Here is a 730,608-nt window from a genome sequence, read left to right as displayed (position 1 = left end):
CGATCGCCTGGACGAGCTGGGTGACGGCTTCGTCGGAGCTCTTGATCTGGCCGTGGACGAACTTCGAGACGACGTCCTTATAGGCATTGGCGATCGCCGGCGGCGCGCCATAACCCTGGGCCAGCGAACCGAACAGCGTGCCGCCCTCATTGGCGGCCTTCAGATCGGCAATGCCCTTCTTGCCGCAGGCGTCGAAGTCGGTGTCGGGAACGTCGGTGCGGGCCGGAACCGAACCCTTGACGACGTTGAAGGCCGACTGGAAGCTCTTCGACAGCGTTGCCGTCGCCAATGCCACCTGCGCCGCCTTGCGGTCATCGGGAACGTTGAACATGCCGAACATGTCGGAGTTGTAGATGACGCTGCCGTCGGTGCCGGGGAAGCGGTAGCAGAGGAAGTCGGTATCCGGCGTCTTCTTGGCGGCGACGAATTCGCCCTTGGCCCAGTCGCCCATCACCTGCACCAGCGCGTCACCCTTGATGACCATGGCGGTCGCCAGGTTCCAGTCGCGGCCGGAGAAGTTCGGATCGACATATTTGACGATCTTGGCCAGGTTGTCGAACGACTTCTTCATCGTCTCCGACTTCAGAGACTCCTCGTCGAGGTCGTTCATCGCCTTCTTGTAGAACTCCGGGCCGCCGGTCGACAGCACGATGGAATCGAACATCGTCGCTTCCTGCCAGTTCTGGCCGCCGAGCGCCAAGGGGATGACGCCTGCCGCCTTCGCCTTGTCGAGCAGGGCGATCAGGTCGTCGAAGCTCTTCGGCTCAGTGCCGCCGATCTTGTCCATCACCGCCTTGTTGATCCACAGCCAGTTGACCGAATGGACGTTGACCGGGGCTGCGACCCATTTGCCGTCATAGACGGAGAACTTCTGCAGCGCCGCCGGCACCGACTTGTCCCAGCCTTCCTTCTTGGCCGTCTCGGTCAGATCGCCCATGACGCCGGCCTCGGCATAATCGAGCACGGTGTAACCCAGCATCTGCGAGGCGGTCGGATAGGTGCCGGCCGCAACCATCGCCTTCAGCGCCGTCATCGCCGCATCACCGCCGCCGCCGGCAACCGGAACGTCCTTCCAGGCAAAACCTTCCTTCGACAGATCCTCCTTCAACACGTTCAAGGCCGCCGCCTCACCGCCGGACGTCCACCAGTGCAGCATCTGCACTTCCTTGACGTCGGCGGCGCGGGCGGAGACATGCGCGCCGGCCAGAGCCAACGCGATCACCGCAGTCGTGGTTAGAAACCTATTCATCGAAGAACCTCCCAGTTCCCTCTTTTGAAATGCGGGACCATTCCCGCATCAATCATCCGCCCTCCCCGGGCGTAGTTCCTTGCTACCTAGACCGGCCTTTCCGCCTGCGGCATCCACCAGTTGGTGCGTTTGCCGATGTGCATGTTGAGCGTCTTGGTCTCGGTGTAGTCTTCGACCGCATGACGGCCGAGCTCGCGGCCGAGGCCGCTCTGCTTGTAACCGCCGAAGGGAAGCTCCGAGGCACCGTCCATGAAGGTGTTCATCCAGACCGTGCCCGCCCGTACCGATCGGCCGATGGTCAGGCAGGTGTCGAAATCACGGCTCCAGACACCAGCCGACAGGCCGTAATCGATGGAATTGGCAATCCTGACCGCTTCAGCAGTCGTCTCGAATGTCAGGACTGACAGGACCGGACCAAAGACTTCCTCGCGAGCCACTGCCATATCGGGCGTGACGGCTTCGAGGATCGTCGGCGACATGAACTGACCCATGCCGAGGTCGAGTGTGTCGCCGCCGTGAGCGACGCGAGCGCCGCTGCTCCTCGCGCCGGTGACATATCCCGATATCTTTTCCAGATGCTGCGGCGTGATGATCGCGCCGACCTGCGTCGACGGATCCAGGGGATCGCCGACCCGCACCCCCTTCGCCAGCTCGGCGACACGCCTGACGACGTCGGAAGCGATCGACTTGTGAAGGATCAACCGCGAGCCGGCATTGCAGCACTCGCCGGCATTGAAATAGGCGCCGAAGACCGCCGCATCGACGAAGGAATCGAGATCGGCATCCGGGAAGACGATCTGCGGGTTCTTGCCGCCGAGCTCCAGCGAGACCTTCTTCAGCGTCTGCGCGGCATTCGACATCGTCAGCTTACCGACACCGGTCGACCCGGTGAAGGAGACCATGTCGACGTCAGGATGGGACGTCATGATCGCGCCGACCTCAGGTCCCGTGCCGGTGACAATGTTGACGACACCATCCGGAACGCCCGCTTGCTGCAGGATCTCGCCCAGAACGAGCGTCGAGCCCGATGTCAGCTCCGAAGGCTTGACGACGCTCGTGCAGCCGGCGGCAAGCGCAAAGGGCAGCTTCTGGCCGACGATCAGGAAGGGGAAATTCCAAGGCGTAATGATCGAGACCACGCCGATCGCCTCGCGCAGAACGACGCCGAGCGTGCCGTCGCCAAGCGTGTTGTAGCTTTCGCCGTGGAGATCACGGGCAAGGGCCGCCGCATAGCGCCAGATGTCAACCGAGCCGGCAATTTCTCCCCGCACCTGCGTGATCGGCTTGCCTGCCTCGATGGCATCGAGAAATGCCAATTCTTCCGCCCGTGCCGCGATCAGGTCCGCGGCCTTCAGGAGGATCGCGGAGCGCTCGGAGGCGGTAATTCGCGGCCATGGCCCTTGGTCGAAAGCCTTGCGTGCCGCGGCAATCGCGCGCTCGGCATCCTTCCTGCTGCCGGTCGCGAACCGGCTGATCACGACGCCATGGCTCGGCGCGATGCGCTCGATCGGATCGGAGGCGCCGGCTTCCCATCTGCCGTCGATCAGCATCCTGAAATCACGCGCCTTGTGGTCGCTGAGCGCCGTCGGGCTGACCAGAACCGTCATTACCATTCTCCCTTGAACGTTGCCGGGCGCTTCTCGCTGAATGACGCGACGCCCTCCTTCAGATCGCCGGTCTTCGCGGCAAGGATCGAGCCAAGGGCTTCGACCGCGGTTCCATTGTCTTCGCCATTCGCCGATGCGATCATCAATTTGGCGATCTCGACGGCCGCCGGTCCCCGCGCCGCAATTCGCTCGGCATATTGTCTGGCGGAGGCGAACGAGTTTCCTGTCGGGACGACCGCGTCGACGATGCCGAGCAGGCGCGCCTCCTCGGCGGTAAATATCTCCCCGCCCAGCGCCATTCGGCGGACGACCTGCGCGCCGAACCGGCGCACGAGACGCTGGGTGCCGGACCAGCCCGGCACCATCCCAAGGCCGGTCTCCGGCAGGCCGATCTTGATGTGTTCCTCTGCAAGGCGAATGTCGGCAACGCCGGCCAGCTCGAGTCCTCCTCCGAGGGCGTGGCCGTTCAATGCTGCGATCAACGGCACCCGGAGCGTCGCCAGTCTTTCGAAGACACGATGGCCGTGCCGGACCCAGAGATGACCGAACTCCTGAGGTAGCATTCCGCCCCAGGCCCTTATATCGCCGCCGGCGGAAAAGCCCTTACCCTCACCGGTGAGAATGGCAGCGCGCACATCCGGGTTCGCTTCCACCGCGTCGGCCGCCTCTGCCAGCGCTTTCAGCATGTCGAGATCGAGCGCGTTCAGCTTTTCCGGACGCGAGATCGTCAGTGTCGCAACATGTCCCTCAAGGTCGATTCTGACTGTTCCGCTAGCCATGGAAGGTGCCCTCCAGTGTCCGCGCACTCTTTGTTGGAAGCGACAGGCCGATATTCGCCTCGCCGAAGAGCGCGGCGTCCATGATCTTCAGGCCGGGCGCGACGATCAGCGGAAATTCCGATTGATCCAATATGTGGGACTGAAGATCGACGCCGGGCGCGACCTCGGTCAGAACGATGCCTTCAGGCGTCAGCTTCATCACGCACCGCTCGGTGACATAGATGATGTCCTGCCCCTGTTCGATCGCCCGCCTGCCGCTGAAGGTGACGTGTTCGACCTCGTTCACCAGCTTCTTCAGCTTGCCTTCCCTCTCGATGACGAGAGTCCCATCGGCGATCGAAAGCTTCGCCCCAGCGTTGAACATGCCGGAGAAGACGATCTTCTTTGCCCGCGCCGTAATGTCGACGAAGCCGCCGGCGCCGGCCGTCACATGCGGCCGGAAGGAGAGCTTGGAAACGTTGACCGAACCATCTTTGCCGATCTCGAGGAAGGAGAGCAGCGACGCATCGAATCCCGAGCCCTGAAAGTAGGTGAACTGATAAGGAGACGGCATGTAGGCGTCCGCATTGGAGGCGCAACCGAAGGCGAAGTCGAGCAGCGGCACCCCACCGACCGCGCCTTGCTCGATCACCCAGGTGACGGCGCCGTGGAGCCCTTCTTCCAGCAAAATGCGCGGCACGTTGGCCGAGATGCCGAAGCCGAGATTGACGCAGCTTCCCGCCTGCAGTTCCTGGGCGACGCGGCGCGCGATGACCTTCTGAACATTGAATTCCGGGACGCTGAAGCTATCGAGCGGGCGGAATATTTCACCTGATATCGCCGGATCGTACAAAGTCTGCGTCGTCTGCTTCTGATTGGGATCGATGACGATATAGTCGACCAGCATTCCCGGCACCCGGACGTCATGCGGCTTCAGCGAGCCCTCCTTGGTGATCCGCTTGACCTGGGCGACGACGATGCCGCCATTGTTGCGGGCGGCAAGCGCCTGATCGAGGCCGCCGAGATACGCGCCTTCATGTTCGTAGGTCAGATTGCCGCGCTCGTCGGCGGTGGTGGCGCGGATGATGGCGACCTGAGGGACGATCGAGGGGAAGAACAGCCAGTCGTCGCCCTCGAAGCTGACGCGCTTGACCACCTGCTGTTCCGAAGCCAGCTTGTTCATCGCACATCCCTGCCGCCGGGGATCGACGAAGGTGTCGACGCCGACCTTGGTCAACACGCCCGGCCGCTTGGCGGCGGCTTCGCGATGGATGTCGAACAGGATGCCGGAGGGAATGTTGTAGGCCGGGATCTCGTTGTTGGTGATCATCTGCCAGATCAGCGGCGGCTCGGACGATGACGGCCCGGATGGATAGGACCCGCCGATGATGCACTTGAGCAGGCCCTTCCTGGCGATGTAGTCGACGCCCTTGATGCCGCTCATGTCGCCGGCGGCGATCGGATGAAGGGTGGTGAGGTCGCGAGGATGGCCGGTCGTCTCGAAACGCTCCCCAATCGCCTTCAGCATGAGGTCCGGGCAACCGAGACCGCTCGAAGACGATACCGTGACGACGGCGCCGTCCGGGATGAGCGCGGCCGCTTCGGCGGGGGTGAGATGCTTCTTCATGGGCATTACTCAGCGTCCTGTTTCGATTTTACGCCTTTGCCGGCCCTTGCCGGCGCGGTCTTGCCGGCGCCGCAGCTCTCGCGAACGACCAGCCGAACGGCTGTCGTCACCGTCTCGGCCTCGGCCTTGCCGGCATTGATCTGCTTGAGCAGCATCTGCGCGCCGCGGCGCCCGATGCCCTGCGGGTCGACCGAGACCGTCGTCAGCGCCGGAACTGCCGCCTGAGCCTCGATTACGTCGTCGAAACCGACGACGGCGAAGTCGGCGCCAGGTTCCAGACGGCGCGCGCGCAATCCGTCGCAAACACCGAAGGCAACGGCATCGTTGAAGCAGACGGCTGCGGTCGGCCGACGGCCGAGCGCGATCGCCTTTCCAATCGCCTCCACCCCGCCCGCCCGCGACGGTGCCGACGAGATGACGAGTTCTTCGTGATAATCGAGCCCGGCCGCCTCCACGCCGCTTCGGTAACCGGCAAGCCGATCGTCGAAGACGGCGGTGTCGGGAAAGCCGCCGAGAAAGGCGATGCGCTTGTGACCAAGCCCGGCCAGATGCTTGACCGCGGAGACCATGCCGGCCCGGTTGTCGGAGACGATGGACGAGACTTTGGCGCCGGGCAGGTTTCGAACGACGACCACGACAGGAATTCCGGCCGCAACGAGTGGCTTGAAGTCGGCGGCATCGGTGGCGCGGGCCGGCGAGACGATGAGGCCGGAAATGCCGTGCTCACGCATCGATGCGACAACCTCACGCTGCCTGTCGATGCTCTCGCCGGTGTTCGACAGGAACTGCACGAAGCCGGCCGACTGGACGACCATATCGACGCCGACCGCCAGCTCCGCAAAGAAGCTGTTCGTCAGGTCGTTCACAACAACTCCGATGATCCGCGATTTGGCACCGGCCTGGCGAAGATTGGCTGCGCCGCGATTGTAGACGTAGCCGAGATCTCGCATCACGGCATTGACCTTGGCGCGCGTCGCCTCGTTGACCAGAGAGGAACCCTGCAGCACCAGCGAAACCGTCGACTTGGAGACGCCGGCGGCCCTCGCGATGTCAATGACGGTTACCCGCGCCTTTGTCATTTCCCTCTCCGATCACGACGTCAACCGATGGAATAAATATTTGGAACGTTCCAATTTTGTCAAGGAAAAATTAGAGAGCCCCGGTGAATTTATTTATTTCTATTAGGAATTCAGCCATACTCGCCATCAGCAGCTCAACTCCTAAATTGGAACGATCTAAATTTCAGTCACGGTTGAGAGGTACTTGTGGACATCCCGGGCCGGCAAAGTCGTGGTAGATTCGGGGCTTGTCCCCTACGCTGTCGAGACAATCAATGTGACCGCGATCAGTGGAGAAGAGCATAAAGTCATGACATTGCGCGCCGAACTGACCGCTCTGCCGCCCCGCGAACAAGCCCGGCACCTGACAGCCGTCGCCGCTTGTCTGGTGGAGCAAATCAGGCGCACCGAACCCTACGCGACGGAAGCCGAGGCCGCGCTGGCGTCCGCGCCTGTGGCGATGGCGAAGGCCTGACCGGCCGATCCGTCTCCGATCTTGTCTACGGCGACGATGAGCGCGGGACGCTCCGCCGGCTCTCCGAGGCGGCCGGAAAGCCCAGCGAAGGCGGCTGGAATGCGCTCACGACGGCAGTCATGTACGTCGCCTGCCTTGCTTTTCAAGAGACCGGCGAGCCTATGCCGAGCGAACGTCAATGAGGTGGGAGAGGACAGCCTTGATCTTGTTGAGGAACAACTGGCCAAACTCGGCTGAGTTTCCGTCGAGGAGCTCCCATCGACGGACATTAGCGAAACTTTATTGTTTCTGACGAATGCTACGGATACGCGCAACGCGCCAGATCTTAAGCAGGGCCGGATGATGCCGCATTCGTTCGAATCCATTCTGGAAAACCTGCCGCAGGGCATCGTTCTGCTTGATTCTGCCAATACGGTCACGGCCTTCAATTCCCGCGCGCTGGAAATTCTCGGCCTTCCGGAGGGCGCCCTCCTGAAGGGAATGGATATCGGCGAACTGCCGGGCACCTTGGACTGTCATGCAGCGGCACGTTCGCGTTCGCCGACCGGCAAGCCGCGCGCCTCGCAGTTTGCGTTGCCCGACGGACGGATGATCTCGCTGACTTGCGCGCCCTCGAGAGAGGGAAGCTGGATCCTGAGCTATGAAGACATCTCTACGCTCATTCGCATCGAAGACAGCCTGGCTGAGCAACATCACCGGTTCGACGCAGCCCTTAGCAATATGCCGCATGGGCTGTGCATGTTCGATTCAACCAAGAAGCTGATATTGTGCAACGCATCCTACGCGCGGATGTACAGTCTGCCGGATCGGCTGACACAACCGGGGACTCCGCTCGCAGATATCCTGGCCTATCGGGCCCAGGAGGGAAACGGTCCGGCCGACACCGCCACCTATTTCGACGTCGTCTTTGAAGCGACGGCACTCGGTGCGCCGGCCAGCCAGAACATCGCGCTGAGCGACGGCCGCATTGTCAAAATCACTCACAATCCGATGCAGAACGGTGGATATGTCGCGACTCATGAGGACGTGACCAAGACCGTGCGGCTCGCCGAAGAGCTGCGCCGCCACCACGATCAGCTCGAAGTTACGGTGCGCAACCGCACGGCCGAGGTCGAGCGGCAGGCGCGTGAACTGGAGCGAATGCTCGCTCAGGAAAGAAACATCAACGAATTGCAGCGGCAGTTCGTGGCGATGGCATCGCATGAGTTCCGCACGCCACTCGCGATCATCGACGCTGCCGCCCAGCGGCTGCTGCGAAAAGGAGGCGCGGTCGAGCCCGAATTTCTGAGCGACAAGGTCGAACAGATCCGTACATCGGTAAGCCGCATCGTCGATCTGATGGAGAGCATCCTGTCAGCCGGACGCCTTGATACCGGCACGATCGATATCAGCTACGGCGCCTGCGCGCTCAGATCATTGATCCGAAGCTGCTGCGAGCGGCAGTCGACGATCTCGAAGACGCACAGCTTCATCATTGACATAGACGGGCTGCCTGAGTTCATCGATGCCGATCCCCGCACATTGACGCAGGTCTTTACCAATCTCATTTCCAATGCCGTCAAATACGCGCCCGGAACGTCCGAAATTCGCATTGCGGCATGGGAAGAAACCGGCAACGTCAAGGTTTCGATCAGCGACGACGGGGTTGGGATCGATGCCGAAGACGTGCCTCGGCTGTTTCAGCGCTATTTCCGCGCCCGCACTTCGACCGGGATTGCCGGAACCGGTATCGGCCTCAACCTGGTGAAGCAGATCGTCGAACTGCATCAGGGCTCGATAGAGGTGCGAAGCGCAAGAGGGTGCGGATCGACGTTCACCGTCACCCTTCCGATCAACAGACATGGCGACGTTCCGGCGAACAATGATTGCGCGATCACTCAGGCCTCTTAAGCAGGGCTGACGGCACGCGCTTGAACTGACGGCGCAGGATTGCTGTCCGGCATATATACCCTATCCTTCTCGCAATAGAGGAGGACCATGCCATGGCTTTCATTCACACCCCCAATGCATCCGCCAGCGAGAAGACGACGTCGATGTATGCGTCGGCCGAGGCGAATTATGGTTATCTGCCGAACATGTATCGTGCCTTCGGCCACAGGCCGGAGGTGATGGAGTGCTGGGCGGCGCTGCTTGCGAGCATTCGCAACCATATGAGCCTCAGGCGCTATGAACTGGTGACGCTGGCGGCGGCCAAGGAACTGAAATCCTCTTATTGCATGCTGGCGCACGGCTCCGTGCTGCTGCGCGAGGGATTTACCAGCGACGGGTTGACGGCCGTCGTCAACGAGACGGAAAAGGCGCCGATCGACGCCGGCGAACGCGCGATCATGGCCTTTGCCGCCAAGGTGGCGCGCGATGCGACATCAGTCACGCAGCAGGATATAGACGGGTTGAAAAAACACGGGCTGAGCGATGCCGAGATCTTCGACGTCACAGCCGCGGCGGCGGCCCGCTGTTTCTTCTCGAAAATGCTGGATGCGCTCGGCGCTGCACCCGACCACGCCTATATGGAACGGCTGGAGCCGAATGTGCGAAAGACGCTCAGCGTCGGACGGGAGGTCGAGCGCCCCCTTGGATCAGGATGAGTTCAGGGCGAGCCGGCCCAAATCTGAGTCCGTCAACTGGATCAGATCTTAAGCAGCTTCCGCGCATTTTCCTTGAGGATGAGCGGACGGACATCGTCGCGGATGTCGATCGTCTCGAAATCCCGGAGCCAGCGGTCCGGCGTGATTGCCGGCCAATCGGAGCCGAAGAGCATCTTGTGCTTCAGGATCGTGTTTGCGTACTGGATCAGGATCGAGGGAAAATACTTCGGCGACCAGCCGGACATGTCGATATAAACATTGGGCTTGTGGGTCGCCACCGAGAGCGCCTCGTCCTGCCAGGGGAAGGAAGGATGGGCGAGAATAATCGGCATGTCGGGGAAGTCGGCCGCGACATCGTCGAGATGGATGGGATTGGAATATTTGAGCCGCATGCCCATGCCGCCGCGCATGCCGGCGCCGACGCCGGTCTGGCCGGTGTGGAAGAGCGCGATCGCACCTTCCTCGGCGATCGCCTCGTAGAGGACATAGGCATCGCGATTGTTCGGATAGAAGGCCTGCATCGTCGGGTGGAACTTGAAGCCCTTGATGCCGAATTCGCGCACCAGCCGGCGAGCTTCGCGTGCGCCCATCTTGCCCTTGGCCGGATCGATCGAGGCGAAGGGGATCATGATATCAGAATTGTCGGCCGCGATCTTCGCCACTTCCTCATTTTCGTAGCGGCGAAAGCCGGTCTCACGTTCGGCATCGACGGGGAAGATGACGCAGGCGATCTTGCGCTCGCGGTAATAGGCAGCCGTTTCCTGAACCGTGGGCAGCATCCCCTGAGTGCCGGCGGGATTCCTGAAATATTTGGCCATGCCGGCCTGGAATTCGTGATATCCGTCGTCGCGCGGGCCGCAGCACGGCTCCTCCGCATGCGTGTGGATGTCGATGGCCACGAGCTCGTCGATGTTCATCCCTGCGCCTCCCCCTGCAGTCCGACATATTTCTTGAGGAGCGCGACAAGGACCGCCTGCTCCCGATCGTCGAGCGGCGCGCCGGTGCTTTGCTCATAATCGAAGAAAAGCACGGCCGCCTTTTCGACCTGATGCTCGCCCGCCGGTGTCAATGTCAGTTCGACCGCACGCCTGTCGCGATCGGGTATGCGGCGCGACACGAAACCGGCATCCTCCATCGTCCGGATCAGCTTGGTCATATGTGCACGCTTGATCATCAGCCGCTGGCCGAGCACGCTTTGCCTTATGCCGGGATTGCGGGCAATCACCCACAGGACCGAAAACTCGCCGGGCTTGAGGCCCTGCGGCCCGTTCTCCGAGAAAAAATCGTCGAAGGCGCGCAGCTGCGCCAGGCGCAGGAGAAAACCGACGGAATGGCCGAGCTGGCCGAGCTTTACCTGATCAAGATGGCGTACTGGAGCATCCATGCAGTGACCTCAACTCTCACCGGGGGCTTTGAGACGGGCGGCGCGCTTTTCAAGGAAAGCCATGAGCCGCTCCTCCGCCTCCGGACTCGTGGCTGTGAAAGACGATATGAAGGATTCGACGAAAAGGCCATCCTCCTTCGCCATATCCTGGATCCGTGGGAGGGCATTGATCACGGCATAATTGGAGAGCGCCGCATTGGAGGACGCCGCTACAGCCAGCTCGTGCGCCTTCCTGCGCGCCTCGCCTGACGGAACGACATATTGCACGAGATTCCAGCGTTCGGCCTCTTCCGTTGAGACGACCCGGCCCGTCAGCATGAGATCGGTCATGCGCGCGACACCCATAAGCCGGGCGACCCGGACCGATCCGCCGCCGCCGACGAAAATGCCGCGCTGGCCTTCGGGAAGGGCGAAGAATGCGGTCTCGTCCGCCACGCGAATGTGGGTGGAGGCCGCCAGTTCCAAGCCGCCGCCGACCACCGCGCCATGCAGCGCCGAAATCCAGGGAATCGTGCCATGCTCGATACTGGAGAAGACAGCATGCCAGCGGCGGGATCCGCGCACGCCTTCGATAGCCGACTTCTTGACATGCTCACCAAGATCGAGGCCCGCGCAGAAGTGCTTGCCGTGACCGTGGAGCACCGCCGCCTTCGCTTCGCGCTCGGCCCGCGCGGCGGCTTCGGCAATGGCTTCGACGAATGCATCGCTGATCGCATTGCGCTTTTCCGGCCGGTGGAGACCGATATGCGCGATCTCTCCCACGATCTCGTAGGTCACGAAATTCGACGCTGCGTCTCCGCCCATGGTCGCCTCTCTCCTCAATCATCAGTTTGTTTGTTTGCTTTCAAGTTGATTGTTTACATGCGGATTGTTTCCTTGTAAACAAAATTCGGCTCGCGAGATCGAGCCGGCATATCGTGACTTGCGCTTGGGAGGAAAGTCATGACGGAAAGGCCTCGGCAGACGTTTAAGCTCTGGTCGCCACGACTTAAGTGGGAGCGGCGTTCTGACGGCACTATTATCATGCGCCGGGAGGACCAGCTTGGGCCCTACCCTCGTTGCATGAATGAGCGGTTCGTCCACTGGGCCGAATCCGATCCGGACCGAGTCTGGATGGCCGAGCGTGACGACCGTGGCAATTGGCGCAAGATGACCTACGGCGAAGGGCTTAAAAAAATCCGTCACATCGGCCAGGCGCTTCTCGATCTCGGCCTCTCGGTCGAACGGCCGTTAATGATCCTTTCCGAAAATTCAATCGAACACGCGCTGATGGCGCTCGGTGCCCAGCATGTCGGCATTCCATCGGCAGCGGTCACTCCGGCCTACGCCACGGCCGATCCCGGTTTTGGCAAGCTTAGAGATATAGCGCGACAGATGACGCCCGGCGCCGTCTTCGTAGGGGATGGGCTAGCCTTTAGCAGCGCTATCGACGCTGCCTTCGGCACCGACCTGCCGGTCATATCGGTCTGCGCTCTACCTTCCAGGCAGCATGCATCGATCCGGTTCGAGACATTGCTGAAAACAGATATGGGTCCCCATGTTGAGCGTGCCTTCCTTGCCGTCGGGCCGGATACTGTCGCGAAATTCCTCTTTACATCAGGCACGACCGGCGCCCCGAAGGCGGTGACGCAGACGCAGCGCATGCTCTGCGCCAACCAGGAAATGATTGCCGATTGTTACGCTTTCCTGCGCGACGAGCCACCGGTGATCGTGGACTGGGCACCTTGGACTCATACGGCCGGCGGCAACAAGGTGTTCAACCTCGTCATCTACAATGGCGGTACATTCTACCTGGATCGCGGCAAGCCGACGCAGTCGCTGATCGGCGACACGATCGCCAATCTGCGCGATGTCTCTCCGAACTGGTATTTCAACGTGCCGGCGGGGTATGAGATGCTGGTCGATGCCATGCGGCGCGACGATGGTCTGCGGGACAGTTTCTTTCGCAATCTCAAGATCCTGATGTACGCGGGTGCCAGCATGGCTCAGCACACTTGGGATGCGCTGACCGAGTTCTCCAAACAGGTGTCGGGTGGGCAAATGCTGATCTGCACCGGCCTCGGATCGACGGAAACCGGCCCTTTTTCGCTCTTCTGTACCGAACCGCAGGAGAGCCCCGGCAATATCGGCATTCCCGCGCAAGGCATCACGCTGAAGCTGGTGCCTATAGAGGATAAGTACGAACTGAGGTTGACGGGACCGAACATCACCCCCGGCTACTGGCGCGATCCAAAGCTTACCGCCGAGGCTTTCGACGAGGAAGGCTTCTATATGATCGGTGATGCGGTGCGGCTCGCCGTTCCTGGTGATCCGACCAGCGGCTTCTATTTTGAAGGGCGGACGGCGGAGAACTTCAAGCTCAGGACCGGAACCTGGGTGTCGGTCGGCAAGCTCCGGGCGGAGTTGATCGATCAGTTCGGCGGATTGATCCGCGATGTGATCATCACCGGAGAGGACCGGGCCGAACTCGGCGCACTAGCTATCCCAGTGCTCGAAGCGTTGCGCAACGCCGTAGGCGACGCGGGCCAACTTTCCGACGAGGCGGTGCTCTCGCACCCCGATGTCAAGGCGCTTCTGGCGGGCCGACTCGCTGAACATCAGCGCAATGCAAGCGGCTCGTCGACGCGGATCATGCGCCTCATGTTGCTGCGAGAGCCGCCGCGCCTCGACAAGGGCGAAATCACTGACAAGGGCTCGCTGAATCAGCGCGCAATGCGGACGCATCGCGCCGATCTTATCGAGGCGCTTTATGCCGGCGCGCCTGACGTCATTCTGGCCAGCAAGGAGGTCACGGCATGAAAATAGCGGGATCAAGTGCGATCGTTACCGGGGCAGGCTCCGGACTCGGCGCAGCGACGGCGCGCCTGTTGGCTGGCCTCGGCGCCCGCGTGCACGTCTTCGACCGCGACGGCGCGGCAGCTGAGACAGTGGCCGCCGAGATTGGCGGCGTCGCCGTCGCTGGCGACGTGACGTCGGAAGAGGACGCGGCACGGGTAGTGGACGAAGCGGCAAAGGCTGCCGACGGACTCCGAATCCTCGTCAATTGTGCCGGCATAGGCCCGGCAGGACGCGTCCTATCCAGAAACGGACCGATGCCGCTCGCCGATTTCGAGCGCGTCGTCAGCGTCAACCTGATCGGCACCTTCAATATGATGCGGCTCGCGGCCGCACGCATGGCCGAAGCGCCGGGGCACGAAGACAAGGCACGCGGCGTCATCGTCAACACCGCTTCCGTCGCCGCCTTCGAGGGCCAGGTCGGACAAGCGGCCTATGCGGCTTCCAAGGGAGGGATCGTCTCCCTGGCGCTGCCGGCGGCGCGCGAGTTCGCGCGTTTCGGCATTCGTGTCAACACGATTGCGCCGGGAATTTTCCTCACTCCGCTGCTCCACACGCTGCCGCAGGAGGCGCAGGAAAGCCTCGCGGCCGCCATTCCCTATCCGTCGCGGCTCGGCGATCCCGCTGAATTCGCAGATGCGGTGCGGTTCGTGATCGAGAACCAGTATGTGAACGGCGAGGTCATCCGCCTCGACGGCGCCATACGAATGCAGGCCAGGTGACGCCATGAGCTTCGCGACGCAGGCGGCCCGCACGATCAATCTGCTGACGGCAACCCCCGGCTGGGAGCGGATAAAGGCACTTCGTCCCGAGTGCGACGACGATCTGCTGACGGCAATCGTCGACGAAGCCGGCCGCTTTTCCGAGGCCGCGCTGGCCCCACTCAATGTGCCAGGCGATCGTCAGGGCTGCAGTGTCGTTGATCGCCGCGTGAGGGTGCCGACCGGGTTTGCGGAAGGCTTCCGGCGGCACGCTGGAGACGGCTGGCTTTCCATGGATGTGCCGGAGCGCTTCGGCGGGCAGGGATTGCCGCTGACTTTGCAGGCGGCCTGCGCGCCGCTGTTTGAGCGGGGTTGCGTGTCGCTGATGATGGCGGCCGGTTCGACCCGCGCCGCCTGCCACCTGCTCGCCGAGGTCGCTGATGAAGAGCTTGCCGGCGAATGGGTGCCGAAGCTTGCCGCCGGCGAATGGGCAGCCACCATCTGTATTTCCGAGTCCGACGCCGGCTCTGATATCGGCCGCTTACGAAGCCGGGCTGTGATGAAGGACGGCGAATGGCGCATCAGCGGCCAGAAGATATGGATATCCTTCGGCGATCACGACATGGCAGGGCGCATCGGCCATTGCCTTTTGGCTCGCACCAATGACCAGGCCGGCACCCGCGGCGTCAGCCTGTTCCTCGTGCCGGATATGATCGATGGTGAACGCAATGGCGTATCGGTCGAGCGCATCGAGGAAAAGATGGGCCTTCATGGTTCGCCGACCTGCGCCCTGCGTTTCGAGGACGCCCGCGGCAGACTGCTCGGACAGGAAGGACGCGGTCTGCCGCAGCTCTTTACCATGATCGAGCTGATGCGGTTGCAGACCGGCTGCCAGGGGTTGGGACTCGCCTCGGCGGCTGCCGACATCGCCGAGACCTACGCGGAAGATCGCCGGCAGGGCGGCAACCCGGAAAAGCCTGCCCTCGCCATTGTCCACCATCCCGATATTCGCCGCCAACTCGCCGAGATCCGCGCACGAACCGAGACCCTGCGCGCTGCCACTCTCGAACTCGCGACCATCATGGATCTGGCCCGGATCGAGCCGGATGCGAAAATCCGTTCCGACCTGCAGGCGCTTGCCCGCTGGATGCTGCCGCTCGTCAAGAATTTCGGCGCGGACGCAGGCTTCGCAGTGTCCAATCAGGCGATCCAGGTTTTGGGCGGCGCGGGCTACACGCGGGAGTGGCCGCTCGAACAATATCTCCGCGATTCCCGGGTGATGACGATCTACGAAGGTACGACAGGCATGCAGGCGATCGACCTTCTGACGCGGCGTCTGTGGGGTGAAGCAGGCAGGGGGCTTCAGCTGTTCCTGGATCGTGCGCGGAGCGAAGTTTCAACATCGGGGTCGAAGGAGGCCGAGACGGCGCGTGCCGTGCTTACGGCCTTCGAGGAGCAAAGCGCGCGCATGATGGCGTTGCAGTCGGAGGCGGAAACCGGCCTCTACCAGGCGAATGCCTATTTGCACGCGGCCTGGGAAGCATTTGTCGCATGGATGGCCGTGCGCGTCGCAGCGGCAGAAAATCGACTCGTCCAGCAAGCCGGAGCGGCAGCCTGAAGAGTCCGAGTGCATGACATACAACGTGGCTGGGCGTTCGATATCGCCCTTTTCTTTGGGAGGAAGAAATGAAAAAGCGCATTATGACCTGGATGGCATCCGCCGTCGTTCTCTCAATGATGGCGGGCACTGCGCTCGCCGACATCACCATCGGCGTTACCATTCCGATCACCGGTCCGGGTGCTGCGCTCGGCATTCCGATGAAGCAATCCATCGAATTGTGGCCGACCGAGATCAGCGGCGAAAAAGTGAAGGTCATCCTTCTCGATGACGGCGGCGATCCGTCAGCCGCGACGACCAATGCCCGTCGTTTCGCCGACGACGACAAGGTCGACGTGATCATGGGCTCGGCATTGACGCCTGCGGCCATCGCCGTCGCGGGCGTTGCCAACGAGACCCACGTGCCGCACTTCGCCTTTTCGCCAATCCCACCGACGGCGGTCAAAGAGTGGAACTTCGTCATGCCGCAGTTCTCCAGCGTGCTGGCGGAGGGAATGTTCACCCGCATGCAGCAGGACGGCGTTAAGCGCGTAGCCTTCATCGGCTTCGCCGACTCCTATGGCCAGCAGTGGATCGATGAGCTCAAGAACGCCGGCAAGAAGTACGGTCTCGAAGTGGTGGCCGAGGAACGCTATGCCCGCGCCGACACCTCCGTTTCGGGCCAAGTGCTGAAGGCAGTTGCGGCCAGGCCGGATGCTGTCTTCATCGGCGCCTCGGGCACCGGTGCGGCGCTACCGCAGATCGGGGTGCGCGAGCGCGGCTTCACGGGCAAGATCTATGTCGTCTCCGGTGCGGTGACCTTCGATTTTCTGCGCATTGCCGGCAAGAACGTAGAAAACACCATCTTCTCGTCCGGCCCGGTCATGGTCGCCGAGGATCAGGCAGACAATTCACCGACCAAGCAGGAGGGCCTGGCCTATCTCAAGGCCTATGAAGGCAAGTTTGGTCCGAACACGCGCACCCAGTTCGGCTCGCATCCCTGGGACGCTATGGCAATCCTCAAGAAGGCCGTGCCGGTCGCGCTCAAGAAGGCCAAGCCCGGCACAACGGAGTTCCGCACGGCTCTGCGCGACGCTATCGAGACCAGTGGTCCCTATGACGCCACTCACGGCGTGTACCAGTTCACGCCAAAGGATCATTACGGGCTCGACCAGCGCGGTGTCGTGCTGCTCACCGCCAAGGATGGCAAATTCCAGATTCTGCCGAGCAACAAATAGGCGGGCCGGCCGAGGGTCCAAGGCGGGATGCTGCCCTGGACCCGCTCTTTCCGAAAGACCGGCTGGCGGCCCGCCGCCAGACCCGGCGATCTCTCTCGTGGCAGGCAGCAAGCTGTAGTTCCATATCACCACAAAATGCGGGGGAAGCACTTGGACGAGACAATTGCGACATTCCTGATCCAGGACGGAGTCACCAACGGGGCGGTCTATGCGCTGTTGGGCCTGGCCATCGTACTGGTCTTTTCGGTCACGCGCGTGATCTTCATTCCCCAGGGCGAGTTTGTCGCCCATGGGGCGCTGACGCTTGCAATGCTGGATGCGGGCCGCGTGCCGGGCACGACCAAACTGCTTCTCTGTTTCGGCGCGGTCGGTTTTCTGCTCGACCTATGGCGCATGCGGCAGGACGCGCGGCTGACGCATTTGCTCCGCAGTATCGCCGTCAACCTCCTGCTGCCCGGGGTCGTATATGGTCTCGTCCTCGTTCTCGCGCCGTTGCAGTTGCCCTCCTTTGTGCGTGCGGCGATTACCATCGCTATCATCGCCCCGATGGGTTATTACGTCTATCGCATCGCCTACCGACCCCTCGCAGATGCATCGGTGCTGGTATTGCTGATCGCCTCGATCGGCGTGCATCTGGCAATCGTCGGCCTCGGCCTGATATTCTTCGGTCCGGAAGGCTTCCGTGCAGCGCCGCTGGATGACAGCAGCTTCACGCTCGGGCCAATGCTCGTCACCGTCCAAAGCCTGATGATTTACGTGGCAACCATTCTCATCATGGTCGGCCTGTATATCTTCTTCGACAAGACCTTGTTCGGCAAGGCGCTGAAGGCGACGGCGGTCAACCGGCTCGGCGCCCGGCTTGTCGGTGTGCGTACCGAGCTGACCGGGGCCACCGCCTTTGTCATGGCCGCCGCAATCGCCGCGATTTCAGGCGTGCTGATCGGGCCGATCACAACGATCTACTACGACACCGGCTTCCTGATCGGCCTAAAAGGCTTCGTCGCAGCCATTCTGGGCGGGATGGTAAGTTTTCCCGTGACCGCGATTGCGGCAATCGGCGTCGGACTGGTCGAATCCTTCGCATCCTTCTTCGCCAGCGATTTCAAGGAAATCATCGTGTTCGGCCTTATCGTCCCGGTCCTGATCTGGCTCTCGTTCGGCGCCAGCCATCACGAGGAGGAGTAAACGTGGTCAGCCATAAGCCTTCCTATCCTGGCATCGCCGCCGTCGCCATGCTCGCCGTCCTCCCCTTATTGCCGGTGCCGCCGTTCTGGATCACGCTCGTCAACAATATCGGTCTTGCCTCGCTCGTCGTGATCGGCCTCGTTCTTCTGACGGGCGTCGGCGGCTTGACCTCCTTTGGCCAGGCAGCCTTCTGCGGCTTCGGCGCCTATACGACGGCCGTGCTGACCACCGCCTACGGCCTTTCTCCGTGGATGACCTTGCCGCTGTCGCTGCTCGTTGGCGCCGTTGTCGCCTTGCCGCTGGGACTGATGACGGTCAGGCTCGCGGGGCATTATCTGCCGCTCGGCACCATCGCTTGGGGGCTGGCGATCTATTATCTCTTCGGCCGCATCGAAATGCTCGGCCGCTATGACGGCATATCCGGCATTCCCCCGCTTTCGCTTGCCGGCGAACCTATGCTGAGCGGCAGCTCCATCTACTATGTCATCTGGAGCTTCGTCATTGCAGTCGCGATCGGAGCGCAAAACCTGCTCGACAGCCGCGTCGGGCGCGGCATTCGGGCATTACGCGGAGGTGTCCAAGCCGCCGAAGCCTTTGGGGTCAATATTGAGCGCGCCAAGCTGACTGTTTTCGTTTTCGCTGCCGTGGTCGCGGCCCTTTCCGGCTGGCTCTATGCCCATATGCAACGTGCAATAAACCCCACGCCCTTCGGCCTCGACATGGGCATCACCTATTTGCTGATGGCCGTGGTCGGCGGTTCCGGTCGCGTCGGCGGGGCGATCTTCGGCGCAAGTGTCGTGCTGATACTCAAGGAAATCCTGCAGCGCCTGCTGCCCGGCCTCCTCGATACGACCGCAAATGCCGAAATGATCGTGTTCGGCGTGCTGCTCGTCGTCATATTGCAGTTCGCGCGCGACGGGCTGTGGCCGCTTTTGCAGAAATGGCTGCCGGCGCGCCCGCCGCGCAGGCTTCCAGTGGATGGCGGCACGCTCGGCAAGCGGCAGATGCCGGCCGCTGGCTCCACGCTGGTGCGGGTCGACAGGGTGCGCAAGGAGTTCGGCGGCCTCGTCGCCGTCAATGATGTCAGCTTCGAGATCAAAGCCGGACAGATCGTCGGTCTGATCGGCCCGAATGGCGCCGGCAAGAGCACGACCTTCAACCTGATTACCGGTATCCTCAACCTTTCCGGCGGTGAGGTCTCCTATGCCGGCGAACCGCTTTCAGGCCTCAATCCGCGGCTGATCGCCGAGCGCGGCATTGCCAGAACCTTCCAGCATGCCAAGGTCCTGCCAGGCATGTCGGTGCTGGAAAACGTGGCGCTCGGTTCGCATCTGCGTGGCACGGCCGGCGTATTCCGCAGCTTCTTCCGGCTCGACCGCAAGGAGGAGGAAGCGCTGCTCGCCGAGGCCGCCTATCAGCTCGACCGGGTCGGCCTGAGCGCCTATCGCGACCGGCCGGCCGGCGACCTGGCACTCGGGCAGATCCGCATTCTTGAGATCGCTCGCGCGCTTTGCCTCAACCCGACCCTGCTTCTGCTCGACGAGCCGGCAGCGGGTCTTCGCCACGGCGAAAAGCAGGAACTGGCCGATCTTCTCAAGAAACTGCGGGCGGAGGGCGTGAGTGTGCTGCTGGTCGAGCACGACATGGGTTTCGTCATGGGTCTGGTCGACCATCTCGTCGTGCTCGATTTCGGTACGTTGATCGCCGAGGGCAAGCCCGGCGATGTCAGGCAACATCCGGCCGTGATTGCGGCCTATCTCGGGAGTGCCGCATGACCGACAAGCTGCTCGAAATCAACCATATCCATGTCGCCTATGGCCGCGCCGAGGTGGTGCACGGCATCTCGCTGTCGATGACAGCCGGCAGCATCGTCACCGTCATCGGCGCCAATGGCGCCGGCAAGACCACCCTGCTCAACGCGATCATGGGCGTGGTGCCCTCGCGCGGCACCATCCTCTACAACGGCGCGCCGGTGCCCGATACGGTCGAAGGCCGGGTTGCCGCCGGGCTCTGCCTCGTGCCCGAGCGGCGCGAACTCTTCGGCTCCATGACGGTCGAGGACAATATCGAGCTTGGCGGCTTCCTGCGCTCCAGCGCCGAGCGTGCCGAGACGCGTGAAGAGGTTTATGCCCGCTTTCCCCGGCTTCGCGAACGCCGCAGGCAACTGGCCGGGACGCTTTCCGGCGGCGAGCGGCAGATGCTGGCACTGGCCCGCGCGCTGATGAGCCGGCCTCGGCTCTTGCTTCTCGACGAGCCGAGCCTCGGACTCGCACCGCTGATCGTCGCCGACATCCTGCGGATCGTCGCTGAACTGCGCCAGTCCGGCGTATCCATCCTGCTGGTAGAGCAGAACGCCCGCGCCGCGCTCGACATCGCCGACGAAGGCTATCTCGTCGAACTTGGAGAAGTACGCCGTTGCGGTCCGGCTGCAGAACTCGCCGTCGATCCGGGGCTGATGGCAAGCTATCTCGGTCCGGGCGTGCAAGCTCTTGCCTAGCAATCTCGCCTTGCCCGTCCGGCGGTCCATCGCAATCACGCGATAATGGCGGCTGCCGTTGCTGCGCCGGTTGCTACTCTTCCGGCTTGTCGGCGAAATGGCGGATTGCAAACTCAGCGATATTCTGACTCGCCCGATCGGCATCGTCGAGCAGCGAAGGAAATAGCTGCCACTGGTGCGGCATGCCCGGCCAGACTTCGGTCGTGACGTTCACCCCCGCCTGGCGCGCCTTGTCGGCAAGACGCAGCGTGTCGTCCAGCAGGGCCTCGCCGGAACCGACCTGCAGCAATAGCGGCGGAAAGCCCGTCAGGTCGGCATAGAGCGGCGATGCCTGGGGATCGGTCGGAGACTTTCGGCCGAGATAGGCCTTGCGCAAAATCTCGATCCAGTCTTTGCCGACCAGCGGATCGCTTTCGGCATTCGATGTCATCGATCCGCCCGTCGCGGCAAGATCAGTGATGGGGCTGAGCGCAATGACGGCCGCCGGCAGCGCCTTTCCGACCTGCATCTGCCGCAGCACGGTCTCGATCGCGATGTTGCCGCCGGCGCCGTCTCCTGCCACGACGATGTTGTCGTTCCGATAGCCATTGTCGAGAAGCCAGCGATAGGCCGTTAGCGCGTCGCTGATCTGCGCCGGATAGGTATATTCGGGCATCAGCCGATAATCGATGAGAAGGACGTCGCTGGATGCGGCCTTGGCGAGCGAGCCGGCAAGCAGGCTGTGCGTGCGGATGGAGCCGCTGGAGAAGCCGCCGCCATGAATATAGAGGATCACCCTTTCACCGATCGGGTGATGAAGACGGGCGGGCCACATCAGTTCCGCATCGACGCCGTCGGCATCGACCTGCCGAACCTGGATGCGTGTCGGCCCCGGCGTCGTCTCCATCAGCGACTTGAAAGCGGTGCGGCGCTGCTGCAGGCTATCGGCGCCGGCAAAGTGATCCTTCCAGAGGCCGACGAGTTTTTCGACCTGCTCGCGCGAGGCCTGGCTTTGCGGTCCGACATCCTGCCCGAACGCTGCCGATGCCGATAGCATCAGCGCGGCCAAAGCGGCAAACAGATATTTGAGCCGCTTTGGCGTTCTTCGATTTGGCACAATCCGACCCTTCATCAACCTCTCCCGATGATGCTGGTGATGGCGGTATCTTTGGCCGCTTCGTCCAGCAGAGTCAAAAGGGGGACGGGCATGAACCTCACGCTTTTTATGCGCCCGCCTCATCCGATGGCCGAAAAGAAAAACGACAATCCCTGCCGGCGCGGCTTGCCAATTGCCGCGCTTCCGTCGGAAATAAGCTGCCCTGCCCTAACCCGGCGCTTCGGCTCGCGCTGGCATGAAGGATTACCGATGACCACCATTTACCTTGCCGGCCCGGAAGTCTTTCTTCCCGATGCCATGCCCGTCATGGCCGAAAAACGCCGATTGGCCCGCCAGTTCGGTTTCGAACCGACCGGTCCCGGCAGCGACGAAAACCAGACGCCGGTGAAGCGGACGGCAGCAGAGATCTACGCACGCAACGACGACGCCATGCGCCGGGCCGATATCTGCCTTGCCAACATCACGCCGTTTCGGGGCGTCAGCGCCGACCCGGGCACGGTCTACGAAATCGGATTCATGATCGCGCTCGGAAAATCGGTCTTCGCCTATACCAACCACCCCGACGACTATGGCCTGCGTGTTCGTTCGATCTGGTATGCGGGGCTGGAGATCGATGTCGCGAGCGGACGCCCGCGCGGACCCGATGGCATCGCGATCGAAAATCACGGCATGGCCGATAACCTGATGATCGACGGGGGCATCGAGGCGACGGGAGGCAAGGTATTCCGTGCCGCAGAGCTGCCTGAGGATCCTGCCCGCGACCTGACGATTTATCTTGAGGCGCTTCAGACGATCGCCGGCATGCGCGGATAGGAATTGAGCGTCTTTACTCCGCCCTGATCGCGTCGATGACCGCCCTGAAACCCGCCGACATATGGCGGCGGCTCGGATAGTAGAGATAGAGCGGTTCCTCCGGCTGGCACCAGTCGTCGAGCACCTGGATCAGCTCGCCGCCAGCAACGGCTTTTTCGACACGGGGCTCCCAGATATAGGCAAGGCCGACGCCGCCCAGCGCCGCCTGCATCATCAGTTCGTGGTCATCGAGCGACAACGATCCGGTCGGCTGAAAGCTCACCGTCTGGCCGTCCTTCTCGAATTCCCAGGCATAACGCGCACCTGATGGAAACATGTTCTGGATGCAGAGATGGCGCTTGAGCTCGTGGGGCGTTGCCGGCTTCGGCCGGGTCTCGAAATAGGCGGGCGAACCGACCACGACCAGGCGCATCCGGGGCTTGATGCGTAGCGCGATCATGCCCTCGGTGACGCGCTCCCCGAAACGGATGCCGGCATCGAAACCCTCCTCGACGATATCGACCAGCCTGTCGGTCGCGTTGATCTCTAGCTGCAAATTCGGATTGCGCTGGAGCAACGGGGCAATGATGCGGCCGATGACGAAGGGACCGATCGAATTCGGCACGTTGATCCTCACCTTGCCGAAGGGCGTGTCGCGATAACGGTTCAACGCATCGAGCGCCGCCGCCATTTCCTCGAAGGCCGGATCGAGATGGGAGATCAGGAGTTCGCCGGCTTCGGTCAACGAAACGCTGCGTGTCGTGCGGTTGAGCAGACGGATGCCGATCCGGTCCTCGAGATTGCGCACGGCATGGCTGACGGCAGAGGCAGTGACGCCCCGCTCCTCCCCGCCTTGCGGAAGCTCTCATGCCTCGCCACCGCCGCGAAGGCCGCAAGTTCGGAGAGTTCGGTCGCGCGCATTGCTGAATTTCACTCATCATAGTTTCAAGAATAGTAAATCTTATACATCAGCAAATTATCGATCAAATTCGTCCCGTCAACACAGAGACACGACACCAGCACAATCACTCAGCACAAAGGATTTCGTCATGAAAATCTGGTTCATCACTGGTGCATCCCGCGGCTTCGGCGCGCTGATGACCAAGGAAGCGCTGGCCGCCGGCGATGGCGTCATCGCCACCGCCCGCAATCCAAAGACAGTGACCGAGCAGTTCGGTGATCATCCGAACCTCATTGCCGTCGCCCTCGACGTTACCAATGAGGCGCAGGCGAAAGAGGCTGCGGCTGCCGGCATCGCCCGCTTCGGCCGCATCGATGTTCTCGCCAACAATGCCGGCTACGGATTGCTCGGCGCAGTCGAGGAGGCCACCGCCGAAGAGATCGAAAAGCTCTATGCCACGAACGTCTTTGGTCTCCTGAAGGTGACACGCGCCGTACTGCCCTATATGCGCCGCCAGCGCTCCGGCCATGTCCTGAACTTCTCCTCGATCGGCGGTTATTTCGGCTATCCCGGCTGGGGTGTCTACGGCTCGACGAAATTCGCCGTCGAGGGGCTGTCGGAATCGATGGCCGCCGAACTCGAACCCTTCGGCATCAAGGTGACGATCATCGAACCCGGATTCTTCCGGACGGACTTCCTTTCCGACACGTCGCTGGCGGTCAGCCCGGCCTCCATTGCCGACTACGAAGGCACGCCGGCCGGCAACATGCGCAATTTCGCCGCCGACGCCAACCATGCGCAGCCCGGCAATCCTGCCAAGCTCGCTGCCGGTATCATGACGATTGTCAACTCGGCCAACCCGCCGCTGCGCATGCCGTTCGGCAGCGATACGGTGGCTATGATCGAGGCGCAGCATGCGAGCGTCGAAAAGGAACTGGCCGCCTGGCGGGAGCTCGCTCTCTCTACGGATTTTGCAAGCGAAACGACGGCTGTGGCCTGAAGAGGCAAAACCGATGCCGCCGATGCATCCACATTTCCGGATGCGGCGGCGGCACATCTTGACGCGGGAAGGAACGCCTTGCGGCAAATTGGCATTCGCCTCTCGGCACGTGCCGAGGCCGGTCTCATAACGATCCAGGCGCTGGTGACGCAGCTGGATCGGGAGAAACCGGCGCGACAGCTGATGGCAAGGAAAAGACGGCCAGGGCCGGCCGCCTTCCATTACTTTCCGACCTGCTCCGCCCAGTTCGGCGCCTTGCCGCCGCCGTCGAAGAAGGTCATCGCCACGGTTGCCACGAGGGGCGAGGCGAAGGTCTCGTAGTGGGTGAGATCGGGCAGGATCGCCAGTCGGTTCTTCGACATGTTCTCCCGCATCCAGCCCGCGTCGCGCAGACCGCCGCCGAGCTTGTGATAGAAGTCGATCATGTGCTCTGGGCGTATCATGTCAGCATCGCCGTAGATCAGCATGACAGGCATGGTGAGCTTGGCGACAGCATCGCTATAATCGATGGGTTTGCGCATCAACGCCCCCATGGCGTCGAGCAGCTTTGGAAATTCTGAAACATCGGGCGCCACCGCCTTGTAGGAGAGGAACATCGGCGTGTCCTTCATCATCTCGGCCATGCCGGCGCCCACGGCCGCCTGCTGCGGCAGCATCTCCGGGAAGAAGCCGTTCTGAGCATAGGGCGCCGAGAGGATCACCAGCCGGCGGACCCGGTCGGGCGCACTCGCTGCCATATTCAGCGCCACACCGCCACCGAAGGAATAGCCGAAGACGTCGACCTTGTCGTAGCCGAGTTGCTTCACCAGGATCGCGAGATCGGCGCCGATATCCGGAAGCTCGATCGGCCGATTCCCGAGCGGCGTGCGGCCATGGCCCTGGAGATCGACGGCGATCACCTGCCGGTGATCGGTGAAAACAGGCATGACAGGCGTAAACATCTCGATCTGCCCGAGGCCGCCGTGCAGCAGCAGCAGTGGTTCGCCCTCGCCGCGGATCTCATAATAATAATCGATGCCGTTGACCGGCACGCTTCCCTTCCTGATGATCGGTGTGGCTGCCTTGTCCTCGATGGAAGGCGCGCCGCCGGCGCCTGCCATATCGAGGGCGGCCAGGAAGGCGGCCGCGGTTGCGATCATCGATATCAGCCTCATCTTCGACATGTTCCTTGCTCCATGTTTGCATCGATACCGCAAGGACGGCAGTGGCGATCCTTTTCCGACACTCTGTTTCGAAATTTCAGCCAACCGCCTTTATGCCATTTCTATATTTTCGCCCCTCGCCCCGAATGGATTTCCTATCGCGGCCGGCAGTAGACTCTCGCCATCGCTGCAAAGGTCAAATGCCATGCGAAATATCTCCGCCTTCCACCCTCTCCGCCCACGCAGGATCAGGCGCGGCGGCCGGCAGATACGTGAAAAGCGCACGGCCTGGGTGCTGATCGTCTTCAGCGTTCTGCTCGCCTGCGTCGAAGTTCACATCGTCTACGCCGCGCTCTGAGCCTTTCCACGCGCGGTTCCGAGCCGGTAACACGCAGACTGCCGAACGGCCGATTTCCAACTTTTCTTTAACCGGCTTGCTGGTAAAATCTCGGCGCAGAGACTTGAGACAGCACGAGACAGATGCCGAAACCGAATTTCCGCTTCACCCATTACGATCTCAGGGAACAGCGCGCGGGGACAATCGTCGAGGTGTCGTTGAATGCGGTGAACAATGTGCGGCTGATGACGGCGCCGAATTTCCAGCGCTTCACCGAGGTTCTCGATTTCAAATATATCGGCGGCGTGGCGCGCAAGTCGCCGGTCAAGCTTGCCGTTCCGGAAGGCGGTCACTGGCATGTCGTCGTCGATATGGAAGGGCATCACGGGCTGGCGGAATCCACCGTCAAGGTGATCGCCGCGCCAGCCAATCAGAAGATGCCGCGGTCCTCCTGACGTTCAGCGTGGATTGCGCTCCTTGCGAAGCTTCGCCCACCATTCCAGCCGCTTGCGAATCTCACGTTCGAAACCGCGTTCCGGCGGGTCGTAGAAGGTCTGCCGGCCCATTTTTTCCGGAAAATAGTCCTGGCCGGAAAAGGCGTCCGGCTCGTCATGGTCGTAGCGGTAGCCCTCGCCATACCCCTCGCCCTTCATCAGCTTGGTCGGCGCATTGAGGATGTGCTTCGGCGGCAGCAGCGAGCCGTTCTGCTTGGCGGCCTGGCTTGCGGCCTTGAAGGCGGTGTAGACGGCGTTCGATTTCGGCGCGGTGGCGAGATAGACGCAGGCTTGGGCCAGAGCCAATTCCCCTTCCGGCGAGCCGAGATACTCATAGGCGTCCTTGGCGGCATTGCAGATCACCAGCGCCTGCGGATCGGCAAGACCGATATCCTCCACCGCCATGCGCACCAGCCGCCGGCCGAGATAGAGCGGATCCTCGCCGGCATCGAACATGCGGGCGAGATAATAGAGGGCGGCGTCGGGGTCCGAGCCGCGCACGGATTTATGCAGTGCGGAGATCAGATTGTAGTGGCCGTCCTGGGCCTTGTCATAGACCGGAGCGCGGCGCTGAACGATACGCGTCAGGCCTTCGGTATCGAAGGTCTCGCCTTCGCGCGCCGCGCGCCAGACCTCCTCTGCGAGCGTCAGCACCGCGCGGCCGTCGCCGTCGGCCATGCGGATCAGGCTGGCGCGCGCATCCTCCTTCAGCGGCAGCGGCTTCTGCTCGATCGCCTCGGCGCGCTTCAGCAATTCTTCCAGGCTTTCCTCGTCGTGCGACTTGAAGGTCAGGACGCGGGCGCGCGACAAAAGAGCGGCATTAAGCTCGAAGGACGGATTTTCGGTGGTGGCGCCGACGAGGATGACGGTGCCATCCTCCATAACAGGCAGGAAGCTGTCCTGCTGGGCGCGGTTGAAACGATGGATCTCGTCGACGAAGAGCAGCGTCTGGCGGCCGTCCATGCGGCGCATGCGGGCCGCCTCGAACACCTTCTTCAGATCGGCGACGCCAGAAAAGATCGCCGAGATCTGCTCGAAGGCCAGCCCGGCCTCGCCCGAAAGCAGCCGCGCCACCGTCGTCTTGCCGGTGCCGGGCGGGCCCCAGAAGATCATCGAGCCGAGCGAACCGCTTTCGATCATCCGTTTCAGCACGCCATCCTCACCGGTCAGATGGTCCTGGCCAGTGACGTCGGCAAGCGTCTTCGGCCGCAACCGGTCGGCAAGCGGCCGCCTGGCGGCGACCTCCTCCGGAACACGCGGCGCGAAGAGATCATTGCTCATCGGAAGAACTGCCGGATGCGCTGACCATCACGCTCGATCTCCACCCGCCAGAGCCCGGGGTCGCTCTCGGCGATCTCGGAAAGTTCGCTGGTGGTCTTCACATCGGTGCCATTGATCGAGATGATGATATCCTTCGGTTCGAAACCGAGACGGGCGGCGGGCGAACCCTCCTTCACGTCGGAGACCACGACACCTGCCGACTCGGGCGGCATGCGCAGCTCGTCGGCGACACGCGGCGACAGGTTCTCAACGACGGCGCCGCTAAAGGGGGTTCGCCCGCCGATCGTGCGCTGATCTCGCGGCGAGGTTTCCGGGGCGCGATCGAGCGTCAGCGGCAGTTGCGCCTCGCGGCCGTTCTCGACGACAGTGAGTTTGACCGACTTGCCGAGACCGGCCGTCGTCAACCGGTAAAGCAGTGCATCCGGATGTTCGACAGAAATGCCGTCGACTGCGGTGACGATTTCGCCGGCCTTCAGCCCGGCCTTGGCGGCCGGGCCGCCTTCCGAAACCTTGACGACGAGCGCGCCGCGAACCTTGTTCAGCCCCAGCGCCTCAGCGACTTCGGAAGTCACGGCATCGAAGCTCGCACCGACATAGGGCCGCTCGAAGGATTTGACGCCGGCATCGGCCGAGGCGAGGAAAACCTTGACCAGATTGGCGGGGATGGCGAAGCCAATGCCGTTCGAGCCGCCGCCGCGCGAGAAGATCGCCGTGTTGATGCCGATCAGTTCGCCTTTCATGTTCATCAGCGCGCCGCCGGAATTACCGGGATTGATCGAGGCATCGGTCTGGATGAAGAAGCCGAACTCATTCCTGACCACCTGGTTGCGGGCAAGTGCGGAGACGATACCGCTCGTCACCGTCTGGCCGACGCCGAAGGGATTGCCGATCGCCAGCACGAGATCGCCGACCTCGACCGCATCGGAATTGCCGATCGGCAATGTCGGGAAACTTTCCTTGGTGTCGATCTTCAGCACGGCAAGATCGACACGATCGTCCCGCAGCACCACCTTGCAGGGGAATTCGCGCCCATCAGGCAGCGCCACCTTGATGTCGTCGGCGCCTTCGACGACGTGATTGTTGGTCACAACAGTGCCGTTCGCCTCGACTATGACGCCGGAACCGAGCGAGGACTGCTTCTCCGAGCGATTCGGCATCTGCTGGCCGAAGAACTGCTCGAAGAAGGGGTCGCCGGCAAAAGGCGACTGCCGCCGAACGGTCTTTTCCGCATAGACATTGACGACAGCGCCCGACGTCTGTTTGACGAGCGGCGCGAAAGAGAGCTGCATCTGCATCTGGCTCTCGGGCACGGTCTTTGCGGTCTGCGCATTGGCCGCAGCCGGCAGAGCGAGCATAAGAGCGAGTAGCGAGACGGAGGCGCGCTTGAACAGGCCTTGCATGGGTATCCCTTTTGAATCCTCTTGTGGATCGTTTTAGAGCATGATGCCGAAAAGTGTGAGCGGTTTTCGGACGACATCGTGCTCTATCTATTTAATGCGAACAGCATTCAGATTTCAGGTCGAACCGGCCCAAAATCATCCTGTTCTGCGGCCCGACGCTAGAAAGGAAAGAGGGCGGAAGCATGGAAGAATAAGGCAGTCGGGGCTTCAGGAGATTTTGCTTGAGGCCTTTGCGAATTTGATTCAGGAAGACCGGTCATGCAACTGATATCAAAAGCCAAAATCTGGGCGAAGTCACTGAAGCGTGACATCGTCGCGCTGTGGCTCGCTGCGCGCGATGCTAGGGTGCCCTGGTATGCAAAAGCAGTGGCGGGCGCCGTCGCGGCCTATGCCCTGTCGCCGGTCGATCTCATCCCGGATTTCATTCCCGTGCTCGGCTATCTCGACGATCTCGTCATCGTGCCGCTCGGCATCCTGCTGGCGACGTGGCTCGTTCCGCCTGCGGTAATGAGCGAGCTTCGCGAAGAAGCCGCAAGACGCATCGAACGCCCTTCCGGCCGGAGCGGCCTGATCTTCATCCTTGTCGTCTGGCTTGCCTGCATCATCTTCCTGGCTCTGGCAGTGCGCAAGCTGATCTGATCGGCGGCAAGGAGACTTTGAATGATGACAATGAGAGCGATGACGGTAGCCCTTGGTTTTGCAGCTGCAAACTTCGCGTCGGGCATGGCGCAGGCGGCGAGCTTCGACTGCGATGCGAAAGAATTGAAGCCGGACGAAAAGACGATCTGCGACAACCGCGCCCTCAACGATGCCGACGTGAAGATGGCGACGACCTTCGAGCTGCTCTCCGGCCTGCTGGCCATGGGCTCACGTGGGACATTGCAGGACGAGCAGACGGCCTGGCTGAAGAAGCGGCAGGAATGCGGGGCGGATGCCGCCTGCCTCAAGGCCGCCTATGAGGAGCGGCTGAAGCAGCTCGGCGAGACCTATAAAAACATCAACCGGCCGCTTTGAAAGCGACCGGTCGACAGAGCAGTTGATAGATTCGAGCGATCAGCGGGCGTTCAGATCGCGCACAGCGCCGCGATCGGCGCTCGTTGCGAAAGCGGCGTAGGCCTTCAGCGCCGTGGTGACGTTGCGCTTGCGGACTTCTGTGGGATGCCAGCCCTTGCTATCCTGCTCGGCGCGGCGGGCGGCAAGCTCGGTTTCGCTGACGCGCAGGCTGATGGTGCGGTTCGGGATGTCGATGTCGATCATGTCGCCTTCGCGCACCAGGCCGATCGTGCCGCCATTGGCCGCTTCCGGCGAGACATGGCCGATCGAGAGGCCCGATGTGCCGCCGGAGAAGCGGCCATCGGTGATCAGCGCACAGGCCTTGCCGAGACCCTTCGACTTCAGGTAGCTCGTCGGATAGAGCATTTCCTGCATGCCGGGGCCGCCCTTCGGGCCTTCATAGCGGATGACGACGACGTCGCCGGCCTTGACTTCATTGGCGAGGATCGCCTTGACCGATGCATCCTGGCTTTCGAAGACCCGTGCCGGACCGGAGAATTTCAGGATCGATTCATCGACACCGGCGGTCTTGACGATGCAGCCGTCGATCGCGAGGTTGCCCTTGAGCACGGCAAGGCCGCCATCTTTCGAGAAAGGATGTTCGACCGAGCGGATGACGCCGTTCTGGCGATCCGTGTCGAGATCGTCCCAGCGGGCTTCCTGGCTGAAGGCGACCTGGGTGGGGATGCCGCCGGGAGCTGCGCGATAGAAATTGCGGACTGTGTCGCTGTTGGTGCGGGTGATGTCCCAGCGGTCGATGGCGTCGCCCAGCGTCTCGGCATGCACGGTCGGGCAATCGCGGTTCAGCAGCCCGCCCTTGTCGAGCTCTCCGAGGATCGACATGATGCCGCCGGCGCGGTGGACGTCTTCCATATGCACGTCACTCTTGGCGGGCGCGACTTTCGACAGGCACGGCACCCGGCGCGACAGCGCGTCGATATCGGCCATGGTGAAATCGACCTCGCCTTCATGGGCGGCGGCAAGGATGTGCAGGACGGTGTTGGTCGAGCCGCCCATGGCGATATCGAGCGCCATGGCGTTCTCGAAGGCCTGCTTGGAGGCGATGGTCCGCGGCAGCGCCTTGACGTCGTCCTGCTCGTAATAGCGGCGGGCGAGATCGACGATCAGGTGACCAGCCTCGACAAAGAGGCGCTTGCGGTCGGCATGAGTGGCAAGCGTCGAACCGTTGCCGGGCAGCGACAGGCCGAGCGCCTCCGTCAGGCAATTCATCGAGTTTGCGGTAAACATGCCGGAGCACGAACCGCAGGTCGGACAGGCTGAACGCTCAATGACCTTGACGTCTTCATCGGAGATTTTGTCATCGGCAGCCGCGACCATGGCGTCGACGAGATCGAGCGCATGCGTCTTTCCATGCAGCACCACCTTGCCCGCTTCCATCGGACCGCCTGAGACGAAGACGGTCGGGATATTGAGGCGCAGCGAGGCCATCAGCATGCCCGGAGTGATCTTGTCGCAGTTGGAAATGCAGACCATCGCGTCGGCGCAATGGGCATTGACCATATATTCGACGCTGTCGGCAATGAGCTCGCGCGACGGCAGCGAATAGAGCATGCCGTCATGGCCCATGGCGATGCCGTCGTCGACGGCGATCGTGTTGAATTCCTTGGCGACACCGCCGGCCGCCTCGATTTCGCGGGCGACGAGCTGGCCGAGATCCTTCAGGTGCACGTGGCCGGGCACGAACTGCGTGAAGGAATTCACCACCGCGATGATCGGCTTGCCGAAATCCGAATCCTTCATGCCCGTGGCGCGCCAAAGGCCGCGCGCGCCTGCCATGTTGCGGCCGTGGGTCGTGGTTCTGGAACGGTAAGCTGGCATCGGTGTCTTCCTCGACGTGTCGGAAATGTTCAGGCGAAGCCAAGCGGCATGAAGCCTGCGGGCCGGGCGAACGCTGCCTTTTGGGATTGTCCTAATCCAATCGACGGGGGCTGTCACTACCGGCAAGGTCAAATCCGGTACGCTGCGGGAAAGGCACCTCGAGCGTAATCGATGATATACGGTTCGGCGCCAGGTTTTGTTACAGCCTATTCCATCACAGCCGAACACAAAAAATTGGCTTCCCGTCGTCGCGATTCAAGGCATAGCTAATCCAAACATGCGGGCGGTTCGTTTAAGAACTATATTCAAGAAATCCGCCCTGGAGGTTTCGACATGCCAAGCTATCGCCCCCCCAAGATCGCGTCGTCGGAGATCACGCCGCGCCAGATCTATATGCGCCGCCGGGAATTCCTCGGTGCTGCAACGCTCGGCGCCATGGCGCTTTATGGCGCCGGCAAGGCGAGTGCGGCCGCCCTTTCGGCCGTCGAGAGCAAGTATAAGGTCGACGAGAAGCCGACGCCGCTCAAGGACGTCACCACCTACAACAATTTCTATGAGTTCGGCCTCGACAAGGGCGATCCGGCGGCAAATTCCGGTGATTTCAAGCCGCTGCCCTGGACGGTCAAGGTCGACGGCATGGTCAACAAGCCTGGCACCTTCGACATCGAGGCGCTGATCAAGGAATTTCCGATCGAGGAGCGCACCTACCGGATGCGCTGCGTCGAGGCATGGTCGATGGTCATTCCCTGGGACGGCTTTCCGCTGGCATCGCTGCTCGACAAGGTGGAGCCGCTCGGCAGCGCCAAATATGTCGCCTTCGAAACCGTGGTGCGGCCGGAGGAGATGCCGGGGCAGAAGGGTTTCTTCCAGTCGCTCGACTGGCCCTATGTCGAAGGTCTGCGGCTCGACGAGGCGCGCCACCCGCTGACGCTGCTTGCCGTCGGCCTCTATGGTGAAACGCTGCCGAACCAGAACGGCGCGCCGATCCGCCTGGTCGTGCCGTGGAAATACGGCTTCAAGGGCATCAAGTCGATCGTCAGGATCACTCTCACCGACCAGCAGCCGAAGAATACCTGGCAGGTCACCAATCCGCAGGAATACGGCTTCTACGCCAACGTCAACCCTACCGTCGACCATCCGCGCTGGAGCCAGGCGAGCGAGCGGCGCATCGGCGAAAGCGGCTTCTTCGGCGCGAGCCGCCGACCCACCCTGCCCTTCAACGGCTATGCCGACGAGGTGGCGAGCCTCTACGCCGGCATGGACCTGAAGGCGAATTTCTGATGGCGGAACTGTCGCTCGCCATCCCGAAACGCTGGCAACCCGCCTCGGTCTGGCTGCTTTATGCCGTGGGGCTTCTGCCGGCCGCCTGGACCTTCTATCTCGGCGCGACCGATCAGCTCGGCGCCGATCCGGTCAAGACCTTCGAGCTCTTCCTCGGCATCTGGACGATCCGCTTCCTGATTGTGACACTTGCCATCTCGCCGGCCCGCGAGCTGTTCGGCTGGAATTATCTGCGCTACCGCCGCGCGCTCGGCCTTTTGACCTTCTACTACGCGCTGATGCACTTCACCGTCTACATGGTGCTCGACCAAGCGATGGATATCCAAGCGGTCATCAACGATGTGCTGAAGCGCCCTTTCATCATGTTCGGCATGGCGGCCCTGGCGATGCTTATTCCGCTGGCGGCGACGTCCAACAATTTCTCGATCCGCCGTCTCGGGAAGAACTGGAACCGGCTGCATCGTCTCGTCTACATCATCGCCGCCAGCGGAGCGCTGCACTTCGCGCTTTCGACCAAGATCCTCGATCTCGAGCAATATATCTATGTCGGGCTGATCATCGCCCTCATCCTCTACCGCTCCTGGCGGCCGATCGCCCGCAGCCGGAAGAAAGCACAAGGAGGGCCGCGCGGCCGGCCCGTCGGCTCATCAGCTTCGCGACAATCGGTTTAACGCCGCTCAGGCGAGGATGGCCTATGTACGGGATCAAAAGCATAGGTCGCAGCTATCCCGATCGCGTAAGCCAAAATATTCCAAGGCGAGAAGCCCCCAAGCAGTAAAGCTCCGGCGGTCGTCAGTCGAAATGCATCGAGCCTGGGTGTGTGGTAGAGCCGGAAGAATTCAACGCAGATGGCAACCGCCAGCGCCAAACGCTGCAATTCCTGCAGCCGGCGTTCTTGCACGATGGAAGGCATCGACCTCGGCCTTGCTGCGCGCCCTGAAAGCGACATGAATCCGGGTCAGCGGCGGCGGGCTCTCCGCCTGCTGGATCTCGAACAGGCAGCCACTACCGATATCGAAGGCCAGAAGACGTTCTCCTTACCGAAGGTTAGCCGGTAACTCAGGGGTAAGAACGCTTTTTCGTCGAAGGGCTTGCTCCTCGACAAATCACCCACCGCGACGGTTATGTGGTCGATCATGGCGCTGCTCACTCATCAAATGCCAGCACAAATAAAAAAGCCGGGCGCAAAGGCCCGGCTTTCCAGCTTTCCGAAAGCGGAAATCTTAGGCAGCGACGGCCTGCTCTTCGGCAGCGACGCGGGCCTTGTCGGCTGCGCCCTTGGCATAGGTGTCGCGATCAACGAATTCGACAACGGCCATGGCGGCATTGTCGCCCTGGCGGAAGCCGGCCTTCATGATGCGCAGGTAGCCGCCGTTGCGGGTGGCGTAACGCGTTGCGATCGTGTCGAACAGCTTCGAAACGACGGCGGCGTCGCGGATCTGCGAAATCGCCTGACGGCGAGCGTGCAGGTCACCGCGCTTGCCGAGCGTGACGAGCTTCTCGACGATCGGACGAATTTCCTTGGCTTTCGGCAGGGTCGTGACGATCTGCTCGTGGGTAATCAGCGAAGCCGCCATGTTGGCGAACATCGCCTTGCGGTGGCTTGCAGTTCTATTCAGCTTGCGGCCGGCTTTACCATGGCGCATTGCTATTCTCCTTTAATGCAGGTGCCCTTTACACTGAGCGGGCCTGCCGTTTCCTGGCACATGCAGGCGATCGGCCTGCTGTTTGACGGGGAAAGGCAGTCGAAAGAGCCTGCCTTTTGTTTTCTCAATATTGGTCTTCGTAACGCTTGGCGAGATCTTCGATGTTCTCGGGCGGCCATGCCGGCACTTCCATGCCGAGGTGCAGGCCCATGGAAGCGAGAACTTCCTTGATTTCGTTCAGCGACTTGCGACCAAAATTCGGTGTGCGGAGCATTTCTGCTTCGGTCTTCTGAATGAGGTCGCCGATGTAGACGATGTTGTCGTTCTTCAGGCAGTTTGCCGAACGGACCGACAGTTCGAGTTCGTCCACCTTCTTCAGGAGAGCCGGGTTGAAAGCGAGTTCGGTGACTGCTTCCTCTTCGGTTTCCTTCTGCGGCTCGTCGAAGTTGACGAAGACGCCAAGCTGATCCTGGAGGATGCGCGCCGCGAAAGCGACGGCGTCTTCGCCGGTGATCGAGCCATCGGTTTCGATGGTCATGTTCAGCTTGTCATAGTCGAGAACCTGTCCTTCGCGGGTGTTTTCAACCTTGTAGGACACCTTCTTGACCGGCGAATAAAGGCTGTCGACCGGGATGAGACCGATCGGAGCATCTTCCGCACGATTGCGTTCGGCAGGAACGTAGCCCTTGCCGTTGTTGACGGTGAATTCCATGCGGATTTCGGCGCCCTCGTCGAGCGTGCAGATCACATGCTCGGGGTTGAGGATTTCGATATCGCCGACCGTCTGAATGTCGCCAGCCGTAACAACGCCCGGGCCCTGCTTGCGCACGACCATGCGCTTTGCGTCGTCGCCATCCATCTTGATGGCGATTTCCTTGATGTTGAGCACGATGTCCGTCACGTCTTCGCGGACGCCCGGAATCGAGGAGAATTCATGCAGCACGCCGTCGATCTGCACCGCCGTGACGGCGGCACCGCGCAGCGAGGAGAGCAGAACGCGACGCAGCGCGTTGCCGAGGGTGAGGCCGAAGCCGCGCTCCAGCGGTTCGGCAACAAGCGTCGCCCTGGTGCGCGAGCTCGAGGAGAACTCCACCTTGTTCGGCTTGATCAGTTCCTGCCAGTTCTTCTGAATCATGAGTTTGCCTTCCGTTCGTTGCCACCATCCAATCGTGGCAACCGAGCTTGAAAACCACCGGGAGCGCGAAGGCGCTCACCGGTGACGAGAGCGATGATCAGACGCGGCGCTTCTTGCGCGGACGGCAGCCATTGTGCGGGATCGGGGTCACGTCGCGGATGGACGTGATCATGAAACCCGCAGCCTGGAGCGCGCGCAGAGCCGATTCACGACCCGAACCCGGGCCGCAGACTTCGACTTCCAGCGACTTCATGCCGTGCTCCTGGGCCTTCTTGGCGCAGTCTTCGGCAGCGATCTGAGCGGCGAACGGAGTCGACTTGCGCGAGCCCTTGAAGCCCTTGGCGCCAGCCGACGACCAAGCGATCGCATTGCCCTGCGCATCGGTGATGGTGATCATCGTGTTGTTGAAGGTCGAGTTGACGTGAGCGACACCCGACGAGATATTCTTGCGCTCGCGACGGCGAACGCGGACGGCTTCCTTAGCCATGCTATTCCTTTCGTTGATCTCTTCACCGCCGTAATACCAGCGGCTACACCGGAACGGCGCCTATATGGTCCCGCTCCAAACTCAAAAGAGGCCGGCGCAGACCGCCAGCCCCCTCATCCCGGTTTCCCGGAAATTACTTCTTCTTACCAGCGATTGCCTTTGCCGGCCCCTTGCGGGTGCGGGCATTGGTGTGCGTGCGCTGGCCGCGAACCGGAAGGCCGCGGCGATGACGCAGGCCGCGGTAGCAGCCGAGGTCCATCAGGCGCTTGATGTTCATCGCGGTATCGCGACGAAGATCACCCTCGACCTGATAGTCACGGTCGATGGCTTCGCGGATCTGAAGGACTTCGGCGTCCGTCAGCTGATGCACACGGCGTTCAGCCGGGATACCGACCTTCTCGACGATTTCCTGTGCGAATTTCGGACCGATCCCGTGAATGTAGGTCAGCGCGATGACCACGCGCTTTGCAGTCGGGATGTTGACGCCAGCGATACGTGCCACGCCTGTTCTCCTTGCATTCCAGTTGCCATCCGGCAAGTGGGCTTCGTTATGCGGTCTTTGGAACCGCTCGTTCAGATTTACGTCCGCAACATGTCAAAACGACCGCACCCGGACTTCCCTGGGAAATCCGCGCCGATCGCATGGAATGTCGCGAGTTGGCGCGGTGTTTAGCGGAATCACTGCTGAAAAGCAACCGTTCCGCCAAGTTTTATTTTCAAAGCCTTAAAGCTTAGAAAGAATGGCTTCGACCTCGGCGGTCACCTGATCGATCTCGGCCATGCCGTCGACCGACCTAAGCTTTCCCTTGGCATGATAGTAGCCGATCAGCGGTGAGGTTTCCTTGTAATAGACCTGCAGCCGCGCCGTCATGGTTTCCGGAGTGTCGTCCGGACGGCGCTTGAAGTGGGTTGAACCGCACTTGTCGCAAACGCCTTCCTTGGCCGGAACCTTGTCGGTGTCGTGATAGACGCTACCGCACTGCGCGCAGGAGTAGCGACCGGCAACGCGACGAACCAGTTCGGCATCATCGACTCGGAATTCGACGACGACGGAGAGATCGAGACCCTTTGCCTTCAGCATCGCCTCGGTGGCGTCCGCCTGGACCAGCGTCCGGGGGAAGCCGTCGAGAATGAAGCCGTTGGCGCAATCAGGCTGGTCGATTCGCTCCGAAACGATGGCAATGACGATCTCATCCGAGACCAGCTTGCCGGCGTCCATCACCGCCTTGGCGCGCTTGCCGACTTCCGTGCCCGCATTGACCGCCGCACGCAGCATATCACCCGTGGAAAGCTGCGGAATGCCGTGCTTTTCCACGATCCGCTGGGCCTGGGTTCCCTTGCCCGCGCCCGGCGGTCCCAAAAGGATAAGTCTCATCGCCCCCTCTTTCCTCCACGCAACTTCGATTTCTTGATCAGGCCTTCGTATTGCTGCGCGATCAGGTGACCCTGGATCTGTGCCACCGTATCAAGAGTTACGCTAACCACGATCAAAAGCGAAGTCCCACCAAGGGCTAATGGAATGCCGGTTTGCGACACCAGAATCTCGGGAAGGATGCAGACGAAGACGAGATAGATCGCGCCGATGACAGTGATACGGGTCAGCACGTAGTCGATGTATTCGGCGGTGCGCTCACCCGGACGGATGCCGGGAATGAAGCCGCCATGCTTCTTCAGATTGTCGGCCGTGTCCTTCGGATTGAAGACGATGGCAGTGTAGAAGAAGGCGAAGAAGGCGATCAGTGCCGCGTAGAGCACCATGTAGAGCGGCTGACCATGGCCGAGCGCCGCAACGATCGACGTCGCCCAGGCCGGCATAGCGGTGGTGCTGGCAAAGCCAGCAATCGTTGCCGGCAGCAGCAGCAGCGACGACGCGAAAATCGCCGGGATGACGCCCGAGGTGTTGAGCTTCAGCGGCAGATGCGAGGTGTCGCCCTGGAACATGCGATTGCCGACCTGGCGCTTCGGATACTGAATCAGCAGCCGGCGCTGCGCACGTTCGACGAAGACGATGATGCCGATGACCGCGATCGCAACGATAATGACGAGCAGGATGAGCGGGGTCGACAGCGCACCGGTGCGGCCGAGTTCGAGCGTGCCGGCAAGGGCCGCAGGAAGGCCGGCGGCGATGCCGGCGAAGATGATCAGCGAAATGCCGTTGCCGATGCCGCGCGAGGTGATCTGCTCGCCGAGCCACATCAGGAACATCGTGCCGCCGAGCAGCGTCAGGACGGTGGAAACGCGGAAGAACCAGCCCGGATCGACGACGAGGCCCTGACCGCTCTCAAGACCGGCGGCAATGCCGTAGGCCTGCAGTGCACCGAGAATCACCGTACCGTAACGGGTGTACTGGTTGATGATCTTACGGCCCTGTTCACCTTCCTTCTTCAGGTTTTCGAGCGCTGGCACGACCGAGGTCATCAGCTGCACGATGATCGAGGCGGAAATGTAGGGCATGATGCCGAGCGCGAAGATCGCCATGCGCTCGACGGCGCCGCCCGAAAACATGTTGAAAAGGCCGAGGATGCCGCCTGCCTGGCCGCGGAAAGCCTGGGCATAGGCTTCGGGGTTGAGACCCGGAAGCGGAATATGGGTACCGAGCCTGTAGACGAGGAGAGCTGCCAGTGTGAACCACAGGCGCTTCTTCAAATCCTCGGCTTTGGCAAAGGTCGAAAAATTGAGGTTGGATGCCAATTGTTCCGCTGCAGAAGCCATGCGATTCTCCGCGCTACCAATTCCGACCGTCTCTGGGGGACAGGCCGGCCCCGGAATCAGTATGAAAATTATCCAAAACCGGGCTTGGAACGGATTGCAGCGCAACCCCATGCCTCACCCTTGTTTCCAGTCTTACCGGCATGACGCGGGGGCGCCAGCCAACATTTTGTGAGGCCCACATATGGGAGCAAAATCGCCCGGTGTGAAGCACCCCGGGCGACATATCATCAGATTATTATTCGGCTGCAGCAGGAGCCGAAAGCAGGGTCACGCTGCCGCCAGCCTTTTCGATCTTCTCGACGGCAGGCTTGGAAGCGCCTGCGACGACGATGGTGATCTTGGCCTTGAGCTCGCCGTCGGCGAGAACGCGGACGCCGTCCTTGGCGCGGCGGATGACACCGGCAGCCTTGAGGGAGGCTGCGTCAACGGTGGCCTTCGCATCGAGCTTGCCGGCGTCGATCGCAGCCTGGATACGGGCGAGCGACACGACGACGAAGTCGGAAGCGAAGATGTTGTTGAAGCCGCGCTTCGGCAGGCGACGATAGATAGGCATCTGGCCGCCTTCGAAGCCGTTGATGGCGACGCCGGAACGGGACTTCTGACCCTTCACACCGCGACCACCGGTCTTGCCCGAGCCCGAGCCGATACCGCGGCCGAGGCGCTTGCGGCTGTGGGTCGAGCCTTCGTTGTCCTTGATTTCATTGAGTTTCATGAGCGTTTCCTCCGTCTCACTTCTCGTCGACGACGCGAACGAGATGCTGGACAGCACGGATCATGCCGCGAACCGAAGGGGTATCCTCCAGCGTGCGGCGACGGTGCATCTTGTTCAGTCCGAGACCGATCAGCGTGCGCTGCTGGACGTCCGGACGGCGAATCGGGCTGCCGATCTGTTCGATCGTGACAGTCTTCGCTTCAGCCTTCTTGGTAGCCTTGGCCATTGGTCAGCTCCTCTTATTCTTCAGAGGCGTTGCCGGAGGCGCTACGACGAGCCTGCAGCGTTGCATACTTGATGCCGCGCTGAGCTGCGATGTCCTTCGGGTGAACCTGGTGCTTCAGAGCGTCGAAGGTGGCGCGAACCATGTTGTAGGGGTTCGACGAACCGGTCGACTTGGCGACGACGTCGTGCATGCCGAGCGTTTCGAAAACGGCGCGCATCGGACCGCCGGCGATGATGCCGGTTCCGACCTTGGCCGAGCGCAGCAGAACCTTGCCGGCGCCGTGGCGGCCATGAACGTCGTGATGCAGCGTACGGCCGTCACGCAGCGGTACGAAAATCAGTTCGCGCTTGGCGGCTTCGGTTGCCTTGCGGATGGCTTCCGGCACTTCGCGCGCCTTGCCATGGCCAAAGCCGACGCGGCCCTTCTGGTCGCCGACGACGACGAGTGCTGCGAAACCAAAACGACGGCCGCCCTTGACGACCTTGGCGACGCGGTTGATCGCGACAAGCTTGTCGACGAATTCGCTATCGCGCTCTTCACGGCTCTGGCGGTCTTCCCGCTGCGGCCTTCTTTCCTGTGCCATTGTCCTCTTCCTTTTTCTTTTCCGGGTGCAATCGGCAAACAAATGAGGACCGCATCAGCCTCCCCTTCTTGGGGAGTGCCTTGCGATCCGGCGAAAATCCGGCCGGCGCAAAAGCGTCCGGCCGGAAACTGATCAGAAGGTGAGACCGCCTTCGCGGGCCGCTTCGGCGAGAGCCTTGATGCGGCCGTGATAGATGAAGGCGCCACGGTCGAACACGACTTCCGACACGCCGGCCTTGGAGGCGCGCTCGGCGACGAGCTTGCCCACTGCAGCAGCGGCGGCGGTATCGGCACCGGTCTTCAGAGAACCGCGCAGATCCTTGTCGAGGGTGGAGGCGGACGCAAGCGTCTTGCCGGCCACATCATCGATGATCTGGGCATAGATGTTCTTCGAGGAGCGATGAACCGACAGGCGCGGACGGCCATTGGCCACCGACTTGATATGACGGCGCACGCGGTTGGCACGACGTGCAAGTGCTTCTTTCCTGCTAGCCATTTCGCGTGATCCTTACTTCTTCTTGCCTTCTTTGCGGACGATCCGCTCGTCGGCATACTTGACGCCCTTGCCCTTGTAGGGTTCGGGACCGCGATATTCGCGGATTTCGGCGGCAACCTGGCCGACCTGCTGCTTGTTGATGCCGCTGACGACGATTTCCGTCGGCTTCGGCACAGCGATCGAGATACCGACCGGCGGTTCGTAGATCACGTCGTGGCTGAAACCGAGGGCCAGCTGCAGGTTCTTGCCCTGCATGGCGGCGCGGTAACCCACGCCGTTGATTTCAAGCTTGCGCTCGAAACCTTCCTTGACGCCCTTGAAGATGCCTTCGATCATCGTGCGGGACATGCCCCACTTCGAGCGTGCATTCTTGGACTGGTTCAGCGGTGTCACGACGACCGCGTTGTTTTCGAGCTTGAGGCTGATTTCGTCATTCGCGACGAAGAACAGCTCGCCCTTCGGGCCCTTTGCAGTGACCTTCTGGCCATCGACCGTAGCCGTGATTCCAGCAGGCACCTGAACGGGCTTTTTACCGATACGAGACATGTTTCAATCCTGTCTGTTCGCTATGGAGATCCCTGCCCTGTCTTAGAAGACCGAGCAAAGAACCTCGCCACCAACGTTCTGTTCGCGAGCCTGGTGATCGGCCATCACACCCTTCGGAGTCGAAAGGATGGTGATGCCGAGGCCGTTCGCGACCTGCGGAATGGACTTGACCGAGACATAAACCCGGCGGCCCGGCTTGGACACACGGCCGATCTCACGGATCACCGATGCGCCTTCATAGTATTTCAGCTCGATGTTGAGCTCCGACTTGCCATTGCCGAAATCGACAACGGAATAGCCACGGATGTAGCCTTCGGACTGCAGGACATCGAGAACACGCGCGCGGAGCTTGGACGCAGGCGTCGAGACCGACGACTTGCGGCGGGAAGCGCCGTTACGGATACGGGTGAGCATATCGCCCAACGGATCAGTCATTGTCATCTAACCTGCTCCTTACCAGCTCGACTTGACGATGCCCGGCACCTTGCCGAGATTGCCGAGTTCACGCAGCGCAATACGCGACATGCGCAGTTTGCGGTAATATGCGCGCGGACGACCCGATACTTCGCAACGGTTGCGAATGCGGGTCTTCGATCCATCACGCGGCAGGGATGCCAGCTTGATCGAGGCCTTGAACCGCTCTTCGATCGGAAGAGCCTGGTTCATGATGATCGCCTTCAACGCAGCCCGCTTAGCGGCCTGGTTGGCGACCGTAGTACGGCGGCGCTTGTTCTTTTCAACTGCGCTTGTCTTCGCCATGTCAGGTTCCTTTTCTACGCTCGTCGTTACGGTTATTGACGGAACGGGAAGCTGAACTCCTTAAGGAGAGTCCGTGCTTCGTCGTCGGTCGTCGCCGTCGTGCAAACGATGATGTCCATGCCCCACATCTGATCAACCTTGTCGTAGTTGATCTCAGGGAACACAATGTGTTCCTTGATGCCCATGGCGAAGTTGCCACGGCCGTCAAAGCTCTTCGGGTTCAGGCCGCGGAAGTCGCGAACGCGCGGGAGCGCGATGTTGACCAGACGATCCAGGAACTCGTACATGCGGGTGCCGCGCAGGGTGACCTTCGCGCCAATCGGCATGTTTTCGCGGACCTTGAAGCCTGCGATAGAGTTGCGTGCGCGGGTGATAACCGGTTTCTGACCGGCGATCGCTGCGAGGTCGGCGGCAGCAACCGTCGGCTTCTTCGAGTCAGCGGTCGCTTCACCGACGCCCATGTTGATTACGATCTTGTCGAGCTTCGGAATCATCATCTCGTTGGCGTAGGAGAACTTCTCCTGCATCGCCTTGCGGATGCGCTCGACATATTCTTTCTTGAGCCGCGGCTCGTACTTTGCCTCAGCCATCGATCACTTCTCCAGAACGCTTGGCCACGCGGACCTTCTTGCCGTCAACGACCTTGAAACCGACGCGGGTCGGCTTGCCGTCCTTGTCGACGATTGCAATGTTGGACAGGTGAACCGGGGCTTCCTTGTTGATGATGCCGGCTTCCTGGGTCTGCGTCTGGCGCTGGTGGCGCTTTACGACGTTGACGCCACGAACGACCGCACGATCTTCCTTCGGCATGACCTGAACGACTTCGCCGGTGCGGCCCTTGTCCTTGCCAGCGAGCATGACGACCTTGTCGCCTTTACGAATCTTCTGCATCGCTTCCGCTCCTTACAGTACTTCGGGAGCCAGCGAGATGATCTTCATGTGGTTCTTGGCGCGAAGTTCGCGCGGAACCGGTCCGAAGATACGGGTGCCGATCGGCTCTTTCTTGTTGTCGATGAGGACTGCTGCGTTGGTGTCGAAGCGGATGACCGAGCCATCCGGACGACGGATGTCCTTGGCGGTGCGAACGACAACCGCCTTCATCACGTCACCCTTCTTCACGCGGCCGCGCGGGATCGCTTCCTTGATCGAAACGACGATGACGTCGCCGATCGAGGCATACTTGCGCTTCGAGCCGCCCAGCACCTTGATGCACATGACACGACGTGCGCCGGAATTATCCGCGACGTCGAGGTTTGTTTGCATCTGAATCATATCAGGTCGCCTTCTTGGTTTACCGGAATGGTTGGGCCAGGCCCCCTACTCCGGCTTATGAAAATGTTCGCCGGCCAACCTGCCGTAAGGCAAGCAGGAACGCGGCAATAGCTGAATAGCGCGGGGTCGATCGTGCCAGGGTGGTTTCCCGAACGGGACCTTCCGTGCGCTCAAAGCAAAAGAACGCCCGGCATTCGAGCGTTCTGACGCTGCTTCATACAGATATTTCGGCGAGACGCAAGGCCTCGCGCAAAATTCTGTTTACTTGCCCTGGGCGGCGATCACCGTCCAGCGCTTGTCCTTGGAGATCGGCGCGCATTCCTCGATGGATACGGTATCGCCGATCTTGTACTGGTTGTTTTCGTCGTGGGCCTTGTACTTCTTGGAACGACGAACGGTCTTCTGGAGCAGCGGGTGAGCGAAACGACGCTCGACGCGAACCACTACCGTCTTCTCGTTCTTGTCGCCAACGACGACGCCCTGCAGGATGCGCTTCGGCATATTTTTCTTCCTTTAGGCCTTAACTTCTGCCGCCTTCTGGCGGGCAATGGTTTTGACGCGGGCGATGTCCTTACGGACTTCGTTGATGCGCGAGGACTTTTCGAGCTGGCCGGTCGCCTTCTGGAAGCGCAGGTTGAACTGCTCCTTCTTCAGCTTGGCAAGCTCGTCCTTGAGTTGGTCGGCGGTCAACGCGCGAACATCTGAGGCTTTCATGAGCTCAATCCCTTACTCTGCAATGCGCTGTACGAAGCGCGTCTTGACCGAGAGCTTGGCAGAGCCGAGACGAAGTGCCTCACGGGCGATCTCTTCGCTGACGCCGTCGATCTCGAACATCATACGACCGGGCTTGACCTTGCATGCCCAGTACTCAACGGAGCCCTTACCCTTACCCATGCGGACTTCGGTCGGCTTTGCGGTTACCGGAACGTCCGGGAACACGCGGATCCATACACGGCCGGCGCGCTTCATGTAACGCGTGATCGCGCGGCGGGCCGCTTCGATCTCGCGTGCGTTGACGCGGTTGGGCTCCTGAGCCTTCAGGCCGAATTCGCCGAATGCCAAGTCAGAACCGCCCTTGGCGACGCCCTTGATGCGGCCCTTGAACTGCTTGCGGTACTTAGTACGCTTTGGCTGCAACATTTTCTTACTTCTCCGAGCTTATCTTTCGCCAGCGCTAATTACGCGTTGTCGCGTTCGCGGCGACGATCGCCACGGTCGCGTTCGCGGCTTGCCGGACCCTGTGCGTCGCCTTCCAGCGCGCGACGTTCGGAAGCCATCGGATCGTGCTCAAGGATTTCGCCCTTGAAGATCCAGACCTTGATGCCGCAGATACCGAATGCGGTTTCTGCTTCTGCCGTGCCGTAGTCGATGTCGGCACGCAGCGTGTGCAGCGGAACGCGACCTTCGCGGTACCATTCCGTACGGGCGATCTCCGCACCGCCGAGACGGCCGGCGCAGGTGATCTTGATGCCTTCGGCGCCAAGACGCATTGCGGACTGAACGGCGCGCTTCATGGCGCGGCGGAAAGCCACGCGGCGCTCGAGCTGCTGGGCGATCGACTGAGCGACCAGCGTTGCGTCGACTTCGGGCTTGCGCACTTCGACAATGTTGAGGTGCGTTTCCGAGTTGGTCATGTCAGACAGCTTCTTGCGGAGCTTGTCGATGTCGGCGCCCTTGCGGCCGATGATCAGGCCCGGACGGGCCGAGTGGATCGTGACGCGGCACTTCTTGTGCGGACGCTCGATGACCACCTTGGAGATCCCGGCCTGCTTCAGTTCGCTCATGACGAACTTGCGCATCTTCAGGTCTTCGTGCAGCAGCTGGCCGTATTCGGCATTGTCCGCGAACCAGCGGCTATCCCAGGTACGGTTGATGCCGAGACGGAAACCGATCGGATTGATTTTCTGACCCATTATGCGGCCTCCTCTGCTGCCTGCACTTCACGAACGACGATCGTCAAGTGCGCGAAGGGCTTTTCGATACGCGACGCGCGACCACGGCCACGAGCGTGGAAGCGCTTCATGACGATCGACTTGCCGACATAAGCCTCGGCGACGACGAGTGCGTCGACGTCGAGATCGTGGTTATTCTCGGCGTTGGCGATCGCGGATTCGAGCGTCTTCTTGACGGCGCCCGCGATGCGCTTGCGGGAGAACTCCAGCTCAGCGAGTGCACGCTCGACCTTCTTGCCGCGGATGGCCGCAGCAACCAGGTTGAGCTTCTGGGGGCTGACGCGGAGCGTGCGGGCGACTGCTTGCGCCTCGTTGTCCTTCAGCCGGCGTTCGGCTTTTGCCTTGCCCATTGTTACTTCCTCTTCGCCTTCTTGTCCGCGCCGTGACCGTAGTAGGTGCGGGTCGGAGAGAATTCACCGAATTTGTGGCCGACCATGTCTTCATTGACGCTGACCGGGATATGCTTGCTGCCGTTGTAGACGCCGAAGGTAAGACCGACGAACTGCGGCAGGATCGTGGAGCGACGGCTCCAGATCTTGATCACTTCTGCACGTCCGCCTTCACGAACCTTCTCAGCCTTCTTGAGAAGATAGCCGTCAACGAACGGACCTTTCCATACTGAACGAGCCATTGGAGACTTCCTCTCTTACTTCTTACGCTGATGACGCGAGCGCATGATCATCTTGTCGGTCGACTTGTTCGACCGGGTGCGCTTGCCCTTGGTCGGCTTGCCCCATGGTGTCACCGGATGGCGACCACCGGAGGTGCGGCCTTCACCACCGCCGTGCGGATGGTCGACCGGGTTCATGACGACACCGCGGTTATGCGGACGCTTGCCGCGCCAAACGGTACGACCGGCCTTGCCGTCGTTGATGTTGGCGTGGTCCGGGTTCGAGACGGCGCCGATCGAAGCGAGGCAGATGCCGCTGACCAGACGCTGTTCACCGGAGTTCAGGCGAAGGATCGCCATGCCCTGGTCACGACCGACGAGCTGCGCGTAGGAGCCGGCGGAACGGGCGATCTGACCGCCCTTGCCCGGCTTCATTTCCACGTTGTGGATGATGGAGCCGACCGGAATGTACTGCAGCGGCATGGTGTTGCCGGGCTTGACGTCGACAGCCTTTTCCGAAGCGATGACCTTGTCGCCGGCAGCAAGACGCTGCGGAGCGATTATGTAGGCCTGTTCGCCGTCGGCATAGCTCACCAGCGCGATGAAAGCCGTGCGGTTCGGGTCGTATTCGATACGCTCGACCGTGCCTTCGACATCGAACTTGCGACGCTTGAAGTCGACCAGACGGTAGCTGCGCTTGTGACCGCCGCCGATGAAGCGGGCAGTGATGCGGCCGAGGTTGTTACGACCGCCGCTCTTGCTCAGACCTTCCGTCAGCGCCTTGACCGGCTTGCCCTTGTAGAGCGAGGAGCGGTCCACGATGACCAGCTGACGCTGGCTCGGGGTCGTCGGATTGAATGTTTTCAATGCCATATTCTTATTCCTCAGAGACCGGTGGAGACGTCGATCGTCTGGCCTTCAGCCAGCGTCACGACAGCCTTCTTCACGTCCTTCTGCTTGCCGACAAAACCGCGGAACCGCTTGGTCTTGCCCTTGCGCAGCAGAGTGTTGACGGCCGTGACCTTGACGCCGAACAGCGCCTCGACCGCAGCCTTGATTTCCGGCTTCGTCGCCTGCTTGGCGACATTGAAAACAACCTGGTTGTTCTCGGAGACCAGCGTGGACTTTTCGGTGATCGCCGGGGAGACGATCACATCGTAGTGGCGGAGATCGGTCACTTGAATCGCTCCTCTAGCGCTTCAACCGCAGCCTTGGAAAGCACGAGCTTGCCGCGGCGCACGATGTCGTAAACATTGATGCCCTGGATCGGCAGAACATCGATGTTCGGGATGTTCTGAGCTGCGAGCTTGAAGTTGCCGTCAAGCTCTGCGCCGCCAATGAAGAGGGCGTTGGTCAGGCCGAGCGTCTCGAAAGCGGACGCGAGAGCCTTGGTCTTGGCTTCGGAGGCGACCAGGTTGTCGATGACGATGACGTCATCGGCCTTGATCTTGGCCGAAAGGGCGTGGCGAAGGCCAAGCGCGCGAACCTTCTTCGGAAGGTCGTGCTCGTGGCTGCGGACAACCGGGCCGTGGGCCTTGCCGCCGCCGCGGAACTGCGGCGCGCGAGCCGAATGGTGACGGGCGCGGCCCGTACCCTTCTGCTTGTACATCTTGGCGCCGGTGCGCGACACTTCAGCGCGGCCCTTTGCCTTGTGTGTGCCCTGCTGCTTCTTGGCAAGCTGCCAGCGGATGACGCGGGCGAGAATGTCTTCGCGGGGCTCGAGGCCGAAAATTTCGTCCGAAAGGGAAACCTTCCCGGCGTCTTTTCCCTCGAGGGTCTTGACGTTCAATTCCATTGATCTGGCTCCCTTACTTCGCGGCCGACTTGACGGCGTCGCGCACGATGATCCAGGCACCCTTGGAACCGGGAACAGCACCCTTGATCAGGATCAGACCACGATCTTCGTCGGTCGAAACCACTTCCAGGTTCTGCGTCGTGACGCGCGTCTGGCCCATGTGACCAGCCATCTTCTTGTTCTTGAAAACCTTGCCCGGATCCTGGCGCGAGCCGGTCGAACCGTGCGAGCGGTGCGAAACCGACACACCGTGCGTGGCACGCAGACCGCCGAAACCGTGGCGCTTCATGGCGCCGGCAAAACCCTTACCGATCGTCGTGCCCGTCACGTCGACGAGCTGACCGGCGGCAAAGTGACCTGCCTTGAGCTCCGTGCCGATCTCGAGCAGATTGTCTTCCGAGACGCGGAATTCTGCGAGCTTGGCCTTCGGCTCGACGTTGGCGACGGCAAAGTTGCCGCGCATCGCCTTCGACGTGTTCTTCACCTTCGCCTGGCCTGCACCGAGCTGAACTGCGGTATAGCCATTCTTTTCGACAGTGCGCGTGGCAACGACCTGGCAGCCGTCCATACGCAGTACCGTTACCGGGACATGCTCGCCGGCGTCGTTGTAGACGCGGGTCATTCCCACCTTCTGTGCAATCACACCTGAACGCATCGGTTCAATCCTTCCAACTCAGCTCGAGCAAGCTCAGAGCTTGATCTCAACATCGACACCGGCGGCGAGATCGAGCTTCATCAGCGCGTCCACCGTCTGCGGGGTCGGGTCTACGATGTCGAGAAGGCGCTTGTGCGTGCGCATCTCGAACTGTTCGCGGCTCTTCTTGTCGATGTGCGGGGACCGGTTGACCGTAAACTTCTCGATGCGGGTCGGAAGCGGAACGGGGCCCCGGACGCTTGCACCGGTGCGCTTCGCCGTCGACACGATCTCGCGCGTAGAAGCATCGAGAATCCGGTGATCGAACGCCTTCAGGCGAATGCGGATATTTTGGCCGTTCATTCGACGTTATCCTTGTGTTTGTTTTCCACATGTCTCTCAACAAGACACGGGTTGTTCTTTCTTCCTAAGGCGGACCACCGGTTTCAAAGATCGAGAGGGCGCCGAAGCGGAACCCTATCCAGTCTTCAGGGCCTTCTAGCCCACCTTAATTGGTTGTTTAGTCGCCGCTTCGTTATCCGAAGCAGCGCGCAAATCGCGCTCGCGCGCCATTTGCTATATTTCTGTGTAATAAGCAAGCGGCTTGCGCCGCCTGCTTCATAATAATGTCATCGAATCGGCCACTCCGCCGGAGCGGCCGAAGGAATTACTCGACGATCGAGGCGACGATACCGGCGCCGACGGTGCGGCCGCCTTCGCGGATGGCGAAGCGCAGCTTTTCTTCCATCGCGATCGGAACGATCAGCTCGACGGCAACCGTGACGTTGTCGCCCGGCATGACCATTTCCGTGCCTTCCGGCAGCGTGACGATGCCGGTCACGTCGGTCGTGCGGAAGTAGAACTGCGGACGATAGTTGGTGAAGAACGGCGTATGACGGCCGCCCTCTTCCTTCGTCAGGATGTAGGCTTCAGCCATGAACTTCTTGTGCGGCTTGACCGAACCCGGCTTGCACAGGATCTGGCCACGCTCGACGCCGTCACGGTTCACACCGCGAACCAGCGCGCCGATGTTGTCGCCGGCCTGGCCCTGGTCGAGCAGCTTGCGGAACATTTCAACGCCGGTCACCGTCGTCTTCGAGGTCGGACGGATGCCGACGATCTCGACTTCTTCGCCAACCTTGACAATGCCACGCTCGACGCGGCCGGTCACGACCGTGCCGCGGCCCGAGATCGAGAACACGTCTTCGATCGGCATCAGGAACGGCTGGTCGATCGGACGCTCAGGCGTCGGGATGTAGGAGTCGACCGCTGCCATCAGCTCGCGGATCGCGTCTTCACCGATCTTCTTGTCGCTATCTTCAAGAGCGGCAAGCGCCGAACCCTTGACAACAGGGATGTCGTCGCCCGGGAAGTCGTAGGACGACAGCAGTTCGCGAACTTCGAGCTCGACGAGTTCGAGCAGCTCGGCGTCGTCAACCTGGTCGACCTTGTTCAGGAACACGACGATCGCCGGAACGCCGACCTGGCGGGCCAGCAGAATGTGTTCGCGCGTCTGCGGCATCGGGCCGTCAGCAGCCGAGCACACCAGGATCGCGCCGTCCATCTGGGCGGCACCGGTGATCATGTTCTTCACGTAGTCGGCATGGCCGGGGCAGTCGACGTGCGCGTAGTGGCGGTTCGGCGTCTCATATTCGACGTGCGCCGTCGAGATCGTGATGCCGCGCGCCTTCTCTTCCGGAGCCGCGTCGATCTGGTCGTACGCCTTGAACTCACCGAAGTACTTCGTGATCGCTGCCGTCAGAGACGTCTTGCCGTGGTCAACGTGGCCGATCGTGCCAATGTTGACGTGCGGCTTGTTGCGCTCAAACTTACTCTTTGCCATTTTCGGCTCTCCGTTTTGCTAGTCCCCGAGGGGATCTAATTCTTGTTATCGGTCAATTGGTATTCCGGTCACTTCTGACCGGAATACTTTGCCTGGATTTCAGTTGCGACGTTCGACGGGACCGGCGCATAGTGATCGAAGGTCATCGTGTACTGAGCACGGCCCTGCGACATGGAGCGCAGGTTGTCGACGTACTTGAACATGTTCGCCAGCGGAACGTTGGCGCTGATGACGACAGCGATGCCACGGCTTTCCTGACCCTGGATCTGGCCACGGCGGGAGTTGAGGTCGCCGATAACGTCGCCGACGTAATCTTCCGGGGTGACGACTTCGACCTTCATCATCGGCTCGAGGAGCTGAGCGCCGGCCTTCTTGGCTGCTTCACGGAAGCAGGCGCGGGAAGCGATTTCGAACGCCAGAACCGACGAGTCGACGTCGTGGAAGGCGCCGTCGATGAGCGTCGCCTTGACGCCGAGCATCGGGAAGCCAGCGAGCGGACCCGAAGACAGAACGCTTTCGATACCCTTTTGAACGCCCGGGATGTATTCCTTCGGAACAGAGCCACCGACGATCTTGGACTCGAACTTGAAATCTTCGCCTTCCGGGTTCGGTTCGAAGATGATCTTGACGCGAGCGAACTGGCCGGTACCACCGGTCTGCTTCTTGTGCGTGTAGTCTTCTTCAGTCTGGCGCGTGATGGTTTCGCGGTAAGCAACCTGCGGCGCGCCGACGTTTGCTTCAACCTTGAACTCGCGGCGCATGCGGTCGACGATGATGTCGAGGTGCAGTTCGCCCATGCCGGCAATGATCGTCTGACCGGATTCCTGATCCGTCTTCACGCGGAAGGACGGGTCTTCGGCAGCCAGGCGGTTGAGCGCGAGGCCCATCTTTTCCTGGTCGCCCTTGGACTTCGGCTCGATGGCGATCTGAATGACCGGCTCAGGGAATTCCATGCGCTCGAGGATAACCGGCTTCAGCGGATCGCAGAGCGTATCGCCGGTGGTGGTTTCCTTCAGGCCGGCGAGAGCAACGATGTCGCCCGCAAAGGCTTCTTCGATGTCTTCACGCGAGTTGGAGTGCATCTGCAGCATGCGGCCGACGCGCTCACGCTTGTCCTTGACCGTGTTCAGAACCGACGAGCCCTTTTCGAGCTTGCCGGAGTAGATGCGTGCGAAGGTGAGCGAACCGACGAAGGGGTCGTTCATGATCTTGAACGCCAGCATCGAAAGCGGCTCGGCGTCGTCTGCGTGACGCTCGATGTCGGCTTCGGTCTTGAAGTCGATGCCCTTAATCGCCGGAATGTCGAGCGGCGACGGCAGGTAGTCGACAACCGCGTCGAGCAACGGCTGAACGCCCTTGTTCTTGAACGCGGTGCCGCAGAACATCGGATGGAACTTGACGTCGATCGTGCCGCGGCGAACGAGCTCGCGGATCTTGTCGTTGTCGGGCATGTTGCCTTCGAGGTAGGCTTCCATCGCAGCTTCGTCGATCTCGACAACCGTCTCGATCAGCTTTTCGCGATATTCTTCAGCCTTGGCCTTCAGGTCTTCCGGGATTTCGACGACGTCCCACTGGGCGCCGAGCGATTCATCGCGCCAGATCAGAGCGTTCATCTCGACGAGGTCGACAACGCCCTTGAAATCGCTTTCGGCGCCGATCGGCAGTTGCATGACGACGGCGGTCGCACCGAGACGGGTCTTGATCATCTCGACGGAGCGGTAGAAGTCAGCGCCGGTCTTGTCCATCTTGTTGCAGAAGATCATGCGCGGAACATTGTACTTCTCGGCCTGACGCCAGACGGTTTCCGTCTGCGGCTCTACGCCGGCGTTGGCATCGAGAAGAGCAATCGCACCGTCGAGAACGCGCAGCGAACGCTCGACTTCGATGGTGAAGTCGACGTGGCCGGGAGTGTCGATGATGTTGAAGCGGCGCATCTTGCCGTCACGGCCCTTCCAGAAGGTCGTGGTGGCAGCGGACGTGATCGTGATGCCACGCTCCTGCTCCTGCTCCATCCAGTCCATGGTGGCTGCACCGTCGTGGACTTCGCCGATCTTGTGCGACTTGCCGGTGTAGTAAAGGATACGCTCGGTGGTCGTGGTCTTGCCGGCGTCGATATGCGCCATGATACCGAAATTGCGGTAGTCTTCGATCTTATATTCGCGAGCCATTGTGGACTGCCTTTCGATACCGTTCGGAATTACCAGCGATAGTGCGAGAACGCGCGGTTGGCGTCAGCCATCTTGTGCGTGTCTTCGCGCTTCTTGACGGCGGAGCCGCGGTTGTTGGACGCATCGAGCAGTTCGCCGGAAAGACGATCGATCATGGTCGTTTCGTTGCGCTTGCGGGCAGCGGCGATCAGCCAGCGAATGGCGAGGGCCTGGCGGCGCTCCGGACGAACGTCGACCGGAACCTGATAGGTCGCACCACCGACGCGGCGCGAACGGACTTCAACGTGCGGGGCAATGTTGTCGAGCGCAGAATGGAAAACCGAGAGCGGCTCCTGCTTGGACTTGCCCTGAACGGCGTCGAACGCACCATAGACGATGTTTTCAGCAACGGACTTCTTGCCATCGAGCATGATGGCATTCATGAACTTGGTGACAACGAGATCGCCGAACTTCGGATCCGGATTGATCTCGCGCTTTTCTGCTTTATGACGTCTTGACATACTTTTCGTCTCTTCAACCGTTAAGGCGCTTCATCACGCGGAGGACCTCGCGCAGCGCCGGATTATTCAAAACCGAATTACTTCGGACGCTTCGCGCCGTACTTGGAGCGGCGCTGCTTGCGGTTCTTGACACCCTGGGTATCGAGAACGCCGCGGATGATGTGATAACGGACACCCGGAAGGTCCTTGACGCGGCCGCCGCGGATCATCACGACGGAGTGTTCCTGAAGGTTGTGACCTTCGCCGGGGATGTAACCAATGACTTCGAAGCCGTTGGTCAGGCGGATCTTGGCGACCTTACGCAGAGCCGAGTTCGGCTTCTTCGGCGTCGTCGTGTAGACGCGCGTGCAAACGCCGCGCTTCTGCGGGTTCTCCTGGAGAGCGGGAACCTTATTACGCTTTACGTTCGCCTGGCGAGGCTTGCGGATCAGCTGGTTTACGGTAGGCATTCAACCATCCCTTACGTTTATCTCAGTACCCTTGCGGGCTTGAACTCGCGCCGTCTCCGGCAATGACACATGCTTTCGGTTCAATGCGCAAAATATGGCCCGATCCGCTTCCGCAGATGGACCACAAGGAGCAGAGGACGCATGAAATTATGCGTCATGCGTGCAGCATCATGACTTCAACGTGCGTTTAGAACCTTGTTTGAGGTGAACTTCAGGGCGCGTCGCCCCGAACAGCCAAGCCTCACATGGGATCTGATGGGCGGGGTACTACTGGTTTCCACCCCTCTCGTCAAGGCCGGTTAAGAAATAAACTCGCCGTATCGCCTTGATATGCGGGCCGGATGCCCTGTTTTCACCCTTCTAGACGAATCCACGGGTGTGATCCAAGATAAAAACTTGGGCATCGCAGCAAAAGCAGTTAAGGAATCAGCAATTGCGGCGTTAAGCGCTCATAGCAGGATTCGAGCGATCGAATCGACACGAAAGCCGAAGGACAGGCGATGATCACGACACCGGATAACGACAACAATTTCGACGGGCCGATGATCTTCATCATCATCGGCAAAGGCTATGAGTCCGACTCCAGCGAAGGCATCGACCTGCATATCATGCTGAAAGCGCCCGACGACGATACGGCCGTGCGCGAAGCCTTGAACGCCCTCGCCGAGGAAGGCTTCATCGAGGCCGATCTCGACCAGATCGGCATGCTGACCGAGGTTCCGGCCGAAGAGCCGCATGCCTCGGCCTATCAGGGCGCGGTCGACGGCGAGGTCGCCATCATCCGGTTCAACTGACCGGAGCGGCGGCGAAACCGCAGGGCGAGCGCCACCCTGAAAATGCTCTCGCCTCCAGTACCGGGCAGACACTGAGCTCGCCCCCTCCCCGTCGGATCGACCAGAGCACGGCAAAATGAAAAAACCGCCCGGATCGCTCCGGGCGGTTTTTCATTCCTATCTTAAGTTCCCGGGACTTCAGCCGCGGTTATTCAGCGGCCGGGGCCTTTTCAGCCATGTCCTGCAGCATCGGCGTGGCAACGGCTGCACCGGTGCCCTTGCGACGCTCTTCGAGGATCAGCTCGTCGCGCGAGGTGGCGATACGGCGGATCTGGGTCATGGTGCCGCCGGTACCGGCCGGGATGAGACGGCCGACGATGACGTTTTCCTTTAGACCCTGCAGGCCGTCGGTCTTGCCGGCGATTGCCGCTTCCGTCAGCACCTTGGTCGTTTCCTGGAAGGACGCGGCCGAGATGAAGGACGGGGTCTGCAGCGACGCCTTGGTGATGCCGAGCAGAACCGGATCTCCATGGGCAGGCTTCTTGCCCTGCTCGATCAGGTGGTCGTTGACGTCCTCGAGCTCGATCCGGTCGACGTTGTCGCCGACGATATAGGTCGAGTCGCCGGCGTCGGTGATTTCCACCTTCTGCAGCATCTGACGGACGATCACCTCGATGTGCTTGTCGTTGATGACAACGCCCTGCAGACGATAGACTTCCTGGATTTCGTTGACGAGGTAGGAAGCAAGTGCCTCCACGCCCTTGATCGCCAGGATGTCGTGCGGAGCCGGGTTACCGTCGAGGATGTAGTCACCCTTTTCGATATAGTCGCCGTCCTGAAGGTGGAAGGGCTTGCCCTTCGGGATCAGGTATTCGACAGGCTCGACACCGTCTTCCGCCGGCTCGATGATGACGCGACGCTTGTTCTTGTAGTCGCGGCCGAGGCGGATCGTACCATCGATCTCTGCGATGATGGCGTGATCCTTCGGACGGCGCGCTTCGAACAGTTCGGCAACACGCGGCAGACCACCGGTGATGTCCTTGGTCTTGGCGCTTTCGAGCGGCGAACGGGCGAGAACGTCACCCTGGGAGACCTTCGTGCCCGGCTCGACCGACAGAATGGCGTCGACCGAGAGCAGGAAGCGAGCGTCACCGCCGCGCGACAGCTTGGCGACATTGCCGCTGGCGTCCTTGATGACGATCGCCGGCTTGAGGTCCGAACCGCGCGGGGTCGAACGCCAGTCGATGACCTGGCGCTTGGTGATGCCGGTGGATTCGTCGGTCGCTTCGAGAACGGAGAGACCGTCGACGAGATCCTCGAACTGAACCGTACCGGCCACTTCCGTCATCATCGGGCGGGTATAGGGATCCCACTCGGCCAGACGCTGGCCGCGCTTGACCTTGTCGCCTTCATCGACATGCAGCTTCGAACCGTAGGCGACGCGCTGCGAGGAGCGCTCGACACCACGCTCGTCCAGGATCTGGACGGTCATGTTGCGGCCCATGGCAACGAGGCTGCCTTCGGAGTTGCGCAGCACATTGCGATTCTTGATCTGCACCGTACCTTCGTACGAGGCTTCCAGGAACGACTGGTCGACCACGGTCGCCGTACCGCCAAGGTGGAAGGTACGCATGGTGAGCTGGGTTCCCGGCTCGCCGATCGACTGAGCGGCGATGACGCCGACGGCTTCGCCCATGTTGACAGGCGTACCGCGCGCGAGGTCGCGGCCGTAGCAGACCGAGCAGACACCCGTCTGGATTTCGCAGGTCAGCGCCGAGCGGATCCGGATCGACTGGATACCGGCCTTCTCGATCTCGATGACATCAGGCTCGAGGATCATCTTGCCTGCATCGACGATGCGCTCGCCGGTGACCGGATGATCGATGTCGTCGAGCGCCGTGCGGCCGAGGATACGGGCGCCGAGCGAGGCGACGACCTGGCCGGCATCGACGATCGCCGTCATCGTCAGACCTGTTTCGGTTCCGCAATCGACATGCGTGACGATGCAGTCCTGCGCGACGTCGACGAGACGGCGGGTCAGGTAACCAGAGTTGGCGGTCTTCAGCGCCGTGTCTGCCAGACCCTTGCGGGCGCCGTGCGTCGAGTTGAAGTACTCGTTGACGGTCAGGCCTTCCTTGAAGTTCGAGATGATCGGCGTCTCGATGATTTCACCCGACGGCTTGGCCATGAGGCCGCGCATGCCGCCCAGCTGGCGCATCTGGTTCGGAGAACCGCGGGCGCCGGAATGGCTCATCATGTAGATCGAGTTCATCGGCTTCTGACGGCCGGTGGTTTCATCGAATTCGACAGCCTTAATGCGGGCCATCATCTCTTCGGCGACCTTTTCGGTTGCCTTGCCCCAGGCGTCGACAACCTTGTTGTACTTCTCGCCCTGGGTGATCAGACCGTCATTGTACTGCTGCTCGTATTCCTTCACCAGGCTTTCGGTGTCGGCAACGATCTTCGCCTTGGCATCCGGAATGACCATGTCGTCCTTGCCGAACGAAATGCCGGCGCGGCAGGCATGGGAGAAGCCGAGCTGCATGATGCGGTCGCAGAAGATGACCGTGTCCTTCTGGCCGCAATGGCGGTAGACCGTGTCGATCATCTTGGAGATGTTCTTCTTGGTCATTTCCTGGTTGCAGATGTCGAAGGGCACCTTGCCGTTCTTCGGCAGCAGTTCGCCGATGAGCAGACGGCCAGGCGTCGTCTCATAGATTTTCGAGTAGGGCTTGCCATCCTCGTCGACCGACTTGAAGCGGCCGCGGATCTTGGTGTGCAGCGTCACGACCTTGCTTTCGAGGGCATGATGCAGCTCGCCGAGATCGGAGAAGGCCATGCCTTCGCCCGGCTCGTTCTGGTTGAGGATCGACAGGTAATAGAGGCCGAGAACCATGTCCTGCGAGGGAACGATGATCGGCGCACCGTTGGCCGGGTGCAGGATGTTGTTGGTCGACATCATCAGCACGCGGGCTTCGAGCTGTGCTTCGAGCGACAGCGGCACGTGAACGGCCATCTGGTCACCGTCGAAGTCGGCGTTGAAGGCCGTGCAGACGAGCGGGTGCAGCTGGATCGCCTTGCCTTCGACCAGGGTGGGTTCGAAGGCCTGGATACCCAGGCGGTGCAGCGTCGGCGCACGGTTCAGGAGAACCGGATGCTCGCGGATGACCTCGTCGAGGATATCCCAGACTTCGGGCTTTTCCTTCTCGACCAGCTTCTTGGCCTGCTTGACGGTCGAGGAGTAACCCTTGGCGTCGAGGCGGGCATAGATGAACGGCTTGAAGAGTTCGAGCGCCATCTTCTTCGGCAGGCCGCACTGGTGCAGCTTCAGTTCCGGACCGGTGACGATGACCGAACGGCCGGAATAGTCGACGCGCTTGCCGAGCAGGTTCTGGCGGAAGCGGCCCTGCTTGCCCTTCAGCATGTCGGAGAGCGACTTCAGCGGACGCTTGTTGGCACCGGTGATGACGCGGCCGCGGCGGCCGTTGTCGAACAGCGCATCCACCGATTCCTGCAGCATGCGCTTTTCGTTGCGGATGATGATACCCGGCGCGCGAAGCTCGATCAGGCGCTTCAGACGGTTGTTGCGGTTGATGACGCGGCGGTAGAGATCGTTCAGATCCGACGTCGCGAAACGGCCGCCGTCGAGCGGAACCAGCGGGCGCAGATCCGGCGGGATGACCGGAACGACCTTCATGATCATCCATTCCGGACGGTTACCGGATTCCATGAAGTTCTCGACGATCTTCAGGCGCTTCATCAGCTTCTTCTGCTTGAGATCCGACGTGGTGTCGGCAAGCTCGGAACGCAGATCGCCAGCGATCTTCTCGAGGTTCATCGAGGCCAGCATCTCGTAGATCGCCTCAGCGCCGATCATCGCAGTGAACTGGTCTTCGCCGTATTCGTCGACGGCGAGCATGTACTCTTCTTCCGTCAGGAGCTGGTGCTCCTTGAGAGCGGTCAGGCCGGGCTCGGTGACGATGTAGTTTTCGAAATAGAGAACGCGCTCGACATCCTTCAGCGTCATGTCGAGCAGCGTCGAAATGCGCGACGGCAGCGACTTCAGGAACCAGATGTGGGCGACGGGAGCGGCGAGCTCGATATGGCCCATGCGCTCACGGCGAACGCGCGACAGCGTAACTTCTACGCCGCACTTTTCGCAGATGATGCCCTTGTACTTCATGCGCTTGTACTTGCCGCACAGGCATTCGTAGTCCTTGATCGGCCCGAAGATGCGCGCGCAGAACAGACCGTCGCGTTCCGGCTTGAACGTGCGGTAGTTGATGGTTTCCGGCTTCTTGATCTCACCGTATGACCAGGAGAGGATCTTCTCCGGAGACGCGATCGAAATCCGAATGGAATCGAAATTCTGTGCAGGCACCTGCGGATTGAAAAGATTCATGACCTCTTGGTTCATGCCTGTCTCCTTCATGGGCTAAAGCGCCCTCAAAATGCGATGGTCAGCGGCAATTTCCCGGGAGCCGCCTCCCTCGCTTAAACGAGAATAACCGCAAGATGCGGCGAAACTTCCCTTCCGGGCCGACATGGATGCGGCGTCCGGCGGGACCGGCGTGCGCCGCATGGCAGCGCACGCCCTATCAATGCTTACTCGGCCGCGTCGGGCAGCTGGTTTGCCTGCGCATCGTCAAGCTTGGTGTTCTCAAGCTCGACACTGAGGCCCAGCGAGCGCATTTCCTTGACGAGAACGTTGAAGCTTTCCGGAATACCGGCTTCGAACGTGTCGTCTCCGCGGACGATGGCTTCGTAGACCTTGGTGCGGCCGGCGACGTCGTCCGACTTCACCGTCAGCATTTCCTGCAGCGTGTAGGCCGCACCGTAAGCTTCGAGCGCCCAGACTTCCATTTCGCCGAAGCGCTGACCGCCGAACTGCGCCTTGCCGCCCAGCGGCTGCTGTGTGACGAGCGAGTAAGGACCGATCGAGCGGGCATGGATCTTGTCGTCGACCAGGTGGTTGAGCTTCAGCATGTAGATGTAGCCCACCGTGACCTGGCGGTCGAACTGCTCGCCGGTACGGCCGTCATAGAGCGTCGACTGGCCGGTGTCCTTGAGACCCGCCAGACGCAGCATGTCGTTGACGTCGCCTTCGTTGGCACCGTCGAAGACAGGCGTTGCAATCGAAACGCCGCGCTTCCACTGGTCGGCAAGACGCAGAACCGACTCATCGTCGAATTCGTGGACCTGCTCGGCCTTCGGACCGGCACCGACGACATCGCCGATGGTCTTGCGCAGCGGCTCGATGTTGCCGTTCGCCTTGTAGGCTTCGATCAATTCGCCGATCTGGCGACCCATGCCGGCACAAGCCCAGCCGAGATGCGTTTCCAGGATCTGGCCGACGTTCATGCGCGAAGGCACGCCGAGCGGGTTCAGAACGACGTCGACATGCGTGCCGTCTTCAAGGAACGGCATATCCTCAACAGGCACAATGCGCGAGACCACGCCCTTGTTCCCGTGACGGCCGGCCATCTTGTCGCCCGGTTGGATCTTGCGCTTCACGGCGACGAAGACCTTGACCATCTTCATGACACCAGGAGGCATTTCATCGCCACGCTGGACCTTCTCGACCTTGTCCATGAAGCGCTGCTCAAGGCGCGACTTGGATTCGTCGTACTGGCCGCGGAGTGCTTCGAGCTCGCTCTGGACCTTCTCGTCCTCGACCGCGAACATCCACCACTGCGAGCGAGGATATTCGGAGACGACGGCGTTCGAAAGCTCAGTGCCCTTCTTGAAGCCCTTCGGGCCGGCAATCGAGACCTGGCCGCGCAGCATGTCGATCAGACGGCCGTAGACGTTACGATCGAGGATCGCCTGCTCGTCGTCGCGGTCCTTGGCAAGGCGTTCGATCTCTTCGCGCTCGATCGCCATCGCGCGCTCGTCCTTCTCGACGCCATGGCGGTTGAAGACGCGGACTTCGACGATCGTGCCGTAGGTGCCGGGCGGCATGCGCATGGAGGTGTCGCGCACGTCGGAGGCCTTTTCGCCGAAGATGGCGCGCAGAAGCTTTTCTTCCGGCGTCATCGGGCTTTCGCCCTTCGGCGTGATCTTGCCGACGAGGATATCGCCCGGCTGAACTTCGGCGCCGATATAAACGATGCCGGCTTCATCGAGGTTCTTCAGCGCTTCTTCCGAAACGTTCGGAATATCGCGGGTGATTTCCTCAGGGCCGAGCTTGGTGTCGCGCGCCATCACTTCGAATTCTTCGATGTGGATGGAGGTGAACACGTCGTCGGCAACGATGCGCTCGGAGAGCAGGATCGAGTCTTCGTAGTTGTAGCCGTTCCAGGGCATGAACGCGACGAGCGCGTTGCGGCCGAGCGCCAGGTCGCCGAGATCGGTCGACGGGCCGTCAGCGAGAATGTCGCCGCGGTTGACGACGTCACCGACGGTGACGAGCGGACGCTGGTTGACGCAGGTGTTCTGGTTCGAACGCTGGAACTTCTGCAGGCGGTAGATATCGACGCCGGACTTGCCGGCTTCGAGGTCTTCGGTGGCGCGGATAACGATACGCGTCGCGTCGACCTGGTCGACCACGCCTCCGCGGCGCGCGCCGATGGCGGCGCCGGAGTCACGGGCGACGACCGGCTCCATGCCGGTGCCGACGAACGGGGCTTCGGCACGCAGCAGCGGCACGGCCTGACGCTGCATGTTCGAGCCCATGAGGGCGCGGTTGGCGTCGTCGTTTTCCAGGAACGGGATGAGTGCCGCAGCCACCGAAACGACCTGCTTCGGTGAAACGTCCATCAGGTTCATGCTGTCGCGCGGGGCGAGCATAACTTCGCCGGCGTGACGGCAGACGACGAATTCGTCGACGAAGGAGCCGTCCGGGTTCATCTCGGCGTTGGCCTGGGCGACATAGTACTTCGCCTCTTCCATGGCGGAGAGGTAGAGCACGTCATTCGTCACCTTGCCGTCGACAATGCGGCGGTACGGGCTTTCGATGAAGCCGTACTTGTTGACGCGGGCAAAGGTCGCAAGCGAGTTGATCAGACCGATGTTCGGGCCTTCCGGCGTTTCGATCGGGCAGATGCGGCCGTAGTGGGTCGGATGCACGTCGCGGACTTCGAAGCCGGCGCGCTCGCGCGTCAGACCGCCCGGGCCAAGAGCCGAAAGGCGGCGCTTGTGGGTGATTTCCGAGAGCGGGTTGACCTGGTCCATGAACTGCGAGAGCTGCGAGGAACCGAAGAATTCGCGCACGGCTGCGGCAGCCGGCTTGGCGTTGATCAGATCCTGCGGCATGACCGTATCGATTTCGATCGAGGACATGCGTTCCTTGATCGCGCGCTCCATGCGCAGCAGGCCGAGACGGTACTGGTTCTCCATCAGCTCGCCGACCGAGCGGACGCGGCGGTTGCCGAGGTTATCGATGTCATCGATCTCGCCCTTGCCGTCGCGCAGTTCGACCAGCATCTTGACCACGGCCAGGATGTCGTCCTTGCGCAGGATGCGGACGGTGTCTTCGACGGTCAGGTCGAGACGCATGTTCATCTTGACGCGGCCGACGGCGGAGAGGTCGTAACGCTCCGCATCGAAGAACAGCGAGTTGAACATGGCTTCGGCCGATTCCATGGTCGGCGGTTCACCCGGACGCATGACGCGGTAGATGTCGAACAGAGCGTCCTGACGGTTCTCGTTCTTGTCGGCGGACAGCGTGTTGCGGATATAGGCGCCGACATTGATGTGGTCGATGCCGAGAACCGGGATCTCGTCGAAACCGTTCGCCAGGATAACGGCAAGCGTCTTCTCGTCGATTTCGTCGCCGGCTTCGAGATAGATTTCACCGGTCGAGTAGTTGACGATGTCTTCGGCAAGGTAGTTGCCGTAGAGATCGTCGTCGCCGGCCTTCAGCGCCTTCAGGCCCTTGTCCGACAGCTGGCGCAGCAGGCGCGGGGTCAGCTTCTTGCCGGCTTCGACGACGACTTCGCCGGTATCGGCGTCGACCATCTCGGTGATCGCCTTGGCGCCCTTCAGCGTTTCCGGCTTGAAGGGAATGCGCCAGCCTTCGCCGTCGCGCTTGTAGAGCGACTTCGTGTAGAAGGTGTCGAGGATTTCTTCACCGTCCATGCCGAGCGCCATCAGCAGCGAGGTCACCGGAATCTTGCGGCGGCGGTCGATGCGGGCGTAGACGATGTCCTTGGCGTCGAATTCGATATCCAGCCAGGAGCCGCGATAGGGAATGACGCGGGCAGCAAAGAGCAGCTTGCCGGAAGAATGGCTCTTGCCCTTGTCATGGTCGAAGAAGACGCCCGGCGAACGGTGCATCTGCGAGACGATGACGCGCTCGGTGCCGTTGACGATGAACGTGCCGTTGTTGGTCATGAGCGGCATGTCGCCCATGTAAACCGACTGTTCCTTGATGTCCTTGATCGACTTCGCGCCGGTATCCTCGTCGATATCGAATACGATGAGGCGCAGCGTCACCTTCAGCGGCGCGGCATAGGTCAGGTCGCGCTGGCGGCATTCGTCGACGTCGAACTTCGGCGGCTCGAACTCGTAGGATACGAATTCCAGCATCGAGGCGCCGGAGAAATCGGTGATCGGGAAAACCGACTTGAAGACGGCCTGAAGACCCTCGTCGGGCCGGCCGCCCTTCGGCTCTTCCACCATCAGAAACTGGTCGTAGGACGCCTTCTGGACCTCGATGAGGTTCGGCATTTCTGCGACTTCGGGGATCTTACCAAAAAACTTGCGTACGCGCCTGCGACCGTTGAACGAAAGGGTCTGAGCCATCGTCGCTCCTTCAAAATCTTGCACCCGGGCCTGCAACGGACGGGAACCGATGGCCAGTCGACCCCGTCAATCAATGGGTAGTTCAATCTCGTCCGACTCCCGAGAACGCCCAGCTCGGATTGCTGTGCTGCCCTCGGTGCGAGACTATCCTTTTGAAGAACCCATTACCCAAAAGCCGTTTTGACGCGGCTTTTGGGTAATTCGTTCAGAAAAACGGCAAATGGGAGGCAGCAAATGCCACCTCCCAAAAGCAGTTCAAGCTTACTTAACGTCGGCCTTGGCGCCGGCGTCTTCGAGCTTCTTCTTGATGTCAGCGGCTTCAGCCTTGGAAACGCCTTCCTTGACAGCCTTCGGAGCGCCTTCGACGAGGTCCTTGGCTTCCTTGAGGCCGAGGCCGGTGATGGCGCGGACTTCCTTGATGACGTTGATCTTGTTGGCGCCGGCATCCGTGAGGATGACGTCGAACTCGGTCTTTTCTTCCTCGACCGGAGCAGCAGCGCCTGCACCACCGCCAACGGCAGCAACAGCTACCGGAGCAGCAGCGGAAACGCCCCACTTTTCTTCGAGGAGCTTGGACAGTTCTGCAGCTTCCAGAACGGTCAGCGAGGAGAGGTCTTCAACGATCTTTGCGAGATCAGCCATTTTACTAGTTCCTTTTGTTCGGTTCGAACCGGTTGATTATAAACAGCGAAAAACCGCCTTAAGCGGCTTCGTCCTTCTTGGCGTAGGCCGAAAACACGCGGGCAAGCTGGCTTGCCGGTGCTGCAACAACCCCAGCGATGCGGGTAGCCGGTGTCTGGATCATGCCCAGCAGCTTCGCACGCAGCTCATCGAGCGAAGGCAGGGTCGCAAGCGACTTGACTGCATCGGCGTTGAGCGTGGTTGTTCCCATGGCGCCGCCCAGAACAACGATCTTGTCGTTGGTCTTGGCGAAATCCATGACGACCTTCGGAGCGGTGATCGGATCGGTGCTGTATGCAATCAGCGTCTGACCCTTGAAGAGATTGGACATCCCTTCCGCTTCCGTACCCTGAAGGGCAATTTTGGCCAGGCGGTTCTTCGCGACTTTGACGGTACCGCCAGCTGCACGCATCTTCGAACGAAAATCGTTCATCTGCGCGACTGTGGCACCAGCATAGTGGGCCACGACAACCGAGCCCGAAGCCTTGAAGACTTCGTTCAGTTCCGTGACGAATTCGCGTTTTTCCGCTCTTTCCACTGCCTATCTCCAGTTGGCGGGACCGAAAACGGGCCCGCCGGGTTGCCTTTTGCCTCCCGGGATCCATGCGAGATCCCAAGCGACGCTTGAGGATCCTGTCCCCCCGCGCTTCCGCGCCAATCAAGGCTAAGAAGGCACAAGGCATCCAAGGCTCGAACCGAGTTTCTAGAAGCGAACTTCATGAATTCGGGTCTTACCCGTCTCATGCAGGCAACGTGATTAAGGGAAAACCACCTGCAATCTCGGACAGGATTCCGGATTTCTCCGGAATATTCCGGCCCCTTGCGAGGCCGGAAATTCAGTGACCGGACCGCGGTCCGGCAATCAACTTATGCAGTCGGCGCTGCGGTGACCGAGCCAACTTCGATCTTGACGCCCGGGCCCATGGTCGAGGAAATCGCCACGCGCTTGACGTAGTTGCCCTTGGCACCGGCCGGCTTCGCCTTGATGACGGCGTCGGCGAAGGCGCGGATGTTTTCTTCCAGAGCCTTGGCGTCGAAAGAGGCCTTGCCGATACCGGCATGGACGATACCAGCCTTCTCGACGCGGAACTCGACAGCGCCGCCCTTGGAAGCCTTGACGGCTCCGGCGACATCCATGGTGACGGTGCCGACCTTCGGGTTCGGCATCATGCCGCGCGGACCGAGAACCTTACCGAGACGGCCGACAAGCGGCATCATGTCAGGGGTGGCGATGCAGCGATCGAATTCGATCTTGCCGCCCTGGACGATTTCGACGAGGTCTTCGGCACCGACGACATCGGCACCAGCGGCCTTGGCTTCATCAGCCTTGGCGCCACGTGCGAAGACGGCGACGCGAACCGTACGGCCCGTGCCGTTCGGCAGATTGACGACGCCGCGAACCATCTGGTCCGCATGGCGAGGATCGACGCCGAGGTTCATCGAGACTTCGATGGTTTCATCGAACTTGGCGACAGCCCGTTCCTTGACCATGCCGATGGCCTGGGTCAGAGCGTAGAGCTTGGTGGGATCAACACCTTCGTTGATCTTGCGAGTGCGCTTGCCAGCCATGATCTTAACCCACCACTTCCAGGCCCATGGCGCGGGCAGAGCCCTCGATCATCGCCATTGCACCTTCGATATCCGCTGCATTCAGATCCTTCATCTTGGCTTCGGCGATCGACTTGATCTGAGCCTTGGTGAGGGAGCCCGCCTTGGCGCCCTTGCCGGGCGTCTTGGAACCGGACGTGATCTTCGCCTCCTTCTTCAGCCAGTAGCTGACCGGAGGCTGCTTCATCGCGAAGGTGAAGGACTTGTCCTGGTAATAGGTGATGACGACCGGGATCGGCATGCCCTTTTCCATTTCCTGCGTGGCGGCATTGAACGCCTTGCAGAATTCCATGATGTTAATGCCACGCTGACCAAGCGCCGGACCAATCGGCGGGGACGGGTTTGCCGATCCTGCCTTGACCTGAAGCTTGAGCTGGCCTGCAACTTTCTTAGCCATATCTCTCTGCCTTTCATGAACGACCGGTCGCCCGGCCCGTGATGCCGGATCTCTCCGGCGGCTGCGGTTGCGTGGTGCGGATCATTAGGGTCCGGCTAAGACCCCTCACCTTCCACGCGGATGCGGACAAGGTCCGCGGGAAACAGGCCGTAAGGGCCAGCTTCCAATCTCTTGCAATCAGACCTTCTCGACCTGAGCGTATTCCAGTTCGACCGGCGTCGCGCGGCCGAAGATCGACACTTCAACCTTCAGGCGCGAACGTTCTTCATCCACATCCTGAACCGTGCCGTTGAACGAAGCGAACGGGCCGTCGGAAACGCGAACCTGTTCGCCGATCTCGAAGGTAATGGAGGCCTTCGGCCGCTCGACACCCTCCTGAACCTGACCGAGAATGCGCTCGGCTTCATAATCCGGAATCGGAACGGGCTTATTGTCGGAGCCGAGGAAACCGGTGACCTTCGGCGTATTCTTGATCAGGTGGTAGGCCTCATCCGTCAGGTTGGCGCGGACAAGGACATAACCCGGGAAGAACTTGCGCTCGCTGTCGACCTTGCGGCCGCGGCGCACTTCCACCACCTTTTCGGTCGGCACGAGGATCTTCTCGAACAGATGCTCAAGCCCCTTCTGGCGAGCCTTGTTCTCGATGTCCTCAGCCACCTTCTTTTCAAAATTGGAATACGCGTGGACGATGTACCAACGTGCCGCCATTTTTATCTCCACCCGTATCAGTTGCCGGTATTGAGCACGAAGCTCAGAACCCAGCCGATCAGCTGGTCAGCAGCAAAGAAAAACAACGCGGCGAACACCACCATCACAAGCACCATTGCCGTCGAGATCATCGTCTCGCGGCGCGACGGCCATGTAACTTTGGACGTCTCGGAGCGAACCTGCTGCAGAAACGCAAACGGATTGGATTTGGATGCCATCGACTGCCCACGCAATTACGGCGCGTAAAGCTGAAACTATCAGCCCCACGCACCGCGTGTCTGTTGAACCCTAAATAAACACCGATTTCCGAATACACAAGAGGGAAACCGAAGTTTAACGAAATTAGTTGCCACCGATCAATCCCCGGCCGGAACGGCTGCAAGCACAGTCGTGCTGTCCCTATCAAGGAAAATGGCAGGGGCAGAGGGGCTCGAACCCCCGACCTGCGGTTTTGGAGACCGCCGCTCTACCAACTGAGCTATACCCCTTCATGCCTCTTCTTCAGCGCCCGGGCCAAGGCCCGCAAATCGCTGCCGAAATGCATGGCGCTCCCTTTAAGACGGCGGCGGCGGATTGGCAAGCACGATTTTCGATTTTCAAAGCCGTTCTGCTCATTTGCGAGCGCCGGATTTTCAATCGGATGGCCGGAAAGCGATCAGATCTTCACATATTTCCGCCAGTCGTGCTCTTCCTTAAAGCCCAGCACTTCGCGAATCTTGCGGTTGGAAAGCAGGCCCTCATATTCGCCGATCTCGCGGGTGAAGGGCACATTCGGGAAGAATCGCTTCGCAAGCTCCCTCGACGGCGTGTTGGCCGAGACCGTGTCGTTGGCGGCGTTGAACACCTCGTAGCCGAGGCCGTCCTTCTCGATGCAGAGATGGCAGATCTGACCGAGGTCGCGGGCGTCGATATAGCTCCAGGCGATGCGCTTGCGCATTTCGGGATTGGCGAAATAGGTAGGGAACCTCTCATATTCGTGGGGCTCGATCACGTTGCCGATGCGCAGCGCATAAATGTCGAAGCCGGACCGTTCGGCAAAGGCGCGCGCCGTCTTTTCGTTGACCACTTTCGAAAGGCCATAGGAATCCATCGGATTGACATCGTAGTCCTCCTCCAGCGGGAACTGGTGGAAATCGCGATGCCCCTCGGCAAAACAAACGCCGTAGGTCGTCTCGCTCGACGCGACGATGATCTTCCGGATGCCGAGCTTCACCGCAGCCTCGATGACATTGTAGGTGCCCATCGTGTTGATGCGGAAGGTCTCGTTGTCGGGCTTGATCAGGATGCGCGGGATGGCGGCGAAATGCACGACGGCGTCGAAGGGCTGAACGCCCCTGCCCGCGTCGAGATCGGGAAAATCGCGATGCATCGACAGCGCGTTGAAGACCTGGCCGCTATCGGTGATGTCGGCGATGAGATTGGTGACGCCGGGGCTATCCAGCGGCACGAGATCGAGGTTGTGCACCTCGTATCCAGCATTAACAAGCCATGGCACGGCATGGCGACCCGCCTTGCCCGAACCGCCTGTGAACAGGATTCGTTTCTTCATGGAATATCCTCCGTGTCATTCGGAGGCATAGTTAGACGCTTCCGCGCGAAGAGCAAGCGAGCGTCCTGCGAGAGTTCACCCCCGCCTCATCAGGCCGCCTGCGTCCGACGCCTGATCATTCATTTCCAATCACCGCCGAATCCGGCGATGATTTGCAGGGCCGTCACTTGACGACGCTGAGCTCGTCGATCTGCACGCCCGCCGATTGAACAACCTCTTGCGGGATCGCAGCGATGAAAAACATCGTGAAAACATACATTGCGAATATCGTCGCAACAAATGTGGCCTTTGGAATCATGCGAATTCTCCTCTCGACAAGAAGGAGTCTGAACTAAAATGCGCCAATCACAAACCGGTTTCTGAACGTGAGATGAACAAAATACTGTGACGGGCCTACTTAACGATATTTTTACAACACGTGTTAATCCGTCGATCAGACATCAAAACGAAAAAACCCCGCTGTCGCCAGCGGGGTTTTTCCTGAATTGCAGGTAATCCCAGGATTACTCGACGATCGAGGCGACGATACCGGCGCCGACGGTGCGGCCACCTTCGCGGATGGCGAAGCGCAGCTTTTCTTCCATCGCGATCGGAACGATCAGCTCGACGGCAACCGTGACGTTGTCGCCCGGCATGACCATTTCCGTGCCTTCCGGCAGCGTGACGATGCCGGTCACGTCGGTCGTGCGGAAGTAGAACTGCGGACGGTAGTTGGTGAAGAACGGCGTATGACGGCCGCCCTCTTCCTTCGTCAGGATGTAGGCTTCAGCCATGAACTTCTTGTGCGGCTTGACCGAACCCGGCTTGCACAGGATCTGGCCACGCTCGACGCCGTCACGGTTCACACCGCGAACCAGCGCGCCGATGTTGTCGCCGGCCTGGCCCTGGTCGAGCAGCTTGCGGAACATTTCAACGCCGGTCACCGTCGTCTTCGAGGTCGGACGGATGCCGACGATCTCGACTTCTTCGCCAACCTTGACAATGCCACGCTCGACGCGGCCGGTCACGACCGTGCCGCGGCCCGAGATCGAGAACACGTCTTCGATCGGCATCAGGAACGGCTGGTCGATCGGACGCTCAGGCGTCGGGATGTAGGAGTCGACCGCTGCCATCAGCTCGCGGATCGCGTCTTCACCGATCTTCTTGTCGCTATCTTCAAGAGCGGCAAGCGCCGAACCCTTGACAACAGGGATGTCGTCGCCCGGGAAGTCGTAGGACGACAGCAGTTCGCGAACTTCGAGCTCGACGAGTTCGAGCAGCTCAGCGTCGTCAACCTGGTCGACCTTGTTCAGGAACACGACGATCGCCGGAACGCCGACCTGGCGGGCCAGCAGAATGTGTTCGCGCGTCTGCGGCATCGGGCCGTCAGCAGCCGAGCACACCAGGATCGCGCCGTCCATCTGGGCGGCACCGGTGATCATGTTCTTCACGTAGTCGGCATGGCCGGGGCAGTCGACGTGCGCGTAGTGGCGGTTCGGCGTCTCATATTCGACGTGCGCCGTCGAGATCGTGATGCCGCGCGCCTTCTCTTCCGGAGCCGCGTCGATCTGGTCGTACGCCTTGAACTCACCGAAGTACTTCGTGATCGCTGCCGTCAGAGACGTCTTGCCGTGGTCAACGTGGCCGATCGTGCCAATGTTGACGTGCGGCTTGTTGCGCTCAAACTTACTCTTTGCCATTTGAATGCTTCCTGTGAACGAAATGGTGGCCCCGGCGAACCGGTTTAGTGCCGCCGTTTAAGGCTTTCGGCGAAATTGCGCAAGACTTAATTGCAGACGCCGTTCTTGGCGTGAAGGCGCATATGGGAGACAATTCGCCGCCTGCAAGGCGATTCGCCGCAGCCCCCTCAAAAATCGCTGAAATCCCAGAGAAAATTGCCTGCACAACAGGAGAAGAGCGCTGGACGCTGGGCGTCAAGCGACCTCACCCGTCAGACGATCGCCACCATTGTCGACATCCCACATCCATCGACCTCATCGCGGCAGCGGTCACATCAACGTACTTCGGGGAAACTGGAGCGGGTAGCGGGAATCGAACCCGCGTATTCAGCTTGGAAGGCTGCTGCTCTACCATTGAGCTATACCCGCGGGATGGTCCGATCCGATGACGAATGGTGGAGAGAGTTGGATTTGAACCAACGTAGGCTGAGCCAACGGATTTACAGTCCGTCCCCTTTAACCACTCGGGCATCTCTCCAGTTTTCGTCCGGATCGTTAGACCAAGTTCGTCAGACTTCGAAGCGTTGCCGCCCGTCGTCTGCGCCGCGTATATGACCGGAGCATTTCCGTCTGTCAACACGATGACAACGGAAAAAACACGAAAAATTTCATTCGCCGCCGAAAGCCGGCATATGAAAGAAAGCCTAGGCGGCAGCCAAGGCCATAGTTATAAAGCCGCATGAGCAAAGACAAGAAATCCGGCGGCAAGGCCGCAGCAGACCCATCCGCCAAGGATACACATTACGCCAATCTCAGGCGTGCGCACCGCGACGCCAAGCGCGAACGCGGCGAGATCCCGACACCTCAGCCGCAGAAGCGCAAGCGTGGGGCCGAGGATTGGAAGCCGCCGGCGTTGGCGCCCGACCAGGTCTATCTCTACGGCCTGCATACGGTACGCGCAGCGCTCGACAATCCCGAGCGCAAGAAGATCAAACTCTCCGTGACGCAGAACGCGCTCGCGCGGCTTGAAGTCGACGTCGAGACGCTCGGCATTGCTTTCGAGATCGTCTCGCCGCACGAAATCGACAAGGTGCTCGGCCCCGAGGCGATCCATCAGGGGGTCATGCTGGAGACACGCCCGCTTCCGGTGCGCCGGCTCGAAGCGCTGAAGGACAGCCCTCTCCTGCTCGTGCTCGATCAGGTGACCGATCCGCATAATGTCGGCGCGATCATGCGCTCGGCGGTCGCCTTCGATGCCGGGGCGGTGATCACCACCCAGAGACATAGCCCGACCGAGTCGGGCGTGCTCGCCAAGTCCGCCTCAGGCGCGCTGGAACTGATACCTTATATACAGATCACCAATCTCGCCGATGCGCTTGGCGAATTGCACAAGCTTGGTTTCTCCACCATCGGCCTCGATTCGGAAGGGCCGGCGCCGCTCGAAGGCACGTTTTCGGGCGACAAGGTGGCGCTGGTGCTCGGCTCGGAGGGCAAAGGACTCAGACAGAAAACGCGCGAGACCGTGATCGCGCTTGCCCGCCTCGACATGCCGGGCGCGATCAAATCGCTGAACGTTTCGAATGCGGCGGCGATCGCGCTTTACGCGGCGCGGCTTTACTTAAAGGCCTAGGCTAGCCCACGGGCCGCGGCAGCCTTCAATTTCGACAAGTCCAGGGAAGAAGGCGGCAGGCCGCTTTCACTGGTGTGCCGCGACGCGCGTTAGCTCTTTGTCTTTTGCATGTCGCTATCCCGGAACCGCTGCACACGTCCGGGCGCATTGACAGGAGAAATCCACTTTTGCCTTGGAATGACCTTCTGGAGCACTATGATCGGGCGGCGATCGATCGTAGCGACCGGTCACAGCAAGAAGGAGTGATCCCATCATGGCCATTCGACCGCTGATTTTCGGTATCCTGTTCATCGCGGTCTTTGTGGGAATCATCCTCAGCATCATTTGGGTGGACACCTCGCATCCGGTCCACCAGCCCGATCCTTTGTCGCCGACGACACCCGGCCCGGCGATGCCGGGACCGGTGCAATAGGCCGAGAGGAACGCCGGACGGCGATTGCGCGTTCATCCCCAACCGAACGAGGATTGAACGCTCATGCGCATAATGATCGCCGTCGTCGCCTTCATGGTCGCCTCCGTTCTCAGCATCGCAATCCTGTCGCCATCCGGCGCCGGCCAGACCGGCAAGAACGACAGGATCGAGGCAAGCATCAGCGAACCAGGCCCTCATTGAGCTGGCGGCCCGGACGATTCGCAACGGCGCTCAGCCGCGATAGAGCCAGAAGGGGAGATCGCGATCGCGATGGCGCCACTCGCGGTCTTCCTGCCACCGCTCGGCACGCCACCGCCGCCAGCGGCGGTCATCGCCGCGCCAGTCGGAGCGGCGCCAATCGCGCCCATCGCGCCAGCCACGGTCGCCACGCCAGTCATCGTCATCACGCCAACCATCGCCTCGCCGGCTGTCGCGAATTTGGACGATATCTCCCTGCGCCGTCATCCCGGGCCGTTCGGCCGGCATGGCGGAAGCAGGTGCGACGGAGGCGAAAGCCGCACCGGCGGCAATGGTGGCTGTGAGAATAATGTGTGCGAGCTTCATGGCTGCTTCCTCATTGATGATGAGGAGACAATGCCCGGAAGCGGCTGAACTACCGCTGAAGCAGTCCTTCAGATAGGGTTCATCGAGAGGCAGTGTATCGGCGAATAGGGATGGTGCCCCCGGCAGGGTTCGAACCCGCGACCCCCTGATTACAAATCAGGTGCTCTACCAACTGAGCTACAAGGGCAATAGCTGCCCAACTAACAGATTCTGCGATCCTGTAAAGGAAAATCCGATCCTGCGGACGGTCCGGCCTGGTGGCAAAACGCCGGGCCATGCAAAACGGCCTTGTCGCAACGGCCTTTTATCCTTTAGCTAGAGCAGCTTCACAAAGGGCATCGCATGGGCCGTTCATTTCAGACGCTTTCGTTTATCGCCTCGCCGACGATGGAGGCGCTCGCCGCGCGCGAAGAGCTGATTCGCATCTATGGCAACGTGCCGCAGGACAAGGCGGACGTTATAGTCGCGCTCGGCGGCGACGGGTTCATGCTGCAGACCCTGCACAGCACCATGAACTCCGGCAAGCTGGTCTACGGGATGAATCGCGGCTCGGTCGGTTTCCTGATGAACGATTACAGCACGGAGCGGCTTCAGGAGCGCATCTGCGTCGCGGTCGAAAACGCCTTCCGGCCGCTGAAGATGACGACGGCCAATGCCGACGGCACCAATTCAACGGCCCTTGCCATCAATGAGGTCTATCTGTTCCGCCAGTCTTATCAGGCCGCCAATCTCAGGGTCGTGGTCGACGGGCACGTGCGCCTGGAGGAGCTGATCTGCGACGGGCTGATGGTGGCCACCCCTGCCGGATCGACGGCCTACAATCTTTCCGCCCACGGCCCGATCCTGCCGCTCGAGGCGCCGCTGCTCGCCATGACACCGGTCAGCGCTTTCAGGCCGCGGCGCTGGCGGGGGGCTCTGCTTCCCAACAAGGTGACCGTCGATATCGACGTGCTCGAGCCGGTGAAGCGGCCGGTGAATGCGGTGGCCGACAATACCGAGGTCAAGTCGGTGCTGCATGTCCGCATCGCCCAGTCGGAGCATATGACGGCGCGCATCCTCTCCGATCCCGACCGCTCCTGGTCCGACCGTATTCTCGCCGAGCAGTTCAAGGATTAAGACGATGGCAATGCGACGGATATTAACGACCGCGATTTTCCTCATCGGATGCTCGGCCGCCATCGCCGCTCCCGCTCAGGACGCCATCCTGCCGGCTTCGGTGATCTTTGCCACCAGCACTGGCTACTGGGAGGACGACGGCAACGCACCTGATATCGAGCGGGCGCCTTCCACCGCCGAGAATGTTTCCGCCCCTCAGGGAAAGCGCCATGGCTATTACAAGCTCTTTGCCGTGCGCCAGCCGGACCGGACCTCGAAGGTCTATCTGCAGCAGATTGCCCAGACGGAGACCGGCCCGGCGATCGCCTCGAACATCGAGTTGCAGGAGATCAGCGACCTGAAGCCCTACGTGACCGATATACGCCCGGAGAATTCGAGCGGCATCAGCAAGCAGCCCGGCCTCTTCGCCACCATCTATCTGAAGACCGACCCGGCGGCCGAGCCGGATGGCTGGACGGTGCTGATCGACGAATTCGGTGACATCACCATCGAGAAAGCGACCAATTGAACAGCGGCACGCTGTTTGCACAGGCTTTAGATGATGAAACTCGGCTTTCGCGACGGCGTTCTTTACGACGACCAACGACCGGACTGGGACGCAGCCGGCCCGAGGCCTGTCAGCTGGTCTCTGTGGTATCCGGCTGCCGATGACGCGCGGGAAAGCGACATTCGGGAACGAAGCTGGTTTCGCAAGGCGGCGGTCGCCCGCGACGCGCCGATTCGGCCGGCAAGCAGGCCCTATCCCCTCGTCCTGTTGTCACACGGCACCGGCGGATCCGCGGCGGGGCTGGAATGGCTGGCGCGGCGCCTGGTGGCGCGCGGATTTGTTGCGCTCGGCGTCAACCATCACGGCAATACCGGCATCGAGCCCTATCGGGCCGAAGGCTTTGCCTGTCTCTGGGAACGGGCGCCGGACCTGAGCCTGATGCTGGACCGCAGTCGCGACTGGCTCGGCGATCTCGCCGGCCGGATTGAAACAGCCCGTGCGTTTGCGGCCGGATTTTCGGCCGGAGCCTATAGCGTCATGCTGCTCCTCGGCGCCGTCGCCCAGTTCTCACAGTTCGAACCGTCGAGGCTGAAACCGGGTGGGCCGCGCGGCCCAAGGGAATTTCCCGACCTTGCCGATCATATCCCCTCGTTGCTGCACAAGAGCGATGTGCTTCGCCAGTCATGGTCCCGCATGTCGCGATCCTATCGTGACGACAGGATCAAGGCCGCGCTCCTCTGCGCGCCCGGTCGCTCCGTTCTCGGTTTCAGCGAGGACAGCCTGAAAACGGTCGAGGCACCCGCTCTCATCCTGGTCGGCGATGCCGACAGGGCGGCACCGGCCGACGAATGTTCTGCATGGCTGCATGAGCGGCTGGCGCGCAGCGCGCTGAAGATCTTCGGCGGCGGCCTCGGGCATTATGTCTTCGTACCGGAGGGCACGGGATTAGGCCTTGCCTTTGCGGCCGAGCTCTTCACCGATCCGCCTGATATCGCGCGCGCAGCCATTCATGACGAGACTGCCGATCTGTCTGCAGCGCTGTTTCAGGACGGCGACATCCGCGCCATCGCCTGAACGAAGAAGGCCCCGTCTCCGGGGGCCTCTTGTCATTCGATCTCGCTGCTTCCTGTCAGTCGACATCCTCGACGACCGCGTCGGCGGCGCCGCTGATGCGGTGGGCAAGGGCCGCTTCCATGAATTCGTTCAGATCGCCATCGAGCACGTCATCAGGAGCGGTGCTGGCGACGCCGGTGCGCAGGTCCTTGACCAGCTGGTAGGGCTGCAGCACGTAGGAGCGGATCTGATGGCCCCAGCCGATATCCGTCTTGGAGGCGGCTTCGGCATTGGCAGCCTCTTCCCGCTTCTTCAACTCGGCTTCGTACATGCGGGCACGCAGCATTTCCCAGGCCTTGGCGCGGTTCTTGTGCTGCGAACGTTCCTGCTGGCAGGCAACGACGATCCCGGTCGGGATATGGGTGATGCGCACGGCCGAGTCCGTCGTGTTGACGTGCTGGCCGCCGGCGCCCGACGAACGATAGGTGTCGATGCGGCAATCGCCTTCATTGATCTCGATATTGATCGAGTCGTCGACGACGGGATAGACCCAGATCGACGAGAAGGACGTATGGCGACGCGCATTGCTGTCGTAGGGCGAGATGCGCACCAGACGATGCACGCCCGATTCCGTCTTCAGCCAGCCATAGGCGTTGTGTCCCTTGACGAGCAGGGTTGCGGACTTGATGCCCGCCTCTTCGCCGTCGTGAACTTCGAGAAGCTCGACCTTGAAGCGCTGGCGTTCGGCCCAGCGGGTGTACATGCGCAACAGCATGTTCGCCCAGTCCTGGCTTTCGGTGCCGCCGGCGCCGGAATGAACTTCGAGATAGGTGTCGTTGCCGTCGGCCTCGCCGGAGAGCATCGCCTCCACCTGGCGGCGCGCAGCCTCGGCCTTCAAGGCCTTCAAGGCGTCCTCGGCCTCTTTGACGACGCCGCCGTCGCCTTCTTCCTCGCCGAGCTCGATCAGCTCGACATTGTCTTTCAGCTGCTGTTCGAGCTGCCGGACGCCGTTGATGCCGTCATCGAGCTGCTGGCGCTCGCGCATCAGCTTCTGCGCTTCGGTGGCGTCATTCCAGAGGTTCGGATCCTCTGCCTTGTTGTTCAACCAGTCCAGTCGTCTTACCGCCTGGTCCCAGTCAAAGATGCCTCCTCAGCAGGGTGATAGCCTGCTTGGTTTCATCGACCACGTTTTCGATTTCGGCTCGCATTGTCCTGCTTTTCCGTAACTGTCTTTTCAGATGGTGGTGAATAGAGACGCCCGCCGCGGATGTAAAGAGCCGCGGCGGGGTTCAAAATTCGGCGATGGTCAGAACAGGCCGGGCGTGCCGGTCTGGACGGCCTGATTGGCCTGCGGCGAGGTCTTCAGGATTTCTTCCGGCGCCATGGTGCTGTCCATGCCGATGACGGAGAAGCTGTCGGCCGGGCCGGTGCCTGGCTTGAAGGCCTCGATGATGGTGTTCGGATCGCCGTCAACGGCGGCCATACCGGTCTTGCGGTCGATCGGGATCAGGTTCATGCCCGGCGGAATGACGAACTTCGATTCCGGCGTGTCCTTGACGGCGGCCTGCATGAATTCGTTGAAGATCGGGGCGGAGAGACCGCCGCCGGTGCCGCCGCGGCCGAGCGGGCCCGGCGTATCGAAGCCCATATAGAGGCCGGCGACCAGATCCGGCGTGAAGCCGACGAACCAGGCATCCTTCTCGTCGTTGGTGGTGCCGGTCTTGCCGGCGACGTCGCGGCCGCCGAGATCGATCTTGCCGGCGGCGGTGCCGCGCTGAATGACGCCCTGCATCATCGAGGTGATCTGATAGGCGGTCATCGGGTCGAGAACGGTTTCGCGGTTGTCGACGACATTCGGCTCTTCCTGGTTCTGCCAGTCGCTGGCATTGCAGCCCTCGCACAGACGCTCCTCATGCTTGAAGATCGTCTTGCCGTAGCGGTCCTGGATTCGGTCGATCAATGTCGGCTTAATCTGCTTGCCGCCATTGGCGATGACCGAATAGGCCGAGACCATGCGCAGCACCGTCGTATCGCCGGCGCCAAGCGACATGGAGAGAACCGGCAGCATGTGGTCGTAGATGCCGAAGCGTTCGGCATATTCGGCAACGATGTTCATGCCGAGATCGTTGGCGAGGCGCACCGTCATCAGGTTGCGCGAATGCTCGATGCCCGAACGCAGGGTCGACGGGCCGCCCGATTCGCCGCCGTAGTTTTCCGGCCTCCAGACCTGGCCGCCCGAGACGATTTCGATCGGCGCGTCCATGATGACGGACGCCGGCGTATAACCATTGTCCATCGCCGCCGCATAGACGAAGGGCTTGAAGGAGGAGCCCGGCTGACGCATCGCCTGGGTGGCGCGGTTGAATTCGGACTGGGCATAGGAGAAGCCGCCGACCATGGCGAGCACGCGGCCGGTCTTCGGATCCATGGCGACCAGGCCACCCTGCACCTTCGGCGGCTGGCGCAGGCGATAGGAGGTCGACGCCTCGTCACCGAGCTTCTCGACATAGACGACGTCGCCCGGGTTCAAGACGCCGGCCGGCGTTTTTGCGGTCTTGCGCGAGCCGTCCGCCGAACGGTAGGCCCATTGCATGTTCTTGGCGTCTATCGTGCCGCGTTGGCGGTCGGTCGCGACTTTGCCGCTGCCGTCCTTGGCCGGCTGCAGGCCGATGTCGACATTGCTGTCCGATGCGGCGAGCACGACGGCGAGGCGCCATTCCGGCACGTCGGACAGCGCGGGAACATCGGCGAGCGCCTTGCCCCAGTCACCGCCTGCATCGATCTGCTTTATAGGCCCATGGAACCCGCGGCGCTCGTCATAGGTCACGAGGCCATCCTGAAGCGCCTTGCGGGCGGCAAGCTGCATCTGCGGATCGAGCGAGGTGCGCACCGAAAGGCCGCCTTCGTAGAGGACCTTCTCGCCATATTGATCGATCAGCTGACGGCGCACGGCTTCGGCGAAATAGTCGGACGCGAAGAGCGAGGGACCAGTGCTGCGGGCGGTGACGCCGAGCGACTGCTTCTTGGCGTCCGCGCCGTCGCTCTGGTTGACATAGCCGTTCTCGACCATGCGGTCGATCACCCAGTTGCGGCGCTCGAGGGCAGCTTCAGGATGGCGGAAAGGATGATAATTGGCCGGACCTTTCGGCAGCGATGCCAGGTAGGCGGCTTCGGCAACCGTCAGTTCGGTAACGGATTTGTTGAAATAGGTGAGTGCCGCGCCGGCGATACCATAGGAATTCAGGCCGAAAAAAATCTCGTTCAGGTAGAGCTCAAGAATCTTGTCCTTGCTGTAGGCCTGCTCGATGCGGAAGGAGAGAATTGCTTCCTTGATCTTGCGGTCGATCGTTTGATCCGAGCTCAAAAGGAAGTTCTTGGCCACCTGCTGGGTGATTGTCGACGCGCCGACCGGCCGGCGGCCGGAACCGAAATTCTGCAGATTAACGAGGATTGCCCGGCCGAGGCCGGTCAGGTCGACGCCGGGATGGTTGTAGAAATTCTTGTCTTCGGCCGACAGAAAAGCAGCCTTGACGCGGTCGGGGACGGCCTGGATCGGCAGGAAGAGACGCTTTTCCTTGGCATATTCAGCCATCAGAGCGCCGTTGCCGGCATGCACGCGCGTCGTCACCGGCGGCGCGTAGCTGTTCAGAACGGCATAGTCCGGGAGATCCTTCGCAACATCGGCGAGATAGATGGCAATACCCGCCGCCGCGACCAGAAATAGGACGCAGGCCATTCCGAAGAAATATCCAAGAAGTCTAACCATATTTTCAGCTACCGGTCTCTTCGATCTTCAATCGGCACAGACGCAACGATTGCACAGATCAAGGCAATTTGCACGTTGCGCGCGGCTTACTCCATGAGCGCTACCGCTACAAGCCGATTCCGCGCTTCAGGCTGTGAAACATAGGCCTGAGTAACGGCGTGAATGTGAGCAAAATAGGGCCCTGCCCGCCGCATTCATCGCTGCGGCCGCGTTTCATCGGAACTGTCACATCCAAGCAACGCCCCTGCCCACCGCCGATCCGCAGCGCGCGGTTGCTAAATTGATTTCAAGCGGCACACTCAACTCTTTGTTTTTACGGCTATCGACCTCAATCAACCGGCCGGTGCCCTGACCGCGCGTCTTTCATGGACGCAAGCGACACTGTAACACTTTCAACTGCTGAACGCATCACCCACCATTTGCAACGACGCCGCTGCGATACCGCTTCACGGCGTCGGTCAGCAGATCGGCCATCTTGCCGCGCCAGCTCTCATCGAGCAGCAGTTTCTCATCCTCGGCATTCGAGAGGAACCCCAGCTCGAGCAGGATCGACGGCACGTCGGGGGCTTGCAGCACGCGGAAGCCGGCATGGCGGTGCGGATTGTTGATGGTACCGACCTGATCCTTGAAGGAATTCAGCACGCTCTCGGCAATCGAGATCGAGAAGGCTTGCGTCTCGCGCCGCGTCAAGTCGAGCAGGATGTCGGCGACCTCGGGAGGCTCGGCGACCGTTTCCTTGCCGGCGATCTGGTCGGAAAGATTCTCGCGTTCGGCAAGGTCGGCAGCGAGCTTGTCGGAGGCCTTGTCCGAGATCGTATAGACGGTCGCGCCGCGGATATCCTTCTGCTTCAGCGTGTCGGCATGCAGCGAAATAAACAGGCCGGCATGGTTCTGGCGGGCAATCAGCACGCGTTGGGAAAGCGACAGGAACTCATCATCATTGCGGGTCAGGAAGGCTTTGATGCCCGGCTCCTTGTTCAGCCGGTCGGCCAGAGCCTTGGCGAAGGCGAGCGTCACCTGCTTTTCTTCCGTCTTGGTATCGACGCCAATCGCGCCGGTATCAATGCCGCCATGGCCGGCGTCCACGGCGATGACGAAATCGCCGGGGGCGGTTTTCGCAGGCGCGGGAATGGCGCTCGTCGCCTGGGCCGCGGCGTCCCGATCGTTCCAGGCCCGGTCGCTCCATGATTGGGTCTTGACCAGTTCGGCAAAGGCCTGCTTGTCGATAATCTCGGCCTCGAGCACCAGCCGATGCCCCTTGCCGGCCTCATCGGCCTGCACCTTGGCGAGGGAAAGCTTCACCGGCCGTGCCGCTGTCAGCACGATGCGAGCGCTCTCCTCGTCCATCTTGCCGTAGCGGATGTCCCTGAAGAGGCCGTGGGCGGCCAGATCCTTGCCCGGAAAGCCGAAGGCGGTCGCCGGCAGGTCGACGACGATGCGCTCAGGATTGGCGATATAGTGAACGGAGAACCGCGGTTCGCGGTCGAAATCGATAACAATACGTGTTCTGGCGTCATCGCCGATGATGCGCGCGCCATAGGCAAGCAGCGGATCTCTCGTCTCGGCCGAACCCGCGATATCGGGCAGAATACAGCCGGCGACAAACACCGCCGTCATGAGCCGCCTTGCGAATGTCGATCGCCGCGTTGCGGACTGCGCCGCGATCCGAGCCCTCTTAAACAATAAACCGCCACATCCTATTTATAGCGCGACGGACCCGACATGGCAGAAGCGGACGCCCGAGAGCGAAACGCCTTTGCCGCCTGCCGAATCGCAATCGCTGGCCCCCAGCTTCTATGTGTTCCGAAATCCATCAATATTATGGCACATTTGGCTTTTCCCTTGCTATTGTGACAGAGAAAACATACAACGCATTTTAGGGTAGAAGTGTTGACGGGATAGAGTCGCCGCAAGGGCTGCCAGCCAGATCTGGACCTGGCGCCACATCGGTCATCGTCCGCCGTCTCATGCGCTTCAACCCTAGAACTGGATCCTGATTTTCCGGCTTCTGGTCGGAACTTCATTGGTGGATCAGCCACCACGCTCTCAGGGAGCAATCTCATCGGACCCGAAAAAGGGTCTTCGTATTTGTCGATCACGCTTGGTTGTTGATGGTTTCGCAGCAGGTTTTATCTGAAGTGTACAGGCCCCGGACCGAAATGGTTCCGGCTGCGGTCTGGCTGCTGCTCTCCTCTTCGCGCCAGGCGCGACTTTCATTATCCGGCGCGGCCACGGTGGACCGCATTCTTTCTGTTTCTACAGCAGTCGGGAATGCGCTCTCGCGGCCACGCCGAGGAGCACAGCTTACATGGCAGACAAAATGCTTATCGATGCGTCTCACGAGGAAGAGACGCGCGTCGTTGTCGTTCGCGGAAACCGCATAGAAGAATTTGACTTCGAGTCGCAGCACAAGAAGCAGATCCGCGGCAATATCTATCTCGCAAAGGTAACGAGGGTCGAGCCCTCGCTGCAGGCCGCCTTCGTCGATTACGGCGGCAACCGGCACGGCTTCCTGGCCTTCGCCGAAATCCACCCCGATTATTACCAGATACCGCTCGCCGACCGTCAGGCTCTGCTTCGGGCCGAGGCCGAGGAGCATCGCCGCGACGAAGACGTCGAGCATGTCGAAACCGCGCCGATGGTCGACCTTTCGACCCAGGACCAGCCGGATGTCGGTATCGTGCCTACCGAGGCGCCGGTTGCCGTAGCGGAAGAGGCCGGGGCGGAAGAGGTTGCCGTAACGGCAGAGATGGCGGCATCGGCTGAAGCCGTCGAGGAAGCACCCGCCAAGAAGGCAAGGCCGCGCCGAAGCCGCAAGAAGGCTGCCGAAGCGACTGCCGAGACGACGGCGACCGAGGATGCCGTTCCCACCGATGTCGAAGCGGAAGGCGCTTCGACCGTCGATAACGAGGACGACGGCTCGACCGGCGGCACGATGGCCGCAATGGTGGAAACCGATACGATCTCCGAGGACGTCGACACCAGCAAGCGTCGTCACGATGACGACGATGACGATGACGATCACGGCGAAGAGGAAGTCATCGAATCCGTCGGCGCCGAAGACGCGATGGAAGAAGTGCCGGACCGCGTGCAGCGCAAGCCGCGCAAGCAGTACCGCATCCAGGAAGTCATCAAGCGCCGGCAGATCCTGCTGGTGCAGGTCGCCAAGGAAGAGCGCGGCAACAAGGGCGCGGCCCTGACCACCTATCTCTCGCTCGCCGGCCGCTATTCCGTGCTGATGCCGAATACGGCACGCGGCGGCGGCATTTCCCGCAAGATCACCAACCCGGCCGACCGCAAGCGCCTGAAGGAAATCGCGCGCATGCTCGAAGTGCCGCAGGGCATGGGCGTCATCCTGCGCACCGCCGGCGCCAACCGCACCAAGGTCGAGGTCAAGCGCGACTTCGAATATCTGATGCGCCTGTGGGAGAACGTGCGCACGCTGACGCTCGCCTCCACCGCTCCCTGCCTCGTCTATGAGGAAGGTTCGCTGATCAAGCGCTCGATCCGCGATCTCTACAACAAGGATATCGGCGAGATCATCGTTGCCGGCGAAGACGGCTATCGTGAAGCCAAAGACTTTATGAAGATGCTGATGCCGAGCCACGCTAAGGTGGTCCAGCCCTATCGCGACATCCACCCGATCTTCTCGCGTTCGGGCATCGAAGCCCAGCTCGACCGCATGCTGCAGCCGCAGGTGACGCTGCGCTCCGGCGGCTATCTGATCATGAACCAGACGGAAGCGCTGGTTTCGATCGACGTCAACTCCGGCCGCTCGACGCGTGAACACTCGATCGAGGACACCGCGCTGCAGACCAATCTCGAAGCGGCGGAAGAAATCGCCCGCCAGCTTCGCCTGCGCGACCTCGCCGGCCTGATCGTCATCGACTTCATCGATATGGAAGAAAAGCGCAACAATCGCGCCGTCGAGAAGAAGCTGAAGGAATGCCTGAAGAACGACCGCGCCCGCATTCAGGTCGGCCGGATCTCACATTTCGGCCTGCTCGAAATGTCGCGCCAGCGCATCCGCGCCTCGGTTCTCGAATCGACCACACAGGTCTGCTCGCATTGCGCCGGCACCGGCCACGTCCGTTCGCAGTCCTCCGTCGCGCTGCATGTTCTGCGCGGCATCGAAGAGTATCTGCTCAAGAATACGACGCACAATATCACCGTACGGACGACCCCGGACATCGCGCTCTACCTGCTCAACCACAAGCGCCAGACGATCGTCGACTACGAGAGCCGCTTCGGCGTGGCGATCGTCATCGATGCGGACGGCTCGGTCGGCGCGCAGCATTTCGCCATCGATCGCGGCGAGGCCGTGGAAAATCCGGTCAAGATCGAAACGCTGTTCAACTTCGCAGCCATTCCCGAGGATGACGACGACGACATCATCATCGAGGCGGATGAGGACGAAGACGAGGAACTCGAGGAAAAGCCGGCAGCGGCCGAACGTGCCGCCGCGGCGCGCTCGGAAGGTGAAGGCGACGGCAACCGCAAGCGCAAGCGCCGCAGGCGCCGCCGCGGCCGCAACGGCAATGCAGAACAGCCTGTATCGGCTGCGGGCGAAGCCGGCGATGAGGACGAGGAGGGCGACGACGAAGGCGCCGAAGGTGATGAAGCCACCGGCGCTGCGCCCGAGGCCCGTGCGGAAAACGAAGACTCGCAGCGCCGCAAGCGCCGTCGTCGCGGTAAGCGTGGCGGTCGTCGCAACCGCGCCGAGGACGGCTCCGAACTGGCGGCCGGTGAAGCCGGCGAAGACAACGGCAGCGATGAGGACGAAGGCGACGACGCCTCGAGTGACGTCGCTCCTGCCGAGGCTGCAATCGTCGAGACGGCTGCCGAACAGCGCGAAGACCAGGCCGCAGCGGCCGCCGTCGAGGGTGCGGCCGTCGTCACCGAGGAAGTAAAGCCCGCCCGTGGCCGCGGCCGCCGCAAGCCCGCCGCATCGCCGGTCGAGGAACCGGTAGTGGAAGCAGAAGCGGCACCCGCCGCCGAAGCCGAGCCAGAGGTGGCCGAAGCCTCCGCCGACCTTCAAACGCCCGCCCAGGAAGAGGCAAAGCCGGTTCGCGCCAACCGCGAATCCAACATCGCCTCCTCCGAGCCGACGGTGAAATCCACCCGCAGCGAAAATGGCGAAAGCGACGACGGCAAGCCGAAGAAGGCCGGCTGGTGGCAGCGCCGCGGCTTCTTCTGAACGCTGATTTTCGGACGTAAATGAGAAAATCCGGCCGCGGCGACGCGGCCGGATTTTGTTTATGGCGCTGCTTCTTTAGCAAAGTTGAACCCTGAGGGCTGGGCGTGCACCTTCACGATATTGGTACACTCAGCATGGTCATGCGAACGACGATCGATATCGATGATGGCTTGCTCGACGCCGCAATGATCACCACGGGATTGGCAACAAAAGAGGCCACGGTAGAACTGGCTTTACGAAATCTCGTCGAGAGGCATCGCCGGAAAAATGCGATCGCAGATCTCGCTGGAATTGGCTGGGACGGCGAACTGGACGAGATATCTTGCGACCAGCCGGACGGCAGACGTTGATTGTCCCAGGTGGTCGCCCTCCCCAATCGAGCCGAGCGACAGCGATGCGGTGCGTCCACGGCTGCCCCTGACGTGTCCGGCGAAACGTTGGCGAGAGACCGAGAGCTTGCGGCATGTCCCCTTCGCCCCGTTTTACGGGGAGAAGGTGCCGGTAGGCGGATGAGGGGCGTGCTCCAGATCGAGCTGTCCCGCCTGCGATCACGCAGCCGGCGGATAGAGAAGATCGACGATGTAGCTGGCGTCGAAGCGGGAATCGAGCATGCCGTAGGTGGAGCGCCAGCCGCCGGCAAGCCGCGTCTCGATAAAGGCATCGGCAATGCGCCCTGCCCCAAGCCGATAAAGTTCGGCAGCCCCGGCCGCAAGCGCCAGCTGCTCGACGAGCAGGCGCGCCGCACCCTCATCCTGCTCGCAGAGCGCGATGGCGGCGCGCAGCACGTCGATCGTCTTCTTGCCGGCGGGGCCGAGATCGCGTGCCAGGCCGGCAAAGACCGTCTCGAACAGATCCTTGCCGCGGTTGAGCACACGCAGCACGTCGAGCGCCATGACGTTGCCGGAGCCTTCCCAGATCGCATTGACGGGAGCCTCGCGATAGTGGCGGGCGATCGGACGTTCCTCGATGTAGCCATTGCCGCCGATGCATTCCATCGCTTCATAGATCAAGGCGGGCGCGATCTTGCAGCACCAGTATTTGGCGACCGGCGTCATGACGCGGGCGTAGGCCGCTTCCTCGGCATTGCCGCGCGCCTTGTCGAAGGCATCGGCAAGACGGAAGGACAGTGCGGTGGCGGCGGCAACGTCGAGCGCCATGTCGGCAAGCACGCGCGTCATGATCGGCTGGTTGACGAGCATCTTGCCGAAAACGCTGCGGCCGCGCGTGTGGTGCACGGCCTCGGCGAGCGAGGCGCGCATGATGCCCGACGAGGCCAGAGCGCAATCGAGACGGGTCAGCGTCACCATGTCGAGGATGGTGCGGATGCCGGCATCGGGGCCGCCGAGCAGGAATCCGAACGTGTCGGTGAATTCGACCTCGCAAGAGGCATTGGAGCGATTGCCGACCTTGTCCTTCAGCCGCTGGAACTGCAGACCGTTGGCCGAGCCGTCCTCCAGAAGGCGCGGCACGAGGAAGCAGCCCATGCCCTCCTTGGTCTGCGCCAGCATTATGAAGGCATCGCTCATCGGCGCGGACATGAACCATTTGTGGCCGGAGAGCCGGTAGATGCCTTCGCTGACCTTTTCGGCGGCGCTTCGATTGGCCCTGACATCGGTGCCGCCCTGCTTTTCCGTCATGCCCATGCCGATGGTCACCGCGGACTTCTGCATGGCCGGGCGGTTTGACGAATCATATTTGCGCGACAGGATCTTCGGCGCCCAGTCCTTCTGCACTGCTGGCGAGGCCGAGAGCGCGGCAACCGAGGCGCTGGTCATCGTCAGCGGGCAGAGATGGCCGGTTTCCAGCTGCGCCGTCAGATAGAAGCGCGCGGCGCGAACCTTGTGGGCCTCGTCTTTGGCGTCGGTGTCGGCCTGCGGATCCCAGACGGACGAATGCAGGCCGACAGACATGGAGCGGCGCATCAGCGCGTGCCAGGCGGGATGGAATTCGACGACGTCGAGGCGCTCGCCGCGCGGGCCGTGAGTGCGCAGCTGCGGCGCGCCCTGGTTGGCCATGCGCGCCAGTTCCTGCGCCTCCGGCGAGGTGACGTAGCGGCCGATGTTTTCCAGGTCCTCGCGAATGCCGCGCGGCAGGGCCGCCGTCAGATCGACGATCAGCGGATCGGACCGGTAGGCGTTGATGCCGGACCACAGGCTCGGCTGGTTGAGTTCTGCGAGTTTGTCGTCAGTCCGGTTGGCGGAGGTCATAATTCGCTTCTAGTGTAAGAACCCGGCAAAGGGAAACCGGAAGTTATGATTCGGTTCATTCTGCTCTATCGGAATTCTGGCGAAAATGCATGGGGACATAAGCCTTTGCCCACAGCGCATGCTTGCCCCGGCGGGCCGCACTCTTTATAGACCCGCCAGAGACAGCAAGAGGCAGGGTCATGGTCTTTTTCCCCCACCGCCACCTCATCGGCATCAAGGGCCTCACCGAGCAGGATATCACCTATCTTCTCGACAAGGCCGACGAAGCCGTCAAGATCAGCCGCCAGCGAGAGAAGAAGACGTCGACACTGCGCGGCCTGACGCAGATCAACCTCTTCTTCGAGGCATCGACCCGCACCCAGGCTTCCTTCGAGCTTGCCGGCAAACGGCTCGGCGCCGACGTCATGAACATGTCGGTCGGCAACTCCTCGGTGAAGAAGGGCGAAACGCTGATCGACACGGCGATGACGCTGAATGCGATGCGCCCCGACGTTCTTGTCATCCGCCATTCGAGCGCCGGCGCGGCCGCCCTTCTCGCCCAGAAGGTCTCCTGCTCGGTCGTCAATGCCGGCGACGGCCAGCACGAACATCCGACTCAGGCGCTGCTCGACGCGCTGACGATCCGCCGCGCCAAGGGCAAGCTTTCGCGCATCATCGTGGCGATCTGCGGCGACGTGCTGCATTCGCGGGTGGCGCGCTCCAATATCCTGCTCCTCAATGCGATGGGCGCACGCGTGCGCGTCGTCGCGCCGGCCACCCTCCTGCCCTCCGGCATCGCCGAGATGGGCGTCGAGGTCTTCCACTCGATGCAGGAGGGACTGAAGGACGCCGACGTGGTGATGATGCTGCGGCTGCAGCGCGAGCGCATGTCGGGCGCCTTCGTGCCGTCGGTGCGTGAATATTATCACTTCTATGGACTCGACGCCGAAACGCTGAAAGCGGCGAAAGCCGATGCGCTGGTCATGCATCCAGGTCCGATGAACCGCGGCGTCGAGATCGCCTCCGAGGTCGCCGACGGTCCGCAGAGCGTGATCGCCGAACAGGTGGAAATGGGGGTCGCGGTGCGCATGGCCGTCATGGAGACGCTGCTCGTCTCGCAGAACCAGGGTCCCCGAACCGACGGAATGAAGGCATGAGCAACCCGATCGTCCTCAAGAACGTCCGCATCGTCGATCCCTCGCGCAATCTCGACGAGGTGGGCACGATCATCGCAAAAAACGGCGTCATCCTTGCCGCCGGCAGCGCAGCGCAGAACCAGGGCACGCCGGACGGCGCCGTCGTGCGCGACTGCACTGGCCTCGTCGCGACGCCGGGCCTCGTCGACGCGCGCGTCCATATCGGCGAACCCGGCGGCGAACACCGCGAGACGATCGCCTCGGCAAGCCGGGCGGCCGCGGCCGGCGGCGTCACCTCGATCATCATCATGCCGGACACAGATCCCGTCATCGACGACATCGCACTCGTCGAATTCGTCAAGAAGACGGCGCGCGATACCGCCGCCGTCAAGGTCTATCCGGCCGCCGCCATCACCAAGCATCTTGCCGGCGAGGAAATGACCGAGATCGGCCTGCTGATGCAGGCGGGCGCCGTCGCCTTTACCGATGCCCATTCCAGCGTTCACGATACTCAGGTGCTGCGCCGGATCATGACCTATGCACGTGAATTCGGCGCCGTCGTCTGCTGTGAAACGCGCGACAAATATCTCGGCGCCAACGGCGTCATGCACGAGGGGCTTTTCGCCAGCTGGCTCGGGCTCTCCGGCATTCCGAGAGAAGCCGAGCTCATCCCGCTCGAACGCGATCTCCGGATCGCCGAGCTGACGCGGGGGCGTTATCACGCCGCGATGATTTCGGTGCCGCAATCGGTTGAGGCGATCGAGCTTGCCCGCAGCCGCGGCGCCAAGGTGACCTCGGGCATCTCGATCAACAATCTGGCGCTCAACGAGAACGACATCGGCGAATACCGCACCTTCTTCAAGCTCTATCCGCCGCTGCGCCCGGAGGACGACCGGGTCGCCATGGTCGACGCGCTGGCGCGCGGCACGATCGATATCATCGTCTCCTCGCATGACCCGCAGGATGTCGATACCAAGCGCCTGCCCTTCGGCGAGGCGGCGGATGGCGCGGTGGGCCTCGAAACCATGCTGGCGGCGGCCCTCAGGCTTCACCACGGCGGCCAGGTCAGCCTGATGCGCCTGATCGACGCCATGTCCACTCGCCCGGCGGAGATTTTCGGCCTGGATGCCGGCACGCTGAAGCCGGGTGCTGCCGCCGATATCACGCTGATCGATCTCGATGAGCCTTGGCTTGTCGCCAAAGACATGCTTCTCTCCCGCTCGAAGAACACGCCGTTCGAGGATGCGCGTTTCAGCGGGCGGGCGGTCGCGACATACGTCTCGGGAAAGCTTGTCCACGCACTTTAGGACCGGCTGGACCGAGGACAGGCCATCGGAGGGCCGAGGGGGCATATGTTATCCAATCTCATGTCATGGCAGATCACGCTGCCGATCGCACTTGCCGCCGCCGTCATCGGCTATCTCCTCGGCTCCATTCCTTTCGGCCTGATCCTCACGCGCGCGGCCGGCCTCGGCGATGTGCGCAGCATCGGCTCCGGCAATATCGGCGCGACCAATGTGCTCAGAACCGGAAACCGGAAGCTCGCCGCGGCGACGCTCTTGCTCGATGCGCTGAAGGCATCGGCGGCAGCCTGGATCGTCGGCTATTTCCTCGGTGAAGAGGCCGCGATCATCGCCGGCTTCTTCGCCTTCATCGGCCATCTCTTCCCCGTCTGGATCGGCTTCAAGGGCGGCAAGGGCGTCGCCACCTATATCGGCACCCTTCTCGGCGTCGCACCGATCATGGTGGTGCTCTTCGCCGCCGTCTGGCTGGCGGTCGCCGTCACCACCCGCTATTCCTCGCTGTCGGCGCTCGTCGCCATGCTCGTCATTCCGGTCGCCCTGTTGATCCTTGGCAATGAAAAGGTTGCGGCGGTCATGGCGATCATGACTGTCATCTCCTACTGGAAGCATAGGGCCAATATCTCCCGGCTGATGGGCGGGACGGAAAACAAGATCGGGGCGAAGGGATAATGGACGCGCAGCGCGCGGGACCAAAAGGCACGGTGCTGAGCGAACGGCAAAGAATTGCCTGGCTCCGCCTGATCCGTTCCGACAATGTCGGCCCCGCGACCTTCCGCGACCTCATCAATCATTTCGGTTCGGCTGAAGCGGCACTTGCGGCGCTGCCGGAGCTTTCGGCGCGTGGCGGCGCGACGCGGGCAATCCGCATTGCAAGCGAAGCCGAGGCGCATCGGGAACTGGAGGTGGCGCATCGTTTCGGCGCCCGCTTCGTCGGCATCGGCGAGCCGGACTATCCGCAGGCGCTGAAACAGATCGACGGCGCGCCGCCGCTTCTTGCCGTCAAGGGCGCGCTTGCCGCCGGCAAACGGCCGGCCGTCGGCATTGTCGGCTCGCGCAACGCCTCGATCTCCGGGGCGAAATTCGCGGCAATGGTGGCGCGCGACTGCGGTCGGGCGGGTTACACCGTGGTTTCCGGCCTGGCGCGCGGCATCGACACGGCAGCGCACCGGGCAAGCCTCGAGACAGGCACGATCGCGGCCCTTGCCGGCGGCCTCGACAAGCCCTATCCGCCGGAGAATCACGGCCTCATCGAGGAGATCGCCGGCGGCAACGGCTTGGCGGTCAGCGAAATGCCGTTCGGCTGGGAGCCCCGCGCCCGCGATTTTCCGCGCCGGAACCGGCTGATAGCCGGCATCGCGCTCGGTCTCGTGGTCGTCGAAGCGGCGACGCGCTCGGGCTCACTGATCACCGCACGCCTTGCCGGCGAGTTCGGCCGCCTGGTGTTTGCCGTGCCCGGCTCGCCGCTCGATCCGCGCTGTCAAGGCACCAACGGCCTGCTGAAGGACGGCGCTTCGATCGTTACCGAACCTGCCGATGTTATCGAGGCCCTGGCGCCGCTGGCGCAGCTCGAGCTGTTCCCCTCGTCGAGGGCGGAGGAGCCGGCAGGCGAGAGCAAGCCAATAACGATGCCGCCCGGCGCTTCAGACCGGATGCGCATCATCGATGCGCTCGGGCCGACGCCCGTCGAGATCGACGACGTCATCCGCCACACCGGCCTTCCGGCATCCGCCGTTTATCTCATTCTTCTGGAACTCGACATATCAGGCCGGCTGCATCGGCATCAGGGCGGCCTCGTTTCGCTTTCCGACTGAGCTTTGCGCGATAAAAGAGAGCCGTCTCCAGAGTTGCAGTAGCCGCGTGTCGAATTCAACAGGCGCGCTATCTCAAATTGTATTCAGTGCACAATCTTCCCTCGATTGCACCGTACGCAAGAAGTAAAATTGTAGCAAACCCCTTGACCGCAGCGAATTCCCTGTCCATGTCGGAGGGCCAGTATCCAAGTTGCGCTGCGTGTTGCGCTGGCTTCCACGCCGGCGCGGAGTCTTTTTTAGAGAATCATCATGAATGTTGTAGTGGTGGAATCGCCTGCCAAGGCCAAGACGATCAACAAGTATCTGGGTTCGGGATACAAAGTGCTCGCTTCCTTCGGCCATGTGCGCGATCTGCCTGCCAAGGATGGCTCGGTCCTCCCCGATCAGGATTTCGAAATGCTCTGGGAGGTCGACGGCGCCTCGGCCAAGCGGATGAAGGACATTGCCGACGCGGTGAAATCCTCCGACGGCCTGTTTCTGGCAACCGACCCGGATCGCGAAGGCGAAGCGATTTCCTGGCACGTCCTCGACATGCTGAACAAGAAGCGGGTGCTGAACGGCAAGTCGGTCAAGCGCGTCGTCTTCAACGCGATCACCAAGAAGGCGGTGCTCGACGCGATGGCCGACCCGCGCGACATCGACGTACCGCTGGTCGACGCCTATCTGGCGCGCCGTGCGCTTGACTATCTCGTCGGCTTCAATCTTTCGCCGGTGCTATGGCGCAAGCTGCCCGGCGCGCGTTCGGCCGGACGCGTCCAGTCGGTGGCGCTTCGTCTGGTCTGCGACCGTGAATCCGAGATCGAGCGCTTCATTTCGGAAGAGTATTGGAATCTCTCCGCACTTCTGAAGACGCCGCGCGGCGACGAGTTCGAGGCAAGACTGGTTTCGGCGAACGGCAAACGGCTGCCGCCGCGCGCCATCGGCAACGGCGAGGATGCCGGCCGCCTCAAGGCATTGCTCGAAGGCGCGAGCTATGTCGTCGACACCGTCGAGGCGAAGCCGGTCAAGCGCAACCCGGGACCGCCGTTTACGACCTCGACACTGCAGCAGGCCGCCTCCTCCAATCTCGGCTTCTCCGCGTCGCGCACCATGCAGATCGCCCAGAAGCTCTATGAAGGCGTCGATATTGGCGGCGAGACGGTCGGCCTCATCACCTATATGCGAACCGACGGCGTGCAGATGGCGCCCGAGGCGATCGACGCGGCCCGGCGCGCCATCCTCGACCAGTTCGGCGAACGCTATCTGCCTGAGAAAGCGCGCTTCTATTCGACCAAGGCGAAAAACGCCCAGGAGGCGCACGAGGCGATCCGTCCGACCGATTTCTACCGCTCGCCCGATCGCCTGCGCAAATTCCTCGACGCCGACCAGATCCGGCTCTACGAGTTGATCTGGAAGCGTGGTATCGCCAGCCAGATGGCGTCGGCCGAGATCGAGCGCACAACGGCTGAAATCACCGCCGACAACAAGGGCGAGAAAGCCGGCCTGCGCGCCGTCGGCTCGGTCATCCGCTTCGACGGCTTCATTGCCGCCTATACCGACCAGAAGGAGGACGGCGAGCAGAGCGACGACGGCGACGAGGATGGTCGTCTGCCGGAGATCAATGCGCGCGAGACGCTCGCCAAGCAGAAGATCAATTCGACGCAGCATTTCACCGAACCGCCGCCGCGTTATTCGGAAGCCTCGCTGATCAAGAAAATGGAAGAGCTCGGCATCGGCCGCCCCTCCACCTACGCGGCGACGCTGGCGACGCTGCGCGACCGCGACTATGTGGCGATCGACAAGCGCAAGCTGATCCCGCAAGCCAAGGGCCGGCTGGTGACCGCCTTCCTCGAGAGCTTCTTCACCAAATATGTCGAATACGACTTCACGGCCGACCTCGAGGAAAAGCTCGACCGGATTTCGGCTGGCGAGTTGAACTGGAAGCAGGTGCTGCGCGACTTCTGGAAGGATTTTTTCGCGCAGATCGAGGACACCAAGGAATTGCGTGTCACCAACGTGCTCGATTCGCTGAACGAGGCGCTGGCGCCGCTGGTCTTCCCGAAGCGCGAAGATGGCAGCGACCCCAGAATCTGCCAGGTCTGCGGCACAGGCAACCTGTCGCTGAAGCTCGGCAAATACGGCGCCTTCGTCGGCTGCTCGAATTATCCGGAATGCAACTACACCCGTCAGCTCTCCTCCGAAAACGGCGGAGAAGCGGAAGGGGTCGCCCTCAACGAGCCGAAGAACCTCGGCACCGATCCGACGACAGGCGAAGAATTGACGCTGCGCTCGGGCCGCTTCGGCCCCTATATCCAGCGCGGCGACGGCAAGGACGCCAAACGCGCGTCGCTGCCGAAGGGCTGGAAGCCGGAGGATATCGATTATGAAAAGGCGATGGCGCTGATCTCGCTGCCGCGCGATATCGGCAAACATCCCGAAACCGGCAAGATGATTTCATCGGGCATCGGCCGCTACGGACCGTTCCTTCTGCATGACGGTTCCTACGCCAATCTGGAAAGCGTCGAGGACGTGTTCTCGGTCGGCCTCAACCGCGCCGTGACCGTCATCGCTGAAAAGGCGAACAAGGCGCCGGGCCGCGGTGCCCGCGGCACGCCGGCGGCGCTGAAGACGCTCGGCGATCATCCCGACGGCGGCGCCATCACCGTTCGCGACGGCAAATACGGCCCCTATGTCAACTGGGGCAAGGTCAACGCGACCCTGCCGAAGGGCAAGGATCCGCAGGCGATCACCGTCGAGGAAGCGCTGGCGCTGATCATTGAAAAGGCCGGCAAGGCACCCGCCGGAAAACCGACAAGGGCGAAAGCCAAGCCGAAGGCGGCTGCGGCCGAAGCCAAGACCACCAAGACGGCCGCCAAGCCGAAGGCAACGAAGGCGAAAGCGCCGGCGAAATCGAAAAAGGGCTGAGGTGAGCAGGATACCGCGCGACAGAACGAACCCTGCGGGCAAGCGCCCGGGCAAGATCGGCCGCACAGGCAAGGATGCTCCCGCTGTCGAGCCGCTGAACATTGTCCATGGCGCGCTGCCCTCGCGCGAGGTGATCCTGCGCTTCATCGCCGATCATCCGCAGAAGGCCTCGAAGCGTGAACTCGCCAAGGCCTTCGGGCTGAAGGGCGACAGCCGCGTCGAGCTCAAGCATCTGCTGCAGGAGCTCGAACAGGAAGGCATGCTGCAGAAGAGCCGCAAGTCGCTCATCCGTCCCGGCGCCCTTCCGCCCGTCACCGTTCTCGATATCACCACGCGCGACAAGGACGGCGACCTCATCGGCCGGCCGGCGGAATGGCCCGAGGAGCAAGGTGTCGCGCCTGCCGTCGCTATCCGCCAGCAATCGCCGGCAGGCCGCCAGGGCAAGGGCAAGGCGCCCGTCGCCGGCCTCGGCGACCGTATCCTGGCGAAGATCTTCCCGGCCGTCGATCGCGGCGGTCCGGCCTATACGGCGCGGATCATCAAGGTGATCGACAGGCGCCGCGGCGCCTCGATGGGGGTCTTCCGCACGGCGCCCGGCGGAGGCGGCCGCCTGCTGCCAATCGAGCGGCGCGGCGAGGAGATGGTGATCGATCCCGATTTCACCGGTGGTGCTGCGGATGGCGACTTGGTCGAGATCGAAATCGCCCGGCTCGGCCGCTTCGGCCTGCCGCGCGCCAAGGTTCTCTCCGTCGTCGGCTCCGTCGGCTCGGAAAAGGCGATCTCGATGATCGCCATCCATGCCCACGGCATCCCGCATATCTTTCCCCCCGCCGTGATGGCCGAGGCGGAAGCAGCAAAACCGGCGACGATGTCGCATCGTGAGGACTGGCGCGACGTGCCGCTGATCACCATCGATCCGGCCGACGCCAAGGACCATGACGACGCCGTCTATGCCGAGCTCGACCCCTCCCCCGACAATCCCGGCGGCGTCATTGTCACCGTCGCGATCGCCGACGTCTCCTGGTATGTCCGGCCCAATTCGCCGCTCGACCGGGAGGCCCTGAAGCGCGGCAACTCGGTCTATTTCCCGGATCGGGTCGTGCCGATGCTGCCGGAGCGCATCTCCAACGATCTCTGCTCGCTGAAGGAAGGCGTCGACCGCCCAGCGCTTGCGGTGCGCATGCGCTTCTCCGGCGAAGGCCGCAAGATCGGCCATACGTTTCATCGCATCATGATGAAGAGCGCCGCCAAGCTTTCCTACCAGCAGGCGCAGGCGGCGATCGACGGCAATCCGGACGACAAGACCGGACCGATGCTCGAGCCGATCCTGAAGCCGCTCTGGCACGCCTACGAGGTGATGAAGCGCGGACGCGACCGGCGTCAGCCGCTGGAACTCGACATGCCGGAACGCAAGATCCTGCTGAAGCCCGACGGCACGGTCGATCGTGTCTTCGTGCCGCCGCGGCTCGACGCGCACAAGCTGATCGAGGAGATGATGATCCAGGCGAACGTCGCCGCCGCCGAGACGCTTGAAAAGAAGCGCCAGGCCCTGGTCTACCGCATCCACGACGGCCCGACGCTTGCCAAGCAGGAAGTCCTGCGCGAGTTCCTGGCGACCCTCGGCATCTCGCTCGCCAAAGGCGGCAACGTGCGCGCCAACAGCTTCAACGGCATTCTGGCGAAGGCGGAGGGCACGGCGCACCAGACCATGGTCAACGAGATGGTGCTGCGCTCGCAGAGCCAGGCGATCTACAGCCCCGAGAATATCGGCCATTTCGGCCTCAACCTGATGAAGTACGCCCACTTCACCTCACCGATTCGCCGCTACGCCGATCTCATCGTGCATCGGGCGCTCGTCGGCTCGCTCGGCTTCGGCGAGGGCGGCATCACGCCGGACGAAGAAGCCGCTCTCGACGATATCGCCGCGGAAATTTCGACCTTCGAGCGCCGGGCGATGGCGGCCGAGCGCGAGACCATCGACCGGCTGATCGCCCATCACTTGAGCACCCGGGTCGGCGAAGAATTTGCGGGCCGTGTCTCGGGGGTGACGAAATCCGGGCTTTTCATCGCTCTGCCGGACTATGGCGCCGATGGTTTCGTCCCTATATCAACGCTCGGCAGCGACTACTTCATCTACGACGAGGCGCATCAGGCGCTCTCGGGTGAACGCACGGGGCTCGGCTATCGGCTCGGCGACAGCGTTACCGTGAAGCTTGCCGAGGCGATTCCGCTTGCCGGCGCGTTGCGTTTCGAAATGCTGAGTGAGGGACGCGAGATGCCGACGGCGGTGCGCTCTTTCCATAAGGCCGGCCGCCGCGACAGAGGCCAGGTCCGCAAGAAACCCGGCACGAGGCCGCCGCGCGGACGGCGTTAATGCATCTCACGGCATCGAGCCTCATTCAGGAGCCCTACGCCTTCGGGCTGAAAAGGAACATGCGATGGGAACCCAGACCGATCCAACGGTCCGCTACGGGGGCACGCCCGAGATCGAACGTCCGCTCCGGCGCTCGATCCTGCGCGGGCTGATGAACCGCTGTCCGGCCTGCGGCGACGGCAAGCTCTTTCGCGCTTTCCTGAAACCGGTCGATCACTGCGCTGCCTGCGGCGAGGCGATGCATCATCATCGCGCGGACGACCTGCCGCCCTATATCGTCATCCTCGTCCTCGGCCATGTCCTGGTCGGTGGCTACATGTTGACTGACATGACTTTCGTTCTACCGGTATGGGTTCATCTCGCCATCTGGGCGCCGATCACCGTCGTCACCGCGCTTGCCTCGATCCAGCCGATCAAAGGCGGCGTCATCGGCCTGCAGTGGGCGCTGCGCATGCACGGTTTCGGTGGGGAGAGCGATGACCACGATGATTACGACCTTCCGCGACGGCCGGATTGAATGCCTTCACCTTCCAGACATATTTAACGTGTAGTGGCTGCCCTCCACCGACCACTACCGAACGCGGGCGTCGTCGATCCTCAACGACTTGACATGGTAAGCTTTTCTTGTCTGAACAGGCTTTACATTCCGCAGGCGGTCACTCACATCGGAAATACTGCGAAACGCTGCTCGTCACTGGGATTTGGCACGCCCGTGTCTTTCTATGCGAAGCGACCGGCCGATTCGCTCGCGAAGCTTTCTAAGGATGGATAAATGTCTCAGCCGAGAAACGGCACACCGGGCGATCTCGAAGAAATCCATTGGCCTTCTCTGGTGGCAGCCATCTCGTCGATATCAGCCGTCGGTATCGCAATCGGTCTCGGGCTTCCGCTGCTCAGCATCATCCTCGAAAAACGCGGCATCTCATCGACCCTGATCGGGCTCAATACGGCGATGGCAGGCATTGCGGCGATGGCCGCGGCGCCCGTTACCACCAAGCTCGCGCATATATACGGTGTTGCGCCGACAATGCTTTGGGCTGTGGTGATTTCAGCGCTGAGCGCGCTCGGTTTCTACTATGCCCAGGATTTCTGGATGTGGTTTCCGCTGCGTTTCGCCTTCCACGGCGCAACGACGACGCTGTTCATCCTCTCCGAATTCTGGATCAACGCCGCCTCGCCGCCGTCCAAGCGCGGATTCGTTCTCGGTATTTATGCGACCGTGCTTTCCCTGGGCTTTGCCGCCGGGCCGCTGCTCTTTTCGTTGCTCGGCAGCGACGGCATCCTCCCGTTCCTGGTCGGCGCCGGCGCCATCCTGCTTGCCGCCATTCCGATCTTCATCGCCCGGTACGAAAGCCCGGTGCTCGAGGAAAAGCCGGAGCTGCATTTCATGCGCTACGTGTTCCTGGTTCCGACGGCGACGGCGGCCGTTTTCATCTTCGGCGCCGTCGAAGCCGGCGGGCTGTCGCTCTTCCCAATCTTTGCCGTGCGCGCCCATTTTACCGAATCGCAGGCAGCACTTCTGCTGACCATGATGGGCGTCGGCAACGTCATCTTTCAGATACCGCTCGGCCTGCTTTCGGACCGCATCCCCGACAAGCGGCCGCTTCTGGCCGGCATGGCGCTGATGGGCTTCATCGGCTCGATGATGCTGCCGTTGCTGGTCGACAACTGGCTGCTGATGGCCGGGCTCCTGCTTTTCTGGGGCGGCTGCGTCTCCGGCCTCTATACGGTCGGCCTCAGCCATCTCGGCTCGCGTCTGACCGGTTCCGACCTTGCTGCGGCCAATGCCGCCTTCGTCTTCTGTTATGCGATGGGAACCGTAGCCGGGCCGCAGGCGATCGGCGCAGCGATCGATGTGGCCGGAAATAACGGTTTCGCCTGGGCGATTGCCGCCTTCTTCGGCTTTTACGCCATGCTTTCCGGCATCAGATTGATGTTCATTCGAAAACGGACTTGACTTTTCGGGCGGGATTCGTAGTTTCGCGCCAGAATTTGCCGTGGAGCCCCATCCGGCTTCCACGGCTTTCATTTTCTTAAAGGCAGGACGACCATGGCCAAGGCTACAACAATCAAGATCAAGCTGCTGTCGACAGCCGACACCGGTTTCTTCTACGTCACGACGAAGAACAGCCGTACGATGACGGACAAGATGACGAAGACGAAGTATGACCCGATTGCTAAGAAGCATGTCGAGTTCAAGGAAACCAAGATCAAGTAAATCACTTGGCCTGACGGATTTCAAAAAAGCGCGCGCCTTCGGGTTGCGCGTTTTTTATTGTCCGGAACGACCGCGTTTGAGAGATGATAGCGCAAACAAGAAACGCCGCCCTTCCATCTTCGGGAAGTGACGGCGTTTTCCTGAAAGGGGGTCGGCCAGCATGCAAAACGGCACGAGGAACCGTTATGACTTGCCTACTAGCCGACCGACCCCACGACCCAGGAGATGCGGCGGACCTGAGCATCATGGGGTATCGGACCGCTCCTCCATGGGAGCGCTTCTGTTATGAAGCCGATAATTTGCGCAGAAATGAAAGAAAATCAACAAATTCTTAATGATGAATTTTCTCAGCTTGATTCTATGGTTAAAAGTCCAGTTTTGGCACACACAAAGATTTGACGCCTCTGCTTGCCTCGGAAGCCTAGTGCCGAACGCCGAGAAGAAATTCGACAATATAACTTAATAACTTAAACCGCCCCTCCCCTTACGTGAGGTGACGCCGCCGCACTCTATTTGACCCTCTTGTCAGCAGACATTCTTTTATAGTCCCCATTTCATTCCGAGCGCCGCCCGTCATTCCAGAAACTGTCGCACTCCGCCGTTATCCACAGCAACGCCTGGAGTCCATTTTTGGGCTAGCAAGTTGCGAAATTTTCGGCCTGCGTCGCGTGGGCGAAGCTTAAAAATCGGGTAATAATTCGCTTACGGCAGTGGAAAACCCGCAAATGGCCGTAAAGCGTGCGGGTGATTCGTCAGGCAGCGGCGGCAACCACACGATTGCGGCCAGTATTCTTGGCCTCGTAAAGAGCAAGATCGGCCTGCTTCATCAGCTGGTCCGGGGTCAGCACCGAGCCAATCCGAGAGGCGAGGCCGAAGGAAGCGGTGACGTTCAGCGCTTCTCCGGAGTGCTTCAGCATGAAAGGGGCGCTCTCGACCGCAGCGCGCAAGCGCTCGGCGACAGCGGCGGCCACTTCCGGCGATGTGTCCGGCATGGCAACGACGAACTCTTCCCCGCCGTAGCGGCAGGCGAGATCGGCGCCGCGGATGGTCGAACGGACGCGGTTTGCGAATTCGCGCAGGACTTCGTCGCCGCCGTCATGGCCGTAAGTGTCATTCACCTGCTTGAAACGGTCGATATCTGTGATCAGCACCGAAAGCGGACGGCCCCGCGCCATCGAGCGATTGAAGAGCACGCTCAGGTGATTGTCGAGATAGCGCCTGTTGTAAAGTCCGGTCAGGGGGTCGGTCACAGCAAGCTCGATCGTCTGCTTGACGCTGGCGCGCAGACGGTCGTTATAGCGCTTGCGACGGATCTGCGTCAGGCTGCGGGCGACCAGCTCGTTCGGATCGACGGGACGGATGATGTAATCGTTGACGCCGAGATCGAGGGCGCGCACGACCATCTCGTCAGCCCCCTGCTCGGTGATGATCAGGATCGGCAGGAAGCGTGTGCGCTCCAGCGATCGCAATTGCGAGCAGAGACGAAGCGGATCGTAATCGTCGAAATTGGCGTTGACGATGACGAGGTCGAAGACGTTCTCGGCTGCTTCGAAAAGAGCTGCCTGCGGATCGGAGAGGGCGAGCACATCGGCCACGGGCTTCAGCGCCCTAACGATTCGTTCCTGCGAATTGGCGCGGCCATCGACCAGCAGCACATGGCCGGCCTCGTCGGAGCGGCCCTCGCCTGCCCGCATCAGGTCACCCATGCCCATCGTATGGGCGGTGTCGGCGCGGATGCGCAGCTCATCGCTCAACGTCTTCAGCCGCAGCAGGCTCTTTACCCGCGAGATCAGCTGCAGATCATTGACCGGTTTGGTGAGGAAATCGTCGGCGCCGGCCTTCAGACCACGCACGCGATCGGCCGGCTGGTCGAGTGCTGTGACCATGACGACGGGGATATGGGCGGTCTTCTGGCTGGCCTTCAGCCGCTCGCAGACCTCGAAACCATCGATGCCGGGCATCATGATGTCGAGCAGGATCAGATCGACCTGATTGCGCTCGCAGATTGCCAGCGCCTCGTGGCCGTCGGCGGCGGTCATCACGTCGAAATACTCCGCGAGCAGCCGCGCTTCGAGCAGCTTCACGTTGGCCGGAATATCGTCAACCACCAGTATTCGCGCAGTCATAAGCGTCTTTCCGATGCGTCAGGCATCGCCCAGATAGGTCTTGATCGTCTCGATGAATTTCGGAACCGAGATCGGCTTGGAAACATAGGCCTCGCAGCCGCCCTGGCGGATCCGCTCCTCGTCGCCCTTCATCGCGAAAGCCGTGACGGCGATAACGGGAATCACGTGCAGCTCGTCGTCTTCCTTCAGCCATTTGGTGACTTCCAGGCCAGAGACCTCGGGAAGCTGGATATCCATGAGGATGAGGTCGGGGCGATGTTTGCGCGCCAGATCGAGCGCCTCCATGCCGTTTCGCGTCTGGATCGTGGTATAGCCGGACGCCTCGATGAGGTCGCGAAAGAGCTTCATGTTAAGCTCGTTATCTTCTACAATCATCACCTGTTTGGGCATGACAAGCTGTCCCTACGTCCGTTCGCGCAGCGGTTCGTCCCATGAGAAAGACACATGCGGATGAAGAGCTCCGTGAAACCGATAGCGCACGCTAGCGGTATTTGGTTGAAGAAAAGGTAACTTACCCCTCGAAATGCAAAGCAACTTCAAGACTTCGAAACAACTGGCGGCCGACCCGCACGAGACGGCGATCGCCGTACTCGGCTGGCTTGCCGACGATCCCGACATGTTCGGCCGCTTCCTCGCGCTCACCGGCGTGGCGCCGGAACAGGTGCGCGGCGCCGTCAACGATCCGGGCTTCCTCTCCGGCATGATGGATTTCCTGATGAACCACGAACCGACGGCGATGGCCTTCTGCGCGGCGAGCGGCCTCAGCCCGGAGACGGTGACCGCCGCCTGGCGGCACTTCTCCTCGCCGGGTCTCGATTCCGGGGAATACTGAGCGTGGCCGACCTCGATATTTCGCAGATCCGCCTCGGCGAGCGGCCGCTGATCGTCTGTGACGTCGACGATGTGGTGCTGCAGTTCATCGATCCGTTCCAGCTTTTCCTTCAAAGCCTGGGTCATGAGTTCCTGCCGCGATCGTTCCGGCTGCACGGCAACATCATCTCGACAGCGGACGGTGCGGAGATCGAGGGCAACCAGGTCAGCCGGCTGATCGAAGAGTTTTTCGAAGCGCAGGAACTGTGGCAGACGCCGGTCGACCACGTCGTCGACACGCTCGGCCGGCTGTCGCAGGCGGCCGATATCCTTTTCCTGACGGCGATGCCGCCACGGTTCCAGGATCAGCGCCGCCGCCTGCTGGACCGCGCCGGTCTGGTCTTTCCGCTGCTTGCCACCGAGCAGCCCAAGGGGCCGATCGTTCACGCGTTGCATGCCAGCCGCTCCTTTCCCGTCGCCTTTATCGACGATATGGCGCACAATCTGCATTCCGTCAGGGAACACGTGGCCGATTGCCTGCTCATTCATCTGATGCCGGATTCACCGGTCCATCGTTTCGCGCCGCCAGCCGCCGACGACATCACCCGCGCCATCGACTGGGCGCATGCCGCTGAACTGATCGAGGCGCATTTCCTTTCCGGCGCGTTCAGTCGCGCAATTCCAGCCGCATGAGCGGCCGCCCGTCCTTGCGCCTTGCCACAGTCTCGAACCCGGCGGCATCAAAGATCGCTGTCGAACCGATGCAGAGCGTCACGGATTTCGACTGCTTCACGTGGTCGATCGGACAGGCTTCCAGCAGCCGTGCGCCCTGGCGCCTGGCGAGATCGACCGCGCCGGCGAGCAGCCGATGGCTCATTCCCTTGCCGCGCAGCCTGGGCAGCAGGAAGAAGCAGCTGACGGCCCAGATCGACGGATCATGCGCATCGCCCTCTTCCAGCGGCCGCGAAACCGTGCGCGGCGAGTTGAACTGCGGCACGTCGTGGCGTGGCCCGACCTGCACCCAGGCGACGGGCTCGCCACCGTCATAACAGAGGATGCCCGGCGGCGGCCCTGCCTCGATCCGCTCCCGCATATGCGCCTTGCGCTCGTCGCCCGCCATTTTCGTCCTCACCGCATGGGGCAGACGCAGCGCCACGCACCAGCAATTGTAGAAAGCGCCCTGCGGCCCGAACAGGGTTTCGAAATCCCGCCAGCGTTCCGCCGTCACCGGCTCGAAACGAAGATCGTTATCCAAAGGCAAAGCTCCCCCTGCTCTTGAGACTCGTCAGCTTAAGGCGTAGTGTCGCAACGTTCAACCTTTGTTCTCACCATGACGCCCACGCCTGACAAGACACCCGGCTTCTGTCGCGACTGCCTTGCCGAGCAGAAGGGTGAGGCGCGCCGTTGCACATCCTGCGGCAGTCCTCGTCTGGTGCGCCATCGCGAGCTCCATGCGCTGACGCTGGCGCATATCGATTGCGACGCCTTCTACGCGGCTGTCGAGAAGCGCGACAATCCTGAGCTTGCCGACAAGCCCGTCATCATCGGCGGCGGCAAACGCGGCGTCGTCTCCACCGCCTGCTATATCGCCCGCATCCACGGTGTGCGCTCGGCGATGCCGATGTTCAAGGCGCTGGAGGCATGCCCTCAGGCCGTCGTCATTCGTCCTGACATGGAGAAATATGTTCGGGTCGGGCGCCAGGTGCGGGCGTTGATGCAGGATCTGACACCGCTGGTGCAGCCGCTGTCGATCGACGAGGCCTTTCTGGAGCTTGGCGGCACCGAGCGGCTGCATCACGACCCCCCGGCACGCACGCTCGCCAAATTCGCCCGGCGCGTCGAAGGGGAGATTGGCATTACCGTCTCGGTCGGGCTTTCCTATTGCAAATTCCTCGCCAAGGTCGCTTCCGACCTGCAGAAGCCACGCGGCTTTTCCGTCATCGGCCGCGAAGAAGCGGTCGAATTCCTGGCGCCGCGGCCCGTCACCACGATCTGGGGTGTCGGCAAGGCCCTTGCCGCGACGCTGGAAGCGGATGGCATCCGCACCATCAGCCAGTTGCAGCAGATGGAGGAGAACGACCTGATGCGCCGCTACGGCAGCATCGGCCAGCGGCTCGCCCGCCTGTCGCGCGGTATCGACGACCGCGAGGTGCATCTCAACGATGCCGCCAAGAGCGTCTCGGCCGAGACGACCTTCTTCGACGACATCTCGCGCTACGACGACCTAGTGCCGATCCTGCGCAATCTTTCCGAAAAGGTCTCCTGGCGCCTGAAGAAAGGCGACATCGCCGGCCACACCGTCGTGCTGAAGATGAAGAGCGCCGACTTCAAGACGCGCACCCGCAACCGTAAGCTCGAGGACCCGACCCAACTGGCCGACAGGATCTTCCGCATCGGGCTCGAGCTCCTCGAAAAGGAGACGGACGGCACGAAATTCCGCCTGATCGGCATCGGTGTCACCGACCTCGGCGATGCCGCCCGCGCCGATCCGCCCGATCTCATCGACCGGCAGTCGGGCCGGCGGGCGGCGGCCGAAGCGGCGATGGACAAGCTGCGCGACAAGTTCGGCAAGAACACGGTCGAGACCGGCTACACCTTCGGCAGCAACAAGCGCGATCAATAAAGCGTGTCGCGATCCTTCAGATTCGCTTGTCACGCTTTAGGTCTTTATTTTCTCGCATGTCTTTATCGCAAAACCCCGCACACTTTTGCGAGACATGCCCTCACACGTGAGTCGGGCAACTGGCTCAGCCTATAAAATCTTCCTTAAACTTCGTCCCATAATGTGCCGGACCAGTATTGCGTATGGTTGGGTATCATGGTCTCGCGTTTCGTCTTCGGCCTCGGCTTGCTGTCGGCCACCGCACTCGTGCACCCTGCTTTTGCCGCGGATGTGCGCACGCTGCAGATCTTCGTTTCGAAGAACAATCAGTCGCTTGCGGTCTATGACGGCACCGAGGTCGTCGCGACCTCGAAGGTCTCGACGGGCAAGGACGGCCACACGACGCCGAGCGGCATCTTCTCGGTGCTCGAAAAGCGGAAATACCACGAATCCAATCTCTATTCGGCCGCTCCGATGCCCTTCATGCAAAGGCTGACCTGGTCTGGCATCGCGCTGCATGAATCGAATTCCGTGCCGCGCTATCCGGCTTCGCACGGCTGCGTGCGCATGCCCGGGGCCTTTGCAAAGATACTCTATGGGATGACCGAGCCCGGCATTCCCGTCATCATCAGTGACGGCGAGCTGGCGCCGCAGCCGATCGACCATCCGACGCTTTTCCATCCCGATGCGCCGGCGGCGATGCCGCTGCTTTCGGATGTCGAATTGCGGCCATCCATGCCTGACAGCCCGCAAAAGCCGGTGCAGGTGGCGATGAACGATACCGCCGCTATGCCGATGCCGATGGCAACGCTCGAAATCGAGCCGCCAACCGAGCCGATCAGCATCCTCATCACGCGCCGGACGCTGCGCGAGACGGTGATCGACATTCAGACCCTTCTGAACCAGCTCGGCTTTTCCGCCGGCGATCCGGACGGCTTGCTCGGCCCGGCGACCGTGCAGGCGGTTACGGCCTTCAAGACGCTGCGTTCGGGGGAATTTGCCGGAGACAGGAGCCTGATCTCCGACAGGCTGCTAAAAGCCGTCTATGCCGCGGCCGGCAAGGGCGAGCCAGCGAACGGCGTCATCATGGTGCGGAGGGCGTTTAAGCCGGTCTTCGAGGCGCCGGTGACGATCGCCGATCCGGGGATGGCGCTCGGCACGCATTTCTTCACCCTGCACGCGATCGACGAAAAGGCCGGCACGGCGGACTGGCTCGGCATCACGCTCGAAAACAATCTCTCCCGCGAGACGATGAAGCGGCTCGGGATCAGCAATCAGGAAAGCTCGATCGTCACCGGCAAGCCGATTGCCCGTTCGCTGAGCCGGATTTCCATCCCCGAGGAGACGCGCCGCAAGATCGACGCGCTGATCGCGCCCGGCTCGACGCTGACGATCTCCGATACCGGCCTCGGCCGGGAGACCGGCGAAGGCACGAATTTCATCACCATTACCCGCGGCTGACGGCCATCACCCCGGGCGCGAGGCGCGTCACCTTGGGTAAGGTGCATTACCCTAGGCGATCCACTTCGCCGCTGGCGATCCACCTCGCCGCTGGAGATCTACTTCGCCCCAGGGCGATCTGCGTCTCTATCACACAAGCTCGACGTCGACGACGCCGGGGGCAGCGCGAAGGGCGGCGGCGATCTCAGGGGTGATGCGGTATTTCTCCGGCAGCGCCACTTCGACCTCGCGCTTGCCCTCTTCCTTGATGACGATGAAGGAAACCAGGCCGTCGCCCTTGGCGTTGAGATGGCCGGCGACCATTTTCAGCGGCCCGGAATCGCGGACGTAGACGCGCAGCGCCTTTTGCATCTGCAGCGACTTTTCCTCGAGTGACTGGATCGTCTGGATGCGCAGACCGATGCCCTCCGGCCGCTCCTCGCCGGTCGCGGTTAGCAGGAAGGATTTTCCGGACTCCAACATGTCGCGGTACTGGTTCAACATTTCCGAAAACAGCACGGCCTCGAACTGGCCGGACGAATCCGAAAAGACGATGATGCCCATCTTGTTGCCGGTGCGGGTCTTGCGCTCCTGCTTGGAGATGACGGTGCCGGCAAGGCGCGCATTGGACGCGCCCTGTTTGATCGCTGCGGAAAATTCGGCAAAGGTCTGCACCCGCATCTTCTGCAGGATGTTGTTGTAGGAATCGAGCGGGTGGGCGGTCAGATAGAAACCCAGCACCTGGAACTCCTTGAGCAGTCGCTCCGAGGCAAGCCAGGGCGAATAAGGCGGCAGGGAGATCTTCTCCGGCCCTGACGTTAGCGTGCTGCCGAAAATATCCGACTGGCCGCTCAGCTTGTTCTCCTGCGCTCGCTGGGCGTAACCAAGGATACGGTCGAGGCCGGCTGAAAGCTGGGCGCGATCCATACCGAAACAATCGAAGGCACCGGCAAAGATCAGGCTTTCGAGTACGCGGCGGTTCACCTGGCGCGGATCGATGCGCAGGCAGAAATCCTCGATGCCGGCAAAGGGCTTGTCGCCGCGCACCTCGACGATATGGTCGACGGCGGATTCGCCGACGCCCTTGAGAGCGGCGAGCGCATAATAGATGCGGTTGTCGCCGGTTTCGAACTGGCGGAAGGAAGTCTGCACCGATGGGGCGATCACCTCGATGCCGAGGCGCTTGGCGTCCTGGCGGAAGTCGTTGATCTTTTCGGTGTTGGACATGTCGAGCGTCATCGAGGCGGCAAGGAATTCGACCGGATAATGCGCCTTCATATAGGCCGTCTGGTAGGAGACGATGGCGTAGGCAGCGGCATGCGACTTGTTGAAGCCGTAATTGGCGAACTTCGCCAGCAGTTCGAAGATATTGTCGGCTTGCGGCTTCGAGACGCCGTTCTTGACGGCGCCATCGACGAAGCGTTCGCGCTGCTGGTCCATCTCGGCCTTGATCTTCTTACCCATGGCGCGGCGCAAAAGATCGGCCTCTCCGAGCGAATAACCGGACAGGACCTGGGCGATCTGCATCACCTGTTCCTGATAGACGATGACCCCTTGGGTTTCCTTGAGCAGGTGGTCGATCATCGGATGGATCGATTCCAGCTCTTCGTCACCGTGCTTGCGGGCGTTGTAGGTCGGGATGTTCTCCATCGGACCCGGACGATAGAGCGCCACCAGCGCGATGATGTCCTCGATGCAGTCCGGCCTCATGCCGATCAGCGCCTTGCGCATGCCGGCACTTTCCACCTGGAACACGCCGACCGTCTCGCCGCGTGACAGCATCTCGTAGGTCTTCTTGTCGTCCAGGGGAATGGCCGCAAGGTCGACACTGATGCCGCGCTTGGCGACGAAATCGACGGCGACCTTTAGGACGGTCAGCGTCTTCAGGCCGAGGAAGTCGAATTTGACGAGGCCCGCCTGCTCCACCCATTTCATGTTGAACTGGGTGACCGGCATGTCGGAGCGCGGATCGCGATACATCGGCACCAGCTTGGACAGCGGCCGGTCGCCGATGACGATACCGGCGGCATGGGTCGAGGCATGGCGGTAAAGCCCCTCGATCTTCTGAGCGATATCGAGCAGGCGCGCGACCACCGGCTCCTTGGCCGCCTCCTCCTGCAGCTTCGGCTCCTCCTCGATCGCCTTGGAGAGCGGCGTCGGATTGGCCGGATTGTTCGGCACGAGTTTGCAGATCTTGTCGACCTGGCCGTAGGGCATTTCCAGCACGCGGCCGACGTCGCGGAGTGCCGCGCGCGCCTGCAGCGAACCGAAGGTGATGATCTGGGCCACCTGTTCGCGGCCGTATTTGGCCTGGACGTAGCGGATCACCTCTTCGCGGCGATCCTGGCAGAAGTCGATGTCGAAGTCCGGCATCGACACGCGTTCGGGATTGAGGAAGCGTTCGAAGAGCAGCGAGAAGCGCAGCGGGTCGACGTCGGTGATCGTCAATGCATAGGCGACCAGCGAACCGGCGCCCGAACCGCGGCCCGGACCGACTGGAATATCATGCTGCTTGGCCCATTTGATGAAGTCGGCAACGATCAGGAAGTAACCGGGAAAGCGCATGCGCTCGATGACGCTGAGCTCGAATTCCAGCCGCTCGCGATAATCCTTTTCCTCATAACCCGGCGACATGCCGAGCGTCGCGAGCCGCATGTCCAGCCCTTCGACCGCCTGGCGGCGCAATTCGCCCGCCTCGGCACGTTCGGCCTCCTCGGCATCGTCGGTCGCACCCGTGAAGCGCGGCAGGATCGGTTTGCGCGTCTTCAATACGAAAGAGCAGCGCTTGGCGATTTCGATCGTGTTCTCCAGCGCTTCCGGCAAATCGGCAAAGAGCTTGGCCATTTCGGCGCGGCTCTTCAGGTAGTGATCCGGCGTCAGGCGAAAGCGGCTGTCGTCGGAAACGATGGCATTATGGGCGACGGCCATCAGCGCATCATGGGCGTCGTAATCGTCGCGTGTCGGAAAGAAGGCCTCGTTGGTTGCGACCAGCGGCAGATCGTGGGCATAGGCGAGCCCGACGATCTTCTGCTCGTGCCGCTTGTCGTAGGTGCCATGCCGCTGCAGCTCGACATAGAGCCTGTCGCCGAAGAGACGCTTCAGCATGAGCAGCCGCGCTTCGGCCTGGGCGGGATGGCCTTCCCTGACAGCCGCGTCGACCGGGCCGGTCAGGGCGCCGGTCAAGGCGATCAGCCCCTCCGTGCCTGCCTCTTCCAACCAGGAGGCTCTGATATGAATGGCCTGGTTGCTTTCGCCGCCGAGATAGGCGCGGCTGACGAGGTCGACCAATCTTTCGTAACCGGCCTCCGTGGCAGCAAGAAGAACGATCGACGGCAGCTTGACCAATGCCTGCTGGCCGCCGCGTTTTTCGCTCTCCAGCCCGTCTTCCATGTCGATCGAGACCTGGCAGCCGATGATCGGTTGCAGCCCCTCGTCCATTGCCTTCTGGGAGAATTCCAGGGCGACGAACAGATTGTTGGTGTCGGTAATCGCGATGGCCGGCTGGTTGTCGCCGGTCGCCTTATAGAGGATCTTCTTCAGCGGCAGGGCGCCTTCGAGAAGCGAATAAGCGGAATGGACCCGCAGGTGAATGAAGCCCGGCGTGCCGCCGATTGCCTCACCCGTCGAAGCCTTTACCGTATCCGCCATAACATGCCTTCCCAATCACCGAATGAATCAGACGCATTGTCGGCATGGAGGGCGATGATGTCCAGAAGAAGACCCGCGTTCGAACCGCATGATGGTCATGCAGTCCCCTGAAAACTTTAGATCGCGATGACGATGAGCGAGAAGCTGGCAACGAACATTGCGATGGAGGTGAATGCTGCGATATCACGGATCATGTCAGTCATGGCTCTCCTTTACTCGTTATGTTTTCAATTTGTTCGATCTATGTTCCAATGTCAACAGGAATCTTTTCCTCCCTGCTTGCGTTTGAAAAAGACCCCGGCGACGCAACGATTCGGTGAAAGCTTCGGCGACGGATTGAGATGCCGAGCCGCAGCCTCGCCAGCCCGGTGCCGCAAGGAACGTGGACACATCCCGCCAACGACAAAGGCTCCCGCATTTGTTCAGTTTATGTTCTAATTGTTCTGCTACATCCGTACATGGTGACTCAGGGAGGTGACGATAATGCTGGATACCACGGTGCTGAATGACTTCATCGTAGAGGCCAAGGCCGCGACCTATGTCGGGGGCGGCGTGCTGCGCCCGCCCTGCCGGCCGGGGTCTCACGATATCGGCAACGAGCGCGGCGGCTGGCGCTATCTCGACAGCTATTTCGGCGGCACCGACTTCGCCGGACAGGAGGTGGTGTGGTTTGCCGACGAGCCGATCTGGGCGATGAATTATTTCGGCTGGGTCATGGCGCCTGATCTCATCGATGCCAGCGCAGCGGGAACAGTGATCAAGGCGGCGCTCTCTGCCATGTACCGGCAGGGCCGCTTTCTCGGCGTAATGGAATTCGACCATCCGTTCGGCCGATGTGTCGATCGCAGCGAAGGCGGCTGTGAACGGTTCAGCGGTCATGAATGCATCATGGTCGACGGACGGAAGGCCTACGCGCTCGACTATCGCGGCGGACTGATCATCCCCTGATGGAGCCGGAGGCGGGTCGATTCGAACCTGCCGCCAGAGGCGTCATCTCTTCGTCTTAGTCCCGCAACCACTGTGCACGTCCAAGCGAAATCGATCAGAAATCGACGACCCTGCCGTCGGAGATCGTCACGCGCCGATCCATGCGGCGGGCGAGTTCGTGGTTGTGCGTGGCGATAAGGGCGGCGAGGCCGGACTGGCGCACCAGGGCCTCGAGCGCGTCGAAGACGTAGCTTGCTGTTTCCGGGTCGAGATTACCGGTCGGCTCGTCGGCCAGAAGCAGGGTCGGCGCATTGGCGACGGCGCGGGCGATCGCAACACGCTGCTGCTCGCCACCTGATAGTTCGGCCGGGCGATGGGAACCGCGATGGCCGATGCGCATGTAGTCGAGAAGCTGGCCGGCCCGCTCGCCCGCTTCCTTCCAGGACAGGCCAGCGATCAGCTGCGGCATCATGATGTTTTCAAGCGCCGAAAATTCCGGGAGGAGGTGATGGAACTGGTAGACGAAGCCGATCTCGCTGCGGCGGATCGCGGTACGTTTCTCATCTGAAAGGCCGTCGCAGGCATGGCCGTTGATGGTGACTTCACCACCGTCTGGATGCTCCAGCAGGCCGGCAATATGCAGCAGGGTCGACTTGCCGGTGCCCGACGGAGCGACGAGAGCGACGATCTCGCCCTTCGACAGCGAAAAATCCGCGCCCTTCAGGATCGGGAGCAGCGTATCGCCCTGCCCGTAATGGCGCTCGACGCCGGTAAGCTTGAGAACGACGTTGCGATTCATGAAGACGGCATTCCTTATTCGTAGCGCAGGGCCTGCACCGGATCGAGCCTGGAGGCGCGCCAGGCCGGAAAGATCGTCGCGATGAAGGAGAGCGTCAGCGCCATGACGACGATCGAAATGGTTTCGCTGAGCTGCATCTCGGCCGGCAGCTGGCTGAGGAAATAGACCTGCGGATTGAAGATCACGGTGCCGGAGATCCAGGAGAAGAACTGGCGGATGGATTCGATATTGAGGCAGACGACAACGCCGAGTAGCACACCGGCGATAGTGCCGACGATGCCGATCGCCGCCCCGGTCATGAAGAAGATGCGCATGATCGCGCCGGCGCTGGCGCCCATGGTGCGCAGGATGGCGATATCGCTGCCCTTGTCCTTCACCAGCATGATCAGGCCGGAGATGATGTTCAGCGCCGCAACCAGCACGATCAGCGTCAGGATCATGAACATAACGTTACGCTCGACCTGCAGCGCCGAAAAGAAGGTCTGGTTGCGCTGGCGCCAGTCGGTGAGGTTGATCTGGCGGCCGGCCGCTTCCTCCACTTTGGGCCTCAGAGCGTCGATATCGTCGGGGTGATCGACGAAAAGCTCGATCGACTGCACCAGCCCCTCGGCATTGAAATAGAGCTGCGCTTCCTCGAGCGGCATGAAGATGATCGAGGAATCATATTCCGACATGCCGATCTCGAACAGGCCGGAGATCTTGTAGGACTTAACGCGGGGGCTGACACCCATCGGCGTGATGTCACCATCTGGAGACGTCAGCGTAATGAGGTCGCCGACGCGAAGGCCAAGCTGGTCGGCCATACGCGTGCCGATCAGCACGCCTTGACCGGAGGCATAACCCACCATGTCGCCGGATTTGATATTGTCGGAAATGGTCTTGAGCTTGGTCAGGTCGTCGGCGCGGGCGCCGCGCACCAGCGCACCGGTGCTGCCGCCCGCCTGAGCGGAAGCGAGCACCTGGCCTTCCACCAGCGGCAGCGCCATCTTGACGCCGGGCACGGCGGCCAGCCTGCTGGCGAGGTCGGGATAATCGGTGAAGGGGCCATCGGACGGCTGGACGATCATATGGCCGTTGATGCCGAGGATGCGGGAGACGAGCTCGGTGCGGAAGCCGTTCATGACGGCCATGACGATGATCAGCGTCGCGACGCCGAGCATGATGCCGACGAAGGAGAAGCCGGCGATCACCGAGATGAAGGCCTCCTTGCGGCGGGCGCGCAGATAGCGCCACGCCACGAGGCGCTCGAAGCTGGAAAATGGCTTGCCAGCCGGACCCAAGCCGGATTTAGAACTCCGGTCCACTGCTGCCTCTGCCATTTCGCCTCCGTTTCCTTAAGCCACGAACCTGTTGATCGCCGCTTCGATGGTCATCGTTTCGCGGGCGCCGGTCTTGCGATCCTTCACTTCGACCTCGCCGTTGGCGACCGCGCGCGGTCCGGCGATGATCTGGACGGGTACGCCGATCAGGTCGGCGGTCGCGAATTTCGTGCCGGCCCGGTCGTCGGTATCGTCATAGAGCACGTCCTTGCCGGCCTTGGTCAGCGCGGCATAGATCAGCTCGCAAGTGTCGTCGCAGGCCTGATCGCCCGCCTTCATATTGATCACCACGACATCGAAGGGCGCGACCGATGCCGGCCAGATGATTCCGTTGTCGTCATGCGATGCTTCGATGATGGCGGGAACAAGGCGCGTCGGGCCGATACCGTAGGACCCCATGTGAACGAAGTGTTCCTTGCCGTCAGGCCCCTGCACTTTCGCGCCCATCGGCTCGGAATATTTCGTGCCGAAATAGAAGATATGGCCAACCTCGATGCCGCGGGCGGAAAGGCGCTCGCCTTCGGGCACCGCGTTGAAAGCCGCCTCGTCGTGCATTTCCGAGGTCGCCGCATAGAGTGAGGTCCACTTGTCGAAGATCGCCTGCAGACCTTCGACGCTGTCGAAGTCGGTCCGTTCATCAGGAATATCGAAGCCGACGAAGTCCTTGTGGCAGAAGACCTCGGATTCGCCGGTATCGGCGAGGATGATGAATTCGTGGCTGAGATTGCCGCCGATCGGGCCGGTGTCGGCCCGCATCGGGATGGCGCGCAGGCCGAGCCGATCGAATGTCCTCAGATAGGCGGCGAACATCTTGTTATAGGAATGCTCCGCACCCTCGCGCGTCAGATCGAAGGAATAGGCATCCTTCATCATGAATTCGCGCGAGCGCATGGTGCCGAAGCGCGGACGGATCTCATCGCGGAACTTCAGCTGGATGTGATAGAGATTGAGCGGCAAGTCCTTGTAGGATTTGACGGAGGAGCGGAAAATATCCGTCACCATCTCCTCGTTGGTGGGGCCGTAGAGCATCGGCCGCTCCTGGCGGTCCTTGATGCGCAGCATCTCCTTACCGTAGGCGTCGTAGCGGCCGCTTTCCTGCCAGAGCTCGGCCGACTGCAGCGTCGGCATCGAAAGCTCGATGGCGCCGGCACGGTTCTGCTCCTCGCGGATAATGCCGTTGACCTTGTCGAGAACGCGCTTGCCGAGCGGCAGCCAGGAATAGATGCCCTGCGACTGCTGGCGGATCATGCCGGCGCGCAGCATCAACCGGTGGGAGACGATTTCCGCCTCCTTGGGGTTTTCCTTGAGGATGGGCATGAAATAGCGGGACAGACGCATGGCGGATTCCGAAGCAGTTGAGATCCCGCGGAGAACGGAATCGACGGTACATTGATAAATTTGGGAGCGTTCATAGCCGCTTCGCGGCGGGAAGGAAACCCGCAACTGCCGTCGGCCGCCTCCCGGATACGCATGTTCACGCCGGCAAAATGAAGGGGCGTGAAAAAGCGCGTGTTTATAAGGACTTGAACGAAAATCTTGTCAACAGAAATATTTTGCTAGAGTGTAGCAAAAATGCAAAAAAAGCTAATGACAAAGCCCAATGTTTGAGCTAGCTTTAGCTCACAAAACAGGCAGGAAGCTAAATTCTTGCCGAATTCGCGGTCAAGTCTTGGGAGGATCAGATCTTAGGCGCGCTCGTCGCAGCCCCGGCAACGGTTACAGATCACGCGATACTTAAAACAAGGCTTTCAGCCTTGTTTTTTTTTGGCTTTTGCCTCCCATGCCAACCAGAAACGAGATCGCCTTCCGTAAGGAAATGCGCCCTCATTCCGTCAGGCGAGCTCTTTGCGTAACAGCATGACGCCGATATGACGAAATCGTTTTTTCGTGAATTTTACATCTGCCCAAACTTTGAGCAAAAGCTACTTCAATAGAAGCTAGGCCCCAGTTGTGGAAGGGCATCGAAGCCCCAGCCGAAATAGGTGTCACAGACATACCAGAGGCCATAGATCAGAGCCGATATCAGCGTCGTCAGCGAAAAGACGAAGCCGGCGCGAAAGCGGGTGGGCGCGCTAGGAACGGTGCCGAGCACAATATCATCGTCTTCCGCCTGGGTGCGCAGGCCGATCGGCAGGACGGCGAAAAGCGTCATCCACCAGATGATGAAGTAGACGGCAAATCCCTGAAGGAAGATCTGAAGCATTATGGTTCCCGGTGATGTCGCGCCGCCATGTGGCGAAAGCGTCCTCTCGCTTTCAATTGCGCGCCTTTATACGGCGGAATGGCGGCCAATACAAAGCGAACGGAACACATTTCGCCGCCTTCGGGTCACTCTGCCGCAGCGCCAGCACTCTACATGAATTGGGTTCAGGCCTGTTCAAGCTCGATCAGCGTGCCGAAGAAATCCTTGGGGTGCAGAAAGAGCACCGGCTTGCCATGCGCGCCGGTCTTGGGCTGGCCGTCGCCCAGCACCCGCGCGCCCGCCTCGACCAGCCGGTCGCGGGCGAGGATGATATCGTCCACTTCGTAACAGATGTGGTGCATGCCGCCGGACGGGTTCTTCTCGAGGAAGGCGGCGATCGGCGAGGCTTCCCCAAGCGGCTCAAGCAATTCGACCTTGGTGTTCGGCAATTCGACGAAGACGACGGTGACGCCGTGTTCCGGCAGCGCCTGCGGCTGCGACACGGCAGCGCCCAGCGTATCACGATAGGCGGCCGCCGCCGCCGTCAGGTCGGGGACTGCGATGGCAATATGGTTCACCCGGCCGAGCATGATCAGACCTTGGTGACGAAGGCGGTAACGACTGGCTTCTTGCCCCAGCTCTGGTTCGCAGCGGCGCGGATGGCGCGGCGAACGGCCTCCTGCAGCATGTCCAGATCCTTGCGGCGGGCGCGCGGAATGCTTTCGATGGCGCTGATCGCCGCGTCGAAGAGCGTGTCCTCCATCTCATCGCCTTCGTCGTCATAAACAGGCAGGCCGATCGAGACGAGATCGGGATCGCCGACGATATCATAACGGGCGTCGAGCACGACACTGACCGCGACATGGCCGACATAGGAGAGTTTCTTGCGCTCGCCGATCCCCATCTCGTCGAAATCGCCGATCAACATGCCGTCCTTGTAAATGCGGCCGTGCGGCGCTTCGCCGATCACCTCGACCGGCCCTGGCGCCAGCCGCAGGATATCGCCGTTGCGCACCCGCGGGACGATCGCGATCCCGGATTGCTCGGCAAGCTCCTTATGCGCCGTCAGGTGCGTAGCCTCGCCATGCACCGGCACGACCACCTTTGGCCGCGTCCACTCGTACATCCGCTGCAGCTCATTGCGGCGGGGATGGCCGGAAACATGGACGAGTGCCTCGGTATCGGTGATGATGTGCACGCCCTGCTCGACGAGGCCGTTCTTGATATCCTGGATCGCCTTCTCGTTGCCGGGAATGGCGCGCGAGGAAAAGACGACGATATCGCCTGCCGCAAAGGCCACATTGCGCATCTCGTCGCGGGAGAGCTTGGCAAGAGCTGCCCGCGCTTCGCCCTGGCTGCCGGTCAGTATGACGACCACCTTATCGCGCGGAATATAGCCGTATTCCTCTTCGGAAATGAAGGGCTTGACACCCTCCATCAGGCCGATATCGCGGGCGACGTCGACGACGCGCTTCAGCGAGCTGCCGAGCAGCAGCACTTCGCGGCCGGCCGCCTCGGCCGCTTCGGCAACGGTGCGAATGCGCCCGACATTCGATGAGAAGGTGGTGATCGCCACCCGGCCTTCGGCATCCTCAATGATCTTGCGCAGGCTTTCGGAGACATCTTTCTCGGAGGGCGAAACGCCATCACGCAAGGCGTTGGTGGAATCGCACATCAGCGCCAGCACGCCCTCGTCGCCCAACTGGCGAAAGCGCGTCTCATCGGTCAGCGGCCCGAGCGAGGGCTCGTGGTCGATCTTCCAGTCGCCGGTATGGATGACATTGCCGGCAGGCGTGCGGATCATCAGCGACATCGGCTCGGGAATCGAGTGATTTACGGCCACGCCTTCAATGCTGAACGGGCCGACATTGATCTTATCGCCCGCCTTGAACGGCGTCACCGGCACCTCGCCGATCGTTGCCTTCTCGAAATTGCGCTTGGCTTCGAGCAGGCCTGAGGTAAAGCCCGAGGCGAAGACCGGCACGTTGAGACCCGGCCAGAGATCGGCGAGCGCGCCATAATGGTCTTCATGGGCATGGGTGATGATGATCGCCTTGAGGTTCTTGCGTTCGCTGGCGAGGAAGCGGATGTCGGGCAGGACGAGGTCGACGCCCGGCAGATCCGGGCCGGGAAAGGTGACGCCGCAATCGACCATGATCCACTGGCGATGCTCGGGCGGGCCGTAGCCATAGAGAGCGAGATTCATGCCGATCTCGCCAACGCCGCCCAGAGGCAGGAATACCAACTCGTCCTGTTTCGCCATAATTTTCGTTTTTTCCGCTATCCAAAAAACACATCACCGGCGGCAATGGGCATAATCCTGCCAGCGCCGATATCGAGCATCAACAAGCCATTATCATCAATTCCGGCGAATTGGCCGGAAATCGATCGGTCCGGTAAATTCACCGTGATCTTTTCGCCGATGCCACAGGCGATGGTGCGCCAGCGCGCCGTGATCTCGGCAATGCCGCGGCCCTGGTCCCATTGATCGAGCACATCCGCCATCGCCGCGAAGAGATGCGCGAAGAGCTCTTCCGGCGAAGCCGCGCTTGCATGCTGACGCAGACAGGTGACGGGATAGAGCGGATTATCCGGCATGACCGAGACATTGATGCCGATGCCGACGATCAGCGCGTAGCGGCCGTCCGGCAACTGCTCACCCTCGACGAGGATGCCGCAGGTCTTTTTCCGGCCGATGAGAATATCGTTCGGCCATTTGACCTCGAGCGGTTCGGCGCCCGGCGGCAGCACCTGGCTGATCGCCTGGTGCACGGCGACGGCGACCGCCAGCGGCAGCGAGCCGAGGCGCTCCATCGGCGCCGGGTCGATCAATAGAAGGGAAGCATAGAGATTGCCGCGTTCGGACACCCAGAGACGGCCGCGGCGGCCGCGGCCGCCGGTCTGCCTCTCGGCCGTCACCCAGAGACTTCCGGGATCGCCCGCCCGCGCCCGGGCGAGGCATTCGCTATTGGTGGACGATGTTTCCGACAGCGCCTCGTGCCTGAAATCGCCGAGCGATATCCGGCGCCGCCTGTCGGAAACCATTAGAAGAGCGTCGCGGCGGCAAGCTCTGCCGCACCGCCGATCGGCCCACCGATGAGCACATAGGCGGTGACGAAGAGACCGGAAAGACCGAAGACCAGACGCAGGGCGCCGGAGACCCGGGCGAATTCGCCGGTCGCCTCATCGAACCACATCAGCTTGATGACGCGCAGATAATAATAGGCGCCGACGACCGAGGCGAGAACGCCGATGATGGCAAGCGCATAAAGCTTGGCTTCGATCGCCGCAACGAAGACGAAGTACTTGGCGAAGAAACCGGCGAGCGGCGGAATGCCGGCGAGCGAGAACATCAGCGCCGTCAGCACCACGGCCATGAACGGGTTGGTCGCGGAAAGGCCGGCGAGATCATTGACGTCTTCGACGACGGTGCCGTCCTTGCGGCGCATCGACATGATGATCGCAAAGCTGCCGAGGGTCATGACCATATAGATGACCATGTAAAGCATGACGCCGGAAACGCCGGTCTGGTTGCCCGCGGCAAGGCCGACCAGCGCATAGCCCATATGGCCGATCGAGGAATAGGCCATCAGCCGCTTGATGTTCTTCTGGCCGATCGCCGCAAACGAGCCGAGCAGCATCGAAGCGATCGAGATGAACACGACGACCTGCTGCCAGTCCGCCAGAACCGGCTGGAAGGCGGTGATGACGATGCGGGTCATCATCGCCATGGCGGCAACCTTGGGGGCTGCGGCCAGGAAGGCGGTGACCGGCGTCGGCGCGCCTTCGTAGACGTCAGGCGTCCACATGTGGAAGGGAACGGCCGAGATCTTGAAGGCAATGCCGGCGAGAATGAAGACCAGACCGAAGATGAGGCCGAGCGAACGCGCGCCCTCGACGGAAAGCGCCTGGGCGATCTCGGAGAAGTGGGTATGGCCGGTGAAGCCGTAAACCAGCGACATGCCGTAGAGCAGCATGCCGGAGGACAGCGCGCCGAGTACGAAATATTTGAGGCCGGCTTCGGTCGACTTCAGGCTGTCGCGGTTGATCGCGGCGACGACGTAGAGCGCCAGCGACTGCAGTTCCAGCGCGAGATAGAGCGAGATCAGGTCGTTGGCCGAGATCATCAGCAGGATGCCGAGGGTCGCGAGCACCAGCAGAACCGGAAACTCGAACTTGTCGAGCTGGTTTTCGCGGGCGTGGCCCATCGTCATGAACAGGGCGACCAGCGAGCCGATGAGCGCCACCAGCTTCATGAAGCGCGAGAAGCCGTCGGCCATGTAGACGCCGCCATAGGCAAGGCCTTCGGCCGGCACGAAGAGCAGCCACAGGCCGGAGGCCAGCAGCAGCACGATGGCAAGGCCGGTGACGACGAGGCCCGACCGCTCGCCCGAGAAGACGCCGACCATCAACAGGACAAGGGCGCCGACCGCGAGGATGAGCTCCGGCGCGGAAAGATGCAGACTGAGGAGAATTGTTTCAGCGGTCATGTCCGATAAGTCCCGTCATCATTTCATAGACAGCGCAACATTCTGCGCTGCGTGCACGGCGGCCGTGTAGTTGTTGACCAGCAGATCCACCGAGGCGGCCGTGGCGTCGAAGACCGGAGCCGGGTATACGCCGAAGAAGATCGTCAGTGCGACCAGCGGATAGAGGATCAACTGCTCGCGTGGCGAAAGATCGAGCAATGCCTTCAGCTTTTCCTTCTCCAGCGCACCGAAGATCACCCGGCGATAGAGCCAAAGCGCATAGGCGGCCGAGAGGATGACGCCGGTAGCGGCAAAGAGCGCGACCCAGGTGTTGACCCGGAAGACGCCGATCAGCGTCAGGAATTCGCCGACGAAGCCAGAGGTGCCGGGAAGCCCGACATTGGCCATGGTGAAGACCATCATCGCGACCGCATATTTCGGCATGTTGTTGACGAGACCGCCATAGGCGTTGATCTCGCGGGTGTGGGTGCGGTCGTAGACGACGCCGACGCAGAGGAAGAGCGCGCCCGAGACGATGCCGTGCGACAGCATCTGGAAGATCGACCCCTGAACGCCCTGCATGTTGGCGGCGAAGATGCCCATGGTCACGTAGCCCATGTGCGCCACGGAGGAATAGGCGATCAGCTTCTTGATGTCGTCCTGCATCATCGCCACCAGCGAGGTGTAGATGATGGCGATGACGGACATGGCGAAGACGAGCGGCGCGAAATAATCGGACGCCACCGGGAACATGCCGAGCGAGAAGCGGATGAGACCGTAGCCGCCGAGCTTCAGCAGGACGCCGGCCAGGATCACCGAGCCGGCCGTCGGCGCCTGCACGTGGGCATCCGGAAGCCAGGTATGGACCGGCCACATCGGCATCTTCACCGCGAAGGAGGCGAAGAAGGCAAGCCATAGCCAGGTCTGCAGCGCCGGCGGGAACTTGTAGGCGAGCAGCGCGGTGATATCGGTCGTTCCGGCCTGCCAGTACATCGCCATGATGGCGAGCAGCATCAGCACCGAGCCGAGCAGCGTATAGAGGAAGAACTTGTAGCTCGCATAGACGCGGTCCCTGCCGCCCCAGACGCCGATGATCAGGAACATCGGAATGAGGCCCGCCTCGAAGAAGACGTAGAAGAGCACGATATCAAGCGAGACGAAGACGCCGACCATCATCGTTTCCAGGATGAGGAAGGCAATCATGTATTCCTTCAGGCGCTTCTCAATCGAGAGCCAGCTCGCCAGCACGCAGAAGGGCATGAGGAAGGTCGACAGGATGACGAACAGCATCGAGATGCCATCGACGCCGACATGGTAACCGATGCCGGTACCGAGCCAGTCATGCTTTTCAAGCATCTGGAAGCCCGGATTGGCGTTGTCGAAGCCGACCCAGATGACGAGGGAAACGACGAAGGTGAAGACGGTGGTGATCAGCGAGATCCACAGCACATTCTTGCGGCCGGCTTGGCTCTCGCCGTTCATCAGCAGCAGGAGCACCACGCCGACGAGTGGCAGGAAGGTGACCGTTGAAAGAATAGGCCAATCGGTCATCAGAAGGAACTCCCGAGCATCATCCAGGTAACGAGCGCCGCAATGCCGATCAGCATGGCGAAGGCGTAGTGATAGAGGTAACCGGTCTGCAGGCGGACGACGCGGTCGGTGACGGCGACGACGCGGGCAGCCACGCCGTTCGGGCCGTAGGTGTCGATGACGCCGACGTCACCCTTCTTCCACAGAAAGCGGCCAAGCGCTCTGGCGGTGCGGACGAAGAGGAAGTCGTAGAGTTCGTCGAAATACCACTTGTTCAAGAGGAACTGGTAGAGCACCCGGTGCTGCTTGGCGAGGACGCGCGGCGTCTGCGGCGAGCGAATATACATGTACCAGGCGGTGATGAAGCCGATCACCATGGCGATGAACGGGCTCAGAGCCACGAGGGCCGGCACGTGGTGGAACTCTTCGACGAGTTCGTTCTCGGCGCCGGTGAAAAGCGCGCCCTTCCAGAACTCGGCATACTCCTCGCCGTAGAACCGGCCTTCGAAGAGCACGCCGGCAAACACCGCGCCAATCGCCAGCAGATAGAGCGGCACCAGCATGACCTGCGGCGATTCGTGAACGTGGTGCATGACCTCGTGCGAAGCGCGCGGCCTGCCGAAGAAGGTCATGAAGATCAGGCGCCAGGAATAGAAGCTCGTGAAGAGCGCGGCAATGACCAGCAGCGAGAAGGCAAAGCCTGCCACCGGCGAGTGCGAAGCATAGGTCGCCTCGATGATCACATCCTTGGAGAAGAAGCCGGCAAAACCGATCGGCGTGAAGGGAATGCCGACGCCGGTGATCGCCAGCGTGCCGATGATCATCAGCCAGAAGGTCACCTTGATGTGCGGCCGCAGGCCACCCATGTAGCGCATGTCCTGCTCGCCATCGACGGCGTGGATGACCGAGCCGGCGCAGAGGAAGAGCAGCGCCTTGAAGAAGGCATGCGTGAACAGGTGGAAGATCGCCGCGCCATAGGCCCCTACCCCGAGCGCCACGAACATGTAGCCGAGCTGCGAGCAGGTGGAATAGGCGATGACGCGCTTGATGTCGTTCTGCACGAGGCCGACAGTCGCCGCGAAGAAAGCGGTGATCGCGCCGATGACGGTGACGACGACGAGCGCATCGTGCGACAGTTCGAAGAGCGGCGACATGCGGGCGACGAGGAAGACGCCGGCGGTGACCATGGTGGCGGCATGGATGAGGGCCGAGACCGGGGTCGGGCCTTCCATGGCGTCCGGCAGCCAGGTGTGGAGCAGGAACTGTGCCGACTTGCCCATGGCACCCATGAACAGCAGCAGGCAGATGCCGGTCAGCGCATGCGCCTTGTCGAGCTGCATGCCGAAAAGGTTGAGGATCACTTCGCTCGCCTCGCCGCCGCCTTCATGCGGGGCGAAATTCGAGGCATTGGCGAAGATCGTATCGAAGTTGATCGAGCCGAACAGCACGAAGACGCCGGCAATGCCGAGCACGAAGCCGAAATCGCCGACGCGGTTGACGATGAAGGCCTTCATCGCCGCGGCAGTCGCCGAGGGCTTCTTGAACCAGAAGCCGATCAGCAGATAGGAGGCGAGACCGACGCCTTCCCAGCCGAAGAACATCTGCGCCAGGTTGTCGGCCGTCACCAGCATCAGCATGGCGAAGGTGAAGAGCGAGAGATAGGCGAAGAAACGCGGGCGATGCGGATCGGTGTGCATGTAACCGATCGAATAGACGTGAACCAGCGTCGAGACCGTGTTGACGACGATCAGCATGACGGAGGTCAGCGTATCCACGCGCAGCGACCAGGAGGCATCGATGCCGCCGGACTGAATCCAGCGCAGCACCTCGACCTTGATCGGGCCGCCTTCGGCGTGGCCCATGCCAACGGTGAAGAAGACGTACCAGGAGAGGATGGCGGCGATGATCATCAGGCCGCTGGTGACATATTCCGAAGCCTTGGCGCCGATGGCGCGGCCGAACAGGCCGGCGACGATCGCACCGATCAAGGGAAGAAAGACGATAGCCTTATAGAGGAACATGAGCCACTCAGCCCTTCATCATATTGACGTCTTCGACCGCGATCGAGCCGCGGTTGCGGTAGAAGACAACGAGAATTGCAAGACCGATCGCCGCCTCGGCAGCCGCCACCGTCAGGATGAACAGCGCAAAGACCTGTCCGACGATGTCGTTCAGGAAGTGGGAGAAGGCGACCATGTTGATGTTGACCGAAAGCAGGATCAGTTCGACCGACATCAGGATGACGATGACGTTCTTCCGGTTCAGGAAGATGCCGAAGACGCCGAGCGTGAAGAGGATGGCGCTGACCGTCAGGTAGTGAGAAAGACCGATGACCATGTTCTTTGTTCCTTGACCTGCCTTTAGACGCCCTGCCCGGGCTTGACCGAAACCACCTCGACGGCGGTGGCGGGCGTGCGGGCAACCTGCCTGGGGATATTCTGCCGCTTGATGTTGGTGCGGTGCCGGAGCGTCAGGACGATGGCGCCGATCATGGCGACCAGCAGCACCAGGCCGGCGATCTGGAAGAAGTAAACGTAATTGGTGTAGAGCACGTCGCCGAGGGCGGCCGTATTGGTGCGCTCCGTCAGCGCCGGGATCGGCATGGCGACTGATTTGGCGATCTCAGGCGAGATGACGCTGCCGCCGATGACGACGATCAGCTCGGCAGCGAGAATGATCCCGATCAGCCCGCCGATCGGCGCATATTCGAGAACCCCTGCCCTCAGTTCGGTGAAGTCGATATCGAGCATCATCACCACGAAGAGGAAGAGCACGGCGACGGCGCCGACATAGACCACGAGCAGGATCATCGCCAGGAATTCGGCGCCCAGCAGCAGAAAGAGGCCGGCCGCGTTGAAGAACACCAGGATCAGGAACAGAACCGAGTGAACCGGGTTCTTCGCCCAGATGACCATGAACGCCGACGCCACCGCGACAAAGGCGAAAAGATAGAAAAATAGAGCCTGCAGACCCATGTTGGTGCCTTTTTCATCTTCCCCCGGGCAGCCGGGAGTTTTTCTGCCCGATGGAGCTTTCTGCGGCGCTGGCCGGCAAAGCTCCTGTGCATATTGACCGCTAGAGGAGCAGCAGAGCTCCATCGCGGCATTTCAAAACCCAATCAGCGGTACGGCGAGTCGATCGCGATATTGCGGGCGATTTCGCGCTCCCACCGGTCGCCGTTATCGAGAAGGCGCGCCTTGTCGAAATAGAGCTCTTCGCGGGTTTCCGTCGCAAATTCGAAATTCGGGCCCTCGACGATCGCGTCAACAGGGCAGGCTTCCTGGCAGAAGCCGCAATAGATGCACTTCACCATGTCGATGTCGTAGCGCACGGTGCGGCGCGTGCCGTCGTTGCGGCGCGGACCCGCCTCGATGGTGATGGCCTGGGCAGGACAGATCGCCTCGCAGAGCTTGCAGGCGATGCAGCGCTCTTCGCCGTTTGGATAACGGCGCAGCGCATGTTCGCCGCGGAAACGCGGGGAGACCGGACCCTTTTCGAAGGGATAGTTGATCGTCGCCTTCTGGCGGAAGAAATAGCGCATCGACAGAAAGAACGCGCCGAAGAATTCCTTGAGGAACAGCGAGTTGATGGAGCTGGACAAGCTTGCCATCTTCAACCTCCAATTTTGCCGGAAACGAGAGTGGGCGTCATCAAGCCCATCCCGTCAGTTTCAGCACGAATGCAACGATGATGACCATGGCGAGCGACAGCGGCAGGAAAACCTTCCAGCCGAGGCGCATGAGCTGGTCGTAGCGGTAGCGCGGAACGAAGGCCTTGACCATTGCGAACATGAAGAACACCAGGCAAGCCTTCAGGGTGAACCAGATGATGCCGGGAACCCAGTTGAGGACCCAGATATCGACCGGAGGCAGCCAGCCGCCGAGGAAAAGGATCGTCGTCAGCGCGCACATCAGGCAGACGGCCGCATATTCGCCGAGCATGAACATCATGTATGGCGAGGAGCCGTATTCGACCATGAAGCCGGCAACCAGTTCCGATTCGGCTTCCGGAAGGTCGAAGGGCGGACGGTTGGTCTCGGCCAGCGCCGAAATGAAGAAGACGATGAACATCGGGAAAAGCGACAGCCAGTGCCAGTCGAGGAACGACGCCGGTAGTCCGAGCATGGTGCCGAGGCCGGTATGCTGCGCATTGACGATGTCGGTCAGGTTCAGCGAACCGACGCAGAGAAGCACGGTGACGATGACGAAGCCGATCGAGACTTCGTAGGACACCATCTGCGCCGCCGAGCGCAACGCGCCGAGGAAGGGATACTTCGAGTTCGAAGCCCAGCCGCCCATGATGATGCCGTAGACCTCGAGCGAGGAGATCGCGAAGATGTAGAGGATGCCGACATTGATGTTGGCGATCACCCATCCGTCGGCGAGCGGCACCACCGCCCAGGTGGACAGCGCCAGAAGCACCGTCACCAGCGGAGCAAGCAGAAACACCGCCTTGTTGGCGCCGGCCGGAATGATCGGCTCCTTGAAGACGAATTTCAGAAGGTCGGCGAAGGACTGGAACAGGCCGAAGGGGCCGACGACGTTCGGGCCGCGGCGCAGCTGCACGGCCGCCCAGATCTTGCGGTCGGCAAGCAGCACATAAGCGATGAAGACGAGCAGGCAGACCAGAAGCAGCAGCGACTGCCCGATCATGATGATCGCCGGCAAGACATAGGTCGAAAAGAAAGAATCCATGGTCCCCTGCCCTTACTCTGCCGCGACTTTGAAGTTGTTGCGGGCCAATGCCGAGCACTCGGCCATGACAGCCGAGGCACGCGCGATCGGGTTCGTCAAATAGAAGTCTTTGACCGGCGACGCAAACCCAGACTTGTTCATCTTGCCGGCTTTTTTCGCAACTGCGGCAATTTGGGCGCTATCGGCTTCGGCGATCTCGTCGATGGCGGCGAAATGCGGGAAAGCGGCATAGAGCCGGCCACGCAGTTCACTCAGCGAATCGAAGGGAAGCTTCTTGCCGAGCACGTCGGAAAGGGCACGAATAATTGCCCAGTCCTCGCGTGCATCGCCCGGTGCAAAGCCTGCGCGGCTGCCCATCTGGACGCGGCCTTCGGTGTTGACCCAGGTGCCGGACTTTTCGGTATAGGCTGCGGCCGGCAGGATGACGTCGGCATGATGCGCGCCGTTATCGCCATGCGAGCCGATATAGACAGTCAGCCGCGCCTTCTTGGCGGTGAAGTCGAGTTCGTCGGCGCCAAGCAGGAAGAGCACGTCCATCGACGTCAGCATCTCAGCGGCATTGACGCCTTTGGCACCCGGCACGAAGCCGAGGTCAAGGCCGCCGACGCGCGAGGCGGCAGTATGAAGGACGGCAAAGCCGTTCCAGCCTTCGACAACCGCGCCGACCGAACCGGCGAGCTTGGCGGCACTGGCGAGAACGCCGGCGCCGTCGCTGCGCGACAGTGCGCCCTGGCCGATAATGATCATCGGCTTGGCGGCGTTCTTCAGGACGTCGGCAAAGGCATGGCCACCATCGACCAGATCCTTCAGCGTGTCAGGACCGGCGCCGAGATAGTCATAGCTGTAGCGCAGTTCGCCCGGCTCGCCGATGACGCCGATCGGGAATTTGCCGCGGCGCCAGCGCTTGCGGATGCGGGCGTTGAGGATGGCCGCCTCGAAGCGCGGGTTGGCGCCGATGATCAGCAGCGCGTCGGCCTGGTCAATGCCTGCAATCGTCGGATTGAAGAGGTAGCTTGCGCGGCCGAGCGACGGATCGAGTGCCGCCCCATCCTGGCGACAGTCGAGATTGGCGGAGCCGAGCGACTTCACCAATTCGGAAAGCGCATACATTTCCTCGACGGAAGCGAGATCGCCGGCGATCGCGCCGATCTTGTCGCCCGAGGTAGCGTCGACGGCAGCCTTGATGGCGCCGAAAGCCTCGGCCCAGCTGGCCGGCTGCAGGCGACCGTCGCGGCGGACATAGGGCCGGTCGAGGCGCTGGGTCTTCAGGCCGTCCCAGATGAAGCGGCTCTTGTCGGAGATCCACTCCTCGTTGATCGCCTCGTTGACGCGCGGCAGGATGCGCATGACTTCGCGGCCGCGGGTGTCGACGCGGATCGCCGAACCGACGGCATCCATGACGTCGATCGATTCGGTCTTGTTCAGTTCCCAGGGGCGCGCGGTAAAGGCGAAGGGCTTGGAGGTGAGCGCGCCGACCGGGCAAAGGTCGACGACGTTGCCCTGCAGTTCGGAGGTCATCGCCTGTTCGAGATAGGTGGTGATCTCGGCGTCCTCGCCGCGGCCGATCAGGCCGAGTTCGGAAATGCCGGCAACCTCGGTGGTGAAGCGGACGCAGCGCGTGCAGTGGATGCAGCGGTTCATTACCGTCTTGACCAGCGGGCCGATATACTTGTCTTCGACGGCGCGCTTGTCTTCCTGGTAGCGCGAGGTATCGATGCCGAAGGCCATCGCCTGGTCCTGCAGGTCGCATTCGCCGCCCTGGTCACAGATCGGGCAGTCGAGCGGATGGTTGATCAGCAGGAATTCCATCACGCCTTCGCGGGCCTTCTTGACCATCGGCGTGTTGGTGAAGACCTCGGGCAGTTCGCCGTTCGGGCCGCCGCGGATGTCGCGAACGCTCATGGCGCAGGAAGCCTGCGGCTTCGGCGGGCCGCCCTTCACTTCGACAAGGCACATGCGGCAATTGCCGGCAACCGACAGGCGCTCATGGAAGCAGAAGCGCGGAACCTCGGCCCCGGCATCCTCGCACGCCTGCAATAGCGTGAAATGATCCGGAACTTCGATCTCGTTGCCGTCAATCTTCAGTTTTGCCATCGTCGCTCAGTCCTGTTTCCCGTTTGCCTGATGACGGCAAACAAACCCGTTTTTGCAACATTTTCATTGCCGGGCCGGATCTTTCGTCCTGCCGACAGCCGATGTCGCCCAAATTTTCTGTCGCGCGCTCCAGACCCGGAACCCGCACCGGCATCTGCAGCGTGAGGCCCCCGCCCGTCCGCCGATCTGCCCATGTTTCCGGCCGGTTTGCACGGCCGGACAGTTCATTTCCTTCTGCGGCTCCGCCCGGCGAGAACCTTCGCTTGGCCGATCCAGTCGTCGCGGGCGATGCGGCCGTCGAAGCCAAGCTCTGCGTCGAGCCGGGCGATGTCCTCATCGGTCCAGGCGGCAATCTCGGCAAAGCTGCGAACGCCCTTGGCATTCAGAACCTGCTCCAGCTTCGGGCCGATGCCGGCGATCCGCTTGAGATCGTCGGCCTTTGCAGCCCGTGCAACCGGCTTTGCCTTCGCGACCGGCTTTGCCTTGCTGGCCGGCTGCGGTTCGCTTGCCGGGATCGTCGCGCTCGCCGGCTTGACCACCGTCAGCCTTGGCCTCACCACCTTCTCGAGCTCGGGTTTGTCGGCCGCGGGCTTGGTGAAAACCTTGACGGCCGGACGGATATTTTCCGGCCGGATGTCGACATCGGGCATCGGCTCGTCCGGCGGCGTATCGTCGAGGGCGGCCGCGAGCTTGCCGGTCGTTTCCAGCGCGCTCTGGAAGGCCCCGAAAAAGGCGCCTGCCATCTGCGTCGAGAAACCGAAGCCAATCGCCGTTGCGGCGGCAAAGGCTGCGGCCGGATGCGCCATCAGCGGATGCACAGGCATCGCCTGTGCGCTTTCCAGCATCTCGGCGGCAAGACGGCCGAAGCCGGCCGCGATATCGACGGTTTCTTCCTTCTTCCCACTTTTCGATGCCTTGTCCGTCATGATTATTCAGCCGCCTCCAGAACCGCGCCGTGGTCGAGCGCGCTTGCCGTATACTGGTCGATGCGCTTTTCGATCTCGGGACGGAAGTTACGGATCAGACCCTGCACCGGCCATGCGGCGGCGTCGCCGAGCGCACAGATGGTGTGGCCTTCGATCTGCTTGGTCACCTGGAACAACATGTCAATTTCGCGCTTCTGGGCATTGCCCTTGGCCATGCGTTCCATCACCCGCCACATCCAGCCCGTGCCTTCGCGGCAGGGCGTGCACTGGCCGCAGCTCTCATGCTTGAAGAAGGCGGAGATGCGGGCGATCGCCTTGATGACGTCGGTGGACTTGTCCATGACAATCGCGGCGGCCGTGCCGAAGGATGAGCCGACGGAGCGCAGGCCGTCGAAATCCGTCGGGCAGTCGATGATGTCCTTGGCAGGCACGATCGGGCAGGATGCGCCGCCGGGAATGACGGCGAGCAGATTATCCCAGCCGCCGCGGATGCCGCCGGCGTGGCGGTCGACCAGTTCGCGGAAGGTAATGCCCATTTCCTCTTCGACTGTGCACGGCTTGTTGACGTGGCCGGAGAGCATGAACAGCTTGGTGCCGACATTGTTCGGGCGGCCGATGGAAGAGAACCAGCCGGCGCCGCGACGCAGGATCGTCGGCGCAACGGCGATCGATTCAACGTTGTTGACCGTCGTCGGGCAGCCGTAGAGGCCCATATTGGCCGGAAATGGCGGCTTCAGGCGCGGCTGGCCCTTCTTGCCTTCAAGGCTTTCGAGCAGCGCGGTTTCCTCGCCGCAGATATAGGCGCCGGCGCCGTGATGGACGAAGATGTCCATGTCCCAGCCGAGCTTGTTGTTCTTGCCGAGCAGGCCATAGTCATAGCACTCGTCGATCGCCGCCTGCAGCGCTTCGCGCTCGCGAATATATTCGCCGCGCACATAGATGTAGGCCGCATTGGCGCCCATGGCGAAGCTCGCGACGACGCAGCCTTCGATCAGCGTATGCGGATCGTGGCGCATGATGTCACGGTCCTTGCAGGTGCCGGGCTCGGATTCGTCGGCATTAACGACGAGGTAATGCGGGCGGCCGTCGCTTTCCTTCGGCATGAAGGACCATTTCAGGCCTGTCGGGAAGCCGGCGCCGCCGCGGCCGCGAAGACCGGATGCCTTCATCTCGTTGATGATCCAGTCGCGGCCCTTTTCGAGAATCTGCTTGGTGCCGTCCCAGTGGCCGCGGCTCATCGCACCCTTCAGGGACTTGTCCTTGAGGCCGTAGATGTTGGTAAAGATGCGGTCTTTATCTTGTAACATGCTTCACCTCTTACCGCGGCTTCTTGCCGAAGACCTTGATATATTCCGCTTCGCCGCCCTTGGCGAGCGCCTTGGCCTGCTTGACCCAGTCGTCGCGCTCGATGCGGCCGCGGAAGTTCAGGTAGCCGTCGACCCATTCGCGTTCGAGCTTCTTCCAGCTCGCGACCTGCGCGAAGGTGAAGATGCCGATTTCGTTCAGCGTCGCCTCGATCTTCGGACCGACGCCGGAGATCATCTTCAGATCATCCGGAGCGGCGGGCTTTTCGATGCCGGCTGGACGGTTTTTGTCGGTCAGGCTGGGCTTCGCGGCCGGGGCTACGGCCTTGACAGCCGGGGCCGGCTCGGCAGCCGCCGTGCCGGAAACCGGCTGTTCTTCGGCTGCCTTGGCATTTTTCGTAGCCGCCTTCGGCGCCGTTGCCGGCGTCTTCAGAGCCGCATTGGTCTCGGCATCGGTGCTCTTCGGGCGGGCGGCCTCGGAGGGCGGCACCGGAGCCGCATCGACAGGAGCCGATACGCTTTCGGCATCAGCCTTCTTGGCGCGGGTCCTTGCCTTCGGCTCTTCCGTCGTTAGCGAGGTCAGGCCGCCTTCCGGTGCGGAGAATATCCGATCGATCTGGGTGCCCGGCTTGATGCTGGCGCCATTGCCGGCGGCGAAGGTATCGATGATCTCTTCAAGACGGGCGGGCGTCAGATCCTCATAGGTGTCCTTGCCGATCATCACCATCGGGGCGTTGACGCAGGCGCCGAGACATTCGACCTCTTCCCAGGAGAGCGTGCCTTCGGCATTGCGCTCGAACGGATGGGCATGGATCTTGCTCTTGCAGACCGACATCAGCGCTTCCGAGCCGCGCAGCATGCAGGGCGTCGTGCCGCAGACCTGGACATGGGCGCGCGTGCCGACGGGATGCAACTGGAACTGCGTATAGAAGGTCGCGACTTCGAGCACCCTGATATAGGCCATGTCGAGCATGTCAGCGATCTTTTCGATCGCCGCGCGCGTGACCCAGCCGTCCTGCTCCTGCGCCCGCATCAACAGCGGAATGACCGCCGACTGCTGGCGGCCGGCGGGGTACTTCTGGATCGTCTTGTCCGCCCAGACCGCATTTTCATCGCTGAAAGCGAATGCGGCAGGCTGAAATTGATCTTCGGCTAATCGACGAACGGACATTCTTCCTCACGCCTTGTCAGTTTAGGGTTCCACACCGCGAAGCGGTCAAAGACTGCATTTCGCAGGCATAGGCCGACTGGTCTTTCTGCATAAATACGACGAATTTGCTGCCGTTCGGAATGGCAGCCTTGATCTGATAGCCCTTGGACAAAAGCTCGCCCATGGACGCTTGCGCCGCCGGCGGCGTCACCTCCTTATGGCCCAGCGGCGTGCCGAGGGTGTCGGCCTCCTGAGCCGAAACCCCGGATGCCGCAAGAAGAAGTGCGACGGCAAGCGGCAGACGCTGCATCACCGGTCCACCTCGCCAAAGACGATATCGAGCGAGCCGAGGACGGCCGCGACGTCGGCAAGCTGGTGGCCGCGGCACATAAAGTCCATCGCCTGCAGATGGGCATAGCCGGGCGCGCGGATCTTGCAGCGGTACGGCTTGTTGGAGCCGTCGGAGACGAGATAAACGCCGAACTCGCCCTTCGGCGCTTCGACCGCCGCGTACACTTCACCGGCCGGCACATGATAGCCTTCGGTATAGAGCTTGAAGTGGTGGATCAGCGCTTCCATCGAGCGCTTCATCTCGCCGCGCTTCGGCGGCACCACCTTGCCGTCGATCGACGAGAAAGGACCGGTCTTGGCATCCGACAGCAGGCGGTTGACGCACTGCTTCATGATGCGGACCGATTCGCGCATCTCGATCATGCGGATCAGGTAACGGTCGTAGTTGTCGCCGTTCTTGCCGATCGGAATGTCGAATTCGAGATCGGAATAACATTCGTAAGGCTGGGCGCGCCGCAGATCCCAGGCCGCACCCGAACCGCGCACCATGACGCCGGAGAAGCCCCAGGCCCAGCAGTCTTCCAGCGAGACGACGCCGATATCGACGTTGCGCTGCTTGAAGATGCGGTTGCCGGTCAACAGGTTGTCGATGTCGTCGAGCGCCTTCAGGAAGGGGTCGCACCAGTCGCCGATATCCTGAACGAGCTTTTCCGGCAGATCCTGATGGACGCCACCCGGACGGACATAAGCAGCGTGCATGCGCGAACCGCTGGCGCGCTCATAGAACACCATCAGCTTTTCGCGCTCTTCGAAGCCCCAGAGCGGCGGCGTCAGCGCGCCGACGTCCATCGCCTGCGTCGTGACGTTCAGGAGATGCGACAGGATGCGGCCGATTTCAGAATACAACACGCGGATCAGCTGGCCGCGGATCGGGATCTCGATGCCAAGCAGCCTTTCAACGGCCAGCGCATAGGCATGCTCCTGGTTCATCGGCGCGACGTAATCGAGACGATCGAAATAGGGCACGGCCTGAAGATAGGTCTTGGTCTCGATCAGCTTCTCGGTGCCGCGGTGCAAGAGGCCGATATGCGGATCGACCCGCTCCACAATTTCGCCGTCAAGCTCCAGGACAAGACGAAGAACGCCGTGCGCCGCCGGATGCTGCGGTCCGAAATTGATGTTGAAGTTGCGGACGTTATGTTCGGTCATGCTGCGTGCTCCATGCCAAACGCGATGCCAATCAAGCGAATAGCGAATGGCGAATAGCGAATAGTTTCGTTCGGTCTCATCGTTTCTCCTGGAGACTCCGTATCAGCGCTCGAATCATTCGTCCGATTTCGTCGCACTTATCGGTCATCTGCCTGAACTCACTCTCCTCAATCAGACCAATGCGATGAGAGATGAGCATATGCGTTTCCAATTCCTTCAGCGAACCTTGGGCGATGCGCAGAAACTGAATGAAACTTCCCGTTACTTCACGTCCGTGTCCTTCAGCAATATTGGCGGCAATTTGAAGTGGCCGCCCTGCGTATCTGGGCCGTCAGGCCATAAATCTCCTCCTTGGGGAACCTCCTGGTCAACTGATAGCAATCCACCGCGAGATCGATCGCCATCTGCCAGACCTTAAGATCCTTGTAGGAGTTTATCGTCTGCCTGCCCCTTCCAACTATTCGCTATTCGCTACTCACTATTCGCCTTTACGGCTTCGCTTTTTCATCGCCCGGCAGCACGTATTCGGTACCTTCCCAGGGCGACATGAAGTCGAAGTTTCGGAATTCCTGCTTCAGTTCTACCGGCTCGTAGACGACGCGCTTTGCCGCATCGTCGTAACGGACTTCGACGAAACCTGTCGTCGGAAAGTCCTTGCGCAGCGGATGGCCCTCGAAGCCGTAGTCGGTCAGGATGCGGCGCAGGTCCGGATGGCCGGTGAAGAGCACGCCGTACATGTCCCAGGTTTCGCGTTCGAACCAGTCAGCACCCGGATAGATGGCGCAAGCCGAGGGAATGGGCGTATCCTCATCGGTCGCAACCTTGACGCGGATGCGCAGATTCTGCTTCGGCGACAGCAGATGATAGACGACGTCGAAACGCAGTTCGCGCTGCGGCCAGTCGACCCCGCAAATATCGATCAGGTTGACGAAACCGCATTTGGCATCGTCACGCAGGAAAGTCAAAAGAGCGATCAGGTCTTCACCCGTCGTCGTCAGCGTCAGCTCGCCATACTTCAGCTGTGAGGCGGCGATCAGGTTGCCGCGCGCTTCGCCAAGATAGGACGCAAGCTCAGTCAGGGCTTCACTCATATGCCTTGTCCTTAACCCTTAGCGTTCGATCGTGCCGGTGCGCCGGATCTTCTTCTGCAGCAGAAGCACGCCGTAAAGCAGCGCTTCTGCCGTGGGGGGACAGCCCGGCACGTAGATGTCGATCGGCACGACACGGTCGCAGCCGCGCACCACGGAATAGGAATAGTGGTAGTAGCCGCCACCATTGGCGCAGGAGCCCATCGAGATGACATAACGCGGCTCGGGCATCTGGTCGTAAACCTTGCGCAGAGCGGGCGCCATCTTGTTGGTCAGCGTGCCGGCGACGATCATCACGTCGGACTGGCGCGGCGAGGCGCGCGGCGCAAATCCGAAGCGCTCGACGTCATAACGCGGCATCGACAGCTGCATCATTTCGACAGCGCAGCAGGCAAGACCGAAGGTCATCCACATCAGCGAGCCGGTGCGGGCCCAATTGATCAGCTCATCGGTCGAGGTGACGAGGAAACCCTTGTCGGCGAGCTCGTTGTTGATCTCGCCGAAGAAGGCGTCATTGCTGCCGATCGGCTTGCCGGTCGAGGGATCAATGATCCCCTTCGGCTGCTGGGCAACGAGCGGCTGATTGCTCACAGGGGTCACTCCCATTCCAGGGCTCCCTTTTTCCATTCATAGATAAAGCCGATGGTCAGCACCAAGAGGAAGACCATCATTGACCAGAAGCCGAACCAGCCGATGGCGCCGAAGGAAACGGCCCAGGGGAAGAGGAAGGCGACTTCGAGGTCGAAGATGATGAAGAGGATCGACACGAGATAGAAGCGGATGTCGAACTTCATGCGGGCATCGTCGAAAGCGTTGAAGCCGCATTCGTAAGCCGAGAGCTTTTCCGAATCGGGCGCTTTGAAAGCCACAGCGAACGGCGCAATGAGCAGCGCCAGGCCGATGACAAGCGCGATAGCGATGAAGATAGCGATCGGAATATAGGAACTGAGCAGTTCAGTCATCATGTTCATCCTTGCTTGCCGGAGGCGCCAGGCGGCACATTTGGGCAATTGCCCGGCAAGCGAACGTGCGTTGCAACAAGCCGTGGTTAGCGCAGCCGAAGCCCCGGCGCAAGACTTTTACAGAGGCAATTCGACGCGTCGCGCGCGGACATTATCAAGCAGATGCAACGATGTCGCGACAAATCCGCAGAATCTGATTCAAGCTGCATGCCTGACCCCTGGAAACTGCATGGCTTTCGGAAGAGAATGGCGCGAGTGACGGGGCTCGAACCCGCGACCTCCGGCGTGACAGGCCGGCACTCTAACCGACTGAGCTACACCCGCGCATGACGGACGGAAGAACCGGACGGCGGCGATTGTCGCCTCTTTTGAAATGGCGCGAGTGACGGGGCTCGAACCCGCGACCTCCGGCGTGACAGGCCGGCACTCTAACCGACTGAGCTACACCCGCACTTCATTTCAAGCAATCCGGATGCCTTCGCACCCTCACCGAAACGGCTGCCCGCTTCGATGAGCGGCTAACTACGGGGTTCGTCTTTTAGTGTCAAGCTGGTTTGGAGACAAAACCATGACAGTCGTTGAATTGTTTCGGCAAGGCTCATGCGGGGACAACGAAAAGCCGGCAATTCCGTTGTCCGCGGCGGCGCCGACGCCCGATCGAAGCCGACGCCACGGTCGAAGCCGAGATGCCCGCCGCATTCCCCTCCCCTTTATCCACAGCCCGGCCGCGCCCGACCGGCGCCGCGAAGAGAGGGACCGCCGCCAAAAAAATCAAAAATTCTTCACAAACACTCTTGCGGTTTTGCCGCGATCCGCATAGATCACGGCCACCAACGCGGCAGGTCGATCCGGCTTCGCTCGCGATGGGCGATTAGCTCAGTTGGTAGAGCGCCTCGTTTACACCGAGGATGTCGGGAGTTCGAGTCTCTCATCGCCCACCATTTTTTCTCCTGTCCTCAAATAGCCAAGTGATATCGCGGGCTCGCAGACCAACGCTTGGAGCTCCTTCGTACCCATGTGCGGATTCGGGAGAATTTCGGCGCGGCAAAGGCGCGACGTCCACCAGATTCTGATGCGCTCGCCGTCTGAGACCTCCACCAAACGGACTACTCCGGCGACTGCGCCACTCCGATTGGGCGAATGGATGGGCGGCGGCAAACGTGGGAATATTCGCCGCCCGGAAAGTCTCCGCGCTTGAAGGTTTCTCACGCCTGGAGGGGTGCCATGAGAACTCTCTGCTCCACATTGACGCTGTGCATCGTGATTGCCGTTGGCGCGCCAAGTCCCACCTATGTCAACCTACCTGGCTATGCATTCAAGACGAAACCGAACTGCCAGCGCCACAAACCAAAGACGCGATTTGACGCAAGGTGCGACTGGCCAAGATTGGGCTTCAAGGACTTTACGCCGCCGCTGGTGACCGTGCTTGGGATCTGAAGACGTTCAGCGCCTTCGCAAATCATTGCCGGCCCGATGCGCCTGGCAGCCCGAGGGCTATCATGCCTTCGCCAGTTCCTTGTCCACCGCCGAAACCAGCCGCGAATCATCCGCCGTCACGTCAGGCGCGAATCGGGCTGCCACCTTGCCGTCGCGGCCGATCAGGAATTTTTCGAAGTTCCAGAGAATATCGTCCCCGTCACCGGCCGATATACCGTGGGATTTCAGGCGCTCGCGCATCGGGCCATCGCCGGTGGTCTTCACGCCGGATTTGGTCAGCTGCCGGTAAAGCGGGTGCTGGGCCTCGCCCTTGACCGAAATCTTCGAAAAGATCGGGAAGGTGACATCGTAAGTGCTGGTGCAGAAATCGAGGATTTCGACGTCGGTGCCGGGCTCCTGGCCCATGAAGTCGTTGGCGGGGAAAGCGGCGATGACGAAGCCGCGCTCGCGCTTTTCCCCGTAGAGCTTTTCGAGCCCCTCATATTGCGGCGTGAGCCCGCATTTCGAGGCGACATTGACGATCAAGAGCACCCTGCCCTTGTAGTCGTTGAGCGTCGTTTCACGACCATCCACTGATTTGACAGGAATATCCAGCACGTTCGCTGTCACGGGAACCTCCAATTAGGTACGAAAATTTCGGCAAACTTAGCGAAATCGCCGCGATTGTCATCAGCGTCGGAATCACTCGGCGTCAACAGAATGCGTAGCCGGTGCGGGCTCGCGGCCGGCACCGGCTTGGAGATATCAGGCGGGAGAGGTTTCCTTGACGTCGTCGAGCAGGAAATGCACGACGATATAATCCGTCTTGAAGTGGCGGCCGCTGTCGGAGACCGACTCGACGCTGCCGCCGTCCTTCGGATGCCAGGCGTGGTAGTGGGGATTGGTGGTGATCAACGTGACGGCCTTGCCGGCCAGATCCCCTTCGCCCAGCCGGAAGCGCATCTCGGCGAGCGGCCAGATCCGCTCGTAATCCTCCATGGTGATGCGCGCCCTCAGCGCGTTCCGGTGCAACGGCGCCTCGCCGCCCTCGGCGGGTGATTCCAACATCACCTCCTCGGCTCCGTTGAAGACGGCGTTGAATTCTTCCGGCCACATGCGTCTCATGAAATCGCTCCTCCCGAGGCTTTTTCGTCGGTCCACGAATGAAACTTAGCGATTTGTCCGAAAGAAGCAAATTCCCGTCATGTGGTTGTCATCGAGGTCCGCTGCTCCTACGTTCCCCGCAGACCGCATCTGGGCCGTCAACCGCCCGCAATTCCGAGATCAGAGATGAAGACACGTGAAGAAAGGCAAGCGCTTAGGGCGAGCATGCCGCGCACCCCGCTCAGCGCTCATCATATGGAAAACGCCCGCCTGCTGCCGGATCGCGGCGAGCTGCTCTACCGGATCCCGAATGGCGGCATCGGCGTCGAGGTGGGGGCAGCCTTCGGCGAATATACGGCGGAGATTCTGGAAAAGAACCGCCCGGCGCAGCTCTACCTCATCGATCCCTGGTCGATGGACCGCTACAGCTCCGGCCTCGATTCGATCCATACGCAGTTCGCGACCGAGATCGCGGCCGGCCGGCTGCATCTGATGCAGGGCACGTCACTCGAAAAGCTCGCCGAATTCGAGGACGATTTTCTCGACTGGGCCTATATCGATACCGACCATTCCTTCGAACTCACCTGGCAAGAGCTGCTGCTCTGCGAAAAGAAGGTGAAGCGGACGGGGCGCATCGCCGGGCATGATTTCTGCACCGGCAATACGGTCAAGCCGATCGTCTATGGCGTCGTCGAGGCGGTCACCAAGTTCTGCAAGGATTATGGCTGGCAATTCGAGTTTCTGACGGTCGAATCACACGCGCATTTTTCCTATTGCCTGAAGCGGCTCTAACCGGCCGACACCGTGCCGGAATATTGCGCGTCGCTGACATGCTCCATCCAGTCGACATGCTTGCCGTCCAGCGCCTCGTGTATGGCGATGTGCGTCATCGCCGTGTCCGGGGCAGCACCGTGCCAATGTTTTTCGCCCGGCGCGAACCAGACGGTGTCGCCGGGGCGAATCTCGCGGATGTCATCGCCCCAGCTCTGGGCAAGACCCTTGCCCGAGGTGACGACCAGCGTCTGGCCGAGCGGATGCGTGTGCCAGGCCGTGCGGGCGCCGGGTTCGAAGGTGACGGAGGTTGCCCGCACCCGGGCCGGCGCCGGCGGCTCGATAAGCGGATCCTGGCGAACGGCGCCGGTGAAATAGTCGGCCGGCGGTTTCATCGAGGGGCGAGAGCCGGCGGGTTTGATCTCCATGATCGTTCCTTTTCTATTCCATTGCGGTTGAAGCCTTGTAAGCTGACGATATTTCATCGAGGCGAGCGATCAAGGCCGGATCGGCAATTGCCGCTTAGTCGCGCGGCTGATAGGCCAATATCTTTCATCACCTAAAGCGCGTCGCATTGAACTTGGCTCATGCGACGCGCTTTGGTTCTTTGTTTTACGCATGTCGTTATACCGGAACCGCTGGAGACTTCCGGGCAACATGCATTGGGAGAATTTCTCATGAAACACCATGCTTTCGGCCGCATGCCCTTCACCGTCGCCAATGTCGGCTTCGGCGCCTGGCAGATCGGCGGCTCATGGGGCGATATCAGCGAGGCGGACGGTCGCGCGGCGCTGAATGCCGCGCTCGATGCCGGCATGACCTTCATCGATACCGCCGACGTCTATGGCGACGGCCGCTCGGAAAAAATCATCGCCGACGTGCTGAAGGCGCGTGGCGACGAGCGCCCAATGATCGCCACTAAGGCGGGCCGCCGCCTCAATCCGCATGTCGCCGAAGGCTACAGCAAGGCCAATCTCGAAGGCTTCATCGACCGCAGTCTGAAAAACCTTGCCGTCGACAGCCTCGACCTGGTGCAACTGCACTGCCCGCCGCGCGAGGTGTTTTACCAGCCCGAGGTCTTCGACGGTCTCGACGCATTGCAGAGGGCCGGCAAGATCAAGGGCTACGGCGTCAGCGTCGAGAAGGTCGAGGACGGGCTGAAGGCGATCGAGTATCCCGACGTCGTCAGCATCCAGATCATCTACAACATCTTCCGCCAGCGCCCCGACCACCTGTTCTTTGCCGAAGCCCGGCGCAAGAACGTGGCGATCATCGCCCGCGTGCCGCTGGCAAGCGGCCTGCTCTCCGGCAAGATCACCCGCGAGACGCATTTTGCCAGCGACGACCACCGCAATTTCAACCGCCATGGCGAAGCCTTCGATGTAGGCGAGACCTTTGCCGGCGTGCCGTTCGAGGTCGGCCTGCAGGCCGTGGAAGAGGTGCGCAAGCTGGTGCCCGCAGGCGCGACGATGGCCGCCTTTGCGCTGCGCTGGATCCTGATGAGCGACGCCGTCACCGTCGTCATCCCCGGCGCCCGCAATGGCGAACAGGCCAAGGCCAATGCGGCGGCCGCCGATCTGGCGCCGCTTGCGGCCGATGTCATGGCGGCGACACGCGAGATCTACGCGCGGCTGATAGCGCCGCATGTGCATCAGCGCTGGTAGGGTTGGAGCTGGGGGCTGCGGAAGCACCGGTGAGCCGCCCTTGTTGAAGGCCTCTCATGCGCGGCCTGGGCCGAGCATGCACCCGCACGCGTGAGAGGCCGCGGCATGGATCCTCGGCTCAAGGCCGAGGATGACGGAGTGTGGGATATCGTCCATGCCAAACTCCAACTTCGCCGCACCCGCAAGCTGTTGGAATTGCTCCAGCATCTCGCCTCCTCCCCGTCGCGTCGCCCCAATCTCCGTCATGCTCGGGCTCGACCCGAGCATCCATGCCGAAGCCCTCTGCTTTGCAAAATATTCTTCAGTCGGATGCCCTCGCCTTCCCGCTGCGAATGCGGACACCCCATGGATTCCTTTGCATCAAAAAAGAGACGCCGGGCTTTCGCCCGGCCTCTCCCTGTATCCTTCTATGACCCCTCAGTTCGTGGCGCTGAGATCAACCGGGAAGAACAGCGTCTCGCCGGAGGAGTCGCTGACGCCGTCGTTGTCGGTGACGGCATAGGGTTTGCCCGATGCATCGAAGGTGAAGCCTTCGAGCTTGTCGAGCACATAGCCGTTGGTCGCCGTCTTGAGTTCGCCGAGGAAATCGTGTGCTTCGGTCTTCTTGACGACGGGCAGTTCGCCGCCGAGCTTGGCGGGCTTCAGCTCCGAGATCGCCACCTTGTAGAGCTTCTTCAGCTTGGCGGCATCGCCGACGAGGTTGTCGCGCTCGATGATGTAGACGCTGTCGCCCTGAGCCGAAATTTCCGACAGGCCGACCCAGCCGCTTTCCGTCTTGTCGAGCGGATAGCGCACGGCGCCCCATTCCTTCTTCTTCGGATTGTAGGAGACGAGCTTGACGAAGCCCTTCTCGTCGTCGCCCCACTCGCGCTGGACCGCCATCCAGAGCGTGGCATCGTCGCCGCTGCCGATAATGGTGACGCCTTCGAAACCGAAGCGGATTTCATTGGCTGCGAGCTCCTTCGGCAGGGCGATCTCAGCCTTGATGTCGCCCTTGGCGTTGACGTTGTAGAGGGCGTGCGGGACGAGACGCTCGCTATAGCCTTCCGAGGCCAGCCAGAAGGAACCGTCTGCGGCGACCGCGATGCCTTCGATGTCGAGCTTCTGGGCCGGGGCGCCGTCTCGCTTGACGACGAGCGCATCGGTGATGACCGCCGGCTTCCTGCTGGCGTCGATCGTGTAGATCGTCGGCTGCGAGCCGAGGAAGCTGTCGCTGACGGCATAGAGCATGCCCGGCTTGCCGGGAACGGCGGCCAGACCCGAAAGGGCTGCGAAGCCGAGCGGATTGCCGTCCTTGTCGGCGGAGACGATCTTCGGATAGGCTTTCTCGCCTTCCGAGCGCTCATAGATCATCACATGCGAGCGCGTGCCGCCATCCTTGCCGAAGTCGAGCTCGTTGGCGGTGGCAAAGAGATTGCGCTGGGGAATGGCGATCCCACCCTCTGGCGAAATGCCGGACGGCAGCAACTGGATGAGTTCGGGGTCGGCGCCGGTATCCTTATAAACGCCGACGACCGAGGCGCGCTCGGCGAGCAGGAAGAAATATTGGTCGTCGCCGAACTTGGCGGCTTCGAGGCCTTCCGGCTCGACGCCCTTCGATCCCGAACGGCTTTCCGGATAGTGGCCGATATGGGCGACGGCGCGTTCGAAGGATGCGCCCGATTCGTAGAGGAGCTTGCCCGTCTTGTCGAAGATGGTGAAGCCACGCGAGCCACCCTGGTAATCGCCTTCATTGGCGACGACGAGGCGGTTGTCGTCCAGCCACTTCACGGCGTCGGGCTCGCGCAGTACGCCCTTCGACTCGCCGGTGAATTTCAGGGCGCCGTCACGCTTAGAGTCGATGCCGGTGAGATCGACGCTGCCGGCGGAGAAATGCGTCTTCACCTCAGCCTTATTGGCATCGATGATGACGATCTCGTTGTTCTCCTGCAGCGTCAGGGCAATCTCGTTCAGCCCGTTGAAGGCGACGAATTCCGGCTCCGGATCCTCGGGGGCAACGCCGGCGAGTCCGGTCAGCGTCACATGCTTGATGCTGCCGCAATCAACAGTGCCGTTCTTGACCTGGAAGACGACGAGGTCGCCAGCCGGCACCTGCGGGATCTTGCCGTCATTGACGTCTTCGTCGCGCTCGTTTTCGATCGCAATAGTGCCGAGCGTCTTGTCCTTGTTGAGAGCGATCGAATCCGGCTGGCCGCCGAGGTCGCACGTGTTCTCGATCTTACTCGTCGCCACGTCGACGATCGCCAGGCGGCCTGAGGGCTTCGCCTTGCTCTCGGAGGTATTGACGGCGACGAGCGCCTTGCCGGCGCTGGAGGTGACCGATGTCGGCTCGCCGTCCATCATCAGCGCGCCGCCTGATTTCGGCGCCTTGGCGTCGCTGATGTCGATGAAGCCGATCGCGCCGAGCGGGCTGTCGCTGTAGATCAGCGTATTGCCGTCGTCGGTCGCGGTGATGATTTCGGCCGATGTCGGCGACAGCTTGTCCTTGTCATCAGGCAGGTTCTGAGCGACCGGGAAAGAGGCGATGCGGTTGAAGACCGGCTCGGCGGCGGCCGGAAAGGCAACCGATGCGAGAAGCACGGCAGCAAGCGCTGCCTGGCGCGATGAAATCGTCATGAAATCCCCCATGTGTCGAATAGTCGAAACAAGGGTTTTCTGCGGGACTGCCATGACAGAGACATGACAGTCCGTGACATTTCACGCAGAGGCCGCTTGCCTTTCCCGACGCATCTCGTTGCGCATGATGAAGAGCGATGCGGCGAGGATGAGTCCGGCTCCCAGCCAGAGATAACCGGCCGGCGCATAACCGAAGAACAGCCAGCCGGCGAGCACGTTGAGCGGCAGCTTCAGATCGTCGAATGGCTGCACATAGGCAGCGTCGGCGCTGGCATAGGCAAGGGTCAGCAGATATTGCGCCACGACCGTCAGGAGGCCCGCCAGAAGGAGGAGAGCCAGCGTCGCACCCGTCGGCACGGCGAGGCCCGCCGAAAGCGCCAGCCCGCCGTTGATCGGCGTCAGCAGCACCAGCAGCCAGACGGTGATCGTCTCCGGCTTCTCAATGCCAGTCAGGCTCTTGGTGATCAGCGACGAGGCGCCCCAGAGCAGCGCCGAGAGCACCGGCAGCAATGTTGCCCAGGTGAAGCTGTCGGACCATGGCTGCAGGATGATCATCGCGCCGGCGAAGCCGATAGCGGTCGCCATCCAGCGGGCGGCGCCGACGCGTTCGCCAAGGAACAGGCGGGCGCCGAGGATGATGAAGAACGGCGAGGTCATGACGAGCGCAATCGCCTGCCAGATCGGCACCGAAGCAAGGCCGGAAACCCAGGCCGCGACGCCGAGCGCGGCAAAGACCACGCGCACGACATGCCGCAAGGGATAGCTGGTGCGCATGGCCGAAAGGCCTGCCTTGCGCAGAAAGGGCAAGGAGAAAAAGAAGGCGAAGGCATATTGCCAGAAGGCCGCCGAGGCCGGGGGGAAGGCAAGCTTCATGGTCAGCCACTGGGTGACGACGTTGAGGAGCGAAAAGGCCACGCCTCCAAGCACCATGAAGGTTGCGCCGGCAAGGGCGCGGGATTGCGAGACTGCAAGGGAATTCTGATTCATGTCTATTATCCAGAATAGGGACCAACATAAATCAGGACGCATGAGGCGACGACACGCTGACGCCGGCAGTCCCCTGCCCGCACGCGGCCATGCTCATTCTCTTTCATCCGGACTATACCGTCGGCTCCGGAATCGCACCGGATCTGCTGACCCTTCCCGCGCGACAGCTTGGGAAAGCGCTCGCGGGCTCGGGCCGCAGCCCTTACCGCCGGTGGGGAGTTTCACCCCGCCCTGAGAACAGCTCCGTGGTAAAACAAAGTGCCGGATGCGGCAAGCGGCCAGAACAAAAAGGGGCCCGGCAAAGCCGACCCCCTCTCAAAGACCCTGCACAGCCGGTCTCGTTTACGGCTGGCGGATAATCTTTACTCAGCCGTTGACGGCGTCCTTCAGGCCCTTGCCGGGCGTGAACTTCGGCACGTTGCGAGCCGGAATGTCGACTTCAGCGCCGGTGGACGGGTTGCGGCCCTTCGATGCTGCACGATGAGAAACGGTGAAGCTGCCGAACCCTGCGAGGCGGATGTCGCCCTTGTTCTTGAGTTCAGCCTGGACAACGTCGAAAACCGCGTCGACAGCGGAAGCCGCGTCAGACTTCGTCAGTCCTGCCTTTTCGGCCACTGCGGACACGAGTTCATTCTTGTTCATGTTTCCACCCCTTTCTAAATGGTATGAAACGACTCAAATGTAAGCTAGGCGCAGAATAGGTTTCATCAGGCCCGCCGGGAACCCAGAAGCCCTGCAAATCAAGGAAAAGCAAGCGTCTCCATGACGTTTTCACAAAAAAGGCTGGCGTTTCCGCCAGCCTTTTTATGTCTTTTGCGCCAAATGGGCATAAATGTGGCAAGCGCCACTCAATGCGCTATGGTTGCGCCCGTGTCATCAAGGCCTTCGACCGACGTGATCACGGGCGTTTCCACCGTGCCATCCCACTCGATCGGCTCGGGCCGGCGGATCAGCGCGTGCTTGATCACCTCGCCCATGCGGGAGACCGGGATGATCTCCATGCTGTTCTTCACGTTGTCAGGAATCTCCGCCAAGTCCTTGGCGTTTTCTTCCGGAATCAGCACCTTCTTGATGCCGCCGCGAAGCGCTGCGAGCAGCTTTTCCTTGAGACCGCCGATCGGCAGCACACGGCCGCGAAGGGTGATTTCACCGGTCATGGCCACATGCTTGTTCACCGGGATGCCGGTCATGATCGAGACGATGGCGGTCGCCATGGCGACACCGGCCGAGGGGCCATCCTTCGGCGTGGCGCCTTCCGGCACGTGCACGTGGATGTCGTTCTTTTCGAACATCGGCGGTTCGATGCCGAAATCGACGGCGCGCGAGCGGACATAGGAGGCCGCCGCCGAGATCGATTCCTTCATGACGTCCTTCAAATTGCCGGTGACCGTCATGCGGCCCTTGCCCGGCATCATCACGCCTTCGATCGTCAGCAGCTCGCCGCCGACTTCCGTCCAGGCCAGACCGGTTACGACGCCGACCTGATCCTCGCCCTCGGCTTCGCCGTGGCGGAAGCGCGGGACGCCCAAGTAATCGGCGATGTTGGCGGCCGTCACGTGAACGGACTTCGTCTTGCCCTTGATGATCTCGGTCACCGCCTTGCGGGCGAGCTTCATCAATTCGCGTTCGAAGCTGCGGACACCGGCTTCACGGGTATACTGCTGGCTGATCGCCATCAGGGCATCGTCGCTGACCGAGAATTCCTCGGATTGCAACGCATGTTCCTTGATGGCCTTCGGCAGCAGGTGCCGCTTGGCGATCTCGCGCTTTTCATCCTCGGTGTAGCCGGCGATACGGATGATTTCCATGCGGTCCATCAGCGGCGCCGGAATGTTCAGCGTATTCGCCGTGGTGATGAACATCACGTCGGACAGATCGTATTCGACTTCCAGGTAATGGTCCATGAAGGTCGAGTTCTGCGCCGGATCGAGCACTTCGAGCAGAGCCGAGGACGGATCGCCACGATAGTCCTGGCCGAGCTTGTCAATCTCGTCGAGCAGGAAGAGCGGGTTGGACTTCTTCGCCTTCTTCATCGACTGGATGACCTTGCCGGGCATCGAGCCGATATAAGTGCGGCGGTGACCGCGGATTTCGGCTTCGTCGCGAACGCCGCCGAGCGCCATGCGGACATACTCACGGCCGGTCGCCTTGGCGATCGACTGGGCGAGCGAGGTCTTGCCGACGCCGGGAGGGCCGACGAGGCAGAGGATCGGACCCTTGATCTTGGTGGCGCGGGCCTGCACGGCGAGATATTCGACGATGCGCTCCTTGACCTTGTCGAGACCGAAGTGATCGGCTTCGAGGATCTTCTCGGCATTGTTGAGATCGGCCTTGATCTTCGACTTCTTGCCCCAGGGAATGCCGAGCAGCCAGTCCAGATAGTTGCGCACGACGGTGGCTTCCGCCGACATCGGGCTCATCTGGCGCAGCTTCTTCAGCTCCGCATCGGCCTTTTCACGGGCCTCCTTGGAGAGCTTGGTCTTGGCGATGCGCTCTTCCAGTTCGCTCATCTCGTCGCGGCCTTCCTCGCCGTCGCCGAGTTCCTTCTGGATCGCCTTCATCTGCTCATTGAGATAGTATTCGCGCTGGGTCTTCTCCATCTGGCGCTTGACGCGCGAGCGGATGCGCTTTTCGACCTGCAGCACCGAGATCTCGCCTTCCATGAAGCCGAGGGCCTTTTCCAGGCGCTGCTTGACGCTGGTCGTCTCCAGCATCTCCTGCTTCTCTGTGATCTTGATCGACAGGTGCGAGGCGACCGTATCGGCGAGCTTGGAATAGTCGTCGATCTGGCTGGCGGCGCCGACCACCTCGGGCGAAATCTTCTTGTTGAGCTTCACATAGCTCTCGAATTCGGAAACGACCGAGCGTGACAATGCTTCCAGCTCGACCGGATCGTCATGCGGTTCATCGAGCACATGGCCGAGCGCCTCATAAAAATCCTCGCGGCTGGTATAGGTGTCGATCTCGGCGCGGGCGCGGCCTTCGACCAGAACCTTGACGGTGCCGTCGGGCAGCTTGAGCAGCTGCAGCACATTGGCGACCGTGCCCACATTGTGAATTGCCGAAGGGTCCGGATCATCGTCGCTGGCATTGATCTGCGTCACCAGCATGATCTGCTTGTCGGAACCCATGACCTCTTCGAGCGCACGGATCGACTTTTCCCGTCCGACGAACAGCGGCACGATCATATGCGGGAACACCACGATGTCGCGCAAAGGCAGAACAGGGTAGGCAGTGCTGCTCGCTACAGACGTTTTCTTCGTCATTTTTTTGTCCTTTCCATCGTCCCGTTACCGGGCTCTCTGCACGGCCGCTTGGGACCGGCCGGCTCTCACTTGGCTCTACAAGTGGAGGTTCTGACTACGCTTTTCAAGCCACGCTAACGCCCGCGTTCCCCGGATGTGACAGCTTTGTTACAACGGAACGCCAACACTATGAAGCGCGTGGCTGGACCGGCGCTTACCATTTCCGGCCAGGCTCAATACAACGCCAGCAACAGGCTTACGAGATCATCCCATCATTGCCAAGCATTACCCCTGCACAACATCGGCAAAGGCAATTCCGGTCCCACCGGCAAATACTAACAGCGCCTCGGATGACTTTTCAAATAGAAAGGGGCCTGCTGATGGCAAGCCCCCAAAATAATGGTGCGAAAGTGCAAGGTCACGCCGAAGCGTTGGCCTTTTCTTCCTGACGGTCGGCATAGATATAAAGCGGACGGGCCGAACCGCGCACCACTTCCTCCGAGATGACGACCTCACGCACACCTTCCAGCGTCGGCAGTTCGAACATCGTGTCGAGCAGAATCTTCTCCATGATCGAGCGGAGGCCGCGGGCGCCGGTCTTGCGCACGATCGCCTTGCGGGCGATTTCGCGCAGGGCGTCTTCGTGGAAGGTCAGTTCGACGTCTTCCATCTCGAACAGGCGCTGGTACTGCTTGATCAAGGCGTTCTTCGGCTCGGACAGGATCTGGATCAGCGCGTCTTCGTCGAGATCCTCAAGCGTCGCCAGAACCGGCAGGCGGCCGATGAATTCGGGGATGAGGCCGAACTTGACCAGATCTTCCGGCTCGAGTTCCCGCAGGACTTCACCGACGCGGCGGTCGTCCTGGGCCTTGACGGTCGCGCCGAAGCCGATCGAGGTCTTCTCGCCACGGGCGGAGATGATCTTGTCGAGGCCGGCGAAGGCGCCGCCGCAGATGAACAGGATGTTCGTCGTGTCGACCTGCAGGAATTCCTGCTGCGGGTGCTTGCGGCCGCCCTGCGGCGGAACGGAAGCGACCGTGCCTTCCATGATCTTCAAGAGCGCCTGCTGTACGCCCTCGCCCGAGACGTCACGGGTGATCGACGGATTGTCGGATTTGCGCGAAATCTTGTCGACCTCGTCGATGTAGACGATGCCGCGCTGAGCGCGTTCGACATTGTAGTCGGCCGCCTGCAGAAGCTTCAGGATGATGTTTTCGACGTCCTCGCCGACATACCCAGCTTCCGTCAGCGTCGTCGCATCGGCCATGGTGAAGGGAACGTCGATGATGCGAGCGAGCGTCTGGGCAAGATAGGTCTTCCCGCAACCGGTCGGGCCGACGAGCATGATGTTCGACTTCGCCAGTTCGACTTCGCCGTTCTTGGAGGCGTGCGCCAGGCGCTTGTAATGGTTGTGGACGGCGACCGACAGGATCTTCTTCGCCTGCCGCTGGCCGATGACATATTCGTCGAGGACCTTGATGATGTCCTGGGGCGTCGGAACGCCGTCGCGGGACTTGACCATCGAGGACTTGTTTTCCTCGCGGATGATGTCCATGCACAATTCGACGCATTCATCGCAGATGAAGACGGTCGGTCCGGCAATCAGTTTCCGGACTTCGTGCTGGCTCTTTCCGCAGAACGAACAATAGAGGGTGTTCTTGGAGTCGCCGCCGTTGCTGCCGCTGACCTTGCTCATATCTTTTTCCTTCCAGCACGCCGCATTTCAAGGCGAAATCGCGGTCCACTCTATCAGCTCCTGGCGGCACTCCGTTTCCGGAGCCTTTGCCGAGAAGGGCTTCAGGGGCTACGAACCGGTTCCAGTCAACCATGTCCAGGTTCCGGCGGCAACGAATCCCCTTCGAATGCCAAATGCTATGTCACAAAAATTCAACATAGCATTAATAGTTACTATTAGTGTCTTCACCGCCGGATGAAAGCCCTTGTTCGATCACAAATGAGATAGAACTGTGGCGGCAAAAACACCATCCCAATTAATTACTAGGCCTGCTCGCCTTCCATCTCGAGGCGCGACGTCAGAACCTTGTCGATCACGCCCCAGCCTTGGGCCTCGTCCGCATCCATGAAATGGTCACGATCGAGGGTCTTTTCAACTTCCTCGTAGGTGCGGCCGGTGTGCTTGACGTAGACTTCGTTGAGGCGGCGCTTCATCTTGAGGATGTCGCGGGCGTGGCGCTCGATATCCGAGGCCTGGCCCTGGAAGCCGCCCGAGGGCTGGTGCACCATGATGCGGGAGTTCGGCGTGGCGAAGCGCATGTCCTTGTGGCCAGCGGCCAGCAGCAGCGAGCCCATGGACGCGGCCTGGCCGATGCAAAGCGTCGAAACTGCCGGTTTGATGAACTGCATCGTATCGTAGATCGCCATGCCGGCGGTGACGACGCCACCGGGCGAATTGATGTAAAGGGCGATTTCCTTCTTCGGGTTTTCGGCCTCGAGGAAGAGCAGCTGGGCGCAGACGAGCGTCGCCATGTGATCCTCGACGGCGCCGGTCAGGAAGATGATGCGTTCCTTCAACAGGCGGGAATAGATGTCGTAGGAGCGTTCACCGCGATTGGTCTGTTCCACGACCATCGGCACGAGGGCCATTGCGGTATCAACTGGGTTTCTCATGTGCGTCCTTTGTCAACGTCATGCCGGCGGCCGCCGGGAATCAAAGAAAATGCCATATCCCTACATAGAGTGTCCCGGCCCTCCTCTTCAAGACACGCATGAGGATAACGTTAAGAAGGCGGGGCACGACGGCTTCAGCTCCTCTTTGATGCATGTCGTCATCCCGGAACCGCTGCACACTTCCGAGCGACATGCATCGAGCTTCGGCGCCGGCGGCCTCTTTCCTGTAAATGGCCGATGACCGCGAGCCCCTCGCGGCATCTCCCCCGGCTTTTCTCGATGACAGGATGAAGGAAAGCTTACTCCATCCGGCAGCGCTCACGTACGTTTACCCAACGGAAAGCCTACCGCCAGATACCGGCCGAAAATCATGCCGCACCGCAACAGCATTAAGGAACTGGCGAGCTTCCTCAGCAAGAATGCGGCCCAACAGACAAGGTCGACGGGCAAGGGGTTTGCTGCCGTGTTCAATATCGCTACAGGTCTCGCCATCTGGTGTTCGGAGGCCATGACGCTCGCTCTGGTGCTTTTCGTCGCCTGGCGCCACAACGTCAGGAACGAGGCCTACCTCTATTGGGGCCTCGGCTTTCTTCTGACCGGCATCGGCTTTGCGATGATCGCGCTGCGCGGCCAAGTCCCCAGCCTGGTGTCCGTCGAGATCGGCAATGCCATCGCGCTGCTCGGACAGAGCGCCTGGGTGGCGGGTTTTCTCGCGCTCGACCGCAAGAAGATCGAATGGTGGGCGCTGCTGCCGCCGGCAATCTGGCTGGCCGGGGTGTTCCTACCCTGGGTCAACACCGACTATTCAAACCGCGTCGTGCTCTACAATCTCGCTTCGGCGACCGGCGCCACGGCCCTCGCCATGGCGGTCGCCGCCGGCGACATGCGCCGCGAGCGCACCCGCATCAAGCTGATGGGCGTGTTCGTCGTGCAGGGCTGCCTGTGCTTCGGCTCGGCGCTGACGATGGCGGTAACGCTGCCCAGCGATATCGACGCGACCAATCTCGGCGGCGTCTCGGCGATGGCGAGCGCCTTCCTGCTCACGATCGCATTCGCGCTGACCTGCCGGCTGGTCATGGAACGCTCCGAACGGCATCTGCGGGCAATGACACTGACCGATTCACTGACGGGCGTGCTCAACCGCCGCGGCCTGCTCGGCTATTTCGAGGCCATCCAGGAAAGAGCCCACAGCGAGCAGCGGCAGGTCGCGGTGATCCTATTCGACCTGGATCATTTCAAGCGCGTCAACGATCGCTTCGGCCATCAGGCCGGCGACGCCGTGCTCACCGCCTTCGCGCGCATGGCGCGGCAGTATATTCCAAACCACATCTTCGGCCGCATGGGCGGCGAGGAATTCGCCGCCTTTGCCGCCGTTTCGGATCAGATGGAAGCCGAGGCGATCGCCGAAGCGATCCGCACCGAATTCTGCCGCCTTCCCGTCAGCACCGGCGAAGCGATCGTTCCGGTCACCGTCAGCATCGGCATTGCGCTCGCCGCCTCGATCGAAGCCAATATCGACAAGCTGATCTCGGCCGCCGACCGGGCGCTCTATGCGGCCAAGGCCGCCGGCCGCAACTGCACGGTCACCTTCGGCGAAGCGGAAGCGGCGGCCCCGGCGCCGGCCACGCCGAGCCCGACGGCCGGCGAACTCGTGCCGACGATCGATGATCAGGTCGAGGCGCTGCGACGCATGGGCACGCTGTCGCGGGCCGGCTAAAGCGCGTCGCATCAAATTTGATCCGTGCGACACGTTTTAGCTCTTTGTTTTTATGCATGTCGTTGTCCCGGAACCGCTGCACACTCCGGGCGACGTGCATTAGCCGCAGCGTGAAAATAGAATCAATCCCCAGGTTTAGGCAACGATCTTAAAGTCGTCGGCGCCTCCGGTCGGGCATGTCTTGCTTCCGGCCGGCTCTCCTCATCCGCATCTTTTCGAGGCCCGGCAAATCCGCTAAGCCTCGGGGCATGACGATACCGCCCTTTCTCTCGATCGACCCTGCCCTGCGCCATGTTTCGCTGGACGCCCGCAACCCGGCCTTCTATGGCAATCCGAATGCCGTCTATGCCGCGCTTCACGCCCATTGTCCGACCTTCTACTGGGCGGAGCAGAAACAGTGGTTCTTCACCGGCTACGACCATGTGAACGCGCTGTTGCGCGACCGCCGCTTCGGCCGGCAGATCCTGCATATCGCCAGCCGCGAGGAGTTCGGCCTTGGCGAGCCGATGCCGCATCTTGCGAATTTCGATCTCTCGGAACGGTATTCCCTGCTCGAACTCGAACCGCCGGAGCACACGCGGCTACGCACCCTCGTCAACCGCGCCTTCGTCTCCCGCCATGTCGAGAAGATGAAGCCGGAGCTTGCCGAACTCGCCAACCGGCTGATCGACGGCTTCGCCGACAAGCGCGAGGTCGAACTGCTCTCGGCCTTTGCCGATATCATCCCGGTGACGATGATCGCCCGCATGATCGGCATTCCCGAGGAGATGGGGCCGCAGCTGCTCGCCTGGTCGCACGCCTATGTCCGCATGTACATGTTCGGCCGCACGCGCGCCCAGGAAGACCAGGCCGAACGGGCGGCGAAGGAATTTTCCGACTATGTCAGGACCGTGATCGCCGAGCGCCGCGCCGCGCCGCGCGACGACCTGCTCACCCATATGATCCATACCGAGCACAAGGGCCAGTATCTCACCGAGGAGGAGCTGATCTCGACGACGATCGTGCTGCTCAATGCCGGGCATGAGGCGACCGTGCACCAGATCGGCAATTCGGTGCGCACGATCCTCGACAGCGGCTCGCATCCGGCGGAACTCTTCCGCGACGAGGCGACGACAGAGCGCACGGTCGAGGAGACGCTACGCATCTGCGCGCCGGTCCACATCTTTCAGCGCTGGGCGCTGGAGCCTGCCGAAATCGACGGTGTCTCCTTCAAGCGCGGCGACAAGGTAAGTCTCATCCTCGCCGCCGCCAATCTCGACCCGGCGAAATTCACCGATCCGCTGAGCTTCCGGCCCGGCCGCAGCGAGGCGCCCAACCTTTCCTTCGGCGCCGGCATCCATTTCTGCATCGGCGCGCCGCTGGCGCGGCTGGAGCTCAACGTCGTGCTGCCGATCCTGTTCGAGCGGCTTGCCGGCCTTCGGCTGGCGAAGACACCCGTGGTCAAGGACGTCTACCATTTCCACGGACTGGAGCGGCTGGATTTGCACTGGTGATCCCGAGGCTTGACCCTCGGCGGCTGGAGGATCCGTGCGGCGTACCGGCTGAATCCAACGCGCTAAACACTCTTGCAAGACATGTTAGGCGGCGGCCTCTTCCTGCAACTTGCCGGTGATGTCGCGGGCCGACATGGGTTTTCCCATCAGATAGCCTTGTAGCTGATCACAGCCGGCGTCCCGCAGGATCGCCGCCTGGCGCGAATTCTCGATGCCTTCGGCGGTGACGGGGATCTGCAGGGCGGTCGCCAGAGAGATGGTCGCCCGAAGAACATCGGCGCCCTTTGCGCCTTCGTCGAGCGCCGAGACCAGCGAGCGGTCGATCTTCATGCGATCGAAGCCGAATTGCCGCAATGCGCCGATGCTGGCGTAGCCGCAGCCGAAGTCGTCGAGCGCGAACTTGATGCCGACGCGCTTGAGCTGGTCGATCGAGCGCCGGGCCTGATCCGGATTTGTCATCAGGACGCCTTCGGTGATCTCCAATGTCAGGCGCTTCGGGTCGAAATCGAGCTCCTGCAGGATCGAGATCACTTCGGCCGCAAATTCCGGATTGCACAGCTGGACCGGCGAGACATTCACCGACAATGCCAGATCGGGCCAGGTCTTGGCATGCGCGACCGATGTTCTGAGCATGTGAACGCCGAGCGCATCGATGAGACCGCATCTTTCGGCAAGGGGGATGAAGACCTCCGGACTGACGTTGCCTGCGGCCGTTCGCCAACGCGCCAGGGCTTCAATACCGGTCACCGTGCCGGTCGAGGCAGAGACAAGAGGCTGGAAGACAGCTTCGATGGCGCCGGAGCCGATGGCGCTCTTCAGCAGAGCCTCCAGTTCGGCGACCCGCTGGCGCTCCTGGTCCAGTTCGGGATCGTATTCGATCGCCTGGCCTCTGCCATTTGCCTTGGCGCGATAAAGCGCCATGTCCGCTCTGCGCAGCAGCTCCAAGGGCTCGATGTCGCCGTCGCGCGTGGCAGCTCCGATGCTGGCTCCGACTTCGATTGTCCGCCCGCCGATTTTGAAGGGCTCGGCAAACAGCGCCAGAATAGCCTTTTCCATATCGTCGCATGTGGCAGGGCCTACCTGCACAAGCGCGAATTCGTCGCCCCCCAGCCGGGCTGCCGCGACGACTTCGGGATGGCAGGCCGTCAGCGCGTTCGAAACCAGCCGGATCAGATCGTCCCCGACAGCATGCCCCCAGGCATCGTTGACGGCCTTGAAGCCATCAAGGTCGACCAGATAGAGCCGGGGCGGCGAAGCAGCTGTATCATCGAGCTCTTCGAGCAGGCTGAGAAGTCCCTGTCTATTCAACAGGCCGCTCAGACTATCGTGGCCGGCTTCGTAAAGCGCGGCCTGCGCCAGCTGGCGCAGGCGCCGCGCCTCTGACGCGCCGACCATCAGAACAGCGACAAGGAACAGCGCAAGAATGACGATGGCGGCCGCGATATAGGGCGTCACCTGATGAAACACGGTGCTTCCCGGTGCTTTGCTCGGCCAGACGAGATAGCCGATGACCGCGCCCTTCATGTCGGTGATCGGTGTGTTCAGGAGCTCCGGCTTGGGCGTCGCCTCGAGCCGCAGGCCCTCGAGTTCATGTTCGTTCGACAGAGTGTCCAGCACTTCCGAGGTGAATTCCTTGTAAAAGCTCAGCGTGCTGAATTCCGTCGCGTCGGCGGCGTCGTCGAAAGGTTGGATTGCCTGCGATGCGAGCAGCGCGATGCCGTTTTCGGTCTTAACGAAATTCACCAAGGGCGCGCGCGCCGGATCGGCCGCCACTTTGGCCTGCCGATAAAAGGCTTCGCCGAAAAACACGCCCGGCTGGAAGGGCTTGCCCTTGGCATAGGCGGAAACGATCGAAGTCCGGTCCGGGCCAATCACGACGGCGCCGTCATAGAGCGCATAATCCTCGCTGGTCTTTCCCCAGTTCTCATAGGCCCAATCGGCGCCGCCCGGAGCCGCGACCGCACGATAGGCATCATCCCAGATGGCATTATCCGTCGTTGTCGCGCCGAGACGGGCGACAAAGGCGGCAATTGCGGCGCGAGCGGCGCGGCTGGCCCGGGCATCATCGATCTCGTTGGCCGAGCGGGTCATGGTCGTGACGACATGCGCCACGAGGCCGGTCAACAGGAGCGCTACAATAAGGAAACAGATCGTTGTCGCGATGATGGAAGAGGTTTGGGTGCGAACGTGCCTACCTGCAAGAGTCGACGACATGCAAATTCCGGGATTGATCGATTGCAAGACCATGTCTGTGAAGACAGCAGGAGACATCATGTCCGCAATGCGCTGCAGACGTGGTTTAGCATTTGACGATGTAGGTACAATTAACGAGACTGATCAAAACCCGTTCTATCTTGGAAAATGGCACGCTTTCACTCTTGTCTTTATGCATGTCGCTATCTAGGAACCGCTGCACGCTTCCACGCGACATGCATCAAAGCCTGATCACATAATCCTTGCGAGTCGTTTCAACGACTTCCCAGGTTCCCTTGAAGCCGGGTCTCAAGATCATCCGGTCGCCCGCCTTCAGATGAACCGGCTCGCCGCCGTCCTCGGTCACGATCGAATGGCCGGACAGCAGGCTGAAATATTCCCATTCCTCGTAAACGATCCGCCACTTGCCGGGCGTCGCCTCCCAGATCCCGGAATAGAGGCCGCCTTCGGCCTCCTCCAGGTTCCAGGTCCGGAACTGCGGATCGCCTGAGATAATCCGGCCGGGTTCGGGCGCGCCGAACTCGGGGGCGACGCCATCGATGCCGAAGGTGATGAAATTGCTCACAGTCATCCTGAATCTCTTCGATTTCAGCGTTCTTCGCAGCATACGTTTGTATGAGGCATGCTTTTAATCATTGGTTTGTCCATGCGCTTTCGCAGCATACGTTCAATATCTTCGAAGCATACCGTTGCTCCTTTCCGGGGCTTTCGCAGCTGGAGGGGAGAGTATCACGTCAAAGTCGTGGGCGCAGCCGCGGCGATCCGGAAGCCATGTCAGGGCGCATGCCGATGCGCAAACATTCGGCATCATTGCAATCGTAACAATGAAATCAAAAGGGCGTGCCAAGCGCTACCGTGGCTGAGGATCGGCTTGCCTCTCCTGCGAGGCTGTCGGAGCAACAGCGCTTACGTTTCAGTCATAGATCGTCAAATCGAATCAAAACCTCGACAGCCTGTTCGTACTGCTTGCGCTCGAACTCAAACGGGCCAAAGCTCGCATAATTCCGGCTTGGCCGATGCGGCTGGCTGAACCCATCCGATATCACCTTGTCCTGGTGCAGGCGAACGTGGGCGATTAAGGGCCAACATCCAACCTCACCACATTCACACGACAAGAGATAAATTTCCCCCCGCTCATCGCCCGTCACGGGTGCTTCCTGACCAAGGAAATAGCTCGGCAGGGGACCGAAGCGGTAGAATGAGGGTATGAGCCCCCCATAGCCACCAGCGGGATCACGGTAGCCAGCGGCTTCTTCGAAAGCAGCCACAAGCCGATCTAATCGCACGCCATCCACGCACGGAAGAACGGCCACCGCGTCTTCGTCCATATTTTCAAACTTGAAGCTGAGAACGTTCGTAATGCACCACGCATAGAACCAGCAAGCACTCGTGGTCAATTTCACATCATCAGCTTTTCGCTTGAATTTGGCGTTCACCATTCAGGGCCGAACGGGCCGCTGATGTTATAACAAACCTGTTCATCCTGCGACGGTCGACCTGCAAGGTGTCTGGGGCGATCCCGTCCAGGGGACCTTGTATGGGTCAACGGTGCGCCATAGTGATGCCATAGAGTTGGGACCAATACGGCTTGTATAACAGGCGGATGGCGAAAAATGAGATTGCTGGCTCTTCTTGCTGTGGCCGTTTTGCTAACGGTGGTTCAAGCCAAAGCCCAGGTTTATGAACCGTATGATGGATACGACGAATACGGGGGCTACGACTATGATGATCCCTACAGCCCGTATCCACCTCCGCCTTATTACGACCCTGCCCCTCGCTATCAGGAACCCCTGTATAATCGCAGGGGACCCTCGACGCGAAGTGCTAAGGGAAACATCGTAATCGCCACAGGTGAGCACACTCTTATTTACACGACAGCAAGCGGAGAGCAGTTCGCTTACCCCATTGCCGTCGGTCGCGAAGGCAAACAATGGTACGGATCAACCCGGGTGGTATCCAAGCGAATGCATCCCGAATGGCGGCCAACGGCGAGCATGCGGCAGAAGAATCCGAGGCTTCCAGCGGTCGTGAAGGCTGGTCCTGCCAATCCGCTTGGAACCCGCGCAATTTACCTGGCCGACGGGCTGCTGCGCATACACGGAACCAATGACCCGTCCTCAATCGGAACCAATGCTTCGAGCGGTTGTTTTCGCATGTACCGCGAAGATGTCGAGGAACTTTACGAAATGGTCCAGCCGGGGACCCGAGTGATCGTCCAGCGGTAATCGGGGTGCGGTCGCAGCCCGAGAGATAGTTCGCCGGCCGAGTTTGAGCGTTTTGGAGCGAGCCTTCCAGAACCAATATCCGGGGTGTCCGAGGCAACGACCCATATTGTGCAGCAAGCTGCTGCACAATATGGCCACGCGTCGAGGGGGCTACGGCGTTTTGATTACACGGTGTTTCAGATCTTCGAGAGCGCCTGTTCGAGATCGGCGATGATGTCCTCGACGTCCTCGATGCCGATCGAAAGGCGCACCACGTCGGGGCCGGCGCCGGCGGCGGTCTTCTGTTCGTCGCTCAGCTGCCGGTGCGTCGTCGAGGCAGGATGGATGACGAGCGAGCGGGTGTCGCCGATATTGGCAAGGTGGGAGAAGAGCTCAAGGCCCTCGACCAGCGTTTTGCCCGCCTCATAACCGCCCTTGACGCCGAAGGTGAAGACGGAGCCGGCGCCCCTCGGTGAATAGCGCTGCTGCAGGGGGTGGTTCGGGTCGTCTTCGAGGCCGGCATAATTCACCCAGGCGATCTTGCTGTGCGCCTTCAGCCACCTCGCCACGGCGATCGCATTGTCGCTGTGGCGCTGCATCCTCAGCGGCAGTGTTTCGATTCCGGTCAGAATCAGAAAGGCATTGAAGGGCGAGATCGCCGGCCCGAGGTCGCGCAGGCCGAGAACGCGGGCGGCGATCGCAAAAGCAAAATTGCCGAAGGTCGCGTGCAGGACCATGCCGTTATATTCCGGCCGCGGGCTCGACAGCATCGGGTAGTTTCCGGATTTCGACCAGTCGAACGTGCCACCGTCGACGATGAGGCCACCCATGGAATTGCCGTGGCCGCCGAGAAACTTGGTCAGCGAATGCACGACGATATCGGCGCCGTGTTCGATCGAACGGATGAGATAGGGGGTTGCCATCGTATTGTCGACGATGAGCGGCAGGCCATGGCGATGCGCGACCTCGGCGATCGCGGCGATATCGACGAAGGTGCCGCCGGGATTGGCGAGGCTCTCGATGAAGATGCCGCGTGTCTTCTTGTCGATCTGGCTTTCGAAGCTTGCCGGATCGGCGCAATCGGCCCAGCGCACCTGCCAGCCGAAGTTCTCGAAGGCATGGCCGAACTGGTTGATCGAGCCGCCGTAGAGCCTGCGGGCGGCGATAAAATTCTCGCCGGGGCGCATGATGGTGTGGAAGACGATCATTTGTGCGGCATGGCCGGAGGCGACGGCAAGGGCCGCCGTGCCGCCCTCGAGCGCTGCGACGCGCTCCTCCAGCACGGCCTGCGTCGGGTTCATGATGCGGGTGTAGATATTGCCGAAAGCCTGCAGGCCGAAGAGCGCGGCGGCATGATCGGAATCGTTGAAGACGTAGGCGGTCGTCTGGTAGATCGGCGTCACCCGCGCGCCGGTCGCCGGGTCGGGCTGCGCGCCGGCATGGATCGCCAACGTGTTGAATCCCGGATCATTCTTGGCCATGTCGTCCTCCCGTTGTTGCTGACGGCCGGGATCATAGCCTCTCCCGGAGGAAAGTTAATCGCGATCCGTTTCAACCCGCGGGCGTTCGGTGGAAAATCCGTCTCTGCAGAGCGCAGCTCAAGCAATGAGATCGGGTGCAATGAGATCAGGCAATGAGCCGGGGATACTCGATCGCCGGGCAGCGGTTCATCACCACCTTGATGCCGGCGGCCTCCGCCTTTGCCGCAGCCGCATCGTCGCGGACGCCGAGCTGCGCCCAGATGATCTTCGGCAAAGGCTTCAGCGCTAAGGCCTCCTCGACGACGCCGTCCAGATATTCGGCAGCGCGAAAGACGTCGACCATGTCGATCGGCACCGGAATGTCGGCGAGCCGGGCAAAGACGGTGCGGCCGTGGATCTGTTTACCCGCCTGCCCCGGGTTGACCGGAATGACCTCATAGCCGCGCGACAGCAGATAACCCATGACGCCGTTGCTCGGCCGCGCCGGATTGGGCGAAGCGCCGGTCAGGGCGATGGTCTTCACCGACTGCAGAATGCCGGCGAGGAAATCATCGGTGTAGCTGTCGTGATTCATGTCCGCTTCTCCACTTGCGAAAGTCTTTCGCCACGGCGCGCGTAATTTTGCTTTTGCGTGAAACCAGGTGCGCGCCTATCCCGTATATATGAATTGGACACTCTCTGAGGATGATTCGATGAAAAAAATCGCTCTTGCCCTCATGCTCGTGCTCGCCGCATCGCCGGCGCTGGCGATCTCGCGCTACAATCCGCTCACCATGAGCTGCGACAGCGTGCGCGCCGCCATCCACAATCAGGGCGCCGTCATTTTCCGCTATCAGTCATCCCGCGGTCTGCCCCTCTATGATCGCTACGTCCGCAACAGCAATTATTGCGACGCGACCGACTATGCGGAGTGGACGCACATTCCCTCGAAAGACAACCCCCGGTGCCCCGTTCTGAACTGCCAGAACATAGACAACCTTGACGGGATGCTATTCGTTCCGCGTTATCAGCTCTGAGGTTTTTGCTGCCGTGACTGTCGCAACGCCCTACGCCCTTCGCGTTTGGGAATGTCCGCCGCCTCAATCCCGCGATGCGATTTTCCTGAGAATATGCAATCACCAGCTTTATTTTTCGCGTATGTCAAAGTTATAGAATAATATCTGTATTTCAGCAACATAGAAAGATCCACGCGGGAATTCCTCCTAGCATCTTCTTCTTTCGTTCCTTGTAAAATCACCCTATGTTCTGGTGTCCATTAGCAGCATCTCATAGTTGAGAAGATCGTCTGGATTGAACGCATATCGAGCGCACGTAAAAATTGCCGGCTGAACCCGCCATTGTTGGGATATTGGAAGGGTGATATTGCAGACAGCAAGACATCCGCGACCGCGGCAACGCATTTTCGTGCAAATCGCAGTTGTCTAACCAGAAGTTTGCCCCGTCGGGGCGAAGCGCTTGTCTTTCCCCGTAGTCCAGGATTTATCCTTGCCCCTCGACGTCATCCTGCTCGTTCTGTTCGGTGCATTGCTGCATGCGACATGGAACGCGATCGTCAAAGCGGGGAGCGATAAATCCCTTGATGCGGCGCTGATTTCGGCCGGCGGCGCGGTATCGGCCTTGCCGTTTCTGGCATTTCTGCCATTGCCGCAAAATGCTGCCTGGCCGTTTATCGGCGCGTCGGCCATCCTGCAGTTCGCCTATTTCCAGCTGGTTGCCGCCGCCTACCGGGCCGGCGATATCGGCCTGGTCTATCCGCTGATGCGTGGCTGCGCACCGTTGCTGATCGCCGCGACAAGCGGTGTCGTCCTCAAGGAAGACCTTTCCGGCGCCGCGCTCGCCGGCATCATGACGATCTCAGCCGGCGTCCTGACGCTCGCTCTGGAGGCGCGTCGCGGCAGCGGCAGCGCCGTCTTCCTCTCCATTGCCAATGCCTTTGTCATTGCCAGCTACACTTATGTCGACGGCATCGGCGCCCGCCTTTCAGGCAACGCGGTTTCCTATGCGTTGTGGATGTCGCTGCTGCCGCCCATACTGCTGTTTGCCTGGGCGGCGTCCCGGCGCGGCAGCCTGACAGTGGCACGCCACGTTCGCCGCAACTGGTGGCGCGGCCTTATCGGCGGCGCGGGTTCGATTGCATCTTACGGACTGGCGCTCTGGGCGATGACGAAGGCTCCGGTCGCGACCGTTGCCGCGTTGCGGGAAACCGCGATCGTCTTCGCACTGGTGATCTCGGTCGCCGTGTTCAAGGAAAAAGCCGGAATCTGGCGCTACGCCGCCGGCGTCGTCATCGCGGCCGGCGTGCTGGTTCTGAAGCTGGCGTGATCATTCGCCCTTCCACTCCGGCTTGCGCTTGCCGAGAAAGGCGCCGATGCCCTCCTGCGCATCCTGCGTCAGCATGGTCTCCACCATCACCTTGGCGGCATAGTCATAGGCTGCCTCCACCGGCAGCTCGAGCTGCCGATAAAATGCTTGCTTGCCGATTTTCAGGATCAATGGCGATTTGCCGGCGATCACGGCCGCATATTTGGAAACGACCTGCGCCAGATACTGCTTCGGCACGATGCGGTTGACGAGGCCGAAATCCTTGGCAGTCGAAGCGTCGATCGTCTCGCCGGTCAGCAGCATCTCCATCGCCTGTTTGCGGTGGGCGGCACGGGTAACCGCCACCATCGGCGTCGAACAGAACAGGCCGATATTGACGCCCGGCGTGCAGAACGTCGACGTGTCCGTGCAGATCGCCAGATCACAGGAGGCAACGAGCTGACAGCCGGCAGCCGTTGCAAGCCCGTCCACCTCGGCGATAACAGGTTTTGGCAGATGCGCGATCTTCAGCATCAGATCGGCGCAGAGCCGGAAGCTTTTCTCGAAGAACGCAGCGCCCCGATCTTCGTCGATGCGATGGGCCGTGAGTTCCTTGAGGTCATGGCCGGCGGAAAAGACGGAGCCGGTCGAGGCGATGACGACGACGCGCACATCCAAATCCGCCTCCGCCTTTTCGAGCTCGGCCAACAGCGCCTCGAGAAGCGCATTCGAAAGCGCATTGGCCGGAGGATCGTTGAGCACGAGCCGCAGCACGCCGTCGCGTAGCGAGCGGAGCAACAATCCGTCCACCCTGTCCGCGTCCTTTCGAAAGGATACGATTTCGGCCATGATGCTGCTCCCTGCGCTCGATTTCCACACACCTGTTCTGCCACAAGGCGCCGGCAATTTCGAGCAGGATCCGCCCTCCGGCTGCGGCGTGGTCAAAACCAGAACCACGATTTCGATGTCTCGGCCGTCGCCTGCGCACGGGTCAGACCGATATCGCGAAGCTCATCATCGGTGAGGTCCGAAAGCTTGCGGCGGCTGCGTCGCTTTTCGAGCCGAACCTCGATGGCCGCCCGCAGCCACCGGCCCCGGCGCGCCGTCTCGCGAAGCTTCAACCGAAGGGCGTTGCGCGGTGTCGCTAATAGCTCGCCGAATTCCAAGGTCATCTTTTGTCCTTTCTCAACGGAGAAAAGATGCGCTGGAAGACCCTCCGAAAGAAGCTTATGGATATTATGATATGCATAAGGAATTCTTTGGATGCCGCTCAATCTCGATCAGCTCGCGACCTTCGTCAACGTCGCCGATCTTGGAAGCTTTACGGCCGCCGCCGACAAGGAGGGCGTAACACAACCGGCAGTCAGCCTGCAGATCAAAGGCCTCGAAAAGCGGCTCGGCGTCAGGCTGATCGAGCGCGTCGGGCGGCGGGCGCAACCGACGGCGGCCGGCCTCGACCTGCTTTCGCACGCGAGGCGTCTGCTGCAGGAAGCGGCCGCGGCGGAAGAAGCAATGATGCCCCACAGGGACGGCGCCAGCGGTCGGGTGCGCATCGGCAGCGGCGGCACGGCCTCGATCCATCTGCTGCCACGCGCCATCGCCGCCGCGAGGAAATCCATGCCCGGCCTCGAAATCACCGTCCATATCGGCAATGCCGACGATATTCTGCGCGATCTGGAGGCCAACAGCCTAGACATCGCCGTCGTGGCCTTGCCGGCATCGGGACGAAACTTCGAGATCGAACCGTTTTACGAGGAGGAATTGCTGGCTGTCGCGCCCGCAGGCAGCCTGTTGCCCGACTGCGGACCGGACGCCGCCTTCATGCGCGACAGGACGCTGCTGCTTTACGAGGGCGGCAATACCAGAAGGGCAATCGACGCGTGGCTCGCCGCCCCCGATGGCAGAACCCATCCCGCAATGGAATTCGGCAGCGTCGAGGCGATCAAGGAACTGGTGGCCGTCGGGCTCGGATGGTCGATCCTGCCGGGGCTGGCGCTCAAGCGCGGCCGTGCCGGCCTGGTGACGACGTCATCGCTGAAGCCGAAGCTCATACGCCGGCTCGGCATGGTGCTGCGCCGGGACAAACATCTGACACGCGGCCTTCGCGAAATGATGAAATGTCTGCGCGAGTGCAAGGATTAACACCGCTTCGGCCTCACAAGTCCGGACGCGGCGTGGGAAAAAACCTTCAATATCGCAGTTTCCCGCTCCACTAATTTGAGGCAACATAATACCACATTGTTAAATTACTGTTTTTGCTTATGTTTCTTTTGACATTGCCGGACATGTCGATATTGACCCGATGACACATTCCCTTTATACACCGCGCCAGAACGCAGCCTTCCCGGCTGCTTTCTTTTTGGCACGCCTTGCGCCTGCCAATTCAAGCAACAAGAAACGCCCTTCCAGCCTTCGGGCAAGGGTCCCAAAAGAGAGTATTCACTATGGCTACCTTCTCCCAGAAGCCTGCAGAGGTGGAGAAGAAGTGGGTGATCATCGACGCCGAAGGGCTGGTCGTTGGCCGTCTCGCTTCCATCATCGCTATGCGCCTGCGCGGCAAGCACAAGGCAACCTTCACGCCCCACGTTGACGACGGCGACAACGTCATCGTCATCAATGCCGACAAGGTCGTTTTCACCGGCAAGAAGTATTCCGACAAGGTCTACTACTGGCACACCGGTTACGCCGGCGGCATCAAGGAACGCACCGCGCGCCAGATCATCGAAGGCCGCTTCCCGGAGCGCGTCCTCGAAAAGGCCGTCGAGCGCATGGTTCCGCGCGGTCCGCTCGGCCGTCGCCAGATGAAGAACCTGCGCGTCTACGCCGGCGCCAACCATCCACATGAAGCCCAGCAGCCGGTCGCCCTCGACGTTGCCGCGCTCAACAAAAAGAACGTAAGGAGCGCCTGATCATGGCTGACCTCTCCTCCCTGAAGGATCTCGGCACGGCTTCCGAAGCTGCTGCTCCGGCCCACGTCCGCAAGGTCGATTCGCTCGGCCGCTCCTACGCGACCGGCAAGCGCAAGAACGCCGTCGCCCGCGTCTGGGTCAAGCCGGGCTCCGGCAAGATCATCGTCAACGGCAAGGAATTCGCGGAATATTTCGCCCGCCCGGTGCTGCAGATGATCCTGCGTCAGCCGATCGTTGCGGCTGCCCGTGACGGCCAGTTCGACATCGTCGCAACCGTTGCCGGCGGCGGCCTCTCCGGCCAGGCCGGTGCCGTTCGCCACGGCCTGTCCAAGGCGCTGACCTACTTCGAACCGGGCCTGCGCTCGGTGCTGAAGAAGGGCGGCTTCCTGACCCGCGACAGCCGCGTCGTCGAACGCAAGAAGTACGGCAAGGCAAAGGCCCGCCGCTCCTTCCAGTTCTCGAAGCGCTAGTCGTTTCGAACAAATGGATTTTACGAAGGCCGGGGAAACCCGGCCTTTTTGTTTGTATGGTCTGCCAGCACCTCCTTCCACGCCGGCATCGCGGCATGCTTTTGCCGCCACTTCCTTTCCGATTGCTTGAAATTCGGCGCCCGGTCGCCTACCCGTTGTCGACGCCTTGACCTTTCACGACCGAAAAAGGAGCCCCACTTGGCGAACAAGACCATCGACCACGCCTTCACGGCGACCAGCCTCACCTCCGCCGCCAGTGACCCGACCTTTGCCGGCGCGCTGTCCTTCATGCGCCGCCGCTTCACCAAGGAACTCGCCGGCGTCGATGTCGCCGTCTGGGGCATTCCTTTCGACGCCGCCACGTCGAACCGGCCAGGCACACGCTTCGGTCCTCAGGCAATCCGGCGCGCATCGGCGATCTTCGACAATGATGCGCAATATCCCTTCAACCGCGAATTATTCGCCGACATGGCCGTGATCGACTACGGCGATTGCCTGCTTGACTATGGCAATCATCAGGACACGCCAGCCGCTATCGAGCGCCAGGCGAACGTGATTCTCGACAGCGGCGCTTTTCTGCTGACGCTCGGCGGCGATCATTACGTCACCTGGCCGCTGCTGAAAGCCCATGCGGCAAAACATGGGCCGCTGGCGCTCGTGCAGTTCGACGCGCATCAGGACACCTGGTTCGACGAAGAGCGGCGCATCGACCATGGCTCCTTCGTCGCGCGGGCCACCCGTGAAGGCATCATCGACCCCGATCGGTCGATTCAGGTCGGCATCCGCACCCATGCGCCGGAGGATTGCGGCATCAATATTCTCTATGGTCATCAGGTCGAGGATATGACTGCCGGCGACATCGCGTCGGCGATCGTATCCCACACGCGCGGCGCGCCGGCCTATCTCACCTTCGATATCGACTGCCTCGATCCGGCCTTTGCGCCCGGCACCGGCACGCCGGTCGCCGGCGGACCGTCGAGCGCCAAAATCCTCTCAGTGCTGCAGCGCCTGCATCAGCTCGATATCCGCGGCGCCGATATCGTCGAGGTTTCGCCGCCCTACGACCATGCCGATATCACCGCCATTGCCGGGGCAACGGTGGCGATGTATATGCTGGGGCTTCATGCGGAGCGACGCGCCATCGCAGTGTCACAAGGCTGACTTATTATCCCGAAATGAATCCGGAAACCTTCCGAACCCATTGAAAGCGCAGGTTAACATGGCACCGAAAATCTTCATCGACGGCGAACACGGCACGACGGGTCTGCAGATCCGCACGCGCATGGCCGGCCGCCGCGATGTCGAGCTTCTGTCCATTCCCGAGGCCGAGCGGCGCAACGCCGCCCTGCGCGAGGACATGCTGAACAGCGCTGATATCGCCATTCTCTGCCTGCCCGACGAGGCATCGAAGGAAGCGGTTCAGATGGTCTCGGCCAACAACAATGTGCGCGTCATCGACACGTCGACCGCCTTCCGCGTCAATCCCGGCTGGGCCTACGGCTTTGCCGAAATGGACGGCGCGCAGGCCGACAAGATCAAGGGCGCCCGTTTCGTCGCCAACCCCGGCTGCTATCCGACAGGCGCAATCGGCCTGATCCGGCCGCTGCGTGCCGCCGGGATCCTGCCGGATGGTTATCCGGTGACGGTCAATGCGGTCTCCGGCTATACCGGTGGCGGCAAGCAGATGATCGCCCAGATGGAAAATCCGGATCACCCGGATGCGATCAGCGCGCCGCACTTCCTCTACGGTCTTCCCCTCACCCACAAGCATGTGCCCGAGATGACCGTGCATGGCCTGCTCGATCGGGCACCGATCTTCTCGCCATCGGTCGGCAAGTTCGCGCAGGGCATGATCGTGCAGGTGCCGCTGCATCTCGACGATCTCGCCGAGGGTACGACGATGGAAACCATCCACGCGGCTCTCGTTGCTCACTATGCCGGCCAGGACATCGTCACCGTCGTGCCGCTCGCCGACAGCAAGGCGCTCCTCCGTGTCAACGCCGTCGAACTCGAAGGCAAGGACACGATGAAGCTCTTCGTCTTCGGCACGCCGGGCGGTTCCCAGGTCAATCTGGTGGCGCTGCTCGACAATCTCGGCAAGGGCGCCTCAGGCGCCGCCGTGCAGAACATGGACCTGATGCTCGCTTCCTGACGGCATGACGCTGGATGCGCTTATCAGCGACGGGCGGGCCTGGTTTGCCGCCGCCCTGCCCGATCACGGTATCTATGCCCTGATGGCCTACGCCTTCATCGCCGGGCTCGCCCGGGGCTTTTCCGGTTTCGGGGCAGCGCTGATCTTCATTCCCCTCGGTGGCGCCATCATCGGGCCAAAACTGGCCTCGCCGATCCTGCTCGTCATCGACGGCATCGCCACGCTCGGGATGATCCCACCCGCCTGGCGCAACGCCAACCGGCCCGAGGTCTTCGTCATGGCCGCGGGTGCGGCACTCGGGGTGCCGGCCGGCACGGCGATGCTGGCACTGCTCGACCCGACGCTGCTGCGTTGGAGCATAACGATCATCGCGATCTCACTGCTCGCGCTTCTCGTCTCGGGATGGCGTTACCGCGGCGGGCCTTCGGCACCGCTCAGCAGCGGCGTCGGCCTGATTGCCGGCCTCTTCAGCGGCGCCGCACAGCTCGGCGGACCGCCTGTCGTCGCCTATTGGCTCGGCGGCAAGAGCGACTTCACGCGCGTCCGGGCAAATGTCGTGCTCTATTTCTCCATTTCCACCATCTTCAGCGCCATCAGCTATTATATCGGCGGACTGTTCGTCCCCGCCGTCTTTGCGTTGACGGCCGTCATTCTGCCGAGTTATGCGCTGGGGCTTTACGGCGGCTCGAAACTGTTCGGGCTGGCCGAGGAACGGACCTTCCGCATCGCCTGCTACGTGCTGATCGCCGCCGCGGCGATCATCGGCATGCCGCTGCTCGACAGCGTGCTGCGTTAAACGACGTGCGGTTCAATCGCGCTCCGCGATTGCCGTGGCGTACGGATATTCGCCGTAAAAGCCGCGCCAGTTGGCGACGGCGAAACCGAAGACCACCAGAGCGCCGGCCTGATGCAGCAGGCCCCAGTGAAGCGGCACCTGCAGCAGTAGCGTGGCGATACCGATCGCGGCCTGCAGCGTCACCAGCGAGAAAAGCACGACGGCGCGTCGGGCATGGGTGGTCCAGGGGGCGGCGCGCAGGGCAATGACCATGTTGATCAAGGTCAGCGCGAAGAGCGCATAGGCGCCGACGCGGTGGATGAACTGCACGGTCTTCGGGTTCTCGAAGGCGTTGATCCAGAAGGGCTGCTGGATCAAGAGATCCGAGGGGATGACGGCACCATCCATCAGCGGCCAGGTATTGTAGGAAAGGCCGGCGTCGAGCCCGGCCACCAGCGCGCCGAGATAGATCTGGAACAGCGCGAAGATGGCGATGACGGCGGCAAAACCGCGCGAACTGCGCGCCGGCGCCGGATCGTTGGAATGTCTGGAGAGACCGCGCATGATCCACATGCAGCCGGCAAAGATCAGGCAGGCCATGACGAGATGTGTCGCAAGCCGGTATTGGCTGACATCGGTGCGGACGGAAAGACCCGAGGACACCATCCACCAGCCGATAAAACCCTGCAGGCCGCCGAGCGCCAGAATGCCGACGAGCGGCCAGCGCAAGCGCCTTTCGATGCGCCCCGTCAGCCAGAAAAAGATAAGCGGCAGCGCGAAGACCACGCCGATGCCGCGAGCGATCAGCCGGTGCGCCCATTCCCACCAGAAAATCCCCTTGAACTCGTCGACCGTCATGGAGCTGTTCAATTGCTGAAATTCGGGAATGCGCTGGTAGAGGCGGAACTCCTCCTCCCATTCGGCAGCCGACAGCGGCGGAATGACGCCATGGATCGGCTTCCATTCGGTGATCGACAGGCCGGAATTGGTCAGCCGCGTGGCGCCGCCAACGAGCACGAGACAGAAGAGCGCTAAAAGCACGAAGCCGAGCCACAGCCGCAAGGCGCGGCGATTGCGGTTCTGCTTGCGCACTTCGCTCAGGATCGCCTGTTCCGTGGTGAGGTTCGCGACGGCCATGATATCTCCTTCTATCCGGCAGTTGATTTGCCCCACCGGCTCATGCAAAACAAGCCCCGAACCTTTGCGGCATGCCGTCGCGCCGGTTCGCGCCACCCAGACAAGAGATCAAAATGCCCGTCCGCCTCCGCAAATTCATCGGCACGACCCTCATCATCGTGCTCGTGCTCGTCTACGCGCTGGTGGCGAACACGATCGCAGTGGCGACGCTCGGTAACGCGCCGTGGTGGGGGCACCTGCTCTACTTTCTGCTCACCGGCCTGCTTTGGATCTTGCCGGCTATGGTGATCATCAAATGGATGGCCGGACCGCGGCAGCAGTAAGCCATTAACGGCCGAATAACCGTGATCGGCGGAAAACCTCGCTGATAGCCGACGATTAAACCAAATATACGCCCTGCATAGCTAGCTTCCCGCTCAGCATTTTGACCGGAGAGTTCCCGTGCAGACGCAAAAGTGCGACGTCCATGAACAGCCGTCAGACGATGGCGCACTGGCCGAAACGGCGATTTCACGCCTACGCCAGGTGAGCATGAAACTTGCCATGGCCAAAATCGACATCGCCGTTTGCGATGCGATGCAGCCGTTGGAAGATGATTGGCGGGCGCTGGAGGTTGACAATCTCCAGTCGCTACATCAGAGCTACGATTGGTGCGCCGCCTGGGTAAGCGCCTTTCGACGGCCGCTGGCGATCCTCAAAGGCACCTATGCCGGGGAGACGGCTTTCATCCTGCCGGTCGAGATCGTCAAGTCGCGTGGTCTTGCCGTCGCGAAATTCATCGCTGCCGATCACAGCAATATCAATACCGGTCTATTCTCGAGGAATTTCGCCGAAAGCGGCGGCAGCATCGACGCCGAAAAATTCGCTCGTCAGCTTCAGCAAGCATTGAAGGGGCAGGCCGATCTGCTGTTGCTGCAAAACATTCCGTTGGAATGGCGCGGACGGCAGACGCCGCTCACCGGGCTGCCGATGGTGCAAAACCAGAACCACGCCTATCAACTGCCGCTCCTTGCCGGTTTCGAGGACACGCTGAAACAGATCAACGCCAAGAGCCGGCGTAAGAAATTCCGCGTTCAATCGAGGCGTCTCGAGGCCGTCGGCGGTGCCGAATACGTCACCCCCGAAACATCGGAAGAACAGCATCGCCTGCTCGATATCTTCTTCCGTCTGAAAAGTACCCGCTTCGCCAGCCTTGGCCTGCCCGACGTCTTTGCCGACCGGGAAACGCGGGCCTTCCTGCACGGACTCATCGACAAGCAGGATGAAACAAGGCAGTTCTTCGGCCTTCAGATGCATGTCCTGCGGCTGAAGGGCGCGAATGAGGACCGGATCGCTGCGATCTCAGGCATCTCGCGCAAGGGCGATCACGTCATCTGCCAATTCGGGGCGATCGACGAAGACCTCGTGCCGGATACGAGCCCCGGCGAATTCCTCTATTGGCAGACCATCTCGGGATTGCACGGCAAAGGCGTCGCGTTGTTCGATTTTGGCCTTGGCGATCAGACCTACAAACGATCCTGGGCGCCGGTCGAGACCGCGCATTACGACGTTGTGCTGCCGGTTTCGCCTATCGGTATCGCCGCCGGCGCCGCGCACAGGATCATCACGCGCGGCAAGGCGCATCTCAAGGCGCGCCCGAAGCTCTATAGATTCGCCCAGGGGATCCGGGCAAGGATCGGCTGAACGGTCTATCCTACCCATGTGGCTGCCGCAAAAGAGCAGCACACGCGCCATGCGTCAGGCCGCCTGGCCGAGCCTCTGCTCGGCCGCTTCGCCCTCCGACATCAGCACGACGCGCTCGTAGCCCGCGGCCTGGAATTCCGTCATCAGTGTTACGAAAACGGTCTCCTCGAGCTGCGGCAGCGAGAGGATGATCTCGACATCCCGGCTGCGCGTCAGGCGCGAGACGCCGGCGACATCGGCAGCGCCGCATTCGACGACCACGAGGTCGTAGGCAGCGGCCAGCGCATCGAGCAGCAGCGACAGCCGATCGACACCGCGCATGGCACGGCGTACGTCGCTCCGGCCCTGCGGGATCAGATGGGCATCGGAAAGCCGGTCGCTGTGGATGGTATCACCGAAGGCGGCCTCGCCGCACAGCAGGTCGGTGACACCGGGAGCGGCCTCGTCTTCGGCCATCAGTTCCGTGGGGTAGCCGGAACCGGTCATATCGATCAGGATGACGCGGCGGCCGGCATCGGCAAGAATGCGGGTCAGCAAGACCGTCGCTGCGGAACCATCGTCACCGGTCGGAGATATCGCGATTGCCAGCGGCGCCCGGCTGCCGGTGAGATAATCGGCAACCGAGGCGACGGAGAATTCATTGTCGTCCTCCGGTACCTCAGCGGCAGTCTCCACGTCCTCGTCGATCGCATCCTCTTGGTCGGCGACCACGGCGAGCATGCTTGGTCGGGCGGGACTCCGGACGGCGGCGACGGGAGCTGCCTGCGGCGTAATCTTCTCTTCGGCGCCCGTTTCCGTCTCGATTGTCTCAGCCGACGCATCGACCGGGCGAAGCGCCCTGCCGCTGAAGAGTTCGGCCAGCATGGTGATGATGGCGCTGAGGATCAGTATGGCGACAGCTGCGACGGCGACGATCGGCACGACCTTGGGAAAATAGGGATCGACCGGCTCGATGGCCTTCGAAACGATACGGGCGTCGGCCGGGCTCGAGTTGCTGTCGGCGCGGGAGGCCGCCTCGCGGTAGCGCACCAGATAGGTTTCGAGCAGCTGACGCTGGGCGGTCGCCTCGCGCTCCAGCGCATTGAGGCCGACTTCGTCCTCGCCGGCGCGGGCGCTGTTGGCCTGCACCGTGTCCTTCTGCCGCTCGAGCTCACGTTCCCGGAGATCGGCGACCTTGGCCTCGTTCTCGATGCTCGCCAGAATCTTCTGCGTTTCCTGGCGGATCTGTCCGCGGATGTCGGCAAGCTGGGCACGCAGACTTTTCAGCCGCGGATGGCTATTGAGAAGGCTGGTCTGCAGGTCTGAGACTTGCGACTGCAGGCCCGATTCCGTTCCCTTCAGCCGCTGAATCGACTGCGAGGACATGATGTCAGGCAGCGTGTCGGAAGCTTCGCCTGACGACAGCGCATTGCGCACCGCCTGCGCCCTCGCCTCGGCATTGGCTTTGTCGCCGCGCACGCGGGTGAGCTCGGCGGAGATGTCGTTCAGTTGCTGGGCTGGAAACGTGGTCGTGCCGTTCGTCTGCAAGAGCCCGTGGCTGGTGCGATATTCGGCGACCTTCTTCTCGGCTTCGCTGACCTTGCGGCGCAGGCTTTCGATCTCCGGCTCCAGCCAGCGAGTCGCTTCGGAATTGGAATCGAGCTTGGCGCCGCTCTGGGTGGAAAGATAGACATTCGCCATGGCGTTCGGAATGGCGGCAGCGAGCTTCGGGTCCTTGGAGGTGAAACTGATGCCGATGACGCGTGAGCCCGGCACCTGATAGACCTGCAGCCGCTCGACGAAAGCGTCGATCACCCGCTCTTCGGGCGGGTTCTCCATCGGGTTCTTCTTCAGATGCAGCGTCACCAGGATGCTGCTCATCGCCGAACCGCTGGCGGCATCGTCGAATTCCGGCAGATCGTAGAGTTTCAGGTCGTTGATCACCTTCTTGAGGAGATCGGCAGATTGCAGGAGCTGCACCTGGCTGGCGATATTCAGCTCGTCCATCAGCGGACCGGCGCCTGCGTCGTTTACCTGCTGAGTGCTGGCGAAGGCCGGCGCGCGGGGTTCGATGAGGATGCGGGTTTCGCTGCGATATTGCGGCGACATGATCTTGGCGCCGGCGAAGGCGATGCCCGCCCCCACGAGCGTGATCGTCAAAATCCTGAGCCGGCGCGCCCAGACGGCGCGAACCAGCTGGCCGAGATCGATGTCCACATCCTGATCACGCGATACGCCGGACATGCTCTTACTCCACAACAAAGGTGCCGCAAGCGTAAACGACCGTGGTAACTCAACGGTTAATGGTGATTTGCCAAGAAATGTGCCGGATCGGCAAAGAACTTAGGAAATTGTCATGCCCTTTTTACCGGGCATTAACCCTAACAGATCGATAACGGCTTCACCGAGTTCATTTCTGTGAGCACAAGCGGATGTCTGTCGCCCCGCCCAAAATCTTTTTGGCCCTGAGCCTTGCAGCCATGACGGCAGCATTGGGCGGCTGCACGACGTACAAGCCGGCGCCGAAAGCCTTCAACGAGGCGACCATCCAGCCCTATACGCTTGATAGCGGCGACCGGTTGCGCATCACCGTCTTCGACCAGCAGAGCCTGACCAATACCTATACGGTGGATCAGGCCGGCTATATCGCCTTCCCCCTCATCGGTCAGGTCCCTGCCCGCGGCCGAACCTTGCAGCAACTCTCGGGGCAGATCGCCCAGAAGCTGCAGCAGGGCTATCTTCGCGACCCCGACGTCACCATCGACGTCGACCGCTACCGTTCGATCTTTATCATGGGCGAGGTCGGCCAGCCCGGCCAGTATGCCTATGTTCCCGGCATGACCGTACAGAATGCCATCGCCGTTGCCGGCGGCTTCACCAGCCGCGCCAACCAGAGCATGGTCGACGTCACCCGCAAGATCAACGGACAGGTGCTGACCGGCCGCATCAACATATCGGGGCCGATCATCGCCGGCGACACGATCTACGTCCGCGAACGGCTCTTCTGAGTTATGAGAAAACAGAAGCCGCTCCGCATCCTCCACTGCTTCAGGTCGCCGGTCGGCGGAATTTTCCGCCATGTCCGCGATCTGGTCGAGGAGCACAGCAAGGCCGGTCATGAGATCGGCATCCTATGCGACAGCTCGACCGGCGGCGAGCATGAGGACAGCCTGTTCGACGATATTCGTCCCTATCTCTCGCTCGGCCTGACTCGCGTGCCGATCCGACGCTCGGTCAGCCCGTCCGACATTGCGACGATGTGGGATACCTACAAGAAAATCAAAAGTTTGCGGCCGGATGTGCTGCACGGGCACGGCGCCAAAGGCGGCGTGCTCGCGCGACTTGCTGGCTCAGCCCTGCGGGTGAACAGGTATCGCGTAGCCCGCCTCTATACCGCGCATGGCGGAAGCCTGCATTATTCGCGCTCCTCGCTCAGCGGACAGTTCGTCCTCAGGATGGAGCGCCTGCAGGAATATTTCACCGACGCGCTGGTCTTCATCTGCGAATATGAGCGCGACACCTATATGCGCAAGGTGGGCAGGCCACGGACGAAGACGAGACTGATCTATAACGGCATTGGCGAGCGTGATTTCGAACCGATCCCCACCCGCTCGGATGCCGTCCATTTCATCTATGTCGGAATGCTCCGGGACCTCAAGGGTCCCGATCTGTTTGTCGATGCCTTTGCCAAGACCGAGCGGCTGCTCGGCCGGCCGCTATCGGCGCTGATGATCGGTGACGGGCCCGACCGGGACCGTTACCGCGAGATGATGGTCGAACGCGGCCTCGGCAAGCGCATCGGCATGCTGCCGGCAATGCGCGTCCACGAGGCTTTTTCGATGGCCCAGAACCTTGTCGTTCCCTCGCGCGCCGAAGCCATGCCCTATATCGTCCTCGAGGGCCTCGGCGCCGGCAAGACGGTCATCGCCAGCCGCGTCGGCGGCATTCCCGAAGTGCTCGGCGCCGACAGCGCGGCACTGGTGGAGCCCGGCAATGCCGACGACCTAGCCCGCGTGATGGCGGAAACGCTGACCATGCCCGGCTGGCATGGCAGGACGATGCCGAAGCCGGAGGCGGTAAAGGCGGTATTTTCCTCCGCCGTCATGGCGCGTGATGTGCTGAAATTGTACCATGAGCTGGTCGATCCCGCCGCGGGTCAAGCAATGTCTGCCGTCTCGTAAATATTTCTTAGGGGCTTTCTGGTATTTCGCTTGCTGACAACGAGCGACAAAACCCCATGAACAAGCTGGAAAAAAGCGATCCGTTCGACGTAGAAGCGCTGCGCAAGCAGGTCTCCGACATCGAGGCGCGACGCAATGCAAGTCGGGAGCAGGCCTCCGAGCCGACCGAAATCAATGCCTATGCCCGGCAGATCGCCGAACAGTTCCGCGACGGAACCCGTTCGCCTGTCATCATCATCGGGCAATTACGGCTGCTCGAATTCCTGGCCCTCTTTTCGATTGCTCTGATCGTCTACTTCTTTGCGCCCGGCGACGGCAGCGATCCCCTGCTGGTGCGGGCGGGCATGGCGGCGATCGCTTCGGCCCTGACCGTGGCCTGCCTGCAGCTTGCCGACACCTACACCATCCCGGCACTTCGGGCGAAGCTGCGGCTGATGCCGCGCATCCTCACCGCCTGGACGATCGCCCTCGTCCTCACTATCGGCCTGTTCGCGCTCGTCCGCGGCGCCACATGGGCAATGACCGAGGCCTATCTCTCCTGGTTTGCTGCCGGCGCGCTCTTCCTTGCCGGCGAGCGTTTCCTCGTCGCCTACGGCATTCGCAACTGGGCGCGCAACGGCATCATGGAGCGGCGCGCCGTCATCGTCGGCGGGGGCGAACCAGCCAAGGAGCTGATCCGCATCCTCGAACAACAGGCCGACAACGACATTCGCATCTGCGGTATCTTCGACGACCGCGGCGAGAAACGCTCGCCGATCATGGTCGCCGGTTATCCGAAGCTCGGCACCGTGGCCGAACTCGTCGAATTCGTGCGGCTGACGCGCATCGATATGCTGATCATCGCCCTGCCGCTGTCGGCAGAGGCGCGCATCTTCGACCTTCTGAAGAAGCTCTGGATTCTGCCGGTCGATATCCGTCTTGCAGCGCATGCCAACCGGCTGCGCTTCCGGCCGCGCGCCTATTCGCATGTCGGCTCGGTGCCGATGCTCGACATTTTCAAGAAGCCGATCCGCGACTGGGATTCCGTCGCCAAGCGCGGCTTCGACATCTTCTTCACCGTGGTCGCCCTTGCCCTGCTATGGCCGCTGATGCTGGTCACGGCTGCCGCCATCAAGGCGACCTCCGAAGGCCCGGTTTTCTTCATGCAGAAGCGTCATGGCTTCAACAACGAAATCATCAACGTCTTCAAGTTCCGCTCGATGTACACCAATATGGCCGACCCCACCGGCAAGGCCGCGGTGACCAAGGGCGATCCGCGCGTCACCCGCGTCGGCCGCTTCATCCGCAAGACCTCGATCGACGAGCTGCCGCAGCTTTTCAACGTGCTGAGAGGCGAGCTTTCGCTGGTCGGCCCGCGCCCGCACGCCGTTCTGGCTCAGGCTCGCGACCGCGCCTTCGGCGATGTCGTCGAGGGTTACTTCGCCCGCCACCGCGTCAAGCCCGGGGTCACCGGCTGGGCGCAGATCAACGGCTGGCGCGGCGAGGTCGACAATGACGAGAAGATCAAGTTCCGCACGGCCTACGACCTTTACTACATCGAGAACTGGTCGCTCTGGTTCGATCTGAAGATCCTGTTCCTGACGCCGATCCGGCTGCTGAACACGGAAAACGCCTATTGAGCACGGTCGAGGCGACATATCCGCGTGTCGCCCAGCCGCAGCGGATGACGCTGCGCCTGATCGGCTCGGCCTTCGTCGCCTTCGGCGTCTTCCTCTCCGGTTTCGTCATCGACGAGCCGGCCCCCTACGAACTCTGGATGGCCGGGCTGATCGGTCTCTGGTTCATCCTGGGATTGAAGATTTCACGCGGCGTGGCGCCCCTGCTTGCCCTGCTGCTCACCTTCAATATCGGCGGCATGCTGTCACTGACGCAGATGAAGGATCTGGCGACGGCGCCGATGTATATCGCGGTGTCGACCTTCCTGGCGCTGACCTCGGTCTTCTACGCGGCAATCGTCGAGGACAGCCACAAGCGGCTGCCACTGATCTTCAATGCCTGGGTCTTCGCCGCCGTCGCCACCTCGGCGCTCGGCATACTCGGCTATTTCCATGCCTTTCCAGGCGCTGAGATCTTCACCCTCTATGACCGCGCCAAGGGCGCCTTCCAGGATCCGAACGTCTTCGGCCCCTTCCTGGTGCCGCCATCGCTCTATCTCGTCCACGGTATTCTCGTGGGCGACCTGAAGAAATCGCCGCTGAAGGCTGCCGCCCTGCTCGTGCTGGCGCTCGGCATTTTCCTGTCTTTTTCGCGTGCCGCCTGGGGGCTGTTTGCGCTCGGCGTAGGGCTGCTGATCTTCATCATGCTGCTGAAGGAGCGCAGCGGCGCCTTTCGCCTGCGAGTGCTGGTGCTGTCGCTGGCGGCGATCATCATGCTGATCGCGTCGCTGCTGGTGGCGCTTCAAGTCCCGAAGGTCGCCGAACTGTTTTCCGCCCGCGCCCAGCTGGTACAGCAATATGACGGCGAACATCTCGGCCGTTTCGAACGTCACCGGATCGGCTTCACCATGATGATGGAGCGCCCGCTCGGCATCGGCCCGCTGGTGTTCGGCACGATGTTTCCCGAGGACGAGCACAATATCTGGCTGAAATCGCTCACCTCCTATGGCTGGCTCGGCTTCGTCAGCTATGTCGGCATGCTCGTCTGGACGCTGGCGATCGGCTTTCGAAACCTGCTGCTCGACCGGCCGTGGCAACCCTTCCTGATGGTCGCCTGGATCTCCGTCCTCGGCCATGCGGCGATCGGCAACGTCATCGACATCGATCACTGGCGCCACGTCTACCTGCTGCTTGGCACGGTCTGGGGCTGCGCGGCGCTGGAGGCGCGCCACCGGCGCAGCCGGAGGCCGAAAGAAGCGGCGCATCCTATTTCGTCGCGCCTGCCGTCAGACCGGCAATAAACCGCCGCTGGAAAACCAGATAGGTCAGGATCAGCGGGAAAATGACGATCACCGCGCCGGCAGTCAGAACCGGCGTGTTGACGGTATAGCGCCCCTGGAAAAACAGCATGCCCAGCGGCAGCGTCCGATAGGCGTCGTCATTGACCAGGATGAACGGAATGAGAAACTCGTTCCAGGTCCAGATGAACAAGAACAGCGCCAGCGTCGACATTGCCGGTATCATCAGCGGGATGACGATCTTGCGCAGGATATAGAAGCGTCCGGCCCCATCGAGGACCGCCGCTTCGAGAATTTCCTCCGGCAATTGCTGCATCGCGCTGGCAAGGAAGATCGTTGAGAAGGGTATCGACATCGCGATCTGCGGGATGATGAGAGCCGCATAGGTATTGATCAGCCCGAGATAGCGCATTTCATAATAAAGCGGGATGATGAAAGCCTCCGCAGGCACCATCATGCCGAGCGTCAGGATCGCGAACAGCGTGCGCCGTAGTGGAAATGACAGGTAGGCGAAGGCAAAACCGGTCAGCAGGCCTAAAAAGACGCTTGCAGCAACGACGGGTATTACGACGACGATCGAATTCCAGAAGTAGATGTTGAAATGCCCGGCATTCCAGGCATCGATGTAATTTTCGAAATGCGGATAGGCCGGAAGGGCGAATGCGCCCTTCAGAACGTCGGCCTTGCTCTTTATGGAGGTCAGCAACAGAAGCAGGAACGGAGTGATCGTTACGAAGGCCAGGAGCCAGAGGACAATGCGAAGGAACAGCGCGGCGGGAATGTTGGACGAACGGCTCATCAAGCCAATCCTTTGCTTCTGGAGCCCACCAGCCGGTGAATTGCGAAATTGATTGCGAATGTTAGCAAGGCGCCGACAATGGCGATGGCGGCTGCGGCGCCGAAGCGATTGAGCTCGAAGCCGAGCTGATACATGTAGATATTCGGCACCAGCGTCGCGTTGGCGGGTCCACCGCGGGTCATCGTGAAAATCAGGTCGAAGCTTTTGATCGAGGCAATAACCGTCAGAAGCAAAACCACCCTGATCTCAGGCATGAGAAGCGGCAGCGTTATCCAGAAAAAGGTCTTTCGCGCCGACGCGCCGTCGACCTTGGCGGCGTCGAAAAGAGACGGGTCGATGCGCTGGATTCCGGTGAGGAAGATGACCATGCAAAAACCGAAGAAATACCAGGTCGCAACGATCCCGACCGCGGGAAGCACGAAATTGAAATCTCCGAGCCAGGGCAAAGCGAACCTGCCCAGGCCTACCGCTCGCAGAAACTGATTGAACGGGCCGAATGCAGGATTGTAGAGCCATGCCCAGATGATGCCCAACACGGCAGTCGGCATGATATAAGGCAGGAACAGGAAGGTTCTGAGGGCGAGCTGTTCGCGCTGCTTCAAATTCCACACACAGGCGGCAAGCGTTATGCCGAGCACGAGCGGCAGGACGCAGTAGAAGATCATCAGCTCGGCATTATTGCGCAAGGCGATGTAAAAACGGCTGTCGGAAAAGAGATCGGCGTAATTGCCAAGGCCAACCCATCTGGGCATAGTCAGGCCGTCCCAGCTGGTCAGGCTCAAAGCCAAAGCCGCGACAATCGGCCCAAACACAAACGCTGCGTAGAGCAGCAATCCAGGCAATAAATAGATGAGGTTGGTCTGTCGCGTTCCATCCAGTGCGGAGCGTTTCATCCAGTACTCCCTGCCAAAGCTCTGGTCATCGCGCAACAAGCCGTGAGCTCGTAGCACTTATTTTAACGTGATGAACGGGACGCCGGTCGGACCGCCCGGGGCCGTCGTGACCGGCGTCCGCACTGCTTATTTCTTATCCTTCAAATAGGCCTGGTAGTCCTTGTCCATGGCATCGACAAAGGCTTCGGGCGTGATCTTGCCGGACAAGAGAAGCGGCGTGTTGTCGTCGATTGTCTTCAGCATCGTCGGGCTCGACCAATCGGGGTAGTGGCCGAGCGCATCGTTGGCGTTAAGTGTCTTCCACATCTCGATGCCGGAGGTCAGGAGCGGCGTGAGCTTCGGCTTTGCATCCGCCGGGAGCGATGTTGCAGGAAGATAGCCTGCCGCGGCCCAGCTTTCAGCGGCCTTTTCCGACACCATATGGTCGATGTACTCGCCGGCCAGGTCCTGCTTTGCCTTGTCTTTGGCAAGGCTGGTTATCGCCCAGGCAAGATCCACGCCGCCGACGCTCATCGGCTTGGAAATGCCCTTCGGCGCGGGAATGGCCATGAAGCCGATATCCGGATTGTTTTGCATGTCGCCGAAGTACCAGGTCCCGGAGATCAGGAATGCGCCCTGCCCTGATATGAACAGCTGGACGGCGTCATCACCCGAGATGCCCTCGAAGCCGGGATAAAAATAGCCGCCCTGTGCCCATTGCTGCACGAGTTTGGCCGATTCGATATTACCCTTGGTGTTCCAGGTACCGCCTTTGCCGTAGATCAAGTCGTCAAGCTCGGCCCGATTGGCCGCGTCGATATGCGCTTGATCGATGGCGCCGATCATGTGCAGGGCGAGATGCTGTTTTGCCGAACCCATCATGAAGGGCGCGACGCCTTTTTCCTTGAGCTTGTCGAGAGCGGCCAACAGCTCTTCGAAGGTCTGCGGCAGCGCCACGCCCGCATCGTCGAGGATTTTTTTATTGTAATAAAGGCCGACGATCTCGGCGAGACCCGATATGCCGTAGGTCTTGCCGACCCCGAATTTCGCCCCCTCCCAGCGGTCTCTGGCAAGCACCGAATCCGACTGCCGCTTATCCCAGCCATATTTCTTGATGTACTCGTCGACCGGCAGCAGCAAACCTTCCTTGACCATCGCGCCCATGTCGCCGGCGCCCTGGTTGACCTTGGTGACGACAGGGCCGTCGCCGGCCGAGACCGCAAGCTTCAACGTCAGCTTCATGTCATCGAAGGTGCGGGCGGTGCGCTTGATCGTGACGCCGGGATGCGCGGCTTCGAAGTCCTTGTTCAGTTGCTCTATGACCGCGCTCTGACCTTCAAAGGTCTGGTCGTCCCACACGGCCAGATCGTCGGCACGGGCGGCGGAAAGGCCAAAACTCACCAGCGCCGCGCCGGCAAGCGCGACGGCTGCTTTCAATCGGTATGCCGGCAGTATGCTGATCGATTTCACGGTTCTGTTCATCTGCTCCACCTCATTTGGTTCATTCTCCACTTCCCGTTCCGGCTTCGCGCCTGGCGCCGGCCGAACGTTTTCTTCCCCCAGAGCTTTGCCTGGCTGGCGAATCTGAGGTAATCGTCAGTGCATCAGCTCCTCTCGCGACCTCAAATGACAAAGCGCCACGCAGGAGGTGGCAAAGTGATGGACACCAGTTGCTTCATCCGTCCCGCAACTGAAGCGGATACTGAAGCCTTTTTTGACATCTGCCTGAGGACCGCGAATGGCGGTCACGATGCCAGCGCCCTTTACAGCGACCCGCGTCTGCCCGGCTACATCTGGTCGGTACCCTATCTCAAGTTCGCCAAAGACTTTGCCTTTGTTCTCGTTCAGGGCGACCGGCCGGTCGGCTATGTCGTAGGCGTACCCGACACCAGCCTGTTCGACCAAAACCTGGCGGCAAACTGGTGGCCGGCCGTGCGCGGAGAGATCGCCGGCCTGGCGCCTACCCGTCCGCGCGACGCCGACGTGCTCGAGCGAATCCAAAATCCGCGCAGCGGAACGCTCTGGCTTCAGGACCAGTATCCGGCGCATCTTCACATCAACATTCTTCCCGGACTCCAGGCAAGCGGCTGGGGACGGATGATGATCGATACCGAGCTTCAGGCGCTTCGTAATCATGGGGTCACGGCCGTGCATCTCGGGGTCGATCCAAACAACGAACGCGCCAGAGGCTTCTACCGTCACCTTGGCTTTTCCGAATTCGAGCGGGATGGCTCCGTCGCCTTTGCAATGCGGATCGATGAGCGATCCCGCTAGAACCGACGGAGCCAGGTCACTCATGACATTGGCTCCGCATTTGCGGCGTCAAGCCCATATTTCAAAACGACCGCCGCCGGCATGGCGCTCCAGCCCTGAAGCAGGGAGCCGCGTCCGTACGGCGGCGAGAAATATTCGACCGCGCCGATCCAGCCATTGTCAAGGCAGGTTTCCCACCAGCGTGTCAGCGCATAGCGCGCGCCTCCAAGCCCGTAGCGCAGGCGTTCTTCGGCATAGGCGCCATCCCAATAGGGCCAGTCCGAGCCATTATGATAGCGGTAGGGAAAGGCGGTCTTGGACCGCAGATCGCTGGGCCGCTTGAAGGGCGGATAGGCGCACATGACACCCCAGCTGCCGTAGGGCTGTTCCTGATTGTTGCGCGTTTCCAGTCTGGTTTCGAACGCTCTCAGCAGGCCAATAGCCTTCGGCCGCGAAATCGCGCCAAACCGCGACAAAGTCAGACTGTCTAGAGACAGATGATCCTCGACGAATAGGCCAGGTGTTCCATAGTCGAGATATCCTCCCGTTGCCGGGACGAAGAGTTTGGCCTCGATTTCCCGGCGGGCGAGATTTGCGACCCTGCCCGCCTGTTCGGCAAGAGCCGGATCGTGCGCCTCGCCAAGCCTCGCCACCGCATCCATGGCGCCGACAAAAAGGCCGAGGTCATAGGAGACTAGGCCCTCGCGATAGACGTTGTCGGCCCAATCGCGATCGTTACGCGGCTTTACCGGCAGAACGCTGTCGGGGCCGGCCAGGCTGAGATAGCGGTCGGTGATCGCCCGGACGATCGGCCAGTGCAGTTGCGCCTCGGCCAGGTCCTTCGTTGCACCGACATAGTCGTCGATGAACAGAATGAAGAAAAGCGGACTGTCGAAGTGGTCGCTCCACCAATCCTGCGGACGGTTGTGATATTCCGGGACTGCCCTTTTGTGGGTTTTGGGATTGGCCTTGCTGTCGGCGACAAAGTGCTGCCAGGCCTCAGATTGCGCAGGCCCCGTCAAGATCACGCCGCTCGGGGCTTCTCCATCCGGCTGCACCCCCTTGGCGAGCAGCCGGATCTCGTCGCGTACCGCCTCCGGTGCCAGCGTCAAAAGCGGCTGCATCGTCCAATAACCGTCGCGGTAATAGGTTCGCGCCGGAGCACTATAGGCCTGTCCGGCGGCAAGACCGGCGAAGGCGCCGTTTTCATCGCGCCTGATGCTGGAAAGGGCGGCGTGAATCCCCTGGCTGACCATGCTGCGCATCAGCGGGTCGGCATCGGGCGCCAGATCACAACGCGCGACATATTCCGCCGCTTGCGCCATGATGGCTTCGCTGCTGAGATCGAGCGCTTTTTCGGCTTCGTCTCTTGAGGCGCCCACGGCAATTCGCAAATCGGAACCTGCGGCCTCCACGATGAGCACACCCCAGTCCATTTCGAAAGTCTGGCGATGATGGTTCCGAGAGCCCCTGACCGGTGCGCTTTGCCCATCCGGCTCGTGCCACCAGGCACAACGACGCGCCGGGTATATGCCCAGAAGGCGCACGCCGCTGATCAACATAACCGGCAGCGACTGTGCGATAAAGACGCCGCCATGTTGGGCAACAATCCGGTTCGGGCCGTAGGTATAAGGCCCCCTGATTGCAGAAAATCTCACCCGTCCCAGGCTGCCGGCGCCCCACAGGGCAAGATCAGCATATCCATCCGGGTGAATATCGGCTTGAAGGCGTGGCGCCATGACAGGCAGGAGAACCGGTTTTTCGCAAGACAGCTGTCCATCAGCCAAGGGCTTTAACATGGGAAAATCCCCAACAACCTGGTTGCGAGACCAGCCGAAAGCAAAATGGAAAAATAGCGGAGCCGGCCACGACCAGTTCCTCTTCGGGCGATCTTGGCGCGCATGCAGCTGCCCAGACAATATGTGTGATCCATACTTGTCCTCGACCCTGTTTATTTCGTCGCACATTTGATTGCGCGTTGATCCCAGCCTACAGGCGACCTTCCAATTGTCAAGGACATAGACAAATCACCGACTTCGATGTACTGAACTCCTGTCAATTGCCGAGGCTGAGCCTCAATCTTTCTTCTTCGTGATAGTTGAGAGCCAATATCTCTCCTAATTAGGTATACGCTCCGAACTAATTGGAACGAGCAGCCGAATGACAATGACATCCCCTGGCGCCCAGACTCCGATCGCACGGAAAATATCGACCAACGCCGTCATCCGGACCGTGCTGGCCAACCGTTCGATCTCCCGCGCCGACATCGCCAAACTGACCGGCTTGTCGAAACAGACGATTTCCGAGGTCGTGCGCGATCTTGAAGACGAAGGGTGGCTGAGACCCGTCGGCCGGACCGATGGCCGACCAGGCCGGAATGCAATTATCTACGAAATCAATGCCAGGGCAGGACTGGCTGTTTCAATCGATCTCGGCGGCACCAAGATCGCCGCGGCTATCTGCGATCTGCTGGGAAACGTGGTTGCCGAAACCAAAGTGGCTACCGACCGGCGCGGCGGAATGCATCTCGTAAATCAATTCAGCGATCTTATCGTCGAGCTCGCATCTGCGGCGGGCACGACCGCCGACAAGCTTCGCCTCGTCGTTCTCGGCACTCCCGGCGTCCTTGATCCAGTCACCGGACATATCAATGTCGCGCCGAACATTCCCGGCGTCGACGCAATGGACCTGCGGCAGGCCTTCAGCAGCAGAATGGGTCTGCCGGTCATCGTCGAAAATGACGTCAATCTCGCCGCGCAGGGGGAGCGCTGGCGGGGGCACGGCGTCGAGATCGACAATTTTGCTTTCGTTGCGCTTGGAACAGGCGTCGGCATGGGCATCATCGCCAACGGGGCGCTGCTGCGCGGGGCGCGGGGCGCTGCCGGCGAGATCGCCTATCTCCCAATCGGCGGCGATGCCTTTGATCCGGGCGGGTTTACGCTTGGCACTCTTGAAAGCGCCGTCGGCAGCGTTGCGATGCTTCGCCGCTACATCGGCTTCGGCGGGCGCAATGCATCCACCGTGGCCGATCTCTTCGCCGCCTTTAACGCAGGCGAAGCGAGCGCTGTCGCCGCTATTGAAGAGACTGCAAGGCTGGCGGCGGTCGCCATTGCGGCAATCGGCGCAACCCTCGATCCCGAACTGGTGATTACCGGCGGCAGCATCGGCTCAAGGCCCGAACTCGTAAACGCCATCCGGCGTTTCCTGCCACGCTGCACACCTTACCCGCCGCGCATCGAGATCAGCCGCTTCGGCAACCGCGCCGCCCTCATGGGCGGCATGGGGATCGCGGTCGAGCGCATGCATGACGACCTGTTCGGGGTAAAATTGCGGGAAACTTGAAGATCGCAGCGGGAAGCGCAAGTTGCTTCCCGCTGCGGCTGATCCTTTGCGATCTACGAAGCGTGGTTATGCACGCCTGCACGCTTCGCCATCGACCGCCACGCCACTTGCGAAGCGCTGCGAATGCGCTAGATTTTCCGCCATGATAACAGCAACGCAGATACGCGGCGCACGCGCCATGATCGGAATGAGCATCGAAGAGCTCGCCGCCGCAAGCGGCCTGCCGGTCGAGACGGTGGCTGCGTTGGAAAAAGGCGAATTCGCCGGCGAGCCGCATGCGCTGTTCGACGTGCGCAGCACGCTCGAGGCGCACGGCATCATCTTCCTTTCGAGCGGCAACCAGGACGAAGGCGGCCCCGGCATCCGACTGCGGGCACGCACGTCAAGCGATGACGGCATCCGGCCGGAAAATCTCAACGCCGCCAATGACGATTGACGGAACGGTACCGTCGCCCTGTCCTAAATCAACAGAGAACCCGAGGGTCAGAGATAGGTCTTGGCAAGGTCGGCGAGTTTGCCGCCGTCTCTCACGCCCTGTCTGTAAAGCTGAATGATGACCGCACCGATCCGCTCGGCCTCCGGTGCCGTTCTGACAAGTCCGCGTTCGACACAGACCTTGTCCAGCACTTGCGAAAGCAGATCGAGATCTTCCGAAAAGAGCGGTAAATCATGCGGATGAATTGATGACCGTAACATCACGCCGCACTTCCCTCCGAGGGCAAACGCCGTCACGCTTGCATCGCCGGACGCCCTCCGCAACCGGCTATAACTGATTATGCGCGTGGCTCAGAACTTTAGCAACTGCGCAAATTCCTATGGAACGATATTTTGTCCCGCGCGTTAACGCCGGGTTTTGAAGCAGGAATCAGCGAGTCCGAATCTTGAGTGAAAAACGCTTTCCCTCCCCCGTCCGAGTCCATTCTCAAACCAGCAGTCTGATGGTTTCCACCGCCTGGGACGCCGTCGAATATCTGAAACGATGGCCGGCTAAGCGCGGGCGGGATTATCGCATCGCGCTACAGCACTGCCTTGACGCGCTGGACGGGCTGCGCAGCCCGCGCGCGGCTCAGGCTTCCTTCGTCACGGCGGCGAAGATGGCAGGCTTGCTGGTGAGAAAATTGCGAAACGGCGCAGCCTTCCAGTGGCTTCGTGCTCATCTGCTGCGGCCACCAACGGCCATGATTTGCGGGTGCATGGAGCCTTCCAGGATCACCTTGGCGGTCATCTCGACCACCCGTTCCTCGGCGAGTTCGGCAAGCGCGAGTGCAACGTCGCCCTCCGGCCAGCCGGCCTTGACCGCCTCGTCCGACAGTGCCTGGAACGCGCTGGCAAGAGCCTGCCTGCAAGTTAGATTCTGGTTCATATCCGGCATGGGCTTCGCACCAGGTGATCTGTGACAAGGATCATGTTAATCTACACGTACTTACGAAACATGCGAAGCGAATTGAAATTCTTCAAGCAAAAAACCGAACAGCTTGCCGCAACGTCGTGTATAGCCTCAACAAGAAAACAACTATCCACCCACCAGACCAATGGATTCCTAAAACAATCACAGAGATTATTTGCAATCGCTCCATTTAAGGAGGCGTCCGCTCGCCGTTTACTTGAAATAGCCAAAGCCGAAGCCGACAGGTCGGCCCTTTATTCCACCGTAATCCGACGGATCCGGATTTCTGTCGTTTTCAGCACCTTCTCGACACCCTGTCAATCGGCTTCGCGGAGTCTCTGGTGCTCGCGTCACCATCCCTCGCATTGTGATGAAGAGGGCGTTAAGAACGCCGGCCGATCTGTATCGGATCGTCAATCGACTGCCGGCGCGAACGTCCTCGGGCGTTAATCACCTTAATACCACAACGGCACCACACTCCCGTCAAACTCCGCCGTACCATTGTCTCTGCGGGCCTACTTTTTCAGGAGGTGAAATGTCTATCGAACTGGACGCTACTACCTATGTCCACGCCAAGCCGGCGACCGCTCATTCCTATATCTTGCCAACTGTGGTCGATGTACTTGAAAACAGTTTCCACGAGGCAAACGAAACAACGGTCTTCGACCTCGGTTGCGGCACCGGCGGGGCTGCCTCCGTGCTGGCGGAGAAAGGCTACGATGTCGTCGGCGTCGATCCGTCGGAGGACGGCATCGCGAAGGCGAAAGCGGTCCATCCCGATCTTCCGCTGGAAATTGGCTCCGGATACGAAGATCTTTCCAGCCGCTACGGGACCTTCGATGCGGTCATCAGCCTAGAGGTCGTGGAGCATGTATACGACCCCAAGGCTTTCACCGCGACCATGTACGATCTGGTAAAACCGGGCGGCCTCGCCGTCGTTTCAACGCCTTTTCACGGTTACTGGAAAAATCTGGCGCTCGCCGTGAGCGGAAAGATGGATGACCATTTCATGCCGCTGAAGGACCACGGTCATATCAAATTCTGGTCGCCGGAAACGCTGAGCACGCTGCTGCATGAAACCGGTTTCGAAGACGTCGACTTCGAATATGTCGGGAGGATTCCGCTCCTGGCGAAATCGATGATCGCAATCGCGCAGAAACCGCACTGACGGCCGATGTTCTCTCTTGCAGCCACCCCTGCGGCGGCGCCCGCCGCTAAACTGACATTCTGACTGGGATTTCAAGGGGATAAATGGTCGGGGCGACTGGACTCGAACCAGCGACCCCTTGACCCCCAGTCAAGTGCGCTACCGGGCTGCGCTACGCCCCGACCTGCCGAAACGGCTTGCTTCGTTTAGTTTTTCGGCGCGTGCAATGCAAGCGGAAAAAACCTGCCTCCCACAAAAAGGAAGCAGTTCGCTGGCAACAATCAGATCGCGGCGATCTTCAGGCGGCCTTCGGCGGTCTGGCGGGGCTGCCACGCCTGATAGTTGGCGATCGAGAAATGCGGGGTTTCGAAGGGCGTGGCGTGAGTTTCGGTGATGACAGTGACGTTGGCGCCAGCCGCCTCACCGGCAAGGATGCCGGCGACGGCATCTTCAAAGACCAGGCATCTGGCGGGATCGACCCCGAGGCGGCTGGCGCCGAGCAAATAACCTTCGGGGCTGGGCTTGCCCGATTTGACTTCTCCACCGCTGACCATGACCTTCGGCATCGGGATGCCGGCGGCAGCCATGCGGCGCCTGGCGAGCTCGATCGGCGCTGAAGTGACGATCGCCCATCGGTCTTCGGGAATGGCGTTCAGGAAGCGGACGGCGTCCGGGATCTCGACGATGCCGGAGACATCCTTCATCTCCTCGGCCAGCAGCAGATCCGCCTCGTGGGCCGGATCGACGCCCGGCAGGCCCAGCCCGCGGATCACGTCGGAGGCGCGGATGCCGTGGATCGTCTTCAGGAAGACCTCCGGCTCGAGACCATGGCGTCTTGCCCATTCGCTCCAGACGCGTTCGACGACGGCTATGGAGTTCAGCAGCGTTCCGTCCATATCGAAGAGAAAGGCGTCATAAGACCTGTCGAGGATGTCGTGGAGAGCGGACACGGGGGTTTCCTTGCGAGCGCGAGGCAGTAGGCAGGCGAGTAGCCGAGAGCAGCGGCGGCGTCAATGTCAGTCATTGACGCCGGGATGGATGATGTTCCGCAGATCGGCGAGGCCGCGGGTGGCATCCCGATTGCCGGTCGCGGCGGCGGCTTGGAAGATGCGGCCCGCATCATCGTACATTTTCAGATTGAGATAGGCGTAGCCGCGCAGAACCATCAGATCGATGCGCTCCTGCTGCAGCTGGGCGCGCTGATCGAGATAGATGAGGGTTTCGCGATACCGGCCGGCGTCGAAGGCCTGCAGCGCACGATCGGCGAGGATCGCCACCTGCAGTTCGGCAGCGCGCTGGCGGCTTTGCGGCGCCTTGGTTGCCGCGACGGCGGCATTGCTGGAAAGACCGGCGCGCAGATAGGCAAGGCTCTGGCCATAGGCCGCGTCTTCGCGGATCTTGCGGACCGGGCTCTGCAACGCCGTCTCGAAAGCCGGGATCGCCTCCATCGGCCGGTTAATCTCCATCAGGCACCAGCCGCGCGACAGCGCCTCGGACGGCCCGAGTTGCCCCGCGTCGATGGTCGTCGAGCAGCCCCGCGCCCGGCGCGGACCGCGCTCGACCGCCACCGTCTGCATCGCCGGCCGTGCGACCCGAACGGAGACTTCCGGCTCCGGCTGCGTTGAAGCGGCCGGGGGCTGCGGCGGCTCTGCCGGCTGAGCCGGCTGCTGCGGGGCAAGCGGCGGCTTTGCCGGCTGCGCGCCGGCATTCGACACCCGCGTGTCTTCAAGACTGGCGATGCGTGCCGACCGGCCGGCCCAGGCGCGCTGGAGGTCGAGCACTCCCTTGCGGTCGTTCAGCTGCTCCCGGGTGACGGCAAGGCCATAGGCGGACGGTTCGTCGTCCGGTTTCCAGGCAAGCGCCGTTTCAAACCAGCGCGCGGCAGTCTGGAACTGGTTGAGAGAGCGTGCATACCAGCCGAACTGCTGCGCCGTCGGCACATATTTGCGGGCAATCACCTCGGCGGCGACGCGGTGCAACACCTCTTCGGTGAGATCGGCGGGCGGCTGCAGCGCCATCAGATTGGCGGTAGAGGCAAGATAGGTCGAGGTCGCATCGTCGGAATCGGCGCGCCAGCGGAACATCACGTCCTCGGCCTCCTGAGGCGCCCTGCGTGCGATCAGCGCCAGCGCCAGGCCTTGCGAAGCGACTGCCGTTTCCTCCTTGGCTCGGGCGGCGCGAAACCACTTCTCGGCATCGGCAGGGTTGTTGCGGCGAAGCTGGTACCAGCCGAGCAGCAGCGCATCGGAGGCGAGACCTTCGCTTTCTGCCAGCTTTTCGAGGCGGGCGATGTAACTGGGCGCGATGGCAAGCTTCGGATCCTCATTGCTCTCGGCCACGAAGCGTCGGGCGAGGTTGTCGCGGATCGCGTCAAATTCCCTGCCGCCGTCGGCAGCGGGCCTCTCCAGCGCCAGCAGCGTCTGCATCGGCTGATAGTCAAGCAGCGTCGAGGCTTTTTCGACCGTCGCCCGCCGTTCGGCCGGATCGCCGCAATTCTTCAGTATATAGGCATAGGCATCCTGGCCGCGCTGCGATCGCTCGGTGCGAACGAAGGCCTCGGCGACGCGCCAGAGCACATCGACCTCGCTGCAGGTCAGCAGGCTCGGCGTCGCGGCGCCAATATCGACCACGGTCGCATATTGCTTGAGATCCGACGCGTTGATGAGACGGGCGCGGGCTTCGGCGACATCAAGCCGATCGAGCAGATCGGTCGGCGGCTGCCAGCCGGCATCGGCGGCCTCCCGGTCGGCGATCGCCCTGCGTAGCTCCGCATAGCGTCCATCGGAATAGAGCTTCCACATGGCTTCGAGCTGTTTGTCGCGGTTTTGCGGCACGGCGAGCGGATCGGCCGGCGGAACCCAGTTCGGATAAAGCGCCTGCAGGCGGGAGATCTCAGCCTGCAGACGCACTTTGTCGCCGCGGCTGGCAAAATAACGAAGCGCGCTTTCATCGACGTCAGGCTGCGGCGGCGCTGCCGCCTGTGGCGGCGCCGGCGGCTCGGTGACGATCGCCGGAGGGACGGGCGCCGGTTCACCGGCTGTCTGAGGCGCCTCGGATTGCGCTACTGCAGGCGGCTCTTTTGCGACGTTCCGCTCAGGCGTGTCCGGTGCGGGTGGTTGCTGAGAGGTGATCGCCTCGATCTTGTCGGCGACGGCCTCGGCATTGAAGTCGGGATTGCCGGCAGGAGCGTCGGACGGCTTGATGCGGCCCATCATCATCAGCTCCGGCGCCGGCTTGACTGCAGGAATGCCGAACCTTTCCTGCAGGGTGGCGCGATCCTTCAACCCGGTGACGAGGGTCGCTACCACGGCTGCCGCTGAAATCGCCACGAGAGAAGACTTCACAGACACTCCGGATGCTTCTCCCCGATATAGGCCAGCCCCAGCAGTTGAAGCGTGGACGGATAATAGAGTGCGGGCGCAAATTGCAGGGCGGAGACCGGCAGCTTGGTCCCGTCGACTACACAGGCCACAACATCGTTAACAATTCTATAACCAGGATCGGACAACACGGTCTTCGGCCTGCCGGTGGTCAGATCGATGGTTGCTGGAATGCCATCCTGCAACATGCCCTTTCGCAAGCGGGTCAGCAGCGCCTTGTCCGTGATGCCGCCGCGCGCGAGATAGAGCGGAATGCGAAGGGCATTATAGGCGAATTCGGCGTCGAAACCCTCCGCCGGGCGCGGCGGGCCGCTGAGGCTGACCCATTCGGCAGGAAGCTTGCGCGGACCGAACTGCATCGTCTTCAACAATGCCACGCCATCATCCGACAGTTCTTTCCAGGCATCCGACGGGGCAAGTGCGGCCATCACCGGAATTGCCTCATAGATCCAGTAGGAGGGGTTGATGACGGGGCCGTCCTTGCGGTCAGCGGCGGTAAAACCTTCGCTGCCCGGCAGCAGCAGCATTTGGCCGGCCGAGCGCGCGACTGTTTTGGCGAGCAGCGCCTGGGCCATGCGGGAGGCCGCCAGGATATAGTCATTGCGGTTCCACGCAGTGCCGGCAAGCGCCAGCGCATAGGCGATCAGCATGTCGCCATCCGTGGCATTGTTGGTGTCCGTCACGTGCGGCTTGACGTTCGGATCCCATTTCCACACGGCCAGGCCATCGTCGCGCAACAGCAGTTCGGTGCGAGTAAAATACCAGATCTGCTCGAAATCGGCGGGGCTTGCCGAGAGATAGGCGAGCAGCATGCCATAGCCCTGCCCCTCGCTGTGGCTGATATTGCCGTTGCCGTTATCGATGATGCGGCCGCTCGGATCGAGAAACTTCGCCTTATAGGCGGACCACGCATCGGCGTTGATCATCGCCTGCTGCGCGGCGGCCGGCGGGCTTGCGAGGGCGAACATGGCCGTCGCCGCAACGAGGAGCATGCGCCACAACCTCATTTCGACCGGCCCAGATTTTTCAGCATGCGCGATGTGCTGATGCCGATCAGCAGCACGAAGGCGACGAGCAGGAAGGCGTAGGAGAGAATATTCGTCGACAGCCAGTTGGCGGCGATCAAACGATAGTTGGAGATCGACCAGGGTGTGGAGGGCACGAAATCGAAGCGGGTGACGGGCACCGTCTCGATCTTGGCCGTCTTGCTCGAATAGGTTGTGATATGTCCCGATATCTGTGGCCAGTTCATCTGCGCGGTCAGGACCTCCAGTCCCTCGCGCAGATCTTTCGCCGAGGGCGCCGTCACCACGGTCCATGCGCCCGCGCCCGCGGGGCTGGAGCCCTGGGCAACCAGCAGCGTGGCCATATTTGGCGGCGTGAAGATCTCTTCGGCGCCGGGGATGAATTGCAGCGAACTGCGGGTAATATCGAAATTGCGCCCCACCCATTCGCGGAAGGCGGTGACCTGTCCGCGCAATAGGCCGCCGCTGACCTTGGAATTCCATTCCTCGAAGGCCGCGCCGGTATCGACGACGCCGGGCTGCGCGTCGACCACGGGACGCCACGAGGCCTGGCTCGCCGTGGAGACATTGGTCTGCGACAACGCGGTCGCCGGCATCTGCGAGATCGAGCCGATGAAGATTGCGTCGCGATCGCCGATCGTATTCGGCGAGGCCACGCTCTCGACGGCGATCGGATGGCCGGCCATGATCGCCATCTGCCCGAGCAGGGTGGCAGCGGCCGACAGCGTGTCGGCGTCGGTGCGATCGATGAAGAGTGGTGTCGGCTCGGTGGCCCGACCATAGGGATAGGCGGTGCCGGCCATGGCGGCCAGGTTCGGAAGCTGACCGACGCGGGCAAAATCCGGGATATGCAATTCAGAAGTATCGAACAGGGCAAAGCGCGCATTGGCATCGGCGCTGCTGCCCGGCGCGCAGGCGGCATCGCCCTTCGTCATCAGGATCGCCTCGATTGCCACCGTATTGAGACCCGGCTTGAAGTGACGCATGGTCACGCGGATCGGCAGATGGCGGAGAATGCCGCCTGTTGTCGAGGTGAGCGGCACTGTGGAGGCGATGTTGTCGTTGACGTAGATATCGATGTGGCTGCCGGGCTGAACCTTATCGGTATAGGCGGCGTCGAGCAGCACCTTCGCCTCGCCATAGGCATTGGCATAAAAATCCGCCGGCACGGCGACATTGAAGCTGGTCCGGAACCGGCGGCCGGAGAATTCGGTGGTTTTTACGCCGAGCTGGGACAAGGGAATGCCGGTATCGGAAAAGATCAGCGGTGCGTTCGGCGTGCTCCAGCGTTCGGTGGTCAACACGTCGCGGCGGACATCGGCGGACCTGTCCACCGGCGAGACGATGGTATCGATCGCCGAGGAGACCGCCTGCCAGGAAGGACCGCTGATCAGAAGCACGGGCGAGCCGCTGCGCGGATCGGTAACGAAAGCGGCGAGCGGCGCACTTTCGGCGCCGGGCGGCAGGCCGGGAAAGAGCGGCCGCAGCTCCGCCGCGGTGCCGACGAGCACACCGAGCCTGCCGGGACCGGCAGCCGGAAGGGAGGCGGTATTGAAGGCAAAGATCTGGTTCGGCATGCTGCTCAGCACCGACAGGCCCTGCGTCAGCCGCAGCAGCGGCTCTGTGGTTCCCGGCTGCTCCAGCGCCGGGACGACGATATCGAACTCCGTCTTGCCGGCGCCGTCGACGCCGATGGCGCGAATTGCGTCGGCGCTCGATAGTTCCGCGGCGTTCCTGCCGGCGAAGCTCAGATAGGTTCCGGCCGGATCGATGTTCGACCAGAGTTCATAGGTGGATTGAATGCTGCAATCGGTGCGATGACGCTGATCGGCCTGGAAGGTGACGACGTTGGCGCCCGGCTGCAGCAGACCCGAGGGAACCTCGAACGTGACGGCCGATGGGGCGTCTGGCGAGCCGACGCGCTGCTGGCCGATCGGGCGATTGTTGAGATAGACGGTCAGCGTCGAGGCCTCGGGCGCGACGACGATCGAGTTCTGATAGGCGAAGGTGAAACTTGCCTTGGCCGCCGCCTGCTCGGGCGTCAGATAGACGGACCATGAGCGGCGGTCGTATTCGCCGCCGAGGCTGAATTTCGAAAAGGGCACAAGATAATGCCTGATATCGCGGGGGCTCGGCTGCGAAGCGGCATTTGCAGCCGCGCCAGGCTGGGGCGCCGACGCCGGCTGCCGCTGGACAATGATCGGTGCAGGAACGGGCGCCGGCGCTGCCGGTGTCGCCGGTGCGGGTGTTACGGAAACTGCAGGCGTGACGGGCACCGGTGCTGCCACCGGCGGAGCGGGCGGCGTCGGCCTCGGGGCGACGGACGCGCCGGGCGGGCGCTCGCCGGACATGTCGAAGGGCGCCGTCTGCGCCTGGACGAAGGCGGAAGCGTTCAGCAGGAGAAGCGAAGCGGCGACGATGCTTTTCATCCGGCATTGACCTTTGCCGCCTGCTGCTGTGCCTCCCGCTCCGGCCGCATGCTGCGGAAGAGGTAAACGAGGCCGCGGCTGGTTTGATAAAGCGACAGGCCGAGGAACCAGATGGTGCCGCGGATCAGACCCGGATTGCGGCGGCGCGAGGTCTGGAATTCAGTCCACTGGCCGGAATTGGCAAACATCAGGTCGGCGATCAGCCGGTGGTCGAGGGCGCTTTTCGGCACATACTGGCAACCGACATTGCTGATGTCGCCCGACGGCTCGATGTTGCGGACGATAAGCGGCAGGGTTTCCAGCTCCGCGCCGCTATAGGGCCGGAAGCGCATTTCGGCAGGTGCGCCGATGATCATCTCATCGAGGTGTTTGTTGAAGATGTGAAGCCTGGCGCCATGGACGGAAACGTCCTCGATCGAGGCCGCGTACCATTTGCCGTTGGCGCCGAATTCGCAGCGCCGGTTGACGCGGACGCGGCGGGACAGGGCGCGCTCGCCGCGTTCCGACACGACGCCCAGCGCGCAGCCGGCCATGATCAGGTTGATGACATTCCATCCGCCGACGACGAGCGTGACGTCGGCCTTATAGGGTTCGGCATAAATTCTGTAGAAGGTGATGACGAGCGCGATGATCTGCACCGCAAAGATGACGAAGAACGGACGGCTGATCTCCGACAGGCGGCTGACGGCAATCGATTCGTCCTTGGCGGTGACCTTGAAGGTCGGCTTCCTCGGATTGAGCATGACGGAGACGACCGCCGGCAGCAGATGCACCGTCTGGACATATTCGTAGAGTTCGGAAATCCACGGCCAGCGGAATGAACCATAGAGGTAGTTCTGCATCATCAGGTTCACCAGCATATAGGCAAACGTGTAGGCCAGGAACTCGCCGCCGGAGGCGGTGAAGATCTCCAGATCGAAGAACAGATAGAAAAGCGGCGCAAACAGAAAAATCGTGCGCGGGAATGGGAAGAGCCAGAATAGCGTCGAGGACATGTAACAAAGGCGCTGCGGGATCGACAGCCCGCGTTTGAGCAGCGGGAAGCGGAAACGCAGGATCTGCATCATGCCTTGCGCCCAGCGGCTGCGCTGGCCGATGAAGCTTGCGAAGGTGGCCGGTTGCAGGCCGGCGATCAGCGGCTTGTCGACATAGATGCTGTTCCAGCCACTGCCATGCAGCGCTAAGGCCGTCTCGCAATCCTCGGTGATGCTGATGCCGGAAAAGCCGTTCTGCGATTCGAGCGCCTTGCGGCTCAGCACAGCGGCCGAACCGCAGAAGAAGGCGGCGTTCCATTTGTCCAGGCCGCGCTGGATGATGCCGTAGAACATCTCGTTCTCGCTCGGCATCTTGTCGAAGGTGCGCAGGTTGCGCTCCAACGGATCCGGATTGATGAAGAAGTGCGGGGTCTGGACGAGGAAGAGCTTCGGATCGTCTTCGAAATAGCCGACAGTCTCGAGGAGGAAGTCGCGGGCCGGCGCGTGGTCCGCATCGAAGACGGCGATGAGTTCGCCGGTCGAATGTTTCATGCCGTTGTTGAGATTGCCCGCCTTGGCATGCTCGTTGCGGTCACGCGTGAGATAGGTGACGTCAAGATCCTGGCAAAGCTGCTTCAGTTCGACGTGACGGGCGGCCGCCGCCTGAGCCTCGAGCAACTTGCCGGAATTGCGTTTCTGCAAGGTGCCGCCATCGTCGAGCAGCCAGACATGCAGCTTATCGGCCGGATAGTCCATGGCCTTGGCGGCAGCCAGCGTGTTTCCGAGAAGGCCGGAATCCTCGTTGTAGGAGGGCACGAAGACGTCGACATGGGGCAGACGCCCGGGATTGGCGGCACGCGAAGGGCGCGGCGGCAGCGGTGTGGCGACGATGAAAAGGCTGAGCGCCAACATCGCCACGCTATACATTTCGGCAAGATAGAGCAGCAGGCCGGGAATGAAATTCTCAGGCTGGTTCACCGGCGGCAAAGTGTTGGTGGTGCGCCAATAGACGTAGCGCAGCACGATCGACGTGCCGAAAGCGAGCGCCACCAGGCGCCACGTCCCCTCGCCCTTCAGGATCTTGATCAGCGCCATCACCGTGACAACCGTGATGCTGGTGATGAGCTGGGTCTGCAGGTTAACCGGCAGGGTGATCAACACGATCATGCAGAGCGAAACCAGGGCCCAAATGAAGACGCTGCGGGCTTTGCGCATCAACGTTCCTTCGAAATTACTCCGCCGAGGCATCGTCCGACACCCGGGCACCCTTGCCGGAACAGGATGATTCAGGTCAGCTCGCCCAAATCATCCTGTTCCAAGTTAAAGAGTTAGAACAGGATGCCGCCCGAAAACCGATCCCCGCCTTTCGGCATCACGCTCTATCTCCGGCAGACGGCCGTCATGGCCGCGTCGCCTATGCAGTCCGGTGAGGGCACGGTGACCCCGATCGCCCTTGCCGATTGTTCCAACGGCACGGCGACCGCCTCCGGCGCCACGCTCGTCTGTGGCGCCTCGCCCGGCAGCGGCACACGCGGGCCGATGGGCGCCGGGAGAGGTGCGGCGCCTTGCGCCGGCTGGCGGCTCGGGGCGCTGCGAAGCGGAGCTGTCCGCGGCCGACGGGCGACGACAGGCGCCGGCTCATACCCGATTGGCACAGGACTGGCGCGATATCCGCCCTCGTCCGGATAGATCGGATTGCCGGTACGCCCGAGCGCCGCATCGGCGGGCGGCGGGGCGCCATAGGGGTTCCAGATCACCCCGTCGAAGGTGCCCGATATGGTGTAGCCGTAGACGATGCCGAGCAGCTGGCGCTCGGATGCGCGCGCATCGCATAGGCGCAGACGCAGCTGGATCATGCCGAAATTGCGGGCCTGCGTATTGGCGGCCGCACTCGAGCGGATCTGTTGCCAGGCAAAGATGCAGGCATCGCCGGCGCGGCTTCGGCCGGAGGCATAGCCGAATGGCCCATAAGCGTTCTGCAGGAAGGTCGCCGAAGTCGCCATCGGCACGCCGGGGGCCGCGTGGGACATTTCGCGGGCAATAGCGCTCTCGTTGATCAAGCGGAAGCCGGCATTGCCCGTTCCGGGATTGGCTCCGGAAGCGCCGAAAAACTGGATCTTCAGAAAATTCTGGCCGGGCACCGAGGAGGACGTAAACAGGGAGACCGTCTGTTCGACACCATTGCCACGCTTGCGCTCGACGACGCTAACAATCGACGGGCCACCCGGCGGCGGCAGAACCAGCGCCTTTTCAGGCGCCACCGTCTCCGGCCCGGAAGGCTGTCGCACACCGCCGGTCGACGTGCAGCCGGCCATCACGCCCGCAACTGCCACCAGCGATATCGTCTTCCGCAAGCGCATGTCTCGAGCCGCCGCAATCGTTTTTCCAGATATCCATTCGCGAACCGAAACGCGACGGACCTTCGAATCAACGACCAGCCGGCCGTTCACCTGACATAAACCGCCGACATGGTTAACGAAGGGTAAAGAGCCCGACCCTGCTGCCACCGGAAGACTCGCACTGAATGTGATTCGGACAGCTCAACCGTATGGAGCATAAATTGACTTAGCAACAGGGAATCGGCTCCCCGCCTCTGCCACGACGGCAAGCTGGTGGCGGAACTATGCCCTATGGGCGGCGTTGCCTTGATGTTCAGAGTTCAAAAAGGAGAACATCCCATGCGTAAGATCATGCTGGCTACCGCCGCCATGCTGACCATCTGCTCGGCCGCCTTTGCACAGAGCACCGTCGTTGTCACCGATCCCGCACCAACCGGCTCCGTCGTCCTGCCCGGCGAGGTGCGCACCTATGTTATGGAGCAAAACACGCCATCCGTCGTCTATGATGGCGAGATCACGGTTGGCACCACGCTGCCGGACACCATTGAGGTCCATACTGTGCCCAACGCCGACTATGCCTACACGGTCGTCAACGAGCGGCGGGTGATCGTCGAGCCGAAGACGCACCGCGTGATCCAGGTTCTTGAATAAGGAGTGAGGGCGGGAGATGCACGGCGTGTGCCACCTCACGCCCCCTCGTCTCCCATCCTCACCGGCATATTCAGAAGTTCGCGGATCTTATGGGCGAGCTGCTCCAGGCTGAAAGGCTTGGCAAGCAGTGAAACGCCGTGATCCAGCACGCCATTGTGAACGATGGCATTGCGCGTGTAACCCGTGGTGTAAAGGATCCTGATTCTTGGCCATTTTTCCTGAACGGCGTCGGCAAGCTGACGCCCGCTCATCTGCGGCATCACAATATCGGTAAAGATCAGGTCGATATCGGAATTCTCCTCAAGAAGGAGAAGCGCCTCTACGCCGCTTCCCGCCTGCAATACGGTGTAACCGAGCTCATGCAGGCTTTCGGCGGTCATGGTGCGGACGTGTTCATCGTCCTCCACCACCAGGATCGTATCGTTGACGCTGCCCTGGGGAATCGGCTGGGCGCCGGCGGCAGCGAGGCGTGCATCCGCCTTGCCGACATGGCGTGGCAGATAGATCTTTACCGTCGTTCCGCGGTCGATCTCCGAATAGATCTTGATGTGGCCGCCGCTCTGCTTGATGTAGCCGTAGACCTGGCTGAGGCCGAGGCCAGTCCCTTTGCCGGGTCCTTTAGTGGTGTAAAACGGATCGAAGGCGCGGTCGATCACGTCAGGCGACATGCCGGTGCCGGTGTCGGTGATGCTGATCATCACATACTGGCCCGCTTCGACCTCCGAATGCATCCGTGAATATCGCTCATCCAGTTCGGTATTCGCAGTCTCGATCGTCAGATGACCGCCGCCGGGCATAGCGTCGCGCGCGTTGACGGCCAAGTTCAACATGGCGTTTTCGAGTTGGCTCAAATCGGCAAAGCTCGGCCAAAGGCCGCCGGCGAGCACGGTCTCGATGCGGATATGTTCGCCGAGCGTGCGTCGCAGCAACTCCGACATGCCGCCGACCAGCTTGTTGATGTCGATCACCTCCGGGGCGAGCGGCTGCTGGCGCGAGAAGGCGAGAAGGCGCGCCGTCAGCACCGCGGCCCGCTGGGCTCCGTCTCTGGCATTCTGAAGGGAGTTCAGCAGGCGTGGATCCTCGTGTCCGGTCATGCGCCGCTGGGCAAGATCGAGATTGCCGATGATGATCGCCAGCATGTTGTTGAAATCATGGGCGACGCCGCCTGTGAGCTGACCGATCGTCTCCATCTTCTGCAGCTGGCGGACCTGCGCCTGGGCGGCGGCATTCTCGTCCATCTCGTGCCTGAGTGCGGCAGTGCGCTCAGCCACCGTCTCCTCCAGGCGCGCGTTGAACCCGTTGAGCTCGGAGCGGAGGCGGCTCTGCCTGCCATGGGCGATGATGATCATCTCCATCAGTCCGATGATGATCGCCGCATTGACCAGATAGGTCGAAAGGCCAACCCATTGGCCTGCGCTGACCGGCCAGAATGCGTCATGCGGCTCGACGAAAAAGTGCTGAACGACGAAGGCCGCAACCATGGCCGCAACGAGGCCCGGTCCTGCGCCGCCGATGAAACTGGCGAGCAAGATCGCCGGGAGGAAACTCAGGAAGGGAAAACCGGAGAGATGATCGCTGGCGGCGAATCGCAGAAGAAGCGTCAGACCAACGAAGGCAACCGCCAGCGGATAGGTATAGCCCGGCCTATGACGCAGCCAATCCGTGGCACTCAGCAAATCCATTCCATACCCCTTCTCACAGCGCCGCGCGTCCTTTCAGACGCACGCAAAGGACGCTGCAACGCTTTGAATTACTGCATAATTCTTTCCGTAAAGCGATTCCCATTTCGCCAATTTTTGCAGTAGGCGTCGCTGAAATGGCATCCCAGCTTTTGCACAACGAATTTCGCCGGGCAATATGCTGTTTCGAAAAGCGCGGCGCGATCTTTCAGATTCACTTGCCGCGCCTTAGGCTTTCATGTTTACACATATCGTGCCGTAAAACCGCAGCGCGGCTTTTGCGCAACAGGTTTTACTACCGCTGCGTGCAACATCTTGACGAGCAGCACAAGCGGTCCACATAAACTTCGTGCCCAGCAAGGGGAATGGGTGGACGGGATCATGAAAGACATATTCATCGTCGAGGACGATGCGCTGATCGCCATGCTTCTCGAGGACATGCTGAGCGATCTCGGCTATCGGGTTTGCGCGACTGCGCCCGATCTGGAACGGGCGCTCGCAGCTGCCAGGGACACGGAGTTCGACGCCGCCATCCTCGACGTCTCACTTGCCGGCCGGAGTTCGCTGCCGGTCGCAAAGCTGCTCGACGAGCGCGGCAAACCCTATCTCTATGCGACGGGCTATGGCAGTGCGCCGGAAGGCAGCACTCCTAGCACGCTGCCGGTGCTGCGCAAACCTTTCCAGCTCAACGAGCTCGAACAGGCGATGAAGCTGCTTGCCGAAGCCTGAGGAGCGTTTTCTCAACGCACCTGATCGAGCAGACGCTTGCATTCGAGGAGGTCGTAAAGCGCCTCCTGCAGCAGCGCCCTGTCTTCCTTGCCGATGCTCGACTTGCCGATCGAGACTTCCGGCTGATCGTCGTCTCCGGCGACGAAGTTGAAGAACCGGCGGGTGATGGGCGGTTTGGCGCGGCCGACAATCTGGTCCTCCTCGGCCATGCCGACGCGCGGCTCGCCCGATCCCGTCTCCTGCACGCCCGAGGCAAGCGCCTCGACGCTGGCGAGGTCGCCATGGCCGACCGATATGACGAACTTGTTGCCGTTGGTCTTCAGCAGCTTCTGCACGCCCTTGATCGTATAGCCGTGATCATAGAGCAGATGCCGGATGCCCTTGAGAAGGTCGACATCCTCTGGCCGGTAGTAGCGACGGCCGCCGCCGCGTTTCATTGGCTTTATCTGAGGAAACCGCGTTTCCCAGAAACGCAGCACATGCTGCGGCAGATCAAGATCGTCTGCGACTTCGCTGATGGTGCGAAAGGCATCGGGGCTCTTGTCCAACGTCATATGCTACGCAACCTCGCATGCTCGATCCAACGGCGACTCACCATATTTCAAAGGTTTGGCGTCGACAATTCAAGTCATGCGTCGACGTTGCGCACAGGCGATGGATGATGCGGGAGAAAAAAGCCGTTCCGAGCAGGCGGAAGACCGATATCAGAGAGCCGGATTCTGCGGCTTCAGCTTGACCTTGCGAGCGACATGCGCCTTGAGGATGCGCGTCTTCAGCACGTTCGATGCCTTGAAGGTCATGACCCGGCGGGGAGAGATCGGAACCTCCTCGCCGGTCTTCGGGTTGCGGCCGATCCGCTCGTTCTTGTCGCGAACCTGAAAGGTGGCGAAGGAAGAAAGCTTGACGGTTTCACCACGCACTATGGCGTTGCAGATTTCGTCGATGACGGTTTCGACAAGTTCGGCGGATTCTGTCCGGGAAAGCCCAACCTTTCGGAAAACGGATTCCGCCAGGTCTGCTCGCGTCACTGTTTTTCCGGTCATGGTCCCCGCCCATTACAAATTATTTTGTGAAAGCGTTCGAAGAGTATTTGTCTTGCGCCTCACGGTCAAGCTCTTGTTCGCCGCCAGTTTTTTAGGATTTGCGCTTACCAGCGCAACAGAACGGCGCCCCAGGTGAAGCCGCCGCCCATCGCTTCGAGCATCACCAGGTCACCCTTCTTGATGCGGCCGTCTCCGGCAGCGGTCGCAAGCGCGAGCGGGATCGAGGCGGCCGAGGTATTGCCGTGCAGATCGACCGTCACGACGACCTTTTCCGCATCGATATTCAGCTTCTTCGCAGAACCATCGATGATGCGTCGATTGGCCTGGTGCGGCACCAGCCAGTCAAGATCTTCGGCGGTGGTGCCGGTCGAATCGAATGCAGCCTGGATGACATCGGTGATCATGCCGACGGCGTATTTGAAAACCTCGCGGCCTTCCATGCGCAGCTTGCCGACGCTGCCCGTGGTCGACGGTCCGCCGTCGACATAAAGTTTGTCCTTGTGCGAACCGTCGGAACGCAGATGCGCGGTCAGCACGCCGCGGTCGGCAGACGTCCCCTCGCCTTCGGCCGCCTCCAGCACGATTGCGCCGGCGCCGTCGCCGAAGAGCACGCAGGTCGTGCGGTCGTTCCAGTCGAGAATGCGCGAAAAAGTCTCGGAGCCGATCACCAGGACGCGTTTTGCCAGGCCACCGCGGATATAGGCGTCCGCAGTCGTCACCGCATAGACGAAACCGGTGCAGACGGCCTGAACGTCAAAGGCGAAGCCGTGGCGCATGCCGAGACGGTTCTGGATGTTGACCGAGGTCGCCGGAAACGTGTTGTCGGGCGTCGACGTGGCGCAGATGATGAGATCGATGTCGGCGGGCGTCAGGCCGCCATTTTCGAGCGCCGCCCGCGCGGCCGCCTCGCCGAGCGAGGCCGTCGTCTCGTCGTCGCCAGCCACGTAACGCTGGCGGATGCCGGTGCGCTGGACGATCCACTCGTCCGACGTATCGACGATGGCTTCCATATCTCGATTGGTCATCACGCGCTTCGGAAGTGCGGCTCCGAACCCGCGAACCACTGAACGGATCATATTCGATTGAACCCCATCGCTCATGCCGCTTCCGGGCCCATCGGGGGCAGGCGCTTGGCATGATATTTCTTAAGATCGTTTTCTATTTTCTGATTAAGGCCGTTCTTGGCCATGTCGTAGCCGACCTCGATCGCGGCGGCGATGCCTTCGGCATTGGCGCCGCCATGGCTCTTGATGACGATGCCGTTCAGGCCGAGAAACACGCCACCGTTGACTTTGCTCGGATCGAGTTTCTCGCGAAGCATGTCGAAGGCGCCTTTGGCGAAGAGGTAGCCGATCCGGGCGAGCAGCGTGCGCGACATGGCCGCACGCAGATATTCGGCGATCTGCTTGGCCGTGCCTTCGGCGGTCTTGAGGGCGATATTGCCGGAGAACCCTTCGGTGACGACGACGTCGACGGTCCCCTTGCCGAGATCGTTGCCCTCGACGAAGCCGGAATATTCGAGTGAATCGATATTCGCCTCGCGCAAAAGCCTACCGGCCTCCTTGACCTCTTCCTGACCTTTCACCTCTTCAACGCCGACGTTCAGAAGGCCGATCGTCGGGCGTTCGATCTCGAAAAGCGCGCGCGCCATGGCGCCACCCATCAGGGCGAAATCCATCAGCTGCTGCGCATCGGCGCCGATCGTCGCGCCGACATCGAGCACGATGCTCTCCCCCTTCAGCGTGGGCCAGATCGCCGCGATCGCCGGGCGTTCGATATTGGCCATGGTGCGAAGACAGAACTTCGCCATCGCCATCAAGGCGCCGGTATTGCCGGCCGAGACCGCGACATCGGCATCGCCCGTCTTCACCGCCTCGATCGAACGCCACATGGTGGAGACATAGCGGCCGCGGCGCAGCGCCTGGCTCGGCTTCTCTTCCATGCTGACCGCAAGCTCGCAATCGTGAAAGACCGATTTTTCCTTGAGTCTCGGAAATTTGGCGAGAACAGGATCGCACTGTTCCTTAAGACCGTAAAAAACGAAGGAAATATCCGGATGCCGATCCAGCGCCTTGGCAGCGCCGGGGATGACAACCTGGGGACCAAAGTCGCCACCCATGAGGTCGAGAGATATTCTGATCACGCGTCCCTGATCCTTCTTTCCGCCGAGGGGCGAAATTTCGGCCAAAATACTGGTTTTGGCGTCGCATACAACTGAATTGTGTCAAATGCCAGCGAGGCTTCAGTCCTTTTTCCAGTCCTTGAGAACCGCGAAAGCGGAGGGCTTTTTATCGTTCTCGCCGCTATCTTCGATATGACCTTCGAACTCGACGCCCTCTTTGCGCGGATAGGGGTCGATCGCAAGAGCGGCGAATTCCGCGACTACCTCGCCGGCATCGATCGTATCGCCGACAAAGGTCTCGGGCAGGTCAGGACCGTCTGGATCGAGCAGCATTTCACCGGCGTCATTGCCGGGCTGGCGGGCAAGCTTGGAGCCCTCGGGCACGAAAATCTGCTCGAAGTTTTCGTCGATGGCGGCTTCGACCGGTTCCAGCGTCACGACGCAGGACTGGACGATCTTCGCCTGCACGCGACCCTTGACGCGCACTCCGTCGCGCTTCCAGCGGCCAATCTGCAGATCGGCGCTCAGATCCTCGACGGAGACGACGTTCCAGGCCTTGGCGAGCGCCTTCAATTCGCTGGCGTCGGCCTCGATATGGACCTCGACGGGGTTGGCGGAGATATGGCCGACCTTGACGTGATAGGAGAAGGGAACATCGTCCCGATCATTCTTCATTATTTCCTCCTTCAAGCGACCGGCGGCAGCGTTGCCGAGCCGCTGGCGATCATCTCTTCCGGAACGGCGGACAGATGGGCTTCTGCCGCCACCATCCAGCCGGCAAGGCCGGACATGTCAGCCGGTGCGGGGCTTTCGGGGTAGATATTGCGCTGAAGCGCCAGCGCAAGCGCTTCGCGATCGCCCACATCCATCGCCTTCGAATAGGCTTCGAGCCGGCCGTAGAACATGCCGGCGAGCTTCTTCATGCGTTTCGGCACGCTGTTGTCACCGATGCCGAGTTCGCGGATCGAATAGTCGATGTCCTGGAAAAAGGCGTCGACGATCTCCTGGGCGATCTCCTGGCCGCTGACGGCAGAGGCGCGCGTGCGGCGAAAATACAGAATCATCACGATCGACAGCATTTCGAAACGGCCCATGACCGTATCCGGCACATTGAGCCGCTCATAAAGTTCCGGCATGCGCGCGGCGGCCGTCAGCGCCGCATATTGCCTGTCGACGATCGCGTGATTGTTGTTTTTCTTGCGGAAGAGTCCGAAGATCATTGTTTTTTCCGGAAATGCCTCAATCTTCACGCCGGCTGGCGTCTGGCCTTGTTGCATGATTTCGAAAGCTGGTTTACCGAAGCAGGCGCGAATTGCAATGCCGATCGTGGCCAGTTTCGGGACGACGTCTTCGAGGCGTCAGTGAAACAAATTCGGGACATTCGACCCGGAATGGCCACAATGGTTTTGCAGGAGGAAGCGTGCAAGGCCCAAACGGCTGCTATCGACACTCAAGGGAGTAGATGTCGTTGAAGAAACGGTATTTCAAGTCTGACATGAAGTTCTTCAGCAGCGCGGCCATTGCCTTCATAATCGCCTCAACCACTGCTCTTTCGGGCTGCCAGACCGGCACCGTGCTCAATGGCGGCTACGTCGCCGACCAGCAGTCGCTGAACCTCGTTCCAGAAGGCTCGAGCCGCGAGCAGGCGCTGCTTTCACTCGGCACCCCGTCGACGACGGCGACCTTCGACGGCGAAGTCTTCTATTACATCTCGCAGCGGCGCACGCGTTCGGTCGCCTTCCAGAAGCTGAAGGTCGTCGATCAGAGCGTTCTGGCGATCTATTTCGACAAGGACGGCGTCGTCAGCCGCCGCGCCAATTATACGCTGCAGGACGGCAAGGTGTTCGACACGATCGGGCGCGTCACGCCGACCGGCGGCAAGGAACTCACCTTCCTGCAGCAGATGCTTTCCGGCGGCAGCGCCGCGAGCGCGGCCCGCAGCCTGTTCGGCGGCGGCGCCGGCGGCACACCGCAGAATCCCAGCAGCCTGCGCTGATCGAAGAGGTCTCGAACGAAAAACCCGCCGGAGCGATCCGGCGGGTTTTTTGTTTGGGCGTTTTCGGCGCCGCGTTTTTTATGTGCGTCAGCCGGCGAGAACGGCGAGCAGCAGCAGTGCCACGATATTGGTGATCTTGATCGCCGGGTTGACGGCGGGGCCGGCTGTGTCCTTGTAGGGATCGCCGACGGTATCGCCGGTAACGGAGGCCTTGTGTGCATCCGAACCCTTCATGTGACGCACGCCGTCCTTGTCGACGAACCCGTCCTCGAAGCTCTTCTTGGCATTGTCCCAGGCGCCGCCGCCTGATGTCATCGAGATGGCGACGAAGAGGCCGTTGATAATGACGCCAAGCAGCGATGCGCCGAGGGCGGCAAAGGCGGAGGCCTTGGAACCGGAGATCAGAAGCACGCCGAAATAGACGACGATGGGCGCCAGCACCGGCAGCAGCGACGGCACGATCATTTCGCGGATGGCCGCCTTGGTCAGAAGGTCGACGGCCTTGCCGTAATCCGGCTTTTCCGTGCCCTGCATGATGCCCGGCTTCATCTTGAACTGGCGGCGCACCTCCTCGACGATCGAGCCGGCGGCGCGACCGACGGCTGTCATGGCGATGCCGCCGAAGAGATAGGGAATCAGGCCGCCGAACAGCAGGCCGGCGACGACATAGGGATTCGACAATTCGAAAGAGATTTCGCCGATATTGGCGAAGTAGGGATACTGGTCGCCGTGGGCGGCGAAATACCTGAGATCGTTGGCATAGGCGGCAAAAAGCACCAGCGCACCGAGGCCGGCCGAACCGATCGCGTAACCCTTGGTCACCGCCTTCGTGGTGTTGCCGACCGCGTCGAGCGCATCGGTCGACTTGCGCACTTCGGGCGGCAGATGCGACATTTCGGCGATGCCGCCGGCATTGTCGGTGACCGGACCGAAGGCATCGAGCGCAACGATCATGCCGGCAAGGCCGAGCATGGCGGTGACCGCGATGCCGGTGCCGAAAAGGCCGCCGAGCTGATAGGTGCCGAGAATGCCGCCGACGATGACGATGGCGGGAAGCGCCGTCGATTCCAGCGAGACCGCCAGACCCTGGATGACGTTGGTGCCGTGACCGGTGACCGACGACTGGGCGATCGAGACGACCGGACGCTTGCCAGTGCCGGTGTAATATTCGGTGATGACGACGATCAGCGCGGTGACGACGAGGCCGACGAGACCGCAAATGAAGAGGTTCGTGCCGGTCACGTCGGCACCGGCAACGGAGCCGAGCGAGCCCCAGCCAATCGTCAGCGAGGTGGCGGCGCCGAGACCGACGATCGACAGCAGGCCGGTGACGATGAGGCCCTTGTAGAGGGCGCCCATGATCGAGCCGTTCGAACCGAGCTTAACGAAGAAGGTGCCGATGATCGAGGTGATGATGCAGGCGGCGCAGATGGCCAGCGGATAGACCATCGCGGACTGGAGGATCGGCGCGCCGGCAAAGAAGATCGCGGCGAGAACCATGGTGGCAACGACGGAGACCGCATAGGTCTCGAAAAGGTCGGCGGCCATACCGGCGCAGTCGCCGACATTGTCACCGACGTTATCGGCAATCGTCGCCGGGTTGCGCGGATCGTCCTCGGGAATGCCGGCTTCCACCTTGCCGACGAGGTCGCCGCCGACATCGGCACCCTTGGTGAAGATGCCGCCGCCGAGACGGGCAAAGATCGAGATCAGCGAAGCGCCGAAGCCGAGCGCCACCAGCGAATCGATGACGTCGCGCGAGCCGCTCTCATGGCCGAGACCGACGGTCAGAATAGTGTAGTAGATGGAGACGCCGAGCAGCGCGAGGCCCGCCACCAGCATGCCGGTGATCGCACCCGACTTGAAGGCGATGTCGAGGCCGGCGGAGAGGCTGGCAGACGCGGCCTGCGCGGTGCGCACGTTGGCGCGGACGGAGACGTGCATGCCGATGAAACCGGCAGCGCCTGACAGCACGGCGCCGATCAGGAAGCCGATGGCGGCCGTGGCGGAAAGAAGCAGCCAGGCTGCGATGAAGACAACGACGCCGACGAGGGCAATGGTGCGATACTGGCGCGTCAGATAGGCCTGAGCGCCTTCCCGGATATAGCCCGCGATCTCCTGCATCCGGCTATTGCCCTGATCGGCGGCAAGCACCGACCGAGTTGCCCAGGCGGCATAGACCACCGAGAGCAGACCGCATGCAATTACGCATAAAAGAATGGTCATTTCGCTCTTTCCTCCCATAGGCCGGAGCTCACTCCTCCTCCGGCAGATACGCCGCCGAATCGCCTTTCCTCTCCACAGAAATGCCACAGCTAAGCCGTGCGGAGATTGCGTGGTCGATCACGTGGCGTCAAGACCGCAACTGGCGAAAACAGTTACGCTGCGAAGAAAGGACGAAGGGAGATTGTCTGGCAGCTAATGAACCTATTTCTTGGCCTCTCCGCGGACCTGCTTGGCGATGCGGTCGAGCACGGCGTTGACGAGCTTCGGCTCGTCGTCATCGAAAAAGGCCTGAGCGATCTCGACATATTCGGTGACGATGACCGCCACCGGAACGTCCTTGCGGTCAAGAAGTTCGAAGACGCCGGCGCGCAGGATGGCGCGCACGGTGCTGTCAAGCCGCGACAGAGCCCAATCATCCTGCAGCGCTGCAGCGATCAGCGGGTCGAGGCGGACCTGATCACGCACCACGCCGGAGACGATGGAGCGAAACCAGCCGGCATCCGCCTTCAGGTAGGTCGCGCCGTCGATTTCCTGACCGAGGCGGTGCGCCTCGTATTCAGCGACGATTTCCAAAACGCCCGTGCCGCCGACATCCATCTGATAAAGCGCCTGAACGGCAGCAAGACGGGCAGCGCCCCGCTGGTTCGCAGTCTTGACCGGCCGTTCCGTCTTGTCGTCACTCATTCTTCATGCACCCAGTTTCTGCTTCAGCTCGATCATCGTCAGAGCTGCGCGAGCGGCAAATCCGCCCTTGTCCTTGTCCGAGCGGCGCGCGCGCGCCCAGGCCTGTTCGTCATTTTCCACGGTCAGGATGCCGTTGCCGATGGCAAGGGACTCGCTGACCGCGAGATCCATCAAAGCGCGCGAGGATTCGTTCGACACGATATCGAAGTGATAGGTCTCGCCGCGGATGACCATGCCGAGGGCGACATAGCCGTCATAATGTGTGCCGCCATTGTCGTCTCCATCGAGCGACATGGCAATCGCTGCCGGAATTTCCAGGGCGCCGGGAACGGTGACGACCTCAAAGGTGGCGCCGGCCTCTTGCAATGCGAAGGTCGCGCCTTCGAGCAGGGCATCGGCCATGTCGTCGTAGAAGCGGGCCTCAACGATCAAAATATGGGGAGCGGTCTCTCTCGGCATGGTTCACCTTCGTTTTATGGGGCGTTTTCCACTCGGCAGGCCGCGGTCAAAACATGCCTTCATCAGAATGGCAAGCACTTTCGCCCGATGCCGCAACGCCAAAGACGAAATATCGGCAAAGGGATAGCTGCACAGCTGAGCAGGCCTTTCAAACCAGTTTCCCCGGACGCCTGGAAAACGGCGATTCGAAGGCGATTTTCATGAAGAATTTTTAATGGATTTTCAGTGGCTTAGTCCATTGAATCGCGAAGTGGGCAACGCCAATTCCATGTCGTGACGAGACGATCCCCTGCAAAGACAGCCGACCGTCAAAGCAGATGAAAGGATACAATCATGAACCGCGTTGTCACAATCACCCTCGCCGCCGCCCTCTCCTCGCTTGCATTTGCCGGCACCAGCCGGGCCGAAAGCCTTGGGATGAACACCGCCCAGGGCATCGAGCAGACCCTCAGGACCTTCCAGGGCAATGACTTCAACGTCGAGCAGGTCCATAACTGGCGCAATCTCGACGACGAGACGACGGGTCCGCGCTCGGCGCCGGAACGCTCCGGCCAAGCCATCCGGGGCATCCAGGCTTCGATCGACGCCAACCGGTCGCTTGCCCGTCGGCTCAACCATGAAGGCGTCGACGTCCGCAACATCGTCAATGCCGAACAGGCGGCTGACGGAAGCCTGACTTTCTACGTCCGCTGAGGTTCCAGCGCATCGCCAAAGATAGAGCGTCGCGTTCCGCCCGAAGCGCGGCGCTCGAAGCATGGGGGCGGTCTCCTCTCCGCCCATGCCGGGGACATCCCGGATCAGCACAGACGGGCATTGAATTTTCCGCCAAGATGATAGCTTCTTTTCCTGCAACAGGAGGACATCATGGCGACAGAACCAAAAGCGGTGATCAATATCGCCGATCTCGCGCTCGATCACTGGAAACAGGGCGAGTTCTACGAAGGCGCCGACGCCTCGTTCGGCGCACGTCTTGGTCTAGCCAGTCTCGGCATCAGCTATAACGAAGTGCCGTCGGGCAAATCGAGCTGCCCCTTCCACAATCACCATGTCGAAGATGAGCTCTTCTACGTGATCGCGGGCACCGGCGAATACCGCTTCGGCGACGAGCGCCATGCGATCAAAGCCGGCGATGTGCTCGGCGCGCCGGCCGGCGGTCCTGAAACGGCGCACCAGATCATCAATACCGGCACGGCGACCCTCGTCTATCTCGGCATCTCGACGATGGCGAAGACCGAGATCGTCGAATATCCCGATTCCGGAAAGTTTCTCGCCAAGACCAACAGAGATGGCGCAAGGCCCGGGCGATTCCGGTATATGGGACGCTCGGAAAATCCGCTCGATTACTGGGACGGCGAAGCCGGCGCGTGACGGCGCAGCTCCCGGAGGACCTGATGTGACAGACGTCCCCACGCTCGAAACGCAGCGGTTGACGCTTCGCCCTCACCACCTCGACGATTTCGAAGCGCACGCGGCGTTGTGGGCGAGCGAGGATGTTGTCCGCTTCATCAGCGGCGCGCCCTCGACGCGCGAGCAGAGCTGGGCCCGTATGCTGCGCATTGCCGGCATGTGGCACCATATGGGGTTCGGCTTTCTTGCGATCGAGGAAAAGGCAAGCGGCCGGTTCATCGGCGAAGCCGGTTTTCTCGAAGCCCGCCGCGAAATGGTACCGTCAATAGAGGGAACGATGGAGGTCGGCTGGGCGCTGATGCCGGTAGCCCAGGGCCGCGGTTATGCCACCGAGGCACTGACAGCCCTGATCGGCTGGGCGGAAGTGCATTTTCCAGGAATGGCGATGAGCTGCATCATCAGCCCCGAGAACGTGGCGTCGCTCAGGGTCGCAGCCAAGCTCGGCTTTCGCGAGATGGCGCGCGCGCAGTATAATGGCGAAGTCATTCAGTTTTCGCGTTAGGGAATTTCGTCAAGCGCGTTGCCTAGTGCCCGTCGATATGGGTGGAGACTCACCGCTATTGCGGTCTGCAGATATCGCCGATGGCGACAGCAGGCTCAAGCAAAAGAGTGTCGACGCGCTTCGGCTTGCCGCACCCGACTTCATTCCCGGATGGATCCGGCTTCGCACCTGCTACGCGCAAGGAACGCGCTGTAGAAACATCCCCAAGGCAGATACCTTCGCACCCCTCACGCTGACAGGAGGCAATGACGGGCGAGCAGCGTGGTAATTGCAGCCGGCAGAAACTCCCCATCCACAAGAGGCTGATTACAGATATGACCATTTTCATTGTTTGCCATAAGGATTTGCCGAGCTACCCTCCTCCGGAGGGCTCGAAAATCATATGGCTCAATTCCAAACCGCCTTTGGACAACAGGGGGATGGATGTTATTGCCGGTTATGATTTTTTCAGCGAGCCAGAGGAGCTTCACGCGAAATTGTCAGGATCGCTGGGGACGATAGCGATCGCAAAAGTGGTCGCGGAAGAGCCAGTAAAACCTCGCAACATCACCATCTGGCAATATCGAAAATATTTAATACGACAAAGAATCGGAACACCGAATCCCGAATATCCTGGGATGTACACAGCGACTTCAGAAGAAACAGAAATCACAAGACCGGATGATCCGGCATTTTCTCTAGAAGACTTCTTTCTGCCGCGACCTTTGAATCTCCAGAATATTTCTCACCACTATGCACGCTTCCATAATATTGTTGATTTCCTCAGATATACGGCATCCGCAATCGAAACAACCGCTTTAACACAAGCCGAAGCTTTGCAATTTTTCAATTCCGGCACTTTTGTGCCTGGAGGCATCGAGCTCGGCACATATCCGACGGACTGGTGGCTGGATGCTTTTGTGCGCCTTGTGGCGCCGTCCTTTGAATTTGCGAAACGATATCAACCGTTTCAGGCCGAAGATCCCGTGCAGAAACGTGCGATCTCATTTTGCCAGGAGCGCTTGGGAAGCTATCTTCTCATCAAACGGTTATCCGAACTCTACGGCAATACCCTACCCGGGTCCTTGTTCGGCGATATCGTGACCGTATCGAATGATGGGGTCTATAGAAGCGGCGTATAAACCGAGGCGGCCCAACTCCGAACATCGCAACCCATCGCGATACTGGCAGCAGAAGCGGCTGAGCCGACAAAGCCAGCTGGAGAAAGCTGACCACGGATAAGTCGGGCTGCCGCAATCCTCCAGGCTGACCAGCGAAAGTCTTGCAAACAGCGTGGCGCAAGCTTCTTTTCCAATAGTAGGCACCAAACAGGCTCGAATTGCCGTTCTGCGGATCGCCAAGCAGACGGAAACCGCGAAGGACGATACCTTGACAATAAATCAGTCCATTTCTTCTTTACCTGCCGGCCTTCCTGATCTGGCGCTTCTTACGGAAAAAGCCGCCCGCACCGGATCCGTCATCATCTATCAGCCTTATCTCGATCCTTCGCAGCGCAGCCAGCTCGACGCGGCTGCCGTGCCGCTCGACATCTCGTTCAATACGCAGGCTGCGACCCGCGAATACGAGCTCTTCCGGACCCTCCATGCGCACCACGAGGCGATCGGCCTCGGCGAAGACGTGTTCTGGGGACTGCTGTCCAGCAAATTCGAGGTAAAATCCGTCACAGACTTCCCATCCTTCGTCACCGAGGCGGAAAAGGCCAGGGCGGAAGGTGCGGATGCCTATCTCTACAATCCGCTGATCGGCCATGCCGCCATTTACAGCAACGTCTGGGAGCATTCGCTGCTTGGCGGCCATCCAGGCATGGAGCCGATCTTCCTGCATATCCAGCAGCTTGGCTACCCGATCGCGCCGCCGCAAGACAAAACCGCCTTTATGTTCTGCAACTATTTCTGCGGCAATAGAAAGTTCTGGGCTGGATATTTCGCCTTCTGCGAACGCATTCTGGAATCGCTGGAAAATGAAGCGCGCCGCGGCACGCCGGCGGGCATTGCCTATGCTGGTTCAGCGCAATATTCACGCGACGCCAACGCGACGATGCGCCCCTTCGTGATCGAGCGCCTGCTCGGGCTCTATGTCCAGCAGGCTGCAGCCACAGGATTGAAGATCGCCGCCTTCGCGCCGGCGCCTGCCGATTTCGAGTGGAAGTTCGGCGTCCGCCTCGGCCGGATGCTGCATGGCCTCTTCGCCGCCAAGGAAGCCTTTCTGCGGAGCCGTGAGGAGGCTCTCCTGACAAAGTGGCAGGAAGGCCGCCAACCGCTCATCAAGCAACCGCACCTGATCTGGTGCGCCGATGACCCACCGGCCTGGATGCCACGCGGTCAGTTCACGGGCGGCCGCGAACTGACGCGCGCCTATGCTCAGCAGGCTTCAGGCGCCTCTCCAGGCCCACAGCAGCCGATACGAACGGAAAGGCACGCTATACCAGCCGCGCCGAAGATCGAGCAGCCGCCTCGCAATGCATTGCAGCCCTTTGCCGGCGGATGGCAGGCCCATAAGGATCGCCATTGCATCTGGATCGTGACGCCCCAAAACTACAATCACAGCCACGCCTTCGACGAAGTCGCGCTCGGCCTGCAGGGCGCCTTCGAGGAACTCGGCGGTTCGGCACCGATCGTCAGGGATATGAACGAGTTCGCGGGCCGTGTGCCGATCATTTATGGCGGCAATCTGCTTCCGGCCGAAATCGTTGGCCACCTGCCGCAAGACAGCGTTCTCATCAACCTCGAGCAAGTGTCTGAAGAAAGCAGCTGGATCAATTCGCGCTATGTGTCGATCCTAAGGGCGATACCCGTCCTCGACTACAGCCCGCGCAACCGCGAAAATCTTGCCGCTAAGGGGATCGACCACGCCGGTGTGTTAGAAATCGGTTACAGCCGTTGCCTGAGCCAGATCCAGCACGCCCCCGTCAAGGATATCGACGTGCTCTTCTACGGCTCGATGAACGAACGCCGCCACCATATCCTGAAGACGCTGAAGGACGGCGGGCTCAAGGTCGCGCATCTCTTCAACATCTATGGTGCGGAACGCGATGCGGCGATTGCCCGCGCCAAGATCGTCATCAACATCCATCATTATGCGAGCGGCGTCTTCGAGATCGTACGCATTTCCTATCTGCTCGCCAATCGCGTTTGCGTGCTGACGGAAGGCGATATCCGCGATCCGGACCTCCAGCCCTTCATCGGCGGCTTGGCAATTGAGCCGTATGACGACATGATCGAGCGCTGCTACAAGCTGATCGCAGATGCCGACGAGCGCGATGCCATTGCAGCAAAAGGCCTTGTGGCCATCCAGAGCCGATCGCAGGCGCAGATGCTGCTGAGCGTTATGAAGGCGGCCGCCTGATGAAGGCCGCGGAAAAGGTAAGTCATGCACATTGAGACCGGCGCCATCGAGGGCATCGTTGCAATCACGCCGCCACGTTTCGGCGATCACCGCGGCTACTTCTCGGAAGTATTCAAGGATGCCTGGTTCCGGGAAAATGTGGCCGACGTCGCGTTCGTCCAGGACAATGAATCGCTTTCGGCGCAGGCCGGCACCGTTCGGGGGCTGCATTTCCAGATACCACCTTTCGCACAGGGCAAGCTGGTGCGCTGCCTTGCCGGCCGGATCATGGATGTCGTCGTCGATATCCGTGTCGGATCACCGAGCTTTGGTCAATGGCTCTCCCAGGAGCTCTCGCCGGACACTGGCAAACAGCTCTGGATACCGCCCGGCTTCGCGCACGGCTTCGCAACGATCGAGCCGAACAGCGTCATCAGCTACAAGGTAACCGCGTCCTATAGCCCGCAACATGATCGGGGCATCGCGTGGAACGATCCGGCGATCGGCATTCGCTGGCCTTTCGACGAGAGTGACATGGTATCGTCCGACAAGGACAAGACGCTGCCGCGGCTCGCCGATCTGCCAAGCCATTTTTCCTATTCAACACAGCAACCCCAGGATTGATCGACGATGCGCATACTGGTCACGGGCGGAGCGGGCTTCATCGGATCGGCTTTGGTGCGCCATCTGGTCAGCGAGATCGGCGCCGAGGTGCTGAATGTCGACACGCTGACCTATGCCGGCAATCTGGCATCGCTGAAATCCGTCGAATCGGCGCCGAACTACCAATTTCTGCGCGCCGACATCTGCGACCGCGCCAGGATGCAGGAAGCATTGGCGTCCTTCCGACCTGATATCGTCATGCATCTCGCGGCCGAGAGCCATGTCGACCGCTCGATCTCGGGCGCGGCTGATTTCATTCAGACCAACATTGTCGGCACATTCAGTCTGCTGGATGCCGCACGGCACTATTGGGATGGGCTTGACGCTCACCGCAAGAGTGCCTTCCGCTTTCTGCATGTCTCGACGGACGAGGTCTACGGCTCGCTCGGCGACGAGGGTCTCTTCGAGGAAACGACGCCCTACGATCCGTCGTCGCCCTACTCCGCCTCCAAGGCCGCGAGCGATCATCTGGCGATCGCCTGGCACCGCACCTACGGCCTGCCCGTCGTCGTCTCCAATTGCTCCAACAATTACGGCCCGTTCCATTTCCCGGAAAAGCTCATTCCGCTGATGATCCTGAACGCACTCGAGGGTAAGCCTCTTCCGGTTTACGGCAACGGCGCGAATGTTCGCGACTGGCTCTATGTCGAGGACCATGCCCGCGCGCTCTACACAATCGCATCCAGAGGGCGCCCCGGCGAAAAATACAATGTGGGCGGCCGCAATGAGCGCAGGAACATCGATGTCGTTCACCGCATCTGCGCGATTCTCGACGGCGTCTACAGTGACAAGGCACCGCATGCGCGTCTGATCACCAACGTCACGGACCGTCCGGGACACGACGCACGCTATGCGATCGACGCCTCGAAACTCGAGAGCGAACTCGGCTGGAAGGCGCAAGAGACCTTCGAAACCGGCATCGAGAAGACCGTGCGCTGGTACTTGGATAACGAATGGTGGTGGAGGCCGCTGCGCGAAACCGTCTATTCCGGCGAACGCCTCGGCGTTTTCAACGGGAGATAGCGATGCGCATTGCCGTCACCGGTAAACAGGGCCAGGTCGTTCAGTCGCTGGTCAGACGCGGCGCCGAAACGGGGGTCGAGATCATCGCGGTCGGCCGCCCGGAAATGGACCTTTCGGATCCTGCAAGCATTACAGTCGCCTTCTCGGCTCTGCGGCCGGATGTGATCGTCTCGGCCGCCGCCTATACGGCGGTCGACAAGGCCGAGAGCGAAGCCGAGCTTGCCTTTTCCGTCAACGCGACAGGCGCTGGGGCGGTTGCCGAGGCTGCCGCGCGGATCGGGGTCCCGGTCATCCACATTTCGACCGACTACGTCTTCAGCGGCGACAAGACCTCCGCCTATTGCGAAGAGGATGCGACGGCGCCGATCTCCGTCTATGGCCGTTCGAAGCTCGCCGGCGAGCATGCCGTCGCGGCGGCGAACCCGAACCACGTCATCTTGCGCACCGCCTGGGTCTATTCGCCGTTTGGCGCCAATTTCCTGAAAACGATGCTGCGGCTTTCCGAGACGCGCGATCATCTTCGCGTCGTCGCCGATCAGACAGGATGCCCGACCTCGGCACTCGACATCGCCGACGCGATTCTTGCGATCGCGACCCGTGTCATAGCGGACCCCGCGCCATCGCTCCGCGGCACCTTTCACCTGACCGGCAGCGGTGAAGCAAGCTGGGCTGATTTCGCCGAAGAGATATTCGCGGCGCTGCTTAAGTCGGGCGGCAGAAACGTTGGCGTCGAGCGCATCCCGACGACGGACTATCCGACACCGGCACGGCGTCCCGCCAATTCGCGTCTCAACGGCGACAAGCTCGCCAGAACCTATGGAATCAGGCTCCCGGAGTGGAAGCAGTCCATGACGATCGTCATGCAAGACCTTTTGAATAAAGGTCTTTAAGGAGAAAGCATGAAGGGAATTATTCTTGCGGGCGGCACGGGCACGCGTCTGCATCCGATCACGCAGGCCGTCTCGAAACAGTTGATGCCGGTCTACGACAAGCCGATGATCTATTATCCGCTGACGACGCTCATGCTCGCCGGCATTAGGGAGTTGCTGATCATTACGACTCCCCACGACGTCGAAGCCTTCAAGCGCCTTCTCGGCGACGGCTCGCAATGGGGAATTTCGCTGACCTATGCCGTACAGCCGAGCCCGGACGGCCTCGCCCAGGCCTTCATCATCGGCGCCGACTTCGTACACGGCGACAGCTCGGCTCTCGTTCTCGGCGACAACATCTTCTACGGGCACGGGCTGCCGGAAATCATGAAATCCGGCACGAGCAGGCGGGAAGGCGCGACGGTGTTCGCCTACCACGTCACCGATCCGGAACGCTATGGCGTCGTCGGCTTTGATGAAAAGATGAATGCGCTGTCGATCGAGGAGAAGCCGAAGGAGCCAAAATCGAACTGGGCGGTGACCGGCCTCTATTTTTACGACCAGCAGGTGATCGATATCGCCGCCAACCTGAAGCCGTCGCCGCGCGGCGAATTGGAAATCACCGACGTCAACCGCGCCTATCTCGAGCGTGGCCAGCTTTTCGTGGAACTGATGGGCCGGGGCTACGCCTGGCTCGACACCGGCACACCTGATAGCCTGCACGATGCCGCAGGTTTCGTCAGCACGCTCGAGAAACGCCAGGGCTTCAAGATCGCCTGCCCCGAAGAAGTCGCCTGGCGTATGGGTTACATCTCGCAGGACGACCTCGCCAAACTCGCGGAGAAGCACGGCAAGAGTGCCTACGGCCAATATCTGACGAAGCTCTCTCCGGTCTGGTGAACTCTCCGGCCGGCCAGGCGCGCTGTCCCTTTCCACCCGGCGTATAACACCGAAAATCGACGCGGACAGCCCTCATCCGCCTGCCGGCACCGACCGGGGTCGAGCCACGCGTCTCGACCCTTCCTTCGGACCCCGCTTGCGGGGCGAAAGGGATATGCCGCAACGTCTCCGTCCTCGCCCAGTTCTCGCAGGGCACGCCCCTCGCCCCGTTTACGGGGAGAGGGTTAGGGTGAGGGGCAGCCATTGGCTGAAATCGGACGATCGTAGCGTAACTTCGAAAATCGATGGCGGCTTCGATTCAAGCGCTGGGAAATTCAGCCAACCGGGCGGCGTAACGCGCCATGGTATCGACTTCGAAATTGACGAAATCGCCGGCCTTGCGCTCGCCCCACGTCGTCACTTCCAGCGTGTGGCGGATGAGCAGGACGTCGAAGTCCGTGCCGTCGACCGCGTTGACGGTCAGCGAGGTGCCGTCGAGCGCGATCGACCCCTTGGGGGCGACGAATTTCGCCAGATGTTCGGGTGCGCGCAGGCGGTAACGCGTGGCGTCGCCCTCCGATGTCACCGAAAGGATTTCCGCCTTGCCGTCGACATGGCCGGAAACGATGTGGCCGCCGAGTTCGTCGCCGATCTTGAGCGATCGCTCGAGATTGATGCGGCTGCCTTCCCGCCAGGTGTCGATCGTCGTCAGCCGCAGCGCCTCCTCCCAGGCCTCGACCTCAAACCAGCGGCCGTTGCTGCCTTCCTGCGGCAGGCCGGTCACGGTGAGGCAGATGCCGGAATGGGAGATGGAGGCGCCCATATCGATGGTGGCAGGATCGTAACTCGTCGCAACGCGGAGCTTGATGCCCTCCTTTAGCGATGAAACGGACTCGATCGTGCCGATATCAGTGACAATTCCGGTGAACATCAACTCTCTCTTTCATATTCATCCAGGCGATCTGCGCCGAATATGCGCGTGCCCATATGGGCGAAACCGGATGGTATGTCGGTTGCACCAAGCGGCGATTCAATACCGTCCGCGCCGATGATGACGGGCGCGTGGTAAAGCTGGATGCGGTCGACGAGACCGGCTTCCAGGAAAAGTCGCGCTGTCTTGGCGCCGCCCTCGACCAGAAGCGAAGAAATGCCGCGTGTCGCAAGCGCCGGCAGCAGGATTTCCGGATGATAGGGATTGCAATAGACGATCTCGACGCCGGCGGCTTCGAGTGCGGCGCGGCGGGAGTCCATGTCGGCGGCGTCGGCCGGTGCGTTACCCCCCTCTGTCCTGCCAGGCATCTCCTCCACAAGGGGGGAGATCGGCTGGGGGCCGGCGCCTTGCCCTACATTCCCTGAAGTCGATTTGTTGCTAACAGGGGCGAGGGAATTCGGATCCTGCTCCTTGCTGATCTCCCCCCTTGTGGGGGGTCCGAACGACGGGTCGAGACCCGTGGTTCCACCCCGGTAGTCCGGCAGGACGGAGGGGGGCAACCCCTCTACATTCGCCGTTAACGGCGACACGTCCTCACTCGCCACCACGATGACCGGCACCTCTCGCGCCGTCGCGACCAACTTGCTCGTCACTGGCAAGGCCAAAGACGGATCAAGCACGATACGAACAGGCGACTGCGCCTCCAGGCCGGGTGTGCGCACCGTCAGCAACGGATCGTCGGCTATCGCGGTGCCGATACCGACCAGGATCGCGTCGGTTTCGGCCCGCAGCGCCTGCACCTCGGCGCGGGCCTCCGGGCCGGTGATCGCCACCTGTCCCTCCCCCGCACGGCCGATCATGCCGTCGGCGGAAACGGCAAGCTTGAGAGTCACATAGGGCCGGTTCTTCGTCTGGCGGGTGAGATAGCTGGCCAGCGAACGCCGGCCCTCGGCTTCCAGCACACCGGCATCCACCTCGATACCTGCGTCGCGCAGCATGGAAATACCGCGGCCGGAAACCCGCGGATCGGGATCGGTGACGCTGATGACGACGCGGGCGACGCCATAGGCGATCAGCGCCTCGGCACAGGGCGGCGTCTTGCCGTGATGCGAGCAGGGTTCGAGGGTCACATAGGCGGTGGCGCCGCGGGCAGCCTCGCCGGCTTCGGCGAGCGCTTGCGGCTCGGCATGCGGGCGGCCGCCGAGGGCGGTGACCGCTTGCCCGACGATGACGCCATCCCTGACGATCAGGCAGCCGACGGAGGGGTTTGTGGCGGTGCGGCCGAGATGCCGGCGCGACAGCCGGATCGCCACCGCCATGAAACCTTCGTCATCCGGCGTGAGGCTCATGGCTCATCTGTCCAGCGGGTCGCGGGCGATCTTGGCGTTGATTTCGGAAATGACCTTCTCGAAATCCTCGGCGAGCGAAAAATCCCGATAGACGGAGGCGTAGCGCACGAAGCCGACATCGTCGAGGCTCTTCATGGCTTCCAACACCTGGAGGCCGATCTGCTCGGAGGAGATTTCGGTCTCGCCGGAACTTTCCAGCCGGCGGACGATGCCGGAGACGGCGCGCTCGATGCGGTCACGCTCGACCGGGCGTTTGCGCAGCGCCACTTCGAAGGAGCGCACCAGCTTGTCGCGGTCGAAGGGCACCTTGCGGCCGGTCTTCTTGATGACCATCAGCTCACGCAGTTGCACACGCTCGAAGGTCGTGAAGCGGCCGCCGCAATCCGGACAGATACGCCGCCGGCGGATGGACGTATTGTCCTCCGCCGGGCGCGAATCCTTGACCTGAGTATCTTCCGAACCGCAATAGGGGCAGCGCATCGCTACTCCTTACCCCATGTAGTCATACATTGGGAAGCGGTCTGTGAGGTTGACCACCTTGCCGCGCACGGCGGCTTCGACGGCGGCATTGCCTTCATCGGAATTGGCGACCTTCAGGCCGTCGAGAACTTCGACGATCAGGTTGCCGATTTCGCGGAATTCGGCTTCCTTGAAGCCGCGCGTCGTGCCGGCCGGCGCGCCGAGGCGCACGCCCGAGGTGACGAAGGGCTTTTCCGGGTCGAAGGGAATGCCGTTCTTGTTGCAGGTGACATAGGCGCGGCCGAGCGCTGCCTCGGCGCGCTTGCCGGTGGCATTCTTCTTGCGCAGGTCAACGAGCATCAGGTGGTTGTCGGTGCCGCCGGAGACGACATCGAGGCCGCCTGAGATCAGCGTTTCGGCAAGCGCCCGGGCGTTCTTGACGACCTGGGCGGCGTATTCCTTGAACTCCGGCTGCAGCGCCTCGCCGAAGGCGACCGCCTTGGCGGCGATGATGTGCATCAGCGGTCCACCCTGGAGACCGGGGAAGACGGCCGAATTGAACTTCTTGGCCAGATCTTCTTCATTGGTCAGGATGACGCCGCCGCGCGGGCCGCGCAGCGACTTGTGCGTCGTCGTCGTCGCGACATGGCAATGCGGGAACGGCGAGGGATGCTGGCCGCCGGCGACGAGACCGGCGATATGGGCCATATCGACCATCAGGTAGGCGCCGACCGAGTCGGCGATCTCGCGGAAACGCTTCCAGTCCCAGATGCGGGAATAGGCGGTGCCGCCGGCGATGATGAGCTTCGGCCGGTGCTGTTCGGCCTTGCGGGCGACGTCATCCATGTCGAGGAGGTTGTCGCCTTCACGCACACCGTAGGAGACGACATTGAACCACTTGCCGGACATGTTGACCGGCGAACCATGCGTCAGGTGACCGCCCGAATTGAGATCGAGGCCCATGAAGGTATCGCCGGGCTGCAACAGCGCCAGGAACACGGCCTGGTTCATCTGGGAGCCGGAATTCGGCTGGACGTTGGCGAAATTGACGCCGAACAGCTTCTTGGCGCGTTCGATCGCCAGTTCCTCGGCGATATCGACGAACTGGCAGCCGCCATAATACCGCTTGCCCGGATAACCCTCGGCATATTTGTTGGTCATGATGGAGCCCTGAGCTTCCAGCACGGCGCGGGAGACGATGTTCTCGGAAGCGATCAGTTCGATCTCGTGCCGTTGGCGACCGAGTTCCTTTCCGATCGCGCCGAAAATCTTGGGATCGACGTCCGCAAGCGAGCGATTGAAGAAGGATTCGGTGGAAGCATTGGTCATGGGCGGGCTCCTCAACTGGAATGCGCGAAGGTATTATCCTTCCCCTGTGGCAAGGGCAATACGAAGAACGACATTTGCTGAGCAAAGCGCGCGCTCCGGTCATTTTGCGACAGCGCGGCGCCGATGAATCGCGGCTCCGCGATCGAGCGCCCTCGCCGCAATAAAAAAACCGCGCCGGGAGGGCGCGGTTCGAGGGTGCGATGCAGAGGTCGCCGCTTATTGCACCGGCTGTTCCATGCCAGCCGTGGTATCGAGCGCCAATTCGGCGTTGCCGTCCATCTGATAGATGTCGTCGCGGAACTGGACGATGCCGTCGGGCATGCCCCAGGCGGAGATGTAGACGAAATAGACCGGAACCTCCGCCGCGAGCTTGATCGGCGTGTTGACGCCGCTTGCGATCACCTGCTCCATCTGCTGGCGGCTCCAGCCGGGGGTCTCGCGCAGCAGCCAGTTCGTCAGGTCGCGCACGTTCTGGACGCGGACGCAGCCCGAGGATTCGAAGCGCATCAGCTTGTTGAACAGGCCCTGCTGCGGCGTGTCGTGCATGTACTCGCCGTTCTTGTTGTAGAAGTTGATCTTCGTCGAGGCCATGGCGTTGGTCTTGCCCGGATCCTGACGGAACATCAGGTTCGGCGCCTCGCCATTCCAGTCGACGGTCTCGGGAGAGACTTCGTTGCCCTTGCCGTCGAGCAGGCGGATGGCGTTCTTTTCGAGATAGGTCGGATCTTTGCGCATCAGCGGCATGATGTCCTTCTCGACGATCGAGCGCGGCGCGGTCCAATAGGGGTTGAGGATGACCTCGTAAATCTTCGAATTGACGAGATGCGTCGGGCGGCTCAGGCGGCCGACAACCGCGGTATGACGCGTCGCGACACTGCCGTCTTCGACAGCCTCGACATAGGCGGCCGGAATGTTGACCATCAGGTGGCGGCGTCCCAAGTCTTCGGGGAAGGTCTGCAGACGGATGAGGTTGGTGTTCAGCTGCTGCAGACGGACATCGGCGGGGATGTTCATCGCCTTCAGCGTAAATTCGCCGAGGACGCCGTCGGCCGGCAGACCGTGACGCGCCTGGAAGCGCTTGACGGCACCGTCGACGTAGGAATCGAAGGCGCTCGACAGGCCGGCCTCACGCGGCAGGTCGCCGGTGATCGCAAGACGCTGGCGCAGCGCCTGTACGGCCGGATGGCTGACGCCGAGCTGCAGGCGCTGGTCACCGGGATTGACTTCGGGCCAGCCGCCGGCGGCCGCAATCTGCTGATACTGCATGATCGCCTGCTGGGCGCTGGCGACCGATTGAGGCCCGAGGATCGGAGTGTTTGAAACAACGGCGGTCGCCGTACGCGAAGCCGCCTTGGCGTCGAACTGGTCGTCCCAGTTGCCGCGGCGCGGCGCGTTCAGGAGCCCATCGAGTGCCGATTGCGCCAATGCAGGACCGGCAGCAAGCGCGCCGGCGCCAACCGTTGCCGCCGACGCCAGGAAAGCGCGGCGCGAAAGAGCTTCAATTCCGTTTTTCTTCGACATAGTCCCAACCACTGAATGCCGCGATAAAAAGAAGGCCGCGGCTCTTTGCGATATCACTGCGCCGTAACGCAGATCTCTGTGCATTCGTTGTCCCGGCGCATCAAAAAACTCAGCTAGCCCATCACAGAAGCGCGATGCGACAGCCTGAACATTTCTGATCGGTTCAAGCGCCGGTTGTTAAACTTCCGCTGCCACACCAATATGGCCAATTCGTGTTACCGGCTCGGAAGATAGACTGCCGGCTGCCGGAGACACGAGGCAACGAACCTGACGGGCTAAACGGTGCCGGTTAATAACGGCTAAAAAACGGCTTGAATACAGGCTATAACGCTTGCCTGCCCTGCGTTGCAAAGATGCCACGCGGGCAAACGGCAAAACCGGACGCGCAGGGACACGTCCGGTTTTCTGCAACCCTGAAAGGAGGTCAGGGATTTTAGAGACGATACATGATCGAGTCGTTCCAGAAGCGGTCCAGACGCTGGAGCAGCTTGTTCATCTGGGTGAACTCGTCGGTGCCGATGCCGCCGACCTTGTCGATCGAGGCGATGTGGCGTTCGTAGAGCTTGGCGACCGTTTCGGCGATGTCCTGGCCGGTTTCGGTCAGGCTGATGCGGACCGAGCGGCGGTCGATGCGCGAGCGCTGGTGGTTGATGAAGCCGAGATCGACCAGCTTCTTGACGTTGTAGGAAACGTTGGAGCCGAGATAGTAGCCGCGGGAGCGCAGCTCGCCGGCGGTCAGCTCGGAATTGCCGATGTTGAAAAGGAGCAGCGCCTGGATGGCGTTGACGTCGCTGCGGCCCTGACGGTCGAATTCGTCCTTGATGACGTCGAGAAGACGACGGTGAAGACGTTCAACAAGATGAAGGGATTCCATGTAAAGATCACGGATGCCCTGATCCTGCTGGTCACGGAAGTTCGATACCGCCTGCGGCTTGATTTTCGTGTTCATATTGACTGCCTCACTGTTTGATTGGCGGTGTCGTTTTCTTCCCGCCTTGAGTGAGACCCTATCGAATACATATAAAATTCGACTTAAACCGCAGGCTTAACGGAGCCTTACTGGAAACCCCACGTTGTCTCAGGGTAAATCAACGCTTACCTGGCGGCGGTGCCGGCGCTTTTCCAGCCACAGCAGCAGGCGGAAAATGCAGTAGACAGCGGCGACCATGAGATGCAGCAGGATGATCAGCTTGTTGGGTCCGAAAATATCCGGCAGCAGGCCATACATCAGGACCTGGCCGCCTGCTGCCAGCACCCAGATGACCGGCCCCCAGGAGACGGTGAGCCACAGGCCGAGGGACGCGACCGGGAAAAGCACGGCAAGGCTGGTGCTCGCAACCTTCCACGGCAGGCTCAAGAGATCGAAGCGGCCGGCGCCGACCAGCGAATAGCCGACGAGCATCGCCCAATATTGCAGGCCGAACCAGAAGCAGGATAGGGCGACCAGCCTCAGGAACAGAATGAAGAGGAGATCCGCCAGTGTGCGTTTCGGGATCGTCGGGCTATCGGTTTCCATGGCGCAGACATCGGTTCCGGTTGTATCGTCATAAGGGTGTTTTCCGCCGCGGCCATTCGTCCGGTTTGGATTTTCCGGGCGCCATGATAATGAGCGCTCCGATAAATGGAATGGGCCAGGGACAGATATCATGCAGGACAGGACGCATCTCGTCGACGACATCACCGGCCATCGTCGCATGCGGCGCAACCGCAAGGCGGATTGGACGCGCCGGCTGGTGCAGGAGAACCGGCTGACCGTCGACGACCTTATCTGGCCGATCTTCATCGTGCCGGGTTCCGGCATCGTCGATCCGATCGCGGCCATGCCCGGCGTCAACCGCATGAGCATCGACAAGGCGGTCGAAGCCGCACGCGAAGCGGCCGGTCTCGGCATTCCGGCGCTCGCCACCTTTCCGAACATCGAGATGGAACTGCGCGACGAGACCGGCTCGAACAGCCTGGAAGCCAATAACCTGATCAACCAAGCGACGGCGGCGATCAAGAAGGCGGTCCCCAATATCGGCGTCATCACCGACGTGGCGCTCGATCCCTTCACCAGCCATGGCCATGACGGGATCTTGAGAGACGGCGAGATCATCAATGACGAGACGGTCGACCAGGTGGCGCGCGCCGCCGTGATGCAGGCGGACGCCGGCGCCGACATCATCGCGCCATCGGAGATGATGGACGGGCGCATTGGCGCGATCCGCATGGCGCTCGATGCGGCCGGCCACCAGAACGTCGGCATCATGAGCTATGCGACGAAATTCGCCTCTGCCTTCTATGGCCCCTATCGCGAGGCGATCTCGACCGGCGGACTGCTGAAGGGCGACAAGAAGACCTATTATATTGACCCCGCCAACGGCACCGAGGCGATCCGCGACGCCGCGCTCGACGTCGAGGAAGGCGCCGACATGCTGATGGTCAAGCCCGGCCTGCCCTATCTCGACATCTGCTGGCGCATGAAGGAGGCCTTTGGCCTGCCGACCTTCGCCTACCAGGTTTCCGGCGAATATAGCCAGATCAAGGCGGCGGCGATGAACGGCTGGATCGATGGCGAGCGGGCGATGCTCGAAACGCTGCTGTCCTTCAAGCGGGCGGGATGTGACGGCATCCTCACCTATTTCGCGGTCGAGGTGGCGAGAATTCTCGGAAAACGGTGAGTGCAGGGCGATTATTGTATTTCGCCCTACCGACACCATATCAGCGGCATCGCTTTTCGCAGGAGATCGAGATGAGCTACAACCCCAATCCGCTTTTTGCCGCACCGGAGGACTGGCGCGCCTATAGCGGCGTGTTGAGCCGCCGTGTCCTTGCCTTCATCCTCGACTACCTCATCGTGGCGCTGCTGTGGATCCCCGCAGCGATCGTGCTGTTCTTCCTGTCGATCATCACGCTCGGGCTCGGCTTCCTTCTCTACCCTGCCCTCTTCGTCATCGTCGCCGGGATTTACTTCGGCCTGACCGTCGGCGGACCGAGCCAGGCCTCGCTCGGCATGCGGGCAATGGGGATCGCGATCGTGCGCGTCGATGGGCGGCCGATGGATTTCCTGACGGCGATCGTGCATCTGGCGCTGTTCTGGATCCTCAACTCGGTGCTGACGCCGCTCATCCTGCTCGCCGGCCTGTTTATCGAACGCAGCCGCCTGATCCACGACCTGCTGGTCGGCACCGTGACGGTGCGCACCGCTTGAAGCGCGGCGGAGACGAAATAAAGTCTCCGCCTTCCCTTTGCCGCCTGTTGCAGACGCTCCATATTTAACTTTAGAAGATCGAAATGAAGGGCGGAAATCGTCCCGCTGTTGACGTTTTCTATTCTTAGGTCATGCTGTCGGAAAACGGCACTGTCTCGACAAGGAAACTTCCGCGACAAATGAATACGCAGACAACGCCATCCCCGCAGTTTTATCTGACGGCTCCGGCTGCGTGTCCGTATCTGCCGCATGAGATGGAGCGCAAGGTTTTCACCCATCTGGTCGGACCGCGGGCCGCCGAGATGAACGACATCCTGACGCAAGGCGGTTTCCGCCGCTCGCAGAACATCGCCTACCGCCCGGCCTGCGAATCCTGCCGTGCCTGTGTTTCCGTGCGGATTCTCGCCCAGGAATTCGAGCCGACGAAATCGATGAAGCGCGTGCTTGCCGCCAATTCCGACGTCATCGCCACCGAATTTACCGCCCAGCCTTCCAGCGAACAATATTCGCTCTTCCGACGCTATCTCGATTATCGCCATCAGCAGGGCGGCATGTCTGACATGACCGTGCTCGACTACGCGATCATGGTGGAAGATACGCATGTGAATACGCGAATCGTCGAATACCGCCGGCGCGAGGAAGGTTCAGGACTGGAAGAGCGGCCGAAAGGCGAGCTGCTTGCCGCGGCGCTGACCGATACAATGAGCGACGGGCTGTCGATGGTCTATTCCTATTTCAATCCCGGGCTCGAGCGGCGTTCACTCGGCACGTTCATGATCCTCGACCATATCAGGCGCACCAGGGCGCTCGGCCTACCGCATGTCTACCTTGGCTACTGGGTGCAAGGGTCGCGGAAAATGGACTACAAGACACGCTTCCAGCCACAGGAACATCTGACCCCGCGCGGCTGGGAACGTTTCGATCCCTCCTCCATGCGCGAAAGCACCCACGACTGAATGTTACCTTCCGCTCGTTCCGGCCACAGGAAGGGCTTGCTGCTGACGGCGATCGGCGGCCTGGCGCTTTCGATGGATATCCCGCTCGTCCGTCTTGGCGATGGCGACATCTGGTCGGTTCTCGGAATACGAAGCGCCGCAACGGTTCTTGCCACGCTCGTCATCCTTGGAGCTATGCGCGTTACTTCGGGCAAATGGCCGGTCCTGGTTCCAGGGCGACCCGGCCTGCTCGCTGGTCTGCTCTACGGCATCTCCTCCCTCACCTTCGTGCTGGCCGTCTTCAATACGACCACCGCTAATGTGGTCTTCATCGTCGCCTTCAACCCGATGTTCGGGGCGCTTCTTTCCTGGATTTTCCTCAAGGAGAAGCCATCGGCCGCAACGCTGATCGCCATGCTGTTCATGATATCAGGTGTCGGACTGATCGTGAGCGAAGGGCTTTCCAGCGGCCATTTCTTTGGCGACGCCATGGCGCTTCTCAGCGCGTTCATTCTGGCCGCAGCCATCACGGTCGGACGTGCCTCGCGGCGGGAAATGGGTTTCGTGCCGCTGCTTGCCGCCATCCTGCCGGCCGTCCTCGGCCTTGCGCAAGCCTTGCCCTCAGGGCTTTCCATCGCCCACCCCGGGTGGGTCCTCCTCAACGGCGCCATCGTGATGCCGGTCGCCTTCTGGTGCCTGGCAACCGGACCACGCTACCTCTCCGCCCCTGAGGTCGGCATGTTCTACCTGCTCGAAACGGTGCTCGCGCCGATCTGGGTCTGGATGATCTTCGCGGAAAGGCCGGCGACGATGACACTCGTCGGCGGCGGTATCCTGGTGGCGGCGATCGCCGCCCATTCTGGCTGGATGGCGCGAAGGAAGAGTCGCAGGCCGCTTGCGGAGTAAATATGGTCAGCCGCCGCGCTTCCTTCGCGATTTCAGCATAGTTCTCAGCCGGCCGCCTTGAATTGCTGGTCCAGCTCCCTGCCAAGTCCTTCGAGCACATGCGCCCAGCCTTGCCTGGTCTTCTCCTCATGTGCGGCCCATTCGGCGCACATTTCGTGGCTCAGCGTCAGACGGCTGCCGCCGCCGAGCGGCTCGATGTCGATTTCGACGCGGTCACAATTGTGGTCGTGCTCTTCGACGGAGAAGCAGAAGACCATACGGCGCGGGCGCTTCAATTCCAGGAAAACACCCTGGTGGAAGGCGTCGCCGGTCGGGCGGCGGTCGACGATGAAAAAACGGCCGCCGACATGCGGATCGATATCGGCGCGGATGACGTGGCCGTCATCGGTGGCAAACAGGAAGCGGCGGGCGATTTCGGGGTTGAGCCAGGCGTCATACACGACAGCGGGCGGCGCTCTGTAAGTATGGCTGACATGCAATTTGATGGTGCTGGCGGGCATCGATTTTCCTCCGGTAGGGCACGCGCGCCTTTCCCAGGCGCGCGGACCGCAGCCGTTCCATCCGCCCACAGAACCGGCCTTCTCTTCTTTCGGGTAACAGCGATGAGATAGAGAAGTTCCGGCGCCAGCCAAGAGCCGGGCACGGAATTTTTATGGCTCAGAGCATTTCGGTTCTGTTCGCACCAGGAAAATGCTCGTCTCTTCGTTTTCATGCAATTCCAGACAGAAAAGGAATTGCTCTACCCGGCAAATTTGCCGCTACGCGGAAAACCCTTCGGCACGGTGCGGCCGGCGCTGGCGCGGTCGCCCAGCCATTCGGCAAGCTCGTCCTTGTTCTTCGTGAAGGTGCGGCCGGCACTGTCTTCCCAGACGAGGCCGTCCGAGATCGCAAAGCAGCGGACGTCGGAAATGCCGCCATCCTTGTAACGCTGCAGGCGAACGCCCTTGCCGCGCGACATTTCCGGCACCTGCGCTAAGGGAAAAACCAGCAGCTTGCGGTTTTCGCCGACGACGGCGACATGGTCGCCGCTGACGGACACCAGCAGCTGCGTCTCCTCGGGCAGCGCGACATTCATGATCTGCTTGCCCTTGCGGGTATTGGCGACCAGCTCGGCCTCGGCAACGACGAAGCCGTTGCCGGCTGTGGAGACGATCAGCTGCTTGCGCGCGGGATCGTGGACGAAAGCGGTCAGCACGGCTTGGTCGTTGTCCATATCGACCATGATGCGCAGCGGCTCGCCGTGGCCGCGACCGCCCGGCAGCTTGTCGCCGCCAAGCGTGAAGGCCTTGCCGCCGGTCGTGACGATCAGGATCTTGTCGGTCGTCTGGGCCGGGAAAGCCACCTTCAGGCCGTCGCCTTCCTTGAAGGTCAGCGTCGCCGTATCGGCAATATGGCCCTTCAGCGCGCGGATCCAGCCCTTTTCGGAGATGACGACGGTGATCGGTTCCTTCTCGATCATCGCCTGCTGGATCGCCTCCTCATCGGCCTCCGGCGCGTCGGCGAACTGGGTGCGGCGGCGGCCGACCTCGGTCGCCTTGGCGAATTTCTTCTTCACTTCACCGATTTCCCAGGCAACCGTCTGCCACTGCTTGTCGTCGGAGGCTAGCAGCGCCTCGATCTCACCCTTTTCCTTGGTGAGTTCGTCGAACTCCTTGCGGATCTCGAATTCTTCCAGCTTGCGCAAGGCGCGCAGCCGCATGTTGAGGATCGCCTCGACCTGGTTGTCGGTGAGATCCCAGCGCGCCATCATGACCGGCTTCGGCTCATCCTCCTCGCGGATGATGCGGATCACCTCGTCGATGTTGAGATAGGCGATCAGCAGGCCGCCGAGGATTTCGAGACGTTTTTCGATCGCGGCCAGACGGAAGCGCGAGCGGCGCTGCAGAACCTCGCGGCGGTGATCCAGCCACTCTTTCAGCACCTCGTTCAGGGCCATGACCCTGGGGATGCGACCCATGGACAGAACGTTCATGTTAAGCGGGAAGCGGCTTTCGAGCTCCGTCAGCTTGAACATCGATTCCATCAGGATCGTCGGATCGACGCTCCTGGATTTCGGCACCAGGACGACACGGATGTCCTCGGCCGATTCGTCGCGAATATCTTCGAGCAGCGGCAGCTTTCGCGCGATCAGCAGCTCGGCGATCTTCTCGATCAGCCGCGATTTCTGCACCTGGAAGGGAATTTCGGTGATGACGATCTGGTAACCGCCGCGGCCGAGATCCTCGATCTGCCATTTCGCCCGCACACGGAAACCGCCGCGGCCGGTGCGGTAGCTCTCGATGATGCTGTCGCGGCTGTCGATGATGATGCCGCCGGTCGGAAAATCCGGACCGGGAATGAATTCGACAAGCTTTTCGACGGTCGCATCGGGATGCTTGATCAGATGTAGCGCGGCGTCGCAAAGCTCATGGGCATTGTGCGACGGGATCGAGGTCGCCATGCCGACGGCAATGCCGGAGGAGCCGTTGGCGAGCAGGTTCGGGAAGGCGCCGGGAAGGACGACCGGCTCGGAATTCGATTCGTCGTAGGTGTCGCGGAAGTCGACGGCGTCCTGATCGATGCCTTCGAGCAGCAGTTCGGAGACCGCCGTCATCTTCGATTCGGTGTAACGCATGGCGGCCGGGCTGTCGCCATCGATATTGCCGAAATTGCCCTGGCCGTTGACCAGCGTGTAGCGCTGCGAGAAATCCTGGGCGAGACGGGCGAGCGCATCGTAGATCGACTGGTCGCCGTGCGGATGGTAATTACCCATCACCTCGCCGACGATCTTGGCGCATTTCCGGAAGGCCGAAGTCGGCCTCAGTCCCATCTCGTTCATCGCATAGACGATGCGGCGATGCACGGGCTTCAACCCGTCGCGCACGTCAGGCAGAGCGCGATGCATGATGGTCGACAGCGCATAGGCGAGGTAACGCTGCTCGAGCGCCGCCTTGAGGTCGACCGGTTGGATATTGTCGTCGTCTCCGCCGGAAGGCGGCAAAATCTCTTGTCCCATGGGTCTTGACTAGCCCAGAAGCGGCCGGCGGGCAAGGAATCCGGGGCATTGCAGCTGTGGATGAAGACTTGGGACTGACATCGAAGAATGAGACAAACCCTTCGCCGCAATTTGGACTTCGTTTGCCGTTCCTTTCAACAGAAATTTAGAGGTCCGCAAATATAAAGCGGCCCCAATCTATAGTAGCGTAACTGCAGATTTCCAACGCCACCAGAGGAATCACCCCATGAACATTTACCGGACAACGCGGCTGATGCTGTCGGGCGTCGCCTTTTTCTCCCTCGCCGGCTCGGCTTTCGCTCTCGACGGCGCCGATCTCTTGAGGAAGATCAATGCCGCCTATGAAGCGCAGGGCGGAACGATTTCGGCTGAAGGCGTCGATATCAACGGCACGACCGTGACTTTGAAGAATGTTACGGTCAAGCCGACCGGCGGCGAAAGCCTGCCCATCGGCGAAGTCACCCTTTCCGGCGTGGAGGAAGACGAGGAAGGCGGCTATTACATCGAAGAAGCGGCCTTTCCCGACGTTAACAAGACGGGAGACGGCGTCACCGTGACGGCGCAGGAGCTGACGCTCGGCGGCATCTCCGTCCCGGCAACGCCGGGCGGCGACTCGCTCGACACCATGATGCTCTACGAGACTGCCCATACCGGCCCGCTGAAAGTGGTCAAGGACGGCGCGGAAGTGTTCTCGGTGCTTCAGAGCGACATGAATTTGACGCTGCGCGAGGACGAATCCGGCTTCGATTTCGACGGTGCCTTCAAAAGCATGAAGGCCGATCTCAGCAAGACCGACGATCCCAAGAGCAAGGATGCGATCGAGAAACTCGCCCTGCAGCACGTCCAGGGCGACATTACCATGAAGGGCGCCTGGGAGCTCGGGCCCGGCACGATCGACGTTTCAGAAATCGCCTTCGACTTCACCAACATCGGCAAGCTCAACCTCGGCTTCAAGATCTCCGGCTACACAATGGCCTTCATGAAGTCGATGCAGGATGCGATGAAGCAGTCGGAAGCCAACCCGAACAAGGAACAGGCGCAGCAGGCGCTCGGCCTTGCCATGCTGGGTCTGATGCAGCAGCTGTCCTTCGAAGGCGCGCAGGTGCGCTTCGAGGATGCCTCGATCACCAAGCGGGCGCTCGATTATGCCGGCGCGCAGCAGAACATATCAGGCAAGCTGATGGCGGATTCGCTGAAGACGATGACGCCGATCATGCTGGCGCAGCTCAACATCCCGGAACTGCAGAATGCCGTTTCGGCCGCCGTCAACACCTTCCTCGACGACCCGAAGAGCCTGACCGTCAAGGCCGTCCCTGAAAAGCCGGTGCCCTTCCCGACGATCGTCGGCGCCGCCATGGGCGCTCCGAACACGCTACCGCAGGTGCTCGGCGTCAAGGTTTCGGCCAACGACTGATCGCTTTGATCTGACAACGAAAAGGCCCGGCGGTTCGCACCGCCGGGCCTTTTATCTTTCCGAAGGCGACCTCTCTCCGGCCCTTTGCAGCCTATTATATCAGTCCTTCTTGACCGGCGGGATCGGCCGGATCGAGAGCTCGCGCAGCTGCGTCGGGGTTGCCGGGGTCGGCGCGCCCATCAGGAGGTCCTGGGCCTGCTGGTTCATCGGGAACAGCGAGATCTCACGCAGGTTCTTGGCGCCGACGAGCAACATGACAATGCGGTCGATGCCGAAGGCCGCGCCACCATGCGGCGGGGCGCCGTACTGGAAGGCGCGGTAGAGACCGCCGAAACGATCCTCGACGTCCTGCTGGCTGAGGCCGACCTTCTCGAAGGCGGCGACCATGGTTTCCGGCGACTGGTTGCGGATCGAGCCCGAGGCGATTTCGAAGCCGTTGCAGACGGCATCGTACTGGAAAGCCTTGATCGTCAGCGGGTCCTGGTTCTGCAGCGCGTCAAGGCCGCCCTGCGGCATCGAGAACGGGTTGTGGGCGAAATCGACCTTCTTCTCCTCGTCGTTCCATTCAAAGAAGGGAAAGTCGACGATCCAGCAGAGTTCGAAACGATCGCGGTCGACGAGGTTCAATTCCTCGCCGGCCTTGGTGCGCGCTTCGCCCGCAAACTTGTAGAATTTTTCCGGCTCGCCGGCGACGAAGAAGCAGGCGTCGCCATCGCCGAGGCCGAGCTGGGTGCGGATCGCTTCGGTGCGCTCCTCGCCGATGTTCTTGGCGAGCGGTCCGGCACCTTCGAGCTTGTCGTTCTCGCTGCGCCAGAAGATATAGCCGAGGCCGGGCTGGCCCTGGCTCTGCGCCCAGGCGTTCATCCGGTCGCAGAAAGCGCGCGAGCCGCCGGTCTTTGCCGGGATCGCCCAGATCTGAACCTTCGGGTTGGAAGCGATCATGCCGGCGAAGACCTTGAAACCGGAGCCGGCGAAATGCTCGGTCACCGCTTCCATGATAATCGGGTTGCGCAGATCCGGCTTGTCCGTGCCATATTTGCGGATCGCCTCGTCATAGGGGATGCGCGGCCATTCCTTGGTGACCGGCTTGCCTTCGGCGAACTCCTCAAAAATCTGGGTCATCAGCGGACCCATGGTGTTCCAGACGTCTTCCTGTGTAACGAAGCTCATCTCGAGATCGAGCTGGTAGAATTCGCCCGGCAGTCGATCGGCCCGCGGGTCTTCGTCGCGGAAGCACGGCGCGATCTGGAAATAACGGTCGAAACCGGCAACCATCAGCAACTGCTTGTACTGCTGCGGCGCCTGCGGCAGCGCGTAAAAGGTGCCGGGATGGATCCGCGAGGGAACGAGGAAGTCGCGTGCGCCTTCCGGCGAGGAGGCTGTCAGGATCGGCGTCGTATATTCGGTGAAGCCGACAGCGCCCATTTCGCGGCGCATCGCCGAGATGACCTGGGTGCGCTTGACGATGTTCCGGTGCAGCGTTTCGCGGCGCAGATCGAGGAAGCGGTATTTGAGGCGGACGTCTTCAGGGTATTCGGGCTCGCCGAAAACCGGCAGCGGCAATTCCTTGGCGGCGGAGAGCACCTCTATCTCCTGAGCGTAGAGCTCAATCTCGCCGGTCGCCATGGTCTTGTTGACGGTGTCTTCGGTGCGCGCCTTGACCAGGCCGTCGATGCGAATGACCCATTCGCCGCGGACGGTCTCGGCCAGCTTGAAGGCCGGGCTATCGGGATCGGCGACGACCTGGGTGACGCCGTAGTGGTCGCGGAGGTCGATGAAAAGAACGCCGCCATGGTCGCGAACGCGATGGACCCAGCCGGAGATACGGACGGTCGAGCCGACATCCGTCTTGCGGAGGGCGGCGCATGTGTGGCTGCGATAGCGATGCATGATCTCAATTCCTGGCATGTGGCTTAAGACGGCAGCAAGGGTTCAAGGGCCCCTCAAGCGCCGACAAGAAAATCGGGCGGAAAAGCGCATGGACGCTCCGATTTGTCAAGGCTTGGCGCGTGCTCGCCGCGCGATTGGCACGCGTTTATGGCGAAGCCGAGGCCCGTATGCTGCGGCAGTTTGGCCGCGCCTGCCGTATTGATGAAGATGTCGGTCAACTTTAAAAGGAGGTGCATTTTCGTCGTGGAGCCGCGCATGCCCTTCCTGACCCGCCGCAACCTTCTCAGGGCATCCGCCGTCGCGGGCGCCTACGGCCTCGGCATGGGCATTGCCGGCAAATTCGGGCCTGCCGCGGCTGCGGCGGCGCCGCAGCTACTGACGGCGGTGAAGACCGAGGCCATGCTGACCGAGGCGGGACCGACCCGGGATGTCATGAGCTGGGGCCATGACGGCATGCCGCCGGTTCTGAGGTTGACGAAGGGTCAGCCCTATGCGGCACGGCTGAACAACCAGCTGGACGAGCCGACGACGATCCACTGGCATGGACTGCGCATCGACAACCGCATGGACGGCGTGCCCTTCGTGACGCAGCCCTATATCTACACCGGCGACAGCTTCGACTATGCTTTCACCCCGCCCGATGCCGGCACCTTTTGGTATCACCCGCACTGCAACACGCTGACGCAGATCGGCCACGGCATGACCGGCATGCTCGTGGTCGAGGACCCGACCGATCCCGAATTCGATGCCGAGGTGCTGCTGAACCTGCGCGACTGGCGGCTTGGCGGCGACGGGCAGTTCATCGCCCCCTTCCGGCCGCGCGATGCGGCCAAGAGCGGTACCTACGGCACGGTGCGCACCGCCAACTGGCATCGGGAGCCGCAATATGACGCGCCTGCCGGGGGGCTGGTGCGGCTGCGCATCGCCATCACCGATGTGACGCGCATTTTCTCGCTGAAGATGGCGGGCGCCGATGCGACCGTCATCGCCATCGACGGCAATCCGGTGCCGAAGCGCTTTCCCCTCGACCTCCTGCAGATCGGGCCCGGACAGCGGCTCGACCTTGCCGTGCGCATGCCGGACGGCGAAGGCGCCGTCGCCACGCTTGAAGATCTCCGCGGCACGACGCCGAAGACGATTGCCAGCCTGCGTGCCGTCGGACAGTCGTTGAAACGCGATTTCGGCGATCTCGGCCCGCTTGCCAAAAACCCCGTTCCGAAGGCCGATCTTTCCGCCGCCGAAGAGATCCCGCTGGTGTTGAGCGCCACTGCGGAAAATGCCGCCGTCGAAAGTATCTGCGGCACGCTCGGCTACAGCTTCTGGGCGATCAACAAGGTACCCTGGTCGGGCGACACCCCCGATCCGACGGCGCCGCTGGCGGAGCTGAAGCTCGGCAAGAGCTATGTCTTCAATCTGGAGAACACCACGCCGCATGCTCATCCGATCCATCTGCACGGAATGAGCTTCACGGTGATCTCGTCCTCAACCCGGGAGGTGATGCCGCTCGTCTCCGACACCTACCTCGTCCAGCCGGACGAGAAGGTGCAATTGGCCCTCGTCGCCGACAACCCCGGCGACTGGGTGCTGCATTGCCACATCATCGAGCATCAGAAGACCGGCATGACTAGCTATGTCAGAGTGAGCTGAAGCATTGCTCTGCCTCAGTTTGGACGTGATTCTTCGTCAGCAATGCGCGAAGCTTATGCTGTTGTATTGACATATCGAAGCGAAAGGAGAAGGAAGGTTCAACCGACCTTTTCCTTGCGAATGAATTGATATGATCGAAACCACCGCCGATTTGGCGGCCGCCTGCAAAGAGCTGGCCAAGTCCGACTTCATCACCATCGACACCGAATTCCTGCGCGAAACGACCTTCTGGCCGGAGCTCTGCCTGATTCAGATGGCCAGCCCGACCTTGGAGGTTCTCGTCGATCCGCTGGCCAAGGGCATCGACCTCGCCCCCTTCTTCGCGCTGATGGCCGACACCACGGTGTTGAAGGTCTTTCACGCGGCGCGCCAGGACATCGAGATCATTTTCAATCGCGGCAATCTCATTCCGCATCCGATCTTCGACACGCAGGTCGCGGCCATGGTGTGCGGCTTCGGCGACAGCGTCTCCTATGACCAGCTGGTCAGCCGCATCAAGAATGTCCATATCGACAAGTCGTCGCGCTTCACCGACTGGAGCCGCCGGCCGCTCTCCGACAAGCAGCTGGAATATGCGCTGGCCGACGTCACCCACCTGCGCGACGTCTACCTGTCGCTGAGGGCGGAGCTCGATCGCGAAGGCCGTACGTCGTGGCTACGTGAGGAAATGGACGTCCTCGAAGCGCGCGAAACCTACGACATGCATCCCGACGATGCCTGGCAGCGGCTGAAGATGCGATTGCGCAAACCGCAGGAGCTGGCGATCCTGAAATATGTCGCCGCCTGGCGCGAGCGCGAGGCACGGGCGCGTAACGTGCCGCGTTCGCGCGTCTTGAAAGACGATGCGATCTATGAGATCGCCCAGCAACAGCCCAAGGATGCCGAAGCGCTCGGCCGCCTGCGCACCGTTCCGAAAGGCTGGGAGCGCTCCGCCTCCGGCACGGCGGTCGTCGAAGCAGTCAACGCGGCGCTCGCTCTTCCGAAGGCAGATATGCCGCATGTGCCGCGGCAGACGCAGGCGCCGGAGGGCGCAGCTGCCGCCGTCGAGCTGTTGAAGGTGCTGTTGAAGCTGATCTCGGAAAAACACGGGGTCGCGCCGAAGGTGATCGCCAACAGCGAGGATCTCGACAAGATCGCCGCCGACGGCGAGAAGGCCGACGTTGCGGCCCTGCACGGCTGGCGGCGCGATCTTTTCGGCGAGCCGGCGCTGCAGCTGATCCAGGGCCAGATCGGGCTGCGATTCGCCGGCCGGAAGGTTGAAACCGTCGCGCTCTGACACCAAATCGAATTCGCTTGACGCTGTTTTCCTAGCTGAAACAATGGCCGGGCGAAACTGCGAAGCGAAGGGGCGGCATGCGGGAAATATCTCCGACGCAGAACTGGATCCTGATCGTCCTCGTCCTGGCGGCGAGCGGCGTCGTCTATGATTCGATGTTCTACTCCGATCAGACGCCGGTCATCGGAGCGATCTTCGCGCTGTTCATCGGCATGCCAATCATCGCCTTCGAGCGCAAGGTGCTGTTCCGCGGGCTCTACCGACGGATCCAGAAGCTGCCGACCTTCGCCTTCATCATCACCGAACTGGTGATCTACGAAATCCTGATGAGCATCGGCTTTGCCTGCGCCGGCCTGCTGCTTCGCTCGCTCGGCGTGCTGAAGCCGTCGTCGCCCCTCGAGCTCGTCATCATGCCGTTCGACGTCTTCCTCTATGCGCTTGCCGTCTGCTCGGCGCTGATCTTCATCCTGCGCGTGCGGGAGCTGCTCGGCCGCGAAGTATTCATCAGCATGCTCATCAGCCGCTATCGCAATCCGGTCAAGGAAGAGCGTGTCTTCCTGTTCATCGATCTCGTCGATTCGACGGCTTTTGCCGAAAAGCATGGCGACCTCCGGGCGCAGCAGCTGCTGAGCTCGCTGTTTGCGACCTTCGCCGAGCCGGTCCGGCGCCACAAGGGCATGATCAACGACTATGTTGGCGATGCGGCGATCATTACCTGGCCGCTTGCCCGCGGCGTCAAGGATGCGCGCTGCGTGCGCTGCATCTTCGATATCATTGCCGATATAGAAGCCAATGCCGCTGGCTGGCGGAAAAATTACGGACAGGTGCCGAAGCTTCGGGCCGCTCTTCATGGCGGCGAAATCATCACCGCGGAAGTCGGCGTCGACCACCACAAGATCAGCTATTTCGGCGACACGGTGAATACGACCGCCCGGCTGGAGACGCTCTGCCGCAGTCTGAACCGGCAGGTGCTGATCTCCGCGGAGCTTGCCCGGCGCATGACCTTTCCAGACGACATTTCCTGCGACGATCTCGGCATCCATGCCGTCAAAGGACGCGGCCAGGCGCTCGGCGTCATGGCGCTTTCCTCGCGGGCGGTTACCGTGCTCAATACGCCTGCAGTCGTTCTGCACGGCTAAGCAACCCTCTTATCACCCCGTCACCAAAGCTTCACTCAACCGTCAATTCGCTGACACGGAAGCCCTGCTAAGCGGAAGCCATTCGCATCCGTTCCATGGGGATATTATGAAGAACGTCCTTTTTGCTTCCGTATCGCTTTTCATTCTGATTGCCGGCCCCGTTTCGGCCGACCAGCAGCAATTCCCGGCCAAGCTCGCCGGCCAGGCGATCCTGCCTGCCAACACCATGGTTGCGGCTCCGGCCGACTCCCCCGATTTCCTCAAGCATTCCGGCAAGTTCACGACGCCGGATCGCAAGCGCACCGAAGCGCTCGGCACCGTTCCCGGCAAGGACGGTGCACGTGTGACCGACCTGAAGCTTCCGTTCGACGGCCAGCCGATCCAGGGTTTCTCGGGCATCAAGACGATGGCCGACGGCACCTTCTGGACGCTCTCCGACAACGGCTTCGGCTCCAAGGCCAATTCTTCCGATTCCATGCTGTTCCTGCACCAGATGAAATTCGACTGGGCCGCCAACAAGGCTGACGTCGTCAAGAACCTCTTCCTCTCCGATCCCAACAAGATCGCCCCCTTCCCGATCGTGCTCGAAGGCACTGAGACGCGCTACCTCACCGGCGCCGACTTCGACATCGAATCGATCCAGCCGGTTGCCGACGGTTTCTGGCTCGGCGACGAGTTCGGCCCCTATATCCTGAAATTCGACACGGCGGGCCGCCTGACCGATGTCATTGCGACCACGCTCGACGGCAAGCCGGTGCTGTCGCCCGACAATGCGCTGATCCAGCTGCCGGGCAATCCGGCCGCGAAGATGCCGATCTTCAACCTGAAGCGCTCCGGCGGCTTCGAAGGCCTTGCCATGTCGAAGGACGGCGCCAAACTCTACGGCCTGCTCGAAGGCGCCATCTACAAGGATGACGGCACGATGGAAACGGCCGACGGCCACACCGCCATCCGCATCATCGAATTCGACGTCGCCGCCAAGAAGTGGACCGGCCGCAGCTGGCTCTATCCGTTCGAGGACAAGGGCGTATCGATCGGCGACTTCAACATGCTCGACGACACGACCGCCCTCGTCATCGAGCGCGACAGCGGCGCCGGCACCAAGGACAGGGCCTGCGCCGATCCGAAACAATCGAAGCCTGATTGCTTCGAGGCCCCTGCCGAGCTGAAGCGCGTCTACAAGATCGAATTCAACGACGCCAATGCCGGCAAGGCCGTCCGCAAAATCGGCTACATCGACCTCTTGAACATCCAGGACCCCGACAACAAGAAGAAGGCCGGGGCCAAGGACGGCATCTACGACATGCCCTTCGTGACGATCGAGAACGTCGACCGCGTCGACGCCACGCACATCATCATCGGCAACGACAACAACCTACCCTTCTCGGCCGGCCGCGCCGTCGACAAGGCCGACAATAACGAGTTCAGCCTGCTTGAGGTTGGTGAATTTTTGGACGCGAAGTAGTTTTGCGTTTGATGTGAGACGGAGGGGCGGTGCGGAAGTGCCGCCCTTTTTGTTTGGTTGGTGGGTATATCATACGACATGCCGCACCCCGTCGCAGACCCTACTCGAACACAAACGCCAGCCGCTTGTTCGTTAGCCGCGACAGCTGCTGCAGTCGGCCGTCCAGGCGTTCGCCGGCGAAATCGCGATATTCGGAGGGAACGACGAATTCGAGGTCGAAGTCCGGGTTCGAGGATCTGCGGAAGGTCAGGTTCTTGACGATGCCCGGCATCGAGGCCGAGAAGAGATAGACGACGCGGAGCATGCCGCCGAGCAGCTTGGCGCGCTCGATGAAGGGTGGCGTGGCGATCTGCGCCAGCGGGCCGGTGGCGCCGTCGTCGTGCAGACCCTCGAAACGGTAATAATTGGTCAGTGCGATGAAGGCACGGCCGGGATGGCTGATGCCGACGAAGGAAGAGTGGGCGATGACGTTCAGCGCCTGCAGGCCACGATAATCGGGGTGGGCGCGCCAGCTGATATCGGCGAGCAGACAGGCGGCCTGGCGATAACGGCTTTCCTCTTCGGTTTCCTTGACGTCGAAGAAGGGCATCATACGGCCGGTCCATTCCGCCAGTTCGCGAGCATGCTCGGGCGAACGGGCACGCAGGATCGCCAATTCACCGGCGGCGGCCAGCAGCGGATCGAGGCGGCGCTCGGATTCGGACAGCAGCGAGTAGAGATATCCCTCGCGCACGCCTTGCGCCGAGAAGGAAATCATCGACGGCTTCATGGCGGTCAGCACTTCCTTCATGGCAACGGCGCCGAAGGGCAGCAGCGAACGGCGGTGCTTGGACACGGCCTGCAGCGCCGGCTCCCTGGAATCGCGTGCCGTCATCACCTGTTCGAGGAACAGCATCATCGCTTCGAGCGAGACCTCATACCCCTGCATCATGTGCAGTGGATAATGGGTTATTTCCATGTGCAGCTTGGCAATGTTTCGCCAGGTGCCACCGACGGCGTAGAAGGTTCGCCCCTCGCCTTTCGACAAGAGCTTTGCCGTCTTCACCTGCTTGCGGGCGAAGGTTCTGGCCTTTGAAAGCGAGCCGCCGGCATATTCGGACAGGCGCAGGCCGCCGAGCGGCAGTGTGATGCCCTTGCCGACCTCCTTGCCCTTGATATCGATCAGTTCCAGCGAGCCGCCGCCGAGATCACCGGCAATGCCGTCGGGATTGAAGAAGCCGCTGATGATGCCGAGCGAGGCGAATTTCGCCTCCTCCTCACCCGACAGCACGCGAACCTTGCGACCGAGAATAGTTTCTGCCTGGTGGATGAAATCGGGACCGTTGCTCGCCTCGCGGGCGGCCGCCGTCGCCAAAACATACATCGTGGCGGCGCGCGCCTGGTCGGACAGGGCCTTGAAACGGTGCAGCGCCGCCAGAGCCCGTCCGACGCTCTCTTCATCCATCTTGCCGGTGACGGCTATTCCCTTGCCGAGGCCGCAGAGGACCTTTTCGTTGAAAAGAATGGTCGGCGAGCGAGACATGCCTTCGTAGACGACGAGACGAATGGAGTTCGATCCGATGTCGACAACGGAGACCGGAGCGATCCCCGGAAGGCGCCCCTGGGCTTCAGATTCAACCATTTAGGTCCAGTATTACTTGTTGTTGCGGCCTTCGAGCAGGCCGGCGATGAGCTTCGGCGCGCTGGACTTCAGAGCTTCACCACGGCCCGACAGGCTCGGATTGGTCATAAAATACTGCTGCGCATTGAACGGTTCCTCGCCCCTGCGCACTTCCATGCGGCGCGACGTACCGTCGGGCAATATCTCGTAGCTTTGCTGATTGTCAATCACGTTGCCGAGCATAATCTGTGACAAGACCTGCTCGTGAACCGTTGGATTCGTCAGCGGAACCATGGTCTCGACGCGGCGATCGAGATTTCTAGGCATCATGTCGGCCGAACCGATGTAGACCAGCGCCTTGTCCGACGGCAGGCCGTGGCCGTTGCCGAAGCAGAAGATGCGGCTGTGCTCGAGGAAGCGGCCGACGATCGACTTGACGCGGATCGTCTCCGAGAGACCGGGCACCTGCGGACGCAGGCAGCAGATGCCGCGCACGACGAGATCGATCTCCACACCGGCATGGCTGGCGCGATAGAGCGCGTCGATGATATCGGGATCGACAAGCGAATTCATCTTCATCCAGATCGCCGCCGGCGCGCCGTTGCGGGCATGTTGGATCTCTTCCTCGATGTGGCGCAGGATGCGCGGGCGCATCGTGTAGGGCGAAATCGCGAGCTGCATGCCCTGTTCGGGTTCGCCGTAACCGGTGATGAAGTTGAAGATGTTCGCCATGTCATGGGCGATAACGGGATTGCAGGTGAAATAGGAGAGATCCGTATAGATCTTCGCGGTGATCGGGTGGTAGTTGCCCGTTCCGAGATGGCAATAGGTCCTGAGCTTGCCTTCCTCACGGCGGACGACCATCGACATCTTGGCGTGGGTCTTGAGCTCGATGAAGCCGAAGACAACCTGTACGCCGGCGCGTTCGAGGTCGCGCGCCCAGCGGATGTTCGCCTCCTCGTCGAAGCGGGCCTTGAGCTCGACCAGGGCCGTCACGGACTTGCCGGCTTCGGCAGCGTCGATCAGTGCGCGGACGATCGGGCTATCGTTGGAGGTGCGGTAAAGCGTCTGCTTTATCGCCAGAACGTCAGGATCGCGCGCAGCCTGGAGAAGAAACTGGACCACCACGTCGAAGGATTCATAGGGGTGATGGACGACCATGTCCTTTTCGCGGATGGCGGCGAAGCAGTCGCCGGCATGTTCGCGGACGCGCTCGGGAAATCGAGCATTGTAGGGCTGAAACCTGAGATCCTCACGCGGCGCCTTGGTGATCTCCGACAGGGTGTTCAGCGCCAGGAGTCCTGGCAGAACGGCGACGCGGTTGTCGGGAATGCTAAGCGCCTGCACGACGAACTGACGCAGCGAGGCTGGCATTTCCGAGTCGGTTTCGATGCGGATGACCTTGCCGCGGCGTCGCCGCTTCAGTGCCGTTTCGAAGAAGCGGACGAGATCCTCGGCCTCTTCCTCGACTTCGATATCGCTGTCGCGGATGACGCGGAAGGTACCGGAGCCCTGCACCTCGTAACCCGGGTAAAGCCGGTGGATGAAGATGTTGGCGACGTCTTCGAGCGTGATGTAGCGGATCGTATTCGCATCATCCGGCAGGCGGACGAATCGGTCGAGCGCCGGCGGCAGGCGCAGGAGCGCGGTCATCGGCTCGCGGCCGTTCTTGCTGACGAGCTGCAGGCCGATGGAGAAGCCGAGATTGGGAATGAACGGGAACGGGTGGGCCGGGTCGATCGACAGCGGCGTCAAGACCGGGAAAATCGCCTGTTCGAATTCGGCGGCCAGCCACTGGCGGTCGGAATCGCTAAGCGCGCCGGGACGCACGATCAGGATGTCTTCCTTGGCGAGATATTGCTGCAGCACGGCGAGCGAGGCCTGCTGCTCCATCTGAAGATGGTCGATCTCCTGCAGGATCGAGTCGAGCTGCTCGGCCGGCGTCTTGCCGTCAGGGCTGCGGATGGCGATGTTCTGGCGCACCTGACCCTCGAGGCCGGCAACGCGCACCATGAAGAACTCGTCGAGGTTGGCGGCCGAGATCGACAGGAAGCGGACGCGCTCGAGCAGCGGATGCTCGGTGTTCAGCGTCTCTTCCAGCACGCGACGATTGAACTGCAGCCAGGAGAATTCGCGGTTGATGAAGCGCTCGGGGCTGGTCAGCAGCTCTTCCAGCGGGGGCGTGTTGTCGTTGGTTTCCGGAGTGAGTTCCTGATGTTCTGCGACTGCGCTATCCATGGTCCGCTACCCCGTTTTCAATCGCGACGGCAATTATATCAGTTTCACGACGGAACTGTGACAGTCAATCGGCCGGTTCCGAATTTCCCAATTCATTCAATACTTCGGCAGCAAGAGACCGGGTGATCTTCGTGCCCCGGGACAGGGCCAGCCGGTCGAGCCTTTCGACGATCATCTGGGCCGCGTTCAGCGACCGCTCCATGCGGTTAACGATATAGAGCACGAGTTTGTCATCTATATAAAGCTGCCGGTCGGCGAAGAGCTTGACGATCACCTGCGACAGCAGTCCTTCGTCGGGTTCGCCGATCTCGACGACCGTCGCAGCCTTCAGGCGCGAACGCAGATCGGGCAGTGAAACCGGCCAGGAGATCGGCCAGAGGCGGCTGGTCATCAACAGGCTGGTGCCATGTTCGCGAACGCTGTTGATGACGTGGAAGAGCGCATTGTCGTCGAAGCCGAGGCGGTCGGCATCCTCGAACAGCACCGGGCCGGCGGCGGCGGCGACGGCGGCGTCCGAGCCGAGTTCGGGATGAATGCTGACGGCGCCGCTCAATTCCCGCCAGATGCGGGCGAGATGCGATTTCCCTGAACCGACCGGACCGGCAAGCACGACGACCGGCGATGGCCATGCCGGCCAGGCATCGACGATCGACACGGCGGCGGCAAGACGCTCCGAGATCAGGAGATCGTCGCGGCCGCTGGCGGCATCGTGCGAAAAGACCAGCGGCAGCTGCTCTCCGGCCTTGCGCTTCGGATCAGCGTTCTTCACGTCATTCATTGGGAACTGATTTCGTCTTCTGAGCGCGGCCGCTCGGCGACCCGCCAAAATAAAGATCACTCTGAAGGTAGCGCGAAAGCGCGAAGCGAACAAGGACGCCGACGGCGGCGGCGGCCGGCACCGCGACCAGCAGCCCGACAAAACCGAAGAGCGCGCCGAAGGCAAACAGCGCAAACATCAACCAAACCGGATGCAGGCCGACGCTGGAGCCGACGAGCTTCGGCTGCAGAATATTGCCTTCCAGGAACTGGCCGCTGAAGAAGACGACGAGCACCAGCCCGATCCAGGGATAATCCGGCCAGAACTGCACGATCGCCACGCCGACGGAAAGAACGAGGCCGACCAGCGAGCCGACATAGGGGATGAAACTGATCATGCCGGCAAAGAGGCCGATCAGCAGGCCGAAATTCAAGCCGACGAGCGAGAGGCCGGCGGCATAATAAATGCCGAGGATGAGGCAGAGCGAACCCTGGCCACGGATGAAGCCGGCGATCGCCTGATCGATCTCCTTGGCGATCTGGCGGACATCGGCGACGTAATCGCGTGGTATCCACTGATCGACCTTGGAGATCATGCGGTCCCAATCGAGCAGGATATAGAAGGCGACGACGGGGGTGACGACGAGCAGCGATATGACGTCGACGATCGCCTTGCCGGAATTCCAGATCTGCGCAAAGAGCCCGGTCAGGAAGCCCATGCCTTCGGAAAGAATGCCGGAGAAATTATCCTTGATCGTGCCGGCCTGACTCCTGACCCATTCCGGCAGCAGCGAGTTTTTCGACGCGTCAATGAACTGCTGCAGCTGGCTGATATAGCCCGGCAGCCGCTCGGCGAAATCGTTGAACTGGCTGATGAGCACGGGAATGAGGATCATCAGCGCCAGCGTGAAGGTGACCACGAAGGCGATCAGGATGACGATCGTCGCCATCATGCGGCTCAGGCCAAGCCGCTGCAGCCTGTCTGCCACCGGATCGAGGAAATAGGCGATCGCCATGCCGGCAATGAAGGGCAGCAGGATCGAGCTGAAGACATAGAGAAAGACGATGAAGAAGACGAGCACCGCCAGCCAGAAGAAGATCTGACGCTTGAGACTGTTGCCGCTGATTTGCTGTGGCATTGCTTCCCCGCTGATCGCTCGCCGCCGCCAAACGCCGCACCCGATGCGCCGCCGCCATTCAGCACATAGGATGCAGGCGCAAAGATGGTCAACCCTGTCGCGCCAAATCCCGGAAAGCCTCCGGGAAGACGCGGGAAATTGGGGGCTTTTGCCATGCGGCGCTTGCATAAACGGCCCTGTCATGCAATTGCGACCGGCAGATGACGCGGCGCGGCCGCCGCCTGAAACAGCCATCGGAGACCAGCATGAGCCAGTCTGGGAAAAACGGCCTGACCTATAGCGACGCGGGCGTCGACATCGATGCCGGCAACCTCCTCGTCGAGAAGATCAAGCCGGCGGTGCGCTCGACGCGCCGTCCCGGCGCCGACGGCGAGATCGGCGGCTTCGGCGGGCTCTTCGACCTGAAGGCCGCGGGCTTTACCGATCCGGTTCTGGTCGCCGCCAATGACGGCGTCGGCACCAAGCTGAAGATCGCCATCGACGCGGACTATCACGACACGGTCGGCATCGACCTCGTCGCCATGTGCGTCAACGATCTGGTCGTCCAAGGCGCCGAGCCGCTGTTCTTCCTCGATTATTTTGCCACCGGCAAGCTCGACCCCGACCAGGGTGCTGCGATCGTCGGCGGCATTGCCGCCGGCTGCCGCGAGGCCGGCTGCGCGCTGATCGGCGGCGAGACAGCTGAAATGCCCGGCATGTATTCCTCCGGCGATTACGATCTTGCCGGGTTTGCCGTCGGCGCTGCCGAACGCGGCAAGCTGCTCCCCTCCGGCGACATCGCCGAGGGCGACGTGATCCTCGGCCTCGCCTCCTCCGGCGTCCATTCCAACGGCTTCTCGCTGGTGCGCAAGATCGTTTCGCTTTCCGGCCTCGGCTGGGATGCGCCGGCGCCGTTTGCCGAAGGCAAGAAGCTCGGCGAAGCGCTGCTGGAGCCGACCCGCATCTATGTGAAGCCGCTGCTGAAGGCGATCCGCGAGACGGGTGCGCTGAAGGCGCTCGCCCATATTACCGGCGGTGGCTTCCCTGAGAATATTCCGCGCGTGCTGCCGAAGCATCTAGCGGCCGAGATCGACCTTGCGGCCGTCAAGGTGCCGCCGGTCTTCTCGTGGCTCGCCAAAACGGGCGGTGTCGAAGCCAAGGAAATGCTGCGCACCTTCAACTGCGGCATCGGCATGATCGTCGTCGTCGCTGAAGAGAATGTCGCCGCAGTATCGAAGGCGCTCGAAGCCGAAGGCGAAAAGGTCGTCGCGCTCGGCCGCATGATTGCCCGCGACGAAAGCGCTGCCGGCACGGTCTACAAGGGCACGCTTGCCATATGAACACGCCGCGCAAACGCGTCGTCGTTTTCATATCGGGCGGCGGCTCCAACATGATGGCGCTGATTGCGGCGGCCAAGGCCGCCGACTATCCGGCCGAGATCGTCGGCGTGATCTCGGACAAGGCGGATGCCGGCGGGCTTGCCAAGGCGGCGGCCGAGGGCATCGCCACCTTCGCCTTTCCCCGCAAGGATTACGCCAGCAAGGATGCGCATGAAGCGGCGATCTTTTCGGCGCTCGACGAACTTTCGCCCGACATTCTCTGCCTGGCCGGCTACATGCGGCTGCTGACCGCAACCTTCATCCAGCGCTATGAAGGCCGGATGCTCAACATCCACCCTTCCCTGCTGCCGCTGTTTCCGGGCCTGCATACGCATCAGCGCGCCATCGACGCCGGCATGCGGATCGCCGGCTGCACCGTGCATTTCGTTACGGAAGCCATGGATGAGGGACCGACAATCGGCCAGGCGGCCGTCCCTATTCTCTCCGGCGACACGGCCGAAAGCCTGGCCGCGCGGGTGCTGACTGTCGAGCACCAGATCTACCCGCAGGCGCTGCGGCTCTTTGCCGAAGGCCGCGTGACGATGGAAGGCGGCAAGGCGGTGGGCGCTGAGGCTCTGACTGCCTCGCCCGGGGCTCAGATGATCTCTATGATCGGCGATCGCGCATAAAAGGCATTTTCATGCCACGCGGTTCAGGCTGCTAACAAAGCCCGGCACGTCGCTATGCTCGGACTTGTCTTAGTCCTTCCATTTCGAAAGCTGCCCCTCATCCGGCTGCCGCCACCTTCTCCCCGCTCGCGGGGCGAAGGGGATATGCTGCACCCTCTCCGGTCCCACTCGCAGGGCACGTCCCCTCGCCCCGTTTACGGGGAGAGGGTTAGGGTGAGGGGCAACCATCGGCACGAACCGCATTTTGGGAAAATGCATCAAGCCGCCAGCGCCCGCAACGGATGCAGCGTGCCGTCGCTGTAGACGAAGCGGCCGGCGCGGAAGGTGGCGCGGATGCGGTTGATCTCGCCCGGCTCGACCGCGACCAGATCGGCGCGCTGGCCAATGGCGATCTCGCCGCGGTCGGAGAGGCCGGCGGAGCGGGCGGCGTTGCCGGTCGCCATGGCGACGGCCGCCGGCAGGCCGCCTTCCACCGTGTCGGCGAGCTTGAAGATGCCGGGCACGAAGGCGGCCGGGTGGTAATCGGCTGCGATGACGCTCAAGAGGCCGGCCCTTGCGGCATCGAGGGCGCTGAGATTGCCTGACATTGATTGGCCGCGCAGCGCGTTCGGCGCGCCCATCAGCGTCCAGAGGCCGCGGCGGCGCGCCTCTTCCGCGGCGGATGCGGTGACCGGAAACTCGCTGATGGTGACGCCGAGATCGTGCATTTCGGCGACCTTCTCGATGCTGTCATCGTCATGCGAGGCGAGCGACAGCTTGTGCTTCAGCGATAGCGCGACAATCTCTCTCAGCTTGGCCTCGATGCCGGGGTTATTGCGCATGGCGATGCGCTTCGCGACGATCTCGGCGGCCATTTCCTCGGAGATGGCGCGGCGCTCGGAAATGCTGAGGATATAGCTTTGCAGGTTATTGTACTGGCCCTGGCCGGGCGTGTGGTCGGTGAGCGAGACCATGTCGATCTGATCGGCATTCATCAGCCGCTGGAGGGCTGCGGCTGCGCCGACATTGGTGATTTCGTAGCGGGCGTGGACGCGGTGGTCGATCAACAGATTGTCGCGCAGGCGGTTGATGCCCTCGATTACCGCCGACGTCGTCTCCAGTGAGCGGACATGGCCGTAGACGCTTTCGGTGGCGAAGGAGACGGCGGCAAAGGCGGTCGTGACACCGGCGGCGGCAAGCTTCTTGTCGAGCTCGTGGATGCCGAAATCGATCGGCATCGTCGCATTCGGCCGCGGCGCGATCTCGCGCTCGATCATGTCGCCGTGCAGATCGACGAATCCCGGCATCAGCAGCCGTCCGCCGCCGTCGATCGCAGCCGCAGCGACCGGCTCTGGCCGGATCTCCGCGATGGCGCCATCCTCAATACGCACGGAACCTTCGCTCACCACCTCGTTCGGGAGAACGAGGGTGAAGTTGCTGAGCCACATGGGCTTTCTCCTGACTGCATCCGATGATCGACAAAGCGGAGCGGATAGAACCGCTTCGTGACAAACGTATGAATTCTCGAGCGCTGGCAGCTCCATGCGGGAGCCGTCATAGGTGCAACCGGGACGTTGCCCCGAGACCTCCGACCGTTATCCAATCCTGTTCCTGTTCAATGCCGCCCATTGCAGAAGCATGATCGTCTTGGCGTCGAAAATCTCGCCGGTCTCGATCATCCGGGCGGCATCGTTGAGCGGGATTTCGAGAACTTCGATATCCTCGTGCTCCTCGTCCAGGCCGCCGCCTTCGGCGACGCGATCGTCGGTGTCGATGAGGGCCGCGAAGAAATGGACGACTTCGGTGATCGCACCCGGCGACATATAACATTTGAACAGGAAGCGCGCCTCGCGCAGGCGATAGCCGGTCTCCTCCATCGCCTCGCGGCGGATGGCCGCCTCGGGATGATCGTCGTCGAGCAGGCCGGCCGGCACTTCGATCATCCAGGCGGGATCGCCGTTCAGATGCACGGCAAGGCGGAACTGGCGGACGAGAACGACGAGGTCGCGTTTGGGATCATAGAGCAGGATGCAGGCGGCGGGCGTACGGTGGTAGACCTCCCGCTTCAACTGCTGGGTCGCGCCCTTGCGATCGATGTAATCGAGCAGATAGCTGCTCAACCGCGTCCAGCCATTCGACAGCGTTTGCTCGCTGACGATCTTCATGCGTGATTTCGGCTGCGTCATACTGTGTCCTTGCGAAGCCAGACCTTGTTGTCGTGTACGGCCGCGCCGCCATAGGGCGCAACGGGGTCGGCGCCGGTCAGAACGTTGATGCCCTCGCCGTCGACATGCGCCTTGTTCGGCCAGAGGCCCTCGGCGATCAGCACGCCCGGCTTGACCTCGGTGGTGATGCGGGCATGGATGCGAAGATCGCCGCGGCCGTTGCCGATGCGGACAAGATCGCCGTGGGAAATGCCGTTGGCCTCGGCATCGGCCGGATTGATCATCACTTCGGGACGGCCTTCCTTCTGGCGCGACGTCTTGGTTTCGGAAAAGCTCGAATTGAGGAAGTTGCGGGCCGGCGACGTGGCGAGCCGGAAGGGATGATCGGGATCGGCGACTTCGATGACATCGACCTGATCGGGGAAGACAGGCAACTCCCCATGCGGTCCGAGCGCGCCGACCGCCGCCGGCGGCTTGTTCGGCGCCGGCTGGTTGATCCAGTCCGGTCGGAAGTGGAATTTGCCGTCAGGATGAGCAAAACCGTTGAGGAAATGCGCGTCCTCGAAAACCGGCTGGCGATCGAACCATTTGTGTTCGAGGAAGTGATCGTAATCCGGCAGATCGCTCGATTTCAGGATGCGGTCGACCATTTCGCGGGCGGTGAAGCCGAAGCCGGGGCGATCGGCGACGCCGAGGCGCTTTGCCAGTTCCTCGATGACGAAGAGGTTGGTGCGCACGGTTGGCGGCGGCTCGACCAGCTTCGGCCCGAGCAGGATATGGTTCTGGCCGCCGGCCCGATAGATATCGTCATGCTCGACGAACATCGTCGCGGGAATGACGATATCGGCGATCTCGGCCGTTTCGGTCATGAATTGCTCATGCACGGCGACGAACAGGTCGTCGCGGGCAAAGCCGCGTCTGACCAAGCGCTGCTCGGGGGCGATGTTGGCAGGATTGGTGTTCTGGATCAGCATTGCCGTCACCGGGCCGCGATGGCGCAGCGCCACCGGATCGCCGGTCAGTACCCGGCCGATCTGCGACTGATCGAGCATGCGGATATCGGCATCCTTCATCGAGCGGCCGGTCAGTTCCGCATTGTTCATGCGGAAGATATCGCTGTTGGAATGGAAGGCGCCGCCGCCCTCATATTGCCAGGAACCGAGCACGGTGGCGACCGAGGCAGCCGCATGCATCGCGACCGCGCCGTTGCGCTGGCGGGTGAAGCCATAGCCCAGGCGGAAAAAGGTCTTCTTCGTCGTGCCGACGAGGTGGGCGAAGGCTTCGATCTCCTCGACCGAAAGGCCGGTGATCTCGGCCGCCCAATGCGGCGTCCTGGATTTCAGATGCGTTTCGAGACCGGCGGGATCATCGGCATATCTCGCCATGTAATCTCGGTCGGCATAGCCGTCGCGGAAGGCGATGTGCATGACGGCGCAGGCCAGTGCCGCGTCGGTGCCGGGCTTGACGATCAAGGCCATGTCGGCTTGCTTCATTGTCGGATTGTCGTAGATGTCGATGACGACGATCTTGGCGCCGCGTTCCTTGCGCGCCTTGATGGCGTGGGTCATCACATTGACCTGGGTCGAAACCGCATTGGTGCCCCAGATGACGACGCAATCGGTGCGGCCCATTTCGCGCGGGTCGGGGCCGCGCAGCACGCCGGTCGCCATGGTGAAGCCGGTCCAGGCCGGATTGGTGCAGATCGACGAGAAGAAACCGGAATAGCGCTTGGCGTGGCGCAGACGGTCGATCGAATCGCGCTGCACCCAGCCCATGGTGCCGGCATAGAAATAGGGCCAGATCGCCTCGCTGCCGTCCCGTGCCTCGGCCTTGACGAAGGCTTCGGCGATCTCGTCCAGCGCCTCGTCCCAGGAGATCTGCTGCCATTGCCCTGCCCCCTTGGCACCGCTGCGGCGCAAGGGATGCAACAGCCGGTCGGGATGGTAGAGACGTTCGGCATAACGGGCGACCTTGGCGCAGATGACGCCCGCGGTGTAGGAATGATCATTGGCGCCGCGCACCCGGCCGATGCGGCCATCCTCAGATAGTTCGACCTCCAGCGCGCAGGTGGAGGGACAGTCGTGCGGACAGGCCGTGTGGCCCAGCCTGGTGTCCGGCTTCGGGGATTTGGCGTCGATGGGGGTCGCAATGTTCATGGCATTTGTATATTCCAAGGCTTGAATGGCCAAAAGCCAGAAAAACTCCCCATGACGCGAATTCATACGGACATCAGCGAAAATGAACTACCGCCACATCTACCACGCGGGCAACTTTGCCGATGTGCTGAAACATGCCGTGCTGGCGCGGCTGATCCGCTACATGCAGAAGAAGGAAGGGGGATTCCGCGTGCTCGACACGCATGCCGGCATCGGGCTCTACGACCTTTCCTCCGAGGAGGCGCAGAAAACCGGCGAATGGCTCGAGGGCATCGGCAAGCTGATGGAGGCCGACCTCGGACCGCAGGTTTCCGAGCTGCTGGAGCCCTATCTCTCAGCAATTCGCGAACTCAATCCCGAGGGCGGCGTCCGCTTTTATCCCGGATCGCCGAAACTGGCGCGCATGCTGTTCCGGCCGCAGGACCGGCTGTCGGCGATGGAGCTGCACCCCGAAGACTTTGCCCGCTTGCATCGGCTGTTCGAAGGCGATCACCATGCCCGCATCACCGAACTCGACGGCTGGCTGGCGCTCGGTGCGCATCTGCCGCCAAAAGAAAAGCGCGGCATCGTGCTCGTCGATCCGCCCTTCGAGGAAGAGGACGAATATCAGCGTCTGGCCAAGGGGCTGGAGAGGGCCTATCGGCGCTTTCCCGGCGGCACCTACTGCCTGTGGTATCCTGTGAAGAAGGGCGCCCCGATCAAGGAATTCCACGAGACGCTGCAGTCGCTCGACATTCCGAAAATGCTCTGCGCCGAACTGACCGTGCGCAGCGATCGCGGCATGACAGGACTGACGGGCTCCGGCCTCATCATCGTCAATCCGCCTTTCACGCTGAAGGACGAGCTGCATCAGCTGCTGCCGGCGCTGAAAGACCATCTGGCGCAGGACCGTTTCGCCTCGCACCGCGCCTTCTGGCTGCGCGGCGAGAACAAGACGGTGAAGGACGATTGACCGGGCGATTCGCTTCGGGAATAGTCCGCCCCTGAAGCGTTCGCATGAAACTTGCTCATCCGATGCGCTTTAGTTCCTTGTTTATGCATGTCGCCGTCCCAAAACCGCTGTACACTTTTGGGCGACATGCATTGGCCCACAATCCATCAGGTGTCCCATGAAGCTTCTTTGGTCGCCCTCGTCGCCCTATTCCAGCAAGGTGCGGATGGCCGCGCATTTTCTGGGTCTGAAGCTGAACGAAATCCGGGTCGACACGAATACCGCGCCGGCGATCCTGATGGAAAGCAATCCGCTCGGCAAGATCCCGACGCTTCTGACCGACGACGGCGCATCGGTCTTCGACAGTGTGGCGATCATGCACTATTTCGACCGGCTGGCGAAGGGCAAGCTCTATCCTTCCAAGAAGGGCAAACGCACCGACGCGGAAGTCCTGGAGGCGCTTTCAGACGGCATCTGCGATTGCCTTCTGGCGATCATCTACGAGCGCCGCTTCCGCGATGACGAAAAGGTTCACCAGCCCTGGATCGACCGGCAATGGAAGAAGGCGACGAGCGGGCTTGCTCATCTCAGCGCCAATCTCCCGAAATCGGCCAAGAAACTCCACGGCGGACATCTCGCGCTCGCCGCCACGCTCGGCTATCTCGATCTGCGATTCAAGGGCCAGTGGGAAGCCGATCATGCGCCGCTCATCGACTGGCTGGTGCAGTTCGAAAAGAAATTTTCGGCCTATCAAGAGCTCAAGCCCAGCGTATAGTCCGAAAACCGGGTGGCGCGCCTGCAAACAACGAGCAGATAGTAAAAAGCCGGGCGAAATGCCCGGCTTCTTCATGTTTGGATGCTTCTGTTCGGCTTAGAACTTGACGCCGATACCGAGCTTGACGCTGTTCTCGTCGTAACCGCGCGAGAAGCTGCCGGAGTCGAGGTCGTAATCCTTGCTCTGATAATCGGTGTAGCGATATTCCAGGCGCGTCGTGATGTTGTTGGTCACGAAGGCTTCAACGCCGGCGCCGACCGTATAGCCGTAGGCCGTCTTGCTTTCGTCCGAGGTGTCGTCGGAGACCTTGATGTTGCCGAGGGCAAGACCGGCGGTACCGTAGAGCAGGAAGGGGTTCATGTCGTAGCCGACGCGGCCACGGACGGAGCCGTTCCAGCCATACTTGTTCTTGACGCCACCCGAGGAAACGTCGTCGCCGCTGTAGCCGAGGTCGGATTCAACGCCGTAAACGATCTGGCCCTGCTGCCAGTTGTAGCCGGTGAAGACCTGGCCGCCGAAACCATAGGTGTGGCGGTCGGAACCGAAGTCACCCATGTTGTAGGTGCCGGCGCCACCGAGGTAGAAGCCCTCCCAGTTGCCGGCCGGCTTGACCGGGGCGTCCTGGGCGACTGGTGCTTCCGGAACCTGATCGACGGCATCGGCCGCCTGAGCTGCCGAGACGCCGGCGATTGCAAAAGCAGAGGCCATAAGGCCAGCAATGAGTACACGCATACTTTTCTCCTTTCAGTCCCGCGCCGCTTTTCATCTGTCTATCAGCGAAGCATTGGCGGGGAAATTGCCAGATGTCCCTTCCGGATCGAGACTGAAATTGAAACTGAAATGCGGATTTGAAAGAGCCAAATTGTGATATCATTGTGGCTGCCACATGGCCGAAATTCGATGTTGCTTAAGCGCAACATACACTTCATTAACCATACCGAAGTGTTAAACTTAAAATACTTATTTTAAGAAATCGCATTCTTAAATAATACATAGAATATCAGGGCAACGAAGGCAACTGCAGCGGCCTATTTATATAATCGCCCCGGCCACCTATATAGTCTGCCAACAGACTCGCGGGATCAGAAGGCAAGATTTTGAACCATAAAGGACTTCGCGCGGCCCTCATAACCGGGGCTGCCAAGAGAATAGGCCGGGCAATCGCCGAAGACCTTGCTGCACATGGCTTTTCCGTCGCCATCCATGCGAACGGCTCCGTCGGCGAAGCCGAAGAGCTGGCGGCGGAATTGCGGCGGAAGGAGTATCGGGCGATCGCCCTCAAGGCCGACCTTACCGATATCGGCGAAACCAGCGAACTGATAAAAAGAACGTCGGAAGCACTCGGTCCGATCGACCTGCTGGTCAACAATGCCTCTATCTTCCGCCAGGATTCGGCCCGCGGTTTCGACGCGGAAGCATGGGCGCAGCATTTCGATATCCATGTGCGCGCGCCCTCGATTCTTGCCGCAGCCTTTGCCGAGCAGTTGCCTGACGAAACGACCGGACTGATCGTCAACATCATCGACCAGCGCGTCTGGGCGCTCAATCCGGGCTTCTACTCCTATACGCTCTCCAAGGCGGCGCTCTGGACGGCGACGCAGACGATGGCACAGACCTTTGCGCCGAAGCTGCGCGTCAACGCCATCGGTCCCGGCCCGACGGTGCGCAGCGCGCGGCAATCGGAAGAGGACTTCCAGGCTCAGATCGACGGGCTTATCATGAAGGCAGGGCCGGGATTCGGCGAGTTCGGACAAACGATTCGCTTCCTCTTCGACACGCCCTCGATCACCGGCCAGATGATTGCCCTCGACGGCGGCCAGCACCTCGCCTGGCAGACGCCCGACGTGGCGGAGATTACGGAATGAACGGACGAAAGCTGCTGGATGGCGGCGTTCTCTACGACGATACGGATGAGAGCGAAGACGATATCGAGGTGGAAGGCGAGGTTTCCGTCGCCCCTCTTGCGGCAGCCGTCGACTGGAACGCCGGCAGCCTCAACGAGACAGGACTCATCGGCGCGGAACTGATCGGTGAATTCGTCAAGCGGCTGCCGAACAGCCCCGGCGTCTACCGCATGTTCAATGCCGAAGGCGACGTGCTTTATGTCGGCAAGGCGCGCAGCCTGAAGAAGCGCGTCGGCAATTACGCCGTCGGCCGCGTACATTCCAACCGCATTGCCCAGATGGTGCGGCAGACTGCGAACATGGAATTCGTGACGACGCGCACGGAAACCGAAGCGCTGCTCTTGGAAGCGAATCTGATCAAACGCTTGCGGCCGCGCTTTAACGTGCTGCTGCGCGACGACAAGTCGTTTCCCTATATTCTGATCACCGGCGATCACCGGGCGCCGGCGATTTTCAAGCATCGCGGCGCCAGGGCGCGAAAGGGTGATTACTTCGGGCCCTTCGCTTCGGCCGGCGCGGTCGGACGGACGATCAATTCACTGCAACGAGCCTTCCTGATCCGCACCTGCACCGACAGCGTCTTCGAAACGCGAACCCGCCCCTGCCTGCTCTACCAGATCAAACGCTGTTCCGGGCCCTGCACCCACGAGGTCAGCGACGAGGGTTACGCCGAACTGGTGCAGGAGGCGAAGGATTTCCTTTCGGGCAAAAGCCAGAAGGTGAAGTCGCACATGGCCGAAGCCATGAACCAGGCGGCCGAGGACCTCGACTTCGAGCGGGCGGCGATCTACCGCGATCGCCTGGCGGCACTTTCGCATGTGCAGAGCCACCAGGGCATCAATCCTGCTGGAGTCGAGGAGGCGGACGTTTTCGCCATCCATCACGAAGGCGGCATCTCCTGCATCCAGGTGTTCTTCTTCCGCACCGGCCAGAACTGGGGCAACCGCGCCTATTTCCCGAAGGCCGATCCGCAGCTTTCCAGCGCCGAAGTGCTGAATGCTTTTCTGGCGCAGTTCTATGACGACAAGCCGGTGCCGAAGCAGATCATGCTGTCGGAGACGGTCGAGGAACTGGAGCTGCTCGCCGCGGCGCTCAGCGAAAAGGCCGGCCACAAGGTGTCGATCCTGGTGCCGCGGCGCGGCGAAAAGCGCGATCTCGTCGACCATGTCGTCGGCAATGCACGTGAGGCGCATGGGCGAAAACTTGCCGAGACCGCGTCGCAATCACGGCTGCTCGAGGGCTTCAAGGACACCTTCGGACTTGCCTATGCGCCGCAGCGCATCGAGATCTACGACAACTCGCACATCATGGGCACCAATGCCGTCGGCGGCATGGTGGTGGCGGGGCCGGAAGGCTTCGTGAAGAACCAGTACCGCAAGTTCAACATCAAATCGACCGACATCACCCCGGGCGACGACTTCGGCATGATGAAGGAGGTGATGACACGGCGGTTCTCGCGGCTGATCAAGGAGGAAGGCATTCCCGACCGGACGGCGCAGGCAGCGGTCGCCGACGCCGCCGACATGCCCTTCCCGGCCTGGCCCGATGTGATCCTGATCGACGGCGGCCAGGGGCAGATGACGGCGGTGCGCGCCATCCTCGCCGAGCTCGGCATCACCGACAGCGTCATCGCGATCGGCATCGCCAAGGGTGTCGACCGCGATGCCGGGCGCGAACGCTTCTTTCCGCCGGGGCGCGAGAGCTTCACGCTGCCGCCGCGCGATCCGGTGCTCTACTTCATCCAGCGCATGCGCGACGAGGCGCATCGTTTCGCGATCGGCTCGCACCGAGCGCGGCGCAAGAAGGAAATGGTCAAGAACCCGCTCGACGAGATCGGCGGCATCGGCCCGTCGCGCAAACGGGCGCTGCTGCAGCATTTCGGCACGGCGAAGGCAGTTTCGCGCGCCGCTCTGTCCGACCTGATGGCGGTAGAAGGCATTTCGGAGGCCGTTGCCCGGCAGGTCTACAACCATTTCCACGACGACGCCGCGAAATAACCGCCGTCCGTCGCAAATTCCACGCAAAGGAGGCGAAAAGACAGAAAGAATGTTGACGGTCTACGATCAAAGCCGTCATCTACGGCATCGGCCCGAAAATCGGAATCGATTTTCGTCAAGACGCGCGACGCTATCGCGGCGCATCAATTAGAGAAACGATCCATGGCATCGCGTGCGTACAGTCTTCCCAACCTTCTGACTTACGGTCGCATCCTTGCCGTGCCGGTGATCGTCCTCTGCTTTTTCATAGAGGGCAGGCTGTCGATCAGCAATACGGCCCGCTGGGTGGCGCTGTGGATCTTCATCATCGCCTCGCTCACCGATTTCCTCGATGGTTACCTCGCCCGTATCTGGAACCAGACGTCGAATATCGGCCGCATGCTCGATCCGATCGCCGACAAGCTGCTGGTCGCCTCGATCCTTCTCTTGGTCGCGGCTGACCAGACCATCGCCGGCTGGTCGATCTGGGCGGCGATCACCATTCTCTGCCGCGAGATACTGGTGTCCGGCCTGCGTGAATATCTGGCGGCGCTGAAGGTCAGCGTGCCCGTGACACGGATCGCCAAGTGGAAGACGACGCTGCAGCTCGTCGCCATCGCCTTCCTGCTCGCAGGCCCTGCCGGCGACGAGATTTTCCCCTATACGACGCAGACCGGTATCGCGCTATTGTGGATCGCCGCATTGCTGACCATCTATACCGGCTATGATTATTTCCGCGCCGGGTTGAAACATATCGTGGATGACGAGGAATGACGCGACTTGTCTATTTCGCCTGGGTGCGCGAGCGCATCGGCAAGGGTGAGGAGGAGATCGACCTCCCCTCCTCCGTCGTCACCGTCGCCGATCTTCTGAATCATTTGAAGACGCTGGGCGAAGAATATCAGGCCGCACTTCAATATCCCGAGGTGATCCGGGTGGCGCTCGACATGGAGCATGTCGAGCATGACGAGCCGATATCCGGCGCCCGCGAGATCGGGATTTTTCCGCCGATGACGGGGGGGTGAAGTCCGGTCTGTCTGGGCTTTGGAAAAGTGACATGGGTAGCACTGCATCTCCCTCTCCCTCCCTCATTCCTGTCCTCGGGCTTGACCCGCGGGATGTCACCGGAATCCAGCCACGGCGCGTCTGCGCCGTGAATAACTCACTTGCTTTGAAAGAGTCTCTTGCGCCCAAGGACTTGGGCGCACTGGATTCCTGTGACATCCCTCGGTTCAAGCCCGAGGACAGGAATGAGGGAGCTTGGGGATTCGGCGGGACACCAAAGCAGCGGAGGACTTCGCTGTGAACATATCTCCCACCATTCGCGTCCAACGCGAAGACTTCGACCTTCAGACCGAGATCGACCACCTCTCCAAAGGCAAGCCTGGCGTCGGCGCGGTCGTCACCTTCTCCGGCCTCTGCCGCGATGACGGCGGCATGCTCGCCGCTCTCGAACTCGAACATTACCCCGGCATGGCCGAAGCCGAGATGAGCCGCATCGGCGCACTCGCCATCGCCCGTTTCGGGCTGCTCGGGCTGACCGCCATCCATCGCTACGGCAGGATCGCCGTGAATGAAAATATTGTGCTGGTCGTCGCGGCCGCGCCGCACCGGCAGGCGGCGTTCGATGGCGCCAACTTCGTCATGGATTTCCTGAAGACCACGGCTCCTTTCTGGAAGAAGGAGCACGGCAAGGACGGCGCCGCCGGCGACTGGGTCGCGGCGAAAGATGCCGACGATGCAGCACGCGACAAGTGGAAATAAATCAGCGCATTTCCTGATTGTCCGAGCGACGGAAATGCGCTGCTCTTCTTGTCTTACGCAATTCCGGACGCAAAACCGCTGCGCACTTCTGCTGGAATTGCTCAGAGCACCACACGCTCTCTGCGGCTCATGACCAGCAATAGGACGAGCAGCGAGAAGATGACGAGATCGCGCCAGACGAAGGGGCCGTACGCGCCCCACAGGGTTTCGACGACGGCAAGCCCGGCGGCGCCGCCGGCCGAGCGCAGCGGATCGGAATAGCCGCCGACAGCGGCGATCAGCAGCACTTTCAGCCCGAACATCAGGCCGGCGCCGAAATCCATCGAGCCGTAATAAAAGGTGGCGAGGATGCCGCAGATCGTGGCGACCAGGGCGGCGGCCGCATAGGCGACAAGGAAAACGCGGCTGGCGCTGGTGCCGCAGAGCTCGGCGGCCAGCGGATCGTCGGTGACCGCACGCCAGATGCGGCCCCAGGCGGTACGCCTGAGGATCAGCGCACCCACCGCGACGATGGCCGCCATCAGCACCGTGTCGATCAGCTGGATATAGGTGAGGGTCACCTTGAACGGGCCGTCGCTCCAGAAGACCACCGTGTCGTTCAGAAACGGCGGCAGCCAGATCGCCCTTGTATCTGCGGCGAGCCGGGCGGTCTCCATCAGCACGATCATGATGCCGAGGGCAGCGACGATGACCGTATTCGGCGACGTCCTGACCAGTGGCAGCATGATCGAACGGCCGATCCAGATGCCCGCCGCCAGCGAATAGATCATCGCGGCACACGCGCCGACCACAAGCGCCGCGGGCAGCACCAGCCAGAAACGGTTGAAGGCGAGCTCGGTGAAAAGCAGCAGGATCTGTCCGGAAAAGGCGAAGATCGCCCCATAGGTGATGTCGGCCCGTTTGGTGACGCCGAAGGCGACGGCATAACCGAAGGCGAGCGCGGCATAGAGAGCGGCAAGCGGAACCGCATTCGCCAGCTGCTGCAGAAGGTAGGCCATTCCAGATCCTCCGGATCCGATAAAATATAACTGGCAAAAAGCATTTAGCCAGTTATATTTTCATCATGAGCTTTTCATGGACCCCTCACCGCTTTGCCGGCGGCGCCTTGGCGCTCGATGTCGCCAACAGCGTCGTTCTGCGCCACGACGCAGCGCGGCGGATCGATCGCTTTGCGGCCAGCGACCAGATGCGGAGCTTTTCACGGGCCGCCGCCGAATTCTGCGCCGAACGCGCCCTGTTCGGTGACATCGCGCCGGTGCCGGCGGAAAAGGCGGCGGATTTCATCGCGCTGCGGGAAGCGATCGACCTCTATTTCCGCAAGCGTATACTCGATGGCGCTGACGACCGGTTGCTGGCCGGGCTGCTGGATGCGATGGCGAAGGTGCTGCGCGAAGCAAACCCTGGCAGCGTGGCGGCGGCGACCGCCCATTCGGTGCTGCGGCTGATCGCCATTCCCGATCCGGCGCGCATGAAGATCTGCGGCAATTGCGGCTGGCTGTTCATCGACCGCAGCAAGAACAGGAGCCGGGCCTGGTGCGACATGGCGGTCTGCGGCAACCGCGCCAAGGCGAACCGGCACTACCGCCGCAAGAAGGAGGAAATCCCATGAGGAAACATCTGATCGTCACAGCGGCGGCAATCGGCCTCCTGCTGTCCGCCTGCCAGCGCCAGGCGGAAAACCTGGTCGAGGTCACCGGCCATCTTTTCGTCTTCAACTATCGGGTGGCGAGCGCCACCTATCTGCTGACGCTGAAGAAGACCGGTCCCATTCCCGATGGCTCGGTCATCATCGCCGAATTTGAAAATCCTCAAGGCGGCGCGCCGCTGGTGGTGAACCAGAAAATCTACCCGATCGACGATAAGATCGCGCTGCAGAGCGAAAGCCTGCATTGCGTGCGCAAGGACCGTCCCTATTCCGTCAGCATCCGGCTGGTCGACGAGGACGGTAAGGTGCTGCAGGAATTGAAGACGCAGTTCCGCTCCGACCTCGACCAGACCGTGCTGCCGAGCAAGCCGCTCGTCGTGGGTGCGTTTTATGACAAGAACCCGGAGGTCTTCAAGCCGGACGGCAGCGTCGATTTCTCGAATACCGACAAATGCCCGGCCTAGAGCCTTTCCTGGTTAAATTGAAGCATTCTGTTGGCTCAAACGGAGTCGGATGGGCGACCGGCCGGCACGCGTCGTAGCCAAGCTCTACGGCCAAGCCGGCCGGTCGATCAGCCGGCCCGTTTCAGCCAACCCTCCCGCAGATTTGCCTGGCAAATCTGCAAGACTGAAAATCGCCGGACGCACTGATCGCTTCGCCATGGCGAAGCGGTGCGGCCGGTGGGCCGGGCATCTCTAGCCAGGATCAGAGGCGATCGGCTCGGACGTACCTTGGGGTATGCCCATCGCCAATCGCCTCTGCCCTGACGAAAACCTGCTCCGGCAGAAAGCTTCAATCTAACCAGGAAAGGCTCTAGAACCGGAATAGAAAAGCCGGAGCGAAGGCCCCGGCTTTCGAGAGTGAATTCAAGGTATTGGAAGGGAATGCCGACCTATGGCCTCAGCCGACGATCTCGGTGTCGGAGAACCAGTACTTGATTTCCTGGGCAGCGGTTTCCGGAGCGTCCGAGCCGTGAACCGAGTTTTCGCCGATCGACAGCGCGTGAACCTTGCGGATCGTGCCTTCAGCAGCGTTTGCCGGGTTGGTCGCGCCCATGATCTCGCGGTTCTTGAGGATGGCGCCTTCGCCTTCCAGGACCTGGACAACGGTCGGGCCGGAGGTCATGCCTTCGACGAGTTCGCCGAAGAAGGGACGATCCTTGTGAACGGCATAGAAGCCTTCAGCTTCGCGGCGGCTCATCCAGACGCGCTTGGAGGCGACGACGCGCAGGCCGGCATCTTCGAGCATCTTGGTGATGGCGCCCGTCAGGTTGCGCTTGGTTGCGTCCGGCTTGATCATCGAGAAGGTGCGTTCAATCGCCATAGTCAAATCCTCTGTTTTCTCGGGAAAAGTGGGCGGTCTTTACCCGCCCCAACGCCCGAAAACAAGAGGCCAGAGGCAATTTCACGCCGCTGTCACAGTCCGGCCGCGGCTTTCATGAAGATCGAGGCAGCGTTCGAACCAGACCATAACTGGATCGTCGGCGGCCAGCATGGCAAGGCCGGTGCAGACGCGCAGCCATTGCAGCGCGCCGAACACGATATAGTCGGCAAAGAGCGGCGTCTCACCGCCGATGAAGGGCTGGAACTTCAGCATGTGCCGGAGCGGCTCCAGCTTGGCACCGAAGGCGGCTTTCTCCGCCTCGCTGTCAGCGGCAATGACGTCGAACGATTTGCCAAGACGAGCCTCGCGGCTTTCGCGGAAATAGGCCTTGTCCCCCTCGTCGAGGATCGCATGGATGTCGAGAAGCCCGATCCGCATGATCGCCGGATGGATGATCATCTGCGAATAGCCCTCCACCATGCGCGACAGCGCCTTGCCGCCCTCGCCGTTGAAGAGCGACGGCCGCTCCGGATAGGGCCTCCTCCAGATAGAGAGCGATGGCGAAACTGTCGGGGATCAGCCGGCCGTTGTCGTCGAGGACGGGCAAGGTCGGCGAGACACCGCCGCCGATTTCGCGGATGCGGGCGTAGGTCGTCGGAATCTCTTCGAAATCGAGCCCCTTATGCGCCAGTGCCATCACCGCCTTCCAGCAATGGGGCGAAAAGAAGCGCCGCTCATCGGCGCCGCAGAGGGAATAGAGAGCTCTGGTCATGACAGTCCTTTCGAGATCGCAACTCCCTGCATTCGACGACAGAACGCGCCTGCGATCAAATCAGGAAATTTCATGGCGTCATCACTGCGATTTCTGCGGAAGCAAGCTAGATTGCCCTTCCCAAGACAGGAGGAGCGCATGCTCAGGCAATACAGAATGTTCGCCGCCTATAATCGCTGGGCCAATGCCCAGGTCTATGCGGCGGCGGCCGAACTCAGCGATGCGGAATTCCGCAGCGACCGCGGCGCCTTCTTCGGCTCGCTGCATCGAACCCTCAACCACCTGCTCGTTGCCGACCGAATATGGATGAAGCGCTTTACCGGCACCGGTGAGGCGCCGACGAGCCTCGATGCCGTGCTTTTCGAGGCGTTCGATGCACTTGCCGTTGCGCGCAAGGCAGAGGACGAGCGGATCATCGCCTGGACGGGTACGCTCGACGAGACAAGCCTTGCTGCCAACTTTACCTACTCGCCGGTGAGCCAACCGATCGTGATGACCCAGCCGCTGTGGACCGCGCTCTCGCATCTCTTCAACCACCAGACCCACCATCGCGGCCAGTGCCACATGACGCTGACGGCGCTCGGCAAGCCGAGCCTCGGGCTCGACCTGATCTATTTCCTGCGCAGCGAGGGCCGCGAGTGGATGTGAGCGTCTCGGCGTCAACAGGGCATTAACCGCCTTTACCGGTTGGCCCTGGAATCCAGCGCTTCCCATCCAGAGATTCAGCCTCTTTTAAAAGCTTGCGGGCATAGCGGAATGACGGAAAGGGCCGGGGCCGCGAGGGATCGTCATGCCGAATGCAAGCGCAAACGCACTGGTGCCGCGCGAGACGCGCCCTGGGCCGATCGCGGACATCCAGAAGATCGCCCAGCACATGGCGCGTCTCAACGTCGCCGGGCTGCCGCGCAATTACGAGCTCTTCCATGAGGCGATCGTCGGGCTCAACGGAGGCCTCGCACAGGATATCGCCGCCCTCGGACCTCACCCGCAACAAGCGATGCTCGACGAACTCGGGCTGAAATACCGCCTCGTCGGCCATTGTGGGCTGGCGGGCGAGACGTCACGGAACGAGGCGAGCCGGTTGCTGCGCGAGGTGGCGGAGAGGCTTGCCGAAGGGCTGCGGCACCGCGACGCGTTCGCGCGCGCCTGCGACACGATCCTGAAATCCGTCTCCGGTCATGAAGACCAGAGCCTTGCCGCCTTCATCGGCGAGCTCGACTATCTCTCGGCCTCGCTGACGAGCGTGTCGGCGGCGGAGATGCAAATCGGCGCCAGGCTGGCGGATGACATCAAGAGGCTGGAAACGCTCGAGCGCGGCATTTCGGCGATGCAGGCGGCCGCCGTCGCCGACAGGATCACCGGACTTCCCAATCGCATCGCACTCAACCGCGTGGTCGCCGACCTCTACGAGCGTGAAGAGGGTGCCGCCGGCAGTGCGCTCGTCATGGTCGATGTCGACAATTTCACCGATCTCAATGAGAGATATGGCACGCCGGCAGGCAACAAGCTCCTGAAGAAGCTCGCCGGTCTCTTCCAAAAGTCGGTCAAGAAGAACGACTTCGTCGCCCGCACCGAGGCGGACGAATTCGCCCTGCTGTTTTCCAATGTCTGCATGCAGGATGCGATGGCGATTGCCGAGCGTCTGCGCACCTCCGTCGAAGACAATCTGGTCTTCGCGACCTCAGACAAGGGTGGTAGCGGCAGGCTGACCATCTCGGTCGGCGTGGCGCTCAGCACGGACGCGGCAACACCAGGGCAATTGCAGGCCAACGCCCGCGTCGCCCTTCTCGCCGCTCAATCGAACCCTCGCCAGCCGGTGCAGGCCTTCGGCCGCTGAGGCGGATTCGATCTCTTGCGGCGGATAAGAGGCTTGCAGGGCGGGCAAGCAAGCTGACCGGCGCCAAGCGCTCTTGCCTTGGCGGGCGCTTTCGGCCAAAACGCCGGCCATGATCACGCTCACCGAAATTTCCGCCCGCATCGCCGGGCGCCTGCTTCTCGACAATGCCAGCCTGTCGCTGCCGTCGGGCACAAAGGCCGGCCTCGTCGGCCGCAACGGCGCCGGTAAATCCACGCTGTTTCGTGTCATTACCGGCGATCTCGGCTCGGAGACCGGGTCGGTTTCGATCCCGAAGGCTGCGCGCATCGGCCAGGTGGCCCAGGAAGCGCCGGGGACCGAGCAGCCGCTGATCGAGATCGTGCTTGCCGCCGACAAGGAACGCGCAGCCCTGCTTGCCGAAGCAGAAACGGCAAGCGATCCGCACCGCATCGCCGAAATCCAGATGCGCCTCGTCGATATCGATGCGCATTCGGCCGAAGCGCGCGCCGCGAGCATTCTCGCCGGCCTCGGCTTCGACAGGGACGCGCAAGCCCGTCCCGCCTCCTCATTCTCCGGCGGCTGGCGCATGCGCGTAGCGCTCGCCGCCGTGCTGTTTGCTGAGCCGGACCTGCTTCTGCTCGACGAGCCGACCAACTATCTCGACCTCGAAGGCACGATGTGGCTGGAGGATTACATCCGCCGCTATCCCCATACGGTCATTATCATCAGCCACGACCGCGATCTCTTGAACAACGCGGTCAATTCCATCGTCCATCTCGACCAGAGAAAGCTCACCTTCTACCGCGGCAATTACGACCAGTTCGAGCGGCAGAAAGCGGAAGCCGACGAACTGCAGACGAAGGCCAAGGCCAAGAACGAGGCGGCGCGCAAACATCTGCAGAGCTTCATCGATCGCTTCAAGGCCAAGGCCTCCAAGGCCCGGCAGGCGCAGTCGCGCGTCAAGGCCCTCGAGCGCATGGGCACGGTTGCGGCCGTCATCGAGGACCACGTACAGCCGATCACCTTTCCCGAGCCCGAAAAGCAACCGGCCTCGCCGATCGTCGCGGTCCAGGGCGGCGCCGTCGGCTACCAGCCGGGCAAGCCGATCCTGAAGAACCTCAATCTGCGCATCGACAATGACGATCGCATTGCCCTGCTCGGTTCGAACGGAAACGGCAAATCGACCTTCGCGAAATTCATCTCCGGCAGGCTTGCCCCGGAGAGTGGCGAAGTGAAGCTCGCACCCTCCCTGAAGATCGGCTTTTTCGCGCAGCACCAGCTCGACGACCTCATCCCTGAGCAGTCGGCGGTGGAGCATGTGCGGCGGCTGATGCCTGGCGACCCGGAGGCCAAAGTGCGCGCCCGTGTAGCCCAGATGGGACTGGCGACCGAGAAGATGTCGACGGCGGCCAAGGATCTTTCCGGCGGTGAAAAGGCCCGCCTGCTGATGGGCCTTGCCGCCTTCCATGGGCCGAACCTGCTCATTCTCGACGAACCGACCAACCATCTCGACATCGACAGCCGCCGCGCACTGATCGAGGCTCTGAACGATTACGAAGGCGCCGTCATCCTGATCTCGCACGACCGTCACCTCATCGAGGCGACGGTCGACCGACTGTGGCTGGTCAACGGCGGCACCGTCACCGCCTTCGAAGGCGATATGGACGAATATCGTGACCTGATCGTCGCCTCCGGCAAAAAAAAAGAAGAAAAGCCGCAGCCGGCTGACGATGCGACCTCCAAGGCCGATCAACGCAAGCTCAATGCGGAGAGGCGCGCTTCGCTGACGCCGCTGAAGAAAAAGATCAACGAAATCGAATCCTTGACGGCGAAGCTGGAGAAACAGATTCAGGCGCTTGACGCGGAACTTGCAAATCCCGCTCTCTACGAGAAAACGCCCGCCAAGGCCGCCGAAAAGGCAAAGCAGCGCGGCGAGGCCGCGGCAAAACTCGCTGCTGCCGAGGAAGAATGGCTGATGCTGTCGTCGGAATACGAAGAGGCGATGGCGGGATAGCCACAATCCCAGTCGAAAGGGCGGCGAAGTGGCGCGCATCACGACAATTCCCGGCGATCTCAACCGATCGTTAACCATAATTCGAAAGGTTGTCTCAACATTCATTACCGATTTGTTGAGCCCTTTCCATGCATCGCTTTTTCGTCCTGGCCTGCATCGCGCTTACGGCCGCCCTCTCCGCCTGCAGCACGACCAGACAAGCCCCCGACACATCGATCAAGACCTCCTCGGTGATTGCCCCCGAGGAGCGCAAACTCGCCTATACCGACGACGAAGCGGCGCCGCGCATGACCGGCTGGCACCATCTGGCTGGACGGACGCTGGAGGTCTCCTCGCTCGCCGATCTCAAGCTGCTGGACAAGGAAGTGATCCTGAGCTTCGACGACGGCCCGATCCCAGGCCGGACCGACGAGGTGCTGGCGATCCTCGACCAGTTCGGCGTCAAGGGCGCCTTCATGATGGTCGGCGCCATGGCCGAGATGCACCCGGCGCTTGCCCGCAAGGTGGCGATGGACGGCAACACGATCGGCAGCCATACCTATGACCATGCCGACCTCAGCTCGCTGAGTTTCGACGCGGCGATGGCGGAGGTGATAAAAGGCCAATTGGCGGTGACCAAGGCGACGGGAAGCGATGTCTCCTTCTTCCGCTTCCCCTATCTTTCCGAGAGCCACAGGCTGCGGGCCGCGATCGCCATGCGCGACATGGTGATCATGGATGTCGACATCGACAGCAAGGACTATTTCACCACGACGCCGGCCTCCGTAACGCAGCGGACGATGGACCAGTTGCACAAGCGCGGCCATGGCATCATTCTCATGCATGACATCCACAAGCGCACGGCGACGATGCTGCCGACCCTGCTGTCGACCCTGGAGGGAGAAGGCTATAAGGTCGTGACCCTGAAGTTCAAAAAGCTCCAGGCGCCGGCCAATCTCGTCGCTTCGGCTGATTTCGTGATGACCCGGTAAGGAATGACCTTAGCCGGCCATTGATTGTACCAGAATGCCTCGTTTTATGGTCGAAGAATTCAAGGAGAAAAAGTGTTTTGTTTCGCTATCTTTGTGGCGCGGTGTTAGCTTTGGTACCGCTCGTTGCCGCCAATGCTGAATCTACAAATTTTTGCAGAAACAGTATCAGGCCGAACGAATCGGTCGAGTTGCGATTCATGGGGCTTGAATACGCGCTGGTCATTCATTTTCTCGCGGAAAGATACTGCGGAGCTGAACCAAAACCGATGCGTCCACGGTTTCTTGGATACATCGAGAAGCAGGGATGCAACCCAGGAACAGAAGCCTACACCGACGTTGGGGCAGCGATCACACGATTGGAGGGCGCCAGCTGAAACTGCTCGCTCAAGACGGCAACCCCAAATTAGCGATGTCCGACCAACAGGTACAGGAATGGGCATCGACTGCTGTGAAAGAGCTTGGGGATGCGACGCGCTGAAAAGAGCTCATAGTGCAGAACTCGGGCAATGAGAGCCTGGTGCGAGCGGCTCTCTGAGGACAATATAGGCCTCGGAAGTCATCTGGTCTGAATGTTGAGCCTGTGCTCTTTCTGCATTTGAAACATAAACCAATCCCTCCGCACCCGTGGCAACGCCTAAGCCACGTGAACAGTCGGAGCATGATGTCGTCCGAAAACCGCTGACGTATATCGGTATTTTGCGCTAGACCTGTGTGACGCCAATAGGAGCCGGCCGATCAGACATGAACCTTCATCTCGAAACGGACGAGGATCCGCGCACCCGCCAGTTCGTCACCGAACGCAATGCGCTTTCGGACGCGGCATTGCGAACCCCGGAATTCGCCAGGGATCGCGACGCCATCAAGACGCTGATCGAGCGACAGGACCGGCTGATCGTGCCGATGCGCCGCGGCGCGTGGCTGTTCGATTTCCGCCAGTCCAAGGACAATCCGCTCGGCGTCTGGCTGCGCCTGCCGGCCGATCAGCAGCCGTTGCCGGAGGCCGATTGGGAGGAGGTCTTCGATCTCGACGCCTTCTGCCTCGGCGAAGGCAAGCGCTGGACCTGGCGCGGCGTCGTCACCTGCCCCTGGGAACCGACGCGCGTGCTGCTCACGCTTTCGGACGGCGGCTCAGACCTTGTCCGCCTGTTCGAATTCGACGCCGAGAGGAAACAGATCGTGACGGGCGGCTTCGATACGCCGGCGGCGCGATCGCATGCCAATTGGCTAAGCCGCGACGAGATCTGCTATTTCGGTTCGATCGACCGATTTTCGGCGACCCGTTCGGGATGGCCGCGCGTCGGTCGGCGATTAAAGCGCGGGCAGCGCCCGGAAGATGCCGCCATCCTCTTCGAAGCCGCCGACGAAGACGTCTATGGCTTCAATCTCGTTATCGACTCTGCCCTGTCGGGCGGCTCGGCGGATGTCGGCTTGATCGACATCTTCGTCGCCGCGCACGAGATCGGTGTCGCCAGCGCCTACCTGATATCCGATGACGGCAGGCAGCGGCGCATCGACCTGCCCAAAGAGGCGGACTTTCAGTTCAACCACGATCACTGCCTCTGGCGGGCAAAGACCGATGAGCGCGTTCCGACAGGCAGCCTGGTGCTGCAGCGCTTCGATCCGAACTCTGAGACAGTTCCGCTCGGGCCGGAGCGGATCTTGTTTCAACCCGGTGAAGGCCAGTCGATCTCGCAGATGATGCTGATGCGCGAGTGGTGCGTGTTCATCGTCTCCGACCGGCTGCGCCCGCGGCTCCTGGTGCTCGACCTGACGAAGCCCGATGCCGAACAGCGGGAAATCGCACTGCCGGCGGATATGCAGACGGCTCATTTCAGGCCGCTCTATGCGGATCTGCATCTCGGCGACGACACGCTCTACATCGTCGGCCAGGGTTTCCTGCAGCCACCCACCTGCTATCGCCTCGAACTCTCCGATCGCAGCAGAGAGCCCGCGCCGGTGTTCAACGCCGTGGCGCCGAGCTATTTCGATGCGACCGGCATGTCGTCCGAGCTGCTGGAGGCGGTTTCCGAAGACGGAACGAGGGTTGCCTATCGGCTGGTCCTGCCGAGACAGTGGACCAAGGGCGCGCTGCCGGTGCTGATCTACGGTTATGGCGGCTTCGACGTTGCGCTGTCGCCGAATTATTCCGGCGTGACAGGTCGCTGGCTTGAGCAAGGCGGCGCCTATGTACAGGCTTATATCCGCGGCGGCGGCGAATTCGGGCCTGACTGGTATCGCAGCGCCAAACGGCAGGGGCGAGACCGGGCCTTTTCCGATTTCGTCGCCATCGCCCGCGATCTCGTCGCCCGCGGCTACACCGTGCCGTCGCGGATCGCCTGCCAGGGCGGCAGCAATGGCGGCCTGCTGACCGGCGTAATGCTGACGCGCTATCCGCACGATTTCGGCGCGATCTGGTGCCAGGTGCCGGTGCTCGATATGACCCGCTTCCACCTGTTCAGCGCAGGGCAGGCCTGGATGGACGAATATGGCGATCCGGAGGTCCAGGTGGATCGGGACTTCATGCTCGGTTATTCGCCGCTTCACAATGTCAGGCCGGCGAGCGAGATCGCCTATCCGCCGATCTATATCGAAAGCTCCACCAATGACGACCGTGTGCACCCCTCGCATGCACGCCGCTTTGCCGCGCGGCTGGAGGAGGAAGGACACAAGCCGCTCTTCCATGAATTCGGCCTCGGCGGACATGGCGGCGACGGCGATTCGCAAGAGCGCGCCGCCCGCGCGGCGATGGGTTACAGCTTCCTTCGCCAGACCATCATGCGATAGGATAATGGAGGAGCAGAGCTTGTCGACGCTCTTCTTTCTGCTAAAAGAAGCTCAATAAATCATACTTTTCATACAAGCCCGAGCGAAGCACCATGTCCCCTATCAATCTCGCCATCGTCGGCGTCGGCAAGATCGTCCGCGACCAGCACCTTCCCTCCATCGCCAACAACCCGGATTTCGAGCTTGTCGCCACGGCAAGCCGTCACGGCACGGTCGACGGCATCAAAAGTTACACCACGATCGACGCCATGCTCGACGCCGAGCCCTCGATCGACGCTGTTTCGCTCTGCATGCCGCCGCAATACCGCTATGAGGCAGCCTATAAGGCGCTCGTCGCCGGCAAGCACGTCTTCCTGGAAAAGCCGCCCGGCGCGACGCTGAGCGAAGTGGCCGATCTCGAGGCGCTTGCCGCAAAGCAGAGCGCGTCGCTCTTTGCCAGCTGGCATTCGCGTTATGCGCCGGCGGTCGAGGCTGCCAAGGCGTTTCTTGCCTCGACGACGATCAAGAGCGTGCATGTGATCTGGAAAGAGGATGTCCGCCACTGGCATCCGAACCAGGAATGGATCTGGCAGGCCGGCGGTCTCGGCGTTTTCGATCCCGGCATCAATGCTCTGTCGATCGTCACCCACATCCTGCCGCGGCCGATCTTCATCACTGAGGCGGTGCTCGAATTTCCCGAAAACCGCGATGCGCCGATCGCCGCCGACATTCATTTCCGCAATGCCGACGGCCTGCCGGTTCGCGCCGAATTCGACTGGCGCCAGACCGGCAAGCAGAGCTGGGACATTGTCGCCGAAACGGCAGCCGGCCAGATGGTGCTTGCCGAAGGCGGCGCCAAGCTTTCGATCAACGGGACGCTGACCTTCGCCGAACCGGAGCAGGAATATCCCTCGCTCTACCGTCGCTTTGCCGAAATCATCAAGGCCGGCAAATCGGATGTCGATCTGGCGCCGCTGCGCCACGTCGCCGACGCCTTCATGCTCGGCAAGCGGAAATTCGTCGAAGCCTTCCACGATTGAGCCACTTGGCGGTCCTTGTCTGTCAGCCCGACGGCAAGGACCATCCTGAGGCCTGCTCAGGCCTTCTTCTCCCATCGTCCTTCCGGCGTCTGCTGCCAATAGGTGAGGTTATGCCCCTCGCCTTTCAGCCTCTTCCATTGCGCGCGCGCCGCTTCCAGTTGCTCCTGATCGTGACCGTCGAACATGAAGACGATGCGCTCGTAAGAGGCTGCCGGCGGCGGCTCGGCGCCGTCGACAATGAAACGCACCGTCGCCGCATTGGGGTTATCTGGCGTGACCGTCAAAAGCACCGGCTGGCTTTCGGCGAAATCGGCCTCGTCGGTGCCGTGCGGCAGGAAGCTCTCTTCGCGGAACGTCCAAAGGTGCGCATCGAGCGCATCGCGCCGCGCCGGCTCACGCGTCTGGACGGCGACGCGCCAGCCGCGCTCAACGCTCTTGTCGATGAGCGGCGGAAGCGCGTCTTCCAGCCTTGTTTCGGTCAGATGATAGAAGAGAATGTCGGTCATTAGGATTCATAGTGGGCGCGGACGAGCTCGTCGAGCAGGCGCACGCCGAAGCCCGATCCCCAGGATTGGTTGATCTCATCCTGTGGCGAGCCCATCGCCGTGCCGGCGATATCGAGATGCGCCCAGGGCGTGTCCTGCACGAAACGCTTGAGGAAATGTGCTGCCGTGATCGAGCCGGCCTGCCGGCCGCCGGTGTTCTTCATGTCGGCGAATTTGCTGTCGATCAGCTTGTCGTAATCCTTGCCGAGCGGCATGCGCCAGAGTTTCTCGTTGGTCGAAAGGCCGGCCGCCGTCAGCTGGCCGGAAAGCTCATCGTCATTGGAGAACAGACCGGCATGCACATTGCCGAGTGCCACGACGATCGCGCCGGTCAGGGTGGCGAGATTGACCATGAACTGCGGCTTGAAGCGATCATTGCAATACCAGAGCGCGTCGCAGAGCACGAGGCGGCCCTCGGCATCGGTATTGATCACCTCGATCGTCTGGCCGGACATGGAGGTGACGATGTCACCGGGACGCTGGGCGTTGCCATCAGGCATGTTCTCGACCAGGCCGATGATGCCGACGGCATTGACTGTCGCCTTGCGGGAGGCGAGCACATGCATCAGGCCGGTTACGGCGGCGGCGCCGCCCATATCGCCCTTCATGTCTTCCATGCCGGCGGCCGGCTTGATCGAAATGCCGCCGGTATCGAAGACGACGCCCTTGCCGATGAAGGCGATCGGACGATCCTTGCCCTTGCCGCCCTTCCACTGCATGACCGCCAGGCGCGGCGGGCGCACGGAACCCTGGGCAACGCCGAGTAAGGCGCCCATGCCCAGACGGCGCATTTCCTTCTCCGTCAGGATTTCCACGTCGACCCCGAGCTTTTCCAGCTCCTTTGCCCTGGCGGCGAATTCGACGGGGCCAAGTGCATTCGGCGGCTCGTTGACAAGGTCACGGGCAAGATTGACGCCGCCTGCGATCGCTTCGGAATCGGAAAATGCCTTCTTGGCGCCCGTCGCATCGGCGGTGACGATCGTCACCTTGACGGATTTCGCCGGCTTCTCCTCGTCGTCATTCTTCTTTGTCTTATAGGCGTCGAAGCTGTAGCCCCGCAGCAGCATGCCGAGCGCAAAATCAGCGACCGCACGCGTGTCCGTCGTCAGGCCGGGCACGTCGAGGAAGATGGCAGCCTTGTCGGTATTCTTGATTTTCGATGCCGCAGCACCGCCGGCCTTCAGCCAGTCATGGGCGGTAAGTTCGGCCGCCTTGCCAAGACCGAGAACGACGATGCGCTCGACCAGTGCGCCTTCCGGGGCGACGATATCGAGCGCGGCCATGGATTTTCCGGAGAATCGCGCGATCTTCGCAGCCTTGGCGATCACCCCTGCCGGATCCGCCGTTTCAGCACCTGCGGCGCCGTCGGCCTCCGCAGTCTTCAACAGGATCGCCAGCCCGCCATGGAGCTTCGCCGACTTCGAGAATGAAATTTCAAACTTTGCTGACATGTCTTCTCCGCTGGGATTCTCTGAAATCCGTCCCTGGCGGATAATTTCGCGTTTGTCGGGTCTGTCAATGGCTTGCGACACTTGATATGGTCGCCCGCGGCCGTCCAGGCCCACATGTTTTCGTCAGTTTCGTAGATATTCGCGTTGACAGTTTTTTCGAAAAATCGATGGCGGGGCCTGGCGATCCGCCTGCCGAAGACGGCTTTCGGTGCATTCATGCTGCTGTTCTGGACGTGGTGGGGGCTGCTTGCCGTCTTTCGCGCCTTCCCCGGGATCGACATCTATTTTTCCCAGCTTTTTTTCGTGAGCACCGATTGTGAGGCGACGGCCGCTGCCGGAAGCATCTGCGGCGGCTTTCCCTATCGCGACTCGGGGGACTTCGACCTGCTGCGCACCATCTTCTTCCGCCTCCCCTATGTCGTGGCGATCGTGATGGTGTGGAAACTCATCGAATGTTACCAGCAGCACGGCGCAACCTTCAACGCCGAGCGGGCGCGCAAGCTCAAAGTCGCCCTGGGAACCCTGCTGATCGGGCCGGTGCTGCTCGTCAATGTCATCCTGAAGGAACATTGGGGCCGGCCGCGGCCGGTGCAGACGGATATTTTCGGCGGCGCCCTGCATTTCGTCGAGGCCGGTTCGCTTGCCGGCAAATGCGTATCCAACTGCTCCTTCGTCTCCGGCGAGGCGGCGAGCGCCGGCTGGCTGCTCTGCCTGCTGCTCTTCGTTCCGAAATCGCTGCGCTACGTACTGGTACCGCCCGTCGTTGCGATCTCGATCCTGACGCCGGCCATGCGGCTATCCTTCGGCGCGCATTACCTCTCCGACGTGACGCTCGGATGGCTGTCCTCGCTTGTCGTCTTCGCAGCGCTGCTGGCGTTAACTGAGTCGCAACAGAGCCAAAAAAATTCTGAAATTTGAATGAATTTTTGACACCTGCTTGTCGCAAAAGCGCGACAAAGAGCGTAGAGGGATTCTCCTGCAAGCCGTTTGGGGCCTGCAGGTGCTTTCAAGGGCCGGCATGAAACTACTCGAGACATACATATTGCGGCGCGTCGGCCAGATGTTTCTCGTGGCGCTCCTGCCCGTGCTGGCGATCATTTGGACGACTCAGGTGCTGCAGCGCATCAACCTCGTCACCGACAGCGGCCAGTCGATCGGGTCGTTCGCCAAGCTGGCGACGATGATCCTGCCGTCGATCATTCCTGTCGTGCTGCCCTTCGCGCTTGTCATCGCCATCACCCAGACGCTGACGACGATGAACAACGATTCCGAGCTGACCGTCATCGATGCGGCCGGGGCACGGCGCAGCATTCTGATCCGCCCGATCCTGCTGCTTGCCGCCGTCATCAGCGTCTTTTCCTTCTTCGTCGACAATATCGTCGAGCCGCGGGCAAAGACCGTGGCGCGCCAGATGATCGCCGAAACCTATGCCGATCTGCTCTCCTCGGTTATCGAGGAAAAAACCTTCCGCAAGATCGACGAGGGTCTCTATGTGCAGATCTCGAAACGTCTGGCGGGCCGAATGCTAAAAGGCCTGTTCGTCGCCGACGAGCGGGACCCGGCCTACGAGCTGATCTATTACGCCAAGGAAGGCGCGGTCGACGACACCGGCACGACGCTGATCATGCATGACGGCGAGGTGCACCGCAAAACGCCTGACGGCAACGTCTCGGTCATCAATTTCGATTCTTATTCCTTCGACCTCTCTGACATGACGGAGAGCCGCGGTCAGGCGACGCTGAAAGCCAGCGACCGCGACCTGTGGTTCCTGTTCAATCCGGATCCGAACGACAAGGACTTTACGATCCGGCCGCAGAGCTATCGCGCCGAACTGCATCGGCGGCTGACGGACTGGATCCTGCCTGTCGTCTTTGCCTTGTTTTCGCTGGCGATCGCCGGCGATGCGCGGTCGCATCGCGAAGCACGGCTGCATCCGATGGTGAGCGCGCTCGCCTATGCCTTCGCGTTCCGATGGGCTGCGTTCTACGCGGCGAACCAGATAGACACCGATCCGGAATATATCGCCGTTCTCTACGCCATCCCGATCGTCAGCAGCATCGTCTCGATCATCTTCCTCAGCATGCACAAGCGGCTGGTCATGCCTTCGTTCATCTGGGAGCGGATATCGGCCTCCTGGAGACGGATGCAGGAAAGACTACTTGCCGCGACCAGCAGGTCCGGCGGGGGCGCTGCCCAATGATGTTCGGGACATTGTCGCGCTATTTCTTTCGCCGCTATCTGGCGACGACGGGCTGGTTCCTGATCGGCGTGTCGGCGATCGCCTTCCTCCTCGATTTCAGCGAGACTGCGGGCCGCATGTCCGGTCTGCCGGGCTACACCATCGGTGGCGGCATCGTGATGACCGCCGTCCGCCTGCCGCTCATCCTGCAGCAGACAATTCCTTTCATCGCGCTCTTCGTCGGCATGACTGTGCTGATCGGGCTCAATCGCAAATATGAGCTCGTCGTCACCCGCGCGGCCGGCATCTCGGTCTGGCAGTTCATGTTTCCCTTCATCGCCGGCTCGCTGGCGCTCGGCGTGCTGACGATGACGGCGCTCAATCCGCTTGCCGCCTGGGGGCAGCGCCAGGCACTGCTCGTCGAATCCGACTGGCGCGGCGAAAACGCGGTTCTGCGCAAGGCGCCGCAGATTCCGTGGCTGCGCCAGATCAGCGGCCGCGACGATGTGATCATCGGCGCCCAGACGGTCCAGGAGAACGGCACCAAGCTGGTTGACGCCGTGTTGATCCATTTCGATTCAAGCGGCCGAGTCATTCTGAGACAGGATGCCGCCACGGCAAAGTTGGAAGATGGTTACTGGCAGCTTAACGGCGTCGTTGAGCGTAAGCCTGGGGAAATCCCGCTGCGCAAAGCTTCGGTCCAACTTCGCACCAATCTGAAACAGGATTTCGTCCAGGAGCGGCTGACAGCGCCGGAAACAATTGGTTTCTTTGACCTTTCCAACCGCATCGCGGCAGCCAAATCCTTCGGCATCTCGACCAAGGCATTGGAGACGCAATTCAACTCTCTGTTGTCCCAGCCATTGCTGCTGGTGGCCATGACTCTCATTGCTGCAACAGTGTCCCTAAAATTTAGCCGGTTCAACCAATCCCGCCCCGTGATTCTGGGTGGAATCCTGTCAGGCTTCATGCTTTATGTCATCACCGTGCTTGTAAAAGCATTCGGAAGCAGTGGAGTCGTGCCTCCCTTCGTGGCGACCTGGATACCAGTGGTCGTCGCGCTGGCCTTGGGCGCGACTATTTTGCTTCATCAGGAGGACGGCTAGTGGCGGTAGGCGACCGCAAGTATTTTAGTAAACAACTGGTTGCCCTGCTTGTCGGTGCGGCTCTATGTTCCTATTTCGGCAGCGCCCCGGCCTCCTACGGCCAGGCCAGCACGCCTGAGCAAAATATCGAGAATGAGATTCCCGAAGGGGCCAAGCTTCTGCTTTCGGCCAATGAACTCGTCTATAACCGTGACGCCGAGCTCGTCTCGGCGGTCGGCGGCGTCCAGATCAACTATGGCGGCTACAAAATGGTCGCGCAGAAGGTCGAGTACAATCAGAAGACCGGCCGGATGATGGCGATCGGCAATGTCGAACTCGTCAGCCCGGACGGCAACCGCATCTATGCCGACAACCTGGACGTGACCGACAATTTTGCCGACGGGTTCCTGAACTCGCTGCGCATCGAGACCTCCGACAACACGCGTATCGTCGCCGAAAGCGGCGAGCGTGTCGGCGGCACGAAGATGATTCTCAACAAAGGCGTCTACACCGCCTGCCTTCCCTGCGCCGAAGATCCGAAGCGTGCGCCCTTCTGGCAGGTCAAGGCCAAGCGCGTGATCCAGAACGGCGAGACCCATACGATCCGTCTGGAGCGGGCCCGCTTCGAGCTGCTCGGTTACCCGATTGCTTTCGTGCCGTTCATCGAGGTTCCCGACAATACGGTGAAGCGCAAGTCCGGCTTCCTGTTCCCGACGATGAGCCTGTCGCAGAATCTCGGCTTCGGTCTTTCCATTCCTTATTATTACGTGATCTCGCCGAGCATGGATGCGACGGTCACCGCAACCGGCTACACGGCCCAGGGCTTCCTCGTCGAAGGCGAGTTCCGTCAGCGCTTCGAAAACGGCACGCATATCCTGCGCGTCGCCGGCATCGACCAAGCGAGCCCGGGCAATTTCAGCTCCGGTACCAGCGATGCCGAAGCCGATCAGCGCGGCATGGTGGCGTCAAAGGCGGAGTTCCGCATCAATCCGCGCTGGACGTTCGGCTGGGACGTCATGATGCAGAGCGACAACAATTTCTCGAAGACCTACAAGCTCCGCGGCCTGAGCGGCACGGATCGCACGAACCAGATCTACCTGACCGGGCTCGGCAAACGGAATTATTTCGACATGCGGGCGTTTTATTTCGACGTCCAAGATGCCGACCGCACGAACACCGCCGAGAAACAGCAGGCGATCGTCTATCCCTCGCTCGATTATCATTATGTAGCGCCTCAGCCGCTTGCAGGCGGCGAACTGTCCGCGGACGTCAACCTGACGAATATTTCGCGCACACATGACGACTTTTATACTGTCGACGGTTTCGACCGCTTCCGCGGCCTAAAGGGCCAGACGTCGCGCCTGACCGCCGAACTTCAGTGGAAACGCACCTACGTCACGCCGACCGGCCTGGTGATCACGCCGCTTCTGGCCGCCCGCGGCGACGCTTTCGCGCTGAACATGAACGATCCGACCGGTTACGCCGGCAATTACCTTGACGACAATTCCGCCACCCGTTCGATGCTCACCGCCGGGCTGGAGATGCGTTATCCAATTCTGATGACGACGGAAAACAGCACCCATATCCTCGAGCCGATCGCGCAGATCTATGCCCGTCCCGACGAGCAACTCGCAGGCCGGCTGCCGAACGAGGATGCGCAAAGCTTCGTCTTTGATGCCACGTCGCTTTTCGACCGCGACAAGTTCTCAGGCTACGACCGTATCGAAGGCGGCACCCGCGCCAATGTCGGCGTCCAGTATACCGGGACCTTCGACAGCGGTTACAAGCTGCACGGCATTTTCGGCCAGTCTTACCAGATCGCCGGCCAGAACTCGTTCGCGACCGACGACCTCGTCAATGTCGGCGCGGATTCGGGCCTCGAAACCGATCGGTCCGATTATGTCGGTCTCGGCGGCGTCGAAACGCCATACGGTGTGTCCGTCGCCGCCTCCTACCGTCTCGACGAGAAGGATTTCGAGTTCCGGCGCGGAGACCTGACGACGGCCTACCAGAACGATACCTTCCAGACGCAGGTGACCTACACCCATCTCAGCGCCCAGCCGGCCTATGGCTTCGCCGAGGACAACGACGAGATCCAGACCAGCAGCAGAGTCAAGTTCAAGGACTACTGGTCGATCTTCGGCGGCATCGCCTGGGATCTGAACAATGATGTAATCAGCCGCCGGACGCTCGGCCTTTCCTATGAGGACGAATGCACGATCTTCACGATCGCCTATACGGACAGCAGGGATTCCGAAGACGAGTCGGCAAGCGACTGGACGATCGGCGCGCGGTTGACGTTCCGCACGCTCGGCGACATCAAGATCGGTTCAGATACCCTCTCCAACTAACGGCGGACGGCTCAAACATGGCCTCAAGTCATTCTTTCGCCGTAAGCCTGTGCAGGACATTGCCGCCAGCCGATATCTGAGGCATAGGGGATTCGCGCCGTGAAGGAAGCGATTTCCGCGTGTCTCGCACTGTGGTAAGAACGCCGCGAACACCGTCTCGCGGCGCTATTGGGAGGTCAACAGATGATTGACGCGAAAAAAGCCATAACCGCCTTTCTCGCCAGCGCAGCACTTGCCTTGCTGACGGGCCTTGCGAGCCCGGCGCTGGCGGCAAGCGAAGTGCAGGCCGTGGTGAACGGCACCGCCATCACCAGCGGCGATGTCGCCAAGCGACAGGCCTTCCTGCGCCTGCAGCATACGAAGGCCGATGCCAAGACCGCCAAGGAGCAGTTGATCGACGAAACGCTCAAGCGGCAGGAGGTCGCCCGCGTCCGTATGTCGGTTTCGCAGCAGGACGTCGATGCGTCTTTCGCGCGCTTTTCGGCCGGCAACAAGCTTTCCGTCGAGCAGATGTCGCAGATCCTCGACCGCGCCGGCGTCGGCGTCGACCATTTCAAGGGCTTCATCGCCGTGCAGATGAGCTGGCCTCGTGTCGTCAATGCGCGCTACGGCTCGACCTCGCGGCTGTCGAATTACGATCTCGTCTCGCGCATGATGCAGAACAACAAGCAGAAGCCGGTGACGACGGAATATATGCTGCAGCAGATCATCTTCGTCATCCCGCAGGCCAAGCGCGCCGCCATCACCGGCAAGCGCAAGGGCGAAGCCGAGGCGTCGCGCTCGAAATTCCCCGGCTGCGACCAGGCAAAGGTCTTTGCTGCAACGATGCGCGATGTCGCCGTGCGCGACCTCGGCCGCATGCTCGCTCCCGAAATCCCGCCGGATTGGAAGCCTCTGGTCGAGCAGGCCAAGGGCAACACGACCGGCACCCGGGTCACCGACAAGGGTGTCGAATATCTGGCGATCTGCAGCCAACGCCAGGTTTCCGACGACCAGGCCGCTGAAATGGTCTTCCGCCAAGAGGATCTCGACAAGTCCAAGGCCGCCAAGAATGGTCCGCCGGAAAACGAGAACAGCAAGAAATATCTGGATGAACTGCGCAAGAAGGCGCAGATCGCCTATCGCTGACCGACGATGGTTATACCGTTCTCACGGCCGCTTGCGCTGAGCCAGGGCGATCCCGCCGGCATCGGGCCGGATATCACTCTGATGGCCTGGCTCCGGCGGCGTGAACTCGGGCTCCCGCCTTTTTTCCTGATCGGCGATCCTGATGTCTTGGCCTTGCGAGCCCGCCAGCTCAACCTGGCGGTTTCCATCCGCGAGGTCGACAGGGCCGACGAGGCCACCGGCATATTTGCCGATGCACTGCCCGTCATGAGCGTGCCTGTTGGTATTGAGGTCGTGGCTGGTGAGCCGCATGTGGCAACGGCGAAAGGCACGATCGCGGCAATCGAGAAAGCCGTATCGCTTGTCATCGGCGGCGAGGCGCTCGCAGTCGTCACCAATCCGATCGCCAAGGCCGTGCTCTACGAGGCGGGCTTCCGCTTTCCCGGCCATACCGAATTTCTCGCCGATCTCGCCACCAGGGCAACCGGCAGGTCGGTGACCCCTGTCATGATGCTGTCCGGACCGAAGCTCCGGGCCATTCCCGTCACCATTCACATTCCGCTCCGGGACGTGCCGCAGGCGCTGACGGACGAATTGGTCATGGAAACCTGCCGGATCGCTCACGAAGATCTGAGGCAGCGCTTCGGCATCGATGCGCCGCGGCTCGCGGTTGCCGGCCTCAATCCGCATGCCGGCGAAACCGGAACAATCGGCAGGGAAGACGAGGATGTCATCCGCCCGGCCATTGAGCGCCTGCGCGACGAGGGTATCGACGCTATCGGCCCCCTGCCCGCCGATACGATGTTTCATGACGAGGCGCGGGCTCGATACGATGTCGCCATCTGCATGTATCACGATCAGGCCCTGATCCCCGCCAAGGCGCTCGGTTTCGACGACAGCGTCAACGTCACGCTCGGACTTCCCTTCGTGCGCACCTCGCCGGATCACGGCACCGCTTTCGGCATTGCCGGCAAAGGGCTGGCGCGCGAGCAGAGCCTCGTTGCGGCGCTGAAGCTCGCCTTCCAGCTCGGCCGCACTTGGGAAAGCCGCCGCTGATGGCAGCACTCGATGGCCTGCCGCCGCTTCGCGACGTCATTCAGCGTCACGGCCTCGATGCGCGCAAGGCGCTCGGGCAGAACTTCCTGCTGGATCTCAATCTGACGCAGAAGATCGCCCGCACGGCAGGAGCGCTCGAAGAAACGACCGTGATCGAGGTCGGCCCAGGCCCAGGTGGGCTCACGCGCGCGATCCTCGCCCTCGGCGCCAGGAAGGTGATCGCCATCGAGCGGGATACGCGATGCCTGCCGGCGCTCGCCGAGATCGCCGATCACTATCCGGGCCGGCTGGAGGTGATCGAAGGCGATGCGCTGAAGACGGATTTCGAGTCCCTGGCGCCGGAAGGCCCGGTCAAGATCATCGCCAACCTGCCCTATAATGTCGGCACGCAGCTGCTGGTCAACTGGCTGCTGCCGGGAGCCTGGCCGCCGTTCTGGCAGTCGCTGACGCTGATGTTTCAGAAGGAAGTCGGCGAGCGTATCGTCGCCGGTGAGGACGACGACCATTACGGCCGTCTTGGCGTGCTCTGCGGTTGGCGGACCGAGGCGCGCATGGCCTTCGACGTGTCGCCGCAAGCCTTCACGCCGCCGCCGAAGGTGACGTCGACGGTGGTACATCTGACGCCCCGCGAAAATCCCATCCCCTGCTCCGTCGCCAATCTGGAAAAGGTGACGCAGGCCGCCTTCGGCCAGCGCCGCAAGATGCTGCGCCAGAGCCTGAAGCCACTCGGCGGCGAAAGCCTGCTCGTCAAGGCCGGGATCGATCCGGCGCGGCGGGCGGAGACGTTGTCCGTCGAGGAGTTCTGCCTTCTGGCAAACAGCCTTTAAAGCACCCTCAACCGCAGCGCAGCCTTGCGCGATATGCTTTTAATTTAGAGCGACGGCGTCTCTTCCAGCAATCCACGGACGAAATCGAACATGCCATGGCGGCGGTCGCGGCGCAGGCGTTCGGCCTTGACGATCGATTGGACGGCGTCGAAGGCGGCATTGAGATCGTCGTTGACGATGACGTAGTCATATTCGCGCCAGTGGGCGATCTCGGCGCGACTGTTGGCAAGACGCGTCTGGATGACCTCCTCGGAATCCTCGGCGCGGCGGTGCAGCCGCGACTGGAGTTCCGTCATGGTCGGCGGCAGCACGAAGATCGAGACGACGTCGGCCGACATCTTCTCCTGCAGTTGCTGGGCGCCCTGCCAGTCGATGTCGAAGAGCATGTCGCGGCCCTCGGCCATGGCTTGCTCCACAGGCTCGCGCGGCGTGCCATAGAAATTGCCATGCACCTCGGCCCATTCCAGCAGCGCGTCGCTATCGCGCAGCCGCTCGAACTCGCGCACACTCTTGAAGTGATAATGCACATCCTCGACTTCGCTCGGGCGGCGCTGGCGCGTGGTGACGCTGACGGAGAGGCCGATTTGCCTGTCCTGCTCCAGCAGCGTGCGCGCGATAGTGGACTTGCCGGCGCCCGACGGCGACGAGATGACAAGCATCAGACCGCGACGGGCGATCTGCACGGGCGAGGATTTCGCCGGTTTCATGTCTTACTCCAAATTCTGGACCTGCTCGCGGAACTGGTCGATCACGACTTTCAACTCGATGCCGGCGGCGGTAACCGCCGAGGCATTCGACTTCGAGCAGATGGTATTCGATTCGCGGTTAAATTCCTGTGCAAGGAAGTCCAGCCGGCGTCCGGCGGGGCCGCCTTTCACCAGGAGGTCGCGCGCTGCGGCGACATGCGCCTTCAGGCGGTCGATTTCCTCGCGCAGATCCGCCTTGGTCGCCAACAGCGCGGCTTCGGCATGCAGCCTGTCGCGGTCGAGCGCGGCCATGCCGTCCATCAGCAAGGCGACCTGTGCCACGAGGCGGGAGGCGATCTCCTGCGGCGAGCGCGAGGGATCCGTTTCGATCGTCCGTGTCAGGCCTTCGATCGTTGCGACGTGGTCGAGAAGAATGCGGGAGAGCGCCGCCCCTTCCTGTTCGCGCATCGCCCGGAGGTCGGCAAGCGCGCCCATGAGGCCGGCGGCGATATCGGCATCCCGGGCGGCCAGCGCCTCCTCGCCGTCCTCGCCCTCACGGAACTCCACGATGCCGCGCACCAGAAGCAGCGTATCGAGCTTCAGCGGCGCCGGATCGATCACGTCCACCAGCTGTTCGCGCATGGCAAGCACAGCGGCAAGCGCTTGCCTGTTCAGCACCGCCTCGAAACGGTTCTCGTCGGCAGTGACCGAGAGCGAAGCCTGCAGGTTGCCGCGGCTGAAACTTTCGCCGGCAAGGCGGCGGACCTCCGCCTCCATGCGTTCAAGGCCGGGCGGCAGGCGCAGGCGCAGGTCGAAGCCCTTGCCGTTGACCGAGCGCAATTCCCATGCCCAGCGCCAGCGGCCGCTCGTTCCCTCGCGCCGCGCAAAACCGGTCATGGACTGCAAAGCCATGCGAGCCTCCCGAAATCCGTCAGTTGATCTTCTTTTTCTTCGGCGGCACGACAGTCGCGCCGTTCTCGCCCGGCTGCTCTTCCGGCTGGCCATCGACCGCAATGTTCGGATCCGAACCCTTGTCGGCCTCGAGCTTGCGCCAGCGCTTGACGTTGGCATTGTGCTCTTCGAGCGTCGCGGCGAAAACGTGGCCGCCAGTGCCGTCGGCGACGAAATAGAGATCCTGGGTTTTCCAAGGGTTGGCGACGGCTTCCAACGCATCCTTGCCGGGATTGGCGATCGGCGTCGGCGGCAGGCCCTTGATGACATAGGTATTATAGGGCGTGTCCCGCTTCAGGTCCGACTGGTAGATCGGTCGGTCGGCCGGCTTTCCCTCGCCCCCGAAGAGCCCGTAAATGATCGTCGGATCGGACTGCAGGCGCATGCCCTTGCCAAGCCGGTTCAGGAAAACGGAGGCGACATGGGCACGTTCGTCGGGAATGCCGGTTTCCTTTTCGACGATAGAGGCGAGCGTGACGAATTCTTGCTTGGATCGCAGCGGCAGCGAGGGGTCACGCTTGTCCCACACCTGATCGACCAGCTTCTGCTGTGCCGCCGCCATCTGTTCGATGATTTCCGAACGCTTGGTGCCGCGCGAGAACTTGTAGGTGTCAGGACGCAGGCTGCCTTCGGCCGGCAGTGCGGCAGGCAGGTCGCCTTCCAGGACCGGATCCTGCAGCATGCGGTCAAACATCTGGCGAACCGTCAGGCCTTCAGGGAAGGAAACCGAATAGAGAATGGACTTGCCCGATTTCAGCAGCTCCATGATATCGCTCATGGAGGCTTTCGCCTTGATCTCGTATTCGCCGGCCTTCAGGCTCTCGCCGGCGGAAAGATGTGTCGCCGTCAGATATCGGAAGATGCGGGCATCGGAGATGATCGCATTGCGCTCGAGGTTCGAAGCGATTTCGGCGAGACCCGCGCCGTTGCGGACGATGAAATTGGTGTTCGTCTGCAGCGGACCCGGGCTCTGATAGGTCGAGGTCGCGTAGTAGAAGGCGATGACCGCGACGACGCAGACCAGGACCGCCATCGTCATGATGAAGTTCAGAAAGAGGACGATCTGGCTGCGCGCGTTCTTGGAGCGCTTCGGCGGCTCCGGAACACGTTCCGGACGCAGGGCCTCGTTCGGCGACTTCGGGATGATCGGTCCCTTCTGCGCCTGGCTGTCGTTGCTCTGGTTCGTCGTATCGCTCACCGGCAATCCTCTAAAACTTGGCCCTCATTCCGCTATTTCGCGAAGCAATGCGGCAAAAACAGGTTCTGCCACAGTTCAACGAGGCCGTTGCCGGTCGTTCAACTCCAGCGCGCCTGCTATGGCAGGCCCTTTACTGCGCGTAACGGCGCAGCACGAGCGATGCGTTCGTGCCGCCGAATCCGAACGAATTGGACAGGGCCACGTTGATTTCTCGCTCGCGAGCCTTGTGCGGAACAAGATCGATCGCCGTCTCGCGTTCAGGATTGTCGAGATTGAGCGTCGGCGGCGCGATATTGTCACGGATGGCCAGCGTGGCGAAGATCGCCTCGATGGCGCCGGCCGCGCCGAGAAGGTGTCCGGTCGCCGACTTGGTCGAGGACATGGAGATCTTCGACGCCGCATTGCCGACCATCCGCTCGACGGCGCCGAGTTCGATCGTGTCGGCCATGGTCGAAGTGCCGTGAGCGTTGATGTAATCGATATCGGCCGGAGCCAGCCCGGCGCGCTTCAGCGCCATCGCCATGCAGCGGCCGGCCCCCTCGCCGTCTTCGGAGGGCGCGGTGATGTGATAGGCGTCTCCCGACAGGCCGTAGCCGACGATTTCGGCATAGATCTTGGCGCCACGCGCCTTGGCGTGCTCCAGTTCCTCGAGCACGACGATGCCGGCGCCCTCGCCCATGACGAAGCCGTCGCGGTCGCGGTCATAGGGGCGCGAGGCCTTCTGCGGATCGTCGTTGTGCTGGGTCGACAGGGCCTTGCAGGCGGCAAAGCCTGCGAGCGAAATGCGGCTGACAGGCGATTCCGTGCCGCCGGCGACCATGACGTCGGCATCACCAAGCGCGATCAGCCGCGCGGCATCGCCGATCGCATGCGCGCCGGTCGAGCAGGCGGTGACGACCGAATGATTGGGTCCGCGCAGCTTGTGGCGGATCGATACCTGGCCGGAAACCAGATTGATCAGGCGGCCGGGAATGAAGAAGGGGGAGATGCGGCGCGGGCCCTTGTCGCGTAGGGTGTAGCCTGCCTCGACGATGCCTTCGATGCCGCCGATGCCGGAGCCGATCAGCACGCCGGTGGCGATCTGATCCTCGTCGCTCGCGGGATGCCAGTTCGCGTCGGCAAGCGCCATGTCGGCGGCGGCCATGCCGTAGATGATGAAGGGATCGACCTTGCGCTGTTCCTTCGGCTCCATCCACTGATCAACATTGAAGGTGCCGTCGGCGCCGTCACCGAGCGGAATACGGCAGGCGATCTTGGCGGGAAGGTCGTCGACCTCGAATTCGGTGACGAGGCGGGCGCCGTTCTGGCCGGCGAGCAGCCGCGACCACGTCACCTCAGTTCCGCATCCCAAGGGTGATACCATGCCGGTACCAGTGATGACGACACGTCTCATCGCGTGCTTTCCCCCGTCTCTTATGTTCTATGGAGAAATAGGCCGAAAAGAAAAGGGCGGACTCCAGGCCCGCCCTTTCTCAAATCTACAGAATCAGGCCTGGGCCTTCTCAATAAACTTCACTGCATCGCCGACCGTCAGGATCGAGTCGGCAGCGTCGTCGGGGATTTCAACGCCGAATTCTTCTTCGAAAGCCATGACAAGTTCGACCGTGTCGAGCGAGTCGGCGCCCAGATCGTCGATAAAGCTGGCGCTCTCGACGACCTTGTCGGCATCGACGCCAAGATGATCAATAACAATTTTCTTTACGCGTTCTGCGATATCGCTCATGTCGGTTTCCTCGACCTTATGTCCTGATCGGAATGCCCTTGCGGCACCCCTACCCTGTTTCAGCCTGCGATGTTTTCAGACATCCTCGGCAAACTCGTTTACCCGGCTTCAGAGATTTCCCAGGCTTGCGAAAAGCCCGCCGGTCCGTCTGCTTTCTCGGGACGACTGTTCACAGTCATGGCCCGCTTAACATGGTTTAAGTCTGCCGCAAAGCCAGAAAATCAACGCTTCGTGATTGCTCAACATGCTATTGGCGGAAATACCCCCATGCCGATGGTTTGTCGTTTCAGATCATCGCCATGCCGCCGTTTACGTGCAGCGTCTGGCCGGTCATGTAGGCAGCCTCGGAGGACGCAAGATAGGCAACCGCCGAGGCGACTTCGCCGCCCGTACCCATCCGCTTCATCGGGATCGCCCCCATGATCGCTTCCTTCTGCTTATCATTCAGCTTGCCGGTCATGGCGCTTTCGATGAAGCCGGGTGCGACACAGTTGACGGTCACGTTGCGGGTGGCGATTTCCTGCGCCAGCGACTTGGTGAAGCCGATCATGCCGGCCTTGGAAGCGCAGTAATTGGCCTGCCCCGGATTGCCGGTGACGCCGACGACCGAGGTGATGTTGATGATGCGGCCATAGCGGCGGCGCATCATCGGGTGCGTCAACTCGCGCGTCAGGCGGAACGTCGATGTCAGATTGACTTCGAGAACGGCGTCCCAGTCCTCGTCGCTCATGCGCACGAAGAGACCGTCCCTGGTGATGCCGGCATTGTTGACGAGGATATCGACGCCTTCGAGATCGGCTTCCGCCTTCTGGCCGAGCGCCTTGACCTCGTCGCGGTCGGACAGGTTGGCCGGGAAGATCTTGACGCGCTCGCCGAGCTCGGCCGCCAACGCTTCCAGCTTCTCGACGCGGGTGCCGTGCAGGCCGACGATGGCGCCCTGCTTATGAAGGAGACGGGCGATTTCCTCGCCGATGCCACCCGAAGCGCCGGTGACGAGAGCCTTGCGGCCGGAAAGATCGAACATGGAAACGTTCCTTATATCTGGAGATATCAATCAGGCCATGAGGGCGGCGACGGCCGCGTCGATATCCGCCGGACCGCCGACGGAGATGCCGTTGACTGTTTTGTCGATGCGGCGGGCAAGGCCGGTCAGCACCTTGCCGGAACCGAGTTCATAAAGTGTGGTCACGCCATTGCCGGCGAACCATTCCACCGTCTCGCGCCAGCGGACCTGCCCGGTCACCTGCTCGACCAGGAGGTTCGCGATCTCGTCGGCGCCCGTTACCGGGGCGGCGCGGACATTGGCGATGAGAGGCACGACAGGATCGGACTTGGCGACCGTCGCCAGCGCCGCGCGCATCGCCTCGGCGGCGGGCGCCATCAGCTTGGAATGGAACGGGGCCGAGACCGGCAGCAGGATGGCGCGCTTGGCGCCCTTGTCGGTTGCCAGACCGGCGGCCTTTTCGACGGCAGCCTTCTCACCCGAAATGACGATCTGGCCGCCGCCATTGTCGTTGGCGATCTGGCAGGCGCCGGCGGCGGCGGCCTCATCGCAGACAGCTGCGACGTCGGCATGTTCCAAGCCGATGATCGCCGCCATGGCGCCGACGCCGACGGGGACGGCGGCCTGCATGGCATTGCCGCGAATGCGCAGCAGCCGCGCAGTGTCGGCGAGCGAAAAGGTGCCGGCGGCGCATAGCGCCGAATATTCGCCGAGCGAATGGCCGGCGACATAGGCGACCTCGGACTTCAGATCCAGCCCCTTGGCTTGGAGAACACGGACGACGGCGATCGAGACGGCCATCAGCGCCGGCTGGGCGTTCGCCGTCAAGGTCAACGTGTCCTCCGGACCGTTGAACATGACGTCCGAAAGCTTTTCACCGAGCGCCTCGTCGACCTCTTCGAAAACGGCGCGGGCTTCGGCGAAATTCTCGGCCAGATCCTTGCCCATGCCGACGGCCTGACTGCCCTGGCCGGGGAAAGTGAAAGCAATGGTCATTCTGATGTCCCTGATTGCGCCCCTCGAGGCTGTTTTGCCTCCAATTGACATTCTTTCCGGCAGAGTCAAGTGGCGGCACCTTCTGCGCAAAGCCTTTCGCACCGGCGCAAAAGCCCGGCTTTTGCTCTTGCGCTCCGCCAAATCCGGCTTAGATTCGCGCTGAGCTTCCCAAGACTTCCACCTCTCTCCCAAGGTTTTCCCATGAAGTACAAATCGCTAGGCCGGACCGAGATTTCCGTTTCAGAAATCTGCCTCGGCACCATGACCTGGGGCTCGCAGAACAGCGAAAGCGACGCGCATGCGCAGATGAATTATGCCGTCGAGAAAGGCGTCAATTTCTTCGATACCGCCGAGCTTTACCCGACAACGCCGGTTTCGCCTGAAACACAGGGCTGGACCGAAGACTATATCGGCAGCTGGTTCGAAAAGTCCGGCAAGCGAAGAGAGATCGTGCTCGCCACCAAGGTCGCCGGCCGCGGCCGCGATTATATACGCGGCGGCGAAGGCGCGGATGCAAAGAATATCCGCCTGGCGCTCGAGGCCAGCTTGAAGCGGTTGAAGACGGATTATGTCGACCTCTACCAGGTGCACTGGCCGAACCGCGGGCATTTCCACTTCCGGCAGAACTGGAACTACAACCCCTTCAACCAGGATCGCGACAAAGCCGTCGCCAACATGCTCGACATCCTGGAAACGTTGGGGGCACTGGTCAAGGAAGGCAAGATCCGGGCGATCGGCCTTTCCAACGAAACCACCTGGGGCATCCAGAAATACCTGACGCTGTCAGAACAGAAGAGCCTGCCGCGCGTCGCCAGCGTTCAGAACGAGTACAATCTGCTCTACCGCCATTTCGATCTCGATCTCGCCGAGCTCTCGCATTACGAGGATGTCGGGCTGCTCGCCTATTCGCCGCTCGCCGGCGGCATCCTGACCGGCAAATATGTCGATGGCGGCAAGCCGAAGGGGTCGCGCGCTTCGATCAATCCCGATATCGGCGGCCGCCTGCAGCCGCTGCAGGAGCCGGCGACCAAGGCCTATCTGGAAATCGCCGCCCGATACGGTCTCGACCCGGCGGCCATGGCGCTCGCCTTCTGCCTGTCGAGACCCTTCATGGCTTCGGTCATCATCGGCGCAACCTCGATGGAGCAGTTGAAAACGGATCTCGGCGCAGTCGAGCTGACGCTTTCAGAAGAGGTGCTGGCGGAGATTGCCAAGGTGCACCGGCAGTATCCGCTGACGCTCTGATGGCCCGGCCCGGCGCTAACGATTGGTCTCCGTCGGGCTCGAATGTCCGATTGGGGTTGCCTTTCCCCGAAAAATCCGTATAAGCCGCCCTGTTCGTTAACCCGGTCTTCTGGCTGGTGGCTGAACGGAGGGCCGGTTTGCTAATCGCAAATCGTTCGGAACGGAAGCGTTCCAGCCTCCCGTGTCTCCGCTCTCGACCGTCTCGGAAACGCTTTTCTTGCCTGGGTCCGCCCTATCAGGAGCAGTCGTTGAGGCTTAGCCGCCGAATATCGGGTTGAACCAAACGCAAGAAAGGCAAAGCTGTCATGGCTCTTTATGAACATGTATTCCTTGCCCGGCAGGATATTTCCGCTCAGCAGGTCGATGCCCTCGTAGAACAGTACAAGGGTGTGATCGAAGCAAACGGCGGCAAAGTCGGGCGTATCGAGAACTGGGGCCTCAAGTCCCTCACCTACCGCATCAAGAAGAACCGCAAGGCGCATTACGCGCTGATGGACATCGATGCTCCGGCTGCTGCGATCCAGGAAATGGAACGTCAGATGCGCATCAGCGAAGACGTTCTTCGCTACATGACCATCGCCGTCGAAAAGCACGAAGAAGGCCCGTCTGCCATGCTGCAGAAGCGCGACCGCGACGACCGCGGCCCGCGTGAAGGCGGCGACCGTGGCCCGCGCCGCGAATTCGGTGACCGTCCGCCGCGCCGTGACGGCGACTTCCAGCGCGGCCCGCGTCCGGATCGCGCTCCCCGCGAAGACCGTGCATAAGGAGATATAAGAATGTCTGAAGCTTCCTCCGCACCGGTCCGCCGCCCGTTCCATCGCCGCCGCAAGACCTGCCCGTTCTCCGGCGCAAACGCACCGCGGATCGACTACAAGGACGTTCGCCTGCTGCAGCGCTACATTTCCGAGCGCGGCAAGATCGTTCCGTCCCGCATCACGGCCGTTTCCCAGAAGAAGCAGCGCGAACTCGCCCAGGCGATCAAGCGCGCCCGTTTCCTCGGCCTGCTGCCGTACGTCGTCGCCTAATAGAATATGTGACCCCCGGATTTCTGATCCGGGGGTTGCCTCCCTTCCGCGATGGGCGCGGATCGGAACTGTTAAAAACCCATGTTGAGACGTTTCTGAATTCGATTCAGCAACATCCTCTAACTGCTTGATGAAGCAGGACAGCGACCTTGAAACGACTGGACCTTAAAACGCTGCTGACCGGCGCACTCGCCGGCTTGACCGCTGCCCTGCTGGTGCTGGGCGCGAGCGTGCAGCCGTCCTTTTTCAGTGCGCTCCTCTATACTGCTTCGGCACTGCCGATCCTGCTTGTAGGGCTCGGCTGGGGCAATGCCGCCGCGATTGTGGCCGTCGTCACTGCAGCCGCACTCGGCGCCGCGTTCATCTCGCCCTCCTTCGCGCTGATCATGACGCTGGTGACGCTGCTGCCGGCCGGCTGGCTCAGCCACCTCGCCAATCTCGCCCGCCCCGCATCCGAACTCGGCGGTCCGGACCACCTGCTCGCCTGGTATCCGCTCTCCGATATCCTGCTGCATCTCTGCGGCCTGGTGACGTTCGCCGTCATCGTCATCGGTGTGATAATCGGCTACGGGCCCGAGATCACCGATCCGATCGTCGATCTGCTGATTACCTCTCTCAAGCAGCAGCAGCCGGAATTCATGCCCGATCCGGCGGCGACCGCGCAGACCAAATCGCTGATCCTGCTGATGCTGCCGGCTTTGCAGGGCGGCATGTGGGTGACGATGCTGTTCGCCGCCTATTATTTCGCGGTGCGCATCGTTGCAGCATCCGGCCGCGGCCTCCGCCCCCGCGAGGACATTCCCTCGTCGCTGCGCATGAACCGCAACTCGATCTTCATCTTCCTCGCCGGGCTTGCCGCCTGCTTCTTCGGCGGCGTTCCGGCGCTGATCGGCGCGACCGTGATTGGCACTTTCGGCGCCGGCTTCATGCTCTCCGGCTTCGCCTCGCTGCATTTCCGCACGCGCGGCAAGGACTGGCGCTTGCCGGCCCTCATCCTCTGCTACCTGGCCTCGATGCTCATGCTGCTGCCAGCTCTCCTCATCCTGGTCGTGGGTCTTAGCGATACGCGCAAAGCGATCGCGCTGACCCCGACGAAAGATGCCGATACCCCCAAACAACCCGATACGAAAATCTGAGACACAGAAAGGACAAAGAAAATGGAAGTCATCCTTCTCGAACGCATCTCCAAGCTCGGCCAGATGGGCGAAACCGTAAAGGTTCGCGACGGCTTTGCCCGTAACTACCTGCTGCCGCTCGGCAAGGCGCTGCGGGCCAACGCCGCCAACAAGACCCGCTTCGAAGCCGAGCGCGCGACGCTCGAAGCCCGCAACCTCGAGCGCAAGTCGGAAGCCCAGAAGGTCGCCGACGTTCTCGACGGCAAGTCCTTCATCGTCGTGCGCTCCGCCGGCGAAACCGGCCAGCTCTACGGCTCGGTCGCTGCCCGTGACGTCGTCGAGATTCTCGCTGCCGAAGGCTTCAACATCGGCCGCAACCAGGTTCACCTGAACACGCCGATCAAGGCGATCGGCCTGCACAAGGTCGAGCTGCAGCTGCATGCCGAAGTCGAAATCAATATCGAGCTGAACGTTGCCCGTTCCGCCGACGAGGCTGAGCGCCAGGCCAAGGGCGAAGAACTCACCTCGGTCGACGCGATCTACGGCGTCGACGAAGACGCGCTGCGTCCGGAAGATTTCTTCGATCCGGAAGCCGACGGCATCGACGAAGACGAAGCATAAGTCTCGCCGGACACGATCCGCGACAGGAAGCCCGGCCGTTGCGCCGGGCTTTTTCGTTTCATCCGCTTGGTTGGAAACAACCGGGGAGATCATCTTTTACAGGGGATTTCCGGATGTTTTTGCTGCGTGCCCGATGTCATCGCGTTACCATGTCCATCTCCGGAACGAATGAGCTGAGTCGGCTCCGTGCCGTGTCCTGAGGGTGACACTCCCGGTATTTCTCGCTTGTGTCGCCCCCGGACTGTGGAGAAGTCGAACAACGTGCACAGCGTTCGGGATTTAGGCGATGCGGGCCTCCGGGCCTTTTGCAGCCCCTTGATTTTCTCCATCCGGAATTGCAAATCCGGAGTTGGAAAAAGACAGAACGGATGATGATGAACGACGCCGCTCGAAAGATTGCAGCTGTTGCCCCCTCGGAGCAGCATTATCGCGAAGCACCCAACAACATCGAGGCCGAGCAGGCGCTTCTGGGTGCTATTCTGATGAACAACGACGCCTATTACCGGGTGTCGGACTTCCTCAAGCCGATCCATCTCTACGAACCGCTGCACCGGAAGATCTTCGAGGTCGCCGGCGACATTATCCGCATGGGCAAAATCGCCAACCCGGTAACGATCAAGACCTTCCTCAAGGCCGACGAAAAGGTCGGCGACATGACGGTTTCGCAATATCTGGCGAGCCTGGTCAGCAACGCCGTGACCGTCATCAATGCCGAGGATTACGGAAGAGCGATCTATGACCTGGCGCTGCGCCGGGCGCTGATCACCATCGGCGAGGATGTCGTCAACATCGCCTATGACGCACCGCTCGACATGCCGCCGCAGTCGCAGATCGAGGATACCGAACGCCGACTCTTCGAACTTGCGGAAAACGGCCGCTATGACGGCGGATTCCAGTCCTTCAACGACGCCGTTGCGCTGGCGATCGACATGGCGGCCGTCGCCAAGGAACGCGACGGTGGCCTTTCCGGCATTTCCACCGGCATCCACTCGCTGGACGCCAAGATGGGCGGCCTGCAGCGCTCGGACTTGATCATCCTCGCCGGGCGCCCGGGCATGGGCAAGACCTCGCTTGCCACCAACATCGCCTACAATATCGCCGCCGCCTACGAGGGCGAAGTGCAGTCGGACGGCAGCATGAAAGCCAGGAATGGCGGCGTCGTCGGCTTCTATTCGCTCGAAATGTCGTCAGAACAGCTCGCCACCCGAATCATCTCCGAGCAGACGGAAGTCTCCTCCTCGAAGATCCGCCGCGGCGACATCAACGATGCCGATTTCGAAAAGCTCGTCGCCTGCTCGATGATGATGCAGAAGGTGCCGCTCTATATCGACCAGACCGGCGGTATCTCGATCGCTCAGCTTTCGGCACGCGCGCGCCGTCTCAAGCGTCAGCGCGGCCTCGACGTGCTCGTGGTCGACTACGTGCAGCTGATGACCGGCTCGGGCAAATCCAGCGACAATCGCGTCCAGGAAATCACCCAGATCACCACCGGCCTGAAGGCGCTCGGCAAGGAGCTCAACGTTCCGATCATCGCGCTGTCACAGCTATCGCGTCAGGTCGAAAGCCGTGACGACAAGCGGCCGCAGCTTTCCGACCTTCGTGAATCCGGTTCGATCGAGCAGGACGCCGACGTCGTTCTGTTCGTGTTCCGCGAGGAATATTACGTCAAGAACCAGGAGCCGCGCGATCCCCACGATCCGAAATATCCGGAATGGGAAGCGCTGTTCGACAAGGTGAAGGGCACGGCCGACGTCATTATCGCCAAGCAGCGCCACGGGCCTACGGGCACGGTGAAGCTCGCCTTCCAGGCGGAATTCACGCGCTTTGCCGATCTCGCCGATCCCTCCTTCATTCAATATGAAGAGCATTGATCACGCTGCAGCTGTCATCCAGCCTCGGCCTTTCCCTCGACAGGGTTGAGCTTTAGACTGGCCGGAGAATCCTTTCTCCGGCCTCTTTTTCGACGTGGATCATGAGCGAATTTCTGGACGCCTCAGACGACGACTATTTTTCCTCGGCGGGTCTGCGGCTGACCGTCGACCTCACCGCGCTGACGGAAAACTGGCACGACATGGCGCGCCGTTCGGGTGCTGCGCGCGCCGCAGCCGTCGTCAAGGCGGATGCCTACGGCCTCGGCATCGAGGACGCTGGCGAAGCGCTCTACACGGCAGGCGCCCGGGATTTCTTCGTCGCGACCGTCGATGAGGGCGTGACACTTCGCCTCTATGCGCCGGATGCACGCATCTTCGTGCTGTCAGGCATTTGGCCGGGCACGGAACGGCGCTTCTTCGACAATGACCTGGTGCCGGTGATTTCCTCCGACGAGCAATTCGCCTTCTGGATGGCGGTACTTGCCGATTATGGCGATTACCCTTGCGCGCTGCATGTCGACACCGGCTTCAACCGGCTGGGGCTGCGTATCGACGATGCTATCGCGCTTGCCGACGACGTCTCGCGCCCGGCAAGCTTCGCACCGGTGCTCGTCATGAGCCACCTCGCCTGCGGCGACGATCCCACCCACACGATGAACCGGCAACAGCTCGAATCATTCCGCAGGGTTACCGCCGCCTATGAAGGCATCGATTCAAGCCTTGCCGCCTCGGCAGGCATCTTTCTCGGCGAGGACTATCACTTCGATCTGACCCGCCCCGGCATCGCGCTCTATGGCGGCGAAGCGGTCTGCGGCTTGGCGAACCCGATGCGGCCGGTCGCTACCGCGGAGGCGCGCGTCATCCAGGTGCGCAGCGTCGAAGCCGGTGAGAGCGTCAGCTATGGGCGGGCGCTGCAGCTGCGCCGCGACAGCCGGCTGGCGATCGTCTCGGCCGGTTATGCCGACGGCTATATGCGCAGCCAGTCGAGCGGCGGCGTGCCGCTGCGCCAAGCCGTGCCGCAGGGCGGACATGGCTACATCGCCGGACACAAGGTTCCGGTCGCCGGCCGGATCACCATGGATCTGACGATCTTCGATGTCACCGATCTGCCCGAAAACGCCGTGCGCGCCGGGGACTATGTCGAGCTATTCGGAAAGAACATGGCGCTGGACGACGTGGCACGGGCGGCCGGCACGATCGGATACGAGATCCTGACCAGCTTGGGGCTACGCCACGAGCGGCGCTACGTCGCCGAAGAAGCTCGCCCCTCAACGGCTGCTTAGCGCAAGGCGGACACCGAGCGCCACGAATAGCGCGCCGAGGCCGCGGTCGAGCCATAGCCCGACCTTTTGATTGTGCCTGAGCGCATCGGCAAGCCGCCCTCCGACAAGGACGAGCGGCGGCTCGATGAATGCGGCCACAACGATGATCAGCCCACCATGTAGCATTAGCTGAGCCCATGCCGGCCCTGCCCCTTCAACGACGAATTGCGGCAGGAAGGCCAGGAAGAATATCGCCACTTTCGGATTGAGGAGCGACACCAGGATTCCCTGTCGGTAGATCCCTACCACCGGCAGGCTTTCACCGGCCGCCTTGATCAGGCCGCTGCCACCACCGGTGCGCAAAGCCTGGATGCCCAGCCAGACGAGATAGGCGGCGCCGAGCCATTTGACGGTTGAGAAAGCGAAGGCAGAGGCGGCAAGCACCGCGGAAAGGCCCAATGCCGCCATCAGCACATGCAGGCAGGCGCCTGACCAGACGCCGAACAATGCGGAAAAACCGGCGCGTTTCCCTCCCCTCATCGTGTGGCCGAGGATGAAGGCGATGTCGGGGCCTGGCGACAGGTTGAGCAAAACCGCTGCCGATAGAAATGCAAGCCAGTGCGCGAGCGAATAGTCGAACATCTTCCACCTAGCTGTGATCAGAGGTGAAAAGCATAGGCATGCCGAGGGCTGATGGGAAATCATTAGTTTTGATCCGTCGCGATAGCCATTATCTCAAGCACGACAATGATTCGATGAAGCCTTCGAGTGCTTCTTTGTAGAACGCGACTGAAAGAAAGAGTTGATGGCGAAGGCCAGGACACAGTTCATCTGCCAGAATTGCGGCGCGGTCCATAACCGCTGGGCCGGCAAATGCGACAATTGCGGCGAATGGAACACCATCGTCGAGGAAGACCCGATGGGCGGCATCGGCTCCGGCCCCGGCAAGACGCCGAAGAAGGGCCGGCCGGTGACGCTGACGGCGCTCTCCGGCGAGATCGAGGAGGCGCCGCGCATCCATACCGCCATGTCGGAACTCGACCGCGCGCTCGGCGGCGGCTTCGTGCGCGGCTCGGCGGTGCTTATCGGCGGCGATCCCGGCATCGGCAAATCGACGCTGCTGATGCAGGCCGCCGCCGCTCTTGCGCGGCGTGGTCACAAGATCATCTATGTTTCCGGCGAGGAAGCGGTGGCGCAGGTCCGTCTGCGAGCACAGCGTCTTGCCGCTGCCGATACCGACGTGATGCTGGCGGCCGAAACCAATGTCGAGGATATTCTGGCGACGCTCGCCGAAGGCAAACGGCCTGATCTCGTCATTATCGACTCGATCCAGACGCTGTGGAGCGAGCTCGCTGAATCCGCACCTGGAACGGTGACCCAGGTGCGCACCGGCGTTCAGTCGATGATCCGTTTTGCCAAACAGACGGGTGCTGCCATGGTGCTGGTCGGGCATGTCACCAAGGACGGGCAGATCGCCGGACCGCGCGTCGTCGAGCACATGGTCGACGCGGTGCTTTATTTCGAAGGCGATCGCGGCCATCACTACCGCATCCTGCGCACCGTCAAGAACCGCTTCGGCCCGACCGACGAAATCGGCGTCTTCGAAATGTCCGACAAAGGCTTGCGCGAAGTCGCCAATCCGTCCGAGCTCTTTCTCGGCGAGCGTAACGAAAAATCGCCGGGTGCGGCCGTCTTCGCCGGCATGGAGGGCACGCGGCCCGTGCTCGTCGAGGTGCAGGCGCTGGTGGCGCCGACCTCGCTCGGCACGCCGCGGCGCGCCGTGGTCGGCTGGGATTCGGCCCGGCTGTCGATGATCCTGGCGGTGCTGGAGGCCCATTGCGGCGTCAGGCTCGGCCAGCACGACGTCTATCTGAACGTCGCCGGCGGCTACCGCATCTCCGAACCGGCGGCCGATCTCGCCGTTGCCTCGGCGCTCGTTTCGTCGCTCGCCGGTATTGCCCTTCCCGCCGATTGCGTCTATTTCGGCGAAGTCAGCCTGTCGGGCGCCATCCGACCGGTTGCGCACACCGCCCAGCGCCTCAAGGAAGCCGAGAAGCTGGGCTTTTCGACAGCGCTGCTTCCTTCCGCCTCCGCCGAGCTGCCGAAGGGTTCCGGCGGGCGATGGAATGAGGTCGAAAGCCTGCCGGATCTGGTCGCGCGCATCGCCGGATCGAAGGGAGCGCTACGTGTGGAAGACGAGGTTTGATCCTTTCATTGCCGGGAACGGTGATGATATAGGAAGCACACGATAAGGCACGACACGGCCGCCGAGCGACAGTCCTGGAGTTGAATTTAAATGCCCATTACGATTTTCGACGGTATTGTCATCGGCGTCGTGCTCTTCTCCGCCGTACTGGCGATGGTCCGCGGCTTCTCCCGCGAGATCCTTTCGATCGCAAGCTGGGGCGGTTCGGCCGCCGCCGCCTACTACCTCTATCCGTACCTACTGCCTTATGCGCAGAAATACACCGATGACGATCGCATCGCGATTGCTGGCTCGGCCGCGGTCGTCTTTCTGATCGCACTCATCGTCATCTCCTTCATCACGATGAAGATCGCCGATTTCATCATCGACAGCCGCATCGGCGCGCTCGACCGCACGCTTGGCTTCCTGTTCGGCGCGGCGCGCGGCCTGCTGCTGATGGTCGTCGCCGTCGCTTTCTGGAACTGGCTCGTCGATGTCGACCACCGGCCGACCTGGGTCAATGAGGCCAAGTCGAAGCCGTTCCTGGATTCGATGGTGGTGAAGCTGAAGGCCGTCCTGCCGGAGCAATTTGCCCAGATGATCGAGGCAAGCTTCCGTGATAAGATGCAGTCGCCGGCGCAGGGCGGCGAAGGCACCACACCGCCGGCCACCGATCAGGCTCCGGCGGAAGACGCGCCTGCAGGCGGCACACAGCAGCCGACGAATTGACACAGTGTTCAAGAGCTTGACCCGCCGTCCGGCAATTGCCATTTGAGCGGGACGTGAAATAAAGGTCCGGCCGGGCATTCAGCTCCGCCGGACCTCAGCCGTTTCAGAGCCGGCGAGCGGGCTTTGAAAGCGGATGTCGTTCAGCATGACGTTATCGGATCAGATTTCCGATATATAATACTGGAAATGCCGATCCATTCTTGTGAGAGCAGAGGCCCGCAGAAATGAACCAGTCCCATTCCTTCCCGACCGACGATCCGCTCGACGGAGATACGCTGCACGAAGAATGCGGCGTTTTCGGAATTCTGGGACATCCCGATGCCGCCGCACTCACGGCTCTCGGCCTGCATGCCCTGCAGCATCGCGGACAGGAGGCAGCCGGCATCGTCTCCTTCGATGGCAAGCGCTTCTATCAGGAGCGCCATATGGGCCTGGTCGGCGACCACTATACCAATCCGATGACGCTCGCCCGCCTGCCCGGCAGCATATCGATCGGCCATACCCGCTACTCCACGACAGGCGAAGTGGCCATGCGCAACGTGCAGCCGCTCTTTGCGGAACTGGAAGAAGGCGGTATCGCCATTGCCCATAACGGCAATTTCACCAATGGCCTGACGCTGCGCCGCCAGATCATCGCCACCGGCGCCATCTGTCAGTCGACCTCCGATACCGAAGTCGTCCTTCATCTCATCGCCCGCTCCCGCCACGCGTCCACCTCCGACCGCTTCATCGATGCGATCCGCCAGATGGAAGGCGGCTATTCGATGCTCGCCATGACGCGCACCAAGCTGATCGCCGCGCGCGACCCGACCGGCATCCGCCCGCTCGTCATGGGCGAACTGGACGGCAAGCCGATCTTCTGCTCGGAAACCTGCGCGCTCGACATTATCGGCGCCAAGTTCATCCGCGATGTCGAAAACGGCGAAGTCATCATCTGCGAAATCCAGCCCGACGGCTCGATCAGCATCGATGCCCGCAAGCCCGGCAAGCCGCAGCCGGAGCGCCTCTGCCTGTTCGAATATGTCTATTTCGCCCGGCCGGATTCGGTCGTCGGCGGCCGCAACGTCTATACGACACGCAAGAACATGGGCATGAACCTCGCCAAGGAAGCGCCGGTCGAGGCCGACGTGGTCGTGCCGGTGCCGGACGGCGGCACACCTGCGGCGCTCGGCTATGCGCAGGAAAGCGGCATTCCCTTCGAGTACGGCATCATCCGCAACCATTATGTCGGCCGCACCTTCATCGAGCCGACGCAGCAGATTCGCGCCTTCGGCGTGAAGCTGAAGCATTCCGCCAACCGCGCGATGATCGAAGGCAAGCGCGTCGTGCTGGTCGATGACTCCATCGTGCGCGGCACGACGTCCCTGAAGATCGTGCAGATGATCCGCGAAGCCGGCGCGCGCGAAGTTCATCTTCGGGTCGCAAGCCCGATGATCTTCTTCCCCGATTTCTACGGCATCGACACGCCCGATGCCGACAAGCTGCTCGCCAACCAGTATGCCGATGTCGAAGCCATGGCCAAATATATCGGCGCGGATTCGCTCGCCTTCCTGTCGATCGACGGGCTTTATCGCGCCGTCGGCGGCGAGGACCGCAATCCGGCTCGCCCGCAATTCACCGACCACTACTTCACCGGTGACTACCCGACCCGTCTGCTCGACAAGAACGGCGAGTCCATGGGCAACAAGCTTTCGATGCTTGCCAGCAACGGCTGAGCCGCTTGCCACTTTGACTTTCGCTTCCGAGGGGCCCAATTGCGCCCCTCACCTTCGCAAGCCAATCCGGAACCGGACAAATGAACATCAATCTTGAGGGCAAGATCGCACTCGTCACCGGTGCGTCGCGCGGCATCGGCTATTTCACGGCGCTGGAACTTGCCAAAGCCGGCGCCCATGTCATTGCCTGCGCACGCACGGTCGGCGGGCTCGAGGATCTCGACGATGCGATCAAGGCGGTCGGCGGCAATGCAACGCTCGTGCCCTTCGATCTTGCCGATATGAACGCGATCGATGCGCTCGGCGGTTCGATCTTCGAGCGCTGGGGCAAGCTCGACATCCTCGTCGCCAATGCCGGCGTACTCGGCGTCATCTCGCCGATCGGCCATATCGAGGCGAAGGTATTCGAAAAGGTGATGACCATCAACGTGACGGCGACATGGCGGCTGATCCGCTCGGTCGATCCGCTGCTCGCCCGCTCGGATGCCGGCCGCGCCGTCATCCTGTCGTCCGGCGCTGCGCACAAATGCCGCCCCTTCTGGAGCGCCTATTCCGCATCAAAAGCTGCCGTCGAGGCGCTCGCCCGCACCTGGGCCGGCGAGACGCAATCGACGCCGTTGCGCATCACCAGCGTCGATCCGGGCGCCACCCGCACGGCGATGCGGGCGCAGGCCGTGCCGGGCGAAGATCCGCAGACGCTGCCGCATCCTTCCGAGGTTGCCAAGGCGATCCTGCCGCTGCTCGGTCCCGGCGTGACCGAGACAGGTAAACTCTTCATCGTGCGCGAGAACAAGCTCGCCGAATACCGGCTGCCGGAATAGATCGACGCCTCAATTCGATGCAACGGCCGGAAACAGGTGAGCGAAGCCCGTTTCCGACGGGCAGAGCGCATTGAGATCCACCGCTCGCTGAATGCCATTCACTGTGCCATTGTCGGCAAATTGCCAGATCGACCAGCGGCCGCAGCCTTCCTGCGTCGGCTCCTTGAATACGCTTCGCAGCCAAAGGTAATGTTCGGGGAAGCGGGCCTCGTTGCCTTTCAGATATTGATCGAAGAATTCCTGGGTGACGTAAAAGATCGGCTTTTCCGGAAAGGTGGCTTTCAGCTCGGTGAAGAAGGCATTCACCTCCGTCGCCATTTCCTCAAGCGTCGGGACCTTGTTGCAATTGCCGACAAACTCCAGATCGACCGCGATCGGCAATGTTCCCGGCATCTTCGGTACGGTCGCCAGGACATTCTGCGCCTGATCCTTGCCCGGGCGGCAGAAAGTGAAGAAATGATAGGCGCCCCTGACCACGCCGGCATCGCCGGCACGCTGCCAGTTCTCCGCGAACCTGGAATCCCGGTGGTCGCCGCCTTCGGTCGCCTTCATGATCGCAAAGCGTATGTTCGGCTGGGTGGCCACCGTCTTCCAATCGATGTCGCCCTGGTGATGGCTGACATCGATACCCTGGATCGGATACCGAGATAGAGATGGATTGTTGAAGCGAAGCATGCCGAAATCGTATGCTAAATATACCGCGGATGCGACCATCAGAATTGCGGCCGCTCCGACTCCCCACCGAACTACGCTCCCCACCCATTCCTCCCGTATTTTCAGCAGCTTCTCGACTGGCTACAAGTGATTTGCGCCGGGAAAATGGCGGGCGCACCGAGCCGCCGGATCGTTCCTCGTCCCCTCTTGACCAAACGTCATTCCCGCGCCATAAAACGCGGCATGAAAACGGTTATCTGCATTATCTGCGGAAAGATTATTCGCTAGCGCAAGCGCTGGCCCGGCCGTTTTCGTCTCCCAAATAGTTTAAGATGCGAAACGCCCCGGCCCGCCGGTTGCGATATTTTCTGAACATGCATTTTGGGAGAGTGAAATGGGCGGCACGCCGGAACTGAAGCTGTACAACACGCTGACGCGGGAAAAATCGGTGTTTTCGCCGATCGATGCCGACAACGTCCGCATGTATGTCTGCGGCCCGACCGTCTATGATTTCGCCCATATCGGCAACGCCCGGCCGGTCATCGTCTTCGACGTGCTGTTCCGGCTGCTGCGCCATATTTACGGCGAGGATCACGTCACCTATGCCCGCAACATCACCGACGTCGACGACAAGATCAATGCGCGGGCGCTGAGGGATCATCCGGGCCTGCCGCTCAACGACGCGATCCGCGCGGTCACCGAAAAGACCGAGACGCAGTTTCACGCCGATGTCGCCGACCTCGGCTGCCTGGAGCCGAACGTCGAGCCGCGCGCCACCGACAATATTGAAGAGATGATCGAGATCATCGAGAAGCTGATCGTCAACGGCCATGCCTATGTCGCATCGGGCGAAGTGCTGTTCGATACCAAATCGATGGCGGATTACGGCCAGCTTTCGAAGCGCCCGCTCGACGAGCAGCAGGCCGGCGCCCGCGTTGCCGTCGATGCGCACAAGAAGAATCCCGGCGATTTCGTGCTCTGGAAACTGTCGACCCACAACGAACCCGGCTGGGAGAGCCCCTGGGGCCGCGGCCGGCCCGGCTGGCACATAGAGTGCTCGGCGATGAGCCGGCGTTATCTCGGCGATGTCTTCGACATCCATGGCGGCGGGCTGGATCTGATCTTCCCGCATCATGAAAACGAGATCGCCCAGTCGCGCTGCGCCCACGGCACCGAGGTGATGGCGAATGTCTGGATGCATAACGGCTTCGTGCAGGTGGAAGGCCGCAAGATGTCGAAATCCGAGGGCAATTTCGTCACCATCCACGATCTGCTGCACACTGAGGTCTTCGGCGGCCGTAAATGGCCGGGCGAAGTGCTGCGTCTTGCCATGCTGATGACGCATTACCGCGAGCCGATCGATTTCTCGATCAAGCGGCTGGAAGAGGCCGAACGGCTGCTCGCCAAATGGCCCGCAACGGAAGCCGGCGAGGCCGCACCGGACGAAAGCGTGCTGAACGCGCTGGCGGACGACCTCAATACTGTGGCGGCGGTGCAGGCGCTGCATGCACTGGCGCAGGCCGCCCATACCGATGCTGCCGCAGGCGCCCGTTTTGCCGCGACGGCTGCCCTCCTCGGGGTGCTGCCGAAGAAAGCCGAAATCGACGAAGCCGTCGCAGCGGCGGTCGATGCGCTGGTCGCCATGCGTTTGGAAATGCTGAAGGCGAAGAATTTTGCCGAAGCCGACAAGATCCGCGACGAGCTGACGGCGAAAGGCATTCAGCTGAAGGACGGCAAGGATCCGGCGACGGGCGAGCGGGTGACGACGTGGGAGGTGAAGCGGTGAGAGTGGTGCCTGGGCATAAGATCCCTCCCCACACAAGGGGGCAGGGCTACGACGGCGCACCACTCCGAAGCGACTTCATCGTAATTGCAAGAGGCGGCGCCACGGGAGGGGACTTCTCTCTCACATCGGCATCGCTGCGGGAGGACCTGCCATGACCACCTATGCCGGTGGCTGCCAATGCGGAGCGATCCGCTTCCGTGTCAGCGGCGAACTCAAGGATTCGTCGATCTGTCATTGCCGCATGTGCCAGAAGGCGTTCGGCGCTTATTATGCGCCGCTCGTCTCGGTGCGCGGCGCCGATTTCCAATGGACACGGGGGGAGCGGAAAAGATTCCGCTCTTCCAATTTCGTCGAGCGCGGCTTCTGCGGTGACTGCGGCACGCCGCTCACCTATGAAGCGCCAGACGGAATGGCGATTGCGGCGGGCGCCTTCGACGATCCGTCGTCCCTGCCGCCGACCATTCAATGGGGCGTGGAAGGCAAGATCGGCTTCGTCGATCACCTGCACGAACTGCCCGGAGAGCGGACCGAGGCCGATCTGACGGCAGGCTCCTTCCTGCACGAACTCGTTTCCTATCAACATCCCGACCATGACACGCACGTCTGGCCACCGGAGGATCGCGCTTGAGCGAAATGACGAAACAGGCCGGCGGATGCCAGTGCGGCGCGGTTCGTTATCGCGCCCGCGGCGAACTCGGCTATCCCCATATCTGCCACTGCCGCATGTGCCAGAAGGCGGCCGGCAACTATTTCCTGCCGCTTGCGGCCGCCATGCGCGAGGATTTCGAGCTGACGCGCGGCGCACCGAAATGGTTCCGGTCTTCGGATCTTGTGCGGCGCGGCTTCTGCGGCGATTGCGGAACGCCGCTGTTTTACGACATCCCGGGCGCTGACTTCATCAACATCACGCTCGGCTCGCTCGATGAGCCCGATGCGGTCAAGCCCGTGATGCAATCGAGCACCGGCCGCAAGATGCCCTGGTTTTACACGCTGGACGGCCTGCCGGTGGAGCCACAGCCTGAAACGCCCGACCGCGAAAACGCGATAGCAGCAAGCAACCATCAGCACCCCGACCACGACACGAAAAGCTGGCCATTCGGAGAGAGCCTATGACGGATAGAATAAGAACAGGCGGATGCCAGTGCGGCGCCGTGCGCTTCCGCATCTCAGGCAAGCTGGGGCGACCCTCGATCTGCCATTGCCGCATGTGCCAGAAGCAGTTCGGCGGCTTCTTCTCCGCGCTGGTCACTGCACCCGAAGAAGGAATGGAGTGGACGCGCGGCGAGCCGAGCTACTTTCAGTCCTCCGTCAATATCGCCCGCGGCTTCTGCAGCAATTGCGGCACGCCGATGACCTATCGTCATCCTGGGGGCCTGGAGCTTGCAATCGGCACGTTCGACGACCGCGGCGATCTCGCGCCGCAGATCCAGGTCAATTACGACTCCCGCCTGCCTTGGGTCGAGACGATCTTCGAAGCCCCGGTGCACAAGGACCCGGATTTCTATGCCCGACAGGAGGCCATCATCTCCTTTCAGCATCCCGATCACGATACCCAAGTCTGGCCCGAAAAAGGCGTGAAGATATGACCGAAATCCTGCGCACCCTCTATCCTGAAATCCAAGCCTATGCCTCCGGTCACCTCGATGTCGGCGACGGCCATGTGATCTATTGGGAGCGTTCGGGAACACCCGGCGCCAAGCCCGCCGTCTTCCTGCATGGCGGTCCGGGCGGCGGCTTCTCGCCCGCACACCGCCGGCTGTTCGATCCGGCCCTCTACGACGTCATGCTGTTCGACCAGCGCGGCTGCGGCCGGTCGACACCGCATGCCGACCTCAATGCCAACACGACCTGGGACCTCGTCGCCGATATCGAGCGCCTGCGCGAAATGGCCGGCGTCGAGACCTGGCAGGTGTTTGGCGGCTCCTGGGGCTCGACGCTGGCGCTCGCCTATGCCGAAAAGCATCCGGAGCACGTCTCCGAGCTCATCCTGCGCGGCATCTATACGCTGACCAAAGCCGAGCTCGACTGGTACTATCAATTCGGCGTCTCGGAGATGTTCCCGGACAAGTGGGAGCGCTTCATCGCTCCGATCCCGCCGGAAGAGCGGCATGAGATGATGCAGGCCTATCATCGCCGCCTGACGCATGTGGACAGAAACGTGCGCCTTGCGGCCGCGCAGGCCTGGAGCATCTGGGAAGGCGAAACGATTACGCTGCTGCCGGAAGCCTCGACGAGCGGCAAGTTCGAGGAGCCGGAATTCGCCTATGCATTCGCCCGCATCGAGAACCATTTCTTCGTCAATGCCGGCTGGATGGACGAAGGACAGCTGATCCGCGACGCCGGCAGGCTCAAGGATATTCCCGGCGTCATCGTGCATGGCCGCTACGACATGCCCTGCCCGGCCAAATATGCCTGGCTGCTGCACAAGGCCTGGCCGAAGGCAGAGTTCCACCTGATCGAAGGTGCCGGCCACGCCTATTCGGAGCCCGGGATTCTCGATCGGCTGATCCGGGCGACGGACAAGTTCGCCGGGAAGCGGGACTGATTGCCCTGAACGGGTCGCCCCTCACCCAGGCCCTCTTCCGGCGCGCGGGGAGAGGTGGCGGCAGCCGGATGAGGGGCAGCATACGCATTGCAACAACACCCGCCCGCCGGGAGGAAACGACATGAAAGAACGCATCTACCTCTTCGACACGACGCTCCGGGACGGGCAGCAGACGCCCGGCATCGATTTTTCCGTCGAGGACAAGATTGCGATCGCCGCCATGCTGGACGAGTTCGGCCTCGACTACGTCGAGGGCGGCTATCCCGGCGCCAATCCGACCGATACTGCCTTTTTCAGCGAGAAGCGCACCAGCCAGGCGAGCTTCGTCGCCTTCGGCATGACGAAGCGGGCGGGCGTTTCGGTCTCCAACGATCCGGGTCTTGCCGGTCTGCTGCAGGCAAAATCCGACGGCATCTGTTTCGTTGCCAAGAGCTGGGATTACCACGTCGCGGTGGCGCTCGGCTGCACCAACGAGGAAAATCTCGAATGCACCGCCGAAAGCGTCAAGGCGGCGGTCGGCGCCGGCAAGGAGGCGATCGTCGATTGCGAGCACTTCTTCGATGGCTTCAAGGCCAACCCGGCCTATGCGCTCGCCTGCGCCAAGACCGCCTATGACAGCGGCGCCCGCTGGGTCGTGCTCTGCGACACCAATGGCGGCACGCAGCCGCCGGAAATCCGTGCCATCGTCGAGGCGGTGATCGCAGCCGGCGTGCCCGGCCGCTGTCTCGGCATCCATGCCCATAACGACACCGGCCAGGCGGTCGCCAATTCGCTTGCTGCGGTCGAAGCCGGCGTCCGGCAGATCCAGGGCACGTTGAACGGCATCGGCGAGCGCTGCGGCAATGCCAACCTGGTGACGCTGATCCCGACCCTGGCGCTGAAGAGTGCTTATAACACACGGTTCGAAACGGCGATCGACGAGGAGCGGCTGCTCAACCTCACCCGGCTCTCGCATGCTTTCGACGAGCTGCTCAACCGCTCGCCCGATCACCAGATGCCCTATGTCGGCGCTTCCGCCTTCGCCACCAAGGCCGGCATCCACGCATCGGCGCTGCTGAAGGACCCGAAGACCTATGAACATGTGCCGCCGGAAAGTGTCGGCAACTTCCGCAAGGTCATGGTCTCCGACCAGGGCGGCAAGGCGAACTTCATCAATGCGCTGAAGCGGCGCGGCATCACGGTCGCCAAGGACGATCCGAAACTCGACCTCTTGATCTCGATCGTCAAGGAACGGGAATCCATCGGCTACGCCTATGAGGGCGCCGATGCGAGCTTCGAGCTGCTGGCACATCGCACGCTTGGCACGATCCCGGAATTCTTCACCATCGAAGGCTTCCGGGTGATGATCGAGCGCCGCTTCGACAGTCTCGGCCGCGTGAAGATCGTCTCGGAGGCGGTGGTCAAGATCACCATCGACGGACAGACGCTGATGTCGGTTGCCGATGCCGAAGGCCCGGTCAACGCGCTCGACCTGGCACTGCGCAAGGATTTCGGCAAGTACCAGCACGAGATCGACGATCTGGTGCTTGCCGATTTCAAGGTGCGCATCCTCAATGGCGGCACGGAGGCGATCACCCGCGTGCTGATCGAATCCACCGACAGCGACGGCGTGCGCTGGTGGACAGTCGGCGTCTCTGAGAACATCATCGACGCCTCGTTCCAGGCGCTGATGGATTCCGTCATCTACAAGCTGATGAAGAACCGCCAGCTCGCCGGCAAGATCGCGGCGGAATAAACCTTTCCACCGGTTCAGCGGCGCTGCCGGCGCCGCCGACTTTCGACTGCTGAGTTTTCGGCTGATCGTCCGTTGGTGTTCGCCATCGCGTGGTCTTTGCTTCAAATACTCTCACCATTCATTCAACGAAATGAATTGGCCTATTCACGGCGCTTAAGCTAGGCCGGATCAGAAGAAGAACAAAGATGGAAACACCCGATGTCGACCGATGCATCCGTTCCCTTGGCCAAGAACGAAGATAGTCCGCGCGGTTTCGCCTTCGCGCTGACGGCCTATCTGCTCTGGGGCTTCCTGCCGTTCTACATGAAGGCGGTGGCGCATATCCAGCCGGCCGAAGTCATCGCCCACCGCATCGTCTGGTCGCTGCCGCTGGCCGGTATCGTGTTGATCGTGCTCGGGCGCACCGGAGATATCAGCGCAGCATTGCGTTCGCCGCGCATGGTGGCGATGGGAGCGCTGACAGCGTCGCTGATCACCGTCAACTGGGGCACCTATGTCTGGGCGATCGGCGCCGGCCACTCGCTCGATGCGGCACTCGGCTATTTCATCAATCCGCTGTTCAGCATCTTCCTCGGCGCGGTGCTCCTCAAGGAGAAGCTGCAGCCGCTGCAGATCGCGGCAATTGCCCTTGCTGCGCTGGCGGTCGCCATTCTCGCCTTCGACAGCGGCGGCATTCCGTGGGTGGCGCTGACGCTGGCGGTCAGCTGGGGTTTTTACGCCTTGCTCCGCAAGACGCTGCCGCTCGGCCCAAACCAGGGTTTCTTCCTCGAGGTGCTGATCCTGAGCGTGCCCGCCCTCGTCTACATCCTCTATCTCGAACTCGGCAGCGGCCAGGGGCACCTTTACCGCACCGGCCTCGCCGACACGACCCTGCTGCTCGGCTGCGGTGTCGTCACCGCCGTGCCGCTGATGATCTATGCCAATGGCGCCAAGCTCCTGAAGCTGTCGACGATCGGCATCATGCAGTATATCGCCCCGACAATGATCTTCCTGATCGCCGTCTTCGCCTTTCAAGAGCCGCTCGGCACGGCGCGCATGATCGCCTTTCCGCTGATCTGGGCGGGGCTGTTCTTCTATAGCTGGTCGATGCTGAAGGGAAGCCGCGGGCGCTGAAGCGACGGGCGCCGAAGGCGCCGGCCTGTGCCCACTTACATCTTCGAAATTACCGCGTCCTCACCGTCGCGATCGGCGGCGAGCTGGGCTGCCTGGGCCATGATCGCCGGAATGATGCCGGAGATGTCTTCGACGATGAGTGGCTGCACCCGGTGGGCGGTGTGCAGAAAACCTTCGTCGGTCATATGGCGCATCAGTTCCATCATCGGATCCCAGAAACCGTTGATGTTGGCAAAGACCATCGGCTTCTCGTGGCGGCCGAGCTGCGCCCAGGTCATGATCTCAACGATCTCCTCCAGCGTGCCGATGCCGCCCGGCAGCGCGACGAAGGCATCGGAGCGCTCGAACATCGTATGTTTGCGCGCATGCATGTCAGGGGTTACAATGAGTTCGTTGAGCTGACCGAGCGAATGGCGAGTCGCTTCCATATCGATCAGGAACTCCGGGATGATCCCAGTCACCTGACCGCCGCCTGAAAGCACCCCGCTTGCAACCGCGCCCATGATGCCTTTGGTACCCCCGCCATAGACGAGGCGCAGGCCGTATTCGGCGATCTCTCTTCCGAGAGCACGCCCGGCCGTCATGTGGGAAGGATCGCGTCCCGGCCTTGAGCCGCAGTAAACGCAGATGGATCGAATCGATACAGATTGTTCGGTCATAGAGGCGAAACAACTATTTCATTTCAATGCAGTCAAGAAAATTGACTGAAAAGCTGCATGCCTAGCTTGCCTAATTCCTTTGAATGCTTGTGAAAAGCAACGGGAATCGCTAGCAATTTTCGGTACTACGGCAAATTGCCGCCTTGGGAGACATAATGATGAAGAACCGTGCCGGCTTGCTGGCCCTTGCAGTGCTCGTAATCGCAACCCTACTGATGGTGTTCGTCGTCATGCCGCGCATCGGCGGCGATGCAACCAAAGTCGGCGACGCCATCAACCAAGCGAGCACGGAGCTGAAGAACACGGTTAACGAAGCGGCAAAGACATCGCGCTCTCCTGCTGCGGTGGCTGATCAGCTGGGCCGTCTTTCGGCCGATGCCGGCGTGGCGCTCGGTGAGCTCAAGGCGCTGTTTGCCGACGGCAAAGGTCCGGCCATCGATGTCTTCACCGCCGCCAAGTCCAAGACGATCAATGCGCTCACCGCACTTGCCGGCTTCACCATTCCCGAGGGCGTCGATCCCGCAACGCAAGCCGTTGCCACAAAGGCCAAGGAAGGTGGCGCCAAAGCGCTCGCCATCGTGCAGTCGCTGCCGGAAAACATCACCGATGCGCTTGCCGCAATCGCCAGGGCCGAGGCGGCGCTGACCGGCGCGCCCGAGCCCGCCGCGGCGGCGGCGAATGCCGGCCCGAAACTTCCCGCCTTCGACGTCCTGCGCGTCGAGCCTGACGGTTCGACCGTCATCGCCGGTTCCGCCGAGCCGAACGGCAAGCTCGAAGTGCTCGACGGTGAAAAGGTGGTGACGACGGCCGATGTCGGTCCGAGCGGCGATTTCGCCGCCGTCCTCGACAATCCGCTTCCGGCCGGCGACCACCAGCTCGTGCTGAAGGTGACGGGCAAGGATGGCAAGACCACGCTTTCCGAAGAGGTCGCGACCGTTTCCGTGCCGAAGGACGGCAATGGCGCCAACCTGCTCGCCATGGTCTCCAAGCCCGGCACCGCAAGCCGCATCATCACGGCGCCGACGGGCGGAACCGAAGTCGCCGACGCCTCCAATCCGGGGCTGCCGCCAGCGGATAAGCCGGCAACCGGCGAGACCGCGGCAGCCGATGCCCCGGCCGCGACAGCTGCCCCGAGCGGTGAGCTGGCGCTGCAGACGCCTGGCCTGCCCAACGCCGCCGCCGGCGGCACGGCAGCAGCCTCGGCCGCTCCCGGCGCGGCGGAATCCGACAAGGCCACCGCGCCTGACGTGATGGTCAACGCCGTCGAGATCGAGGGCAACAAGATCTTCATCGCCGGCACGGCGCGCGCCAACGCCAAGGTCCTCGGTTATGCCGACGACAACCTCGTCGGCCAGGATACAGCCGGTGCCGACGGACATTTCATTATCGACGGCGTGATGGCGCTCTCGGTCGGCGACCACAAGATTCGCGTCGATGTCGTCGATCCCGCGGGCAAGGTGATCGTGCGCGCGGCAGTGAATTTCAATCGCCCGGCAGGCGATCAGGTGAGGGTTGCCGCTCAATCCGGTCCCGTCGACGTGAACGGGGCTTCGTCGATGGTACCGCTCGACGAAGGTGAGCTCGGCAAGCGCAAGGCCGAGGCCGGCAAAGCCTTCGGCCTGCTGAAGGGGCTGTTTGCCGATGGCAAGCTGCCGGGCGCCGAACAGCTTGCGGCGGCGCGCTCGGCGACGGAGTTCGCGCTGCGCTCGCTCGTTGACTTCCGCCCGGCCGCCGATGCGTCCGACCCCATCAAGCAAGCCTCCGGCGCTGCCTCGCAGACCGCTTCCAATGCGTTGAAAATCCTGCAGGGGCTGCCGCAGGAAGCGAAGTCCGTCGGCGCCGCGCTCGACCGGCTCGGCGCGCTGATCGCCGACCTCACCGCAGCACCCGCGCCGGCCGCACCCGCATCCGCGGCACCGGCTGCCAACGAGGCTGCCGGCAACCAGCCGAAGACGATCGAACAGGCACCGCTGACGGCCGACAACGCGGCGGTCATCATTCGCCGCGGCGACACGCTGTGGCAGATCTCGCGCCGGACCTATGGCCTCGGCGTGCGCTACACGACGATCTACATCGCCAACGAGGACAAGATCATCGATCCCGACCGCATCCGCCCCGGCCAGATCTTCGGTCTGCCGAAGGATGCCTTGCCGAATGCCGAGGAACTGCACCGCAAACGTCTTTCCGACCGGCATCTCTAAACATAGCAGAACAACATGATCGGGCCGGGCGGGATAACCGCCCGGCCCGGCTTTTCCTGAACCCTGCATTTGTTGTATTCATCCGCCCGGCACCCTATCTGGCGGTGACAGGGAAACGCTTTCGAGCATGTCCCGCTCGCGCTTTGCCAGCATCAATACAGGCGACCAAGGCAATCCCGACCGGGCTGGAGAGACGCATGGCAAACGGCAAAACTGTCTCGGAATCCCACCTGCTCAGCACGCTTCTCAACCTCTGGCCCTATATGTGGCCGGCCGGCCGGCCCGACCTCAAGATGCGCGTCGTCTGGGCCTCGGTCTATCTGCTGGTCTCCAAATTCGTCCTTTTGCTCGTCCCCTATTTCTTCAAGTGGTCGACCGACGCACTGAACGGCAGGATGGACCTTGCCGGCGCGGTACCGCCGCTCCTTGCCGGCGCCATCGCCCTTGTGATCGCCTACAACGTCACCCGGCTGATCCAGCTCGGCCTCAACCAGCTGCGCGACGCGCTCTTTGCCAGCGTCGGGCAACATGCGGTGCGCCAGCTCGCCTACAGGACCTTCGTGCACATGCACGAGCTGTCGCTGCGTTTCCATCTGGAACGCAAGACCGGCGGTCTGTCGCGCATCATCGAGCGCGGCACCAAGGGCATCGAGACGATCGTGCGCTTCACGATCCTCAATTCGGTGCCAACGGTCATCGAATTCCTGCTGACGGCCGCGATCTTCTGGTGGGGTTACGGATTTTCCTATCTCGCCGTCACCACCTTTACGGTCTGGGCCTATATCTGGTTCACGATCCGCGCATCCGACTGGCGCATCGCCATCCGCCGGTCGATGAACGACAGCGATACAGACGCCAACACCAAGGCGATCGACTCCCTCCTCAACTTCGAGACCGTCAAATATTTCGGCAACGAGGAGATGGAAGCCAAACGCTTCGACAAATCGATGGAGCGCTACGAGAAGGCGGCGACCGATGTCTGGACCTCGCTCGGCTGGCTGAACTTCGGCCAGGGCGTTATTTTCGGCATCGGCACGACGATCATGCTGGTGCTGTCGGCGCTGGCCGTCCAGCGCGGCGAGCAGACGGTTGGCGATTTCGTCTTCGTCAATTCGATGCTGCTGCAGCTTTCCGCGCCACTCAATTTCATTGGCTTCGTCTACCGCGAAATCCGCCAGGGGCTGACGGATATCGAGCAGATGTTCGATCTCCTGGAGGTGAAGGCCGAGGTCAACGACGCGCCCGACGCGACAGAACTTAGGATCGGCCAGGGCGCGATCTCCTTCAAGGACGTGCACTTCGCCTACGATCCGGCCCGTCCGATTCTCAAGGGGATTTCCTTCGACGTGCCGGCCGGCAAGACGGTCGCCGTCGTCGGCCCGTCGGGTGCGGGCAAATCGACGCTGTCGCGCCTGCTCTATCGTTTCTACGATATTCAGAGCGGCACGATCACGGTCGACGGCCAGGATATCCGCACGGTGACGCAGAAGAGCCTGCGCTCGGTGATCGGCATGGTGCCGCAGGATACCGTGCTCTTCAACGACACCGTTGCCTACAACATCCGCTACGGCCGCACGTCGGCCAGCGATAGCGAGGTCTTTGCCGCGGCCGAGGTGGCGCAGATCGCGCATTTCATCGAAACGCTGCCAGAGGGTTTCGAAACGAAAGTCGGCGAGCGCGGACTCAAGCTTTCGGGCGGCGAGAAGCAACGGGTGGCGATCGCCCGCACCATCCTCAAGGCGCCGCCGATTCTCATCCTCGACGAAGCGACATCAGCGCTCGACACGACGACGGAACGGGAAATCCAGACGGCGCTCGACGTGGTTTCGAAGAACCGGACGACGCTGGTCATCGCCCACCGGCTGTCCACCGTCATCAGCGCCGACGAGATCATCGTGTTGAAAAGCGGCGAGATTGCCGAGCGCGGAACGCATGCCGCACTGCTCGATGAAAACGGTCTCTATGCCTCGATGTGGAACCGCCAGCGCGAGGCCACACAGGCCGAGGAGCACCTGAAACAGGTGCGCGAAAGCGACGATATGGGCGTGGTCGCGCGGCTTGCGCCAGCGAACTGATTGGGGAACCAGACGCCGATACAGGCTTTTGTTGTTCAGAACCCCGGCGGTCGAACGGGGGTCGGGGCCGCAGCATTGCCCCGGCGGCGGTTTTTCGCTAACCAGCAAAAAACGACAACGCAAGGAGACCGGCAGCCATGAGCCTGTTCAACACGGTTCGCAACACGATCGTCCCCGTGCACAAGGAGGGTTATCCCTTCGTGGCCGCCTTCTTCGTCGCCTCGCTGATCCTCGGATGGATCTTCAAGCCGCTCTTCTGGATCGGCATGATCTTCACGCTATGGTGCGCCTATTTCTTTCGCGATCCCGAGCGCGTGACCCCGCAGGACGACGATCTGGTGATTTCTCCCGCCGACGGCAGGGTCTCGGCGATCCAGATGGTGACCCCGCCGGCCGAGCTCGATCTCGGCTCCGAGCCGATGCTGCGCATCTCGGTATTCATGAACGTCTTCAACTGCCATGTGAACCGGGCGCCGATGCGCGGGCGCATCGCCAGCATCAACTACCGCTCCGGCAGCTTCGTCAACGCCGAGCTCGACAAGGCCAGCGAGGACAATGAGCGCAACGGCCTGGTGATCGAAACCCGCCACGGCCAGATCGGCGTCGTCCAGATCGCCGGCCTCGTGGCGCGGCGTATCCTCTGCTGGGTAAACCCCAACGAGCCGGTGGATGCCGGCGAGCGCTTCGGGTTGATCCGTTTCGGCTCCCGGCTAGACGTCTTCCTGCCGGCCGGTGCGGCGCCACGTGTCGCGCTCGGCCAGACGGCGATCGCCGGAGAAACCGTCATCGCCGAATTCGCCTCCGCCAAGGGTCCCGTCATCAGCCGCCGCAGCTAGGTTTAGATTGGAACGCGATATGGAAACGCCTTTTCCGCCCTTCGAGCCCAATGGTCCGGATGATTCCGCCCGCGGCCCGCGTCTGCGTGAGATCCCGCTCCGTCTCGTCTTTCCGAACCTCATCACCATTCTGGCAATCTGCGCCGGGCTGACCGGCATCCGGCTGGCTTTCGAAAATCGCTACGAGCTCGCCGTCGCCATGGTGCTCGTCGCCGCCTTCCTCGACGGCATCGACGGGCGGGTGGCACGGCTGATGAAGGCGACCTCGAAGTTCGGCGTGCAAATGGATTCGCTTGCCGATATCGTCAATTTCGGCGTCGCGCCCGCCCTCGTCGTCTATGTCTTCGCGCTCGACCAGGCGCGCTCGCTCGGCTGGATCGCGGCGCTGATCTATGCGATCGCCGCCGGACTGCGCCTTGCCCGCTTCAACGTTATGGCCGAACGCGAGAACAAGGCGAGCTGGCAATCGGAATATTTCGTCGGCGTGCCGGCGCCGGCCGGCGCCATGCTGGTGCTGCTACCGGTCTATCTCGGCTTCCTTGGCATCGCGACCGACCGCACCTTCGCCTTCGTCTCGTCGATCTACACCGTGTTCATCGCCTTCCTGTTGATCAGCCGGCTGCCCGTCTGGTCGGGCAAATCGGAGGGCAACCGGCTGCGGCGCGATCTCGTGCTGCCGATGATGCTTGGCGTCGTACTCTATGTGGCTCTGCTGATGAGCTACACCTGGGAGGTGATGGTGTTTACCGTGGCCGCCTATCTCGTATCGCTTCCTTTCGGCGCGCGGAAATGGCGGCGGAAATATGGGACGCTGACGATCGAGGAGCCCGGCGTCGGCGACGATGATATCGGCCGTCACATCTGATCTTCCGGCATTTCCTGGTCTCTCTCCCGTTGAAATGCTTCTCCCCTTGTTCTCGCCTATTCCCGGAAAACGTGCGCTTCTTCCGGGAAAGCCATGAGCTTTCCCCGGGGAAAACGGCTGCGCAGTTTTTTTGGAACCGCTTCCTTCAGTAAGTATTAACCAACGTAGGCTTCAGTTAAGCCTCGCGAATTATGGTGGGCGTTCACAATTCCTGATAAGCGACGCCGCCGATTTGTCGCTATTTCTGGCGAAACTGCAAAAATAAAATATCCAGGGAAGAACCACGTAAAGGAGAGTATCCGTGACTTCGCAGAAGAATAGTACCGGTGAACAGCAGACGGCCAAGCCGGACCTCGCCGCCAACTATCGCCCCGTCGGCCTGAAGGCCGTTGCCGCGGCATCGCTGATGGCAAAGAACAAGCCGGAGAGCGTCAAGAAATCCGCTTGAAGCGCCGAGCTTCGAACTGCCGTCACCTGCGCTTCACCTTCCAGTTTCCGGCATGCCGTTGCCCCAAGACTGCGGCATATTTCTAAAGCGTCGTGATCTTGCGGATTCGCTTCTTGCGCTATGGGTCTTTGTTCTCAGGCATGTCGTTGCCGCAAAACCGCTACGCGCTTTTTGCGCGACGCCGTGACATCGCGAATGAGCCGAACAGACCACCGTGCCAGAGGCGGCCGATAGCGTTTCAGAAAAAGCTGAGCTGGCCGTTATTCGGCCTTTGCTTCTCGGCTGGCTTGAGCGGCCGTTCGATGACGACCGGCTCCTGCAGATCAGGCCCCATATTGGCAACCTTGTTGACCTTGTCGGAGACCGGTACGGCCTCGAAGAAATCGTCCTGAACGGGCTGCGTCAGGTCGGCCACCTCACGCGGTTCCTGCGTCCTGCAATCGAGCCAGCGCGAGAAGTCCTCCGGCTTGATGACGACAGGCATGCGATCGTGGATCGCCGAGACGCCCGCATTGGCCGACGTCGTCAGGATCGCGCCGGTATCGACCTCCGAGCCATCGGCCGAGGACCAAGTTTCCATCAGCCCGGCAAAGGCGACGATCCCGCCGTGACGCGGCCTGATCCAATAGGCCTGCGGCTTGCCGCCGCTTTCCTTCGGCGGACGATGCCATTCATAAAAACCCGAGGCCGGAATGAGCACGCGGCGATGACGCATCGCCGCCCGAAACGAGGCCTTGCCGATCGCCGTCTCGGCGCGGGCATTGATCAGCAGCGGAAATTCCTTCGGGTCCTTGACCCAGGCCGGGGTAAAACCCCAGCGCACCAGCACCGCGCGCCGGTCGGCCAGGTTGCTGCCTCGCTCCCTGCCCTCACCTGCTATAACGACGAGGATCGGCTGCGTCGGGGCGATGTTGTAGCGCGCCGGAAAATCGCCGAGATCGACACCGGAGAGGAAATTGCTTAGCTCTGCGCTGGAACTTGTCAGGGCGAAACGTCCACACATCGGCCTGTCTTTGCACCCGGCTCGAGTCCGGTCAAGGCGCCTGAGCATGCCGCGCAAGACTGTACAGGAATTTCACGACAAGAACATGCCGCGACCAAAGAGCGAGCGCGTTGCGCTTGTGCGGCATGCTTCAGTCCCTCGGCGCAAAGAGAATGACGCTCGCCCCGGCAAGGCAGATCAATCCGCCGCCGATATCATAACGATCGGGAACGCGGCCTTCGACCAGCCACAGCCAGAACAGCGACGCGAGAATATAGATGCCGCCATAGGCTGCGAAGGCTCGGCCGGCCGCTTCGCTCGGCACCAGCGTCAGAAGCCAGGCGAAAAGCGCGAGCGACATCATGCCCGGCGCCAGCCACCAGACGGGCTTTTCGAGCTTCAGCCACGCCCAGAAGGCGAAGCAGCCGGCAATCTCGAAAACGGCGGCAAAGGCATAGATGATATAGGTCACGCAAAGCCCTTTCGAAAATCTGGAATCTTTGTTGCACACATGTCGTCATCACGGGAACCGCTGCACCGCCTTTCGGGCCTTGTCTTCCGAGCCGACCCACACAAAAATTGCGGAAGCCGGGCAGCGGCGGCATGCAACAATCGGTCCATGCGATAGAATCGATCGTCACAACGAGGGCAGTCTTATGATCTCCACCGCCGAAGCCGCCTCCTCCGCCATTCTCGAACGCGACGGGCGATTTTTGCTGGTGTTGCGACGCAACCCGCCTTCCGCCGACATGTATGCCTTTCCAGGTGGGCGCGCCGAGCCGGGCGAAACGCCGGAGCAGACGGCGCTGCGGGAATTCCGCGAGGAAACCGGCATCTCGGCACATAATCCGCGGCTGTTTTCGACCTATGACCTGAAGACGCACGGGCCGGACGGCAGCATCAAGAGCCATTTCTTCCTGTCGGTCTTTCGCGTCGAGGCCGACCGGGACATAGTGGCGGAAGCCGCCGACGATGCAGCGGCGCTGGGCTGGTACACGGTGGATGAAATTCGGCGATTGCCCGTGCCGCAGAGCGTGCTCGAATGCGCGGAACGGCTGGCACCGGATGATTATCGGCCAACCGGCCGATAATCATCCTATTCTGAATTAAGTTTAGAGCACGATGTCATCCGAAAACCGCTGGCACTTTTCGGCATCATGCTCTGGCGGGCGGCGAATAGAAGTGGAAAATTTCAAGCGCGCCTTGTTGCCGTCATGCTCAACGTATCAACTGGGAGCATGATTCCCGTTCGACGCGTTGTTCTGTCCCTGCTCGTGCTCGCCGGCCCCACCATGGCTCAGGGTAAGAACACGCCGCCTCCACAGGAGGAGGAAGTTGCGCCGCCGGCCGTGATCGTACCCTATGACGACAAGCTCGCGCGGCTCGCCGAAGTGCTGGGTTCGGTGCATTATCTGCGAACCCTCTGCAAGGCGGCGGGCGGTGATGAGTGGCGAAAGGGCATGCAGCAGCTGCTTGATTCGGAGGCCGGCAACGAACCGCCACGCAAGGAAAGGCTCACGGCAGCCTTCAATCGCGGCTATCGCGCCTTCGCCTCGGTCTATACGGATTGCACCCCGGCGGCCATCGTGGCAGAAGAGCGCTACCGTAACGAAGGTGCAACACTTGCCACAGAAATTACCTCGCGCTTTGGAAATTAACGTTTAATTAACCTGTTTTCGCATGCGGACGTGTCGTTTTGGGAAAAGGCTGTTAGTGTTGTTAACGGTGCAGTAAGAGATGAGAAGTTCTGAGGAAAAGACAATGGAAGCAAGCCTCAACGAGATCGACGACATGATCGTCCACGAAAAGATGCAGGCGGCTCTGGAGTACCAGAACGAGGCTTGGGCCGACGGCATGGCCGACGGGATCGAGCCTGAGATCATTGCTGATGCCGCCATCGCGCATGCACTGCGCGAGACCATTAGATTGCACGGGGAAAACAGCGCCGAAGCTCTGCTTGATTCGCTGCGCGACCGTATGCTTGCCGGCGAATTCTCCGCCAACCGCACCCTGCAATAATTATTATCAGAGAGTTCGATGCGCATCGGTAAAGAGAAAGTTTCGCGAATTCCGCTCGCGCCGGTGATGCTTGCATTCAGCCTTGCCGCCGGCAGTCTCGCCCTTGCGCCCTCGGCCTATGCGCTTTCCGAACTGCACAAGATCCCCGGCCAGCCGAACGATCAGCCGGCACAGGGAAGTGCCCAAGGGCAGAGCCAGCCGCAGGGCGGCACCCCGGGCGTTCCCATGGCCGATCCGCTGGTCAACAGCCAGAACGTCGACAAAACGCCGGGCACGCAAGACAATTCCAAGCCCGTCGAGGTGATCCACGACATCAGCAAGGCGCCTGAGCCGGTGCGCAAGATGCGTCAGCAGATCGTCGAGGCGGCCGCCTCCGGCGATCTCGAACGGCTACGTCCGCTGATGGGCGCCGGCGCAGAACAGACGCAGGTAACCGTCGGCGAGCCTACAGACGATCCGATCGGCACGCTGAAGGATCTCTCCGGCGATCCCGATGGGGACGAAATCCTCGCCATCATGCTCGACATCGTCTCGACCGGCTTCGTGCATGTCGGCCAGGGCACACCCGAAGACATGTATGTCTGGCCCTATTTCGCCGAGAAAGATTTGAAATCGCTGACGCCGCCGGAACGCGTCGAACTGCTGCGCATCGTCACCGCCGGCGATCTGTCCGACATGCAGGAATTCGGCGGATATAATTTCTACCGCCTCGGCATTACGCCCGACGGCAAATGGAAATTCTTTACGGCAGGCGACTGACGCCCCACGCAAGCCGCATGGCGCTTGCGATCCACCTTATGAAGTCATACCTCTGAGCGATCACCAACGCGACAGGTTCCGCCATGCCATCCGTATTCCTGAAAGACCGCTCATTGCTCTCCGTCGGCGGCGCGGACGCTCAATCCTTCCTGCAGAACCTGATCACTACCGATATCGCCTCGCTTGCTTCAGACGAGGCGCGGCCCGGGGCGCTGCTGACGCCGCAGGGTAAGATCCTGTTCGACTTCATGATCTGGCAGGGCGGCGACGGCTATGTGATCGAAACCGATGTTGGCCAGCGCGATGCGCTGCTGAAGCGGCTGACAATTTACAGGCTGCGGGCCGCCGTCACGCTTGCGCCAGTCGCCGAAGAAGGCGTCAGCGTTTGCTGGGGCGAAGGTGCCGATGGAATCAGGGACGCCGGGGGCGCCCGGGACAGCCAGGGCGTCCGGGACAGCCAGGGCGTCCGGGACAGCCGCTTCACCAAGGCCGGCATCACCCTGACCCGCCGGCCGGGACGGCACGGTGATGGCGCTGAGGCGCTCTACGACGCGTTGCGCATCGTCCACGGCATTGCGATATCGGGATCGGACTTTGCGCTGCAGGATGCCTTTCCGCATGACGTGCTGATGGATCTGAACGGCGGCCTCTCCTTCAAAAAGGGCTGCTATGTCGGACAGGAAGTGGTTTCACGCATGCAGCACCGCGGCACCGCGCGCCGGCGCGTCGTCACGGTATCCGCCGCAGTGGCTCTGCCGGCGACGGGCACCGCGATCACTGCTGCCGGCAAGGCAGTGGGCACACTCGGCTCCGTCGAGGGCGGCAGCGGCCTTGCGATCGTGCGCATCGACCGCGCCGGCGCGGCGATGTCGGAAGGCACGCCGCTGCTGGCCGGCGAAACGCCGGTTTCTCTCGCCCTGCCGCCATGGTCCGGCCTTGTTTTCCCCACCAGCGCCGACGAGGCCAGCGCGTGACGACTAAGGCTCCGCGCGCCTGGCAACGCATGCTGTCCGGACGCAGGCTCGACCTGCTCGATCCCTCGCCGCTTGATGTCGAACTCGCCGACATAGCCCATGGGCTCGCGCGCGTCGCCCGCTGGAACGGCCAGACGTCGGGCGATCATGCTTTTTCGGTGGCGCAGCACAGTCTCGTCGTCGAAGATATTTTCCGCCGCTTCAACAATGCCCGGGCGGAGGAATGCCTGATGGCGCTGCTGCACGACGCGCCCGAATATGTGATCGGAGACATGATCTCGCCGTTCAAATCGGTGGTCGGCGGCGGCTACAAGACGGTGGAAATGCGACTCGAGGCGGCCATACACCTGCGCTTCGGCCTGCCGCCGCATCCCACGCGCGAGCTCAAGGAGCGAATCAAGAAGGCCGACACGATTGCCGCCTATTTCGAGGCGACGGTGCTTGCCGGTTTCACGCCGGCCGAGGCGCAAAAATTCTTCGGCCAGCCGCGCGGCGTCAGCAGGGAAATGTTGATGATCGAACCGCTTCCGGCAGTGGAAGCGCAACGGCTGTTCTGTGAGCGCTTCGCGGCGATCGAGGCCGAGCGGGAGATCGGATCGTGAGCTTCATCGTCGTCTCGCCGCTGTCACGCATCGCCGAATTGGCGGTGCGCCACAAGGCCCGCGACATGATCAGCCTGATCGCCAAGGAACAGGCCTTTCACCGGCCGGGCGTGATCGCGCCCGAACGCCATCTGACGCTTGCAATGAACGACATCACGTTCAAGGGCACCGGCGGTCTCGTGGCGCCTGATGAATCGCATGTGCAGGGGATTATCGAGTTTGCCGCATCGTGGCGACAGGAGACGCCGCTGCTCATCCATTGCTGGATGGGCGTGTCGCGATCCCCGGCCGCCGCTCTCATCGCCGCATTGTCGCTCGCACCGGATCAGAGCGAGGAAGAACTGGCCCAGCGGCTGCGCGCAGCCTCGCCTTTCGCGACGCCGAATACCCGGCTGATCGAGATCGGCGACACCTTGCTTGACCGCGGCGGCCGGCTGGTCGCGGCCGTACGGGCAATCGGGCGCGGCGCCGATGCCGACGGCAATGCGCCCTTCTTGCTTGGGATCCGGGACGCCGCCTGCGGTTGACGCTGCCGCCGGCTGCTCCATCTTGCCCTCGACCACGCACAATCCGCAGGGCCAAATCATGGAACAACAAGCAGCCGACGTCTTTCTTGCCACCCGCACGGCACTGAGCCAGGCAAGCGCGCTCGCAGTCCAGTATTCCTTTTCCATCCTCGGAGCGGTAATCCTGCTCGTCGTTGGCTGGACGCTGGCCGGCTTCGTCAGCCGCTGGGCCTATGAAGGCCTGTCGCGCATCCATGGCATCGACGAGACATTGGCGCGCTTCTTCACCAATGTCATCCGCTATGCACTGCTGATCCTGGTGTTCATCACCGTGCTCGGCCAATTCGGCGTCCAGACTGCCTCGATCATCGCCGCCCTCGGCGCAGCCGGCCTGGCGATCGGGCTGGCGCTGCAAGGGACGCTGCAGAATATTGCGGCCGGCATCATGCTGCTGATCCTCAGACCGTTCCGCGTCGGCGAATATATCGAGACCAGCAGCGTCACCGGCACGGTGCGCGAGATCGGGTTGTTTGCGACGGAACTCAGGACCGGCGACGGGCTCTATCGGCTGGCACCGAATTCGACGCTCTGGAATACGCCGATTACCAACTTCAGCCGCGAACCGACGCGGCAGAACGACCTGAAGGTCAGCATTTCTCGTGAGGACGATCTTGATTTGGCGATGGAGACGTTGATGGGCATTGCCAAAGGCAATCCCAGGGTGCTGCCGTCACCGGCCCCGAGCGTTTTCATCGACAGCCTCGGTGACAGCACAATATCGGTGACGCTGCGCTACTGGGCAAAGACCGCTGACTGGTGGCAGGTCAGCCGTGACATGGTGAAGCGGGTAAAACTTGCCTTCGACGAAAAGGACGATCCGGCCGCTTTGCGGGACGATTCAAACCCCGCGCCGGGAAAGAGGTCCAACGGCAACGCGACGGCCGAAAAGCCGACGCGACAGTGAAACATTGCTGTGGGGGGCGTCGGCCTATTGAACGACGCCGCAGGCAAGTCTCTCCCCGGCGTCACCAGAAGGCTGGCTGCGATAATCGTCCGAATTCGCGTGCACCATCAATGCGCGGCCGCGGATGCCGTCTTTCTTGCCGTCAAGCGTCACCATGCCATCGAATATCTGGGCTCTCAACACGCCATCCTGTCCAACATATTGATTGGGCATATCGCCGGCATGAGGACCCTTGGCCGCCAGAATCCCGTGCTCGGCCGAGCCTGGATTGAAATGACCGCCTGCCGATTCGTGATGGGTTGCCGCATCGCAGCGGCCGGTCTCGTGAACATGAAAGGCCACCCATTTATTAGCCGGCAGTCCCGATATCTCCACTTCGAGCAGCACGCCGCCGTTGGCGGCGGCGGTCAGCTGCGCGCGGCCGGTTTCCTTGCCGTCCTTGCCGACGAAATTGGCGACCGCCGTCTGCTTGTCCTGAGCGCCTGCCGGCAGGGCAATCGCAAGCAGGCTCACGGCGGCGATGATGCGCATGGCTTTCATGGAGATCTCCTTCCCTCCGGTTGTCCTTTCTGAACGTGTCAACCCGAAAGGTGTTCCTCCGCCGACCACCCGACGAAAAAGCCGGCCAATGGGCCGGCTTGCAGATCACCTGGATCCAGACGCCGTCAGGCGACGGCGTCAAAATCGAACTGGCCGTAGGTGTTCCGGTAAAGATCGTCGGATTGATCGCCGGTCGTCGGCGCAGTCTGCTGCAATGGATAGGGAACGGCGATGCTGCTCGTCGAGGCGGTGTCGCGGGTGTCCATCATCAGCGCAATCAGGCTGCCGGAAAATTTCGGCTGCGTGTCGCCGGTCGTGCCGTCCTCCTGCAGTTGCTTGATGATACCGGGCTTATCATCGGCGGCACGTTCGCCGCGGCTGAGCACGCCGTCACCATTGGAATCGAGCCGCGAAAGTGTCGCAAGATATGCGTATGAAGTATCTGAAACGGATGTGGTACGGGTCATACAAACCTCCATGCACCGCCTTTTGCCGGTGGTGTTTGTACGCAATACGAGAGCGGAAAATAACGAGTGACTCGGTGGTTAAACTGATTTGCGCAGTGCGTCAATAAGTTGTTAACTTCTCATTAATGAAGATTGACGCGCATTAACGGATGACCGTCAAATCGGCGCTTTGTCGCCAGCCTCACCGATATTTCAGCGGTTTTTGATACAAAAGATCAATTCGGACCACGCGTGTGCGCTTGCTGCACTGCAACCGAATATTAATCCGGCAGCTCCAGAATAATCTGCGGTATTGCCACCAGACGCTTGTAGAGATCGAATTCATGTATGTCTTTGAGGGTTTCATGACCAGCTTTTTGAGGCACGTGCATCAACGGCGGGCGGTTTATACCGTAGCCGCTCTCCAAGACGCTTCCCATGAAAGCTGAAGCGCTCTTCTGGCGGCAATGCACAGAGGCTGTCATGGCCGACGGGTCAATCGACGCGAAGCGTTTGATGGAGCTGGTGATCGCAACCTATCGCGGCCATGAAAGCGACTATGACGCAATCGAGAAGGGCGCGGAAACGCTGCTGAAGGAAAACCTGTCTCTGAGAGGCAATCTTTCGGCCCTTAGCCAGGCGTTCGACGGACAGAAAAAACTCTTCGAGATCGTCCTCAACAACCTGCCGCTCGGCCTCAGCGTCTTCGACGCCGACCAGCGGCTGACACTCTACAATGGCCGCTTCCACCAGCTCTTCGGCCTGACGCCGGAGGATATCGCCGCGGGCGCAACGATTACGGAGCTCATCGGAAAGATACGCGGCAGGGAGAGCGCCGTCTCACCCGGCGGCCGGCGAACCGGCCGACGTGCCTCCGCTAAGGCGGGGAACAGCAGCATCCGCCGGCGAGAATGGCTGATGAATGACGGCCGCATTATTCAAAGCGTGGTGAAGATACTCTCCGACGGCAGCAACATCGCCATCCATGCCGACGTGACGGAGGATCGAAGAGCAGCAGAGCGTATCACCTATCTCGCCCATCACGATCTCCTGACAGATCTTCCCAATCGCATCTATTTCCGCGAGCAGGTCGACGCCACGCTCGCGGAGCGCAAGCCGGACGAGCAGATTGCCCTCGTCCACCTCAATCTCGACCGCTTCAAATCGATCAACAACACGATCGGGGTGTCGGTCGGCGACAAGATCCTACAGCAGGTCGCCGAGCGTATCCGAGCCTCGGCCGGCTCGGACAATACTCTGGCGCGACTGGGTTCAGACGAATTCGCCATCCTGCAGACCGGCAGGCAGCAGCCCTGGAACGTGACGGCGTTGGCCGACCGGATCCGCCGCGCGCTTTCCGAGCCATTCCTGCACGGCGAAAAAAGGGTGGAGCTCAGCGTCTCCATGGGCATTGCGATCGCTCCCAGGGATGGCGAGGAAACGGATATCCTTTTGAAAAATGCCGGCGTGGCGCTGTTGCATGCCAAAGCCGACGGACGCAAGCGCGAGCGCTTCTTCACCAGCGAGATGGAAGCGCAGATGCAGTTGCGCCACGCTCTCGAGGCAGATCTTCGCGCCGCCGTCGAACAGGAGGAATTCGAGCTATACTACCAGCCGCTCTACGACCTTTCCAAGCGACGGATCTGCGGTTTCGAAGCGCTGATCCGCTGGAACCACCCGATCCGCGGCCGCGTATCGCCGATGGATTTTATCCCGCTTGCCGAGGAGATCGGCCTCGTCGTCGATATTGGCCGCTGGGTTTTGCGCCAGGCCTGCAGCGATGCGGCAGAATGGCCGGAAGACATCAAGGTCGCAGTTAACGTTTCGGCGGTCCAGTTCAGCGGCAGCGATCTGACGCAAGATGTCAGCGAAGCGCTTGCCGCAGCCGCGTTGTCGCCGTCACGGCTCGAACTCGAAATCACCGAGAGCGTGCTGATGGAGAACCTCAGTGAGGTGCTGCCGATCCTGCACGCACTGAAGCAGCGCGGCATCCGCGTCTCGATGGACGATTTCGGCACCGGATATTCCTCGCTGAGCTATCTCTCGAGCTTCCCCTTCGACAAAATCAAGATCGACAAATCCTTCGTCAACGACATCGTCGACAATCAGGAAGCGCATGCGATCATGCGCGCAATCATACTGCTCGGTGATGCGCTCGGCATGCGCGTCACCGTCGAAGGCGTCGAGACGGCCGCCCAGCTGGCGCTGCTCGAATGCGAGGAATGCGACGAGATCCAGGGCTATCACATCAGTCCGCCGCGCCCTGCTCGCGATGTGCCGCACCTTCTCTCCATGCCGCCGGCAAGCGACGGTGCGACGGATTTCTCGTGATTGCGACTCGCATGGCAAGCCGCTACAAAACCGGCTCAGTGTTCCGCAGCCCTTCGTAGCCGCGCCGCTTCCCGGAAGCTTCGCTTTCGGCCGGTGCGCTATGGACGATTTTCCCCAATAACAGGTGGCGCAATGTTCAAGGCCGAAGCCTTCTCCCCTCATGAGACGCTTGCAGCGTCGCTGATTGCGCATGCGGCCGAAGGCGACGACGGTTCACACGATCTCGCCCATATCCTGCGCGTCTTCAAAAACGCCATGGGCATCCACGCGGGCGAAGGCGGAGACGGACGCATCCTCGCCGCTGCCGTGCTTATGCACGACTGTGTCGCGGTCGAAAAGAATTCCCCCTTACGGGCCAAAGCATCGGCGTTGGCGGCAGAAAAAGCGTCGGCAATCTTGGCCGAACTCGGCTGGAGCGCGGCGGATATCGGCGCCGTGGCGCATGCCGTCACCGCTCACAGCTTCTCCGCCGGGGTGGCTCCTCGGACGATCGAGGCGAAGATCCTACAGGATGCCGACCGGCTGGACGCGATCGGCATGGTTGGCGTCGCACGCTGCTTCTATATCGGCGGACGAATGGGATCCGGGCTCTATGATCCGTTCGACCCGGCGGCATCGAACCGTGCCCTCGATGACAAGCGTTATGCCATTGACCATTTCCAGACGAAGCTGTTCAAACTGGCGGAAGGGTTCCAGACCGAGACCGGTCGCCGGCTGGCAGCTGCTCGTGACAAAAGCCTGCGTGATTTTCTCTCGGCATTCATGGACGAAATTTAGGAGAACGGCATGCGTGTCAGCGACCTCTTCATCTACCCGCTCAAGAGCGCTCGCGCCATTGCGCTGCCCGCCGCCGATATTGACGCCTATGGGCTTCCCGGCGACCGGCGGGCGATGATCACCGACACGCAGGGCCACTTCATCACCCAGCGCGAACTGCCGGACCTCGCGCGCATCGAAATTCGGCCAGAGGCCGGCGCCTTCCGGCTGCTGATGCAGGGCAAGCCTGAGATATCGGTGCCGCCGCCCCGGCCTGAAATCCGCATGGATGTGAATGTGTGGAAATCGACCGTCAGCGCCGCCGTCGCCGATGCAGAGAGCAACCGCCAGCTTTCCGAATGGCTCGGCCGCGAGGTGCGGCTGGTGTTTTTCGACGGACAGACACAGCGGACGGCGAATGCCGAATGGGCCGGCGAAGGCACGCCGGTGAGCTTTACCGACGGCTACCAGATCCTGGTGACGACGACCGGTTCGCTGCAGGCCCTGAACGACGATCTCGCCGCCCATGGCGAAGGCCGCGTCGGCATGGAGCGCTTCCGGCCGAATATCGTCATCGACACCGACGAGGCCTGGCCGGAGGATCGCTGGGCGGCGATTGAGGTCGCCGGCATCCGCTTCGATCTCGTCAAGCCCTGCTCGCGCTGCATCATGACGACGCAGGACCAGCTGACCGGGTCACGCGAAGTGGCAAACCCGATGCCGGCCATGGGCCGCATCCGCATGTCGGCCGACCGGCGCGTGCCCGGCCCGCTGTTCGGCTGGAACGTCACGCCGCGCGGCAGCGGCAGGATCACGATTGGCGACACGGTCCGCGTCGTCGAAGAAAGGCCGGAGGGCTGGGCGTTGAAGGTTCGTGCACGGCGGTAGGGCCGCCACATCCTCCCTCATTCCTGTGCCTGTCGCAGGAATCCAGTGCGCCCAAGTCCTTGGGCGCGGGAGAAAGTCATTCACCGCGCAGATGCGGTGGCTCAATTCCTGTGACGAGCACAGGAATGAGGGAGCGTGGGGAAAGTCCCCACCTCTCACGGACGCCCGAGTGCAGCATCGATCTCCGCCATGACACCGGCCGGCAACGGCCCCTTCTCCAGCGCGCCGGCATTTTCCTCCACCTGGGCGACGGTGCGGAAGCCCGGAATGGGGAAGGTGCGCGGCGACCTTGCCCAGAGCCAGGCGAGCGCTCCCTGCGTCAGCGTGCGGCCGCCTGATTTGAGAAGGTCGCGGACGGCATCGAGCCTTGCGGCAAATTCCGGGGCCATGCGCCCGTCCTTGAAGTAAACCATCCATTCGAGCGCTGCGCCGCGGACATCCTTGGCGCCGACTGCCTTGTCGGCGGTGAACTTGCCGGTCAACAGTCCCATGGCCAGCGGACCGCGATTGATCGAGACCAGGCCTTTCTGCTCGACCACGGCGATCATCTCCGGCACCGGCTCGAAGACATTCATCGTATGCTGGATCGAGACAAAGCCGTTGCGCCCGGCATGGCGAGCGGCGCGATCGGGATGATCGGTGCTCCAGCCGAAGGCATCGATCTTGCCTTCGGCACGCAGCGCCTCCAGCGTATCGAAGACGGCATCCGATTGCTCCAGCGGAAAATCATTGAGGTGGAATTGCAGGAGATCGATGCGGTCGCGCTTGAGACGGCGCAGCGATGTCTCGACGGAGCGGCGGACGAACGCCTCATCGGCAAAGGCGCCGATTGCCTGCTTCGTTTCCGGATCGGTGGCAAAGCCGAATTTGGTGGCGACGATGATGTCGTCACGATTGCTGATCGCCCGGCCGAGCACTTCCTCGGAATGACCGGCGCCGTAATTTGAGGCGGTGTCGAAGAAGCGGATGCCGAGGGCGATGGCGCGATGAATTGCTTCCACCGATTCGTCGTCATCGACCTCACCCCAGCCAAGCGGCGTGTCGCCGGCGAAGAAAGGACCTCCAATCGCCCAGCATCCCATGCCGAGGCGTGGAATTTCGCGGCCGTTCCAGAGCGTGATCGTCGTCGGTGATGCGGTCTTGGTCAGCATGAGATTCCTCCGTGGTTGGCAGCCCTTCAAGACATAGGAAGAGCTCCCAGGCGGGTAAACCGCCAAATCCGGAGGATGTTTTGCAGCAGTAAAAAACGAGGTCAGGCGGAGACGTCGCTTGGACCGGAAAGCATCCGCAAGGCTGGATTGAGCGCCTTGAGTGCGGCCTGGACGAAGCCGTCACGTGCGGCCGCAGCCTCCATACCGCGCGGCTCGTAGACATGGCGATGCAAGAAGAATCCCGTCAGACGGAATGCTGCTGCCAGACTGTCGAAGTCCGCCGCCTGATTGCCTTCGGCGCCGAGGAAGGGCGGCAGGAGCAGCATCTTGTCCGCCCATGGCGCACCGGCGCTGCGGCTGACGGCGCGGCCGGATTTCGGCGAGACATAGGCGAGATCGGAACGGACGCCGGTCGCCGCGCATTCGGCAAGATCGAGACCGAAGCCGAGATCGTTGAGCACCGCCAGCTCGAAACGCACGAAGAGCTCGCCGGCATCGGCCGGATTATGAAGATGATCGAGGATGACCTCCAGCGCGTCGAAAAGGTGGGGATGCGGGTCGCGCTCCGGCAGCAGCCGCAGCAGCGCACCCATCGCCTGGACGCCGTAGACGGCGGTCGCAGTTTCCATGAGGCGGGCGGCGCGCAGCGTCACCGGCTCGACGCGGAATTCGCCAAGATGTTCATCGAGCCGGGCGCGCCAAAGGACCTCAACCGCATTGCCCGGCTGCAGCACCGGCTGCATGGCGCGAGAGCGGCCGGAACGCACCAGGCCGAGATGGCGGCCGCGATCACGCGTCATCACCTCGGCGATGACGCTCGTCTCACCGTGGCGCTTGACACCCAGAACAATCGCGTGGTCCTGCCACTGCATCGAAAGAAGTCCCTGCGGCTGACGATTCCATCCTACCGCATAATTCCCGCCATCGAAATCGAATAGGAATTATGCAGCAATTCAAAGCGTTACAGCGTGCTTTCGGCGTCCGGCCGGGTCAAGCCGCGGCCGGAAGAAGCCTCTGCAGGAATTCGCACATCGCCTTCTCGTCGAAAGGCTTCACCAGAAGCGGTATATGCTGCAGGTCGGGCGGGAAATCGCGTATATCGGAATAGCCGCTGACGAAGCCGAAGGGGATGCCGACATCGAGAAGATGGCGGGCAAACCCGAAGCTCATGCCCTCGCCGAGATTGACGTCGAGAAGGGCGAAATCATAGCTTTCCGCAGCGATCGCCGCCCTCGCCTGTTCCAGGCTGCCGACGATATCGATGCCGTCGACGCCGGCCAGGCGCAGAATATCCTCCGCCTCCATGGCGATGATCAGACTGTCCTCAAGAACCAGAACACGGTTTGCGCTCATGATTCCATGCCCCTCGTCGAGCGCCTGTCGCAGCGCCCCGGCCGTTTCGCCAACATCATTGCCCTCCGGTGCCCCGCATGGCACGCTATCGGTGAATTCCGCCACCACTTCTGAATAAACCATTTTTCTGTCCGGCCAATAAGAATCAAATCGGAGGAAAGACGAGGGCCGACCTTATTTTGCCAGTCGCTAATGCGCATTTAAAAAAGACATAGACAGGCCGGCTGTGCGTTTCCGCACGCCCATGCCGCATCCGTCGGATAGCCGTGGAGCGCACCGCAACCTTCAGCTCACACCCTCGCGCTTCACGTCTTTTTCGCGTGTTTCCTTATCGCAAGACGCGGAGCACTTTTGCGCGCCATGCTTTAGATAAAGGGGCGCTTGCCCTCTCCAAGCCCATCCCAGCCGGCGATAGCCATCAGTTCCTCACCGTTCAGCACCTCGCAGCCGCGCTCCTGCCAGCGGATCAATCCCCGTTCGCTGAGTTTCTTCAAAGTCTTGTTGGTATGAACGATGGAAAGACCGAGTGTGTCGGCGATGTGCTGCTGAGTGATGGGGATGAATTTGCGGCCGTTGAAAAGATCGAGCTTCCTGCCGCGCTCAAACAGAAACGCGATCAGATAGGCCGCTCTTTCCAGTGCTGTGCGGCGGCCGATGCTGAGCAGATGTTCATCCAATATCCGCTCCTCGCGCGCGGCGATCCAGGTGATGTCGAAGGCGAGCGAGGGATGCCTGTTATAAAGCGTCATCAGCCTGTCCCGCTCGAAGACGCAGAGGGAAACCGGCGAAAGCGCTTCGATGGAATGTTGCATCTCGCCGGCAATCGTTCCCTGCAGGCCGATCAGGTCGCCCGGCATGACGTAATTCAGGATCTGGCGGCGGCCATCTTCCAGCATCTTGTAGCGGAAGCCCCAACCGGAAAGCACGGTGAAAAGATGGGCGCTGTGGGCGCCCTCGACCAGGATGGTGGAACCGGCATCGACGGCGAGCTCGCCGCGCTTGAAGCGGGAGACGAAATCGAGTTCGTCGGGGCTGAACTCCCTGAAATGCGGCAGGGGCCGCAAGGGACACAGCTGGCATGGGGTCTTGAAGGAATGGATCGGTCTCGACGTTGCCATGCCTGCTCCCGCGGTCTTGCAAACCGGCGGCCCCTCATCGACTCACCGTCGAGCAGGGAATGCGCAAAGCCATGGATTCGTTCCGCAACGAAGCGGTTTTTTTCCAAGGAAACAAGGGGCTGGCGTCTGCCCGATAAAATCCTTGCCACTGCTATTTCGGAAAATCGAGACCCATTTCACGGAACCGCTCGGGATCGTCGCCCCAATTCTCGCGGACCTTGACGAACAGGAAGAGGTGAACCTGCTGTTCGAGAATCTCCGACAATTCCTTGCGGGACGCCGTCGAGATCGCCTTGATGGTTTCCCCGCCCTTGCCTAGCGCGATCTTCTTCTGGCTGTCGCGCTCGACATAGATCACCTGCTCGATGCGCACCGAACCGTCCTTGCGCTCTTCCCACTTCTCCGTTTCGACATGCGAGGAATAGGGAAGCTCCCGGTGCAGCCTCAGAAACAGTTTCTCGCGAGTGATCTCGGCGGCGAGCTGACGCATCGGCAGATCGGAGATCTGATCTTCCGGATAGTACCACGGCCCTTCGGGAAGGGTCGCCGCCAGATAGTCCATGACGTCGTCGCAGCCGGAGCCGTTTTCGGCCGAGATCATGAAGGTGCGTTCGAAAGCGACCTTCTCGTTGGCGCTGGCCGCCAGCGCCAGCAGATCCTCGCGGTTGACGCGGTCGATCTTGTTCAGCACCAGGATCTTCGGCTGCTGGACCTCCTTGAGCCCTTCGAGGATGGCTTCGGCATCGCCGCGCAGGCCGCGCTCGCTGTCGATCAGCAGCATGATCAGATCGGCATCCTTGGCGCCGCCCCAGGCCGATGTCACCATGGCGCGGTCGAGCCGGCGGCGCGGCTTGAAGATGCCCGGCGTATCCATGAAGACGATCTGGGCATTATCGTGAATGGCAATGCCGCGCACGATCGCGCGGGTCGTCTGCACCTTGTGGCTGACGATCGAGACCTTGGCGCCGACGAGGCGATTGACCAGCGTCGACTTACCGGCATTGGTCGGACCGATCAACGCGACGAAGCCCGAATGCGTCGGGCCATGGGTTTCTGCAGCAGCTTCGGCCGCGATATCTTCTTCTTGTGTCATTGTCCGTCAGTTTCCGGCAGGCGATTGCTGCCAAATGCCTTCGCGCTCGAGCATCTTGGTCGCCGCCACTTGTTCGGCGGCACGCTTCGACCGCTCTACGCCGGTTTCCGGCTTTATGCCAGCAACTTCCACCGTCACCTTGAAGCGCGGATCATGATCCGGTCCGCTGCGTTCATCAACCCGATAGATTGGCGTGACGCCGAATTTCGCATGCGACCATTCCTGCAGCTCGGTCTTGGCGTCGCGCTTGGCGCCATCGGCCCTGACCGCCCTGCCCTGCCAGTAGCGCAGGATGAAGCGGCGCGCGACCTCGAGACCGCCATCAAGATAGATCGCGGCGATCAGGCTTTCGACGACATCGGCGCGCACGTTCATCATGCGCTTGCCGGTCAGTTTCTTCACATCGGCGCCGGTGCGGATATAGAGGTGAAGATTGAGTTCGTCGGCGACTGCAGCGCAGGTTTCGGCGCTGACGAGCTGGTTGAGACGAACCGAGAGCTCACCTTCCCCCGCCGTGCCGAAGGTGCGGAACAGGAGCTCGGCGATGCAGAGCCCGAGGACCCTGTCGCCGAGAAACTCCAGCCGCTCGTAATTGCCGCCCTTTTCCGTCCGGGCGCTGGCATGGGTCAGCGCGCGATCCAGGCGGGCCTTTTCGGCGAAGTCATGACCGATCAGGATTTCAAGCTTTGCGCGGTCCGCCGCAGAAAGCGTCTGCGCCTTGCTCATTCAACAACCTTGAAAAGGCGGTCCCAGCGCATATTGGTCGGCCACTTCCAGATTTCGCGGAACGACGTGTCGTTGCCGAGCGAGAAGAAGATGACGCTGGCGCGGCCAACGAGATTTTCAGCCGGCACGAAGCCGACATCGAAGCGGCTGTCGAGGGAATTGTCGCGGTTGTCGCCCATCATGAAATAATGGCCTTCCGGCACGATAAATTCACGGGTGTTGTCGCCGCGCGAGACCGGAGACTGGTCGAGCGTGTCGTAGGTCTTGCCGTCGTCCAGCGTTTCGCGGAAGACCGGTACGTCCTCACCCGGATCGAGCTTGTAATCCGAGGTGAAGCTGCCGTCCGCAACCTTCGGAACCGGCTTGCCGTTGACGTAGAGCACGCCGTCGGTGACCTGGATGCGGTCGCCCGGCAGACCGATGCAGCGCTTGATGTAATCGATATCGGGATTGGGCGGGAAGCGGAAAACGACGATGTCGCCACGCTTCGGCTCCGAGCCGAATAGGCGACCGCTGAAGATATCGGGAGAGAAGGGCAGCGAATATTTCGAATAGCCGTAAGCGAACTTATTGACGAAGATGTAGTCGCCGACGAGCAGCGTCGGCATCATCGAGCCGGACGGGATGGTAAAGGGCTGGAACAGCACGGTTCGGATCACCATCGCCAAAATCAGCGCCTGAATGATGACCTTGATATTTTCCCAGAGGGCGTTCGGCTTGGTTTGGACTTTTTCGGACACGCAGTCTTATTCCTTCAAGACGCCGCAGAGGCGCAATTCTTTCTGTCGTTCTCTTACTGCATAATTCCCTAAAAAAAATCGATTTAGGAAATTATGCAGCAATTCAAAGTGCTACGGGCGTCCTCGGCGCACCTGAAGAGACGCGCGGCGCTGTAGGGCATGATGCCGAAAAGTGTCAGCAGCTTTCGGACAACATCATGCTCCAATTCTTTAGTCCAGAACAGGATTCAGGCCGGCCGGCTTCAGATCATCCTGTTCTAGCGGCTTCGGCCGGTTGCGGCAATGGCGACAACATCAAAAGCGACGAGAGGTCGCGATCAGCGCTACCCGAGGCCACGATCAGAGGCTCTCAGGCAACGCCTCGATGATAACAAAGGCCTGCGCCAAGGGATAATCATCGGTTATTGTCAAATGAATGGCGGCCCTATGGCCGGTGGGCAGAATCGATTCGAGGATTGCGGCGGCACCGCCTGACAGAACCATGGTCGGCTTGCCGCTCGGCAGGTTGACGACACCCATGTCCTTCCAGAAGACACCCTGGGCGAGGCCCGTGCCAAGTGCCTTGGAACAGGCTTCCTTGGCGGCGAACCGCTTGGCATAGGATTCGGCACGGTTTGCCCGGCGGTCGGAACGGGCCCGCTCGACCTCGGTGAAACAGCGATGAGTGAAGCGCTCACCGAAGCGCTCGATCGATTTTTCGACACGGCGAATGTCGATCAGATCGCTGCCAATGCCGATGATCATGCCGGACCCTTCCGTCGCTTTAGCATTCTGCACGGGTTTCATACGCTCGGCATGTCGCTGACCGGCCCCGCCAGACGCAGGCGCGCCCGCTCCATCAGGCGCGTGCGGCGGCGCGTCTGAAACCCCTTCACGGTGTAGAACGTCAACGCATAGAGTGCAACGGAGGTCACGGCGGCCGGCGGAATGGCGCCGATCAGCATCGGCTCCAGCACCGGCTTCCATAATTCGGTGAAGTTCAGCTTGTGAAAGAGGGCAGTGAGATCCACCGCCTGACCGGCCAGATGATCCTCACGGCTCAACAGCAGATGGCCGATTTCCCAAGTGATGCCCCAGATGAAGGGATAGGTCAGCGGATTGCCGAAGGCAGCGCAGCCGAGGGCGGCCGCCACCATATTGCCCGAGAGGAAATAGGTGATGACGAAAGCCATGACGAAATGCACGCCGATGAACGGCGTCCACGAGACGAAGACACCCGCGGCGACGCCGGCCGCAACCGCATGCGGCGAAGCGCTCAGGCGCAGAATGCGCATTGTCAGATAACGGATCGGGCGAAGGAAACCTTTTCGGGGCCACAGAAGCTCCCGCATCTTTTCCTTGAAACCCGCAGGCTTGCGACGGCGAAATAACATGGCGGCTATTTAGTGCACCGCACAGGACCGTGACAAGAGCGGCAAATGATACCACCCGCAAAACAGCTACTCAATTTTCTCTGCGGAGCAGCGGCTTCATGCCGAGGGGCGTTCGTAACGCAACGTCCCCCACTCATCCAAGTATAAATCCGCTATTAGCGGCTGCGGAACAGGCCGCGGTCGACTTGGCGCTGACGAAACTCGAGATCGATACGATCGAACGAGCCGTTCAGATAGGCCATTTCACGTTCCTGCGTAGTCGGAGCGCGAAGAGCGCGAGCGATTTTCCTGATAGGATCAAACATTTCCTTGTCTCATCTTCTGTTTACGTTTTGGACGATCAGAAGATAGTCCCGGCAGAGGTTAATTACCACCGCCCGCAACATGGGGACAGCCATGCATTGAATGCATACATTGCCACTTCGATGCGCGAGCCTGACCTTGAAACGGTTATAAAATGTGCAAATTCTCGATCAGCTGCCAATGACAGGCTTAACAAAGCCTATTCGTAGAGCCGCCGGACCGTGGCGATGCAATCGAGTTCCTTCATCTGGGCGAGCAGCTGATTGAGCTGACGCAGATCCCAGACCTCGACTTCGAGCATCATTTCGGTGAAATCGGCCGCCACCCGGACGGTGTTCAGCAGGCGGATATTGACGTCAAGACTTGCAACCGTCTGGGCGACCTTGGCGAGCGTGCCGGGCTCGTTCAATCCATTCACCATGATGCGCGCCATGAAGCGCGACTTGTTGGCTTCGTCGAGGTCCCAGCGGACATCGATCCAACGGTCTGGCTGATCATCGAAGCGCTGCAGGCTCGGCGACTGGATCGGATAGATGGTGATACCCTTGCCCTGATCCATGATGCCGACGATCCGGTCGCCGGGCACGGCGCCGGTCGAGGCGAACTTGACGTCGACATTGCCGGACAGGCCGCGGATCGGGCCGATATCGACATCGGCGTCGACTTCGGAGTGGCCGCCCTCGGCCCCGGCCTTGGTCTTGCCGGGGATCTTGAAGATCATGCCGGCGGCGCTGCGGACGTTGAACCAGCCGTCGTCGCCGGAAGGCTTGACGGTGACGCGCTCGTCCTGATGGTCGGGATAGACGGCGCGCAGCACGTCGAGCGAGGACATCTCGCCGCGCCCGACGGCGGCGATCGCATCCTCGACGTCCTTCTGGCCGAGACGGTGCAACGCCGGCTTCATCGCCTCGCGCGAGAAGATCTTGCCGGCCCGGTTGAAAGTGCGCTCGAGAATGCGGTGGCCGAGGCCGGCATATTGCTTCCGAATGGCCATGCGGGTGGCGCGGCGAATGGCGGCGCGCGCCTTGCCGGTGACGACGATCTCCTCCCAGGCGGCCGGCGGAACCTGCACGCCGGAGCGGATGATCTCGACTTCGTCGCCATTGGCCAGGCGCGTCACCAGCGGCATGATGCGGCCGTTGATCTTGGCGCCAACCGTGGTGTCGCCGATATTGGTGTGAACGGCGTAGGCGAAGTCGATCGGCGTGGCCCCGCGCGGCAGGGCAATCAGCTTGCCCTTCGGCGTGAAGCAGAAGACCTGGTCCTGGAAAAGCTCGAGCTTGGTGTGCTCGAGGAATTCTTCCGGACTGTCGCCCTCGGCGAGCGCCTCGATCGTATGGCGCAGCCAGGAATAGGCATTGGATTCGCGTGAAAGGATGTCGCCATCGGCATTGGTGGCGCCGTCCTTATAGAGCGTGTGGGCGGCGATGCCGAATTCGGCGATTTCGTGCATGCGCTTGGTGCGGATCTGCAGTTCGATGCGCTGGCTGGAGGGACCGACGATGGTGGTATGCAGCGAACGGTAGTCGTTCTGCTTCGGCGTCGAGATATAGTCCTTGAAGCGGCCGGGTACGACACGCCAGCGCGTATGCACGATGCCGAGCGCGCGATAGCAGGACGGGATGTCCTCGACGATCAGACGGAAGCCGTAGACATCCGAAAGCTGTTCGAAGGACAGCGACTTCGACTGCATCTTGCGGAAGACCGAATAGGGCTTTTTCTGCCGGCCCTTGACATAGGCGCTCGTCAGGCCGCTGGCGACCAGCAGGTCGCGCAACTCGGCCTCGATCTTCTTGACGATGCCCTCGTTGCGCTTGGAGAGCTCTTCGAGCCTTTTCGTGACGGTCTCATAGGCTTCCGGGTTCATGTGCCGGAAGGAGAGCTCCTCCAGCTCCTCGCGCATGTCCTGCATGCCCATGCGGCCGGCGAGCGGCGCATAGATTTCCATCGTCTCCTCGGAGATGCGGGCGCGCTTGTCGGCCGACATGTGATCGAGGGTGCGCATATTGTGCAGGCGGTCGGCAAGCTTGACGAGCAGCACGCGCACATCGTCTGAAATGGCCAGCAGCAGCTTGCGTAGGTTCTCCGCCTGCTTGGCCTTCTTGGTGACGAGATCGAGCTTCTTGATCTTCGTCAGGCCCTCGACCAGACGGCCGATATCCTCGCCGAAGAGTTCGTCGATCTCGGCACGCGTCGCCGTCGTATCTTCGATCGTATCGTGCAGAAGGGCAACCGCAATCGTCGATTCGTCGAGATGCATGTCGGTGAGGATGGCGGCGACCTCGAGCGGATGGGAAATATAGGGATCGCCGCTCGCGCGCTTTTGCTGGCCATGCTTCTGCATGGCGTAGACATAGGCTTTGTTCAGCAGTGCTTCATTGGCATCGGGCTTGTATTGCTGAACCCGCTCCACGAGCTCGTACTGCCGCATCATTCCAAAGCCACTCCGGTAAAAATAAAAGCGCGCCAATCAACGATTGGCGCACACATGGGCAATAATATGCCTTAGCAATAAAGGCGCAAGATTGACGATTGGTAATCGTCGCTCTTTTCCGGATCAGCACCGGCCGGCGCGCTTAATAATCGTCGCTCTTTTCCGGCGGCACCAAGCCCTCGATGCCGGCAAGCAGCTCTTCTTCCGACATCTGGTCGAAGGTGATCGTCTCCGGCAGGTCGTCCTGCTCCTCGCTGTCGGCTGCGGCAACACCGCCGGCGGCGATCATGCTGGCCGGATCGGGCTCCGGCTCGTCGACTTCGACATGCTTCTGCAGCGAGTGGATCAGATCTTCCTTGAGGTCATCGGGCGAAAGCGTCTCGTCGGCGATTTCGCGCAGAGCGACGACAGGATTCTTGTCGTTGTCGCGATCGATGGTGATCGAGGCACCCTGGGAAATCAGCCGGGCGCGGTGGCTGGCGAGCAGAACCAGCTCGAAGCGGTTCTCTACCTTGTCAATGCAATCTTCAACTGTGACACGGGCCATTGCCTGTCCTTTACGGTCGTCATTTCGGGATTAACACGCCCGATACAATTAAAACCGGGCAAATACAAGTTTTTCATTCCGGCTCCCCTCGTCTTTATCCGTGGCTGAGCTAAATTTCCATGGAGAATGTCACAATTCCACCGAAGGTTGCTTGGAATATGGCGAATCGTGCCCTAAATCTCCCTTATATGAACACTTAGTAAAGTAAGGATCAAATCAAAAATCACAGTAAGCCATTGTATTTATTGAAATTTGATGCCCTGCGAATTTCGATTTCTCTCATTAGGAATTGGCAAGCGATGTTTGACCCACGCGAAAAAATTGCACTCTTTATTGACGGCGCCAACCTCTACGCTGCATCCAAGAGCCTCGGTTTCGACATAGATTACCGCAAGCTTTTGAAAGCGTTCCAGAAACGCGGCTACCTCCTGCGCGCCTACTACTATACGGCCTTGATCGAGGATCAGGAATATTCATCGATCCGTCCTTTGATCGACTGGCTCGATTACAACGGCTACAAGGTCGTGACCAAACCCGCCAAGGAGTTTACCGATTCCATGGGCCGGCGGAAGATCAAGGGCAACATGGACATCGAGCTTGCGATCGACGCCATGGAGCAATCCGAAACCGTCGACCATCTTGTCATTTTCTCCGGCGACGGCGACTTCACCAACCTGGTCGAGGCGCTGCAGCGCAGAGGCCGCAAGGTCTCGGTGATCTCGACGATGGCGACCCAGCCGCCGATGATCGCCGACGACCTGCGCCGCCAGGCCGATCATTTCATCGACCTCTTATCTCTGAAGGCTGAGATCGGTCGCGATCCGTCGGAGCGGGCGCCACGTCCGGCCGAAGTCGCCCCGGCCAGCGATTTCGAGGAGTGATCGAAAGCGCCGCGAGCAGATCAGCTGCGGCTTGATGGCTCAGCCATTATCCTTCAATAAGCGGCTCTTCTGGCGGTTCCAGTCGCGCTCCTTCTCGGATTCGCGCTTGTCGTGCAGTTTCTTGCCCTTGGCGAGCGCCAATTCCATCTTCGCCCGTCCCCGATCGTTGAAATAGATCTTCAGCGGGATCAGCGTCATGCCTTCGCGGTTGACGGCTGAGCGCAGGCGATGGATTTCGCGGCCTGACAGCAGGAGCTTGCGGCGCCGGCGCGGTTCGTGGTTGAAGCGGTTCGCCTGCAGATATTCCGGCAGGTAGGAATTGATCAGCCAGATCTCGCCGTCCTCGTCCGATGCGTAGGATTCGGCGATATTGGCCTTGCCTTCGCGCAGCGACTTGACCTCCGTGCCCATCAGCACGAGACCGGCCTCATAAGTGTCGATGATCTGGTAGTTGAAGCGGGCCTTGCGGTTTTCGGCTACGACCTTGTTCACCACGCGCTGGCTGCCTTTGGGGGCCATGACGATATTTCCTTCGAGGCGCGCGAAAAGCCGCGCCCTCATTGCTTGCTCTTTATGTAAGGGAACGATCCGGCCTTGTGAAGACGGCCGGTCTCCTCAGTTGAGCAGCCCCGCATGCCGCATGGCCGCGTCGATCGCTGCTTCGGTTGCCGGCTCCAGCGTCGACAGCAGCGGCGAGCGGACGGTGCGGCTCATGCGGCCGAGCTTGGAAAGGCCGTATTTGGCGCCGCAGAGACCGGGTTCGAGGAAGATCGCCTTGTGCAGCGGCATCAGCCGATCCTGATATTCCAGCGCGCGGGCGTATTCGCCGGCCAGCGTTGCCGCCTGAAAATCGGCGCAGAGGCGCGGGGCGACATTGGCCGTTACCGAGATGCAGCCGACGCCGCCGTGGGCATTGAAGCCGAGTGCCGTGGCGTCCTCGCCGGACAATTGCCTGAAGTCCTTGCCGCAGGTGATGCGCTGCTCGGAGACACGCTCGATCTTGCCCGTCGCATCCTTGACACCGACGATATTCCTGTGCCCTTTGACGAGCGCGCCCATCGTTTCCGGCGTCATGTCGACCACCGAACGGCCGGGGATATTATAGATATAGATCGGCAGCGCGACGGCTGCGGCGATCGCCGAAAAATGCGCGATCAGCCCCTTCTGCGTCGGCTTGTTGTAATAGGGCGTGACGACAAGCACGGCGTCGGCGCCGACCTTTTCGGCATGCTGGGCAAGCTCGATCGCCTCACGCGTGTTGTTCGAACCGGCGCCGGCCATGACGGGAACGCGTTTTGCGGCCACTTCGATGCAGAGTTCCACGACCCGCTTGTGTTCGGCATGCGACAGTGTCGGCGATTCGCCTGTCGTGCCGACCGGAACGAGACCGCCGCTGCCTTCCTTGATCTGCCAGTCGACATGGGCGGCGAAGCTGTCTTCGTCGATCGATCCGGCATCGGTGAAAGGGGTAACGAGGGCGGGAATGGACCCATTGAACATGCAAAGCTCCTCACGACCAAGTCCTTGCTTCGGCCGCATTCCATGACTAAGAGTTGCGCACCATAGAGCGCCGAAATCATCGCGACAAGCGCGGAGAGTTCGGTTTAGGGCAAAATCCGATAGCAGATGTGAATGAATTTTACCTGGTACGGTAAGGTTTCGTTAAGATGCCTCCAGCCAAATGGGTAGGGCGTGTTTTCGTGCGAGATCCCGGATGAAGAAAGCTGTCCTGATTCTGACCGCCTTCGGCTTCGTTGCCGCCGCGTGGGGCAGCGTTGCGTCGCCGCTTGCCGGCGAAAACCTTCCTGCGGCTGACGTCAAGCCGATCGGCTTCGTTCCCGAGACATCGATACCGGCGGCGCTGACCACCGGCGCCATCCCGCGCAATCCCGCCATCGCGCCGGTTGCCAGTGATTTGAAAACCGGCCTCGACGCGCTTAGCGCCAAGAATCCGCAACTGGCTCTGTCGATCCGCGACAGCATGCGGCAGGGGATGCTTGACCGCCATATCCTCACCTGGGCGATCGCCGTATCCGGATTGAAGGGCGTTCCCTCCTATGAGATCGCCAGAGCAGCGCAGGAGCTCAAGGGATGGCCCGGCCTTTCGCGGCTGCGCGCCTATTCCGAACGGGCGCTCTACGATGAAAACCCCGCCCCATCATCCGTGCTTGCCGCCTTCGGCGATACCGCGCCCGAGACGATGCAGGGCGCCGTCATTCTCGGGCGGGCGCTGGTTGCCTCAGGCAAGCAGGCGCAGGCGGCAAAATATATCCGCAAGCTCTGGCGCACGGAGGCGCTCGACAAGGCGGGTGAAGACAAGATTCTCGTCGAATTCTCCGCCCTGCTGACGCCGGCCGACCATAAGGCACGGATGGACTATCTGATGTATCGCGGCCGGGTGGCGCAGGCCAAGCGGTTCGGCGACATGGGTGAGGCGCAATCGCTCTACAAGGCCTGGGCCGCCGTCGACGCCAAAGCCGCCAATGCCGGCGCGCTGCTTAATGCCGTCGACGCGAGATGGCGCGGCGATGCCGGCCTGCTGTTTGCGAAGATCGAATATCTGCGCAAGCAGGACAAATATGCCGAGGCGGCAGCCCTGCTGGAGAAGATGCCGCGCGAAGCCGGCGAACTCGTCAATTCCGGCGAATGGTGGAACGAGCAGCGGATCGTCAGCCGCGGCCTCGTCGACCAGGGACAATTCAAACCGGCCTACCGCATCGTCGCGAACTACGCGGCAACCAGCCCGACCGACATCGTCGAGGCCGAGTTCCACGCCGGATGGTATGCGCTCCGCGGCCTGCAGGACCCGACAACGGCGGAAAGACATTTCCGCAAGATTTTGGCGACGTCGAACGGACCGATTTCGGTGTCGCGCGCCTGGTACTGGCTCGGGCGGGCAGCCGAGGCCGGCGGCCCCGGCAATTCAGGCGAATTCTACGGCAAGGCCGCAAATTTTCCCGGCACCTTCTACGGCCAGCTCGCGGCCGAAAGACTGGGACGAAAAACGCTCAATGTCGCCTATCCCGCGCCCAGCACGGCCGACCGCCAGCGCCTTCAGGCGCGCGAAGCCGTGCAGGCGATCACCCGGCTCGAGGCGGCAGGTCACGGCTGGCGCGCCGACATTCTCTATCTCGCACTTGCCGACCAGCTGCAGAGCCCGGGGGAACTGGCTATCCTCGCAGCACAGGCCGAGCAATCGGGCAATCACCATCTGTCGCTGCAGATCGGCAAGATCGCCTATGGCCGGGGCATTGACGTCGCAGCGCTTGCCTTTCCCGTCGGGGTGATCCCGGCGAATGCCAATATATCCGGCTCCGGCAAGGCGCTCGCCTATGCCATCGCCCGGCAGGAAAGCGCCTTCAACCCGGCCGCCGTTTCGGCAGCAAATGCGCGCGGTCTGCTGCAGCTTCTACCCGGCACGGCCCAGGCGGTGGCCAAGCGCCACAACATCACCTTTTCGAAGGACAAGCTGACGGCCGATGCCGGCTATAATGCAACGCTCGGCGCGCATTATCTCGGCGAACAAATCGAGGCCTTCGGCGGCTCCTATATTCTCACCTTCGTCGCCTATAATGCTGGGCCGAAGCGGGTGCCGGAATGGATCGGCCGCTACGGCGACCCGCGCGGCAGGCCGATCGACGAGATCGTCGACTGGATCGAGCGCATCCCCTTCCCCGAGACGCGCAACTACGTGCAGCGGGTGATGGAGAATTACGAAGTCTACAAGGCTCGCCTCGGCCAGCCGACGGATATCGAGCGCGACCTGATCGGCGGACGCAGCGCCTCCTGAAGCCGTTTGGCGCGGCTTGAAAAGCAGGCTACATCTTCGGGCCCAGATAGGTCTTGAGGATGCGATGGCGGACATAGATGCAGGCGGTTTCCACGAACGATATTATTCTTCTGCCGATGGGCTGACGCTTTATGCCCGCGACTACCGGACGGGTGAGGCGGCAGGCGCCGCACGGCTGCCGGTGATCTGCCTGCCCGGCCTGACCCGCAATTGCCGGGATTTTCACCCGCTTGCGCTGCGTCTCAGCCGCGACGAGACAGGCCCACGCCGGGTGATCGCGCTCGATTCGCGCGGACGCGGAAATTCCGCATGGGATGAGAACAAGGCCAATTACACTCTCGCCGTCGAGGCCGGCGACATTATTGCCGCCTGCGCGGCTTTCGGCATCGAGCGAGCGGTTTTCATCGGCACATCGCGTGGCGGGCTGATACTGCATCTGATCGCGGCGACACGGCCGGATCTTCTCGAAGCCGTCATCCTGAACGACATCGGCCCTGCGATCGAGGCCGGAGGGCTGGCACTTATTCGCGACTACTTGAACAGCGGCAGGAAGCCGGCCGATTGGAACGAGGCGGCCGATATACTGCAGCAGAATCACGGTGCCTCGTTCACCGCGCTTGCAGGGGAAGACTGGCGCGAGATGGCGCTTGCGCTTTACCGCGACACCGACGGAAGACCTGTCGCCGACTTCGATCCGGCAATCGCCGAGGCGCTGCGATCGGTCGATTTCAGCCAGCCGCTGCCCGAGCTCTGGGAGCAATTCGAAAACCTGAGCCGGTTGCCGCTGATGCTGATCCGCGGCGAAAACACCGCTCTGCTCTCAAAGGAGACGGCCGCGGAAATGGTCCGCCGGCATCCGAGCCTGGTCCTGCACGCTGCTCAGGGACAAGGACATGCGCCCCTGCTCCATCTTGGCGACATCCCTGCAGCAATTGGAGCTTTCCTCGCCAGCTGCCGATAGCTGACGGAGACCGTTCTGCTGCAGCCGCGCGTCTTTTGAGACAGGCAAAGGCGCCATAACCTTGCAAGCCGGCGGGTTTCCGTAACCGGCACCGATGTCCAGGCCCGATGCGCAACCGCCTCCATGCGGTTCGTGCAGATACAAAAAGCCCGGCTTGGGAGCCGGGCTTTCCTGATTGACCGAAGTCAGATCAGATTAGAACGAACGCTGCAGGCGGAAGTAGCCAGCCGTCGAGTCGTCGTCGTTTTCCGGATCGAGGTACTGAACCGAAGCCTTGGCGTAGAAGTTGTCGACGATCTGGTAATCAACCGTCAGACCAACCTTCCAAGCGTCGTCATCGCTGAAGTCGTCGCCTGCAACGTAGTAGTTGCTGTAGTACTGGACGCCAGGAGTGATCTTGAGCTTGTCGGTTGCCTTGATTGCGTATTCGGCAGCGATAGCCCATTCAGCCTTGGTGTAGTAGGAGCTCGGGCCGGTAGCGTATACGGCAGCGAGGCCGAGCGTACCAGGACCGATGTCAACCGTACCCATTGCACGGACAGCGCCTTCTTCGTTGTCGACGTCATAGCCGGCAGTGATCTGGTAGCTGAACGCACCAGCCTTGCCACCGAGACCGACGGCTACGCCGACGTTGTTCGGCTCTTCGTCAGACTTGTAGAAGCCGTCTTCCAGTTCGTCGACGCTGATGCCAGCGTAGAAAGCGTCGGTTTCGTACTGATAACGGAGCGAGTTATGCAGCGTGACCGGAGAACCGATATCGTCGGTTTCGCCGGAAAGGCCGTCGTCCCACCAGCTGTAGAACAGACCAGCGCGGAAGCCGGCGATGTCGAGGTAAGCGGAGTCGAGCTTGGCTTGCTGTTCCGAAGCGTTGTCAGCATTGAACTGCATGACGATAACGCCGGTCAGCGGACCATACTCAGTGTCGCTCTTGGCGGTGAACTGAACCTGGCCGCGCGTACGAGCATCCCAGTCAGAGTCGTTAGACTCGGAGAGATTGGTCGGCTGATCACCAACGTCAACCTGGAAACGGATGTAACCGTTGATCTTGAGGCAGGTTTCGGTGCCCGGGATGTAGAAGTAGCCGGTGCCGTAAGCGTCGCAGACGCGAACGTATTCAACCGGTTCCGGCTCGGCAGCAACGATAGCGTCAGCAGCCTGAGCACCGGAAACTACTGCGAGAGCAGCAGCGGAGCCGAGAAGAAGGCTCTTGATGTTCATAAATGACCTCCAATTCAAAGTTTCGATCGGGTTTGGGATCTTTCGCTGAGCAGCGTTCCCTGCCCCATCCCCGTGTTTCAAGAAGTGGACGATCCGTCGCCCTTGCTTCCGAGGGTGAAAATACAAGACGGCGGCCGCCACGCAATCACCAACTTACTCCAACGAGGGGTTTGAGGGAGCCTTCCGCGCATTCTGTTGCTGAAAGGACACAAGTCGGGCAACCGGCCTCGATTTCTTTTATCCTTTGTTAAGAAAGGTCTTATTTTGCGGGTGCTTAGTAGAGATCGACAATCGGCTGGACATGCGCCTTTCGACACATTCGTGACGTTTTTTTGACAAAATCTGATCATTGCGGGAGATATCCGGATCGCCGGAAGCGTAACCGGCCGGTCACCGATCCGCTTTCGCAGGTCGCCGAGGACAGGAACGCGGGAGGTGATTCCCGCCGGCGATTCTCTCTCTTCGAAGGGAAGAGATTTCTCCACCGCACGACTGCGAGACATCGCCGATCAGGCGACCACGATTCCGGCCGAAGGCTAAGAGACGACATGCGCTGCGGAAATCGAAATGGCGGAGAAGATGGGATTCGAACCCACGATACGCTTTTGACGTATACTCCCTTAGCAGGGGAGCGCCTTCGACCACTCGGCCACCTCTCCGGTGCGGCCTAACTATGGTGACCGGTCTGTGAATGCAAGGGTTTTTTGAGTTTTCATCAGAAGAAATGCAGCGGCCGGCATTTCGACCGGGTTGGGTAACGGGGCATTGGTGCCTGCCCGTGATCTGCATGATTGGATCGCGCGTCTCTTCAATACGAGACCTCGCTCTACCGCCAAGCGCTCGGGTAGAGCGATGGCGAAACGGTTCCGATTCGCGGGCTCTCGGATCGCAAAATGGCGCGCGACCAAAGATTCACCAAACCATTGCAATCGCGCCCTTTCAGCAGAGGGCCGCGCCCTCCTGCGTCAGGCAAAGGGCTCGTTCCTTGCGGCATCGCCTCCCGGCTCAGGCGAGCAGGCTCTTGAGATCGGCGGATGGGTCGGCGAGAATCGATCGGTCGGGGTTAATTCCGGATTCCAGCAGTTTCTTGCCGGTCACATAGGCTTTGGCGTCGTTGATCGCGTCGACGGCGATCAACCGGCCTTCCCTGAAGTACCAGACCGAATGGGCGCCTTCGCGGGCGCCGGGGCGCAGCAACGTATCGTCATAACCGAGATTGAAGCCGGCAATCTGCAGCTTGACGTCGTACTGGTCGGACCAGAACCAGGGCTTGGGATCATAAGGATCGTTGCCGCCGGCGATGACGGCGGCCGCCGCTTCGGCCTGGTCGACGGCATTCTGCACCGATTCGAGCCGGATGCGCCCACCCTGCCAGGGAAGGGCCGCGCAATCGCCGGCCGCGAAAATCGCCGAATCGGAAGTGCGGGCGAATTCGTCGACAACGATGCCGTTGGCAACTTCGAGGCCGGCTTCCTTGGCAAGCTGATCGTTCGGCACGACGCCGATGCCGACGACGACAAAGTCGACGTCGATAGTCGATCCGTCGGAAAGTGCCGCACCAGCGACGCGGCCGTCCTTGCCGATCAGGTGCTTGAGCCCGGTTTTTTCGCGGATCACCACGTCGTGGGCCTCATGGATCGCGCGCATGATGTCGGCCGTCTCCTTCGCCGCAACGCGCTGCAGGATGCGGTCGGCCATCTCGATGACGGTGACCTCAAGGCCAAGATGGCGGGCAACGGCCGCCGCCTCCAGGCCGATATAACCGCCGCCGATGATCAGGACGCGACGGCCGGGCCGCATCTCCTCGGCGAGCAGATCAGCGTCACGCTTATCGCGGGCGACATAGACGCCTTCGAGATCGCCGCCGATTGCGGCCGGCAGCCGGCGCGGCGTCGAGCCGGTGGCCAGCGCCAGCGTGCCGTAGTCGAGAACGGAGCCGTCCTGCAGCAGAACCTGCTTGCTGTCCGGCTTGATCTCCTCGGCCCAAGTGGAAAGGCGAAGGTCGACGTCATTGTCGCCATACCAGTGCTGGTCGCGAAACAGCAGGCGGTCGAAGCTCATTTCGCCGAGCAGATATTTCTTCGAAAGCGGCGGGCGCTGATAGGGCGCCACATCCTCGGCGCCGATAAGGCTGATCGGGCGCGTATCCTTCAATGCTCGCAGCTTGGCCGCCAATGCGAAACCGGCCTGCCCCGCGCCGATGATCACCAATCTATCCGTCACGATTTCACTCCCGAAACTGCGCCCGACAACCACGTCAAGGCCTATCCCCTGCCCGGAGCGCCGTCAACGGAAAGCGGCTTCTTACCTTCAGCCGATTTCGATCCAGCGACGCTCGTGGAAAGACTGTGCCATGGCATGCACCGACTTCTCTATCCTGAGACCGTCTTTAAATGTCACGATCGACGACGGTTCACCCGATATTGCCCGGATCAACTCGCGGCATTCGATGATCTTGAGATCATTGAAGCCGAGGCCGTGGCCGGGAGCCGGAATGAACCGATCATACGGCCGATGGGCAGGTGCCGCCAGTATCTTGCGAAAACCCTGTTCGGAGCCACGCCCCTCGGCCTGATAGAGTTCGAATTCATTCATACGCTCCTGGTCGTAGACGATCGAGCCTTTCGAGCCGTAAATCTGCAGGGCGATGCGGCCCTTGCGCCCCCAGGCGGCGCGATTCGCCATCAACACGGCGGAGATGCCACCGCCAAGCCGCATCAGCACGTTGGCAGCATCGTGATTTTCGACGGCACGGCGGCCACCCGCACTGAGCGGACGGTCGGCATAGGGCTTCACCATATCTGTAGTGACGGCCTCGACGTGGCCGAAAAGATACCAGAGCAACGACAGCGGATGCACGGCAAAATCGTCAAGCGCGCCGTAGCCGGCGGCAAGCTCGCTCTTCCAATAGAAGAAGACATCGGGATCGGCCATAAAATCCTCGTCCATTTCGACGCGGATATGGTTGACCGCGCCGATGGCGCCCTCACCGACAAGCGTCTTGATATGCCTCATGACGGGATTCTGGATGTAATTATAGCCGAGGGCGGCCACCTTGCCGGATCGCTCCGCCGTTTCCAGCATGCGCTCGGCATCGGCATAGGCCGGCGCCATCGGCTTCTCGCACCAGACATGCTTGCCGGCTTCAAGGGCTGCAATCGCCATCTCGGCGTGGAACTGATTGGGTGTGGTGACGGAAACGACATCGACCTCCGGGTCGGCGATCAGCGCCCGCCAGTCGGCGGTTGCCTTCTCGAATCCGAATTCGGAGGCGCGCGCCTCAGCAAGTCCGGCATTGGCTTCAGCCAGATGCACGAGTCGCGGACGCTCGACATCGCCGAATACGGTCTTCACCGCATTCCACGCCAGCGCATGGCACTTTCCCATATAACCGGTGCCGATCAACCCGATGCCAAGTGGCTTCATTTCCGTCTCCTCCACGACTGCGCGCGGATTTTTGGAATATTTGGATCATTTTGGCAAGACACCGTTCACCGGCACTTCCGCGTCCTTCCCGACGAAAACTGTTTAAAGACCATGAATTACAGGCCATTAAAAACAATTAGGCGTGTCGTTTGAAATCGTTTATGCTCGACAATATGGAATATTTGTTTCATCCCGTGAGCCGCAGGCATGGATAACGACCCCCAGAGGCGCGCACGCGTGCCGCGCGATTTCGAAAGCCTGCGCAGCACCATCATCGAGCGCAAGGCGAGCATGCCGAAGCGGCTGGCGCAGGTCGCCGCCTTCGCGCTCGGCAACCCCGACGAAATCGCCTTCGGCACGACGGCGAGCATTGCCGCTGCCTCCGACGTCCAGCCCTCAACGCTGGTGCGCCTGGCGCACCATCTGGGCTACGAAGGCTTTTCCGATCTGCAGAGCATCTTCCGCGAAAGGCTGCGCGACCGGACACTGAGTTATGAAGAACGGCTCGTCACCCTGGAGCAGGCGAGCGGCGACGACGAGGACGCCAACCTGCTTTCCGGCTTCATTGCCGCGGCAAGCCAGTCGGTCAACCGGCTGGCGGCGACGGTGCAGAGCGATACGTTCACGAAAGCGGTGGATATCCTGGCCGCCGCCGAAACGATCTATCTGATCGCCAAACGGCGTTCCTATCCGCTGACGGCGCATATGACCTACGCTTTTTCCAAACTCAACATCCGCCACCAGATCGTCGCCTCGCCGAACGGCGTCGATCCTGAAATGGTGCAGTTCGCAACGCCGAAGGATGCGGCGATCGCGGCGAGTTTCTCGCCTTATGCGGCCGACAGCCTCAGCCAGAGCCAGGAACTTGCCGACCGCGGCGTCCCCATCATCGCGATCACCGATTCGGCCTTCTCGCCGCTTGCCGCCTGTGCCACGCATTGGTTCGAGGTGGCGGAGGCCGATTTCGCCGGCTTCCGCTCGCTGTCGGCCTCAATGGCGCTGACGATGGCACTGCCGGTCGCCATCGCCGAGCGGCGGCGCAAGCGCCTGCACGCAAAAGCTGGAAAAGCCAAAATGGAATAAACATTCCGAATTGACAAAATATCGGAACCAATGTTTCATTATTGAAATTCGCAGGCACTGGAAGCCGCGCAAAATCTAGCGGGAGGACATCATGGTACAATCGAATCCGGGCTCACAGCCGGAGCCGGCGCTTGATGTAATCACCATCGGCCGCTCCTCGGTCGATCTTTACGGCCAGCAGATCGGTTCGCGGCTGGAGGATATCGCCTCCTTTGCAAAATCCGTCGGCGGCTGCCCGTCCAATATCGCCATCGGCACGGCGCGGCTCGGCCTCAAATCCGGCCTCATCACCCGCGTCGGCGACGAGCAGATGGGACGCTTCATCCGCGAGCAGGCGGCGCGCGAAGGTGTGGCGACGGACGGCATCGTCACCGACAAGGAGCGGCTGACGGCGCTCGTGCTGCTTGCGGTCGAGGCCGAGGGCGTATCGCCGATGATCTTCTATCGTTCCGACTGCGCCGACATGGCGCTCGAGGAAGGCGATATCGACGAAAATTTCATCAAGTCGTCACGCGCCGTACTCGTTTCCGGCACACATTTCTCGCGGCCGAATACCGAGGCCGCGCAGCGCAAGGCGATCCGCATCGCCAAGGAGAACGGCCGCAAAGTAATCTTCGACATCGACTACCGGCCGAACCTCTGGGGCCTTGCCGGCCACGCCGAAGGCTTCGAGCGCTATGTCAAATCCGACCGGGTCTCCTCGAAGATGAAGGAGACGCTGCCTGATTGCGATCTCATCGTCGGCACCGAAGAGGAAATCCTGATCGCTTCCGGCGCCGACGACGTGCTCGGCGCATTGAAGGAAATCCGCCGCCTGACGCCGGCGACGATCGTACTGAAGCGCGGCGCCATGGGCTGCATCGTCTATGACGGGCCGATCGCCGACGATCTCGAAGCCGGCATCGTCGGGCAGGGCTTCCCGATCGAGGTGTTCAACGTGCTCGGCGCCGGTGATGCCTTCATGTCCGGCTTCCTGCGTGGCTTCCTGCGCGACGAGCCGCTGAATATCTGCGCCACCTGGGCCAATGCCTGCGGGGCTTTCGCCGTCTCCCGTCTGCTCTGCTCGCCGGAATATCCGACCTGGGCGGAGCTCGACTTCTTCCTGAAGACCGGCAGCAAACATCGGGCGCTGCGCAAGGACGAGGCGATCAACCATATTCATTGGGCATCCACCCGGCGCGGCGACGTCCCGCTGCTGATGGCGCTGGCGATCGATCACCGCTCGCAACTTGTCAGCGTTGCCGATGAACTCGGCGTCGGCCATGAGAAAATCGTCGCCTTCAAGCGACTGGCAGTCGAAGCGGCGGCGCGCGTTTCGAACGGCCGCGACGGTTACGGCATGCTGATCGACGAACGCTTCGGCCGCGATGCCTTTTTCGATGCGGCGACGAAGAATTTTTCCTGGATCGGCCGGCCGGTGGAATTGCCGGGTTCCAAGCCGCTGCGCTTCGAATTCAGCCAGGATATCGGCTCGCAGCTTGTCGAATGGCCCCTCGGCCATTGCATCAAATGCCTGTGCTTCTATCATCCCGACGACCCGGCCGAATTGAAGAGCGAGCAGCAGGAGAAGCTGCGCACGCTGTTCGAAGCCGCACGCAAGGTCGGCCGCGAGCTGCTGGTCGAGATCATCGCCGGCAAGAACGGACCGCTTACGGACGATACGATCGCGACCGCGCTGGAAGAGCTTTATGCGCTCGGCATCAAGCCGGACTGGTGGAAGCTGGAGCCGCAGGCGTCCAGCGAAGCCTGGAAGAAGATCGACGCGGTGATTGCCAAAAATGATCCATGGTGCCGCGGTATCGTGTTGCTCGGCCTCGAGGCGCCCGCCGAGGAACTGATCTCCTGTTTCGAGGCGACGCTGGCGGCTCCTTCGGTGAAGGGCTTTGCCGTCGGCCGGACGATCTTTGCCGATGCGGCCCGCGCCTGGCTTTCGGGCGCCATGAACGACGAGGAGGCGATTGCCGACATGGCTGGCCGCTTCCGGCAACTGACAGAAGCCTGGCTTAAGACGCGCGGGCTTCACTGAGAATTAAGGCCCCTCCCCAACCCCTCCCCACAAGGGGGAGGGACTTAACTTGAGGCGCCGCCTCGCACTAGGCGGCAACCGTCCTGCTGGACGAAGCGCTGAATCAGCGTGAAACGGCACGGCAGGTTAGCCCCTCCCCTTGTGGGGAGGGGTTGGGCAGGGGAAAGCAGACACAGAGTTAAAAAGTTCGGGAGGCCCCGATGGGCAAGACGATACGGTTGACGATGGCGCAAGCCGTCGCGCATTTCCTGAAAGTACAGATGACCGTTGTCGACGGCAAAAAAGTGCCGATCTTCGGCGGCGTCTGGGCGATCTTCGGCCACGGCAACGTCGCCGGCATCGGCGAGGCGCTCTACCAGGTGCGGGGCGAATTGACGACCTACCGCGCCCACAACGAACAGGGCATGGCGCATGCCGCGATTGCCTATGCCAAGGCAAATTTCCGCACGCGCTTCATGGCCTGCACGACCTCGATCGGTCCCGGCGCGCTGAACATGGTGACGGCGGCCGGTGTTGCACATGTCAACCGCATTCCCGTTCTCTTCCTGCCGGGCGACGTCTTCGCCAACCGCGCGCCGGATCCGGTGCTGCAGCAGATCGAGGATTTCGGCGACGGCACAGTTTCGGCCAATGACGCCTTCCGCCCGGTTTCGCGCTATTTCGACCGGATCACCCGGCCGGAGCAGATCATCTCGGCGCTAAAGCGTGCCATGCAGGTCCTGACCGATCCCCTGGATTGCGGTCCGGTGACTTTGTCGCTCTGCCAGGATGTTCAGGCCGAAGCCTTCGATTATCCGGAAAGCCTGTTTGAGGAAAAGGTCTGGACGACCCGCCGGCCGCAGCCGGATGCGGATGAGCTCGCCAATGCCATCGCGCTGATCAAGGCGTCGCAGAAGCCGGTGATCGTCGCAGGCGGCGGCGTGCTTTATTCGCAGGCGACGAAGGAGCTTGCCGCCTTTGCCGAGGCCCACGCCATTCCCGTCGTCGTCACCCAGGCCGGCAAGTCGTCAATCGACGAAACCCTGCCGCTGGCGCTCGGCTCGGTCGGCGTCACCGGCACATCGGCAGCGAATGCGATCGCCGAAGAGACGGATCTCGTCATCGCCGTCGGCACACGCTGCCAGGATTTCACCACCGGCTCCTGGGCGCTGTTCAAGAACGACAGCCTCAAGATGATCGGGCTCAATATCGCCGCCTATGACGCCGTGAAGCACGACAGCCATCCTGTTGTCGCCGATGCCCGCGAAGGGCTGAAGGCGCTTTCGGCAGGACTTGCCGGCTGGAAGGCGCCGGCAGCGCTGGCCGAGAAGGCGGCTGCAGAAAAGAGAGTCTGGATGGAGGCTGCGGCGAAGGCCATGGCGACGACCAATGCCGCCCTGCCCTCCGATGCGCAGGTGATCGGTGCGGTGGTGCGCGCGATCGGCGGCGACAATACGACGCTGCTTTGCGCCGCCGGCGGCTTGCCCGGCGAATTGCACAAGCTCTGGCCGGCGACGGCGCCCGGCAGCTATCATATGGAATACGGCTTTTCCTGCATGGGTTACGAGATCGCCGGCGGGCTCGGCGCCAAGATGGCGCGTCCCGAACGGGATGTCGTCGTCATGGTCGGCGACGGCTCCTACATGATGATGAATTCCGAGCTCGCAACCTCGGTGATGCTCGGCCTCAAGCTCAACATCGTCGTGCTCGACAATCGCGGCTATGGCTGCATCAACCGGCTGCAAATGGGAACCGGCGGCGCCAACTTCAACAATCTGCTCAAGGACTCCTATCACGAGGTGATGCCGGAGATCGATTTCCGCGCGCATGCCGAAAGCATGGGGGCCATCGCCGTCAAGGTCGGCTCGATCGCGGAGCTGGAGCAGGCTATCGCCAGCTCGAAGAAGAACGACCGAACCTCGGTCTTCGTCATCGACACCGACCCGCTAATTACGACGGAAGCCGGCGGCCACTGGTGGGATGTCGCTGTGCCCGAGGTCAGCCCACGCGAAGAGGTCAACAAAGCGCGCAAGGGCTATATCGAAGCACGCGCCGTCCAGCGCATCGGCTAAATCATTTGCTGTCATTTTTCGGAGGAGCGGAACCGCTCCTCCGCATTATCTTTAAGGAGAATGTTGATGAAGGCCAAACTCGGCATGTCGCCCATCGCCTGGTGGAACGACGACCTTCCCGAACTCAGCGACGATGTGTCCCTGGAGGAATGCCTGCGGCAGTCGCGCAGCGCCGGTTTTACCGGCATGGAGCAAGGGCGCCGTTTCCCCAGCAACCCGGAGGAGATGCTGCCGATCCTGCGCGCCGCCGACGTGACGCTGTGCGGCGGCTGGTTCTCCGGCACGCTGGTCAACGAGGAGCTTGCCGCCAACAAGGACCGCATTGCTCCGATGATCGAACTGTTCAAGGCGGTCAATGCGCCCTGCATCGTCTATGGCGAAGTCGGCCGCTCGATCCAGGGAGACCGCTCCAAGCCGCTCGCGACCAAGCCGCGCCTCGCCGACGACGAGATGAGGGCCTACGCGCGCCGCGTCACCGAATTCGGCGAATGGTGCGCCGAGCAGGGCATGCCGCTCTCCTATCACCACCACATGGCGGCCGTCGTCGAAACCGAGCCTGAACTCGATGCCTTCATGCGCAATTCGGGCGAAGGCATCCCGTTGCTGCTCGATGCCGGGCATCTGGCCTTCGCCGGCGGCGACGTGCTGCGCGCCATCGACAGTCACCATGCCCGCATCAATCATGTTCACGTCAAGGACATCCGCAAAGCTGTGGTCGATGGTCTCGACCGCAGCCGGCAGTCTTTCCTCGATGCGGTGGCGCTCGGCGCCTTCACCGTGCCGGGCGACGGTTCGCTCGATTTCGGCGCCATCGTCCAGCGCTTCGCCGATCACGGCTATGAGGGCTGGTTCGTCGTCGAGGCCGAACAGGATCCGCGCAAAGCACCACCGCAGAAAATGGCCGAGATCGGCCATGCGGAATTGATGCGAGTGATGACGGCTGCGGGTTATACGGTGGAGACTGAAGGTTTTCCCAAGGGATAACGTGACGAAAGCATCGTCGGAGCAAGAAGCCACCTCATCCGCCCTTCGGGCACCTTCTCCCCCAGGGAGAGGGGTAACAAGGCGAGCGCGGCCCATCCCTTCTCCCCTAGGGGAGAAGGTGGCGGCACCGGATGAGGGGGCTACGACCACCAACGCACGAGGAGAAACACCAATGCCAAACCTCAAGGTGAAACCATCCGGCACGCATGGCCGCGTCACGCATGTCACCCCTGAGACTGCCGGCTGGACCTATGTCGGCTTCGATCTGCATCGCTTGAAGCCGGGCGAGACCGTATCGGGAGAGACCGGCGATCGGGAAGTCTGCCTTGTCTGGGTCACCGGCAAGGGCAAGGCGTCGGCCGGCACCAGGGATTTCGGCACGCTCGGTGGCCGCATGAGCCCGTTCGAAGGCGCGCCGCATGCGCTTTACATCCCGATGGAATCGACATGGTCTGTCACGGCGGAGACCGATCTCGAGCTCGCCGTCTGCTCGGCGCCCGGCGGCGGCACCTACCAGGCGAAAGAAATTCCGCCCGGCACGCATCCGCAGGTGACGCGCGGCAAGGGCACGAATGTGCGCTACGTCAACAATATCATGCCGGAGGACGACAGCTCGGCGCATTCGCTGCTCGTCGTCGAGGTGATCACCCCGGGCGGCCACACCTCCTCCTATCCGCCGCACAAGCACGACCAGGACGACCTGCCGAACGAGAGCTTCCTGGAAGAAACCTATTATCATCGCCTCAACCCGCCGCAGGGCTTCGGTTTCCAGCGCGTTTATACCGACGATCGTTCGCTTGACGAAGCGATGGCGATCGAGGACGGCGACGTAACGCTGGTGCCGAAGGGCTACCACCCGTGCGCGGCAACGCACGGCTACGATCTCTACTACCTCAACGTCATGGCCGGGCCGAAGCGCATCTGGAAATTCCACAACGCCGCCGAGCACGAATGGCTGCTGAAAGCATAAGCGCGCCTTGCGGCGCACGATGATCTTAAGAGACTGTCCCGATCCGGGGACGATCAACGGAGGATCATCCTATGAAGAAGACGACATGCGCTGCCTGCGACTGCGAACTCGGGGCGGAGACCACCGTCAAGCTCGGCGGCAAGACCGAGGTCTGCTGCCAGGAATGCGCCGAGGCGCTGAACGAAGCGGAAGTCGCGACATCGGCCGCTCCGGCAGGCACTGAATAGACTGTCGGACAAAGCCGCCCTCACCGGCGCGGCTTTGCCATCTCAGGCAGGCAGAAGCCCGTAGCGCCAGCCGCGACGTTTTGCGTTTTGAGACAGCACCAGCACGGCCAGAACGACCATGCCTGCCTCGGCAAAGACCGGCACCATCCAGATCCCCTGCTCGCCGAAGACGAAGGGCAGCAGGAAGGTGAGCGGCAGGGTGAGCAGATAGGACCGCGACAGGCCGAAGATCGCCGCGCGCGGTGCATCGCCGATCGACTGGAAATAGGACGACAGGATCAGCATCTGCCCAAAGAGAAAATAGGCGCCGATCGTCCAGGGCAGAATTCGCCTGACCTCGGCGACAATGACAGGCTCAGCGACGAAGACGGCACCGAGGCGGCCAGCCAAAACTTCGACCGCGATTTCCACAAGGCTGCAATAGACGAGCGCCGAAAGCATGGCGATCTGCAGGCTGCGGCCGACGCGAAGCCCGAGGCCGGCGCCGTGATTGTTGCCGGCAATCGTCTGCAGGGCGATGCTGAGGCCAAGCAGCGGCAGATAGGTGAAAGTCATGATCCGCGTGATGATGCCGTAGGCGGCGACCGTCGCGACATAATCTGCCACGCTCCAGAGCGAGATATTGACGAGAATGGCGGCGGAGGCCAGCGATATGCCGATGAAGCCGAGGCTCATCGGCGCGCCGAAGACGACGATGCCGCGCCATTCGGTAAGGGCCAACCCTCGAGAAGGCCTGAGTGCCGCCGGCCGGCGCCAGCGATAGGCAAGCACGGCAGCAAGACAGACGAATTGCGAGGCGATGGAGCCGGCAGCCGAACCGAGCACGCCCCAATGCATCACGGCCATGAACAGCCAATTGGCGAGGATGTTGAGCAGCGAGGCCGACAGTGTCACCAGCGTCATGAAACCGATCTTGCCTTCACAGCGCAATCCGTCGAGATGCAGCGACAGGAAGAAGCTCACCGGCGCAAAGGCAATCATCGCGCCCATGAACAGCGTGGCGCCATCGGCCACGGCGGCCGTGCCGGCACCGGTATCGATGATTTGGCGGCCGAAGGTCCAGCAGAGCGTATTGAGGACCAGGGTGACGGCCAGCGCCAGCGTATGGGCGCCGGCAAATACCCTGCCCGCGCCCTGGCGATCGCCGGCCCCAAGCCGGCGGGCGAGGATGCTCGCCATGCCGTTCGAAACGAGCGATTGCAGGGCGATCAGCAGCATCAGGCCCGGGAAAATCAGGCTGACGGCGGAGAGCGCATCGGGGCCGACATAGGCGCCGAGGAAATAGGCGTCGACGACGGTGAAGAGGCCGTTGAGCGTCGTGATCGCGACGATCGGCGCAGCCGTCCTGATGAAGACGCCCGGCAACCAGCCGGTGAGAAAGGCATTGCCCTGGGAAAGATCGGTCATGGAAAAATCCGTGCAATATGGGCGAGGTCCGATCCGGGTGACATCATCCGGATTCAGACGGCCTCAAAGTGAATCAAAAGTGATTTTAGAGATCGAGCACCAAATGCGGCACGCCGTTCGAGGTTTTCCTCGGCGAGACGCCGTCGGCATCGATCTGCGCGCTCACACGCCGGCGAAAGGCTGAAAAGCTCTCGAAGGTCACGACATCGACCGCTTCGTCGAAATGGATGGTGATCCTGTGGAGTTCGCCTCCCGGCAAGGCCGACAGCGCCAGAACCTCGCCGGTGAACGGTTGATTGAGATAACGGCCGCGAATATGCGCCCCGACGAAAAGGGGTGTCTGCGCAGCAGCATTGGGTTTCGCCGCCAGCGCTGCCAGCGTGTTCCAGTCGCGCGCGCCGTGCTGGCGGGCGATCATTTCGAGCGCCGCACTGTGGGTCAGCGCGGCGCCGCGATCGTTCATCGCCTGGCGCAGTCGTTTGGCCTGGGCCTTCAATTCGTCAATGCCGGGATAGGTCGTCGCCATGGAGAGGGCCTTCGCAAAAGGCATGCTCTTCGACTGTGGATGGGAGCTCGCATTGCCGTCAGTCAGCATGCACAAGGGGCCGTGACCATGATCGCGAGGACTTCACCATGGATTTTCATCCGCGAGCGGCCGGTGCCTCGAACCGGGACTTTGTATGCGCTAAGGTCGCCGACATGTCAAGAATGGCCGAGATGCACCGGGAATGAACAAATTTGGAGCAAAATTGCCCGAAATCGATGCGGTATTCCGGCAATCTCCCGAGGAGACTTCAATCTTAACGATGTTCTTCAGCAGCTATCAGTAATCTCGTGCTAATTTTGTCATATGATAGCGGAGGCTAAAAGGGCCTTTCAGATGCACCTCGACACAGAACACCCCAAGCCGGAACGTGCGTACAGGGAATTCAACCTCGACAGGCCCGGCAACATCATCTTCGTCGGCCATCACCTCAGCACCGGAACGCAGGTGCGCTGCCTGATCCGGACGATAACGCTGGCCGGCGCGGTGCTCGAAGTCAGCCCGGGCCTGGAGATGCCGAGCCATTTCTTTCTCGAAATCCTCGGCATCCACGACGAGATCGGCGCCACGATGGTCAAGCGCGAAGGCGAATTGGTGACGGTCAGCTTCAACATGCTGCTCAATCCGGAATTCCTGCACCACGTGCTGCGACTGAGCTTTGAAACCTGAGGCCTCCTTCAATTGGCGCCTTATCGCGGCGCGGCCTCCTCTCGCCTCTTCTCGAGGAGAGATATGCGATGATCGGGATGATCCAAAGAAGTCCGCGCCATTCCGGGCCATCGAGCGGATCGGCCATGGGATCGCGGCGCATGCGGCGTCTGCGGGTTTCGACTTCCTCGAAGAGAATGACCCAGTTGAGAAGCATTGCCTATCCTCCATCTATTGCTGGAGCATTTGAGCTAGGCCTTCACGCGCTGGTTATGTAGAGGCGCTGGGGAAAGGGGGTTTTCATCCATGAAAGATGCGAGCTGGGACGATCTGCAACTCTTCTTCCATGTCGCGACCGGCGGCGGGCTTTCGGCCGCGGCAGCACGCACCGGCCTCAGCGCGCCGACAATAGGCCGGCGCATGCTGGCGCTCGAACGGGTGACCGGCCGGTCGCTGTTCAGCCGCGGCCCGACCGGTTACCTTCTGGCCAAGGACGGGCAGGAGCTGCTCGATCGCGTCCGGCGGATGCAGGATGCGGCGCAGGCGATCTCCGACTGGCGAGGCGAGGTGCTGATGCTGCCTATCGTCTCGACGGCCGCCGACAGCTGGACCCTGCGCTTCATCGCCGATCATCTGGCCGGCGTCTGGACGCCGAAGGACAGTTTCCGCATGTGCTATAAGACCTGTGATGCGAGCGTCGACTTCACCTATCGCGAGGCGCATATCGCCATTCGCCACAGCCGGCCGGACACCGGCAACGTCGCGATCCTCCGTTCGGTCAAAGTGGCCCATGCCGCTTACCAGGCGGCCGACTTTGCGCAGACCAATTGCAACTGGATATCGCTTGGCACCGACACCGCGATCACGCCGGCGGACAAATGGACGTTCGAACAGCCGGATTATTGGATCACCAGTTGGACGAACACGCCGCATATGCTCTTTTACCTGATCCGCGGCGGGGCCGGCCGTGGCGTGCTGCCCTGTTTCATCGGCGATCAGGAGCGCAAGCTCGTGCGCGCCGGGCCTGTCATCGAGGATCTGACCTACGAGATGTGGATCGTCGCACATGACGATGAGCGACAACGGCCGGAGGTCAGGATCGTCATCGACCGCCTGGCAGCACTGTTTGCCGGCCATGAAGATCTGTTTACCGGGCAGAGACCGTCCGGGCCCCGCTAGAGGATTAGAGATTTACTGAACTGGCGGAAAGCACTCTATCCATTTGTTTTTCGTATTTTTCTGGTGGATCCGGCAGCTCATCCGGCTGCCGCCACCAACCGGGGTCGAGCCACGGGTCTCGACCGTCCTTCGCCCCCCGTAAACGGGGCGAAGGGGTAGTCGCGACCCTCTCCGCCCCTCGCCCACCCTCGTATGGCACGGGCCCTCGCCCCATTTTTACGGGGCGAGGGTTGAGGTGAGGCAAATCACGGCATCAGCCGAACCGCTGCGAAGAGAATGGAATACGCTTTGCTCTTAGTTGTCTCAGGCGGCGAGATGTCGCTCGATCTCGTCGATCGGCAGATTGGTATAGTCTTTCGCCAATTCCGTCGAAATCGCTGCCTGCGTCTCGGCACTGAGCGCCGGCCGCAAGGTGCCGAGCGCCTTCGGCGGCGCGATGAGGACGATGCGGTGTGCATCCTTTGCCTGGGACAGCTCGTCCATTCGTTCCGCCACATGTCTCAGAAATTGAGCTTCGGCCTGCTCCTGCCAGCTGGTCTCTTCGACAGCGCTGCGGCTGAACCCGTCGGCGGCGTGGCTGCGGCCGGGCTTGTCGGTGCCGATCTCGCGATCGGGCTCGTTCGGCTGCGTCAGGGTTTCCAACACCTTGAGGTTCACCAGTTGGGCATCGCCGGTATTCTGCATGATCAGGGCTTTCGCTCCATTGCAGACTACGACCCATGATTTCCCGGGAATTCTGACGTCGGTCATCTTCAACTCCTCGCTGTCGTCATCGAAGCGCGCCATGCTTCATCGATCAAGACAGAACGTCCCGCCCTTGAAAGAGTTCGAGAAATTGCGTCGAAAAATCGGGGAGCGGCGGTCCGGTTTCCAGGCCTCGCTTCTTTCCCGTCCTTCGCCGCCGCGGCAACGTGTGCAGGCGCTGTTGCCCGGCAGCTGCGGCGCCGACCGCTGGCCGACGCATATCTCATCGCCAGAAATCTTGGCCGAAAGGGTTTTGGGCTGACGGCCCCGTCCCGATTGCGAACATCGGGCGTCCCGCTTGGGAACAAAATTTAAACTCGTTAAAATTGTCATTTTATATTTGACGAATGCGCAAAACATTCATGTGACCTTGGCCGGAGCAAGATCAGCTTGCACCAGAGCAAGAACCCCAACTGTGCCCTGCCTGACGGAGAATGCAAGATGACTATGCTCCGCGCCACACACCTTGCCACGGTCAAATCCGCTATTTACGACCTGCGATGGGAAGAGTTCCACGTCAAGCGCCCCGCCCGTATCGTCGCCGTCCGGCCGTGCCTCACGGGCGTTTCGATGCGAAGCGCCGAGATCATCGATATCTCGCAAGGCGGCGCGACCTTCATTGTCTCGACCACCGCCGGTCTGCCGAAACATTATTATCTCAACATTCTCGGCCTCGCCTATCGAATCGGGTGTGCCGAGGTCTACCGTCACAAGGAACGCATCGGCGTGCGGTTCATTAACCTGATGGATCCCGATGTCCTGCGCCGCGTGGTGCGCACCGATTTCCTTGTCGGCAACATGGAAGCGATCGATGCACGGCGTGCGCCGATCTTCCGCCCGCAAGCGTCGCCCATCGGTCAGCTGTCGAAATAATCTGGCTTGCCTTGGCCGTACCCCGGCCTATTGTTGCGCCAACCGTCAACATGTCCGGGAACCTGGCTTCGCATGTCCGCCTTTTCGCGCTTCACGCCCCTCATCAGCGCCCTGCCCTCCACAGTTCCCTTCGTCGGCCCCGAGGCCATCGAGCGCCAACGCGGACGTGCCGTCTTGGCACGCATCGGCGCCAACGAGAATGGCTTCGGTCCGGCCCCTTCCGTGCTTGCGGCGATAAGCGAGGAAGCCGGCAATATCTGGAAATACAATGATCCGGAAAATTTTGCGCTGAGGGAGGCGCTCGGCGCTCATCTCGGCACCTCCTCCGCCAATATCGCCATCGGCGGCGGCATCGACGAGTTGCTCGGCCAGATCGTCCGGCTGGTGATCGAAGCCGGCGCGCCGGTCGTCACCTCGCTCGGCGCCTATCCGACCTTCAATTTCCATGTCGCCGGCTTCGGCGGCCGGCTGGTGACCGTGCCCTATGTCGACGACCGCGAAGATCTCGACGGACTGCTCGATGCCGTCAGGCGCGAGAACGCGCCGCTCGTCTATTTCGCCAATCCCGACAATCCGATGGGAAGCTGGTGGGACGCCGACAGCATCGTCGCCTTCGCCCGGGCACTGCCCGAGACGACGCTGATGGTGCTCGACGAAGCCTATAGCGAGACGGGGCCCGCACATTCGCTGCCGTCGATCGCTTCGCTGATCGACCTGCCGAACATCGTGCGCACCCGCACCTTCTCCAAGGCCTATGGCCTTGCCGGCTCCCGCACCGGCTACGTTATCTCGACGCCGGGCACGGCGCAGGCCTTCGACAAGATCCGCAATCATTTCGGCATGAACCGGCTGGCGACGGCCGCCGCGCTCGCCGCCCTCAAGGACCAAGCCTATCTCATCGAGGTGGTCGGCAAGATCCATGCGGCGCGGGAGCGGATCGGCCACATCGCCCGGGCAAACGGCCTTGAGTCGCTGCCCTCGGCGACGAATTTCGTGGCGATCGACGCAGGCCGCGACGGCGCGTATGCGCGGGCGATCGTCGACGGGCTGATGGAGCACGGCGTCTTCATCCGCATGCCCGGTGTGGCGCCGCTCAATCGCTGCATCCGCGTCAGCGTCGGGCCGCAGACCGACATGGCACTGTTCGAGGAAGCGCTGCCGCAGGTGCTGAAGGTGATCGGCTGATAAAGTATGGTGCCGAAAAGCGTGAGCAGGTTTCGGACTATCTGCTGATAATTCAACGAAGAACCGCGGCCGGTGGAGGATATCCGGCCGCGGTGCTCTTCTCCCGGCATCGACGTTTCAAATCGCCCCGCCAGCCCCTCTTTCGAGGTTGTTATTCTGTCGACTGTCAGCAGAAGACGGTTTCAGTGAACCGTCATCCATTCGCGGGCAGCGCGCAAAGCTTCGGCAAGCTGCATCTTGTTCATGGTGGCCGCGACATCGGCGCGAAGCTCGGCGGCGCGGTCGTTGCCCTTGATTGCGGCGATGTTCAGCCATTTGTGAGCAGCGACGAGATCGACGGCGCAGCCGCGGCCGGTCGCATACATCAGACCCATTTCGCAGAAGACATCGGCGCTGTTGTTGTCGCCACCCATGGTGGCCGTTTCAGCATTGTGCATTTCAAAGCGTGCCATCGGTTTTATCCCTGTTAGCCTGTTTATGACTTACCCTGTTTTACCTCGGGGCCTTGCCGTCTATCGCGGCTTGCAGCCCTTCAGTTTCGGCGGGTTTGCCCCGCTCGTTTGATGGCTTCACTATGCCGAACGGCCTTCAAAAAACGCCTAAAATGCATGATTAACTAGAGACAAACAAAGTGCAAACACTTGGTAAAATTGGATTTTTGTTAAACATCGGATGCCTTGGAGTTTAGGGGTTTTCGTTCCAATTTTACGAAAGATTCAGATTCGAAAATAAACCGATCGTTCATCATGAAATCAGCAGACGACGGTTTAAACGCCTCGACCTCTCGCTTTTTTCCAGCTTTCGGCGATCTCCGCCGATAGCGTTCACGTGTATTTACCTTTACGTTCGCGTCAGTTATTTTCCCGACCGGTCAAAGGGACATCAGGGAGGAAAAGATGATCCGCAGCTTCATTCTCGCCGGCGCCATCGCCGTGATCGCGGGCACCGCGAATGCCGAAGAGCCGATCGTCGGCAATTGGAAAACCGCCTCTGGCGAAACGGCGGTGATCGCGGCCTGCGGCGGCAGTTACTGCGTGACGCTGAAAACCGGCAAATACAGCGGCCGGAAGATCGGCACGCTTGCCGGCACCGGCGGTAGCTACGCCGGGGAGATCACCGATCCGGCCGCCGACAAGACCTATAGCGGCTCGGGCAAGGTTTCCGGCAATTCGCTGCGGATGCAGGGCTGCGTCCTGAAAATCCTCTGCAAGTCGCAGACCTGGACACGGCTCTGACGCGATAAGGCCGACGCAGCAAACATCCCAAATCGCGCAAGCATGCCGGCCGAAATGCCGGCATGCCTCGAACTTTCTCAGCTTTCCGATCGCGTTGCGACCGCTCGGGCCTGCCCAGCAAGCTGAACGGTGGATGAACCGACATCTCAGCACTCGTTCAGCCGTCGCATGGCAAAACTCATGTCACGGTTAAGTCGCCTATCGAGGGCATGAGATGGACTTCTATATTCTGGCAAGGCGTTTCAGCATCATCACGCTGTTTGCGGCGATCTTCGCGGTCACATTTTCAGCGGTCGTCGTGCATGATGGCGGCGGCGGTACGCAGTCGCATTTCGGCGCGACCTATACCTGCCTGGAGAGAAATGGGGCCTTCTGCGCGCCGACGGTGCGGTGAGCGGCATCAGACACGGAAGGATAAAAAATCGGATTCCGCCGGCGTGCGTCGTTTGCTTGTCAAGAACAACTCTCTATAATGCGCCATGAACAAACGAATCTCCCCTTTGTCGCCGCTCGACACATCCTCCCCACCTCCTTTCCAACCGCAGAGCTTCGATGATCCCGCTAAGGCCGTCGAGACGCTCACCGCACTTTACGAGCGCAATACGGCGTTCCTGATCCAGAACTTCACCGAGCTTGCCCAAGGCGCTCCGATCGCCTCGCGCTACCGCGCCTTCTATCCGCAGGTCAGCATCGAGACAACCAGCTTCGGCCATATCGATTCACGCCTCTCCTATGGTCATGTCACGGCGCCCGGTATCTACACGACGACGGTCACCCGGCCGAAGCTCTTCAAGCATTACCTGAGGGAGCAGCTGTCGCTGCTGATGAAGAGCCACAATGTTCCGGTAATCGTCTCGGAATCGACGACGCCGATTCCGCTGCACTTCGCCTTTGGCGAGGGCGCGCATGTGGAAGCATCGACCTCAGCCTTCGTCGACGTCCCGATGCGCGATATCTTCGACACGCCGGACCTCAACACCACCGACGACGAGATCGCCAACGGCGAATATATCCCGCCGCCGGGCGAGCCCTCGCCGCTTGCGCCGTTCACTGCCCAGCGTATCGATTATTCGCTCGCCCGGCTGTCGCATTATACGGCGACGCATGCCGAGCATTTCCAGAACTTCGTGCTATTTACGAACTACCAGTTCTATATCGACGAATTCTGCAGCTGGGCGCGCAAGCAGATGGCCGAGGGCGGCGACGGTTATACCGCCTTCGTCGAGCCCGGCAATATCGTCACCCTGCCCGGCTCGAGCGGGCCGGAAACGGATGCGACGCTTGCCCGCCTGCCGCAGATGCCGGCCTACCATCTGAAGAAGAAGGGCCATGCCGGGATCACCATGATCAATATCGGCGTCGGTCCCTCCAACGCCAAGACGATCACCGACCATGTCGCCGTGCTGCGCCCGCATGCCTGGCTGATGCTCGGCCACTGCGCCGGCCTGCGCAACAGCCAGCGGCTCGGCGATTATGTGCTTGCCCATGCCTATATGCGCGAGGACCACGTGCTCGACGACGACCTGCCGGTCTGGGTGCCGATCCCGGCGCTCGCCGAAGTGCAGGTGGCGCTGGAAGCGGCCGTCGCCGAAATCACCGGCTACGAGGGTTTCGAGCTGAAGCGCATCATGCGCACCGGCACCGTCGGCACGATCGACAACCGCAACTGGGAACTGCGCGATCAGCGCGGCCCTGTGAAGCGGCTGTCGCAAGCGCGCGCCATCGCGCTCGACATGGAATCGGCGACGATCGCCGCCAATGGCTTCCGCTTCCGCGTGCCCTACGGCACGCTGCTCTGCGTCTCCGACAAGCCGCTGCACGGCGAATTGAAGCTGCCGGGCATGGCGACGGCCTTCTACCGCACGCAGGTCAACCAGCATCTGCAGATCGGCATCCGCGCCGTGCAGAAGCTGGCCGCCATGCCGAAGGAAGCCCTGCATTCGCGCAAGCTGCGCAGCTTCTTCGAAACGGCCTTCCAATAGGCCGTTTCCTCATCGTCCCGCCACGACAGGCGCCTGCTGCGCAAGCGTCTGCGGTCTGTCGGCAGCAAGGTTCAGCCCTGCTATCAGCAGGCTGAAGGCGATGAAGGTGAAAGCGGTGCGTAAGAGAACCTTCATTCCATCGCCTTCCTCGAACGCCTGACGAGGCTTGTCATGGCGGCGGGCCCAGATCTGGCTTGCGATCGCGATTTCAAGAATACTCATTGCCGTCTCCTCGACAGGTTTCGATGAAGCCTTGTCGAGTGCTGCCCTGCGATTTCGACAGCCGACAGCGACAAAGATTTTTTCTGCCGCTGTCGAAATGTGTCAGGCTCGATCGTCCAGAGTCATGAAACATCCCAAGGAGGCTGTCCGCGATGAAATATCTCTGTCAGGTCTGGTTCGACGGCGCGGTGCTCGACGCGATGACGAAAGAGGAGAAAGCCGAGCTCGACGCGAATTCCTTGAACTACGACAAGGACCTTGCCGAAAGCGGGCACATGATCGTCGCCCAGGCGCTGCAGCCGCCGACATCGGCGGTGACAGTCCGCGTTCGCAGCGGCGAGTCATCGGTGACGGACGGTCCTTTCACTGAGACGAAAGAGGCGCTTGGCGGCTTCATCCTGATCGAGGCCAAGGATCTCAATGACGCGATCCGCATCGCCACAGGTATTCCGCTCGCCAAATTCGGCGCCATCGAGGTGCGGCCAATCCATGAATTGAGACCCCAATGAGGAGGTGCCAATGAAGTTTCTATGTCAGATCTGGTTCGACACCGAAAAGAGCAAGCTGGTTTCCCAGGCCGAGTGGGATGCCGTGACGCAGGAATGCATTGTCAGCGACAATCGCTGGCGCGACAGCGGTCATCTGCTGGTAGCGCACGCCTTGCATGAACCATCGACGGCGATCACGCTTCGCCTGCGCAAAGGCGAAGTCTCCGCAACCGATGGCCCGTTTGCCGAAATCAAGGAGCATCTGGGCGGTTTTGTGCTGCTCGAGGCCGAGAATATCGAGGAGGCAAAGGCCATCGCGTCCAGTTTCCCAATCCTTAAATATTGCTCGATCGAAGTCCGCCCAGCCTATTCCATCCAAGACGGGAAATAGCCATGCGCTACATCTGCCTGATCTATAACAGCGCCGACACCGACGGCAGACTGACAGCTGACGAAGGCGTCGACCTCATCAAAGCGCATTTTGCCTTCGACGAGGAACTGCAACGCGACGGCTTCATGATCCATTCCGACGCGCTCGAAATGCCTGACCAGGCGAGCGTGCTGCGGGTTCGAAACAATAGGCTCTCCGTCACCGACGGCCCCTATGTCGAAACGAAGGAGCATCTGGCCGGCTTCTACGTCATTGAGGCGCCTGACATAGCGAAGGCAAAGGAGATCGCCGGGCGAATTCCGTCGGCCCGCTACGGCGCGGTCGAACTGAGACCGGTGCGAATACTCACCCTTCCGAACTGAGGTGCCCCCTTGGAAAGCGTCATCGAGGAGATCTACCGAACCCAGTCTCGCCGGGTGCTGGCGACGCTGATCCGATTGCTCGGCGATTTCGACCGTGCGGAGGAAGCGCTTCACGATGCCTTTGCAGCGGCGGCACGAACATGGCCGGTCGACGGCGTTCCCGCCAACCCCGCCGGCTGGCTTGTGTCTACCGGCCGCTTCAAGGCGATTGACGCGATCCGGCGGCGTGCACGTTTCGATGCCGCGCAGCAGCACATCGAGGACAGCCTCTACAGCGTCGACGGAATGGAGATGGGCGAGATGGAAGCGATCGAGGACGACATGCTGCGGCTGATCTTCACCTGCTGCCACCCTGCTATCCCAGCCGACGCGCAGACGGCGATGGCGCTCCGGGAAATCTGCGGACTGACCACCGAAGAGATCGCCCATGCCTTCCTCGTTCCGGCGCCGACGGTTGCGCAGCGGATCGTGCGCGCCAAAAACAGGATTCGGGCAGCAAACGTCCCCTATGAAGTGCCGGGCCGCGAGGCGCTGCCCGAGCGGCTCGACCGGGTGCTGCATGTCATCTATCTCGTCTTCAACGAAGGCTATTCCACCTCGTCGGGAGACGCGGTCGTTCGCGCCGACCTGACCGGAGAGGCCATCCGGCTGGCGCGGCTGCTGCTGGCGCTGCTGCCGCATCCCGACGTTTGCGGGCTTCTGGCGCTGATGCTGCTGCAGGAATCCCGCCGCAACGCCCGCAGCGGCGCGGAGGGAGACCTTGTGCTGCTTGCCGATCAGGACCGCTCGCTCTGGGACCACGCCAAAATCTCGGAGGGCCTGGCACTCCTCAGCGCGGCGATGCGGACGGGAGAGATCGGCACCTATACGGTACAGGCAGCGATCGCCGCCGAACATGCGAAGGTGCCTGCCGCCGAGCGAACCGACTGGCGCCGGATCGTCTTCTATTACGACCTGCTTCTGGCAGCCCAGTCCTCGCCGGTCGTCGAACTCAACCGCGCTGTGGCGATCGCGATGGCGGAAGGGCCGTCGAAAGGCCTTGAGCTGATCGACGCTATCCTGAGGCGCCGGGAGTTGCAGGCTTATCACCTCGCCCATTCGGCGCGTGCTGATTTCCTGCGCCGCCTCGGCCGGAGAGATGAGGCGATCGCGGCCTATGAGACGGCGCTGTCGCTGTGCCGGCAGGAGCCGGAGCAGGCTTTTCTTCGCAAAAGGATTTCAGAGCTTGCCGCGGCGTCCGAGCGGCAGTGAGATCGCAGTTCCTGTCAGCGCCGAGACGATGATCAGCAAGTGGGCATTGACGCTCGCCTGCGCGAGGACGGCGAGCGCCGCCCGCTCGCTCGACGCTCCGAGCGCAATGGCGCCGGCGGTGATACCTGCCGGATAGGTGCCGACCCCGCCGGGCGCGTGCACCGGCAGAACGGAGGAGAGTTCACCGCCGAGCGCGCCGCCGAAGCTTGCCGCCATCGGAAACACACCCATCAGGCCGAGCGCCCATGCGAGCACGATCACCTTGACCAGCCAGTTGACGATAGTCATCGCCCAGGCGCGCGCAAAGGCCGCGGCATCGAGCGGCAAGCCGTTTTCGATCTCAACGACCAATTTCTGCGCCTTTGCAGGCAGCAGCCTGGCGGCGACGCGCAATAGCGGCTTGCGCGCGGCGAAGGCTGCCACCGGCAGCAGCAGGAAGGCCGCCCAAAGCGACCATGCGAAGAGTGCATCGGCTGCGGCGAGCGCAAAGCCGATGCCGGCAGCCGCCAGCAGAGCATGCAGGTCGAGCAGCCGCATGACTAGGAGTGCCGAGGTTCCGCGCGTCAGCGGTATGCCGAATTCGGTGCGCATCAACAGAGGAAAACTGGTCTCGCCGGTCCGGAAGGGCAGCATGATGTTCAGGAGATTGTGGATCTGCGTGACCCGGAAGAGGGTCGCAAACCGGCCCGCGGTCTCCTGCGGAAAATAGTCGTAGATGCGCCAGGTGCGCAGGAAATAGGTGCCCGTCAGAGCCATGAGCGCGCCGATCACCGGACCTGCTCCGACATCGGCCCATTGGCTGATGATGACCGGCCACCCCCAGAACCACTGCACGAAGAGCGCATAGGCTGCGACAATTACGACCGTCAGCGCCGTCATGCGATTGCGCATAAACCAGGACTGCTGGCTTTCAACGATCGAACTCTTCATGTAGTAGGCATTCCTCGCTTGGCGTCGGCATGGGCCTCGGTTCCGTCCCGGCGTTTTAGGAGAAATGAAGGTTGCGCACAACGGCGGAGTTGATGGCGGTGGCGGCGGGATCGCCTCAAGCCGGCGATCCGCGCGGCAGACCGACAAATGGCGAGGCCTTGCCGGCCTGACTTGGAGATCGATGTTGGAGCGCATTACCAAAAGCATCAAGAGCGCCAGCATTTTTCTGGCAGTCTATTTCCTGCTGAACATCCTGCTCCGCATCTCATTGCCACATACACTCGATCTCGACGAGGCAGAGCAAGCATTCTACTCGCAATATCTTCTGGCCGGCTACGGGCCGCAGCCGCCCTTTTATAACTGGATCCAGTACGCCATCGTCTCGGTGACCGGCATTACGATGTGGGCGCTCTCGGTTCCGAAGAACATCATCCTGTTCGGCTGCTATCTGTTCTACGGTTTGGCTGCTCGCGAGGTGCTGAAGAGCCGTTTGCTCCCGCCTATCGCCATGCTGAGCCTGATTACCCTGCCGCAGGTCGGCCTGATGGCGCAGCGCGAGCTCACCCATACTGTTGCCCTGCTGTTTGCGACCTCGCTCTTCCTCTTCGGCTTTTTCCGGACGCTTCGCCAGCCGACGATCGGCAGTTATCTCGTCATCGGCATTGCCACCGGCATCGGCCTCATCTCCAAGTATAATTTCGCCATCCTGCCGTTTGCCGCCTTCGTCGCCGTGCTGCCGGACTGGAAGTGGCGCAACCGCCTGTTCGACTGGCGCCTGCTGCCGGCGGCGGTCATCGCCATTCTGATCGTCCTGCCGCATGCGCTCTGGCTGCCCGATAACCTCGTCAGCGCTTCGGCCCCGACGCTGGAGCGGATGACTGCCGAGCATGAGGCCGCGGCCGGCCTCCCCCGCATCGGACAGGGGCTGTTGTCGCTCGTCATCGCCGTGCTCGGCTTCACCGCGTTGCCGATCGTTCTCATCACGGCTGCCTTCCGTCGGGATTTCTTCCGTGCGCTGTCTTCGTCCAGTCCGATGATCCGGGTGATCGAGCGGATGATGGTCGTCAGCCTGCTCGCCTTCGCCGGCATCGTCGTCTTCGCCGGCGCCAGCGACATCCATGAACGCTGGCTCGACCCGTGCCTGCTCGTCCTGCTGATCTATCTGTTCCTGAAACTGGAGACAGCAGGTTTCAATCTCTCCGCCGGCCTTGCACGCTTCCGGCCCGTGGTGCCGGTTTTCATGGTCGTCATCCTGTCGATCCTGCTGCTGCGGATCGTCGCCATTCAATATATCGGCACCTATACGCGAACGAACGTGCCCTTCGCGAACTACGTGACCGAACTGACAGCGACCCGCAAACCCGTTCTCATCGTGGCGGGGACCAAGTTCGTGGCGGGCAATATGAAGCTCGAATTTCCCGACGTTCCCGTCGTGATCCCGTTCTTCCCCGGCCCAGGGGTTCCGGAATACGCAACGGCAAAGGGGCCGGTGCTGGTTGTCTGGCGCGGCGAAACCGCAAATGATCCAACCATCTCTCCCGGCTTCGCCAACGATCTCGTCAGATCGGGTATTCATCTGAAAGAGATAAATACCTTGACGCTGCCCTATCTTTTCGGTGACGGCAAACATACCTTCTCAATTGGCTACTCCTGGGTGGAGGGCGGCGCGCAATAGCGCTGCGGCAAGTCGGCCGATTGCGGGGAAACCGGCATTGGCCGCTGGCAACGGACGGGCAGTTCATGTAGTAGGCTTCCGCAAACGCGGTGGCGGCAGTAAGGACCGCCAGGCCGCCCGGCCTTTTGGAGATGAAAGTTGCAGACAACGGTAGAGCCCATTCGCGGCACGAATGATCCGGTACAATCGCTCGAGCTGTCGCTGGTCGTGCCCGTTTTCAACGAAGAGGAAAGCGTCGGCCCGCTGGTCGAACGTATCCTTGCAGCGATGTCCCACTATCCTTATCGCTGGGAACTGATCCTCGTCGACGACGGCAGCACGGATGCGACGCTCGTCAACGCCCGCAAATACGTCGGGCGCGAGGGGCTGGCGCTGAGGATCGTCGAACTGCAGCGCAATTTCGGCCAGACCGCCGCCATGCAGGCCGGCATCGATACCGCCCAGGGCCGCCTGATCGCGACGATGGACGGCGACCTGCAGAATGATCCGAAGGACATTCCTGCGATGGTCGCCGAATTGGAACGGCGCGAACTCGACCTCCTGGTCGGCTGGCGCAAGAACCGCAAGGACGGTCTGTTCCTGCGCAAGATACCCTCCTGGTGCGCCAACTACCTGATCGGCCGCATCACCGGCGTCAAACTGCACGATTACGGCTGCAGCCTGAAGATCTACCGTGCCTCGATCATCAAGCAGGTGAAGCTGATGGGCGAAATGCACCGCTTCATCCCGGCCTGGGTGGCCGGCGTCGTGCCGAGCTCGCGCATCGGCGAGATGGCCGTCACCCACCATGCCCGCGAACACGGCGTTTCGAAATACGGGATTTCGCGCACCTTCCGCGTCATCCTCGACTTGCTGTCGGTGATGTTCTTCATGCGCTACAAGGCGCGGCCGGGGCATTTCTTCGGCTCGCTGGGTCTCGGTCTCGGCGCCGTCGCCATGCTGATCCTGCTTTACCTCGGCTTCGACAAGTTCATCATGGGCAATGATATCGGCACGCGACCGATGCTGATGGTCGGCGTCGTGCTGCTGCTGTCGTCGGTGCAGATGATCACCACCGGCATTCTGGCGGAAATGATCGCGCGCACCTATTATCGTGACGACGCCTCTCCGAACTATATCGTGCGGCAGATCTTCGACGATCACAGCCAAGCCTAAGCCGGCAGCACGATGCTGGAACGCGCGACGAGGACGATCGGAATCGCGGCTCTGCTTCTTGCAGCCTATTTCGTGCTGAACGTCGGGCTGCGACTGGCGCTCCCGCATTCGCTGGAGCTGGATGAAGCCGAGCAGTCCTTCTTCTCGCAATATCTGTTGGCGGGCTACGGCCCGCAGCCGCCCTTCTACAACTGGATGCAATATGCCGTCGTTTCGGTGACGGGCATGTCGATCGGCGCGTTGATCGTGCCGAAGAATATCCTGCTCTTCCTGTGTTACCTCTTTTACGGCCTTGCCGGGCGCGAAGCACTGAAGGACCAGGCGCTCGCCGCCGTCGGCATGCTGGCGTTGATCACTCTGCCCCAGGTCTCCTACATGGCCCAGCAGGATCTGACTCACACGACGGCCCTGCTCTTTGCCAGCTCCCTGTTCCTCTATGGCTTCTTCCGCACGCTCGACCGACCAGGCGTCGGCAGCTACCTGCTACTCGGCCTTGCAACCGGCATCGGGCTGATCTCGAAGTACAATTTTGCGCTGATGCCGGTCGTCGCGCTGATCGCCATCCTGCCCGATGCAGAATGGCGGCGCAGGGCGCTCGACTGGCGCATGCTGATCGCGATTGCCGTCGCGCTCGTCATCGTCCTGCCGCACGCCATCTGGCTGCAGGGCAATCTCGCATTCGCCTCCTCCGACACTCTGGTCAAGATGGCCGCCGGCAACGAACCCGCCGGCATCGTGCGGATCGGCAAAGGCATTCTCGCCTTTGTCGTCGCCATCCTCGCCTTTGCAGCACTCCCGGTTGCAATTTTCGCCGCCGCCTTCCGCCGGGATTTTGTCCTGATGCTTTCATCCGGAAACCGCTGGACCGGGATGATGGAGCGGATGATGCTTGCGAGCCTCGCCGGCATCCTTCTGATCGTGCTGTTCACCGGTTCCACCACGGTGCGTGAGCGCTGGCTCGATCCGTTCCTGCTCGTGCTGCCGATCTACTTCCTGGCAAAGATGAAGGCGGCCGGGCTCGATCTTTCCGCCGGGCTGCGCCGCTTCCGGCCGGTGGTGCCGGTGCTGATGGCTTGTGTGCTGGTCGCGCTCGGCTTCCGCGTGGTCGGCGCCGGGCTGATCGGCAGCTATAGCCGACCGAATGTGCCGATGGCCGATCTCGCCCGCGAAATGACCCGGCAGGCCGAACCCGCGCTGGTGATTGCCTCGGATCCCTATGTCGCCGGGAACATGCGTCTGCAGCTTCCCCATGTGCCCGTCGTCATCCCCGATTTTCCCGTTGCGGGCATTCCGGCCTACACGACAGCAAGCGGACCGGTGCTGATCGTCTGGCGCGGCAAGAAGACGGCGACGGCGGCGGATGCCGTAATGCCGGAACGATTTTCATCGGCGCTGACGGCGGCGGGCATCGCGCCGCAGGAGATCGGCGCCTTGTCGCTTCCCTATTATTTCGGCCGCCAGGGCGATAATTTCGCACTCGGCTATGCCTGGGTTCGGCCGGGAGCCAGATAGAATGATCAAGACCGGTCTTCACGATATGCGCTGGATTTTCGTGCCGCTGGCCGTCTATTTCACGCTTCAGGTCGGTGTGCGGCTCGCAACCTCGCATTCACTCGATCTCGACGAGGCCGAACAGGTTTTCCGCTCGCAATGGCTCGCCGCCGGTTACGGCCCACAGCCGCCGTTCTACAACTGGCTGCAATATGCCGTCTTCCAGTTCGCCGGTGTTTCGCTTGTCGCGCTTTCGGTGGTGAAGAATCTCCTGCTGTTCAGCGCCTACCTGCTGTACAGCCTGACCGCGCGTCTCATTTTGCGCGACAAGGCGCTGGCGGCGATCGCGACGCTCGGATTGCTGACCATCCCGCAAATGGTTTTCGAGATGCAGCGAGACCTGACGCACACGGTCGCGGTCTTCTTCTCGGCCAGCATCTTCTTCTACGGCTTCATCCGCAGTCTGAAACAGCCGAGCCTTGCCTCCTATCTGATAACAGGCATTGGCATCGGTTTCGGCCTGCTCGCCAAATATAATTTCGCCATCCTGCCGGCCGCAGCCTTGATCGGCGCGCTGGCGGATGCGCGCTGGCGGGGGCGGATTTTCGATCGACGGCTGGCGGCAACCGCTATCGTTGCCCTCGTCATCACCTTGCCGCATCTCTTCTGGCTGAAGGACAATCTCGACTTCGCCACCGCCCGCACCCTGGAAAAGATGACCGCCAGCGACAATGCCAGCTATCCCATGCAGGTGGCCATGGGCGTCGGCTCTCTCGCACTTGCCATCGTCAGCTTCGCCGGGTTGACCGTGGCAGTGTTCGCTGTCGTCTTCGGCAAGGACCTTCGCCCCGCATTGGCCGCTCGATCGGAATGGACGCGGCTCATCGAGCGGATGATGCTCGTCTTCGTCATCGGCATCCTGTTTTTGATCGTCTTCGGCGGTGCTGCCGGCATCAAGGATCGCTGGCTGGTGCCGATGCTCTTCATCCTGCCGCTCTATTTCTGCCTGAAGATCGACGCAGCCGGCGTCGCGACAGAAACGGCGTTCCGGCGTTTCATGGCCGTCGTCGCCGTCATCATGATCGGCGTGCCGGCCGCCCTTTACGGCAGCGTCGCGGCTGCACGCTTCACCGGCCATTACGAACGGCTGAACAGGCCCTATGCCACGATGCTGGAAAGCTTGCGCAAACAGGGCGAACCGGCAGCGATCCTTGCCGGCGACAGCCTGCTCGCCGGCAATCTCAGGCAGGATATCCCTGATGTGCCGGTCCTCTCCGTGGATTATCCCGGCTTCCGCCCGGATCTTAGCGGCCGACAACCGCTGCTTCTCGTGTGGCTGATCTCGCCGAAGGGGGGAAGCGAAGCGCTTCCGCCGGCCATGGCTGAGTGGCTCCAGGCCAATCTCGGCGTGTCCGCGCCTCAGGCATCGGTGATCGACGTGCCCTATTTCTATCAGCGCGGCGACGATCGCTACCGATTCGGGTATGCTTGGCTCGACCGGTCGAACTGAGTGAAATCAGGAATATGGCGATCGCTTGGACCCATTGGCCGGAATAAGTGTAGCCTTGATTAAAGTGGTAGAAAATCGTCGCCCTAAGAGATCGCCGCCCGCTCATCCGGCTGCAGCCGTCGACGCAAACCGGACAGCAGTGGCCTTGAGCCGAGCATCCACACCGCATCCATCAGCAGCAGCCGCATGGATCCCAGGCTCAAAGGCCTGGGATGACGGAGAGTGTGGCTGGCGTTCTCGCCAAACTCGCCGCCGGCGTACAGAGACACACTACAACCGGTGCTTCATTGGGCCAGCCTTACCACATCCGCCTCACCTGTGTTTCAGCGCCAACGTTGCGATACGCCCGGAAGTGCGGGCATTGCGAGCGCCTGCTTATCGCCGCATCCGCAATGGAACCAGCCGGCTGAGCGACATCAGGATCTCAGCTCTTTCCAGGCCGCATCCAGCGCCAGCTTGGTAATCCTCGCCATCTCGTCCACCTCCGCGTGGCTGATGACGAGTGGCGGCGAGGCCAGCATGCGGTCGCCGGTGGCGCGCAGCACGAGGCCGTTTGCCAGCGCGTGATTGCGCACCAGCGCGCCGACCTGATCGGGCTTCTCATGACGGCTGCGCGTGCTCTTGTCGGCGGCAAGCTGCAAGCCGCCCATCAGGCCGATGCTAACGGCCTCGCCGACCAGGTCATGGTCCGCGAGCGCTGCCCAGGCGCTGCCGAAATAGGGGCCGATATCGTCGCGCACACGTTCGACCAGCCCTTCCGCCTCGATGATGCGCAGGTTTTCGAGGGCGGCGGCCGCACAGACCGGGTGGCCGGAATAGGTGAAGCCGTGGTTGAACTCGCCGACCTCGTTGATCAGCACGTCGGCAATCTTATCGCTGACGAGCACGCCGCCGATCGGCAAATAACCGGAGGAAAGCCCCTTTGCGATCGGCGCAAGATCCGGCTCGACGCCGAAATGCTGGTGGCCGAACCAGGCGCCCAGCCGGCCGAAACCGCAGATCACCTCGTCGGTGACCAGCAGGATATTGCGCGCCTTGCAGATGCGGTCGATCTCCGGCCAATAGGTTTCGGGCGGGATGATGACGCCGGCAGCCCCCTGCACCGGCTCGGCGACGAAGGCGGCGACGTTCTCCTCGCCCAGCTCATCGATCTTCGCGTCGAGTTCGCGGGCGACCTTCAGCCCGAATTCATCAGGCGAGAGATCGCCGCCCTCGCCGTACCAATAGGGCTGGCCGATATGGGCGATTCCCGGGATCGGCAGGTCGCCCTGCTCGTGCATGTATTTCATGCCGCCGAGGCTGGCGCCGGCGACGGTCGACCCGTGGTAGCCGTTCCTTCTCGCGATGACGATCTTCTTCGACGGCTTGCCGACGGCGCTCCAATAGACACGGACCATGCGGAACCAGGTGTCGTTCGCCTCCGAGCCGGAGCCGGTGAAGAAGATATGGTTGAAACGCGCACCCGCATGCGACGTCACCTTCTGCGCCAGCAGCGCCGTCGGCGTCGAGGTCGTGCCGAAAAAGGTGTTGTAATAGGGCAGCTCGTTCATCTGCCTTGCGACGGCCTCAACGATCTCGCGGCGGCCATAGCCAATATTGACGCACCAGAGGCCGGCGAAGCCATCGAGATATTTCCGGCCGCGATCATCGAAGATGTAAACGCCCTCACCGCGCTGGATGACGCGGGCGCCATCGGCATTCAGCTTCTTCATGTCGGCGAAGGGGTGCAGATGATGGGCTGCGTCGATCGTTGCAAGGTTCGAGGGCTGGTAAGTGTCGGGCATGGCTGGTGAAGACCCTCGCGGATTGAAAGGCTGCTATCGATGAGATAGGAGCTTGGCCTTGTCCCGGAGGATTTTCAAGGTCATGGCGAGAGACAGGATGGACGGCAAGGCCGGTGGCGACCCGCGTTTCGAGATCCTGATCGTCGGCATGAACGGCGAGCTGCGCGGCAAGCAGCTTCCATCAGGCGCCGAAGGCAAGGTCTGGGCCGGCGAGATCCGCCTGCCGACGTCGACCCAGTCGCTCGATATCTGGGGCGACGACAATGACGACATTACCGGCCTGTCGCTGACGATCGGCGATCCCGACGGCATGGTCGTCGCCGACCGGCGCAGCCTTGCGCCGATGCCCTGGGCGCCGGAGGGCTCGATGCAGGCGCTCGCCACCATGTGTGAATTCGACGGCACCCCGAGCTTCATGGATCCGCGCGCCATCCTCGCTTCGGTGGTCGAGCGCTATCGCAGCCGCGGGCTGACGCCTGTCGTTGCCACCGAGCTTGAATTCTACGTGATGTCAGCGGGCTGGCGGGAAACCGGGCGACCCTCCCCGCCTGCAAGCCTCACCTATCGCGGCGAACCGAACGGCTTTCAGCTCTACGACATGAGCGCCGTCGATGCGCTCGGTGACTATCTGCAGACGCTCAAGGCTTACGCCAAGGCCCAGGGATTGCCGGCGGATGCGACGACGGCGGAATTCGGCCCGGGCCAGTTCGAGGTCAATCTCATGCATCGCGCCAATGCGCTGGCTGCCGCCGACGACTGCCTCTATCTCAAGCGCATCGCCGAACAGGCGGCGCGCCGCCACGGGCTGAAATCGACCTGCATGGCCAAGCCCTATTCAGAGCATGCCGGTTCCGGTCTGCATGTGCATGCCAGCGTCATCGACGGCCAGGGCCGTAACATCCTCGATGCCAAGGGCGGCGAGCCGAAGCTGTTGAAATCGGTGACGGCCGCTCTGCTCGACAGCATGCGCGCGGCGCAGCTGATCTTTGCGCCCCTCGCCAATTCCTACCGCCGCTTCCAGCCGGGTTCCTTCGCACCGGTCGATCTGACCTGGGGCAGCGGTCACCGCGGCACGGCGATCCGCATCCCTGACAAGGACGGGCCGGCCGCGCGTATCGAGCACCGCGTCGCTGGCGCCGATGCCAATCCCTATCTGCTGCTCGCGGCAATCCTCGGCGGCATGCTGAATGGGCTGGACCGAGAACTCGACCCCGGCGAGGAGACAACGCCTTCATACACGCCCGCGAATACGACCCGGCTGACACATGATTTCCTCAGCGCGGTCGAGACGTTTCGCACCTCGCCCTTCATCGCCGACATCTTCGGCGCACGCTACCAGGCACTCTACGGCGACACCAAGCGCAAGGAAGCGCTTGCGCATCTCAGCACCGTGTCGGATTTCGACTACCGCACCTATCTGCCGCGGCTCTGAGGCTTATTCCGCAGCCGACTTACGCGGCCGGCTCGCGGCGTTCGTCCTCATTCACCTGGGCGGCCAGACCCTGCTTGACGAGGACTTTCAGTTCACCCGGATGCAGCCGGATCGAGACGTCGCGTGCGAGCGGCAGCAGCTCGCCGTCCATGACGCAATTAGCCTTGGAGCGCAGTTTCGGGAAGTGCAGGTGCACTTCGGCCGGATGCATGACCATGACATCGGCATTCTCGCGGACCTTGCCGCGCAGCATGTCGATGGCAAGGCGGGCGACACCGAGGGGCTTCAACGGATTTGCCGTATAGAAGCCGAGTTCGCCGCTTCTGAGATTATCGGCGTAGAGCAGCGCGTTCTCGCCGAATGGGTTGTTGGAGACCGAGACCGCGGACACCCAGCGGCGCTCGCGCATCCCGGCCGCCTCGAACTCTACCTCGAACTCGGGCGGATTGAAGATCACTCCGAGAGCGGCTTTGGTGCTCGCCCGGATCTTGCCCAGCCTGGAACGATAGCTGTAGGCGTTGCGGTAGCGCACCATGCGGGCATGCAGGCCGGCGGAAAACTGGTGGATGAAGGGCCGGCCATTGGCGCTGGCAATATCGACATTGTCGATCTCGCCGGTCGCAAGCACATCGAGGGCCTGCCAGATATCGAGCGGCACGCGCAGCGAGCGGGCAAAAAGGTTCATGGTGCCGGCCGGCACGACGCCGAGGGCAATGCCGTTTTTCCAGGCGATCGATGCCGCCGCCGAAATCGTGCCGTCGCCGCCGCCGGCGACAATGCCATCAATATCGTCGCGCCTCGCAGCCCGCTCCATGGCGGGAATGATCTCCTTGCCGGAGAAAACGATGGCTTCGAAATCGTGGCCCGCTTCGCGGAACGCTGCCTCCGCCCTTTTCTCGTAGGCCAGCATATCGGTGGTCCTGAAGGTGCCGCCATCGCGATTGAAAAAGCCTACAAGCTTCATGAGGCCTCCCTTCTCTGGCGCGGAACTGCTCCTGCCTTGCTCCTGAGATGGTCGCGGCATCGGCGATTTCAAGCGCCGCCGCTTTCCCTCAGAAGAGCCAGAAATGCAAAATTTGCAATAGACATATGCACATAACAGGACGCTGCACTGCAAAAAATGCACTCGACGCCGGCAGGGGCCTCACGGATAGATAGAGGTTCCCAATACCTCTCCACGTCCTGCCGTTCCAAACGATCGCCCGCCTCCGCGCCAGGGCCATTGCCAAGCAGAGAACCGCCTCAAGGAGCTCTCGTGAGCCAGATCGCGATCAACGAACCCGTCGAAATCCAGCCGGATGCCGAGCTGCCGTCGGCGACGACCGTAGCCTTGGTTCAACTGGCGCTTGCCTGCGGCGGCTTCGCCATCGGCACCGGCGAATTCGCCATCATGGGACTGCTGCCAAATGTCGCCGAAACCTTCTCGGTGACGACGCCGCAGGCCGGCTATGTCATCAGCGCCTATGCGCTCGGCGTCGTCATCGGCGCACCGGTCATCGCCGTGCTCGCCGCCAAGATGGCGCGCCGCACGCTGCTGTTGACGCTGATGCTGGTCTTTGCCGCCGGCAACATTCTCAGCGCCGTCGCCCCGACCTTCGAGACCTTCACTCTGCTGCGCTTCGTCAGCGGCCTGCCGCATGGCGCCTATTTCGGCGTTGCGGCCCTGGTCGCCGCCTCGATGGTGCCGGTACATCGGCGGGCACGCGCGGTCGGGCGCGTCATGCTCGGATTGACGGTGGCCACCCTTCTCGGCACGCCGGCAACAACGCTCTTCGGCCAATCGCTCGACTGGCAGGTGGCATTTCTGACGGTCGGCGTCGTCGGCCTGCTGACGGTGGCGCTGATCTGGTTCCACGTTCCCAAGGACAGGGTTTCCGAAGAAGCGAGCTTCCTGCGCGAACTTGGCGCCTTCCGCCGGCCGCAAGTCTGGCTGACGCTCGGCATCGCCGCCGTCGGCTATGGCGGCATGTTCGCCATGTTCAGCTATATCGCCTCGACGACGACCGAGGTGGCGATGCTGCCGGAAACTGCGGTTCCGATCATGCTGGTGCTGTTCGGCGTCGGCATGAATGCCGGCAATTTCATCGGCTCGTGGCTCGCCGACAAGTCGTTGCTCGGCACGATCGGCGGATCGCTCGTCTATAATATCGTCGTGCTGACCACCTTCTCGCTGACCGCCGCGAGCCCCTACATGCTCGGCCTCTCGGTCTTCCTCGTCGGCTGCGGTTTCGCCGCCGGCCCGGCGCTGCAGACGCGGCTGATGGATGTCGCCGCCGATGCCCAGACGCTTGCCGCCGCCTCCAATCATTCCGCCTTCAACATCGCCAATGCGCTCGGCGCCTGGCTGGGTGGTCTCGTCATCGCCTGGGGCTACGGTTTTGCGGCAACCGGTTATGTCGGCGCAGCACTGTCCTTCCTTGGGCTCTTCGTTTTTGCTGCGTCGGTCCGCCTGGAGCGGCGCGGCTGCAGCCCGCAGGGTGCCTCAGTCTGATAATGCGGGCCGCCCGGGGTGCGACATTCTGGCGTTAAGCATTTCTCCCGCTTGACTTATTCCGCGTTCAGGACCACCTAGCATGACACGTGGATGACACCTGTCTTCCACGGATTTCAACGGAGCCATCACTCAGATGCCAAGCGACAGTAGCAGTCGATTGCCCTTGCCGTACGCGGCCTTCGTGCGCTGACCGACTCCTGTCGGCTCGCCCGTCGGGACGCTACGGCGGATCGACGGAAAGGCGAGCCTCAATGAATATCAATCGCTTCCCACTTCGGGCAGGCCATGTCGCCCGTGCCTTCATCAACAACAGCCGCGGCGCAACGATCGCCGAACGCGTCGAATCGTTGAACGCGCTCACCGTCCAGGATGCCGGCCGCGTGCTGATCGGCATGCCGCTGGACTATGCCGTCAACATCCTCGACCGGCCGGAGCTGCGCAACGCGGCGCAGATCCTGGCGCTGCTGAGTGCCGAGGACGCCGCACGGCTGCTGCACGGCATGTCCAACGACCGCGTTGCCGACGTGCTGCTCGAACTCGACGGCGAGACCCGTGCGCGGCTGTTCGCCAGCCTCGACGAGCCGGTGCGCATCGCCATCCAGCACCTGATGGGCTATCCGCCGCGCACCGCCGGCGGCATCATGACGACGGAGTTCGTCAGCGTGCCTGACAGCTGGACCGTTGGCCAGACGCTCGACCATGTGCGCCAGGTCGAACGCTCGCGCGAGACCGTCTACGCCATTTATGTGCTCGACCATGCAAGCCATGCCCTTATGCATGTGGTGACGCTGCGCCGCCTGATCACCGGCGAGCCCGATGCTTCCATTCTTACGGTGGCGCAGAAGGGCGTTCCGGTTGCGGCCGATCCGCTGATGAAGCAGGAGGATGTCGCTCGGCTGATCCGCAAGCACGATCTGCTCGCTTTGCCGGTGACCGACGAACGTGGGCAGATGCTCGGCATCGTCACCGTCGACGACGTGATCGACACGATGATCGCCGACACGACGGAAGCGGCCCAAAAGTTCGGCGGCATGGAGGCGCTCGGCCAGCCCTATATGAAGATCGGCTTCGCCGGCATGATCCGCAAGCGCGCCGGCTGGCTTGCCGCGCTCTTCCTCGGCGAAATGCTGACGGCAAGCGCCATGCAGCATTTCGAGGGCGAGCTGGAAAAGGCCGTGGTGCTGACCCTGTTCATCCCGCTGATCATGAGCTCGGGCGGCAATTCCGGATCGCAGGCGACATCGCTGATCATCCGGGCCTTGGCGCTCGGCGAGCTGAAGCTTTCGGACTGGTGGAAGGTGCTCTTCCGCGAACTCCCCACCGGCATCGTGCTCGGTGCGATCCTCGGCTTCGTCGGCTTCGTCCGTATCGTCTTCTGGCAGACCGCCGGGCTCTACGACTATGGCCCGCACTGGCAGATGGTCGCCATCACGGTGTTTGCCGCTCTGATCGGGATCGTCACCTTCGGCTCGATCTGCGGTTCGATGCTGCCCTTCGTGCTGCAAAGGCTGCGGCTCGATCCGGCCACCGCCTCGGCACCCTTCGTCGCCACGCTGGTCGACGTCACCGGGCTCGTCATCTACTTCTCGGTGGCGCTGCTCATCCTCAGCGGGACGCTGCTGTAATTCATGCCGCAACTGCCCGGGGGAACTTACCTTCCCTCGGGCAGCTTCAAGGGCCCATGCGTCTTAATGCTGCGGATGGCGAAGTTCGAGCGGATGTCGCTGACATTGGGAAGGGTCAGCAGCGTCTCGGTCAGAAGCCGCTCATAGGCGGCGAGATCCTCCACCACCACTTCGGCGAGGAAATCGGCCGTTCCCGAGATCAGGAAGCAGGAGACGATCTCGGGGATGGCGAGCAGCGCCTTCTGCTGCGCCTCGGAATTCTCGCGGCTGTGGTGGACGACCTTGAATTCGACGAAGACCGTCAGGCCGAGACCGACTTCCTTGCGGTCGATATCGGCGGTGTAACCGCGGATGATGCCGGAGCGTTCGAGATTACGGATGCGGCGCAAGCAGGGCGACGGCGAAAGATTGACCTTCTCGGCGATCTCGACATTGGTGGCCCGCGCATCTTCCTGCAGGCACTTCAGGATGGCGATATCGAATTTATCGAGATTTGGCATTTTTATAATATCCATGGCCATCATTTGGCATAAGATTGCGTTTAGCACGAATTTCCAGCCACAGATAGCAAGGACATGCCCCGCCATCCGGCGCTAATCTTCCCTTCAACCGGACAGGATCCGGACGGAGGAAAGGATTAGGACGATGAGCACGATCGCATTTTCAAACGACAAATCGCCTTCGCAGTCCCTCGGTTATGCCGCCGGCACGATTACCGTGCTGATCTGGGCGACCTGGTTTCTGGCGACCCGCCACAGCGCCGCGACCTCGCTCGGCCCGATCGATATCGGCCTCATCCGCTTCGGCATTCCGGCGCTCGCCCTTTCGCCCGTCTGGCTTCGGATCGGCCTGCTGCCGAAGGGGCTGCCGCTGCATGTGCTGGCGATCATGGTCGCCGGCTGCGGCGCAATCTTCTTCCTGGTAACGACCCTTGCCATTCACTCCACACCGGCCGCCTCTTCGGGCATCCTGCTCGGCGGCTCGATGCCGCTTGCCACGGCATTGATCGGCATTCTGCTGTTTCGGGAGCGGCCCGATGTCACGCGCATCGCCGGGCTGCTGGCAATCGTCGGCGGTGTTCTCATCCTGCTCGCCCGCAGCCTTGGCGATGCCTCCCTGCCCTGGACGAGCTTTGTCCTGCTGCCGGCCGGCGCCGTGCTCTGGGCAAGCTACACGCATGCCTTCCGCCGCTCGGGCCTGACCGCCATTCAGGCCAGCGCGCTGATTGCCGTCTGGTCTTTCCTGATCATGGCTGTGCTGGCCCTCGTCTTCGGCATCTCGCTGCCGCAAGCCCCGCTTCCGGAAATTGGTCTTCAGGTGCTGAGCCAGGGCATTCTTTCCGGTCTCGTCGCCATGGTCGCCTATGGCACGGCCGTGCGCACCCTCGGCGGAACGCAGGCTGCCGCCTTCACGGCGCTGACGCCTGTTCTGGCGACGCTCGGGGGCAGCTTCCTGCTCGGCGAAACGATCGGCACAGCCGAAATCAGCGCCGCCGTCATCACAGGCATCGGCGTGGCGCTCTCGACGGGGATTGCCGCACGCCGCAGCTGACGCGCCAACGTCCGCGTCAAGCCAAAAGCCGCCGCAGCCAGGGCTGCGGCAGCTTTTTTGATGGTCCGCGCCAGCCGCTCAAGCCTGGATGACGACAACCCTGGCGCCGACTTCGACGCGGCTATAGAGGTCGATCACGTCATGATTCATCATGCGGATACAGCCGCTCGACATGGCCAGCCCGATCGATTCCGGCTGGTTGGTGCCATGGATGCGGAAGTGCGTATCGTTGCCGCCGCGATAGAGATACATCGCCCGGGCGCCGAGCGGGTTGTTCGGGCCGCCCGGCATGCCGCCGGCAAGCCTGCGATAGCGCTCCTCGCGGCGCTGCATGTTTTCCGTGGGGGTCCAGCTCGGCCATTCGGCCTTGCGGCCGATATAGGCATTGCCGGCAAATGCCAGCCCTTCGCGGCCGACACCGACGCCATAGCGCATCGCCCTGTTGTCGCCGAGAACGTAGTAGGCACGGCGCGCGGGTGTGTCGATGACGATCGTGCCCGGCGCGTGAGAGCTTTCATAAGCCACCTCCTGGCGGCGCAGCTCGGGCTTGATCTTGTCGATCGGCACCTGCTTCAGCGGAAATTTTTCATCCGGAAGAGCGGCGTAATTCGTCTGGCTGTTGAGGCCGGTCGAAGAGCAGCCGGCAACAAAGAGCGGCAGAGCGATCAGAAAGCCGCGACGGGAGATCGTCATGAATGTGTCCTTAGTGCGTCAACACGATGTCGCAAGCTAAGGAAATTATGGTTAATGAATCGCTAAGGAGGGCCGTGGGATATGACCACGAAGGCGTCAGCGGGTGAAATTGCCGGCCGCAACCGGCAATCGCCCTCACATATTCGGATAGACCGGCCCCTCGCCGCCCTGCGGCGGCACCCAGTTGATGTTCTGGTTGGGATCCTTGATGTCGCAGGTCTTGCAGTGCACGCAGTTCTGGGCGTTGATGACGAATGTCTTGTCGCCGTCCTTCTCCACCCATTCGTAGACCCCGGCCGGACAGTAACGCGTCGACGGGCCGGCATAGATGCCGAGCTCGGAGCTCTTCTGCAGCGCCATGTCCTTGACCTGCAGATGCACCGGCTGGTCTTCCTCGTGATTGGTGTTCGACAGGAACACCGAGGACAGGCGGTCGAAGGTCAGCACCCCATCCGGCTTCGGATAGGCGATCGGCTTGTGCTGCGAGGCCGGCTCCAGCGACTGCGCATCGGTCTTGCCGTGTTTCAGCGTGCCGAAGAAGGAAAAGCCGAACAGCGTATTGGTCCACATGTCGAGACCGCCGAGTGCCACACCGAGGGCGGTGCCGAACTTCGACCACAGCGGCTTGACGTTGCGGACCCGCTTGAGATCGCGGCCGATGTCGCCCTGGCGCCAGTCGTTTTCGATCTCGACGACTTCGTCATGGCTGCGGCCGGCTGTGATGGCAGCGGCCAGCTTCTCGGCCGCCAGCATGCCCGACAGCACCGCATTGTGGCTGCCCTTGATGCGCGGCACGTTGACGAGACCGGCCGAACAGCCGATCAGCGCCCCGCCGGGGAAGGACAGCTTCGGCACCGACTGATAACCGCCCTCGGTGATGGCGCGCGCCCCATAAGAGAGCCGCTTGCCGCCTTCGAAAGTGCCGCGGATCGCCGGATGGGTCTTGAAGCGCTGAAACTCCTCAAAGGGGTAGAGATAGGGGTTCTTGTAATTGAGGTGGACGACGAAGCCGACCGCCACCAGATTGTCCTCGAGGTGATAGAGGAAGGAGCCGCCGCCGGTCTTCATGCCGAGCGGCCAGCCAAACGAGTGCTGCACCAGACCCTGTTTGTGGTGCTCGGGCTTGACCTGCCAGAGCTCCTTGATGCCGATGCCGAATTTCTGCGGCTCGCGGTCCTTCTGCAGGTCGAACTTGGCGATCAGCTGCTTGGCGAGCGAACCGCGCACGCCTTCGCCGATCAGCGTATACTTGCCGCGCAGCTCCATGCCGCGGGTATAGTTCGGCCCCGGCTCGCCGTTCTTCTCGATGCCCATATCGCCGGTGGCAACGCCGATCACCGCACCCTTGTCGTCGTAGAGCACCTCGGTTGCGGCAAAGCCCGGATAGATCTCGACGCCGAGTTCTTCCGCCTTGCCGGCCAGCCAGCGACAGACATTGCCGAGCGAGACGATGTAATTGCCGTGATTGTTCATCAGTGGCGGCATCATGAAATTCGGCAGGCGGATCGAGCCGGCCGGGCCGAGCAGCAGAAACTGGTCGTCTGTCACCTCAGTTTTGAAGGGATGATCGGCCTCATCGCGCCAGCCGGGCAGCAGCCGGTCGATGCCGATGGGATCGACGACGGCGCCCGAGAGAATATGGGCGCCGACCTCGGCCCCCTTCTCCAGCACGACGACCGACAATTCCGGATTGACCTGCTTCAGCCGGATCGCCGCGGAAAGACCGGCAGGGCCTGCCCCGACGATCACAACGTCGAATTCCATGCTCTCGCGCTCGGGCAGCTCAGTCGTCTCGTTCATCCATTCGTCTCCGCTTGGCCACCTGTGGCCATCATCCCATGGTCCCTGTCTTGTCAAAACGACGAAGCATTGTCGAGCCGGGATGCGACAGCCAATCCTCAATTCGCACAATGATATTAGCCGATCCAAGATTTACAATAACGCTTACGTTAACGTCAATTAGGAAACTCCGGTCGGGTTACCGCCCCAGCCACTACCTAGATGTGGAATTTAAGCCGATCATGACGCTGAAGCGCCCACAGCGGCTACATTGTAGGCGCTTTCTCGTTAGAAATATTTTCGTGAAGCGTTGCGTACACGCAAGCGTTGCGAAACGCCCGATTTTCTGACAGGTGGTCAATTCAGGTGCAGAACGGTCGTTCAATGAAGGAGGTCGCTGATTGCATACTGTTGCTGTTGGAAACTGGACATTGCTGATCCAAGACGGAAGCCTTCCGCGAATTTACGACAGCTATGTGAAAAGCGCCGCCTTCGTGGATCAGCTCGAGCCAAATGCCCTAGAAGGGCGTGAGCTGTTCGTAGGGGTGTGCGATGGGGGTAGCATGCACAGGTGGCCTGAGATCGTCATTACTCAGAGATATGAGGATGCCAGCGGAACATTCCATCCCGGTTTCCTTGTCGTTCCGGAGACCTCGATCCTATTCATCGGTGCGGGAGAACGACTTCTTGGTTATAACCTTGAAAAGCGGGAAAGAGTCTTCGAGGATCGCACCGATTACGGCTTCTGGGGCTGGGCGCGGCAAGAGGATTATGTCCTCATGTCTGCGGAGTTGGAGTTTGGGGTCTGGAGAAAGACCGGCGAGAAGCTCTGGTCAGCCTTCGTGGAACCTCCGTGGAGTTTCAAGGTCTCCGGCGAGAATGTCGAACTGGATATCATGGGACAACTGAAAACATTCAGATTAGAAACTGGAGCGGTCGCGCTGACAAATGTCAGCTAGGCACGATGGCATTCAGTCAGTGCTGAATAGTTAAAAATGCGGCAGAGATCAGCCATATTAACTTCGAATTTTGCGACCGATTCCTCCACGGCAAAGTATTTCACATTTAGTAAGTGGCTGGGTTACCGCCCTCCCTTTCCTTTTTCGTCGCCTGCGCCTTATACATCGCTCGAAGACATCGGAGGATATCATGGATCTCGGCATCAACGGTAAAAGGGCACTCGTTCTCGCCTCCTCACGCGGGCTCGGCCTCGGCATTGGCGTGGCGCTAGCGCGAGAAGGCGCAAACGTGTTGCTCTGCGGGCGCAGCGGCGAGCAGCTCGAGGCCAATTGCAAGGCAATCAACAGCGAAGGCAATGGCCGGGCTGACTGGATCTGGGCCGACCTCGCAGACGAGCGCTTCGTCGAGACGGCGACGACGGCCGTGAAGGACAAGTTCGGCGGCCTCGATATCCTCGTCAACAATACCGGCGGACCGACGCCCGGCACGACCGAGGAAATGACGGCCGAAAAACTCGAAACCTACTTCCTCTCCATGGTCGCCCGCGTGATCACCCTCACCAATGCACTGCTGCCTGATATGAAGGCGCAGGGCTGGGGCCGCATCCTGACGGTCGCCTCATCGGGCGTGATCGAGCCGATCGCCAACCTGGCGCTGTCGAATACGTTGCGCCCGGCGCTTGCCGGCTGGAGCAAGACGCTTGCCGCCGAGGTGGCGAGCTTCGGCATTACGACCAACCTGCTCCTGCCGGGCAGCATTCTGACGGCGCGGCTCGACGATCTCGATGGCGCCGCGGCAAAGCGCACCGGCAAAAGCCTCGAGGAGATCCGCGCCGACAAGGAGGCGCGCATTCCAGTCGGCCGCTACGGCCGGGTGGAGGAGTTTGCCGCAACGGCTGCCTTCCTCTGCAGCCAGCCGGCAAGCTACATCACCGGCTCGCTCATCCGCTGCGACGGCGGCGCGGCGCGATCGGTCTAGTCTGGAGGCTGCTCAGCCGGCGCGGGCGGCCTGAGCAGCCCAGCTCGTCGCGCTGCGGATCATCTGCTCGACATTCCCCGGATCGTCGGCAAATTCGGCGAGTTCGGAAAGCCGGTGGAAACCCGTCATGATCGCGATGCGCCGCCGGTCGAGCCGGCGCCCGGTCAGGATTTCATAGGCCGAGACGATACGCGCGGTCAGATCAGGCGAGATGAAGTTCGAATAGACGAACTCCTGGTGCAACGGCCCGAAACCTGAATCGGCGAAATCGTAAAGGCCGTTGAGCCTGCCCTGCCGAAAGTCGAAGGCCATGTTCCATCCGTGGCCGTCGAAAAAGCCGTAGACCTTGCCGTAGGGATCCGGCGGCAGGAATTCGAAATCCGAAATGACGACCTCGGCAAAGCGCTGGATGTCAGCCGGCAGCAGCGGCAAAGCCTTCTTTCGCACCACGTCCGGCGATTGCCACGGCTGGATCGCCGTTGCGCCGGCCGCGCGCAGGCGGTCGGCGTCGAGCGCATGCAGCTCGGCGTAAAAACGCGCGAGATCATCTGCCAGACGCTGGCGGTCGCCCTCCCCGAGCGCATCGTAATCTTCGGCAATGAGGTGTTCGCCCTCCAGCTTGGCGTGGCTGGAGAAGATCGGCGGCCCGTCGTGAATGCGCATGTCGGGAACCGCAATGGACAGCGACGGCCTGATGATGTCGAGCAGGGCCGCTTCCCTCACCAGCGCCCTTTCGGCGCCGAGATGGCGGGGAAACTTGAAGATCAGCGTGTCGTCGACGTCGACCGCCATCGAATCCCAGCCCTTCGCCGCCAGCTTGAAGACGGAGGCCGTCAGTTGGGGAAACACGCTTATGATGAGAGAGCGAAATTCGCTGGCGTCCAACTCAGTCATGACGACCTGCCTCCTCTGTTTTTCCGCCGTTCTTTGCATGCAGTGATCCGCGTGCTGGAACGGTATCAGCCTGCGCCGCGGACCGGCGGCAATGCCGCCACGAAGCCGCGTCAAACGCACTCCTATTATATTAGTATAGTTTGAATATTACGGAATATTCATTACAAAATTTTAAGCCGTTATAACCACTTAGTGATCGCGACCGGGGAATTATGTCCTTCTTGCGCCGCAATATAAGCGGTTCAATCTGAGCATAAAATTGCAACCCTTGCTCAACCCGGTTCTGCCCCATGAGGAAATTTTGGATCACCGTCAGTATTATCGCCGTTGCCGCCGTCAGCCTCTGGCAATTCGGCAATCTGACCCCCTATGCCTGGCATATTCCCTATCTGTCGGAGCTGATCCGGCAGCCGGCCGGCGGCAATGGCGGTGGTCAGCAGGCGCAGGCCGACCAGGCCCAGGACGGCGGACAGCATCAGGGCGGCGGGCGCAGACGCGGCGGTAGCGGCCCGACCGTCGTCAAGACAGTCGCAGCCGTCAAAACGACACTGCCGATGGATGTGACGGCGTCCGGCTGGGCCGACGCGGATGACAACACCACCATCGCCGCCCAGGAACAGGGGCTGATCGTCAGCATCGCCGCGCAGGACGGGGCGACCGTCAAGGCCGGCGACCTGATCGCCAAGCTCGACGACCGGACGGCCAAGGCGGCCGTCGACAAGGACAATGCGATGATCGTCCGCGACACTGCGACGCTTTCGGAGGGCGAGACCGCGCTGGTGCGCGCGCAGGATCTGTTCGACCAGAAGGCGGGCACCCAGCAGAGCCTCGATCAGGCGAGAGCCGCCCGCGACACTGCCGCAGCGACGGTCGATGCTGATAAGGCAACACTTGCTTCCGATCAGATTCTGCTCGAGCATACCGATATCCGCGCGCCCTTCGACGGCCGGCTCGGCGATATCGCCGTCAGCAAGGGCGCCTTCCTCAATGCCGGCGCGGCCATCGTCACCATTGCCAAGTACGATCCGATCTATGTGAAATTCCACCTGCAGGAACGTTATCTGCGCGAGCTGAAGAAGGCACTCGCGGCCGGACCGGTCGAGGTCAGCACGGCGCCCAATTCCACCAAGGGGCAGGTCCGCAAGGGCGAAATCAGCTTCTACGACAACACGGTTGACACCGCCTCCGGCACGATCCTCGCCAAGGCAAAATTCGAGAATGCCTCCGGCGCGCTCTGGCCCGGCCAATCGGTCAATATCGTCGTGCATTTCAACAGCAAGGAACAGCAGGTGGTGGTGCCGACGGTTGCCGTCAGCCCCGGCCCCGACGGTTTCTTCGCCTTCATCGCCAAGGATGGCAAATCGCATCTGACGCCGGTCACCGTCGCCCGCGCCAATGGCGGCTTCACCGCCATCGCATCGGGCCTTCAGCAAGGAGACCATGTCGTCGTCGAGGGCCAGGGCCAGCTCAGCGATCAGCAGGCGATCCACGAAGAGTTTGACGAAAAGGCGCTGAATGTCGCTTCCGCCGACGCGCCTCGGCAGCCGCAGCAGTCCGAGACGATCACCCTGGGAGCGCGGCAATGATCCCGAATTTCTGCATCCAGCGCCCCGTCGCCACGACGCTGCTTGCTATCGGCGTCATTCTCGCCGGCCTTGCCGGTTACCATCTCGTTCCGGTCGCAGCCCTGCCGCAGGTCGATTTTCCGACGATCAACGTTTCGGCGCAGCTGAGTGGCGCCTCGCCGCAGACGATGGCGACGTCGGTCGCCACGCCTCTGATCAAGCAGTTCGAGACCATTCCCGGCATCAGCGAGATCAGCGCCTCGAGCTCGCTCGGCAGCACCAGCATCGTGCTGCAGTTCGACCTCAACCGTGATATCGACGCGGCCGCGGCCGACGTGCAGGCGGCGATCTCGCACGCCACCCGGCAGCTGCCCGACAATCTGACGACGCCGCCGAGCTACCGCAAGACCAACCCGGCCGATGCGCCGGTCATGCTGCTCTCCGTTCAGAGCAACACCATGCCGCGCAGCAAGCTCGACGAGATCGCCGAAGACATCATCTCGCCGTCGCTGTCGACGCTTCCGGGCGTCGCCCAGGTCAGCGTCTTCGGGGCGCAGACCTATGCGGTGCGCGTCGAGGTCGACCCCAACAAGTTGCTCACCCGCGGCATCGGCATCGACACCGTCAACAAGGCGCTTTCTGCCGCCAACAGCCAGCAGCCCGTAGGCACGCTGCAGAACAATGCGCAGAGCATGACCATCACGGCGAATACGCAGCGCACCAATGCCGAACAATTCCGCTCGCTGGTCATCGCCAATCCGAACGGCGCGCCGATCCATCTCGGCGATGTCGCCGATGTGCAGGACGGCGTCGAGAACCAGTATACCGGCAGCTGGTATGACGGCCAGCGCGGCATCATCCTCGCCGTTCAGCGGCAGCCGGATGCCAATACGGTCGACGTCGTGGACGCCATCAATGCCAAGCTGCCGCAGCTTCACGCCGAAATCCCGGCTTCGGTCACGACCGTTGTCATGAACGACGCCGCAAAACCCATCCGTGCGGCCATCGCCGACGTGAAATTCACGCTGTTCCTGACGATCGGCCTCGTCGTACTGGTCATCTATCTCTTCACCGGCCATGCGACGGCGACGATCATTCCCGGGCTTGCCGTACCGCTATCCCTGATTTCGACCTTCGGCATGATGTATGTGCTCGGCTACAGCATCGACAATATCTCGCTGCTCGGGTTGACGCTCGCGGTGGGGCTGGTCGTCGACGACGCCATCGTCATGCTCGAAAACATCCTGCGCCATGTCGAGGAAGGCATGCCGGTGCGAGAAGCGGCGATCAAGGGAGCGGGCGAAGTCAGCTACACCATCATTTCGATGTCGGTTTCGCTGATTGCCGTCTTCATCCCGATCCTGCTGATGGGCGGCGTCGTCGGCCGCGTGTTCAATGAATTCGGCATGGTGGTCGCCATCGCCATCATCTCGTCGGCCATCGTCTCGCTGACCGTGACGCCGATGCTCGGCTCGCGTCTCTCCAACAATCACAGCCGGCCGCCGCTCCTGATCCGCCTCTTCGATGCGGGCTTCGAGCGGACGCTCAGCGGTTACGACAGAGCGGTCGGCTGGTGCCTGCGCCATCGCGTGACGATCCTCGGGGTGTTCCTCGGCTCGGTGGCGCTGACGGTCTACTTCTTCATGACGCTGCCGACGAGCTTCTTCCCACAGGAGGATATCGGCCGCCTGACGATCAGCACCCAGGCCCGCCAGGATATTTCCTACTCGGCCATGGAAGCACTGCAGCAGCAGGCGGCAGCTGCCGTCAAGGCGAACCCGGCGGTCAACCACGTGATGTCGACGATCGGCGGCAACCCGAACAAGCCGCAGAACAACGGCTCGATGTTCGTCGAACTCAAGGACAAGAAGGAGCGTCCGCCACTCGACCAGACGCTGCGCGAGCTGCGCACGGCGATCAACAAGATCCCCGGATTGCAGGCTTTCGTGACGCCGAACCAGAGCCTGCGCTTCGGCGGCCGCCAGACCGCCAGCCAGTATCAGCTGGTGGTGCAGGCACTGAGCGCCGACCAGACCAACCTCTGGGCCGGCAAGATCCAGGCGGCGATGCGCAAGGACCGGCTGTTTACCGACGTCACCTCGGACGCCCAGAACAACGCCCTGCAGGCCAACATCGTCATCGACACCGAGCGGGCGGCCGCTTACGGGATCGACAACGATACGCTGCGCACGACGCTGCAGGAATCCTTCAGCGGATATACCGCGGCGGAGATCCAGTCGACCGGCGACAGCTACGACGTCATCGTCGAATACGATACCAGCAAACCCTGGGACGATCAGAAACTGGCGGAAATCCGTGTCGCCTCGTCGAATGGCAGCCTGGTGCCGCTTTCCAACTTCGCGCATGTCGAGCGCACCACCGGCCCGGTCACCATCAATCAGACCGGCCAACTCGTCTCGACCACCGTCTCCTTCAACCTGCCGGAGGGCGTGTCGCTCAGCGACGCGACGGCGGCGATCGACCAGATCAAGAAGGATATCAGCCTGCCGGCCGACGTCTTCACCTCCTATGGCGGTACGGCGGAAATCTTCCAGCAATCGCAGGGCAATACGCCTTACCTGATCCTGGCGGCCGTCATGACCATCTATGTCGTGCTCGGCGTGCTCTATGAAAGCTTCATCCATCCCCTCACCATTCTCTCCGGCCTGCCGGCCGCGGCCTTCGGCGCGCTGCTGGCCTTGAAGATCATGGGCTTCGATCTGTCGATCATTGCCCTCATCGGCCTGCTGATGCTGATCGGCATCGTCAAGAAGAACGCGATCATGATGATCGACGTGGCGGTGGAGACCATGCGCACAACCGGCGAAAAGGCGACGACGGCGATCCACGAGGCCTGCGTGCGGCGCTTCCGGCCGATCATGATGACGACCTTCTGCGCGCTGCTCGGCGCCCTGCCGATCGCGCTCGGCACCGGCGCAAGCTCGGAGCTGCGCCAGCCGCTCGGTATCGCCGTTGTCGGCGGCCTCGTCGTCTCGCAGCTGCTGACGCTGTTCATCACCCCTGTAATCTTCGTCGAGATGGACCGGTTCGGAAACTTCCTCGGCCGGCTGATCGGCGGCACGAAGGTCGAGGAGCCGGAGTTGCAGGAGGCCAGGGCAATGGCTGCCGAATGATGACGGCCCTCTGACGTCGCTATCGCCAGCCCTTGCGGCGCACGTCTTCTTCCCCGGGGAGAAGACTTCTTCCCCCGGGGAGAAGACTTCTTCCCCCGGGGAGAAGACTTCTTCCCCCGGGGAGAACACGTGCGCCTTCGATCACATCGACTTTCGATCCTCTTGAATGTGCCACGCCTCTGTGGCATCACCCGCCCTCCTGAATCCGGGCGTCCTTTCGCCCTTCACGGAGCGATGCTCCGTCTCCAATAACAATCGGCATGAAGAGGTGCGGGCATGGCTCAGGCGCTGGGTTTCGACTTCGGCACGACGAATACGGTTCTCGCCATGGCGGATGGCGGGGCGACGCGCTCGATGGCGTTCACGAGCACGGCAGGAACCGCCGACAGCATGCGGACCGCACTCTCCTTCATGAAGGATGCCCAGCTCGGCGCCTCGGCGCTGAAGGTGGAGGCAGGCCATGCGGCGATCCGGCAATTCATCGACAATCCCGGCGAATGCCGCTTCCTGCAATCGATCAAGACCTTTGCTGCAAGCGCGCTGTTCCAGGGCACGCTGATCTTCGCCAAGCGCCATAATTTCGAAGATCTGATGGAGATCTTCGTGCGGCGGCTGCGCAACTATGCCGGCGACAACTGGCCATCCGATGTCAGCCGCATCGTCACCGGACGTCCGGTGCATTTCGCCGGCGCCAGCCCCGATCCTGATCTGGCGACCGAACGCTACAACGAGGCGCTGTCGCGCTTCGGTTTTCCCGAAATCCACTATGTCTACGAGCCGGTCGCCGCCGCCTTCTACTTCGCGCAGAACCTCAAGCAGGATGCGACCGTGCTGGTCGCCGATTTCGGCGGCGGCACGACCGACTATTCACTGATCCGCTTCGAGACCGTCGCCGGCAGGCTGACGGCCACGCCGATCGGCCATTCCGGCGTCGGCGTCGCCGGCGACCATTTCGACTACCGGATGATCGACAACATCGTCGCACCGCTGATCGGCAAGCGCAGCCATTTCAAAAGCTTCGACAAGGTTCTCGAAGTGCCGTCCAACTATTATTCCAGCTTCGGCCGCTGGAACCAGCTGTCGATCTTCAAGACCACGCGCGAATTCGAGGATCTGAAGAAGCTGGTGCGCACCAGCCTGGAGCCGGAAAAGCTTGAGATCTTCATCGATCTCATCGACCATGACGAAGGCTACCCACTCTACCAGGCGGTCTCGGCGACGAAGATGGCACTCTCCGCCGCCGAGGAGGCGCCCTTCGACTTCGCGCCGCTTGGCCGCGGCGGACACCGCAGCATCAAGCGCAGCGATTTCGAAAGCTGGATCGGCGAGGATCTCGCCCGCATCGAGGGCGCGCTCGACGAGGTGCTCGACAAGACCGAGACGAAGCCTGTCGAAATCGACAAAGTGTTCCTCACCGGCGGCACCTCCTTCGTGCCGGCGGTGCGCCGCATCTTCACCGAGCGCTTCGAGCGCGACCGGATCGAAAGCGGCGGTGAACTGCTGTCGATCGCCCACGGCCTGGCGCTGATCGGCGAGCGCGACGACATCGCGCAATGGACTGTGCAATAAAGCCGGCAGGAGCGGCCAATGTGCCGCCCGCCCTTTCAATGCCCATTTCTCTCCGCTAAGCTTGCCGCATGATCTCCGCCAACGACCTTTCCCCCGCCGAGCTGGCAGCGCTTCTGCATTTCCATGCGGATGCCGGCGTGGAGTGGCTGCTGGAGGAAGAGGCGGTCGACCGCTTCGCCGAGTTCGAGGCGATGAAGGCGGCGCGCCGTCCGGCGTCGGCGCAGCAGGAACGTCCAGCGGCCGGGGAGCGCCCGAGCAGCGGCGAACGCCAGACATCGCCGCGCCCGACCGCAGCAGCGCGTCCGGCCCCGGTCTCCGGCCCGCAACCGGCGATCCCCGACGGCGAGGCGGTGCAGCAGGCGCGCTTCGTCGCGGAAGCGGCGCGATCGCTGGCAGAGCTCAAGACCGCGATCGAAGCCTTCAACGGCTGCAATCTCAAGCACAGTGCCCGCTCGACCATCTTTGCCAGCGGCGACGCCGAAAGCGGCATCATGGTGATCGGCTCGGCGCCGAGCGCCGAAGACGATCGGGAAGGCCTGCCCTTTTCGGGTAAGTCCGGCCAGTTGTTCGACAAGATGCTGGCGGCGATCGGGCTGAACCGCTCGAGCGTCCTGCTGACGCAGGTCATTCCCTGGCGCCCGCCCGGCAACCGGGCGGCGTCGGCGGCCGAGATCGACATCTGCCGGCCCTTCATCGAGCGCCAGATCGCGCTCGCCGAACCGCAGGCAATCCTGCTGCTCGGCAATTTCGCGGCACGATTCTTCCTCGGGGAAAACGATACGATTCACGGCCTGCGCGGCCGCTGGAAGGACATCGTCATCGCCGATCGCGCCATTCCGGCCATCGCCAGCCTGCATCCCCAGGATCTGTTAACCGCACCCGTCAACAAGCGGCTGGCCTGGAACGATCTTCTCGCCTTTCAGGCAAAACTCAGATCCCTCTCTCTGCTCAAAAATTAGCCGAAGTTGAATAATTTAATGAAGCACGCCATGCATTTTTCGCATGGCTGCATCGCGCCAGCATGCATTGTAGAATCTATGTTGCACTGCAATATAAGCCTGTGTCTTGGGAGGAATCACAGGAACCAAGGCCATGAACAAGAGATTTCGTCCTATCCATTCCGGGTTTGAAACCCTTCGCCTTGCCGGTGACCAGCTTCGCTCCACACATGGTTACAGCCGCTTCGGCTTCGCCACGAACGAACAGATGATCGCCCGCGGCACCGGCATCAACAGCCGCACGGCGCGCCCAAACGCCATTTTCTCGGACTTCCAGCAATATTGAGCGGCAGGCGCTACAGCGCCGCCAAGTCTTTCCAGATGCCACTGTAGCGCTCTGAATTTGCTGCCTTTACATGTTAGAGTCACCCACCATGCCAACGATCCTGCTATCGCTTCTGCGCAACATCGAAACCTTCGAGCATATCCGCGCCGCGGTCTGCGCCGCGCGCGAATATGAGCGAGAGCTGTCGGTAAAGCCGGCCAATGCCGCTGCGGATCTTGGCGCGGGCTCGGCAGCGATCGTCCTGTAATCACACCGCCAGCGCGTCGATCCGGGCCGTCGCCCATTCGAAGGCTTCGTCGACATAGGCGAACTTGACCGCCTGCCAGGCGCAATATTCCTCGACGAAATGCCGCGATATCCAAAGATGCGTCTTGCGCGGCTCATCATGCCAGCCGACGCAGCCGCGCTGCGCCGCCTTTGCCAGGAGCCGCTGCAAGTGCGTGCGCGACATCATGAAATCGGCGGCAAGCGCGCGGGTCTCGACGCGGCCAACGAGAAACTGGCCCGCCCCGGTGTCCTCCGGATCCATCCTGGCGATGAAGTTGTCGACGACAAGGCCGCCGGCTTCGGTCCAGAGAAACAACGCCACCTGCTCCGGCGGCTCGCGCCAGGCGGCATCTTCCAGGCAGTGGCGGGCAACGCGCGGCTGAACGAGCCTCATCAATGATGGATTTGCCTGGAAAACAGCCGCCCGTTCACCGCCGTCGAGCAGGTCGAGCGCGGCGAGATTGGCGTGAATCCAGGCGAACATCGCCTGGTGGCTGACATTGGCGGGCTCGAAATGGCGTGGCCGGCGCCGCTCGTCGCCGGGCGTATGGGTGATGAAGCGGTAGGTATAGAGTTCTTCGATGAAAGCGAGCACGGTGTTACGGCTGGCCACCTTGTGCGCGGTAATGCGGCCGGTCAGCCGAACGGCGGTAAACCCCGAGGTCGGTTCGCGCGGATCATATTCCAGGTGAAGGGCATAGGCCGTCTGGGTCAGCAGCCAGCGCTGGTGGGAGGCGAGCAATCGCGCCAGACGCGGGCCGGCGTCGAACATGCCGCGTGTCTGCTTGGCCAGAAAGCGGATACTCGTCAGAAAGGAGCCGTTCCCCGCCAATTGCTCCGCCGTGAATGCCATTACGCTTTTCTCCACCTCCGCTCGCAGGCCAGCGTTTCGGAGCAGTAATATCGAAAGCCGCGGTGGCAACGGCCGTCAGCCGTGCACAGCGTTGAATAAATGATAGTTTCTCATGTTCAACAATCATATTCCGCAGGTCGACGCCATCCTAAGAATTGACCACTCCTGCCGTGAACTCAGGCCTGCGGCGTCGTCGCCTTGCGCGCTTCCCGCTGTTCGATGCCCAGCTGATGCTCGCGATAGATGATGAAGATACCGGCGGCAACGACGATGACGGTGCCGATCAGCATGGTGATGCTCGGCACGTCGCCGAAGACGAAATAGCCGACGACGCCGCCAAGCAGGATCGACGTATATTCGAACGGCGCGATGGTGGAGACGTCGGCATGGCGGTAGCTTTCGGTCAGCAGAATCTGCGCCACACCACCGCAAAAGCCGGCAGCGATCAGATAAAGCGCCGACGGCCACGGCAGGACGAGCCAGCCGAAAGGGAGGGAGGCCAGCGAGAAGACCGATGCGGTGAGCGAAAAATACAGCACGATCGTCGCCGTCTTCTCCTCTTCGACGAGGCGACGCACCTGGATCATCGCCATACCGCCGAGAACCGCCGAAAACAGCACGCAAAGCGCGCCGACGGCCTGTTCGGTTTCCATGCCGCCGTCGCGAAACAGCGTGAGCTTCGGCCAGGAGATGATGGCAACGCCGGCCATGCCGACCAGAACGGCGCTCCAGCGATAGATGCGCACGGTCTCGCCGAGAAAAACCGCGGCGAAGATCACGGCGACGAGCGGCAATGCGTAGCCGAGCGCAATCGCCTCCGGCAGCGGCAGGTGCAGGAGGCCGTAAAAACCGAAAGCCATCGACAGGATGCCGATCGTGCCGCGCTTCAGGTGGCCGACCGGATTGGCGGTGTGGAAGGCGGCGCGCAGCTGTCCGATATAGCCGAGATAGGCCATGATCGGGAAGAGCGCGAAGAAGGACCTGCAGAAGGTGACCTGACCCGGCGGAATATCCGGGCCGGCTAGCTTGATGCAGGTCTGCATGGCCAGGAAGACCACGACCGACGAGACTTTCAGCGCAATGCCTCTCATCGGGTTTCTGAGAACCGAGTGCATGATCCTGGCTCTAATGCTGACTTAATAGAAACGGGGAGACGCGTTCGACTCGGGAACGCAGCAGGTGACGCCGCCATCGTAGCGAAAGAAAATCCCGCTGCATAATCCTTAAATCGGAATCGACATCAGGATAAAATACGCAGGAGTTCAAAGTTTTATGGCATGCTTTGTGCGTCTGAAGACGGCGGCGTCGTCATCGGCAAATCCTCAAGCAAAACCGGCAAATCCGGGCAAAAGGCAGCGATTACGACAATAGCGGCTCGATCGCCGCCTTCGCGCGCCGTCTGCTCCGAGGATTGCGACGGCCTCGGCTGGTATGGCGTCGTCGTGCAGCAGACCGAAAGCGACGCGACGATCGAGGCCGCGCTCAATCTGAAATAGCGGCCGTTCGGCCGGCGCATCCATCCGTTTCGAGCAGGATATTTTGCCCGCGAACTTCGTGTTCACGGGCAATTTGCTTTAACTTTAGTTCAGACTTTAATGTAATCATGCCCGGCAAATTCTCGCAGAGCGCGCCCGCCTCTGTATCCGCGGTTGTCAAATAACGGTCTTCAGGAAACACCATGCGAACAGATACCGGCCAGGTCATTCATCTGGCAGATTACCGTCCCACCGACTTCGTGCTGGAACGCGTGGACTTGACCTTCGAACTCGATCCGACGGAGACAAAAGTCGAATCCCGCCTGATCTTTCACCGCCGCCCGGGCGCCGACATTACCGCACCGATCGTGCTCGACGGCGACGAGCTGACGCTGGCGGGGCTGCTGTTCGACCAGGTGGAGCTTGACCCTTCGCGTTATGATGCGACGCCGGAAAGCCTGACCGTGCGCGACCTGCCGGAAAGCGCCCCCTTCGAGCTGACGATCACCACGATCATCAATCCCGAGGCCAATACCCAGCTGATGGGCCTCTATCGCACCGGCGGCATCTACTGCACGCAGTGCGAGGCGGAGGGCTTCCGCCGCATCACCTATTTCCCCGACCGGCCCGACGTGCTTGCGCCGTTCACCGTCAACATCATCGCCGACAAGGAGGCCAATCCGCTGCTCCTGTCGAACGGCAACTTCCTCGGCGGCGCCGGCTATGGCCCCGGCAAGCATTTCGCCGCCTGGTTCGACCCGCATCCGAAGCCGAGCTATCTCTTTGCCCTCGTTGCCGGCGACCTCGGCGTCGTCGAAGACACCTTCACCACCATGTCGGGCCGCGAAGTGGTGCTGAAGATCTATGTCGAGCACGGCAAGGAGCCACGCGCGGCCTATGCCATGGATGCGCTGAAGCGCTCGATGGCATGGGACGAAGAGAGATTCGGGCGCGAATATGATCTCGATATCTTCATGATCGTCGCCGTCTCCGACTTCAACATGGGCGCGATGGAGAACAAGGGCCTTAACGTCTTCAACGACAGATACGTCCTGGCCGATCCCGAGACCGCGACCGATGCCGACTACTCCAATATCGAAGCGGTCATCGCGCATGAATATTTCCACAATTGGACCGGCAACCGCATCACCTGCCGCGACTGGTTCCAGCTGTGCCTCAAGGAAGGCCTGACGGTCTACCGCGACCAGGAATTTTCCTCCGACCAGCGCTCGCGCCCGGTCAAGCGCATCGCCGATGTGCGTCATCTGAAGTCCGAGCAGTTTCCAGAGGATGGCGGCCCACTCGCCCACCCGGTGCGGCCGACGACATATCGCGAGATCAACAATTTCTACACGAGGACCGTCTACGAGAAGGGGAGCGAAGTCACGCGGATGATCGCGACGCTGCTCGGCAGAGACGGCTTCAAGAAGGGCATGGACCTCTATTTCGACCGCCATGATGGGCAGGCGGTGACGATCGAGGATTTCGTCAAATGCTTCGAGGATGCGAGCGGGCGCGACCTCACGCAATTTTCGCTCTGGTATCACCAGGCCGGCACGCCGCTCGTCACCGCATCGGGCAGCTATGATCCGGCGGCCGGCACCTTCACCCTGTCGCTCGAACAGATGACGCCCGCTACACCCGGCCAGTCGAGCAAGGAACCGATGCATATCCCGCTCAGCCTGGCGCTCTTCGGCGAAAACGGCGGCAAGATCGCGCCGAGTTCGGTCGACGGCGCCGAATATGCCGGCGAGGTGCTGCATCTGACCGGCCGCACACAGACGGCGGTGTTTCATGGCGTCGGTTCGCGCCCGGTCGTGTCGATCAACCGCAGCTTCTCGGCGCCGATCAACCTGCATTTCGATCAAAGCCCGGCCGATCTCGCCCATCTCGCCCGCCATGAGACGGATCATTTCTCCCGCTGGCAGGCGCTGACCGATCTGGCGCTGCCGAACCTTCTGAAGGCTGCCCGCGACGCGCGCGACGGCAAGCCGGTCGTCTGCGAGCCGACCTTCGTCGAGACGCTGATTGCGGCGGCCGCCGACGAAAGCCTCGAGCCGGCCTTCCGCGCCCAGGCGCTGGCGCTGCCGAGCGAATCCGATATTGCCCGCGAACTCGGCGGCAACAACGATCCCGACGCCATCCATGCCGGCCGGCAGGCGATCCTCAAACAGATCGCCGACGCCGGAAAGGATGTCTTTGCCGGCCTTTATGCGGCGATGGCGACATCCGGCGGCTTCAGCCCGGATGCCAAGAGCGCCGGCCTGCGGGCGCTGCGCAATAGCGCGCTGACCTATCTCTCGCACGCCGAACAGACATCTGCGCGCGCCAAGGCAGCCTTCGATGCAGCCGACAACATGACCGACCTCAGCCATGCGCTGACGATCCTCGCCCATCGTTTCCCCGACAGTGCGGAGACAAGCGAGGCGCTGGCCGCCTTCCGCGACCGCTTTGCCGAAAACGCGCTCGTCATCGACAAATGGTTCACGATCCAGGCCGGCATTCCAGGCGACAAAGCGCTGGACCGGGTGCGCGGCCTGATGGAAAACCCGCTTTTCAAGCGGACCAATCCGAATCGGATGCGGGCGCTGGTCGGAACCTTCGCCTTTGCCAATCCGACCGGTTTCGGCCGGGCCGACGGCGAAGGCTATCGCTTCCTCGCCGGTCAGATTCTCGAAATCGACGGCCGCAACCCGCAGCTTGCAGCCCGCATTCTAACCTCGATGCGTTCCTGGCGCTCGCTGGAACCGGTACGCGCCGATCACGCCCGCTCTGCCCTGATCGAGATCGAGCGGGCGCCCGACCTTTCCACCGATGTGCGCGACATCGTCGAGCGCACGCTTAAAGGGTGATTTTGCTTGGTCCGGCCGTCGCGCACCAAGCGGCGGCCGCCTCGCCGGGCGATTCGAATCCCCCGAAAAATACGAAAATATAAATAGTTAACGGATTTTTACCTTTGCCTCTGGACAAGGCGAATCACCCATGATTCTCTAGGTCAGGTTCGAGCGAGCGGCGCGCGAATCACACGAGGGACAAGGCGAAGAGATGATGGACGTGCGGCGGGCAACCGTGGCCGGAGGACGGCTGCGTGTCGATTTTGACGGGCTGAAAGCCTGGCGAGACAGCCTATCCGGTCGCTCGACATCGGAGCCGCTCCTGCGTCACCTGCCGAAGGCGGAGCTAATCTTGAAGCGCGCCATTCCGGCGTTGATCATCGCCTTCCTCTCCGTCGTCGCCGCCTCGCATTTCTTCGGCATGATGAGCGAATATAGCCGGCTGGAGGCTTCCGCCCGCCATGCCACCGCGCTTTCGGCGGCAACGGCCTCTGCCGTATTTGCCGATGCGGCCGACATTTTCGACAGCGGCGATATCACCGAGGCACAGGCCCGGCTTTCCAGGTACCTGCCGCAGGACCGGCTGGACAACGGCGCTTTCGTGCTGCTCGTGCAGGCAAGCGGCAAGGTTTTTGCCGCAACGACCGCCGGGCTTTCGTATGTGGGCAGCAATGTCGGCGATTTCTTCCCCGAAGTCTCGGCGATCCGGCGTTTCGGCGATCGGGCCGGCGTCATCGAAACGACGATCGGCGGCGTGCCGCATTATGCCGAGATCACGCTGATGGGCAATGCCGGCAGCTATGTCGTCGCCGCCACCTCGCTCGACGAAATCGGCCGGCTCTGGCGCGAGCAGCTGGCGCTCAACGTCACGCTGTTTGCCGGCATCTCCTCGATCCTGCTCGTCATCCTGTATGCCTATTACACGCAGGTGAAGCGGGCCCGCGACGCCGACGACATCTTCCTGGAATCGAACCTGCGCGTCGAGACGGCGCTGTCGCGCGGCCGCTGCGGCCTTTGGGACTTCGATTTCGAGAACCGCGAATTCTTCTGGTCCCGCTCGATGTACGACATGCTCGGCCTGCCGGGCTCCGACAAGACGATGGGCTTCGGCGAAGCTGCCCGACTGATGCATCCCGATGACGGCGGGCTCTACGAGATCGCCCGCGCCATCGCCAAGGGCCATTCCGGCCAGGTCGACCAGATCTTCCGCATGCGCCATGCCGGTGGCCATTATGTTTGGATGCGGGCGCGCGCCCAGGTGATCCGCAGCAATTCCGGCCGCATGCACCTGATCGGTATCGCCATGGACGTGACCGAACAGCACCGGCTCGCCCAGCGCTACGCGGAAGCCGACCAGCGGCTCGCCGACGCCATCGAATGCACCTCGGAAGCCTTCGTACTCTGGGACAAGAATGATCGGCTGGTCATGTGCAACACGCATTTCCAGCAGGCTTACGGGTTGCCGGACAGCGTGCTGGTGCCCGGCACCGAGCGCTCGATCGTCAATGCCGCCGCCGCCCGCCCGGTCATCGAGCGGCGGATCGCGGATGCCGACGGCTCCGGCTATTCGCGCACGACAGAAGTGCAGCTGGCCGACGAGCGCTGGCTGCAGATCAACGAGCGGCGCACCCGCGACGGCGGCAGGGTCTCGGTCGGAACCGACATCACGCTGATGAAACGCCACCAGGAGCGGCTGCGCGAATCCGAACGCCGGCTGATGGCGACGATCGGCGATCTTTCCGCTTCGCGTCAGACGCTGGAAATCCAGAAGGCCGAGCTTTCGACTGCCAACGCCAACTACCAGGCGGAGAAGGAGCGCGCCGAAGCCGCCAACAAGGCGAAGTCGGAATTCCTCGCCAACATGTCGCACGAGCTGCGCACGCCGCTGAACGCCATTCTCGGCTTCTCCGAAATCCTGCAGAACCAGATGTTCGGGCCGCTCGGCTCGCTGAAATACGACGAATATGCCCGCGATATCCATGACAGCGGCAAACATCTGCTCAACGTCATCAACGACATCCTCGACATGTCGAAGATCGAGGCCGGCCATCTCAGGCTGCATTGCGAGCGCATCGACCTCGTGCCGCTGATCGAGGAGAGCCTGCGCTTCACCGCCATTCCGGCGGCCGAAAAGAACATCGTTATCGAGCAGCGCATCTCCTCCGGCCTGACGCTGACGGCCGACCGCCGGGCGATGAAACAGGTCCTGCTCAACCTGCTCTCCAACGCGGTGAAGTTCACCGACAATGGCGGCCGCATCGCGGTGCGCACACGCCGCGTCGACGGGGCCGTCACCGTCACCATCGCCGATACCGGCATCGGCATCCCGCGCTCGGCGCTGTCGAAGATCGGCCAGCCCTTCGAACAGGTGCAGAGCCAATACGCCAAGAGCAAGGGCGGCTCCGGCCTCGGGCTTGCCATCTCGCGCTCGCTGACCGCGCTGCACGGCGGCCGCATGAAGATCCGCTCGCGCGAAGCGGTGGGCACGGTGATCTCGCTGCGCATTCCGGATGATGTTTAGGTTTTACACACACTCAGAAAAATCTTCCGAACCGCCTTCGAGAGCCGTTTCACTTCTCCCTCCAGCGTCCTGATATCGGGGCAGTCGCCGGCACGGCAGACGAGTTCGATGAGGCCGGCAGGCGCGTCGTTCGGATCGAACTCACCGTCGATGCAGAGACGAATCAATTGCGACAAGCTGGTATAGAGCGCGAAGGCTTCGAGACAGGTGTCGAGATCGTCGGCGGCCAGCAGCCGATCGCCGAGCAGCTTCAGAGCCTCGCCGGTGCTCTTGCCGCTGACGGCCACGCCGACGCCCCTGGTCGGTGCGATCAACACCAGATACTGGGCGATGAATTCGAGATCGATGACACCGCCGGGGATATGCTTCAGGTCCCACGGGCCGGAAGGCGGCTTTTCCTTGTCAATCAGCTCGCGCATCTCGACGACGTCATGCGCCACCTTGGCGATGTCGCGACGGGCCGACAGCACTTCGCGGATGACATGCTCCGCTTCAGCGATCAGGCTGTTATCGCCTGAGATCAGCCGGGCGCGACTGAGCGCCATATGCTCCCAGGTCCAGGCCTCCTCGCGCTGATACTTGCCGAAGGCATTGATGCGGGTGGCGACCGGCCCCTTGTTGCCGGAGGGACGCAGCCGCATGTCGACCTCATAGAGCACGCCTTCGGCGGTCGGCGCCGACAAGGCGGCGATCAGTCTCTGGGTGATGCGGGTGAAGTACCGCGTCGCGTCGAGCGGCTTCGGCCCGTCGGATTCGGAGGCGGCGTCGTCATAATCATAGAGCAGGATCAGATCGATATCGGAACCCGCTGTCAGCTCGAAGCTGCCGAGCTTGCCCATGCCTGATATGGCGACGCGCCCGCCCGGATAGTCGCCGTGTGCGGCCCGCATTTCGCCAATCACGGCGTCGAGCGCGGCTGCGATGATGAGATCGGCGAGATGGGTGAAGGCGCGGGCGGCCATTGCGCCGTTGATGGCGCCGGTGAGCAGGCGGATGCCGATCAGGAAGCGCTGTTCGGCGGCGAAGATGCGCAGCCGGTCGAGCACCTCCTCATAATGGCGCGCCTGGACGAGCGAGCCCTTCAGGCGTTCGCCGAGATAGTCGCGCGTCGGCAACTCAGCCATCAGACCGGGATCGAGCATGCCGTCGAAGACATGCGGCTTTGCGGCGATCACCTCGGCCAGCCGGGGTGCCGAGGACATGATGTTGACGATCAGCGACAGGAGCGCCGGATTGCTGCCGAGCAGCGAGAAGAGCTGAATGCCGGCGGGAAGGCCGGAGATGAAACTGTCGAAACGCAGCAGCGCCTCGTCGGCGCGCTTGCTTTCGCCGAAGACGCGCAGGAGCTCTGGCGCCAGCTCCGTCAGCCTCTCACGCGCTTCCACCGATTGCGTCGCGCGGTAGCGGCCGTAATGCCAGGTGCGGATAATGCGGGAAATGTCGGACGGCCTGGTGAACCCGAGCTTCTTCAAGGTCTTGAGGGTATCCGGGTCATCGCCCTGGCCGGTGAAGACGAGGTTTCCGGTTTCGGCGGAAAGCCTGCTCTCCTGCTCGAAGAGGCGGGCATACCGCCGCTCCACCGTCTTCAGCACGCCGACCAACCGCTCGGAAAAACTCGGCGTGTCGGAAAATCCCATCATGAAGGCGATGCGCTTGAGGTCGGCGTCGGTCTCCGGCAGAAGGTGGGTCTGCTCGTCGCGCACCATCTGGATGCGATGCTCGACGTCACGCAGGAACCAGTAGGCCTCCGTCAGTTCGTCGCGCGTCTGCGCATCGATCCATTTCGCCTTGGTGAGCTCTCTGAGCGTCTCCTCCGTCGACCGGCCGCGCAGCGCCGGCATGCGACCGCCGGCGATCAGCTGCTGCGTCTGGACGAAGAATTCGATTTCGCGGATACCGCCGCGCCCGAGCTTGACATTATGGCCCTTGACCGCGATCGCGCCGTGACCCTTATGCGCGTGGATCTGCCGCTTGATCGAATGGATATCGGCGATCGCTGCGTAATCGAGATATTTGCGGAAGACGAAAGGCGCCAGCCCGCGCAGAAACTCGCCGCCAGCGACGAAGTCGCCGGCCACGGCGCGCGCCTTGATGAAGGCCGCTCGCTCCCAATTCTGGCCCCTGCCCTCGTAATAGATCATCGCCGCGTCGACCGGAATCGCCAGCGGCGTAGAACCGGGATCGGGTCGCAATCGCAAATCGCTGCGGAAGACGTAACCATCGGCCGTGCGTTCCTGCAGGATGCGCACCAGCCGGCGCATCATCCTCGGGAATACCTCGATGGCGTCATCGGGGTCGGGCACGATGCCGGCCTGTTCGTCGAAGAAGACGACGAGGTCGATATCGGAGGAATAGTTGAGCTCGCAGGCGCCGAGTTTGCCCATGCCGAGCACGATCAGACCCGAGCCCTCGCTCGGCTTCGCCGGATCCCGCAGCCTGACCTTTCCGCTCTCATGCGCCGCCAGCAGCAGATGGTCGATTGCAGCGGCGACAGAGGCTTCGGCGAGCTCGCTCAGCCAGCCGGTCGTTGCCCGGCCATCGACGATACGCGAGAGATCGGCGAGTGCAACGAGGAAGGCGGCCTTGCGCTTGATGATGCGCAGTCTGCTCATCACCGCCGATTCCGCTGGCGCGGCCCCTTCCCCGTCCGGCCGCCAGCAGTCCCGCGCCTCGGCGATCAGCGCTTCTATCTGGGGCTCCAAGGGTTGCGTGATGGCGGCGGCGAGAATGGCCGGGTCGAGATTGACGATTTCGCGCAGGTAGGGCGAGAGCGTCAGCACGGCGGTAATGAAATCGCGCAGTGGCCCTTCGCTCTTCAGCATCGCGGCGACCGACGGCTCGCTTTTGCCGGCCTGCTGAAGATCGCTCAGCGCCAGCTTCAACTCCGTCTGGCTCAACGGACGCAGCAGCCCTTCGGCGACGTCCTTGAGGCCATGCGTCGATTTCGTCAGCATAGGCTCTCCCTGGCTTTGGAGCGGAGGAAACGGCCACCAGAATCACGGCCCCGCCTCCCCGATCGGGATTAAACTAGGGTCTCGGCGCCAAACCGCCAATACGCGATTCAACCGATCGTGTTTGCGCACGGGCCGTTCAGGCAGCCTTGGCCGGGAAGATCATGCTGACGGTCAGTCCGCGCTGTTCCGGCTTTTCGGGATTGGTATCGGAGAGCTCCAGCCGGCCGTTGTGCAGTTCCATCACCGCCTCCACCAGTGAAAGCCCGAGCCCCGTGCCCGGTTTCGAGCGGCTTTCGTCGAGGCGGACGAAGCGCTTTACCACGTCGTCGCGCCGATCGGCCGGTACGCCCGGCCCGTGGTCGGCCACCGACAGGCAGACGCCGTCCGGGCGGCGGGCAAGCTTCAGCGATACCTCGCCCGCCCCTTCCGTATCGGCTGAATATTTGATGGCATTGTCGAGCAGATTGAAGATCGCCTGGCCGATCAGCTCGCGATTCCCCTGTACCTCGATCCCGGGTTCGACGCTGGCGCTCAAGCCAAGCCCAGCCTCTTCCGCCGCCGGCTCGTAAAGCTCGGCGCTGTCGGAAACGATGGCCGACAGCTCGACCGGCGTCATCTCGGCTGCGACCGAGCCTGCCTCGACGCGGGAGATCATCAGCAGCGCGTTGAAGGTGCGGATCAGTTGGTCGGATTCGGAAATGATGCCTTCGAGAGCGACGCGCCGCGTATCGACATCGGTCATGTCGAGCGCATCGGCCGCCTTGTTGCGCAGCCGCGTCAGCGGCGTCTTGAGGTCGTGGGCGATGTTATCGGAGACCTGCCGCAAGCCCTCATTCAGCTTCTCGATGCGCTCCAGCATGGTATTCAATGACATCGAAAGCCGGTCGAATTCGTCGCCGGATCCGCCGACCGGCAGACGCTGCGACAGATCGCCTGCCATGATCTTCTTGCTCGCATCCGACATGCGGTCGATGCGTTTCAGCGCGTTTCGACCGATGCCGAACCAGATGATGATCGCGCCGAGACCCATGATCGCCAAAGCCACCATCAGCGCCTGGCGCACCAACAGCCGGAAGCGCTCGGGATCGCCGAGGTCGCGGCCGACCAGAATTCTCAGGCCGTTGTCGAGCACGAAGATGTTGGCGATCGCCTTGTGCCGGCGCTCGACGCCACCACCGTCCGTATAACGCTGATAGGCGAAGGGAGCCGAGGTCCAGCCGACCTCCTCGAAAACACCAGGCTGCACCGAGGCGACATTGCCGGCGAGAATATCGCCCGAGGGGCCGGCGATGATATAGAGGTTGGCGCCGGGCTGGCGGGCGCGTCGCTCCATCGTGCGCAGCAGAAGGTTCATGCCGCCGGTGTCATAGGCACGCTGCACCTGCTCCACCTCCTGCCGGACGGCGTCGCGGATCTGGCCGGTCAGCAGCCGTTCGGACATCGCCGTCACATAGAAGACGAGGGTCGCGGCGCATATGGCGAAAAGCAGGATATAGAGTGCCGAAAGGCGGACTGCGGTGGACTTGAAGAGAACCCTGAAGCGGCTCATCCCTCGTCCTTGATCATATACCCCGCGCCCCGGATGGTTTTCAGGAGCGGCTGGCTGAAGTCCTTCTCGATCTTCGAGCGCAGGCGCGAAACATGGACGTCGATGACGTTGGTCTGCGGGTCGAAGTGGTAGTCCCAGACGTTTTCGAGCAGCATGGTGCGGGTCACCACCTGGCCGGCATTCTTCATCAGATATTCGAGCAGGCGGAATTCGCGCGGCTGCAGCGGGATTTCCTTGCCGCCGCGGCGGACCTCGTGGGAGAGGCGGTCGAGTTCGAGATCACCGACGCGATAGACGACATCCTGCTCCGGCGTGCCCTTGCGGCGACCGAGCACCTCGACACGCGCCAGCAATTCGCTGAAGGCATAAGGCTTCGGCAGGTAATCGTCGCCGCCGGCACGAAGGCCAGTCACCCGGTCATCGACCTGGCCAAGCGCGGAGAGGATGAGCACCGGCGTATGGATGCCCTTGCGGCGCAGCTCGCTGATAACGGAAAGACCGTCGCGGCGCGGCAGCATGCGGTCGATGACGATGACGTCATAGCTATTCTCCGATCCCATGAACAGGCCGCTCTCGCCGTCGCTGGCGTGGTCGGCGACAATGCCAGCCTCGCGAAAGGCTTTCGTGAGGTAGGCCGCGGCTTCGAGATCATCTTCGATGATGAGAATCTTCATGCGGCCGACATTACCCACCGGCTGCGTTTCGGCAAGGCTCAAAGCATCTGGCTGCGGAGCGGCGCTCATCGCGATCATCCTTCAAAAATCAGACAATCGAGCCGCGCGGAGTTTCCTCCGCACGGCTCCCGTTTTTCGGGGATCAGCCCTGGCCGTTGATCGGCAGAGCGACGAAACGGCTTCCTTCGCTCGACTGAATCTGGAAGAGCGCCCGGGTGCGGCCGTCCTTCTTGGCCTGGTTCAGCACCTTGACGACATCCGCAGGGGTGGAGACTTCCTGGTTGTTGACCGAGGTGATCTTCTCGCCTTCCTTGATGCCCTTGTCGGCGGCGTCGGAGTCCGGGTCGATGCCGGTGATCGCCAAGCCCTTGCCGTCATCGGAAGGACCGACCGTCAAGCCGAGATCGGCGAGCGCCTTTTCGGACGCAGGCGCCTCGGGCTGCTGCGGCTGGTTGTTGTCATCGGCGGACGCATCCTTCTGGTCGGCCGGCAGCGTACCGAGTTCGACGGTCAGGGACTGCGCCTTGCCGGAGCGCCAGACCGAGAGCTCGACCTTGCTGCCCGGCTGCATCGCGCCGATGCGGCGGCTGAGATCACGCGCATCCTTGATCGTTTCACCGTTCAGGGCGGTGACGACGTCGCCGGCCTTCATGCCGGCCTTGTCGCCCGGCGACCCGGCCTGCGGGGCGACGACGAGGGCGCCACTCGGCTCGGAAAGGCCGATGGACTCGGCGATATCCTTGGTCACCGGCTGGATCTGCACACCCAGCCAGCCGCGCGAAACCTGGCCGTCCTTCATCAGATCGGCGACGACATCCCTGGCGGTCGAGGCGGGAATGGCGAAGGCGATGCCGACGCTGCCGCCGGACGGCGAGAAGATCGCGGTGTTGATGCCGACGACTTCGCCGCTGAGGTTGAAGGTCGGACCGCCTGAGTTGCCGCGGTTCACGGCCGCATCCACCTGCAGGTAATCATCATAGGGGCCGGAGCCGATATCGCGGCCGCGGGCCGAGACGATGCCGGCCGTGACTGTGCCGCCGAGACCGAAGGGATTGCCGACGGCGACGACCCAGTCGCCGACGCGGACGTTATTGTCGTCGGCCCAGTTGACGTAGGTGAACTTCTTGCCCTTGCCGTCGACCTTCAAGACAGCGAGGTCGGTGCGCGGATCCCGGCCGATCAGCTTGGCATCGAGTTCGGTGCCGTCATTCATAACGGCGACGAAGGCCTGCCCGTCGGAAACGACGTGGTTGTTGGTGACGATGTAGCCGTCCTCGGAGATGAAGAAGCCGGAGCCCTGAGCGACCGGACGCAGTCGGCCCTTGCCGGGACCATTCGGGCCGCCGGGACCATTCTGGCCGAAGCGCCGCTGGTGGCCCTGCTGGTCGCTCGGATCCTGGCCGAACTGGCGGAAGAAGCGCTTCAGCGGGTGATCATCAGGCAGGTCATCAAAGCCGCGGCCATTGAAATCGAAGGAGAAGCCGTCATTGTTGTTGGCGACGGGATTGACGCGGTTTTCGACGCGAACGGACACGACGGCGGGCGAAACGGCATCGACGACATTGGCGAAGCTCGGTACGGCAGGCGCCTGAACCTTGACGGCTTCGGCATAAGACCGGGTGATTTCGAGCGGAACGCCGGTTGCGAGCACAGCGGCTGCGATACCGGCGACGGTAGAAGCCTTGAGCACAGTGACGAGGGACGGACGTCCGTTGAAATTCTTCAGCATTGGAGCACCTTCTCTTGTTCTTAGATCTTCAGACCGGCAAGGCCGGATCAGTCGATAACGAAGATATAGGATGGCGCACCTTACTGCGAACTGTCCGGTCAATGAAAAATTGGTAATGTTTGGAATGTTTCTGGCCGTTGCTGGTCCGGCGCTTCCTTGGGGTGCCCAAGGACTTGGAAACATCATCCCGGTTCGACGGGTTGTTATTTCTTTAGAAGCTCGTTCAGCCTCGCCTGTTCTTCCGCCGTCAGCTTGTTTCCCGTCGGCTTGCCAGCCCTCCGGCGCGCAAAGACCAGCAGTGACAGCCCACCGGCGAGCACCAGCAGCACCGGCGCGCCCCAGAGCAGCACTGTCTTCGGATTGAGCCGCGGCTTCAGCAGCACGAATTCGCCGTAGCGCGAGACGATGTAGTCCAGCACTTCCTCGTCGCTGTCGCCGTCCTTGATGCGCTCGCGCACCAAGAGGCGCAGGTCTTTCGCCAGCTCGGCATTGGAATCGTCGATCGACTGGTTCTGGCAGACCATGCAGCGCAGTTCAGCCGAAAGAGTCCGGGCGCGCGCCTCCAGCGCCGGATCGGCCAGCACCTCGTCGGGATTGACGGCGAAGGCCGGGGCAGCCGCAAGCATCAGAGCCAAAACCAGGAGCAGTCGCCTCATCATTCCGCCGGCTCCATCGCGGGTGTCGCCACCTTCGCCTTGCGGCGCGGGGCGCCGACGCGCAGGCGGCGGTCGGAGAGCGAGACGAGGCCGCCGGCGGCCATGATTAGGGCGCCGCCCCAGATGCACAGGATGAACGGCTTCCACCAGATGCGCACGACGATGCCGCCGTCGGTGGTGGCGTCGCCCAGCGAGACATAGAGCTGGCTGAGGCCGAAGGTCAGGATGCCGGCCTCCGTCGTCGGCATCTGCCGGGCGGTGTAGAGGCGCTTGGCCGACCAGGTGTCGGCGACCGCAACCCCGGCGCGCCGGATGGTGAAGTGGCCGCGCTCCTCGCTATAGTTCGGTCCCCTTGCCGGCCGCATGCCGTCGAACTCAAGGCTGTAGCCGCCGGCCTCGACCGTCTGGCCCGGCTTCATCTCGACGACATGCTCGCTCTGGAAGGTGGTGACGGCGACGATGCCGAGAACGCTGACGCCGAGGCCGGCATGGGCAAGGGCGGTGCCGAAGGCTGAACGCGGCAGGCCGGCAAGCCGGCGCCAGGCGAGACCGATGGCGAGCTTGCCGATGCCGGCGCGATACCAGAGATCGGCAATGGCGCCGAGGATCAGGAACAGCCCGGCCGCCAGCCCGAGCACCGACAGCACGGGCCCGCCATGCTCGATGTAGAACAGGATGACGGCCGCCGCGAAGGCGAGAGCTGCGACGAGATAGAGCCGCTGCAGGGCGCCGAGCAGATCGCCGCGCTTCCAGGCAAGCAGCGGCCCGAACGGCACGATGACGAGCAGCGGCGCCATCAGCAGGCTGAAGGTCATATTGAAGAAGGGCGGCCCGACGGAGATCTTGTCGCCGGTCAGCGTCTCTAAGAGCAGCGGATAGAGCGTGCCGGTCAGGACCGTGCCGCAGGCGACCGTCAGGATCAGATTGTTGAGAACCAGCGCGCCCTCGCGCGAGATCGGCGCAAACAGCCCGCCGGCCGCAAGCTTCGGCGCCCGCAGGGCAAACAGCGACAGCGCCCCGCCGATGAAGATCAACAGGATACAAAGGATGAAGACGCCGCGGGAGGGATCGCTGGCAAAGGCATGCACCGAGGTCAGCACCCCGGAGCGCACCAGGAAGGTGCCCATCAGCGACAGCGAGAAGGTCAGGATCGCCAGCAGCACCGTCCAGATCTTTAGCGCCTCGCGCTTTTCCATGACCAGCGCCGAATGCAACAACGCGGTGCCGGCAAGCCAGGGCATGAACGAAGCATTCTCCACCGGATCCCAGAACCACCAACCGCCCCAGCCGAGCTCGTAATAGGCCCAGTAGGAGCCCATGGCGATGCCTAATGTCAGACAAGTCCAGGCGGCCAGCGTCCAGGGCCGGACCCAGCGCGCCCAGGCGGCATCGATGCGGCCTTCCAGGAGAGCTGCAACGGCAAAGGAGAAGCAGACGGAAAAGCCAACATAACCGAGATAGAGCAGCGGCGGGTGGATGGCCAGCCCGACGTCCTGCAGCACCGGATTGAGGTCGCGGCCCTCGGCCGGCGCCGGATCGAGCCGCAGGAAGGGATTGGAGGTCAGAAGGATGAACAGCGTGAAGGCAAGCGAGATCCAGGCCTGCACGGCAAGCACATTGGCCTTCAGCGTCTCCGGCAGATTGCCGCCGAAGACGGCGACCAGCGCGCTGAACAACGTCAGGATCAGCAGCCATAGCAGCATCGATCCCTCGTGATTGCCCCAGACGCCGGAATATTTGTAGATCAGCGGCACCAGCGAATGCGAATTCTCCCAGACATTCTCGACCGAGAAGTCGGAGACGACATGGGCATAGGTCAAGACGGCGAAGGCAAAGACAACGAGCGCAAACATCGCCAGCGAGCCTGATGTCGCCACATCCATCATCGCCCGGTCATGGCGGCGCGCACCGATGACAGGCACGATCGAGACGATCAGCGCCGTCGCCAGCGCCAGCACCAGGGCGTAATGGCCGATCTCGATGATCATGGCGTCGCCTTCGCTTCCTGCCCCTGGCCTTTTCCTCCTTGGCCCTCCTGCCACAGCCCCTGCGCCTTCAGCCGGTCGGCCACCTCCTTCGGCATATAGGTCTCGTCATGCTTGGCGAGCACGGTGTCGGCGACAAAGACGTTCGTGCCTGACGCAAACATGCCCTCGGTGACCACACCCTGGCCCTCGCGGAACAGATCCGGGAGGATGCCGGTATATTTGACCTTGACCGCATTGGTGCTGCCGTCGGTGACTGTAAATTCCACCGTCGAGCCGGCGCCGCGCACGACGCTGCCGGCGCCCACCAGCCCGCCGAGCCGGATGCGGGTCTCCGGCGCCACCGGGGTCTTGGCCAGATCCGCCGGCATGTAGAAATAGGCCACCGACTGGCTGAAGGCGAACATCACCAACAGCACCGCCGCAAGGATGAAACCCATCCCGCCCGCGATCACCGCAAGGCGCTTCTGCTTGCGCGTCATTGCGTCATTCCCTCCGTGGCTATGCCAAGTTCCCTGGCAAGCGCCAGCAATTGCCGGCCCTGTTCACCCGCCGGCGGAAAGGCCGCAAGGCCGCGCTTCAGGGCGTCGGCTGCGCGATCCTTATCGTTCAATACGGCGTAGGAGCGGACGAGCCGCATCCATCCGTCGAAGTTGTTGGGTTCGGCGGTCAGCCTGGCGTCGAGGCTTTCGACCATGCCGCGGATCATCTGCTGGCGATCGCCGGAGCTCATGTTTTCGGCCGCCGCCACGTCTTCCGACGTCGGTCCGCCAGGCGCCGAAGGCTGGACAGCCGCGCCGCCGTTCTTGGCGATATGTTCATTGACCAGCGGCAGCCAGGGCGCATCGGCGGGCGATTGCTGCGCCAGCGCTTCGAAGGCCCGGCGCGCTTCGTCGGTCCGTCCCGCCTGCTCCATGCTGAGCGCGACATAGAAGCGGGCACGTGGATTGTTGGGTTCCAGCGTCAGCGACTGTTCAAGCGCCTGACGCGCCTCCTCTGTTACCACGCCGTCGGAGACCGCCATCAGCGTCTCGGCAAGCCCGTCGAGCCGGGTCGGGCTCGGGCCGAGAAGCCGGATCGCGTTGCGGTAGGCGACCTCAGCATCGTTGACCCGCATCGTGCGGACATAGATCGGCGCCAGCACATCCCAGCCCCTGCCGTCGTCGGGATTCTCGGCCAGGTGCCGTTCCGCCTTGGCAATCAGCACCGCCACGTCATTGCCGGGGTTTTCCAGCCGCGCCTCCAGCGGCTGCGCGGGCAGGTCCGGCCTGCCCGTCGTCAAGTAAAGACAGAGCCCGAGCACCGGCAGGAGCAGGAGAACGAAGGCTTCAGTGACACGGTGATGTCGTGCGGGTTTCGGCGTCGTCTCCGGTTCGTCGGCAGCAACGGCGATCAGCCGCCGGCCGATTTCGGCCCTGGCGTAATCGGCCTCCTCCGGTGTGATCAGCCCGCCGGCAAGATCGCGGTCGAGTTCGCGCAGCTGGTCGCGATAGACCGCCGCCTCGCCGGCGCGGCTGTTCTCCGCCGCCTTCGCGCCACGCAGAAGGGGGTAAAGCAGAATGACGGCGACGGCTGCCGTCAGAACGGCAACGAGAATCCAGAACAGCATAGCGGCCCAAATACGTGAAGCGCGCGCCCATTCCAACTGCCAAAGCCGGAATGACGAAGATTTGAGGCTATTCGCCGCAATTCAGCCGGCTTAAAGCGCGTCGCATCCAATTTAATGCATGCGGCGCGCTTTCGCTCTTTGTTTTTGTGCCTGTCGTTGTCCCGGAACCGCCGCACACTTTCGGGCGACATGCATCAGATCTTAACCGAGCGGCGACCAGCTGCCGTCGTCGTTGCGGCAGGCAGCGCCTCGCGCCACGGCGTCCTTGCCGTCGACCGTCAGCGTATGGGTATATTGCCGGCAATTCTGCGAGCCGACCTGATAGGGCGCTGCCGCCACCACCTTGCCGGTGACCGCCTTGCCGCTCCAGACCACGGGCTGGCCGGCAGCTGCCCCTTCCAGCGCCCGGTATTCGGCCTCCAGCGCCCTTTGCTTGTCGCTGTCGCTCAAGCTGACGCCGCTGCGGCCGACAATGCCGCCCTGCAGCGCAGTAATGAAGGCGGCCGATGCCGAGGGTTTGCTGGAAAAAATGCCGCGCGAAGCAGCGCTCTTCGTCGTCGTGCAGCCGGTGAGCGCGACGGCGAGAAGCAGGATGAAAACGATCATGCCTTGCGAGCGTAGAATCATTGCGTCGAACCACGATCAGAGGTCAATTTCAGCCGATCGAAGTGCAGCGTCCCCGTGTCAGCATTAAGGCAAAGCATGCTATTCATTTGCCACTATCCTTGTGACATCAAGCAGTTGGTCATGCAACATCCTTTGTGACGCCGGGCAGGATAAGCTTCGCCTTCAGCCCGCCCCATTCACCACGGGACAGCTCGAGGCGTCCCTGATATTCGTTGGAAATCTCGGTGACGATCGACAGGCCGAGCCCGGTTCCGGGCTTGCTTTCGTCGAGCCTGCGGCCGCGCTTCAGCGCCTCGCGGATCTGGTCGGGCTCCAATCCCGGCCCGTCGTCCTCGACGGCGAGCTCCACCCAATGACGGCGCGCGCTCGCCTCTGCGCCCTTGACGTCCTCGCCGGCCTCGACGGCCGAAAGCCGGACTTTGCTCTTGGCGAATCGCGCCGCATTTTCCAGGAGATTGCCGACCGTCTCCTCGAGATCCTGCTGTTCCATGGCGACGGCCAGATGCGGTGGCGAGACGACGAGATCGAATTCAGTGTCGACATTCAGGCGGCGCATGACGCGCACCAGCCGTTCGAGCGCCGGCTCGGCATCGGTGCGGGCGAGCACGGATTCGCGCTGCGCGGCGATGCGGGCCCTGTTGAGATAGGACTGCACCTGCCCCTGCATCGATTCCGCCTGGCTGCGCACCAATTCGCCATGGGATTTTTCCAGAACGCGGGCCTCGTTCAAAAGAACGGCGATCGGCGTCTTCAGCGAATGGGCGAGATTGCCGACCTGCATGCGCGCCCGCTCGACGATACGGCGGTTGCTGTCGATCAGCGCGTTCACCTCGTTGGCGAGCGGCAGGATTTCGCGCGGGAAATCGCCCTTCAACTGCTCGCTCTCGCCTGCGCGGATGCGCTCCAGGGCGGCGCGCGCCTTGTCGAGCGGCTTCAAGCCGTAGAGAATGGCCAGCGCATTGACGATCAGGCTGCCGACGCCGAAACCGGCAAGCGCCAGATAGAGGCTGTGGGAAAAGGTGCGCACATCGTCCTCGACGACGTCGACATTGCCAGTGACGCGGAAGCGCGCCGCACGTCCGTCGGTGTCGAGCACCACTTCGGTTTCGGCGACCTGCACCCGGTTCCCGGAGGCATCCGTCACCTGGTAATAACGCTCGTAATTCTTGTCGAAGGGCGCTTCGACGACGGAGGGAACCGGAATGAGCGCCGAGCCGAGCGAGGGCGAGACCAGCGGCGCCGTCGTATAGGTGCCGAGCGGCTCCACCACCCAGTACCAGCCGGTCTTCGGCTGAGCAAAGCGTAGGTCGCCGAGCTGCGGACTGCCGCTCAACGCTCCCTGATCGCCGATCGTCACCGAATTGATGACGTTATAGAGCTGCGCCCGCAAGAGATCCTGGAAGCCGCGTTCGGCGCTCTTGCGGTAGAGCGTCGAGATCAGCAGGCCGATCACCACCAGGGCCACCGTCGACCAGACCGTGGTCAGCAGCAGCACACGTGCGGTGAGCGACTTAATTCGCATGTTTCGGCGCTTGGATGCGGTAACCGAGACCGCGCACCGTTTCGATCAGGTCGACGCCCATCTTCTTGCGCAGACGGCCGACGAAGACCTCGATCGTGTTGGAATCGCGGTCGAAATCCTGATCGTACATGTGCTCGACCAGTTCGGTGCGCGAGACGACCTCGCCCATGTGATGCATGAGATAGGCGAGCAGGCGATATTCGTGCGAGGTCAGTTTCAGCGCCGTGCCGTTGACCGTCGCCTTGGAGGATTTGGTGTCGAGCCGCACCGGCCCGCAGACGATCTCGGAGGAGGCATGCCCGGCAGCGCGCCGGATCAGCGCCCGGATGCGCGCCAGAACTTCCTCGACATGGAAAGGCTTGGTGACGTAATCGTCGGCGCCGGCATCGATGCCGGCGACCTTGTCGCTCCAGCGGTCGCGCGCCGTCAGGATCAAAACCGGCATGCCGCGGCCGGCGCCGCGCCATTTTTCCAGCACGGTGACGCCGTCCATCTCCGGCAGGCCGATATCGAGGATGATGGCGTCATAGGGTTCGGTATCGCCGAGGAAATGGCCCTCCTCGCCGTCGAACGCCTGGTCGACGACATAGCCCGCCTCCTTCAGCGTGTCGGTCAGCTGCCGGTTCAGGTTGACGTCGTCTTCGATTACCAGGATGCGCATCGGTCCGCCTTCGTCCGCTTCAAATCGATCATGTTCTGAATAGACCGATTCCGCCTACATCGGAACCTTTACCGTCACCTTGCGCGGACGTTGGCCGTTGCCCGACACCAGAACGGTGATGATGCAACTATCGCCCACTGGTTGCACGGACAGGAGCTGGCCGCCCGTCTGCTCGACGACCTGGGCTGCGGCTGCGCTGCAATCGCCTGCCACGCGCAGGACGAGGGTGCCCGCGCCGTCCGATGAGGGCGCCGATACCACCAGCCCGGCGGCCACTACTGCGACGCTCAGAGGAAAGGCCATGTGTTATGCTTTCAAGGGTAGTTCCAACTTGCTGCGACTATGTACTCACGTGACCTGAATGGCAAATGAATGCGCTGTAATACAGGGCGTTTAGAACCGTTCTCGACTGCTGGTGACAGCCGCTGAAAACCGACGCCGCAGCGGCCTTCGGCGGCCCCTCTGCACATGGAATTAAAGTCTTCGGCTCCAGGCACACACGGCGGGCTGGACGGGGGACGCTCGGGTCAAGCCTGCGCGCGGCGGGCCGGCGGAAATTGCAATCACAGCTTTTACCGGCCGATTGAAACTGTTATGTCCTTGCGGCTCCCGCGTTCAGGCCATTTCAGCACCAATGCCAAACTCCCTCCGCTTCCGCTCGGCGCAGACGGTCTTCGTGCTCGCCATCACCCAGCTGATCGGCTGGGGTACGACCTTCGACATGCTCGGGGTGATGGGCCGGATCGTGGCGCCCGATCTCGGCATGGCGAACGAGCTGGCGTTTGCCGGCCTGACGATCATGATGTTGGTCAGCGCCATCGTCGGCCCGGCGACCGGCCGCTGGCTTGACCGTTACGGCGCCGCCCGGGTGCTTTCGGCAGCTTCCCTGATCTTTGCCCTCGGCCTCTGTCTGCTTGCCGCCGCCAACGGCGTCATTCTCTACGCCGCCGCCTGGATCGTGATCGGCGTCGGCGGCGCGCTCGGCCTGTCGGCGCCGGCCTATACCGCTGTCGTCGAGCGTGAAGGGATGAACGGCAAGCGCGTCATCGCCATATTGATGCTGTTCACCGGGCTTTCGAGCGCCATCTTCTGGCCGATCCTCAGCTTGCTCAATGAAGTTGTCGGCTGGCGCCTCACCTTCCTCATTTGCGCAGGCCTGCAACTCTTTGTCTGCCTGCCGCTGCATCTCTTCGCCCTGCCGAAGCCGATCGCAGGCCATGTCGACGGCGGCCCAGCCGACACCGCCCCGGTGCCGCTGTCGAAGGCGTCGCAGCGCAAGGCCTTCCTGCTGATCGCCGCGGCGACGACGCTTACCACCTTCGTCACCTTCGGCATCTCGCCCTCGCTGCTCGAGATCTTCCGCCAGTCCGGCGCCACGCCGGCCTTCGCGCTGCAGCTCGGCTCGGCCCGCGGCGTGCTCGGCATCTCGGCGCGTTTCCTCGACATGCTGCTCGGCCGGCGCGGCAACCCCGTCCTCAGCGCCGCCATGGGCATCGGCCTGATGCTGATGAGTTTCCTGATGATGCTGGCGGCCGGTCCGTCGACGCCGCTGCTCGTCACCTTCGTCCTGCTTTACGGCTTCGGCTCCGGCGTCATGACCGTCGCCCGCGCGCTTCTGCCGCTGGCGGTGTTTTCACCGCGCGAATTCGGCCTGCAATCGGCCCGGCTGTCGCTGCCGCAGAACCTGGCCAATGCGATCGCCCCGGTCGTCTTCACCGCCATCCTCGACCGCGCCGGCACCGGCCCGGCGCTTTTTACCGCTGCCGCTCTCGCCGCCTTGTCGCTGACCTTCGTGCTGATGCTGATGGCGCTGATGCGCGGCGCGCGGGCAGCCCAGCCGAGCCCGGCCGTTTCATGAGGCCTGGAATGGAAGCGGTTTCCGCTGACGAATGGACGGTCGCGTTTGACGAATCTTTTGAATCCTTTGCCGCCGATTTTTCGAAAGTTGGGTCCGGTGGCTCACGGCTGCATTCGACATCCAGCGCCGCGTGTCCGAGAAACTTCCTATCCCTTTGAAATTTCAAGGAAACAATGGCAGGAAGCCGACGGCCTTCCAATTCAGAGCGGCCGCGTCACCGCTGTGCGGCTGTCGTAGTCCGCGGCGATGCGCTTTTCCCGCAGCGGCCGCACACGCTCGATCGAGCGCTGATAATCGGGATGCGCCTTATAGGCGGCAAGAGCCGCTTCATCGTCGAATTCGCCATAGACGACGAGATCGATCTCGGTGCCCAGCTGATCCGTCTTTACATTGGTGCCGATTTCCAGCAGCCGCGCATGGGGAATGGCGGTCAGGATCGAAAGCCCGGCCCTCACCTCCTCCAGATGTTCTTCCTGCACGGTGAAGAAGACGATGTGGCGGATCACGCGGAAGCTCCTGTCAGATTTCAGAGGTCGGCCCGCGCGATACCATGTGCGCCCCTGGCCTTCAACCGCGCGACCTGCCCGGCGCGGCATCCGGACGCATCGCAGCATTGAATACCACGGCGTAGCCCGCGAGCTTCTCGGCCCGGTCGGTGCCGTTGACGATGCGGCGCGCATTGACCCAGTCCTCGGACGTCGCGTTCAGGTGATCGGCGAGTTTGTGGCCGGTAAAGCTGCCCTGCAGCATGCCTTCGATTAGGATCGTCACCGCCGCATCCATCTCCATCGCCCGGTCGGGATCGGCAACGAGATCGATGCCCGTCAGCCCACTCATCGCCTCGTAATTCCGCTTATGGGTAAGCTGCACCAGACCGCGCCCGAGCCAGCAGCGGCCATCCTCGTCCGGCCGCCAGTAGGGCGTCTTTACCCAGGCGAGCCGGCCTGCGGCATAGGCCGCTTCCAGGATCTCGACGGCGCGGGCATCGCTTTCAGCCAGCGTCTCGCGGACCGGCTGCATCGTATAGGCGGTCTCGTGATAAGCGGTTGCGAGGATATAGGCGAGCCATCGGCGGTCTGCCTGCGCGAACCGCCTTTCCCAGGCGTCGAGAATCGCCGCGATACCCACTACCTGAGGCTGAGTCAGCTCTCCTTTGAAGAGCTCCTCGCGCACCGCATCAAAAAAGAACGTCCGATCCATGTGGACAACCATACCGCGCTTCCCGTGAGCCTCGTGGTTAAAACCGTCTTAATCGATTAAAATCAACTTAATCGTTTGAAGTGTCTAAGCCCCTGATTTACACGGCTTTTGTCTTATGCCATGCATCTCCTCGCCCTGAAGCCTTACCACCACAAGAGGAGACTTCCGATGCAGACGCCCGTCAATACCCAGACCACCATTCCCCAGCACGTCGTCGACCAGATGGAAAACGAGTGGCGCCAGATTCGCCTTGAACGCGAGAACATCCGCCCGACCCGGCAGCCGCAACAGCAGCGCTGAAAAATACAGGCAAAGCGGCGCAGATGTAAGGGCCGCCCTCATCGCGTCGCGGCCCCAAGCCGCTTCGCCAGCGTCTCCAGCGACCGGGAGAAGACCGTTTCATCTCTAAGCGCGCGCGACAGCACCAGCGCCCCTTGAATGCAGCAGACGCCCTCCTCGGCCAGCGTCTGCGCTTCCCCTTCAGTACAGCCGGCCCGCATCAGCGCCGAACGCAACGCGTCGATCCAACGGATGAAATAGTCGCCGATCGCCGCGGAAAACCGTTCGCGGGTGTCGTCGAGCGCGAAGGCGCCGACAAGGCAGACGCGGCGGCCGGAGCGGAAGTAGTCATTTACATTGGTCCACATCGCGGCGATCGCCTGACGGGCATCATCATGTCGCAGCGGCCGATAGACCGCCTCTTCGAACCAGGCATCGATATCGGCGAGCACGGCGCCGGCCATCTCCTCCTTGCCGCCCGGGAAGAAATGATAAAGGCTGCCCTTGCCGATGCCGGTGCGTTCGGTGATGCGGCTGAGCGTGGCGCCCTCATAGCCGAGCTCGCGGAAGATTTCCGCGAGCAGCGGCACGATGTCAGCGCGTTCATAAACGGTCTTCACCGGGCTGAAATCATCCTGTTCTAGAGGCCGAGCTCCGTCAGACCGGGATGATCGTCCGGACGGCGGCCGAGCGGCCAGTGGTATTTGCGCTCCGTTTCCCGGATCGGCAGATCGTTGATGCAGGCAAAACGGCGCTGCATCAAGCCGGCCGCATCGAATTCCCAGTTCTCATTGCCGTAGGAGCGGAACCAGTTGCCGCTGTCATCGTGCCATTCATAGGCAAAGCGCACGGCAATGCGATTGTCGGTGAAGGCCCAGATCTCCTTGATCAGCCGGTAGTCCAGCTCCTTGGCCCATTTGCGCGTGAGAAAAGCGACGATCTCGGCGCGGCCGGTGATGAATTCGGCGCGATTCCGCCAGCGGCTGTCCGGCGTGTAGACGAGCGAGACGCGCTCGGGGTCGCGGCTGTTCCAGCCGTCCTCGGCGAGGCGGACTTTCTGCGTGGCGGTCTCCAGGGTGAAAGGCGGAACGAGGCTGGACATGACATCTCCTGTACTGAATGGTTATCAGTTTACTGATCGGTACAAATATTGCAACTCTGCATCGGACGGCGCTCGAGCTTAGACATCGGTGCGACGGCTCCACAGCAGCGGCAGGGCATCCGGGCGAAGCACGATGTTTTCGGGAGTGAAGCGCCACAGCCTTTCCGCCTTGGGAAAGGCGGCGATGTCAGGCGATTCGAGAAGCACCTCGACCTTGCCGGTCATCTGCAGCATGTCGCCGGCTTCGAAATCGATGAAGACCAGCCCGGCCTTCGGATTGACCAGGAAATTGCCGAGCGTGTTGAAGAAACGATTGCCGGCAAAATCGGGAACGGTTAGGGCGCCATCGGCGCCGAGATGCACGAAGCCGGCATAACCGCCGCGATGGGATACGTCGACCTGGCGCTCGCCATTCTCCCGGTCGACATAGGAGGCGACAAAAAACGTATCCGCGCCCTCGACCATCCGCCGCGCGCGATTGTCGAGCTCATGGGAACGCAGCGGCGGCTGCGCTGTCGGCACAGCGGGGTCGCGGATAAAGGCGGCGGCGCGAGGCTGGATATATTGCGGGCAGTTGCCGAAGCTTTGGCCGACGCGCAGGCGGAAGGCGCCGGCATCCATCCTCCGGATGACGCCGTTCAGCCGGTTGCGCCGCCGGGTCTCGAGCTGAATGCCGAGCATGGCGACGGCAGCGCCATCCTCCATGCCGGCATCGGCGGGATCGGCGGGCTCGCGCGGCAGGCTGACCTCAAGCGTCTCGGGGTCCGGCGAGGACATGAAACCCGGCTGCGCGGCCCGCACCGTCGCCCAGACGTCGCCCTTCGCATCGACCGTGCCGAGCACGACGAAAGGCAACATCGGAAAGAAGGCGCGGTGCTGCTCGGGCATCGCCTTGCGGACGAAATTCCGCCCCGGTCCGTCCATGCGTTCGACGACGCCGAGGCTGCGCTGCATTGCAAGTTCACCCTGATGCCAGGGCGATACCGCATCCTCTCCTGATTGCTCCAGCATCACGGCCTCCTTTCGGGCGCGATTTTCGACCGGGGACGATCTTTATGCAGCCAGGCCGATCTTCGTCCTGCGGAAGCCGACGAAGCCCGGCAGCGCCTCGATGCGGTCGAGCCAGGCGCGCACGGCCTGATAGGGCGCGGTGTCGACATTGCCCTCCGGCGCATTGGCGATGTAGCTGTAAAGTGCGATATCGGCGATGACAGGATTGTCGCCGAGCAGGAAGGCGCGGCCGGCGAGCTCCGCCTCGACCAGCGTGAGAATTCGGTGCGACCGGGCAATCACCTCATCGGCATGAAAATTGGCGCCGAAGACAGTGACCAGACGGGCGGCGCAAGGCCCATAGGCGATCTCGCCCGCGGCGACCGAGAGCCATTTCTGGATCCGCGCCGCCGTCAATATGTCCTCCGGCAGCCAGTCGGCGCGGCCATATTTGCGTGCGAGATAGACGAGGATGGCGGCGGAATCGGAAATGACCGCTCCATCATCGTCGAGCACCGGCACCTGGCCGAAGGCATTGAGCTTCAGGAATTCCGGAGCCTTGTGTGCACCGGCGGCCAGGTCGACCTCGACCAGTTCATAAGGCACGCCGAGCAGTGACAGGAACAGGTGAACCCGGTGCGAATGGCCGGACAGCGGATGATGATAGAGTTTCATGACGGTTCCTCTCTGATGGGGCGGGAACAAGGCGTCGGCCTTGCCGGCGATGGCCGTTCGAACCATCTGCAGGGGAATTTACTGCCTTCCAATGAACTGCAGTAGGATGCTAATCTGGAAGGCATGTTCTCAATTGATGGAAGGATAAAATGGACCGCCTCGACGCCATGAGCATGCTTCTTGCCGTCGTCGAACACGGCAGCCTGTCGGCCGCTTCGCGGCATCTGCGTTCACCGCTGGCAACCGTCAGCCGCAAGGTCTCCGAACTCGAGGCGCATCTCGGCGCTAAACTGCTGCAGAGAAGCAACCGGAAGATCACATTGACCGAGGCCGGACGCTCCTATGTGGAGGCGGCGCGGGAAATTCTCGACCGGGTGGACGAGGCGGAACGGACGGCCGCCGGCGAATATAGTGCGCCGAAGGGCGAGCTGACGATGACCGCGCCGATCGTCTTCGGGCGGCTGCATGTCCTGCCTGTCGTGGTGGACTTTCTCAAAGTCTATCCCGAGATCAATCTGCGGCTGATGCTCGGCGACCGGCTGTCGAACCTCGTCGAGGATCATATCGACCTGGCGCTGAGAATCGGCACCCTGGCCGACAGCAACCTGATCGCCAAGCGGCTCGGCGCGATCCGCCGCACCGTCTATGCCAGCCCGGATTATCTCGCGCGACATTCGGCACCCCGACAGCCAGGTGATCTTTCCGCACATGACTGCATCACCTTCGAGAACATGGCCGCGACGCGAAGCTGGACATTCACCGAGGGGAAGCGCGATCTTGCCGTGCCGATCCGCTCTCGGCTTGCGGTTAACACCGCCGAGGCCGCCGTCGATGCGGCCGTCGCCGGTCTGGGTATTACCCGCGTTCTCTCCTATCAGGCCGCCCGCGCCGCAGCGGCGGGCCTGCTGGCGCCGCTGCTCCAAGATTTCGAACCGCCGCCGGCGCCGGTGCAGCTCGTCTATCCCTCGCAGGGGCTGGTGCCGCTGAAACTGCGGGCGCTCGTCGATTTCGCGACGCCGCGCCTGCGCGCGACGCTGAAATAGGCTTTAGGCGAGTTTGCCCTCTTCCGCCTTGTAGAAATATTGGCTGGCCACCAGCCAGCCCTTCAGCGGCCTCAGCGGCGGAATGCAGGTGGCGAGCATGAAGGGGCCGGTGACCAGAAGCTGCACCCAAATCGGCGCCGAGAACGCTACCTCCAGCCAGACGCCGAGCAGCACGCTCGGGATGCAGGCAAAGCAGATGACGAAGAAGGCCGGGCCGTCGGCCGGATCGGCGAAGGCATAATCGAGGCCGCAGACCTCACATTGCGGCTGCAGCGTCAGGAATCCCTTGAACATATGACCCTGGCCGCAACGCGGGCAGCGTCCCCTGACGCCGGTCTGCATCGGAGGAAGTGGGGGATAGTCGGTATCCATGATAACCTCGTCTTTCTTCTGGCATGCAGCTCAATGCCAATCAATGCCATACAGATGTATGCATTCAATACGGATACATTACGCATCAATCGCCAGTCAACTTGCCAGAATGCCGCAGATCGCCGTCCGCTGCCGACCAGGCAACCGCAGACATCACATCATCGAAAGGGAGGAGACCCGCAGCGGGCCCGAGGGCAAGTTGAAAGCTGCCAGCTTAGAAGAATGACGCCGCCATCTCCGGCGGGCCTTCCAGCGCATGGGCCATGAATTCCAGTGCGCCGTGCAGTCTCTCCCGGGTGATCGGACCGCCGAGGCAGACCCGCACCGCTTCCGGGGCGGCGCCCTCGACGGTGAAGGCATCGCTTGCCACGACGCCGATGCCGGAGGAACGCATATGGCTGCCGAAGGTGGAACGGGTCCAGCCATTGGCGAGCGGCAGCCAGATGTTGAAGCTGATCGGATCGGCGCGGTAGCTGCCGGCCGGCAGGGTGGCGGCGACCATCTGCTGGCGGGCGGCGGCCTCGGTGCGGACGAAGCGCAGGATCGCATCGGCCGTGCCGTCCTCGATCCAGCGGGTGGCGAGCGCCATGGTCAAAGGCGAAGCCATGACGTTGTTGGCGCGCATGGCGCTGACGAAAGGCCATACGGCCTTGCTGTCGGGCGCCACGACATAGGCAAGGCGCAGGCCCGCGCCGAGGCATTTCGCCAGGCCGCCAATATGCCAGGTCAGATCCGGTGCCATTGCCGCCAGCGGCGCCGGACCTTGCTGTGGAATGAAGCCATAGGCATCGTCCTCGACGATCGGCAGCTGATATCTGCGGGCGACGGCCGCGATTTCCCCGCGCCGGCCAGTTGAAATCGTCAGCGTCATCGGGTTCTGCAGCGTCGGATTGAGATAGAGCGCCCTCGGCTTCAACCGCTCGCAGGCCTTAGCAAGGGCCTCCGGCAGGACACCGTCCTCGTCCATCGGCAGGCCGGCGAGATTGAGCCGCAGCTGGGCGGCGATCGAGCGCATGCCGGGATAGGTGATTATTTCCGACAGCACGGTCTCACCCGGCTTTGCCAGCAGGCCGAAGATCGCCAGCAGAGCCGGATGGGCGCCCGGCGTGACGAAGATCCGCTCCTGCGATGGCGTGAGCCCGCGGCGGCCAAGCCAGGCGGCGGCGGCGTCCTTATCCATGCCGGAGCCGCCGAAGCCCTGGTAACGCAGAAGCGGAACGAGACTGGCGGTCACCGCCGACATGCCCTCGCGCATGCCGGCGAGCAATTCCGGATCATCCAGTTCCGGCGGCATGTTCATCGAGAAATCAACGATCGATGCGCGGCGCGGATCGGGTACGGTGTCAGGCGCGAAGGCCTGCCGCGCCTTGCCAGCGCGGCCGGTGACGAAGGTGCCCCGGCCGACATGCGACTCGACAAGCCCGCGCTTCTGCGCCTCGACATAACCTCTGGCCACGGTGGTGAAATCGACATTCAGCCGCTTGGCGAGGTCGCGCTGCGGCGGCAGCCGGTCTCCAACCACCAGTTGGCCGCTGCGCAGATCCATTTCGATCAGATCGGCAATCGCCATGTAACGCGGGCTGCTGCTGCGGCTGAGATCGGGATGCCAGTCCTTCATGTCGTGATCCGTGCCCGTCTGATTCCTGATAGGATTGACTGTATATTGTTGCGCAGCGGCGCTGTCACCCCCGGATATTCCCGGCATCCCTCCACGCCGCGGCAGGCGGGTGCGGAAATTCCCGTCGCGCCAGCCTTGCCGCCACCCCTTCATCTTCTTACCTATTAGGGAGGCGCGCCGGCTTTCGGTCTCGCGCGGCGGCGCCCTCGGGATAAAAGCATGAATATCGATCCGATCCTGCGGTCAGTTGTGGCCGTCCGTTCCTCCATTCCGGAAGATGCCTTCACGGCGGAGACGCTGGGCACGGTCCGGGAGGGCAGCGGCGTCGTCATTCGCGACAACGGGCTGGTGCTGACCATCGGTTATCTGATCACCGAGGCGGAGGAAGTCTGGCTGACGACCCAAGACGGCCGGGTGGTTCCCGCCCATCCCCTTGCCTATGATCAGGAAAGCGGCTTCGGCTTGGTGCAGGCGCTCGGCGTTCTGAACGCTCCGGCGGTGGCTATCGGGGATGCGGCCGCGGCCAGGCCCGGCGATCCCGTCGTGCTTGCCGATGGAATCGGCGAGTTCGTCCAGGCAAACATCGTCGCCCGGCAGGAATTCGCCGGCTACTGGGAGTATCTGCTGGATGAGGCGATTTTTACCGCACCGGCCCATCCGGCGTGGGGCGGGGCAGCGTTGATCGGCGCCGACGGCAAGCTTCTCGGCATCGGTTCGCTTCGCCTGCAGATGAGCCAGGATGGCGAGATCGCCGATATCAATATGGTCGTGCCGATCGATCTTTTGCCGCCGATCCTCGACGACCTCCTGAACCGCGGTCAGGTCAACAAGCCGCCACGGCCCTGGCTCGGCGCATTCTCCGCCGAGAGCAACAGCGGCGTGGTGGTGATGAGCGTGGCCGAAGGCGGTCCGGCCGCCGAGGCCGGCCTGCGTCAGGGCGATATCATCTCCGAGATTCGCGACGAAGAGGTCGATGGCTTGGCCGATTTCTACCGCAAGCTCTGGAGCAGTGGCCCGGCCGGCGCCGAGATCCCGATGCGGATCCTGCGCAACGGCCGCGAAGCCTGGCTGCGCGTCAAGTCCGCCGACCGCAACAGCTTTCTGAAAAAACCGCAGCTGCAGTGAGCCGCATCAGCCCCGCGAACGCTGCCTGGACGTTCGAACGGATTCACTTTCGTCGCCTGGCCATTTATGCTGGTGTTGCATTGATAAAGATGCTGGTGTTGCATTGATCTTGAGATGAAAGGAGTTTGCAGCCCATGTTCGATCATGTCTCCATCGGCGTCAAAGACCTCGAAAGAGCCCGCCGTTTCTATGATGCGGCGCTGGCGCCGCTCGGCTATGAGCGCCTCTCCAATTCCGATGGCGTGATCGGCTACGGCGCCGACGAGGTCGGCCTCTGGGTGATACAGGCCGAGCATCCCGTTGTCGCCGACATGCAATCCGGGCTGCATTTCTGCTTGGTCGCCCCGAACGAGCCCGCTGTCGACGCCTTTCACGCGGCGGCTATCGCTTCCGGCGGCACCGACAACGGCGAACCGGGTATCCGGCCGGATTACGGCCGCTTCTATTACGCCGCCTTCGTCATCGATCCCGACGGCTACCGGCTCGAAGCCTATTTCCACAAGGGTGAGATGTGAAGGGACCGTCCGGCCGCGGCTCTTGAAATCGTCACGCGGCAGCCGGAACTTCGAAGGCCGAGCAGGACGCCTCGATCATAGGTGCCCATAAGGCCGACCCGGAACCATGAGGAAATGCGTTTCTCTTTTTCGTTGATTTCCGGGTACTCATCGACGCGGGCGACGTCGTGAACGATGGCATCGGAAAGGCATTTTCTTTGGCCGCCTGTAAAAAATAGGCTTTGAAAATGGGCCGCCATTTGTCCCGTAGCGCGATTTTCTGCTCCGGCGTCAGGCCCAGGCCCTTCTTGCCGAAGAAAGGGAGGGGTTGCTGGTTGGAAGCAATTCCGACAACTCCGAGGACAAGCCGATGATTGGTTCATAGCCCGGCTTTGAGTAGGCCCAAAAGGCGCATCCAATAAAAGCCACCCAAGAGCCAACATGGACGACGGAGTTTCTGAAAATAAACATTGTCCAACCCATATCCGCTCGCGGTTAAACTGCTGAAAAAAGCCCCGGAAAACCGGGGCTAAAAGACATGCGGCTCTTGCTAGTTTGTCGACTGCTCGGCTTGCCTGTCCGCCTGCACAGCTGGGTCGATGACGTGATGCACCAAGAACGCGTCGATCAGGTAGTCGGCATTATCGAGTTTCATCGGCAACTCCTTGTCCTGAAAGAAATGGTTGTCAATGTAGTCGCCGGGGTCCCACAGCTTGCGGGTAAGGTTTTCATTCTCGGGTTCGATCCGATTAACGACCTTCTCGAACACGCGGTTATCTCTATGAGCGCAGCCCTTTGATCTCCAGTTATGAGCAGAGCTTCAATTACGGCATGGTTATCCATGTCGAACATCCTTCGAGGAATTGGCGGGAACTGGTCATCAGCATTTTCGGCTCGCCAACCGATGCTGGTTCTTGGCTACGCGGCTTGTGTTTCATGACGCCAGGCGGCCGCTTTATGCTCACATGCGCAACAGCAGGATATTGTGAGCAATAGGAAACACAAGTGCTTACTCAATTTGCCCACAGGCTCGTGCGAGCGTGGGGCTTTCCCAAATCGGGGGCTCGCCTCCGGTCTGCTCTTCGCCTCCTTCCAGATCGGCGGCGGCATCGTGCTTGCCGCCGCTTCGGCAGTCTTCGGCGCCGCGCCGAATTTCGGGTGGGACCCGTATGTCGCCGGCGTCGCCTTCGTGGCGCTGCTTGCCATCGCCATCACCTTGCTTGCGGCCGCAGGTCCGAGGGCATCGGCCGTCCGGAGGCCCGCCTATCAGGCGGCGGAATGACCCTTGCGCCCGCACCTTTTTCGGTGCGGCCATTCATAAGCAAAAACGAATATTCACAGCGAGATTCCCATTGCCTTGCCTCGGCGAAAGGCGCATGGTTTCGCCGCGGCAGGCATTGAACGGGCGCTGCCGACTGAGGGATATGAATACCTTCGCCCCGACGAAAGGAGGACCGATGTCTTCCACTTCCAAAAAGCCATACCTGACCTCGTCCGATCTCGACATGCTTCAGTCCGTACTCGACAATGCGGGCTACGAGGCCAGAATCGCGATCGACGACGGCAAGGGCTGCAATGTCGCAGCGATGCTGCTGATCAAGCTGTTTCAGGAGGGCGTAACGTCGCCCGCCATGCTTTCGCAGGCGCTCGAACACTACTTTGGCAAGCTGAAAGCGCCGCCGAAACCAGTCACTCCGGTATACGACCGTTATGCGATCCAGGGATTGCCCAGCGACAGGTGCAAGACAAACCTCAAACCCGGCGCGCGAAGCTGAAAACGCGCTTTGCATTCGTCTGAACAGGAGATCGATCGATGGCAAAAGGTCAGTTGAGAAGCAATCGCGAGGCTCGCAAACCGAAGAAGGACAAGCTGGCGCCGAAGATGGCAGGCACCTTCGCAGGCCAGATGAAGGCCGCGGCCCAGGCCGCCCCGCACGGAAGCAGCGCGCCGAAGAAATAAGCGCGCATCGAGCCCTCGGGTGAATCGCCCCTCGCCGCCTCCATGACAAACGCAAATCGGGATCGATTTGCGTAATGGGTGATGTGTGGCTAAAAGCGGCAGCGCGTCCTGCCGGGACGCGCGCGATCAGCGATGATCGTGTTTTCGAAAAAGCCGGAAGGTGCCACAGAGCATGACTCCTCTTCACATAATCAACCGCATCGGCGATCCGTCGAGCGTCGCAGCCTTTTGCGACGATATTTCGTGATCGAACGCGCGCACCGCTTCGAGAGCGAGGAAATCCGGCTTGCCGCCTTGGACGAGCCTTGTGAAAATCCGCAGAAACCTGCAGCACCGTCCGCACTTTTCGCCGAAAAAGCCTGGTTGAAGATCCTTGCAGGATATCGCCAGCCGAGGGCCACACGCAGTGCCTTCGAACTGGCCGTCACAGCTGTTCCCTTTGCGCTGTTCTGGGCCGCCGCATGGGCGGCCGTTCGTTACGGCTTTTTGCCGGGCCTGATCCTCGTCGTTCCGGCGGCCGCTTTCCTGCTCAGGCTGTTCATGATCCAGCACGATTGCGGCCATGGCTCATTTTTCGCCCGCCGCCGCCTCGACGACTGGGTCGGGCGCACGATCGGCATATTGACGCTGACGCCTTACGACTACTGGCGTCGGGCGCATGCGGAACATCACGCCTCGGCCGGAAACCTCGACGAGCGCGGCGTTGGCGACATCGAGACACTGACGATCGCCGAATATAACGCGCGGTCCCGCCGGGGGCGGCTTGCCTACCGGCTCTACCGGCACCCAGCCGTCATGTTCGGGATCGGGCCGGCATGGCTGTTCATCTTCAAGCAGCGACTGCCCTTCGGCATGATGCGCTCCGGCCCCCTGCCCTGGATCTCGACCATGGCGACCAACCTTGCCATCGCTCTGGCCGCCGCCTTATTGATCTGGGCGGGTGGGATCGTTCCCTTCCTGCTGGTTCACCTGCCGATCGTGCTTCTAGCGGGAGCCGCTGGCGTCTGGCTGTTCTATGTCCAGCACCAGTTCGAGGAAACGCACTGGTCGAAGAAACCGGACTGGCAGTTCCAGCATGCGGCGCTTCACGGTGCCTCGCATTACGACCTGCCGCCGGTGCTACGCTGGATCACCGGCAATATCGGCATCCACCATGTGCATCATCTGGCGAGCCGGGTGCCTTATTATCGGCTGCCGGAGGTGCTGAGGGACCATCCCGAGTTGGCCGGTATCGGCCGCATCACGCTCATGGAAAGCCTGCGCTGCGTCAAGCTGGTGCTCTGGGACGAACAGACGAGGCGGCTGGTGTCGTTTCGTGACGTGGCCCGGCTCAGAGCCGCAAGCTAGAGCATGATGCCGAAAATTTAGAACAGGATTCAGATCTAAAGCGCATCGCATCAAACTTGATTCATGCGACGCGCTTTAGCCCTTTGCTTTTATGCATGTCGTTGTCCCGGAACCGCCGCACACTTCCGGGCGACATGCATCAGGCCGACCGGGCCTAAAATCATCCTGTTCTAAGGGCGCTCAGCGATAGCCGGTCACATCCGCCGGCTTGCCCGGCTCCTGCACCTCCACCAGGTAGCGCCAGCAATCCGGCCGGGAACCGTCGATGTCATCGAAGCCGTAGATCTTGGCCAGCCCGCCGCTCGACAGCGACTGGCCGTTCCAGCGGGCGCGATCGGAATCGGCGGCGATGGCGGCCACCGCGCGGCCGACGAAGCGCGGCGTTTCGGAAATGGCGAAATGCGGCTCGACCTTCGTCGCGTCGCGCCAGTTCGCCTCGCTGACACCATAGGCATCCAGCATCATTTCGGAGCGCAGCCAGCCGGGGGTGATCGAAACAGCAGTGGCGCCGTGTTTCGCGAGGTCCTGGGCATGCGCCCAGGCCATGCGGATGACGCTTGTCTTGACCAGGTCGTAAAAGGGCGACAGCCGGTAATGCGCGGCGTTGTATTCCGCCGTGCCGTCGGTCACCTCGACCAAGAGCCCGCCCGGCCGTTCGATCATCAGCGCCAGCGCGTAGTGGGCGGTGATCAGATGCGTCTCGATGCCGAGGCGCAGCATCCGCAACCCCTTGTCCAGCGAATGCTCCCAGACGGGTTTGTCCCATTCGAACAGCTTCTCGCAGCCCCAGATGTCATTGACGAGAATATCGAGCCTTCCGGTTTCCGCCCGGATGCGTGCGACAAGCGCCTCGACTTCATGGGCGACCAGATGATCCACCTGCACGGCAATGCCCCTGCCGCCCGCCGCCGTCACCAGCTCGGCCGTCTCCTCGATCGTCTCCGGCCTGGCATATTCGGATTGATGGGCGCGCGTCGTGCGCCCCGTCACATAAACCGTTGCGCCGGCGGCGCCGAGTTCCACCGCAATACCGCGGCCCGCACCGCGCGTCGCGCCGGCCACCAAAGCCGCTTTCTCCCGCAACTCCGCTGTCATTTCGCCATCCTCCGCGTTAGAACCGAAAAACGCCCATTGTATATAAACGAATGCTCGTTCATAAATAAGCTGAATGCAAGAGGGAATTTCATGCCGCGCCGCCGCACCCTGTCCGATGAGCAGCTTCTCGCCATGGTGCTGGCGCTGATCCAGGCTGAAGGGCCGGATGCCGCGACCTTTGCGGCAGTGGCAAAGGCGAGCGGCCTTTCCGGCTCGACGCTGGTGCAGCGTTTTGCGACGAAGGCCGCGATGCTGCGTGCTGCGCTGCTCTATGCCTGGGACAGGCTGGACGCGGAAACGGCAAGGCTCGCTGAAAGCGTGCCGAAAACGCCGGATGGCGCGGTCGCGCTGCTCGTCGGCCTGTCGCAGGATTACGGCGACAATGCCGCCGCCTATGGCGAGGGACTTCTGGTGCTTCGTGAGGATTTTCGCGATCCGGTGCTGCGCGCCCGGGGCGCGGCCTGGGGAAAGGCACTGACGGCGGCGATCACAGGCTGTTTCGGATCGGCGCAAGCGCCGGAGACGATCGCCCGCCTGATGCTGTCGCAATGGCAGGGCTCGCTGACCTGGTGGGGTTTCAGCGCCGAAGGGCCGGTGGCCGCCTATGTGGAGACGGAACTGCGGCGTTTTCTCGCCGCGGTGAGAGCGTGAACCCGCTTACGCCTCTTCCTCTTCCTCGTCCTTCGCCTCGCCGACGGTCAGCGGCCAGTCGACGACGTAATCCTCGAGATCCTCGATATCGATCTCGGTTTCGCTGATCGTGCGGCCGCGGGCGGAAATGCCGGCGGCATGTACCGTTTCGGGGTCACCGGAGACGAGCGGATGCCACCAGTAGAGATCGCGGCCCTCGTTGATCAGCCGGTAGCCGCAGGTCGGCGGCAGCCAGGCGATTTGGGGCACGTTCTCCTTGGTCAGCTGCACGCAGTCCGGTACGAAATCCCAGCGGTTCTCATAGCTCGAGCAGCGACAGCTCTGCCTGTCGAGCAGCTTGCAGCTGACCGAGGTGAAATAGATATCGCCGCTATCCCATTCCTCGATCTTGTTGAGACAACAGAGGCCGCAGCCGTCGCAAAGGCTTTCCCATTCGGCGGCAGTCATTTCGGCCAGCGTCTTGGTCTTCCAGAAGGGCAGATCGTTCATCGTCGTTTCTTGCAACAGCGGCCCGCAAATTCGCGTGACCGCCGCTCTACTCTCTTGTTATCCGCCACAAAATCAATCATTTCTTCAGCATGCTCCTGGTACCGGAGAACTTTCTCCTGGCATCGGAAAGCTTTTCGGGCCCATCGGGCCTCGCGCTTTCGTCGCTTTCCGGCGGCCGGACATGAAGCAAGCGCGATCAGGCGGGAATACAGGACGTGCAGGATCCGGACAACCCTGAAAAAGGGCCTGAAAAAGGGGCAGAAAAACAGACAGCGGACGCTGGCAGGCGGCCGGCGAAGAGCCGTCACATTCTGCTGCGCATCGATTCGTGGATCGATTCGACCGTCTGGAACGCCGGCTTCCGCGCCGCCGAGATCTGGGAAGACACCACCATCTTCTTCCGCCGTTTCCGCGTGCGCGGCTGGAAGCGCGTGGTCTTCGAACTGGCCGGCGAAGGGCTGACCCTCGGCACGGTCGGCGCGGTGCTGATGCTGGCGCTTGCCCAGCCGGCCTTCGAAGCGACCAAGGAGGACTGGCGCAACCGCGGCGATTTCGCCGTCACCTTCACCGACCGCTACGGCAGCGTCATCGGCCACCGGGGCGTCATCCATCAGAATTCCGTGCCGATCGACGAACTGCCGGATTCGCTGATCAAATCGGTGCTCGCCACCGAAGACCGGCGCTTCTTCGACCATTTCGGCATCGACGCCATCGGTCTCTTCCGTGCCATGGTCACCAACGCCCAGGCCGGCGAAGTCGTGCAGGGCGGCTCGACGCTGACCCAGCAGCTCGCCAAGAACCTCTTCCTCTCCAACGAGCGTTCGATCGACCGCAAGGTCACCGAAGCCTTCCTGGCGCTCTGGCTCGAGGCTAACCTTTCCAAGAAGGAAATCCTCTCCACCTATCTCGACCGCGCCTATATGGGCGGCGGCACCTTCGGCGCGGCGGCAGCGGCGCAATTCTATTTCGGCAAGAAAATCACCGACGTGAACCTCGCCGAATCCGCCATGCTGGCCGGCCTGTTCAAGGCGCCGGCCAAATATGCGCCGCATGTCAACCTGCCGGCAGCCCGCGCCCGCGCCAACGAGGTGCTGACCAATCTCGTGCAGAGCGGGCTGATGACAGAGGGCCAGGTGATCGCCGCCCGGCGCAGCCCGGCCACCGTCGTCGACCGCAACGAGGTGGAATCGCCGGATTTCTTCCTCGACTGGGCTTTCGACGAGGTGCAGCGGCTTTCGCCGCGCTTCCACCAGCATTCGCTGATCGTGCGCACGACGATCGACATGGGCATCCAGAAGGCGGCCGAAGATTCGGTCGAGACGTCGCTGCGCGAATATGGCGAGGCCTATCACGCCAAGCAGGGTGCCCTGGTGATGATCGAAAACGGCGGCGCCGTGCGCGCCATGGTCGGCGGGCGGGATTACGGCGAAAGCCAGTTCAACCGCGCCACCAGGGCGCTGCGCCAACCGGGCTCCTCCTTCAAGGTCTATACCTATGCCCTGGCGATGGAGAGCGGCATGACGCCGCAGACGACGATCGTCGACGCGCCGATCTACTGGGGCAACTGGAGCCCCCACAATTACGCCAACCGCTATGTCGGGCGCATCACGCTCGCGACCGCGATCGCCCAGTCGATCAACACCGTGCCGGTGCGGCTCGCCAAGGAGAAGCTCGGCATCCAGCCGATCCGGGCGATGGCGAAAAATCTCGGTGTCGAAACGCCGATCCGCGACGACGTCACCATCCCGATCGGCACCTCCGAAGTGACCGTGCTCGACCAGGCGACAGCCTATGCCACCTTCCCGGCCGGCGGATATCAGTCGCGCCGCCACGGCATCAGCCAGATCCTCGATTACGAAGGCGATGTGCTCTATGATTTCGACCGTGACGAGCCGGCGCCCAAACGCGTGCTGTCGGAGCAGGCCGATGCCTATATGAACCAGATGCTGTCGCGCGTGCCCTATGTCGGAACCGCGCGCAAGGCGGCTCTCGACAACGGCGTGTTGACCGCCGGCAAGACCGGCACGACCCAGGCCTATCGCGACGCGTGGTTCGTCGGTTTCACCGGCAACTACACCTGCGCCGTCTGGTTCGGCAATGACGACTACACCTCGACCAACGAGATGACCGGCGGCTCGCTGCCGGCAATGACCTTCAAGCGGGCCATGGACTACGCCCATCAGGGTGTGACTCTGCGGGGCATCCCCGGCGTCGAAAATCCCCCGCCCTCCGAGAAGGATGCCGCCAAGACCGCCGCCGCCAAACCGCAGGACGGATTGCCGCAGCTCATCCGGCCGCGCATGCTCTCGGTACAATCGACGAATATCCTGAAAGACCTCGGCAAAAAGCTGAAGGACGCCGCCCCGCTGACGCCGCAGAAGGTTGCGAGCGCGGAGTAGCCAGACCCAGGAGATCGGCGAAACCGGCCCCTTATCGGGCTGCCGCCACCGACGGGGTCGAGCCACGCTCTCGACCCGTCCTTCGGACCCCCGCTCGCGGGGCGAAGGGACCTAGCCGCAACCTCTCCGTCCCCAACCGGCCTCTCGCAGGGCACGTCCCCTGCCCCGCTTACGGGGAGAGGTTAGGGTGAGGGGCAAATCACAGGCACGCATGTCCCGCGACCCCGGACAGATCGACGTCTATGTCACTGCCCGCCATTCCACCCTGCCAGAATCAGTGGTAACCCTTTCATCCGATATGGTTTCCAAGGTCATAACGTGTTTCGATTCCCCCTTTTTATCCTGATCACGCTCATCGTCGCCTTTGGCGGCGGGATCATGATTTCGCTGTATGCGCTGGATGCGACGCAGGGCTTCGGGGCAATCAAGCTTGGTGCCTGGGAGGCCTTTCCGGCGTTGCAGACGGTCGATGCCGATCCTTACGCCAAGTCGCACCGGGCCCGCGCCGGCAAGCTGCTTTACGGCAGTGCCGAGGGGCTGACCTTCACGGCAAGCGTCGACGACGCGGGCGCGCGGCTGAATGCCGGCTGCCGCTACCGCATCAGCGGGCAGACGCCGCCCGCCCGGCTGTGGACGCTTTTTACGGCCGACAATGGCGGCAATCCGGCGGCGGTGAAGACCGGGCTTCCCGCGGCGCTGAACTCCTGGACGGTGCTGCGCCAACCCGACAGCAGCTTCTCGATCGAGATCTCCGCTGTCGCCCAGCCGGGCAATTGGCTGGCCCTGCCGCAGGCCGGCACCTTCCGGCTCGTTCTGACCTTGTTCGATACGCCGACGGCCGGCAGTTCCGGCGTGATCGACCTCGCAATGCCCAAGCTCACCAAGACCGGATGCGGCAATGCTTAGGATCATTTTCGCCATCCTGACCGGCCTTTTCGGCGCAGCGCTTCTGCATCTCGTCATCATCCTTTCGCTGCCGCATTTCACCGGCAGGGACGCGGCGACCCGCGTGGAGGCGGAAGGTGAGCTCAACAATTTCTACCTGCTGAACGACCAGTATGACGAGGCGGGGCTTGCCAATGGCGATCCCTTCGTGCGCACCGCCGTCTGCTCCTTCGACGTCGAGGATGGCCCGGTGCATTTCACCGCCAAGGGCAATGTGCCCTTCTGGTCGATCGCCATCTACGACAGCGCCTCCAACGAGGTGTTCAGCATGAATGACCGGACCTCGGTCGGCGGCGCGCTCGATGTGCTGGCCGGCGGTCCGATCCAGCTGACGGACCTGCGCAAGAACCTGCCCCCGGAGTTGGAACAGGCGATCCTGGTGGAAATGGCGCGGCCGGACGGTTACGCCGTGCTGCGGACGCTGGCGCCGCAGGCGAGTTTCGATGAAGCGGCGCGAAACTTCCTGACGGAAGCCGGCTGCGAGCAGTTTAGCGCCCGCTGAGGTTGAACGGACGTTACTTTTTGGTGGCGCGCGGCGCAGGCGCCGGGCCATGTCTCGGGCTCTCGGCCAGCCGCTCGTAGCGGACGCCGGTGAACCAGAGGATCTTGGCTTCGCGGGGTTCCTTGTCCTGAGGACGCGGCGCCCGCGGTCGCCGATCCGCCAATGCGACTACTATTGCCATTCTCGTCTCCATGCACTGCCCGAGACGGATGAACTTGCGATGGATTTCACCCTGCCCGCCAATCTGCGGGCCGGCGCGTCCTGCGGTGCCGGCATGACCGAACCGAGGGCATTCGCGCCTTTCCCACGGCACCTGACTGAAATACCGTGATGCGGAGTTTCAACGATCCAAACACTCAAATCGCGTCGTTCCTGTCCGAATTGAGACACATGACAGTTAACAGTTTACTAATATTCGACGGTTGCCAAACACAGTTCCCGTGACCTTTCTTCAACGCGCGAAGCGCCGATTTGGTTTCATCCCGCCTGCGCGCGGGTCCGGACGCCCGCAAAAGGATAAAATTAGAGATAATTCATATAGTTGACAATGCAGCGGCGACCCGCCGGCAGGCAGCGCTGCAACTGTTGCAAATATGCGGCAGGCCGACATTCGTTGCGTCGCAGCCCCGATCGGCGTCGATCCGCCCTCAATCGGAGGGTCGTTTTGCGGCCTTCGCCGGCCGCGGATCTTTCCAGGTTCGACCGGCAGCGCAGAGCAACAGGCCTTGCTGGTGTTTTCCCCTTTCTTGTCCGACGACCCCGACATCGCGGCTTCCGATGGCTGCGGCGGTCGACGGCATATAAACAGCGAGGGCCTGAAGACGCCGCCTGCGGCTCCCTGCACGAATGCGGGCCGATGAAGAGAGCCGCGCAAAAGCTGCTGCACGCCCCACGACAACAGCAGGCTAACTGTCGCGGCGGTCGAAACAGCGAGTCGCGGACCGCCGCACCAGCCCGTCAAAAAGCAAGGCGATTTTTGTTGTCGGCTAACGATCGGGCAACACGCCATACGTGTATATTTCTGTGGCATTTTAATAAAATCTTCAGCATGCATTAACCGTACCGGTGTAGGATTTGTTCATATCCGTGCGGTCCGACAGGCGCCCCGCCAGCACTATCGGCCCACGGTTTCCCTTGGTTCTGCGTTTTCAGGGTGTGCATGTGCGTGACCGGTTTCGAGACCTCGAGGGCCCGTTGGCCGTCAGGAAAAAGGACGTGGTGTTAATGGCGACTGTCAGCAGTTTCGAGAGCCTGTCTTATCCGACGCGATCCGAACTGCGCCAATTCGCCGAGCTTTTCACACCGCTGTTCCAGGCCTCCTCCGACGAGGCCAAGCGCCAGGCGGTCGCCGCCCTTTCCCAATGCCCGACCATGCCGGCAGCCGTAGCGCTGTTCATCGGCAATCAGCCGATCGAGATCGCCGCACCCTTTCTCGCCGCCTCCAAGGCCATTGCCGACGACACGCTGATCACCATTGCGCGCATGCAGGGCGCAGCACATGTCAAGGCGATCGTCAGCCGCGACTCGCTGTCGCCGAAGGTCATCGACGCGCTGGTGGCGTTGCGCCAGACACAGCCGCGACCCGCGGCTCCCGCAGTACCGATCACAGAATCGGAGGCCGTCCCGCTGTCACCGGCCCCGACGGAGGGCAACGAGGCAGAAGCGCTGGCGGAACAGCGCATCGCCAATGAAGAGGCGTTGCGCGAGCGCATCCTCGACCTTGCCGGCCATCTCGGCCGCAAGGACGAAGACCGGCTCGGCCTGCGCACGCTGACCGACATTCAGGAGGCGCTGCTGGTGCGCTTTGCCCGCTCGCGCGAGGCAAACCATTTCGCAACCGCGCTCGCCGATGCGCTTTCCGCCAGCCGCTGGCTTGCCGAACGCATCATGCTCGACCTATCGGGCCAGCAGCTCGCCACGACGTTGACGAGCCTCGGCATGGGTTTTCTCGATGCCGTCTTCGTGCTGGAACGGTTCTATCCGCACCTGGCCGAACAGCAGCACAATGTCACGCGCGCCTGGATGGTGCTCGATGCGCTCGATCCGGAAGAATGCCACGAGAGGGTAGAGGCCTGGCGGCGCGCCGACCGCTACACCTACAAGCCCACGGCCGCGACGCCTACGCTTGCGGAAACGGAAAGCCACCGCGTCCGCCAGGCGCCGGTGCAGCGCGACATGCGCGTGCTCGGACGACGGTCACGCTGAGCCATCCCGCGCGAGCGGGATCACGTCGCCCAGTTCCTCCGCCTCCAGCTCGACGATCCACAGATCGGGGTCGAAGCGCCGTTCGCGCTCCAGCATCGCCCGCACCGCTTCCGGCTCACTGCGCGCAAGTCGGATTTCGAACAGGCGATCGCGAATCTCGTCTTCGCCGAAGGCGGTCTGCGGCGCCGGTGCATAGAGCGTTTCCAGGCCGTCGCGGAAGTGCTGGCGGATGAAGATCGCACCCGCTTCCTCGGCCCCTTTCTTCTCGACGGCTGCGAAATCGCCGCTGGCGAAGACGCGGCGCAGCAGGGCGGAAACGAAGATGTCGGCGCGTAATCTCATCGGCGCGGTATAGACCGGCGCGCCGGCATCGGCAATCCGCGCTCGGATATTGCCGGATGCGTCAGACCTTGACCGCCAGCCGCAATCCGCCCCAATGGCGGCCCCTCACGGTGATCGGCGCGGAAATATCCTTCATCATTACGAAATTGCCGCCGCCCATGTCGCGCCGATAGGTCTGAACGAGGAAAGGCGCGGTGCTGCGACCGGCGGCAAGGCCGACACGATCGGCGAAGATGCGGCGATTGCGGCAATTGGCGGTGTTCCAGACGGCGTCGCCCGGCCGCTGCGGCTGCGAGAATTTCCGGTTATGGGTCGGCAGGTAGCCGTTTTCGTCAACTGCCGCGCAGAAGGCGACGCGATCGTCCAGGGCAACGACCGGCTCCTGGATCGGCGGCAACAGGCGGTCGGTGAGCTCGGTGAAGGCGGCCATCATCTGCGCCGGATCGGTACCCGGAATCGGACGGTAACGTCGGTCGAAGAGGGCGTCGAGGCCGATCTGGCCCTCGGCGACGGCCCGTTCGAATGCGCCCGATATCTGCCTCGCCACCGACTGCACCTCCTCGATCCAGCGGCTGTCGGCGGTCTTCACCCCGGCGCTCGCCGTCAGCTGGACCAGGGTTTCGGAGAGACCGACGACGCTGTCGACCCGTTTTGCCGCCTGCTGCAGCCTGATATTCGAACCGGCGACCTCGCCCGACATCTCGCTGAGCTTTTCGACGAAACCGGCGCATTGCTGGTCGACGGCCTCGGTGGTGTTGGCCATGACGCTCGAACTGTCCAGGATGCGGGTGATGACATGTTCCATGCTTTCGAAGGCGCCGCGCATCGCCTCCGATTTGTCGCGGACACCGGCGGCACTCTCACGCGCATCACCGCCGACCACCGACAGCCGGTCGATCTTCACCCGCAATTCGTCCAGCGTGTCCTGGATCGAGCCGGTCGCCTTCGAGGTCTGCAGCGAAAGCGCCCGGACCTCGGCGGCGACGACGGCAAAACCCTTGCCCGCATCGCCGGCCCGCGCGGCCTCGATTGCGGCATTCAGCGCCAGGAGGTTGGTCTGGCGGGCAATGGTGCTGATCTCGTCGGCGATCTTGTCGACATTGGCCAGCGACTTCGAAAAGCCGGCGATTTCGGCACCGATGACGTTGGAGGACTGAACCATGTGGCCGATCTCGGCGACGGAGCCGGACAGGCGGTCGGCCGATTCCTTCAGCATCTGGCGCGCTTCGGCCGCGGTGCGGTCGGTCTCGCGCAGCGACAGGGCGACCGAACGGTTGGTTTCGGCAATCGAAAGCGCGGTGCTGGTGACATGATCGAAGGCGGAGGCATGGCGGGCCGACATCGCCGCCATGTCCTGAATGGCGCCGGCTATGTCGACGAGATCGATGCCGAGCGTCGAAGCCTCCTCGGCAAGGCGCTGCAGGATGTGGCGCAAGGCGGTGCGATCCGGGCCTTCCGCTTCGACTGCCGGTTCTCCGGCCAGATCGTCTATTGCCTTGAACGCATGCATGATCGACGTTCCCCCGCCTCAATCGGCAAAGCTTCGATCAACATGGTTAATAAGTTGCAAACGGCGCCAGCGTCTTAGACTTAGGTTGTAGGCTCGGGCTGCGCGATATGTCTCAGATCGCGCCGATTTCCTTGAGTTTCTTCAGCACCGCCTCGTTCGGCTCGCCGTTTTCAGGCAGGTTGTAGTGCTTCTGGAAGTGGCGGATCGCGGCGCGGGTCTGCTCGCCGGCAACGCCGTCGACGCCGACATTGGCGTAGGCCATGTTGGACAGACCCTTCTGGATCTTCAGCACCAGGTCCACAGTGGTGAGTTCGCTGGAAGGAAGCTGCTTTGCGGCTGGCGGCGCCGTCTTGACCGCCCTTTCGGCGCTGCGGATCGCGGCGGCCACCGGGTCTTCCGCCGCCGCCTTCGAGTTCACATCTTCACGCGGCTTTTCCACCGGCACGGTCGAGGGACCGGCAGCGTCGGTTTTCAGCGCCGCCAGCACTTCCGGTGTGGCTTCCCCGGTCTGGGCCATGCCGACGGTCTCCTGGAAGAACAGGATGGCGGCGCTGGTGCGGGGGCCGATAATGCCGTCAGGCACACCGTTATAGAGGCCGCGGCGCACCAGCTGCTGCTGGATCCCCATGACCAGCTCGCTCGGCTGCTGAGCCGGTGCGGCCGGCGCCGGCGTCGCGCTGGTGGTGGTCGCGGCATCCTCAGGCCGTTCGATCCGGAAGGTGGTAACGTCGCCCTGCTGCTCTTCGGCCGGGCGGCGGGCGCCGAGCACCGCTGGGGACAGCGGATCGCGGGTGCGGAAAATCGGATGCGGATGCAGGCCGGGCTGATACCAGAGCGCATTGGCCGCGACGAAGGAGAAGATGACGAAGAAGGCGATCGTGCCGCCGGCGACGGACGGATTGCGGCCGATGACGCCGCCGAGCGCCGATGCGCCCTGCAGGCCGAGACCGCCCAGCGCAGATGCGCCCTGCAGGCCGAGGCCGCCGAGAGCGGCTGCACCTGACACGACAAGGCCCGGCTGCTGCCGTCGGTTTTTTCCCCTAGGCGATTTTCGCTTGCGCGCGGCCATCGAAAAGCCCCTCTTCCAATTCTACCCCTGACTTGACCGCGTCCTTCAGCCGCGGCGGAAACTCGACGGTCGCGCCATGGCCGGCATCTTCGGCCCGCCTGGCGCCCGAACCGTCCACCGCGATCTCGATGGTGATGATCGTACCCTCGCCCGGCTGGCTGGCGATAGCAAAATTTCCGCCATGGAGCGCCACGAGCCCCTTGACCAGCGAAAGGCCCAAGCCGGTGCCTTCGAAGCGGCGGGTGTAATCGTTCTGGATCTGGACGAAGGGCTGGCCGAGCATCGCCAGCTTGTCGGCGGCAATGCCGATGCCGGTATCGCTGACCGTCAGCTTCAAGATGCCGTCACGCGCCGCCGCATCGACGGAGACAACGCCGCCGGCCTCGGTGAACTTCACGGCATTGCCGACGAGATTGATGAGGATCTGCTGGATGGCGCGCTGGTCGGCGACGATCTCGCCGAGGCCGCGCTGGATCCGGCTCGTCAGGGTGACGCCCTTGCTCTTGGCCTGCAAGGCCAGCATCGATTCGCAGGATCTGACCGAGGCCGATATATCGAAGGCCTCGAGGATCAGCTCGTAACGGCCGGCTTCGATCTTGCTCATGTCGAGCATGGTGTTGACGACGGACAGCAGATGCGCGCCGGATTCTCTGATGAGGCCGACATATTCCCGCTGGCGGTCGTTTTCGAACTTGCCGAAATATTCACCGATCAAAATGTCGGAAAAACCGAGAATGGCGTTGAGCGGCGTGCGCAGCTCATGGCTGACGGCGGCGAGGAACCGCGATTTGGCATCGTTTGCCGATTCGGCGTCGGCCGCGCGGCTCTGCGCCTCGGCCCGCAGCTGCTGCTCGACGGAGACGTCGCGCAGCTGGGCGATGACGGCGGCCAGCTCACCATCGGCATCGCGCCGGGCGGTCATATCCATTCTGAGATAGGCGAACTGGCGCTGATCGCGCGAAACCGAGGGCCGGTCGAGACGCAGATCGACGCTTGCGGCATCCTCGCCGCGGCGCAGGCCATCGAGCGCCTGCAGGAACAGGATGCGATCGGAGACATGCACCTGCTCCAGGAAGCCCCTGCCCTTGGGATCACGCATCCAGGCGAGGAAATCGCGGCGGTCGCGGCCGCCGATGGTGGCAACGCTGCCGTGCGGATCGAGGAACATGACGAGGCCGGGCGTGACGGCAAGGAAGAAGTCCTCGGCCGACTGCGTGGCGATGCCGGCCGACGAGCCCTGGCGGGCAAGCGCAATGCTGCCGACGGCGGAAAAGAGGAAGGCGGCGCAGACCATGGCGACACCGGCCGGCAAGGCGACGGCGGGGCTGGTGACGGCCGAAAGTCCGACAGGCGCGGCGACGAGAGCGGCCGAGGACAGCAGCACCAGACGGCGCAGAATCGCAAGCTCGCGCTGGCGCACAGCTTCGCCGCCGCCCGTCCGGGAGAGCCAGCTTGTCGCCGCCCGGTCTACGAGCGCCGTCACCCAGCCGCCAATGTCACTCAATACTTGCACGCAATACCCGCCCGAAAAAGGCTGTTTGTCGATCCGGACAATAGGCCCCCGCGACTTAAGGAAAGGATAAGGCAAAAGCGCTGTTCACAGCCAGAGAGCGCAGAAATTCCCGTTTTGAAGCATCCGAGTGCCCCTTTGCTTTTTGTGGTTAATAGCCGGTAAGCAACGGATTTCCTTCATATTTCAGCACGACGTTAACTCCTGTGGCAAGGCGAGCGGCCAAAAGCCCTGCAATTGCAAGCAGGTGCTGCCCTGATGCTTAACGGCCATCGCTCGCATTCGACTTAAATGCAGCTCAAATCCGCTTCGCTAAAATTTGAATTAAATTTGCCGTAAATGCGCGCGAGTTTCGAAAAGCGGCATTCGCAACTTATCGATAGGGTGAAAGCACACCGGACAACCGGCCTGATTCGGCGAAAAGAACCGGACGGGAAAACAGGATGGGCAACGACAATGTGGTTTCTGATCAAAGGATCCTTCTGGTTTGGCCTTGTGCTCGTGCTTCTTTCCGTCTTCAGCACGGAGGGTTCCGACAAGCTTGCCGGCGGCCCGCAATTGCAGCTTTCCGACGCCTTTACGGCGGTGAGCGGCGCCTATGACTATCTGACCGGCATGTGCTCGGAAAAACCCGAGGTCTGCGCCAAGGGCGCCGAGACCCTGACGGCGCTCGGCTACCAGGCCCGCGAGGGCGCCCACGTCGCTTATGAACTGCTCGACAGCCAGTTCAGCGACGAGCCGGCGACGACTGCAAAGCTTGCCGAAACGGCAAGGCGGGCAGCACCCGACCTGCCCTCCCTCGCCGCCCCTTCCGTCCAGGAGAAGGTGCGCGAGGCAAAGGCTGCACTCAACCAGCCGATGCCCTACCGTCCGCCGGTCGACGATGAGACGGCACCCGAGACGGTGGTAACCGGCGCGATCCCGCTGCCGACGCCGAAACCGGCGAGCTGACGATAGTGCGCGGGCGTCCGCCCGCAGCGCATTTCGACCTCTTCATTCTGTTGATGCAATTCCGGACAGAGAACAGCCTCGCAGCCGGAATTGCCGAAGCTTGCATCGGTGGTCCGCATGACGCGGAAATGCCCCATGCCTGACGTGCCTGCCCTGTTTAATTCAGCATCTTGCTGCGCCGTGAGGATGCCCATCCCTCACGGCGTTTCTTTTCAGAACGTGTCACGCATAAATATGCGGCGGGGTCTTGCGCGACATGCCCAAACAAAAAAAAACCGCAGCACGGGCGAATACGAGAGGCCGCGACGCGCTTTAACGGTTCAAATCTTCCGGTCTTTCACCTATATGCAGTACTAGAGCATGTCCGGAGGCAAAATTGCCGTGCAGCTTTGCCGGCATGCCAATGGTGAAAGGCTTTCCATGGCATCCCTCGACCAGATCATCGACGACTTTGCCTTCCTGGACGATTGGGAAGACCGCTACCGCTATGTCATCGAACTCGGCAAGGCGCTGCCCGAGCTGGCCGAGGAAAAGCGCACCTCCGAGAACAAGGTGATGGGCTGCGCCAGCCAGGTGTGGCTGGTGACGCACACGTCGGGCGATCCGGACAACCCGATCATGAGCTTCGAGGGCGATTCCGACGCCCATATCGTGCGCGGCCTCGTCGCCATCGTGCTTGCCACCTATTCCGGCAAGCCGGCATCGGAGATCGCCGCGCTCGATGCCTTCGAAATCTTTTCGAAGATCGGACTGGTGGAGAACCTGTCGTCGCAACGCTCGAACGGACTGCGCTCGATGGTGAGGAGAATCCGGGAAGAGGCGAACGTCCGCGCCGCGGCTTGAACGTGATTCGATTCGGCCCCAACGCGCGTGGCAGCGCCGCGTGATTTAGTATATTAAAACTTTCTTATAGTATAGGAATACATTCTACGCTTCACCCCGGAAGCATAAGATGCGGCTCCCTGTGATATCCCGTCTTCACCTGCTTCATTTCCGATCGGCGCAAAATAGTCTGAAAGATTATTTTCGTCGCTTGGATCAGGATGATTTCGGACCTCCCCCGGACTAAAGTCTGATTCCGGTTCTCAATTAATGAGTCGGAACAAAATGCCGCCCGAAAACCGCTCGCGTTTTTTGGAATCACAGTCGCGTTGCAGACAGAAAAGCCGGGCGCAAGACCCGGCTTTTGTCGTTGATTGCTTTCGAAAAAGCTCAGCCGCGGCCGCGCTTGCGGCGCTGACCCAGGCCCATTTCCTTTGCCAGGCGCGAACGCGCTTCGGCATAGGCGGGCGCTACCATCGGGTAGTCGGTCGGCAGGTCCCACTTCTCGCGGTATTCTTCCGGCGAGAGAGAGTGATGCGTCATCAGGTGACGCTTGAGGGACTTGAAGTTGCCGCCACATTCCAAACACGTAATCTGCTCGTCCTGTACGGACTTGCGGACAGAGACTGCAGGCTTCTGCTTTTCGACAACGGCCGCAGCGGGCTGCGGTACGGACGTGTTGCTCAGTGCCGAATGCACGTCGGAAATCAGATTCGCCAGGTCGCTGACCGGGACAACATGGTTGCTGACATAAGCCGCCACGATGTCGGCCGTCAGTTCCACAAGCAGCTCCGGCCCATTGCCGGTCGCCATATCCGTCATATTTCTTCTCCTGTTAGCATGCTCAAACGATCTTTGACTGTCACACCAAAGACCCGCCTCGTAGAAGCGAACAGCAAAAGCACAGGAAGCAATCTTCTGTTTCGAAAAACGTGAAATCCACCCCTAGATTCCGAAGTTCGAGACCTGTTCTTATACTGCCTGACCAAAAACCACTACGTCATGCTCCAGGCGATGGCCCCAGTTTAGACATTGAAAAATCAAAACTGAGGGACTTGGAAGCAGTACGATTGTAATTCACAATCAGAATTCTACTTGCATTTTCAAATACCATCGTTTGGCCGAAAGGCCAATTATTATTTGTCGTTTTTCTTGAGAAAAAATGCCCGGCGAAGAATTATAGGACTTTAGGCCAAGCTTTACTCACAGCTTCCTGTGCATAAGTCAGACGTAAAACAGGTTAAGATGGCAATAGCAACCCCTCAGCGTTCGCGCATATCATCGCATACCGAGACGGCGCCGAGATCGTATCCCGAACGATGGGCCGCCCTGGCCAGCAGATGGGCGGAAACCGGCGCCGTCAACAGGAAGAAGACGAAGCCGGCAAGGGCGCGGGCGATAACCGCCGGGTCCTGCGAATAGAGGCCGGCGGCAAAGAGCAGCAAGCCGGATCCGACGGTGCCGGCCTTCGAAGCCGAGTGCATGCGCGTGTAGAGATCGGGCAGCCGCACCAGGCCGATGGCCGCCGCAAGGGCGAAGAGCGCACCGGCAACCAGCAGCAGCGCGGTGACGGCTGCGACGAGATAAGCCATCATCGTCCCTTCCTCCCTGCCCGGCGCGTCTTTGCGCCGCCCTTGGCTGCGGACGCCGATGGCGGCGCTTTGATGTTGCCGCGCGACAGCACGAAGCGGGCGAAGGCGACGGTCGCCAGGAAGCCGACGAGGCCGAGCGAGATGGCGATATCGATATAGAGAGAAAACCCTGTTTTGACCGCAATGACGGCGATGAAGCCGATGGCGATGCCGGTCAGCATGTCGAGGGCGAGGATGCGATCCGGCAATGTCGGGCCGGCAACGACGCGCCAGACGGTCAAAAGCAGTGCCAGGCCGAGGATGACGAGAGCGGCCGCGGATGCGACGGCGACGATGGCGGCAGGCGTGATCACCGGAAGGCCTCCATGATCTTGCGTTCGAAACCACTGGCGATGCCGCGCCTTGTCTCCTCCGGATCGGAGCAATCGAGCGCGTGGACATAGAGCGTGCGGCGATCTGTCGAGACATCGACGGAAAGCGTGCCTGGTGTCAGCGTGATGAGATTCGCAAGCAGGGTAATTTCGAAATCGCTCGTCACCGTCAGAGGAAAGGCGAAGATGCCTGGCTTCAGTTTCATATCCGGCGAGAGAACGGTGAGCGTGACCTTCCAGGCCGACAGCGACAGTTCCTTGAGGAAGAGGGCAATGAGCGACAGCACCAGGCGGGTGCGACGCAGATACCCCCTGCCGCCGAAGGGTTCGCGGATGACGGCCAGCGTCAGGGCCGCCAGCAGGAAGCCGAAGACGAAATTATGCAGCGAAGCGTTGCCGGTAACAGTGACCCAGGCGATGGCGAGCAGCAGGTTGAAGACGAAGGCGATCACCGCTGACCTCCTTGCGGAAAGACCGAATGGAGATAGGCCTGGGGATCAGCAAGGCCGGCGGCGGCCGCTTGCGACAGCGCCAGCAGCCGTTCCGGCAGGATGCCGAAGCCGATCGTGAGCACGGTCAGCGCGGCCAGCGGCAGGCCAGTGCGCCAGGAGGGTTTCGACGACGCGAGCGCCATCGGAGCGGGGCGCCAATAGGCAAGGAGGAAGAGGCGACCGAAGGCGATGGTCGTCAGGAAACCGCCGGCGAGGATTGTCGCCGCCAGCCACCAGGCACCGCTATCGAGCGAGGCCTTGACGAGCATGACCTTCGGCCAGAAGCCGGAAAAGGGCGGAAGGCCACAGGCGGCAAGGAAGAGCACGAGCGACAGCGCGGTGAAGCCGCCGCTTTGCCGATAGAGCCCGCCGAGATCCGACAGGCAAAAGCCGCCGCCGCGCCGGCCGATCTCGCCGGCGGCAAGATAAAGTGCCGTCATCAGCACCATGGAATGAAGCGCGTAGAAGACCGCGCCGCCGATGCCGCCGGCATTGCCGAGCGCGACGCCGGCAAGCATGTTACCGATGCCCGATATGACGACATGGCCGAACAGCCTGCGGATGTCGTTTTCGGCCAGAGCGCCGAGCGCGCCGACGAGAATGGTCGCGGCGGCCGCGAGCGCGATCACAAGGCTGAGTTCGGCGCGTTCGGCCGGCAGCAGCATGACCATCACCCGGACCAGCGCGTAGATGCCGACCTTGGTCAGCAGGCCAGCAAACAGCGCCGAGATGGTGATGCGCGGCGTATGATAGGCGGCGGGCAGCCAGAAATTGACCGGGAAGGCGGCCGCCTTCATGGCGAAGGCAAGCAGAAAGAGGCTTGCCAGCGATATCAGCGGCGCCGTGCCGCTGATATCCCTCGCCTTCCCGGCGATATCGGCCATGTTGAGCGTGCCGAAGACGGCATAGAGAATGCCGACGCCGACCAGGAACAGGGTCGTGGCGATCAGATTGAGCACCGCATATTTCAGTGCGCCGTCGATCTGCTGCCGCTCCGAGCCGAGGATGATCAGCCCGAAGGACGAGATCAGCAGCACCTCGAACCAGACATAGAGATTGAAGACGTCGCCGGTGAGAAAGGCGCCGGTGACACCGGCCATCAGCAGCATGAGCAGCGGGAAGAAACCGTATCGGCGGCCGCTTTCGCCGATATCGGCCAGCGCATAGATGCCGCCGGCGAGCCCCGCAAGGGCTGCGGCGAAGGCCATCAGCGCACCGAAGAGATCGACGGTGAAGGCGATGCCGAAGGGCGGCAGCCAGCGCCCCATGACCATGGTCAGCGGCCCTTCGGCCGCGACCTTGGCCAGCAGCGCCGCATCCATCAGCGCCAGGCCCGCAAGGCCCGAGATGGCCAGCCAGGCCTGCAGCCGGGGATAGACGCGCACCATCAGCAGCACGGCGCCGAGCGTGATGCAATGGGCGACCGGCAGGATGGCGAGCCAATGACCGATGGGGACCGGGGCGGTGACCAGGGCGGCGGCGAGATCGACGGTAGCGGTGGGAGCGGCCATCAGATGTGGCCTCCGGGATGCCCGACAGGGCAGAGGGGGGTGAGCATCCGCACCGAAATTCGCATCAATACCCCAATGGCGGCAGCGGCCGGTCGTCGGGCTCGGCGGCGCGCATTTCGCTGGTGTCGTCGGTGCCGAGATCCTGATAGGCGCGGTAGGTCAGCACCAGCAGGAAGGCGAAGAAGGAAAAAGAGATGACGATCGCCGTCAGGATGAGCGCCTGCGGCAGCGGGTTGGCGGCGCCGGCGGGCAAGGCGTCGAGGCCCGCCGGGATGATCGGCGGCACCTCACGTGTCAGCCGGCCTGATGTAAAGAGCAGCAGGTTGACCGCATTGCCGAGGATGGCGATGCCGAGCATGATGCTGATCGAGAATCTCGACAGCATCAGATAGATGGCGGCGGCAAAGAACAGGCCGACGAGGATCGCAAGAAGCGGTTCCATCACTCCACCTCCTTTTCTTCCAATGCCAGCGCTATCGAGGTAATGGCGCCGAGCACGACGAGATAGACGCCGACGTCGAAGAGCATGACGCTCGACAGCGGCACCTCGAGGCCGAGAAGGTTCGGATAGATCCAGAGGCCGGTCATGAAGGGAACGCCGAAGAGGATGGAGAAAAGACCGGCCGCGGTCGACAGCAGCAGGCCGCAGCCGGCAATCGACAGCGGGTGGAAGAACAGGGCGCGGCGAACGGCGGCGACGCCGCGGGCAATGCCGTAGATCGCCAGTCCCGAGGCGGCGATCAGCCCGCCGATGAAGCCGCCGCCCGGCTCGTTATGGCCGCGCAGCAGCACAAAGACGGAAAAAAGCAGCATCAGCGCGGTGAGGAACGGGGCGACGGTGCGGAAGATCAGGGTGTTCACGTCATCACTCTCCTGCTCCGACCGCATCCGGATCATTGGCGGCAAGCCTGCGCTCGGTGCCGGCACGGATGCGGATCAGCGCCAGGATGGCAAGGCCGGTCACGGCGACGACAGCGATTTCGCCGAGGGTGTCGGTGCCGCGGAAATCGACGATGATGACGTTGACGACGTTGGCGCCGTGGGCGATCGATTTGGAATAGGCGTTGAAGAATAGTGTCAGCGCGTCGTTGAACGGCAGCTGCGTTGCCCGCAGTAGCAAAAGCGAAAAACCGAGACCGCAGACAAGCGCCAGCGCACCGTGCAGGAGCCTGCGCCCGGGCGAGCGCCGATCGTCGGGAGAGAGCCGAAGCCTGGTCATGACGAGGGCGAGGATGACCACCGAAAGCGTTTCGACCATGAATTGGGTGAAGGACAGGTCCGGCGCGCCGAACAGCAGGAAGATGACGGCGACGGCGAAGCCCTGGATGCCGAGCGAGACGATCGCCGTCAGCCGGTCGCGGGCGACGAGCACGGCGGCAAGGCCGAAGGCAGCGATCAGGAACACCGCCCATTCATACAGCCTGACATCTGCCGGCCAGGCGGGAAGGTGCGGCAGTTCGCCATAGAGGACCGGGGGAATGATGAGGATGGCGGCGAGGCAGAGGAAGGTGCAGGCGACATAGATCTCCAGCCGTCCCGGCTGGACAAAGCGGATGAGGCGGCCGGCGAACCGGACAAGGCCCGCCATGGCGAGGTCGAAACCATGGTCCGGCCCGCGCCCGGCCGCGCGCAGAAAAACCGCCGTCCAGAATCGCGCCCGATCGAGCTGCAAGTAGACGCCGATGCCGAGCAGCACTGTCAGCAGCGACAGGGCCAAGGGCAGGCCGATATGCGGCGCCAGCGAAATGGAAATCTCAACCGGGGTCCCGCGGATCGCGGCTGCGATCGGCGAGGACAGAGCGGCATGGGTGAAGCTCGCGAAAGCCGCCGACAGCAGGCCGAGGACGGCTAGAACGGCCGGGCCGAGCCAGAGCAGGACGGGCGCCTCATGCGCGGCTTTCGGCGTCTGCGCCGGCCGGCCGAGGAAGGGTTTCAGCGCCACGGCAAAGGCGACGGCGAACATCAGCGCGTTGCCGAAGACGGCGATCGCGGTGAAGGTGATGGCGCGAATGTCGCCGCCGACGAGCGCCGTATAGATCTCCTCCTTGGCGAGAAAGCCGAAGAAGGGTGGCAGGCCGGCCATGGAGAAGGCCGCGGCAAGGGCGATGATCCATGTCAGCGGCATCGCCCGCCTGAGGCCGCCGAGCCGGGTGATGTCACGCGTGCCGGTTTCGTGATCGATGATGCCGGCGACCATGAAGAGCGCCCCCTTGAACAAGGAATGCGCCACCAGATAGAGCGCCGCCGCCGCCACCGCGTAGTCGGAACCGAAGCCGATCAGCGTGACGAGCAGGCCGAGCGAGGAGACGGTGGTATAGGCGAGCTTGAGCTTCAGGTCGGTCTGGCGGATGGCGAGCGCGGTGCCGACCACCAGCGTCAGCCCGCCGAAGAAGGGCAGAAGGATTTCCCAGGCGAGCGTTGCGCCCATGACCGGATTGAGCCGCATCAGCAGATAGACGCCGGCCTTCACCATGGTGGCGGAATGCAGGTAGGCCGAAACCGGCGTCGGCGCCTCCATGGCGTTCGGCAGCCAGAAATGAAAGGGAAACTGCGCCGACTTGGTGAAGGCGCCGCCGAGCACCAGAATGAGAGCCGCGAGATAGAGCGGGCTTTCGCGCAGGACATCACCCGATACGATCAGCTGCGACATCTGCGTGACGCCCGACATGTTCCAGAGGATGAGCAGGCCGGCGAGCAGGCACAGCCCTCCCCCGCCGGTGACGACAAGCGCCTGCAGAGCGGCGCGGCGGGCCGCCTCGCGGTCGTGATCGAAGCCGATCAGCAGGAAGGAGGTGATCGACGTCAGTTCCCAGAAGACGAAGAACATCAGGAAGCTGTCGGACACCACGATGCCGAGCATCGCGCCCATAAAGAGAAAGATGAACGAGAAGAAGCGGCCCTGATCCTTGTGTCCCCGGAGATAGGCGCCGGCATAGAGCACGATAAGCGTGCCGATGCCGGTGATCAGCAGCGCGAAGGCCAGCGACAGCCCGTCGAGGAACCAGGAAAAGGAAAGATTGTAGCTCGGCACCCAGGCATAACCGCCGGTGACGGTCTGGCCGCGCGCGACCTGCGGAAGCAGGCGCAGAAAATGCAGGAAGGCGAACAGCGGAGCGGCGGCCAGCAGCCAGGCGCCGTTTGCGCCGAGGATGCGGATGACGAAGGGAGCGGCAAGGGCGCCGGCGAGCGGCAGACACAGGGCCAGAAATGTCAGAGCCGTGACATCGGCCATGTCTCCTCCTCTACCGGCCAGACGGAAAAGCCGATCTCAAATCGGCTCGTCTTCTGACTTAGGCGAAACGGGAAGCCGTCTCAAGCGATTTCGGTCGCAGCAAAGCCGCGCTGCAAGAGTTCGAAACCCTCAGGCCATCGATCGGGAAAGACGCGACATCAGCCGGACGAACCAGCCGTGCAGGACAAACACCAGCAGCGTCACCGGCCAGAGCAGGCAGGCGATCAGCCCGGCAAGACGATGGAACGTCAGGCCGTCATGATTGGCCCAGCCTTCCAGCACCGTGATCGCGATGGCGACCGCGGTCACGAGACCGTAGAGCAGGACGATTGCCGCTTCAAACACCAATGTTTCCTCGATGCACGTAACATTAACCCTAACAGAAAACCCTTAATGGATGTAAAAGAAATCGCCTTCCCTGAACTGCTGCTAGCCGCGATTCTCACCGCACGGCGTCGAAGGCTTGATGAAGCAAGGACGGCGCACCACATTTTGTCGAAAGACGGAACCGCCCCTCGGCGAAAGGAGCACGTCATGTCCGAAACTGCAACCACCGCCAAGATCTATAAGACCGACGCGGAATGGAAAGAGCAGCTGACGCCCGAGCAATACCGCATCACCCGGCAGCACGGTACAGAACGCGCCTTCACCGGCCCCTACTGGGATTCCTTCGAGACAGGGCTTTACCGCTGCGTCGGCTGCAACGCGCCGCTCTTCCGCTCCGACACGAAATTTGATGCCGGCTGCGGCTGGCCGAGCTATTTCGAAGCCGTTTCGCCCGATGCGGTGACGGAACATCGCGATACGACCTACGGCATGGTGCGCACCGAAATCCGCTGCGGCACCTGCGACGCCCATCTCGGCCACGTCTTCCCCGACGGCCCGCCACCAACCGGCCTGCGCTACTGCATCAACGGCCACGCCATGGTGTTCGAGCCGGGGAAATAGGCCGCATCACCCTTCGTATGGCAAGCAAGGGAAGTACGTCATCAGTTTGAAGCGACGCGCGACTGGACCGAGGTTTGCGGACGCCGTCGTTGCACGACCTTGACCGTGAGAGGATTGAGGTGGTGTCGCTCCAGCTCACAGCTGGCAGAACGGACCAAATTTTCCTTCGTCCTATTGAATCGGAGATCGTCAAAAACCAACTAATCTGGCGCCAGCCGAGCGCCCGGTTTGTAGGCCGCAAAGTCTCGTCGCAGATCGCAGCTCGGAGGCGCTTGACGCAGATTGCTCGTCCAACATCGCGGTAGGGAAGGAGAGAATGATGAGACCCGATGTGTTCAAACAGCCTGTCACCATTTTTGTTGGCCTTGGATTTCCTGCGGAGCTCCGAACGGTCATGGAGGCATACCGGCATCTTGACGAATGGTCGGCCATATCCCGAGACGCGGCCCATTCGATTGCGCTGAAGGGCTGTGCTGCCGCCCTCCGTGGCGAAATCGACGCGGAAACCGCTCGTGGCCTGTTCGTTGCGTTTGCAGAGAAACATGATCTGCTGGCGCAGCAGCCCTGCCGTCACGGTTTCGCCGCAGCAGCGGAACAAGGGGCCGCACGTACGTGAGCGCGCCCGGGGGATTGCCTCGCAGAAACAAAGGGCCCGGTGACCTCATCGGACCCGCCGTTGCAAAGTTCAGCCAAGCGGGTCCGCAAGCCAAGATCGATCGGAGCCGGCCGCGGAGCGGCCGCCGCGATTGTTTCGATCAGCTCCTGATGGCGATGCGCTTGACCTGTGACTGCGCCTTTTCGGTTTTTGGCAAGCTTACGGTCAAGACGCCGTTCTTGAAGGTGGCCTCGACCTGGTCCTCCTTGACCTCGGTGCCGAGCGGGATGCGTCGCTCAAAGCGGCCATAGTAGCGTTCCGAGAACTGCTTCTCCTTGTCTTCCGTCTCCGAACGCTTTTCACCCTTCAGCGTCAGCACGCCGTCATTGAGGAAGACCTCGATGTCCTTTTCCTCAAGGCCGGGTACTTCGGCAGTCACCTTGATTTCCTTGTCGCTATCGGAGATTTCGACGCTCGGCCAGCCGGCACCGAAGCCGCTGGCGCCGCGCAATGACGGCAGGCCGGAGCCGAAGCCGCGGAAAACATCGTCGAACAGCCGGTTGACCTCGCGATGGAGCGACAGGAAGGGATCGCGTTCATCGTCGCGAAGGAGACTCGGTACCTGGTTGCCGTTGTTGCGACCCCAGGGAATCAAATCACGGACACTCATGGTTTTACTCCTTCTGGTAGTCCTGGTAGTTCTTGGGGCAAGCTCTGAACTGGCGCCAGGCTAGTCCCGGCGCCATGTCCGCCTGCTGCCGTGAAAGCTCATGCCGCATGCTTCCCGGTCTCGATCTGTTTCGGCTGCGCCTTCGCCATTGCCTGCCCCGTTCCGATTCCGATCTGGCGTGGCTTCATCTCTTCAGGAATTTCGCGCTTGAGATCGATGGTCAGCAGACCGTCGACAAGCCGGGCATCAGCGACCTTCATGTGGTCGGCGAGGTCGAACCGACGCTGGAACCGTCCGGCAATGCCGCGATGCAGGTATTGAACAGCTTCGTCGTCGGCCCTCTGCCCTGCGACGATAAGCATGTTCTGCTCTTGAGTGATCGCCAGCTCCTCGCGCGAGAAGCCCGCTACTGCCATAGCAATGCGGTAATCATCCTCGCCGGTCTTGACGATGTCGTAAGGCGGCCAGTTGTCGATTGTTTCGGTGCGGCTTGCAGTCTCAAGCGCGTTCAACATCCGCTCGAAGCCGATGCTCGAGCGAAACAGGGGAGAGAAATCGAGGTTTGTCCTCATAGCCATATCCTCCTTACAAGCAACATGGATACAAGGAGACGCCCAGAGCGACCGGCGTCTCCTGGACCTTGTGTCGAGCCCTTTCGGCGATCGACAATACTGATATAATTCAGTGGCTTACCATTTCAAGAGGACGGAACCTCTGAACGCGAAAAATTGATTTTTTCTGAAGTCGCCCCCATATCTGGGCGAAGCTTGAGCGAGGAGCATAGCTATGACAATGACTTCAAAAGATGTCATCGCTGTCTTGGGGCCTGCCGACAAAATACTTGTGGCCGAGGTCATCGCGACAGGTGCGACGCAGGCCGAACTTGCCGAGGCATTTGCATGGGCCAACAACGACGAGGCCCTGATGGGTGAGGGCCGGCATCTGCCGACAGGCAGGGTTGCCGTGCTTGTTGATCTGCTGAGATCGGATGAAGAGGAACTGGAATAGGAAAGGCGGGTGACCCGCCTTCCCTAAGCTACCCTTCATCAGGCGGTGGTGACGACGCGGACATCGCCCTGTCGATTGATCACATCGACCACGACCTGGTGTCTCGACCGGCGGATGGCGACGTCAGCGGAGCCATTACCGATCACCAAGCGTCGCAGGGTGACCTCGTCGAGGAAAGAAGGAAGTCGCGGCACGTCGAAGCTGATCTGCAAGTTGTTCGGGTCGAAATCCAGACCCAGGCAGGATTGCAGCAGAGACACAGGCGCTGCTGCCGCCCATGCCTGAGGCGAGCAGGCGACCGGATAAGAGGTCGGCCCCCGTGCGCGCTGACGCGGCAGCCCGCAGAGGAGTTCGGGGAGCCGCCGCAGGTCGATATAGGTGGCGGCGGCAAACAGCCCCTCGAAGATTTGCGCCGCCTCGGCGCGATAGCCGTAGCGGGCGAGGCCACTGGCAATCAAGGCATTGTCATGGGGCCAGATCGAGCCATTGTGGTAGCTCATAGGATTGTAGCGGGCTTCGGTGGAGGGAATGGTTCGGATGCCCCAGCCACAGAAGGACGAGGCGCTCATCAGGGTGCGGGTCACCTGTGCGACCCGTTCAGGATAAGCAATACCGGTGAGCAGAGCATGGCCGGCATTGGAGGATCGGACCCGGCAGGGCCGTTTATCCCCATCGAGAGCCAGCACATAGGTGCCAAGTTCCTCATCGAAGAAGCTCATGTCAAAGGCGCGGCGCAGTCCCTCCGCCCGCGCGAGTAAGCTTGCCGTGCGTTCCGGCTTGCCCGTCCACCGGAAGATTTCGGCAGCACTTTGCCAGGCGCCATAGACATAGGCCTGGACTTCGGCGATTGCGATCGGCCCCCTGGCCAATGTGCCGTCGGCATGGAATACCGAGTCGTGGCTATCCTTCCACGCCTGATTGATCAGTCCTTCTTGCGTCAGCCGCCCGTATTCGACGAAGCCGTCGCCGTCACGATCCCCATACTCGTCGATCCACGTCAGTGCCGCTTCGAGGTTCGGCAGGAGACGCTCGATCGTCGCGACATCACCGGTTCGCTGGAGATAGGCGCCAGCCAGCATCACGAACAGCGGCGTCGAGTCGATGCTGCCGTAGTAACGCCGGAACGGAACCTCGCCGAGTTCGGCCATTTCGCCGCAACGCACTTCGTGCAGGATCTTGCCCGGCTCGGCGTCTGAGGCAGGGTCAATGTTCGTCGCCTGGTTGGCCGCCAGGTGGCCGAGAACCCCGCGCGCGATCTCCGGATCGAGCCAAAGTGTCTGAAGCGCCGTGATCAAGGCGTCGCGGCCGAAGACAGTGCTGAACCAGGGAATGCCGGCATAAGGATAGGGACCTTCCGGCTTGTCGGTGATCAGCATGTACAGGTCGGAGGCGCTGCGCCGCGCGACTTCGTTGAAGATCTCGTTGGAGGTCGTGATCGACGCCGCGCGCGAGGAAGAGGCGCGCAACGCACGGCGCGCATCCCGCAAGGCCAGGAAGAAGGAAAGACGGCTCAGTCGGTCGGCGGAGGTCTGGTCGCAGCCGATCTGGATGAACAGCGATTTGGTCTCGTGCGGCTCTAGATGTAGATCGAAGGTGACAAGATCGCTACGGATCTCGGCCGGTTCCGGCAAGAAGGAAAGTCGTGTCGACCGCTTGCGATCGTCCAGGCCAACGTAGGAAAGCAGGACCCAATCCTGTTCCACGACGGCGGGAAGATGGCGCCCTCGTCTTGCCCTTGCGGTTCCGCGGACCTCGAAAAGATCGGCGAAATCGGCGTTGAACGCAATCTGGATTCGGACATGTTGCCGCCGCTCGTCATAGTTCCTCACGGCCAGCCGTTCATAACAACAGGCATTCCAGAGATAGCGCGATCTGCGCAGATGAATGAGGTCATGGCCGAGAACCAGTTTTCCCTTCTCATCGAACTGATCCGGATTGGTGAGATCGCAGGTCAGCGTGGCGTTGTCATCCCGCAGCGTCGACGACAGCAGCATTGGCCGCTGCCCGTTGATCGTCAGATAGAGATGCGAGAGATAACGGGTATCCCGGTAGAAAAGCCCTTCCGGACTGCCGGGACCGGAAAAGGCATCGCCATTGTGGTCGAAGAGGGCGAAACTGTCGCCGTGTTTCAGGGTGCGCGGCCGGCGCTCCTGCAGCGACGCGGCGGCCGGAATGAAGAACTGAGCGACCGGCGCCGTCAGTCCTGACGATGCTGTGGCGGAACTACTCTCCGCAGACACGTTCGACATGTCTCCTCCCTAACGTCAGGCGACAGCCAGCAGGTCGGGCGCCTCGCCGTTCGACCGGCTGATCGGCGCGGCTTTGATACGAACGCCCGGCAGGTTACGATAGATGTCGAGATAATCAGACGCCATTCGTTTCGCGGTGAAGCGCCTTTCAAACGCGGCCCGCACCCTGCGCCGGTCGAAGCGGAGCGCCCATTCGACGTTCTCGGCCGCTTCGGCGACACTGTCGACCAGGATGCCGGAGATGCCATTGTCAATGACCTCGGGGACCGAGCCACAGCCGAAAGCGATGACCGGCGTGCCGCAGGCCATGGCCTCAATCATCACCAGCCCAAAAGGTTCGGGCCAGTCGATCGGGAACAGCAGAGCGCCTGCATTACCGAGGAAGTCAGCCTTCTGATGTTCATTAATCTCGCCGATGTATTCCACATGCGGATGGCACTTCACCATTGGCTCGATCACGGTTTCCCAATAGGCCCTGTCGGCATTATCGATCTTGGCGGCGATCTTCAGCGGCATTCCCACCTTTGCCGCGATCTGGATCGCGCGGTCGGGGCGCTTTTCCGGAGAAATCCGCCCGAGGAAGGCAAGGTAATTGCCCTTCGGATTCTCCGTGAAAGGAAGTAAACCGGCCGGCAAACCATGATAAACCGTGCCGCGCCAGTTGACTGGTGGCATCGGGCGGCGCTGATCGTTGGAGATCGACACCAGCGGAACGTCCGGGAAGGCCGTGTAAAGCGGCTTGAGATCAGGCAGGTCTAATCGCCCGTGCAGTGTGGTAACCGTGCGATCGGCGAAATCGCGGATCAGCGGGAAATGCAAGAGATCGATGTGGAAATGCAGCACGTCGAACTCATGCGCGCGCTGACGGATCTCCTCCAGCATCACGACCTGATGCGGCAGATGGTCCTTGACCGTCGGATTCAACCGAAGTGCGACGTTCGCACACGGCAGCAGTCTCGCGCGGGTGACGGAATCGCCGCTGGCAAACAGCGTGACCTCGTGCCCCTGGGCGGCGAGTTCTTCAGTCAGATAAGAGACGATCCGCTCCGTCCCGCCGTAGAGCTTGGGCGGGACGCTCTCGGCGAGCGGTGCAATCTGAGCGATCTTCATCGGCAAAACCTCCTCAGTTGAGCAAAGAGTCGTCGGCAAAAATCATGCCGGCGCCCTCAACAGGCACGCGGCAGGTCAGATGGAGGGTCAGCTCTCAAATGGCTGTCGACGCCGTCCTCCTCTCGAATAGGTGCAAAGGCCGAATCCCGGCAGCCGGGGTGCCGGCAATCTTCGGCGACGGATCCTCCGGGCACTGGAAGAAGCGGACGAACCCTCCTCCTCAGATTGCTGATCACCCTTGTCCAACCCCTTTAGCGCTTCAAGAATCTCGTCGTAGGAAACGGCTCTTTCCGCCCCGGGATAAAGGCGAAGCGCAGGTACGGATTCGATCGCGAAGATATCGGATGCCCAGGAGGCGAGAATGGCCCGCTTTTCGTCATTGCTGATGTCGGGGGCGGTCAGCACGTCACGCGGGTGGCTGAAATGTTTCGCCGGATGGAGCAGATGCGCCGCGCTGATCGCCGCGGTGGCCTTCTGCTTAATGGAATTGCTGATGTTTTCCTTTCTCATAGCTTGGCTCCATTGATGTCGACCGATGGAACTTCGTTCATTCGATAGTGCGTAGAGGCCCGCCCCGAAGGTGGGACGGGCCGAGCGGTCGCTTAGAAGTCCATGCCGGCGCCGGCGGGCACGGCCTGGGCGGCTTCCTTCTTGGGCTTTTCGGCGATCATGGCTTCCGTCGTCACCAGCAGGCCGGCAACGGAGGCGGCATCCTGCAGTGCCGTACGCACCACCTTGGCCGGATCGATGACGCCCTGGGCGTAGAGATCGCCATATTCACCAGTCTGGGCGTTCCAGCCATAGGAGAATTCGCTCTTCTCCCGTAGCTTCCCGACGATGATCGAACCTTCGGCGCCGGCGTTTTCGGCGATCTGGCGAACCGGTGCCTCGATGGCCCGGCGGACGATGTCAATGCCGACGCGCTGGTCATCATTGGCGGTCTTGATAGTGTCGAGCGCCTTGACCGCGCGCAGCAGCGCCACGCCGCCGCCGGGCAGAATGCCTTCTTCGACCGCTGCTCGGGTTGCATGCAGCGCATCGTCGACGCGGTCCTTCTTTTCCTTCACTTCGACCTCCGTCGAGCCGCCGACGCGGATGACGGCAACGCCGCCTGCGAGCTTGGCAAGACGTTCCTGCAGCTTCTCGCGATCGTAGTCGGAGGTGGTCTCTTCGATCTGGGCGCGGATCTGAGCGGCGCGACCGTCAAGTTCCGCCTTCGAACCCGCACCGTCGATGATGGTGGTGTTTTCCTTCTCGATCGCCACCTTCTTGGCCCGGCCGAGCATGTTGAGCGTCACATTCTCGAGCTTGATGCCGAGATCTTCGGAGATGACGGTGCCGCCGGTCAGGATGGCGATGTCTTCGAGCATGGCCTTGCGGCGGTCGCCGAAGCCGGGCGCCTTGACGGCAGCGATCTTCAGGCCGCCGCGCAGCTTGTTGACGACGAGCGTCGCAAGGGCTTCGCCTTCGACGTCTTCGGCGATGATGAGGAGCGGCTTGCCAGACTGGACGACGGCTTCGAGAACCGGGAGCATCGACTGCAGGTTCGAAAGCTTCTTCTCATGAATGAGAATATATGGATCCTCGAGCTCGACCCGCATCTTGTCCTGATTGGTGACGAAATAGGGGCTGAGATAGCCGCGGTCGAACTGCATGCCTTCGACGACTTCCAGTTCAGTTTCAGCGGTCTTGGCTTCTTCAACCGTGATAACGCCTTCGTTGCCGACCTTTTCCATCGCTTCGGCGAGGTAGCGGCCGATCTCGGCATCGCCGTTGGCTGAAATGGTACCGACCTGAGCAATCTCGGAATTGTTGGAGATCTTGCGGGCGTTGGCCTTCAATTCCCCGACGACGGCGTCGACGGCGAGATCGATGCCACGTTTCAGATCCATCGGGTTCATACCCGAGGCAACAGCTTTGGCGCCTTCCTTGACGATCGCCTGAGCAAGAACGGTCGCCGTCGTGGTGCCGTCGCCGGCGAGATCATTGGTCTTTGATGCCACTTCGCGCAGCATCTGGGCGCCCATGTTTTCGAACTTGTCTTCAAGTTCGATTTCCTTGGCGACGGAAACGCCGTCCTTGGTGATACGCGGCGCGCCGAAGGACTTGTCGATCACGACGTTGCGGCCCTTCGGGCCAAGGGTCACTTTCACGGCGTTGGCCAGGATGTCGACGCCACGCAGCATGCGTTCACGGGCATCGCTATGAAATTTGACTTCTTTCGCAGCCATTCTGTCACTCCTTCAATAGGCAGCTTTTTTGACTAATGCGCGGAAATCGCCTCAGGCGGCGATCTTTTCGGCGGCCCGGGCCTCGATGATGCCCATGACATCGCTTTCCTTCATGATCAGCAGGTCTTCGCCATTGATCTTGATTTCGGTGCCGGACCACTTGCCGAACAGGATGCGGTCGCCGACCTTGACGTCGAGCGCCTGAATCTGGCCTGCATCATTGCGCGCGCCGGGGCCGACGGCGATGACCTCGCCTTCCTGCGGCTTTTCCTTGGCGGTGTCGGGGATGATGATGCCGCCCTTGGTCTTTTCCTCGGAATCGACGCGGCGGACGAGAATGCGATCATGAAGCGGTCGGAACGACATGTTTTCCTCCAATGGACAAACAATAATGATGTAGTTCCCCTGGCCGGACCGGATGACCAGTCCGGGCGGGTGCAAAACCTCGATCGAGCGTTCTGCGCGCAATGATCTGGTTTTGCGCTTTTTCCATTTCAAGAGGGCGCCATAAAAAAATTAGCACTCACTCGAAGTGGCTGCTAACATGCTGTAAAGGAACAATAAACAGGGTGGACGCGTTCAGATATCCGTTGATGGTCGCAAAATTTTGCGCCACCTTTCGAGCGTCATGAAACGGAGATGAAGCATGCAATTTTCATCAGATCTGGAGCGTCAGCTGAACGGCTATGGACTGACCACCGCGCATATCCTCTATCGCATTCCTGATTTTGAATCCGTGCTGCAAACCTATGTCTGGCAGGATTACGACCTCGCCCCGGACTTTCCGGAGATGCACAAGTTTCTCGATTTCTGGCAGTCCACGCTCGACGGGCCGCTACACTACGTTCGCTACACCCATCAGCGACTGATCGGACCTAACGAATGGCGCCGCGTCATGGGCGAGTTCAAGCTCCATTAGCTCGTTGCGGTATTGATCGCACCCCGCTCATCATCCGGCCGCGCGTGAACCCTCAAAGCCCGACACATCACTCGTGCTCGGCAGGGCATGGCCATGTCGCAGGCGTCGAGAGGCCGGGCGGCAGCTTGGTCGAGGCATCACCGCAGGCGAGCTCGATCTGCGCCTGTTCGAGCCCGGCGGCACCCGAGAGGTCCAAACCTTCGATGCGCGTCAGGAACATGAAGGCGCGCTCGAACATTGCCGGACCTTCGAAAGTGGCGTTGGAGAGGTCGGCGCGGGAGAGATTGGCGAAAGAGAATTTCGCCCCCGTCAGCACAGCTCTGTCGAAATCGGCGCGGCCGAGTTCGGCCTTTTCGAAACTCGCACCGGAGAGCCGGGCGCCGCCGAAATTGGCGCGCTGCAGCTCGGCGCCGGCAAAGGAAGCGCCTTCGGCGGCAATATTGGCGAAGCTGGCGCGATAGGCCTCGACCTTGGCGAAGTTGGCGCCCTCGGCATGTGAACCCTCGAGCGAGGCGCGCACCAAAGTTGCCTTCTCCAGATTGGCGGATTTGAAATTCCCGCCGCTGAGATCGGTCAGCGAGAAATCGGTGCTGAAGAGATTGGCGCCTTCGAGATCACTGCCCTGCAGCATCAGGTTCTTCTTCGAGCATTCCTGCCAGTCGAGCTTCGGTGAGGCCGTGCTGCCGCAATCGGCGGCACGCGTGGAGATCGGGGCGGAGGCGAGAAGAAGCAAGGCAAGGAGGCCGAGCGGCGATCTATGCATTACCATTGAACTGTTGATCTCCATGACGCTTTACGCCGCCTCTCGCGAAGCAGGCGGCCTCTCGTTTCTACACAGCTCAGAATACAATAAAAAGATGGCGAGCGCGCTGGCAATGATTTGCCGGTTCACTGCGTCCGAAGCGCTCATCCGTGCCCAGGCAGGCCGGTAATCCGCCTTGCCAGGCAGGCGGTCATCCGCCTTGCCCAGGCAGGTGGTCATCCGCCTTGCCCAGGCAGGCGGTCATCCGCCTCGAGCGGGCAGACGAAGCTCCATGCAGGTGAGATCCAGCCAGCGGCCGAATTTGGTGCCGACCTCGGAAAATCTGCCGGCGATACGGAAGCCGAGTTTCTCGTGCAGCCGGATCGAGGCGGCGTTCTCAGCCTCGATGCCAGCGATCATCACGTGGATTTCGGCGGCAGCGGCACGCGCTATCAGCGCCCGCATCAACGCCTCGCCGATACCGGCGCCGCGCCAATCTTTGTCGACATAGACGGAATGTTCGACCGTATGGCGGTAGCCCTCGAAGGCGCGCCAGTCGCCATAGGAGGCGTAGCCTGCGACCTTGCCCGACATCTCGGCGACGATGACGGGAAAGCCGCGCGCCTTGCGCGCGTTCAACCATTCCCGCCGGTTTTCGAGATCGACGAGAGTCTCGTTCCAGATCGCCGTCGTGTGCTCGACGGCATGATTGTAGATCTCGCGGATGGCCGGAAGATCGGCTTCGGTGGCGTCGCGAAGGAGGACGGCGTCTGTCATGGTTGGTCCGGGTTCGATTGGCTGTCAGGGGGCATACGCCGCGGTGCAAAAGATGTAAACGGCAGATGGCGGAGACGCCGTTTGCGGATGGCTGCGCTGAGGCAGCCCTCAGAAACCCTGCACCGGCAGGCTGAAACAGGTGAAGACGGCCGAATAGTGCACGGCGGCGGCGGTGACGACGAAACCGTGCCAGATGGCGTTCTGGAAGCGCAGTTTCTCCCAGACATGAAAGATGACGCCGAGCGAGTAGAGGACGCCGCCGATGACGATCAGCAGCATCGAGGCGGAGGGGATGCGCGCAGAGACAGGCCCGGCGACCAGCACGCCGCTCCAGCCCATGGCGAGGTAAAGCAGGATGGCGAGACGGTCGTAGCGGCCGGGAAAGACGCATTTCAGGACGATGCCGACTGCGGCGAACAGCCAGATCGCCACCAGCATGTACAAGAGCAGCGGATCGTCGGCGCCGCGTTGGAGGAAGGGCGTATAGGTGGCGGCGATCAGGATGAAGATCGCCGAATGATCGAAGCGGCGCAGGAACCATTTCGTGCGAGAAACCGGCCAGAGATTGTAGGAAAAAGAAATGGCAAGCGTCAGCACCAGTCCGACACCATAGATCCAGGCCGCGGCGAGTGCGCCGTAGGAGCTCCAGACCGTGGCGTAGAAGATCAGCACGGTGGCGCCGATCAGCGCCAGCACGAGGCCGACGCCATGGACGATGCCATCGGCGATCAGCTCATATCTGTCGTAAGCCCAGCGAATGCCGTTGAACTCAGCCATGCGCGCCAATCCGTTTCGTGCCCGACGGTGATGGTCGCATTGAACGGATGGCGGCGCAACAGCGGCACATCGCGGGCGCGGTAAATCTTCGTGACAGGTCACGCGGCGCCTGCCGCGCTTTAAGCGTGGCGAGCGGAGAAAAGGGAAAACGCGCGCTCAGATCTTGTGCCGTTCGACCAGCACGGAGCACTTGGCATGGCGCACGACGCGGTCGGCCGTGGCGCCGATGAAGTAGTTGGAAAAATCCGGCACATGCGAGGCGAGGATGATGAGGTCGGCGCGATGGCTCTCGGCAGCCGCAATGATGGCCTTGGCCGGCGGGCCGTTGCGGATTTCGACCGTTGCCGCGACTCCGGTTGCGGTGACCAGCGCCTGCAGCCTGTCGCGGCCGTCCTTCATGGCGTCCTCCAGCATATTGGCCGGCAGTTCGATCGCGACATAGGTCGGCACATCCTCGACGACGTTGAGCACGATAATCTCGCCGCCCTCGTCGAGCAGCGATGCGGCCTTGCGGAGGATATCTTCTCCCCTGCCAAGACCGCCGAGCGCAATCGCCACGATGATCTTCCTGTACATGGCTTCCCTCCATGACTGAGATGCTAAGCTTCCTCTTTAGAAGATATGGACGCATTGATCGCGATCAAGTCGGCGGGACACGCAAGCGATTGTCAACGCTTGCTCAACGCTTCATCCTCAAAAACGAGGCTTCTGTGAACAATGGCGATGGGCCATATAGGGATCAAGTACGGCAGCCGAGAGGATATCAGGCGCATGAACCGGCGACACTTTCTCGGGCTTGCCACGGGCGGCATGGTTGCCGCCACCGCCGGTGCGCCGTCGATCCCAGAGGCAGGAGAATTATCCATGACGACCGAAACATCCTATGCGCTGACGCGGCCTGCCTATATCGACCAATCGCATCTCGTCGTTAAGGACCTCGGCCTCGTTTCCGGCTTCTATCAGTCGATGCTCGGTCTGAAAGTCATCGACAAGACGGCAAGCGGCGAGGTTCTCGGGGTCGGCGCTCTGCCGCTGCTGACGCTGACGACCGCTGGGAATGCCGCCATCGCGCCGCGAAACGCCGCCGGGCTGTTCCACACCGCCTTCCTGATGCCCGACCGCACCGAACTGGCGCGGTGGCTGCGCCACGCGGCGCATAACAATGTCGTGCTCGACGGCGCCTCCGACCATCTCGTCAGCGAGGCGATCTATCTTTCCGACCCGGAAGGCAACGGCATCGAAATCTATGCCGACCGGCCGCACGAAGGATGGAAGTTCCATCAGGACGGCATGGTGGAGATGGCGACTCTGCGCCTCGACCTGCAGGCGCTTTACGACAGCGCGCCCGAGGATCGCTGGGGCGGCATGGCTGAGGGCACGGCGATCGGCCATCTGCATCTGCAGGTCGGCGATATCCCGCAGGCCGACGCCTTCTACCGCGACGTGCTCGGCCTCAAGCTGATGGCCCGTTATCCCGGCGCAAGCTTCTTTGCCACCGGCGGCTATCATCACCATCTCGCCGCCAATATCTGGAACAGCCGCGGTGCGGCTCCGCGCGCCGACAATATGACCGGGCTTTCGGATTACAAGATCCGTTTCAACGACAAGGCGACGCTCGATGCGGCGGTCTCGAAGCTCGACGCGCTGGAGATCGACAGCGAGAAACGCGATGGCGGCGTCTTCCTCAGGGATCCCTGGGGCATCGGCCTGACGCTGTCGGCCTGAACTCCATCTATTGAACCTTTTCGGTTCCGGATGGCGTGGTCACCCCGGTCGGTCCGCTACCGCTTCCGCTCGGCGTCGGATCGCGGTCCGTCGCTTCGGGCGGCCGTGAAGGGCCGGAGACCGGGTCATCGTTGAAGGTGCCGGGGCCGGACGGCTGCGCATTGATCGGATCCGGCTTCGTCGATGCTGTCGCCGTCGGATCGTTATTGGTGGGATCGGGCCAGATCGCCACGCTTACGCCGGCTATGATGAGGACCGCCGCACCCGCCACGAGGGCGGTCCAACCCCACCACCGCCTACGATCGGCGGCTTTGAGCTTCGTCTCGTCCGCATAAGGGGGATTGGTCGAAAAGCTCTCGGTGACCTTCGTCTGATCGCGATCTGCAGTCATGAGCTATCTCCTTCAGAGATCGAACGTCGGCGACCGGGAGGTTGTTCCGGCGGCCGCATCAAATCCACGCGGTCGTCGATGAGGGCGGAGGTCTCCTGCTGATCGCCCCTGCGGCAAGCCGAGGGGACATCTTTTGACGTCGCATGACCCCAAGCGGAACCGGAACCGCATCAGCGCGTTTTCGTGGCGAAGCAATGGGGCTTCGGGGACCTCACCGCATGGGCATCGCCAACGGCATCCGGAAACAAGCAAGGAAGATCGCCATCGGCGAACGTCATACCAGCGCCTGGGCGCAGTCATTGCGGGAGACGGCGGAGGAATTGCCTCCCCCGCCGGTGCATCGGCTTGAAAAGGACGGGCTTGATATCAGCATGGCCTGGGCGATCATCGGCATCTTTGCCATACTCGGCCTTGCCGCCGTCTACATGATGTCGCTGATCCTCATTCCTATCACCCTTGCCGTCGTCGTCGGCATGATCCTCGGCCTCGCCGCGGAAAATCTCGGCAAAATGGGCGTGCCGCGGCTCGCCAACGCTTTCCTTCTGTCGAGCGCCGTCGCCCTGGTGATCGCTCTGCTGGCCAATTCGCTTGTCGGTCCGCTGACGATGCTTGCCAACGAAGCGCCGGCTTTCGTCGAGCGGACGATCAGCCGCATCATGCCCTATCTCGAGCGCATCGAATGGCTGCATATCACGCCGGCGACATTCGAAAGCGGGCCGATGTCGATCGGCGCGCTGCTCGAAAACACCGGCAACGTCCTGCATTTGGTGACCACAAGCCTGACGCCGGCGCTGGTGCAGGGGCTGATCTTCTTCGCCGCACTGCTCCTCTTCCTCGCCAGCCGGGTCAATCTGCGCAAGACAATCATCATGACCTTCCGCACCCGCACGCAGCGGCTGGCGGCGATCCGCGTCATCAATGCCGTCGAGCAGGTGCTCGGCTTCTATTTCGCCACCGCCTCGCTGATCTATGTCGGGCTCGGCGTCGTCATGACGGTCATCGCCTATGCGAGCGGATTGTCGGCACCGGTGCTGTGGGGCTTCTTCGCCTTCCTGTCGAGCTTCATTCCCTATCTCGGCATCACGCTGATGACGCTTTCCGTCGCCATCGCCGGCATCATCACCTATGACGCCTTCATCGTCGGCCTGATGCCGGCCGCCGCCTTTTTCACCGTGCACCTCGTCATGGAGAACCTGATTTTCCCGGCAGTGATGGGACGGCGGCTGGAAATCAACCCCTTTATCGTCTTCTTGGCCATCCTGTTCTGGACCTGGATGTGGGGCGCGGTCGGGGCGATGCTGGCGCTGCCGCTGTCGCTGATCGTGATGACTATTATCGAGGAATTGCTGATCGAAGAAAGACCGCAGCCGCAATTGCCGAAGTGATCAAGCGAGGAGACATCTGTGGCATCCGATCTCGATCTCGACGAAGCCGATCATGAGCAGATGGTCAGCGGCCGTTCGCTCTGGGGACGAACCGGCATACGGCCAGCATGGCAAGCGATCGCTGAGAGCTTTTCCACCGATGTCGCGGTGATCGGCGGCGGCATCACCGGCGCGCTGGTCGCAGAGCACCTTGCGGCGCGCGGCTTCTCCGTTGTCATCGTCGACCGGGAGGAGCCGGGTTTCGGCAGTACTGCCGCCAGCACCGCGATGCTGCAATGGGAGATCGACAGTACGCTCAGCGAGCTGGAGACCTGGTACGGCTTCGAGCGCGCCGCCGGCATCTATCGCCGCAGCGCCGCTTCCGTCGCAGGCCTTGCCAAGCTGGTCGCCGCAAACGCGATCGCCTGCGGCTTCCGGCCGCGCAACACGCTCTATCTCGCCGCCAACCAGGAAAGCGCCCGCGACCTGCTGAAAGAGCGCCAGCTGCGGCGCCGGGCCGGCCTGCCCGGCGTCTATCTCGAACATCCCGATCTCTTCACCCAGTTCGAGCTCGATCGGGATGGGGCGATCTATTCGCCGGGCTCGGCGGAGGCCGATCCACTGCTCTTGACCTGGGCACTGATTGCGATGGCTATGCGGCACGGCGCGCAGCTGGTCCGGGCTTCGGTAACCGCGCTACACAGCGAAGGCGACCACGTGACGGTCGAAACCGACGGCACCCATGTCATCGAAGCGCGGCATGTGGTGCTGGCAACCGGCTATTCGATGCCCGGCCTCGATATGCCGAAGCTGCACCGGACAAGCTCGAGCTGGGCATTCGCCACCGTCCCGCAGCACGCCGCCACGTTCTGGCGCGACAGGGCGTTGATTTGGGAGGACAGCCATCCCTATCTCTACATGCGCACGACCGCCGACAACCGCATCGTCGCCGGTGGCGAGGATGACGGGACGACGGATGCAGCGGCGCGGGATCGCCGGCTGCCGTCCAAGATTCGCGCAATCCAGGAGAAGATGAAGCGGCTATGGCCGAGAGCCGATGCCCGCATCGCCCATGTCTGGGGCGGAACCTTCGGCGAAACGGCCGACGGCCTGCCGCTGATCGGGCCGGTGCCCGGCATGCCGCATGTGGTTGCCGCCTATGGTTACGGCGGCAACGGCATTACCTTTTCCTACCTCGCCGCCCAAATGATCGGCGCTATGATTGCCGGCATGCATCGCGACTGGTTCGAGGATTTCGCGCTCGACCGGGATGGGCCGGGGATGCGGCGGTTTGGGGAAGATGGGCTGCGGGTTGGGAGTGGGTTGAGATAGGGGCTTCATATCGGCTGCTGTGCCCCGCAGCCACGGCACACCCTCAACCACAGAACTACTCCGTCGTCTGATCGTCGCCCATATCTTTCACATCCTGCAGCCGAACAAACTCCGTGCCCTCGGCTTTCAAATCGACCAGCGCCTTCGCCACCCCTTCTCCCGCCGCATGGGTCGGCTGGTTGATGTGGGAGATGACGACATCGCCGTCCTTGGCCGAGGCGATGCGTTTTTCGGTGATTGCGGCGCCGAGCAGCGACCCGCCGTCGCCGTTCACGGAATAGCCTGCGATGCGATAGCCCATGGCGCGGACTTCGCCGATGGCGGAAAGGTCATATTTGGCGGTCGAGCCGCGGAACCAGTGCGGTGCGGGAATGCCGGATGCGAGCATGGCGGCAGCGCCGCCTTCGACTTCCTGTCGGACGGCCTGCGGCGAACCGGCGGAGGCTATGCCATAGACCAGCGTCGGCGTGTCGACGGCCGGAATGTGGTTCTCGCCATGATTTTCGAGTTCGAACAGCTCGGGATTCTGCAGGAAAACGGCAAGGGCGGCGGGGTTGCGCTTCAGCCAGCGGGCGGTGACGAAGATCGTCGCCGGAATGCGCTCGCGCACCAGGGTCGACAGGATGCGCTCGTCCGCCTGGCCCATGCAGGCATCGAACGTCAGGGCAATGCGGGCATGGCCTGGTATGTTGGAACGGGCAATAAAGAGGCGCGGCTCGACGAGCTTTGCCGCGGGCGCCTTTATGACCGGGGCAACGGCGACCGGCAGCGGCGGCGTTTCGGCCGCGCATACCGCGGAGATGCAGGCCAGAAGGAACGCCGAAGCGATGAGGATGCGGTTCATTGACGGACTTCTACGATTCGATCGAGCAAGTTTAGAGGCCGTTTTCGCCCACCGCCATGTGGCCGGTCAGCGCAGCTGCCGGAACAGCGGTCAATCGTAGAGATAATATTTGTCCCACTTCTCGCGCGGCACCTTCTCGCCGATCTGGTAATCGAGCTGGCGCACGTTGAGATGCTGCGGGCCGGTGATGCAAGTGAAGGAAAGATGATACCAGTCGCCCTTGCTGCGGAAGACTGCGCCCGGAGCCTGCAGCGAATTGTCGCCGGCGATCGGATCCTTGAACGTATAGGCGATCACCTTATCGGGCTTGAAACCGGTGCTGTCCTTCGTGATGCGGCTCATCGCCTCCGTATCGCAGCTCTGTTCCAGGCGGGTCGCAGGATCGAGTTTTTCCAGCTGCTTCTTGATCGCGGGATCGACGGCAAAAGCGGGGGCGGCCAGGCCGGCCAGGGATACAAGCAGGAGCAGACGTTTCGGCATTGCGGAGAAAATTCCTTGCTGTTGTACAGTCTCATCCGGGCCAGCGGCGGCTTGCCGGAGGGCTGGGCACGTGCAAATTTCGCTCTGGGATAGCGGACTTTCTTAAACATTGTGGTGACATCAAGGCAGGCCGGGCAGAGCACTCCCCTCGCCTGTGAATGGTCGCCCGCTCCGCTTGACGCAGCCTTGACGCTTGATCCGGCGGCGGCGCGCCTCTATCTCTTGCCAACCCGACATTCCCACCGGAGCCAATTCCTTGTCCGTTTTCAAGAGCCTGCCGACACCGCCTGCCGCACCGAAGAAGCCCGTCTCCGATACGCGCCACGGCATTACCCGCACGGATGACTATGCCTGGCTGCGGGCCGACAACTGGCAGGCGATGTTCAAGGATCCCTCGATCCTGGACCCCGAGATCCGCCGGCATCTGGAAGCCGAAAACGCATATATGAATGCGGCGATGGAAGACACCAAGCCGCTGCAGAAGCAGCTGTTTTCCGAAATGCGCGGCCGCATCAAGGAAGACGACAGCTCGGTGCCGGTGAAGGACGGCGCCTATGCCTACGGCACGTCCTACGTGACCGGCGGCGAACAGCCGCGTTATTTTCGCATTCCTCGCGATGGCCGTGTCGCCGACGAGACGATCCGCACGGTGCTGCTCGACGGCGACAAGGAAGCATCAGGCAAGGCCTATTTCCGCCTCGCCGGTCTCGATCATTCGACCGACCACGGCCGCGGCATCTGGGGCTATGACGACAAGGGCTCGGAGTTCTTCACGCTGAAGGTGCGCGACCTCTCGACCGGCCAGGATCTCGACGACGTGATCGAGAATACTGGCGGCGGCGGCGTCTGGGCGCCCGACGGCAAGAGCTTCTTCTATTCGGCGCTCGACGAGAACCACCGGCCCTCGAAGGTGTTCCACCATATTGTCGGCCGGCCGCAATCGGAAGACCGCCTGGTCTACGAGGAAGCGGATGCCGGCTTCTTCATGGGCGTCGGCGGCTCGCTGCTTGATGACTTCATCTATATCGATATCCACGACCACGAGACCAGCGAATACCGCCTGCTGTCGACCAAGGATCTGACGGCCGAGCCGAAGCTGGTGGCGGCGCGCGAGGAAGGCATCGAATATTCGCTGACCGAGGGCGGCGACGTCTTCTACATCCTGACGAATGACGGCGGCGCCAAGGATTTCAAGATCATGGAAGCGCCGGTTGATAGACCGGGCAAGGAAAACTGGCGCGAGGTCGTGCCGCATAAGCCGGGCACGCTGATCATCAGCCACATGGCCTATGCCCGCCATCTGCTGTGGCTGGAGCGCAAGGACGGGTTGCCGCAGATCATGATCCGCGACCGGAAGACCGGCGAGGAACATGCGATCGCCTTTGCCGAGGAAGCATATTCGCTGGGGCTTTCGGGGGCGGCGGAATACGACACGGATGTCATCCGCTTCTCCTATTCCTCGATGACGACGCCGTCGCAGCTCTATGATTACAACATGGTGACGCGCGAGCGCACCCTGCTCAAAACGCAGGAAGTGCCGTCGGGCCACAATCCCGACGACTACGTCACCCGCCGCGTCTTCGCGCCCGCCTGGGACGGCGAGACGGTGCCGGTCACCCTGCTCTATCGCAAGGACACGCCGCTCGACGGCACGGCGCCCTGCCTGCTCTACGGCTACGGCGCCTATGGCATCACCATTCCGGCCGGCTTCAACACCAATTGCCTGTCGCTCGCCGACCGCGGCTTCGTCTATGCTATCGCCCATATCCGCGGCGGCAAGGACAAGGGCTTTGCCTGGTACGAAGACGGCAAGATGGATAAGAAGACCAACAGCTTCAAAGATTTCATCGCTGCGGCCGACTATCTGAATCAACAGAAGTTCACCTCTTATGCGAAGATCATCGCCGAGGGCGGCTCGGCCGGCGGCATGCTGATGGGGGCCGTCGCCAACATGGCGCCGGAAAAATTCGCCGGCATCATCGCCGCCGTTCCCTTCGTCGACGTGCTCAACACCATGCTCGACGACACCCTGCCGCTGACGCCGCCGGAATGGCCGGAATGGGGCAACCCGATCGACAGCCGCGAAGAATACGACCAGATCGCCGCCTATTCGCCCTATGACAATGTCGGCGCCAAAGCCTACCCGCCGATCCTGGCACTCGGCGGCCTGACCGACCCGCGCGTCACCTATTGGGAGCCGGCCAAATGGGTGGCGAAGCTGCGTGAGGAGACGACCGGCGCGGCGCCGATCCTGCTCAAGACCAACATGGACGCCGGCCACGGCGGCGCCTCGGGACGCTTCCAGCGGCTGGAGGAGATTGCATTTGAGTATGCGTTTGCGATTAAGGTGGCGGGGAAGATGTGAAGGGTTGATAGAGGGGGGCTGGCACGGCACAACAGGTCTAGGGAGACACCGAAATGCCCATCTACATCGCCCTCCTCCGCGCCGTAAACGTCGGCGGCACCGGCGCCTTGCCGATGGCCGAGCTAAAGGCGATCTGCGAAGAGCTCGGCTTCAAGGATGTGAAGACCTATATCCAGAGCGGCAATGTGCTCTTCCGCTCGGATGAATCCGAAACGGCGGCTGAGGAAAAGCTTGACGCGGCGCTCGGCAAGAAGATGGGCAAGCGGCCGGGCGTGATGGTGCGCAGCCGCAAGGAGCTCGACAAAATCGCCACCAACGCCCCCTTCCCCGGTGCCAAGCCGAACTTTCTGCTGGTCTACTTCCTGCCCGAAAACGCTCCTGCCGATGCGCTGGAGAAGATGGTGGCGCCCGACGGCGAGGAGGCAAAACTCGCGACCCGCGAAATTTATGTGCATTACCCCAATGGTTCCGGCCGCTCGAAACTGAAGCTGCCGGCGCTGAAGCCGGGGACATCGCGCAATCTCAACACCGTGCGCAAGCTCGCCGATATGGCCGCGGCGATGGATCGCTGACGGCAGCTACGCCCTCGGCATTTCCGCCACCGGCAGGAAGAGCATTTTCACGAAGGTGCGGAGCATCAGCACCTGTTCGGCCAGCGTGTTCGGCTCTTTCAGCGTCTTCGACAGGACGATGCCCCCTTCCAGGACGGAGGACACCATGTCGGCGAGCTGGTCGACATTGACTGGCTCGCGCGGCGGATAGACTTCCATGATATCGCGGAGCATGCGGCCGAAACGGCGCCGCCAGGCAAGCACCGCATTGCGGTTGGTCTCCTGTATCTCCCGGTCGAACAGCCGCTCGTAATAGCACACGGTCGCCACAAGGCAGCCGGGATGGCCGTTCGGCAGATCGGAGAGCAGTTCGGACAGCAGCTTGAGGCCAAGCAGGAAGGATTGCAGCGGATCGTCGGTCAGATCGCGCGCACGGCTGAAGATCTCGTCGTAGATGCGCTCGTCATTTTGGATATAGCGGTTGAGCAGCGCCTTGGCGAGCTCGTTCTTGTCCCTGAAATGATAGAAGAAGCCGCTCTTGGTGATGCCCGTCTCGGCGATCAGCTCCTCGATGGAAGTGCCGCCGAAACCCTTCTGCAGGACAGCCGCTTCGGCCACATCGAGGATGCGGGTCCTGGTTTCCTCGCCCTTTCGCATGTCCCCTCCTGTACCCGCAGTACAGTTTTCTGCGCCGCGCGTTCAGATCTGCCTCCGCCCCCGGAAGCGTCCGTCAAGCCAAGCGATTGATATTGATCGGCAAAAGCCAAAACCGCCGGCAGTATACCGCAAGTCGCCTAGTTTGGCAGCCGATTAAGCGCGAGAACTTCGTCCGACGACAGCTGTTCGGCTGCCGCGAGGAAAAGGCTTCAACAATGGCAAAGTACAGAAACAGTCTGCCGCAGCTTAAAGGCGGCACCTTCATTACCGATGGCGGCATGGAAACGACGATGATCTTCCAGGAAGGCATCGAGCTTCCGCATTTCGCCGCTTTCATATTGCTGGCTTCCGAAGACGGGCGCCAGCGGATGCGGAATTACTATCGCCGTTATCTCGATATCGCGCGGCGGCACGGCACCGGCTTCGTGCTCGACACCGCGACATGGCGCGCCAATCCGGACTGGGGGCAGAAGCTCGGCTATACCGCTGAAGCCCTGAAGGCGGCCAACAAGGAAGCCGTCGACCTGCTCGTCGGCTTACGCAGCGCCTATGAGCGGCCGGAGCAGCCGATCGTCATCAGCGGCGCGATCGGCCCGCGCGGCGATGGCTACAAGGCGGGCAGCATGGATGCGGCCGAAGCGGAAGACTACCACGCTTTCCAGATCGGTGCTTTCGCCGGCACGGAGGCGGATATGGTGAGCGCCTTCACGTTGACGAACATCGACGAGGCGATCGGCGTGGCGCGTGCTGCAAAGTCGTTCGCCATGCCCTGCGCCATCTCCTTCACGCTGGAGACGGACGGCAGGCTGGTGACGGGCCGCAGTATTCAGGACGCCATCGAGACAACCGACATGGCCACCGGCGGAACGCCGGTCTACTACATGATCAATTGCGCGCATCCGACGCATTTCGAAGGCGCTCTCGATCATGGCAGCGCATGGGTAAAACGCATTTCCGGCATTCGCGCCAATGCTTCGACCATGAGCCACGAGCAGCTTGATAACAGCGAGACACTCGATGCCGGCGATCCCGAAGATCTCGGGCGGCGATACCGCAAGCTTCTCGATCGCATGCCCGGGCTGCGCGTTCTGGGGGGCTGCTGCGGCACCGATCATCGCCATGTCGCGGCCATCTGCGAAGCGTGCCTGCCGCAGGCGGCATGAGCCAGAGAGGGAGGGCAGGACAATGACGATGGTGGAGGCGGCGTCGCGCCGGCGAGGCTGGCGTGATCTGTGGCTTGCGATCACGGGGCCGCGGGGGCGCGCCGAGCCCGAGGCGATTGTGGAGGTAGCGTTGCGGGATATCGATCTTGCAGCCTTTGGCGGACCGATCGCTTACGGGCTCGAGGCGGACCGGCGGGAGGGCAAGCGCTTGCGGCGAAAGCCGATGCGGGAGCCGGTCGGCTTCTGACGAAAGGAAAGGCGGCGTCAGCCTTCGGCGGCGCCTTTCGCCTGTTTGGCCTTGTAGCCGCTGATCTCCTCACCGGCGGTCGGTGAGAAGCGCAGGTTCCAGAAGGTCGCGGTGATCGAGATGAGCGTGACGACGATGAAGGCGGTGGAGAAATCGCCGAGCGACGGCGTTTCGGCATTGTTGAAGGCCATGGAGCCGTGGAGCGCCAAGGCCCCGATGCAGATGCCGAGCGACAGCATCAGCTGCTGGAAAGTGGTGTAGAAGCTCGTGGCCGAGCTCATCCGCTCCTTGTCGATCTGGTCATAGGCGATGGTGTTATAGGCGGTGAACTGGAACGACAGGAAGAAGGCGCTGAGTATCAACACGATGAAGATAAGCGGCATCGGCCAATCCGGCCGGAAGGCGGCGCAGAGGCCGTAGCCGACCGCGCCGAAGATGCCGTTGAGGACGAGGCTGCGGCGGAAACCGAGCCGGCTGAAGACGAACTTCGCCATCGGCTTCATGGCGAGCGCACCAAGTGCGGTGGCAATGACGATCTGGCCGGCGGCGGCGGCCGACAAGCCGAAGCCGATCTGGAAGAGCAGTGGCAGCAGGAAGGGCTGGGCGCCCTGGGTGATGCGCGTCAGCGAACCGGCTATGACCGACGTGCCGAAGCTCGGCACCTTCATCAGCGAGAAATCCATGATCGGCGACGGATGCCTGCGGGCATGCCTGAGATAGGCGATGCCGAAGATGAGGCCGACGGCGATCAGGAAGAGCGAGAAGGCGCCCTCGCCTTCGTGGCTCGACATTTCGAAGCCGAAAAGCAGCGAACCGAGCGAGAGGCCGGAGAGCACAAAGCCGATCGTATCGAACGGGCCACTCGCCTTGCCCTTGACCTCGTCGATATAGATCGAGACGAAGATCATGCCGATGATGCCGATCGGCACGTTGATGTAGAAGATCCAGCGCCAGTCGAGATAGGTGACGAAGAAGCCGCCGAGCGGCGGGCCGACGATCGGGCCGATCAGCGCCGGCACCAGCAGCCAGGACATGGCGCTGACCATATCCTTGCGGGCGACGCTGCGCATCAGCACCAGGCGGCCGACCGGCATCATCATCGCGCCGCCCATGCCCTGCAGCAGTCGCGCCAAAACCAGGAAGGGCAGCGTCGGCGCGAGCGCACAGAGGATGGAGCCGATCACGAAGACGGCAATGGCCGCGCGGAAGACGGTGCGGGAGCCGAAACTGTCGGCCATGCGGCCGCTCGCCGGAATGAAGATCGCCAAGCTGAGGAGATAGGAGGTGAGCGCGATCGACATGGCCGGGGCGCTGACGGCGAAGTCGCGCGCCATGGTCGGCAGCGCCGTCGCCAGCACGGTCGCATCGATGTTTTCCATCAGCATCGCACTCGCGACGATCATCGCGATCACCCGGAAATTGGGCGCGGCGCGCCGAGCCATTGGCGCCTGGTAAATCTGATCCGACATCGTCCGGGATCACTCGCGGTGGCGCGGCGGAGCACAAGAGGCAGCAAGGCCGCGGGGGATGACATGGCGTAATGCCAAGGGGAGACGATCTGCTATACGCCCGCGATCATGGCGGCGCTATGTCCTTTATGGCAAAGCAGCTTTGACGAAAGAGAAAAGCAGATCACGATTGCTTGCATCGGCCTCATGCTTCGTGAAGAGCTTGCGCCACGGGCCACCCGGCCCTACCTATCGATTATGACCTCCGCCCTCGAGAAAAACCGGCCCGGTGCGGCCTTCGCCTTCGACAACAGCTATGCCGGCCTGCCGCAGCGCTTCTTTGCGGCGCAGATGCCGACGGCGGTGGCGGAGCCCTGGCTGATCAAGCTCAACGAGCCGCTGGCCGCCGAGCTCCGGCTCGACGTCGAGGCGCTGCGGCGCGACGGCGCGGCGATCTTTTCCGGCAATCTCGTTCCGGAAGGCGCACAACCGCTGGCGATGGCCTATGCCGGCCATCAGTTCGGCGGCTTCTCGCCGCAGCTCGGCGACGGCCGGGCGATCCTGCTCGGCGAGGTGATCGATCGCAGCGGAAGGCGCTTCGATATCCAGCTGAAGGGCGCCGGGCCGACGCCTTTCTCGCGGCGCGGCGACGGGCGGGCAGCCCTCGGGCCGGTGCTGCGCGAATATATCATCAGCGAGGCGATGTTTGCGCTCGGCATTCCGGCGACACGAGCGCTGGCGGCGGTGACGACGGGCGAGCCGGTCTACCGGGAAGAGGTGCTGCCGGGTGCGGTCTTCACCCGCGTCGCGGCCAGCCACATCAGGGTCGGCACCTTCCAGTTTTTTGCCGCGCGCGGCGACACAGACGGCGTGCGGGCGCTCGCCGATTATGTCATCGACCGGCATTATCCCGCGCTGAAAGAAGCAGACAATCCCTATCTCGCGCTGTTCGAGGCAGTCTCCGAGCGCCAGGCGGCGCTGATCGCCCGCTGGCTGCATGTCGGCTTCATCCATGGCGTGATGAACACGGACAATATGACGATCTCCGGCGAGACGATCGATTTCGGCCCCTGCGCCTTCATGGATACCTATGATCCGGCGACCGTCTTCTCGTCGATCGACCAGCACGGCCGTTATGCCTATGCCAACCAGCCGGCCATCGGCCAATGGAACCTCGCGCGGCTCGGCGAAACGCTGCTGCCGCTGATCGACGCCGAGCCCGACGGCGCAGTCGATAAGGCGAATGTGGTGATCCGGGCTTATGGCGAGCGGTTCCAGGCGCATTGGCTGGCCGGTATGCGGAAAAAGATCGGCCTTGCCGGCGAAGAGGAAGGTGATCTCGATCTGGTGCAGGCGCTGCTGTCGCTGATGCAGGCGCAGGGCGCCGATTTCACCCTGACCTTCCGCCGACTGTCGGATCTGGCCGGCGACGAAACCGCAGAGACCGCCTTTGCCGCAAGTTTCCGCGAGGCGGAGGCCGGCCGTACCTGGCTCACGCGATGGCGCGAGCGACTGTCGCGCGATCCGCAGACGGCCAGCGAGCGCGTCACCGCCATGCGCAACGTCAATCCGGCCTTCATTCCGCGCAATCACCGCGTCGAACAGGCGATCGAGGCGGCGGTCGAAAACGGCGATTTCTCGCTGTTCGAGGCGCTGCTGACGGTGCTCGCCAGGCCCTATGACGACCAGCCGGAGTTCGCCGCCTATGGCGAGCCGCCGAAGCCGCATGAGCGGGTGCTTGCGACCTTCTGCGGGACGTGAGCGGCTCCAGTACAACCGTACCGTGACATCCGCCTGCGGCAAATGCAGCCGTTGAAAGGCATGTCCTTTGCGCTATCTGGCTGATCGGCGGGGCTTTTCCGCCCTTCTTCACCCGGCGAACCTCAGCGGGAGACAGCCTTATGGCGATCGTCATCACCTGCATCCTTTTCATCATCATCGGACTGGCGCTCGGCGGCGGCGGGCTCTGGCTCGTCACGCTCGGCGGCAGCGTCTTCTATCTGTTCGCCGGGCTGATGTTCCTGATCACCGCCGGGCTTCTTCTGATGCGCAAGGCGGTGGCGCTCTGGGTCTATGCGGTGCTCGTCATCGCCGCACTCGCCTGGGCGGTCTGGGAGGTGGGCTTCGACTGGTGGCAGCTCGGACCGCGCGGCGGCATGATCATCCTGCTCGGGCTCTGGCTGCTGACGCCGTGGATCCGCCGGCCGCTCGGCTTTCGCAGCCCGACCGGCATCACCTATGGCGCCAATCCCTGGCCGCTTGCCGTGCCGGTCGTTCTCGCCATCCTCGTCGCCCTCTATTCGATGACCACTGATCCGCATGATCTTGCCGGAGATCTGCCTAGGGATGAGGTCGCCGCCAGCCCCGTTTTCGGCGGCAGCGTGCCGGATGGAGAATGGCATCAGTACGGCCGCACGCCCTTCGGCCAGCGTTATTCGCCGCTCGACCAGATCAGCGTCGAGAACGTCTCCACCCTCAAGGAGGCGTGGCGATATCAGACCGGCGACGTCAAGCGGCCGGAGGACATCAGCGAGACCACCTATCAGGTGACGCCGCTCAAGGTGAAGGACACGCTCTATCTCTGCACGCCGCATAACTGGGCGATCGCGCTCGACGCCAAGACCGGCAAGGAGAAATGGAAATATGACTCCAATTCCGGCATGAACCCCAACCGGCAGCATCAGACCTGCCGCGGCGTCACCTATTATGCCGACCCCGATGTCGCCGCCGGCCAGCCCTGCGCCGAGCGCGTCTACCTGCCGACCTCCGATGCCCGGCTGATCGCGCTCGACGCTGCGGACGGCAAGGTGTGCACGAGCTTTGCCGATCAGGGCGTGCTGCATCTGGAAACCGGCATGCGCTTCAACCCGGCCGGCTATTATTATTCCACCTCACCGCCGGCCGCGGTGGCCGGCAAGATCATTATCGGCGGGGCGGTGAACGACAATTACTCGACCGAGGCGCAGTCGGGCGTCATTCGCGCCTTCGACATCAAGACCGGCGCGCTGGTGTGGAACTGGGATTCCGGCAATCCCGGTGTGACGACGCCGATCGCCGACGGCCAGACCTACACGACCAATTCGCCGAACAGCTGGTCGGTCTTCAGCGTCGACGAGGCGCTCGGCATGGTCTACATCCCGCTCGGCAACCAGGTGCCCGATCAGCTCGGCATCAACCGCAGCGACAATGTCGAGAAATTCTCCTCCTCGATCGTCGCGCTCGACATCGCCACCGGTCAGATGCGCTGGGTGCGACAGACGGTGCATCACGATCTCTGGGATATGGACGTGCCGGCCCAGCCGGCGCTGATCGACCTGACGAAAGAGGACGGCACGGTGGTTCCCGCCCTCGTCGGCCCGACCAAGCAGGGCGATCTCTACGTGCTCGACAGGCGCAGCGGCGAGCCGATCATCCCGGTTAAGGAGATCCCGGCCCCCGGCGGCGCGGTTTCGGGCGATCATACCTCGCCGACCCAGCCGATCTCCGACCTCACCTTTTCGCCCGAGCCGCTCAAGGAAAAGGACATGTGGGGCGTGTCGCTGTTCGACCAACTCGTCTGCCGCATCGATTTCCACCGCTACCGCTACGAGGGCCGCTATACGCCGCCGTCGCTCGAAGGCACGATCGTCTATCCCGGCAATTTCGGCACCTTCAACTGGGGCAGCGTCGCGGTGGATCCGGAACGGCAGATCATGTTCGGCATGCCGACCTACCTCGCCTTCACCTCGCGCCTGGTGCCGGCCGCCGAGATTCCACCACGCGGCCAGGACGAAAAGGGCAGCGAACAGGGGCTCAACCGCAATGACGGCGCGCCCTACGGCGTCTTCATGGGGCCCTTCCTCGGACCGCTGCAGATCCCCTGCCAGGCGCCGCCATGGGGGTATGTCGCCGGCGTCGACCTGCGCACCGGCAAGATCGCCTATATGCACAAGAACGGCACCGTGCACGACATGACTCCGCTGCCCCTGCCCTTCAAGGTCGGCGTGCCCGGTATCGGCGGGCCGATGCTGACCAAGGGGGGCGTTGCCTTCTTAGGCGCCGCCGTCGACAACTACCTCAGGGCCTATGACGTGACAAATGGCCGAGAGCTCTGGCGGGCGCGGCTTCCCGCCGGCGGCCAAGCGACGCCGATGACCTATACGACCGATGACAACAAGCAATATGTCGTCATGGTCGCCGGCGGCCACGGCTCGGTCGGGACAAAACCGGGCGATTATGTGATTGCTTATACGCTGCCGTGATGGACGAGTTGCCGTTCCTTGGAAGAAAGACCCTCCCCAACCCCTCCCCACAAGGGGAGGGGCTACCGTGCCGCGCCCGTCCCATTTCATTTCTGACGACACCGCATGTGGCAGCGCATCTGTGGTGGAGGGAGCATGCCGCAGGTTAGCCCCTCCCCCTTGTGGGGAGGCGTTGGGGCGGGATTTTCACCCGCACAACGGACAGCCGTCGCATCTTTCCTGGTTCAAACCATCTCGACAATCATCCGCCCAACCTCGGCAAAGACCGGATTGAGGTCCTTCACCGGCACGGTCGCTTCGGCGATATAGACGGCGGCGACGATGGGGCCGCGGTCGGGGGGCCAGATGACGGCGATGTCGCCGAGGGAGCCGTTCGGGCCGGTGCCGGTCTTATCGCCGACCTTCCAATCGGCCGGCAGGCCGGCCCTCAGCCGCTCCTTGCCGGTCGTGCTGGCGACCAGCCAGGCGATCAGCCTGTTGCAGGAGACTTCCGTCAGCACTGAGCCGAGCGTCAGATTGCCGAGCGTGTCGAGCATCGCAGCCGGTGTCGTCGTGTCGCGCGGATCGCCCTTCCGGCCCTCGTTCAGCGTCGGCTCGGTGCGGTCGAGACGCGTCGTGCCGTCGCCGATCGAGCGCAGCCAGTCGGTCAGGCCCGCAGGCCCGCCGAAGCTTTCGAGCAGCAGGTTGCCGGCGGTATTATCACTGACCGTCACCGCCGCATCGCAGAGTTCGGCGATCGTCATGCCATCGGCGCCTGCGTGTTTTTCGCTGATCGGCGAATAGTCGACAAGCTTGTCCTTGCCGTAGGTCACCCGCCGGTCGAGGCTCTCGTCGCCCTTGTCGACGCGGGCCAGCACGAAGCCGGCGGCCAGCGCCTTGAAGGTGCTGCACATCGGAAAGGCCTCGCTGCCGCGATAGCCGAAGGAAATGCTGGTCTGGGTGTCGAGCACCGAGACGCCGAGGCGCCCGCCGGTGCGTTTTTCCAGCTCGGCGAGGCGGCGCTCGACATTGTCGTCGCCTTCCTCGCTCTTCTCCTCGGCGCTGACGGGAAGCGTGAGGGCAGGCAGGCACAAAGCCGAGCCTATCAGCATGCGGCGGGTAAGACTGAGATCCATGAAAATCCTCCGGCGGTGAGGAGGACAGAGCTAAGGCGCGATTGCGGCGGCATCTCGTCATTGCGGCGACGAAGTCTTCCGCACCGAAATCATGCGGCGCGGCGCGTCACCTCGACCGTCACGTGCGACAATTCCGAGAGCGCCGAAAGCCTGGCCTTATAGAAGGCCGGATCGCGCGGCTCGGAGGTGAGGACGGCGACGATGGCGGCGTGATGGCCGGGGCCGACCTGCCAGACATGCAGATCGGTGATCCGGTCTTCCTCCGTTTCGATCGCCTCGCGAATGTCAACCGGCAGCGTCTCGCCGTGCGGGACGACGTCGAGAAGGACGCCGCCCGAGGATTTCATCAGGCTCCAGGACCAGTTGGCGATGACCAGACCGCCGACAATGCCCATGATCGGATCGAGCCAGAGCCAGCCATAGAGGCTGCCGAGCGTCAGCGCCGCGATGGCAAGCACGGAGGTCAGCGCGTCGGCGACGACATGCAGATAGGCGGCGCGGATATTGTTGTCGCCGTGCTTTGCATGATTATCGTGGGCGTGGTGATCATGGGTGTGATCGCCATGATCATGATGGCCATGGTGATGGTGGTGATGATGATGGCCGTGTGCATGGTGGCCGCCGCCGGCAAGCAGCCAGGCGCTGGCGAGGTTGACGGCAAGACCGACCACCGCCACCGCGATCGCCTGGGCAAAGCCGATCGGCACCGGATTTGCAAGGCGCAGCCAGCTTTCCCAGGCCATCAGCATAGCGATCAGCGCAAGAATGACGGCGCTGGCAAAACCGGCGAGATCGCCGAGCTTGCCGGTGCCGAAGGTGAAGCGCGGATTGCGCGCCTGCCGGCGGGCGAAGAGATAGGCGAGCGCCGAGATCAGAAGCGCGCTGGCATGGGTCGACATATGCCAGCCATCGGCAACCAGGGCCATGGAGCCATAGGCGGTGCCGGCCGTTATCTCAGCCACCATCATCACCGCCGTCAGCGCGATCACCAGCCAGACGCGCCGCTCGTTCACCGCATGATCGGCGCCGAGGAAAACATGATCATGTTCGAGGCTGTTCATTTGGGTTTTCCCAATCCCGGCAGTCATTCCAGGCTCCTTTCTACAAGCGCTCAGCGGAGATACGTTCTCAGCACTTCCGATATTTCCTCGACCGCCTCGGCTCTTGCCGAGTCATCGGCGGCATTCAGCACATGCTCGCGCAGGTGATCATCCAGCACCTCGCCGGTCAGTCCGGTCAGGGCGCCGCGGATCGAGGCGAGCAGCTGCAGGATTTCGCCGCAGGGGCGTTCGGCCTCGAGCGCCCGCTCGACCGCTTCCATCTGTCCCTTCAGACGGCTGATACGGGCGACGAGCTTCTTTTTTTGCAGGGTGGTATGGGACATGACGGACTCGCAATTAATATAGGGGGGTACACTATCAGCATATGCCGGCCGATATCAATGCCCATGCCGAACGCGAGCGTCATGCTGCAACGCGTTGACAAATGCCGCGTTTGCAGCGATGGATGATCCATGATCAAAAACGCGCACCAGAGCCGTTCGTATTTTTGGCTGTACCTGTAAGGGCGGCCGGACAGATCATATTGTCAACAAGCCGCCGTCAGGCGGCTTTGTTGTATCGGCAGCGTCTGACGGCAGATTATCAAAGGACGCAGACCATGACCGAAATCGAAGACAGCGAAATTTCACTGATGCGCCCATCGGTGGTGACGATCCGCACCGCCAAGCCGCGCGATCTGCCAGAGCTCAACGAGATGATTGCGCTGCTTGCCGCCCATCACGGCGATGCGGCCGCTGCGACGCCGGAGCAACTGGAACGCGACCTGTTCGGCCCGCTGCCCTGGATTACCGCGCTTGTGGCCGAGATCAGCGATGGGCTGATCGGCTACGCCATTCTCGTGCCGCTCTACAGGGCGCAGGAAGGCAAACGCGGCATGGACCTGCATCATCTCTTCGTGCGCGATGGCCATCGCGGCCATGGCACCGGCCAGTTGCTCGTCGACCGGGCGCGCGAGACCGCGCGCAATGCCGGCTGCGGCTACCTCTCCGTCAGCGCCGCGACCGGCAACGTGCTGGCGCATCGCTTCTACGAACAGATGGATTTTACCCCGCGTCCCGTTACCGGTATGCGTTACATGCAGTCGATCGCCTGAAGCGCTTCGCGATCCTTCAGATTCGCTCGACCGACGCTTCAAGTCTTTGTCCTATAAGGAGCTTTCATGCCTGATTTCAAACTCCATTGCTTCGCTCTCTCGGGGAACTGTTACAAGGTCGCGCTCTTCTTTGCGCTTGCCGGCATCGAGTGGGAAAGCGTTTTCGTGGATTATCTGGGCGGCGAAACGCGAACCGAAGAATGGCGGAAAACCGTAAACGAACAAGGCGAGGCGCCTGTGCTCGAACATGGGCACACGAAGATCAGCCAATCGGGAGTCATCCTGGATTATTTGTCAGAGGTGACAGGGCACTTTGGGGCGCAAACAGCCGAAGAGCGGCGCGACATTATGCGTTGGGTTCTTTTCGACAACCACAAATTCACGAGCTATTACGCGACGCTGAGGTTCATCTATGGTCTCCAGAAGAGCGGCGAGACACCAGTCGCCGAGTTTTTGAGACTGAGAGCCAAAGCTGCCTATGCCATTGTCGACGAACACCTGACAGGCAGGGCCTTCATCGTCGGCGACCGGCTGACGATCGCGGACCTCTCCTTGGCAGGCTATGTCTTCATGCCGGAGGAAACCGGGATCGATCACACCGCTTATCCGGCCATCGCAGCCTGGAAAGACCGTATCAGCAACATGCCCGGCTGGCGCCATCCCTATGATCTGATGCCCGGCCCCACCTCCTTGTAACAAGGGATCTGGGCGACTGTGCCAAGCAGTCAAGAACGGCGTTCTCGAGCATTTCCGTTTTTCTTCGAATCATGGAAATGCTCTATCTCTTTGTTTTCACACAATTCCGGACGCAAAACCGTTACACACTTTTGCTGGAATTGCTCTAACGCCCCGGCACCGCCTTCAGATAGGCGGCGATCGCCTCGCGGTCGGCGGCCGGCAGGCGGGCGATGTTCTGTTGGACGTCGACCATCTGGCCGCCGACGGAATCGAAATCGGGCGTGAAGCCGGTTTCGAGGTAGTTGGCGATATCCGCCTCGCTCCAGCCGCCGATGCTCTTGGAGGCCGGCGTGATGTTAGGTATGAGGCCCTTGCCTTCCGGGTTGGGGGCGCCGGCGAGCCACTGCTCGGCCTCAAAGCCGCCGAGCGCATCGCGCGGCGTGTGGCATTCACCGCAATGACCGGGACCTTCGACGAGATATTGCCCGCGCTTGATCTTGTCGTCGCTCTTTGCCAGCGCCACCCGCGGCTGATCGCTGAAATAGAGGAATTTCCAGCCGCCGAGCGCAAGTCGAATATTGTAGGGAAACGGCAGCTCATGCGGCGGTGCGACGTTGGCGCTCTTCGGCAGCGTCTTGATAAAGGCGAAGAGGTCGTTGACGTCCTTGTCGCTCATACGGGCATAGGAACCATAGGGAAAGGACGGGTAAAGATGCCGGCCATCCGGGCCGACGCCGCGTTTCATCGCATTGCCGAACGCGGCGAGCGTCCAGCCGCCGATGCCGGCCTTTTCATCCGGCGAAATATTCGGCACGTGGAAGGTGCCGAACGGGCTCTTCAGCGCCAGGCCGCCTGAAAGCGTCAGCTTGGCATCGCCTTCGGAACCGGGCGCGGCATGACAGCTGACACAGCCGCCCGCCCAGAAGACCGTCTGACCGTTGACCGGATCGGGCGCGCCGAGACCCGCCCAATGGCTCTCCGGCAGCGGATCGGGCGCGGTGACGAGATAGAAGGCGCCGCCGCCAAGGACGGCGACACCGATCAGACAGAGCAGTAACCGGACGAACCTGCGGACCATGCTCCGCCTCCCCTTTTGCCGAGATTTCCCGTGCGGAGCTGCAACCAGCCCTTACGGTCGGAGAATAAGATGATCCGCGCCGGCGGCAAGGCTGGCGCGGATCGCGTATCAAGTCCAGATCAAACGGCCTATCAATCCTTGAGACGATAGGCCTTGTGACAGCCGCCGCAATTGGCGCCGAGCGTATTGAGCGTGGCGCCGACGGCTGCAGCATCGGCCGGAAGCTGAGCGAGCGCGATTTCGGCATCGGCGGAGAGCTTTGCGGCGCGCGCCTTGAAGTCATCCATGTTTTCCCAGAGCTTCGGGTTGACCTCGGGATCATTCCTATCGCTGCCCGGCTTGAACTGATCGGGGAAAACCTTGGCCGTTGCGGCGATCGTCGTCAGCGCCGCTTTTACCGTCTCGGCATCATAGGGTTTCTCGCCCTTGGCGATAGCGCCCATGGCACCCGCCGAACCGCCGATCTTCTTCATCAGCGCAATGCGCGAGTCATGGGTGCCGTCGGCGGCGGTCACCGAACCCAAGGCTATGCCGGCCATCGCTGCGGCGGCAGCTACTGCTTTCCAATTCATCTGGTCCTCTCCATTTTCTCAAGGCCAAGGCGGCCGATGGCCAATCTGCACCGGGAGCATGACAAAATCCATGGCGAACGGCAGTCACGTTTTGGCGGATCACCATAAAAACAATGTGATACACGCAGGTTCAGGCAGTTTTCCAACCCTGCCAGAGGCTGAGCGCGGAGACCGCAACCAACAGCAGTCCGGCGCAGCGGCCGACGAAGGCCGTCGCATCGGGGTTTCCGACGAGAAGATCGCGGCTGCGGCCGGCGGTCATCGCCAGCGTGCCGTAAATGGCGAACTGGGTGGCGATCGTCATGGCCCCCATGATCAGGCCCTGCATCCAGACCGGGCCGTATTCCGGTTTCAGGAACTGCGGATAGACGGCGAACATGAAGATATAGGCCTTGGGATTGACCAGACAGGTGACGGCGCCCTGGCGGAAAGCCCGCCAGCCGGAGCCCGCCGTTGCCGGCCCGACCGCCTCGACGGTGATCGAACTGCGCATCAGCGAAATGCCGATCCAGATCATATAGGCGACTCCGGCAAAGAGCAGGACGTTGAACAGCTGCGGCAGCATGGTGACGAGCACGCCAACACCGGCCGCGCCGTAGGCCGAGTGCACTGCGCCACCGGCCATGATGCCGCCGGTTGCCGCCAGCCCCCGCCGGATACCGCCGGTCAGCGCATTGGCGAGCACGAAGAGCATGTCCATGCCCGGCACGATGATGATACCGAAGAGAAGGGTGAAGAAGAGCCAGAGGTTTTCGTGGTAATTCATGTCAGTTACCGCCTTGTCGTTCGGTGGGGCGTTTTGGAGACCCTAAGAGATTTCAATCCGATAGGCGGCTCTATACGCAAACCCAACTGACAGTGTATTGTCAGGAGCGTGAAGGATGGGAGGGGCAAAATGCGCAAGGCCTCGCGGCTTTTCGAGATCATTCAGATCCTGCGGCTCGCCAGAAAACCGATGACGGCGGCTGTGATGGCCGAGACGCTCGAGGTAACGGTGCGTTCGATCTATCGCGACATCGCCGCACTCCAGGCGATGCGCGTGCCGATCGAAGGCGGGCGCGGAATCGGCTATATCATGCGGCCGGGATTCGACCTGCCGCCGCTGATGTTTTCGATCGAGGAGATGGAGGCGATCGTGCTGTCGCTGGCGCTGCTCGAACGCACCGCCGACGAGGAGCTGAAGCAGGCGGCGCGCCGGGTCAACCAGAAGATCGCTGGCGCCGTACCGCCGCCGCTGCGCCAGGCAATGGACACCAAGGCGCTCTATGCCTGGGGCTCGATCGCGCAGCCGGCCGGCTTCGACCTTGCGATCGTGCGCCGGGCGATCCGCGACGAACGCAAGCTGATGCTCGCCTACCGCGACGAACTCGGCCGCGGAAGCGAGCGGACGATCCAGCCGATCGCGCTGATCTACTATTCGCAGACCGCCAACATCGTCGCCTGGTGTGAGCTGCGCCAGGCGATCCGCAATTTCCGCAGTGACCGGGTGGAGCGCTGCGCGGTAAGCGAGGAGTTCTTCAAGGGCGACGGTGACAGGCTGCGGGAATTGTGGACGAGCGGGTGGGCGGAGAAGGCTGTGGCGGGGTGATGGGCAGGCATTGTGCGAACACGTCTGGCGGCGTTTAAGACCCGAGCAGGAGGTCAATGTCATGCGGCCCGGGGAAGCGCACTTGTGCCTGGCAGTTCTTCGACGTCCGCCAAAGGACTGCCGACATCTGCCCTCTCCTCCTCTTCGGCCTTGAGCCGAGGATCCACCTTCGTCTCTATCAGCAGCGGGCATGGATCCTCGGCTCAAGGCTGCTCAAGGCCGAGGATGACGGAGGGTGGGATTGCGTTCCGCGAAACTCACCGTTGGAGCGTTGAGCGCTTCTTCGGAGAGGCACCCCGCATACCTTGGTTTTGTTCCTGTTATAGAGCCAGCGTCCGGCTCTCCTCGCGTCCGAAGCCGCGGATTTCGAGGCGATCGGCGTAGACCTCGACGATGGCGAAGGCGTTTTCGCTTTCAGTGTCGACCACGCCCTTGAAATTGACGAAGTGGCAGGCGCCGGCCATGCCGTAATTGCCGACATGGTCGTGACCGTTGAAATAGGCGACGACATGGCGCTCAGAGGCGAGCAGTGCGACGATGCGGTCGCTGTCCCACATGCCGTGTTCACTGGGCGGATGCACGGGATAGTGATTCATGACGATCACCTTTTCGCCCGCCTCGGCCGCTTTGGCGATTTCATCGGTCAGCCAGGCGAACTGCGCGTTGCTCAGCGCGGCATTCCAGCGATGAGCATTGCTGGCGCCGTTCTCCTCCAGCTCGGCCAGCATTTGCGCGGCAAGGGCGCGGTGCGGATGGCCCTCGGGCGGCGCGAAGGTGCTGACCTCGTTGCCGTCGAGCATGATGAAGCGCCAGCCGTGGCGGGAGAAGCTGTAATAGGGCGACGGCATGCCGAGACGTGTGGCGACTTCCGAGAGGTGCCCCGCGGAGACGGAGAAATCATGGTTGCCGAGCAGGAAGAGCGCCTCGTGCCTCAGCTTCTCATAGACCGGCAGGATCTCGTCGAAGCTCTTGAAGCTGCGGTCGATAACATCGCCGAGCGTCATGACGAAGCTCAAATCTTCGCCGTTGAAGATCTCGACCGCCTCGGCGACCTTGGCGAGGCTGTTGGCATAGTAGCGGTCCATGCCCGCATGCGGGGGGATTGCCGCATATTGCGGATCGGCGATGATGCCGAAGCGGAACAGGGGAAGAGCGGAAGAGGACATGGGGCGTGATTAGGAGCGGCCGGTGACAGGGGTGTGACGACGGGATGCGAAAACGAACACCCGGCGTTCGGGAGAACGCCGGGTGCAAGATCAAAGAGGCCGAGACATCGCCGCGGAAGCCTGCAAGTCCCGTGCCGCTTACTTCGTGGCTTCTTCGTAGCGTTCCAGGACGTAGTCCCAGTTGATCAGGCTATCGACGAAGGCCTCGAGGTATTTCGGGCGGGCGTTGCGATAGTCGATGTAATAGGAGTGTTCCCAGACGTCGACGCCGAGGATCGGAGTGGCGCCGTGAACGAGCGGGTTTTCGCCGTTCGGGGTCTTGGAGATTTCGAGCTTGCCGTTCTTGACGGAAACCCAGGCCCAGCCGGAACCGAACTGGGTAGCGCCGGCATTGGCGAAATCGGCCTTGAACTTGTCATAGCCGCCGAGATCGGAGGCAAAAGCCGCTTCGAGCTTACCCGGCAGCTTGTTGCCGCCGCCGCCCTTCTTCATCCACTTCCAGAAATGGATGTGGTTGTAGTGCTGGGCGGCGTTGTTGAAGAGGCCGGCGTTGGTGCCGAAGGACTTCTTCACGACCTCTTCGAGCGAGAGATCGGAAAGGCCGGCTTCGGCGGCGAGCTTGTTGCCGTTGTCGACATAGGCCTTATGGTGCTTGTCGTGGTGAAACTCCAGCGTTTCCTTCGACATGAAGGGGGCAAGGGCTTCGTAATCATAGGGAAGTTCAGGCAATTCGAAAGCCATGTCAGATCTCCTCTTGGCAATAGATTGCGTCATCGGCAGGTGAGGCGGAACATAGGAGGGGAATGGGGGAGAGGCAACCGGCGAAATATCAAAAAACGATCGGCCGGAGGAAAATTTGCCTCAGTTTCAGAGCTGGAATCGCACGCTCAAATCGCCTGACATGCCCGCCCGCAAAACCGCTTCGAGCGCAATGCACAACAAGGGAGATCCGAGATGTACAGGAATATAATCCAGCTTCCGGCCGCAGCCGCGCTTGTTTGTCTCGCCGGCGCGGCCCATGCCTCCTCCGACGAGGCCTGGCAGCAGTTCGCGGCCGATGTCGAGGCCAAATGCAGGAAGGCGGCGGTCGCGCTCGAAAAGCCAGCCGTCAGTGTCGATCCTTTCGGCACCGCCCATTACGGGCTCGCTTTGGTGACGGGAAAGCCGAAGGGCGCCAAGGGGCTTGTCGCCCAGATCTGCGTCTATGACAAGCAGGAAAAGTCGGTCGAGATCGGCAGCGCGATGGATGCCAAGAAGCTTGGGCTGGCGCCGGCCAAATAGCCGGCCGCGGTCACGGTTTGTGACGCCAGTCACCTTCCGGGCGGAACCCAAGCCCACCCTTAGGAGTTGAGGTGCCGGGTTTTTAGAGCGCCGCGCGTCTGTGAGAGGCGCCGAGGCGCTCTATGTTTGTGATAAATGCATGATCCTTTTCAAAAATTGATTCCGATTCTCGGGGGTTGTGCGCAGGAGGCTTAGGCATGTCGGAACTTCGCAACCGGGCGGAAGATCAGCAGAAAATCTATCAGCGCTGGGCACCGGTCTATGACCGCGTCTACCGCGGCATCCTGCGCGACGGCCACCGCAAGCTTGCCGCCCTTGCCGCTGCGGCCGGCACCGATATTCTGGAAATCGGCGTCGGCACCGGCCTGACGCTCGGGCACTATCCCAGCCGTTGCCGGGTGACCGGCATCGACATTTCCGAACATATGATTGCCCGGGCGCGCGAAAAGGTACGGCGCGAAAAGCTGCAGCATGTGCAGGCGCTCGAGGTGATGGATGCGCATGCGCTCGCCTTTGCCGACCAGTCTTTCGACGTGGTCTGCCTGCCCTTCGTCATCACGCTCATTCCCGAGCCCGAGCGGGCGCTGGACGAATGCGCCCGGGTGCTCAGGCCGGGCGGCGAGATCATCCTGGCGAGCAAGCTCGGCGACGGCGCCGGCCTGCAGGGCGCAATCGAAGCGGCGGTGGCGCCGCTGGTGCGCCACATCGGCTGGTCCTCCGCCTTCCGCATCCACCGCATCCTCGCCTGGGCCGAGCGTCGCGGCGATTTTTCCGCGGCCGATATTCTGCCGGTCTTTCCGAACGGCTTTTTCAAGATCGTCCGGCTGAAACAGCGCGGACTTTCCGCCTGAGCAAAAAAAAATCCCGCATCGCGGATTCTGATGCTACCGTTCGTCTGAGGGGACCGCATGACATCGGATATCTTCTTCTTCATCGCCGTCGGCTTCTGCGCACAGATCGTCGATGGCGCGCTCGGCATGGCCTTCGGCGTGCTGTCGACGACGAGCCTGCTGGCTTTCGGGGTGCCGGCGGCCAATGCCAGCGCGATGACGCATGTGACCGAAATGTTCACAACGGCGGCGTCCGGCCTGTCGCATGCCTATCACCGCAATGTCGACTGGCGGCTGGTGGCGCGGCTGGCGCCTGCCGGCATGATCGGCGGCGCAATCGGGGCTTATCTGCTTGCCAATATCGACGGCAAGGTGATCGAGCCCTTCGTATCGGCCTATCTGATCGCGATAGGCCTCCTGATCCTCTACAAGGCCTTCCGTCCGCAGATCCGGCGCGAGGTGCGCGACTGGGCTGTGCCGCCCGTCGGCTTTTTCGGCGGCGTTCTCGATGCGATCGGCGGCGGCGGTTGGGGTCCCATCGTCACCAGCACGCTTGTCGGGCGCGGTCACGACCTGAAGCGGGTGATCGGCTCGACCAATTTCACCGAATTCGCCGTGACCCTGACGATTTCGGTCACCTTCGTCGTGACGCTCGGCTGGTCTGAGCTCAATTCGGCGATCGGCCTCATCATCGGCGGTGTCATCGCCGCCCCTTTCGGCGCCATTCTCGTCAGGCGGCTGCCGGTGCGGGCGCTGATGGTGGCAGTCTCGATGGTCATCATCACGACGTCGGCAATACGGCTCCTGTAACCGCCTCAGCCGCGGTCAGAGATTCCGCCCGAAATAGACTTCTACGGATGTGATCTTGTCGCCGCGGAAGCGAAGGCTCTCCATATTGCCGAAGCTGCCGCCGTCCAGTTTTTCGGCGCGATAGCGGACGACTGCCTCGTCGCCGTCGACGGCCAGGAATTCGATGTGGATATCGCGAAAGAACGGTTCCTTTGGCCAGCAGCGCTCGAAATAGGTCGCCCGGTCGATATGATCGTCGCGCGGGCTGGAGAAGGTGAAATCCTCCGTCAGCATGGCGCCGACTTTATCCTTGCGGTCTTCGAGATAGGCGGCGTAGAGATCACGGACGGCCTGCTGCTTCGTGCGCATCTCGTTCATGGAATATCCTCCGATTAACTGATTGCATGTCACAATCAGTTGTCTTCTAGCACTTTTACCTGAGATGATCCAGATTCCGGCGCAACTGCGCAGCAGGATCGATGCCGAGGCAAAGAATGACCGATACGCAATGGGACGCGGCCAGCGCTGGAACGGGCTCGATCCACTGGAAGCGCAACCTCGCCGTCTCGCTGATCGGCTCCTTCACGACAATCGTGGCGATGACCCTGCTGCTGCCTTTCCTGCCGCTCTATGTCGAGGAACTCGGTGTGGCCGACCATGCTGCGATCGTGCAATGGTCGGGTATCGCCTATGGCGCCACCTTCCTGGCCGCCGCCCTCGTGGCGCCACTCTGGGGGCGGCTCGGTGACATTTATGGCCGCAAGCTGATGCTGGTGCGCGCCAGCCTGGGCATGACGGTGGCGATCTCGCTGATGGGCATGGCCGGCAATGTCTGGCAGCTGGTGGCGCTGCGCCTCTTCGTCGGCCTGGCCGGCGGCTATGCCTCCGGCTCGATGGTGCTGGTGGCGACGCAAACGCCGAAGGACCGCTCGGCCTGGGCGCTCGGCGTTCTTTCGTCCGGCATCATGGCCGGCAATCTCGTCGGACCGCTCATCGGCGGGGCGCTACCGCCTGTCATCGGCATTCGCGGCACTTTTCTGGCCGCCGGGGCCATGATCTTCCTCGCCTTTCTCGCCACCATCCTGCTGATCAAGGAAGAGAAGTCGCCGGCCCGCAAACAGGCGGCCAAAGCGAGCGGCGGCTGGAAATCAATCAGCGACAAGCGGCCTGTCGTCGCCATGCTGGCGACCGGCCTGCTGTTGATGTTCGCCAATATGTCGATCGAGCCGATCATCACCGTCTATGTCGCGCAGATCGTGCCTGATGCAACTGAGGTGACGATGATCTCGGGCCTCGTGATGTCGGCGGCGGCGCTCGGCAGCATTCTCTCGGCCTCCTGGCTCGGCAGGCTCGCCGACAGGATCGGCCACTGGCCGGTCATTGCAGGGGCGCTCGCCGCCGCCGGGCTGCTACTGATCCCGCAGGCCTTCGTCACCAGTTCCTGGCAGCTGATCGTCCTGCGCTTCCTGATGGGGGCCGCCCTCGGCGGGCTGCTGCCCTGCATCGCTGCCGTCATCCGCCACAGCGTGCCCGATAGCGCGGCCGGCAGCATTCTCGGGCTGTCGATCTCCTCACAATATGTCGGCCAGGTGGCCGGCCCCGTCCTCGGCGGCTTCGTCGGTGGCCATATCGGCATGCGGGCGGTTTTCCTCAGCACCGCGGTGCTGCTTGTCGCCGGTGCGGCCTATGCCTGGATAGTGCGGCCCAGAATGATCGAGGCCGGATCGGGATCAGCTGCGCGCGCTGCCGCAGATCAGCTCGACGCCTGAGCGGGCGATTGCCTCCAGCGTCTCGCGGCTGTCGCCGGCGCGGGCGCGCACGGCGAGCGAATGCATGACGGCGGAGGCGAGCCTTGCCAGCATCTGCGGATCGGCGCTCTCGGAAAGCTCGCCGCTTTCGACGGCAAGGCGAATGCGCTTTTCGATCTCGCCGTCGAAATCGCTGAGGCTGCGGCCGAGCACCTCGCGGACCCGTTCACGCTCGACCGCCTCGACGGTTGCCGTGCCGATCAGCAGACAGCCGCGCGCGGCGGTTTCACCGTGCAGATAGACCGCCAGCGCACCTTCATAGACGCGGGCGAGATTGTCGCGCAGCGGCAGCGACGGGTCGAGCGCCAGGGCCAGTGCATCCATGCCGTCCTGCCGATAACCCTCCAAAGTATCGAGATAGAGATCCTCCTTGTCGCCGAAAGCGCCGTAGAGGCTCGGGCGGTTGAGGTTGGTCGCCGCACTGAGATTGTCGAGCGAGGCGGCGGCAAAACCCCTGTCCCAGAAGACGTCCCGCGCCTTGGCGAGCGTGGCCTTGGCGTCGAAGGCCCTCGGGCGGCCGCGCTTTTTCTCATCCTTCATATTTTGTACCACTTCGCATTAAATTCTTGACGAAGGTTATTTTATGCGAAACAGTACAGATGTTCAATGACATCGGACAGGCGGGCACCGACCGCCTGCATGAGAGAGGAAATCGCCATGAAACTCTATATGAACGCCGCTGCCTGCTCGCTTTCGCCGCATATCGTCTGCCGGGAGCTGGGGCTTGATATCGAGCTCGTCGAGGTCGACCGGGAGACCCACCGGACGAGCGACGGCAAGGACTATCTCGCCATCAACGGCAACGGCTATGTGCCTGCGCTGATGCTCGACGACGGCAAAGTGCTGACCGAGGGACCGGCAATCGCGCAGTTCCTCGCCGACAGCGTGCCGCAAGGCGCCGCGATGCTGCCCGAGGTCGGCAACCTCAGACGCCACGAGGTGCAATCCTATCTGAATTTCATATCCGCCGAACTGCACAAGCCGATGGTGCTGCTGTTCGACCCGGCTTATGCCAGCGTACATGCGCAGATCCGCGCCCAGGTCGCAAAGCGGCTTTCCTGGCTGAGCGGCCGTTTTGCCGGACCCTACCTGACCGGCGAGGCCTTCACCGTGGCGGACGTCTATCTCTTCGTCTGCCTGAACTGGTCGCCCTGGACGGACATCAATCTCAAGCAATGGCCGGCACTGCACGGCTTCATGGCCCGTGTGGCGGCACGCCCGAAGGTGCGCGAAGCGCTACGGGCCGAGGATCTCGAGGCCTTCGATGCCGACGGCGTCTATTTTGCGCCGAATGCCTATCTCGCCTCGTCAGACTGGACCGGCGTGCCGGTGCAGCCGTAAACGCTCCTCAGAGCGCGTTGATTGCCACAGGCAGCGCGCGCTTATGGGCGGTGGCGCGATAGGCGGCGAGAATGCGGCGACGGGCGATCTCGCCGACCGGCCGGCCTTCGAGAAAATCGTCGATCTCGTCATAGCTGACGCCATAGGCTTCCTCGTCGGGGCGCAGCGGCCGCTGGTCTTCCAGATCGGCGGTCGGCACCTTGAAGATCAGCTCGTCGGGTGCGCCGAGCCGCTTGGCCAAGAGGCGGACGCGGCGTTTGTTGAGGCCGGCAAGCGGCAGAATATCGGCAGCGCCGTCGCCGAACTTGGTGAAGAAGCCCATGACCGCCTCGGCCGCATGATCGGTACCGATGACGAGGCCGCCGAGCGCACCGGCCAAAGCGAACTGGGCGATCATCCGCTGCCGGGCCTTGATATTGCCGAGAATGAAATCCTGCCGGCCGGCATCGGCAAAGGCAAGACCGCCATCTTGAGCGGCGGCCAGCATCGCATCCGCCGCCGCCTTGATGTTGACGACTATCGAGCGGTCGGGGTCGATCGTTGCAAGCGCCCTCTCCGCATCCGCCTCGTCCGCCTGGACGCCATAGGGAAGGCGGACGGCGATGAATTCGGCCGCATGGCCGCTGCCACGCAGCTCGCGCACCGCCTTCTGAGCCAGCAAGGCCGCCGTCAGCGAATCGACGCCGCCGCTGATGCCGAGCACGTAGCCGCGCATGCCCGAGCCGACGAGATAATCCTTGAGGAAAGCGGTTCGCCGTTCGATCTCCCGCTCAGGATCGATATCGGCGGCAACACCCAGTTCGCGGATGATCTCGCCTTGTTCGTCGAACAGCACGGTCATAAGCTCCTCCTCCCCGCTTACGGAATTCCGGCGCCACTATGGCGAAAAGATGGGAGAAGACGAAACCGTTTCGGGCAGACCTGCCATGCATCCACCGCACACCTACTTCACGATGGTGAACAGCTCCGCCGGATCGGCGAACCCCTTCAGCCTATGCGCCCCGACCGACACCACATCCCCTGCCCCGGCGTCCCGGCGGAACGGCGCTGACATCAGCAAGGCTTCTCCCAGTTCGCCGCAGGTGGTCTGGATGCGGCTGACCAGGTTGACGTCGCGGCCGATCAGGGTGAAGTCGAGGCGGCGGCCGGAACCGATATTGCCGTAGCTGACTTCGCCGTAATGCAGGGCGATGCCGGCCTTCACGCCGATGCCTTCATATTGGAAATGGTCGATCTCATCGAGCATGGCACGGGCCGCGGCAAGAGCGGCGCCGCAGGAATGGGCCGCGTCATAACCGGGGAAGAAGGCGAGCACGGCGTCGCCCATGAATTTCAGCAGTTCGCCGCCCTCGCGGGTGATGGCCGGCACGATCCTATCGAAATAGGCGTTGAGCAAGCCGAGCACGGTGCTGCCGGGCAGCCGGTTCGACAGCTCGGTAAAGCCGCGCAGATCGCAGAGCAGCAGGGCTGCCTCCATCGATTCGATCTCGCCCTGGCGGATGCAGCCGGCCAGAATCCGGCTTGCCGTCAGCGGACCGATATAGGTATCGAGAAGGCTGAGCTCGACCTGGCGAAGAATGCGCAGCTCGCTGGTGTTGCGCAGCGCCGGCAGGATTCGCTCGAGCACCTGACGCTCCGAGACGGTGAAACCGCCCGGCCGCCTGGTGCCGAAGACGGCGGCGCTGACCGGGCCGTCGACATTGCAGAGCGGCGCGATGACGAGCTGCATCAGGCCGCGATCGGCAAAGACATCGATATGCTGCCAGCGGCCATGGACGCTTCCGCCAGGCCCGACGATCAGCGGCTCCCTGGTTTCCATGACCTTGCGCAGCGGTGTGTTTGATATAGCGACCCGCGCGCCGTGTTCCCGGTCGTGGATCTCGACCGGCTCGCCCGGCGCCCAGGCGATGGTGCGGCCGATGAATTCCGGATGCAGCGTCATCAGATGCAGGGTCAACCGATCGACCGGCAGGCCGAGCGCCTGAAGCCGGCGGCCGAGGCCGGAAACGAGGCCGGCTTCATCGAGCGCGTGGCATTCGTCGCCGGAAAGCCACTCGATGATCGAGAGCAGCGCGCCTGTGCTGACGGCATGACCAGTGGTCTTTGGCTGAACCTGGCCGAGATCGGGAGCATGGATTGCTGATGTCATAGTGTTCTCCTCCCGGAGACGGGTTAGTGGGCGTCGCCGCCGGAGAGCTGACCCGGCTTTTCCAGCAACAGGCTTGCCAGCAGGGCGACGACGAGGGCGACGCCAAGCAGGAAGAAGGTGTCGCTGAAGGCCATGATATTGGCCTGCTTGCGTATCTCGAGCGCGATGGCGACGACGGCCTTGTGGCTGGCGAGCGCCTGATCGCTGACGCCATGGCTCATGAAATAACCGGTCAGCTTGGCGATGCGATCGCGGGTGGCTTCCTCGAAGACCGAGACCGAATGCGTCAGGATGTTCGAGTGGAACTGTTCGCGCTTCGACAGGAAGGTCTGCAGCGAGGCGATGCCGACCGCGCCGCCGAGATTGCGCATCATGTTGAAGAGCGCCGAGGCCGAACCGGCATTCTCCTTCTCGATGCCTGATGCGGCGATCGCCGAGAGCGGCGTGAAGACGAGCGCCTGGCCGACGGCGCGGACGATGTTCGGCCAGAAGAGCTGGTCGCTCGCATAGTCGCCGGTCATGTGCACATTCATGAAATTCGAGGCGGCGAAGAGGGCAAAGCCAACGACGATCAGCAGGCGGACGTCGAACCGCTTCATCAGGCGCGGCACCAGCGGGATCAGCAGCAGCTGCGGAATGCCGGTCCAGGCGAGAACCATGCCGATCTGCTCGGAATTATAGCCCTGGATTCGGGTGAGGTAGATCGGCAGCACGAAGACCGAACCGTAAAGCGCAATGCCGAGCAGGAAGTTGGCGACAATGCCGAAACCGAAGTTGCGGCGCAGCAGCAGGCGCAGGTTCAACAGCGGCTGGGCCGTTCTCAGCTCGATGACGATGAACAGGCTCAACGAGACAGCGGCGATAACAGACAGGCGGAGGATGAAATCGGAGCCGAACCAGTCTTCCTTGTTGCCCTCTTCCAGCACGGTCTGCAGGGCCGCCAGCCCGATCGCCATGGTGACGATGCCCGGCCAGTCGCCCTTGGACAGCAGTTTCAGATTCATCGGCGCCCGATCGAGCGAGGCCCAGAGCAGGCCAACCATCAGCGCGCCGGGCACCAGGTTGACGTAGAAGATATGTTCCCAGCCCCAGTTTTCGGTGAGGTAACCGCCGATCGTCGGGCCGATGGCCGGTGCGAAAGTGGCCGACAGGGCAAAGAGCGCCAGACCGATCGGCTGCTTGGCCTTGGGCAGCAGCGTGATGATGATGGTAAAGGCCATCGGGATCAGCACGCCGCCGGAAAAGCCCTGAATGGCGCGCAGGATGATCATCTGCTGCAGGTTAGCCGCGAAGGCGCAGGCGACGGAGAAGATCAGGAAGAGGATGGCGTTGGTGAGCAGATAGTTGCGCAGCGAGAAGACCCGCGCCAGCCAGGCGCTCAAGGGGATGACGACGATCTCGGCGATCAGATAGGAGGTCGAGATCCAGCCGCCGTCATCGGTGCCAGCGCCGATGGCGCCCTGAATATCGGCAAGCGAGGCATTGACGATCTGGATGTTGAGGACCGCCATGAAGGCGCCGAGCGTCGAGCCGACAACGGCCGACCACATGCGAAGCGGGCTCATGGCGGCAGGTGTGGCGGGCGCTGCAGCGGCGGGGCGCGCAAGCGAATTGCCGTTTGCGGCGATCTGAAGAGTGGCCATGACCTATCTCCTTCCGGCTGTTGCGGAATACTTTCTCAATGACGCGGTTCGGCGATATTTTGGGATGAGAAGGATCATCCAGCGTGGCTGGAGAATCCCGGCTCTTCCTCTCCGGAGGCCTGAGACGCCTCGCTTTGCGCAGCCTTGGTATCGACTTCGGGCTCGACCGACATGCCCGAGCGCAGCATTCCGCTCAAAGCCTCGTCGTCGATGACGATCTTGACGGGGATGCGCTGGACGATCTTGGTGAAGTTGCCAGTGGCGTTATCAGGCGGCAGCAGCGAGAATTCGAGACCGCTTGCCGGCGAAACGCTGTCGACATGACCCTTGATCGACATATCGGGAAAACTGTCGACCTTGATCTCGACCGACTGGCCGGGACGGACATAGGTCAGCTGCGTTTCCTTGAAATTGGCAATGACATAGACCGCGTGCAGCGGCACGACGGCCATCAGCTGGGTGCCCGAGGTGACATACTGGCCGACGCGGATCGAGCGGGCGCCGACCGTGCCGTCGACGGCGGCGACGATGTCGGTATAGGACAGGTTGAGTTCGGCCTGGTGGGCGGCCGCGGCCGCCCGGTCGCGCTCGGCAACCGCCTGGTCGCGCTGGCTCCGCAGCACCGGCACCTTGTTCTCAGCCGCAACGAGGGCAGCCCGGTCACGCTCGACGGCGGCAGCCGCCTGGTCGCGGGCCGACTGGGTCTGTTCGGCGCGCGACTGGGTGCCGGCGCCGTTGGTGATGAGGCGGGCCGAACGCGCGGCGTCGGAGACGGCAAAATCGAGCGAGGCCTGCGAGGCGTCGGTCGTCGCCCTGGCCTGCCCGATGACCGACTGCTGCAGGGCGATCTGGGCATCGATATTGGTGATGGCGGCCTCGGCCGCCTTCAGATCGGCTCTCGCCTGCGAGAGTGCGGCCTGGAAGTCGCGGTCGTCGATGCGGGCCAGCACCTGGCCTGATTTGACCACGTCGTTGTCGCTGACCAGCACCTGCCTGACATAGCCGGCGACCTTCGGGGCGACCGTGGTGTAATCGGCCTTCACATAGGCATCGTCGGTGGATTCGATGAAGCGGCCGACGGTCCAGTAGCGGTAGCCGAAATCGCCCGCGAAAGCGACGCCGGCAAGCAGCGCGGCGGCAATGACGGCGCGCTTGACGATGCTGCGGCCGGTCTTTTCAGGCGCTGCGACAACCGGGGTTTCGGCAGCGGGCATCGCAGGTGCCTCGGCGGCCGGCGCCCGGGCGGCTTCCTCGGCCAAAATCCGCTCGGCCTCTCCGGCACTTTCGAAATCCTGCTTGCGGGGTAGTTCGACCATCGTCTCTTCCTTCGTCTGGCGCCCCGTTTCGGCGAGGCTTGTGCGATGCGAGGAAAGATGCGCTCTGCCATTCACTTTGATAATCTGCTTATATCGGGAAGGATCATCAACTCTCAGCGGATAATCCGAGGGCAATATGGATCGGCTGACAAGCCTTGCAGTCTTTGGCCGGGTGGTGGAATGCGGCGGTTTTTCCGCCGCCGCGCGCCGGCTCAACATGTCCGTCACCATGGTCGGCAATCATGTGCAATCGCTGGAGGAGCGGCTCGGTGTCAGGCTGCTCAACCGCACGACGCGCAAGGTGAGCCTCACCGAAACCGGCAAATATTATTATGAGCGCTCATCGCAGATCCTCGCCGAGCTCGATGAGGCGGACAGGACGGCCGGCGCGTTGAGCACGACGCCGCGCGGCACGCTGAAGGTCTATACCAGCAGCGCCATCGTGCGTTTCCTGCTGCCCGTGGTCAGCGAATTTATGGAGCTTTATCCGTCGATCGCGCTCGATTTCAGCGTCGGCGAAGGGATGGTCGACATGATCGAGGATGGTTACGACCTGGTGATGCGCACCGTGCCGCCGCCGGACTCCTCGCTCATCGCCCGCAAGCTGACGCCCTGGCGCCATATGCTCGTCTGCTCGCGGGCCTATTTCGAGAGCCACCCGATGCCGAAGACGCCGGCCGAGGTCGCCGATCACAATTGCCTACAATATGCCTATTATCCTTATGGCGACGAATGGCGCTTCGAGGATGGCGATGGCAACAAAGAGAGCGTCAAGATCGGCGGCAACGTCGTCTCCAACAGCGCGGAGATGCTGCGTTTCCTGACGCTGAACGGAAAAGGCATCTTCCTGGCGCCGAGTTTCGTGGTGTTCGACGATATCGCCGAAGGGCGACTGGTGAAGATCATGCCGGACTACCGGCCGGTGGAATTCAACATCAACGCCGTCTATCCCAACCGCAGCCACCTGCCGACCAAGGTGCGGCTGTTTATCGATCTCTTGGCGGAGAGATTTGCGGAACATCGGAGGTGGATGACGTGAGGGGCAGCCATCCGGACTTTAGGCTGCCCTCACAGCAAGAAAATTGCCCCTCACCCTAACCCTCTCCCCGTAAACGGGGCGAGGGGACGTGCCCTGCGAGAGGTGCTTGCGCTTCGGGCGTTCGCCACTGCAATCGATTCACTGGATCGATTGCTCCCGCTTCGCGGGATCGTGGCTCACTCCTCACTCTCGCTTTTGCCGTGGGCCCAGTCCATGTAGAGATCCAGCGCCTTGCGGGTGACCGGGCCTTCCTGGAGGTTGCGGTCGTCGAGGCGGGTGACGCCGACGACCTTGGAATAGTTGCCGGTGGTGAAGATTTCGTCGGCGGCGAGGAAATCCTCGACGGAGAGGGTTGCTTCCGCGACGTCGAAGCCGGCCTTGCGGAGCAGGCCGATGACGCGGGCGCGGGTGATGCCTGCGAGGAAGGTGCGGTTGGCGGCCGGCGTCATCACCACGCCGTCGCGGACCATGAAGACGTTCGAAGAAGCGGTCTCGACGACGTTGCCGTTGAGATCGCGCACCAGCGCATTGTCGAAGCCGCGGCTGCGGGCTTCGGCGATCATGCGGCCGCTGTTGGGATAGAGCGAGCCGGTCTTCGCCTCGGTCATCGCCGTTTCCGGCGACGGGCGGCGATAGGGCGAAACGGTGAGGCTGGTGCCGGCATGGCCGCCCATCGGCGCCTCGAACAGGCAGAGCGCGAAGCGGGTCGATGCCGCATCGACGGAGACGATGCTGCCCGGCGCACCATGTTCGCCCCAATACATCGGCTTGATATAGATCGCCGTCGCGCCGTCGAATCTGCCAACGCCTTCCCAGGCGAGCGCGGCAATCTCCTCGGCCGACTTCACCGGCTTCAGGCCCATGGCGAGCGCCGAGCGGTTGATGCGCTGGCAGTGCAGATCGAGATCCGGGGCGATGCCGTCGAACCAGCGAGCGCCGTCGAAGACCGTGGAGCCGAGCCACATCGCATGCGAGGTCGGCCCGATCAGCGGCGGATTGCCGGGAAGCCATTCCCCGTCGATGTGGGTCCAGGTGGTGGAACGCGGTGATGTATCGACGGCCATTGCTGCTCTCCCTTGCGAATCCGGGAAAGCAAAAGCCCCGGCGGCAAGCCGGGTCAAGGACAAATCCCGGCCGGAAATACGGAAGCAAGAAAATGCCGGGGGACAGCGCCCGGCCGCAATATTCGTGCGCGACAGCTGCAGCGTCGGCGATGGGTACATCAGCAAAAATGATGGAATCTCTGTTGGAATGGCTGCCTGCCGCATGGCATCATGGACGATCGAGCGGAAAGACATGAAGGAGGACGCCGATGAAAGCCATGTATTACGAAGCCTTCGAGCAGGCGCCCGAAATCCGCACCCTGCCCGATCCGACGCCGACAGAGGATGGCGTCGTCATAGAAGTCGGCGCCAGCGGGCTCTGCCGCAGCGACTGGCACGGCTGGATGGGGCACGATCCCGATATCCGCCTGCCGCATGTGCCGGGGCACGAGCTTGCCGGAAAAGTCGTCGCCACCGGCCGCGGTGTGATGCGCTTCAAGGTGGGTGACCGGGTGACCGTGCCTTTCGTTTCCGGCTGCGGCCATTGCAGCGAATGCCATTCCGGCAACCAGCAGATCTGCCCGAACCAGTTCCAGCCGGGCTTCACCCATTGGGGCTCCTTCGCCGAATATGTGGCGATCGACTATGCCGACACCAATCTGGTGCACCTGCCCGATACGATCGACGATGCGACGGCGGCAAGCCTCGGCTGCCGCTTCGCCACCTCGTTTCGCGCCGTCGCCGACCATGCGCGCACCGGACCCGGCGAATGGATCGCCGTGCATGGCTGCGGCGGCGTCGGCCTGTCGGCGATCATGATCGCCACCGCCCTCGGTGCCAATGCGATCGGCATCGATATTTCGGAGGAGAAACTCGCCTTCGCCAGAGAGTGCGGCGCGGTGGCGACGGTCAATGCCTCAAGCGTTGCCGACGTGGCCGAGGCGGTGCGCGAGATCACCAAGGGCGGCGCGCATGTCTCAATCGACGCGCTCGGCCATCCCGTAACCTGCTTCAACTCGATCAAGAACCTGCGCCGCCGCGGCCGGCATGTGCAGGTGGGGCTGATGCTCGCCGAGCACGCGACACCGCAAATCCCGATGGCGCAAGTGATCAGCAACGAGCTGGAGATCTACGGCAGCCACGGCATGCAGGCCTGGCGCTACGACGCCATGCTGTCGATGCTGGCGGCCGGCAAGATCGCGCCGCAGAAGCTGATCGGACGGCGCATCAACCTCGAGGAGGCCGTGCCGGCGCTGATGGCGCTCGACAAGGCGGAGGCGACGGGCATCAGCGTCATTACGCGGTTTTCGTGAGGGCGCGCGCCACAAGTCCCTTCTGCCATCGGTTATGGCCCATCCAGGCGAATAGGCATCGAAAGCCGGGATTTCGGCTTGTCCTTGATCTTGATGATCAGGCGCGGATTGCTGTCGAGCTGGCCGAGGGCGGCAAAGACCGAGTGCCAGTGGATCGAGGTTTCGCCGAGGCTCCAGTCGCGACCGGCATCCTGCAGTTGGAGATGCTGCAGGCAGTTGCCGGCGGGCCCTGAGGCCCAATGCTTGCGGGTCCAAGCAGCGCGTTTTGCCTCTGAAGGTCTTTGCGACCTCATGAACCGCTTTCGCTCTCGCCGTCGAGAGTCAGCGCAGAACGGATGCAATCAAGCAAAATCTGTCCGTTGAACGGTTTTGTCAGGCAGCCAACGACATCAGCCCCCAACGCTGACGCGCCCATATTCTTTTCCGGGAAGGCGGTGATCAGAATAGTCGGAATGCTCTTGCCCAGCGCGACGAGCCTGCGGTGCAGATCGAGTCCGCTCATTCCAGGCATATTGATGTCCGTCACGAGGCAGGCCGTGCGGCGGACATGAGGAGATATCAAGAAATCATCTGCGGATGAAAAGGACTTGGCGTCAAATCCCATCGACCTCATGAGCCCTTTTATAGAGTCGCGCATCGACTCGTCGTCGTCGACGATCGCAATCAAAGGTCTCTTGGTTGACACTGCCGCCTCCCAACTTCGCCGACCGGCATTGTGCCGGATTAGCGTTGTGGCGCGCTTGAATGGATGGATTTAGTATCGAACGGTGACAAAGGCGTCGCAAGCTATACAATCGTATAGCGTGTCTAAGACTTGCGCGACGAGCACGGCATCGCCGGCCATCGACATGCCACGGCAGACAGTTGGGCGCGCAAGCGCTTTTAGGGCCGCCCGCATCTAGCCTTGTGGCCGAGATAATTATCACGCATTCTGGTGTGCGCAAGAAGACCCGTTTCGGCAATAGCGAAGGAGACAGGAGGAGTGTTCTCATCGCGTGACCGGCTCTATGCTGGTTGGCTTCGCCCGCTGCCGCTGCAGTGGGGGGCGATAGTATATATTCCCAAGATGTCGAATCAGCTTGGGAGTTCTGACAATTGACCGAGGCGCCAGCAACCATCATTGTCATCGATGATGACCCGGAGATCCGTGAGGCGCTTGGCAGTCTGCTGCGGTCCGTCGGCTTTGCCGTCAACCTCCTTGCTTCGGTCGGCGACTTCCTCAGGTCTGGGCGACCCAGCGGACCGACCTGTCTCGTGCTCGATGTCCGCCTGCCGGGGCAAAGCGGCCTTGATTTTCAGCTTGAGCTGTCGCGAGAAAATATTCAGCTGCCGATCGTCTTCATCACCGGGCACGGCGACATTCCCATGTCTGTCCAGGCGATGAAAGGCGGCGCCGTCGAGTTCCTAACGAAACCGTTCCGAGACCAGGATTTGCTTGACGCCGTTCACGTCGGCCTGGCGCGTGACCGCGTGTGGCTTGAAAATGAAAGGTCATTGGCGACGGTGCGCGCCCGTTTCGATAGCCTGACGCCGCGGGAGCGCGAGGTGATGGCTTTGGTGGTGACCGGACGGCTCAACAAGCAAATTGCCAGCGATCTAGGCGTGAGCGAGATTACCGTGAAGGTTCACCGCAGCCAAGTCATGCAGAAGATGGGTACCAGATCCCTACCCGAACTCGCTCGTATGGCTGACAAGCTGATGCTCGCGCAGGGAAAGCCGCAAACGCACTCGTAAGGGTCTTGGCTGCGCGTATAGGTTCCCCCCTCCTCATTGGTAATCGATCCGTCCTGGTGGCCAATAGCGCCGGCGGGAGCCCTCCTCTATGATGCAGGCTCCTTTCCTCTTCCACCTCCTCCCGGGCCGTATCGTCCCGATCGGCCAGCCTTGAGCCTCCCTACCCCGGGGAGGCTCCTTTTTGGACTCAGAGCCGGCAGACACTTTCGACGTCAACACCGACAACGAATCGCAACTGACGGTACGACAGGCACGAAGCAAGCCGACGTTGGCGATTTGCTGGCCTTTTATCTTCGGCGACACCGCGGCCGTACCACCTGCCGACTTGCTGGGTTAGACTAGGATAGAGACTGTCGGCCCAGTCGCTGTCGGGCCCCGGATCACGTCGCCGATATGTCAACCGCAGAGCGGAGTTCGCTGATGGGTATCGGTGCCGGTATTCCAAAGTAGCCCAAGACGAAACCACAGTATAATTTCCCGTCGTCCCTTCCATTGCTAGTCTACACGTTGCCTCGGGACAGACAGGCGGCGAATCCCCCCGTTGCTACCACCAAGCTTCGGCGCCTCCTCCATCCGAAGCTCTGCGGGTCCACGACCCGCCTGACCGCCCAGCAGCCGTTGGGCGGTCTTTTCGTAGCGGTGGACCACGTATCGAGCGGGTGGGTGATGGCCGCTCGTTGTTGGGACGAACAGGCGAGATGTGGTAAGAAAGTGGGGGAAGTGGTCCGGTTCGTCATGTGCCCGCTTTGGCCAATTTGACGGACGGATTCCCGAAACGAAAGTGGCAGTGCCAGATGCGACAGGCGAGATGACGAAGTCGGCAAGCAAGCACATCCTCTTTCTTCGGTGTTGCTGGAGATGGGAATTTGGAGGTTCTTTGGGAGGACGGTGATCGCGTATTCCACCGGGAACGGCGCCGGGGTGCCGACGGCAAGTGGAACCCGGTACTGGTCGTGCTTTCGACGATCGAATACCCGGCGTCTTCGAACCTCAACCGCCTCGACCATGAATATGGATTGAAGGATGAGCTCGATAGCGCATGGGCGGTGCGACCGCTTGAATTGGTGCGCGAAGGCGGCCGGACCATGCTGGTGCTTGAAGATCCGGGCGGCGAGCCGCTCGCCGGGCGGCTCGGAATGGCAATGGAAACGGAGCTTTTCCTGCGCCTCGGGGTCGGCATCGCCGCTGCGCTCCGTGGGGCCCATCAGCGCGGTCTCGTCCACAAGGACATCAAACCGGCCAATATCCTAGTAACGGGCACGGGCGCCGAGGTGCGGCTAACAGGCTTTGGGATCGCCTCGCGCCTCTCCCGCGAGCGGCAGACGCACGAGCCGCCCGAAGTGGTCACCGGAACGCTCGCCTATATGGCCCCCGAGCAGACCGGGCGCATGAACCGCTCGATCGATTCTCGCAGCGACCTTTATGCGCTCGGTGTGACGCTCTACGAAATGCTCACCGGCAGCCTGCCGTTCTCCGCCTCCGACCCGATGGAATGGGTGCATTGCCACATTGCACGGCAGCCGACGCCGCCCAACGAGCGGGTGGCGGATGTTTCACCGGCAGTCTCGGCCATCGTCATGAAGCTGCTCGCCAAGACGGCCGAGGAACGATACCAGACGGCAGCCGGCGTCGAGCACGATCTGAGCCACTGTCTCAGCCAATGGGAAATGCAGCACCGGATTGACACATTCCCGCTCGGCGAACGCGACATCCCGGACCGCCTGCTGATTCCCGAGAAGCTTTACGGGCGAGAGCACGAGGTCGAGATCTTGCTCACTGCCTGCGACCGCGTGGTGTCGAGCGGCGCGCCGGAGTTGGTGTTGGTCTCTGGCTATTCCGGCATTGGCAAGTCGGCGGTTGTCAATGAACTCCACAAAGCTCTGGCGCCGCCGCGCGGCCTTTTTGCGTCCGGCAAGTTCGATCAGTATAAGCGCGATATTCCATATGCAACCCTGGCGCAGGCGTTTCAGAGCCTTGTCCGGGAGCTTCTCGCGAAGAGCGACGCCGATTTGGCACTCTGGCGCGAGACGCTAAGGGAGGCCCTTGGACCGAACGGACGGCTGATGGTCGACCTCGTCCCCGAGCTGAAGCTCGTCATCGGCGACCAGCCGCCGATCGCCGAACTTCCGCCGCAGGAGGCGCAACGGCGTTTCGAGCTGGTATTCCGGCGGTTCATCGGTGTCTTCGCCCAGCCGGAGCATCCGCTGGCGCTGTTCCTCGACGATCTCCAGTGGCTCGACGCGGCGACGCTCGATCTGCTTGAAGATCTCTTGACCCGGCCGGATCTGGAACACCTGATGCTGGTTGGAGCCTATCGCGACAACGAAGTCACCGCCGCCCATCCGCTGATGCGGAAGCTTGACGCGATCAAAACCGCCGGCGGCAAGGTAGCGGAGATCACCCTTGCGCCGCTTAGTAAAGACGATCTCCGGCAGTTGATTGCAGATACGCTCCACTGTCAGACCGATCGTGTAGCCCCGCTCGCACAAATGATGCTCGACAAGACCGGCGGCAATCCGTTCTTCGTCCGTCAGTTCCTATTTTCGCTCGCCGAAGAGGGAATGCTCGCCTTCGATCATGACGCGGCATGCTGGTCCTGGGATCTCGGGCGCATTCACGCCAAGGGATACACCGATAACGTCGTGCACCTCATGGTCGGCAAGCTCGAACGCCAGCCGCCCGAAACGCGGGAGGCGCTGCAGCAGTTCGCCTGTCTTGGAAACATGGCCGATATTGCGACGCTTTCGCTCATCCTCGGGATAGCGGAGGAAGATGTCGCCGGCGCCTTATGGCCTGCCGTCGCTCATGAACTGCTAGAACGGTTGGCAGACGCATACCGGTTCGTCCACGATCGCGTTCAGGAAGCCGCCTATTCGCTAATCCCGGAGGAGCGACGCGGCGAGTTGCACCTCCGCATTGGGAGGCTGCTTGCGGCGAAAACTGCGCCGGAGCTGATTGACGATTATGTTTTCGAGATTGTCAGCCAGCTCAATCGGGGAGCCGAACTGATCACCTCAACTAAGGAGCGCGAGCAACTGGCCGAGTTCAATCTGCGGGCCGGCAAGCGCGCAGCGGCGTCGACGGCATACGCCTCGGCACTCAACTATTTTGTTGCAGGCACGACGCTGCTGCCGGAAGACGCGTGGGAGCGCCAGCGCCAGCTGACCTTCGCGCTTGAGCTGAACCGAGCCGAATGCGAATTCCACCTTGGCGCGCTGCCGGACGCGGAAGAGCGATTAGCACAGCTTTCCAATCGTGCTGTCTGCTCCGACGACCAGGCTGCTGTCGCCTGCCTGCGAATCGATCTCTATGCTGCGCTCGGTCAGACCGGCAGGTCGGCCGCGGTCGGTCTCGACCATGTGAGGCAACATCTCGGAATCGACTGGGCGCCGCATCCGGCCGACGAGGAGGTTCAACGAGAATACGACCGAATATGGTCGCAACTCGGGAGCCGCGCGATCGAGGAACTCATTGATCTGCCGTTGATGAGCGACCCAGCATCCTCCTCGACGCTGGATATTCTCACCCGGCTCGTTGGGGCGGTATGGCATACAGATGCGAATCTGGCTTGCATGGCAATCTGCCTGGCTGTGAACCTGAGCCTCGAGCGAGGCAACAGCGACGGCTCGTGCTACCATTATGTGTCGCTTGGCTATATTGCCGGACCGCGCTTCGGCGACTATGAGGCTGGATTCCGGTTTGGTCAGCTAGGCTGCCGTCTGGTCGAAAAGCATGACCTGAAGCGCTTTCAGGCCAGGACTTACAAAGACTTCGGGGCTCACGTCATACCGTGGACGAGACACGTCCGAACCGGCCGCGAGATCTTGCGGCGAGCGCTTGACATCGCCAACCAGAGCGGCGACCTCACGTTCGCCGGATACAGCCATGTCAGTTTGAACTCGAACCTGCTGGCGGCTGGCGATCCGCTTATGGAAGTGCAACGCCAAGCGGAGATTGGCCTCGCGTTCGCGCGGGAGGTGCGGTTCCAGTTTGTAGTAGACCTCGCCAGCGCGCAGCTCGGACTCGTCCGGACACTGCGCGGGTCGACCCGAAAATTCGGCTCCTTTGACGACGACGGATTTGACGAACGTGAGATCGAACATCGGTTTTCCGAGAATCCGAATCTTGCGGAAACCTGTTACTTTGTCAGAAAACTGCAGGCGCGGTTCTTTGCCGGCGATTATGAGGCGGCGGTCGATGCCTCATTGCGGGCGCAGAGGCTGCCATGGACATCGGTGTCCCATTTCGAGGAAACGCCGGAGCATCATTTCTACGGTGCGTTGGCCCGCGCCGCATGCTGCGACTATGCTGTGGCTGAGCCGCGGGCGCGGCATACGGAGGCTCTGGTTGCCCACCACCGACAGCTTCAGATCTATGCGAAGAATTGCCCGGAGAACTTCGAGAACCGAGCCGCGCTGGTCGGCGCCGAAATAGCACGCCTCGAAGGGCGCGAAATCGACGCGGTGCGTCTTTACGAACAAGCGATCCGCTCGGCGCGCGCAAACGGCTTCGTTCATCACGAAGCCCTCGCATATGAACTCGCCGCCCGCTTTTATGCGCAGGGAGGCTTCGAGGATTTCACAGGTCTCTATCTCCGCAATGCGCGTGGCTGCTATCGGCGCTGGGGCGCCGACGGTAAAGTGCGGCAACTTGACCAACTTTATCCTGATCTGAGAGGGGAAGAGCGCGCTCCCTCTCCGACAACCACCATCGGCGCACCGGTCGAACAACTCGATCTCGCAACCGTTATCAAAATCTCGCAAGCTGTGTCGGGCGAGATTGTGCTTCAAAAGCTGATCGACACTGTCTTGCGCACCGCCGTTGAGCAGGCGGGCGCCGAGCGCGGCTTGTTGATCCTGCCGCGTGGCGGTGAGTCACGGATCACGGCAGAAGCCACGACAGGCGGCGAAACGGTCGTGGTGCAGATGCGTGACGAGATCGTGACAGGGATCATCCTGCCGCAATCGCTCCTTCATTATGTCTTGCGCACAAGCGAAAGCGTGGTTCTCGACGACGCCATAGCTCAGAATCCATTTTCCGCGGACCCCTACATTTGTCAGCACCGTACTCGTTCTATTCTCTGTGTGCCGTTGCTCAATCAGGGACAAATTGCCGGGGTACTCTATCTCGAAAACAACCTCGCCCCTCGGGTCTTCGCGCCGGCCAGGATCGCGGTGCTGAAGCTGCTCGCCTCTCAGGCGGCAATCTCACTGGAGAATACCCGGTTGTACAGCGATCTCGCTGAACGCGAAGCCAGGATCCGTCGCCTGGTCAGGGCCAACATCATCGGAATCGTTATCTGGGATATCGAAGGTCGCATTCTTGAGGCCAACGATGCGTTCCTCCGCATGGTGGGATACGACCGAGAGGATCTTGCCTCTGGTCGGCTATGTTGGACGGAACTGACGCCAGCCGAATGGCGCGACCGCGACGCACGGACCATCGCAGAGCTGAAGTTGATCGGGGCAGTCCAACCGTTCGAGAAGGAGTACTTTCGGAAAGATGGCAGCCGTCTGCCCGTGCTGATCGGCAGTGCCCTATTAGAAGAAAGCAGGAACGAAGGTGTCTCTTTCGTCCTCGATTTGACGGAGCGCCGGCAGGCGGAAGAGGCGTTAAGGGAGAGCGAGGGAGCCCTGCGCGAGGCGCTGCGGCAACTGGCCCATGCAAATCGCGTCGCCACAATGGGGCAGCTCACAGCATCCATCGCCCATGAAGTCAATCAACCGCTCGCCGCTTCGCTCACCAACGCCCAGGCGGCCTTGCGTTGGCTCGGTAGCCATCCGCCGAATCTGGAGGAAGTGGCTCAGGCGCTCGGCCGGATCGTCGATAACGCCAATCGAGCCGGCGATGTCATTGGCCGGATCCGCGCCTTGGTCAAGAAGGAGCCCCCTCGCAAGGGGCAGTTCGACCTCAATGAAGCCATTCATCACGTGATTGCCTTGACCGGCAGTGAAGTGCTCCGGCAAGGCATCACGCTGCAGACCGAATTCGCGACGAGCCTCCCGTCCGTGGAAGGAGATCGCGTCCAGGTGCAACAGGTGGTCCTTAATCTAATCATGAACGCCATCGAGGCAATGAGCGACATCGATGCGGAAGAGCGCGAGTTGCTGATCAGTACGGAGACAGGGGCCTCAGGAGGTGTGGTCGTCGGGGTACGCGACACGGGTCCAGGCCTGGACCCGCAGACCATGGACCGTCTTTTTGAGGCCTTCTACACGACAAAATCCAGCGGCATGGGTATGGGCCTGGCGATCTGCCGTTCGATCATCGAGGCTCATGGAGGCCAAATGTGGGCCACCGCCAATGACCCTCGTGGGGCACTGTTTCTGTTCAGCCTGCCTCTCCAACGAGATGAGACCATGGGAGGCGCAACGCCAGCCGACGAAATGGCGGTGTTGGGAAACTGTGTAAGACCAGCACCCGGCTGAAGAACTCGTAGAAAGTAAGTCTCTGAGAAGTCTGAAGGCCTTAGGAAGGGTCTCTCGTCTCCATCACGAGACGAACGAGGTGCCGGAGCTGGATTCACCTTTACGACGCCGCGATCGGGCCGATGGGGTGGTGGAGAGCATCAACATGTCTGCACCAGCTGCCGGGCACCAAGCTCGATGATCCTCAATTCTGGATCCAAGACGCGGCTCGGGCTCAATGCATGGTCGCGGAAATTACCGATGGGGTGAGATTCCCGAGGTCGTCGAGGAGACGGACAAGCCCGGCGGAGTAGCAAAAAAGACTGAACTGGGTTCCAGTAACGTATAGGGTAAAGACAGATCTCGAGGCGTGCAAAGCTTGTCCCCAGGGACACTCGATCGTTTTGCGCGGCATGACGGAAAACATCATCAAATGAGCCTCCAAGTCTGTCGTCGGCCGTGATGAAATGTCTGGCGGCATGTGGAGCGGAGAGCCCGGAGCCCAAGGTCCGGCTTCCCCATATGCGCTGGGAAAAAGCGTCAATGGGACCAGCTCGATTTGGATGCGGTGGAGGTCATGTGTCATGGTGTCAATCCTTAGAAAGAACGCGGAGGAGCGAAGAGGCAAACGGTCCGCCCCATCGGCTCGCCGGCCACCTATCGTTGGCGAACCGGCCTCAAGTCTGTTCTTGATGCTGGCATCACGAGGCGTGATGAACTCCTTCGCGCGCCTGATGACATTGCCGCGCGGGAGAAAGCACCTTGACCGTAACAGTACCCTACTCGACCTGCTATTAATCTTGGGGAAGGATCGGGTAGCGAAGAGAGGGGGATGCCTTATACAGGGGTTTAGGAGGCTCACGTCGGGCCTGCTGCCGAAAATCAGACACCACCCGCTCCTTGCCGATGAGAATGCCCTCGGCCGAGCCGAGCATAGCTCCCTAGGAGCCCGCCTGATGCTGCCTCCGTATAACTTGCGCATACGCAAGTATGATGGCGGATCTACGCTGCTTGTTTTACCTTTTGCTCATGAGTGCTGGCTCCCTCAGGCTGGTCATGTTGGCATCGGCGTCGGCAGCCATTCACCGACGTTGGAACGATGGCCAATTTTCAGGTTCCAAAACCGTTAGGAAGGGACGCAGAATGCCGACGGTATCTCCGACTCCTATCACGCCTCCAGGCGAGCACGTTGTTACCGCCCGAGAAGCGCTTGAGCCCCTCTACGAGAGACTTGAGCTTCACACCGACGCCACCCTGCTGTCGGCGGCAATGGAAGCCGGATGGCCGGCCGACGAGGCAACGAAGGCGCTGGCCGCCCTTAGATTCCAGGACGCCCTCGATATTCTTGGCCGAGGGAATTGAGGTCCAAGCATATCGATGCATCGCCCAACGGCCGAATGAGAGGGATTATCCGAAATTGGATAGCAGATGCCACCGCAACCGAAAGCGAAAAAGTTACGCGCTTTCGGACGCAGATAGGGCCTTGGCAGTGGGTTGGGAACCCTGGGTTTGCCGTGCTCAGTCACGCCAACGCCAATTTTGATGATCATCCAAACGACGGCTGCATTCTCCACAGCGAATTCAGTTTCAGCGTCCAAATGAACGCACTTGTCAAAAGACGTCGAGATCAACGTTTTCAGTCTGTCGGAGCGCCATGCGAGCACGCCGGTCATCGACCATTGCTTCTAACATCGTTCGGCAAAACTCCAGAGGTTCTCTTGGTTGCCACGATTTAGTAGATCGACCAAGTTTTCGGCCTCCTCGGCGGTGAGCATGTCCATGACAAAACCATCGATGATGGCCGGCTGGCCGATGACCTTATCGAACACAGTCCAGTAAATATTGAGGTTCTTGCAACAGCTATATCTCTGCGCTGCCATCGTGAACGGCCTCCGTGTGGTAACGACTTTCGCCAATCTTGAGCGGTCTAAAAGACATGACTGCCCGGCGGCTCTTGGACATCTGCGAGGCTCGTGACGCCAGTCGCCAGCTCGGCAGAGGAAGAGGGCCCGCATTCAGCGGATGGTAAAGGAACCGTTGCACCACAAAGAGTTAGGCGGCTCGTTGCCTTTAAGAAGGCGCTCACAATAGAGCATTTTTGTACCCGCCGATGAAGAGATGCATTGGAATCAGGAATGCTATCTATTGGTATAGCCTTCCAAAAGCTCGCACCGTCCTCCCTTGACGGCGAGCGGCACGTGGTGCCGCGGCTTGCACCTAGTTCCGCTCGAAGCTGTCTGGATGACCAATTCTAAGCGGCCTGCTGCCAGCCAAAAGTCTTGCACGTTCGGACTTCGGTGCTGCTTTATGCACTGGTCGCCCAGATGCGGCTGATCTCATCCCTGCGGTCGTGGACGCGGCCGCACTGGCAATGGCAAGGATCGTCGAAACCTGTTGACGCCCAATCGCTCGCTCCCCGAAATCAGGGACCTTGCCCGTTCCGGCGCGATGAACTTTCTCCTCGATTTTGGCAAGGCCGCCGGACAGAATTGGCGACAGGGCGCCTGACTCCCCGACGATAGGATTTTGTGAACTCGGCGGCAAAGCTATCGCCAGCTTTTGGCGCACACCAGATGCGAAAGAGGCGCGATTGCGGCCGCACCTCTACGCCGCCGTACGTCGATTGGCGATAGCCGGAATTTCCCCCACAATTCTCAAATTGAACGCGGTGCTGCCCCCATTTTCAAAACTGTCACATCGAAACACTATATGGATTTTCGCCGGCGCCTCTTGCGCCGAAAGCCTTTCACCGCCAAAATTGTGCCATGCCTGACAGCGACCCATCCAGTACAAGCTCCGCCCGCTCAAACCGAGACATTTCGCCCCAAGATGCCGGCGATCACTTCAGGCGGCATGACAAGGTCCGCCGCACCTCGGTTCGATCAGGGCTCGCGCAGAGAAGGTCGCTTGTGAAAGTTTTGCCGATAGGCGATGCCTTGATATAGCGTCTCGTCGCGCGCCTCGCTGCGTCGCCTCCCGACTGCGGCATTACAACCTCAACGAATAGGGTCCCTGTGTTTCTGGAAATTGGAATTGTGGCGTTTCTCACCATCCTGAATGGTGTGCTCGCCATGTCTGAGCTCGCCGTCGTGTCGTCTCGGACAGCTCGCCTGAAGGTTCTCTCCGACAATGGCAGCAAGGGTGCGGCCCAGGCCATCAAACTTGCCGAACACCCCGGCCGCTTTCTCTCCACGGTTCAGATCGGCATCACGCTGGTCGGCGTTCTCTCAGGCGCCTTCTCAGGGGCCACCCTCGGCGGCCGTCTGTCCGGATGGCTGGAAGCACAGGGAATGTCATCGGCGGCTGCCGACGCTGTCGGCGTCGGTTCGGTCGTCGTCGCCATCACCTATCTTTCGCTCATCGTCGGCGAACTTGTGCCAAAGCAGATCGCGTTGCGGGAACCCGAAGCCGTCGCGGCGAAGGTCGCACCCGCCATGGCGGTGCTTTCAAAAATCGCCTTGCCCCTGGTATGGCTTCTGAACGCCTCCGGAAACCTGGTTCTCAAGCTGCTGGGCCAGACAGGAAAAAGCGGCGATAACGTCTCCGACGAGGAGATCAAAACAGTTCTGGCCGAGGCGCAGTCCGCCGGCGTGATCGAAAGCGAAGAGTCGGCGATGATTTCAGGCGTCATGCGGCTGGCGGATCGCACCGCCCGAGCGCTGATGACGCCTCGGCGCGACGTCGAAATCATCGATATCGACGACAGCCTTGACGAGATTCGCGAACAGTTGCACCGGACGAAGCGGTCCCGGCTGCCCGTTCGCAAGGGCAGTTCGGACGAGGTGATCGGCATTCTTCCGGTCAAGGATTTCTACGATTCGATGTCCGAACACGGCAGCGTCGATATCAAGGCCCTAACGCAAGACGTTCCTGTGGTTTCAGACCTTTCAACCGCCATTCATGTGATCGAAGCGATCCGGAAATCGCCGGTCCACATGGTGCTGGTTTTTGACGAATACGGCCATTTCGAGGGAATTGTTTCGTCGGGCGACATTCTGGAAGCGATCATGGGCGCTTTGCAGGAGGGACCCGTCGACGAGCAGGCCATTGCTCGCCGGGATGACGGCTCCTACCTTGTGTCCGGCTGGACGCCGATCGACGAATTCGCCGAGTTCCTGAATCTCAAGCTCGATGACGATCTCGAATATCAGACCGTGGCCGGCCTGGTGCTGGAAGAACTGAAACATCTGCCGGAACTGGGTGAGAGCTTCACGCGAGACGGATGGCGCTTTGAAGTCATCGATCTCGACGGCAGGCGCGTGGACAAGATACTTGTGTCTGCGGCGTGAAAGCCGGCGCCTTGTGATCGTCGAGCCTCATCGACATGATCGGCATCCGCCACGGAAAATGTGGCCCGACATCAGGAGGTACCGCCATGGCATGGTCCGCCAGCCAATATGTGAAATTCGAGGACGAGCGCACGCGACCGGCGCGTGACCTTCTGGCCCAGGTGCCGCTGCGGAGCGTCGGCCGCGCCGTCGACCTCGGCTGCGGGCCTGGCAATTCGACCGAACTCATCATCGAACGATATGGCGCCGAAGGCGTCTCCGGCCTCGACAGCGACGTCAATATGCTGGAGGCGGCCCGCAAGCGGCTTCCCGGCTCCGCCTTCGTCGAGGCCGATCTCGGCAGCTGGCAGCCGACAGAGCCCGCCGACCTGCTCTTTGCCAATGCCGTCTTCCAGTGGCTTCCCAATCACCTCGACATTTTCGAGCGGCTGATGGACGGCCTTTCCGAAGGCGGCGTTCTTGCCGTGCAGATGCCCGACAATCTCGGCGAACCCTTGCATCTGGCGATGGAAGAAACCGCCCATGCCGGCCCCTGGAAGGCCGCTTTCGAAGCAAAGAGCGTGCGTCGCCAGCCGCTGGCACCGCCGTCCACCTATTACTCCAGGCTGATTGCCAAGGCGGCGCGCATCGATATCTGGCACACCATCTACAATCATCCGATGGCCGACGCTGCGGCGATCGTCGAATGGGTCAAGGGAACCGGGCTGATGCCCTATCTCGCCCATGCCGGCGAAAGACATCGCGAGGCTTTCCTGGCCGATTACCTGGAACGGGTGGAAAGGGCCTATCCGAAGCTGTCGGACGGGCGGGTGCTGCTGCAGTTCCCGCGAATTTTTATGGTGGCGGTGAAGAAATGATCGGTTGCGGCCGGTATGTTCACCTCTCGGGCTATTCGCACAGATTGCCCTAGTCCGTTTGACGCGAGCGCTTTTGAGCAGTCAGCCCGCCAACAGCGCATCCAGTTGGGTAATCTCAGCTGCGGTCAGGCTGATACCTTTGGCTTCCGATTGGATGCGCGCGGCGAAGCGGCGCTGCGACGGAAGCCGCGCACCTTGTCCGACGATCGTTTCGAAGAGCACTTCGGCGCGCGCGAACGGATCGCCGGGGCGGCCTCTGGCGAAGGCTTCGGGCGACATTGCAATGATCAGTTCGCCATGGAACGGCGCCAAGGTCGTCGTGCCGAGGTAGTCTAGAACCTCGGGGCTGGTGAGATCGCCGATCATGATGCCGGCGAGCAACTCTATCATGGTGGCGATGGCGGACCCCTTGTGGCCACCGAAAGGCATCATTGCACCTTCGAGCGCAGCAACCGGGTCAGTGGTTGGGTTGCCGGCAGCGTCGATCGCCCAACCTTCCGGCAGTTGCTTGCCAGCGCGGCGGTACAGTTCGATCTCGCCGCGCGCGGCCACCGAAGTGGCAAAATCGAACACATAAGGCGGCTGATCCTTACGAGGCCAGCCGAAGGCAAACGGATTGGTGCCGAGCAGAGGCTTGCTGCCACCGGATGGGGCAACCGTTGCGTAGCTCGGGCACATCACCAATGCTGCCAGACCGTGCGCGGTCACCGCCTCGACCTCTGGCCACAGGGCCGAGAAATGCGAGCAATCGTTGATGACCATCGCAGCGATGCCAAGCCGCTTAGCGCGCTCCGCCAGTGCGGGTACGCCGAGTTCAAACGCCGCATTGGCGAAACCGCCCTGCGCATCGACCCTGACGATGGCGCTGCCGTCATCCGGCGCGAGAGCAGGAACGGCATCGGGCTTCACCTTGCCGGCCTTTACCGTGCGCAGCGCACCCTCGATGCGGTAAATTCCGTGCGACTTGCAGGCATCGCGTTCTCCGGCCACGATAACATGCGCCAGAGCCGCCGCCTGGATCTTGTTCAACCCTGCGCGCTCGAAGATGGCAACGACTCGATTCTGCAGGCCTTCGACGCTCATCGTAACGGCTTCAGTCACGCAATTCTCCATCCGAGATCAAGTTCGCTTTCACCTGCCCTGCATTTGGCCGCCAGTGACACGCTGGCAAGTCTTTCACTGTCCTGCACCCCAGTTGCGCCATCGTTGCCCTCAGTTCGGCTTTCAGGACGTTCATCAAATGATCGCCGCCGCGATGTCCGATGGCGGCGGAAGCAAATAGGAAAGCCCGGCCGATCAGAACGAAATCGGCGCCGAGCGCCAGCATCCGGGCAATATCGAGGCCGGAGCGCACGCCGCCGTCGGCGAGCAGCAAGGCCTTGGGGCCAAGTCGTGCGCGGATTTCACCGATGACCTCCGCCGCCGACGGCGCGGCGTCGAGTTGGCGTCCCCCATGATTGGAGAGGATCAGACCATCGCCGCCCAATGACATGTATTCCTCCGCTTCGTCGGCGCGAAGCACGCCCTTGACCAGGATCTTGCCTGGCCACGCGTCTCGGATTTTCTTGAAGCGCTCGCGGGTGACGTGACCCGTCATCACCCTGCCGACAAATTCGGCCGCCGCGGCAAGGCTCGAGCCCTTCGGGTAGTAGGGCGAGAGATTGGCGAAGTCGGGAGCGCCGTTTTGCAGAATGCCCATCGCCCATGACGGACGCATCGCCACCTGCATGATCGTCGAAAGGTCATAGACCGGCGGGATGGTCAAACCATTGCGGATGTTGCGCTCGCGCCGCGTGGACGCTGGAATGTCGACAGTCACGACAAGAACGTCGTAGCCCGCTCTGCCCGCCCGCTCCACCATGTGGTCTTCCATGGCGGGATCATTGGGTGGATAGAACTGGAACCAGCTATGATCACCGCCTGCAGGACGGATCGTCTCAAGCGAGGTGTTGGCGAAAGTGCTGAGGATATAGGGAAGGTTATGTTGCCTGGCAGCCTGTGCCAGCGGCAGCTCCGACCCGGGCCACAGAAGGCCGGCCAGCCCAAGCGGCGCGACCGCAAATGGCGCGTCGAAACGATGACCGAACAGGCTTGCGCCGATATCGGGCTTGTCGGCGTCGGCAAGGTAGCCCGGCATGAGCAAAACTTGTTCCATGGCCGCCAGATTGCGCCGCACGGAAGCTTCGCGCCCGAGCCCGCCGGCGAGATAGTCCCAAGCGAAACGCGGCATGCGTCTTTGCGCGGCCTTTTCCATGTCGGCGACGCACGGAAAGCGTCGTTCTAGCGCTAAGTCCATCTCAGGTGCTTCGATTTTGAGGAGGAAAGGACAGCGGAATGCCCTGGCGTTCCGTGGCGGCATGGGTTGCCTCGATCACGGTTCGCTTGACGTCATCGCGCCCAGCAGTTTCGGCAGGTCACCGAAGCGCGCGACGAAGCTGAAGATGATCGCTGCGGTCGCCACGAACAGGACCGTCACCGCCGCCATGGTCGGCGTGTAGCCGTAACGCAGCGAATTGAAGATCTTGATCGGCAGCGTTTCCAGCGTGAAACCGACCGTCATGTAGGCAACGATATATTCGTTGAGCGACAGCACAAAGGCAAAAGCATAGCCCGACACGATGTAAGGCGAGATCAGTGGCAGAACGATGGTTCGGAACACGGCGCGGTCATCGCCCCCCAAGGTCGACGCGGCCTCTACGAGCGAGCGGTCGATAGCCGAAAAGCCGAGCGAAATGGTCACCAGCGGCAGCGTGACGAAGAAGATGGCGTGGCCGATCACCGCCGTCCAGGGCTGGCCGTAAAATCCGGTCGTGGCCCAGAAAGTCAGCAGGCCGAGCGCCGTGATAACCGGCGGCAGGGTAAAGGGCGCTACGCCGAGCAACTGGAAGATATTGGCCCAGGGCGCGTAACGGCGCCAAAGGAACCAGGCTAGCGGCAAGGCGATCAGCACTGCCAGCGCCGCCGACGACAGCGCCAGCACAAGTGACGCGATCAGCGCGTTGCGCCATTCCATGTCGAGAAATATCTGACCGTACCAGCCAAGCGAGAAGCCCTGCGGCGGGAAGGTGAGGCTCTGCTTGGCGTTGACCGACACGCCGGCGACAACGATCAGCGGCAGCGCGAGAAACAGCCCGACCAGCCCGAAAAAAACGTTACGGAGAATAGTCATGCGATGGTCCCTCCTCGGCGGCCAACGAGCAGAGTCAGCGCGACCAGAGCCAGCGTCACCAACACCAGGAACACCGCCATCGCAGCCGCGAAGGGCATGTTCGATTGATAGATCGCCTGGTCGGTAATGTGCACGGACAGCGTCCAATGCTGGGGGCGGCCGAGCAGTTGCGGCAACAGATAGGACCCGAGCGCGAAGATGAAGACCATGATCAGCGTGGCCAGGATCGTGTCACGCAGCGCAGGCACAACGACCGTGAAGAAGGCCCTGATAGGCGAAGCGCCGAGTGTGCGCGCGGCCTCCGAAAGCGTCGGATCAAGCCGCACCAGAGCCGGGTAGAGCACCAGCACCGTATAGGGAAAGGCCTGATACACCATACCCGTGAAAACGGCCCCGACGCTTGGCGTCAGGGCGACTGGCTGCTGCATGAGGCCGAGCCATACGAAGAGGTTGGTGATGCCGGCCGTGCGCGAAAACAGCGTCGACCAGGCGAAGCCGATGATGACCTCAGAAAGGGACAGGATCGAAAGGAGTGCGACCAGCCAGACCACCTGGGTGCTCCGCTTCATCCGGATCAGCAGATATGTGAAAGGCAGGGCCAGAACCACACACATGACGGCCACCGCAATCGCAAGGATCAGCGAGAAGCTGAGCACTCCGCCAAAGAAGGCAGAGAGGAAGCGGACATAATTATCGAAGACAAAATCAGGCGTGTAGAAGGCGCCCTGCTGGCGCTTGAAGAAGCTGACGGAAATCATGGTGCCAAAAGGCACGACGAAGAAGACGATCAGCATGATCGCCGGGAAGGCTAGCGGGGCATAGTCGCCAAGCGTCTGGGGGGCTTCGCGTCTCATTGCTCGAGCACCACGCAGTCCTTGTCGGTGAGCGCAATGCCTACCGTCTGGCCAACCGCCACGTCAGGGCGCTCGCGCGGCGTCGAGACTGCAATGAACTGCTGACCGCCGACATTGACAAAGGTTTCGACGACGCCGCCGAGATCGCGCACGAAGGTGACCTCGCCCGTCAGTGCACCGGCCTTCGGCGGGCCCAGGCGCACGTCTTCCGGCCGGATCGAGAGCGTGGCCCGCTCGATCCCTGCCGACAGCGACAGGTCGGCGACCGGCTGCCCCAATATGCTGACCGCGCCGCCCTCCCGCCTGGCCTCGACCAGATTTGTCTGGCCAATGAAATCCGCGACGAAGCTGTCCGCCGGTCTGCGATAAATCTCGGTCGGCGACGCCACTTGGCGTATCTGACCGCCGTTCATCACCACGACCGTATCGGCCATGGTCATCGCCTCGCGCTGGTCGTGCGTGACGGCGATCGTGGTGATGCCGAGCCGCTGATGAAGCTGGCGAAGCTCCACCTGCATGGCTTCGCGCAGCTTGGCATCGAGCGCCGACAGCGGCTCGTCGAGCAGAAAGAGTTTTGGCGAAATCGCCAGTGCCCTAGCGATCGCGACACGCTGCCTCTGACCGCCGGACAGTTTCGACACGGCTCGATCAGCGTAGCCCGGCAAATAAATCATCGCCAGCAGCTCTTCGACGCGCTTTGCCTGCTCGTCCTTCGGCCGGCCGCGAATGCGCAGTGGATAGGCGATATTCTCGCCTACCGTCAGGTGCGGGAACAGCGCCAGCGACTGGAACACCATGCCAAGCTCGCGCTGGTGCGTCGGCGTCCTCGTGATGTCTTTCCCGTTGAGCGTGATGCGGCCCGATGTCGGCAGATCGAGACCTGCGATCATGCGCAGCAAGGTTGTCTTGCCGCAGCCGGAGGGGCCGAGCAGACAGACGAATGCGCCGTGCGGCACCGTCAGGTCGACGTTGTTGACGGCGCGGAAGGCGCCGAAGTCCTTGACGATATTCTGAAGCGTGAGTCCCGACATATGCCTCTTCCCAACCGAAAGGCAGGCCCCTGGACAGGGCCTGCGAAAGCACGATCAGTGTCAGCTGGCGATCATTTCCGTCCACTTCTCGTTCAGCCAGTCGGCCTTGGAGATGTACATGTCGTAGTGTGGAATGATCGGTTCGATGTCGGAGGAAACCGCCGCAAATTCCTTCTCGTTCAGGTCGGTCGTTTCGCGCTTGACCGTTGGCGACGTGCCTACCTTGCGTGACAGCACGGCCTGGATGGACGGCTGACACATATAGTCGATGAAGATATGCGCCTCTTCCGTCTTCTGCGACGCCTTCGACAACGCCCACGAGCCTGCATCCTGGATGCCGCCCTCCTTGGGGAAGGTCGAGCGAACGGGCTGACCGTCCGCGGCGGCGAGGCCGGTCACGTCGTGATAATACTGTCCCATCGGGATTTCACCCGATTTTAGCGCCTGTTCGAACTGCGCCTCGTCGCGATACCACAGGCGGACATTCGGCTTCAGCTCGGCCAGCTTGGCGAAGACCTTGAGGATGCTCTCCTCAGTGTCGAGCGCCTGGGCGCCGCCGAAATAGGTCTTTGCCGTCACGTCGAGCAGGAAGGAGTTGGAGACGAGCGCCAGCAGACCGAGCTTGTCGGCATTGGCCGGATCCCACAGCGCTGTCCAGCTGGTCGGCGCTTCCTTGTAGACATCGGTGTTGGTGACCAGGGTGATGAACCATGAGACCGCGCCGATGCCGGCGACGCGGCCATCCGGATATTTGTTGATGAAGCGATCAAGCAGATTGCTGGAATTCTTGATCTTGGCGAGATCGAGCGGAGCCCAGAGCTCTGTGGCCTGGCCCTTGCGCATCGACACCTGCGACATCATCGAAACGTCAGCCGGCGCCTGGCCCGCCTGGGCTGCCTGCTGCATCTGCACCAGCCAGGCCTCGCCGGTCGGTTCTGCGACGGATTCGACCGCGATGCCGGTCGCCTTGGTGAACTCCGGAAAGATGTTCTTGTCGAACGAGTCCTTGAAGTAGCCGCCATAAACACCGACTTTCAGCGACTTCTCCTGGGCGCGCAGCACGTTGGGCATTGCCAACATGGCTACACCAGCACCTATTCCGACGCCGAGCACGGTACGGCGGTTCATTGTCAATTGCGTCATCGTCTTTCTCCTAACCGATGCGGCACGCCGCTTCCCTCTTTCAATGCATTCGAGGCCTTTGCGGCCTTCTTGTCTTTCCTGGCCTTGAGCTGCGGCCAGGGCCGTCAGGCGGCACGGCGGATTGCCGGGCTGAACGCCATCAGGCTCAATATTTCGAACAGCATCTGCGCGCCGGCATGGGCTGTGTTGGTGGTGGCGTCATACTGTGGCGCGACCTCGACGACATCGCCGCCGATCAGGTTCACGCCCTTGAAGCCGCGGATGAGCTCCAGCGCCTCGCGGGTGGTGAAGCCGCCAATCTCCGGCGTGCCGGTGCCCGGCGCGAAGGAAGGATCGAGGCTGTCGATGTCGAAGGAAAGATAGGTCGGCCCATCGCCGATGACGGCCTTCGCCTTTTCGATAATTGCAGGGATGCCCATTGCCGAGATCTCCTCGGCATGGATCACCGTCATGCCCGAGGCGTAAGAAAACTCCCAGAGATATTCAGCCGAGCCGCGAATGCCGATCTGAATCACGCGCGTCGGGTCGAGCACACCGTCGAGCACCGCGTTGCGGAACGGGCCGCCGTGGTGGAACTTGGTCAGGTCGTAAGCACCGCCAGTATCGCAATGGGCGTCGATATGGATCATGCCGACAGGCCGCTCCTTGCCGACGGCCCGCAGAATCGGATGGGTGATCGAGTGGTCGCCGCCTACCGAGAGCGGCAGCACACCTGCGGCAACGATCTGTGCTACGCGTTTTTCAATATCCTCATGCGACAATTCCAGCCGGTAGCGGCTCTGAAACGCAACATCGCCAATGTCTGCCACGCGCAGTTCCTGAACCGGCGCGCAGCCGAGCACATGGTTGTACGGCCCGATCCGCTCAATGGCGCGCAACGCGCGCGGCCCGAAGCGCGAGCCCGGGCGGTTCGTCACCCCAAGATCCATCGGCACGCCGAGGATCGCGACCTGCAGGTCGCCGAAATCCGGGTTCTCGTTGTTGACCTGCATCAGCGGGGCGGAGAGGAATGTCGGAATGCCGGAATAGGGCGCGAGCCGGGTGCCGCTCTTGTTGAAGATCTTCTCGGCGACCTTGCGGAACTCGGGGTCGTGCAGCTCACCGCCGTGGCTCTCGCCATACTTGGCTCGGAGTTCGGAAAGCTTGGTTTCATTCCAGGACATGGCCGGCCTTCTCCACGGTGACGATGCTGCTATCGGATGTGTGAAGTCGGTCCTCGGCTGCAGCTCTGCGGCAGAGCCCCGACGGTTTCTTCCGGTCATTGAATGGCAAGCTTGCTGGAAAATCAATTGATATTAATATGCAGTTTCGTGCGAGTTTTTCTCACAGGTCGTTCATGTCCAGCCGTCTTCCGCCACTCAACCCGCTACGCGCCTTTGAGGCCACTGCCCGTCATGGATCGGTTTCAGCCGCGAGCCGCGAGCTGAATGTCACCCACGGCGCTATCAGCCATCAAATACGCACATTGGAGGAATCTCTCGGGGTGCGCCTGTTCGAGCGCGGCGGCAAGTGGCTGAAGCTGACAAGCCAGGGCGCTTTGTTGATGCCGGTCGTCTCCAACGCGTTTACGGAGATCGCAGCGGCGAAAGCCGCGATGACCCGGCCAGCAACTGGAGGCACGCTGCGGGTGACCTGCGTTGCGGCAGTGCTGTCGCTGTGGCTGATGCCGCGGCTGCAAGAGTTCACCGATCAATATCCCGATATCCAGCTCGACCTGCGCGCCTCGAATGACCCGAACAATCTGAGCTCCCCGGATGTCGACCTGTGCATTCTCTACGGCAGCGGCAAATGGCCCAATTATTGGTCGCGCCTGTGGAGCCGGATGGAGCTCTTTCCTGTCGTCAGCCCGGCACTCATGAACAGGCGCCCGCTGCGCTCCCTGCGCGATCTGCGCGACCACATGCTGCTGAACGCCGATCGCGGCAATGAATGGAACACCTGGCTCGCCGCCGCCGGCGTTGCGATGCCGGCGCGCCAGCACATGATGAGCGACGCGCGCCTATCTATCGAGGCGGCCATGCACGGCCACGGCGTTGCGCTAGGCGACAATATCACCACCGCGCACATGATCGCGCGGGGCGAGCTGATCGCGCCATTCGACCTTACGGTCCCGGCCAACGACGCGGTCTATGTGGCCTGCCGAACCGAGGCTCATGCGACGCCAATCGTGCGTGTCTTCATCGACTGGTTCTATGCTTCGCTCGTCCATAACTGAGCACTGATTGCTTGATCGAGAGCCAACCATGACATTGCCGCCTCTTGCAGCCACCGGGGGTCTCGGCACCCCTGCTGCCCCGAAATGTCAAATGCCTGTTACCCCTCGCCGCCTATGTTGCGACGGAACCGGCAGGCTTTATAGTCGGACACAAATCTCGGAGATGATACATGCACGCTGCCCCTACCCCGCCGGTCACCCTCGTCATCTTCGGGGCCACCGGCGATCTGACGCGCCGGCTGCTGGTGCCGGCGATCATCAATCTGACGCGCCAGCGCCTCGTCGGCGAGGATCTCAATATTCTCGGCATCGGCATCGAGCCGGGCGACGACGAATTCCTGCGCGGCCGGCTCGACGCATTCCTCAACCACCTCAACGGCGATGAGGAGACGGTCAAGGACGAAGCCTGGGAGAGCCTGCGCCGGCGCATAAGCTACACATCGGGTGATTTCACCAAGGACGATATTTTTGTCGAGATCGGCAAGCGGCTGGGGCCGGATGCCAATGCCGCCTTCTATCTTGCCGTGCCGCCGTCCTTCTTCGGCTCGATCGTCGAAAAGCTCGCCGCCCATGGCCTGACCGACGAGAAGGACGGCACCTTCCGCCGCGTCGCCATCGAGAAGCCGTTCGGCACCGACCTTGCCTCGGCACGGGCGCTCAATGCCCAGATCCTCGCCCAGATCGAGGAAAGCCAAGTCTACCGGCTCGACCATTTCCTCGGCAAGGAGACGGTGCAGAACCTGATGACCGCGCGTTTTGCCAATATGATCATCGAGTCGCTGTGGAACAGCCGCTACATCGATCATGTGCAGATCACCGCCGCCGAGATCGTCGATGTAGGCAGCCGCGGCAAATTCTACGATGCCACAGGCGCGCTGCGCGACATGGTGCCGAACCATCTCTTCCAGCTGCTGGCGATGATCGCCATGGAGCCGCCGAACAGCTTCGACGCCGAAGCGATACGCAACGAGAAAAGCAAGGTGCTGAAGGCGCTCCGCATCTATACGCTCGAGGAGGCAAAAACGCATGGCGTGCGCGGCGCCTATAGGGCCGGTCCGCTGAACGGCGCCGAGCTTCCGGCCTATCGCGACACGAATGACGTCTCGCCGGACAGCCGGACCGAGACCTATGTGGCGCTCAAGCTCTATGCCGATACCTGGCGCTGGGCGGGCGTACCCTTCTACTTAAGAACCGGCAAGGCGCTGACGGCGCGCGACACCGAGATCGTCATCACCTTCCAGCCGGTGCCCTTCGCGCAGTTCCGCGAGACCGAGGTCAATCGCCGCCTGCCGCCGAACCGGCTGGTGATCCAGGTGCAGCCGGATGAGGGTATGAGCATGGAAATCTCGATCAAATCGCCGGGACTTTCGGTCGATACCACGCCTGTTTCCCTCGACTTCCGCTATGCCGACAAGTTCGATATCGGCAAGACCACAGGCTATGAATCGCTGCTCTACGACCTCTTCATCGGCGACCAGACGCTGTTCCAGCGCGCCGACGGCATCGAGGCCGGCTGGGCGGCGGTACAGCCCTTCCTCGACATCTGGGCAAAGGATGAGAGCATGCCCGAGACTTACGCCCCGGGCAGCATGGGGCCAGCCTGCGCCGACCGCCTCATCGAGCGCGACGGACGCAAATGGCATGAACTCGGCGTCATCCTGCACAGCGCGGCGAAGAACGGCAAATAGCGCCCTTCCCCATTATCGACCTTCACGGCATGCGGGGCTGACGGAGGCGCCGCTATTGCCGCCTTCGGTGGCCAGCGCGCCGCGGGCCTTGGGCGGCGGGCAGCGCGCCCAGTCGACACGGCCGCTCGGGGCGCCGTCGTCTATGCTGCCGGTTTCGATCGAATCGAGCGGGATGACCAGTCCGGTCTGCGTCTCGGCACCCGGCGACGTGCCGAGCGGCGGCGTGCCGTCGATCCGGCCGCTGGCATCCATGCCCATGTTCGTCTGGGCAAGGACCGGGGCGGAGAGGCTGAGGAGAGCGATCGACGTTGCTGCAATAAACCTGCGCATGATGCTGTTCCTTCTGGTGTCGGCGATGCGACAGAAACAGCGATTCTGCGTTCGTTGTTCCCTATGGGACGAGCACGAGCGATCAAAGTTTGGCGAGCAGAATATCGGCTGCGTAAAGGCGTTTTCTCGGGCTCAATCGCGCCAGCGTGACAGCACCTTCTCAAGCCCTGTCGGATAGAGGTCGATGCCGGCATCGCGCACCATGTCGCGGCCGAACCAGCGCGCCGTCGCCGCCGTCTCGTCGAGCTCGGCATAGCGGATTTCGTCACGCGCATAGAGCGATGCATCGGCGAGTTCGATATCGGCGGCGAAGATATATTCGTGACCGGTCGCGCCATGATGCTCGAAGATGTTTTCGAGAAGATGCCAGGGGCCGACGATGCGGATCGCCGTTTCGAGTTCCTCCCGGAATTCGCGCTGCAGGGCCTGTTCGCGCGTCTCGCCGAATTCGATCGAGCCGCCGAGCGGGCGAATGCCCTTGATGCGGCCGCCGTCATCCTCCACTTCCGCGGCGAGCAGCCGATCCTGCCTCCAGGCAAGGCCGATCACCTTCACCCTGATCTGCTGCGGCGGACGCCAGACAGTCATGCGGCTCTCCTTCCTTTCGGCGGAAATCCTTAACTAGCCAGAAGAGGCTGTATGGCAGGGGTGACCGGAAGCCAACACGTGGCAAAACCGCGAAGGCTTCTTCTGGCCGCCGTCGCTCAGACGAACTGGCTGAGGCCGGGGACGGAGGCGACGACCTCGTCGACGACCTCTTCGCCGGCATATTGCTTGGCGATGGCGATGGTTTCCTTGGCGAGGGAAGTGATCTCGCCCATGCCGAGGCCCTCGCTCATCAGCTGCTGGCCGAGGCCCATGATGCCGCCGCCGCCGAGCGAGCTCATCAGCCCGCCAAGCAGGCCGCCACCGCTGGCACCGGCGCCGTTGAACTGGGCGACGAGATCAGCGCCGCCGGGGATCGCTTCGATCATCCGCGCGACAGGGCCGTCGGCAGCCTCGCGCTGCAGGAAGCCGAGCATCATGCCGAGCGCCTTTTCGGCCAGATCCGGCGCAATACCCACGCGATCGGCGATCTGGGTTACAATTTCATTCATGTTAGCCTCCAGTTATTTTGACGTTAACGTCAACGTTATTCGAAGTTCGATCGCAACTCAAGCTGCGCTTTCAAACGGCGGTTTTGCTTTCCATGCAAACAGTTGTCCGCATCCTTCCGCCTGCTTATAACAGGGAACCGATGGTTCGATGAAGGCGGCGCAAGCCCAAGCCTTCTCAACAAATGGCGGGGGCGCCGAAGGGAGAGCAGCGGATGATCGAGGACGGCAAGATTTTCATCGGCGCGAGCCGCAATCCCGACGACAGCATCAACAAGCCGGAATATCTCGACCTGAAATTCGGCAACCGCCACGGCCTCGTCACCGGCGCCACCGGCACCGGCAAGACGGTGACGCTGCAGGTGCTGGCCGAAGGTTTTTCGCGGGCCGGCGTACCGGTGTTTGCGGCCGACATCAAGGGCGATCTTTCCGGCATCGCCGCCAGGGGCGAGCCCAAGGATTTCCTCACCAAACGGGCCGAGCAGATCGGCTTTGCCGATTATGAATTCGACCTGTTTCCCGTGATCTTCTGGGATCTGTTCGGCCAGAAGGGCCACAGGGTGCGCACCACCGTCGCCGAGATGGGGCCGCTGCTGCTCGCCCGGCTGATGGACGCCTCCGAACCGCAGGAAGGCGTCATCAACATCGCCTTCAAGATTGCCGACGAGGCCGGGTTGCCGCTGCTCGACCTCAAGGATTTCACCTCGCTGCTCAACTATATAGGCGAGAATGCCAGCGCGCTTTCCAACCAGTACGGGCTGATCTCCAAGGCCTCGGTCGGCTCGATCCAGCGGGCGCTGCTCGTTCTCGAACAGCAGGGTGCGGAGCATTTCTTCGGCGAACCGGCGCTGAAGATCACCGACATCATGCGCACCAGCAATAGCGGCTATGGCCAGATCTCGGTGCTTGCCGCCGACAAGCTGATGATGAACCCGCGCCTTTACGCCACCTTCCTGCTCTGGCTTCTGTCGGAGCTGTTCGAGGAACTGCCGGAAGTCGGCGACCCCGACAAGCCGAAGCTGGTCTTCTTCTTCGACGAGGCGCATCTGCTCTTCAACGACGCGCCGAAAGTGCTGGTCGAACGCGTCGAGCAGGTGGTGCGGCTAATCCGCTCCAAGGGTGTCGGCGTCTATTTCGTGACGCAGAACCCGCTCGACGTGCCGGAAACGGTGCTCGCCCAGCTCGGCAACCGCGCCCAGCACGCGTTGCGCGCCTATTCCCCGCGCGAGCAGAAGGCGGTGAAGACGGCAGCCGAAACCTTCCGCCCCAACCCGGCCTTCGACTGCGCCACCGTCATCACCAATCTCGGCACCGGCGAGGCGCTGGTCTCGACGCTGGAGGCCAAGGGCGCGCCATCGATCGTCGAGCGCACGCTGATCCGCCCGCCCTCCGGCCGCGTCGGCCCGCTGACCGACGGCGAGCGGCAGCAGGTGATGGACAAGAGCCCGGTCCTCGGCGTCTATGACGAGGACGTCGACCGCGAATCCGCCTTCGAGATGCTGACGGCGCGCGCCAGGAAGGCGGCGGAAGCCGACGCCGCCAAGCGGGCGCAGGAGGAAGCGGCAGAGCAGCCGGGCACGACCTCCGGCTGGACGCTGCCGGGCTTCGGTGGCGATGACGACAACCGCCAGGGCCGCGGCCAATCGCGCGGCAGGTCGTCCGGCTACCAGCGCGAAACGGTGGTGGAAGCGGCGATGAAAAGCGTAGCCCGCACGGTGGCGACCCAGGTCGGCCGGGCGCTGGTGCGTGGGATCCTGGGGAGCTTGAAGCGGTAGGTTCGGCTGTCGCGCAGAGCCAAGAGTCTTGACCGCGCCCCTCGCTCCTGCGCAGGCAGGGCGTAGGGCGTGCTCGCTCTCCCCGTTCACTTCGCTCCTGTATGGCATGTCCCTCGCCCCGTCTTTTTAGGGGAGAGGGGTAGTGTGAAAGCTAATCTAGGACGAAGCCAGCCGAGAAACCGGGCGGCAAGTTGGCCACCTTGCCTTGAACCTTCGGCCCTGCTTCCCTAAATTGCCCGCCAACGATCATTTCAACAGGATGTGTGCCGCAATGGATTTCAACCCGATCGCAATGCCAGTTCGCCTTGCCAACGGGGAAGTCCATATCCATGCCTGCATCCATCACTCTCTCCCAAATTTCGTGGGCCACGCCTGACGGGCGGTCGCTTTTTTCCGATCTCGATCTCAGTTTCGGCAGGGAGCGCAGCGGTCTTGTCGGACGCAACGGCGTCGGCAAGACGACGCTGCTGAAACTCGTCTCCGGCGATATCCAGCCGAATTCCGGGTCGATATCGGTCAACGGCAGCCTCGGGGTGCTGCGTCAAAGCGTTCAGGTCGCAGCCGATGAAACCATCGCCAATCTCTTCGGCGTGACAGGGGCGCTCGAGCTTCTTCGTCGTGCCGAAGCCGGCGAGGCAACGGCCGACGAGCTGACCTCGGCGGACTGGACGCTTCCGGCGCGGATCGCAGCCGCGCTCAACCGGACGGGGCTCGACGCGGAGCCGCAGACGCCGCTTGCCGCACTTTCCGGCGGGCAGCGCACACGCGCCGCGCTTGCCGCGCTTGTTTTCAGCGAGCCGGATTTCCTGCTGCTCGACGAACCCACAAACAATCTCGACCGCGAAGGCCGCGCAGCGGTGATCGCGCTGATTTCAAGCTGGCTGGCAGGCGCGGTCATCGTCAGTCATGACCGGGAATTGCTCGAAAGCGTCGACCAGATCGTCGAACTGACCTCGCTCGGTGCAACGCGCTACGGCGGCAACTGGAGCCATTACCACGAGCGCAAGGCCCTCGAGCTTGCCGCCGCGCGACATGATCTTGCCGAGGCCGAAAGGCGCATGGCGGAGGTTGCCAGGAAGGCGCAGGCGAATTTGGAGCGTCAGGCACGCAGGGACAGCGCCGGGCGGAAGATGGCCGCCAAGGGCGGCATTCCGCGCATCATGCTCGGCGGCATGAAGGAGCGAAGCGAAACCACGGGCGGCGACAATGCGCGTCTTGCCGAGCGACGGCGCACCCAGGCCTTTGAAGAGGCAAAGGCGGCGCGCGAGAAGATCGAGATCCTGCAGCCTCTGTCGGTGAGCTTGCCGGCGACCGGGCTGCCGGCCAGCAAGATCGTGCTGAAGATCGACGGCGTGACGGCAGGTTACCGGCCGGACGATCCCGTCATCGACAATCTCTCCTTCGACGTGACGGGGCCGGAACGCATCGCCGTCACCGGGCCGAACGGCTCGGGCAAGACGACGCTGCTCGCGCTGATCACCGGCGAGCTGAAAGCCTGGGCCGGCGCGGTCGCGGTGATGACCGGATTCGCGATGCTCGACCAGAAGGTCAGCCTGCTCGATCCGTCGGCTTCGATTCGTGACAATTTCCGCCGGATCAATCCGCAAGCCGATGAAAACAGCTGCCGGGCCGCGCTTGCCCGCTTCATGTTCCGGGCCGATGCGGCATTGCAGACGGTTTCGACGCTCAGCGGCGGCCAATTGCTGCGCGCCGGCCTTGCCTGCACGCTCGGCGCCGCGCCGCCGCCGCTGCTGATCCTCGACGAGCCGACCAACCATCTGGACATCGACTCGATAGCAGCGGTCGAGGCCGGTCTCAGCGCCTATGACGGGGCGCTCATCGTCGTCAGCCATGACGAGATGTTTCTGCAAAACATCGGCATAACGCGGCGGCTTGAATTGTGCGGCGATGCGGGTGGGTGATTGCAGGAGAGCAGCAGCGCCCTCCACCACCGGCACCTATCATTCCCAAACAGGCTATGAGAGCGCGGCCTCCTCCAACCTCCCCATGCTGAGGTGTGAAGCCCACGGGGCGTAGCCTCCAAGCACGCCGCAACATTGCTTCCTGCATCCCTCTGGCGCCGCCTCCCTTGCCTCTTTTCGCCCGCAATGATATTTCCGTCCTGCAACCTTTTCGAGAAAGGAGGATCACGCCATGCAGCATTATTTCCGGCATCATCGCCAGCGTGGTCCCGTCGACGCCCTGCAAATGCGTTTGCAGGGCTGACCAGAGACCGTTCCCGACATCTCTTCCTGGTCTGCCCTCGTGGCCAATGCGGCGCCGTATCCCAAGCTGCGCGCGCATTTCTGTAACGTCCCGGGCGGTGAAAGGCGCAATTCCGTGATGGCTGATGCCCCGGATGCCCCGCTCCCGGTCAAGACCAGAGAACGATCATGACACTCATCGCTATCCGCAATCTCGGCGTGACGCTGGGCAACCCGTTGTTTTCCAAGCTCAACCTTGTCGTCAATGCCGGCGACCGCATCGGCCTCGTCGCTGCCAACGGGCGCGGGAAGTCCACCCTGCTTGCCTGTATCACCGGCGCGCTCGAACCGAGCGAGGGCGAAATCACCAGGGCCCGCGGGCTGACCATCGGCCATGTCGCCCAGAATGTGCCCGCCACTCTTTTCGACACGACGTTTTGCGATGCGGTCCTGCAGGCTTTGCCGGCCGATCTGGCCGAAAACGAGAGCTGGCGCGTCGACGTCGCGCTGGAATCGCTCGAGGTGCCGGAGGCCATGCGCCGGCGGCCGCTACAGCAGTTGAGCGGCGGCTGGCAGCGGCTTGCCATGCTGGCCCGCGCCTGGGTGAGCGAACCGGACGTGCTTCTGCTCGACGAGCCGACCAACCATCTCGATCTCGAAAAGATCGCGCAGCTGGAAAGCTGGCTGAATGCGCTGGCGCGCGACGTGCCGGTGATCCTCTCCAGCCATGACCGCGCCTTCCTCGATGCAACGACCAACCGGACGCTGTTCCTGCGGCCGGAACAATCGCCGGTCTTTGCCCTCCCCTATTCCAGGGCGCGCGCCGCCCTCGACGAGGCCGACGCCGCCGAGGCGCGGCGCTACGAGCGCGACATGAGGACGGCGGAGCAGTTGCGCAAGCAGGCGGCCAAGCTCAACAATATCGGCATCAATTCCGGCAGCGATCTGCTCGTCGTCAAGACGAAGCAGCTGAAACAGCGGGCGGAGAAGCTGGAGGATGCGGCAAAACCGTCGCATCTCGAACGCTCGGCCGGCGCGATCCGGCTTACCAACCGCGGCACGCACGCCAAGGTGCTGGTGACACTTGAGGATGCGGCGGTGACGACGCCGGATGGAACGCTGCTCTTCAGGACCGGCCGGCAATTCATCTGCCAGGAGGACCGCATCGTGCTCCTCGGCCTCAACGGCGCCGGCAAGTCGCGGCTGGTCTCGATGCTGAGACAGGCGATCGAACGGCCGGAAACGGCGCCAAGCGGGATCAAGGCGACGCCGTCGCTGGTTCTCGGCTATGGCGACCAGGCGCTCGCCGATCTTGCCGACGGCGATACACCGATCGGCACGATCATCCGCCGTTTCGATGTCGGCGACCACAGGGCGCGCGCCCTGCTGGCCGGCGCCGGCATGACGATCGACATGCAGACAAAACCGATCGGCCAGCTCTCCGGCGGCCAGAAGGCACGGCTCGGCATGTTGGTGCTGCGGTTGACGGAACCGAACTTCTATCTGCTAGACGAGCCCACCAATCACCTCGACATCGAGGGACAGGAAGCGCTCGAAAGCGAGCTGATGGGGCATGAGGCGAGCTGCCTGCTGGTATCGCACGACCGCAGTTTCGTGCGGGCGGTGGGCAACCGCTTCTGGCTGATCGAGAAGAAGCGGCTGGTGGAAGTGGAGAGCCCGGAAGGGTTCTTTGCTTCGGTGGCGGGGTGATGGATGGCGGCGGCGTGCTGCCCTCAACGTTTCAGGCGCAGCCCCTCACCCTAGCCTTGCCGGGGTCGAGCCACTTGTCTCGACCCGTCCTGCGGACCCCCGTTCTGACGGGGAGAGGGGACGTGCCATAAGAGAGGTGGCGTGAAACGGAGAGCTTAAGGCATATCCCATTCTCCCCGTCAAAACGGGGAGAAGGTGGCGGCAGCCGGATGAGAGCCTGCCGCCCGCCAAACCGCCTACCGCTTCGGCGCCACCAAGCAGAAGAAAGCGCCCTGCGGGTCGGTGGCCTGGATGATCCAGCTGCCGCCGGGGACTTCCATCGGTCCGTTGACGACCTTGCCGCCGCCCGAGGTGACGCGTTCGATCGCGGCATCGAGGGTGGGCACGATGAAATAGTAGCACCAGAAGGTCATCGGCATGTTGTCGGGCTTGGTCATCATGCCGCCGGTCTGCCGACCGTCATGGGCGAAGATGTAGTAGACGCCCATGGGGCCCATGTCCATTTCGCTGTCCTTCGTCCAGCCGAACTGTTTGGAATAGAAGGCCAGCGCCTCTTCGCCATTGCCGGCATAGAGTTCGCGCCAGCCGATATTGCCGGGCGCGTCGAAGGCCAGTTCTGGCGGGGATTTATCCATCGGCGCCGGCGTCATGATGCAGAGCACCGCGCCATGCGGATCGGCGACGACGGCGAAGCGGCCAACGCTCGGGATGTCTTGCGGCGGACGGCGCACCGTGCCGCCATTGGCCGCGAAATCCTTTGCCGACTGATCGACATCGTCGACGCCGACATAACCTGTCCAGTTCGGCGGAATGCCCGTGCCTTCGAGTTCGGCCGGAAACTCCATCAGGCCGGCAACGCCGATGCCGTTCGCCTCGAAGATCGTATAGGTCGGCATGCCCTCCACCTTCATCTCGGAGGTGGTCCAACCGACGACGGAACTGTAAAAATTCGCGGCGGCTGACGTGTCGGGGGTCATCAGCTCGCACCAGATGAACTTTCCATGCGTCTTCGACATCATTCTCTCCCTCTTCCGACGCCTTTGGCCTGTTTGCGGCGCCGTGGTTGTCAGATCTTGCGGGTGTAATGCGCTTCCATGAACTGCTTCCAGGAGCCGTCGTCCTGTTTGGCGCTGGAGGTGAAGGTGCGGTGATCGGGGTTGATGAAGGTGATCTGCTCGCGGTAATCGGCCAGACCCTCGCCATTGAAGTCGGGTCCCGTCGTATAGAGGTCGAGCACGTTGCCGGAGGCATCGACCTCGCCTTCATAGACCCACATGAAGTCCATCATCGAGCCGATCCAGCTGCCGACATACTTGCCCTTTTCGGCATTGTAGCCGAGCGTCAGGATCGTGGTGGCCTGTTTACCGTCGGGCATGCGGCCGTGTCCTTCGGCGACGAACCAGATTCCGTGCAGCGAGCGGACGGTCTCCGTCCAGTCGTCGCCGCCGCCCATCTCGGGTGCGGTGACGCTCCAGTCGCCGACCAGTCGTTCCAGGAAGGAATGTTCCTTCAGCACTTCAGCCGTCTTCATCATCCTCTTCTCCCTTCAGGTGATGGCGACGCCTGTTCTTAGAGCATGGCGTCGTCCGGAAACCGCCCCACGGATTTCGGCATCATGTGCCTGCTCAGTGACAGCAGGATGGCGCGGTTTGAGCATCCTCATATTCGTCATGGCGGCGCACGAAATTCATCGTGCCCTGCTCGTTGCGGCCCTTCGGCGCGCGGTCGAGGATCATCAAAGTGCCGATCAGTTCCTCCGGCCCGCGGGCATAACTCGAATAGGTATGGAAGACCTCGCCCTTGTCGTTGCGGTAGAAGGCGCTGAGGCCCGGCAGTTCGTCATGGGCCTCGGCCGGCTCAATAGCAGTGAAATTGTAGAAGACCTTGTCTTTGGCAAGGTCCTCGGGGCTGAAAGAAACGTGATAATCGAAATTGAAATCGCTGCCGAAGGACGAGACCCAGGGAAACTTCCAGCCCATCCGCCTTTTATAGGCGGCGATCTTCTCAAGCGGCGCGCGCGAGACGGCGACCCAGGTGACGTCATGATGATTGAGATGCGGCAGGGCGCCGTCGACGTGATCGGCGAGGAACGAGCAGCCGGGGCAGCCAGCCTCCCAATCCGGCCCGAGCATGAAATGATAGATCAGCAGTTGGCTGCGGCCGTCGAAGAGATCGGCGAGCGACTTCTTTCCCTCGGGCGTATCGAAGACGTAATCCTTGTCGACCTTCACCCAGGGCAGCGCCATTCGGGCGGCGTTGACACTGTCACGCAGCTTCGTCGCCTCCTTTTCCTTCGAGAGCAGGGCGCGGCGAGCCTCCAGCCATTGCTCGCGGGAAACAACTTCGTTCTGCATGGATGCGCCCTCCTCCGGCGTCGCCGGCGAGCCGGCCCATCTCCTTCTCCTTGACTATAAAGCTTGATATCAATATAAAATGGCCATGTCAAATTCGATCGAGATTCCGTTTTCCACGACGTTGCTGGTGCGCGACACCTGCCTCTGCCTGCATGTACAGCGGGCGGCGCGCGCACTTGCGCGGCTGTTCGACGACGCGCTGCGGCCGGCGGGGCTGACCAACGGGCAGTTTTCACTGATGATGTCGCTGAACCGGCCGGAGCCGCCGCCGATGGGGCCGGTCGCAGCCCTGCTCGCCATGGACCAGACGACGCTGACGGCGGCCCTGAAGCCCTTGCAGCGCAAGGGCTGGGTGAGCGTGATGGAAAATCCGAGGGACCGGCGCGGCCGCCTGCTCATGCTCACCGGCGAAGGCAAGGCGGTATTGGCAAAGGCGTTGCCGATTTGGGAAAGCACGCATGCGGCCCTCGACGACGGACTGCCGGGCGGCGGCGTTACGCGGCTGCGGCAGGATCTGCAGGCGCTGTCGGGGGTAATGGTGGAAGCGCCGAAACCGGCTGAGACGTCGCGCCGGCCGCGTCAAAGTGGACGACCGACGGGCGCATAGGGCGACCTGCCCCTCATCCGCCTGCCGGCACCTTCTCCCCGCAAGCGGGGAGAAGGGATATGCAGCGACCTCTCCGTCCGCGCTCACCTCTCGTTGGGCACGTCCCCTCTCCCCGCGAGCGGGGAGAGGGCTAGGGTGAGGGCAGCCACTTTCGCTGAATCGCTCCGATCAAGCGACCGTGACCGGAACTTCGGTCGAGGTGCGCATGGCGTGGCTGTAGGGGCAGACGATGTGGGCGGCGGCGGCGAGCTTTTCGGCGGTTTCACGATCGAGGCCGGGGATGTTGACGGTCAGCGCCACGTCGATGCCGAAGCCGGTGCCGTCTTCGCGCGGGCCGATGCCGACCTTGGCGGAGACCGTCGTCTCCTCCGGAATCTTGACCTTCTGCTGGCCCGCGACAAATTTCAGGGCACCGAGGAAGCAGGCGGAATAGCCGGCGGCGAAAAGCTGTTCGGGATTGGTGCCGGTCGCACCGTCGCCACCGAGCTCCTTGGGAACGGTCAGCGTCACGTCCAGGACGCCGTTATCGGAAACAGCGCGGCCGGCGCGGCCGCCCGTGGCAGAGGCTTGGGTCGTATAGAGAATAGGCATGACAATCTCCTTTGGTTGGCCCTTCGATCGGGGTTGGTTTTTAACTATCGCACAATTAAATTGTACGCAAGTGAATTTTGCAAATTGCATTTCGACGTCGAAAGGAAGACAATCGCAGCCTTAGGGCAGGACGATTTTAGGCCGGCTCGGCCTAAAATCTGAATCCTGCTCCATGTAAAAGTGAGCGCATGATGTCGTCCGAAAACCGCTCACACGTTTCGGCATCATGCTCTGGGATGGTGGATATGAAAGCGCAAACGGCAAAGACGATGGAGATACCGGAGGAGGAGAAGCGGCTGGAAAAGCAGCTGTGCTTCGCGGTCTATGCGACGGCGCATGCCTTTACCCGCGCCTACAAGCCGATCCTCGACAGGGTCGGCCTCACCTATCCGCAATATCTGGTGATGCTGGTGCTGTGGGAGCGCAGCGAGCTGCCGGTGAAGACGATCGGCGAGCAGCTGGACCTCGATTCCGGCACGCTGTCGCCATTGTTGAAGCGACTGGAACAGGGCGGGCTGATCAAGCGCATCCGCGACCTGCGCGACGAGCGCCAGGTGATCGTGTCGCTGACCCCGAAGGGCCAGGCGATGAAGACCGAGGTCGATACGATCATGACGGCGATCGGACAAGCCGCCGGCTGCACGCTGGAGGAACTGGGTGAGATGCGCGACATGCTGCATCGGCTGCGGGCCAATCTCGGCCGGGCCGGCGCCGGCGGCTGACGACTCTAAGCGCATCGCGATCTTTTAGGTTCGCTCCCTGCGCTTTAGCTCTTTATTTTCCCGCATGTCATTGCCGCAAAACCGCGCACAGTTTTGCGCGACAGGCTTTGACGACCCCTGCTGGGAGGGATCAAGGCCGCTGAGCGGGTTTGGCCGACGGCCGGCGCTTCTTTGCCGGCGCAGCTTCCGCTTCCGCCGCGGCCGCCTGCTGCAGGCGCAACGCCTTCAGCTTTTCCGTCTTCTTGTCGCGGGCCGAGGCCTCGGCCGCGATGATGGCGCGCGCCGTGTGATCGGTCGCTTCCGCCTTGTCGCGAGGCGACAGCTTGGCGGGATTGAAGAATTCTCCCTTGGTGGCGGTCATGTGCCCCTTTCCCAGGTAACGACGGTGTTTGAGCCGTGGCTCCGCAGCGCAAGAGCCGCGATGCCGCGGCCGGGGGATCAGCGGGCGCGAAGAACCTTCTTCGGCGCCGGCAGCAGGCCTTCACGCTGCAGCTTCTTGCGGGCAAGCTTGCGCTGGCGGCGAATGGCTTCGGCTTTTTCGCGGGCGCGTTTCTCGGAGGGCTTCTCGAAGGCGCTTCGCGCTTTCATTTCCCGAAACAGACCTTCCCGCTGCATCTTTTTCTTGAGCACGCGCAGTGCCTGATCGACATTGTTATCCCTGACGAGTACCTGCAAGTTGATATCCTTTCTTCGGCGGCGACGCCGCACTGTCCATAATAAAACGCGGGGCTATTTTCCGATCCTGATGCTCGAAAGTTTCAGCCAGGACCCGGCGCCGTCCGACTTGGCCACCGCCTCGGCGGACGCCTCGCATGGTGATTTCCCGGTATCGATGTCGGCCTCGGTGATGCGGCGTTCGAAATTCTCGGCGTCAAACCGGACGCGATACTGCACATGCCCGTGGTCGTTGGGCAGAATGCTGGCGATCCGGCATCGCTTCTCGGCTTTCGCGGTGCGCGTGAGGCCGGATTTCAGCACTATCGTGTCGCCGACTTTGTAGTTTGGCCTGCCCATTGCAGTGTCCCTCAACTCTTCGGCTGTTCAAATGGTCTAAGACCGCGACCAAAGCAAAAAGGCCGGGCGCGGACCCGACCTCTTCCCGTCACTCAGCCCTTCCGCTGCCGGTTTGGTAAGCTCGCTGCCAGTACATCCGTGGTCAGCTCGCTGTCACATCCGTGGCCAGCCAAAGTGCTACAGCGTCCTTTGCCCGTCTTAAAAAGACGCGCGGCGCTGTAGGGCGAATGACAAATCATGCGGCCTGAAGGTTGTCGGCCGCGTTCTTGCCCGAGCGCTTGTCGCGAACGAGGTCGTAACGGACCTTCTGCCCTTCGGTCAGTTCGCGCATGCCGGCGCGTTCGACTGCCGAAATGTGGACGAAAACGTCCGTGGAACCATCATCGGGCTGGATGAAGCCGAAACCCTTGGTACCATTGAACCACTTGACGACGCCTGAATTCATAACGATCTCCTTTCAACCGTTTGTGTGCGCCCGGGAAGGATGTCCGCGGGCAAATATCGATGTTGAGACGAGATCTGACGAAGCGCTCTGGGCGCATGGACAAAGGTCACAAGCAAAATTCGATAGGCACCATGTAGGCCTTTTATCGAATTAAGCAATGCTAAATCAGAAATAAAACTTTTCCGAGCGGGGAATTGCCAGGCGGAAGAGAGGCAGAGGCGGCCGGCCGGCGGCCGCCCCGGCGGCATCATTGCCAGACGACAATCGGCGCCTTCGTCGGAACGCGGTCGTAGAGATCGATGATATCCTGGTTCAGCAATCGGACACAGCCCGAGGAGACGGCTTTGCCGATCGAGCGCCAGTCGGGATTGCCGTGCAGGCGGTAGAGCGTGTCCTCGCCGTTCGAGAAGATATAGAGCGCGCGGGCGCCGAGCGGGTTCTTCAGGCCGGGCTCCATGCCGCCGTTTTCGATCGAATATTTGACGAGTTCCGGCTGGCGGGCGACCATTTCGTTCGGCGGCTTCCAGCGCGGCCATTTCTGACGCCATTGAATGACGCCCGATCCCTGCCAGGCAAATCCTTCGCGGCCGATGCCGACGCCGTAACGCATCGCCATGCCATCGGCCTGGACGAGATAGAGGAAGCGCGACGGCGTATCGACGACGATGGTGCCGGGCGGCTGGCCGGTGGGATCGACGACGCGCTGGCGATAGTAGCGCGGATCGATCTCCTCATAGGGAACGGCGGGAATGAGGAAACCGCCGTCCTCGACCGGGCCGTACATGACGGCAAGCTCGGGCCCACTCGGCACGCTGGAGGCTCCCGGCGACCGGAACAGGCGCATGGGCGAACGGTAGATGATCGAGGTGTCGCCCGATGTCACGGTGTTGGCGGAGGAGGCGCAGCCGGTGAGCGCGGAGGCTGCGGTCAGAGCCGAAAGGGAAAGAAAGCTACGGCGGGAAAGATGTCTATCGGAACTCATGACGCGGGACTGATTTCCTTTTGATGCGGGAATCCTGAAATGACGACATAAGGAAATCTATCGGCTTGCGCCAAATAAACCATAGCTTCACGCAGACGTGTTCCTGATGGAGCGGACGATATGGGCAGCGCTGTTGCAGCGCTACATCACAACGATCTCGGCCTTGGCGGGAAGGCGATCATAGAGATCGACGACGTCCTGGTTCAGCATGCGCACGCAGCCGGACGATGTGGCCTTGCCGATCGACTGCCAGTCGGGCGTGCCGTGGATGCGATAGAGCGTATCCTGCCCGTCCTTGAAGATGTACATGGCGCGCGCGCCGAGCGGGTTCTGGAGCCCCGGATTCATGCCGCCGTTTTCGGCGGAAAAAGCACGAACATCGGGCTGGCGCGAGACCATTTCTGCCGGCGGCGTCCAGCGCGGCCATTTCTGCTTCCACTGGACGACGCCGCGGCCCGACCAGGCATAACCGTCGCGGCCGAGGCCGACGCCATAGCGCATCGCCTTGCCGTTGCCCTCGACGAAATAAAGGAAGCGCGCCTTGGTATCGACCACGACGGTGCCGGGACGCTCGGTCGTCTGGTAATCGACCTCCTGGCGCAGGAATTGCGGCTGCACGCGGCTGACCGGGATCGACGGCAGGGTGAAATCCTCGTCGCGCAGCTCGCCATACATCGCCGCATGCACCGGATTGGTGACCGGCAGGCCATAGGTCTGATGGAACTGGGTCTTGTAAAGCTCGCGCGTCTGCGGCACCGGCTGATCGGGGACCGGCCGCACCCGGCGCGGATCGACGCCGGGCGGCTGATAGAAGACTGGTGAGGTTTCCTGGACGAAGCGGGCGGGCGAATCGGCGGCGACATCGGGAATGAGGATGTTGCAGCCGCTGAGCGAGGCAGTGCCCATCACGAGCCCGGCAATCGGGAGGACCCGGCGCAGAAAATTCATCGAACCACCCTTATCAACGATCGGCGAGACAGCGATATCTGCCGCGACGATGGCATGCGCGGCTGGCGCGAGGCTGGTGTCGGGAAGGAAAAATCAGGAAGGCTTGAACCCGCCCTCTGGCTGCAGGTCCATGGGCGCGCCGAAAAATCAGGCCGCCACTCCGTGGAAGAAGCGGATGCTCTGTTCGATCTCGGCCGGCAGCGCCGAGGTGTGGTTGCCGGCGACGGTGTCGGTTTCGATATGGGTGCCGGCGGCGCGGGCACGGCGGGCGAGCAGGTCGGCGCGGTCGTTGAAATGCGCCTCCTCCGTGCCGTGAACCACCCGGATGGGGCATTTGAAGCTGTGGGCGTAGCAGAGCGCCGAACGCACCTCGAATTCATGCGCATTGCTGTCGTCGAAGCGAATGTCCTGGGGATAGCGGCTGAAGAAGCGGAAGGCATTGGGATTGCCGGAAATCGGCGCGGCGGCGCGGAATTTATGAGTGCTCATCGCCGTCAGCATGGTCAGCGTGCCGCCGATGCTGTGGCCGGCGATGAACAGGCGCTGGGGATCGACGCCCGGCAGATGCGCCAGGCGATCGGTGGCGGCGAGAACGTCATCGACCTCGTCGTAAAAGCCGGAGAAATTGCCCCTCTGGCCGTTTTCACCGCGCAGCGACGGCATCATCACCACATAGCCGGCATCCATATAGGGCTTCATCAGCTGCCAATGGCCGATGCCCATGGCATTGCCACCATGCAGGAAGAGCACTGCCGGCTTGGCCGCGCGCTGGCGCTTGTATTTCGACACCCAGGCGACCAGTTCGAGCTCGCCGCCATAGCCGGAACGGTAGAAGATCTTCTCGGCGTCGGCAGGTGCGGTCAGCGGTTCGTATTTATCGGGCGCCGGCCCCTTGTGCAGGAGCTTCGTGCGGAAGCGGCGGCGGATCTCGGCGTAATCGTGCCTGGCAAGACGCGGCTCGTCCGGGACGTCGAAAGCGGCCGCCACACGCGGCAGGACGAGCGCGCCGGCAAGACCCGACAGCACGGCACGGCGTTGCCGGAAAAAGGAATTTTGTTCATGCGAGCTCATGACGCAGCACCCAAATCATTTCCCCGGCCCACAAGCTTTGCACCGGAAAACGCGCTGGCGCCAATACACATCCTGTTGAAGATATCGCCCTGCGTCATTGTTGCGCAGGCCCATCGGCTCACCCGGGCTTGGCCTCGATCATCGCGATCAGCGTGCGCAGCCGGTCGGCCTCGTAGGGAGGCTTGTCGGGGCGAAGGCGGGCGATGCGGGGAAAGCGCATGGCCACCCCCGATTTGTGCCGCGTCGAGCGATTGATCCCCTCGAAGGCGACCTCGACGACGAAGCCGAAATCCCTGTCGGCGCGCACGGCCCGCACCGGCCCGAACCGCTCGGTGGTGTTGTTGCGCACGAACTTGTCGAGCAGCTCGAGCTCGGCATCGGTGAAACCGAAATAGGCCTTGCCGACCGGCACCAACTGCTCGCCGTCCTCGTCTTCGGCCCAGACGCCGAAGGTGAAATCGGAATAATAGCTCGAGCGCTTGCCGTGGCCGCGCTGGGCGTACATCAGCACCGCATCGACGTTATAAGGATTGCGCTTCCACTTGAACCAGGGGCCTTTCATGCGGCCAGCCTGGTAGATGCTGTCGCGCCGCTTGATCATCACGCCCTCGATAACCGGATCGGGCGGCGCGGCGCGCAAAGCGTCGAGCTCCTCCCAGGACGAGAAAGGCACGAGCGGCGAGAGATCGAAACGGTCATGGGGGGCGCGGTCGATGACCCCGGCCAGATGCTCGCGGCGATCGACATAGGCGCGGCCGCGAATATCCTCCTCGCCGTCGAACAGCAGGTCATAGGCGCGGATGAAGGCGGGGTAGTCGTCGAGCATCCTCGCCGTCACCGTCTTGCGGTTCAGCCGCTGCTGCAGGTCGGAGAAGGTGCGGGTCGGGCTGTTGGAGCGGGCGGTGCCGCCGACCAAGAGCTCGCCGTCGACGACGCCGGAAAAATTGATCGCCTCGAGAATATCGGGAAAGGCGCCGGAGATATCGTCGCCGGAGCGGGAATAGATCTTGCGCCGGTCGCCGGAGCGGGAAAGCTGGACGCGGATGCCGTCCCATTTCCATTCGGCGGCGTAGTCGCCCGGGGCGAGGCCGGCAAGATCCCCTTCCTCCACCGCATTGGCGAGCATGACGGAATGGAAAATCGCCGGTGTCGCCAGCGCCGGCTTCTCGCCGGCGCCCGCCAGCCATTGAAACAATGTCTCGTAAGGCGGCTGCAGGCCGTGCCAGAGGGTTTCGATCTCGGTGACGTCCTTGCCGCCGAGATCGGCCAGCGCCTGCTTGGCAAGACGGGCGGAGACGCCGATGCGCATGGCGCCGGTCGCAAGTTTGATGAAGGCGAAGCGGCCGGAGGAATCCAGCCGGTCGAGCAGGTCGCGGACATAGCCGCGCACTTCGGTGCGGCCGAGCCCGTTCATGCGGGTGACGACCTCGCCGAGGCGCGGCTGGGATAGGGCGGAGCGGTCGATATCCCGCTCATTGTCCCAGACCAGCGAGATGGTTTCGGCGAGATCGCCGACATAGTCGTAGGAATAGCGGAACAGCACCTCGTCCATGCGCTCCAGCACCAGCTCACGCAGCATGGCCGGCTTGACGTTGCGCACCTCCAGCGTGCCGGCGATCGCAGCAAGCCCATAGCCGCGGTCGGGATCCGGCGTATCGCGGAAATAGTCGGTCAGCAGCTTGAGTTTGCCGTTGCGGCTGGGAGTCAGGACCAGACGGTCGAGGAGGTCGGCGAAAGCTTTCATATTGGCCTCCGCATTCCGGGGGAAAACCCCTCCCCAACTTGGCGAGAAGAAGGCCCCTCCCCAACTTCGCGAGGAGAAGACCCCTCCCCAACCCCTCCCCACAGGTGGGAGGGGCTAACTCGCGGCACTGCTCTGCCTTCTTTCAACCAAAGCGTTCGCGGAGATGATTTTGTGGCGGGACGGCGCAGCAGGTTAAGCCCCTCCCCCTTGTGGGGAGGGGTTGGGGCGGGGTTTTGACGCGTTCTCCGGCTCATCTCAATCCGCCTCATCCTCATAGCCCACCAGATGCAGCGGTTTCGCCTTGATGCCCTGCAATTGGCACCAGCGCACCAGCGCCTCCTCGCGTCCGTGGGTCACCCAGACCTCGGCCGGGTGCAGCTCGCGGATCGTTTCGGTCAGTTCCGGCCAGTCGCAATGATCGGAGATGACGAGCGGCAATTCGACGCCGAGCTGCTTGGCGCGCTGGCGCACCATCATCCAGCCGGAGGCGAAAGCCGGCAGCGGTTCGTTGAAGCGGCGCGCCCAGCGATCGGCGAAGGCAGAGGACGGGCCGATGACAACGGCGCCCTTGAAGGCGGATTTTTCGCTGCTTTCGATGGTCGCAGGCAGCAGCTCGCCGAGATCGATGCCCTGCCCGACGTAATAATCGCAGAGTTTTTCCACGGCGCCGTGGATATAGATCGGTTCGCCGTAACCGGCATCGCGCAGCAGCCGGATGACCCGCTGGGCCTTGCCCAGCGCATAGGCGCCGACGAGATGGGTGCGCTCGGGAAACTGCCGGAGCGAGGCCAGCAGCTTGCCGGTCTCATCGAGCGGATCGGGATGATGGAAGACCGGCAGGCCGAAGGTCGCCTCGGTGATGAAGACATCGCAGGCAACCGGCACATAGGGTGCGCAGGTCGGGTCAGGGCGGCGCTTGTAATCGCCGGAGACGACGATGCGGGTGCCGTTCCTCTCGATGGCGATCTGGGCCGAGCCGAGCACATGGCCGGCTGGATGAAAGCTCACCTTGACGCCGTTGACCAGCAGCTCCTCATTGAAACCGACCGCCTGCTCGTTGGCGCAGAAGCCGTCGCCGTAACGCAAGCGCATGATGTCGAGCGTCTGGCGGGTGGCGAGCACGTTCACGTGACCGGGGCGGGCGTGATCGGAATGGCCGTGGGTGACGAGCGCCCGTTCCACCGGCCGCACAGGATCGACATAGAATCCGCCTTCCGGGCAATAGAGCCCTTCCGGGGCGGGATAAAGCAGCGCGTCAGCTCTCATGCAGCAAGAGATAGAGGCCAAAGGGCGTGAGGCCAGAGGAAGCGAGCTTCATCACCTTACCCGTCGAGGAAGGATAAAATTGCGGCGTTGAACTGCGCGGGACGCTGCAGCGGCGCGAAATGGCTGACGCCGGGCAAATAGATCATCTGCGCATTCGGAATGCTGCTGGCGAGATATTCGGCATGTTCGGCCTTGATGAATTCGTCGTGTTCGCCGAGCACGATCGCGACCGGAACGCGGATGCGGCCGAGGTCGTCCGCCTGATAGTTCGGCTCGGTGCGCATCATCAGGCTCACCGCCTCGACGAAGGAATTGAAATCGTCCGGTGTCGCGGACAAGGCCGCATAGTCCTTGGCGTGGCGGCTGAAGCATCGGTCGATGACCGGCGTCGGAACGAATTCCCGTGTGCCGCTCGGATCCATGTTGCAGGCGAAGAAGAAGACGCCCTCAACACGCGACGGCGCCGTCGCGGCAAGGATCAGCGCGATGCAGGCACCATCACTCCAACCGACGAATGCCGCCTGTTCCAGGCGCAGTTCGTCCATGACCGCAAGCACGTCGGCGGCCATCAGCTCATAGGTATAGGGACGGGCATCGCGGGTGCTGCGGCCATGACCGCGGCTGTCGATCAACACGACGCGGCGGCCGCACTCGAGCAGCGCCGGGACCTGATAGCCCCAGTTGCCGCTATGGCCGAGGCCGCCGTGCAGCAGGATGACGGCCGGCCCGGCGCCGTAGCTCGCATACCAGATGCGGGCGCCCTCGCGCCCGACATGGCCTTCGACTGCAGCCGGCGGCAAGGGGGCCGCGCCTTGGGCTTCGAAATGGATGAGCTCGTCGTCGTGTCGTTCCATGGCGAGTCCTTTCGGGTTTATAGGCGGCGGCATAGAAAAGCCGGAAAACAGCCCAAGAACAACCAGAATCGCTTTTTAGCTGTTGCATCCTTCGATGCAATCAGGGGGAGCAATATGGGCAGGAGGCTTTTCTATTGCGCCGGCGCATTCGCGGTCGCCGCGGCCGGTATCTACCTCAACAATACCAGCCTTTTGGCGGAGCACCGTCCGGGCAAGCCGGTGCTGCTCGCCCATCGCGGCATCGCCCAGCGCTTCGACGAGACCGATCTGAAAAACGACACCTGCACGGCGAGCCGCATGCTGCCGCCGAAACACGATTATCTCGAGAATACGGTTCGCTCGATGGAGGCAGGATTTGCCGCCGGCGCCGATATCGTCGAGATCGACGTGCATCCGACGACGGACGGGCAATTCGCCGTCTTCCACGACTGGACGCTCGACTGCCGCACCGACGGGCACGGCATCACCCGCGAGCATGCGATGGCTGACATGAAGAAGCTCGACATCGGCTATGGCTACACCGCCGATGGCGGCAAGAGCTTTCCCTTTCGCGGCCGCGGCATCGGCATGATGCCGACGCTGGCGCAAGTGCTGTCGACCTTTCCGGATCGGCGTTTCCTGATCAACATCAAGAGCCGCGATCCTTCCGAGGGCGAAAAGCTCGCCGGCGTGTTCAACGGGCTTTCGACGGCACGACGGGCTGAGATCATCGTCTATGGCGGCGACGCGCCGATCGACGTCATCCGCCAACGCGTGCCTGATATCAAAACGGCCTCGCGCCAGAGCCTGAAGGGCTGCCTCACCGGCTATATCGGCTATGGCTGGACCGGCCTGCTGCCGGATACTTGCCAGCAGCGGATGATGCTGGTGCCGATCAATATCGCGCCCTGGCTCTGGGGCTGGCCGGACCGTTTCCTCAACCGGATGCAGGATGCCGGCACCGAGGTTTTCGTGCTCGGCCCTTATCACGGCGGTGAATTTTCCACCGGTATCGACGACCCCGCGCAGTTGGCGCGACTGCCGCAAAATTATGCGGCAGGCATTTGGACGAATGAGATCGAGACGATCGGACGGCTCCTGGAATGAGGCGGAGCGCTACCCGCCTCAGAACTCCTCCCAGTCGCCGCCGGCGACTGCCGCGTTGCCATGGAAGGCTGCGCCCACTTTTGCAGCCATTGCCCGCGGCGCCGATGCGACGGGCCTCGAAGCGGCAGTTGCCACGGCGGGGCGCTGCTGGCGTGAGGCTGGGCCGCCGATATTGAACTGGCCCAGCAGCTGGAAAAGCGCGTCGGCTTCCTTGGCGAGGCTATGTGCGGCAGCCGTCGATTCCTCGACCATGGCGGCATTCTGCTGCGTGCCCTGGTCCATGGTGTTGACCGCGGTGTTGATTTCCTTCAGCCCCGTCGCCTGCTCCTTTGAACTCTCGACGATCGCAAGAACATTGCTGTTGACCTGCTGAACCTGGGCGACGATCTCTTCGAGAGCCTTGCCGGTTTCGCCGACCAGCGTCACTCCGCTCTTCACATGCTCGTTGGAGGCCCCGATCAGCTCCTTGATCTCCTTTGCCGCCTTGGCCGATCTCTGGGCAAGCTCGCGAACCTCTTGCGCGACCACCGCAAAACCCTTGCCGGCATCGCCCGCGCGCGCCGCCTCGACGCCCGCGTTCAGTGCCAGGAGATTGGTCTGGAAGGCGATTTCGTCGATGACGCCGATGATGTTGCCGATCTCTGCGGACGATGTCTCGATCTTGCCCATCGCATCGACGGCGCTGCGCACCACCGCGCCGGAACGTTCGGCGTTCTCGCGGGTCCTTCGAACAAGCTGGCCGGCTTCCTGGGCGCGGTTGCTGGAATCGGAGACCGTTGTGGTGATCTCTTCAAGGGCGGCTGCGGTTTCCTCGACGGAAGCCGCCTGCTGTTCCGTACGCTTCGACAAATCGTCCGAGGCTGAACGAACCTGCTGCGCGCTGGCAGCGATGCCGGTCGCGTTTTGAGCCACGACCTGCATCGCTGTGCGCAGCTTGGTGACCGCAGCGTTGAAATCGGTGCGCAGCCTTTCCAGTGTCGGAATGAATGGCGTTGCGACCTCCTGGGTCAAATCGCCGCCGGCCAGCCCCATCAAAGACGCCGCAAGCTGATCGACATTGCTGACGCGGGCAGTCACGTCAGTCGCGAATTTGACGACCTTGAACACCTTACCGTTCATGTCGAGGATCGGATTGTAGGTGGCCTGGATGTAGATCCTTTTGCCGCCCTTGCCGATGCGCAGGAACTCATCCGCCACGAATTCACCCGCTGCCAGGCGCTCCCAGAACCGGCGATAATCCTCGCTGTTTGCGTAGGCGCTCTCGCAGAACATGGAATGGTGGCGGCCCTGGATCTCGGCAAGCTGATAGCCGAGCGCCGACAGGAAATTCTCGTTCGCTGTCAGAATTTCTCCTTTCGGCGTGAATTCGATAACAGCCTGGGCGCGCGACAGCGCGTTTATCTTGCCGGCATCTTCGGCGCTCTGCAGTTTCTGCTTGGTGATATCGGTCGCGAATTTCACCACTTTATACGGCTTTCCGCCACTGAAGACGGGATTGTAGGAGGCTTCGATCCAGATTTCCCTGCCGCCCTTGCCGAGGCGCTTGTATTGGCGCTGATCAAACTCGCCGCGGCCGAGCTTTGCCCAAAACTCGCGATAGTCGGCCGACGAGGCTTCTGCCGGCTCGACGAACATCCGGTGGTGCTGGCCGACAATCTCAGACAGCTGGTAGCCGAGCGCGGCACAGAAATTGGCATTGGCCGTCAAGATCTTGCCGGTAAGGTCGAATTCGATGATCGCCTGTGACCTGCTCATCGCGGCCAATATGGCCTTGGCGTCAGATCCGAAGCCCAATGTTATTTTCTTCATGCTGTTCCCCTAACTCAGATCCAAACGATCGATTGCCCGACCCATGACGGGCTCGCTGGACAAGCACCCCGAAAATAAAATCCGCTAAATTCTTTAAGTATCCATTAACCGGACCGTTCGGTACCCGGGGCCGACGGCGTCTGGGCGACCAAACACAAAAACAAGATAAAACCAATGGGTTATGGCACAGCATTGACGAATTTCCGACGCTAAGGCGAAATCTCCCGTCGCGGAATTCCTCAATCGGAACGGAATTCTTGGTCAGTCAGCCCGCCAAAAATCAGAAGACGCGTTTACTGTTTGTTAAGCATCAATGGTCCTTATTTTCGCGTTCCCGGCAATTGCAAGCCCATTCCTCTGCAGCGATATGTTTGCATTGCACTTCCAGCGTGCAAAAATCGACGATCGGCACGAACGGATTCGGTCGGCATATCAGCAATTAAGCCGCCGGATGCGACTGGCGATCGGAGAAACGACATGGAGCTCGATGCCGAGTTCAATCGAATTGAGGAAGCCGCCGCGGGCTTCAATACGCATTACGAAGTCTTCAAATACGTGAAGGGTCTCACTCAGGGGCTGGGAATGACCGCTTTCCTGATCATGACGCTCCCCACCGTCGACGTCGTCGAGATCGGCGCGACAAAGATCATTACCAATTGGCCGGCGGAGATGGTGGATTACTATGACGCCTACAACCTGATGGTCGACAGTCCCGTCATCCGCCGGATGCTGAGATCGACCAGCCCCTTCAACTATGATGTCGCAGCGATCAATACCGACCGCGGGGAAGGCAAAAAGTCCACGGTCATCGAGTTGTTCCACCGTTACGGCATGGAAAAGGGAGCTTATTTTCCTGTTCACGATGCCGCGGGTGGACGCGGTGCGATGTCGATTTCGGGGTCCCGGAATTTCAGCTTGATCGAAATGGCAAAGATCCTGTTTATCGCCACGTTGATCTACGATCGGCTCTCACAGCTGACATTGAACGAGAAACACAAGCCGATTGCCTTTACGCCGAGCGAGCTGGACTGCCTGAGGCTGACGGCCGGTGGAAGAAAGGGCGCAGAAATCGCAAAGCTTCTCGATCTCTCGGAAAATGCGGTCAACTATCACATCGGCAGCGCGATCAAGAAGCTCGGATGTACGACAAGAACGCAGGCGGTCGTCAGCGCTCTGCGCCTCAACATCATTCGAGTTTAATGCCGATCGAGAAACTTCAGAGAGCCTGCGCCCGCAGCATTCGGGAGATCTCCTCCGGCGAGACCGGCTTCGAGAAGCGGTAACCCTGCGCCTCCTCGCAGCGCGCGTGACGCAGGAAATCCATCTGGGCGTCGGTTTCGACGCCTTCGGCAAGCACCAACAGCTTCAGCGTCTGCGCCAGCGAAATCACCGCCGAGACGATGGCGACGGCGGTCTTGTCGCCCGGCAGGGCCTCGACCAGCGAGCGGTCCATCTTCAGCCGGTCGAAGGGGAAGGTCTTCAGCGCCGCAAGACTGGAATAGCCGGAGCCGAAATCGTCGATCGACAGGCGCACACCGAGCGCCCGCAGCGATGCCATCATCGTAAGCGCGCGTTCGGCATCCTGCATCACCACGCTTTCGGTGACCTCGAGCTCCAGCCAATGGGATTGCAGGCCGTGGCGCTCCAGCGCCTCGGCGACATGGTTTGCGAAATCCGGATCGGCGAACTGCTTGGCCGAGACGTTGACGGCGATGGTCAGTGGCGTCAGGCCCAAATCCTGCCACGCGCGCGCCTGGCGGCAGGCCTCGTTCAGCACCCAGAGGCCGAGGGGAACGATGAGGCCGGTCTCTTCGGCGAGCGGGATGAAATTGACTGGCGGCACCCTGCCCTTGGCCGGATGGTTCCAGCGGACCAGCGCCTCGATGCCGGTGATGCGGCCGGTGGCGACATCGACCTGCGGCTGATATTCGAGGAACAGCTGATCGCCTGTGATCGCCTGGTGGAGCTCCTCCTGCTCGCCGAGCGGCATGCCGAAGGGTGCGCCGGCGCCATCGTGATGCTGCAGCGTATTGCGGCCGAGCTGCTTGGCCCGGTACATGGCGCGGTCGGCATTGGCGAGGAGTTCTTCGGCGGTTGCGCCGTCGACGGGGAAGGCGGCAACCCCGATGCTCGAGGTGATGGCGATGTCACCGCTCTCGCTCTGCATCGGCCGGTTGATCGCCTTCTGCAATTCGCGCAGGCGCCGCGCGATGCCGGCGTCGTGGCTAGACTGGTGGACGAGCACCACGAGGAATTCGTCGCCGCCGAGCCGCACCACCATATCCGAGGCGCGGACGCTGTTGGCCATGCGGGTGGCGATCTCCTTCAGCACTTCGTCGCCGGCGGCGTGGCCGCGGCCGTCATTGACCTCCTTGAAATTGTCGAGATCGATATAGGCGACGGTGACCTTGCGGTTGTTGCGCCGGGCCTGATCGAGAATGCTGGCCAGCCTTTCCTTGAGGAAGGCACGGTTCGGAAGGCCGGTCAAATCATCATGATGGGCCATGAAATGGATGCGGTCATCGACGCGCTTGCGCTCGATGGCGATGCCGGCGATGTGCGTGGCGAGAGCCACCAGCTTCATCTCATGCTCGGTGGGACGGCGGACTTCCCTGGAATAGAGGGCGAAGGTGCCGAGCACATTATTCTGCGAGGTGGCGATCGGCGTCGACCAGCAGGAGCGGAAGCCGAAGGGGGCGACCAGCGCGCGGAAATCCTCCCAGAGCGGATCGCTCATCACGTCCTCGACAATCACGGTCTGGCCGCGCCAGGCGGCGGTGCCGCAGGAGCCGACCTTGGGGCCGATGGTGACGCCGTCGATCAGGCGGCTGTAGCCGCCGGGCAGATTGGGAGCCGCGCCATGATAGAGCCTGGTGCCCTCGCCGTCGAGCAGCAGCACCGATCCGTCGATGCCGGTCAGCTGCGCCTCGATCATCAGCACAAGCGCCTCGAGGATCATCGGCAACGGCTCGTTGCGGGCAATCATTTCGAGCAGTTTCGCCTGGCCTCGATGGAGATCTTCCTGGAGCTTGCGTTCGGTGATATCGCGCGAAACGCCGATCAGCCCGACGATTTCGCCGCGATCGTTGCGCAGCGGAATCTTCGAGGTCAGCCGGCAGACCGGCCGGGGGCTGCCTGGAAGAACGACCGTTTCCCCCATGTCGATCCGGGCCTGGCCGGTCGCCATGATCTGCTGCTCAATATCGAAATGACGGCGGGCCACCTCGAAATCGAAGAGGTCGAAATCGCGCTTGCCGGTGATCTCGTCGGCGCTCTTGAAGCCAAGGTTGCTGGCGGTGACGGCATTGGCGAAGACGAAGCGGCTGTCGCGATCCTTGACGTAGAGGAAATCGGGCAGTTCGTGGATGATCGCTTTCAGGCGCAGGTTCTCGACGCCCTCTGAGAGGTGGTGGGCGCTCGACGCCATCATCGCCTCGGTCGCGGCGACGAAGCGCCGCGTCTCGGCCGTCAGAGCCTCGGGCGATTCCCATCGCCTGGCACTCGTTTCGTGCATGACGCCATTTCTCCCCGGCCCCGCAATCGTCATTTCCCTTCAAAGTAGTCCTGAAGTCCTTCGGCTTGCTTAAGTGAAAGAGTGAACAACACGCCAAAATAAGCGGCGAGATCCTGCCCTCAACTAGGACGGCGACCGCATTTCGCGCACTCGGGGAAAAGTCTGTGCCAAAAGAAGACAGGGCGGGATGGCACGTTTCCTGCTACGGGCAGGCCATGACAAGCGCCCGAATGCCTTCACGCCGCGACATGCTTCTCTTTCTCGCTGCCTCGGCGGTTGCGGGCGGGGCGTCGCGCGCGTTTGCCTCGCCGCTGACAGCTGCTGCACAGCCCGATCTGCGCGGCGCGATCGACGCCGTGGAATATCGCGCCATTCCCGAAAGCGGCGACCGCAAGGCACGCAACCTGGAGCAGATGATCAAACAGGCGGCGGCCGAGAACGTGCCGGTCTTCCTGCCGCCCGGCACCTACCGGATCTCCAATCTGACTTTGCCCGACAACACCCGCATCACGGGCGTGCCCGGCGCCTCGCGGATCGTCTATACCGGCGACGGCCATCTGTTTTCGGCCGAAAATGTCCGGCGCATCGAGCTTTCCAATCTCGTCATCGACGGCGGCAACCGCTGGCTCGGCGATTATGCCGGCGGGCTCCTCCAATTTACCGGCGTCGGCGAGGTGCTGATCGACAATTGCGAGATCGGCGGCAGCCGCAAGCACGGCCTGCAGCTGGAGCGTTGCGGCGGGCGCATCGAACGCAGCCGCATTTCCGGTGCGGCCCAAGCCGGGCTTTACGCCGTCGATTCCGCCAATCTTTCGGTCACGGGAAATACGATCGCCGATTGCGGCAATGGCGGCATTCTCGTGCATCGCTGGAAGAAGGCGGAAGACGGCACGGTGGTTTCCGGCAACCGGATTTCCAACATCCGCGCCAATGACGGCGGCACCGGCCAGAACGGCAACGGCATCAACATCTTCCGCGCCGACGGGGTGATGGTTGTGAACAACCATATTTCCGACTGCGCCTTTACGGCGATCCGCGCCAATTCGGCCTCGGACATCCAGATCAGCAGCAACCAGTGCCGGCGCTCCGGCGAGACGGCGATCTATGTCGAATTCGCCTTCGAGGGTGCTGTGGTCTCCGCCAACATGATCGACGGGGCGGCCAATGGCATTTCGATCGCCAATTTCGACGAAGGCGGCAGGCTTGCGAGCGTCACCGGCAACGTCGTGCGCAACCTGACGCTGAAGGGCCCCTACCAGCACGAGGTTGGCTTCGGCATCGGCATTGCGGCGGAGGCCGATACGCTGGTGTCGGCCAATGTGATCGAGGGGGCGCCGCGCTGGGGAATGCAGATCGGCTGGGGCGCCTATCTGCGCAATGTCGTCGTCAGCGGCAATGTGGTGCGCAAGGCCCCGGTCGGCTGCGCCGTCTCGGTCGCCAACGGCGCCGGCACCGCCGTCATCACCGACAATGTCTTCCAGGAAGCCACCGACGGCGCGGTTCTCGGCTTCGAGTGGGAGAAACAAGTCTCCGGCGAGCTGGCGAACGGCGGCTCGCCCTATGCGCAGCTCACCGTCGAGCGCAACCGCATCTCCTGACGGACGTGGCGGCTTTCAACCGCCGGCGGCTCTGCCGGCGGTAAGAGCTCACGCACTTGAATTCATAGCGTCACTGCGTCTGATAGGTGCCGGTGATGGTCGCTTCCGCCAAGGCATGTTTCTTTGCCTCCGCCCACATGGCGCTGATGCCGGCGGCATCGGGTGTCAGGAGCTTCGGCACGTCGAGGGCGGCGAGGCGGAAGATATAATGATGCGGGCGATCGCCGGCCGGCGGTTGCGGGCCGTCGTAACGGGCGTTGCCGAAATCGTTTTTGTAGAAGCGCGGCGCCTGTTCGGGTGCGGTGTCGACGCTTTCGGCTAGTTCAGTCCACTGCGCCGGGATATTGGCGATACCGCAGTGGCGGAAGGTGCCGCGCGGGGCATCCGGATCCTCGACCACCAGAGCAAAGCTCCTGGTCTCGTTGGGGGCGCCGCTCCAGGCAAGCGGCGGAAAGAGATTCTCGCCCGCGCGCGCATATTTCTTAGGGATCGGCTGATCCTGCGCGAAGGCTTTGCTGATCAATGTCAAAGTCATGACATTCTCCTTTGTCTTCTCAGGGACGGCCTCTTCCCTTCTTATGCTCGCTTTCCTGGTTGCGGCCGCGCATGATCGCGCGATCGTCGTTTCCGGTATCCGGATCCGGCTTCAGATCGCCTCCCTTGCGATGCGCTTGCCTCGCCTGTGGATTGCGCTGCAGATCTGCTGCGGCGTCGAAATCCTCACCGGCATTTGCCGTCTTCTCGCGTTTTTCGATAACGCGAAGCTGCTGTTCATGCGTCTTCTTCCCCGTCATGACATTCCTCCTTAACTGAGAACGCACCCCTGCTTTCGACGCCTCGACGGCGCCAGCCTCTGAGGGTCGAACCCGCCGGCCCGCTCATTGTTCCGCCAGCCCGTGGCGTATCAAAAGCTTTCATCGTCCCATCAGTGGCGGAGGCTTTTCCGCAGGAGGTGCGGCGTTTACCATTTCTCCCGACACATCGAGGGGATTTGGTCATGCTGACAATCTATGGGGTTTATCGATCGCGCGCCTCGCGCGTTTACTGGATGGCGGAAGAGCTCGGGCTCGAGTTCCGCTCGGTGCCGGTGCTGCAGGCCAGGCGGCTTGCCGATCCGCTCTCCGCGGAGGCGCCGCTCAACACGCACTCGGCCGATTTCGCTGCCGTCAATCCGATGGCGCAGATCCCCAGCATTCGCGACGGCGACCTCGTCATGCACGAGTCGCTGGCGATTAATCTTTATCTTGCCCGCAAACACGGCGGGCCGCTGTCGGGCCAAACCGTCGAGGAAGACGGATTGCTGACGATGTGGACCGTCTGGGCGGCCTCGCAAGTCGAGCCGCATTCGGTCAGGATCGTGCTGACCTATGATAACGGCCTCGAAAACAGCGCCGAGGGCAAGGAGACGATCGCGGCCGCCTGCTATAGTCTGCGCCGGCCGCTTGCGGCGCTCGAAAGCCATCTCGCCGGGCGCCAGTGGATCATCGGCGACCGCTTCACCGTCGCCGATCTCAACATTGCCGAGGTGCTGCGCTACGCCCAGAGCGAGATGGCGCTTTTCGATGCCCATCCGAACATTAAGGCCTGGATCGAGCGCTGCCAGTCCCGCCCCGCCTATAAGAGAATGCAGGAGACGCGCGGCAAGGAGCCGGTCGAGATCTGATTATCGGAACAGCGTCAGCGTGCCGGCCATTTCCTGACGGATCCAGGCCTTGAAATCCCTGACCTTCTTGGGCTCACGCGCACCCTCGGCTGTGATGAAATAATGGCCGAATCCGGTCTTTGCGCGAATGCCGAACGGGGCCGCCAGCCGACCTTCGGCAAGCGCAAAGTGAGCGAGGGTCTGCCAGGCAAGCATGACGCCCTGGCCGGCGATCGCCGCATCGAGGCAGAGCGAGGCGTCGTTGAAGACATGGCGCGTCGCAAGCGTCGCGCCCGACAGTCCCGCCTCCCGCATCCAGACTTCCCAGCTGAACATGGCGCGGCCATCGATAATGGCAGGCAATGCCAGGATATCGGCGGGCTCTTTCAATCTCGCCGCCATCTCCGGCGAGCAGACCGGAAAGACCTCCTGTTGCAGCAGCAGCTCCGCCTTCACGTCAGGCCATTTGCCGTTGCCGACGCGGATGCCGATATCGACATCGCCCAGCGCCGGATTGACGAGATTGGTCGTCGCATCCAGCCGCAGCTTGATGTCGGGATGACGCTCGGCGAAGCGGTCGAGCCGGCAGACGAGCCAGCGGGCGGCGAAGACCGGCGCCACGGAAATGGTCAGGATCGTGTCGTCCTTACGGCTGGCGATCGACACCGCCGCCGAAAGGCGGGTAAAGCCCTCGTCGAGTGCTGAAAGCACCGGCCGGCCGGCTTCGGTGGCGATCATGCCGCGAGCGGTGCGCTCGAAGATCACCTGCCCCAGCTGTGCCTCGGCCTTGATCACCTGCTGGCTGACGGCGCCGACCGAGACACCAAGCTCGTCGGCGGCGGCCTGAAGTGAGCCGAGACGGCCGACCGCCTCCAGCGCCCTGAGGCCGTTGAGATGGACCGTGTTGAGGTTCTTCATATAATTTTTCTATAGCAGAGCCATGGTAATCTCAATTGAAAATCCGCCCAAGTAAGCCGAGATTACAGCATACGATCATGACCCAGCACCGCTGGAGAAAGCGAGGCCTGCCGTGTCGTTGCTGAAGTTTTTCTTGAAGCCTATTGCTGCCATCAGCAGCACGCAACCTGCCAATACCCCGACCTGGGAGGAGGATCCGCTGCGCCATCCACAGGTCGAGCGCATGTCGCTGCGCGAAATCGCCGATCTGCCGCTCGGCGCGGAGACCGGTTTTCATGCAGAGGCGAAACCGCGCCTGGCGAAATGCGCGTGACATCGTGCTAAGTTTCGCCCGAGGAGAAAGGGCGGGACAATGGCCGGCGAAGTCGACCTTATCTTCCAGCGTTTGAAGCGGCTGGCGGCGGAAGCCGGCCTGCCCGACGTCGAGGAGAGCACCTCCTACGGCAATCCGGCGCTGAAAGTTGCCGGCAAGAGTTTTGTGGCGGTGAAAAACCCCGAGACGATCGTCATTTCGATTTCGCTTGACGACAAGGATCATCTCCTGGAAATGGCGCCGGACATCTACTTCCAGACCGATCATTATGTCGGCTGGCCGTATCTGCCGCTGCGCGCCGCCCTGATCGGCGACGAGGAATTGCGGCTGCGGCTGATCGGCGCCTGGCTATTCCGGGCGCCGAAGAAGCTGGCCGCTCGTTTCAGGGATCGGCCGGCATCGTAGGCGCGGGCGCCGAATGGTGGGCGCCGCGGGCGTGGGGCGCTGATCTTTTTGAAGCGCACAAAAGCGCAGCGGTTTTGCAGCAGCGACATGCGTGACAAGCGAAAGCAGGCCGAGCGAATCTGAAAAATCGCGCCTCGCTTCAGGCGACGGCGCGCCGCGCAAAAAAGCGATCGCGCAGGGTGAGCCTCTCTGTCAATATACGCATCTCCGCGTCGATCGACAGTCCATCCAGGAGGCCCACCGTGAACGACATCGTCGCCTTGGTCACCGGCGCAAGCCGCGGCATTGGCCGCGGCATCGCCCTTGCTTTGCTTGCCGAAGGGTTCACGGTGCATGTGACCGCCAGGACGCGTTTCGAGGCAGAGGCACAGCAAGCCGGATCGACGGGCTCGCTCGAGGGGCTCGAGCATGAAGCGGCAAAACTGCCGGGACGCATCGTCGTCCACCGATGCGATCACGGCAAAGACGCCGACACCGAGCGTGTGGCCGACGCTATACGGGCGGGCGGCAGGCTCGATATTCTGGTGAACAATGCCTGGCCGGGTTACGAGAACATGGTCGAAGACGGGGATTTCACCTGGCCCCGGCCGTTCTGGCAGCAGCCCACCTGGCGATGGGAGGCAATGATCGGCACTGCGCTGAGAGGCGCTTTCATGATGTCGCGCGCGGTCGCTCCGCTGATGATCTCGGCGCGACGCGGCTTGATCGTCAATATTTCCTTCTGGGCAGCCCAGCTCTACGAGGGCAATGCGATCTACGGCATCGCCAAGGCTGCCGCCGACAAGATGGCCACGGACTTCGCGCATGAGCTGCGCTCTCACAATGTCGCCGCCGTCGCTCTCTATCCGGGGCTGGTCCGCACTGAAGCCGTTCTTGAGAACGCCGAATATTTCGACCTGAGCAATTCGGAATCGCCTCAGTTCATCGGCCATGTCATTGCGGGGCTGTGGCGAGACCCGGCGCTGATGTTGAAATCCGGGCACGCCCTGATTGCGGCGGCGTTGGCGCGGGAATACGGCATCACCGATCTCGACGGCTACAGGCCGGTTCCCCTTTCCGCCGCCGACTTTGTCAGAGATTGATTTTGCTTCGTCCGGGCCATCAGGCGGAGCTGCCGAGCCTGAAAGCCGTTGAAATATCGGATCGCGATGATATCGCTGCATCGGGTCTGCAGTTCACCCAGGCATCGCCGTTCTCCGGAACACGCTAAACCTGACAATGACGAAGATATGGACACCGATCCCGTGCCATGTCGGAAGGGCGATCACCGATAATCCATCCGGAACGGCGCGACCAAAGGATTAGGTCATGTCCAGAAAACCCATTCCGCTCACGGTGGGCGACACGTCGGCATTTGCCAAGTCGCTGCGCCTGCAGCTTGCCGCACATGAGGGGCTTCCCTCTCACCTCCAGTTCTTGAACATGCTGGCGAGGGCCGCCGGTCACGGCAATTTCCAGAGCCTGCGTGCAGAAACCGGCTCCGGGAGCAAGGGAGAACCACCCACACCGGCACCTGTTCGCGATGCCGCGATCGATCGCAAGCATATCGAGCGCGTTCAACGCAGTTTTGACGAGGAGTTTCGCCTCATGCGCTGGCCCTCGCGGCGCATGGACCAGGTCACGGCGCTTTGGCTTCTCTGGTCGCGCATTCCCTCCGCAAGGGAGATGTCAGAAAAAGAGGTCAATGCTCTTCTCCGCGACAGGCACCTGTTTGGAGATCACGCTTTGCTGCGCCGGGAGCTCTGCGAACTCGGCCTGATGAGCCGGACGCGCGATGGCAGCATCTACAGGCGGGTCGAGCGGCGGCCGATGCCGATACAGGCGGCGACGATCTTGCGTCAGCATTCCTCACGGCAGGCAGATTGATCGCCGTTGCTGGGGCGCCTTTTCGGGAGCCCACCGTCGGTTTACAGCGCATCGCGATCTTTGGATTCGCCGCGCGCGACATGCATCGGGCGCCTCATTCTGCGCCGATGCCAGCCTGCCGCTGGCCGCGCGAAGGGCGATTGCCGAGGCCCATATAGTGCTAGGCATCCGTCAGCTGCGATCGCAGGCGAGCGCGCGCTGAACGGCGGGGCGCTGCAGCATGCGGGCGTGGTGGTCGCTGATTTTTGCGAAGCGGGCGGGGTCGACGCCGTCGGCCGGCAGCCAGTCGGTTATGACGAAGAGATAGGGGTCAGCGAGCGAATAGGTCTCGCCCATCACCCACGGGCCCTTGAACATCGTCTCTTCGATCAGGGTGAAACAATCGGCCATATTCTGCGGCACCTTCGCCTTCATCGCCTCGATCGCTGAGGGATCGTCGGACCAGCGGGAGCCGCGCCGGCGATGGGCATGGTTTACATGCACGGTCGAGCAGAGATAGCTATTGAAGGACTGCAGCCGCGCCATCTCGAAGACATCGCCGAGCGGCGCCAGTTTGGCGGCCGGCGCGCTTTCAGCGATAAAGCCGAGAATCGCCGGCGTTTCGGTCAGCACGCCGCGCTCGGTCACCAGCGCCGGCACGCGTCCCTTGGGGTTGATCTTCAGATAATCCGGCGAACGCTGCTCGCCATTGGCGAAGCTGAGCTTCTTCGTTTCGAAGGCGAGGCCGGATTCTTCCAGGGCGACCAGGCTTGCAAGCGCGCAGGTCCCCGAGGCGTAGTACAATGTCAGCATGGTTCTCGTCTCCCTTTCGGGATGTGGTATAGCGCAGGAATGGGTCCGCCGGAACCGGGGAGATGGCGGTTATTGGCATGGCGGACCTACCGTGCGCCCCCCCTCATCCGACCCTTCGGCCACCTTTGCCTGGGTCGAGCGTCCTACGGCCCCCCGCGGGGAAGAAGGGGTGAGCGGCAGGGCCGCGAATGCGCTGAGCATCAAGCGAAGGGCACATTAAGGCCCCCGCCCCTCAGCCGCAGCCCGGCACATCCTCCAGCCTGTGCCACACCGGGATGCCGCGCTCCCTGGCGATGCGCACGTCGTTGTCGGCGCCCTTGGATTCGCCAGGCAGACGCAGCACACCCTCGCAGAGCTGCAGCAGCCGGCCGGCCACCGGGTGGAAAATTTCCTCGTAGAGCGCATCGCCGACCGACCTGCCGCCGGCCGCATGCCAGATCGGCAGCGCTACCCATTCGCCGATCATCGGCACGTGGCCGGCGGCAAACAGCTTGTGCGAAGGCTCCTCCAACCGCTTCAGGTTGGCGGCCATCTTTTCCGGGTCGTCGCCCGTTCCCGACCGGTAAGGCCCGGCAATCAAAATCAGCATCTTTTACTCCATCGTTGAGCGCTCCCTGCCTCATGCACGGGACTTCCCGAAAATGCACGATAATTCTTGAATGTCGAGTCATTTCGTGCAGTATCACGCTATCTCGTTCAATTTTGTGCGGAGAGACGATGCTGACGACGCAACGCAAGACCCTGATCCTCGACATATTGCGCCGTGACGGCCAGGTGATCGCTAAGCGCGTCGCCGAGGATTTTTCGCTTTCGGAAGACACGATCCGGCGCGACCTCCGAGAAATGGCGGCGGAAGGGCTGTTGAAACGCGTGCATGGCGGGGCGATGCCGCTTTCGCCTGACCTGCCCGATTTCACCGCGCGCCGCAGTGTCTCGTCCGAGATCAAGGCGCGACTCGGGGCGGCAGCGGCGGCGATGGTCAAGCCGGGGCAGATGATCTTCCTCGACGGCGGCACGACGACGGCGGAGGTCGCCAGGCACTTGCCACGCGACATGCCGCTGACGGTTGCCACCCACAGTCCGACGATCGCCGCCGAACTCGAACACCATCCGACGGCCGATGTGATCCTTGCCGGCGGCCGGCTCTACAAACATTCAATGGTGGCGACGGGGGCGGCGGCGATGGCGGCGATCTCGCTGCTGCGCCCCGACCTGTTCTTCCTCGGCGTCACCGCCGCCCATCCGGTGCACGGGCTATCCACCGGCGATTTCGAGGAAGCGGCGATTAAACGCCATATCGCCCGCTGCTCGGCCGAAACGCATGTGCTGCTGACGCAGGAGAAGTTCGACCTCGTCTCGCCCTGCCCGGTGCTCGGCATTTCCGAGGTGGCCGGGCTGATCGTGCCGGCCGAGATGAGCGACGAGCGGCTGAAACCCTATCGCGATCTCAATAACACGATCGCCGCGGCATAATCATTCGGCCAAGGCCGAGGTAACGCTGATATCGCCGACATGGATGCCGTTCCAATTGCGCATCGAGGGCGCGGCAAAGCCCATCAGGGCGGCGTGCACCTCGTCCTCCGTCTCGAAGAAGCGGGCGAGCGTGGCGGCCACCATGGCCTCGGCAGCACGCGTGGCGCCGTCCTCGCATTTCAGCGCGATGGCGATGCCCTTTTCCGGGATCGCGGCGCAGAAGACGCCCTCGGCGCCGGTCTTGACGAAGATGCGGCCCGGGGCGATCTGCATCAGCTTCGTGCAGGCGCGGCCGGAGCCGGCGACATAGAAGGGCTCGGCCATGCAGGCCTCGATCAGGCGGCGGGATGCCTTGGCACGCAGGCGTTCCAGGCCGGTTCCAGTCGCCATTTTGGCGAAGCCGCGGGCAAGGCTCCTGAGCGGCACCGCATAGGTCGGGATGGAGCAGCCGTCGGTGCCGCAGGCCTCGGCGCCGAGCACGGCGCCGGTCAGGCTTTCCATCGCGGCGCGGATCTCGACCTGCAGCGGGTGCTCATAGCCGACATAGCCCTTCGGATCGATATGCTGGTGGCAGCAGGTACAGATGAAACCGGAATGTTTGCCGGAGCAATTGTTGTGCAGCGCGGTCGGCGCCTCCAGCGTGCGGGCCTGGTGGATCAGGACCTTCTGGCTCATCGACCAATGGGCGCCGCATTCCAGTGCTTCGGCATTGCGGCCGGCGCGCGCCAGCATGGAGGCGGCAAGCGCCACATGCTCGTCCTCGCCATTATGCGAGGCGCAGGCGAGCGCCAGCTCCTTGTCACCGAAACCATAGGCGTCGGCCGCACCGCTTTCGACGAGCGGCAGCGCCTGCATCGCCTTGCAGGCCGAACGCGGGAAGACGGCGGCTTCGATATCGCCGAGCGAAAAGACGAGCTTGCCGTCGCCATCGACGACGGCCACCGCGCCGCGGTGGCGGCTTTCGACAAGCAGGCCACGGGTAACTTCGACGGTGACGGGACTGGTCATGGGTTCTCATCCGGATGCTGGCGGGATGCGGCAGGCATAACGCGTCGAGGCACGAAAGCCAACGGGTTTAGGCTACCTGTTTGGTGGCTGCGCGGGTTCCCGGCGCCGCCGACGCGTCGACGGGATGTTTGGCGGAGGCGCCACGTCGGCCTTGAGCCGGCGATCCATGTCCGTTGCTAACGGAGGCCAGCATGGATGCTCGGCTCAAGGCCGAGCATGACGGCGGGTGGGGTGGCTCCTGGAGCAGAACCGCAATGCCGGGGCGGAGGATGCGCATGCTGCCAATTCGGTCTCGACCTCCGTCATCCCAGATCTTGCGCCTCGCTCCAGCCGTATTGATGAAGGCTGCTCGGATCGCGACCTCCGCGCCCCGTGTGAACGCAAGCCTTGAGGTTGGAGGCGTAGCGACGCTATCCCGCAACCGAGTCACATTCGAAGGTATCATCTTGCAATCAGGTCTATCCATTTCAGCGTCCATATTGTGGGTATTTTTCACGCTCGTCTCTCTCGGTCTGGCCTGCTGGTTGGCGCGCCGGCCCAAGAGGACAAGCGTTGGAATCATCTTCGGGGCCCTTCTGGGGTTGGCTTTGATGTCGATTGCGCCGGCGCTGACCGGTTTCCTCGGAAGCATTCTTCCCCTGGGGCAAATCGATTTCTGGCTCGCCGGTTTGACGGCGCAGATCTGACCCAACAATTATAACAGGAATTGATTGAAACGATCGAAAACTATCGTTTCTCTGATGCATCGGACGCAGCTAAAGATGGTGCGTCAGGAACCGCCCCCAATGTCATCCACTCTTTCCTTGATTCTGCGCGATAATAGAATCCGCATTCCCACCGTGACGCTCGTCGCGCTCGCCTTCACTTACGCCTCGACCGTGCCTTACCAGTCGATCATCGGCATCAATGAACTGGGCTTGAGCAACGGCACCTATTCGGCGCTGGTGTTCTTCTCGGCGATCGTCAACGTTATTACGAGCCTGACGCTCGGGATCTGGTCGGACCGGCTGAAGGAGCGGCGGCCGCTGGTGCTGGCGCTTTCGGTCGCCGGCATGCTCGGCTTCGGATCGATCGCGATCATCCACAGCCCGGCAATCTTCATCGTCTCGACGCTTCTGCTGGTGCCGATGAGCAATTCCACTTATTCGTTGCTTTTCGCCAGCCTGCGCGCCAGAACCAACCAGATCGAGCGCGGTGCGGGCGCCGCGGTCACGGCAACTGTGCGGGCGCTGTTTTCCGGCTCCTGGGCGCTGGCGCCGGGGCTGATCGGCCTCTATCTCGTCAATTCGACGTCGATGACGCCGGCCTATGGGATCGCGGCCTTCGCAAGCCTCGTCTGCTTCTGCCTGTATTTCTTCTTCGCGCCGGGCAACGGCACGGCCGGCCCCGTCCCCGATCCCGTCGGATTCCTGGTTTCGCTGAAGCGGATATTCATGCCCTATGTGCTGGTGCGCGTCGCCGTCATGTCGCTGCTGTTCGGATTGCAGCGGCTGAACGGCATGCTCCTTCCGCTGATCATCACCCATGCGGCAGGTGGAAGTGTAGTCGACGTCGGTTTCATCGCTGGGCTGACGGCGCTTCTGGAAATGCCGTTCATGATGATGTGGGGTTTTGCCCAACGGCGCTTCCGCACCGTGCATGTGCTCGCCTTTGGCGCACTGATCTATTGCGCCTATCTGCTGCTGCTCGGACTTTCTTCCGCACCCTGGCACCTCTATGCGCTGCTTCTCGTCAACGCCTGCGGGGCGGCGGCGATCCTCAGCGTTCCGATCACCTATCTGCAGGACCTTATCGCCGACCGGCCGGGGCTCGGAACCTCGCTGCTCTCGCTCAACACCTTCATCGGCACCGGCATCGCCGCCGGGCTCTTCGCCTTCGGCACATCGCTCACCGATTATTCCGGTACCGCCTTCGTCGGCGCCGCCGCGGGTCTCGCGGCGATCGGCGCGCTGCTCTATCTCGAAAGCAGCCGGCGGCAGGTTCGGCAGCCGGCCTGAGGTTTGAGCAGCTCGTGCCGGCTTAAGAAGTGCAGATAAGGACCCCACGGCACATTGATCATCTGCCCCTCACCCTAACCCTCTCCCCGTTCTGACGGGGCGAGGGGACGTGCCCCTCGGTAGCTAGATGGAACTCAGAGGTTGCGGCTACTCCCCTTCGCCCCGCAAAGGGGAGGTGGCGGTAGCCGGATGAGGGGCACGAGGCGATCTCTAGGCGAGATAATTTAGGTTAGAAAGGCCAAGCCTTGCCGCGGTGTGATGCGGCGAGCGCGCAAAAGGATGTGTTCCGCTGCGCTCGACCTCGGCACCGAAAACGGCGCGGAAGGTTTCGAGTGCGGAGCGGCAGGAGCCGGCGCAGGCGGATGCGGACATTCATGCAAGTTGCCCGCAATGGCAGATAAACCCCTCAGCCGAGGCGCAGCATGATCTTGCCGATATGGCTGCCGTCCTCCAGCAGCCGGTGCGCCGCAACCACGTCCTCGAAGGCGAAGACCTTGTGAATAACAGGGGCGACGGTGCCGGCCTCCAGAAGCGGCCAGACTTCGGAGAGCAGGTCGTCGCGGATGGCCCGTTTTTCCTCCGCCGTGCGCGGGCGCATGGTGGAACCGGTGACCGTCAGCCGCTTGACCATGATCGGCGAGAGATTGACTTTTTCGGCGACGGCGCCGCCGAGGAAGGCGATGATCGACAGGCAGCCGTCTTTGGCGAGCGAGGCGAGGTTGCGCTCGAAGTAGGCGGCGCCGATCATGTCGAGGATGATGTCGACGCCCTGGCCGGTCTCGGCCTTGATCACCGCGGCGAAATCCTCGCTGCGGTAGTTGATCGCCCGTTTGGCGCCGAGCCTTTCGCAGGCCTCGCATTTTTCGCCCGAGCCCGCCGTCGCATAGACCTCGGCGCCGAAGGCGCGGGCGAGCTGGATCGCCGTCGTGCCGATGCCGCTGGTGCCGCCATGGATCAGCACCATCTCGCCTTCGGTCAGCCCGGCCATCTGGAAGAGGTTGGCCCAGACGGTGAAGAAGGTTTCCGGCAGGGCGGCCGCCCTCACCGCGTCAAAGCCCTTGGGAAAGGGCAGGATCTGGCCTGCCGGCAGCAGGCAATATTCGGCGTAGGCGCCGCCATTGGCAAGGCCGCAGACCTTGTCGCCGACGGCATGATCGGCGACACCAGGGCCGACGGCGACGATTTCACCGGATAGTTCCAGACCGAGGATCGGGCTCGCATCCTTCGGCGGGGGATAGCTGCCCTGGCGCTGGGCAATGTCGGGGCGGTTGACGCCGATCGCCTCGGCGCGCACCAGCACCTGCCCCGCTTCGGGCACCGGCAACGGACGCCTGCCGATCGTCATGACCTCCGGCCCGCCGAAGGAGCTGAGATCGACGAAACGCATTTCCTCAGGCAATAGCATGGTGCGATCCTCCCTGATCCTAAAACAGGGGAATTAAATCAGCACCGCCGGCTTGGAAAGGTTGGAAGCGGCAAGGGCGTCAATTCGCCTCGCCCAAGACGTGGAAGGCGAGGCCCTCCTCGCTCTCCTTGGCGGCCGATTTGACGACGGCGATTTCGGCGCTGACGCGGTTGATATCGTCGATGACGAGGCCTTCCGGCAGTTCGAGCACGCCGATCGAGCAGCGCATCAGCGGGAACAGGGCCTCGGTGCCGGTGCGGTCGTGGCCGAGGATGCGGCCGGCGGCGCGGTGCTCTTCGGAATAGAGGTCGAGCACGTCGTCATGGAAATCGCTGATCAGCCGGTCGAGAATTTCCGTCAGCTCGTCCTGCGTCCCGCCGACGACGCCAATGAAGAAGTCGTCGCCGCCGACATGGCCGAGGAAATGACGCTCGGCGAAGAAATAACGGCGCATCAGCGCGGCAAACAGCGAGATCGCGTGATCGCCGAGATGGAAGCCATAAGCATCGTTGAACGGCTTAAAATTGTCGAAGTCGCAATAGCAGAAATGGCGGACCTCATCGCCGTCGCGGCCGGACTGGCGCATGAAATCACGGATGGCGCGATTGCCGGGCAGGCCGGTCAGGGGGTTCTGGTCCTGGGCGGTCTTCAGCTGCTTCTCGTTGATGACCTTGATCAGCGAGGCGGCGGAGACGACGCCGGCATAACGCATATTGTCGGTGAGGATCAGGCAGTTGCTGCCTTCCATATTGGCGAAGATCGCCATCAGATGCTCAGCATCGCTGTCGAGGCCGACAATCGGCGCCATCTCGACGAAATGCGAAATGCTGCGCTCATACATCTTGTTCTTCAGGAGATCGCGGCCGAAGGGCTGATAGATAAATTCCTTGAGGTGGTGCTCGTGAATGATGCCGCGCGGCTCGTCATTGGCGTTGAGCACGGGAAAGAAAGCCTGGCGCGGATTGCGGCGGAAAAGTTCGAAGACGCTGTCGATGCTGTCGTTCTCGTAAACCGTCGGCAGGAGTTCGATCTGCCTGCGGATGAGGATCTCGTCGAGCGACTGGCTGGCGCGCTTGCCTTTTCCGAGTTCCTGCAGATGCGGGAAGGACGGCGCGAGCTCGGACACATGCGTCGTCGGCCGCGAGATGAACCAGCCCTGGACAAGGTCAACGCCATATTCGCGACAGGCGATGAATTCGGCTTCGGTTTCGATGCCCTCGGCGATGACGCGGGTGCCGAGCACATGGGCGATATTGACGATGCTTCTCAGGAGGTGACGCTTGCGCGGGCTGCGATCGATCTCGGCGACGAAATGGCGGTCGATCTTCAGATAGTCGACAGCATAGTCGCAAAGCAGTTTCATTTCGCCGTGACCGACGCCGAAATCGTCGATCGCCAGCTTGAAGCCGGCCTTGCGCAGCTTCGACACCAGGGCGGAGAATTCCGGCACGCTGGTATTGTCGAAACGCTCGGAGAATTCGAAACAGATCGAAGACGGCGGGATATTCGCGGTCCTCAGATGCTGCAATAGGTTTTCGACCAGGCGCTCGCCATGCGGGATCAGCCGGACATCGAGATTGAGGAAGAGCGTGGAGCTGGAGAAATTCGACAGCGTCGCGAATTTGGCGAGCGCGCGGCTCGCCAGCATTTGTTCGAGCTGTAAGAGCTGGCCGGCCTGATGGGCCTCGTCGAGAATGTCGGCCGGCGTGTCGAAGCCGATGCGTTCCTGGCCGCGCATCAGCGATTCATAACCGAACACCGTGCCGGTGCCGGCCTCGACGATCGGCTGGAAGGCATTCTCGACCACAAGCTTGGCAAGGGTGACGATCTGGTCGCTGGCATAACGGCGCAGGACGTCGGGCTCGACGGGAGCAACCAGGGATGTGGCGGTTTTCATCTCGGCCGAGCTCCGCTGTGAATTGTTCTTCTTGAGCCAGGACCATGCGGCAGAAGGATCAACGAACCCTTTCGCCAGTGTGAAAGTTTTGTGAAAGACGCGAACCATCGCTGCGCGTTCCGCGTTTATTCGAATTCCCCCATGCAATCAGATGCTTATTCAGGCGGAGCGACGGCGCTGCGCCTCATGATCGGCAAACATGTCGGCGACGCATTTGCCGCCCGAGACAACGCTCTCGTCATCGAGGGGATCGGCCTTGATTTCGCCGAGCTTGCGGGCGCTGTCCCAGAGGCGCAGCGCCTCGCGGACGACCTCGCTGCTCGAGGCGTAGCCGCCATTATCGACGGCGGCACGAATGCCCGCTGCCTGTTGCGGAGAGATGGAAACGGTGACCATCGGCATGAACTTCCTCCCTTTTTTATTCAGGCAGAACCCTGCCTTTGGGGGATGCATGACCATTTGCGGCGTTCGTACACAGAACCACACCCTTTTGGCGAGCGGTCCATACCCCTTAAGTCTAATCCCCCGTCATGTCCTTGTCAAAATAGGCGTAGCAAAAAGGCTTCAGCCGCGGATGCCGAGGCCGAAGGCGATCATCGTCCAGCCCTGGATAATGAGATCGGCAGCCAGGAACAGGCCGAGGACCCAGAGGCTGTTGACCGGCCAGCCGAGCGCGATGACGAAACCGGCAAGGGCAGTGATAACGCCGCTGGCGACGATCCAGCCCCAGCCCTTGGCCGGCTTCATGCGCCTGCCGACCCAGGTGCGGAAGACGCCGGCGATGACCAGAGCGAGCGACAGAAACAGCGTCAGCGCCGCCGATGTCAGGATCGGATTGACGAAGGCGCAGATGCCGGCCAGCACATAGAGCAGGCCGCTCAACGCCCAGAAGAGCACATGATCCCAACCGCGCACCTGGAAGGCGTGGACGAGATAGATGACGCCGCCGAACAGCATCAGAATGCCGACGTAATAGACGGAGACGACGGTCGCGAGCATCAGATTGCCGAGAGCGATCAGCCCGCAGACGAAGAGCAGCACGCCGAGGCCGACGAACCAGATCCATTTCGACTGCAGCTGGGATTTTGGCACTCCGTCAAAGACATCTGTCATAACGCACCTCCCGGATGATTTTGAATATGTTGCAGCAAAATCTCGCGAAAAGATCCGAACCCACGTCAGACGCGAAAGATTTTTGTTGATTGATCAGTCAATCAAAAATAACATAGCACGGTTTTCAGGGAGTTGTGGCCTTGCCCAAAGTCGGAATGGAGCCGGTGCGCCGCAAGGCGCTTGTCGACGCGGCGCTGCGGGTGATCGGCGATCACGGCTCGCTTGCCGTCACCATGTCCGACATCGCCCGCCAGGCCGGCGTGTCGCCAGCCCTTGCCCATCATTATTTCGGCAGCAAGGAGCAGTTGCTGATCGAAACGATCCGCTCGCTGCTGCGGCAACTGCGCCGCGACACGGTGGCGGCGCTGAAGGCGGCGCGGACGCCGCGCGAGCGGCTTTCGGCCGTCATCCGCGTCAGCTTCCATGCCGACCAGTTCGCGCCCGAGACGATCGCCGCATGGCTTGCCTTCTATGCCGAGGCGCAGCGCTCGGAGGAGACGCGCCGCTTCCTGGTGATCTATGCCCGACGGCTGCGCTCCAACCTGCTTGCCGATCTCAAGGCGCTGCTGCCGGCCGATGCCGCAGAACGCGTCGCCGAGGGCGCTGCGGCGATGATCGACGGGCTCTATATCAGGCGAAGTCTGAAATCGGCGCCGATCGGCATCGAAGCCTCGATCGCGCTGACGGAGGATTATGTGAACGCGCTTCTGGCCGGCGCCTCCCCTTCTCCCACCGGGGAAGGAAAAACTACTTTCGCACCATCCAAGGATAAATGACATGAAAGCCCAGCCGAAAGCCTCGCACTTCATCGATGGCGAATATGTCGAGGACAGCGACGGCGCCGTCATCGAGAGCCTTTATCCTGCCACCGGCGAGGTGATCGCCCGGCTGCATGCGGCAACGCCTGCGATCGTCGAGAAGGCGATCGCCGCGGCCAGACGCGCCCAGCCGGAATGGGCGGCGATGAGCCCGATGGCGCGCGGCCGCATCTTGAAACGCGCCGCCGAGATCATGCGCGAGCGCAACCGCGAGCTCTCCGAACTGGAAACGCTCGACACCGGCAAGCCGATCCAGGAGACGATCGTCGCCGATCCGACCTCGGGCGCCGACGCCTTCGAATTCTTCGGCGGAATCGCGCCGGCCGGCCTCAACGGATCCCATATCCCGCTCGGCCAGGATTTTGCCTATACCAAGCGTGTCCCCCTCGGGGTCTGCGTCGGCATCGGCGCCTGGAACTATCCGCAGCAGATCGCCTGCTGGAAAAGTGCCCCCGCGCTCATCTCGGGCAACGCCATGGTGTTCAAGCCCTCGGAAAACACCCCGCTCGGCGCCCTGAAGATCGCCGAGATCCTGCATGAGGCGGGGCTGCCGAAGGGGCTCTTCAACGTCATCCAGGGCGACCGCGACACCGGGCCGCTGCTCGTCAACCATCCCGGCGTCGCCAAGGTGTCGCTGACCGGATCGGTGCCGACAGGGCGCCGGGTCGCGGCGGCGGCGGCCGGCAGCCTCAAGCACGTGACGATGGAGCTCGGCGGCAAGTCGCCGCTCATCGTCTTCGACGATGCCGATCTCGATTCGGCGGTCGGCGGGGCCATGCTCGGCAATTTCTATTCGACCGGCCAGGTCTGCTCGAACGGCACGCGCGTCTTCGTGCAGAAGCCGATCAAGGCCGAGTTCCTGAAGCGGCTGAAGGCGCGCACCGAAGCGATGCTGATCGGCGACCCGATGGACGAGGCGACGCAGATCGGCCCGATGGTTTCCTGGGCGCAGCGCGAGAAGGTGATCGCCTATATCGAAAAGGGCAAGGCCGAGGGCGCCACGCTGATTGCCGGCGGTGGCATCCCCAACAACGTCTCCGGTGAAGGCTATTACGTGCAGCCGACCGTCTTTGCCGACGTCACCGACGACATGACCATCGCCCGCGAAGAGATCTTCGGGCCAGTGATGTCGGTGCTCGATTTCGACGATGAGGACGAGGTGATCACCCGCGCCAATGCCAGCGAATTCGGCCTCTCCGGCGGCGTCTTCACCGCCGACCTCACCCGCGCCCACCGCGTCGTCGACCGGCTGGAGGCCGGCACGCTGTGGATCAACACCTACAATCTCTGCCCTGTCGAAATCCCCTTCGGCGGCTCGAAACAATCCGGCTTCGGCCGCGAGAATTCGCTGGCGGCGCTGGAGCATTATTCCGAGCTGAAGACGGTTTACGTCGGCATGGGGCCGGTGGCCGCACCTTATTGAAGACATCTGTGACCCGAACTTGCCCCTCACCCTAACCCTCTCCCCGCGCGCGGGGAGAGGGGACGTGCCCAAAGCAACGTCGAAGATGGGGGAAGCCGGTGCGGCATATCCCCTTCGCCCCGTTTACGGGGAGAAGGTGCCGGCAGGCGGATGAGGGGCCGGCTCTGAGAAAACAGGAAGCAGCCGGATCACGGCAGCTCAAGGAAAACAAAAAGATGCAACAAGCAGATTTCGTCATCATCGGCTCGGGCTCGGCGGGGTCCGCCCTCGCCTACCGCCTGTCGGAAGACGGCAAGAATTCCGTCATCGTCATCGAGGCGGGCGGCAGCGATTTCGGGCCGTTCATCCAGATGCCGGCAGCGCTTGCCTGGCCGATGAGCATGAAGCGCTATAATTGGGGCTATCTGTCCGAGCCGGAGCCGAACCTCAACAACCGGCGCATCACCGCGCCGCGCGGCAAGGTGATCGGCGGCTCCTCTTCGATCAACGGCATGGTCTATGTGCGCGGCCATGCGGAGGACTTCAACCGCTGGGAAGAGCTCGGCGCCAGCGGCTGGGCCTATGCCGACGTCCTCCCCTATTTCAAGCGGATGGAACATTCGCATGGCGGCGAGGAGGGCTGGCGCGGCACCGACGGCCCGCTGCATGTCCAGCGCGGCGGCTTCACCAATCCACTGTTCCGCGCCTTCATCGAAGCCGGCAAACAGGCGGGCTTCGAGACGACCGAGGATTATAACGGCAGCAAGCAGGAAGGCTTCGGGCTGATGGAGCAGACCATCTTTGCCGGCCGCCGCTGGTCTGCCGCCAATGCCTATCTGAAACCGGCGCTGAAGCGGGACAATGTCGGGATCGTCTACGGTGTGGCGCGCCGGATCGTCATCGAAGACGGCCGGGCGACTGGCGTCGAGATCGAGCGCGGCGGCAAGGTGGAGGTGATCAAGGCCAACCGCGAAGTGATCGTCTCGGCCTCCTCCTTCAATTCGCCGAAGCTCTTGATGCTGTCGGGCATTGGCCCGGGCGAACATCTGAAGGAGATGGGCATCGAGGTGAAGGCCGACCGGCCGGGCGTCGGCGCCAACCTGCAGGACCATATGGAATTCTATTTCCAGCAGGTGAGCACCAAGCCGGTGTCGCTCTATTCCTGGCTGCCCTGGTTCTGGCAGGGTGTGGCTGGCGCCCAATGGCTGCTGTCGAAGGGCGGGCTCGGCGCCTCCAACCAGTTCGAGGCCTGCGCCTTCCTGCGTTCCGCGCCCGGGCTGAAACAGCCCGACATCCAGTATCATTTCCTGCCGGTGGCGATCAGCTATGACGGCAAGGCGGCGGCCAAAAGCCACGGTTTCCAGGTGCATGTCGGCTACAACCTGTCGAAATCGCGCGGCAGCGTGACGCTGCGCTCGCCCGATCCGAAGGCCGATCCGGTGCTGCGCTTCAACTACATGAGCCATCCCGAGGATTGGGAGAAATTCCGCCATTGCGTGCGTCTCACCCGCGAGATCTTCGGACAGAGCGCCTTCAACGACTATCGCGGCCCGGAGATCCAGCCCGGCGAAGGCGTGCAGAGCGACGAGGATATCGACGCCTTCCTGCGCGAACATCTGGAAAGCGCCTATCACCCCTGCGGCACCTGCAAGATGGGCGCCAAGGACGATCCGATGGCGGTGGTCGACCCGCAAACCCGGGTGATCGGCGTCGAGGCTCTGCGCGTCGCCGACAGTTCGATCTTCCCGCATGTCACCTACGGCAACCTGAACGGCCCCTCGATCATGACCGGCGAGAAGGCCGCCGATCACATTCTCGGCAAGCAGCCACTGGCGCGCTCGAACCAGGAACCCTGGGTCAATCCAAGGGCGGCGGTCAGCGACCGGTGATGGCGGGGCCTGATCAAGCGTCCGTTGTCAGACCAGACGACGCCCTGTAGGTTGCAACGACACTCGGGAGACAGGAAACATGGCGCTCAAGCGGATGGACAATGTCGGGATCGTCGTCGAAGACCTTGGAGGCGCGATTGATTTCTTTCGCGAACTCGGCCTCGAACTCGAAGGGCGGGCCACGATCGAAGGCGAATGGGCCGGACGAGTGACCGGACTGGGCGATCAGCATGTCGAGATCGCCATGATGCGCACACCGGATGGACACAACCGGCTCGAGCTCTCCCGCTTCCTCAGGCCTGATGTCATGGCAGATCACCGCAACGCCCCAGTCAATGCGCTGGGCTATCTCCGCGCCATGTTCACCGTCGACGATATCGACGACACGCTCGAAAGGCTCCGCAGCCGCGGCGCACAGCTCGTCGGCGAAGTCGTCCGGTACGAGGATGCCTATCGGCTCTGCTACATCCGTGGCCCCGAAGGACTTCTCATCGGACTTGCCCAGGAACTCGGCTGAGCGCGACAGACCGGGAATGGTCCGCAAGTCGAAGGGCTTCTGAGGCTATCACGTCGTTTCACGATCAATTATCCTCAGAGAAATCCGATCCATCGCCCTGCCAATAGGGCGGCGGTCCAACTTGCCGCCGACAGGGCTGCGGAGAAGCGCAGGCCGGGCCGGATCAGGCCGGTTGTCATGAGCGTCTTCCACGCTGGCCCGAGATGGACAGCAAGGAGGTTGAGAAGCCCGAGCCCGATCAGTGCGAGCTTGGCGAGGAAGGCGGGATTGGCGGCATATTCGACCGCCCGCACACTGAAGAGGCAGAAGCCGGTGACGACGGCCGCGGCAAGGCCGACGCCCGCCGCGCGCGACAGAAACGGCGCGATGATCTGCGCCGGCACCTTGCGAAAGAAGCCGGCGAGCCTCAGATCAAGCGGCAGGATGGCGCCGACGAGTAGGCCGATCGCCAGGATATGGCCGGCATTGACGAACATGTAGAGGGTTGCGGAGCGCCGGAGCGCAACCGCGGGCATCGTGGCCGACAGCCATTCGAGGACGGCGATCACGACAGGTCAGTTCGTCCGGATGCGATCGGGATAGATATCGTAGCGCTTGTCGCCGATGGTGATGCGCACGGCCTTCATCCGCTTCTCGTTGCGATCCTGCGAACGGTTGCCAAGGGCGATCACCTGGTCGCCGGGCTTGGCGACGCCCTCGACGAAGCCGGAGCGCTCCGTCTGGCGCGGATTGCCGAGCTCGACACGCCAGACGCCGTCATCGGCGGTCGCGACATCGAGCGTCGGATGCGGCCCGCCCATGGAAATCTTCTCGATGGTGCCGCGAAGCTCGATCTGGTCCGCCTCGGCCCATGACCAGCCGTGATGAGCGGCAGCGCTCGTCGCAAGGGCAGCCGACAGACCGACGGCGGCCAGCAGATGCTTTGTCGAAAATGCAAACATGGAATCTTCTCCCTACCCGAATGAACAGGCAGGTGGAGCATCGCAGCGGCGAATAAAGCCATTTCACCAAATGTTGAAGAAAGAGAAGCCCCGACTATGCGTCGCCGATCCCATGGCTGATGTCACTCCGCCGGGCGATCCGTCTGCCCTCAGAATCTGCCCCGAATTCTGCAACGACGAATGAGATGATGCTTCTCACGCGCGGGGTCATGCGCCGATCCCGGTGATAGATGAGTGACATGGGCCGCTCACGTGGATGCCAATCGGGGAAGAGCTGAACGAGAAGGCCAGCCTGCATATCCGAAGCGAGCAGAATGGCCGGTTGCATAACGACACCCAAACCGGCCCTAGCGGCCATGCGCACGGCCTGGCCACTATTGACGGTGATCGACATTCTGGGCACGACCTCGACCTCATCCTTGCCTTTCGACAGCCTCCATGGCGAGCGTGCTGCCGGGGTAAAGCCGATGGTTTCGTGGCCGGAAAGCGCACTTGGATGGCCAGGATGCCCATGTCGAGCGAGGTAATCCGGCGAGGCACAGATCACCATTCGGTAAGGCGCAAGATGACGTGCGATGAGGCGGCTGTCGGGCAAGTCTCCGATGCGGATCGCGATATCGAAACCTTCCTCCACGATATCGACATTGCGATCCGTCAACGTGATATCCAGCATCACCTCAGGGGCAAGCTCTCGATAACGCTGCAATGCCGGCATTAAAACCTCGGCCCCGAAAGTCGTCGGCGCGGTGATCCGCAACAGCCCGCGCGGCTTCGTCTGCGATGCCTCCGCATCCTGATCCATAATGGCCACGCGTTCCAGGATATCGCGGCACTGCTCGACATAGGTCTTGCCAAAATCCGTCAGGCTCTGGCGACGCGTGGTTCGGTTCAGGAGGCGGGTACCCAGCCGCTCCTCCAGCGCGGCCACGTGTTGGCCGACCATTGCCGGCGATATGCCAAGCTTTGCCGATGCCGCGCTCATCGAGCCTTCCTGCACCGTTGTCACAAATACCTGCATCGAGCGAAAAAGCCCCATTCGATAATTTTTCTTTCAAATGAATCTATATTTTCTCGTATTATCATGAAACAGCGCCGTAATTACAACCGCCATGTCGCAATTCATTCAAGGAGCATGACATGACGCAGACCCGGTTTAAGGGCAAAACGGTTCTCATCACGGGTGCCGGAACGGGTATGGGGCGGGCCGCCGCGCTTCGTTTGGTGGCGGAAGACGCCAATCTCGTCCTCGTCGGTCGGCGCCCCGCACCGCTCGATCAGTTGCTATTCGATATCGAGACATCGGGCGGTGCGGCAATCGCGATTGCCGGCGATATCGCAGACAATGCAGCAGTAACGGCGATCGTCGATAAGACCATCGCACGCTTCGGACGGCTGGACGCCGTCTTCGCCAATGCCGGGGTTCTGGGCGAATTCAAACCCCTGGCAGCGACTGATGCAGAGGATTTCGAGGTGCTGATCGGCACCAATCTTCGGGGCACCTTCTTCACGATCAAGCACTGCCTGCCCTTCCTGGAAGGCGGCAGCATTCTCATCAATGCCTCGTGGACGGCAGGCGGGGTGATGCCGGGTGCGGGCGCCTATGCAAGCACGAAGGGGGCGTTGCTTGCCATGATGCGGACCTTGGCGGTGGAGCAAGGACCTCGAAACATCCGGGTCAATGCCATCAATCCAGGTATTATCCTGACGCCGATGGCGGACGATGTCATCGATTCGGCTTTTGCCGCACGCCTGGCCGCCCACACACCGCTCAGGCGGAACGGGACATCAGAGGATATAGCAGGGACGGTCGCCTGGCTGCTGTCCGATGATGCCCAATTCGTCACCGGGCAAGAGATCACCGTTGATGGCGGCTATACGATCGGAGGTCTCAGGCCGTAGCTCGAGATAATTCCCGCAGACTCGAGATGAAGCGCGGCGCGACCGCGCGTCATCTTGAACAATCGAGCATTTCAGGGAATTGCGGGAAGAACCGTCGATCAGGCGAGTAGGCGGGTGACTTCGGCGCCGTGCCTCGGGCCGACGGCATCGGCAATGGTCGTGGAGAACAGCACCTTGCGGGTGGCGTCGGCGACCTTGGCGAAGACGTGGCGGATTTCGCAGGTCTGTTCGCCGTCGCAATCGTCGCATTTGCGGTAGGCGGTGAGCGACAGGCACGGCAGCGGCGCGATCGGGCCGTCGATGATGCGCAGGATTTCGCCGAAGGTGATGGTGTGGGCGGGCTTGAGGAGGAGATAACCGCCCTGCTTGCCGCGGCGGCTGACGACGATGCCGTGATGTTTCAGGTCGAGCAGGATCTGTTCGAGGAACTTCTTCGGGATTTTCTGCTGCGCGGCGATATCGGAAATCATAACCGGTTCGTCGGCCTCGGCATCCGCCAGAACCGTCAGCGCCCGCAGCGCATATTTCGCCTTTTGCGTAATCATCTCAGACCGTCGACACACACAGGCGGCGCGCAATCCCGCGCCGCTTCACGAGTACATTCGCCTCTATGGCACAACCAGCATGAACGGAATTTGAACGCGCCAGGGAAAAGCCTTGAGGGACAAGCATTTCTGGCCTCGTTTTTCACGCTCGGCCAAGCCCTTGCAATCTACGCCAAATCCGCGCCTTCCGCACCTTTTTCGGCATCACTTCAGATTTCGAATTGACAGGCTGCGTGTAACTCTACTATTTTAGTAGACATACAAGCTGTCGGCGTGGCCTTTTGGCCTCGGGCGGCTGTTTTTTTGCATTGCGGCAGCTTCGGAGAGATATTTGCTCCTCCGGCCGCAGCTTTCGAAATCCCTTTTTCTGTCCGATCCTGGATTGAACTGCGATACTCCGGTCAACAAAGGACAGGAATCTCATGACTGTTATCAATCCGCTTGCGGAAGAAGGGCCGATTGCCGAAGCCGAGGCGCTGAACGACAAGCTGGCGGGTCTCGACCTTACCGGGCGCCTGTCGCTGGTGGCGGGCCTTGGTGGGCGCGTGGTGTTCACCACCTCGCTCGGGATCGAAGACCAGGTGATCAGCGCCGAGATCGGCACGCACCGCCTGCCGATCGACATCGCGACGCTTGAGACCGGCCGGCTGTTTGCCGAGACATTGTCGCTGATCGAGGAGACGGAAGCCCAGTACGACATCCACATCCAGCGCTTTACACCCGAAAAGGCCGATATCGACGCCTATGCTGCCAAATACGGCCTGAACGGTTTCTACGAGAGCGTCGAAGCCAGGCACGCCTGTTGTGGCGTGCGCAAGCTGAAGCCGCTTGCGCGCGCGCTCGAAGGAGCAACGATCTGGATCACCGGCCTGCGCCGCGGCCAATCGGCCAACCGCGCCGAGACGCCCTTTGCCGAATATGACGCCGAACGGCACCTCGTGAAGGTCAATCCGCTCGCCGATTGGGACATCGAGGCGATCAAGGCCTTCGTTTCCGACAACGGCGTGCCGGTCAATCCGCTGCATGCCCGCGGCTATCCCTCGATCGGCTGCGAGCCATGCACGCGGGCGATCAAGCCCGGCGAGCCGGAGCGTGCCGGCCGCTGGTGGTGGGAGCAGGACGAGAAGCGCGAATGCGGCCTGCATGTCGCCGAAGAGGCCGCGGCGGTCGCCGCGCAGTAATCAACCCTCACGGCTTTCCCAATCAGGGCGCGGCGACCGCCGCAGCCTTTTGGGAAAGCCAACATCAAGGACTTGTTTGCGGGCAGCTGCAAACGACCGACAGCCTGGAGTAAGACATGCCCGATAGCCGTCCGGATACGGAACTCAGCAACCCGCAGAGCGCCAAGGCGCCGCTCGACCCGCATCTGAAGGCGCTGGAAAACGAATCCATCCATATCTTCCGCGAGGTCGCGGCCGAATTCGAGCGTCCTGTGATGCTCTATTCGATCGGCAAGGATTCCTCGGTGCTGCTGCATCTGGCGCGCAAGGCCTTCTATCCCGGCCGCGTGCCCTTCCCGCTCCTGCATGTGAACACCGGTTGGAAATTCCGCGAGATGATCGCCTTCCGCGACGAGACCGCCAGGAAATACGATCTCGACCTGATCGAGCATATCAATCCCCGCGGTGCGGCTGAAAACATCACGCCGTTCACCCATGGTTCGGCTGCCTTCACCGACATCATGAAGACCGAGGGCCTGCGCCAGGCGCTCGATGCCGGCCAGTTCGACGCCGCCTTCGGCGGCGCGCGGCGCGACGAGGAAGCAAGCCGCGCCAAGGAGCGCATCTATTCCTTCCGCACGCCCGATCATCGCTGGGATCCGCGCAACCAGCGGCCGGAACTCTGGAACATCTATAACGGCATGATCCGCAAGGGCGAAAGCGTGCGCGCCTTCCCGCTGTCGAACTGGACCGAGGTGGATATCTGGCGCTACATCCAGGCCGAGGACATTCCGCTCGTGCCGCTTTATTACGCCAGGAAGCGGCCCTTCGTGGAACGTGACGGCATGATGATCCTGGCCGAGGATCCGCGCCTCGAACTCCTGCCCGGCGAAGTGCGCCAGGAAGGCATGATCCGCTTCCGCACGCTCGGCGACTTCCCGCTGACCGGCGCCATCCGCTCGCAGGCGACCACGCTGGAAGAGGTGATCGCCGAACTCGAAATTGCAACGGTGTCCGAACGCCAGGGCCGCGCCATCGACCGCGACCAGTCCGGCTCCATGGAAAAGAAGAAGCGTGAAGGATATTTCTGAGATGACCGCAGCCAACACCGCCGTCTCGGCCGCAACCGCCGTCAGCCTGCCCGCGGCCGAGCCGCAGAAGGCCCAGCGCGACTCGCGCCCGCTGCGGCTCATCACCTGCGGCAGCGTCGATGACGGCAAGTCGACGCTCATCGGCCGCCTGCTCTGGGACACCAAGGCGGTCAAGGAAGACCAGGCCGCCACGCTGCAGCGCGATTCCACCGGCAAGCAGAACGATCTAGGCCTGCCCGACTTCGCCCTGCTGCTCGACGGCCTGCAGGCCGAGCGCGAACAGGGCATCACCATCGATGTCGCCTACCGCTATTTCTCGACCGATAAGCGCTCCTTCATCGTCGCCGACACGCCCGGCCACGAGCAATATACCCGCAATATGGCGACCGGCGCCTCGACTGCCGACCTCGCCATCCTGCTCGTCGACGCGCGCTACGGCATTCTCGAACAGACACGCCGTCACGCGACGATCGCCTCGCTGCTCGGCATCAAGCAGTTCGTGCTCGCCGTCAACAAGATCGACCTGACGGGCTACGACCGGGCCGGCTTCGACAAGATCAGCCATGAGTTCCGGGAATTCGCGCTGTCGCTCGGCGTCAAGCAGATCACCGCCATTCCGATGTCGGCGCTGAAGGGCGAAAATGTCGTCTATTCCGGCCAGGCCGCCATGCCCTGGTACAGCGGCCCGACGCTGGTGGAGACGCTGGAGCTTGCCACCGTGCGCTCGTCGCAGACGGTCGGCTTCCGCCTGTCGGTGCAGCGCGTGTCGCGGCCCGGCGAAAGCTTCCGCGGCTATCAGGGCACGGTTGCCGGCGGTTCGGTCAAGCCCGGCGACAGCGTCATGATCCTGCCGTCCGGCATGGTCGCCAATGTCTCCAAGATCGTCACCTTCGATCTGGTGCGCAACGCCGCCGTCGCCGGCGATGCAATCACGCTGGTGCTCGACCGCCAGGTCGACGTGGCGCGCGGTGACATGATCGTCTCGATCGACGCCCAGCCACAGGTCGGCCTCGCCTTCGACGCGCAGATCGTCGCACTGCAGCCGGAGGGCATCGAGCCCGGCAAACGCTACTGGCTGAAGAGCGGCTCGCGCCGCCAGCGCGTGCAGGTGCAGCCGTTGAGCCAGCTGGAATTGAAGACCGGCACCTGGAACGCCGCCCAGCGGCTCTACATGAATGCGATCGGCAAGGTGCGCCTTTCCTTCGACGAAGCGGCGATCTTCGACCCGTACGAGCAGAACCGTCAGTCCGGCTCCTTTATCCTGATCGATCCGGAGACCAACAACACGGTCGCCGGCGGCATGGTGACGGGCAAACGCAGCGAACTCGGCGGCCTGCACAATGGCGACGCCCGTGTCATCCTCTCGCTGCCGGCCGATCTCGCCGAGCAGATCATGGCCAGCGAGCTCTTCGCCAGCCGCAGCCACGAGGCCGAGGTGCGGCGCATGACGGCCGCCGAAGCGGCCGACCTCTGGTCGAGCGCCGCAAGCGATATCTGACAGGGATTGAGGGGCCAGCAAGGCTGGCCCCTTATGCGAGGCCGAACCGCTGGCTATTCCTCGCGAAAGGCACTGTCGCAAATTTCAGTGATGAAACCGATCATCCCGGACGTTGCACGCCGGCTTTCGGCCCAGAGCGGCCATGCTTCGATTACGCGCGGGCGTGGGCCATGAACTTGGGGCAGCCGCACGGTTCGCACGATCGCTTCGCCCGGCCTACGGAAGTTCGATCTCGCCGTCCACCACGTGGTTGAGGCCGGTGCCTTCCGCCGTTAGCGTCATGCGGACCTTCAACGTCTTGCCGCCGCCCTGCCCCTTGCGCACCGTCTCCTCGATCTTGCGCTGCGACGTGACGCCGACTTCCTTCAGGAACTTGCGGATCGACATGTTGAAGGCGTCTTCGCTCATGGCGGAACTCCTCTAAGTGCGGAAGGGATTGTAATGGAAGGTAAATCGTCAAGGAAGCAGCAATGACGCCACACGCCCAGAATCTGACGTGAAAAATTTCGGCCGGCGGCATGTCAATCTGAGGTGCCGCTCCGGACCGCGTTCAAATAATCCTACCGCTTCGCAAACTGGAGATTCGATCATGACGATGAACAGACGCACATTTTCGAAAACTTTGCTCGTCGGTGCCGCCACGTCATTTGTTGCGACACATGCCGGCCTGGCCGCCACACAGACGCCTCCAAAGGCGCGCAATGTCGTTCTCGTGCATGGACTTTTCGCCGACGGGTCATGCTGGACCGAGGTTATCGGCCGGCTGCAAGCGAAGGGCCTGAACTGCACGGCGGTCCAGAATCCGCTCACCACGCTGCCCGATGCCGTGGCGGCCGCCCGGCGCGTCCTCGACCGGCAGGACGGTCCGACTGTCTTTGTCGGGCACTCCTTTTCGGGGATGATCCTCACCGAAGCGGGCGTACATCCGAACGTCTCTTCACTGGTTTATGTCGCTGCCCGAGCACCGGATGCAGGTGAGGACTATGCCGCTTTGGCAAAAACCTACCCGACACCACCCGCAACCGCGGGCATTGTCTTCGACGGCGACGAAGGACGGCTGACGGAGGAAGCGTTCCTGCGCGATTTCGGAGGCGACCTTCCCGAGGCCAGGGCGAGGATTCTCTATGCCGTTCAACAACCATTCCAAAAGGCGTTGCTCACCGGCAAGACCTCAAACGCTGCTTGGCGCTCCAAGCCAAGCTACTACGCCGTTTCGACGCAAGATGGGACGATAAATCCAGACCTGCAGCGTTTCATGGCCAGGCGCATGGGCGCTAAGGCCATCGAACTCAAATCCAGCCACCTGTCGCTCATTTCACATCCGGATGAGATCACTAACCTGATTCTGGAAGCTGCCGGGCAATCATGACATTGGATCCCCTGACGCCGCGGGAGCCGACGAGCCTGATCCGCTTATGCGAGACCGGATCCGCAGCTGCTGGGCTGGCGGATTCCCTGTCGAGCGGCAAAGAGCCGATCATTATCTCGGACTTCGCGATGGGGGCTTCGTGTCCAGCCAATTGGTGATTTGAGCGAATGTCGCCGCTCGATTTGTTTCACTTCGGCTGCGCGGCCCCACGCTGCTTGAACGCAAAATAGACGGATCCCCCAGCGCTATTTTCTGTGTCGGCCTCTACGGCCGAAAAAGTCAGAGTTTGCAGAAAACGGCACTTTTTCGGTTCACGATTGGCTGTTTACGCTTGCCCGCGGGCCAATGTGGGACCATTCTTAGATCGGATCCTGGCGGTGCGGTAGACGAGAGGTCAGGCCTTGCAACGCTCAATTTCGACCTCGAAGCGCCTGGCGCCTTTTCTCGACTGATCCCCGAGCGAGGAGGTTGTCCATGTCCACGCTCTCTGTCGACCACCCACTACAACCGGGCGACCGGGTTCCGAACGTTGTGCTTGATGCGATCTCGCGTGAGGGGAAGATCGCACTTGATGATTTTCGTGGCCGCAGCCCGTTGTTGATCGGTTTGTTTCGAGGCCTGCATTGTCCGTTCTGTCGGCGCCATGTCGCGGCCATGGCCTATCTCAACCCGATGCTGCGCGAGAAAGGCGTCCAATCCCTGGCTGTTGTGAACACCCCGGTCGAACGCGCGCGGCTCTATTTCCGCTACCATCCCATACCCGATCTTCTTGCAGCTTCGGACCCGGTAAAGGCTTCGCACCGAGCCTTCGGCTTACACGAGGTCGGGATGGACGCGGTCATGGCGATACGGATCGATCTTCCGGGTGAGTTGCCCGAGCCCATGAACCCGATGGCAATGGACGAATTTATCAACGAGAAGGAAGGATATCCAATTACGCATGCCGATCGGCAGATGATGACTGCCGACAAGGGGCAGCTTGTCGGCCAGTTCCTGATCGACCGGGAGGGCATCGTACGCTGGAGCTTCACGGAAGTTCTGGAGCCTGGGCTTCAGACATTCAAGGCGCCGAATTCCCAGGAATTGATATCGGTCGCCTCCCAAGTCGCCCTTTAAGCCGTCAATGTCATCGCAGCAATCCGTCGAGGCCTTTTGCGGTAGAACACGCGGCATCACCCGGCTATAAGGGTCATGCTGCGTTGGCTCTCTTTAGCGGTAACCGATGCCCAACTCTCCCGAATCCACAGGTGAAAGCGTTAGCAGCTCGAGCTCGAGTCGCGATCAGACGCCAGATTCGGCAGCGAAAGCGGGCGCCCCGGATTCGCTGAGGAGCACCCAAGGCGACGACCCGCAGCCACCCCAGGGATCCTTCGACCAAACCAGGCTGGCCGCAAGGACGCTGTTGCGCGCGATACGCCAGGATCTGCAGGCAAGTTCCGCCTTGGCAAAGATCAAGACGGCGGCATTGTTTTGGAGAACGAAGCCAAGCAGGTCGATGCTGCTCGGAATCACGTCAGCTCCCCACAAATGGGTGACGACTGCTTTGCTCAAAGCGGGGCGCGTTATTCGCGAGCAGGGCACGAAGCTGGGTGAACGTCGACGGGGCGCATCGCTGCTGGCGGGCTGGCGAAAATTCGCTCTCGGGTTCACCTTTCTTGTCTGCCTGCTCGTGGGAAGCGTGCTGGTGTGGGCCTTGAAAGACGTGCCCTGGAGCGAGATCCGCGATGGAACGTTAAAGCCGGTCGTCGTGCTGGAAACCGCTGACGGTGCGCCGCTGGTAAGACAGGGACCCTATCAAGGGCCATATGCTCGATACGACCAGTTTCCGCCGCATCTGATCGATGCCGTCCTTTCAATCGAGGATCGCCGGTTCATGGATCATTTCGGCGTCGACCCCAGGGGCATCGCGAGGGCGCTTTTGCGGAACCTGGAGGCGGGCTCGGTGGTCGAAGGTGGCAGCACCATCACCCAGCAACTCATCAAGCTGCAATATCTTGACAGCGACCGAACCATAAAACGGAAGATCCAGGAACTCGTCATCGCATTCTGGCTGGAGTGGAAGCTCGGCAAGACGGAAATCCTGACGCGCTATCTCAACAGCGTCTATCTTGGCGCCGGCGCCACCGGCATGCCTGCCGCCGCGCGCATCTATTTCAACAAGGATGTCGGCGCGCTCAACCTGCCGGAGTCGGCGATGCTGGCGGGCCTGCTGCGGGCGCCGAGCCAATGGAATCCCATCTACAATTTCGAAGGCGCCCGGCAGCGCACCACGGTCGTTCTCGACGCCATGGCGGCCAATGGCAAGATCACCGCGCCACAGGCGGCGGAGGCAAAGACGAACTTTACCAGCCTGCACCCAACGACGCCGACGCCGCGTTCCGGTAGCTGGTTTGCCGACTGGATTTCGCCGCAGGCAAGCGAAATCGCCGGCGCCTCGCCGGGTTCGACTTCGGTGCGCACCACGTTGGTGCCGCAGTTGCAGCAGATCGCCGAACGGGTCGTGACAAGAGCCCTGGACGGTGAGGGAAAGACCGTCGGCGCGTCGCAGGCCGCTTTGGTTGCGATGACGCCGGAGGGCGCGGTCGTTGCGATGGTAGGCGGGCGCGACTACAAGGCGAGCCAGTTCAACCGTGCCGTCACGGCGATGCGCCAGCCCGGTTCCACCTTCAAGCTATTCGTCTATTACGCAGCATTGAAGGCCGGGCTGACCTTGTCCGACCGGGTTTTGGACGCGCCAATCGACATCAACGGCTGGTCGCCGGACAATTCCGGCGGCGACTTTCGCGGTTGGGTAACGCTTGCCGAAGCCTTCGCGCGATCGCTCAATGCCGCGTCGGTGGCACTTGCCGAAGAGGTGGGTCTCGACAATGTGATTGCCGCAGCGCACGAACTCGGCATCGATGCGCCATTGGCCAACACGCCGTCTTTGGCACTTGGCACCTCCGAAGTTAATCTGCTTAACCTCACCAGCGCCTATGCGTCCGTCCAACTCGGCATGGCACCAGTCAGACCCTGGGGCATCATCGACTTCCAGGCGGCCGGGCAGCCGACGACGTTTCGCGTTGGCCAACAATTAAAGCCGACTGTCGATCTTTCGCCCTACCAGTCCGATCTTCTCGGCCTCCTGCAGTTGGTGGTCGAGCACGGCACCGGACGTGGCGCAGATCCCGGCACCTTTGCGGCCGGCAAGACCGGCACGAGCCAGGACAATCGTGATGCCTGGTTCGTCGGCTTCACGGACGCGCTGGTCGTCGGTGTCTGGGTTGGCAATGATGATGACGCGCCGATGAAGGGGGTGACCGGTGGCGGCCTGCCGGCGCATATTTGGCGGGACTTCATGCGCGAGGCTGCGAGCGAACGGACGCTCAACGGCGTGCGATCGAGCGAAGCAGCCGTCGATGGGCAAGGCGCGCCGCAGTCCTGTAACATCACCGCCTGTTCGCGCAGTTACCGCTCCTTTCGCCCATCCGATTGTACCTATCAGCCATATTCCGGCAGCCGACGGCTTTGCGAAAAGTGATGTGGCTCGGCAGAGATCGAGCACCCGAGATCCTGGCCTCACGAACGGTCTTTCCGATCCACCGCAACGAGCTGCCGTTTGGCCATGCCATTTATCCAAAAAATGGCATTATCTTATGCATTTCAGCCGTCTGTAACGATAGTTCCTGTTTCGATAGTGTCCCACCGTCGAGGCAGGGCGATCGGCATGGTCCATCCGCCCCTCCTTGCAAAGACGCCTGCCGACCTCTTCGGCGGCGAGCAACAGGAAAGGATGAAAGCCATGTCTACAGACAAGCCGTTGATCGCGGTTACCGGTGCAACGAGCAAACAGGGACGCAGCGTCGTTGCGACACTTCTTGAAAGCCAGCGCTTCCGCGTCCGGGCTTTCACGCGCAGACAGGACTCGCCGGAAGCTTTACGTTTGAAAAAACTCGGCGCTGAGATCGCCACCGTGCCTCTCGAACTCGGCCGTCAGGAGGATCTCGTTGCCGCCTTCAAGGGCGCGGATGGCGCGTTTTTGATGACGCCGCCGATCGCCGCGCCCGAGGCAATCGAGGCGCCTCTCGGCCGGCAACTGGCGGATGCGGCCGTGGAGGCCGGCGTCGGGCATATTGTGTTCAGCACGCTCGAGAATGTCGACAAGATCACCGGTGGGACGAAATATGCCCCGCATTTTACCGATAAGGCCAGCGTTGCAGATTACATCCGCGGCCTGCCGGTCTCGCATTCCTTCATCATGCTGGCATTCTTCTACACCAACCTTCTCGAATATTATGTGCCTCGCATGGAAGGCGACACCCTGCTGTTGCCGATCTATCTGCCGGAAGATTTCGCCGCACCTTTTGTCGATCCGCTGACGGCGACCGGGCCCGTTGTCCTCGAGATCTTCTCAAACCCCGAGCGCTACAACGGCAAAACGCTGCCGGTCGTCGGCGAGATCATTTCTCCGCGGCAGATGGTCGAAACCTTTCAACGCGTGACCGGCCGCAAGGCCGAGTATCGGAACGCTTTCGACAGGGACGGGCTGCTGGCCTATTTTCCGGAGTTTGCCGCCAACGAATTTTTCGTGCGAGAGCTGCTCGGGATGGTCGAATATGCCGTCGAATATGGCTATTTCGGCAAGGAGCACGATATCGAATGGAGCCGGCGCTTGGCTCCCGAGACGCTCAACTGGGAGCAGTTTCTGCGGACGTCGGCGTGGCGCGGCGACAAGCTCTCTTTCGGAGCTTGAAGCCCTTCTCGCAATAACGACATGCTTGAAAACAAAGACTTACGATGGCCGGATGCCCGGCAGCTTGGCGATCTCGGCGGCAAGAAAGTCGACGAGCAGCCGAACGCGGGCAATGGCTGCACGCTCGGGAACAATCAGCAAGCTCACCGGAACCGGCGACGGCCGATAGTCTCCAAGCACCACCTCGAGCCGGCCATCGTCCAGAAGATCGTGCACCAACCAAAGATGGGTAGGACCAATGCCGCGTCCGGCGGCAAGGGCTTCGCGCGCCGAAAGTCCGTGGTCGACGCGCAACCGACCGCCGACCGGAATGATCAGGCTGGTGCCGTCGGGAGCGGAAAGAAGGAGCTGATTGCTGCCTGCCACGTTGGACATCACCACGGTTTCGTAGCGTGACAGATCGGCCGGACGCTCCGGCCGTCCCCGGGCGGACAGATACGCCGGAGCGCCGACCAGCAGCCGCTGGCTCTCTCCGACCGCATGAAGTTTCATTGAACTGTCGGAGAGAGGTCCAAGACGGAGCGCCACGTCAACGCCTTCGCGAACCAGGTCGATGCGCTCGTCCGTCAGGTTGAGGTCGACGCGGATATCAGGATGCCTGTCCTGGAAGTCAAAGATCATTCGCGTGACATGCATGACGCCAAGCGCTGCCGTACAGGAAAGGCGAACGGCGCCGGCGGGGGCCTGACGGGCATCTCTGGCTTCATCGGCAGCCTGTTCGACCAGGCGCAATATCTGCAGGCAGTTGGTATAATAGCGACTGCCTTCTTGCGTCAGGGTGACGCGACGCGTGGTGCGGCTGAGGAGGGCCACGCCGACGGCCTCCTCCAGTTCATTGAGGTGACGCGTCACGGTGGATTGGCCGACGCCCAGCTCCTTTGCGACCATCGACAGGTTGCCGCGCTCGGCGACGCGAACAAAGGTACGCATTCTGTCGAATGACAAGCCTATCTTATCCATTTTCCAGCACACTGATTGTCATTATGTCCATATACGGAACAATCCAGAGGATGCCTAGCGCCAGCTTCGGCAGGGCTCGGCTCCGCGTCTATTGTCGCGGTGTCTTGAAAGGTTACCGTGTCGAACCGCGCGGGATGATCGAAAAACCGCAATCGACCTTCTCTTCGCCAAGCGGCTCATCGCGGATGGCGCGCAGCAGCATGTCGGCGACGCGGTAGCCGATCTCCTGGCGCGGGATGTACACCGTCGTCAGCGACGGCTCGATGAAGGCCGAGAATTCCAGATCGTTGAAGCCGCAGATGCCGACATCCTCCGGCACGCGGATGCCGCGCGCCTTGCATTCGATAAGGACACCGAGCGCCAGTTCGTCGCTCTGGGCAAAGACGGCATCGACATCGGGCACGCGCCCGAGCACGCGGGCAAACAGCTCCCTGCCGAGGCCGATCCGGCTTGGCGCGTCGCCGCCGATGACGAGATCTTCCTGGTATAGCCCGGCTTCCCGCATTACGTCCTCATAACCTTGGATGCGCCGGCGCGAGCGGACATCGGCGCCGCGGCCGATGAAAGCAATCCTGCGATAGCCCCGCGACAGAAGGAAGCGGGTGGGCTCGGCGCCTGCCGCATGATGATCGAGGCCGACGACCAGCCTCTGCGGCTCCTGGCTGAGATCGGTGATATGGGCGATGGGACAGGCGGCATTGTCGATCAGCGGCAGAAGACCGCGGTAGGATTCGGCGCCGGCGATGATGACGCCGGCCGGCTTCTGCGTCAGGAAGGATTTCAACAGGCCGGCCTCGCCCTCGGCATGATGCAGCGTATTGGAATATTGCACGGTGAGATCGGTGTCGCGGAAACGATCCTCGATACCGACCATCAGGCCGGTAAAGCCGTATTGGTGCAAGGCGGGCGTGATGACGGCGACGATGCCGTTGTGGCGGCCGGCCAGCGCCCGGGCGGCGAGATTGGGGATATAGCCCATCTCCTCGACCGCGCGCAGGATCTCCTCGCGCAGATCCTCGGAGACGATTTCGGGATTGCGCAGCGCGCGCGAGATGGTGATCGGGCTGACGCCCACCTTCTTCGCCACATCGCTGAGCTTCACAGGCGCGCCGCGCCTGGGTTTCCTCCCCCGCTCCACCGACTTGCTCATCGCCCCCCGTCTGCCGCTGCGGAACTCGAACGCTGCCGATTCTCCTTCTCTACCTTCTGCAGAAGAAATAATTTAGAGTCCACTAACATCTTATGGTCGCGACATGTTCCGGGCAGGCGGCGGGATCGTCTGCCGGCAATTACGGGCGCAGGCGGCGGGCGGATCACCGACCGCCGGCAATAAGCCCGTCTATTTTCGATGGAAATCAGCGCGGAGCGATGATGCCGGAGAGAAACCAGCCGGCATTTGCCGATGCATCGGCCTTGCCGACCGACGCCCGATGTGCGCCAGCAGCTCGACCTGCCGCGCTCGGTCAGCGGCGCCGTGGTCGCCAGCGTCAAGCCGGACAAGTCGGCCCGCCGCCGGCATCCAGTCGGGCGACGTCATCGTCTCGGTCAACGACCGGCCGGTGCACAATGCCCGCGAGGCCAAGGCCGCGATCGCCGAAGCCGTCAGGCCGGCCGCAAATTGGTGCTGCTGCTCGTCGAGCGCGATGGCAACAAGCCTTTCGTCGCCGTGCCATTTGCCGCGGCCTGAGAGGGCCGCGTGTTGCGACATCCGAAATTGGAGAGGGAAAGCCCGTGAAGACGGGCTTTTCCTTGTCCCCGTCCCGCGCCGGCACAAGGCTGCGGGCTCGGGGCCATTCCTGCCGCCGCGCATGGTAAATTCCGATATTTCCGGCGAAAGTCCGGCGACACCGGTGGTTTTTCGTGCCGGAAAGCGACAGGGAAACAACAGGTTGCGCCATTGCCTGACAGGCGGGCAGACGCTGACCGGCTGCCGCCGGACGAATTAACCCTACCGGCTTACCTTAATATCAGCATCAGCTTGAATGCGTGCCGCCCTATGCCATCGTATTTTCATGATTACTAATTGTCCGGGATCGCTTACCGGACCCGTAGCCCGCCTTTCCCAGGAAAGATCGGCTTCATGCATCAAGGGCGTAACATTTCAAACGGAGGGTATGCCATGAGCAATGTCGTGGAATTTCGTGCCAAATGCCCGCATGTCGAAACTGTGTCGGACTGCCGGCAGGCGCTTGAAGCGCATGTGATGAAGATTGTCGCCGAGGCTGTCGGCTGGGGCTTTCCGCCGGCGGAAGCGGCCATGGTGGTCGCCGATATTGCCGATGATTACATTCTGATGCTGTCGCGTGAGCTGCGGCATTAAACGACGCGCGGGCGACCGCACGCCACCGTCCGCCAGGAATGACTGTGTCAGTGGGCCGCGCAGCGCCTGCAGGGGTAGCAGGGGTGTACAGGAGACGAAAACCTGCCACGCGGCCCTGCGATCAAAACACTGGCTCATGCCGGAAGTTCCCGGCGGAGATACTTGAACGGCGGAGTATTTCCTAACTTATTTCTCGATGCGGAAATATTCCGTTACCGACAGTCGCGCGTTCCGAGTAAAAGCGCGTCTCACAATCTATTCAGGTCGGCTTTTCTGCTTCCGCCTTCGGAATTACAGACAGCTCGGCCGCATGCACTCACCGCCATTTCGGCTGGCGTGGCGGCGCATTGGACTGGATCTCATGCAACGGCGCGTGAGACCCGAGCAGCTTCTTCAGCTTCTTCTCCTCCGCCGGCCCAATCCCAAACTTGCGGCAATGCTCTGCAACATCATGCTCCCGCGGACCGGGAATGCGAACTTGGCGATTGTTCATGCTCTTCATGTCTGTTTCCTCCTGAGGGGAAAACAAACACCCGGCGGTTTGGTTCGTTAGCAACGTCTAAAATTTGGAAATGTCTGTTTGCGTACTGATATCGCCGTTAGCTGGGATTGCTTCACCGGGATTGCCGCGTTCACCTCAACTGATCTTCAACCAATGCCTGAGCGCCGCCACCGCCCCGTCGCTGGCATAGGCGATGATGCCGCCGGTCGCCAGCCCGGCAAAGGCTATCAGCCCCGAGATGCCGTAGCCGATCGATTTCATCCGTTTCCACTCCTCGAGCGCCGGGCCGACCGTCTCCTGGTTCTTCTCGACTGTTTCCTTGAGCGTCCCGATCTCGGCGCGGATCTGCTGATCGGCGCCGCCGCTGATCGCCACCCGCGTATCGAGATGGGCGATCTGCCTTGCCTGCTCGTCGAGGCGCTTGTGGATCACCGCCCTTCCATCATGAGCATTGGCTTTTTCGTCGCTCATCTCCTGGCGCAGCAGCGCAACATTTTCTTCGATGCCGCTCAGCCTTCCCTCCACGCGCCCGAGAGCGCGCAGGATATCGTCATTCGATGTCATATCGGCACCCTGTTACGAATTGAATTTCAGCTTTTCGGATTGCGGAATCCCGCTCGCGATGCGGTCTATCATGATGGGCTGCGGGTGAATGAAGGACAGCGGCGAGAGCTCTCCGACCGACGGCGCCGGCCGCACCACCGAGCCGACCGGCAGGATGGCGGCGCTCGCTCCCTGATAGGTGATGACGTTGCCGGCGATGCTGCCGACGACCTGGGTGCTGAGACGGGCGACGCCATCCGGACCCGAATATATGTGCAGCGTCTGCTCCGGTCTGAAGAGGCTGGCATCGGCGACGACGATCGTGTTGTAGGTGGCAATACCATCCGTTCCGGCCTGCACGGTCACGGTGGTGCTCGCAAGCTCCAGCATGCCGGGCCAGACGCCGCCTCTGGACGGCGAGACCCAGGCTCCATAGGTGTCGATCGCCGCGTCGCAGCAGGCCAATGTCTGCGCCATGATATCATCGTGCAGCCGCCATTTGCCGGAAGCGTCCGTGCCGTCCGCGGGCCAGCTGTTGTTGGCGCCATAGACCTGATATTCGGCCCGCAAGCCGAGATCGCTGCACGTAATGGATCCGGTTGCCGGCGACGTGCCGCCGGCGAACTCGTAGGTAAAGCTGTTCGCACCGGTGACGGTGATCACATAGTTCCCGTTGTAGGCCGTCGGCGTTGCGTTTGAAATACTGACGGTCTGCCCCGTCACAAGACCGTTGAGGCCGCTTGCGATGGTCGCCGTGGCGACGGTGCCAACGGATGTGAGCGTAACGTTGCGCGTGATCGTCGTGCGGCCGAGCGGCGGGAAGGCCACGATCCTGACGTCGGCATACTCCGTCCGGATGCGACCGACCAAGCCCCTGTAATTCGTGTTGAACCAGGTGCTGTAGGATGTCGAGGTATCGTTCTGCCCCATCTGGTTGGCGATGACGGTGAACGGCAGCTTGTTGCCGTTGAACGCCTTGATTTCGCGGATGATATCCCTTCGCCGGGTTGCGATGGACGACCCGGATCCGGTGTATTCGCGCGCCGATCCGGCACCCGGCATGCCGATCAGGCAATGCGGAATTCGTCCGGCGCCGCCGTCCTTGTCAAGCCACCGGCGAAACCAGCCGAGATTGCCGCGGCTGTCGGCGGCGGCAGAATATTCCTGGCGCGCCTCGCCGATGCTGTCGACGAAACCGAGGGCAACCGGCCTGCCGTCCCAATCACCCTTGGCAACCATGAAATCGGCGCCCCAATATTGCGGCTGCGTCTGCAGGCCATAATTGATATCGAGCGCGGCAGTGCTGTCGGCGAGCGGCGTATCCTTGAAGGCAAGCAGGCTGGCGAGATCGCCGGCGCCCCAGACACGTTCGCCGCGATGCTTCTGGATGCGGTAGACCGGCCAGATCTTCTCGCCGACGGCGGTGTGATAAAACAGCCAGATTTCGATTTCGCTTTCCGGCGCGACATCGGCAATGGTGAGTTCGTCCGTCCAGGCGCCATTCGTCTGGTCGGCAACCGTCACCGCGTTCAGCCCTGCGAAGGTGCATTGATAGAAGATGCCGGCGACGCGGATGAACATGGCGTCGGCGACCACCGAATTGCCCGGCGTGCCGATGGTGCCGGTGACAACAGTCTCCTGAGGCGAGTTTCCGCCTTCCGTCGAGGCGAAGCCGGAAAGGTGAAAGCGGAAGGTTCTGGTCTTATATTGCGGCGTGTTGACGACGATCTTTGTGCAAACATAATTCGTGCCGGCGGCGGCGGTGACGATGCCGCCCGACGGCATGCGGTTGCGGGTGGCAAAGAACATGTAGCGGTCGGGATCTCCGGCACTGCCGCCCGTCCCGCTCAGCAGCGGATTGGCAAGGGCAAGCGAAATGGCATTCATCATCGGCGTGTTCCGTATCGGCTGGTGAGGTCGTCGTAGAATTGCACCATGCGCCCCTGGCGGGCGTTGGCGCGGTCGAGCGCCTGGCGCTCGCGGGCGAGGATCGCGATCAGCGGCTCGCCTTCGGCAACGGGCGCATGCGCTTCCTGTTTTCTGAGATCGTCGGGCAGCGACGGCAGCACGATGCCGGCCGCAGCCTGCCCCTTGGCAACCGCCGCCCTGTTCAGGCGCTCAGTGGCGGAGCAGCCACTGACGATCAGCAGCAGTGACAGCGCAAGCGCGGTTCTTTTCCGAAAGCTCGAGTTCATAGGAGCGGATCTCGTTTTCCAATGTGTCCCTGGCGGCCTGCTCGGCGGCCCTGGCCGCCTCCAGCCGCTTGCGATGCTCTTCACTGGTGCGGGCCGCCGCGTCGCGCTGACGCTCCATCTCGGCCGCCCTGGCTTCGGCGGCAGCCTTCTCGGCCAGCACGACGTAACCGGCGCGCGCCTGGCGCGCCGCCGAGGGATAGCCGATCGAGACGGCATAGAGGTGATAGAGCACGAGCCCGGCGGCGATGCCGGCGGCCATCTTCAGCGTATCGAGAAGGCCGAACATCAGTTGCCCTCCAGGCAGAAGGCGCGTTCCTTCTGCCGACGGCGCGTCAGGCCGGGAAAGGTGATGCCGGCGGCGCGGTTCCATTTGAGGAGCGCCTCGCAGCCCTCGGCGGTCCTGCCCTGATTGATCAGCCGGACCGCGCTCGAACCGCAGGCCGCCTTGACGCCGACATTGTAGGCAAACGAGGTCAGCGCCACGTAGCGCGCATCCGGCAACGGCACCCGCACGCAGCTTTCGATACCGCGCGCATAGGTCTGAAGCTCCAGCGCCAGCAGCGCCTTGCACTGCTCCACCGTCCTGCGATCCCCGGGCCTCACCCCATTGGTGCTGCCATAACAGATCGTCCAGGGTGGCCCCTTTGTGGCCGGATCGGGATAGGCATTCTGCCGCAGCCCCTCGAAGCACCCGACAAGAGCCACGGCCATAGCGGCGGCGGCACTACCCTTCTGCAGGCGGTTTGCCATTCACTTCTCCTGAGATTGTCTGCTGGACAACGATGCGGGCGACGATCGCCGCCGCGGCGAAGAGGCCGGATGCTGCCGACATGGCGAGGTGGACGTAGAGGTCGCGGGACACCCCGGCGGTGGCGACGAAATTGGTGACGGGTTCGAGAGTGACGAGGAGCAACGCCAACGCCGTGAGGCGGGCGCTCCAGGCGCGCCTGAGCACTGCACGCCAATTGTGGACGAGCATGGGTGTCTCCATTGAGCAGGTGTCGTGGGACGCCCAGTTCAGCCTGCGTAAAAGGCATTGTGCAGGCTTCGGCCGACGTCCGTTTTATTCGCCCGGCGTTCGCGTGGGCGAGGAGCGGCAGAAGTCTTTGGCCGCTTGTCGATAAACACGCTCGATATCAGAGCGCACAATGATCGCTACAACGCGTAACAAGCACCTGTTGCCACGCGCATCGCTTCGGCTACTCGCACCGAACGTGGGGCGGCTCAGGTTATAGGATGGAAACGACGACGGCCCGCCAGAGCGAGCCCATAGTCAGGTCAGATCGATCTCGGGCGACCTATCGGGACGGGCACGATCCTGCAGGCGGAATAGGTTTCTCGATGTATTGGTAGGAAAGTCCGGCAATCGCCATTGTTATCCGTGCGCGAAGACACAAGACTCAAACTAACCCGTGAGGAGATACTATGTTTGTCAACCAGCCAGCTTAGTGAATTTGGATCAAGAACCCGACAGGTTTAGCCTCAACTGGTGCAAGGGAGCCCTCATCCAGTGCGACCAGCCAGGTCTGCTCTACCCTGCCACGCGTCTTGATGGCAGTCCTTATTTTCGCATCGCTGAACATCTGAATCGGCATCGAGCCGTTGTGAATGTGGGAAGGCACCGTTTGCACCATAAATTTGTCGTCAAGAGCCTCCCGCACGGGCAATCTGGTCAAGATCATCCATTTGGCAGCAGACATTATGCGGTCAAGCCGACCATAGGCGTCGGGCAGGTATTGTAATGTCCCGCTCACCAATGCGACATCATATTGCCGACCGTCCGGGATATCCGTGAGATACGTAACGTGATCCGATCCAATTGGAGCGCAGGCTTGCACCATGTTTTGTGTCTCGACGACGGTCCAGTCCAAGCAGTCTTCGGGAAAATAATCCTTGAGACGGAAATAATAATTGCCATTGCCGCCGCCAAAATCCAGAACGGAAATCCGCTGTTTTTGGATTCTTTCGCGTACGATGCAAAGGGCTGAATGCACTTGCTGGAACCGCCCGTCGATTTCCACTGGATTTGTTCCAGTAATCATGGCCGCAAGCCGCGTGGCGGCTGCGGCGCCCGCGTTCGGGTCGTCGTACCCAACGGCATTGCGGGCTGCTTCCTCGAAAGAAGTATAATCTCCGCTGAACATTGAACCCGGTTGTATCGGCTCCGCTGGGTTATGCCAACCCCTGAGCTTCCGAACGGTACTCCACACTATGGGCGGGGTTAGCGCCTTCAAAACCGATCGCAGAGTCACGCCGAGCACCCCTTCTTCCTCGATGCGGATTTGACCATCTTCTTCTCGAACCGCGCTTTGTCACCATCGCATTCGAGACGGTTCGCGACGTCGAAGGTGTCCGGGTTAATAGGTTTTAGACTAAACTTTTTGCTCTGATTCCGCATGGCCTGAACCTTCCTATGGGTCTTTCATTTTTTGCGACGGCTCCGATGAAATGGCCTGATATTGCACCAATTTCTCCGGAGGCGCGCTCCTTAATTTGAGCGAGCAAGTTGTGAAGGAAGCGCGCTGACTGTCGCTAAGGGCTCTGGATTTGTCAAACATAACATCGCCGAATGTTTGCATAACAATACGCGTTGATGCGGTCAGCAACCGTCGAAATGAGTAGCTACTAAGGAAATGATCAAAGGCTTCAGCCGGCCTCATCCGTCGCTGCCAACCAAACGACTGGTTGTGGATTTACGCCCAGGTGTGTCCTGACTTTGAAAAATTCTGCGGCACCGCAGCTCCCGGGTTTGACGCCATTGGTATTGCCGTAGCAGATCGTCCGAGGCTTTCCCTGTGGAACAGGATCGGAATAGGCATCCTGGCGCAACTCCTCGAACGAGCCGACAAGCGCCACGGCCATGGCGGCTGCGGCACTATCCTTCTACAGGCGGTTTGCCATTCAGTTCTCCTGAGATTGTCTGTTGGACAAAGATGCGGGCGACGATCGCCGCCGCGGCGAAGAGGCCGGATGCCGCCGACATGGCGAGCTGGATGTAGAGGTTGTGGGAAACCCAGGCGGTGGCGACGACATTGGTGACGGGCTCGAGGACGATGAAGACGAGCGCCAAGGCCATAAGGCGGACGCTCCAGGCGCGCCGCAGCACGGCGCGCCAGTTGTGGACGAGCATGAGACTTACTCCTGGAAAAGAAAAAGGCGACCCCGAAGAGCCACCTTTGCATCCGTTTTATTCTGCGCGAGTTATCGTCTCTTGAACAAGAGGTCTGCGCCGTAAACTTTTCCGTTGGTACCGGTAACGCCGCCGTTTCGATCGGCGATGCGGGCCGCAAGGTCAAACCCCGCCTTGTCAGCAATCTTGATCACGGTAGCTTCCGAAAGCGTCTGATGCGGGTAAGAAATCGGCATATCTTCGAAGCCTTCCGGCACTGGACCAGCGCCGTTGTCGAAAAGCCTTGAGGTCTGGACCGTGAACCTCTTCCGTTTGGAAAATGCATTGCGGGCCAGATATGCGAAGCTTGTTGTTCTCGAAAGCGCCTGCCGCCAGACGTCATTGGGATTGGCCAGATACTGCAATGTCCCGCTGCTGTAGAAAACGTCTATCTCATCCGGCATCTCATCAAGGAATGAGATCGACGGGCGCAGAACTTGAGACGCTGACGCCATCGCTTTTGTTTCGACCACGGCGAAGGACCAAGCTGGAAATCTCCGCTGCAGCACCGTGCACATTTCGCCAGCAGATCCACCGAAATCGACGAATCGGCCGGCCGCGGAATCCATGGCCAAAAGGAGTTCATCCGACGGCTTTAGGAAAAGCTCTTCTCTTCCGAGTATTTTTTGCGACCGTTCCACCCGAAAAGCAGTTAGCTTCCCACTGGAATAGTTGCCGGCCGCCGCAGCCGCTCGTCCCCACGACCAGTAGACCTTTTCACGCTTTCGCCATGCGGAAACCGCGGCCCTTACGGGCATTGGCACGATCGCCCTTATTAACTGCTTACTCATTGACCAGCTCCGTCGTCGTAGACGAGCGTTTACAGCTTTCCCGGGAGATTTAAAAGCGCCCCGATAGTCCCGACAGCGCAAAGTCATAATGGTGTAGTCTATCCGGCTTGAACCGATCGCCTGAGTGTAGATTTGCGATCTCGGAAGCGCCTTGAGTAACGGGAGTGTTCACGAAGGTCTGAACAATCCCGTTCAGGGCTCGAGGACGATGAAGAGCAGCGCCAATGCCATAAGGCGGATGCTCCAGGCGCGCCTCGCACCGCGCCAGTTAGAGGTAGCATGGGTGTCTCCAGTGGTGTCGGCGCTTAGAAGTTCAGCGCGGCCCTGAGGTCGGTAACTGCCAGCGTGGCTGGCACTCGAGGAAATTCGTCTTCTACTAAGAACACATCGCAGCGCTTGCCGGCGACCGCCCACGAAGTATCTAGATCTCCCCTCAGAAAAGAGCCTGTCGGGAAATCAGAGTCGGAAAATTCGTCTTCTGAAACAGAAAGCTTCATACGCTTCTTCCGCAAGGGAAGTGAAACCCATCAGTCCACATCCAAACGGTGCCGGCCGCACCAGCTACTTGCCGGATCTGCTTGCTGGTGTTCGTCCATATCTCCGCAGAACCTATAGCGTAATTGCTTGCAACTTGAACGGCACCGACGTTGCCACCATCACCCACGATGCCCGCGATGAGTACGCCTTGCGCTGGATCCGAAAGCAATGCGGAATTTGTGGCAGAGGGAGAGGTGAATTGGAACCGCAGCTTGGCTTTGACCTTCACCCCGTTGGGGACAGTCAAAGTCAATAGGGCAGATGCCGTTGAGACAGCCACGTTAATCGCATCCTTAACCGGCGTCACGAAGGTATACTCGTCCCTCGGATACATCACAAACGGCCGAATGTTCGAACTTCCGTCCGTCAGCACCACACCGATGCACTTGACGATGGTATAGCCGGTGAGCAGCGTTGTGGTGACGCCGGCGATCGTTGCCGAGGTCGAGAGAACCACGTCGAAAGTCAGGTCGGCGTCCTTGCGCAACGCATAGGCGAAGTATGTCGCATTTGCTGCGACGGCACCGGCATCGAGGCCGCCCGCGCCTGTTCCCGCCGCAAATGTTCCCGTCACCCGCTTTGTGAATGAGGCGGCGCTGGCAACGAAGCTCGCCCCCGATCTGGCGGAGCCCGCGGAAAAATCGACATGGGTGGTTGGGCTGCTGCTGTTATTGGAAAGGATGAGCCCGACGACGAAATCGCCGACGGCCGAACTGTCCGCTTTGCTCTGGATCCTGGCGAAGAGCTTGTTGGTGAAGAAAGCGGCGCCGGAACAGATGATTTCGATGCTGTAGCCATCTTTGAGGACAAGCGTGGCCGCGCCGTCGATCGTCTCCGACCCGCTGGGATCGATTGTCACGTCGCCGCCATCGGCGATGACGCAATAGTGCCAGTTTGCGCCGAGTGTGGCCGCTGCGGTCAGGGTGAGCGTGGCGGCCGCGGTGAAGCGGTGGACGGCGTTGTCGTCGGATGCAAGCGCGGTGTAAGCGCCTGATTTCGCCGCATAGACCGACGCTTTATCGAAAACGATGTCGATGCCGTTCTGGGTGAAACCCAGCTGTCCACCGCCCTTGAGATAGATCCCGGTCTGCGGGTTCGAGGCGAAGCCGATGCCCGGTGCCGAAACCGTGCCAGTTGCTGCCTTGAGCGGCGCGGCCATCGGCGCCGAGCCGTCGCGCGGCAGCGAATTGGTGATTTCGTTGCCGAGGTCGGTGGTCAGCGCGTTCCATGGCGCCGGGTCGATGACCTGGCCAACGGAAGGCGTTGTTCCGGCGGGTTTCGAATAGACGCCGGTTGATGGGTTCCGGGGCATTCATCGTCTCCAAAGAAAAAGGCCCCGCGTGTTGCGAGGCCATCGTGGTTTTGGTGAAGGCGGTCGGGATTGGCGGCCGCATTTGCACGGGTTTGAGCGCGCGGAGATCGGCAGCCTGGATCGGCCACCCCAAGATTGCGGGCATGGCAACCCAGCCGTTTCTACTAAGGCGGGCACTGGCGCTCGGGATTGCTATTTTGTGGGCAGCTAGAAGGGTATCGGTTACCAGCCACCACCACCACCACCACCGCCGCCGCTTCGACCGCTGACTCTAAGAAGCGCGCGCGTAAGAGCAGACTTCGCGCCTGCTTTACGACCAGCTTCCGGATCGGCTTCCGCTGGCATGATGCCACGTTTCCTTAAAGCATCCATGCCGAATGCTTTTACAGCCTCTTCGACAGCGTTACGAAAGGCCTGCTCCATCCGGTTGCTGAAGCCACCTTCCCCGTCGCCAAAACCTTCTACAGCACTGAACCCGATGTCGCTCGCCTTGCCCGACGGCAACTTAAACGCTTTTTCAGAGGCCAGCTCTCCGATGCCTTGCAACGCCGTGGAGATATAGGGATGCTGGTCGTCGAAGGCTTTATCCATCCCGCGTTGAATAGCGATTGCGTTATCATACCGCTCTTCAAACGTTCGGCCCGGCAGTGGCGGAAACAAAAAATCAGGCAGCACTGGGTCAGCAACGGGCGCCAGAAATGCAGCTGTCCCAGCGCTCGCTTCATCGAGATAGGGACCGGCGATGGTGCCGCGGGCGATGGCGCGTACGGCGTTGTTAACCGAGAGGTCGCCGGACTGCCCGGCATAAGGGTCATTTCTAAGCTCGGCAACTTTTCTCGGTGGTGCAACCGGTGCTCTATTTGTATCTGACATTATGATCTCCTGGGGATGGTGATTGGCTCGACAAAGCTTCCGAACAGCAACTTGAAAGTCTGCCTCGGTCTTGGGACGGCCGGAGCGAACCGGAGCCGCACGCCAGCTTCGCGAGCCTTGCAAGGATTGGATCGCCATAGCGTTAGCCACGGTGGGACGCTCGCGTTGGCGAGGGCCTTCAGAAGGGCCGAACTTGCAGGTTGTTCATGGGAATTTGGTTTGAAGAAGAGACCCCTGCCCGTTCGGTAGAAGAGGCCGACGGCGAGTGAGCCTAGATCGCGGGCGCTAGCCATCTTGACAGCAAGAGGGCTCCAACATCGTCATAGAACACTGCGCTTGCCACCGAACAGCGAGGACAGGAATCCGGGAGGCTTCGCTGGCGGAATGGCAGGCACGCCCGGTGGCGCGGCGGGACCCTTGGCCGTGCCCGCCTGCCGCTCTTCATCCTGCTGCCTGATTTCCAGCCCGCCCATCAGCGCCTGCGCCAGCCGCGCCGCCCCTTGCCACGGCGACTGCACCGGACTCATATCCATCCCCTGCTGCAGCATGGCGTAAGCCAGCCGCTTGCGCTGGTCGTTGACGTCGCTCTGCGTCTTGCCGGTGTCACCGCCGAAAATATATGCCATCAGCCCACCGCCCTTCCGTAATCGACGCGGTCGAAGCCGTCCGCGTGTTCGAACACCGCGTCCGGATGCGTCTTGCGCACATCGTCGGACATCAGGCCGAGCTGCATCGGGCCGCCCTCCTTGTAGCGGAAGGCGTAGACCGGCAGGCCGTTGTCAAGCGTGCCGACGCGTCTGATATCTTCCTTCAGCCGCCGGTCGGACTTCGCCCAGCCGCCGAGGAGTGTTCCGCCGAGGCCGAAGAGGCCGCCCATTGCGGCGTTGGACTGGGCGACCTGCCGGTCGTAGAGGCCCATCTTCTGATTGAAGTTTTCGTTGATCAGGCCGGCCTGGTCGACGGTCGGCAGCTGCGTCGTCGGCGTGTTGACGTAGTTCGGCTGGTGCACCTGCGAGCCCGACATCAGCGCCGAAATCTCGTTCAGCGGCTGGTTGCGCTCGGTCAGGATCGAATTCTGCGCATTCGAATACATGTCGCCGAGATATTGGTCGGAGGCGGCCTGCTTGCGGGTGGAAAAATCGCGCATGGCGTTGTCGTATGCCGCCGAGCCCATCGAGATGCCCTTGTCGGCCAGGCTCTGCTCGAGGCTCGCCTGGTCGCGGTCCCACTGGTTGTTGAAGCCGGACTGCCAGTGGTCATTGACATATTTGTCGACATTGCCGGCGCTGAGATCGACATTGGTGCCGAGAATGCCGGAAATCTTGCCGGTCTGGTCGTTGGCGAGCCTGGCAAGGCCGAGCTGCGTCTGCTGCGTCTGGTCGTAGATCGCCTGGTTCTCGGGCGAATAGGTCTGATAGGCGGAATAGGTCGGCAGCTGGTAGCTCTTGCCGTTCTGATCCTTCATCGTCTGGTAGCCGGTGACCTTGTATTCCAGCGAACCATCCGGCGTGTACTGGTTGGTGTGGCTCAAGCCCGCATTGGCGATGGCGGTGTCGACGTTGGTGGCCGTCTGCGCCGCTGCGGTCTGGGTCGGATCAGGCGCCTTCGGGGCCTTTGGCGTGGAGACCATAGGGAAAATCCTCTTTGATGATTCCGTAAAGCAGGCCGTCGCAATCGCCGAAATAGCCGCGCTGGCGGCCTTCCGGCTCAGCGCCCAGCCTGGCGAGCAGCGTCTGCGCGTTGGCGTTGTCGGCGCGGGTGCGGCAGGTGGCGCGGCGGCAGCCGAGCTGGCGGGTGACATAATCGAACACCGCCCGCATCAGTGTCAGCGACAGCCGGTCGGCGGCGAGCGAGATTTCGACATCGTGGCCGGTCCAGACATTGAAGACGAAGCCGGCGATGATCCGGCCGCGGTCGATGTGGGCGAGCGTGGTATAGGGCGGATGGAATTCCACCCCGATCCTGGCTCCGACCCAGGCGGCGATCTCGGCGCTGGGTTCTGAGACGATCAAATCGGCGCGCCCCTCTCGTAAAGCACCGAGCCGCCGACGACGGCGGCTTCCGAGACGGAGCCGGACGAGCCGGAGATCAGCGCCCGGATCGTCGGCGCGAGCGCCGAACCGGCGCCGCCGGCGGAGGCGAATTTGCGCACCAGCGAAATGCCGGGGAATTTCGCGACACCCCAGACCGCCGTTCCCCATTTCGCCGCCGCATTATTCTCGACCGACGACAGCAGCGCGGTCGGCACCTTGGTCTGGTAGTCGACCGAAATGCCGCCATACATCAGCGTCGAAACGCCGATCTGCGCTGTCACCCCGATCAGCTTCGAGAGCTTGGTCGAAAGCCCGTCGCCGAAGCGGCTCCAGGCGCCGACCATCAGCGCGTCGATCGCCGCGCCATTGTCGTTCGCGCCGACCTCCGCCTCGTAAAGCGTGCCGTCGGCCGCGCCGAAGAACAGCCGGTCCTGCCATGTCGCCCAGCAGGAGGCCGGCATGCCGACGAAGCGGCACCAGGCGCCGGTTTCGGTGTTCATGACATATTGATAGGGGCCGAAGGAGGACGGCAGGTTGACGATCGCCATCTGCCGCGCCGGAAAGCTCGAAAGCTGCCACTCCTCAGACGTCGTGCCGGCCGCCGCCACCGTCTCGCGCCATGTCGGGCCGATTCTTGCGGTAATCGCTCCGAGGCTGGTGGCGCCGCGATCGAGCTGCACCGCCTTGGTGATCGGCACGATGCCATCGGTCGTCATGATCGCCAGATCGGCGCCGACCGACAGCAGGCAGCGGTCGCTGCCGAGCGGCCGGCCGAGCTTGAAGGTGCCGATCAGGCCCCAGTTCGAAGCACTTGAAGGATCGGATCCCTGGAAGACGATCACCTCGCCCTCCGAGGAGACCAGCACCAGGCATTGCTGCAAGCCTGTCGCAACCGGGATCGTCCAGACATTGATCGCCACCAGAGTGCCGCCATATTTCATGTTGCCGCCGACCGGCAGAATGGTAGCCGCGCCGCTAACGGCGTCGGTCGCGAGGTACCAGACATTGGTCGAATTCTTCTCGATGAACCACAGGCGCGAGCGATAGGCGGTGACGGCGGCAAACAGCGAGGCATCCGCTATGCCCGTGATCATCGTCGAGGCGACATAAGGCGTGGCGGCCGAGCCCTTTTCCAGCTGCGCATTGGTGACCGAACCCGTCACGGTGACGACAAGCGTGCCGGCGGCAGGCGTGAAGGAGAGCGACACCCGGTTGCCGGCGCCCGTCCCGTTCAAGCTGCCTGAGAAGGCGCCAGAAAGCGTGACCGTGCCAGTGCCGAAGAAGCTCAGCGTATAGGCGGTGTTGCGCACGGCGACGTTCTGGGTGGCGAGTGCCGCCGTGCCCACCAGGAAATTATTCGTCCAGGAGGTGCCGTTGAAGATCAGCGGCGTGTCGAGGCCGTTGACGAGGCGCAGGAACTCCTGGCCGGCCGGATTGGTATATTGCTGCACCGACCAATGGGCGCTGGCGAGCCCCGAGACGACAGGCGCGCCGGCAGCGCCGCCCACCGTAACGTCGAAGATCTTGTCGCCGGCGGCGGCAAACAGCCTGTTGGTCGCGCCGGAATAGGGAATGACCGTCTGCACGTCGGCGTTAAGACCGGTGGCAAAGGCGAGAAAACCGTAGCGGGCGCGCACGCGGTTGGCCTCGGGAAAGAAGTTGTCGAGCTGGAAGGCCGCATCTTCGGGCATGTCAGCCATCTCGACATCGGTTCGCCAGCCGCCGATCGGCGCGATCCAGTCTTTGCCGGGCGAAATGCGGCGGGTGCGCCCGTTCGGGGGGACAGGTCTGCGGGTCATGGTGTCACCGTGATCGTACCGGGCCAATAATTCTCAAGCGCCTCGCCCCTCGCCGGCAGCGACAGGTCGAAAGGCGCTGCGGCGCGGTCGGCGCCGATGGCGGCTTCCTTGGTTCGTTCGAAACTGGCGAGTTCCTCGCCGTAGTCGAGGCCCTTGGCCCGCTTCCAGCGCCAGATCAGCGAGAGTTCGAGAAGCTCTTCGGGAAAACGCGCCGTATCCGTGTCGTTCGCCCAGTTGCCGGCAGCGGTCGGGCCGCCATTCACCGCCACCCAGAAGCCGGAGACATAGCCATATTCGATCGTCTCGCCCGCAACATTCGGGTAGATGTCGAGCCTGCCTGCCGCCATGCGCCAGATCTGCGGCACCGGGTTGGCATTGAGGATCGTGTGGCGCTGCCATGTCTGCGGCTCGACCGGGCCATTGAGCGCCCAGAGACGCGAGACGTTCCAGATCCTGGCATTGGCGGCGAAGCGGTCCCAGTCGCCGGGCGGCTCGTCCGGCTCCGGATTGGCGCCGGTCGCCTGAAATTGCCGGCGCACCATCAGCGCTGACCAGTCATGGGCCCGCATCAGGTCGCGGCCGGCGCGGGTGGAGAGAATGCGCAGCTGCATGATCTGCGGATCCGCCGAGGACATGACGGCCGTCGGCGGATCGAGGTCGATCTCCGCGCAGACGTTCTGAATGATGGTCAGGAGCGACATGCGGGGGATCTCCGGTTGAGGTTGCGAATGCTGGTTCAGGCGGCGCGACCGAGGGACTTGCCGCCGCTTTCGCTGTCGAGCGCCTCAAAGCGCACAGCCATTTCCTTCATCTGCTCCTGCAGGCGGCTGACCTCGCCCTTCAGCCGCTCGTTTTCGGCTGCAAAGGCAGAAGCCGCGCTGGAGTTTTCGGCGGTCGCCAGATAGGCGCGGGCGGCGGCGGTCAGTTCGTTGGCGCCCATGCCGATCTTCTGCTTGGCGGTGTCGGAAAGCGCTGCCAGCTGCTCGACGGTATAGATGTTGACCGCCTCCAGCTCCTTGATCTGGCTGGGTTTGAGATAGGGCCATTGCGAAAGCGGCGTGCCAGTCAGTTGCTCGCGGGCGGCAGCGCCGTCCTTGAAGCGCTTATAGGCGTCGGCGAAGCGGATTTTGTCGTTGTCGGTCACCTCGCGGTACACCTCGGTGTGCTTGTCGCCTGCGATGAAGATGCGGACGAATTCCTTGTCGGCAAAGATCGGCCGGCCTTCCTTCTCGGTCAGAAAGGTCTGTTCGACCGGTTCGAGGCTGAAGGAGGCATAGATTCCGGTGTTGTCGGGCATTTGCTGGTCTCGCTATTGATGGCGGGGAGATGAGGAATGGGCGTGGGAAACATCTCCTCTCGTCATCCTCGGCCTTGTGCCGAGGATCTGCTACGCATCGACCGGCAGCAGATGCTCGGGACAAGCCCGAGCATGACGGAAGAGAAGTTTGCATGCGTTGAAAGTAGGCATAGCGTGCGCCGAAACGCCCGTTGATTTCTTTGGCTTAGTTCACCTTCGACAGAAACGGCCGCATCAGCGTCGCTTCAAGCACGCCCGTCGCCGTGATGGTGACGCCGGTGCCGTTGGCCGTCGCATTGGCCGAGAGCGTGATGCTCTGGACGACGCCGTTCGGGCTGTAGGTGATGCCTGATATCGTCGTGCCGCCCGGAATGCCGGTGCCGGCGACGGCCGCGCCGATGAACGGACCGGAACCGGCATTGAGGCCGGAGAGGTTCGTCAGCAGGTTGGAACCGTTGACCGTCGCTGCCGTGAACGTCTGGTTGGCGGCGGCGAAGTTGACGTTGGCGATCGCCTTGGTGCCGACGGTTGCCGAGGCAGGCGCACTTGCCTGGCCTGCGGTAGTGGTGGTTTCGGCAACGACGAGGGCCGCCGTTGCGCTCGCCACCTGGGCCGGCGCTTGGCCGTTGCGCTGCAGCCAGATGTAATAGGTGCCGGCGGCAAGGGTGACGGCGCCGACGGGTCCGCCCGTCAGCGTCGGCGGCTGGGCGGCGCCGGAGAAGACGCCGCAGCGCTGGCCGACGACGGCGCCTGCCGTGGTCAGCAGCGAAGCGACATAATCCCTGGTCCACTGGAACCACTGACCGGGCTGCAGGGTCGTCTGCGCGGCCAGCACCAGCTGGCAATAGACCCATTCGGATTCACGGTCGCCGCCGGCAACAGCGCCGAGGGCGAAGTTCGGCCCGGGAATGCCGGAGCCGGAAACGATCGGGCCTTCGACGACGAACGGGTTCGCGCCAAGACGATCGGTCTGGGAAATTGCGATGGTCATTGGAGTTGTTCCTTTCGTTCGATCAGGCGAACAGCACGCCCTGCAGGAAGGCGTTGTTCATGGTGAGGTTGCCGGCAAAGCCCATCAGCTGCACGAAGGCATCCTGATTGGTGTTCATGCGCTCGTCGCCGATCGGGGCCATGTCGCGGTCGCGATGCGGGCGGTAGAACAGGTATTTGGTGTTCAGGAAGAACATCTGGTTGGCAGGCGCGCCGCCGCCGAAGCCGCCGTCGAAGATCACGTCGGCGCCCATATATTGCAGCGACTGGAAGCCGGCCATGCCCTTGTCGGCCGAGGTGATGCGCTGGATCGCCTGCAGCGATTCCCAGTAGAGGCGGAAGAAGTTGTTGTCGGCGACAACGAGATCCGGCGCGTCGGAGCCGCGCACGCAGGACATATAGAGCCGGTTCATATAGCTCTGGATGTTGGCGTTGGTGGCGGCAGCACCACCATCGGCCGAGGCGGAGAATTTCTGGTTGCGCCAGAACCCCCAGGTGGCGCGCGAGATGCCGCCGACCGTGCCGGAGGTCGGCGAAGTCGAGATCAAGAGCTGCAGGCCGCCGATCTGCCGCCCGCCATCGGCCGTGCCGTCGGAATAGCAGTCGAGGGCGATGTTGTTCTTCAGCGTGGTTTCGGCGTTCTCGATGCGCTGCTCGAGCAGATCGAGGATCGCATCCTCGCCGGAGTTCTGCAGCTGTTCGAGGCCCGACATGGAGACGGCGACCGCGGCCTGCTTCAGGTCGTATTCGGCAGCGGTGATGACGTCGGAGGGCTGGACGTTCAGGATGTCATAGCCGGAATAGCGCTTGAAGGTCGAGTTTTCCTGGTACTGCAGTTCCTGGACGATGGTGCGGCCGCCGGAGACGGGCTTCTTGCGGCCGCGGCTGTTCAGACGGGTGAGAAGACCGTTGTTCTTCGTCACGTCGTCGGCGACCGTGCCGCTGCGGTTGCGCAGCGTCGTGGTGACGATTTCAGAGAGGTTGGGCGAGATGGGCATCGATCATTCCTTTGATCAGAATTGGCCTTTGATCAGACTTGGCCGCGCGAAAAGCGCATGGCGTCGCGCAGCGAGTCACGGATGGAGGTGGGCTGGCCTCTTGCCGCATCGCGGGTCGGGCCCGGCGCGGAAGAGCCAGAGATGGATCGCGAGGCGCGACGGGCTTGATCTGCCGCTGCGGCCCTCTGGGCTTGCTGTTGGTAGACGGGCGCCGGCGCAGTCTGGCTGATCAACTGCTGGCGAATGTCCGGGCGCATCCAGCATGCGGCGTCGTAGGCGTCCTGGAGTGTCGATGCCCGCCCGGCATTGATGAGGGCGACCATATCGTCGAGAACGTCTTCGGCATGCGCATTGACCGTATCGGAAAGAAAGGCATCGACTTGAGTTTCGGTGTCCCTCTTCCTCAAAACATGTTCGACCGTGGCCTCGACATTGATGGGCCCGGTCTGGCGTTGGAACTCACGGCCTGCCTGCTGGCGCTGCAGGATTTCTCCCCTCTCGCCATTGACCAGGGCGTGCAAATTGACGCCTGCCACCCTGGCGACGTGAAGGACGGTGTTGACGGGATCGCGGATCAGCGCGTTTTCCCATTCGATCGCCCGGCGCATGACATCGGCATGGCTCATGCCGGCCTGGCGGACGATCGGGGTGAACTCCTCGAGCCCCTTGTAATCCTGCAGCACGCGGAAGCCGCGATCGACCTCCTGTTCCCGCTTGGCGATCGCCGCCTGCACTTCGCCAGGCAGGCTCGAAAACTGCGCCTTGGCTTCCGCCGACCAGCCGGGCGGAACCCGGTTGCCGATGGCGGCCGGCTGCTCACCGCCCTGCCCCCGGCTCTGCGCCTGCGGCGTCTGCTGCCGGTCGGCGGCGGCAGCGGCCTGCTCCTGGCCTTTGGCGATGAAGCGGCCGCTTTCGCCGTCGCGTGGCCGGGTCGGAATATCGTCCGGTCCTGTGCCTTCGACGGTGTCGATCGCCGCCTTCAAGCTGTCGCGGATGCTGACCGGCTTATCGCCGGGCGCATCAAAATCGTCGCTGCCGTTGCCGGCCTCGTTCAGGTCTTCCATATCCATGTCGGAATATTCCTATTTCGGGGATTGATGCCCGTTCAGGCGTTGTATTCGGCGTAGACCCGCCGCAACTCGTTGCGGATCGCCTTCCGGTCCGCTTTGGGTTTTTCGGTCGGCTGCGGTTTCTCATTGCCGATCTCGACCACGCCTGCCGCCCGATAGGCCGAACGCAGCTTGGCTTTCGAGGTGTAATGCCGACCGTCATGCATCGACTGGATGTCGATCGTGTCGCTGACGAAATGCGGCGCCGGCAGATCCGACCGCGCGAGGTTTTTCACCGGCATGCAGTTGTGCGGCCACCTGTCGAGTGCATGCCAGCCACCGCAGACGCGGCAATAACGTTCTCTCATCTTCGCCTCTCGGAGCTATTGATAGGCCGGCTGCGCCTGGATCTGCTGCAGCGACTGAGCCGCCGCCTCGCCGCGCGCCTGCGCCAGCGTGGCGCGGTGTTCGATCTCGGCCTGCGCCACGCCGAGCTCGGCCTTGCGCTGTTCGGCGCCGGCCTTCACCTCGGCCGTCTTCAGCTTGAGCATCTCGGCCGGCGAAGGCTGCGGCTCCGGCTTTGGGGCGCTCGCCGCCTGCGAGAGCTGGCCTCCCACCTGCTCCAGCATGCTTTCCAGCTGACGGCCGGCCCTGAAGCCGCGGGCGGCAAAGAGTAGCGTCTCGACCATCACAGGCACCAGCAGCGGCGACTGCTGCGCCATCGCGCCCGCCTGCTGCATGAAGCCGCCGACCATCTGGACGAATTCCATGCGGCGCTGCTTTTCGGCGTCCTCGTCGGGCTCGATCGTCGAATCCGTTTCGATCTCGATCTGGAAACCGCGAATGCTGTCATTGCGCAGGAGCTGCACCACCTCGTCGATCGTCGGCTGCCCCATCATCTGCTGCAGCTGCGGCGGCAGTTCGGGCGGCGCCATTTCGGAGGGCGCCATTTTGGCGGGCGATCGGGCCGGCTGGCCCATCTGCTCGGCCCGCATCGCCGCCTGCTGCGCCGCAATCTGCATCCGCTGCATCTGCATCTCGACCTGCTGCTTCTGAGCTACGGTCGGCAGCTTGATGCCGCTGACGAGCATCAGCGTTTCCGGCTGGAACTGATCGCAGATGATTTCGCCGGCAAGGCGGATGATGTCGCGGGCGAAGCGGGCAAGCTCGGCCTGGCGGTCGCGGATGCGAATCGAGCCCCATTGGCTCTTGATGCGCTGCGCGGTCGCCGTCTCTGACGCCTGCGTGTCGCCGCGCACGATGTCCGATATGCCGGTGATCTGGTAGACGTCCTCGATCAGCTGCTTGCGCGCCGCCATGCAGGCGACGATCACCTTCTGCACCTCGTCGATCGGCAGCGTCACCACCGCCTTCGAGCCGCCCTTGTCGGTGAATGCCGCCCATTCCGGGATCGGCACCATCACCATGTCGTTTTCAGGCCGCATCGCCTTCTCGATCGCCGGCGAGATCGCGCCGTCGCCGGAGGGATAGAAGACCTTCAGCCGCAGCTGATCGGTCAGCTTGTTGATACGCCTGGTCAGCAGGTCGATCTCGTCGCATTGCTGCTGGTAATAGACATAGTCCGGGACCGGGATCAGCGAGCTCGTCGACATGGTGCCGTAGGCCGGGCGCGGGCATGGCCAAAAATGCGTCAGATCGAGCGGCGGCTCGGAAACCTCAAGTGCGACCGGCGAGCCGTCGGCGATCCAGACGGTATAATTCTCATTCTTGCACCAGATTTCCCAGACATGGGTCTTGCCTTCGTTCTCGGCCCGCTCGGCCTGGCTTTCGCCCTTGCGGCTGCCGGCAGCCTGCGCCGCCCCTGAAGCCATCGCCTCACGGCCGAAGCGTTTTTCCATTTCCTCGTCGGTCATCGGCACCCGCCGCGCCACCCAGGTCACATCCTTCCAGCGGCGCGCCGGCGAGTGCAAAAAGTCCGACCAGTGGACGTAATCGATGCAGACGCGCTCGTCGGCGATCGCTTCCAGCGAGCGGTTGGCCATTTCGCCAAACAAGCCGTCCGCGGCGGGATCCGAGGGCGCAACGCCCATATCGAGCGGTTCGAAATCGGCCTCATAACGCAGCCACACCGTGCCGCGGGCGCAGAGCAGGAAATCGTCGCGTACCGCGCGCATGATGGAATCGAGATCGGCCTCTTCGCCGGTATAGGCGAGATTGCGCTCGACGAGCTCGGAGGCGATGCGGGCCACCGGATCGGCATCCTTGAAGCGGCGCTCGACCACCGGCTGCGGCACGCGGGCATAGACGGCCGGTTGCAGCACCGCGGTATTGGCCCAGAGCATCGGAAAGCGGCGCTTGGCCGCGCTCGTCTGGTCCGCCTGCTGGTCGAGATAGATCTTTTCGATCTTGACGCAGCGGTCGTGCCAGGACTTGAAATAGCGCTGGGCGCGTTCGAGCTCCTGCTGCCAATGGGCGCCGACCTTTGCCGGATCCCAGCGCTCTCCGCCCTCAAAAGCCGTTATCTCGTCTTCCATCAAACACGCTCGCTAGTTCTGGGGGTGGCATCGGCAAATTCGTTGAAGGTCATCGTCTGGAAGGTCGGCAGCCGCTTGGGCTCAGGCTTCAGCGGTTCGGGCGCCAGGCCGGTGAAGATGATGGCGAGACCACCGAAAGCATCCGCCCCATGCGAAGCCCAGTTGTGCAGCGGCTCGTCGCGGAAGACGCCGAGATCCTCGTCCCAGTCCTTGCGGTAATTGCGCAGGCATTTGATGCCGTCGGCGCAGCCGGCCTGGTCGAACTCGACCTTTGCCAGGATGCGCCGCGTGCCGTTGATGCGGTCGTGGACATAGGCGCGCTCGACCTTGCGCACCGTGCCGAGGCCGCGGGCCTTGATCTCTCTCAGCATGACTTCGATGCGTGTCATGCCGCCGCGCGTCCATTCCCGCACCTTGATGTCGTGCGGCATGTTGTGGACGCCATAGACATAGCCATGTTCGCCCGCCCGCCGCTCCAGCTCGTCGAGCATGCCGTCCATGCCGGTGCCGGTATGCTCGAAATAGCCGATCATCCTGACCCGGCCGGGCAGCACCTGAAACAGCCAGACGCTGTTGGCATCGTCCATGCCGATGTCGGAGATGGTGTGGACGGGATAGCCTTCCACATGCGGGAAAACGCCGATGCGCTCCTCGGCGTCCGCCACCGCCATCTGATCGGCATAATAGGCGCCTTCGACGCTTGCTTCGAAGGCTTCGGCGGGCGTCGAGGGATATTCGCGCTTCATGTCGCCGAGCTGGATCTCGGCCTTCTTGACGTACCAGGCCTTCTGGCCCTCCGTCAGCGTGATCCCCTGCTCGCCAAGCTCACGGAAATATTTGGCAAAGCCGTCGCTGATGATGACGCCCTCGGGCGCAATCGAATATTGCGGCTCCTTCCACCAGGGAAAGAAGTGAAACTTGAAGTCGAGCTCGGTCAGCTTAGCCGCCTGGCGCTGCTTGACCTGGGCGTCCTCGCAGAGCGAATAGAAATGCCCTTCCTGGCCCTCCGCCGTGCTTTCGACGAAGACCAGCTGGCCGGCCTGCACCGTATTCAGAGCACCGGTCCTGACTTCCCGCGCCTTGTCGGGATATTTGGCGCAAAGCTTCCCGTATTCCGAGATATGCAGATATTGCAGCGTTCCCGAGCGCAGCGAGGTGCCGACGCGGATGCTCGAATTGTTGGCGAGCAGCAATTCGGTCTGGTTGGTCCTGACGACGGGCACGGCGTTGCGGATGCCTTCGGGCAGATTGTCATAGGGATATTTGATCTTGTCCCGGAAGATCGTCTGCACGTCGCCGAGCGTATGGGCGATGGTGCCGGCTCTGATATCCCGATTGAAGACGCAGGCATCGAGCATGAAGATCTGGATGAAGGTCGTCAGCCCCAGCTGGCGGGCTTTCAGCAGCACGTTGAGATAATGCATCTCTTCGAAAAACGTCATCTGCATCAAGTTCATCTCGAACCTGACGCGGCTGCCCGCCTTGTCGGTGATCCAATAGAGATTGTTCAGCCGCCAGCGCCAGTCGGAAAACCGGTCAACCGCCGTTTGGAAGTCCGCGGGTTTTGCCATTGATATCTTCCAGCAATTGCGACACTTCGCCGGTTACGCCCTGTTCGGGCTCGGCCTTCGAACCGTATTTCTTCGGCCGCAGCTTTTCGGCGACCCATTGGCGGGTGGCGATGCGCAGCTGCGAACGCCTGATCGCCTCGCCATTCTCCTGCCACCCGGTGGTCTCGCCGGCGGCATTCTTCTTTTCGATCCAGTCGTCGCTGCTGTTGTCGGCAATCTCGACCAGCTCGTCGACGAAGCCGTCGGCGAGGATCTCACGGGCCAGCGCATAACGCGCCCGAAACGCAGCCTTGTCCTCATCGGCAAGCCAGGAAAGCACCGTCGATTTCGCCGGCATAGCCTCGTCCCGACAGATCGACCGCAGGCTTTCCCGGTCGGCAATACGATCGCAGATCTTCTCCGCCAGCGTCTGGCTAAACTTGCTCGGTCTGCCCATGGGATCCGCGTCTGAACGCTCAGAACAATGCGACGATATTCGACGCCGTCGTCCCGGTCAGCGCGACGATCGCCGCATGAACCGGCAGGATCGTCCCGGCCGGCACGCTCCTGAAAATCACCGGATCCATATCGCGGCGCGGCGCAATCGCCACATCGCCGGCCGTGCCGATATAGAGCGCCCGGGCGCCGACAATCGCACTGTCATTCGGCGTGACCACAGCGGCTCGCGAGGCCGGCGCAATCGAAGGGTCCATTGCAGTTCTCCTTGTGAAGAGGTGAGCGTCCATGCTGACGCGTCCCGATCCCGATAAGATCGGAGATGAGAGGTCAGGCCGACAAAGATGGCGGGATCAACGATGATCTGAGGAGGCGCGAGACCGAAAGTCGACGCCGATTTGAGCGTCGACATCACCTCTCGATTCAAATTTCGCAGCTTGGATTTACGGCAGTGATAAATGATCTGCCGGGGGGTGATCAAGCGCTGATTGTCGGTCTCGCGCCAGAGTGAAATCGAGCCTTCTCGACCAGGTGGACGCCGGAATTCCATGGGCTGCTCCGGCTGCGGATTTGGTGAAACGCCACCCCACCCTCCGTCATCCCAGGCCTTGTGCCCGGGATCCATGCCCGCTCCGGTGGAGACCGGCCGTGGATCCTCGGGTCGAGCCCGATCCTCGGGTCAAGCCCGAGGAGGACGGAGCAAGGGGTGAACTCCACGGCAAACCGCGCTGGCGGCTCAACGGTGTCGGCCGACGCGCAAATTCCGGTTTGGCAATAACGCCCGTCCCACCCTCCGTCATCCCAGGCCTTGAGCCTGGGATCCATGCCGGCTCCGGTGGAGACCAGCCGTGGATCCTCGGGTCAAGCCCGAGGAGGACAGAGCAAGGGTGAGCTCCGCGGCAAATCTGGGGTCGCGGCCCAGACGCTGACCGGTTCGCAAGCCTTGGTGAGCCGATCCTACGCCCGAAGGGTCGTCGCCGGCCTTCACCGTCGACACCACCTCTGAATTCAAATCTCGCAGCTTGGATTTACGGTAGTGATAATGGAAGTGGCGGGGGGTGATCAAGAACTGATTATCGCTCTCCGGTTCAAATTCGAGCCTGCTCGACACAATGGTGCCAGATTGCTCCACCCCGCACCGACGACGGATTTGCCAAACGCCCGTCCCACCCTCCGTCATCCCAGGCCTTGAGCCTGGGATCCATGCCGGCTCCGGTGGAGACCAGCCGTGGATCCTCGGGTCAAGCCCGAGGAGGACGGAGCAAGGGGTGAGCTCCGCGGCAAATCTGGGGTCGCGGCCCAGACGCTGACCGGTTCGCAAGCCTTGGTGAGCCGATCCTACGCCCGAAGGGTCGTCGCCGCCTTCACCGTCGATACCACCTCTGAATTCAAATCTCGCAGCTTGGAATGCGGGCGTTGAATGAACTTAGGCGCCAGGCGATACCATCCAGAGCGAGCGAGTCCTATATTGGTTGGCAGGCTGTCGATCACAGGTGGAGGAGTCTGTGAAAACCACTATCTCGCGACTTCTTCTTTGCCTCGTCGCTTGTCTTGGGCTCCCCCCGTCCGAGAAGCCCGCCAATGCCGAGGAATTGGTGCGGTTCGAAAGCACGCCGGTGAAGCTGAGCCCATTTCGAATCCGCAAGGCTCTCGAACAGGGCGACATTCTCCCGCAGCCGCAGGGCACGCCGTTGCTCGGATATCTTTCCCGCCCCAAGGGCGATGGCCCCTTCCCGGCAATCGTTGTCATGCATGGATGCGATCACATGCGTGCGAGCGTCAGGGAGCTTTGGCCGAAGCGGCTGGTCTCATGGGGTTATGTCGTGCTTGTTGTCGACAGCTTCACCACCCGCAATATCAAGGATCCCTGTCGAAGCCATGTCCCCGATCGCGCCTTTGACGCCTATGGCGCTTTGGATTTCCTGTCGAAATCAGGCTTCGTCGATGCCGGGCGCGTCGCATTGATGGGCTTTTCGGCAGGCGGCACCACAACGCTGGATGCAACAAAAACCGGAGGCTTCGAGCAACTTGTCGAGCGCAAGTTCCGGGCGGCGATTGCCTATTATCCCGCCTGTGACGCAGACCGGGGCGATGCGACGGTGCCGAGCCTGATCCTGATCGGCGAACGGGATAATTGGAGCCGGCCCGAACGATGCCAGAAGAGGCTCGCCCGTCTGAGTGACAATGGCCCGCCGATCGAGCTCAATATCTACAAGGGCAGGTATCACGGTTTCGACGCCCCGGAGTTCACCGGGGGAAAGCGGGTATTGGGCCATATCGAAAAATACGATCGCGACGCCGCAGGAAAATCCATCGGCACGGTGTACACGTTTCTTCGAAAGCACTTGGGAAAGTAGAGCTCTTGCGTGTCAGGGCAGACCAAACCGGTCGCCCAATGTCATGTTCGGGTCCCGACCGTGTCTGGCACCCACGCCACCCCACCTTCCGTTACCCAGGCCTTGAGCTGGGATCCAAACCCAGTGGCCTGGGAGACGTTCTTGGATCCTCGGGTCAAGCCCGAGGAAGACGGTGTATGAGGCGATCACTGCGATCCAAACCTGAAGAGCCTGGTGGCGATCTCGTAACTGCCTTTCAGCGATGCCCGCGCACGGCCGAATGAAAGCGCCTAGACGCCGCTCGGCCGCCCGGAACTTGTCGCCTGGCTCGCCGATGACAGGAACGCCTCCTCTTCGCTCGGCACTTTCCCTTCCGGCGTCAGATCGTCGACGGCCTTCGGCAGATCGCGGCTGAGGCGCCCGAGGATTTCCTGATGCGAGAGACCGGTATTCCTGGCGATCTCGTTCAAAACTTCCGGGCCGAGGGCTTCGGCGAGTTCGCCGTCATTGATGTCGGCATTCTGGCCGGGGCGCACCCAGGATTCCATCTTGTCGCCGTGGCCGTTCTGCTGAAAGGTCTTCAGGAGATCGCCGAGACCGCCGCTGACGATGCCGCCGGAGGTCAGGCCGCCGAGAAGGCCACCCAGGCCGCCGCCGGAGCCGGCCAGTCCGCCGAGAAGGCCGCCGAGACCGCCCGGCTGCTGCCCTCCCGCCCCGGCTTGCTGCGGATTCTGGAGACCCCGCAGGACCTCCCTGATCTTGTCCCTGTTCTGGTAGCCGGCAACGGCAAGAACGGCGAGAAGCGCCTTCAATTGACCACTCATCATGATGCATTCCTCCGGTGATTGTCAGCGCGGTTCAGGCGAACCGCTCCATCGGTTGTTCGGCAATTCGACGGGAAAACCGCTTCGGTCGACGCTCGCCAGCCGACGTTGCAAGAAGCAATGTCGCGCCGAAGCGTCCGGCCGGTTTCATTTTCGTACGGTCAGATTTCCGGGCAGCCGCGCCGGTTGGCGAAGACCATCCGTTCCGGCCCGCGGCGCGTCATTCCCTGGACGACGATGCTGCGCGGCGACATGCGGACGATCTGGGCACGGCGAAGGCCTTCGCTGCGGGCAATGTCGAGCGCGTCATCGGGATCGCAGCCGCGTGGCCCGCGGCGGTCATAGCGGTCGTAGCGGTCGCGGTCTCGGTCGTAAACGCCGACCCCACCGGGGCCGAGGCGCAATTCCAAATCCTGCGCGGCGGCAATGGTCGGCGCGATGGTGAGGCCGCTCATGGCGGCCAGGCCGACCAATATGAACTGAAGAGACTTATGCATGGTTTCCTCCCATGGTCTTGTGCTTATCGCCATACCAACATCGCCATGGGGATTTTGTTCCGCGAGCAGGAGAAGCCGGCGGAAGCGAAAGGCCCATACGCCAGAGCCAAACCAATTAGTATTGACTCATCAATTAGCCTGCGCTATTTAATCTCCTATGATCGAAACCGCTTCCGTCACATCAGTCATGCGCGCCCTTGCCGATCCCACGCGGCGGGCCGTGTTCGAAAACATCGTCCTTTCCAAGGAGATCACCGTCGTCGAGCTGACACGGGCAAGTCCGGTGACGCAGGGCGCCGTCTCGCAGCATCTGAAGGCGCTGAAGCAGGCCGGTCTCGTCGCAGAGCGACCCGAAGGGCGCAACGTCTATTACCGCGCCGCGCCGGAAGGGCTCGCGCCGCTTGTCGACTGGATGGACCATTACGGCACCTTCTGGCGCGAGCGCTTTGCCGATCTCAGAACCTTGCTGAAGGAAATCGATCCATGACCGAGACCGCATTCAAGCCCGAGACGCAGGAAATCGTCGTCGACGAGGTGTTTCCGCACGCGCCGGAAACGCTCTGGAAAACCCTGACCACGGCCGATCTGATGGGCCGCTGGCTGATGATGCCGGAGGGTTTCGAGCCGGTCGAGGGCAAGCGCTTCACCTACCGGACGACGCCGGCCGGCGCCTGGGACGGCACCATTCATTGCCAGGTGCTGGAGGTGAGGCCGAACGAGCGTCTCTCCTATGCCTGGAAAGGCGGCCATGCTGAAAACACCGGCTATGGCTCGCCGCTCAATACGGTGGTCACTTTCCTCCTGTCGCCGGCAGAAAACGGCACGCGGCTGCGCCTCATCCATTCCGGCTTCGTGCTGCCGAAGAACGAAACGGCCTACCGGAAAATGGGCGAAGGCTGGAAAAAGGTCGTCATGAATATCGGCGCCCTTGCCGGCGACACCGACTGAAACGGCGCGTCGCGTCCCATCATCACAAACAGGAGAGAAGAGATGAGCAAGCCCTTTACCGGCGGTTGCGCATGCGGCGCCATTCATTACGAAATCTCGGCCGAGCCGATCGCAATGAACGACTGCCAGTGCCGCGACTGCCAGCGCACGAGCGGCACCGGCCACGGATCCTACCTGACCTTCCCGAGCCGGCAGGCGGTGAAGCTCGAAGGCCAAGCCAGCCATTGGCAAATGGTCGCCGACAACGGCAACGTCAAGACGCGCGGCTTCTGCCCCACCTGCGGCGCGCCTGTTTATCTGACCTTCTCCTATATGCCTGACTTCTTCACCATCCACGCCGCCAGCCTCGACGAGCCCGAGCGCTACCAGACGCAGCTGGTGACCTACACTATACGCGGCCATGCCTGGGACAAGCTCGACCCGGAGGTACCGAAATTCGAAAAGATGCCGCCGATGTGAGGCTGGGACGGCTCCCGCGAAAGGGCGGCCGGGCCTGTTGCCCACCCGGCCCAAATTCCCTTTGACATCTCGCCGTCGAGAATATATCCATATGGCTATATAGCTAAATGGTGATATATGGATGACCAGCTCGATGCGATTTTTTCCGCGCTCGCCGACCCCACCAGGCGAGCAATTCTCGGGCGTCTTGCGAAGGGCAAGGCGACCGTGGCCGAACTCGCTGATCCCTTCGCGTTGTCTCAGCCCGCCATATCAAAGCATCTTAAAGTCCTGGAACAAGCCGGATTGATCCGCTCCGGCCGTGAAGCCAATTCGCGTCCGCGCGTCCTCGAGCCGGCCGCGCTGAAGACGATTGCGGATTGGATCGCCGATTACACACGCTTCTGGGACCAAAGCTTCGATCGTCTCGATGACTATCTGTCCAAGGTACAAGGATACGAAAATGACTAATCCGGAGACCGACACCGATACCAGCCGCGACCTCGTTCTTGTGCGAAGGTTTAATGCCCCATGCGATCTCGTTTTCAGAGCATGGACCGACCCGAAAGCCTTGGTGCAATGGTGTGGTCCTCACGGTTTTAAGGCGGTGGGCGACAGACTTGAAGCCTGGCCCGGCGGCAGACACCGCGCCTGCCTGATTGCACCGGATGGAGAAGAGCATTGGGTCGGCGGAAAATATCTGGAGGTCGAGCCGCCGCACAGGCTTGTCTTCACCCATGCCTGGGAGCGCGGAACCGGGCAAACCAGTCCCGAAACACTCGTCACCATCACCTTCAGGGAAAGTGACGGAGGCACGGAAATGACCTTCCGCCAAAGTGGGTTCGAAAGCGCATCGTCCCTTGCGGGCCATGAAACCGGCTGGTCGGAAAGTTTCGAGCGATTGAGCGCTTTTGTCGGGACTGAATCCGAAGGGCGGAACCATGCGTAAGGCGGCGATGAAGCTCTATTATTGCGAGACGCTCAATCCCCGCAAGGCCTGCGCCGCCGCGCGCTTTCTGCAAGCCGACGTCGAGTTCGTCAGGGTTGACCTGGCAGGCGGAGAACAGCGCAGCGCAGAATTCCTGGCGCTGAACCCGAACGGCAAAGTCCCGGTGCTGCAGGATGCTGCCGGGACCCTATGGGAAGCGAACGCCATCATGTGCAGACTGTCCGACAGCGTCGCATCGGATTTCTGGCCGCATGACCACCGGCAGATCGACGTACTGCGCTGGTTGAGCTGGGATGCCAGTCATTTCACCCTGCACGGGGCAACGCTGTGGTTTGAAACCCTGATCAAGCCATTGTTCGGCGGCGAGCCTGACGTGGCGGTGATCGAAGGCGCAAAGGCGAGTTTTCGGCTGCATGGTCGCGTGCTCGACGATCATTTGGCCACCAATAGCGTCGCCGTCGGGAAGGCGCTGACCGTTGCGGATTTCGCACTGGCCGCCGCACTTCCTTATGCAGCCGTCGCCGATATTCCACTCGCCGAGTTCCCCCATATTCAAAGGTGGTACGGACGGCTTGAAGAACTGGATGCGTGGCGAAACCCTTTCCCAGCCTGAGAAGCCATAAGCGCAGGGCCTTTTGCGAAGCGTGAAGGCGTTACGCGTCTCGACCTCTTCTCCATCGGAAGGCTTTGTGCAAATATTGCCGCCGCGCTGAGCACACCACGCCGCAACGGGCCGCGGTTGCGAAACGTTCCGGGCATTGCCAAACAGTGGGTCCATTCTTCGTGAGCGCTACAAGGTACTTGCTGATCTTGCCGCTGATGGCGGCCATCGCCTACATAGCGGTCGTGGCCCTGGTCTTTTTTTCCCAGCGGTCCCTGCTTTATCCCGGCGCCGGCGCCGCTCCTCTTCTCCAGGGCGCGAACTGGGGCGAGACGATCCACGTCAAGACGCCTGACGGCGAGATGCTTCATGGACTGTACAGCCAGGGCGACAGCGACAAGCCCTGTGTGCTGCTCTTTTTCGGAAACGGTGACCGCGTCGACAATTACGCGTTTCTCGCACGGGCGCTGGCCGCGCGGAGAATTGGATTGCTGGCGATTTCCTATCGCGGCTATCCCGGATCGACCGGCGCACCCAGCGAGCAGGGGCTGCTGACGGACGGCATCGCCGCGTTCGACTGGCTCTCGGCGCACGCCGGAAGCGGCATCGTTGTGCTGGGCCGCTCACTCGGCACCGGCGTTGCCGTCCATACGGCCGCGAACAGGCCGGCCGTGGGCGTCATTCTTGTGTCTCCGTACCTGTCGGTTCTGTCGGTTGCTCAGGCACGTTATCGGTTCCTTCCGGTCGCGGTTCTTCTCAAGGATCCCTTCCGCTCGGACCTCAACATCGGCAAAGTCAGACAACCGAAGTTGTTCCTCCACGGCCGGCTTGACGACAGCATCCCGCTTTCTTCAGGCGAGGCGCTATACAGCATCGCACCCGAGCCCAAGCAGATGGTGATCTATGACGGTGCGGGTCACAACGATATCTTCGACGATAACATGGTCGGCGATGTCATCCGTTTCGTGGAAGCGCTGGAAGAAAACCGGCCTTGAATCCGTCACGGACGGCACCCGCCTGGGGCGAATCTCATCGCAGTGCGACGGCTTCCGCTTCAAATCCATAAGCGCGTTGAACGAGCGCGACACGGATTTCGTAACGCTCATACCAGTCTGCCCGGCCCCGGCGTTGCGCTTCGACGTGATCGAGGACCGCTTTCCATGCCCGGATGCTTTCCTCGTCCCGCCAATAAGAGTTGATGATGCCGAAACCGTCGGCACGGCGGGCGCTTTCGAAACCCAGAAATCCGGGCTGCTGTTTTGCCAACTCCACCATCGCAGCGCCGACGTCACCGTAGCCGTCTTCGACCTCCGTTCGTTGCGATGAGAAGCAGACGACGTAATAGGGTGGTGCAGGTAGGCTCGCGATAGCCATGCCAACCTCTCGTTGCCGACAGACAGAAATCTCTGCAACATCGCCGTGCGGTCAATCCGGCAACGTCGCCACCTGGAAATCAATCAGCGCCGCCGGGAAACGCTTTCGTCACCTTGCGGCTTACGAATGGGCCGGCCGCCAATGGGGATAAGTGACATAGGCGGTGAATGCGCCCTCCTCATGCGAGCGGATCGTCACCGTCTCGCCCTTCGGCATATAGACGATCTCGCCCGGCCGGGCGCTCACCGTTCCTGCCTCCGTCGAAACCGAAAGCCGCCCTTCCAGAACGATCATGACGTCGTCGACATCAATCGTTTCGGTCAGGCTCTGGCCGGGGGCGTAGCGTCCGTAACCGATAGTGATCGGCCCGCCATGCCGCTCGTCGACGAGATTGCCCACGAAGATGTCGCCCTCCTGGCCGGGCGAGCGCTCCAGCGCGACATCGGCTTTCGTGAATTTCCGGATTTTCATTCGTCTTCCTCCATGCCTGCTGCAGAGTTAGAGCGGAGAAAGGGCGCGCCAAGGCGGATGGGATGTCTTGCGCCATGCACGACGCCTCCATCATTCCAGGCCCTGAGCCTGGAATCCATGGCCGCAGTCGACCAGACGAGCATGGGTCCTCGGGTCAAGCCCGAGGACGACGGAGCGTGGGGTAAGCTTGTGGCAAATCCAGCGACGGGTGATGCAACAGCAGCGGCGTTGCGCCTCATGCCGATGCCCCTCCCCAACCTCCGTCATTCCAGGCCTTGAGCCTGGAATCCATGGCCGCAGCCGAGGAGGCCGGGTGGGTCCTCGGGTGAAGCCCGAGGACGATGGGGGGTGACGTGAACCTTGTGCCAATAACCGTGCGCACGCTCGAGAAAGAGCGCGCCCCACTCGATTCTCAGCGAAAACCGCCGCTGGCAACCAGCCATCCGCCGGCGAGGATCCAGGTCCAAGCCGAACTCTGAGCCAATTTGAGCGACAGATGTTCGCCGGCGGCTCCAACGGTGCTGAGCCAACGACAACAGGCGGTGCTCAACCGTTTATGACGACGCGAATGTTCTCGAAGCTGCCTTGGGCCAGTTCATGGCGCGGAACGATCAGTGTCAGGTGCCGGCCCCAGCCCCAGCCGAAGATCGCGTCCGGGAATAGCTGCAGGAGAACTGCATTGTCCCTGTCAAAGGGTGGTTCTGCTGCGTATGCGGACGCGAGCAATGCATTCTCCTGGCGAAATCTCTTCTGATCGCGGGCGCTGTAATACATCTGCGCATTGAAGTATTCCAGGGGCGCCGCCCCATAGTCCCGCGGGGAACGCACGGCAATCCAGTTGCGCCACGAAAATCAGCGGCTCGCCGTCCGGTCCGACCGGCCACGAGAAATACGAGGGCATCCTCGGCTCTCCCCCGTACCAACCATGTCCTGCTTCTCCCTGGACCGGGGGGACCCGCTTGGCGATACGCGCGTCGATGCGGAACTGTTCGAGTTTGAGAAAATTCTCATCGCCATAGGCGAGCGCGCCGGTTGTGGCAGAGCTTGGCTCTCGGCGGAACGGATTTCTCATGGCAGCTACAGTCTTTTCGATGGGAATGGCGGGACACTACCACAGACCGGTAATCACGTTACATATCTACTATAGGAGGTGGTTATACCTTGCCGTCCTGTCGGAAGAGGCTCATGGGTGGCGCGCGCGATAGAGGACACCGCCGAACCATAAAGAATGCGTTTGCCACAAGCTCGAGCAGCCGAGGGGCCTGGCGTGGGTCCTCGGGTCAAGCCCGAGGACGACGGAGGGTGGGGTGAGCTCCGTGGCAAATCCAGCGATGGTGAGGCAATAGCGGCGTTGCGCCACTTGCAGGTCGCCCTCCGCAACCTCCGTTGCGCCTCTTGCCGATACCCCTCCCCAGCCTCCGTCATTCCAAGCCTTGAGCCTGGAATCCATCGCCGCAACCGATGAGGCCAGCATCGGTCCTCGAGGGAAGCCCGAGGACGACGGAGGGTGGGGTGAGCTCCGTGGCATATCCAGCGATGGTGAGGGAATAGCAGCAGCGTCGCGCCACTTGCGATGGCCCTCCCCAGCCTCCGTCATTCCAGGCCTTGAGCCTGGAATCCATGGTCACAGCCGAGGGGGTCCTCGGGTCAAGCCCGAGGACGACGGAAGGTGGGGTAAACTCCGCGACAAAACCAGCGAAAGTGAGAGAATGGCCGCAGCGTTTCGCCTCTTGCCGATGGCTCTCCCCGACCTCCGTCATTCCAGGCCTTGAGCCTGGAATCCATGGCCACAGCTGAGGAGGCCGGCGTAGGTCCTCGGGTCAAGCCCGAGGACGACGGAGGCCGTTGCACTTCCTTATGCAGCCGCCGCCGAGTTCAGGCATATTCAAAGGTGGTATAAACGGCTTGAAGAACTGGATACGTGGCGAAAGCCTTTGCCAGTCTGAAGGCGCGTGACTATCGAGATCGGCCAACGAGGAGCGACCCAGTCGCCATCAACCCTGCGCCGGCTCCCACAGCTCGACCGGATTGCCCTCGGGATCGTGAATGCGGGCAAAGCGGCCTACCTCCGAGTTCCATTCATCCCGGGTTTCCACCGCGATCCCACTTGCCGTCAGGCTGGCCATCAGCCCATCGAGATCATCGACGCGGAAATTGATCATCCATTGTTGTTCCGCGCGACCGAAATAATCGGTGTCCTTCGAAAACGGGCCAAATATCGTCATCCCGGCCTCCTGCTGCCATACCGACTTGTGCAGGTCGTCAATGCCGAGATGCTTTTGATACCATTCCGCCAGGCCGGCCGGGTTCGCCGCCCTAAAGAACACACCGCCGATGCCAACGGCCTTTGGCATAGAACTCTCCTCATCTTGAAACCAGCACAATGCAACCGCTCGGACGCGCATGCAACCTGTGAATTGGCAAGGACGTGGTGTTCGGTTCGGTGCGAGGCCAGTCGGCTGCCTCCGCACTCGCTGAAAGCTTTGAACGCCAGGGGTGGCCGCGCATCTGCCGATTTCGGCCGCTTCGCGCCGACACCCAACCTTAAGGTCCCGGCGATGCTCAGAGCTTTCCCTCCGCGAGCAGTTCGCGGGTCCGCTTCAGCGTCGACAGCAGGGCGGCCTTATAGCCTGTTTCGCTATCGAATTGTGCCTGCTCGGCCTGCTCTTCCGGGCCGCTCGGCTGTTTGCCGCGCAGGCCGAGATAACAGTAGAAGCGCAGCTGCAGCTGACCCTCTTCATCTTCGAAGAGCTCATTGATGATCGCTCCCTCGCGTGGCCCCGTCGCCTGGAAGAAAGTGACCTTGCCTTGCGGTTCGAGGGTGATGATCTCGCGCAGATCCTGTCCGGCAATCGTCGCCTCGCGCACGAAGTGGGTCGGGCTTTCCTCGACGACATCGCAGCGGGTGCAGAGACCGGCGGGAAGAAAGAGCCGGGCGTCGCGCGCCTTGCGTTCCAGGCCCTGCCAGGCCTCAGCGCGGGTCAACGAGATTGCGCCCTCCGGGTTCACCGGAACTGTGGCTGTCGAATAGATCATGATAATGCCCCTTCTGGTCAAATCGTTGTTGTGTTTGCCTCAGCGGAGGCAGCGGTTTGCGAGGCGAAGACGCGATAGGAGCGCAGCGGGCGGCCGAGCAGCTTTGTCAGACGCTCGACATCGCCGGCCTCAGGCAGCATTCCGTCCGTCAGGAAGCGTTCGCCCATCAGGCCCATGTCGTAGGCCATCCAGGCGGGCATGAACTGCCTGAGATTCTGCTCGAAGCCCTCGGTATTGTCGCCCCCATAGTGGATCGGACGGGCAAGCACGTCTGACCAGATGGCGGCAATATCAATTCCGGTCAGTGTCTCCGGACCGACGAGATTGATCCTCTCCAGCGCCAGCGGCTCCGCAGCCTGCTCGCGGCGCAGCAGCTCGAGAGCGGCGACCTCGGCGATATCGCGAACATCGACCATGGCGAGCCCCTTGGGCCCGATCGGCATCGGATAGGCGCCGTAGCCGGTGATGACGTCTTTGACCATCAGGTCGTTCTGGATGAAGTAGGCCGGGCGCAGGATCGTCGCCTTGAAACCCATCTGCTCGATCATCCGCTCGACGCCGAACTTTCCGGCGAAATGCGGCACGTTCACGTAGACGTCGGCGTGGATCACCGAGAGATAGACGATCCGCTCGATGCCGGCCGATCGGGCGACGTTCAGCGCAATCAAAGCCTGGGTGAACTCGTCCGGTACCACGGCATTGAGAAGGAACAGGGTCGACACGCCTGACATGGCATTGCGCAGCGCGTCGATGTCGAGAAAATCGCCCTGCACGACGCTGACGCCAGCCGGGAATTCGGCTTTCGACGGGTCGCGGACAAGGGCACGGACTTCGGCGCCGCGCTTGACGAGGTGTTCGACGACTTGGCTGCCGACATTGCCTGTCGCGCCGGTGACGAGAATGGTCATGGTATTTCTCCGTGTCGGGTTGCTTGACACGGCGAATATGTGTGGTTCACTGGCAGTCCGATAGGCAGCGATTTTGGACACACCGTCTCAGCTGTGGAACACCCATGGACCTTCTTGCCCTTGCCGATTTCAATCTCGTTGCTCGCCATGGTGGCTTCGGTAAAGCGGCCAGGGCAACCGGCCGGCCGAAGGCTACCCTGTCCCGGCGCGTCGCCGAGCTGGAAAGCAGCCTCGATCTCAGGCTGTTTGAACGGGGTGCGCGTGACCTGAAGCTCACCGAAGAAGGACGGGCGCTCTTCGAGCGGACGGCGGCACTGCTTGCCGAACTCGACGAGACGGCTTCGGCGATTGCGTCCGGCGGTCAGAAACCAAAGGGGAAATTGCGGATCAGCGCGCCGCTGCATTTTTCCCAGACCGCCATGGGGAGGATCGCCGCGGGATTTGCCCTCAAATATCCCGAGGTGAGGCTTGAGGTGACGAGTGAGGACCGGTCCGTCGATATGATCGAGGAAGGCTACGACCTGGTCATCCGGGTCAATCCCGATCCCGACGAAAGCCTGGTCGGACGGGCCTTTCTGCGCGACCGGCTGGTGGTGGTGGCAAGCCCCGACCTTCCCCGCCCGACCGGCGGACGTGCGGCTCCCGGCGTTGCGCGTGGCGCAGGCGAAGCGCAAATATGGCGGGTGAGAACGGCCGGCGGCCAGTCGACGATCAGGATCGAACCCGTGCTCACTTTGTCAACGCTGATCACGATCCGGGATGCGGTGCGCGCCGGCGTCGGTGCAGGACGTCTTCCCATATCGCTGGTGAGCCACGACCTGGCGGATGGCACATTGGTCAGTTGGGGGGACATCGACGGCCCGGAGATCGCTCTCTGGACGCTCTACCCCTCTCGGCGGCTGCTGAGCGCGCGCGTGTCGGCGTTCCTGGACTTTTTGAAGCAGGCCTTCCCCAACGGGACGCCTGATGAACTCGCCGCCTATATCGGCAGGTGATGACCGCGCTTTGCCGGCGCAAGGATGAGCTCCGGCATTGACTTTGTAAGTCTCGTCAATGCGATCGTGGCGGCTGAGACGCAGCAATCGCGAGAACTGCGAGAGCATGATGCCGATAAGCCTGAGCGGCTTTCTGACGGATCATGCTCTAGCTCTTTAATTCAGACAGGATCGAGGTTTCAGGCCGGCCCCGGCCTGAACACCCAACCCGTGATCCGAGGAGAGCGGAAATCCCCTTAGCGGAAGCCGCCGCTGGCAGCGAGCCGTTCGCCAGTCAGCCAGCGGGCGTCGTCGGACGCGAGGAAGACCGCGACGCCGGCAATATCGTCCGGCTGGCCGATGCGGGCAAGCGGCGTCTGGGCGACGACGCTCTGCTCGAGATCCGAGCCGATGACGCCGGCAGTGTGCGTGCCCTCGGTCTCGACCATGCCCGGCAGGATGGCGTTGACGCGGATCTTGCGCGGGCCGAGCTCCTTGGCGAGCACGCTGTTGATACCCTCCACGGCGCCCTTGGTGCCGGTATAGACGGCCGAGGACGGCGGCGCCATGCTGGTGACCACCGAGGAGATGTTGATGACGCTGCCGCCCTCGCCGAGGTGCTTGACCGCCGCCTGGGTGGTCAGGAGAACGCCGAGCACGTTGACGTCGAAGATGCGGCGATAATGTTCCTCGGTCACTTCCTCGATCGAGGCGAATTCGTAGACGCCGGAATTGTTGACCAGCACGTCGAGCTTGCCGAATTCCTTGACGGCGGCATCGACCACGCCCTGGGCCTGTTCGGCCTTGGAAACATCGCCCTGAACCGCGATCGCCTGGCCGCCGGCCGCACCGATCGCTTCGACCACCGCATCGGCGCCCGCCTTGCTCGAGGCGTAATTCACCACGACCTTCGCCCCTTCGGCCGCCAGCGCTTTGGCAATGGCGGCGCCGATCCCCTTGGAGGCCCCCGTAACCACTGCGACTTTACCCGTGAGCTTGGCCATATTCGATCCCTTCTGATCTGGACTGCCGCCGGAAGTGACGGCTTGTTCCATAGTTCAGAAATTCGGAACTGTTGATCTTGATGTCAAGGGGCGCTATATAAAATTCATGCGACCGCTCTTTCACCCAGCCCTGGAGGACATACGGCCGGAAGCGATTCTTTATGCGCTGTCCGATCCCGAGCGCGTCGCCATCTTCGCGAAGCTTGCCACCGCCGGCTGCGGCGGCACGTGCTCGGCGCTGGCCGACCTCGGCGACCGCGTCATTCCAAAATCGTCGCTGTCGAACCATTTCAAGGTGCTGCGCGAATCCGGCCTGATCCGCAGCGAGCGCCAGGGTGTGGAGATGCGCAACCAGACCCGCTGCGCGGAACTCGATGAACGCTTCCCGGGGCTGATCAGATCCATTCTGGTGGCTTATGGACAGTTTCCCGGGCAGCTGGAGACGATGTCGCGGTAAAAAAGTCGTGACGGGCAATGAGCCGAAACGGCGTTGGCCGAGGCTTTACTCCTGAGCGATGAGGCGGAAATCCGCCCCCGCCCTTAAAGGTCCGGCTGCTTTTGACGCATCTGCCACGTCCAGGTTCGCCGGGCGCCTTGAACACGAGATGACCACGCCTCAAGCCACGCTCGCGCGGCAGGAGTGCGTGAAGGAAGGCGGCCGTTTGGGGCGCCTCCTGTTTCGTCAGGCCGGACGTCTGATCATTCTTGCAATGGCGATCAGGATGCAGGCTCCGATGAAGCCCGCGATCAGATAACCCAGCCATCCGCCAAGGGCGACGCCGAAGAGCGACAGGATAAAGTTGGCGACGATGGCGCCGACAATACCGAGCAGAACGTTCATCAGCACGCCCATGTTGCTCTTCATGAACATCTCGGCGAGCCAGCCGGCAATACCGCCGATGATGATTGCGGCGATCCAGCCTATACCTTCATTTTCCATAGGATTTCCCCATTGTGATTACTGAGCGCCGGCTGTCCCGCAGATCGAGCGAAACCGATGGCCAAGCGACGAGACTATAACCTTCCGCGACGCCAGTTGGTTCCGTAAGCCCCGCCCCAAGGCGGTGCGTGCTCTTGTTGATCCGGTTCACCTCATTTGTCGGGCGCAGACCAATCGTCCGTCGGCATCGCTCAACTCTGGCTGTGGCCCTACCCACTCTCCGTCATTCCAGGCCTTGGGGGAACCACCGACGAGGCCGGCATGGGTCCTCGGGTCAAGCCCGAGGACGACGGAGAACGGGGTGAGCTCCGTGGCAAATCCGACGATCAATGGTAAGGGGATAGCTGCAGCGTTGCGCCTCCAGCCCATGGCCCTCCCCAACCTCCGTCATTGCAGGCCTTGAGCCTGGAATCCATGGCGGCCGCCTCCCGAAACAGCTTCAGCGCGCCACGCCATCCTCTCCACCGACACGTTCACCCCTCCCCATGACGCTCGATCGCCTCGGCGAGGCCGATCCAGTGCGGACGGTTGTTCCACCAGTGGACATGATCCGGCGCGGGAAAGGCCGGATCGGCGAATGTGCCGCCGGCGATGACGACCGAACCGGGAAAATAATCTCCGGATTTCGAAAATCCGCCACCGCCGCAGATCCGGCAGAAGGCTTTCATCACCTCGGGCGTGCTTTCGCCTTGCGGAAACCAGATCGAATAATCGCCGGAGACGATCCGGACATCCCCCTCGCGGAACCAGACATTGTGTGACAGCGCGCTGCCGGATGCACGCTGACAACGGGTGCAGGTGCAGATGTGGTTGTGCAAGGGGTCGCCATCGACCTCCAGGGAAAGCGCGCCGCAGGGACACTTGGCATGAAAGATGGGCATGTCGATCCTCTCGCGCTGACAAACACTTGTGACCTCACAGCTGGGGGTCGACAGGTTGCAGCATAAATTTCCGCCTTTCCGAAAGCGAGACCGCCGGGACAACAGATCTGCAAAGATCACTCGCTGAATGGAGCACGGTTGCGCGCCGCCGTGTCGCACCACAGCTCACCCAACCTCCGTCGTCCTCGGGCTTGACCCTGGGCTTGACCCGAGGACCCACGCGGGCCTCCTCTGCTGCGCCCGTGGATCCCAGGCTCAAGGCTGCTCAAGGCCTGTGATGACGGAGGACGGGGTGCGGTTGGTGCCATACTTGCTGCCGGCGTGGTGGATGTTTGTGCGCTCCTTCGGCAGCCCGGTCCCATCCGCCGGCGCCTTTCGGGCTCTTTTCATGCAAAGCGCATCGCTGATCGCGCACGCGCCTTCGCCGCGACTTCGGCGCGGTCGCGAGGCGGCTGAGAGGTCTCCAGCGAATGCAGCAGCTCGTGGGCGCATTTCGCGATGGAATTGACCGCCTGCTCGAAGGCGGCCTCATTGCGTTTCGAAGGCTTGTTGGTTCCGCTCAGCTTGCGCACGAACTGCAGCGCGGCATCATGGATCTCCTCATCGGTCGCCGGCGGATCGAAATTGAAGAGAGGCTTGATATTTCGGCACATGACTTGCTCCCGGTCGTCTCCCTCCCATTCGGGAGGATTGCTTTCCCTAAACTAGTCGCGCGAGCGTAAATGACAAACGGCTGGTCGTCAGGCAGCAACAGCACCCTACCCTCCGTCATCCCAGGCCCTGAGCCTGGGATCCACAGCCGCAATCGACGAGGTCGGCATGGGTCCTCGGGTCAATCCCGAGGACGACGGAGGATGGAGTGGGCGTCGGCACGCCAGAGCGGCGCTTTGCGGTATGGCAGCAACGGCACCCCCACCCTCCGTCATCCCAGGCCTTGAGCCTGGGATCCACGGCCGCAATCGACGCGGGCGTCATGGGTCCTCGTGTCAGCCCGAGAGCGACGAAGGGTGGGTGGAAGTCCGGCGCCCTCGGTCGCCGGTCTGGTCAGAGGCGGGCTTCGAGGATCAGGTTGAAGGGCGTCTGCATGGCCTTGCGGAAGCGGGTGAAGCCCGCCTTGCGGAAGACGTCCTTGAGCCTTGCCTCGCCGGCCTGGGCGCCGAGCACGATGTGACCGCCGTCGGAAATCGCATGGGCGCAGCAGATCGTCGTCGAAGCGGCATAATAGAGCCGGCCGACCGGCGAGATGTTGTCCTCCACCCGGTCATTGGCGAAGGGCTCGACCAGCATCACCGTCCCGTCCTTGGCAAGGGCCTTGGCCGCATGCGTGGCGGCTGCCACCGGATTGCCCATATCGTGCAGGCAGTCGAAGAAGCAGATGAGGTCATAGCCCGTCCCCGGATAGGTTTCCGCCCGCGCGGCCGAAAAGCTGGCGCGATCGGAAACGCCCGCCTCGCCCGCCACCTCTCGGGCTTCGTCGACCGACTTTTCGTGCGTGTCGAAGCCGTGGAAATTCGACTTCGGGAAGGCCTGCGCCATCAGAACCGTCGAATGGCCGTGGCCGCAACCGACATCGGCGACCAGGGCGCCTGCCTTCAGCTTCTCCACCACGCCGTCGAGCGCCGGCAGCCATTCCGGCACGAGGCTGGCGCGGTAGGCGTTGCGGTAGAAGGATGCGACGCCGCAGAAGAGCCGGCCATCATGGTCACCCCAAGGGATGCCGGCGCCGGTGCGGAAGGCCTCGACCGCCTTTTCCTCGTCGGCCCACATGGAAGCCGGCGTTGCCCAGGCATTCGGGATGAAGACGGGGCTGTCCTCGTTCGCCAGCACGAAGGCCTGTTCCGGCGTCAGCTCATAGGTGCCGCTGACGGCATGATAGGTGACATAGCCGCCGGCGACCTGCGAATTCAGCCATTCGCGCACATATCGTTCGGCGCAGCGGGCGCGGGTGGCGATCTCACGAGACGTGAGCGGACCGCGGTCGGCCATCGCCTTGTAGAGACCGAGGCGGTGGCCGAGGCTGACCATGACCCCTCCATAGCCGGCGGAAAGATCGCTGACGACGCGGCCGACCAGCGTATCGAGCTTCGCACTGTCGATGGTCCTGCTTTGCATGGTATCCATGATGTTTCTCCCTGTTTGCAAACCTCCGTTCGAGGTCCAGGGAAGGATCGCAGACCGTGAGCATGAGCGGCAGAGCGGTGCCGGCCATGATCGGGTCATTTGCGCCACGCAAGGCAAGCTGTCGCCTCCACAGTGGCTCCGGCTGCGCTCCGGGGTTATCATTGCCGCCAAGGGGGAACCGATGATGACGGAAACGCAGCAGGAGGCGGAGCGGGCGCCGGGGCCGCAGCCGCTCCATGTCAGCCTGGTGGCGCTGCCGGAGGCGGCAGTCTCGACGCTCAGCGGCATCTTTGATGTCATGAACGCCTTTTCCATTGTCCCGCCGGACGACGGCATTGCCAAGACGCCTCCCTTCCACGTCGAGATCGTCGGCGAACGGGCCGGCCCGCTGACGCTCGCCAGCCGCGTGCCGCTGGTGGTGCAGCGGCCGGTCGCCGACATCGAGCGGACCGACATCGTCATCGTGCCGTCGGTCGTGCTCGGGCCGGAAGGCTGGGTGAAGCGCCGCTATCCTGAACTGGTGGAATGGTGCCGGAGGATGCATGTGAGGGGGGCGCTGATCTGCTCGGCCTGTTCGGGCATCTTCCTGCTTGCCGAGACCGGGGTCTTCGATGGCGCCGATGCCACCGTCCATTTCGGCTATGCCCAGACGTTCCGCGACGCCTATCCTGAGGTCACGATCCATCCCGAGCAGGTGCTGGTGGTCGCCGGCCAGCGGGACGAGCTGATTACATCAGGCGCCTCGATGACATGGCACGATCTCGTGCTCTACCTGATCGCCCGCCATGCGGGGGCGACGGCGGCGCAGACGGTGGCCCGCTATTTTGCGCTGCAATGGCACCAGGACGGGCTGGCTCCCTACATGGTGTTCGAGGGGCGGCGCGACCATGGCGACCAGGCGATCCAGACTGCACAGGACTGGCTTGCCGCCCATTTTTCGGTCGCCAATCCGCTGGAGGAGATGGTCAGGCAGGCGGGGCTGACGGAACGGACCTTCAAGCGGCGGTTTACCCGGGCGACCGGCATGAGCCCGATCGCCTATGTGCAACGGCTGCGGATCGAGGAGGCGAAACGGCGGTTGGAGCGAACCGAAGCTTCGGTCGACGAGATCAGCTGGCAGGTAGGCTACGAGGAGCCCGCCTTCTTTCGACGCCTGTTCAGGCGGATAACCGGCCTGGCTCCGGGGAATTATCGTCGCCGGTTTCAGGTGCCGGCCTATGCGAAGCGGCCTTCATCGCATGGCTGATGCGGCGTTTTCCGTCGCTTCAGGCGTCCTGCGGTCGCCGGGAGAGTTCTGCGATCAGATAGTCCGCCACGATCCGAACCGAGGGGAGCTGCCCGCGCCGATGCGGCATCAGCAGGGTTGTCGCCACCCCACCTCCTGTCCATTCGGGTAAAATGCGGACAAGTGCGCCAGACGCAATCAGCGGTGCACAGAAGCTGCTCGCAAGGCAGGCCACGCCGAGACCGGCCTTGGCCGCTTCCAAGAGCGAGATCGTCTCATTGGCCACGTAGCGCGGCATAGGTGTGATCTTGGCGACCGCGCCTTCGCCATTGCGGAGCGTCCAAACCGCTTCCGAGGGCGATGCCATCAGCCCATCGAGCTTACTCGCTTCCCCGGGTCGCGAACACACACCTTTCTCCCTGATATAATCAGTCGAGGCGACGAGCCAGGTGGGGTCGTCATCGATCCGGCGTTGCACGAGATCGTTATCGGGCAGCGGGGAGAAATGGTTGCGGATCGCGATGTCGAAACCTTCCTGCACGATGTCCACGAACCTGTCGGAAACGTCGAGCGTGATGCGCATCTTCGGATAGCTCGCCGCCAGGCGTGGAAGCAGCGCCGCCAAACGGAACTGGGCAATTGGCAGCGATGCGGTGATCCGTACAGTTCCGCTCGGCTCCGCCAGACGGCCCTTGATGACATGCTCGGCGGCCTCCGCCTCGATCAGCATGGCGGCGGCATGACGATACAAATCCCGGCCAATCTCGGTCACCGCGAAGCTGCGCGAGGTCCGCTGGATCAGGCGGACGCCGATCTTCCGCTCCAGCTCGGAAAGCCGCTTGCTGAGCGTCGACTTGGGAAGGTGCAGCGCGCGACCGGCTGCAGCGAAACCGCCGTGATCCACGACTTGAACGAAAACGAGAAGGTCGTTGAGATTGAGCATTTACCTATCCGTCGTTCCAATTTGCAGACGATGGATCCACAACTAGCCCACTATTACGCACTCGTCCAATATTGCATCTTTCGCCACGCCGCTCACTGGGCGGAACCCGGAACGTGAAAGGATGACACATATGGCGAATATCTCGGTTCTCGGCCTCGGAGCGATGGGGCAGGCGCTAGCCGCCCGATTTCTCCAGCAAGGGCATTCGGTCACCCTCTGGAATCGCACGGCCGGCAAGGCTGGCTTTCTGGTCGCCAAAGGAGCACGCGAAAGCAGCAGCGCGGCAGACGCCATCGCCTCGAGCGACGTCACGGTGATCTGCCTATTGGACTACGCCGCGTCGAATTCTGTGCTCGACAGTGCGGCCTCGGTTCTTGCCGGGCGTGCGGTGGTCAATCTCACCAATGGCACGCCGGCTCAGGCACGCGCCACCGCCGGGCGGGTCGAAAGCCTCGGCGCCGCCTATCTCGACGGCGGCATCATGGCGACGCCTCCGATGATCGGAGGCGAACATTCACTTATCCTCTACAGCGGTTCGAAGGCGACTTTCGATGCGCATGTCGGTACGCTCGAGGCGCTTGGGGCAGCCACCTATCTCGGTGGGGATGCCGGACTGGCGTCGCTCCACGATCTCGCTCTTCTCAGCGGTATGTACGGCCTTTTTGCCGGCTTCTTTCACGCCACCGCCCTTGTCGGTTCTGAAGGCATCGGCGCGCGTGCATTTCTCAAGCTGCTCGGCCCCTGGATGACCGCGATGATGGGTGAACTTCCCGGATATGCGGAAAAAATCGATACCGGCCGCCACGGCGTCAATGTTGCGTCCAACCTCGCGATGCAGACCGCAGCGCTCGAAAACATCCTCACTGCCACCCGCGAGCAGGGTGTCGCCACCGATCTGCTTGACCCGATGCTGGACCTATTCCGCAAGCGGGACGGTGCCGGACATGGCAATGAAGATATTTCAGGCGTGTTTGAGCTGATCCGGAGCAGGAACAGGGCGTGAGCTGAAGGGCTGACCGGCCACGTCCCCGAAATAGAAAAGCCTGCCGCGGGAGGAGGTGCGGCAGGCTTTCCTAAAAGAACCGAACAGCGACCCGGGAGGAGGAGTACCGCTGTTCCAACAGACGTCCCTTCGGGAGGAGGAGTGGCCGTCTGAATGTCGAAGCGTTGCGGGAGGAGGGGCATCGCTTCGATGAAAATAATCATACTCGCACCAGCGTCACCCGCCAGCGCCTATGTTGCACTGCAGCTATGCACCCGCCGCAGGTATGCGGGGGACGGATAGGCATTCCTGCCCCTGACTTGTCGGCTACTCTGCCGCTCGCGATGGAATTTTCCATGCCTCGAAGGGCCTCGGATAAATTTGCGTGGACGATTTAACCTTGGAATTCCATTGTGCGGCGCAGCAATCGTCCCCACATCAAGAATAGAGGCCGATTGGCGGCCAAGGAGACGACAGTGCTCGACAAGCCCCCACAAAATCACCACTTGGTCGAAATCGGGAGGTTTGGCTCCAATCCGGGGTCATTGAAGGCGTGGCTGTATCTGCCCTCGATCATGGCCCCCGGCACCCCGCTTGTCGTTGCGCTGCATGGCTGCACACAGACGGCGGAGGGCTACGCCGCGGGTTCCGGCTGGTCCGAGCTCGCCGAGCGGCGCGGATTTGCGGTGCTTTATCCCGAGCAACAGCGGTCGAACAATGCCAATCTCTGCTTCAACTGGTTCGAGCCGGGCGACATCAGCCGGGATGCGGGCGAGGCATTGTCCATCCGGCAGATGATCGGCCATCTCGTCCAGTCGCAGGGCATCGATCCCAGGCGCATCTTTGTCACAGGCCTGTCGGCAGGCGGTGCGATGGCGAACGTCATGCTGGCGACCTACCCGGAGATATTTGCAGGCGGCGCCATCATCGGCGGGCTGCCCTATGGCGTGGCCGGCACCGTGGCGGAGGCTTTCCAGCGCATGCAAGGCCGCAATCCGCCGACTGTCTCCAGGCTGCAGTCGGCCCTCAAGCGCGCCTCGAACCACCGCGGGCCCTGGCCCAAGATTTCGATCTGGCACGGCACGCATGACCAGACGGTCCGGGCCAGGAATGCCGATCAGATCGCCCAGCAATGGAGCGGCGTGCATTCCCTTGCCATCGAGCCGACGCGGGGCGAGTTGATCCACGGCCATAGGCGCAAAGTCTGGCTCGACGCGCAAGGCAAGGAGGCCGTCGAGATCTATCTCGTCAAGGGCATGGGGCACGGTGTTCCCCTGGCGACGAGCAGCGATCGCGCGATCGGCAGAGCCGGCCCGCATATGCTCGAGGCAGGGATTTCCTCGACCGTTCGTATCGCGCATGCATGGAATCTCGCCACGGCGGCAGACGTCGAGGATGCCGAGGCAGCCGGAAATTCCGCCCGCCGCGAAGAGCCCAACGCCGCTACATCCACGATAGATAGAGCATTGCGCTACGCCAGGTCGCGCGCAAACGTCGCTAGCGCCGCCCCCGACGGCAAGATCGCCAAGGTCATAAACGACGCGCTTCGAGCGGCGGGGCTGATGCGATAGCCAGTCAATTGCGGCGCTGTTCTACGCCGTGAACTCATAAATTGAGTGGAATTGGTCATGCAAGTTGGCTAGTCGTAGCCATGCTCAAGTTTGTCAAACTACAACTCGGCCAAGGTTGGGTGGCCGAACCAAATGCGCCAGAGCCCCAGGTTTCAGTTGAGGGCTCCTCCGTCAACGTCCGGTTCCGCTCGCGTAGGCCCGTGCACGACAAAAAACCGACGGATATTCTCAGGGCGTTGAGCCTGTTTTCGAAGACCAATCCGAGATCTGATCAGACATGGGGCACTTTGAGATTTGGTGGTTGCAGCCGCTGGCGCTGGGACAGCACCAATGATCATGAATGGCATAAGGTAGACGGCCATGGTCGCTACAGCGGTGTGGCTCCTCGTTGGGGCGAGTTCTATGAGCTGGTCGGTCTCGACCCCGGCCGCGATACCGTGTCTTGGGAAAAGATCGGGGTAGATACCGTTAACTCTCGGCATTTCCTATATTATTTGCGCGATGAAGCGCTTGAGTTCATGGCCGAAGAATGGTCGTTCATCCCCGACCCGACGGCCTAAATCGGCGCTCGTTCGGCGCTGGGACGTTCCTGTCGTTGCACCACCTGATTCAGATTCAGGGATGAGCCGCTATGATCTGACCGACTTCGAATGGAGCGTAATCGCGCCTCTCCGCTACGACAAACTAACCAGGAAAGGCTCTAGTTTGGCGCGGCAGCCGCGGTTTCACCCGGCGGCAAGATCCTAAACATGAAGGTTGAAACCTTCTCCCCTGGCTTGAAAGGGCCAGGGACCTGATGGCTGACCGGTTTCAGGCCTTGAAGGAATACTGCAATTGACGTCACATCTTCTTCAGTGAGTTGCGCAAATGCATGCCACGGCATGATTGGCGCCAGCAGGCGGCCATCCGGCCGCTGCCCGGTCTGAAGCGCCGTCACAATCTGTTCCCTGGTCCAGCTGCCGATGCCGGTTTCCTTGTCAGGCGTAATGTTGCGGCCGACGAAGACACCCTGCCCCGGGATTTCAAAACCGACATCCGATCCACCCAGAAATCGCGAGCTGTCGGGTTTTCCGAAAAAATATCCCGGCGTGTGGCAGTCATTGCAGCCGCCGATCGTGACGAGATATTCGCCGCGCGCCGTCTGCTTATCGTCGGCAGCTGCGATGCTCGACTGCAGCGCCAATGCAGAAGCGGCAAAAATTGCTAACCGTACGCTCAATCGAAACATCTTCCCCTCCATGATACAGCAGCTCGCAACTGCCAGCGAACTGAATATCACGATGAACATGTTCTATATATTAGCCATATCGAATTAACGAAGATTGCGGGGAAGATGGCCGCTGGTCGGCCGGGCGGTGCGCGCAGGCTCTGCACAACGCAAGGTAGGCATCGTTGTTTTTCACGAGGGCCGCGGCGATTGTTGCCTCACATTCTTATTTCGGTTCCGAGCTCACTGCTTGAATGATGCGCAAAGGCTTGCGAAAGCGGCCGCACGGCTCCGGCTAGCGAGGCCTGTCTGGATGGGCCATCGCTTTGAAGCCTGGCCACGGAAGAGGCAAAGAGCACATGAGGCCCGCGGAAATACCGCCTAGTCCATCTTCGTCGCCGCGCGCTCGGCGGCTTTGCCCACGAGGCCGCGGTCACCGGTCTCGTGAGTGGCAGTCATCGTCATATGTGTGACCTTCCAGCCCTCGGCGGATTTCACCAGCCCGTAGCGATAGTGGCCGGAGAGAACCCAGAGATCCCTGCCTAAACTATGCGTCGCCTGGAAATCGGCCTCGGCCGTCGCCGTGTCGCCGGATGCATCCACAATCGCGTGGTTTGTGACGAGATGCAGCGTCCTGTCGAAACCCGGCAGGAAGTTCGACCATTGCGCGACCACTTCATCGGCCGACTGTGTGACAGCTTCGCCGCCCCAGAGGCTGGTATAGTCGAGTGTCACCGTCTCGGCGAAGGCGCCGCGCACCCGCGGCCATTGGTGGCGGTCGGCGCCGGCGGCGATGTCCGTAATGGCATCAATGATGGCGAGGCGGTCTTCAGGCTTCATGCTATCTGCCTTGGCGATGGAGGGTGCCGCCATCATCATGATGGTAACGAGACTTGCAACGATCATTTTCATGGGGCCCGCTCCTCAATTCGATTGTCGCCTGAGAACTCTTTCGATGTGCTCGGCCACCGCGTCAGCCGCAGCGTCGACTTGCTGCTGGCGGTCATAGAAATCGAATTGGGTGACGCCCTCGAACCAGCGTGTCGTCGCATCCACCTTCAGCAGGCCAAGGAAGGCATGCGCGCCCTCGGGCACGGCCGCTGCCTCGGAATGGACCAGCAGGACCGGCTTGTCGACGCGCGCGCCGGTGGCGACAGAATCATACTTGAGCCAGGGCTCCCAGGAGCCGAGATTGAACTTGTTGTCATATTGGGGAATGAGACCGCGATCGGCTTCGGTGTAATAGGGGACCTGGTACATGAGGGAGGATTCATCGGTGGCGCTGGCCGCAATGATCATCCTTGGGTTTCCCTTCTCTTCGGCACGCTCGGCACTCCGCGAAACGGCGATCAGCTTGGCAACGCCCTCGGCACCGCCATAGACCTGCTCGACGATCGCCTTGTTGTGCAGCCATGGCGCGACGAGCGATAGGGACCTGAATCTCGGATTGCCGCTGACGGCATCGGCCATATAGCCGGACGAGGCGCATATGCCGAGGCCGTTGATCGCTTCCGGATCGACCTCCGACAGCGTCGACAAGAAATCGGCGGCGGCGATGATATCGGCGGTCTTCATCGCCGGGTCCTCCTTGAAACGGATGGTGCCGCTCGATTCACCCCAGCCGCGATAGTCGAACGCCAGCGCCACGAAGCCTCGCTCGGCCATTTCCTTGGCATAAAGGCCCGACATCTGCTCCTTGATCGAGGTCCAGGCGCCGGCGACGATGACACCGGGCCGCCGTTTTTCGGCAGCCGTGTCCGATGGCACGTAGAGTGTGCCGACGATTGTTTCACCGTTGCTTGGAAATGTGACCTTTCGGGTGGCTACTTCCGCTGCGCTCACCGTCGTTGCCGCCACAGTGGCAAGGATTGCCGCAAGTGCAAACCGTTTCATCTGAACTCTCCGCTGGTTGAACAAAGCGAGAGTGCCAGGATCGCCGGCGCGGTGCAGGCGCGAAAATTGCTCGACTTACGGCCTATGTTGCTATTGCGACCGGAACTGTGCGGGCGTGATGCCCACCCGCTTGCGGAAATGCTGGCCGAAGCGCGAGACATCGGTATAGCCGACGCGGAAGGCGACCTCGGCGACCGTTGCCGACGTCGTCTTGAACAAAAGCCGTGCCCGGTCGACGCGCTCGTCTATGACATACTGGATCGGCGATCTGCCCGTCGCGGCCTTGAACGCGCGCGCGAAGTGATACCGGCTCATGGCCGCCTCTGAGGCGAGCTGGTCAAGCGAGATATCGTCGGTCAGATGCTCCTGGACATAGGCAATCACCTTCCTCAGCCGGCGGTCATCGAGGCTGGCGCAGCGTTCGGCATGCGGCGCCAGCAGCCGGGCCAAATGGGTGGCCAAGGCCAGATCCATCGTCTGCCGATAGAGCGAAGACGAATCCTCCCCGCGATCCGCGGCAAGGCGGACGAGCTGCGCCAGAAGGGGTTCCAGGCCTCCGACGTGCGGCCTGAACGCCATGCGCGTATCGAGCCCGACATCGTCGAGCATGTGCTTGTCGAAGGACACCGTCAGATAAGAATGGGCGTCGTCGAATTCGCATATGCCGGCGGCGCCCCCGGGCAGGATCCAGCCCTCATCGGCGGAAAGCGGAATATGGTGACGGCGGTCCGAGCCGAGGGCCAGGCGATGCTCGTCCTGCGCGACCAAAAACAGGCCGATCGTCAGATCCGACAGTGTGAAAGCGCCGCCGCCGGCAGGAACATCGTGCCTGCATGCCGTCACTCCCCAGTCGCGTCGCGCTGCATTGCTCATGGAAAGAAGCTGGTGAGGCGCGGCGGAAAATCAACCTGCATATGCGCTCATCGACCATGGTCCCTTGAGCAAAAGCAACAATCGCCCAAAGACGCGCAAGAATTGCGCATGTCGCAGCGCCCGCATTCCGGCACCCTTGTCGCGAACCATGTGGGAAAGGGAACATCAATGTCACTCAGAGCCATCGCCGGCGGCGCCGTCTTAACATCCTTCATCCTGATGGGCGGGATCGCCCGGGCGGCAAGCCCCGAAGAGAACCGCAAGATGATTTCCGACTATTACGCCGCCTATGCCTCGGGCGACATGGACAAGGTCGCATCGTTTTTTGCCGAGGACATTTTATGGCACATTCCCGGCCATCATCCGCTCGCCGGCACCAAGCGCGGCAAGCAAGAAGTGGCCGCCTTCTTTCAGCAGCTCGGCAAAGGCAATTTCCGGGCCGAGCTGATCGCGCTGATAGCGGACGAGAACTGGGTCATCGATATCCATCGCGGTTGGTCGAACCGTGACGGCCTTACCAATGTCGATACGGTCTGGGTGCTTGCGTTCAAGATCGAGAACGGCAAGATCAAAGAAGCCCGCAACTTTTCTTTCGATCAGGCCGCCGCCGACAGCTTCTTCTGGCAAGCCTATCGGCTCAAACCGCTGCCCGACCGTCTGAAGATTGAGTGAGCATCAGACAATATGGCTCCGTGGCGGTTGTTTTGCCGGAACCAGACGCTTCGATCGAAATAGCTACCGGCACGCGGCGGGTTTTGAATGTTGTCACGATCCGTTGTGGAACAGGGCGCGACAATCTCTGGTCCACCGAAATGGCCTCGGTACCCCTTCGGCAGCTTCGCGGGCGAGTTCGACCCGAACCAGTCATTGCCGCTGCACGGCGGCAGCGACGCGAAAGGCGCGAGAGGGCCGTTCGTTGCGGGCAATAATTAGAACCGTAGTCGCGGCTTCCTGCCCACCCGTCCGCCGATGTCATCTACCTATCCCTGGGCACACCGCCTACAGATCAGCGCCACTCCGTCATACATTTGTGCTGACACAGTCCGCACGTGCGAAGGTGTTTGCTTCCGCCGGCCTTCCAATGCCGTCGACGCAACGTCCAGAGCTGGATTGGGAAACTTGGACAGGGGTTATGCCTGAACACGGCATGGAAGCCGGGAACAGGAGCCTTCTACGTGACGCGATTATTCTTCGGTCAGACGCTTCTCTCCCGGTGGGAGCCCGTGCTCGATCAACCTGTCGAGGTAGTCGCAATAAGGACTACCTTCATAGAATGGGTGGGCCGCGGCTCGGACTGATTCCGCGTTCAGGTTTGGAAACTTCTTCAAAGCATCAGAGATCCACATCCTCACCTCATCGCTGTTGCCCGTCCTGAGGGCGAGCAACGCTGACCCAATGAATGGATAATAGGTTGTGCGTTCGAACGACGCGCCTTCCCGTAGATGCATCCGGGCCGTTGACAGGTCATCGGGCTCGCCTCTCAGCATCAAGCCAATACCGAGCAGTGTCTTGAACGCAAACATAGACGGATCGTGAGGGCTGAGATCGATGGCATTTTGGGCGGCTCTAATCGTTGTATCGGCGTCCCTGAGCCGCACGGCTGCCATTCCATGTGCAAAGTGAAGAAACGCGTAGTTTTGATTCAATGCAAGGCCCTGTTCAGCGATGGGCATGGCCTCGGCCGCTCGCCCACCCACCGTAAGAAGGAGGGACATCACCGCGTACGCGATATCGCTCCGCCTGTCGATTTCCAAGGCTTTCGTGGCGAACGATAGTCCTTGCTCGATGGCGACCGGCACATCTGCGACACGCCCCCAAAGGACGAGTGCGTATCGGTGACGAGCTAAATAGGCGTAGGGAAGTGCAAAATTCGGATCGTGTTCGAGCGCTTGTCGAAGGAACTTCTCGGCAGTGGCTTGCGAACCTGCTTCGAAGGAAAGCAATTCAGCGAAGCCGCGGTGACAAAGTTCCCAAGCAGTAAGGTTGTCCGTCGATTTGGCGAGGGCGAGGCTCCGTTCGTGCGCTCCCAGCTCTGGTTCGATGCCCGCGATAATCCGGCGCGTTATCTCGTCCTGCACATCAAAAAAATCGGCGATCGGACGATCCCAGCGCTCGGCCCAGATGTGTGCTCCCGACAGCGCGTCGACTAGCTGTACAGTGATCCTCAGCCGTTCACCGGACCGCCGAACCGATCCTTCCACGACATAGCGCACACCAAGTTCCCGGGCGATCTTGCGTACGTCCTTGGCTGTTCCCTTGTAGGCGAAAGTCGAGTTGCGGGCGATCACGAACAACCATCGAAAGCGACTTAGTTCCGTAATGACGTCTTCGACCAGTCCGTCGACAAAGAAGTCCTGATCGGGGGTGACAGAAAAATTCTGGAATGGGAGAACCGCGATCGAAGCACGTACCTGTCCAGAGAGCCGAACCGGGCTGGGCGCTGTGCCGTCCAGCTCGACCTGCCACACGTCAATTGGTTCAGGGATATTCTTAACGGACTGTGGCCCGAGCCACGTCATCCCAGCGTCTATCTTGCTTTGCACATGATCGTAGATTGCACGAGATATGCAGATGCCTCCGGCGGGTGCGATGGTTTCCAAACGCGCAGTGATGTTGACGCAGTCGCCGAGGATGTCGTCGCCATCGATCACCACATCTCCCAGATGAATACCGATGCGGAAACGCAGACGTTGGTCTTCCCTTTGAGGAGACTCGCGCGAGATCAAATTGCGCTGCATTAGAAGAGCCGCTCTTACCGCCAACACTGGCGATGGGAATTCGACCAGGAGCCCGTCGCCCATGGTTTTGACGATGCGGCCACCGCCCTCCATAATTGCCGGGTCAATCACGTGGGTTCGCGTCGCGCAGCCGCGAAATGGTGCCTTCCTCGTCCGCCGCCATGAGACGAGAATAGCCGACCAAATCGGCAGCCATTATTGTAGTAAGACGACGTTCCACGCTTGCCCCTCCGCCAGGAAAATACACTAACTCCTGATAAGCAAATGCGAAAGCGCTCTGGAGCCGGGCGAATCAGGCTAGGAAAGAAAAATCCAGAGCGAATGCGCTGATGCCGCACCCGAGGGATCCGCTTCTCTCTTCGGCCTTCCGATGCCGAGCGGCGCCCGGTCGCAACAGCGTGTGCGATGCGCAAAGGCCTACAGAGCGGATGGCCCCCCGTAACCGCCGACTTCAACCTGCTCTTTGTCAGGCTGCGAACAGCTCCGCCAGGCGATGTGACGGCGGGAGACGCCGCACGGACGAACGCTATCCGCCCTTCTTGTAGCTTACCCTGTAGATCACGCCGTTCGTATCCTCCGAGACGAGCAGTGAGCCGTCCGGAGTTATCGCCAGCCCGGCGATGCGGCCAAATTCAGTCTTCCGGTCCTCGCTCAGGAAGCCCGTAAGGAAGTCATCCGTGCTGGTCGGCTCGCCTTTGTCGAAGTTGACCCGCACGACCTTATATCCGGCCGGATCGGCCCGGTTCGCTGAACCGCGTAGCGTGACGAAGGCATCGTTGCGATAGTCCTGCGGAAACTGCTGCGCATCGTAGAAGCGAATGTTGATCACCGACGCATGCGCATCAAAAGTTAGCGCCGGCGCGGCGGTCTTGGTCTTGCAGAAATCATCCTTGGGCGTACCCTCGGGCATGGTGAAACTCGCCCAGTCGGGCTGCCTGTCGCCGTAGCAGAACGGCCAGCCGTAGTGCGAGCCTTGCTCTATCTTGTTCAGTTCCTCGCCCGGCAGTTCGTCGCCGAGGTGGTCGACACCGTGGTCGACGCCCCACATGACCCCGGTCTCCGGATGCCAATCGAAGCCGAGCATGTTTCTCAGCCCCTTCGCGAAGACCGTGCGTTTCTTGTCTTTTATGTCGAGCCGAAGGTTGGCAGCCTTTTCGTCGCTGCTTTCGAAGCAGGCGTCGCAGGAACTGCCGACGTTGATGTGCAGCGCTCCGTCGGGCGCGAAGGCGAGCGTCCGCCGCCCGTGCTGGCCGCCGTCGGGCAGGTCGTCGATGATGTTCTCCATTTTGCCGATCGTCCCGTCCTCGTTGAGATCGGCCGCCATAACGGCATGGACCGTGGAAAGGAAGATACGACCGTCCCGGATTGCAATGCCATGGATGCCGTCAAGATCGGAGGCCATCGTGCGCGGCTTGGGATCGCCTTCCCTGACGGCGATCACGTCCTTTTCCTCGGGGCGCGTCACGTAGACCGTGCCGTCTTCGGCGACCGCCATCATGCGGGCATTGCCGAGGTCACGGGCAAAGATGCTGACCTCGAATCCTTCCGGAACCTTGAGCCGCTTGACGGCATCCTCGCTGAATGGCTGATGCTTCGGCCTGAAAACATTCGTTTCGACCTTGTGGAGCACGCCTTCTTGCTGCGCCCAGGTGGATGCTGAAACAAGCGCGACACTCAACAGCATAGCAGTTTTTAGCATAGCAGCTTTTCTGGTCATATCTGCTCTCCCAATCTCCGGCGCTGCCGGACCTGTCGAGCGCCTAAAGCGGTCCGGCCTGGCGTTCCGCCACACCCACGCGATGCCGGTAGACCATCTCCCAGCCTTTCCAGCGTTGATAGCGAACTGGCTGACGCGGGCTCCAGGACCGCGCACGCCGATTTGCAGGCGGACAACCGTCGAGTAATGCAGCGGCCGCTGCTATTGGGCTTTCTCCACCTGTCCGCGAATCTCTCCATCCGGGAATTTTTCGGTATGGATGTTGAGATACCACTTTCCGGCCTGCAGATCCGCTACGTGCGCGTCCGTGATTTCGGCAGATCCGGAGGCAATGGCTTTGGAGATGTCGACCACCGGGCCGGCATTTTCGCCCACACCGGCCGGACCATGAAAATGCGCGGCCGTGGGTTGCCCGGTCAGGCCGCTGGAGGTCACAGTCCAAGTGAGCTTTTTGGTGGCTGTGTCGAGGGTAATGTCGCCCATGCCCTTGCCGGCGCTGTCGTTAGACGGCACCTCACTCGATCCTTGCAGATTAGCCGTGAATTTCAAAGTCTCAGCAAAAACGGGGCTCCCGGCCATGATGGCGATTACGGCGAGGGCGCTGAGGAGATAATTCTTGCGGACAGATATCATTGTGCATCCTCCCAAAAGCAGGTGTATTGCAGGCTGCCATCCCAACTCGCGAGAACGGATTGGGTTCCGATCACGACACCCTCCCTCCAGACATCATTTCTCTCGCCCGAGAGCTACTGGCCTGCGGCCGCCCGAACGCACTGTGTAAGTCTGCTTTCTTGGCCTCGCTCTTCAGAAGCGGACTGTCAGTTCACGGCCCCGATGCGGCCATCCTCCATTGTCAAAAGATTCGGCTGCTCTGCGCTGAAGCAGCAATCTCCGTGCGGCTGCACGTCCTTTGGCTTGCCACGGCACATGCTTGGTCCACGGGCTTAGCGCGAGCAAACCTAAACGCATCCTCGTCTAGGCTATCCGCCCGCGCAGGCGTTACCACCGTGCGCGGCGATGAACATGGCGACGGCCGACCGGCAATAGGATTCGATTTCTTTGTCGTCCTCTGCTCTCGCCTCATCGAAGCGTGCGATCATCAGGAGATCGGATCCTTTGAAAAGCGCGGCAAACAAGCGGGCGGACTGGAGAGGATCGGGCACGTTCAGAACCGCCTTCGCGTGCAACTGGCGCAACAGGGCCTCGATTTGGGCGATGATATGGGCGGGGCCGGCTTCGTAATGGCGCTTGCTTAACGACTTTTGATTGGTCTTGTCGGCCATGACCATGGCTTCGACACCGCTGACCTCCGGGCGCAACAGCGTGCGAAGCAGGGAGGATCCGACCGTCATGAGCTGATCTTCGGCCGAACCGTCGACGCCTTCAAAAAGGGCCTGGGGTAAAAACTGATGGCAGCGGGCGGTAAAGGCCGCCCCGAACAGCGCCTCCTTGTTCTCGAAGTGCTTGTAGATGCTGAGCTTGGATATCTTCGCTCGCTGGGCGACCTTGTCCAATGTCGTCGCGTGAAAACCCAATTCCGCAAAGAGTTCGCACGCCGCGTCGACAATCGTTTGGCCAAGCGCCTCATTGGCGGGCCGGCCGCGCCGGCGCTGGCTGTTTTCGGTCACGTACATTTCTAGTCCTTGACAGTATCATAATTCTTGAATTACGATACCATGCAGTGTCCGAAATCTGCAAGCCATCGGGTAGGGTTTAACAATGTCCTCCAAATCCGGGCCGCCCGGCGATATCGACTGCGGCATCGTCCGGCCGGTCAACACAGTGATGGGCGACTGTCTCGGCGATGCCGGAGCCCTGCTCGCTGCCCGTCTCGAGCGCGCATCGCTGGACGATAATGCGCGCCAGCCCAAACCCCTCCATCCGCAACACGGAGCCTATCACCATGGATGACGTCATCATCATCGGCGGCAGCTTTGCCGGCCTCGCCGCCGCCCTGCAGCTCGGCCGTGCCCGACGCAAGGTCACCGTTGTCGATACCGGCCTGCCGCGCAATCGCTTCGCCGGCCACTCTCATGGCCTGCTCGGCCACGATCACAAGCCACCGCTGGACATTCTGGCAGACGCGCGGCAGCAATTGGCGCGTTATCCCACGATCAGGCTGGTCAATGCCCGGGCCGACAGCATTTCCGGCGCCATCGACGATTTCACCGTCCTGACTGGCGATGGCGAAAGCCTTGGGGCGCGCCGCCTGATCCTGAGCTACGGCGTCGCCGACCAGATGCCTGATGTTCCGGGCTTTGCCGAAAGCTGGGGCACATCCATCGTGCCCTGCCCCTATTGCGATGGCTTTGAAGTCGCCGACCAGCATTGGGGCCTCGTCTGGTCCGGCCCGCCGTCGCACAATTATGTCAGGCTGTACCACGACTGGACCGAAACGTTGACGGTCTTCGCCGATGGTCACGACATTGCACCCGATATCCGGGCCGATCTGGCGCGCCGCAACATACCTGTCGTTGATGGCCGGATCGTCGAAATCGCCCATCACCGGGGCCAAATCACCACCGTTAAGCTTGAGGGCGGCCGCAATGGCGCGGTCGATATCCTGTTCGCGCATCCGCGCAACAAGCCGTCCGCAAGCCTGCATGAACCACTGGGCCTCGCCACGGTCGATACGCCCTTCGGCATCGCCCTCAAGGTCGACGAGCGCCGCGAAACCAGCATGCCCGGCATCTATGCTGCCGGCGATCTTGCAAACCCAGCCATGGCTTCGGTCACCACGGCAATATCGCAGGGCGCGACGGCGGGTATCTTCGCCCAGCAGTCGATGCTGGTTTGAGAGCAGAGATTGGAGATGAGCATGGCCGTCGAACCGGACAGCGCGGGTGTGCGCTTCCCTCCGCCCTTCGTCTATCTGGGAGCGTTGCTGTTGGGGCTGGCGGCGGAGCGGTTCGTCACCCTGCGCTCTTTCGGCATCGACTGGCGGTTGCTGATCACGACGGGCACGGTACTGTTCGTTGCCGGCGCGGCGATAATGCTTGCGGCGGCGGGGCTGTTCCGGCGGCTGGGCACCAACATTCCGCCGTCGCAGCCAACGACCCTCATCGCAACGACCGGTCCTTATCGGTGGACCCGCAATCCGATGTATCTCGGCATGGCGCTTATCTATGCCGGCCTTGCGATCGGCTTCGACGGGCCGATCGCCTTCGCCTTGCTCCCGTTGGTGCTGATCGCGATCCAGACGCAGGTGATCGCCCGCGAGGAGCGCTATCTCGAAGCGAAGTTCGGCGACGACTACCGCCGCTACAAGGCCGAGGTTCGCCGTTGGCTCTGACTATTCCGCCGCTGCCGCCGGCGGGCCTTCTGATAAACCAGCACCGGCTTCCTTGCCGCGAGCTATCATGAAGGTTGTAGAAGCCTGACACACAGGGAGTTCGAACACGGCACCTTCGAGCTGCCGCACGGCACCTTCCACGCGCTGCAGGGTGGTGACCCCGATGGTCGACCGACGCTCGTCCTGCACGGCGTCCCGGACCATCCGCCGACCGCGAGGCCCTTCCTTGCCGAGCTCGGCCGTCGCCGACGCCACCTCGTCGCACCCTGACTTCGCGGTTACGCGCCGCGCATGGTCATTCTTGGATTTCTTCCACACACAGTATTTCCTATTCGGCGGCTGCGAGCGCTGCGACGATATCGGGGTTCTCCGACTGGAGGCGCCCGCCTGTGCCAGCAAGCTCCAACGGATACTCGTTGACCAGGATCAGGATGTCGTCGGTGTTGGCAATGCCGGTAAACGCCTTTGCTATCGCGCCATTCAGCTTGTCGATCAGCACGCGCCGGGCGTCGAGGCTGGGCAATTTCGGCGCCTCGACGAAGCAGACGGGCCGAACCGGCTCGGCCTCGACGCGGCCGTCTTGCGCCACGTTGGCGGGAGCGTGCTCGCGCAAGAAAATGCGGACATCCGGAATATGATAGGCTTCATCCAGCGCGATCGTTATCTCGGCCATCATCGTCGCCTTGGCTTCTGTTCGCAGGCCCTGCGGCCCCTCGATGATAAAGGTGGGCATATGTCTCGTCTCCTGGTTGGTATTCTCCGCGACGAACTCCAATGGTGGTTCGACGCCGGTCACAACGAAGAGACGACCCGACCGCCGGAAAGGATTCGCGGAATATTTCTTTCAGCTCGTGAATCCTTCGAGCTGCGGCGCACGTCTTCAGAGAGACACCGTCAACGGGGGTACGTGAATGAACTGCACGATGATCCGATACAGGACCAAGCCCGAAACTGCCGACGAAAATCAGCGGCTGATCGAGGGTGTGTTTCGCGAATTGAACGAAAAGGCGCTGCCGGGCGTGAAATACGCTGCCCTGCGACTTGACGGCGGCGTCTTCGTCCATCTGGTGATTGAGCAAGGCGGCAGTAACTCGGTCACCGATCTGGAGGCGTTTTCGGCTTTTCAGAACGGCATTGGCGAGCGATGCCTGGAAGGGCCCGTCCGAAGCGCGGCGCAGATCATCGGCAATTTCGGCATGTTGTGCCAATGATTACTCATGATCGGCGACGCCATGAGCAGTGAACTCTTTGCGAAAACATTCGGTCCGCGGCTGGGCGGGTTGCGGCCAAAGCTCCATCGCTATTGCGCACGCATGACCGGTTCGGTCATCGATGGAGAGGACGTTCTGCAAGACGCCCTGGCAAAGGCGATGGAAGCGCTGCCAGCAGCAGCACCGATTGCCAATCCGCAGGGTTGGCTCTTTCGTATCGTTCACAACACCGCGCTCGACTTTCTGAGGCGCCGTGCCAGGCGGGCGGACCTCGTCGAAGAGGAGAAGGCCGAGATGGTCGCTGAACCGCTGTCCCAGACCGAGGCGCGTCAGATCGCCGCCGCCAGCCTGCGCAGTTTCATGCGGCTGCCGGTGCGCGAGCGCAGCAGCATCATCCTGATGGATGTGCTCGGCTACTCCTTGAGCGAACTCTGCTCGATCACGGGGATGACCTTGCCCACCGTCAAGGCACTTCTCCACCGTGGCCGGGTCAGGCTGCGTGACATGGCGGCGGAACCGGACGATGAGCCGCTGCCAGTTCTTTCCGTCGCTGAGAAGAATAGCCTCGCCTTTTATGTTGATCGGTTCAACGCCCGAGACTTCGAGGCGCTGAAAGAGAGGCTCGCCGAGGACGTGAAAGCTGAACTCGTCGGTGAGGTCGTCATGCGCGGTCGAGACAAGGTTTCCTCTTATTTCGGAAATTATGCGCGTGAAGACCGGTGGCGGCTCGCCCCCGGCCTGGTTGAGGGTCGCCCCGCCGCCTTGGTGTTTGAGCAGTGCGCTGTCCTGCGCACCCCTGCTTATTTCATTGTTCTCAGCTGGGCCGGGGATTCGCTGCTTGCGATCCGTGACTTCCGTTACGCGCGCTATGCTTTGGAAGCGGCGGACGTTAAGCCGATAGGCGCGGCTTTCGTCAGAGACGCTTGAGTCCGGCAGTCGGGGGCCGACCAATATGGGTCCGAATTTCCGATCGGCGTCATCTCGGCGGGCTGCTGCCCTCTTCTTCTCGTGCAAGGATGCGGTCGCAGCACGCTATCAAGCCACAGCCGCATTGAGGCGGGTTAAGCCGTTTTGAGGAAGTTGGCGGCAAATTTGTCGTTGCGGGTGGACGCGTTAATCCTGCCTGACTTCTGCTGCGATCGCGGCTCGCGTTCAGGCGGTGCGGCTTGTATTTTTTTCAATTCCAAATTTCAGAATACGCGCCTATATTGCAGACGGGGTAGCAGTATCGGTGTCTTGAGGGGTTGGAGACATGTGCTGGAATACGTCATCGGCATTCACGCCCGTCGCGCTTGCTTTGCGCGGCCCGGCAACGCGCAAGATCGTTAGGACGTTGGGCGAGGCAGCGCATCTCCTGCTCAAAGACTGGCCTTCCGACGATGGCGAGGAATATGTCGCCGCCGTAAAAGCCTGCGTCGACGCAATTACCGGGGAAATTGCCCCGGAGCGCTTCCGGGAGGCCCTTTTGCGTGCGGCCAATGAGGCGGGTATCACAGTTCTAACGGTCGTCCAGCAGCCACCAGCGTCCGTGCGGCGACCGAGCATGTCCTCGCAGCGTGAGGTAAGTCCTCTGCCGAACAGCTGCTCGGCTGTCAGCCCAGCGTTGCCCTTGCGAGATCACGTCGCGGGCTCGCAAAGCATGAGCTATGATCGCCAAAGCTCGTTTACCTCCGACACCGGCTCCCCCGCCGCGGAGACGATCGTCGAACCATAGGGCTCCCGTGACGATGCGGGGGATATAATTTCCGCTTGCGCCTCGCGCCCTGCCGCGGCCAATCCAGCGCTAGCGACTAGATTTAAACGCGGGTAAATTTTTTCAACATCTCCCGCGTATTTAGCCCAGTTGGTCAATGAGATCCGTGTCTACCTCACGTAGCGCATTGGAAAATTCGGGCTACGGCATCATCGCCAAGCATCGCGACCGCCCCTACCGCAGTGGCCGCGCGGGCGCTGGCTGAAAATAAAATGCGTCCAGGGCGAGAGCTCCATGATCGCCGGCTATGAGCAGTCGGCATCCGCCCGTGGGGATGTCCGCTGCCTGCTGCTGGCTTGAAGGCTGCGACAGGTCCCGATAGGCATTGGCTGTCGCCTGGGAATGTGAATATTGAGCGAACAAAATTGGAGCATTAGATGACGCTTTCCGGCTTTCTGGCCTATTCTGGCGCGCTGGCGCTCGCCGCCATCATACCGGGCCCGCAAATCGTTGCCATCGTCGCGCAGGCACTTCACTCAGGATACCGCAAGGCTGCATGGATGACTGCCGGCATGGTGGTCGGCGACGTGCTCTATCTGTCGTCCGCATTGGCAGGGCTCGCCTATATCGCAGCGACCTTCACCACTCTGCTGATCGTCATCAAATGGGCCGGCGTTGCCTATCTCTGCTGGCTCGCCTATCAATTCTGGACCGCTCCCAACTCGCTGCAGCCGCAGCAACAATCCTCCACCGCGGGCGGCGTGTTCGGCTCTGGCATTCTCGTGACGCTTGGCAATCCGAAATCTGTATTGTTCTACGTTTCCATTCTGCCGACAGTCGTGGATGTGAATGCACTATCGAGCACGGATATCGTCCTGCTGCTTGTCACGACAGCCCTGATCCTCGCGGTCGCCCAGTATCCCTTCGCACTCGCGGGCGCCCGGGCGCGAATGGCACTTACATCGCCAAAGGCGATGTCTATGATGAACCGGAGCGCTGCTTTTTGCATGGGAGGTGCAGCGGTGGCTATCGCGACACGCAGCTAAGCCCGTAGACGGGGTCGAACGACGACCTCAAGCGCCTCGTGATTCGACGGTGGATAAGTGAGGCCGCGTCGACGTGCTGGTCAACAGCGGCGGCCATGGTCTGCGCGCCCAGATTATCGAAATTACCGACGAGCAATGGCATACCGGCATGGACGTCTATCTGATGAACGTCCTCAGTTCAGGCGGCTCGTGACCTCCGATCATGGCTGACATATCCGGCGCGATCATCACAGCTCCACCCCTTGCCGGCAACGCAAGAGCGCCGCGTAAATGTGCCACGGCGCGAGGCAGCAGTCGCTGGTCATAGAGCAATTCCAAAACGTTTTGGCTTGACTCCCAAAACGTTTTGGACAATCGTTTCCTCGCTTCGGGAGGAAGAGCTTGGCCAATCTTAAACAACTCGCGCAATCGTTGGGGCTTTCGATCACCACGGTGTCGCGAGCTCTCGACGGTTATGCCGATGTGTCGGCCGTCACGCGCGAGCGAGTTCGCGAGGCTGCCGACAAGGTCGGCTACCGGCCGAATGCTTCGGCCCGCCGCCTCCGCAAGCAGCGCGCCGAACTGGTTGCCGTCACGCTGCCGAGCGATCCTGGTCATATCGGCCCTCCGCATTTCCTCGATATGTTGTCGGGCTGCGCCGAACATCTTGCTACTGCCGGCCTCAATCTGGTGATTGCGCCGGTACCGCGCGGCGAGAGCGAACTCGACATCTGCCGCCGATTCGTCGATGGCCGCCGCGTCGATGCCATGCTTCTCGTTCGCACCAAGCGGAAGGACGAGCGCGTCGAATTCCTGCAGTCGCGCGGCATCCCCTTCGTCACCAACGGCCGCACAGAAAGCCTGATGCCCCATCCCTATATCGATGGCGACGGCTTTGCCGGCTTCCGGGCCGCGACGTTGCGCTTCCATGCCGCCGGCCACCGCCGCATCGGCCATATAGCCGGCCCGCAGGAATATTACTTCGCACATGACCGCTGCCGCGGCTGGCGGGCGGCGATGGAGGAATGCGGCCTTGCGACCGATCTCTGCGCCGAGGGCGCGCCGCTGGAACAGGGCGGTTATCTCGCAGCACTCGAACTTCTGCGCCAACCGTCGCGTCCGACCGCACTCGTCTGCGCCACCGACGAAATGGCGATCGGGGCACTCCGCGCACTGCGCGAGGTCGATGGCGGCAACCAGATCAGCATTGTCGGCCACGATGATCTGCCGATGGGCGCCTTCACCAGCCCGCCGCTCTCGACCATGCGCATGACTGGCGAACACCTCGGCGCGAGCTTCGCCTCGCTGCTGCTGCGCGCCATTGGTGGCGAACCCGCCGAAGAACTCCAGGAGCTTCACGCGATCGAATTCGTCGATCGCGACAGCCATCGCCGTCCGCTCAGGGCGGCATAGACAGCAGTGCATCTCAAACAAAGAACAATGAAGGAGGAGAAGATGAAACATATCATGTCGTTTGGAATTCTGGCTTCCACCGTGCTGGCCTTCGCCTCGCCGGTGCTTGCCCAGACGGTTTTCGTGTCCACCCAGCTTCGTCCGATCGAGGAGGCGACCGTCGTGCGCGAGGAACTCCTGAAGGACGTCGGCCCGGTCGATTACGTGGTCGAGGAGCCGCCGCAGTTTGCCGTCCGCATGGAGGCCGAACGCCAGGCCGGCAAGCACACGGTCAGCCTCGTCGGTGCGCTGCATGGCGAGCTTTCGCCGCTCGCCGACAAGGACACGCTCGAACCGCTCGACGAACTCGCCAAGAAGCTGGCGGCGAGTGGTATGCCGCAGTCGCTGCTCGACCTCGGCAAGCTCGGCAAGTCGACCCAGCAATATATCCCGTGGATGCAAGCGACCTATGTGATGGCCGCCAAGAAGGACGCGCTGCAATACCTGCCTGCCGGCGCCGACGTGAACGCGCTGAACTACGATCAGTTGATCGCGTGGGGCAAGAACATGCAGGAGGCGACAGGCCAACCGCAGATCGGCTTTCCGGCCGGCCCGAAGGGGCTGATGGCGCGTTACTTCCAGGGCTATTTCTATCCGTCTTTCACGGGAGGTGTCGTGCGCACCTTCCAGAGTGCCGACGCGGCTGCCGGCTGGGAGAAGCTGAAGGCCCTGTGGGCCTATGTGACACCGAACTCCACCAGCTACGACTTCATGCAGGAGCCGCTGGCCGCCGGCGAAGTCATGGTCGCCTGGGATCATATCGCCCGCCTGAAGAATGCCATTTCCGCCGCACCGGATGATTATGTCGTCTTCCCGGCCCCCGCCGGTCCCAAGGGTCGCGGCTACATGCCGGTGGTTGCCGGTCTCGCCATTCCGAAAGGCGCGCCCGACAAGGCCGGTGCAGAAAAAATCATCGAACACCTGTCCATGCCGGACACGCAGCTCCTGACCGCCTCCAAGGTCGGCTTCTTCCCGACCCTGAACGTCAAGCTGCCGCCGGATCTCGATGCCGGCGTCGCCCTGCTCGCCGGTGCGGTCACCGCCACCCAGGCTTCCAAGGACGCGGTCATCTCGCTGCTCCCGGTCGGTCTCGGTGACAAGGGCGGCGAGTTCAACAAGGTCTACATGGACAGTTTTCAGCGCATCGTGCTGCAGAACGAGCCCGTTGCAGACGTGCTGAAGGCCCAGGGCGCCACGATGGCCAAGCTGATGGCCGACACGAAGGCTGCCTGCTGGGCGCCCGATGCCAAGAGCGATGGCCCCTGCCCGGTTCAATAAATCCACGTAGCAAGCGTCCGGACAAACTGCCCGGACGCCCTTTCACCTCTCTGCTCGTCAAGGCCGGAGCCGATGACCAACAGCCGACCCTGGATCCCTTATCTGCTGATCCTGCCATCCGTCGCCTTCCTGGCGCTGCTCTTCGTCGTGCCGCTGGTACAGACAATCTGGCTGGCGGTTTCGGATAATGGCGCGCCATCGCTCGCAAATGCCGAGCGCATGGTAACGGACATCAATTTCACCCGCTCGGTGAAGAACACCTTCCTGCTGACGATCGCGGTCGTACCGGTGCAGATCGCCATCGCGCTTGCCATGGGTACGATGGTCGCCAAGGTCGGCCGCGGACGCGAGACGATCCTGTGGATCTGGACGATCCCGCTCGGCATTTCCGACCTCGCCGCTGGTCTCGTCTGGTTGTCGATCCTGCAGAATACCGGCTATCTGAATTCGCTGCTCTTCGGCCTCGGCATCATCAGCAGGCAGGCAAGCTGGCTCTCCTACCAGACACCGGTCGCGCTCTTCATCGCGATTGCGGTTGCTGAAATCTGGCGCGGCACGGCAATCGTCATGGTCATCATCGTCGCCGGTCTCAACCAGGTGCCGAAGGAATTCAAGGAAGCCGCCGAAATCTTCGGGGCTGGCCCGTGGACGCGCTTCTGGCGCATCACCCTGCCGCTGATCCGCCCCGCCCTGCAATCGGCGCTGATCCTGCGCACCGTGCTCGCCTTCGAGGTCTTTGCGGTGGTCTATGCGCTCGGCGGACGCAACTTCCCGGTTCTCGTCGGCGAGGCCTATAACTGGCAGAACCAGAACCAGAATTACAGCGTCGCCGCCGCCTACGCGGTCCTCATCATGATCATCTCGCTTGCCGCCACGCTCATCTATCTGAAAGCCTTGAAGGTCGATCCGGAGCGCCTGCCATGACCGCGGATACCGTCGACACGAGCGCCGACACCCGCAACGCCGCCAGCTTCGTCTCCTCGCGGCGCTGGCTGCTGTGGAGCGGCATCGCAGCACTTTGCGCCTGGGTGCTGGTGCCGATCTATCTGGTCGCGCTCGGCGCACTCGGCGGCCGCCAGGGCGTTTATGTCTGGCCCAAGACGGGATTGCCCACTGGTCTGTCGCTGGATCCCTTCATTCTCTTCCTGAAGACCGAAGGCGTCGCCCAATCCTTTCTCAACTCGCTGGGGGCTGCCGGCATCACGGTGGCGCTTTCCATCCTGCTCGGCGCGCCGGCCGGTTACGCGCTCGCCCGCTACGATTTCCGCGGCAAGGACAGCTACCGCCTCCTGGTGTTGCTGACCCGCGCCTTTCCGCTGGCAATCCTGGCATTGCCGCTGACGGTCTCCTTCATCCGGCTCGGCCTCTACGATACGATCGTCGGCGTCGGTCTCATCCATACGGTCCTGGCGCTTCCGTTCGCCGCGCTCGTCACGCAGGGCATTTTCCTCGGCGTGCCCAGAGAGTTGGAAGAAGCCGCCTGGGTGTTCGGCTGCACCCGCATCCAGGCCTTCTTCAAGGTGGTCGCGCCCCTGGCTTTGCCCGGCATCGTCGCGACAGCGGTCTTTGCCTTCGTCATCTCGTGGAACGAGGTCTTTGCCGCGTCGGTGCTGACGGTACGCAACCGCACGCTGACCGCCTACCTGCTGACGGTGCTCTCGGAAAGCCCGATGCACTACCGCTTTGCCGGCGGCCTGATGCTCATCCTTCCCTCGGTTGTCTTCATCTTCGCGGTCAGGCGTTACCTCTTCGCGATCTGGGGCATTTCCTCCAAATAACGGGACCATCGACATGGCCAATATTGTCATCGACCGCATCCGCAAGAGTTTCGGAGCCTTCCAGGCGCTGAAAGAGGTCTCGCTGACGATCAACGACGGCGAATTCGTCTCGCTGCTCGGCCCGTCCGGCTGCGGCAAGACCACGCTGCTGCGGATCATCGCCGGCCTCGAGACCGCAACATCGGGCGATGTCCGCATCGGCGACAAGTCGGTGATCGGCTTACCTCCCAAGGATCGTGGCCTTGCAATGGTCTTCCAGAACTACGCCGTCTTTCCGCATATGACTGTTTACGAGAACGTCGCCTTTGGGCTGCGGATGCAGAAGGCCGACGATGCACGCGTGAAGACGCAGGTCGAAAAGGCCGCCGGCCTTTTGCATATCGAACAATATCTCGACCGCTACCCGAACAAGCTTTCCGGCGGCCAGCGCCAGCGCGTCGCGGTCGCTCGCGCCCTTGCCGTCGAACCGAAGGTTCTGTTGATGGACGAGCCGCTTTCGAACCTCGACGCGCTGCTCCGTCTCGAGATGCGGACCGAGCTCAAGACCGTGCTGCAATCGGCAGGCACCACGACGATCTATGTCACCCACGACCAGACGGAAGCGATGGGCCTTTCCGACCGCATCGCCGTCATGCATGGCGGCGTGGTCGAGCAGGTCGGCCATCCTGTCGAGATCTACAACCACCCGGCAACACGTTTCGTCGGCGGCTTCATCGGCAATCCGCCGATGAACTTCATCCAGGTGCCGGTTTCCAACGGCCAGGTGGCGGTAGGCGACGAACGGCTCGTGGCGCCGCAGGAATCCGGCGATCAAATCGTCCTCGGCCTGCGCGGCGAGGCCGTCGAACTCGCGCCGCTGCCGCAGGGTCTCGAAATGCGGGTTCGCGTGGCCGAGCCGATGGGCTCGCATCTGCTGTTGACTGGGTCGATCCATGACCAGCCGGTCCGCGTCATCCTGCCGGCTTCGGAGACCGTGAAGAGCGGCGAGACCATCGGCCTGAAGCTCGACCAGAAGCGCATCACCTGGCTTTCGCCCGAAAGCGGCAAGTCCTTTCCGGCCGTCTTGGCCTGAGAATACCGGAGCACCGAAATGAACATGCATATCGACCAGGCGAAACGCATCCTCGCCCAGAACGATCGCGGCGGTTATACCGTACCGACCGACCGGCTTTATCCCTTTCAATGGAACTGGGATTCGGCGTTCGTCGCCATGGGATTCGCGCTCTACGATACCGACCGCGCCTATCGCGAGCTGGAACGGCTGGTCGAGGGCCAGTGGGCGGACGGGATGATCCCGCATATCGTCTTCCACGCGCCAAGCGAAACCTATTTCCCGGGACCGGATGTCTGGCGCACGAAACACGCGATCCCGACCTCCGGCATAACCCAGCCGCCGGTCTTCGCGATCGCATTGCGCAAGCTGCATGAAGCCGCCGGCAAGGGGGCCGAAGCCCGTACCCTGCCGCTCTACGAAGCGGCGCTGAAATGGCACCGCTGGTGGTATTGCGCCCGCGATCCCGATGGCACCGGGCTCGTCGCGCTCCTGCATCCCTGGGAAAGCGGCAGCGACAATTCTCCCGCCTGGGACATCGCGCTTGCTCGTGTACCCACCACCACCGATACCCCCGTCGTGCGCAAGGATACCGGCCATGTCAACGCCGACATGCGTCCGCGCGACGAGGATTACCGCCGCTTCATTCATCTGGTCGATACCTATGCCGCTTGCGGCTGGGATCCGGCGAAACAATGGGAGAAGGCGTCCTTCAAGGTCGCCGAGATCCAGACGACCGCCATTCTGCTCAAGGCCGGCGAAGATCTGGAACACCTTGCCAGCCTTTTCGACCGGACCGAGGAGGCGATCGAGATCGCTGCCTTCAACGACCGCACGCGCAAGGCGCTAATGGCCCAGTGGCGGCCGCAGCTTGCCCGCTTCGTCTCTCGAGACCTGATCTCCGGCGAAGATGTCGAAGCCGCCACGCAAGCCGGCTTCATCCCCCTCCTCTCGCTGGACCTCGACAAGCAGGTTGCCGACGCCTTGGTCTCGGAAATGAAAGCCTGGTCCCAGGATCTCAAGGTCGCCTTCCCGACGACCAAACCCGGCATCGCCAGCTGGGAGCCGAAGCGCTACTGGCGCGGCCCCGCCTGGGCGATCATCAACTGGCTGCTGATCGACGGACTGAAGCGCAATGGCCACACGGCTGTCGCCGAAGAGCTGCGGAAATCCACCCTCGCCGCGATCGAGACGGAAGGTTTCGCCGAATATTTCGACCCGGTCACCGGCCAAGGCTGCGGCGGCCTCGGCTTTTCCTGGACGGCTGCGGCCTATCTGTGGCTTGAGCGACGCGTCAGCGTCGCCTAAGCCTGACTTGCAATCCGGACGGTCGGCATATAAATTATCCCAATGCTTGATCGTTCATCCCAGCCTCCGACGCAAATTCCGACGGACGCACTCAGCGAAATTCTCCGGGATTTTCGCCTGAGTGGAGTCAACTACGGCCGCTGCGAGCTACGTCATCCATGGAGCATCGCCTTTGCGCAGCAACAGCTGCTTCGCTTTCATTTCGTCAGTGAGGGGCCATGCTGGATCCATACCGAAGCCCAGGGATGGCAGGAGTTGCAAGGCGGCGATCTGGTGTTGTTGCCACGAGGTGTCGAACACCGACTGGCCAGCAAGCCTGATGTTGTCGGGGACTCGCTCAAGAGCTGCCAGGTCACCAAGTTGGGGGGCAATGTCTGCGAAGTGGTGCAGGAAGGAACAGGAGCGACGAGCACCTTGTTCTGCGGTTCCATGGCTTTGGGTGCGAACGCCCTCAACCCGTTGATCGCTCTGATGCCACCGATCATCAAGGGTTGTGACGTTGCCGGCAATGATCCCATCGTCGGCCCCCTCCTCGCCGCCATGACGGCAGAGGCGTCGCAGCCCCAGATAGGCAGCGCCACGGTCTTGTCACGCATGGCCGACGTCCTCGTCGCGCGGCTCATTCGCTGCTGGGTCAATTGCAGCGGCGCCTCGACCAGCGGCTGGCTCGCCGCGATCCGTGATCCTCATATCGGTCGTGCGCTGGCAGCCATGCACCGGGATCCCGGCCATGACTGGACGCTTGAGACCCTTGCCGGCGTGGCAGGTCAATCGCGCTCGATCTTCGCGGAACGCTTCAGCGCCATCTTGGGCGAAGGCGCGGCACGCTATCTCGCCCGTCTGCGCATGCAGCTTGCGCGAGAGTTGCTCGGTCAAAACATGTCGGTTGCCGCGGTCGCTTCTCAACTGGGCTATGAATCCGAAGCTTCTTTCGCTCGCGCCTTCAAGCGCATCACCAGCGTCTCACCTGGTGTTGTGCGCCGCACCATTTCCGGACGAGCGGACATAGAATTCGGACTTTAGGACACATATCATCCTGAAAGACTCCGCTATGAAGACCTCTGACACCTGGAGGTACTTCAATGACGGACACGACATCACAGCTTGACAGCGCCGCGATCGGCCTCGATTCTACCGTTCCGAGTACATGGAGCCCAACAACCTGGTTTGCCGTTATTTCAATGGCAGCCACAAGCTTTGCGCTCGTATCAGCCGAATTTCTGCCGGCAGGCCTGTTGACGCCAATGGCGCGTGACCTTGGCGTCAGCGAGGGAACCGCCGGTCAGGTTGTCACCGCCACCGCATCCGTTGGCGCGGTGACGGCCTTGTTGAGCAATGTTCTCATCGGCAAACTGAACCGCAAGACAGTCCTGGTTGGCCTAAGTGCCTTGGCGATCGGCTCCAATCTCCTGGCCGCGCTCGCGACGGATTTTTGGCTATTGTTGTTGGGCCGGGCCGGGCTCGGCGTCGCGCTCAGTGGTTTCTGGGCGCTTTCGGTTGCCGTCGTCGCGAGATTGGTCGGCACCAATGCGACAGGTCGGGGTATGGCTATCGTCACCCTCGGTGTCTCTCTTGCCACCATAGCTGCACCATCCATGGGTGCCTTGATCAGCGATTGGCTCGGCTGGCGTGCCGCCACGGCCCTGACCGCAGGGCTCGCAGCGATTGCGATGCTGCTGCAGATACTCAGCTTGCCGACGCTTCCCGCAAGCACAAGCAATAGTCTTTCCGACGTCTTCCGGCTGACGAAACGGCGCACTGTTCAACTCGGAATGCTCGCCATCCTCTTGCTGATGACGGGACATTTTGCCGGCTCGGTCTATGTGCGACCCTTCCTCGAACAAGTGACGCTCCTTGGCACCGGCCCGATTGCCCTGGCGCTCCTCGGGTTTGGCATCGCCTCCGTGATCGGCAATATCGCCGGCGGCCGACTGGCAGACGCGAATATCCACATGGCGCTCGCTGTCACCGGCATATTGATGGCGTTTTCGGCGCTTGCTCTCGTACTCTGGGGCGCACAGAGCGGCATCGCGTTTGCCCTGGTGACACTTTGGGGTTTCGCTTTCGGGATGGCTCCGGTGGTACTGCCCACCAACCTGTCCCGGGGCGCAGCAGACGCCCTGGAGGCTGCCGGCAGCCTGATGGTCGTTTCGTTCCAGGTCGCCATCAGCATAGGTGCGCTGTTCGGCGGCTATGTGGTCGATCACTTTGGTGCCTCAGCGCCATTGACATTTACAGCCGTCCTGGCGGCATCGACCATCGTTCTGGCGTTGCTTCAGCCCCGCAGCTGACTCTGGAGCTCCGGCCAGGGTGAGCAGATCGCCCGATTTCAAAAAAGGACATCGCTGTCACGCGACCAGAACAGGATGATTTAGGCCCGGTCGGCCTAAAATCTGAATCCTGTTCTGAATTAAAGAGTTAGAGCATGATGTCGCCCGAAAACCGCTCACACTTTTAGGCATCATGCTCTAGGGGCTCTCGGCAAAGGGCCCCGCATGCCGCAAACTATCGGATCGAACTGAAGCTTAACGGGACCCCCGCAACATCGGGACGAGCGTCGGCGACGAACCGACCTGGATCGCGCCAAGCGGCTCGAAGCCGTAGCGCCGGTAGAACGGAATGTTGCGCGGGTTCGAGGATTCCAAATAGGCTGGGGCGTGATCGCGATCGCACCTTGCGAGTGCGTACTCCATCAATGCGTCCCCGTGGCCTTTGCCTTGATGGGCCGGGTCGACGCCGATCAGGGGCAGGTACCAATGTGGTTCCTTCGGGTGGTACGTGGCCATCTGCTCGAATATGGCCGTGGTTTCCGGGGCAAGAGAGGGCGCAACCGAGCTCTCGAGCACCTCACCAAGTCTTTCCTCGTCGGAATGCACCCCGGGCGGTAGCCACAGCGCCGTCCCGGCGTAGCTGTCGATGCTAAAGGCGCTTCCGTTGGAGAATGCGCTGCTTGCGAACGCACGGATCATTCGTGGCATGGCCGCAAGGTACTGGTGTGCATGCGGCCAAGTCCATCGCGCCATGGGATCGGCTGCGAACGCCAGAACGACTGTTTCGACCGCCAGATCTTCCTCAGTCGCGGCCATTACTCTCACTGTTGAATTCACATTGGCCTCCTAAGGTTGTTAGTTCGACCAGGCGCCTGCACCCGTTCTAGGGGAAACTCGACAGTGCCGCCAGCCATGACCGCTTACGTGAGCCTAGGACCCAGGCTTGTGACAAAGCCGATCGAGCGTATCTCGAAGTGCGGCGGCGGCCTGATTTCGCTCATCGGTCGACATAAGCTCGGGCTCGGCTTCCAATCTCAGGTGCGGCAGTTCGGTCCGGACAGTATGACAGCTGCGGACCAGATTTTCCTTCAGATCGACCACGCGATAGGTGGCGACCGGATAGGCTATTCCCTTTACGTGGACATGCCCGAGTTCCTCACACTCGATCGTGTCCTTCACTTGCGCAAACGTCTCATAAGAAATGAGCACGGTGCCCGGCGACGCTTCCTGCTCAAGGCGCGAGGCGAGATTCACGGCGCCGCCGATTATGGTGTAATCCATCCGGTCCTCGCTGCCGAAGTTGCCCACAGTGCAGTAGTCCGTGTGAATGCCGATGCGGCAGCGCAGCGGTGTTTCAATTCCGATATCGCGCCAGATTTCCCCAAGCTCGGTCATTCGCTTTTGCATGGCGAGAGCCATCTGCACGCAGGCGAGCGCGTCTTGCTTGACGCCGCGGGTTTCCGGATCGCCGAAAAACATCAGGATGGCGTCTCCGACATACTTGTCGATCGTCGCGCCGTGATCTGAAGCAATCTTCGACATTTCCGTCAGGTAGTGATTGAGGAGCTGAGTGAGATCCTCGGATTCCATTTTGTCCGTGGTTTCGGTAAAGCCGGCGATATCGGAGAAGCAGATCGTCAGCTTCTTCCGCTGGCTGGCGATCCTGACGTCCTGCCGACCGCTGAATATGGAGTTATACACTTGCGGCGCCAGGTATTTCGCCAGCTTGCTGGAAAGCGCCTCGAGAGCTGCGGATTTCTCGGCAAGGTTTTCCTCCCGTTGCTTCAGCTCGGTGATATCAGAGTAGACGGCCACCGTGCCACCAGCCGTGATCCGCCGCTCGCTAATCATGATCCATCGCCCGTCGCGACGCCGCTGCACCGACGTTTCACCAGGGTTGCGATGCCGCGAAAGCCGCTCGGCAACCCACTCCTCGACTCGCCCCTCAGCATCCTTGATGTAGCCGCCCTCAGCGGACCGGCGAACAATCTGCTCGAATGTCGTGCCGGGTGTCATTTCCTCCAGGCCGGCGTACAACAGCTCGCGGTAGCGGCTATTGCTCAGCACGAGCCTGTCCTCGCCATCGTACAGAGCGAATCCTTCGGAGATGCTCTCGATGGCATCCACAAGCCGCTGGCGCGCTACTGCGACCTCGCGCAGGCTGTTTTCCTCCACCTCGACCGCAGTATCCCGGAACAGCCTGAGCGCCCCGGCCATGCGGCCGATTTCGTCGCGGCCCCCGGCGGGCATCTGCGCATGCAGATTGCCGCCCGCGATTGCCAGCATGCTTTGGCTTACCTCTCCGAGACGAGCGAGAAGGCTGCGGTCGACATAGAGCCAGACAACCAGAACCGAACTCAGGAGACTGAGAAGGGCGGAGCCAAGGACAATGCCGGTGCCGTAGCGCTGGACGACCGAGGCTTCGAGGGCGGACGCGGCGATCTCATGGTTTGCCTTTGCAACCAGGCGATCGACGGCTGCGGTAAGATCGCGCGATAGCCGACTGTTTTCAGCCAGAAGCTTTTCGCCCTGTGCAAGGACGGCAAACTCGTCCTGTCGTACCTTCGGGATCCCGTTCTCACCGTCGGTCAGCGACTTCAACTCGTCCAGCCGCTGTTGGAAGCGGGTCCGCAACTTTTCGTCGATCTCGGTGGAGAGCGTTTCGAGTGCGGCGAGCGACCGGCGCAGCGGAAACAGGATCAGCTTCAGGTCTCCCGGCGTAGGCGCGTTGGCAGTTTTGACCAGCGCGTCGTTGACTGCCGAGATCTCCTGTTGCGCTCTCTGCTGGGGGATGTAGGCCGCAATTGCCTTGACCAGGTCGCTCGTCGCCGCAGCACGCGCGTCGGGTGGTGCGGCGGGATCAGCCACCGCTGCGCGCCACTGGGGAACCTTGGAGTTCATGACGACGATGCCGGGCGCGACGAGACGCTGACTTGCATTTGTCGTATCCGACAAGCGGCGCAGCAACGCCTCCTTGCGCTGAACCATGGTAAGGCGAACGGCCACAAGATCGTCGAGAGCATCGAGGTTTCGTCGTAGACCAATCACCGCGGCTTCGATTTCAGTCACCGCCGTCGCGCTGAATGCGGTGCCTTTCAGTGCGGCGAGCAACTCTTCGAGACGCCCCATCTCGACTCCGATCGCAGCCGAGACCTCGTTGTGCTGAACCGTGCTGGTCGCCGCCAGCACGGACGGCGCGGTGGAGGCGACCCTCTCAGCCTGGCGCGACAATTGGAGAGAGGCGAGCGCCGTCGGCACCCGTTCCTTGGTGATGCGATCGACCACGTCGCCGACCTGAAGGAAGGCATAGAGAGCTGCGGCGGTCGCGAGCACTGCGAAGGTGCTGATGCCGAAGAAAGCGAGCAACAAGCGCCCGCGTATGCCGACGCGTTCAAACATGGCGGCAACCGCAAGGTCTGGCTTGCGCAGCCACCAAAGTCTGCACAGATTGGTCTAAAGCGATCCACCCGGCCGGCGGTTGACTATTCCAGCGGCACGTATTCGCCACCCTTCCAGACATACCAAATCCAGCTTTGCACAGTGAGGTCGCCCTTGTCGTCGAAATCGACCCGGCCCATTACCGTTTCGAATTGATTGCCTTGCATTGAGGCGATCACCTCTTGCGGCCTCAGAGAACCGGCCTTCTTCACCGCCTGCGACCAGACCTGGACGGCGGAATAACTGAGCAGTGTGTAGCCTGCGGGCTCGAAATTCTCGGCACGGAAACGCTCGACGACTTGAGCCGCCTGAGGGACGCGCCGTGGATCCGCGCTAAACGTGAAGAGCGTCCCCTCGGCGGCAGATCCGGCGATCAGTGCAAAGTCCTCGCTCGCCATGCCATCGCCTGAGACGAGTTGAAGTGCGTAGGCGCGGTCTCGTGAAGCGCGAACCATAAGCGCGACCTCGGGCAAATACCCGCCAACATACAACACGGCGATGCCGGCGCTCTGTAACGCCGAGATCTCGGCCGTATAGTCGTTCTTCCCAGGGGTGAAGGCCTCGTAGATCGCTTCGGTGACACCCCGCTTGTTCAACTGCTTTCTGGTCTCGTCGGCGAGCCCCTTCCCATAGGTGGTGTTGTCGTGAAGGATCGCTATTTTCTTGTCACCCCAACGATCGGCCAAATAGTTGCCGGCTACCACCCCCTGCGCGTCGTCGCGACCAATGACGCGGAAAACATTGGCACGACCTTGTTCGGTCAACAGCGGATTGGTCGAACCCGGTGAAATCTGTAGAATTCCCGCGGCCTCGTACACCTTGGATGCCGGGATCGAGGCCTGGGAACAGTAATGCCCGGCGACGAGCACCACACCGTCAGCCACCAGTTTCTGGGCGGCCGCCACAGCCTGCTCGGGATCGCAAAAGTCGTCGACCGTGATGAGTTGCACCTGGTGCCCGAGCACGCCGCCAGTCGCATTGATGTCGGCCACGGCCATCTCTGTGCCGCGCTGCATCTGCTCCCCGATCCAGGCAAGCGGTCCTGTGACCGGGCCTGCCGCTCCGATCAGGATCTCCGCCCGCGCTGGGCTGCCAAGCGAAACGACGAGCGCGACGATAGCTGCAGTGATGCTGCTGGGCATGGTGTACCTCCCGCACAGCTTACGCCAATTTGGTCCCCGCCGACAGACCCCGCGCAGGCGCAGATATCTCCGCCATTCTGCAGCGCACTTGCCTCTTATTTGTATGGGCTGGTCAGGAGTCGACGTTCCTGCGAGGTACCTCATTGTCTGCTTGGGGCGCCAAAACCAGCTAAGCCGAGGTAGTCCGGACAACGCGGAGTAGCGGTACTGTGCCTTGGCCGATGGACCACAGCCACAAGCTGTGATCAACAACAATTGAACGTCTGTCAGAATTGCAAAAAGTGTGCATAATAGACAAATGAGAACAATCAGTTGTTGATACTGGTCGCGAAAAGGTTGGGAGCCCTCCTCTTCAACCGAACAGACCATCAGGAAATGCAGGGAGAATTCGACTACAATCCAGGGAGGAAGAAATGAACAAAAAGGCAGTATCGCGTCGAGAGTTGCTGGGAGCATCTACGCTCGCTGGAGTAACCGCAGTTGGGGCTCTTGCCGCCCCGGCGGTGCTGGCCCAGGCACCCACCGTCATTAAAATGCAAACATCCTGGCCCGCGTCGGACATCTGGATGGATTTTGCCCGCCTGTACGTCGAACGGGTCGAACGAATGTCCGGCGGACGCCTGAAGTTCGAACTAATGCCTGCCGGTACGGTCGTCGGCGCGTTTCAGGTGCTCGACGGCGTCAATGATGGCGTGATCGACGCAGCCCACACCGTTCCCGTCTATTGGTACGGAAAGCACAAGGCAGCTTCCCTCTTCGGTACCGGGCCGGTATTTGGCGGCAGCGCAACCACCATGCTCGGATGGTTCCATCAAGGTGGCGGCAAGGATCTCTACCGGGAACTCACCCAGGACATCATGGGGCTGAACGTTTACGGCTTCTATGGCTTCCCGATGCCCGCGCAGCCGTTCGGCTGGTTCAAGAACCCGGTCGCGACCGTGAACGACATCAACGGCCTCAAATATCGTACGGTCGGGCTCGCCGCCGATCTCATGCAGAACATGGGCATGAGCGTCGCTCAGCTTCCGGGCGGCGAGATCGTGCCGGCAATGGAGCGAGGTGTCATCGACGCCTTCGAGTTCAACAATCCCTCCTCTGACATACGGTTTGGTTCGCAGGATGTCGCCAAGAACTACTTCCTGTCGTCCTACCATCAAGCAAGCGAATCTTTCGAGTTCCTCTTCAACAAGGATGTGTTTGACGACCTTCCCGAGGATCTGCAGGCGATCCTGGAATATGGCGTGGAGGCAGCAAGTACGGCGATAACAGCGTCCGCGATGGACAACTATTCAAGCGACCTTCAAAAACTCCAGGCCGAACATGGCGTGACCGTGCACCGCACTCCAAAGGAAATCCTGGATGCGCAACTGAAGGCCTGGGATGCTATCATCCCGACGCTTGAAGCGGATGCGTTCATGAAGAAGGTGCTCGACAGTCAGCGGCAGTGGGTGGAGAGGGTCGTGTACTACGAATTGATGAACTCCGCCGATCTCGCACTCGCCTATGAGCACTATTTTCCCGGAAAATTGAAGCTCGGAAAATAGTTGGTGAAGGCCCGGTATTTCCGGGCCTCGTCCCTCATCGAGGTTAGGGAGGCGCTTGCATGCTCCGTTACATTGCATTCGCCGACGATTTGTCGGCGTGGTTCGGCAAGGTGTTCGCGTGGGGGATACTCATCATGGCCTTCGGCGTCGGCTATGAGGTTGTTGCACGCTACCTCTTTCGCGCGCCGACCCCCTGGGCCTTCGATCTGAGCTACATGCTCTATGGAACGATCTTCATGATGGCGGGAGCGTATACCCTCTCGCGTGATGGCCATGTGCGCGGCGACTTCATCTACCGGCTCTGGAAACCGCGCACACAGGCCAGGCTGGAACTGGTGTTGTACTTCATCTTTTTCTTTCCCGGGATAACCGCGCTTGTGTTCTCGGGCTGGAAATATGCCGCACGCAGTTGGCGCTACCTGGAGGTCAGTTCCAACAGTCCCGCCGGTGTGCCGATCTTCCAGTTCAAGGCCGTGATCGTCGCCGCCGGCATTCTCCTGTTCCTGCAGGGCGTGGCGCAGGTCTTCCGCTGCATTCTCTGCATAAGGACGGGCGAATGGCCAAAGCAGGCGGAAGATGTCGAAGAACTGGAAAAGGTACTACTGGAAACAAAAAGCCTGGACGTGCTCAAGACCGAGGACGAGGGTTTGCTTCCGTCGCGGGAACTTGACGCTGGACGTGAACCACGGGATCGGGACACTCAATGACGGATGCACATATCGCCGTCGGGATGCTCCTCATCCTGATCCTCGCCATCTTCCTCGGCTTCCCGGTGGCGTTCACCTTGATGGCTCTGGGTGTCGGCTTCGGATACTATGCCTATTACGATGCCGGCCGCATGTGGCGCGGCTATGACCGCGCGCTCGAATCCGGCGGCGATGCCTTTACACTGGCGCAGACCTGGATCGGCGGTTTCTTCAACAACCGGATCTTCGATCTGTTCGTCAACCAGACCTACTCGGTCATCCAGAACGACGTGCTGACGGCTATCCCGCTGTTCCTGTTCATGGGCTACATCGTCGAGCGAGCCAACATCGTCGATCGGCTGTTCTCGACGCTATTCAGCGTCACGCGCCAGGTGCCCGGCTCGATGGCGGTCGCCGCCCTGGCCACCTGCACACTCTTTGCCACGGCAACCGGCATCGTCGGGGCCGTGGTGACGTTAATGGGACTGCTCGCCCTGCCAGCGATGCTGAAGGCAAAGTATGACGTGCGCTACGCGACGGGCGTGATCTGCGCGGGCGGCACGCTCGGGATCCTGATCCCGCCTTCCATCCTGCTGATCGTCTATGCGGCCACCTCCGGGATCTCGGTTGTCCGAATGTATGCGGCGGCGCTCCTGCCCGGCCTCGCCCTGGCGGGGTTTTATCTCATCTATGTCGTGGTGCGAGCAATGCTGCAGCCGCAACTGGCGCCGCGGCCAACGAAAGAAGATGTGGGCGAGCACACGCCGGTCCAACTCGCCTGGATGATGCTTACATCCTTCGCGCCGCTCGCCTTTCTGATTCTTGCGGTGCTGGGTGCCATTCTCTTTGGCCTGGCAACGCCGTCGGAAGCCGCCGCAATCGGCGCATTGGGGGGACTGGCGCTTGCTGCGGCCTATCGGGCGCTGACCTGGCAGCGACTGAAGGAGTCGGTGTATCTGACGGCGCGAACGACCGCGATGGTCTGCTGGTTGTTCGTCGGTTCGGCGACCTTCGCATCGGTATTCGCCTATCTCGGCGGCCAACAGTTCATCAGTGACTTCGTGACCGGCCTGGACATGTCGCCGCTGATGTTCCTGATTCTGGCCCAGATCATCATCTTCCTTCTCGGCTGGCCTCTGGAATGGACTGAAATCATCGTCATCTTCATCCCGATCTTCATTCCGCTGCTGCCACATTTCGGGATCGATCCGCTGTTCTTCGGTATCCTCGTGGCAATCAACCTGCAGACGGCCTTCCTGTCACCACCCATGGCGATGTCGGCATACTACTTGAAGGGCGTCTCGCCTGCGCATGTCAAACTGGCCGACATCTTCCGCGGCATGATGCCGTATATGTTGATCGTCATTCTCTGCATGGTGGTCATCTATCTGTTCCCGAGCATCGTCTACATGCTGCCTGATCTACTCTATGGAGGACAGAGATGACGCAGTGTCTGGCCCATTCCGAAAGGAAAGACCGATGAACAGAAGCCGGCTTTTTGCAATATTTGCATTCGTGACGTTTGTCGCCTTCTGCGCGGTCATCCTGGCGTTTGTTCCACGGTTCGATTTGGCCGCTGCACTCCTGATCGGGATTGTCCCTGCGGGGTACGACATCTGGGATCAGCTCTTTCGGCGACGCCCGTCGAAAGCGTCTGGATAGACGGCAATCGTTCAAGCGCCGCCGTTCCGTGACGGCAATCCGCTGCAAAAAGCCCGTTCGCCCACCGACCTACGGGCTCTCGGCCGGCAACGGCATCTTTGCGCCGGGCTGGTTGACGCGTTTTGTGGCGCGTCTGAAGAAGATGGGCACTGCGATCCAGACCGCCGTTCTTGCGCAGCGCATGTCCGTTGATCAAGTCCTCGAACGCGTCGGGATTGGCCTCATCCGCTGTCACGTCTCCGGCAGGCCGGCCTTTCGGAAGCCGTCGACGAAGTGGTCTCGTACAGCTGCATCGCGCAGCGGCTGGGAGCTGAGCCAATGGGCGATGGTGAAATGAGGGTGGGAGATCAGAAACAATTCTGCTTCTCGCCGCGCCTCCTCGCTGTGGCCCAACTGCGCAAGCGCAGCAGCCAGGAATTTGCGTGAGTTGGTACGATAGGTTTCTTTCCTGCGGAGCGTAGCGATTGCCGCCTCATAGTCACGCGCGGCATACTGCGCCTGCCCAAGATGACAAAGATACCAGCAGGTTGGATGGGGATTGAGCCGCAGGGCTTTTTCGATCTGCGCCAGTCCGTCGGCAACCCTGCCGTCCAGCACGGACATATCAGACATGGCGGCCCAGGTGTCGGCGTGGTTGGGGTCCAGCTCCAGGGCCTTGGCGAAGGCGGCATCCGATTCCTCCCATCGCCGCTCATAAGCCAAAATGGTACCCAGAACGTAACGGCAGCCGGCATCGTTGGGATCCAAGGCTACCGCTTTCTGCGCTGATGTCACCGCCATCCGACGGTTAGGATCTTCGGGCTCGCCGAAATGAGTCCAGGCAAGCCAACGGTTATAGGCGAGCAGACCGAGCGCCTCGGCATATGATGGATCGAGCTTGACCGCGCGTTGGAGCAGCATATAGGCCTCACGCTCTGTTTGCGGCGACTCTTCCGTCAGGAGGCGGGCGCGCACACACAGATCGTACGCCTCGAAGTTCTTCGGCCGATTGCGCGGCGCCGGGATGGTCAGCCGGCCGACGAGGGCTTCAACGATCTTGGCGTTAACTTCATCCTGCAATTCGAAAACATCTTCCACTGTCCGGTCGAACCTCTCGGCCCACAAGTGCCCGCCGTCAAGCGTATCGACCAGTTGGGCGTTGATGCGGACACGGCCCATTGCGCGTCTGGCGCTCCCCTCCAGGACGTAGCGGACGCCGAGTTCCTGGGCGACCAGCTTTACGTTGACCGGCTTGCCCTTGTAGCCGTACACGGAATTGCGCGCGATGACGAACAGGCCAGCCGTACGGGAAAGGTCGGTGATCAGGTCTTCAGTCAGGCCGTCGACGAAAGGCGCGTCCGCTTCATCCCCACTCATATTCGTGAACGGCAGGACAGCGACCGAGGGACAGTCGGGCAGCGGCAATATGCTCTGCAGCGCATCCGGCCAATGCCACACGTGAACCGGGCGAGTCAGGTTCTTCAGGTAGCGTTCGCCTGCGTCGAAGAACCGGTCGCCAATCTTGCCGACGATCTCGCCGTGAACGCTGCCTGAAATGCAGATACCTCCCGGTGCGGCCTGCGTCTCCAAGCGCGCCGCGACATTGACGCCGTCGCCGAGGATGTCTGAACCATCGTCAATGACATCTCCCAGATTGACGCCTATACGCAAAAGCAGGCGCCGGTTTCCGGAAGCCTCGATAGCAGTGGTGGTCTGTTGCATTTCCAACGCTGCAGCGACCGCGTCCACCGCGCTACCGAATTCGATCAGGAATCCGTCGCCCATGACCTTGAAGATGCGACCGTTATGGCGCATCACAGCCGGCTCGATGACGCCAGAACGGAGTTCCCTGAGGTTATCAAGCGTTGCGACTTCATCAGCCTCCATCAGGCGTGAATATCCCACCACATCGGCAACGACGATGGCAGCAAGGCGACGCTGAAGAAATCGATCCGTCATGTGAGGACAAGCCCAATGACCGGGTTCATAAGTTATTGCTCAAATACGGGTCAGTCAACAAATTGTAAGAGGTCGGACCGTTCGTTAAAACCGGTTCCAACTCCCCCGACATTGATCAGATTATCCCCTTCCGCGCCGCGAGCTGGAAACCGTTTGCAAATTGTTGGATACCAGACAACAAAAAGCCCACGTCACATTCGCGAATTACGCAATGATATCAAGAGGCTCCTGGTGGGTGACTTAGGGCTCGAACCTACGACCCGCGGATTAAGAGTAATCAAGGAAACCGTGCATAGCCTGACAAACAAGGAAAGTCGTTTCCAATGGCAAGCTTCCGCCACCCGTGAAAACACCGGAACGTAAGGTGAATTGGAAACCGTTCTTAGGGGTTAATTACAGCTATCAGTCTGAGCAGGTATATCGTCCGGGAGTGGATGGAGAAGAACACCTATCTGCCGGTGCAGGATGGCGATGTGGATGGGACAGCGTGATGCGAAACCCACTCGGCTTCGGGCGGGCAGCTGACACACTTTGGCCGAAGCCGTCGCATCATATAGCGCGCCTTTCAAGCAGCTCGATGGTACGCTCAACCAAAGATGCAAGCTCCAGAAGAATTGTTACTACTGGCAGCCCTTCCGCACCTGTCGTTAGCTCGCCGCGACCGAACACCACATCTACGTCGACTGAAATTTCTTCAAGAAAGCCAGCTGGAGATCTGTAGATCTCCATGTTATTTGCAAGCGGGAAAACACTTCGGTATTGAGCGGGTATTCCGGCATCTACCATAAACGGAACGCCGCCGGGGCCAGGGCCGAGCACACGTATGTTGCCATCGGCGCCTTTAAAAAAACCGGGAATGCCGACTTTTGCAGTGATATCCACTGTCGCAGCGGCTGTCGTCACAATCGTATTGTGCTTGTCCATGATGTCCAGCATATGCAAAGCATAAAGCGCTCTATTTATCTGGGGCCCGGCCTTAAGACGAAGAAGGATCCTTTCGGCTTTTGGGCTCACGCCGGATATTTTCGGCACGCGTCCGGGCTTGTAGCGATAAGGGCGCTTGTCGATCGGAAGGCCGCTGTTTCCACCTGGTTCATTGCCATTGGATCGAATGAGGTCGCACACGAGATAATCTAGAACGCACCGAAGATTGTGAACGGCGTCGCCAATGATTGAACTGTATTCATCGGGCCTCTCAGGTTTTTTAATGACTACGCGGTAGACGTTATCGCCAGTTTCTGGGTCCATTTCTTTGGTCAAACCGTAGTAATCTTCAGCGTTCCTCGAAGCGATTAAGAATTCGACCTCCCGGATATGCTTCATCGCACGGGCGAATTTCAGCTTTGGTCCACAGAACACGGAAGGGTCTGACTTGGGCTCCCTCATCGTTAAAACTGGCGGCTCTGCTGGCGTCGTGTAGCGTTGGACCATCGTCCTGTTTATAAAAACTGAAGTCTCCCCGTCAGGGGATTTATTAAGACAGTAAAACATCACTAATGGCCCTAGATATCGGCTTCCAACTAAGTCTACTTAATTACCATTGCTGTGACAACGTCCACACGCCGCAAGTCACCAACAATAGTATTCGTCTTCTATTCGATCTCACAAACCGCCATCTCCTCTGTCGTGTCTCGCAACCCCTTATATGACGCATGCCGCAGCTTCCGGTCATGCGTCCAGTCACGATATTCGATCTCGGCGACGAGTGACGGCTTGATCCAGATCAGGTTCTTGCGCTGGCCGGTATACCTCACTGCAGGTGCTGACACCTTGCGCTTGTCCATCGCCGCGCGGAGCTCCAGCGCCTCGCTTGCCTTGAAGCCAGTTCCGACCGATCCGACATAGACGAGCTGACCGTCCTTTCGCGCCGCAAGCAGCAGGGCGCCGATATTCCCGAACGCCGCGTTGGAGCGCTGATAACCGACGATCGCGAAGCCGTCGCTCTGGATGCATTTGATCTCAGCCAGTCGCCGCCGCGACCGCTGCGATAGGTGCTGAGCGATGGGGGACGCGCTTATTGCCGGCGGACAGGGTTACAATCAAGGAATGCAGCGACAGCAGCCCACGTATACGCCGACGACCTGCACGTCGACCCGGCAAAGCACTTGGGTTGGTGGCCCAGTCCGTCAGGTTAGGACCACCTGCTATTGATGATCGCAGGATTGATCCTTTGCGCCTCGCTGACCGTCGTCGACGGCGATACGGTGAAATGCGACGGGCAGAATATGCGGCTGTTGGGGGAAGGCGTCCCGTTCGTCTCAGGCATCGACACTCCGGAGATTGGATCGCACGCGAAGTGCTTGAAAGAACGGAAACTCGCGTTGATCGCCAAGGGACGATTGAAAGAGCTTCTGGCCGAAAAGGGATTGCGAGTCGTGTTCAGCGGCTCGGTGGACAAGACACCCACGCACCGGCCGCTCGTCAACATCTACCGAACGAACGGTGAAGTAATCGGCAAGAAGCTGCTGCGTGAGGGCCTTGCCAGGACATGGAGCCCGAAGCAGCCGATTGATTGGTGTGATTGAACCGAGGACCGTTCAGCTGGGGTTCACGACGATGTGTTATGAGAGGCGTGCCAATCTCCTCTACCATCTCCATGCCGGGAAGTGAGGGCGATGATGTTCCCATTAGAAACAGAACAGAACGTGTTGGACGACTCTGAGGTGGCACTGTGTCAGAGGGTTTACAATCACGTAAGTTCTTTGCGACAGCTCAAGACCGACCCTGATCGTGAGGAACTAGCCGGCCGAATTATCCAGTCGTTTCAGCATGGAGTGAAAGACGAGGATGCTCTGGTACGGCTGTTTATCGGAAACATTTTGTGAAAAGTGGGGGGGCAATACGGCGCGCTACTTGATGTTGACGTGATTCATCGATGCCACATATCGAAATGTCTGGTAACGCATCGGAGTTGTGCATGTGCCGCCGTATTTACATTGATCAATCGTTTGACGAGATGGCGAGAAATTTCGCTTTCGCTGATAGAGGCGACGTCTACGATTTGGGCGACCGTCTCCCTCGATACAATGGAGCCCCCACCGAGGTTTACCACGTCATCATTCAGGACGTGGCACGGCAGCGGCTCCGGCCACGGCCCGCGTTCGCCGTCGCTCGCTGGGGCCTTATTCCGTCATGGATGAGCCAACCGCGTCGCCAAGCGCCGGTCCACGCGCGTCGTGAAGAGATTGCCTCGAATGAGCTGTTCCAGGACGCTTACCGGACGCGCCGCTGCCTGATTCCGGTGAGCGGCTTCTTCGAATGGGCGGACGGGTCTGACAAGAAGCAACCTTACGCTGTCGCCATGAAGGACCGATCGATGTTTGCTCTCGCCGGCATTTGGGAAGTTTGGCACCACCCGGCCGGCATCGAAATCCGGACATTCGCTGTCGTCACCTGCCCCTCAAACGCGATGATCTCCGCAATCCACAATCGCATGCCGGTCGTTCTTCGCCCCGAGGATTACGACCGTTGGCTGTCGTCAGATCGAGATCCACGCGATCTCATGAAGCCGTTCGGCGCCTCGACGTTGACGACGTCGCCGATTTCGCGCCGCGTAAGCAATTTCAGAAACGGCGGACCGGAGAATCTAAGTCGAGTCGATCTCAACGCAAAACGGGTTGCGCAGTAGGATTAGCAAAGTTAGGCAAATTGACGATTTTCCGAAATATGCAACTCTTATAACCGGCCGCTCCCCTAATAGCGGCAACATCGCTGATAAGGCGGTATCAGCTTATACAAAATGCCCCGCCCTGGCGGGGCATTTTGCTGTCCAGACCTCCAGATGGCGGCAAGGTTTCGCGAAGGCGTGGCTCGGACGGAATAGCACGAGTGTTCATTCCAGTGCGATCACATCCCACTTTCAAAAACGGAGTAAGAGTAAATACTACCATCAGTTGAATTTAATAAGTTTAGGTGAATTGACCATTTTTAGAAGTATGTCATCCTTCTATGTACCGTGTACCCTCGGTTCGCGGCTCCGGAATACGCTAAAACTCAATTGCCCCGCCCCCTTTGGCGGGGCTTTTTTCCCCACTCAGTTGATTTTCAGCCAATGCGAACCCATGCCACGGCCCCGTCGCTCATCCAGCTGGGCGAAGGTGTTCCGTTCGTCTCGGGCATCGATTCGAGCCGTCGAGCGGGAGCAAACCTAGGCTTCTATTTTCGCAGGATTTTTTCCATCGCCCTGCCCTTGGCGAGTTCGTCGATCAGTTTGTCCAGGTAGCGGATTTCCCGCATGGTCGTTTCCTGGATCTCTTCTACGCGGACGCCGCAGATCACGCCTGTGATCTGCGATCGGGAGGGGTTCATCTGAGGGGCTTGCGCAAAGAAGTCCGCGAAATTGGTGTTCCGCGCCAACTGATCGTCGAGAGCCTCTCGGCTATCGCCCGTCAACCAAGAGATGATTTCGTCGACTTCCGCCTTCGTGCGTCCCTTCTTCTCCGCCTTGGCAATATAGTGGGGATAGACGCTCGCGACGCTGACCGAATAGATGCGATGCTTCGTCATGCGTCCTCCTGAATGTTGCAGGTACTTCCCGGCTGAGATGGCTGGGCGACAAAACCCCAGCCGACGGCCGACAACCCTCCTGCGGCGCGGGCGCGAGGAAGCTTGGCTCATGGACGCGAACTCTACAGCGCCGCCGGCCATGATCGCAATTGGAGCATTGCCGCCCGGCAGCATTTGCAGTCGGTCGGTGGTGTTTCTGACCTCATTTCTGCTAAAGCTGGGGAGTAGATCGCCCGCGATGTCACCGACTGCCGAAGTGTGAAGGGCGCAACGGGCTGATGGGCCTCTCGCTGATTGGGCCTCTTGAAGGAGGAGCGCTGGGATGAGCACCGACCTGGATACCGTACGGTCCTATGATGCGGCCGCGGCGGAGTACGCTGCCGAGGCCGCGGTGATGCCCGAATGGGTCGCGACCGAGATCGATGCGTTCGTGACCGAGCTCCCCGGCTCGAGCAGGGTGCTGGAGATCGGAAGCGGCGGCGGGCGAGACGCACTGGAGCTTGAGAAGTGGGGAATCAGCGTCCGGCGCACCGACATTTCCAAGGGTTTCGTCGAACTGCTGCGCGAAAGTGGCTTTGAGGCCGACCTGCTGGACCCGCTGACCGATGACCTGGCCGATCCACAGCGTCCCGGCATGCCGTACGACGGGATCTGGGCCTGTGCCTGCCTGATTCATGTCGCGCGCGGGGATTTCGGCACGGTGCTTGGACGGCTTGCCGAGGTGACCCGGACCGGTGGCCGACTGCACGTCTCGGTTCGGGAGGGCGACGGCGAGGATCTATCCACACACGGCAGTGCTGCAGCGCCTCGGCGCTACGTCGAGACCTACTGGCGCGAGCCTGCCCTGCGGTCGGCACTCACAGACGCCGGCTGGATCGTCAGCGATATACGTCGCTACGTCGGAAGGCCCCATGATCGGTGGCTGAGCGTTCGGGCGAGTCGGGCCTGAGGCAAACAGAACTTGCGGGAATGGCCGGCTGTGGCGCCACTATGCACTCGAGGTGATCACCCGACTGTCGGCTTCCGGGCGAAGGCAAAGATCACCACTGTGGCCGACATGATGATGCATTGCTGACCTTGCGTTCCAGCCGAAAGAATGGCCAGCCCTCGTCGGACCTCGGCACCCTCCTCACGTGTTGTTGATCGCGAGCTCGCATCGGCTGGTTGCACCGCACACTTTTTGCTGTTCTTTTCGCACCTGCGAACAACTCGCTTCTGTAACCCGCCGGACGAGAGACATTCCTCCCAGTCCGACGTCCGGCCAGAAAGAGGATCCGAACATGGGTGATCTCCTGAAAGGTATCTCCAGTTTTCGCGGCGCGGTTTTTCCCAACCAGTCGGCGCTTTATCGCAAGCTGGCGAGGGAAGGCCAGCAACCACAGGCTTTGATGATATCCTGCGCCGACAGCCGGGTGATGCCGGAAACCATCACGCAGGCCGGTCCCGGCGATCTCTTCGTCTGCCGCAATGCCGGCAACATCGTACCGCCCTTCTCGACCCTCAACGGCGGCGTCTCCTCCGCCATCGAATATGCGATCCTGGCGCTCGGCGTCAGCGACATCGTCGTGTGCGGCCATTCGGATTGCGGCGCCATGAAGGGCCTGTGCCATCCGGAGCTGCTCGAGCCGATGCCCAATGTCGCAGCCTGGCTGCGCCACAGCCACGCCGCCCATTCGATCGTCTGCCGGGCCTATCCGGACGACCTTTCCGAGAGTGACCGCGTGCGCGCCGTGGCGATGGAAAACGTCGTCGTTCAGCTCGATCACCTGAAGACGCATCCTTCCGTGGCCGCAAAACTCGCCACCAGCGAGATCACCCTTCATGGCTGGTTCTTCGACATCGAGACAGGCGAAGTCCAGGTCTATGACGGGGCGAAAGCGACCTTCACGGTGCCGCAGGAGGGAGAGCCGCTGCCGGTTGCAGTGACGGGCCGCGATCGGCCGCATGTCATGCCGCAAATCGCAGCAATGCTTGCCGCGGAGTAGCGCCATGACAGCAGTGAGCTCCACCTTTTCGCGCGACCTCGCCTCCTCGCTGGTCGTCTTTCTCGTCGCCATCCCCCTGTGCCTCGGGATCGCCATCGCCTCCGGCGTGCCGGCGTCGATGGGCCTGATCTCCGGCATCATCGGCGGCATCGTCGTCGGTTTTCTGTCGGGCTCGCCGCTGCAGGTCTCCGGACCTGCCGCCGGACTTGCTGTCATCGTCTTCGGCTTCGTCGAGGAATACGGCGTCGCCATGCTCGCCCCCGTCCTGATCGCCGTCGGCTTCCTGCAGATCGCCGGCGGGTTCCTGCGGGTCGGCTCCTGGTTCCGGGCGATCTCGCCGGCCGTCGTTCACGGCATGCTCGCCGGCATCGGCATTCTGATCATTTTGGGGCAGATTCATGTGCTGATGGATGCCAAGCCCGCTGCCGGCGGGATGGAGAACGTCGCGGCGATGGAGGACAGTCTCGCCCGTCTTTGGAGAACTGGCCTGACGAGCCAGGCAACCGCTTTGAAGGTTGGCCTCATATCCCTGCTTGCAATGGTGTGCTGGGAGAAGTGCCGCCCGAAATCCCTTGCGCTGGTTCCAGGAGCGCTGGTCGGTGTCGCGGCGGCGACGGTTCTTGCCGCCGCGTTGCAATTGCCGATCGCGCGCGTCGAGGTGCCCGCCTCGCTGGTCGACAGCATCACACTGCCGACGATGGATAACTTCGCCCGGTTGCTGGAGCCCGGCGTCATTCTCATGGCGGTGATGATTGCCGTCATCGCGAGTGCCGAAACCCTTCTCTCGGCCGCCGCCGTCGACCGGATGCATGACGGCGTGCGCACCCGATTCAACAAGGAGCTGTTTGCCCAGGGCGTCGGCAACGGGCTCTGCGGCCTGCTCGGCGGATTGCCGATCACCGGCGTCATCGTCCGTTCCTCGGCCAACCTCCAGGCCGGCGCACGCACGCGGGCCTCCGCCATCTTCCACGGGATCTGGATATTGGGCCTGGTGGCGCTGGCGCCAAGCCTGTTGACCCTGGTTCCCTTGTCGGCCCTCGCCGCGGTTCTGCTCGTCACCGGATGGCGGCTGATCAGCCTGCGCCATGTCAGACACCTGTTCGAACATCATGGGTTGGTCCCGGTCGGCATCTGGGCTGTGACCGTCGCCATGGTCGTCCTGCAGGACCTGCTGGTCGGCGTCGCACTCGGCCTGGCGCTGTCGATCATCGAGATCGTGCCCTACCTCAGGCGCAAACTCGCGATCAGACACGCCGAGATAGACGAGGAAATCCATGTCCGGCTCGGCGGCGCAGCGACCTGCAAGGATGTTCCCATTCTGCTCAACACGCTCGAGCAGCTGCCCGAGGGCCGCAAGGTCAAGATTGTCGGCGAGGACCTCCATTACATGGATCATACCAGCGCCGAAACCATCAGCGAATGGCTGCGACGCGAGGCAAGGGCCGGTCGGGCCATTGAAATTCATCCGCCGCCGGCGGCACGCCACCCCCGCCTGAAACCGCTGTTTCAGCGCTTTGCGACCGAGGTCGCCTGATCAAATCTGGGGAGGGCAAACACCCTCCCCGATTCGCTTCTTGTCCATGGCTTTTCAAACCGGCTGCGGCTGCCGTCCCAGCGGCCTAATTCACCGGCCAGACAAAAAGCAGCGTGGGCACGCTGACAAGGACGATCAATGCCGACAGCGGCAGGCCGAGACGTGGGTAATCGGAAAACTTGTAGCCGCCGGGACCGAAGACCAGCGTGTTGCATTGATGGCCGACCGGGGTCAGGAAGTCGCAGCCGGCGCCAATTGCGACCGCCAGCAGGAAGGCTTCCGGCCTGAAGCCGAGACTGGTTGCAAAGCTCGCGGCGATCGGCGCCATGACGAGAACGGTGGCGGCGTTGTTGAGGAAGGGCGTAACGGCCATGGCGCTGACCAGGATCAGGCCGAGTGCCCCCCATGCCGGCAGGTTCATCGCCACCGCACCCAGCCAGCCGGCGATCACGTCGCTGCCGCCGGAGGTGCGCAAGGAATCCGAGACGGGAATAAGGGCGGCGAGCATGACCAGGATCGGCCCGTCGACCGCTTTATAGATATCCGTCAGTGGAATGGCCCGGAAGACGACCATGCCCAGCGCCGCTGCGAAGAAGGCCACCGGAACCGGCGCGAGGCCGACGGCGGTCGTTGCCATGGCGAGGGCCAGGATCAGCAGCGGAATGAAGGCACGGCGTCGGGTGCCGAGCATCACCTCCCTCTGGGCGAGCGGCAAAAGCCCAAAATCCTGCAGAAGTGCGGCCAGGCTTGCCCGGCTGCCCTGCAGGAGGAGGACGTCGCCGACGCCGAGGGTCAAGCTGCCCAGCCGTTCCTTGAGGCGTTCGCCATGCCGGCTGATCGCCAGAATGTTGACCCCGCGCGTGTAGGAAAGCGCCAGCTCCTTGGCCGAAAGACCAGTGAGGGACGAGTCCTGGCTGACGATCGCCTCGAGCGAAATGATGTTCCTGTCCGGCAGGCCATCTTTCGTCAAGGGCTTGCCGGAAAGCTTCAATTTCCCTTGTGATACGATGCGGTCTATTGCTGCCGAGGGGCCTTCCAGCATCACAATATCATCTGCGCGGAGCGTCAGATCAGGAAACGGCGCCCTCCTGGTGCCGCCGCGCAGGACGGCCGTGGCGATGACCTCGCCATCGCCGAGCTTCACGAGGTCGCTGAGCGCCCGCTCAAGCAGCGTCGACTGGTCGGTGATTGCGACTTCGCTCGTGTAATTCTTGATCTCCACGACATCTTCGATGGCGTGGTCCTGCTTGGTGCGGCTCGGCACCAGCCAATGGAAGAACAACAGAAAGGTGATGCCGACGACCGTCAGGATCGCACCTGTCGGCGTGAAGTCGAACATGGTGAAGGATGTTCCCGTCATCTCCTGGCGAAGCCGCGATACGACGATGTTCGGCGACGTGCCGACCTGCGTCATCAGTCCGCCAAGCAGGGCGGCGAATGACATCGGCATCAGGTATTTCGAGGGAGAAACGCCGGATTTTCTTGCGAACTGAAAGGCGACAGGCATCATGATGGCGAGCGCGCCGATATTCTTGATGAAGGCGGACAGCAACGCCACGGCGATCGTCAGGAGCGCGAGCTGGGTATGAAACGTGTTGAGGTTTGGGAAAAATCGCTTGATCGCGGCGTCGACGATGCCCGACCGGGCGACGCCCGCGCTGACGATCAGGGCGCTGCCAACGATGATGACAATGTCATCCGAAAAGCCGGAAAATGCTTTTTCCGGCGGGACTATCCCGGTCGCGACCGCCAGAACGAGCGCGCAACAGGCAACGACATCATAGCGGAAGCGATCCCAGATGAAGACCGCCATCATGAGCCCGATGACAGAAAATGCGATGATCTGCTGTGTCGTCATGCGGACCTGGAAATGGGCTGGGATGTCGCCGACAACCGAGCGGAAGAAGATATTCGGGGAACGCCGTTTGCTTGCGCGAGTTCCCTGCCCTCCTAATCTAGCGCTTATCGACCTCCTGACCAGCATGTGCGTGAGCGGATAAGCTGGACACGCCGGCGGGCCGCCACCACCAGACATTGCGAGATGTTGACGGCCGGCGGACCGATGCGAGTGTCACCCGATTGGCCGGGGCCGCTGCCACTCCGTGGAATTCTGCCCCTTGCGGATCGCCATACCATTGCGCCGAATAAAGGGTATAGTACTCCAGTCGGCGATCTAGCAGGGCGATGCCGATTGGGAGATCAGACGTGCTCTTGCCTTGGGTGAGGCCACAAACAATGTCTCTAAACCTCTTAAATCTTCCGGAACTCTCCGAGCGGCATATCGAGATGCTCGCGAAGGTAATAGCCGATTGGTGCGACGCGAACTCCATCGACGCAGGCGGGGATTGCGCGCAAGCCGCATACGCTGCCGCCGTCGATCTTTTGAGTGCAAACACAGACATGTCAGCGGGCCAGTTGCGACAGGCGCTCGACCTCCGGATGGCTGAAAACAAGCGTGAGGAACCTTCGTCGTAGACCAAGGTCGGGGTGAAGCGGGCGCCCGTTAGTGGGTTGCCCGCTGGCGATGGAGCCTGTGTCTTGTGGAAGAGTGTCGTTATTCTACGTCTGCAAAAGCCGACCACCGTCAGATCGGCGAAACAGGCGTTCGATCTCCTATCGGCCCGTTGGCCGGTCTCTGAGGGAAAGGCTTACATCGCGGCCCTCGAAGCCTGTGAAGGCGTCGAGGACGGACATGCTTCAGACGAAAGCGCCCGGGAGTTGTTCCTGTTGGCTTTGAAGGAAGCCGAAATCCCCTACTCGACCGATATGGAATGAGGAGAACCAACACAGGAATACAGATTGGTCGCATGTCAAGGCCGGCAGGCACTGTGGCGCTGACAGTAGGAAACGCAGTAGCCGCGGGTTGACCGACACGCTTGTCGTCATTGTCGCGATGACATCCGCACTTTTCCCCATTGCGGAACGATACTTGTTGGCTCCAGTTCAGGAAGCCCATGCGGCGCTCACCGAGGGCACCGAGAAGCTCTCCGCTCTCGATCGGGAGCGCGCCGCCCTTGATCGTGCCAACGCGCGGGTGATCCGCTGCGCCGACCATATCGACGATTTCAACGCCCGCCAGATCGGCACTCAATCAACCCCGAACTTCGATGGGAAAAGCAATGCCAGATGATATTCGATGGCTTATCGGGGCCATGATAACCGTGTCGACCTTTGTCGGAGGCATCGTTTTTGCGACCTTCAACAACATCAAGACGCGGATCAATGCGATGGATGAACGACTATCGGGGAAAATCGAAGCGGGTGATGACGTCCTGCATGACCGGCTGAATAGGATTCGTGACGAGTACGTCCGTCGCTCCGATCTCGACGGGCATATCCATCGACTGGAATCCAGCATCAAGGATCTTGAAGAGCACCGCGAGACGTCGAAGGAAACCACCCGGCGGCTCGACGCCATCATTGCGTCGCTGGCGAAAAACAACGCCTGACGACGAGTGCAACGGGCTGTTGCACTGGGTGGAGATCATTGGTGAATGGAACGCTGACATCATCGATCTCGGTTCCGATGCGCGATCTGGGGTATCGCTGCATCGATATGAACTTCGGCAGCCAGATGACCATGGACGTCCCGAATCTCGATTGCCTGCGGGAATTCCGCCTTATTGAATAAGATGGCCCTGCCAACGAGTTCTCTGAGAGCTTCGCCGGCCTCTTCTCTTGCCGCGTCCAGGTCCAGGAATGTCTCACCGTCAGGGTCGGGCACGACGTAGCCAGCGTGTTTAATGTCAAGATAATAGGTGGGCAACGGTTGCACTCCTCATCTCCAGTCGCTCCACGTCTGGCAATCACCTCCACGTTGGCGACTGAGAATGAGGCTTCCAGGCCAGGCTTACACACGTGGCAGTTCCGTGTAGTTTGTCGCCAAACCAATTTTTCACATGCAGGTTCCGCTGGGTGGAGCATATTAGCAATTTGGATTAAAACAGTATCGATTGCCTCGCTCGTGCGTTTAAGAGGGCGAATGGGTCTGAATCGGCAAATGATCGTATGCCAACGCAGACACACGGAGGCGACGCTGTGACGAAAATTGCGCAAAAAGATACCAGGAACAAGTTGCTGCGAAGGCTTCCAGAGGAGGCTTTTGACCATATCGCATCAGACTTGACGCCCGTTGATCTTCCGGTCCGCTGGTCCCTTGTTGAACCGAATCAACCCATTGAGCACGTTTGTTTTATCGAAAGCGGCCTAGGGTCGATGGTGGCCGTGGCTCCGAATGGGATAGGCATCGAGGTGGGTCAGATTGGATACGAAGGGATCAGCGGATATTCGGTTGTGCTCGGCGTCGATCGGACGCCAAACCAGACTTTCATGCAGGTTTCAGGCAACGGCTTAGAACTCCCCACCAGCCGTTTCCTGTCGCTTTTGCGCGACGAGGCAGCTCGGCTGATCTTTCTCCGCTACGTTCACACCCGGGAGCTGCAACTTGCTCATTCGGCTTTGGCGGCCGGCCGCTACAACATGCATCAGCGCCTCGCGAGATGGTTGCTCATGTGCCATGACCGCCTTCTCGTGAACGATATGCCCCTTACTCACGAGTTTTTGGCGTTGATGCTTGGCGTAAGGCGGTCCGGTGTCACCGACCATCTGCACATCCTTGAGGGTATGCACGCCATCAAGTCGACGCGAGGGAACGTCCAAATTCTGAACCGACAGGTTCTCCTCGATGTTGCCGACGGTTGTTACGGCGCTCCGGAAGCCGAGTACGAACGGCTTCTTGGGTCACCGTCGTCAGACGATCAAAGACCGGCGAGACTAAAGGGGACTTGGAATGCTAGTCGGCCTACGATCGAACATCGATAAGCAGCCTCAACAATCCATTCTCATCCTTCACGCCATGTTGATAAGACTGGATTATCCGAGAGGCGAGGTCTTGGCGCTGCGAATCCGAGGTGATCTTATTCACCGACACGACGTGATCGAACACCCTTTGGCAAAGGGCGACTTCGTTATCATTCAAAACGCTCTGGGTTTGGAATACCTGGGACAGGATCATAACGCCCTCACTCCCCTATGCTAAAGGTAGGGCGGGAATGCAATGGTTCAATCTGCAGGATTTCTTAAGGCGTCGGGCCGCGCGGAGCGTCGCTTTGGGAGCAGACTGGGAAACTTACCTCCGCACGACCCAACTCTGGGATGGGGTGGATCGCTAGGCGAAAAGGCGGGTGCGATCTGAAAGTACTTACTTTCTCCCGCGATCCAGAGACCTAACCTGACATGTCCCCGTGCGGTTCCGATATGCCGAAAAAAAGCCCGCCGGCCAGCGGCGCAATTGCGCGATATTACCCCAGCGGGCGATAGCGAAAGCAGGTTTCAACCGAGCTCCCTGCCGTTCATTGTCTTGGATGATGATGTGGTAAACTTGGGCCGGAGCGCCGTTGTAACGAGGGAGGCGGTTGCCAAGGTCATCGACCTTGCACCGCTCAGCAAAACTGAAGTTTTCCACCAGCTCGTCAAACGATTTATCAATGTAGATGCGGCGACACATGCGCAGGTCTCGTACAGGATCGAGTTTGATAAGTGGCGCCGATGAATCATCAGTCAAGGCTCGGCAGCAGTCGGAACTATCGTCTTGGAAGTTCCGTCACTGCCTTCTGACAGGCGACATCGAGCGGCTTGATCCCGGAGCTTATTGACGTTCAAACTTGCTGGTGCTCGCCCGCGAGCGCGGTGTGGCCGCAGCACGACTGTTCACGTTCTATTTCAAGAGAAGAAGGCCGCCTGTAGCGGCAGGCCGTACTTTTGATATCCACAGGGCAAGATTGAATATTTCTGCTGCCATGTTAGCTTTCGCACATGACTCAACAAGTTGGGAGATGAAAGATCCAACGCGGAGCGCCTATGTCCGGTCAACCTGATGAGCTCGTGTCGTTTTATGGCAATAGCCTGAAACTTGCCAAATGCTCTCTGGCGGTTTCGAAGACCTACAAAACTGCAGCGGCTCCAGGTGCGACCCTATGGGATCTATATCCGGAGCTCCTTGATCTTGGCGCCAGATCGATGATTGAAGCCGCGCTCGCCGGCGGCCTGCCTCGCAACATCGAGATCGCATCCAGTTCGTCCGGCGACAGTCGCAGTCTTCTCGTTTTCGGCACTGAACGGGGCCTTGGGGTCATCGAGACGCGCGATCGAAGCGCGAATTCGGAGGCGTCGACTCGGGAAGCCGATCGCGCCCTTCTTCTTCATCAGGCCAGGCATGACGTTCTGACGGGACTGGCCAACCGCCGGCAGTTCAGCAGCGATCTCGAGACCGGCTTTCCCGTGCCAAAGGGTCAAAAGCTCGCGCTGATGCTGTTAGATCTCGATGACTTCAAACCCGTCAACGACACCCTTGGCCATGGCGCCGGCGACGTGGTGCTCAAGATGACCGCGGAACGCATCCAGTCCGTACTGCGCGGCGGCGAGACAGCTTACAGACTTGCCGGCGATGAATTTGCGGTCATTCAGCGGCGTCGGAACCAACCTGCGGAGGCGGAAGAACTCGCTGGATCCCTGGTCCGGGCGTTCAAAGAGCCATTCACCATCGACGGGATCGATGTGTTTGTCGGCGCAAGCGTCGGAATTGCCATTGCACCGACTGATGGCAATGACGGCGAACAGTTGATGAAAGCAGCCGACATTGCGCTCTATGCTGCCAAGAACGATGGCCGCGGCCGGGCGCGAACGTTCAACCGCTCGATGATGATCATGCTGGAGCAGCGTGAGACGCTGCGGCGCAGTTTGCGTGTGGCCCTCAAGGAGCGGCAGTTTTTCATCGAGTATCAGCCATTGGTGGAGGCATCGGATGGAATCGTCGGCTTCGAGGCGCTGTTGCGTTGGCGCCATCCTTATGCCGGAGTAATTCCGCCGAGTGTTTTCATCCCGATGGCCGAAGCCGACGGCCTTATGGGAGATATTGGAGCGTGGCTGCTTGAACAGGCGTGTCGCGAGGCGTCGACGTGGCCCACGCATTTCGTCGTGGCGGTCAATCTCTCGCCGGCAGAATTCCTCCTCGACGGCTTCACCGATCGGGTAACCGGAATTCTCGACGAGATTGGGTTTCCTGCAGAGAGATTGGAGATCGAGATAACCGAAACTGTTCTGCTTGAGCGCACCGCCAACAATCTCGATACGCTCCATACCCTCGAGGTCCTGGGGGTCCGAATCGCGCTCGACGACTTCGGCACCCGCTATTCATCCCTCAGCTACCTACAGAACTTTCCGTTCGATACGATCAAGATCGACCGGCATTTCATCAAGGACATCGAGACCAACCCGAAGAGCCAGACGATCGTGCGCTTCGTCATCGGGCTTGCACATGGGCTGGGGATGCGGATTACGGCCGAAGGCGTCGAAACGGTCGGTCAGGCGACATGGCTCAGAAGAGAAAAATGCGACCGGCTACAAGGATACCTGTTGGGCGCCCCAATGTCCGCCGATGCCATCGGCAATTTCCTGCGTCACCAGTCGCTTGCGGCGCGTTGGGTCGGCTAGTCCGATGAAACGCCGATGGTGCATCGCACCGGCGGGGCAAGCTTCGGAGCCTTAGAACGCAGACGGGGTCGAAAAAACCGTCGCACCACTCGCTGCGCTGCTTCGTGCGAAGCCTTCCCGCAGTGCCGGTTTGAACAGCAAAATGCCCCGCCGGGACGGGGCATTTCGTGTCAATGATGTCCAACTCATCAGTGGCGCGCCGCAACGAGGGGAAGCGGCTTGTTAAAGGATGACATGGTTCGGAAAATCGTCAATTTACCTGAACTTGCTAATTCTCTGCCGAGCCTGTTTTCCGCTGAAATCAACTCGACTTAAGACCTCAGGTCCACCGTTTCTCCTAGTGCTAATGCGGCGCGCAATCGGCCACATCGTCATCGCTACGGGATCGAACGGCTTCATCAGGTCGCGTGGGTCTGGAGCTGCGGACAGCCATCGCTCATAATGCTCGGGGCGAAGCACTACCGGCATGCGATTATGGATTGTCGCGATCAGCTCGTTGGGTTCACAGGTCGCGATGGCGAAGGTTCGGATGTCGATGCCGACCGGATGACGCCAAACCTCCCAGATCCCTGCTAGAGCGAAAGTCGACCGATCCTTCAACGTGACAGCATGCGGCTGGTTGCCCTCGCTCCATTCAATGAAGCCACTGACCGGGACCAGGCAGCGGCGTGACCGGTAAGCTTCCCGGAACATCTGATGAGTTGCCATTATATCACCGCGGACGATTGCCGGCGCGTGTCTGCGTGGGTCGATCCACGCCGGCATGAAGCCCCAGCGGGCGATAGCGAAAGCAGGTTTCGACTCACCTCCCTGCCGTTCATTGTCTTGGATGATGATGTGGTAAACTTCGGCCGGAGCGCCGTTGTAACGCGGGAGGCGGTTGCCAAGGTCATCAACCTTATCCCGCTTAGCAAAGCTGAAAGTTTCTGCCATTGAGTCAAACGATCGATCAATGTAGATGCGGCGGCACATGCACAACTCCGTAAGGGTTGACGTTCCGATATGTGGCGTCGATGAACCACGTCAATATCGACCAGTGCCAGGCATTCCTGCTCACTTCTCGCTAAGAGTTTCAGATCAACAGCCGCACCAGAGCGTCCTCGTCTTTCATCCCGTGCTGAAACGAGTGGATAATTCGGCTGGCAAGCTCCTGGCGATCCTCGACGTCTACGATCTGTCGTGTTGAACTGACGCGATCAAAAACCCTTTGGCACAGGGCGACCTCTTCGTTTCCCATCGCAGTTTGTGCTTCCGTTAACTTGGATCTGATCATGATCGCCCTCACACCTCGCTCACGTGGGTTAGGATGGGAGACGGCGGTTCAAGCCGGACAAATCAAGAGCACTTCTTGCCTATCGTTCGCCGCCCCAGATAACGCGTCCGCCATAGCGATAAGCAAACCGTTGTGCTTCGCGGCAGCTTGTCGGCGGGGGTTGATGCCCAGCAGGTCGATCATACAGCCACACGCGGCAGAAGCCCGGAGGCGGCAGATGACCACGGGGAATGCGAGAGGAGTGACGCCTGAAATCTTCTCGATGCTCCCAGCTTCGATAGGAACGTTTGCCGCTCTCGTCCTTGCCGGGACCGGCAAGGGCGGGAGTGCTTATCGCGGCGAAAACACCAGCGAGTAAAACGTATCGCAGCATAGGAGCACCTCCGAGCGTCGTTGGAACAAACCTCTCACTTGTCGCCTGAACCTACGCTGAACCACCCGGGTAGTCGTTTCCCCCGTCCGTGTTCGACGCGGCTACCGAGTTAAGCGTTTTCCGCCTACCTCTCCATCTTCATCCAGCTGATGCACCGACAGCCAGGCGCTCTTCTCCATCCACTCTCGGACAATGTATCTGATGACGCGGCATCGGGCGGCTTCTGCTCGCCGCGCGCAAGGGTGACCAGCTCGTCTATGTCGGCGGAGTCGGAACCGGCTTCAACGAACGTTCCGCCGGCGAGCTGCGGGAGCAGATGGACAAGCTGATCATCGGCAAGTCAGCCGTGGATACTGGAAGGGAGCGAAATGCTGTGTTCGTCCGTTCTGAGCTGGTCGCCGAGATCAGCGGCAACGAGGCTGCCCATCGGGGCCGAAGACCGTCGCGCTCACTTTCTCACCCCCGGAGAAAGGCCAAACGGTCGTCGGTGCGGCCGGGTGCAATTTCAAAAATGTCGGCGCTGACGACACCCTCCGCAACGAAAGGGTCTTGCTGGAGGCGCATTTCGAGATCGGTGCGGGATGTGTTGTGGGCGAGCACCGCTCCGCCTGCCCTTGGCAGAAGGCTTCCGGCAAGGAGGAAGATACCATCGTCAAATCCCTGCTTGATCCACGCATTATGCCCTTCCATCAGGGCGGACGCTCGGGCGGTGCTGGCTGAGAATTTAAGTGTAACGACGAACATACAGGGCCTCTTTCACGAGTTCTGGGTGGGAACGGATTCGGGATGATCGCCGGGATTGGGTCGCTGTGCTGCCAACCAGAGGCACATATTGTCGACTTCACGGCGGACGAAGGCCTCGTCGCGGAAGGCGGTCGCGAGCGTCGCGACGCCCTGGCTTCGCATCAAGATATGCATGGCGAGCGCGTCGGCATCGGTCTCACGGCCAAGTGCCGCAAACTGGCGCGAGAGCCAGTCGCGAAACAGAGTGAAAAGCTTCGCCGCCTCGTCCCTGGCGGTGTGGTCGAGTTTGGCGAGTTCGTTGCATAGCGTGCCGACAGGGCAGCCGAAGGCCATGATCTTCGTCTGGTTGGTGATGAGGATATGGATGAAGTTGCGAATTCGTTCGCCTGGGGCTTCAGCCCCAACCTCCCACGCATCCAGCATCGCCTCGGTCCTTGAAAGCCGATGGGCGATGACCGCATCGAGAATCTCGTCTTTCGTCTTGAAATGATAGTAGAAGTTGCCTCGCGAAAGCCCGACGACCTCCGCAATGTCGGCGAAGGACGTCGCCTCGAAGCCCCGCTTGTAAAAGAGCTCGTCTGCAGCCTCGACAATCTGCAGTCGTGTGGTTGCTGCCGCCAAGCGCCCGATCCTCCATCGCCATTGCGTAGGACAATTGCCCTACAAAGCTCTCTAGGACAATCGACCTAGAGCCGTCAAGGGTGGCCGTGAAAGGGGATGGAATTCAGGAAGTGACCGCTTTGCCCCGATGTAGACGCTCGACCAATGAGAGAGCGACCGCTTCAGGCCGCCAGAGCCGGAGCCTCGGCTGTTTCGCGCCGGTGCGGATGGCACCAGCGCAGCCTCCGTGTCCAATAATCCCCGCTATATGTCGGCGCTTCATTCCGCCGGAGCGGAGATGCGCCATCTTAGGCAGCGGCAGGTCTCAGCCTTCACGCTCCCTCACCGCCCAGGAGGCGGTATCGTGATCGGGGTGCTGATTGTTGCTCGCCTTGATCGCCGCGGCCCAGTCGGCGCCGTTGGTCTCGGTCGCACCGGTGTTTTCCAATCCCGTGATCGTCTCGAACCACGTCACCATGTTCTCGGTGCAGGTATTGGCCAGCGGCGGGAAGGCGTTGGGATCGTCGAGCGAACCGATCATCAGGTTGGTGCGGCCGTTTTCGCGGTGGTGGAAAAACAGGGGCGTGCCGCAATTGGCGCAGAAGCCGCGCTCGACGAGCTCCGAGCTCTTCCAGACGCTTGGCTTGCCGCGTGTCCAGGTGAGCGCATCATCGGGCGCGGCGACGAGCGCGGCAAAGATGTTGCCCGAGGCTTTCTGGCACATGCGGCAATGGCAGAGATGCGAATTGTCGAGCATGACGCTTGCATGGTAGCGCACGGCGCCGCACTGGCAGCCGCCGCTCACTTCCCTCTCGATGCGCTGCATTTTTAGTCTCCTGCAAGATGCGGGTTTGGCCGCATCTCTTTTAGGTTGTCGTCTTTCGATCGTCCAGCTCCATCGCCTGCGTCGACACGGGTTTGTCCGCCAACCATCGAAGCTCTTCGTTCGCGTTTTCTGAGAGTTGAGCAGAGTTCCCGCAGCAGGCCCCAGCCTTTATCCGCGCACCGCACCACGCCGTCGGCGGTGGGAAACTCTTCCGTGTCGATAAACGAAAAGTGCAGGCCATTCGGACGCTGGCGTAAATAATAATATGAATTGTCGAACGCGTTTATCCACAATAAACTTTAACTCTATTGTATAGCTGGTGGCATTTTATGCATCTTCAGGGTTACTATTTAGAAAAATATAATATACCGTGCAGATCGGGCATGTTTATTCCGCGATTTCTTCGGCGACGTGGGTGGAGCACCCAGATTGGAAATAGTAATTGGGCGGCGAACACTTTCGTCGTTCGCAGTATCACTGGGGGGAATTTGTAATGGCGACTACGACAGTTTCAGGCACGACCGTCACGTTTTCGAATTCAGGTGCGGCAGCCAATCTGACACAATCCGGCACCGAGGACGGCAACCTTCAGTTCACGTTCGACGTCCTGGCCGCAAGCGGCGGCGGAGTGAAGACGACGATCTATTCGGCGGATGACGGCGTCAAAAACGATGACGGAGGGGCAGCGATCATCGTTAGCAACAAGGCGTTTGTCGATTACAACAAGGACCTGCTGATGCAGGACGGCGTGGGCATCAGCTTCAGCCAAACCAGCCAGATGGGAGCAACATTCTGGATCGGCAGTGACAACCAGATCCACTATGACGCAGCCGGTATAAGCACGCAGATCAACGCGCTCGATGCCGGAGAATCCTTCACTGACACGATCCAGTACACGATCAAGATGTCGAACGGAACGCTCAGCGTCGGCACGCTGACGGTTGTGATCAACGGCATCAACGACGCACCGGTCCTCAGCGCCAATGCGTCGACGCTTTCGGCGGGCAGCGAGGACACGCCCTACACCTTCAGCACCGCCGACCTGCTGGCCGGCTTCACCGATGCCGAGGGCGATCAGATGTCGGTCTCCGGCCTCACCGCCAATCATGGCGCGCTCATCGACAACAATGACGGCACCTGGAGCTTCACGCCGGATGCCAACTACAACGGCCCAGTGAACCTCAGCTACACCGTCTCCGACGGCAAGGGCGGCAGTGTGCCGGCAAGCCAGAGCTTCACGCTGGATGCGGTCAATGATGCGCCGGTCCTCAGCGGTAACGCGGCGACGCTTGCGGCAGGCATCGAGGACACGGCCTACACCTTCAGCACTGCCGACCTGCTGGCCGGCTTTACCGATGTCGACGGCGACCAGCTGTCAGTCGCCGGCCTCACCGCCAATCATGGCGCCCTGGTCGACAACAATGACGGCACCTGGAGCTTCACGCCGGATGCCAACTATAACGGCCCGGTCAGCCTCAGCTACAGCGTCACCGACGGCAACGGCGGCAGTGCCCCGGCAAGCCAGAGCTTCACGCTTGATGCGGTCAACGACGCTCCGGTCCTCAGCGGCAACGCGGCGACGCTTTCGGCAGGCATCGAGGACACGGCCTACACGATCAGCGCCGCCGACCTGCTGGCCGGCTTCACCGATGTCGACGGCGACCAGCTGTCGGTCTCCGGCCTCAGCGCCAATCATGGCGCGCTCATCGACAACAATGACGGCAGCTGGAGCTTCACGCCGGATGCCAACTATAACGGCCCGGTCAGCCTCAGCTACAGAGTCAGCGACGGTAACGGCGGCAGTGCCCCGGCAAGCCAGAGCTTCACGCTTGATGCGGTCAATGATGCGCCGGTCCTCAGCGGCAATGCGGCGACGCTTTCGGCAGGCAGCGAGGACACGGCCTACACGATCAGCGCCGCCGACCTGCTGGCCGGCTTCAGCGATGTCGACGGCGACCAGCTCTCGGTCTCCGGCCTCACCGCCGATCATGGCGCGCTCATCGACAACAATGACGGCAGCTGGACCTTCACGCCTGATGCCAACTACAACGGCCCGGTCAGCCTCAGCTACAGCGTCACCGACGGCAATGGCGGCAGCGTCCCGGCGACGCAGAGCTTCACGCTGGATGCGGTCAATGATGCACCGGTCCTCAGCGGCAGCCCAGCGACGCTTGCGGCGGGCATCGAGGACACGGCCTACACCTTCAGCGCCGCCGACCTGCTGGCCGGCTTTACCGATGTCGACGGCGACCAGCTGTCAGTCGCCGGCCTCACCGCCAATCACGGCGCCCTCAACGACAACAATGACGGCACCTGGAGCTTCACGCCTGATGCCAACTACAACGGCCCGGTCAGCCTCAGCTACAGCGTCACCGACGGCAACGGCGGCAGTGTGCCGGCAAGCCAGAGCTTCACGCTTGATGCGGTCAACGACGCTCCGGTCCTCAGCGGCAACGCGGCGACGCTTTCGGCAGGCATCGAGGACACGGCCTACACGATCAGCGCCGCCGACCTGCTGGCCGGCTTCACCGATGTCGACGGCGACCCGCTGTCGGTCGCCGGCCTCACTGCCAATCACGGCGCCCTCAACGACAACAATGACGGCAGCTGGAGCTTCACGCCGGATGCCAACTACAACGGCCCGGTCAACCTCAGCTACAGCGTCACCGACGGCCATGGCGGCAGTGTGCCGGCAGGCCAGAGCTTCACGCTTGATGCGGTCAACGACGCACCGGTCCTCAGCGGCAATGCGGCGACGCTTTCGGCAGGCAGCGAGGACACGGCCTACACGATCAGCGCCGCTGACCTGCTGGCCGGCTTCAGCGATGTCGACGGCGACCCGCTGTCGGTCGCCGGCCTCACTGCCAATCACGGCGCCCTCAACGACAACAATGACGGCAGCTGGAGCTTCACGCCGGATGCCAACTACAACGGCCCGGTCAGCCTCAGCTACAGCGTCACCGACGGCCATGGCGGCAGTGTGCCGGCAGGCCAGAGCTTCACGCTTGATGCGGTCAACGACGCACCGGTCCTCAGCGGCAATGCGGCGATGCTTTCGGCAGGCACCGAGGACACGCCCTACACCTTCAGCACCGCCGACCTGCTGGCCGGCTTCTCCGATGTCGAGGGCGACCAGCTGTCGGTCTCCGGCCTCACCGCCAATCATGGCGCGCTCATCGACAACAATGACGGCACCTGGAGCTTCACGCCGGATGCCAACTACAACGGCCCAGTGAACCTCAGCTACACCGTCTCCGACGGCAAGGGCGGCAGTGTGCCGGCAAGCCAGAGCTTCACGCTGGATGCGGTCAATGATGCGCCGGTCCTCAGCGGTAACGCGGCGACGCTTGCGGCAGGCATCGAGGACACGGCCTACACCTTCAGCACTGCCGACCTGCTGGCCGGCTTTACCGATGTCGACGGCGACCAGCTGTCAGTCGCCGGCCTCACCGCCAATCATGGCGCCCTGGTCGACAACAATGACGGCACCTGGAGCTTCACGCCGGATGCCAACTATAACGGCCCGGTCAGCCTCAGCTACAGCGTCACCGACGGCAACGGCGGCAGTGTGCCGGCAAGCCAGAGCTTCACGCTTGATGCGGTCAACGACGCGCCGACGGCAGTTGTGTTGTCGAACACAGTGACGTCGACGCCCGAAAATGGGGGCGTGATCAAAGTTGCCGATATCGCGGTCACCGATTTCGATTCCGGCAACAACGTGCTGTCGCTGTCTGGAAGTGATGCCGCCTCATTCACGATCCTGAACGGCGCGCTGTACTTCACCGGTGGCGCGGACTTCGAAGCGAAGGCCGGCTACGACGTGACCGTTGATGTGAATGATGCAACGGTTGGCGGCACGCCGGATGCCTCGCATAACTTCCATCTCGGCATCACCGACGTGATCGAGAGCGACAGCGATACGAGCAATGACCACGATACGGACACAGCGATCGCCACAACGACAAATTGGGGCGAAACCAACGGTGTCGATACCAAGGTCGGAAATGCGGGCGACAATACAATCAGCGGCGGCAACTCTGGTGATATCCTCTATGGCCAGGCAGGCAACGACACGCTGAATGGAAATAACGGGGCCGACAAGCTCTACGGCCAGGCAGGTAACGACATATTGATCGGAAGCCAAGGCTTGGACACGTTGTACGGCGGCTCCGGCAACGACACGCTCAATGGCAGCGCCGAGCAGGATGACCTCTGGGGTGGCTCCGGCAATGACACCTTTGTGTTTACCTCAGCGGGCGACAGCACGTCCGTCGCCCCGGACACGATCTTTGACTTCCACCATGGGTTTGACAAGATCGATGTGAGCGGGCTCGACGCGTATACGCTCAACCCGAGCACACCGGGTGACCAAGCGTTCGCCTGGGGTGGAACAACGGTGACAGCCCACGGTGCCTGGTACACGGAAAGCGGCGGCAACACGATCCTTCACTTCGATACCAATGGGGACGCGAATAGCGACGAAACGACGATCGTCTTGACAGGCACAAACCTGGGTTTGACGGATTCGGATTTCCTCCTCTGATCAAAAGGGCGGCCAGCTTTCCGGCCAGCTCGCCACCGCGGCGGTTTCATCGCGGTGGCGCCACCTGAAAAAGTGAAGGAGCCTGACGACGAGCCAGCGGTTCCTTTTCTTCTCGGCGGTGAAGGCATGAGGATGTGGATGACGTCTACATGCACCCCTATGCCGGCCTCGCCCTGTGCACCGCCCTGTCACTTCTTCTCCTCCCAATGGCTTTGCCAGAGGTCGAGCCGGAGCTTCAGCGGATCGGCTCCTACCGTCACGCCGTGATTGGTGAAGTCGAAGAGCCTGTCGACGGCGGCGTTGTGGTGGGGCCATTTTGGCCGTGAGCCTCCATTGGGGTCACCATTGGCAGCAAACCCCAGCCAGTAAGCACTCGCCAATGTGGCCATGGCCCAGTCGGCTGGCGTCACCTTGCCTTTCACCAGCGCGTTTGGCACGTTGAAAATATAGGGAATTTCGAAGCCATGCAGAGCGCCTTTCCATGCCGGATCGTTGCGCAAGGCCTCGGCGACATAGGAGAAACGATACCACCATGTCGGCTGCCCGGTGCGGGCGATCTCGTCAGCGAGGTGGCGGGATGGCTCGACAAGCGTTCTGTCGGCCAGAACCTGCTGCTTCAGTTCATCGAGGCTCTGCTGGCCGGTAGGATCGTAGAGGCTGCGGGCTTCGGCGGCACGGCTTCCGAACAGCGCGAAGAGATCGTCTTTCGTCGCTGCCTGACCGAGACCGAGATCTCGATCATTGGCCCCGATAATGACCGGAACCGGCGCCTGGCGGCTTGCCGCAAAAGCCGCTTCCGGCGTTTCGAGCAAAAACCGTCCGTCAATCATCGGGCCTGAGATGCCGATGACGGGCTTGCCGGTCGCCATTCCCGCCAGCACCTCCTGCGCCGATGCACCCTCGGTCAGCTTTTCCGCAGGCAGCGCCCGAAGGGCGGTGAGAGCGTCGTCATCGCTGCCGTGGATTCCCAGAGAAGCCGCATAGTCCAAGGCGGTCTTTTCTGCTTCCTTCAAAGGTGACAAGGGGGTGATCTCAGCACGCGCGGTCGGCAGGCCCGGTGATTGCAGAATGGCGCCCCGGAAAAACCCCCGTGACAATGGCGATATCATATGCGCCATCACCGAGCCGCCACCGGCCGACTCTCCGAATATCGTCACTTTCTTCGGATCGCCGCCGAAGGCTTCGATATTTTGCCGGACCCATTTCAGGGCGGCCAGCTGATCCATGTAACCATAGTTGCCGACCGGCTCGTCAGGGGATTCCTTCATCAGCGCCGGATGGGCAAAATAACCCAATCGTCCCATGCGGTAGTTCATGCTGACGAACACGACTTTCCGGGCGGCCAGCTGGCCACCGGGATACTGGGCGGTGTTTCCATGGACAAGAGCGCCGCCATAAATCCAAACCATCACCGGCATCGGTGTCGGCGGCCGCTTGGCGGGGATCCAGACATTGAGGGTCAAACAATCCTCTGACTTCGCCAGGTCGCCGGTCTGCATGCACGACGGACCGAAATCGCGGGCATCCCTGATGCCACTCCATGCCTCGATCGGTCTCGGATTGCGCCATCTGAGATCCCCAACCGGTGGCGCCGCATAGGGTATGCCCTTGAAGCTGACAACTGTGCCCGACCTCTCACCCTTCAGCATTCCGCTGTCGATCGTCACGATATCGTCCGCCGCACCTGATCGTGGCGCGAACACCATCTGACAGGATGCGACGACTAAAAAGAGCAGGAACTTGCGACGGCCGTCGATAAACACCGCCACTCTCCACCGCAAAGTTGAGACAGTTTGAGTGCAAATTACTCTCATGGCGCGGCAACGAAAAGGGTTCGTCCGGCTTCCGCCATTAGAGCCTTTCCTGGTTAGATTGAAGCATTCTGTTGGTTCAAACGGAGTCGGATGGTCGACCGGCCGGCGCGCGTCGTAGCCCGGTTCTACGGTCAAGCCGGCCGGTCGATCAGCCGGCCCGTTTCAGCCGACGCTAGCGCGTTCGAGCTGATTGCAACTTTCGGCAAGGGGACTGTCGTCGAGCGGAAGAGGTTGAATCAGCCCTCACAGGAGGACCGCCGAGGCACGGCACGGACGAGGCTGGCCGGAATATTGTGTCGGCGCGGGAACAAGAAGCTCCGCCGATCGTAAGTATGGTGGGCCGTGCGGAGGTGCTGACAACACAGCCATGCACTTCGATACTCTGTGCGGCCCGCCCCTAAAAAATGGGCCAACCCGATCTCCTCCGCACCCGTCAACCTCGCCGTAGCCATGGCAGCTGCTGCGGCGGCATCGGGCGCAGATGATTGCGTGGGAGCGCGGGAAAGCAGCACGGAAGTTGCCCATCAGCCGCTCGGCCGCCCTTTGCCTCACCTCATCGGATGTCAGTCTCTTCCTTGACGCCGACCCGGTGGCGATAGACCATTTCCCAGCCTTTCCAGCCGTTGAACAAAAGAAGCGCCACGGCGAGCAGAGACAGCACCAGCCCGGTCGGCACGATAAACTCGGGGCCCTGCACGAGCCGGCGCCAGAGGCTGACGGCTTCGATCAGAACGACGATAACGTTGCCGATCATATGGAGCCAGGCATCCCGCAAGGCGCGGATGCGGGCATCCCCCAAAAAGTCGGTCAGCCCGGCGAGTGCCGCCAGTGCCGCCATGACGAGGCCGGCTGAGAGCATCCAGTTCGACGCGGCCGGCCAGAACGGGTTGTCGGATTGGCTGTGAACCATATCGGTGACCAGCGTTCCGGCGAAGAAGGCGACCGGGAAAGGGATCAACATCGGATGAATCGGATGGCCGGCAATGCTCAATGTGCTTTTCGGGTTCATCTGCTGCCTCCGACGGTTTCAGTTGCGCGCTTTCTAACAACCGAACCCGTCTCTCGGTTCCCGGCCTGTCGCGGGTTCGGAGGCGCAGCCTGTTGCCGATACCCCTCCCCGATCTCCGTCATTCCAGGCCTTGAGCCTGGAATCCATGGCCACAGCCGAGGAGCCGGCATGGGTCCTCGGGTCAAGCCCGAGGACGACGGAGGTTGGGGTGGGCTCCGTGGCAAATCCAGCGATAGTGAGGGGGTAGCGGCGACGTTGCGCCTCTTGCCTATGACCCTCCCCGGTCTCCGTCATTTCAGGCCTTGAGCCTGGAATCCATGGCCACAGCCGAGGAGCCGGCATGGGTCCTCGGGTCAAGCCCGAGGACGACGGAGGGTGGGGTGGGATCCGTGGCAAATCCAGCGATGGTGAGGTAATAGCCGCGGCGTTGCGCCACTTCCAGATGGCCGCCCTCCCTTGCGCCACTTGCATCACCCTCCCCAACCTCCGTTGCGCCCCTTGGCGATCGCCTTCGCCACCCTCCGTCATTCCAGGCCTTGAGCCTGGAATCCATGGCCACAGTCGACGAGGCCGGCATGGATCCTCGGGTCAAGCCCGAGGATGACGGAGGTTGGGGTGGGATCCGTGGCAAATCCAGCGATGGTGAGGGAATAGCAGCGGCGTTGCGCCACTTCCAGATGGCCGCCCTCCCTTGCGCCACTTGCATCGCCCTCCCCAACCTCCGTTGCGCCCCTTGGCGATCGCCTTCGCCACCCTCCGTCATTCCAGGCCTTGAGCCTGGAATCCATGGCCACAGTCGACCAGGCCGGCATGGATCCTCGGGTCAAGCCCGAGGATGACGGAGGTTGGGGTAGGATCCGTGGCAAATCCAGCGATAGTGAGGGAACAGCAGCGGCGTTGCGCCACTTCCAGATGGCCGCCCTCCCTTGCGCCACTTGCATCACCCTCCCCAACCTCCGTTGCGCCCCTTGGCGATCGCCTTCGCCACCCTCCGTCATTCCAGGCCTTGAGCCTGGAATCCATGGCCACAGTCGACGAGGCCAGCATGGGTCCTCGGGTCAAGCCCGAGCCGAGGACGACGGAGGGTGGGTGAGGCTCGGTGGCAAATCCAGCGATGGTTGAGGGAATAGCAGCGGCGTTGCGCCACTTCCAGATGGCCGCCCTCCTTGCGCCACTTGCATCACCCTCCCCAACCTCCGTTGCGCCTCTTGCCGATGCCTTCCCGACCTCCGTCATTCCAGGCCTTGAGCCTGGAATCCATGGCCACAGTCGACGAGGCCGGCATGGATCCTCGGGTCAAGCCCGAGGACGACGGAGGGTGGGGTGGGATCCGTGGCAAATCCAGCGATGGTGAGGGAATAGCAGCGGCGTTGCGCCACTTCCAGATGGCCGCCCTCCCTTGCGCCACTTGCATCGCCCTCCCCAACCTCGGTTGCGCCTCTTGCCGATGCCTCCCCGACCTCCGTCATTCCAGGCCTCGAGCGTGGAATCCATGGCCACAGCCGAGGAGCCGGCGTGGGTCCTCGGGTCAAGCCCGAGGGCGACGAAGGATGGGGTGAAAATGCTCACCCAGCCCTCGACCGCCGCAGCGCGATCAGCCCGCGGCGCAGCCACAGCAATTGCTGCGGCGGCATGTGGCGCAGATGGTCGTAGTCCATCACGGCGACATTATAGACGGTGCTTCGCACCTGCGGGCCGTCCTCGCAGGCAAGCAGGATCGCCTGCAGCGCCATCATGCGGTTGCTGGCCTTGCGGGCGCGCTCGGCGAGGCTTTCGGTCACCTCGCCTTCATGGCCCTTGACGGCAAAGAGCGATTGCGCCCTCGGGCTCGGGGCCGGGATGCCCGTGGTCTTGTGGTAGCGGGCCATGGCTTCGGCATAGTCGTCGCCGGCCTGGCGCTGTTCGTCGGTGATGACGCCGTCGAGGAACATGCGGCCGAGGGTGTAGCCGGCATAGGGGCTCCTGACCGTCTCGTCATCAACCGTCCTGCTGAAGCCGTGGATGCGGCGGCGGGCGGCGACCGCGACGCTGACATTGTCCTTCTCGGTCTCGAAGGGCTTGATCTTGCCGCAGGGGAAACGCTCGACATTGGCCTTGCGCGGCCGGCCGGCGCCTTTGTTTGCCCGCTGTGTCTTCACCTTGGTGGCCTTGCCGCCCATGGGATGTCCTTCCTATCGAATGATGCCGTTTCGGAGTGCGGCGGCGACCAGGGCGGTCTCCTTGAAGACGCCGAGTTTCGCCTTGGCATTGGCAATGTGGGTGTTGACGGTGATCGGCGAGATGGCGAGGATGGCGCCGATCTCGGCGGCGGTCTTGCCTGCCGCCATCCAGCCGATGATTTCGCGCTCGCGCGGGGTGACGGCGCTCATGGCGCCGGCCCGTCGATGGTCGGCACGCGCGGCATCGTCACATGAGCGCCCGACAAAGTCACCCGCGTCACCCGGTCGGGATGGCAGGTCGGCGCTGGCGCCGCAGCGCCGGGCGGCTTGTGCGCCTGCTGGCGGGAGGGAAACCGGTCGCGGTTGCGGTGCGCCATGTTGATGACGGTGTTCTTCTTCGAGCCGAACAGCTCGGCAATCTCGCGTGCCGAGAAGCCCGCCTGCCAGAACTTCTGCGCCTCGGCGATCTTGTCTTCCGTCCAGAACAGGTCTCTCATCCCGCTATCTCCTGTGCGTCTCGTGCGGCCCTTGCGATGACCGGGTTGTCGGGAAACATGTCTGCGAGCTCCCGCCTGGCGTTCAGGCTGCCGTTCGCCGCCTGTCTCAGCAGCTGCATCTTGTAGGCCGCGACCTTCGGCTGCGGCGGTTCGGGCCGCACTTCGATCGGCGGGCGGCTTTCCCTGGCCATCAGCGCCTGCTGCTGGCGGGCGAGTTCGGCAAAGCTCGCGGCACTCGGGGCGAAGGCGCGGTTATGGTCCCTGACCTTGCCTGACAGAAACAGCTTGGCGGCGCGCCAGACCGCCTCGGCCGGAATGCCGTCGATGGCGACGAGAAAGGCGCGGATCTGCATGTCGGGATCAGTGCCGGCGGAGGCCGGAAAGCCCGAAAGCATCCCCGCTATGATCGTCACCGGAGAGGAAATCTCTTGCGGCATCGACCAATGTCCTTCTGCCCGTGTTTGCATCGGTCGATCCCGCTTCCCTCGCCTTCTCATTGAAATACCAGTCCGATTTGATCGCCCGCCAGCCGCGCAGGATCTGCATCTCGGCGGCCTCGACCGGATTGCCGGTCTTCAGGTACTCCTTGACCTGAATCTTCGCCGCGTAAGCCGTCAGCGGCTTCTTCAGCGTGCGGCTACGATGCTCGATGATCGCCGCCGCCAGCTCCGGCCCCAGCACGGGGCTGAGGATCTCCATGATGTCCTTGTCCATCGCTTCCTTTTGCATTCGCATCCCTTTCCGCTCGAAGCTTCTTTCGGCCTCAAACCCGCAGCCTGTGCCGGCCGGCAAAATTAACCGGGGTGCCCGGTCGGGCGGCGCGGCCGGCAAACCGCCTGGGCTTGCCGGCGGCATAATCCTGCTGGGCGGTGTCGCCCTTCTCGGCGCTGCGCAGCCGGTGGATCTCCGTTTCGACGGCCGGCACCGACATGCCGAGAATGGCTGAGATTTCGATATAGTCCCGGCCGGAGCGGAAGAGCTCGAGGGCGTTTATTTCAGTGCCTTGACAGGCTGTGGCGGTGCTCATCGCTTGATCCTCGTTCGGCTTCGACATGGCGAGATGCTGCCGGCGAAGCCGTCATTGGCCGTCTTCATTTTCGGGTTCGTTGCTGACATCAGGAGCCTGCTTTGTTGCGGAAGAAGGCTCCGGTCGTCTCTCTGGCCGTCGTCATGATGATCGCGGCCGGGGTGCTGGCGTCGCCGGGGGAGGAGCGACGACGCCAGCTGCCGATAGCCTTCAGGGAGGAGTGAGGCTGTCGGATTCGGTGACGGAGGCAGAACGGGCGACGATCGGCGTCCGCCTGATTTCCTCCGGTTTCGTCTGCCGGCCGCAATTCTCGCAATGGCGCTCGATCACCTCGGCGATCGACAGCGCCCTGCCGCAATTCGGGCAGCCGGTGTAGCACTCGTCCGGGTGCCGGGCGCGGCGCACGGGCGAAATCTTGCGAATGCTCGGCTCATTGGCGGAGCCCGGAAGTCTGGGCCGGTCGTTGGTGATTTCAGCGTTTCTCATGGCCATCAGGGTACGTAAAATACCTCGCACGTCAAGCGATTTAGGGCATTACATGTACCTTTTTTTAGGGTATAATTTATATCATGTTGAAAGATCAGGAACAATTTGAGCGCGAAGAACGCGCAAAGCGTCTGGTCATGGCCAGGAAGAACGCCGGCTTTGCCGGGCCGAAGGCGATCGTCGATCGTTTCGGCTGGAACGCCAATGTCTACAAGGCGCATGAGTCGGGCCGGAACGGCTTCGGCATCGCCGACGCGAAGAAATATGCCAAGGCGTTCAAGGTCAATCTCAACTGGCTGCAGTTCGGGACGGGCGACGCGCTCGATCCGGAAGAGCGGCCGGTCTCCGTCGCCGACGTGCCGAAGATCTCCTGGGTCAGCGCCGGCCAGCTGACCGAGCAGGCGCCGATCACCGACTTCTCGGAATTCCCGACCGTCGCCGCGCTCGATCTGCCGGACGGCGATTGGATCGCGCTCGAGGTCGAGGGCAATTCGATGAACAAGATCTCGCCGCCGGGTTCGATCATTTTTGTCAACCGCCGCGACAAGCGCCTGGCGCCGAACGCGCTTTATGTCGTCGCCGACGAGACCGGAGCTGCGACCTACAAGCGCTACCGGCCGAACGACAACCCGCCCTTCCAGCCGGCCTCCTACGAGGATGTGCCGCCGCCGGAATTCCAGGGCGCCGTCACCATCATCGGCCGCGTCCGCCGCTCGGTGATCGAGATGTGACAGCCGGATTTTCTCGAAAACACGAATTTATTCCAAGACATAGAACGCGTCATTCCCGCAAAACGCCAAGCTCTTCCAAAAAAGATTCAAGATGATCGCCGCTCCTCCCGCGCCGGCAGAATATGGTTCACTATCGTGAGCCCTGCCGAAGCAATCATCGCTTTCGGCGCCGCGCGGGCAATGCTGCATTGAGGCGAACTTCTCGCAAGGCCGAAACCGAGTCCTGCCGTCGTCGCTCCAATCGCCACGCGCAAAACGTGCGCAGCGACCTTGCGAGACTGGCACGCCTGGAAACACGCGCTTCAAGCGCAGGCAGCGAATCTTAGAGAACGCGACCGCCTCCAAGCCGGTCACCGCCGCCGCGCGCGTGTGGTATCCTCATCTCTCTTCCTCCTTTTCTCTTCCATCTCTTTCCCGTTCCTGAAGGCTGGTGAGGGAGGGTTCCGGCCAAAGCTTCCCCCTACCCCATGAGCAGAGCCCATGAAGCCGGGAGAGCATTGGCCATGTCCTGAAGGCCGGAGCCGGGATGGGACACGCGCCAGAGGGGCCATTCGCTTCGCCCTCGTCCTGATTTTCTGACAGCGCACTTAAGGACTTTCGCTTCCCGCGCCGCTGGGCTTCGTCAGCTCGGGAGTTGCACCCGGTCGCCCAATCACCGCTCACCCATACGCCTACGATTCGTACCCCGTCAATCAGAAAGGTATTTTTTATACCTCTTATGCTTGACGATATTGGGTATAATAGATACCTTCGTCTCAACACCGACATCCGGCACGAGCGAGGCGAAGCGATGCAGCATTTCCGCAAAATCGAGACCGAGCAGAGCCTAAGGGACGCCCGCTGGAATGCCGCCCGCGGGCTCGAAGACTGCGCCGCCTATATGGCCAACGAAGCCCAGCGCATGGGCGCCCTCGGTTTCGTCTATCTCAGCCGCCCCGAACATGTGCTCCGCGGCCCGTCCTGGCTGCGCGGCGCCACGGCAAGCGTGGCGGCGCATTACCGCTATGCCCGCGAGATCATGGGCATCACCGACGGCGATCAGCTTTACGCCTGAGGGAGAAACGACGATGTCCGCCGATTGCATCATGCAGGCCTTTTCCGGCTGCACCTGCCCGCCCGGGCATTGCGTGGAAAAGCCCGCCACCCCGGCGCCGGTGACCTTCGTCTCCTGGCGAATCCAGGCCCTCACCTGCCTCGCCTTCGGCCTCCTCGCAGCAATCGCCTCGGTCGCCTGGATGGGGATTTCCCTTGATTCCAACGAGCGCAAACCTATTATGACCATAAATGGTCATATCAATCGGGAGAGCGTCATGTCGACAATCAGCGTGGCAGAGGCAAAGGCCGGTTTCGCCAGCCTGGTGGACGAAGCCGCAAACGGCGAATTCGTGACGATCACCCGCCACGGCAAACCCGCCGCCGTGCTGGTGTCGGTCGAAGCAGCCGAGGCCGCGAAGAAGGCTTTGAACAAACCGCGGCCGAATTTCGGGGATTTCCTGCTGACCTTCCCGGGCGGCGTCGAACTGGAGCGGAACTCCTCAAAAATGAGGGACATCGATCTGTGACGGCTTACCTTCTCGACACGAATATCATTTCGAAGTTCGCGCCGGGCAAGGCGCCGCCCTCCGATCCGGTGCGGAGATGGTTCCACGAACAGGGGCAAGCCGATGCTCTCTTTTTATCGGCTCTCTCCGTGGCGGAGATCGAGAGGGGAATGCGCAGCCTTCACCGCCGCGGCGGCATCGAGCGGGCAAAACGGCTTTCGGAATGGCTTGATGTCGTCACCGACACATTCGGGGATCGGATATTGCCGATGGATACCGTCGTCGCCAGGATCGCCGGCGCTCTGGAAGATGAGGCGGAAAGCAAAGGCTGCCATCCCGGCCTCGGCGATCTCATCATTGCGGCGACGGCGCGGGCCTATGACCTCACCGTCGTTACCGAAAACCAGCGGCATTTCCAGCCACTCGAGGTGTCCGTCGATCTTCCGGCGGCATTCCGTCCGGCGCAATCGAATAAACCGGACGCACCACCGGTCAGGAACTGAACTTGATGTCGCTCGCCTTGGCCGCCGTTATGAAGGCGCGGCGCACCTGCTCGGGCCCGGCGGCATCGTTGAAGACGTCGAGCACAAGCAACTCGGCAGCCTTGGCCGCCGGCGTCTGCTCCGGCCAGTCATTCAGCAAGGCGTTGCCCGCCTGGACGACGTTATAGACCGTCCGGGTCTTGCCATTGATGGTGATCTTCACCGGTTTGAAGCTTCGTCGCTTGCTCATGGCCCAGTATCTCACACGGAACGCGAGTCAACGAATCACTTTGGGACTCGTTCCGGTTGATTCGGAAGCGCAGCGCAGAAAAGCTGATTCAGGCTGCGGTGATGCACCGCGCTCTCTTCAACCCTCTCGTTATAACCTTCCCGCAGAAAAATTATACCCCAAGAAAAATAGAGCCCTTTTCGCGGGTGAAGTTCAGCGTTATAATCTTTTTACCGAAAAATTATAACGCGAGAAACTCATGCGCATCCGCGAAATAGACCTGATGTACCAGACGATGCTGGCCGAACTGGGTCAGCGGTCCCTGGACGGAAGTTTCGTCGCCGAATTCCCGCTGGAGGGCCGGTTCGTCTCCGTCCCCGTCAAAGGCAGGGAATACTGGTATTTCGACCTTCCGGGCCAAGACGGCATCAAACGGTCATATGTCGGGCCGAAGAGCGACGAGGACGTCACGAAAAGGGTGACCCAATTCGGCGCGATCAAGGATGACCTCAGAAACCGCCGGCGGATGGTGGCCACTCTGACAAGAGAAGGGGGCATGAACGCACCGCCCAGGTTTACGGGCGACGTCATCGAGGCGCTTGCCAATGCAGGACTGTTCCGTCTGCGCGCGGTCCTGGTCGGAACCGTGGCGTTCCAGACCTATTCCGGCGTGCTCGGCGTTCGATTGCCGGCATCGCTGATGCAGACGGGCGATGCCGACTTCGCCCAGTTCCACTCGATCTCGACGGCTGTCAACGACAGCATTCCTCCCATTCAAGACGTCCTTGAGAAGCTGGACCCGACTTTCCGGCAGGTACCGCATCTCAACCATCCCACGCGCTCCACGCAGTTCGTGAATGCGAGAAACTACAAGGTCGAGTTCCTGACGCCGAATACGGGCAGTGACGACAATCAGCACAAGCCCGCCGATATGCCTGCGCTTGGCGGAATTTCCGCCGAACCCCTCAGGTTCCTCGATTACCTCATCTACAATCCCATCAGGACCGTGATTCTTCATAAGAGCGGCATCGCGGTCAATGTTCCCGCTCCGGAGCGTTACGCAGTCCACAAGCTGATCGTCGCCTCACGGCGGCAGAATGACGACAACGGCATGCTCAAGCGCGAAAAGGACGTGCAGCAGGCATCCCACCTTTTCGAAGCGATGGGCGCGACACGCCGCCATTCCGATCTTGCGCTCGCCTATTGCGAGGCCTGGGAACGCGGTCAGTCGTGGCGTGACGCCATGACGCGCGGCCTGTCGTTGATGCGGCCTGCTCGCCGCGAACAACTGATGTCCACCCTCGCCGAAGGCATGGCGGAAATCGGCGAAGATCCCGTTCGTTACCGCGTTTAAGTGAGTCATGACGGATCGAGTTGGTAATCACGTGAACATGCGCGTCGTCGCCATGCCATATTCGGCTTCCAGGTAATCCTCAAACCAACATACCCGGTAACAAACGTGCCAGAGCAAATCAAAAGCAGCGACCAATTTACCTGGACATATGCCCTGTGGCTGTTGCCGTTTCTGGGACCGAATTGGGTTTATTGGCTTGCTCCCCAGTGGGACTGGGGGACGATCGATCTGATCGTCTTTTTCATAACGCTGATCGCCATCGCAGGCTCCCTCTGCTTCAATCTGGTGCTGCGGCGCTGGCGGCGCGTTCTGTCTCTGCTGACGGCGCCCCTGCTGCTGCTCGTCTGCCTTCATCTTATCGCCACTGCCGGGATGATGCCCGACAGCGTCCGGTTTGCGCTGACCAAGCAAGCCTATCTGGCAGAGATCAAACGAGCCGATCATTCGGACGAAGGGCAGCGCTTCCGGACATTCGCATGGGACGATACGTTCAGGCATAAAACCTACTCGACGCTCGTCTATGATGAGAGCGATGAAATTGCCTTGCCCAAAGGCGAGCAATCCGCAGCCTGGCTACAGCGCCTGCAGACGTTCTGTTCGGAAAAAAAGAAGGAATGCGTCACTCTCGACCCTGGTCCGGACGAGTTCATCAGCGTCAGCAAGATCGGCGAACACTTCTATATTCTGGACAACAGCCTGCCGGCCGCGTTTCCTTAAGGCATTCCAAAACGAAAAACCCCGCCGAAGCGGGGTTTCTAGCTGGTCGGAGTGGAGTGATTCGAACACTCGACCCCCACGTCCCGAACGTGGTGCGCTACCAGACTGCGCTACACTCCGTGACCAGCGGCGCTTCTATAGAACAGCCTATCTGGTTGCACAAGCGCCAAATTTCAAAAATCCGAGGGAATTTTTGACGGGTTGATGACAGGGGCCGCAATGGGCCGTTGCTGCAAAAAGACACACCCCGGGCAAATCGAACGGAAGTGCAAAAGGGGCAATTTTCTTTTGCCGGGTTCCGCGCTAAAGGGCTCGCCGGGACAGGCGAAACCGCCGCGACGGCGGCTTCGCAGCCAATGCGTCAGAGATCAGGGACGACACGATGAAACTCCGCACCATCACCGCGGCCGGGCTTGCCATTGCGCTTGCCGGATGCACGACCATTCCTTCCGCCGGCAATCCGATCGAGGCCCGCTGGGTCGGCAAATCGGCCGGCATCTTCTTCGCCGCCTACGGGCCGCCGATCAGCGACCGCGAGGAAGGTGCGAGCACCATCTATACCTGGCGCGGCGGCTACAAGAACGTGCGCATTCCGGCCAAATATGCCGAGGGCGCCGACGGCAAGCGCGGCAAGCAGATCGCCGCCGCCCGCACCGCCTATCTGCGCTGCCACGCGGAAATCACCACCAATTCCGATTACACGATCCGCGACATCCGCACCGTCTCCGACATTCCCGGCGTCAACGGTCCGTCCTACTGCGCCGAGTTCCTGGCGCCCGAACAGAAGTAACGGACGGCTCGTCCGGCATATGGAGACAGGCGGCCCAAGTGCCGCCTGTTTTCGTTTGGGCTTCTGACGGTTTCTGCGTCGGGGATTGCCTCAGAGCATCCGCACCAGGGGCAGCCCAGGGTCGATACGGGTCATCAGGTCAAGCGCATAGGCGGCGCGCAGCAGATGATCGGCACGGCTGCGGCCGGGGGCGGCGGCAAGCTTGACGAGGAGCGCGCCGGCCAGCGCAAGACCCGCTTCATCGAGCTTCCGGCCCAATGCTTCCATGCGCTGCAGCCGCTCGGGATCTTCCATCCGCCCGCCAAGCTCGGCGAGCGCCAGGATTTCGTCGAAGGCGGCCGAGACCAGCCTGAGGCTTGCCGCCTGCGGGCGCGCCATCGCCTCGAAGCGCCCCTCGCCTGCCGGCCGGCGCTCGGCCAACCCCGATAAGGTCAGGCTTTTGGTCAGACGCGACAGCAGGCTCGGCCTTTGCGTAATCGCCGCCGAGGGCGGCGGCGGCAGGTCCAGCATGGTCAGCCTGTCGGCGCCGAATCCCACCGGCGAGAGCACGATTTCGGCGCCGCGGGCAACGGCCAGAACCGAAAGCAGCGACGGCTGGCGGGCGCTGATGGTCCCGAGCAGGGCGAAATTGGCCTCCAGCCGGTCGTCGCCCTCGATTTCCAGCTCCAGCCAGCGCCCCTCGCCGTCCTGCACCGGCCAGCGTCCGACCTGCGCCACGCCGTCGAAACGCAGCGGCCCGAAGCGCGCCGGACGCAGGATCAGCGGCTCGGCGCGGCGGGGCGGGGCGGCGAGCTTCGGTCGGAAGGCGCGCGCCAGGCGCGTCGCGCATTGGCTCCAATCGTCGATGACGACGCCATCGATCCTGGCGGTTGCCGCCTCCCAGCCGGCTTCCAGCAGCTCGGCCCGGCCGCTGCCGGTGTGCAGGCGGCCATCGCCGCTGACAGCAGCCCCCTCGAGGCGAAAGGCACTGCCGGCGATTGCCGCAAGCGAGCGGCCGAAGACGGTTTCGCCGGTCGCGGCATGACTTGGCGTAAAGCCCGGATCGCTGCCCGGCGCACGCGCCAGTGTCGCGCTGAAGCTTCGCCCGTCGGCTGCGAGATAATAGCCGGTGACGCCGCGCGCGCCGCTTTCGCTCTGCCACAGGCGCAAGCCGCAGCCGACGAGATCGATTGTTTCAAGCGGCTGCGGCGCTTGCCCCGCCGCACCGAAAAGCAATGGCGCGTCGGGAGCGGCCTGAAGCGCCTGCGTCAGCGCATAGGCGCGCGCCAGCATGACGAGCAGCTCGGCCGGATCGGCGGCATCCAGCCGCTCGCGCCGCCGCCGGATCATCGCGGCGATGGTGCGAAACTCGCCGGCAAGCCGCGGCATTGCCTCGGCGCGCGAGGAGAGCACCAGATCGCCGATGCGCTCTTCGAGGCCGGCAGGCGCCTTCGACAACGCCTGGCGGGCGGCATCGCAGAGCAGCGCCGCCGCCTCTTCGAGCACGCCGGACGGCAGCTTTTCCGGCTCTTCCAGTGCTTGGCCGCTAGCGGCGCCGCTCTCGACCGGGCCGCGCACCGCAAGGAGGGCGGCGGCATGCAGCGTGGCGCGCTGCGAGGCCGCAGCCTTGGAGATCATGCCGGCCGGGCCGCCGCCGGCTGGATAGAGCACCTGGGGATGGTCGCCAAGCTGAATGCGCACGGCATTGGCGCTCGTTTCGATCCTGACCGCATCCGCTTCGAGGGCGGAAAGCAGCGTTTGCGCCTTGATATAGGCAGCGCGGCCGAAGGCGCGGGCGATGGCATCCTCGCCGAGCGCAAGGATTTCCGCATGCGCATCCGCAGCAGCCGCCGCCGGGGCCAGCTCGCTTCCGGCTGTCACAGGCGCATCGGCCGAGGCTCCCTCCCCGGCATCGCGGATGACCAGGATGCCGGCCAGGATGTGCCGGCAAAGGCCGGTCGCCGGGCAACTGCAGCTTGCCTGGGAAAGCGGCCCGGCGGAAAGCCGCACGCTCTCGCCATCGGCTTCGGCGAGCGCCGTTCCGCCCTCCCAGCCGCTCAGGCGCACCAGGCCGGCCTCGACGTCCCGGCGGGCGCGGCGCAGCAGGCCCTTGGAGGAAGCCGCCTCCAGCAGCGCGTCGCCGAGAGCCGCGGCATCGAACCTTGCGGCATTTTCGCTCCTGGGCCCGCTCACCTGATATGCCCCGCAACCCAGTCGGCGAAATGCTCCGGCGTCAGCGCGGCGATTTCCATGCCGGCATCGACGAGGCGGGCTGCCGTATCCCGGTCATAGGCCGGCCGGGCCGCCTCATCGAGAGCGGCAAGGCCGAGCAGCTTGACCCGGGCGCCGGCAAGCCGGCGGACGGCGGCAAAGAGCGGCGCCGGCGGCGCGCCTTCGCAAAAATCGGAGACCAGCACGAAGATCGTGCGCTGCGGCTCGGCAATATGCGTCGCCTCGCAATAGGCGACCGCCCTGCCGATATCGGTGCCGCCGCCGAGCTGGACCGACATCAGCACGTCGACGGGATCGCCGACCTCGTCGCTGAGGTCGACCACCGACGTGTCGAACAGCACGAGCTTGACGGTTACCGCCGGCAGCGTCGACAGTATCGAAGCCATGACGGCGCTATAGATCAGCGAGGTCGCCATCGATCCCGACTGGTCGATGCAGAGCACGATCCGCCAGGGCAGATGCCGGCGGGCGGCGGCATGGAAATGCAGATGTTCGGCGATCAGCACACGCCGCTCTTGATCCCAGTTCTTCAGGTTCTTGCGGATCGTCTGGTTCCAGGCGATGTCGCGGGCGCTCGATCGGCGCGCCGTCGTCTCGCCGCGCCGCCTGGCGCCCGATAGCGCCCGGCTCGTCTGCAGGCGAAGCCGCTTGCTGAGTTCCTCGACGACGCGTTTGGCGACCTCGCGGATCTTGGCCGCGATGACGGGATCGGAACGGCCGCGATGGGCAAGCAGCGCGGCCAGCAGCGACGGATCGGGATTGAGCTCGGCGAGCGCCTTCGGATCGTCGAGAAGCTCGGTCATGCCGAACCGGCCGAGCGCATCTTTCTCCACCCGCTCCAGCACCGATTTCGGAAACAGCGAGCGCATCTCGCCATACCATTCCGGCAGCGTCATCTGAGACGGCTCCGTGCCGCCCTTGCGGTTCTTCTTGTCCTCCGGCCCGCCGGTGCGGATGCCGCGGCGGCGATAGGATTCGCCGTAGACGCGTTCCAGCACGGCGTCGCGGCGGGCGTCGGCGCCGCTGCAGCAGCCGGAAAGCTGGCGCTCGGCGAAGCGGCCGAGCACCAGGCGCCAGCGGCGCAGGCTCTCCCGCGACGTCTTCCGGTCGTCTTGCTGATCGCTCATGATGCCGGCTCCTCCAGCCAGGCGCCAAGCCCGTCCGCCCACACCAGCTCGGCAAGCGTGGCGTTGAGGCGGGCATTGGCCAGCATTTCGGCCTCGGTCGGGCCGCCGGAAAAGCGCGGCGCCAGATCGAGGGAGGTGCCCTTGGCCTCGGCGATGACGGCGGCGAGCGCGTCGGTCTCATCGGGCCCAAGAGCGGTGAAGGCAAGGCGCAGCGGCGCCAGCACCTCGATGAATTCGGCCTCGTCGAGGCCGGCGAGCACCAGATCGAGTTTGTCCAGAAGGGCCGGCGTGCGCTTGAGCAGCGCCGGCTGCACCGCCAGCAGGCCGGTCAGCGGCTCCACCCGGGCGGGCGGGGCGCCGACGCCGAATTGCAGCGGGCCGATGATGCGGGTCGAAAGCGCCGCAGCGCTCACCCGGCCCGACATATGGGCGATCGCGGCGACCGCGCCCGCCGCCCGCGGCGCCAGATCGCCGTCGAGCAGGGCGCCTATGCCTTCGTCGAGAAGATCGAGATCGAGCCGCTCTTCGTCATCGCCGGCCGCAGCGCCGGCCTCGGCGATCTCGTTCAGCGTCGCCAGCGCTTCGACATAACGCGGCACATCCTCCTCCTTGGCGCCTTCCAGGTCGGGCAAGAGATCGATGGCGCGGCGATAGGCGGCAAGGCGCAGCGCATCCGGGCCTGGCATGCCGGCAAAACCGAGGATCTTGCGGCCGCGGCGAAGATTGTCGAGCAGCGACAGGCAGAGCGCGACCCGGCCGAAATCCGGGTCGGCGGCAACGGCCGGGCCGATCGCCGCCATCAGCGCGCCGCAGGAGCCGGCAAGCCCGGCCTGGCCGGCGATCATCAGCAGGCGGATCGCGGCAAGGGCGTTGCGCGCCTTGCCTTCCTCGCCGAGCGCCTCGACGCTGCGCGACAGCACGGCGTCGGCCGCACGCTCGATCGTATCGCCGTCGATCGACAGCGCGACCAGCCGGCTTTCGACGGCCGGCGACCACCGATAGGTCCATTCCTCGAAAAGCACGTCGGTGGCGGTGCCGCCCACCCAGTCCGGCCCGCGCATGCAACGGCCGAAGCCGGTGCCGAGCAGCGACATGGCATGCAGGAAGCGGCTGGCGGCGAGATGCCGGGGCTTGCGGTGGATATCGAGCAGGCGGCTGCGCTCGGTGCCGTCCTCGATGCGGAAACCGAGCGCGCGGGCCCGGCGGCGCACCGCCTCGACCAGCGGCGGTGCGCCGGCGCCGCGCGGCACCTCGCCGATGCCCTCGCCGGCAAGCTCAGTCAACAGCACCTCCATCAGCGGCGAGCGATCGCGCGGATCTTCCCCCTTCACCAGGCAGGAGCGCGCCGCATCGATGATCTCAGCCCGCCCCGGCCCCGGCAATCCGCGCAGATCGGCAAGCGCCCTCGCCTGGGCGACGGTCGCGACCAGCGAAGGCAAAGGCGGCGTGAAATTCGGCCGGTCGCGGCGCAGACGCGCGGCAAGCGCCAGCACCACATCCGTCGCCGTCTCGGTGAAGGGGTCGTCATGGCCTTCGCCGACCTGCAGCTGCAGCCGCTCGTACCAGTGTGGCGAGGGCATGCCGGCGCCGTAGCCGTTGATCCGGTCGAGGTGATCATGGGTGTAGCGGATCAGGTAGGATTTCGTGCGGACGGGCGTATTTGCCTCCGGTGCCGTGCCGCTCGCCTCCGCCGGCGGATCGATCAGCACGGGCGTGTGAAAGCCGCCGGTGACGACGGCGATCGGCCCTTCGCCGGGCAGGAGCGCCGCCTTCGCCATATCGGCGCGCATGCAGGCTTCACGGGCCAGCGTGTCGTCGGCGGCGATCTCGGCGGCTGGGGTGGCAAGCCGCGACAGGGCGCAGTGAATGCCGACATCGCGGAAAAAGCCGCGCCAGTCCTTTTCCCCGGCGCGGGATTCGAACAGCCTGTCCCAGGCCTCGTTGAAATCGCGCACGCCGAGCCGCTTCACCAGGCCTTCGGCATAATCGGAATAGGCAAGCTGACCCTCATCGGTCAAAAGCGCCGGCGCGGTCTCCTGCCCGCCCGCCGCCTGCCCCTCGCCGTCTTCGCCTTTCCTCTCCTTTCGGGCGGCGGCTAGGCGGGCGCCGCTTTCGCGGTCGGCGGCAAGGACCGGGCAGCCGGTTTGCCCGGCGAAACGGAGTGCGGCCCATTCCGGTGACGTGGCCGAGAAGGGCCAGTAGCCCACGGGAAGGCGCTCGTCGGACGGGCTTTCGCCGTCGGCGACGGAAACGATGGCGATCGGCAGCCTGATATCGGGATGCGACAGGAGCGGCAGCAGGCCGGAAAAATCGGACGGCATTTCCAGCACGATGGCGCGCGGGCGGATTTCGGTGAGCGCGGCGGTCAGATGAAGCGCGCAGGCCGGGCTGTGGTGGCGGATGGGGAAGAAGAAAAACCCGCCTTCGCCCGACGTCAGCCGCTCTCCATAGGCCGCAAAGGCCTCGCGTTCTGCCGCCTCCGCCTCCATTCAGTCGAGCCTCAGGGCGCGCGCCGCCTCATAGAAGGAGCGCCAATCGCCGCCTGAGCGGGCGCGGTCCTTGACGACGTGATCGACATAGGACTTGAACTTGCGGCCGTCTTCCGGATCGTCCTTCAGCACGATGCCGCCGATCTGCCGGGCAAGATGGGCGCCCGTCACCATGCCGTCGCCGAGATAGGCGGCTTCGAGGGCTGCCGCATGCGCGACATTGACCGCCTCGGCCGTCGACATGACGGCGGCCGGCTTCTGCAGCGTGACGCCCTCGGCGGTGCGCCCGGCTCTGAGTTCCTGGAAGCAGGAGACGAGGATGGCAAGAGCCGCCTCCGACAGCTCGGGCTTGACGCCTGTCGGCGCCAGGCGGTCGGAAAGACGGCGGCGGATCAGCTCGCGTTCGAAGGCGGGATCGGAGATCGGGTGCACGGTTTCGAAATTGAAGCGGCGCTTCAAGGCGCTCGACATTTCGCTGACGCCGCGGTCGCGCAGGTTCGCCGTGCCGATAATGTTGAAGCCGGGTGCAGCGCGCACGATGGCGGCATCGCCCAATTCCGGAATGGCGATCATCTTTTCCGACAGGATGGAGATCAGCCCGTCCTGGATCTCCGGCGGGCAGCGTGTCAGCTCCTCGATGCGCATGACGAGGCCGGCGCGCATCGCCTGCAGCACCGGCGAGGGCACTAGAGCCTTTTCGCTCGGGCCCTCGGCGATCAGCAGCGCATAGTTCCAGCCATACCGCAGATGCTCTTCCATCGTGCCGGCCGAGCCTTGCACGACGAGACGGGTGGAGCCGGTGACGGCGGCGGCCAGAAGCTCGCTCAGCATCGATTTCGCCGTGCCGGGTTCGCCGACAAGCAACAGCCCCTGCTCGCCCATCAGGCTGACGATCGCCCGCTCGACGAGCGCATCGTCGCCATAGAATTTGCGCGATATGCCGAGCGCGGCATCGCCGAGCACGAAGGAGCGCACCGCCCGCGCCGACAGCCGCCAGCCCGGCGGACGCAGCCCCTTGTCGGTCTCGGCGAGCCTGGCGAGCTCGGCCGCATGGAGGATTTCCGTCGCCGGACGAAGTGCTGACTGATCCATCTTCACCATCCGGCCTTCTTTTCCCAAGCGGCATCGAAGCCGGTGCCCTTGTCGGCAATGGCGCGCAGATCGTTCCATGTTTCGCTGAGCAGCACCGGCGGCACCTTGGCAAGCGGCGTCTCACCGCCATAGGCCACCCGGCCGCCCGGCTGGATGCGGGCGAAGCGCATCTCCGTCAGCGCCTTCGGCACGCGTTCACTTTCGCCGATATAACTACCGGTGAATTCGATGATGGCGGCAATGCCGCAATCGCCGAAGCTCTTCTCATAGGTGTAGAAGCCGGCGCCATCCTCGACCGGCCCTCTGATATAGCCGAGCCCCTCGGCGGCCGAGCGCAGCGTCAGATTGTCGATCATCCAGCCCTTGCGGTCGTCGATGCGCTTGGCATCCGGCTTCTCGCCGGAGAGGACCGGCCGGTCGAGCTGCTCGAACAGCGGCTTGACCTCGTAGTCGGCCAGATGGACTTTCCAGGCTTTCGCACCCGCCTCGCCGAGGCTGGCGCGATGGGCGATCGAGATGCCGGCAAAGTCTTTGAGAACGACGGGCGCATCCTCGGCATCGGTGAAAGTGCCGTCGTCGAGCGCGCGGAAGCTTGCGATAATCTTGCCCTTGTCGTCATGGCCGGCCAGAATCAGGCGGCGCAGCAGCCGGCCGACGATCGGATGGGCGAGCAGGAAGGTTTCGAAATCCTCGCGCGGCCAGATGCGGGCGGCGCACATGGCCTCGTAGAGACGGCCGCTCTGCAGCTCCACCGTCTGCTTCAGCTCCTTCTTGGCGCTGGAAAGCAGCTTCTTTGCCTCTTTCGCCTCTTCCGCCTCCTCGGGATCGGCCGGGGTCGGCAGCGAAGCGATCGGCTTGCCGTCGGGATTTTCGAGGATGAGCTTCATTTCCTCTTTGCCATTCTTGGCCGCTTCGGCGACGAGCCGGGCGCGATAGAGGCGCTCGCCGATCGGCAGTTCGAGGAAGCCGTCCTCATCGATGCCGGCAGAAGGGATGGTGCGGTCGCCGAGCTCGGCCGGCGTCCAGCCTCGACCCTCGGCAAAGGCGGTGATCAGCTCGCCGGCATATTTGCGCATGCCCGGCTGCTTGTGGCGCTGCGAGGCGATCAGCACGAGCTGCAGCACCTGGGGGACCGGGTTTGCCATCAGCGCGTCGATCAGCGCCCGGCACTGGTTCGGCCGCTTGCCGTGCTCGCGCAGGTAACGCTTGGCGAGAAGCGTGGTCTCGGCCGGCGGCGCGAAACGGGCGAGCGCCAGCAGGCCGCGATGATCGAGGGCGCTGTTCAGGTAGATCGCCAGCTTTTCCCGGCGCAGCTCGGCGAAGGCCAGTTCCTCGGTAAAATCCTTGCGCCACTTCTTGGAATAATCGTAGCGCTGCTTGGCATTGGCGGCCGCATAGGCATTGGCCTCTTCGCTGGTCGGGCGCTGCGTGTCGTAGGAGATGAAGGCAGCGACGATCGCCGCTCCCAGCCGCTCGGCATCCCTGCGGTCGAGGCGTTCGAGCGCCATGTGGATCAGCGGGTCGCCGCCCGGCATTTTCAGCTTGTGCGACCGGGCGAACCACCAGCGCACCAGCACGGCCGAGACCTCGCGACCATCTGCCCAATGCAGCACCGGCAGGTTTTCGGCATCAAACAGCGGGGAATAATCGACCTTGGTTGATGCGAGCCCCTTTTCGGCCTCGGCAATCAGCGCGTCCTCGGCGAAAAAATCGGAGGTATCGTCGCCGCAGGCGGCAAGGGCCGAAAGGGCCGCCGCCTTGACCGCGACGGATTTCTCTTTGGCAATGGCTGCGCGCAGCGGCGCGATGGCATTGGCGTCCCGCCGTTCGGCCAGCCAGCGGGCGGCGGCAAGGCGCTTGCCTTCCGGGCCGGCCGTCAGCATCGGCGTGATCAGCGGCGTGAGATCGTCGACCTCACGCAGCAGGTGGCGGGCAAACTCGCGCTGGCGCACGCCGGCCTGCAGGGCGCGATCGGCCACCAGCGGGAAATAGCGGCGCGGCAGCTTTGGAAAGAAGCGCAGCCAGGAGAAAATGAAATCCTCGGTCCAGCGCTCCTTCAGGCCGTCGCCGGCAAGGGCGGCGTCGATCGCTGCAAAATTCTCGGCCAGCAGCGGCCAGACATTGGCCGGCGCAGGCTCTTCGATCAGCTCTGAAATGTTGACATAGGCCTTGTCGAAAAGCGCGCCGCCCATATCGGCGAAGGACGGCGCCCCGGCAGCGGCTGCGATGTCGGCGAGAATCCGCATATCGGCGCCGGCCCTGATGCGGGCAACGATCTCATGGTCGGGTCCGCGCACCCAATAGTTCTGCACGCCGAGCACGGTGCGCAAAATATGCTGCCAATGGCGCCCATCGGTCGCCTGGAAAAGCAGCCGCGACAATGCCTCGAAGGAAATGTCGGCGCGGGAGAAAATCGCCTTCAGCCCGCTGCCGTGCACCTGGTTCCGCTGCCGCTCCCAGTGAGAACCGCCCTTGTCGTCGATTGCGGTCCAGACCTCCCGCCGCTGCGCCTCGGTCAGGCGACTGCCGGACATGGCGGCGGCGATGTGCTTGGCAACCGCCGGGTCGAACGGCGCCGCAAAGGGGCGCGCCGGCCGCTGGTTCCACTCCTTGCCCGGCGGCGTCTGGTCATAGTCGATGCGGGCGGCCGCATTGACGTCGGAAAGCAGCTTGCGGAAGGCCTCTTCCAGGTCGGCCGGCAGCGGCATTTCATTGCCGGAGGCGGCCGGCGGCGCGGCAACGAAACTGCCGTCGATCGCGACATAGCCGTCGGCATGATCGGCCTGGCCGTCTTCGACCGGCCCGGCGGCGCCTGCGGCATAGGTGGCGCGGATCGTTCCGATCGCTGCAATCACCGTATTGGATTTTTCCTGGCCTTCGTGCTTTTCGAGGATCGGCAGGCACCGCTCGCGCAGCGATGCGGCGAGGATATTGACGCCGGCGAGCCGCTCGTTCGCCTTGCGGGAGGCGAGAAGCGCCTCGGCCCTGGCCTGGACCTTCTCTGCGTCAGCCGCTTTCAGCGCATTGGCGGCTGCATCCCGGACGGACTTGGCGCCGTCGCTGGCCATAGCGAAGGCGAGATCGAAGAAATGCGGGTCCCGGTCGATGAGGCCGTTCTGGCCGATGAAGCTGATCATGGCCTCGCGGCCGCCTGCCGCAAGGCCGCCGATCGCCCTGGCCGCCTCCTCCGGCATGGCGGCGATTGCCTCGGCAAGGCCCGGAAGCTTCAGCATCCGTTGGGTCAGATTTCCGTAAGGCACGTCACCGTCGGCAAAGGTGCAATCGATCAGCGGCGCGACCGAAGGAGCAAGGCCGGCGGCCGCCATCATCTCGAGCATGCGCTCGGCGGTGAGATAACCCAGCGGATCGCCCTTTGCAGACATGCGCGAATCGAAAAGATGGCTTGCCACGCGCAGCCAATGCGGCGACCGATCGCTGCCGGGAAAGTTCCAGGGCCGGTTCTGCTGACAAAACTCGCTGTGCAGCAGCAAGTAGCGATGGAGCGCTGCGGCATCGAACCCTTCGAGGCCGAACATCACCCGTTCCCTTGCCTTGCTGCGCTTCTCCACTTCCGCCTTGTTTTTCCAATCATCGGCACTGGCGAGAAAAGCGTTGTGAAGCCTGATGCGGAATTCGTCCTTGGGATTCTTCAGAAGGTTCCTCAAATGAAGCACGCTCGCGTCGCCGGCGCTCGACAGCACGAAGCCGGCAAGGGCCTTGCCGAGCCCCTTCTCCACCGCCTCGAAGGAGGCGAGGTCGGCGACGACGGCGTCCCTGTCGTTCACAGTCAGTCCGCTTCTGCCGCGGTCGCCATCCGCGTCGGAACGACCGCGCAGCAGCCTCTTCAATCCCTCAACGAACATCGTCAGTCCCTCCTCGCTCGCCCTCCTCACCGGCATTGCCCTCAGCAATGACGGGTAGCCGAGTCTTTCAGTTCACGCGTCTTGGATGGTGCCGAGGCCAGATGGCGTTTGTCGGAAAACAGGGGCAGCGCTGGCATCGAGCATGGGCGGCAATCCGAAATTTCTTCTACAAATTAAACCCGTAAGCCATCGGTCTTTATGACGGTGCCCTAGGGAGTTGCGTTGGTCTCTTTTCAACCGTCAACACGTTGGCCCGCCTCACACCAAGGGCTAGGCAAACAGTCATGGTCCGAAGCGCAAACTTACCGGCCTCGGCAAAAAATGCAACCACTGGATGATTGTAGTGAATGCGGCGATTGAAGGATATTCGACCGTCACAAGAGTCGTCACATGAGCGAGCCTATCCAAATCCAGCCTGCGCGACGTGACGATGCGGCGGAAATTAGTGAGCTTGTGCGTCACACGATCCGCGTCAGCAATTCGGTGGACTATCCGCTCGACATCATCGAACGGGTCGCCAGCAATTTTTCTAAAGAAGCAGTCCTCGGATTTATCGCGAACCGTGACGTTTGGATCGCGCGCAAAGATGGTCCGATCATCGGCACCGCCAGCCTTGACGGGAACACGGTTCGCACCGTGTTTGTTTCCCCAGCGGCCCAAGGACAAGGTGTCGGCGCGCGTCTTCTGGAGGCTGTGGAAAGCGCTGCCCGTTATAAGGGAATAGGCGTGCTGCGTGTCCCGGATTCCCTGACCGCGCATGCCTTCTATTCCCGTCACAGCTACACCGACCTGCGGGAGCTTCTGCACGGCTACGAGCTAACATTCCTGATGGAAAATCAGCTCGTGTAAGTGGGATATCCGCCGGCAACAGGCCGAGGCCCGCTGCCGCGCGTTCGCTATCGTTTGCCTTTCGCCGCTGGGGCCGACACGGTTCGAGCAGCTGTTGAAAATCGCTGCCCGCCGAGCCGGCCGATTGAGCTCAGCCCTCCGCCGGCCCGTAGAGGCCGAGCTCATCGAGAAGCGCGCGCTGGCGGTCGGCGTTTTCGACCAGGAGGCCGGTGTAACGCTCGACGATCCGCGCGCGGTGGCCGGGATCGGAAACGGCCGACAGCGCGCCGGTGATGGCGGCGATCCTTTCCGAGACCTGGCGCAGTTCCTCGAGCAGTTCCGCCTTGCGGCCGGCTTCAGCCACGACCTGCTTCGTCACCTTGCCGATGCCGGCCGGCGTGCGGCTGCCGCCCGAGACGTAGCCTCCCGGCAGGTCGCCCTTGAGATTGACGACGGATTTGAAGCGGATGACATCGAAGATCTGGTCGACCGCCTGCCTGGCGCCGGTCACCCGCGAGGGGTGGTCGGTATCGGCGGCGGCATGCGGCAAGAGCTCGAGCTTGCCCTTGTGGCGTTCCTCGAGCGGCAGGTAGGGCAGCATCGGGCCGCTGAGCCTGCCGGTCGCCGCATCCCTGAAGAGATCGGCGTCGATCGCGGCATGGGCGATCTTGCCGGAGGACAGTGCTGCGTCGAGCGCACCGGTATCGACCACTTCGCCGCGGTCGTAATTGACGAGCACGGCGCCGTCCTTCATGGCGCCGAACACCTTGGCATCGACGGTGCCGGCATTGGAATAGGTGCCGGTCGCGGCATCCAGGCGGCCGAGGCCGATATGGACGGAGAGCACGTCGGCGCCGCTTGCCGCTTCGACCGGGCTTGCGGCATAGTCGAAACCTTCCGCCTCGATCCAGCGCCTGTGATGCTCACGGGCATAGATCGCCACTTTCATGCCGAAGGCCCTGGCGAGCTTGGCGACTTCACGGCCGATATTGCCGTAGCCGAGAACGGCAAGCGTGCGGCCCTCGAGCTTGGCCGTCGGGAAATCCTTGAGCTGGCGGCCGGTATCGAAATCGCCGCCGGCGACCATGCGGTGCAGCCGGTCGACCGGCAGGTCGGGCACGACCTTCAGGATCGCCTTGAAAGCCATCTGGGCGGTCGCGCGGCTGTTGATGCCGGGCGTGTTCATCAGCGGCGCCTCGCCGCCCTCGCCATTGCCGCCGCCCCACGAGGCCGAGCCCATATTGCCGGTGCCGGCGCCGATGCGCACGCCGCCGAGCGGAAAGATTGAGGCCTTCGGGATGAAGGTCGCCGCCGCGATCAGCGCGTCGTATTGGCCCCTGTCGGTCTGCGGCAGGATCTCCGTCTCGGTGCTGAGGTTCGGCTGATAGAAGAAATGGATGCGGCCCTTTTCGAGGCTGGCGCGATCGCCGAGCGGGCCGAGATGGAAGACCCCGCCCTTCTCCTCAATATAGGCCTTGACCTCGCTATAATCGGGCTCGCCGTCGGCGCCGAAGCGCAGGCCGACGAGATCGGCGATCAGCACCGTATAGGCGCGGTTCGGATCGTCCTTGCGCACGGCGCCGTCGGCCTTGGCGGGCGCCTCGAAGGTGACGCCGTGTTTGGCTAGCTCCTCCTCGAGCACGACGATCTTGGCTCTGAGATAGGCATATTGCAGGTTTTCCAGGAGCGCCACGACATCGTCGGGCTCGCGGATGCCGCCGACCCAGGCGCGGTAGTCGCCCGGCGTGCCCGGGAAGGCGTTGACATAACGGGCGGCGTCGAGGCCGGGCTCGTATTCGCCGTTCGGATGGGTGATGCCCTCATAGCCGAGCAGCTGTTTCGAACGGGCGATGATGCGGGCGTGGATGCCGGCATCGCTGATGTCAGCGTCCTCGACCTTCAGCAGCGTCACCGCCGCGCCGCGGCGCTCGGCATCGGCGACTGCAAGCGACAGCAGCGGATGCGACTTGACCCATTCGTCGATCACGGCGCGGTTGGCGGCGGAGCGGCGGTTGAGCTCGACGACCGAGCCGACCCGAGCCTCCGACTGCAGCAGGCCGAAGGTGGTCTCGGCAAAGGCGAGCGCGCTATAGGTGTTGATGACGCCGCCGAGCATACGGTCTTCGGCCGGATCGTAGAACGGGCCGGCATCGACGGAGCGCTTGGCCGAAAACGGCTGGCGCGGATCGATCGGCGGCGCGATCTTCAGCTGCCGCGGGATCGCCCAGGCGGGATCCTGCTGGTTCTTCTCGATCAGCGCCAGCGCATGCGGCGTGAAGGAGGCGACGAAATAGCCGGAGATGCCGCCGATCGCCTTCTGGAACGGCATGAACAGGCAGCATTTCGCCATGACGGCGCTGACCAGTTCCGGCTCCCACGGCATGGCGCCGAGCATCGAGGTGGCGTCGAACACCGCATGGCGGTTGGCCGGATCGCCATCGAGCCAGTTCAACAGCTCGTGGATTTCGCCGCTGGTATAGGCATTGGCCCCAGTCGTCTCGTGGCCGACGCCGACGAAGATCGATACGCCGAGCGCCGTCAGTTCGGCCGCCGTCGGGATCACGCCTTCAGAGGCGGCAAAATGGATGCGGCTCTCGCAGCCTTTTTCGGCGAAACGCTGCATCTCGATCAGCTGTGTGGCCCAGGACTGGCGGAAGAAGCCGGCGGCCTTCGACGGATCGCTCTCCGGCCGCGGCGTATCGACATAGACGCGCTGGCCGGCATCGTTGGCATTCATCAGGTGCTGGATGCAGACGGTGAAGCCGCTATGGCCACCGCCGAGACCGACCGCCATGCGGTTGACCTTCGGGAAGCCGAAATAGCGATGGATCGCCCGCATCATGTCGGTCAGGATCTTGTCGGCGGGATAGCCGCGATGCATGCTGCGGGAAATCTCGGCCGTGGTGAAACCGCCGATATCGTTGCCCCGGTCGTCGAACTTGCGATAGGTCTTCTCGATCCAGGCGTCGAAGGCGATGCGCCGCAGGCGGCTGTCGACCTCGTCGGCCGTCGCATCGGTGATCGGCCCGACGCCGAAGAACGGGTTGGACGGCAGTTTCGGCGCGCCCGACGCGGTCTGTCGAAGGGCGCTCAATCGCTGTTGCTGCATCTGCGCGATATCTGTCATTGCCTGCCTGTCTCTGTCCGGAGCTGAAGTTGCCTTCATGGTGAAGCGACTGTTCCGGCAAGACAACCTCATATGCGCCGAACGACAGGCGAAACGCGTCATCGGCGCTGCTGCCGTTCATTTGTGGTGCGATTGGCAGCGGGCCGCGAGGCTCTCTCCTGCGAGGGAGATCGGCGAGTGGTCGCCGTCTTGTCAGTTGAAACGAAGCGCCCGCCCGCATGGCTCCTCAGCTCGAGCCCGAGGACGACAGAGGGTGAGGAGTGCGGGCGGCACGGGCCGCAGCTACGCCAAAGCGACCATCAGGACGGTTTCAGGGGATTGGCGCGCCAAAGGCATCGGCGCGCTTCTTTCCTCTTCGGCGAGCATCCTGATCCAGTCGCGCAGCGATAGCGCCGCGGCAGGAAGCTCGCGGGTGTTGTTCCAGGTGAGATAATAGGCACCGGGGTCGGCAACGACCAGATCGGTGAAGCGCGCCAGATCCCCCTTTTCGACCAGGGGCCGACGAGACGGTGCCATCCGACGACCAGCCCCTGGTCGGCCATCGCCGCCTGGAGCGCGACGCTGAATTGCCGAACCGTCTTCCGCTGGCGGCGTGATACGGCACGCCGCCGCGCAACAGCACCTCTTCCCAGCCGGTCCAGCCGGGCTCGACCCACTCGACATTCAACAGCGGCAGATCGGCAAGATCGGCGGCCGAGGCGCCGGCGTGCCGTTCGGCAAAACCCGGGCTGCAAAGTGCGGCTCAGGCCGGACGAGTCCCAAGATTTCGACGGTGATGCCGAAGCCTTCGATGCGATCACGCTTGCGACGCGCGCCCTTGAAGCCAGTCGTGAAACGCTGCGACCTCGTGGCGGCGCAAGGCCTTCTGTGCGGCGACGATGTAATAGGCCCATTTCACCGGCCACCTGACATCCGGCAGCAGATGCACGAGGCGGCCGCTCTCCAGTTCCTGCGCCACCAGCGCCTTGCGGACAAGCGCCACGCCTCTGCCGGCGACGGCCGCATGGATGACGGCCGCGGTCGAGTTGATCTTCAAGCCGCGGTCATCGGGCGCCTGGTTCGCCCCGGATCTGGCCAGCCACTCGCTCCATGTCGGAAACTCGCCGCCGGGATGCGGCGTGCCGTCGTGGATCAGGGTCTCGCCGGCGATCCAGCCGGCCGTCACCTGCCGATCGGCGGGCAGCAGCCGGGCATGGCAGACGGCGATGATCTCCTCGCTCATCAGGAAGGTCGACTTGACGCCCTTCCAGGCGCCGAGCCCGCAGCGTATGCCGATATCGGCTTCGCCCTGGGCGAGATCGATCAGCCGGTCGGAGACATCCAGCCGGACGTCGATCCTGGGATAGTGCGCGGAGAAATCGTCGAGCCGCGCCAGCAGCCAGTTGGCGACCAGGGCCTGCGATGCCGTCACGACCACGACCGAACGCGCCTTGCGACCGCGCAATTTGCGCAGGCCCGCCTCGAGCAGGTCGAGGCCGGCGGCGATATCCTCAAGCGCCTCCCCGGCCTCGTCGACCGGCGTCAGCCGCTCGGTGCCGGAACGGCTCCGTCTGAACAGGGGATAGCCAACCCAGTCTTCCAGCGAGCGGACGAGCTGGCCGACGGCCGGCGGCGTCACGTCCAGTTCGGCAGCCGCGCCGACGAAGCTGCCGTGCCTGGCGGCGGCTTCCAGCGCCTGCAGCGATTTCAACCGGGTCAGGTCTCTCATGGCGCTCACGGCAAAGATTTTCTTTCTGTTCGATATGCGCCGTTTTCCTCGCCAATGCAATTCCCACCGCTATCCTGACGGCAAAGGGATCAAGAGGTCAGGATGATGCTTCAGGGAAAGACGGCGTTGATTACCGGCGGTTCGAGCGGGATCGGCCTTGCTGCCGCGCAGATGCTGCGCGACAATGGCGCGCGCATCGCCATCACCGGACGATCGCGGCAAAAACTCGATGAGGCGGCCGCTGCGCTCGGCGGCGATGTGCTTGCCATCGCGGCGGATGTTTCTTCGCTCGCCGACCTCGCGCGGGTGAGGACCGAGACCGAGGCGGCATTCGGATCGCTCGACATCCTGTTTGCCAATGCCGGTGCAGCGCTCGCAACACCGCTGGCGACGACCGACGAAGCAACCTATCACAACATCATGGATGTCAATGTGAAGGGCGTCTTCTTCACGGTGCAGGCGGTGCTGCCGCTGATGCGCGACGGCGGCTCCATCGTCCTCAACACCTCCTGGCTGAACCAGGTGGGCACGCCCGGTCGGGCGATCCTTTCGGCCTCGAAGGCGGCCGTGCGCTCCTTCGCCCGCACCATGTCGGCAGAGCTGCTCGACCGGAGGATCAGGGTCAACGCCGTCAGCCCCGGCTCGATCGAGACGCCGATTCATCGCGGCCGGGACCAGAGTGCGGAAGAGTTTCGCGCCTATGCCGAACGGGTCGGCAGCCAGGTGCCGCTCGGCCGCATGGGCAGGCCGGAAGAGATCGCCGCCGCCGTGCTCTTCCTGGCAAGCGACGCCTCGAGCTACATGCTCGGCGCGGAAATCGTCGTCGACGGCGGCAGATCGGAGCTTTGACCATGCTGCTCAACGAAGACCTTTCCAGGCGCACCCTCGTCCACGCCGCCCGGCTCGACTGGGTACCGAGCCCGGCCAAGGGCGTGGACCGGCGCATGCTCTTCCGGATCGGCGAGGAGAAGGCGCGCGCCACCTCCATCGTCCGCTATGCCGCAGGCAGCCGGTTTTCCCATCACCAACATCCCGGCGGCGAAGAATTTCTTGTGCTCGACGGCATCTTCCAGGACGAGAGCGGCGATTTCCCCGCCGGCAGCTATATCCGCAATCCGCCGGGCAGCGGCCATGCGCCGGGCAGCGACGGTGGATGCACGATCCTGGTCAAACTCTGGCAATTCAAGGCGACCGACCGCCAGCGCCTCGTCCGCCTGCCCGGCGAGGGTCAGCCCGGAAGCCCGCGTCCCGGCGTTGCCTCCTCCCTTATCCTGTTCGACGGCGCCAACGAGCGCGTGATGATCGAGGACTGGCAGCCGGATGCCGATATCGACATCGAAAATCGGCAAGGGCTGGAACTGCTGGTGATCGGCGGCGGCTTTAGCGAAGCCGGCGAGGTTCTCGAGCGCTGGAGCTGGCTGCGCCTGCCGGCCGGCAGTAGGCTTCGCGCCAAGGCCGGTCGCGGTGGCGCGCGAATCTGGTACAAATCGGCGCCGCTGCTGCATGCGGACGTCTGCGCCTTCGACAATCGTCAACCGCCCGGGGACACGTGACATGAAGACTTGCAAGGTCGCCGTCGTCGGCGCCGGCCTCGCCGGGCTTTGCGCCGCCCGGGCGCTGAATGCCGCCGGCATCGATCTCATCGTGGTGGAGGCGCGGGATCGGCTCGGCGGGCGCATCCTTTCGGCCGACGAAGCCGGCCTGCCGGCGGAAGACGGCTTCGATCTCGGCCCCTCCTGGTATTGGCCGCAGATGCAGCCGGCGATGGCAAGCCTCGTCGGCGAACTCGGCCTCCCCGCCTTCGCCCAGACCAGTGAGGGCGATGTCGTCTTCGAACGGATGTCGCGCGAGAAGCCGCAGCGCTATCGGCCGGTGGCGATGGAACAGCAGTCGATGCGGCTGGCCGGCGGCACGGCGGCGCTGGTGCAGGCGCTTGGCCGGGAACTTGCCAGCGAGCGCATCCGTCTTGGCAGCAGGGTGACGGCGATGGCCTTGAACGACGCCGGCGTCCGCCTCACCCTGACAAGCGGCGACGGCAGCGTCGATGTCCTGCAGGCCGATCACGTCATCGCCGCGCTGCCGCCGCGGCTCTTGGACGCAACGGTGAGCTTCACGCCGGAGCAGGATCGCGCGACCGCCGGCCGCTGGCGGCAGACGCCGACATGGATGGCGCCGCATGCGAAGTTCTTCGCGCTTTACGACCGGCCCTTCTGGCGGCTCGACGGCCTTTCCGGGACGGCGCAGAGCATGGTCGGCCCCTTGGTCGAAATCCACGACGCCACCACCGCGTCCCGCAAGGCGGCGCTGTTCGGCTTCCTCGGCGTCGGCGCCGGCCAGCGCGCCACGCTCGGCGACGCGGCTTTGAAACAGGCCTGCCTCGGGCAGCTGGCAAGGCTCTTCGGGCCGGCGGCACTGGCGCCGCGCGCCACGCTGCTGAAGGACTGGGCGGCGGATCCGCTGACGTCAACCGCAGCCGACCAAACCGGCGGCGATCATCCGCTGCCGCGGGACGATCATTGGGTGGCAGGCGCGTGGGATCAGCGCCTCCACCTTGCCGGCAGCGAGACCAGCCCTTCCGAACCCGGCTATCTCGCCGGCGCCGTCATCGCCGCCGGCCGCGCCGTCGCCGACATTCTCTCCAGCATGGATCGCACATGAACATCCTTTATCAGCCCGCGGCCGAGACGCGCGCGGCCAGGCGCAACGCCTGGGTCCTGACCGTCGCGCAGGCCTTCGGCGGCGCCAATGCGCCGGTCGTCGTTTCGCTCGGCGGGCTGGTCGGGCAGCAGCTGTCGCCGGACCCCAGCCTCATCACCCTGCCCGTCAGCCTGCTCAACCTCGGGCTGGCGCTCGGGACGCTGCCGGCCGCCTGGGTGATGCGCCGGTTCGGACGCAAGCCCGGCTATCTCCTCGGCACGATGATCGGCGTGGTCTCGGGGCTGATCGCCGCCGTCGGCATCGTCTTCTCCAGCTTCCTGGTCTTCTGCCTCGGCACCTGCCTTGCCGGTTTCTACTCCTCCTATGTCCAGAGCTACCGCTTCGCCGCCGCCGACAATGTCAGCGGCGGGCAAGCGCAAAAGGCGATCGCCCGCGTCATGGTCGGCGGGCTTGCGGCTGCGATCATCGGGCCGCAGCTGGTCATCTGGACACGCGACGCGCTGCCGGGAACGCCGTTTGCCGGAAGCTTCCTCAGCCAGGCGGCCCTGGCAGCCCTCGCCTTCCCGGTCCTCTGGCTGCTCCGCTCGTCGGCGCCGCAGACGCTGCAGGGAACAGAGAGTGCCGGCGATCGCCCGCTTCTGACGATCTTGACCTCGCCGCGCTATCTGCTCGCCATCGCCACCGGCGTCGTCTCCTATGGCCTGATGACCTTCGTCATGACGGCGTCGCCGATCGCCATGGTCGGGCACGGGCACTCGATCGATCAGGCCGCCCTTGGAATCCAGTGGCATATTCTCGCCATGTATGCGCCGAGCTTCGTCACCGGACGGCTGATGGTGCGCTTCGGCAAGGAGCGGGTGGCGGCCGTCGGCCTTTTGCTCATCGCCGGTTCCGCGGCCGTCGCGCTTTCCGGCTTCGACATCGCCCATTTCTGGCTCTCGCTGGTGCTGCTCGGGATCGGCTGGAACTTCGGCTTCATCGGCGCCACCGCCATGGTGGCCGGCTGCCACACGCCGGCCGAACGCAGCAAGGTGCAGGGCGCCAACGATTTCCTCGTCTTCGGCACGGTCGCCTGCGCCTCCTTCTCGGCCGGATCGCTGCTCCACAGCTCCGGTTGGGAAACGATCAACTGGATCGTACTGCCGGCCGTCACGCTGGTGCTCGTTCCCCTCGTCTGGCGCGCCGCCCGGCCGATGCCGGCCTAGAACAGGATGATTTTAGGCCCCGGTCGGCCTAAAATCTGAATCCTGTTCTACATTAAAGAGTTAGAGCATGATGTCGTCCGAAAACCGCTCACACTTTTCGGCATCATGCTCTAGGCTGTGGTGACAAATTAACGAATTGGGATTCCGTTTGAGGAGCAAATCAGATTCAACGCTGACTTTTGGAGGTCAGCGATGGAAGGTGAAGTTCTCCGGGACGATCAGTGGGATCTGTTGAAG

Annotated in this window: 707 protein-coding genes, 10 tRNA genes, 23 pseudogenes and 1 riboswitch; of the genes and pseudogenes, 326 read left to right on the top strand and 414 right to left on the bottom strand. The window is 62.0% G+C overall.

Features of this window, described 5'->3' with window-relative positions; translation table 11 throughout:
- The 5 genes from A7X77_RS07515 to A7X77_RS07495 all read right to left on the bottom strand — a co-directional run.
- On the bottom strand, positions 1–1,249 hold a 1,249-nt coding region (locus A7X77_RS07515), incomplete at its 3' end, for an ABC transporter substrate-binding protein (RefSeq protein ID WP_064682345.1).
- An 86-nt stretch (positions 1,250–1,335) separates the two neighbouring features.
- Positions 1,336–2,856 carry an aldehyde dehydrogenase family protein gene (locus A7X77_RS07510; protein WP_064682294.1) on the bottom strand — a complete coding sequence of 507 codons (1,521 nt, stop codon included), beginning with the start codon at positions 2,854–2,856 and terminating at the stop codon, positions 1,336–1,338.
- On the bottom strand, positions 2,856–3,635 hold the full coding sequence (locus tag A7X77_RS07505; RefSeq protein WP_064682293.1) for an enoyl-CoA hydratase/isomerase family protein: 780 nt from the start codon (positions 3,633–3,635) through the stop codon (positions 2,856–2,858). Before A7X77_RS07505 ends, A7X77_RS07510 begins: the two co-directional genes overlap by 1 nt.
- Positions 3,628–5,241, bottom strand: a complete 1,614-nt coding sequence (locus A7X77_RS07500; RefSeq protein ID WP_197486808.1) for an acyl CoA:acetate/3-ketoacid CoA transferase — start codon at positions 5,239–5,241, stop codon at positions 3,628–3,630. The genes A7X77_RS07505 and A7X77_RS07500 overlap by 8 nt, the downstream gene beginning before the upstream one ends.
- 5 nt (positions 5,242–5,246) lie before the next feature.
- Positions 5,247–6,320 carry a LacI family DNA-binding transcriptional regulator gene (locus A7X77_RS07495; protein ID WP_064682291.1) on the bottom strand — a complete coding sequence of 358 codons (1,074 nt, stop codon included), beginning with the start codon at positions 6,318–6,320 and terminating at the stop codon, positions 5,247–5,249.
- Between the two features lie 256 nt (positions 6,321–6,576).
- Between A7X77_RS07495 and A7X77_RS33815 the strand changes: the two genes are divergently transcribed.
- From A7X77_RS33815 to A7X77_RS07480, 3 genes are all read left to right on the top strand, one after another.
- The gene (locus A7X77_RS33815; protein ID WP_245293715.1) at positions 6,577–6,774 is read left to right on the top strand and encodes a hypothetical protein; all 198 of its coding nucleotides are present in this window, start codon (positions 6,577–6,579) and stop codon (positions 6,772–6,774) included.
- Between the two features lie 339 nt (positions 6,775–7,113).
- Positions 7,114–8,664 (top strand): sensor histidine kinase, encoded by a 1,551-nt coding sequence (locus A7X77_RS07485; protein ID WP_064682344.1) that lies wholly within the window; start codon positions 7,114–7,116, stop codon positions 8,662–8,664.
- A gap of 92 nt (positions 8,665–8,756) precedes the next feature.
- Positions 8,757–9,359, top strand: coding sequence for a carboxymuconolactone decarboxylase family protein (locus A7X77_RS07480; protein ID WP_064682290.1), 603 nt, complete (start codon positions 8,757–8,759; stop codon positions 9,357–9,359).
- A 41-nt stretch (positions 9,360–9,400) separates the two neighbouring features.
- Here A7X77_RS07480 and A7X77_RS07475 read toward each other — a convergent pair whose 3' ends face one another.
- From A7X77_RS07475 to A7X77_RS07465, 3 genes are read right to left on the bottom strand one after another with little or no spacing between them, the layout of a single operon-like run.
- Positions 9,401–10,276, bottom strand: coding sequence for an amidohydrolase family protein (locus A7X77_RS07475; protein WP_064682289.1), 876 nt, complete (start codon positions 10,274–10,276; stop codon positions 9,401–9,403).
- A complete protein-coding gene (locus A7X77_RS07470) occupies positions 10,273–10,743 on the bottom strand; it encodes a MarR family winged helix-turn-helix transcriptional regulator (protein ID WP_064682288.1) in 471 nt (156 codons plus the stop codon). Before A7X77_RS07470 ends, A7X77_RS07475 begins: the two co-directional genes overlap by 4 nt.
- A gap of 9 nt (positions 10,744–10,752) precedes the next feature.
- Positions 10,753–11,547 (bottom strand): crotonase/enoyl-CoA hydratase family protein, encoded by a 795-nt coding sequence (locus A7X77_RS07465; RefSeq protein WP_064682287.1) that lies wholly within the window; start codon positions 11,545–11,547, stop codon positions 10,753–10,755.
- A gap of 138 nt (positions 11,548–11,685) precedes the next feature.
- Here A7X77_RS07465 and A7X77_RS07460 point away from each other — a divergent pair, with 138 nt between their 5' ends.
- The 7 genes and pseudogenes from A7X77_RS07460 to A7X77_RS07430 form a co-directional block, all read left to right on the top strand.
- Positions 11,686–13,542: a feruloyl-CoA synthase gene (locus tag A7X77_RS07460; protein WP_064682286.1), complete on the top strand. Its 1,857-nt coding sequence runs from the start codon at positions 11,686–11,688 to the stop codon at positions 13,540–13,542.
- Positions 13,539–14,300: an SDR family NAD(P)-dependent oxidoreductase gene (locus A7X77_RS07455; protein ID WP_064682285.1), complete on the top strand. Its 762-nt coding sequence runs from the start codon at positions 13,539–13,541 to the stop codon at positions 14,298–14,300. The genes A7X77_RS07460 and A7X77_RS07455 overlap by 4 nt, the downstream gene beginning before the upstream one ends.
- Positions 14,301–14,304: 4 nt before the next feature.
- On the top strand, positions 14,305–15,897 hold the full coding sequence (locus A7X77_RS07450; protein WP_064682284.1) for an acyl-CoA dehydrogenase family protein: 1,593 nt from the start codon (positions 14,305–14,307) through the stop codon (positions 15,895–15,897).
- Between the two features lie 68 nt (positions 15,898–15,965).
- A complete protein-coding gene (locus A7X77_RS07445) occupies positions 15,966–17,114 on the top strand; it encodes an ABC transporter substrate-binding protein (RefSeq protein ID WP_064682283.1) in 1,149 nt (382 codons plus the stop codon).
- 150 nt (positions 17,115–17,264) lie between these two features.
- Complete coding sequence (locus A7X77_RS07440; protein WP_064682282.1) at positions 17,265–18,299, top strand: branched-chain amino acid ABC transporter permease; 1,035 nt, start codon at positions 17,265–17,267, stop codon at positions 18,297–18,299.
- Positions 18,300–18,346: 47 nt separating this feature from the next.
- The gene (locus A7X77_RS07435; RefSeq protein ID WP_082928777.1) at positions 18,347–20,074 is read left to right on the top strand and encodes a branched-chain amino acid ABC transporter ATP-binding protein/permease; all 1,728 of its coding nucleotides are present in this window, start codon (positions 18,347–18,349) and stop codon (positions 20,072–20,074) included.
- Positions 20,071–20,559, top strand: a pseudogene (locus tag A7X77_RS07430) (ABC transporter ATP-binding protein); the annotation flags it as partial. The gene A7X77_RS07435 and the pseudogene A7X77_RS07430, both read left to right, overlap by 4 nt.
- Positions 20,560–20,869: 310 nt before the next feature.
- Here the strand turns inward: A7X77_RS07430 and A7X77_RS07425 are convergent.
- Entirely contained in the window at positions 20,870–21,844 is a 975-nt protein-coding gene (locus A7X77_RS07425; RefSeq protein WP_197486807.1) for an alpha/beta hydrolase, read from the bottom strand.
- Positions 21,845–22,141: 297 nt separating this feature from the next.
- On the opposite strand from A7X77_RS07425, the gene A7X77_RS07420 reads away from it, so the two are divergent.
- Positions 22,142–22,705, top strand: coding sequence for a nucleoside 2-deoxyribosyltransferase (locus tag A7X77_RS07420; protein WP_064682343.1), 564 nt, complete (start codon positions 22,142–22,144; stop codon positions 22,703–22,705).
- A gap of 13 nt (positions 22,706–22,718) precedes the next feature.
- Here the strand turns inward: A7X77_RS07420 and A7X77_RS07415 are convergent.
- Positions 22,719–23,605, bottom strand: a pseudogene (locus A7X77_RS07415) (LysR family transcriptional regulator).
- Positions 23,606–23,733: 128 nt separating this feature from the next.
- On the opposite strand from A7X77_RS07415, the gene A7X77_RS07410 reads away from it, so the two are divergent.
- A complete protein-coding gene (locus A7X77_RS07410; protein WP_064682278.1) occupies positions 23,734–24,585 on the top strand; it encodes an oxidoreductase in 852 nt (283 codons plus the stop codon).
- Between the two features lie 221 nt (positions 24,586–24,806).
- Here the strand turns inward: A7X77_RS07410 and A7X77_RS07405 are convergent, their stop codons facing one another.
- Positions 24,807–25,748: an alpha/beta fold hydrolase gene (locus A7X77_RS07405; protein WP_064682277.1), complete on the bottom strand. Its 942-nt coding sequence runs from the start codon at positions 25,746–25,748 to the stop codon at positions 24,807–24,809.
- A gap of 184 nt (positions 25,749–25,932) precedes the next feature.
- Between A7X77_RS07405 and A7X77_RS33415 the strand changes: the two genes are divergently transcribed.
- On the top strand, positions 25,933–26,085 hold the full coding sequence (locus A7X77_RS33415) for a hypothetical protein (protein WP_197486804.1): 153 nt from the start codon (positions 25,933–25,935) through the stop codon (positions 26,083–26,085).
- 122 nt (positions 26,086–26,207) lie between these two features.
- The gene (locus A7X77_RS07400; RefSeq protein ID WP_064682276.1) at positions 26,208–26,519 is read left to right on the top strand and encodes a DUF1883 domain-containing protein; all 312 of its coding nucleotides are present in this window, start codon (positions 26,208–26,210) and stop codon (positions 26,517–26,519) included.
- A 3-nt stretch (positions 26,520–26,522) separates the two neighbouring features.
- Here A7X77_RS07400 and A7X77_RS07395 read toward each other — a convergent pair whose 3' ends face one another.
- Both A7X77_RS07395 and A7X77_RS07390 read right to left on the bottom strand, forming a co-directional pair.
- Positions 26,523–27,839: a replication-associated recombination protein A gene (locus A7X77_RS07395; protein WP_064682275.1), complete on the bottom strand. Its 1,317-nt coding sequence runs from the start codon at positions 27,837–27,839 to the stop codon at positions 26,523–26,525.
- Positions 27,836–29,239, bottom strand: coding sequence for a DegQ family serine endoprotease (locus A7X77_RS07390; protein ID WP_064682274.1), 1,404 nt, complete (start codon positions 29,237–29,239; stop codon positions 27,836–27,838). Before A7X77_RS07390 ends, A7X77_RS07395 begins: the two co-directional genes overlap by 4 nt.
- A 258-nt stretch (positions 29,240–29,497) precedes the next feature.
- Here A7X77_RS07390 and A7X77_RS07385 point away from each other — a divergent pair, with 258 nt between their 5' ends.
- Complete coding sequence (locus tag A7X77_RS07385) at positions 29,498–29,878, top strand: YkvA family protein (protein WP_064682273.1); 381 nt, start codon at positions 29,498–29,500, stop codon at positions 29,876–29,878.
- A 21-nt stretch (positions 29,879–29,899) separates the two neighbouring features.
- Positions 29,900–30,253, top strand: a complete 354-nt coding sequence (locus A7X77_RS07380; protein ID WP_064682272.1) for a lysozyme inhibitor LprI family protein — start codon at positions 29,900–29,902, stop codon at positions 30,251–30,253.
- 39 nt (positions 30,254–30,292) lie between these two features.
- On the opposite strand, the gene ilvD is transcribed toward A7X77_RS07380, so the two are convergent.
- Positions 30,293–32,131: a dihydroxy-acid dehydratase gene (gene ilvD, locus A7X77_RS07375; protein ID WP_064682271.1), complete on the bottom strand. Its 1,839-nt coding sequence runs from the start codon at positions 32,129–32,131 to the stop codon at positions 30,293–30,295.
- A 333-nt stretch (positions 32,132–32,464) separates the two neighbouring features.
- Here ilvD and msrP point away from each other — a divergent pair, with 333 nt between their 5' ends.
- Positions 32,465–33,412, top strand: coding sequence for a protein-methionine-sulfoxide reductase catalytic subunit MsrP (msrP, locus tag A7X77_RS07370; protein ID WP_064682270.1), 948 nt, complete (start codon positions 32,465–32,467; stop codon positions 33,410–33,412).
- Positions 33,412–34,083, top strand: coding sequence for a protein-methionine-sulfoxide reductase heme-binding subunit MsrQ (msrQ, locus tag A7X77_RS07365; protein WP_064682269.1), 672 nt, complete (start codon positions 33,412–33,414; stop codon positions 34,081–34,083). Before msrP ends, msrQ begins: the two co-directional genes overlap by 1 nt.
- On the opposite strand, the pseudogene A7X77_RS32010 reads toward msrQ, so the two are convergent.
- The 33 genes and pseudogenes from A7X77_RS32010 to rpsL all read right to left on the bottom strand — a co-directional run.
- Positions 34,080–34,277 (bottom strand): annotated as a pseudogene (locus tag A7X77_RS32010) (DUF2809 domain-containing protein); the annotation flags it as partial. The gene msrQ and the pseudogene A7X77_RS32010 overlap by 4 nt on opposite strands.
- Positions 34,267–34,550 (bottom strand): annotated as a pseudogene (locus A7X77_RS33810) (VOC family protein); the annotation flags it as partial. The pseudogenes A7X77_RS32010 and A7X77_RS33810, both read right to left, overlap by 11 nt.
- An 85-nt stretch (positions 34,551–34,635) precedes the next feature.
- Positions 34,636–35,058, bottom strand: a complete 423-nt coding sequence (gene rplQ / locus A7X77_RS07355; protein ID WP_010029289.1) for a 50S ribosomal protein L17 — start codon at positions 35,056–35,058, stop codon at positions 34,636–34,638.
- Positions 35,059–35,182: 124 nt separating this feature from the next.
- On the bottom strand, positions 35,183–36,193 hold the full coding sequence (locus tag A7X77_RS07350) for a DNA-directed RNA polymerase subunit alpha (RefSeq protein WP_003547579.1): 1,011 nt from the start codon (positions 36,191–36,193) through the stop codon (positions 35,183–35,185).
- A gap of 97 nt (positions 36,194–36,290) precedes the next feature.
- Positions 36,291–36,680 (bottom strand): 30S ribosomal protein S11, encoded by a 390-nt coding sequence (rpsK, locus tag A7X77_RS07345; protein ID WP_003547577.1) that lies wholly within the window; start codon positions 36,678–36,680, stop codon positions 36,291–36,293.
- Between the two features lie 133 nt (positions 36,681–36,813).
- On the bottom strand, positions 36,814–37,182 hold the full coding sequence (gene rpsM / locus A7X77_RS07340) for a 30S ribosomal protein S13 (RefSeq protein ID WP_003573772.1): 369 nt from the start codon (positions 37,180–37,182) through the stop codon (positions 36,814–36,816).
- A gap of 222 nt (positions 37,183–37,404) precedes the next feature.
- Positions 37,405–38,055, bottom strand: coding sequence for an adenylate kinase (locus tag A7X77_RS07335; protein WP_064682267.1), 651 nt, complete (start codon positions 38,053–38,055; stop codon positions 37,405–37,407).
- Positions 38,052–39,392, bottom strand: a complete 1,341-nt coding sequence (gene secY / locus A7X77_RS07330; protein WP_064682266.1) for a preprotein translocase subunit SecY — start codon at positions 39,390–39,392, stop codon at positions 38,052–38,054. The genes A7X77_RS07335 and secY overlap by 4 nt, the downstream gene beginning before the upstream one ends.
- 235 nt (positions 39,393–39,627) lie before the next feature.
- A complete protein-coding gene (gene rplO / locus A7X77_RS07325) occupies positions 39,628–40,104 on the bottom strand; it encodes a 50S ribosomal protein L15 (protein ID WP_038688291.1) in 477 nt (158 codons plus the stop codon).
- A 16-nt stretch (positions 40,105–40,120) separates the two neighbouring features.
- On the bottom strand, positions 40,121–40,330 hold the full coding sequence (rpmD, locus tag A7X77_RS07320; protein ID WP_003547566.1) for a 50S ribosomal protein L30: 210 nt from the start codon (positions 40,328–40,330) through the stop codon (positions 40,121–40,123).
- A 13-nt stretch (positions 40,331–40,343) separates the two neighbouring features.
- The gene (gene rpsE, locus A7X77_RS07315; RefSeq protein ID WP_003573784.1) at positions 40,344–40,913 is read right to left on the bottom strand and encodes a 30S ribosomal protein S5; all 570 of its coding nucleotides are present in this window, start codon (positions 40,911–40,913) and stop codon (positions 40,344–40,346) included.
- Positions 40,914–41,045: 132 nt separating this feature from the next.
- Positions 41,046–41,408, bottom strand: a complete 363-nt coding sequence (gene rplR, locus A7X77_RS07310; protein ID WP_064682265.1) for a 50S ribosomal protein L18 — start codon at positions 41,406–41,408, stop codon at positions 41,046–41,048.
- Positions 41,409–41,420: 12 nt separating this feature from the next.
- Positions 41,421–41,954, bottom strand: a complete 534-nt coding sequence (gene rplF, locus A7X77_RS07305; protein ID WP_064682264.1) for a 50S ribosomal protein L6 — start codon at positions 41,952–41,954, stop codon at positions 41,421–41,423.
- Between the two features lie 42 nt (positions 41,955–41,996).
- The gene (rpsH, locus tag A7X77_RS07300; RefSeq protein WP_004674934.1) at positions 41,997–42,395 is read right to left on the bottom strand and encodes a 30S ribosomal protein S8; all 399 of its coding nucleotides are present in this window, start codon (positions 42,393–42,395) and stop codon (positions 41,997–41,999) included.
- A 12-nt stretch (positions 42,396–42,407) separates the two neighbouring features.
- Positions 42,408–42,713, bottom strand: a complete 306-nt coding sequence (gene rpsN / locus A7X77_RS07295; RefSeq protein WP_003573787.1) for a 30S ribosomal protein S14 — start codon at positions 42,711–42,713, stop codon at positions 42,408–42,410.
- A 32-nt stretch (positions 42,714–42,745) separates the two neighbouring features.
- Positions 42,746–43,303: a 50S ribosomal protein L5 gene (rplE, locus tag A7X77_RS07290; RefSeq protein WP_064682263.1), complete on the bottom strand. Its 558-nt coding sequence runs from the start codon at positions 43,301–43,303 to the stop codon at positions 42,746–42,748.
- Positions 43,296–43,604 (bottom strand): 50S ribosomal protein L24, encoded by a 309-nt coding sequence (rplX, locus tag A7X77_RS07285; protein ID WP_004674929.1) that lies wholly within the window; start codon positions 43,602–43,604, stop codon positions 43,296–43,298. Before rplX ends, rplE begins: the two co-directional genes overlap by 8 nt.
- A gap of 12 nt (positions 43,605–43,616) precedes the next feature.
- A complete protein-coding gene (gene rplN, locus A7X77_RS07280) occupies positions 43,617–43,985 on the bottom strand; it encodes a 50S ribosomal protein L14 (RefSeq protein WP_003573790.1) in 369 nt (122 codons plus the stop codon).
- A 261-nt stretch (positions 43,986–44,246) separates the two neighbouring features.
- Positions 44,247–44,486 (bottom strand): 30S ribosomal protein S17, encoded by a 240-nt coding sequence (gene rpsQ, locus A7X77_RS07275; protein WP_004674926.1) that lies wholly within the window; start codon positions 44,484–44,486, stop codon positions 44,247–44,249.
- A gap of 12 nt (positions 44,487–44,498) precedes the next feature.
- Entirely contained in the window at positions 44,499–44,699 is a 201-nt protein-coding gene (rpmC, locus tag A7X77_RS07270) for a 50S ribosomal protein L29 (protein ID WP_004674925.1), read from the bottom strand.
- A gap of 12 nt (positions 44,700–44,711) precedes the next feature.
- Positions 44,712–45,125, bottom strand: coding sequence for a 50S ribosomal protein L16 (gene rplP, locus A7X77_RS07265; RefSeq protein WP_003573792.1), 414 nt, complete (start codon positions 45,123–45,125; stop codon positions 44,712–44,714).
- Between the two features lie 38 nt (positions 45,126–45,163).
- A complete protein-coding gene (rpsC, locus tag A7X77_RS07260) occupies positions 45,164–45,898 on the bottom strand; it encodes a 30S ribosomal protein S3 (RefSeq protein WP_003573793.1) in 735 nt (244 codons plus the stop codon).
- On the bottom strand, positions 45,898–46,287 hold the full coding sequence (rplV, locus tag A7X77_RS07255) for a 50S ribosomal protein L22 (RefSeq protein WP_004674922.1): 390 nt from the start codon (positions 46,285–46,287) through the stop codon (positions 45,898–45,900). The genes rpsC and rplV overlap by 1 nt, the downstream gene beginning before the upstream one ends.
- Before the next feature lie 2 nt (positions 46,288–46,289).
- Positions 46,290–46,568: a 30S ribosomal protein S19 gene (gene rpsS, locus A7X77_RS07250; protein WP_003573797.1), complete on the bottom strand. Its 279-nt coding sequence runs from the start codon at positions 46,566–46,568 to the stop codon at positions 46,290–46,292.
- 15 nt (positions 46,569–46,583) lie between these two features.
- On the bottom strand, positions 46,584–47,420 hold the full coding sequence (gene rplB / locus A7X77_RS07245) for a 50S ribosomal protein L2 (protein WP_009986456.1): 837 nt from the start codon (positions 47,418–47,420) through the stop codon (positions 46,584–46,586).
- An 11-nt stretch (positions 47,421–47,431) separates the two neighbouring features.
- Entirely contained in the window at positions 47,432–47,725 is a 294-nt protein-coding gene (locus A7X77_RS07240) for a 50S ribosomal protein L23 (RefSeq protein WP_003547550.1), read from the bottom strand.
- Positions 47,722–48,342, bottom strand: a complete 621-nt coding sequence (gene rplD, locus A7X77_RS07235; RefSeq protein ID WP_064682262.1) for a 50S ribosomal protein L4 — start codon at positions 48,340–48,342, stop codon at positions 47,722–47,724. Before rplD ends, A7X77_RS07240 begins: the two co-directional genes overlap by 4 nt.
- Positions 48,343–48,355: 13 nt before the next feature.
- The gene (gene rplC, locus A7X77_RS07230) at positions 48,356–48,997 is read right to left on the bottom strand and encodes a 50S ribosomal protein L3 (RefSeq protein WP_004674916.1); all 642 of its coding nucleotides are present in this window, start codon (positions 48,995–48,997) and stop codon (positions 48,356–48,358) included.
- 33 nt (positions 48,998–49,030) lie between these two features.
- Positions 49,031–49,339, bottom strand: coding sequence for a 30S ribosomal protein S10 (gene rpsJ, locus A7X77_RS07225; RefSeq protein ID WP_003547547.1), 309 nt, complete (start codon positions 49,337–49,339; stop codon positions 49,031–49,033).
- 304 nt (positions 49,340–49,643) lie between these two features.
- A complete protein-coding gene (tuf, locus tag A7X77_RS07220; protein WP_004669088.1) occupies positions 49,644–50,819 on the bottom strand; it encodes an elongation factor Tu in 1,176 nt (391 codons plus the stop codon).
- Between the two features lie 68 nt (positions 50,820–50,887).
- Positions 50,888–52,987, bottom strand: a complete 2,100-nt coding sequence (fusA, locus tag A7X77_RS07215) for an elongation factor G (protein ID WP_064682261.1) — start codon at positions 52,985–52,987, stop codon at positions 50,888–50,890.
- Positions 52,988–53,016: 29 nt separating this feature from the next.
- On the bottom strand, positions 53,017–53,487 hold the full coding sequence (rpsG, locus tag A7X77_RS07210) for a 30S ribosomal protein S7 (RefSeq protein WP_004669085.1): 471 nt from the start codon (positions 53,485–53,487) through the stop codon (positions 53,017–53,019).
- Positions 53,488–53,564: 77 nt separating this feature from the next.
- Positions 53,565–53,936, bottom strand: coding sequence for a 30S ribosomal protein S12 (gene rpsL / locus A7X77_RS07205; protein ID WP_003547537.1), 372 nt, complete (start codon positions 53,934–53,936; stop codon positions 53,565–53,567).
- 500 nt (positions 53,937–54,436) lie between these two features.
- On the opposite strand from rpsL, the gene A7X77_RS07200 reads away from it, so the two are divergent.
- Positions 54,437–54,730: a hypothetical protein gene (locus A7X77_RS07200; RefSeq protein WP_009992164.1), complete on the top strand. Its 294-nt coding sequence runs from the start codon at positions 54,437–54,439 to the stop codon at positions 54,728–54,730.
- A 187-nt stretch (positions 54,731–54,917) separates the two neighbouring features.
- On the opposite strand, the gene rpoC is transcribed toward A7X77_RS07200, so the two are convergent.
- From rpoC to A7X77_RS07135, 14 genes are all read right to left on the bottom strand, one after another.
- Positions 54,918–59,126, bottom strand: coding sequence for a DNA-directed RNA polymerase subunit beta' (rpoC, locus tag A7X77_RS07195; RefSeq protein ID WP_064682260.1), 4,209 nt, complete (start codon positions 59,124–59,126; stop codon positions 54,918–54,920).
- Between the two features lie 188 nt (positions 59,127–59,314).
- Complete coding sequence (gene rpoB, locus A7X77_RS07190; RefSeq protein WP_064682259.1) at positions 59,315–63,454, bottom strand: DNA-directed RNA polymerase subunit beta; 4,140 nt, start codon at positions 63,452–63,454, stop codon at positions 59,315–59,317.
- A gap of 261 nt (positions 63,455–63,715) precedes the next feature.
- On the bottom strand, positions 63,716–64,096 hold the full coding sequence (rplL, locus tag A7X77_RS07185; protein ID WP_064682258.1) for a 50S ribosomal protein L7/L12: 381 nt from the start codon (positions 64,094–64,096) through the stop codon (positions 63,716–63,718).
- 58 nt (positions 64,097–64,154) lie between these two features.
- On the bottom strand, positions 64,155–64,673 hold the full coding sequence (gene rplJ, locus A7X77_RS07180; protein WP_064682257.1) for a 50S ribosomal protein L10: 519 nt from the start codon (positions 64,671–64,673) through the stop codon (positions 64,155–64,157).
- A 329-nt stretch (positions 64,674–65,002) separates the two neighbouring features.
- Positions 65,003–65,704: a 50S ribosomal protein L1 gene (gene rplA / locus A7X77_RS07175; RefSeq protein WP_004669072.1), complete on the bottom strand. Its 702-nt coding sequence runs from the start codon at positions 65,702–65,704 to the stop codon at positions 65,003–65,005.
- A gap of 4 nt (positions 65,705–65,708) precedes the next feature.
- The gene (rplK, locus tag A7X77_RS07170) at positions 65,709–66,140 is read right to left on the bottom strand and encodes a 50S ribosomal protein L11 (RefSeq protein WP_003547518.1); all 432 of its coding nucleotides are present in this window, start codon (positions 66,138–66,140) and stop codon (positions 65,709–65,711) included.
- A gap of 177 nt (positions 66,141–66,317) precedes the next feature.
- On the bottom strand, positions 66,318–66,848 hold the full coding sequence (gene nusG, locus A7X77_RS07165) for a transcription termination/antitermination protein NusG (protein WP_004669067.1): 531 nt from the start codon (positions 66,846–66,848) through the stop codon (positions 66,318–66,320).
- A 17-nt stretch (positions 66,849–66,865) separates the two neighbouring features.
- Positions 66,866–67,066 carry a preprotein translocase subunit SecE gene (secE, locus tag A7X77_RS07160; RefSeq protein ID WP_064682256.1) on the bottom strand — a complete coding sequence of 67 codons (201 nt, stop codon included), beginning with the start codon at positions 67,064–67,066 and terminating at the stop codon, positions 66,866–66,868.
- Between the two features lie 194 nt (positions 67,067–67,260).
- A tRNA-Trp gene (locus A7X77_RS07155) sits at positions 67,261–67,336 on the bottom strand.
- 167 nt (positions 67,337–67,503) lie between these two features.
- Positions 67,504–68,397 carry an NAD-dependent epimerase/dehydratase family protein gene (locus A7X77_RS07150; RefSeq protein ID WP_064682255.1) on the bottom strand — a complete coding sequence of 298 codons (894 nt, stop codon included), beginning with the start codon at positions 68,395–68,397 and terminating at the stop codon, positions 67,504–67,506.
- Between the two features lie 163 nt (positions 68,398–68,560).
- On the bottom strand, positions 68,561–68,695 hold the full coding sequence (locus A7X77_RS34190) for a hypothetical protein (protein WP_280950321.1): 135 nt from the start codon (positions 68,693–68,695) through the stop codon (positions 68,561–68,563).
- A gap of 205 nt (positions 68,696–68,900) precedes the next feature.
- Positions 68,901–70,076, bottom strand: coding sequence for an elongation factor Tu (tuf, locus tag A7X77_RS07145; RefSeq protein ID WP_004669088.1), 1,176 nt, complete (start codon positions 70,074–70,076; stop codon positions 68,901–68,903).
- A 334-nt stretch (positions 70,077–70,410) separates the two neighbouring features.
- A tRNA-Gly gene (locus A7X77_RS07140) sits at positions 70,411–70,484 on the bottom strand.
- Between the two features lie 24 nt (positions 70,485–70,508).
- Positions 70,509–70,593 (bottom strand) — tRNA-Tyr (locus tag A7X77_RS07135).
- A gap of 201 nt (positions 70,594–70,794) precedes the next feature.
- Between A7X77_RS07135 and rlmB the strand changes: the two genes are divergently transcribed.
- From rlmB to A7X77_RS33405, 3 genes are all read left to right on the top strand, one after another.
- Positions 70,795–71,685, top strand: coding sequence for a 23S rRNA (guanosine(2251)-2'-O)-methyltransferase RlmB (gene rlmB, locus A7X77_RS07130; protein ID WP_064682254.1), 891 nt, complete (start codon positions 70,795–70,797; stop codon positions 71,683–71,685).
- Between the two features lie 253 nt (positions 71,686–71,938).
- A complete protein-coding gene (locus A7X77_RS33410; protein WP_197486803.1) occupies positions 71,939–72,097 on the top strand; it encodes a hypothetical protein in 159 nt (52 codons plus the stop codon).
- A 63-nt stretch (positions 72,098–72,160) separates the two neighbouring features.
- The gene (locus tag A7X77_RS33405; RefSeq protein ID WP_197486802.1) at positions 72,161–72,298 is read left to right on the top strand and encodes a hypothetical protein; all 138 of its coding nucleotides are present in this window, start codon (positions 72,161–72,163) and stop codon (positions 72,296–72,298) included.
- Between the two features lie 30 nt (positions 72,299–72,328).
- Here A7X77_RS33405 and A7X77_RS07125 read toward each other — a convergent pair whose 3' ends face one another.
- Together A7X77_RS07125 and A7X77_RS07120 are read right to left on the bottom strand one after the other, a co-directional pair.
- The gene (locus A7X77_RS07125; protein ID WP_064682253.1) at positions 72,329–72,661 is read right to left on the bottom strand and encodes a hypothetical protein; all 333 of its coding nucleotides are present in this window, start codon (positions 72,659–72,661) and stop codon (positions 72,329–72,331) included.
- A 111-nt stretch (positions 72,662–72,772) separates the two neighbouring features.
- Positions 72,773–72,848: transfer RNA gene (locus tag A7X77_RS07120), tRNA-Thr, on the bottom strand.
- 155 nt (positions 72,849–73,003) lie between these two features.
- On the opposite strand from A7X77_RS07120, the gene A7X77_RS07115 reads away from it, so the two are divergent.
- The 3 genes from A7X77_RS07115 to A7X77_RS07105 are packed head-to-tail and all read left to right on the top strand — an operon-like array spanning position 73,004 to position 75,338.
- Entirely contained in the window at positions 73,004–73,777 is a 774-nt protein-coding gene (locus A7X77_RS07115) for an NAD kinase (protein WP_064682252.1), read from the top strand.
- A 4-nt stretch (positions 73,778–73,781) separates the two neighbouring features.
- Positions 73,782–74,285 (top strand): hypothetical protein, encoded by a 504-nt coding sequence (locus A7X77_RS07110; protein ID WP_064682251.1) that lies wholly within the window; start codon positions 73,782–73,784, stop codon positions 74,283–74,285.
- A gap of 33 nt (positions 74,286–74,318) precedes the next feature.
- Entirely contained in the window at positions 74,319–75,338 is a 1,020-nt protein-coding gene (locus A7X77_RS07105; RefSeq protein WP_064682342.1) for an alpha/beta hydrolase family protein, read from the top strand.
- Between the two features lie 55 nt (positions 75,339–75,393).
- Here A7X77_RS07105 and prfB read toward each other — a convergent pair.
- From prfB to A7X77_RS07090, 3 genes are all read right to left on the bottom strand, one after another.
- Positions 75,394–76,525, bottom strand: a protein-coding gene (gene prfB, locus A7X77_RS07100; RefSeq protein ID WP_197486801.1) for a peptide chain release factor 2 whose coding sequence is annotated in 2 segments (ribosomal slippage) — positions 75,394–76,455 and positions 76,457–76,525 — 1,131 coding nt in all. Because the reading frame shifts where the segments join, the coding sequence is not laid out codon by codon here.
- Positions 76,526–76,623: 98 nt separating this feature from the next.
- Positions 76,624–79,083: a penicillin-binding protein 1A gene (locus A7X77_RS07095; protein ID WP_064682249.1), complete on the bottom strand. Its 2,460-nt coding sequence runs from the start codon at positions 79,081–79,083 to the stop codon at positions 76,624–76,626.
- A gap of 408 nt (positions 79,084–79,491) precedes the next feature.
- Positions 79,492–80,766 (bottom strand): N-acetylmuramoyl-L-alanine amidase, encoded by a 1,275-nt coding sequence (locus A7X77_RS07090; RefSeq protein ID WP_064682248.1) that lies wholly within the window; start codon positions 80,764–80,766, stop codon positions 79,492–79,494.
- 625 nt (positions 80,767–81,391) lie between these two features.
- Here A7X77_RS07090 and A7X77_RS07085 point away from each other — a divergent pair.
- Both A7X77_RS07085 and A7X77_RS07080 read left to right on the top strand, forming a co-directional pair.
- On the top strand, positions 81,392–84,280 hold the full coding sequence (locus tag A7X77_RS07085; RefSeq protein WP_064682247.1) for an Rne/Rng family ribonuclease: 2,889 nt from the start codon (positions 81,392–81,394) through the stop codon (positions 84,278–84,280).
- A gap of 140 nt (positions 84,281–84,420) precedes the next feature.
- On the top strand, positions 84,421–84,630 hold the full coding sequence (locus tag A7X77_RS07080) for a type II toxin-antitoxin system VapB family antitoxin (RefSeq protein WP_064682341.1): 210 nt from the start codon (positions 84,421–84,423) through the stop codon (positions 84,628–84,630).
- Positions 84,631–84,828: 198 nt separating this feature from the next.
- On the opposite strand, the gene A7X77_RS07075 is transcribed toward A7X77_RS07080, so the two are convergent.
- The gene (locus A7X77_RS07075) at positions 84,829–86,487 is read right to left on the bottom strand and encodes an acyl-CoA dehydrogenase family protein (RefSeq protein ID WP_064682246.1); all 1,659 of its coding nucleotides are present in this window, start codon (positions 86,485–86,487) and stop codon (positions 84,829–84,831) included.
- Between the two features lie 179 nt (positions 86,488–86,666).
- Between A7X77_RS07075 and A7X77_RS07070 the strand changes: the two genes are divergently transcribed.
- The 9 genes from A7X77_RS07070 to rpmG all read left to right on the top strand — a co-directional run bounded on the left by A7X77_RS07070 (position 86,667) and on the right by rpmG (position 98,213).
- On the top strand, positions 86,667–87,623 hold the full coding sequence (locus tag A7X77_RS07070; RefSeq protein WP_064682245.1) for an aspartate carbamoyltransferase catalytic subunit: 957 nt from the start codon (positions 86,667–86,669) through the stop codon (positions 87,621–87,623).
- Positions 87,620–88,909, top strand: a complete 1,290-nt coding sequence (locus A7X77_RS07065) for a dihydroorotase (protein ID WP_064682244.1) — start codon at positions 87,620–87,622, stop codon at positions 88,907–88,909. The genes A7X77_RS07070 and A7X77_RS07065 overlap by 4 nt, the downstream gene beginning before the upstream one ends.
- A 45-nt stretch (positions 88,910–88,954) precedes the next feature.
- Entirely contained in the window at positions 88,955–89,575 is a 621-nt protein-coding gene (gene plsY / locus A7X77_RS07060; protein ID WP_009993607.1) for a glycerol-3-phosphate 1-O-acyltransferase PlsY, read from the top strand.
- Positions 89,575–90,717, top strand: a complete 1,143-nt coding sequence (gene dprA, locus A7X77_RS07055; protein ID WP_064682243.1) for a DNA-processing protein DprA — start codon at positions 89,575–89,577, stop codon at positions 90,715–90,717. Before plsY ends, dprA begins: the two co-directional genes overlap by 1 nt.
- 249 nt (positions 90,718–90,966) lie before the next feature.
- On the top strand, positions 90,967–93,621 hold the full coding sequence (gene topA, locus A7X77_RS07050; RefSeq protein ID WP_064682242.1) for a type I DNA topoisomerase: 2,655 nt from the start codon (positions 90,967–90,969) through the stop codon (positions 93,619–93,621).
- 1 nt (position 93,622) lies between these two features.
- On the top strand, positions 93,623–95,995 hold the full coding sequence (gene rnr, locus A7X77_RS07045) for a ribonuclease R (protein WP_064682241.1): 2,373 nt from the start codon (positions 93,623–93,625) through the stop codon (positions 95,993–95,995).
- 64 nt (positions 95,996–96,059) lie between these two features.
- Entirely contained in the window at positions 96,060–96,512 is a 453-nt protein-coding gene (locus A7X77_RS07040; RefSeq protein WP_064682240.1) for a DUF983 domain-containing protein, read from the top strand.
- 255 nt (positions 96,513–96,767) lie between these two features.
- Positions 96,768–97,952, top strand: a complete 1,185-nt coding sequence (locus A7X77_RS07035) for an MFS transporter (protein ID WP_064682239.1) — start codon at positions 96,768–96,770, stop codon at positions 97,950–97,952.
- A 93-nt stretch (positions 97,953–98,045) separates the two neighbouring features.
- A complete protein-coding gene (rpmG, locus tag A7X77_RS07030) occupies positions 98,046–98,213 on the top strand; it encodes a 50S ribosomal protein L33 (protein WP_003587245.1) in 168 nt (55 codons plus the stop codon).
- 752 nt (positions 98,214–98,965) lie between these two features.
- Here the strand turns inward: rpmG and A7X77_RS07025 are convergent.
- Positions 98,966–100,339, bottom strand: a complete 1,374-nt coding sequence (locus A7X77_RS07025; RefSeq protein WP_064682238.1) for a PleD family two-component system response regulator — start codon at positions 100,337–100,339, stop codon at positions 98,966–98,968.
- Positions 100,340–100,357: 18 nt separating this feature from the next.
- Positions 100,358–100,729, bottom strand: a complete 372-nt coding sequence (locus A7X77_RS07020) for a response regulator (protein WP_003547430.1) — start codon at positions 100,727–100,729, stop codon at positions 100,358–100,360.
- A 133-nt stretch (positions 100,730–100,862) separates the two neighbouring features.
- Between A7X77_RS07020 and A7X77_RS07015 the strand changes: the two genes are divergently transcribed.
- Positions 100,863–101,171, top strand: coding sequence for a DUF3572 domain-containing protein (locus A7X77_RS07015; protein ID WP_064682237.1), 309 nt, complete (start codon positions 100,863–100,865; stop codon positions 101,169–101,171).
- A gap of 2 nt (positions 101,172–101,173) precedes the next feature.
- Positions 101,174–101,842, top strand: a complete 669-nt coding sequence (locus A7X77_RS07010) for a hypothetical protein (protein WP_064682236.1) — start codon at positions 101,174–101,176, stop codon at positions 101,840–101,842.
- Here A7X77_RS07010 and A7X77_RS07005 read toward each other — a convergent pair.
- A complete protein-coding gene (locus A7X77_RS07005; RefSeq protein WP_064682235.1) occupies positions 101,817–102,404 on the bottom strand; it encodes a GNAT family N-acetyltransferase in 588 nt (195 codons plus the stop codon). The two genes, A7X77_RS07010 and A7X77_RS07005, sit on opposite strands and share 26 nt — an antisense overlap.
- A gap of 75 nt (positions 102,405–102,479) precedes the next feature.
- Between A7X77_RS07005 and A7X77_RS07000 the strand changes: the two genes are divergently transcribed.
- Both A7X77_RS07000 and A7X77_RS06995 read left to right on the top strand, forming a co-directional pair.
- The gene (locus tag A7X77_RS07000) at positions 102,480–103,772 is read left to right on the top strand and encodes a DNA polymerase IV (RefSeq protein ID WP_064682234.1); all 1,293 of its coding nucleotides are present in this window, start codon (positions 102,480–102,482) and stop codon (positions 103,770–103,772) included.
- Between the two features lie 195 nt (positions 103,773–103,967).
- Complete coding sequence (locus A7X77_RS06995) at positions 103,968–105,212, top strand: L,D-transpeptidase family protein (protein WP_064682233.1); 1,245 nt, start codon at positions 103,968–103,970, stop codon at positions 105,210–105,212.
- 129 nt (positions 105,213–105,341) lie between these two features.
- On the opposite strand, the gene dnaE is transcribed toward A7X77_RS06995, so the two are convergent.
- Positions 105,342–108,839 (bottom strand): DNA polymerase III subunit alpha, encoded by a 3,498-nt coding sequence (gene dnaE / locus A7X77_RS06990; RefSeq protein ID WP_064682232.1) that lies wholly within the window; start codon positions 108,837–108,839, stop codon positions 105,342–105,344.
- A 483-nt stretch (positions 108,840–109,322) separates the two neighbouring features.
- Here dnaE and A7X77_RS06985 point away from each other — a divergent pair, with 483 nt between their 5' ends.
- Complete coding sequence (locus tag A7X77_RS06985) at positions 109,323–109,787, top strand: DUF5680 domain-containing protein (protein ID WP_064682231.1); 465 nt, start codon at positions 109,323–109,325, stop codon at positions 109,785–109,787.
- Positions 109,788–109,881: 94 nt separating this feature from the next.
- Here A7X77_RS06985 and A7X77_RS06980 read toward each other — a convergent pair whose 3' ends face one another.
- From A7X77_RS06980 to A7X77_RS06855, 26 genes and pseudogenes are all read right to left on the bottom strand, one after another.
- The gene (locus A7X77_RS06980; protein WP_064682230.1) at positions 109,882–110,565 is read right to left on the bottom strand and encodes an ABC transporter ATP-binding protein; all 684 of its coding nucleotides are present in this window, start codon (positions 110,563–110,565) and stop codon (positions 109,882–109,884) included.
- A 14-nt stretch (positions 110,566–110,579) separates the two neighbouring features.
- Entirely contained in the window at positions 110,580–111,884 is a 1,305-nt protein-coding gene (locus tag A7X77_RS06975) for a lipoprotein-releasing ABC transporter permease subunit (protein ID WP_064682229.1), read from the bottom strand.
- Between the two features lie 15 nt (positions 111,885–111,899).
- Positions 111,900–113,222: a proline--tRNA ligase gene (proS, locus tag A7X77_RS06970; RefSeq protein WP_064682228.1), complete on the bottom strand. Its 1,323-nt coding sequence runs from the start codon at positions 113,220–113,222 to the stop codon at positions 111,900–111,902.
- 589 nt (positions 113,223–113,811) lie between these two features.
- Positions 113,812–114,087, bottom strand: coding sequence for a DUF1467 family protein (locus tag A7X77_RS06965; protein WP_004668399.1), 276 nt, complete (start codon positions 114,085–114,087; stop codon positions 113,812–113,814).
- A 164-nt stretch (positions 114,088–114,251) separates the two neighbouring features.
- On the bottom strand, positions 114,252–114,656 hold the full coding sequence (mce, locus tag A7X77_RS06960) for a methylmalonyl-CoA epimerase (RefSeq protein ID WP_064682227.1): 405 nt from the start codon (positions 114,654–114,656) through the stop codon (positions 114,252–114,254).
- A 2-nt stretch (positions 114,657–114,658) separates the two neighbouring features.
- The gene (locus A7X77_RS06955) at positions 114,659–116,329 is read right to left on the bottom strand and encodes a ribonuclease J (protein WP_064682226.1); all 1,671 of its coding nucleotides are present in this window, start codon (positions 116,327–116,329) and stop codon (positions 114,659–114,661) included.
- A 17-nt stretch (positions 116,330–116,346) separates the two neighbouring features.
- Complete coding sequence (locus A7X77_RS06950) at positions 116,347–117,111, bottom strand: biotin--[acetyl-CoA-carboxylase] ligase (RefSeq protein WP_064682225.1); 765 nt, start codon at positions 117,109–117,111, stop codon at positions 116,347–116,349.
- A complete protein-coding gene (nuoN, locus tag A7X77_RS06945) occupies positions 117,111–118,556 on the bottom strand; it encodes an NADH-quinone oxidoreductase subunit NuoN (RefSeq protein WP_064682224.1) in 1,446 nt (481 codons plus the stop codon). Before nuoN ends, A7X77_RS06950 begins: the two co-directional genes overlap by 1 nt.
- 18 nt (positions 118,557–118,574) lie before the next feature.
- Positions 118,575–120,086, bottom strand: coding sequence for an NADH-quinone oxidoreductase subunit M (locus A7X77_RS06940; protein ID WP_064682223.1), 1,512 nt, complete (start codon positions 120,084–120,086; stop codon positions 118,575–118,577).
- On the bottom strand, positions 120,086–122,086 hold the full coding sequence (gene nuoL / locus A7X77_RS06935; RefSeq protein WP_064682222.1) for an NADH-quinone oxidoreductase subunit L: 2,001 nt from the start codon (positions 122,084–122,086) through the stop codon (positions 120,086–120,088). The genes A7X77_RS06940 and nuoL overlap by 1 nt, the downstream gene beginning before the upstream one ends.
- Before the next feature lie 7 nt (positions 122,087–122,093).
- Positions 122,094–122,402 (bottom strand): NADH-quinone oxidoreductase subunit NuoK, encoded by a 309-nt coding sequence (gene nuoK / locus A7X77_RS06930; RefSeq protein WP_012483438.1) that lies wholly within the window; start codon positions 122,400–122,402, stop codon positions 122,094–122,096.
- Positions 122,403–122,425: 23 nt separating this feature from the next.
- Positions 122,426–123,040: an NADH-quinone oxidoreductase subunit J gene (locus A7X77_RS06925; protein ID WP_064682221.1), complete on the bottom strand. Its 615-nt coding sequence runs from the start codon at positions 123,038–123,040 to the stop codon at positions 122,426–122,428.
- 143 nt (positions 123,041–123,183) lie between these two features.
- A complete protein-coding gene (gene nuoI, locus A7X77_RS06920) occupies positions 123,184–123,675 on the bottom strand; it encodes an NADH-quinone oxidoreductase subunit NuoI (RefSeq protein WP_004680064.1) in 492 nt (163 codons plus the stop codon).
- A 40-nt stretch (positions 123,676–123,715) separates the two neighbouring features.
- Complete coding sequence (nuoH, locus tag A7X77_RS06915; protein ID WP_064682220.1) at positions 123,716–124,759, bottom strand: NADH-quinone oxidoreductase subunit NuoH; 1,044 nt, start codon at positions 124,757–124,759, stop codon at positions 123,716–123,718.
- A gap of 12 nt (positions 124,760–124,771) precedes the next feature.
- Positions 124,772–126,853, bottom strand: coding sequence for an NADH-quinone oxidoreductase subunit NuoG (nuoG, locus tag A7X77_RS06910; RefSeq protein ID WP_064682219.1), 2,082 nt, complete (start codon positions 126,851–126,853; stop codon positions 124,772–124,774).
- A 224-nt stretch (positions 126,854–127,077) separates the two neighbouring features.
- Positions 127,078–127,779 (bottom strand): hypothetical protein, encoded by a 702-nt coding sequence (locus tag A7X77_RS06905; protein ID WP_064682218.1) that lies wholly within the window; start codon positions 127,777–127,779, stop codon positions 127,078–127,080.
- Positions 127,780–127,781: 2 nt separating this feature from the next.
- The gene (nuoF, locus tag A7X77_RS06900) at positions 127,782–129,086 is read right to left on the bottom strand and encodes an NADH-quinone oxidoreductase subunit NuoF (protein ID WP_064682217.1); all 1,305 of its coding nucleotides are present in this window, start codon (positions 129,084–129,086) and stop codon (positions 127,782–127,784) included.
- A 10-nt stretch (positions 129,087–129,096) separates the two neighbouring features.
- The gene (locus A7X77_RS06895; protein ID WP_064682216.1) at positions 129,097–130,254 is read right to left on the bottom strand and encodes an NADH-quinone oxidoreductase subunit E; all 1,158 of its coding nucleotides are present in this window, start codon (positions 130,252–130,254) and stop codon (positions 129,097–129,099) included.
- 16 nt (positions 130,255–130,270) lie between these two features.
- Complete coding sequence (locus A7X77_RS06890) at positions 130,271–130,543, bottom strand: hypothetical protein (RefSeq protein WP_004680054.1); 273 nt, start codon at positions 130,541–130,543, stop codon at positions 130,271–130,273.
- The gene (locus tag A7X77_RS06885; protein ID WP_064682215.1) at positions 130,543–131,733 is read right to left on the bottom strand and encodes an NADH-quinone oxidoreductase subunit D; all 1,191 of its coding nucleotides are present in this window, start codon (positions 131,731–131,733) and stop codon (positions 130,543–130,545) included. The genes A7X77_RS06890 and A7X77_RS06885 overlap by 1 nt, the downstream gene beginning before the upstream one ends.
- A 76-nt stretch (positions 131,734–131,809) precedes the next feature.
- Positions 131,810–132,137, bottom strand: a pseudogene (locus A7X77_RS06880) (four helix bundle protein).
- An 84-nt stretch (positions 132,138–132,221) separates the two neighbouring features.
- Positions 132,222–132,824 carry an NADH-quinone oxidoreductase subunit C gene (locus A7X77_RS06875; RefSeq protein WP_064682214.1) on the bottom strand — a complete coding sequence of 201 codons (603 nt, stop codon included), beginning with the start codon at positions 132,822–132,824 and terminating at the stop codon, positions 132,222–132,224.
- An 18-nt stretch (positions 132,825–132,842) separates the two neighbouring features.
- Positions 132,843–133,427 carry a NuoB/complex I 20 kDa subunit family protein gene (locus A7X77_RS06870; RefSeq protein ID WP_008521904.1) on the bottom strand — a complete coding sequence of 195 codons (585 nt, stop codon included), beginning with the start codon at positions 133,425–133,427 and terminating at the stop codon, positions 132,843–132,845.
- The gene (locus tag A7X77_RS06865; RefSeq protein ID WP_010055493.1) at positions 133,418–133,783 is read right to left on the bottom strand and encodes an NADH-quinone oxidoreductase subunit A; all 366 of its coding nucleotides are present in this window, start codon (positions 133,781–133,783) and stop codon (positions 133,418–133,420) included. Before A7X77_RS06865 ends, A7X77_RS06870 begins: the two co-directional genes overlap by 10 nt.
- Positions 133,784–134,030: 247 nt before the next feature.
- Positions 134,031–134,107 (bottom strand) — tRNA-Asp (locus tag A7X77_RS06860).
- A gap of 50 nt (positions 134,108–134,157) precedes the next feature.
- A tRNA-Asp gene (locus A7X77_RS06855) sits at positions 134,158–134,234 on the bottom strand.
- Between the two features lie 414 nt (positions 134,235–134,648).
- Between A7X77_RS06855 and A7X77_RS06850 the strand changes: the two genes are divergently transcribed.
- Both A7X77_RS06850 and A7X77_RS32000 read left to right on the top strand, forming a co-directional pair.
- Positions 134,649–134,724, top strand: a tRNA-Val gene (locus A7X77_RS06850).
- Between the two features lie 283 nt (positions 134,725–135,007).
- The gene (locus A7X77_RS32000; protein WP_082928773.1) at positions 135,008–135,220 is read left to right on the top strand and encodes a hypothetical protein; all 213 of its coding nucleotides are present in this window, start codon (positions 135,008–135,010) and stop codon (positions 135,218–135,220) included.
- Positions 135,221–135,280: 60 nt separating this feature from the next.
- Here the strand turns inward: A7X77_RS32000 and A7X77_RS06845 are convergent, their stop codons facing one another.
- Positions 135,281–135,829, bottom strand: coding sequence for a glutathione peroxidase (locus A7X77_RS06845; protein ID WP_064682213.1), 549 nt, complete (start codon positions 135,827–135,829; stop codon positions 135,281–135,283).
- A 135-nt stretch (positions 135,830–135,964) separates the two neighbouring features.
- On the bottom strand, positions 135,965–136,324 hold the full coding sequence (locus A7X77_RS06840) for a hypothetical protein (RefSeq protein WP_064682212.1): 360 nt from the start codon (positions 136,322–136,324) through the stop codon (positions 135,965–135,967).
- A gap of 165 nt (positions 136,325–136,489) precedes the next feature.
- Between A7X77_RS06840 and A7X77_RS06835 the strand changes: the two genes are divergently transcribed.
- The gene (locus A7X77_RS06835; protein ID WP_064682211.1) at positions 136,490–137,095 is read left to right on the top strand and encodes a class I SAM-dependent methyltransferase; all 606 of its coding nucleotides are present in this window, start codon (positions 136,490–136,492) and stop codon (positions 137,093–137,095) included.
- On the opposite strand, the gene A7X77_RS06830 is transcribed toward A7X77_RS06835, so the two are convergent.
- The gene (locus A7X77_RS06830) at positions 137,092–137,502 is read right to left on the bottom strand and encodes a (R)-mandelonitrile lyase (protein ID WP_064682210.1); all 411 of its coding nucleotides are present in this window, start codon (positions 137,500–137,502) and stop codon (positions 137,092–137,094) included. The genes A7X77_RS06835 and A7X77_RS06830 overlap by 4 nt on opposite strands.
- A gap of 249 nt (positions 137,503–137,751) precedes the next feature.
- Here A7X77_RS06830 and A7X77_RS06825 point away from each other — a divergent pair, with 249 nt between their 5' ends.
- Positions 137,752–138,738: an aldo/keto reductase gene (locus A7X77_RS06825; RefSeq protein WP_064682209.1), complete on the top strand. Its 987-nt coding sequence runs from the start codon at positions 137,752–137,754 to the stop codon at positions 138,736–138,738.
- A 417-nt stretch (positions 138,739–139,155) separates the two neighbouring features.
- Here A7X77_RS06825 and A7X77_RS06820 read toward each other — a convergent pair whose 3' ends face one another.
- The 6 genes from A7X77_RS06820 to clpP all read right to left on the bottom strand — a co-directional run bounded on the left by A7X77_RS06820 (position 139,156) and on the right by clpP (position 148,214).
- Positions 139,156–141,354, bottom strand: a complete 2,199-nt coding sequence (locus A7X77_RS06820; protein WP_064682340.1) for an esterase-like activity of phytase family protein — start codon at positions 141,352–141,354, stop codon at positions 139,156–139,158.
- An 81-nt stretch (positions 141,355–141,435) separates the two neighbouring features.
- The gene (locus A7X77_RS06815) at positions 141,436–142,350 is read right to left on the bottom strand and encodes a DMT family transporter (RefSeq protein WP_432431336.1); all 915 of its coding nucleotides are present in this window, start codon (positions 142,348–142,350) and stop codon (positions 141,436–141,438) included.
- Positions 142,351–142,432: 82 nt separating this feature from the next.
- Positions 142,433–142,584, bottom strand: a riboswitch (FMN riboswitch).
- Positions 142,585–142,707: 123 nt separating this feature from the next.
- Positions 142,708–142,983 (bottom strand): DNA-binding protein HupB, encoded by a 276-nt coding sequence (gene hupB / locus A7X77_RS06810; RefSeq protein ID WP_003547346.1) that lies wholly within the window; start codon positions 142,981–142,983, stop codon positions 142,708–142,710.
- Between the two features lie 206 nt (positions 142,984–143,189).
- Positions 143,190–145,607, bottom strand: a complete 2,418-nt coding sequence (gene lon / locus A7X77_RS06805) for an endopeptidase La (RefSeq protein ID WP_064682207.1) — start codon at positions 145,605–145,607, stop codon at positions 143,190–143,192.
- 397 nt (positions 145,608–146,004) lie between these two features.
- Positions 146,005–147,282: an ATP-dependent Clp protease ATP-binding subunit ClpX gene (gene clpX, locus A7X77_RS06800; RefSeq protein WP_004680013.1), complete on the bottom strand. Its 1,278-nt coding sequence runs from the start codon at positions 147,280–147,282 to the stop codon at positions 146,005–146,007.
- 302 nt (positions 147,283–147,584) lie between these two features.
- On the bottom strand, positions 147,585–148,214 hold the full coding sequence (gene clpP, locus A7X77_RS06795) for an ATP-dependent Clp endopeptidase proteolytic subunit ClpP (RefSeq protein ID WP_003573944.1): 630 nt from the start codon (positions 148,212–148,214) through the stop codon (positions 147,585–147,587).
- Positions 148,215–148,677: 463 nt separating this feature from the next.
- On the opposite strand from clpP, the gene A7X77_RS06790 reads away from it, so the two are divergent.
- Together A7X77_RS06790 and A7X77_RS06785 are read left to right on the top strand one after the other, a co-directional pair.
- Positions 148,678–149,931 (top strand): GGDEF domain-containing protein, encoded by a 1,254-nt coding sequence (locus A7X77_RS06790; protein ID WP_064682339.1) that lies wholly within the window; start codon positions 148,678–148,680, stop codon positions 149,929–149,931.
- 248 nt (positions 149,932–150,179) lie between these two features.
- A complete protein-coding gene (locus A7X77_RS06785; protein WP_064682206.1) occupies positions 150,180–151,424 on the top strand; it encodes a cytochrome P450 in 1,245 nt (414 codons plus the stop codon).
- Positions 151,425–151,508: 84 nt separating this feature from the next.
- Here the strand turns inward: A7X77_RS06785 and A7X77_RS06780 are convergent, their stop codons facing one another.
- The 3 genes from A7X77_RS06780 to A7X77_RS06770 all read right to left on the bottom strand — a co-directional run bounded on the left by A7X77_RS06780 (position 151,509) and on the right by A7X77_RS06770 (position 155,074).
- Entirely contained in the window at positions 151,509–153,638 is a 2,130-nt protein-coding gene (locus A7X77_RS06780) for a bifunctional diguanylate cyclase/phosphodiesterase (RefSeq protein WP_064682338.1), read from the bottom strand.
- Positions 153,639–153,858: 220 nt separating this feature from the next.
- Positions 153,859–154,209 (bottom strand): cupin domain-containing protein, encoded by a 351-nt coding sequence (locus A7X77_RS06775; RefSeq protein WP_064682205.1) that lies wholly within the window; start codon positions 154,207–154,209, stop codon positions 153,859–153,861.
- A 346-nt stretch (positions 154,210–154,555) separates the two neighbouring features.
- A complete protein-coding gene (locus tag A7X77_RS06770; RefSeq protein WP_245293713.1) occupies positions 154,556–155,074 on the bottom strand; it encodes a hypothetical protein in 519 nt (172 codons plus the stop codon).
- 177 nt (positions 155,075–155,251) lie between these two features.
- On the opposite strand from A7X77_RS06770, the gene A7X77_RS06765 reads away from it, so the two are divergent.
- Entirely contained in the window at positions 155,252–155,863 is a 612-nt protein-coding gene (locus A7X77_RS06765; protein WP_064682203.1) for a L,D-transpeptidase, read from the top strand.
- A gap of 176 nt (positions 155,864–156,039) precedes the next feature.
- On the opposite strand, the gene A7X77_RS06760 is transcribed toward A7X77_RS06765, so the two are convergent.
- Together A7X77_RS06760 and A7X77_RS06755 are read right to left on the bottom strand one after the other, a co-directional pair.
- On the bottom strand, positions 156,040–157,323 hold the full coding sequence (locus A7X77_RS06760; RefSeq protein ID WP_064682202.1) for an O-acetylhomoserine aminocarboxypropyltransferase: 1,284 nt from the start codon (positions 157,321–157,323) through the stop codon (positions 156,040–156,042).
- Between the two features lie 145 nt (positions 157,324–157,468).
- The gene (locus A7X77_RS06755; RefSeq protein WP_064682201.1) at positions 157,469–157,897 is read right to left on the bottom strand and encodes a CoA-binding protein; all 429 of its coding nucleotides are present in this window, start codon (positions 157,895–157,897) and stop codon (positions 157,469–157,471) included.
- Positions 157,898–158,015: 118 nt separating this feature from the next.
- Here A7X77_RS06755 and A7X77_RS06750 point away from each other — a divergent pair, with 118 nt between their 5' ends.
- The gene (locus tag A7X77_RS06750; RefSeq protein WP_064682200.1) at positions 158,016–158,339 is read left to right on the top strand and encodes a hypothetical protein; all 324 of its coding nucleotides are present in this window, start codon (positions 158,016–158,018) and stop codon (positions 158,337–158,339) included.
- A gap of 469 nt (positions 158,340–158,808) precedes the next feature.
- Positions 158,809–159,645 (top strand): EamA family transporter, encoded by an 837-nt coding sequence (locus A7X77_RS06745; protein WP_064682199.1) that lies wholly within the window; start codon positions 158,809–158,811, stop codon positions 159,643–159,645.
- Here A7X77_RS06745 and A7X77_RS06740 read toward each other — a convergent pair whose 3' ends face one another.
- Positions 159,646–160,473, bottom strand: coding sequence for an enoyl-CoA hydratase (locus A7X77_RS06740; RefSeq protein WP_064682198.1), 828 nt, complete (start codon positions 160,471–160,473; stop codon positions 159,646–159,648). It abuts the gene before it with no gap.
- A 92-nt stretch (positions 160,474–160,565) separates the two neighbouring features.
- A complete protein-coding gene (locus A7X77_RS06735; protein ID WP_064682197.1) occupies positions 160,566–160,796 on the bottom strand; it encodes a DUF1127 domain-containing protein in 231 nt (76 codons plus the stop codon).
- 91 nt (positions 160,797–160,887) lie between these two features.
- Here A7X77_RS06735 and A7X77_RS06730 point away from each other — a divergent pair, with 91 nt between their 5' ends.
- From A7X77_RS06730 to A7X77_RS06705, 6 genes are all read left to right on the top strand, one after another.
- On the top strand, positions 160,888–161,766 hold the full coding sequence (locus A7X77_RS06730; RefSeq protein WP_064682196.1) for a LysR family transcriptional regulator: 879 nt from the start codon (positions 160,888–160,890) through the stop codon (positions 161,764–161,766).
- 302 nt (positions 161,767–162,068) lie between these two features.
- Positions 162,069–162,533 carry a 50S ribosomal protein L13 gene (gene rplM, locus A7X77_RS06725; RefSeq protein WP_008521951.1) on the top strand — a complete coding sequence of 155 codons (465 nt, stop codon included), beginning with the start codon at positions 162,069–162,071 and terminating at the stop codon, positions 162,531–162,533.
- Positions 162,534–162,535: 2 nt separating this feature from the next.
- Positions 162,536–163,003: a 30S ribosomal protein S9 gene (rpsI, locus tag A7X77_RS06720; protein ID WP_009995734.1), complete on the top strand. Its 468-nt coding sequence runs from the start codon at positions 162,536–162,538 to the stop codon at positions 163,001–163,003.
- Between the two features lie 198 nt (positions 163,004–163,201).
- Positions 163,202–164,164, top strand: coding sequence for an agmatinase (gene speB / locus A7X77_RS06715; protein ID WP_064682195.1), 963 nt, complete (start codon positions 163,202–163,204; stop codon positions 164,162–164,164).
- A gap of 58 nt (positions 164,165–164,222) precedes the next feature.
- Positions 164,223–165,155: an N-acetyl-gamma-glutamyl-phosphate reductase gene (gene argC, locus A7X77_RS06710; RefSeq protein WP_064682194.1), complete on the top strand. Its 933-nt coding sequence runs from the start codon at positions 164,223–164,225 to the stop codon at positions 165,153–165,155.
- A 4-nt stretch (positions 165,156–165,159) separates the two neighbouring features.
- Positions 165,160–165,951: a sulfite exporter TauE/SafE family protein gene (locus A7X77_RS06705; protein ID WP_064682193.1), complete on the top strand. Its 792-nt coding sequence runs from the start codon at positions 165,160–165,162 to the stop codon at positions 165,949–165,951.
- Between the two features lie 12 nt (positions 165,952–165,963).
- On the opposite strand, the gene A7X77_RS06700 is transcribed toward A7X77_RS06705, so the two are convergent.
- On the bottom strand, positions 165,964–167,067 hold the full coding sequence (locus A7X77_RS06700) for a COX15/CtaA family protein (protein ID WP_064682192.1): 1,104 nt from the start codon (positions 167,065–167,067) through the stop codon (positions 165,964–165,966).
- 113 nt (positions 167,068–167,180) lie between these two features.
- Between A7X77_RS06700 and A7X77_RS06695 the strand changes: the two genes are divergently transcribed.
- On the top strand, positions 167,181–167,390 hold the full coding sequence (locus A7X77_RS06695; RefSeq protein ID WP_064682337.1) for a DUF2842 domain-containing protein: 210 nt from the start codon (positions 167,181–167,183) through the stop codon (positions 167,388–167,390).
- Positions 167,391–167,508: 118 nt separating this feature from the next.
- The gene (locus tag A7X77_RS06690) at positions 167,509–168,750 is read left to right on the top strand and encodes a GNAT family N-acetyltransferase (protein WP_064682191.1); all 1,242 of its coding nucleotides are present in this window, start codon (positions 167,509–167,511) and stop codon (positions 168,748–168,750) included.
- A 54-nt stretch (positions 168,751–168,804) separates the two neighbouring features.
- On the opposite strand, the gene A7X77_RS06685 is transcribed toward A7X77_RS06690, so the two are convergent.
- The gene (locus tag A7X77_RS06685) at positions 168,805–170,973 is read right to left on the bottom strand and encodes a GumC family protein (RefSeq protein WP_064682190.1); all 2,169 of its coding nucleotides are present in this window, start codon (positions 170,971–170,973) and stop codon (positions 168,805–168,807) included.
- Between the two features lie 188 nt (positions 170,974–171,161).
- Between A7X77_RS06685 and A7X77_RS06680 the strand changes: the two genes are divergently transcribed.
- From A7X77_RS06680 to A7X77_RS06665, 4 genes are read left to right on the top strand one after another with little or no spacing between them, the layout of a single operon-like run.
- Positions 171,162–171,737 carry a polysaccharide biosynthesis/export family protein gene (locus A7X77_RS06680; protein WP_064682189.1) on the top strand — a complete coding sequence of 192 codons (576 nt, stop codon included), beginning with the start codon at positions 171,162–171,164 and terminating at the stop codon, positions 171,735–171,737.
- 3 nt (positions 171,738–171,740) lie between these two features.
- Positions 171,741–172,910, top strand: a complete 1,170-nt coding sequence (locus A7X77_RS06675) for a glycosyltransferase family 4 protein (RefSeq protein WP_064682188.1) — start codon at positions 171,741–171,743, stop codon at positions 172,908–172,910.
- Between the two features lie 56 nt (positions 172,911–172,966).
- Positions 172,967–174,529, top strand: coding sequence for an undecaprenyl-phosphate glucose phosphotransferase (locus A7X77_RS06670; RefSeq protein ID WP_064682187.1), 1,563 nt, complete (start codon positions 172,967–172,969; stop codon positions 174,527–174,529).
- On the top strand, positions 174,526–175,806 hold the full coding sequence (locus tag A7X77_RS06665) for an O-antigen ligase family protein (protein WP_064682186.1): 1,281 nt from the start codon (positions 174,526–174,528) through the stop codon (positions 175,804–175,806). The genes A7X77_RS06670 and A7X77_RS06665 overlap by 4 nt, the downstream gene beginning before the upstream one ends.
- Here the strand turns inward: A7X77_RS06665 and A7X77_RS06660 are convergent.
- From A7X77_RS06660 to A7X77_RS06650, 3 genes are all read right to left on the bottom strand, one after another.
- Positions 175,772–176,602, bottom strand: a complete 831-nt coding sequence (locus A7X77_RS06660) for a carbohydrate ABC transporter permease (RefSeq protein ID WP_064682185.1) — start codon at positions 176,600–176,602, stop codon at positions 175,772–175,774. The genes A7X77_RS06665 and A7X77_RS06660 overlap by 35 nt on opposite strands.
- Positions 176,602–177,495: a carbohydrate ABC transporter permease gene (locus tag A7X77_RS06655; protein WP_064682184.1), complete on the bottom strand. Its 894-nt coding sequence runs from the start codon at positions 177,493–177,495 to the stop codon at positions 176,602–176,604. The genes A7X77_RS06660 and A7X77_RS06655 overlap by 1 nt, the downstream gene beginning before the upstream one ends.
- A 126-nt stretch (positions 177,496–177,621) precedes the next feature.
- A complete protein-coding gene (locus tag A7X77_RS06650) occupies positions 177,622–178,956 on the bottom strand; it encodes an extracellular solute-binding protein (protein WP_064682183.1) in 1,335 nt (444 codons plus the stop codon).
- A gap of 177 nt (positions 178,957–179,133) precedes the next feature.
- On the opposite strand from A7X77_RS06650, the gene A7X77_RS06645 reads away from it, so the two are divergent.
- Complete coding sequence (locus tag A7X77_RS06645) at positions 179,134–179,748, top strand: GNAT family N-acetyltransferase (RefSeq protein ID WP_064682182.1); 615 nt, start codon at positions 179,134–179,136, stop codon at positions 179,746–179,748.
- Positions 179,749–179,768: 20 nt separating this feature from the next.
- On the opposite strand, the gene A7X77_RS06640 is transcribed toward A7X77_RS06645, so the two are convergent.
- Positions 179,769–181,526: a hypothetical protein gene (locus tag A7X77_RS06640; RefSeq protein ID WP_064682181.1), complete on the bottom strand. Its 1,758-nt coding sequence runs from the start codon at positions 181,524–181,526 to the stop codon at positions 179,769–179,771.
- A gap of 361 nt (positions 181,527–181,887) precedes the next feature.
- On the opposite strand from A7X77_RS06640, the gene A7X77_RS06635 reads away from it, so the two are divergent.
- Both A7X77_RS06635 and A7X77_RS06630 read left to right on the top strand, forming a co-directional pair.
- Entirely contained in the window at positions 181,888–183,069 is a 1,182-nt protein-coding gene (locus tag A7X77_RS06635; RefSeq protein ID WP_064682180.1) for an ROK family transcriptional regulator, read from the top strand.
- Between the two features lie 142 nt (positions 183,070–183,211).
- Positions 183,212–183,505: a helix-turn-helix domain-containing protein gene (locus A7X77_RS06630; protein ID WP_064682179.1), complete on the top strand. Its 294-nt coding sequence runs from the start codon at positions 183,212–183,214 to the stop codon at positions 183,503–183,505.
- Positions 183,506–183,552: 47 nt separating this feature from the next.
- Here the strand turns inward: A7X77_RS06630 and A7X77_RS06625 are convergent, their stop codons facing one another.
- Positions 183,553–183,765 (bottom strand): hypothetical protein, encoded by a 213-nt coding sequence (locus A7X77_RS06625; protein ID WP_009996470.1) that lies wholly within the window; start codon positions 183,763–183,765, stop codon positions 183,553–183,555.
- Between the two features lie 185 nt (positions 183,766–183,950).
- Between A7X77_RS06625 and A7X77_RS31995 the strand changes: the two are divergent.
- Positions 183,951–184,181 (top strand): annotated as a pseudogene (locus tag A7X77_RS31995) (DUF982 domain-containing protein); the annotation flags it as partial.
- A 41-nt stretch (positions 184,182–184,222) separates the two neighbouring features.
- Here A7X77_RS31995 and A7X77_RS06620 read toward each other — a convergent pair.
- Positions 184,223–184,441, bottom strand: a complete 219-nt coding sequence (locus tag A7X77_RS06620) for a hypothetical protein (RefSeq protein ID WP_064682178.1) — start codon at positions 184,439–184,441, stop codon at positions 184,223–184,225.
- A gap of 550 nt (positions 184,442–184,991) precedes the next feature.
- On the opposite strand from A7X77_RS06620, the gene A7X77_RS06615 reads away from it, so the two are divergent.
- Positions 184,992–185,624, top strand: coding sequence for a class I SAM-dependent methyltransferase (locus A7X77_RS06615; RefSeq protein ID WP_064682177.1), 633 nt, complete (start codon positions 184,992–184,994; stop codon positions 185,622–185,624).
- 84 nt (positions 185,625–185,708) lie between these two features.
- Here the strand turns inward: A7X77_RS06615 and A7X77_RS06610 are convergent.
- The 7 genes from A7X77_RS06610 to bcsN all read right to left on the bottom strand — a co-directional run bounded on the left by A7X77_RS06610 (position 185,709) and on the right by bcsN (position 195,771).
- Positions 185,709–185,785: transfer RNA gene (locus A7X77_RS06610), tRNA-Pro, on the bottom strand.
- A 99-nt stretch (positions 185,786–185,884) separates the two neighbouring features.
- On the bottom strand, positions 185,885–186,553 hold the full coding sequence (locus A7X77_RS06605; RefSeq protein WP_064682176.1) for an HAD family hydrolase: 669 nt from the start codon (positions 186,551–186,553) through the stop codon (positions 185,885–185,887).
- Between the two features lie 66 nt (positions 186,554–186,619).
- A complete protein-coding gene (locus A7X77_RS06600; protein ID WP_064682175.1) occupies positions 186,620–188,947 on the bottom strand; it encodes a hypothetical protein in 2,328 nt (775 codons plus the stop codon).
- Positions 188,944–189,990, bottom strand: coding sequence for a glycosyl hydrolase family 8 (locus tag A7X77_RS06595; RefSeq protein ID WP_064682174.1), 1,047 nt, complete (start codon positions 189,988–189,990; stop codon positions 188,944–188,946). Before A7X77_RS06595 ends, A7X77_RS06600 begins: the two co-directional genes overlap by 4 nt.
- A complete protein-coding gene (locus A7X77_RS06590) occupies positions 189,987–192,437 on the bottom strand; it encodes a cellulose biosynthesis cyclic di-GMP-binding regulatory protein BcsB (RefSeq protein ID WP_064682173.1) in 2,451 nt (816 codons plus the stop codon). Before A7X77_RS06590 ends, A7X77_RS06595 begins: the two co-directional genes overlap by 4 nt.
- Positions 192,434–194,626 (bottom strand): UDP-forming cellulose synthase catalytic subunit, encoded by a 2,193-nt coding sequence (bcsA, locus tag A7X77_RS06585; protein ID WP_064682172.1) that lies wholly within the window; start codon positions 194,624–194,626, stop codon positions 192,434–192,436. The genes A7X77_RS06590 and bcsA overlap by 4 nt, the downstream gene beginning before the upstream one ends.
- 164 nt (positions 194,627–194,790) lie before the next feature.
- On the bottom strand, positions 194,791–195,771 hold the full coding sequence (gene bcsN / locus A7X77_RS06580) for a cellulose biosynthesis protein BcsN (protein ID WP_064682171.1): 981 nt from the start codon (positions 195,769–195,771) through the stop codon (positions 194,791–194,793).
- Positions 195,772–196,089: 318 nt separating this feature from the next.
- Here bcsN and A7X77_RS06575 point away from each other — a divergent pair, with 318 nt between their 5' ends.
- A complete protein-coding gene (locus A7X77_RS06575; protein WP_009996268.1) occupies positions 196,090–196,401 on the top strand; it encodes a DUF1236 domain-containing protein in 312 nt (103 codons plus the stop codon).
- 35 nt (positions 196,402–196,436) lie between these two features.
- On the opposite strand, the gene A7X77_RS06570 is transcribed toward A7X77_RS06575, so the two are convergent.
- Positions 196,437–198,083, bottom strand: a complete 1,647-nt coding sequence (locus tag A7X77_RS06570) for an ATP-binding protein (RefSeq protein ID WP_064682170.1) — start codon at positions 198,081–198,083, stop codon at positions 196,437–196,439.
- A gap of 378 nt (positions 198,084–198,461) precedes the next feature.
- Between A7X77_RS06570 and A7X77_RS06565 the strand changes: the two genes are divergently transcribed.
- Positions 198,462–198,809: a response regulator gene (locus tag A7X77_RS06565; RefSeq protein ID WP_064682336.1), complete on the top strand. Its 348-nt coding sequence runs from the start codon at positions 198,462–198,464 to the stop codon at positions 198,807–198,809.
- Positions 198,810–198,820: 11 nt separating this feature from the next.
- On the opposite strand, the gene A7X77_RS06560 is transcribed toward A7X77_RS06565, so the two are convergent.
- The 6 genes from A7X77_RS06560 to A7X77_RS06535 all read right to left on the bottom strand — a co-directional run bounded on the left by A7X77_RS06560 (position 198,821) and on the right by A7X77_RS06535 (position 203,251).
- Positions 198,821–199,363, bottom strand: a complete 543-nt coding sequence (locus tag A7X77_RS06560) for a MerR family transcriptional regulator (RefSeq protein ID WP_064682169.1) — start codon at positions 199,361–199,363, stop codon at positions 198,821–198,823.
- Between the two features lie 150 nt (positions 199,364–199,513).
- Positions 199,514–199,852, bottom strand: a complete 339-nt coding sequence (locus tag A7X77_RS06555; protein ID WP_064682168.1) for an integration host factor subunit alpha — start codon at positions 199,850–199,852, stop codon at positions 199,514–199,516.
- Positions 199,853–199,956: 104 nt separating this feature from the next.
- Positions 199,957–200,928 carry a beta-ketoacyl-ACP synthase III gene (locus tag A7X77_RS06550; protein ID WP_064682334.1) on the bottom strand — a complete coding sequence of 324 codons (972 nt, stop codon included), beginning with the start codon at positions 200,926–200,928 and terminating at the stop codon, positions 199,957–199,959.
- Between the two features lie 20 nt (positions 200,929–200,948).
- A complete protein-coding gene (gene plsX, locus A7X77_RS06545) occupies positions 200,949–201,995 on the bottom strand; it encodes a phosphate acyltransferase PlsX (RefSeq protein ID WP_064682335.1) in 1,047 nt (348 codons plus the stop codon).
- Between the two features lie 99 nt (positions 201,996–202,094).
- Complete coding sequence (locus A7X77_RS06540) at positions 202,095–202,649, bottom strand: YceD family protein (protein WP_064682167.1); 555 nt, start codon at positions 202,647–202,649, stop codon at positions 202,095–202,097.
- 11 nt (positions 202,650–202,660) lie between these two features.
- Positions 202,661–203,251, bottom strand: a complete 591-nt coding sequence (locus A7X77_RS06535) for a ubiquinol-cytochrome C chaperone family protein (RefSeq protein WP_082928772.1) — start codon at positions 203,249–203,251, stop codon at positions 202,661–202,663.
- A 185-nt stretch (positions 203,252–203,436) separates the two neighbouring features.
- Here A7X77_RS06535 and A7X77_RS06530 point away from each other — a divergent pair, with 185 nt between their 5' ends.
- Positions 203,437–203,970 (top strand): outer membrane protein assembly factor BamE, encoded by a 534-nt coding sequence (locus A7X77_RS06530; protein ID WP_064682165.1) that lies wholly within the window; start codon positions 203,437–203,439, stop codon positions 203,968–203,970.
- Positions 203,971–204,057: 87 nt separating this feature from the next.
- Here A7X77_RS06530 and A7X77_RS06525 read toward each other — a convergent pair whose 3' ends face one another.
- The 3 genes from A7X77_RS06525 to ribH all read right to left on the bottom strand — a co-directional run bounded on the left by A7X77_RS06525 (position 204,058) and on the right by ribH (position 207,339).
- Positions 204,058–206,196 carry a sodium-translocating pyrophosphatase gene (locus A7X77_RS06525; protein ID WP_064682164.1) on the bottom strand — a complete coding sequence of 713 codons (2,139 nt, stop codon included), beginning with the start codon at positions 206,194–206,196 and terminating at the stop codon, positions 204,058–204,060.
- A gap of 201 nt (positions 206,197–206,397) precedes the next feature.
- Complete coding sequence (gene nusB / locus A7X77_RS06520) at positions 206,398–206,880, bottom strand: transcription antitermination factor NusB (RefSeq protein ID WP_064682163.1); 483 nt, start codon at positions 206,878–206,880, stop codon at positions 206,398–206,400.
- Between the two features lie 3 nt (positions 206,881–206,883).
- Positions 206,884–207,339 carry a 6,7-dimethyl-8-ribityllumazine synthase gene (gene ribH / locus A7X77_RS06515; RefSeq protein ID WP_004674116.1) on the bottom strand — a complete coding sequence of 152 codons (456 nt, stop codon included), beginning with the start codon at positions 207,337–207,339 and terminating at the stop codon, positions 206,884–206,886.
- Between the two features lie 333 nt (positions 207,340–207,672).
- On the opposite strand from ribH, the gene A7X77_RS06510 reads away from it, so the two are divergent.
- The 9 genes and pseudogenes from A7X77_RS06510 to rfbA all read left to right on the top strand — a co-directional run bounded on the left by A7X77_RS06510 (position 207,673) and on the right by rfbA (position 216,027).
- The gene (locus tag A7X77_RS06510; protein ID WP_064682162.1) at positions 207,673–208,032 is read left to right on the top strand and encodes a hypothetical protein; all 360 of its coding nucleotides are present in this window, start codon (positions 207,673–207,675) and stop codon (positions 208,030–208,032) included.
- 171 nt (positions 208,033–208,203) lie between these two features.
- On the top strand, positions 208,204–208,707 hold the full coding sequence (locus tag A7X77_RS06505) for a cupin domain-containing protein (protein WP_064682161.1): 504 nt from the start codon (positions 208,204–208,206) through the stop codon (positions 208,705–208,707).
- A gap of 25 nt (positions 208,708–208,732) precedes the next feature.
- Positions 208,733–209,248 (top strand): GNAT family N-acetyltransferase, encoded by a 516-nt coding sequence (locus A7X77_RS06500; protein WP_064682160.1) that lies wholly within the window; start codon positions 208,733–208,735, stop codon positions 209,246–209,248.
- A 314-nt stretch (positions 209,249–209,562) separates the two neighbouring features.
- Positions 209,563–210,369: a hypothetical protein gene (locus A7X77_RS06495; protein WP_064682333.1), complete on the top strand. Its 807-nt coding sequence runs from the start codon at positions 209,563–209,565 to the stop codon at positions 210,367–210,369.
- Positions 210,370–210,616: 247 nt separating this feature from the next.
- Positions 210,617–212,628: pseudogene (locus A7X77_RS06490) on the top strand (glycosyltransferase family 1 protein).
- Positions 212,618–213,196, top strand: a complete 579-nt coding sequence (rfbC, locus tag A7X77_RS06485; protein ID WP_064682159.1) for a dTDP-4-dehydrorhamnose 3,5-epimerase — start codon at positions 212,618–212,620, stop codon at positions 213,194–213,196. The pseudogene A7X77_RS06490 and the gene rfbC overlap by 11 nt, the downstream one beginning before the upstream one ends.
- Before the next feature lie 6 nt (positions 213,197–213,202).
- On the top strand, positions 213,203–214,258 hold the full coding sequence (rfbB, locus tag A7X77_RS06480) for a dTDP-glucose 4,6-dehydratase (protein WP_064682158.1): 1,056 nt from the start codon (positions 213,203–213,205) through the stop codon (positions 214,256–214,258).
- 2 nt (positions 214,259–214,260) lie between these two features.
- A complete protein-coding gene (gene rfbD, locus A7X77_RS06475; RefSeq protein ID WP_064682157.1) occupies positions 214,261–215,148 on the top strand; it encodes a dTDP-4-dehydrorhamnose reductase in 888 nt (295 codons plus the stop codon).
- A gap of 9 nt (positions 215,149–215,157) precedes the next feature.
- Entirely contained in the window at positions 215,158–216,027 is an 870-nt protein-coding gene (gene rfbA, locus A7X77_RS06470; protein ID WP_064682156.1) for a glucose-1-phosphate thymidylyltransferase RfbA, read from the top strand.
- 298 nt (positions 216,028–216,325) lie between these two features.
- Here rfbA and A7X77_RS06465 read toward each other — a convergent pair whose 3' ends face one another.
- The 7 genes from A7X77_RS06465 to A7X77_RS06435 form a co-directional block, all read right to left on the bottom strand.
- A complete protein-coding gene (locus A7X77_RS06465; protein WP_064682155.1) occupies positions 216,326–216,937 on the bottom strand; it encodes a riboflavin synthase in 612 nt (203 codons plus the stop codon).
- Positions 216,937–218,286: a bifunctional diaminohydroxyphosphoribosylaminopyrimidine deaminase/5-amino-6-(5-phosphoribosylamino)uracil reductase RibD gene (ribD, locus tag A7X77_RS06460; RefSeq protein ID WP_064682154.1), complete on the bottom strand. Its 1,350-nt coding sequence runs from the start codon at positions 218,284–218,286 to the stop codon at positions 216,937–216,939. Before ribD ends, A7X77_RS06465 begins: the two co-directional genes overlap by 1 nt.
- 3 nt (positions 218,287–218,289) lie before the next feature.
- Complete coding sequence (gene nrdR, locus A7X77_RS06455) at positions 218,290–218,766, bottom strand: transcriptional regulator NrdR (RefSeq protein WP_003547190.1); 477 nt, start codon at positions 218,764–218,766, stop codon at positions 218,290–218,292.
- Positions 218,767–218,775: 9 nt separating this feature from the next.
- A complete protein-coding gene (glyA, locus tag A7X77_RS06450; protein ID WP_064682153.1) occupies positions 218,776–220,074 on the bottom strand; it encodes a serine hydroxymethyltransferase in 1,299 nt (432 codons plus the stop codon).
- A 216-nt stretch (positions 220,075–220,290) separates the two neighbouring features.
- Positions 220,291–221,595, bottom strand: a complete 1,305-nt coding sequence (locus A7X77_RS06445; RefSeq protein ID WP_064682152.1) for a L,D-transpeptidase family protein — start codon at positions 221,593–221,595, stop codon at positions 220,291–220,293.
- Positions 221,596–222,028: 433 nt separating this feature from the next.
- Positions 222,029–222,544 (bottom strand): transcriptional regulator LdtR, encoded by a 516-nt coding sequence (gene ldtR, locus A7X77_RS06440; RefSeq protein WP_004673822.1) that lies wholly within the window; start codon positions 222,542–222,544, stop codon positions 222,029–222,031.
- Between the two features lie 129 nt (positions 222,545–222,673).
- Entirely contained in the window at positions 222,674–223,111 is a 438-nt protein-coding gene (locus A7X77_RS06435; RefSeq protein ID WP_064682151.1) for a DUF6163 family protein, read from the bottom strand.
- Between the two features lie 130 nt (positions 223,112–223,241).
- Between A7X77_RS06435 and hemB the strand changes: the two genes are divergently transcribed.
- The 4 genes from hemB (at position 223,242) to A7X77_RS06415 (ending at position 226,626) form a co-directional block, all read left to right on the top strand.
- The gene (gene hemB, locus A7X77_RS06430) at positions 223,242–224,255 is read left to right on the top strand and encodes a porphobilinogen synthase (RefSeq protein ID WP_064682150.1); all 1,014 of its coding nucleotides are present in this window, start codon (positions 223,242–223,244) and stop codon (positions 224,253–224,255) included.
- 71 nt (positions 224,256–224,326) lie between these two features.
- On the top strand, positions 224,327–224,785 hold the full coding sequence (locus tag A7X77_RS06425) for an RDD family protein (RefSeq protein ID WP_009994177.1): 459 nt from the start codon (positions 224,327–224,329) through the stop codon (positions 224,783–224,785).
- A gap of 179 nt (positions 224,786–224,964) precedes the next feature.
- Positions 224,965–225,741 (top strand): arginyltransferase, encoded by a 777-nt coding sequence (locus A7X77_RS06420; protein ID WP_064682149.1) that lies wholly within the window; start codon positions 224,965–224,967, stop codon positions 225,739–225,741.
- The gene (locus A7X77_RS06415; protein WP_064682148.1) at positions 225,742–226,626 is read left to right on the top strand and encodes a DMT family transporter; all 885 of its coding nucleotides are present in this window, start codon (positions 225,742–225,744) and stop codon (positions 226,624–226,626) included. It abuts the gene before it with no gap.
- Positions 226,627–226,670: 44 nt separating this feature from the next.
- Here A7X77_RS06415 and A7X77_RS06410 read toward each other — a convergent pair whose 3' ends face one another.
- Both A7X77_RS06410 and parC read right to left on the bottom strand, forming a co-directional pair.
- Positions 226,671–227,126, bottom strand: coding sequence for an SRPBCC family protein (locus tag A7X77_RS06410; protein WP_064682147.1), 456 nt, complete (start codon positions 227,124–227,126; stop codon positions 226,671–226,673).
- Positions 227,127–227,365: 239 nt separating this feature from the next.
- A complete protein-coding gene (gene parC / locus A7X77_RS06405; RefSeq protein WP_064682146.1) occupies positions 227,366–229,621 on the bottom strand; it encodes a DNA topoisomerase IV subunit A in 2,256 nt (751 codons plus the stop codon).
- Positions 229,622–229,847: 226 nt separating this feature from the next.
- Here parC and A7X77_RS06400 point away from each other — a divergent pair, with 226 nt between their 5' ends.
- A complete protein-coding gene (locus A7X77_RS06400; protein ID WP_064682145.1) occupies positions 229,848–231,035 on the top strand; it encodes a hypothetical protein in 1,188 nt (395 codons plus the stop codon).
- A 99-nt stretch (positions 231,036–231,134) separates the two neighbouring features.
- On the opposite strand, the gene aspS is transcribed toward A7X77_RS06400, so the two are convergent.
- Positions 231,135–232,925 carry an aspartate--tRNA ligase gene (aspS, locus tag A7X77_RS06395; protein WP_064682330.1) on the bottom strand — a complete coding sequence of 597 codons (1,791 nt, stop codon included), beginning with the start codon at positions 232,923–232,925 and terminating at the stop codon, positions 231,135–231,137.
- Positions 232,926–233,180: 255 nt separating this feature from the next.
- Between aspS and A7X77_RS06385 the strand changes: the two genes are divergently transcribed.
- The 4 genes from A7X77_RS06385 to A7X77_RS06370 all read left to right on the top strand — a co-directional run bounded on the left by A7X77_RS06385 (position 233,181) and on the right by A7X77_RS06370 (position 238,452).
- Positions 233,181–234,572, top strand: a complete 1,392-nt coding sequence (locus A7X77_RS06385) for a multicopper oxidase family protein (RefSeq protein WP_064682331.1) — start codon at positions 233,181–233,183, stop codon at positions 234,570–234,572.
- A gap of 130 nt (positions 234,573–234,702) precedes the next feature.
- Complete coding sequence (gene rnd, locus A7X77_RS06380; RefSeq protein ID WP_064682143.1) at positions 234,703–235,848, top strand: ribonuclease D; 1,146 nt, start codon at positions 234,703–234,705, stop codon at positions 235,846–235,848.
- A 77-nt stretch (positions 235,849–235,925) separates the two neighbouring features.
- Entirely contained in the window at positions 235,926–236,987 is a 1,062-nt protein-coding gene (locus tag A7X77_RS06375) for an adenylate/guanylate cyclase domain-containing protein (protein WP_064682142.1), read from the top strand.
- Positions 236,988–237,093: 106 nt separating this feature from the next.
- A complete protein-coding gene (locus A7X77_RS06370) occupies positions 237,094–238,452 on the top strand; it encodes an esterase-like activity of phytase family protein (RefSeq protein ID WP_064682141.1) in 1,359 nt (452 codons plus the stop codon).
- Positions 238,453–238,552: 100 nt separating this feature from the next.
- On the opposite strand, the gene ppx is transcribed toward A7X77_RS06370, so the two are convergent.
- The 4 genes from ppx to A7X77_RS06350 form a co-directional block, all read right to left on the bottom strand.
- The gene (gene ppx, locus A7X77_RS06365) at positions 238,553–240,073 is read right to left on the bottom strand and encodes an exopolyphosphatase (RefSeq protein WP_064682140.1); all 1,521 of its coding nucleotides are present in this window, start codon (positions 240,071–240,073) and stop codon (positions 238,553–238,555) included.
- Between the two features lie 12 nt (positions 240,074–240,085).
- Complete coding sequence (locus tag A7X77_RS06360) at positions 240,086–242,290, bottom strand: RNA degradosome polyphosphate kinase (RefSeq protein WP_064682139.1); 2,205 nt, start codon at positions 242,288–242,290, stop codon at positions 240,086–240,088.
- Between the two features lie 64 nt (positions 242,291–242,354).
- Complete coding sequence (gene hdaA, locus A7X77_RS06355; protein ID WP_064682138.1) at positions 242,355–243,068, bottom strand: DnaA regulatory inactivator HdaA; 714 nt, start codon at positions 243,066–243,068, stop codon at positions 242,355–242,357.
- Positions 243,061–244,185 (bottom strand): AI-2E family transporter, encoded by a 1,125-nt coding sequence (locus A7X77_RS06350; protein WP_064682137.1) that lies wholly within the window; start codon positions 244,183–244,185, stop codon positions 243,061–243,063. The genes hdaA and A7X77_RS06350 overlap by 8 nt, the downstream gene beginning before the upstream one ends.
- Positions 244,186–244,430: 245 nt before the next feature.
- On the opposite strand from A7X77_RS06350, the gene purM reads away from it, so the two are divergent.
- Together purM and purN are read left to right on the top strand one after the other, a co-directional pair.
- Positions 244,431–245,504 (top strand): phosphoribosylformylglycinamidine cyclo-ligase, encoded by a 1,074-nt coding sequence (purM, locus tag A7X77_RS06345; RefSeq protein WP_064682136.1) that lies wholly within the window; start codon positions 244,431–244,433, stop codon positions 245,502–245,504.
- Positions 245,501–246,172, top strand: a complete 672-nt coding sequence (gene purN / locus A7X77_RS06340) for a phosphoribosylglycinamide formyltransferase (protein WP_064682135.1) — start codon at positions 245,501–245,503, stop codon at positions 246,170–246,172. The genes purM and purN overlap by 4 nt, the downstream gene beginning before the upstream one ends.
- A 257-nt stretch (positions 246,173–246,429) precedes the next feature.
- On the opposite strand, the gene A7X77_RS06335 is transcribed toward purN, so the two are convergent.
- From A7X77_RS06335 to A7X77_RS06325, 3 genes are all read right to left on the bottom strand, one after another.
- Positions 246,430–247,599: an alpha-D-ribose 1-methylphosphonate 5-triphosphate diphosphatase gene (locus A7X77_RS06335; protein ID WP_064682134.1), complete on the bottom strand. Its 1,170-nt coding sequence runs from the start codon at positions 247,597–247,599 to the stop codon at positions 246,430–246,432.
- A 147-nt stretch (positions 247,600–247,746) separates the two neighbouring features.
- Positions 247,747–248,337 carry an NUDIX domain-containing protein gene (locus tag A7X77_RS06330; RefSeq protein ID WP_064682133.1) on the bottom strand — a complete coding sequence of 197 codons (591 nt, stop codon included), beginning with the start codon at positions 248,335–248,337 and terminating at the stop codon, positions 247,747–247,749.
- Entirely contained in the window at positions 248,334–250,538 is a 2,205-nt protein-coding gene (locus tag A7X77_RS06325) for a molybdopterin-containing oxidoreductase family protein (protein ID WP_064682132.1), read from the bottom strand. Before A7X77_RS06325 ends, A7X77_RS06330 begins: the two co-directional genes overlap by 4 nt.
- A gap of 16 nt (positions 250,539–250,554) precedes the next feature.
- Between A7X77_RS06325 and A7X77_RS06320 the strand changes: the two genes are divergently transcribed.
- Both A7X77_RS06320 and A7X77_RS06315 read left to right on the top strand, forming a co-directional pair.
- A complete protein-coding gene (locus A7X77_RS06320; RefSeq protein ID WP_064682131.1) occupies positions 250,555–251,424 on the top strand; it encodes a 23S rRNA (adenine(2030)-N(6))-methyltransferase RlmJ in 870 nt (289 codons plus the stop codon).
- A 157-nt stretch (positions 251,425–251,581) separates the two neighbouring features.
- The gene (locus A7X77_RS06315; protein WP_064682130.1) at positions 251,582–252,178 is read left to right on the top strand and encodes a glutathione S-transferase family protein; all 597 of its coding nucleotides are present in this window, start codon (positions 251,582–251,584) and stop codon (positions 252,176–252,178) included.
- Between the two features lie 96 nt (positions 252,179–252,274).
- On the opposite strand, the gene A7X77_RS06310 is transcribed toward A7X77_RS06315, so the two are convergent.
- Complete coding sequence (locus tag A7X77_RS06310; RefSeq protein ID WP_064682129.1) at positions 252,275–252,910, bottom strand: outer membrane protein; 636 nt, start codon at positions 252,908–252,910, stop codon at positions 252,275–252,277.
- Between the two features lie 365 nt (positions 252,911–253,275).
- Here A7X77_RS06310 and A7X77_RS06305 point away from each other — a divergent pair, with 365 nt between their 5' ends.
- The 5 genes from A7X77_RS06305 to A7X77_RS06280 all read left to right on the top strand — a co-directional run bounded on the left by A7X77_RS06305 (position 253,276) and on the right by A7X77_RS06280 (position 257,822).
- Positions 253,276–254,043, top strand: coding sequence for an SDR family oxidoreductase (locus tag A7X77_RS06305; protein ID WP_064682128.1), 768 nt, complete (start codon positions 253,276–253,278; stop codon positions 254,041–254,043).
- Entirely contained in the window at positions 254,040–256,079 is a 2,040-nt protein-coding gene (uvrC, locus tag A7X77_RS06300; protein WP_064682127.1) for an excinuclease ABC subunit UvrC, read from the top strand. The genes A7X77_RS06305 and uvrC overlap by 4 nt, the downstream gene beginning before the upstream one ends.
- Before the next feature lie 162 nt (positions 256,080–256,241).
- Positions 256,242–256,832: a CDP-diacylglycerol--glycerol-3-phosphate 3-phosphatidyltransferase gene (gene pgsA, locus A7X77_RS06295; RefSeq protein ID WP_064682126.1), complete on the top strand. Its 591-nt coding sequence runs from the start codon at positions 256,242–256,244 to the stop codon at positions 256,830–256,832.
- A complete protein-coding gene (gene moaD / locus A7X77_RS06290) occupies positions 256,829–257,083 on the top strand; it encodes a molybdopterin converting factor subunit 1 (RefSeq protein WP_064682125.1) in 255 nt (84 codons plus the stop codon). Before pgsA ends, moaD begins: the two co-directional genes overlap by 4 nt.
- Positions 257,084–257,360: 277 nt before the next feature.
- On the top strand, positions 257,361–257,822 hold the full coding sequence (locus tag A7X77_RS06280) for a molybdenum cofactor biosynthesis protein MoaE (protein WP_064682123.1): 462 nt from the start codon (positions 257,361–257,363) through the stop codon (positions 257,820–257,822).
- Between the two features lie 101 nt (positions 257,823–257,923).
- Here A7X77_RS06280 and A7X77_RS06275 read toward each other — a convergent pair whose 3' ends face one another.
- Positions 257,924–258,820, bottom strand: a complete 897-nt coding sequence (locus tag A7X77_RS06275) for a branched-chain amino acid ABC transporter permease (RefSeq protein WP_064682122.1) — start codon at positions 258,818–258,820, stop codon at positions 257,924–257,926.
- A gap of 65 nt (positions 258,821–258,885) precedes the next feature.
- On the opposite strand from A7X77_RS06275, the gene A7X77_RS06270 reads away from it, so the two are divergent.
- Both A7X77_RS06270 and A7X77_RS06265 read left to right on the top strand, forming a co-directional pair.
- Entirely contained in the window at positions 258,886–259,431 is a 546-nt protein-coding gene (locus A7X77_RS06270) for a CGNR zinc finger domain-containing protein (RefSeq protein WP_064682121.1), read from the top strand.
- On the top strand, positions 259,428–259,931 hold the full coding sequence (locus A7X77_RS06265; protein ID WP_064682120.1) for a hypothetical protein: 504 nt from the start codon (positions 259,428–259,430) through the stop codon (positions 259,929–259,931). The genes A7X77_RS06270 and A7X77_RS06265 overlap by 4 nt, the downstream gene beginning before the upstream one ends.
- A 436-nt stretch (positions 259,932–260,367) precedes the next feature.
- Here A7X77_RS06265 and ndk read toward each other — a convergent pair whose 3' ends face one another.
- Together ndk and A7X77_RS06255 are read right to left on the bottom strand one after the other, a co-directional pair.
- Complete coding sequence (gene ndk, locus A7X77_RS06260) at positions 260,368–260,790, bottom strand: nucleoside-diphosphate kinase (RefSeq protein WP_011424805.1); 423 nt, start codon at positions 260,788–260,790, stop codon at positions 260,368–260,370.
- An 81-nt stretch (positions 260,791–260,871) separates the two neighbouring features.
- Positions 260,872–261,562: pseudogene (locus A7X77_RS06255) on the bottom strand (glutathione S-transferase family protein).
- A gap of 138 nt (positions 261,563–261,700) precedes the next feature.
- Between A7X77_RS06255 and A7X77_RS06250 the strand changes: the two are divergent.
- The 7 genes from A7X77_RS06250 (at position 261,701) to A7X77_RS06225 (ending at position 270,166) form a co-directional block, all read left to right on the top strand.
- Positions 261,701–262,210 (top strand): DinB family protein, encoded by a 510-nt coding sequence (locus A7X77_RS06250; protein WP_064682119.1) that lies wholly within the window; start codon positions 261,701–261,703, stop codon positions 262,208–262,210.
- Positions 262,211–262,352: 142 nt separating this feature from the next.
- On the top strand, positions 262,353–263,399 hold the full coding sequence (locus tag A7X77_RS06245; protein WP_064682118.1) for a GGDEF domain-containing protein: 1,047 nt from the start codon (positions 262,353–262,355) through the stop codon (positions 263,397–263,399).
- Positions 263,400–263,508: 109 nt separating this feature from the next.
- A complete protein-coding gene (locus tag A7X77_RS06240; RefSeq protein WP_064682117.1) occupies positions 263,509–265,392 on the top strand; it encodes an ABC-F family ATP-binding cassette domain-containing protein in 1,884 nt (627 codons plus the stop codon).
- A 128-nt stretch (positions 265,393–265,520) separates the two neighbouring features.
- Positions 265,521–266,363, top strand: coding sequence for a polysaccharide deacetylase family protein (locus A7X77_RS06235; protein WP_064682116.1), 843 nt, complete (start codon positions 265,521–265,523; stop codon positions 266,361–266,363).
- Positions 266,364–266,440: 77 nt separating this feature from the next.
- Positions 266,441–266,737 (top strand): hypothetical protein, encoded by a 297-nt coding sequence (locus A7X77_RS31980; protein ID WP_245293712.1) that lies wholly within the window; start codon positions 266,441–266,443, stop codon positions 266,735–266,737.
- Positions 266,738–267,083: 346 nt separating this feature from the next.
- Positions 267,084–269,147 (top strand): prolyl oligopeptidase family serine peptidase, encoded by a 2,064-nt coding sequence (locus A7X77_RS06230; RefSeq protein ID WP_348626284.1) that lies wholly within the window; start codon positions 267,084–267,086, stop codon positions 269,145–269,147.
- 92 nt (positions 269,148–269,239) lie between these two features.
- Positions 269,240–270,166, top strand: a complete 927-nt coding sequence (locus A7X77_RS06225) for a Gfo/Idh/MocA family protein (RefSeq protein WP_064682114.1) — start codon at positions 269,240–269,242, stop codon at positions 270,164–270,166.
- A gap of 56 nt (positions 270,167–270,222) precedes the next feature.
- On the opposite strand, the gene A7X77_RS06220 is transcribed toward A7X77_RS06225, so the two are convergent.
- Together A7X77_RS06220 and A7X77_RS06215 are read right to left on the bottom strand one after the other, a co-directional pair.
- Positions 270,223–270,672: a DNA polymerase III subunit chi gene (locus A7X77_RS06220; protein WP_064682113.1), complete on the bottom strand. Its 450-nt coding sequence runs from the start codon at positions 270,670–270,672 to the stop codon at positions 270,223–270,225.
- Positions 270,672–272,162, bottom strand: coding sequence for a leucyl aminopeptidase (locus A7X77_RS06215; protein ID WP_064682112.1), 1,491 nt, complete (start codon positions 272,160–272,162; stop codon positions 270,672–270,674). The genes A7X77_RS06220 and A7X77_RS06215 overlap by 1 nt, the downstream gene beginning before the upstream one ends.
- Positions 272,163–272,306: 144 nt before the next feature.
- Between A7X77_RS06215 and A7X77_RS06210 the strand changes: the two genes are divergently transcribed.
- The 7 genes from A7X77_RS06210 (at position 272,307) to rsmA (ending at position 280,767) form a co-directional block, all read left to right on the top strand.
- On the top strand, positions 272,307–273,080 hold the full coding sequence (locus A7X77_RS06210; protein ID WP_064682111.1) for a phosphatase PAP2 family protein: 774 nt from the start codon (positions 272,307–272,309) through the stop codon (positions 273,078–273,080).
- A 100-nt stretch (positions 273,081–273,180) separates the two neighbouring features.
- Complete coding sequence (lptF, locus tag A7X77_RS06205) at positions 273,181–274,362, top strand: LPS export ABC transporter permease LptF (protein WP_064682110.1); 1,182 nt, start codon at positions 273,181–273,183, stop codon at positions 274,360–274,362.
- Entirely contained in the window at positions 274,359–275,447 is a 1,089-nt protein-coding gene (lptG, locus tag A7X77_RS06200; protein WP_064682109.1) for an LPS export ABC transporter permease LptG, read from the top strand. Before lptF ends, lptG begins: the two co-directional genes overlap by 4 nt.
- Entirely contained in the window at positions 275,447–277,777 is a 2,331-nt protein-coding gene (locus A7X77_RS06195; RefSeq protein ID WP_064682108.1) for an LPS-assembly protein LptD, read from the top strand. Before lptG ends, A7X77_RS06195 begins: the two co-directional genes overlap by 1 nt.
- A 183-nt stretch (positions 277,778–277,960) precedes the next feature.
- Complete coding sequence (locus tag A7X77_RS06190; RefSeq protein WP_064682107.1) at positions 277,961–278,905, top strand: peptidylprolyl isomerase; 945 nt, start codon at positions 277,961–277,963, stop codon at positions 278,903–278,905.
- Positions 278,906–278,911: 6 nt separating this feature from the next.
- Positions 278,912–279,940, top strand: coding sequence for a 4-hydroxythreonine-4-phosphate dehydrogenase PdxA (gene pdxA, locus A7X77_RS06185; RefSeq protein ID WP_064682106.1), 1,029 nt, complete (start codon positions 278,912–278,914; stop codon positions 279,938–279,940).
- On the top strand, positions 279,940–280,767 hold the full coding sequence (rsmA, locus tag A7X77_RS06180) for a 16S rRNA (adenine(1518)-N(6)/adenine(1519)-N(6))-dimethyltransferase RsmA (protein ID WP_064682105.1): 828 nt from the start codon (positions 279,940–279,942) through the stop codon (positions 280,765–280,767). The genes pdxA and rsmA overlap by 1 nt, the downstream gene beginning before the upstream one ends.
- Positions 280,768–280,811: 44 nt before the next feature.
- Here rsmA and gmk read toward each other — a convergent pair whose 3' ends face one another.
- The 7 genes from gmk to fabD form a co-directional block, all read right to left on the bottom strand.
- A complete protein-coding gene (gmk, locus tag A7X77_RS06175; RefSeq protein ID WP_064682104.1) occupies positions 280,812–281,474 on the bottom strand; it encodes a guanylate kinase in 663 nt (220 codons plus the stop codon).
- A 3-nt stretch (positions 281,475–281,477) separates the two neighbouring features.
- Positions 281,478–282,365 (bottom strand): YicC/YloC family endoribonuclease, encoded by an 888-nt coding sequence (locus A7X77_RS06170; protein ID WP_064682103.1) that lies wholly within the window; start codon positions 282,363–282,365, stop codon positions 281,478–281,480.
- A gap of 19 nt (positions 282,366–282,384) precedes the next feature.
- Positions 282,385–283,602 carry an endolytic transglycosylase MltG gene (mltG, locus tag A7X77_RS06165; protein ID WP_064682329.1) on the bottom strand — a complete coding sequence of 406 codons (1,218 nt, stop codon included), beginning with the start codon at positions 283,600–283,602 and terminating at the stop codon, positions 282,385–282,387.
- A gap of 130 nt (positions 283,603–283,732) precedes the next feature.
- A complete protein-coding gene (gene fabF / locus A7X77_RS06160) occupies positions 283,733–284,995 on the bottom strand; it encodes a beta-ketoacyl-ACP synthase II (protein WP_064682102.1) in 1,263 nt (420 codons plus the stop codon).
- 93 nt (positions 284,996–285,088) lie between these two features.
- Positions 285,089–285,325: an acyl carrier protein gene (locus A7X77_RS06155; RefSeq protein ID WP_003547058.1), complete on the bottom strand. Its 237-nt coding sequence runs from the start codon at positions 285,323–285,325 to the stop codon at positions 285,089–285,091.
- 286 nt (positions 285,326–285,611) lie between these two features.
- The gene (fabG, locus tag A7X77_RS06150; protein ID WP_064682101.1) at positions 285,612–286,349 is read right to left on the bottom strand and encodes a 3-oxoacyl-[acyl-carrier-protein] reductase; all 738 of its coding nucleotides are present in this window, start codon (positions 286,347–286,349) and stop codon (positions 285,612–285,614) included.
- A 30-nt stretch (positions 286,350–286,379) separates the two neighbouring features.
- Entirely contained in the window at positions 286,380–287,324 is a 945-nt protein-coding gene (gene fabD / locus A7X77_RS06145; RefSeq protein ID WP_064682100.1) for an ACP S-malonyltransferase, read from the bottom strand.
- Positions 287,325–287,525: 201 nt separating this feature from the next.
- On the opposite strand from fabD, the gene A7X77_RS06140 reads away from it, so the two are divergent.
- The 7 genes from A7X77_RS06140 to alr all read left to right on the top strand — a co-directional run bounded on the left by A7X77_RS06140 (position 287,526) and on the right by alr (position 294,484).
- Positions 287,526–288,569 carry an aldo/keto reductase gene (locus tag A7X77_RS06140; RefSeq protein ID WP_064682099.1) on the top strand — a complete coding sequence of 348 codons (1,044 nt, stop codon included), beginning with the start codon at positions 287,526–287,528 and terminating at the stop codon, positions 288,567–288,569.
- Positions 288,570–288,874: 305 nt separating this feature from the next.
- Positions 288,875–289,333, top strand: a complete 459-nt coding sequence (gene rpsF, locus A7X77_RS06135) for a 30S ribosomal protein S6 (protein WP_004680499.1) — start codon at positions 288,875–288,877, stop codon at positions 289,331–289,333.
- 12 nt (positions 289,334–289,345) lie between these two features.
- Positions 289,346–289,594, top strand: a complete 249-nt coding sequence (rpsR, locus tag A7X77_RS06130) for a 30S ribosomal protein S18 (protein ID WP_004680498.1) — start codon at positions 289,346–289,348, stop codon at positions 289,592–289,594.
- A gap of 149 nt (positions 289,595–289,743) precedes the next feature.
- Positions 289,744–290,730 (top strand): DUF2232 domain-containing protein, encoded by a 987-nt coding sequence (locus A7X77_RS06125; protein WP_064682098.1) that lies wholly within the window; start codon positions 289,744–289,746, stop codon positions 290,728–290,730.
- A 21-nt stretch (positions 290,731–290,751) separates the two neighbouring features.
- Complete coding sequence (gene rplI / locus A7X77_RS06120; protein WP_064682097.1) at positions 290,752–291,330, top strand: 50S ribosomal protein L9; 579 nt, start codon at positions 290,752–290,754, stop codon at positions 291,328–291,330.
- A 374-nt stretch (positions 291,331–291,704) separates the two neighbouring features.
- Positions 291,705–293,201, top strand: a complete 1,497-nt coding sequence (locus A7X77_RS06115) for a replicative DNA helicase (RefSeq protein ID WP_012483300.1) — start codon at positions 291,705–291,707, stop codon at positions 293,199–293,201.
- Between the two features lie 101 nt (positions 293,202–293,302).
- On the top strand, positions 293,303–294,484 hold the full coding sequence (gene alr, locus A7X77_RS06110) for an alanine racemase (RefSeq protein WP_064682096.1): 1,182 nt from the start codon (positions 293,303–293,305) through the stop codon (positions 294,482–294,484).
- On the opposite strand, the gene A7X77_RS06105 is transcribed toward alr, so the two are convergent.
- Positions 294,470–295,105, bottom strand: a complete 636-nt coding sequence (locus A7X77_RS06105; protein ID WP_064682095.1) for a LysE family translocator — start codon at positions 295,103–295,105, stop codon at positions 294,470–294,472. The two genes, alr and A7X77_RS06105, sit on opposite strands and share 15 nt — an antisense overlap.
- A 163-nt stretch (positions 295,106–295,268) precedes the next feature.
- Between A7X77_RS06105 and radA the strand changes: the two genes are divergently transcribed.
- The 4 genes from radA (at position 295,269) to A7X77_RS06085 (ending at position 299,913) form a co-directional block, all read left to right on the top strand.
- Positions 295,269–296,669: a DNA repair protein RadA gene (gene radA, locus A7X77_RS06100; RefSeq protein ID WP_064682094.1), complete on the top strand. Its 1,401-nt coding sequence runs from the start codon at positions 295,269–295,271 to the stop codon at positions 296,667–296,669.
- Positions 296,670–296,759: 90 nt separating this feature from the next.
- Complete coding sequence (locus tag A7X77_RS06095; protein WP_064682093.1) at positions 296,760–297,377, top strand: CvpA family protein; 618 nt, start codon at positions 296,760–296,762, stop codon at positions 297,375–297,377.
- A gap of 224 nt (positions 297,378–297,601) precedes the next feature.
- On the top strand, positions 297,602–299,092 hold the full coding sequence (gene purF, locus A7X77_RS06090) for an amidophosphoribosyltransferase (protein WP_038687987.1): 1,491 nt from the start codon (positions 297,602–297,604) through the stop codon (positions 299,090–299,092).
- Positions 299,093–299,172: 80 nt separating this feature from the next.
- Positions 299,173–299,913, top strand: a complete 741-nt coding sequence (locus A7X77_RS06085; RefSeq protein WP_064682092.1) for an SDR family NAD(P)-dependent oxidoreductase — start codon at positions 299,173–299,175, stop codon at positions 299,911–299,913.
- Between the two features lie 9 nt (positions 299,914–299,922).
- Here A7X77_RS06085 and A7X77_RS06080 read toward each other — a convergent pair whose 3' ends face one another.
- Positions 299,923–300,627, bottom strand: a complete 705-nt coding sequence (locus A7X77_RS06080; protein WP_064682091.1) for a glycoside hydrolase family 25 protein — start codon at positions 300,625–300,627, stop codon at positions 299,923–299,925.
- A gap of 334 nt (positions 300,628–300,961) precedes the next feature.
- On the opposite strand from A7X77_RS06080, the gene cysS reads away from it, so the two are divergent.
- From cysS to rarD, 7 genes are all read left to right on the top strand, one after another.
- Positions 300,962–302,353 carry a cysteine--tRNA ligase gene (cysS, locus tag A7X77_RS06075; RefSeq protein ID WP_064682090.1) on the top strand — a complete coding sequence of 464 codons (1,392 nt, stop codon included), beginning with the start codon at positions 300,962–300,964 and terminating at the stop codon, positions 302,351–302,353.
- A 151-nt stretch (positions 302,354–302,504) separates the two neighbouring features.
- Positions 302,505–302,981, top strand: coding sequence for a GFA family protein (locus A7X77_RS06070; RefSeq protein ID WP_064682089.1), 477 nt, complete (start codon positions 302,505–302,507; stop codon positions 302,979–302,981).
- A 5-nt stretch (positions 302,982–302,986) separates the two neighbouring features.
- The gene (locus A7X77_RS06065; RefSeq protein WP_064682328.1) at positions 302,987–303,466 is read left to right on the top strand and encodes a GFA family protein; all 480 of its coding nucleotides are present in this window, start codon (positions 302,987–302,989) and stop codon (positions 303,464–303,466) included.
- On the top strand, positions 303,463–303,939 hold the full coding sequence (locus tag A7X77_RS06060; protein ID WP_064682088.1) for a GFA family protein: 477 nt from the start codon (positions 303,463–303,465) through the stop codon (positions 303,937–303,939). Before A7X77_RS06065 ends, A7X77_RS06060 begins: the two co-directional genes overlap by 4 nt.
- Entirely contained in the window at positions 303,936–304,898 is a 963-nt protein-coding gene (gene pip / locus A7X77_RS06055) for a prolyl aminopeptidase (RefSeq protein ID WP_064682087.1), read from the top strand. The genes A7X77_RS06060 and pip overlap by 4 nt, the downstream gene beginning before the upstream one ends.
- Before the next feature lie 121 nt (positions 304,899–305,019).
- On the top strand, positions 305,020–306,633 hold the full coding sequence (gene cimA, locus A7X77_RS06050) for a citramalate synthase (RefSeq protein ID WP_064682086.1): 1,614 nt from the start codon (positions 305,020–305,022) through the stop codon (positions 306,631–306,633).
- A gap of 198 nt (positions 306,634–306,831) precedes the next feature.
- Positions 306,832–307,746 carry an EamA family transporter RarD gene (rarD, locus tag A7X77_RS06045; RefSeq protein ID WP_064682085.1) on the top strand — a complete coding sequence of 305 codons (915 nt, stop codon included), beginning with the start codon at positions 306,832–306,834 and terminating at the stop codon, positions 307,744–307,746.
- A gap of 35 nt (positions 307,747–307,781) precedes the next feature.
- On the opposite strand, the gene A7X77_RS06040 is transcribed toward rarD, so the two are convergent.
- The gene (locus A7X77_RS06040; RefSeq protein ID WP_082928770.1) at positions 307,782–308,405 is read right to left on the bottom strand and encodes a TIGR00730 family Rossman fold protein; all 624 of its coding nucleotides are present in this window, start codon (positions 308,403–308,405) and stop codon (positions 307,782–307,784) included.
- Between the two features lie 155 nt (positions 308,406–308,560).
- On the opposite strand from A7X77_RS06040, the gene A7X77_RS06035 reads away from it, so the two are divergent.
- The 5 genes from A7X77_RS06035 (at position 308,561) to A7X77_RS33400 (ending at position 314,830) form a co-directional block, all read left to right on the top strand.
- Positions 308,561–310,606 carry a LysM peptidoglycan-binding domain-containing protein gene (locus A7X77_RS06035; RefSeq protein WP_064682083.1) on the top strand — a complete coding sequence of 682 codons (2,046 nt, stop codon included), beginning with the start codon at positions 308,561–308,563 and terminating at the stop codon, positions 310,604–310,606.
- A gap of 197 nt (positions 310,607–310,803) precedes the next feature.
- Positions 310,804–312,681 (top strand): ABCB family ABC transporter ATP-binding protein/permease, encoded by a 1,878-nt coding sequence (locus A7X77_RS06030; protein WP_064682082.1) that lies wholly within the window; start codon positions 310,804–310,806, stop codon positions 312,679–312,681.
- A gap of 137 nt (positions 312,682–312,818) precedes the next feature.
- Entirely contained in the window at positions 312,819–313,517 is a 699-nt protein-coding gene (locus A7X77_RS06025) for a phosphatidylserine decarboxylase (protein ID WP_064682081.1), read from the top strand.
- A 19-nt stretch (positions 313,518–313,536) separates the two neighbouring features.
- On the top strand, positions 313,537–314,382 hold the full coding sequence (pssA, locus tag A7X77_RS06020; RefSeq protein WP_064682080.1) for a CDP-diacylglycerol--serine O-phosphatidyltransferase: 846 nt from the start codon (positions 313,537–313,539) through the stop codon (positions 314,380–314,382).
- Positions 314,383–314,683: 301 nt separating this feature from the next.
- Positions 314,684–314,830 (top strand): hypothetical protein, encoded by a 147-nt coding sequence (locus A7X77_RS33400; RefSeq protein ID WP_197486799.1) that lies wholly within the window; start codon positions 314,684–314,686, stop codon positions 314,828–314,830.
- A 238-nt stretch (positions 314,831–315,068) separates the two neighbouring features.
- Here A7X77_RS33400 and A7X77_RS06015 read toward each other — a convergent pair whose 3' ends face one another.
- Together A7X77_RS06015 and A7X77_RS06010 are read right to left on the bottom strand one after the other, a co-directional pair.
- Positions 315,069–315,833, bottom strand: a complete 765-nt coding sequence (locus A7X77_RS06015; RefSeq protein WP_064682079.1) for an SOS response-associated peptidase — start codon at positions 315,831–315,833, stop codon at positions 315,069–315,071.
- Between the two features lie 130 nt (positions 315,834–315,963).
- Positions 315,964–316,284 carry a YnfA family protein gene (locus A7X77_RS06010; RefSeq protein ID WP_064682078.1) on the bottom strand — a complete coding sequence of 107 codons (321 nt, stop codon included), beginning with the start codon at positions 316,282–316,284 and terminating at the stop codon, positions 315,964–315,966.
- Between the two features lie 184 nt (positions 316,285–316,468).
- Here A7X77_RS06010 and A7X77_RS06005 point away from each other — a divergent pair, with 184 nt between their 5' ends.
- The 8 genes from A7X77_RS06005 (at position 316,469) to A7X77_RS05970 (ending at position 321,636) form a co-directional block, all read left to right on the top strand.
- Positions 316,469–316,903 (top strand): NUDIX hydrolase, encoded by a 435-nt coding sequence (locus A7X77_RS06005; RefSeq protein ID WP_064682077.1) that lies wholly within the window; start codon positions 316,469–316,471, stop codon positions 316,901–316,903.
- 123 nt (positions 316,904–317,026) lie between these two features.
- Positions 317,027–317,470: a TIGR02301 family protein gene (locus tag A7X77_RS06000; protein ID WP_197486798.1), complete on the top strand. Its 444-nt coding sequence runs from the start codon at positions 317,027–317,029 to the stop codon at positions 317,468–317,470.
- 103 nt (positions 317,471–317,573) lie between these two features.
- Positions 317,574–317,831: a hypothetical protein gene (locus A7X77_RS05995; protein WP_039618865.1), complete on the top strand. Its 258-nt coding sequence runs from the start codon at positions 317,574–317,576 to the stop codon at positions 317,829–317,831.
- Between the two features lie 18 nt (positions 317,832–317,849).
- Positions 317,850–318,590 carry a hypothetical protein gene (locus A7X77_RS05990; protein WP_064682076.1) on the top strand — a complete coding sequence of 247 codons (741 nt, stop codon included), beginning with the start codon at positions 317,850–317,852 and terminating at the stop codon, positions 318,588–318,590.
- A gap of 83 nt (positions 318,591–318,673) precedes the next feature.
- Positions 318,674–319,564, top strand: coding sequence for a YgfZ/GcvT domain-containing protein (locus A7X77_RS05985; RefSeq protein WP_064682075.1), 891 nt, complete (start codon positions 318,674–318,676; stop codon positions 319,562–319,564).
- 29 nt (positions 319,565–319,593) lie between these two features.
- On the top strand, positions 319,594–320,166 hold the full coding sequence (locus A7X77_RS05980) for an HD domain-containing protein (RefSeq protein WP_064682074.1): 573 nt from the start codon (positions 319,594–319,596) through the stop codon (positions 320,164–320,166).
- Positions 320,163–320,693 (top strand): tyrosine phosphatase family protein, encoded by a 531-nt coding sequence (locus A7X77_RS05975; protein ID WP_064682073.1) that lies wholly within the window; start codon positions 320,163–320,165, stop codon positions 320,691–320,693. Before A7X77_RS05980 ends, A7X77_RS05975 begins: the two co-directional genes overlap by 4 nt.
- A 58-nt stretch (positions 320,694–320,751) precedes the next feature.
- Positions 320,752–321,636, top strand: coding sequence for a mechanosensitive ion channel family protein (locus A7X77_RS05970; protein WP_064682326.1), 885 nt, complete (start codon positions 320,752–320,754; stop codon positions 321,634–321,636).
- A gap of 24 nt (positions 321,637–321,660) precedes the next feature.
- Here the strand turns inward: A7X77_RS05970 and A7X77_RS05965 are convergent, their stop codons facing one another.
- The 3 genes from A7X77_RS05965 to A7X77_RS32975 form a co-directional block, all read right to left on the bottom strand.
- A complete protein-coding gene (locus A7X77_RS05965) occupies positions 321,661–322,176 on the bottom strand; it encodes a superoxide dismutase family protein (protein ID WP_064682072.1) in 516 nt (171 codons plus the stop codon).
- 125 nt (positions 322,177–322,301) lie between these two features.
- Entirely contained in the window at positions 322,302–322,643 is a 342-nt protein-coding gene (locus tag A7X77_RS05960) for a hypothetical protein (protein ID WP_064682071.1), read from the bottom strand.
- A 260-nt stretch (positions 322,644–322,903) separates the two neighbouring features.
- Positions 322,904–323,050, bottom strand: coding sequence for a hypothetical protein (locus A7X77_RS32975; RefSeq protein WP_156668084.1), 147 nt, complete (start codon positions 323,048–323,050; stop codon positions 322,904–322,906).
- A gap of 10 nt (positions 323,051–323,060) precedes the next feature.
- Here A7X77_RS32975 and A7X77_RS05955 point away from each other — a divergent pair, with 10 nt between their 5' ends.
- From A7X77_RS05955 to A7X77_RS05945, 3 genes are all read left to right on the top strand, one after another.
- On the top strand, positions 323,061–324,953 hold the full coding sequence (locus A7X77_RS05955; RefSeq protein ID WP_064682070.1) for a putative bifunctional diguanylate cyclase/phosphodiesterase: 1,893 nt from the start codon (positions 323,061–323,063) through the stop codon (positions 324,951–324,953).
- Positions 324,954–325,085: 132 nt separating this feature from the next.
- Positions 325,086–325,730: an HD domain-containing protein gene (locus A7X77_RS05950; protein WP_064682069.1), complete on the top strand. Its 645-nt coding sequence runs from the start codon at positions 325,086–325,088 to the stop codon at positions 325,728–325,730.
- 9 nt (positions 325,731–325,739) lie between these two features.
- A complete protein-coding gene (locus tag A7X77_RS05945; RefSeq protein WP_064682068.1) occupies positions 325,740–326,597 on the top strand; it encodes an MOSC domain-containing protein in 858 nt (285 codons plus the stop codon).
- Positions 326,598–326,752: 155 nt separating this feature from the next.
- Here A7X77_RS05945 and A7X77_RS05940 read toward each other — a convergent pair whose 3' ends face one another.
- The 12 genes from A7X77_RS05940 to rpoZ all read right to left on the bottom strand — a co-directional run bounded on the left by A7X77_RS05940 (position 326,753) and on the right by rpoZ (position 337,435).
- Positions 326,753–327,748, bottom strand: coding sequence for an aldo/keto reductase (locus tag A7X77_RS05940; protein ID WP_064682067.1), 996 nt, complete (start codon positions 327,746–327,748; stop codon positions 326,753–326,755).
- 101 nt (positions 327,749–327,849) lie between these two features.
- Complete coding sequence (recO, locus tag A7X77_RS05935) at positions 327,850–328,620, bottom strand: DNA repair protein RecO (protein ID WP_064682066.1); 771 nt, start codon at positions 328,618–328,620, stop codon at positions 327,850–327,852.
- A 118-nt stretch (positions 328,621–328,738) separates the two neighbouring features.
- Positions 328,739–329,224 carry a response regulator gene (locus A7X77_RS05930; RefSeq protein ID WP_064682065.1) on the bottom strand — a complete coding sequence of 162 codons (486 nt, stop codon included), beginning with the start codon at positions 329,222–329,224 and terminating at the stop codon, positions 328,739–328,741.
- 242 nt (positions 329,225–329,466) lie between these two features.
- Entirely contained in the window at positions 329,467–330,219 is a 753-nt protein-coding gene (locus A7X77_RS05925; RefSeq protein ID WP_064682064.1) for a Crp/Fnr family transcriptional regulator, read from the bottom strand.
- Positions 330,220–330,370: 151 nt separating this feature from the next.
- Positions 330,371–331,312 carry a GTPase Era gene (gene era / locus A7X77_RS05920; RefSeq protein WP_064682063.1) on the bottom strand — a complete coding sequence of 314 codons (942 nt, stop codon included), beginning with the start codon at positions 331,310–331,312 and terminating at the stop codon, positions 330,371–330,373.
- 6 nt (positions 331,313–331,318) lie between these two features.
- A complete protein-coding gene (gene rnc, locus A7X77_RS05915; protein WP_064682062.1) occupies positions 331,319–332,038 on the bottom strand; it encodes a ribonuclease III in 720 nt (239 codons plus the stop codon).
- Positions 332,035–332,778, bottom strand: a complete 744-nt coding sequence (gene lepB, locus A7X77_RS05910; RefSeq protein WP_064682061.1) for a signal peptidase I — start codon at positions 332,776–332,778, stop codon at positions 332,035–332,037. Before lepB ends, rnc begins: the two co-directional genes overlap by 4 nt.
- 339 nt (positions 332,779–333,117) lie before the next feature.
- Positions 333,118–333,522 carry a holo-ACP synthase gene (acpS, locus tag A7X77_RS05905; protein WP_064682060.1) on the bottom strand — a complete coding sequence of 135 codons (405 nt, stop codon included), beginning with the start codon at positions 333,520–333,522 and terminating at the stop codon, positions 333,118–333,120.
- A 38-nt stretch (positions 333,523–333,560) separates the two neighbouring features.
- Entirely contained in the window at positions 333,561–334,151 is a 591-nt protein-coding gene (locus A7X77_RS05900; protein WP_064682059.1) for a DUF2062 domain-containing protein, read from the bottom strand.
- Positions 334,152–334,306: 155 nt separating this feature from the next.
- Positions 334,307–334,456: a DUF3563 family protein gene (locus A7X77_RS05895; protein ID WP_004675049.1), complete on the bottom strand. Its 150-nt coding sequence runs from the start codon at positions 334,454–334,456 to the stop codon at positions 334,307–334,309.
- Positions 334,457–334,653: 197 nt separating this feature from the next.
- The gene (locus tag A7X77_RS05890; protein ID WP_064682058.1) at positions 334,654–336,888 is read right to left on the bottom strand and encodes a RelA/SpoT family protein; all 2,235 of its coding nucleotides are present in this window, start codon (positions 336,886–336,888) and stop codon (positions 334,654–334,656) included.
- A gap of 142 nt (positions 336,889–337,030) precedes the next feature.
- Positions 337,031–337,435 carry a DNA-directed RNA polymerase subunit omega gene (rpoZ, locus tag A7X77_RS05885; RefSeq protein WP_003574261.1) on the bottom strand — a complete coding sequence of 135 codons (405 nt, stop codon included), beginning with the start codon at positions 337,433–337,435 and terminating at the stop codon, positions 337,031–337,033.
- A 299-nt stretch (positions 337,436–337,734) separates the two neighbouring features.
- Between rpoZ and A7X77_RS05880 the strand changes: the two genes are divergently transcribed.
- Positions 337,735–338,316: an NYN domain-containing protein gene (locus A7X77_RS05880; RefSeq protein WP_038687915.1), complete on the top strand. Its 582-nt coding sequence runs from the start codon at positions 337,735–337,737 to the stop codon at positions 338,314–338,316.
- A 39-nt stretch (positions 338,317–338,355) separates the two neighbouring features.
- On the opposite strand, the gene smpB is transcribed toward A7X77_RS05880, so the two are convergent.
- The gene (smpB, locus tag A7X77_RS05875; protein WP_064682325.1) at positions 338,356–338,835 is read right to left on the bottom strand and encodes an SsrA-binding protein SmpB; all 480 of its coding nucleotides are present in this window, start codon (positions 338,833–338,835) and stop codon (positions 338,356–338,358) included.
- A gap of 96 nt (positions 338,836–338,931) precedes the next feature.
- The gene (gene dapA / locus A7X77_RS05870; protein WP_064682057.1) at positions 338,932–339,816 is read right to left on the bottom strand and encodes a 4-hydroxy-tetrahydrodipicolinate synthase; all 885 of its coding nucleotides are present in this window, start codon (positions 339,814–339,816) and stop codon (positions 338,932–338,934) included.
- 214 nt (positions 339,817–340,030) lie between these two features.
- On the opposite strand from dapA, the gene A7X77_RS05865 reads away from it, so the two are divergent.
- Both A7X77_RS05865 and A7X77_RS05860 read left to right on the top strand, forming a co-directional pair.
- Positions 340,031–342,106 carry a lytic transglycosylase domain-containing protein gene (locus A7X77_RS05865; protein ID WP_064682056.1) on the top strand — a complete coding sequence of 692 codons (2,076 nt, stop codon included), beginning with the start codon at positions 340,031–340,033 and terminating at the stop codon, positions 342,104–342,106.
- A gap of 64 nt (positions 342,107–342,170) precedes the next feature.
- On the top strand, positions 342,171–343,067 hold the full coding sequence (locus A7X77_RS05860; RefSeq protein ID WP_064682055.1) for an alpha/beta fold hydrolase: 897 nt from the start codon (positions 342,171–342,173) through the stop codon (positions 343,065–343,067).
- Between the two features lie 195 nt (positions 343,068–343,262).
- Here the strand turns inward: A7X77_RS05860 and A7X77_RS05855 are convergent, their stop codons facing one another.
- From A7X77_RS05855 to A7X77_RS05840, 4 genes are all read right to left on the bottom strand, one after another.
- Positions 343,263–344,285: a porin gene (locus tag A7X77_RS05855; RefSeq protein ID WP_064682054.1), complete on the bottom strand. Its 1,023-nt coding sequence runs from the start codon at positions 344,283–344,285 to the stop codon at positions 343,263–343,265.
- A gap of 568 nt (positions 344,286–344,853) precedes the next feature.
- Positions 344,854–344,944, bottom strand: a tRNA-Ser gene (locus tag A7X77_RS05850).
- A gap of 346 nt (positions 344,945–345,290) precedes the next feature.
- Positions 345,291–346,508, bottom strand: a complete 1,218-nt coding sequence (locus tag A7X77_RS05845; protein WP_064682324.1) for an NAD(P)/FAD-dependent oxidoreductase — start codon at positions 346,506–346,508, stop codon at positions 345,291–345,293.
- A gap of 87 nt (positions 346,509–346,595) precedes the next feature.
- A complete protein-coding gene (locus A7X77_RS05840; protein WP_064682053.1) occupies positions 346,596–347,711 on the bottom strand; it encodes a Gfo/Idh/MocA family protein in 1,116 nt (371 codons plus the stop codon).
- Between the two features lie 207 nt (positions 347,712–347,918).
- On the opposite strand from A7X77_RS05840, the gene A7X77_RS05835 reads away from it, so the two are divergent.
- From A7X77_RS05835 to A7X77_RS33395, 6 genes are all read left to right on the top strand, one after another.
- The gene (locus A7X77_RS05835; RefSeq protein ID WP_064682052.1) at positions 347,919–348,794 is read left to right on the top strand and encodes a MurR/RpiR family transcriptional regulator; all 876 of its coding nucleotides are present in this window, start codon (positions 347,919–347,921) and stop codon (positions 348,792–348,794) included.
- Positions 348,795–348,885: 91 nt separating this feature from the next.
- Complete coding sequence (locus tag A7X77_RS05830) at positions 348,886–350,820, top strand: bifunctional 5-dehydro-2-deoxygluconokinase/5-dehydro-2-deoxyphosphogluconate aldolase (RefSeq protein ID WP_064682051.1); 1,935 nt, start codon at positions 348,886–348,888, stop codon at positions 350,818–350,820.
- 200 nt (positions 350,821–351,020) lie between these two features.
- Complete coding sequence (gene iolD / locus A7X77_RS05825; protein ID WP_064682050.1) at positions 351,021–352,871, top strand: 3D-(3,5/4)-trihydroxycyclohexane-1,2-dione acylhydrolase (decyclizing); 1,851 nt, start codon at positions 351,021–351,023, stop codon at positions 352,869–352,871.
- Positions 352,872–352,937: 66 nt separating this feature from the next.
- Positions 352,938–353,855 carry a myo-inosose-2 dehydratase gene (iolE, locus tag A7X77_RS05820; RefSeq protein ID WP_064682049.1) on the top strand — a complete coding sequence of 306 codons (918 nt, stop codon included), beginning with the start codon at positions 352,938–352,940 and terminating at the stop codon, positions 353,853–353,855.
- Between the two features lie 172 nt (positions 353,856–354,027).
- Positions 354,028–354,825 carry a 5-deoxy-glucuronate isomerase gene (iolB, locus tag A7X77_RS05815; RefSeq protein ID WP_064682048.1) on the top strand — a complete coding sequence of 266 codons (798 nt, stop codon included), beginning with the start codon at positions 354,028–354,030 and terminating at the stop codon, positions 354,823–354,825.
- Positions 354,826–354,896: 71 nt separating this feature from the next.
- Positions 354,897–355,052, top strand: coding sequence for a hypothetical protein (locus A7X77_RS33395; RefSeq protein WP_197486796.1), 156 nt, complete (start codon positions 354,897–354,899; stop codon positions 355,050–355,052).
- 42 nt (positions 355,053–355,094) lie between these two features.
- Here the strand turns inward: A7X77_RS33395 and A7X77_RS05810 are convergent, their stop codons facing one another.
- Both A7X77_RS05810 and A7X77_RS05805 read right to left on the bottom strand, forming a co-directional pair.
- Positions 355,095–356,459 carry an MATE family efflux transporter gene (locus tag A7X77_RS05810; protein ID WP_064682047.1) on the bottom strand — a complete coding sequence of 455 codons (1,365 nt, stop codon included), beginning with the start codon at positions 356,457–356,459 and terminating at the stop codon, positions 355,095–355,097.
- Positions 356,460–356,544: 85 nt separating this feature from the next.
- Positions 356,545–356,985 (bottom strand): glyoxalase superfamily protein, encoded by a 441-nt coding sequence (locus A7X77_RS05805; RefSeq protein ID WP_064682323.1) that lies wholly within the window; start codon positions 356,983–356,985, stop codon positions 356,545–356,547.
- A 354-nt stretch (positions 356,986–357,339) separates the two neighbouring features.
- Here A7X77_RS05805 and A7X77_RS05800 point away from each other — a divergent pair, with 354 nt between their 5' ends.
- A complete protein-coding gene (locus A7X77_RS05800) occupies positions 357,340–357,672 on the top strand; it encodes a hypothetical protein (RefSeq protein WP_010031867.1) in 333 nt (110 codons plus the stop codon).
- Here the strand turns inward: A7X77_RS05800 and A7X77_RS33805 are convergent.
- Complete coding sequence (locus A7X77_RS33805; RefSeq protein ID WP_082928769.1) at positions 357,623–357,868, bottom strand: hypothetical protein; 246 nt, start codon at positions 357,866–357,868, stop codon at positions 357,623–357,625. The two genes, A7X77_RS05800 and A7X77_RS33805, sit on opposite strands and share 50 nt — an antisense overlap.
- A gap of 89 nt (positions 357,869–357,957) precedes the next feature.
- On the opposite strand from A7X77_RS33805, the gene A7X77_RS05795 reads away from it, so the two are divergent.
- Positions 357,958–358,830 carry a LysR family transcriptional regulator gene (locus tag A7X77_RS05795; RefSeq protein ID WP_064682046.1) on the top strand — a complete coding sequence of 291 codons (873 nt, stop codon included), beginning with the start codon at positions 357,958–357,960 and terminating at the stop codon, positions 358,828–358,830.
- 303 nt (positions 358,831–359,133) lie between these two features.
- Here the strand turns inward: A7X77_RS05795 and A7X77_RS05790 are convergent, their stop codons facing one another.
- Positions 359,134–359,580 carry a host attachment protein gene (locus A7X77_RS05790; RefSeq protein WP_064682322.1) on the bottom strand — a complete coding sequence of 149 codons (447 nt, stop codon included), beginning with the start codon at positions 359,578–359,580 and terminating at the stop codon, positions 359,134–359,136.
- Positions 359,581–360,015: 435 nt separating this feature from the next.
- On the opposite strand from A7X77_RS05790, the gene A7X77_RS05780 reads away from it, so the two are divergent.
- Entirely contained in the window at positions 360,016–360,447 is a 432-nt protein-coding gene (locus tag A7X77_RS05780; protein WP_064682044.1) for a hypothetical protein, read from the top strand.
- 72 nt (positions 360,448–360,519) lie between these two features.
- The gene (locus A7X77_RS05775; RefSeq protein ID WP_064682043.1) at positions 360,520–361,632 is read left to right on the top strand and encodes a pyridoxal phosphate-dependent aminotransferase; all 1,113 of its coding nucleotides are present in this window, start codon (positions 360,520–360,522) and stop codon (positions 361,630–361,632) included.
- 182 nt (positions 361,633–361,814) lie between these two features.
- Here the strand turns inward: A7X77_RS05775 and A7X77_RS05770 are convergent, their stop codons facing one another.
- Complete coding sequence (locus A7X77_RS05770; protein WP_064682042.1) at positions 361,815–362,084, bottom strand: sel1 repeat family protein; 270 nt, start codon at positions 362,082–362,084, stop codon at positions 361,815–361,817.
- A 444-nt stretch (positions 362,085–362,528) separates the two neighbouring features.
- On the opposite strand from A7X77_RS05770, the gene A7X77_RS05765 reads away from it, so the two are divergent.
- The 3 genes from A7X77_RS05765 (at position 362,529) to A7X77_RS05755 (ending at position 364,849) form a co-directional block, all read left to right on the top strand.
- Positions 362,529–362,867: a DUF2147 domain-containing protein gene (locus tag A7X77_RS05765; protein ID WP_064682041.1), complete on the top strand. Its 339-nt coding sequence runs from the start codon at positions 362,529–362,531 to the stop codon at positions 362,865–362,867.
- A gap of 214 nt (positions 362,868–363,081) precedes the next feature.
- On the top strand, positions 363,082–363,261 hold the full coding sequence (locus A7X77_RS05760) for a hypothetical protein (protein WP_064682040.1): 180 nt from the start codon (positions 363,082–363,084) through the stop codon (positions 363,259–363,261).
- Positions 363,262–363,346: 85 nt separating this feature from the next.
- Positions 363,347–364,849, top strand: coding sequence for an AMP nucleosidase (locus A7X77_RS05755; protein ID WP_064682039.1), 1,503 nt, complete (start codon positions 363,347–363,349; stop codon positions 364,847–364,849).
- Positions 364,850–364,858: 9 nt separating this feature from the next.
- On the opposite strand, the gene A7X77_RS05750 is transcribed toward A7X77_RS05755, so the two are convergent.
- Complete coding sequence (locus A7X77_RS05750) at positions 364,859–365,071, bottom strand: hypothetical protein (protein WP_064682038.1); 213 nt, start codon at positions 365,069–365,071, stop codon at positions 364,859–364,861.
- Between the two features lie 152 nt (positions 365,072–365,223).
- Here A7X77_RS05750 and A7X77_RS05745 point away from each other — a divergent pair, with 152 nt between their 5' ends.
- The 4 genes from A7X77_RS05745 to A7X77_RS05730 are packed head-to-tail and all read left to right on the top strand — an operon-like array spanning position 365,224 to position 367,563.
- Positions 365,224–365,580 (top strand): YciI family protein, encoded by a 357-nt coding sequence (locus A7X77_RS05745; protein ID WP_064682037.1) that lies wholly within the window; start codon positions 365,224–365,226, stop codon positions 365,578–365,580.
- A gap of 10 nt (positions 365,581–365,590) precedes the next feature.
- Positions 365,591–365,950: a YciI family protein gene (locus A7X77_RS05740; protein ID WP_064682036.1), complete on the top strand. Its 360-nt coding sequence runs from the start codon at positions 365,591–365,593 to the stop codon at positions 365,948–365,950.
- A 2-nt stretch (positions 365,951–365,952) separates the two neighbouring features.
- Positions 365,953–366,312: a YciI family protein gene (locus tag A7X77_RS05735; protein WP_064682035.1), complete on the top strand. Its 360-nt coding sequence runs from the start codon at positions 365,953–365,955 to the stop codon at positions 366,310–366,312.
- A gap of 9 nt (positions 366,313–366,321) precedes the next feature.
- On the top strand, positions 366,322–367,563 hold the full coding sequence (locus tag A7X77_RS05730; RefSeq protein WP_064682034.1) for an RNA polymerase sigma factor: 1,242 nt from the start codon (positions 366,322–366,324) through the stop codon (positions 367,561–367,563).
- Here the strand turns inward: A7X77_RS05730 and A7X77_RS05725 are convergent.
- A complete protein-coding gene (locus tag A7X77_RS05725; RefSeq protein ID WP_064682033.1) occupies positions 367,531–368,493 on the bottom strand; it encodes a lysylphosphatidylglycerol synthase domain-containing protein in 963 nt (320 codons plus the stop codon). The genes A7X77_RS05730 and A7X77_RS05725 overlap by 33 nt on opposite strands.
- Before the next feature lie 181 nt (positions 368,494–368,674).
- On the opposite strand from A7X77_RS05725, the gene A7X77_RS05720 reads away from it, so the two are divergent.
- The 4 genes from A7X77_RS05720 (at position 368,675) to A7X77_RS05705 (ending at position 374,324) form a co-directional block, all read left to right on the top strand.
- A complete protein-coding gene (locus A7X77_RS05720) occupies positions 368,675–370,168 on the top strand; it encodes an ArnT family glycosyltransferase (protein WP_064682321.1) in 1,494 nt (497 codons plus the stop codon).
- Between the two features lie 138 nt (positions 370,169–370,306).
- Entirely contained in the window at positions 370,307–371,323 is a 1,017-nt protein-coding gene (locus A7X77_RS05715) for a glycosyltransferase family 2 protein (RefSeq protein ID WP_064682032.1), read from the top strand.
- 12 nt (positions 371,324–371,335) lie between these two features.
- Positions 371,336–372,835, top strand: coding sequence for a glycosyltransferase family 39 protein (locus A7X77_RS05710; protein ID WP_064682031.1), 1,500 nt, complete (start codon positions 371,336–371,338; stop codon positions 372,833–372,835).
- A 1-nt stretch (position 372,836) separates the two neighbouring features.
- Positions 372,837–374,324 carry a glycosyltransferase family 39 protein gene (locus A7X77_RS05705; protein WP_064682030.1) on the top strand — a complete coding sequence of 496 codons (1,488 nt, stop codon included), beginning with the start codon at positions 372,837–372,839 and terminating at the stop codon, positions 374,322–374,324.
- 416 nt (positions 374,325–374,740) lie between these two features.
- On the opposite strand, the gene A7X77_RS05700 is transcribed toward A7X77_RS05705, so the two are convergent.
- The gene (locus A7X77_RS05700; protein ID WP_064682029.1) at positions 374,741–376,108 is read right to left on the bottom strand and encodes an aspartate aminotransferase family protein; all 1,368 of its coding nucleotides are present in this window, start codon (positions 376,106–376,108) and stop codon (positions 374,741–374,743) included.
- 82 nt (positions 376,109–376,190) lie between these two features.
- Between A7X77_RS05700 and A7X77_RS05695 the strand changes: the two genes are divergently transcribed.
- Positions 376,191–377,540, top strand: coding sequence for a glutamine synthetase family protein (locus A7X77_RS05695; RefSeq protein ID WP_064682028.1), 1,350 nt, complete (start codon positions 376,191–376,193; stop codon positions 377,538–377,540).
- 19 nt (positions 377,541–377,559) lie between these two features.
- On the opposite strand, the gene A7X77_RS05690 is transcribed toward A7X77_RS05695, so the two are convergent.
- Positions 377,560–378,504, bottom strand: a complete 945-nt coding sequence (locus A7X77_RS05690; RefSeq protein ID WP_064682027.1) for a diacylglycerol/lipid kinase family protein — start codon at positions 378,502–378,504, stop codon at positions 377,560–377,562.
- Between the two features lie 291 nt (positions 378,505–378,795).
- On the opposite strand from A7X77_RS05690, the gene A7X77_RS05685 reads away from it, so the two are divergent.
- Both A7X77_RS05685 and mgtE read left to right on the top strand, forming a co-directional pair.
- Entirely contained in the window at positions 378,796–380,031 is a 1,236-nt protein-coding gene (locus tag A7X77_RS05685) for an MFS transporter (protein ID WP_064682026.1), read from the top strand.
- Positions 380,032–380,285: 254 nt separating this feature from the next.
- Positions 380,286–381,659 (top strand): magnesium transporter, encoded by a 1,374-nt coding sequence (gene mgtE / locus A7X77_RS05680; protein ID WP_064682025.1) that lies wholly within the window; start codon positions 380,286–380,288, stop codon positions 381,657–381,659.
- A gap of 26 nt (positions 381,660–381,685) precedes the next feature.
- Here the strand turns inward: mgtE and A7X77_RS05675 are convergent, their stop codons facing one another.
- Positions 381,686–382,159, bottom strand: coding sequence for an Lrp/AsnC family transcriptional regulator (locus tag A7X77_RS05675; RefSeq protein ID WP_041678850.1), 474 nt, complete (start codon positions 382,157–382,159; stop codon positions 381,686–381,688).
- Between the two features lie 145 nt (positions 382,160–382,304).
- On the opposite strand from A7X77_RS05675, the gene A7X77_RS05670 reads away from it, so the two are divergent.
- Positions 382,305–383,210, top strand: coding sequence for a DMT family transporter (locus A7X77_RS05670; RefSeq protein ID WP_064682024.1), 906 nt, complete (start codon positions 382,305–382,307; stop codon positions 383,208–383,210).
- A 78-nt stretch (positions 383,211–383,288) separates the two neighbouring features.
- Here A7X77_RS05670 and A7X77_RS05665 read toward each other — a convergent pair whose 3' ends face one another.
- Positions 383,289–383,903: a L,D-transpeptidase gene (locus A7X77_RS05665; RefSeq protein ID WP_064682023.1), complete on the bottom strand. Its 615-nt coding sequence runs from the start codon at positions 383,901–383,903 to the stop codon at positions 383,289–383,291.
- Between the two features lie 135 nt (positions 383,904–384,038).
- On the bottom strand, positions 384,039–385,703 hold the full coding sequence (locus A7X77_RS05660) for an electron transfer flavoprotein-ubiquinone oxidoreductase (protein ID WP_064682022.1): 1,665 nt from the start codon (positions 385,701–385,703) through the stop codon (positions 384,039–384,041).
- Between the two features lie 380 nt (positions 385,704–386,083).
- On the opposite strand from A7X77_RS05660, the gene A7X77_RS05655 reads away from it, so the two are divergent.
- A complete protein-coding gene (locus A7X77_RS05655) occupies positions 386,084–386,641 on the top strand; it encodes a hypothetical protein (RefSeq protein ID WP_156668083.1) in 558 nt (185 codons plus the stop codon).
- Positions 386,642–386,831: 190 nt separating this feature from the next.
- Entirely contained in the window at positions 386,832–387,620 is a 789-nt protein-coding gene (locus A7X77_RS05650) for an SDR family oxidoreductase (RefSeq protein WP_064682020.1), read from the top strand.
- Positions 387,621–387,632: 12 nt separating this feature from the next.
- Here the strand turns inward: A7X77_RS05650 and A7X77_RS05645 are convergent, their stop codons facing one another.
- Positions 387,633–388,514 carry a phosphotransferase family protein gene (locus tag A7X77_RS05645; protein ID WP_064682019.1) on the bottom strand — a complete coding sequence of 294 codons (882 nt, stop codon included), beginning with the start codon at positions 388,512–388,514 and terminating at the stop codon, positions 387,633–387,635.
- 290 nt (positions 388,515–388,804) lie between these two features.
- Here A7X77_RS05645 and A7X77_RS05640 point away from each other — a divergent pair, with 290 nt between their 5' ends.
- From A7X77_RS05640 to A7X77_RS33390, 6 genes are all read left to right on the top strand, one after another.
- Complete coding sequence (locus tag A7X77_RS05640; protein ID WP_064682018.1) at positions 388,805–390,100, top strand: efflux RND transporter periplasmic adaptor subunit; 1,296 nt, start codon at positions 388,805–388,807, stop codon at positions 390,098–390,100.
- Positions 390,097–393,213 (top strand): efflux RND transporter permease subunit, encoded by a 3,117-nt coding sequence (locus tag A7X77_RS05635; RefSeq protein ID WP_064682017.1) that lies wholly within the window; start codon positions 390,097–390,099, stop codon positions 393,211–393,213. Before A7X77_RS05640 ends, A7X77_RS05635 begins: the two co-directional genes overlap by 4 nt.
- A 276-nt stretch (positions 393,214–393,489) precedes the next feature.
- Positions 393,490–394,782 (top strand): Hsp70 family protein, encoded by a 1,293-nt coding sequence (locus tag A7X77_RS05630; protein ID WP_064682016.1) that lies wholly within the window; start codon positions 393,490–393,492, stop codon positions 394,780–394,782.
- A gap of 68 nt (positions 394,783–394,850) precedes the next feature.
- Complete coding sequence (locus tag A7X77_RS05625; RefSeq protein WP_064682015.1) at positions 394,851–395,741, top strand: uracil-DNA glycosylase; 891 nt, start codon at positions 394,851–394,853, stop codon at positions 395,739–395,741.
- A 133-nt stretch (positions 395,742–395,874) separates the two neighbouring features.
- Positions 395,875–396,066, top strand: coding sequence for a hypothetical protein (locus tag A7X77_RS05620; protein ID WP_010035016.1), 192 nt, complete (start codon positions 395,875–395,877; stop codon positions 396,064–396,066).
- A gap of 88 nt (positions 396,067–396,154) precedes the next feature.
- Positions 396,155–396,313, top strand: coding sequence for a hypothetical protein (locus A7X77_RS33390; protein WP_197486795.1), 159 nt, complete (start codon positions 396,155–396,157; stop codon positions 396,311–396,313).
- On the opposite strand, the gene A7X77_RS05615 is transcribed toward A7X77_RS33390, so the two are convergent.
- Entirely contained in the window at positions 396,314–397,186 is an 873-nt protein-coding gene (locus tag A7X77_RS05615) for a hypothetical protein (protein WP_064682014.1), read from the bottom strand.
- Positions 397,187–397,362: 176 nt separating this feature from the next.
- The gene (locus A7X77_RS05610; RefSeq protein ID WP_064682013.1) at positions 397,363–398,301 is read right to left on the bottom strand and encodes a DMT family transporter; all 939 of its coding nucleotides are present in this window, start codon (positions 398,299–398,301) and stop codon (positions 397,363–397,365) included.
- Positions 398,302–398,528: 227 nt separating this feature from the next.
- Here A7X77_RS05610 and A7X77_RS32970 point away from each other — a divergent pair.
- Positions 398,529–398,682, top strand: a pseudogene (locus A7X77_RS32970) (methyl-accepting chemotaxis protein); the annotation flags it as partial.
- On the opposite strand, the gene A7X77_RS32965 reads toward A7X77_RS32970, so the two are convergent.
- A complete protein-coding gene (locus tag A7X77_RS32965) occupies positions 398,669–398,866 on the bottom strand; it encodes a hypothetical protein (protein WP_156668082.1) in 198 nt (65 codons plus the stop codon). The pseudogene A7X77_RS32970 and the gene A7X77_RS32965 overlap by 14 nt on opposite strands.
- Between A7X77_RS32965 and pepN the strand changes: the two genes are divergently transcribed.
- Complete coding sequence (gene pepN / locus A7X77_RS05600) at positions 398,865–401,513, top strand: aminopeptidase N (RefSeq protein ID WP_064682011.1); 2,649 nt, start codon at positions 398,865–398,867, stop codon at positions 401,511–401,513. The two genes, A7X77_RS32965 and pepN, sit on opposite strands and share 2 nt — an antisense overlap.
- Before the next feature lie 193 nt (positions 401,514–401,706).
- On the top strand, positions 401,707–404,016 hold the full coding sequence (locus A7X77_RS05595; protein ID WP_064682010.1) for a PAS domain-containing sensor histidine kinase: 2,310 nt from the start codon (positions 401,707–401,709) through the stop codon (positions 404,014–404,016).
- Here A7X77_RS05595 and A7X77_RS05590 read toward each other — a convergent pair.
- The 12 genes from A7X77_RS05590 to A7X77_RS05535 form a co-directional block, all read right to left on the bottom strand.
- A complete protein-coding gene (locus tag A7X77_RS05590; RefSeq protein ID WP_064682009.1) occupies positions 404,013–406,970 on the bottom strand; it encodes a bifunctional [glutamine synthetase] adenylyltransferase/[glutamine synthetase]-adenylyl-L-tyrosine phosphorylase in 2,958 nt (985 codons plus the stop codon). The two genes, A7X77_RS05595 and A7X77_RS05590, sit on opposite strands and share 4 nt — an antisense overlap.
- A gap of 136 nt (positions 406,971–407,106) precedes the next feature.
- Positions 407,107–408,519 (bottom strand): sensor histidine kinase, encoded by a 1,413-nt coding sequence (locus A7X77_RS05585; RefSeq protein ID WP_064682008.1) that lies wholly within the window; start codon positions 408,517–408,519, stop codon positions 407,107–407,109.
- Complete coding sequence (locus A7X77_RS05580; RefSeq protein WP_432431334.1) at positions 408,516–409,271, bottom strand: response regulator transcription factor; 756 nt, start codon at positions 409,269–409,271, stop codon at positions 408,516–408,518. The genes A7X77_RS05585 and A7X77_RS05580 overlap by 4 nt, the downstream gene beginning before the upstream one ends.
- A gap of 64 nt (positions 409,272–409,335) precedes the next feature.
- Positions 409,336–410,922: a Do family serine endopeptidase gene (locus A7X77_RS05575; protein WP_064682007.1), complete on the bottom strand. Its 1,587-nt coding sequence runs from the start codon at positions 410,920–410,922 to the stop codon at positions 409,336–409,338.
- Between the two features lie 203 nt (positions 410,923–411,125).
- On the bottom strand, positions 411,126–411,581 hold the full coding sequence (locus A7X77_RS05570) for a cytochrome c-type biogenesis protein (RefSeq protein ID WP_064682006.1): 456 nt from the start codon (positions 411,579–411,581) through the stop codon (positions 411,126–411,128).
- The gene (locus A7X77_RS05565; protein ID WP_064682005.1) at positions 411,578–413,566 is read right to left on the bottom strand and encodes a heme lyase CcmF/NrfE family subunit; all 1,989 of its coding nucleotides are present in this window, start codon (positions 413,564–413,566) and stop codon (positions 411,578–411,580) included. The genes A7X77_RS05570 and A7X77_RS05565 overlap by 4 nt, the downstream gene beginning before the upstream one ends.
- Positions 413,563–414,045: a cytochrome c maturation protein CcmE gene (gene ccmE, locus A7X77_RS05560; RefSeq protein WP_064682004.1), complete on the bottom strand. Its 483-nt coding sequence runs from the start codon at positions 414,043–414,045 to the stop codon at positions 413,563–413,565. Before ccmE ends, A7X77_RS05565 begins: the two co-directional genes overlap by 4 nt.
- On the bottom strand, positions 414,042–415,172 hold the full coding sequence (gene ccmI / locus A7X77_RS05555; RefSeq protein ID WP_064682003.1) for a c-type cytochrome biogenesis protein CcmI: 1,131 nt from the start codon (positions 415,170–415,172) through the stop codon (positions 414,042–414,044). Before ccmI ends, ccmE begins: the two co-directional genes overlap by 4 nt.
- A 201-nt stretch (positions 415,173–415,373) precedes the next feature.
- The gene (locus A7X77_RS05550; RefSeq protein WP_064682002.1) at positions 415,374–415,799 is read right to left on the bottom strand and encodes a hypothetical protein; all 426 of its coding nucleotides are present in this window, start codon (positions 415,797–415,799) and stop codon (positions 415,374–415,376) included.
- Positions 415,800–415,917: 118 nt separating this feature from the next.
- Entirely contained in the window at positions 415,918–417,321 is a 1,404-nt protein-coding gene (locus tag A7X77_RS05545) for a sensor histidine kinase (RefSeq protein WP_008528801.1), read from the bottom strand.
- Positions 417,311–417,982, bottom strand: coding sequence for a response regulator transcription factor (locus A7X77_RS05540; RefSeq protein ID WP_064682001.1), 672 nt, complete (start codon positions 417,980–417,982; stop codon positions 417,311–417,313). Before A7X77_RS05540 ends, A7X77_RS05545 begins: the two co-directional genes overlap by 11 nt.
- A gap of 54 nt (positions 417,983–418,036) precedes the next feature.
- Positions 418,037–418,285 carry a hypothetical protein gene (locus A7X77_RS05535; RefSeq protein WP_010029158.1) on the bottom strand — a complete coding sequence of 83 codons (249 nt, stop codon included), beginning with the start codon at positions 418,283–418,285 and terminating at the stop codon, positions 418,037–418,039.
- A gap of 331 nt (positions 418,286–418,616) precedes the next feature.
- On the opposite strand from A7X77_RS05535, the gene A7X77_RS05530 reads away from it, so the two are divergent.
- Positions 418,617–419,840 (top strand): MFS transporter, encoded by a 1,224-nt coding sequence (locus A7X77_RS05530; RefSeq protein ID WP_197486794.1) that lies wholly within the window; start codon positions 418,617–418,619, stop codon positions 419,838–419,840.
- Positions 419,841–420,040: 200 nt separating this feature from the next.
- Here the strand turns inward: A7X77_RS05530 and A7X77_RS05525 are convergent, their stop codons facing one another.
- Positions 420,041–420,346, bottom strand: a complete 306-nt coding sequence (locus A7X77_RS05525; protein ID WP_064681999.1) for a Dabb family protein — start codon at positions 420,344–420,346, stop codon at positions 420,041–420,043.
- A 20-nt stretch (positions 420,347–420,366) separates the two neighbouring features.
- Positions 420,367–421,052: pseudogene (locus A7X77_RS05520) on the bottom strand (hypothetical protein).
- Between the two features lie 156 nt (positions 421,053–421,208).
- On the opposite strand from A7X77_RS05520, the gene A7X77_RS34185 reads away from it, so the two are divergent.
- Positions 421,209–421,340: a hypothetical protein gene (locus tag A7X77_RS34185; RefSeq protein WP_280950314.1), complete on the top strand. Its 132-nt coding sequence runs from the start codon at positions 421,209–421,211 to the stop codon at positions 421,338–421,340.
- 38 nt (positions 421,341–421,378) lie between these two features.
- Here A7X77_RS34185 and A7X77_RS05515 read toward each other — a convergent pair whose 3' ends face one another.
- The 4 genes from A7X77_RS05515 to A7X77_RS05500 all read right to left on the bottom strand — a co-directional run bounded on the left by A7X77_RS05515 (position 421,379) and on the right by A7X77_RS05500 (position 424,086).
- Complete coding sequence (locus tag A7X77_RS05515) at positions 421,379–421,939, bottom strand: TetR/AcrR family transcriptional regulator (RefSeq protein WP_064681997.1); 561 nt, start codon at positions 421,937–421,939, stop codon at positions 421,379–421,381.
- Between the two features lie 20 nt (positions 421,940–421,959).
- Complete coding sequence (locus A7X77_RS05510) at positions 421,960–422,421, bottom strand: DUF1348 family protein (protein ID WP_039618750.1); 462 nt, start codon at positions 422,419–422,421, stop codon at positions 421,960–421,962.
- 78 nt (positions 422,422–422,499) lie between these two features.
- Complete coding sequence (locus A7X77_RS05505) at positions 422,500–423,432, bottom strand: pyridoxamine 5'-phosphate oxidase family protein (protein WP_064681996.1); 933 nt, start codon at positions 423,430–423,432, stop codon at positions 422,500–422,502.
- Between the two features lie 42 nt (positions 423,433–423,474).
- Entirely contained in the window at positions 423,475–424,086 is a 612-nt protein-coding gene (locus A7X77_RS05500; protein WP_064682319.1) for a glutathione S-transferase family protein, read from the bottom strand.
- Between the two features lie 149 nt (positions 424,087–424,235).
- Here A7X77_RS05500 and A7X77_RS05495 point away from each other — a divergent pair, with 149 nt between their 5' ends.
- On the top strand, positions 424,236–425,129 hold the full coding sequence (locus A7X77_RS05495; RefSeq protein ID WP_064681995.1) for a LysR family transcriptional regulator: 894 nt from the start codon (positions 424,236–424,238) through the stop codon (positions 425,127–425,129).
- A 3-nt stretch (positions 425,130–425,132) separates the two neighbouring features.
- On the opposite strand, the gene A7X77_RS05490 is transcribed toward A7X77_RS05495, so the two are convergent.
- Positions 425,133–425,501, bottom strand: a complete 369-nt coding sequence (locus A7X77_RS05490; protein WP_038692381.1) for a DUF983 domain-containing protein — start codon at positions 425,499–425,501, stop codon at positions 425,133–425,135.
- A 214-nt stretch (positions 425,502–425,715) separates the two neighbouring features.
- On the bottom strand, positions 425,716–427,119 hold the full coding sequence (locus A7X77_RS05485; protein WP_064681994.1) for a PLP-dependent aminotransferase family protein: 1,404 nt from the start codon (positions 427,117–427,119) through the stop codon (positions 425,716–425,718).
- Between the two features lie 219 nt (positions 427,120–427,338).
- Between A7X77_RS05485 and A7X77_RS05480 the strand changes: the two genes are divergently transcribed.
- Both A7X77_RS05480 and A7X77_RS05475 read left to right on the top strand, forming a co-directional pair.
- A complete protein-coding gene (locus A7X77_RS05480; RefSeq protein ID WP_064681993.1) occupies positions 427,339–428,244 on the top strand; it encodes a S1C family serine protease in 906 nt (301 codons plus the stop codon).
- A gap of 134 nt (positions 428,245–428,378) precedes the next feature.
- On the top strand, positions 428,379–428,759 hold the full coding sequence (locus A7X77_RS05475; RefSeq protein ID WP_064681992.1) for a VOC family protein: 381 nt from the start codon (positions 428,379–428,381) through the stop codon (positions 428,757–428,759).
- A gap of 529 nt (positions 428,760–429,288) precedes the next feature.
- Here A7X77_RS05475 and A7X77_RS05470 read toward each other — a convergent pair.
- Positions 429,289–429,507, bottom strand: a complete 219-nt coding sequence (locus tag A7X77_RS05470) for a hypothetical protein (RefSeq protein ID WP_064681991.1) — start codon at positions 429,505–429,507, stop codon at positions 429,289–429,291.
- Positions 429,508–429,798: 291 nt separating this feature from the next.
- Between A7X77_RS05470 and A7X77_RS05465 the strand changes: the two are divergent.
- The 4 genes and pseudogenes from A7X77_RS05465 to A7X77_RS05455 all read left to right on the top strand — a co-directional run.
- Positions 429,799–430,020 (top strand): annotated as a pseudogene (locus A7X77_RS05465) (MFS transporter); the annotation flags it as partial.
- A gap of 75 nt (positions 430,021–430,095) precedes the next feature.
- Positions 430,096–430,513, top strand: a pseudogene (locus A7X77_RS05460) (hypothetical protein).
- Positions 430,514–430,551: 38 nt separating this feature from the next.
- Positions 430,552–430,698 carry a hypothetical protein gene (locus A7X77_RS33385; RefSeq protein ID WP_197486793.1) on the top strand — a complete coding sequence of 49 codons (147 nt, stop codon included), beginning with the start codon at positions 430,552–430,554 and terminating at the stop codon, positions 430,696–430,698.
- A 243-nt stretch (positions 430,699–430,941) separates the two neighbouring features.
- Positions 430,942–432,045, top strand: coding sequence for a fatty acid desaturase (locus tag A7X77_RS05455; RefSeq protein ID WP_064682318.1), 1,104 nt, complete (start codon positions 430,942–430,944; stop codon positions 432,043–432,045).
- Between the two features lie 180 nt (positions 432,046–432,225).
- Here A7X77_RS05455 and A7X77_RS05450 read toward each other — a convergent pair whose 3' ends face one another.
- Entirely contained in the window at positions 432,226–433,140 is a 915-nt protein-coding gene (locus tag A7X77_RS05450; protein ID WP_064681988.1) for an SDR family oxidoreductase, read from the bottom strand.
- A 90-nt stretch (positions 433,141–433,230) separates the two neighbouring features.
- On the opposite strand from A7X77_RS05450, the gene A7X77_RS05445 reads away from it, so the two are divergent.
- The gene (locus A7X77_RS05445) at positions 433,231–433,791 is read left to right on the top strand and encodes a TetR family transcriptional regulator (protein ID WP_064681987.1); all 561 of its coding nucleotides are present in this window, start codon (positions 433,231–433,233) and stop codon (positions 433,789–433,791) included.
- A gap of 6 nt (positions 433,792–433,797) precedes the next feature.
- On the opposite strand, the gene A7X77_RS05440 is transcribed toward A7X77_RS05445, so the two are convergent.
- Positions 433,798–434,280 (bottom strand): YcgN family cysteine cluster protein, encoded by a 483-nt coding sequence (locus A7X77_RS05440; RefSeq protein ID WP_064681986.1) that lies wholly within the window; start codon positions 434,278–434,280, stop codon positions 433,798–433,800.
- A gap of 215 nt (positions 434,281–434,495) precedes the next feature.
- On the opposite strand from A7X77_RS05440, the gene A7X77_RS05435 reads away from it, so the two are divergent.
- The 3 genes from A7X77_RS05435 (at position 434,496) to A7X77_RS05425 (ending at position 438,126) form a co-directional block, all read left to right on the top strand.
- Entirely contained in the window at positions 434,496–436,679 is a 2,184-nt protein-coding gene (locus tag A7X77_RS05435; RefSeq protein ID WP_064681985.1) for a transglycosylase domain-containing protein, read from the top strand.
- A gap of 318 nt (positions 436,680–436,997) precedes the next feature.
- Positions 436,998–437,585 carry a DUF1214 domain-containing protein gene (locus A7X77_RS05430; protein ID WP_064681984.1) on the top strand — a complete coding sequence of 196 codons (588 nt, stop codon included), beginning with the start codon at positions 436,998–437,000 and terminating at the stop codon, positions 437,583–437,585.
- Positions 437,578–438,126, top strand: a complete 549-nt coding sequence (locus A7X77_RS05425) for a DUF1254 domain-containing protein (protein WP_064681983.1) — start codon at positions 437,578–437,580, stop codon at positions 438,124–438,126. The genes A7X77_RS05430 and A7X77_RS05425 overlap by 8 nt, the downstream gene beginning before the upstream one ends.
- Positions 438,127–438,139: 13 nt before the next feature.
- On the opposite strand, the gene A7X77_RS33380 is transcribed toward A7X77_RS05425, so the two are convergent.
- A complete protein-coding gene (locus A7X77_RS33380) occupies positions 438,140–438,307 on the bottom strand; it encodes a hypothetical protein (protein WP_197486792.1) in 168 nt (55 codons plus the stop codon).
- Between the two features lie 980 nt (positions 438,308–439,287).
- On the opposite strand from A7X77_RS33380, the gene A7X77_RS05415 reads away from it, so the two are divergent.
- Positions 439,288–440,331: a DUF2336 domain-containing protein gene (locus A7X77_RS05415; RefSeq protein ID WP_197486791.1), complete on the top strand. Its 1,044-nt coding sequence runs from the start codon at positions 439,288–439,290 to the stop codon at positions 440,329–440,331.
- On the opposite strand, the gene A7X77_RS05410 is transcribed toward A7X77_RS05415, so the two are convergent.
- The 4 genes from A7X77_RS05410 to A7X77_RS05395 form a co-directional block, all read right to left on the bottom strand.
- Positions 440,323–440,673 (bottom strand): DUF1491 family protein, encoded by a 351-nt coding sequence (locus tag A7X77_RS05410; protein ID WP_064681980.1) that lies wholly within the window; start codon positions 440,671–440,673, stop codon positions 440,323–440,325. The genes A7X77_RS05415 and A7X77_RS05410 overlap by 9 nt on opposite strands.
- A gap of 61 nt (positions 440,674–440,734) precedes the next feature.
- Positions 440,735–442,183 carry a methyl-accepting chemotaxis protein gene (locus tag A7X77_RS05405; protein ID WP_064681979.1) on the bottom strand — a complete coding sequence of 483 codons (1,449 nt, stop codon included), beginning with the start codon at positions 442,181–442,183 and terminating at the stop codon, positions 440,735–440,737.
- A gap of 112 nt (positions 442,184–442,295) precedes the next feature.
- Positions 442,296–443,252, bottom strand: a complete 957-nt coding sequence (locus A7X77_RS05400) for a peptidoglycan-binding domain-containing protein (protein ID WP_064681978.1) — start codon at positions 443,250–443,252, stop codon at positions 442,296–442,298.
- Positions 443,224–444,765 (bottom strand): sensor histidine kinase, encoded by a 1,542-nt coding sequence (locus tag A7X77_RS05395; RefSeq protein ID WP_064681977.1) that lies wholly within the window; start codon positions 444,763–444,765, stop codon positions 443,224–443,226. The genes A7X77_RS05400 and A7X77_RS05395 overlap by 29 nt, the downstream gene beginning before the upstream one ends.
- 453 nt (positions 444,766–445,218) lie before the next feature.
- Between A7X77_RS05395 and A7X77_RS05390 the strand changes: the two genes are divergently transcribed.
- Positions 445,219–445,713, top strand: coding sequence for a DUF5330 domain-containing protein (locus tag A7X77_RS05390; protein ID WP_064681976.1), 495 nt, complete (start codon positions 445,219–445,221; stop codon positions 445,711–445,713).
- Between the two features lie 420 nt (positions 445,714–446,133).
- The gene (locus A7X77_RS05385; RefSeq protein WP_064682317.1) at positions 446,134–446,556 is read left to right on the top strand and encodes a SufE family protein; all 423 of its coding nucleotides are present in this window, start codon (positions 446,134–446,136) and stop codon (positions 446,554–446,556) included.
- A 369-nt stretch (positions 446,557–446,925) separates the two neighbouring features.
- Here the strand turns inward: A7X77_RS05385 and A7X77_RS05380 are convergent, their stop codons facing one another.
- From A7X77_RS05380 to A7X77_RS05340, 9 genes are all read right to left on the bottom strand, one after another.
- A complete protein-coding gene (locus A7X77_RS05380) occupies positions 446,926–447,357 on the bottom strand; it encodes a MucR family transcriptional regulator (protein ID WP_010060045.1) in 432 nt (143 codons plus the stop codon).
- A gap of 440 nt (positions 447,358–447,797) precedes the next feature.
- The gene (gene mnhG / locus A7X77_RS05375) at positions 447,798–448,130 is read right to left on the bottom strand and encodes a monovalent cation/H(+) antiporter subunit G (RefSeq protein WP_064681975.1); all 333 of its coding nucleotides are present in this window, start codon (positions 448,128–448,130) and stop codon (positions 447,798–447,800) included.
- Positions 448,127–448,480 carry a cation:proton antiporter gene (locus A7X77_RS05370; protein WP_064681974.1) on the bottom strand — a complete coding sequence of 118 codons (354 nt, stop codon included), beginning with the start codon at positions 448,478–448,480 and terminating at the stop codon, positions 448,127–448,129. The genes mnhG and A7X77_RS05370 overlap by 4 nt, the downstream gene beginning before the upstream one ends.
- Positions 448,477–448,950 carry a Na+/H+ antiporter subunit E gene (locus A7X77_RS05365; RefSeq protein WP_064681973.1) on the bottom strand — a complete coding sequence of 158 codons (474 nt, stop codon included), beginning with the start codon at positions 448,948–448,950 and terminating at the stop codon, positions 448,477–448,479. The genes A7X77_RS05370 and A7X77_RS05365 overlap by 4 nt, the downstream gene beginning before the upstream one ends.
- Positions 448,947–450,500, bottom strand: a complete 1,554-nt coding sequence (locus A7X77_RS05360) for a Na+/H+ antiporter subunit D (RefSeq protein ID WP_064681972.1) — start codon at positions 450,498–450,500, stop codon at positions 448,947–448,949. Before A7X77_RS05360 ends, A7X77_RS05365 begins: the two co-directional genes overlap by 4 nt.
- Positions 450,501–450,564: 64 nt before the next feature.
- Positions 450,565–450,942, bottom strand: coding sequence for a Na+/H+ antiporter subunit C (locus A7X77_RS05355; protein WP_064681971.1), 378 nt, complete (start codon positions 450,940–450,942; stop codon positions 450,565–450,567).
- The gene (locus tag A7X77_RS05350) at positions 450,942–451,361 is read right to left on the bottom strand and encodes a Na+/H+ antiporter subunit B (protein ID WP_064681970.1); all 420 of its coding nucleotides are present in this window, start codon (positions 451,359–451,361) and stop codon (positions 450,942–450,944) included. Before A7X77_RS05350 ends, A7X77_RS05355 begins: the two co-directional genes overlap by 1 nt.
- A 4-nt stretch (positions 451,362–451,365) precedes the next feature.
- Positions 451,366–453,732 carry a putative monovalent cation/H+ antiporter subunit A gene (locus A7X77_RS05345; protein ID WP_064681969.1) on the bottom strand — a complete coding sequence of 789 codons (2,367 nt, stop codon included), beginning with the start codon at positions 453,730–453,732 and terminating at the stop codon, positions 451,366–451,368.
- 129 nt (positions 453,733–453,861) lie between these two features.
- Positions 453,862–454,077: a hypothetical protein gene (locus A7X77_RS05340; protein WP_064681968.1), complete on the bottom strand. Its 216-nt coding sequence runs from the start codon at positions 454,075–454,077 to the stop codon at positions 453,862–453,864.
- A 189-nt stretch (positions 454,078–454,266) separates the two neighbouring features.
- On the opposite strand from A7X77_RS05340, the gene msrB reads away from it, so the two are divergent.
- Positions 454,267–454,680, top strand: a complete 414-nt coding sequence (msrB, locus tag A7X77_RS05335) for a peptide-methionine (R)-S-oxide reductase MsrB (RefSeq protein ID WP_064681967.1) — start codon at positions 454,267–454,269, stop codon at positions 454,678–454,680.
- A 319-nt stretch (positions 454,681–454,999) separates the two neighbouring features.
- Positions 455,000–455,339, top strand: a pseudogene (locus tag A7X77_RS05330) (DUF982 domain-containing protein).
- A 96-nt stretch (positions 455,340–455,435) separates the two neighbouring features.
- Here the strand turns inward: A7X77_RS05330 and A7X77_RS05325 are convergent.
- Both A7X77_RS05325 and A7X77_RS05320 read right to left on the bottom strand, forming a co-directional pair.
- Positions 455,436–455,945, bottom strand: a complete 510-nt coding sequence (locus A7X77_RS05325; protein WP_064681965.1) for an Hsp20/alpha crystallin family protein — start codon at positions 455,943–455,945, stop codon at positions 455,436–455,438.
- 98 nt (positions 455,946–456,043) lie between these two features.
- Positions 456,044–456,517: an Hsp20 family protein gene (locus A7X77_RS05320; RefSeq protein ID WP_064681964.1), complete on the bottom strand. Its 474-nt coding sequence runs from the start codon at positions 456,515–456,517 to the stop codon at positions 456,044–456,046.
- Between the two features lie 214 nt (positions 456,518–456,731).
- Here A7X77_RS05320 and A7X77_RS05315 point away from each other — a divergent pair, with 214 nt between their 5' ends.
- Positions 456,732–456,953 (top strand): hypothetical protein, encoded by a 222-nt coding sequence (locus A7X77_RS05315; protein ID WP_064681963.1) that lies wholly within the window; start codon positions 456,732–456,734, stop codon positions 456,951–456,953.
- A gap of 38 nt (positions 456,954–456,991) precedes the next feature.
- Here A7X77_RS05315 and A7X77_RS05310 read toward each other — a convergent pair whose 3' ends face one another.
- The 5 genes from A7X77_RS05310 to groES all read right to left on the bottom strand — a co-directional run bounded on the left by A7X77_RS05310 (position 456,992) and on the right by groES (position 462,909).
- Positions 456,992–459,202, bottom strand: a complete 2,211-nt coding sequence (locus tag A7X77_RS05310) for an amylo-alpha-1,6-glucosidase (protein ID WP_064681962.1) — start codon at positions 459,200–459,202, stop codon at positions 456,992–456,994.
- Positions 459,203–459,217: 15 nt separating this feature from the next.
- Positions 459,218–460,312 carry a glycosyltransferase family 4 protein gene (locus A7X77_RS05305; protein WP_064681961.1) on the bottom strand — a complete coding sequence of 365 codons (1,095 nt, stop codon included), beginning with the start codon at positions 460,310–460,312 and terminating at the stop codon, positions 459,218–459,220.
- 87 nt (positions 460,313–460,399) lie between these two features.
- Positions 460,400–460,822, bottom strand: a complete 423-nt coding sequence (locus A7X77_RS05300) for a hypothetical protein (RefSeq protein ID WP_064681960.1) — start codon at positions 460,820–460,822, stop codon at positions 460,400–460,402.
- Between the two features lie 92 nt (positions 460,823–460,914).
- Entirely contained in the window at positions 460,915–462,543 is a 1,629-nt protein-coding gene (groL, locus tag A7X77_RS05295) for a chaperonin GroEL (RefSeq protein ID WP_064681959.1), read from the bottom strand.
- A 51-nt stretch (positions 462,544–462,594) separates the two neighbouring features.
- Complete coding sequence (groES, locus tag A7X77_RS05290; RefSeq protein ID WP_064681958.1) at positions 462,595–462,909, bottom strand: co-chaperone GroES; 315 nt, start codon at positions 462,907–462,909, stop codon at positions 462,595–462,597.
- Positions 462,910–463,189: 280 nt separating this feature from the next.
- On the opposite strand from groES, the gene A7X77_RS05285 reads away from it, so the two are divergent.
- The gene (locus A7X77_RS05285; RefSeq protein WP_064681957.1) at positions 463,190–463,462 is read left to right on the top strand and encodes an usg protein; all 273 of its coding nucleotides are present in this window, start codon (positions 463,190–463,192) and stop codon (positions 463,460–463,462) included.
- Positions 463,463–463,529: 67 nt separating this feature from the next.
- On the opposite strand, the gene A7X77_RS05280 is transcribed toward A7X77_RS05285, so the two are convergent.
- From A7X77_RS05280 to A7X77_RS05260, 4 genes are all read right to left on the bottom strand, one after another.
- Complete coding sequence (locus tag A7X77_RS05280) at positions 463,530–464,231, bottom strand: pentapeptide repeat-containing protein (RefSeq protein WP_064681956.1); 702 nt, start codon at positions 464,229–464,231, stop codon at positions 463,530–463,532.
- 234 nt (positions 464,232–464,465) lie between these two features.
- Complete coding sequence (locus A7X77_RS05270) at positions 464,466–464,981, bottom strand: GNAT family N-acetyltransferase (protein ID WP_064681954.1); 516 nt, start codon at positions 464,979–464,981, stop codon at positions 464,466–464,468.
- 108 nt (positions 464,982–465,089) lie between these two features.
- The gene (trhA, locus tag A7X77_RS05265) at positions 465,090–465,758 is read right to left on the bottom strand and encodes a PAQR family membrane homeostasis protein TrhA (protein ID WP_064681953.1); all 669 of its coding nucleotides are present in this window, start codon (positions 465,756–465,758) and stop codon (positions 465,090–465,092) included.
- A gap of 156 nt (positions 465,759–465,914) precedes the next feature.
- Positions 465,915–466,334, bottom strand: coding sequence for a universal stress protein (locus A7X77_RS05260; RefSeq protein ID WP_064681952.1), 420 nt, complete (start codon positions 466,332–466,334; stop codon positions 465,915–465,917).
- 195 nt (positions 466,335–466,529) lie between these two features.
- Between A7X77_RS05260 and A7X77_RS05255 the strand changes: the two genes are divergently transcribed.
- Entirely contained in the window at positions 466,530–467,483 is a 954-nt protein-coding gene (locus tag A7X77_RS05255) for a VOC family protein (RefSeq protein ID WP_197486789.1), read from the top strand.
- Between the two features lie 7 nt (positions 467,484–467,490).
- Here A7X77_RS05255 and A7X77_RS05250 read toward each other — a convergent pair whose 3' ends face one another.
- Positions 467,491–467,874, bottom strand: a complete 384-nt coding sequence (locus tag A7X77_RS05250; RefSeq protein ID WP_064681950.1) for a hypothetical protein — start codon at positions 467,872–467,874, stop codon at positions 467,491–467,493.
- Positions 467,875–468,092: 218 nt separating this feature from the next.
- Here A7X77_RS05250 and A7X77_RS05245 point away from each other — a divergent pair, with 218 nt between their 5' ends.
- Complete coding sequence (locus tag A7X77_RS05245) at positions 468,093–469,259, top strand: AI-2E family transporter (RefSeq protein WP_064681949.1); 1,167 nt, start codon at positions 468,093–468,095, stop codon at positions 469,257–469,259.
- A gap of 18 nt (positions 469,260–469,277) precedes the next feature.
- The gene (locus A7X77_RS05240; RefSeq protein WP_064681948.1) at positions 469,278–470,570 is read left to right on the top strand and encodes an NAD(P)/FAD-dependent oxidoreductase; all 1,293 of its coding nucleotides are present in this window, start codon (positions 469,278–469,280) and stop codon (positions 470,568–470,570) included.
- 55 nt (positions 470,571–470,625) lie between these two features.
- Here the strand turns inward: A7X77_RS05240 and A7X77_RS05235 are convergent, their stop codons facing one another.
- Positions 470,626–471,414, bottom strand: a complete 789-nt coding sequence (locus A7X77_RS05235; RefSeq protein ID WP_064681947.1) for a polysaccharide deacetylase family protein — start codon at positions 471,412–471,414, stop codon at positions 470,626–470,628.
- A gap of 90 nt (positions 471,415–471,504) precedes the next feature.
- The gene (locus tag A7X77_RS05230) at positions 471,505–471,894 is read right to left on the bottom strand and encodes a DUF930 domain-containing protein (protein WP_064681946.1); all 390 of its coding nucleotides are present in this window, start codon (positions 471,892–471,894) and stop codon (positions 471,505–471,507) included.
- A gap of 256 nt (positions 471,895–472,150) precedes the next feature.
- Between A7X77_RS05230 and A7X77_RS05225 the strand changes: the two genes are divergently transcribed.
- Positions 472,151–474,259: a S9 family peptidase gene (locus tag A7X77_RS05225; protein ID WP_064681945.1), complete on the top strand. Its 2,109-nt coding sequence runs from the start codon at positions 472,151–472,153 to the stop codon at positions 474,257–474,259.
- Positions 474,260–474,312: 53 nt separating this feature from the next.
- A complete protein-coding gene (locus tag A7X77_RS05220; protein WP_064681944.1) occupies positions 474,313–474,831 on the top strand; it encodes a DUF1697 domain-containing protein in 519 nt (172 codons plus the stop codon).
- Positions 474,832–474,837: 6 nt separating this feature from the next.
- Here A7X77_RS05220 and A7X77_RS05215 read toward each other — a convergent pair whose 3' ends face one another.
- On the bottom strand, positions 474,838–475,467 hold the full coding sequence (locus A7X77_RS05215; protein ID WP_064681943.1) for a TetR/AcrR family transcriptional regulator: 630 nt from the start codon (positions 475,465–475,467) through the stop codon (positions 474,838–474,840).
- A gap of 215 nt (positions 475,468–475,682) precedes the next feature.
- On the opposite strand from A7X77_RS05215, the gene A7X77_RS05210 reads away from it, so the two are divergent.
- The gene (locus A7X77_RS05210; protein WP_064681942.1) at positions 475,683–476,630 is read left to right on the top strand and encodes a homocysteine S-methyltransferase family protein; all 948 of its coding nucleotides are present in this window, start codon (positions 475,683–475,685) and stop codon (positions 476,628–476,630) included.
- Positions 476,631–476,652: 22 nt separating this feature from the next.
- A complete protein-coding gene (locus A7X77_RS05205) occupies positions 476,653–476,877 on the top strand; it encodes a hypothetical protein (RefSeq protein WP_064681941.1) in 225 nt (74 codons plus the stop codon).
- 17 nt (positions 476,878–476,894) lie between these two features.
- Here A7X77_RS05205 and A7X77_RS05200 read toward each other — a convergent pair whose 3' ends face one another.
- A complete protein-coding gene (locus A7X77_RS05200; protein ID WP_064681940.1) occupies positions 476,895–478,346 on the bottom strand; it encodes a DHA2 family efflux MFS transporter permease subunit in 1,452 nt (483 codons plus the stop codon).
- 237 nt (positions 478,347–478,583) lie between these two features.
- On the opposite strand from A7X77_RS05200, the gene A7X77_RS05195 reads away from it, so the two are divergent.
- Both A7X77_RS05195 and A7X77_RS05190 read left to right on the top strand, forming a co-directional pair.
- Positions 478,584–480,086: a protein adenylyltransferase SelO gene (locus tag A7X77_RS05195; protein ID WP_064682316.1), complete on the top strand. Its 1,503-nt coding sequence runs from the start codon at positions 478,584–478,586 to the stop codon at positions 480,084–480,086.
- A gap of 140 nt (positions 480,087–480,226) precedes the next feature.
- Positions 480,227–482,566, top strand: a complete 2,340-nt coding sequence (locus tag A7X77_RS05190) for a glucose/quinate/shikimate family membrane-bound PQQ-dependent dehydrogenase (RefSeq protein ID WP_064681939.1) — start codon at positions 480,227–480,229, stop codon at positions 482,564–482,566.
- Positions 482,567–482,790: 224 nt separating this feature from the next.
- On the opposite strand, the gene bla is transcribed toward A7X77_RS05190, so the two are convergent.
- The 3 genes from bla to dmeR form a co-directional block, all read right to left on the bottom strand.
- Positions 482,791–483,681 (bottom strand): class A beta-lactamase, encoded by an 891-nt coding sequence (gene bla, locus A7X77_RS05185; RefSeq protein ID WP_064681938.1) that lies wholly within the window; start codon positions 483,679–483,681, stop codon positions 482,791–482,793.
- An 89-nt stretch (positions 483,682–483,770) separates the two neighbouring features.
- The gene (gene dmeF, locus A7X77_RS05180) at positions 483,771–484,769 is read right to left on the bottom strand and encodes a CDF family Co(II)/Ni(II) efflux transporter DmeF (RefSeq protein WP_064681937.1); all 999 of its coding nucleotides are present in this window, start codon (positions 484,767–484,769) and stop codon (positions 483,771–483,773) included.
- A gap of 23 nt (positions 484,770–484,792) precedes the next feature.
- Complete coding sequence (gene dmeR, locus A7X77_RS05175; RefSeq protein ID WP_064681936.1) at positions 484,793–485,065, bottom strand: Ni(II)/Co(II)-sensing transcriptional repressor DmeR; 273 nt, start codon at positions 485,063–485,065, stop codon at positions 484,793–484,795.
- Positions 485,066–485,340: 275 nt separating this feature from the next.
- Here dmeR and A7X77_RS05170 point away from each other — a divergent pair, with 275 nt between their 5' ends.
- Both A7X77_RS05170 and A7X77_RS05165 read left to right on the top strand, forming a co-directional pair.
- The gene (locus A7X77_RS05170) at positions 485,341–485,835 is read left to right on the top strand and encodes a GNAT family N-acetyltransferase (protein ID WP_064682315.1); all 495 of its coding nucleotides are present in this window, start codon (positions 485,341–485,343) and stop codon (positions 485,833–485,835) included.
- Between the two features lie 66 nt (positions 485,836–485,901).
- Positions 485,902–486,531 carry a glutathione S-transferase family protein gene (locus A7X77_RS05165; RefSeq protein WP_064681935.1) on the top strand — a complete coding sequence of 210 codons (630 nt, stop codon included), beginning with the start codon at positions 485,902–485,904 and terminating at the stop codon, positions 486,529–486,531.
- A gap of 145 nt (positions 486,532–486,676) precedes the next feature.
- On the opposite strand, the gene A7X77_RS05160 is transcribed toward A7X77_RS05165, so the two are convergent.
- The 3 genes from A7X77_RS05160 to A7X77_RS05150 all read right to left on the bottom strand — a co-directional run bounded on the left by A7X77_RS05160 (position 486,677) and on the right by A7X77_RS05150 (position 488,929).
- Complete coding sequence (locus A7X77_RS05160; RefSeq protein WP_064681934.1) at positions 486,677–487,591, bottom strand: cytochrome c; 915 nt, start codon at positions 487,589–487,591, stop codon at positions 486,677–486,679.
- Between the two features lie 131 nt (positions 487,592–487,722).
- Positions 487,723–488,163, bottom strand: coding sequence for a c-type cytochrome (locus A7X77_RS05155; RefSeq protein ID WP_064681933.1), 441 nt, complete (start codon positions 488,161–488,163; stop codon positions 487,723–487,725).
- Between the two features lie 130 nt (positions 488,164–488,293).
- The gene (locus A7X77_RS05150; RefSeq protein ID WP_064681932.1) at positions 488,294–488,929 is read right to left on the bottom strand and encodes a LysE family translocator; all 636 of its coding nucleotides are present in this window, start codon (positions 488,927–488,929) and stop codon (positions 488,294–488,296) included.
- A 129-nt stretch (positions 488,930–489,058) separates the two neighbouring features.
- Here A7X77_RS05150 and A7X77_RS05145 point away from each other — a divergent pair, with 129 nt between their 5' ends.
- Positions 489,059–489,751 (top strand): helix-turn-helix transcriptional regulator, encoded by a 693-nt coding sequence (locus A7X77_RS05145; RefSeq protein ID WP_064681931.1) that lies wholly within the window; start codon positions 489,059–489,061, stop codon positions 489,749–489,751.
- A 320-nt stretch (positions 489,752–490,071) separates the two neighbouring features.
- Here the strand turns inward: A7X77_RS05145 and A7X77_RS05135 are convergent, their stop codons facing one another.
- Both A7X77_RS05135 and A7X77_RS05130 read right to left on the bottom strand, forming a co-directional pair.
- Positions 490,072–490,917 (bottom strand): metallophosphoesterase, encoded by an 846-nt coding sequence (locus tag A7X77_RS05135; protein WP_064681929.1) that lies wholly within the window; start codon positions 490,915–490,917, stop codon positions 490,072–490,074.
- A 138-nt stretch (positions 490,918–491,055) separates the two neighbouring features.
- The gene (locus A7X77_RS05130) at positions 491,056–491,658 is read right to left on the bottom strand and encodes a superoxide dismutase (protein ID WP_064681928.1); all 603 of its coding nucleotides are present in this window, start codon (positions 491,656–491,658) and stop codon (positions 491,056–491,058) included.
- A gap of 213 nt (positions 491,659–491,871) precedes the next feature.
- On the opposite strand from A7X77_RS05130, the gene A7X77_RS05125 reads away from it, so the two are divergent.
- From A7X77_RS05125 to A7X77_RS05115, 3 genes are all read left to right on the top strand, one after another.
- Positions 491,872–492,198 carry a hypothetical protein gene (locus tag A7X77_RS05125; RefSeq protein WP_064681927.1) on the top strand — a complete coding sequence of 109 codons (327 nt, stop codon included), beginning with the start codon at positions 491,872–491,874 and terminating at the stop codon, positions 492,196–492,198.
- Positions 492,199–492,395: 197 nt separating this feature from the next.
- Positions 492,396–493,049, top strand: a complete 654-nt coding sequence (locus A7X77_RS05120; protein WP_064681926.1) for a class I SAM-dependent methyltransferase — start codon at positions 492,396–492,398, stop codon at positions 493,047–493,049.
- Between the two features lie 57 nt (positions 493,050–493,106).
- Positions 493,107–493,838, top strand: coding sequence for a sulfite exporter TauE/SafE family protein (locus A7X77_RS05115; protein WP_064681925.1), 732 nt, complete (start codon positions 493,107–493,109; stop codon positions 493,836–493,838).
- A gap of 15 nt (positions 493,839–493,853) precedes the next feature.
- Here A7X77_RS05115 and A7X77_RS05110 read toward each other — a convergent pair whose 3' ends face one another.
- Entirely contained in the window at positions 493,854–494,195 is a 342-nt protein-coding gene (locus tag A7X77_RS05110) for a nuclear transport factor 2 family protein (protein WP_064681924.1), read from the bottom strand.
- A gap of 116 nt (positions 494,196–494,311) precedes the next feature.
- Between A7X77_RS05110 and A7X77_RS05105 the strand changes: the two genes are divergently transcribed.
- The gene (locus A7X77_RS05105; protein WP_064681923.1) at positions 494,312–495,586 is read left to right on the top strand and encodes an MFS transporter; all 1,275 of its coding nucleotides are present in this window, start codon (positions 494,312–494,314) and stop codon (positions 495,584–495,586) included.
- Here the strand turns inward: A7X77_RS05105 and A7X77_RS05100 are convergent.
- Entirely contained in the window at positions 495,548–496,165 is a 618-nt protein-coding gene (locus A7X77_RS05100; RefSeq protein WP_064681922.1) for a TetR/AcrR family transcriptional regulator, read from the bottom strand. The two genes, A7X77_RS05105 and A7X77_RS05100, sit on opposite strands and share 39 nt — an antisense overlap.
- A 117-nt stretch (positions 496,166–496,282) precedes the next feature.
- On the opposite strand from A7X77_RS05100, the gene A7X77_RS05095 reads away from it, so the two are divergent.
- Positions 496,283–496,966 carry a glutathione binding-like protein gene (locus tag A7X77_RS05095; protein WP_064681921.1) on the top strand — a complete coding sequence of 228 codons (684 nt, stop codon included), beginning with the start codon at positions 496,283–496,285 and terminating at the stop codon, positions 496,964–496,966.
- 7 nt (positions 496,967–496,973) lie between these two features.
- Here the strand turns inward: A7X77_RS05095 and nadE are convergent, their stop codons facing one another.
- The 4 genes from nadE to A7X77_RS05075 form a co-directional block, all read right to left on the bottom strand.
- A complete protein-coding gene (gene nadE, locus A7X77_RS05090; RefSeq protein ID WP_064681920.1) occupies positions 496,974–497,807 on the bottom strand; it encodes an ammonia-dependent NAD(+) synthetase in 834 nt (277 codons plus the stop codon).
- Between the two features lie 102 nt (positions 497,808–497,909).
- A complete protein-coding gene (locus tag A7X77_RS05085; protein WP_064681919.1) occupies positions 497,910–499,115 on the bottom strand; it encodes an adenylate/guanylate cyclase domain-containing protein in 1,206 nt (401 codons plus the stop codon).
- 23 nt (positions 499,116–499,138) lie between these two features.
- Positions 499,139–500,758: an MDR family MFS transporter gene (locus A7X77_RS05080; protein WP_064681918.1), complete on the bottom strand. Its 1,620-nt coding sequence runs from the start codon at positions 500,756–500,758 to the stop codon at positions 499,139–499,141.
- A gap of 74 nt (positions 500,759–500,832) precedes the next feature.
- Positions 500,833–502,074, bottom strand: coding sequence for an HlyD family secretion protein (locus tag A7X77_RS05075; RefSeq protein ID WP_064682314.1), 1,242 nt, complete (start codon positions 502,072–502,074; stop codon positions 500,833–500,835).
- Positions 502,075–502,210: 136 nt separating this feature from the next.
- Here A7X77_RS05075 and A7X77_RS05070 point away from each other — a divergent pair, with 136 nt between their 5' ends.
- Positions 502,211–503,113, top strand: a complete 903-nt coding sequence (locus tag A7X77_RS05070; RefSeq protein WP_064681917.1) for a LysR family transcriptional regulator — start codon at positions 502,211–502,213, stop codon at positions 503,111–503,113.
- A 176-nt stretch (positions 503,114–503,289) separates the two neighbouring features.
- Here A7X77_RS05070 and A7X77_RS05065 read toward each other — a convergent pair whose 3' ends face one another.
- The gene (locus tag A7X77_RS05065) at positions 503,290–504,177 is read right to left on the bottom strand and encodes a branched-chain amino acid aminotransferase (protein WP_064681916.1); all 888 of its coding nucleotides are present in this window, start codon (positions 504,175–504,177) and stop codon (positions 503,290–503,292) included.
- A 248-nt stretch (positions 504,178–504,425) separates the two neighbouring features.
- On the opposite strand from A7X77_RS05065, the gene A7X77_RS05060 reads away from it, so the two are divergent.
- Positions 504,426–505,469: a zinc-dependent alcohol dehydrogenase family protein gene (locus tag A7X77_RS05060; RefSeq protein WP_064681915.1), complete on the top strand. Its 1,044-nt coding sequence runs from the start codon at positions 504,426–504,428 to the stop codon at positions 505,467–505,469.
- 32 nt (positions 505,470–505,501) lie between these two features.
- Here A7X77_RS05060 and A7X77_RS05055 read toward each other — a convergent pair.
- Together A7X77_RS05055 and A7X77_RS05050 are read right to left on the bottom strand one after the other, a co-directional pair.
- Positions 505,502–505,693 (bottom strand): annotated as a pseudogene (locus tag A7X77_RS05055) (hypothetical protein); the annotation flags it as partial.
- A 65-nt stretch (positions 505,694–505,758) separates the two neighbouring features.
- Complete coding sequence (locus tag A7X77_RS05050; RefSeq protein ID WP_064681913.1) at positions 505,759–506,154, bottom strand: response regulator transcription factor; 396 nt, start codon at positions 506,152–506,154, stop codon at positions 505,759–505,761.
- Between the two features lie 410 nt (positions 506,155–506,564).
- On the opposite strand from A7X77_RS05050, the gene A7X77_RS05045 reads away from it, so the two are divergent.
- From A7X77_RS05045 to A7X77_RS05025, 3 genes are all read left to right on the top strand, one after another.
- On the top strand, positions 506,565–507,203 hold the full coding sequence (locus A7X77_RS05045; RefSeq protein WP_064681912.1) for a response regulator transcription factor: 639 nt from the start codon (positions 506,565–506,567) through the stop codon (positions 507,201–507,203).
- Between the two features lie 866 nt (positions 507,204–508,069).
- Complete coding sequence (locus A7X77_RS05040; RefSeq protein WP_064681911.1) at positions 508,070–513,631, top strand: trifunctional serine/threonine-protein kinase/ATP-binding protein/sensor histidine kinase; 5,562 nt, start codon at positions 508,070–508,072, stop codon at positions 513,629–513,631.
- 1,122 nt (positions 513,632–514,753) lie between these two features.
- On the top strand, positions 514,754–514,972 hold the full coding sequence (locus tag A7X77_RS05025; protein ID WP_064681909.1) for a hypothetical protein: 219 nt from the start codon (positions 514,754–514,756) through the stop codon (positions 514,970–514,972).
- Positions 514,973–515,295: 323 nt separating this feature from the next.
- Here A7X77_RS05025 and A7X77_RS05020 read toward each other — a convergent pair whose 3' ends face one another.
- Positions 515,296–515,490 (bottom strand): hypothetical protein, encoded by a 195-nt coding sequence (locus A7X77_RS05020; protein ID WP_064681908.1) that lies wholly within the window; start codon positions 515,488–515,490, stop codon positions 515,296–515,298.
- Between the two features lie 417 nt (positions 515,491–515,907).
- Here A7X77_RS05020 and A7X77_RS33800 point away from each other — a divergent pair.
- From A7X77_RS33800 to tam, 3 genes and pseudogenes are all read left to right on the top strand, one after another.
- Positions 515,908–516,132: pseudogene (locus A7X77_RS33800) on the top strand (hypothetical protein); the annotation flags it as partial.
- A 492-nt stretch (positions 516,133–516,624) separates the two neighbouring features.
- Positions 516,625–517,899 (top strand): hemolysin family protein, encoded by a 1,275-nt coding sequence (locus A7X77_RS05010; RefSeq protein ID WP_064681907.1) that lies wholly within the window; start codon positions 516,625–516,627, stop codon positions 517,897–517,899.
- Between the two features lie 86 nt (positions 517,900–517,985).
- Complete coding sequence (tam, locus tag A7X77_RS05005; protein WP_064681906.1) at positions 517,986–518,756, top strand: trans-aconitate 2-methyltransferase; 771 nt, start codon at positions 517,986–517,988, stop codon at positions 518,754–518,756.
- A gap of 81 nt (positions 518,757–518,837) precedes the next feature.
- On the opposite strand, the gene A7X77_RS05000 is transcribed toward tam, so the two are convergent.
- The 7 genes from A7X77_RS05000 to speB (A7X77_RS04970) all read right to left on the bottom strand — a co-directional run bounded on the left by A7X77_RS05000 (position 518,838) and on the right by speB (A7X77_RS04970) (position 526,116).
- Entirely contained in the window at positions 518,838–519,839 is a 1,002-nt protein-coding gene (locus A7X77_RS05000; protein WP_432431333.1) for an Ldh family oxidoreductase, read from the bottom strand.
- Positions 519,840–519,849: 10 nt separating this feature from the next.
- Complete coding sequence (locus A7X77_RS04995) at positions 519,850–520,986, bottom strand: alpha-hydroxy acid oxidase (protein ID WP_064681904.1); 1,137 nt, start codon at positions 520,984–520,986, stop codon at positions 519,850–519,852.
- Positions 520,987–521,127: 141 nt separating this feature from the next.
- Positions 521,128–521,925, bottom strand: coding sequence for an ABC transporter permease (locus A7X77_RS04990; RefSeq protein ID WP_064681903.1), 798 nt, complete (start codon positions 521,923–521,925; stop codon positions 521,128–521,130).
- A complete protein-coding gene (locus tag A7X77_RS04985) occupies positions 521,922–522,779 on the bottom strand; it encodes an ABC transporter permease (protein ID WP_064681902.1) in 858 nt (285 codons plus the stop codon). The genes A7X77_RS04990 and A7X77_RS04985 overlap by 4 nt, the downstream gene beginning before the upstream one ends.
- On the bottom strand, positions 522,776–523,810 hold the full coding sequence (locus A7X77_RS04980; RefSeq protein ID WP_064681901.1) for an ABC transporter ATP-binding protein: 1,035 nt from the start codon (positions 523,808–523,810) through the stop codon (positions 522,776–522,778). Before A7X77_RS04980 ends, A7X77_RS04985 begins: the two co-directional genes overlap by 4 nt.
- Positions 523,811–523,870: 60 nt before the next feature.
- On the bottom strand, positions 523,871–524,953 hold the full coding sequence (locus A7X77_RS04975) for an ABC transporter substrate-binding protein (RefSeq protein WP_064681900.1): 1,083 nt from the start codon (positions 524,951–524,953) through the stop codon (positions 523,871–523,873).
- A 104-nt stretch (positions 524,954–525,057) separates the two neighbouring features.
- Positions 525,058–526,116, bottom strand: a complete 1,059-nt coding sequence (gene speB, locus A7X77_RS04970) for an agmatinase (RefSeq protein ID WP_064681899.1) — start codon at positions 526,114–526,116, stop codon at positions 525,058–525,060.
- Between the two features lie 173 nt (positions 526,117–526,289).
- Between speB (A7X77_RS04970) and A7X77_RS04965 the strand changes: the two genes are divergently transcribed.
- The gene (locus A7X77_RS04965; protein WP_082928776.1) at positions 526,290–527,168 is read left to right on the top strand and encodes a LysR substrate-binding domain-containing protein; all 879 of its coding nucleotides are present in this window, start codon (positions 526,290–526,292) and stop codon (positions 527,166–527,168) included.
- Positions 527,169–527,338: 170 nt separating this feature from the next.
- Positions 527,339–528,856: a glucose-6-phosphate dehydrogenase gene (zwf, locus tag A7X77_RS04960; protein ID WP_064681898.1), complete on the top strand. Its 1,518-nt coding sequence runs from the start codon at positions 527,339–527,341 to the stop codon at positions 528,854–528,856.
- A 12-nt stretch (positions 528,857–528,868) separates the two neighbouring features.
- Here the strand turns inward: zwf and A7X77_RS04955 are convergent, their stop codons facing one another.
- The 3 genes from A7X77_RS04955 to A7X77_RS04945 all read right to left on the bottom strand — a co-directional run bounded on the left by A7X77_RS04955 (position 528,869) and on the right by A7X77_RS04945 (position 530,283).
- Positions 528,869–529,186, bottom strand: a complete 318-nt coding sequence (locus tag A7X77_RS04955; RefSeq protein ID WP_064681897.1) for a hypothetical protein — start codon at positions 529,184–529,186, stop codon at positions 528,869–528,871.
- A gap of 132 nt (positions 529,187–529,318) precedes the next feature.
- Entirely contained in the window at positions 529,319–529,774 is a 456-nt protein-coding gene (locus A7X77_RS04950; protein WP_064681896.1) for an NUDIX hydrolase, read from the bottom strand.
- A 116-nt stretch (positions 529,775–529,890) separates the two neighbouring features.
- Positions 529,891–530,283 carry a hypothetical protein gene (locus A7X77_RS04945; RefSeq protein WP_064681895.1) on the bottom strand — a complete coding sequence of 131 codons (393 nt, stop codon included), beginning with the start codon at positions 530,281–530,283 and terminating at the stop codon, positions 529,891–529,893.
- A gap of 212 nt (positions 530,284–530,495) precedes the next feature.
- On the opposite strand from A7X77_RS04945, the gene A7X77_RS04940 reads away from it, so the two are divergent.
- Positions 530,496–532,055, top strand: coding sequence for a helicase HerA-like C-terminal domain-containing protein (locus A7X77_RS04940; protein ID WP_064681894.1), 1,560 nt, complete (start codon positions 530,496–530,498; stop codon positions 532,053–532,055).
- A 151-nt stretch (positions 532,056–532,206) separates the two neighbouring features.
- Here the strand turns inward: A7X77_RS04940 and A7X77_RS33375 are convergent, their stop codons facing one another.
- Complete coding sequence (locus A7X77_RS33375) at positions 532,207–532,398, bottom strand: hypothetical protein (RefSeq protein ID WP_197486788.1); 192 nt, start codon at positions 532,396–532,398, stop codon at positions 532,207–532,209.
- Here A7X77_RS33375 and A7X77_RS04935 point away from each other — a divergent pair.
- Positions 532,385–533,977 (top strand): ABC-F family ATP-binding cassette domain-containing protein, encoded by a 1,593-nt coding sequence (locus A7X77_RS04935; protein WP_064681893.1) that lies wholly within the window; start codon positions 532,385–532,387, stop codon positions 533,975–533,977. The two genes, A7X77_RS33375 and A7X77_RS04935, sit on opposite strands and share 14 nt — an antisense overlap.
- A 471-nt stretch (positions 533,978–534,448) precedes the next feature.
- Complete coding sequence (locus tag A7X77_RS04930) at positions 534,449–535,969, top strand: ABC-F family ATP-binding cassette domain-containing protein (protein ID WP_064681892.1); 1,521 nt, start codon at positions 534,449–534,451, stop codon at positions 535,967–535,969.
- Between the two features lie 236 nt (positions 535,970–536,205).
- Here the strand turns inward: A7X77_RS04930 and A7X77_RS04925 are convergent, their stop codons facing one another.
- The 3 genes from A7X77_RS04925 to A7X77_RS04915 all read right to left on the bottom strand — a co-directional run bounded on the left by A7X77_RS04925 (position 536,206) and on the right by A7X77_RS04915 (position 538,323).
- On the bottom strand, positions 536,206–536,985 hold the full coding sequence (locus A7X77_RS04925) for a VOC family protein (protein ID WP_064682312.1): 780 nt from the start codon (positions 536,983–536,985) through the stop codon (positions 536,206–536,208).
- 50 nt (positions 536,986–537,035) lie between these two features.
- A complete protein-coding gene (locus tag A7X77_RS04920; RefSeq protein WP_064681891.1) occupies positions 537,036–537,503 on the bottom strand; it encodes a DUF1579 domain-containing protein in 468 nt (155 codons plus the stop codon).
- Between the two features lie 91 nt (positions 537,504–537,594).
- Positions 537,595–538,323, bottom strand: a complete 729-nt coding sequence (locus tag A7X77_RS04915) for a DUF899 domain-containing protein (protein ID WP_064681890.1) — start codon at positions 538,321–538,323, stop codon at positions 537,595–537,597.
- A gap of 85 nt (positions 538,324–538,408) precedes the next feature.
- On the opposite strand from A7X77_RS04915, the gene A7X77_RS04910 reads away from it, so the two are divergent.
- Positions 538,409–538,930, top strand: coding sequence for a MarR family winged helix-turn-helix transcriptional regulator (locus A7X77_RS04910; RefSeq protein ID WP_064682311.1), 522 nt, complete (start codon positions 538,409–538,411; stop codon positions 538,928–538,930).
- A 168-nt stretch (positions 538,931–539,098) separates the two neighbouring features.
- On the opposite strand, the gene A7X77_RS04905 is transcribed toward A7X77_RS04910, so the two are convergent.
- Positions 539,099–539,521 carry an organic hydroperoxide resistance protein gene (locus A7X77_RS04905; RefSeq protein WP_064681889.1) on the bottom strand — a complete coding sequence of 141 codons (423 nt, stop codon included), beginning with the start codon at positions 539,519–539,521 and terminating at the stop codon, positions 539,099–539,101.
- 236 nt (positions 539,522–539,757) lie between these two features.
- On the opposite strand from A7X77_RS04905, the gene A7X77_RS04900 reads away from it, so the two are divergent.
- Positions 539,758–540,243 (top strand): MarR family winged helix-turn-helix transcriptional regulator, encoded by a 486-nt coding sequence (locus A7X77_RS04900; RefSeq protein WP_064681888.1) that lies wholly within the window; start codon positions 539,758–539,760, stop codon positions 540,241–540,243.
- Positions 540,244–540,373: 130 nt separating this feature from the next.
- Here the strand turns inward: A7X77_RS04900 and A7X77_RS04895 are convergent, their stop codons facing one another.
- From A7X77_RS04895 to A7X77_RS04850, 10 genes are all read right to left on the bottom strand, one after another.
- The gene (locus A7X77_RS04895; RefSeq protein ID WP_064681887.1) at positions 540,374–540,604 is read right to left on the bottom strand and encodes a hypothetical protein; all 231 of its coding nucleotides are present in this window, start codon (positions 540,602–540,604) and stop codon (positions 540,374–540,376) included.
- Between the two features lie 77 nt (positions 540,605–540,681).
- A complete protein-coding gene (gene rpsU, locus A7X77_RS04890; RefSeq protein WP_003569533.1) occupies positions 540,682–540,918 on the bottom strand; it encodes a 30S ribosomal protein S21 in 237 nt (78 codons plus the stop codon).
- 54 nt (positions 540,919–540,972) lie between these two features.
- Positions 540,973–541,257: a hypothetical protein gene (locus A7X77_RS04885; protein WP_064681886.1), complete on the bottom strand. Its 285-nt coding sequence runs from the start codon at positions 541,255–541,257 to the stop codon at positions 540,973–540,975.
- 235 nt (positions 541,258–541,492) lie between these two features.
- Positions 541,493–541,702: a cold-shock protein gene (locus A7X77_RS04880; RefSeq protein ID WP_004676036.1), complete on the bottom strand. Its 210-nt coding sequence runs from the start codon at positions 541,700–541,702 to the stop codon at positions 541,493–541,495.
- A gap of 247 nt (positions 541,703–541,949) precedes the next feature.
- Positions 541,950–542,684, bottom strand: coding sequence for a L,D-transpeptidase family protein (locus tag A7X77_RS04875; RefSeq protein ID WP_064681885.1), 735 nt, complete (start codon positions 542,682–542,684; stop codon positions 541,950–541,952).
- 141 nt (positions 542,685–542,825) lie between these two features.
- Complete coding sequence (locus A7X77_RS04870; RefSeq protein WP_064681884.1) at positions 542,826–543,632, bottom strand: L,D-transpeptidase; 807 nt, start codon at positions 543,630–543,632, stop codon at positions 542,826–542,828.
- Between the two features lie 147 nt (positions 543,633–543,779).
- Positions 543,780–544,703: an alpha/beta hydrolase family protein gene (locus A7X77_RS04865; protein WP_064681883.1), complete on the bottom strand. Its 924-nt coding sequence runs from the start codon at positions 544,701–544,703 to the stop codon at positions 543,780–543,782.
- A 118-nt stretch (positions 544,704–544,821) separates the two neighbouring features.
- A complete protein-coding gene (locus A7X77_RS04860) occupies positions 544,822–546,447 on the bottom strand; it encodes a cisplatin damage response ATP-dependent DNA ligase (RefSeq protein ID WP_064681882.1) in 1,626 nt (541 codons plus the stop codon).
- A 255-nt stretch (positions 546,448–546,702) separates the two neighbouring features.
- On the bottom strand, positions 546,703–547,713 hold the full coding sequence (locus tag A7X77_RS04855) for a ligase-associated DNA damage response exonuclease (protein WP_064681881.1): 1,011 nt from the start codon (positions 547,711–547,713) through the stop codon (positions 546,703–546,705).
- A 56-nt stretch (positions 547,714–547,769) separates the two neighbouring features.
- Positions 547,770–548,567, bottom strand: a complete 798-nt coding sequence (locus A7X77_RS04850; protein WP_064681880.1) for an alpha/beta fold hydrolase — start codon at positions 548,565–548,567, stop codon at positions 547,770–547,772.
- A gap of 114 nt (positions 548,568–548,681) precedes the next feature.
- Here A7X77_RS04850 and A7X77_RS04845 point away from each other — a divergent pair, with 114 nt between their 5' ends.
- Complete coding sequence (locus A7X77_RS04845) at positions 548,682–549,653, top strand: glycerophosphodiester phosphodiesterase family protein (protein ID WP_064681879.1); 972 nt, start codon at positions 548,682–548,684, stop codon at positions 549,651–549,653.
- 18 nt (positions 549,654–549,671) lie between these two features.
- On the opposite strand, the gene A7X77_RS04840 is transcribed toward A7X77_RS04845, so the two are convergent.
- On the bottom strand, positions 549,672–551,462 hold the full coding sequence (locus A7X77_RS04840; RefSeq protein WP_064681878.1) for a methyl-accepting chemotaxis protein: 1,791 nt from the start codon (positions 551,460–551,462) through the stop codon (positions 549,672–549,674).
- A gap of 477 nt (positions 551,463–551,939) precedes the next feature.
- Between A7X77_RS04840 and A7X77_RS04835 the strand changes: the two genes are divergently transcribed.
- Positions 551,940–552,662, top strand: coding sequence for a helix-turn-helix transcriptional regulator (locus tag A7X77_RS04835; protein WP_064681877.1), 723 nt, complete (start codon positions 551,940–551,942; stop codon positions 552,660–552,662).
- A gap of 16 nt (positions 552,663–552,678) precedes the next feature.
- Here A7X77_RS04835 and A7X77_RS04830 read toward each other — a convergent pair whose 3' ends face one another.
- Positions 552,679–554,976 (bottom strand): sensor domain-containing protein, encoded by a 2,298-nt coding sequence (locus A7X77_RS04830; protein ID WP_064681876.1) that lies wholly within the window; start codon positions 554,974–554,976, stop codon positions 552,679–552,681.
- A gap of 230 nt (positions 554,977–555,206) precedes the next feature.
- On the opposite strand from A7X77_RS04830, the gene A7X77_RS04825 reads away from it, so the two are divergent.
- Complete coding sequence (locus A7X77_RS04825; RefSeq protein ID WP_064681875.1) at positions 555,207–556,574, top strand: TIGR03808 family TAT-translocated repetitive protein; 1,368 nt, start codon at positions 555,207–555,209, stop codon at positions 556,572–556,574.
- 70 nt (positions 556,575–556,644) lie between these two features.
- On the opposite strand, the gene A7X77_RS04820 is transcribed toward A7X77_RS04825, so the two are convergent.
- On the bottom strand, positions 556,645–557,109 hold the full coding sequence (locus A7X77_RS04820) for a YbhB/YbcL family Raf kinase inhibitor-like protein (protein ID WP_064681874.1): 465 nt from the start codon (positions 557,107–557,109) through the stop codon (positions 556,645–556,647).
- A 19-nt stretch (positions 557,110–557,128) separates the two neighbouring features.
- Positions 557,129–557,368 carry a hypothetical protein gene (locus tag A7X77_RS04815; protein WP_038687613.1) on the bottom strand — a complete coding sequence of 80 codons (240 nt, stop codon included), beginning with the start codon at positions 557,366–557,368 and terminating at the stop codon, positions 557,129–557,131.
- A gap of 203 nt (positions 557,369–557,571) precedes the next feature.
- Here A7X77_RS04815 and A7X77_RS04810 point away from each other — a divergent pair, with 203 nt between their 5' ends.
- Complete coding sequence (locus tag A7X77_RS04810; RefSeq protein ID WP_064681873.1) at positions 557,572–558,237, top strand: glutathione S-transferase family protein; 666 nt, start codon at positions 557,572–557,574, stop codon at positions 558,235–558,237.
- Here A7X77_RS04810 and A7X77_RS04805 read toward each other — a convergent pair whose 3' ends face one another.
- A complete protein-coding gene (locus A7X77_RS04805) occupies positions 558,238–559,134 on the bottom strand; it encodes a LysR substrate-binding domain-containing protein (protein WP_064681872.1) in 897 nt (298 codons plus the stop codon).
- Positions 559,135–559,246: 112 nt separating this feature from the next.
- Between A7X77_RS04805 and A7X77_RS04800 the strand changes: the two genes are divergently transcribed.
- The 4 genes from A7X77_RS04800 to A7X77_RS04785 all read left to right on the top strand — a co-directional run bounded on the left by A7X77_RS04800 (position 559,247) and on the right by A7X77_RS04785 (position 561,718).
- The gene (locus A7X77_RS04800; RefSeq protein WP_064681871.1) at positions 559,247–559,447 is read left to right on the top strand and encodes a hypothetical protein; all 201 of its coding nucleotides are present in this window, start codon (positions 559,247–559,249) and stop codon (positions 559,445–559,447) included.
- 39 nt (positions 559,448–559,486) lie between these two features.
- Complete coding sequence (locus A7X77_RS04795; protein ID WP_064681870.1) at positions 559,487–559,852, top strand: MmcQ/YjbR family DNA-binding protein; 366 nt, start codon at positions 559,487–559,489, stop codon at positions 559,850–559,852.
- A 242-nt stretch (positions 559,853–560,094) separates the two neighbouring features.
- A complete protein-coding gene (locus tag A7X77_RS04790) occupies positions 560,095–560,934 on the top strand; it encodes an SDR family NAD(P)-dependent oxidoreductase (RefSeq protein WP_064681869.1) in 840 nt (279 codons plus the stop codon).
- 226 nt (positions 560,935–561,160) lie between these two features.
- Positions 561,161–561,718, top strand: coding sequence for a DUF2087 domain-containing protein (locus A7X77_RS04785; RefSeq protein WP_064681868.1), 558 nt, complete (start codon positions 561,161–561,163; stop codon positions 561,716–561,718).
- Positions 561,719–561,889: 171 nt separating this feature from the next.
- Here the strand turns inward: A7X77_RS04785 and A7X77_RS04780 are convergent, their stop codons facing one another.
- Both A7X77_RS04780 and A7X77_RS04775 read right to left on the bottom strand, forming a co-directional pair.
- Positions 561,890–562,510 carry a glutathione S-transferase family protein gene (locus A7X77_RS04780; RefSeq protein ID WP_064681867.1) on the bottom strand — a complete coding sequence of 207 codons (621 nt, stop codon included), beginning with the start codon at positions 562,508–562,510 and terminating at the stop codon, positions 561,890–561,892.
- Positions 562,511–562,742: 232 nt separating this feature from the next.
- Positions 562,743–563,099: a hypothetical protein gene (locus A7X77_RS04775; RefSeq protein ID WP_064681866.1), complete on the bottom strand. Its 357-nt coding sequence runs from the start codon at positions 563,097–563,099 to the stop codon at positions 562,743–562,745.
- Positions 563,100–563,227: 128 nt separating this feature from the next.
- On the opposite strand from A7X77_RS04775, the gene A7X77_RS04770 reads away from it, so the two are divergent.
- Positions 563,228–563,983, top strand: coding sequence for a DeoR/GlpR family DNA-binding transcription regulator (locus A7X77_RS04770; RefSeq protein ID WP_064681865.1), 756 nt, complete (start codon positions 563,228–563,230; stop codon positions 563,981–563,983).
- Here the strand turns inward: A7X77_RS04770 and A7X77_RS04765 are convergent, their stop codons facing one another.
- Positions 563,984–564,991, bottom strand: a complete 1,008-nt coding sequence (locus tag A7X77_RS04765) for an asparaginase (protein ID WP_064681864.1) — start codon at positions 564,989–564,991, stop codon at positions 563,984–563,986. It lies immediately after the preceding gene.
- A 446-nt stretch (positions 564,992–565,437) separates the two neighbouring features.
- On the opposite strand from A7X77_RS04765, the gene A7X77_RS04760 reads away from it, so the two are divergent.
- Entirely contained in the window at positions 565,438–565,677 is a 240-nt protein-coding gene (locus A7X77_RS04760; protein ID WP_064682310.1) for a hypothetical protein, read from the top strand.
- Positions 565,678–565,752: 75 nt separating this feature from the next.
- The gene (locus tag A7X77_RS04755; RefSeq protein ID WP_348626277.1) at positions 565,753–566,988 is read left to right on the top strand and encodes an MFS transporter; all 1,236 of its coding nucleotides are present in this window, start codon (positions 565,753–565,755) and stop codon (positions 566,986–566,988) included.
- A 406-nt stretch (positions 566,989–567,394) separates the two neighbouring features.
- Here the strand turns inward: A7X77_RS04755 and A7X77_RS04750 are convergent, their stop codons facing one another.
- The 4 genes from A7X77_RS04750 to A7X77_RS04735 all read right to left on the bottom strand — a co-directional run bounded on the left by A7X77_RS04750 (position 567,395) and on the right by A7X77_RS04735 (position 571,403).
- The gene (locus A7X77_RS04750) at positions 567,395–568,393 is read right to left on the bottom strand and encodes an NAD(P)H-quinone oxidoreductase (protein ID WP_064681862.1); all 999 of its coding nucleotides are present in this window, start codon (positions 568,391–568,393) and stop codon (positions 567,395–567,397) included.
- Between the two features lie 79 nt (positions 568,394–568,472).
- Positions 568,473–570,290, bottom strand: coding sequence for a GGDEF domain-containing protein (locus A7X77_RS04745; RefSeq protein WP_245293710.1), 1,818 nt, complete (start codon positions 570,288–570,290; stop codon positions 568,473–568,475).
- A 159-nt stretch (positions 570,291–570,449) separates the two neighbouring features.
- Positions 570,450–570,692 (bottom strand): ribbon-helix-helix domain-containing protein, encoded by a 243-nt coding sequence (locus A7X77_RS04740; protein ID WP_064681860.1) that lies wholly within the window; start codon positions 570,690–570,692, stop codon positions 570,450–570,452.
- Between the two features lie 162 nt (positions 570,693–570,854).
- Positions 570,855–571,403: an HdeD family acid-resistance protein gene (locus A7X77_RS04735; RefSeq protein WP_064681859.1), complete on the bottom strand. Its 549-nt coding sequence runs from the start codon at positions 571,401–571,403 to the stop codon at positions 570,855–570,857.
- A gap of 140 nt (positions 571,404–571,543) precedes the next feature.
- Here A7X77_RS04735 and betI point away from each other — a divergent pair, with 140 nt between their 5' ends.
- The 4 genes from betI (at position 571,544) to A7X77_RS04715 (ending at position 576,029) form a co-directional block, all read left to right on the top strand.
- Entirely contained in the window at positions 571,544–572,179 is a 636-nt protein-coding gene (betI, locus tag A7X77_RS04730; RefSeq protein WP_245293709.1) for a transcriptional regulator BetI, read from the top strand.
- 1 nt (position 572,180) lies between these two features.
- Positions 572,181–573,644, top strand: coding sequence for a betaine-aldehyde dehydrogenase (gene betB, locus A7X77_RS04725; protein WP_064681857.1), 1,464 nt, complete (start codon positions 572,181–572,183; stop codon positions 573,642–573,644).
- 215 nt (positions 573,645–573,859) lie between these two features.
- The gene (gene betA, locus A7X77_RS04720; protein WP_064681856.1) at positions 573,860–575,512 is read left to right on the top strand and encodes a choline dehydrogenase; all 1,653 of its coding nucleotides are present in this window, start codon (positions 573,860–573,862) and stop codon (positions 575,510–575,512) included.
- Between the two features lie 79 nt (positions 575,513–575,591).
- Positions 575,592–576,029, top strand: coding sequence for a VOC family protein (locus tag A7X77_RS04715; protein ID WP_064681855.1), 438 nt, complete (start codon positions 575,592–575,594; stop codon positions 576,027–576,029).
- A gap of 74 nt (positions 576,030–576,103) precedes the next feature.
- Here the strand turns inward: A7X77_RS04715 and A7X77_RS04710 are convergent, their stop codons facing one another.
- The 3 genes from A7X77_RS04710 to A7X77_RS04700 form a co-directional block, all read right to left on the bottom strand.
- On the bottom strand, positions 576,104–576,577 hold the full coding sequence (locus A7X77_RS04710) for a DUF6644 family protein (RefSeq protein WP_064681854.1): 474 nt from the start codon (positions 576,575–576,577) through the stop codon (positions 576,104–576,106).
- A 6-nt stretch (positions 576,578–576,583) separates the two neighbouring features.
- Positions 576,584–576,970, bottom strand: a complete 387-nt coding sequence (locus tag A7X77_RS04705; RefSeq protein WP_010034601.1) for a DUF6152 family protein — start codon at positions 576,968–576,970, stop codon at positions 576,584–576,586.
- 94 nt (positions 576,971–577,064) lie between these two features.
- Positions 577,065–578,006 (bottom strand): LysR family transcriptional regulator, encoded by a 942-nt coding sequence (locus tag A7X77_RS04700; RefSeq protein WP_064681853.1) that lies wholly within the window; start codon positions 578,004–578,006, stop codon positions 577,065–577,067.
- Between the two features lie 101 nt (positions 578,007–578,107).
- Between A7X77_RS04700 and A7X77_RS04695 the strand changes: the two genes are divergently transcribed.
- On the top strand, positions 578,108–578,869 hold the full coding sequence (locus tag A7X77_RS04695) for an SDR family NAD(P)-dependent oxidoreductase (protein WP_064681852.1): 762 nt from the start codon (positions 578,108–578,110) through the stop codon (positions 578,867–578,869).
- Between the two features lie 98 nt (positions 578,870–578,967).
- Here the strand turns inward: A7X77_RS04695 and A7X77_RS04690 are convergent, their stop codons facing one another.
- Entirely contained in the window at positions 578,968–579,414 is a 447-nt protein-coding gene (locus A7X77_RS04690; RefSeq protein WP_064681851.1) for an RrF2 family transcriptional regulator, read from the bottom strand.
- Positions 579,415–579,836: 422 nt separating this feature from the next.
- Between A7X77_RS04690 and A7X77_RS04685 the strand changes: the two genes are divergently transcribed.
- The 3 genes from A7X77_RS04685 to cysN all read left to right on the top strand — a co-directional run bounded on the left by A7X77_RS04685 (position 579,837) and on the right by cysN (position 583,163).
- On the top strand, positions 579,837–580,595 hold the full coding sequence (locus A7X77_RS04685; RefSeq protein WP_064681850.1) for a phosphoadenylyl-sulfate reductase: 759 nt from the start codon (positions 579,837–579,839) through the stop codon (positions 580,593–580,595).
- 116 nt (positions 580,596–580,711) lie between these two features.
- The gene (cysD, locus tag A7X77_RS04680) at positions 580,712–581,665 is read left to right on the top strand and encodes a sulfate adenylyltransferase subunit CysD (protein ID WP_064681849.1); all 954 of its coding nucleotides are present in this window, start codon (positions 580,712–580,714) and stop codon (positions 581,663–581,665) included.
- 1 nt (position 581,666) lies between these two features.
- Positions 581,667–583,163, top strand: a complete 1,497-nt coding sequence (gene cysN / locus A7X77_RS04675) for a sulfate adenylyltransferase subunit CysN (protein ID WP_064681848.1) — start codon at positions 581,667–581,669, stop codon at positions 583,161–583,163.
- A 216-nt stretch (positions 583,164–583,379) separates the two neighbouring features.
- Here the strand turns inward: cysN and A7X77_RS04670 are convergent, their stop codons facing one another.
- Entirely contained in the window at positions 583,380–583,571 is a 192-nt protein-coding gene (locus A7X77_RS04670; RefSeq protein WP_064681847.1) for a DUF6494 family protein, read from the bottom strand.
- Between the two features lie 181 nt (positions 583,572–583,752).
- On the opposite strand from A7X77_RS04670, the gene A7X77_RS04665 reads away from it, so the two are divergent.
- The 4 genes from A7X77_RS04665 (at position 583,753) to A7X77_RS04650 (ending at position 589,264) form a co-directional block, all read left to right on the top strand.
- Positions 583,753–584,532: an alpha/beta fold hydrolase gene (locus A7X77_RS04665; protein ID WP_064681846.1), complete on the top strand. Its 780-nt coding sequence runs from the start codon at positions 583,753–583,755 to the stop codon at positions 584,530–584,532.
- Between the two features lie 474 nt (positions 584,533–585,006).
- Entirely contained in the window at positions 585,007–585,648 is a 642-nt protein-coding gene (locus A7X77_RS04660; protein WP_064681845.1) for a peroxiredoxin-like family protein, read from the top strand.
- Between the two features lie 106 nt (positions 585,649–585,754).
- Positions 585,755–588,052: a PBP1A family penicillin-binding protein gene (locus tag A7X77_RS04655; RefSeq protein WP_064681844.1), complete on the top strand. Its 2,298-nt coding sequence runs from the start codon at positions 585,755–585,757 to the stop codon at positions 588,050–588,052.
- Between the two features lie 261 nt (positions 588,053–588,313).
- The gene (locus A7X77_RS04650; RefSeq protein ID WP_064682309.1) at positions 588,314–589,264 is read left to right on the top strand and encodes an NmrA/HSCARG family protein; all 951 of its coding nucleotides are present in this window, start codon (positions 588,314–588,316) and stop codon (positions 589,262–589,264) included.
- A 39-nt stretch (positions 589,265–589,303) separates the two neighbouring features.
- On the opposite strand, the gene A7X77_RS04645 is transcribed toward A7X77_RS04650, so the two are convergent.
- Entirely contained in the window at positions 589,304–590,224 is a 921-nt protein-coding gene (locus tag A7X77_RS04645; protein ID WP_064681843.1) for a LysR family transcriptional regulator, read from the bottom strand.
- Between the two features lie 112 nt (positions 590,225–590,336).
- A complete protein-coding gene (locus A7X77_RS04640; protein ID WP_064681842.1) occupies positions 590,337–591,374 on the bottom strand; it encodes a LacI family DNA-binding transcriptional regulator in 1,038 nt (345 codons plus the stop codon).
- Positions 591,375–591,630: 256 nt separating this feature from the next.
- On the opposite strand from A7X77_RS04640, the pseudogene A7X77_RS31960 reads away from it, so the two are divergent.
- Together A7X77_RS31960 and A7X77_RS04630 are read left to right on the top strand one after the other, a co-directional pair.
- Positions 591,631–591,911, top strand: a pseudogene (locus tag A7X77_RS31960) (PDZ domain-containing protein); the annotation flags it as partial.
- A gap of 432 nt (positions 591,912–592,343) precedes the next feature.
- Positions 592,344–592,544 (top strand): hypothetical protein, encoded by a 201-nt coding sequence (locus tag A7X77_RS04630; protein WP_064681840.1) that lies wholly within the window; start codon positions 592,344–592,346, stop codon positions 592,542–592,544.
- A 316-nt stretch (positions 592,545–592,860) separates the two neighbouring features.
- Here the strand turns inward: A7X77_RS04630 and A7X77_RS04625 are convergent, their stop codons facing one another.
- The 28 genes and pseudogenes from A7X77_RS04625 to A7X77_RS04490 form a co-directional block, all read right to left on the bottom strand.
- Positions 592,861–593,046: a hypothetical protein gene (locus A7X77_RS04625; RefSeq protein ID WP_064681839.1), complete on the bottom strand. Its 186-nt coding sequence runs from the start codon at positions 593,044–593,046 to the stop codon at positions 592,861–592,863.
- 135 nt (positions 593,047–593,181) lie between these two features.
- Positions 593,182–593,610: a hypothetical protein gene (locus tag A7X77_RS04620; protein WP_064681838.1), complete on the bottom strand. Its 429-nt coding sequence runs from the start codon at positions 593,608–593,610 to the stop codon at positions 593,182–593,184.
- 12 nt (positions 593,611–593,622) lie between these two features.
- Positions 593,623–595,479 carry a hypothetical protein gene (locus A7X77_RS04615; RefSeq protein WP_064681837.1) on the bottom strand — a complete coding sequence of 619 codons (1,857 nt, stop codon included), beginning with the start codon at positions 595,477–595,479 and terminating at the stop codon, positions 593,623–593,625.
- Positions 595,476–595,703 (bottom strand): hypothetical protein, encoded by a 228-nt coding sequence (locus A7X77_RS04610; RefSeq protein WP_064682308.1) that lies wholly within the window; start codon positions 595,701–595,703, stop codon positions 595,476–595,478. The genes A7X77_RS04615 and A7X77_RS04610 overlap by 4 nt, the downstream gene beginning before the upstream one ends.
- A gap of 4 nt (positions 595,704–595,707) precedes the next feature.
- Entirely contained in the window at positions 595,708–596,070 is a 363-nt protein-coding gene (locus tag A7X77_RS04605; protein ID WP_064681836.1) for a hypothetical protein, read from the bottom strand.
- Complete coding sequence (locus tag A7X77_RS04600) at positions 596,070–596,534, bottom strand: lysozyme (protein WP_064681835.1); 465 nt, start codon at positions 596,532–596,534, stop codon at positions 596,070–596,072. The genes A7X77_RS04605 and A7X77_RS04600 overlap by 1 nt, the downstream gene beginning before the upstream one ends.
- Positions 596,509–596,763 carry a hypothetical protein gene (locus A7X77_RS04595; protein ID WP_064681834.1) on the bottom strand — a complete coding sequence of 85 codons (255 nt, stop codon included), beginning with the start codon at positions 596,761–596,763 and terminating at the stop codon, positions 596,509–596,511. Before A7X77_RS04595 ends, A7X77_RS04600 begins: the two co-directional genes overlap by 26 nt.
- A 466-nt stretch (positions 596,764–597,229) precedes the next feature.
- Positions 597,230–597,928, bottom strand: coding sequence for a methyltransferase, TIGR04325 family (locus A7X77_RS04590; RefSeq protein ID WP_156668081.1), 699 nt, complete (start codon positions 597,926–597,928; stop codon positions 597,230–597,232).
- 598 nt (positions 597,929–598,526) lie between these two features.
- Positions 598,527–598,646: pseudogene (locus A7X77_RS32960) on the bottom strand (lysozyme); the annotation flags it as partial.
- A gap of 13 nt (positions 598,647–598,659) precedes the next feature.
- On the bottom strand, positions 598,660–598,914 hold the full coding sequence (locus A7X77_RS33370; RefSeq protein WP_064681831.1) for a hypothetical protein: 255 nt from the start codon (positions 598,912–598,914) through the stop codon (positions 598,660–598,662).
- A gap of 71 nt (positions 598,915–598,985) precedes the next feature.
- The gene (locus A7X77_RS04575) at positions 598,986–599,744 is read right to left on the bottom strand and encodes a hypothetical protein (protein ID WP_064681830.1); all 759 of its coding nucleotides are present in this window, start codon (positions 599,742–599,744) and stop codon (positions 598,986–598,988) included.
- A 305-nt stretch (positions 599,745–600,049) separates the two neighbouring features.
- On the bottom strand, positions 600,050–600,241 hold the full coding sequence (locus tag A7X77_RS04570) for a hypothetical protein (protein ID WP_064681829.1): 192 nt from the start codon (positions 600,239–600,241) through the stop codon (positions 600,050–600,052).
- Positions 600,238–601,593, bottom strand: a complete 1,356-nt coding sequence (locus A7X77_RS04565; protein ID WP_064681828.1) for a hypothetical protein — start codon at positions 601,591–601,593, stop codon at positions 600,238–600,240. The genes A7X77_RS04570 and A7X77_RS04565 overlap by 4 nt, the downstream gene beginning before the upstream one ends.
- A 222-nt stretch (positions 601,594–601,815) precedes the next feature.
- On the bottom strand, positions 601,816–602,466 hold the full coding sequence (locus A7X77_RS04560) for a hypothetical protein (RefSeq protein WP_064681827.1): 651 nt from the start codon (positions 602,464–602,466) through the stop codon (positions 601,816–601,818).
- 320 nt (positions 602,467–602,786) lie between these two features.
- The gene (locus A7X77_RS04555; protein WP_197486787.1) at positions 602,787–603,092 is read right to left on the bottom strand and encodes a hypothetical protein; all 306 of its coding nucleotides are present in this window, start codon (positions 603,090–603,092) and stop codon (positions 602,787–602,789) included.
- Entirely contained in the window at positions 603,092–604,096 is a 1,005-nt protein-coding gene (locus A7X77_RS04550; RefSeq protein WP_064681825.1) for a tail fiber domain-containing protein, read from the bottom strand. The genes A7X77_RS04555 and A7X77_RS04550 overlap by 1 nt, the downstream gene beginning before the upstream one ends.
- Positions 604,062–604,478 carry a GNAT family N-acetyltransferase gene (locus A7X77_RS04545; protein ID WP_064681824.1) on the bottom strand — a complete coding sequence of 139 codons (417 nt, stop codon included), beginning with the start codon at positions 604,476–604,478 and terminating at the stop codon, positions 604,062–604,064. The genes A7X77_RS04550 and A7X77_RS04545 overlap by 35 nt, the downstream gene beginning before the upstream one ends.
- Positions 604,475–606,298, bottom strand: a complete 1,824-nt coding sequence (locus A7X77_RS04540) for a hypothetical protein (protein ID WP_064681823.1) — start codon at positions 606,296–606,298, stop codon at positions 604,475–604,477. The genes A7X77_RS04545 and A7X77_RS04540 overlap by 4 nt, the downstream gene beginning before the upstream one ends.
- The gene (locus tag A7X77_RS04535) at positions 606,295–606,999 is read right to left on the bottom strand and encodes a hypothetical protein (RefSeq protein WP_064681822.1); all 705 of its coding nucleotides are present in this window, start codon (positions 606,997–606,999) and stop codon (positions 606,295–606,297) included. The genes A7X77_RS04540 and A7X77_RS04535 overlap by 4 nt, the downstream gene beginning before the upstream one ends.
- A gap of 35 nt (positions 607,000–607,034) precedes the next feature.
- Complete coding sequence (locus tag A7X77_RS04530; protein ID WP_064681821.1) at positions 607,035–607,595, bottom strand: hypothetical protein; 561 nt, start codon at positions 607,593–607,595, stop codon at positions 607,035–607,037.
- Positions 607,596–607,800: 205 nt separating this feature from the next.
- Entirely contained in the window at positions 607,801–608,586 is a 786-nt protein-coding gene (locus tag A7X77_RS04525; protein ID WP_064681820.1) for a hypothetical protein, read from the bottom strand.
- Positions 608,587–608,608: 22 nt separating this feature from the next.
- On the bottom strand, positions 608,609–609,583 hold the full coding sequence (locus A7X77_RS04520) for a phage major capsid protein (RefSeq protein ID WP_064681819.1): 975 nt from the start codon (positions 609,581–609,583) through the stop codon (positions 608,609–608,611).
- 32 nt (positions 609,584–609,615) lie between these two features.
- On the bottom strand, positions 609,616–610,653 hold the full coding sequence (locus A7X77_RS04515; RefSeq protein WP_064681818.1) for a hypothetical protein: 1,038 nt from the start codon (positions 610,651–610,653) through the stop codon (positions 609,616–609,618).
- Between the two features lie 35 nt (positions 610,654–610,688).
- The gene (locus A7X77_RS04510; protein ID WP_064681817.1) at positions 610,689–611,000 is read right to left on the bottom strand and encodes a hypothetical protein; all 312 of its coding nucleotides are present in this window, start codon (positions 610,998–611,000) and stop codon (positions 610,689–610,691) included.
- Between the two features lie 15 nt (positions 611,001–611,015).
- Positions 611,016–613,127 carry a hypothetical protein gene (locus tag A7X77_RS04505; RefSeq protein ID WP_064681816.1) on the bottom strand — a complete coding sequence of 704 codons (2,112 nt, stop codon included), beginning with the start codon at positions 613,125–613,127 and terminating at the stop codon, positions 611,016–611,018.
- Positions 613,127–614,698, bottom strand: a complete 1,572-nt coding sequence (locus A7X77_RS04500; RefSeq protein ID WP_064681815.1) for a hypothetical protein — start codon at positions 614,696–614,698, stop codon at positions 613,127–613,129. Before A7X77_RS04500 ends, A7X77_RS04505 begins: the two co-directional genes overlap by 1 nt.
- Entirely contained in the window at positions 614,664–615,134 is a 471-nt protein-coding gene (locus A7X77_RS04495) for a hypothetical protein (RefSeq protein ID WP_064681814.1), read from the bottom strand. The genes A7X77_RS04500 and A7X77_RS04495 overlap by 35 nt, the downstream gene beginning before the upstream one ends.
- 19 nt (positions 615,135–615,153) lie before the next feature.
- Positions 615,154–615,390 carry a spike base protein, RCAP_Rcc01079 family gene (locus A7X77_RS04490; protein ID WP_064681813.1) on the bottom strand — a complete coding sequence of 79 codons (237 nt, stop codon included), beginning with the start codon at positions 615,388–615,390 and terminating at the stop codon, positions 615,154–615,156.
- Between the two features lie 1,248 nt (positions 615,391–616,638).
- On the opposite strand from A7X77_RS04490, the gene A7X77_RS04480 reads away from it, so the two are divergent.
- Entirely contained in the window at positions 616,639–617,490 is an 852-nt protein-coding gene (locus A7X77_RS04480) for a dienelactone hydrolase family protein (protein ID WP_197486786.1), read from the top strand.
- 269 nt (positions 617,491–617,759) lie between these two features.
- On the opposite strand, the gene A7X77_RS04475 is transcribed toward A7X77_RS04480, so the two are convergent.
- Both A7X77_RS04475 and A7X77_RS04470 read right to left on the bottom strand, forming a co-directional pair.
- The gene (locus tag A7X77_RS04475) at positions 617,760–618,296 is read right to left on the bottom strand and encodes a YidB family protein (RefSeq protein ID WP_064681810.1); all 537 of its coding nucleotides are present in this window, start codon (positions 618,294–618,296) and stop codon (positions 617,760–617,762) included.
- Between the two features lie 158 nt (positions 618,297–618,454).
- The gene (locus A7X77_RS04470) at positions 618,455–618,790 is read right to left on the bottom strand and encodes a hypothetical protein (protein ID WP_064681809.1); all 336 of its coding nucleotides are present in this window, start codon (positions 618,788–618,790) and stop codon (positions 618,455–618,457) included.
- Positions 618,791–618,947: 157 nt separating this feature from the next.
- Between A7X77_RS04470 and A7X77_RS04465 the strand changes: the two genes are divergently transcribed.
- The 7 genes from A7X77_RS04465 to A7X77_RS04435 all read left to right on the top strand — a co-directional run bounded on the left by A7X77_RS04465 (position 618,948) and on the right by A7X77_RS04435 (position 622,721).
- Positions 618,948–619,277, top strand: a complete 330-nt coding sequence (locus A7X77_RS04465; protein ID WP_064681808.1) for an ArsR/SmtB family transcription factor — start codon at positions 618,948–618,950, stop codon at positions 619,275–619,277.
- Positions 619,274–619,738 carry an SRPBCC family protein gene (locus A7X77_RS04460; protein ID WP_064681807.1) on the top strand — a complete coding sequence of 155 codons (465 nt, stop codon included), beginning with the start codon at positions 619,274–619,276 and terminating at the stop codon, positions 619,736–619,738. The genes A7X77_RS04465 and A7X77_RS04460 overlap by 4 nt, the downstream gene beginning before the upstream one ends.
- 42 nt (positions 619,739–619,780) lie before the next feature.
- Positions 619,781–620,197 (top strand): GFA family protein, encoded by a 417-nt coding sequence (locus A7X77_RS04455; RefSeq protein ID WP_064681806.1) that lies wholly within the window; start codon positions 619,781–619,783, stop codon positions 620,195–620,197.
- A gap of 117 nt (positions 620,198–620,314) precedes the next feature.
- Positions 620,315–620,647, top strand: coding sequence for an ArsR/SmtB family transcription factor (locus A7X77_RS04450; protein WP_064681805.1), 333 nt, complete (start codon positions 620,315–620,317; stop codon positions 620,645–620,647).
- A complete protein-coding gene (locus A7X77_RS04445; protein WP_064681804.1) occupies positions 620,640–621,125 on the top strand; it encodes an SRPBCC family protein in 486 nt (161 codons plus the stop codon). Before A7X77_RS04450 ends, A7X77_RS04445 begins: the two co-directional genes overlap by 8 nt.
- Complete coding sequence (locus tag A7X77_RS04440; protein WP_197486785.1) at positions 621,118–621,738, top strand: glutathione S-transferase family protein; 621 nt, start codon at positions 621,118–621,120, stop codon at positions 621,736–621,738. The genes A7X77_RS04445 and A7X77_RS04440 overlap by 8 nt, the downstream gene beginning before the upstream one ends.
- A 170-nt stretch (positions 621,739–621,908) precedes the next feature.
- Positions 621,909–622,721: an alpha/beta hydrolase gene (locus A7X77_RS04435; protein WP_064682306.1), complete on the top strand. Its 813-nt coding sequence runs from the start codon at positions 621,909–621,911 to the stop codon at positions 622,719–622,721.
- A 34-nt stretch (positions 622,722–622,755) separates the two neighbouring features.
- On the opposite strand, the gene A7X77_RS04430 is transcribed toward A7X77_RS04435, so the two are convergent.
- The 7 genes from A7X77_RS04430 to A7X77_RS04400 form a co-directional block, all read right to left on the bottom strand.
- A complete protein-coding gene (locus A7X77_RS04430) occupies positions 622,756–623,100 on the bottom strand; it encodes an antibiotic biosynthesis monooxygenase family protein (protein ID WP_064681803.1) in 345 nt (114 codons plus the stop codon).
- 120 nt (positions 623,101–623,220) lie between these two features.
- Positions 623,221–623,571, bottom strand: coding sequence for an AraC family ligand binding domain-containing protein (locus tag A7X77_RS04425; protein ID WP_064681802.1), 351 nt, complete (start codon positions 623,569–623,571; stop codon positions 623,221–623,223).
- Between the two features lie 546 nt (positions 623,572–624,117).
- Entirely contained in the window at positions 624,118–624,297 is a 180-nt protein-coding gene (locus A7X77_RS33365) for a hypothetical protein (protein ID WP_197486809.1), read from the bottom strand.
- Positions 624,260–624,643: a DUF1963 domain-containing protein gene (locus tag A7X77_RS34365; RefSeq protein WP_082928766.1), complete on the bottom strand. Its 384-nt coding sequence runs from the start codon at positions 624,641–624,643 to the stop codon at positions 624,260–624,262. Before A7X77_RS34365 ends, A7X77_RS33365 begins: the two co-directional genes overlap by 38 nt.
- Positions 624,644–625,565: 922 nt before the next feature.
- Positions 625,566–625,925, bottom strand: coding sequence for a VOC family protein (locus A7X77_RS04410; RefSeq protein ID WP_064681799.1), 360 nt, complete (start codon positions 625,923–625,925; stop codon positions 625,566–625,568).
- 208 nt (positions 625,926–626,133) lie between these two features.
- On the bottom strand, positions 626,134–626,607 hold the full coding sequence (locus A7X77_RS04405) for an SRPBCC family protein (RefSeq protein ID WP_064681798.1): 474 nt from the start codon (positions 626,605–626,607) through the stop codon (positions 626,134–626,136).
- 17 nt (positions 626,608–626,624) lie between these two features.
- A complete protein-coding gene (locus A7X77_RS04400; protein WP_064681797.1) occupies positions 626,625–627,515 on the bottom strand; it encodes an SDR family oxidoreductase in 891 nt (296 codons plus the stop codon).
- A gap of 104 nt (positions 627,516–627,619) precedes the next feature.
- Between A7X77_RS04400 and A7X77_RS04395 the strand changes: the two genes are divergently transcribed.
- A complete protein-coding gene (locus A7X77_RS04395; protein ID WP_064681796.1) occupies positions 627,620–628,510 on the top strand; it encodes a LysR family transcriptional regulator in 891 nt (296 codons plus the stop codon).
- Positions 628,511–628,746: 236 nt separating this feature from the next.
- Here A7X77_RS04395 and A7X77_RS04390 read toward each other — a convergent pair whose 3' ends face one another.
- Positions 628,747–629,493 carry a glucose 1-dehydrogenase gene (locus A7X77_RS04390; RefSeq protein ID WP_064682305.1) on the bottom strand — a complete coding sequence of 249 codons (747 nt, stop codon included), beginning with the start codon at positions 629,491–629,493 and terminating at the stop codon, positions 628,747–628,749.
- Between the two features lie 106 nt (positions 629,494–629,599).
- On the opposite strand from A7X77_RS04390, the gene A7X77_RS04385 reads away from it, so the two are divergent.
- Complete coding sequence (locus A7X77_RS04385) at positions 629,600–629,950, top strand: ArsR/SmtB family transcription factor (RefSeq protein ID WP_064681795.1); 351 nt, start codon at positions 629,600–629,602, stop codon at positions 629,948–629,950.
- 225 nt (positions 629,951–630,175) lie between these two features.
- Here A7X77_RS04385 and A7X77_RS04380 read toward each other — a convergent pair whose 3' ends face one another.
- The 4 genes from A7X77_RS04380 to A7X77_RS04360 form a co-directional block, all read right to left on the bottom strand.
- Positions 630,176–630,433, bottom strand: coding sequence for a GlsB/YeaQ/YmgE family stress response membrane protein (locus tag A7X77_RS04380; protein ID WP_009986535.1), 258 nt, complete (start codon positions 630,431–630,433; stop codon positions 630,176–630,178).
- A gap of 473 nt (positions 630,434–630,906) precedes the next feature.
- A complete protein-coding gene (locus A7X77_RS04370) occupies positions 630,907–631,314 on the bottom strand; it encodes a GFA family protein (RefSeq protein ID WP_064681793.1) in 408 nt (135 codons plus the stop codon).
- Between the two features lie 386 nt (positions 631,315–631,700).
- A complete protein-coding gene (locus tag A7X77_RS04365; protein WP_064681792.1) occupies positions 631,701–631,967 on the bottom strand; it encodes a DUF2277 domain-containing protein in 267 nt (88 codons plus the stop codon).
- 391 nt (positions 631,968–632,358) lie between these two features.
- Positions 632,359–633,435, bottom strand: coding sequence for a class I SAM-dependent methyltransferase (locus tag A7X77_RS04360; protein ID WP_064681791.1), 1,077 nt, complete (start codon positions 633,433–633,435; stop codon positions 632,359–632,361).
- Between the two features lie 181 nt (positions 633,436–633,616).
- On the opposite strand from A7X77_RS04360, the gene A7X77_RS04355 reads away from it, so the two are divergent.
- The gene (locus tag A7X77_RS04355) at positions 633,617–634,681 is read left to right on the top strand and encodes a GlxA family transcriptional regulator (protein ID WP_064682304.1); all 1,065 of its coding nucleotides are present in this window, start codon (positions 633,617–633,619) and stop codon (positions 634,679–634,681) included.
- A 19-nt stretch (positions 634,682–634,700) separates the two neighbouring features.
- Here A7X77_RS04355 and A7X77_RS04350 read toward each other — a convergent pair whose 3' ends face one another.
- Positions 634,701–635,603, bottom strand: a complete 903-nt coding sequence (locus tag A7X77_RS04350; protein WP_064681790.1) for a LysR substrate-binding domain-containing protein — start codon at positions 635,601–635,603, stop codon at positions 634,701–634,703.
- Positions 635,604–635,733: 130 nt separating this feature from the next.
- On the opposite strand from A7X77_RS04350, the gene A7X77_RS04345 reads away from it, so the two are divergent.
- From A7X77_RS04345 to A7X77_RS04335, 3 genes are all read left to right on the top strand, one after another.
- Entirely contained in the window at positions 635,734–636,606 is an 873-nt protein-coding gene (locus tag A7X77_RS04345; protein ID WP_064681789.1) for an NAD(P)-dependent oxidoreductase, read from the top strand.
- 392 nt (positions 636,607–636,998) lie between these two features.
- Positions 636,999–638,156 carry an extracellular catalytic domain type 1 short-chain-length polyhydroxyalkanoate depolymerase gene (locus tag A7X77_RS04340; protein WP_064681788.1) on the top strand — a complete coding sequence of 386 codons (1,158 nt, stop codon included), beginning with the start codon at positions 636,999–637,001 and terminating at the stop codon, positions 638,154–638,156.
- Positions 638,157–638,236: 80 nt separating this feature from the next.
- Positions 638,237–638,716 carry a hypothetical protein gene (locus A7X77_RS04335; protein WP_064681787.1) on the top strand — a complete coding sequence of 160 codons (480 nt, stop codon included), beginning with the start codon at positions 638,237–638,239 and terminating at the stop codon, positions 638,714–638,716.
- A gap of 140 nt (positions 638,717–638,856) precedes the next feature.
- Here the strand turns inward: A7X77_RS04335 and A7X77_RS04330 are convergent, their stop codons facing one another.
- The 4 genes from A7X77_RS04330 to A7X77_RS04315 all read right to left on the bottom strand — a co-directional run bounded on the left by A7X77_RS04330 (position 638,857) and on the right by A7X77_RS04315 (position 642,024).
- Complete coding sequence (locus tag A7X77_RS04330) at positions 638,857–639,384, bottom strand: cytochrome c (RefSeq protein WP_064681786.1); 528 nt, start codon at positions 639,382–639,384, stop codon at positions 638,857–638,859.
- Between the two features lie 360 nt (positions 639,385–639,744).
- Entirely contained in the window at positions 639,745–640,275 is a 531-nt protein-coding gene (locus A7X77_RS04325) for a nuclear transport factor 2 family protein (protein ID WP_064681785.1), read from the bottom strand.
- Between the two features lie 12 nt (positions 640,276–640,287).
- Positions 640,288–641,256, bottom strand: coding sequence for an alpha/beta hydrolase (locus A7X77_RS04320; protein WP_064681784.1), 969 nt, complete (start codon positions 641,254–641,256; stop codon positions 640,288–640,290).
- Positions 641,257–641,346: 90 nt separating this feature from the next.
- Positions 641,347–642,024, bottom strand: a complete 678-nt coding sequence (locus tag A7X77_RS04315; protein WP_245293708.1) for an AraC family transcriptional regulator — start codon at positions 642,022–642,024, stop codon at positions 641,347–641,349.
- Here A7X77_RS04315 and A7X77_RS33790 point away from each other — a divergent pair.
- Complete coding sequence (locus A7X77_RS33790; protein WP_245293707.1) at positions 642,004–642,801, top strand: nuclear transport factor 2 family protein; 798 nt, start codon at positions 642,004–642,006, stop codon at positions 642,799–642,801. The two genes, A7X77_RS04315 and A7X77_RS33790, sit on opposite strands and share 21 nt — an antisense overlap.
- A 512-nt stretch (positions 642,802–643,313) precedes the next feature.
- Here the strand turns inward: A7X77_RS33790 and A7X77_RS04305 are convergent.
- The 4 genes from A7X77_RS04305 to A7X77_RS04290 form a co-directional block, all read right to left on the bottom strand.
- Entirely contained in the window at positions 643,314–644,978 is a 1,665-nt protein-coding gene (locus A7X77_RS04305; RefSeq protein WP_245293706.1) for an adenylate/guanylate cyclase domain-containing protein, read from the bottom strand.
- Positions 644,979–645,393: 415 nt separating this feature from the next.
- A complete protein-coding gene (locus A7X77_RS04300) occupies positions 645,394–646,584 on the bottom strand; it encodes a PQQ-dependent sugar dehydrogenase (RefSeq protein WP_064681782.1) in 1,191 nt (396 codons plus the stop codon).
- A gap of 201 nt (positions 646,585–646,785) precedes the next feature.
- Positions 646,786–647,217 (bottom strand): CHRD domain-containing protein, encoded by a 432-nt coding sequence (locus A7X77_RS04295; protein ID WP_064681781.1) that lies wholly within the window; start codon positions 647,215–647,217, stop codon positions 646,786–646,788.
- Between the two features lie 347 nt (positions 647,218–647,564).
- A complete protein-coding gene (locus tag A7X77_RS04290; protein ID WP_064682302.1) occupies positions 647,565–648,212 on the bottom strand; it encodes a TetR/AcrR family transcriptional regulator in 648 nt (215 codons plus the stop codon).
- A gap of 91 nt (positions 648,213–648,303) precedes the next feature.
- Between A7X77_RS04290 and A7X77_RS32955 the strand changes: the two genes are divergently transcribed.
- From A7X77_RS32955 to A7X77_RS04275, 3 genes are read left to right on the top strand one after another with little or no spacing between them, the layout of a single operon-like run.
- Positions 648,304–648,495: a hypothetical protein gene (locus tag A7X77_RS32955; protein WP_064681780.1), complete on the top strand. Its 192-nt coding sequence runs from the start codon at positions 648,304–648,306 to the stop codon at positions 648,493–648,495.
- Complete coding sequence (locus A7X77_RS04280) at positions 648,488–649,381, top strand: NAD(P)/FAD-dependent oxidoreductase (RefSeq protein ID WP_064681779.1); 894 nt, start codon at positions 648,488–648,490, stop codon at positions 649,379–649,381. Before A7X77_RS32955 ends, A7X77_RS04280 begins: the two co-directional genes overlap by 8 nt.
- Before the next feature lie 21 nt (positions 649,382–649,402).
- The gene (locus tag A7X77_RS04275; RefSeq protein ID WP_064681778.1) at positions 649,403–649,876 is read left to right on the top strand and encodes a methyltransferase family protein; all 474 of its coding nucleotides are present in this window, start codon (positions 649,403–649,405) and stop codon (positions 649,874–649,876) included.
- Here the strand turns inward: A7X77_RS04275 and A7X77_RS32950 are convergent, their stop codons facing one another.
- Together A7X77_RS32950 and A7X77_RS04265 are read right to left on the bottom strand one after the other, a co-directional pair.
- Entirely contained in the window at positions 649,877–650,194 is a 318-nt protein-coding gene (locus A7X77_RS32950) for a hypothetical protein (protein WP_064681777.1), read from the bottom strand.
- A gap of 10 nt (positions 650,195–650,204) precedes the next feature.
- On the bottom strand, positions 650,205–650,609 hold the full coding sequence (locus A7X77_RS04265; protein WP_064681776.1) for a tautomerase family protein: 405 nt from the start codon (positions 650,607–650,609) through the stop codon (positions 650,205–650,207).
- Between the two features lie 178 nt (positions 650,610–650,787).
- On the opposite strand from A7X77_RS04265, the gene A7X77_RS04260 reads away from it, so the two are divergent.
- The 14 genes and pseudogenes from A7X77_RS04260 (at position 650,788) to A7X77_RS04205 (ending at position 662,963) form a co-directional block, all read left to right on the top strand.
- Positions 650,788–651,087, top strand: coding sequence for a hypothetical protein (locus A7X77_RS04260; RefSeq protein ID WP_082928764.1), 300 nt, complete (start codon positions 650,788–650,790; stop codon positions 651,085–651,087).
- A 6-nt stretch (positions 651,088–651,093) separates the two neighbouring features.
- On the top strand, positions 651,094–652,014 hold the full coding sequence (locus tag A7X77_RS04255; protein WP_348626273.1) for an RNA polymerase sigma factor: 921 nt from the start codon (positions 651,094–651,096) through the stop codon (positions 652,012–652,014).
- Between the two features lie 325 nt (positions 652,015–652,339).
- Positions 652,340–652,648, top strand: a pseudogene (locus A7X77_RS33785) (DUF982 domain-containing protein); the annotation flags it as partial.
- Between the two features lie 337 nt (positions 652,649–652,985).
- Positions 652,986–653,137 (top strand): annotated as a pseudogene (locus A7X77_RS33780) (non-homologous end-joining DNA ligase); the annotation flags it as partial.
- Positions 653,138–653,217: 80 nt separating this feature from the next.
- The gene (locus tag A7X77_RS04245; RefSeq protein WP_064681774.1) at positions 653,218–653,826 is read left to right on the top strand and encodes a LysE family translocator; all 609 of its coding nucleotides are present in this window, start codon (positions 653,218–653,220) and stop codon (positions 653,824–653,826) included.
- Between the two features lie 14 nt (positions 653,827–653,840).
- Positions 653,841–654,001: pseudogene (locus A7X77_RS31935) on the top strand (SDR family oxidoreductase); the annotation flags it as partial.
- A 206-nt stretch (positions 654,002–654,207) separates the two neighbouring features.
- On the top strand, positions 654,208–655,218 hold the full coding sequence (locus A7X77_RS04240; protein WP_039618444.1) for a LacI family DNA-binding transcriptional regulator: 1,011 nt from the start codon (positions 654,208–654,210) through the stop codon (positions 655,216–655,218).
- A 42-nt stretch (positions 655,219–655,260) separates the two neighbouring features.
- Complete coding sequence (locus A7X77_RS04235) at positions 655,261–656,535, top strand: ABC transporter substrate-binding protein (protein ID WP_064681773.1); 1,275 nt, start codon at positions 655,261–655,263, stop codon at positions 656,533–656,535.
- 72 nt (positions 656,536–656,607) lie between these two features.
- Complete coding sequence (locus tag A7X77_RS04230) at positions 656,608–657,459, top strand: carbohydrate ABC transporter permease (protein WP_039618440.1); 852 nt, start codon at positions 656,608–656,610, stop codon at positions 657,457–657,459.
- Positions 657,456–658,313 carry a carbohydrate ABC transporter permease gene (locus A7X77_RS04225; RefSeq protein ID WP_064681772.1) on the top strand — a complete coding sequence of 286 codons (858 nt, stop codon included), beginning with the start codon at positions 657,456–657,458 and terminating at the stop codon, positions 658,311–658,313. The genes A7X77_RS04230 and A7X77_RS04225 overlap by 4 nt, the downstream gene beginning before the upstream one ends.
- Positions 658,314–658,326: 13 nt before the next feature.
- On the top strand, positions 658,327–659,385 hold the full coding sequence (locus A7X77_RS04220) for an ABC transporter ATP-binding protein (RefSeq protein ID WP_064681771.1): 1,059 nt from the start codon (positions 658,327–658,329) through the stop codon (positions 659,383–659,385).
- 18 nt (positions 659,386–659,403) lie between these two features.
- The gene (locus tag A7X77_RS04215) at positions 659,404–660,672 is read left to right on the top strand and encodes an MGH1-like glycoside hydrolase domain-containing protein (RefSeq protein WP_064681770.1); all 1,269 of its coding nucleotides are present in this window, start codon (positions 659,404–659,406) and stop codon (positions 660,670–660,672) included.
- Between the two features lie 42 nt (positions 660,673–660,714).
- Complete coding sequence (locus A7X77_RS04210) at positions 660,715–661,695, top strand: AraC family transcriptional regulator (protein WP_064681769.1); 981 nt, start codon at positions 660,715–660,717, stop codon at positions 661,693–661,695.
- 59 nt (positions 661,696–661,754) lie between these two features.
- Positions 661,755–662,963, top strand: coding sequence for an MFS transporter (locus A7X77_RS04205; RefSeq protein ID WP_064681768.1), 1,209 nt, complete (start codon positions 661,755–661,757; stop codon positions 662,961–662,963).
- A 234-nt stretch (positions 662,964–663,197) separates the two neighbouring features.
- Here A7X77_RS04205 and A7X77_RS04200 read toward each other — a convergent pair whose 3' ends face one another.
- The 3 genes from A7X77_RS04200 to A7X77_RS04190 all read right to left on the bottom strand — a co-directional run bounded on the left by A7X77_RS04200 (position 663,198) and on the right by A7X77_RS04190 (position 667,522).
- On the bottom strand, positions 663,198–663,758 hold the full coding sequence (locus tag A7X77_RS04200) for a GNAT family N-acetyltransferase (RefSeq protein ID WP_064681767.1): 561 nt from the start codon (positions 663,756–663,758) through the stop codon (positions 663,198–663,200).
- A gap of 114 nt (positions 663,759–663,872) precedes the next feature.
- On the bottom strand, positions 663,873–666,341 hold the full coding sequence (locus tag A7X77_RS04195; protein WP_064681766.1) for an adenylate/guanylate cyclase domain-containing protein: 2,469 nt from the start codon (positions 666,339–666,341) through the stop codon (positions 663,873–663,875).
- An 83-nt stretch (positions 666,342–666,424) separates the two neighbouring features.
- Positions 666,425–667,522: a branched-chain amino acid ABC transporter substrate-binding protein gene (locus tag A7X77_RS04190; RefSeq protein WP_064681765.1), complete on the bottom strand. Its 1,098-nt coding sequence runs from the start codon at positions 667,520–667,522 to the stop codon at positions 666,425–666,427.
- A 413-nt stretch (positions 667,523–667,935) separates the two neighbouring features.
- On the opposite strand from A7X77_RS04190, the gene A7X77_RS04185 reads away from it, so the two are divergent.
- From A7X77_RS04185 to A7X77_RS04175, 3 genes are read left to right on the top strand one after another with little or no spacing between them, the layout of a single operon-like run.
- Positions 667,936–669,066 carry a TRAP transporter substrate-binding protein gene (locus A7X77_RS04185; protein ID WP_064681764.1) on the top strand — a complete coding sequence of 377 codons (1,131 nt, stop codon included), beginning with the start codon at positions 667,936–667,938 and terminating at the stop codon, positions 669,064–669,066.
- A 59-nt stretch (positions 669,067–669,125) separates the two neighbouring features.
- Entirely contained in the window at positions 669,126–669,773 is a 648-nt protein-coding gene (locus A7X77_RS04180; RefSeq protein ID WP_064681763.1) for a TRAP transporter small permease subunit, read from the top strand.
- Complete coding sequence (locus tag A7X77_RS04175) at positions 669,770–671,197, top strand: TRAP transporter large permease (RefSeq protein WP_064681762.1); 1,428 nt, start codon at positions 669,770–669,772, stop codon at positions 671,195–671,197. The genes A7X77_RS04180 and A7X77_RS04175 overlap by 4 nt, the downstream gene beginning before the upstream one ends.
- Before the next feature lie 448 nt (positions 671,198–671,645).
- Here A7X77_RS04175 and A7X77_RS04165 read toward each other — a convergent pair whose 3' ends face one another.
- The gene (locus A7X77_RS04165) at positions 671,646–673,352 is read right to left on the bottom strand and encodes an adenylate/guanylate cyclase domain-containing protein (protein ID WP_064681760.1); all 1,707 of its coding nucleotides are present in this window, start codon (positions 673,350–673,352) and stop codon (positions 671,646–671,648) included.
- A gap of 413 nt (positions 673,353–673,765) precedes the next feature.
- Between A7X77_RS04165 and A7X77_RS33775 the strand changes: the two are divergent.
- Positions 673,766–673,843: pseudogene (locus A7X77_RS33775) on the top strand (CopG family transcriptional regulator); the annotation flags it as partial.
- 58 nt (positions 673,844–673,901) lie between these two features.
- Here A7X77_RS33775 and A7X77_RS04160 read toward each other — a convergent pair.
- Both A7X77_RS04160 and A7X77_RS31930 read right to left on the bottom strand, forming a co-directional pair.
- Entirely contained in the window at positions 673,902–674,675 is a 774-nt protein-coding gene (locus A7X77_RS04160; RefSeq protein ID WP_197486784.1) for a hypothetical protein, read from the bottom strand.
- A gap of 269 nt (positions 674,676–674,944) precedes the next feature.
- Positions 674,945–675,348, bottom strand: a pseudogene (locus A7X77_RS31930) (non-homologous end-joining DNA ligase); the annotation flags it as partial.
- Positions 675,349–675,502: 154 nt separating this feature from the next.
- Here A7X77_RS31930 and A7X77_RS04150 point away from each other — a divergent pair.
- From A7X77_RS04150 to A7X77_RS04140, 3 genes are all read left to right on the top strand, one after another.
- Positions 675,503–675,877 (top strand): thermonuclease family protein, encoded by a 375-nt coding sequence (locus tag A7X77_RS04150; protein ID WP_064681757.1) that lies wholly within the window; start codon positions 675,503–675,505, stop codon positions 675,875–675,877.
- A gap of 93 nt (positions 675,878–675,970) precedes the next feature.
- Positions 675,971–676,177 carry a hypothetical protein gene (locus tag A7X77_RS33770; protein WP_064682300.1) on the top strand — a complete coding sequence of 69 codons (207 nt, stop codon included), beginning with the start codon at positions 675,971–675,973 and terminating at the stop codon, positions 676,175–676,177.
- 92 nt (positions 676,178–676,269) lie between these two features.
- Positions 676,270–676,980, top strand: a complete 711-nt coding sequence (locus A7X77_RS04140) for an SOS response-associated peptidase (protein ID WP_064681756.1) — start codon at positions 676,270–676,272, stop codon at positions 676,978–676,980.
- Positions 676,981–677,507: 527 nt separating this feature from the next.
- Here A7X77_RS04140 and A7X77_RS04135 read toward each other — a convergent pair.
- Positions 677,508–677,858, bottom strand: a complete 351-nt coding sequence (locus tag A7X77_RS04135; protein WP_064681755.1) for a DUF2200 domain-containing protein — start codon at positions 677,856–677,858, stop codon at positions 677,508–677,510.
- 322 nt (positions 677,859–678,180) lie between these two features.
- Between A7X77_RS04135 and A7X77_RS04130 the strand changes: the two genes are divergently transcribed.
- From A7X77_RS04130 to A7X77_RS04120, 3 genes are all read left to right on the top strand, one after another.
- Positions 678,181–678,807 (top strand): class I SAM-dependent methyltransferase, encoded by a 627-nt coding sequence (locus A7X77_RS04130; protein WP_064681754.1) that lies wholly within the window; start codon positions 678,181–678,183, stop codon positions 678,805–678,807.
- A gap of 331 nt (positions 678,808–679,138) precedes the next feature.
- Positions 679,139–679,843 (top strand): carbonic anhydrase, encoded by a 705-nt coding sequence (locus A7X77_RS04125; RefSeq protein ID WP_010058543.1) that lies wholly within the window; start codon positions 679,139–679,141, stop codon positions 679,841–679,843.
- A 4-nt stretch (positions 679,844–679,847) separates the two neighbouring features.
- Positions 679,848–681,377 carry a SulP family inorganic anion transporter gene (locus tag A7X77_RS04120; RefSeq protein ID WP_064681753.1) on the top strand — a complete coding sequence of 510 codons (1,530 nt, stop codon included), beginning with the start codon at positions 679,848–679,850 and terminating at the stop codon, positions 681,375–681,377.
- Positions 681,378–681,462: 85 nt separating this feature from the next.
- On the opposite strand, the gene A7X77_RS04115 is transcribed toward A7X77_RS04120, so the two are convergent.
- Entirely contained in the window at positions 681,463–683,235 is a 1,773-nt protein-coding gene (locus A7X77_RS04115; protein ID WP_064681752.1) for an SLC13 family permease, read from the bottom strand.
- A gap of 377 nt (positions 683,236–683,612) precedes the next feature.
- On the opposite strand from A7X77_RS04115, the gene A7X77_RS04110 reads away from it, so the two are divergent.
- The 4 genes from A7X77_RS04110 (at position 683,613) to A7X77_RS04095 (ending at position 684,826) form a co-directional block, all read left to right on the top strand.
- Positions 683,613–683,852 carry a hypothetical protein gene (locus A7X77_RS04110; protein WP_064681751.1) on the top strand — a complete coding sequence of 80 codons (240 nt, stop codon included), beginning with the start codon at positions 683,613–683,615 and terminating at the stop codon, positions 683,850–683,852.
- A gap of 12 nt (positions 683,853–683,864) precedes the next feature.
- Positions 683,865–684,152: a DUF982 domain-containing protein gene (locus A7X77_RS04105; RefSeq protein ID WP_245293705.1), complete on the top strand. Its 288-nt coding sequence runs from the start codon at positions 683,865–683,867 to the stop codon at positions 684,150–684,152.
- An 88-nt stretch (positions 684,153–684,240) separates the two neighbouring features.
- The gene (locus tag A7X77_RS04100) at positions 684,241–684,507 is read left to right on the top strand and encodes a hypothetical protein (RefSeq protein ID WP_064681749.1); all 267 of its coding nucleotides are present in this window, start codon (positions 684,241–684,243) and stop codon (positions 684,505–684,507) included.
- The gene (locus tag A7X77_RS04095; RefSeq protein ID WP_156668078.1) at positions 684,485–684,826 is read left to right on the top strand and encodes a hypothetical protein; all 342 of its coding nucleotides are present in this window, start codon (positions 684,485–684,487) and stop codon (positions 684,824–684,826) included. The genes A7X77_RS04100 and A7X77_RS04095 overlap by 23 nt, the downstream gene beginning before the upstream one ends.
- Before the next feature lie 59 nt (positions 684,827–684,885).
- Here the strand turns inward: A7X77_RS04095 and A7X77_RS04090 are convergent, their stop codons facing one another.
- Positions 684,886–685,143, bottom strand: coding sequence for a DUF6894 family protein (locus A7X77_RS04090; RefSeq protein WP_156668077.1), 258 nt, complete (start codon positions 685,141–685,143; stop codon positions 684,886–684,888).
- Between the two features lie 272 nt (positions 685,144–685,415).
- On the opposite strand from A7X77_RS04090, the gene A7X77_RS04085 reads away from it, so the two are divergent.
- Positions 685,416–686,198, top strand: a complete 783-nt coding sequence (locus A7X77_RS04085) for a Crp/Fnr family transcriptional regulator (protein WP_245293704.1) — start codon at positions 685,416–685,418, stop codon at positions 686,196–686,198.
- Here the strand turns inward: A7X77_RS04085 and A7X77_RS33765 are convergent.
- Together A7X77_RS33765 and A7X77_RS32940 are read right to left on the bottom strand one after the other, a co-directional pair.
- Complete coding sequence (locus tag A7X77_RS33765) at positions 686,179–686,391, bottom strand: hypothetical protein (RefSeq protein WP_064681745.1); 213 nt, start codon at positions 686,389–686,391, stop codon at positions 686,179–686,181. The genes A7X77_RS04085 and A7X77_RS33765 overlap by 20 nt on opposite strands.
- 186 nt (positions 686,392–686,577) lie before the next feature.
- Entirely contained in the window at positions 686,578–686,883 is a 306-nt protein-coding gene (locus A7X77_RS32940) for a hypothetical protein (RefSeq protein ID WP_245293703.1), read from the bottom strand.
- A gap of 353 nt (positions 686,884–687,236) precedes the next feature.
- Between A7X77_RS32940 and A7X77_RS04070 the strand changes: the two genes are divergently transcribed.
- The gene (locus A7X77_RS04070; protein ID WP_064681743.1) at positions 687,237–688,868 is read left to right on the top strand and encodes a putative bifunctional diguanylate cyclase/phosphodiesterase; all 1,632 of its coding nucleotides are present in this window, start codon (positions 687,237–687,239) and stop codon (positions 688,866–688,868) included.
- Positions 688,869–689,123: 255 nt separating this feature from the next.
- Here A7X77_RS04070 and A7X77_RS04065 read toward each other — a convergent pair whose 3' ends face one another.
- The gene (locus tag A7X77_RS04065) at positions 689,124–689,840 is read right to left on the bottom strand and encodes an SOS response-associated peptidase (protein ID WP_064681742.1); all 717 of its coding nucleotides are present in this window, start codon (positions 689,838–689,840) and stop codon (positions 689,124–689,126) included.
- 100 nt (positions 689,841–689,940) lie between these two features.
- Positions 689,941–690,141, bottom strand: a complete 201-nt coding sequence (locus tag A7X77_RS04060; protein WP_064681741.1) for a hypothetical protein — start codon at positions 690,139–690,141, stop codon at positions 689,941–689,943.
- Between the two features lie 217 nt (positions 690,142–690,358).
- On the opposite strand from A7X77_RS04060, the gene A7X77_RS32935 reads away from it, so the two are divergent.
- Both A7X77_RS32935 and A7X77_RS31920 read left to right on the top strand, forming a co-directional pair.
- Positions 690,359–690,499: a hypothetical protein gene (locus A7X77_RS32935; protein WP_156668076.1), complete on the top strand. Its 141-nt coding sequence runs from the start codon at positions 690,359–690,361 to the stop codon at positions 690,497–690,499.
- 223 nt (positions 690,500–690,722) lie between these two features.
- Positions 690,723–690,950 (top strand): annotated as a pseudogene (locus tag A7X77_RS31920) (non-homologous end-joining DNA ligase); the annotation flags it as partial.
- Positions 690,951–690,970: 20 nt separating this feature from the next.
- On the opposite strand, the gene A7X77_RS04055 reads toward A7X77_RS31920, so the two are convergent.
- The 3 genes from A7X77_RS04055 to A7X77_RS04045 form a co-directional block, all read right to left on the bottom strand.
- Complete coding sequence (locus A7X77_RS04055) at positions 690,971–691,258, bottom strand: YciI family protein (RefSeq protein ID WP_064681740.1); 288 nt, start codon at positions 691,256–691,258, stop codon at positions 690,971–690,973.
- Positions 691,259–691,270: 12 nt separating this feature from the next.
- Complete coding sequence (locus A7X77_RS04050; RefSeq protein ID WP_064681739.1) at positions 691,271–691,879, bottom strand: TetR/AcrR family transcriptional regulator; 609 nt, start codon at positions 691,877–691,879, stop codon at positions 691,271–691,273.
- Between the two features lie 304 nt (positions 691,880–692,183).
- On the bottom strand, positions 692,184–692,684 hold the full coding sequence (locus tag A7X77_RS04045) for a GFA family protein (protein ID WP_064681738.1): 501 nt from the start codon (positions 692,682–692,684) through the stop codon (positions 692,184–692,186).
- 493 nt (positions 692,685–693,177) lie between these two features.
- Here A7X77_RS04045 and A7X77_RS04040 point away from each other — a divergent pair, with 493 nt between their 5' ends.
- A complete protein-coding gene (locus A7X77_RS04040) occupies positions 693,178–697,227 on the top strand; it encodes a cadherin-like domain-containing protein (RefSeq protein ID WP_064681737.1) in 4,050 nt (1,349 codons plus the stop codon).
- Between the two features lie 188 nt (positions 697,228–697,415).
- On the opposite strand, the gene A7X77_RS04035 is transcribed toward A7X77_RS04040, so the two are convergent.
- The 10 genes from A7X77_RS04035 to A7X77_RS31915 form a co-directional block, all read right to left on the bottom strand.
- Positions 697,416–698,990, bottom strand: coding sequence for a carboxylesterase/lipase family protein (locus A7X77_RS04035; RefSeq protein WP_064681736.1), 1,575 nt, complete (start codon positions 698,988–698,990; stop codon positions 697,416–697,418).
- A 604-nt stretch (positions 698,991–699,594) separates the two neighbouring features.
- Entirely contained in the window at positions 699,595–700,050 is a 456-nt protein-coding gene (locus A7X77_RS04025) for a DUF2231 domain-containing protein (RefSeq protein WP_064681734.1), read from the bottom strand.
- A gap of 1,232 nt (positions 700,051–701,282) precedes the next feature.
- A complete protein-coding gene (locus A7X77_RS04010) occupies positions 701,283–701,519 on the bottom strand; it encodes a hypothetical protein (RefSeq protein ID WP_064681731.1) in 237 nt (78 codons plus the stop codon).
- Positions 701,520–701,615: 96 nt separating this feature from the next.
- Positions 701,616–702,209: a hypothetical protein gene (locus A7X77_RS04005; protein WP_064681730.1), complete on the bottom strand. Its 594-nt coding sequence runs from the start codon at positions 702,207–702,209 to the stop codon at positions 701,616–701,618.
- A gap of 12 nt (positions 702,210–702,221) precedes the next feature.
- On the bottom strand, positions 702,222–702,419 hold the full coding sequence (locus A7X77_RS04000; RefSeq protein ID WP_064681729.1) for a response regulator transcription factor: 198 nt from the start codon (positions 702,417–702,419) through the stop codon (positions 702,222–702,224).
- Entirely contained in the window at positions 702,416–702,706 is a 291-nt protein-coding gene (locus A7X77_RS03995; RefSeq protein WP_064681728.1) for a GcrA family cell cycle regulator, read from the bottom strand. The genes A7X77_RS04000 and A7X77_RS03995 overlap by 4 nt, the downstream gene beginning before the upstream one ends.
- Complete coding sequence (locus tag A7X77_RS03990; protein ID WP_064681727.1) at positions 702,703–703,101, bottom strand: hypothetical protein; 399 nt, start codon at positions 703,099–703,101, stop codon at positions 702,703–702,705. The genes A7X77_RS03995 and A7X77_RS03990 overlap by 4 nt, the downstream gene beginning before the upstream one ends.
- On the bottom strand, positions 703,067–703,435 hold the full coding sequence (locus A7X77_RS03985; RefSeq protein WP_064681726.1) for a hypothetical protein: 369 nt from the start codon (positions 703,433–703,435) through the stop codon (positions 703,067–703,069). Before A7X77_RS03985 ends, A7X77_RS03990 begins: the two co-directional genes overlap by 35 nt.
- A gap of 34 nt (positions 703,436–703,469) precedes the next feature.
- Positions 703,470–703,733 carry a hypothetical protein gene (locus A7X77_RS03980; protein WP_064682299.1) on the bottom strand — a complete coding sequence of 88 codons (264 nt, stop codon included), beginning with the start codon at positions 703,731–703,733 and terminating at the stop codon, positions 703,470–703,472.
- Positions 703,734–703,943: 210 nt separating this feature from the next.
- Entirely contained in the window at positions 703,944–704,219 is a 276-nt protein-coding gene (locus A7X77_RS31915) for a hypothetical protein (RefSeq protein ID WP_432431335.1), read from the bottom strand.
- A gap of 83 nt (positions 704,220–704,302) precedes the next feature.
- Here A7X77_RS31915 and A7X77_RS03975 point away from each other — a divergent pair, with 83 nt between their 5' ends.
- From A7X77_RS03975 to A7X77_RS03955, 4 genes are all read left to right on the top strand, one after another.
- On the top strand, positions 704,303–704,950 hold the full coding sequence (locus tag A7X77_RS03975) for a S24 family peptidase (protein ID WP_009995064.1): 648 nt from the start codon (positions 704,303–704,305) through the stop codon (positions 704,948–704,950).
- A gap of 790 nt (positions 704,951–705,740) precedes the next feature.
- Complete coding sequence (locus tag A7X77_RS03965; RefSeq protein ID WP_064681724.1) at positions 705,741–706,004, top strand: hypothetical protein; 264 nt, start codon at positions 705,741–705,743, stop codon at positions 706,002–706,004.
- Positions 706,005–706,260: 256 nt separating this feature from the next.
- Entirely contained in the window at positions 706,261–706,512 is a 252-nt protein-coding gene (locus A7X77_RS03960) for a type II toxin-antitoxin system Phd/YefM family antitoxin (RefSeq protein WP_064682298.1), read from the top strand.
- Positions 706,509–706,994 (top strand): type II toxin-antitoxin system VapC family toxin, encoded by a 486-nt coding sequence (locus A7X77_RS03955; RefSeq protein ID WP_064681723.1) that lies wholly within the window; start codon positions 706,509–706,511, stop codon positions 706,992–706,994. Before A7X77_RS03960 ends, A7X77_RS03955 begins: the two co-directional genes overlap by 4 nt.
- Here the strand turns inward: A7X77_RS03955 and A7X77_RS03950 are convergent.
- The gene (locus A7X77_RS03950) at positions 706,984–707,223 is read right to left on the bottom strand and encodes a DUF982 domain-containing protein (RefSeq protein ID WP_064681722.1); all 240 of its coding nucleotides are present in this window, start codon (positions 707,221–707,223) and stop codon (positions 706,984–706,986) included. The two genes, A7X77_RS03955 and A7X77_RS03950, sit on opposite strands and share 11 nt — an antisense overlap.
- 244 nt (positions 707,224–707,467) lie before the next feature.
- On the opposite strand from A7X77_RS03950, the gene A7X77_RS03945 reads away from it, so the two are divergent.
- Both A7X77_RS03945 and A7X77_RS03940 read left to right on the top strand, forming a co-directional pair.
- Positions 707,468–708,556: a nucleotidyltransferase family protein gene (locus tag A7X77_RS03945; RefSeq protein ID WP_064682297.1), complete on the top strand. Its 1,089-nt coding sequence runs from the start codon at positions 707,468–707,470 to the stop codon at positions 708,554–708,556.
- A 105-nt stretch (positions 708,557–708,661) separates the two neighbouring features.
- Positions 708,662–709,273, top strand: a complete 612-nt coding sequence (locus A7X77_RS03940; RefSeq protein WP_064681721.1) for a hypothetical protein — start codon at positions 708,662–708,664, stop codon at positions 709,271–709,273.
- 43 nt (positions 709,274–709,316) lie between these two features.
- Here the strand turns inward: A7X77_RS03940 and A7X77_RS03935 are convergent.
- Positions 709,317–709,393 (bottom strand) — tRNA-Pro (locus A7X77_RS03935).
- 262 nt (positions 709,394–709,655) lie between these two features.
- Between A7X77_RS03935 and A7X77_RS03930 the strand changes: the two genes are divergently transcribed.
- Positions 709,656–710,063 carry a hypothetical protein gene (locus A7X77_RS03930; protein ID WP_064681720.1) on the top strand — a complete coding sequence of 136 codons (408 nt, stop codon included), beginning with the start codon at positions 709,656–709,658 and terminating at the stop codon, positions 710,061–710,063.
- Between the two features lie 90 nt (positions 710,064–710,153).
- Here A7X77_RS03930 and A7X77_RS03925 read toward each other — a convergent pair whose 3' ends face one another.
- Genes A7X77_RS03925 through A7X77_RS03905 form a run of 5 tightly spaced genes read right to left on the bottom strand, consistent with a single transcriptional unit; the run spans position 710,154 to position 720,845 of the window.
- A complete protein-coding gene (locus A7X77_RS03925) occupies positions 710,154–712,235 on the bottom strand; it encodes an SWIM zinc finger family protein (RefSeq protein WP_064681719.1) in 2,082 nt (693 codons plus the stop codon).
- Positions 712,232–713,401 carry a VWA domain-containing protein gene (locus A7X77_RS03920; protein ID WP_064681718.1) on the bottom strand — a complete coding sequence of 390 codons (1,170 nt, stop codon included), beginning with the start codon at positions 713,399–713,401 and terminating at the stop codon, positions 712,232–712,234. Before A7X77_RS03920 ends, A7X77_RS03925 begins: the two co-directional genes overlap by 4 nt.
- Positions 713,398–715,890 carry a DUF5682 family protein gene (locus A7X77_RS03915; protein WP_064681717.1) on the bottom strand — a complete coding sequence of 831 codons (2,493 nt, stop codon included), beginning with the start codon at positions 715,888–715,890 and terminating at the stop codon, positions 713,398–713,400. Before A7X77_RS03915 ends, A7X77_RS03920 begins: the two co-directional genes overlap by 4 nt.
- Positions 715,891–716,982: an ATP-binding protein gene (locus tag A7X77_RS03910; protein WP_245293702.1), complete on the bottom strand. Its 1,092-nt coding sequence runs from the start codon at positions 716,980–716,982 to the stop codon at positions 715,891–715,893. It lies immediately after the preceding gene.
- A 2-nt stretch (positions 716,983–716,984) separates the two neighbouring features.
- On the bottom strand, positions 716,985–720,845 hold the full coding sequence (locus tag A7X77_RS03905) for a DUF4132 domain-containing protein (RefSeq protein ID WP_064681715.1): 3,861 nt from the start codon (positions 720,843–720,845) through the stop codon (positions 716,985–716,987).
- 390 nt (positions 720,846–721,235) lie between these two features.
- Between A7X77_RS03905 and A7X77_RS03900 the strand changes: the two genes are divergently transcribed.
- Positions 721,236–721,694 (top strand): GNAT family N-acetyltransferase, encoded by a 459-nt coding sequence (locus tag A7X77_RS03900; protein WP_064681714.1) that lies wholly within the window; start codon positions 721,236–721,238, stop codon positions 721,692–721,694.
- A 130-nt stretch (positions 721,695–721,824) separates the two neighbouring features.
- Here the strand turns inward: A7X77_RS03900 and A7X77_RS03895 are convergent, their stop codons facing one another.
- The 3 genes from A7X77_RS03895 to A7X77_RS03885 all read right to left on the bottom strand — a co-directional run bounded on the left by A7X77_RS03895 (position 721,825) and on the right by A7X77_RS03885 (position 726,508).
- Complete coding sequence (locus tag A7X77_RS03895) at positions 721,825–724,800, bottom strand: NAD(P)-dependent oxidoreductase (RefSeq protein WP_064681713.1); 2,976 nt, start codon at positions 724,798–724,800, stop codon at positions 721,825–721,827.
- Between the two features lie 282 nt (positions 724,801–725,082).
- Positions 725,083–725,316 carry a hypothetical protein gene (locus tag A7X77_RS33760; protein WP_245293701.1) on the bottom strand — a complete coding sequence of 78 codons (234 nt, stop codon included), beginning with the start codon at positions 725,314–725,316 and terminating at the stop codon, positions 725,083–725,085.
- A 280-nt stretch (positions 725,317–725,596) separates the two neighbouring features.
- Positions 725,597–726,508 carry a LysR substrate-binding domain-containing protein gene (locus A7X77_RS03885; protein ID WP_064682296.1) on the bottom strand — a complete coding sequence of 304 codons (912 nt, stop codon included), beginning with the start codon at positions 726,506–726,508 and terminating at the stop codon, positions 725,597–725,599.
- 105 nt (positions 726,509–726,613) lie between these two features.
- Here A7X77_RS03885 and A7X77_RS03880 point away from each other — a divergent pair, with 105 nt between their 5' ends.
- From A7X77_RS03880 to A7X77_RS03865, 4 genes are read left to right on the top strand one after another with little or no spacing between them, the layout of a single operon-like run.
- Positions 726,614–727,357 (top strand): SDR family oxidoreductase, encoded by a 744-nt coding sequence (locus A7X77_RS03880; protein WP_064682295.1) that lies wholly within the window; start codon positions 726,614–726,616, stop codon positions 727,355–727,357.
- A 2-nt stretch (positions 727,358–727,359) separates the two neighbouring features.
- The gene (locus A7X77_RS03875) at positions 727,360–728,061 is read left to right on the top strand and encodes a cupin domain-containing protein (RefSeq protein ID WP_064681712.1); all 702 of its coding nucleotides are present in this window, start codon (positions 727,360–727,362) and stop codon (positions 728,059–728,061) included.
- A gap of 1 nt (position 728,062) precedes the next feature.
- Complete coding sequence (locus A7X77_RS03870) at positions 728,063–729,166, top strand: flavin monoamine oxidase family protein (protein ID WP_064681711.1); 1,104 nt, start codon at positions 728,063–728,065, stop codon at positions 729,164–729,166.
- A complete protein-coding gene (locus A7X77_RS03865) occupies positions 729,163–730,371 on the top strand; it encodes an MFS transporter (protein ID WP_064681710.1) in 1,209 nt (402 codons plus the stop codon). Before A7X77_RS03870 ends, A7X77_RS03865 begins: the two co-directional genes overlap by 4 nt.
- Positions 730,372–730,608 lie beyond the last annotated feature (237 nt).

The sequence above is a fragment of the Rhizobium bangladeshense genome, assembly GCF_001662075.1.
Lineage (GTDB): Bacteria > Pseudomonadota > Alphaproteobacteria > Rhizobiales > Rhizobiaceae > Rhizobium > Rhizobium bangladeshense_B.
Note: the sequence above shows the minus strand (reverse complement) of the source record. Positions and strands in the feature narration are given on the sequence as shown.

Excerpts from the sequence above, each read along its gene's own strand:
- A7X77_RS05675 (WP_041678850.1), bottom strand. The coding sequence starts at position 382,159 with ATGCCAAATCTCGATAAATTCGATATCGCCATCCTGAAGTGCCTGCAG.
- A7X77_RS05080 (WP_064681918.1), bottom strand. The coding sequence starts at position 500,758 with ATGGCCACTCTTCAGATCGCCGCAAACGGCAATTCGCTTGCGCGCCCC.
- A7X77_RS06680 (WP_064682189.1), top strand. The coding sequence starts at position 171,162 with ATGTCTGTCGCCCCGCCCAAAATCTTTTTGGCCCTGAGCCTTGCAGCC.
- A7X77_RS06950 (WP_064682225.1), bottom strand. The coding sequence starts at position 117,111 with ATGGTTTCCGACAGGCGGCGCCGGATATCGCTCGGCGATTTCAGGCAC.
- mnhG (WP_064681975.1), bottom strand. The coding sequence starts at position 448,130 with ATGATGGCTTATCTCGTCGCAGCCGTCACCGCGCTGCTGCTGGTTGCC.
- A7X77_RS03975 (WP_009995064.1), top strand. The coding sequence starts at position 704,303 with ATGTTGAAAGATCAGGAACAATTTGAGCGCGAAGAACGCGCAAAGCGT.
- A7X77_RS06640 (WP_064682181.1), bottom strand. The coding sequence starts at position 181,526 with ATGTTAAAGCCCTTGGCTGATGGACAGCTGTCTTGCGAAAAACCGGTT.
- A7X77_RS07115 (WP_064682252.1), top strand. The coding sequence starts at position 73,004 with ATGGGCCGTTCATTTCAGACGCTTTCGTTTATCGCCTCGCCGACGATG.
- A7X77_RS05965 (WP_064682072.1), bottom strand. The coding sequence starts at position 322,176 with ATGAAAGCCATGCGCATCATCGCCGCCGTGAGCCTGCTTGCGATTGCC.
- ilvD (WP_064682271.1), bottom strand. The coding sequence starts at position 32,131 with ATGCCAGCTTACCGTTCCAGAACCACGACCCACGGCCGCAACATGGCA.
- A7X77_RS06375 (WP_064682142.1), top strand. The coding sequence starts at position 235,926 with ATGCGGGAAATATCTCCGACGCAGAACTGGATCCTGATCGTCCTCGTC.
- A7X77_RS04405 (WP_064681798.1), bottom strand. The coding sequence starts at position 626,607 with ATGATCTATTCGACAGCCACAGTTCCGGTGAACCCGGAGGGCGCAATC.
- A7X77_RS06225 (WP_064682114.1), top strand. The coding sequence starts at position 269,240 with ATGTCCCCTATCAATCTCGCCATCGTCGGCGTCGGCAAGATCGTCCGC.
- A7X77_RS04615 (WP_064681837.1), bottom strand. The coding sequence starts at position 595,479 with ATGATGAATGCCATTTCGCTTGCCCTTGCCAATCCGCTGCTGAGCGGG.
- A7X77_RS04780 (WP_064681867.1), bottom strand. The coding sequence starts at position 562,510 with ATGCTGACATTGTACTACGCCTCGGGGACCTGCGCGCTTGCAAGCCTG.
- nuoG (WP_064682219.1), bottom strand. The coding sequence starts at position 126,853 with ATGGCAAAACTGAAGATTGACGGCAACGAGATCGAAGTTCCGGATCAT.
- A7X77_RS07000 (WP_064682234.1), top strand. The coding sequence starts at position 102,480 with ATGACGCCCACGCCTGACAAGACACCCGGCTTCTGTCGCGACTGCCTT.
- A7X77_RS05440 (WP_064681986.1), bottom strand. The coding sequence starts at position 434,280 with ATGAACGATCTGCCCTTCTGGAAGACCAAGACGCTGGCCGAAATGACT.
- A7X77_RS07455 (WP_064682285.1), top strand. The coding sequence starts at position 13,539 with ATGAAAATAGCGGGATCAAGTGCGATCGTTACCGGGGCAGGCTCCGGA.
- A7X77_RS34365 (WP_082928766.1), bottom strand. The coding sequence starts at position 624,643 with ATGAGAAATCCGTTCCGCCGAGAGCCAAGCTCTGCCACAACCGGCGCG.
- A7X77_RS06825 (WP_064682209.1), top strand. The coding sequence starts at position 137,752 with ATGAAACACCATGCTTTCGGCCGCATGCCCTTCACCGTCGCCAATGTC.
- nuoK (WP_012483438.1), bottom strand. The coding sequence starts at position 122,402 with ATGGTCATCGGTCTTTCTCACTACCTGACGGTCAGCGCCATCCTCTTC.
- A7X77_RS05450 (WP_064681988.1), bottom strand. The coding sequence starts at position 433,140 with ATGACAGCGGAGTTGCGGGAGAAAGCGGCTTTGGTGGCCGGCGCGACG.
- A7X77_RS06555 (WP_064682168.1), bottom strand. The coding sequence starts at position 199,852 with ATGACCGGAAAAACAGTGACGCGAGCAGACCTGGCGGAATCCGTTTTC.
- A7X77_RS06735 (WP_064682197.1), bottom strand. The coding sequence starts at position 160,796 with ATGACCTTGGAATTCGGCGAGCTATTAGCGACACCGCGCAACGCCCTT.
- A7X77_RS06660 (WP_064682185.1), bottom strand. The coding sequence starts at position 176,602 with ATGAGCCGTTCGTCCAACATTCCCGCCGCGCTGTTCCTTCGCATTGTC.
- A7X77_RS04110 (WP_064681751.1), top strand. The coding sequence starts at position 683,613 with ATGTCTCTAAACCTCTTAAATCTTCCGGAACTCTCCGAGCGGCATATC.
- A7X77_RS04005 (WP_064681730.1), bottom strand. The coding sequence starts at position 702,209 with ATGGGCGGCAAGGCCACCAAGGTGAAGACACAGCGGGCAAACAAAGGC.
- A7X77_RS04440 (WP_197486785.1), top strand. The coding sequence starts at position 621,118 with ATGCGTAAGGCGGCGATGAAGCTCTATTATTGCGAGACGCTCAATCCC.
- A7X77_RS07150 (WP_064682255.1), bottom strand. The coding sequence starts at position 68,397 with ATGAAGAAACGAATCCTGTTCACAGGCGGTTCGGGCAAGGCGGGTCGC.
- lon (WP_064682207.1), bottom strand. The coding sequence starts at position 145,607 with ATGACGAAGAAAACGTCTGTAGCGAGCAGCACTGCCTACCCTGTTCTG.
- A7X77_RS06330 (WP_064682133.1), bottom strand. The coding sequence starts at position 248,337 with ATGACGCAGCCGAAATCACGCATGAAGATCGTCAGCGAGCAAACGCTG.
- A7X77_RS04195 (WP_064681766.1), bottom strand. The coding sequence starts at position 666,341 with ATGTTTGAACGCGTCGGCATACGCGGGCGCTTGTTGCTCGCTTTCTTC.
- A7X77_RS05930 (WP_064682065.1), bottom strand. The coding sequence starts at position 329,224 with ATGGTTTATTCAGAAGTGGTGGCGGAATTCACCGATAGCGTGCCATGC.
- A7X77_RS06170 (WP_064682103.1), bottom strand. The coding sequence starts at position 282,365 with ATGGCTTTGCAGTCCATGACCGGTTTTGCGCGGCGCGAGGGAACGAGC.
- A7X77_RS05945 (WP_064682068.1), top strand. The coding sequence starts at position 325,740 with ATGCGTGTCAGCGACCTCTTCATCTACCCGCTCAAGAGCGCTCGCGCC.
- A7X77_RS06070 (WP_064682089.1), top strand. The coding sequence starts at position 302,505 with ATGACCACCTATGCCGGTGGCTGCCAATGCGGAGCGATCCGCTTCCGT.
- rpsI (WP_009995734.1), top strand. The coding sequence starts at position 162,536 with ATGGCTGACCTCTCCTCCCTGAAGGATCTCGGCACGGCTTCCGAAGCT.
- A7X77_RS05830 (WP_064682051.1), top strand. The coding sequence starts at position 348,886 with ATGGTACAATCGAATCCGGGCTCACAGCCGGAGCCGGCGCTTGATGTA.
- A7X77_RS07075 (WP_064682246.1), bottom strand. The coding sequence starts at position 86,487 with ATGACCTCCGCCAACCGGACTGACGACAAACTCGCAGAACTCAACCAG.
- A7X77_RS04785 (WP_064681868.1), top strand. The coding sequence starts at position 561,161 with ATGTCCAGAAAACCCATTCCGCTCACGGTGGGCGACACGTCGGCATTT.
- A7X77_RS04160 (WP_197486784.1), bottom strand. The coding sequence starts at position 674,675 with ATGAAGCATATCCGGGAGGTCGAATTCTTAATCGCTTCGAGGAACGCT.
- A7X77_RS07025 (WP_064682238.1), bottom strand. The coding sequence starts at position 100,339 with ATGACTGCGCGAATACTGGTGGTTGACGATATTCCGGCCAACGTGAAG.
- smpB (WP_064682325.1), bottom strand. The coding sequence starts at position 338,835 with ATGGCCCCCAAAGGCAGCCAGCGCGTGGTGAACAAGGTCGTAGCCGAA.
- A7X77_RS03885 (WP_064682296.1), bottom strand. The coding sequence starts at position 726,508 with ATGAGAGACCTGACCCGGTTGAAATCGCTGCAGGCGCTGGAAGCCGCC.
- A7X77_RS06895 (WP_064682216.1), bottom strand. The coding sequence starts at position 130,254 with ATGTCCGTTCGTCGATTAGCCGAAGATCAATTTCAGCCTGCCGCATTC.
- A7X77_RS06060 (WP_064682088.1), top strand. The coding sequence starts at position 303,463 with ATGACGGATAGAATAAGAACAGGCGGATGCCAGTGCGGCGCCGTGCGC.
- A7X77_RS05195 (WP_064682316.1), top strand. The coding sequence starts at position 478,584 with ATGACCTCCGCCCTCGAGAAAAACCGGCCCGGTGCGGCCTTCGCCTTC.
- A7X77_RS05615 (WP_064682014.1), bottom strand. The coding sequence starts at position 397,186 with ATGGCATTCACGGCGGAGCAATTGGCGGGGAACGGCTCCTTTCTGACG.
- A7X77_RS04715 (WP_064681855.1), top strand. The coding sequence starts at position 575,592 with ATGGCGCTCAAGCGGATGGACAATGTCGGGATCGTCGTCGAAGACCTT.
- fusA (WP_064682261.1), bottom strand. The coding sequence starts at position 52,987 with ATGGCTCGCGAATATAAGATCGAAGACTACCGCAATTTCGGTATCATG.
- A7X77_RS04150 (WP_064681757.1), top strand. The coding sequence starts at position 675,503 with ATGATCGCAGGATTGATCCTTTGCGCCTCGCTGACCGTCGTCGACGGC.
- A7X77_RS06385 (WP_064682331.1), top strand. The coding sequence starts at position 233,181 with ATGCCCTTCCTGACCCGCCGCAACCTTCTCAGGGCATCCGCCGTCGCG.
- A7X77_RS07510 (WP_064682294.1), bottom strand. The coding sequence starts at position 2,856 with ATGACGGTTCTGGTCAGCCCGACGGCGCTCAGCGACCACAAGGCGCGT.
- A7X77_RS04210 (WP_064681769.1), top strand. The coding sequence starts at position 660,715 with ATGCTTGATCGTTCATCCCAGCCTCCGACGCAAATTCCGACGGACGCA.
- A7X77_RS06875 (WP_064682214.1), bottom strand. The coding sequence starts at position 132,824 with ATGAGTGAAGCCCTGACTGAGCTTGCGTCCTATCTTGGCGAAGCGCGC.
- A7X77_RS04390 (WP_064682305.1), bottom strand. The coding sequence starts at position 629,493 with ATGGCCAAGCTCACGGGTAAAGTCGCAGTGGTTACGGGGGCCTCCAAG.
- A7X77_RS04425 (WP_064681802.1), bottom strand. The coding sequence starts at position 623,571 with ATGAAAATCCGGAAATTCACGAAAGCCGATGTCGCGCTGGAGCGCTCG.
- A7X77_RS06820 (WP_064682340.1), bottom strand. The coding sequence starts at position 141,354 with ATGACGATTTCATCGCGCCAGGCAGCGCTTGCTGCCGTGCTTCTCGCA.
- A7X77_RS32940 (WP_245293703.1), bottom strand. The coding sequence starts at position 686,883 with ATGTGTCGCCGCATCTACATTGATAAATCGTTTGACGAGCTGGTGGAA.
- A7X77_RS04895 (WP_064681887.1), bottom strand. The coding sequence starts at position 540,604 with ATGACCGCCACCAAGGGAGAATTCTTCAATCCCGCCAAGCTGTCGCCT.
- A7X77_RS04330 (WP_064681786.1), bottom strand. The coding sequence starts at position 639,384 with ATGTTTCGATTGAGCGTACGGTTAGCAATTTTTGCCGCTTCTGCATTG.
- A7X77_RS33405 (WP_197486802.1), top strand. The coding sequence starts at position 72,161 with ATGCGCATAATGATCGCCGTCGTCGCCTTCATGGTCGCCTCCGTTCTC.
- A7X77_RS04775 (WP_064681866.1), bottom strand. The coding sequence starts at position 563,099 with ATGCTGATTTTGATTGCCGGGCCTTACCGGTCGGGAACGGGCGACGAC.
- A7X77_RS05355 (WP_064681971.1), bottom strand. The coding sequence starts at position 450,942 with ATGGAACCGCTTCTTGCGATCCTCGTCGGCCTGTTCTTTGCCGCCGCC.
- A7X77_RS05535 (WP_010029158.1), bottom strand. The coding sequence starts at position 418,285 with ATGGCCTTTCCTCTGAGCGTCGCAGTAGTGGCCGCCGGGCTGGTGGTA.
- A7X77_RS07450 (WP_064682284.1), top strand. The coding sequence starts at position 14,305 with ATGAGCTTCGCGACGCAGGCGGCCCGCACGATCAATCTGCTGACGGCA.
- rplK (WP_003547518.1), bottom strand. The coding sequence starts at position 66,140 with ATGGCTAAGAAAGTTGCAGGCCAGCTCAAGCTTCAGGTCAAGGCAGGA.
- rpsR (WP_004680498.1), top strand. The coding sequence starts at position 289,346 with ATGTCTGAAGCTTCCTCCGCACCGGTCCGCCGCCCGTTCCATCGCCGC.
- pgsA (WP_064682126.1), top strand. The coding sequence starts at position 256,242 with ATGGCATCGCGTGCGTACAGTCTTCCCAACCTTCTGACTTACGGTCGC.
- rnd (WP_064682143.1), top strand. The coding sequence starts at position 234,703 with ATGATCGAAACCACCGCCGATTTGGCGGCCGCCTGCAAAGAGCTGGCC.
- A7X77_RS06400 (WP_064682145.1), top strand. The coding sequence starts at position 229,848 with ATGAACATTTACCGGACAACGCGGCTGATGCTGTCGGGCGTCGCCTTT.
- A7X77_RS05645 (WP_064682019.1), bottom strand. The coding sequence starts at position 388,514 with ATGACTGAGTTGGACGCCAGCGAATTTCGCTCTCTCATCATAAGCGTG.
- A7X77_RS33390 (WP_197486795.1), top strand. The coding sequence starts at position 396,155 with ATGCCAACGATCCTGCTATCGCTTCTGCGCAACATCGAAACCTTCGAG.
- A7X77_RS04185 (WP_064681764.1), top strand. The coding sequence starts at position 667,936 with ATGAACAAAAAGGCAGTATCGCGTCGAGAGTTGCTGGGAGCATCTACG.
- A7X77_RS03915 (WP_064681717.1), bottom strand. The coding sequence starts at position 715,890 with ATGGAGGCGGAGGCGGCAGAACGCGAGGCCTTTGCGGCCTATGGAGAG.
- A7X77_RS07475 (WP_064682289.1), bottom strand. The coding sequence starts at position 10,276 with ATGAACATCGACGAGCTCGTGGCCATCGACATCCACACGCATGCGGAG.
- nuoN (WP_064682224.1), bottom strand. The coding sequence starts at position 118,556 with ATGACCGCTGAAACAATTCTCCTCAGTCTGCATCTTTCCGCGCCGGAG.
- A7X77_RS04850 (WP_064681880.1), bottom strand. The coding sequence starts at position 548,567 with ATGGAACGACACGACGACGAGCTCATCCATTTCGAAGCCCAAGGCGCG.
- proS (WP_064682228.1), bottom strand. The coding sequence starts at position 113,222 with ATGCGTCTGTCCCGCTATTTCATGCCCATCCTCAAGGAAAACCCCAAG.
- A7X77_RS05190 (WP_064681939.1), top strand. The coding sequence starts at position 480,227 with ATGGCGATCGTCATCACCTGCATCCTTTTCATCATCATCGGACTGGCG.
- A7X77_RS06685 (WP_064682190.1), bottom strand. The coding sequence starts at position 170,973 with ATGTCCGGCGTATCGCGTGATCAGGATGTGGACATCGATCTCGGCCAG.
- recO (WP_064682066.1), bottom strand. The coding sequence starts at position 328,620 with ATGCAGTGGCAGGACCACGCGATTGTTCTGGGTGTCAAGCGCCACGGT.
- A7X77_RS05775 (WP_064682043.1), top strand. The coding sequence starts at position 360,520 with ATGTCCGCCTTTTCGCGCTTCACGCCCCTCATCAGCGCCCTGCCCTCC.
- A7X77_RS05230 (WP_064681946.1), bottom strand. The coding sequence starts at position 471,894 with ATGCCGAAACGTCTGCTCCTGCTTGTATCCCTGGCCGGCCTGGCCGCC.
- A7X77_RS05995 (WP_039618865.1), top strand. The coding sequence starts at position 317,574 with ATGGAAGCAAGCCTCAACGAGATCGACGACATGATCGTCCACGAAAAG.
- A7X77_RS05310 (WP_064681962.1), bottom strand. The coding sequence starts at position 459,202 with ATGTCGAACGTGTCTGCGGAGAGTAGTTCCGCCACAGCATCGTCAGGA.
- A7X77_RS05125 (WP_064681927.1), top strand. The coding sequence starts at position 491,872 with ATGTACAGGAATATAATCCAGCTTCCGGCCGCAGCCGCGCTTGTTTGT.
- bcsA (WP_064682172.1), bottom strand. The coding sequence starts at position 194,626 with ATGCGCAAAGCCCGCAGCGTCTTCATTTGGGCCCTGGTTTCGCTCTGC.
- A7X77_RS05565 (WP_064682005.1), bottom strand. The coding sequence starts at position 413,566 with ATGATCATCGAGATCGGCCATTACGCCCTGGTGCTGGCGCTGGCGACG.
- A7X77_RS05220 (WP_064681944.1), top strand. The coding sequence starts at position 474,313 with ATGCCCATCTACATCGCCCTCCTCCGCGCCGTAAACGTCGGCGGCACC.
- A7X77_RS07040 (WP_064682240.1), top strand. The coding sequence starts at position 96,060 with ATGGGAACCCAGACCGATCCAACGGTCCGCTACGGGGGCACGCCCGAG.
- glyA (WP_064682153.1), bottom strand. The coding sequence starts at position 220,074 with ATGACCAATGCTTCCACCGAATCCTTCTTCAATCGCTCGCTTGCGGAC.
- A7X77_RS05200 (WP_064681940.1), bottom strand. The coding sequence starts at position 478,346 with ATGTCGGATCAGATTTACCAGGCGCCAATGGCTCGGCGCGCCGCGCCC.
- A7X77_RS07080 (WP_064682341.1), top strand. The coding sequence starts at position 84,421 with ATGCGAACGACGATCGATATCGATGATGGCTTGCTCGACGCCGCAATG.
- A7X77_RS04295 (WP_064681781.1), bottom strand. The coding sequence starts at position 647,217 with ATGATATCTGTCCGCAAGAATTATCTCCTCAGCGCCCTCGCCGTAATC.
- A7X77_RS05750 (WP_064682038.1), bottom strand. The coding sequence starts at position 365,071 with ATGAGTATTCTTGAAATCGCGATCGCAAGCCAGATCTGGGCCCGCCGC.
- speB (WP_064681899.1), bottom strand. The coding sequence starts at position 526,116 with ATGTCCTGGAATGAAACCAAGCTTTCCGAACTCCGAGCCAAGTATGGC.
- A7X77_RS05060 (WP_064681915.1), top strand. The coding sequence starts at position 504,426 with ATGAAAGCCATGTATTACGAAGCCTTCGAGCAGGCGCCCGAAATCCGC.
- A7X77_RS07410 (WP_064682278.1), top strand. The coding sequence starts at position 23,734 with ATGAAAATCTGGTTCATCACTGGTGCATCCCGCGGCTTCGGCGCGCTG.
- A7X77_RS05150 (WP_064681932.1), bottom strand. The coding sequence starts at position 488,929 with ATGAATTACCACGAAAACCTCTGGCTCTTCTTCACCCTTCTCTTCGGT.
- A7X77_RS04990 (WP_064681903.1), bottom strand. The coding sequence starts at position 521,925 with ATGACTATTCTCCGTAACGTTTTTTTCGGGCTGGTCGGGCTGTTTCTC.
- A7X77_RS05305 (WP_064681961.1), bottom strand. The coding sequence starts at position 460,312 with ATGAAGATCGCTCAGATTGCACCGCTCGCCGAGAGCGTCCCGCCCAAG.
- A7X77_RS06505 (WP_064682161.1), top strand. The coding sequence starts at position 208,204 with ATGGCGACAGAACCAAAAGCGGTGATCAATATCGCCGATCTCGCGCTC.
- A7X77_RS07380 (WP_064682272.1), top strand. The coding sequence starts at position 29,900 with ATGATGACAATGAGAGCGATGACGGTAGCCCTTGGTTTTGCAGCTGCA.
- A7X77_RS05970 (WP_064682326.1), top strand. The coding sequence starts at position 320,752 with ATGGAACAACAAGCAGCCGACGTCTTTCTTGCCACCCGCACGGCACTG.
- rpsS (WP_003573797.1), bottom strand. The coding sequence starts at position 46,568 with ATGGCTCGTTCAGTATGGAAAGGTCCGTTCGTTGACGGCTATCTTCTC.
- ldtR (WP_004673822.1), bottom strand. The coding sequence starts at position 222,544 with ATGAACACGAAAATCAAGCCGCAGGCGGTATCGAACTTCCGTGACCAG.
- A7X77_RS04495 (WP_064681814.1), bottom strand. The coding sequence starts at position 615,134 with ATGGGCAGACCGAGCAAGTTTAGCCAGACGCTGGCGGAGAAGATCTGC.
- A7X77_RS04025 (WP_064681734.1), bottom strand. The coding sequence starts at position 700,050 with ATGAACCCGAAAAGCACATTGAGCATTGCCGGCCATCCGATTCATCCG.
- ccmI (WP_064682003.1), bottom strand. The coding sequence starts at position 415,172 with ATGCTGTTCTGGATTCTCGTTGCCGTTCTGACGGCAGCCGTCGCCGTC.
- purN (WP_064682135.1), top strand. The coding sequence starts at position 245,501 with ATGAACACGCCGCGCAAACGCGTCGTCGTTTTCATATCGGGCGGCGGC.
- A7X77_RS04245 (WP_064681774.1), top strand. The coding sequence starts at position 653,218 with ATGACGCTTTCCGGCTTTCTGGCCTATTCTGGCGCGCTGGCGCTCGCC.
- A7X77_RS06615 (WP_064682177.1), top strand. The coding sequence starts at position 184,992 with ATGTCTATCGAACTGGACGCTACTACCTATGTCCACGCCAAGCCGGCG.
- A7X77_RS05110 (WP_064681924.1), bottom strand. The coding sequence starts at position 494,195 with ATGAACGAGATGCGCACGAAGCAGCAGGCCGTCCGTGATCTCTACGCC.
- A7X77_RS03895 (WP_064681713.1), bottom strand. The coding sequence starts at position 724,800 with ATGACAGATATCGCGCAGATGCAGCAACAGCGATTGAGCGCCCTTCGA.
- A7X77_RS06315 (WP_064682130.1), top strand. The coding sequence starts at position 251,582 with ATGAAGCTTCTTTGGTCGCCCTCGTCGCCCTATTCCAGCAAGGTGCGG.
- purF (WP_038687987.1), top strand. The coding sequence starts at position 297,602 with ATGAACCAGTCCCATTCCTTCCCGACCGACGATCCGCTCGACGGAGAT.
- A7X77_RS06035 (WP_064682083.1), top strand. The coding sequence starts at position 308,561 with ATGATGAAGAACCGTGCCGGCTTGCTGGCCCTTGCAGTGCTCGTAATC.
- A7X77_RS04645 (WP_064681843.1), bottom strand. The coding sequence starts at position 590,224 with ATGGATAAGATAGGCTTGTCATTCGACAGAATGCGTACCTTTGTTCGC.
- rpoC (WP_064682260.1), bottom strand. The coding sequence starts at position 59,126 with ATGAACCAAGAGGTCATGAATCTTTTCAATCCGCAGGTGCCTGCACAG.
- A7X77_RS06140 (WP_064682099.1), top strand. The coding sequence starts at position 287,526 with ATGAAGTACAAATCGCTAGGCCGGACCGAGATTTCCGTTTCAGAAATC.
- A7X77_RS05250 (WP_064681950.1), bottom strand. The coding sequence starts at position 467,874 with ATGACTGCAGATCGCGATCAGACGAAGGTCACCGAGAGCTTTTCGACC.
- aspS (WP_064682330.1), bottom strand. The coding sequence starts at position 232,925 with ATGCATCGCTATCGCAGCCACACATGCGCCGCCCTCCGCAAGACGGAT.
- fabF (WP_064682102.1), bottom strand. The coding sequence starts at position 284,995 with ATGAGACGTGTCGTCATCACTGGTACCGGCATGGTATCACCCTTGGGA.
- A7X77_RS04065 (WP_064681742.1), bottom strand. The coding sequence starts at position 689,840 with ATGTGCCGCCGCATCTACATTGATCGATCGTTTGACTCAATGGCAGAA.
- A7X77_RS04740 (WP_064681860.1), bottom strand. The coding sequence starts at position 570,692 with ATGCCGATGGTCACCGTTTCCATCTCTCCGCAACAGGCAGCGGGCATT.
- A7X77_RS33370 (WP_064681831.1), bottom strand. The coding sequence starts at position 598,914 with ATGCTCGTCCACAACTGGCGCGCCGTGCTGCGGCGCGCCTGGAGCGTC.
- A7X77_RS04705 (WP_010034601.1), bottom strand. The coding sequence starts at position 576,970 with ATGTTTGCATTTTCGACAAAGCATCTGCTGGCCGCCGTCGGTCTGTCG.
- rplN (WP_003573790.1), bottom strand. The coding sequence starts at position 43,985 with ATGATTCAGATGCAAACAAACCTCGACGTCGCGGATAATTCCGGCGCA.
- rlmB (WP_064682254.1), top strand. The coding sequence starts at position 70,795 with ATGAGCAAAGACAAGAAATCCGGCGGCAAGGCCGCAGCAGACCCATCC.
- A7X77_RS05725 (WP_064682033.1), bottom strand. The coding sequence starts at position 368,493 with ATGAAGAGTTCGATCGTTGAAAGCCAGCAGTCCTGGTTTATGCGCAAT.
- rfbB (WP_064682158.1), top strand. The coding sequence starts at position 213,203 with ATGCGCATACTGGTCACGGGCGGAGCGGGCTTCATCGGATCGGCTTTG.
- A7X77_RS04395 (WP_064681796.1), top strand. The coding sequence starts at position 627,620 with ATGGACCTTCTTGCCCTTGCCGATTTCAATCTCGTTGCTCGCCATGGT.
- A7X77_RS07480 (WP_064682290.1), top strand. The coding sequence starts at position 8,757 with ATGGCTTTCATTCACACCCCCAATGCATCCGCCAGCGAGAAGACGACG.
- A7X77_RS06885 (WP_064682215.1), bottom strand. The coding sequence starts at position 131,733 with ATGACCGAACATAACGTCCGCAACTTCAACATCAATTTCGGACCGCAG.
- A7X77_RS32965 (WP_156668082.1), bottom strand. The coding sequence starts at position 398,866 with ATGGTGTTTCCTGAAGACCGTTATTTGACAACCGCGGATACAGAGGCG.
- nrdR (WP_003547190.1), bottom strand. The coding sequence starts at position 218,766 with ATGCGCTGCCCCTATTGCGGTTCGGAAGATACTCAGGTCAAGGATTCG.
- rfbD (WP_064682157.1), top strand. The coding sequence starts at position 214,261 with ATGCGCATTGCCGTCACCGGTAAACAGGGCCAGGTCGTTCAGTCGCTG.
- msrB (WP_064681967.1), top strand. The coding sequence starts at position 454,267 with ATGTCCGAAACTGCAACCACCGCCAAGATCTATAAGACCGACGCGGAA.
- A7X77_RS05950 (WP_064682069.1), top strand. The coding sequence starts at position 325,086 with ATGTTCAAGGCCGAAGCCTTCTCCCCTCATGAGACGCTTGCAGCGTCG.
- A7X77_RS04095 (WP_156668078.1), top strand. The coding sequence starts at position 684,485 with ATGGGAAAAGCAATGCCAGATGATATTCGATGGCTTATCGGGGCCATG.
- A7X77_RS05510 (WP_039618750.1), bottom strand. The coding sequence starts at position 422,421 with ATGTCCAGCCTCGTTCCGCCTTTCACCCTGGAGACCGCCACGCAGAAA.
- A7X77_RS04860 (WP_064681882.1), bottom strand. The coding sequence starts at position 546,447 with ATGAAAGCTTTCGCCGACCTCCTCGACCGTCTGGTCCTGACTCCCAGC.
- A7X77_RS04915 (WP_064681890.1), bottom strand. The coding sequence starts at position 538,323 with ATGCAGAACGAAGTTGTTTCCCGCGAGCAATGGCTGGAGGCTCGCCGC.
- A7X77_RS03990 (WP_064681727.1), bottom strand. The coding sequence starts at position 703,101 with ATGCTTTCGGGCTTTCCGGCCTCCGCCGGCACTGATCCCGACATGCAG.
- rarD (WP_064682085.1), top strand. The coding sequence starts at position 306,832 with ATGTCGACCGATGCATCCGTTCCCTTGGCCAAGAACGAAGATAGTCCG.
- pip (WP_064682087.1), top strand. The coding sequence starts at position 303,936 with ATGACCGAAATCCTGCGCACCCTCTATCCTGAAATCCAAGCCTATGCC.
- A7X77_RS06190 (WP_064682107.1), top strand. The coding sequence starts at position 277,961 with ATGATTGACGCGAAAAAAGCCATAACCGCCTTTCTCGCCAGCGCAGCA.
- A7X77_RS06940 (WP_064682223.1), bottom strand. The coding sequence starts at position 120,086 with ATGACCGATTGGCCTATTCTTTCAACGGTCACCTTCCTGCCACTCGTC.
- A7X77_RS03870 (WP_064681711.1), top strand. The coding sequence starts at position 728,063 with ATGAAGACTTGCAAGGTCGCCGTCGTCGGCGCCGGCCTCGCCGGGCTT.
- gmk (WP_064682104.1), bottom strand. The coding sequence starts at position 281,474 with ATGAAACCGGCGAAATCCTCGCCCGTGCAGATCGCCCGTCGCGGTCTG.
- A7X77_RS04925 (WP_064682312.1), bottom strand. The coding sequence starts at position 536,985 with ATGTCGAAGACGCATGGAAAGTTCATCTGGTGCGAGCTGATGACCCCC.
- A7X77_RS05065 (WP_064681916.1), bottom strand. The coding sequence starts at position 504,177 with ATGGCCGTCGATACATCACCGCGTTCCACCACCTGGACCCACATCGAC.
- A7X77_RS04830 (WP_064681876.1), bottom strand. The coding sequence starts at position 554,976 with ATGCACGAAACGAGTGCCAGGCGATGGGAATCGCCCGAGGCTCTGACG.
- cysS (WP_064682090.1), top strand. The coding sequence starts at position 300,962 with ATGGGCGGCACGCCGGAACTGAAGCTGTACAACACGCTGACGCGGGAA.
- A7X77_RS05390 (WP_064681976.1), top strand. The coding sequence starts at position 445,219 with ATGTGGTTTCTGATCAAAGGATCCTTCTGGTTTGGCCTTGTGCTCGTG.
- A7X77_RS06705 (WP_064682193.1), top strand. The coding sequence starts at position 165,160 with ATGACGCTGGATGCGCTTATCAGCGACGGGCGGGCCTGGTTTGCCGCC.
- A7X77_RS04690 (WP_064681851.1), bottom strand. The coding sequence starts at position 579,414 with ATGATTACGCAAAAGGCGAAATATGCGCTGCGGGCGCTGACGGTTCTG.
- A7X77_RS04630 (WP_064681840.1), top strand. The coding sequence starts at position 592,344 with ATGAGCAATGTCGTGGAATTTCGTGCCAAATGCCCGCATGTCGAAACT.
- A7X77_RS05570 (WP_064682006.1), bottom strand. The coding sequence starts at position 411,581 with ATGATGAGGCGACTGCTCCTGGTTTTGGCTCTGATGCTTGCGGCTGCC.
- A7X77_RS05985 (WP_064682075.1), top strand. The coding sequence starts at position 318,674 with ATGCCATCCGTATTCCTGAAAGACCGCTCATTGCTCTCCGTCGGCGGC.
- A7X77_RS06415 (WP_064682148.1), top strand. The coding sequence starts at position 225,742 with ATGTTACCTTCCGCTCGTTCCGGCCACAGGAAGGGCTTGCTGCTGACG.
- A7X77_RS07390 (WP_064682274.1), bottom strand. The coding sequence starts at position 29,239 with ATGCAAGGCCTGTTCAAGCGCGCCTCCGTCTCGCTACTCGCTCTTATG.
- A7X77_RS04665 (WP_064681846.1), top strand. The coding sequence starts at position 583,753 with ATGACGATGAACAGACGCACATTTTCGAAAACTTTGCTCGTCGGTGCC.
- A7X77_RS04320 (WP_064681784.1), bottom strand. The coding sequence starts at position 641,256 with ATGAAACGGTTTGCACTTGCGGCAATCCTTGCCACTGTGGCGGCAACG.
- A7X77_RS05760 (WP_064682040.1), top strand. The coding sequence starts at position 363,082 with ATGGACTTCTATATTCTGGCAAGGCGTTTCAGCATCATCACGCTGTTT.
- A7X77_RS04535 (WP_064681822.1), bottom strand. The coding sequence starts at position 606,999 with ATGTCGCTCCTGACCATCATTCAGAACGTCTGCGCGGAGATCGACCTC.
- A7X77_RS06250 (WP_064682119.1), top strand. The coding sequence starts at position 261,701 with ATGCTCAGGCAATACAGAATGTTCGCCGCCTATAATCGCTGGGCCAAT.
- A7X77_RS04900 (WP_064681888.1), top strand. The coding sequence starts at position 539,758 with ATGGTGGATATGAAAGCGCAAACGGCAAAGACGATGGAGATACCGGAG.
- A7X77_RS04200 (WP_064681767.1), bottom strand. The coding sequence starts at position 663,758 with ATGGCCGCGACTGAGGAAGATCTGGCGGTCGAAACAGTCGTTCTGGCG.
- A7X77_RS06955 (WP_064682226.1), bottom strand. The coding sequence starts at position 116,329 with ATGGCGAAACAGGACGAGTTGGTATTCCTGCCTCTGGGCGGCGTTGGC.
- secE (WP_064682256.1), bottom strand. The coding sequence starts at position 67,066 with ATGGCATCCAAATCCAATCCGTTTGCGTTTCTGCAGCAGGTTCGCTCC.
- A7X77_RS05640 (WP_064682018.1), top strand. The coding sequence starts at position 388,805 with ATGAGGAAATTTTGGATCACCGTCAGTATTATCGCCGTTGCCGCCGTC.
- A7X77_RS33415 (WP_197486804.1), top strand. The coding sequence starts at position 25,933 with ATGCGAAATATCTCCGCCTTCCACCCTCTCCGCCCACGCAGGATCAGG.
- A7X77_RS06005 (WP_064682077.1), top strand. The coding sequence starts at position 316,469 with ATGATCTCCACCGCCGAAGCCGCCTCCTCCGCCATTCTCGAACGCGAC.
- A7X77_RS06025 (WP_064682081.1), top strand. The coding sequence starts at position 312,819 with ATGAGCCTGTTCAACACGGTTCGCAACACGATCGTCCCCGTGCACAAG.
- A7X77_RS06445 (WP_064682152.1), bottom strand. The coding sequence starts at position 221,595 with ATGTCGAAGAAAAACGGAATTGAAGCTCTTTCGCGCCGCGCTTTCCTG.
- A7X77_RS04550 (WP_064681825.1), bottom strand. The coding sequence starts at position 604,096 with ATGGTCTCCACGCCAAAGGCCCCGAAGGCGCCTGATCCGACCCAGACC.
- nusB (WP_064682163.1), bottom strand. The coding sequence starts at position 206,880 with ATGAGTGACGACAAGACGGAACGGCCGGTCAAGACTGCGAACCAGCGG.
- A7X77_RS04885 (WP_064681886.1), bottom strand. The coding sequence starts at position 541,257 with ATGGGCAGGCCAAACTACAAAGTCGGCGACACGATAGTGCTGAAATCC.
- A7X77_RS04140 (WP_064681756.1), top strand. The coding sequence starts at position 676,270 with ATGTGCCGCCGTATTTACATTGATCAATCGTTTGACGAGATGGCGAGA.
- A7X77_RS04935 (WP_064681893.1), top strand. The coding sequence starts at position 532,385 with ATGCCTGCATCCATCACTCTCTCCCAAATTTCGTGGGCCACGCCTGAC.
- A7X77_RS05495 (WP_064681995.1), top strand. The coding sequence starts at position 424,236 with ATGGACCGCCTCGACGCCATGAGCATGCTTCTTGCCGTCGTCGAACAC.
- A7X77_RS05585 (WP_064682008.1), bottom strand. The coding sequence starts at position 408,519 with ATGAGCCGCTTCAGGGTTCTCTTCAAGTCCACCGCAGTCCGCCTTTCG.
- A7X77_RS05840 (WP_064682053.1), bottom strand. The coding sequence starts at position 347,711 with ATGAAGCCACTTGGCATCGGGTTGATCGGCACCGGTTATATGGGAAAG.
- A7X77_RS04930 (WP_064681892.1), top strand. The coding sequence starts at position 534,449 with ATGACACTCATCGCTATCCGCAATCTCGGCGTGACGCTGGGCAACCCG.
- A7X77_RS06925 (WP_064682221.1), bottom strand. The coding sequence starts at position 123,040 with ATGGGTCTGCAGGCTCTATTTTTCTATCTTTTCGCCTTTGTCGCGGTG.
- A7X77_RS06645 (WP_064682182.1), top strand. The coding sequence starts at position 179,134 with ATGGACACCAGTTGCTTCATCCGTCCCGCAACTGAAGCGGATACTGAA.
- A7X77_RS05245 (WP_064681949.1), top strand. The coding sequence starts at position 468,093 with ATGGGCATCGCCAACGGCATCCGGAAACAAGCAAGGAAGATCGCCATC.
- A7X77_RS06755 (WP_064682201.1), bottom strand. The coding sequence starts at position 157,897 with ATGAATCACGACAGCTACACCGATGATTTCCTCGCCGGCATTCTGCAG.
- A7X77_RS05665 (WP_064682023.1), bottom strand. The coding sequence starts at position 383,903 with ATGACGATCTCCCGTCGCGGCTTTCTGATCGCTCTGCCGCTCTTTGTT.
- A7X77_RS34190 (WP_280950321.1), bottom strand. The coding sequence starts at position 68,695 with ATGATTCCAAAGGCCACATTTGTTGCGACGATATTCGCAATGTATGTT.
- A7X77_RS04490 (WP_064681813.1), bottom strand. The coding sequence starts at position 615,390 with ATGGACCCTTCGATTGCGCCGGCCTCGCGAGCCGCTGTGGTCACGCCG.
- rplO (WP_038688291.1), bottom strand. The coding sequence starts at position 40,104 with ATGAAACTCAATGAAATCAAGGACAACGAAGGCTCGACCCACAGCCGC.
- A7X77_RS04335 (WP_064681787.1), top strand. The coding sequence starts at position 638,237 with ATGCTCAAGTTTGTCAAACTACAACTCGGCCAAGGTTGGGTGGCCGAA.
- A7X77_RS06785 (WP_064682206.1), top strand. The coding sequence starts at position 150,180 with ATGACGATACCGCCCTTTCTCTCGATCGACCCTGCCCTGCGCCATGTT.
- A7X77_RS05990 (WP_064682076.1), top strand. The coding sequence starts at position 317,850 with ATGCGCATCGGTAAAGAGAAAGTTTCGCGAATTCCGCTCGCGCCGGTG.
- A7X77_RS06985 (WP_064682231.1), top strand. The coding sequence starts at position 109,323 with ATGCTGGATACCACGGTGCTGAATGACTTCATCGTAGAGGCCAAGGCC.
- A7X77_RS04670 (WP_064681847.1), bottom strand. The coding sequence starts at position 583,571 with ATGAGCGAAGACGCCTTCAACATGTCGATCCGCAAGTTCCTGAAGGAA.
- A7X77_RS04945 (WP_064681895.1), bottom strand. The coding sequence starts at position 530,283 with ATGAATGAAATTGTAACCCAGATCGCCGATCGCGTGGGTATTGCGCCG.
- A7X77_RS05720 (WP_064682321.1), top strand. The coding sequence starts at position 368,675 with ATGTTGGAGCGCATTACCAAAAGCATCAAGAGCGCCAGCATTTTTCTG.
- A7X77_RS06510 (WP_064682162.1), top strand. The coding sequence starts at position 207,673 with ATGAACCGCGTTGTCACAATCACCCTCGCCGCCGCCCTCTCCTCGCTT.
- tam (WP_064681906.1), top strand. The coding sequence starts at position 517,986 with ATGGCATGGTCCGCCAGCCAATATGTGAAATTCGAGGACGAGCGCACG.
- A7X77_RS04865 (WP_064681883.1), bottom strand. The coding sequence starts at position 544,703 with ATGAGCTCGCATGAACAAAATTCCTTTTTCCGGCAACGCCGTGCCGTG.
- A7X77_RS32955 (WP_064681780.1), top strand. The coding sequence starts at position 648,304 with ATGTCCTCCAAATCCGGGCCGCCCGGCGATATCGACTGCGGCATCGTC.
- A7X77_RS03900 (WP_064681714.1), top strand. The coding sequence starts at position 721,236 with ATGAGCGAGCCTATCCAAATCCAGCCTGCGCGACGTGACGATGCGGCG.
- A7X77_RS07015 (WP_064682237.1), top strand. The coding sequence starts at position 100,863 with ATGCAAAGCAACTTCAAGACTTCGAAACAACTGGCGGCCGACCCGCAC.
- A7X77_RS07395 (WP_064682275.1), bottom strand. The coding sequence starts at position 27,839 with ATGAGCAATGATCTCTTCGCGCCGCGTGTTCCGGAGGAGGTCGCCGCC.
- iolD (WP_064682050.1), top strand. The coding sequence starts at position 351,021 with ATGGGCAAGACGATACGGTTGACGATGGCGCAAGCCGTCGCGCATTTC.
- A7X77_RS05700 (WP_064682029.1), bottom strand. The coding sequence starts at position 376,108 with ATGCCCGACACTTACCAGCCCTCGAACCTTGCAACGATCGACGCAGCC.
- A7X77_RS33805 (WP_082928769.1), bottom strand. The coding sequence starts at position 357,868 with ATGCTTCTCAACTGGGTCATTCTCTTCGAGGAAGTCGAAACCCGCAGA.
- A7X77_RS04870 (WP_064681884.1), bottom strand. The coding sequence starts at position 543,632 with ATGAATTTTCTGCGCCGGGTCCTCCCGATTGCCGGGCTCGTGATGGGC.
- A7X77_RS04265 (WP_064681776.1), bottom strand. The coding sequence starts at position 650,609 with ATGCCCACCTTTATCATCGAGGGGCCGCAGGGCCTGCGAACAGAAGCC.
- A7X77_RS06245 (WP_064682118.1), top strand. The coding sequence starts at position 262,353 with ATGCCGAATGCAAGCGCAAACGCACTGGTGCCGCGCGAGACGCGCCCT.
- ribH (WP_004674116.1), bottom strand. The coding sequence starts at position 207,339 with ATGCCGAGAGAGACCGCTCCCCATATTTTGATCGTTGAGGCCCGCTTC.
- A7X77_RS07085 (WP_064682247.1), top strand. The coding sequence starts at position 81,392 with ATGGCAGACAAAATGCTTATCGATGCGTCTCACGAGGAAGAGACGCGC.
- A7X77_RS05865 (WP_064682056.1), top strand. The coding sequence starts at position 340,031 with ATGAAGAAAGCTGTCCTGATTCTGACCGCCTTCGGCTTCGTTGCCGCC.
- A7X77_RS05360 (WP_064681972.1), bottom strand. The coding sequence starts at position 450,500 with ATGGCCGCTCCCACCGCTACCGTCGATCTCGCCGCCGCCCTGGTCACC.
- A7X77_RS05925 (WP_064682064.1), bottom strand. The coding sequence starts at position 330,219 with ATGGCAACGTCGAGACCGATCCATTCCTTCAAGACCCCATGCCAGCTG.
- A7X77_RS04820 (WP_064681874.1), bottom strand. The coding sequence starts at position 557,109 with ATGACTTTGACATTGATCAGCAAAGCCTTCGCGCAGGATCAGCCGATC.
- A7X77_RS04230 (WP_039618440.1), top strand. The coding sequence starts at position 656,608 with ATGACCAACAGCCGACCCTGGATCCCTTATCTGCTGATCCTGCCATCC.
- nuoI (WP_004680064.1), bottom strand. The coding sequence starts at position 123,675 with ATGGCAAGCTTGTCCAGCTCCATCAACTCGCTGTTCCTCAAGGAATTC.
- A7X77_RS06765 (WP_064682203.1), top strand. The coding sequence starts at position 155,252 with ATGAGATTGCTGGCTCTTCTTGCTGTGGCCGTTTTGCTAACGGTGGTT.
- rpmG (WP_003587245.1), top strand. The coding sequence starts at position 98,046 with ATGGCCAAGGCTACAACAATCAAGATCAAGCTGCTGTCGACAGCCGAC.
- A7X77_RS05385 (WP_064682317.1), top strand. The coding sequence starts at position 446,134 with ATGGCATCCCTCGACCAGATCATCGACGACTTTGCCTTCCTGGACGAT.
- A7X77_RS06830 (WP_064682210.1), bottom strand. The coding sequence starts at position 137,502 with ATGGAGATCAAACCCGCCGGCTCTCGCCCCTCGATGAAACCGCCGGCC.
- A7X77_RS06350 (WP_064682137.1), bottom strand. The coding sequence starts at position 244,185 with ATGCCACAGCAAATCAGCGGCAACAGTCTCAAGCGTCAGATCTTCTTC.
- A7X77_RS05620 (WP_010035016.1), top strand. The coding sequence starts at position 395,875 with ATGAACAAGAGATTTCGTCCTATCCATTCCGGGTTTGAAACCCTTCGC.
- A7X77_RS06535 (WP_082928772.1), bottom strand. The coding sequence starts at position 203,251 with ATGCAACAAGGCCAGACGCCAGCCGGCGTGAAGATTGAGGCATTTCCG.
- A7X77_RS05100 (WP_064681922.1), bottom strand. The coding sequence starts at position 496,165 with ATGAAGGATGAGAAAAAGCGCGGCCGCCCGAGGGCCTTCGACGCCAAG.
- A7X77_RS06565 (WP_064682336.1), top strand. The coding sequence starts at position 198,462 with ATGAAAGACATATTCATCGTCGAGGACGATGCGCTGATCGCCATGCTT.
- A7X77_RS04980 (WP_064681901.1), bottom strand. The coding sequence starts at position 523,810 with ATGTCGGGACTCACGCTTCAGAATATCGTCAAGGACTTCGGCGCCTTC.
- purM (WP_064682136.1), top strand. The coding sequence starts at position 244,431 with ATGAGCCAGTCTGGGAAAAACGGCCTGACCTATAGCGACGCGGGCGTC.
- A7X77_RS05695 (WP_064682028.1), top strand. The coding sequence starts at position 376,191 with ATGGCGAGAGACAGGATGGACGGCAAGGCCGGTGGCGACCCGCGTTTC.
- A7X77_RS04770 (WP_064681865.1), top strand. The coding sequence starts at position 563,228 with ATGCTGACGACGCAACGCAAGACCCTGATCCTCGACATATTGCGCCGT.
- A7X77_RS04235 (WP_064681773.1), top strand. The coding sequence starts at position 655,261 with ATGAAACATATCATGTCGTTTGGAATTCTGGCTTCCACCGTGCTGGCC.
- cimA (WP_064682086.1), top strand. The coding sequence starts at position 305,020 with ATGAAAGAACGCATCTACCTCTTCGACACGACGCTCCGGGACGGGCAG.
- A7X77_RS06670 (WP_064682187.1), top strand. The coding sequence starts at position 172,967 with ATGAACAAGCTGGAAAAAAGCGATCCGTTCGACGTAGAAGCGCTGCGC.
- A7X77_RS06675 (WP_064682188.1), top strand. The coding sequence starts at position 171,741 with ATGAGAAAACAGAAGCCGCTCCGCATCCTCCACTGCTTCAGGTCGCCG.
- A7X77_RS07095 (WP_064682249.1), bottom strand. The coding sequence starts at position 79,083 with ATGGTTAGACTTCTTGGATATTTCTTCGGAATGGCCTGCGTCCTATTT.
- A7X77_RS04575 (WP_064681830.1), bottom strand. The coding sequence starts at position 599,744 with ATGAGTAAGCAGTTAATAAGGGCGATCGTGCCAATGCCCGTAAGGGCC.
- A7X77_RS05810 (WP_064682047.1), bottom strand. The coding sequence starts at position 356,459 with ATGACCGATCTTTCCCAGGGCAATGCCTTTCTCACCGGCTGGTTGCCG.
- A7X77_RS33410 (WP_197486803.1), top strand. The coding sequence starts at position 71,939 with ATGGCCATTCGACCGCTGATTTTCGGTATCCTGTTCATCGCGGTCTTT.
- A7X77_RS32000 (WP_082928773.1), top strand. The coding sequence starts at position 135,008 with ATGAGAACTCTCTGCTCCACATTGACGCTGTGCATCGTGATTGCCGTT.
- A7X77_RS06575 (WP_009996268.1), top strand. The coding sequence starts at position 196,090 with ATGCGTAAGATCATGCTGGCTACCGCCGCCATGCTGACCATCTGCTCG.
- A7X77_RS33790 (WP_245293707.1), top strand. The coding sequence starts at position 642,004 with ATGCTCGTCCTGCGCGACCAAAAACAGGCCGATCGTCAGATCCGACAG.
- A7X77_RS03920 (WP_064681718.1), bottom strand. The coding sequence starts at position 713,401 with ATGAGCGATCAGCAAGACGACCGGAAGACGTCGCGGGAGAGCCTGCGC.
- A7X77_RS07460 (WP_064682286.1), top strand. The coding sequence starts at position 11,686 with ATGACGGAAAGGCCTCGGCAGACGTTTAAGCTCTGGTCGCCACGACTT.
- A7X77_RS06095 (WP_064682093.1), top strand. The coding sequence starts at position 296,760 with ATGCCCATTACGATTTTCGACGGTATTGTCATCGGCGTCGTGCTCTTC.
- A7X77_RS03865 (WP_064681710.1), top strand. The coding sequence starts at position 729,163 with ATGAACATCCTTTATCAGCCCGCGGCCGAGACGCGCGCGGCCAGGCGC.
- A7X77_RS04765 (WP_064681864.1), bottom strand. The coding sequence starts at position 564,991 with ATGACCAGTCCCGTCACCGTCGAAGTTACCCGTGGCCTGCTTGTCGAA.
- A7X77_RS05595 (WP_064682010.1), top strand. The coding sequence starts at position 401,707 with ATGATGGACGTGCGGCGGGCAACCGTGGCCGGAGGACGGCTGCGTGTC.
- A7X77_RS03910 (WP_245293702.1), bottom strand. The coding sequence starts at position 716,982 with ATGGATCAGTCAGCACTTCGTCCGGCGACGGAAATCCTCCATGCGGCC.
- rplD (WP_064682262.1), bottom strand. The coding sequence starts at position 48,342 with ATGGAATTGAACGTCAAGACCCTCGAGGGAAAAGACGCCGGGAAGGTT.
- A7X77_RS05960 (WP_064682071.1), bottom strand. The coding sequence starts at position 322,643 with ATGACCCGTACCACATCCGTTTCAGATACTTCATACGCATATCTTGCG.
- betB (WP_064681857.1), top strand. The coding sequence starts at position 572,181 with ATGAAAGCCCAGCCGAAAGCCTCGCACTTCATCGATGGCGAATATGTC.
- A7X77_RS04255 (WP_348626273.1), top strand. The coding sequence starts at position 651,094 with ATGATCGGCGACGCCATGAGCAGTGAACTCTTTGCGAAAACATTCGGT.
- A7X77_RS05980 (WP_064682074.1), top strand. The coding sequence starts at position 319,594 with ATGCTGTCCGGACGCAGGCTCGACCTGCTCGATCCCTCGCCGCTTGAT.
- A7X77_RS05795 (WP_064682046.1), top strand. The coding sequence starts at position 357,958 with ATGAAAGATGCGAGCTGGGACGATCTGCAACTCTTCTTCCATGTCGCG.
- A7X77_RS04460 (WP_064681807.1), top strand. The coding sequence starts at position 619,274 with ATGACCGAGACCGCATTCAAGCCCGAGACGCAGGAAATCGTCGTCGAC.
- A7X77_RS05000 (WP_432431333.1), bottom strand. The coding sequence starts at position 519,839 with ATGAGCGTCGAAGGCCTGCAGAATCGAGTCGTTGCCATCTTCGAGCGC.
- A7X77_RS04570 (WP_064681829.1), bottom strand. The coding sequence starts at position 600,241 with ATGAAGCTTTCTGTTTCAGAAGACGAATTTTCCGACTCTGATTTCCCG.
- A7X77_RS04530 (WP_064681821.1), bottom strand. The coding sequence starts at position 607,595 with ATGCCCGACAACACCGGAATCTATGCCTCCTTCAGCCTCGAACCGGTC.
- iolB (WP_064682048.1), top strand. The coding sequence starts at position 354,028 with ATGCCAAACCTCAAGGTGAAACCATCCGGCACGCATGGCCGCGTCACG.
- rsmA (WP_064682105.1), top strand. The coding sequence starts at position 279,940 with ATGGCAGCACTCGATGGCCTGCCGCCGCTTCGCGACGTCATTCAGCGT.
- A7X77_RS05285 (WP_064681957.1), top strand. The coding sequence starts at position 463,190 with ATGCAATTTTCATCAGATCTGGAGCGTCAGCTGAACGGCTATGGACTG.
- bla (WP_064681938.1), bottom strand. The coding sequence starts at position 483,681 with ATGGATCTCAGTCTTACCCGCCGCATGCTGATAGGCTCGGCTTTGTGC.
- era (WP_064682063.1), bottom strand. The coding sequence starts at position 331,312 with ATGACACAAGAAGAAGATATCGCGGCCGAAGCTGCTGCAGAAACCCAT.
- A7X77_RS04600 (WP_064681835.1), bottom strand. The coding sequence starts at position 596,534 with ATGGCAAACCGCCTGCAGAAGGGTAGTGCCGCCGCCGCTATGGCCGTG.
- A7X77_RS04910 (WP_064682311.1), top strand. The coding sequence starts at position 538,409 with ATGTCAAATTCGATCGAGATTCCGTTTTCCACGACGTTGCTGGTGCGC.
- A7X77_RS05590 (WP_064682009.1), bottom strand. The coding sequence starts at position 406,970 with ATGCTGACGAAATCGACGCATGGCCTCAAGGACGTCGCCGAAGGGCTG.
- A7X77_RS06080 (WP_064682091.1), bottom strand. The coding sequence starts at position 300,627 with ATGGTCGCATCCGCGGTATATTTAGCATACGATTTCGGCATGCTTCGC.
- A7X77_RS04880 (WP_004676036.1), bottom strand. The coding sequence starts at position 541,702 with ATGAATTCAGGCGTCGTCAAGTGGTTCAATGGTACCAAGGGTTTCGGC.
- A7X77_RS05095 (WP_064681921.1), top strand. The coding sequence starts at position 496,283 with ATGAAACTCTATATGAACGCCGCTGCCTGCTCGCTTTCGCCGCATATC.
- A7X77_RS06275 (WP_064682122.1), bottom strand. The coding sequence starts at position 258,820 with ATGGCCTACCTTCTGCAGCAGCTGGCGAATGCGGTTCCGCTTGCCGCT.
- rpsQ (WP_004674926.1), bottom strand. The coding sequence starts at position 44,486 with ATGCCGAAGCGCATCCTGCAGGGCGTCGTCGTTGGCGACAAGAACGAG.
- A7X77_RS05650 (WP_064682020.1), top strand. The coding sequence starts at position 386,832 with ATGGATCTCGGCATCAACGGTAAAAGGGCACTCGTTCTCGCCTCCTCA.
- A7X77_RS04465 (WP_064681808.1), top strand. The coding sequence starts at position 618,948 with ATGATCGAAACCGCTTCCGTCACATCAGTCATGCGCGCCCTTGCCGAT.
- A7X77_RS06420 (WP_064682149.1), top strand. The coding sequence starts at position 224,965 with ATGAATACGCAGACAACGCCATCCCCGCAGTTTTATCTGACGGCTCCG.
- A7X77_RS03960 (WP_064682298.1), top strand. The coding sequence starts at position 706,261 with ATGTCGACAATCAGCGTGGCAGAGGCAAAGGCCGGTTTCGCCAGCCTG.
- A7X77_RS07105 (WP_064682342.1), top strand. The coding sequence starts at position 74,319 with ATGAAACTCGGCTTTCGCGACGGCGTTCTTTACGACGACCAACGACCG.
- A7X77_RS06630 (WP_064682179.1), top strand. The coding sequence starts at position 183,212 with ATGATAACAGCAACGCAGATACGCGGCGCACGCGCCATGATCGGAATG.
- A7X77_RS05025 (WP_064681909.1), top strand. The coding sequence starts at position 514,754 with ATGCCGACGGTATCTCCGACTCCTATCACGCCTCCAGGCGAGCACGTT.
- A7X77_RS04220 (WP_064681771.1), top strand. The coding sequence starts at position 658,327 with ATGGCCAATATTGTCATCGACCGCATCCGCAAGAGTTTCGGAGCCTTC.
- A7X77_RS04360 (WP_064681791.1), bottom strand. The coding sequence starts at position 633,435 with ATGGATACCATGCAAAGCAGGACCATCGACAGTGCGAAGCTCGATACG.
- A7X77_RS04135 (WP_064681755.1), bottom strand. The coding sequence starts at position 677,858 with ATGACGAAGCATCGCATCTATTCGGTCAGCGTCGCGAGCGTCTATCCC.
- A7X77_RS03950 (WP_064681722.1), bottom strand. The coding sequence starts at position 707,223 with ATGAGCAAGCGACGAAGCTTCAAACCGGTGAAGATCACCATCAATGGC.
- A7X77_RS05800 (WP_010031867.1), top strand. The coding sequence starts at position 357,340 with ATGCACCTCGACACAGAACACCCCAAGCCGGAACGTGCGTACAGGGAA.
- nuoL (WP_064682222.1), bottom strand. The coding sequence starts at position 122,086 with ATGTTCCTCTATAAGGCTATCGTCTTTCTTCCCTTGATCGGTGCGATC.
- A7X77_RS04540 (WP_064681823.1), bottom strand. The coding sequence starts at position 606,298 with ATGACCCGCAGACCTGTCCCCCCGAACGGGCGCACCCGCCGCATTTCG.
- dprA (WP_064682243.1), top strand. The coding sequence starts at position 89,575 with ATGGACGCGCAGCGCGCGGGACCAAAAGGCACGGTGCTGAGCGAACGG.
- A7X77_RS05625 (WP_064682015.1), top strand. The coding sequence starts at position 394,851 with ATGATCTCCGCCAACGACCTTTCCCCCGCCGAGCTGGCAGCGCTTCTG.
- A7X77_RS06965 (WP_004668399.1), bottom strand. The coding sequence starts at position 114,087 with ATGCTTCAGATCTTCCTTCAGGGATTTGCCGTCTACTTCATCATCTGG.
- A7X77_RS05690 (WP_064682027.1), bottom strand. The coding sequence starts at position 378,504 with ATGAAGCTTGTAGGCTTTTTCAATCGCGATGGCGGCACCTTCAGGACC.
- A7X77_RS33380 (WP_197486792.1), bottom strand. The coding sequence starts at position 438,307 with ATGGCAATAGTAGTCGCATTGGCGGATCGGCGACCGCGGGCGCCGCGT.
- A7X77_RS06410 (WP_064682147.1), bottom strand. The coding sequence starts at position 227,126 with ATGCCCGCCAGCACCATCAAATTGCATGTCAGCCATACTTACAGAGCG.
- rpsH (WP_004674934.1), bottom strand. The coding sequence starts at position 42,395 with ATGACAATGACTGATCCGTTGGGCGATATGCTCACCCGTATCCGTAAC.
- A7X77_RS05320 (WP_064681964.1), bottom strand. The coding sequence starts at position 456,517 with ATGAGGACAAACCTCGATTTCTCTCCCCTGTTTCGCTCGAGCATCGGC.
- A7X77_RS06325 (WP_064682132.1), bottom strand. The coding sequence starts at position 250,538 with ATGAATTCGCGTCATGGGGAGTTTTTCTGGCTTTTGGCCATTCAAGCC.
- A7X77_RS05580 (WP_432431334.1), bottom strand. The coding sequence starts at position 409,271 with ATGATCGCGATGAGCGCCGCTCCGCAGCCAGATGCTTTGAGCCTTGCC.
- A7X77_RS05105 (WP_064681923.1), top strand. The coding sequence starts at position 494,312 with ATGACCGATACGCAATGGGACGCGGCCAGCGCTGGAACGGGCTCGATC.
- A7X77_RS07020 (WP_003547430.1), bottom strand. The coding sequence starts at position 100,729 with ATGCCCAAACAGGTGATGATTGTAGAAGATAACGAGCTTAACATGAAG.
- A7X77_RS04875 (WP_064681885.1), bottom strand. The coding sequence starts at position 542,684 with ATGAGTTCCGATAGACATCTTTCCCGCCGTAGCTTTCTTTCCCTTTCG.
- A7X77_RS05380 (WP_010060045.1), bottom strand. The coding sequence starts at position 447,357 with ATGACGGATATGGCGACCGGCAATGGGCCGGAGCTGCTTGTGGAACTG.
- moaD (WP_064682125.1), top strand. The coding sequence starts at position 256,829 with ATGACGCGACTTGTCTATTTCGCCTGGGTGCGCGAGCGCATCGGCAAG.
- A7X77_RS04985 (WP_064681902.1), bottom strand. The coding sequence starts at position 522,779 with ATGAGACGCGAAGCCCCCCAGACGCTTGGCGACTATGCCCCGCTAGCC.
- A7X77_RS04365 (WP_064681792.1), bottom strand. The coding sequence starts at position 631,967 with ATGTGCCGAAATATCAAGCCTCTCTTCAATTTCGATCCGCCGGCGACC.
- A7X77_RS05130 (WP_064681928.1), bottom strand. The coding sequence starts at position 491,658 with ATGGCTTTCGAATTGCCTGAACTTCCCTATGATTACGAAGCCCTTGCC.
- A7X77_RS05610 (WP_064682013.1), bottom strand. The coding sequence starts at position 398,301 with ATGCACTCGGTTCTCAGAAACCCGATGAGAGGCATTGCGCTGAAAGTC.
- A7X77_RS04520 (WP_064681819.1), bottom strand. The coding sequence starts at position 609,583 with ATGCCCATCTCGCCCAACCTCTCTGAAATCGTCACCACGACGCTGCGC.
- A7X77_RS04565 (WP_064681828.1), bottom strand. The coding sequence starts at position 601,593 with ATGCCCCGGAACCCATCAACCGGCGTCTATTCGAAACCCGCCGGAACA.
- A7X77_RS04750 (WP_064681862.1), bottom strand. The coding sequence starts at position 568,393 with ATGCTATTGCCTGAGGAAATGCGTTTCGTCGATCTCAGCTCCTTCGGC.
- A7X77_RS06425 (WP_009994177.1), top strand. The coding sequence starts at position 224,327 with ATGAGCTACAACCCCAATCCGCTTTTTGCCGCACCGGAGGACTGGCGC.
- A7X77_RS04815 (WP_038687613.1), bottom strand. The coding sequence starts at position 557,368 with ATGACGGGGAAGAAGACGCATGAACAGCAGCTTCGCGTTATCGAAAAA.
- rplI (WP_064682097.1), top strand. The coding sequence starts at position 290,752 with ATGGAAGTCATCCTTCTCGAACGCATCTCCAAGCTCGGCCAGATGGGC.
- A7X77_RS06525 (WP_064682164.1), bottom strand. The coding sequence starts at position 206,196 with ATGACCATTCTTTTATGCGTAATTGCATGCGGTCTGCTCTCGGTGGTC.
- A7X77_RS05805 (WP_064682323.1), bottom strand. The coding sequence starts at position 356,985 with ATGGCGACGACCTATCCCGGCATTGACGAATTGAAGGCCCAGGCCAAA.
- rpsL (WP_003547537.1), bottom strand. The coding sequence starts at position 53,936 with ATGCCTACCGTAAACCAGCTGATCCGCAAGCCTCGCCAGGCGAACGTA.
- pssA (WP_064682080.1), top strand. The coding sequence starts at position 313,537 with ATGGAAACGCCTTTTCCGCCCTTCGAGCCCAATGGTCCGGATGATTCC.
- uvrC (WP_064682127.1), top strand. The coding sequence starts at position 254,040 with ATGAACGGACGAAAGCTGCTGGATGGCGGCGTTCTCTACGACGATACG.
- A7X77_RS04845 (WP_064681879.1), top strand. The coding sequence starts at position 548,682 with ATGGGCAGGAGGCTTTTCTATTGCGCCGGCGCATTCGCGGTCGCCGCG.
- A7X77_RS07110 (WP_064682251.1), top strand. The coding sequence starts at position 73,782 with ATGGCAATGCGACGGATATTAACGACCGCGATTTTCCTCATCGGATGC.
- clpP (WP_003573944.1), bottom strand. The coding sequence starts at position 148,214 with ATGAGAAACCCAGTTGATACCGCAATGGCCCTCGTGCCGATGGTCGTG.
- A7X77_RS03930 (WP_064681720.1), top strand. The coding sequence starts at position 709,656 with ATGAAACTCCGCACCATCACCGCGGCCGGGCTTGCCATTGCGCTTGCC.
- A7X77_RS04650 (WP_064682309.1), top strand. The coding sequence starts at position 588,314 with ATGTCTACAGACAAGCCGTTGATCGCGGTTACCGGTGCAACGAGCAAA.
- alr (WP_064682096.1), top strand. The coding sequence starts at position 293,303 with ATGAGCGAATTTCTGGACGCCTCAGACGACGACTATTTTTCCTCGGCG.
- A7X77_RS03995 (WP_064681728.1), bottom strand. The coding sequence starts at position 702,706 with ATGAGAGACCTGTTCTGGACGGAAGACAAGATCGCCGAGGCGCAGAAG.
- A7X77_RS05205 (WP_064681941.1), top strand. The coding sequence starts at position 476,653 with ATGACGATGGTGGAGGCGGCGTCGCGCCGGCGAGGCTGGCGTGATCTG.
- rplF (WP_064682264.1), bottom strand. The coding sequence starts at position 41,954 with ATGTCTCGTATCGGTAAAAAGCCCGTTCAGGTGCCTGCTGGAATCACG.
- A7X77_RS06015 (WP_064682079.1), bottom strand. The coding sequence starts at position 315,833 with ATGTGTGGACGTTTCGCCCTGACAAGTTCCAGCGCAGAGCTAAGCAAT.
- A7X77_RS05490 (WP_038692381.1), bottom strand. The coding sequence starts at position 425,501 with ATGGATACCGACTATCCCCCACTTCCTCCGATGCAGACCGGCGTCAGG.
- ndk (WP_011424805.1), bottom strand. The coding sequence starts at position 260,790 with ATGGCGATTGAACGCACCTTCTCGATGATCAAGCCGGACGCAACCAAG.
- A7X77_RS04840 (WP_064681878.1), bottom strand. The coding sequence starts at position 551,462 with ATGAAGAAAATAACATTGGGCTTCGGATCTGACGCCAAGGCCATATTG.
- A7X77_RS04370 (WP_064681793.1), bottom strand. The coding sequence starts at position 631,314 with ATGCCCATCTTTCATGCCAAGTGTCCCTGCGGCGCGCTTTCCCTGGAG.
- A7X77_RS06215 (WP_064682112.1), bottom strand. The coding sequence starts at position 272,162 with ATGTCAGCAAAGTTTGAAATTTCATTCTCGAAGTCGGCGAAGCTCCAT.
- A7X77_RS04810 (WP_064681873.1), top strand. The coding sequence starts at position 557,572 with ATGCTGACAATCTATGGGGTTTATCGATCGCGCGCCTCGCGCGTTTAC.
- acpS (WP_064682060.1), bottom strand. The coding sequence starts at position 333,522 with ATGATCATCGGCATTGGCAGCGATCTGATCGACATTCGCCGTGTCGAA.
- fabD (WP_064682100.1), bottom strand. The coding sequence starts at position 287,324 with ATGACCATTGCTTTCACTTTCCCCGGCCAGGGCAGTCAGGCCGTCGGC.
- A7X77_RS04325 (WP_064681785.1), bottom strand. The coding sequence starts at position 640,275 with ATGAAAATGATCGTTGCAAGTCTCGTTACCATCATGATGATGGCGGCA.
- A7X77_RS05890 (WP_064682058.1), bottom strand. The coding sequence starts at position 336,888 with ATGATGCGGCAGTACGAGCTCGTGGAGCGGGTTCAGCAATACAAGCCC.
- A7X77_RS05710 (WP_064682031.1), top strand. The coding sequence starts at position 371,336 with ATGCTGGAACGCGCGACGAGGACGATCGGAATCGCGGCTCTGCTTCTT.
- A7X77_RS04965 (WP_082928776.1), top strand. The coding sequence starts at position 526,290 with ATGTCCAGCCGTCTTCCGCCACTCAACCCGCTACGCGCCTTTGAGGCC.
- argC (WP_064682194.1), top strand. The coding sequence starts at position 164,223 with ATGGCACCGAAAATCTTCATCGACGGCGAACACGGCACGACGGGTCTG.
- A7X77_RS07495 (WP_064682291.1), bottom strand. The coding sequence starts at position 6,320 with ATGACAAAGGCGCGGGTAACCGTCATTGACATCGCGAGGGCCGCCGGC.
- A7X77_RS07485 (WP_064682344.1), top strand. The coding sequence starts at position 7,114 with ATGATGCCGCATTCGTTCGAATCCATTCTGGAAAACCTGCCGCAGGGC.
- A7X77_RS04165 (WP_064681760.1), bottom strand. The coding sequence starts at position 673,352 with ATGACGGATCGATTTCTTCAGCGTCGCCTTGCTGCCATCGTCGTTGCC.
- A7X77_RS06155 (WP_003547058.1), bottom strand. The coding sequence starts at position 285,325 with ATGAGCGATATCGCAGAACGCGTAAAGAAAATTGTTATTGATCATCTT.
- A7X77_RS05270 (WP_064681954.1), bottom strand. The coding sequence starts at position 464,981 with ATGACAGACGCCGTCCTCCTTCGCGACGCCACCGAAGCCGATCTTCCG.
- A7X77_RS06905 (WP_064682218.1), bottom strand. The coding sequence starts at position 127,779 with ATGACGGACAAGGCATCGAAAAGTGGGAAGAAGGAAGAAACCGTCGAT.
- A7X77_RS07405 (WP_064682277.1), bottom strand. The coding sequence starts at position 25,748 with ATGTCGAAGATGAGGCTGATATCGATGATCGCAACCGCGGCCGCCTTC.
- dnaE (WP_064682232.1), bottom strand. The coding sequence starts at position 108,839 with ATGGCGGATACGGTAAAGGCTTCGACGGGTGAGGCAATCGGCGGCACG.
- A7X77_RS04735 (WP_064681859.1), bottom strand. The coding sequence starts at position 571,403 with ATGACAGATGTCTTTGACGGAGTGCCAAAATCCCAGCTGCAGTCGAAA.
- A7X77_RS06655 (WP_064682184.1), bottom strand. The coding sequence starts at position 177,495 with ATGAAACGCTCCGCACTGGATGGAACGCGACAGACCAACCTCATCTAT.
- A7X77_RS06235 (WP_064682116.1), top strand. The coding sequence starts at position 265,521 with ATGCATCGCTTTTTCGTCCTGGCCTGCATCGCGCTTACGGCCGCCCTC.
- A7X77_RS33375 (WP_197486788.1), bottom strand. The coding sequence starts at position 532,398 with ATGGATGCAGGCATGGATATGGACTTCCCCGTTGGCAAGGCGAACTGG.
- A7X77_RS04470 (WP_064681809.1), bottom strand. The coding sequence starts at position 618,790 with ATGCATAAGTCTCTTCAGTTCATATTGGTCGGCCTGGCCGCCATGAGC.
- iolE (WP_064682049.1), top strand. The coding sequence starts at position 352,938 with ATGAAGGCCAAACTCGGCATGTCGCCCATCGCCTGGTGGAACGACGAC.
- A7X77_RS05660 (WP_064682022.1), bottom strand. The coding sequence starts at position 385,703 with ATGAACGAGACGACTGAGCTGCCCGAGCGCGAGAGCATGGAATTCGAC.
- A7X77_RS04745 (WP_245293710.1), bottom strand. The coding sequence starts at position 570,290 with ATGAAAACCGCCACATCCCTGGTTGCTCCCGTCGAGCCCGACGTCCTG.
- A7X77_RS32935 (WP_156668076.1), top strand. The coding sequence starts at position 690,359 with ATGACCACGGGGAATGCGAGAGGAGTGACGCCTGAAATCTTCTCGATG.
- lptF (WP_064682110.1), top strand. The coding sequence starts at position 273,181 with ATGAAACTACTCGAGACATACATATTGCGGCGCGTCGGCCAGATGTTT.
- A7X77_RS04400 (WP_064681797.1), bottom strand. The coding sequence starts at position 627,515 with ATGACCATTCTCGTCACCGGCGCGACAGGCAATGTCGGCAGCCAAGTC.
- A7X77_RS04120 (WP_064681753.1), top strand. The coding sequence starts at position 679,848 with ATGACAGCAGTGAGCTCCACCTTTTCGCGCGACCTCGCCTCCTCGCTG.
- A7X77_RS05755 (WP_064682039.1), top strand. The coding sequence starts at position 363,347 with ATGAACAAACGAATCTCCCCTTTGTCGCCGCTCGACACATCCTCCCCA.
- ribD (WP_064682154.1), bottom strand. The coding sequence starts at position 218,286 with ATGAGCCTCACGCCGGATGACGAAGGTTTCATGGCGGTGGCGATCCGG.
- A7X77_RS06000 (WP_197486798.1), top strand. The coding sequence starts at position 317,027 with ATGCTCAACGTATCAACTGGGAGCATGATTCCCGTTCGACGCGTTGTT.
- A7X77_RS06115 (WP_012483300.1), top strand. The coding sequence starts at position 291,705 with ATGAACGACGCCGCTCGAAAGATTGCAGCTGTTGCCCCCTCGGAGCAG.
- A7X77_RS04975 (WP_064681900.1), bottom strand. The coding sequence starts at position 524,953 with ATGACGCAATTGACAATGAACCGCCGTACCGTGCTCGGCGTCGGAATA.
- A7X77_RS04515 (WP_064681818.1), bottom strand. The coding sequence starts at position 610,653 with ATGGATATGGAAGACCTGAACGAGGCCGGCAACGGCAGCGACGATTTT.
- A7X77_RS06980 (WP_064682230.1), bottom strand. The coding sequence starts at position 110,565 with ATGAATCGCAACGTCGTTCTCAAGCTTACCGGCGTCGAGCGCCATTAC.
- A7X77_RS04505 (WP_064681816.1), bottom strand. The coding sequence starts at position 613,127 with ATGGAAGACGAGATAACGGCTTTTGAGGGCGGAGAGCGCTGGGATCCG.
- A7X77_RS03985 (WP_064681726.1), bottom strand. The coding sequence starts at position 703,435 with ATGCAAAAGGAAGCGATGGACAAGGACATCATGGAGATCCTCAGCCCC.
- A7X77_RS06750 (WP_064682200.1), top strand. The coding sequence starts at position 158,016 with ATGAAAAAAATCGCTCTTGCCCTCATGCTCGTGCTCGCCGCATCGCCG.
- A7X77_RS04275 (WP_064681778.1), top strand. The coding sequence starts at position 649,403 with ATGGCCGTCGAACCGGACAGCGCGGGTGTGCGCTTCCCTCCGCCCTTC.
- A7X77_RS05020 (WP_064681908.1), bottom strand. The coding sequence starts at position 515,490 with ATGGCAGCGCAGAGATATAGCTGTTGCAAGAACCTCAATATTTACTGG.
- A7X77_RS04950 (WP_064681896.1), bottom strand. The coding sequence starts at position 529,774 with ATGACTGTCTGGCGTCCGCCGCAGCAGATCAGGGTGAAGGTGATCGGC.
- A7X77_RS04430 (WP_064681803.1), bottom strand. The coding sequence starts at position 623,100 with ATGGCTATCGCGAGCCTACCTGCACCACCCTATTACGTCGTCTGCTTC.
- A7X77_RS06730 (WP_064682196.1), top strand. The coding sequence starts at position 160,888 with ATGCCGCTCAATCTCGATCAGCTCGCGACCTTCGTCAACGTCGCCGAT.
- A7X77_RS04835 (WP_064681877.1), top strand. The coding sequence starts at position 551,940 with ATGGAGCTCGATGCCGAGTTCAATCGAATTGAGGAAGCCGCCGCGGGC.
- rpsK (WP_003547577.1), bottom strand. The coding sequence starts at position 36,680 with ATGGCTAAGGAAGCCGTCCGCGTTCGCCGTCGCGAGCGCAAGAATATC.
- A7X77_RS07035 (WP_064682239.1), top strand. The coding sequence starts at position 96,768 with ATGTCTCAGCCGAGAAACGGCACACCGGGCGATCTCGAAGAAATCCAT.
- A7X77_RS04385 (WP_064681795.1), top strand. The coding sequence starts at position 629,600 with ATGCGACCGCTCTTTCACCCAGCCCTGGAGGACATACGGCCGGAAGCG.
- A7X77_RS33760 (WP_245293701.1), bottom strand. The coding sequence starts at position 725,316 with ATGGCACCGTCTCGTCGGCCCCTGGTCGAAAAGGGGGATCTGGCGCGC.
- A7X77_RS04000 (WP_064681729.1), bottom strand. The coding sequence starts at position 702,419 with ATGAGCGCCGTCACCCCGCGCGAGCGCGAAATCATCGGCTGGATGGCG.
- dmeR (WP_064681936.1), bottom strand. The coding sequence starts at position 485,065 with ATGTCCCATACCACCCTGCAAAAAAAGAAGCTCGTCGCCCGTATCAGC.
- A7X77_RS04125 (WP_010058543.1), top strand. The coding sequence starts at position 679,139 with ATGGGTGATCTCCTGAAAGGTATCTCCAGTTTTCGCGGCGCGGTTTTT.
- rplV (WP_004674922.1), bottom strand. The coding sequence starts at position 46,287 with ATGGGCAAGGCAAAAGCCGAACGCCGGCTGAAGGACAACGAGGCGCAA.
- A7X77_RS06635 (WP_064682180.1), top strand. The coding sequence starts at position 181,888 with ATGACAATGACATCCCCTGGCGCCCAGACTCCGATCGCACGGAAAATA.
- rnc (WP_064682062.1), bottom strand. The coding sequence starts at position 332,038 with ATGAGCAAGGCGCAGACGCTTTCTGCGGCGGACCGCGCAAAGCTTGAA.
- A7X77_RS05550 (WP_064682002.1), bottom strand. The coding sequence starts at position 415,799 with ATGATTCTACGCTCGCAAGGCATGATCGTTTTCATCCTGCTTCTCGCC.
- A7X77_RS03875 (WP_064681712.1), top strand. The coding sequence starts at position 727,360 with ATGCTGCTCAACGAAGACCTTTCCAGGCGCACCCTCGTCCACGCCGCC.
- A7X77_RS04500 (WP_064681815.1), bottom strand. The coding sequence starts at position 614,698 with ATGGCAAAACCCGCGGACTTCCAAACGGCGGTTGACCGGTTTTCCGAC.
- A7X77_RS06360 (WP_064682139.1), bottom strand. The coding sequence starts at position 242,290 with ATGGATAGCGCAGTCGCAGAACATCAGGAACTCACTCCGGAAACCAAC.
- groL (WP_064681959.1), bottom strand. The coding sequence starts at position 462,543 with ATGGCTGCGAAAGAAGTCAAATTTCATAGCGATGCCCGTGAACGCATG.
- A7X77_RS04215 (WP_064681770.1), top strand. The coding sequence starts at position 659,404 with ATGAACATGCATATCGACCAGGCGAAACGCATCCTCGCCCAGAACGAT.
- A7X77_RS05325 (WP_064681965.1), bottom strand. The coding sequence starts at position 455,945 with ATGAGTGTCCGTGATTTGATTCCCTGGGGTCGCAACAACGGCAACCAG.
- A7X77_RS06780 (WP_064682338.1), bottom strand. The coding sequence starts at position 153,638 with ATGTCGTCGACTCTTGCAGGTAGGCACGTTCGCACCCAAACCTCTTCC.
- msrQ (WP_064682269.1), top strand. The coding sequence starts at position 33,412 with ATGGCGGAACTGTCGCTCGCCATCCCGAAACGCTGGCAACCCGCCTCG.
- rplX (WP_004674929.1), bottom strand. The coding sequence starts at position 43,604 with ATGCAGAAGATTCGTAAAGGCGACAAGGTCGTCATGCTCGCTGGCAAG.
- betA (WP_064681856.1), top strand. The coding sequence starts at position 573,860 with ATGCAACAAGCAGATTTCGTCATCATCGGCTCGGGCTCGGCGGGGTCC.
- A7X77_RS34185 (WP_280950314.1), top strand. The coding sequence starts at position 421,209 with ATGCAGACGCCCGTCAATACCCAGACCACCATTCCCCAGCACGTCGTC.
- A7X77_RS04475 (WP_064681810.1), bottom strand. The coding sequence starts at position 618,296 with ATGATGAGTGGTCAATTGAAGGCGCTTCTCGCCGTTCTTGCCGTTGCC.
- A7X77_RS03880 (WP_064682295.1), top strand. The coding sequence starts at position 726,614 with ATGCTTCAGGGAAAGACGGCGTTGATTACCGGCGGTTCGAGCGGGATC.
- A7X77_RS06760 (WP_064682202.1), bottom strand. The coding sequence starts at position 157,323 with ATGGCCAAGAATGATCCGGGATTCAACACGTTGGCGATCCATGCCGGC.
- rpsN (WP_003573787.1), bottom strand. The coding sequence starts at position 42,713 with ATGGCGAAGACAAGCGCAGTTGAAAAGAACAAGCGCCGCCGTACTACG.
- A7X77_RS05255 (WP_197486789.1), top strand. The coding sequence starts at position 466,530 with ATGAACCGGCGACACTTTCTCGGGCTTGCCACGGGCGGCATGGTTGCC.
- nuoF (WP_064682217.1), bottom strand. The coding sequence starts at position 129,086 with ATGTTACAAGATAAAGACCGCATCTTTACCAACATCTACGGCCTCAAG.
- A7X77_RS07445 (WP_064682283.1), top strand. The coding sequence starts at position 15,966 with ATGAAAAAGCGCATTATGACCTGGATGGCATCCGCCGTCGTTCTCTCA.
- A7X77_RS06695 (WP_064682337.1), top strand. The coding sequence starts at position 167,181 with ATGCCCGTCCGCCTCCGCAAATTCATCGGCACGACCCTCATCATCGTG.
- A7X77_RS05860 (WP_064682055.1), top strand. The coding sequence starts at position 342,171 with ATGGCGGACATAGATGCAGGCGGTTTCCACGAACGATATTATTCTTCT.
- A7X77_RS04660 (WP_064681845.1), top strand. The coding sequence starts at position 585,007 with ATGTCCACGCTCTCTGTCGACCACCCACTACAACCGGGCGACCGGGTT.
- A7X77_RS04795 (WP_064681870.1), top strand. The coding sequence starts at position 559,487 with ATGGCCGGCGAAGTCGACCTTATCTTCCAGCGTTTGAAGCGGCTGGCG.
- rplQ (WP_010029289.1), bottom strand. The coding sequence starts at position 35,058 with ATGCGCCATGGTAAAGCCGGCCGCAAGCTGAATAGAACTGCAAGCCAC.
- A7X77_RS05740 (WP_064682036.1), top strand. The coding sequence starts at position 365,591 with ATGAAGTTTCTATGTCAGATCTGGTTCGACACCGAAAAGAGCAAGCTG.
- A7X77_RS06865 (WP_010055493.1), bottom strand. The coding sequence starts at position 133,783 with ATGACTGAACTGCTCAGTTCCTATATTCCGATCGCTATCTTCATCGCT.
- A7X77_RS04045 (WP_064681738.1), bottom strand. The coding sequence starts at position 692,684 with ATGCAGCGCATCGAGAGGGAAGTGAGCGGCGGCTGCCAGTGCGGCGCC.
- tuf (WP_004669088.1), bottom strand. The coding sequence starts at position 70,076 with ATGGCAAAGAGTAAGTTTGAGCGCAACAAGCCGCACGTCAACATTGGC.
- nuoH (WP_064682220.1), bottom strand. The coding sequence starts at position 124,759 with ATGGATTCTTTCTTTTCGACCTATGTCTTGCCGGCGATCATCATGATC.
- A7X77_RS06775 (WP_064682205.1), bottom strand. The coding sequence starts at position 154,209 with ATGACTGTGAGCAATTTCATCACCTTCGGCATCGATGGCGTCGCCCCC.
- rfbA (WP_064682156.1), top strand. The coding sequence starts at position 215,158 with ATGAAGGGAATTATTCTTGCGGGCGGCACGGGCACGCGTCTGCATCCG.
- A7X77_RS06620 (WP_064682178.1), bottom strand. The coding sequence starts at position 184,441 with ATGCCGGATATGAACCAGAATCTAACTTGCAGGCAGGCTCTTGCCAGC.
- A7X77_RS06550 (WP_064682334.1), bottom strand. The coding sequence starts at position 200,928 with ATGATCCGTTCAGTGGTTCGCGGGTTCGGAGCCGCACTTCCGAAGCGC.
- A7X77_RS06270 (WP_064682121.1), top strand. The coding sequence starts at position 258,886 with ATGAGCTTTTCATGGACCCCTCACCGCTTTGCCGGCGGCGCCTTGGCG.
- A7X77_RS04940 (WP_064681894.1), top strand. The coding sequence starts at position 530,496 with ATGATCGAGGACGGCAAGATTTTCATCGGCGCGAGCCGCAATCCCGAC.
- A7X77_RS33770 (WP_064682300.1), top strand. The coding sequence starts at position 675,971 with ATGTTCCCATTAGAAACAGAACAGAACGTGTTGGACGACTCTGAGGTG.
- A7X77_RS06065 (WP_064682328.1), top strand. The coding sequence starts at position 302,987 with ATGACGAAACAGGCCGGCGGATGCCAGTGCGGCGCGGTTCGTTATCGC.
- hdaA (WP_064682138.1), bottom strand. The coding sequence starts at position 243,068 with ATGAATGACGTGAAGAACGCTGATCCGAAGCGCAAGGCCGGAGAGCAG.
- A7X77_RS04175 (WP_064681762.1), top strand. The coding sequence starts at position 669,770 with ATGACGGATGCACATATCGCCGTCGGGATGCTCCTCATCCTGATCCTC.
- A7X77_RS04605 (WP_064681836.1), bottom strand. The coding sequence starts at position 596,070 with ATGTTCGGCCTTCTCGATACGCTGAAGATGGCCGCCGGCATCGCCGCC.
- A7X77_RS05500 (WP_064682319.1), bottom strand. The coding sequence starts at position 424,086 with ATGAAACTCTATCATCATCCGCTGTCCGGCCATTCGCACCGGGTTCAC.
- A7X77_RS05670 (WP_064682024.1), top strand. The coding sequence starts at position 382,305 with ATGAGCACGATCGCATTTTCAAACGACAAATCGCCTTCGCAGTCCCTC.
- A7X77_RS06700 (WP_064682192.1), bottom strand. The coding sequence starts at position 167,067 with ATGGCCGTCGCGAACCTCACCACGGAACAGGCGATCCTGAGCGAAGTG.
- mce (WP_064682227.1), bottom strand. The coding sequence starts at position 114,656 with ATGCTCGGCCGGGTGAACCATATTGCCATCGCAGTCCCCGACCTGACG.
- A7X77_RS06530 (WP_064682165.1), top strand. The coding sequence starts at position 203,437 with ATGTCGTTGAAGAAACGGTATTTCAAGTCTGACATGAAGTTCTTCAGC.
- A7X77_RS05630 (WP_064682016.1), top strand. The coding sequence starts at position 393,490 with ATGGCTCAGGCGCTGGGTTTCGACTTCGGCACGACGAATACGGTTCTC.
- A7X77_RS06650 (WP_064682183.1), bottom strand. The coding sequence starts at position 178,956 with ATGAACAGAACCGTGAAATCGATCAGCATACTGCCGGCATACCGATTG.
- A7X77_RS07420 (WP_064682343.1), top strand. The coding sequence starts at position 22,142 with ATGACCACCATTTACCTTGCCGGCCCGGAAGTCTTTCTTCCCGATGCC.
- A7X77_RS04350 (WP_064681790.1), bottom strand. The coding sequence starts at position 635,603 with ATGCTCAATCTCAACGACCTTCTCGTTTTCGTTCAAGTCGTGGATCAC.
- A7X77_RS05900 (WP_064682059.1), bottom strand. The coding sequence starts at position 334,151 with ATGTTATTTCGCCGTCGCAAGCCTGCGGGTTTCAAGGAAAAGATGCGG.
- rpsJ (WP_003547547.1), bottom strand. The coding sequence starts at position 49,339 with ATGAACGGCCAAAATATCCGCATTCGCCTGAAGGCGTTCGATCACCGG.
- rplB (WP_009986456.1), bottom strand. The coding sequence starts at position 47,420 with ATGGCATTGAAAACATTCAATCCGACGACCCCGAGCCAGCGTCAGCTG.
- A7X77_RS04055 (WP_064681740.1), bottom strand. The coding sequence starts at position 691,258 with ATGTTCGTCGTTACACTTAAATTCTCAGCCAGCACCGCCCGAGCGTCC.
- rpsF (WP_004680499.1), top strand. The coding sequence starts at position 288,875 with ATGGCTCTTTATGAACATGTATTCCTTGCCCGGCAGGATATTTCCGCT.
- A7X77_RS06105 (WP_064682095.1), bottom strand. The coding sequence starts at position 295,105 with ATGTTCGACTATTCGCTCGCGCACTGGCTTGCATTTCTATCGGCAGCG.
- A7X77_RS04130 (WP_064681754.1), top strand. The coding sequence starts at position 678,181 with ATGAGCACCGACCTGGATACCGTACGGTCCTATGATGCGGCCGCGGCG.
- A7X77_RS04655 (WP_064681844.1), top strand. The coding sequence starts at position 585,755 with ATGCCCAACTCTCCCGAATCCACAGGTGAAAGCGTTAGCAGCTCGAGC.
- A7X77_RS05120 (WP_064681926.1), top strand. The coding sequence starts at position 492,396 with ATGTCGGAACTTCGCAACCGGGCGGAAGATCAGCAGAAAATCTATCAG.
- A7X77_RS06320 (WP_064682131.1), top strand. The coding sequence starts at position 250,555 with ATGAACTACCGCCACATCTACCACGCGGGCAACTTTGCCGATGTGCTG.
- A7X77_RS05115 (WP_064681925.1), top strand. The coding sequence starts at position 493,107 with ATGACATCGGATATCTTCTTCTTCATCGCCGTCGGCTTCTGCGCACAG.
- A7X77_RS04280 (WP_064681779.1), top strand. The coding sequence starts at position 648,488 with ATGGATGACGTCATCATCATCGGCGGCAGCTTTGCCGGCCTCGCCGCC.
- A7X77_RS06220 (WP_064682113.1), bottom strand. The coding sequence starts at position 270,672 with ATGACCGACATTCTCTTCTATCATCTGACCGAAACAAGGCTGGAAGAC.
- cysN (WP_064681848.1), top strand. The coding sequence starts at position 581,667 with ATGACCGCAGCCAACACCGCCGTCTCGGCCGCAACCGCCGTCAGCCTG.
- A7X77_RS04805 (WP_064681872.1), bottom strand. The coding sequence starts at position 559,134 with ATGAAGAACCTCAACACGGTCCATCTCAACGGCCTCAGGGCGCTGGAG.
- A7X77_RS06465 (WP_064682155.1), bottom strand. The coding sequence starts at position 216,937 with ATGTTCACCGGAATTGTCACTGATATCGGCACGATCGAGTCCGTTTCA.
- dmeF (WP_064681937.1), bottom strand. The coding sequence starts at position 484,769 with ATGACTGCCGGGATTGGGAAAACCCAAATGAACAGCCTCGAACATGAT.
- A7X77_RS04560 (WP_064681827.1), bottom strand. The coding sequence starts at position 602,466 with ATGTCAGATACAAATAGAGCACCGGTTGCACCACCGAGAAAAGTTGCC.
- A7X77_RS04190 (WP_064681765.1), bottom strand. The coding sequence starts at position 667,522 with ATGCCCAGCAGCATCACTGCAGCTATCGTCGCGCTCGTCGTTTCGCTT.
- A7X77_RS05315 (WP_064681963.1), top strand. The coding sequence starts at position 456,732 with ATGACAATGACTTCAAAAGATGTCATCGCTGTCTTGGGGCCTGCCGAC.
- A7X77_RS05765 (WP_064682041.1), top strand. The coding sequence starts at position 362,529 with ATGATCCGCAGCTTCATTCTCGCCGGCGCCATCGCCGTGATCGCGGGC.
- A7X77_RS05135 (WP_064681929.1), bottom strand. The coding sequence starts at position 490,917 with ATGTCCTCTTCCGCTCTTCCCCTGTTCCGCTTCGGCATCATCGCCGAT.
- A7X77_RS04525 (WP_064681820.1), bottom strand. The coding sequence starts at position 608,586 with ATGACCATCGCAATTTCCCAGACCGATCGTCTTGGCGCGAACCCGTTC.
- A7X77_RS04695 (WP_064681852.1), top strand. The coding sequence starts at position 578,108 with ATGACGCAGACCCGGTTTAAGGGCAAAACGGTTCTCATCACGGGTGCC.
- A7X77_RS04355 (WP_064682304.1), top strand. The coding sequence starts at position 633,617 with ATGATGACGGAAACGCAGCAGGAGGCGGAGCGGGCGCCGGGGCCGCAG.
- clpX (WP_004680013.1), bottom strand. The coding sequence starts at position 147,282 with ATGAGCAAGGTCAGCGGCAGCAACGGCGGCGACTCCAAGAACACCCTC.
- secY (WP_064682266.1), bottom strand. The coding sequence starts at position 39,392 with ATGGCTTCTGCAGCGGAACAATTGGCATCCAACCTCAATTTTTCGACC.
- A7X77_RS05780 (WP_064682044.1), top strand. The coding sequence starts at position 360,016 with ATGACTATGCTCCGCGCCACACACCTTGCCACGGTCAAATCCGCTATT.
- A7X77_RS06335 (WP_064682134.1), bottom strand. The coding sequence starts at position 247,599 with ATGTGGCTCAGCAACTTCACCCTCGTTCTCCCGAACGAGGTGGTGAGC.
- plsY (WP_009993607.1), top strand. The coding sequence starts at position 88,955 with ATGTTATCCAATCTCATGTCATGGCAGATCACGCTGCCGATCGCACTT.
- nusG (WP_004669067.1), bottom strand. The coding sequence starts at position 66,848 with ATGGCGGCACGTTGGTACATCGTCCACGCGTATTCCAATTTTGAAAAG.
- A7X77_RS33765 (WP_064681745.1), bottom strand. The coding sequence starts at position 686,391 with ATGATCCTGTCCCAGGTATTCCAAACCCAGAGCGTTTTGAATGATAAC.
- msrP (WP_064682270.1), top strand. The coding sequence starts at position 32,465 with ATGCCAAGCTATCGCCCCCCCAAGATCGCGTCGTCGGAGATCACGCCG.
- A7X77_RS05530 (WP_197486794.1), top strand. The coding sequence starts at position 418,617 with ATGCCAAACTCCCTCCGCTTCCGCTCGGCGCAGACGGTCTTCGTGCTC.
- A7X77_RS07400 (WP_064682276.1), top strand. The coding sequence starts at position 26,208 with ATGCCGAAACCGAATTTCCGCTTCACCCATTACGATCTCAGGGAACAG.
- A7X77_RS05160 (WP_064681934.1), bottom strand. The coding sequence starts at position 487,591 with ATGGTCCGCAGGTTCGTCCGGTTACTGCTCTGTCTGATCGGTGTCGCC.
- A7X77_RS06625 (WP_009996470.1), bottom strand. The coding sequence starts at position 183,765 with ATGTTACGGTCATCAATTCATCCGCATGATTTACCGCTCTTTTCGGAA.
- parC (WP_064682146.1), bottom strand. The coding sequence starts at position 229,621 with ATGGGACAAGAGATTTTGCCGCCTTCCGGCGGAGACGACGACAATATC.
- A7X77_RS06495 (WP_064682333.1), top strand. The coding sequence starts at position 209,563 with ATGACCATTTTCATTGTTTGCCATAAGGATTTGCCGAGCTACCCTCCT.
- A7X77_RS04260 (WP_082928764.1), top strand. The coding sequence starts at position 650,788 with ATGAACTGCACGATGATCCGATACAGGACCAAGCCCGAAACTGCCGAC.
- A7X77_RS04410 (WP_064681799.1), bottom strand. The coding sequence starts at position 625,925 with ATGCCAAAGGCCGTTGGCATCGGCGGTGTGTTCTTTAGGGCGGCGAAC.
- A7X77_RS06570 (WP_064682170.1), bottom strand. The coding sequence starts at position 198,083 with ATGGATTTGCTGAGTGCCACGGATTGGCTGCGTCATAGGCCGGGCTAT.
- A7X77_RS05345 (WP_064681969.1), bottom strand. The coding sequence starts at position 453,732 with ATGGCCGATGTCACGGCTCTGACATTTCTGGCCCTGTGTCTGCCGCTC.
- mgtE (WP_064682025.1), top strand. The coding sequence starts at position 380,286 with ATGAATATCAATCGCTTCCCACTTCGGGCAGGCCATGTCGCCCGTGCC.
- A7X77_RS05475 (WP_064681992.1), top strand. The coding sequence starts at position 428,379 with ATGTTCGATCATGTCTCCATCGGCGTCAAAGACCTCGAAAGAGCCCGC.
- A7X77_RS06030 (WP_064682082.1), top strand. The coding sequence starts at position 310,804 with ATGGCAAACGGCAAAACTGTCTCGGAATCCCACCTGCTCAGCACGCTT.
- A7X77_RS04640 (WP_064681842.1), bottom strand. The coding sequence starts at position 591,374 with ATGAGCAAGTCGGTGGAGCGGGGGAGGAAACCCAGGCGCGGCGCGCCT.
- A7X77_RS04685 (WP_064681850.1), top strand. The coding sequence starts at position 579,837 with ATGACTGTTATCAATCCGCTTGCGGAAGAAGGGCCGATTGCCGAAGCC.
- A7X77_RS03965 (WP_064681724.1), top strand. The coding sequence starts at position 705,741 with ATGCAGCATTTCCGCAAAATCGAGACCGAGCAGAGCCTAAGGGACGCC.
- rpmD (WP_003547566.1), bottom strand. The coding sequence starts at position 40,330 with ATGGCCAAGGCTACCAAGAAGGCTGAAGCGAAGACTGTCACGATCGAA.
- A7X77_RS04445 (WP_064681804.1), top strand. The coding sequence starts at position 620,640 with ATGACTAATCCGGAGACCGACACCGATACCAGCCGCGACCTCGTTCTT.
- A7X77_RS06890 (WP_004680054.1), bottom strand. The coding sequence starts at position 130,543 with ATGCAGCGTCTGCCGCTTGCCGTCGCACTTCTTCTTGCGGCATCCGGG.
- A7X77_RS05085 (WP_064681919.1), bottom strand. The coding sequence starts at position 499,115 with ATGACATCAGCAATCCATGCTCCCGATCTCGGCCAGGTTCAGCCAAAG.
- A7X77_RS05540 (WP_064682001.1), bottom strand. The coding sequence starts at position 417,982 with ATGCGCATCCTGGTAATCGAAGACGACGTCAACCTGAACCGGCAGCTG.
- A7X77_RS04300 (WP_064681782.1), bottom strand. The coding sequence starts at position 646,584 with ATGACCAGAAAAGCTGCTATGCTAAAAACTGCTATGCTGTTGAGTGTC.
- A7X77_RS06975 (WP_064682229.1), bottom strand. The coding sequence starts at position 111,884 with ATGGCAGAGGCAGCAGTGGACCGGAGTTCTAAATCCGGCTTGGGTCCG.
- A7X77_RS03980 (WP_064682299.1), bottom strand. The coding sequence starts at position 703,733 with ATGAGCACCGCCACAGCCTGTCAAGGCACTGAAATAAACGCCCTCGAG.
- rplE (WP_064682263.1), bottom strand. The coding sequence starts at position 43,303 with ATGGCTGAGGCAAAGTACGAGCCGCGGCTCAAGAAAGAATATGTCGAG.
- A7X77_RS06310 (WP_064682129.1), bottom strand. The coding sequence starts at position 252,910 with ATGCGTGTACTCATTGCTGGCCTTATGGCCTCTGCTTTTGCAATCGCC.
- A7X77_RS05260 (WP_064681952.1), bottom strand. The coding sequence starts at position 466,334 with ATGTACAGGAAGATCATCGTGGCGATTGCGCTCGGCGGTCTTGGCAGG.
- pepN (WP_064682011.1), top strand. The coding sequence starts at position 398,865 with ATGCGAACAGATACCGGCCAGGTCATTCATCTGGCAGATTACCGTCCC.
- A7X77_RS04855 (WP_064681881.1), bottom strand. The coding sequence starts at position 547,713 with ATGAGAGCTGACGCGCTGCTTTATCCCGCCCCGGAAGGGCTCTATTGC.
- A7X77_RS06370 (WP_064682141.1), top strand. The coding sequence starts at position 237,094 with ATGAAGAACGTCCTTTTTGCTTCCGTATCGCTTTTCATTCTGATTGCC.
- A7X77_RS07335 (WP_064682267.1), bottom strand. The coding sequence starts at position 38,055 with ATGAGACTTATCCTTTTGGGACCGCCGGGCGCGGGCAAGGGAACCCAG.
- A7X77_RS04995 (WP_064681904.1), bottom strand. The coding sequence starts at position 520,986 with ATGCCGCGTTTCGCTTGGGACTATCTCGCCGGCGGGCTCGGGCGCGAA.
- A7X77_RS05635 (WP_064682017.1), top strand. The coding sequence starts at position 390,097 with ATGATCCCGAATTTCTGCATCCAGCGCCCCGTCGCCACGACGCTGCTT.
- A7X77_RS04510 (WP_064681817.1), bottom strand. The coding sequence starts at position 611,000 with ATGAGAGAACGTTATTGCCGCGTCTGCGGTGGCTGGCATGCACTCGAC.
- A7X77_RS04040 (WP_064681737.1), top strand. The coding sequence starts at position 693,178 with ATGGCGACTACGACAGTTTCAGGCACGACCGTCACGTTTTCGAATTCA.
- A7X77_RS05425 (WP_064681983.1), top strand. The coding sequence starts at position 437,578 with ATGCTTAGGATCATTTTCGCCATCCTGACCGGCCTTTTCGGCGCAGCG.
- A7X77_RS05075 (WP_064682314.1), bottom strand. The coding sequence starts at position 502,074 with ATGGTCGAACTACCCCGCAAGCAGGATTTCGAAAGTGCCGGAGAGGCC.
- bcsN (WP_064682171.1), bottom strand. The coding sequence starts at position 195,771 with ATGCGCTTGCGGAAGACGATATCGCTGGTGGCAGTTGCGGGCGTGATG.
- A7X77_RS05735 (WP_064682035.1), top strand. The coding sequence starts at position 365,953 with ATGCGCTACATCTGCCTGATCTATAACAGCGCCGACACCGACGGCAGA.
- A7X77_RS05770 (WP_064682042.1), bottom strand. The coding sequence starts at position 362,084 with ATGGCACGCTTTGAAATGCACAATGCTGAAACGGCCACCATGGGTGGC.
- A7X77_RS05300 (WP_064681960.1), bottom strand. The coding sequence starts at position 460,822 with ATGAGAAAGGAAAACATCAGCAATTCCATTAAGCAGAAGGCCACCGCG.
- ppx (WP_064682140.1), bottom strand. The coding sequence starts at position 240,073 with ATGGTTGAATCTGAAGCCCAGGGGCGCCTTCCGGGGATCGCTCCGGTC.
- A7X77_RS04590 (WP_156668081.1), bottom strand. The coding sequence starts at position 597,928 with ATGTTCAGCGGAGATTATACTTCTTTCGAGGAAGCAGCCCGCAATGCC.
- A7X77_RS07070 (WP_064682245.1), top strand. The coding sequence starts at position 86,667 with ATGGTCTTTTTCCCCCACCGCCACCTCATCGGCATCAAGGGCCTCACC.
- A7X77_RS05405 (WP_064681979.1), bottom strand. The coding sequence starts at position 442,183 with ATGCATGCGTTCAAGGCAATAGACGATCTGGCCGGAGAACCGGCAGTC.
- lptG (WP_064682109.1), top strand. The coding sequence starts at position 274,359 with ATGATGTTCGGGACATTGTCGCGCTATTTCTTTCGCCGCTATCTGGCG.
- A7X77_RS33385 (WP_197486793.1), top strand. The coding sequence starts at position 430,552 with ATGGCAAAAGGTCAGTTGAGAAGCAATCGCGAGGCTCGCAAACCGAAG.
- topA (WP_064682242.1), top strand. The coding sequence starts at position 90,967 with ATGAATGTTGTAGTGGTGGAATCGCCTGCCAAGGCCAAGACGATCAAC.
- nadE (WP_064681920.1), bottom strand. The coding sequence starts at position 497,807 with ATGACCGTGCTGTTCGACGAACAAGGCGAGATCATCCGCGAACTGGGT.
- A7X77_RS05705 (WP_064682030.1), top strand. The coding sequence starts at position 372,837 with ATGATCAAGACCGGTCTTCACGATATGCGCTGGATTTTCGTGCCGCTG.
- rpsC (WP_003573793.1), bottom strand. The coding sequence starts at position 45,898 with ATGGGTCAGAAAATCAATCCGATCGGTTTCCGTCTCGGCATCAACCGT.
- A7X77_RS05835 (WP_064682052.1), top strand. The coding sequence starts at position 347,919 with ATGGATAACGACCCCCAGAGGCGCGCACGCGTGCCGCGCGATTTCGAA.
- A7X77_RS03905 (WP_064681715.1), bottom strand. The coding sequence starts at position 720,845 with ATGTTCGTTGAGGGATTGAAGAGGCTGCTGCGCGGTCGTTCCGACGCG.
- A7X77_RS05280 (WP_064681956.1), bottom strand. The coding sequence starts at position 464,231 with ATGGTAATGCATAGATCGCCGCTCGGCCTCCTTGCCTTGCTTCTTCTC.
- A7X77_RS05410 (WP_064681980.1), bottom strand. The coding sequence starts at position 440,673 with ATGAGATTACGCGCCGACATCTTCGTTTCCGCCCTGCTGCGCCGCGTC.
- A7X77_RS04450 (WP_064681805.1), top strand. The coding sequence starts at position 620,315 with ATGGATGACCAGCTCGATGCGATTTTTTCCGCGCTCGCCGACCCCACC.
- A7X77_RS06240 (WP_064682117.1), top strand. The coding sequence starts at position 263,509 with ATGATCACGCTCACCGAAATTTCCGCCCGCATCGCCGGGCGCCTGCTT.
- A7X77_RS05955 (WP_064682070.1), top strand. The coding sequence starts at position 323,061 with ATGAAAGCTGAAGCGCTCTTCTGGCGGCAATGCACAGAGGCTGTCATG.
- rplC (WP_004674916.1), bottom strand. The coding sequence starts at position 48,997 with ATGCGTTCAGGTGTGATTGCACAGAAGGTGGGAATGACCCGCGTCTAC.
- A7X77_RS05235 (WP_064681947.1), bottom strand. The coding sequence starts at position 471,414 with ATGAACCGCATCCTCATCGCTTCGGCGTTCCTTCTGGCCTGCATCTCC.
- A7X77_RS04755 (WP_348626277.1), top strand. The coding sequence starts at position 565,753 with ATGGTGCGTCAGGAACCGCCCCCAATGTCATCCACTCTTTCCTTGATT.
- A7X77_RS05575 (WP_064682007.1), bottom strand. The coding sequence starts at position 410,922 with ATGCTGAAGAATTTCAACGGACGTCCGTCCCTCGTCACTGTGCTCAAG.
- A7X77_RS04205 (WP_064681768.1), top strand. The coding sequence starts at position 661,755 with ATGACGGACACGACATCACAGCTTGACAGCGCCGCGATCGGCCTCGAT.
- rpoZ (WP_003574261.1), bottom strand. The coding sequence starts at position 337,435 with ATGGCCCGTGTCACAGTTGAAGATTGCATTGACAAGGTAGAGAACCGC.
- A7X77_RS04345 (WP_064681789.1), top strand. The coding sequence starts at position 635,734 with ATGGCGAATATCTCGGTTCTCGGCCTCGGAGCGATGGGGCAGGCGCTA.
- A7X77_RS06590 (WP_064682173.1), bottom strand. The coding sequence starts at position 192,437 with ATGAAAAGCATCGTCGCCGCTTCGCTTCTCCTGCTGAACGCTTCCGCC.
- rpoB (WP_064682259.1), bottom strand. The coding sequence starts at position 63,454 with ATGGCTCAGACCCTTTCGTTCAACGGTCGCAGGCGCGTACGCAAGTTT.
- A7X77_RS04555 (WP_197486787.1), bottom strand. The coding sequence starts at position 603,092 with ATGGCATATATTTTCGGCGGTGACACCGGCAAGACGCAGAGCGACGTC.
- A7X77_RS06540 (WP_064682167.1), bottom strand. The coding sequence starts at position 202,649 with ATGAAGAATGATCGGGACGATGTTCCCTTCTCCTATCACGTCAAGGTC.
- A7X77_RS06840 (WP_064682212.1), bottom strand. The coding sequence starts at position 136,324 with ATGAGACGCATGTGGCCGGAAGAATTCAACGCCGTCTTCAACGGAGCC.
- A7X77_RS07200 (WP_009992164.1), top strand. The coding sequence starts at position 54,437 with ATGATCACGACACCGGATAACGACAACAATTTCGACGGGCCGATGATC.
- A7X77_RS07435 (WP_082928777.1), top strand. The coding sequence starts at position 18,347 with ATGCTCGCCGTCCTCCCCTTATTGCCGGTGCCGCCGTTCTGGATCACG.
- groES (WP_064681958.1), bottom strand. The coding sequence starts at position 462,909 with ATGTCGTTCCGACCGCTTCATGATCGCATTCTCGTCCGCCGCGTCGAT.
- trhA (WP_064681953.1), bottom strand. The coding sequence starts at position 465,758 with ATGGCTGAGTTCAACGGCATTCGCTGGGCTTACGACAGATATGAGCTG.
- A7X77_RS05210 (WP_064681942.1), top strand. The coding sequence starts at position 475,683 with ATGGCAAAGTACAGAAACAGTCTGCCGCAGCTTAAAGGCGGCACCTTC.
- hemB (WP_064682150.1), top strand. The coding sequence starts at position 223,242 with ATGCAGGACAGGACGCATCTCGTCGACGACATCACCGGCCATCGTCGC.
- A7X77_RS04955 (WP_064681897.1), bottom strand. The coding sequence starts at position 529,186 with ATGCGCAGGTTTATTGCAGCAACGTCGATCGCTCTCCTCAGCCTCTCC.
- A7X77_RS07470 (WP_064682288.1), bottom strand. The coding sequence starts at position 10,743 with ATGGATGCTCCAGTACGCCATCTTGATCAGGTAAAGCTCGGCCAGCTC.
- A7X77_RS05485 (WP_064681994.1), bottom strand. The coding sequence starts at position 427,119 with ATGAAGGACTGGCATCCCGATCTCAGCCGCAGCAGCAGCCCGCGTTAC.
- A7X77_RS04070 (WP_064681743.1), top strand. The coding sequence starts at position 687,237 with ATGTCCGGTCAACCTGATGAGCTCGTGTCGTTTTATGGCAATAGCCTG.
- hupB (WP_003547346.1), bottom strand. The coding sequence starts at position 142,983 with ATGAACAAGAATGAACTCGTGTCCGCAGTGGCCGAAAAGGCAGGACTG.
- A7X77_RS04620 (WP_064681838.1), bottom strand. The coding sequence starts at position 593,610 with ATGACATCGAATGACGATATCCTGCGCGCTCTCGGGCGCGTGGAGGGA.
- A7X77_RS04595 (WP_064681834.1), bottom strand. The coding sequence starts at position 596,763 with ATGCTCGTCCACAATTGGCGTGCAGTGCTCAGGCGCGCCTGGAGCGCC.
- A7X77_RS07505 (WP_064682293.1), bottom strand. The coding sequence starts at position 3,635 with ATGGCTAGCGGAACAGTCAGAATCGACCTTGAGGGACATGTTGCGACA.
- A7X77_RS31915 (WP_432431335.1), bottom strand. The coding sequence starts at position 704,219 with ATGAGAAACGCTGAAATCACCAACGACCGGCCCAGACTTCCGGGCTCC.
- rfbC (WP_064682159.1), top strand. The coding sequence starts at position 212,618 with ATGCACATTGAGACCGGCGCCATCGAGGGCATCGTTGCAATCACGCCG.
- rplR (WP_064682265.1), bottom strand. The coding sequence starts at position 41,408 with ATGGCTAGCAGGAAAGAAGCACTTGCACGTCGTGCCAACCGCGTGCGC.
- A7X77_RS06560 (WP_064682169.1), bottom strand. The coding sequence starts at position 199,363 with ATGACGTTGGACAAGAGCCCCGATGCCTTTCGCACCATCAGCGAAGTC.
- A7X77_RS04700 (WP_064681853.1), bottom strand. The coding sequence starts at position 578,006 with ATGGGGCTTTTTCGCTCGATGCAGGTATTTGTGACAACGGTGCAGGAA.
- A7X77_RS05745 (WP_064682037.1), top strand. The coding sequence starts at position 365,224 with ATGAAATATCTCTGTCAGGTCTGGTTCGACGGCGCGGTGCTCGACGCG.
- A7X77_RS05505 (WP_064681996.1), bottom strand. The coding sequence starts at position 423,432 with ATGCTGGAGCAATCAGGAGAGGATGCGGTATCGCCCTGGCATCAGGGT.
- A7X77_RS06740 (WP_064682198.1), bottom strand. The coding sequence starts at position 160,473 with ATGGCCGAAATCGTATCCTTTCGAAAGGACGCGGACAGGGTGGACGGA.
- rpmC (WP_004674925.1), bottom strand. The coding sequence starts at position 44,699 with ATGAAAGCCTCAGATGTTCGCGCGTTGACCGCCGACCAACTCAAGGAC.
- A7X77_RS04455 (WP_064681806.1), top strand. The coding sequence starts at position 619,781 with ATGAGCAAGCCCTTTACCGGCGGTTGCGCATGCGGCGCCATTCATTAC.
- A7X77_RS05400 (WP_064681978.1), bottom strand. The coding sequence starts at position 443,252 with ATGGCCGCGCGCAAGCGAAAATCGCCTAGGGGAAAAAACCGACGGCAG.
- A7X77_RS05070 (WP_064681917.1), top strand. The coding sequence starts at position 502,211 with ATGGATCGGCTGACAAGCCTTGCAGTCTTTGGCCGGGTGGTGGAATGC.
- A7X77_RS05145 (WP_064681931.1), top strand. The coding sequence starts at position 489,059 with ATGCGCAAGGCCTCGCGGCTTTTCGAGATCATTCAGATCCTGCGGCTC.
- rpsG (WP_004669085.1), bottom strand. The coding sequence starts at position 53,487 with ATGTCAAGACGTCATAAAGCAGAAAAGCGCGAGATCAATCCGGATCCG.
- A7X77_RS33395 (WP_197486796.1), top strand. The coding sequence starts at position 354,897 with ATGAAGAAGACGACATGCGCTGCCTGCGACTGCGAACTCGGGGCGGAG.
- zwf (WP_064681898.1), top strand. The coding sequence starts at position 527,339 with ATGCACGCTGCCCCTACCCCGCCGGTCACCCTCGTCATCTTCGGGGCC.
- pdxA (WP_064682106.1), top strand. The coding sequence starts at position 278,912 with ATGGTTATACCGTTCTCACGGCCGCTTGCGCTGAGCCAGGGCGATCCC.
- rplA (WP_004669072.1), bottom strand. The coding sequence starts at position 65,704 with ATGGCTGGCAAGCGCACTCGCAAGATCAACGAAGGTGTTGATCCCACC.
- A7X77_RS04060 (WP_064681741.1), bottom strand. The coding sequence starts at position 690,141 with ATGATCAGATCCAAGTTAACGGAAGCACAAACTGCGATGGGAAACGAA.
- A7X77_RS04180 (WP_064681763.1), top strand. The coding sequence starts at position 669,126 with ATGCTCCGTTACATTGCATTCGCCGACGATTTGTCGGCGTGGTTCGGC.
- A7X77_RS05855 (WP_064682054.1), bottom strand. The coding sequence starts at position 344,285 with ATGAACATCAAGAGCCTTCTTCTCGGCTCCGCTGCTGCTCTCGCAGTA.
- A7X77_RS07350 (WP_003547579.1), bottom strand. The coding sequence starts at position 36,193 with ATGATTCAGAAGAACTGGCAGGAACTGATCAAGCCGAACAAGGTGGAG.
- A7X77_RS05215 (WP_064681943.1), bottom strand. The coding sequence starts at position 475,467 with ATGCGAAAGGGCGAGGAAACCAGGACCCGCATCCTCGATGTGGCCGAA.
- A7X77_RS05895 (WP_004675049.1), bottom strand. The coding sequence starts at position 334,456 with ATGTTTGATCCTATCAGGAAAATCGCTCGCGCTCTTCGCGCTCCGACT.
- A7X77_RS05880 (WP_038687915.1), top strand. The coding sequence starts at position 337,735 with ATGTTTGACCCACGCGAAAAAATTGCACTCTTTATTGACGGCGCCAAC.
- ccmE (WP_064682004.1), bottom strand. The coding sequence starts at position 414,045 with ATGACGCGCAAGCAGAAGCGCCTTGCGGTGATCGCGGGCGGGATGGGT.
- rplP (WP_003573792.1), bottom strand. The coding sequence starts at position 45,125 with ATGTTGCAGCCAAAGCGTACTAAGTACCGCAAGCAGTTCAAGGGCCGC.
- cysD (WP_064681849.1), top strand. The coding sequence starts at position 580,712 with ATGCCCGATAGCCGTCCGGATACGGAACTCAGCAACCCGCAGAGCGCC.
- A7X77_RS04825 (WP_064681875.1), top strand. The coding sequence starts at position 555,207 with ATGCCTTCACGCCGCGACATGCTTCTCTTTCTCGCTGCCTCGGCGGTT.
- A7X77_RS07385 (WP_064682273.1), top strand. The coding sequence starts at position 29,498 with ATGCAACTGATATCAAAAGCCAAAATCTGGGCGAAGTCACTGAAGCGT.
- A7X77_RS04225 (WP_064681772.1), top strand. The coding sequence starts at position 657,456 with ATGACCGCGGATACCGTCGACACGAGCGCCGACACCCGCAACGCCGCC.
- A7X77_RS04625 (WP_064681839.1), bottom strand. The coding sequence starts at position 593,046 with ATGAAGAGCATGAACAATCGCCAAGTTCGCATTCCCGGTCCGCGGGAG.
- A7X77_RS07125 (WP_064682253.1), bottom strand. The coding sequence starts at position 72,661 with ATGAAGCTCGCACACATTATTCTCACAGCCACCATTGCCGCCGGTGCG.
- A7X77_RS05480 (WP_064681993.1), top strand. The coding sequence starts at position 427,339 with ATGAATATCGATCCGATCCTGCGGTCAGTTGTGGCCGTCCGTTCCTCC.
- A7X77_RS06085 (WP_064682092.1), top strand. The coding sequence starts at position 299,173 with ATGAACATCAATCTTGAGGGCAAGATCGCACTCGTCACCGGTGCGTCG.
- A7X77_RS05170 (WP_064682315.1), top strand. The coding sequence starts at position 485,341 with ATGACCGAAATCGAAGACAGCGAAATTTCACTGATGCGCCCATCGGTG.
- dapA (WP_064682057.1), bottom strand. The coding sequence starts at position 339,816 with ATGTTCAATGGGTCCATTCCCGCCCTCGTTACCCCTTTCACCGATGCC.
- A7X77_RS07065 (WP_064682244.1), top strand. The coding sequence starts at position 87,620 with ATGAGCAACCCGATCGTCCTCAAGAACGTCCGCATCGTCGATCCCTCG.
- fabG (WP_064682101.1), bottom strand. The coding sequence starts at position 286,349 with ATGTTCGATCTTTCCGGCCGCAAGGCTCTCGTCACCGGCGCTTCGGGT.
- A7X77_RS06435 (WP_064682151.1), bottom strand. The coding sequence starts at position 223,111 with ATGGAAACCGATAGCCCGACGATCCCGAAACGCACACTGGCGGATCTC.
- A7X77_RS04905 (WP_064681889.1), bottom strand. The coding sequence starts at position 539,521 with ATGCCTATTCTCTATACGACCCAAGCCTCTGCCACGGGCGGCCGCGCC.
- A7X77_RS04010 (WP_064681731.1), bottom strand. The coding sequence starts at position 701,519 with ATGACGGAGGTCGGGGAGGCATCGGCAAGAGGCGCAACCGAGGTTGGG.
- A7X77_RS05940 (WP_064682067.1), bottom strand. The coding sequence starts at position 327,748 with ATGCTGACCAAGACCGCATCACCGACGACGATCACGCTCTGGAACGGC.
- rpsE (WP_003573784.1), bottom strand. The coding sequence starts at position 40,913 with ATGGCACAGGAAAGAAGGCCGCAGCGGGAAGACCGCCAGAGCCGTGAA.
- A7X77_RS05790 (WP_064682322.1), bottom strand. The coding sequence starts at position 359,580 with ATGACCGACGTCAGAATTCCCGGGAAATCATGGGTCGTAGTCTGCAAT.
- A7X77_RS05155 (WP_064681933.1), bottom strand. The coding sequence starts at position 488,163 with ATGAATTGGAAAGCAGTAGCTGCCGCCGCAGCGATGGCCGGCATAGCC.
- A7X77_RS05545 (WP_008528801.1), bottom strand. The coding sequence starts at position 417,321 with ATGCGAATTAAGTCGCTCACCGCACGTGTGCTGCTGCTGACCACGGTC.
- A7X77_RS07500 (WP_197486808.1), bottom strand. The coding sequence starts at position 5,241 with ATGAAGAAGCATCTCACCCCCGCCGAAGCGGCCGCGCTCATCCCGGAC.
- A7X77_RS06870 (WP_008521904.1), bottom strand. The coding sequence starts at position 133,427 with ATGGGAGTGACCCCTGTGAGCAATCAGCCGCTCGTTGCCCAGCAGCCG.
- tuf (WP_004669088.1), bottom strand. The coding sequence starts at position 50,819 with ATGGCAAAGAGTAAGTTTGAGCGCAACAAGCCGCACGTCAACATTGGC.
- A7X77_RS06595 (WP_064682174.1), bottom strand. The coding sequence starts at position 189,990 with ATGAGGTTGTGGCGCATGCTCCTCGTTGCGGCGACGGCCATGTTCGCC.
- A7X77_RS06265 (WP_064682120.1), top strand. The coding sequence starts at position 259,428 with ATGAGGAAACATCTGATCGTCACAGCGGCGGCAATCGGCCTCCTGCTG.
- A7X77_RS07465 (WP_064682287.1), bottom strand. The coding sequence starts at position 11,547 with ATGGGCGGAGACGCAGCGTCGAATTTCGTGACCTACGAGATCGTGGGA.
- A7X77_RS05165 (WP_064681935.1), top strand. The coding sequence starts at position 485,902 with ATGCCTGATTTCAAACTCCATTGCTTCGCTCTCTCGGGGAACTGTTAC.
- A7X77_RS04115 (WP_064681752.1), bottom strand. The coding sequence starts at position 683,235 with ATGACGACACAGCAGATCATCGCATTTTCTGTCATCGGGCTCATGATG.
- A7X77_RS05445 (WP_064681987.1), top strand. The coding sequence starts at position 433,231 with ATGCCGCGCCGCCGCACCCTGTCCGATGAGCAGCTTCTCGCCATGGTG.
- rplM (WP_008521951.1), top strand. The coding sequence starts at position 162,069 with ATGGCTACCTTCTCCCAGAAGCCTGCAGAGGTGGAGAAGAAGTGGGTG.
- A7X77_RS06835 (WP_064682211.1), top strand. The coding sequence starts at position 136,490 with ATGAAGACACGTGAAGAAAGGCAAGCGCTTAGGGCGAGCATGCCGCGC.
- A7X77_RS06995 (WP_064682233.1), top strand. The coding sequence starts at position 103,968 with ATGGTCTCGCGTTTCGTCTTCGGCCTCGGCTTGCTGTCGGCCACCGCA.
- A7X77_RS04920 (WP_064681891.1), bottom strand. The coding sequence starts at position 537,503 with ATGATGAAGACGGCTGAAGTGCTGAAGGAACATTCCTTCCTGGAACGA.
- radA (WP_064682094.1), top strand. The coding sequence starts at position 295,269 with ATGGCGAAGGCCAGGACACAGTTCATCTGCCAGAATTGCGGCGCGGTC.
- A7X77_RS04380 (WP_009986535.1), bottom strand. The coding sequence starts at position 630,433 with ATGGAAAATGAAGGTATAGGCTGGATCGCCGCAATCATCATCGGCGGT.
- rplL (WP_064682258.1), bottom strand. The coding sequence starts at position 64,096 with ATGGCTGATCTCGCAAAGATCGTTGAAGACCTCTCCTCGCTGACCGTT.
- A7X77_RS06040 (WP_082928770.1), bottom strand. The coding sequence starts at position 308,405 with ATGACCGAACAATCTGTATCGATTCGATCCATCTGCGTTTACTGCGGC.